Source organism: Sphingomicrobium sediminis (assembly GCF_023805295.1).
GTDB lineage: Bacteria > Pseudomonadota > Alphaproteobacteria > Sphingomonadales > Sphingomonadaceae > Sphingomicrobium > Sphingomicrobium sediminis.
In genome coordinates this window covers 171,353-1,071,125 of the sequence record NZ_JAMSHT010000001.1, presented here as the reverse complement: position 1 = coordinate 1,071,125, position 899,773 = coordinate 171,353, and the positions used below count along the sequence as shown (strand labels likewise).

Sequence of the window (899,773 nt, the reverse complement as noted above, 5' to 3'; positions counted from 1 at the left end):
ACAATACCGTGTTCGCGGTGAAGCGCCTCATCGGCCGCCGCTTCGATGACCCGGTGACCAAGAAGGACACCGAGCTCGTCCCGTACGAAATCGTCAAAGGCGACAATGGCGATGCCTGGGTCAAGGCGGGCGACAAGAATTTCTCGCCGTCGCAGATTTCGGCCTTCATTCTCCAGAAGATGAAGGAAACCGCCGAGGCCTATCTCGGTGAGACGGTCACGCAGGCCGTGATTACCGTTCCTGCCTACTTCAACGATGCCCAGCGCCAGGCGACCAAGGATGCCGGCAAGATTGCTGGCCTCGAAGTCCTGCGCATCATCAACGAGCCGACCGCTGCGGCGCTCGGTTACGGGATCGACAAGCAGGAGGGCAACAAGACCATTGCGGTGTACGACCTTGGTGGTGGTACCTTCGACATCTCGATCCTCGAGCTTGGCGACGGCGTCTTTGAGGTGAAGTCGACCAATGGCGACACCTTCCTCGGCGGTGAGGATTTCGACGCTGCGATCGTCGAATATCTCGCCGACAAATTCAAAGAGAAGGAAGGCATCGACCTCAAGAAGGATCGCCTTGCGCTGCAGCGCCTCAAGGAAGCTGCGGAAAAGGCGAAGATCGAGCTGTCCTCGACCTCGACCACCGAGGTGAACCAGCCCTTCATCACCGCACGCATGGAAGGTGGCTCTTCCACCCCGCTCCATCTCGTGGAAACGATCACGCGTTCGGACCTTGAAAAGCTGGTCGGCGACCTCATCAAGCGTACGCTCGAGCCCTGCAAGAAGGCGCTCAAGGATGCGGGCGCGAAGGCCGAGGATATCGACGAAGTCGTTCTCGTCGGCGGCATGACCCGCATGCCCAAAGTGCGCGAGACGGTCGAGCAGTTCTTCGGCAAGAAGCCGCATACGGGTGTGAACCCCGACGAAGTCGTCGCCATGGGCGCGGCAATTCAGGCGGGCGTGCTCCAAGGCGACGTCAAGGACGTGCTGCTGCTCGACGTGACGCCGCTGAGCCTCGGCATCGAGACGCTGGGTGGTGTCTTCACCCGCATGATCGATCGCAACACGACGATCCCGACCAAGAAGAGCCAGACCTTCTCGACCGCGGAAGACAATCAGAATGCGGTGACCATCCGCGTCTTCCAGGGCGAGCGCGAAATGGCGCAGGACAACAAGATGCTGGGCCAGTTCGACCTGGTCGGCATTCCCGCCGCGCCGCGCGGCGTGCCGCAGATCGAGGTCACGTTCGACATCGACGCCAACGGCATCGTCAACGTCAGCGCCAAGGACAAGGGTACGGGCAAGGAACAGCAGATCCGCATCCAGGCCTCGGGCGGTCTTTCGGACGATGACATCGAGAAGATGGTCCAGGAAGCCGAACAGTATGCCGACGAAGACAAGGCCAAAAAGGAAAGCGCCGAAGTGCGCAACCAGGCCGACAGCCTCGTCCATACGACCGAGAAGCAGCTCGAAGAGCATGGCGACAAGGTCGATGCCGGCGTGAAGTCGGAAATTGAGACGGCGCTTAAGGAGACCAAGGAAGCGCTTGAAGGCGACGACAATGCCGCCATCAAGGAGAAGTCCGAGGCGCTCGCCAAGTCGGCCATGGCGTTGGGCCAGGCCATCTACGCCGCGCAGCAGGCCGAAGGTGCCGAAGCGGGTTCGGGTGATGCTGGCGCCGATGCCGACGCTGGCAAGGCCGATGACGAAGAGGTCGTCGATGCCGAATTCAGTGAAGTCGACGAAGACGATAAGAGCGAAGAAAAGGCCGACTAAGCGATGACGGCGCCGTTCCTCCAACGCGGGGAACGGCGCCTTGTCGCGTTGTGCTTGGGACGGGCTCATGGCCGACACTGACTATTACGAACTTCTGGGCGTGGATCGCGGCGCGGATGCCGACACGATCAAGCGCGCCTATCGCAAGGCGGCGATGGATTGCCATCCCGACCGCCACAATGGCTGCTCCGACCAGGAAGCGCGCTTCAAGTCGATCAACGAGGCCTATGATGTCCTCAAGGATCCGCAGAAGCGCGCCGCCTATGATCGCTTTGGCAAGGCCGCCTTCGAAAATGGCGGTGGTGGTGGCGGCCCCTTTGGCGGCGGCGGCGGTTCGGGCGATTTTTCCGACATCTTTTCGTCGATCTTCGGCGATTTCATGGACGGCGCCGCGCGTGGCGGTGGCGGCGCAAGGCGCCCCGCACCAGGCCGCGGGTCCGACCTTCGCTACGATCTCGAACTGAGCCTCGAAGAAGCATTTTCGGGGATCGAAAAGACCATCACCGTCGAAGCGCTAGCCGATTGCGAGCCGTGCGAGGGCAATGGCTCGGAAGGCACTTCCAAGCCGGTCGTCTGCGAGACCTGCGGCGGCGCTGGCAAAGTCCGCGCGCAGCAGGGTTTCTTCCTTGTCGAGCGTGGCTGCCCCAATTGCATGGGCTCGGGCCAGGTCGTGGCCGACCCGTGCGGTCACTGCAATGGCGAGGGCCGCGTCCTCAAGAAGCGCAAGCTGGAGGTCAAGATCCCGGCGGGCGTTGATGAAGGCACGCGTATCCGCGTCGCCCAGGAAGGCGAAGCGGGCGTGCGCGGCGCGCCGGCGGGCGACCTTTATCTCTTCGTCCACATGAAGCGGCATCCCATCTTCCAGCGCGAGGGCTCGACCCTTATCGCCGAAGTGCCGGTGAGCTTCACGACCGCTGCCCTTGGCGGCGAAGTCGAAGTGCCGGGTGTCGATGGCGAGAAAGTCAATTTCAAGATCGCACCGGGTATCCAGTCGGGCGAGGCGCTGCACCAGCGCGGCGCGGGCATGAATGTCGTCAATCAGCGCGGCCGCGGCGACATGATTGTGCGGGTCCATGTCGAGACGCCGTCTAAATTGTCGAAGAAGCAGAAGGAATTGCTCAAGGCATTCCGCGAGACCGAGACGGGTGACGAATGCCCCGCGACCAAAAGCTTCTTCGGCCGCATCAAGGACCTGTTCGAAGGCTAGAGGAACAAGTCGCCGCTGCCCCTTGTTTCGACAGTGAAACCGAAGGGGACATCCACATGCGAACTACGATTCTCGCCGGCCTTGCCGCCACCACCGCGCTCGTCGCCGCGCCTGCTGCCGCGCAGGACATGGACGATGTCGAGATCACCGTCGAGTGTGTGAGCGAACGTGTCTGCGTGCTGTTCGGGCAGGGCGGCAATATCGCGCTCCAGCACGGCGAAGATGGCAATATACTGGTCGACGACCAGTTCGCGCCGCTGACCCCCAAAATTCTCGCCGCCGTCGCCAGCGTCAACGATGCGCCGGTCGAGTTCGTGGTGAACACCCATTATCATGGCGACCATACGGGCGGTAACGAGAACCTCGCCGACGAGGGCGCGCTGGTGTTGGCGCATGACAATGTGCGCAAGCGGATCGCCGAGCGGATCGGGCAGGACATGGGGCATGGCGCCCTGCCGGTGCTGACCTTCGAGTCCGGGGTGGACCTCGAATGGAATGGCGAGATCATCGGCATCGACCATGTCCATCACGCCCACACTGATGGCGATAGCCATGTCTATTTCATGGGTTCCAAGGTGGTCCATATGGGCGACACCTATTTCCATGAGGTCACCTGGCCCTACATCGATCTTGGCGCCGGTGGGTCGATCGAGGGCCTGATCGCTTCTGCCAAGACCGTGCTCAGCCGCGTCGACAGCGAATGGACGATCATCCCGGGCCATGGTCCCGTGGCGAGTTTTGCGGAGCTTCGTGCCTATCACGACATGCTGCTCGACCTGCGCGATGGCGTGAAAGCCGGCATCGATGCGGGCGAGAGCCTGGAACAGGTGCAGGCGCGCGGCCTCACCGACGCCTACGAGGTCAGCGAAGGCTTCATCAGCGCCGACAAGTTCATCGAAGCGGTCTACAAGAGCCTGACGGGCGAAACGGATTATTCGCCGCGTTAAGCCCTAGCTTTCGGAAAACAGTTCCTCGAGACGCCGCCCGACCGTGTTGATCGTGTAGGGCTTCTGGAGGACCATCCGCGCCTTGTGCTCGGCGGGCATGTCGGCCTGCTCGCCATAACCGGTGGCGAAGACGAACGGCACGCCCTTCTGCGCCAACAGGTCGGCGATGGGGAAGCTGTTCATGTCGCCAAGGTTGATATCGAGCACGGCGAAATCTGGCGTTTCGCGGTCGAGATAGGCGATCGCATTGCCGACATTCGCTTCGGTATTCACATGCGCAGCGCCAAGGCGAGTGAGAATGTCCTCGGCATCGAGCGCGATGATGAGACTGTCCTCTACGAGGAGGATGTGCTTGTCCTCGAGCAGCCGCGCATTCTTATTCTCGTTGCTGTCGGCCGGCTGCGGCTGCCTCGTTTCAGGGCGCGGATTGACGGCCTGCTTGCCCTCGTCGCCAGTGCGCAGCGTGAGGTGCCGCGGCGGGATGACGAAGCGCGCACGTAGGCCCTCAGGCCTGTAGTCGAGATCGGCCTTGCCTCCCAAATCGTAGGGGACGCTGCGTTCGATGATGGTGGTACCGAAGCCTTTGCGCGTTGGCGGCGAGACGACCGGCCCGTCACGTTCGGTCCATTCGATCGTGAGGTGGTCGGTATTGTCGAGATGCCAGCTGACATGCACCGTACCCGAGTCCGACAGGCTGCCATATTTGGCCGAGTTGGTGACCAGCTCGTGGATCACGAGTGCCATGGTCGAATAGGCTTGCGGATTGAGCAGGATGCCCGGGCCGTCGGTGGAGACGCGGTCCTTCTGGTTGACCAAGAAGGCTGCGACCTCAGCATCGAGCAATTGCTGGAATTGCGCCGGGCCCCAATGGTCCTCGGTAATCTGGTTGTGCGCACGTGCGAGCGCATGGATGCGCCCGTCGACCATGGCGACGAAATCCTCGATCGGCGTGTCCGGGTCGGGCTTCGACTGGCGGATGAGACCACGGATCAGCGAGAGGATGTTGCGAACGCGGTGGTTGAGTTCGGCGATCAGCAATTCCTGCCGGTCGGAGGCCGCCTTGCGCTCAAGCGACGCTTCGTCGGCAAGGCGTAGCACGACTTCGATCAGCGTGCCGCGGAGCGTTTCGGCGATACGCTTTTCAACGGACGTAAAGGGACGCGAGCGACCCTCGACCAATTGCTTCCACTCGGCAAAGCTTTCGCGCGGGTGGAGACGGACACCGTTGGGGCCATATTCGGCCGGTTTCTGCGGATTGCCGGCCCAGCGAACCGAGCGGATCCGCTCTTCGCGAAACAGCACCACATAATCACGCGGCGTGCGGCTGATCGGTATTGCGAGCAACCCGGCCGCGCGCGCGACAAATTGGTCGGCATTGTCGACCAGGCCGGAAATGCGATCGGTCGAGTAGACGCGACCCGCAGCCAGACCGTTTAGCGCTTTCACGATGCGCGCAAACTGTTCGGTATCGGGCGTTTGCCCTGCAAAGGCATAATTGCCGTTGATCCAGACCGCGACGCCATCAGCCGGAATGACGCCGGTGATGATCTCGGAAAACCATTGCGGGTCGCGCAGGAGGCTCTCGTCAGTGGCAATCGCGCCCAACAATTGGTCCGACATGTCGCGTGCCTGCCGCTCCAACTCCATCAGTTCCTGGCGCTCGCGGCTCTCGATCCGCATAGAAAAGAGCTGACCGAACAGTTCGGCGACCGAGCGGCGTTCGAAACTGGGGCATCGCGGGCTGTAATGATGGCAGGCAATGAGGCCCCACAGCTCACCCTCAACGACCAAACTGATCGACATGCTCGCCTTCACGCCCATATTCTTGAGATATTCGATATGGATCGGGCTGACAGCGCGCAGGATCGACAGCGACAAATCGAGCGGTTTGCCCTCGATATTGCGCCCCGGCTTGATGCTGACCGGCGTGGACTCCACGTCGGTGATGACGCGCAGCAAGGAGCGTTTGTAAAGTTCGCGTGCCTGTTTGGGAATGTCGCTGGCCGGATAGTGCAGGCCGAGGAAACTTCCGATGCCGCTTTTCACGGCCTCGGCGACGACTTCGCCCGATCCGTCATTGTCGAACTTGTAGACCATGACGCGGTCAAAGCCGGTGAGGGCGCGGACCTGGCGGGCGCCTTCGCGGAAAAAGCTTTCCATTGAATTGGCGGTGTCGAGGCGGCTGACCATCGAGCGCACCGTTCCGGTGGCATCGCCATATTCCTTTTCGCGCGCCGGTTCGGCCTCGATTACGATATCGCCGTCGACCATGTGGACCGCGACATCGAATTTGGTCGCGACCTTCTCGGTCAATTCGATGTTGAAGAGGCGCTCCATGGCATCGGGGCCGCGCAACAGCGCGAGGCGGTTGCGCAGAGCATGGATGGCTTCGCCGCTGAAGAATTCCTGGACGCGCGTACCAACAAGGTCATCGCCCTCGACAGGGAGGAATTCGCTGACATTTTTCGAATGGCGCATCACCTGCCAGTCGATCGAGACGACCAGAAGGAAGCCGATCGGCTGGATCGCGCCGAGCTGGTGGATCGGCTCGCGATCGCAGTTTGTAAGGTCAACTGGACCCTCGAAATCGTCTACGTCGGTACTCGTCATCATGCCCCCAAAAAACGCCTGGCAGCTGCGGCGAAGCAGCCGAATGCATCGTTCGCGGCCCGCTGCGCCAGAGCGCAGTCAACGGGGCTGGCCAGTTTTTGTTCAAGTAACGAAATGAATTTTTTCCACGGAAGCGGGCTTGAGTGCAAGAGGAAGGCGCTCGGCGCGTCATTGGCGATGAGGCGCGACTGCACTTTGCCGCCGAGGCGCGAGCCTTCGAGCACATAGAGCATGCCGAAGATTTCGGCTTCGCCGCCAAAGGCCGGAACCTCGACCGGATCGGGCATCGGGAGCCCGAGATTTTCGAGATCAGTGCGGATGGCATCGCTGCGTTTTGCTGCGGGCCAATCGCTCCAGCTTGCGGCGGTGCCGGCATGGTCCATGGCCGCTTCCATGGGCAGGAGTGCGGCGGCCTGCGCGGTCAGGAAAGTCGCGTAGTCCTCCTGTAGTTCCAGGTCGAGCGAGGAGAATTTCCGGTCGAGCGAAATATGGGCCGTCGCGGTCGCGGCCTTGAGGGCGGCGTGCGCGCTCAGGAGAAAACCCGGCTGAAAATATGATCGACGCGCGCGAGGTGATGGTCGAGATCGAACAGGGCTTCCAATTCTTCCTCGCTCATCTTGGCGGCGACTTCATCATCCGCCTTCAACAGGTTGAGCAGCTTCAGCTCGCCGTCGCTGTCCCAGACCTTCATCGCATTGCGCTGGACGATGGCATAGCTGTCCTCGCGCGTCAGCCCTTTCTGCGTCAGCGCGAGGAGGACACGCTGCGAGTGAATGAGGCCGCCCATCTTGTCGAGATTCTTTTGCATCCGCTCGGGATAGACAACGAGCTTGTCCATGACGCCGGTCAGGCGGGCAAGCGCGAAGTCCAACGTGATGCAGGCATCGGGGCCGATGAAGCGCTCGACCGACGAGTGCGAGATGTCGCGCTCGTGCCAGAGAGCGACATTTTCCATCGCCGGCAGCGCATAGGCGCGGACCATACGGGCAAGGCCGGTGAGGTTTTCGGTGAGTACCGGGTTGCGCTTGTGCGGCATGGCCGACGAGCCCTTCTGGCCCGGCGAGAAATATTCCTCGGCCTCGAGTACTTCGGTGCGCTGGAGATGGCGAACCTCGACAGCTAGGCGCTCGATCGAGCTGGCGACGACGGCAAGCGTTGCGAAAAATTCGGCGTGGCGGTCGCGCGGGATGACCTGCGTCGAGATCGGCTCGGGCTGGAGGCCCAATTCCTTCGCGACATGCTCTTCGATGCGGGGATCGATATTGGCGAAGGTGCCGACCGCGCCCGAAATGGCGCAGGTCGCAATTTCCTCGCGCGCATGCTTGAGACGCGTGAGGCCGCGGTCGAATTCGGCATAGGCCTGCGCGAGCTTCAGTCCGAAGCTGGTCGGTTCGGCATGGATGCCGTGGCTGCGGCCCATGGTGGGGGTGAGCTTATGCTCGTGGGCGCGGCGCTTGAGGACGTCCAGCAGTTCTTCCAAACCCTTGATAAGCAGATCGGCCGACTGGGTGAGCTGGACCGCCAGGCTGGTGTCGAGCACGTCGGAGCTAGTCATGCCCTGGTGCAGCCAGCGGCGCTCGGGCCCCAATTTCTCTCCGGCCCAGGTCAGGAAGGCGATGACGTCATGCTTGGTGACTGCCTCGATCGCGTCGATGGCCGGCACGTCGATCTCGCCCAATACATTGTCGTCATAGGCCTTGCGGATGGTCTTCGCGTCATCGGCATCGATCATGCCGATTTCGCCCATGGCTTCGGCAGCAAAGACCTCGATCGCCCACCAAATGCGGTAACGATTTTCGGTCGACCAGATGGCGGTCATTTCGGGACGGGCGTAACGGGGGACCATGGCGGCTTTTTAGCTCCGGCAAAAAGAAACGTGCGGCGACCGCCTAGCAGTCGCCGCAACGCTTCGTCACCCCCTCAATTGGGAGTGGTAGATCATCGTCTTATTGGGTGATCTGGTTCTTGATGGGAATGCCGGACAGCGTGATGTCGATGCGGCGGGCAGGCCGACCCGCTTCCACGAGGTAGGCCTCGAGGACCAGCGTTCCGGTCGCAACTTCCGAAAGGGACGGAATGAGCGAGGTTTGCAGGTTGCCGCGCATATAGAGATTGATCCTGGCCGGGCTGTCGCCGGGAACCAACGTCGTGAACTGGTTGGGATCGGCATCGAAACATTCCTGGGCTGAATTCCGGCATTTGTTCATGCCGGTTATGTCGCCTCGATAGGTCGATGCCGCACTGCCATTGTCGAGCGTGATGTCGGCCTGTTTGTTCGAAAGGACGATACGAATGTCTTCGTTCGACCGGTTCTGGAAAGTGGCCGGTCCGCGAACATAGAGTTCGCGATCGCCGCGCGAGAGAACGAGGTTGTTGGCGGTCACGACCAGCGGGCCGGAGCAGTAGGCCGTCGCGTCGCAAGAGAGTGCTACCGGCTGCGGCGCTGCTGCAGCCTGTTCCTCTTCACCCCCGAAAAGGCTGCCATCATCTTCGGCCGCGCCGACATCGTTTGCGGGCGCCTCGAGTTCGTCGGCGGGCGCTTCCTCGACCGCGCTTTCGCTGCCGCCACAGCTGGCAAGAAGGAGCGTGGAGATGGCGACGATACTGGTTTTCAACTGCATGTAAGAGCCCCCGATTTCGATGCTTGGATGGAATTGTTGATGTTAAGTGCGACGCTGCGCGCCAACGCCGGCTGGTTCACGAATTCGATATTGCTGACGCGGCAGGCCTTTTCGGCGCCGTTATTCATCTTCAGCCGGTAAACGAGGTCGATCTCGCTCTTGGACGCCGCACCCGAAGAGAGGCCGGTCAAGCCCCACTGCAAGCGCAGTCCCTCCAGTTCGGGGCCGATCGAGACGATCTGGCGCTGGACCTCCAGCTGGATGCGTTCGCCAATCTGGCCGGCGCTGGATCCGTCATTCTCGAAGCGGAAGGCGACGAGGCCTTCAGGGCGGTCGGGTACGGCTGCGACGGCCGGGGCGCTGGTCGTGCGCTGCTCGGCAAGGCCGGCAGATACGGCGATCTCTTTCGGCGTCGGGGCGACATCGTTGACGGCGAGCAGGCCGTAGGTGCTCATCGCCGCGACGGACAGCGCCATCTTGATATGGTCGACGACCCAGTCGACGAGCACACGCGCGCCAAAACTTCTCGCTTTTGTGGAAAACCCCTCTTCAACCACGCCTTACCTTACTCCCCCCGAAGCAACTAAAACTCTTATGTAGCCTAGCCGACTTAATGATCTTTGCAACATAGGTCTAAAGGTGACCTTCCGCGCGCAGGCTTACGGTGCCGCCGGTGCCGATAATGATGTGATCGTGAAGGCGGATCTTGAGGGGGCGGCCCGCATCGGCGATTTCGCGGGTGATGCGGATGTCGGCGCGGCTGGGAGTGGCGTCGCCCGAGGGGTGGTTGTGCGCGATGATGATGGCCGAAGCCCTGAGGGCGAGCGCGCGGGCGATGACTTCGCGGACATGGACCGCGCTTTCGTCGATCGTACCGTTCCACATGGCTTCGTTGGCGATCAGGCGATTCTTGGTGTCGAGAAAGAGGACGCGCACTTCCTCGGTGCCGCGCCAAGCCATCTTGGCCGACAGATAGTCGGTGACCGCCTGCCAGCTCGACAGTGCATCGCGGCCCTCAGTGCGGGTCTCCAAAAGGCGGCGTGCGGTCGCCTGCGCGATCTTGAGGGCGCCGATCTGGGGCTCGGTAAGACCTTCGGCGCGCATCGTGCCGACTTCGGCCTCCAGCAATTCGGCATAGCCGCCAAATTGGGCGATCAATCTTTTGGCGGTCGCCTTGGTGTCGCCGCGGCGATTGGCGAGGGTGAGGAGATATTCGACCAGCTCGTGATCGAGCAATGCCGTCTCGCCTTCTTCGAGGAAGCGTTGGCGCAGGCGGTCGCGATGGCCCTTGGCGTCGAGAGGCGTCGCATCGTTCATCGGCATTCTCCCGCTCTTCAGCGAGATTCGGCAATGGGGAGGCTAGCGCGCGCCGCGCCGTCGGCCAAGCCTAGTCGGCAGCGAAGCTTGCGCGAAAGGGCTCGGCGATCGCATTGCGGATGGCGGCATCGACCGGCAGTTCGATCTCGTAACTGCCCTCGGCATAGGGGCCTGCGACATAGGGGCTGGCGGTCATGAGGATGCGCTCGAACAGGCCGTCGCCGTCGCCATCCTTGGGTGCGATGATAATCTGCTCGAGGCCGGGGCACTGGCCGAAACTGCCCTCCAGCTCGACGCCGCGCCGGTCCATTTGCTCGGCCTTGAGCTTTTCGCAAAAGCCGTCGCGCAATGCGCCGTCGCGGCTGCGATCGCTGCCGAACAGGGTGCGGATGGTGATTTCGTCATTCGCCTCGCGATCCCACAGCAGGGCGATAGCGCCCGAATTGGGGTGCGCGCCGCCCGTATAGGCTGCAGTCTCGCCCGCCAGGCTGAGCAAGCGTTCGCTCTGGCCCGCAGTTTCCCATTCGGTCGAACCGAACAGGCCGCCAAACTCCATGCCGTTTTCGCTGCGGAATTTGGCCTCGTCCTCGGCCATCCGGCGTAACTCGGCGAGTGCCGTGTCGCTTTGTTCGCGGAACGACGTGTCGATGGCGGGAATCGCGGCGGCCTCGGCGGACCAGGCATAGGTATAGTCGACGAGATCGTCCTCGACCTCGATGCGCACCGCGGTGGCCTGTTCCTGCATCGCTTCGGGGGCAGGGGGATCGGTCATGGTCGCGCTCGGCGGGTCCTGCGTGCCATCGGTCTCGGAAGCGTCCTGGCACGCCATGAGGCCGAATGCCGCCATGCCGATGATCGGCAGCAGCACACGACGCGGCGCGGAAATTGCTCGTACCATGTTGGATAAGCGTAAAAAGTGCGTTTGTGTTCCACCCATGCGGTTGACACTCAAACCCCTGCTTCATAAAGGGGCGCTGCCTAAGCGGGCTCGTTGAAAGCCCCGGCTCCTGGTGCCAGCTTTCATTCGAAGGGCTGGCACTTGGTTTACGGGAGGAATGGTGGCTGAAAACGAACCCGGACAGGACGCGTCGAAACTTCCCGAGGATGCGCGCATCGATTCGCTCGAAGAGCGATTGCGGCGAGCGCAGGCAAAGGAAGCGGAACGGACCGGAGCGAACCGCAAAAAGCCCGACAAGAACGAGGCTGCGGGATCGCGGGTCCTTTCCTATCTTCTGGGCGGCCTGTTTGGCGGCACTTTGGTCGGATATGCGATGGACCGCATCTTCGATACAGGGGGCCTGCTCCTGATCGTCGGCCTGGTCCTCGGGATCGTCGGCGGGTTCTGGAGCATCGTGAAATTTTCGTCCGGCACCATGTCGGGCGGCAGTGAACGGGACGAGAGCTAAGTGGCCAAGGAAGGCGAAGAAGCCGGCAAGATCGATCCGATGTACCAGTTCGAAGTGCACCCGCTCTTCGGCGAAGGCTGGGAAATCGCCGGTTACCAGATTCCCTTTACCAACAGCGCAGCCTGGATGGCGGCGACGTTGATCGCGCTCGGCATTTTCATGTGGGGCGGAATGAAGCGCGACCTGGTTCCGGGTCGCTGGCAGATGGCCGTCGAAGGCTTCACCGGCTTCATCACCGACATGATCGACACGAATATCGGCAAGGAAGGACGCAAGTTCGTCCCCTACGTGTTCGCGCTCTTCATGTTCATCCTGTTCGCCAACCTGCTGGGCCTCTTGCCCACCGCGATTTTCGGCGTGCACGCCTTTACTGTGACCAGCCACATCACGATCACCGGCGTCCTCGCCGTCGTGAGCTTCCTGCTGGTTCTCATCGTCGGCTTTTTCAAGCACGGCCTGCACTTCTTCAGCCTTTTCGTGCCGCACGGCACGCCCAAGGTGATGGTGCCGCTCATTTTCCTGATCGAGCTGTTCAGCTTCATGTTCCGCCCGATCAGCCTCGGCCTGCGTCTCTTCGTCGCGATGACCGCCGGGCACATCCTTCTCAAGGTGCTTGCCGGCTTCGTCATCAACGGGACCGCCGGCGGGATCGCTACGCTCGCCATCGTCTCGGTGCCCAGCTTCGTGCTGATGATCGGCATCTCGATGCTCGAGATCCTGGTCGCAGGCATCCAGGCCTACGTTTTCGCCCTGCTCACGTCGCTGTATCTCAACGACGCGATCAACCTTCACTAATCACGATTTTTTCAACTGGGAGTTTTTATCATGGACGCAGAAGCCGCAAAGCTGCTTGGTGCCGGTCTCGCCGCGATTGGCGTCGGCATGGCCGCCCTCGGTGTGGGTAACGTTTTCGGTTCCTTCCTCGAGAGCGCGCTGCGCAACCCGGCCGCCGCTGACGGCCAGCAGGGTCGCCTGTTCATCGGCTTCGCCGCTGCCGAACTTCTCGGCCTGCTGGCGTTCGTCGTCGCGATGATCCTGCTCTTCGTCGCGTAACTTCTCTTTAGGCTTTTCTTGAGGGTCGGTTCATGCCGCAACTCGCGCAAATCGCGGAAATCTACGCCTCGCAGATCTTCTGGCTGACGGTCTTCTTTGGCGCCATCCTGGTCTTCATCGGCTATGGCATGGTGCCCAAGATCCAGAAGACGGTGGATCTGCGTGACGAGAAGATCGCAGCCGACCTTCGGGAAGCCGAGGCAGCGCAGGCCGCTGCCGACAAGCTGGAAGAGGATTATCGCGAGCAGCTCGACGCGGCGCGTGGCGAGGCCGGCAAGGCCACCGCGCAGGCCAAGGCGACTGCAGCGAAGAAGACCGAAGCCAGCCTGAAGCGTGCCGAAAAGTCGATCGACAAGAAGCTCGACACCGCAGCCGCCGAGCTGTCGGCACAGCGCGAAGCTGCGCTGGCCGAACTCGAAGGCCTTGCCGCCGAAGCCACGCAGGCGATGGCGCTCAAGGTTGCCGGCCTCAAGGTCGACAAGAAAACCGCAACTGCTGCGGTGAAGAAGGAATTGGCCGATGGCTGATCTCGTTTTCCTCCTTGCAGCGGTGATCGAACCGGAAATCGCCACCAACGCAGCGACCGAGAAGAGCTACTTCAAGGACGGTGCCGTTTGGGTCGCCTTCGCCATGGCTACGGTCATCGCGCTGATGCTGTGGAAGAAGGTGCCGGCAGCGGTCGCCAAGAGCCTCGATGCGAAGATCGACGCGATCCGCGAGCAGCTCGACGAAGCCAAGACGCTTCGCGAGGAAGCCGAGGCGCTGAAGGCCGAATATCAGAAGAAGGCGCGTGCGGCCGAGCAGGACGCCAAGGCGATCGTCGCCCGTGCCGAGGAAGAGGCCGACAGCATCGTCGCCAAGGCGGCCGTCGACGCCAAGGAAATGGTCGCTCGCAAGAAGGCCATGGCGGAAGCCAAGATCGCTGCCGAACAGCGCGCCGCGATCGCCGACCTCAAGGCCAAGACGGCGGAAGCCGCCAAGGCCGCAGCGGCCAAGCTGATCGCCGACAAGGCGGATGCCGACACCGACGCCAAGCTGGTCGACGAAGCGATCACGAAGCTCGGCTAAGGCCGCTTTTCACAGCCTGAAATCAGGAAGAGCCCGGGGCCTTACGCCTTGGGCTTTTCCATTTCTGCAATCTCGGCTTCGAGTTCTGCTGTCAGGTCGAGCTCGTCGCCCGTGCATTCGCCGACATGGGTCAGACTCTGCTTCATCACCGACCGATGCGTCGGACTGCCATCGCCGAAGACCTGATTGTTGGTGATGGTGGCTTGCCAGGCTCGGCTGGTCTGCACTACCTGTCGTTCCAAGTCGGTATAGGAGCCCGCCGTTTCATAGGGGATCGGGCACCGCGATACCTCGGTGAAATCGTGCCCGTCATCCGAGACTTGGACGACGCGCTCCTTGCACCCAAGTTCATTCTCGAAGTCGTTGGTACGCTCTTCGAAGGTCTTTGCGACCTCCTCATATCGGGCGTCGAGGCAAATACGGATGTCCTCCTGCATGCCGCTCAGCATGTCGAACATCTCCCGAGCATCCGCGACCCGGGCGGGATCGTCGATTTCGTAACTGACAACCTCGTAGCTCAGGACATAAGCGCCGTGGTCGAGGTCGACATCGACGACTTGGTCGGCGAGGTCAGGGCTTTCCTGTGCGGTCGTCATGGTGGCGGCGAGGGCAATGATACCGGCCCCGGCCAGGCTACGCAGATTCATCAGGGGGTGTTCTCCGTCAGTAGAGTGTAGGTCGCGACCGGTTCGTCGTCCTGGTTGAAAATCTCGACCGCCCATTTGACCACGCCGGTTTCGTCCGACTTGATCGACTTGGATTTGACGGTGAGTTCGACCCGCATCGTGTCGCCCGGATAGAGCGGGGTGAGGAATTTGAGGTCCTCAAGCCCGGTGTTAGCAAGGACGGGCCCCGGATCGGGATCGACGAAGAGGCCCGCGGCGAAGCTCAGGATGAGATAGCCGTGCGCGACGCGGCCTTCGAAGATGGGCGAGGCCTTGGCGGCCTCCTCGTCCATATGGGCGTAGAAGGTGTCGCCGGTGAAATAGGCGAAATGCTCGATATCCTCGATCGTGACTTCGCGCGTGTCGCTGAAGAAGGTCTGGCCCAATTCCATCTCGTTCATCTTGAGGCGGAAGGGGTGGACATCGCTCTTCGTCTTGGGCGCGCCGGCGACATATTGGCCGCTGATCGCCGCGATCATGGCGGGGGTCGACTGGATGGCGGTGCGCTGCATGTAGTGATGCAGCCCGCGTACGCCGCCCATTTCCTCGCTGCCGCCGGCGCGGCCGGGGCCGCCATGGACGAGCACGGGAAGGGGCGAGCCGTGGCCGGTGGATAGCTTGGCATTGTCGCGGTTGATGACGAGCATGCGGCCATGGAAGGCCGCCGCGCCGCGCACGAAGGTGGCGGCAGCTTGCGCGTCGTTCGAGAACATAGAGAGGGCAAGGCTGCCCATGCCGCGATTGGCGAGCGCGATGGCGTCGTCCAAGTCGCTGTACGGCATGATGGTGGCGACCGGCCCGAAGGCTTCGACATCGTGTACCGCATCGGCAGCCCAGGGCTCGTCGGCGCGCAGGAGGGTAGGGGTGATGAAGGCACCGCCCTCGATCCCCACCGAAGCATCCGGGTCGCCATGGACGATGCGCGCGCCGCCTTCGACCAGTTCGGCGATCTTCTCGCGGACATCGTCGCGCTGCGAACAACTGACGAGCGCGCCTAGCTGTGTCTCTTTCTCGCGCGGGTCGCCGATGGTCATGGCGGCGAGCTTTTCGGTCATCGCGGCCTCGACCGCATCGAGATGCTGCGCCGGAACCATCGCGCGGCGGATGGCGGTGCATTTCTGGCCCGCCTTGACGGTCATTTCGCGCACCACCTCACTCACGAACAGGTCGAATTCGGGCGTGTCGGGACCGGCATCGGGTCCGAGGACGGACGCGTTCAAGCTGTCTTGCTCGGCGACGAAGGTGACGCTCTCGCGCAGCACGGTCGGGTGATTTTTGAGCTTGTTGGCGGTCTGCGCCGATCCGGTGAAGCTGACGACGTCCTGGCCGGTCAGATGCTCGAACATGTCGCCGACCCCGCCGACGACCAGCTGCACCGCGCCATCGGGCAGCACGCCCGTCTCGATCATGATGCGGAAGGCGGCCTCGGCGAGATAGCTGGTCGCCGTCGCGGGTTTGACGATGCAGGGCATGCCCGCAAGCAGGGTCGGCGCGACTTTCTCCAGCATGCCCCAGACGGGGAAGTTGAAGGCGTTGATATGCACCGCCGCGCCCTGCTTTGGCGTCATGATGTGCTGGCCGACGAAGCCGGGCTCCTTGGCCAGCGGCTCCTGCTCGCCGTCGAGCAGGACATGCGCGTCGGGCAGTTTCTTGCGGCCGGTGGAGGAGTAGCTGAGCAGAGTCAGCGCGCCGCCATCGATATCGATCCAGCCATCGCCGCGCGTCGCGCCCGAATGCGGATTGAGCGCATAGAGCTCTTCCTTGCGCGCCATGATGGCGAGGCCGAGATCCTTGAGCATCCAAGCGCGCTCGTGGAAGGTCATCTTGCGGAGCGCGGGGCCACCGACATGGCGCGCATGATCGAGCATCGCTGCAAAATCGAGCCCGTCCGAACCGGTTGCGGCGACGATGCTGCCGTCGATGGCGCTGGGAATATCGCGCAGCCCGCCGTCGCCGCGAATCCACTGGTCGCGGGCATAGTTCATCAGTTCGAGCGTCTTCATCGCGGGCATCCTCTCCGGCTGGTCGGTGAGAGGCATAGGAGGCTTTGCCACCCGGGCGCAATGGGTCCGTTCCGGAGCCGAAGAAGGGCGCATCTTCGGCGTGTAAGTCCTCGGCTGCGCGGTGATGAAAATGGACCATGCCAGCTTCACCTGCGACGCCGTGCGCCACGCAGAGGAGCCGCGTGGCCTTACACGGGCGGCGCGGCTCCTCGGGATCGGGGTGGCAGGGTTCCTGAGCGGGGTCGCACTCGCGCAGGCCCTGATTTCCAGCCTTGCCTTGCTGGCGGGACTGGTCGGCTAGCGCCTACTCCATCGCGACCGCGACGAGCGTACGGCAATTCTCGATATTGCAATTGCCGGGATTGAGCTGGCCGCGCTTGTCATACCACAGGCGCACCGGCTTGGGATTGTTGGCATTCTTGGTCTGGGTGACGACCTGCGCGATGAGGTTGGCATGCTCCCAATCGCTGACCGTCATGACGAAATAGGGGCCGTGATAGAGGCCGCTATTGTTCTGGCGACCACATTTGATGCGCACGCTGTCCTTGAACACCGCGAAATGGTCGACATTGCACAGACCCTCGATGATCGGGTCGCTGCCGGCCTGGGCCTTGGCAGGGGCGGGGGCCGCGATCGCAGCGCCGACCATGCCGGCAATGACGAGCGGGAAAAGGGCGATGGACTTCATTTTTATTCTCCTTTGCATGCACAAAGGATTGGCCGCGACCTGTCACATGTTGAGGTCGCAGCGCCCGCAATCGGGTTTCAATTGTTTCAGCGCGCCTAGCGGCCCTTGAAGGTTGCCTTGCGCTTTTCGAGGAAGGCAGCGACGCCCTCGGCATAATCTTCGGTGAAACCGAGGCGGCGCATCTCGTCGCGCTGCAGGTCGAGTTCTTCATCGAGGCTGCGCTGCCAGCTTGAGCGGATCATCTTCTTGATCGCGGCGAGGCCGAGTGGGGGCAGGCTGGCCAGCTTATGCGCGGTGGCGCGAACTTCCTCCATCAGGAGGTCATCGTCGAGCACCTTCCAGATGAGGCCCCATTCTTCGGCCATTTCCGCGTCGATGGGTTCGCCGGTGAGGGCGAGACCCAGCGCGCGTTGCTGCCCGACGAGGCGCGGCAAGTGCCAGCTGCCGCCACTGTCAGGGATCAGGCCGAGCGCGGAAAAGCTCTGGATGAAGCGCGCCGAGCGCGCCGCAAAAGTGAGGTCGCACGCAAGCGCAATATTGGCACCGGCGCCCGCGGCGACGCCGTTGACGGCGCAGAGTACGGGCTGCGGAATGCTCTTCAACGTGCGGATGAGCGGGTTCCAGCTTTCCTCGACTGTCTCGCCGAGGTCGACCTTCTCGCCCGGCGCTACCTTGCGGTCGTTGAGGTCCTGCCCCGCACAGAAACCCCGCCCCGCGCCGGTAAGAATGATGACGCGCGCATCGTCGACCTCGCGGATCGCGGCAGCAAGCTCGCGATGCATCGCCGCGGTGAAACTGTTCAGCCGGTCGGGCCGGTTGAGGGTGAGCGTCGCGACATGATCGTCGCGCTCGATGAGGATGGTCTTCTCGACGGTCATATCGCGTAACTCTCCAGATAGCCGCACCGCGCGCAGCGATATTGCGTGATCGGCAGCGTGTCGGCCTTGCTGGTCTTCAGCCCCCACCAGCGCTTGTCGGGCTTGCCCTTGTGAAAGGCGGCCTGAACGCGTTCACCATGGGCCTTGTCGATCTCGAACCCTTCCTCGACCTGGCTCGATCCGCATTTGGGGCAATCTCGCATCATGTGGCTGCTCCTTCGGGTTTGGCCGAAGGTAGACGCCGATGGGCGGCGAGCCAATGGGCATGGAAATAGATGGCGACATCCACGTCGGGGCCGAAATTGCGATGCTGTCGCATGATCTTGCCGTCCGCCTTCAACGAGAGCCACTCGCCATCCCAGTTAAGGTCGATGGCGATGCGCTCGATGGGCTGGCGCATGTGGCCGCCGCACTCAAAGACGCTCCGCCCGCTCTGGCCGTCGAGATAGCCGATCCCGTCGCCTTCAAGTGCCAGACGCGCCTGCGGTCGTTCGTAGAGCAACTCGAGGATGCGGTCCCATCCGATCGGCAGTAGAAGTTCGGGACCATCGCTCTGTGTGCTGCCCCGATAATGGCCGGACGAGCTGCGCACGACGGCGCGGGCGGGCCGGAGCAGTAGTCGGGGTTCGCGCATGACACTGTCGCTATACTGGTTGACGGTCACGAACGGCCCGTCGTCGGTGCGGTTCTGGCCCCAGCGAACATGGCCCGGCACGACATTGGCGAAGCGCATTTGGCGCCAGTCGATCGCGTCACGATCTTCGATGGACTCTTCGCCGTCGTAGCGTTGCTTGTGATGGCCATGGGGCGGGGGGATGACGATATCGACTTCGAGCCTGATCTCCTCGTCCAGCGGCTTGGGGCTGCCCTTTCGCGGATGGAGCATCGCATCAAGACGGAAGCGTGTGCCACCCGCTACGCGCTCGGTGCTGCACCGGAATTGCTGGCCCCAGGCGTTGAGATTGCCGGGATGCAGGTGCGTCGTCGTCAGATGGATCTCGTCAGCGCGCCCCTTGCGGACGTCGAGGTCGAGCCGATTCTCGTTCAACATACCGGAGCCCGCGCTGAGGCCGCGAAAGCCGCCGATTTGCCGGGGGAGACCAATGGCGAACATCGACTTCAAGTCGTGGACAAAGCCGAATTCGTCGGGCGGCTCATGCGATCCGATACGAAGCAGGAGGTGGTCGGGATCATGCTGGTAGGCTGCGATCCAGATTGGGCCTTCGGGGAAGTCGCCGGCGGCGGCCAATTCCTCCCCGTCACCGCTGATCTTCACCTTGCCATCGCAAAGCAGGGCGGCATCGCCCCAATGAATCACCGACCCCACAAACGCGTTCGGCATTCGCCTCGTCCCCCTTACGCACCACACGGTCCTTCGTCGCGATTGAATATCGCCCCGAAAAGCCCTAAATCCTGTGTCATGTATACGACTGAACTCGACAAGCAGAAAGAGCCGCCGAAGGGCGCCAAAGTCACCGCGATCGGCGAGGCCGAGCCGCAGGAGCTGATCGACGCCTTCGAAGCGCGGGTCGCAGCCGACGAGTTCATCGAGCCCAAGGACTGGATGCCCGAGGCCTATCGCAAGACGCTGGTGCGGCAGATTTCGCAGCATGCGCATAGCGAGATCGTGGGTATGCTGCCCGAGGGCAACTGGATCACCCGCGCGCCTTCGCTGCGCCGCAAGGCGATTCTGCTTGCCAAGGTGCAGGACGAAGCGGGGCATGGCCTCTATCTCTATTGCGCTGCCGAGACGCTGGGCACGAGCCGCGAGGAGATGATCGAGGCGCTGCATTCGGGCAAGGCGAAGTATAGCACCATCTTCAATTATCCGACGCTCACCTGGGCCGACATTGCCGCGATCGGCTGGCTGGTCGACGGGGCGGCGATCATGAACCAGGTGCCGCTGCAGCGCACCAGCTACGGCCCCTATGCCCGCGCCATGGTGCGCGTGTGCAAGGAAGAAAGCTTCCACCAGCGACAGGGCTATGAGGCGATGCTGGCGCTGACCAACGGCACCGAAGAGCAGAAGCGCATGGCGCAGGACGCGCTCAACCGCTGGTGGTGGCCGAGCCTGATGATGTTCGGCCCGCCCGACGACAAGTCGCCCAATACCGAGCGCTCGATGCGCTGGCGGATCAAGCGCGAGACCAATGACGAGCTTCGCCAGAAATTCGTCGACATTACCGTGCCGCAGGCCGAATTTGCCGGACTCACCGTTCCCGATCCCGACCTTGCATGGAACGAGGACAAGAATGGCTATGATTTCGGCGAGGTGGACTGGGAAGAATTTTACGCCGTCGTCCGCGGCGAGGGACCGGTCGCCAAGGAGCGCATGAAGGCTCGCCGCGAGGCGTGGGAAAGCCAAGCTTGGGTTCGCGCAGCGGCCGATGCTCACCAGGCCAAGCGCGCCGCGAAACAGGTCGCCTAGACAAGGGCCGTTCCAACCGCCTAAGCCCCGTCCCACAGGAAGAGGGGAAATTGCATGTCAGACTGGCCGCTTTGGGAAGTCTTCGTCCGCGCGAAGGGAGGCTTGTCGCACCGTCATGTCGGCAGCGTGCACGCCCCTGACAAGGACATGGCGCTCAACCATGCGCGCGATACCTATACCCGCCGGATGGAAGGCGTGTCGCTCTGGGTGGTGAAGTCCTCGGACATCGTTGCCAGCGATCCGGATACGAGCGGCCAGACCTTCGAACCCGCGCAGGACAAAGTTTATCGCCATCCGACTTTCTACGAGATCCCCGACGAGGTGAAACATATCTGATGCCGAGCCTGCCGACGATTTCCGAAAAGGATGAAGCCAAGGCCGCAGCGAAGGACGGATCGTCCAAGGGCGAGTTCGACGCGCCGGCTGCGGGTAGCCATGACGAGGCGACGACCGCCTATGTGACGATGCTGGGCGACGATGCGCTGATCCTGGGGCAGCGGCTTTCCGAATGGTGCGGGCATGCGGCGTCGGTCGAAGTCGACCTGAGCCTCGCAAATATGGGGCTCGACCTGATCGGCCAGGCGACCAACTGGCTGGGCCTCGCGGCGCAGCATGACGCGAAATGGGCCGATGCTGACGCGCTGGCATTCCGCCGCGATGTTCTCGATTTCCGCAACTGCCTAATGGTCGAGCAGCCCAATGGCGATTTTGCGCAGACCATGGCGCGGCAATTCCTCTTTTCGACCTGGCAGCACATGCTGCTGGAGCGGCTGGCCGGGTCGAGCGATGAAGCGATTGCGGGCATTGCGGCCAAGAGCGTCAAGGAAGTCGCCTATCACCGTGAACTGGCGCGCGACTGGGTCGTGCGTCTGGGTGACGGGACCGAGGAAAGCCATGAGAAAATGGCGGCCGGTATCGACTGGAACTGGCGCTTCGTCCCAGAACTGTTCGAAGTGACCGAGGAACTGGAAGAGCTCGTGAAACGGGGCATCGCGGTCGATCCGCGTGAGTTCGAGGCTGACTATCGGGCCGAGATCGAGGCGGCGCTCACCGAGGGGACGCTTGCCGTTCCCGATGACCAGCGCCCGATCCTGGGCGGTCGTCGCGGCCACCATTCCGAACATCTCGGCCATTTGCTCGCGGTGATGCAATATTTGCCGCGCACCTATCCGGACGCGAAGTGGTAGGATGAGCTCGGACCATTTCATTGCGCTCCGCGTCGCGGAGATCGTGCGCGAGACCGAGGATGCCAACTCGATCCGGTTCGACGTGCCCGACGAGCACAAGCCGCTCTTCGCCTTCAAGGCGGGGCAGCACCTGACGCTCAAGGCCGATATCGACGGCGAGGAAGTGCGGCGGAATTATTCGCTCTGCGTCGCGCCGCATGAGGGGCAGCTGAAAGTCACGGTGAAGCGCATTTCGGGCGGGCGCTTTTCGAACTGGGTGGGCGACCATCTCAGTGCCGGTGACACGTTGGAAGTGATGCCGCCGCACGGCAGCTTTACCTATCCCTTCGCCGAGGATGCGCCGCCGCGCCATTATGTCGGCTTTGCTGGCGGCTCAGGGATCACGCCGGTGATGAGCCTCATCCGCACCGCGCTCAGCATTGAGCCGCAGGCCAGCTTCACACTGTTCTACGGCAATCGCGACAGCAACTCGATCATCTTCCTCGACGGAATCAGTGATCTCAAGGACCGCTATCTTTCGCGTTTCCAGCCCTTCCACTTCCTGTCGGACGAGGAAGGCGATGTCGATTTGTTCAACGGCATGCTCGACCGCGCGACCTGCGACCGCGTCATCGACAATCTGCTCGACGACCCCAAGGGCGTGGATGCCTATTTCATCTGCGGCCCCGGGCCGATGATGGACGCGGCCGAGGCGAGCCTGCTTGAACATGGCATCGACAAGGAACGCATCCATATCGAGCGCTTCACCGCATCGACCCCGTCTGCAGCCGAGGCGCAGAAGGTCGAGGCCGCCAAGGCCGAGGCTGCGGGCCACACTTTCTGGGTCAATCTCGACGGTCGAGCGCGCAAGGTCGAATTCAATGGCGAGAACATGCTCGATTCCGCCCGCGAAGCCGGCTTGCCCGCACCCTATGCCTGCAAGGCGGGCGTGTGCGCCACCTGCCGCGCCAAGGTCGTGACGGGCAGCGTCGAACAGGGCGCGCGCTATGGCCTGACCGACGAGGAAATCGAGGCTGGCTACATCCTCACCTGCCAATCGGTGCCGGTGGGCGATGATGTGCGGGTCGATTACGACGCGTAAAAAGTCTCTGGCCCCGCTTTACGCTAGGGCGTCATTGGCGCTAGACCGCCGCGCATGACGACTGAAACAGGGGGCCTGTTCACCGGGCTCGAACCCATCCAGACCGACTCGCTCCTGCGGCTCATCCAATTGGCCGCGGAAGACGACCGTCCGGGCAAGATCGACGTTGGCGTCGGCGTGTATCGCACATCGAACGGCGCGACCCCGATCCTTTCGGCGATAAAGAAGGCCGAGAAGATCCTGTGGGAGACGCAGGAGACCAAGGCCTATCTCGGCATGTCGGGCGACAAGAAATATGCCGAGTTGTTGAAGCCGATCGTGTTCGGCGACGACCTCGCGCAGATGGACGGGCTGATCGGCCTGCAGACCCCGGGCGGCTGCGGTGCGCTGACCTTGGGCTTCATGCTCGCGAAAGCCGCCAACCCCGCGACCCGCGTGCTGGTGGGCACGCCGACCTGGGCCAATCACCCGCCGGTGATCCGCGGGGCCGGCCTCGAGATCGTCGAATATGATTATTATCTGAAGGGCGAGACCCGGATCGACTTCGACGCGATGATGGCGGCCTTCGATGCCGCGCGTCCGGGCGACGTCGCTTTGCTGCACGGCTGCTGCCACAACCCGACCGGCGCCGACCTCGATGCCGGCCAGTGGGCCAAGGTGCGCGCCAAATGCGCGGAAAAGGGCATCATCCCCTTCGTCGACATCGCCTATCAGGGGCTGGGCGACGGGATCGACGAGGATGCCGAGGGGCTTCGCGGCCTCGTCCATGCCTGCGACGAGGTGATCGTCGCGCAGAGCTGCGACAAGAATTTCGGCGTCTATCGCGACCGCGTCGGCTGCCTGTTCGTCAAGACGGGCAGCGAGGAACGCGCGAAAGTCGTCAATAGCCACATCATGCAGATCGCCCGCACCATGTGGTCGATGCCACCCGATCACAGCGCGGCTGCAGTGCGCATCATCCTCGAAAGCGATGAGCTGCGCGCCGAATGGCTCGACGAGCTGGACATGATGCGCGGGCGGATCGTCGACCTGCGCAAGCGTATCGCCAGCAGCGACCCGCGCCTTGCCTATATCGCCGATCAGAAGGGAATGTTCTCGATGATGCCGCTCTCGCCCGAACAGGTTGAGAAGCTGCGGATCGATCATGCCATCTACATGGCCGATAGCGGCCGCTTCAACGTGTGCGGGATGGCCGACGAGGATGTCGACCGCTTCTGCAACGCCGTCCTGGAGGCGATGGATGGCTGAGGATGTGAAGCAGCCGGCGCCCCAGCTCGAAAGCGAGGACCCCGCCTTTAGCTGGGAGGATGTCGCGCGCCTCGTCCTGACGAGCCGCGAGATGGATCGGCTGGAAGAGGAAGAGCTCGTTCCGGCCAAAAAGGTCCTCTACCAATTTTCCGCGCGCGGCCATGACATGGCGCAGGTCATTCTCGGCCTGCATCTTCGCGATGGCGATGCGGCGTGCGGCTATTATCGCTCGCGCCCGATGCTGCTGGCGCTGGGCGTGCCGCTTGCCGATGCTCTGGGCTCCAATATGGGGCGCGAAGGCGGCTATTCGGACGGCAAGGATATCGGCGTCGTCTTCAACTATCCTAATCCTGGCGGCTGCCACGCGCTGCCGATGTGCGGCGGGGTAGGGGCACAATATACGCCCGCAGCCGGCTGGGCGCAGGCGATCACCTACAAGGCCAGCGTGCTGGGCGAAGAGGATGACGGCGCCATCGCGGTCGTATTGGGCGGCGATGCGAGCTGTTCCACGGGCGGCTTCTGGTCGGCGCTGACCATTGCGACGACGCAGCAACTGCCGATGCTCTTCTTCATCGAGGATAATGGCTACGGCATTTCCGTGCCGTCGACCTACCAGACGCCGGGGCAGAATATCGCCGCGAATCTCGCGAGCTTCAAAGGCCTGACCATTTTCGACGGCGACGGGACCGATCCCGAAGCAGCCGCCAAGCAGATCGCCCAATCGATCGCCCATGTCCGTGCGCGCAAGGGACCGGTGCTGTGTCGCCTGACTGTGCCGCGGCTCGAAGGGCATTCGGCGCAGGACACGCAGACCTACAAGTCCGAAGAAGAGATTGCCGCCGAATGGGCCCGCGATCCGCTGCCCAAGCTGAAGGCGCTCAACAACAATCTCGACTGGGACATGATCGAGGCTTCGGTCGCGCAGGAAGTCGACAAGGCGCGCGAGGAAGCCGAGGCGCGTGACGTGTCCGACCCGGCCAAGGTAGCCGATGGTGTCTTCTACGAAGGCGAGCATGCCATTGTCGGCGGGCAGGCAGGGCTGAGCCTCGAGGGCACGCACGAGGATCCGCGTCCCGAGGGGCAGCGCATCAACATGGTCACCGCGATCCGCCGCGTGCTCGACCAGGAACTCGATGCCAATCCCAGGATGAGTGTCTTCGGCGAAGATGTCGGCCCCAAGGGCGGCGTCCATGCCGTGACCCTGGGCCTGCAGGAAAAATTCGGCCACGACCGCGTGTTCGACACCAGCCTCAACGAAGAGGGCATCGTCGGCCGCGCCGTGGGCATGGCGATGGCAGGGTTGCTGCCCGTGCCGGAAATCCAGTTCCGCAAATATGCCGAGCCGGCGACCGAGCAGATCAACGATTGCGGCACTATCCGCTGGCGCACCGACAATCGCTTCGCCGCGCCGATGGTGCTGCGCATTCCGGGCGGCTTCTTCAAATGCGGCGATCCCTGGCACAGCCAGACCAACGAAGTGCAGTTCGTCCATAATCCCGGCTGGAAGGTCGCGGTGCCCTCCAATGCCGAGGATGCGGTGGGCCTGTTGCGCATGGCGCTGCGCGGCAACGATCCGACTATCTTCTTCGAGCATCGCGCGATGCTGGATGAAAGCTGGGCGCGTCGGCCGTGGCCGGGCGAGGGTTATGTCCTGCCGTTCGGCAAGGCCAAGAAAACCCGCGAAGGCGACAAGATCACGATCGTCACCTGGGGCGCGATGGTGCCGCGATGCGAAGAGGCGGCCAAGGATGGCGAGGCCGATGTCATCGACCTGCGCACGCTGATGCCGTGGGACAAGGAAGCGGTGCTGGAAAGCGTCGCCAAGACGCATCGCTGCCTTATCGTACATGAGGATTTGCGTACTGGCGGCTTCGGCGCGGAAATCGCGGCAGTAGTTGCGGACGAGGCATTCCTCGATCTGGATGCGCCGGTCGAGCGGGTGACCATGCCCGACATTCCGAGCCCGCATCATCCCAAATTGCTCGAGGCCGCGGTGCCGAGCGTTGCCGATATCCGCGCCAAGATCGACGAGATGCTGGAGTTCTGATGAGCCTGATCGACGTCCTCGTTCCCGAAGAGCAGGAAGGCACCAAGGCTGTCGTGCGCGGCTGGCTGGCGAAGCTTGGCCAGCGCGTCGAGGAAAATGATCCGCTGGTCGAACTGGAGACCGACAAGGTCACGCAGGAAGTGCCGGCCCCGGCAGCGGGTGTGCTCACTGAAATCCTGCTCGATAGCGATGCCGAGGCCGAGCCGGGTGCTTTGCTGGCGCGGATCGATCCGGCTGGCGAGGCTGCCGCACCGCAAGAGGCAGCGCCCGAACCGAAGAGCGAGCCCAAGGCCGACGCGCCTGCACCCGCGGCGACGTCGAAGGCGGAAATCTGCAAGGAAACGCGCCTGTCGCCGGCGGTGAAGCGGGCGCTGATCCAGCATGATCTCGATCCTTCGCATATCGAAGGCACCGGGCGCGACGGGCGCGTCACGCTGGAAGATGTCGACAAGGCAGTAGCAGGTGCCACGGTCAGCCATGTCGGCAAACCCGCCACCGCGCAGCCGCGCGTGGTCGAGCCGTTCGACAGCGCAGACATTCCGCATGATCGTATGCGCAAGACGATTGCCGGCAATATGGTCAAGGCAGTCACCGACGCGCCGCATGTCACGGCCCTGTTCGAAGCGGACTTCTCCGCGGTCGCTGCGCACAAGGCGGCGATGAAGGCCAAGGGCGTCAAGCTCAGCTACACCGCCTATATCGTGAAGGCCGCTGCCGACGCGATGGGTGCCGCACCCGCGATCAACGGTCGCTGGGAAGATGATCGCATCGCCATTTCCGACACGATCGATATCGGGGTCGGCACGGCTCTAGGTGACAAGGGGCTTGTCGTGCCCGTCGTGCGCGACTGCGGCGCGAAGAGCCTCGAGGAGATTGGCGCAGCGCTCGACGACCTCACTGCGCGGGCCCGCGAGGGCAAGCTCGAACGCAAGGAAGTCACAGGCGGCAGCTTCACCATTTCCAACCATGGCGTCTCCGGCAGCCTGCTCGCCGCGCCGATCATCCTGCATGGCGGGCAGGCGGCGATCCTCGGGATCGGCAAGCTGGAAAAGCGCGTCGTGGTACGCGAACTGGATGGCCAGGACGTGATGGTCATCCGCCCGATGGCCTACGTGACCCTGACGATCGACCATCGCGTGGTGGACGGGCACCAGACAAATGGCTGGCTGAGCGACTTCGTGGCGCGAATCGAAGGGTGGCCGAGCCTTTCGTGAAATTGTAACAAAAGTGGCTCCCTTTTGTTCTTTCTGTCGAAAAACTGCCAAAAAAATGCGACGTAAATGGCGCAATTCCAAAAAAGATTGACCCAATGGGTTGATCGCAATCGGATTGTCACATTTGGTCCCTAGCGCGCGCATCAAGCGACGTCGCGAAAGGGCTTCCGATGCGCTTCAATCGAATCTCAATGCGGGGACTCAACAATATGAAAAAGCTTTCCGTCCTGCTGGCGGCCAGCGCGCTTACGACCACGGGTATGATGGTCGCAACGCCTGCCGCAGCGCAGCAGACCACTTCGGGCATCCAGGGTGTTGTCCAATCCGACGAAGGCGCGGCGCTTAACGACGCCGTCGTCACGATCACCGATACGCGTACCGGCGCGGTCTACACCCAGACCACCGGCGCTGACGGCCGCTTCGTCACGCAGGCGCTGCCCACCGGCGGCCCTTACACTGTCGAAGTCTACGCCCAGGGTTACCAGGGCCAGACCGTCAACAATGTGAACATCAACCTGTCGGGTAACACCAGCTTCACCTTCTCGCTTGCCGCGGGTGCCGAAGAAGCGATCGTCATCACCGGTTCGCAGGCTGGCCAGACCCAGCTCGCCATCGGCCCGGGCCAGTCGATCAGCGCGGAAGTGCTGACCTCGCTCCCGACCATCAGCCGCGATGTTCGCGACTTCATCCGTATCGACCCGCGCGTCAACATCGAGCGCTCGGGCGACGAAGTCGACCGCATCAGCTGCCTTGGCGGTAACGACCGTACCAACGTCTTCACCGTCGACGGTATCGCCCAGGCCGACCTTTTCGGCCTCAATGGCACGCCGTTCGCGTCGCGTAACTCGCTGCCGCTTCCCTTCGACGCCGTCGAAGAAACGGCCATCGAATTCGCACCGTTCGACGTCGAATATGGTGCCTTTACGGGCTGCGCCATCAACGTCGTGACCAAGTCGGGTACCAACCGTTTCCACGGTTCGGCCTTCTTCGAATATCGCGACCAGAACATGCGCGGTGACACTGCCGGCGGCGAAACCTTCGAGCCGGCCGAATTCGACGAGAAGCGCTTTGGCGCCACCCTCGGCGGTCCGATCATCCCCGATCGCCTCTTTTTCTTCGCCGGTTACGAAGAGCTCGACAGCTCGAGCGTCATCGAAGACGGTCCCGCCGGCATGGGCTTCCCGAACGAGGAAGACTTCGTCAACGAAGCGCAGTTCAACGAGTTCGCCTCGATCCTGAGCTCGGTCTACGGCTACGACATCGGCCCGATCCCGCGTTCGGCGCCCGAAGCCAACCAGCGCTATTTCGGTCGTCTCGACGCCTACATCACCGACAATCATCGTCTCGAAGCGACCTACCAGCGCCTCGAAGAAGAAAATGTCGAACCCGACTTCGGTGGTAGCAGCTACGGCGGCCTCAACAGCTTCGAACTCGAAGGCACTGTCTCGGATTACTATTCGGGCCGTCTCTTCTCGCAGTGGACCGATCGTCTCTCGACCGAAATCCGTTACAGCCGCGCTGAAGTCAGCGACGTGCAGGGTCCGGTCGGCGGCGGTGAAGCCCAGGGCGACAACCCGCTGACCCGTCTCGTCGTCGGTGTCCTCGAAGACGGTTGTACCGTCCCGATGGGCCAGGATCTCGAAGACGTCATCGGTGAACCGGGCTGCGAAGCCGGTACGCTCGTCTCGGGCCCGGGCATTTTCCGCTCGGCCAACCAGCTCGACACGACGGTCGACCAGATCAAGGCGATCGCCAACTATGAAGCTGGCGACCACTACATCACGGTCGGCGGCGAGTATAACTATCTCGACGTCTTCAACCTGTTCATCATCAACGCCACCGGCACGCTGTATTTCGAAAACTTCGACGACCTGCGTGAAGGCAAGCTCGCTACGGGCCGCGGCTTCTTCCCCGATGGTGAAGATCTCGTTCTCGGCGATGGCTGGGCTGCGGACATCAACCGCACCCCGTCGGGCGATCCGAATGACGCAGCGGCGGCCTGGAACCGCACGATCTGGTCGGCCTACATTCAGGACGATTGGGCCGTGAATGACCAGCTCAACGTGCTGCTCGGTGTTCGTGCCGAATTCTACGAAGGCAGCGCCCCGCCGCTGAACTCGAACTTCGTCGAGCGTTATGGCTTCGCGAACAATCCGTCCTTCGACAATCTCGATCCGGTGATCCTGCCCCGCGCAGCCTTCACCTACGAGCTTCAGAATGACGGCTTCTTCTACAACAGCCAGCTTACCGGCGGCGTCGGCGTCTTCTCGGGCGGCGATCCGGCAGTGTGGCTGTCGAACGCCTTCTCGAACAACGGCTTCCTCGCCGGCGGCAACTCGCGTTTCGCGGATTGCTCGGGCGAAGCGATGCAGGACGGTCAGATTGACGTCGTCGTGGACGGTCAGTTCACGGGCTTCATCGACTGCGTTGCCGACGATGCTTCGGAATCGGCTGCTCGTGGCCTGGGTGACACCCAGTCGATCGACCAGGATCTCAAGATCCCGACGGTCGTTCGTGCCAACCTCGGCTTCGGTACGCGCTTCGGTGACGGTAATGGCGGTCTGTTTGACGACTGGCAGCTCAACGTCGACTACATCCTGTCGCGTTACGAGAACCCGTACAACTTCGTCGACCTGATCATGGCGCCTGACCTCGATCGTCTGGCCTCGACCGGTGGTTTCGCCGTCGACGGTCGCCCGATCTACACGCCGATCGATCCGACGCGTGACGGCTGTGATGCCACGATCGCCAAGGACAGCGACGGTCAGTATCAGTGGAGCAATCTCTCGCCGGTCTGCTTCGGCACCGGTCGTGACGATGAAATCCAGCTGACCAACTCGGATGGCTACACCAGCCACGCGCTGAGCTTCATCCTGCGCAAGGGCTGGCAGGGTGGTCTCCTCACCAACGGTGGTGGCGGCTACTTCAACTTCGGTTACGCCTACACGGATGCAAACGAGCGTCGTACCAACGACAACTCGACCGCAACCTCGGGCTACGACCGTACGGCCGCGTTCGACCGTCGCTATCCGGAAACGCGTACTTCGACCTACGTGTCGGAGCACAACTTCTCGGTCAGCCTCGGCCTTCGTGAAGAGTTCATCGACGATTTCGATACGTCGCTGGGCATCTTCTTCCGTGCCACCTCGGGCCGTCCGTACAGCCTCGTCTATGGTGAAGGCGCCGACCGCGACTTCGGTTTCCAGGACAGCTCGTCGGGCGACTTCAACGCACTGGCGTACATCCCGACGGGGATCGACGACCCGAACCTGTCGCCCTTCTCGGACGACGACGCGGTCAGCGACTTCCTGAACTTCCTGGACGACACCAACTGCGAGTACACGCCGGGCACCTCGATTGCGGCCAACACCTGCCGCAACCCGTGGTTCTTCGACATGGACCTGCGTCTGGCCCAGGAAGTCCCGGGTCCGGGTCGCCTGTTCGGTGTCGACGACCGTATTGAGCTCTATGTCACGATGGATAACTTCCTGAACTTCATCGACGGCAACTGGAACGAGCTTCGTACCTACGGCACCGGCCGCGGCATGATCGAAGGTGGTGTCGACGACGACGGCCTCTATGTCATCGAACGCTTCAACAGCTTCCGTGACGAAGAGCCGGATGTGCGCGTCACCTCGTCGACCTGGCGTCTGAAGATCGGTGCCCGTTACGAGTTCTAGGCTCTGACGGCTCCGGCCAAGAAAAAGGCCCCCGTCCGGTTCGTCCGGGCGGGGGCTTTTTCTTTGGTGCGATAGCTGGCAGCGTCGCCGCAACTAGTCATCGGGAGAGAAAAGCATGGGCCAGCTGTTCGAAGTGAACCGGAAGGACCTGTCACAAGGCAGACTGGTCGAGCGCGACGCTGCTGCCCTCGAAGACGGGCAGGTGCGTGCCCGGATCGAGCGTTTCTCCTTCACCGCCAACAACATGACCTATGGCGCGGTCGGCGATCTCATCGGCTATTGGCATTTCTTCCCGGCGAGCGAGGAAGGATGGGGCGTCATCCCCGTCTGGTCGGTCGCCGAAATCGTCGAGAGCCGTCACTCCGACTTCCCCACCGGCGAACGGGTCTATGGCTATTTCCCGCCCGCTGACGAGCTGGTGATGCAGCCGGGCGAGGTGCGGGCGACCGGCTTTGTCGACATGATGCCGCACCGGCAGGTGCTGCCGCCGCTCTACAATCGCTACCAGCGCATCGGTCCGTCGGACCCGACGGCGGAAAATGTCCGCGTCCTGCTGGCGCCGCTACACATGACGAGCTTCTGCCTGCACGACGCGCTGCACCGCGAGAATTTTCACGATGCCACGCAAGTGCTGATCGCCAGCGCCTCATCCAAGACCAGCCTCGGGCTCGCCTTCGGCCTTCATCGCGACGACGGCGGGCCGGCTGTCGTCGGACTGACGTCGGCGGGTAATGTCGGCTTTGTCGAGGCCACCGGGCTCTATGACCAGGTTGTCACTTATGACGATCTGGATGCGTTGGCGGACAAGCCGTCCGTGCTCGTCGACATGGCAGGCAACCGCTCCTTGGTGTCGTCACTCAATGCGCGACTTGGCGACCAGCTCGTCCACCGCATCAATGTCGGCATGACGCATTGGGCCGAAGGGACGGGCTCGGACGAGGGCGGTGACAAGTCATCGGGCGAGGAGAACTTCTTCTTCGCGCCGAGCTATATCCTCGAACGCATCAAGGAATGGGGCCCCGCCGAATTCGACCGCCGAGCGCAGGACTATGTCGCTGCCGCTGCAAACGCGACCTTCGGCTGGATGGAGATTGATGAGCGAAAAGGCCTCGGTGCGCTGGCCGAGGCCTATCCGGCGTTCGTCGAGGGATCCTGGCCGCCCGACAAGGGGCTGGTGATCACGCTTTAGGAGCGATGAAAGGCGGGATCGCGCTTACGGATTGAAGGAGGTACAGAATTGGTCCTGCGCTCCCTGGCACATCTCCGTCCAAAGCTGTCGCGACATCGACTTGCTGCCACACTGGCTGATGTAGCGATTGCGGAAGCTGGTATATGCGTTGGCCGACCCGTTATATGCGTCGCGCAAGCGAATGAAGTCTGCCACGCCTTGATCCGATTGGGCCGGACGGCTTTGCATTGACGTGACTTCATTCTTCCAGTGTGAAAGCACGAGTTCACGGCCCGCCAGCTCCCGACAATCCGCCACTTCGCGGGCCGACAAATTGGTGCTTTGCTGCGAGGCGCCGACGGTCCCAATCATTGAAGTAACCGGTAGCGCCGCAAGAATTGCGGTCGTGACTACGTGAATACGGTTCATTTTGCCCCCTAAATACTCAAACTTACGACGCGAAATCGGCGTCAGAGACAATTTGGCCTAGTTTCCAAACAAGTCAAAGGCCTGCCCGTAGAAGATGCCGATCTTGAAGTCGCTTTCATCGTCTTCATCCTCCCAGCCGAGCCGAATGCCAGCAACAAGACCGTCTTTCTTGCTACGCACCAGGTATACCGGCACGTCGATCGACAAGTCATCATTGAGAACATCGAACTGAAGGGTCGGGGCGATGGCGAGATCCTTGATAATGGTACCGCCAGCAATCTCGATTTGTTGTCGATAGGCGGCCGACATAATGAATTTGTCAGTGCGCGTCGGCGCGGCTAGCGGCCCTTCGATACAGGTGAAAAAGTCGGCATCGTCCTCGATGTCAGTGGGACAAGTGATCTGACTTTTGGCTTCTTTGAAGCCATATTGATACTCGCCTTCAAGCAGCAGCGAACTGCCGCGCCTCGGGAAGAGAAGCAGTCCCGCAGACACACCAAAGCCTACCTCACGATCCTTATCCTTCATCAGCGTCGGTGTGTCGAAATAGCTATATTCGTTATAGCCGAGGGATGCGCCCACGGAGATGCCGCGGGCGCCAGCCAGCGTTTCCTCGAAGATATAATCGTTCCAGGCATCCCGAGTGGCCGGCGCGAGCGTCGCCAGAAATGCATCGTCAATTTTATAGCAATCGACGCCGGCGATCGCCTTGGCCAGACATTCCGCTACGGCAAGGCGATAAATGGTCGATGCGCGAATCTCGCTGGCCGACGGGGTTTCGCCATCGAAACTCGCAAAATTGAGCTCAGCCTTCACCCCGCTGGCCAAACTGTCGAGCGTGGCAAAGCTTGTGTCGCCCGACTTGTTGGCCGGTGCCGAAACGATGAGCTTCGTGGTGCGAATGGTGTAGGGCGTGCCCCGTCCCTTGCATGGATTGTCGGAGCCGATCCTAAGGCCTTCATCGGAAGCGATGCATGGGAGCCCGTCCGACGAGCGTGCGTCCAATTCGTTGTTGGATAACGCCAGCGACACGCGACCGCCGCTCGAACTGCCCTGAAAGGCGATATCTATGTCCTTGGTCGGTAATTGTTCGGACAAGCCGCCGGTACCGGTCACTAAGCCACTCACGCCATTTTCGACTATGGCCTCGGCCCGATCTTTCGCTGCCGCGGCAAACTCAGTCGCTTCGGGATCGGATTGATCCGGGAGGTTCCGCTCGACATTGTGCGCCAATTGTGCCGGTTCTGTCGTTGCCAAACCGCCTTCAAGCGCATCCAAGCGTGCCTGCAGCCGTTCAAGGTCGCGCTGCGCTGCGTCGACATCCGCGCGAAGTTTGGCGATCTCGTCAGGATCCGCAGCTTGCTGGGCCGCCGCGGGAAGGGCGAGTGTCAGGGAGGCGAGCGCGATCGATGAAAGGGTCAGGCTGCGCATCATCATGCCACCTTGATCGCCACCAGCCCGTAGGCGACGCTTTCATTGTTCTTGACGGAAACGGAGAGGCTGCTGTCAGCCTTGCCTGTCGAACAGCTCTTGGTTTTGAGCTTGGTCTTGAGCGCCTTGTATTTCAATGTTGCCTTGGCCCCTGCGTTACCCAGACAGACCAGTTCCAAGTCGAAGCAATAGCCTTCTTCGACGTCGAATTGATACGTGTCGCCGTTCGCCATCACACGCATCCAGCCGTCGATTTTCACGACGGCTTGATTGGCACCGCTCGCAGACATTTTGAGTTCGACCTTGCGCAAGGTCGCATCGCTACCAGGCATCGAAAACCCCCATAAATTTCGATTCGGCAATTATTATTATAACATAAGTTAATAGCAACGGGTATAGGAAGGCTGTTTTTGGACAGCGAAGACTGCCAAAGAGAAGAGATTGCGCGGCTGTATTTTAGCTGGCGCACCCGAGAGGATTCGAACCTCTGGCCTCTGCCTTCGGAGGGCGGGGAAGTCAGACATTCCGGAACGCGTTGGTACAACTTATCCCCAGAAAACCGACCTTCTAATGTCGTACTTTGTCGGATAGCGTCCGCCATCATATTACGTACATTCTCCGTACGGAAGAAAGGGCGGAATTGGATTCAAGCGAGATTGGGAGGCAAAAGGTGCTTCAGCTTCTAACGGAGCCGTATTGGCAACGGCTCCGGGTTGAGTGCTTCGTCGGATACCGGCCGTCCAAGCGTGGGGGAGCGGGATCACCGCTCGCAGGCCTGCATCGCTGATGTCGCAAAGGCGACCTTCGGCTGGTTTGAAAGTGGATGAACGTCGCGACCTCAGCGCGCTGGCGGAGGCCTATCCCGTCTTCGTCGAGGATGCCTTGCTGCCGGACATGGGACTGGTGATTGAATGGGGCGCCTAGAAGTCAAAGCCTGCGCAGAATTTGTCCTGCGCATTGCCGCATACGGCGTTGAACGTGCTGCGGGTGATCCGCACGCCGAGGCATTGACGTTCGTAGCCACCGTTCGTGTTGTTGATAGCATCGATCGCTCGATTGGCCGAGGCCTGCATGTTGTTGAAGTTGCGTAGACCGCGATCGGTTTCATGCCCGCTTTCGGCCATGTTGCGCACCGCAACACGCCAACGCTCCATGATGATGACCTGGCCATCTATCATGTTCGCGAGGGCGCGGCAGTCGGCGGCCTCTATGCTTGAAAGTGTTGGTGTGGATTGTGCCGCAGCCGTCGTGCCGTGCGCCAGCATGGCCGCGACAGGCATGCTGGCAAGCAGTGCTGCAATCCAGAGTTTCAAATTGTTCATGTGTGCCCCCATTTGTTGCGTTGGGGGCATCGTGTTGAGGAGGCTTTGCTAAGTCAATGCTGGCGCACCCGAGAGGATTCGAACCTCTGGCCTCTGCCTTCGGAGGGCAGCGCTCTATCCAGCTGAGCTACGGGTGCCTTTGAGCCAGTTCTTCGCGCCTAGCGGAGGGGCGGGGCGCGTTCAAGTCAGTTCTGGGGTGGCCGCGGCAGGGCCATGCCGTCGCGGTGGCCGCCCATGTAGAGCCATTGGCCCTCGTGAAGCACGAAGATATCGGAAAAGCGCAGGTTGCCGCGCTTGGTCTTGCCATCCTCGAGCCAGGTCTCGTCGATCGTATAATGCGCCACCGCGGCTTGGCCCGGCACGAGCCATTGCAGGCGCTCGGGCAGCACCTCCAGCGTCAGCGCTTCCTCGTCGGCCTTGATGGCGTCCCATAGGCCGGCGAAGGTCTCGCGGTCGAGGATGCGCGGCGAGTTGAGGGCCCAGCGCTGGAAATCGGGATGGTAGACCGACATGTGCTCCTCGAAATCCATGCTGACCCATGTCGCATTGCGCTTTTCGACCTGCGCCCAGATTTCGGGCTCCAACGCTGCTGCCTCGACCTTGTCATCGAGTGCATCGAGCACGGCCAGGCCGACAAGCTGTCCGGTGGCCTGGGTGAAATTGTTGTAGCGGCCGGCCATGATCGTGATGACCATGTCGAGCGCCGGAAAGACCATTAATCGCTGATCGCCATTGCCGACCCCGAAGGCGACATCCTGTCCGCGCAGGCGCCCGCGATACCATTGGAAACCGTAGCCCGAGGTCATCTCGCCGAAATTGAACCAGGGGATGGAAGGGGCTTGCGCGGCGATCATCTCGTCGATCCATTCCGGGTCGACCAATTGCTCGCCCTCCCACGTGCCGCGTTGGAGGATGAGTTTGCCGAACTTGGCGAGATCGTCGGGTGTCAGCCGCAGCCCCGATGCGATTGCGGGAGGTGACCCGTCGGCCCAATCCTCGTCCGTGCGCCAGTCATAGCCCTCGATGCCCATGGGATCGAAGAGGCGCTCCTCGACGAGAGAGAGAAAGGATTGTCCCGATTGCACCTCGACCAGATAGCCGATCGCCTGGGTGAGGCCGCCATTATAGTACCATTGTCCACCCGGCGGGCTGACGACCGGGCGGGCCAGGACGAGGCCGAGCGGATCGCCCGTGCCGTAAAGGCGGATCTCGTCATTATTCTCGTTGAGCGTGCCGTCGGGAAAGCGATAGGGCTCGGTCATCTCGTTCCATTGCAGTCCCGCGCGCATGGTCAGCGCATCGGCCAGCGTGACGGCCTCGATGCCGTCACCGGCTCGGTCGGCATGGTCGGGGAAGAAGGAAATCAACGGCCGTTCGAGATCGGTTCGCCAATCATCGCCGAGCGCGATGCCGAGCGCGATGGCGGCGACGCTTTTCGATACCGAACGCAGGTCGTGGCGGCGATCCGGCGTCTGCATGACCGTACCGAGCGAGGTGCCCCAGTCGGCATCGGGCGCCTCGTAATATTCCTCGAAAACGCGCTCGCCCTTATAGTCGACCAGCACGGCGTGGACGTCCTGAATGCCGTCTCGCTCCAGCTGCGTGCGCAGCCAGTCGAACTCACCCTCGTCGAAATCGGGATGCGCCGCGTGCAGCGTGGACGGCGCCAGCATCGCCAACGCCATGATGCCGATCCGAAATGTGCGTGTAAGTTCCATGTCCGCCCCCCTTAAGAGGTGGAAAACTAACATGCATCAAACGCGAATGTCGATGGCCGCGCCTACCAGCGCAGCAGGTGCGCCAGGCCGAAGCGCCCGACCAGGGCCCAAAAGGCGACGATGCCGACATGCCAGAAGGCAAGGTGCGCAAAGCTAGAGCCGCCGCATTCCAGCGTGATCGCAAAGGCGCCCACGGAGCCCGCGGCAAGGCCGACCATGAAGCCTGCCTTTTCGGGCAGGACGGGTGCGCCCTTGCGCAGGAAGGCGGTCAGCGCGACTGCAGTGATCAGGCTCGCCGCAGCGCCATAGCCAAGGCACAGCATGCCGAGTTCTGGCAGCGAGCTGTCGGGCGAACCGATGCCATGTTCGATTACCGAGATTGCGGGGAAGAGCAGCATGGCAGCGAAGACCCATGCCGCGCCGCCCTGCGCACCGCCGACCTGCGGCTGGGCGAGGCGGACGGCGCTGAGACCGGCGGCGACCGAGAGCAGCCCGAACAACGCAGTGACGACAAGGCTGATCGCATCGGCGGTGCCGTTGGTGAGCTGCGGCCGCAGCCCGGCAATGCCGATCACGATGGTGAGTGTCAGCGCAGCCGCGCCGGCGAGCAGCAATTGCCCCTCGCGCGGAGTGAGGGCGCGGACGGGCCCGGCATCGTCGGCAAGCTGGTCGATGAGGTTGTCGGTATTCATGGTATTCAATCGCTTTCAACTAGGGTCGCGAGCTTTTTCAAGCCGCGGTGAACATTCACTTTGACCGAACTCTCGCTCTGGCCGGTGATCGCCGCGGTTTCGGCGATCGAGCGTCCCTCGACCTTGGTGAGGGTGATGGCATGGGCCTGCGCCTCCGGGATATGGGCCATCAGCTGGTCGATGCTGAGCCTGGCCAGGACCGGATTTTCCATGCTGGGCACGGGCGGTTCGATTTCCAGCTCCACCTCGTCTCGGCGCGACAGTTTGCGCAGCATGTCGATCCAGCGATAGCGGGCGATGGCGGCGAGCCAAGGGTAAATGGGCCGCGCCGCATCGTAGCTGGCGCGCTTGGCGTGGATCGCCATCAACGTGTCCTGGACGAGATCGTCGACCAAGGCCGGGGCGATGCGCTTGGCGAAATAGCGCCCCAGCCAATCCGACATGGCGGCAAGCGCGATCCGATAGGACCGTTTGTCGCCCTGCTGGCCGGCACCCATGAGGGTGCGAAGATCATCGTCCGATAGGATCACGCCTTCTTGCCTAGCAGATAATCGAGGCTGAAGCGCCCGGGGCCCTGCGTCATCACCACCAGTGCCAAGGCAAACCAGCCGAGATGCGGGCTGAGGAAGGCGCCGGGGAAGACGAAAAGCTGGATGACCAAGGTCATGACGAACAGGCCCGCTGCGGCGAAGCGTGAGAGGAGACCCACGGCGAGGAGCAGCGGCAACGCATGTTCGGCATAGGTGGCGAGCACTGCCGACACGTCCGAGGGCAGGAGCGGGACGCCGCCATAAAGATTTTCGAACAGGCCGTAGGTGGTCGGCTTGATGTCGAGCAGGCTGCCTTCCTCGACCTTGGTGCGGCCCGACACCCAGAAGATACCGCCAAGGCCGAGCCTGGTGAGGAGCAGGACGATGTCCTGGACGAGGGGTCGTTTGGCGACCTTTTTGAGGTCGTTGAAAATCTTCATGTCGTGGGGCTTTCCTTGGATCGTGTGAGGGCGCCGGCCTGGATCAACGTGGTGACGCTGTCCGCATCGATTTCGAGCAGGGAGCCGAGCATGGTCGGGCTGCGTAGCTGGACGAAGAGGCCTGCCGCAGATGTCGGGAGCCGGTGGAGCAGCACATCGACATCGGGCCGCGTCAGCAGCAGGATCGGGTCGTCGCTCTTTGGCATCCCATCCCAAGCTAAATCCTCTGGCGCCTCCAACATCACGGTGCGCGTGGCGGGGTGAAGCGACACTTCGGTCGCCACCAACACTTCGGGCGAAAGCTCCTTGATCGAGTGCAGCGTCAGCGCTTCGGCCTCGGCGGCACCGTGAGCGGCCAGCCAGTGCCATTCGGCAGCAGCCAAGTCGCGCGCCGCTGCATCGGGGACGAGCGCGGGGAAGCCCGATCCGATGAGACGGATCGGGCCACGGAGATTGCTGTCCGCGCTCAAAAAGGCCTCGGCAAGCTGGTGGAAGGCGTCATGCCCCATCATCTCGCGGGTGCGCGGGAAGGTCTCCTCCAGCGCCACGAAGCGCGCATGGCTGATCGTGTTGGCGTAGGCCTTCAGCCCGCGCAGCTGTGCGGCGCGCGAGCCGGAAAATAGTCCGTCGCGAACGAATGCGGGGCCGCGCTCTAGCGCCGTGCGCATGGCGATCTGGGCGTCAGGCCGCATGGGTCAGCTCGCGCATCAGGATAGCATCGGCCCGCGCCGCTTCGGCTGCAAGCTCGTCATATTCGGGGACGTCATTGTCGCGCTCGACCAGCACCGGGCGGGGGCCGATCCGGTCGATCAACGTTTCGAGCAGGGTCCAGCATTCCTCGCCGACGGGCGAGCCGTGATCGTCGATGGCGAGCAAGGCGCCGCCCTCATGCTCCTCGACCGTATGGCCGGCGACATGCACTTCGCCGATCGCGTCGGCGGGCAGGGCGGCGACATAGGCCTCGGGATCGAGCCCGACATTGGTGCGGCCGACGAGGATGTTGTTGACGTCGATGAGGAGGCCGCAGCCCGAACGCTTGGACAGCGCCTTGAGGAAGTCGACTTCCTCATAGCTATCCTCGGCGAAGGCAATCATGCGGCTGGGATTCTCGATGAGGATGGGGCGTTTGAGGCGCTCCTGGATGATGTCCACTTCGCGCACGAAATGATCGAGGCTTTCCTCGGTCATCGGCAGCGGCAGGAGATCGGGGATCGCTTCGCCGGCAAGGCTCGACCAGCTGAGATGGTCCGAGACCATGGCGGGCTCGTAGCGGTCGACGAGAAGGGCGAGGCGCTCTAACTCGGCCGCATCATGGCCGTCGGGATCGCCGATGGAGAGTCCGACGCTGTGCATGCTGACGGGCATATCGGCGCGGATCGCGGTCAGCCAGCGATGCATCGGGCCGCCGTCCATCATGTAATTTTGCGGGTGGACCTCCACCCAGTGGGGGCCGGCACCCGTCTCGCCGCCCAGCGCCCGGCGCTCGAGGAGCGGCCGAAAATGAGCGGGCTTCAAGCCGATCCCGGCGCGGGGCGCCAGCGGGGGCTGAGAAGCGGTGAAACGAGTGCCGACCATCTGGAAAACCTCTGGCTTTCTTTTGGTCCCGGGGTGGCTGCCCGCCCCGCTCGCCACGCGTCGCGATGCCGAGAGAGGGGAGGGCGGACAGCCGTCCGGGGGAACGGGTTAGGCCGGGAGGCCGGGTTCGTTATTGTCCTGCTCGGTCAGCGTGCCGCCGAGCTCGTTGCAGGCTTCCTCGCCGCCATCGACATACTTCCAGGCATTGCCCTGGTAATCGACGGTCGAGGTGCCGGCGCAGCTGGTGCCGGGGCCCGCAGCGCAGTCATTCTTGCCAGCGAGCGCGACGCCGTAGCACTGGACCTGCTCGGCCGAGGCTTCCTGGACGTCGGCTTCCATGGCAGCGCCGGCTTCGGCGACATCGGCGCCGTCATTGGCGGCCGGGGCCTCTTCGGCATTGTTGCAGGCGGCGAGTGCGAGCAGCGCCGTGGCGGCTGCGGTGGCAGTGGTCATCTTCATAATTTGGTGCTCCCTTTGAGACTGAAGCAGGTAGCGAAAGCGTCCCCGCTGCCCTCTTGTTCGGGAGGTCCGCGCAGATGGTTACGCAAGATGCGCAAAAAAATTTGCTGCAGCGCTTTGTTGCAGTGCGGTAACGCGCGGTGCTATGTGCTGCTGCAGCAATTTTCGAAAGGCGCCACATGGCCAAAGTCATCGTCAAAAAATATGCCAACCGGCGTCTCTACGACACCGAACGGTCGAGCTACATCACGCTCGACGATCTGTCGGAGATGATCCGCGAAGGGCGCGACGTCGAAGTCGTTGATGCCAAGTCGGGCGAGGACATCACTCATCAGGTGCTGACCCAGATCATCGTCGAGGAAGAGGCCGATGGCGGCGGAATGCTGCCCGTCTCGTTCCTGCGTGAGCTGATCAGTATGTATGGCGGCGCGATGCAGGGCGCGGTGCCCAACTATCTCGAAGCCGCGATGGACGCCTTCAAGAAGCAGCAGGCGGCGATGGGCGGTGCCTTCGATCCGACCGTGCTGACCGACATGGCCAAGCGCAACATGGAAATGTTCCAGTCGGCAGCGACCGCCTTTACCGGCGGCAGCGGTGCAGCAAAGAGCGCCAGCGCCAAGGACAATGACCATAAGGAAGTCGACGAGCTGCGCGCCGAACTTGCTGCGCTGAAGGCCAAGGTCGACAAGCTGTGAGCCTTGCCATTGCGCTGCTCATCGCAGCGCAGCAGCCCACCAATCTCTACGACATGACCCGCGCGCAGCCAGTGGTCGCCGCGCGCTGGGACTATGAGCGGATCGACGCGGTCGAGAGCCGGGCCACATTGGGGTCGCTCGCCGTGCTGCACTGCAATCGCACGACGCGCATGATGACGCTGGAGCTGACCGGATTGCTGGCAGACGAGGGCATGAGCATTGTCGGCACATCCGAAGGCATGGTGACGCTCGAAGACGGCAACCGTTTCTCGGCATGGAGCCCGGTGGCGGACCTGATCGCTTTTTCGCGGGGGCGCTTCGTAGTGACGCAGGGCGCGCGGGCGCCGATCGTCATGCCCAGCCGGCCCGAAGTCGCGCGGGTGATCGAGGATTGCAGGGTCTGACGGCCAAGGAACGTTTCGCGCCCCGGACCGTCTGATTCCTTGAAGGTTTTTCAATGGAGGAGGGAAAAATGGCCGGGAAGAAACCAGATAAAGACAAGATCAAGAATATCGCGCTCAGCCCCGAAGTGATTGCTGCAGGGCTGGCAGCAGCAGCAGCGGCGCTCGCGGCAAGCCCCAAGGCGCGCAAGAAGATCCAGGAAGCGAGCCTCGATGCGGCATCGAAGGCCAACAAGGCCGCTGCCGATGTCATGACCACCACTACCAAGATCGGCGCGATGATTGCCGAAGGCATCGCCGATGCTGCGCAGCGTATGCTGTCGGGTGATTGGGAAGACGAGGTCGCGCCGGCCAAGAAGGCAGCGCCCAAGAAGAAGGCCGCAACGAAGAAAACGGCTGCCAAGAAGAAGCCCGCCGCCAAGAAGAAGGCAGCGACCAAGAAGCCCGCGGCGAAGAAAGCGGCGCCCAAGCCGGCTGCGAAGAAGGCCCCTGCCAAGAAGGCGCCGGCGAAAAAGGCAGCCCCCAAAAAGGCGGCAGCCAAGAAGAAACCGGCGCCCAAGAAAGCGCCGGCGAAGAAGCCTGCAGCGAAAAAGTCTTGAGCCCACTGGTCAAGGGCGGCCCCTCGTGGCAGGGGTCGGCCCATGAGTGAAATCGCCGTCATCATCCTGGCCGCGGGCAAAGGCACGCGGATGAAATCGCGCCTGCACAAGGTGCTCCACCCCATTGCCGGCAAGCCGATGATCGAGCATCTGCTCGGCAGCGTCGATGCCATGTCGCCGACGCGCTCGGTGGTCGTGGTCGGCCAGTGGAAAGAGCAATTGGAAGAAGCGCTTTCAGCGCGCAGCATCGACTTTGCCGAACAGGCAGAGCAGCTGGGGACCGGACATGCCGTGCAGCAATGCGCGGGGGCGTTGGAAGGCCATGCCGGCCCCGTCCTCATCCTTTTCGGCGACGTGCCGATGGTCTCGCCCGAAACGATGCATGGCATGGTCGAGCGGCTGGGGGCGGACGACGCACCCGGCATCGTCGTCTTGGGCTTCGAGCCCGAGGACACCAAGGCCTATGGCCGCATCATAACCATGGGCGACGACACAATCGACCAGATGGTCGAAGCGCGCGACGCCAGCCCCGAACAATTGAAATGTCGCTTGTGCAATTCGGGCATCATGGCCGTGGACGGCGCGCGCCTGTTCGGCTGGCTCGACCAGGTCGGCAACGACAATAAGGCAGGCGAATATTACCTCCCCGACATCGTCCGCATCGCGCGGCGCGAGGGCGCGCAGCCGGTCGTCGTAAAAGGCAGCGAGCGAGAGGTGACCGGCATCAATAGCCGTGCTGAACTCGCCGCCGCCGAAGCGCAATGGCAGGAGCATAAGCGTGAGGAAGCCATGGACAATGGCGTCACGCTCCGCGCGCCCGAGACCGTCTTCTTCAGCTGGGATACCGAGATCGCCAATGATGTCGAGATCGAGCCCCATGTCGTGTTCGGTCCCGGCGTCAGCGTCGGTACGGGCAGCCGCATTCGCGCTTTCTCGCACCTCGAGGGCGCGAGCGTTGGCGAAGAATGCGAAGTGGGTCCCTATGCCCGGCTGCGGCCCGGCGCGGACATGCGCGACGGCTCCAAGGTCGGCAATTTCGTCGAGATGAAGAAAGCCGTGCTGGGTGCGGGTGCGAAGGCCAACCACCTTACCTATCTCGGCGATGCCGAGGTGGGCGCGGGCGCGAATATCGGTGCGGGCACCATCACCTGCAATTATGACGGATACGGCAAGTATCGTACCCAAATCGGGGCTGGGGCCTTCATTGGCTCGAACAGCGCATTGGTCGCGCCGGTCACCATTGGCGAGGGCGCGATTATCGGTGCAGGCAGCGTCGTCACCAAGAATGTGAGCGCCGATGCCATTGCCGTCGCGCGCGGCGAACAGAAGCAGTTGGACGGCGCGGCCAAGCGCTTCCGCGATAAAAAGGGTAAGAAGTAGATGTGCGGGATCGTTGCGATTGTCGGCAAGTCGCCGGTGGCCGATCGGTTGTTCGACGGGCTGAAGCGGCTCGAATATCGCGGTTATGACAGCGCTGGCATCTGCACGCTCAAGGACGAGGATTTCCAGCGTCGCCGCGCCGAGGGCAAGCTCGGCAATCTCGAACAGCTTCTCGAAGAGCAGCCGATGCAGGGCGAGATCGGCATCGCGCACACCCGCTGGGCCACCCATGGCGCGCCGGTCGAGAAAAACGCGCACCCGCATATCGCGGGTAATGTGGCGATCATCCACAACGGCATCATCGAGAATTTCAAAAGCTTGCGTGAAGAGCTGGTCGCCGACGGGCACGAAATGCAGTCGGACACGGACAGCGAAGTCGTCGCGCATCTTGTCTCGCGCGAACTCGAAGGCGGGGCGAGCCCGAAGGATGCGGTCGCCGCGATCCTCTCGCGCCTGCACGGGGCCTTCGCCATGGCTTTCCTGTTCCGCGATCATGACGATCTCGTCATCGGTGCGCGCCGCGGCAGCCCGCTGACCATCGGCTATGGCGAGGGCGAGAATTATCTGGGCTCGGACGCCATCGCGCTGGCGCCCTGGACGCAGCGTATCGCCTATCTCGACGAAGGCGATTGGGCAGTCCTCACGCGCGAGACGGTCCAGATCTACGATGCCGACAATCAGCCTGTCGAACGCGAGATCGTCGAGTCCGGCGCCTCGGCCAGCGCGGTCGAGAAGGGCAATTACCGCCACTACATGCAGAAGGAAATCTTCGAGCAGCCGATCGTGCTTGCGCAGACGCTGCAATCCTATCTGCGTCCTTATGACGGCGAGATTTCGCTGCCCGACAACCGGCTCGAGCTGTCGACCATCAACCGTGTGACGATCGTTGCTTGCGGCACCAGCTTCTATGCCGGGATGGTCGCCAAATATTGGATTGAGCGCTTTGCGCGCGTGCCCGTCGACATCGATGTGGCGAGCGAATTCCGCTACCGCGACCCCATACTCGTGCAGGGCGAACTCTCGCTCTTCATTTCGCAATCGGGTGAGACGGCGGACACGCTGGCGGCACTCCGTCACGCCAAGGAATGCGGGCAGGTCATCGCCGCGGTGATCAACGTGCCGACAAGCACCATGGCGCGCGAGGCGGACCTCCTGCTGCCGACCCATGCGGGTCCCGAAATCGGCGTCGCGTCGACGAAGGCCTTTACCTGCCAGCTGGCGGTGCTCGCGGCCTTTGCAGCGCGGCTGGCGCGGGCCAAGGGCATGTTGTCGGCTGAGGAAGAAGCCGAGATTGTCGAGCATCTGCAGGAAGCGCCCGAGGCGATGCAGCAGGCGCTCGATCATGACGACGATATCGCCTCGATGGCGCACCTCGTCTCGCCGGCGCGCGATGTCCTCTATCTGGGGCGGGGGCCGGACTATCCGCTCGCGCTCGAAGGGGCGCTGAAATTGAAGGAAATCAGCTACATCCACGCCGAAGGTTATGCTGCCGGCGAGATGAAGCATGGTCCGATCGCGCTCATCGACGACCAGGTGCCGGTCATCTGCCTCGCGCCGTCAGGTCCCTATTTCGACAAGACCGTGTCCAACATGCAGGAAGTAGCCGCGCGCGGCGGCAAGATCATCCTCATCTCGGACAGCGAGGGGATCGACGAGGCGGGCGACGATGCGATCGCCACGATCGAGATGCCCAAGGCGCATCCGCTGATCCAGCCCATCGTCTATGCGGTGCCGGTGCAACTGCTCGCCTATCATGTCGCTGTCGCCAAGGGCACCGATGTCGACCAGCCGCGAAATCTCGCCAAGTCGGTAACGGTCGAATAGCGCCCGCTAGCGCAGCCCCATGCGGGTGGCGCGTTCGACCAGTTTCTCCCCGAGAAAGTCCATGACCGCCCGCACATGCGGTGCGCTGCGTACGCGCTCGTGGGTGACGAGGTAGACATGGCGCCGCACGGGGCCCGAGGCGAAGCATTGGACCAATTGCGGGTCGTCGCCCACAGCGATGGTCGGCATTGCCGCGATGCCTGCGCCGGAGCGGACTGCGGCGAGTAACCCGGTAGAACTGTCATACATCATCACCGGTTCGACGTTCGGCGCGTAGATTTCGAGCCAGCGGCCATAAATGTCCCAGATGCCCGGCCCGCCGCCACCGACGATCGGATGCTTGGGAATGTGCCGGAAGCTGGTGGGTTTGCCATGTTCTTCGGCATAGGCCTTGCTGCAATAGAAGGTCCAACGGTCCTGCCCGATCCGTCGGGTAACCAGTGCATCGCCCTTGATCCTTTCCGCCACGCGTAGCCCGATATCGGCCTCACCCTTGGCGAGGTCGCGCGCCTCGTGGCTGTGATCGAGTTCGATCCGGATATCCGGGAATTGCTTCTTGAATGCGATGATGAGCGGCGTGAGCATGGCCTCGGAATAGAGCTCGTTCGTCGATAGCCGGACCGTACCCGACAGGTTGCGACTGCTGGCATCGGCGTCGGCGGCCAGCGCCTCGGCAGCCTCGCGCACGGGTTTGGCCAGCTCGACGAACCGCGCGCCGGTCTCGGTCAGGCGATACCCCGCACGGCGGCGTTCGAAGAGGCTGTGACCGAGCGCCTCCTCCAGCGCTGCGATGCGGCGCGCTACCGTAGTCTGGTTCGCCCCCATCCTGTCTGCCGCCTTGAGCGTGCTGCCCTCCTCGGCGACCGCCAAGAAATAGCGAAGGTCGTTCCAGTCATACATGGCTGCCTCCCAAGGCCCCGTTCGATCCCATTCTGCAATAATGCAGAACAGGAACGCAACCTTGTTGCTCCCGCAGCCCCAATCTGCCGCGTAAATGGAGTCCCCATCGGAACAGACCGATCGATTCAATTCCAAGGGGAAGCACAATGTTGAAGATGAAAATGATGATGACTGCACTTACCGCCGCCAGCCTCGCCGCGACGCCGGCCATGGCCGAACCGGTCCAGGTGACCGTTTCTACCGAAGGGCTCGACCTTGCCAGCGTCGAAGGGCGCGAAGCGCTTGAAGACCGGGCCAAGAAGGCGGCGCGCAATGCGTGCGGCAGCCGTAGCGCGGTGGTGCTCGGCAGCGGAAAAGACGTCAAGGAATGCCGCAGCGGTGTCGTGACCAAGGTGATGGACGTTGCCATGGCCAATTTCGAACATGAGGGCCGCAGCTATGCTTATGCGACCTCGACCGCCGACAATGGCGACACGGTCTATGAAGGCGAGCGCGAGGACGGCGTCCGGTTCCGCCTCTCGGTCGATGAAGACGGCGTCGTCAAAGGCAAGGTCGGTGACAAGAAGGTTCGCTATCGCGCGCCGCGCAACTGATCGCACTTGACGCCATCACGAAGGCCGTCCCTGCCACTGGCAAGGGGCGGCCTTTTTGTCGCTAACGGGTAACGATCATGCGGCTTCATGCGTATGCTATCTCGAAACCGGATCAGCACGACATGAGGGGCCCGATGCACAGAACCGAGAGATTTTCGTTCGAAGGCGCAAACGGGCACAAGCTCGACGGGCGGCTTGAACTGCCGCGTTACGGTTCGCCGCGCGCCTGCGCCATATTCGCGCATTGCTTTACATGCGGAAAGGATAGCCGCGCCGCGACGACGATCGCCCGCGCGCTGGCCGAGAAAGGTATCGGGGTGCTGCGCTTCGATTTTGCCGGACTTGGCGGCTCGGAGGGCGATTTCGCGAGCTTCGCTACGCAGGTCGACGATCTCTGTGCTGCGGCCGACGCGCTTGCGGACAAAGGCTACCCGCCCGAATTGCTGATCGGGCATAGCCTTGGCGGTGCGGCCGTCATTGCTGCTGCAAATGAAGTCCCGAGCGTGAAGGCCATTGCGACCATCGGGGCGCCGTCGGACACCGACCATGTGCTCCACAATCTCGGCGACGGGATCGAGGAGATCGAGATGGCGGGCGAGGCGACGGTGAAGATCGCCGGCCGCGATTTCTTCGTAAAAAAGGAATTTGTCGAGCGGACACGGGGTCAGTTGCAAGAAGACCGGTTGAAGGCGCTCGCCAAGCCGCTCCTCGTCATGCACGCGCCGACCGATGAACTGGTCGCGATCGACCATGCGCGCAAGATTTTCGAAGCGGCCATGCATCCCAAGAGCTTTGTCGCGCTGGACGGTGCCGACCATTTGCTGATGGATCCCAAGCAGGCGCGCTATGCCGCCGACATCATCTCGGCCTGGGCCGACAAATATGCGCCGGAAATGGATGAGGATCATGTCCAGCGGCCACTGGACGGCACGATCCGGGTCGAGACGGCGGGCGGCAAGTTCGCGCAATGGGTGACGACGCCGACGCACCGGTTCATCGCCGACGAGCCGGTGAGTTATGGCGGGCTGGATGACGGGCCTACGCCATACGACCTGCTGCTCGGTGCGCTGGGCACCTGCACGTCGATGACCATCAAGATGTATGCGGACTACAAGAAGATCCCGCTCGACCATGTCGCGGTCGAACTCGAACATAGCCGCGATCATGGCGAGGACCAGAAATCCGACGTCGAGGGCGGAGACAAGATGATCCAAGTCATCGACCGGCACATCCGCTTGTCGGGCGACTTCGACGAGGCGCAGCGCAAGAAGCTGATCGAGATTGCCGACAAATGCCCGGTACACCGCACGCTTGAGGGCGAATTGCACATCCACACCACGGCGGAAGACTGATGGCGACGGGTGGCTGCCATTGCGGCGCGGTGCGCTTCGAGGTCGAATTGCCGGACGAGCCGGTCGAGGCCTGGCATTGCAATTGTTCGATCTGCAGCACCACTGGTTATCTGCATATCTTCGTGCCGCACGAGCAATTCACGCTCCTTGAGGGGCGGGAAGCATTGCAATCCTACCGTTTCGGCACACGGGCGGCGGAGCATCTCTTCTGCCGTCATTGCGGCACCAAGAGCTTCTACCAGCCGCGCAGCCACCCCGAAGCCTGGAGTGTCCATGCCAAGTGTCTCGACACCGAGATTCGCCTGGACGTTGTCGAATTCGATGGCCGGAATTGGGAGAAAAACAGGGCGGCGATGGACGCAGGCGAGGGGGACGGCTAGGCATCGGCCATGGCCCATCGCCCATTGAAACTGATCGTCCACGCCGAAGCGCTTCGCCACAATTGGCGCGCGCTTCGTGATGCTGCGGGCGTCGAGACGGGCGCCGCGATCAAGGCCGATGGCTATGGCTTGGGCGCGCGGCCCGTGATGGAAACCCTTTTCGACGAGGGCGCGCGCGATTTTTTCGTCGCCACTTGGAACGAGGCAGAACAGCTGGGCGCGTTGCCCGAGGGCGCGCGGCTCGGCGTGTTCCATGGTGTGGGTCCCGATGACGGGGCCGCCGCTGCCTCCAGCCCGGCGCGCCCGGTCCTCAACAGCGTGATGCAGGTGCAGCGCTGGCGCGCCATTGCGCCCGATCGGCCATGCGACGTCATGGTCGAAACCGGCATGAACCGGTTGGGCGTCGGCATGGACGAACTGGGCGAGCTGGACGGCCTTCGGATCGATACTCTGCACAGCCACATGGCGTGCGCCGACGAGCCAGAACATCCGCTCAATGCCCAGCAGCTGTCGCGCTTTCGCGAGGCCAAGGCGCAGGTTGCCGCGCGGCGCTACAGCCTCGCCAACAGTGCCGCCATCTGCCTTGGCGAGGACTATGCCTTCGATCTCGTGCGGCCGGGCATTGCGCTCTATGGCGGCATTCCGGTTGCCGCCATGGCGGGCATGATCGAACCTGTCGTCGAGGTGCAGGCGCAGGTCCTGCAGCTGCGCCTTCTAAAGGCAGGCGACGCGATCGGATATAACGCGACCTTCACGGCGGATCGCGACACGCCGGTGGCGATCCTCAACCTTGGCTATGCCGACGGGTTCCCGCGCAACATGAGCGGGAAAGGCCATGCTCGGATCGCCGGGCGCAAGCTTCCCTTGCTCGGGCGGGTGTCGATGGATTTGGTCGCGGTGGACGTCACCCATGCAAATACCGACCTTCGCGAGGGCGACTGGATGCGCGTCGATTATGACGTCTGCTCCATCGCGCGCGAGGCCGGCATTTCGCAATATGAAGCGCTCACCGGCCTAGGCGACCGGTTCGAGCGGGTCTGGAAGGACTAGCGCTCGGCGCTGGCCATCATCGAGCCTGCGCCCATGCGGGCCATCAGGACATCGGCGACGTCATGGCTGCTGATGAGCTCACCATCGACTGTCTCGAGAAGAATGTCGTCATTCTCGAGTACCGAGCGGAGCAGGATGAGGGCTTCGGCTTCGCGATCGGTCTTGGCGAAAATCTGCGCCAGGTTGATCCGGGCACCGACGTCGGTGAGTGCCGCGCTACGCAGTTCGCGTTCGGCTTCCTCATAATCGCCCGCGAGCATTTCCTTGTGCGCAGTATTTCCGTAGCCGCCGGCATCCTGCGCGAGGGCGGGGGTGGCGGTCAGCGTTGCAGCAAAGGCCGCAGCCAAGAGCTTCTTCATCACAACTCTCCTCTACTTCATGACTGAACTATGACAGAGAGTTTGCAAATTGACAACAAAGACGGGCGCTTTTTCGTCAAACTGTAACATTCGCTGGACAGCGAATTAGAGTTTTCCGCAATTTTTGTCGTATTATATTTTACTGAAATATTTCAGTTTGGTCGCGGTGCACGCGGAGATGCGCTCAAGTGGCGGCGGGGTCCGGCGTCTTCTTCTTGAAGCGACACAGGTCCGCGACGGTACAGCGCCAGCATTCGGGTTTGCGTGCCTTGCAGACGTATCGGCCGTGCAGGATCAACCAATGGTGCGCGCCGACGCGGAAGGGCTGGGGTGTCTGCTTGTCGAGCTTCTTCTCGACCGCGAGCGGCGTTTTGCCGGGCGCCAAACCGGTGCGATTGCCGACCCGGAAGATGTGCGTGTCGACCGCGAAAGTCTCATGCCCGAAGGCGCAATTCAGGACGACATTGGCGGTCTTGCGGCCGACACCCGGCAGCTTTTCGAGGCTAGCGCGGTCCTCAGGCACTTCGCCATCAAACTCGTCGACCAGGATCCGCGCGGCCAGAATCACATTCTTGGCCTTGGTGTTGAACAGGCCGATCGTCTTGATGTGCTCCTTGAGCGCATCTTCGCCGAGATCGAGCATCTGCTGCGGCGTCTTCACTTTCTCGAACAAAGCGCGCGTCGCCTTGTTGACGCCGACATCGGTGGCTTGCGCCGACAAGGCGACCGCAACAACCAGCTGATAGGGGTTGCCGAATTCCAGCTCTGTCTCGGGCTCTGGATTATCCTCGGCTAGCCGGCGGTAGAATTCGAAAATGTTGTCCTTCTTCACGGGGCGCGTCCTACGAACAGTCCCAGGTGAAGAGCAGGCGGTCGAACTGGCGCGCCACCAGGTCGTCGCGGCGGATCAGGAAATTGGCCTCGCCGACATCGCCCCACTGGAGGTATTTGTCCGACGTGAGGCGCAGCAGGACGCGGTCGAAATCCTTATTGCCGTCGAAGCGCAAATCGCTCTGCACGAATTCGGGATGCCCACCGACATGATGCGCCGCCGGAAGCCCACGTTTCTCGTCGTAGAGATGGTCCTCCAGCTTATTGAAGCCCTCGCGGCGGCCAAGCCCGTCCAACGCTTCATCGCCCTGCCAACTGGACGAGGACACGCCTAGCATGGCCAATGTCGGCGTCAGCGCAACGCCTTCGGTCACGGCCTTGTCCATGAGTGGTGAGGTGCCTTCGCCCTCAGGCTCAATATAGGGTCCTTGCTGGACTGCGTCCTCGAGCCCGCCGCGATGGTAGAGCGCGATGATGTCGGGCGCAGTGGGGTCGTCGATATTCATGCCCGACAGGTCATCGGAGGCGACGAACAATTGCAGGATTCCGCGACGCGGAAAGTCCGGCAGGTCGGGCAATTGGGTGAAATCGATCTGTGCCAGGAAGATGGCGGGCAAGCCGTTGGCAGCCTTGGGCCAGGCTTCACCTGCCGGTAGATAAGCGGGACCGCCCAAGCGATTGCCGCCGGCTTCGACCGGAAGCGAGGGGTCGGGGGTCAGGATGGCGGCGGGGAGCGCAAGACCGTCAAGCGCCGCCTTCCACTCGTTGATGTCTTCCTCGGACAAAGCGGGGCCTTCGGGATTGTCGTTCTCCCACTTCTTTTTGAATTCTTCCATGCCCGGCAGGCGCGACAGATCGGTGCTGGAAGCGCCGGGCCGGATCGCGCGCCACAGAAGAATGCCGCCAACGATAATGGCGAAGATCAGCGCATATTTGATCATTCGGCGTCGATCACGTCGGCCATGGAATAGAGGCCCGGCCCCTGTTCCTTGAGGAAACGCGCGGCAGCGATGGCGCCGCGGGCGAAAATGGCGCGGCTTTCGGCGCGGTGCGAGAGAATGAGCCGCTCTTGGGGCCCGAGAAAGAGGACGTCATGATCGCCAGCGACAGTCCCGCCGCGCACGGCGGCGTAGCCGATGGAGCCGGTTTCCCGTTTGAGGCCCGTGCCGCAGCGGCCCATTTCGTCATGGGCATCTTCGACGCGGCCTTTTTCGGCTGCGAGCCCCAGATGCAATGCGGTGCCAGAGGGGGCGTCGGCCTTATGCTTGTGATGCGCCTCGACAATTTCGATGTCCCAATCTTCTCGGCTGAGCACGCGCGCCGCGCGTTCGACCAGGTCGGACAGAAGCGCGACACCGAGCGAGGTGTTGGGCGCCTTGAGGACAGCAATATCTTCGGCGGCCGAGGCGAGCAGGCTTTCATGGCCCTCGTCGAGGCCGGTGGTGCCGACGAGGAGGGGCATGTTGCCGCTCAAGGCGCGGTCGATCGAGGCGCGCAGCGCGTCGGGCGCGGAAAAGTCGATGAGGACGTCGCCGCCTTCTTCGACGATCTCGATATCACCGGTTTGGGCAGCCGCATCGGAAATGGCGCGGCCCATCCGGCCGTCGGGGGCGAAAAGCGCGATTTTCATGGGCCGGTTGTGGCGCAGCGCGTGCGCCTTAGCAAGGCGCTAGCGCTCGCCCGGTACGAAGCGGCTGACCACGTCCTTGGCGAGGCGGGCAGGCTTCTGGCTCACCGCATCGAGGCAGCACCAGACGCTCTTCACTTCGGCGATGGTTTCCTCGCCGCGCTTGATGACGGTGGTGAAGAAGGCGCGCGCGCCCTGGACCCGGTCGGCAATGACGTCGGCAACGACGACATCGTCGAGGAAGGTGGGGCGGCGGTAGCTGATCTCATGCTTCAGCGCGACCCAGAGGTGGCGCGCGACGGCCTCGGGCGGGGCGACCTTCGACCAATAGTCGACGACCGCATCCTGAACCCACTTCAGATAGACCGAATTGTTGACATGACCCATATGGTCGATGTCGGCCTTCTGAATACCGATAGGATGATGAAAAGCACGCTGGACCATCGCCACAATCTCGCCACTGTTTACACTCGTGTCAATGCCGTAATGCACCGAAGCGGTTGCGGTTTCATGAATTTCGCATCATTTTTGACCTGATGCGGATCCGCAACATCGTCATCCTCACCGGCGCGGGCATTTCGGCCGAGAGCGGGCTTGCGACCTTTCGCGGGTCCGATGGCCTGTGGGAGGGGCACCGGGTCGAGGATGTGGCGACGCCGGGGGCGTTCGTCGCCGACCCGCATCTCGTCCACAGTTTCTACGACGCGCGGCGCGCGCAGTTGGCCGAGGTCGAGCCCAATAAGGCGCATGAGGCGCTGGCGCGGCTCGATGCCGAATGGGATGGCGAGCTGCTGATCGTGACGCAGAATGTCGACGATCTGCATGAGCGGGCAGGGGCCAAGCGCCTGCTGCACATGCATGGCGAGCTGAAAAGCGGCCTGTGTCTTGGTTGCGGCGAGCGGTCGCCGGTCGAGGGGGCATTGCTCGACTATCCGCCCTGTCCGCATTGCGAGCAGAAGATGCTGCGGCCGGACATCGTCTGGTTCGGCGAGATCCCCTATGAGATGGAGCGGATCGAGACGGCGCTGATGCGCGCCGACCTGTTCGTCTCGATCGGCACGTCGGGTGCGGTTTATCCGGCTGCCGGCTTCGTCCAGAGCGCGAAATATCGTGGGGCGCGAACGATCGAACTCAATCTCGAGCCGAGCCAGGGCAGCATATTCTTCGACGAGAGCAGGATGGGTCCGGCAGGCGAACTCGTCCCGGCGCTCGTCGAAGAGCTGCTGGCGGATCGCGCCTAGTCGTGCGGGGCGCGGAAGCGGACCGAACGGCTGCCGACCTTGCCGGTTACTACGCCATTGTCGAGCAGCGTAAACTCGAACGCCACACCGTCTTCGCGTGTGCCGGTATAGACGGTGCGGCCCTTCTCGTCGGTCGTCTCGACATAGGAATAGGTGTAGCCGCGATGGTCGAAGCTATGGGTCGGTTGGGGCGCGGCGAGGGCCAGCGCGAGGCTTTCGATAATCATACTTTTCTCCACTTTCTGTGTCCCATTGGGGGCAGGGACAGTGGAGATGCTGGCGTGATGAAGCGGATGCGTCGCGACCGCTTGGACGAACGGCTGCGTTACTTCGACTAATGTTGTAATCGAATAATGCAGTCGCGTGATTATTGGGTCCAGTCGAGCCCGACTTCCTCATAGACCGAGCGGTCCTCGTCCCACTTGGGATCGACCTTCACGTGAAGGAAGAGGTGGACCTTGCGGCCGAGATGTTCGGCGATTTCGGCGCGCGCTTTCTCGCCGATCGACTTCAGCTTGGAGCCGCCCTTGCCGAGTACGATGCCCTTCTGGCTGTCGCGCGCGATGCGGATCTGCTGGTGGATCGCGGTCGAGCCGTCTTTGCGCTCTTCCCACTTCTCGGTCACCACCGCGCTCGCATAAGGCAGTTCCTGGTGCAGCTGGTTGTAGAGCTGCTCGCGCGTCATTTCCGCCGCGATCATTCGATCGGTAGCGTCGGACAGCTGGTCTTCGGGGAAGTGCCAGGGGCCCTCGGGCATCGCGTCGGCAAGATGCTGCTTGAGGTCGGCAACTCCTTCGCCCTCGGTCGAAGAAATGAAGAAAACCGCTTCGGGGTCGAGCCGGTCGGACAGTTTCTGCGCAAGCTCGAGCAAGGCGCGCTTGTTCGCAATGTCGGTCTTGTTGAGGACGAGGATCTTCTTTTCGGGCCTCTGTTCGACTCCTTCGAGCAGCATCTCGACCTTCTTGGACAGGCTCGCGGCGCTGTCGATCAGGATGATCAGACGGTCGGCCTCTTCGGCGCCGTCCCAGGCCGCCTTGACCATGGCGCGGTCGAGGCGGCGACCGGGCGAGAAGATGCCGGGCGTATCCAGCAGCATGATCTGCGCGTCCTCGTGGATGGCGATGCCCATCAGGCGGACACGGGTCGTCTGCGCCTTGGGCGACACGATGGCGACCTTCTGGCCGACCAGCGCATTGACGAGGGTTGACTTGCCCGCATTGGGGGCGCCCAGAACGGCGACGAGACCGCACTTACTCATGACAATTGCTCCAATAATGCCTTTGCGGCAGCGGTTTCTGCGTCCTGCTTGCTCGAACCCTCGGCGCTAGCCTGCTTGTCGCCGCGCAGGGTGACGGTGACGGTGAAACGCGGATTGTGCGGCGGCCCCTTGGTCTCGGTTAGCGCATAAGTCGGGCTACCCAGCTTGCGCGCGGCAGCCAGCTCCTGCAGCGCCGACTTGGGATGCAGCGGCGCTTTCTTCTGCCCGTCGACCCACGGTTTCCAATTGGCTTGGACGAACTGCGTGCAGGCGTCGAGACCGGCGTCGAGATAGAGCGCACCTAGCAGCGCCTCGACGACATCGCCGATGACATTGTCGCCATGCTGTGCCTGGTCCTCGCGGGCCTGCCGGCCCAAGCGGATATGATCGGGGACGCCGAGGGCGCGGCCGACTTCGGCGCACGTCTCGCGCGCAACGAGCGCGTTGTAGCGCCGCGCAATCTTGCCCTCATCCTCATTGGCAAAGCGGGTGTAGAGCCATTCGGCGACGATCAGCCCGAGGACGCGGTCGCCGAGAAATTCAAGCCGTTCATAGCTTGCCGCGCCCTTTTGCGTGGAGCCATGGCTGCCATGCGTCAGCGCGGTTTCGAACAGGTCGGCATCCTTGGGACGATAGCCGAGCAGCTGGTCGGCCGCAGCAAGACCGGCCTCACTCATCGCCATAGTCGAGCCCGACGCGCGAGCCGCGCAACGCGCTGAACCAGGTCCAGGGCAGGTACCAGGTCGCGCTGCCGTCGCTCGACCAATAGGTGAACTCGGCGCGGCCGACGATATTCTCGCGCGGCAGCATGCCGACGCCGCCGCGGAAGGGCTGGGCGCGGCTGTCATAACTGTCGTCGCGATTGTCACCCATCACGAAGAAATGGTCCTCGGGCACGGTGACGGGACGGAATTCGTCGAGCTCGCCGGTCGGCGTCTGGTCGAGGACGCGATAGCTGATCCCGTTGGGCAGCGTTTCGCGGAATTGCGGATAGAGGCAATATTCCTGGCCGCTTTCGTCCGGTTGCACGAACTTGGTGGCGCCCGGCACGACCTTGCAGCGGCTATTTGCGCTGATCGGGAGCGCGAAGTCGCGATCGAGGCGGACGCGTTCGACCATCTCGCCATTGATCACCAGCTGGCCGCCGCGCACTTCGATGCGGTCGCCCGGCACGCCGATGACGCGCTTCACATAGTCGACATCTTCCTGGCCCGGCGGGCGGAAGACGATGATGTCGCCCGGCTCCGGATCGCCTTCGAAGATGCGACCGTCGAACGAGGGAATGCCGAAGGGGAAGCTGTAGCGCGAATAGCCATAGGGCCATTTCGACACGACCAGATAGTCGCCCACCCACATGGTCGGCAGCATCGAGCCCGAGGGAATCGAGAAGGGCGCCGCGACGAAGCTGCGCATGCCCCAGGCAAAGATGACGAGGAAAATCAGGAAGCGGAAAAAGCCGCCTTTGCCCTCGTCGGCCTTGTCCTTCTTTTCCTTGGACTTTGTGAATGGCTTGATCATGCAGCTTCCCTTTGTCGTTCGGGGCCTGAAGGTCAAGCAGGGATGGCAATTGCGCCGATGGTCGCTAAGACCGGTCACCATGACTCAGCGCGATCCCGTCCAAGCCGCCTTCGACACCATCTCAAACTATGAAGGGCCGCCCATCGAAGCCCTTTTCGACAGCGAGCCAGACCGGCTCGACCGGATGGTGCTGGAGGCAGCGGGCATCCGCATGGACATGTCCAAGACCCATCTCGACAAAGATCTGGTGGGCTTCTTCACCGAGTTGGCCGAGGCGGCGGATCTTGAAGGCCGTCGCAAGGCGCTCTTCTCGGGCGAGATCGTCAATCCGAGCGAAGGGCGCGCTGCGACCCATGTCGCCGAGCGCGGCGAGGGCGCGAACGAGGATAACGAGATCGCCGCGAAGCTGCGCCAGCGCATGCGCAACCTGCTCGACGCGATCGAGGGCGGCGCGTTCGGGGAGGTCGAGGCGGTGCTGCATATCGGCATTGGCGGCTCGGTGCTCGGGCCGGCGCTTGCGGTCGATGCGCTGGGCCGCGAGGGCACGCGCTGCGACCTGCGGCTGGTCGCCAATATCGATGGTGAGGCGATGGACGAGGCGCTGATCGGGCTCGACCCCGAGACGACGTTGATCGTCGCCGTCTCTAAGAGCTTCACGACCACCGAGACGCTGACCAACCTGTCGGCGGCGCTCGACTGGCTCGAAGGGGCGGGGATGGAGGATCCCTATGGCCGCGTCATCGCGGTGACCGCCAATCCCGAAAAGGCCATCGAGCATGGTATTGACGAGACGCGCATCCTGCCTTTCGCCGATACGGTGGGCGGGCGCTATTCGCTCTGGTCGCCGGTGGGCATCTCGATTGCCATGGCGCTCGGCTGGGATCGTTTCGAGGAATTGCTCGAAGGTGCAGCGGCGATGGACCGTCATTTCAAGCTGGCGCCGCTGACCGAGAACCTGCCGGTCATGGCCGCGTTCAGCGACCTTTATTACACGCACAATCGGGGCGCCGAGACGCGCGCCATCTTCGCCTATGACGAGCGGCTGCGCATGCTGGTGCCCTATCTCCAGCAGCTGGTAATGGAGAGCAACGGCAAGTCGGTGACCGCTGACGGCGAACCGCTCGGCCGGCCGTCCAGCGCGATCCTGTGGGGCGGGGTCGGCACTGATGGCCAGCATGCCGTCTTCCAGCTGCTCCACCAGGGCAGCCATCTCGTCCCGGTCGAATTTCTCGCCGTAACGGAGAATGAAGACAGCCAGGATCCGCGCCAGCATCGCCAACTCCTGCTCAATGCCTTTGCGCAGGGCGCCGCGCTGATGACGGGCCGCGCCAACGATGATGATGCCGCGCGTGCCTATCCCGGCGACCGCCCGTCAATCACCTTGCTGATGCAGCGGCTCGACGCAGCGACCCTTGGCGCGCTCATCGCCTTCTACGAGCATCGCACCTATGTCGAAGCGGCACTGCTCGGCATCAATCCGTTCGACCAGTTCGGCGTCGAGCTCGGCAAGGACATGGCGCGGCAGGTGGACGATCCCGAACAGCGCAGCCAGTTCGATCCGTCGACCCGTGCCCTTATCGAGAAAGCAGGACTATGAGCAGCTACGACTACGACTTCTTCGTGATCGGGGCCGGATCGGGCGGCGTGCGCGCCGCGCGTATCGCCGCGAGCCACGGCGCCAAGGTCGGGATCGCCGAGGAATATCGCGTCGGCGGGACCTGCGTCATTCGCGGCTGCGTGCCCAAGAAGCTGCTCGTCTATGGCGCGCATTTTGCCGAAGATCTGGAAGATTGCGTCCGCTTCGGCTGGGATGTCGAGGGCAAGGCGTTCGATTGGGCCAAGCTGCGCGACAGTGTCGCGCACGAAGTCGACCGGCTGGAGGGCCTGTATCGCGACACGCTCGGCAATAATGACGTCACCGTCCATGACTGCCGCGCCACGCTGGCGGGCGGTCATGAGGTGGCCCTGTCGGACGGCACGAGCGTCACCGCCAAATATATTCTGATCGCGGTTGGCGCGCGTCCGCATGTGCCCGACATCGAGGGCTGCGCCGAACACGCCATCGTCTCCAACGACGTATTCAAGCTCGATGCGCTGCCCAAGCGGATCGCCATTGCGGGCGGCGGCTATATCGCCAACGAATTTGCCGGAATCTTCCACCAGTTCGGCTCCAAAGTGACCATCGTCCAGCGCTCGGACACGATCCTGCGCGGCTATGACGAGCAGATGCGCGACCGCCTCATGCAGATCAGCATGACCAAGGGCATCGACTTCAAGTTCAATTCGCATTTCAAGAAGGTCGAGAAGCAGGAGGACGGCTCGCTCCACCTCACCATGGACGGGTGCGAGGATATGGAAGTGGACGCCTTGCTGTTCGCGACGGGTCGCTTGCCCAATATCGAGGGACTGGGTCTCGACAAGCTCGGCATCGAAACGGGCGAGCGCGGGGCCATCAAGGTCGATGAATATAGCCGCACCAATGTCGATCACATCTATGCCGTGGGCGATGTCACCGATCGCATCCAGCTGACGCCCGTCGCCATTCGCGAGGGCCATGCCGTCGCCGACAATCTGTTCGACGGGCAGGATCGCACGGTCGACTATGAATGCGTGCCGAGCGCGGTCTTCTCGCACCCGCCCATCGCCTCGGTCGGCATGACCGAGAGCGAGGCGCGCAACAAGCTGGGCGGTTCGATCAAGGTCTATACGAGCGACTTTCGGGCGATGAAGAATGTGCTCGCCGGACGCAACGAGCGCTCGCTCTACAAGATCGTCACGGACGCCAATACCGACCGTGTCGTCGGCATCCACATGATCGGGCCGGAAGCGCCTGAAATCATGCAGGCGGCAGCAGTGGCGGTGAAAGCCGGCCTCAAAAAGGCCGATTTCGACAATACGGTCGCGCTCCACCCGACCATGAGCGAAGAATTGGTGCTGATGCGCTGATGCATGACGCGGTAATCATCGGGGCGGGGCATAATGGACTGACCTGCGCCTATTATCTCGCCAAAAAGGGGCTCGACGTTTTGCTGGTCGAGGCTGCCGACAAGGTCGGCGGCGCGGCGGTCACGGACGAATTCCATCCCGGCTATCGCAACAGCGCGGCGAGCTACACGGTCAGCCTGCTCCAGCCCAAGATCATCCGCGACATGGAGCTGGAGCGGCACGGGCTCGAGGTCGTGCTGCGAAAGGTCGACAATTTCCTGCCAACCGTGGGGAGCGATTATCTGCTCGCTGGTCGCGACGGGCTGACGCGCAGCGAACTGGCGCGGCATCACAAGGCCGATGGCCCGGCTTACGACGCCTATGAGGCCGAGCTGGACGTGCTGGTCCGGCTGGTGCGCAAATGGATGCTCAAAGCCCCGCCGCGCGCACAGAAATCGGTCGGCAATCTGACCGATTGGCTGCGGCTCGCGCGCGACGTGGTCGGCATGAACCAGGCTGAGGTCGAGACGCTGGCGGCTTTCTTCACCAAGAGCGCGGGCGACATTCTCGATGCGCGGTTCGAGGGCGAGCTGGCCAAAGCCCTGTTCGGCTTCGACGGTATCGTCGGCCATTTCGCCTCGCCCTATGATCCGGGCACAGCTTATGTGCTCCTCCATCATTTGCTCGGCGAGGCCAATGGCGTGCAGGGCGCGTGGGGCCATGCAATCGGCGGCATGGGGGCGATCACCGAAGCGATGGCCCGCGCTGTGCGCGAGGCTGGCGGGGATATCCGCGTCAACAGCCCGGTCAGCGAAGTCATCGTGGAAAAGGGCCGCGCTGCCGGCGTGGTTGTTGGCGGTAAGCCGATCCGCGCCCGGACTGTTATCTCCAACGCCAATCCGCGGCTCCTGTCGGAGCATCTGCTCCCCGAGGACGCCTTCCCCAAGGCGGCGCGTCAGCATTATCGCAACTGGGCCTGCGAAAGCGCGACCTTCCGCATGAACGTGGCGCTGAAGCGACTGCCCAATTTCACCAGCCTTCCGGGGCGCGGCAATCACCTGACCGCCGGCATCATCATGTCGCCGAGCCTCGACCATATGGCGCGCGCGCATGCTAGCGCGGTGCTCGACGGCTGGTCGACCGATCCGGTGATCGAGATGCTGGTGCCGACCACGCTCGATCCCTCGCTCGCCCCAAAGCATGGCCATGTCGCCAGCTTGTTCTGCCAGCATTTCCGCTACAAATTGCCCGGCAATACGCCGTGGGAGGCGGTGCGCGAGCAGGCGGCGGACCATATCATCGCGACCGTCGACCGCTACGCGCCGGGCTTTGCCGAGAGCGTCATCGCGCGGCAGGTCCATTCGCCCGCCGATCTCGAAAGCCGCTTCGGCCTGATTGGCGGCGATATCTTCCATGGCAAGATCACCATGGACCAGATTTTCTCGGCACGGCCGCGGCTAGGTGACGACAGCTATCGGATGCCACTGGACGGCCTCTATCTGTGCGGTTCGGGCGCGCATCCGGGCGGCGGGGTCACCGGCGCGCCGGGGCACAATGCGGCCCGCGCCGTGCTGGCCGACAAGCGCAAATGGAGGAAGGCCGCGTGAGCGCCAATCCGCTTTCCGGTATCAAGGTGCTCGACCTCAGCCGCGTGTTGGCGGGGCCGTGGTGCACGCAATTGCTGGCCGATCTGGGCGCCGAGGTCATCAAGATCGAGAAGCCGGGCGCGGGCGATGACACGCGCCATTGGGGCCCGCCCTGGCACGAACATGAAGGCGAGCGCGTCGCGGCCTATTTTCTTGCCGCCAATCGCGGGAAGAAGAGCGTCGCGCTCGATTTCGCGCAGCCGGAGGGCGCAGATATCTTGCGCCAGATGGCCGTGAACGCCGACGTGCTCGTCGAAAACTTCCGGGTCGGGGGGCTTGAGAAATACGGCCTCGACGTCGCGTCGCTGCGAAAGGCCAATCCGCGGCTCGTCTGCTGCTCGATCACCGGCTTCGGGCAGGACGGGCCTTATGCCGACCGCGCCGGCTACGACTACATCATCCAGGCCATGGGCGGCATGATGAGCGTCACCGGCCTACCCGACGAGGTCGAAAATGGCGGGCCGCTGAAGGTCGGCGTGGCGATCGCCGACATCTTCACCGGCATGTATGCCGCCAATGCGATTCAGGCGGCGCTGATCGAGCGAGAGCGCACGGGAGAGGGCGCGCACGTCGACATGGCGCTGCTCGACACGCAACTCGCAGTGCTGGCCAACCAGGCAAGTAATGCGCTGGTCTCGGGGCGCGACCCGCAGCGGCTCGGCAATGGCCATCCCAATATCGTGCCGTACCAGCCCTTCCAAGCGAGCGACCAACCGCTCGTCATCGCGGTCGGCAACGACAGACAGTTCGCTCGGCTGGCCAAGCTTTGCGGTCATCCCGAATGGGCCGAGGATGAACGCTTCGTCACCAATGCCGCGCGCGTCGCCAATCGCGAAGTGTGCATCGCCAAGGTCGGCGCGGTGATCGCGGATCATCCGGCAGAGCATTGGATGGCAAAGCTGCTGGAAGCGGGCATCCCCGCGGGCCCGATCAATACGATCAGCCAGGCGCTAGCCGACCCGCAGGCCGTGCATCGCGGTGCGGCGCAGCGGCGCGGGGCAGGGGCCTTGGGCGAAGTCCCGATGGTCGGCTCACCTGTCCGCCTCGACGGGAAGCGCGCCGATGCCGCTCTGCCGCCGCCCGCACTGGGCGAGCATAGCGATGAAGTGCTGTCCGATTATGTGGATGCCGAGGCGCTGGCTGCGCTCAAGGCGAAAGGCGTTGCCGGTTAGTCGACCGGACTTTGCTTGTCCCCATATTTGGTTTTGAGGAAGCGTCCGTGCGTTTCGAGCGCGCGGACGTCCTTCTTGGCCAGATTCTCGCCCAATTCGTCGAGCGCCTTGCGGCCGGCCTTGAGGCCATCGACCAGGCGTTCGTCCACGCTCAGCCCCTCATTGTCGATGGAGTCGCGATAGCCGGCAGGGACCTGCTCGTAGCGGTCGATCAAGCCAGGCAGGTGGCGGCTCATCAGGCGGCGCGCATCGGCGGCCTGCGGGTCGCCGGCGGGCACGCGTTCGAGGACTTCGCGCAGTTCCGGCAGGCGCGAGAGAATGGCATCGACTTCGCGCTTGGCGGGCGGGGGCAGGGCCTTGCGCTCCTGGTGCATGTAGCGGTCGAACCGGCGCACCAGTTCTGCATTGCCGACCTTTTCGGTGGCTTCGGCCATTTCGATGTCCTTGCGCGGCCAGAAGAGCGCGATGGCGGCGAGGCCGATGGCGAGTCCGACGGCACCGAGGAAACCGAAAATACCGATCGGCGCGAACAGGCCGATGGCGATGGTCGCGACGCACACCAGTGCCACATAGAAGCCGGCCTGACCCAGTCGGCGCGCGACTTCGGCACCGTCATGGGCGCGAGCCTGACGCGCGGCGCGGCTGCGATTGACATGGTCGAGGATACGATCGGCGCGGTCGATCGACGCATCGACCTTGCCCTGAAGCGCGGGAAGGCGCTCCAGCTCGCGGACCTGCCGCTCGATGGCTTGGATTTCGGTTTCTACGCTCATTCGATGGCTTCAAAGGGCGATTGCTGGTTTTCCAGTTTGCCCTGCTGGACCCCTTCTGCGCGTGCGATATAGCCCTTCGACTTCTCGACTTCGTCTTCGAGGACGTCGACGGTCTGCTTCATGTTGCCGAGGGCCTGAAGCTTGAACTGGTCGATCGAATCCATCGTGTCGTAAATGTTCTGGAAGGCGCGTTGCAGCGTCTCCAGCGGAATGGTCGAGCTGGCCGCCTGTTCGTGGATCTGGGCGGTATTCTGCTTGAGCATCTCGCCCGTGCTGTCGATCATGCCGGCGGTCGTGGTATTGAGCGCAGTAATCTGCTCGAGCACGAGCTTCTGGTTGCTCATCGCCGAGGCGACGGTCACCGCGGTGCGCAGCGCCGAGACGGTGGTGGTCGAGGCGCGGTCGACGCCCTTCACCAGCTCGACATTGTTCTTCTTGACGAGATCGAGCGCGAGATAACCCTGCACCGTCACGGCCATTTGCGTCAGCAGGTCCTGCGTACGTTGGCGGGTGTAGAAGAGGGCGCTTTCGCGCATCGCCTTGGCCTTGGCCGGATCGGTCGCGTCGAGCTCGTTGGCCTTGGCTTCCAGTTCGGCATCGAGGCTCTTGGAGATGTGAATCATCTGTTCGAGCTTGTGCATCGTCTTCCACAGGCCAGCACGTTCCGTGTCGATGGCGGCATTGTCCATCAACAGCTCGTCCTTGCCATTATCGAGCCGTTCGAGGATCGCGCTGATATGGCTCTGCGAGGAGCGATACTTGTCGAAATAGCGGTTCACGCGCTTGCCGAAGGGGATGATGCCAAGGAGCTTGCGGGTGGTGAACATCCGGCTGTTTTCGCTGGGGTCGAGTTCTTCGACCGTCTGGCGCAGCTTGGTGAGGTCGGCGCCGATCCCGGTGTCGCTGTCGATCGCCTTGACCGGGCGGTCGAGGAAGCGGTTGGAGGCACCGGCTGCTTCCTTGATCTCCTTGCGCCCCATGGCGGTCAGCTGGTCGACCTTCTTGCCGAATTCGGGGCTGTTGGCGTCGAGCGCGGCGAGTTCGTCGACAAAGGTCGTGACCTTTTTGTCCAGCTCGGTCCGTTCCTCGTCCTTCAGCGGCACGAGGCCGGCGGCCTGATCGGTGGCGATCGGCTGCAGCGCGTCGGGCGGATCCAGTTTGATCTTGGTGGTCGTCTCGGTCTTGGTCTCGCTCGCCATTCTCTTCCCTTTATCCCGCTTGCCGTTCGAGTGTGGAAGGTGAACCCGCCGACCCCCGCAAGGCAAGCCTTAACATGGTGTATTGCCAATGTAAGACGGGGAAATTCCGCAAACAAGGGGAAAGCGGCAAATTTGCCGTCGCTAGGATTTCGTTAACCACAAGCTTGAACGGTTCGCTCACCTTACCTGCGTTATGGCCGTGCTCGAATGGGCAAAAGCCAGGAGTTTAGGACGCATGCGCAAGCTGTTTCGCAAGATCTGGATTGACGATACGGGCAACGTGCTGGTCGTCATGGCCGCGACCATGCCGCTGTTCATCGGGGCTGCGGGCCTCGCCACCGACACGATCCAGTGGACGCTGTGGAAACGTCAGTTGCAGCGCGCGGCGGACTCGGCGGCGATCGCCGGTGTCTACGAGCGTGTGCAGGTGGGCTCGGATCAGACTGCCGTCGAGCGTGCGGTGAACGAGGATCTGTCGATCAACAACAATACCGGCATCGCACTGGTGACCGGCTATCCGATCACGACCCTGCCGGCCGCGTCAGGCGTCCAGACCATCCCGGTGAAGGTTGAGCTGGCGATCGAGCGTCCGCTGTCCTTCAGCGGCATGTTCATGAGTAATCCGCCGCGGATCATGGCCGAGGCCACTGCGGCGAGCATTCCTGGTTCGGACGATTATTGTGTCGTCAGCCTCGAGACCCAGCCGCTCACCGGCATCACCGGCGGCGGTAATGGCGGCGTCGAGATGGATTGCGGCATGATCACCAACGCCACCGCATCGGACTCCGCGATCGCGAAGGGCTCGGTCATCATGAAGGCTTCGGTTATCGCCTCGGTCGGCGGTATTCAGAAGTCAGACAACTGGGTCGTCGACAAATATGACCCTTATGTCAGCCAGCAGTCCGACCCGTACGCCAACATCAATCCCGAGCCGTCGGAGATGAAATGCGACGCGCAGAAGGTCGTCGTACAAGGCGGCAAGAACATCACGGTCGAAGAGGCCGGCCCGCTCAGCCCGACGACCGATCTGACGCTGAAGACTTCGGGCGGCGATCAGGTGAACTGCTTCACCGAACTCGATGTGCCGTCGAATACCACGCTCAACCTGCCGTCGGGCGTCTATTATATCGATGGTGGTAGCGCGAAGATCCAGGGTCGCCTAACCGGCACCGATGTCACCATCATTCTGACCAACAGTGATACGTCGAGCACCGCCACGATCGGCTCGTTCGATATGAATGCGGGTGCGACGATGGACCTGACGGCCTCGACCAGCGGCAAGTATGAGGGCATTGCCATCTATCAGGATCGCCGTGCCACCAACGTCAACACCCAGTCGCCCAACAAGATCAATGGCGGGTCGACTGGTACCGTGGTTGGCGCGCTCTACTTCCCGAACCAGGGCATGACCTACAATGGTGACGGCAACAACACCGCTGTTTGCACCCGCTTCGTGGCGCGTCGCATCACCTTTAGCGGGAACAGCACCACGACCAACAAATTCACCCAGAATGGCTGCCCCTCCGGCGTGCCCACCTATCAAGGCGGACGTCTCATCCGACTGGTGGCCTGATCATGATCCATCTCGTCAAACTGGGGAAAGACAAGAAGGGCTCGGCAACGATCGAGCTGGCCATCGTCGCGCCGATCATGGCGCTAATGGTGACCGGCGTGGTCGACCTGTCGATGGCCTATGGCCGCAAGCTGGTGATCGAGCAGGGCGCGCAGCGTGCGCTCGAGAAGGTGAAGCTCACCACCACGACGCTGGCGGTGGACGAAAATCTCAAGGCCGAAGCCGCGGCGGCGGCCAATGTCGGTGCGGACAAGGTCACTGTTACCTACACGCTGAAATGCGATGGCGTGACGGCGCTCGATTACAATACCGATTGCCTCTCGACGCAGGTCGAGACCCGCTACATCAACATCGTGATCAAGGAGCTTTACGAACCGGTCATCGATCCGCGCTATATCGGTCTTCCCAACGAGAATGGGAAAATGCCGATGACGGTCGAAGTGGGGATGCGGACATACTGATGAAAAAGCTGCTCAAGAACCTGCGTATCTGGAAGGACGTGCACGGCGCTGCGGCGATCGAGCTCGCCTTCGCGCTGCCCATCTTCATCGTGATGCTGTGGATGGTGGTCCAGCTGGGCCTCGTCTTCCGCGCCGTGGCGGGCATGCAGCATGCGCTGGGTGAGGGGGCACGCCTCGCGGTCATCTATCCGACGCCCACGCACAATGACCTGGTCAACGAGATCGAGGACCGCGTCTACGGCATCGGACCGGGCAACTTCACGATTGCAACGCCGGTCAACGGCAACGGCTATGTCGACCTCTCGGTGACCTACAACCAGAAGACCGATCTGCTCTTCCTGCCGGGTCCCGACGTCTCGCTCACGCGCAACAAGCGCGTCTATATCGCGAACTAGTTGCCGCCGCCGCGCGCGGCGAAGAATTGCATCACTGCCTGCTTGAGTTCGTCCGACGTCAGTCGCTCGGCGAAATGCCCATTCTCATGGTCCATCCGCTCGAGGATCGCATGGCGGTCGCTGGTGCGCAGCAGCTTTTGCGTCAGGCGCATCGCTTCGGGCGGGCGTGACAGTAAGGTCGTGACAACCTCGTCAAACTTGGCATCGAGATCGCCCGCGGGCGCGACATGGCTGACCAGCCCGACGGACTTGGCTTCGGCGGCCCCGAAACTCTCGCCCAGCAGCAGGTAGCGCGCCGCCGCCCGACGCCCCGCAAGCTCGGGCATGATCAGGCTGGACGCAGCCTCGGGCACCAGGCCCAGCTCGGTGAACGGCATCTTGAAGCGCGCATTGTCGGCGGCGACGACGAGGTCGCAATGGAACAGCATCGTCGTGCCGATACCGATCGCATTGCCGTGCACTTTGGCGATGATCGGCACTTCGTTTTTCGCCATCGCACGCAGGAAACGCCAGACGGGGATGTCGGTATTCTCGCCCGGCTGCGGCATCTCGGCCATGAAATCCATGAGGTCGTTGCCGGCGGTGAAATCCACGCCTTCGCCCGAAATGGTGACGAGGTCGATGCCGTCATCGCTGCCTGCTTGCTCGACCGCGTCGGCCATCGCAGCATACATGGCGACGGTGATCGCGTTACGGCTTTCGGGGCGATTGAGGCGGATCGACAGGTGACGGCCGTCTTGTCCGACCAAAACATTCTCGCTCATGCGGGTTCCTTGGTGACGTCTGCTTTGAACTTCAGTATCGGTTGGCAACGCACAGCGCCAGCCTCAGGGGACCCCAAATGAAATTCTTCGCCGACACCGCCGATATCGATGACATCAAGGAACTTGCCGACGCCGGCTTGCTCGACGGGGTCACGACTAATCCCTCGCTCATCAAGAAATCGGGCCGCGACATTATCGAGGTCACCAAGGAGATTTGCGGCATCACCGACGGTCCTGTCTCGGCGGAAGTCGTCGCCACCGAACATGCCGAGATGATGCGCGAGGCCGAAGTGCTGCGGAAGATCGCCGACAATATCGCGATCAAGGTGCCGCTGACCAAGGACGGTCTCAAGACCTGCAAGGCGCTGACCGGCGACGGCACGATGGTCAATGTGACGCTCTGTTTCTCGGCCAACCAGGCGCTGCTCGCGGCGAAGGCCGGCGCCAGCTTCATCTCGCCTTTCGTCGGGCGGCATGACGATGTCGGCTATCCGGGCATGGAGCTCATCACCGACATCCGCATCATCTACGACAATTACGACTTTGCGACCGAGATCCTGGTCGCCAGCGTGCGCAACCCCATCCACATCCACGACAGCGCGAAACTGGGCGCTGACGTAATGACCGCGCCGCCCGAAGTCATCTGGAAGATGTTCAACCATCCGCTCACCGACAAGGGTCTTGCCGCATTCCTCAAGGACTGGGAGTCGACCGGCCAGAAAATCGGCTGACGCTTTTTTCCGCAGTTCTTGGCGCCAAATTAACCTTGTTCGGCTATGGATAGGGTCATGGCTGAAGTGATTCGCTTCGAGGATCGGGCTTTGAAGGCCCTTCGCGACCGGCTCGGCGCTGCCGAGGTCGAGCGCGATGAATTGCTTGCGTTTGCGCGCGGGCATGCCGGCGCGACCGCGTCGATCCACGAAGCGGTGCTGAGCCTGATGGCCTGCGACAGCGTGCCCGATCTCTTCGCGACGATCGTCCATCGCTGGGCCGAATTGCTGCTGGTCGACCATTGCGCCATCGCGCTCAAGGCAGGCGAGGATGCCTATCGCATCGACCGCACGGGCAATCATCGTCTCGAGAGCGCCTGGGTGACCCGCGCCATGGGCTGGGGCCGTGTCCAGATGCGCGCCACCAATCATGGCGATCCCTTGTTTGGCAAGATCGCCCCGGCGATCCGCACCGAGGCCCTGATCCCGTTCGAAGCCGGCGACGGGCGCCTGTCGGGCCTCATCCTGCTGGGACAGGAAGACAGCCTGCCGCTCGACGGCGATCATGGTCAGGCATTGCTCGGCTTTCTCGGCGAGACGCTCGGCGCTATGCTGATGCGGTGCACGAAGAACCGCTAGACACACATCCTGCCCGCGCAGCGGTCGTCCGCTGGGCCGACCATCTTGCCCATGACCGGCGGCTTTCCGACCATACGGTGCGCGCCTATCGCGCGACGGCTTTCCGTTTCGTCGACTTTCTCGGCCAGCATCGCGGCGAGGAGATCGGCAAATTCGCTTTGCTCTCGATCAAGGCGACCGACCTTCGCGCCTTCCTTGCCGACCGCAGGGCAGGGGGGCTCGGCGCGGCTTCTGCTGCACGCGAGCTGTCGGCGGTGCGTGGTTTCCTGACGTTCGTCGCCAAGGAAGCGGGCGAGCAGCCGCAAGTCCCGCATGTCCGCGCGCCCAAGCGACCCAAGACGTTACCGCGCCCATCTTCGCCCGCCGACGTGCGCGCGCTGGCCGACGCGGCCAAGCACCATAAGGAGGAGCATTGGGTCGGCAAGCGCGACTTTGCGATCCTGCTTTTGCTCTACGGTTCGGGGCTGCGCATTGCCGAAGCGATGCAACTCGATGCGCGTACCCATCCGTTCGGCGATGCCATCCGCGTCACCGGCAAGGGCAACAAGCAGCGCGTCGTGCCGATCGTGCCGGCGGTCGCGCAGGCGGTGAAGGAATATGTCGAGGCCTGTCCGTGGCCGCTCGATGCCGGCACGCCGCTCTTCCGCGGGGTCCGTGGTGGTCCGCTTTCGTCCGACCTCGTGCGGCGTTCGGTGCGCGAGGCACGGCGGCGGCTCGGCCTGCCCGACAGCGTGACGCCGCACGCACTGCGCCACAGCTTTGCCAGCCACCTGCTGAGCGCGGGGACCGACCTGCGGTCGCTACAGGAACTGCTCGGCCATGCGAGCCTCAGTTCGACGCAAATCTATACGAAGGTCGATGCGGCGCGCTTGCTCGACGTCTACCGCAACGCGCATCCGCGCGGCAGCTAGGCGTCGTCGCCGGGCTTTACCTTGCGATGGGTCCACAGGCGATAGACGTAGACAACAATGATGGTGACGATCACCGCCGTGCTGATCGGCCCAAGATATTTGTCGATTTCCTCGACATTGGCGCCAAGCTGGTAGCCGAACAGCGCGAGCAAGGCGGTCCAGCCTGCCGTGCCGATGGTCGAAGCGATGACGAAGGGCCAGAAAGGCATGCGGAGCAGGCCCGCCGGCACTGATATGAGGCTACGCACCGTTGGCAGCATGCGCCCGAAACCGACGAAGAAGGTGCCATATTTGGCGAACAGCTTCTTGGTCTTTTCGATCTCGGGCCAGGTGAAGGTGATCCAGCGCCCGTAGCGGTCGATCAGTGGCTTAAAGCGGGCGATACCGAGCATCTTGGCCACGACATACCAGGCGATATTGCCCATCATCGCGCCGAACGTGCCGGCGATGATGATGACCGGCAGGCTCATCTCGCCCTGGCCGGCGCGAATGCCCGCTAGGCTCATGATGAGTTCGGACGGGATCGGCGGGAAGACAGTCTCGAGGAACATCAGGAATGCGATGCCCAAGGCACCACCCTTGTCGATGATGTCGACTACCCAATCGGTCATGATGTCAGTCCCGCAGCCTCACTTCGACCGCGTCCCAGATGAGGCCGGCGGAATTGATGCCGTCGAACGTGTCGAGGGCGACAAGCCCGGTCGGCGAGGTGACGTTGATCTCGGTCATCAGCCCGCCAATGACGTCGATGCCGACGAACAGCAGGCCGCGATTCTTGAGCTCGGGCCCGATCGCCGCGCAAATCTCGCGCTCGCGCTCTGTCAGTTCGGTTTTCGTGGCCGATCCGCCGACGACCATGTTGGAGCGGAATTCGCCCTTGGCGGGTACGCGATTGATACCGCCGATCGGCTCGCCGTCGACGAGGATGATGCGCTTGTCGCCCTCGCTGATCGCGGGGAGGAAGGCCTGCGCGATGAAGGGCTCTTTCAACTCCTGACGATAAAGCTGGACGAGGCTGGACAGGTTCTGGCCGTCCTTGCCGATGCGGAACACGCCTTCGCCGCCCTTGCCGTGGAGCGGCTTGACGATGATGTCGCCATGCTCGGCCAGGAAGTCGCGCACCTCGCTCTCGGAGCGCGTGATCAGGGTTGCCGGCATATAGTCGGCGAAATCGAGCACGAAGAGCTTTTCCGGCGCATCACGGATCGAGGCCGGATCGTTGAGGACGAGGCTTTCGCCAGCGACGCGTTCGAGCAGGTGCGCGGCGGTGATGTAACCGATGTCGAAGGGCGGATCCTGCCGGACCCAGATGACGTCGGTCTCCTCACCAAGATCGATCAGGCGATACTCGCCCGCCTCGAAATGATTGCCCTTTTCGCGCCGGACGGTGACGGGACGCGCATTGGCGCGGACACGACCGTCCAGATAGGAGAGCGCACCCGGCTGATATTCGTAGAGCGTGTAACCGCGATCCTGCGCCTCCAGCATCAACGCGAAGGTCGAATCCCCGGCGATATTGATGCCCTCGATCGGGTCCATCTGGAAGGCGGCGGCGCGGCTCATGCGAACCGCCTAGGGGCATTCGGTAAATTTGTCACCAACCCTGCCAGACATTTTCCATGTGATAGGGCCGGCTGCCCGGCGCCCACAGGACGGCGTCGATGCGGACGTCATATCCCTGCGCCACGTAGTCATGACTCAGCGCGTCGGCGGCGGCCGCGACACGGCGGAGCTGATATTCGTCGAGGAACAGCTCGGCTTCCTCAATCGTGCGTCGCGTCTTCACCTCGACGAAGGCGACCTGCTTGCCGCGGCGCGCGATGAGGTCGATCTCGCCGACGGGTGTTCGGACGCGCTTGTCGAGGATGCGCCAGCCCTTGAGGCGGAGCCACCATGCCGCGATCCGCTCCCCGCGGCGACCGCGTGCCTCGGCCTCCTGCCGGTTCAGGATTTCAATTCCTGGACGCGGGCGTAGATGTCGTTCTTCTTCAGCCCGAAACGGTCGGCGACGATCTTGGCGGCGCGGCTGGGGCTTTCGGTCGCCAGCGCGTCGCGAATGGCCTCGTCGATCGCCGCGTCGTCGGGCGGGCCATCATCGAGGGGAGGTCCGATCACCAGCGTGATCTCCCCCTTGGGCGGTGCATCGGCATAGCGCGCCGCAAGGTCGGGAAGGCTGCCGGTCGCGACTTCTTCATAGAGTTTGGTAAGCTCACGCGTGACGGCTGCCGGTCGGTCTCCCAGCGCATCCGCTGCCGCGCTCAGGCTCTTGGCGAGGCGGGGGCCGGATTCGTAGAACACCAATGTCGCCTGCACCGCGCCCAATTCATCCAGCACGTCGCGGCGCGCTTTCTCCTTGGTCGGCAGGAAACCGCCGAACAGGAAGCGGTCAGTCGGCAGCCCTGACAAGGTGAGCGCCATGATGGCTGCGCTGGGTCCCGGTACGGCGCCGACATTTGCGCCGGCCTGGCGGGCGGCGGCGACCAGCTTGTAGCCCGGATCGGAGATGAGCGGCGTGCCTGCATCGCTGACCAGTACCACCACCTCGCTTGCCAGCCTCGCGAGGATGCGGTCGCGATCCGCCGCGCTCGAATGGTCGTGATAGGGCTGCATCGCCTTCCGGATACCGAGATGGGAGAGCAATTTGCCGGTGACCCGGCTATCCTCGACAAGGATCAAGTCGGCTGCTTCCAGCATTGATGCTGCACGCGGGCTCAAATCGGAAAGATTGCCGATTGGGGTCGCGACGATATAGAGGCCGGGTGTGGGGGATTGAGACGTCATGAGGGACCAAAGAGACATGAAAGAAGCGGCCTCGCAAGCCTTGTCGAAATTCAAGTGGATCGCTGCGGGTGCCGCGATGCTCGCGCTGGGTGCCTGCGAAAGCGCGCCGGGCGGCGGTGTCGAGACCGCGCCACCGGTCGTCGAGGACGATACGGGCGGTGATGATGCGACGGCGCAGCCGGGCGTCCAGAACGGCGTTGCCGTGCTCGTGCCGCTGTCGGGCGACAATGCCGCGATCGGCCGCTCGATTGCCAATGCCGCATCGATGGCGCTGCTCGACACCGAGGAAGAAAGCCTCAAGATCACCATCTACGACACGGCGGCGAGCGGTGGTGCCGAGGTCGCGGTGACGCAGGCGCTGGCCGAAGGAAACAAGCTGATCCTCGGCCCGCTGCGCGGCGAAAATGTGACTCGCATCGCGCCTTATGCACGCCGCGCCGACGTGCCGGTCATCGCCTTTTCGAATGATGAGAGCGTTGCCGGCAATGGCGTCTACATCATGGGCTTCACGCCCACCCAGTCGATCCGTCGCAGCGTTGATTATGCCGCCGACCAAGGCGCCGACGTCTTTGCCGGACTCGCGCCCAATGGTGTTTACGGCCAGCGCTCGGTGCAGGTCTTCCTGCGCGCGGTCGAAGCCAATGGCGGCCGTGTCGCCCGCCTCGAGACCTATGACCGTCGTCGAAGCGAGGTCGAAGCTGCTGCTCGCCGCGTCGCTTCGGTTGAAGATGTCGACATGGTCCTGATCGCCGATTCGGCGTCGATCGCCGAAATTGCGGCGCCGTCGCTGCAGCTGTCGGGCGACCTGATGGGCACCGAGCTCTGGGCATCGACCGAAAATCTCGGTCGCGTCGCCGGGATGCGCGGCGCGATCTTCGCGGCCGTTCCCGACGCGCAGTTTGACCGGTTCGTCCAGCGCTATCGCGCCCGCTACAATAGCTCGCCCTATCGCCTGTCGAGCCTTGGTTATGACAGCGTGCTCCTGGCCGTACGGCTGGCGCGGCAATGGCCCGCGGGTGGCGACTTTCCGGCGCGCGAGCTGACCGACGATGGCGGCTTTGGCGGCGTCGACGGCATCTTCCGCTTCGGCAGCGATGGTATTGCCGAGCGTGCACTCGAAGTGCGCCGCGTGACCGCCAGCGGGACCGAGATCGTCAGCCCCGCTTCGACCCGTTTCGACGATTAGAGCGCGATTTCCGCAAGGATCGCATCATTGAGCAGGCGACCGTGCTGCGTCAGGCGCAGTCGGTCGCCGCGCTCGAGCAGCCCTTTATCCTGAAGCAGTGCCACGGCATCGCGGTCCACTGCCGCTACGCCGAAGCGCTGTTCGATCGCATTGACGTCGAGGCCCTCGCTCAGCCGTAATCCCATGACCAGCGCCTCGCGCGCCGCTTCGCGCGGATCGAGCGCGGCTTCCTCGACCAGGCCATTGCCGTTGCGGGCCATGGCCGAGAGGAAGTTTTCGGGCTTGCGATGGCGCATCGTGCGCATGCCGCCGCGTCGGCCATGGGCGCCCGGACCGATCCCGACATAATCGCCGTAGCGCCAATATTGGAGATTATGCCGGCTTTCCTGGCCGGGGCGGGCATGGTTGCTGATCTCGTAGGGCGGCAGGCCCGCCGCCGTCATGCGTTCAGTCGTGAGCTCGAACAGCTCGGCGCCCAATTCCTCGTCGATCGGCGTGAACTCACCCTTGCGGACCATCGTCTCGAAGCGCGTGCCGGGTTCGATGGTGAGCTGGTAGAGCGAGATATGATCGGTACCGAGCGACAGCGCCCGATCGAGCACCGCGTCGAAGCTTTCCAGCGTGTCGCCGGGCAGGGCAGTGATGAGGTCGAAACTCACGCGGTCCACTGCCGCCTGTGCCGCTTCCAGTGCGCGCAGCCCCTCGCCGGCATCGTGCATGCGACCAAGGAACTTGAGGCTGGCATCGTCGAAGCGCTGGAGCCCGAGGCTCAGGCGATTGACGCCGGCGCTGGCGAGCGCGGCAAACTTGGCGGCTTCGGCGCTCTGCGGATTGGCCTCCAGCGTCACTTCGAGTTCAGGGTCGGTCCGCCAAAGCTCCGCTGCGGACTCAATAATCGCCGCGACCGATTCGGGGGGCATCAGGCTGGGCGTGCCGCCACCGAAAAAGATGCTCGTCAACGTGAAATCGGGAGTTAACCGGGCCTCATGGGCGAGGTCTGCGAGCAATGCGTCGCGCCATGCGTCCTGTTCGACGTTAACGCGCACATGGCTGTTGAAATCACAATAGGGGCATTTGTTAACGCAAAAGGGCCAGTGAACGTAGAGTGCAAGGGAGGTAGTCATGGCGATTCGGAATTCCGAACGAAATAAAGGTCTTAAGAAGGGTCTCGTCACTGGTCTTAGGATGACCGCGCTCGCAGCGCCACTATTGCTTGCGGCCTGCGGTGGCGGCGGCGGTGGTGGTGGCACCACCGGCAGCGTCAGCACCGGGTCGAGCAACAATGCCAGCGTCGGCACGGTCACGCCGTCGCCCACGCCCAGCCCGTCGCCGAGCCCCACACCGACACCGACGCCCAGCCAGACGTTGACGGCCTTCGAGCAGGTAATGCTCGATGATCATAATGCCGCGCGCAGCGCCTTCGGCTCGTCGGCAATGACCTATGATGCAAGCCTCGCGGCGGATGCGCAGGCCTATGCCGAGGAACTGGCGCGCACCAACACGTTCGCGCATTCGAGCGGCTCCTCGCGTCCCGGCCAAGGCGAAAACCTCTGGATGGGGACCAAGGACGCGTTCGAGTATGAGGACATGGTCGGTGCCTGGGTCGACGAAGAACGCTTCTTCGTGCCGGGCGTCATTCCCGACGTGTCCTCGACCGGCAATTTCGGCGATGTCGGCCATTATACCGCGATCGTCTGGCCCGACACCGACAAGGTCGGCTGCGGCATCGCGAGCAACGCCAATTTCGAATATCTGGTCTGCCGCTATTCGCCGCAGGGCAATATCATCGGGCGACGCCTCGGCTAACGCTGGGCCTCTAGCCAATCCAGTAGCTGGCGGAATGCGTCGGCGCGGTGGCTCATCGCATGCTTCTTCGCCGGGTCCATTTCGGCGAAGCTGATGTCATGGTCGTGCGGCACGAAGATCGGGTCGTAGCCGAAGCCCTTGTCGCCGCGCGGCGGCCAGGTGAGGGTGCCATGCACCTTGCCCTCGAATGTCTCGATGCGCCCGTCGGGCCAGGCCAGTGACAGCGCGCAGGTGAAGTGCGCATCGCGTGGCGTGTCGTCGCCCTTGGCTTGCAGCGCGGTCTCGACCTTTTCCATGGCGCGAGTGAAATCGCGATTGCCGTCGGCATCTTCGGCCCAGCGCGCCGAGCGGATACCCGGATCGCCGCCCAGCGCATCGACGCACAGCCCGCTATCGTCAGCCAGCGCGGGATGGCCCGACAGGTCCGCGGCCTGCCGCGCCTTCAGCTCGGCATTGGCGATGAAGGTGGTGCCGGTTTCCTCGGGTTCGGGAAGGCCGGCTTCCTCGGCGCCGATCACCTCGATGCCGAAGGGCGCGACAAGCTCGGCAATCTCGCGGAGCTTGCCCTTGTTGTGCGTCGCGAGGACGAGCTTGTCGCCGATCACTTTCACCGGCCGGTGGCCTTCAATTGCGCTGCGAAGATCTCCTTGCAGCCAATTTCGGCGAGCCGCATCAGGCGCAGCAGCGCTTCCTGATCGAAGGTTTCGCCTTCGGCCGAGACCTGCGCTTCGACGATGTTGCCGCTGGCGGTCAGCACGAAATTGCCGTCCGACCCGGCTGTCGAATCTTCGGGATAGTCGAGGTCGAGGACGGGCGTGCCTTCATAGACACCACAGCTGACGGCAGCGACCTGGTCGGTGATCGGGTCTTCTTCCAGGTGTCCCGCCTCGATGAGGCCGTCGACCGCGAGGCGCAGCGCGACCCAAGCACCCGAAATGCTGGTCGTACGGGTGCCGCCATCGGCCTGGATCACATCGCAATCGAGCACGATCTGGCGCTCGCCGAGCTTTTCGAGGTCGATGCAGGCGCGCAGCGCGCGACCGATCAGTCGCTGGATCTCGACCGTGCGGCCGCCCTGCTTGCCGCGCGCCGCTTCACGATTGCCACGCGTGTGGGTCGAACGCGGCAGCATGCCATATTCGCCGGTGACCCAGCCCTTGCCCTTGCCGCGCAGCCAAGGCGGCAGGTTGGTCTCGACGCTGGCCGTCACCAGCACCTTGGTATCGCCGAACGTGGCCAGCACGCTGCCTTCGGCATGCTTGGTGAAACCGGGTTCGAACGAGAGGGGGCGTAGTTCATCGGGGGCGCGGCCGGATGGGCGCATGGGACAGTCTCCTATTGGTGCTTTGACTTGGCCCCTAGCGGGGCTAGGGTCGGGTGGAAAGGGAGAGGGCGATGAAGCGGCTTATTTTCGTGAGTATGGCGATGCTGGCGCTGTCCGGTTGTGCAACCATGGCGAAGCGGCCCGACCCGCCCAAGATCGTCTACGAAACCACGCCCTGCTTCGGCACCTGCCCGGTCTATCGCCTCGGTGTCGATGGCGATGGCCTCGCCGTGTTCGAGGGCATGCAGCATACCGCGATGAAAGGGCAGCGCATGTTCGCCGTCCGCCCCGCCGAATTCGCCGCCTTCAGCGCAGCGCTGGCGCCCTATCGGCCCGACGGGAGTGTCGAATATGTCGGCGCGAATTGCGCGACGTTGGCGACCGACTTTCCGGGCGTCCGCATCGTCTGGACCGACAATGGCCGCACCGACACTTTGGTCGCCGATTTCGGCTGCGACACCGACGCCAACCGCGCCATGTACCAGGCGATCGCCGATGCCGTCGATGTGCTGCCGCTGAAGCCCTATGTGGGGCGTTGAGAAAGCTCTTCGCAATTCCTACATCCCCCGCATGAGCGAGCGGCTTGACGATTTGACCGGCCGGATGCGGTCCATCTTTGCCGAGGTAGTGACTGCCTATCTCGAGCAGGGGGCGCCGGTCGGGTCGAAAGCGCTGACCGAGCGCGTGCCGCTGTCGCCGGCATCGATCCGCGGGGTGATGGCGGAGCTGGAGGCGAGGGGGCTGCTCACCGCGCCGCATACCAGTGCCGGGCGGATGCCGACCGAAACCGGGCTTCGCCTCTTCGTCGACGGCATGATGCAGATGCAGCGCCCCCATGCACGGACCCGCGCGGCGATCGAGAATGAATTGAATAGCGACGACGTGGCGCAGGCGCTGGAGGCGACGACCACGCGCCTGTCGGGCCTGTCGGCCTGTGCAGGCATCGTGACGGCACCCAAGCGCGAAGCACGATTGAAGCAGCTGGCCTTCATGCCGCTTGACCAATCGCGCGCCCTTGCCGTGATGGTGGGTGCCGATGGCAGCGTCGAAAATCGCGTCGTGCCGCTGCCGCAGGGCACCAGCCCGATCGCGCTCAATGAAATTGCCAATTATGTGAGCGGTCGCCTGTCGGGCCTGACGCTCTCCGAGGCCGAAGCGCGCCTGCGCCGCGATATTTCGGATCGCAAGGAACAGCTGGACGATCAGGCTGCCGATCTGGTCGCCGCAGGGCTCGCCGATTGGGGCAAGGACCAGCAGGCCCGCGAAGTTCTGATCGTGCGCGGCCGTGCCAACCTGCTCGACGACAAGAGCGCCGAAAATCTCGAACAGGTGAAACAGCTTTTCGAGGAATTGGAGAACCGGCAGGAGATCATGCGGCTCCTCGAAGGGGTGCGCGACGGCGAAGGCGTGCGCATCTTCATCGGATCGGAAAACCGCATGTTCGCGTTGTCAGGGTCGAGCGTCATTGCCGCGCCCTATCGCGACGCGGATGACAAGGTGGTGGGCGTGATCGGCGTGATCGGGCCTACGAGATTGAACTATGCGCGGGTCGTCCCGATGGTGGACTTCACCGCAGAAGCGCTTACGAGACGGATGGTATGAACGACGATATCGATAAAGAAGCCGAGGAAATCCGCGAGGAAACCGCGGAAGACTCGCCCGAACTGCAGGAGCATGACCGCCTTGCCGAGCTGGAAGGACAGCTCGAGGAGGCCAAGCAGAATGCGCTTTATGCCGCTGCCGAGGTGCAGAATGTGCGCCGTCGGCTGGAGCAGGAAAAGGCCGACGCGACCAAGTTTGCGGTGACCGGCTTTGCCCGCGACATGCTGGCGGTGAAGGATCATCTCGAACGCGCGCTAGACCATGTGCCCGATGAGGCACGCGACGGTCGTGCGGCCAAGTTCATCGAGGGGATCGAAGCGACGCTGCGCGAGATGGAATCGATCTTCACCCGCCAGGGTATCGAACGTGTCGCGGCGCAGGGTCTCGAACTCGACCCCAACGTCCACCAGGCGATGATCGAAGTGCCCACCGACGATGCCGAACCCGGCACGATCGTGCAGGAAATGCAGGCCGGCTACACGCTGAAGGGCCGCCTCCTGCGTCCCGCCATGGTCGGGGTCGCCAAGAAGCCGTGAGGCGGCTGGCGCTCCTTGCTGCGGCGCTCGTGCTGGCCGGATGCGGCGGCGACGAGCCTTGCGGCGACGGAGCGCCCCAATGCCTGCCTGACGAGCCGGAAGCGCCGGTCGACGATCTCCCGCACCTCATCCTCTACAAGAGCGCCGAGGATGGCGGTCCCGAGGCCTTCATGGAGGCGCTGATCGGCGGCAAGCTTGATCTTTCGGGCCCCTGCGTCGCGATCCGCACCGGCGGGTCCGAGGGGCGCAGCGTCATCGTGACCACCGAGGGTGTCGTCAAACGCAACGATTACGGCCCCTATCTCGAAGTCGGCCCGCACAGCTTCCGCGATGGCGACGACATCATGTCGGGTGGCGGCTTCATGGGCGACTATCCGCAGGACGAGAGCTTCCTGCAGGAACCGATTCCCGAGGCGTGCAAGGGCGACCCCAAGGTCCAGCTCAGCATGATCTATCCCATGCCGCCCGAGGAAGCGCCGGTCTTCAATCCACCGCCTCCGACCGACACCATTTCGTGATCGACCCCGCACTCGCCCGATCGCTGGTGAGATTGGCGGGCGAGCTTGGTGACTTGCGCGATCCGTGGTGGATCATCGGTTCGACCGCGGTCGCGCTGCACAGTGTTGATCCGGACGGCGTGGACGATATCGACCTCGTCGTCTCGGGCCGCGATGGCGCGTTGCTGCTGGATCGCTGGGGTCTCGCAAATGATGCAGCCCCGCACCCCCAATTCCGCTCCGACCATTATGCGCGCTGGAGCGGAACCGACATTCCTGTCGAGGTTCAGGGCAACTTCCACCTGAACGAAGATGGTGATTGGAAACTCGTGACCTTCGCGACTCGCGAAGAGGTCTTGGTGGACGGCGCATCGCTCTTCGTCCCTAGCGGGGCCGAACTTCGCGAGCTGATGCATCGCTTCGGGCGAGACAAGGATTTGCGCCGCGCGGCCCTGCTTTAAGAACGAGAAAGGGCGACCCGAGGGCCGCCCTTCCATTGGATCGATGATGCGCAGGCTTAGAAGCGCTTGCGCACCGTCACGCCGTAGGTGCGCGGCTGGCCGATCAGATAGGCCAGACGGGCGCGCCCGCCGCGTTCGCGGTTGAACGACAGGAGCGGCGTCTCGTCGAGCACGTTCTTCACGTAAAACACGAGGTCGAAGCCATTGTCGAACTCGAGACCCGCCGAAATGTCGACTAGCTCGTAAGCCGGCAGTTCGAGATCGACGGTGGTTGTCTCGGTGCCGTCCTGACCATTGAAGGGAAGACCGTGAGCGAATGTCACAGGATTGCCTTCTTGGTCCCCTGGCTGAGTGTAGCGCGAACCGACATGCTGCACGGTCACCGCGATATAGCCGTCGGCATTGTTGCTTACTTGTTCCGAATAGCTCGCGGTGGCCGCAATCTGGAATTCCGGAACCGAGGGGAGGCGGTTGCCGTCGCGGATTCCCGCGATGATCGCGCCTTCGGCGGTGCGCAGGTCCTCGTCGAATTCGGCCTGCACGTAGCTACCCGCCACGCTGAGGTCGAAATTGCGACCGACGCGTGCCGACAATTCGCCCTCGACACCCAGCGTATGGGCCTTGGGCGCGTTGAAGACGACGCGGCTCGAACAGGTGCCGGCATCGGCCGTGACCTGCAGGTTCGAAATATCGGTGTAGAAGGCAGCCGCGTTGAACGTGATACCATTGGCCGAATATTTCATCCCCGCTTCGTAGTTCCACAGCGTCTCGTCCTCATAGTTGGGACGATTACCAAAGGTCGCGAAGTCGGGACCATCCGCACCGCCCGTGCAGAGCGGGATGTTGAGCGGATCGTTGGTGCCGCCAAGGCGGAAGCCCTTGGCAGCCTGCAGGTTGAGGGTGAGATCCTCGTTGACGTCATAGCTCACGATGACACGCGGACTGACACCGTCGGACGAGGTCGTGTCGCCAATGGCATTGTCGCCATTGGAGAACAGGCCGCCCGAGATGAAGTCGCGCTCTTCCTCGAAGTCATAGTAACGCGCACCCGCAGTTACCGTGACCTGGTCGAAGCTGTAGCTGGCCTCACCGAAGACCGCGATCTGCTTGATGTCGTACGGAATGTCGGCAGCATAGGGACTATCGATGGGTGCGAGATTATTGGAAACTGCTGCCGAAGTGCCGTCCCCGAAGGCCTCGTCGACGTAGAAGTCATAGCCGGGAGTTGGCAGTCGTTGCATGTAAACGCGATTGGTGTCCGAATAGAAGCCGCCGATTACCCACTGGAATGGACCGTCGTTTATCGACGAAATGCGCACTTCCTGTGTCCACTGCTCTAGCTCCGTGGTGTCGCGGAGGTTTGAAGGCAGGTTCACTACATCGTCGCTGCCAAGGTTGCCGACAAGAATATCAACCGAGACAGATCCGGTCAGAGCCGACGCGTCCCGCGAAACGAGGATCGAGCGATCCGTATAGCTGGTGACGCTGGTCAGCTCGACGCCGCCAAGATCGAACGAGGCGGTAAGGTCGGCGAGCATGAAATCATCCTTGAAGCCTTCCTGCTGAAGCAAGTACTGGCCGCGATCGCCGAGGTTCACAGCAGGTGTTGTGAAAGCATTTCCGTAGAGATTGTAAATCTCGGCGCGGTTGAAGCCGTCCGTATCGATTTCTTGGTAGATGATGCGCGGCGTGATGCGCACGCCGTCATCGGGCTCCCAAAGGAGGGCAAGGCGGCCACCGATGCGGCTGCCATGGTTGACGTCGTCTTCCTGCGCCGGACCGACAGCGTCGATAAAGCCCGGGAAGTCCTGATAATAGCCGACCACGCGCACGGCGAGATCTTCGCCCAGCGGGATGTTGGCCATGCCCTTCATGTGCCCGCCAATGCCGCCGCCATCGGCCGCATTGAGGTTGGTCTCGATCATGCCGAGGCTGACGCCGAGTTCGGGCTGGTTGGTGATATAGCGCAGTGTGCCGCCGACACTACCCGAACCGAACAGCGTACCCTGCGGCCCGCGCAGCGTTTCCACGCGATTGAGATCGAACAGGTCGACGTCGGGCGTGAACAGCGAGAGCGAGATCACGCTTTCGTCGAGATAGATGCCGACCTGCTCCTTCACGCCCGGCTGGTCGCGCACGACCTGGCCGGCGGAGACGCCGCGGACGGAGACCTGGCTCTGGCCCGGTCCGAGGTTTTGGATCGAGAGACCGGCGACGTTGCGCGACAGGTCCTCGACCGTCGAGGCGTTCGAGCGCTCGATGTCCTGCTGCGTCTGTGCGCCGATGGAGAACGGAACGTCCTGAAGATCGACCGCACGCTTGGTCGCGGTGACGATGATCGCATCTTCGGGCTGGTCATCATCGGGCTGGTTGGCTTCCTGGGCCTCAGCTTCTTCGGTGGATTGCGCCATCGCCGGGCTTGCCAGCAGGGCCATGCCCGCCGTGCCTGCCAGGAACGTGGCTGTCACGTGACGAAGTCTCTTCATCGCTATTCCCCTGATTGTGATGCGAAAAGAGTGAATCAAATCGTCATTTTAATAAAGAGCGACGCAACGTTCTTCAGCCGACAGTTGCTTTTTTGTGACAGTGGTTTTTTGCCGAATTCAGGCGTTTTTGGTGCCGAAGGGGAGCAGGGGTTCGAGGTCTTCGAGCGGTGGCTTGCCGGCCAGTTGGACGCCTTTGCGCCACAGGAAGGCGTGGCGCACGATTTCTGCTTGCTGCTCAATGCCGTAGCGCAGGAACGGGCGGCCCTCCTTCAATTCGTAGCCATAGCGGCAGAAGGGGTGACGGATGAGCGGGAGAAACCATTTTCCGCCGCGCTGGGTCTGCCAGACATGGGTCATTTCGTGGACGAACAGGCCCTGGCGCGAGAGCTTTTCCTTGGCGAAATCGTCCGACCAGGCCTCGCTCTCGGGATGGAAGTGGATATTGCCAGTGGGGGCCATGACCACGCCCTTAGGCTGGAAAAACGCCCATTTGCGGCGAATCAGCTTGACCCTTGAATAGTCGACCGCGTCGCCAAATATGGTACGCGCCAGCTCGATTTCGCCTGCTGACAGGGGGCGTTGGTCGGACATGGACCTTCCCTTAGGGAAGCAAGCCTTGCGCGTCGAGGCTTGCCGTGGCCCGAACCACAAGCTAGGGCAGGCGCAAATCAATTGGAGGATATTTCATGAGCGATACTGCTGATCGGGTGAAGAAGATCGTCGTTGAACATCTTGGCGTCGATGCCGAGAAGGTCACCGAGGAAGCCCGCTTCATCGATGATCTCGGTGCTGACAGCCTCGACATCGTCGAGCTGGTCATGGCGTTCGAAGAAGAATTTGGCGTCGAAATCCCTGACGATGCGGCCGAAGACATCGGCACCGTCAAGGATGCGATCGACTATATCGAGAAGAATAAGGGCTAAGCGCCCGCCGACCCCTCGAGGGGCCGGGAAGCTAAGCGCAGGGCCCGGTTCCTCATCGTTGAGGGCCGGGCCTTGTCATTTGTGGAGAATTTTATGCGCCGTGTCGTCGTCACCGGACTTGGACTCGTCACCCCCTTGGGCGGCGATGTGGAAACCAGCTGGAGCAACATCCTTGCCGGCAAATCGGGCGCCGGTCCGATCACCAAGTTCGATGCCTCGAACCAGAAATGCACCATCGCCTGCGAGGTGAAGGACAAGGATCACAAATTCGGGTTCGATCCCGACAAGCGTGTCGACCACAAGGTCCAGCGCCAGGTCGATCCCTTCATCGTCTATGGCATCGATGCCGCCGGTCAGGCGATTGAGGATGCGGGCCTTGAAGAAATGTCCGACGAGATGAAGCTGCGTGCCGGTTGCTCGATCGGTTCGGGCATTGGCGGTCTTCCAGGCATCGAGAGCGAGAGCCTCGTGCTACATGAGCGTGGCCCCGGCCGTGTCAGCCCGCACTTCGTGCATGGTCGCCTCATCAACCTCATCTCGGGCCAAGTCTCGATCAAGTACGGCCTCCAGGGTCCGAACCATGCGGTCGTGACGGCCTGTTCGACCGGTGCCCACTCGATCGGCGATGCCGCGCGCATGATCCGCGACAATGATGCCGACATCATGCTGGCGGGCGGCGCCGAAGCGACGGTCTGCCCGATCGGCATTGCCGGCTTCGCGCAGGCACGCGCCTTGAACACCAGCTTCAACGATCGTCCGACCGAGGCATCGCGTCCCTATGACAAGGACCGCGAAGGCTTCGTCATGGGCGAGGGCGCCGGTGTCGTCGTGCTCGAGGAATATGAGCATGCCAAGGCTCGCGGTGCGAAGATTTACTGCGAAGTCGTAGGTTACGGCATGTCGGGCGATGCCTATCACGTGACCGCCCCGCACCCCGAGGGTGACGGCGCGTTCCGTTCGATGAAGGCCGCGCTCGAGAAGGCCGGCATGGAGCCGGGCGACATCGACTATATCAACGCGCACGGCACCTCGACCATGGCCGATACGATCGAATTGGGCGCGGTGAAGCGCCTGTTCGGCGACGATATCGGCGGTGCCTCGATGAGCTCGACCAAGTCGGCCATCGGCCACTTGCTTGGCGGCGCGGGCGCTGTGGAGAGCATCTTCTGCATGCTCGCCATTCGCGACCAGGTCGTCCCGCCGACGCTCAACCTCCATAATCCGGACGAAGGGACCGAGGGCGTGGACCTCGTGCCGCTCGAAGCCAAGAAGCGGGAAGTGAAAGCCTGCCTCAATAACAGCTTCGGTTTTGGCGGCACCAATGCCAGCCTGATCGTCAAGGCGATCTAGCCCAATGATCCGCCGCTTTCTTCTCGTCCTGCTGATCCTGGCAGGGGCCGCCGCCGCATTCGTCGCTTATGGCTGGTGGGGCAACGGTCCTACCGAAGAAGAAACTGGCATCATCGTTACTGAAGGGACGGGCATTGGCGCGCTCGGCCAGCAATTGGCGGAGAATGACCAGATCAAGCTGTCGCCCTCGCTGTGGCGCCTCGGCGCACGCGTCTTGGGCGGCAACGAACCCATTCAGGCCGGGGAGTTTACGATCCCGCCGGGTGCCAGCGCGGCGCAGATCCTCGACATCCTGCAGAATGGGAAGGCGGTGCAGCGCTTCGTCACCATCCCCGAAGGCATGCCCTCGGTATTGGTGCAGGAGCGGATCGATGCCGCCATCCTGTTGGAAGGCGACACGCCGCTTCCCGAGGAAGGGAGCCTGCTTCCCGACACGTACAGCTATCAGCGAGGCGAAACCCGCGCCGAACTGGTCGAGCGTATGCAGGCGGCCATGGACGAAGCGATCGCCGAGCTTTGGCCGCAGCGAAGCGAAAACGCGGTCGTGACCAGCCCGCGCGAAGCGATCATCCTCGCCTCGATCGTCGAAAAGGAAACGGCGCAGGCCGACGAGCGGCGCATGGTGGCGGGCGTGCTGTCCAACCGCATCCGGCAGGGCATGATGCTCGGTGCAGATGCGACCACCATCTATCCGATCACGCAGGGCCGCCCGCTCGGCCGCCAGATCCGGCGCAGCGAACTGGACGATCCGAATCCCTATAATACACGGGCGATTACGGGGCTGCCGGTCGGGCCAATCACCAATCCGGGAATCGAAAGCATCCGCGCGGTACTGGACCCTGCGGACACCGAAGCGCTCTATTATGTCGCCGATGGCACGGGCGGGCACGTCTTTGCGCGCACGCTCGAAGAGCATAACGAGAATGTCCGCAGATGGCGTGCGATCCGCGCCGAACGCGGTATCTAGCTTTTAGAGAAGCGCTTCTTCGGAGACGTAGCCGACGCGTTTGTCCGGGCCGCCATAGCCCCATGACCAGCCACCACGACTGTCGAGCAGCCAGAAGGGTGCACCTGCATCGAGGTCGGCGATCACTTCGCTGTCCTTGCCGGGCTCGACGCGAAGCTTTGCATCGCGATGCAGTTCGCGTTCGACGGGCAGGGCATAATGCGACGCTATGACGCGCCCGGCGAGGGCGACGTCGGCCAAATCCTTGCGGAAGGCATGGGTGGCAGGGTCCGGCGGGTTGGAGGTGCCGGTCAGCGCAAACGATCTAATTTGTGGCGGCAAGTGCGGGCGCGCGTTCGTCGATTCTGCGGACGTTGCCTGTCCCTGCTGATTTGAAGAGTTGTCGGAAGTCTTCAAGGAATTCTGTCCCGTCATTGGTGCGAACGACGAAGATGTTGCGTCGGTCGTCCTGGTCGCGTTCACGGCGGAGATAGCCGAGGCCGCCCAGCGTATTCAAGGCTCTGGTCACGACCGGCTTGGAGACGCCTAGCGTTTCGGCCAACCCGCGCACAGTATGCGGACCGGGGGTTAAATAAACGACAAGCAGCAGCGCCATCTGACGGTTGGTGAGATCGGGCGAACCCGAGTGGACATACCCGATGAGAGTACGCATCCAACTAGCCAGCGATAGGTCTGCCATTAAGTCCCCCGATTTTTGGTTACGGGCACAATGACTTGGCAACCTACGGGCGACGCAATGGTTTCAAAAAAACCGCAATTTTTTGAGGAAAATAAGCCGATACGGGCTAAAGTCCGTATCGAGCCTCCAGCATGGCGAAGGTCGCCCGCAGGCCGAGCGCCTCTCCGCCCTTGGGACGGCCGGGCTTGGCGGCGGGGCGCCAGGCGAACGTATCGAAATGCACCCAGTCGGTATTTTCGGGCACGAAGCGACGAAGGAACAAGGCAGCCGTGATGGACCCTGCAAAACCGCTGCCGCCCGAATTGACCATGTCGGCCAATTGCGATTTCAGCATGTCGTCATAGCCGTTCCATAGCGGCAGTCGCCACAAGGGGTCGCCCACTGAGGCTCCGCTTTTCTCCAGCGAATCGGCCATGGCGTCATCATTGGCGAACATGACCGGCAGGTCGGGACCGAGCGCGACGCGTGCGGCGCCGGTGAGGGTCGCGAAGTCGACGATGAGGTCGGGCTCGTCCTCGCCAGCCTTGTGCAAGGCATCGCCAAGGATGAGGCGGCCTTCGGCATCGGTATTGTCGATCTCGACCGTTATCCCCTTGCGACTCTTGAGGACGTCACCGGGGCGGAAGGCATTACCGGCAATCGCATTCTCAACCGTCGGCACGAGCAGGTGGAGATGGACCGGCAGGCGCGCATCCATGACCATCTGCGCCAGCGCGATGGCATGCGCGGCGCCGCCCATATCCTTTTTCATGAGCGCCATGCCCTTGGACGACTTGATGTCGAGGCCGCCGCTGTCAAAGCTGACGCCCTTGCCGACAATGGCAAGGCGCGGCTTGCCGGGATCGCCCCAGGTGAGTTCGACGAGACGCGGTGCATGGCTTCGAGCGGCCGCGCGACCGACGGAATGGATCATCGGGTAGCCCTGTTCAAGCGCATCGCCCTTGGTCGTCGTGACCTTGGCATCGTAGCGCTTGGCGACCTTCTCGACTTCCTTCTCGATTTCAGCCGGCCCCATATCTTCAGGCGGGGTGTCGACCATGTCGCGAACGAGGATGGTGGCTTCGGCAGCACGCGCTGCCGCGTCGATGCCGGCGGGTTCGGGGGTCAGCAGGACGCGCGGGCCCTGCGGCTGATAATCGGAAAGATAGGGGCTGAAACGATGCTGGGCGAGGATCCAGCCGAGCTTGGCTGGCCCCGGCTTGCGGCCATTGGCGAGGCGATAGGTCCCCTCGGGCAGATCGGCCGCCACCTTGGCTAGGCACCAGGGCGACAATTCATCGACATTGGCCACCGTCGTGACGATCGACCAGTCATCGTCGCTCTCGCCGGGCAGGGTGGTGTGGGCATAGCCCGTCTTGCCGTCCATCCGCCGCGCCTCGACGAGCGTCCGGATGCGCTGGGGCTGGCTTTTCTTCCAATCCTCGAAAGAGGCCTCGTCGATGAGATGGATATCGTGGGCGGATTGGCCTTTGTCGGCGGCAAGAAGTTTGGTCATGCCCTATTCAATGGATGGCGGAGGCGGTGGGTTCAAGGGGCAGAGGCAATGAGGTGCAGCTCGGTCTGGCGCCCGTCGAAATAGCGCACGCTCTCGCCGTCGAAGAAAGCATCTTCCTCGCTGCGGAAGTCGAGCACTTGGCCGCCCCATTCGGGGACCGCATTGTAGGTCGTGAATTCGATCGACCAAGCGGTGTTGGCGCGCAGCACATATTCGCTGCGCGGATCGCCTTCCTGATTATCCCAGAAGCCGACGGCCGTGCCCGCACCGTGGCCGTGCAGGCCGATCGGGTGCGAATAGAGGCTGGGGTCGAAGCCTTCTGCCAGCGCGCGCTCGCGGGCGGCGAAGAGGATTTCGTTGCCGTCCTTGCCGGCCTCGAAGGCGTCGGTGAGGATGTCGCCGACGCGATTGGTCGCGGCGAGGCCTGCGCGAATACCCTCAGGTGCCTCCGTCTCGCCGGGCTTGAGGACATAAGCGAGATGCTGCGTATCGGTGTTGAGGCGCAGATAGGTGATGCCGAAATCGGTCCAGAGAAGGTCGCCCGGCATGATCACAGTATCGCCGCTCAGCATGCCTTCCTCGCCTTCGCGCTGAATCCCGATCGAGGGGTGGAACCAGACCTTGAGCCCAAGCTCGCTGACCCGTTCTCGCATCCACCAGCGGACATCGTCGGCGGTGGTCTCGCCGGGGGTGATGACATGGTTGGATAGTGCCTCGCCGATAATGGCATGGGCAATCCGGACGATGCCGGGATAGATACCGAGTTCGGTCGGCGTGCGCTCTTCGAGCCAGCGGATCGACAGGGTCTCGCCCGAGACGATGCGCTCGCGATAGCGCGGCATAAGCTTGTCCATCATCAGGCGATACTGCGAGAGCGTCATGCCGTCGCCGAACGCCTTGAGGTCCGAATAGTTGATCGCAATCTGGTCGGGATCGCGCTCGGCGATGATCTTCGCGACGGCGCGCCACTGGTCAGGCTCTTCGGCGGGGTCCCAGCTCGGTTCGAACAGGCCGGCAAGGCCGTAGCGGCTGACGGTCAGCCGCTCGATGTCCTGACCCTCGCCCGGATCATGGAAAACGAGGATCGTCTGCCGCCGCGCCGAAAAGCTGTTGGCATCGAGCATCGAGGCGGTCACCGGATCTTCGAAATATTCGCGGCTCATGAGGATCCACATGTCGATCCCCTGTTCGCGCATGATCATCGGAATGATCGTGTCGAGCCGCTCCTCGAGAATGGCGTCGATCAGTTCGGCTCGCTCGCGTAGCGGGAGGATGGCCGGCATGTCGGGCGCGACTTGTTCGGTCTGCGACATCGGCAGGATAGGCGGCATGGGCGGCTGGGAAGCGGCCAGCGCCGCAGCAAGCATCAATGTCACGAAATCAATCCCCCGTTCTCAAAACTTATTCTTCGGTTTCGATCATATCTTCGCAGTCTTCGGGCGTGTCACCGACGCAGCGGACCGTGCGCGATGCAGGCAGGTCGCCCTGTTCGTCAAACTCGGTGACCGGTTCGAACTCGGTGACGGATTCGAATTCGGTGACGGTCTTGGGCCACATCAAGGCCGCGACCAGCGCAGCAACGAGCAGCCCGATCGCAATGCCGCTGGCAAAGGCGACCCTGACGAGGCGTGCCGGGTTCGCCGCTGCAGCCTGCGATTTCGCTGCGGCTGGCGCTGGTTCGGCAATCTGCGTTGAATGAGGCGTCGGCTCGACCGTCAGCGAATACCCCTTTCGCGGCTCGGTCCGCACCAGCGATCGATCACCTAGGACCTGGCGCAGCTTTGATATGGCCTGGGTTAGCGCCTCGTCGCTGCCTTCGTCGCCCCAGACATCGTCGAGCAGGCGATCACGAGCCAGAATTGTGCCGGGATGGGCGGCGAGGATGTCCAGCAGCGCTGCAATGCGCGGTTCCAGGCGTTGCTCTCGACCATCATGGACGACCACGCGGTCGGCCGGTCGGTAAACAGCCGAACCGATCTTGAACGCATCACTCTTGAGCGGCAGGCCGGCCATCTCACGAAACCTTTCGAAATCCTCTGGTCAGGACAGGTGATGTCCCTTGCGCGCAAGGTGACCTCCGATTTTGCCAAACGTCAACCGGAAGGAAATATCATGCGTCGTCCAATCACCATCGCCCTTGCCGCCTTGCTGGCAACCACATCGCCGGCTTGCGCTGCATCGGGCAGCGAGACCGAAGCGTCGCAGGAGGCGCGCGACATTGCCGCGTCACTGGCTGTGGCAATGCAGGCATTGGAGGCTGAGGGCTTTTCGGGTTTCGTAGCGATTGCGATGCATGATCGCGAACCGATGATCGTGAGTGCCGGATCGGCAAGGCCGGGCGAAGAGATACCGTATACGCTCGATACCCAATTCGATATCGGTTCGATCACGAAACCGCTGACAGGACTGGCCGCATCGAAGCTGATGGCCGAAGGCAGGCTCGACCCCGATGCAACGCTTTCCGCCTTTTTCGAGAATGTGCCCGCGGACAAAGCGAGCATCACGGTGCACCAGCTCCTGACACATATGGCCGGCTTCGGCCCGGGACATGGTGCCGACCGCCAGCCCCAGTCCCGGGAGCAGATGCTTTCGGCCGTGTTCGCCGAACCACTCAATTCCGCTCCCGGCAGCCGCTACTATTATTCGAACACCGGCTTCTCGCTCGTGGCGGCGATAATCGAGGATATTACTGGCAAGTCCTACGAGGCCTATCTGGTCGAGGATGTGCTCAAGCCGCTCGGGATCGAGTCGACCGGTTATCGGATGGCCTTCGATCCCTCGCGCGCGGATGCCAGCGACCGATATGGCACCATGGATGAAGCCTCGTGGGGCGAATTGGACCCGATCAGCTGGGCGCTGGTCGGCAATGGCGGCCTGGTTTCCTCGGCCCGCGATTTGCTCAACCTCGGTCAGGGCATTGCTGCGGGCGGGCTCGATCCGCAAGTTGCCAATATCTGGCTGCAGCCGCGTGTCGAAGAACCGGGTGGTGGCTCGGACTACGGCTTTGGGATCGTCAATCAGGAGCTTGGCGCGCTTGGGCCGGCGCTATGGCACAATGGCGGCAATCCGGCCTTCCAGACCGAATGGTGGACCTTCCTTGACAGCGGCATGACGATCGTCGTGCATCGCAATGGTGGTCCCGTCTCCATCGATGATGCATTCGGTCCATTGTTGGGCGCGGCAACGGGTTCGGAGCTCGGGTTCGCATCGCCCGAAGCGGACACCGAAATGGCCGAGACGAGTGAGTTGCCAGCTACGCCAGCCGGTGCGCTGGCTGCCGACTTTCTCGGCGTCGTGAACGAAAACGAGGAAGCATGGCGCGGCTTTGTGGAGACGCGCATGTTCTCCAAGCTGCTCGACCTGATGCCGGTCGACGAGCATGTCGCTCAATATCCCATGCTGCGCGACGATATCGGGGGCAGGTCGATCGCCGCCGTCGCCGAGGATGAGGAGGCGATCCGCCTGCGCCTGGTCGCCGATGGCCAGCCGCCGCTCATGCTCGTTCTCTTCCACGCCGAAGAGGATGGCATGCTCAAACTGCGCGGGATTGCAGTCGAGTAGTGCTAAGCGTCTAGCGGCACCCCGAACAGGTCATGCTCGTCGGCATCCTCGACATGGACGCGGGCGAAGTCGCCGACGTTCAAGTGACCCGCATCGCGCAGGTGGACTTCGCCGTCGATTTCGGGGGCGTCGGCCTTGCTGCGGCCGGTGGCGCCGCCGGTTTCCGCGTCCACCGCATCGACGATGATGTCGATATCTTTGCCGATCTTGGCCTGCAGCTTGGCCGCGCTGATCTTGGCGCAATGCTCCATGATGCGGGCGTAGCGTTCTTCCTTCACCTCTTCGGGCACGGCGCCCGGGAAGGCGTTGGCTTCGGCGCCCTCGACGGGTTCGAAACGGAAAGCGCCGACGCGGTCGAGTTGCGCTTCGGTGAGCCATTCGAGGAGATATTCGAAGTCCGCTTCTGTCTCGCCGGGGAAGCCCACGACGAAGCTGGAACGTACCGCAATGTCGGGACAGATGTCGCGCCATGCCTTGAGTCGCTCGAGCACCTTGGCCTCATTGGCCGGGCGCTTCATTGCCTTCAGCACCGACGGGGCGGCATGCTGGAAGGGGATGTCGAGATAGGGGGTCAATTTGCCCTCGGCCATGAGCGGGATGACCCGGTCGACATGGGGGTAGGGGTAGACATAGTGGAGCCGCACCCAGGGCTGTTCGCCCTCGGGCGTGCGCAGCTCGCCAAGCCGCTCGGCAAGGGCGGTCATGTGCGCGCGGACCTCGCCATCCTTCCACGGCCAGGCCTGGTGCTTGAGGTCGAGGCCGTAAGCGCTCGTATCCTGGCTGATGATCAGCAATTCCTTGGTGCCCGCAGCGACCAGCTTTTCGGCTTCGCGCAGCACTGCATCGGGGCGGCGGCTGGCAAGGTCGCCGCGGATCGAGGGGATGATGCAGAAGGCGCAGCGATGGTTGCAGCCCTCTGAAATCTTCACATAGCTGTAGTGGCGCGGCGTGAGCTTGGTCTCAGGCTGCGGCACGAGATCGACATAGGGCGACACGCTCGGCGGCACGGCGTCGTGCACGGCCTCGACCACCTGCTCATATTGCTGCGGGCCGGTGATCGCGAGGACGTTTGGATATTTGGCGCGGATGAGCTCGGCTTCGTTGCCGAGGCAGCCGGTGACGACGACGCGGCCATTTTCATTCATCGCTTCGCCGATCGCCTCGAGGCTCTCTTCCTTGGCACTATCGAGAAAGCCGCAAGTGTTCACAAGCACGACGTCGGCGCCCTCATAATCGGGGCTCATCTGATAGCCGTCGGCGCGCAGCTTGGTGAGGATGCGCTCTGAATCGACGAGCGCCTTCGGACAGCCGAGCGAGACCATGCCCACTTTGGGCGGAGAGGGAATTTGCGTTGCCATGATTGGCGCTGCCCTTAAGGGCAAACGCGTCGTAAATCCAGCGCCTTAATAGGCTTCGGCAGAGAGCTCGACCGCGTCGAAATTACCGGCAGCCAAGTCCTCGGGACGGATCCAGAACTGGTAGACGCCCTCGGCGAAGTGGTGGCCGATGGGCGGGTTAGCGCCCATTTCAAGCAGCAGCAGCCACTCGCCGACGCGCTCTTCGGCCTCCATTTGGACGAAGGTGGGGGCGCACAGCATGCGCTCGTCACCTGCGCTGAAGCGGTGTCGGGCGCGCACGTAGGCGAGCGCTTCCTCGGGCAGTTTGTCGGCATGGCCGGCGGCCAGCGTCGCCTCGATGCTGTCGACCACGATCTGCGAGAGGCAAGGCGCGACAAGGCCGTCATGCTTCTTCAGCATCTTCCAGAAATCGTTGCACATGGTGCGCGATAGAGGGCGCTCGGCCTTTTCGGCGCGCTCGACCTTGCGGCGCCAATCGGTAAGGTCGCCGGTCAGCGCCTTGTCGCCCTTCTGCGTACCCTTGCGATAAGGGTCGGCAATGTGACGCTCGAGATGGCCGAGCGCGATACGGATCGCGTCCCAATCCTGCGGGAAGGCCTCGAACGGGCGCTCAAGCGCCTTCTTGTCGTCGTAGCTGACCTCGAAATCGGTCGCCTGATCGAGGTCGGCTTCATATTCGGCAATCGCCTCGGCTGCCGTGTCGCGATCGATCGCGCCGGGCCAGAAGGATTGCTCGCGATCCTTTTCGGGGTCGACGGCGTCGGCGCTGTCCTTGGCGGTGATCGTTACCGGATCGAAGCTCCATTTGGGCAGCAGGCGCGGCCAATCCTCGTCGCGGCGCGGCCAGCCCCAGGCGAGCTTGCTGTCATAGAGATGCGGCAGAGCGGAGGGGGCGTCGAGTTCGACGAATTCGGCCGTGTCGCCGTCGACATGGACGACCTTCCACTCCCAATAGGCGCCCCAGTGCAGGTCCATGAAGAAAGCGAGCACGCCGGTCTCGGGGAGAAGCTGGAAGCTTGCCGAACCGGGAAGCTGGCTGCAGTCGATCTGGCCGACAAAGCTTAGCGCGCGCTTGGTGCCGTCGGGCTTGGTGAAAGTCGGCCATTCGAAGCTCTCGGGCAGGCGCGGACAGCCGCCCCAGAAGCTAAGATGCGTATCCTCATGCTTGGGCGGGACGTGCTGGCGGAACATGACGGCTTGCTTGCGAACCTTGCGCAGCGCCGGGTGGGGCCGCTTGGGACGCGCCGGGGGCGGAGCGGGGGCTGCCGCCTCGACGGGCTCTTCCACTTCGGCCTCCGGGACTTCGACGTGGAGCCGTTCCTTAATCTCTTCGAGATGGTCATGGACGGCATTGTCCTGCGGCGGGGTCTCGTCGCGTTCTTCTACAGGTTCCGGCGCTTCGTCGGTCACGTCCTTAAGCTGCGGACGGGCGGGGCTCGGCGGAACGGGGGGAGGGGGTGCGTATTTCTCTTCGCTCGCCATGCGCTGGCCATGGTCGCGCAGGCGCGCCAGGCGCTCCTCGACCGGGTCGAGCGGCGGCGCCTCGGACTGGGCGTCCGGAGATTTCTTGCCCATTCCCAACAGGTTCTTGAACACAGTTCACCCCATCTTTCTGAGGCGAAATGATCAGACAAAATCGTTTCGGAAGGGTTTACCGCCGCTTAGGGGCGTTTTTTCCCGCTTTTTTGCTAGTTACAGGGTGGGAAGGCAAAGCCCGGGATGATCTCGATGATGCGATCGCCGGTCTCCAGCTTCTTCGCGCCTTCTTCCCAGAAGCCGATGGCCTTGTTGTTGCGAAGGATGCGCACGCCAAGCCCGATGGCCACTTCCGACAGGGGCTTGCCGATTTCGAAATTCTCGATCTCGCGCTCGTGCAGGCGCACACGACCGGTCGCCGAAGCGAGGTCGGCAAGATAGTCGGCAATGCCGGCGCCATGCGCCGAACCGGCGAGCAGCAGGCCGGCAAAGCTGGTCGGGTTGATAACCGTCGTGGCACCGGCGGCGCGGGCGGGGAATTCGTTATCCTCGGCGCGTACCGCAAGGCTGATATGCAGCTTGGGACATAGATGCCGCGCGGTGAGGCAGATGAGGATCGAGGTGTCGTCACGGCCCGCAGAAATGATCATCGTATTGGCCTGACGCAGGCGCACCGCTTCCATGGTTTCATCGCGCGTGGCATCGGCCTGCAGTACGATGCAGCCCAAGCGTTCGGCCTTGGCGATACTCTCGGGATTCTGGTCGATGACGACGATCTTGCGCGGGTCTTCACCGCGGGCGATCAGTTCGTCGACCGCCTCGCCGCCCGATGTGCCATAGCCGGCAACGACGATGTGGCCGGAAAGTGTGCGTTGTAGACGTCGCATGAGATAGGTGTCCCAGGTTCGCTTGATCACGAAGGTGTAGGCGGTGCCCGCCAGGATCAAGATGAAGAAGATGCGCGCAGGGGTGACGACGAGGGCGTCGAACAGGCGCGCCTCCTCGGTCACGGGCACGATGTCGCCATAGCCGGTCGTCGTCGCCGAGATCATCGTAAAGTAGATGACGTCGGCAAAGCTGATCTCGCCATCGACGCTGTCGACGAAGCTCTCGCGGTCGATCCAGTGCACCGCCACGATGAAGGCGAGCAGGGCGAAGAGGAGGCCGACGCGAATCCCGAACTGCGCCCAGCCCGAGAGCGGGCTCTTCTGGCGCAGGAGAGGGATTTGCGATCCGAGACGCGGCTTGCGTTCCATCGCCGCTATTTAGGGGCCTTTTGGGGCGAATAAAAGGTTTTGCGCGACTTCACGCGTCGATCGCGTCTTCATCGAGGCCCGCTGCTTCGGCCTGAATGAACTCGAAACGATGCTCGGGCTTCTTGCCCATCAGCCGCTCGACCATGTCGCGCGCACCCTGCTGGTCCTGATATTCGGGCGGCAGGGTGATGCGGATGAGGCTCCGGCTGGCCGGGTCCATCGTCGTTTCCTTCAATTGGTTGGGGTTCATTTCGCCGAGGCCCTTGAAGCGGCCGACATCGACCTTCTTGCCCTTGAATTCGGTTTCCTTGAGCTCGCGCAGATGCGCATCGTCGCGGGCATAGGCCGACTTGGAGCCGGCGGTGATGCGATAGAGCGGCGGCTGGGCAAGATAGAGGCGACCGCCCTTCACCAGTTCGGGCATTTCCTGGAAGAAAAACGTCATCAAAAGCGTCGCGATATGCGCGCCGTCGACATCCGCGTCGGTCATGATGATGATCTTGTCGTATCTGAGCTGGTCATCGTCATACTGATCGCGAAAGCCGGTGCCGAGCGCGAGACCAAGGTCGGAAATCTCGGCATTGGCGCGGATCTTTTCCTTGGTGGCGCTGGCGACGTTGAGGATCTTGCCGCGAATGGGAAGGATGGCCTGCGTCTTGCGGTTGCGCGCCTGCTTGGCGCTGCCGCCCGCCGAATCCCCTTCGACGATGAAGAGTTCGGTATCGCCATCCTCGCCGCCCGCATTGGCGCAGTCGGTGAGCTTGCCCGGCAAGCGGAGTTTCTTGGCGCTGGTGGCAGTCTTGCGCTTCACCTCGCGCTCGGCCTTGCGCTTCATGCGCTCGTCCATCCGCTCGATGACGGCGCCCAGCAACGCGCGGCCGCGGTCCATATTGTCGGCGAGATAATGATCGAAATGATCGCGCACCGCATTCTCGACGAAGCGCGCGGCTTCGGTCGAAGTCAGGCGATCCTTGGTTTGCGACTGGAAATGCGGATCGCGGATGAAGACGCTGAGCATACATTCGATCCCACCGAACACATCATCGGCGTTGATCTTGGCGGCCTTCTTCTCGTTCACCAGTTCGCCAAAAGCGCGCAGGCCCTTGGTCAGCGCGGCGCGAAGGCCGGCCTCATGCGTCCCGCCATCGGGCGTCGGGATCGTGTTGCAGTAATAACGCTGGTAGCCGTCGGTCCAGAGCGGCCAGGCGATCGCCCATTCGCAGCGGCCCTGGTCGTCGGGGAAATCCTGCTTGCCGGTGAAAGGCGGCGAGGTGACCGTCCCGCGATCGGCGAGCATTTCTTCGAGATGGTCGGCAAGGCCGTTGTCGAACTTGAAGACCGCGCTTTCCGGGACCTCATCGCTGGCGAGGCTGGGCGCGCACTTCCAGCGTATCTCGACGCCGCCATAGAGATAGGCCTTGGAGCGGGCGAGGTCGTGGAGGCGCTTGGGATTATATTTGGCATCCGCGCCGAAGATTTCGGGGTCGGGCGTGAAGGTGACCTTGGTCCCGCGCCGGTTAGGCGCCGCGCCGACTTCCTCCAGCTTCGAAGTCGCATGGCCCTTGGCGAAGGTCTGGCGGTAGACCTTCTTGTCGCGGGCGACTTCGACGACGGTCTCGGTCGACAGTGCGTTGACGACGCTGACCCCGACGCCGTGCAGGCCGCCGCTCGTCGCGTAGGCTTTGCCCTCGAACTTGCCACCCGAGTGGAGCGTGGTGAGGATCACCTCGAGCGCCGACTTGTCCTTAAACTTGGGGTGCGGGTCGATGGGGATGCCACGGCCATTGTCGGCGATGGTCAGGCGGTTGCCTTCCTCCAGCTCGATCTCGATGCGGTTGGCATGACCCGCAACGGCTTCGTCCATCGAGTTGTCGAGGACTTCTGCGGCGAGGTGATGCAGCGCGCGCGCATCGGTGCCGCCAATATACATGCCGGGCCGGCGACGCACCGGCTCCAGACCCTCCAGCACCTCGATGGCGCTGGCGTCATAATCGGACGAGGTTTTGGGGTCGGGTGCGGAATCGAACAGTTCGTTGGACATATTGCGAACGGTATAGGGGCGAGCGTGCCGCCCTGCCAAGCGACAACCGCACGGCAATCTGCTATGCGATGCGGGCTGCCCTGAAGTCTGGCGAGCAGCCAGTAGCCTCGCGCCGTGCGTGAATGGCCGCGCGACCAGCGCTCAGGAGGGACACATGATGAACAACATGAAGCTCATGGCGGGCGGCCTGGCTGCCGCGACCTTGTCGGCTGGCGTGGCGATCGCCCATGGATCGGGCCTCGACCATCACAAGGACAAGATGATCGAAAGCGCGCTGTCGGCCGGACCGGCCTCGGTGACCGATGGTGCGACCGTGCTCGATGGCGAAGGCAACGTGCTGCGCGAAGGGTCGAACGGCTGGACCTGCCTGCCCGAAGGCGCGATGGGCGCCATGTGCAACGATGCGACCTGGATGGCGGCATTGGGCGCGATGATGTCGGGCGAGCCTTTCCCGACCGGCAGCTTCGGCGTCTCCTACATGCTGGCAGGCGAAGGCGACACGCCCGGCGTCAGCAATCTCGACCCGATGGCGAGCGAGCCGACCGAGGACAATATGTGGATCAAGGATGGCCCGCACATGATGATCATCCTGCCCGACCCGGCCATGTATGCGGACATGACCAACGATACGTCGGCTCCGGTCTACGTCATGTGGAAAGACACGCCCTATGCACACCTGATGGTCCGCATCGAAGAGGCTGACTACGAATGAGACAGGGCGTCGTTATGAGCCCTCGGCTAGACCGAGAATTATATAGAAAACATTGACTCGCGAATATCTCCGCTATTAGTTGCGCAATTGATAGCGGAGATATTGCGCATGAGCAAATTCGGTTTTCACGAAGCCTACCTTGGCAAACGCTTGCAGGACTTGCTGAGCCTCTCGCATGACCAGATGTTCCATGTTTACCGCAGACGCGGTTTGGTGATTCCGGTCGAGGGATCCTCTACACTCCAAGCAATCGCTCCCGGGCAACGGAAAGCCATATCCGACCTTTCTCGCCAGCTTGGCCAGCCGCACCAGTTGGTGGCCCAGCGAATTCAGAAACTTCGCAAGATGCGACTGCTTGAGGCAGAGGAAGATCCGTCCGACCGGCGTCGTACCGAATATCGTCTGACCTCAAAGGGCGAAGAACAATGGAACTTGCTCAATGCGCTTATGGAAGATGCAATCACGGTGAACCGCGAACTATTTCGCGAGATTGACTGCAATCTCCTTGCCGCATTGGAGCGCGCCATCAAGGCACTATCGCGAGCCGGCTTCGATGACCGGTTCGAGAACGTCGATATTCTTGGCGTTGGGGCGAAAGGGCTGGGTACGGTATCATGATCGGGACGAACGCCCTTTTGCGCCGCCTCGGACGGACAACTTTGATTAGCCTATCCGGATTTCTCGCTTTATCTGCATGTTCGTCACTCGGGTCCGATGCAGTCGCGGAAGCAAACGCCCCGTCAATGAGCGAACATGATCCGAAAGAGGTAAGATCGGAGGCGCTGTTGCGGCTCGCCGACATGCTCGAGCAGCTCTACGTATTTCCGAAGATTGGTCACGAGTATGCGGACCATCTGCGTGATCTTGCGTCGGGCTCCCAAGATGCGGCGCTATCTGACCAAGCTTTTGCGGAAGCGATCACCGAAAAACTGCAAGCGATTCATGCGGACGGACATCTCCGCATCGAGGTTGAGCCGTCGGGCGCTGCGTTCGCCGAAGGGCCGTCGGGACCCCCTCCCGCTGCCCCGCCCAGCGGATTGCGCGAAGTTCGCAATCTCGCACCGGGTGTCGCCTATCTGCGGCTTGATTCGCTATGGGGCGATCCGCCGACTATGGGACGATTGGCCACTCTCGTCGAAAGCGGCGAGGCCGCACGTGGACTTGTGATCGACCTGCGCCAGAATCGCGGCGGTGGCCTTGCCGAGATGGACTTCCTCTTCCCACACCTGTTCACTGAAACGCAGGCGCTGCTGGTGATGGAGGTCCGGCGGACCATCTATGACAGTGAAGGCGGGCCATTCCGCGCAGGGCCGAACCTGCGTCGTGTCGACAGTTCGCCCGAACTCGTGCGGTTGCAGCACGAAGTGCATCCTGCAACGCAGCCTGCTTTGGCGGATGCGCGGTTATTCGTGCTGATTTCCGAAGACACCGGATCGGCGGCCGAGCACTTTGCACTGGCACTCAAGCGGACCGGAAGGGCTACGCTCGTGGGTAGTGCGACCAAAGGCGCTGCACATTTCGGGGGGCTCATTCCCCTTGGCAACGGCTTTCGCGCCTTCGTACCGGCTGGCCGAACATTCGATCCCGATACGGGTGAGAGCTGGGAAGGCACCGGCGTCAAGCCTGATATCGTCGTCGAACCGGAAAAAGCGCTGGAACATGTCCTTGGGGCGCTGGCTCTAGACGACTAGAGCAGCGCCGGCCTTGAAAAAAGCCCCGGAGGTTCGCTCCGGGGCTTTTCGTTCGTTTAGCGAACCCGCGGGCCGCCGAAGGGCAGCGGGGGCGGGGGTTTGCGGTCGCGGCGCGGCAGCTGCGCCTGATAGGCGACGCCGCAATGTTCGACGCAATAGGGGAAGCCCGGGTTCGACTTCTCGCCGCAGAAATGGAAGTCGGGCTCGCCCGGATGACCCATCGGCCAGCGGCAGATGCGCTCGTTGAGGTCGAGCAGGCTGGTCTTGTCGGCCACTTCCTCGCTCGGCTTGGCCGGGATCAGGCGGCGCGGGGGCGCGGGCGGGATCGGGGCCTGCTGGTCCGAGGGGCCCTGACGCACGAAGCCACCGGGGCCGATCGAGCGATACTGGGTCTTGTCGTTGGGCGCGTCGGCTTTCTTGTCATCCGCCTTGGCATCGGCCTTGGCCGGCGCGGGCTTGGGATCCGCTTTGGGCGCGGCCTTGGGCTTTTCCGCAGCCGCAGGCGCTGCCGCCTTCTTGGCGGGCGCTGCCTTCTTTGGCGCTGCCTTTTTCTTGGGCGCGGCCTTCTTCGCTGCAGGCTTCTTGGCCGCAGCCTTCTTTTTCTTGTCGCCGGCTTTCACAGGCGAGGGGCGCGATTCAAGGCCAAGGCGATGCGCCTTGCCGATCACCGCATTGCGGCTCACGCCGCCAAGGTCCTCGGCGATCTGGCTAGCCGTCTTGCCCTCGGCCCACATCGTTTTCAGCCGTTCGATCCGTTCGTCGGTCCAGCTCAATTTTCACTCCGCATTGTGTTTGGGCAGCAGCCTTAGTAGCGAGGCTCCCATGTCCGAACCTGATCCGAACAGCCCTAATTCTTCCTGGATGAACGCTCCATATGGCGAGCCGATCCTCGGCACCGTCAATTGGGGCGGTCTACGCACGCTCTATATCAAGGAGGTGAGGCGTTTCTTCAAGGTCCAGCTGCAAACTGTTTGGGGTCCGGCGGTCACGACCTTGCTCTATCTGGTCATCTTCACCGTCGCGTTGGGGCGCGGCGGGCGCGAATTGATGGGTGTACCGTTCGCGGAATTCCTCGCTCCCGGCCTTATCGTCATGGGGATGATCCAGGCGGCGTTCGCCAATGCGAGCTTCTCGCTGCTGGTCGGCAAGATCCAGGGGACGATCGTCGATTATCTGATGCCGCCGCTGTCGATCGGCGAATTGGTGGCGGGGATTGTCGCCGCCTCGGTGACCCGCGCCTTCTTCGTTGGCGGTGCGGTCTGGCTGGTCATGTTGCTGTGGCCGGGTGTCGACGTGATGCCGCAGAACCTGCTGGTGGTGCTCTATTTCGGCCTGATGGGCGCATTGCTGCTGAGCTTTCTTGGTGTCCTCACTTCGGTGTGGGCAGAGAAGTTCGACCATGCCGCGATGGTCACCAACTTCGTCGTCGCGCCGCTCGCCTTGCTCTCGGGCACTTTCTATTCGATCGAGGCGCTGAGCGAGACCTTCCAGGCGGTGAGCCTTGCCAACCCCGTCTTCTATGTCATTTCGGGTTTCCGGTACGGCTTCATTGGAGTCGCCGACTCGCCCGTCATGATCGGTGCGATCCTGCTCGCAATCCTGAACTTCATCCTGTTCGGCCTATGCTACCGGCTGCTGGCGAGCGGGTGGAAAATCAAGAATTAGGCCGCGAAAGTCGCGGTTTTCAGCCGCGGGCGCCTGCCTGAACAATTTCTTACATACATATTCAGCGCCGACACATTGGCGATGCCCCAGCTTGGTCGCATCAAAAGTGCCAAGAAGGAGTATTAGGGCATGCGTAAAATGATCCTCGCAACCACCGCTCTCGTCGGCGCCTCTCTCGTCGCGGTTCCCGCGGCGGCCGAGGCGCGGCCCAAGGTGGATATCAACGTCAGCGTCGGACAGGACCGAGGCTATTATGGCGATCGCGGCTATTACGGTGACCGCGGCTATTATGGCGGCCAGCGTCACTTCGCCTACGGCAAGGTCCGCGAACTGCAGAGCCGCGTTGCGCAGATGCGCCGCGACATCCGCCATTTCGACCGCACCGGCGCGATCAGCAACCGTGAAGCGCGTAACCTGACGCGCAAGGCCTATCGCCTGCACGAGCGGATCGACCGGATGGCCTATCGCGGTCTCAACCGCGGCGAATATCGCAGCGCCGTGCGCGGCATCCGCAACCTGCGCCGCGACATCCAGCGCGACCTGCGTGACGGCCGTCGCTGGGGTAATTACGGCTACGGCTATCGCGGCGACCGCGACCGTTACTGGAATGATGACAATCGTTGGGAAAACGACCGTCGCTGGAACGACCGCCGTTACAATCGCGATTACCGATACGATCGCCGTGACCGCGATGACGACGATTGGGATGATTAAGTTCTAGTCCCCGCAGCATTGCCATGCCCCCTGGCGATCTGCCCCAAGGAAAGGCGCCGCACCCTGATATGGGTGGCGGCGCCTTTTCTTTGGCGTTAGGGGTGCCCACATGTGAGAGGGATGCGGGAGATGCCCGATGGGCCGCCGCCAAAAGGATTCAGGAGAAGTTTGAAGATGACGATCACGCCGCTCATGCCGGTCTACCCGCGTTGCGAAGTCCGGCCGGTCAAGGGCGAGGGGCCCTATCTCTATGGCGAAGGCGGCGAGAAGTATCTGGATTTCGCAAGCGGCATTGCGGTGAACCTGCTGGGCCACAATCATCCGCATCTCACCAAGACGATCCAGGACCAAGCGGCCAAGCTAATGCATGTGTCGAACCTTTACGGCTCGCCGCAGGGTGAGCATCTGGCGCAGCGTCTGGTCGACCTGACGTTTGCGGACACCGTCTTCTTCACCAATTCGGGCGCCGAGAGCGTGGAATGCATGATCAAGACGATCCGCCGCTTCCACGTCGCGGACGGCAATCCGCACCGAAAAGAAATCATCACCTTTAAAAATGCTTTCCACGGCCGCACGATGGCGACCATCTCGGCAGCCAACCAGGAAAAGCTGCATGACGGGTTCGAGCCTTTGCTGCCGGGCTTCACCTATGTCGAGTTCGATAATCTCGAAGCTGCCGAAGCGGCGATCACCGATCGCACCGCCGGCTTCATCGTCGAGCCGGTGCAGGGCGAGGGCGGTATCCGTCCCGCAAGCCAGGAGTTTATGACCGGCCTTCGCGAGCTTTGCGACAAGCATGGCCTGCTGCTCGGCCTCGACGAAGTGCAGTGCGGCGTCGCGCGCACCGGCACGCTCTATGCTTACGAGCAATATGGCATCGTTCCCGACGTGCTGGCCTCGGCCAAGGGTCTGGGCGGCGGTTTCCCGATGGGGGCCTGCCTCGCCACCGAAGAAGCGGCCAAGGGCATGGTGTTCGGCACGCACGGCTCGACCTATGGCGGCAACCCGCTTGCCATGGCGGCGTGCGAAGCCGTGCTCGATGTCGTTGCCGAGCCCGAATTCCTCGAAGGCGTCAAAGCGACCGGCGATCGCCTGCGCGGTGCGCTCGAACAGATGATCGGCAACCACCCCGACATGTTCGAAAGCGTGCGCGGCATGGGGCTGATGCTCGGCGTGAAGATGACCGACAAGGTCGTCAGCCGTGCCTTTGTCGGCTGGCTGCGCGGGCGCGGCCTGCTGGCGGTTGCTGCGGGCGACAATGTCATGCGCGTCCTGCCGCCGCTGAACATCACCGATGAGCATATCCGCGAATTCGTCGACACGTTGTCGGCGGCCGCGGCCGATTACGAGATCCCCGAACCCGCCTGATGGCCGATAACACCCAACTCTCGAAAGATGTCGTCCTTGGCGCGATGCTGCCGACGCGCGGTGCGCGCGGGCGGCTCGTGCGCCTTGACCAGTCGATCGATGCGATCCTAGCGCCGCACGACTATCCGCCGGTGCTCGAGCGGCTGCTGGCGGAGGCGCTCGGCCTGACGGCGTTGTTGGGCGCGCTGCTCAAAGACGAGACGGGCCAGCTGACGCTCCAGGCCCAGACCGAAAACGGGGTCATCGACCTCATGGTGTGCGACTATGTCGGCGGCGAATTGCGCGGGCATATCAAATATGACCCTGCCAAGTTCGCCGAAGCGCCTGCCGACCCGACGCTCTTCGCCTTGTTCGGCAAGGGCTATCTGGCGATCACTTTCGACCAGCCCAAGCGCAAGGAGCGGTACCAGGGCATCGCACCCATCGAAGGCAATTCGATCGCCGAGGCGGCGGAAAGCTATTTCGCCCAGTCCGAGCAGATCCCGTCGCTGGTGCGCATCCATGCCGCGCAAAAGGACGAGGGCTGGGTCGTCGGCGGGCTCATGTTCCAGCACCTGCCTGAAGGCGAAGAAGGCCGCGAGCGCCTGCATACCAAGCTGGACCATCCCGACTGGCCGCACGTCGCGATCCTTGCGGGGTCGGTAAAGGATGAGGAACTGGTCGATACCGAGCTGCCGCTCGACCAGCTTTTGTGGCGCCTGTTCCACGAAGAAGACGAAGTGCGCACGCTGACGCCGATCGCGCTCAGCAAGGGTTGCCGCTGCAGCCCCGACTATATCGCCAGCGTCATTGCCCGCTTCCCGCCCGAGGAACAGGACGAGATGGTGGCCGATGACGGGTTCATCCGCGTCGACTGCGCATTTTGCGCGACCAGCTTTCCGATCAAGCCGCCAAAAGCGTCGACAAACGACGAATAAAGGTCCTGAAAAGGAACCTGTTTAGCTTATATTCATTGTACCTCCCGTAGGAAGGCTGCGATGAAACGTGCAATAACATCGACGATTGGAGCAGTGGTGCTGGCGCTGGGCGCTGGCGGGCTGAGTGCGTCGGTGTCCGACCAGCACGGCCCCCCGCCGCGCATTCTCGACCCGGTCGAGCCCGGATTGTGGGAAGTGACCATCCCTGGCAGCGACGCCCGCGCGCAGCGCCTTTGCCTGCGCGACGTGTCGTTGCTCGCGCAATATACCCACCGCAGCAACCAGTGCACGCGCATGACCGTGTCCGAACGCGGCCAGACTGCCTTGGTGCGCTATACCTGCACCGAGGGCGGCTTCGGCAGCACCGAGGTCGAGGTCGTCACGCCGCGGTCGCTGCGCCTGTCGACGCAGGGCATCCATAACGGTCGCCCCTTCAACCGGACCTATCTCGCCCGCCGCCTGCGCGCCTGTTAAGCTTGTCGCGCGCCCGTCTCTGCGGCTAAGGGCGCTCGCATCATGACCTTGTTCATTCTGAAAGCGATCATCTCCGGCCTTTTGGTCGCGGTCATCTCGACCGTGGCGCAAAAGTGGCCCGGCTGGGGCGGCCTGCTCGCCTCGTTGCCGCTCGTCAGCGTGATGAGCATATTGTGGCTCTATGGCGAGACGCGCGACACCGAGAAGGTGGCAGGCCTCGCCATGGGCGCCTTCTGGTTCTTCCTGCCGTCCATCCCGATGTTCCTGATCATCCCCATGATGCTGCGCGGCGGTATTTCGTTCGGTGTGACCATGGTGACGGCGATCGGCACGACCCTGGCGCTCTACGCAATCTGGGCACAAATCGCGCCCAAGCTGGGGATCGTCCAATGAGCAAGAAAGCCGTCATCCTCTTGTCGGGCGGGCTGGATTCCATGGTCTGTGCGGGGCTCGCCCGCGAAGCCGGCTTCGACATTCTCGCGCTCACCATTGACTATAATCAGCGCCACCGCGTCGAGCTGGAGGCCGCCAGCCGCATCGCCGCATATGTCGAAGCCAGGCGCCATGTCGTCCTGCCGCTCGACCTCACCCGCTTTGGCGGATCGGCCCTGACCGATGATATCGACGTGCCCAAGGGCGGCGTCGAAGAGGGCATTCCAGTGACCTACGTGCCGGCGCGCAACACGGTGTTCCTGTCGCTCTGCTTGGCCTTCGCCGAGGCGGGCAATGCGCATGACATCTTCATCGGCGTGAACAGTCTCGATTATTCGGGCTATCCCGATTGCCGCCCCGAATTCATCGCCGCTTTCCAGGAAGTGGCGCGGCTCGGCACAAAGGCTGCGGATAGCGGCGAGGGCTATCGCATCAACACCCCGCTCCAGCACATGACTAAGGCCGAAATCGCTGCCGAAGCGGCGCGGCTTGGCATGGACGCAGGCATGAGCTGGTCCTGTTACGACCCGACCCCCGATCACAAGCATTGCGGCCTGTGCGACAGCTGCCGCCTGCGCCGCGAAGGCTTTGCGGCGGCGGGGCTCGATGATCCGACCGTCTACGCGACCGCGCCATGACCTATGCGGTGAAAGAAATCTTCCTCACGCTGCAGGGCGAGGGGATGCAGTCGGGGAGCCGCGCGGTCTTCCTGCGCTTTGCCGGCTGCAATTTGTGGACCGGCCGCGAAGAGGATCGCACCAAGGCGATCTGCCAGTTTTGCGACACCGATTTCGTCGGCACCGACGGCGTCAATGGCGGCAAGTTCGCGGAGGCCGTTACGCTGGCTGACAAGGTCGCGGAACTATGGGGCGAGGGGCGCAAGGACCGTCTCGTCGTCATCACCGGCGGCGAACCCATGCTTCAGCTCGATGCGGACTTGATCGATGCGCTGCACGATCGCGGCTTTCGCATTGCGGTGGAGAGCAATGGCACCATCGCAGCGCCCGAGGGGATCGACTGGCTCTGCATCAGTCCCAAATGGGGTAGCGAATTGGTCCAGACGTCGGGCGATGAACTCAAGCTCGTCTGGCCGCAGCCGTTTGACCTCGATCAGCTGGAAGCCCTCGATTTCGCAAACTTCCTAATCCAGCCGATGGATGGCGAGAATGTCGAAGAGGCGACCGAAGCCGCTATTGCGCTGGTGATGGAACGGCCCAAATGGCGCTTGAGCCTGCAGACGCACAAGCTCTTGGGACTGGCCTAGTCGTCGTCGCTTCTGAGGCACTTCTTCTTCACCGTGCCATCTTTCTTGAAACAACTCGGCGGGTGATTGTAGATCGGCCCGTAACTCACGGGCCACTTGGTCCGGCGGGTCCAGAAATTGTCGCTCGTCGGGCGTAGGCTGCGACGCAGCTCGCCAAGGCGGCGCTGCGCGAACATCATGATCTGGCCGCGCGGCACGAACAGCGCATCGCGCGCAATGTCGCCCGCCGTCTGGCAGAAGCTGCGCTTGCCATAGAGCGTGGAGAAACTGTTGTAGGTGCGCGTGTTGAACCGGTCGAAGGCGCGTTTGCCCTCACGCTCGGTCTCCGCATTGCGCACGAAATAGCCCTGCAGCGTGTCATGCGCAGGGCCGAGCTCGCCGGCATGGGTGGCGATGAAATTGTTATAATTGTCGACCGAGTCGAGGATCTTGTAGTGATGACACTGCAGCGCCGCGACATTGAGGCCGGCGCGCAAATTCCACAGGATCGCAGCGCGCTGCTCGAGGATATTGGCTTCGGGAAGCGGTAGGCCCAGCGCTGGGGTCAGCATGTCGGCGGGCGGCGTCGAGAAATCGGGCGCGACCATGTAGAGCTGTGCCGAGGCGGCCTGCGGCACAATGGCGGCAGCGCCGAAGGCGGCGGTGGCGGCAAGGGCGAAACGCTTCACTATCCCACTTCTCCCGATCATTGGGCCCGACCTGTCTAGGCCAAGGCCCTTGAATGAAAAATTAAGCCGCCGGCGGGTCTTTTGGCAACCGTGATTGGCCAGGGAAATGCGGATCAGTCGTTCGCCGCGTCGCGTCCCGGTACCTCTTCATCGACCAGCCCCGCGTCGCGGTCGGTCGCGGCGTCGATCGCGGTCACGTCCTCGCCGTCGATGATCTCGGGTGCTTCGGCCTCGATCTGCTCTTCAATCGGCACTTCCTCGGGCTCGTCACCGCCGCAGGCGGCCAGCAATAGGAGGGGCGAAAGGAGGAATGCGCGCATCACGAAAGTCCCTTTGTTGAGTGCGCGCCGACCTTAGCCGTTTCGCGCGCAAGCGGAAGAGAGACGTTCCAGAAAGTCCGGGAAACGTGCCTTTAGTGCCGCATCCAGCTCGGCCATACCGGCATCGAGGCCGAGATGGGCAAGGCTGGTGACACCGAAATCGGCAATGCCGCAAGGCACGATGCCGCCGAAATGGGAGAGGTCGGGGGCGACGTTGATCGAAAAACCGTGGAGCGTGACCCAGCGCTTCACGCGCACGCCGATGGCCCCGATCTTCGCTTCCTGATCGCCGCTGCCGGTCCAGATGCCGATCCGGCCTTCCTCGCGCCGCGCTTCGACGCCGAGCTCGGCCAGGGCATCGATCATCCAGCCTTCGAGCGCATGGACGAAGCAGCGTATGTCCTTGCCGCGCTTGGACAGGTCGAGGTTGAGGTAGCCGACCCGCTGGCCCGGGCCATGATAGGTGTAGCGCCCGCCGCGCCCGGCATCGAAGACTGGAAATTGGTCGGGGTTCATGAGTTCGGCAGGATCGGCGCTGGTCCCCGCGGTAAAGAGCGGGGGATGTTCGAGCAGCCAGACGCGTTCGCCCGCTTCGTCGGCAGCAATCGCGGCGGCGCGCGCCGTCATGTCGGCAAGCGCGGCCTCATAGTCGACAGGTTCGTCGGAGATTCGCCATTCCACGTCCATGCGCCGCGATGTGCGGTGCGCTCGTCCGCTTGGCAAGGGCGCGGCCTCTGCTAAGGTCGCGAAAATTTCAGCGCAGGGGAAATGCACATGAGCAGTCTTTCGATCAGCAAGGCCTGGGACGATGCCCGGCCGATCATCGCGCGCGACGGGCGGTTGATGTTCATCATCGCGCTGGCGACCGTGGTGATTCCGCAGACGATCATGTTTCTCGTGGCGCCCGAACAGACGCAGCTTGGCATGCAGCCTGGCACCGAAATCGAGCCGGCCGAAGCATCGGGCGGTGTTCTCCTGCTCTCGCTGGTCGCAGCCCTGATCAACATCGTCGGCTCGATCGCGATCAGCTACCTTGCGCTGACGCGCGGCGCGAGCGTGGGCGACGGCCTGCGCCGGGGTCTCAATCGCCTGCCGGTCACGATCCTGCTGTTTCTGCTGCTCTTCATCGTCGGCTTCGGCATTGCGATGGTGCTGGTGCTCGCCTTGTTCGGCGCAAGCCTTGCCGAAATCGGCGATCCGTCGACCATTCCGACGCCTTCCGCCATCGGCGTGTTGCTCTTCCTGGCCTTCATGCTGGCGGCCATCTGGATCGGGGTGCGGATGATGCTCATCACCCCTGTGATCGCCGCCGAGGATGTGGGCCCGATCGACATCCTGAAACGCACTTGGGTGCTGACCAAGGGTCACTTCTGGCGCTTGTTCGGTTTCATCATCCTGTTCGCCATCGCCTCCATCGTGCTGATGATGGTGGTCGGGATTATCGGCGGTCTCGCGATTGCGCTTGCCTTCGGCGAGCCCGAGCCGATGACGCTCGCGGCGCTCTTCACCGGCCTCGTTGGCGGCCTCGCAGGGGCGGTGCTGACGGTCGTCTATTCGGCTATCATTGCGCGCATCTACCTGCAGCTTGCAGGCATGCCCGCCGATCCGGCCCGCGAGGACTTTACCGCCTAGGCTATTTCCAGCGCGCCAGCGGTGGCAGGCTCATCAGGATGGCATCGATATTGCCGCCGGTCTTGAGGCCGAACAATGTGCCGCGGTCATAGAGCAGGTTGAATTCGACATAGCGCCCGCGAAAGTCGAGCAGCTTGCCCATATCCTCGTCGGTCCATTCGCTGTCCATCCGCTTGCGGACAATCTGCGGGAAGATGTCGAGGAAGGCCTCGCCGACATCGCGCGTGAAGGCGAAGTGAGGGTCGAACAGGTCGCCCTCGGCGTCGAGTCGGTCATAGAAGATGCCGCCGACGCCGCGGTCGACGCCGCGATGGGGCAGGTGGAAATAGTCGTCCGCCCATTTCTTGAAGCGCTCGTAGTAGGTTGGGTCATGCGCCGCGCAGGCTGCACGCAGCCGGGCGTGGAACGCCTCGGTGTCCTCATCATAGGCGATCGCCGGATTGAGATCGGCGCCCCCGCCGAACCAGCGCTTGGTCGTGGTGAGGAACCGGGTGTTCATGTGGACCGCGGGCACATGCGGGTTGGCCATGTGCGCGACGAGGCTGATGCCCGTTGCGAAAAAGCGCGGGTCCTCTTCGGCGCCCGGAATTTGCGAAGCGAATTCGGGGCTGAAGCTGCCACCCACCGTCGAGACATTGACGCCGACCTTCTCGAAGACCTTGCCCTTCATGATGCCGCGCACCCCGCCACCGCCATCGCCGCCGTCGGCGTCTTCGCGCTCCCAGGGCAGGAAGTCGAAGCGGGCATCGGAACCGGCTTCGGCCTCGATCTCCTCGAAGGCATTGCAGATGCGGGTGCGGAGGTCTTCGAACCAGTCGCGGGCGGCTTGTTGCTGGGTGTCTAGCGCTTCCATGTCGAAGGCTTGGCGCGTCGTTACGCGCAGCGCAAGGGACGATCCGAGAGATACGGTCAAAATCTGGCCTTGGCAAAACCCCCATCACGCGTCTATCAGGCGCCCAACCTAACGGTCCGGGCATCCTTGTTCGGGCCATTTTGCGAACGACAACTTGGTGACAGGATCATCCATGGCAACGGTCGAACAGCCTGACCCCCTCTTGAAAGAAGACAATGCCGGTGACGGCAATGACGGCGTGCGTCGCCGCGACTTCCTCGACATCGCAGCGGTAAGCTTCGGTGTCGTCGGTGTCGGCGCGGTCGCATTCCCGCTTGTGAACCAGATGGCGCCGCCCGCCGACGTTATGGCGCTGGCCTCGATCGAGGTCGACCTCACCAACATCGCCGAGGGCCAGGCGATCAAGGCGAGCTGGCGCAAGCAGCCGGTCTTCATCCGCAACCTCACGCAGGCCGAAATCGACGAAGCGAATGCCGTCGACGTCAGCGGCCTGCGCGACAAGGAATCGCTGGCCGAGCGGACCAAGGAAGGCAAGGCCAATTGGCTCGTCACCATGGGCGTCTGCACCCACTTGGGCTGCGTGCCGACCGGTGTGGTCACGGGCGAGAATAAGGGCGACTATAACGGCTACTTCTGCCCCTGCCACGGTTCGCATTACGACACTGCTGGCCGCATCCGTAAGGGGCCGGCACCAACCAACCTCGTCGTTCCCGAATTCGAGTTTCTCGACGATTCGACCATCCGCATCGGTTAGGAAGAGATAGAGCCATGAGTTTCGCCTGGGCAAAGCCTTACGAACCCAAGACGCAGCTGGGCCACTGGATCGACCAGCGCCTGCCGCTGCCGCGCATGATCTATGGTGCCGTCGGTGGCGGTTATCCCGTCCCGCGCAACCTCAACTATGCATGGAACTTCGGCGTCCTCGCCGGTGTCTTCCTGATGATCCAGATCGTCACCGGCATCGTGCTGGCGATGTGGTACAATTCGGGCATCGAGACGGCCTTCGCCTCGACCGAGCACATCATGCGCGACGTCAATGCGGGCTGGTTCCTCCGCTACGCCCACGCCAATGGCGCGAGCTTCTTCTTCATCGTGGTCTATATCCACATCTTCCGCGGGCTCTTTTACGGTTCCTACAAGGCGCCGCGCGAACTCGTCTGGATGCTCGGCCTCGTCGTCTACCTCCTCATGATGGCCACCGCCTTCATGGGCTACGTGCTTCCCTGGGGGCAGATGAGCTATTGGGGGGCGCAGGTTATCACCGGCTTCTTCTCGGCCTTCCCGGTCGTAGGCGAGCCGCTGCGTGTCTGGCTGCTGGGCGGCTATGCGCCCGACCAGGCTGCGCTGACCCGCTTCTTCTCGCTTCACTATCTGATGCCGTTCGTTATCGCCGGCGTGGTCATCCTGAAGACCTGGGCGTTGCACATTCCGGGTTCGTCGAACCCGACTGGCGTCGATGTGAAGACCGAAAAGGACACGCTGCCGTTCCACCCGTTCTACACGGCAAAGGATGGCTGGTTCGTGCTCGCCTTCCTCATGGTCTACGTGGCGGTCACCTTCTTCCTGCCGAACGCGCTGGGTCACCCCGATAACTATATCGAGGCCAACCCGCTCGCGACGCCGGCGCACATCGTCCCCGAATGGTATTTCTGGCCGTTCTACGCGATCCTGCGCGCCTTTACCGTCGACTTCATCCTGCCCGCGAAGCTGTGGGGCGTGCTGGCGATGTTCGCATCGATCCTGCTGCTCTTCTTCCTGCCGTGGCTGGACCGTTCGCCGGTGCGCTCGGGTCACTATCGCCCGCTGTTCAAGGTCTTCTTCATGATCTTCATCGCCGACATCATCCTTCTCGGGATTTGCGGCGTGATGCCGGCCGAACAGCCGTGGGTGTTCCTCAGCCAGATCGGGACGCTCTATTATTTCGCCCACTTCCTCATCATCCTCCCGCTCATCTCGAAGCTGGAGAAGCCGCTGCCGCTGCCGGACTCGATCTCGAAGTCGGTGCTGCATGGCGAGGAAGCGGAAAGCGCGCCCTACGGGCTCGCCAAGGCTTAAGACAAAGGACACGGACGAACGAACATGGGTGAACTCATCAAATTCCTGGGTGTCCGCTTCTTCGGCGCGATGATCGGCCTGGTCTTCATCCTGGTCCTGGCCATCGCCATGATCACGGACCTGACCAGCTACTTCAGTGATCCGCCCGAAAAGGGTGCGGAATATGCGCTCCACAAGGAGCCGCTGGACATCAGCTTCGCCTCGGACGGCGTCTTCGGCCGCTATGACAATGCGCAGCTGCAGCGCGGCTTCCAGGTCTACACCGAAGTCTGCTCGAGCTGTCACGGCATGGAATATGTCGCATTCCGCAACCTCGAGGATATCGGCTACACCGCCGATCAGGTGAAGGTTATCGCGTCGCGTTGGCAGGTGCCGGCGATCAACGAGCAAACCGGCGAAGCGACGCTACGCGACGCAGTGCCGACCGATCGTATCCCGAGCCCTTATGCGAATGAAGTTGCCGGTCGCGCCGCCAACAACAACGCCTATCCGCCCGACCTCAGCCTAATCGCGAAGAACCGCGAAGGTGGTGCGCAGTATCTCTACTCGCTGCTGGTCGGCTATCAGGATCCCTACATCGGTTACGATGAAGATCCCGCCGAGCTCGAAGCCAAGTATCCGGGTGTCGCGCCGGGGCCGGGTCTGTATCACAACCCGTATTTCCCCAACCTCAACCTGGCGATGCCGTCGCCCATCTCGGTCGATGGTCTTATCACCTATACCGACGAGACGGTCGAGCCGACCAAGGAGCAGATGGCCGAGGACGTCACTGCCTTCCTGATCTGGGCGGCCGAGCCCAAGGCGGACACGCGCAAGAATGCGGGCCTCGCGGTCCTCATCTTCCTCGCCTTCGCCACCGTGCTTGCTTATCTGAGCTATCGCCAGATCTGGGCGGACGCTAAGCGCAAGGTCGCGCCGAAGGGTCCGCTGGATCCCGAGCATATGGCCGAGCGTGAAGAGGCCAAGGACGAAGCGGCTGAACATGGCCGCGGGGTGAAGGGCTAAGGCCCCACCAGTCCGGCTAAACAGAAAAGGCCCGGCGGAGACGATCCGCCGGGCCTTTTTCGTTTGGGTTGCCGCGTGCTTTTAGTCGGCGCTCGGCCGCCTCAGCATCAGCATTTCGCTCTCGAAGCTCATCACCAGAACCCCATCCTGGTTGTGGACATCGGTGCGCGAGCGGAAGCTGCCCATGCCGGGTTTGGACTTGGAGTAGCGTTTCGACAGGATCTCTCCTGTCACGGTCAGTTTGTCGCCAGCGTAAACGGGCTTGAGGAAGCGCAGATTGTCGACGCCCGGCGATCCGAGGCCCGCCGCCTGATGCGCCATGAACCAGTCGACCATGACGCGCATGGTCATGGCCGCCGTGTGCCAGCCCGAAGCCGCAAGCTTGCCGAAATAGGTCTGTGCAGCCGCCTCGTCCGATAGGTGAAAGGGCTGCGGGTCGTAGCGCGTCGCGAAGGCGATCATTTCATCGCGATCGGTCGTGACCGAGCCGAACTCGTTGACCTGTCCGACCTCGATATCGTCGAGAAAGAGCACGCTAGACGTTGAACTTGAAGAGCATCACGTCGCCGTCGGTGACGACATATTCCTTGCCTTCCTGGCGCAGCTTGCCGGCATCGCGTGCGGCCGCTTCGCCGCCAAGCGTGACATAGTCATCATAGCCGATCGTCTCCGCACGGATGAAGCCGCGCTCGAAGTCGGTGTGGATCTCGCCGGCCGCCTGCGGCGCCTTGGCGCCTTTGGCGACGGTCCAGGCCCGCGCTTCCTTGGGGCCCGCGGTGAAGAAGGTGTGCAGGTTGAGAAGGTCGTAACCGGCGCGAATGATGCGGTTGAGGCCGGTTTCCTCGAGGCCCATTTCCTTCAGGAATTCCAGCCGCTCCTCCATATCCATGCCGACCATGTCGGCCTCGATCGCGGCGGATACGATGACAGCTTCGGCGCCTTCAGCCTCGGCCTTTTCGAACACACGCGCCGAATAGTCGTTGCCGGTCGCAGCATCGTCCTCGTTGACGTTGCAGACATATAGGACGGGCTTGGCGGTCAAGAGCTGCGCCTGCGCAAAATGCTTGGCCTCTTCCTCGTCATTGATGTCGGTGAGGCGCGCGGGCTTGCCGTCGCGCAGCAGGTCGAGGGCCTTGCCGAGCACGCTGGCCATGATCTTGGCGTCCTTGTCGCCGCCCGTGGCGCGTTTCTGTGCATTGGGCACGCGCTTCTCTAGGCTTTCGAGGTCGGCGAGCAGCAATTCGGTTTCGACCACTTCGGCATCGGCGATCGGGTCGACATGGTTGGAGACGTGCTGGATATCATCATCTTCGAAACAGCGCAGAACGTGGACGATAGCGTCCACCTCGCGGATGTTGGCGAGGAACTGGTTGCCAAGGCCTTCGCCCTTGGACGCGCCCTTCACCAGGCCGGCAATGTCGACGAAGGCGAGCTGGGTCGGGATGACCTTGGCCGACTTGGCGATCTCGGCAATCTTGTCGAGGCGGCTATCGGGCACCGACACCTGCCCGACATTGGGCTCGATGGTGCAGAAGGGATAGTTGGCCGCCTGCGCCGCCTGCGTCTCGGTCAGTGCGTTGAAAAGGGTGGACTTGCCGACATTGGGCAGTCCGACGATGCCGCATTTGAAACCCATGAAAAACTCCGTTCGCCCCGGCATTTCGGGGGGCTGTTCTTAGCTTGCCGCTGCGTTAGAGAAAGTGGTCTGTTTCTACAAGCTTGGGAGCGAGCGGGCGTGAGCGAAACCACCGAGATCAAATCGCCTTTTCCCGAAGGAACGAGCGCGGGCAAGGCGCTGGCGATGCTGGTCCTGCCGCAAGGCGTGCTGGTGGCGCTGGCATTCTTTGCCGAGCGAGTGACCGGCGTCGATCCGCTCGAGCGCTTCTCGTTCGAACAGCAGGCGGCCCTTATCGGGATCGTCGCGGCCATCACGATCATCCTGCTCGTCTATGCCAATCGCTTCCTGATGCCCAAGCTGTGGGCCGAATTGGACCGCCAGGCCCACGCCATTTTCGGCGCCGCGCCGTTCAAGCTGACATGGCCGATCGTCCTCCTCCTGAGCGCAGTTGCCGGGATTGCCGAGGAAATCGTCTTTCGCGGGGCGCTGCAGGGTTGGCTGGACACGCTCATGCCGCTCTGGCTGGCCATCATCCTGCAGGCCGTCATCTTCGCAGCGCTCCACCCGGTCAGCCGCGCCTACATGGCCTATGTCCTGCTGATCGGCATCGTGCTCGGCGCGCTATATGCGTGGAGCGGCAATTTGCTGGCACCGATGATCGCCCATTTCGCCTATGACGTCTGGGCACTCAGACGGCTCTATCGCCAGCCTGTGCCGGCCTCAGGCGAAGTTGAAGCTGACGCTTAGTCGGTCTTCTTCGCCGTGATGCGGGCGGACTTCGTGGCGCAGGAAGCTTTCCCAAAGGAGCAGGGTGCCGCGTTCTGGCGCGATGTCGACATGGGTGCGCAAATGCTCCGAGACGTCGCCTTCGCGTAGCGGCGCGGCCATCATCATCGGCAGGCGCGGATCCTCGAAGCGGATCGTGCCCGCGCCGTCGGGGACGTCGACATAGAGCGTGCCCGAAAGCACGCTATGCGGATGGATGTGCGCGGCGTGATGGGCGCCCGGATGCATGAGGTTGACCCAGATGCTGTCCAATTTGGGCTTGTGGTCCCAGGCCAATTCCTTGGCGAACGCGCGCGCCTGCTTGGTCAGCCATTTGGCGAGATCGGCAAAGACCGGATCGCGTTGCGGCAGATCGTCGAGCGAGGCGTAGCTTGTATAGCCGTAATAGTCCTTCTCCTCGCACCATTGCTGTCCGGCGCCATCGGCTTCGGCCAGGTAACGGATCGATCGGGCCAGCTCGTCGAGCATGTCGGAATCGTCGAGGCGCTGCTGGTAGAGCGGCGATGCGAAGAGGAGTCGTGTGGTCATGCCCCAAGCGAAAACCCCCTTTTCGGTTGAAAGGTCAAGGTTCGCGCCGCATTAAGGTCGAAACTTGCATGAAAAGGGGGACCCCGATGGGGCACAAGATCGTCAACGTCCGCAGCCTGTTTCCTACGCCGCTGGCCGTCATCCGTATCGAGGATCATGAGCGCATCAACGCCGAGCTGATGAAGGAAATCGCCGCGCGTCGCGAGAAGGAGCAGGGGATCATCCGCTCCAACCGAGAAGGCTGGCATTCGGGACTGGACTTCTTCCAGCGCAAGGAGCCGGCCCATCGCGAGCTTGCCCAGGCGATCATGAAAGCAGTCGCTGCGCTAACCCGCCGGATGGGCGGCAAGGCAACCGATTACGAAAATCTCCGCCTCGAATGCGATGGCTGGGTCAATGTGAACCCGGAGGGCGGCTACAATACGCCGCACGATCATCCGGGCAGCTTCTGGTCGGGCGCCTATTACGTCTCGGTCCCGGACAAATCGGCTGACAAGAACCCCAATTCGGGCGCGATCGAGTTTATCGATCATCGCAGCGCGCCGGCGGGGCAGGGGCTGGTCAAGGCGCCGAGCCTGGCGGGCATCCAGACCTTCCATCCCAATGCCGGCACGTTGCTGGTCTTCCCCTCGGGCGCCAAGCATTGGGTCCATCCCAATACGAGCGAGGAAGATCGCGTAACCATCGCCTTCAATGCGCGCGTGACAATGAACGTCCAGAAGATGCGCCAGGCGATGGCCGATCGCCAAAAGCAGGTCGTGAAGGGCACTGGTGCCGCCGCAACCAAGGCCGGTGCGGCGAAGAAACCGGCAGCGGTCAAGAAAGCCGCGACCAAGAAGGCGCCAGCGAAGAAGAAGGCGGCGGCTAAGAAGACTGCCTGAGCGCGACGTCATTCATGAAGCGCGGCCCGTCGCCATCGGCTAGCCATTCGGCTTCCGAGGCGATGACGCCAAGCATGTGGATCAGGTCGTCCATCTCTGCCTTGGCATAGTTGCCGAGAACGTGGCCGGTCACGCGGTCCTTGTGGCCGGGATGGCCGATGCCGATGCGCACGCGGCGGAAATCGGGGCCGAGATGCTGGTTGATGCTCCTGAGGCCGTTATGCCCGGCGAGCCCACCGCCGTCGCGGACTTTCACTTTCATCGGCGCGAGATCGAGTTCGTCATGAAAGACGGTGAGATCGTCAGCGTCGAGCTTGTAGAAATCGAGCGCCGCGCGGACGGACTCCCCGCTCTTGTTCATGAAGGTCTGGGGCTTGAGCAGGATGACCTTTTCCCGCCCGATGCGGCCTTCGCGGACGATGCCCTTGAACTGCTTCTTCTCGGGCGAGAATCCATAGGTCTCGGCAATGGTGTCCAGCGCCATGAAGCCGACATTGTGCCGGTGAAGTCGATATTTCTCGCCCGGATTGCCGAGCCCCGCCCAGATCTGCATGCCGCTTCCCTAACGCAAAAGAAAACCGCCGCCCACCCGATAGGATGAGCGGCGGCTTGAAGATGTCCGCAGGAATGCGATGCTTATTCGGCGTCGCCGCCTTCGGCATCGTCCTTCTGCTCGGTGGCCGGGACCTCGTCCGCTGCGACCTCTTCACCCTCTTCATCGGTCTCTTCTTCTTCAACCTTCTGGACGCGCGGCGCGACCATGGTGAGGATCGTGAAGTCGCGATCGATGACCGACTTGGCGCCTTCGGGCAGCTCTACGTCGGACAGGTGAATCGAGTCGCCGATTTCCATGCCATCGAGGCTGACCACGACTTCGTCCGGAATGGCGGTCGCGTCGACCGACAGTTCCAGTTCGTGGCGCACGATGTTGAGCACGCCGCCAGCCTTCTTGCCGGGCGATGCTTCTTCATCGGTGATGCGGATCGGGATGTTGACCTGGACGGTCGCACCCTTCGACAGGCGGAAGAAGTCGACGTGGATCGGGCGGCTCGTGACGGGGTGGAACTGCACGTCCTTGGGCAGGGTGCGGTGCTTGTCACCGTCGACGCTCACCTCGACGATCGAGTTCATGAAATGCCCCGTCTGGAGCATCTTGGTGAGTTCTTTTTCCTCGACATGAATGCCGATGGGATCTTTCTTCGCGCCGTAGATTACGGCGGGGACCCGACCTTCGTTACGCAGGGCACGGGAGGCTCCCTTGCCAGCCCGTTCGCGCATCTCGGCGGGCAGCGTCAGCTGATCGCTCATGTGCTTCTTCTCCAATGATTTTTCATTTGCTCCGCCACGCCTCCAGGGATGACCATGACGGGAACCGGCGCGCTCTAGGGGAAAGAGTGCGCTTTGGCAAGCATTTGCGGGAGGTGCTGCGCCCTATTGCAGGCGTTCGAGCGTATAGCCCGCAGCGGCCAGATAATCGGGCACCGATTTCTCACCCCACATATGGCCCGCGCCGACCGCGACGAACACCGTTCCAGGTCGGTCAAGTCGGCGTTCAAGCCAGTCCACCCAGTTACGATTGCGCTCGAACAACAGATATTCGAGGAACTGCGCATTGAAGCCTTCCATCAACGCGATTTCCTCTTCGCTGGCCTCGATGGTTTCCTCGACCTGATATTCTTCCATCTCGACGGTGAGATCGAGGCTCTCGCCGGCGATCCAGGTGTCGACCATGGTCTGAAATTCGTCCTGCGCGGATTCCTCGGCTTCCTCGACCATCGAGGCTTCGATCACGCCCTGCAGCCAGAGCTCCTGATATTCGGGATCGAGACGGTCGAAGATGCCGATCTGGAACGTGAAAGTCTCGAGTTGGCCGATCCGCTTGCCCATGTTCTTGAAGCTACGCTGGAGGCTGTCCTCGGCACCCGGGCCGCGTTCGATCTCCTCGACATTCTCGGCGAGGAACATGGCGACGGCCCAATTTTCGAGGCCGTCATAGAAAGGCGCGGGCAATTCGCCCTTGGCGATCAGCGCGTCGAGCGCCTCATGCAGCTTCGGGTCGATGCGATCCTTCAGCTTGGGAAGTGTCGGATCATAGGCGATCTCGGCCATGGCACCGAGCATGTGGAAGGGGTTCTCCGGTACGAGCGTCTCGATGACGAGCGCATCGGATTCCGCAATTTTCTCGTCAATTAGATCGGTGCGCCATTGCTGACCCCACGGCAGGACATGAATGGTGCCGAAAAGGTAGATGGTGGTGTCCTCATCAGCGAGCTTCCACAAAGCGGGCCCGTTGAAATCGGCCTCTTCTGAAGCCTCATCCTGATAGACGTTCACCGGCGGCGCCGTATTCACGATGATGGGGGGCGGCACGACGGGCGCTTCATCCTGCGCAAACGCCGGCGCGGCGAGCGAGAAGGAGGCGGCAATGCCGAGCAGGGAAGAGGGGATACGCATCAGGAAAACCTTCAGATAAGCCGTTGATTCATCAGGCACGATGCCACGCAAGTCGCGGCGATGCGAGACCCGATTTGGGACAGGTTTGGTGGCCTAGTTCAGGCGCTGGACGCTGTGCCCGTCGGCCGACACCATCCGCACGAGGCTGTCGGGTCCGGCGAGGTGGCCTGCACCGACTGCGATCATGATCGTGCCGGGCTGGTCGAGCCGCGCATCGATCCAGTCGGCCCACTTCGCGTTGCGACGCGTGAGGATGGCCTCGCGCAGTTCGCTGCCGGGGGCCATGCCGTCATTGAAGGTCATCGCGATGGCATCGACGTCGCCGCGCGTCCATGCCGCAAGCATGTCGCTGAACTGTGCCTTTGTTTCCTCCGGGGATTCGAGCGTCGAGGCGAGAAAAGCGCGCTGCGTGGCCTCGCTCATGCCGTCGAGATAGGAGAGCTGCTCGACATTGGTCTCGAGCTGGCCGAGCGGCTTGTTCGCCGCTTCGAAGGCTGCGCGCAGGTCGACCTCGACCCCGGCATCCGACGACAGGCCGAGATCGGCCATCTGGAAGCTGAAGAAGGTAAGGCCGGCGGCCCAGCTTTCCATCGCGTTGAAGGCAGTGACCGGATACCCGCTCTGTGCGATCCGTGCTTCGAGGCGAGGGCGGTACGTCGGCGGCACGCGGCTGAGGATCGGCGGCAGGCCGGGGCTGATGCCCAATTCTTGGATCGCCATGGTCAGCTCGGCAGGCTTGTCGGGATCGATCAGCGTTTCGAGGATCAGCTCCTGGCTGTTGGCGATTGCCGTATCGATGAGCGGCGTGCGCCATTCATAGTCGGCGGGCAGCAGGTGGAACGTGCCGAGCAGGTAGATGGCCGTGTCCTCGTCGCTCACCAGCCAGATTGCAGGGTCGACGCGATCGGTCGTGTCGGCTGCGGATACGGGCGGCGCGATCGAGACTGCAGCGCTGCTATCATAGGGTTCGACATTGCTACCGGTGGACGAACATGCGCCGAGCGTCAGCGCGATGGCGGTTCCGGCGAGTGCGGCGATACGGGTCATCAAACACCTTCCTGTCCTGTCGACACGAAAAAGGGCGCCCCCAAAGCGGGAGCGCCCTCCTCATGCCAGGTTGGCTCGCATCATGCCTAGTTGGCGCGGCGCGAGGCAATCCCCTTTTCTTCAAGCTGCACCTGGACGCTGTCGTCACCGGCGAGGTGGCCAGTGCCGACCGCCATGAAGACGGTGCCAGGCTCGGCGAGGCGATCTTCGATCCAGTCGGCCCAGGTGATGTTCCGGTTGGTGAAGATGATGTCGTAGGCCTCTTCGCTCTCATCGTTCATTTCATCGAGCATCGACTTGAAGCCGACTTCATCACCGGTTTTCCAAGCCTCGAGCATTGCGTTGAGGAATTCGGGCGTCTCCCCGAAATCGGCGAGCATCTGATCGAGCTGCTTGGCCTGTTCCTCTTCCGATTGGCCGGCAAACAGCATCGAAAACTGGAACTCGGGGGTTTCGAGCGCCGAGACAGGTTTTCCGTCCTGCTCCGCCTCGGCGATGATCAGCTTGTCGATGCCGAGTTCCGTGGAGAAACCCATAGCCGGCAGGAACGCGGCCAACAGGTTGGTGCTGGCAAAGGCCGGCGTGAACGCATCGAGTGCATTGGCGGGCGCGCCCAGCGAGGTCAGGATCTCGCCCAGTTTGGTCTGGCCTTCTTCGGAGAGTTCGGCCGTGAGCGGGGTGTCATTCTTCGACAGCGCATATTGCATGATGATCGGCTGGAGTTCGGCCGGATCTTCGGGGAGAACCGCTTCGACGACGACTTCATCCGACGCGTCATAGGCAACGCGGACCTCGTCATTGAACCAGTCGACGCCCGCCTTCATCACGTGGAAGGTGCCGAACAGGTAGATGGTCGTATCCTCATCCTCGACCACCCACAGCGCCGGATCGGCATCGACGGCCTCCTGGGCGAGGGCAGGGGTGGCGCCGGCAACGGCGAAGGCTGCGAGCGGGGCGAGGGCGAGACGCGAAATGGTGGATTTCAGACGCAACTTGGGCATGATATTTCCTTTCAGGTTATAAATTTGTGTCGTTATTGCAGTGAGTTAGCGGAACCTGTGCCAGGCGTAGCCGATCAGGCTGACGATGAACATGGTGCCGAATACGGCCTCGTGCTGAGGCTCGATCAGGAAGCCGCCTTTCCAGAGGGTGTACCAGACGGGATAGGCGATGATGACGAGGAAGAAGGCGATCTCGAAGCCGAAGCGCTGGTGCGCCAGCTCGTAATCGTCCGCGCCTTTTTGTGCGTACCACAGCAAGGGCGGCAGTGCGGCGAGGAAGAAGATGCTGATGGCCAGGCTCACCTTGGGCGACCATTCGCTGTTCGGATCGAAGATCGAGCCGTCGGAACCGATGGCGAGCGACGCGCCGACGATGAGGCCGATGAGGAAACCGCCGAATATGAGCCGCATGGTGGCCTTTTCGCGGGCCTTCAATTTGGCTTCGCCGGGGGTGAGGTTGTTGGTGTCGGTCATGATGATATCGGTCCCGGAAACTAGCGGTTGAGGATCTTGCGGCCGACATAGGCGGCCATGGCGACGAAGACGGTGGCGATATAGAGCGGCCAATGTTCGATCGGTCCGACCACGCCGGCATCGTGGAGCACCCACCAGGCCGGCTGCGCGCCGAGATAGAAATAGAGGCCGATCAGGCTGCCCCACAGATTGTCGGCGACTTCGAGCTCGTCGACGGTGCGGAAGAAATAGGCGCTGATCCAGGTGTAGAAGGCGGCGCAGCAGACCAAGAAGACGATCAGCGCGATCGGGCTGCCAATGCCGTCGGAAAAGCCGGTGAAGAAGCCAGCAAAGAAGGCCGACAGGAAGCCCGCCAGCGCGAACCCTGCCATCATCTTCCAGAAGCGGCGGCGGCGTTTCGCCTCGCGCTGCTCGCCGGTCAGGTTCTCATCACGCTTCGTCATCGAAAATTTCCTCGATGGGTTTGTTGAACAGGCGAGCAATCTTGAAGGCTAGAGGCAGCGACGGATCGTGCTTGCCGGTCTCGATCGCATTGACCGCCTGACGCGAGACGTCGAGACGTCCCGCCAGCTCGGCCTGGCTCCAGCCATTGATCGCACGCAGGACTTTGAGGTCGTTCTTCATGAGCGAGGTCATCCGGCTATTGCACTCGATAGGTTGGTGAGCCCGTCCGCCACGCCAACCATGAAAACGATCAGGATCAGGATGGCGAGGGCGTTGGCGACGCGCTGTGCGGGCGGGGCGAGCATGATCAGAAGATCAGCGCGCCAAAAGCGAAAGCGACGATGGCCGTCCACATCAATTCGCGGTCCGCATCGTTCTGCGGCGAAAAGATGCGCTTGATGACGCTATCGATCTGCTGATCGCTGTTCTTGGGGTCTTCATTAGTCACGTTTGCGTTCCCTTTTGTCAGGTTGTGCTGACAATATGTCGCGATTCGCTGACTATGTCAAGAACTCCTGACAAAAAGTCGCCATGACCTTCCTTTTTGGGAGGAAAGCGTGACTTCTTCTCTCATTGCTTGACCCGTGCGGCCACCTTCGCCAAAGCCCAAGCCATCATGCTGAGCTTCCAAGACCTTATCCTGCGCCTGCACGCCTATTGGGGTGCGCAGGGCTGCGCGATTCTCCAGCCCTATGACATGGAAATGGGGGCAGGGACCTTCCATCCGGCGACGACGCTGCGCGCGCTGGGGCCCAAGCCCTGGGCCGCCGCCTACGTTCAGCCGTGCCGCCGCCCGACCGACGGGCGCTATGGCGAAAATCCGAACCGTCTCGGCCACTATTACCAGTATCAGGTGATGCTGAAGCCGAGTCCGGAGAATTTGCAGGACCTCTATCTTGGCAGCCTCCGCGAGATCGATGTCGATCCGCTGAAACACGATATCCGCTTTGTCGAGGATGACTGGGAAAGCCCGACTTTGGGCGCCTGGGGCCTCGGCTGGGAAGTGTGGTGCGACGGGATGGAAGTGACCCAGTTCACCTATTTCCAGCAGGTCGGCGGTTTCGACTGCAAGCCGGTCGCGGGCGAGCTCACCTACGGGCTCGAGCGCCTCGCCATGTACATTCAGGGCGTCGACAATGTGTTCGACCTCGCCTTCAACAATCACGGCATGACCTATCGCGACGTCTTCCTCGAAAATGAGAAGCAGATGTCGAAATACCATTTCGAAGTGGCCGACACCGAAATGCTGTTCGACCTGTTCAAGAAGGCTGCGGGCGAGGCGGAGAACTGCCTCAACAACGCCTTGCCGCTGGCGGCCTATGAGCAGGCCATCAAGGCCAGCCACATCTTCAATACGCTGCAGGCGAGGGGGGTGATCTCGGTCGCCGAGCGCCAGGCCTATATCGGCCGCGTGCGCGATCTCGCGAAGGGCGCCTGTGCCGCCTGGCTGACGCATGAAGAGGAGACGGCCAATGGCTGATTTCCTGCTCGAACTCTTCTCCGAGGAAATTCCGGCGCGCATGCAGGCCAAGGCCCGCGCCGACCTCGAGCGTCTGTTCGCCGCGCAGCTCGCCAATGCGGGTCTCAAGGCTGACAGCATCACGACCTATTCGACCCCGCGCCGTCTTGCGCTGATCGCAATCGGACTGCCGGCCGAAACCGAAGCGGTGCGCGAGGAAACCAAGGGGCCGCCGACGGCTGCGCCCGACCAGGCGATCGAAGGCTTCCTGCGCAAGGTGGGCCTGAGCCGCGACGAATTGGAAGTGCGCGACCTCAAGGGACGCGATACTTACTTCGCCGTAATCGACAAGCCGGGTCGACCGACCGCCGATATCCTCGGCCCCGCAATCACCGCGATCATTCGCGACTTTCCGTGGCCCAAGTCGATGCGCTGGGGCAAAGCCTCGGCGTCGAGCGAGAGCTTGCGCTGGGTCCGCCCGCTGCATCGCATCGTCGCGATGCTGGGCGGCGATGTGGTGCCGGTTGAGATTGAGGGCGTTGGTTGCGGCGCCGCTAGCCTCGGCCACCGCTTCCATCATCCGGGCGAGATCACCTTCGCCGGTGCGTCCGACTATGTCGAAAAGCTGCGTATGGCGCATGTGCTGGTCGACCATGAGGAGCGCGAGGGCATCGTCCGCGACGGCGCCAAGAAGCTTGCCGCCGAAGCCGGCTATGACCTCATCGAGGACGAAGGGCTCGTCATCGAGAATTCGGGGCTGACCGAATGGCCGGTGCCGCTTCTCGGTCGCTTCGACCCCGACTTTCTCGACGTGCCGCCCGAGGTCATCCAGAAGACCGCGCGCGCCGACCAGAAATATTTCGTGATGACCGACGGCGAGAAGCTCGCGCCCGCCTTCGTCTGCACCGCGAACCTCGAAAGCAGCGATCCGCAGGCGGTCATCGAAGGCAACCAGAAGGTGCTCGCCGCGCGTCTCAGCGATGCGCGCTTCTTCTGGGAAAACGACCTCAAGGTGCCGCTAGAAAGCCTCGGCGACCAGCTGGCCGATATCGTCTTCCACGAAAAGCTCGGCACCGTCGCCGACAAGGTCGATCGCGTCGCCAGGCTGGCGCGCTGGCTGGCCGAAGAGAAGATCGTCGACGCCGACCCCGATACGGTCGAGCGCGCCGCGCGCCTGTCGAAGAACGACCTCGTCACCGAACTGGTCGGCGAATATGGCGAATTGCAGGGCCTAATCGGCGGCTACCTCGCCCACGCGCAGGGCGAAAGTGACGAAATCGCCGATGCCATCCGCGACCATTACAAGCCGGTCGGGCAGGGGGATGACGTCCCCACTGCGCCCGTGACGGTGGCGGTGAGTTTAGCGGACAAGCTGGATAGCCTCCGCGCCTTTTTCGGTATTGATGAAAAGCCGACCGGGTCCAAGGATCCGTTTGCGCTGCGTCGGTCTGCGCTCGGAGCGATCCGTCTCATCGAGGAGAATGATCTGCGCCTCTCGGTTGCCGAGGGCGACCTGCTCGACTTCTTCGCTGACCGCCTCAAGGTCCAGCAGAAGGAGGCAGGTGTCCGTCACGACCTCATCGACGCGGTATTTGCGCTCGAAGGCGAAGACGATCTCGTCCGCATCCTGTCGCGCGTGAAGGCGCTGCAGGCGTTTGTTGAGACCGATGCCGGGACCGACTTGCTGGCCGCTTACAAGCGCGCGTCGAACATCCTCAAGAAGGAAGGCGTCGAGGGCTCGGGGTCGATTCCAGGCACGCTCGAACAGACTGGCGAGGAAGATCCGCTGGCGTTGGTGGGTGAGAGCGCGGCGTTCGATCGTGCAGTCGCCGAGTGGGACCACGAGACCTTGCAGGGCGAAGAGGCCGCTCTGGCCGACGCGCTCGTGAAGGCAGGGCCGGTTACGACGCAGGCGCTCAATGACGAGGAATTCACTGCAGCAATGGCGGCGCTCGCCTCGCTACGCGGGCCGATCGATGCCTTCTTCGAGGAAGTGATGGTCGTCGCCGACGATGCGGACGTAAAGGCGCGCCGCCTCGGCCTGCTCGCGCGTTTCCGCAGCCTGGTCGACGGGGCCGCCGACTTCTCGAAAATCGAAGGTTAGACCGCCGGGTCTTCCTTGCCCTGGCCCTTGAGCGCAGCGGCGCGCAGGCTGTCCTGTTCGCGCCATTCCGTTTCGGCTGCCTTATAGTCTGCTTCGACCTGCTCGCGGCGCAGCTTCTCGGCCTTGTAGCGTTCCTTCCACTTGCGCCCGCCGCCGGCCATCAGGAAGCCGCCGATGAGCACGCCCATCAGGAAGATGAGGCCGATCGAGATCCACTGGTCCTGGCTGAATTCGAGCATGTGAAATATCCCCTGCTTTTGTCATCGAACAGGCTGGGGCGCCGCGCGGTTCCCGTCAAACGAAAACGAGAGCGCAGCATGGAGATACCGTATCCGGTTGCATCAAGAAGCCGGATATGAAAACCGCCGCCACCCCTAAGGATGACGGCGGTTCCTTCCCCCCACCAGGGAAGCCTTCTTGATCGTCGCGACTAGCCGTTGATGAAGCTGTCGGAGATCGAACAGGCGGCCGGACCCAGGATGACCACGAACAGGGTCGGCAGAATGAAGAGGATGAGCGGCACGGTCATGATCGCCGGGAGACGCGCGGCCTTTTCTTCGGCGCGCATCATGCGCTCGTTACGGAATTCGGCCGAGAGGACGCGCAGCGCGCTGGCCAGCGGGGTGCCGTATTTCTCGGTCTGGATCATCGTCGTCACGACGCCGCGGACGGCTTCGAGATCAACGCGATAGGCGAGGTTCTCGAACGCGTTGCGACGCTCGTTGAGGAAGCCCAGCTCGATCGCGGTCAGGCCGAATTCGTCGCCCAGCTCGGGATAGGCCTTGCCCAGTTCCTTGCTGACGCGGCTGAATGCGGCGTCGACGGTGAGACCGGCTTCGGCGCAGATGACCAACAGGTCGAGTGCGTCGGGCAGGCCCTTCTGGATCGCCTTGGAGCGCTTGTCGACCTTGTTTTTGAGCCAGATGTCCGGCGCCTTGTACGAACCGAAGACGGTCAGCGCGAGGGCGCCATATTTCTTGATCGCGCTCCATTCGGGGAAATAGTCCACGACATAGATCATCACGACCGCGAACAGGCCGAGCACGACCGGCAGCACGAAGCGTGCGAAAATGATGAAGTAGGCCAGTTCCTTGGAACGGATACCGGCCTGGCCGAGACGCTTTTGGGTCGCCTCGAGCTGGTCGGTCTGGACCATCTTGAACTGGGTCAGCAGGTTGCGGACATTGTCCGCCGCCTTGTTCTTCTTCGTCAGCGGCTTGCGCTTGTTGGTCGAGGCAACGATGCCGGCCTTCAACTGCTCGCGGCGAGCATTGAGGGCCTTCACGCGCTTGGCCATCGGATCCTTGGCCGTCGTCGCCGCATAGATGGCGGTGAGCACGGCCAGGACGGCGACCGCCGACAACAGGGTTGCAACCCAGACGACGTCGATACCGAGGAGGGTGGGACCGGTAGCTTCCATGGTTCTGCCTTTCCTCGCTCTAGATTTCGAAGCTGACCATCTTGGCCATGATGCCGACGCCAATCGACATCCAGACCAGACCGCCGATACCGGCGATGATCAGACGTTCGTCCTGAAAGAAGCCCAACATGTAGGGCGGGTTGATCACCATGATCAGCGCGAACACGATGAAGGGCAGCGAGCCGACGATCCAGGCCGAGGCCTTGGATTCCGAGCTCATCGCACGGATCTTGAGCTTCATCTGGGAGCGCTTGCGGAGCACGTCGGCGAGGTTCGACAAGGTCTCCGCAAGGTTACCACCGGTTTCGCGCTGGATCGCCAACGTGATCACGAAAAACTGGAATTCGGGCGTCTCGAGGCGGTCTGCCGTATCCTGAAGCGCCGATTCCATCGTCTTGCCCACCTTCATCTTGTCGGCGACGATCTTGAACTCGTCCGCGACGGGACCCTTGATCTCGTTGGCGACGATGGCGAGCGTTTCCGTGATCGGAAGACCCGAGCGCAGGCCGCGCACCATGAGTTCGATGGCGTCGGGGAAATTGGCGGTGAAGGTGTTGATCCGCTTCTTGATCATGCGGCTGACGGCCATATGCGGCAGGCCGATGCCGACCAGCAGGCCGACCATGATGGCCAGCAGGAACGGGAAGCCCTGCAGCATGAGCAATGCGGCAACGACGCCGAAGATGACGGCGTTGATGATGGCGTAGCGGCCCAGCTCGATATTCTTACCGGTACGCTTGAGGCGGGCCTGCATGAGGGCAGGGCGCGGGACCAGGGTCGCCGCAAAGCTGTCGGCGCGGTTCTTGCGCTTCTCCATCAGCTTGCGGATCTGAGCCTGCGCATTGGCCTGCGTCGCGCCGCCCGGCGAATGACGCTCGCGCAGCACTTCGACGCGGCGCTTGAGGGCCTTCTGGGGGCTCGGCCCCTGGAAAGCGAAATATGCAAGCGCGCCGGCACCGAGGAGACCGACAATCATCAGGACGAGCAGCATGGGCGTGGACCCCTTCTAAACGTAGATGCGAGGGGGGCGGTTGTCTCAACCGGTTGCCCGCACCCCCCGCGGACTTGACTTGGCCTTAGGCTGCTTCGGCTTTGGGCTTCTGCAGCATGTTCTTGAGGCCATCCATGATCGAGGCCTTCGAACCGCCTTCGGTGGTCGGCATTTCGGCGCCGTCCTCGCTGGCGTGGCTCAGGACCATGTTCGACAGCTTTGCGAACGGCTGGGCGAGCTTGCCGGTCGCGATTTCCGCAAGCGGCTTGCCGAGCTTGGCAGCTTGGGCCGCCGCCTTCGGATCGGCCGGGAAGACGATGTCGACATCGCGTTCGATCGACTGTTCGAAATCCTTGCGGCTGATTTCCAGCGCACCGCCCGAGGGCACGGCGTTGGCAGCAACGATCACCTTGGTCTGCGGCGCGTTGGACTTGAGCCAGGCGAGCAGGCGGATGGTGTCGCGGGTCGCGGCCAGCGTCAGCTCAGAGACCACCACCGCGACATGGGCGTCATGGACCATGTGCGGATACTGGATGAGCATGTGGCGCGGCGTGTCGATGACCGTCGATTCGAAGGCATTCTTCATTTCTTCCTGGAGTTGGAAGAAGGCAGTGCCGTCGGTGATCATCGGCTGCGAGATGGGCGCTTCGGCCGAGAGGACCGAAAGCTTCTCGTTGGCACGGACCATGGCGCGTTCGATGAACAGGCCGTCGATACGCGACGGGTTCTCGATGGCGTCGGTGAGACCGCGGCCAGGCTCGAGGTCAAGCGCCAGCGCGCCGGTGCCGAAATGGATGTCGAGATCGAGGAGGGCCGTCGAACGGTTGGCCTTCTCGCCCAGCATCCAGGCAAGGCTGGTAGCGATGGTCGAGGCGCCGACGCCGCCACGCACGCCGATGACGGCGCTCATGACATGCGGCTTTTCGGCCTGGGCTTCACCACGCGGACCCGACAGGATCGACTGCGCCTGGGCGAAGGTTTCGCGCAGTTGGTCGACCGTGAACGGCTTCAGCAGGTAATCGTGGATGCCGCTCGCGGTAAGGTCGCGATAGAGGCGGACATCGTTGACCTGGCCGGCGGCGATGACGATCGTGCCCGGCTCGCAGACTTCGGCGAGCGAGTTGATGTCATTGAGCGGGTCGGCCGATTCCGACAGGTCGACGAACAGCACGTTCGGGCTGGCCGAGACCGAGAGCGACTGGACTGCATTGCGCAGGCCGCCTTTGTTGACCTTGTCCGGCGACCAGCCATGCTCGACCGCCACGGGGCGGAGCATGTCTGCAGTTTCTTCGTCGCAGACGAAAGCGGTGAAAGGCTCACGCAAACCGGCGCGTGCTTGGAAAGGCGCGTTCATTACTGCCCTCCTGCTTCTTGAGTGTTGACTTTTTCGAGCCCGTCGCGGCCCGTCTGGGGCTGTTCGCGATAGGTCTGGACAGCACGGGCGGCAGCACGGCTGTCGGTGACACCGGTGCCGGCACGGCCGTAGACCAGGTCATTCGGGTTCGCGACCATGGCAGCCAGCGCCCCGTTCACGCCGCAGCCGTAACCGGGCATGGCGACATTCTGGGGGTTGGGCTGCGAACGGCCGTCGAAGTTCGGGCAGTTCGGCACGCTGGCGACCGCACGACCGACAACCACGCGGACCGCGCCCGGGGGGACGGCACCGGCAGTGATCGGGGCACCGTCGCTGAGCAGCAGGCCATAGCGGCTGGCCACGCCGGCGACATCGTCGCGGGCTGCAGCGGCAAGCGGACCGTCGACATAGACGACGTCGCCATATTGCAGGCCGAGCGAGGCGAACCAGGCGTTGAGACGATCGGCTTCGCTGGTCGGCAGGTTGCCGCCGGGCGCGGCCACGTCATAGGCGTAGACACTCTGGCTGACGACCGGAACGTTGACCGGGGCGAGGCCCGCGGCGTCCTGGCGGCCTTCGTACATCGAGCCTGCACAGCCGGCCAAAGCGGCGCTTGCGGCGCAGAGGAGGATGAGCTTCTTGGTCATGTTGCTGTTTCCCTTCTTGACCGCTTAGAGGCTGAAACCGGGCTGCGGAGCTGCAGCTGCGGGGGCCTGCTGGGTGCCGCCGACGCGGGCGTCAGGGACGACCCCTTCGGGACCCGACACGCCGACATAGCTCTGGCCTTCCAGCACGCGTTCGACATCGTTGGGATGGCGATAGCCATCGGTCGGTAGCGGCAGGCGGCCCGAAACCGGCTTCACGAGATAGGGCGTCACGATGATGACCAGTTCGGTCTCATTGCGACGGAAGCTCGTCGAGCGGAACAGCGCACCAAGGATCGGAAGGTCGCCGAGCAGCGGGGTCTTCTCGATATTGTTGGTGCCCGTCTGACGCAGCAGGCCGGCAATCATGAAGCTCTGGCCCGAACCCAGTTCGACGGTGGTTTCCGCGCGGCGGGTAACCAGCGCCGGAACGTCGAAACCATTGAGGCGGATGGCGCCTTCCTGGCTCAGTTCGGAAACTTCCGGGCGGACGCGCATCGAGATGCGGCCGTCGGCGAGCACGATCGGGGTGAAGGCAAGGCCGACACCGTAGCTCTTATATTCGATCGAGACAGCGCCGAGCGTCTGGCTGATCGGAACCGGGAATTCACCACCGGCAAGGAAGCTTGCGGTTTCGCCAGAGAGCGCGGTGAGGTTCGGTTCGGCGAGCGTGGTGACAAGACCATCGGTCTCGGCCAGCTCGAGCGCACCGACCAGGTCGAGGCCGAACAGGCTGCCAGCGCCGCGCAGGGTGGCACCCAGCGGACCGCGGATGACCGAACCGTCATTGTTGACGGCCGAACCCTGCGAGATACCGAACTGGAAACCGTCCGTATTATCGGCGGTCGACAGCAGGTTCACACCGATATTCTTGATCAGCGTGCGGTTCACCTCGGCGATCTTCACCTTGAGGTTGACCTGCAGCGGGGTCGCCTGACGCAGGCGGCTCACCACTTCAAGGCCGTCACCGACATAGGCACGAACGAGGCGTTCGGCTTCTTCGGCATCGTTCGGCGATTCAACCGTACCAGTCAGGAGAACCAGATTGTTCATCGGCGTGGCGCGGATATTGGCTTCCGGCATCGCCAGGGTGAGCATCTGGTCGACGGACCCGATATTATTGCCGACCTGGATCTTCGCGGCATAGATGACCTGGCCGCCGGCACCGGTGGCATAGATGGTCGTCTCACCGAAATTCTCACCGAAGATGTAGATCTGGCGGTTCGAGCGAACGGTCACATCGGCGATCGTTTCATCAGCGATGAAGACGTCGGTGATGGTGCCGGGCAGGCGGACCAAGGTCCCCGTGCCCTGGCTGAGCGTCAGCGTTTCGTCGGGCTGGACGGCGGCCGACTGCGCAAGGGCAGGGGTCGCGGCGACCATCGGAGCGAGGGTCAGGGCAGCGGCAGCCACCGTGACACGGATCGTGTTCTTCAAGGTCTTCATCTTAGCGGCTCCCTACCGGAACGATGCTGACAACATTGCCACGAGCGACACGGACCGTCGGACCGGCGGGCACCGCATTGGCAGCCGCGGCCTGGACATTATTGTTGTTCGCGCCGTACGCATCAGGCTTCTTGACCGGGGCCATGCTCGAGCGCTGGAAGCGCGAAACCTGGCCACCCGTCGTATAGGTGGTGTTGGTGTCGATCGGACGGTTCGCGACCTGCAGCAGGATGCGACGTTCGTCAGCCGGGGTCGCGCCTTCGGGCACTTCCACTTCGCCAGCGGCAACCGCACGTTCGAGCTCCGACTGATTGTCGGCGATCGAGCGCAGCACCAGGCTCAGCGTCCCCACATTCTGCGACACCTGGATCTTCTCGGCGATTTTCGGGGTGACTTCGAAGGTCACCATCGAGAAGCCGGTCACGACCTGCTTGCCCTCTTCGTCCTTGGCGTCGAGACGCTGGTCGGTGGCGAGAACGCGCAGGTTGCGAATGATCGTTTCCGAGGCCTGCAGCGGCGGACCGTCATCGGTCGCAGCGACATTCTGGGTGAGGATCATGTCCACACGGTCGCCCGGGAAGATGAAGCCGGCAGCGCCGCGCGTCACTTCGATCGGCACCGTGATGGCGCGCATGCCCGGGCCGAGAGCCGCAGCGAGGAAGCCGCGATCATCGGGACCGACAAGGCTACCACGCGTGATCGGCTGACCGGCGGTGATCTGCGAACGGACGACCGTCCCGATCAGCGCGCTCGGATCCGAGTCGGCATCCTCTTCGGTATAGTAGGCATTCTGGACCAGTTCTTCGGGCCAGGCCTGATAAGTCAGGGCCTCGGCGTCGATGAGGGTGCCAACCGGCAGCGCTTTACGCGCAACCAACACCTTCGGACCGGTCGGGACAGCAGCGGCTTCCGCCTCCACGGCACCGGCACCCGAGAACATATTCTTGGCCATGACGGCGGTAACCACCGCGATGACCAGAGCTCCAACGAGCAGCATGAGTTTCTTTGCGTTCATGGCGAAATCGCCTCCCCCAAGTGGGCCTATTCAACTGTGCCTAGTGATCAGGCAAAATGGTTAAGAAAGCGTTGGGTGAGTAACCACAACACGCCGATGGCGATCGCGACCCCGTAAGGAACCTCGGCTTTCTCAGGTTTTTTGCGGATTTTGTGGTTGACGGCGACCAAGATGGACAGGGCCCCGCCCGCCAGCGACATGATGACCAGGAACTTCAAGGTGCCGGCCCAGGTGAACCAAAGCGCCAGTGCGGTGGCGAGCTTCACGTCGCCGCCGCCCATCACTCCCATGTTGAACATGACCAGCAGCAGCAGGAAGACGATCGCAGCGACGCCGATGCGGATTGCCGCATCGGGCCACAGGTCGACGCCCGCGGACCACCAGTAGAGCGGCGCGGCCACGGCCACGAGCCCGACGATCCAGTTCTCGATCGTGTAGGTCTGGATGTCGCGAATGGCCATGTAGACCATCAGCAAGCCCAGCCCGCCCAAGAGGATGAAGGTAAAATCCATGTTCATCATGATGCAGGGTCTAGACGGCAGGACTTTCCAAACCGTAACCAAGCCCACGTGAATCCGGACTTTTTTTCAGATACCGTCGTGGTGGGTGCCGGGATTGCCGGCGCGGCCCTCGGTGCGCACCTCGCGCGGCGGGGGCTCGAGGTCACCTTGCTCGAGAGCGAGGAGCGCCCCGGCTATCATTCGACGGGCCGCTCGGCGGCCTTCTGGCTGGAAAGCTATGGCGGCGCGGCTGTCTCGCCGCTGACGGCCGCGAGCCGCGCCTTTCTCGAACAGCCGCCTGCCAATTTCTCGCCCCACGGTTTCCTCAGCCCGCGCGGTGCGATCCATGTCGCGCGCGATTCGGTGGAGCAGCCCTTTGCCGATATCCCGCCGGGGGTTGCGACTGAACGGCTCGATCCGGCACGATTGAAATCCTTAGTGCCGGGACTTCGCGACGGCTGGTCGCGCGGCCTTGCAGAACCCAGCTGCCGCGATATCGACGTCGCCGGATTGCATCAGGCTTACCTATCATCCTTGACCCGCATGGGCGGCAAGATGCTGACCAGCGCCGAGCTGGCCGAGGCGTCTTATAAGGGAGGGCGCTGGGCGATCCGCTTGCGCGATGGCCGCGAGGGCGAAGCGACACAGCTGGTCAACGCCGCCGGTGCATGGGCCGACGAGGTTGCAAAACGATGCGGGATCGAACCGCTGGGCTTCGTGCCGAAACGCCGCACGATGATGCAGCTGCGTGTCGATCGCCAAGGCATGAAAGGACTGCCGCTCGTCGCCGATACCGAGGGCCGTTTCTATTTTCGCGGCGAGGGCGAACAGACGATTTGGCTCAGCCCGCACGATGAAACCGATTGCGACCCCTGCGACGCCGCACCCGAAGAGCTGGCCGTCGCCGAGGCCATCGACCGTCTCGGCACCATCGTCGACTGGAAGGTCGAAAAGGTGGAGCGCAAATGGGCGGGCCTTCGCACCTTCAGCCCCGACCGCAATCCGGTGTTCGGCCGTGACCCCGGTCAGCCCGCTTTCTTCTGGTATGCAGGACAGGGGGGGACCGGCATCCAGTCACAGCCGGCCGCCGCCGCGCTCGCGCGGGCCATCTTCATGGATGACGAGCCGACCGGCGTGGCGGGCGGATTGTCGACGCGGGCATTCCTGCCCGAGCGCTTCTTCTAGCTTTCTGCTTCCAATTCGGCCTCGCGCGTCGCGATTTCGTCGGCGCGTTCGTTTTCCGGGTGGCCGTCATGGCCCTTCACCCAATGCCATTCGATATCGTGCGGCTTGGCGGCTTCCTCGAGTCGCTGCCACAGATCCTCATTCTTGACCGGCTTCTTCGCGGCATTGCGCCAGCCATTCTTCTTCCAGCCGTGGATCCACTTGGTGATGCCGTCGCGAACATAGATGCTGTCGGTGGTGAGGATGACCTTGCAGGGGCGCTTCAAGGCTTCGAGCGCGGCAATGGCGGCCATCATTTCCATGCGATTATTGGTGGTGTTGGCCTCGCTCCCGCACAGCTCCTTCTCGGTCTCGCCATGGCGCAGGATCGCGCCCCAGCCACCGGGGCCGGGATTGCCCTTGCAGGCGCCGTCCGTCCAGATTTCTACCGTGTCCAAGGTAAGCGTGCTCAGGCCACCAGTTCGCGGGGCAGCTTGAAGATCATCTGCTCCTCGACATGCTCGACCTCGCGTTCGGCGACCTCGAAACGGTCGCCTAGCGCTTCAATGACTTCGCGGACGAGGATCTCCGGGGCCGAAGCGCCGGCGGTTATCCCGATGCTCGACGGCGTGCCCAGCCATTCCCAATCGATATGCTCGGCGCGCTCGATCAGCACCGAAGGCGTCCCGAGCCGCTCGGCCAGTTCGGCGAGGCGGCGGCTGTTCGAGCTATTGGGCGCGCCGATGACCAGCAGGCGATCGACCTGGCCGGCAATCTGCTTGACCGCAGCCTGGCGGTTGGAGGTCGCGTAACAGATATCCTCGCCCTTCGGCCCGACAATGGCGGGGAAGCGTTCCTTGAGGATTTCGATAATCTCTTCGGTATCGTCGACCGACAGGGTCGTCTGGGTGAGGAAGCCGAGACATTCGGGATCGTCGACCTCGATGGTACGCGCATCCTCGTCAGTTTCCACCAGCGTCATATGGCCTTCGGGCACCTGCCCGAACGTGCCGATCACCTCGGGATGGCCGGCATGGCCGATGAAGAGGATGTGGCGGCCATGTTCGATCATCCGCTCGGCCTGACGATGGACCTTGCTGACTAGCGGACAGGTGGCGTCGAGATAATCGAGCCCGCGTGCTTCGGCAGCTCGGGGCACCGCCTTGGGCACGCCATGGGCCGAAAAGACGACGGGCTTGCCGTCGGGGACACCGTCCAGCGTCTCGACGAAGACGGCGCCAAGGCCGCGCAGACGGTCGACGACGAACTTGTTGTGCACGATCTCGTGACGAACATAGACGGGCGGGCCGTATCGCTCGAGCGCGAGCTCGACGATCTTGATGGCGCGGTCGACACCGGCACAGAAGCCGCGCGGGGCGGCAACGAGCACGTCGAGCTTGGGGGCATCGGCATTCATGCCAAGAGATGTAGTCAATCGCTTGGCAAGCGTGAAGGGGCTACCTATGGATAGGTTCAACCGAATTTGAATGGGATTATCAGTCATGCTTCGACCGCTGGCCATTGCCGCCGCCACTTTGACGCTCGCCGCTTGCGGCGGGCAGGGGACGATTCGCGACGGCGGCGTCATCGCCGCGCGCAGCGTTTGCCCGCAGCTCGCTATCCCCGCCGGCACCGGCTCGGTCACCTTGTTCGACCCGGCGGGAAGCACGGCGTCGAGTGCGATCGACGTGACTGCGACCATCACCAACCTCGATGGCAGTTGCTTCGAGGATTCCTCCAGCGTCGTCTCGACCGCGACCTTCGACGTGATCGCCTCGCGCCGCGAAGCCGGTCCTGCGCGTAGCCTGACGCTGCCCATCTTCAACGTCGCCGTGCAGGGCGGCGATGCCGTGGTTGCCAAGCGCATCGGCCAGGTCACGCTTAACTTTGCAGCAGGCTCGCTCAGCGCCGAAGCACCGGGTCAGGCGACGATCCGCGTCAATCGCTCAGCGACCCAGCTGCCGCCCGAGATCGAGCGCGAGCTCACCCGTCGCCGCGACCCTGGCGATGTCGACGCCGCCATCGATCCGCTGAGCCAGCCCGCCGTGCGCGCCGCCGTGGCCCGCGCGACCTTTGAACAGCTGGTCGGATTCCAGCTGTCGGGCGATCAGCTGCGCTACAACGTCACGCGTTAAATCTTCGCAGCCCCGCACCGCCTTTTGGTCGATTGACTAAAAGGTCGGCGGGGCGCATTGCTTCTGGCGTCTCCGGTGGCGATTCCGTGTCGCTATCGGGGGGCCATGCGGGAGAGGTCGCGGTATGAATGTGCTGCGGCGCCGAAGGAGCAACCGCCCCCGGAATCTCTCAGGCAGACGGACCGTCTGGCCCCAATGACAGTCTGGAAAGTGTGGGACTGCGCCTGGCGCGGGGCCACCACCGAAGGGGTAGGCGGACACGCTCCGTCGAAACTCTCAGGTCGATGCGACAGGCGGGGGTCCGAATTCATGGATCGGCGGCGTCCAAGCCGTCGTGACCGGACCGTTTGAAAGGCGCATCGATGAGTGGCAACGAGCCATCCAAACTTCCCCTCGACAGCTGGCACCGCGAGCGCGGTGCGCGCATGGTCGAATTTGCAGGCTATGAAATGCCGATCCAGTATGAAGGCATCATCGCCGAGCATAATTGGACCCGCGAGCATGCCGGCCTGTTCGACGTCAGCCATATGGGCCAGTTGAGCTTTGCCGGCGATCGCGTCGCCGAAGCGCTCGAAGGCTTGCTGCCCGGCGATTTCAAGAATTTGAAGCCCGGAAAGTCGCGCTATTCGGTGCTGCTCAACGATAGCGGCGGCATCAAGGACGACCTTATCGTCACCAATGCCGACCAGCATTTCATCGCCGTCGTCAACGGCGCGACCAAGCAGGCCGACTACAAGCATTTCTTCCGCAAGCTGCCGAGCAATGTCGGCGTCACCATGCACCAGGACCAGGCGCTGCTGGCGCTGCAGGGCCCGGACGCCGAAGCGGTGATGGTCGAATGTCTCGGTATCAAGGGCGCGCCCGACATGGGGTTCATGACCGCAGGGCTCGCCGACTGGCGCGGCAACTGGCTGTGGATCAGCCGCTCGGGCTATACCGGCGAAGACGGCTTCGAGATTTCGGTCCATGTCGACAAGGTCAAGGAACTGGCCGCGCGCCTCGTGTCGGACAAGCGCGTCAAGCCGGTCGGTCTCGGCGCGCGCGATTCGCTGCGGCTCGAGGCGGGACTGCCGCTTTACGGTCACGATCTCGATGAAGAGACGACGCCAGTCATGGCCGATCTCGGCTTTGCCATCTCCAAGCGCCGCCGCGAGGAAGGCCGCTTTCCGGGCGACGAGCGTATCCTCGGCGAACTCAAGGATGGCAGCATCGTCAAGCGCGTCGGCTTCACCCTCGACGGCCGCCAGCCGGTGCGCGAGGGCGCCAAGCTCTTGGACGGCGAGGGCAATGTCGTCGGCAAGATCACCTCGGGCGGTTTCTCGCCCAGCCTCGAGCGGCCCATCGCCATGGGCTATCTCGCCACCCACCTTTCCGACGAAGGCACGGTCGTGAAGGCCGAACAGCGCGGCAAGCTGTTCGACGTCACGGTCGCGGCAATGCCGTTCGTCCCGCATCGCTACAAGCGCCAACAGGGGAAGAAGTAATGAGCCTCTATTTCACCAAGGAACATGAATGGATCCGCGTCGATGGCGACGTGGCGACGGTCGGCATCTCCGCGCATGCGCAGGAGCAGCTGGGCGACATCGTTTTCGCCGAAACGCCCGAGGCGGGGCGCACTGTCGCCAAGGGCGACGATGCGGCAGTCGTCGAGAGCGTGAAGGCCGCCAGCGATGTCTACGCCCCGGTGTCGGGTGAAGTCGTCGAGGGCAATGAAAAGCTCGCCGACGATCCTGCGCTGGTGAACAGCGATCCCGAAGGCGAGGGCTGGTTCTTCAAGATCAAGCTGAGCGATCCGAGCGAACTTGAAGGCCTGATGGACGAGGCCGCGTACAAGGACTTCGTCGCCAACCTCTAGGAGGCATTATGCGTTACCTTCCGCTGTCCGATGCCGATCGGGCATCGATGCTGGAGAAGATCGGGGTCGAGAGCGTCGACGACCTGTTCGTTGACGTGCCCGAAGAGGCGCGGCTCGACGGCCCAATCCGCGGCCTGCCGACCCATGCCAGCGAAATGGCGGTGGAAAAGCATATGCGCCGCCTGTCGAAGAAGAATCTTGCTGCCGCCGACGCGCCTTTCTTCCTCGGCGCCGGCGCCTATCGCCACCATGTCCCGGCGAGCGTCGATCATATCATCCAGCGCGGCGAGTTTCTGACCGCCTACACGCCCTACCAGCCGGAAATCGCGCAGGGCACGCTGCAGATGCTGTTCGAATTCCAGAGCCAGGTGGCGCGGCTCTATGGCTGCGAAATCGCCAATGCGAGCATGTACGATGGCTCGACGGCCTGCTGGGAGGCAGTGGCGATGGCCAGCCGCATCGCGCGCGGCAAGAAGAAGAAAGTCGTCCTCTCGGGCGCGCTGCACCCACATTATGCCGAGGTGGTGCGGACCATGGCCAAGTTCACCGAGGACGAGATCGCCGGTGCACCGCCGAGCCTCACGCCGCATCCGGACGATGACGGCCTGATTGCGCGGATCGACGAGGATACGAGTTGCGTCGTCGTGCAATATCCCGACATTCTTGGCCGCCTGCCTGACCTCCCGCGCATTGCCGAGGCTGCGCACGAAAAGGGCGCGCTGCTGATCGCGGTCAATACCGAACCGGTGGCATTGGGCGCGATCGAGGCACCGGGCAATCTGGGCGCCGATATCGTCGTTGGCGAGGGCCAGTCGATCGGCGTCGGCCTGCAATTTGGCGGGCCCTATCTCGGCCTGTTCGCGATCCGCGATCCCAAGCATGTCCGCATGATGCCGGGCCGCCTGTGCGGCGAGACCGTCGATGCCGAAGGCAAGCGCGGTTATGTCCTCACTTTGTCGACCCGCGAGCAGCATATTCGCCGCGAGAAAGCGACCAGTAATATCTGTACGAATTCAGGGCTTTGCGCGCTGGCCTTCAGTGTCCACATGACCTTGCTGGGCGAGAAGGGGCTGCGCGCGCTGGCGGCGGAGAATCATCGTCTTGCCTGCCTCGCCGCCGACCAGCTTGGCGCGATCGAGGGCGTGACGCTGCTCAATGCGCATTTCTTCAACGAATTCACCCTGAAGGTCGGCCGTGATGCTCGCGCCCTCGTGCGCGATCTTGCCGACAAAGGCGTGCTGGCGGGCGTCTCGCTCGGGCGTCTCTATCCCGACAGTGACGGGCTCGACGATGCGCTGCTCGTAGCCGTCACCGAGACGACGACCGAGGAGGATATCCATACCCTCTGCGCGGTACTGAAGGAGGCGCTGTCATGAGCGACCTCAACGCCTCCGGCTGGAAGCCCGGCACGCCTGTCGACGGGCATAATGCGATGAGCGGTCCCGACACGACGACCGGCAATCGCGCGCTGATGCTCGAAGAGCCGCTGATCTTCGAGATTGGCGATACCGAGACCACCGGCGTCGATTTCGACTTTGCTTCGCGGCTCGACCTCGCTGGCGTGATCCAGCCCGAACAACCGACGCCTGCGAGCGAGACGACCAGTCGCCTCGGCAATTTCGGGCGCAAAAGCGAAATTGGGCTGCCCGGCCTCACCGAGCCCCAGACGGTGCGGCACTATACCCGCCTCAGCAGGCAAAATTACGCCATCGACCTCGGGCTCTTCCCGCTTGGTTCGTGCACGATGAAGCACAATCCGCGTCTCAACGAGAAGATTGCGCGGATGCCCGGCTTTGCCGACGTGCACCCGTTGCAGCCGACCAGCACCGTGCGCGGTGCACTCGAGGTCATCAACGAGCTCGCATTCTGGCTGATCGAACTCACCGGCATGCACAGCGTCGCGATGAGTCCGAAGGCGGGCGCGCACGGCGAGTTGTGCGGAATCCTTTGCATCCGCGCTGCGCTCGAGGCGAGGGGGGATGCCCGCGAGGTCATTCTCGTGCCCGAAAGCGCGCATGGCACCAACCCGGCCACCGCGGCCTTCGCCGGTTACCGGATCGAAAATATCCCGGCTAACGAGGATGGCCGCGTCGATCTGGAAGCACTGAAATCGCGCCTCGGCCCTGACGTTGCCGGCGTGATGATCACCAATCCTTCGACGCTCGGCCTGTTCGAGCGCGACCTCAAGGCTATCTCCGATGCGGTCCATGACGCTGGCGGCTTCGTCTATTGCGACGGGGCGAACTTCAACGCCATCGTCGGCAAGGTCCGCCCCGGCGACCTTGGCGTCGATGCCATGCACATCAACCTGCACAAGACCTTCTCCACCCCGCATGGCGGCGGTGGTCCGGGTTCGGGTCCGGTGGTGCTGTCCGAGGCGCTCGCGCCGTTCGGGCCGCTTCCCTATACCGCCCGCACCAAGGATGGGGTCGTGCATCTGGTCGAGGAAGAGGATGCGCTGAGCTTCGCGGTCGAGCATTTCGGCGGACCGCTCAAGCATTTCGGGCGCATGACCGCCTTTCATGGCCAGATGGGCATGTTCACCCGCGCACTGGCCTACATCCTGAGTCATGGCGCCGACGGCCTCAAACAGGTCGCCGAGGATGCCGTGCTCAATGCAAATTACATTTTGCGTTCGATGGAGGACGTCGTCGATGCGCCGTTCGCCAAGGCCGGGCCGTGCATGCACGAGGCCCTGTTCAGCGACAAAGGCTTTGCCGAAGGTCTCTCGACCCTCGACCTCGCCAAGGGGCTGATCGACGAGGGCTATCACCCGATGACCATGTATTTCCCGCTGGTCGTCCATGGCGCGATGCTGGTCGAGCCGACCGAGACCGAGAGCAAGGCGACGCTGGACCAGTTCATCACGGCGTTCCGCTCGGTTGCCGAGCGCGCCATGGCGGGTGACGAATGCCTCAAGGCCGCCCCGCACTACGCGCCGCGCCGCCGACTCGACGAGACCCTCGCTGCGCGCCAGCCCATCCTTGCCTACAAGACGCCCGCGCCCGACGGCAGTTCGACGGGGCTCGGCGCGAAATATGGGGGCGGATGATGGATTGGGGTAACCTTTTCACCATCGCCAACACCGCCATTCTGCTGCCGTGGGCGGCGCTGATCCTCGCACCGCGCAATGGCAGCGTGCATGCGCTGATCTTTTACTTGGGCGTCGGCCTGCTCGCGTTGGCCTACACCGTCTTGTTCGGCACGTTGATCTTCAGCGATGACGGGGTCGACTGGAGCGAGTTCGGGAGCCTCGAAGGTGTCATGAGGCTGTTCGACAGCGAGCCCGGGGTGCTGCTTGGCTGGATCCATTATCTCGCGTTCGACCTGTTCGTTGGCCAATGGATTGCCAAGGATGCCGATCACAAGATGGTGAGCCGCCTCGTCCAGGCGCCGATCCTTCTCCTGACGCTGATGGCGGGGCCGTTCGGCCTTCTGGTCTGGATGATCGTGCGCGAGCGTCGCGCCCGAGCGATGGCCGGGATCAAGAGCCGGGCGTGAGCCAGCCATACGAGATGAAGGACCTTGGCGTCGAAGCGAAGCGCGAGGCGCCGGCCGCAGCGCGCAACGTCGTGCCCATCGGCGATGTGTTGGAAGGCTGGCTACCCGATGCGGGCCTCGTCCTCGAGACAGCCAGCGGGACAGGCCAGCATGCCTTGGCTTTCGCGGCGCGCTTTCCTCATCTGGAATGGCAGCCGAGCGATCCCGACCCTGCTGCCTTGGCCTCGATCGGGGCCTGGCGCGAGGAAGCGGGTTCGCCTTCCAACCTTCGTGCGCCGCTGCGGATCGATGCCTCTGCCCGCGACTGGCCCATCGATGCAGCCGATGCCGTCCTGTCGATCAACATGGCGCATATTTCGCCGTGGAAAGCGACGCTCGGGCTACTCGACGCCGCTGCCCGTATCCTGCCAGTGGGCGCGCCGCTCATTTTCTACGGGCCGTGGCTTGCCGACGATGTCGAAACCGCGCCCAGCAACCTGGACTTCGATGCCAGCCTCAAGTCGCGCGACTCGCGTTGGGGTTTGCGCCGAGTCGAGGATCTGGAAAAAGTGGCGCATAAACGTGGGTTAAGGCTGGTCGACCGTCGTGCGATGCCGGCCAACAATATGATGCTGAAATTGCTCGTTTCGGACCCGATTTAAAGGATCATTTACCGCTCGCGGCTACTTTCCCTTGTCATGGATCAGAGTAGTACGAACCAGAACCGCAAGGCGCCGCGCTCCCACTTCTTCATGAAGGCGAGCATCGAGCTGGACGGCCGTCATCACGACGTCCGCTTGCGCAACCTGTCTGCCGAAGGCGCGCTGATCGAGGCCGAGGACCTGCCGGTCGAAGGTGCCGAGATCCTGTTCCGCAAGGAAAAGCTGTCGGTGCCCGGCCGTATTGCCTGGAGCGCCGATGGTCGTGCCGGTGTCGCGTTCGCGCAGCGGCTCGAACCCGATGTCGTGCGTCGCCATGTCCCCCAACCGCGCCAGCGCGCCAACGCGCCGACCCGCCGTCCGGGCCTCAAATCGCATGAGTTGAGCGAGGGCGAGCGTCGTTTCGCGGAAGAATGGATTTTCGGACGTCCGCCGAGCGAAGGCTAGGCGACCTCACTGTCGGTTTGAAAGGACGGGGAGCATTTTGCTCCCCTTTCTTTATCCCACCTTGCGGACGGGGCCGCGCTGGCCTTCGAGCCAGGCGACGAGTTCGGCGAGCGGCATCAGCGAGTTGAACGTGACGCCGGCATAGCCGTCTTCCTGCCATTTGACCGAGGCGCGCACCGGCGCGAGTCCCGGAAGCGAGACGCCGATATCCTTGCCGCCATTTTCGAGGCGTTCGGCGATCTGCAGCTTCACACCGCCCTGGCTGACGTCGCAGCCCTTGGCCTGAACCGGCTTGCTGTCGATGTAGAGCGTGACCGGGCAATCGATTTCAATTCGCGGCATTCGCGGGCGCGGACCGTCCATTGAGGTCGACAGGATCTCGATAATGTCGATCGGCTCATGAAAGGCGACGCCGACATTCTGGCCTTTGACCCAGCTGACGCGGCCCTTGATGGGATCGCCATTCTTGAGTTCGACCGAAAGCTCGTCGCCTTCCTCGATCGCGCAATAGGCGCGGATCATCATGCCGCCTGCGGAGATATTCTTGATGAGGCAGAGTTCGCGGCGTTTGTCGATGACTACGGATCCGACCCGGAACAGGGTCAGATGGCGTTCACCGGTGCGGCGGTCGGCCTGCTCGGGCGACGGGCTCTCCTCGTTGAGCGAATAGAGCGTGGTTTCCATCATCGTCTCAGTCACTTGGGCCTCCGCACCCAATATTGCGAACGATGCTCGTTTTAGACCGAACAGCCTTACCAATCCGTTAGTGATGGCGCCGCAATGGCGGAACCAAAGCCCCTTCTTCCTCGCTTTGGGACTATCCGGGGCCGGCGCACTGCGTTGGTCCACCCACATCGAGAGGGAGAGTGAGTATGAAATTCGTTATCGCATCCATCGCTGCGGTCGCGCTTGCCGGCGCTGCCCAGGCAGACGATCACAAACAGCCTGCGGGCGACCCGGGCAAGAAGGATGCCCGCGGCATTACTGTCCATTCCATGGAAGGCACGGCGCCGAGCGGTGCCAACAAGACATGGACCGCTGCCGATGGCACCGTCTACCAGGTCAATCCCAACCAGTCGGCCGTCTTCACGCCGCGCCAGGGTGAGGCTGACCTGCCGCCCTGCACCGAAGAGCGCACGGACCGCTGTGTCCAGACCTACGAGCGCTAGTCCGCTCAGATCATCCATTCCGGATGTAACGATCGGCCCGGTACCTAGTCGGTATCGGGCCGATTGCGTTTCGAGCGCGATCGGCGTTGGTAGATTTTCTGGGATAAGAGGCTGGTGAGCCGTGCAGGGGTCGAACCTGCGACCTACTGATTAAAAGTCAGTTGCTCTACCAACTGAGCTAACGGCCCAAACCAGCCGGGAGCCGCCCTAGCGGGGGTTCCTCATCGCATCAAGGCCCCAATCACGCTTTCGGTTTCCTTCTGCGCAAAAAATCTGCCGCCTGGGCAAGGGTAGGGCCATTGGCGACCCGCCAATGCGGCGCGATCTGGGCAAGAGGCAGGAGTGCCGTTTCGCGATCGAATAGCGCCGGATGCGGCACGGTGAGATGGCGATCATGATAGGCGCCCCCGTCCCAGGCGAGGATATCGAGGTCGAGGACACGCGGGCCCCAGCGCTTCCCGGGACGACGACCGAATTCATATTCGAGTATCTTCAATGCGGCGAGCATCTCGCGCGGTTCGAGCTCGCTTTCGAGGATGACCGCCGCATTGGCAAAATCGCGTCCCGCCCCGCCAAATGCACGGTTGAGGACGATCGAACTAGCATCGAACAGTCCAAAGTCGCCTTCGAGGCGCGCGATCGCGGCCTCGACCACCCCTTGAGGGAGTCCATGTCGAACGTGACGGCGGTTCGAGCCGATACCGATCCCGTAAAGATGCTTGTCTTGGCGCACCGCTGCCCGATAGGGCTTTGCCATGCACAAGACCAGCCCTGCCGACCTGTCGCCGCTACCCGATGCGGAGCCGCCGCGCGATTGCCCGCTCTGCCCGCGGCTCGTCGACTTTCGCATGGCCTGCCGCGCCGAATATCCCGAATGGTACAATGCGCCCGTCCCGGCCTTTGGCGACCCGCAAGCCGGTGTCGCGATCGTGGGGCTTGCGCCGGGTAAGCATGGGGCCAATCGCACGGGGCGCCCCTTCACGGGCGATTTTGCCGGCGACCTGCTGTTCGACACGCTGCGTATGGTCGGCCTGTCGGTGGGCGATTATGATCGTCGCATCGATGATGGAGTCGAACTGAAGGGCGCGATCATCCTCAATGCGGTCAAATGCCTGCCGCCGGAGAACAAGCCGACGGGGCCGGAAATCCAGACCTGCCGGCCTTTCTTCGAGGAGCAATTGTCGATGCTCCCCAAGGTTCATACGCTCTTCGCGCTGGGCAAGATTGCGCATGACGCAGCCTGCCGTGCGCTCGGGATGACATTGAACGGGACCAAGTTTGGCCACGGCAACGTGCATATGGCGCCGAACGGGTTGCGGCTCGTCGATAGCTATCATTGCAGCCGCTACAACCAGAATACCGGGCGTCTTACGCAGGACATGTTCCTGGAGGCGCTAGGCAAGGCGGTGAGTAGCGGCCTGACCGGTGAACGCGCCAACGAGCTCAAGACCGAGCGGCTGACGCTTCGCCGTGCGCGCCCAGATGATGCCGAAGCGCTGCATGTCCTTTTCACAGACGAGGAGACGATGGAATGCTGGTCCACGCCCGTCCATCAGAACATGGATCAGACAGAAGACTGGCTGGCCAGCATGATCGATGCGCCCGAAGACCATAGCGACGATTTCATCGTCGAGAAGGATGGCGAGTTGATCGGCAAGTGCGGACTGTGGCGCGTGCCCGAAATCGGTTTCATGATCCGCCGCGACCATTGGGGGCAGGGGCTGGCGACCGAAGCGCTCGACGCCTTCATCTCCTACATTTCCGGACGCGGCCTGCCCTACATGTTCGCCGATGTCGATCCCGCCAATCCTGGCTCGCTACGGGCGTTGGAAAAGGTCGGGTTTAGCCGTTCGGGCTACAAGGAAAAGGCGATGCAGCATGGGGAGCGCTGGGTCGACAGCGTCTATCTGCGTCGCGATCTCTAGACCGGCGTCCGCAGCGCGCCATAGTCGAAGCGGCGGAACAGCAGGATCAGCATGGCCAGCGGCACACCCACATCGGCACCTTCGGTGAGCCGTAATTCTCCTTGAGGAACGACGGGCTTGCCCGAATAAGGCGACTTTTGAGCGAACAGACTGGCCAAACCGCTCCCTCTACGTGGCGATAGAGCCGCCCCGATCCGCTTCCCGTCCCTTATGAGATCGAGGTCACTGTCGAAGAAAGCGCGAATGCGGCGCCCGATGCCTTCACCCTTGCGGGCGCTAGGCGGCACAAGATCGAACAGGAGGTTCTTCTCGGCGTCGAGGACAGGAAAGGGGCGATAAGTCGCTGCAGAACGCATGAACCCGACGCGAAGGCGCGCCAAAACCGGTCCCATCTCACCGCGTCTCAAGCGGATCGAAAAGCCTTTGCGGGCGATGGTGTAATCCGGTTGCCCGCGCCCATCGACAAGGAATGTTGTGGGCAAGGTGGGCTGGCTTTTGATCGATGCCTGCAGATAGACGCTATCGCCGTCTGCCCCCTCAAGGTGAAACCAGTCACCGCTCCTCAAAAGGCGATAGCGCGTCTTCATCAAATGTCCTGGGTCAGGCGTCCGTAGAGTTCGGGTCGCCGGTCGCGGAAGAAGCCGAAAGCGGCGCGATGTTCGCGGACCTTGTCGAGGTCGAAGCTGGCCGTCAGGACGCCCGTTTCCTCGGCGCCGAATTCAGCGACCAAATCACCGCGCTCATCGCAGATGAAGCTGTGGCCGTAGAAACGCTGGCCGCATTCGGTGCCGATGCGGTTGGCGGCGACGACGGGCACGACATTGCTCACTGCATGGCCGATCATCGCACGGCGCCACATGCGGCTGGTGTCGAGGTCGGGGTCGTGCGGTTCGGAGCCGATCGCGGTCGGGTAGAACAGGATTTCGGCACCCATCAGCATCATCGCGCGCGCGGTTTCCGGATACCATTGGTCCCAGCAGATCCCGACACCCAGACGGCGCTCGTCGGGGCCGTCCCAGGTCTTGAAACCGGTATTGCCGGGGCGGAAGTAGAATTTCTCCTCATAGCCCGGCCCGTCGGGAATGTGGCTCTTGCGATAGACGCCCTCGATCTTGCCGCCCGGCGCGATCATGGCGAGCGAATTGTAGTGATGCGGTCCGTCCTGCTCGAAAAAGCTGGTCGGGATATAGATACCGAGTTCGTCGGCGAGCTTCTGCATCGCCAGCACGCTTGGATGCTTCGCGGTCGGCTTGGCCGTCGCGAAGAGGGTCTCATCTTCTTCGCGGCAGAAATAGGGGCCTTCGAACAGTTCGGGCGGCAGGACGACCTCAGCGCCTTCGCTCGCCGCCTCGCGGACGAGTTCGGTCACGGCGGCGATATTTTCCTCGACGCTGCCACCAAGAGCGAGCTGGAGCGCGGAGACGGTGATCTTGGTCATTGTGGTACCTGTTGCGAAATGCAGTGGAACGAGCCGCCGCCCGTCAGGACATGGTCGGCGCGAAGGCCGTGGATGCGCTTGTCGGGAAAGAGCCCGCCAATTGCTTCGATGGCGGCAAGGTCGCTTTCGGCGCCGTAGATTGGGACGATGACGGCGGCATTGCCGATGAGGAAGTTCATGTAGCTGGCCGGAATGATCTCGCCATCCGCGGCCTGCGTTCCCAACGAGGGGATGGCGACGACTTCCAGCTCCGCGTCGAGCAGGCGCATCGCCGCGTCACCATAGATGTCGGCGTTCACATCGTCGGGACCTGCCGGCTCGGGAATGGCCACTCTGCCCGGCGCCACGAAGCGCGCCAGATTATCGACATGGCCGTCCGTATGGTCGTTGGCGAGCCCGTCGCCCAGCCAGACGATCCTGGTCGCGCCAAGGTCACGTTTCAGCCGCGCTTCGATGTCTTCGCGCGACAGGCCGGGATTGCGGTTGGGATTGAGCAGGCATTGCTCGGTGGTGATGAAGGTGCCGGTGCCATCGCCGTCGATCGCGCCGCCCTCGAGGATCCAGTCGGCCTTGTCGTAGGGCAGGCCGGCCGCGGCCGCGAGCCGCTCGCCGATGCTATCGTCGCCTTCAAGCTCATATTTGCCGCCCCAGCCGTTGAAGCCGAAGCCCTGCGCCCGGCCATCGCTGCGGAGCACGGGGCCGGTATCGCGGAGCCATACATCACCGAATGGTTCGACGACGACCTTGGCGAAGGGCGCCATGTCGCGCGCCGTCGCGGCGGCTTCTTCCGTGGCGGCGACCAGCCAGATCTCCTCGCCTTCGCCCTCGGCCCATAGCGCCTTGGCCATCGCGGCGACTTCGGCCTGTGCCGGCGCGAGATCGTCTTCCCACAGATCGGGATGGCTCGGGAAACCGATCCACATCGCCTTGTGCGGCGCCCATTCTGGCGGCGGAATGATGCTCATTGATGTCCCATGCAGCAAAAAGGGCGACCCCGTGAAGGGCCGCCCTCTTGAACGCGTAGATCGCTAGAAAGGATCAGCGCGAATAGAATTCGACGACCAAGTTCGGTTCCATGCGCACCGGGTAGGGCACTTCGTCGAGCTGCGGCACGCGGGTGAAGGTCACCTGGTGATCGCTGTCGACCGAAACATAGTCGGGGATGTCGCGCTCGGCGAGGCTCTGCGCTTCGAGGACGAGGGCCATTTCCTTGGCCTTCGAACCGAGCGAGATCTCGTCGTTCACGTCGCAGCGACGCGAGGCGATGTTGCACTTCACGCCGTTGACGCGGATGTGACCGTGGCTGACCAGCTGACGCGCGGCCCAGATAGTCGGCGCGAACTTGGCGCGATAGACGATCATGTCGAGACGACGCTCGAGCAGGCCGATGAGGTTCTGCGAGGTATCGCCCTTCATGTTCGACGCGTCCTTGAAGGTGCGACGGAACTGCTTTTCGGTGACGTCGCCGTAATAGCCCTTCAGCTTCTGCTTGGCGCGCAGCTGCAGGCCGTAGTCGGACATCTTGCCCTTACGACGCTGGCCGTGCTGGCCGGGGCCATATTCGCGGCGGTTGACCGGGCTCTTCGGGCGACCAAAGACGTTTTCGCCCATGCGACGGTCGAGTTTATACTTGGCGCTCGTGCGCTTCGACATGCTATTTCTCCAATTAGCTCAATATGATGTCCGGACCGCTCCGGCAGGCATGGCCTGCCGCGATCACCACTTCACCGGACATGTGGGATCAATTGCGAGGGCGCATCTAGGAAAAGTGCCCTTCGACGTCAAGCATTTAAGCGACGTCGTTCAGGGCTATCTCAGATACGCAAACGGGCGCCGATACTCGGGCGCCCGCCTTGTTTCCCTCTTTTTTACGGAAGGAGGGGGTTAGTTGACGCTCGTCCGCAGGACGACCTTGTAGCGCTTGGGTTCGCCAGCGCCTTCATTGGCCATGCGGAAGTACGCACCATAACCTGCCTTCAATTCCAGCGCCTCCTCAGGGGGCACGAACGTCGCAAGCTGCGACGCCGGCATCGACGCGCACTGGTCGAGAATGCTCGAGAGCTGCTCGCGCCAGCAAACCACGACGACTTCGTTGGGGTTCGACGGAACCGAAGGATTGGCGATCATTGCCGCCAACAAAAGGTCGATCATAAAACGTCTCCTTCTGAGGCTTTCGAGGCTGCTCCTCGAACCGTGAACAATAACTGAACGGCAAATTAATTGAAATATCGGCATATATTCAGGTGGCAGGGCGCTGCGGCCTCGCTTATGACATGCCCATGAGCGAGGTTGTTTCCCCGGAAAATTGCCAATCCATGGATGAAGTCCGCGCCGGCGTGGATGCCGTCGACCGCGACATCGTGGCCCTGTTGAAGCGCCGTTTCGGCTATATGGACGCTGCAGCGCGCATCAAACCGAACCGCGAGGCGGTGCGCGATGAATGGCGCAAGGCGGACGTGAAGGCGAAGGTCGATGCCGAGGCCGAGCGACTGGGCGTCGATCGCAAGTTGCTGGACCGGCTCTACGAGGATCTCATCGAAACCTCGATCGCGCACGAATTCGACCGCTACGACGCGACCCGCGGCTAGCCCTTGGGCGGCTTTTCCAGCGTCTTCACGATCCCGAACAAGGCACCGATCTCGCGGCTCGACCAGCCGGGCTTGGTGAGGATCGTGCGGATCGTCGTGCGCGTGGCCTCGGCGCGGTCTTCGGGAAAGAAGTAGCCGCGCTGGTCGAGAGCGCCGTCGAGATGGTCGATCAGCGCGTTGAGTTCGCCCATCGGCGCGCGCGGCTCTTCGTCCTTCATGGTCGGTTGGGCAAGGTCATCGCCAGCTTGGCGCGACCATTCATAGGCCAGCAGGATCACCGCCTGGGCGAGGTTGAGGCTCCCGAATTCGGGATTGATCGGCACGGTCACGATGCGCTGCGCGAGGTTGACGTCTTCGCCAGTGAGGCCGGAGCGTTCGGGACCGAACAGGATTGCCGACTTGCCCTCGTTCGCGTGAATCTCGCGCGCCATGTCCTCGGGGCCGACCACCGGCGTCTTCAGTTCGCGGCGCCTAACGGTCGATGCAAAGACGAGACTGACGTCCGCAAGTGCCTCGGCCGTCGTGTCGTAAACTTTGGCTTGATCGAGGACGATGTCGGCGCCCGACGCGGCCGGACCTGCTTCGGGATTGGGCCAGCCATCGCGCGGCGCCACGAGGCGCATCTCGGTAAGCCCGAAATTGAGCATGGCACGCGCCGCCTTGCCGATATTCTGGCCGAGCTGGGGATTGACCAGCACAACGATGGGCTTGTCACTCATCCTTCTCATCCACGCTGCCGGCAAAATCGGCGAAGTCGCCGGCTTCCTTGAAGTCGCGATAGACAGAGGCGAAGCGGATATAGGCGACGTCGTCCAAGGCCTTCAGCCCGTCCATCACCGCTTCGCCGATCGCACCGGCGTCGACATCGTCGCCCGACTGGGTTTCGAGCTGGCGCTGGATCGAATGGGCAAGCCGTTCGATCTGGCCTTCGGAAATGTTGCGCTTACGGCAGGCATGGCGGATGGATGCCTGAAGCTTGGCTTGCTCGAACGGCTCGCGCTTGCCGTCTTTCTTGACGACGGTGAGATCGCGCAGCTGGACGCGTTCGAAGGTGGTAAAACGCGCGCCGCAGCCTTCGCATTGGCGACGCCGCCGGATCGCCGCGCCATCTTCCGACGGGCGGCTATCCTTCACCTGGCTTTGTTCGTGGGTACAGAAGGGACAGCGCAACCGATCAGCCCTCGTAGATCGGGAAGCGGTCGCACAGCGCTTCGACGCGGGCCTTCACCGCGGCCTCGACCCCGGCATCGCCTTCGCCGCCCGACTTCGCGACACCGTCGAGCACGTCGGCAACCATGTCACCGATGGCGCGGAATTCTTCCTCGCCAAAGCCGCGCGTCGTGCCGGCGGGCGAGCCGACACGGATGCCGCTCGTTTTCAGTGGAGGCAGCGGGTCGAAGGGCACGCCATTCTTGTTGCAGGTGATGCTGGCGCGCTCGAGCGCCTCGTCGGCATCCTTGCCGGTAATACCGAGCGGGCGAAGGTCGATGAGGCCGACATGCGTATCGGTCCCGCCGGCGACCAGGTCGGCACCGCGTTCTTTCAGCCGCTCGCACAGGACTTGTGCATTGCGAATGACTTGGCGCGAGTAGGTCTTGAATTCGGGGCGTAGTGCCTCGCCGAAAGCGACCGCCTTGGCCGCGATGACGTGCATCAGCGGTCCGCCCTGGAGGCCCGGGAATACCGCGCTGTTGAATTTCTTGCCCAGCGCTTCGTCATTGGAAAGAATCATGCCGCCTCGCGGTCCGCGCAGCGTTTTGTGCGTGGTCGTCGTAACGACGTGGGCGTGGGGCAGGGGGCTCGGATGCTCGCCAGCCGCGACGAGGCCGGCAAAGTGCGCCATGTCGACATGGAGGTAGGCGCCCACCTTGTCGGCAATGGCGCGGAAGCGGGCGAAATCGATCTGGCGCGGATAGGCGCTGCCACCCGCAATGATGAGCGCGGGCTTATGCTCGACCGCAAGCCGCTCGACCTCGTCATAATCGATAAGGTGGGTGTCCTCGGTTACGCCATATTGCACCGCGTTGAACCATTTGCCCGACTGGGCGGGCTTGGCGCCATGCGTAAGGTGGCCGCCCGCATCGAGGCTCATGCCGAGGATCGTGTCGCCGGGCTTGATCAGCGCCAGGTTGACTGCGCCATTGGCCTGCGCGCCCGAATGCGGCTGCACGTTTACATAGGCGCAGTCGAAGAGTTGTTTGGCGCGATCGATGGCGAGCTGCTCGACCGAGTCCGACGGCGCGCAACCCTGATAGTAACGGCGGCCCGGATAGCCTTCGGCATATTTATTCGTGAGCACGCTGCCTTGCGCTTCGAGCACCGCCTTGGAGACGATATTCTCCGATGCGATCAGCTCGATCTGCTTCTGTTCGCGTGTCAGCTCGGCATCGAGTGCCTTGGCGATGTCGGGATCGGTCGTTGCCACGCCGTCGGTGAAGAAGCCGTCGCTGCGGATCGCGGAGAGGTCGGGTGCGGAAGCCATGAATTGCCCTTAGCTGAGTTTGTCGACGCGGCGCTGGTGACGCCCGCCTTCGAATTCGGTGGTGAGGAAAGCCTCGACGATTGCCTTGGCCATGTCGACGCCGACCAGACGCTCGCCCAATGCGATGACGTTGGCATCGTTATGCTGGCGGGCAAGCGCAGCCGAAAGCGGCTCGCTGACCCGGGCGCAGCGGCAGGCCGGGTTGCGATTGACGGCGATCGAGATGCCGATGCCCGACCCGCACACGACGATGCCCTTTTCGGCCTCGCCTGCCGCGATATGGTCGGCAAGCTTCTTGCCATAATCGGGATAATCGACGCTTTCGGGATTGTCGGGGCCGAGGTCTGCGACCTCATGTCCGGCAGTCGTGAGTGTCTGGACGAGGATGGCTTTCAGGTTGAAGCCGGCATGGTCGGAAGCGATCGCGATTTTCATGCCCCAAGATGTAGCGGCCCGCGCGCCTCCGCGCCACCACCTATGGCCACCTTGCCAGTGAAAATTTGACCGTCCACAAACGGGGTCATGAACAAGATCCCCTTCTGGCCCAAAGTGCTGGGCTTTGCCGGCCTCCTGCCGCCGATCGCGATCATCGCGCTGGGCGAGATGAACAACCCCGCGACGCACAGCTTCTCGTTCTGGGGCGTCGTCTACGGGATGCTGATCCTGACCTTCCTCGGCGGCGCCTGGTGGGCGTTCGCGGCGCAAAAGGCCAAGCCGCCCGCCGGCATCATGATCCTGTCTGTGCTGCCGAGCCTCATCGCCTTCATGCTGCTGGTCCTGTCGTTCAGCTTCATGAACCTCGCCCCGCGCCTGTCGGGACTGGTTGTCGGCATTCTCATCTTGCTGTCGCCGCTTGTCGACGGCTGGCTGCACCAACGTGGCATGACGCCCAAATGGTGGATGCGGCTGCGCTTGCCCCTATCGCTGATGCTGGGGACGCTGACGATCCTTGCGGGACATCTCGCCTAGGCGGCGAGCTTGAGGTCGAGGCGGCCCCAGATTTCCTTCAGGCCCTTCACCAGCTCGTCCATCATCGCTTCCGTATGGAACGGCCCGGGCGTGAAGCGCAGCCGCTCCGTGCCGCGCGGCACGGTCGGGAAGTTGATGGGCTGCACGTAACAGCCATATTCGGCGAGCAGGATGTCGCTGATATCCTTGGCCTTGACGGGGTCGCCGACCATCAGCGGGACGATATGGGTTACGCTCGGCATGACCGGCAAGCCGGCCTCGACCATCTTTCGCTTGAGCATTGCAGCCTTGTCCTGCTGCGCGTTGCGCTCGACGTCCGAGCCCTTGAGGTGCTTGACGCTGGCCAGCGCACCGGCCGCAAGGACGGGCGACAGGCTCGTAGTGAAGATGAAGCCCGGCGCATAGGAGCGGATGCAGTCGATGATCGTCTTGTCGGCCGCGACATAGCCGCCCATCACGCCGAACGCCTTGCCCAGCGTGCCTTCGATGATGGTGACCCGCTCGGCCAGGCCGTCGCGTTCCGAAATGCCGCCGCCGCGCGCGCCGTACATGCCCACGGCATGAACTTCGTCCAGATAGGTGATAGCACCATATTTATCGGCAAGGTCGCAGATCGCCTCGATCGGCGCGATGTCGCCGTCCATCGAATAGACGCTTTCGAACGCGATGAGCTTGGGTGCCTCGGCCGGCGCGTCCATGAGCAGCTGCTCGAGATGGTCCAGATCGTTGTGGCGGAAGATCTTCTTCTCGCATCCCGAATTGCGGATGCCCGCAATCATCGATGCGTGGTTCAATTCGTCCGAATAGACGACGCAGCCGGGCAGCAGCTTGGCGATCGTCGACAACGTCGCTTCGTTGGAGACATAGCCCGACGTGAAGAGCAGGGCCGCTTCCTTGGCATGGAGGTCGGCCAGCTCCGCCTCGAGGTTCACATGCAGGTGCGTGTTGCCACCGATATTGCGCGTCCCGCCCGAGCCTGCGCCGACATCGTGCAGTGCCTGCTCCATCGCGGCGATGACCTTGTCGTGCTGTCCCATGCCCAGATAGTCGTTCGAACACCACACCGTGATCGGCTTGGGTCCGTTATGGCCGTGGAAGCAGCGCGCGTTGGGGAAATTGCCCTTGTTGCGCAAGATATCGATGAAGACGCGATAGCGTCCCTCGTCGTGCAGCCGGTCGATCGCTGCCTTGAAGATGCCGTTATAATCCATGTCTCGCTCTCTTGGCCGGGGCCTTTAACCCTTCTTGAAACGTAAATCAAAGGGTCGAAAGGTCGGTAATTCCAAAGCCTTCCATTGCCGGTGCGAGCGCCTGCGGGACGGCGCCCGTGAACAGGGCGCGGCCTTGGGGACGGGCATCGGGCCAGGACTGGCCATTGGTGAGATAAGCGATTCGCCTCGCAATTCCTTGACCTCCGTCAATGAAGGCGACGCCCGGGTGCGCCTCGCGGAGCCAGTCGGCAAGCAAGGGGAAGTGGGTGCACGCCAGGACGACGGTATCGAGCCGGTCTCCTTCCGGCTGGTCGAACAGGGGTTGGGCAGCAGCAATCACATCGGCCTTGTCGACCGATGCGCTCGCCAGTCGCTGCTCGGCAAGTTCGACCAAGGCGGCCGAGCCGTGTCGCAAGACGGTGCAGTCGCTTGCAAACTTCGCGGCCAGGTCGTCCACATAAGGCTGGCGAACGGTCGCCTGCGTGCCGAGCACGCCGATGACGCGGCTTTGCGAATGTTCGGCGGCAGGCTTGATGGCCGGGACCGTGCCGACGACCGGCACGTCGAGCGCGGCGCGGACATGATCGAGGGCGATGGTGCTGGCGGTGTTGCACGCAATGGTGACGAGCCGCGGATGCACGCGTTCGACCAGACGGCCCAGCAAGGCGGGGACGCGCGCCGCAATCTCCGCCTCGCTCCGCGTGCCATAAGGAAAGGCGGCATTGTCTGCCGCGTAGACAATCGGCGCGTTGGGCAAGAGCTCGCGCGTCGGTCCGAGGATCGACAGACCGCCGATACCGGAGTCGAAGAATAGGAGAGGCGCGTCGGATTGCATCGCCACTCTGCTAGCCGCGAATGGCTGATTTCCGCAATCCCGTCTCTTGTCTGGCGCGGGCAGGGCCCTTAACGAGGATTGCGATGATCGACGCCTACCAATTCGCCCCGCTGCTGATCGGCTACCTGTTGGGGTCGATTCCCTTCGGCATCATTCTCGTCCGTCTCGCCGGCAAAGGCGACCTACGCGCGACCGGTTCGGGCAATATCGGGGCGACCAATGCGGTGCGTGCGGCGGGTAAGGGCATCGGGGCGCTCGTGTTATTCCTCGACCTTCTGAAAGGTGTCGCGGCTGTGCTGGTGGCGCGTCACTTCTTTCCCGACAATGCCGAATTGTTCGGGGCGACGGGCGCACTCTTGGGTCACCTCTACCCCATCTGGCTGAAGTTTCGCGGCGGCAAGGGCGTCGCGACATTCTTCGGCATCCTGCTTGCACTCAACTGGATCTATGCCGCGATCGCCTTTGGTGCCTGGCTGTTCTTCTTCCTCGTCACGCGGATCTCTGCCGCTGGCGGGCTGATGGCCGCGGTCGCGGCCCCGGTCACGGCGTTGGTCCGCGGCGACGACACTTTGTTCCCCATGCTGCTCGGTTTCACGCTTCTCATCTGGTGGAAGCATCGTGCGAATATCGCCCGGATCCTCAGCGGGTCCGAGCCGCGCTTCGGCGCGAAGCGCGCGACAGCCGAGGCAGCCCAAAATGGCGACGACGACAACTCAGCTCCATGACCATCTTCGCCTGATCCGCTCGCGCGGTATCGGGCCCGTTTCCTACCGCCAGCTCATCCAGCGTTTCGGCAGCCCCGGCGCGGCGATCGAGGCCATCCCCGATTTGGCGCGACGCGGCAAGGGCAGGGCACCGCAATTGGCCAGCCACGACCTGGTGGCCGACGAGATCGAGCGGGTCGAACGGCAGGGCGCGCAATATCTCGTCTGGGGAGAGCCCGGTTATCCTGCTCTTCTGGCCGAACTGGACGATGCACCGCCCGTCCTGACGGTGAAGGGCAAGACCGATTTGCTCGACAAGCCTGCCGTCGCGATGGTCGGCGCGCGCAATGCCAGCGCCGCTGCAGTGCGGCTGGCGCGCGAGCTGGCGGCGGACTTGGGACGCGAGGGGCAGGTCATCGTGTCAGGGCTTGCTCGCGGCATCGACAGCGCGGCGCATGACGGCGCACTGTGGACCGGCACGATCGGCGTGATCGCAGGCGGGATCGACACCGTCTATCCGCCCGAAAACGAAGCGCGGCAGACCGATATTGCGGAAGAAGGGCTGCTGGTCGCTGAAATGCCGCCGGGCACGCAACCAACCGCGCGTCACTTCCCCCACCGTAACCGGATTATTGCGGGCTTGGCCGCCGGGACACTGGTCGTGGAAGCAGCGCCCAAGTCCGGCAGTCTCATCACCGCCCGGCTGGCGGCGGAGGCGGGGCGCGAAGTGATGGCGATTCCGGGCAGCCCGCTCGATCCCCGGGCGCGGGGCTGCAACGGACTGATCCGCGACGGAGCGACCTTGGTCGAAAATGCGCAGGACGTCCTCGCCAGCCTCGGTCCCATCGACATGCGCATGAAAGGCGTAGCCGAGGATCGCGAGCCCGCCCCGATCCTGCAGGCCGATCATGACGAACATGCCAGCGAGCGGGTCGAGGCCTTGCTGGGGCCGGTGCCGGTCATGGTCGACGAGTTGATCCGCCAATCGGGACTGTCGGCCGCCGAAGTGCAATTGGCTTTGCTCGAACTCGACCTAGCCGGACGGCTCGATCGCCATGCCGGCCAGAAAGTGAGCTTGCGTTAAAACGGCTTGACCCCCACGTGAGGCAGCGGATCATCGCGCGTACACGTGTAAAGGGACGCCCAAGCTTTGAAACTCGTCATCGTCGAATCGCCCGCCAAGGCGAAAACCATCGAGAAATATCTGGGACCGGGGCACAAGGTGCTCGCCAGCTATGGCCATGTTCGCGACTTGCCGCCGAAGGACGGTTCGGTCGACCCGGACAAGGACTTCGCCATGAAATGGTCGGCGAACAGCGACAAGACCAAGCAGGTGAAGGCCATCACCGATGCGGCCAAGCAGGCCGACGCCCTGATCCTCGCGACCGACCCTGATCGCGAAGGCGAGGCGATCAGCTGGCACGTCCAGGAGATGCTGTCCAAGAAGAAGGCGATCCCGTCCGAGGTCGAGCGCGTCACCTTCAACCAGATCACCAAGGCGGCCGTCACCGAAGCGATGGCGCATCCGCGCGAACTCGATACCGACCTGATCGATGCGTATCGCGCGCGCCGGGCGCTCGACTATCTGGTGGGCTTCACGCTGTCGCCGATCCTGTGGCGCAAGCTGCCGGGTGCGCGTTCGGCGGGCCGTGTCCAGTCGGTCGCGCTGCGCCTGATCGTCGACCGCGAGCGCGAAATCGAGATTTTCAAGCCGCAGGAATATTGGCAGGTCGCGGCCCTGTTCGAACAAGGCGGAACCGAGTTCGAATCGCGCCTGGTACGCTTCGACGGCAAGAAGATCGACCGACTGACGCTGGGGTCTAAGGAAGAAGCAGACGCCGCGAAGGCTGCGATCGAAGCGGGGAACTTCACCGTCGAAAGCGTCGAGACCAAGCCGCTCACCAAGAACCCGCCGCCGCCCTTCACGACCTCGACGCTGCAGCAGGAAGCCGCGCGCAAGCTCGGCTTCTCGGCAAGCCACACGATGAGCCTCGCGCAGGGGCTCTACGAGGCCGGTGCCATCACCTACATGCGTACCGATGGCGTTCAGATGGCGGGCGAGGCGCTGTCCGCAGCGCGTCATGCGATCGCCGACCGCTATGATGGCGGCTACCTGCCCGACAAGCCGCGCCAGTACCGCTCCAAGGCCAAGAATGCGCAGGAAGCGCACGAGGCGATCCGTCCGGTCAATTTCCGCAAGGATAACGCGGGGCAGGGTGATGCGGCCAAGCTGTACCGCCTCATCTACAACCGTGCGCTGGCCAGCCAGATGGCCGCAGCGCGACTTGAGCGTACGACGGTCGAGCTGACCGACGGCGTCGATCGCGTGACGCTGCGCGCGACCGGGCAGGTCGTCAAATTTCCGGGCTTCCTCGCGCTGTACGAAGAAGGCCGCGACGATGCCGGGGACGAGGATGGCGGCAAGATGCCGCTGCTGCGCGAAGGCGATGCGCCGGTGCGCAAGGATGTGAAGGCGACCCAGCATTTTACCCAGCCGCCGCCGCGTTTCTCCGAAGCGAGCCTGGTGAAGCGCTTGGAAGAGCTCGGCATCGGTCGTCCCTCGACCTATGCCGCGACGCTGCAGACGCTGAAGGACCGCGACTATGTCCGGCTCGAGCAGAAGCGTTTCGTGCCGGAGGATTCAGGGCGCCTCGTGACGGCTTTCCTAGAACGCTTTTTCGAGCGCTATGTCAGCTACGACTATACCGCCGAGCTCGAGGAAGAGCTGGACGATGTGTCGGGCGGCCGCCTCGGCTGGCAGAAGATGCTCGACGATTTCTGGCGTGACTTCAAACCCAAGGCGGGCGAAGTCATGGAGCAGAAGCCCTCCGACATCACCGCGGCATTGGACGAATTTCTCGAACGCTATCTCTTCCCCGAAAAGGAAGACGGCACAGACCCGCGCGCCTGTCCCAAGGATGGCGGGCGGCTGAGCCTTCGCGGCGGCAAGTTCGGCGCCTTCATCAGCTGCGCCAACTATCCCGAATGCAACTACACCCGTCCTTTCGGCGTCCGCGGCGAAGATGCCAATGACGGCCCCGCCGAGCTGGGCGAGGGGATCGAGATGAAGACGGGTCGCTACGGCCCTTATCTCGAGCAGGAAGTCGATGGCGAGAAGAAGCGGGCGTCCATCCCCAAGGATGTCGATCGCTCAACGCTCGACCTCGAGATGGCGAAGAAGCTGCTGTCACTCCCTCGTGAGATCGGTCCGCATCCGGAGACAGGGAACATGATCTCCGCGTCGATCGGGCGCTATGGTCCCTATATCGTCCATGACGGCAATTATGCGCGTCTTAAGAGCACCCAAGAGGTGTTCGAGACGGGCATGAATGCTGCCGTCGCGGCGCTGGCCGAAGCGGCGGCGAACAAGGGCAAGGGGCGTCGCGGTGCGGCGCGCGAACCGATCGCCGTGCTGGGCAAGCATCCGACGACCGAGGGCGAAGTGAAGGTGATGGACGGACGCTACGGCCCATATGTCACCGACGGCAAGACCAATGCGACCCTGCCCAAGGGGGCCGAGCCCAAGGACGTGACGCTCGAGCAGGCGATCGAATTGATCGATGCGCGCGCGGCCAAGGGTCCGGCCAAGAAGAAGCGTCGCACGACCAAGAAAAAGGCCCCGGCCAAGAAGAAGAGCTAGGCGCAGGCCTTGCAGGCAGGATCTGGCGGCACCGCAATGGGCCGCCAGCGATTGGTCATGCCGTCATACAGGTGGAGCGTGGATGCGTCCTCGTCGCCAATGCCGGCGATGAAACGGATCGCCATCATTGCAGCCATATTGCCGACCATGCCGGTCAATGCGCCGACGACGCCCAGTTCGGCACAGGTGTCGCAATCCTCGGCATCGAAGGCGTCGCCGACGAAACAGCGATAGCAAGGCTTTGCGCGCCACAGGCCGACCTGGCCCTGGAGTTGCTGCGCCGCGGCGCTGATGAGCGGGATACCAAGTGCGACACATGTATCGCTGACGAGCAAGCGGGTCGCGAAATTGTCGGTGCCGTCGATGACGAGGTCGTGGCCCGCGAGGAGATCACTGGCATTCGCCTCGTCGATCTTCACGGCATGGGCGTCGAGGGTGACATGCGGGTTGCGCGCTTCGGCGAAGCGGCGGGCGAGGGGGGCCTTGCCGCTACCGATATCGTCGGTGGTGAAGAGCCATTGGCGCTGGAGGTTGGAGAGGCTGACGGCATCGTCGTCGACGAGCGTGATCTTGCCGATGCCTGCGCCGACAAGCGCCGGGATGATGCCAGCGCCGATCCCGCCCGCGCCGACCACGCCGATGCGTGCTTTTTTTAGGCGCTTCTGTCCGACCGCGCCCAATTGGGGCAGGACGATGTGCCGCGCGTAGCGGTCGAGTTCGTCCTCGCTCAGCGCATTGTCGTCGGGCTCGTCGAACAGGTTCACTTGGTGCCCGTGCTCCCGAAGCCGCCCGCGCCGCGCTCGGTCTCGTCCAGTTCCTCGACCTCGACGAAGCTCGCCTGGGTCACGGCAGCCGGGACGATCTGGGCAACGCGCATACCGCGCTCGATCACGAAATCTTCGGGACCGTGGTTGATCAGCAGCACTTTCAGCTCGCCGCGATAGTCGCTGTCGATCGTGCCGGGCGTATTAGGAACGGTGACGCCATGTTTGAAGGCAAGGCCGGAGCGAGGGCGCACCTGGATCTCGTAACCGTCGGGAATGGCGACACGGAAGCCCGTGGCGACGGCATGGCGGCCGCCGGGCGGGATGGTGACGTCCTCGGCGCTCTGGATGTCCATGCCGGCAGCGCCGGGCGTGGCATAAGCGGGAACGGGCAGCCCATCGCCATGGGGCAGGCGGGCCAGCTGGATCGAAATGGTCATGCGATGCTTTCTGCGATTTTCTCGATAAGCCGTTGTGCAACAGCGCTTTTCGGCAGGTCTTCCCAATCGTCGACGCCGTCGGCGCTGACGAGGTGAATGCGGTTATTGTCGCCGCCCATCACGTTGCCGGAAACGTCGTTGGCGACGATCCAGTCGGCCTTCTTGCGCTCCAGTTTGCCTTTCGCATTGGTGACGACGTCGTTGGTCTCTGCCGCAAAGCCGACCAGCAGGCCGGGGCGGTCGGGATGCTCGCCAAGTTCGGCGAGGATGTCGGGATTGGCGTGCCATTCGAGCGCGGGCGGACCCTTGCCCTTTTTGAGTTTGCTGTCCGCAACCTCGACGCGCCAGTCGGCGACGGCGGCGACCATGATGGCGGCGTCGGCAGGGAGCGCGCCCATCACCGCGTCGCGCATCTGGACCGCTGTCTCGACATCGATTCGACCGACGCCCGGCGGAGTGGGAAGGCTGACCGGGCCGGCGATCAGGGTGACGCGGGCACCGGCTGCGGCGGCAGCGCGGGCGATGGCGAAGCCCTGCTTGCCCGACGACCGGTTGGCGATGACGCGAACCGGATCGATCGGCTCGTGGGTCGGACCTGCGGTCACGAGTATATGTTTGCCGGCAAGCGGGCCGCTTTCGCCCTTGGCGTCGGCCGTCGGCTTGTCGAGCGGCAGCGCGGCTAGGATGGCCTCGGGCTCCGGGAGACGACCTGGACCGAATTCGCCGCAGGCCATGGCGCCTTCGTCGGGATCGAGGACGGTGATGCCGTCGGCGCGAAGCTGGGCGACATTGCGCTGCGTGGCAGGGTGCTGCCACATGCGCACGTTCATCGCCGGGGCGACGGTGACGGGCTTGTCGGTGGCGAGCAGCAGCGTCGTGGCGAGATCTGTCGCAAGGCCAGCAGCCATCTTGGCGATGAGGTCGGCGGTTGCGGGACAGACTAGCACATGGTCGGCGGCGCGGGACAGCTGGATATGCCCCATCTCGGTTTCGTCCTTGAGGTCCCACAATGATGTGTAGACGGGGCTTTCCGCCAGCGCGGCCAGGCTCATCGGCGTCACGAAATGCGACCCGCCATCGGTGAGGACGGGCGTGACCTCATGGCCAGTTTTGCGGGCATGGCGGATAAGCTCCGCAGCCTTGTAGGCCGCAATCCCGCCACCGACGATGAGGAGAAGCCTCGCCATTAGAGCAAGGCTACCAGCCCCGCGCCCGCTGCACCAGCGATCAGCGCGGTGAGGACATAGCCCCATAGATTAGGCCGCTCGATGACCTTTACTTCGGGCAAGGGTGGCATGGGCGGGGCGCCGCCCGGCTCGGGATAGGTGGCGTCGATCTTGTCGATCAGGCGGGGCAAGCGCTCCAAGGTGCGGCGCAGCGCAGTGAGTTTATCGGCGATCACAGTCTCGGGGCCGAGTTCGCTGCGCACCCATTCGGTGAGGAAGGGTTCGGCGGCTTCCCACATGTTGATGTCGGGATCGAGGCTGACGACGACGCCTTCTTCCATCACCATGGTTTTCTGCAGCAGCAGGAGGTGCGGCTGCGTCGCCATGTCGAAATCGCGGGTGATCGAGAACAGGCCCTCGAGCATGCGACCGATCGAGATGTCCTTGACAGGCAGACCGCGAATGGGTTCGCCCACGGCACGCAGCGCGGTAGCGAATTCGTCGACGCTGTGATGGGCGGGGACATATTGCGCCTCGAAATGGATTTCGGCGACGCGGCGATAATTGCCGGTGATGAGGCCGTAGAGGATTTCCGCGAGCCACAAACGTGCCTGTCGATCGATGCGGCCCATGATCCCGAAATCGACCGCAGCAAGGCGGCCGTCGGGAAGCGCGATCAGATTGCCCTGGTGCAAGTCGGCATGGAAGAAACCGTCGACCACCGCCTGGCGCAGGAAGGCGCGCACGAGGATGCGCGAAAGCTGGCCGACGTCATGGCCGTCCTCGCGCAGCTGCTTCTTGCGGGTGAGCTTGGTGCCGTCGAGCCATTCCATGGTGAGGACGCGGCGCGCGGTGCGGCGCCAGTCGATCTCGGGCACGTAGAAGCCGGGTTCGGCGACCATATTCTCGCGCAGCTCGGACGCGCTGGCGGCCTCGCGCTGGAGGTCGAGTTCGCGGCGGGTCCATTGCTTGAAATGGGCGATGACCTGGCGCGGGCGCAGGCGTGTCGCCTCGCCGCCAAGGCCTTCGACCTGGGCGGCGGCCCATTCGTATGTTTCGAGCGCGTCGGCGAAAGTTTCCTCGATCCCCGGGCGCAGCACCTTGACCGCGACGGTGCGGCCTTCGGTCGTAACGGCTTTGTGGACCTGCGCGATCGAAGCAGCGCCGACCGGTTCTTCCTCAAATTCGGTGAAGAGCGCTTCCAAGGGTGCGCCCAAGGCCTTCTCGACTGCCGGCTTGACGACTGAGAAGGGCGCGGGCGGGAGGTTGTCCTGAAGGAGCAGGAGGTTTTCGGCCGCTTCCTCGCCGACGAGGTCGGGTCGCGTTGCGAGCGCTTGGCCGAGCTTGATTGCGGCTGGACCGATTTCCTGCAGCGCGGCGGCATAGTCCGGCTTTGCAGGCTGGCGCGCGCCGAAGCGGGCGATGCGCAGCAGGCGCTTGACGTGCGGCGGGGTGAGCGGATCGTTTTCGATCCCGCGCAGCGCCCCGTGGCGGGCGAGCGTGCGCCCCCAGCGCATCAGGCGAGAGAGATGGAGCAAGGTCGACGCCATGATGGACTAGATCTTCCAACCCCAATGCATGGCGACAAGGCCGCCGAGGATGGGCTCGTGCCCGGTGCGTTCGAACCCGGCCTCACCGATCATGCGTTCGAACTCGGCCATGCGCGGGAAGCGGCGGATCGATTCGACAAGATACTGATAGCTGTCGCCATCGCCGGTGACGGCTTCGCCGACCTTGGGAATGACGTTCTCGGCGTAAAGGTCGTAGGCATTGCCGAAGCCCGGCCATTCGCTGGTCGAGAATTCGAGCACGTAGAGACGGCCGCCGGGCTTGAGGACGCGGTGGGCCTCGCGCAGCGCAGCGGGAATGTCGGTGACGTTCCGGATGCCGAAGGCGATGGTGTAGGCGTCGAAGCTATTGTCTTCGAGATTGAGCGTCTCGGCATTTTCGACACGCCAGCGAAGGCCGTCGAGGCCGCGCTTGCCGGCGCGTTCGCGGCCGACCTCGAGCATGTCGGGGTTGATGTCGGCGACGGTGACGTCGGCGCCGCGGCGGGCCATGCGGAAGGCGATGTCGCCGGTGCCGCCGGCCATGTCGAGAATGGCCTCGCCCTTGCGCGGATTGACCTTGCCGACAAAGCGGTCCTTCCACAAACGGTGGAGACCGCCCGACATGAGGTCGTTCATCAGGTCATAGCGCGAGGCGACCGAAGAAAAGACGCGGCCGACGCGCGCGGTCTTTTCCGCGGGGGCGACCTGTTCGTCGCCGAAATAGACTTGTTCGTCACTCATAGGCGAAGGCCCTAGCAGGGGTTGGCGATGACGGGAACGGGTCTTAAGTCGGTTTGATCCATGCCCGAGTTACCCGAAGTCGAAACCACCGTGCGCGGTCTTGCCCCGATCCTCGAAGGTCGGCGGCTTGCGCGTGTCGAATTGCGGCGTCCCGATCTGCGCCGCCCGTTTCCGGAAGGGCTCGGGCAGCGGCTGACGGGTGCGCGCGTGACCTCGCTGGCGCGGCGCGCGAAATATGGACTCGTCCATACCGACCGCGATGACACGATGATCTTCCATCTCGGCATGTCGGGACGCTGGCGCATCGACCCTGACGAGATCGGCAAACATGACCATCTGGTGATCGAGACGGAGGAGGGCCGGGTGGTGTCATTGAACGACCCGCGGCGATTCGGATCGGTCGACCTTGTCGCGACCTCCGAATGGGAAGGTTTCGACGGCTTTGTCGGCATGGGCCCCGAGCCATTGGGCGGTGCGCTGAGCGGCAAGATCCTTGGCGACCGGCTCGCCGGCAAGGGCACCGCGATCAAGCTCGCCTTACTCGACCAGCGCGTCGTCGCGGGGCTCGGCAATATATATGTGTGTGAAGCGCTCTATCGCAGCGGTATCGCGCCGGGGCGAACGGCCGGCAGCGTGGGCAAGGCGCGGCTCGACAAGCTGGCCGGCGCGATCGGCGATGTGCTGGCCGAAGCGATCGAGGCCGGCGGATCGAGCCTGCGCGATTTTGCCCAGCCCGATGGCGAACTCGGCTATTTCTCCAAGAGCTTCGACGTCTATGGGCGCGAGGGCGAGGAGTGCCGGACGTGCGGGGGCAAGGTGAAGCGGCGGGTCCAGGGCGGGCGGTCGACATTCTATTGCGCGCGCTGTCAGCGTTAGTTCTCGCGACGAATGCTTGACGATAGCGAGGCATGTCGGTAAGGGGTCGCCCTGCACGGTGCCGGCCGCAAACGGTCAGCGCCGATTTTCTTTTTATACGAGCAAGTTGAGGTCCATCCATGGCGAATTCGCCGCAGGCACGTAAACGTATCCGTCGCAACGACCGTCGCGCCGAAATCAACGGCGCGCGCGTCAGCCGCATCCGCACCCAGATCAAGAAGGTCGAAGAAGCGATCGAAGCTGGCAAGCAGGACGATGCCGTCCAGGCGCTTCGCGCTGCACAGCCGGAAATCGCGCGCGGTGTCGCCAAAGGCGTGATGCACAAGAATACGGCAGCGCGGAAGATGAGCCGCCTGTCGAAGCGCGTCGCTGCGCTGGGCTAATCAGCCCCAAAACGAGACGCCGTTTTCGGCGTGATGCGAGCCGTCCGGAAAGCCGGGCGGCTCGTTTCGTTTGCGTGTCAGAAAAAAGTCTAGCGATTCCCGCGATTCGCGAAGAGGTGGTTTTTGCGCACAACCGAAAAGCGTCGAAAAACCGGGCTTTTTTCAATTTTTCCCGGCTTTGCGCTGTCAATACCTTTTATTTCACTGAAATGAAAAAACGGGTCTTGAATCGACTCAAGCGACGGCCTTAGAACAAGACTTCCGGGCGCGATTCCGCCCCGGGGGGCAAGACAGAGCCGGAAGCCACGGGCGCCGCGACCGGATGGTCTGCGCGTAACAGAGCCGCTTTGTCTGTAAACAGGTATCCAAGGGAGTCGCGAGCCAGTGCAAGGCGAAGGAAAAGCTATGCCCAAGAGCAACGAGGAAGTGGCCCAGGCCCCCCTCGATGCCGCGTGGCAGAGCATCCGCGAAGGCCTTCGCCGGGACCTTGGCGTGCGCACCTATGAAGGCTGGATCAAGCCTTCTGGCCTTGGCGCCTTCGACCCCGAATCCGGCGCGCTCGATATCGAGATGCCCTCAAAGTTCATGGCCGACTGGGTGAAGTCGCACTTTGGTGATCGAATCGCGCTCGCGTGGCGGCACACGCTGCCGGTCGTGCGTGACGTGCGCTTCGTTGCGGCCGACGGTGCGCCCAAGCCGTCGCCCATGCTGGTGCTCGAAGAAGAGCCCAAGCCGGCGCCCGAAGTCGCCGCCGCCCAAGCGCCGCGTCACCCGCGGCCCAATTTCGATCAGCGCTACAGCTTCGATCACTTCATTATCGGCAAGGCCAATGAGGTTGCTGCGACGGCGGCCAAGACGCTTGCCTCGAGCGACCGCGTGACCTTCAATCCGCTGTTCATTCATGGTGGCACCGGCCGCGGCAAGACGCACTTGCTGCACGCCACTGGCCAGAAGTTCCTCGAGCTGAATCCCGAGGCGCAAGTTGTCAGCATGTCTGCCGAAAAGTTCATGGTCGAGTTTGTCCGCGCGCTGCGCGAGAATGACACGATCGCGTTTAAGAGCCGCCTGCGTTCGGCCGATCTCCTGCTGGTCGATGACGTCCAATTCATTGCCGGCAAGGAATCGACCCAGGAAGAATTCTTCCATACGATGAACGAGATCATCACGGCAGGTCGCCGCCTGGTGATCACCTCGGATCGTGCACCACAGGATTTGGATGGCATCGAGCCGCGTATCCTGTCGCGCCTGAGCTGGGGGCTCGTCGCCGACATCAACGCCGCCGATTACGAGCTGCGCTACAATATCCTGCAGGCGAAGTTGGAGCAGCTGCCGGGCGTCGACATGCCGGCCGCCGTGGTCGAGTTCCTCGCCCGCCGCATCACCAATTCGATCCGCGAACTCGAAGGTGCGCTCAACCGCATCGCCGCTTATGCGATGATGACCGGCCGCGACATCGACGTGCCGTTCGTGGAGGAAGTGCTCGCCAACGTGCTGCGCGCCAACCAGCGCCGCATCTCGATCGACGAGATCCAGACCCGCGTCGCTGCGCACTTCTCGATCCGAAAAGCCGAAATGACTTCTGCGAGACGCGCCCGCGAAGTGGCCCGCCCGAGGCAGGTCGCCATGTACCTGTCCAAGCAGCTGACGCCCAAGTCGCTGCCCGATATCGGACGGCGCTTCGGCGGGCGCGACCACACGACCGTGATCCACGCGGTCAAGCGCATCGAAAGCCTGCGCGCTGCGGATGCCGAGCTGGATGCGGACATCCGCCTGCTGACCCGCCAGCTGGAAAACTGATTTCCCCCAGGGGCCGCGTTATTGGCCCCGACATTGCAAGAAGGCCCGCCAGTGTGACGCGACACTGGCGGGCCTTTTTGATTGGCGATTAAGCTTGGGCTGTGGCGCCTAGTCTTCGCTCTCTTCCTCTTTCACGGTGATCTTCACGGTCTCGCCCGAATTGCCGGGGAAGTCGGTGAACATCGCGGTGATGAGGTTGGGAACGAGCGTGCCGAGTTCATCGGTACGGCTACGTGCCTTGGCGGTGCCTTCGAAAACCGCTTCGTTGGTGTCAGCACGGCGGATGTCGATATCGAGCGCCGAGCGATATTCGGTGTAGACGCGCAGATCGCGGCCGTACCAGAAGGGATCATCCCAGCCGAAATAGAAGCCGACCCGCGACCCACGATAATAGCGCGGGCGGTAGTAACGGTAATAAGGGCGACCCCACAGGCCGCCATAGCGCGCATAGAAAGCGCGGCGGCGATAGCCGAACGGATCCTGGTCGACCACGACACGCTGGCCATCGTCGACGCCATAACCGAGTTGAACGATCAGGTCGGCGCTGGCGAGATCGCTCGCCTCGACATAACCTTCCTCGGCCATTTCGGCCGCGACCATGTCGGCATAGACATTGAATTCGAGGCTGCCGTCATTTTCCTGGTCCGCCGGCACGATCGCGAAGGTCTGGCCTTCGGGCGCGGGCATGTTCTGGAAACGGCTTACCTTGGTGTCGAAACCGGTGGCGCACCCGGCAAGGGCGAGCGCGGCGGCAGCGGTCATCATGTTCCTAAACTTGGGCGTCATGATATTTTCCTACTCATTGTTTGCGCCGTCGCGGCGCCATTGCCCTACCTTATAGCACAGGTAGGCGTGAACCAAAGATGAAGGAAAATTGCCTGTTTTCAGAGCTTTATGTCGGATTAGCGACGTAGGCCGATTGCCTTGTAGGCATGATCGAGCCGCGGTTGCGCCGCCGCGCGCGCCTTCTCTGCACCCGCATCAAGGACTGCATCGAGCTTGTCCGGATTGGCGCGATATTCCTCGAGGCGCTGACGAATGGGCGCCAGCATTTCGACGAGCGCATCGCCCAATGCAGGCTTGAATTGGCCGAAGCCCTGGCCGGCAAATTCGGCAAGGACGTCTTCCTCGCTGCGGCCCTTGATGGCGGCCATGATGCCGACAAGGTTGCGCGCTTCCTCGCGCCCTTCGAGCCCGTCGAGCGTGTCGGGCAGGGGCTCGGGGTCGGTCCGCGCCTTCTTGATCTTGGTGCGGACCGTGTCGTCATCGTCGGTAAGGTTGATGCGGCTCATGTCCGACGGGTCTGACTTGGACATCTTGTTCGAGGCATCGCGCAGGCTCATGATCCGCGCGGCGCGGCCCTTGGGAATGTAGGGCGCGGGCGCGACGAAGACTTCCTCGCTGGTGCGATGGTTGAAGCTGTCGGCAATGTCGCGGGCCAGTTCGATATGCTGCTTCTGGTCCTCGCCCACCGGGACGTGGGTGGCGCCGTACAGCATGACGTCGGCGGCCTGCAGGACGGGGTAGGTGAAGAGGCCGACACTGGCCTTTTCCTTATGCTTGCCCGACTTGGCCTTGAACTGGGTCATGCGATTGAGCCAGCCCATGCGCGCGGTGCAACTGAGCAGCCATGCAAGCTCGGGATGGGCGGGGACATCGCTATGCGCAAACAGGACCGACTTTTCAGGATCGATGCCGCTTGCCAGCAAGGCCGCGGTCATCTCGCGCACATTGGCGCGCAGCTGGTCGGGATCGCTATCGACGGTGATGGCGTGGAGGTCGGCGAGGAAAAAGAAGCGCTCGCCCGGCTCGTCCTGCATCGCCACCCAGCGCAGGATCGCACCCAGGAGGTTGCCAAGATGGAGGTCGCCGGTGGGCTGGATGCCCGAAACGATGCGCATGTCTATTTGCTTTCCTTGAATTTCGATTTGCCCAGCAGGAGCAGGATGTCCTTCTTGTCCATCGCGCCGATGATCCATGCAAGGGCGAGATAGGCGCTGCCCCCGACACCGCAGGTGAGGCCGAGCGAGGCGGCCTTGCGCAGGCCATCGGCGGCGAACCATTCGGCGAAGACGCCGCTGAGATAGTAGAGGATGGCTGCCATCACGCCGGCGCAAAGCAGCTGCTTGAGGAGGCGCGTCACCAGCCAGGGCTCGAAGCTGAAATGGCCGCGATGGTGCAGCAGGGCGTAAAGCGTGAGCGCGTTGATCCAGGCGGCAATGGCGGTGCCGATCGGCAGGATGATGATGCCCATTTCGTCGATAAAGGCGAACCATATGGCGACGGCGAGGCCCAGCGTGCTCATCGTGATGATGGCGGGCGTCTTCATATCCTTGCGCGCGAAAAAGCCGGGCGCGAGGATCTTGATCATCACATAAGCCGGTAGGCCGAGGACCATGTAGGACAGGACGCGGCCCGACATGGCGGCGTCTTCCTCGCTGAAGCGGCCACCTTCGAACAGCGTCGTCATGACCGGCTCGGCAATGGTGATGAGCGCGATGGTCGCGGGCAGGGTGAGCAACATCGCCAGCTCGGTGGCGCGGCTCTGGACGTTGGAGGCCTGCTTGACCTCGGCAGCGCCGATATGGCGGCTGATGGCGGGCAGGATGGCAACGCCGATGGCCGAGCCGATGAGCGCCAGCGGAAGCTGGTTCAGGCGGTCGGCCTGGCTCAAATAGACAAGGCTACCATCGGGCAAGCGGGTCGCGAATTTCAGGTAGAAAAGCTGGCTGATATAATAGCCGCCCGCAGCGATGGTGGCGGGCACCATCAGCTTGAGCAGTTCCTTGACGCGCGGCGTCATGCGCGGCGGCAACAGCTTGAGCTTGAGGCCGGCATGACGCGTCGCAAGGACGAGGGTCGCCAGCTGGATCACACCGCCGGCAATCACGCCCCAAGCCATGGCGCGTGCGGTGACGAGGCCGCCCTGGTCGAATAGCAGCAAGGCGCCGACCAGTGCCACGTTGAGCAGGGCCGGCGCGAACGCGGCGACGGCAAAGCGCGACAGCGAATTGAGGATGCCGCTGAAGAGCGACACGAGCGCGATGAAAATGAGATAGGGGAAGGTGATCCGCGTCAGCTCGACCGCCTGGCCGAAAATGACCGGATCCTCGCGCCAGCTTTCATCGGCGATGGCGGCGACAACGAAGGGCATGCCGATCGCGAAGATGGCGGTGATGAGGATGAGCGCGGGCAGGAACACGGCCTGCACCTCCTCGGCGAAGCGCTTGGCATCGTCGAGATCGCCATCCTTGCCGACGAGGCGCGCGAACAGGGGTACGAAGCCCTGGCTGAACGCGCCTTCGCCGAGCAGGCGTCGCAATTGGTTCGGAATGGTGAAGGCGAAGACGAACAGGTCGGCCGCAGCCGACGCGCCCATCACGCGCGAAAACACCATTTCGCGAACGAAGCCGAGGATACGGCTGACGAACGTCAGGCCGCCAATCGTGCCCCCGGCTTTGACGAGGTTCATCTAAGGAGCGCGCCCTTAGGCGTCGCCGGTCGGCGCGGGAGCGGCATCGCCGCCAGCACCGGCCTGCTCGGCCTGCGCCTTCATCTGCTGCATCTGCTGCATGTAGACGGCACCGAAATCGATCGGGTCTAGCAGCAGCGGCGCAAATCCGGCCTGGATCGTCGCATCGGCAATGATCTGGCGCGCGAAGGGGAAGAGCATGCGCGGAATTTCGACCAGCATCATCGGCTGCATATGTTCCTTGGGGATGCCGCGGATGCCGAACAGGCCGGCATAGGCAAGGTCGATGACGAAATGGACGCCTTCGTCCGACGACGACTTGGCGTCGACTTTGAGGACGATTTCGTGAACGCCTTCGCTGACATCGTTGACTTCGATGTTGAAGGCGAGGTCGATCTTGGGCTGGCCCTTGAACTGGTAGGATTTGGGCGCATTGGGATTCTCGACCGAGAGATCCTTGACGTATTGCGCGAGGCTCATGACCTGCGGCTGGTTGGGATCGCCCTGCGGCGGCGCGCCTTCGGGGGCGGCATTTGCGTCGGGATTGGGCGTATCGTCGGCCATGTTGTTCACTTCCTTGAAATTGTCGGGGCGCAACGCGCTTTGGCGTGCGAAAAAATGATGCGTCAGCGCGGTTAGCAGCCTGCCCGATGCGACGCAACGCGACTTTCGTGCGTTGATGAGCATTCGGACCTTTGAAAGCTGGGGTTAAGACCCCTATGTTAGGTTTCGAACAAATGACGTCGATCCATAGGAATTTTAGGTGACCGCACTCGTAATCCTCGCCCTTATCGCCCTTTTCATCGGGCTCCGGCTGTTTAGCGTGCTTGGCGAACGTACCGGGCATGAGCAGAGTCTGGCCAAACCTGCATCGGAACCCGATGCGCGCGTGACGACGCCCGAGACCGAGACGCAGCCGACGCAGGGCACGGCCTTTGACGAATCGTCGATGGCCTATCTTCCGCTCGCCGGTCCCGGCGTTCGTGCGCTGCTCGCCGCCGATCCCGGCTTCGACGTGTCGCGCTTCATCGAGGGTGCCGAGGGCGCCTATTGCATGATCCTCGAAGCCTTCTGGAAGGGCGACCTCGACGAGGTGCGCGAGTTCCTCGACGCCGACGTCTATGATGCCTTTGCCAGCGCAGTGACCGCGCGCAAGGAGCAGGGCCTCACGCTCGACAATCGCCTCGTCAATATCGACCGGACGCTGATCGTCGGCGCCAAGCTCGACAAGATGATCGCCGAACTGACGGTGCGCTTCGAGGCGGATATTGCCGCGATCACGCGCAACGAGGCTGGCGAAATCGTTGCCGGGGCGATGGACGATGCCGTCCAGACCCGCGACCGCTGGACCTTCCGCCGCGATATCGGATCGGGCGATCCCAACTGGACCCTCGTCGAGACCGACGAAGAGGAATGAGCCTGCGCGCCGCTTGGCCGCTGGCCGCCCTGCTGCTCGCCGGCTGCGCGACAAGCGGGCCTTCCGGTTCGCCCGATAGCGCCGTCGCCATGCCGCCCGAACGCCCGGGCGAGACAACGCTCGACCGGGTCGACGAACCCGCCCCGCCGCGTCCCGAACCCGTCATCGAACTGCCCGAGCCCACCAACGGGCTTGAGGCGGGATTGCGGGCGGCTGCGGTCGCGCCACTGACGCAGGAGGAGGCGCAGCGCGCGCTGGCTGCCTTCATCCGGTCCTGTCCCAAATTGCTGGCGCGTGACGATGCGAGCGGTCTGACCATCGCTGCCGACTGGGCACCGCTTTGCAATAGCGCGGAGCGGATCGATCCCTCGCAGGCGGTGCAATTTTTTACCTACAGCTTTGCCTGGGTCGAACTGGGCGATGGCGATGCCTTCGCCACCGGCTATTTCGAGCCTGAAATACCCGCCAGCCTTACCCGCAGCGAGCGTTACAATTCGCCCATCTATCGCCGTCCGGATGACCTCCAGCGCGCCTCGTTCAGCGACGGCAGCGGTGCCGGCCGCGGGCGATATAACGAGAATGGTGAATTCGTCCGTTACTTTGACCGCGGCGAGATCGTCGACGGGGCGCTGGAAGGACGCGGGCTGGAAATTGCTTATGCCGCCGATCCGGTCGACCTTTTCTTCCTGCAGATCCAGGGTTCGGGCCGTCTGCGCTTGCCCGACGGCGACATCATCCGCATCGGCTATGCCGACCAGAATGGCCGGGCTTATGTCCCGATCGGCCGCCTGCTGCGCGAGCGCGAGATCATGGCGCCGGGCACGATCAATCTCGACAGCCTGTCCGAATATCTTCGCGCCGACCCGGTGCGCGGCGATGCGCTGATGGACGAGAACCCGTCCTACATCTTCTTCCGCGTGCTGGAAGGCGAGGGGCCACTGGGCGCCCTCGAAGTTCCGGTGGTGCCGCTCGGCAGCGTGGCTGCGGACCCTGCCTTCATGCCGTTGGGTGCGCCGGTCTGGCTGGACATGGAAGACGATGCCGCCGACGGGTTGTGGGTGGCGCAGGATACGGGCGGCGCGATCAAGGGCGCCAACCGGTTTGACACCTTTTGGGGTGCGGGGCCTGCAGCCAAGCGGATTGCAGGCCTGATGCAGTCGCCGGGACGTGCGCGTTTGCTGGTGCCCAAGAGCGCGGCAGCACGGCTCGGGGCGGCGGGCAATGTCCTCGCTGAGTAAAGAGGAACAGGCGCTCTGGGCCAAGGTGGTCGAGACCGTCGAACCGCTGTCGCGCGAGCCCGGCGAAACGCCAAAGTTACCGCCAACGCGCAAGGTTGCACCGCCGGACACGACCCCCGGCCAGCGCCAGCGCGCCAAGGCGGCGCAAGAGCGAAAGCGCCCGGTCATCGTCAAGGCGCAGCCCAAGCGTCATGCCGATAAGACGCTCGATGGTGGATGGGACCGCCGTCTTGCCAGCGGCAAGATGAGTCCTGATCGCGTGATCGACCTGCACGGCCACCGGCTCGACGATGCATGGGAAGCGATCGACCTTGGGCTGGAATCCGCCATTTCCGATGGCGCGCGCCTCATCCTACTCATCACCGGCCATGCGCCTAAGGGCGAACCGCCGGTCAAGCGCGGTCGTATCCGCGCTGCGGTCGATGATTGGCTCGCCGCTTCTCGCCATGCCGGTCGAATTGCCGCGGTTCGTCCGGCTTCGCCGCGGCATGGCGGAAGAGGCGCGCTGTACGTCGTCTTGCGGCGCGCACGTTAACTGCGCCCCACATCCTTAATCAGGCCAAAACTAGACGTTTTCTTAACCCTGCCCGTTTAAGTCGGGGAGGTTCGGGTGACAGTGGACGGTCGTCCGGACGTGAAAAAGGGGCCAGAATACCGCTCATGATGAAGAAGGCGACCGCGCAACGTCTGTCGAACGCGCTCCTCTCGGGAGCTGCGGGCCTGGCGTCGTTCGTCTTCAGCCTTGCGGCCTTCCTTTATCTTACCGAACTCGACCAGCAGATCGTCGCCAGCCTTGTTGCCGGCGCCTTCTGTCTGATGGTCTGCTACATCGCGTCCGAACGTCCCAACTCCGACAGCTATCGCGCGCTTTCCGCGCTCGGCGATCGCCTTCTTGCGGTCGAGGAGGGCGACCTTACCAGCCCGGCGCCGCCCATCGTCCACAAGAGCATGCCGGCGCTCGGCCAAGCGGTCGACAAGCTGTTCGCCGAGGTCCGCGCCTCGATCGACCGTGCCCATGCGCTGGGCATGTTCGATCCGGTAACCTCGCTGCCCAACCGCCTGCATTTCCGCGCTGAAGCGGAAAAGCAACTCGCTGCGTTGGGGCCGGATGACCAGGCCGCGATGCTGTTCGTCGATCTCGACCGCTTCAAGTCGGTCAATGACAATCTCGGCCATGCCCGCGGCGACCAGCTGCTGACCATGGTCGCCAACCGCCTGCGCATCGTCGTTACTGCCGAAATGGAAAACGAGGCGATGGCGCAGCCCTTGCTCGCGCGGCTTGCGGGGGACGAGTTCACCATTTTCCTGTCGGGCTTCGATTGCCGCGCCCGGGTCGAGCGTGTGGCGCGCCGTATTGCGCTGGCGATTGCCGAGCCGTTCGAACTGCATGGCCATTCGATCGATATCGGCGCCTCGGTCGGTGTCGGCCTGTCGCCCGATCATGGCACCAGCGTCGAGCAACTGATGCGCGCGGCCGATATCTCGATGTACGAAGCCAAGGCGCGTGGCGGCGGGCAGCATTGCCTGTTCGACGACGCGCTGGCGCGCCAGTATGAGCGCAAGATCGAGACCGAGCGCGCGCTCACCGAGGGCCTCGAACGCAACGAATTCAGCCTCGCGCTGCAGCCGCAGCTCAGCCTGCGCACCGGCGAGATTACCGGCGCCGAGGCGCTGCTGCGCTGGAACCATCCGCAGGGTGATGTGCGCAAACCCTCCAGCTTCATCGCCATTGCCGAAGGGTGCGGCGTGATCACCGATATCGGCGACTGGGTGCTACGCGAATGTGCCGCGATCTTGGCGCGCTGGAAGGAAAAGGGCGGGGTGCGTCGCCTCGCGGTGAACGTCAGCCCGCGCCAGCTCGATCGCTCCGATTTCTTCGCCCGCGTCCGCGAGACGTTCGAAGAAGCCAAGGTGTCACTTGAGTTTGTCGAACTGGAATTTACCGAGACGACCGCCATGCGCTGCACCGACGAGCAGATTGCCGAGATGCGCGCCCTGCAGGCCGACGGCGCAACCATCGCTATCGACGATTTCGGGACGGGCTATTCCAACATTGCGCGTCTGCGCACCATGCCGCTCGACCGTGTGAAGCTCGACCCGAGCCTGGTCGCCGACATCGACCGGAGCGAGAAAGCGCGCAACATCGTCCAGTCGGTGGTCACACTGATCGATGCGGTGGGTGCAGAGATCGTCGCCGAGGCGATCGAGAATAGCGCGCAGGCCGATATCCTGCGAACCATGGGCTGCCAGATTGTCCAGGGCTATGTCTTCGCGCCGCCAATGGACGAGACCGAATTTCTCGACTGGGTCGCCAATGCCGAGCGCGAATGGGTCGAGCCGGCCAACGATGTGGCCAGCGGCTCGGCAGCCTAGGCGAAGACCCGCTTCAACACATTGCGATAGATGGCGGTGAGCTCACGAATGTCCGACAGGGCAGCGCGCTCGCCGACCTTGTGCATGGTTGCATTGGGCAGACCAAACTCGATTACCGGGCAGAGGCGATGGAGGAAGCGGCCGTCCGAAGTGCCGCCGCCGGTCGAGCGTTCGGGGGTCAGCCCGGTTTCCTCGTTCACCGCATCGCTGACTAGGTCGATGATGTGATGATCGCGGGTGAGGAAAGCCTCGCCCGAAATCTTGGCCTCGACCTTGGTGCCCGGCGCGTGGATCGCGGCCAATTCCTCGACTTTCTTGACCAAAGCTTCGCCCGAATGATGGCGGTTGAATCGGACGTTTAGTCGCGCGCGTGCCTGACCGGGAATGATGCCGGTCGAACCGTCATCGGATTCGATCAACGTCAATTCCAGGTTCGATGCCTGGAAGGGCGGGTCGCCATGGTCGAGCACCAGCGCATCGAGCTCGAAGGCGAGCCGCGCAAGCTTTGGGATCGGATTGTCGGCAAGGTGCGGGTAGGCGACATGGCCCTGATGGCCGGGCGTCTCGAGCCACATGTTCACGCTGCCGCGACGGCCATGCTTGATCGTGTCGCCAAGGCGATCGACGCTGCTTGGCTCGCCGATGAGGCACATGTCGGGAATGAGGCTCTGCGTCTCCAACTCGTCGATGATGGCGCGCGTGCCGTAGACGGCGGGGCCTTCTTCATCGCCGGTGATCAGCAAGGATAGCGTGCCCTTATCCTGCTCAATGCCTTCAAGGGCTGCGACAAACGCGCCGATCGCGCCCTTCATGTCGGTCGCGCCGCGTCCGATGATCTCGGTGTCGGTGATGACGGGATGGAAGGGATCGCTGTCCCAGCCTTCGCCCGGCGGCACGACATCGACATGGCCGGCAAAGGCGAAATGCGGGCCGGGCTGCGCGGCCTTGCGCACGGCGATCAGGTTTTCGACCGGTCCGTCGGGCGTCTCGCCGCGAACGAAATGGTGGCATTCAAAGCCAAGCGGCTTAAGCCATTCGGTGAGCAAGGTGAGCGTGCCGGCCTCGCGCGGGGTTACCGAGGGGCAGGCGATCAGCTTGGCCGTGAGGTCGACGGGATCGAGGCTCATTTGGCGGGCTCGTAGGCCTCGATCTCCCAAGGCTCTTCCTGCGCCAGCTCGATCCACTCGACCACATGTGGGTGGTGGAGCACGAAATAGCTGTAGGCCGCCGCAAATTTGGGCAGCTGGACCTGATAGGTGAGGAAACGGGTGATCACCGGCGCGAACATCATGTCGACCGCATTCCATTCGCCGAACAGATAATCGCCGGTGCCGCCATAGCGGGCGCGGGCCTGAGCCCAGAGCTGGAGGATGCGGTCGATATCGGCGCGCACCTCATCGGACATCTGGAAATCGTCGACGCGACGCCGCACGTTCATCGGCATTTCGCGGCGCAGTGCGGTGAAGCTCGAATGCATCTCGCAGGCCATCGAGCGGGCCATGGCGCGGGCGCCCTCATCCTCGGGCCAGAAAATGCCGGGATCGGACTTTTCCGCGCAATATTCGATGATGGCGAGGCTGTCCCAGATGACGGTGTCGTCGCACCACAGGATCGGCACCTTGCCGCCGCCTGCGGCAAACTCATTACCCTCGCGTTTCTCGTCCCATTGCTCGTCGAACAGGGGCACGACCAGTTCCTCAAATTCGAGGCCCGATGCCTTCATCGCCAGCCAGCCTCGCATGGACCAGCTCGAATAAGCGCGGTTTCCGATAATCAGTTTCATGGGGTGAGAACGTCTTTCGGGGCAGCAGGGTCAAAAAGGGTTGGGTTTTTTTAAGCGCATCGCCCACATTGCCGGTTATGACAAGGGGTGGGGGACGATGAACGCCGGGGCGACACGCGAGAAAGGCTGGGCCGGGCGTCCGGCATGGATGTGGCTGGCGGCGATCACCCTGCTGGGGGCGATCGTGCGCTCGGTCATGCTCGGTCACCATGCTTTGTGGGGCGACGAGGCGCTGAGCCTGATCATTGCGCGACTGCCGCTCGAAGACCTGTTCATCCGTCCGCTCGATCCCTCGCCGGGGCTCTATTATCTCGTCCAGAAATTGTGGCTGCCGCTTGGCGAAGCGCCATGGATCGTGCGGTTCCCGAGCTTCCTGTTCGGGGTCGCGACCATTCCGGCAGCCTTCTGGCTGGGCAAGAATCTGGATGGCGTGAAGACGGGACTGATCTTTGCAGCCTTCGTCGCGGTGTTTCCCGATCTCGTCGACTATGCGCAGGAAGCGCGCGCCTATGCGTTGCTCGTACTGCTCGAGGTGCTGGCGCTGGCAGCATTGGCGAGCGCATTTCCGCGGGAAGGGTCACCGCGGCCGCGGCGCCTCATCCTTGCCGCCATCCTCGCGATCATGGCCGTCTACACGCACCCGACCGCTTGGTTCGTGATGGCACCGGCGGGGCTGGTCGCTCTTTATTTCGGGTGGAAGGCCCGGATCATGCCGCCGCTTGCTGCCGTCTCGCTGCTGGCAGGCGGATTGCTGCTGGTCATTCCCGAAATCCAGCGCAGCATTGCCTATTCGCAAGTCGGGCATTTCAACTGGCTCCAGCAGCCGGGAGCATTCGACTTTTTGCGACTGCTGTCGCGGCTGGTCATTCCGATCCCCATCGATGTGACCACCGACATGCCGGGTCTTGCTGGATGGTTCGGGGCGCAGGGCATCGTCGCGTTGCTGCTGGCCAGTCAGGTCGCTGCGCTGGCTTGGTTGGTGCTGGCCCGCATTCGAGTCGGCCGTACGGAGGGCGTTGAGGCACCGCGCCAGCTAGCCATGGCGATGTTCGCTGTATTGGCGTTGGTTTTCCCGCTCCTGATCTATCTCGCCGGCATCATCACCCCAATGGTCATGGGGCGCACGATGTTGCCGTTCACGGTTGGCATCGCTTTGGGCCTCGCGCTGCTGGTGCGTCGCTTGCCGGGCAAAAGGTGGGGTATTGCCGCATTCGTGTTCATCGCCGCAGAGCTGGTGCTATTCAGCCCGGCGCGATCGAAGCCCGACTGGCGCGATGTCGTGCAAGTCGTCGATGGCCTCGACCCGGCCGACGGGGTGATCATCTGCGCCGACTGGAATGCGGCGAGCTATCTCTTCGCGCATCGCGAGGCCGAGCTGAAAGATCGCGCGATTTTCACCATGGTTGGCGGCGCGCCGATGACGATTGTCGGCCCAGGCGAGAATGTCGCCAATGGCGCGAACGGGTTTCGCGATCGCGTGTGGATCGGGCGGGTCGATCCTGCGCGGTCGCTGCAGGAAACGGATCGTTTCGATCCGAACGCACTGAATGACGTCGCGATCGTGCAATATCTTTGCGAGCCGGCCCAGCAGGCTCTGCTCGACGAGTGGTTCGATCCTGCGCGCACGCAGGACGTAAAGCGCTACAGCCAAGGTCCGGACTATTCGCCCACGACCATCGAGCGCTTTACGCTTTAGGTCTCGGCAGCCGTCAGGATTGCAGCGCGCAATTCGGCAATCCCCATGCCCTTTTCGGCGCTGGTGATGTACATTTCCGGGTGCGCCGCGGGATGCTTGCGCGCCTCGGCTTCGGTGGCGGCGCGAACCTTTTCAAGCTCGCTTGCTTTCACCTTGTCGGCCTTGGTCAGCACGATGTGATAATTGACCGCGGCGGTATCGAGCATCTTCATGACGTCGAGATCGACCTGCTTGATGCCGCGACGCGAATCGATCAGCAGCATGGTCCGCTTCAGCGTCTGGCGACCGCGCAGATAATCTTCGACGAGGTGGCGCCATTTCTGGACCATCGCGACGGGCGCCTTGGCAAATCCATAGCCCGGCATGTCGACGAGCCGCAGTTCCACCGGATTGCCCGCCTCGAAGAAGTTCAGTTCCTGCGTGCGCCCCGGCGTGTTGGAGGTGCGTGCTAGCTTCTTCCGCCCAGTGAGCGCGTTGAGCAGGGTCGACTTGCCGACGTTCGAGCGTCCGGCAAAGGCGATTTCCGGCGCGCCGGGATCGGGCAGGAACTTGAGCGCAGGCGCCGAAAGCAGGAAGTCGACCTGTCCCGTCAGCAGCTTGCGCGCGCGCTCCTCATGTTCGCTCAGCTTCTCGCTCACGACTTGGCCGGTGTCGCAGGCTTGCCCATGCCCTCTTTCTCGAGGTCATAGCGGTGATAGAGCCACTTTTGCTGGGCGATGGTGAGGATGTTCGAGGTCACCCAGTAGAGCTGCAGGCCGGCCGCAAACGGGGCCATGATGAACATCAGCACCCACGGCATGATGCCGAAAATCTGCTTCTGCATCGGGTCCATCGGCGCCGGGTTGAGGCGGAACTGGAGCCACATCGTGATGCCGAGCAGGATAGGCAGGATGCCGATGGCGATCGGGCCCCACGGCTCGAACGGCAGCAGGCCGAACAGGTTTACCGGCGTGAGCGGATCGGGTGCCGACAGGTCCTGGAGCCACAGCGCGAAGGGCTGGTGACGCATTTCCACGCTGACCAGCAACACCTTGTAAAGCGCGTAGAAGATCGGGATCTGGATGAAGATGGGCAGGCAGCCCGCGACCGGATTGATTTTCTCTTCCTGGTAGAGCTTCAGCATTTCCTGCTGCAGCTTCTGCTTGTCGTCCTTGTAGCGTTCCTGGAGTTTCTTCAGCTTGGGCTGGACGCGGCGCATGCCGGCCATCGAGCGGAACTGCTTGTTCGCGACCGGATAGAGGATCGCGCGGACCAGGATCGTCATCATGATGATGGCGACACCGAAATTGCCGGTCCAGTCGAAGAAGATGCGCAGCAGGTCGAAGATCGGGCGCATGAACCATTCGAACCAGCCCCAGTCGATCGACTTGGAGAGCAGGGTGATGCCCTGATTCTCATATTGGTCGAGCAGACCCTTATTCTTGGCGCCGGCGAACAGCTGCGCGGAATAGGTCGTCGCATTGTTGGGCTGGACGATGACGGGGCGGGCGACGAAGTCCGTCTGGAAGGCGCCCGACGGCACCTGCATCATGCGGGCATCGACGCGGCTGTCCTGGTCGGGAATGACCGCAGTCAGCCAATATTTGTCGGTGAAACCGATCCAGCCGCCGGTCGAGCTGTAGCGCTGGATGCCATCTTCGGTGAGATCGTCATAGCTGACGCCATAATCGGCGGCGCGGTCGAACACGCCCATCGGACCGACATGGACGGTCCAGAAGCTGCGGTCGCGCGATTCCTCGGCGCGGCTGGCGAGCGCGTAGGGGCGCACGGCCACGGCATTGTCGGAGCGGTTCTCGACGCGCAGGTCGACTGAGAAGAGATAGTTCTCGTCGACCGAGATGCGCTTGATGAAGGTCTGGCCTGTGGGGTTGGTCCAGCTCAGTTCGACCGGGCTTTCGGGGGTCAGCGTATCGGACGAGGCAGTGAAGGCCGTGTCGGCGCCGGGGGCTTCGATGCCGTCGGCGGTCCAGCCGAAATCGGCGAAATAGGCCTGTTCGGTGCCGCGCGGCGTCAGCAGGCGGATTTCATCCTCGCCGTTGAGGGTTTCGACGTGACGCTCGAGCGTGAGGTCGTCGATGCGGCCGCCGGTGAGGTTGATCGAGCCGTGGAGGGCAGGGGTCTCGATGCGGACGCGATCGGTTTCGGCCAGTACTTCGGCGACTTCGCGCAATTCCTGCGGCGAATCGGGGCCGGGGTCGATGGCGCCGTCATTGGGGCCGGGCAGGTCGACGACTTCGCCGTCCTGGACGGTGATCGTCGTGTCGGCAGCGGGCGGGAACAGTCGTTCGCCGACGACGCTCCAGCCGACCAGCACGATGAGGCTCAGCACGATGGCGAGCATGAGATTGCGAGAATCGTTCATGAATACGGCCCTAAATGATCTTACGGGACGGGATCATGACCCTGTCCCCCCCAAGGATGGCATCGAAGAATGCGTTTGGCGGCCAGCCAGCTGCCTTTCAAGGCTCCATAGCGTTGCCAGGCGGTGATGGCATAGGCCGAACAGCTCGGCTGGAAGCGGCAGGTCGGCGGCAGGATGCGCGAGGGCCCCTTTTGCCAGCCGCGCGCGATCAGGACGAGCAGGCGTGACATCATGCGGCTTTCCCCGCAAGCGTGTCGAGCGCACCGCGCAATTCATTCTCGAGTTTGGAAAAATCGCGTTCGACGCCGCGCTGGCGACCGATGATGACGTGATCCGCCCCCGGCGTGCCATGATCGGGAAGGAGCTTGCGGGCAAGCTCGCGCAAACGGCGCTTCATCCGGTTGCGGGTAACCGCATTGCCGACCTTGCGGCTGACGGTGAACCCTACGCGCATGTCCGGATCGTCGTCCCCACGCGGGTGGACGAGCAATACGAATCCGGGCGTCGCGACGCGCTTTCCCGCATTGGCAGCGAGAAAGTCGCGGCGTACCCGGATCGTCTTCAGGCGGAGAGCTTCTTGCGGCCCTTGGCGCGGCGGCGAGCCAGAACCTTGCGACCGTTGGCGTCGGCCATACGGGTGCGGAAACCGTGGCGCCGCTTGCGGACCAGGTTGCTCGGCTGGAAAGTGCGCTTCATCGCTCATGTCCCATCGTCTTGAATTCAAACGAATTCGGCTGAAAGAAAAAGGGCCGCGCTCACGCGGCCTCCGGTTGGCGGCGCTATTACTGCGGCCACCAGCGCTTGTCAAATGGTCGATGCGCGCAATCAATGCCCGTCCTTGGCAGTTCGTTTCGCGGCATCGCGCACGGGCTCGCCCTGTTTGCGCAAGGCCTCGCGGCGTTTGGCGGACTTTCGCTGCAGGCCCCAATCGGCCCAGCGACCCGCTTCGGGCTGCCAGCGCTTGAAGCGGACATATTGGCGGCGCGCCCAGCGCGAAGTGCGCAGGCACAGCGCAAGGCCAGCCGCAAAGACGAACAGGCCGCCCGGCCCGGGAATCGCACCGACGATCGGCGAGAGCACGATAAGAAAGGCACCGACCGCAAAGACGATCGTGCGTGCCGGATCCTTGTCGATCCATTTCTTTCGCTTCCCACCCATGGCTTCCATGTGGTGCCGCGAGATGATTCTCTCAAGTGGTTATTCGGCAAAATGCACGCCTTGCAATGACCGGCGGGCACTCTAGGCTGGCGAGCGCCGAAGCTAGGGGGGAAGTTGCCCGCATATAGTTTGCCTCGAAAGAGGCATGTCTGATGGTCGCCAGCGTCGATACGGTGGCCTATCTGGGGCTCGAGGCGCGCGGCGTCGAATGCCAGGTGCAATTGAGCGCCGGCCTCCCCGCTTTCGTCATCGTTGGTTTGCCGGACAAGGCTGTAGCCGAGAGCCGCGAACGGGTGCGTAGCGCCCTGAGTGCGATCGGACTCTCGCTCCCGCCAAAGCGCGTAACGGTCAACCTTTCGCCCGCCGATTTACCCAAGGAAGGGTCGCATTTCGACTTGCCGATCGCGTTGGGCCTGTTGGCGGCGATGGGTGTCATCGATGCCGAGATGCTGTCGCATTATGTGGTCGTCGGTGAGTTGGGGTTGGATGGACGCGTTACCGCGTCGCCGGGCGTGCTGCTGGCCGCCATGCATGCGGTAGGCGAGGATAAGGGGCTGATCTGTCCTTCCGCGCAGGGGCCGGAAGCGGCCTGGGCCGGCGACGTTGAGGTGCTCGCGGCGCCGGACCTTTTGGCACTGATGGCGCATTTCAAGGGCGATTCCCTTATCACGCCGCCTGAACCGGGCGCGCCGGAAGAGTTGGGCGGCGGGCCGGACCTAAAGCAGGTAAAGGGACAGGAGACCCCCAAGCGCGCGTTGGAGATTGCCGCGGCGGGCGCGCACAACCTGCTGATGAGCGGACCGCCGGGATCGGGCAAGTCGATGCTGGCGGCGAGCCTGCCATCCATTCTGCCGCCATTGTCGCCGTCTGAAGCGCTCGAGGTCTCGATGATCGCTAGTGTGGCGGGGACGCTGGAGGGCGGAAAGCTCAAGCGACGGCGCCCGTTTCGTGATCCCCATCACAGTGCGTCGATGCCCGCGCTGGTCGGCGGAGGGCTCAAGGTGAAGCCGGGTGAGATCAGTCTCGCGCATCTTGGCGTCCTATTTCTAGACGAGCTGCCCGAATTCCAGCGCGGCGTCCTCGATTCGCTGCGTCAGCCACTGGAAACCGGCACAGTCAGCGTCGCGCGGGCCAATGCACACCTTACCTTTCCCGCCCGCGTGCAATTGATCGCGGCGATGAATCCGTGTCGTTGCGGGCATCTCGGTGATCCGGCGCTGGCCTGCGCGCGGGCGCCGCGCTGCGCCGCCGACTATCAGGCGAAGATTTCGGGGCCGCTGCTCGATCGCATCGACCTGCATGTCGAGGTGGCGGCCGTCAGCGCTGCGGACCTCACGCTCCCGCCACCCGCCGAAGGCAGCGCAGAGGTTGCCCAGCGTGTCGCCGCGGCGCGGAACATGCAGGCGCGGCGCTATGAGGGGCAGGGCGCGCGTACCAATGCCGAGGCCTCGCCCGAATTGATCGAGGCAGCGGCCAAGCCCGATGAGGCCGGCGCGAAACTGCTTGCCGATGCGGCAAGCGCAATGCGCCTGTCGGCACGCGCCTATCATCGCGTCCTGCGGGTGGCGCGCACGATCGGCGATTTGGCAGGTGCCGAGCAGGTCGGTCGCATCCAGATCGCCGAGGCATTGAGCTATCGTCACCAGGCGCCGCGCAATTGATGTTTGCGCTTCGCGGAGGCTTTCGCTAGCTAGCGCGCTCCGCTGGTATCTGCCTCTGTGGCGGAATTGGTAGACGCGATCGACTCAAAATCGATTTCCTTCGGGAGTGCCGGTTCGAGTCCGGCCAGAGGTACCAGCTGGGAAAATCTCTCTTTTCCGCGCCCCGCGCCACCGCTACGCTGCCGAGATGGCAACAGGGCTTCCGGACGAACATATCGAGCTGCAGGACAGCCACACGCTTGAAGTGAAGCGGGTGCGGCTGCTGGCGGGCATCGCATTGGCGCTCGGCCTGCTGCTCGTCATCGCCTTGCCTTTCGCTTTGTCGGCGGGGGCGGAATTCTTCCTGCCGGTCACGGCGGCCTTGGTCATTGCGATTGCGCTGGTGCCCTTGCTCGAATGGTTCGAGCGGCGCGGGGTGCCGAGTGCGCTCGCCTCGATCCTCAGCCTTTTCCTCTTCATCATGTTCGCGACCTTCGTGATCGCGTCGATCGTGTTGCCGGCGATCGACTATTTCGCGCTGATTCCCGAACGCATCGACCGCATCCGCGAGACGGTACTTCCGTTTATCCAATTCTACGCCGAGCTGGAGCTCTTCATCGAGAATGCGCTCGACGATGTCGCGCTGACGGCAGGAAGCGAGACGGCAGTGGCGATCACTACGCCCGATTCGGTGCTCGACCTGTTCGCCACCTCGGCGCCGGTGGCGATCATCCAGATGTTCTTCGGGATGCTGGTCATCTTCTTCTTCCTGTCGCGCTGGACCAAGATGCGTGAGCGCACGATCACCAGCCGCGGAAGCTTCGAAGGGGCGCTGACGACGGCGCGCGTGATCCAGCAGGTCGTCGATGCAACGTCGACCTATATCGGCACCATCACCTTCATCAACGTGACGCTGGGCACGATCGTCGCGCTCGCGCTGTGGGCAATCGGGATGGACAGCCCGATCATGTGGGGCGGCATCGTCGCGGTGACGAATTTCATTCCCTATCTGGGTCCCATCCTGTCGGCACTGCTGCTGGCGGTCGGCGGGTTGATGAGCTTTGTCGATCCTTGGGCGGCCTTGCTGCCGCCGATCATCTTCATCGTGCTCCATAATATCGAAGCCAACCTCATCACGCCGATGGTCGTCGGCAAGCGCGTCTCGATCTCGCCGCTGCTCATCCTCATTTCCTTGAGTTTCTGGGCGTGGATCTGGGGCGTGCTGGGCGCGCTGCTGGCGGTGCCGTTGCTCATCATCATCAAGACGATCTTCGCGGCGGCAGGCACGCCGGACATAGCCGGCTTCCTGTTCGAGCATGGCACGCTCACCCATGTCGGCGAGGATGAGGAAAAAGAATCGTGAAAATGCGCACGAAGCGTGTTGACAGGATTGGGGTCGCCTCGTAATTGCCCGCCCACACCGAATGCGGGTGTAGCTCAGTTGGTTAGAGCGCCGGCCTGTCACGCCGGAGGTCGCGGGTTCGAGTCCCGTCACTCGCGCCATCTTCTCAAACAGTTAGAAGATGGCGCTGCATTCCCTCCCTCAGAAAATTCGATCTATTCAGCGCTTCGCGTTACGTCGAACGCATTGCGAAATCGATAGTCCGCATCGCGCCTGGTCTTCACGTCCTTCTGGAAACGCAGTTGGTCCCCATCCAGCGTCATCGTATAGCGCGCCAGAGCAGGCTCGCCGGCGTCGATGATGGTCCCGTGCAGAATGGCGGTGAAGCCCGTCGCGGCCTCGCTCACGGATTCCAGAAGCATGGTATCGGTCTCGACACTCTCACCCCCGCTCGACGCGATGACGAGGCCAGATTCTCCCGGCACGATCATCTGCGCGCCGAAGACTTTGTAGCCAGGGTCGGTAAATTCATTCTCTATGATGACGTAATTGTCGCCGGGCGATGCATGGAACGTGCGCTTGAGCGGGATCGCGACCATCTCGTTGCTGGAGAAATCCCGATATTCGAGTTGCCCTTCCCAAACGCCATCGAGGCTCATCAGGCGGGTCTTTAAAATGTCAGCGGGCGATGCTTCGTCCTGAGCAATCAGGCTTGCGGTGGCACCGATGGTTGCCGGCGCACCATCGAAGGCGAGTGCGGCGATCCCGAGGGCTGCGATCAACTGGATGGCATTCATCATCATTCTCCTTGCAGGATTATTCTAGCTCGCACGGGCCTTGCAGCCCTCGCTGATGGTCCATCCCAGGTCTTCGAGCATGCCCAGCAGGATGCGGTCGGGATTGCGCTGCGGCGCGCCGGTGCCACTGTCGGGAAGCATGATCGGCTGGGCACCGCGCGGGAATTGCGGGATGTGGCTGACATTCGTGGGGCTGACCCCGACCGGATAGCCTTGATTGGCAGCGATCGCGTTCTTGCCGTCGAATTGAACCGTCGGATTGGCGATGGCAAAAGCGAGATCGATCGAGGGATTGGCAAAGTCCATCAAGCTGCGTCCGTCGCCAAGGCGGATGAAGGTATCGTAGACGAACGGCGTGCCGTCCTGCTCGTGGATCTCAAAGGGAAAGTCGAAGAAGTTGGCATAAGCATTGGGCATGCCAATGGAAGCGATGGGATCGCCTTGCCAGGGAATGAAGGTGGCCGAGCTGATTCCGAGGCCGTGCGCGATCTCGTGGACGGCGACATTGACGAAGTCGGTCTTTTCCTCGGGCAGGTCAGCAAGCGGCCCATAATAGCGTCGATCATCAAGCTTCATGTAGATCGCCATGTCGGGATCGGCGCTCACATCGCGGCCCGCCAAGGCACCTGCCAGCGCAGTGGGATACCAGGCATCGCGAACAGGCAGGTAATCCTGATTGCGAATGCTGTTCGGATAGGCAAAGCCGGCCGGGCCGTTGGCGATGGCAGTCGCCGAAATCGTGATCGGTACATCGCTGACGAGGCAGCGTTCCCAGATGGCAATTGCCTCGTCAAAAGCGGCCTCGGAACGCGCATCGAACCCCTGATAGATGACGTCGATGGAGGCGGTCGCCTCATCCAATGCCTGGGCAGGCGTTGCGGGAAGGGCGGAGGCGGCAAGCAGTGCAGCAACGAAACGGATAGTCATGGATCGAACTCCTCATCGGGGTTTGTGTTGGAGCCGTCCTGTCACGATGCCGCCGATGGTTCGGCCTGAATCCCCGAAATGTGCAGCATTTTATGAATTGAGACGTCCCGCCGCCTGCAGAAGCGGGGCTTGTCCCGATAGTCTTAGCCTCTAGGGTCGCCAGATCTGTCGGGGAGGAATGTATCGACCAGCTAGTGATGAATACGCGTAGCGGCGTGCTCGGGCTGTTGATGCTCTTTTGCCTGATAGTGCTCATCTACTTGCGCGGACGGCGGATCGAACGCCCCGCAATCGCCTGGCTGAGCCTGCTGATCCTTGCCGGTGTGATCGAGCTGATCCCGATGCTCATCGGCTTTGCCGGGGCCTACAATATCTGGCCGGGCCTCACCTTCCTGCCGACACAGGTGGCATTGCTGACGGGGCCTTTGTTGTTCCTGCACGCCCGCGCCTTGATAGTCGGCGGCAAGCCCGGGAGATGGCTGTGGCTGCTGGCGCCCGGCGCGGCCTATTGGCTCTACCAGCTCTGGGCGTTCACGATGCTGGGGGACTATCGCGCCAAGTGGGCATTCAACGACGCGGTCCATGTTCCCTATGTCGTTCCTGCCGTCTTCGTCGGGATCCTCGTGCTGCTATTGTTCGGCATCGTCGCGACATGGCGCTTGTATCGACGATATCGCGATTGGCTCGACAATAATCGAGCCGACGGCATCGAGTTCGATGCCGTCTGGGTGCGCCATTTGATCATTCTGGTCGCCGTCGCGGGCCTGATCTGGCTGGGCGGCGAATTGGCCTACTTCTTCATGGAATGGGGATATGAGCGCGCCTTCATCGTCGACATGATCCTGCTTGGCTTGCTCGGGATGGTCGGGCTCGAGGCGCTGGTTCGCTTGCAGGCGCCCTATCCGAAGATGGGTGGGTCACAGGCGATGACCACGGAAGACACCTCGCCTGCACGCGATTGGCGACAGGAAGGCGAACGGATTCGTGAAGCTGTCCGTGAGGGCGGCTGGTATCTCGAACCGGGCCTGTCCCTCGACGATGTGACCCGCCGGGCCGCAAGCAATTCGACCTATGTCAGCCGCTCCATCAACGAAGGGCTCGGCGTGAATTTCAGCGAGCTCGTCAATGGATTGCGGGTTGACCATGCCAAGCAGCAAATGCGCACGAGCGGGCAGACCATCTTGGAAATCGCGCTGGATTCGGGATTTGGAAGCAAGGCCAGCTTCAATCGCGTCTTTCGTGATCTGACCGGCCAGACACCAAGCCAGTATCGCCGCTCGTCAGACTAGCGCCAGTTGCCCGTCTCCATCCATCTGAGCGCCGGCTTGAGCGGTAGCACCCATCCGAGCCCTGCGATCAGATAAAAGACCATTTGCAGCAGGACCGGCCAGCCCTGGATCCAGTCCGCGATGGTCACGGCCAAGATCGTCCAGGCGATGATCCAGGCACAAATGCCGAATACGCCGAGTGCGACGCGGCCTTTCGGGGTGCCGACTGGTTCGTGGTCGCGAACGCTCATGACTGGGCTTCGAACTCCTCTTCGCTGCGCGGCGAGATGAACCGGTGCATCGGCACGTCCCAATCGTCGCGCGGTATGTCGCCATCGATCCGCTGCATGTGCCAGCCAATGGCGACGCGTTGCGCCTCGGGGAGATCGGGCAAGACGCGATCGAAATGACCCTTGCCCTGACCAAGGCGGTATCCATGTGCGTCTATAGCGAGCAACGGGATCAGCAGCATATCCGGCTTTACTTCCGTACAGTCGGTCGACGGCTGGGGAATATTGAAGGGACCGCGCTGGTCGGGATTGCCTAGCCGGTAGATGAACGTGTCGCTGCCTTCGTCGAAGGCTGGAAAGGCGATGTCGCGGCCGAGCCGTTTGGCGCGCTCAAGCGCGCGCAGGGGCGAAATCTCGAAACCGATAGGCGCGTAGGCGCCGAGGATGCTCGCGCCGGCAAGGAGCGGAGCGAGACGCTCGGCCAGCTGCTCCTCGAGCGCGAGGCGAGTCGCTGGCTCGAGCCTGGTCACGAATTCGCGCCGTTGTTTGCGCATCATCCTGCGCAGGCCTGCTTTTTCGGAAATGGGTGACGGGACCGCCATGGTCGTTTGCCTCTTTATCCTCTGACGCCAAAACGTCAGGTGGGCGCCATATATCCCGAACCACGGTCCGGGTAGGGACAGCTCCCTAGGATGTAGAAAGCCTCAGGGATAGTCGAACGCTCGTGCCCGGCAGTACCCGTCAGTTGGCGCATGTAGGGAGCCTAGGCCTGTTTCTCAAGCTTTTCGGCGAGCGATTCGAGCCGGTCGGCAAGGCGGACCACGCTTTCGGTCGCTGCCGGATCAATGGCCTTGTCGTCTTCGACTAGGTCGTCGGCGAGCATCAGCGCGACGTAGAAAAAAAGACTGGAGTCGGTGAGCGTGCCCAATGCCGACTTGGCCCTCGTGCAGCGCTCGTCGACGAGTTGACCGGCGCGGACCAGTTTTTCCTCTTCGCCGTCGGCAGCGCGGACACGATAGTCTCGGCCGTTGATATGGAGGGTAACCTCGCTCACGCCTCGGTCTCCTTGCGCGCGATCAGCTGGTCGAGCTCATTGAGCACACCGCGCATTTCCTCGCGAAAGGCCGCATCGCCTTGCCCCTTTTCGGGCAATGCCGACTCGATCCGGTCGAGGGCGGCGTGCGCGCGTGCAAGCGCATTGGCGAGGTCGGGTTCGGCCATGGTGCAATCTGGGTTAACCGTCGAGCGCAGCGGCTGCAAGCCGCATGAGGTTGACGCGCACGCGCGCGCCAGCAATAGCGGGCCTGACAGGGGCATGTCCCGCAGGGGGCGGGACGGCGCCTGCCTGTTTGTCTCGATCCCAAGGAGCCGGCATGCCGACCAAGCGCCGCCTAGCCAATGCCATTCGCGCCCTTTCGATGGATGCGGTCCAAGCCGCCAATTCGGGTCATCCCGGCATGCCAATGGGCATGGCCGATGCTGCCGTGGCGCTCTACGCCGACCATCTCAAGCATGATCCGAGCGATCCCCATTGGCCCGACCGCGACCGCTTTGTTCTGTCGGCCGGCCATGGCTCGATGCTCGCTTATGCGCTTCTTAACCTGTCGGGCTACGCACACCCGACGATGGAAGAGATCCGCCACTTCCGTCAGGTCGGCAGCCCGTGCGCAGGCCATCCTGAAAACTTCCTGCTCGACGGCGTCGAAACGACGACCGGTCCGCTGGGGCAGGGGCTCGCGACTGCGGTCGGCATGGCGATTGCCGAGCGGCACCTGAACGCCGTCTATGGCGACGACCTCGTCGATCACCATACCTATGTCATCGCCGGCGATGGCTGCCTGATGGAGGGAATCAACCACGAGGCCGCGGGGCTTGCCGGGCACCTCCAGCTCGGCCGCCTGATCGTGCTGTGGGACGATAACGAAATCACCATCGACGGACCGACCGATCTGTCGCGGACCGAGGACGTGCTGGCGCGCCATGCGGCGATGGGCTGGTCGACGCATGAATGCGACGGGATGAACGCCGACAGCGTCTCCAAGGCGATCGCCGAAGCCAAGACTACTTACAAGCCGAGCATTATCCGTTGCCGCACGACGATCGGGTTTGGCGCACCCAACAAGCAGGGCACTGCGGCGACGCATGGCGCACCGCTTGGCGATGAAGAGATTGCAGCCGCGCGCGAAGAGCTGGGCTGGGATGCCGAGCCCTTCGTGATCCCCGACGACGTCCGCGAGGCATGGACCGAGATCGGCCAGCGTTCGCAGGATGCGAAGAAGTCGTGGGAAGAACGCCTGGCAGGTCATTCGAAAGCCAGCGAATTCAAGGATCGTATCGACGGCAAGCATGACCGCCGTTGGCAGGGCAAGCTGTTCGACGAACTGATCGCCAACCCGCAGAAGATGGCGACCCGCAAGGCCAGCCAGATCGTGCTCGACGCGATCAACGAAGCCGTTCCCTCGACCATTGGCGGATCGGCCGACCTTACCGGTTCGAACAATACCAAAGCGGGCGGTATCGAGCCGCTCACCGCTTCCAATTATGGCGGGCGCTACATCTATTACGGCATCCGTGAATTCGGCATGGCCGCGGCGATGAACGGCATGGCATTGCATGGCGGCGTGCTACCCTATGGCGGCACCTTCCTCGTCTTCGCCGACTATTCGCGGCCGGCGATCCGCCTCGGCGCGCTGATGGGTGCCAAGGTCGTCCATGTCATGACGCACGATTCGATCGGGCTTGGCGAGGACGGACCGACCCACCAGCCGGTCGAACATCTGCAAAGCCTGCGCGCGATGCCGGGTCTCACCGTCTATCGGCCCGCCGATGCGGTCGAGACCGCCGAAGCCTGGGCCGATGCGCTGGCCGCCGACGGACCCGGCCTGATCGCGCTTTCGCGCCAGGGCCTGCCGCAGGTCCGCCTTGAAAAGCATGAGGACAATCTGGTCGCCAAGGGTGCCTATCGCCTGAAGGCCGCCAAGAATGATCGCAAGGTCATCCTGATTGCGACGGGCAGCGAGGTTGGCCTCGCGATGGAAGTCGCAGGGCGGCTTGAAGAAGACGGCATCGGTGCCGATGTGGTCTCCATGCCGAGCTGGGAGAAATTTGCCGCACAGCCGCAGGCTTATCGCGACGATATCCTGCCCGATGTGCAGCCCAGCGAAATCCTGCGCGTGTCGATCGAAGCCGGCACGACGTTCGGCTGGTCCGACATCACCATGAAGAATGGATTGAATATCGGGATCGACCGCTTCGGCGCGTCGGCACCGGCGCCCGATCTGTTCGAGAAATTCGGCTTCACCGCCGACGCCATTATCCCCCAAATCCTGGAGCGTTTGAACAATGACTAAAGTCGCCATCAACGGTTTCGGCCGCATCGGTCGCCTCGTCGCGCGGGCCCTGCTCGAGCGGGACGATCACGACCTCGAACTGGTCGCCATCAACGACCTTGCCGATGCCGACTCCAACGCGCTCCTCTTTCAGTACGACTCCACGCACGGCCGTTTCCCGGGCGAGGTTAGCGTTGCCGGTGACAGCATCGTCGTGAATGGCAAGTCGATCGCCGTCACCAAGGAACGCGAGCCCGGCAAGCTGCCGCACGGCGACATGGGCGTCGATATCGTCCTTGAATGCACCGGTTTCTTCCAGTCGGTCGATGCCGCGAGCCCGCATCTTGATGCCGGCGCAAAGCGCGTCCTCATCTCGGCCCCCGCCAAAGGCGACCTCAAGACGATTGTCTATGGAGTGAACCATGGCACGCTCACGGGCGACGACCATATCGTTTCCAACGCCAGCTGCACCACTAACTGCCTGGCGCCGGTCGCCAAGGTCCTCAACGACACGGTCGGAATCGAGCGTGGCTTCATGACGACGGTGCACAGCTACACCAACGACCAGCGCATGCTCGACCAGATGCATGGCGACATGCGCCGTGCCCGTGGCGGCGCGCAGAACATGATCCCGACGACGACGGGCGCAGCCCGCGCGGTCGGTCTCGTCCTGCCTGAACTCAACGGCAAGCTGGATGGCTCGTCGGTCCGTGTGCCGACGCCGAATGTGTCGCTGATCGATCTCGTCTTCCAGCCCAAGCGCGACACCAGCGCGGACGAATTGAACGACGCGCTCAAGACCGCGGCGCACGGCCCAATGAAGGGCGTGCTCGATTTCACAGATCAGCCGCTCGTCAGCTCGGACTTCAACCACCATCCGGCCAGTTCGACGGTCGACAGCCTCGAAACCAGCGTGATGGAGGGCAAGCTGGCCCGCGTCGTCAGCTGGTATGACAATGAGTGGGGCTTCTCGAACCGTATGATCGACACGGCCGGCGTGATGGCCAAGCTGATCTGAACGATATGAGCTTCAAGACCCTCGACGACCTGCCGGGCGACCTTTCGGGCAAGACCGTGCTTGTGCGCTGCGACCTCAATGTGCCGATGGCCGATGGGGATGTGAGCGACGATACGCGGCTGCGCGCGCACCTGCCGACGCTGAACGAGCTGTGCGACCGTCAGGCCAAGGTGCTGATCCTGTCGCACTTCCGTCGCCCCAATGGCGCGCCGCAGCCGGGCATGTCGACGGCTTTGCTGGTCGAGCCGCTGCGCGAGCGGACCAAGCGAAGCGTGCGCTATATCGAGGATTGTCAGGGCCCCGAGGCCAAGCGCGCCATCGGCATCATGCTGCCGGCTTCGATCGGTATCCTCGAGAATACGCGTTTCCATAAGGGCGAGACCGAGAATGATCCGGCGCTCGCTGCGGCGATGGCGGAGCTTGGCGACTATTACGTCAACGACGCCTTTTCGGCTGCGCACCGTGCGCATGCCTCGACGGTCGGAGTCGCCAAGCACCTGCCGGCCTTTGCGGGCCGTGCGATGGAAGCGGAACTGACGGCGCTCGATACGGCGCTCGGCAGTCCCGAGCATCCGGTGGCGGCCGTGGTTGGCGGGGCGAAGGTTTCGACCAAGCTCGCCGTGCTCGAAAACCTGGTCGAAAAGGTGGATCACCTGATCATCGGCGGCGGGATGGCCAATACCTTCCTCGCAGCGCGCGAGGTCCAGGTGGGCAAGAGCCTGATGGAAGCCGACCTCGTTCCGCAGGCCAATGCCATCTTCGCGGCGGCGGACAAGCATGATTGCACCATCCATCTGCCCTACGATGTCATCGTGGCGAAGGAATTCGCGCCCAACCCCGACAGCGTGCGGACCTGCAATGTGCATGAGGTCGCAGCGGACGAGATGATCCTCGATGTCGGCGAGGGTGCGGTCGAAATGTATGGCGACGCGCTCAAGAATTGCCGGACCCTGGTATGGAACGGGCCGCTCGGCGCCTTCGAGACCGAGCCGTTCGATAAGGCGACGGTCGCGCTGGCGCGGACGGCGGCGGCGCTGACCAAGGAAGGCGGCCTCGTTTCGGTCGCCGGCGGCGGCGATACGGTCGCCGCCTTGAACCATGCCGGTGTTGCCGATGACTTCACCTTCGTGTCGACGGCAGGCGGTGCCTTCCTCGAATGGATGGAAGGCAAGGCGCTCCCGGGCGTCGCTGCACTGGAAGGCTAAGCGAGATGGCGGATATTGCGTCGGTCATCGAGACCCACGAACATCAGATCTGGCGCGCGTGGATCCAGCGCGACGTCAAGGCTATGAAGAAGCTGACCAGCCGCAACATGATGATGGTCGTGGGCGCAGGGCGCGCCCAATTGCTCGACCGCGCAAGCTGGGTGCAGGCGAGCACGGCGGGCTTCACCTGTTCGGGTTATCGCCTTCGCGACATCCTGGTGCGCAAGCACGGGTCGAGCGTCTGGTTCACCGCGACGGCGGAGCTGGAGATGGAGCTGGATGGCGAGCCCTGGAAGGGCGACTTCTGGCTCACCGACCTGTGGCAGCGCTCGACCGTAACGCGCAAATGGGCGCTCAGCGAGCGCAGCATCTCTCGCACCGTCGTTGACGAGCGCGTGCCCAAGGCGATCCGCCAGCTGCAGCTCTGGCGCTAGTCGTCCATCCGATATTCGGGATTGGGGAAGCCGGGCTTTGATCCGTCGTCCCACTGGCTGCGCACATTGCCGACCGCGGGGATGCCGCCGGCGGTCTTCAGCATCTGCGCCATGTGCATCAGGTTGAAGGCCATGAAGGTGGTGTTGCGCTGGGTGAAGACACTGTCGAAGCCGACGCGTGAGCCGTCATCCTTTTCATCGCCATAGGAGGGACCCGGGCCGGCCTCGCCGATCCAGCCGCAATCGGCCTGGGGCGGGATGGTGTAGCCGACATGCTGCATCGAATAGAGCACGCCCATGCCGACATGCTTGATGCCGTCTTCGTTGCCGGTAACCACGCAGCCGCCGACCTTGCCGTAAAAGAGATACTGGCCCTTGTCGTTGGTCTGGCCCGAATGGGCGTAAAGCTTTTCGATAAAGGCCTGCGCGAGCGATGATTTTTCGCCAAGCCAGATAGGCGTGCCGAGCACGCAGATGTCGGCGTCGATGATGCGCTCGCTGATCTTGGGCCAGTCGTCGCGATCCCAGCCATGTTCGGTCATGTCGGGATAGACGCCGGGCGCAAGCAGGTGATCGGACAGGCGAACGCGGTCGACCTCGACCTTTCCGCGCTCGAAAATCTCTCCGACGATATCGAGGAGTGTGTCGGTATGACTGTCCTGCGAGGGATGCTTGAGCGAGGCATTCACCAGGACCGCTTTCAGCTCCGAAAAATCCAAGTCTTCGGCCTCGGCCTCGTCACAGACCTTGATCATCTGCTCGGACATCATCGTCATTACCATTCCCCTCATTCGTGCTTTACACCAATACGCCCGGCCAGCGCGAAAGTTACAAAATGAGGGCGTGAACGTTCACAGCGTTGCGCGCTCGAAGCGCGCTGGCTACGGGCGCTCGCATACGTATGCATGTGCTGGGAGGGGAGCCCCGAATGACCGATCCGAAAATGATGGCGCAGATGGTTGGCGGCGCCGGTTTCATCGCCGCGCTGGACCAGTCCGGCGGCTCGACGCCCAAGGCGCTGGCTGCCTATGGCGTCGGCGAGGATGCCTGGGGCAGCGAGGACGAAATGTTCGGCCTCATCCACCAGATGCGCCAGCGGATCGTCACCGCGCCGAGCTTCTCCGGCAAGAAGGTGCTGGGCGCGATCCTTTTCGAGAAGACGATGGATGGCGATGCCGACGGCAAGCCGGTCCCGCAGCTGCTGTGGGAACGCGGCGTCGTGCCCTTCCTCAAGGTCGACAAGGGGCTCGAGGACGTGACGGCTGGCGTCCAGATGATGAAGCCGATGCCCAAACTGGACGGCATGTGCGCGCGCGCCAAGGAAAAGGGCGTGTTCGGCACCAAGATGCGCAGCGTCATTCATGAAGCGAACGAAGAGGGCATCGCCGCCAATATCGACCAGCAGTTCATGTTCGCGCGCCAGATCATCGCCAACGGCCTCGTCCCGATCGTCGAGCCTGAAGTGAATTTGAAGAGCGAGAGCCGCGCCGACTGCGACGCTTTGGTGCTGCGCCACGTGCTGCGCAATCTCGACAAGCTTCCCGATGGCGAGCGTGTCATGCTCAAATTGTCGCTGCCGGTCGAAGACGATCTCTACGCCCCGCTGGTCGCGCATCCGCGTGTGATCCGCGTCGTTGCCTTGTCGGGCGGCTATGAGCGCGACGAAGCCAATGCCAAGCTCAGCAAGAATCGCGGGATGATTGCGAGCTTCAGCCGCGCGCTGCTGCAGGACCTTCGTGCCGACATGGACGATGCCCAGTTCGACGCGGCGCTGAGCGGTGCGATCAACAGCATCTACGAAGCGAGCGTCTGCAACGGCTAGCTTTTTCCGCGCATGCGGGGGTAGAGGGGGCGCATGGACGAACCCCATTTCTATGCCCCGCCGCCGCGCGAGCATCCGTGCGATCTCTACCTTATTAGCCCGCAGGACGTGACCGGCGACTTTGCCGCACGTCTCAAGGATGCGGTCCAGCACGAGCGGGTGAGCGCTTTCCAGCTGCGCGTCAAAGGCATGAAGAGCCATGACCTCGCGCGCGCTGCCGAACCGCTGCAGGAAATCTGCGCCGAGGCCGACGTCGCCTTCATCGTCAATGATGATGTCGCCATGTGCAAACGCTTGGGAGCGGACGGCGTCCATCTCGGACAGGGAGACGGCAACGCCAAGGAAGCGCGCGCCATTCTCGGTCCCTCCAAGCAGATCGGCGTCACCTGCCATGCCAGCCGCCATCTTGCCATGCAGGCGGGCGAGCAGGGGGCGGACTATGTCGCCTTCGGCAGCTTCTACCCGAGCCAGACCAAGGCCAGCGAGCATCGGCCCGAGCCGACCATCCTGTCCTGGTGGGCAAACTTGTTCGAGCTGCCCTGCGTCGCGATCGGCGGAATTACGCCGGACAATGCCGAACCGCTGGTGCGCGCCGGTGCCGATTTTCTCGCCGTAAGCCAGTCGGTTTGGGGCGCCGAAGATGTCGCCAAGGCGGTCGCTGCTTTCGATGACGTCCTTGCGGGAAGCCTGGCGGACCGCTAGGGGCAGCGCCCGAAGGAACGCTTTGCGTGTTCCGCGCTCTTTATATCTTTGTAGACCCAAGCATCGAGGAATTCTTCGACATGAAAATGAATGCTGTCGATATCCGTCCCGGCAATATCATCGAATATGAAAACGGCCTCTGGAAGGCGGTGAAGATCCAGCACACCCAGCCTGGCAAGGGTGGGGCCTACATGCAGGTCGAACTCAAGAATATCGAGGATAACCGCAAGACGAACGTGCGATTCCGCTCCGCAGAATCGGTCGAGAAGGTGCGGCTCGATACCGACGATTATCAGTTCCTGTTCGCCGATGGCGAAGAGCTGACCTTCATGGACAAGAAGAATTTTGAGCAGGTCATCGTCCAAAAGGAATTGATCGGCGATCAGGCCGCGTTCCTGACCGATGGCATGGACGTCATCCTCGAGCTCTACGAAGGCCGACCGATCAGCGTCCAGCTGCCGCAGCATGTCGAGGCCGAAGTGGTCGAGGCCGATGCGGTCGTGAAGGGCCAGACGGCGAGCGCCAGCTACAAGCCGGCCGTGCTCGACAATGGCGTCAAGATCATGGTCCCGCCGCACATCGTTGCCGGCACCCGCGTTATCGTCGACACGGGCGAATTCACCTACGTGAAGCGCGCCGACTGATGCGGTTCATCCTCCCCACCATTGCGTCCTTCGCCTTGCTGGCTTGTTCCGGTGGAGAGGAAGCCGTGGCTCCAGAAGAAACGGCGGACGTCGAAGTCGTCGAGAGCGAGGGTGGCGAAGTCGCCAGCTTCGGAAACGGCGTGCAGACCCTCGTCAGCGACGCAGGGGTCGAAGAAACGGCGGAGCGTCTTGAAGCGACGCTCGAGGCCAATGGCTTCACCATCGTCGCCAAGCTCAACCACGCCGAAAATGCTGCGACGGTCGAACTCAACATGTCGCCGGCGATCAGCATCTTCTTCGGCAAGCCCGAAGTCGGCACGCACCTCATGAAGTCCGCGCCGTCGGCGGCACTCGACTTGCCGCAGCGCATGGCGATCTACGAGACGGTCGAGGGCGAGGTGGCGATTGCGTACAATAGCCCGGTATGGCTGGCCTCGCGCCATGGCATCGAGGGTGAGGATGCGCGGCTCGATGCAGTCGCAGACGCACTGGAAATGCTGGCCACGACGGCCGCCGGCCAATTGCCGGAGCCGCCCGAGGCGGACAACAAGGAAGAATAGAGAAAATGGTATCCCATTCGGGTCTCATCACCGTGATGGAACGCGCCGCGCGCAAGGCCGCGCCGCGTCTGCGCCGCGATTTCGGCGAAGTCGAGAATTTGCAGGTGTCCAAGAAAGGCCCCGCCGATTTCGTCTCGATGGCCGACAAGCGCGCCGAAGAAACGATCATCGACGAGCTGCGCTATGCGCGTCCCGATTGGGGCCTGCTGGTCGAGGAAGCGGGAGAGATCGAAGGCGATCCCGACAAGCCGCGCTGGATCGTCGATCCGCTGGATGGCACGTCGAATTTCCTGCACGGCATCCCGCACTTCGCCATCTCGATCTCGGTTGAGGACAAGAAGCCTAATGGTGATCCCGAAATCACCCACGCGCTGACCTATCAGCCGATCACGGATGAAAGCTTCTGGGCCGAAAAGGGCCGCGGTGCCTGGCTGCAGGACCAGCGCCTGCGCGTGTCGGCGCGTCGAAATCTCGACGAAGCGCTGATCGGTACCGGCATGCCGCATTGGGGTCGCGGTGACGTGGCCAAATGGAGCCGTATCTATGGCGCCATCGGCCCCGAAGTCTCGGCGATCCGCCGTTTCGGTGCGGCAACGCTCGATTTCGCCTGGGTCGCTGCGGGTCGCCTCGATGGCTTCTGGGAAGACGATCTCGACCTGTGGGACGTGTCGGCAGGCCTCCTCCTGGTGCGCGAAGCGGGCGGTTTCATCACCGACTATCGCGGCCAGGATCGCATGCGGCAGAAGCGCGAATATCTCGCCGCCTCGGGCGAACTGCACAGCAAGCTGCACAAGCTGGTCGCCGGCGCCCTGCGCTAGCACGTGAAAATATGGTCCTTTAGGCGGTTGCGGGAGAGGGGTTTCCTGTCCTAAAGCCGCGCCGAGAAGTCCGCCCGGAGAATGTCCCTTGGCAAGCGTTGCCGCAGATTATCTGCCGATCCTTCTGTTCCTCGCCGTCGCGCTCGCGCTGTCGGTCGCGTTCGTGTTCGCGCCCATGGCGATCAGCCGGGTCACGGGGGCGCATCAGCCGAACCCCGAAAAGCTGTCCGAATATGAATGCGGTTTCCCCGCCTTCGAGGATAGCCGCGACCAGTTCGACGTGCGTTTCTACCTAGTCGCGATCCTCTTCATCATCTTCGATCTTGAAGCCGCCTTCCTGTTTCCGTGGGCCGTGACCCTGATGGGGACCGGTTGGGCGAGCTGGATTGCGATGATGATCTTCCTCACCGAATTGACGCTGGGCCTTGTCTACGCCTGGCAAAAGGGAGCGCTGGAATGGGAGTAACCTACACTCCGCGTCCGACCGAGCAGGACATTGCCCGTATCAAGGGTCTGGAACCGGGCGTGCCGGAAAACTTGCCCGAGATTGACGAGGCGACCCGCCAGAAGTTCGAGGAAATGCAGAAGGAGCTCGATGAGAAGGGCTTCCTTGTCACCTCGACCGAAGAGCTGTTCAAGTGGGCGCGCACCGGCTCGCTGTGGTGGATGACGTTCGGTCTCGCTTGCTGCGCGGTCGAAATGATCCATGTGAACATGCCGCGCTACGACCTCGAGCGCTTCGGTGCGGCGCCGCGCGCGAGTCCGCGCCAGAGCGACGTGATGATCGTCGCGGGCACGCTCTGCAACAAGATGGCCCCGGCGCTGCGCAAGGTTTACGATCAGATGAGCGAGCCGCGCTACGTCATCTCGATGGGCAGCTGCGCCAATGGCGGCGGCTATTATCACTATAGCTACAGCGTCGTTCGCGGTTGCGACCGCGTCGTGCCGGTCGATGTCTATGTGCCGGGCTGCCCGCCGACCGCGGAAGCCTTGCTCTACGGCATCATGCAGTTGCAGCGAAAAATCCGCCGCGAGGGGACGATCGAGCGATGAGCCTGTCCTTCCCCAAGATTGAAGCGCGCGACGATTTTCTCGATGGCTTCAAGAAAGCCATCGGCAAGGGCCTTGTCGAGACCAAGGACCATGTCGGTGAATTGACGCTTACAGTGACGCGCGATGCGCTGGTCGCGGCGCTGGGCCTGCTGCGCGATGAATATGGCTATCAACAGCTGATGGAAATTGCCGGCGCGGACTATCCCGAGCGGGCCGAGCGGTTCGACGTCAATTACCACCTGCTGTCGGTGACGCATAACCATCGCGTCCGCGTGAAGGTGACAACCGATGCCAAGACGCCGGTGCCCAGCATCGTCGACCTGTGGCCGGTGGCTGGCTGGCTCGAGCGCGAAGTGTTCGACCTTTTTGGCGTCGACTTTGCGGGCAATCCCGATTTGCGCCGCATTCTCACCGACTACGGCTTCGAGGGGCATCCGCTGCGCAAGGATTTCCCGATGACGGGCCATGTCGAGCTGCGTTATTCCGAAGCCGAGAAGCGGGTCGTGTACGAGCCGGTGAGCCTGGCGCAGGATTTCCGTACCTTCGATTTCCTATCGCCCTGGGAAGGCGCCGAATATCGCCTGCCGGGTGATGAAAAGGCCGAGGGTAATGCGCCCGGCGCGCAGACGCCGGCCAAGGCGCCTACGGCTGAGAAGGTCGACCCCAAAGCACCGCCGCCAAGCCCCAAGGTGACCGAAAAGCCTTCGGACACGGGCGCGGGCAAGCCGACCAACGAGAAGGCCAAGGAAGAAGCACGCGACAGCGCTGCCGACAAGGCCGACCATGCGGGCGGCAAGGATACCGATACGGACGCGCCCGAAACGCGCGGAGACACGCCGGCCAAGCCGCGTGAGGAGAAGGGCGAATGACGACCAAGGTCGAAATCCAGACTTTCCCCGACGAGCGTGCGATGGAGTTCGACGCCACGCGCGAGCATGGCGTGCATCTCGACCAGCCCGATACGGCCGGTGACGACACGATCCAGAACTACACGATCAATTTCGGCCCGCAGCACCCTGCGGCGCACGGCGTGCTGCGCCTGATCATGGAGCTGGACGGCGAAATCGTCGAGCGCGTTGATCCGCACGTCGGCCTGCTCCACCGCGGCACCGAGAAACTAATCGAGTACAAGACCTACGCGCAGGCGCTGCCTTATTTCGATCGACTCGATTATTGCTCGCCCATGTGCATGGAGCATAGCTACGTGCTCGCGGTCGAGAAGCTGATGGGCCTCGAAGTGCCGCTGCGCGCGCAATATATCCGCGTTCTGATGGCCGAGCTGACGCGCATCTCCAACCACATGCTCAACCTCGGCAGTCACGTCATGGACGTGGGCGCGATGACGCCCAACCTGTGGCTGTTCGAAGTGCGCGAAGACACGATGCAGTTCTACGAGAAGGTGTCGGGCGCGCGCATGCATGCCAACTATTTCCGCGTCGGCGGTGTCCACCAGGACATTCCCGAAAGCGTGCTCGCCGAAATGGGCGAGTGGCTCGATACGCGCCTTCAGCTTTTCGAGGATGCGATCAGCCTGGTCGCCGACAACCGCATCTTCAAGCAGCGCAACGTCGATATCGGCGTCGTCAGCAAGGAAGATGCGCTGGCCTGGGGCTTTAGCGGCCCGATGATCCGCGCGTCTGGCATTCCGTGGGACCTGCGCAAGTCGCAGCCCTACGAAGTCTATGACCGCATGGAATTCGACGTGCCGGTCGGCACCAATGGCGATTGCTACGACCGCTTCATGGTCCGTGTCGAGGAAGTGCGCCAGTCGGCCCGTATCATGCGCCAGTGCCTCAAGGAAATGCCAGTCGGCCCGATCGGCAGCCTCGACCGCAAGGTCTTCCCGCCCAAGCGCGCGGAGATGAAGCAGTCGATGGAAGCGCTGATCCACCACTTCAAGCTCTATACTGAGGGCTATCACGTGCCCGCCGGCGAGGTGTATGTCGCGACCGAAAGCCCCAAGGGCGAATTCGGCGTCTACCTCGTCGCCGACGGTACCAACAAACCCTATCGCTGCAAGATCCGGCCGACCGCGTTCAGCCATTTGCAGGCGATGGATTTCATGATGAAGGGCCACATGCTGGCGGACACCACCGCGGTGCTGTCGGCCATCGACGTGGTGTTCGGGGAGTGTGATCGCTAATGGCCGGTCGTCATTTTGCAGCCGATACCGAGGCGCTGCGCCAGCAGTGGGGCAGTTTTGCGTGGGACGATGTCGCGCAGCCTGAAGCCGACAAGATCCTCGCCAAATATCCGGCGGGTCGGCAGGCGTCGGCTTGCCTGCCCTTCCTCGACCTGGCCCAGCGGCAGGTCGGGCGGATGACCGATACGCAAGGCTGGCTGCCCATTCCGGTGATCGAGTTCGTTGCGACGGCGCTCGACATGCCAGTGGTGCGGGTGATGGAAGTGGCGAGCTTCTACACCATGTACAATCTCGTCCCCGTCGGGAAATACCACGTCCAGGTGTGCGGCACGACGCCGTGCATGCTGCGCGGGTCGGACGATGTCATGAAGGCCTGCAAGGCCAAGGGCATGAAGAAGGGCCACACAACCGAGGACGGTCTGTTCACGCTGACCGAGGTCGAATGCATGGGCACCTGCGCCAACGCACCGATGATGCAGGTGAACGATGATAATTACGAGGATTTGACCGAGGAAAGCACGACCAAGATTCTCGATGCGCTGGCAAAGGGCGAGAAGCCCAAGGTCGGCAGCCAGGTCGGCCGCACCTCGTCGGAACCTGCGGGTGGCCCGACGACGCTCAAGAAAATGACCGAGCGCAACTACGACTATCGGGGTCAGTGGTAATGCAGAACGTCGTCAAGATCATCGCCGGGATCATCATCATCCTGCTGGCCTTCTCGATCCTCAAAAATCTGTTCGGCCTCCTCATCGGGGTCGCACTCGCTGCCGGCGTGTATCTCGGCGCGACGAAATTGCTGGAGAAGAAGTGATGAACGGCATCACTAGCATCACCGACAAGGATCGCATCTTCACCAACGTCTATGGCTTCCAGAGCCCGGGGCTGAAGGAAGCGCAGGCGCGTGGTGACTGGGACGATACCAAGGCGCTCCTGAAGCGCGATCCCGATGCGATCATCGAAGAGGTTAAGGATTCAGGCCTGCGCGGCCGCGGTGGTGCGGGCTTTCCGACTGGCGTGAAGTGGGGCTTCATGCCCAAGCAGCCGACGCCCGGCCGTCCCAACTTCCTCGTGATCAATGCCGACGAATCCGAGCCCGGATCATGCAAGGACCGCGAGATCATCCGGCACGACCCGCACAAGCTGGTCGAAGGCGCGCTGATCAGCAGCTTCGCGATGCGCGCGCGGGCGGCCTACATCTATATTCGCGGCGAATATATCGCCGAGGCCGCTGCCATGCAGCGCGCCATCGACGAAGCCTATGAAGCGGGCCTGATCGGCAAGAATGCCTGCGGCTCGGGCTATGATTTCGACCTGTTCCTGCACCGCGGGGCAGGGGCTTACATTTGCGGCGAAGAGACCGCGATGCTCGAAAGTCTCGAGGGCAAGAAGGGTCAGCCGCGCCTCAAGCCGCCTTTCCCGGCGGGTGCGGGCCTCTATGGCTGCCCGACGACCGTGAACAATGTGGAATCGATCGCGGTCGTCCCGACGATCCTTCGTCGCGGCGCTGCCTGGTTCAAGAGCTTCGGTCGCGAGAACAACCACGGCACCAAGCTGTTCCAGATTTCGGGCCATGTCGAAAAGCCCTGCGTGGTCGAGGAAGCGATGAGCATCCCGTTCCGCGAGCTCATTGAAAAGCATTGCGGCGGCATCACCGGCGGTTGGGACAACCTCTTGGCGGTGATCCCGGGCGGCTCGTCCGTCCCGCTGGTCCCGGCCAAGGACATCATGGACTGCCCGATGGATTTCGACGGCCTCAAGGAGCAGGGCTCGGGCCTTGGTACCGCGGCGGTCATCGTCATGGACAAGTCGACCGATATCGTGAAGGCGATCAGCCGGATTTCGTACTTCTACAAGCATGAAAGCTGCGGCCAGTGCACGCCGTGCCGCGAAGGCACGGGCTGGATGTGGCGCACCATGGAGAAGCTGGTTGAGGGCGATGCCGATATCGGCGCGATCGACCGTCTCTACGACGTCACCAAGCAAGTCGAGGGCCATACCATCTGCGCGCTTGGCGATGCAGCGGCATGGCCCATCCAGGGCCTCATCCGTCACTTCCGCCCCGAGCTGGAGCGCCGTATCGCCGAACATGGCGATGAAGAGCGGGCCGCTGCCGAGTGATTGCTTCGCTGATCGCGCTGTCGCTTGCTTTCCAGGACGTCACGCCGGAGGCCGCATTCGTTGCGTGCGTGGCCGAGAAGGACATGGACGCTGCGACCGCGATCCGAGATGCGGATAGCCAGGACACATTCGAAGCGTCGCTGATGGCAGCTTTCGCGCTCTGCCCGGTCGAAGTCGCGGAATTCAGCATGAAGAACCTGTTCGACGCGCTGGCCGAGTTGCCCACAGCCGAATAATCCGTTCATCCTGCAGCTTGCATTGACCGGCTAGAAAGCCGACCATTCGGAGGATTCCGAAGGGAGAATATGCATGCGTTTGCGTAATATGGGTCTTGGTCTGGTGACGGCAGCGATGCTGGCGGCGCCTTCGGCTGCCCAGCCTGCCGGTGAAGCGGACATAGACCGCAGCTATTTTGCGTCCGATCTCAGTCTGTCAAACCTGCTTGATGACCCTGCCGGTGCGGCAGGGATGGTTCGTGCGGCGGGTACGCTGGCGGACTGCCTGGTGCGGGCGGGCGGCAACAGTGCCGGCGGCCTGATCGGCGGTCCGGGCACCAACGATGCCGAATATGCGCGGCTGATGCGCGGCGTCACCGTGACCTATGCGCAGTGCAAGACTCCGCGAGCGCGGGGTCTGCATCCCTATTTCGTCAATGGCGCGCTGGCCGAGCGTTTGCTGTTGTCGCAAAATCGTGACTGGGTGCCGCGCGCGGCCAATGTGAACGCAGCGCAGGCGCAAAGCTTCTACCAGCCCCAGCGCGGCCAGTCGGGCATGGAGAACGTCGGGCGCTGCGCTGCGGTCTTCTCGCCGGGCTTCGTCATTCAGGTGCTGATGACCGAGGCGGGGTCGGATGCCGAGGAAGATGCGCTCGACGCGCTCTATGCTGCGACGCCAGAATGCGGGCTGCGTGAACGCCCCGAAGCCATTCCCGAAATCTACCAGCGATCGGCGCTGGCCGTCGGACTGTGGCTCTGGAGCAACCGCTAGCGGACATTCGTCGGTCGTTCATCGGCCTGACAGTTTTGCCCGTCGAAAGCCGATGGCGCCCAGCTTATGCTATACCAGCATGACGCATTGTTGAGTTTACCGAGGGACGAGGGGAGACACCCGATGATCAAGACCATTTTGCTGCGCACCGCGATGGTGGGCGCTGCCATGACGTTCGGCGCGACCGCCGCTCACGCGCAGGCCCAGCCTGACGGCAATTCGCTGCGCCCCAATGCGCAATATTTCGAGAAGGAATTCGAAGCCCGCAAGACGATGGGCGAGTCGGGTGAATCGGCCAATGTCTTCGAGCGTTCGAAGATGGTTGCCAGTTGCGTCCAGCGCCAGGCTGGCGACGAAGCCATGGATCTGGTTGGCGGCGAGCTGACCGATGACGAGGATTATGACGCGCTCAACGGCGCACTCAGCCGCAAGTATCGCCAGTGCATGACCGAGGAATCGAGCGGCCTTCCGATCGATTATGTCGGTCTCGCGCTCGTCGAAACCATCGTCCTTGCCAAGCGCGAGGAAATGGTCACGCCCAAGCCGGTCACCGACATGGCGGCCGCGCAGGCCTTCATCGTCGGCGGTGACGATGACCTGCCGATCGACAAGGTCGGTCGCTGCATTGCGGTCCTGGCGCCCGCCAGCATCGTTCGCGTGATGGACACCGAGTCGAACAGCGATGCCGAAAAGGATGCGCTGCAGGCTGCTTATCAGTCAGCGCCCCAGTGCGGCGTCAGCGAACGTCCCGAGATCGAAGACATGGTCCAGCGCCGTGCGATGGTCGAAGGGCTCTATGCGTGGCGGATGATGCAGGACAGCTAGGTCCCGCTCACCAACCTGCATTGAAGATCGAGGCGGCGGCGTTCCATCGGGAGCGTCGCCGCTTTCTTCTATTTGCTTCGGAAATGGCAGTTTCCGGCGGAAAGGGCGTGCATATTCACTTGGCGTTCACCTGACCAAGCGCTCCATCGCGGACCATGCTATGGTCGCCTGACAAGAAGAGGGGAATGAGATGAAGGAGTTTACGGCAGCTGCGCTTTTCGGAATGGTGTCGGCCACCATGGCCACGTCGGCATTTGCTTATGCCGACGGCAAGGATGTCGAATTGGCAGTCGAGCGACAGTCTGCATCCGCCTTCAACCAGCCCACGCCCACGCCAACCCCCACTCCGACACCGCCGCCTCCGCCCGAGCGCCCGATTGGCAATCCGGGCGGTGGCTTCGAACCGCCTTGTACGGGCGATAATTGTCCGGGCTATTCGGATCGCCGTCCCAATGCCGAGACGTTCGAACGCGAATTCTACCTGCGGCAGATGGAAGCCGCGATGGGCACGCCCGCAAACCGCATCAAGATGTGGCAGGAGGCGCAGCGTGTGGCACAGTGCCTTCATCGAAGGGCAGGCGAGGAGACCGATCAACTGGTCGGTGGGGCAATGCTCGAGGACGAGAAGTTCGAACGCCTCGCCAACGGCCTGGCCCGCAGGCATCGCAGCTGCGTCACCGACGAATCTGCGACCGTTCCGGGCGAAGTCCTCAATGCCGCGTTGATGGAATTGCTGGTCCTCAACGGCATGGACACGATGCGCTTCGGGCTTGGCAGCGTTCCAGTCGCGCAAGCCCAGGCCTTTATCGAGGGCGATGGCGAGGTCGATGTCGACGCTATCGGGCGCTGTGTCGCGATCCTGTCGCCAGCAAGGTCGCTGGGCGTACTCGAAAGCGAGCCAGGGACGGATGCAGAATTGCAGGCGCTGAACAGCCTTTATCGCTCCGCCCAATCGTGCGGGCTCGAGGAAAGTCCTGAAGATATTGACCCCATTTTCCAACGCGTTGCGGTGGCTGGGGGGCTCTATTACTGGGGCACGAACCGCTACGGGACGGTCGAAGTCGAAGACGAGTAAATCGTCCGGAATGGCGGAAGTTGGCGCTTTCTGAACCTCCGTTCAGAAAATGTTCAGTCGCATTGTCTTCATCTATGTTAGCAAGATCATCGATCTCGCCATGTTGTTGCGCGTTCGGGACGGAGCCGACCGTCTTTGCCTGCTCGGGCATGACGCAATGGCCAAGTAAAGGGGTATAGTAATGAAGAAACTTGCGCTCGCCGCGACTGCGGCCGTCGTTTCGCTGGGGCTGGCAACGCCTGCCATGGCGCAGTCCAACTCCAACGGGCAGACCAATACACCGACCCGCAATAGCGGCAGCCTGTTCACGCCCAATCCGTCGCTTCAGGTTCGCGTGCCCCCGGCGCCCAACGCCTTTTCGGGCGAGCGTGGTCGGGTGCAGAATCGCTATCTCGAAATTGCCTGGCTCAGCACGCGCTTCAATGGCGAAGAGTATCGCACCTCGGCGCAGCTTTATCGCCAGGCCATCAATGTCGCCGATTGCGTTGCCGCCTCCAAGGGTGCGGGGATGATGGAATATGTCCTGATCGGCGACACGGGTGACTATGAAAAGATGGTCCGCGAGATCCGCAAGAATCACGGCGTCTGTGTCGACACCATGGCCTATAGTGTCCCGGCCGATTTCCTCCACGCCGCGATGGCGCACAAGGCGGTGCGCCTCGAGCGCCGTACCGCAATGGTCGATCCCGACCTTGCGCGCGATTATGTCGCGGGTGACGAGGAAGAGGCGAGCATCGAAATGGTGTCGCGTTGCCTGGTTGCCAACAATGCGCGCGCGGTGCGGACGTACCTCGACAGCGATCTGGCCGAGAGCAATGAGGAAGAGGCCGCTCGCCTCGACGCCCTCTATGCGTCGATGCCGCAATGCGGTTTGTCGGAAAGCCCCGATGCGTCGACGCTTTATCAGCGTATTGCGCTCAGCCACAGCCTGTCACAGTGGGTACGGCTGACCTAAGGAGTAATTTCGACATGACGATTTCCGTTTCCGCCGGCCGTGCCGGTATCGCCGCCCTTGCAGCCATCCTTTCGGTCAGCGCGGGAACGGGAAGCGCCATGGCGCAGGAAGCCCCGCCTGCCGGGGGCGACGAGGAAGAGGCGCCGATCGTCATCAGCGGCGAGCGGCCTTCCGACCCCGGCAATCGCGGTAGCCGCGATCCCGAGCGTCCCGACGAATTCTATGCCGTCCAGCAGAATGACGAGGACGGCACGATCGACTGGCAGCTGCTCTACCTGCTGCGCGAGCAGAACAAGAATAGCGTTCGCGACCGCTACGGGCATGCAGGCTATATGGCGCAGTGCGCGCTTGCCAGCGTGGGCGAGGATGCGGTTTCCTATGTCGATGTCAGTGCCGAGCCCGATTACGAAGCCCTCATGAAGGCATTCAAGGGCCGTCACGCCCAGTGCGTCAACAGCGCCCAGCGCGCTGCGCCCGTCTATATGGTCAATGCCGCGCTCGCCGAAATGCTGGTCGTCAATGCCTTGCCGCAGCCCCCGCTGCGCGCTGAGGGGGTGGATACGGCGCGCGCCGCCGACTTCGTCTTCGGCCCCGAGCCCGAGAGCGATATCAACACGGTCGCACGATGCGCCGTCGTCTATTCGCCGGGCCTTGCCTATGACGTTCTCTTCACCTCGCCGGACAGTAAGGAAGAGCGCGCCGCGCTCGAACTGCTCTATGCCAACACGCCGGAATGCGGCTTGTCGGAACGGCCGAAGATGGAGCCCATCTACCAGCGTACCTCGCTCGCCGTGGCGCTGTTCAAGTGGAATGAGCTCGGTCCGCTGGCCGCGTCGGCCGACGAATAGGGCAATTTTTCACCCTTTAAAGGCCTGAAATCCCGCCTGACGGGTTGCATCTGGCGCGCGCCTCGGACAAAGAGGCGCCATTGCGCGCGGGACCCCGTTCCGCGCGCCGTTAATGCAAAGCGGAACGAGCATGCCAACAGTCAAAGTCGACGGCGTTGAACTGGAAGTCCCGGACGGTGCCACCGTCCTGCAAGCCTGCGAGCTGGCAGGCAAGGAAATCCCCCGTTTCTGCTATCATGAGCGGCTGAGCATTGCCGGCAATTGCCGCATGTGTCTCGTCGAAGTGAAGCCGGGTCCGCCTAAGCCGCAGGCCAGCTGTGCGCTGCCGGCTGCCGAGGGCCAGGAAATTCGCACCGACACGCCGATGGTCAAGAAGGCGCGCGAAGGGGTGATGGAGTTTCTCCTCATCAACCACCCGCTGGATTGCCCGATCTGCGACCAGGGCGGCGAATGCGACCTGCAGGACGAGGCCATGGCCTATGGCCGCGGCTACACCCGTTTCGATGAAAACAAGCGTGCGGTCGAAGACAAGTATATGGGCCCCATCGTCAAGACGGCGATGACCCGTTGCATCCAGTGCACCCGCTGCGTGCGCTTTGCCGAAGAAGTGGCCGGCAAGGCCGAGCTTGGCATGTATTTCCGCGGCGAGGATAGCGAGATCACGACCTATCTCGAGAGCGCGCTGCAGTCCGAGCTTTCGGGTAACCTCCACGATCTCTGCCCCGTTGGCGCCCTGCTGTCGAAGCCCTACAGCTTCGAAGCGCGTCCATGGGAATTGAAAAAGGTGCCGGGCATCGACGTCATGGACGCGGTCGGTTCGAACATCCGCATGGATGTGCGCGGCCGCCAGGTCATGCGCATCCTGCCGCGCATCAACGATGACGTGAATGAGGAATGGATCTCGGACAAGGCGCGCCACCATGTCGATGCGCTGGTGCGCGGTCGCCTCGACCGTCCGTGGATTCGCGAAAATGGCAAGCTGCGCGCCGCCGATTGGGGCGAGGCGCTGCATCTCTTCGCCGGCAAGCTTTCAGAAGCGAAGACCAAGGTCGCGGCGATTTCCGGCGATCTTGTCGACGCCGAGACCATGTATGCCGCCCACGCACTTCTGAAGCAGCAGCGCGGCAAGCTGTTCGAAGGTCGTCAGACCGGCATGGACTATGACGTGTCGGATCTCGCCACGGTGCGTTTCTCGACCCCGATTGCGGAGATCGAGAATGCCGACGCCATTTTCCTGGCTGGCACGAACCTGCGCTGGGAAGCGCCGCTGGTGAACACGCGTGTCCGCAAGGCCTTCCGCCGCGGCGCCAAGATTTACGCCGTCGGGCCCGAAACCGATCTCGGCTACAAGGTCGAGTGGATGGGCGAGGACCTCAAGACGCTGACCAACCTGCCCAAGGCCGTGGTCGAGGTGTTCGAGAAGGCCGAACGCCCTGTCTTCATCACCGGTCCGGCCGTGCTGGCCGCTGGCGGGCAGGGCGATGCCCATGCCGCAGCGCACAGCCTCAATGTCATGCGTGATGGCTGGAAGGGCTATAACGTCCTCCACACTGCGGCGAGCCGGATGGCGGGGCTGATGCTCGGCTATGCGCAGCCGGGCGGCCTCAACGACATCATTGACGCCAAGCCCAAGCTGGTCCTCCTGCTGGGCGCCGACGAAGTTTCCGCCGATGCCTTCCCAAAAGCCTTCAAGGTCTATGTTGGCCATCATGGCGACAAGGGCGCAGCGCAGGCGGACCTCGTCCTTCCGGGCGCGGCGCCTGCGGAAAAGCACGGCACCTACGTCAATATCGAGGGCCGCGTGCAGCGCAGCGAGAAGGCCGTCTTCGCCCCGGGCGATGCCCGCGAGGACTGGTCGATCTTCCGCGCTGTGTCCGATATTCTCGGCAAGCCGTTGAAATTTGACAATTTTGGTCAGCTTCGCGCTGCGATGGTCAAGGACGTGCCGATGCTGGGCGTGGATGACGGGGTGATCGTTGACCTGCCCTTCAGCCCGACCAAGATCGAACCGAAGGGCGAGGGGGCAATCAGCTATCCGATCGCCGATTATTACCTCACCAACCCGATCTGCCGCCACAGCCCGACCATGCGCCGCTGCTCGGCCGAACTGGTCCATGGCGAAGACATTGCGGAGGCCGCGGAATGACCGCTTTCTTCCAGAATCTGGGCATGAGCGATGGCTGGGCGTGGTTTTTCGCGCACCTGTCGGGCATCCTGCTCATCGCTTTCCCGCTGATGTTCGCGGTGGCGATGGTCATCTACGCCGAGCGCAAGCTCTGGGCGGCGATGGCGCTGCGCAAGGGGCCTAACGTGGTCGGTCCGTTCGGGCTGCTGCAAAGCTTCGCCGACGGCATCAAGGTCTTCCTCAAGGAAACCATTATCCCATCGAGCGCAAACAAGGCGCTCTTCCTCATCGCGCCGATCATCACTTTCACGATCGCGCTGTTGGTCTGGGCGGTGGTGCCGTTCGATGTCGGCGTCGTGCTCGCCGATCTCAATATCGGCCTGCTCTACATTCTCGCGATCGGGTCGATCGGCGTCTACGGCGTGATCATTGCGGGCTGGGCGTCCAACTCCAAATATCCCTTCTTCTCCGCGCTTCGCGCCGCCGCGCAGATGGTGAGCTACGAGGTCAGCCTCGGCTTTGTCATCATCGGCGTCGTGCTGTGGGCCGGCACCTTCAACCTCACCGAGATCGTGCTGGCGCAGCAGGGTCTCGTGCTCGGCTTCCTGAACGGCTTCGGCTTCAGCCCGATCCTGTTCCCGATGGCGGTGGTCTTCCTCATCAGCTCGATGGCCGAGACGTTCCGTACGCCGTTCGACCTCGTTGAAGCGGAAAGCGAACTCGTCGCGGGTCACCAGACGGAATATAGCTCGATGAGCTTCGCGCTCTTCTGGCTCGGCGAATATGCCAACGTGCTTTTGATGTGCGCGCTGAATGCGCTGCTCTTCTGGGGCGGGTTCCTGCCGCCGATCGACTGGGCGCCGCTCTATGCGATCCCGGGCATCCTCTGGCTCTTCCTCAAGATCGGGATCTTCTTCTTCATTTTCGGGTGGGTGAAGGCGACCGTGCCGCGCTATCGCTACGACCAGCTGATGCGGCTCGGGTGGAAGATCTTCCTGCCGCTCTCGATTTTCTTCGTCGTTCTCGTCTCGGGCTGGCTCATGCTGACCCGCTATGAGGGAGGCATGCTGTGATCAGCGCGATCGCTTTGTCACTCGCGATGCAGCCAGCCATGGTAGGGCGGGCCAATCCTGGCGCGCCGCCTGTTCCGGGCGTCGACTTTCAATGCTCGATGGTGATCGACGGGCAGAGCGTTCGTGTCGAAGGTATCGCGCCGACATTCCCGGCCGAACATTCGCCCGATTTCGGCCTGCCGCTCGACGTGTCGACCTTGCAGGAATCGCCGCTCGCCGGCCGTCGCTACATGTGGCTTGTTTCGGCAAGCGAAACGCATCGGCGCTACAGCCTGCGCTTCCGTTTCGACGATGAGCCCACCATGCGGCTCGATTTCGTCCTCTTGCCCAATGCGCGCAGCGTCGGTGTCCTCACGCAGGCGACGCCGCATGATGCATCCTTGCCGGAGCGACTGGTAGCCAAGGCAAATTGCAAGTCCGATTGGACCTTTGCCCAAGAAGGTGACTCAGAATGATTGCGCGTGCGCTGAAAGCCTTTTCGCTGTGGGAATTTTTGGGGGCGCACCTGCTGACCCTCAAATATTTCTTCAAGCCCAAGGCGACCATCAACTATCCGTACGAGAAGACGCCGATGAGCCCGCGCTTTCGCGGTGAGCATGCGCTGCGTCGCTATCCAAACGGGGAAGAGCGCTGCATTGCGTGCAAGCTGTGCGAGGCAATCTGCCCGGCGCAGGCCATCACCATCGAGGCCGAACCGCGCGATGACGGCTCGCGCCGCACGACGCGCTACGACATCGACATGGTGAAGTGCATCTATTGCGGGCTGTGCCAGGAGGCCTGCCCGGTCGATGCCATCGTCGAAGGGCCCAACCTCGAATTTGCGACCGAAACGCGCGAGGAACTGCTCTACGACAAGGCCAAGCTTCTCGAGAATGGCGACAAGTGGGAACAGGCGATTGCCGCCAACCTTGCCGCCGATGCAGCCTATCGCTAACGCGCCGACGAAACGACCAGGACGATCATGATCGCAACCTTATCCTTCTACCTGTTCGCGACGCTCGCCATTCTCTCGGCGATCCTCGTCGTGTTCGCGCGCAACCCGGTGCACTCGGTGCTCTGGTTGATCGTGACCTTTTTCAATGCCGCGGGCCTGATGATCCTGCTGGGCGCGGAGTTCATCGCGATCCTCGTGATCCTCGTCTATGTGGGTGCGGTTGCGGTGCTGTTCCTGTTCATCGTCATGATGCTGGACATCGACTTTGCCGCGCTGCGCAGCGGGTTCACGCAGAATTTGCCCTTCGGCATCCTCATCGCGCTCGTTTTGCTGTCGGAAATGGCCATTGCTGTCATTGCCGGTCGCTCGGGCCCGGTCATCGCCGAGGCGCCGCCGGAAACCGGCCAGTCCAACATCGAAGCCTTTGGCGAGCTTCTGTACAGCCGCTTCCTCGTGCCGTTCGAACTGTCGGGCCTGATCCTGCTGGTCGCGCTGATCGGTGCGGTGGTGCTGACGCATCGCTCGCGCGGTGACCAGCGTCCGCAGAAGATCTCCAAGCAGGTCGCCCGCGATCCCAAGGAAGCGATCCAACTCAAGCAGCCGGAAAGCGGCAAGGGGGTCGAGCTGTGATCGGTCTCGGACATTATCTCGCCGTCGCCGCGGTACTTTTCACCATCGGCGTGCTGGGCATCTTCCTCAATCGCCGCAACATCATCCTCATGCTGATGGCCATCGAGCTCATCCTCCTGTCGGTGAACATCAACCTCGTCGCGTTCAGCGCCTATCTGGGCGACCTGACGGGCCAGGTGTTCGCGATGTTCGTGCTGACCGTGGCTGCCGCCGAGGCTGCCATCGGTCTGGCTATCCTCGTCATCTTCTTCCGTCGCCGCGGCTCGATCGCGGTCGATGATGTCAACCGGATGAAGGGCTAATGGACCTTTCGATCAAGCTCATCGTCTTCCTGCCTTTGCTGGCAGCGATCATCGCGGGCCTTGGCGGCCGCGCGATCGGCAAGGTGCCGCCCAAGATCGTCACCACCGGTGCATTGTTCATCGCCTGCGCGCTCTCGTGGCCGATCTTCATCGGCTTCCTTTCGGGCGCCAACACGGCAACCGTCGTGCCGGTGCTCGACTGGATCAATTCGGGCGACATGGAGATCGACTGGGCGCTGCGCGTCGACACGCTGACCGCGGTCATGCTGGTCGTCGTCACGACCGTTTCAAGCCTCGTCCACCTCTATAGCTGGGGCTATATGGAGGAGGATCCCTCGCAGCCCAGGTTCTTCGCTTATCTGTCGCTCTTCACCTTCGCGATGCTTATGCTCGTGACTGCCGACAGCCTGGTGCAGATGTTCTTCGGTTGGGAAGGGGTGGGCCTCGCTTCCTACCTCCTCATCGGTTTCTGGTATCACAAGCCCAGCGCCAACGCCGCCGCGATCAAGGCCTTCGTCGTCAACCGCGTCGGCGATTTCGGCTTCAGTCTCGGTATCTTCGCGGCCTTCCTGGTGTTCGGGACGGTCAGCATTCCCGCCATCCTCGACGCCGCGCCCACCGCGGTCGGCACCTCGATCGGCTTTGCCGGCATGAGCGTCGATACGCTGACGCTGATCTGCATCCTTCTTTTCATCGGGGCGATGGGCAAATCGGCGCAGCTTGGCCTTCACACCTGGCTGCCGGACGCAATGGAAGGCCCGACGCCCGTGTCGGCGCTGATCCATGCCGCGACCATGGTCACGGCGGGCGTCTTCATGGTCTGCCGCCTCTCGCCGCTCTTCGAAGCAGCGCCCGGCGCGATGGAATTGGTCACTTACGTCGGTGCCGCTACGGCCTTGTTCGCCGCGACGGTCGGCCTCGTCCAGACCGACATCAAGCGCGTCATCGCCTATTCGACCTGTTCGCAGCTCGGCTACATGTTCTTCGCCGCGGGCGTCGGCGCCTATGGCGCGGCGATGTTCCACCTGTTCACGCACGCATTTTTCAAGGCGCTGCTCTTCCTTGGTGCCGGCTCGGTCATCCACGCCATGCATCACGAGCAGGACATGCGTTACTATGGCAATCTCAGGAAAAAGATCCCCATCACCTTCTGGGCGATGATGCTCGGTACGCTCGCCATTACCGGCGTCGGCATTCCGGGCAGCTATTTCGGCTTTGCCGGCTTCTTCTCGAAGGATGCGATCATCGAGAGCGCTTATGCGGTCGGCACCGAGGCGGGCATGTTCGCCTTCTTCATCGGCCTCACCGCGGCGCTGATGACCAGCTTCTACAGCTGGCGCCTGATGTTCCTCACCTTCTGGGGCAAGCCGCGCTGGATCGAGAGCGAACATATCCAGCACAGCGTCCACAAGACGCCCGAGCAAGCTGGCGCAGACAAGACGGGCGGCTATCATCCGCATGAAAGCCCGTGGACGATGCTCGTCCCGCTGGGCGTCCTGTCGCTGGGCGCGGTGTTTGCCGGTTATGCCTTCTACTATCCCTTCTTCGGGACCGAGGAAGGTGCCGCATTTTGGGCGGGCAGCCTCGTGCATAACGAAGTGCTGGTCGAGGCGGCGCACAACGTGCCGTACCTGATCAAGCTATCGCCCGCGATCATGATGCTGACCGGCCTGTTCATTGCCTGGAACATGTATATCCGCAATCCGTCGCTGCCGGCCAAGCTGGTTGCCAATACGGGCGGGCTGTACAGCTTCCTCAAGAACAAATGGTATTTCGACGAGCTGTACGACATCCTGTTCGTGAAGCCGTCGCTCGCCATCGGTCGCTTCTTCTGGAAGCGTGGTGACGAACAGACGATCGACCGTTTCGGCCCGCATGGCGCGGCCAAGGTCGTCGACTGGGGCAATGGCCTCACGGCAAAGCTCCAGTCCGGATATCTCTATAGCTATGCGTTGGTCATGCTGCTCGGCCTCATCGCCGCGGCAAGCTGGGCCTTCTGGTGGGCGAACTAATGGACTTTCCCATTCTCTCGACGCTGATCGCGTTGCCCTTCGTTGCGGGCATCGTCGTCCTGTTCATGAGCGCCAACAGCGCGCGCTGGACGGCCCTGATCGCCACGCTCGTCACCTTCGCGCTGGGCGTGATGATGTGGCTCGGCTTCGAGCCGGGCGGCGAGCGCTGGCAATATGTCGAATATATCAGCCTCGGCGACAGCCCGCTGACGCCCGCATGGGCGCTCGGCATCGACGGCATTGCCATGCTGCTGATCATGCTCAGCGTCTTCCTGATGCCGATCTGTATCGGTGCCAGCTGGCGCGCGATCCAGCATCGTGTGCCCGAATATATGAGTGCCTTCCTGTTTATCGAAGCGCTGATGATCGGTGTGTTCGCTGCGCAGGACCTCATCCTCTTCTATATCTTCTTCGAAGGCGGCCTCATCCCGATGTATCTGGTCATCGGCATCTGGGGCGGCGCCGATAAGATCAAGGCAGCCTACAAATTCTTCCTCTACACGCTGGCCGGCTCGATCCTGATGCTGATCGCGATGATCTACATGATCCAGACGGCGGGAACGACCTACATCCCCTACCTGATGGAAGCGGATTTCGCGCCGAACGTGCAGTGGTGGTTGTGGCTCGCTTTCTTTGCCAGCTTTGCGGTGAAGATGCCGATGTGGCCGGTCCACACCTGGCTTCCAGACGCGCACGTTCAGGCCCCGACGGCCGGTTCGGTCATCCTGGCCGGTGTGCTCCTGAAGATGGGCGGCTACGGTTTCATCCGCTTCAGCCTGCCCATGTTCCCTGACGCCAGCGCCGACTTCGTGCCGCTCGTCTTCATCCTGTCGGGTGTCGCGGTGGTCTACACCAGCCTCGTCGCGCTAGTGCAGAAGGACATGAAGAAGCTCATCGCTTATTCGTCCGTCGCGCACATGGCGTTCGTGACCTTCGGCCTGTTCGCGATGAACCGTCAGGGCATCGAAGGCGCGATGATCGTCATGCTCAGCCACGGCCTCGTTTCGGGCGCGCTCTTCCTGTGCGTCGGCGTCATCTACGACCGCATGCATACCCGCGAGATTGCCAAATATGGGGGGCTGGCGAATAACATGCCGGCCTACGCCCTGTTTTTCCTCTTCTTCACCATGGCCTCGATCGGCCTACCGGGGACCAGCGGCTTCGTTGGCGAATTCCTGGCGCTAGTCGGCACCTATGAAATGTCGACCTGGGGTGCGGTTGTCGCGACCACGGGCATCATCCTGGGCGCCGGCTACATGCTCTTCCTCTACTGGCGCATCTGCTACGGCGAAGCGCGCACGGCCGAGGCCGCCGCATTGAAGGACATGGTCAGCCGCGAATGGCTGCTGCTCGCCCCGATCGCTGCCGTCGTCCTGTGGATGGGCGTCTATCCGGAAAGCTTCATGAAGCCGATGCGCGCCGATGTAGGCTATCTTGTCGAGCGGCTCGCGCCCTCCACGCCCGCCTTTGACGCGCCCCTAAGCGAAGCAGCTGGGGAGGCTGCGCAATGACCTATAATTTCGCAGCCATCCTGCCCGAACTCATTCTCATCTTCGGTGAGCCGGTTCTGATGCTGACCGCCTCGACGATGGGCGCGCGTGCCACCAAGATCACGACCTGGGGCACGGTCGCATTGCTTATCGCTGCGACGATCGCCGCGCTTGTCGGCACCGAGCCGTCGAGTGCCGGCCCGCTGTTCGGCGGTCTTCTCTCGGCCGATCCCTTCGCCGTCTATGGCAAGGTGCTGATCTTCATCTCGGCTATCGTCGCAATCATCGCGGCGGACCGCTGGTTCGGGGGCGACGAGGAGCATGGCCCCGAATATCCGGTGCTGATCTTGCTCGCTACGGTCGGCATGGCGGTGATGGTCTCGTCGACCAACCTCATCACCCTCTATGTGGGCCTCGAATTGAACAGCCTCGCGGCCTACATCCTCGCTTCTTATCGCCGCACCGATGCGCGGTCGGCCGAGGCGGGCCTCAAATATTTCGTCCTTGGCGCGCTTGCGTCGGGCATCCTGCTCTACGGCATCTCGTTGCTCTACGGCTTCACCGGCACGACCAGCTATGTCGGGATCGCCAACGTCTTCGCGGGCACCGAGGATCTTGGCCTCGGCATCCTGTTCGGCCTCGTCTTCACGCTGGCCGGCCTTGCCTTCAAGATCAGCGCCGTACCGTTCCACATGTGGACGCCCGACGTCTATGAAGGCGCGCCGACGCCAGTGACGACCTTCTTTGCCTCGGCCCCGAAGGTTGCCGCGGTCCTGCTGACCGCACGCGTCTGCCTCGAGGCGATGGGACCGGCGATCGATGCGTGGCAGCAGATCATCATGTTCGTCGCGCTGGCGAGCATCTATCTGGGCGCCATTGCCGCCTACGGGCAAACCAACATCAAGCGCCTGCTGGCCTATTCCTCGATCAACAATATCGGCTTCGTGCTGGTCGGCCTCGCCGCCGGCGGGGAGCAGGGCGCGAGCTCGGTGCTCTTCTACATGGCGATCTACACGGTGATGACGCTGGGTGCGTTTCTCGTCGTGCTCAATCTTCAGGACGAGAACAACCAGCCCATCGAAGCGATCGCCGACCTCAAGGGGCTGTCGCAATCGCGTCCGGGCATGGCGGCTGCTTTGAGCATTTTCATGTTCAGCCTTGCGGGCATTCCGCCCCTCTTCGGCTTCTGGCCCAAGCTTCTTGTGTTCACCGCTGCAGTCGATGCAGGTTTGCTGGTATTCGCAGTGCTAGCGGCCCTTGGTGCTGTCGTCGGCGCTTTCTATTACATCAAGATCGTCAAGGTGATGTACTTCGATGAGCGCGAGAAAGAGCTGCACTATGCCTGTGGCTGGCTTGAAGGTGCGTTTATCGCCATCTTCGCGCTGATCGTCTCGCCGCTCGGCTACGTCCTGATCGGGCCGCTTGGCGACATTGCGACGCAGGCTGCCGGGGCTGTCCTCTGAGCCGCATTCGCGTCGTCGAACTGACCGGGTCCACCAATTCGGACCTTGCCGGTGACATTCACGCGGTCGAGGGCGATTGGCTCGTTGCCAAACGCCAGGATGCCGGACGCGGTCGTCAGGGCCGTGATTGGGAGGGGCTGGACGGCAATTTCTTCGGATCGACGCTCGTCCAGCTGAAGGATGGCGATCCGCCTGCTGCGACCTTGTCGCTGGTCGCAGGGCTGGCGCTGATCGATGCGGTTGAACTGGCCGCGCCGCAGGCCGACCTCATGCTCAAATGGCCCAATGACTTGCTGCTGGGCGGGGCCAAGCTGGCAGGCATCCTGCTCGAGCGGTCGGGGGGCAAGGTTGTCGCGGGCTTCGGCGTCAATCTCGCGGCGGCCCCCGAGATCGAAGGCCGCGAGATCGCGTCGTTGAAAGATGACGTCGTCATTGCCCCCGAAGCGTTCGCGCCGTTGCTTGCCGGGGCGTTTTCGCGCCTCTTGTCGGCATGGCGTTCGAGCGAGCCGTCGGCGATCATCATGGCCTGGATGCAGCGTGGCCACCCGGTCGGCACCGATCTGTCGGTTCACGATGGGGACGGCGTGGTCAAACAGGGACGTTTTGCCGGGCTGACCGAGGACGGCGCGCTCCGCTTGGATACGGGCGAGACCATGCTGGAAATCCGCGCCGGAGACGTCACGCTCGCCACGGCAAGCCGCGGGGAGTAGGATAGGACAATGCTGCTAGCTGTCGACGTTGGAAATACGAATCTTGTCTTCGCGCTTGTCGAAGATGGCAAGGTGCGGTCGCGCTGGCGCATCGCGACCGATCCGCGGCGTACGGCCGACGAATATGCGGTCTGGCTCAAGCAATTGCTGGAGATTGAAGGGCTCAGCCTCGAAGATATTGACGACATGATCGCCGCGACCGTCGTGCCGCGCGCGCTCTACAATCTGCAGCAGTTGGCCGGCCGCTATTGCAAGTGCGAGTTGATCATTGGCGGGCAGGGCAAGGCGGCATGGCCGCTCCAGCTCGACGTCGAGGAGCCTCAAAATCTTGGTGCCGACCGCGCGCTCAATGCCATCGCCGCGCATGCCGCCTATGAAGGCGACCTCATCATCATCGATTTCGGGACCGCGACAACCTTCGACGTGGTCGATTATTCGGGCGCCTATAAGGGAGGTGTTATCGCCCCCGGCGTCAATCTCAGCCTCGATGCCTTGGTTGGCAATACCGCGCAGCTCCCGCGCATCGCGATCGAACGCCCAGATGATGACAGCGTCATCGGAACGACCACGCAGGGCCAGATGCTGATCGGAATCTATTGGGGCTATGTCTCGATGATCGAGGGGCTGATCGAGCGCACGCGCGCTGAGATCGGGCGCCCGGCCAAGGTGATCGCCACCGGTGGGCTTGCCGCCTTGTTCGACGATGTCGACGGCCTGTTCGACCATGTCGATTTCGAACTGACGCTGCGCGGCCTCATCCAGCTCTACGACCAGGCGAAAGCATCATGAGCCCGCAAGAAGAATTGCTGTTCCTGGCCCTTGGCGGCTCGGGCGAGATCGGCATGAACGTCAATCTCTATGGCTGCCGCGGCAAGTGGCTGATGGTCGATCTCGGCCTCACCTTTGCCGATCCCTATTATCCCGGCGTCGACCTCATCCTTCCCGACCTCGAATTTATCGAGGAGCGGCAGGAGGAGCTTGTCGGCATCGTCCTGACACATGGGCATGAGGATCATATCGGGGCGATTCCCTACCTTGCCGACGAGTTGAAGGTCCCGCTCTACGCGACGCCATTCACCGCCGGTCTCATCAACGAGAAGCTCGAGGCCGAAGGGCTGCAGGGGCAGGTCAAGATCAACGTCATCGAGCGCGACGGCTCGGTCGAACTCGACCCCTTCAATGTCCGCTATGTCGCGCTGTCGCACTCGATTCCCGAGGGCAATGGCGTGCTCATCGAGACACCCTATGGCAATGTCTTTCACACGGGCGACTGGAAGATCGACGAGACTCCCGTGCTCGGTACGCCCACGGGCGACGAAGCCATGGCCGCGATCGGCGATGAAGGCGTGCTCGCTCTGGTATGCGATTCGACCAATGTCTTCGACGACAAAGCTAGCGGAAGCGAGCAGGGCGTCTTCGAAGGGCTGAGCAAGGCCGTCGGTGCCGCCAAAGGGCGCGTTTTGGTCACGACCTTTGCGTCCAACGCGGCGCGGCTCGAAACATTGGGGCGGATCGCCAAGGAAACCGGCCGCGAGGTTTGCGTCGCGGGGCGTAGCCTCGACCGCATCATCCGAGTCGCGCAATCGACTGGCTACCTGCTCGATTTCCCGACACCGGTGCGCTTCGACGAGGCCATGCGCCTGCCCAAGGACAAGATCCTCATCATTGCCACGGGCGGGCAGGGTGAGCCGCGCGCTGCGCTGGCGCGTATCGCGTCAGGCAATCATGAGCTGAAGCTGTCGGCGGGCGATACTGTCATCTTCTCGTCCAAGCAGATTCCCGGCAACGAAATCTCGATCGGGCGGGTGATGAACGGCCTGTCCGATCTCGAAGTGAATATCGTCACAGAGAAGCAGGCACATGTGCATGTGTCGGGTCATCCGGGTCGCCCGGAGCTTAAGCAGATGTACGAGTGGATCCGCCCGCATATCCTCGTCCCCGTCCATGGCGAGAATCGCCATATGCGCGAGCAAGCCAAGCTGGGCCGCGAAAGCGGGATCCCACACGCCGTCTTCCAGGTGAATGGCGAAGTGCTGAAGCTTGCACCGGGCAAGCCCGAAAAGGTCGATCATGTCCGTACCGGACGGCTCGTCCTCGATGGCGACGTTATCCTGCCGGCCGATGGCGAGACGATGAACAAGCGTCGCAAGCTTGGCTATAATGGCGTGATCGCGGTTGCGCTCGCGCTCGACATTGACGGCAATCTCGCGGGTACGCCCGCCGTGAGCCCGCTGGGGGTTCCGGTCGAAGCGGATGCCGAGGATTTCGTGGCCGACCTAGCCGATGCTGCAGAGAAGGCTTTCGACCCCAAGGCGGAGATCGGGCAGGCGCGCGAAAAGGTCCGCCTCGCGGTCCGCCGCTGTGCCTTCGCCTGGACCGGCAAGAAGCCGATCGTCGAAGTGCTGGTAGCCGGAGACTAGGCCATGCAATTCGGATCGATGGTCGCCATCTACTTCCTGTTCTTCGTCGCGATCGCCTTCATCATGCTACCCTTCGGCGTGAAGACGGGCGAGGAAGTTGGCGAGGAATTGGTCCCCGGCCAGGCCGAGAGCGCGCCGCACAAATTCTCGCTAGGCAGGCACCTCTTACGCGCCGCGATCTTCGCGCTGCCGGTCACTGCACTCTACGTCGCCAACTTCATCTATGGTTGGGTCGGGATCGAGTGGCTCGATTTCTATAACTAAGTCAGGCGCCTAGCGGGCGGCCTTGCGATCGATTACCTGCGCCAGTGCGGCGTAGAGCTTGCCCATGTCGCTCGACATTAGCGTGACCCCCATCATCGCCCCATCGCGTTCGGCCATGACCCGGCGCAGCATCGCTTCGAAGTCATGCACGAAGCGGTTGGTCGCGGTGCGAAACTCACCATCTTCGTCATAGACGCTGCCCAATTCGCGGGCCTCGCTGGTCGACAGGAGGCGCACGGCCTTGCGTGTGAAAACGCCGCGCTCGCCCTTGAGATAGGCCTGCCAGCTCTTTTCGTCGACTTCGTTGGAAAGAACCTTTTCGACGTCGATGGCCGCCGAATTCATCGATTCCATGAGAAGGGCGGCCTGGCTGGCGAAGCGCTCGCTCTCCGTCTCGCGATTGGTCTCGTTGATCTCTTCCATATGCGCTTCGAGCGCAGAGGCGGTCTGACCGATCGAGAGCATTTGTGCCGAAAGTCGATCGCTGGCGCCGCGCGCAGCCTCGATGGCACGCGTCGAGACGGCGTCCAGTTCCTGGAGCTGGGCCAGGATCGCTTCCTCCACCGCTTTCTGGACCGCCTCGCGACTTTCCTTGCCAAGCCTGGCGGCGCCTTCGGGAATGGCTTCGGCGATCGCGGCACGGGCATTTTCGGCGGCACGCTGGCCCGCCTCGCGCACCTGCATCATGGCGTCGACCAGTTGCGGTGCGGTTTCCACCGTCAGGCTCTTGGCATCGTCCTGGAGGATCGAGATGCTCTGCTGGAGCTCGGCAAGGCGCTTTTCGGCATCGCCGACGCCGCCTTCGAGGCCTTCCATGAGCGTCGCCAGCGTCTCGCGGCTTGATTCGATACGGCTCGCCGTGCCTTCCACTTTTTCGCCCGCCTCGACGGCTTGGTCGCGCACGGTCGTGATGACCGGGCCGATACGATCGCTGGCGCTGGTCAGGCGGTCGAGCGCGTCCTGCGCGCCGCCAATGTCACCGGCAAGCTGCTGGTTGAGGAAGTGCGACAGGCCGGTCAGCGTTTCGCGAATGCCCTGCGTCCGGGTCGAGAGCGCTTCGACCATATTGTCCTGCGCGCTGCTCTCGGCATTGGTCGCCGCAATCTGGTCGCGCACGACTTGCAGGCTTGCGGCGATTGTCTGGGCTCGGCTGTCGCCATCCTCGGCGAGTTTGCCGAAGCGTTCTTCAAGGACGCCAATGCCGCTGTCGATATCGGCGATCATGACGCGGGCGCGCTCGTCATGCTCACTGATCCGCTCGCCAAGCTTGGTGAGGGCGCCATCGGCCTCGGTGATGCGCGCCGACAATTGTGCCGCGGCGCCGGAGCCGGTCTGGTCGATGCCGGACTGGGCGCGATTGATCAGCGCGTCGATGGCTTGGCTCTGAGTCGAGATACCGTTGCGGATTTCTTCCAAGGAGGCCGCAGTGCGCGCCAGCAGGCTGTCGACGAGGTCGCCGGTGGTGCGATTGGCCTGGTCGATCTTGCCAAGCGCCTTTTCGCCAGCGGCGTCGAGCGCGGTCAGTTGCTGGTTGAGGCCTTCGCCGGCCTCGCGCATCCGCGTTTCGCTCTCATTGGCGCGGGCGCCGAGGCTGGCAATGGCGGATTCGAGCTTTTGTGTATCTTCAACGACGCTGCTGCTGGCGCCCTGGAGCGAAGCACTGAGGCTGCCGAGCTTCTCTTCGGCCTCAGGCATCGCTTCGAGCAAAGCCGCCATGTCTGCGCGCGCCGACGAGGCGGTGGCATCGAGGCTAGAGCCGTGATGGGCGAGCCTCTCGGCGCCGGATTCGAGATCGACACCGATTGCGCGCAGCCGTTCGGCGGCCTGGTCGGCGCGACCTTCAAGCTCGCCCGCCAACTCGCCAAGGCGACTGCGATTCTGGCCGAGATTGTCGCTCATCATGAAGAGGCGATGGGTGAGGGCGTCGGCCTCGGCGCGCATCAGCGCGACCTGGTGGGTGAAGGCTTCGGCTTCCTTGCGGCGGGTGCGCCCGAACATCATCCAGACCAGCGCGAACAGGGCGAGAGGCGCGCAGGCGACCGCGACCCAGATGGCAATGTCGGGGCTCAGGAGCGAAGTCGAAGACAGGGCGCGGCCAGCGGACCAGCCAGCATAGCCGAGCCAAGCGAGGCTGAGGATGGAGAGCAAAGCGGCGAGCACCTTGCGTCCGCCGGGCGAAGCCGGGACGTCTTCGGTAGGCTCATAGACCCATTCCTGAGAATCGGACGCGGCTTCTTCGTAAACAGGCTCCGGCTCCGGTTCGTAGGCCGGTTCGGGCTCAGGTTCCGCTTCGGGCGTTTCGTCGAACGACATGTCGTCGTCCGTGCTGGCCTCTTCGACCTCTACCGGCGTCTCGTCATTCTCGACCTGCATGTCGGATTCGAGTTCGAACGGCGCCTCCTCGGCGGCTTCCTCGCTTTCGCTACTGCCGCGCAGATTGGGGGCGAGCGGATGGTCGTCCTCGGCGCTCGCCGTACGCTTGATGACCGGCTGCTTGCCGCCGATGATGACGGGCTTCTTCTTGGGCGCGTCGCCGTCGCCGTCATTACCGTCACCACTGCCGCCGCCGCGACCGCCAAGATTTCCGCGCAAAGGATGTCCACTCATGCGGGGCAAGCTACAATCCTAGCCGCGCGCATGAAAGCGCAAAGATTTCTTTGTGGGGGCCGATTCGTGGTCTGGCGAGGGAAGGGGATGCGCGGCAAAAGAGATGTGGAGAGCAAGCAAAGGGGACGAGGGCATGGCGCTTGGCGCGCTGATCGGGGCGAATGGCGAGGGAGCGGATGGTCGGCATGCCTTGGTGCCGCTAGGCGGTCGCCCACTCATCGACATGCAGGTACGCCTCCTTGCAGCCCAGGGCGCGATGCCGATCGTCATCTATCCCGAAGTCCCCGACCCGGATCTCGAACGGGTCGTTGCGAACCTGCGGGGCGAGGGATTTCCGGTCGTTCTCGCCGATGACGGCGCCGAGGCAGCGGCACGCTTCTCGAGCGAGGACCGGATCCTGCTTGTGGGCGACGGCATCGTGCCAGAGCCCGACCAGCTTTCCGATCTCGCTGCGCGCGATGCATCGACCATTCTCTACATTCCCGATGATGGGAAGCATGACGACTTCGAGCGGATCGACCTGGAACGGCGCTGGGCGGGGCTGGCGTTGGCCGATGGCGGCACGCTCGGCGCGACCGCGGCGATGGTCGGCGATTGGGACCTCGTCTCCACCTTGCTGCGCCGTCTCGTGCAGGCAAAGGCCGACATGGTCGCGCTCGACGAAATCGGTGGCCAGACGCCGCTCCGGGTTGAGACGGCTGCGGATACGGCGCCTCATGCCGAGCGCCTGCGGGTCGCGGCGCGGTCGGAGCGCAGGGATTGGCTGAGCCGGTTCGTGCTGGCGCCGCTCGAGGACATGCTGGTGGAGCAGGCGGCAGGCTGGAAATTCCCGCCCCGCGGATGGCATCTGGTCGGCCTGACGGCGATCTTTGCTGGTGCTGCGACCTTGGCAGCGGGATGGCACTATTGGGCAGCAGTCGCGCTCATCCTCGCCTTGCTGCCCGATCTGGTCGGGCGGCAGGTCGCACGGCGCTGGCTTCGCGGACAGGAGCCCATCTTCCATCGTCTGCGGCAGATTGCCTGCCTGATCCTCGCGATCAGTGCAGGTTGGTATCTGTGGCCGACCTGGGGGTGGCCGATTGCGATGCTGGGCGCAGCGTTGGTGATTTTTGCCCGTTCACTACGGATCGAGCGAGTGCGCCGGCCGGTCGGTGAGCGATGGGGCTTATGGCTGTTTCATTGGCGACCCGCTCTGGCAATCGTCGCAATTGCGGCCATTGTCGGCCAGCTTTTTGCCGCTTTTGCGGGATTGGCGCTTTATGCGGCGCTGTCCTTCATCCTCGTCCACTGGCGATCCGGTTGACGGGGCGTTAACCCTCTTCGCGCTATGGTGACGACCATGAATGGAGAGATCCAGGTCGAAGCCGTCACCCTTCCGGTGTGCGGCGCGGTGGATGCCGACGGTCGCTTGGTTGCGGCCGACGATGCGCTATATGCGCTTCAGGCGGCAGCCGGACGCGCCCTTGGAGACCCGCTTGCCATCCCGCAACTGGCCGCCGTGACGCGCGAGGCATTGAAGCGCCAGACGGGCCTGCGCCGTTCCATCATCGCGGCAAGCGAAGAACAGGATTTCGAGCTGCGCGTCCATGTCGCGCCCGACAATGGCGGTGTGGCGATCCAGATCGAACAATGGACGGCGCGGCCGCGTGGGCTGGCCCGCTTCACCGGCGCCGAAGAACCGACCGCAAATGTCTTCAAGGTCGATCATCGCGCTCGCCTGGTCGACGTGCCGCCGGCCGTTGCGCAGCGTTTCGGGGTCGACCTCGATATATTGCCGCGCCCGCTCACCGACCTGGTGACGATGCTACCAAACAAGGACGGCACGATCCCGTTTCTCGACGCTATCGCGCGAGGGGAGGCCTTTTCGCGCCAACGTGGTGTCGTGCGCTCGGCCGACTTTCGTTTCGCCTTCTCGGGCGAGCCGGAACTGGATGATGAGGGCGAGCTCAAGGGCTTCGTCATGACGATCCTGAACAGCGATGCGCCGGCAGAGGCAAAACCGGAATCGCTGAACGATACGCTACGATCGCCGCTAAACCGGATTATCGAGGCGGCCGACCAGATCGTCGATCGCTCCGACGGGCCGCTGCGCTCCGACTATGCCAATTATGCCGGCGATATCGCCACGGCAGGGCGCCACCTGCTGTCGGTCATCCGCTCGATGAGCCAGAAAGTGCAGCCCGACAAAGGCATCGTCGATCTCGTCAGCCTGGCCAAGGAAGCGACCTCGATGGCGGGCGGCGATGCGCTGCGCGCCGGGGTCGATTTCGAGCTGGACGAAGACGAGCCGACCAAGTCGGCCGTGGGCGAAGCGCGCGCCATCTTGCAGGTGCTCGTCAACATCCTCGGCAACGCCATCCGCCACAGTCCCGATGGCGGGACCGTCGCGATCGTCTTCGACGAGGATGCGCAATGGGCTTTTGTCACCATCGCTGACCAAGGACCGGGCATTGCCCGCGCCGACCAGAACAAGATTTTCGAGCGTTACGAGCGCCTTGGCGAGACAAGCAGCGACAATGCCGGGCTGGGCCTGGCCATTTCGCGCCGGCTCGCCCGCTCGATGGGCGGCGACATCCTGCTGGAAAGCGCGGCCGGCGAAGGCGCGCGCTTTACCCTGAAATTGCCGAAAGCCTAGCGGTCTTCGAGCGGGACGTAGTCACGCTGCGTCGCGCCGACATAGAGCTGGCGCGGACGACCGATCTTCTGCTCGGGATCCGAGATCATCTCGTTCCACTGCGCGACCCAACCGGTGGTGCGGGCAAGTGCGAAGAGGGCGGTGAACATCTCGGTCGGGAAGCCGATCGCCGAGAGGATGATGCCCGAATAGAAATCGACGTTCGGGTACAGCTTCTTCTCGATGAAATAGTCGTCGTTGAGCGCGATATGCTCGAGCTCGCGGGCGACATCGAGGACCGGATCGGAAATGTTCAGTTCCTTGAGCACTTCCTCGGCGGTCTGCTGCATGACCTTCGCGCGCGGATCGTAATTCTTGTAGACGCGGTGACCGAAGCCCATCAGGCGGAACGGGTCGTTCTTGTCCTTGGCGCGGTCGACATACTGCTTGACGTTCTTGCTCTCGCCAATCTCGCGCAGCATGTTCAGCGCAGCCTCGTTGGCGCCGCCATGGGCGGGGCCCCACAGGCAGGCGATGCCCGATGCGATACAGGCGAACGGGTTGGCGCCCGACGAGCCAGCAAGACGCACGGTCGAGGTCGAAGCATTCTGCTCGTGATCGGCGTGCAGGATGAAGATGCGACGCATCGCATTTTCGATGATCGGATTGACCTCATATTCCTCGGCCGGGACCGAGAAGGTCATGTTGAGGAAGTTGCCGGTATAGCTGAGGTCGTTGCGCGGATAGACGAACGGCTGACCAACCGAATATTTGTAGGCCATGGCAGCAATCGTCGGCATCTTGGCGATCAGGCGGTGCGAAGCGATCAGGCGCTGCTGCGGATCGGTGATGTCGGTCGAATCGTGGTAGAAGGCGCTCAATGCGCCGACCACGCCGGTCATGACCGCCATCGGGTGCGCGTCGCGGCGGAACCCGCGGAAGAACTGCGCCAGCTGCTCATGCACCATCGTGTGATAGGTGATGTTGTGGCGGAACTCTTCGAACTCGTCCTGCTTGGGCAGATCGCCGTGGAGGAGGAGATAGGCGACTTCGAGGAAGCGCGCTTTCTCGGCCAGCTGGTCGATCGGATAGCCGCGGTGCAGCAGGATGCCTTCGCCGCCATCGATATAGGTGATCGCGCTCTGGCAGCTGGCCGTCGAGGTGAAGCCGGGATCGTAGGTGAACATGCCGGTCTGGCCGTACATTTTGCGGATGTCGACGACCTCGGGGCCGACCGAACCGGGGAGGACCGAAAATTCGGTTTCCTGGCCATTGGCATTCAGGGTTGCGGTCTTGTCGTTCATCAATTCGGCTCCGTCATCTGATCGGCAATGCGTGCGAGGCTTTCTTCGCGACCCAACAGGACGAGGACGTCGAAGATGCCCGGGGATGTGTTGCTGCCCGTTAGCGCAGCGCGCAGCGGTTGCGCGAGCTTCCCTAGCTTCAAATCATGCTGCTCTGCAACCTCGCGAATAGCCGTATCCAGCACTTCGATTTCCCAACGGTCGAGCGCCGACAAGGCTGCATGCGCGGTGGCGAGAAGTTTGCGGGCATCGTCATCGAGCAAGGAGGCGGCTTTTTCCTCCATTTCGAGGGGGCGCGTCTTGAACAGGAAGGTCGCGCCGGCGGCCAGTTCGTGCAGGTCACGGGCGCGCGCCTTCAGTTCGGGCATGGCCTTGACGAGCAGTGCCTTGTCATCCTCCGACGTCGCACCGGCTTCGGCTGCAGTCAGGTCGGCGAGACGGCTGTCGTCGGCTTCGCGGATATAATGGCCGTTGAGGTTCAGGAGCTTCTTGGTGTCGAAGCGCGACGGGCTCTTGCCGATGCCTTCGGCACTGAAAATCTCGACGGCGCGTTCGCGGCTGATGATTTCCTCGTCGCCATGGCCCCAGCCAAGGCGGAGGAGGTAGTTGAAAACGGCTTCGGGGAGCAGGCCCATCTCGTCGCGATAGGCGTCGACACCCAAGGCGCCATGGCGCTTGGACAGCTTGGCACCGTCGGCACCGTGGATCAGCGGGACGTGACCATATTTGGGTTCGGGCCAGCCCATTGCCTTGACGAGCGGCAGCTGGCGGAAGGCGTTGTTGAGATGGTCGTCGCCGCGCAGGATGTGGGTGACGCCCATGTCATGATCGTCGACCACGACGGCGAGCATGTAGGTTGGCGTTCCGTCCGAGCGCAGCAGGATGAAGTCGTCAATCTCCTCATTCTTCACCGCGATCCGGCCCTGGACCATATCCTCGATGACAGTCTCGCCCACATTGGGCGTTTTGAGGCGGACGACGAAAGGCTGGCCTTCCTGGTCGGGGCCGGGTTGGCAGTCGCGCCATTCGCTGTTGAGACGGAAGGGTTTCTTCGTGGCCTGTGCGGCCTCGCGGCGTTCCTTCAGCTCTTCGGGGGTGAGATAGCATTTGTAGGCCGCGCCCTTGTCGAGCAACGCCTGCGCGACCTCGGCGTGACGCTCCGCGCGCTGCGACTGGAAAACCGGTTCCTCGTCGCCCAACAGGCCGAGCCAGTCGAGCCCGTCGTGGATCGCGTCGATCGCTTCAGGGGTCGAACGCTTCTTGTCGGTATCCTCGATGCGGACGAGATATTTGCCGCCATTCGCCTTGGCGAACAGATAGTTGAACAGGGCCGTGCGGGCCCCGCCAATGTGCAGGTAGCCCGTCGGGCTCGGGGCAAATCGGGTGACGACTTGGGTTTCGCTTGCGCTCACGCGGCTTTTCCTCTTGGGTTGGGACCATGGATGGCTGGGGTCGCCCTATCAGAGTGGGCACCCTGTCGCTACCGGGTCGGCTCGGCGGCCTCGTATCGGCGCTGGGGCGCGTACGCAAGAGCCTGGAAGCGTTGCTCGAAGCCGAGCGGACGCAGCTTCCCCTATGGGTGGTCGTCGCCTTCGGGTGCGGAATAGCCGCATGGTTCGCTTTGCCGGACGCTCGCGCCTGGGTCGGCGTGATGACGATGGGCTTCGGATTGACTGCGGCGGGGAGCGCGGCGGGCGGCCGTATCGGTAATCTTTCGATGGGGATCGGCCTTGCCTTGGCGCTTGGTTGCGGGTGGATCTGGCTGCGTAGCGAGACGGTCGCGCACGAGCGGATCGAGCGGGTCACGATCGAGACATTCGACGCCGAGGTGACGAAGGTCGAGCCATTGGTGGCGCGCGGCAAATGGCGGCTGACGCTGACGCCTGATCAAGGGGCGTCGCTCCCCGACAAATTGCGCGTGTCGCTTAGGGAAGCGCAATATGATCCGAAAATGGGCGAGGGTGCGCGGTTGCGGGTTCGGGCGCGGCTCGTGCCGCCGCCCGCACGGGCGCTTCCGGGTGGATATGATTTTGCGCGCGATGCCTGGTTCCGCCGCATCGGTGGCGTCGGCACGGCATTGGGCAATGTCGAGATATTGGAGCCTGCGGGCGCCGGCGGTCTGTCGAAGGTGCGCGCTTCGCTCGGGGCGCATGTCCGCGAGCGATTGCCGGGGACAGGCGACGGGATCGTCACCGCGCTCGCCACGGGCGACAAGAATGCGGTGTCGGATGAGGATGCGGAGGCGATGCGGCGGTCCGGGCTCGCGCATTTGCTTGCCGTGTCCGGCCTGCATATCGCTGCGGTCGTCGGCGGGACAATGGTGCTGGCGCTCAAGTTGCTGGCATTGTCGCCCAAACTCGCCTTGCGGACAAATTTGGTTATCGTGTCGGCAGCTGTCGGGGCGTTGGCTGGGGTCGGCTATACATTGCTCACGGGCATGCAGGTGCCGACCGTGCGGGCCTGTATCGCTGCGTTGCTGGTCTTGCTTGGTTTGGCGCTGGGGCGTGATGCATTGAGCCTGAGACTGGTCGCAGTCGGCGCGGCGATCATCATGTTGGTGCGGCCCGAAGCGCTGGCGGGCGCGAGCTTCCAGCTGAGTTTTGCCGCCGTGACGGCGATCATCGCGCTTCATGCCCATCCTGCAATTCGCAAGCTGATCGGGCCCCGCGAGGAAAGCTGGCTCAGGCGCTTGGGACGCGGGTTCCTTGCGCTATTGCTGACGGGCTTGGCGGTCGAGCTGGCGCTGATCCCGTTCGCGCTGTTTCATTTTCACAAAGCGGGACTCTACGGCGTTGCCGCCAATCTCATCGCTATTCCGCTCACCACCTTCGTCATCATGCCGGCCATGGGGCTTGCAATCCTGTTCGATTTTGTCGGGCTCGGCGCGCCTTTCTGGTGGATCGTCGGCATCACCGTCGACGGCCTGCTTGCGCTGGCCCACGGCGTTGCGAATGCGAAGGGCGCGGTGGCGATGGTGCCAACCATGCCCGGTTGGGCTTTTGCGGCCTGCGTGTTCGGCATGCTGTGGCTCTGCCTGTGGCGCCATCCCATGCGCTACGCAGGGCTAATCGGCATCGTTTTGGGGCTCGGCGCCGCTGCAATCGCGCCCCGGCCCGACATTCTCGTCACTGGTGACGGTCGCTATCTTGCGATCATTGACGAGGACGGCACGCCCTTCCTGCTGCGGGCGCGTGCAGGGGACTTCATCCGCGATGTCCTGAGCGAGAGTGCGGGGTTCGATGGCGAGGCTGGGCCACTCGATACGTCCCGTTTCGCCCGGTGCAATCGCGACGCCTGCCTGGCGATCATCGAACGCGATGGGCGGCAATGGCGATTGCTCGCCACGAGATCGCGCGATCTCATAGCTTGGGTGCCATTGGTCGAGGCCTGCGCCCAGGCTGACATCGTGGTGTCGGAACGCTGGCTTCCGGACGGGTGCCAACCGCGCTGGCTCAAACTCGACCGACGCAAATTGGAGGAGACAGGCGGTGTCTCGATCAGGCTCGGCGAACGACCGGACGTGGTCACTGTGGCCGAAGAGGTCGCGCAGTATCCTTGGGATTTTGCGCCTCGCTAGGCGCTATTCCTCGACCGGATCGGGCTCATAGACGGCGAAGCGGTTGCCAGAAGGGTCGCTGGCCTCGAAGCGGCGCCCGCCCGGAAAGGCGAAGATTGGCCGTTCAAGCCGTCCGCCCGCATTGATGACCTGCTGCAGCATGGCCTCGATGTCGTCGGTGCGTATGGCGGGGAGGGGCTTCGCCGGTTTCTCGGCATCGCTGGTGATCCCCACATCGGTGTCGCCGGTGACAGTCGCCATATAGGTCCCGCCAAAATCGGTCATCTCCCATCCGAACGCTTCTTCGTAGAAAGCGCGGGTTGCACCAATGTCATCGGCAGGCAGTTCGACATAGTCGAAGCGGGCAGTGGCCATTTTCTCTTCCTTGTCGGCGTCCTGAACAGGCGCAGCTTCTCCTACCCCGCAAGCGGTCAATCCGCTGGCGAGGGCGATAGCGAAAATCGATCGCATCAGTAGCGCCGGATGATACCGGCGAGTCGGCCCTGCACGCGGACGCGGCCTTCCTCGTAACGCTGCGCTGAATAGGACGCATTGGCCGGGTCGAGGCGGACCATCGACCCTTCGCGGCGATAGGTCTTGAGCGTCGCTTCTTCCTCGTCGACCAGGGCGACGATGATTTCGCCGTCGCGTGCGCTGTCGACGCGGCGGATCAGCGCGAAGTCGCCGTCGAGAATGCCTTCCTCGACCATCGAATCGCCCGACACTTCGAGTGCATAATGCTCGCCCGGTCCGAGCAGGGTGGCGGGCACCGCGAAGCCTTCGCTGCCCTGCAGCGCCTCGATCGGTGTACCGGCAGCGATCCGGCCATGGAGCGGGATTTCGACGACATCGTTGGCGGGGGCGGGCACGACCTCGACCTCGCGCGCCACATTGTCGTTGGTGGGTGCATCGGCAATGCCTTCGGGCAGCTTGAGCACTTCCAGCGCACGTGCCCGGTTGGGCAGGCGCCGAATGAATTCGCGTTCCTCCAGCGCGCCGATCAGGCGGTGGACGCCCGACTTGGACTTGAGATCGAGCGCCGCGCGCATCTCGTCGAAACTGGGGCTGATCCCCGTTTCACTCAGGCGCTGGTGGATGAAAACCAGCAGTTCATGTTGTTTCGGCGTGAGCATGATGTCCCCTCGTATCTGCAAGTCGCCCAAAAGAACGAACGAGGAACATCTAAAGAACTTAGCGAGTGCGTGTCAAGCCGTTTGCGCGGCGCAACGATCGACGAAGGCGGCAATGAGGTCGAGGCCGTGGCTGCTGGCGATGCTCTCGGGGTGGAACTGGATACCGTGGGCAGGGGCGTCGGCGTGACGCATAGCCATGACGAGACCATTCTCGGCCCAGGCATTGGCGATGAGCGGCGGTTTGGGCTCGGGAACGGCAATGCTGTGATAGCGCGTGGCATCGAGCGGCGAGGGCAGGCCCGAGAACAGGCCGGTGCCGTCATGGCGCACCTTGGCGACCTTGCCGTGGACGGGGGCGACATGCGCAGTCTCGCTGCCGCAGGCGAGCGCGAGCGCCTGATGACCGAGGCATATCCCAAGGAACGGGATGCGCCTCGCTATGGCCTCGCGCGCGAGGTCGACACTAATGCCCGCATCCTCGGGACGCCCGGGGCCGGGCGAGACCATGATGGCCTCACGCTCAAGCTCGAGCGCCTCGTCGAGGCCGATCTCGTCCGAGCGCGCGACGGTGACGTCGGCGCCGGCGCGGCGGCAATAGTCGACGAGGGTGAAGGTAAAGCTGTCCTGATTGTCGAGGGCCAGGAGCCGGACGATCAGTTGCCTCCGCCGATGATGCGCGTGCGCGAGGCCTCGATGGCCTCTTCGTTGCGCGTGACGCCGATATCCTGTTCCAGCGCATTGAGGAACTGGAGCTGGATCTCGCTGGCGACCGGCTGCAGGAAGCCTTCATTCGTCTCGGCGATCAGCGAGGTGGCTGCCGAGGCATCGCCGCGTTCTGCGGAGATGAGCTGGACGATGAAGATGCCCTGGTTGGTCGGATCGCCGGCAAGCTGCACCGCACCTTCGGACAGGCGGAAGAGCATGCGCAGCGGCGGCGGTGCGTTCTGGCCGAAACGGGTGAGGTCGAGGAGGCGCATCTGCGTTTCCTCGGGCGCCGGAAGGTCGAGGCCGGTCTCGGCTTCGACTTCGGCGACGGCGTCGGCCATCGGCGTACCGTCGGCGACGGCGTCGCGGATTTGCTGGGCCAGCTGGCGGGCCTGCGCGACGGCGCGTTCGGTCACCAGGTCCGAGCGGACACGCTGGCGGATTTCCGAAAGCGGCGGCGGCGCGGGTTCGACAACCTCGTCCACTTTCACAAGCGCATAGCCATTGCCATCAATGTAGGAGACCGTCTCGGGATCGTCCTCGGGCAGGAGGTCGTCAAATTCGCGCAGCGCGACGAACAGCTCTTCCGGAAGCACGAAGCTGGGCTGGCCCGGCGCACGGCCAAGCGCGGTGATGGGCGGCGTGACCAGCAGTTCAAGGTCGTAACGCTCGATCACTTCATCGAGCGTCGAGCCGTCTGCAATATCGTCTTCGACATCGACGATCAGGTCGGCAAGGGCATTGCCGCGCTTGCGCTGTTCGATCTCGGCGATGGCTTCGGCGCGGGCGGCGGCTTCGTCCTGGCCCTGCTCGACGGTGATCCCGTCGACCTTCACGACGTGCCAGCCGAAAGGCGAGCGGATCGGGCCGACGACGCTGTCGGGACCGACATCGGGGTCGAAGACGGCGTCGGCGACTTCCTGGCCGGCAAGGTCACGGAACTCGGATTTGTTCTGCGGCCCGACCGAAATATCGGCTGCGCTGAAGTTTTCGGGGGCGACGGCGTTGACGAAGGTGTCATTGCGGGTGCGCTCGACGATGGCGTCGGCGGTGGCGCGATCGGCAACGACGACCTGGCTGATGACGCGAATCTCGCGGGCACCGAATTCGCCTTCGCGCGCGGCGAGGGCATCGGCGATTTCCTGCGGGGTCGCGGTCATGTCGGAGAAACGGTCGGCATTCAGCTGCGCAATCCGGAGCACCTTGCGCTGCGGGATGGTGTAGGTGAGGCGGCTGCGCTCGTAATATTCCTCGACCTCCGCATCGGTCACGTCGATCGCGCCGGCAATTTCGGCCGTCGGGATGAGGCCGAGAAGACCGGTGCGCTGCTCGAGCAGCATCGAGGCATAGGTGCGGCTGAAGGCGGTCGGCAGCCGCGGCTCGGCGCCGACGGGTGCGACCAACAGGCGCTGGTTGAGATCGGCGGTAATGAGGCGGCGAACCTGCTGATCGGTCAGGCGCGCGCGGGCGAGGAAGGCTTGGTAGCTTTCCGGCGTCAGGCGACCGTCAAGGCCGATCGCGCCCGGCAATCGCGCAATTTCGGCATCGACCAGCGCCTTTGAGATGCGCAGGCCATTGGCTTCGGCAAAGGCCCAGAGCGCACGATCCTGGATCTGCTGGCGAAGGATCGGATCGAAGTCGCCCGCAAGGTCCGCATAGGTCGCTTCGGGATTAGTCTGGCGCAAGAGGTTGAGCTGGCGCTCCATTTCCTGCGTCATGTCGAGATCGGTCACTTCCTTGTCGCCTGCCTTGGCGAGCGTGTTCGAGCCAAGCCCGAAACCGCCCGAGGAGACATTGGCGAGATCGGCCAGCGCGAAGCTGGCGACGATGAGGCCCATGAACCCGAACAGGGCGATGGTGCCTACCGTCGATTTCGACAGGTTGCGGAATTTCGACAGCATGACTGGGACTTCTCTCGATAATGGGTCGGAATGCTTTGGCAGCTTCTCTAGGCGGGGCTGGCGACGCAATCAATGGGGCGTCGACGAGGGGCGGTTCATCCGAAAGTTGGGCCCACAGGCTTGGATTTTAACGGTTGCGCTGCTAGTGGCGCTTTCCGCAAACGTTAAGCCATAGGGGAATGGAGTATGGCCCGGCGCATGTTCGTCGCGGGGAATTGGAAGATGCATGGCACACGCGCAGATGTGGGCCAGATCACCGCCATTTCCATCGACTGCGAAACGCTGAAGCAGACCGATGTCGCGCTGTGCGTGCCCTCGACGCTTATTACGCGCGCCGTCGCCGCCGCTCCCGGTTTCACGATTGGTGCGCAGGATGTGCATCATGAGAGCAAGGGCGCGTTCACCGGCTCGGTGTCCGCCGAGATGGTGCGTGATGCGGGCGCGAAGCTGACGATCGTCGGGCATAGCGAACGCCGCGAGGGCCTTGGCGAAACGAATGAAGACGTGCGCGCCAAGGCGGAACTGGCGATCAATATGGGGATGCGCGTCATCCTGTGCGTCGGTGAGAGCCTGAAGGTGCGCGAGACGGGCCAGGCGCTGCGTCATGTCGAGGAGCAGCTGAAGGCATCTTTGCCCGACATGGTCACCGCGCCGCTGCATCTTAGCATTGCCTATGAGCCGATCTGGGCGATCGGGACGGGCAAGGTGGCCGAGGTCGGAGACATTGCCGCGATGCATAATCGCATCCGCAATGCGCTCGAGCAGACCTATGGAGAGGGTCATAGTTCGATCCGCATCCTCTATGGTGGATCGGTCAAGGGGTCGAACGCGCGCGAAATCTTCACCACCGAGGGGGTTGATGGCGCGCTGGTCGGTGGGGCAAGCCTCACCGCCGAAGATTTTATGCCGATCGTCGAGGCTGCTGAAGCGCGATGAATGGGATATTCAGCTTGGCGTAATTCGCCAACGCTATAACAAACCGCAGAAATTCAAGGGAAAGGTCCACATGAACAAGTTTTTCGTTGCTATTGCCGCCGGCTCGCTTGCCGCGGTGGTCCCGGCCGGTTCGGCCATCGCTGCCCAGCCTGCGGGTATCAGCCAGGGCATGCCGATCGTCACTGGCGAATCGACCGTCGGCATCGTCGACAAGGTCGAAGACGGCTATGTCTACGTGAAGACCGACAAGTATGTCGTGCCCTATCCGACCAGCAGCTTCACGCCGCATGAAGGCATGCTGCTGTTCAGCCTGACGATGGAGCAGATCAACACCGCGCACGAGCAGGCCCAGGCCGAACTCGCTGCCAAGGCCGAAGCGTCGGTCGCTGTTGGTGCGCCGGTCAAGGCGGTCGACATGACCGTTGTCGGTACGATCGACGAAATCACCGCCGACTACATCCAGATCGAGATGAACTCGGGTAAGGTTTCGCGCATCCCGCCGAACGGCATCCAGAAGGATCCGAATGGCGCCATCGCGCTCTACCAGGTTGCCGATCTCCAGGCGATTGCCGTCGATCGCCCGGAAGAGCCGGTTGAAGAAGCCGTCGAAGGCGACGTGGCCGCTGAAGCTGCCGTGGACGTCGAAGCTGAAGCCGCAGAAGGCGCCAGCATCCAGTAATCACTGGGAATGACTTGAGAATAAGGGCCGCGTCTCCAATTGGGCGCGGCCCTTTTTCATGATCGGCGCATATTGAAAATCGGCACCGCAAGGTTTAGGTCGCCACGCGTCGCGCCCTTGGGGCAAGCGGCGCACATTCAGATGTAAAGCGAGACGATAAGATGTTCACCTTCCTGCTCATTCTCCAGACGTTGGTTGCAGCCGCCCTGGTTGGCACCATCCTGATGCAGCGTTCGGAAGGCGGCGGCCTTGGCGTTGGCGGTTCCTCGTCGGGTCTCATGTCGGCGCGCGGCCAGGCGGACTTCCTGACCCGCTCGACCGGCATCCTCGCTTTCCTGTTCGTGGCGCTCTCGATCGCGCTCGCCGCTGTGGCAGCGACCCGCGACGACGGTACCGAGATCGACGATTCGCTGATCGGCGAGACCGCACCTTTGGCCACGCAGCAGGAGCAGGCACCCGCCGCTCCCGAAGCGCCGGCCGAGGATGAAGGCGCGCCGATCGCCCAATAAAGGCGGCTCGTTCACCACATTTCGCAAAAAAGTGCGCTGGCAGCGATTCGACCGCTTGCCAGCACGCCCCACTCTTGCCTAAGGCAACACTCCCATGGCGCGGTTTATTTTCGTTACCGGCGGCGTGGTCTCCTCGCTCGGCAAAGGTCTGTTGGCAGCCTCCTTGGGTGCCCTCCTGCAAGCGCGTGGCTACAAGGTCCGCATTCGTAAGTTCGATCCCTACCTGAATGTCGATCCGGGCACGATGAGCCCGTATCAGCACGGGGAGGTTTTCGTCACCGATGACGGGGCCGAGACCGATCTCGACCTCGGTCACTATGAACGCTTCACCGGCGTCTCGGCGCGGCAGAGCGACAATGTGACCTCGGGGCGCATCTACCAGTCGATCATCGCCAAGGAGCGGCGCGGCGACTATCTCGGCGCGACAGTGCAGGTCGTCCCGCACGTCACCAATGCGATCAAGGAATTCGCATTGAACGATATTGACGGCCTCGATTTCGTGATCTGCGAGATTGGCGGCACGATCGGCGATATCGAAAGCCTGCCCTTCATTGAGGCGCTCAGGCAGCTGTCGAACGACCTTGGTCGCGACAATGTCTGCTTCGTCCACACGACGCTCGTGCCCTACATTGCGGCGGCGGGCGAGCTGAAGACCAAGCCGACCCAGCATAGCGTGCGCGAGATGACCGGCTATGGCATCCAGCCCGACGTGTTGCTGTGCCGCACCGAGCATCCCATTCCCGAGGAGGAGCGCCGCAAGATCGCGCTCTTCTGCAACGTGCCCGAGAGCGCGGTCATCCAGGCGCTGGATGCGCGTTCGATCTACGACGTGCCGCTCGCCTATCACAATGAAGGCCTCGACGAGGAAGTCTTGAAGGCCTTCGGCATTACCGACGCGGCCGAGCCCGACCTTACGCGCTGGGAAGACATTATGGACCGGGTGATGAACCCGGAAGGCGAAGTCACGATCGGTGTGGTCGGCAAATATGTCGCACTGCCCGATGCATACAAGTCGCTGCGCGAAGCGCTGGTCCATGGTGGCTTCTCCAATCGCGTGAAGGTCAACATCCGCTGGATCGACGCCGAGATTTTCGAGGGCGATGAGGACAATCTCGTCGCCGAGCTCGAGCCGATGCACGGCATCCTCGTTCCCGGCGGCTTCGGCGAGCGCGGCAGCGAGGGCAAGATTGCCGCGATCCGCTTCGCCAAAAAGCGCGACATTCCTTTCTTCGGCATCTGCCTCGGCATGCAGATGGCCTGCATCGAAGCGGCGCGTAGTGAAGCCGGCATCGAAGATGCGACGACGTCCGAATTTGGCGAGAAGGGCGAACCGATTATCGGCCTCATCACCGAATGGATGAGCGAAGAGGGCATCCAGAAGCGCACCAAGCAAAGCGATATGGGTGGTACGATGCGGTTGGGCGCTTATCCGGCCAAGCTCGACGCCAATTCGAAGGTCGCCAGCATCTATGGCACGACCGACATTTCGGAACGTCACCGCCACCGCTACGAGGTCAACGCCAATTATATGGACAGCCTTGCCAAGGGCGGGCTCGTCTTCAGTGGCATGAGCCCCGACGGGCAGCTTCCCGAAATTGTCGAGCGTCCGGACCTCAGCTGGTTCGTCGGCGTGCAGTTCCACCCGGAACTGAAGAGCCGTCCTTTCGACCCGCACCCGCTTTTCTCGAGCTTCATCGCCGCCGCGCTGGATCACTCGCGCCTGATGTAGTTGAATGGGCGTGAGCCCCGTCCTAGGTAGCTGATATGTCTGAAATCAAATCCACCAAGATGCTCGTCCTCGGGTCCGGCCCTGCCGGTTGGACCGCCGCCATCTATGCCGCGCGCGCGGGCCTTAACCCGATCGTCGTCGAGGGCATTCAGCCGGGCGGCCAGCTCACCACCACGACCGATGTCGAAAACTATCCCGGCTTTCGCGACGTCATCCAGGGCCCCTGGCTGATGGAGGAAATGAAGGCGCAGGCGACCAATGTCGGCACCGAGGCGGTGTGGGACCACATCATGGAGGTGGACGTGACCAAGCGGCCCTTCGTCCTCAAGGGCGATAGCGGCACCATCTACCATGCCGACACGCTTGTCATCGCGACCGGCGCACAGGCCAAGTGGCTGGGGCTGCCGAGCGAAGAACATGCCAAGGGCAAGGGCGCGAGCGCCTGCGCGACCTGCGACGGCTTCTTCTATCGCGGCAAGAAGGTCGCGGTGATCGGCGGCGGCAATACAGCGGTCGAGGAAGCGCTCTACCTCACCAACCATTCGGACGACGTGACCCTGATCCACCGCCGCGACAGCCTGCGTGCGGAAAAGATCCTCCAGGACCGTCTGTTCGCCAATGAGAAGATCACCATCCTTTGGGATCATACGGTCGAGGAATTCGTCCTCGACGGCGATCCGCAGGCCTTAGTCGGTCTCGACGTCAAGTCGACCAAGACGGGCGAAGTGAGCCGGGTCGAGTGCGAAGGCGCGTTCGTTGCCATCGGCCATGCGCCGGCAACCGAACTCTTCACCGAGCAGCTGAAGATCGACGGTGACGGCTATCTCTGGGTCGAACCCGGCACCGCGCGCACCAGCGTCGAAGGTGTATTCGCCTGTGGCGACGTTATGGACAAGCATTACCGTCAGGCCGTGACCGCGGCGGGCACCGGATGCATGGCCGCGTTGGATGCGGAAAAGTATCTGGCCGAGATGGAATTCGCCGAGAAGGCGGCAGCGGAGTAAGGCCGCACGCTAGAACCCATCGAGAAAGCGTGGCAGGTTCGTATGGGCCAATGATCTTTTTTGGGGATTAGCAGTATGTACAAGAAGCTGACGCTGGCCGTGGCCGCGATCACGTTGCCGTCTGCGGCTGTCGCCAATCCCACGATCGATACAAAATGGGATAATCGCTGTAACGACAACGGTTACACGATGGCGGTGCGGGGTCTGAATACTTACGAGTACGCTGTCGACATGCGGCTTTGCCTCAAGAGCAAGAATGACCGCTGGACATGCCGTGTAAGCTCAAATCTCGCTCCCGGTCAGTGGAGTTCAGGGGGCTGGGGGCACTATGTTTGTGGTTCCACAGGTGACTATTTCTGGTCAGTGCGTAGGGCCGGGAGCTCTATCGCCTTCGACGACCCACCAGGATATCGGCGGGGATTTTAACGGGTAGATTTCACCCCAACGCCAACCGCTCGGCGAAGGCCGTGAGCCGGCCGTAGGTCAGGAAATCCTCCGCTTCGACGTCATCGTCCTCGATGAGGATGCCGAGCCGTTCCTCGAGCGCGGTCAGGAATTGCGCGACGGCCATGCTGTCGAATTCGGGAAGCGCGCCGAACAATTCGGTATTCTCCTCGAACGCGGCGACGTCGTCGGCGGAAAGGCCGACAATCTCCACGAGGAGTTGGTCGACCGAGCGGTCGACGATGGCGCGGTCGCTATCGGCGTCGATGCGGGCATCTGCAGTCATGGCAGTGCCCCTAGGGAAAGCATGGGCAACTGGCAAGATGCGCGCTAGGGACTAGGGATGGATGCCCGTCCGCTCGACCATCTGACCAGCTTCGGGAAGCGCGATGCCATTGCCTATGAGGGCAAGGGTGCGACGCTGACCTATGCCGCGCTCGATACCCGCGTCGGCGGCATCGCGGCGCGGCTGGTGGCCGAGGGAATTGTCCCCGGCGACCGGGTCGCGACCTGGATGGGCAAGAACGTGCTGACCTGCCTCATGCCGCTCGCCGCCGCGCGGGCAGGGGCGGTGCATGTCCCGATCAATCCCGTGCTGAAGGCCGGGCAGGCGGCGCATATCCTTGCCGATAGCGGGGCAAAGCTGCTGGTCGCGAATACGGGTCGCCTCAAGGGGCTGGATACCGCGCTGAGAACGATTGCGCAGGAAGAGTGGACCGATGGCGATGATCCGCTCGGCATGTCCGACCATGACCCGGATAGCCTTGCCGCCTTGCTCTATACATCGGGCTCCACCGGCAAGCCCAAGGGAGTGATGCTGAGCCATGCCAACCTTTGGTACGGTGCCGAGGCGGTGGCGGATTACACGAAGATCACGCCCGAGACCCGCAACCTCGCGGTGATGCCGCTCGCCTTCGACTATGGGCAGAACCAGTTGCTCGCGACGTGGCGCGGGGGCGGCACGGTTATCCCGTTCGATTATTTGCTGCCCAATGACGTCAAGAAGGCCATCGCCAGGCACAAGGCAACCTATCTCGCCGGCATCCCGCCGCTATGGCACCAATTGATGGCGCTGGACTGGGACGGCGAGGGCGAGACGCTGCGCACGCTCACCAATACGGGCGGGCATATGGCCGAGACGCTATATCGCCAGCTGCGGGAGACGTTCCCCAAGGCGGATATCCATCTCATGTATGGCCTGACCGAGGCCTTCCGTGCCGCCAGCCTCGATCCGGCGCTGGCTGACGCCAATCCGGGGAGCGTGGGCAAGGCGATCCCGCATGCCGAATTGATGGTGGTGCGCGACGATGGTTCGCCGACCGAAGCAGGCCAGGAGGGAGAATTGGTCCAGGCCGGCCCGCTCGTCGCGCAGGGCTATTGGCAGAATGAGGAGAAGACGGCCGCTCGCTTCCGTCCGGCGCCTGCGCACAGTAGCTATGGCGGGACCGCGGTCTGGTCGGGCGACCGCTTCGTCCGGGATGCAAATGGGCTTCTCTACTTCCGCGCTCGCGCCGATGCGATGATCAAGGTGTCGGGCAATCGCATCAGCCCGACCGAGATCGAGGATGTGGCCCTGGAGCATGGCGGCGTGCACCAAGCAGTGATGACGGCCGAAGCAGATGCGGAACGCGGCGCTGCCATCATCCTTCACGTTGTTGGCGATGGCGACGAAGCGGCTCTATTGTCCCATTTTCGCAAGGTGGCGCCCTCGCACTTCATGCCGCGGCGGATCGTCTGGCATAAGGCATTGCCCACTGGGGCGACCGGCAAGGTCGACCGCAAGGCATTGGAGAAGATGAGCGCATGAAGGCGATGGGGAGCATTCCGGCTGGCTATGGGGCAGACGAGCGCGGCGCGCTGGTCGTTGCCGAGCACCCTGTCGGCTATTGGATGGAGAAAGCAGGCTCGAGCCCGATCTTCCTCTACGATACCGAGCGTGTCGCTGCGCAGGTCGAGAGCTTCCGTCGTCTCATGCCCGACCGGCTGGCGCTGCACTACGCCGTGAAGGCCAATCCGTTCGGGCCGCTGCTCGACTTCATCGCACCATTGGTGGACGGGTTCGACCTCGCCTCGCGCGGCGAGATTGCCCGCGTCTCGCATCTCGACCTGCCCAAGTCGCTCGCCGGGCCGGGCAAGAGCGACAAGGATCTGGAAGCCGCATTGTCGGCTGGCGTCACCATCCATGTCGAAAGCGAGAGCGAAGCCGAACGCGCCTGCCTTGCCGGACGGCGGTTGGGCATCCAGCCCAAGATGGCTGTGCGCATCAATCCGCCCTTCATGCTCAAGGGCGCGGGGATGAAGATGGGCGGGCTGGCGAGCCAGTTCGGGATGGACGCGCCGCTCGTCGCGCCGCTGGTGAAGCGCATTTTCGAGCATGAGTGCGAATGGCGCGGTTTTCACATCTATGCGGGCTCGCAAAGCCTCAGCGAAAGCGCGATCCTCGAGGCGCAGCGCGAGACGTTGAAGCTGGTCGCCGAGCTTACCGCCGAAATCGGTACGCCGCCGCCCGAGGTAAACCTGGGTGGGGGCTTCGGCATTCCCTATTATTCGGGCGAAAAGCCGCTCGACCTCGCGCCGATCGGCGAGGGGTTGGACGCTGCGCTTGGAGAGCTATCGGGCGATTTTGCCGACACGCAATTCGTCATCGAACTCGGCCGCTGGCTGGTCGGTGAGGCGGGCATCTACCTGACGCGCATTCTCGATCGGAAGGTCAGTCAGGGCGAGACCTATCTGGTGACCGATGGCGGGCTGCAGCACATGCTCGCTGCTTCGGGCAATTTCGGCCAGTTCCTGCGCCGCAATTATCCCATCAAGCTTGCCGAGCGGTTCGCCGAAGAGGGCGACAGCGCGGCGCATGTCGTCGGGCGGCTTTGCACCCCGCTGGACCTGTTGGGCGATGCCGTGCCGATGCCTGCGGACGCGAAGGTGGGCGAGACGATCGCGATCTTCTGTGCCGGTGCCTATGGCCTTACCGCGAGCCCGCAGGAATTCCTCTCGCAGCCTGCGGCCGTCGAGATGCTCGCTCAATCCTCGGGATAGAGTGCTTTCACGAAATAAAGACCGTCCGGCGGGGCGTTGAGGCCGAGTTGCTGGCGATCCCTTGCCTCCAACGCGTCTTTGACGTCGGCGGGGTTCCATTGGCCACGACCGACCAGGCTCAGCGTACCGACCATGGAGCGCACCTGGTGGTGGAGGAAGCTGCGCGCCGCGACATGGAAATGCACCTCCTCGCCGACGCGTTCGACCGTGAGGCTGTCGAGGGTCTTAACCGGGCTGTCGCTCTGGCATTGGACCGAGCGGAAGGTGGTGAAGTCGTGATTGCCCTCGAGATGTTTCGCAGCCTCGGCCATCGCTTCGACGTCCAGATCCTGCCCGATATGCCAGACCTGGCCGCGCAACAGGGTCGGCGGCGCGCGCCGGTTGAGGATGCGGTAGAGATAGCGGCGGCCGGTGCAGGAGAAGCGGGCGTGGAACTCGTCATCGACCTCGCTCGCCGACAGAACCGCGATGGGATCGGGGCGTAGCAGGGCGTTGACGCCCTCGCGGAGGCGATGCGCGTCGAGCGGCTTGGCGATATCGACATGTGCAGTCATGGCAAGGCCGTGGACGCCGGCATCGGTGCGGCCGGCGCAATGCAGGCGCACCTGCTCGCCCGTCATCTTTTCGATGGCTTCCTCGATCGATTGCTGGATCGACGGCGCGCCATCCTGACGCTGCCAGCCCGAAAAGGGGCCGCCATCGAACTCGACCGTGAGGCGCCAGCGCGTCATGCGAGACGGGCGCCCGGCGCCAGTGCATAGCCGCGCAGCATTTCCTCGACCGCTTGCACGCCTTTACCGGGACGCTGCGCGCGAAGGATCCGAACCGCACCGCTCCCACAGGCGACAGTGAGTTTGTCGTCGAGGACTTCGCCGGGCTCGCCCGTTGCGTCGGCAATCTCGGCTTCGAGCAGTTTGAGGCGGTCGCCCGATGCTTCGGTCCATGCACCGGGCCAGGGCGAGAGACCCTGTATATGCGCTTGCACTTCGGCGGCAGAGCGCGACCAGTCGACGCGCGCTTCGGCCTTGTCAATCTTGTGCGCGTAGGTGACGCCATCCTCGTGCTGCGCAATCGGTTCATAGCCATCCGGCGCGGCGAGCCATTCCACCACCATCTCACCACCCATTTGCGCGAGTTCTTCGGTAAGCTCGGCAGCATTCTTGGAAACGATCGGCGTCTGGCGCATCATCAGCATGGGCCCGGTATCGAGGCCCGCTTCCATCTGCATCAACGTGACGCCGGTCACCGGATCGCCCGCCATGATGGCGCGCTGGACGGGCGCAGCGCCGCGCCAGCGGGGAAGGAGCGAGGCATGGACGTTGACGCAGCCGCGCGCCGGCATGTCCAGCACCGCCTGGGGCAGGATCAGGCCATAGGCAGCGACGATCGCGACGTCGGCCTCGAAGCTGGCAAATTCGGTCTGGGCATCTCCTTTCTTGAGCGATTTCGGATGACGGACCGGGATGCCGAGCTTCTCGGCGCGTTGATGGATCGCGGTTTTCTGCTCTTTCTTGCCGCGTCCTGCGGGGCGAGGGGGCTGGCAATAGGCCGCGACGACGTCATGACCCGCCTCGACAATGGCATCGAGAGTGGGAACGGCGAAATCGGGGCTGCCCATCATGATCACACGCATGTTGATGCCCTATGGCGGAAATGCGCGGCTTTTCCTATGTCCTTTTCATGGCTTCGCCCGAACTCGACGCGCTGACGCAGGCGCTTGCCCGCCTGCCGGGACTCGGACCGCGCTCGGCGCGGCGCGCGGTGCTGCATCTCGTCAAGAAACGGGAAGGGACGCTGGAGCCGCTCTTGAAGGCGCTGGAAGCGGTGTCGGAAAAGCTCTCGACCTGCTCGATCTGCGGCAATGTCGACACGGCGGATCCGTGCGGCATCTGCACCGACCCGCGGCGCGACGACAGCGCGATCTGCGTGGTCGAGGAGGTTGCGGACCTCTGGGCGCTCGATCGCTCGAAGCTGTTCTCCGGCCGTTTTCACGTTCTCGGTGGGCGGTTGTCGGCGCTGGACGGGGTGCGCCCCGAGGATCTCAGCATCGACCAGCTCGTCGCGCGGATCGAGAAAGGCGGCGTGGACGAGGTCGTGCTCGCGATGAATGCCACCTTGGAGGGCCAGACCACTGCGCATTATTTGGCCGAGCAGCTTGAGACTTTTCCGTTACGAATCACGCAGTTGGCGCACGGACTTCCCGTCGGTGGTGAACTCGACTATCTCGACGAGGGCACGCTGGCACAGGCCCTGCGCGCACGACGCCCGGTCGCTTGAAGTCGCTCGATTTCCTCACTAAATAGCCCCCATGGCCATTTTGAAGATTTACGAGACGCCTGACGGCAACGATATGCTGCGGCAGATTTCCACGCCCGTCGAGGAAGTCACCGACGAGCATCGCCAACTGATCAAGGACATGTTCGAGACCATGTACGACGCCCCCGGCATCGGGCTGGCGGCGGTCCAGGTCGGGCATCCGATCCGCATCCTCGTCATCGATCTGCAGGAGCCCGAGGAAGAGGGCGGCGAGCCGGTCAAGGATCCGCGGGTCTTTATCAATCCCGAGATCATCGAGACCTCGGACCATGACGTGCCCTATACCGAGGGCTGCCTGTCGATTCCCGAGCAGTTTGCCGACGTGATGCGCCCCGATCGCATCAAGGCGCGCTGGCTCGACGAGAATGGCGAGCAGCATGAGGAAGAGATTGACGGGCTACTCGCCGTCTGTCTCCAGCACGAAATGGATCATCTCGAAGGCGTGCTCTTTATCGACCACCTGTCCAAGCTGAAGCGGGACATGGTGCTCAAGAAGCTAGCCAAGATGCGCAAGCAGGGCCGCGTTGCAGCCTAGGCGCTGATGGTCATGGCCGCCTCGCGGCAATCCTCCGCACATTCACGACAGATTTGCGCGCACAATTTGCAATGTGCGTGATCATGTTGCTCGCATTCGCGCGCACAGGCGTCGCAAACGCGGGCGCACAGCTCCAGCATGTCCTTGAGGACCGCTTCGTTCGATCCGGCGCGGCGGGCGCCGAGGCGTGCCGTGGCGGAGCAGACATCGGAGCAGTCCGAGCAGGTCCGCACGCACTGCGTCATGTCCATGTCCTCGGCCGAGCAGGCATCGGCGCAGCTCATGCACATCATCGCGCAATACATTGCGTGATGGACGGCATTGCCGAGCGGCTCGTTATTATGGCCGGCAACGTCGGGGTGCAGCGAGATCATCTTGCGGATCGACATGATAGAAAACTCCCTCCTGTTTTCCTGTCAGCGAGAGAGCACGGGCATGGTTCCCGCTTTTCCGGTAAAAAGTGACGGCTGCGAAACTTTCCCTTATGTTCGGGCGGGTTAAGCCGAAATGGACTTTGGAAAGATGGCGGTAAGGGTTAGACCCTAATTTACCGCAGGTTTTGGGTTGAGGGAGCTTTCACCATGGACGCGCTGATCATCGCGCTTGTTGCCGTCGTTACGCTGGGGATTGGCCTGTTCGCAGGCTGGAAGGCGGCGTCGCGCGGTCTCGAACCGCTCCAGAAGGAAGCCGACTTCCTGCGCGAGAAACTCGCGGTTGCTGATCGCGATGTCGCGGTGATGCAGGAAGAGAATAAGCGCATGCACGAGGTGAAGTCGCTGCTCGAGGCGGTGACCTCAGAACGCGACGAAGCGCTCCAGAAGAATGCGGCCTTCGAGGCCGACAAGCGCAATGTCGACGAGCGTATCCGCGATCTCGAGGCGACCAAGGACAAGCTGGTCGCGCAATTCCGCGAGATTGGCGACATGATGCTCGACAAGGCGCAGCGCGAATTCCTCGAGAAAGCGCAGACCCGCTTCAAGGAAGCCGACCAGCAGAGCGAGCATAAGCTCAGCCAGCTCGTGAACCCGATCAAGGAACTGCTCAGCAAGCAGCAGGCCAAGATCGAGGATGTCGAGAAACAGCGCGTTGGCCATTATGAAGGCCTCAAGGCGGTCGTCGAGGAGGTCAAAGCCGGGCAGGGGCAGGTCCGCGACGAGGCCCGCCACTTGGCGCAGGCCCTGCGCGCACAGCCCAAGGCACGCGGCCGCTGGGGCGAAAAGACGCTTGAAAACGTGCTCGAACAGGCCGGGCTCACCGAACATATCGACTATCAGAAGGAAGTGTCGGTCGACACCGAGGAGGGGCGCCTTCGTCCCGACGCGATCGTTAACCTGCCGGGCGGGCGAAAGCTGATCATCGACGCCAAATGTTCGTTGAACGCCTATCTCGATGCCGCCGACGAGGTGGATGACGAAAAGCGCGACGCGGCGCTGGCGCAGCACCTGTCGTCGATCAAGAACCATGCGCAGCAACTGGGCTCGAAAGCCTATTGGGCGCAGTTCGAGGAAAGCGCGGACTATGTGATCATGTTCGTGCCCGGCGAGCATTTCCTCACCGCCGCGCTCGAACAGGACAATACGCTCTGGGATTGGGCGTTCGAGCGCAAGGTGCTGCTCGCTACGCCGACCAACCTCGTTGCCATCGCCCGCACGGTGGCGAGTGTCTGGCGGCAGGAAAAGATGGCCAAGGAAGCCGGCGAGATCGCGGCGCTGGGCAAGGAGTTGCACAGCCGTATCGCGACCATGGCCGAACATGTCGCCTCGATGCAGACCAACCTCACACGCACCAACAATGCCTTCAACAAGATGGTCGGCAGCTTCGAAAGCCAAGTGCTGACGCAGGCCAAGCGTTTCGAAGACTATGGTGTCGGCAGCGCGAAAGAGCTTCCGTCCGTCTCGCAGATCGACAGTGCGCCGCGCGCGCTCACCAAGCTGGTCGAGGGCCTGCCGGGCGGCAAGCGCGAGAAGAAAGCGGGCTAGCGCCGGTCCACCAGGCTCGGGCCGCTTTCCCAACCGTCGACATAATAGCTGGCTGGCGCACCGCAGCCGGTCCAGTCTCGGCCGTCCGCAGCGACGTCGACATGGTAGGGATAGTCGCGGTCGCTCATGCCGTCGCTGCACAGGCCGGGCACGATTTCGACGCGAATGTCCCGGCCCTCGAAACGCCAGCCATCGAATGTTTCGACGACGCTCGGCGTATTTTCGCTGATATCGCCGCCATCGACGCGGTCGAAAGTCATGATGCGCTGGTCGACCTCGATGCCCCAGAACGGCTCGGTGCCGCCGCCGCGAAAGGCTTCGCCGAACGGCTCGAAGCGGACGCTTGCGGTTTGTGGATAGCGATCGGGCTCGGGGCGCTCGGGGCGCTGCGCCAGCGGTCGCACGTCGAACAGGGAAGCAGGGCCGCCGCAGCCGATCAACTGGTCTCGACCGACGTCGATGGTCACGCGGTCGGGATAGACCTTGTCCGAACCTTCGAGGCGACAGGGACGGCGCTCCATGGCCACCGCAAAGCGCTGACCGTCATAGACGTAGCCGGTCGGCATGGGGTTAAGGAACGGCGTCGACTGGCTGGTGCGAAAGGCATCCATCCGCGTCAGCGCCATCTGGCGATCGTCGACGATTAACCTCCAGCTGCCATTGGTGGCGTAATAGGGCTCCGGGGCAAATTGCTCGCCGCCGGGATAGATGATGCGCTGTCCCTGCGACTGCTGAGGGGCACCGCCGGTCGTGCAAGCGGCGAGGGCGAGGGGCAGGATGGCAAATACGGCTACTCTCATGCTTTCCTCCAGACATTGCGGACCTGGAATGCGGTGACCGCCGCCGCGATCGCGGCGTTGAGGCTGTCTGCGCGGCCATGCATCGGGATCTTCACGAGCATGTCGCATTCGGCCTCGTAGGCTTCGGGCAGGCCCTGGCTTTCATTGCCGATGAGGATGAAGCAGGGCTTCGCATAAGGCGCGGTGGCATAGTCATGGTTGGTCTGGAGGCTGGTCCCGACCAACTGACCCTCGCCTGAACGCAGCCAGGGAAGGAATTCGTCCCACGTCGCCTGCGCGAGCGCCTGAGTGAACATCGCGCCCATCGAGGCGCGTACCGTCTCGACCGCAAAGGGATCGGCGCTGTCGTCCAATAGGATCAATCCGCCAGCGCCCACGGCATCGCCGGTGCGTAGGATGGTGCCGATATTGCCGGGGTCGCGGAGCGCCTGGCCGATGAACCACAAGTCCGCAGCCGTGCGATCGATCCGCTCCAGCGAAGTGTCGGGCTGCTCATAGGCAGCGATCAGCGCCTGCGGATTATCCTTGCCGCTCATCTTGGTGAGGATGTCAGGGCTGGTGAGGATAGTGTCGCCGCCGGCTGCTTCGGTCGCGGCGATGATCTCCTGCGCCAGCGGATGGCGCATGCCCGCCTCGGCAAAGGCCAACACCTTGGGGAGCTGCCCTTCGTCGCGCGCTTCGGTGACGATGCGCAGACCCTCGGCGAGGAACAGGCGCTCGGCCCGACGCGCCTTCTTGTCGCGAAGGCTGCGGATCAGTTTGACGGTGGCGTTGGAAAAGGAGGTGATTTCGCGCGGCATGGCTGAGGGCCTAGGCCAGAACGCGCCGGGCCTCAATCCTCGTAAAACTTGTCCTTCACCAGCTTGGCGAGCTGGTCGAGTGCGGGCTTGGCCTCGTCACCTTCGACATGGATGGTGATGCAGTCGCCCATTGCGGCGCCGAGCATCATCAGCCCCATGATCGACTTGCCGGTGACGCGATTGCCGTCCTTTTCGACCTCGACCGTCACTTCCTCGCCCAGTTCGTGGACGAGATTGACGAACTTGGCCGACGCGCGGGCGTGCAGGCCGCGACGGTTCGAGATTTTGAGCTTGCGCGATTGAGTCATGCCGGTGGGGTCAGGCCGCTGCTTCGCCGAGGACTTCGGAGGCGACCGAGATATATTTCTGGCCGGCCTCGCGGGCCGCCGCGACGGCCTCGTGCACGCCCATCGTCTTGCGCGCGCTTTCGAGACGGATGAGCATCGGCAGGTTGATGCCGGCAATGACTTCGACGCACTGCGTCTCGCCCATCAGACTGATGGCAAGGTTGCTGGGCGTACCGCCGAACAGGTCGGTAAGGATGATGACGCCATCGCCCTGGTCGTTGCGTTCGATTGCCGCGGCAATGTCTTGCCGGCGCAATTCCATATCCTCGTCGGGGCCAATGCTGATGCCTTCGATGGCATCCTGGGGGCCGACGACATGTTCCATCGCTGAAATGAACTCGGTGGCGAGCCGACCATGGGTCACCAGAACCAAACCGATCATAAAACCGCTCTCAATCCTTCTTCAGGCCTTCTGGCCCTTCTTTTCGATCTTGTCATCAGGCTCGGTCTTGAGGTCCCGATGTCGGATCGACACGTCCAGCCCGTCTCCGCTCAGGCGACGGGCCATCTCTTCGGCTGCTGCCACTGATCTGTGGCGTCCCCCGGTGCAACCAAAAGCGATGGTCAGATAATGTTTGCCCGCCTCCCAATAGCGCGGAATGAGGTCGCGGACCAAGTCCTCGATTTTTTCCATGGTCGAACCAAAGGCCGGATCGCTGGAAACGTAGGTTTTCACGGGATCGTCACGGCCCGTTAACGGTCTCAGTTCGGGATCCCAATGCGGATTGTCGAGGAAGCGCATGTCGAAAGTGAGGTCCGCAGAACGCGCGACTCCGCGCGCGAATCCGAAGCTGGCGACGGTAATGACCGGCTTGTCCCGGCCTTCGCGAAAGCGGCTTTGCAGGTCGTCGCGTAATTCGACCGGCTTCAAGGCGGTGGTGTCGATGATGGCATTGGCCTGACGACGCAATGGTTTGAGCAAGCGCCGTTCGAGCCAGATTCCGTCCTCGGCGGGACGATCGGTAGCTAGCGGATGGCGACGCCGAGTCTCGTCGAAGCGCCGGACCAATTCCACGGAGGAGCAATCGAGAAAGAGGATTTCTGCGCGCACGCCCGACAATTCGCGGACCGCATGAAGCACGCCCTCGGGCGAGAAGCCGCGGCTGCGCATGTCGATGCCGATGGCCATGGGTGCTTCCCCGTCCGCCTCAAGCCCGTCCGACACGAACGGTTCGACGAGGTCGAGCGGGAGATTGTCGACAATGTCCCAGCCCCAATCCTCGAGCGTATCGAGCACGGTGGACTTGCCCGCGCCCGACATGCCCGTGACAATCAGCAGGCGGCGCTTGTCGCTCACTGGTCCTCCTCGATCCGCGTCATGGCGATGTCGACGATGACGGGGGCGGAGGCGGCATGGCTGCGCACGCACAGCTTGGGAAGCTCGATGCCGAAGATGGTCTCGACCTGCGGGTCGAGTGGCAGTCGCTCGGGATCATCCTGCAATTCGACGCACAGGATCAGGCGGACGTCGCTCACCACCGCCATTTCGATGATGCCGAGGCCGCGCACTTCCATCTTGCCCTCGATCGAGGGCGGCGCGCTGGCGCGCAGGACGCCGTCCTTGTTGGCGATCAGCGTCTGGTCGTCGGAGACGAGGACATAGCCACGGTCGATCAATTGGAGCGCGAGGTCGGATTTGCCCGAACCTGACGGGCCCTTGATCATGACGGCGCGGCGGCCCTTGGCGACGGTGGTCGCGTGAAAGCTTTCGGTCGATACCGTGCTCACAGGCTTGCCTCGGCGGGCAGTGTCAGCATGAAGCAGGCTCCTTCCTTGCCATCCTTGCGGTCGCATACCGAAATCGTGCCTTCATGTCCCTCGATAATGGCGCGGGCGATGGCAAGCCCCAATCCGGAGTGGCGCCCGAACTCGCTGGTGTCGGGGCGATGCGAATGGAAGCGGTGGAAGATGGCGTCGCGCTGTTCCTCGGGCACGCCGGGGCCTTCGTCGACGACCTGGATGTAGATGAGGTCCTCGTCGCGCGACAGCGTGAGCCGGACCGTGGATTCGGGCGGCGAGAAGCTGATGGCATTGTCGAGCAGATTGTCGATCGCGCGGGCTAAGCGGATCGGTTCGCCCTGCACGATGGCGCGGCCGTTGGTGCGGTCGTTGACCTCCAGATAGGCGTTGCCTGTCTCGCGCCGCTCGCGCCAGTCATCGACAAGGTTGCCGATGAGCGAGGACAAGTCGATCGGTTCGAACGGCGTGCGGGTGAGCTGCGCGTCGGTGCGCGCCGCCTCGCTGATATCGCTAATCAGGCGGTCGAGGCGGGTAATGTCCTGCCGCACCACGTCGAGCAGTTGGTTCTTGAGCTCGGGATCGTCGATTCGCTCGAGGCTGTCGACAGCGCTGCGGAGCGAGGCGAGGGGGTTCTTGAGTTCGTGACTGACATCCGCGGCGAATGCCTCGATCTTGTCGATGCGGTCGGCCAGTGCCTGGCTCATGTCGCCCACGGCACGGGCAAGGGCACCGATTTCGTCATAGCGATTGGGCAGGCGCGGCACGCGGACTTCGCGCGACCGACCGGCACGAACGCGCTGCGCAGCGAGCGCGATGCGGCGCAACGGACGTGCGATGGTGCGCGCCAGGAAGAGCGAGAGCAGAACCGACAGAAGCAGCGCGCCCGCCATCATGATGGCGAGGGAACTGCGCTCGCGGCGGACCATGTCGGTATAGTCGCGATCGTTGATCGTCGCGAGCAAAGCGCTGCCATCGCCCAAGGGGACGGCGGCCGAAAAGACCGGCGTGCTTTCCGGTGCCTCGCGGACCCTTGTCTGGATGCGTTCGCCCTGCAGCGCCGCGCTGATCTCAGGCCATGCGACGGCTCGATCTACTTCTGGTTCCGCGAACGGCTCGAGCGAGGGAGCACCCACCAGCCCGTTGAAGCCTCGGTCGATGATCCGTGCGGCCTTGAGGTGCCACGGCAACAGATCAGGGTCCCGCAATTCGTATGTGACGGGGCCGGCATTCCAGCTGTCGGCCAGTGGTATGCCGTCCGCACCATAAAGGCGGAACCGCACCCCTTCGGCGCGGCCGAGCGCGGCGAGCAATTGTCCCTGTTCGTCGGCATCGACGCGGACGCTGGCCTCGGCTGCGGCGATTGCATTGTCGGCGAGGCGGGCTACACGCTCGTCGCGCAGCTGGTTGCGATAGGCGTCGAGCCAGATCACGCCGACCGTGAACAAGAGGATCGGCAGGATATTCACCGCGAGGATGCGGTGGACGAGCATCCAGAACCGCCAGAAGGCCGGTGCGCCTTTTTCGCGAAAAGGCATCACCAATCGTCGCTTGGAACGGCTCGTCATTCCTCGCCGAACCGGTAGCCCACGCCGTACAGGGTTTCGATCATATCGAATTCCTTGTCGGTGCTCCTGAACTTGCGGCGGATGCGCTTGATATGGCTGTCGATGGTGCGATCATCGACGAACACGTCGTCCTGATAGGCCGCATCGAGCAACTGGTTGCGGCTCTTCACTACGCCAGGCCGCTGCGCCAGCGTTTCAAGGATCAGGAATTCGGTCACGGTGAGCGTGACCGGCTTGCCGTCCCAGCTGACCTTGTGACGCTGCGGGTCCATTTCGAGCCGGCCACGGATCATGAGGTCGCTGGCCTCGCTCGCCTCCTCATTGTCGCGCCCTGCCGCCAATTCTTGGCGACGCAGGATGGCGCGGATGCGAGCGATCAGGAGGCGCTGCGAGAAGGGCTTGGTGATATAATCGTCTGCACCCGAGGCAAGGCCTTCTGCCTCGTCGGTCTCGTCATCCTTCGAGGTCAGGAAGATCACCGGCATCGTCCCGACGGGAGCGGGGGCCTCGCGGACCCGGTGGAGCAACTCCATCCCGTCCATGCGCGGCATCTTGATATCGAAGACGCCAAGGTCGGGCGGATCGTCGGCAAAGGCCTTCAGCGCCGATGCGCCATCTGTATAGACCCGGGTCACGAAGCCTTCCGCCTGCAGCGAGATGGAGACCGAGGTCAGGATGTTCCGGTCGTCGTCGACGAGGGCGATCACTTGGCTCATATCCCTTCGTCCTGTCGCGCAAAGGGCGCATCATGACAAGTTTCTTAAATTGGGAACGTTCACAGCTTTGACCCATTCCGGTGCGCTCCCTATAGCCCCACTGCATACGTATGCGCCGCCCGAAAAACGGGCGCGTTAGAGCGAGTTAGCGAAAGGAAACAGCGTGACCGACCGGACGCCAGCCTACGGGCTCGACGATCAGGGTATCAAAACCGCCGCCACCCTCCACTGGAATCTGACGACGGCCCCTCTGGTCGAAGAATCGCTGGCTCGCGACGAGGGTATCCTCGCCAAGGACGGCCCGCTCGTGGTCGCCACCGGCAAGCATACCGGCCGTAGCGCCAAGGATAAGTTCATCGTCCGCGACGATGTGAGCGAAGGCGAAGTGCATTTCGGCAAGGTCAATGTCGAGATGAGCGAAGCGCATTTCGATGCGCTCCACGCCGACTTCATGGCCGCGCTCGGCGACAAGAAGGAATTGTTCGTCGCCGACCTTTATGGCGGTTCGCAGCCCGAGCATCGCGTCAACGTGCGGGTCATCAACGAATATGCCTGGCACAACCTGTTCATCCGCACGATGCTGGTGCGTCCCGAGGCGGGCGAGCTGCCCGGCTTCACCCCCGAATATACGATCATCGACCTGCCTAGCTTCCGCGCCGACCCGGCGCGTCACGGCACGCGCAGCGAAACGGTCATCGCGGTCAGCCTCAAGCACAAGCTGATCCTCATCGGCGGTACCGAATATGGCGGCGAGATGAAGAAGTCGGTCTTCGGCCTTCTCAATTTCATCCTGCCGACCAAGGGCATCATGCCGATGCATTGCTCGGCCAATATCGGTGCGGATGGCGACACGGCGATCTTCTTCGGCCTATCGGGCACGGGCAAGACGACCCTGTCGGCCGATCCCAATCGCACGCTCATCGGCGATGACGAGCATGGCTGGTCGGACGAGGCGGTCTTCAACTTCGAAGGCGGCTGCTACGCCAAGATGATCCGCCTGTCGGAAGAGGCAGAGCCCGAAATCTACGCCACGACGCGTCGCTTCGGCACGGTCCTCGAGAATGTGGTGATCGATCCGGTCACGCGTGAGCTTGACCTCGACGACGCCACGCTCGCCGAGAATAGCCGCGGCGCCTATCCGATCGATTTTATTCCCAACACCAGCGCCCATAACCTCGGGCCGACGCCCAAGAATATCATCATGCTGACCGCCGATGCGTTCGGCGTGCTGCCGCCGATCGCGAAACTGACGCCCGACCAGGCGATGTATCACTTCCTGTCGGGCTACACGGCCAAGGTTGCAGGTACCGAGATTGGCGTGACCGAACCGGAGGCGACCTTCTCGACCTGCTTCGGCGCGCCCTTCATGCCGCGTCATCCGGCCGTCTATGGCAACCTTCTGAAAAAGCGCATCGCCGAGGGCGAAGTGGATTGCTGGCTCGTCAATACGGGCTGGACCGGCGGCAAATATGGTGTCGGCAATCGCATGCCGATCAAGGCGACCCGCGCGCTGCTTAATGCCGCGCTCGACGGCAGCCTTAAGGAAGCCGAATTCCGCAAGGACCCCAATTTCGGTTTCGCCGTGCCGGTCGCAGTGCCGGGGGTCGACAGCGCGATCCTCGAGCCGCGCGAGACCTGGGCGGACAAGAACGAATATGATGTGACTGCTGCCAAGCTGGTCGATTTGTTCAACGAGAATTTCTCGGAATTTGCCGAGCATGTCGACGCGGGTGTCCGCGAAGCAGGCCCGGTAAAAGCGACGGTCTAGCGACCGCTCGCGACCCGACGGTCAGCCGTCTTCGGCCCCGTCAGGAGAGAGGAAGGCCCGGCACCTCCTAGGGGAGGCCGGGCCTTTTTCATTCGATCAGTTGCGCCTTATGCGGCGTCTTTAATCTCGCGCAAGGTCACGTCGAAGACGAGATCTTCGCCGGCCAGCGGATGATTGCCGTCGGCCTTCACGCTTTCCTCGCCAACTTCGATGATGACGAGGTTGATGGGCTGGCCCTGCTGGTTCTGCGCCTGGAGGCCCATGCCGGGCTGCGGGGCCGGATCGGCGGGCAGGTTGGCGCGCGGAATGTCGATGACGAGTTCGTCGCGGCGCGGACCGAAGCCCTTGTCGCTATCGACCGCGACCTTCTTCTCTTCGCCGACGCTCATGCCCTGAAGGGCCTCTTCGACCTGCGGAAAGATCTGGTTCTGGCCAAGGGTGACGGTCTGCGGGCCGCTCTGTTCGGTATTGCCGACGACGGTGCCGTCGGCCTTCTGGACGACGAAGTCGATGGATACGGTGTCACCCGTCTTTGCTGAAGTCATGATTATCCTTTGGGGATCTGAAAATTGCGGCATCGGGACAAAGCCGGACATGCATCCGGCGGAGGAGCCGTGCCCATAGTGTCGCAAGCCAGCGCGCCTGCGTCAAATGAAGCGGCCCGCCTTCCGGAAATGCCGGAAAGCGGGCCGTTTTCTGTGGCGCAAACCCCGGACTAGTTTTTGAGCTTGTCTGAAACCTGACCGCCATTCTTCTCGAGTTCGAGCATGACGAGGCGGTGAAGCAGCATGTTGTCCTCTGCGCTGCCCGAATAGTCGCTATTGCCCATTTCCTGCGCCAATTCCTTGCGATTGTCATAGCTGGAATCGAGATCCAGCAGCTTCATGAGATCGACGATCGACGTCTGGTAATTGAGTTCCTGATCGGTCTGTGCCGCCTTGGCCGCGAGCACCGCATCGACATCGACACTGCCGCCGCCGATAGTTGGGGCAGGCTGGGTGCGCTCGAATCCGCCGCTGCCGCCGCCAATCTGCACATTGCCGGTTTCCTTGGCTTCGGCTTTCTTGCCGAAGATCGCGTCCTTGATCTTGCTGAAAATCCCCATTTGCTGGCTCCCTACTAACTCGACGCGACACATCGTCGCTGTCGTTCGCTAGCCATCCAACGCACGAGCATGGCCTTTTGCGCCGTCGCGCAGCGCAAAAAGGAAGGGCGTTTTGCTTGGAAGCGATGATCGCCCCGAAGGAGCGTCAGCTCTTAGGGAGCATTTTCGGAGCTTCGAGAACGAGGCGCGTGCCTTCGACCTTCGTGATCACCATGCGGTCGCCAGCTTCCGCATCATAGGCGGCGCGGGCATTCCATTCGCTGTCGCCGAGCACGACGCGGCCTTCGCCGTCGACGAAATCGCTCTTCACGGTGACCTTGCGGCCGATGAGTTGACGCGCGCGGTCATTCATCATCCCGTCGCTCTCGTCATGCGCCGGATGGGCATACATGCGCTTGCCGATCAGGACGGCGACAGCAGTGTAGACGATCATCAGGATGATCTGGTGGGTCACGCCCAGGTCGAAGGCCCAGGTGAAGACCCCGGTCGCAATGGCTGCCGCGCCGACGAAGGCGAGGAAGACGCCGGGTGCCATCAGCTCCATGGCGAGCAGCAGGAAGCCGCCGATCAGCCACCAGCCGCCGGGCGGAATGCTCGACAGGTCCATCAGTCGCGGCCCGATTTGGGCGCGCCCGACCCGGAAATCCGCGCGGCAACGTCGCCATCCTTGCCGAGCACTTCCTTGGACAGTTCGGCAATCCCGCCGAGCGAGCCGATGAGGTTGGTCGCCTCGACCGGGAAGAGGATGGTCTTGGCATTGGGCGAGGTGGCGAACTTGCCGATCGCGTCGACATACTTTTGCGCGATGAAGTAGTTGATCGCCTGCTTGTCACCCGACGCGATGGCGTTGGAGACTGCTTCGGTCGCCTTGGCCTCGGCTTCGGCCAAGCGGATGCGGGCCTCGGCCTCGGCATAGGCGGCTTCGCGTTCGCCCTCGGCCTCGAGAATCTGCGCCTGCTTTTCGCCTTCGGCGCGGAGGATTTCGCTGGCGCGATGTCCCTCGGCTTCGAGGATGGCGGCGCGCTTTTCACGCTCCGCTTTCATCTGGCGGGTCATCGCGTTGACGATGTCGCTGGGCGGGCGGATGTCCTTGATCTCGACGCGGGTGATCTTGACGCCCCAGGCCTCGGTCGCCTGGTCGACGACGCTCAGCAAGCGGGCGTTGATTTCGTCGCGCTTCGACAGGGTTTCGTCGAGGTCCATAGACCCCATCACGGTGCGCAGGTTGGTGGTCGAAAGCGCCATCAGCGAGGAATAGAGGTCGGACACTTCATAGGCCGCCTTGGAGGCTTCGAGCACCTGGAAGAAGACCACGCCGTCGACGCTCACCATGGCATTGTCCTTGGTGATGATTTCCTGGCCCGGAATATCGACGACCTGCTCCATCATGTTGATCTTGTGCCCGACGCGATAGAAAATCGGCGGCACGAAGTTGAAGCCCGGCTGCGCGGTGCGCGTGAAACGCCCGAAATGCTCGATCGTGTAACGATAACCCTGCCGCACGATCTTGATCGCTGCCGCGAAGTAGAGAAAAACGAAGAAGGCGATAGCGCCGAGAATGATTTCCATGGACCGGGTCCCCCACGTGGATTTGGTATGTCCGACATGATGGCGAAGGGGAGCCCATGACGCAAAGAAAATTCGCCCGCCGTGCGGCGCTTTTCGACCGACCGGCAGTGCTGTTCTGCCCGGCATCGCGCGAGCGCGCGGTCGCCAAGGCGAAAGACAGCGGCGCGGACATGGTCATCTTCGATCTGGAAGATGCGGTAGCGGAAGCGGACAAGGCAGCGGCACGCGATGCTGCAGTCGCTGCCGTTGCCGAGGAATGGCCGATGCCCGTCGGAATCCGGATGAACGCGATCGGGTCACCCCATCATGCAGCGGACGTGGCCGCCTTATGCGGGTCGGCCGCCGATTTCCTTGTGGTGCCGCTGGTCGGCTGCGCCGAGGAAATCGCAGCGGTCGCCGAAAAAGCGACGCAGCCCGTCGCCGCGATGGTCGAGACGGCGCGCGGCGTGTTGGCGGCGCCCGACATCGCCAAGGTCGCTGCAATGCTGATCGTCGGGACCAACGATCTTGCGGCGGATTTGCGACTTCCGAGTTCATCGGGGCGCGGTGCGATGAGCCATGCGATCCAGCGTGTCGTGCTGGCTGCGCGAGCGCGCGGGGTCGCCGTTTATGATGGCGTGTTCAATCGGATCGACGATGCCGAAGGGTTTGCAGAAGAGGCAGCCGAAAGCGCTTCTTTGGGCTTCGATGGCAAGACGCTGATCCATCCGAGCCATATCGCACCCTGTCAGGAGGCCTTCGCGCCAAGCGACGCAGATATTGAGCGCGCCGAGCGCATGCTTGCGGCGGCTGCGGAACGGGGCGGCGCGATCAACTTCGAGGGCGAGATGGTCGAGGAAATGCATCTCGCCTCGGCGCGGCGACTGCTCGAACGGGCGGGGCACTAGAGCCTCTGGTTGTGCAAGACTGCGTGTCGGCTTAGGGTCGAGGCGAAGGGTTATTGGGGAGGGTGTGCGTGTCCAAGTTGATGTCTAGCCGGATCGGGCTTGCCGTGGGCGCCTTTCTGGTGCTGGCTTCCTGCGGTGGTGGTGGCGGTAGCACCGGTGGCGGTGGCTCGGCGGGTAATCCCACGCCCACACCTACGCCGACACCCACGCCGACACCTTCGACCGGCCTTGCCGAAGTCGAAGCGGCCTTGATGGCCGATATCGAAGTGCTTGCCAGCGACGGCTTTGCGGGACGCTTCCCGGGCAGCGCCGGCGGTACGCTCACCGAAAACCACATCATCAACGAGCTGGATGCGGCCGGCTTCGAGCCTGGCTTCGGTGCCAGTTGGCGCCAGAGCGTCCCGCTGCGTGGGCTCGTGCCGACGAGCCTCAGCTGGAGCATCAGCAGTACCGACGTCTATGTCGACGATACCTATCTTTATCGTACGCCGGCAGGCACGCGGACGATCGACGATGCCGATCTCGTGGCGATCAACAGCGAGAGCGATATTCCCGCCGATATGAGCGGCAAGATCGCACTCATCGATACGACCAACGGGTTCAGCAATCTCTATGGCACGGCCCAGTCGCGCGGTGCCGAGGCGACCGTCCTGTTCTGGCCGACGCAGGCCGCGTTCGATGCTTACGAGTTGTCGGCAGGGCGCGGCCGCTACAAGCTTGCTGACGGATCACCGCTGCCGACGCCCGACACGCTGCTGCTCGTCGGGCCTGACGGGGCGCAGGCGATGCTGAGCGCGCTGGGCCTGACGCTGACTGGCTTCCGCAACGCCAATGGCGTCGTCGGCACCGGTGACCTATCGGCGAGCGCGCAGGACCAGATATTCTCCTCGAACAATGTGCTGGGCAAGCTGCCGGGCACCAATTCGGGAGCCGGCGCTGTCATCGTGCTCGGCCATTGGGACCATCTCGGCCAATGCGGCCATCCGCTCGATCCCGACACGATCTGCAATGGCGCGGTCGATAATGGTAGCGGCATCGCCGCCATGCTCGAAGTCGCGCGCCAGATCGCCGACGGGCCGCGCCCCGAACGCGACATCTACATCTTCGGGACCACCGCCGAGGAAATGGGCCTGCTCGGCGCGCATTATTTTGCCGACAATTCGCCTATCCCGCTGAGCAGCATCCAGGCCGCGCTCAATCTCGACACCTTGTCGATCACAGAGGCGAACCAGCCCCTAGGCGTCATCGGTTGGAATCAGACCCCGCTCGACCAGTCCATCATGGATGTCGCCAACCGGCTCGGCCGTACGGTGTCCCCGGGCCAGGAGACCGAGCTTTACCTGCAGCGGCAGGATGGTTGGGCCTTCCTCCAGCGCGGCGTGCCCTCGGTGCTGATCAGCTCGAGCTTCGGCAATTTGGCGCTCGACCAGCAATTTATCGACACGCGCTATCACCGCGCCAATGACGATGTGCATCCGGGCCTCGAGCTTGGAGGCGTGGCGAGCGATATCGAGCTTTATGTCGAATTGGTGCGCGTGTGGGCCGATCCCACGCAATTCACGCGGACCGCGACGCTCAATGTCGAAGCGCCGCCCATGTCGGGCGCGGTCGACCTACACGGACATCCGGTCATTCGTTAGCGCTTCCCCCTCAAGAGGGGCTTGGCGAATCGCATCGAAATTGGCAGGGGAGGGGATGGCCCAGAACATTCCCCTTGCCCTGACTTTCGACGACGTGCTGCTGCAGCCGCGCGAATCCAACATCCTCCCCAGCGCGACTACGCCCAGAACGCAGCTGACGCGCGGCATCGACCTCAACATTCCGCTCCTGTCGAGCGCGATGGACACGGTGACCGAAGCCGATATGGCCATCGCCATCGCGCAGCTTGGCGGCATCGGCGTGCTCCACCGCAACCTCTCCATCGGGGCGCAGGCCTCCGCAGTGCGCGCAGTCAAGCGCTACGAGAGCGGCATGGTGGTCGAACCGATCAGCATGCGACCCGAACAGTCGCTCGCCGAAGCGCTCGAGTTGATGAAATCGAACAAGATTTCGGGCATCCCGGTGGTCGACCAGAGCGGTCGCCCCGTCGGCATCCTCACCAACCGCGACGTGCGTTTTGCGGAAAATCCCGAGCAGCCGGTCAGCGAATTGATGACCAGCGAGAATCTCGCCACCGTCCCGGTCGGCACGAGCGAGGAGGAAGCGCGCAAGCTGCTCCACCAGCGCCGGATCGAGAAGCTGCTGGTGACCGACAAGGACGGGCTGCTCGTCGGCCTCATCACCGTGAAGGATATCGAAAAGGCTGTCGCCAGCCCGCTCGCCACCAAGGATAGCGGCGGGCGCCTGCGCGTCGCCGGTGCCTCGACGGTTGGCGAGAAGGGCCTGAAGCGCGCCGAGGCGTTGATCGAGGCGGGCTGCGACTGCATCGTCATCGATACCGCGCACGGTCATAACCGCGCCGTCGGCGAAGCGGTCGGGGCGGTGAAGAAGCTGTCGGACACGGTGCAGGTTGTCGCTGGTAACGTCGCGACGGCAGAAGCGACCAAGGCGCTGATCGACGCGGGCGCAGACGCGGTGAAGGTCGGCATCGGGCCCGGCTCCATCTGCACGACGCGGATCGTCGCGGGCGTTGGCGTACCGCAGCTGACGGCGATCATGGATTGTGCCGAGGCGGCGGGCGATGTGCCTGTTATCGCCGATGGCGGCATCCGTACGTCGGGCGACATGGCCAAGGCACTGGCGGCAGGCGCGGCGAGCGTCATGGTTGGTTCGTTGCTGGCGGGCACCGAGGAAGCGCCGGGCGAGACGTTCCTGTATCAGGGGCGCGCCTATAAGAGCTATCGCGGTATGGGCAGCGTCGGGGCAATGAGCCGCGGCAGCGCCGACCGTTATTTCCAGCAGGACATCAAGGATCACATGAAGCTCGTCCCCGAGGGGATCGAGGGCCAGGTGCCCTATAAGGGGCCGATGCGCGATATCGTTCACCAACTGGTCGGCGGCGTGAAGGCGGCAATGGGCTATACGGGCAGCGAGACGCTGGCCGAGTTCCGCGAGCGTGCGCGGTTCGTGCGGATCACCAATGCGGGCCTGTCGGAAAGCCACGTCCACGACGTGTCGATTACCCGCGAAGCACCCAACTACCCGACCCGCTAGATGCGACCCGCCGCCCGCGTCCAGGCCGCCATCGAGATCCTCGATGCGGTGATCGCGTCCGCGCGTGAGGGCGGTGCGCCTGCAGACGCGCTAATCCGCGATTATTTCCGGTCGCGCCGTTATGCCGGCTCGAAGGACCGGCGAGCGGTGCGCGGACTGGTCTATGACGCGATCCGGCGCCACGGGGACATGCCGGCAAGTGGCCGCGCGGCGATGCTGGGTCTCGCGCAAGACGATCCGGAGCTCGCGGCTCAATTCGACGGTTCGGAGCATGGCCCCGCGCCTATTGCCCCGGATGAGCCTATCCTCGAAGCAAGTAACGCCCCACAATGGGTCAAGCCCCTGGCGTCGAATCTGGTAGGCGACAATGATTGGCCATCGTTCAATCAGCGCGCGCCGCTTGATTTGCGGGTCAATCTGGCGCGCACCGATCGCGAGGCGATGGTGTCGGCCTTCGAAGGTGCTGAACTTACCCCGTTCAGCCCGATGGGATTGCGGCTGCCGACCGATAGCCGCGTGGACGACCATGCGGCCTATCAGGACGGGCTGGTCGAGGTTCAGGACGAAGCCAGCCAGCTGGTCGCGATGGCCTGCAGGCCCGCGACGGGTCAGCGGATCGTCGATTTCTGTGCTGGCGCGGGCGGGAAGAGCCTGGCGCTGGCGGCACTGGCGCCCGAGGCGCGGATCATCGCTGCGGACACGGACAAGCGCCGTCTGTCCGCGCTTGGGCCGCGTGCCGAGCGGGCGGGCGCAGCCATTGAGACCCGACTGATGAACCAGCCCAACGAACTTGCAGCATTCGAGGATGGTATCGGGCGATTCGACACCGTTTTGGTCGATGCGCCATGCAGTGGGTCGGGGACGTGGCGGCGCAGCCCCGAACTGCGTTGGCGGCTCAATCCCGAGCGGCTCGAGCGCCTGGTCGGCCTGCAACGCGACATTCTAGATAAGGCGGCGCAACTGGTGCGACCAGGCGGAACGCTGGTCTATGCGGTGTGTTCGATTATCGAACGCGAAGGTGCCGCGCAGGCAGCAGACTTCGAAAGCCGCCATTCAGGATGGATGGTGCAGGATGCGCTCGATGTCGGTCGTTCCGACGGGCCCGGTCGCCTGCTGACCCCGGCTCATGACGGCACCGACGGCTTTTTCATCGCCTCCTGGCGAAAAGGCTGATAGGTTTTTGGTTTGACGTGGAGATTTTGATGCGCCTTAGCCCCCTGATGCTCGCTCTCGGCCTGACGGCCTCTGCCATGGCCGTGCCGTCTTTCGCCAATTTCGCGCAGCCTGCGGACATTGCGCCGATCAGCCTCGAGCTGGTCGAGGAAGGCAAGGCGGCGTTGGAAGCCGGCGACCTGGTGGCCGCGGACAATGCGTTCGAAGCCGCCTTGGTGGCCGATCCGCGCAATGGCACCGCTTATGTCGAAATGGCCAAGGTCGCGATGCAGCAGCGTCTCTACGGCCAGGCTATCCGCCTGTCGCGCAAGGCGCTGACCATCGATCCCACCGACCGGAGCGCGCTTGCCGCGCAGGGTGAGGCCTATGCCGCACTGGGTGCGGTGGCCAAGGCCGAGGCCAATCTCGCCAAGCTGGAGCGCATCTGCGCCGCTGAATGTGTCGAGCAGGACCGCATCGCGGCCGCCATCGCGCGCGGGCCGCAGCTTGCCGAAGCCGAGGCCGAGGACATCCTCGAGGTCGAAGAAGCCAATTAGAGCTTTTTGGCGATTGCCACGAATTCGTCGACGCTGACCGTCTCCGGGCGGCGCGTCGGATCGATGCCCAGCGCCTCGATCGCCTCAAGCGCGCCCGGCAATTTCTTGAGCGACTGACGCAACATCTTGCGCCGCTGGCCGAAGGCGGCCGCGGTAAGCTTCGACAATGTCTGCGGCTGCACGCCGACCGGGGCTTCGGCGGGCACGATATGCACGATGGCCGATGCAACCTTGGGCGGCGGCGTGAAGGCGGCGGCGGGCAATTTCATCGCGATTTTCGCAACACTGCGCCATTGGGCGAGGACGGAGAGGCGTCCGTAGGCCGAGCTTCCCGGTTCGGCGACGATCCGCTCGGCGACCTCGCGCTGAAACATGAGGGTCAGCGACTTCCATTGCGGCGGCCAGCGCTCGCTCTCCAGCCAGCCCGTCAGCAATTGGGTGCCGATATTGTAGGGCAGGTTGGCCGCGATATGGAATCCGCCGTCGATCACCGAGCGTGGATCGAAGTCCATCGCATCGCCCTCGACGAGGTTGAGGCGCCCGTCATATTCGTCGACGAGTTCGCTCAAGGCCGGGATGCAGCGCGCGTCCCGCTCGACCGCGACGACATGCGCACCGGCATCCAGCAAGGCGCGCGTGAGGCCGCCCGGGCCGGGGCCGACTTCGAACGCATTCTTGCCTGAAAGATCGCCGGGAATCTCCGCGATCCGCGCCAGCAGCTGTCGGTCGAGGATGAAATTCTGGCCCAATGCTTTGGAGGCGGACAGGCCGTGACGGCGGATGACCTCGCGAAGCGGCTCGACGTCGCTCATTGCGGGGCGTTGATGGCGCTGGGCACCGGATCGGACAGGCTGGCACGGCAGGCCGCAGCCTCGCTGGCGACGCGGATCGCAGCAGCCATCGCGGTGGGTTCGGCCATGTCCATGCCGGCAATATCGAACGCAGTGCCATGATCGGGCGAAGTGCGGACGATCGGGAGGCCCAAGGTGAAGTTCACGCCATCGTCGAAATGCAGCGCTTTCAAGGGGATCAGCGCCTGGTCGTGATACATGCAAAGCGCGGCGTCGTAGAGAGCGCGGGCGCGGGCATGAAACATGGTGTCGGCGGGAAGGGGGCCGGTTACGTCCCAGCCTTCCTCGCGAAGCGTGGCGATCGCGGGGCGGATGATCGTCTCTTCCTCATCGCCAAGTGCGCCATGCTCGCCAGCATGCGGGTTGAGGCCCGAAATGGCTAGCTTGGGTCGCTCGATCCCGAAATTGCGAATGAGCCCGCGCAAGGTCGCGCGCGCCTTCGCAGCGACCAAGTCTTCGGAAAGGTTCGCGCTGGCCTGCTTCAAGGGAATGTGGGTGGTTACGGGCACGCAGCGCAGCGTCGGGCCGGCCAGCATCATCGCAACATTGGACTTGGCGACGCCGCACCGCTCGGCGACGAATTCGGTCTGGCCCGGATGGGTGAAGCCGATCTGGTAGAGCTGCGCCTTGCTGACGGGGCCAGTGACCACGGCATCGACTGAACCCGAGCGAGCGAGCCCTACACCCAATTCGAGCGATTCGAGTGCGCATCGCGCGCCCGTATGGCTCGGTTCGCCAGGGACGCAGGGGCCCAAGTTGGAGACGGCCAATACTGGCAGAGCCTCGTCGAAGGCGTCGATCGCTTCTTCGGGGCCATCGATGGCAGCAACGGGTCCGTCCCAAACAGCCGCCAGCGACGCGGGGTCACCGATAGCGAGGAACGGCGCGAGGCCGAATTCTTCGCGATACTGCCAGCATTTCGCACTGACCTCGGGCCCGATCCCTGCCGGGTCGCCGAGCGTCAGTGCGATGGGTCGCGCGGACACGCGACTAGCGATATTCGATGACGGCGTCGCGGCGCAGGTCGCGCAAATAGCGGTCGGCGCGCAGCGCGACACGTTCGTCGCGAATCTGGCTGCTGACCTGGTCGGCACTGGGCAGGCCCGGCACCGGATTGTCGCGACCGCACAGGACGAGCACGCTCACCGCATCGGTATAATCACCGAAGGGCTGGGTCGCCTGACCGATCTGCATGTTCTTGAGCATGTCGCGCAGTGCCGGCGGGATTTCGCGCATGCCGACATCGTCGCGGGTCAGGACACGGCCGTCGAACTGGGCGGCGAGCGCTTCGGCACCGCCGCAACCCGAAACGTTGGCCGCAGCCTGGACGAACTGGTCGGTCAGCGCTTCGGCCTGCTCACGCGGCATCGAGGCGGAGAAGGGGATCGAGACCTGCTTGAGGCTGAGGATCGCATCCAGCGGATCCGCCGTCAGCGTCGAGCGGCGGTCGCGAACCTGGAGGATCGAATAGCCACCCGAATTGGGGATCGGGATCGAGATCTGGCCAACGTCCAGATTGTTGAGTGCCTGCGCGAGCTCGAGCGGAAGCTTGTCGGGGCGGACCCAGCCAAGATCGCCGTCGACCGCCGCGGCGGTGTTTTGCGAATAGACCCGGGCGAGGGCCGAGAAGCTGGCGCCTTGGCGCAGCTGGTCCTGGATCTGCAGCATCGTCTCGCGGACCTGCATGTCGGTCGCTTCGCTGGTCGGCAGGAAGATTTCGTCGACGCGATACTCGACCATGCCACGATTGGCCTCGAGCTGGTTGAGGATGCGCTGGACTTCTTCATCGCCCACCGAAACGAAGCTGGCGACGTGCACCTGCAGCAGGCGGTCCCAGGCAATCTCGCCGCGGATCTGGCGACGGATGGTGCGGAGCGAGCTGCCATTTTCCGACAGGATGGTGTCGAGTTCGGCAACGGTCAGGCCCGAACGCTGCGCGACGCTGGCGAGCGCCTGCTCGACTTCGTCGTCGGCAATTTCGAGACCTTCTTCGCGCGCTGCCTGGATCTTCAGTGATTCGACGACGAGCTGGTCGAGCGTCTGGGTGCGCAGCTGGGCGAGTTCCTCGGGCGACAGGCCTTCGGTGCCGATCAGCTGCATGGCGATGCGCTGGTCGATATCGGTCTGGGTGATGATTTCGCCTTCGACGATGGCGTTGGCCTTCACGACCGACGGCAGCGTGTCGCCGAACAGGACGATATTTTCGGGAAGACGGAAGCCCGCCGGGTTGTCGTCAATGGGCGTCGCTTCGACCTGGCCCGCGTCCTGCGCGTAAACGGCCGGGGTGATGGCCAGCGTCATCGCGCTCGCCATGAGCGCTGCGCCCCTCAAAATGCTCTTCATCAAAAACCCTCGTAACTCGTTCAAAATCTTGAAACTGTTAGGTGATTTTGGCTGAACGCCAGCTTAGCGACCCAACCCCTTCAACACAAAGGTGACCGAAAAAGTCGACCCGCGGCGGAAGGCTCCGATGCGTTCATAGTCGCGCTTCCACGAAACCCCAAGCTCTATCGTTTCATCTTCATAGGTGAGGCCGAGGCGATGCCGCGCCGGCTCGAAGCCGTCGGACAGCGACAGCGGGTCCTCGGCACTGTCGGTAAGATCGAGCACGGTCGACCCGAACAGCGAATAATGATCGAGGAAATGGATGCGTCCGGCGACACGCAATTCCTCGCGGTCGCGCAGATCCTCGACCGTGCCATCAATGTCGCGATTGAGGCGCAGATAGCCGATCTGCGCATAGGTCTGGGTAGTGCCGAAGGTGAGGTCGACCTCGCTGCGGCGGAAGGCGAAATTGTCCTTGTCGATACGATATCGTGCGGTGAGGTCGACGAGGCGGCCGAAGCGCAGGCGGGTGCGGCCCACGAAATCGGACCAGCGATCGGTCAGCCCGGTGCCGTCGGGAAAGATATCGGGCTCGGACGAGATACGGTAGCTCTGGCCGATATTGGACCGGATCGAGAAATTGGGGCGGTCGAGCAGATATTCCACGCCATAGGTAACGCGGCTGCCATCTTCCCAACGGTCGTAACCCGGGAAGCGGTTGAGCGCGAAGAGGTTGGAATCCTCAAGATCGATGGCGCGCGCATCCTCGTTGGGAATATCGAGATTTTCCGTCGGCGGGGTCAGCACCAGCTGGACACGCGGGACGATACGCTGCGTGCCGCCAAACGCCTCGCCGATGAGCGGCCAGCGCAAGTCCGCAGCAGCAGCAGCGATACCGCGATAATGCCAGCCGTCGGTCCCGCGATAGAGCGGGATGTCGGTCAGCTCGCTGTCATTGGTACGATAGACGTCGCTCCGCAGATAGCCGGTGAGCGTCAGCTCCTGCCCGAGGTCGCCGAGAAAGCGGCGGTCCCAGCGCGCGCGGGCAAAGGCGCGCTGCGTATCCTGGCCATCGACGCGCAGGATGGCGAGGCTGTTGGCCTGGACCTCGACGCGCCCGCCAAGCACCGGATCACCGACGCGGATGCGGGCATCGATGGCGGGCAAGGCGATGGGGATGCGGTCCTGCACATCGTCGACGCGCAGGCCCTGGAAGGCCCAGCCGGCGATCGAGAGATAGCTATTCTCGCTGATCCGCTCGACCATCGCCATGTTGCGCAGGCGGTCGTCCTGAGTGAGGTCGAAGCGGCGGGTGACGGTCTTGTCGGTGGCGTAGCGGAACGAGCCGGTCGCGCGCCAATAGGGGTCGAACTGGAACCGCCCATTCGCATCGAAATAGCCGCGGAAATTCTCGCCGAGCGATTCGGGTGTCGCGCCAAAGTCGGGATTGTCGACATCGCCATAGGTGGCGAAGCCGCCGACCTGGAACGCACCCTTTTCGCCGAGCTGGCGATAGAGGGCGGAAACGCCGGGCGGGTTACCAGTGTAGAGATGCGGCGTGACCGTCAGATCCTTGTTGCGGTCGAACCGGAAATAATAGGGCAGCGACAATTCGATGCCGTTGATGCCCGAAATGTTAAGCTCGGGAACGAGCAGGCCGTTGATCCCGCCTAATTGCCCGACATCGCCGACGGTGAAGACGGGAAGCAGCGGAAGCTCGAGGCCAAGGATCTGGATACGCCCGCCGCGGAACTTGAGCGCGCCGGTTTCCTCGTCGCGGACGACTTCAGCAGCGGTGATCCGCCAGCTCGGATCTTCCTCGCAGTCCATCTGCTCGGGGTAGGGGCAGTAAGCGTAGGCGGCATTTTCGACGACGATCTGGCCGTCCTCGCGGCGTCCGACCTCGCCGGCAATGCGGCCGCCCGTGTCGAGCGCGAGCAGGAAATTCTCGATGCTCCCGGAAGCCAGCTCGTCATCGAGCGTGACCGTCTCGCCGACGATGCGGTCGCCGGTCGGGGCGAGCAGGACGACATTGCCGCTGGCCACGACTTCGCCGGTCTCGCGATTCCAGACGACCTGGTCGGCGGCAAGGAAATAGCCGTCGCGGTTCATTCGCACGGCGCCCGATGCAGTCACGACCTGTGCTTCGCTGTCGTAGACGATTTCGTCAGCCGTAAAGGCGATCGTATCCACGTCTTCGGCGCTTGCGGCGGCGGGTTCGGCTTCCGCGGCGTCCTGCGCAAAGGCCGGGGCGACGGGCAACAGCAAGGCGCACAGGCCCACGCCCGTCTTCAACCATGCCTTGTCGGTTCGTCCGCTCATCGCCACGCCCTATGCCTAGCCCGAGCCATATCGGCAATCCACCTTTGCCTTTTTGCCTGCCCTCGTTCTAAAGGGCGGCATCCGCCGATTGGCGATTGAAGACACACGAATAGAGGATGCCCCTTTCATGAAAATCGCGTTCACGCCGACCCGCCCCGATGGCGACTATGTGCTCGTCCTGCCGCTCACCGGCGCCGATGACGAGCGTCTCGACAGCCTTGGCGGCGATGCCGAGGGCGTGAAAGCGAGCCTTGCCAAGCAGCGCTTCGAAGGCAAGCGCGGCAAGAGCGCGACCGTCTTCCTCGCCCATGATGGCGGCCGCCGCATGCTTGCGGTCGGGATCGGCGAAGGCGAAGATCTCGACCTGGAAATCCTCGGCGCGACGCTCTCGGCCCAGCTCGGCAAGTCGGGCGAGACTCATGCGGTGCTCGACCTTAGCGAGCGTGACGTATCGACCGATGCGGCTGCGCGCGCAGCCCTCGGCGTCGTCGTGCGCGCCTGGACCTTCGATCGCCGCACCAAGAAGAAGCCCGAAGAAGAAACCACGCTTGAGGAAGTGACGATCGTCGCTGCCCCGACCGATGCTGCTGCGCGCTGGGAAAGCCGCTATGCGCCGCTCGCCAAGGGCATCGCGCTGACCCGCGAACTGGTTACCGAGCCGGCCAACATCATCTACCCCGAAAGCTTCGTCGAGCGCGTGCGCGAGCATGCCAAGGATACCGGTCTGGTCATCGAGACGCTGGGTCGCGAAGAAATGGAAAAGCTGGGCATGGGCGCGCTGCTCGGCGTCAACCAGGGCTCGGTCCGCGAACCGCGCCTGCTCATCATGAAGTGGATGGGTGGTGAGGGCGATGCGACGCCCGTAACCCTGATCGGCAAGGGCGTCACCTTCGATACGGGCGGCATCTCGATCAAGCCGGCGCTCGGCATGGAAGGCATGAAGTGGGACATGGGCGGTGCCGGCGCGGTGTCGGGCGCGATGCTCGCGATCGCCGGGCGCAAGGCCAAGGCCAACGTCATCGGCATTTGCGGCCTTGTCGAAAACATGCCCGACGGCAATGCGCAGCGTCCGGGTGACGTCGTCACCACGATGAGCGGCCAGACCGTCGAAGTCATCAACACCGACGCCGAGGGGCGCCTCGTGCTGGGTGATGCGATGACCTATGCGCAGCGCGAATATTCCCCCGAAGTCATGATCGACCTGGCGACCCTGACCGGCGCGATGGTCATCAGCCTCGGCCACGAAATGGCGGGCTTCTTCACCAACAATGACGGCCTTGCCGCCGAGCTGCTCGAAGCCTCGTCGCTGTCTGGCGACAAATTGTGGCGCCAACCGCTGGCGGAAGCTTATGACCGCCTGATCGACTCGCCGATCGCCGACATGAAGAATGTCGGTCCGCGCGAAGCGGGGTCGATCACCGCCGCGCAATACCTCCAGCGCTTCGTCGAGGACGGCGTCAAATGGGCGCATCTCGACATTGCCGGCATGGCGTGGAGCGACAAGGCCAAGCCTGCCTATGACAAGGGCGCGACCGGTTATGGCGTGCGCGTGCTCGACACCTATGTCGAGCGCGAGTGGGAAGCTTAAGCCCTGCGCGTCGACTTCTACCAGCTGGACGATGACGGCGCGGGCGCAGGCGTGCTCGCGGCCATCGCCGGCAAGCTGGCAGAGCAGGGCGAACGCCTGCTTCTGGTCAGCGAGGACGAGGCGCAGCTGGCCTCGCTAGACCGAATTTTGTGGGAAGAAGGCGGGAAGACCAGCTTTCTCGCCCACGGCATCGAAGGGCAGGGGCGCGATGCCGACCAGCCCGTCTTGCTGTCGACCCGGATGATTGCCGCCAACAGCGCGCGCAATGTCGCGCTGGCCGATGGCAGTTGGCGCGCTGCCGCGCTCGACTATGAGCGCGCCTTCATGCTTTTCGACGATAGCACTATCGCGGGCGCGCGCGAGGCATGGAAATCGCTCGGCGATACCGAGGGCGTGGAGCGCCATTACTGGGCGCGCGAAGAGGGCAAGTGGGTGCAGAAAGCCTGACGAGGCTTGCATGGTCGCGCCCGCGCGGCTAGGGGCGCGCGCAAGCGAGTTCAAACCCTTACGCCAAGTGGAGAATTTTCATGGCCGTCACCCGTACCTTCTCGATCATCAAGCCCGACGCCACCCGCCGCAACCTCACCGGTGCGGTCACCAAGATGCTGGAAGAAGCCGGCCTTCGCGTCGTCGCTTCCAAGCGCATCCACATGACCAAGGAACAGGCCGAAGGCTTCTACGCCGTCCATGCCGAGCGTCCCTTTTTCGGTGAACTGGTCGAGTTCATGATGAGCGAGCCGGTCGTTGTGCAGGTGCTCGAAGGCGAAGACGCCGTGAAGCGCAACCGCGACATCATGGGCGCCACCAACCCGGCCGAAGCCGACGAAGGCACGATCCGCAAGGAATATGCCCTGTCGATCGGTGAAAACACCGTCCACGGTTCGGACAGCGACGAAAACGCCAAGATCGAAATCGGCTTCTTCTTCAACGAAGACGAAATCGTCGGCTAAGCCGTCCGATCATCGGATTAGGAAGGGGCGTCTTGGCCGAACGGGCCGGGACGCCTTTTTCTTTTTGGAGACCTACAAGTGACCAGCAGATCGCAACCGAGTGCCATCCGGTTCGAACGCCTGGAGTCCGTTGAGCGTGAGGTGATCCTCGCCCATATGCTCGATCCGCGCATTGCCAAGCATCTCCCACTGCTGGACGAGCGGGAATGGGATCTGGGGAAGGTCGACTGGTTCGTCGGTATGAAAGCAGCGCATTGGGAGAAGCATGGCTTTGGCCATTGGGCGATTTTCATCGAAGACGAATATGCGGGCTGGGGCGGCTTCGAAAAGGATGGCGATGGCTGGGATTTCGGGCTTGTTCTACACCCCGACCATTTTCGCTCGGGTGCGAGGATCGCAGCGCAAGCCTTTGCCTGGGCACGCGAACATACTCAGATCGAGCGCGTGACCGCGCTTTTGCCGCTGTCGCGATCCGAACGCGCGCTGCAGCGTCATGGTGCCAGACCGATCGGCGAAGTCGAGGCGCACGGCCTGACCTTCAGGAAATGGGAAGTTCACCTACGCGAAGAGTGATTGCCGCAGCCTTGGCTCTTCCTTTTTTTTCCGAAACGGCGTCCCATCTCGCGATTGAGAAGGGATTACCATCATGCCAGCCAAGATCGATCACCTGACCATCGCCATGTCCGACCGCGAGGCGTCCGAGCGGCACTATGGCATCCTCCTCCCGCTCGTCGGATTTCGCGAGGAAAAGCGCGGGATCTGGACCGATGGTGAGGGCTTCTACCTTCAATTCATGACCGCGAAGAAGGGCACCGGCCCCTACGAGCGCTATGGCGCCGGTCTCAACCATTGGGGGCTGGCGATGGAGAGCAAAGAATCGGTCGAGCAATTGCGCGACCGATTGATCGAGGCCGGGATCGATGCCCAGCCCTTGCAGGATTTGGGCGGCGCGACGGCTTTGTTCCTGCCCGATCCGGACGGCCTGCGGGCCGAATTCACTTACTATCCTGACGGAATGCCGCCGGTCGGTTGATCGCGCGGAACGTCTCGCCATCCGCTCCGTTGGCGGGGAAAGGGAGAATGAAATGACCAATATCGTCGCGATCTGCGGTTCGATCCGCAAAGGCAGCTTCAACCAGGCAGTTCTCGATGCCGCTGCCGAATTGGTGCCGGATGGCTGCAAGGTGACGATGGTACCGCTTGATCAGGTCGAGCTGTTTTCCGAAGATCTGGAAGACGACCTGCCGCCCGGTGCGCAGGCGTTGAAGGACGCTTTTGACGATGCCGATGCCATCCTAATCGGCAATCCAGAATATAATCATTCGCTGTCGGGCGTGCTCAAGAATGCGCTCGATTGGCTCAGCCGCGGTTCGCTCGGCTCGCCGCTGCGCGACTTGCCTGCCATGAGTGTCGGCGCGAGTCCGGGGCCGGTGGGCACCGCCCGCGCGCACGCCCATCTGCGGGTCGTCGCCTGGACCATCGGCATGCGCCTGTGGCCGGGGCCTGAAGTGCTGGTCAATAATTGCAAGGACAAGATCGAGGATGGCAAGCTGACCGATCAAGGCAGCCGCGATTTCCTCGAAAAGTCGCTCAAGAATTTCGCCGACTGGATCGAGCGGCTCGACTAGCGTTCGACGAAGCGGGCAAGGGCGGCCGGATACAGGTCATGCTCTTCGGCAAGCACGCGGGCTTCCAGGGTTGAGACCGTGTCATCTTCTAGGATCGGGACGCGCGCCTGCGCGATCACTTCGCCCGCATCCAATTCCTCGGTCACGACGTGCACGCTACAGCCATGTTCGGCATCGCCTGCATCTAGGGCGCGCTGATGGGTGTCGAGGCCCTTATACTTTGGAAGTAGCGAGGGATGGATGTTCAGCAGCCTTCCTTCGAAGCGCTGGATGAATGCGGGGCCGAGGATACGCATGAACCCGGCCAGCGCGACCGTCCCGGCCCCCGACGCCTCGATGGCATGCGCCAGTTCAGCATCATAAGCCGCGCGGTCGACGCCGCGACTATCCTTCGACCAAGTCACAATTCCTTGTTTGTCCGCCCAGGCTAGACCCGGTGCGTCGGGTCGATTTGAGGCCACGAGGACGACTTCGTAATTGTCGGCAGCATCGACGAGGCGGCGCATATTGCTGCCGCGCCCCGAAATGAGGATCGCGACCTTGCGTGGGTCAGGCGTCATGAGTGGCCGACCAGCCCTCGCCGGTGACGGTGCAACCGCGCTGGCCTTCGCGGACCTCGCCGATCACGTGCGTTTCGATGCCCTCGCGACCGAAATGCAGTTCAAGATCCTCGGCGATGTCGGCGGGCACGATGGCGACCATGCCGATGCCGCAATTGAAGGTGCGAACCATTTCCTCTTCGGCGACATTACCGCCTTCCTGGAGTTTCGCGAACAAGGCCGGGCGGTCCCATTTGGTGGCGTCGACATGCGCATGGCAGCCTTCGGGCAGGCTGCGCGGCAGGTTTTCGAGCAGGCCGCCACCGGTAATATGTGCCAGCGCATGGATGTGGCCGTCGCGGATCGGGTCGAGCAGGGGGCGGACGTAGATGCGCGTGGGTGCGAGCAGTGCTTCGCCAAGGCTGCGCTCGTCCTCAAGGAAGGTGGAATGCAAATCCCAGCCTTCGCGTTCGATGATCCGGCGGACCAGCGAGAAGCCGTTTGAATGGACGCCGGTCGAAGCAAGGCCGAGCAGGACGTCGCCGGGCCTGACTTTGCTGGCGTCGATAAGGCGGCCGCGTTCGGCGGCACCGACACAGAAACCGGCAAGGTCATAATCCTCGCCCTCATACATGCCCGGCATTTCCGCGGTTTCCCCGCCGATCAGCGCACAGCCGGCTTGGCGGCAGCCCTCGGCGATCGAGGCGACGACGGTCTCGGCGACATCATTGTCGAGTTTTCCGGTCGCATAATAATCGAGGAAGAAGAGCGGCTCGGCGCCCTGCACGATGAGGTCGTTGGCGCACATGGCGACAAGGTCGATGCCGACGCCCGCATGATTGCCCATTTCCAGCGCCAGCTTCAGCTTGGTCCCAACCCCGTCATTGGCGGCGACGAGGATCGGATCCTCGAAGCCTGCGGCCTTGAGGTCGAACAGGCCGCCAAAGCCCCCCAGCGCGCCGTCGGCACCCGGCCGCGCGGTCGACCGCGCCAGCGGGGCGATGCGCTTGACCAGCTTGTTGCCCTCGTCGATGGAAACGCCGGCATCGGCGTAGGATAGACCCGTCTTTTCGCTCATAAATGCCTCGCTAGCGAGAAGGCGCTTGGATTTCCACGCTCAAATCGCCAAAACGGCCCTCGTGAAACGCTTTCCCCGCCTTTTGATGGTGCTGCTGCCCCTGTTTGCACTGGTTGGCTATGCCGCCGCGCAGATGGAGTCGGGCAACCGTGGCATCCTGCCGCGCGACAATGCGCAGGTGTTCGAAGTGAGCGGGATCGAAGTCGATGTCGCGGGCACCGACCCCGATGACGCGCGCTACAATGGCTGGCGGCTCGCGCAGCGCGAGGCATTCCGTCGTCTTTGGGCGCGCAACAATGGCCGTCCGCCCTCGCAGGCACCGTCGATCGGCGATGCGGCCCTCGACCGTCTCGTTAGCGCTGTGGTCGTCGAACGCGAGCAGATCGGGCCGGAACGCTACATTGCGACGCTCGGCGTCGAATTCGATCGCGCCCGAACTGCCTCGCGCCTCGGCGTGATCGGCCAGCGTCGTCGTTCGCCACCCTTCTTGCTCATCCCGGTGACCATCAGTGGCGGCACTGCGATGACGGTCGAGCAGCGTAATCCATGGCAGCGTGCCTGGGCCGAGCTCGGTACGGGCGATAGTGCGATCGACTATGTGCGGGTTTCCGGGCTTGGCTCCGATCCGTTGCTCGTCAATGCAGCCGTGACGCGCCGCCCCGGCACCGAATGGTGGACGAATGTCGCCGATCTCTATGGCGTCACCAATATCCTGATTGCCGAGGTGACATTGAAGCGCGCCTATCCCGGTGGTCCGGCCGAAGCACGTTTCGTTGCCTATGCCGGGCGCAGCCGTGAGGCGATTGGCAGCTTTACGATGACCGCGCGCAATAGCGAGGACGTGCAGCGCATGATGCGCGAAGCGGCGGTCGAAATGGACCGCCTCTACCAACGCGCGTTCCGTCGCGGCGATCTGCGCGCCGACCGGTCGATCGTTATCGAACGCGCGCCCGAGACGGTTGAGACAACCGCACCGCCGCCTGCCGTCTATCAAGTCCAGATCGCAGCGCCGTCTTCGGCAGTACTGAATGGCGCGCTCCTGCAGCTTCGTTCGACGCCGGGCGTCGATCAGGTCACCGAGATGAGCCTAGCCGCCGGTGGCATCAGTAGCGTGCTCGTTACCTATCGCGGTGAGATCAGCGCGCTGCGTGCTGCGCTGCTCGCCCGAGGATGGTCCGCGACGTACGCAGGCGGAGTGCTTCGCCTCCAGCCTGCCGCGCGCGCGCCACTGCCGCCGCCGCCACCGCCGCAGGCGCCGATCGTGGAGGGAGAGGCGCAGCCCGAAATTGGCGAGCCGGTGCCCATCGAACCGCGCCGCGTCGTCCGCCCCAACCAGCGCCGCAACAGGCGATGAGCGGGCAGATCGCGCTACCTCTCGACTGGCCCACCGAGGCCGTCGACGACCGGCTGATTACGGGCGCGCCCAATGCCGAAGCGCTCGCGCATCTGGCCGCGTGGAAAGACTGGCCGGTAAAAGCGACTTTGCTCACCGGTCCGCGCCGGTCGGGTCGCAGCCTGATCGCGCATCAATTCGTCGAACGCACCGGTGGACGGCTCTTCGACGATGCCGAACGGCATGACGAGGAAGCGCTCTTCCATGCCTGGAACAGAGCGCAGGAAGAGGGGCGTCCGCTCCTGATCGTTGCCAGCGAAGCGCCGCCGCACTGGGAGGTCGCGCTTCCCGACCTTTCGACCCGTCTCAATGCGACGCCCGTGGCCCGTATCGAAGCGCCCGACGATGCCATGATGGCGGCCCTGTTCGAACTGCATTTCGCCGACCGCGGCCTGTTCCTGCCGCCCGAGGCGCAGCGTTATCTGGTCGAGCGTGCCTCGCGTGGCTATTATGAAGCCGAACGCCTCGTGGAACAGATTGACCGTTTCGCCATTGCCAATCGGGCAAGGCTGACGGTCCCGACCATCCGCCGGGCATTGGAGCAACGAGGCGAGGCGGCATGAGCGAGGCGGATCCGAAAGTCGATGAAGCAGCCGTGTCGCCTGCTGACATCGAGGAATTCGGGCCCGAGCGCTATTTTAACCGCGAACTGTCCTGGCTGGAATTCAATCGTCGCGTGCTTGAGGAGGCCGCCAATCCGGCGCACCCCTTGCTCGAGCGGCTCCGCTTCCTGTCCATCTCGGGCTCCAACCTCGACGAATTTTTCATGGTCCGCGTCGCCGGCCTCAAGGGCCAGCAATTGCAGGAAATCGAGGAGCGCTCGATCGACGGCCGTAATGCAAGCGAGCAATTGCACGACATCGGCATCGTCGCCGACGACCTGACCGCCGAAGCACAGCGCGTGTGGATGGTCCTGCGCGAGCGGCTCGAGGATGAGGGCGTCAACGTCATTCATCGCGAGGAGATGACGAAGCGCGAGCGCGAATATCTGTCCGAGCGTTTCGACGAGGAAATCCTGCCGGTGATCACGCCGCAGGCGGTCGATAATGTGAACCCGTTTCCCTTCGTTCCCAATGCCGGTTTCGGCCTGATCTTCAATCTCTACGATCCGAAGACCGACGAGAATATCGTCGAGCTCCTGATGATCCCGCAATCGCTGCCGCGCTTCATGCACCTGCCGAGCCGCGGCCGCGCGAAGCGGGTCATTTCGATCGAAAGTGTCATCCGCGAATTTTTCGACCGGCTTTTCCCGGGCTTCGAGAAGCGTGAAGCCGGAGCGTTCCGCGTACTCCGCGACAGCGATATCGAGATCGAGGAAGAGGCCGAGGATCTGGTGCTCACCTTCCGCAGCGCGATCAAGCGGCGCCGCCGCGGGCGCGTCATCCGCCTCGAAATGGCAGCGGACACGCCCGACAGCCTGCAAACGGTGATCCGCGAAGGGCTTGAGGCGGATAATGCACTGATCGTCGAGAGTTCGGGCCTGATCGGCATTTCCGATCTCGCGCAGATTATCGATGTCGACCGGCCCGATCTCAAGTTCGAGCCTTACACCCCGCGCTTTCCCGAGCGCATCAAGGAATATGGCGGCGACTGTTTTGCGGCGATCAAGGCCAAGGATATCGTCGTCCATCACCCGTACGAGACGTTCGATGTGGTGGTGTCCTTCCTGCGCCAGGCCGCTGAAGATCCCGATGTTGTCGCGATCAAGATGGCGCTCTATCGCGCGGGCAAGCAGTCCGAAGTGATCGAGGCGCTGGCCGCGGCGGCCGAAGCCGGCAAGTCCGTCACTGCCGTCGTGGAATTGAAGGCACGGTTCGACGAGGAGCAAAACCTCTATTGGGCCGCGCGCCTGGAACGCGCGGGCGTCCAGGTCGTCTATGGTTTCTTCGACTGGAAGACCCACGCCAAGGTCTCGATGGTGGTTCGCCGCGAAGGCGACAAGATGCGGACCTATACCCACTGGGGGACCGGCAACTACCATCCCGTCACCTCGAAGATTTACACCGATCTGAGCTATTTCACGGCATCGACGCGGGCTGCGCGCGATGCCGCCAAGATGTTCAACCTCGTCACCGGCTTCGTGCAGCCGCGAGGCCTCGAGATGGTGACGCTTAGCCCCAACGGCCTGCGCGATCGCATCCTGACGCTGATCGACCGCGAGATCGACAATGCCAAGGAAGGCAAGCCCGCCGCCATTTGGGCCAAGATGAACCAACTGGTCGACAAGAAGGTCATCGACCGTCTCTATCTGGCAAGCCAGTCTGGTGTGTCGATCGATCTCATCGTGCGCGGCATTTGCTGCCTGCGCCCGGGTGTCGATGGGCTGTCGGAAAATATCCGCGTCAAATCCATTGTCGGGCGGTTCCTCGAGCATAGCCGCATCTTCGTCTTCGCCAATGGCGCGCGCCTGCCGCATCGCAAGGCGCGCGTTTACATCTCGTCGGCCGACTGGATGCCCCGCAATTTCGACCGCCGCGTCGAGCATATGATGCCGCTCGAAAACCCGACCGTGCACGCGCAGGTGCTCGACCAGGTCATGATCGCGAACCTGATCGACAATGAGCAGAGCTGGGTGCTTGGGCCCGATGGCCGCTATGAGCGCATCGAGCCGGGCAAGCGTCGCTTCAATTGCCATCATTACTTCATGACCAACCCTTCGCTCTCGGGCCGCGGTGCGGCGCTGGCCGGCAAGCGCGTGCCCAAACTTCGACTGACACAGCGGGGCGGATGATCGCGCCGCTCTCCTTCGGTCCCGTTGGGATCATCGACATCGGGTCCAACTCGGTGCGTCTGGTGATCTATGGCGGCACCGAGCGTGTCCCTTCGGTCCTGTTCAACGAAAAGGTCATGGCAGGGCTGGGCAGAGGGCTGCGCGAGACCGGGCGGATGGATGAGGAATCCATGGCGATGGCGCTGGACGCGCTCGCGCGTTTCCAGCTCATCGCCAAGCGCATCAAGGTAAAGCGCCTGCGCACGGTCGCGACGGCGGCGGTACGTGAAGCCGAGAACGGGCCGGACTTTCTCTATGCTGCCGCCAAGATGGGGCTCAAGCCGGCGCTGATTTCGGGTGAGGAAGAGGCGGTCGGCGCGGCATTCGGCGTGCTGAGCGCCATTCCCGAGGCCAAGGGCATGGTGGCCGATCTCGGGGGCGGCAGCCTTGAACTGGCCGGCATTGCTCGCGGCGCGATCGGGGCGGTCGACAGCCTGCCCATCGGTGTCCTTCGTGTCGGCACGCCGCCGGACGAGGACATGATCTCGTCACACCTGGAACGCGCCCTGAAGGGCATGACGCTGGGCAAGGCCGCGAAGGGGCAGGGGCTTTATCTGGTCGGCGGCAGCTTTCGCGCCATCGCGCATCTCGATCTGCTGTCGAACAAGCACCCGCTCCCGATCGCGCATCAGCACCAGATCGATCCCGCGCGACTGGATGCGCTCGAAAAACTCGCCGAAGATGCGGACAAGAGCGAATTGGTCGAGAAATTCTGGGTGCCCTCGCAGCGTGCGCCGCAGCTGCCGGCAGGTCTCGCCATTCTTCGCAAGTTGATCGAGACCTGCGAACCGAGCCATGTGACCGTCTCGGCCTATGGCCTGCGCGAGGGCTTGCTCTACAGCGAATTGTCCGACGCCAAGCGGCAGGAGGACCCGCTTCTCGCGGCGGCGCTAGAGGTTGGGCGGAGGCTTGGACGCTTCGGCGACCATGGGGCCTTGCTCGACCAGTGGATTGCGCCCGTCTTCACCAGCGACGGCAAGGCCATGGCGCGGCTGCGTCTCGCCGCCTGCTTGCTGGGTGATATTGCCTGGAACGCGCACCCCGACTTCCGCGCGCTTCGTGCGGTCGACCAAGCGCTGCATGGCAATTGGGTCGGGGTGGATGCCAAGGGGCGTGCGATCATCGGCCGCGCCTTGTTCACTGCATTTGGCGAGGACGGCGAGTTCGATCCACAGGCACTGACGCTTTTGAGCAAGCGCGAAATTGCGCGGGCTTATGCTTGGGGCCGGGCGATCCGGCTCGCGCAGCGCCTGTCGGCGGGTACGGACAGACTGCTACGCCAGACCGCGCTCAAGCGGCAGGACGACAAGGTGCTGCTCGTCATGTCGGAGAAGAAATACCGCCTTTACGGCCTCGCCGTGCAGAAGCGGCACGAACAGCTTGCCGCCGCCCTCAAGCTGAAGGCGGCGGTAGCGTTCGAATAAGGCGATTTTCTCGCGGGATCAGCCGCAGTGGACGCGGGTCACCACATTATTGTTGTCGAGCGTGACGTTGACGCGCTCGGGCAGCATGTCGGTCGTCGCCATGCCGTCGACACGCAGCCATCGGAAGAGGCCAGCGCCCGTTTCCATGATCACCGCGTCGGCAAGTCCCTGGCTGGCAGGCTGGCCGATGAAGCCGGCAGTATCGCCTTCTTCACAGATATGCGGATTGTTGAGCACGTCGAGACGCGCATAGTCATCGGCGTAAGGGTAGTTGGCACAGGCGCCAAGCATGGCGGCCGCAGGTACGATCATTGCCCACTTCATTTGGAGTCTCCCCTTCTTGTCATCGCCAGTTTGCCATCTTCGATCGCAAAGGCCAAGCGACCTTCAACTAGATCAAGTGCATCGCGCCCGAATTCTTCGAATCTCCAGCCCTGGAGAATGTCCAGATCTTCGCGCACGCCGGCGGCCAGAAGCTCCAGATCGCCGGCCCGCGTGATGAGGCGCGGCGCCACGCCGCTTTCCTTGGCGCGGATTTTCAGGAGCAATTTCAACAGGTCACTGACGAGACTTGCCTCCTTGGTGAGGCCGGGACGACGCGGCGGTTTGGCCGGCATTTCGTCCTTGGGCAGCGGCTCGGCATCCTTCAGCGTGTCCATGAGGCGCGCGCCGATGTCGTTGTCGCGCCAACCGCGCGACAGGCCGCGAATCTTGACCAGATCCTCCTGGCGCTTGGGCGGATGGTTGGCGAGTTCGCCCAACGTGTCGTCCTTGACGATTCGCCCGCGCGGCAGGTTTTTCCCGCGCGCTTCCTTCTCGCGCCATGCTGCGAGCGCCTTGAGGCGGCCCAGCACTTCGGGCTTGCGGCTCGGCAGCTTCATGCGTTTCCACGCATCTTCGGGGGCGAATGCGAAGGTCGACGGATCGGCAAGCCGGGCCATTTCCTCATCCAGCCAGGCCCCGCGGCCCGTACTGACGAGCTTGTCGAGGAGGGTGGGGAAGATTTCCGCCAGGTGCGTCACATCGGCGATGGCATAATCGAGCTGTCGCTTGTCGAGCGGACGGCGCGACCAGTCGGTGAAGCGCGCTCCCTTGTCGAGCTGGTGCCCGAGAACCGCCGAGACGAGATTGGCATATCCGACCTGCTCGCCATAGCCGAGCGCCATCGAGGCGATCTGAGTGTCGAACAGCGGGAAGGGCGTCTTGCCGGTGAGATTGTAGAAAATCTCGAGATCCTGCCCGCCGGCATGGAAGACTTTGACGATCTCCCTGTTCTCGACCAGCAGGTCGAGCAGGGGATCGAGGTCAATGCCGTCTGCGAGTGGATCGATGGCCGCCGCTTCCTTGCCATCCGAAATCTGGATCAGGCACAGTTCGGGCCAATAGGTGTTTTCGCGCATGAATTCGGTGTCGACGCACACGAATTCTGCGGTTTCCATGCGGGAGATCAGGTCTTTTAGGGACGCAGACTCGGTAATGAGATCGTGAATTTTCATATGGATTTGCGCCCTAGCGCACCCCAGAGCGCTTGACAAAGAAAGCTTGTATGGCGAGTGCAGCGCACGACTAGCGGGCCCTTCCGCACCATCTTCATTTTTCGAGACGATCATGCACGCTTACCGCACCCATCATTGTGCCGCCCTCAACGCCGAAGCCGTCGGCGAGAATGTCCGCCTGTCGGGCTGGATCCATCGCAAGCGCGATCATGGCGGTGTGCTGTTCGTGGATCTTCGCGATCATCACGGCATCACCCAGATCGTCGCCGACGAAGACAGCCCCGCGCTGCCGGTGCTCGACAAGCTGCGTGTCGAGAGCGTCGTTACCATCGATGGCGAGGTGAAAGCGCGTAGCGAAGGCACGGTGAACAAAAACCTGCCGACGGGCGCGATCGAGGTATTCGCGCGCGGTATCACGGTGCAATCGGAGGCCAACGAGCTGCCCCTGCCGGTTGCCGGCGAGCAGGACTATCCCGAGGAAACCCGTCTCAAGTATCGCTTCGTCGACCTGCGCCGCGAAACGATGCACAAGAATATCGTGCTGCGCTCCAAGGTGATCAGCTCGCTGCGCCGCCGCATGGAAGCGCAGGGCTTCACCGAGTTCCAGACGCCGATCCTGGGGGCATCGAGCCCCGAGGGCGCGCGCGACTATCTGGTGCCTTCGCGCCTGCACCCGGGGCGCTTCTACGCGCTGCCGCAGGCGCCGCAGATGTTCAAGCAGCTGCTGATGGTGGCCGGCTTCGACCGCTATTTCCAGATCGCGCCCTGTTTCCGCGACGAGGATTTGCGTGCCGACCGCAGCCCCGAATTCTACCAGCTCGACTTCGAAATGAGCTTCGTCACGCAGGAAGACGTTTTCCAAGCGATCGAACCGGTGCTGGCGGGCGTGTTCGAAGAATTTGCCGATGGTCGCAAGGTGACCCCGGCAGGCGAGTTCCCGCGCATTCCTTACAAGGAAGCGATGCTGAAGTACGGCACCGACAAGCCCGACCTGCGCAACCCGATCGAGATTGCCGATGTCGGCGCGCATTTCGAAGGGTCGGGCTTCGGCCTCTTCGCCAACCTCATATCGCAGGGCAAGAAGGTCCGCGCCATCCCGGCACCGGGCACGGCCGAGAAGAGCCGCAAGTTCTTCGACGAAATGAATGATTGGGCGCGCGGCGAAGGTTTCCCGGGCCTTGGCTATGCGACCCGCAAGGGCGGCGAATGGGGTGGACCCATCGCCAAGAATCATGGCTCCGAAAAGATGGACACGCTGGCCGACGAACTCGGCCTCGGTCCGGATGACGGCCTGTTCTTCGCTGCGGGCGATGAAAAGGATGCGGCCAAGCTTGCTGGTCTTGCGCGCACCCGCGTCGGCGAAAGCCTCGAGCTCATTCCCGAGGGCGAATTCAAATTCTGCTGGATCGTCGACTTCCCGATGTTCGAGTTCGATGAAGAGCGCCAGAAGGTCGACTTCAGCCACAACCCCTTCTCGATGCCGCAGGGCGAGATGGAAGCGCTGGAAACCAAGGACCCGCTCGACATCCTCGCTTGGCAGTATGACATCGTCTGCAATGGCTACGAACTGAGCTCGGGCGCCATTCGTAACCACCGTCCGGACATCATGTACAAGGCCTTCGAGATTGCCGGCTATTCCAAGGCCGATGTCGACGAGAATTTCTCGGGCATGATCGAAGCGTTCAAACTTGGCGCGCCCCCACACGGCGGTTCGGCACCTGGCATCGACCGTATCGTCATGCTGATCGCCGACGAGCCCAATATCCGTGAAGTCATTGCCTTCCCGCTGAACCAGCGTGCGCAGGACCTGATGATGGGCGCCCCGAGCCTCGTGAGCGATCGCCAGCTCGAGGACGTCCACATCCAGCTCGACCTGCCGCCCGAGGAAGCTGACGACAGCGCGCCGGTCGCCGACGTTGTGGAAGACGACAGCTAAGTCTCTCAAGGGACACACCGTTCCCGAAACGAGACGGTTTTCCGGCGTGAGAGATTGATCCCCGGGCAGCGCGCCGTTAAACGCGCCTTCATGGGGATTGACTTAACCGCAGTACCGGTGGGGGCATCGGTACAAGGTGACAGCGAGGAACGGCTCACCGAGCTGCGCGCGCAGTTGCGCGAATTGCAGCTGCGCATGGTCGCGCACGGCAAGCAGCTGATCGTCCTCGTCGAAGGCTGGGAAGCCGCAGGAAAGCGCGATTTCCTTCGCGATCTCGGCTGCAGTCTCGATCCTTGCCGGATGCGAACCTTCGTGACCGCGGCAAAGCCCGATAGCGACGAAAAACGTCATTGGCTGGCGCGTTTCTGGGCCGAGCTGCCGGCGGCCGGAAATAGCAGCCTGTTTTATCGCAGCTGGTACCGGACCGTCATCGCCCAGAAAATTGCAGGTGCGATCGACGAGACCGGCCTGTCGCGCGGTTGCGACGAAATCAACGAGTTCGAAGCGCAGCAGTGTGACCATGACACCATCATGGTGAAGCTCTTCTTTCATATGAGCGAGGACGAGCAGGCACGCCGGCTCGAACAGCGCTGGTCCGATCCGTGGATGCGGACGATCACGCACAAGCGCGAGGATAATTGGGCCGAGGGGCGCGCCAAGCTGATCGATGGCTGGCATGCCGTTTTCGAACAGACGGATACGCGCTGGGCCCCGTGGACCTTGGTCGATGCCGAAGACGAGAAGGGTGGACGCGCCATGGCGCTCGAGACGCTCGTCCGTACGCTCGACAAGGCGTTGCCGGCAACGCCGCCGGCTGCGCAGGGCGATCATGTGGTCGTCCAATTTCCCGCTACTGGCGGGCGCTAAGCCCTAGCGCGTGCGCAAGAAGGGCGATCTCCCGACCAAGGACTGCGTCGTCTGCGGACGCCCGTTCACCTGGCGCAAGAAGTGGGCAAAGGTCTGGGACGACGTGAAATATTGCTCGGAGCGCTGTCGCGGCAATCGAGGCAAGGCTCAGGCCGACGGATAGTCGATCTTCACGACCTCGTAGAACATCTCGCCCGAAGGCAGGCGCACCGCGCGTTCATCGCCGACCTTGGCGCCGATCAGGGCGCGGGTGATCGGGGCTGACCAGCCAACACGGCCATCGCCTGCTTCGGCCTCGTCATTGCCGACGATGGTGATGATGCGCTCTCTGTCATTCTCGTCGACCAAGGTGACCGTGGCACCGAAGCGGACTTCATCGCGGCGCTCGGCCTTGGCCGGGTCGACCAGCTTGGCTTCCTTCATCACCTTCGAGAGATAGCCCAGGCGCCGGTCGATCTCGCGCAGCTTCTTGCGGCCGTAGATATAATCGCCATTCTCGCTGCGATCGCCATTGCCGGCGGCCCAGGCAATGAGCTCGGTCAGCTTGGGGCGTTCGACCCCGAACAACTGATCATATTCTTCGCGGATCCGCGCCAGCCCCTCGGGGGTGATGAAGCGCGGGCGCTTGGCCCCCACACCCATCAGCCGGGCCGGTTGGTCTTGCCGAGATGGCGCGAGACATGGACCGCGCCATAAGCGGGGACATAGGGATTGAGCCGGTCGTAGACGGCGGCATTCTCGAGCACGCGCTGGACATATCCGCGTGTCTCCATGAACGGGATTTTCTCGATCCACTCGACCGTGTCGACGCGCGAGGTGCGCGGATCGCCATTGTTGCGGATCCAGCGGTTCACATTGCCCATGCCGCCATTATAGGCCGCAGCGGCGAGCACCTTGTTGCCGTCATAATAGTCGCTCAGCCAGGCGAAATAGCCGCTGCCGAGACGGACATTGTAGGCCGGGTCGGTACGCAGGCAGCTATAGCAATATTCAAGGCCCATCCGCCGAGCCTGCTCGCGTGCCGTTGCAGGCAAGAGCTGCATCATGCCGTGGGCGTTGGCGTGACTGACGGCGAAATTGTCGAAGCTCGATTCCTGGCGGGTGATGCCGTGGGCGATGCTCCACGGATCGCCGCCCGGCGCGCCGCGCGGATGCACCGGCCAGGCGGAGCGATAATAGAAGGCGGTCCCGTCATTGCGTGCGGCACGGGCAATCCAGACACCAAGGTCGGCGCGGCCGGCCCGTAGCGCATAATCGCTAGCGATCAGGCGCTCCTGCTCGGTTTCAAGCGAGGTGGCGATGGCGCGCACGAACACGGCACGATCGTCGGGATCGCCGAGCCGCGACAGCGCGACGACAATGGGCTTGCTGGCAAATGCATTGCGCGCTGCGGCGGTCTGTTCGGGCAAAGCGGGCGGGACCGGGATGTCGCGGCCCAACCGTTCGAGCGCTAGCTGGCTGTAGAAGAGCTCGGGCGTTTCGGCGGCGCTGGCATAGAGGGCGTTGGCGCGCTGGACGTTGCCCGCCTCCTGCGCGCTGCGTCCGGCCCAATAGAGGCCCTTCGAGCGGACCTGTAGAGAACGGCCGCCGGTCGAATAGGATTCGAACAGGCGGCTTGCCGCAGCGGCATCGCCAAGCCGCTCGCGCGCGGTCGTGCCGGCGAGCCAGGCAAGCGAGGTATATTTGTCGCGCACGCCATAAGCCTGATTGGCGAGCACGGCGCCATCGGGCAGGGCGTCATCCAGCTGGCGCGCAATATTATAGGCGGTGACATGCGCGCCGCGATCCGAAGCGCCCTCGGCAGCGAGCAGCAGCATCTCGTACCATTTATCGACATTGGTCGGCCGGGTCGTGAAATCATGATCGCGCGCCAGCAGAGACTCCGACGCGCTTTCCTGGCCCGAAGCGCGGAAGTAACGCGCGCGGTCCATCAGCAGGCCGGCATGGTCGTCGATACGATCGGCGACACGGGCAAACAGCACGTCCGCATTACTGTCGCGGCGCTGGAGGGCGAGGCGGGCCTCGGCCACCTGGCGTTCGCCGGGGCTTGCCAGCGACAGTATGTCCTCGGCCTTTTCGCGCTCGCGAACGAACAGGAGCGCGTCGATACGGCGGTCATGGTCGAGCGCGGTCAGGCGGCTGCCGAAGCGCGACCGGATCGTGGCGATGTCTTCGTCGCTGAGATCGTCGCTCAGCCAGGCGTTGCGCGCTGCTTCGGTCGCCGCGTTGGTGCGACCCTGGCGTTCCTGTGCCAGCGCAAGCGCGGTCCAGCCGCGGCCATTGCGCGGTGGCGTGCCGTCGAAGAATTCGAGGACCAGAGGGTCGGGGGCAAAGGCATTGAGCGCTTCTTCGGCGCGGGCGCGGATCGACCCGATATTGGGCCAGTCGGGGTGCGCGATGGCGAATTGGGCAGCGCGCGAGAATGTCGGGTTGCGCTCATCTTTGAGCTCGCGCCACTCGGCGATCGAGGCGTCGACCGTGTCGCGCGCGCTCTGCAATTCGGCAGAGGTCGCGCCAGCCACCGCCATCTGCACGGGGCTGGAGGAAATGGCCGCTCCGGACAGGAGCAGTGAGGGGATGAGAAGGAGGCGCGTGGTCATGGGTGGTAATATGGAGTTTCACTGCTTATCAGACCCTGAACATTCGGCGGGCCGAATGGTTCTGGCGACAGGACGTTCTTTATCGGAGATATTTGATGTTCAAGGGCTCGATTCCGGCATTGGTGACCCCTTTTTCGAACGGCGAAGTCGATCTCGAAGCCTATGGCGAGCTGGTCGATTGGCAGATTTCCGAAGGCAGCCACGGCCTCGTGCCTTGCGGTACGACCGGTGAAGTCGCAACGCTCAATGCTGCCGAACATCGCGCCGTCGTTGCCAAATGCGCCGAGGTGGCAGCAGGCCGCGTGCCGGTCATCGCCGGCTGCGGCGGCTATGATACGGCGGCCGTGATCGAAGCGACGAAGATGGTCGCCGAGGCCGGCGCCGATGCCGCTTTGTGCGTCGTTCCCTACTATAACAAGCCGAGCCAGGCTGGCCTGATCGCGCATTTCCTCGCGATCGCCGAGGCATCGCCGCTGCCGGTGATGGTCTACAACGTGCCCGGACGCACGGTCGCCGATATCGGCGTTGCTGCACTCGGCGAGGTCGCCAAGCATGAGAAGATCGTGGCGATCAAGGATGCGACCGGCAATCTCGGGCGTGTGACGGAGCAGCGCATGGCCTGCGGCGAGGATTTCATCCAATTATCGGGCGATGATCCCACTGCGCTCGCGTTCAACGCGATGGGCGGCGTGGGTTGCGTGTCGGTGACGGGCAATGTCGCGCCGGGCCTGTGCGCCAAATTCCAGGATGCGATGGCCGCGGGCAATTGGGACGAAGCGCGCGCGCTGCAGGGAAAACTCTACCCGCTCCATGTCGCGATGTTCGCCGACGCCTCGCCCGGCCCTTGCAAATATGCGTTGTCCAGAGTGCGGCCGGGTTTCTCGACCGAGGTCCGCCTGCCGCTCACCCAACCGTCGGAAGCCGCCCGCGCTGCGGTCGACGCGGCGCTCGTCCATGCGGGGCTGGCCGGATGAGCAAGGCCTTCAACAAGGTCAAGGTCGTCGCCGACAACCGGCGCGCCTTCTACGAATATAGCGTCGAGGAACGGTTCGAGGCGGGTATCGCGCTGAAGGGCACCGAAGTGAAATCGCTGCGCAATGGTGAGGCGAATATTGCCGAGAGCTATGTCGGTGTCGACGAAGGCGAGGTCTGGCTCGTCAACGCGCACATCCCCGAATATTCGCACGGCAATCGGATGAACCACGACCCGCGCCGCCGCCGCAAGCTCCTGCTCCATGCGCGCGAGATCAACAAGCTGTTCGGCGCCGTGAACCGGCAGGGCATGACGATCGTCCCGCTGTCCATGTATTTCAACGGCGAGGGCAAGGCGAAGCTGGAGATCGCGCTCGCCAAGGGCAAGAAGGCGCATGACAAGCGCGCTGCGATCAAGGAACGGGACTGGAAAAGAGAGCAGGGACGCATACTTAGGAACCATGGGTAACAATCCCGGTCCTCTTCGCCGTTTCCTCGCCAAGCACGCCCCGACGCGCGAGGAACTGGCGCGCTCGCGCTGGCTGAAGCCGGTGCGTCGCTATATCGAGGCTCACGAATATTGGCGCTTCACCCGCCGCAGCGTGCCGCGCGCCTTCTTCATCGGCATGTTCATTGGCGTCTTCCTGATGATACCGGGGACGCAGATGATCGGCGCGGCGCTGATGTGTATTCCGATGCGCGGCAATATCCCGATCGCCGCAGCGCTCACCTGGGTGAGCAATCCCGCGACCACGCCGGTCTTTCTGATCGGTGCACTCGAAGTCGGCGGCTTCTTCGGCTTCGAAACCCATCTCGACCAATTGTACGAGCTGTACGAAAGCGATGCGTCGATCCGGCAATGGTTTGCCTGGCTGTTCACCGATGCTGCGCCCGGTCTGATCTTCGGATTGTTCGTCATCGGACTGGTGTTGGCGCTTGTCGCATATTGGGTGTCGCTCGTCGGATGGCGTTTGTGGATTGGCAAACGCTGGCGTCAGCGCACGGATTGAGGCAATCTCACTTCAGAATATCGAACGCCCAGGGGAGGGCAGAGGAGTTTACATGAAAAAGTTGATGGTCCTGCTTGCCGCCAGCACGATGCTGGCCGGTTGCACCGAAGATACGCGTCCGAAGGCGTCCGCCGCCGTGGCGCCGCCGCCGCCCGCCGTCGCGCAGGAGCTTGGCGATGATCCGGCGGGCGAGGCCGAGCTCGGTACGTTCGGCTTCGACCAGACCGGCATGGACACCAGCGTCGATCCGGGCGACGATTTCTATCTCTATGCAAACGGCACCTGGGCCGCGAACACCGAAATCCCGGCCGACAAGTCCAACTATTCGATGTTCGGCGCGCTCGACGACCTTTCCAAGGATCGCACGCGCAAAATCATCATGGAAGCGGCAGAGGATCCGACCAACCGCGTCGGCGCTGCCTATCGCAGCTACATGGATACGGATGCGATCGAAGCGGCCGGCATGGCCCCGATCCAGCCGATCCTCGGCGAGATCGAAGCAGTGGATAGCTGGGACGATTATGCCCGCATGATCGGCCGTGCTGACCGTCTCGGCTTTGGCGGTGCGCCCTTCGTCTGGTTTGTTGGCCAGGATTCGGGCGACAGTAGCCGCTATCTGCTCGCCGCCTACCAGTCGGGCCTCGGCCTGCCGGATCGCGACTATTATCTTACTGACAATGAGCGTTTCGAGGGCGTGCGCGCGGCCTATGTCGACTATCTGGCCGACATGCTTGGGTTCGCCGGGGCAGGGGACGATGCCCGTGCCCGCGCCGAGGCGATCCTTGCCTACGAGACCGAGCTTGCCGGCATCCACTGGGACCGCAACAAGCTGGGCGACAGCTCGGCGACCTATAACAAGATGAGCCGCGCGGAGATGGTTGCGCTCTATCCCGAATTCGATTGGGACACGATGTTCGCCGAGGGCGATTACGACTTTGACGAGGTCAATGTCGCAACGCCGGATTCGATCGTCGGCGGGCTCGAGCTTGCCTCGAACACCGACCTTCGCGTGCTCAAGGACAAGATGATGGTGAGCGCGCTGGGCAGCTTTGCAAGCTACCTGCCGGCCGCGGTCGATAACCGCCAGTTCGCTTTCTATTCGACGACGCTGTCGGGCGTGCCCGAGCAGCAGGAGCGCTGGAAGCGCGGCGTGAGCTTCGTCTCGGGCATCCTGCGCGACGATGTCGGCAAGGAATATGCCGCGCGCCATTTCCCGGCCGAATATAAGGCGCAGATGCAGGAACTGGTCGACAATGTGACCGAGGCCATGCGCCTGCGCATCGTCAATGCCGACTGGATGGCCGAGGAAACCAAGGAACAGGCCGCGACCAAGCTCGGCAATTTCCGCAGCAAGATCGGCTATCCCGACAAGTGGATGGACTATGAAGGCCTGACCATGGGCGACGACCTCTTCGCCAACGTCCAGGCTGCGCGCGAGTGGTCGCACCAGGACGCGCTGAAGCGCCTCGACGAGCCGCTGCGCCGCTGGGCCTGGGGCATGGCCCCGATGACGGTCAACGCTTACGCTAATTTCGGCCAGATGGAGATCGTCTTCCCGGCCTCGATCCTGCAGCCACCATTCTTCGATCCCAATGCCGATGCGGCCATCAATTATGGCGGTATCGGTGCCGTGATCGGCCATGAAATCAGCCACCACTTCGATGACCAGGGTGCCAAATATGACACGATGGGAAACCTCAACAATTGGTGGACCGAGGCTGACTATGCGAACTTCGAAGCGCGCGGTAAGGCACTGATCGACCAGTATAATCTCTACGAGATTTTCCCGGGCGAGTTTGTCGATGGCGAGTTCACGCTGGGCGAGAATATCGGTGACCTTGCCGGTCTTTCGATCGCCTATGACGCCTACAAGGCTTCGCTGAATGGCGAGGAAGCGCCGATCATCGACGGGACGACCGGCGACCAGCGCTTCTTCCTTGCCTGGGCACAGGTCTGGCGTCGCAATTATCGCGATGACGAACTGAAGCGCCGTCTCAAGACGGACAGCCACTCGCCCTCGATCCAGCGTGTCTGGGTGATCCGCAACATGGACGCATGGTACGACGCCTTCGGTGTGACCCCCGAGGACGAGATGTACCTGCCGCCCGAAGAGCGCGTGACCGTCTGGTAGCATGCTCGATCGCCACGCCGCACTGGTCGATCCCGGGCCGCTCGATACCAGCCTGAAATGGCTGGGGCCCGGGCTCGTCGGTGCGGTGGTGGTGACATTGGCGCTTTTGCTGGCCGGCGATGCACGCTGGCCGCTGGCGCTGGCCCTGTTGGCCGGTGGGGTGATTTCGATCGCGGCCTGGCGCTTCTGGCGCGGCCCCGCGCCGAGCGACGCGGCGTCGCTGGCCGCACAGCCCGCAACGCCCAATGAAGAATTCGCGCTTGCCGCTGCTGCCCTGCAGCTCGCGGAAGATGCAGCGGCCATTACCGACAGCCGTGGCCAAGTCCTGCTCGCCAATCGCCAATATGGTCGTCGTTTCGAGGCCAGTGATCCGCTGCAAGGCTTGGGCGATGCCGAGGAAGATGGTCATCCGCTAGCGCTGGCCCGCGAGGCTGCGTTGCGAAGCGGCCAGGCGGAGTTGCGCGCCGATGGCGATAAGGATTCGCTCGATTATGTTGTGCGGCGTGTGGGCACTGGCGGCGAAACGCTTCTCTTGTGGAGCTTCTGCGAGCGTGCGGCTCCTGATCATCTCGAGGTCGTGGCGGGACGTATCGGCGGCGATACGGGGACCCGTCTCGCAGCGGCAGGCGTTTTGGCGGCCACGCTCGACGATGAGGGCAATGTCATTGCCTCCAACCCGCTGTTCGCCGAGCGCATCCTTGTCGGCGTGCGCGGCAAGGCACCCGCGCTGACCACCATCCTCTCGCAGTCGGAAGACGGGCTGCTCCGTATCATCGCGGAGGGGGACCAGTCTCCATCGCTGCGCGGTGTCCATGTGCCGATCGACCCGTTGAAGGATGACGGTGCTGGGACATTGCTGCTCTTCGACGCCAGCGAATTGTCGGGTGTCACCGCCAGCGAGAATGTCCAGGTCCTGCTCGAACTCCTCCCGCTCGGACTGGCGCTGGTTGATCGCGATGGCCGCTTCCTCACCATGAACCGCGCCTTCCGCCAGGCTGGGGGGATCGATCAGGACAAAATGCCGAGCTATCCGGGCGACCTCGTCGTCAAGGAAGACAAGGCCGCGGTCGCCGATGCGGTACGCCGCAATTCGCGTGGTCCAGCAATGTCCGCCGATATCGCCGTCCGCCTCGCGCGCAATCCCAAGGAGCCGGTGGCGCTGACGGTCGCGGGCCTGCGCGGTATCGGCGATGCTGCCGTGTTGCTGCTGCTCAAGGACAATAGCGAAGAGGCCAAACTCAAGCGCCAGATTGCGCAGGCCACCAAGATGCAGGCAGTCGGCCAGCTTGCCGGCGGCGTGGCGCACGACTTCAACAATATCCTGACCGCCATCCTCGGCCATTGCGACCTCATGCTGATGCGCCATACGCCGGGCGACAGCGATTATGACGATATCCAGCAGATCAAGTCGAACTCGAACCGCGCCGCCGGCCTGACGCGCCAATTGCTGGCCTTTTCGCGCCAGCAGACCTTGCGGCCGCAGGTGCTTCAGTTGGCCGACGTGGTCGCCGAAGTCTCGCACCTGTTGAAGCGCCTGCTTGGTGAGACGGTCGAATTGAAGGTGAAGCATGGCCGCGATGTCGGCTTGGTGCGCGCCGACCCGGGCCAGCTCGAGCAGGTCATCGTCAATCTCGCCGTGAATGCGCGCGATGCGATGCTCGACAATGGCGGGGGTACGCTCACCATTCAGACTTATTCGGTGCGCGCCGAGCAGGTTGCCGACCTTGGCAGCGAGATCCTGCCCGTTGCCGATTATTCGGCGCTGTCGATCACCGACACCGGCTCTGGCATTCCCCCTGCCGTGCTCGGCAAGATTTTCGAGCCCTTCTTCACGACCAAGGAAGTCGGCAAGGGCACCGGTCTTGGCCTCTCGACCGTCTACGGGATCGTCAAGCAGTCGGGCGGCTTCATCTTTGCCGACAGCAAGGTGGGGAAGGGGACGAGCTTCGTCATCTACCTGCCGGTCCACGAGGTCGCCGAAGAGGACAAGGCGCGCCCTGCCGGCAAGGCGCCGGACGAAAGCAGCGAATTGTGGGGCTCGGGCACGATCCTCTTGGTCGAGGACGAGCCGATGGTCCGCACTGTCGCCGAACGCGCGCTCGCCCGTCACGGCTATACCGTGCTGACCGCCAATAATGGCGAGGAAGCGCTCGAGCTGCTCGAGGATGCCGACGAGGTATCGCTTCTCGTTTCCGACGTCGTTATGCCGCTGATGGACGGACCGACCATGGGCCGCGAGGCGCGCAAGGACCGGCCCGACCTGCCGATACTCTTCATGTCGGGTTATGCCGAGGAGCAGCTGAGAAAGTCGATCGATATCGACAATGTCGACTTCCTGCCCAAACCTTTCAGCGTGCAGGAATTGGCCGAAGCGGTGCGTAAGGTACTGGCCGACAAATAGTCTTTGCGCTTTTCGGGCGTGTCACTATCATCTTCGCTTATGGGGCAAGCACTCAACATTCTTGTCGTCGAGGACGAGCCGCTGATCGGCATGATGCTCGAGGATTTCCTCGATCAGCTCGGCCATCGTGCGGTCGCGGTGTGCGAAACCGTGCCGAGCGCATTGGCCGCTTGCGAGGCGGGCGGGTTCGATCTTGCCATTCTCGACGTCAATCTGGGCGGTGAGGCGGTCTGGCCAGTGGCCGAGCGACTCGCCGATGCCGGCATTGCCTTCGCGCTGGCAACGGGCGGCCATGTGACGCCGCCGCCCGCTGCGTTTGCGAATATTCCGACGCTGTCCAAACCGTTTACGATGGACTCGATTTCCCCTGTTTTGGAACAGCTTGCACCGTCCCGGGCGGCCTAACCCGTTCCACTCTTGTTCTTGCGGAACAAATAAGGTACATCCTGACAATCGAAGCCGTTCCAGACGGCGTGTGTTGACGAAAGGGGATGGACCATGGCAGCGCAGTTGAAAGTCGTAGATGCGGGGAAAGACAAAGTGAGTAGTGACCGTCAGAAGGCGCTCGATGCAGCGCTGGCGCAAATCGATCGGGCGTTCGGCAAGGGCTCGGCCATGAAGCTGGGCAGCCGCGAGAAGATCGAGATCGACAGCGTGTCGACCGGCAGCCTCGGGCTCGACATTGCGCTGGGCATCGGCGGAATCCCGCGCGGCCGCATCGTCGAGATTTACGGGCCGGAAAGCTCGGGCAAGACGACGCTCGCGCTCCATGCCATTGCCGAGGCGCAGAAGGATGGCGGCACGGCGGCCTTCGTCGACGCAGAACATGCGTTGGACCCCGTCTATGCCAAGAAGCTCGGTGTCGATATTGACGAACTGATCGTCTCGCAGCCCGATACGGGCGAGCAGGCGCTGGAGATCGTCGACACGCTGGTGCGCTCCAACGCTATCGACGTCCTCGTCGTGGACTCCGTTGCCGCGCTCGTGCCGCGTGCTGAAATCGAAGGCGAGATGGGCGACAGCCATGTCGGCCTGCAGGCCCGCTTGATGAGCCAAGCGCTGCGCAAGCTGACCGGTTCGATCAACCGTTCGAAGACGACGGTCATCTTCATCAACCAGGTGCGCATGAAGATCGGCGTGATGTACGGCAATCCGGAAACGACCACCGGCGGCAATGCGCTCAAATTCTACGCCTCGGTGCGTCTCGACATTCGTCGCACCGGCCAGATCAAGGATCGCGACGATATTATCGGCAACTCGACCCGCGTGAAGGTGGTGAAGAACAAGGTCGCACCGCCTTTCAAGCAGGTCGAATTCGACATCATGTATGGCGAAGGTATTTCCAAGCTTGGCGAAATTCTCGATCTCGGCGTGAAGGCCGGGTTGGTCGAAAAGTCGGGCAGCTGGTTCAGCTATAACAGCACCCGGATCGGCCAGGGCCGCGAAAATGCCAAGACGTTCCTCAAGGAAAATCCGGAAATGGCTGCCGAGATCGAAGCGGCGATCCGCGGCAACCGTAAGGACGAGCTTGAAGAAGCGATGATGACCGGACCCGAACCGGACGACGCCTAAGTCGCATCGCAATATAGAACAGGAAGGGGAGGTCGCGAGATGCGGCCTCCCTTTTTTGGTTCAGCAGTCGACGGGGTGGCAGTCGGCTTGCTGGCGGCGGGTGCCGGTCTCGAACAATCGTCCATGCTCGGTCCACAGGATGAGCAGGAAAGCCATTGCGCCAGCCCCGGCAAAGGCCAGCAGGATGGGAATGAGCGAACCATCGAACATCTGTCCGATCACCAATCCAAAGACCGCCGCCCAGATTGTGCTGAACGTGCCTTGGACCGAGCTGGCCGTACCGGCAATGGGTGCCATGTTGGTCATGGCCAGGGTGCCGAGATTGGCCGCCGTGAAAGCAAAGCTCGTCAGGATGATCGCCATGAAGATGACGAAGCTCGCCAGCGTCGATCCGAAGGCCAGATGCCATATCAGATGCGCGATCGAGGCGGCAGCGAAACCGATGATGCCGGAATGACCGACGCGGCGAAGGCCGAAGCGTCCGACGATGCGGCTATTGCCCCAGCTGGCGACACCCATGGGTGCTGCGACGGCAGCGAAGACCCAGCCAATCGCCTCGGGCCTGGCGAAAATCTCGCCGAGGATCTGCGGGATCGAAGCGAGATAGGCGATGAGGCAGCCAAAGACGAAGCCCAGCGCAATTGTGTAGCCGCGCGACAAGCGGTCGACGATGGTGGCGATGATCGCCCGGCCGATGACGACGGCATCGAGGCTGCGGCGATGTTCGGGATGCAGGGTCTCGGGAAGTCGCAGCCCGCCCCAGACAAGGACGATGGCGCCATAAGCGGCAAGCGCAAAAAAGATGGCGCGCCATTCGAAGCCCAGCAGGATCACCTGCCCGATACTTGGCGCCATGACCGGCACCACCATGAAGACCATGAAGGTCAGGCTCATGATCCGCGCCATTGCCTCGCCTTCGTACAAATCGCGCACGATTGCGGTGACGAGGACGCGGCTGATCGCGCCGCAGAAACCCATCATGAACCGCGCAGCGACAAGGACGGCGAAGGTCGGCGCCAGGGCGCACACCAATGCGAAACCGACATAACCGGCGACACCGGCAGTCAGGATGCGCTTGCGTCCGAACCGGTCGGCGAGCGGTCCCCAGAAGAGCTGGCTCGCGCCAAAACCGAACGTGTAGGCGACGATGACGAGCTGGACGCTGTTTGCTTCGATCAGCCCGAAAATGAGGCCGATGTCAGGCAGGGCCGGCAGCATCGTGTCGAGCGCAAAGGCATTGAGCGCCATGAAGCTGGCGAGAAGGGCGACGATCTCTCGTTCGCTGACCTTGCGCTTGGTCTTTTGAGAGGGCGTCGCATCCATCGCGAGGGGGTTGGCGCATCGCGGCTCGACATGCAACAAGCTTCGCAATCACAAATCGACCGGGGCAGGACCGTTTCATGAAAATCGACCGACGCGAATTGATAGCCGGGAGCGCTGCCTTGGGTGTCGCCGGATTGGCAGGCGCGGCAGGTGCTGCGGTGACGAAACAGCCTGTCCTGACCGACATCGTCATTCCGCCTGCGATCACGCCCGAAGAGCGCGGCCTACGTATCGCCAAGGCACAGCGCTTGATGCGCGACCATGGCATTGGAGCAATCCTTGTCGAGAGCGGGCCGAGCCTCGACTATTTCACTGGCGTGCAGTGGGGCCGCTCCGAACGCCTTACGGGCGCGCTTATCCCGGCCGAAGGCAAGCCCATCATCGTCACGCCCTTCTTCGAGAAGCCGTCAGTGGCCGAGACGCTGGCCGTGGATGCCGAAATCCGTACCTGGCACGAGCATGTCGAGCCGCTGTCGGTCGTCGTCGGCTATCTTCGCGAACTCGGGCTCGAGGGCGAGAAGATCGGGATGGAGGAAACCAATCGCTATTTTCTCGTCGACAAGCTGCAGTCTGAGCTACGCGGCGCAAGGGTCGTCAGCGCCAATCCGGTGGTCCGCGGCTGCCGCATGTACAAGTCCGACAATGAGTTGCGCCTCATGCGTGCGGCCAATCACATCACGCTGACCGCAATCGGCAACGTCATCGACCGAATGGAGCCGGGTATGACCGGCCGCGACGTCCGCGCGATGCTGACGAGCGAGCAGGTCCGCCTCGGCGGTTCGCGACCGTGGGCGCTTGTCCTGTTCGGCCCCGATGCTGCGCTTCCGCACGGCACTGGGCGCGAACAGGTGCTGGGGCAGGGCGATATCGTCCTCGTGGATACGGGTTGTTCGGTCCATGGCTATCAATCGGACATTTCGCGGACCTGGGTGCTCGGCACGCCGTCGGCGCAGCAGCGCCGGGTCTGGGACCAGGTCGCCGCCGGCCAACAGGTCGCCTGGAAAGCGCTCAAGATCGGCCAGTCCGCCGGATCGGTCGATGACGCCGTCCGCGCCGCCTATGAAAGCTGGGGCTACGGTCCGGACTATGAACTGCCGGGCCTATCGCACCGCACGGGACACGGGATCGGGATGCAGGGGCACGAACCCGTCAACCTGGTCCGCGGCGAGACCGAGAAGCTCGCACCCGGCATGTGTTTTTCCAATGAGCCGGGCATTTACCTGCCGGGCAAATTCGGGGTTCGCCTCGAAGACTGTTTCTACATGGGCGAGACGGGTCCTAAATGGTTCACCGTCCCGCCGACCAGCCTCGATGACCCGTTGGGTCGCATGGGAGACCCCGTATGATCATCGTCCATCATCTCAATAACAGTCGTTCGCAGCGCATTCTCTGGCTGCTCGAGGAATTAGGTCTCGACTATGAGATCAAGCGATATGAGCGCGATCCGAAGACGATGCGGGCGCCCGCCTCTCTCAAGAAAGTGCATCCGCTCGGCAAATCGCCGCTGATCGAAGAGGATCAGGTAGTGATCGGCGAAAGCGCGGCAATCATGGAGCATCTGGTCGGCAAGAAGGGCCGCTTCGGTGCGCCGGACGATCCGGTGCTCGCGCGCCACTACAATTTCTACATGCATTATGCCGAAGGCTCGCTGATGCCGCCCTTGTTCGGCATGCTCATCGTCAACAAGCTTGGACTGCTCGGTTTCCCAGCGCGCAAGCCGCTTCGTGGCATGCTGGCCGAGCATTTCGGCTTCCTTGATCGCGAACTGTCGTCGCGTGGATGGTTTGCCGGCCCCGATCTCACGGCCGCCGACATGATGATGAGCTTCCCGCTCGAAGCGGCACAGTCGCGCGCCGGCCTCGATGATCGCTATCCGAACATCACGGCATGGCTGAACAAGTGCCATGAGCGGCCTGCCTACCAGCGCGCGCTCGCACGTGGCGGCGAATATGACTATGCCTAGTTGACCTTGTCCGCGCTGGCGGGGATGGTCCCGCGCGAACATGAATTTGGGGGATGAATTTCCATGGATGACCTGATGGCCAAGAAGGGCGGGATCCCGCTCCAGTGGCAGATGCTGATCGGCTTTCTCGTCGGTCTGACGGCGGGTCTTGCCGTCTACATGACCGCGCAGGATGCGGGCTGGGTGGACACCGTCAGCGATGTTGCCAGCTTCATCGGCTCGGTCTTCCTGCGCCTGCTCTTCATGCTGGTCATCCCGTTGCTCTTCTCTGCGCTGGTGGTCGGCATTGCCGAAATGGGCGATGCCCGGTCGCTGAAGCGCGTCGGCCTCAAGACGTTGGGGCTCACCATCCTCCTGTCGAGCATCGCGGTCGTCATTGCGCTGGTGGCGGCGAACGTCTTCCAGCCGGGCGCGGGCGTCGATCGTGCGGTCGCCGAAGGATTGCTGGCGGATGCGGCCGACAGTGCAGGGGCGATCCTGCAGCGTAACGCGGAAACGCCCAGCGGGCTCGATGCCGTGCTGGCGATCATCCCGTCCAACGTCTTCTCTGCGATGAGCGCCAACGACATCCTCGCGGTGATGTTCTTTGCCCTGTTCTTCGGCATCGGCCTGCTGTTCACCGACAGCAAGGAAGCCGAAATCCTCCAGAAGGGCATCGAAGGCGTCTTCCACGTCACCATGAAGCTCATCATGTGGGTGATCCGCCTCGCGCCGATCGCCATCGCCTGTTTCATGTTCAACCTTGCTAGCGCGTTCGGTTGGGACATCCTGCTGCGCTTGCTGGTCTACGTGCTGGTCGTCGTGGGCGCTTTGTGTGTGCACATGTTCGTGGTCTATCCGATCGTGTTGCGCGTTCTGGGCGGCGTCAGCCCGGTCTGGTTCTTCAAGAACGTCAAGGAAGCGATGCTGATCGCCTTCTCGACCGCCAGCTCGAATGCCACGCTTCCTTACGCGCTCAAGGTGGCCGACGAAAATCTCAAGCTGCCGCGTGCGCCGGCGCGTTTCGTCCTGACCATCGGGGCGACCGCCAACCAGAACGGGACCGCCTTGTTCGAAGGCGTGACGGTGCTCTTCCTCGCGCAATTCTTCGGTGTCGACCTGACGATCGGGCAGCAATTCATCGTGCTGCTGATGTGTATCCTCGGCGGTATCGGGACGGCGGGTGTGCCTGCGGGCTCGCTGCCCGTGGTCGCGCTGATCCTCGCGATGGTCGGGGTGCCGCCTGAAGGTATCGGCATCGTCCTTGGCGTCGATCGCCTGCTCGACATGTGCCGTACGACCCTGAACGTCACCGGCGACCTTGCTGCGGCGACCATCGTCAGCCGCGGCGAGGGCGAGGATGAGGAATTGTCGGACCTGCAAGCCCGGACCACATGACCCTCGACGACCTGCCCCATAGCTATCGCACGATCCTGTGTGATGTCTGGGGTGTGATCCATGATGGCGGCTCGCTCTTTCCCGGCGTCGCTCGGCGGTTCGAGCGTTGGGCGGAGGAGGGGCGCAAGGTCGTCATCCTCACCAATGCGCCGCGTCCAGCCGACCGGGTCGAGCGCGAATTGGAAGCGATGGGCCTGTCGCGAGACCTCTGGCACGGCCTGACGTCGAGCGGCCAAGCGGGGATCGAGGCGCTGACGCATCCGCCGCGCAAGGTCGGCTTTGCCGGCACGCGCGACGATTATGACGACCTTGTCGCCCATGGCGTCGATATTGCCGCGAGGGGCGAGGCGATCGAGGAGATCGCGCTCACCGGGCTCGACGAATATCGCTACGAGGTGACGGAATATGAGGAAGAGCTACAGGCCTGGCTCGAACAGGATTTGCTCGTCCATTGCCTCAACCCCGACCGGATCGTGGTCCATCAGGGACAGCGACTGGTTTGTGCAGGTGCGCTAGCCGATGAGTTCAAGGCGCGGGGCGGGCGCGTGCAGTTTTACGGCAAGCCGCATTTGCCGATTTTCCGTCATGCGCTCGCCCTTGCGGGGGATCCGCCGCACGATGAGGTCGTGATGGTCGGCGATGGCCCGATGACCGACATGTATGGTGCCAAGCGCGTCGGGATCGACGGCGTTTTGGTGCGTGGCGGTATCCAGGAAGGCGCTGAATATGAATGGGGCGCCGAGTTCGAAAACTGGCGCCCCATCATGTCGGTTGAAGGTCTTTAGCGGCTAGGCGGCGTCGTCGACCAGATAACGCTGTTCCTCGGCCATCTTGACCAGGGCAGCCTGCAATTTCTCGAACGCGCGCACTTCGATCTGACGAATGCGTTCGCGGCTGACGCCATAGACCTGGCTGAGATCCTCGAGAGTCTTCGGATTCTCCGTCAGGCGACGTTCGGTCAGGATATGCTTCTCGCGATCGTTCAGGGCGTCCATCGCGGCCATGAGGAGTTCGTGGCGCACCTGACGCTCTTCCTCATCGGCGACGATTTCGTCCTGCAGCGGCTCTTCCGAATGGAGCAAGTCCATCCACTGGCTGTCGCCTTCATCGTCGGCACCACGCATCGGGGCGTTGAGGCTGGTATCGCCGCCACGCGCCATACGGCGGTTCATCGAGACGACTTCGTCCTCGGTCACGCCCAGCTCGGTCGCGATCTTGGTGACGTCCTCGGGCTTGAGGTCGCCATCCTCGAAGGCGTCGATCTGGTTCTTCATGCGACGCAGGTTGAAGAACAGCTTCTTCTGCGCGGCAGTGGTGCCCATCTTCACGAGGCTCCACGAGCGCAGAATGAATTCCTGCATCGAGGCGCGGATCCACCACATCGCATAAGTGGCGAGGCGGAATCCTTTATCGGGCTCGAATTTCTTCACGCCCTGCATCAGGCCGATATTACCCTCGGAAATCAGCTCCGACACGGGCAGGCCATAGCCGCGATAGCCCATGGCGATCTTGGCGACGAGGCGCAGGTGCGAGTTGACGAGCTGCGCAGCAGCATCGGTATCGCCATGCTCTTTCCAGCGTTTGGCGAGCATGAACTCTTCCTCGGGCTCGAGGATCGGGAATTTCTTGATCTCCGCAAGATAGCGGTTGAGACCATTTTCGCCCCCGGTCGAGGGGATAGAGAGGGCAGCGCTGCGGGCCATTCTTGCTCCTTTGCGCTACGCCGGTCGGCGCAGCTTGGCGTGATCGATCAATATAGGCACTTTTTGACTATACTCCAAGAGCATCCACCAGTTCCGCCATATCCGACGGAAGGGGTCGCTCGAACGACAAACGGTCACCTGTTGCAGGGTGGATGAATCCAAGCCGTGTCGCGTGAAGTGCCTGACGAGAAAAATCTAGTTGTTTCAATAACTCCCGATGAGTCTTTTTGATCCGTCCGTAGACCGGGTCGCCAACCAGTGCATGCCCGATATGGGCCAAGTGGACGCGGACCTGGTGGGTTCGGCCGGTTTCGAGGCGGCATTCGATAAGCGCCGCATCTTTCAGGTTCGTTAGCTTGCGCCAGTGGGTTACAGCATGCTTGCCTTTTCCATCGGGCACGACGGCCATTTTCTTGCGGTTTTGCGGGCTTCGCGCCAAACTTGCTTCGATCCGCCCTTCGCCTGACAGCATCATGCCGGATGCGACGGCGAGATAGCGGCGGTCGATCGAATGGGCGGCAAATTGCTTGGCAAGGCCCTCATGCGCCTTGTCGGTCTTGGCGACGACGAGCAGGCCTGACGTATCCTTGTCGATGCGGTGGACGATGCCGGGGCGCGCAACGCCGCCGATCCCCGACAACTTCCCGGCGCAATGATGCAGCAGCGCGTTGACGAGCGTCCCGTCCGGATTGCCGGCGGCGGGATGGACGACCAGCCCGGCCGGTTTGTTGACGACCAGCAGGTGATCGTCCTCGTGAACGATATCGAGCGGGATATCCTGCGGGACGGCATGATGCGGGCGCGGTTCCGGCACGGTCAGCGTGAAGCGTTCGGTGCCCTTGACCTTGGTGGCCGGATCGCGTCGTGGCTCGCCGTCTTGGGTAAGGCCGCCTTCGGAGATCAGTCCCTTGATGCGCTCGCGCGAGAGTGACGCCATGACGTCGGTCACCGCGCGGTCGAGCCGCCAGCCCTTGTGACGCTCTTCGAGCGCAATATCGTGGACCTGTCCCCCCATGACCGCCGAAATGGGGGAGGCGCGCGGCAGGTTCAAGATGTCGGACCAGAACGGGGGTTGCGTAGGGGCCATTGCACGGCCATCCAAGGGCGCATGAACGATCAAGAATTCGCCGCCTTGCTGTGCAGTCGCCTGTGTCACGACCTGATGAGCCCGGTTGGGGCGCTCAATAATGGCTTGGAGTTGCTGGCCGACGAAAACGACCCGCAGATGCGCGAGCAGGTGATCGAATTGCTCGGCGACAGCGCGGCTGCGACGGCCAATCGCCTCAAATTCTTCAGGCTGGCCTTCGGTGCTGCGGGCGGATTTGGCGCCGAAATCGACACGAGCGAAGCCAAGGCCGCGCTCGAGGGTGTGTTCGGCGAAGAAAAGAAGATCGATCTCGACTGGATGGTCGATGCGCCCAAGCTGCCGAAGGACGCGGTCAAGCTGCTGCTCAATCTCGCCATGATCGCTGGTGACGGGCTCGTGCGCGGCGGCAAGCTGGCGGTCGGGGCAGAGCAGGCCAATGGCCAGATCGAACTGGTCATCCGTGCCGAGGGACCGCGCCTGATGATCGATCCCAATATCGTCTCAGCGCTGACCGACGAAAATGGGTCGACCGAGCCGCGTGCAGCTGGCGCGATCCTGGCGCGCAAGCTGGCGGCGGGGCAGGGCGGGTCGATCCAGACCAATTCGCCGGCCGAGACGATGATCGTCATCGGGGCCACGCTCGCGGGCTAAAAAAGCCGCGCATCGCTAACGCCGCATTAACCCATATCGGGCATGACCGGAGCTGAACCTAACTCAGCTTAGTCAGGCCATGGACCGAATATGGACGATCTGATTGCCGATTTTGTCGCGGAAAGCCGCGAAATGCTCGAAAGCCTTGGCGGCGAAATCGTCGCCTGGGAGGCCGAGCCGCAGGACCGCGCCCGGCTCGATAACATTTTCCGCTTTGTCCACACGGTAAAGGGCAATTGCGGCTTCTTCGATTTTCCGCGCCTGGAAGCGCTGAGCCATGCCGCCGAAGATGCGCTCGCCGACGTGCGTGCAGGCCGTCGCCAGCCCGATGTTGCGCTGGTGAGTGCGGTGCTCGCCATCATCGACCGCATCGGCGAGGTGATCGAGATTATCGACCGCGGCGAAAAGCTGCCCGATGGCGATGATAGTTCGTTGATCGCTGCGCTGGACGGCGAAGTCGCAGCGCCCGACGTCGTGGTCGAAGCCGAACCCGTGCAAAAGGACGAAAGCGGTGCCGCCGCACCGACCGTCGCGCCGCGTACAATCCGCCTTTCGGTCGAACTGCTCGACCGTGTGATGTCGGGCGTGTCGGACATGGTATTGGCCCGCAACGAACTCGCCCGTCGCCTGCGCGAAAGCCAGGAGGATGTGGGTGTCGACGGCGCTTTCGAACGCCTTTCCGCCATCATCGCCGAAATGCGCGACAGCATCACGCGCACCCGCATGCAGCGTATCGAGAACCTCTTCGTGGCCCTGCCGCGCATGGTGCGAGACCTGTCGGCCGAACTGGAAAAGCAGGTCATGGTCGATGTCGATGGCGGGGACGTCGAATTGGATCGCGAAATGATCGAAATGATCCGCGATCCGCTCACGCACATCATTCGCAATGCGGTCGACCATGGCATTGAAGCACCGGCTGATCGCCTGGCTGCCGGCAAGCGCGAAATCGGCTTGCTCAACGTCTCGGCGCGCCAGTCGGGCAACCAGATCCTCATCGACATTGCCGATGACGGAAAGGGCATCGACGGCGACCGCCTCGTCGAGAAAGCCATCGCCAATGGCGTGATCGACAAGAAGGCAGCCAAGGAATTGAGCCATAGCGAGAAGCTGTCGCTCATCTTCGAGGCGGGCCTGTCGACAGCCAAGTCGGTGACCAGCATTTCGGGCCGCGGTGTCGGGATGGACGTGGTTCGCTCCAACATCGAGCGGATCGGCGGCATCGTCGAGGTGGATTCCAAGCCCGGCGAGGGCACCCGCATGACGCTGCGTGTTCCGCTCACCCTGACCATCATTCCTGCGTTGACCGTGTCCATCGGCGAGCAGAATTTCGCCATTCCGCGCAGCTCGATCGAGGAAATCGTTCGCGCCAATGGTTCGAGCGTCACGCTCGAGCGTGTCGGCGGCGCAGGCATCGCGACCATCCGTGGTCGACGCGTCCCCGAAATCGCACTGGCAGACGTGCTAGGCCTCGACAGCGCCATGACCGATGAACAGCGCACGCTTGTTGTACTCCGTCCCGCTGGCGGCGACGTCTTCGCGCTCGCGGTCGACCAGATCCACGATCATGAAGAACTTGTCGTAAAACCGGCCGCACCGGCAGTGATGGCGACCGGGCTCTATGCCGGCACGACGCTTGCCGATGATGGCAGCCCCATCCTCCTGTTCGATCCCGCGGGCCTTGCGCAGGTTGGCGGTGTGAAGCTCGAGAAGCAGGACCGCTCGACCCGCATCGTCGAGGACAAGGTTGCTGCCAATGACGATGCCGTCGAATTGCTGCTGTTCCGCGCGTTGGGCGGCGAACGCCGTGTCATCCGCCTCGGCAATGTCGATCGCATCGAGGATGTCGCGGCCAGCCAGATCAGCGAGAGCGCCGGCGCGCTTCGCGTCCAGCTGGGCGAGACGATCCTGCCGCTGGCAGGGCTCGAGGCGAAAGAAATGCTAGGCGAACGTCCGACGGTTCGCGTTTTCCGCCTTTCCGACGGCGAACAGGAAATGGGCTACGCCTTCGACCAGGTGATCGACATCCAGACGCTGAGCCACGATCTCATCCCGGCCTCGGGCCAGGGTGCGGTGTCGGGCGTCAGCCTGGTTGGCGAAGAGCCGGCCGAAATGGTCGATGCGCATTGGCTGTTCGCGCATCATCTTGGCGAGCAGACGGGCCGCAAGGCCAACCTTGTCTGTGCTTTGCCGACCGACGATCCCTGGATGCGCAACATGATGCGTCCGATCGTCGAGGCTGCAGGCTATCGCGTCGTCGACGCGTCGACTGACGCTGCAGAGGCGGCCGATCTCGTCATCGCCAGCGCCGAGGATGGAGCCAAGGCCAAAACGGACGAGAAAGGTCGCGTCCTTCGCCTGCGCCGTACGCCCGAGGGCAGCGATGACAGCATCTACCGCTACGACCGTGCGGGGCTGATTATGGCCCTCAAGGCCGCCGCGGGGGGAGAATAAGCATGGACCTTCTTCTGATCGTCACCATCGGCGACAGCCGCGTTGCTCTCGATGCCAGCGAAATCGAGTCCGTTATCGAGCTTGAAGCGCTGAGCCCGGTGCCGCGTGCGCCGCACCACATTGCCGGCCTGTCGGCGCTGCGGAGCCGCGTGCTGACGGTGATCGACTGCAAGCGCGCGCTCGGCCTTGGCGAAACCGATTTCTCCGATGGCAGCATTCATGAGGCGGCCGTGGTCGAGATCGAAAGCCACCATTATGCGCTCAGCGTCGATACCGTCGAAGACGTGATCGAAAGCGGCTCCGAACCCAAGCCGGTACGCGCCGCCATGGGCAAGGGCTGGGAGCGCGTTGCCCGCGGCATGGTCGAGACCCCCGAGGGTCCGCTGCTGCTGGTGGACATCGAAAAATTGATTGCGGGCGCGGATGAGGACGACCGCGCGGCTGCTTAACCGCCTGTTACCACTTTTCGTCTAGTGAATGTATCGAACCGAGACACGTAAAGGGCAAACCCGATGAAGACCTGTTTGATTGTCGATGACAGCAAGGTGATCCGCAAGGTCGCCCGCCACATCCTCGAAACGCTCGATTTCAAGGTGGAAGAGGCCGGCGACGGCAAGGAAGCTCTCTCGCGCTGCGAAGAGGAAATGCCCGATGTCGTCCTGCTCGACTGGAACATGCCGGTCATGAGCGGCATGGAATTCCTGAAGCTGCTCCGCACCGGCGGCCATACCGACCAGCCCAAGGTCGTCTTCTGCACGACGGAAAATGACATGGCGCACATCCGTGCTGCGCTCGAAGCGGGTGCTGACGAATATGTCATGAAGCCGTTCGACCGCGAGACGCTGCACGTCAAACTCCAGCTCGTCGGCGTCGCCTAAGGGCGCCCCTCATGGCCGGGGTGCTCGCCTCAGAGAACCGGCAGAATAGTCCGGACAACGCCAAAACCGTGCGGGTGATGGTGGTCGATGATTCGACCGTCGCGCGCGCCGTGCTGACGCGGATGATCGAGACCGAGCCGCGCTTCCGTGTCGTTGCCGAGGCACCGACCGCCGAAGCCGCGATCGAGACGCTCGGGCAAGTCGACACCGATATCGTCCTCCTCGACCTCGAAATGCCGGGTGAGGGCGGTCTCAAGAAACTTCCCGAAATCATCGAAGTATCCCGCGGTGCGCAGGTGCTGGTCTGCTCTTCGCTGGCCGAAGAAGGCGCCGAGGCCACCGTCTCCGCGCTGGCCATGGGCGCATCCGACACGTTGCCCAAGCCCGGGACGGGGCGTTTCGGCGGGACCTTCACCGAAGTCCTGCTGGGCAAGCTGCGCGCACTCGCCAAATCGGGCGCGGTCCCGAAATCGACCATTCCGGTTCCGCCCGCACCGCCGCCGTCGCAACTGGCGGCGCTTCGCGATGATAATGGCGGCGAGTTCGATGTCCTTATGGTCGGCTCGTCGACCGGCGGTATCCATGCGCTGGCGGCATTCCTCGATGCGCTTCCGGCCAAGGTCGGCGTTCCAATCTGCGTCACGCAGCATCTTCCAGGCGCCTTCATGCCGGTCTTCGCGCGCCAGCTTTCGCAATTCGGTCGCCGTCCGGCCCATGTCGCCGAGGACGGGCATCCGCTGCTTGCCGATCGCATCTATGTCGCGCCGGGCGAACAGCACCTTGAAATCAAGGCGACCAAGCATGGCCTGATGGCCGCGCTCACCGAAGGTAAAGTCCCGACCAATTGTCTGCCCTCGGTCGATCCCATGTTCGCCAGCGCAGCCGAAGCCTGCGGTGAGCGGGCGCTCGCCATCGTGCTGACCGGCATGGGCCGCGACGGCACGGCAGGTGCGCAGCGTCTCGTCGCGTGCGGCGGCAGCGTGATGGCACAAGACGAAGCATCGAGCGCGGTCTGGGGCATGCCGCGCAGTATTTTTGAAGCCGGCCTTGCCTGCCGCCTAGGGTCGCCCGGCGACTTGGCGCGCTGGGTCGGAAAACGAGTGGACAGCGTTTGATGGCGATTAGCGATTCCTCCAGCCGCATTCTGGCCGGCCTGCTCGAAGCCCGCACCGGGCAGCAGCTGACGATGAGCCGTCGCTGGCGCATCGAGACGGCGCTGTCGTCGGTCATGCGCGAGCGCGGCATTGCCAGCATCGACGAGCTCATCACCCAGTTGGTGATGAACAAGGATCCCAACCTTGCCGACCATGTGGTCGAGGCCTTGCTCAACAACGAGACCTATTTCTTCCGCGATCGTTCGCCCTTCGACATGATCGCGCGCGATTTTCTCCCGGCGCTGCGCGAGGCCCGCGCCGACAAGAAGCGCCTGCGCATCTGGTCGGCAGGCTGCTCGACCGGGCAGGAGCCCTATTCGCTGGCCATGATCTTTGCCGAGGACCCGCTCAAATGGGCAGGCTGGGATATTGAAATCGTCGCCACCGACGTGTCGAACCACGTCATCGAGAAGGGCAAGCAGGGCGTCTTCACCCATTTCGAAGTCCAGCGCGGGCTGGGCATCCAGCAAACCATCCGCTGGTTCGATGAAAAGGATGATGGCTGGCACGTTTCCGATGCGCTGCGGAAGATGATCCGCTTTGAACAGCATAATCTGTTCGAGGCCCCGCCGCGGCCGCAGACCTTCGACCTCATTCTTTGCCGCAACGTCCTGCTCTATTTCTGCAGCGAGCGGCGCGGCGAAGCCTTCGCCAAGTTCGCTGATGTGCTCGATGAGGATGGCGGCCTGCTGCTCGGTGCCGGGGAGACGGTGATCGGCCAGACCGATCGCTTTGCGGCGGACCGCAACATGCGTGGCATTTATCGCACAATTGCCTCGCCCGAAGCCGACCGACGCGCCGCCAGGGCTTGACGAACCTACGCTTTCCAGTGCCTTACATCGGGCATGCTGGACATGATCGAGCGCCCTTCGCCCAATCATAACGAGCGGCAATTGCCCGTCTCGATCATCGTGCTGCACTATACCGGCATGCCGACGGCCGAAGCTGCGCTCGACAAGATGACGAGCGAGGAAGGCGGCGTTTCCGCTCATTATTGTATCGACGAGGATGGCACGACCTACGCCCTTGTCGACGAGGAGCGGCGCGCCTGGCATGCGGGCAAGAGCTATTGGCGCGGGATCACCGACATCAATTCGGCGAGCGTCGGGATCGAACTGGTCAATCCGGGTCACGAATTCGGCTATCGCGAATTTCCGGACGAACAGATCGCCTCGCTCATTCCGTTGCTCGCTGACATCAAGAACCGGCATGGTATCAGCCGCGGGAATATCGTCGGCCATTCGGACATCGCCCCGACGCGCAAGGAAGACCCGGGCGAGCTGTTTCCTTGGTGGGAGCTCGCCAAGCGGCGTCTCGCTCTACCGAGCCCGACGCGCGACCTCATGGATCCCTTCTGGACCGATGCCGGCTTCATGCTGGCATTGGAGCGTTTCGGCTATGATGTGACCGACAGCGAAAAAGCAGTCATCGCCTTCCAGCGCCGCTTTCGCCCCGACATGATCGACGGGATCATCGACGGCGAGTGCAGGGCCAAATTGCTGGCCCTCTTGCTGCCGCGCCCCCAATAGACCATATCGCCTGCCGGTCAGGGGATCGGGCGGCCGCGGCTTTTGCCGAGGAAAGTCCGGGCTCCATGGAAAGACGGTGCCGGGTAACGCCCGGCGGCCCTTTTGGGTCAGGGACAGTGCCACAGAAAGCGATCCGCCGATCTTCGGGTCGGTAAGGGCGAACGGGTGCGGCAAGAGCGCACCGCGCGACCGGCAACGGAAGCGGCACGGCAAACCCCACCGGGAGCAAGACCGAATAGGGGCGGCATATGGGCTCTTTCCGGCCCGTCGCCCGGGTTGGTTGCTAGAGATGCGGGGCGACCCGCATCCCAGATGAATGGTCGCCCATCCCTTATAGGGTGGACAGAACCCGGCTTACAGATCCCCTGGCCCTTTCGCCGCCGCCCTTTGGCGGGGGTAGTATCCGTCTCAAGCCTCGCCTAGGTAGGTCCCATGCCACGCGCAAAACGATCCGACGATTGGGGTTTTCCCCGCTGGCGCCCCTATGGCGACAAGGGCAAGGAGGCCGCCAAGGTCCGCCTTTGCGATCGCGTCGATTGCAGCGAGGTAGGCGACCGCCCCGCACCCAAGTCCCCGAACAGCCCCGAACGCTGGTATTTCTGCGAAAAGCATGCCGCCGAATACAATAAGAATTGGGACTATTTCCAAGGCCTGACCAAGGAAGACGCCAAGAAGCGCGCGGCCGAAGAAGCGCGCGATGCGTCGGGCTTTCGCCAATCCGCCCATTACCAATGGGCCGGCCCCGGCGATGGCAACCGCAGCCGCGAGGAAATGCGCGCGCTCGACCTGTTCGGCCTTGAGCCGGACGTCGACTTTGCCGAGGTGCGCAAGGTCTATCGCGCCCGCGCCAAGGAACTGCATCCCGACGTCAATCCGGGTGACGAAGAGGCGGCAGCCGAGTTCCAGAAGGTCAAGGCTGCCTACGATGTGCTCAAGTCGGCCGAAGACCGTCGCCTCGCGCTCGGTAGCTAGGGTTTGACGATATAGGTGCCCGCCACGTTGGCGAGCTCTTCCCCGCCTTCCAGCGATGCATTGCCTCGAACGAAGGCCACTGACTTGGTGAGCTTGTAGCATTCACAACGCGCGATCACGGGCGTCTCGAGCGTCGCCGGACGCAGATAGTCGATCCTGAGGTCGATGGTCGCGATCGGGCGGAATGCGCCGAGGCGGTTCCACACCGCGCCGCCGCCGCACGCATCGAGCAAGCTGACGATGGCGCCCGAGGCAAGAATGCCTTTCTCCTCGACACCGACCAGCCTTTCATGCGGATCGAGCCGCATCGCGACCCAGTCGTCGCCATGATCTTCATAGGCATAGCCAACCGCCTTGCCGTGACCGACCGTGCCCGCAAGCTCGAGCATCTTCTTGATATCGAAGACGTCGCGGAGGTCGGGATCGCTCACTTGAGCCGCTCGGCCGTCTCTCGCACCAGCGCAATCATGTTGGGTACGCCCTGGGTGCGGTTCGAGGAAAGTTCGTTGGTAAGGTCGAAAGGTTCGAGCGCGGCGGTGATGTCGGTTTGTGCGACATCGGCCGCCGGCTTGTTCTGCACGGCTGCGAGGACCAATGCGACCACGCCCTTGGTGATGGCGGCGTTGCTGTCGGCGAGGAAGTGGAGCTTGTCGCCATCCTGTGTCGGATAGACCCAGACGCTCGCCGAGCAGCCGCGCACCTTGGTGGCGTCGGTTTTCAACGCATCGGGCATCGGCTCGAGCTTGCGACCGAGATCGATCAGCAGGCGATACCGATCCTCGCTGTCGAGAAACTCATATTCGTCCTGGATGTCGGAAAGTGCGGGTAGAGACATGGGATCGCCCTAGCTCGCAGGGGCGGGGGCTGGCAATCGGGAAGATGGGGCGTAGACTGGACTCTCAACCCAAAGAAGAGGGGCCAAGATGATCAAACTGACTGCTATTTCCGCCGCAGTTGCCGTGGCTTTCACGCTGGCGACACCGCAACAAGCCCATGCCGGTCCCGATCCCTTCTTGGGGGAAATCATGGAGTTCGGAGGCAATTTCTGTCCGCGTGGTTGGACCGTGGCCGACGGCAAGCTTCTGGCGATTGCGCAGAACCAGGCGCTATTTTCGCTCTTGGGGACGATGTATGGCGGCGATGGGCGCACGACATTCGCGGTGCCTGATCTTGATCGCCAAACACGCCGCGGGGATGACGACCGGCCGCGCCGTCGCGCTCAGCCGATCACCTGCATCGCGACGCAAGGGATTTTCCCCTCGCGCAGCTAGCGATCTCGCAGTTCCTCGATCTGCTGGGTGAGCGTGTCATTCTTCTCGACCGCAATGCGTTCGAGGACTTTGACACGGTCACGCAGCATGGTGACTTCCTCGCGCAGCGCGCGGGCTTCCCCGTCTTCCAGCGCGGTGGGCGCACTGCCCTTCGCCTTGGCACGCTCGCGCAAGACGTTCCCGATGGTGGCAATCAATACAATGGCCACAACCATCGTGAAGGGATCCATTACTTTTTCTCCTTGTCGACCGAAGCTTGAAGGTCCGGCTCGGGCGTGTTGGGCCGGGGCGGCAATGCGGCCAGCTTATCGATTTCCTCGGCAAGGCGCGAGGGCTTGTCGGTGACGATGCGCTCAAGCGTCTCGATGCGGTCGTAAACCTTTTCGAGCTGGTCTCGCAGGGCGTCGTTTTCCTGCTTGAGTTCGAGCATCTTGCCGCTGTCATGGGGCAGGACCGGATTCCCATTCTCATCGAGCGTCGGATAGCCGTGCTTCACCTTCCAGGCTTCGAGCGCGTACCAGCCGCCTACGGACAGGAAGACGATCGTGATGATCATGATGATGACACCGCCTTGCATCAGATTTTCTCCCGCTTGCCGGCTTCGATGGTATTCAGATCGTCGAGGTCGCGAAGCGCCTCGATTTGGTCGGCAGTCTGGCCGCCGCGATCGGTAGCGATACGTTCGAGAACTCGGATGCGCTTTTCGAGTGCTTCAATACGGGCTTCATGCGCTTCGGCACGCGTTCCTTCCTCGCGGCGCACTTCGTTGCCGAATTCATCGGTGATGGGATAACCATATTTGGCGCGTTGCCAATTGCTAAGCCATGTCCCGACCGACGTAACAACGATGATCGCGATGATGAATTCGAATGTGCCCATCCGTCTTGTTACCCCTGTTCAAATGCGCCGTGATCAGGCCTTGCTCTTGAGATCCTCGAGCTGGCGGTTGAGCCGCTCTTCGGGTAAATCGCGCAGCGCTTCGATCTGCGCTGCAGTCACGGCGCCGCCATCGGTGACGATTTTTTCGAGCACGCGTACACGTTGCTCAAGGTCCTTGTTGTCGACCGCATATTGTGCTGCTTTCTCAGCCGCGTTGCCAGCCTGCACCTCGAGCTGGTGCTTCTTGTAGTCGAATACCCGATTGAGGATGAAAAAGGTGAGCAGGCATGGGATGCCCACCACGATCAAAAGTGCGAAAACTTCATCACCGCCCATGACTGATCTCCCCTAGCGAAGCTCGTCGATCTGGCGAGCCAGAACGCGGTTTTCGTTGGTCACATAACTCTCGATATCGGCCAGGCGACGATCGAGTTCGCGAAATTGCGAGTTGATGCGGCGGGCCGATTTCTTCGGCGAGACGCGCACACCGCGCCAGAACTTCTCGTCTTCCTCGTCGCTATAGGTGAGGTCGGCGGGCCGATTCTGTGCAACGATCCCCGCGATGAGATAGAGCAATAGCGCGCTGCCGCCCGACATGAAGATGGCGAAGGCGACCATGATCCGCATCAGCGTGACGTCGACGCCGGTATAGTCGGCGAGGCCCGCGCACACGCCCATGATCTGACCGTTGCGCTTGTCCTTGTAGAATTTGGTTTGGCGAGGTTCGTTGGCCATCATCACTTCTCCTTGCGGCGCGAGAGGAGCGCTTCATGTTCGGCGAGCAGATCGTCAGCGCGGCCGAGCAGGCTTTCATCGCGATCGTCTACCGGATTGTAGGCGATCGAACGGCGCTTCCAGTCCGGGTCCTCGGCGCTCATGATCCGCTCGATCGTCTGGATGCGATCGTCGAGACGGCGCGCGAGATCGTGCAGTTCGTCGAGCAGGCGCTCGTCAGGTTCGGTAAGGCTGGTCTGGGATTTCCACTTCGTCACATAGTGGAAGATCAGCCAAGGCAGGCCGATGAAGATCGCGAAAATAGCGAAAAAACCAATGAATTCGTCACCCATCATTATCCCCTTTGATCCGTCGTCCCGTGGCGCGGATTAGCTGCTTTTCTTTTTCAGTGCGGCCTTCATGGCCTCGAGTTCGGCATCGACCTTTTCGGACGATTTCAACTCGGCAATTTCTTCTTCGAGGCTCTTGGGGCCGGACAGGCCCAGCGCATCGGCCTGGCCTTCGGCAAGGTCGGCGCGGCGTTCAAGGCTTTCGAAGCGCGAGAATGCATCGTTGGTGCGCTCGCCATTGAGCAGTTCGCGCGCCTTGGCCCGCGTCATTGCGCTTTCCAGCCGGTTGGCGATGGCATTCTGGCGCGAGCGTGCCTCGCGCAGCTTGGCCTGCAATTTGGCGATGTCGGCCTCGTAGGTTTTCAGCGTTTCGTCGATCTGGTCGATTTCCTCGCGCAGGCCGTCGGCCATGTCGGCCGCTTTCTGGCGCTCGATCAGCGCCTGCTTGGCGAGATCCTCGCGGTCCTTGCTCAGTGCGAGTTCAGCCTTCTCGGTCCAGCTGTCCTGCAGCTTTTCGAGGCGGGTGAGGGCGCGGCGCATTTCCTTGCCGTCGGCAATCGAGCGGGCGGCGGAGGCACGAACCTCGACGAGGGTTTCTTCCATCTCGAGAATGATCATCCGGATCATGCGCGCCGGATCTTCGGCGCGGTCCAGAAGTTCGGTCATGTTGGCCGCAAAAATGTCCCTGACACGGGAAAAGATAGCCATAGATTACTCCCAAAACAGTCAATCACACCAACATATGCGAGAAACGTGCCAAAACCGTCATATTCCCGAAACAGTCAAAAATGCACTGCTTTTCGACCAATGGCGGTATGAAACATCTTGCCAAATGGTGGGATTTTCCACCACATGGCGAGCATGGAGCGGGCAAATCAATTTGTCGGGCAGTCGCTGGCCTTTCTCGATGCGGTCGAACGCGCCTCGCGCGCGGCACCGCTCGACCGTCCTGTATTGGTGATCGGAGAGCGCGGTACCGGCAAGGAACTCATTGCCGAGCGCTTGCATCGCCTGTCGACCCGTTGGTCCGGGCCGCTGGTGACGATGAACTGCGCGGCGCTTCCCGAAAACCTGATCGAGGCTGAGTTGTTCGGCCATGAGGCCGGCAGCTTCACCGGTGCCTCGAAAACCCGCGCCGGCCGCTTCGAGGAAGCCGATGGCGGCACGCTCTTTCTCGACGAACTGGCGACGCTGTCCTCGGCTGCGCAGGATCGGCTGCTTCGCACTGTCGAATATGGCGAGGTCACGCGTATCGGTGCGTCGAAGCCCATCAGCGTGGACGTGCGCATCGTAGCGGCAACCAACGAGCATCTTCCGAGCCTCGTCGCCAAGGGTAAATTTCGCGCCGACCTTCTCGATCGCCTGTCGTTCGAGGTGGTGACGCTGCCGCCGCTTCGCGCTCGCGAGGGGGACATAGCGCTACTGGCCGAACATTTCGGGCGGCGCATGGCGGTCGAGCTCGATTGGCCCAACTGGCCCGGCTTCGACAAAAAGGCGATTGCCCGCCTCGAAAAATATGGCTGGCCCGGCAATGTGCGCGAGCTTCGCAACGTCGTCGAACGCGCCGTCTATCGCGCCGAAGATCCCGAGCGCCCCGTTTCCACGATCAACTTCGATCCGTTCAAATCGCCCTGGGCCCTGATGCAGGGCGGCGGTGGTGGCACTGCCACGGCCGGCGATGTTGCGGCACCGGTTGAGCAGGTGGCTGGCGAAGAGGTTTCAACCGTGGAAGAGGCCGCGGCGCAGGCAGTGACTGCGGCGCCGCCGACAGACGATTTCAAGGCTGCGGTAACCGAATATGAAAAGGCTCTGATCAGCGATGCGCTGGAGCGCGCGCGTTACAATCAGCGCGCGACCGCCGAAGCGCTGGGCCTCAGCTACGATCAGCTGCGCCACGCGATGAAGCGCCTCAAGCTCAACGCTGACCCCAAAAGCTGAAAAGCGAGGGCTGACAGCGGCCGTTGCGCCGCTTAAACGATCCCCATGCAACGCCAGCGCGGCCCGCGCGTTGGCGCGGTGAACCATCATTTCCAACAGGAGCTCCCTTCATGGCCTTTGAACTTCCCGACCTGCCTTTCGCCAAGGACGCGCTGGGCGATCACATGTCGGCGGAAACGCTCGATTATCACCATGGCAAGCATCACAATGCCTATGTCCAGAAAACCAATGGCATGCTGGGCGAGAAAGGCCTGGAAGGCGCCAACCTCACCACGGTCATCAAGCGTGCGCACGAGGCGGGCGACAAGGGCCTGTTCAACAATTCGGCGCAGATCTGGAACCATACCTTCTTCTGGCATGGCCTTGCGCCCGAAGGCTCGACCAAGCCTTCGGAAAAACTGCAGGCGATGATCGACAGCGACTTCGGTTCGACCGACAAGCTCCTAGAAGCGCTGCAGAATGAGAGCGCCAATCACTTCGCGTCGGGTTGGGGTTGGCTCATCCTCAACAATGGCAAGCTTGAGGTGACCTCGCTGCACGACGCCGATACGCCGGTCGCGCATGGCATGACCCCGCTCTTCACCGTCGATGTCTGGGAGCACGCTTATTACATCGACTATCGCAATGCGCGCCCCGACTATCTGAAGAGCGTGCTGCACAACATCGTTAACTGGGATTTCGTCAGCGAAAACCTGGACGGCCACGGGACGCAGCGCGCCGACCAGCTCGGCTAGGCCCTTCGCCAAGTAGACGGAATAGGGCGGTGGCTGCGGCTGCCGCCCTTTTCTTTGCGCTCTATTGCTTGAGACGATGCCCGGTCTTGAAGATCCAGGCGATGGCAGTGAGCGGAATCGCGATGGTCAGCCCCATGGCGAGCCAGCTCGACCAGATCGGCACGTCCGCCACCCCATTGAACGTCCAGCGATAGCCCGACACCAAGTAGACGATCGGGTTGAACAGGCTGAGCGTGCGCCACGGATCGGGCAGGGTTGCGATCGAGTAGAAAATGCCGCCCAGGAAGGTGAGCGGGGTGATGATCAGCAGGGGCGCGGCCTGCAGCTGCTCGAAATTGTTGGCGAGCAGCCCGATGAGAAAACCCCACAAACAAAAGCCGACGGCGATGAGCACCAAGAAGAGCAGCATCAGGAATGGGCGGTCGATCGAATAGTCCACGAAGAGATGGGCCGCGGCCATAGTGACGAGCGCGAGGATGACCGACTTGCTGGCCGCCGCGCCGACATAGGAAATGACCGTCTCTACAGGCGATAGCGGTGCTGAGAGTATTTCGTAGATGGTGCCCGTAAACTTCGGAAAATAAATGCCGAATGAGGCATTGGACAAGCTTTGCTGCAGGACCGAGAGCAGGACCAGGCCGGGCACGATGAAGCCGCCGAAATTGACGCCTTCAATCTCGCCCATGCGGTCGCCGATGGCCGCACCGAAAACGAGCAGGAACAAAGCTGTCGTGATGAGCGGTGCGGCAAGGCTCTGCCAGATAGTGCGCTTGGCGCGCGCCATTTCGAACTTGTAGATCGCCAGGACGCCGCGCAGGTTCATTTCGCATCTCCTGCATGGACGAGGCTGACGAAGATATCCTCCAGGCTGGATTGCCGCGTCGTAAGGTCGCGCCATCCGATACCAAGCTCATCCAGCTGGCGCATCAGCTGCGGGATACCATTTTCGGCGGCATTGCTGTCGAAATGATAAGCGAGCTCGCCGCCATCGTCGGAAAGATCGATGTCGCGGCCCTCAAGCGCTGTCGGCAGGGCCTTGAGCGGCTGTTCTAGGAAGATGGTGAGGGTGCGGCGGCCCATTTGCGCCATCAGCTCATTCTTTTCACCCAGCGCCACGAGCTCGCCATCGCGGATCACGCCGACGCGGTCGGCCATCTCCTCGGCTTCCTCGATATAGTGGGTGGTGAGAATAATGGTCGTGCCGTCGGACTGGAGCTTGCGCACCAATTCCCACATGTCGCGGCGGAGTTCGACGTCGACGCCCGCTGTTGGCTCATCGAGGAAAAGGATGTCAGGTTCGTGGGCCAGTGCCTTGGCGATCATGACGCGGCGCTTCATGCCGCCCGACAGCTCCATCATCCGCGCTTCGCGTTTGTCCCAAAGAGTCAGGCGCTTGAGCAGATCTTCGAGATAGGCGTCATTGCGCGGTTTACCAAACAAGCCGCGCGAGAAAGCGACCGTGTCCCACACCGTTTCGAAGGCGTCGGTGGTCAACTCCTGCGGGACGAGGCCGATATGGTCGCGCGCGGCGCGATAGGCGGTCTCAATATCGTGGCCATAGACGCTGACGCTGCCGCCGGTCTTGGTGACAATGCCGCAGACGATCGAGATGAGCGTCGTCTTGCCGGCGCCATTGGGCCCCAGCAGCGCGAAGATCTCGCCCTTCTCGATCGTCAGGTCGACGCCCTTCAAGGCTTTGGTGCCGCCTTTATAGGCCTTCTCCAGTCCCGCAATCTCGATGACCCGCATCAGCCCTTGTCCTTTTCGGGTTCTTCCAGCGTCAGGCCGTGTTTCATCAGCATCGGCATCTGGCTGGCGGCGAAGAGGAAGGTGAGGGGGAGGAAGCCCCAAATCTTGAACCCGATCCAGAAATCGGTCGAACTGTTGCGCCAGACGACTTCATTGAGGCATGCCATCACTGCAAAGAAAATGGCCCAATTCCGGGAAAGCTTGATCCATCCAAGGTCGTTGAGGCCGGGATAAGCGGCGCCCAGTAACCATTTCAACAGCGGACGTGACGTCATCCATCCCCATGCCAGAATGCCGCCCGCAAGCAGGTAGAAAGCGGTCGGTTTCATCTTGATCCACTTGGGATCGCCCAAGGCAATCGTGATCGCTCCGAACCCGACGACCATGACCAGCGAAAGCATCTGGATGCGGGTGACGTGCTTCACCGCAGTGTAGCTGATGATCATGGCTACGATCATCGAAACCATGAAGGCGCCCGTCGCGACGAGCAGACGCTGCAATTCGTCGCCGGGCGAAAACTTGTTGACCAGGAAGAAGATGACCAGCGGGCCGAGGTCGAGCAGCAATTGCTTGCCGGCGCCCAATTTGGGCTTGTCGTCCTCTATGCCGGGACCGGGATGGACTTCGCTCATGCGGGGGGCAGGCCTGCAATAGCGCGGGCGACCGCGCGGGGATCGAACGGACGCAGGTCATCGACGCCTTCGCCGACGCCGATGGCGTGGATGGGCAGGCCGAACTTCTCGGCCGCCGCGACCATCACGCCGCCGCGGGCGGTGCCGTCCAGCTTGGTCATGACGAGGCCGGTCACATGCGCGACCTCCTGGAAGACCTCGATCTGGTTGATCGCATTCTGGCCGGTGGTCGCGTCGAGGACGAGGATGACGTCATGCGGCGCTTCCTCGTTCAATTTCCCTAGAACGCGGCGGATTTTCGCTAATTCGTCCATCAGGTAGCTCTTGTTCTGGAGGCGGCCTGCCGTGTCGACGATGAGAACGTCCTCACCGGTGGCAGTCGCCTGTTTCACGCCGTCGAAGACGATCGAGGCGGGATCACCGCCCTCGGGCCCGGCAATGACGGGCGCATGGATGCGTTCGCCCCAGATTTTGAGTTGTTCGATCGCGGCGGCGCGGAACGTGTCGCCAGCGGCAAGCAGGACGCCATAATCCTGCTCCATGATCCAATGGCCGAGTTTGCCGATCGTCGTGGTCTTGCCCGAACCGTTGACCCCGATGACGAGGATAACGTGGGGCCGCGGGAAACCATAAATATCCAGCGGCTTGGCGACCGGTGCGAGGATGGCTTCGATCTCTTCGGCAAGGATTTCGCGCAAGCCCCGCTCGTCCAATTGCTCGAACTTGCGAGCCGCGATGGCCTCGCGGATGCGCTTTGAGGCTTCAGGGCCGAGGTCGGACGCGATCAGCGCTTCCTCGATATCGTCGAGGGTCGCTGTATCGAGCGCCTGTTTGGAGGTGAGGCCGGTAAGATTCTCGCCGACGCGGTCTGCGGTCTTGCGAAATCCCCCGGTCAACCGGTCGAGCCAACTCATTCAATCACCCCCGTCAGCCCTTTCTCGTTCGCATCCGTGATGGTCGCCATGACGTAGGCGCCGCGCTTACCGCCTTCAACCGTGATCGGCGCGAAAGTATCGGTATGGCCCTTGGCGTTATTCTCGATAAGCGCGCCTTGGGTCGTGCCGACCATGGAGCGCAGCCAGGCCATGCGATGCTCGAAAGCCTTGGCACGCAGGCGTGCCGCACGGTCCTTGATCACGCTCCGGTCGAGCTGCGGCATGCGCGCGGCGGGCGTCTTGTCGCGCGGGCTGTACGGGAAGACATGCGCAGCAATGATGTCACAATCATCGATGAGTTTCAGGGAGTTGAAGAACATCTCTTCAGACTCGGTGGGAAAACCGGCAATGATATCCGCGCCGATGGTCGTCTCGGGACGGGCGGCCTTGAGGCGCTCCACGATGGCGACGGCCTGGGCGCGGCTGTGGCGGCGCTTCATGCGCTTGAGGATCATGTCGTCTCCCGCCTGTAGCGAAAGGTGGAAGTGGGGCAGCAGGCGCTCGTCACCGCTGAGCAATTCATACAGCGCGCCATCCATCTCGATGGAGTCGAGGCTGGAGAGGCGCAGGCGCTGGAGGCGCGGCTCGTCGACCAACAGTTTCTGGAGCATTTCCCCCAATTTGCGGCCGTCATCGTCATAGCTGGTAATGTCGACACCGGTGATGACAATCTCGCGCGCGCCCCGGTCGAGCTCGCTGGCGACGGCGCGGCGGACCTCGTCATAGGCAAGGCTGCGGCTATTCCCGCGGCCATAGGGGATGGTGCAGAAGGTGCAGCGATGATCGCATCCGGTCTGGACCGCAACGAAGCTGCGCACTTTGTTGCCAAAGCCGGCAGCGACCGGCGGTGCGGGTGCCGTCATGACGTCACCGGGCAAATCCTTGGCTGCATTGGCGATTTGCGCCACGTCCAGCTTGTTCGCATTGCCGATCAGCGCGTCCACCTCGGGCATGGCGCGGAACGTGTCGGGCTCGATCTGTGCCGCGCAGCCGGTCACGACGACCTTGGCTTCGGGTGCATTGCGCTTGGCCTTGCGGATCGCCTGGCGCGTCTGGCGCACCGCTTCATGCGTCACCGCGCAGCTATTGACGATGATCGTGTCGCCGCGATGCCCTGCGGCCTCCAAGCGACGCTTCATCGTCGCGCTCTCCGCCATGTTGAGGCGACAGCCCAGGGTAATGGTCTCAACGCTCATCGGAGCGCCTCGAGATCGACCTCTCCAGTAAAGACGTGCGTCGCCGCGCCCTGCATCACGATCGGGTCTCCGGGTGCCCAATGGATGGTGAGCGAACCGCCCGGCATGTCGACAGCGACAGGCGAGGCGAGCAGCTTGCGCCGGATCGCGGCGACTGCACTCGCACAGGCGCCGGTGCCGCAGGCTTCGGTGAGGCCGGCGCCGCGCTCAAAGGTGCGCAGTTTAAGGCGGCCGTCGCGCACTTCCGCGACATTGACGTTGATGCGTTCGGGGAAGGCCGGGTCGTGCTCGATTTGCGGCCCGATTTCACCGAGCGCCACGGCGTCGGCGTCGTCAACGAAGAAAACGAGGTGCGGATTGCCGACATTGACCGCATCGGCGCCTTCCAACACATCCCAGGCCATCGGCACCGGTGCGGTGTCCATCGGGTCGGCAATCGGGATCTCGTCCCACTGGAAGCGCGGCGGGGGCAAGGTGATGCTGACGCTGTCGTCTCCGGCTTCCGCCTCGAGCAGGCCGCCGGCACTGTCGATCGTCTTGGCGCCCGTGAGCGCCGCGACACAGCGCGCGGCATTGCCGCAAGCTTCGGCCTCGCCGCCATCTGCATTCCAGATGTCCATAAGCAGGTCGGCCTTGTCCGACGGCGACAGCCGGATGAGCTGGTCGCAACCGATCCCGCGATGCCGGTCGGCAAGCAGCCGCACCCGTGCCGCATCGAGCGGTACATCGGCCTCGCGGGCATCGAAAATGACAAAGTCATTGCCCAGCCCGTGCATCTTGTGAAAGGTGGTTGCCATTACGCATGGCGACTTAAGGTGAGGGTCGCCCAAGAGCAATGGGGAGTGTCCTTTCGTGGCGAGCAATGCCTTCAGTGCCGAAGACAGCGAAATCCGTGCGCTAGCCCAACAGGTCATCGACTATTGGTTCGACGAAGTCGGCGAAGATCGGTGGTGGAAGAAGGATGCCGAGCTCGACAAGAAGATCAAGGAGCGCTGGGGCGATTTGCGCAAGTCGGTGATCGCCGCCGAGGGGAAGGTATGGCGCGAGGGGCCCAAGCGTGCACTCGCCGCGATCATCATGCTCGACCAGTTCAGCCGCCATATCAATCGCGGCAAGGCCAAGGCATTCGAGGCCGACCGCATGGCCCGCCAGCTGACCCGCCGCGCCATCGCCAAAGGCTGGGACCTGCGCCTGCCTAAGGACCAGCGCTTCTTCGTCTACATGCCGCTGATGCACAGCGAGGAATTGAGCGACCAGGAGCAGAGCGTGGCCCTGTTCGATGCGATGCACGAGGAAGGCCATGACCGCTTCGCCCACCTGCACCGCCAGCAGATCGTCGACTTCGGCCGCTTCCCGGGCCGCAACAAGGCGCTGGGGCGAGAGAGTACGCCAGAAGAGGTAATCATGCTGGAAGGCGGCGGCGCGTTCTGACGGCGTTTGGTCGGTCCTGCCCGGCCGCTAATCGAAATCGGCGCGTCACAGGTTTTCATGCCTGCTCGTCAGCCTCTGAGCGGGTGCACACCTGCGTATCTATCCATGGAGCTACGCGATGCCGACTTATCTCGAACCCACCGAAGCGTCCGCGACTGCATTTTTTATGCTGGGCATCAAGGGGCCGGTGGTTATGCTCAATCTTCTGCGCTTTCGCGAGGTGGCGGACTATTCGGACCTTCCGGACCTTGCGCCCGACACGCCTATTTCGGGTGCCGAGGCCTATGACCGCTATATGGCGCACACAGCGCCATTCCTGCTCGAAGCCGGCGGCAAGCTCCTCTTCGACGGCGAGGGCGGTAGGTATTTCATCGGTCCCGAGGCAGAGCACTGGGATCGCGTCCTGCTGGTGGAGCAGGCCTCGCCGGAAGCCTTCATGGCCTTCGCGCAGAACAAGGCCTATCTTTCCGGTATTGGGCATCGCAGTGCGGCGCTGGCGGATTCCCGGCTGCTGCCGATAGTGCCGCAAGGGGTATAAAGCTTGACGCCGGGCCGTGTGTCGCATAGATGCGCCCCCGTCCCAAGGGATGACAATTTGCAAGCGCTGCGGCGCACGCTGGCCGACGAGGTTTCGTCCGCCGGCGCTTTTTGCGTATTGGCGCCCATGGGACACGAGAAGGAGACTGACGTTTGTTTGACAGCCTGAGCGATCGCCTTTCCGGTGTATTCGACAAGATCCGCGGCCGCGGTGCCTTGTCGGAGGCCGACGTGCGCGATGCGATGCGCGAAGTCCGCGTCGCCTTGCTCGAAGCAGACGTGGCGCTGCCCGTCGCGCGCGAATTTGTTGAACAGGTCACCGAACGCGCGGTCGGCGAGGAAGTCGTCAAATCGGTCACGCCGGGCCAGATGGTCGTCAAGATCGTCAACGATGCGCTGGTCGAGCTGCTTGGCGCGGAAAATGCCGAGCTCAACCTCAACGTCAATCCCCCCGCGGTCATCATGGTCGTCGGCCTGCAGGGCTCGGGTAAGACCACCAGCACTGCAAAGCTCGCCAAGCGCCTCAAGGAAAAGGATCGTAAGAAGGTCCTGATGGCCTCGCTCGACGTCGCCCGTCCGGCGGCGCAGGAGCAGCTGGCGGTGCTTGGGCGCCAGGCCGAGGTCGAGACGCTGCCGATCGTTGCCGGCCAGCAGCCCACCGACATTGCCAAACGCGCGGTCCAGTCGGCCAAGCTGCAAGGCTATGACGTGGTCATACTCGACACGGCGGGGCGCCTCCATGTCGACGATGCGCTGATGGCCGAAATGAAGGCCGTCGCCAGCGCTGCGACGCCGGCCGAGACTTTGCTCGTGGTCGACAGCCTGACCGGCCAGGACGCAGTCAACGTCGCCAAGGGGTTTTCCGCGGAAATCGACCTTACCGGTGTCATCCTCACCCGTATGGATGGCGATGCGCGCGGTGGCGCGGCGCTGTCGATGCGCAAGGTCACCGGCAAGCCCATCAAATTTGCGGGTACGGGCGAAGCGCTGGATGCGCTCGAGCCCTTCCATCCCGACCGTGTCGCCGGCCGCATCCTCGGCATGGGCGATGTCGTCAGCCTGGTCGAAAAGGCCGCCGAAACCGTCAAGCAGGAAGATGCCGAGCGTCTTGCCCGCAAGATGGAGAAGGGCAAGTTCGACCTCGACGACCTCGCGCTGCAGATCAAGCAGATGCAGAAGATGGGTGGACTGGGCGCGCTCGCCAAGATGATGCCCGGAATGAAGGGCATGAAGCAGGCAACTGACATCGACGACAAGGCGCTGACCCGTCTCGAGGCGATGATGAGCTCGATGACGTCGGAAGAGCGCCAGAAACCCAAGATCATCAACGCCAAGCGCAAGCGGCGTATCGCCAACGGCTCCGGCACCACGGTGCAGGAAGTCAACAAGCTGCTGAAGATGCACCAGCAAATGGAAGGCGCGATGAAGAAATTGAAGAAGATGGGCGGCTTTTCAAAGCTCGCCTCGATGTTTGGCGGCGGGCTTCCCGGCGGCGCAGATAGCGCTGGCGGAGAGATGCCGCAGCTTCCGCCGGGTGGCGGACTGCCGGGTCTGGGTGGCCCCGGCGCACCAATGAACCTGCCCCCCGGTTTCGACAAGTTTTCAAAGAAATAACAGCATTACCTAAGAAGGAATAAGAATATGGCAGTTGCAATTCGTCTCGCCCGTGGTGGCGCGAAAAAGCGTCCCTACTACCGCATCGTCGTGGCCGACAGCCGTCGTTCGCGCGACGGTCGCTTCATCGAGCGCGTGGGTTCGTACAACCCGCTCCTCGCCAAGGACAATCCCGAGCGCGTGAAGCTCGACAAGGAGCGCATCCAGCACTGGCTCGACGTTGGCGCCCAGCCGACCGACCGCGTCCTGCGTTTCCTTGACGCCGAGGGCATGATGAAGCGCGAAGCGCGCAACAACCCGCAGAAGGGCGAGCCGGGCGAGAAGGCCAAGGAACGCGCCGAAGAGAAGGCCGAAAAGGAACAGGCCGCCAAGGACGCCGCCAAGGAAGCTGAAGAAGCTGCGAAGGCTGCCGACGAAGCACCGGTCGAAGAAGCTGCTGCTGAAGAGACCCCGGCTGAAGAAGCCGCTGCTGAGGAAGCTCCCGCCGAGGAAGCTGCTGAAGAAGCCAAGGCGGACGACGCCGAAGCCGAAGAAGCCAAGGCCGAGTAACCCGGCATGGCGGGCGCGTCGCAGGATCGCGTTGCGCTCGCCGCCGTGGCGGGTGCCCATGGCGTCAAGGGCGAGCTACGGCTCAAGCTCTTTGCCGAGGGCATCGACAGCCTGAAGAAACAGAAGGCGCTGTTCGTCGGAGAGGACGAGCGGCGCCTTTTGTCTGTCCGCGCCAATGCCAAGGGTGCGATCGCGAAGCTCGATGGCGTCAACAGTCGTGAGGCCGCAGAAGCGCTGCGCGGGTCGCTCTTGGAAATCGCCCGCGAAACGCTGCCCGAACTGGGTGAGGGCGAATATTATTTCAGCGATCTCCTCAGCCTCCTCGTCATCGACGATAGGGGCGCTGAAGTCGGCACCATTGTCGCAGTCGAGAATTTCGGGGCCAGCGACGTCATCGAGATCGAGCGGCCGACCGGCAAACGCTTCATGGTCCCGATGACCGAAAATGCGGTGCCCGAGTGGAACAAGGAGCGGCTCGTTATCAACGCCGCCTTTGCCGAGGACTAGGATGAGCAAGCTCAACGTCGCCATCTGCCAGGCCGCGCCCATCCCGCTCTGCATCGATGATGGGATCACGCAAGCGGTCGAACTGGCACGCGCTGCCATCAAGGATGGCGCCGAGATCGTTGCCTTCGGTGAGACATTCCTCGGCGGCTATCCGCTCTGGCTCGACGAGAGCCCCGGCGCTGCTTTGTGGGATCATCCCGGCACCAAAGCGATGCACGCCATCCTGATGGACCAGGCAGTGATGGCCAACGACTTCCGCTTTGCACCGCTGCAGGATCTGGTGGACGAAACGGGCGCGCTCGTCTCGATCGGCGCGCATGAGCGTATTCGCTCCAGCCTGTTCAACAACCAGATGCTGTTCCGGCCCAATGCCGCGCCGCTCGATCATCGCAAGCTGGTGCCCACGCATGGCGAGCGGCTCGTCTGGATGCGCGGCGATGGCTCGACTCTGGGCGTGCACGAGGCCGAATGGGGCAATGTCGGCAGCCTGATCTGCTGGGAGCATTGGATGCCGTTCGCGCGCGCCGCCATGCACAACCAGGAAGAAGCGGTGCATGTCGCAGCCTGGCCGACCGTCCGAGAGACCTATGCCATTGCCTCGCGTCATTATGCCTTCGAAGGCCGTTGCTTCGTTCTCGCGGCAGGTTTGGTCCAGACGCGCGAGCAACTGCGCGATGGCGTGGAACGCTGCGAGGGCAATGACGACGCGCTCGCGCTTTTGGACGCGATCGAGGAAGACGTGCTCAACCGTGGCGGCAGCATGATCATCGGGCCCGACGGACGCATCCTGGCGCATGCCGGCGAGGGCGAAGAGACGATCCATGCAGAAATCGACCTCGAGGAAGTCGCCGCGGCCAAGGCGTTGCTCGACACGGACGGTCATTATTCCCGCCCGGACATCTTCAGCCTCGACATCAATACAGACCCGCAGCAGAGCGTTCGCTGGAAATAGCTTGCCTGCCGATACAGCTTAATATAACCAAATGGTTATGGAGTCGTTGGACAAGCAATTTGCAGCACTGGCCGACCCGACGCGGCGCGCCATCCTCTCACGATTGGGAGAGGGGCGTGCCACCGTGGCGGAATTGGCCGAGCCTTTCGCCATGAGCCAGCCGGCCATCTCCAAACATCTAAAGGTGCTCGAACAAGCGGGTCTCGTCGAGACATTGCACGAAGGAACGTCGCGCCCGCGCCAGTTGGCGCCCGACGGCATCTCGGCAGCAAAGCAATACATCGAGCAGATGGCGTCCTATTGGCCCGACCGGTTCGACCGGCTCGATGCCTTCCTCCAATCCAGCAAGGGGAAAGAAGAATGAGCGACGTGCCCGTTTTCACCATCGTGCGGACGTTCGATGCGGACCGTGAAACGGTTTTCGATGCTTGGGCCGATCCGGACAAGATGGAGCAATGGTCGGGACCTCCCGGTGCGAAGCTGACGCGCCTGTCGGGCGATATCGTGGAGGGCAGTCTCATGCACACGCGATCGGACCATCCTGACATGGGCACCACCTACACGTTGGCGAAGTGGACGCGCATCGACCGCCCCGGCCATATCGCGTGGGAGCAGAGCTTTGCAGACGCAGAGGGTCGCAAGGTCACACCGCATTTCTTTCCCGCCTGGCCGCTCACGCTGCTGACGGAAGTCGACTTCCGGGACACGGATGGCGGGACCGAAATCACGCTCAAATGGACCCCGATCGAAGCGTCGGCCGAAGCTATTGCCGTCTTCGTGGAGGCGATGGGATCGATGGAGCAGGGTTGGGGCGGCAGCTTCGACAAACTTGCGGAGTTCCTGGCCAACGCCTAATCGGCGCGGCCATGACCTTTCGCGCTTCCGTCCTGACGCTCTACCCCGACATGTTTCCGGGTCTGCTCGGCACGTCGCTCGCCGGGCGCGCGCTGGAAGAGGGGGCGTGGAGCCTCGAGACAAAGAACATCCGCGACTTCGCCACCGACAAGCATCGCACGGTCGATGACACGCCGGCCGGTGGCGGAGCCGGAATGGTGCTCAAATGCGATGTGCTTGCCGCCGCTCTCGACAGCGTTGCCGATGGCCGTCCGATGCTGGCCATGAGCCCGCGGGGCAAGACGCTGACACAGGCGAAAGTGCGCGATCTCGTCGCGGGCGAGGGGGCCATCATCCTGTGTGGCCGCTTCGAGGGTTTTGACGAGCGTATCTTCGAGGCGCGAGATGTCGAACCGGTCAGCGTCGGCGACTATATCCTGTCGGGTGGCGAAATACCCGCCATGTTGCTCCTCGACGCTTGCATTCGGCTGCTTCCCGGGGTAATGGGCGCGGCCTCAAGCGGAGAGGAAGAGAGTTTCGAACAGGGACTTCTCGAATATCCGCACTACACCCGACCGGTAGAATGGGAGGGGCGCACGATTCCCGAAGTGCTGCGATCGGGGGATCATGCGCGCATCGCGAGGTGGCGTGAAGAACGCGCTCGCGAGGACACACGGCTAAGGAGGCCGGACCTTTGGGACGCTCATGGGGAGCGTTCGGGTCAGTCTCCCTCTGGTGCGCAGCGAAAGAAATAGGATTTTAGACCGATGAACATCATCGAGACGATCGAACAGGAAACCATCGAAGCCCTGGGCAAGGACATTCCCGAATTCCGCCCGGGTGACACTCTCCGCATCGGTGTGCGCGTCGTTGAAGGCCAGCGCACCCGTGTCCAGAACTTCGAAGGCGTCTGCATCGCCCGTTCGAACAAGGGCGCCGGCTCCAGCTTCACCGTTCGCAAGATTTCGTTCGGCGAAGGTGTCGAGCGCGTCTTCCCGCTCTACTCGCCCAACATCGACAGCATCACCGTCGTCCGTAAGGGCGCCGTGCGTCGTGCCAAGCTTTACTATCTGCGTGGTCGCACCGGTAAGTCGGCGCGTATCGCCGAGCGCAAGGACAACCGTCCGGCCAAGGGCGAAAAGACCGACGCGTAGTTGGTCGAAAGCCACCTTGCACAAAATTAGGGCGTCCGGCACATCTGCCGGGCGCCTTTTTTGTTGCCCGTCGTCCAGGCGGGCCGAATTTTCCGGGAGAAATATTTCATGCTTAAGAGCCTTCTCGCCGGTGCAGCACTTGGGAGCATCGTCATGACCAGCCCCGCCGCAGCACAGGAAGTCGAACGCCAGGAGCTCACGCTCGACCGTATCTTTGCCAGCCCCTCGCTTGGCGGGTCCTTCCCGCGCGGCGTGCAGCTGGCACCCGACGGGTCGATGCTGACCATGCTGCGTCCGCGCGAGGATGAGCGCCAGCGTTACGACCTCTGGGCGCTCGATGCCGAGGGTGGCGAATGGACCATGCTCGTCGACAGCGAGAAGGTCGGTTCGGGGGCCGAACTGTCCGAAGAAGAAAAGATGCAGCGCGAACGCGCCCGCGTCGGCAGCCTCAAGGGCATCATCACCTATCAATGGTCGCCCGATGGTCAGTCGCTGCTGGTGCCGATCGATGGCGATCTCTATCTCGCCGGCGTCGATGGAAGCGTCACGCAGCTCACCGACACCGATGCGGGCGAACTCAACCCCGCGCTCAGCCCCAAGGGCGGCTATGTCAGCTTCGTGCGCGACCAGCGCCTCTATGTTGGCGCGGTCGGTGACGAACCGACCCCGATTACGCCCGAGGAAAGCGATCCGCTGATCCATTGGGGCGAGGCCGAATTCGTCGCGCAGGAAGAAATGGCACGTCGCACCGGTTACTGGTGGAGCCCCGACGACAAGCGGATCGCCGTGCAGCGTTTCGACGAGAACCCGGTCGGCGTCGTCACCCGCACCTCGATCGGTGCCGGGGGGACCAGCACCTACGATCAGCGCTATCCGGCCGCCGGCACCGACAATGTCACCAACCAGCTGTGGATCATCAACATGGATGGTTCGGGCATGGAAATGGTCGACCTTGGTGACAACGAGGATATCTACATCGCCCGCGTCAACTGGGCACCCGATGGCAGCGCGCTCTACGTCCAGCGCCAGAACCGCGCCCAGACCGTGCTCGACATGCTCAAGGTCGATCCCGAAACCGGCAAGAGCGAAATCTTCTTCAGCGAGACCGCAGCCGAGGGGCATTGGACCAATCTCAGCTACGACTATCGCTTCTTGAAGGACGGCTCGCTCATCTGGTGGTCGGAACGCGATGGCTTCGGTCATCTCTATCATGTCAGCGCCGACGGCGATGACTGGCGCCAGCTTACCCAAGGCGAATGGGTCGTCATGGGCCTCGACGGCGTCGACCAGGACGAGGGCAAGCTCTACTTCACCGCGAACCGCGAGAATGTGCTCGAGAGTCATCTCTATTCGCTCGACTATACGACGCCGGGTTCCGAGCCGGTGCTGCTGTCGGAGCCGGGCTACAGCTATGGCTGGAGCCTCGACAAGTCGGCGAGCCGCTCGATCGTCTCGCGGTCGAGCAATTCGCGCCCGGGCCAGATCTGGTTCGGCGATAACGAGGCGAACCGCATTGCGTGGATCAACGAGAATGCGCTCGACGCCGACCATCCCTATTCGCCCTATATGTGGAGCCATGAGCCGTCCAAGTTCGGCACCATCAAGGCCCCCGACGGGACCGACCTATATTACGAAATGATCACCCCGCCCGACATGAAGCCGGGCGAACGCTATCCGGTCTTCTTCCAGCATTATGGCGGCCCGGGTCCGCAGACGGTGCGTAACGGCTTTACCGGTGCGCTCCAGCAGTGGATCGTCGACCAAGGCTATATCTGGGTCCAGCTCGACAATCGCGGCAGCGCCAATCGCGGTGTCGAATTCGAAAAGCCGATCTATCGGGCCATGGGCGGGATCGAAGTGGCTGACCAGAAGGTCGGCGCCGAATGGCTCAAGAGCCTCGACTTCGTCGATCCGGACCGTATCGCGACCTATGGCTGGTCCTATGGCGGCTACATGACGCTGATGATGCTGGGGCAGGACCCCGGCCTCTATGCCGCTGGCGTGGCCGGCGCGCCGGTGACCAAATGGGAGCTGTATGACACCCACTATACCGAGCGCTTCATGGGCGATCCGCGCGAAGTGCCCGAGGCCTATGAGGCATCGAGCACCTTCCCGACGGCCGGCAACATTTCCGATCCGCTGCTGCTGATCCACGGCATGAGCGACGACAATGTCGTCCTCGACAACTCCACGCAGATGGCCGCAGCCATGCAGGAGGCCCGCGTCCAGTTCGACATGATGTTCTATCCGGGCCAGGCCCATGGCGTGCGCGGCGAGAATATCAGCGTCCATCTCTGGGAAACCATCATGCGCTTCCTCGAGGAAAATGGGGTCGAGGGTGGCCCGGTCGCCGACGGCGAATAATCGACGATGGGTACGAGGGGGCCTCATCGGCCTCCTCGTCATCGCACTGCTGCTCATTGCATTTCGCGAGCTTGTGCGGGCGCGCTGCTTCGCGTTCGGAATCCCCGTCGTCTGCAAGGTCGAGACCGAGCGGCCGCTGGTCGCGCTCACCTTCGACGACGGCCCGACGCCTTCGGGCACCGATTATGTCCTGCGCGTGCTCGAGGAAAAGGATGTTCGTGCGACCTTTTTCCTCATCGGCGGGATGGTCGATCGCAATCCGCAAGCCGCGCGGGCGATCTTCGAGGCCGGGCACGAAATCGGCAATCACAGCTATTATCACGACCGTATGATCGGGGTTCGCAAGCGGCCCTATATTGACGAGCTTCTACGCACCGAGGCCAGCCTTCGTGCCGCGGGCGTGGAAACGGCCAACGTCTTCAGACCGCCCTATGGGGTGAAATTTCTCGGCCTGGCTGGGGCAGTGCATGCGAGCAGCATGACGATGGTGACATGGGACATAGAGGAGCCCGTCACCGACGATCCGGAAGAATATGCAGCAATGATCGCCGAGGCGGTCGAACCGGGTTCGATCATCCTCGTCCATCCCATGTATGGCGCTAACGAAGTGGCCCGCGAGGCGCTGCCGATCCTGATCGACCGGGTCCGCGCGCGCGGCTTCGAATTGGTCAGCGCGGGCGATCTCATGGCGGCGACTTCTCGGCCCTAGGGGTTGCGCAACGCAGCCAAGCGCTTAAGTCGCATCACAACTGATAAGCGGAGCGAATTTCATGGGTTACAAAGTCGTCGTCGTCGGTGCGACCGGCACGGTCGGGCGCGAAATGCTGGCCATCCTGGCCGAGCGCGAATTCCCGATCGACGAGATTGCCGCCGTCGCCTCGAGCCGTTCGGCGGGCGACCGCATCGAATTTGGCGAGACCGGCAAGGAATTAAAGGTCAAGAATCTCGAGCATTTCGACTTTGCCGGATGGGACATGGCCCTGTTCGCGGCGGGATCGAGCGTGTCGAAGGCCTATGCGGAGAAGGCCGCGAAGGCCGGCTGCACGGTGATCGACAATTCCTCGCTCTTCCGCATGGATCCCGACGTCCCGCTGATCGTGCCCGAGGTGAATGCCGACGCGATCGACGGCTACAAGGCCCGCAACATCATCGCCAATCCCAATTGCTCGACCGCGCAGATGGTCGTGGCACTGAAGCCGCTGCATGATGCCGCGACGGTCAAGCGCGTGGTGGTGGCGACCTACCAGTCGGTCTCTGGCGCCGGTCGCGAGGCCATGGACGAACTGTTCAAGCAGAGCCGCGACATCTTCGTCGGCGATCCGGCCGAGCCCGAAGTCTTCACCAAGCAGATCGCTTTCAACGTCATCCCGCATATCGACGAGTTTCTCGACGACGGGATGACCAAGGAAGAATATAAGATGGTCGCCGAGACCAAGAAGATCCTCGGTCCCAAGGTCAAGGTAACCGCGACCTGCGTGCGCGTGCCGGTCTTCGTCGGCCATTCGGAAGCGATTAACGTCGAGTTGGAAGACGAATTGTCGGCAAAGGATGCGACCAAGATCCTGCGCGAGGCGCCGGGCATCATGCTCGTCGACAAGCGCGAGGATGGCGGTTACGTGACGCCGGTCGAATGTGTCGGCGACTATGCGACCTTTATCAGCCGCCTGCGCGAAGATCCCACGGTCGACAATGGCCTCAGCTTCTGGTGCGTCAGCGATAACCTGCGCAAGGGCGCCGCACTCAATGCGGTGCAGATTGCCGAGCTGCTCGGCCGTCGCCACCTCCAGAAAGCATGATCGAGGATCCGGGAGCCGAACGCCGCGCCCAGGCGGGCGTCGATGGCATTGCCTTGCTGCTGCTCGGCCGCTGGCTGCGTTTCTGGGGTTTCATCCTCGGCGCGACCTTTCTGCTCGGCATGGTCGAGGACCAGCTGATGCCGATCTTCTATATTGCGCTCGCTTTTGCAGGGATCATGCTCATCATCATCCTCGCGACGCGGCGGATGATTTCGTCGAAGCTGTCGCAGGGCCGCCCGCCGATCATCGAGACCGAAGCGCGTGAAGTGGAGATCGAGCCGGACATGATCGACATCACGCCCGAGAAGCGCGACCAGTGAGCGCGAGTCTCAACCATTGGACTGCGTCGGATGGCGTGCGCCTTGCCTATCACGAGATGGGCGAGGGGCGTCCTGTTCTGCTCCTGCACGGCCTCTTTTCCAATGCCGAGACCAACTGGATCAAATATGGTCATGCGGCGCAGGTGGCTGCAGCTGGCCACCGCGTCATCATGCCCGATCTGCGCGCCCATGGTCATAGCGACGCGCCGCTGGGTCCCGCCGCCTATCCGGACGGGATCCTGGCGCGCGACCTCGAAGAATTTGTCGGCCATCTCGGCCTCATGCCCAATGCCTACGACCTTGGCGGCTTCAGCCTTGGCGCACGCACCACGGTGCATGGAATTGGCGAGGGGCTCCGCCCGGCGCGCGCCATGCTGTGCGGCATGGGGCTGACCGGCCTTACGGGCTGGGACAAGCGCCAGGCCTTCTTCCTCGGCGCCGTCGACAATTACGAGACCGCCAAGCGGGGCGACCCCGATTTCCTCGCCATCGCCTTCATGAAGACGATGGGGATCGACCGCGAAGCCGCGCGTCTCCTGCTGCCTACCTTTACGGATGCCAAGGAAAAGTGGCTCGACGCCTTCGAGATGCCGACGGCCGTCATTTGCGGTGAAGAAGATCGCGACAATGGTGACCCGGTTGCGCTGACCGAGCGGCTGCCCGATGCGCGCCATATGCCCATTCCGGGCACCCACATGTCTTGCGTCACCAAGAAGGAATTGGGCGCGGCGATCGTGGAGTTTCTCGGCGACGCTTGATTTCGCTCGCGCCCCGTTCCACCCTTCGCGGCAATGCGTTCACGAAGGGATTTCGAGAGATGATCAAATATACCGCCACCGTGTCGCTGGCAGCGCTGACGCTCGCCGGTTGCATGACGTACAATGAGCAGACCTACAACAATCCGCCCGTGGCGACGGAAGCGCAGGCCGAAGATGGCCTCGAATTCCCGCTGACGCCTGCGGGCGCCAAGGCGTTCGTCGAGGATGCCGAGCGGCAATATGCGGAATTTTCGCCCATCGCTGCGCAGGCTGCCTGGGTGAATTCGACCTACATCAACCGCGATACCGATGCGCTGGCGAGCTATTTCGGCACGATCGGCACCGAGATGACGACCGAATTCGCCAATGACGCGGCCATCTATGCGCAGGTCGAGGGCCTCGATGCAGAGACCGAGCGCAAACTAGTCATGCTACGTACCGGCATCACCATGCCGGCGCCGACCACCGAGGGCGCCGCCGCAGAGCTCAACGAAGTCGCGACGCGCCTCAACTCGGCCTACGGCAAGGGCCAGGCCGAACTGAACGGCGAGATGATCCCCGGCAATGATGCCGAAGCGCTGATGGGCACGATCCGCGACCCCGAAGAGCTGCAGCAGCTCTGGGTCAGCTGGCACAACAATGTCGGTCGCCCGATGAAGGAAGATTATGAGCGCTTCGTCGAGATCACCAATGCCGGCGCGCAGGAACTGGGCTTTGCCGATACCGGTGCACTGTGGCGCTCCAACTATGACATGACGCCGCAGGAATTCAGCGCGATGTACGATCGCCTGTGGGCCGAAGTCGAACCGCTTTATGCCGACCTGCATTGCTATGTCCGCAGCGAACTGAGTGACTATTACGGCGCCGATGTGCAGCCCGACGAGGGCATGATCCGCGCCGACCTGCTCGGCAATATGTGGGCGCAGGGCTGGGGCAACGTCTACGACATCGTCGCGCCGGAAGGGGCTGGCGATCTTGGCTACGACCTCACCGACCTTCTCGTCGAGAACGACGTCGATGCGGTCGAGATTGCGCGCATTTCTGAGCGCTTCTTTACCTCGCTCGGCCTCGATCCGCTGCCCGAAACCTTCTGGGAGCGCTCGCAGATCGTCCGTCCGGAGGGCCGCGAAGTCGTCTGCCATGCCTCGGCCTGGAATCTCGACAATGTCGACGATTTGCGCATCAAGATGTGCACCAAGGTGAATGCCGACGACTTCGTCACCATGCATCACGAGCTTGGACACAATTATTACCAGCGCGCCTATAACGATAAGGATTTTCTCTATCTCAACGGCGCCAATGACGGCTTCCACGAAGCGATCGGCGATTTCGTCGCGCTGTCGGTGACGCCCGATTATCTTGTCACGCTCGGCCTACTCGATGAGAGCCGCGTGCCGAGCGCCGACAAGGATATCGGCCTCTTGCTCAATCAGGCGATGGATAAGGTCGCCTTCCTGCCGTTCGGCCTGCTGGTCGACAAGTGGCGCTGGGGCGTATTCGACGGCTCGATCACGCCGGCTGAATATACCGATGCGTGGGTTGGCCTGAAGGAACAGTATCAGGGCGTGACGCCGCCCGTGTCGCGCGACAATCCGGCCAACTTCGATCCGGGTGCGAAATATCACATTCCGGGCAACACGCCTTATGCGCGTTACTTCCTTGCGCACATCCTGCAGTTCCAGTTCTACGAAGCGGCCTGCGAGATTGCCGAATGGGACGGCCCGCTTCATCGCTGCAGCTTCTACGGCAACGAAAATGTCGGGGCACGGCTGAACGCGCTCTTGGAAATGGGCGCGTCAAAGCCTTGGCCGGACGCGCTCGAGGCGTTCACCGGCACCCGCGAAATGTCGGCCGAGCCGATGAAGGAATATTTCGCGCCGCTGCAGGCATGGCTCAAGGAGCAGAATGCCGGCAAGAATTGCGGATGGGACGCATAATCCGGCGATCACGTAGATTGCAGTGGGTGTCCCGGTAGTGCCCGGGATACTTGCCGCAATGATCATAATGACTGATTGAAACGGGGGCATTTATGTTCATGGCTTTGACGAGTATCGCGCTTGTCGCTTCGGTACAGCCGGCAATCACTGACGACTTTACCGATGCATTGGTGCGACAGGCGGCGCGTGATCGTGAGATGACGATCGAGATTGCTGGAGACCGCCAGTATCGGGTCGATGCTCCCAATGGCATGTCATTCACAGTTCGGCGGACGGCCTGCAACGATAATGGGCGCTGCCAGGGCCTTGCCATGCTCAAATGCTGGAATGACGACGTCGGTATCTCGGTCGCCACCGTGAACCTGTTCAACCAGAACGAGAATTTCGGGCGCGCGTACAAGGACCGTACCCAAATCTGCTATGCCGCCTATGCGATCGCCAATAACGGGGTCACCCCCGCCTATATCGGCAGCAATTTGTGGGTCTTCTCGCGCCGCGTCGCGGGCTTCGGCTCCGCCATTCAGAACTATATGTAATCAGCCTAGGGGACAGGATGATGCGCTACCCAATCACAGCCGCCGCAACCGCTGCGGGCTTGGCCCTGGCATCACCGGCCGCGGCTCAATCGCTGGACGCCAACAACCTCGACCGCTCGCAAGTGGTCACATCATTGTCGAAGCAGGACGCCGAGGCATTGGTGCGCGCCACATCGGCAAACGGCACCTTCGAATATCATACGGACGATAATGGCATTCAGCGCCTGTCATTCAGCTATGAGAGCGGCCGCAACGCCTTGGTGCGGGTGACGGCTTGCAACGAGCAGGAACGCTGCTTCGGGCTCTCGATCGTGGCGGTCTACAATACCGGGCATGAGAGCCCGGCATTCGGTCGCCAATTCGCTAACAATGCCAACGCGACCTACAGCATCGCCAAGGTCATCTCTTATGACGACGGCACCATGCTCATCGAACGATATGTGATTACCGACGGCGGCGTGACCGTCGGGCACTTGCTCGACGAACTAAAGCTGTTCGACAATACCACCCTGGTGTCATTCGAAGGCCTGATCGAGGACGCCACCGGCAACTAGCCCGAGGCGATGCGCGCCTAATAGGCGATTGCGCCGACCTGGATCTGCTCTTCGATCTCTTCCTCGGTCGCTTCGTCGAGACGGTTCAATTCGATCCGCCGTCTTACGGCAATGGCGCTTCCAGCCAGCGCGAGCAGGGCACCGCCGATGGCAGCCGTGAGGATGGGATGGTCCTGCACCGTCTTGAACGTGCCGTCGAACAGGTTCTGGGCGGGATTGGTCATGGTGCAGTCTTCTCCTTGTTTTGCTGTTCCCAACGCATCAGCCTGCGAGGCGATGCAACGGGCAAAGAAAAAGGCGCCGACCGAAAGCCGGCCGGCACCTTTTCTCCCTCTTTCCGATCCGGTCGGTTAGGCCGACGGATCAGCATTCATTTCTTCGACCTTGTCGAGCACTTCCTCATTGGGATTGGCGTGCCCGGTCGCGGTGCCGATGCGGTTTCTGCGGTTGAGCAGGAAGGCAGTGGCACCCGCCGCGGCGGCAACACCACCGGCGATGGCAGCGCTGGTGCGCGGATTGTCACGAATGGTGCGATAGCTCTGGCCAACGAAGTCGCCGCGCGTCTCAAGGTTCTGGCGAACATTGTCGATGCGGCTATTGTTGGTCTGCGTGTCGGTAGGCTGCGTCATGCTGATACTCCTGTTCGAAAATTTCATTCGGGATACCAACGTTTTACCGTAGAGCACGCTCCTTCATTCGTCGCAGCGCACCATCCGTTCGGCGCTTAAAGTTGCCCGAGAAGCGTTTCCGCACCCGACACTTCATAGGCACCCGGCGCTTCCACGTTGAGCTGCTTCACGACGCCGTCCTCGACAAGCATCGAGTAACGCTGCGAGCGCTTGCCCATGCCGAAGCCCGAGGCGTCCATGGTGAGGCCGAGCGCTTCGGCAAAGTCGGCATTGCCGTCGGCGAGCATGTCGATCTCGGCGCTGCCGGCCTGCTTGCCCCATTCGGCCATGACGAAACCGTCATTGACGCTGGTCGCGGCGATCTGGTCGACGCCCTTGGCCTTCAGTTCGTCGGCTTTCTCGACAAAGCTCGGCAGGTGCTTGGCCGAGCAGGTCGGGGTGAAGGCACCGGGCACCGCGAACAGCGCGACGGTCTTGTCCTTGAAATAGTCGCTGGACTTGACGGGGATGGGGCCCTCGGGCGTGGCGAGCGAGAGCTGGGCTTCGGGAAGGCGGTCGCCGACGGTGATGGTCATGATATTTGTCTCCGATGAGATGGATTGAACTCACTTCGACCTATGCATTGCCCCTGCCGGGAGTTCCCGCAAGCCGAAGTTTCACCTTGCTAGTTGGGCCGCTTGCCAGCAATTTCCAGAGCCAAAGCGTAATTTCGATGGAGCAGGGCGAATGAGAGTATTTGGTCTTGGCATTGCAGCGATGATGATGGTCGCTGTTCCGGGTACGGCGGCGGCACAGGAGGCCAACTTCGATTGGGACGCGCCGTCGCTGCGCGATACCTGGGGCGAATTCGATTATGCCAAGCTTAGCAGCCTCATTGAAGAACTGGGCGGCGCTGCCGAGTTGGCTAACGATACGAACAACCGCGAATATCTCTCCGTCGACCTGGGCAACAATGTCCGCGCATCCGTGTGGGTATTCTGCTCGGAAGAGATGGGCTGCGTTGGGCTGCGCATGACCACCTCGATTCAATATACGGGACAGACGGTCGAAGCCCTCAATGCGGCCACCAAGGACTTCGAGAACAATAATCCATTCATCCAGCTTTTCGTGAGCGGCGACCGGATCTGGGTGACGCGCTACATGGGCGCACGCTACGGGACCAATAAAGGCAATGTCGCGATGACGATCTCTGACTTTTATAGCCAGATCGTGAAATTGCGTGACGAGGCTAACGCAGCCTTCGCTTCGAACTAGGTCTGCGCCCATATTCTGGGATCGTGCGTTGACCCGATGATGACCGACGAACCGCCCTTCCTTACCGGACGCCTGCTGCTCGCCTTGCCGGGTATGGAAGATGAGCGCTTTCGTGAGGCCGCCATCGTCATGGCGACCCATGACGAAGAAGGTGCGATCGGCATCGGCATCGGCAAGACGCACCCAGAAATTTCGGTACGCGACCTCGTCGCCCAATTCGGGCTGGAAACCGACGATACACCTGATGCCCCCGTCCATATCGGCGGGCCGGTCGAACCGGGCAGGGGATTTGTCCTCCATTCCGACGATTGGGGCGGTCAGGACACGATCCGCATCGCCGATCTGTGCAGCCTCACCGGCACGACCGACGTCCTGCGCGCGATCGGCGAGGGCAGGGGGCCGAAACAGTTCATCGTGGCGCTCGGATATGCGGGATGGTCGGGCGGTCAGCTCGAGGATGAAATGACCCGCCATGGCTGGTTCGTCGCCGATGGCGAGCGCGACATTCTGTTCAAGGAAAAACCCGCCAATCGGTGGGCTGCGGCTTATCGGTCCGCGGGTGTCGATCCGGCGCTGCTCAGTCCCGACAGCGGCGCTGCCTGACGCACCGTTTGCACTGGGCCCGCGAACCTAGTAGGGCGCGGCTCGAACGGGGCGGTGCCTTGCCCCATGCACATCCGTGGAGATCCAAGTGACCGATTATATCGTCAAAGACATTTCGCTCGCCGATTATGGCCGTACCGAAATCACCATCGCCGAGACCGAAATGCCGGGCCTGATGGCCACGCGCGAGGAATATGCCGCATCGCAGCCCCTGAAGGGCGCGCGCATCACCGGTTCGCTGCACATGACGATCCAGACCGCGGTGCTGATCGAAACGCTCGTCGCGCTGGGCGCCGAGGTGCGCTGGACGACCTGCAACATCTATTCGACGCAGGACCATGCCGCCGCCGCGATCGCTGCGCAGGACATTCCCGTTTTCGCCGTGAAGGGCGAAACGCTGGAAGAATATTGGGACTATGTCGGCCGCACGTTCGATTGGGGTGAAGAGACCTGCAACCTGATCCTCGACGATGGCGGCGATGCCACGATGTTCGCGCTGTGGGGCGCGCGCATCGAGGCGGGCGAGGAAATGCCCGCACCGACCAACGAGGAAGAGCGTGAATTCCAGAAGGCGCTGAAGGCCTTCATCGCCAAGAAGCCGGGTTACCTCACCGAGACGGTGAAGAACATCAAGGGTGTCAGCGAAGAGACGACGACGGGCGTCAATCGCCTCTATCAGCTCGCCAAGAAGGGCCTGCTTCCCTTCCCGGCGATTAACGTGAATGACAGCGTCACCAAGTCGAAGTTCGACAATAAGTATGGCTGCAAGGAGAGCCTGGTCGACGGTATTCGTCGCGGCACCGACGTCATGATGGCCGGCAAGGTCGCGGTCGTCGCTGGTTATGGCGATGTCGGCAAAGGCTCGGCAGCCTCGCTTGCCGGTGCCGGTGCGCGTGTGCTCGTTACCGAAATCGACCCCATCTGCGCGCTGCAGGCGGCCATGGATGGTTTTGAAGTCGTGACCATGGAACAGGCCGTCCCGCGCGGCGACATCTTCGTCACCACCACGGGCAACAAGGACGTCATCACCGTCGACCATGTCCGCGGCATGAAAGACATGGCGATCGTCGGTAATATCGGCCACTTCGACAATGAAATTCAGGTCGAGGCGCTCGAGAATTTCAAGTGGACCGAGGTGAAGCCGCAGGTCGATCTCATCGAAAAGCCCGACGGCAAGCGCATCATCCTGCTTTCGAAGGGCCGCCTCCTGAACCTCGGCAATGCCACCGGCCACCCGAGCTTCGTCATGTCGGCCAGCTTCACCAACCAGGTGCTGGCGCAGATCGAGCTGTGGAAGCGCGCTGACCAATACGAGAATGACGTGCACGTCCTGCCCAAGCATCTCGACGAGAAGGTCGCCGAGCTGCACCTCGCCAAGCTGAACGTCCAGCTCAGCGAACTCAGCAAGGAGCAGGCCGACTATATCGGTGTCGGACAGAACGGCCCGTTCAAGCCGGAACATTATCGCTACTAAGCGACGATCCTGAACGATCCAACGGACGGGGACCTTCGGGTCCCCGTTTTTTGTTGCGCTTTTGCGCCAAAAAGCTTGGCGGATGGTGCGCGCTTGCCTAACCCTTTCATCCATGCGCGCCCGAGGCCTTCATTGCTGAACCAGGACATCATCCTTCCGGTGCTGCTCGCTTTGTGGGTCGGGCTGGCGGTCGTGATGACCCTGATCGCGGCGCGGCGCCTCAAGCGAGCGCGCGATATCCTGTCGGCATCGCGCTCGCTCCATGACCTCATCGAACGCTCGCCGGCGCGCGCGGTCGTCTTCGACCCGGGCGGGCGGGTCGAGATGGACAGCCTGTTGCGCGACACCTTGTTGTTGCGAAGCGATCCCGACAGTCTTGCGGCATTGGCAGAGGGAAGCATTATCCCGAGCGAGGAAGTCGAAGCGCTCGCCGCGAGCCTCGACCAGGTGCGCAAAAGCGGCGAACCGCTCGATACGACGATCGAATGCGATGACGGGCGCATCTTCGCGCTGAAGGGTGAGCTGACCGGGGCAGGGGGCACGCCGGGAGCGATTCTCGCCTGGATGATCGACATTAGCGAAGCCGAAGAGCGCAAGCGCCAGCTCGCGCAGCGGCTGACCCAGACCGAAAATGCGCTCGACAGCCTGACGCACCTCATCGAGAGCGCGCCATTCCCGATGTGGTATCGCGGGCCCGATCTCAGCCTCGGGCTTATCAACTCGGCATTCGTGGCCGCCGTGGAGGCCGAGGATGCTGCAGAAGTCATCGCGCGCGGCGTCGAGTTGATCGACGGCACAGGTGAGAAGAGCGCGCGCTCGGGTGCAGTCACGGCGCTCGAAAAGCAGGCACCATATTCGCGCACGCAGCCTGCGACGATTGCCGGTGAACGGCGGATGATGCGCGTAGTCGACGTGCCCTTGCCGACGGGCGCGGTGGCGGGCTTCGCGCTCGACATCCAGGATCTCGAAGACGCGCGCTACGAACTGTCGCAGAATATCCAGTCGCAGCGCGAGCTTGCCGACCGCATGGCGGCGGGTGCGGCGCAATTCGATCCTGATGGTCGCTTGAGCTTCTATAACCAGCCCTTCGCCATCATGAGCCAGCTCGAAACCGAAGAACTAGACGAGGGCATCGAATTCGACCGTCTGCTCGATGCCATGCGCGAAAAGGGCCGGGTGCCCGAAGTGCGCGACTATCCCAGTTGGAAGGTCGAGCGGCGTGGCTGGTTCACTGCGACCGAGGAATTGATCGAGGAAGACTGGATCCTCGCCAATGGTGATCACCTTCGCGTCGTCGGACAGCCACTGCCTAATGGCGGCCTGCGCCTGATCCTTGAGGACCGGACCGAACAGGTGCGCCTCGCCAGTGCCCGGGACACGTTGCTGCGCGTGCGTGCGGCGACGTTCGACAACCTCTTCGAAGTCATCAGCGTGTTCGCCTCGGATGGGCGCCTCTACCTCTGGAATCGTCGCTTCTCGCAGCTGTGGGGATTGGACGAGAGTTGGCTCTCCGAACATCCGCGCGTCGACGAACTCGTCCCGGCCATGGCCAAGAAGCTCGTCAATCCTACCGAAGCGGCGCAGATCCGCGAATTGGTCCGTTCGACTACTTCGAGCGGCCGTCAGTCGGGATCGGGGCGTATCACGCTTACCGACGGTCGCGGCTTCGAATTTGCCGCCGTGCCGCTGCCCGATGGCAATGCGCTCTTCACGATGGTCGATATCACCGACAGCCTGCGCATCGAAGCAGCGCTACGCGAACGCGCCAGCGCACTTGAGGCGGCCGATGCGGTGAAGACCGACTTCGTTGCCAATATGAGCTACGAACTTCGCACCCCGCTCACCTCGATCGGCGGTTTCGGCCAGATGCTGGCAGCAGGCTATGCCGGCGACCTTTCCGACCCCGCCAAGGAATATGTCGAAGCCATCCTCGTCTCGGTCGAGCGTCTGTCGCGCATGGTCGACCGCGTACTCGATCTCACTCGCACCGAAGGCCGCGCACTGCAGTTGGAGCAGGAACGCGTCGATCTTGGCGGCCTCACCAAAACCACGGCGGAAGGCTTCAAGGCACGCGCCAAGGAGCGCGAGCAGTCGCTTAGCCTCGAAATCGAGAAATCTGTCGGCACGGTGACTGGCGATGCGCGTCGCCTTCGCGAAGCGATCGAGAATGTCATCCAGAACGCCGTCACCTATGCCGGAAATGGCGCGACAATCACGGTCAAGGCGGCCGGCAATGACGATAATGCCTTCATTACCATCGTCGACGACGGTCCGGGCATCGATCCGGCCGAGCAGGGGCAGGTGTTCGACCGTTTCCACCGCAACCAAGCTGGTGAGCGCGGTGAGGCGGCGCTCGGCCTTGGCCTGCCGCTCACACGACAGTTTGTGGAAGCCCATGGCGGATCGGTCGAACTGGTGTCCGAGCCTGGCGCGGGCACCGCCGTCACCATGGTCATTCCGCGGAGCAGCAAGTGAGGCTCGCCGACGAAGCGGCGACCCGCGCCATCGGTGCCGAACTCGCCAAGCTGGTACGAGCGGGCGATGTGATCACGCTCTCCGGCGAACTGGGCGTTGGCAAGACAAGTCTCGTCCGCGGCGCGCTCGAGGCGATGGGCCATGAGGGCGAAGTGCCGAGCCCGAGTTTCGCGATCGTCCAACCCTACGAACATCTCGACCCGCCTGTCTGGCATGTCGATCTCTATCGCCTCGAACGCGAATCCGAGTTGATGGAATTGGGTCTCGACGATCTTTCCGACGCAGTCTTGTTCGTCGAATGGCCCGAACAGGCAGGGCGCTGGGACCACGCATTGCAGCTGCGCATCGAGCGCGATGAAGAACAGGGCGTACGCCGCTTGACTTCGACCGTCCCGCCAGCTTGGAAAGAGCGATGGCCGTTCCGATGAAGCCCCCCACAACCGCGCCCCATTTCCTCGCTCAGGCAGGGTGGGAAGGCGCGGAAATCCATCCGCTGGCAGGCGACGCTTCCTTCCGCCGCTATTTTCGTGTCCATCATCCCGATCATGGCGATGCCGTGCTGATGGATGCGCCGCCCGAACATGAGGATTCGCGGCCCTTCATCCAGATTGCCGAACATCTCGATGCTCAGGGCATTCGTGCGCCGCGCATCCTCGCCAAGGATCTCGACGCCGGTTTGCTTCTGCTCGAGGATTTCGGGGACAAAAGGGTGGCACCGGTCCTAGCCAAGGCAGAGGCGGACGAACCCCAAATCTATCGCCAAGCAGTCGATGAGTTGGTGCGCGTTCAGGAAGCGCCGTTGCCCAACGATCTGCCGCTCTATGGTGAAGCCGTCCTGACCCGTGAGGTCGACCTGTTCACCGATTGGTATCTGCCCGCCGTCGGGCAAGGCGAAGTCGATGTGGAAGGCTGGCATGCAGCATGGCGCCAGACATGGAATGACGTGGCAAAGCGCACTGCCGAGCATCCGGTCCTCGTGCTGCGTGACTACCATGCCGACAATCTCATGTTGTTGGACGATGGGCGTCTCGGCTTGCTCGATTTCCAAGACGCGCTGGCCGGTCACGCGGCCTACGATCTCGTTTCGCTGCTACAGGATGCGCGGCGCGATGTGGCGCCGAGCCTCGAAACACAGATGCGCGACCATTTCCTAGATCTCCGCAGCGACCTCGATCGCGATCAATTCCTTGCTGATTACGAGGTGCTCGGCGCGCAGCGAAACGTGAAGATCCTCGGCATCTTCACGCGCCTTTGGAAACGCGACGGCAAGCCCAATTATCTGAAATGGCAGTCGCGCGTCTGGGGTCTGGTTGAACGCAACCTGTCGCATCCCGCGCTTAAGCCTGTGGCGGACTGGTTCGATGCGCATGTCCCGACAGCGCTTCGGGCCGAGGCATGGGAAGAGGAACGCGCATGAACCGGCAGGCCCTGTCCATCCGTCCAGCGGTCGAGGCTGCCATTCCAAAGACCGCGATGGTCATGGCTGCCGGCCTTGGCAAACGCATGCGCCCGCTGACCGCGACACGCCCAAAACCCCTGGTCGAACTGGCCGGAAAGCCGCTCATCGACCATGTCCTCGACCGCTTGCGTGCTGCGGGTGTCGAGCAGGTGGTTGTCAACGTGCACTATCTCGCCGATGCACTGGAGGGCCATCTCGACACCGTCGAAGGCCTCGACATCAAGGTGTCCGACGAACGACGCGAATTACTGGAAACCGGTGGCGGCCTCAAGCAGGCGCTCCCGATGATCGACGCCGATCCCTTTCTCGCGTTGAACAGCGACAATTTCTGGGTCGATGGGCCGTGCGATAGTCTGGCGCTGCTCGCCAGCCATTGGGATGATGAGCGGATGGATGCGCTGCTCCTGCTGGTGCCGCATGCACGAGCGCATAATCATAATGGGGCGGGCGACTTTCATTTGGACCGTGAAGGCCGTGTTTCGCGCCGTGCGCGGTGCAAGATCGCGCCCTACGTGTTCACCGGTATCCAGATCATGTCGAAACGCCTGCTGCGCGATGCGCCGGATGGTGCCTTCTCGACCAATATCCTGTGGGACCGTGCGATCGAGGAAGGGCGCCTGTTCGGGGCCGTGCATCAGGGCCTCTGGTTCGATGTCGGGACGCCGCGAGCCATCACGCAGACCGAGATCCTATTGCTCGATGAGTAGAGATGAAGCGGGCGATCCCGCCGTCTTCTCAATCCCTCCACATCGCAGCTTCGTCGATGCGCTCGCCGCCGGGCTGATTGCCAAGCATGGGCATGATCCCATGTCATTGGCGCGCGGCGCGGTGCTGGTACCGACCAATCGTGCAGCGCGCAGTTTGCGCGACGCCTTCGTCCGGGCAGCAGGCGAAGGGACACTGCTGCCCCGCCTCGTGCCCATCGGCGACCCGGAATTGGGCGATCGGCTCGGCACTGCGTTGGACCCGCTGGACGGCGATCCAGTGCCACCGGCAATCGATCCCGAAGAGCGCTTGTTCCTGCTGGCGTCCATCCTGTCGCGGGGGCGCGAGGAGGGGACCGTCGCTGCATTGAAGGAGGCCGCCGACCTCGCGCGCACGCTTGACCAGCTAACGGTGGAGCAGGTTAGCCCTCGCGAGCTCTTGGCGCTCCGCCAAGAGAGCCAGCAGTTGGAAGCGCACTGGCAGCGCCTGTTCGAGAAACTCGGGCTGATCGTCGATGCCTGGCCTGAATTGCTGGCTGAACGCGGGCGGATCGACCTGGCCGAGCGTCGTAATCGCCTGCTGGGCGCCCTAAGCGATCGCTGGAAGGCATCGCCGCCGACCGGTTATGTGGTCGCCGCAGGTATCACGACCACGGCACCTGCTGTCGCAATACTCCTCGGCACGATTGCTCGGTTGCCCGACGGCATGATCGTGCTGCCCGCGCTGGCACGTGAACGCGACATGCCGGAAGAGGAATGGGCGGCGCTCAAGCCCAAGGATCGCGAGGATGGTGTGAGTGTGCCTTCCACAACGATGCTGGCGCATCCGCAATATCATCTCCGATTGCTCCTCGACCGCATGAAGGTGGGACGCGGGGAAGTCCGCGAATGGCATCGGCGTGGTGAAGCTGCGTCAGCGCCCGAGCGCAGCCGTGCCGTCACCAACGCGCTTGCTGCTGCGCGCTTCACAGACAAGTGGCAGCAACTTGAAGCCATCGACCGGCGCTTGGGTCAGGGTGTGAAGGCCGCCATCTTCCCCGATCCGGCTAGCGAGGCGATGGGCATCGCCATTCGCTTGCGCGAGGTTTTAGAAACGCCGGGCAAGACCGCAGCTCTGGTGACTCCGGACCGCATGTTGGCGCGCCGGGTGAGCGCGATCCTGAAGCGCTGGAAAGTGGATGCCGATGACAGTGCCGGCGATCCGCTCGAGCAAACCACGCCTGCCATCCTGTTGCAGCATCTCATGTCCTTGGCCGAAGAGGATGTGAGCCCAATCACGCTCCTGTCGCTGCTCAAGCATCCGCTAGTCGGTGGCGATGGGCCGGCGCGCGGCGACTGGCTCCGCGATGTCAGGCGGCTCGACCTCGCGCTTCGCGGCCCGCGCCCGCCTGCGGGCCTGGACGGCATCGAGACAATGTTGCGTAGCGATGCCGACCGCGAGGCGTGGGGCCGATTGCGTCCGCCCGTCGAACAGGCAATCGATTTGCTGCGCGGCGCGAGGAGCATCAGCGAAATTGCCGGGGCGCTTCGCGAAGCGGGGCATGTGCTTGCGGGCGACCGTCTCTGGCAGGGTGCGGCCGGGCGCGAATTGTCGGTCTGGATCGAGCGCATCGAGAATACGGCAGGCAGCGACCAGCTTGTTCTGGCGAAGAATGAGCAGCTTGCGGGCATTCGTGCCTTGATGTCGGGCGCGCGTGTGCGGCCGCCCTATCAAGGCCATCCCCGCATCCAGATACTCGGTTTGCTCGAAGCGCGCTTGCTGCAGTCGGACGTGATGATACTGGGCGGCCTGAACGAAGGTGTTTGGCCTGCCGATAGCGGTACCGACCCATGGCTGGCGCCACGCCTGCGCCGCATTCTCGGTCTTCCCGGGCTGGATTATCGCATCGGCCTTGCCGGTCATGATTTCATGAGTACGCTGGGGGCGCCCGAGGTGCTGCTGACGCGGGCCGTGCGCGATCGGTCGGCGCCGACCATTGCCTCGCGTTTCCTTCTACGGCTCGAAGCGATGAGTGCCGGCCTGCCACGCGATGACGAACTGGTCGAATTGGCCCAGGCTATCGACCGTCCCGGCACCCACGAACCCGTCAAGCGACCCATGCCGCTGGTCCCGGCCGAGCACCGACCGCGCAAGCTGCCCGTCACGGCAGTCGAGAAACTGCGTGCCGATCCCTACGCTTTCTATGCGCAACGCATCCTGGGCCTGCGTGCCCTCGATCCGGTCGAGAGCCGCCAGATTGCGGCCTGGCAGGGCAATCGCGTCCATGACCTGTTCGATGAATGGTTCAAGCAGGATGGGCCCGATCCGGACACCATCATGCCGCGCCTCGAAAGGATGTTGGCCGACGATGCGATCCACCCGATGCTGCGTGCTCTATGGGGCCCGCGTTTGCGTGAAGGGGCCGAATATGTTGCGCAGCAAATCGCGGCAGACATTGCAGCAAATCGCGTGCCTGCCGCGACCGAACTCAAGGGCGAGGCGGTGCTGCACGGGGTGACATTGTACGGCATTGCGGATCGCATCGATCGATGTGCCAACGGCTCGCCCGCAATCATCGACTACAAAACCGGTGGCTCACCCAAACGCGACGCATTGAAAGCGGGTTTCGCGCTACAGCTGGGACTGTTGGGCCTGATCGCCGAGGCAGGGGGCTTCGAGACCGGGCAGGGCACCCCTGCAGCGCTGGAATATTGGAAGCTGGCAAAGGAACGCGGCACGTTCGGCTCGCGGCTTGCGGCCAACGAAGGCGACGTCCAAGACTATCTCGCGGAAACCGATGCACATCTCAAGCGGCTCGTGGCCGACTATCTCGCTGGCTACGAACCGTTCACGGCGAAGCTCAACCCCGCTTACGCCCCGTATCGGGACTATGACCAATTGATGCGCCTGGAGGAATGGTATGGCCGCGGCGCCTGAGCTCGACCTACGCCTTGGGGCCCTTCTTGCGGCGATTGGCATAGAGGAGCGCGGCCACGATGGCGGCCGAGCCTATGCCGACGGCAACGCCGGCTTTCTTGATGGCTTTGTCACGCTTCTGCTTCGACTCTGCGTCGGTCTTTTTCTCGCTCATGGAGGCCATGTAGGCGCGGGATCGGTGGTTGCAAAGGGGCAAAGCGGCGAGGTGCGGGCATGAGCGGGATCGATCGCCTCCACCCGTTGATGGGCACGCAAGACCGGGCCTCCAACCCGTCGGGCCATGCTGCATTGTCGGCCTCTGCCGGGACCGGGAAAACGCATGTGCTGACATCGCGCGTGCTGCGGCTATTGCTGCGCGGCGTGTCGCCCGGCGCCATCCTGTGCCTGACCTTCACCAAGGCGGCCGCCGCAGAGATGGCTGAACGCATTTCCTCGCGGCTCGCCGATTGGGTGCGCCTCGACGAACAGAAGTTGCGTGCCGATCTTGCCGCCCTCAACGAGCCGACCGATGCCGATACGCAGGCGCGGGCGCGTCGGCTGTTCGCCGAATTGCTCGATACCCCGGGCGGCCTGCGCATCCAGACGATCCACGCTTTCTCGCAGAGCCTGCTCGCATCCTTTCCCGCCGAAGCCGGCATTGCGCCCGGCTTTGAGGCCATCGACGATCAGGCCGCGGACGAACTTGCAGAACAGGTCCTCGCCGATCTGGCCGCGAGCGCAGAGACTTCGCCCCGTCCCGAGGATCGCCAGTTCCTCGACGATCTCGCAACGATGAGCCTGCGCATGGGTCAGGATGCGGCGACCGGGTATCTGCGCAGTGCGGCAGGGCATGCGCGGGCATTCGAGAAACTGGCTCTAGAAGGTGACCCGGAACGTTGGCTTCGTGCCCTTGCGGACTTGCCGGAAACCGGCGATCCCGACGCCATTCTGGCGCAGCGGATTGCGCAGATCGATGGCGGCCTGTTCGACCGGATGATCGCGGCGCACGAGGGCTGGGCGACAAAAACAGGTGCGGCGGCGGCGGCGCGGCTGCGGGAGTTCAGTGAGGCATCGGCTGCAAAGCGGGTCGCGTTGTTGCCCAAGCTTGCGTCCGGCATCGTCACTGGCGAAGGCAATCTCGCCAAGAACGGTCCCAAGGACGAACACTATCCCGCCGACGCCGAGCAATTCCGCGAATGGTGGTTGCCGCTCGTGCGTCTGGGTCCTGTGCTGGAATGGACGCGCGATGCCGGGGCGAGCCTTCGCGCGGCTTCGCGTTTCGTTTCCGCTTACGCGCAGGCAAAGCGGGCGCGCGGGCTTGCCGACTTTTCCGATTTGATCGACTGGACGCTTCGACTGCTCGATCAGCCAGGCATTGGCGAATGGGTTCGCTTCAAGCTCGACCAGCGGATCGATCATGTCCTCGTCGATGAGGCGCAGGATACCAATGCCGACCAATGGGCGATCATCCAGGCGCTGGTGGACGAATATTTCACCGGTGACAGCGAGGTCGAGGAGCGCTTTCGCACGCTCTTCATGGTCGGCGATTTCAAGCAGGCCATCTATGGCTTCCAAGGCTCCGACCCGCAGCAATTCGATGCAGCCCGCGCGCGGTTCAAAGAGCTTGCCGATGCAAATATCGCGGCGGCCAACGAGAACGATGATCCGCTGGCCTTCGAGGAATTGCAGGTCGGGACGAGCTTCCGCTCTGCGCCCGCCATTCTCGATCTCGTGAATGCGACGATTGCGCATATCCGGCCCGAGACGATGGGCCTTGCCGACATGCCGGCACCGCATCGCGTCAGCGACCGCATGGAGGACGTGAGAAGCCGCGTCGAATTGTGGCCGCCATTCGTGCTGGAAGAAGATGACGAAGACGCGGTTGGCGGCGAGGAGAATTGGACCGACAAGCGGGACCGCGCCTTCGCCGGGGCCATGGCCGATGCGGTCAAGAAGATGGTCGATGAGGAGGGCGTCCAGCCCGGCGATATCATGATCCTCCTTCGGCGACGCAGCGAGCTTGCCTCGTTGATCGTCGCTCGGCTTTTCGCGGCAGGTGTACCGGTTGCAGGCATCGACCGTCTCTTTCTCGCGCGACCTCTGGCGGTCCAGGACCTGCTCGCAGCCATGCGGTTTGCCAGCCAACCCCGTGATGACCTCTCGCTTGCCTGCTTGCTGGTCGGGCCGCTGTTCGGATGGTCGCAGGAGCGACTGCAGGAGCTGGCAATCGGACGCGAGGGGACGTTGTGGGACGCCCTTCGCCGGGATGATGGAGAGGATGCCAGGACGGCTGTCGAAGGTCTGTCGCGCATGCTGGCGATGGCGGATTATGTCGGGCCTGCAATTTTCCTGGAGACCATCCTGTCCGGTCCGCTCGATGGGCGGCGCAAGCTGATGAAACGCCTCGGCGAGGAGGCGCGCGATCCGATCGACGAATTGCTCGGGCAGGCACTAGATTTCGAAGCGCGCGAGACGGCCTCGCTCGACGCCTTCCTCGACCGCATGTCGAGCGATGATACCGAGATTAAACGTGAGTCTGCAGGGGTAGGCGACCAGGTGCGCGTCATGACCGTGCACGGCTCTAAGGGGCTGGAGGCGCCCGTTGTCATCCTTGGCGACGCGACCTGGGACCCGGACCAGGGCGGGGTCTATGGCCCGGTGCAATTCGAACTCGATCCGGTGGGGCGCCTGCCGATCATCAGGCCGAGCAAGAGCCGCAACGAACTCACCGCTCCGTTCGAGCAGCAGATGGAGGTGATCGAGGCGAAGGAGCGCGAGGAGCATTGGCGACTGCTTTACGTCGCCATGACCCGCGCCGAGCATCGCCTGATCGTGGCCGGCACGATGCCGCGCCCGCGCAGCGTCAACAAACCCGCCAAGGTGTCGGACGAAAGCTGGCACGCACAGGTGCGCCAGACCATGGAAGGAATGGAGGACACGGTCTCGATTCCCGCGCCGTGGGAAGGGGAACAGGAAGGCCTTGCCCTTTCGCGAGGGTCTCGTGTGCCTGGAGGACGTAGGTCGAGTGCGACGAGCGAGCCGACCGACCTGCCGGCCTGGCTGCGTGACCCGGCGCCGCAGGAAGCGCGCCCGCCGCGCCCGCTTTCCCCGTCGGCCATCGAGGGCGAAGATGAACTGACATTCCCGCCGATGGACGCATCGCAGCAACAGGCGGCGCGTCGCGGCACGTTGATCCACGCCTTGCTGGAGCGCCTTCCGCAGGTTGAAGCGGCGGACCGACGCGATCGGGCCCATGCATGGCTCGAACATAGTCACGCAGTGGTCGACATTGCTGAACGAGAAGCCCTCATCGATGCGGCCCTCGGCGTGATCGAGGACGATCGGTTCGCCCATCTGTTCGGACCGGGCTCGCTCGCCGAGGCACCGCTTGCTGCGACGCTCGAAGATGGCCGGGTCATCGCGGGGACGGTCGACCGACTGCTGGTCACCGACGACGGGGTCGACGTGATCGATTACAAAACCGGGCTCAACATCCCTGCGAGCGTCGATGAGATCCCGCGCGCCTATCGAGCGCAAATGAAGGCTTATGCCGACGCGCTCGCCGTCATTTTCCCCGGAAAGAAGGTGCGCGCGCATCTTCTTTATAGCGCCGGCCCGACCCTCCTGACGCTCGATTGAGGCGCGTCGCGAGCGACATCCCTTGAGCATTGGGGGCGAGCGCCCCATATGGCGGGTCAAGCAAACAAATTTGGAGATTGATCATCATGGCCACTACCGCCGTCACCGACCAGAGCTTCGAAGCCGACGTTCTTAAGTCCGACAAGCCCGTGCTCGTCGATTTCTGGGCGGAATGGTGCGGTCCGTGCCGCATGATCGCGCCGGCGCTGGAAGAGATTTCGGAAGAGCTGGGCGAGAAGCTGACGATTGCTAAGATCAATATCGACGAAAACCCGGAAACACCCGGCCGCTATGGCGTGCGCGGCATTCCGACCATGGTGCTGTTCAAGAATGGCGAAGCGGTAGCCCAGAAAGTGGGCGCCGCGCCGCGTGGCCAGATCCAGCAATGGGTCGAAAGCGCCCTCTAAGCGCAAGCCTTGTTTGATTGACGAATGGTCGGGTCGTGCCTACATCGCGCCCGACCATTTTTCTTATTATCGCGGCCAGTTCGTGAAGTCTGCCGCGACAGCGAAACACACTAGGGAAACTCCATGATTGCCGGCCTCGCCAAATCGCTCTTCGGTTCGTCCAACGACCGTTATGTCGCCAAGCTGCGCAAGATCGTCGACACGATCAACGGCCACGAGCCGACCTACGAGGCCATGAGCGACGAGGAATTGCAGGGTATGACCCAGCAGTTCCGCGACCGCCACGAGGCTGGCGAGAGCCTGGACGACCTGCTGCCCGAAGCCTTTGCGGTGGTTCGCGAGGCGGCGAAGCGTACGCTGGGCCAGCGTCACTATGACGTTCAGATGATCGGCGGCATCGCGCTGCATCGCGGCGAGATTGCCGAAATGCGTACGGGTGAGGGCAAGACCCTCGTCTCGACGCTGGCGGCCTATCTCAATGCCATTCCCGGCAAGGGCGTCCATGTCGTCACCGTCAACGACTATCTGGCCAAGCGCGACGCCGAATGGATGGGACAGGTCCACCAGTTCCTAGGCCTGACCGTCGGCGTCATCATCCCCAACATGATGGAGCATGATCGCCGCGAGGCCTATAAGGCGGATATCACTTACGCGACCAATAACGAGCTCGGCTTCGATTATCTTCGCGATAACATGAAGATGAGCCGCGCTCAGATGGTCCATCGCCCGTTCAGTTATGCGATCGTCGACGAAGTGGACTCGATCCTCATCGACGAAGCACGTACACCGCTCATCATTTCGGGTCCCACCGAGGACAAGTCCGAACTCTATGTCACCATCGACGCGCTGGTGAAGACGCTGGTGGAAGAGGATTGGGAGAAGGACGAGAAGCAGCGCAGCGTTGTCCTCACCGAAGACGGTACCGAGAAGATGGAGCGCCTGCTCGAGCGCGAGGGTCTCATCGAGGGCACCAACCTCTATGACGTCGTCAACACGCAGGTCGTGCACCACGTCCAGCAGGCCCTGAAGGCCAACGTCCTGTTCAAGAAGGACACCGACTATGTCGTGAAGGACGACAAGGTCGTGATCATCGACGAATTTACCGGCCGCATGATGGACGGTCGCCGCTGGTCCGACGGCCTGCACCAGGCGGTCGAGGCCAAGGAAGGTGTGAAGATCGAGCCGGAGAACCAGACGCTCGCCTCGATCACCTTCCAGAACTATTTCCGCATGTATCCCAAACTGTCGGGCATGACCGGTACGGCGCTCACCGAGGCTCCCGAATTTGCCGACATCTACGGCATGAACGTCGTCTCGATCCCGACCAACCTCCCGATCCAGCGGATCGACGAGGAAGACGAATTCTACAAGACGATGAGCGACAAGTTCGACGCCATCGCCAAGGAGATCAAGGAACGCCAGGACGCCGGTCAGCCGGTGCTGGTTGGTACGGTCTCGATCGAAAAGTCCGAAATGCTCGCCGAATATCTCGCCAAGCGCGGGATCGAGCATAGCGTCCTCAACGCCCGCTTCCACGAAAAGGAAGCGCATATCGTCGCGCAGGCCGGCCGCATCGGCGCGGTGACGGTCGCCACCAACATGGCGGGCCGCGGCACCGACATTCAGCTGGGCGGCAATGTCGAATTCCGCATCGAGGACGAGCTCGGCGAGATGGAAGACGGTCCGGCCAAGGACAAGGCGATCGAAAAGATCAAGGAAGAGGTCGCGGCCGAACGCCAGCAGGTGAAGGATAATGGCGGCCTGTTCATTCTCGCCACCGAGCGTCACGAAAGCCGCCGCATCGACAACCAGCTGCGCGGTCGTGCCGGTCGCCAGGGCGATCCCGGCGTCTCGCGCTTCTACCTCAGCCTCGACGACGACCTGCTGCGCATCTTCGGTCCGCAGGCGGCCTTTGCCAAGCTGATGAACAAGAACCTCAAAGATGGTGAGGCGATCACCCATCCGTGGATTTCGAAAGCCATCGAGACCGCGCAGAAGAAGGTCGAGGCGCGCAACTACGACATCCGCAAGCAGGTCGTCGAATTCGATGACGTGATGAACGACCAGCGCAAGGTCATCTACGAGATGCGCGCCGATGTCATGGATGCCGAAACCGTCGGCGATATCGTCGAGGAATTCCGCGAAGACACGGTCGACGCGCTCGTCCATCATTACGCCCCGCCGGGTAGCTTCCCCGAGCAGTGGGACGTCGATGGCCTCAAGGAAGGCATCAAGGACGTCCTCGACATCGACGCGCCGGTCGAACAGTGGATCGAGGAAGATACGGTCGAGCAGGAAATCTTCATCGACCGCCTCATCGCGATGGCCTCCGAGAAGATGGACGAGAAGCTCAAGGATCTCGAGAGTGAGCGCTGGGCGCAGGCTGAGAAGCAGGTCCTCATCCAGGCGCTCGATACGCACTGGAAGGAGCATCTCGCGACGCTCGACAGCCTTCGCCAGGTCGTCCACCTGCGCTCCTACGCGCAGAAGAAGCCGATCGACGAGTATAAGAAGGAGGCCTTCCTGCTGTTCGAGCATCTCATGGTGACGATCCGCGAAGAAGTGACCAAGACGCTGCTGAAGGCCAAGATCCAGGTCGAGCCGCCGAAGGCGCCGCCGGTCGAGCAGGCGCTGCCCGACTTCATCACCAGCCATTTCGACCCGCTGTCGGGCGACGACAACACGGCTGATATCGACGCCGCCACCGGTGCGATCCGCTCGAGCCTGCCGCCGCGACAGAGCCCGCAGCCGGATGCACCGAAGGCCGTGATGGACGCCGCACCCGAAGGCGAATTCACGCCCCCGTCGAGCCGCAATGCGCCGTGTCCCTGTGGTTCGGGACGCAAGTACAAGCATTGCCATGGCGCGCTCGTCTGAGGCGCCGCGGATGAGCGGGATCGACCGGGCTGAGCTTCGCAAGGCCTATCGGGCCGAAGAGAATGCTATCGTAGCCGAGCGCATCGAGCAGGCGCGGCTCATTGCCGGACAGGCCGAAGAGGCCGAAGCCATGGCGGCCAGCCTCATCAAGGCGATGCGCGAGCATAAGCCCGTCGGCATCGACGCCTTCATGCAGGCCTATGACCTCGGTTCGGACGAGGGCATTGCGCTGATGTGCCTTGCCGAGGCGCTGCTGCGCGTTCCAGATGCCGAGACCATCGACGACCTCATCCACGATAAGCTGGCTGGTCCCGACTGGGCCGAAAAGCTCGGCAGCTCGCGCTCGACCTTCGTCAATGCGGCGACATTCTCGCTGCTGATGACGGGCAAGGTGCTCGAGGAAGCAAATGATACGGCGGAAGGCTGGCGGTCCGCGGTGGGCCGTGCGGTCGGCCGACTTGGCGAGCCCGTCATCCGCAAGGCCGTTGGCCAGGCCATGAAGATCCTCGGCAAGCAGTTCGTGTTCGGGCGGAGCATCGACGAAGCGCTGAAGCGCGCTGCGCCCGAAATGAAGCGCGGTCTCAGCCACAGCTTCGACATGCTCGGCGAAGCGGCAATGACGCATTTCGATGCGCACCGCTATGCTAGGGCCTATGAGGCTGCCATCGACCGCCTCGCGCAGGAAGGGCGCCGCGACACGTTCCACGGTGCGCCGGGTATTTCGGTGAAACTCTCAGCGCTCCATCCGCGCTATGAATGGGCGCATGCCGAAGAAGCCAAGGCGGCGATCCTGCCGGTCCTGCGCAATCTTGCTGCAAAGGCGGCCAAGGCGAACGTGCATCTGACGGTCGATGCCGAAGAAGCCGATCGCCTCGAACTCAGCCTCGACCTGATCGAAGCGATCGCTGCGGACGACGAGCTGTTCGCTGATGGCTGGGAAGGCTTCGGCCTCGCCATCCAGGCCTACCAGAAGCGCGGCGTGCACGTCTCGCAATGGGCCGTCGATGTGGCGCGCAAATATCGCCGCAAGCTGTTCGTGCGCCTCGTTAAGGGCGCCTATTGGGATACCGAGATCAAGGCCGCGCAGGTTGCCGGCCTAGAAGATTATCCGGTCTTCACGCGCAAGCTGGCGACCGACGTCTCCTATCTCGCTTGTGCGAAGGTGTTGCTCGCCGCGCCCGAGGCTGTCTTCCCGGCTTTCGCGACGCATAACGCCAATACGATCGGCGCGATCAAGGCGCTGGCAGGGCCGCGTCCCGGAAATCCCGGCTTCGAATTCCAGCGACTGCACGGCATGGGTGACGAGCTCTATACCGAGCTCCACGCGCTCGAAGAGAATATCGGTGAGCAGCCGAGCCCGGTGCGGATCTACGCGCCGGTCGGCAGTCACAAAGAGTTGCTCGCTTACCTCGTGCGCCGCCTCCTGGAAAACGGCGCCAATTCGAGCTTCGTCAATCGCATCGCCGATGACCGTGTCAGCGTCGATGAACTGGTCCGCGATCCGGTTTCGCTGATGGATAGCATTGAGCCCAAGCGTAATCCGGCCATCCCGCTGCCCGACCAGATTTTTGGTCTCGGCCGCAAGAATAGCGCTGGCGTCGACCTCAGCGATCCGCTGGTGCGCGAACCGCTGATGGAGCGTCTTCACGCGCTTTCGTCCAAAACGTATGAAGCCCAACCGACCGAAGAAGCGATGGGCGAGCATCCGGTGCGCCGCATCACCAGCCCGCATGACGACCGCATCGAAGTCGGAATCGCGCATGAGGCCACCGAAGGTGCGATCGACCGCGCAATGGAAGCTGCCGCCAAGGCGCAGGTAGGCTGGGACCAGCTAGGCGGTGAAAAGCGCGCGCAGCTGCTCGACAAGGCCGCAGACCTGTTCGAGGAGCATGCCGAGACCTTCTTCTCGCTGTGCATCCGCGAAGCCGGCAAAACGCTGCCCGATGCGATCCTCGAAGTTCGCGAAGCGGTCGATTTCCTGCGTTATTATGCGAGCGAGGCGCGCGCCAAATTCACCCATCCGACCCCGCTGCCGGGGCCGACGGGCGAGCAGAACGAGCTGCGCCTGCATGGCCGCGGCATCTGGACGTGCATCAGCCCGTGGAACTTCCCGCTGGCCATCTTCACCGGCCCCGTCGCCGCAGCGCTCGCCGCCGGCAATGCGGTCATGGCCAAGCCTGCGGAGCAGACCCCGCTGATCGCCGACTATGCCATCTGGCTGATGCACCAGGCGGGGATTCCGCGCGAGATCGTCCAGCTCATGCCGGGCGACGGCAAGGTAGGCGCTGCCTTGGTCAGCCACCCGCTGACGGCGGGCGTCGCCTTTACCGGCTCGACCGAAACGGCGCGGATCATCAACCGCACCATCGCCGACCGCCAGGACGGCCCGATCGTGCCGCTGATCGCCGAAACGGGCGGGCAGAATGCGATGATCGTGGACAGTTCGGCCTTGCCCGAACAGGTGACCCGCGACGTGGTCGCCTCGAGCTTCCAGTCGGCCGGCCAGCGTTGTTCGGCGCTGCGTGTCCTCTATATCCAGGAAGATGTCGCCGACGAGATGATCCGCATGATCGGCGGCGCACTGGAAGCGCAGACGATCGGTGATCCGCGCGAACTGACGACCGATGTCGGCCCGGTGATCGATGCGCAGGCGCGCCAGGCGCTGCGCCGCCATCTCGACTGGCTCGACCATCACGCGGTCCGCATTGTTCGTCGTGATATTCCCGAAGAGAGCGACGCGCACGGCTATTATGTGTCGCCGAGCATCTACGAGATCGAGCATCTGTCACAGCTGATCGGCGAGAATTTCGGCCCGATCCTGCACATCATTCGCTGGAAAGCGGGCGAGCTCGACAAGGTGGTCGAGGCGATCAACGGTACGGGCTACGGCCTGACGTTGGGCCTGCAGAGCCGCATCGACCTCAATCGTCGCTATGTCGAAAAGCATGCGCGCGTCGGCAACCTCTACGTCAACCGCAACCAGATCGGCGCAGTCGTCGAATCGCAGCCGTTCGGCGGCGAGGGGCTGAGCGGGACGGGTCCGAAAGCCGGCGGCCCGCACTATGTCGAACGCTTCGCGACCGAACGCGTGACCTGCATCGACACGACCGCCGCAGGCGGCAATGCGAGCTTGATGGCGAGTTTGGAGGGTTAGAGGCTGAAGGCGTCAGGGCGGCCTGACCCCGTCGGTCCTGTCGCTACGCGCAGAACGTCCGCACGCGCCAGCTCTCATGCAACGACGCTCACTGCGTTCGCTGTCGTTCCATTCGGTGGCTTGTGAGAAAAATGGCTCCCCGAGTTGGATTCGAACCAACGACCAAGTGATTAACAGTCACCTACTCTACCGCTGAGCTATCGGGGAGCAGCCCGAAGGCAGTGGCAGGGCGTATACCGCACTCGCGGCATGATGCAAGCGGGTTTTTTAGCCGACTTCGAATTGTTCGAGAGCGATGCGTTCGTCGAGCGCATGGTTGGGATCGAACAGCAAGGTTAGGGGCCGGCTGCGGTCGAGGCTAACCTCGACGCTTTCCACATCACGCACCTCGAACTGGTCGGCAACCGCGGAAACCGGGCGGTCTTCGGGGGTCAGGACGCGGAAGCGCACCGCCGTATCCTCGGGCAGGATCGCCCCGGGCCAGCGGCGCGGGCGAAACGGGCTGATCGGCGTGAGCGCGAGCATGTTCGCCGACAAGGGAAGGATCGGGCCGCCGGCAGAGAGGTTGTAGGCCGTCGAGCCCGCAGGCGTCGCCACCATCACGCCGTCGCTGACCAATTCCTCCAGCGCGAGCCGTCCGGCGACCTCGATCTCGATCTTCGCGGTGCGTCCCGTCTCGCGCAGCAGCGATATTTCGTTGATGGCGGGCCGCGTGACCTCTTCGCCATGGACGGTCCGCGCGACCATCTTCAAGGGAAGGATGTCGATCGGTTTGGCCTTGGAAATACGCTCCATAAGGCCATTTTCGGCCCATGGGTTCATCAGGAAGCCAAAGGTGCCGCGGTTCATGCCGAAGACCGGGCGCATCGGCATGTCTTCTTCCAGCATCTGGTGAAGCGTGCGCAGCATGAACCCATCGCCGCCCAGTGCAAGGACGGTATCGGACTGCTCGACGGGTACGAAATCATAGCTGGAACGCAGCAATTCTGCGGATTCCTGCGCCGATTGCTTGCTCGACACGGCTAGTCCGATCCGCATTTCCTGGCTCATGAAATCCCCTTCGCGCCCTGACATGTCGCCCTGCTTAGCGGGGAGGGGGTGCCAGCGCTACTGTCTCAGAAAGGGGCAATGCCGCCACGGGCCTTTCGTTCCGCGGCCGAAAAGCGCAAAAAATGGCCATGTTGAGCCCGAAACAGCGCATAGGACCGGCCCGGACGGAAGCCACGCAGCGCGACCCTGCCTTGTTCGAGGCCTTGGTCGAGCGCGCTATTTCCATCCATTATCAGCCGATGATCGACCTTGGCACCGGCCGCGTGATCGCAGCCGAGGCACTGGCGCGCTGGGACGGCGCCGGGGCGGGCGCGGATCGACTGTTTGCACGGGCGAGAGAAGCCGAGCTGGACGCCGCCTTGTCTCGCGCCATCCAGTTCGAGGCTTTGGAACGGGCAGCGCGCTGGACGGGCGATCTCTCCAAGATCGGGCTGTCGATCAATATCCTGCCCAGCGAATTGCTCGAGCGCGATTTCGTCGACATTTTCCTCGAGCGAGTGCGCGGTAGCGGTTTCGACCCGAGCCGCCTGACCGTCGAATTGGTCGAAAATGGCAGCATCGCCAATCATCCCGAGGCCGCGCGTCGCCTGTCGCGCCTGCGCGCCACCGGCATCCGCATTGCGATCGACGATTTCGGGACGGGCTATTCGAGCCTTGCCTACCTCACCAGCCTGCCCATCGACACACTCAAGATCGACCGTGGTCTGGTGGCCGAGATCGTGGGCGGCGAGAAGGATCGCATCGTGGTGCGCGCGCTAATCAATCTTGCCCGCGAATTGGGGCTGCGTACGGTCGTCGAAGGCGTCGAAAATGCGGCGCAGCTCGATTTGCTCGCCGAATGGGGCGCCGATCTCTACCAGGGCTTCCTGGGGTCCGGGCCGCTCGACGAGGACGCGCTGGGCCGCTTCGTCGGCTTTGCCAACCGCAAGAGCTAGGCCGGCTCCGGCACCTTCTTCTGCGCCTTGCGCGCCACCTTGGCGAGGCCGCGCGACAGCATCAGAGCACCATTGATCCGGTCATATTCACCCGGCCAGTGCCGCGACAGCACCATCTTGCCATCGGGACGCAGCTTTGCCTGTCCCTTGAGACGCTCAATATAGGCGATCAGGCCCTGAATGTCGGGGAAACCGTCCTTCGCGAAGGTCACCACCGCACCCTTGGCACCAATGTCGAGTTTCGCGATGCGCGCCTTGCGACAATTAATCTTGATCTCAATGACTTCAAGCAGGTTCTGCGTTTCCTGTGGCAGCTTGCCGAACCGGTCGATCAGCTCTGCGGCGAAGGCATCGATATCGGCGCGGCTCTCCAGATCGCCGAGACGGCGATACAGACCCATGCGCAGGTCGAGATCGGCGACATAGTCGTCCGGGATGAGGATCGGCGCGGCGACGTTGATCTGCGGATTGAGGCTCTCGCCCGCGACTTCGGCGCCGCCATCGGCCTTCAACTGCACGATCGCTTCCTCGAGCATCGACTGGTACAGTTCGAAGCCGACTTCCTTGATATGACCGGATTGTTCGTCGCCGAGCAGGTTGCCCGCGCCGCGCAGGTCGAGATCGTGGCTGGCAAGCTGGAAACCCGCGCCGAGGCTGTCGAGATTGGCGAGCACCTGCAGGCGTTTCTCCGCACTGTCGCTGACGAGATGCGGCTCGGGCGTCGTCAAATAGGCATAAGCGCGTGTCTTCGATCGTCCGACGCGGCCGCGTAGCTGATAGAGCTGGGCGAGGCCGAAGCGGTCGGCGCGATGGACGATGAGCGTATTGGCGCTCGGGATATCAAGCCCGCTTTCGACGATGCTGGTCGAGAGCAACACATCATATTTACGGTCGTAAAAGGCGCTCATGCGCTCCTCGACCTCGGTCGGGCTCATCTGGCCGTGCGCGACGAGATATTTCACCTCGGGCACTTCCTCGCGGAGGAATTCCTCGATGTCGGGCAGGTCGGCGATGCGCGGGGCGACATAAAAGCTCTGCCCGCCCCGATAATGTTCGCGCAACAGCGCCTCGCGGATCACCACCGGATCGCGCGGCATCACGTAGGTGCGCACTGCAAGGCGGTCTACCGGCGGCGTCATGATCACGCTGAGGTCGCGCAGGCCGGTCATTGCCATTTGCAGGGTGCGCGGGATGGGCGTGGCCGTAAGCGTCAGGACATGCACATCAGACTTGAGAGCTTTCAGACGTTCCTTGTGCGCGACACCGAAATGCTGCTCCTCGTCGACGATCACGAGACCGAGGCGCTTGAACTTCACGCTCTTGCCGAGCAGGGCATGGGTGCCGATGACGATGTCGATGTCGCCTTTCTCGAGGCCTTCCTTGGTGCGTTTCACCTCAGCGGGTCCTACGAGGCGCGACAGGCGGCCGATCTTGATCGGGAAGCCTTGGAAGCGCTCCATGAAATTCTGGAAGTGCTGGCGGGCAAGGATGGTGGTCGGCGCGACCACGGCGACCTGCTGGCCCGACATGGCCGCGACAAAGGCAGCGCGCAACGCAACCTCGGTCTTGCCGAATCCGACATCGCCGCACACGAGGCGGTCCATCGGCTTGCCCGACGAGAGATCCTCGAGGACCTCGCCGATCGCCTTTTCCTGATCATCCGTCTCCTCGTACGGGAAGCGGTCGACGAATTGGGGGAAGGCGCTGTCGGCCTCCATGGGCTGGCCTTCGCGGAGTGCACGTTCGGCGGCGACCTTGATGAGCTTAGAGGCAATCTCGCGGATACGCTCCTTCATCTTGGCCTTGCGCCGCTGCCAGGCTTCGCCGCCCAGGCGATCGAGACTCACGCCTTCATCGGCCCCGCCATAACGCGAGAGAATGTCGATATTCTCGACCGGGACGTAGAGCTTGTCGCCGCCATGATATTCGAGCGCGACACAGTCATGCGGGCTGCCGCCGACATCGATGGTCGTCAGCCCCTCATATTTGGCGATGCCATGCTCTTCATGGACGACGAGGTCGCTGGGCGTCATGGCCGAGAGTTCGGCGAGGAAGGCGTCGGCGCTCTTCTTGCGCTTGGCGCGGCGCACCAGGCGGTCGCCGAGCATGTCCTGTTCTGACAGGACCGCAACGTTCTTCGTGGTGAAACCATGGTCGAGCGGCAGGACCATGAGCGCGGGCGCCTTGCCACCTAGCGCCTCCTGCCAGCTTTCCGCCATGCGGCGCGCGTCGACGCCATGATCCTTCAGTAGGCCATCGAGCCGTTCGCGCGCGCCTTCGGAATAGCTGGCGAGGATGACGGTGCGGCCATCGCTAGTGAGTTTGCCGATATGCTCGGCGACGGCCTCATAGACATTGGCATTCTGCGCGCGTTCGGGTGCGAAGTCGCGCGGTCCCGATACGTCCATGTCGATCGTGGTATCGCCGTCGGGAGCGGGGAACGGGGTGGCGAGATGGATCGGCGTTTCGGCCTTGATGCCCTTCCATTCTTCGTCGCTGAGATAGAGCGCATCGGGCGCGAGCGGGCGATAGGTGCCGGCCTCGGCAGCTTCGACACGGCGGCGGTTCTGGAAATAGTCTTCGACAGCTTCCAGGCGCGACCCCAGCGCCGCATCGGCATTCGCGTCGCGCAGGACGACGTCCTTGTCGCCGACATAATCGGTGATGTCCGCGAGTGTTTCCTCGAACAATGGCAGCCAATGCTCCATGCCCGCCATGCGTCTGCCTTCGCTGACCGCTTCGTAGAGCGGGTCGCTGGTGCCGGTGGCGCCAAACTTCTCGCGATAACGGCTGCGGAAGCGCTTGATGCTGTCCTCGTCGAGCAAGGCCTCGGATGCCGGCATGAGCGTGAAGCCGTCGATCCGCCCCGTCGAGCGCTGGTCGGTGGGATCGAACGCGCGCATCGTCTCGATCTCGTCGCCGAAGAAATCGAGGCGCACGCCGCTGGAAAAGCCAGCGGGGTAGAGATCGACGATCGCGCCGCGGACGGCGTACTCGCCGGCATCATGCACGGCATCGACGCGGGCATAGCCATTGGCCTGCAAGAGCGCGATCAGCTTCTCGCGCTCGATCTCGCTGCCTTCCTTGAGGCGCTTCACCAGGCCGCCAATACGATCGGGGCAGAGCATCCGCTGGGCGACCGCATTGGCAGTGGTGACGACCAGTTGTGGTTTCTTGGGCGTCCGCGCGATCCGGGCAAGTGCCCCCATGCGGTCGGCCATCACCTTCAATGCGGGGCTGGCTCGGTCATAGGGTAGGCAGTCCCATGCCGGGAGCGTGATCACCTGCACCTCGGGCGCAAAGAGCGTCGCCGTGTCGGCAACAGCGCGCAGCGCCGCATCGTCCGAACAAACGAGCCATGCGCGACCGCCACGATCGGCAGCAGCGCGCGCGAGATCGCTCGCCAGCCAGGGGAGGTAACCTGACGGCGTGGCGGCCAGCGTCAGCTGCGCATCGGCCTTGAGAATGGAGGCAATCTTGTCGCTCAACGGGCAATCCTGATGAAATCGAGCTTCTGGAGCTTGTCGAGCATGGGGCCGCGATAGCGCACCGGCGCCTCGGCAGTACCGATCGCCCAGGCCATGATGTCCACATCCTGTTCGGTGAGCAGCATGTCGAACCAGTCCATATCGGCCTCGGTGAACTCGGCCTGGTAGCGGTCGAAGAAGCCGCCGATCATCATGTCGGCCTCGCGCGTCCCGCGATGATGGCTGCGATATTTGAGGGCGCCCAGCTTGTCCCGCTTCTGCCGCTCGTCCATTTGAATACGCTCCATAGCTATGCGCCCCGCCCGGATTTCCGCGCAGGGTCATTGATGTAATCGCCATGTAGGCGCGCGCGTTCCTTTTCGCTAGGCAGACCAAAGCATGCGACCGGAAATTCTTCAGCCATTGTTCGCCGAGACCGAGGCGCTGGACGGGGTGGGGCCCAAGATCGCCAAGGCGTTGGCGAAACTCAAGCTGACGCGCGCGGTCGATATGGCATTCCATCTTCCCACCGGCATGATCCAGCGGATCGCGACGAACCGGCTAGGGCATCACCTGGTCGGCCAGCGCGTCGTCATTACGCTGACGCCCATGGATCTGCGCGATGGGCGAGGCCGTGCGCCGCTGCGTATCTATGCTGCGGACACGGACGGCAACATGGTCGCGCTCACTTTTTTCAACAATCCGGGCTGGGCGAAAAAGCAGCTGCCGCTCGGCGAGGCCAAGCGCATCTCGGGCAAGCTCGATGCCTATGGCGACCAGCTGCAGATGGTGCATCCCGACGTGGTCGATGCCGATCCGCCGCTGCGTGAGCCGGTCTATCCCTTGTCCGAGGGGCTCACCAACAAGCGGATGCGCGATTTGGCAAAGCAGGTGCTGGATCGCGCACCCGAACTGCCTGAATGGATCGAGCCTTCGGTCAAGTCGGAGCGGGAGTTTCCGGACTGGAAGCAGGCGCTCGATGCGGCGCATGAAAGCGTCGATGCCACGGCGGCCCGGCACCGGCTCGCCTATGACGAGATTTTCGCCAACCAGCTTACGCTGCTCCTGATCCGCCAGTCAGCGCGGCGGCGCGCGACCCGCCCTCTTGAGGGAGACGGCAGCCTGTCGGCCAAGCTCGATTTGCCGTTCGAGTTGACCGGTGCGCAGGCGCGCTGCGTGTCCGAGATCAAGGGCGATATGGCACAGGAGCGGCCGATGCTGCGCCTGCTGCAGGGTGACGTCGGGTCGGGCAAGACGCTGGTGGCGCTGTTGGCGATGTTGGAAGCAGTCGAGGCGGGCGCGCAGGCGGCAATGCTTGCCCCAACGGAAATCCTAGCGCGCCAGCATTATGACGGCCTCAAGCGGCTGTGCGACCCGATCGGCGTGAACGTCGCCATTCTGACGGGACGCGACAAAGGAAAAGTCCGCGAGAGCACATTGATGGGGCTACAGGACGGATCGATCCATATCCTGGTCGGCACCCACGCCATCTTCCAGCAGGCCGTCGCCTACAAGGATCTCGGCCTTGTCGTGGTGGACGAACAGCATCGCTTCGGCGTGTCGCAGCGCTTGATGCTGAGCGAGAAGGGGAAGCGTCCGCCTCATTTGCTCGCGATGACCGCGACCCCGATCCCCCGCACGCTGACCCTGACCCAATATGGCGAGATGGAGGTCAGCCAGATCGACGAGCTTCCCCCGGGGCGCAAGCCGATCGATACGCTTGTCGTCGCCGAAGAGCGTCTCGGCGACGTCGTTGCAGGTCTGGAGCGCCATGTCGAAGCCGGCGGACAGGCCTATTGGGTGTGCCCGCTTGTCGAGGAATCCGACAAGATCGACGCGACCGCGGCCGAAGATCGCGCGGCGGCGCTGAAGGCGCGATTGGGGGACAAAGTCGGCCTCGTCCACGGCCGCATGAAGGGTGAGGAGAAGGATGCAGTCATGGAGCGCTTTGCGCGCGGGGACCTAGCTGTCCTCGTCGCGACGACCGTGATCGAAGTTGGCGTGGATGTGCCCAATGCCTCGCTGATGATTATCGAGAGCGCGGAGAATTTCGGCCTTGCGCAATTGCACCAGCTGCGTGGGCGCGTGGGCCGCGGCGAGGCCAAGTCCCGCTGCCTGTTGCTGCGCGGATCGAATTTGTCGGAAACGGCGCGGGCAAGGCTGGCGCTGATGCGCGAGACCAATGACGGCTTCCGCATCGCCGAGGAAGATCTCCGCCTGCGCGGCCCCGGCGAAATCCTCGGCACGCGTCAATCGGGTGACCATGTCTTCCGCCTCGCCGAACCCGAGGACATCACCCGCCTTGCACCTGCAGCGCAGGCCGATGCGCGATTGCTCCTCGGCCGCGATGGTGGATTGGACAGCGAGCGCGGTCAGGCGGCACGTGTGTGCCTGTACCTCTTCGAACGCGATGCGGCGGTGGGATTGCTGAAGGGCGGCTAGGCCGTCAGCAGGCCATGCTTCTTCTTGCCGAGGCTGATCTTCACCGGATCGCCGGCCACCGTCACCAATAGCTGCGGATCGCTTACGGGCTGGTCGTCCAGCTTTACCGCGCCTTCCTTGATCTTGCGCTTGGCCTCGCCATTCGATGCGCAGAAGCCGAGGCCGGTCAGCGCGGCCAGCACGCCGATTTCGCCGCCAGTAGATAGGCTCGGCAGATTGTCGTCGCTTGCACCTTCTTCGAACGTCTTACGCGCGGTCTCTGCCGCCTCCTTGGCCGCCTCCTCGCCATGCAGCACCGCGGTCGTCGCATTGGCGAGCGCGATCTTCGCCTCGTTGATCTCCTGGCCTTCGAGCTGCGCGTAGCGGTCAATCTCGCCAAGCTCGATATCGGTGAAGAGCTTCATGAACTTGATGACGTCGGCATCGGCGGTATTCCGCCAGAACTGCCAGTAATCATAGGGGCTCAACTGGTCGGCATTGAGCCAGACCGCGCCGGCGGCGGTTTTGCCCATCTTCTTGCCATCGGCCGTTGTGATGAGCGGGGTGGTGACGCCGAACAATTCGTCCTCGCCGCCCATGCGCCGCGTCAGCTCTATCCCGTTGACGATATTGCCCCACTGGTCCGACCCGCCCATCTGCAAGCGGCAGCCATAGCGCGCATTCAGTTCACGGAAGTCGTACGCCTGCAAGATCATATAGTTGAATTCGAGGAAGGTGAGCGGCTGCTCGCGGTCGAGTCGCAGCTTCACGCTGTCGAAAGTCATCATCCGGTTGATCGTGAAATGCGGCCCGACATCTCGCAGCAGGTCGAGATAGTTGAGGTCGCCCAGCCACTCGTCATTATCGACCATGATGGCGCCGGTCTTCGGATCATCGAAGTCGAGGAAGCGCTCGAAGACCTTACGGATGCCAGCGATATTCTGCTGGATGAGGTCGGGGGTGAGGAGCTTGCGACTTTCATCCTTGCCCGAAGGGTCGCCGACCTTGGTCGTCCCGCCGCCCATCACGACGATGGGGCGATGCCCGGCCTGCTGGAGCCGCTTCAACAGCATGATCTGCACGAGGCTGCCGACATGCAGGCTCGGCGCGGTCGCGTCGAACCCGACATAGCCGGTCACCACTTCCTTCGATGCGAGCTCGTCCAGACCTTCCGCATCGGTGGTCTGGTGGATGTAATCCCGGGTCGAGAGAATCTGCAGCAGGTCGCTTTTGTAGGTCGTCATGGGAAAGAGCCGATAGCAGCACGTTTCGCCCCTTGCCACCATAAGCCGCGCGGGCCATTCACTGCGCCACGATGCCGATTGCCCTCACTGCCCATCCCGATCACCCGACCGACGCCGTGCGCGGCATCTCGGTGGACCTTCGTGGCGATGAGGAGGGTGTGGCGCTGGCCTACCATCTCGATGGCGACCTGGATCGCATCAAGCTTCCCGAAATGGGCACGCTTCGGCGCGAGGATCGCCTGTGGCGCTCGACCTGTTTCGAGATGTTCCTGCGGCACGGCAATGTCGGCTATCGCGAGTATAATTTCGCTCCGGACGGCCGCTGGTCGGCCTATCGGTTCGGCAGCTATCGCCATGCCCGCTCCAACCTGCCCAATCGCTGCTCGATCGTGACGGCGCGCGTCGAAGACGGCTACACGCTGAGCGCGCGGGTGATGGGGCAGGGACTGGCCGGCCACGACATCGGCCTGTCGGTGATCGTCGAGGAGCAGGACGGCACCAAGAGCTTCTGGGCGGTGAAACATCCGCCCGGCAAAGCGGATTTCCATAACGAGGCATGTTTCGCCCTTTCGGGAGACGACTATTGATGATGGGCATCGACCGGCTGCTCGCCGAGCCCGAACTGCGTGAGGCCCTGCATGGCAGGCGCGTGGCATTGTGCGCGCATCCTGCCTCGCTGACCGCAGACCTGACGCACAGCATGGATGCGCTGGCCGCGCTCGACGACATCCAGCTGACCGCCGCCTTCGGGCCGCAGCACGGCATCAAGGGTGACAAGCAGGACAATATGGTGGAGACGCAGGACGAGACCGATGCGGTTCTCGGCATCCCCGTCTTCAGCCTGTATGGCGAGGTGCGCCGTCCGACGGATCAGTCGATGCACACGTTCGACGTGGTGCTGATCGACCTGCAGGACTTGGGCTGTCGCATCTACACCTTCATCACCACCTTGCTCTATTTGCTCGAAGCGGCGGCGGAGCATGGCAAGGAAGTCTGGGTTCTCGACCGCCCCAATCCGGCAGGACGACCGGTCGAGGGGCTGACGCTGCGGCCGGGCTATGAGAGCTTCGTCGGGGCCGGCCCGATCCCCATGCGCCACGGCCTGACCTTGGGCGAGCTTGGTCATTGGTTCATCGACCACTTCAGTCTCGACGTCGATTATCGCGTCATCGAGATGACCGGCTACGCGCCTGATGCCGGCCCGGGCTTTGGATGGCCCGAGGATCGTCTCTGGATCAATCCGTCGCCCAATGCGGCCAATCTCAACATGGCGCGGGCCTATGCCGGCACGGTCATGCTGGAAGGCGCGACGTTGAGCGAGGGCAGGGGGACGACCCGCCCGCTGGAGCTGTTCGGTGCGCCTGATTTGGATGCGCGCAAGGTCATGGCCGAGATGGAGCGATTGGCGCCACAATGGCTGGAAGGCTGTAAACTGCGTGAGATCTGGTTCGAACCGACCTTCCACAAACATGTCGGCAAGCTTTGCCACGGCGTGCATATCCATGCCGAGGGCGGCTTCTACGATCATGAGGCATTCAAGCCGTGGCGGCTGCAGGCGCTGGCCTTCAAGGCGGTCCGTTCGCTCTATTCCGACTATGAAATCTGGCGCGGCATGGACTTCGGCTACGAGTATACGAGCGGCCATCTTGCCATCGACATCATCAACGGCGGACCGGCTTTGCGCGAATGGGTCGACGATGCAGGTGCCGAGCCAGGCGACCTCGATGCGCTCACGCGTCCGGACGAGGCGGCATGGGTCGAGGCGCGTCGTCCTCACCTGATTTACTGATCCCGCAGATCGGACTGACCAGCGTCACCAGCACGAAGCTGATGATCATGAGCAGGTACCAGCTGCCAAGCTTGGCGAGGCTGACCATCTGCCAACCTTCATCCTGATTGGGATAGGTCCAGGCGCGCGCGAAGGTGCCGAGATTTTCGGCAAACCAGATGAAGAGCGCCACGAGGAGCCAACCAACCAAAAGCGGCATCCAGCGATGCTGCTGAAGCACGCGGAAATGGATGCGGGTCCGCCAGAAGAGAATGACAGTGAGCGCAAAAAGGGCGTAGCGAATGTCGACCGTCCAGTGATGCGCGAAGAAATTCACGTAAATGAGCGCGGCGAGCACAAAGCTGGTCCAGCGCGGCGGATAACCGGTGAACCGAAAATCGAAACTGCGCCAGCAGCGGGCAATGTAGCTGCCGACCGCCGCATACATGAAGCCGGAGAAGAGGGGCACGTCGCCAATCTTGAGGATGGCAGGCTCCGGATAAACCCAGCTTCCGGCGGCCGTCTTGAACAGCTCCATGACCGTGCCGACGACGTGGAAGATGAAGATGACCACCGCTTCGCGCGGCGTTTCCAGCCTGAAGGCCAGCATCCCGACCTGGATCAGGACGGCGTAGATGGTGATCGCGTCATAGCGATGGATCGGCGCGTCGTCGGGGTAGAAGAGAAAGCTCGCCAGCAATCCGAACAGCATCAGCGCCCCGAATAGGCAGGCCCATCCTTGCTTGAATACGAATACCGCAAATTCGACCGCCCAGCCATACGGGCCTGGGACGCGGGCCAGCGTCTCGACCCGCTCTCGAACGGCGTGGAAGCGGCTGTGCCTCAATGCTTGCGGCTCAATTCGCGCATCGCATCGTCGAGCCCGTCGAGAGTCAACGGGAACATGCGATCATCCATCAGCTCCTTGAGCAGCCGCGTCGAATAGCTGTGGTTCCAATAGCCCTCGGGCGTCGGATTGAGCCACACCGCGCTCTTATACTGATCGGTGAGCCGCTGGATCCAGGTCGCGCCGGATTCCTCGTTATAATGCTCGATCGCGCCGCCCGGATGGGTGATCTCGTAGGGGCTCATCGAGGCATCCCCGACGATGACGACCTTGTGATCGGGCCCGAATTTGTGGAGCACATCGAAAGTCGGCGTCTGTCCGTCCCAGCGACGGCGGTTCTCCTTCCACACGCCCTCGTAGATGCAGTTGTGGAAGTAATAATGCTCGAGATGCTTGAACTCGCTGCGCGCAGCGGAGAATAGCTCTTCGACCTGGCGGACATGCGCGTCCATCGATCCGCCAATATCGAGGAAGAGCAACAGTTTCACTGCATTGTGTCGTTCGGGCCGCATCTGGACGTCGAGCCAGCCCTGCCGCGCCGTGCCGTCGATCGTGCGGTTCATGTCCAGCTCTTCGGCGGCGCCTTCTCGGGCGAAGCGGCGCAGGCGCTTGAGCGCGACCTGGATATTGCGCGTGCCGAGAGCGACATCGCCGTCCAGATCCTTGAACAGGCGCTTGTCCCAGATCTTCACGGCACGCCCGTGCTGGCCCTTGCCGCCGATCCGGACGCCCGCCGGATTATAGCCGCCATGCCCGAAGGGGGAGGTGCCGCCAGTGCCAATCCACTTGGAACCGCCCTCATGTCGCTCTTGCTGCTCTTGGAGCCGCTTCTTGAGCGTTTCCATGATCTCGTCCCAATCGCCCAGCGCCTTGATCTCGGCCATTTCCTCTTCGGTGAAGAAGCGCTCGGCAACGGCTTTCAACCATTCTTCGGGCAGATCGACGGCCAGATCCTCGCCCTCGGCGCGCGTCAGACCCTTGAATGTCTCCGCGAAAACCCGGTCAAAACGATCGAGCATCTTCTCGTCGGGCACGTAGGTCGCGCGGGCGAGATAGTAGAATTGCGTCGGATCGGCCTCGATCACTTCCCGATCGAGCGCTTCCAGAAGCATCAGATGCTCCTTGAGGCTCGCCGGGATGCCGGCGGCGCGCAAGCGGTCGAGGAAGGAGATGAACATCGAAAAGTGATCCTGAAATGACGGTCTGTGTCGGGTAAATGACTTGGTTAACGAAAAAGTAGGACCATTCCCCGTAAATGCCCACAAGAGGTGAATTGGGGAAAGGGGCCTAGATGGCAACCCAGGGTATCGAAGAAGTCACGGAAAACGCAATCCGTGCAGTGGCGCGCGACTGCGGGTCGCTCAGTCTCGAATGCAGCGATGTCGCCGGTTACGTGGAGGCCGTCGCGGGCCGCATTAGCGAAAGCCTAAAGACGCTCGACGATCTGGAAGACGTTACCGAGCGCCTGCTGGCCGACCAGGCCCGCGTTTCCGACTCGACCGATGAAGCGCGCTTGCTGGCCGAACAGGCCAAGACCAAGCTCGACAATGGCCGCGCCGCAATCGACGGCACGATTACCGGCTTCAAGGAACTGACCGAACTGGTCGTGAAGCTTGGCGAGCGCATGGCGGGGTTCGCCAGCGCGATGAACCAGGTCCAGAATGTCTCGGCAACCATCGAAGGTATTGCCCGCAAGACCAACATGCTGGCCCTCAACGCGACGATCGAAGCCGCCCGGGCCGGTGATGCCGGTCGCAGCTTCGCGGTCGTTGCCGCCGAAGTGAAGAAGCTTGCCCACGATACACGCAATGCGACGGGCGAGATTGCCACGACGCTGGGCGAACTGACCCGCGAGGCCAATGCGGTCACCAGCGAGATCACCAGCGGCGTCGAACGCAGCCGCGATGCGCAGGCCGGGATCGGCCGCATCAGCGAGACCGTGCGCGAAGTTTCCGAAATCGTCGGCATGGTGGATGCCCAGTCCGAAGGCATCGCCCAGTCGACCAACCTTATCCAGACCAGCGTCGACCGTGTCCGCGCCGGCCTTGGCGACTTTGCCGCCGGTGCCCGCGACAATAATGGCGAACTGGTGCAGGCGCAGAAGCGTCTGTCGCATCTCGAACTGATGACCGGCTCGATGCTCAACACGCTCGCCAATTCGGGTGCCGAGATCGACGATACGCCGATGCTCATCAAGGCCAACGAAATCGCTGCGCGCATCACCCGCCTCGTCGAAGCCGAGATCGATGCTGGCAACGTCACGGTCGACCAGGTCTTCGACCGCAATTATCGCGAGCGCCCGGGCTCAAACCCACCGCAATATGACAGCGATTTTTGCGACACGGCCAACCGCGTTATCCAGCCCATCCTCGACGAGGTCTGCGCACAGGATAACCGCATCATCGGCACGACCATCGGCGATCCCAACGGTCACCTGCCGACGCACATGTCGAGCCGCTCGCAAAAGCCCGGCGACGATCCCGTTTGGAACGACGCCAATTGCCGCGACGGTCGCATCCTTATCGACGACCAGACCCGCTTCGCGCACAATCGCGAGAGCGCCACCTTGCTCACCTACCGCATGGAACGCGGCGACGAGAGCGTGGCGGTGAAGAATGTCTACATTCCCCTGTCCTTCAAGGGGAAGCGCTGGGGCAATTACGAACTCGCCTATCGCGACGATACAGTAGCGGTCTAACCCGCTACCATTCACGCCGCGCCATCAGCCATTGCAGGATGGCGGCGCAGACGACTGCGCCACCGAGACCGAGCCACAGGGCAAAGTCCGCCCGCGCATGCTCGCTCGCCAGCTGGTTGGTAGGTAGCAGCCACGGAAAATAGATTCCCCATTTGGTGCTGGTCGCGCCGACCGCGAAGATGATCCCGCCGACCCCGAACAGGAGGGGCGGGACAAAACTGCGGAAATAGAGCGCGAGGCCGTACTGGACCACCAGCATGAAGAGGCTCGCGCCCCACATCCGCGCCAGGATCGCCTCATAGGAGCCGCCCGGCAGCATGCTGAGGAGTTCCGGCGGTACGCGCACATCGAAAATGGTCGCGAGGATCGTGACGCCGATACCGAGCGTCAGTGTCCAGAGACCGAGCACCAAGGCGGCGGCGGTCAGCTTGATGATAAAGATACGACGGCGTGTACCCGGCAAAGAAAGCAGTGGATCCCACGCCCTGGCCCCATGCTCGATCTGGGCAAGAACGACGGTGAGCGCCATCGTTCCCAATGGCAGCATGGCATAGGCCCACAGCGAGGCCGTGCCGATCATGAACATCTCGGCCTGCGTGGCGTCGTTAAGCAAGGCAAGCAGGCCGAGCAGCAGGACGAGCCCAGGCACCGCGACGCTCAGCCAGACGACGAGCGAACCGCGCAATTTCATGATCTCCGCCTTGATGAGGCCGAGGGTGGTGGTCGCGACATGATCAACCATGGTGCGCGCTCCCGATCTGGTGGTGGTAGAATTCTTCGAGACTGAAGCGATACGGGGTGAGGGCGCTCACCTCCGCGCCGCTTTCGACCAGCTTTCTGTTGATCGCGGCCGGGTCGTGATTGCCAAGCGTCAGTCGATAACGATCGCCTTCGATCTGTTCGATCTCCGTGGACATGGCCTTCAGCAATGCAGCGACCTGGTCGCCGCGCGCTTCGATGTCGAGCTTGGGCGGACCGGTGGCCAGATCGGCGAGGGGGCCCTGGTGCACGAGCCGGCCCTCGGACAAGAGTGCGATATGGCTGGCAACGAGTTCGATTTCGCCGAGTAGGTGCGAGCAGATGATGAGTGTACGCCCCTCGGCCAGCGTCCGGATCAGCTGGCGCATCTCGCGAATACCTTCGGGGTCGAGGCCGTTCAGCGGTTCATCGAGAATGACAAGCGGCGGACTGCCGATGAGTGCGCGGGCGATACCAAGACGCTGTCGCATGCCGGTCGAGAAGGCGCGTACCTTTTTCGAGGCTGCGTGGCTGAGTCCGACCGTCTCGAGCAAGGCATCGACATTCTCGGTAATGCCGAGCGAAGTCGCGACGACACGCAAATTGTCGCGCGCGCTCAGATGATCATAGAAGGCGCCGCCCGGACTGTCGGCCATGGCGCCGATCAGGGGGCGTTTCTTGTGCTGCAGCTTTTCGCCGAACAAGCGGATCTGACCCGATGTGGGACGGCTGAGCCCCAGGATCATGCGCACGCTGGTCGACTTGCCCGCACCGTTTGAGCCCAAAAAGCCGAAAATTGCGCCATTCGGCACCTTCAGATCGACGTCATTAACCGCAATTTGCTTGCCGAACCTCTTGGTCAGCGCGGTTGTTTCGATGGCATAATCCAAGACTTGACCCCTTTGCCAGGACAGCGGACAATAGAACTTTAAGTCGGACTTAAATTGGCGATGGACCGAAAAGTCACTCGTCATTCGACAAACGGGGGGCTTTGGCGTGACCAACTTGGAAAAACGCACCAAATGGATGGCCTTGGCGGCATTGTTCGTGTTCGCCGTGATGACGGTGCTGACCGCGTTGCAATTCCATGGTGCCAACCAGATGGGGGCCAACCAACCCGCATTCTACGCCATCCTCCTCCCCATGCCCTTCTATCTCTACGCGATGGGATCGGTGTGGTGGATGCTGCGGCGCATCTCGCTCGGAAACGGGTTCGCGCCATCCGTCTCCGCAGGGCTCCGCCGGGTCGGCATGGCGCTGTTCGCCGGCGGTCTGGTTGAGGTCTTCGGGCAAAACCTGTTCACCATCCTCGTCGCCGGCCGGAGCCTGTTCGAGGTCGACGCCACCGCAATTGCTATCGGCGTGGTCGGTGTCGGTCTCTATTCGATCGCCGGCCTGATCGACGAAGCACGTGAAGCGAAAACCGAACTGGATAGCTTCATCTGATGCCGATCAAGGTCACCCTCGACGCCGAACTGCAGCGCGCTGGCATGACGGGCAAAGAGCTCGCGCAGGCCATCGACCTGTCCGAGACGCAGATGAGCCTGTTCCGTTCGGGCAAGGTGAAAGGCATTCGCTTCGCCACCTTGGCGGCAATGTGCGAGGTGTTGGGCTGCAAGCCTGGCGACCTGATCGACTTCGAACCCGAAGGCGACGGGGGCTAGCGATTCTCGCGGCGGGCGAGGAACGCCAGCTTCTCGAACAGCATCACATCCTGCTCATTCTTGAGTAGCGCCCCGTGGAGCGGCGGGATCGCCTTGGTCGGATCCGCGTCCGACAACACTTCCAATGGCATGTCCTCGTGGAGGATGAGCTTCAGCCAGTCGAGCAATTCGCTGGTCGACGGCTTCTTCTTGAGCCCCTGCGTGTCGCGGACCTGGTAGAAGATATCGAGTGCCTTGCGGACCAGCATCTTCTGGATGTCAGGGAAGTGGACGTCGATAATCGCTTCCATCGTCTCGCGATCGGGGAAGGCGATATAGTGGAAGAAGCAGCGGCGCAGGAAGGCGTCGGGCAGATCCTTCTCGTTATTCGATGTGATGACCACGACCGGGCGCTCGACCGCTTTGACCGTTTCGCCGGTCTCGTAGACGTGGAATTCCATCCGATCGAGCTCCTGCAAGAGGTCGTTGGGGAATTCGATATCGGCCTTGTCGATCTCGTCGATCAGCAGGACGGGCAGCTTCTCGCTGGTGAAGGCTTCCCACAGCTTGCCGCGCTTGATGTAGTTCGAAATGTCATGGACGCGCTCTTCGCCGAGCTGGCCATCGCGCAGGCGCGCGACCGCGTCATATTCGTACAAGCCCTGGACCGCGCGCGTCGTCGATTTGACGTGCCATTCGATCAACGGCGCGTCGATCGCCTTGGCGATTTCATGGGCAAGAACGGTCTTGCCGGTACCGGGCTCGCCCTTGACGAGGAGCGGGCGGCGTAGCGCCACGGCGGCATTGACCGCGACCTTGAGGTCGTCGGTGGCGACGTACTTGTCCGTGCTGTCGAATTTCATGGCCACTGCGCTAGTGCCCCGCGAGGCGTAGCGCAAGACGGCCTAGCAGTCGGCGTCGTAGCGTGCCTTGGCCCTCGCCTCGAGCAAGTCGAACAGACCGCGATGCTGGAGCAGCAGCTGCTCGGCGCCAAAGCCGAGGGCGCGTTCTGCCGCGACATCACCATCGACGCTGGCCATCACGGCCTCGGTCGAACAGCGATCAGGCAGGGTGCATTCGGGCAGGTCGATCCCAACACGCTCTGCAGCAATATCGAGCAACGCACGAATGCCCTGCCAGTCGACGACCAAAGCGGTCGCGGCGCCCAGCGCGCAGCCGCGGCGTTCGGACTTGGCCAGCGTTTCCACCGCGTGGCGGGTCGCCTGCATGGTGCTGGTGCTTGCAGCAGCGCCGGGGGTCGAGGGCAGGGGGCCGACGCGGGCTGTAAGATCGACCACGTAAAGACGCTCGCGCTCGAATGCGTTCGCCGCCTGCATCATCCAGTCACGCTGCACGCCCGAGGCACTACGCGCCAAGGCGGCTTCGACCAGAGTGGGGTGGCGGCCGTGGATGTCGCAGATGAGATGTATGAGGTCGGCAAGGTCGCGCACCGGCTCGGGGCTCGACGCTGCAGCAATTGCCATGGCGTGCGGATGCGACGCGATGCCTTCGGTGGCAACGCGATCATAAGGAGCCAGGCCGGCATTGCCGGTTTCCTGCCATTTACGGGCTCCTGCCACCATGTTCGCCACTCCCTCAGATCCAGTTCACGTCATTTTGCGGTGGTGGGAGGTCAAGCCGTACAGCAAGGCCGTAAAGACCCGGTTACCAAGGCCGAAAGCTTTTGGTCATGGGTGTTAATTTCCGTGCCCTTTCGGGACGCAGGAAGGGGCCGGAATGCAGGCGAACATTCCGACCCCTCGAAAAGCGTTGAGGCTCTTGCCGGTTAGGCGGCGTCTTCCAGCGAGACGTCCTGGTTGGCCGGCGCTTCGATCGCGGGCTTGCGGGCCTCGACCACCGGGGCGGCCTGCTGCGGCTGCTTGGCGGGGAAGAGGGTGCGCGATGCGAACACCGCAACGCCGAGCGCGAGATACAGCGCGAGCATCTCCATCGGGAACCAGAAGATCGGCAGGATGAGGGCCACGCGCAGGATATTGGCATTGAAGCCGAAATCCTCGCCCAGCGCTTCGCACACGCCCAAAATGGTGTCGTTGCGCATCATCATGTTCTTGGTCGCCATCATCTCGTTCCTTCGTCGGTTTGGGCGGACCATTCCGCCTTCACCCCACACTTTGCACCCAACGTGCCAATCCGTCTTTTTACCGGAAATCCGGCATTGCTGTTCGCCGAGGCTGGCTGAAGTGGTGGGATTTCCCACCGCCAATCGGCACGGCTCACCTAGTTGTGCATTGCAACAAGTCAATGAATGGGGAGTGAAAAAGGGCCACCCGTTTCGACGAACGGGCAGCCCCTTACGATAAGTTGCCGATTGATACGGACTTAAGTCTATTGATCGAGGAAGCTGCGCATCTTCCGGCTGCGGCTCGGATGCTTGAGCTTCCGAAGGGCCTTGGCCTCAATCTGACGGATACGTTCGCGGGTCACGCTGAACTGCTGCCCGACTTCCTCGAGCGTATGATCGGTATTCATGCCGATGCCGAAGCGCATGCGCAGCACGCGCTCCTCACGCGGGGTGAGGCTGGCGAGCACGCGGGTGACCGTTTCCTTGAGGTTGGACTGGATCGCCGCATCGACGGGGATGACCGCATTCTTGTCCTCGATGAAATCGCCCAAGTGCGAATCTTCCTCGTCGCCGATCGGCGTCTCGAGGCTGATCGGTTCCTTGGCGATCTTCATCACCTTGCGGACCTTTTCGAGCGGCATGGAGAGACGCTCGGCCAATTCTTCCGGCGTCGGCTCGCGGCCGGTTTCGTGGAGGAACTGACGGCTCGTGCGCACGAGCTTGTTGATCGTCTCGATCATGTGGACCGGAATACGGATCGTGCGCGCCTGGTCGGCAATCGAACGCGTGATGGCCTGGCGGATCCACCAAGTCGCATAGGTCGAGAATTTGTAGCCGCGGCGATATTCAAACTTATCGACCGCTTTCATCAAGCCGATATTGCCCTCCTGGATGAGGTCGAGGAACTGCAGGCCGCGATTGGTATATTTCTTGGCGATCGAGATGACGAGGCGCAGGTTGGCCTCGACCATTTCCTTCTTGGCGATGCGCGCTTCGCGTTCGCCTTTCTGGACCTGATTCACGATGCGGCGGAATTCGGGAAGGCTCATGCCGGTGATCTGCGAGATCTCGGCAATCTCGCCGCGGATGCGCTCCACGGCTTCCTTTTCGTTGGTAGCGAAGGCCGCCCACTTCTTGTCGATCTTGGCGACGCGGTCGAGCCATGCATCGTCGAGCTCGTTGCCGTCATATTCCTCGATGAAGGACCGGCGCGGGACGCGGTGACGCTCGGCAAGGCGCAGCATCTGGCCGCCCAGCGACATGAGACGCCGGTTGTGACCATAGAGCGCGTCAACGAGCATCTCGATCTTGGCATTGTGGAACTGCATCGATTCCACCAGCGCCGTCAGTTCGCCCGACAGGTTCTGGTAGCGCGTTTCCTTGGCCTTCGGGAAATCCTCGCCAGCCTCGAGCGCGGCAAGGCGATCCTGCTGGAGCTTCGAGAACTTCTTGTAGAGTGAGGTGATCTCGGCAAACTTTTCGAGCGCGGACGGCTTCAGCGCCTCTTCCATCTGCGCGAGGCTGAGGGTGTTGTCTTCCTCTTCCTCGTCGCGGCGAGGACGACCCGATGCATCGGTCTTGTTGCCGTCTGCATCCTCTTCGGCCTCTTCGTCCTCATCATCATCTTCGCTGATGGTCGGACCGGCCGTGTCTTCGCTGATCTCGCCATCATCGTCATCTTCTTCCGACTTGGCCATCTGCTCGGCGGTCGGGCCCTTGGAGATCATGGCGTCGAGATCGAGGATCTCGCGCAGCTGCATGGTCTCTTCATTGAGCATGTTCGACCATTCGATGATCGCATTGAACGTCATCGGGCTGTCGCACAGGCCCCAGATCATGAAGTCGCGGCCGGCCTCGATGCGCTTGGCGATGGCGATCTCGCCTTCTCGGCTCAGCAGTTCGACGGCACCCATTTCGCGCAGGTACATGCGCACCGGGTCGTCGGTGCGGTCCGCGCGTTCCTTGGTGTTGGTGGTCGCCTTGACGGTCTTGGGGTCAGCCTTGGCTTCCTTGGCGTCGACCGCCTCGACCTCGTCATCATCCTCTTCATCGGATTCGACGATATTCACGCCCATCTCGCTGATCGCGGACATGATGTCCTCGATCTGGTCCGGGCTCATCTGGTCGCTGGGCAGCGCTTCGTTGACCTCGTCATAGGTAAGGATGCCGCGCTTCTTGCCGCGCGCGATCAGTTTCTTGATCTTGGCATCGTTGAGATCGATCAGCGGCTGATCGCCATCGGCCTGGGTGTCGTTGTCGCTTTTCGCCATCGCGTCTTATCTATTCCACACTTGCAAGAGCGGCGAGCCGCTCCCGGTTTTCGTCACGAAGCCGATGCAATCTCTGCTGCTCGGCATAGGCTTCGTCGCTGAGCTCTTGTTCCAAACGCTTCGTGGCCGCTTCCAGTGCCGTTTCAATCTCCGCCGAAGCGAGGATTGCGTCGAGAGTTGCAGCAAGATCACGCTCGGCAGTCTCTGGATCGCTGCCGGGACGCGTAAAGCTAAACCCCATGACCGGCCGGGACGGGCTGTCCGCGCCTTCGTTCGCCAATATGGGAAGACCATCCCCTTTATCAAGCGACTCGGCAGAAAAGGCGGCATCGAGCAACTTTTCACGTAGGCCCGCGAGGCGGCGATCGGGCATCGGAAGCCGCGCCAAGAGCTCGCCATCATGGGCAAGACGCGCAGGAAAGCGCGCATATCCGTACAGCAACGCCTCGATCGTCGGAGCATCGACCCCGATCTGCGACAGCGATCGCGCTGCATCGCCGACGGGCGGGGAAGGGGGCACCCAGCGACCCTTGCGCTGCGTCCATCCGCCGCCGCTCGAGCGTTGGCGGCCCGTAAGCGCATCGAATCGGGCGAGCCAATCCTCGCGGTAGAGTTGCGACAGCGACGGGTTCTGGATCGAACGGCTATGGTCGAGCAGGCGCTGCTTGAGGCCCGCACGCTGTTCGGGCGTGTCGAGCGGTCCTGCGCCAGCCTCATGTCGCCACAACCGCGCGGCGAGCGGCTCGGGCTCTTCGAGTAGGCGATTGAAAGCGTCGGGCCCACCGTCGCGGACGATATCGTCCGGATCCTGGCCCTGCGGCAGTTCGACGAAGCTAAGGCTTTGTTCGGGGCCGAGTTGCGGCAGCGCGCGTTCGGCTGCACGGATCGCAGCGCGCTGCCCCGCCGCATCGCCGTCGAAGCAGAGGATGGGCGAGGGCGACAGGCGCCAGAGCAGGCGCAGCTGGTCTTCGGTCAGCGCGGTGCCGAGCGGGGCAACGGCCTCGCCGATGCCTGCGCGGTCGAGCCCGATCACGTCCATATAGCCTTCGACCACGATGATGCGGTCGGCCTTGCGCGCGGCGGCCTGGGCGAGGTCGAGATTGTAGAGCTGGCGCCCCTTGTCGAACAGCGGGGTCTCGGGACTGTTGAGATATTTGGGCTCGCCATCGCCAAGAATGCGCCCGCCGAATGCTATGACGCGCCCGCGCGGATCGCGGATCGGGATCATCAGGCGTCCACGGAAGCGATCATAAGGCTCGCGGGTCGGATCCTCGGGATCGATCAGCATCCCGCTCTCGACCAGCTTGGGCACGCCAAAGCGGTCGAGCGCGCGCTTCAGCTTGCCCCGATCGTCGGGCGCAAGGCCAAGTCTGAACTTCTTGATCGTTCTCGCATCGAGCCCGCGCTTCTCGAGATAGCTTCGCGCTGCGCCCCCCTCAATGCCGGACAGCTGCTCCTCGAACCAGTCGGCCGCCGCTTCGGTGACATCGACCAGCCCGGCGCGCTTCTCGGCGCGTTCCTTCGCGCGGGGATCGGGCGCAGGGACATCCATCCCGGCCTTGCCCGCCAATTCCTTGACCGCGTCCATGAAGCCCATGCCGCGCCCGTCGACCAGATAGCTGATCGCATCGCCATGCGCGCCGCAGCCGAAGCAGTGATAAAAGCCCTTCTGGTCGTTGACGTAGAAGCTCGGCGTCTTCTCGTCATGGAAGGGGCAGCAGGCCTTGAATTCCTTCCCCGCCCGGATGAGCTTCACATCAGTGCCCACCACCGCGGACACACGGGTCCGGGCGCGAAGTTCATCGAGAAAGGACGGCGGGAGGGACAGGGGTTTAGCCCCCCATCAACTGCTTCTTGGCCGCCGCACTCGCCTTGGCGGGCTCGATGGCGGCGCCGTGGCGGGCGCGAACTTCGCCCATGACGCGGCCCATATCCTTCATGCCCGCCGCACCCGTATCGGCGATGATGGCCGAGACTGCCGCATCGATTTCCTCGTCGCTCATCTGGGCGGGCAGGAAGGTTTCGATCACCGCAATTTCGGCTTCCTCGGTAGCGGCGCGATCTTCGGCGCCGCCTTTGCGGAACATCTCCGCGCTTTCGCGGCGCTGCTTGACCATTTTCTGGAGGACGGCGGTCACGTGCGCGTCGTCATCCTTGATTTCGCCCTGCGTGCGCGCCTCGATATCCTTGTTCTTCACTTCGGACTGGATGAGGCGGATCGTCGCCACCTTGTCCTTCTCGCCAGCCTTCATCGAGGCAATCATTGCCGCCTTCAAATCATCGCGAATCATCGCTTCACCCAATCATTTGCAAAAGAAAATAGCCTAGCGCGTGCGGACAGTGCTTAACAGCCGTTGACGAGGCCATGGAACCACGTGTAGCGGCTGTGGCTTAGCAACATCGCCAGCATACCTTTACGGAGACTCGACCCTATGGCCGACCCGACACCCGCGCGCGCACCCCAACCGGACGGGGCCAGCGGCGTCATCGCTTTCGCCGACGGCAGGGTCATTTGGGGGCAGGGATTCGGGGCCAGCGGCGAAGCGGTCGGAGAGCTTTGCTTCAACACCGCCATGACCGGCTACCAGGAGGTGATGACCGATCCTTCCTACGCGAAACAGGTCATCGCCTTCACCTTCCCGCATATCGGCAATGTCGGCACCAATCCCGAAGATGTCGAGGCACCCACCGCGCATGCACTGGGCTGCATCACCCGCGAGGCGATCACCTCGCCCAGCAACTTCCGTTCGACCGCCGACTTTCCCGCCTGGATGGCGGAGCATGGCCGCATCGGGATCGCCGGCGTGGACACGCGCGCGCTGACCAAGCTGGTGCGCGAGGAGGGCCCGCCGACCATCGCGATCGCGCATGATCCGGAAGGCAAGTTCGATCTCGATCATCTCCAGCAAATGGCCGCCGACTGGCCGGGGCTGGAGGGGATGGACCTCGCCAAGGAAGTGTCGAACGAACAGCTTTTCAATTGGTCGGACGGCGGATGGGAATTGGGCGAGGGCTATAAGCTCGACCATGCCGACCAGAACGCGCCGCATGTCGTCGCCATCGACTATGGCGCCAAGCACAATATCTTCCGCAACCTGGTCGAAGCCGGGGCGCGGGTGACGGTGGTGCCGGCGGAAGCGAGTTATGACGACATCATGGCGCACGATCCCGACGGCTTTTTCCTGTCCAACGGTCCGGGCGACCCCGCCGCCACAGGCGAATATGCCGTGCCGCTGATCCAAAAGCTGCTGGAGACCAGGAAGCCGCTTTTCGGCATCTGCCTCGGCCACCAGCTGCTTGCCCTCGCAGTCGGCGGCAAGACCGCCAAGATGTTCCAGGGCCATCGCGGCGCCAACCATCCGGTCCAGCGCTGCGAGGACGGCGTCGTCGAGATTACCAGCATGAATCACGGCTTCGCGGTCGAGCGCGGCGGGCTACCGGACAATGTGAAGGAAACGCACGTCTCGCTGTTCGACGACACCAATTGCGGCATCGAACTCACCGACCGCCCCGCCTTCAGCGTTCAATATCACCCCGAAGCGTCACCGGGGCCGATGGACAGCTTCTACCTCTTTGAAAAATTCGTTGGGATGATGAAGTAATGCCCGCACGCACCGACATTAAATCCATCCTCGTCATCGGCGCCGGGCCGATCGTTATCGGGCAGGCGGCCGAGTTCGATTATTCGGGTAGCCAGGCGATCAAGGCGCTCAAGGAAGAGGGCTATCGGGTCATCGTCGTGAACTCGAACCCCGCGACGATCATGACCGATCCCGGCATGGCCGACGCGACCTATATCGAGCCAATCACCGCGCGCGTCGTCGAGAAGATCATCGAGGCCGAAAAGCCCGATGCCATCCTGCCGACCATGGGCGGGCAGACGGCGCTCAACTGCGCGCTGACGCTGAACAAGCTCGGCATCCTCGAGAAACACAACGTAAAGCTGATCGGAGCGCAGGCCGAAGCGATCGACAAGGCCGAGGATCGCGAGAAATTCCGCGCCGCGATGGACAAGATCGGGCTCGAAAGCGCGCGCAGCGGGATTGCGCACACGTATGAAGAAGCGCTGGAAGTCCTCGAACGCACCGGGCTACCCTCGATCATCCGCCCCAGCTTCACGCTGGGCGGCACGGGCGGCGGCGTTGCCTACAATAGAGAAGAGTTCGAAGCGATCGTGCGCGGCGGGCTCGATGCCAGCCCGACGAACGAAGTCCTGATCGAGGAATCGCTGCTCGGCTGGAAGGAATATGAGATGGAAGTCGTGCGCGACCGCGCCGACAATGCCATCATCATCTGCTCGATCGAGAATGTCGATCCGATGGGCGTGCATACGGGCGACAGCATCACCGTGGCGCCGGCGCTGACGCTGACCGACAAGGAATATCAGCGCATGCGCACCGCCAGCATCCAGGTGCTGCGCGAGATCGGCGTCGAGACGGGCGGCTCCAACGTCCAGTTCGCGATCAACCCCAAGGACGGGCGCATGATCGTGATCGAGATGAATCCGCGCGTGTCGCGTTCGTCCGCGCTGGCGTCCAAGGCGACGGGCTTTCCCATCGCGAAGATCGCGGCCAAGCTTGCCGTTGGCTACACGCTCGACGAGCTTCGCAACGACATTACTGGGGGCGCGACGCCTGCGAGCTTCGAGCCGACCATCGACTATGTCGTCACCAAGATCCCGCGCTTCGCCTTCGAGAAGTTTGCCGGCTCCAAGCCCTTGCTCTCGACCGCGATGAAGTCGGTGGGCGAGGTGATGGCGATTGGCCGCAACTTTGCCGAGAGTTTCCAGAAGGCGCTTCGCGGCACCGAGACAGGTCTCAACGGCCTCGACCCGGTCGAAGAACTGGTCGGTGCAGCCGAAAGCGACATCGAAAATGCCTTGGGGCAGGCGACGCCCTTCCGCATCCTCGCCGCCGCACAGGCGCTTCGCGAAGGGTTCTCGGCAGAGCGTGTCTTCAAGGCGAGCAAGTTCGACCCCTGGTTCCTCGAACAGCTGCAAATGATGATCGATGCGGAGAATTCGGTCATCGAGAACGGCCTGCCGGGCAAGGCGCCCGAAATGCGCCGCCTCAAAGCGCTGGGCTTCTCCGACGAACGGCTCGCGCAATTGTCGGCGCAGAGCGTCCATGCCGTGCCCGAAGCGATGCAGGGCAGGGGCCTCGTCCACGACGTCATCACCGCGATGAGTGGCGGCACCACACCCGGCGAAGTGCGCGCGCATCGCCTCAAGCTCGGCGTGCGCCCGGTCTACAAGCGGATCGACAGCTGCGCCGCCGAATTCGATGCGGTGACGCCCTATCTCTACTCGACCTATGAAGGCCCGATGTTCGGCGATCCGGTCGACGAAGCCGAAGTGTCGGACCGCGAAAAGGTGATCATCCTCGGCGGCGGTCCCAACCGGATCGGACAGGGGATCGAGTTCGACTATTGCTGCGTCCATGCCGCCTTCGCTTTGGGCCGCGACCGCGGTGGCGAGGGTGCCGACGAGAGCAATGAGGGCCTCGAGGTCATCATGGTCAACTGCAACCCGGAAACGGTCTCGACCGACCCGGACACGTCCGACCGCCTTTATTTCGAGCCGCTGACCACCGAAGACGTGCTCGAGATCATCCAGACCGAGCGCGAGAAGGGTTCGATCCGCGGCGTGATTGTCCAGCTGGGTGGCCAGACCCCGCTCAAGATTGCGGCCGACCTCGCCAAGTCCGGCGTGCCCATCCTCGGCACCAGCCCCGACAGCATCGACCTTGCCGAAGATCGCGAGCGTTTTGCGGCGCTCGTCAACAAGCTCGACCTCACGCAGCCCGAAAACGGCATCGCCCGCAGCCGGGACGAAGCCATCGCGGTGGCCGAAAGCATCGGTTACCCCGTACTGCTGCGCCCCAGTTACGTGCTCGGCGGGCGCGCCATGGAGGTCGTCGACGGCCCCGAACAGCTCGACCATTACATCGCCACGGCAGTGCAGGTGTCAGGCAACTCTCCCGTCCTCATCGACAAATATCTGCGCGATGCGATCGAGGTCGATGTCGACGCCATTTGCGACGGCGAGGCGGTCGCGGTCACCGGCATTCTCCAGCATATCGAGGAAGCCGGCGTTCATTCGGGCGACAGCGCCTGCTCGATCCCGCCATACTCGCTCCCGCCCAAGATCATCGCAGAGATCGAGCGCCAGACCGAGGCGCTGGCCCTCGCATTAAAGGTGCGCGGGCTGATGAACGTACAATATGCGGTGAAGGACGGCACGCTCTACCTCATCGAGGTCAATCCGCGCGCCTCGCGCACCGTGCCGTTCGTCGCCAAGGCCATCGGCCGCCCGATCGCCAAGATCGCCGCCAAGGTCATGGCCGGCGCGTCGCTTTCGGACTTCGAACCGATCGACCGCAACATCAAGCATATCGCGGTCAAGGAAGCCGTCTTCCCCTTCGCCCGCTTCCCCGGCACCGATCCGGTCTTGGGACCGGAAATGAAGAGCACCGGCGAAGTCATGGGAATTGCGTCGAATTTCGACGCCGCCTTCGCCAAGGCGCAGCTTGCGGAAGGCACCCGCATTCCGGACAGTGGCTGCGTCTTCATTTCGGTGAAACAGAGCGACAAGACGGCCATTCTCGAACCCGCCCGCCAGCTCGACCTGCACGGTTTCGACATCATCGCCACCGATGGCACTGCCAGTTTCCTCGAGGAAAATGGCGTGCGCGTCACCCAGGTGAACAAGGTTGCACAGGGCCGCCCGCACATCGTCGACAAGATCAAGGATGGCGCGGTCGACCTAGTGCTCAACACGACCGAGGGCTGGCAGTCGATGAAGGACAGCCAGGAAATACGCGAAGCTTCGCTCAAGAACCACGTGCCCTACTTCACCACGGTGGGGGCGAGCAGCATCGTCGCGCGCATCATCGGCAAGGCCGATCCGGAAAGTCTTGAAGTTCGCTCGCTTCAATCCTATTATTCCGGCACCTGAACATTTCACCACAATCCGCATCGTGGGTGCTGCTTGAAGCGGCGCAAGGTGTGGTTTTGACGAAGGATTTTTGAGCGATGGCAAGCGAAAAGGTGCCGATGCTGGCCGAGGGCCACGCGAAGCTGAGCGCCGAAGTGAAGCACCTCAAGATGGTCGAACGCCCCGCGGTGATCGACGCGATCGAGGAAGCGCGCGCCCATGGCGACCTCAGCGAGAATGCCGAATATCACGCTGCTAAAGAGCGTCAGGGTCAGATCGAGGCGACCATCAGTCACATCGAAGACCAGCTCTCGCGCGCCATGGTGATCGATCCGACGACTCTGTCGGGTGACAAGGTCGTGTTCGGTGCAACCGTCCACCTGATCGACGAGGACGACAACAAGAAGACCTATCAGCTGGTCGGCGAAAGCGAAGCCGATGCTGGTTCGGGTCGGATCAACTTCAACTCGCCGCTCGCGCGCGCCCTCATCGGCCGCAGCGTCGGTGACGAGGTCGAATTCTCGACCCCGTCGGGCGAGAAATATTACGAGATCGAAAAAGTCGAGTTCAAATAATGATCGTATGGCGGTCGGCGACCGGCATCATTGCCGCGCTGACCGTCATCGCGTTCGTCGTCTCGACCTATATCGTCGGGATTGACGAGGCGGCCTGGAAAGCCGGTTTCGTCCCGGCGCGCCTCAGCGGCCTGATGGCCGAGCTGGACGCCATCTCGCTCCCCGGCTTCCTGACCCCGCTGACCGCCGCTTTCTTGCATAGCGGCTTCATGCACATCCTATTCAATATGCTGATCCTGCTCTTTTGCGGCCGCTTCGTCGAAGCCGCATTGGGGTGGGAGCGTTTCATCATCCTCTACATTGCGGGCGCCTATGGCGCTGCAGCCGCGCAGTGGGTCATGGATCCTGCCGCTGCCCTCCCGATGATCGGGGCAAGCGGCGCGGTCAGCGCAATCTTTGGCGCCTATGCGATCGGCTTCGGAAAGCCGCGGCCATTGGTCCAATCGCCTGCGCTCAACCGCTTCCTCAATACGCTCTGGCTGCTTGCCGCATGGATCGCGATCCAGTGGCTCATCGATCTGATGGCGGCGATGGAGGGGACGCTGATCGCGACGCCGGCCCATGTCGGCGGCTTCGTCGTCGGGTTGCTAATGTTCGGTATTCTTCATCACAATGTGATGACGCGCCACCGCAATGCGACGATCACGATCGCAGAAGAAAGGCCGCCCCGCTAGGGACGGCCTCTTCATGTTCTAGGCTTCGTTTTCGAGGACCTTGTCGTCGGGCTCGAGCAGGCGGTGCAGGTGCACCACCACATATTTCATCTCGGCATCGTCGACCGTGCGCTGCGCGGCGCCGCGCCAGGCATCTTCCGCGCTGGCATAGCTGTCGAACAGCCCGACAATGTCGAGCGATTCAAGATCGGTGAATTCCAGGCCGCGCGGATCTTTGACGCGACCGCCGAAAACGAGGTGAAGCTTGCTCATGCGCGGCCCGCTAGCAGTATTTGTCCTACTGGAAAAGTCCTGTTTCGATCAGGACTTGCGCTTGGCAGCTTCGGTCGCAGCGCCGGCCGAGCTCTTGGCGGCTTCGCCAATCCCGCGGGCGACGTCGCGCGCGACATTCTCAGCCGCTTCAGGCGTGATGCCACGTTCCTTGAGCTGGGCCTCGCCGGCTGACTTGGCGGCATCGAAAGCGCCATGGGCGCGGTTGTTGATGTCGCGGCCGACCGAACGCAATGCTTCCTTCTCGCGCTGGCTGCGCGGGATCAGCGCACCGATGATAAGGCCGAGACCGAGGCCGGCACCAAGCGCGACCAGCGGGTTGCTTTCGAGACCTTCGCCGGTCTTGCGGCGTGCCGTCGCGGCGCCATCACGTGCACCGTCATATGCCTTGATCGCGCGCGTGCGGGCACCTTCATAGGCGCGCTCTGCGCTCTGCTTGGCCTTTTCGGCGGTTGCTTTTGCCTTGTCGCCGGCTTCTGCGGCCTTGTCCTTGATACTCATTTGCTCTTCTCCGTTTTCTTCTTTTTCGCGGGCTTTTTGGGGGCGTCCCGCTTTGTGTCTTTCTTGAGCGCCACCGGTCGGGTCGCTTCGTCGAATTCGCTGACGCTTGGTGCCGGGTCGTCCTTGCGCGGACGTCGGCGAGGAGGGGGCTTGGTCGCCGGCGCCTCAGGGAGGGCTTGCGACTTCTCCTCCTCATGGCCGGTCACGCTGTCATAAAGCTCGACGGCGGCCTTCCCGATCGGCTTGCGTGCCAGGAACAGCCCGACGGCTGCGGCAATTCCGCCGAACAACAGCGGTTTGGCTCTCACCTCGGCCGCCGTATCTTCAGCAAGGCGCGCCGTGGCCTTCTTCGTTTCCGCCCATGCGCGCCCGGCCAACAGATCAGGCGCAAGTCGGCGCTTGGTTTCGCCCATTGCATGCTTGACCGAATGCATCAGCTGCGCACGCTTGGCTTCGACTTCATTCTGCGCGTCGACGATCCGCGGATCCACACTCATGACCCACGCTCCAATTTCGATTTGCCGACATAGGCCAGGAGCCCTCCGACGAGGACGAACATCGCCGTCGCCGCAAGACCCGCACCGAGAGGCCCGATCAGGGTCGACAGCGCCAGCGTAATGCCGACGGCGAAGGCGACCAGGGCCGCTGTCAGAAATGCCATGGCGATCCCGAACAGGATGACCGGCACTTTATAGCGACCGATTTCGACCATGACGCGCGTGCGCGCCAACGCTATTTCTGCCTCGGCCAACGCACGGGCGTCGCCGACGACTTTGCCCAGAAGATCGCCGACTTCGGCGTCTGGGTCATAATTGTCGGAAGGGGGGCGATCCAGCATCCGGTCCGATATCCCCGTTACGCGTCGCGGTCTTCGCGCTCGGCATCGAAGCCGGCGGAAATGACGCGGGCGAGGGCGAAACCGACGATTGCAGCGGCACCGAGCGCGATGCCCGGGCTCTTGCGCACGAAGTCGCGCACATCGTCGACCAGTTCATCGGGATCCTTGGCAGCGATTTTCTGCGCCGTATCGTCGAGGTACTTCGCCGTCTTGCGCGCATAATCGCCATATTCGGCGCCCAGCGCTTCATCGAGATTGCCCGCCGTATCAGCGACCAGGCGCGAGGCGCTGCCGACCGCGTCGGACGACTTGCTGAGACCTTCGCCGATGACGCCGCGCGATTTGGTCGCGGCTTCGCTGGCGAGTTTCTCGCGGGTTTCGTTGACCTTGGCGACGACCTTGTCGCGTTTGGTCGGTTCGGTGTTCGTGGTGTCTTCTTCGCTCACAATCAGCTCCGCTTCGACATCGCTGCCAGTTCGTGCGGCACCCGGGACGATCCGGTCCGTGCCTTCGGGCAGCTGGGTTTTATCAGTGGCCATTTTCTACTCCTTTGAACGCTTTTCTCACCAACGGATCGACCCGCCTTCGCGTTCCGGAATTCACCCATCAATGTTGCGCTGCACTAGGCGCCTCGTCTAGGGCCGTCGACGAAACGTACCGTCCACCGGTCGAAATGATTTCGCAAGGGAAATGAATATGACTGCGATCCTCGATATCTATGCCCGCCAGATCCTCGACAGCCGCGGCAACCCCACGGTCGAGGTCGACGTGACCCTGGAAGACGGCTCGATGGGCCGCGCCGGCGTGCCGTCAGGCGCCTCGACCGGTGCCTATGAAGCGGTCGAGCTTCGCGACGGGGATAAGGCGCGGTGGGGCGGCAAGGGCGTCTCGAAGGCAGTCGCCGCGGTCAACGGCCCGATCTGCGAAGCGCTGGTTGGCCTAGAAGCCGAGGAGCAGTCGGAAATCGACGCCGTCATGGTCGATCTCGACGGGACCGAAAACAAGAAGAAGCTCGGCGCCAATGCCATTCTCGGGGTCAGCCTCGCCGTCGCCAAGGCCGCTGCCGAATCCCGTGCCCTCCCGCTCTATCGCTATGTCGGCGGTGTCGGTGCGACGACCTTGCCGGTGCCGATGATGAACATTCTCAATGGCGGCGCGCATGCAGACAATCCGATCGACTTTCAGGAATTCATGGTCATGCCGGTGGGCGCCGAAAGCTTCTCCGAGGCGCTGCGTCATGGCACAGAAATTTTCCACGCCTTGAAGGGCGCGCTCAACGAACGTGGCCTGTCGACAGCGGTCGGCGATGAAGGCGGCTTTGCCCCGGCCATCGGATCGAGCCGCGAAGCGCTCGACCTCATCGGCGAGGCCTGCGACCTGGCCGGTTTCACGCTCGGCGACGACATCCTCGTCGCGCTCGATTGCGCCGCCACCGAATTCTACCAGAATGGCAATTACGTCCTCGAAGGCGAGGGGCGCACGCTGCAACCCGCGGACATGGTCGAAGAACTGGCCAAGCTTGTTGCCGACTATCCGATCATCTCGATCGAGGATGGCATGGCCGAGGACGACTTTGCAGGCTGGAAGATGCTGACCGAGAAGATTGGCGACAAGTGCCAGCTGGTCGGCGACGATCTGTTCGTCACCAATACAGCGCGCCTGCGCACGGGGATCGACGACAAGCTTGCCAACTCGCTGCTCGTCAAGGTCAACCAGATCGGTACGCTCACCGAAACGATCGAGGCCGTTCGCATGGCCCAGACCGCCGGCTTCACCGCCGTCATGTCGCACCGCTCGGGCGAGACCGAGGATGCGACGATCGCCGACCTCGCGGTCGCGCTCAACACCGGCCAGATCAAGACCGGCAGCCTTGCGCGCTCGGATCGCACCGCGAAGTACAACCAGTTGCTCCGCATCGAAGAGGAACTGGGCGACAATGCCGAATATCCCGGCCGCGACGCGTTCAACGTCAAGCTGCCCGGCTGAAAAGACAATCCACACAGCGATCTGGTGACAATTTCGCTTGGGTTTCGCGGTTAATTCTGATTAAAGTATTTGCATGACGGTTGTAGCGAAAACTAAGGGGCTGTTGCGGCGACTGCTGTTGCCCGCGCTCGCACTCGTCATCATCGGCAATTTCGCGACCTATGCGGTAGCAGGCGACAATGGCCTGCTGGCGTGGGGCGGTTATGAGCGCGCACTCGACGATCGCCGCGCCGAACTGTCAGCACTTGAGGCCGAACGCGACGCTTTGTCGCACCGCTCGGCACTGCTCGATCCGCGCAGCGCTGACCCCGACATGGCCGAAGAATTGGTGCGTCGCGACCTCGGCCTGATCCGCGACGACGAGATCATCATCCCGCTCGACTAGTCGCGCGAAAAATTCATCTTCGCCATTTGTACCAATGCGGTGATTGCCTTTGCCGTAGCGTCACCCCTATAGAGCGCTCCAAGAACAGGAGACATTATGGCGCGCAAGCCTGCGAAGAAGGCCGCAACCAAGAAGGCGGCCAACCCCAACCTCGACCAACAGAGCAATGTCCCCAAGCCGCCCGAGCCCAAGCGCTACGAGGCGAGCCAGGAGGAATTGCTCGGCCTCTACAAGCAGATGCTCCTCATCCGTCGCTTCGAAGAGCGTGCAGGTCAGCTTTACGGGCTCGGCCTCATCGGCGGCTTCTGCCACCTCTATATCGGGCAGGAAGCGGTGGCCGTGGGTCTTCAGTCAGCCATGACCGTCGGCAAGGATAGCGTCATCACCGGCTATCGCGATCATGGTCACATGCTCGCCTACGATATCGACCCCAACGTCATCATGGCCGAACTGACCGGCCGCGAAGCCGGTATTTCGCGCGGCAAGGGCGGATCGATGCACATGTTCAGCGTCGAGCATGGCTTTTACGGTGGCCACGGCATTGTCGGCGCGCAGGTCGCGCTCGGCACCGGGCTTGCCTTCAAACATAAATATAGCGGCGATGGCGGCGTGAACCTTGCCTATTTCGGCGACGGCGCGGTCAACCAGGGCCAGGTCTATGAAAGCTTCAACATGGCCGAGCTGTGGGACTTGCCCATCATCTACGCCATCGAGAACAACCAATATGCCATGGGCACCAGCATCAAGCGCTCGTCGTCCGAGCCCGAACTCTGGCGCCGTGGTCACAGCTTCCAGATCCCCGGCATTCAGGTCGACGGGATGGACGTGCTTGCGGTCCGCGGCGCGGCGGAAGTCGCGCTCGAATGGACGCGCGGCGGCAATGGCCCGATCATCCTCGAGCTGATGACCTATCGTTATCGCGGTCACTCCATGTCGGATCCGGCCAAATATCGCACCCGCGACGAGGTCGACAGCTTCCGCGGCGAACGCGATCCACTGGAACAGTGCAAGCAGGAATTGCTCAAGATGGGCGCGTCCGAGGACGAACTCAAAGCGATCGACAACGAGATCAAGGAACGCATTAAGGAGTCGGCGGAGTTTGCCGAAAATGCGCCCGAGCCCGAGGCGCACGAACTCTACACTGACGTCCTGGTGGAGAACTACTGATGGCCACCGAACTCAAAATGCCCGCACTGTCGCCGACCATGGAAGAAGGCACGCTCGCCAAATGGCTGGTTGCCGAGGGCGACACGGTCAATGCCGGCGACATCCTCGCCGAGATCGAGACCGATAAGGCGACGATGGAATTCGAAGCCGTCGATGAGGGCGTGCTGCTCAAGATCCTGGTCGAAGAAGGCACGGACAATGTCGCGGTCGGTACCGCCATCGCGATGATCGGCGAAGAGGGCGAAGAGGTCTCGGACGCGCCCGCGCCGACCAATGCCGCTGCCGAACCGACGAGCGACGATGGCGAGGGCAAGGATGTGGGCCGCGAGCCCGCACCGATCCCGGCTGCTGCCGACGCGCCCAAGGTCAGCCATGCCGACCCGGATCTTCCCGAAGGCACCGAGACCGTTGCCACGAGCGTACGCGAAGCGCTGCGCGATGCGATGGCCGAGGAAATGCGCCGCGACGATCGCGTCTTCGTGATGGGCGAGGAAGTCGCCGAATATCAGGGCGCCTACAAGGTTACGCAGGGCCTGCTCGAGGAATTTGGCGACAAGCGCGTCATCGACACGCCGATCACCGAATATGGCTTTGCCGGCCTCGGTTCGGGCGCGGCGATGGGCGGCCTGCGCCCGGTCATCGAATTCATGACCTTCAACTTCGCCATGCAGGCGATCGACCACATCATCAACTCGGCGGCCAAGACCAATTACATGTCAGGCGGCCAGATGCGCTGCCCGATCGTGTTCCGCGGTCCCAACGGTGCAGCAAGCCGCGTCGCCGCGCAGCACAGCCAGAATTACGGGCCGTGGTATGCGAGCGTCCCGGGTCTGATCGTCATCAGCCCCTATGACAGTGCCGATGCCAAGGGCCTGCTCAAGGCCGCCATCCGCAGCGAAGACCCCGTCGTCTTCCTCGAGAACGAGTTGCTCTACGGCCAGAATTTTGATGTGCCGGATGTCGACGATTATGTCCTGCCGATCGGCAAGGCCCGCATCATGCGCGAAGGCAGCGATGTCACCTTGGTCAGCTATTCGATCGGTGTCGGCGTCGCGCTCCAGGCCGCAGCCAAGCTGGAAGAAGACGGCATCAGCGCCGAGGTCATCGACCTGCGTACGCTGCGTCCGCTCGACACCGGCACGGTGCTCGCCAGCCTCGCCAAGACCAATCGCATGGTCTGCGTCGAGGAAGGGTGGCCCGGTTGCTCGATCTCGGCCGAACTGGCCGCAGTCGCAATGGAGCAGGGCTTCGACGATCTGGATGCGCCGGTTTTGCGCGTGACCAACGAGGATGTGCCGCTGCCTTATGCCGCCAATCTTGAGAAGATGGCGCTGATCGACGCCGAAAAGGTCGTCGAGGCCGTCAAGAAGGTCACCTATCGCTGAGGGTGCGCTGACGCCCGACCGGGCGCTGGCGCTCACCCATTTCCCGCAAGCCGTGCGGCCCGCCGTCGAGGCGGTGCTGCGCCTTGATGCGACGCTGGCCGAAGTGGTTGCCGATACGACCGAGCCGGCCGTGGGCGCGATCCGGCTTGCCTGGTGGCGGGAGGCATTGGAGCGCCTAGATACGGCACCCGCGCCTGCGGAACCGCGCCTCGCTGCGATTGCCGACCATGTCCTGCCACGCGGCGTCACTGGCGCGATGCTCAGCGAGATCGAAGACGGCTATGCCGCCTTGCTCGATCAGCAGCTCGACCCGGATCGTGTGGGGCAGGGAGGCAGCGCCCTTTTCAACGCGATCGCGACATTGCTCCGTGCCGACGACCCATATCTCGCCCCGGCAGGTGCGCTTGCCATGCTGGCGCGGGTTCGCGGCCTGACACCGGAAGAGGTGAAGCCGACGGCGCTTGCCAAGATGCGCGAGTTGAAAGGGCATCGCTTCGCGCGCGCCTTGCGCCCGCTGACCAATCTCGCGCGCCTTGCCGCGCGCGACTTCCTGCGCAACGAGCCTGAGCCCGAGGCCACGCCCGGCCGCGCTTTCGCCATGCTCAGCCATCGCTTGTCGGGCAAGGTTACGGGCGCGAATTGACCGCACCCTTCCTGAGCGGTACCACTTCACTTGCCGGATCGCGTAACAGGGGGAAGCTTCATGCTTCGCTGGATCGTCGGCATTTTCGCATTCGTGATGTTCATCGCCGGAAGCCTGATGGTTTTCGGCGTGCTGGGACGTAGTGGCGACACCGCCATGGCCGCGGCAATCCCCGATCCGCTTCCTGCCGAGGCGGCAGCGGATGCCATTCGGACCTTGCCCGTCATTCCCGAAATCGAGGAACCGCCCGCCGCCGACCCGCTGACCAAGGAGCAGAAGCGCTTCAACCGGGTCGACAAGAACAAGGACGAGCAGATCAGCCTGAGCGAACTGGTCCATCCGCGCCGCAACCGCTTCGCCAATCTCGATCTCGATCAGGACGGACAGCTGAGCTTCGAGGAATGGGCAATCACTACCATCGAAAAATTCGAGGGCGCCGATTCAGATAGCAACGGCATCCTGTCGCGCACCGAATATGCCACAACCGCGCCCAAGCCGCGCAAGCCCAAACCTGCCTGCAGCTGCTAGGCTTTATTCTGCCGCGACGGGAAGGGCATCCTCGATACCCTGGTCCGCCATCCAGTCGGCAAAGATGGGCCGGGCGCGCGCCGTATAGGCCTTGCGGCGATTGGCCTTCTTCATCTTGCCCTCGATCGGCGGCATCAGCCCGAAATTGATATTCATAGGCTGGTAGCTGTCGGCATCCGCGCCACCGGTAATGTGACCGAGCAAGGCACCGAATGCCGTCTCGATGGGCGGCGCTTCGAATGTCTCGCCCTTCACTTCGGCCGCTGCGAAACGGGCCGCCATCAGGCCGACCGCCGCGCTCTCGAGATAGCCCTCGCATCCGGTGATTTGCCCGGCAAAACGGATGTGCGGCATCGACTTCAGGCGTAGTTGCTCATCGAGCAATTCGGGCGAGCGGATGAAGCTGTTGCGATGGATCCCGCCAAGACGCGCGAACTCGGCCTTCTTCAGCCCGGGTATCATCCTGAAAATCTCGCTCTGCGCGCCATATTTGAGCTTCGTCTGGAAGCCGACCATATTCCACAGAGTCCCGAGCGCATTGTCCTGGCGCAGTTGCACGACGGCATAGGGCCAGCGCCCGGTGCGCGGATCGTCGAGACCGACGGGCTTCATCGGACCATGGCGCAGTGTGTCGACGCCGCGCTCCGCCATGACTTCGATAGGCATGCAGCCTTCGAAATAAGGCGTGTCCTTTTCCCACTCCTTGAACTCGGTCTTGTCGCCATCGATGAGCGCCTGGACGAACGCCTCATACTGCTCCTTGTCCATCGGGCAATTGAGATAGTCCTTGCCGTCTCCCTTGTCCCAGCGTGACTGGAACCAGGCTACGTCCATGTCGACACTGTCCTTGTGGATGATCGGCGCGATGGCATCGAAGAAGGCGAGCGCATCCTTTCCCGTGGCCTCGGCGATGCTGTAGGCGAGCGCGGAGCCGGTGAGGGGACCCGTCGCGACGATCGTCAGGCCGCTTTCCGGCAATGCGTCGACCCGTTCCCGTACCACCTCGATATTGGGATGGCCCGCGACCGCATCGCTGACGCTTTTCGCAAACAGGTCGCGGTCGACGGCCAGCGCGCTACCGGCCGGGACGCGATGCTCGTCCGCCTTGGCCATGATAAGCGAACCGAGGCGCCGCATCTCCTGGTGCAGCAAGCCCACCGCATTCGATTCCGCATCGTCCGAGCGGAAGCTGTTCGAACAGACCATCTCGGCCAGATTGTCGGTTTCGTGCGCCGGCGTGGTGTCGCCGCCGCCGCGCATCTCGGAAAGTCGAACCTTGAGCCCTGCCTCCGCCAGCTGCCACGCAGCCTCCGACCCGGCGAGCCCGCCACCGATGATATGAACGTCATGTGCCATGGCGGCGGGCTTTAGCCTCAAGCGTTGGCGCGGTCGAGTGCCCGCTTGCGCGCAAACATCGCACAGCACGCCCCGGTAAGCGCGAGCGAAACGGTATGCTCCCCGAAGTCGAGCAACCATCCCAGCCCGGCGGCCGAGGCGGTGCCCGCGACCAGCCACAGGCCTGGGTCCGGCAAGCCGTCATCCATGCGATCCACGCTGATGCAGGCGTGGGCGAGGACCCAGCAGGGACCGATGGCGAGAAGGAAGCCGAAGGGCACGGTCAGGACCAGGAAAGCGACAAAGCCGATCAGCTGGCCGATGTTGATGTCGACGGCGTAGGTTCCGGTCACATTGGTTGCGACCATCCAGGCTGCGAAGACCGGGCCGGCAATAGCGGAAGCTTCGATCGCTGCCGCGGTAACGTCGGAACGGCGAGGACGGGCGATGTTCATGGATTGAACCCCTTTTCCATAGTCGGAAGCGGAGCCCCGAGGGGCCCCGCCTCGATGGGCTAGGCTGCAGCCACAGGCTCGGCCTCATCCTGGCCAAGCCAGCGGTTCACCTTCCGGCCGAAATGGGCGATCGCGCTCATATTGAAGAAGTGCATCCCGCCAAGCACGATAACGGCAAGTCCGACTTTCGAGCTCAGGAAGCGGATGGCCTCGGCCATGTTTTGCGGCTCGTTTCCGATCGACAGGGTGAGGGTGATGAAGCCGATATTGACGAGGTAGAAGCCGACCACGAGCAGGTGATTGGTCGAGTGGGCCAGCTCGTCATTGTGACCGAAGCATCGCTGGAGGAAGACCACCCCGTTCTTGGACAGGGTGCGGGCGACCCAGATGGTGATCGAGATGGAGATGAGGAGGTAGAGGAGATAGGCGACTTCGACATACATGTTTCTTTCCTTCCGTTATTTCTGTCAAAACTGAAATGGGTGGGTGTGGAAAGGCCGGGCCGGGGCGGCGAGGGGCCGACGACTACTCCTTCTTGGATCCGGGGATGAACTTTGCGACGCCGGCGCCGAGCTTCATCAGCGTGACCAGCGTGGATTTGGGCAGCTTGCGCACCTGCTCGTACCAATTGCCGAGCGTGCCCATGAAATCGTGCATGCGGATGATCCGCTCGCGGATATGCTCGGGCGCCGCCTTGTCCTTCTTGAGGTCGGCGGCAAGCTCTTCGAGGAGGCGCAGGGTGGGATCGACTTCGCGCTTCTTGCGCTCGGCGGTCACCTTCATGAGGATTTCCCACAGATCGCCTTCGGCAATGAAATGGTCCCGGCGATCGCCCTCAACATGGACGCGGCGCACGATCCCGAAACTCTGCAATTCCTTCACCCCGGTCGACACGTTGGACCGTGCCAGGCCGAGCTGATCGACAATCTCTTCGGCATGGAGGGGGCGGTCGGAAAGGTAGAGCAGGGCATGGATCTGCGACTGCGAGCGATTGACGCCCCACTGTGTGCCCATTTCGCCCCAGTGGAGCACGAAGGCTTTCGCCGAAGGATGATCCATCACTCTCATGTCACCAATTTCTGTATGGACAGAAATTGGTGAAGTCAACAGACAAAAGAAAGGCCGGCGATGAAACCGGCCGATCTCTCTTGATCAATTCGCCCTGATCAGGTGAGCACTTCGGGCGGCGCTTCCTTCTGGGTCTCGCCATTGATCAGCTTTTCGATCTCCGCGAGCGGCTGGTTGGTCATTTCCTTGTCCAGCTCGAGAATGACGCGCTTCTCGGTCTCCTTGTGCAACTTGGGGCGCAGTTCGCCGAGCGCCTTGGGCGGCGCGATGATGACCAGTTGCTCGAAATCGTTCTTGAGCGCGCGGCTGTTCACCTTGTCTGCCGCGTCGTGGACCCAGCGATCTTCCTCGAGTTGGTGAAAGTCGGTCTCTTCATAGGAGGACCGCCCAGGCGAGCCCGAGGAAAAGACGCTGCCCGGTTCGTCGGTCTTGAGCTCTCGGTCGGGTGCGTCGTCGCGGCGCTCCTTGCCCTCGACATTGAGGTTCATATGCTCGCTGTCGCCCTCGTTGCGGAGGAACAGCAATTTGCGGCCGTCAGTGACGAGAACCAGTGTGTCGTTGGCGATGCCCATGGAAAAGCTCCTTCATTGATCTACTTGTCCGACCAACGAAGGAGCTTCGCCTCGCGTTCCGATTATTCGCCGTCTTCGGGCCCCGCCTTGGCGTCCGAAGCGGTATCGCCGTCGGCAGTGGGGGAGACCGTCTTGTCATCGCCCTGCAGGTCGCCTTCGACCGCTTCTTCTGCCTCGTTCTCGGCATCTTCATCCTCATCGATGCGCGCGACCGAGACGACATGCTCGTTCTTGGCGACGTTGAAGATGGTGACGCCCTGCGTATTACGCCCGGCGATACGAATGTCGGCGACCGTGGTGCGGATCATCTTGCCCTGGTTGGTGACCAGCATGAGCTGTTCGCCCTGGGTCACCGGGAAGCTCGACACGACGGCACCATTTCGATCCGAGGTCACGATATTGGTGACACCTTGGCCGCCACGACCCGTCACACGATATTCGAAGGTCGAGGTCCGCTTGCCATAGCCGTTCTCGGAGATGGTCAGCAGGAACTGCTCCTTGTCCACAAGCTCGGCATAGCGCTCCGCAGTCAGCCCTTCGGCACCTTCATTGTCGCGCCAGATGGGCGACTTGAGATAAAGCTCGCGTTCCTCGCGGGTCGACCCGGTCGAACCGAGGATCGACATGGAGATGACCTTGTCGTCGCCCAGCAGCTTGATCCCGCGCACGCCCTTGGAGGCGCGACCGGTAAATTCGCGCACTGCCGTGGCTTCGAAGCGGATGGCCTTGCCGTTGGCCGTGGCCAGCAGCACGTCATCATCCTCGGTCAGCAATTCGACACCGACGAGGCGATCGTCGGGCTTGCCGTCGGGGCCTTCGTCGAACTTCATCGCGATCTTGCCGTTTGAGGGCACGTTGGTGAACGCGTCCATCGAGTTACGTCGCACCGTGCCGCCTTCGGTGGCGAACATGATGTGCAGGCCCGACCATTCTTCCTCGTCCTGCGGGAGCGGGAGGACGGTCGTGATCTTCTCGTCTTCTGCGAGCGGCAACAGGTTCACCATCGGGCGACCCTTGGCGGTCGGCCCACCCTCGGGGAGCTTCCACACCTTCATGCGATAGACGCGGCCAAGGTTCGAAAAGAACAGCACCGGATTGTGCGTCGTCGTCACGAACAGGTTGGTGACGACATCTTCTTCCTTGGTGCTCATGCCGCTGCGGCCCTTGCCGCCGCGCTTCTGCTCGCGAAACAGGGCGAGGGGGGTGCGCTTGATGTAGCCCGTATGGGTCACCGTCACGACCATGTCCTCGACCTCGATGAGATCCTCGTCTTCGATGCCGTCCGCGGCCGGCGCCAGCTCGGACTTGCGCGGCGTTGCATATTCGGCCTCGACCTCGTCCAGTTCCTCGCGAAGCACTTCGTAGAGGCGCACGCGGTTGGAAAGGATTTCGAGCAACTCGCCGATCGTAACCGACAATTCTTTCAGCTCATCGGCGATATCGTCACGGCCGATCTGGGTCAGTCGATGCAGGCGCAATTCGAGGATGGCCTTCACCTGCGCTTCGCTGAGGCGATAGGACGCCTGGTCGGCATCGGCGACGACGCCTTCGACCAATTCGATATAGCCCCGGATTTCTTCCATGCCCCATTCGCGCGATAGCAGCTTTTCGCGTGCTTCGGCCGGGCTGGACGAGCCACGGATCATCGCCACGACTTCATCCAAATTGGTGACGGCGACGACGAGGCCGAGCAAGACGTGCGCGCGTTCGCGTGCCTTGAAAAGCTCGTATTTAGAGCGGTTTGTGATGACTTCCTCACGGAATTTCACAAACGCTTCGATCATGTCGCGCAGGTCGAGCGTCTCGGGCTTGCCATTGCGAATGGCGAGCATGTTGGCCGCGAACGAGCTTTGCGCCGGCGTATGTCGCCACAGCTGGTTCAGGACGACTTCGGGCGTCGCATCGCGCTTCAGGTCGATGACGATGCGCACGCCTTCGCGGTTGGATTCGTCGCGAATGTCGGAAACGCCTTCAATGCGCTTTTCCTTGGCCGCATCGGCGATCTTCTCGACCAGGCCCGACTTGCCGACCTGGAAGGGGATTTCGGTCAGCACGATCGCTGACTTGTCGCCCTTTCCCTCCTCGATGTGATATTTGGAGCGCAGCATCATCGAGCCGCGACCGGTCGTATACGCCGCGCGAATGCCGCTAGTGCCAAGGATTGACGCGCCGGTCGGGAAATCGGGGCCCTTCACATGCTCCATAAGCCCTTCGACGCTGATCGCCGGATCGTCGATATAGGCCTTACAGGCGGCAAGGACTTCGCCGAGGTTATGCGGCGGGATGTTGGTGGCCATGCCGACCGCGATGCCGCCGGCGCCGTTGACCAGCAGGTTGGGGAAGCGCGCGGGCAGGACCTGCGGCTCGCTCTCGCTGGCGTCATAGTTGGGCTGGAAAGCGACGGTTTCCTTGTCGATGTCGCCCAGCAGGAAGTTGGCGACCTTGGCGAGGCGCGCTTCGGTATAACGCATGGCGGCCGGCGGATCGGGGTCCATCGAGCCGAAGTTACCCTGGCCATCGATCAGCGGGACGCGCATCGACCAGTCCTGGGTCATGCGGGCCAGGGCATCATAGATCGCGCTGTCACCATGGGGGTGATATTTACCCATCACGTCACCGACGATGCGGCTCGACTTGCGATAGGGTCGCCCGGCGACATAGCCCGCTTCCTGGCAGGCATAGAGGATGCGGCGGTGCACCGGCTTCAATCCGTCGCGCACATCGGGCAGCGCGCGGCTGACGATGACGCTCATCGCATAGTCGAGATAGCTCGACTTCATCTCATCGACGATGGAGATGGGCTGGATGTCGTCGCTGGGGACGGGGAGGGTTTCTTCGGGCGTGTCGGCCAAGGCAAAATGTCCTAATTATGTAAGCATACAGATCGCCATGAGGACCGTGGCGATTCCCTATGCCAACAAACTAGCAACAAGCGCCTCAGAAGGCCAAGAATAAAGTCCTTGCCTTACGTGAGCGTAAAGCGGATTAGCCCTCGCGGATGAACATGGGGGCGTTTTCGGACGATTCCGTTTCCGAATAGACCCAGCCATCGCGGTCGAAGCCCTGCAATGCCTCGACGCTTTCGATCCGCTCTTCGCAGACCCAGCGCGCCATCGCGCCGCGGGCGACCTTGGCAGCAAAACTCTGGAACTGCAGCCCCTTGGCGGTGCGCACCCGGAAGTCGGGCTCGACGATCGTCAGCTTCTTGGGCAACTGGCCGCGCACGACGTCATAATATTCGTTGCTCGCCAAATTGAGCAGCACGTTCGACCCTTCCTCGCGCAGCTGCTTGCGCAATTCCTTGGCAACCGCATCACCCCAGTGATCGGTCAGCTTGCCATCTTCGCCCTCGGTAGGCGACCAGCTCGTCCCCATTTCGAGGCGATAGGGACGCATCCGGTCTAGTGGACGCAGCATGCCGTAGAGGCCCGACAGGATACGCACATGGTCCTGCGCATAGGCAATCGTATCGTCATCGGCGCTCGCCACATCAAAGCCGCGATAGACATCGCCGGAGAAAGTCCGAATGGCCGGGCGCGTTTCGGCATTGAAGAAGCGATTGTAGCGCTCCTCGTTCAAGTCACCCAGTTTCTCGGAAATACCCATGATCCGCTGGAGATCGTCAGAGCTCAGTTTTGCGGCAGCGCGCGCGATCTGCGCGGCCTTGCGCTCGAAACGCGGGACGCTGAGTTCTTCGGGATAGCCGCTCGTCTCGTCGAGCGATTTTGCAGGCGATAGAAGGATAATCATGACCGTCGGCTAGCGAAAAGCCGGCCCCGCGTCAAAGCCGTCCGAAAGGCGGTGCTTTCGCCAAGGAAAACGATCAATTCAATCATTGTTCAGCCGGAATTGCCTAGGAAGACTGGCGAAACGCAGTGTCGTCGGCTAAATGCGCCCACGATCGAACATTTCCCTAATTTGGAGAGCTTTATGAAATCGACCCTTACGGCCATCGCGCTTGCCCTCGCCAGCACGACCATGGTCGCCGCGCCGAGCGCTGCGATCGCGCAGGAGGAAGGCAAGCAGATCGAAGTTTCCGACAAGGCTCGTGACAGCATTTTCAAGGCGCAGGAAGCCGTCCAGGCGCAGAACTGGGCCGAAGCCCCGGCGCTGTTTGCTGCCGTCGAACCGAATATCGAGAAGCCCGACGATCGCTATTATCTCGGTTATCTCAAGCTGCAGATGGCGGAAGCCACTGGCGACACCAACACCCTCATGAGCGCGCTGAGCGACATGGAACAGTCGGGCTGGGATCCCTCGGTCAACTGGGCCAACGAGTTCGTCAACGAAGGCATCCGCCAGTATAATGACGAAAATTACGAAATGGCCCGCACGCTCTTCAATCGTGCGCTCCAGAGCGACCCCAATTATGGCGAAGCCTATCTGCGCATCGGCCTCAGCCATTACGAGGAAGACAATAGCGAACTGGCGTTCGAAAACATGTCGCGCGGTATCGCGGTCAACGAAGCTGCCGGCGCGGAAGTCCCGGAAACGTGGTACAGCAACGCCATCTCGATCGCCTATAATGAAGGCCTCGCCGGCGGTGTGCCGGTCGCCATCAAGTGGGCCCAGGCTTATCCCAGCGCCGAAGTGTGGCGCTCGGTGACGCGCTATTATCTCGAAGGTGCGCTCGAAAGCGGCGCGCTGAGCGATAACGAAGCCGTCGACGTCTATCGTCTGTCGCGCGTCGCTGGCGCGCTGGCCGGTGAATATGACTATGCGACCTACGCCGATGCGCTTATCCGCAGTGCCTACGGTATCGAGGCTCTTTCGGTGCTCGAAGAAGGTGCCGAAGTGAATGCGATCGACCCGACCAAGGTCGCCTTCTCGCAGCGCTTCGACCAGGCCCGCAAGGACGCCGCGGCCGACCGTGCGGTCATCGAGGATGATGCCGCAGCTGCGATGACCGCTGCCGATGCACTGGCCGCACGCACTGCTGCCGACAGCCTTTATGGCGCTGGCGAGTATCAGCGTGCTGCCGATCTCTATCGCGCCGCGCTGACCAAGGCGAACCCGGACACCAACCTCATCAACCTGCGTCTCGGCATGGCGCTGGTCGGCATGGGTGACTGGGCCGGTGCCAAGGCTGCCCTCGACCAGGTCGGTGGCAAGTATGACACGCTCGCCGATCTGTGGCTCGCCTACGTCGCGACCCAGAGCTAAGGCTCGCACGACATTACGTCCGAAATCGGGGCGCCGGACTTCGGTTCGGCGCCCTTTTTCGTGGCACATCGCAACCTGTTCCAAAATGGGAAGGTTAACGGATTCTTACTAGAAGCTGACGCCTTCCATACCCCACCTCCATTCTCGTCGGATTCTATGACGTGAAAGGAATGACGGACGGTGCGTTTCGACGAACGCCTGGCAACATTGCTCACCCTGCCTGTGGCGGGGCCGAGGGATCGTGCCGTGCGTTGGCGCCAGCTTGTCGAACTGGCGGCGAAGATGAGCGAAGCGGGCGTCACCGACAGCGCGCCGCTGATCGCCGCAATCGCCGTCATCCGCTCCGAACGCGACGCCATTCCCGATGAAGTGCGCAGCGCCGCCGCCCGCTCGATCGCAGGCCGGGCGCTGGGCGAGGAAATCCTGACCATTTTCGCCGAAGAAGAGCTAGCGGTCGCGGCGCCGGTCCTGGCATCCGCCCATACCGATAAGCCGATGCGGCTCCGCCTGCTTGCGGCCTCGCGTGGCGACACGCGCAACTTCCTGGCCAGCCTGTGGCGTGACCTGGGCGAGGAAGAGAAATCCGGTCGCCGCCTTGCGCAGATCCTCGACAAGCTGAAAGCCGCGCGCGCCGATCTCGCCGTCGACTTGCCCGAGCGCCCGCGCAAGGAGCGCGCCGAACCTGAGCCCGAAAAAGAGCAGGCCGAGCCCCCGGAGCTGGAACCTGCCGAGAGCGCTGCTGCGGCGCGCGAGCCGCAAGTCATCGAAATTTCTGACACGATTGCGTGGGAAGCGGGTCCCGACGGACAGATTGGATGGGTCGAAGGCGCACCGCGCGCGGCACTGGTCGGCTATTCGCTCGCTGCAGACACGGCGCTTTCCGCCGCACTTGGTGCCCGCGAGCCGTTCGACGCGAGCAACATGGCGATCACGGGCCTCCCCGGTCGGTGGGATCTTCGCGGCGAGCCGAAATATGATGAGGAAAGTGGACACTTTCTCGGATATGCCGGCGTTGCGGCGCGCGCGGGCAAGGCTGCCAATAGCGCTCCCGCTGAACGACCCGAACAACAAATCCTGCCGCCGCAGGACGCGCAATCGCTGCGCGAGCTTGTCCACGAGATCAAGACCCCGCTCAACGCCATCATCGGCTTTGCCGAAATCATCGACGGTCAATATCTGGGACCCGCGCACCGCCGCTATCGTGAGCGCGCGGCCGAAATCGTTGCGCAGGCACGCATCCTCCTGGAAGCGATCAAGGACCTCGACTACGCTGCACGTATCCAGGTCGGCGATGGCAAGAAGAAGCGCAAGCCGCTCGGCGATATCGTCGCCGAACTGCGCGAAAGCCTTGCCGCGCGCGCAGCCCGCAAGGGCGCCGACCTCGCTATCACCGGCGACAGCGCCGAGGCGACCTGCGACACAGACCCCGATCTTGCCGAGCGCCTGATCCTGCGTCTCGTCGGCGCGCTCGCTGACGCCGCAGAGGCCGGCAGCAGCATTTCGATCGGATTTGCCAAGGATGAGGGGCATTGCCTGCTCGTCATCGATCGCCCTGCGCGGCTCGCCGACTATTCGACCGACCAGCTGTTCGACCCCGCCTTGATCATCGGCAACGATGCCAAGGCATTGCTGGGCCTCGGCTTTTCGCTGCGCCTCGTGCGCGGGCTGGCGCGAGTAGGGGGCGGCGACCTCGTCCTCGAGGGCAATCGCTTCCGGCTGTCGCTTCCGCGCGCGGCCTGAGCGAAGTGCTTGCATGAGCGCGCGGCACTTTCTACGTGCAGTCCTAGCGCGGGGGCCCGTAGCTCAACTGGTTAGAGCTGGCCGCTCATAACGGCTAGGTTGCGGGTTCAAGTCCTGCCGGGCCTACCACGCTTTTCCATCGCTGAAGAAAATGGTCGGGGAGACAGGATTCGAACCTGCGACCCTCTGCTCCCAAAGCAGATGCGCTACCAGGCTGCGCTACTCCCCGACTGGCCGCGCCCCTAACAGAGGCGGGACCATTTCTCCAAGCCTATTCGATACCGCCAGACAGATAGGCCAGCATCGCTGTCCAGGCCGCGACATTCTGTCGCAATTGTTCGGGGTCGACCTGGTCGAGCGTGTCATTGGGGGTGTGATGCAGGTCGAAATAGCGGGTGCCGTCCTGGCGCAGGCTCAGCCCCGGCGCGCCCTCGCGCATCAGCGGTCCAATATCGGCGCCGCCCGCCTGGTCATATTCGCCGGGCACGATACCGAGCGGGACCAAGGCGGCGCGCAAGCCGTCGGCCTCGGCGCGGCGACCCTCGCCGAAATTCGTCGTCACTTTCCATACCCGATCGGCACCGAAATCGCTCTCGGCGACGGCATGATAGTCAGTGCCATCATGACGGGCCGCAAAATCACGCCCGCCCCAGATGCCGACTTCCTCGGCGCCGTACCAGACGATCTCGATGGTGCGCATCGGGCGCCCGGCCTCCATGATCCGCTTGGCGGCGGCCGCAACGATCGCGCAGCCCGCGCCGTCATCGAACGCGCCGACGCTGTTGTCCCAACTGTCGAGATGGCAGGCGACCTGCAATTTCTTGGCATCGGGATTGCGGCCCGGCACTTCGGCGATGACATTGCCCGACACCTGTTCGCCAATATTGCGGGGCGTCAGCAATAGCTTCATCGTCACCGGGCCGTCGGCACGTTCGAGGACACGCATCAGCTGGTTGGCATCGGGAATGGCGAGCGCCGCGGCAGGGATGGGGGTTACACCCGGCTGGAAATTCGTATTGCCGGTATGCGGCGTGCGATCGTGCTCGGTGCCGATCGACTTAACGATGATCGCCGCCGCGCCGCGCGAGGCGGCTTCGTTGGGGCCGAACCAGCGTGGGCTGCCGAATGCCGGCGAATAGCCCGACCCGTCCTGGTTGCGCGGCATGGCATGCGAGATGAAGACGATCTTGCCGGCCTGGTTCGCCGGGTCGTCGGCAAGGAAGCTGGGATAATCTGCATAACCGATGACTTCTGCCTCAAGACCGTCGGGGCCGGTCGAACCCGAATTACCGAGTGCGGTCAGCACCAGTTCCTGCGGGAATGGCGCGATGATCTCGGCCTTTTCTTCGCCGCGCACCCAGGTCGGCATGGTGAATTCTTCCACGCGGACATTGGCAAAGCCGAGCTCCGTCAAATGCTCGACTGCCCAGTCGCGGGCGCGGGCTTCGGCCTCGGTGCCGGCAAGGCGCGGACCGACTTCGGTGGTCAGACCTTCGAGCAATTCCCAGGCCAATTCGTCCTCCAGCGCGGCGTCACGAAGCTCGGCGACCATCGGGTCGACGGTCGGCATCGCCGCCGGCTGGGCAATGGCGACGGCGGGAAGGGAGACGAGGGCGGCGAGCGCGAGGCGCGTGGAGGTCTTTGTCATGGCTGGAACGCTAGTGCGTCATTCCGGCCCTGTCACTAGCCACTAGATGAGGCGGAGTTGGGCACCCTGCGGCGGGGTGAAGAGCCCGCAATTGAGCTTGATCTTCTCGCGCCCGATCCCGTTATCGCGGCAGGCCTTGGCAAAGCGGCGCGCGAACAGGTCAGCCCATACGCCTTCGCCGCGCTGGCGACTGAAGAAACGCGGGTCGTTGTCGCGGCCGCCACGCAGCGAACGGATGGTCGCCATGACCTTGCCGGCACGGTCGGGATAGTGGGCTTCGAGCCAGTCCTTGAACAAGGGCGCGACTTCGTGGGGCAGGCGCACCGGAAGGTAGAAGGCCATTTTCGCCCCGGCCTTTGCGCCCGCTTCGACAATCGCTTCCATCTCGTGATCGGTAATGTGCGGCACGACGGGCGAGACCGACAGATAAACCGGCACGCCTTCATCGGCGAGCGCCTTGATCGCGGCGAGGCGTTTGCGTGCAGCGGGAGCGCGAGGCTCAAGCGTACGATGAATGTCGGCACTGAGGCTCGTGACCGACAGCGCGACGCCGCAGAGGCCAAGCCGTGCGGCAGGCGCGATCAGGTCGATATCACGCAGCACGCGATCCGACTTGGTCGTGATCGTGAAGGGATGCTTGAGATCGCACAACGTCTCGAGGATCGAGCGCGTCACTTTCCAACGCCCTTCGATGGGCTGGTACGGATCGGTGTTGGTCCCGAGCGCGATCGGCTTGGCCTCGTAGCCATCGCGCGACAGCGTCTTGAGGAGCAATTGCGCGGCATCGGGTTTGACGAAGAGCCGGCTTTCGAAATCCACCCCGGGCGACAAGTCATGATAAGCGTGGGTCGGTCGCGCGAAACAATAGATGCAGCCATGCTCGCACCCGCGATATGGATTGACCGAGCGATCGAAACCGAGATCGGGCGACTGATTGCGGGTGAGGATGGTCTTGGGCCGCTCGATGGTCACCGTCGTGCGGCGGGGAGGGGGGCCGCCATCGATCGCTTCGGCCTCGTCGAGCCAGTCACCGTCGACGACATGCTGCTTCAAATTGAAGCGCGACGACGCATCATTGCGCGTAGCACCGCGCCCCTTTTTCGACTCGATCGGCATGGCATGAGCCTAGCCGAACGCCAAGAACATAACAAGAACGTTAGCGCGCTTGCGGGTACCGAGGGGTCCGGCCCTGGATGAGGTCCGTCAGCGCCTGCGGCGTCGTGCCGGCTTCGGCGTGATAGACGAAATAGTTGCGCAACACGGCAGGGATATAGAAGCGCGTTTCCCAATAGGGCAGGCTCTCCATCCACAGCAATGGATCGTCGTCGGGAATGGTCGCCCAACGAGCCACCGGGACGGGCCCCGCATTATAGGATGCGATGACCCGCAGGAGCTCGCCGCGCGTGGCGCTATTGCGCTGCATCTGCTCGATGAAAGCTTGGCCATGATCGATATTGGTCTCGGGCCGCTTCAATTGCTCGACCGTCACGCTCTGGCCGCGCGAGCGCGCCGTGTCGCGTGCCGTGCCAGGGCGCACCTGCATGAGGCCGACGGCATCGGCCGGGCTCACTACCCGCTCTCGAAAATCGCTTTCCTGGATGATGTGGGAAAAAGCCATGAACGGATCGATCCGCCAGCCATTGTCGGGCTCCCAAGCGGGATGCGGATAGCGCGCCTCGGCATTGGTGCGCACGCCCGACGGGCCATTAGTGGCGAGAAAATATTGCAGCCCGCCTAGCCCCAATTCCTTCGAAATCTCGATCAGCGCCTGATGCTGCGTCGGCGAACCGACCCGCGCCTGGTGGCGCAGCAATTCCTCGGCACGGGCGCGTTCGCCGGACTCTGCCAGCAGGCGAGCCCGCTGCACATTGGGCAGCGTATCGACGACGCTGCGCATGCGCCGGTCGGGCTCGGCTACGCGCGCCGGGAGCTGACGCGGAGCCCCGATGCGTGCGCGGGCTAGCTGGCCGTAGAATGTCTCGGCATCCGTCGCTGCTGCGCGCAGCCGCTCGGCAACGATTTGGGGACGGCCGCATTTCTGTTCGGCGCGGGCGGACCAATAGTGACCGGCGGCCGCCAGCTCGCGATCGCTGGTGCCCAGCGCGGTCGTCCGGAAGGCGACCGACGCAGCTTCGCAATTGTTGAGCCGCCACTCGGCAAGACCTTCGACCCAGGCTGATTGGGCCTGCCATTCGGCGCGTCCGGCGAGGCGACCTTCGCGTGCGAGCCGGGCTGCATCGGGAATGCGTCCTTCGATATAATAGATCCAGGCCACGCGCTGTGCGAATTCCGAGCGGGCTTCGCCATAGAGGCGACCATCGTCGATGGCCTCGCGGAACAACGCTTCGGCACCCGCGCCGTCATCGGCCTCGACAAAAGGACGCAAGTCCGACCGCAACGCGTCGAAGTCGCGACCGTCGATCGCATCGGGCCGCGTACGGCGCGGTGCGCCGCCAAGGCCGACGAGGCGGCGTTCGACCAAGGTCGGCGGCGTTGCTTCGCCGCGAGTCTGGGCAAGGCCGGCAAGCCGCTGCGCTTGCGGCAGTTCGGGCGCCTCTCGCACCAGTTCGGCCAATGCCGCGCCTTCGATGCGCGGCGAATCCGGCGCAAGGTAAAGCTCGGCCAGCGCATAGCTGCGCATCGGATCGCGCGAGGATTGGCGCAGGATCGCAGTGCGCGCCGCATCCCATTGCCCCGCATCGATGGCCGACATAACGCCGGCCCAGCTTTGCGGCCCCACGGCGCGGTCGCTCGCATAGTCACGCTCTTCGAACAGGTCGATCTTCAACGTGCGCTGATTGTCCTGGGCCATTGCAGGCGTGGCCATCAATGCTGCCATTAACGCGGCGATACGGATCATTGCGCCCCCATGAGGATGAGCATGTCTTCCCAGGCGAGTCTCTTGTCGCGCGGTCGTTCGATCAGCCAACGCGGGTGAAGCGTCGCCACCGTGGGAATGGAATTGAAGTGATGAAGCTGGCCGCGCGCTTTTGCGAGCGGCATGCCCAGCAGCGACTGGCTGGCCTGGTTCCCGAAAATGAGAAGACGCTGCGGCTTCGCGCCTGCAATCGAGCGCCGCGCCACTTCGACCAGGTCGTCGGGGAGGGTGCGCTGGCTTGCGGTGCCGGGCATCAGCACCGGCTCGATCAGCAAGGTCGACGGTGCCTCGACCCCGATCGCGGCCATCATGCGGTTGAAGAGCGTACCGATCTCGCCCTCGAAAGCCGCATTGGCTGTTTCGGCACGACCGCCGACCGCCAGTAACGGCGCATTCTCATTGAGATTTGCAGGCACGAGCGGCGCCCCGAGCTCGTTGGCGCGCGCTTCATGCCATTGCTTGATCGCATCCAGCGTGTCGGGAAGCGGCTGTTGCGGCGTTGCGACGGGTGCTGCGGCCGGCGCCGCCGGCAGCGGTGCTTCTGCTACGGGTGAAGGAACCGGCTCCGGCGTTGCATCCTGAACTGGCTTTTTGGCCAGCGACCGCCAGCTCGGCGCATCGCCGCGCGTTGCCACGTCGACGCCTGCGTCGCGCCACCATCCGAGCAACGCTGCGGCTGCTTCACGGTCGATTCCCACCCCTTGGTTCATTGCTGGCGACGTTCGGCCATGTTGACGGCGCGGTCAATTCATTGTCAGTGCAGTCTCAAGCCGAATGGACGGCAAATTGCGACCAAAGGTTCAAGGCCAAGGAAAGTAGTGATGAGCGAACGCGAATCCATGGAATATGATGTCGTCATCGTCGGGGCAGGCCCGGCGGGACTGGCATCGGCAATCCGCCTCAAGCAGCTCGCAGCAGAACGCGAGCAGGACATCTCGATCGCGATCCTCGAAAAGGGATCGGAAGTCGGCGCGCATATCCTGTCGGGTGCAGTCATCGATCCCAAGGCGCTTGATGAACTGCTCCCCGACTGGCGGTCACGCGACGATTGCCCGCTCAAGATCGAGGTGACCGAGAATCATCACTGGATTCTCACCGATACCGGCAAGATCTCGATCCCGCACATCGCGACGCCCGAATATATGCACAATAAAGGCGCGTTCACCGGCAGCCTTGGCAATCTCACCCGTTGGATGGCGGGCATCGCCGAGGAAATGGAAGTCGAGATTTTCCCCGGTTTTGCCGCAGCCGAAGTGCTGTTCGACGATGCCGGCAATGTGAAGGGCGTCGCCACTGGCGACATGGGCGTGGCGCGCGACGGCTCGCACCGCCCCGACTACCAGCCCGGCATGGAACTGCACGCCAAATATACGCTCTTCGCGGAAGGTGCGCGCGGTCACCTCACCAAGGAACTGACCAACCTGTTCAAGCTGCGCGAGGAAAGCGGCCCCCAAGTCTATGGCATCGGGATCAAGGAATTGTGGGACATCCCGGCCGAAAAGCATGTGCCGGGCAAGGTCATCCATACGCAGGGCTGGCCGCTCGAAGATGCCTGGGGCGGGGGCTTCCTCTACCATCAGGACAATGGGCAGGTCGCCTTGGGCTTCGTCGTGGCGCTCGATTACGACAATCCCTACCTCTCGCCCTTCCAGGAAATGCAGCGCTGGAAAACGCATCCCGACATTCGTGCGGAGATCGAAGGCGGCAAGCGCGTTTCCTACGGCGCGCGCGCAATCAACGAAGGTGGCTGGCAAGCCATTCCGCAGCTGGCTTTCCCGGGCGGCGCGCTCATCGGTTGCTCGGCGGGCTTCGTCAACGTGCCCCGCATCAAGGGCAATCATACGGCGATGAAGACCGGCATGATCGCTGCCGAACATGTCGCCGAGGCGTTGGGCGCCGGCCGATCGAACGACGTGCTCGAAGGCTATCGCCCCGCCGTGATGGACAGCTGGGTCGGCAAGGAATTGAAGAAGGTCCGCAACGTGCAGCCGATGGTCGCCAAATATGGCGGCAAGCTCGGCACCTTCCTTGCCGGCATCGAAATGTGGCTCAACCAGCGTTTTGGTACGCCGTGGACGATGAAGCATCATGCCGATCACAAGGAGATGCGCTCCAAGCATGCGGCAACGCCAATCCATTATCCCAAGCCCGATGGCGAACTGACCTTCGACCGTTTGAGCAGTGTCTATCTCTCCAACACCAATCACGAGGAAGACCAGCCCATTCACCTGACGCTCAAGGACGACAGCGTACCGATCACGGTCAATTATGCCGTGTTCGACAGTCCGGAGCAGCGTTACTGCCCCGCTGGCGTCTACGAGATCGTCGGAGAGGAAGAAGGCAATCCCAAGCTGCAGATCAACGCCCAGAACTGCGTCCACTGCAAGACGTGCGACATCAAGGACATGACGCAGAACATCAACTGGGTCGTGCCCGAGGGCGGAGGAGGCCCCAATTATCCGAACATGTAAGCCCGTTTTCGCCGGCATCGCGGCACTCACGCTGGGCGCGGCCCCGGCCTTTGCCGCACAGCCGCTCAGTGTCACCGTCAACGTCAATGTGCTGCCCAAGGGCCCGCTCGACCTGTTCGTCGATGCACGCACCGCCGAACTGCTCGGCGAAAGCGATCGCGCCGCCAATCTCTATGTCGAATTGATCGAGGAAGGCGGCGAGGGGGTCGCTGGGTTCGAAGGTCGCGCCGCATCCAGCGCGATTGCGGCCGGACGCTTCGATCTCGCGCTCGAACTGGCCAAGACGGCGGACCTGTCGGATGCCAATCTCGATTTGCGCATGCTGCTTCTTGCCGATGCGCTGCGCGGCGCACGCTGGGCCGAGGCGTTGGCCATCGTCAATGATGACACGACCCGCGTCAGCCTCGATTTCATGGCGCCGTTCGTGCGCAGCTGGATCGATGTCGCGACGGCCCGGGGTGGCCGCGAACCGACGGGCCCGAGCCGCCTGGCCGGCCTCTCGCGCCAACGCCCCTTGTCGCGCCAGATCGAAGAGCAGGCGGCCTTGCTCTATCTTGCCGCCGGCCGTGTCGAACCCGCGCTACCGCTGATCGACGAAGCCATTGCCCGCGCCGGTGGCCGCGAAGCCCGCATGCGCATGGCATTTGCAGAGTCGCTTTATTCGCTCGGACGCCCTGATGCCGCGATGGCGCTGCTTGCAGGCGACGATGCAATGCTGGTCGAGGCGCGTGAGCGCCTTCAGGCCGGCGAGACGCTTGGCATGGCGATCCGCACACCGGCAGAAGGCCTGTCCGAATTGCTCATTGCGGTCGCGGTCGACCTCACACAGGGCCGGGCAGGCGACCTGCCGCTGCTGCTCGCGCAGGTCGGACGGTTTGCCGACCCTGCCAATGAAAGCGCCGATATTATCACCGGCGCGCTGATGGATCGCGTCGGTCGCAGCGAAGAAGCGCTCGACCTCTATCGCGGTGTGGCCGACAGCTCACCGCTCATCTTGCAGGCGCGCGACAGCGTCATCCAAGGATTGCTCAATGCGGACCAGGCCGAAGAAGCGCTGGCCATCGCCCGAGCCGATCGCGAGGCCCATCCGGGCCGCGCCGGCGGCTGGGCTCGCATCGGCGATACGCTGATGGCACTGGAGCGCCCCGACGAAGCCGCCGATGCCTATGCGCGTGAGCGTGGCATGCAGGCCGAGCCCGAATGGCAGTTGCTGTTTCTCGAAGCGCTGGCACGGCATGATGCCGGTGACTGGGACACGGCGCGCAGCCTGCTGCGCAGCGCGCTGGCCATTTCGCCCGAGGAACCGGTGCTGCTCAATTATTACGGCTATGCGCTGCTAGAGCGGGACGAGGAACTGGACCGCGCCTTCGCCTACATCCGCAACGCCAGCAACATCCAGCCCGACAATCCGGCCATCACCGACAGCCTCGGCTGGGCACTCTACAAGAATGGCGAGCTGGCCGAGGCGGCAGACGTCCTCGAACGCGCCGCGCGCCTGTCGCCCGACGATCCCGAGATCCACGAACATTATGGCGATGCGCTCTACGCGACGGGCAACCCGATCGAGGCGCGCTTTGCCTGGGAAGCGGCCTTGGTCTTTGCCGAGGAAATGGCGATGGTCGAGCGGCTCGAGGACAAATTGGGCTTTGGCCTTTCTGAACGCAATGAAGCGCCCTGAAGACGGCTGGCTGCGCGAGCCTGCGCCGGCCAAGCTGAATCTCGCGCTGCATGTGCGGCGGCGACGCGATGACGGCTATCACGAGCTGGAGACTTTGTTCGCCTTCCTGATCGAAGGCGACATGATCGCGGCGCGTCCTGCTGAACGGACAAGCCTGACCATCGGCGGCCCATTCTCTGACGGCCTCGAAGCAGGTGACGATAATTTGGTCATCCGCGCTGCCCATGCGCTCGCCGAAGCTGCCGACCAGGAACTCTCTGTCGAATTGCATCTCGACAAGAAGCTTCCGGTCGCGAGCGGAATAGGCGGCGGGTCCGCAGACGCGGCCGCGACGTTGCGTGTGCTGACGCGCCTTTGGTCGCTCGATCCTTCCTTGGCGCAGCAGGTTGCACCGGGGCTCGGCGCCGACGTGCCTGCTTGTCTGCTCAGCATGACGGCGCGAGGCGAGGGGGTGGGCGAACGCCTGAACCCTGTCGCTATCGAGGGTCTGTCCGGCACGCCGGTCCTTCTCGTCAATCCGGGCGTTGCCGTATCGACCGCCGAGGTCTTCAAGGCATGGGATGGACAGGACCGAGGGCCACTCGGCACGGTTTGGCGGTCTGGACGCAATGATCTTGAAATGCCGGCCCGGGCGCTCGCACCTGAAATCGATAATGTCTTGCGATGGCTCGGCGAGCGAGAGGGCGTCAATCTCGCTCGCATGTCCGGGAGCGGCGCGACATGTTTCGCCATGTTCGACGATGCCGACGTCCGCAATGAGGCTGCGGCAGCCTGTCCCGACAAATGGTGGCATTTGGCCAGCGAGTTGCGCTAGGGGGCCGCATGGCCCGACCGATCCTTACCGCCACAGAGATGCGCCGCCTCGAGCAACATGCCTTCGAGGCCGGCACCGACGAATATGCACTGATGGAACGCGCCGGTGCGGCGCTGGCCGAGGCTACCTTGCGGTTTGCGGGCGCACGCGAAACGCTGGTGCTGGTCGGAAAGGGCAATAATGGCGGCGATGGCTATGTCGCGGCGCGCTTGCTTGTCGAGGCCGGGGCGAGTGTCCGTATCGCCGCAGTGGGCGAGCCGACCGCCGATAGCGCCAAGCTGGCTGCCAAAGACTGGAGCAGACCGGTAGAGGCCATCGATGAGAATACCGCGCCTGCTGACCTTGTGCTCGATTGCTTGTTCGGGACTGGCCTGACGCGTCCGATCGACGAAGACATTGCCGAGCCTGCACGGCGCCTGTTTACGGCCGCCCGGCGCGTCGTGGCCTGCGATTTGCCGAGCGGGATCGAAAGCGATACTGGCGCGATCCTGACCGATCTGGGTCCGGCGGATCTCACCGTCACCATGGGCGCGTTGAAGCCGGCCCACCGCCTTTCGCCTGCCATGCAGGCTTGCGGCCGTGTTGCCAGCGCCGCGATCGGGCTCGAAACCCAGAGCGACTGGTTCGAGATCGCCGAACCCGATTTGCCCGCGCTCGATGCGCAGGGACACAAATTCGACCGCGGCATGGTCCATTGCCTCTCGGGCGCGATGCCCGGTGCAATCGCCTTGAGCGCGCATGCTGCGGCACGGGCAGGTGCCGGCTATGTCCGCGTATCGACGAGCCGAATGATCGACGGCCTGCCGTCCAGCGTCGTCCAGACCGAGGATGCGGGCGCACTGGATGACGAGCGCATCGGCTGCCTGCTGGTCGGCCCGGGGATGGGAGACATCCCGCCGCTGCTGACCGTCGCGTTGACGAAGACCCATCCGCTCGTGCTGGATGCCGACGCGCTGCGTCATGTCGGTGAGCCCGATCGTCTTGCGGGCCATGACGCCATCCTAACGCCGCATGAAGGCGAGTTCCGCGCGCTGTTCGGAGACCTTGTGGGTTCGAAAGCCGACCGCGCGTTGCTCGCGGCGCAACAGACGCAGTGCGTCATCGTCTACAAGGGGCCCGACACGCTCGTTGCCGCACCCGACGGCAGGCTCGGCTTTGCACCGCCCGCACCCGCAGCCTTGGCGACGGCAGGAGCAGGGGACGTTTTGTCGGGGATCATCGCCGCGATGCGGGCGCGTGGCATGGAGCCGTTCGAGGCGGCCTGCGCCGGTGTCTGGCTGCATGGCCGCGCTGCCGAAGCGTGCGACATTCCCTTCATCGCCGATGATCTCATCGCCGCACTGCCGGACGTGATGTGAGCGAGAAGGTCGTCCAGATTGCCGGTCGCGGCGACGGCGTCACCGACGCGGGCCATTATGTCCCGCTCGCAGCGCCGGGCGACACGATCAAGGACGGCAAAGTCGTTGCCCGCGGTGACGGCTACCGGGAGCCGCCCTGCCGGCATTTCCCCGAATGTGGCGGCTGCCAGCTGCAGCACCTCACCGACGCGGCCTTTGCCACCTATTGCGAGACTCGTGTCGCCGGAGCCTTGGCGCAGAAGGGCCTATCGACCGACATTCGCGCGGCGCATCTGTCGCCACCGAAGAGCCGCCGCCGCGCCGACCTCAAGGCGCTGAAACTCGGCAAGCGTGTCGTCATCGGCTTCACGCAGGAAAAATCGCACAAGATCGTCGATATGACTGAATGTCATGTCCTTCATCCCGACCTGTTCGCCCTGCTTTCGCCGCTGCGGGATCTGCTGGGCAAGATGCTTCCACCGCGTCGCACCGGACGGGTCCAGATGACCCTGACCGACCAGGGCGTCGACCTCATGCTTGCGGGGATCGAAGCCGAAGGGCTGGAGGCCGCCGAGGCGCTGCCGGCCTTTGCCGAACGGCAACGACTTGCCCGCCTGTCGGTCGACGAGGGATACGGCGCCGAGCCGCGCTATGAGCCGCAGCCGGTCACGATCACGCTTGGCGACATCGCCGTGCCGTTCCCGCAGGGCAGCTTCCTGCAGGCGACCAAGGATGGCGAGCAGGCGCTTGTCGACGGTGTCGCGGAAGCGCTGGAAGGCAGTGACGGCCCCACGCTCGACCTGTTCGCAGGCCTCGGCACGTTCGCACTATCGGTCGGCAAGCAAGTCACCGCTGCGGAAGCCGGACGCGAAGCCATCCTGTCGTTAATGCAGGCGGCGCGGCGGGCACGGCGCTCGGTCGATCCCGAGCATCGCGACCTATATCGCCGTCCCTATGACGCGAAAGAGCTCGCAGCTTTTGGCGCCGTCATCCTCGATCCGCCGCGATCGGGTGCCGAGGCGCAATGTCGCGAATTGGCAGCCAGCAAGGTGCCGGTCACCGCGATGGTCAGCTGCAATCCGGGCACCTTCGCGCGCGATGCCGCGATCCTTGTCGAAGGCGGCTATTCGCTCGACTGGGTGCGACCGGTCGGACAATTCCGCTGGTCGACCCATGTCGAGCTGGTCAGCCGCTTCACATGTGGCTGATAAATTCGATGGCCGCGTGAAGCGTCAGCGCCATCAGGCACAAGGTTGAAGTCACGAAGAACAGGCTGCGCGATTTGCCTGCCACCTGCACCAGCGAATGGCCGATCCTGAGTGCCACATATCCCCACGCCAGATAGAGATTGACGACATGGTCGCCACCCATCAGCACGATCGCAATGACGATCGCGTAGAATAGGGTCGGCTGCTCGACGAGGTGCTCGTAATTCTGCCGCGGCCAGCAGGCACGCGGCGGAATATGGCCTTCCAGATCACGGCCGCGCGCGCCGGCGGGCACGTTGGAAAGGTCGGCACCGGACTTGATCGCCTTCTGAATGCGGATCACTGCCCAGAACATCATCACAATCGTCCAAGCGACGAGCGCAATGATCGGGCCGATTAGCGGGCTGAACTCCATTGGGTTTCTCCTTTTATGGACCTACGCGACGATGAATACGCCCGCGAGCAAGCGCAGGCACAACAGGAACAGTCCGATCGAGGCGAGCATGAAGAGCGCCCAGCGCACGAGCGCGCGGTTCCACAGGATCTGGACGAGGCTGTGCGCGATGCGGAGGCCGACATAGGCCCAGGCGATCATCCGCGTCGGTTCGCTCATGTCACCCAGCATCGCCAGCGCGATAACGACTGCGTAAAAGAGCGGCGGCTGTTCGAGCAGGTGATTGTAATTGTGCGCGACCCACTGGGTCTTGTCGGGCAGCACGCCGTCGAGATCGCCACCCTTGGTGCCGTGACGTCCCTTGAGGTCGATCCCGGCCTTCTTGAGAGCGGTCATGCGCGTCGCATAGAGCCACGCCCAGACTATCATCGTCCAGATGGCAAGGACGGCCAACGGTTGCAGCAACAGTTTCATGAAAAAGCCCCCCGAAATTGCTTTCGAGGGGCTTTCTAGCCGTTCCGGTTTCGTAAGGAAACCTAGTCGAACATTTTGGCGAAAGCGCGCTTGGCGCGGCTCTTCCAGTGACCGCGATGATAGGCGTCGCTAGCCAGCAGCGGCAGCACCGAGGTGGCCTCGGCATAGACCATCTGTTCGAGCGCGGTGTCGACCTTGCCCCAGCTGCAGGCTTCCTGAAGCGTCGAGGAGGAGCAGGCACCATCGCGCACATCAGCGACGGTGATTTGGATCGCATATTTGTGCATCTCGACATCTTCATGACCGAGGATTTCGGCGCAGACGACCGTATCCTGCGCGAAATTCTTGGGCACGCCGCCGCCGATCATCAGGAGGCCGGTAGTACCGGCCTTGATCTTGATATCGGTCAGTTCGCGGAAGTCGGCGATGGCGTCGAGCACCATATAGTCTTCGCCGGCCTTGGCGCGGTCGACCTGGTGCTTGACGAGGCCGAAGCCTGCCGAGCTATCAACGAAGGCTGGGCAGAAGATAGGCACGTCATGCTCGTAGGCGAGCTTGACGAGGCTGTTTTCCTTCTTCCCATGCTCGACGAGATACTTGCCCATCTCGCGGATGAAAGCGCGGCTCGAATAGGCCTTGGGCTCGAGCGAGTTGGCAATGGCCGCGATCGTGTGATCGGTGTCCTGGAGCGCTTCCTCGTCGATATAGGTATCGTAGATGCGGTCGATGTAGAGCGAGCGCAGCACCTTGTCGTCGGGGATTTCGAGCGCCTGATAATGCTTGTGACCAAGGCCTTCGAAGAAATCCATGTCGACGATGGTCGCGCCAGTGGCGACGATGGCATCGACCATGTTGTTCTTCACGAGCTCGGCATAGAGATCCATGCAGCCGCCCGCGCTGGTCGACCCGGCGACGACTAGGATGACCGAGCAATCCTTGTCCTCGAGCATCTGGTTGTAGATGCGCGTGGCACGCGCGAGATCGCGGCTGGTGAAGCTCATCTTGCCCATGGCATCGATGACCGAGCGCGCGTCGAAGCTGGTGATATCGATATGCTCGACGGGGCTCTGGAGCAGCTCGGCCTTTTTCTGGCGGTCGATCTGATCCTCGTCCGGATGGGTGGCGAGATCCTCGCTCATATTCATCTCCCTCAAAATTTTCTGTTCCGAACGCGCCTTACAGGCGAACCACGTTCGAGGCCTCGTCCTGTTCCGAACGCGGGCCATAAAGCGTCATCATCGGATCGTCCGACACGCGCACCGGCTCTTCGGTCGTGAAGCCGTTGAACTGGGTGCGCATCGCATTGCCGTAGGCGCCAAGCATGCCGATTTCGATATAGTCGCCGGGACCGATATCGTCGGGCAGGAAGAACGGGCCTTCCATCTTGTCCATGTCGTCGCAGGTCGGACCGAAGAAACGGAACGGCACCAGTTCGGCCTCGCTATCCTCCTCGCGGATGAGCCGGGTCGGGTAGCGCCAACCGATATGTGCGGCATCGAACAAGGCGCCATAAGCGCCGTCGTTGATGTAGAGCGTGTTGCCGCGACGCTGTTCGACACGAACGAGCACGCTCGAATATTCGGCGCACAATGCGCGGCCGGGTTCGGCCCAGAGTTCGGCCGAGTAGCTGATCGGCAAATCCTCGAACTTTTCGTGGATCATCTGGAAGAAGCTTTCCATCGCCGGCGGATCGAGGTCGGGATAGGCCGACGGAAAACCGCCGCCAACATCGACGATATCGATCGTCACGCTGCTTTCGACGATGGCCGCGCGCACGCGCTCCATCGCATCGCCGAACGCGGCCGGGCTCATTGCCTGGCTGCCGACATGGAAGCACAGGCCAAGCGCATCGGCCGTCTGGCGCGCGGCCATCAGCAACTCAGGCAGCTCTCCAGGCTCGGCACCAAATTTGGTGGCGAGGCTTAGCTTGGAATGCTCCGACGAGACGCGCAGGCGCACCAGCAGGTTGAGATCGGTCGCTCCGCGTGTGGCGCGGCGAATCTTCTCAAGCTCGGCCATGCTGTCGAGGCTGAAGGTCTTCACGCCATGGACAAAATAAGCTTCCTCGATCGCCTCGGTCGCCTTGACGGGGTGCATGAAGCACAGCGTCGCTTCGGGCAACGTCTGCGCGACGAGGCGCACTTCGCCCATCGAGGCGACATCGTAATGGCTGATACCGGCCTCCCACAGGACCTTCAGCAGGTCTGGATCGGGATTGGCCTTGACCGCATACAGGCTCTTGCCGGGTAACTTTTCCACGAAGAAGCGCGCCGCACGAAAAGCAGCGTGCGGGCGAACGAGCGTTACCGGAAGGATCGGCTTGCGGGCTTTAACTAGCCCCAGCGCGGAATGGTGTTCGTGCAACTCAAGGGACCTCCAAGGGCAAAACTGGCAGCGGGCTGCCGAATTCAACACTTTGCTGCCTTGCGGAAGTCCCATGGGGCAGCGAGAGCGGCCCTATAGGGCCAATCGAATAATCATGTAAAGGGAAACTGGCAGTGCCGTCTGGCACCGCGCCCCCATCCGTGGAACTTCATTTAGAAAATAAAGGCTTACGAGATGCTGAATGTTCCGGATCGTAGCTGGGTCGAGGCGGCAGCCCGTCGAATTGAGGATAAGGTGGTCAAAACCCCGCTGACACGCGCGCGGATCGGCGATGCAGACGTCCACATCAAATGGGAAAATCGGCAGACTGGCGGGGCCTTCAAACTGCGCGGCGCGTCCAACCGATTGATCGCGTTGGGCGAGGAAGAGCGGACGAGAGGCGTCGTCGCCTTCTCGAGCGGCAATCATGCACAAGGTGTCGCGATCGCGGCGAAACGGCTCGGTATCCGCGCCGCCATTGTGATGCCGGTCGATGCGCCCGCCGCGAAGATCGAAGGTACGCGCAGTCACGATGCCGAGATCGTCTTCTACGACCGCATGACCGAGAGCCGCGAAGAGATCGCCGCGCGATTGGCGAACGAACGTGGCGCGACGCTGGTGCCAAGTTTCGATGACCCGCACATCATCGCAGGGCAGGGCACGATCGGACTCGAATTGCTCGAACAAGCCGACAACCTGCGCCGCATCATCATCTGTTGTGGCGGCGGCGGGCTGAGCGCAGGTATCGCGCTGGCCTGTCCCGACGCGGAAATCGTCGTGGTCGAACCCGAGGGCTGGGACGATATGGCGCGCTCGCTGGAAAGCGGGACGCCGCAAGCCGTCGGCCCCAATCCGCCCTTCACCATGTGCGATGCGATCCAGACCTTTCGTCCGGCCGAGGCAACGGTCCGCATCCTTCGCGAGACCGGCGCAACCGGCGTGCAAGTGAGCGATGCGCAAGTTCGCAACGCTGTCCGCTGGGCCTGGCAAGAGCAAGGCGAAGTCGTCGAACCCGGTGGATCGGTCGCTTTGGCGGCTCTATTGTCAGGCGTCGTCGAACCGCGCGAAGGCGATATCGCAATTGTCAGCGGTGGCAATGTGGATGAAGCGCTCTGGAAAGAGCTGGTCGCCTAGGCGACGTCGCGGGCGCGGTAGGGGCCGGGGTCCATCTTGGCCGGGCTCGAGCGCTCGACCGCCTGGATCAGCTCTTCGAGTTCGGCGGCGAGGATCTGCAATTCTGCAGCCAAAACCTTGGGATCCGCTTCGCCAAGACCCGCAGACGCATCGAGCAGCGTTTCGAGCATCATGGAGATGCACGGCAGGATCGTTTCTTCGATCCGTTCAAAGGCTTCCTCGAGCCGGGCTTCGGGGGTAAGCGTTCCCATGGCCACCGCATTAGAGCGGCAGGCGTAAAGATATCGTGAAGGAAATCGCGGAATGCCGCCAATTGCTACTGCCGCCTTGTCGATCGCGATGCTGGCTGCGTTCCTGTTGCTGTTCGTCGGCATCAAGCTGATCCGTGGCAGCGAAGGGCCAGCCCGTCAGCGCGGCTGGCTGATGATCGCGATGGCACTCATCCTCGTCGCCAATGTTCTGATTTGGACGGTGCCCTAGGGCTCGATATCGAAATGGTGGTGATCGCCGCGCTTGCCAAACTTGGCGTAGAGCGCCATCGGCGGCGCGTCATCCTTGTCCGCCTGCACGAACACGACCGTCGCACCGATTTCGCGGCCATGACTGCGGACTGCCTCGATAAGCGCTGATGCGACACCTTCGCGCCGATAATCCTCATCGACCGCAAGGTCATAAATGTAGAGCTCACTCGCCTCGCGTTCGAACTTGCGCAGTTCATACCCTGTCAGCGCGCCGACGACCTTTCCCTCATCTTCGGCTACGAATGCCAGAAAGAGGGGGTCGGAGAGGCAGGTCCGTAGATAGTCCCCGCTCGGAGGCGCAGACAGATAATGCTCGTCATCTTCAAAGGCGGCGGCGTAGAGGGCGTTGATCGATGACCCTACCGAGACATCGCCTTCGCCCAAACGCCTAACCGCATAGTCGCTCACCGGATCGGGCAGTCCGGGTCGAGGCGGTAATCGAGGTAGGTGTCGATTTCCTTGAACAGTTCGGGAATTTCGTCGGCGAAGAAATGGTTCGCGCCGGCAATTTCCTTATGCTCGATCGTGATGTGCTTCTGGGTGCGCAGCTTGTCGACCAGCTTCTGCACCGCACTGGGCGTGACGACTTCGTCGCCGGTACCCTGGATGATGATCCCGCTGGCGGGGCAGGGGGCGAGGAAGCTGAAATCATACATGTTGGCGGGCGGCGAGATCGAGATGAAGCCGCGGATTTCGGGGCGACGCATCAGGAGCTGCATGCCGATCCACGCGCCGAAGCTGACGCCGGCAACCCAGGTTACTTCGGCCTCGGGATGGATCGACTGGACCCAGTCGAGTGCCGCGGCCGCGTCGGACAATTCACCGATGCCATTGTCGAATGTCCCCTGGCTTTTGCCGACGCCGCGGAAATTGAAGCGCAGCACCGCAAAACCGCGACGAACGAAATCCTTGTGCAGCATCTGCACGATCTGGTTGTTCATCGTGCCGCCGGCCTGCGGATGCGAGTGCAGGATCAGCGCGACAGGTGCGCGGGGGCGGGGTCCGGGGGTGAAACGGCCTTCGAGACGACCTTCGGGTCCGGGAAAAATCACTTCTGGCATGGACGAGCCTATTCTATGATATATTATTGCACGAAAGGCTTTCGCGCGACGCAGGCTCCTATATAGGGAGTGAAGGCGTTCGCGCAATTGCGAGAATATCAAGGGTTCCAAGGGGGAAGAGATGCCGGACCGTCTCTATTTCGATCACGCAGCGGCCACGCCGCTTCATCCCGAAGCGCGTCAGGCGATGATGGACGCCTTCGATTGTTGGGCCAATCCGAACAGTCCTTATGCCGAAGCACGCAACTGCAACGGCATCTTCGAAAAGGCGCGCAAGACGATCAAGGACGTCCTCGATTGGGATGGCGATGTCATCTTCACCAGCGGGGCAAGCGAGGCGATTGCTTTGGCGGCCAAGCGTTGCAAGCTGCCGGGCCGCATCCATGGCGCGACCGAACATGACATCGTGCCCTGCATGATGGGCGCCGACAGCATCAAGCTGGGCGTCGATCATGACGGCATCATCAGGATGGAAGAACTGGACGCTGCCCTGGCCAAGGGACCAGCGCTCGTCGCGATCCAGTTGGTCAATAACGAGACCGGGGTCATCCAGCCTGCCGAGCAGATCGCCGAAAAGGTTCGCGCCGCCGGGTCGCTCTTGCTCTGTGACGCCGCGCAGGCGGGGGGCAAAATCGACATTCCGGACGCCGACTATACCTGCATTTCCGGCCACAAATTGGGCGGGCCTGCCGGGATCGGCGCCTTGCTGGTCAAGGACCTCACCACGCTGGAAGCCATCGGTGGCCAGGAAAAGGGCTATCGTCGCGGCACGCAGAACGTGCCTGCCGCCGCCGGCTTTGCAGCCGCACTGGCAGCCGGGCGTTTCCGCAAGGCGATGGACCGCCACAAGGAATTGCGTGCCTATTTCGAGGCCGAGGTGAAAGCCCGCGGCGGCGTGGTCATCGCCGAGGGCGCGCCGCGTATCGCGACGATCGGCGGCATTTCCTTCCCCGGCACCGAAGCCCCGCAAATGCTGGTCAGCCTCGACCTCGATGGCGTCAGCGTCTCGGCGGGATCGGCCTGCTCATCCGGTGCCATGAAGGGCAGCCGCGTCGTAGGGGAAATGCATTTGCCGGTCGAAGTGCATAAAGGCTTTATCCGCGTAAGCTTCGGGCCCGATACCACCCGCGAGGATGTCGACGCGTTGCTCACTCGTCTCGACCGCATCGTGAGCCGCGCCGCGGCGTGATCTATCTCGACTACCAGGCGACGACACCGCTCGCTCCCGAAGTGGAGACGGCGATGCGTCCCTGGCTGGGCGACAAGTTCGCCAATCCGCACGCGCCTTATCGGGCCGGTCGCGAGGCGGCGGCCGCGATCGAAGTCGCACGGGGCCGCGTCCAGTCCGCCATGGGTCGGGATGACGGGCAACTGGCCTTCACCGGATCGGCAACTGAAGCACTAAACTGGGCAATCAAGGGCACGCTCGCAAAGACCGAGCGCACCCATGTGGTGACGCTCGCGACCGAACATGCCGCCGTCCTCGATACGGTCGAGCATTGGGGCAAGACCCACGACGTCACGGTCTTGCCGGTCAAAGCGGATGGCATCGTCGACCTCGACGCCGCTCGTGATGCCGTGCGCGATGACACAGCCTTGGTCACCACCATGCTGGTCAATAACGAGATCGGCGTCATCCAGCCCATCGCCGAGATCGCCTCCATCGCGCACGAAAAAGACGCGCTAATGCTCTGCGACGCCGTGCAGGCACTCGGCCGCGTGGAGATCCCGGATGGCCCCGATATGGTCGCCGTCAGCGCCCACAAGATCCATGGCCCCAAAGGCATTGGCGCCTTGTGGATGCGTAACTGGGTCGCGCCCGAACCGCTTATCCATGGCGGCGGACAGGAGCAGGGGATGCGCTCGGGGACGCTCAGCCCGGCTTTGTGCGTCGGCTTCGGCGTCGCCGCGCAGCTTGCCGAAGAGCGGTTCAGCGAAGATCACGCCCATGTCGAGGCGCTCTGGACCGCCGCCATGGCCGAGCTGGACGGCTGGCAGCTCAACGGCAGCGCGAGCCAGCGTTATCATGGCAATCTCAACATCCGTCGCGACGGGCTCGATGCCCCGCGCTTGCTTGCCGACCTGCGCGATATCGCCATCAGCTTGGGATCGGCCTGCGCCAGCGGATCGGGTCGGCCGAGCCACGTGCTGCGCGCAATCGGTCTCGAGGACAGGCAAGCGCGCTCATCCATCCGGATCGGCTTCGGGCGCTATACCGAAGAAACCGAGCTCGTTGACGCGATGGCGCGGATCAACGAGGCTGCGGCCGCGCAATGACCCTGATCCGCTTCCTTCGCCCCGATGGCAGTCTCGACCAGGAGGTCGAGGCCGAAGCGGGCGCGCGCCTGCTCGATGTCGCGCAGAAGGCGGGGCAACCGCTGGAAGGCACGTGCGAGGGGGCGATGGCCTGCTCGACCTGCCATGTGATCCTTGCGCGCGAGGATTTCGACCGGCTTCCGGCGGCGAGCGAGGAGGAAGACGATCTCTTGGACTTCGCGCCGCATGTGAGCGCGACGTCGCGGCTCGCCTGCCAGGTCGAAGTGCCGGAGAAGGGGCCGTTCACCGTCCGCATACCGGGCGCCAGCCAGGATTGGAGCAACCGATGAAAGCTTGGATGATCCCCGCAGTGGTACTGCTTGCCTCCTGCACCAGCGGCGAGCCGCGAACGATCGTGATCCCGCAGGTCGAGGACCCCAACGATTTCGGTCCCCAAGGCGAATTACTGGTCATCGAGGCGCAATCGGGCGGCGATCTGGCCGTCGCCCTCATCGACAGCGCGGGCGAGCCGCTGGTCACTGTCGACCCAGACAAGCGCATGGCCTTCTGCTCGAGCTTCAAGGTCGCGCTCGCCGGCGCAGCGTTCGAAGCGGCGGGCGAGGGCGTGATCGATCTCGACACCAGCGTCACATACACGCGCGACGATTTTCCGGGCTATCAGCCGGTAATGGAAGCCAAGCTTGTCGACGGCTCGGGCAGCGCGACGCTGGGCGAGGCCGTGGATGCCGCCGTGTCGTCGAGCGACAATCTGGCCACCAACATGCTGATCGAAGCGCTGGGCGGCCCGGAGGCGGTGACCGCCCGCTGGCGGGGATGGGGCGATACGGTCTCGAGGCTCGACCGCTACGAAACCGGCCTCAACGAGAATTTACCAGAGGACCTCCGAGACACCAGTTCGGCGATGGCAATGGCCAACACGCTTCGGCGCCTGATCGATGGCTCGATCCTCGCCGAGGAACAGGCCGACGAGCTCGCCCGGTTGACGCACAAGAGCACGACCGGCCTCGACCGGGTGCGCGCCGGCCTGCCCGATGGCTGGAGCGCCGGTGACAAGACCGGCACCTGCCGTCCGGAAGGCATGCCCAACCAGCAGGTCAACGATATCGGCTGGTTCCGCGGCCCCGATGGCGAGCTCTATTACTTCGCCGTCATGCTGGCACGCCCGCAGCTTTCACTGCGCGACGCCAGGGCGATCCACGCCTCGGTCGGGCAGGTGCTTGCGGATATCGTCACCGACTGACTTGCAATCAGGCGATCATCTCGCCATATGCCCCCTCGGAAGTCGGCGGACGACTTGCCCGTGAACCTGGTCAGGCCCGGAAGGGAGCAGCCACAGCGGTTTCGGTCGGGTCGTCGGCTTCCACCTTCCAACAGCACAGAGTGAAGCGAAAGCGGAGCGCCAGCGAGCGTCGCTGCACGATAGTGCTGTGGAACGGACGGCCTGCGCGCTAGCGACAGGACCGACGGCTTCGGGCCGCCCCGAAGCCGCTACCGAACCGTAATCTGCCCGCGCAGATACAGCGCCCGACAGTCGCTGGCATCACTGCGAATATCGACTGCAGAAAGATACAGAGCCATGCGACCGCCGACGAAGCGCGGATCATCGCACTGCTCGTCATTGGCGGCGTAGCTGCTGTCATCCCCGAAATCGATCAGCCCCGGGCGCGGTCGCTCCTGGTAGGGCGCGAAGCCGAACGTGGCATGCCGAACATTCCCGGCTTCGTACATCGTCCGGCAATCGGTTGCGTCACCATGCGCATCGTAATTGTCGCCGAACCCCGAAGCGCCGGGGCCTTCGAAACGCGGATCGTCGCATTCGCCATCCTCGGGATAGGCACCGCTATCGTCACCGAAATCGATCGTCGCCATCGCTTCCGCGTTGGGTTCGGCGACCAGGCGGTAAGGCAGCATCGCGCGCTCATAGGACGAGACTTCGACGACATCGGCCACCATGGCATCGATGGCTTCATCCGGATCGTAGGGCTCGGTACGGATGGTCAGGGCACCGGCCTCGTAACCGGCACGGCAATCGGTCGCGTCGTGACCCACGCTTTCCTCATCGAGGAAGGTTGCCATGCCATCGCCCTGGAAGCGCCAGTCGTCGCATTCGCCGTCATTGGCCCACTGGCTCGTATCGTCGCCGAAATCGATCATCTCGTTCGCGTCCTGCGCGATGGCAGCGCCTGCCAGACAGGATACGCCCGCCATTGCCAGAGCCAATTTTGTCGAGACGCGCATGTTCAATACTCCCCCACGCCGGTTGTCAGTGTTCGCCCTCACTCTTAGCGGCTCGCAATAGCGACACAAGCTGTGCGTTCCCCCTCTCGCCTTTATGCCGGCAGCCGCTTAGTCTTGCCGCAATGGACGACGCCGAATCACAGATTGACGAGATGCCGCCCGGTCCCGGGCTCGGTCTCGACGAACCCGAACAGCCGCAAAGCGCCGCAAAGCCCGAGGCCTATCAGGTGCTGGCGCGCAAATATCGCCCGCAAAGCTTCGATGCGCTGATCGGCCAGGACGCGATGGTCCGTACGCTGGGCAATGCGATTCGGACCGACCGCATCGCTCACGCCTTCCTGATGACCGGGGTGAGGGGGGTCGGGAAGACCTCGACCGCGCGCCTCATCGCCAAAGCGTTGAACTGCATCGGCCCTGACGGAAATGGCGGGCCAACGATCGACCCGTGCGGCGTGTGCGAACCCTGTGTCGCCATTGCCGAGGGACGCCATATCGACGTCGTAGAGATGGACGCCGCCAGCCATACTGGAGTCGACGACATGCGCGAGATTATCGAGGCGGTGCGCTACGCCTCAGTCTCGGCGCGCTACAAGATCTACATCATCGACGAAGTGCACATGCTCTCGAAAAGCGCCTTCAACGCCTTGTTGAAGACGCTCGAAGAGCCGCCGCCCCACGTCAAATTCCTGTTCGCAACGACCGAGGTCGACAAGGTGCCGGTCACGGTGCTCTCGCGCTGTCAGCGTTTCGACCTGAGGCGCATCCCGGCCGAATTGCTGGCAAGCCATTTCGGCAGCATTGCCGAGAAGGAAGGCATCAAGGTTGAGGATGATGCGCTCGCCATCATCGCGCGCGCGGCTGAAGGATCGGTGCGCGACGGTCTTTCGCTGCTCGACCAGGCCATCGCGCATGGTGGCGCCGAAGTCAGCGCTGCCGAAGTGCGCGACATGCTCGGCCTTGCCGATCGCGGACGGGTGAGGGGGCTGCTCGACATCCTGCTCGATGGCGATGCCGGCAAGTTGCTCGCCGCGCTGGACGAAGCCCATGGCCTAGGCGTCGAACCGCAGGCGCTCATGCGCGGCCTGCTCGACGCGCTCCACGCCATTTCGCGCCGCAAGGCCAGCGGGCAGGATGACGTGATGCGCTCGGCCGAAGAACAAGGTGCGATCGCCGCCGATGCCGAGGCGATGGGCTGGCCTCAGCTCCATGCGCTCTGGCAATTGCTCCTGAAGGGTCTCAAGGACGTCGAGACTGCGCCTGATCCGCGCGAGGCCGCCGATATGGCGCTGCTCCGCGCCATCCATGCAGCAGGGCAGCCCGACCCGGGCGCCGTGATCGATGCGATTTCGAGCGGGAAGACCCCGCCCGCACCGTCGCCAACGAAGAGCGACCCCGCGCCTGCTGCAGACGCTCCGGCCGCGGCGCTGCCGGAAACGCCGCCCGCAACGCGGGCAGAACGCGCGCCGGCTGGGCTACCGGTCGATTTCCAGGCCTTTGTCGATCTTATCGACGATGCGCGGCCACGGCTCGGCGTAGACCTCCACGACAAGGTCGGCCTCGTCTCCTATGATGCGCCCCGGCTGATGTTGCAGCCCAAGGCACTGCTCGACAGCAATTTCGCTCGCGAACTTGCGGACGAAGCGAAGAAGCTCACCGGCGCTGCATGGCAGATCGACCTGCAGGATCATGGCGGGGCACCGAGCCTTGCCGAGCAGGTGGTAATGAAACAACAGGCCGAGCGCGAGGACGCGCTGGCCGATCCGATGGTGAAGGCGGTCACCGACGCCTTTCCCGATGCACAACTCGAATCAATCAAGGACGCAAGCTAATGCCCGACATGCCCGACATGAACGAAATCCTCGCCATGGCGCAGAAGGCCCAGGAAGACCTCGCCAATGCGCAGAACGAGCTCGAGAAGATCGAGGTCGAAGGCGAAGCCGGCGGCGGACTGGTCAAGGTTCGCGCCACCGCCAAGGGCCGGATCGTGCGCGTCGAGATCGACGAGAGCCTGATGAAGCCCGAGGAAAAGGCGATGGTCGAGGATCTCGTCACCGCCGCCTTCAACGATGCCAAGGCCAAGGCTGATGTGGCAGCAGCCGAGGAAATGAAGAAGGCGACGTCGGGTTTCCCGCTCCCGCCCGGCATGAAGATGCCCTTCTAGAGGTATTGCCACACCTTCACAGCAATCTAGCGTAACATTCTCTGTCAGGAGGGGAATTTCGTCATGACTTTACGGCTCGGCACGATGCAGGATTGGCCCTTGAACGTGATGCGGCTGGTCGACCATGCCGAGCGCGAGCATGGCGATGGCGAGATCGTCTCGGCCTGGGCCGATGGCAACATGACGCGCACCAACTGGGCCGAGATTGCCAAAAAGTCGCGGCAGATGGCCAAGGCGCTGACCAAGCTGGGCGTCAAGCAGGGCGACCGAGTAGCCACACTTGCGATGAACCATGAGCGCCATCTCATCAGCTGGTATGGCGCGATCGGCATGGGCGGGGTGCTCCACACCATCAACCCGCGCCTTTTCCCCGAGCAGCTCGGCTATATCGGCAACCATGCCGAGGATAGGGTGCTGCTCTACGATGCGATGATGAAGCCGCTCGTCGATGCGATGAGAGAGCATTGGAAGACGATCGAGCATTACATCGTCTACGACCCGCCCGAAGGCTGGAAAGGGGATCCCAGCTTCGAGGAATGGATCGGCGCCGAGGATGACGATTTCCAATGGGTCGACGCCGATGAGCGTGATCCGATCGGGCTTTGTTACACGTCAGGCACCACCGGCAATCCCAAAGGCGTGATCTACGAGCATCGCTCGATGGTGCTGCATGCGCTCGCCGAGGTTCAGCCCGATTGCTTCGATCTTGCCAAGCGCGATTGTGCGCTGCCCATCGTACCGATGTTCCACGCCAATGCCTGGGGCCTGCCTTGGGCGGCGCCGCTCGTCGGTTGCAAGATGGTCCTGAGCGCAGACTATAGCGCCAAGCGCATGGTCGACCTGTTCCGCGATGAGAAAGTCACCCACTCGGCGGGCGTGCCGACCATCTGGATCGACATGATCAAGCATATCGAGGAGACGGGCGACGAACTCGGCTCCTTGAAGAAGGTGACGATCGGCGGTTCGGCAGCGCCGCGCGCCATGATCAAGTGGTTCCGCGCCCGCGGCATCGACATTAGCCATGCCTGGGGCATGACCGAGCTCTCGCCCATCGGCAGCCTTGGCGGCAAGCCCAATGGCTGGGAAGAGATGAGCGACGAGGAGCAAGTTGACTGGATCGCGCGCCAGGGCCGCGTGCCCTTCGGCATCGAAATGCGCATTGTCGATGATGAGGGCAATGTGCTGCCCCGCGACGGCAAGGCGTCGGGCGACCTCCAGGTCCGCGGCGCCTGGGTCATCGGCAAATATTTCAAGGCCGACGAACCCGCCATCGACGCAGATGGCTGGTTCTCCACAGGCGACGTCGCCGCGCTCCATCCCGACGGCACCATGCAGATCACCGACCGCTCCAAGGACGTCATCAAGTCGGGTGGCGAATGGATCAGCTCGATCGAGCTCGAAAATGCTGCGCTTGGCGTGGACGGCATCGCCGAGGCCGCTTGCATCGGCATCTTCCATCCCAAATGGGACGAACGCCCGCTGCTCGTCTGCGTGAAAGACGGAAGCTGCGAGGTGTCCGGCGACGCGGTGGTCGAGGGGCTCAAGGGACAGGTCGCCAAATGGTGGCTGCCCGACGCCGTGGAGTTCGTCGACGAACTCCCGCACACGGCCACTGGCAAGCTTTCGAAAAAGACCCTGCGCGAACAGTTCAAGGATTATAGTTTCGAAGGCGTCGAAGCGATGACGGGCCGCGACTGATTGCGCGTCTCCCTCCGATAGGCTAGGCGGCTTCCAAACCCCTAATCAGCAAGTAGGAATCGCGACCCATGGCCGCCCAGTACGCCTTCGTCATGAAGGACATGACCAAGTCCTTCCCCGGTGCGCAAAAGCCGGTGCTTTCGAACATCAACCTGCAATTCTACCAGGGTGCCAAGATCGGCATCGTGGGCCCCAACGGTGCGGGTAAGTCGACGCTCATGAAAATCATGGCCGGCATCGACAAGGACTTCCAGGGCGAGGCCTGGCCGGGCGAGAATATCTCGGTCGGCTACCTGCCGCAGGAACCGCAGCTCGACGAGAGCAAGACCGTGCTCGAAAACGTCAAGGACGGCGCGCGCGAGATTGCCGACAAGGTCGATCGTTTCAACGAGATCACCACGCTGATGGGCGACCCGCCCGAAGATGCCGACTTCGATGCGCTCATGGCCGAAATGGGCGAGCTTCAGGAAGCGATCGATGCGGTCGATGGCTGGACGCTCGACAACCAGCTCGAGATCGCGATGGAAGCGCTTCGCTGCCCGCCCTCGGATGCGAGCGTGGAAAACCTCTCAGGCGGTGAAAAGCGCCGCGTTGCGCTGACCCGCCTGCTCATCCAGAAGCCCGACATCCTGCTGTTGGACGAACCGACCAACCACCTCGATGCCGAAAGCGTGGAGTGGCTCGAAAACCATCTCAAGGAATATGCCGGTGCGGTGCTGATGATCACCCACGATCGCTACTTCCTCGACAATGTCGTCGGCTGGATCCTCGAATTGGATCGCGGCAGCTACTTCCCCTACGAGGGCAACTACTCGACCTATCTCGAGAAGAAGGCCAAGCGCCTCGAACAGGAAGCGCGCGAGGAAAGCGGTCGCCAGAAGAGCCTCAGCCGCGAACTGGAATGGATCCGCCAGTCGCCCAAGGCCCGCCAGACCAAATCGAAGGCGCGTATCCGCAAGTTCGAGCAGCTCCAGGACGCACAGGCCGATCGCAAGCCCGGCAAGGCGCAGATCGTCATCCAGGTGCCCGAGCGCCTCGGTGGCAAGGTCATTGAGGCCAACAACATCTCGAAGGCCTATGGCGACAAGCTGTTGTTCGAAGATTTGAGCTTCACGCTGCCCCCGGGCGGCATTGTCGGCGTGATCGGTCCCAACGGCGCGGGCAAGTCCACGCTCTTCAAGATCATCACCGGCCAGGAAACGCCTGACAGCGGCACGATCGAGGTCGGCGACACGGTCCGCCTCGGCTATGTCGACCAATCGCGCGACGATCTCGATCCGGCTAACAATGTTTGGGAAGAGATTTCCGACGGGCTCGACTACATGACCGTCAACGGTCACGACACCTCGACCCGTGCCTATGTCGGTGCCTTCAACTTCAAGGGCGCGGACCAGCAGAAGAATGTCGGCAAGCTTTCGGGCGGTGAGCGCAATCGCGTCCACATGGCCAAGATGCTCAAGCAGGGCGGCAACGTGCTGCTGTTGGACGAGCCGACCAACGATCTCGACGTCGAAACGCTGGGTGCGTTGGAAGACGCGATCGAGAATTTCGCCGGTTGCGCCGTGGTCATCTCGCACGACCGCTTCTTCCTCGACCGCCTCGCCACGCACATTCTCGCCTTCGAAGGCGACAGCCATGTCGAATGGTTCGAGGGGAACTTCGAGGCCTATGAAGAAGACAAACGCCGCCGCCTCGGCGACGCGGCGGATCGTCCGACCCGCTTGGCGTATAAGAAGCTAACCCGCTAATCGGGAACCGAAAACTGGATCGTAAAGCTCGCTATCCTTGATGCGGGCTTTACGATCTTTCTTGATTTGGCATTGAGTCTTTCCGCGGCAATCGGCACTTAAGGGCACTCGCATCAAATGCGCGTTGCTCGGATATGCGCGAATGCGAGACGTGGGGACGTGCCGAACATGTTGAAACCAAGTGAGAATTTGGAGCGCAAGGTGATGGTGCGCCATCTGCCAATCACGCTCGCCTTCTCGTTGCTCTACCTTGTCTGTGCGGTCGCGGCGCTGATCGTCACGGACGCCGAGGACGGCATTGCCGCCATCTGGCCCGCCAGCGGCGTGTTCGTCGCCGGGCTGTTCCTCGTACCGCGCGAGGCGCGCGTCGTGCTGGCGGCGGGTGTCGGGTTTGCGAGTATGGGCGCCAATGTCGTGGGCGGCGTGCCGTGGATCGTCGCTGCCGGTTACACCGCGGCCAATATCATCGAAGGCTTCATCGTCTGGCGCCTGATGGGTCGCCATCGCTTCGCGCATCCGGGCGATCCGGTTGCCATCATCCGTTTTGCTGGGGCGCTGATTGCGGGTGGCGTGGCCAGCGCGCTGATGGCGGGCGCGCTCTCGATGAACTTCAGTCTCGAATTCCTGTGGTCCTGGTCTAGCACGGTGATGCTGGGTCTTGCGACGGTCACCCCGGTCATCATGTTCCTGGCTTCCGATCGCCACGATCGGCGCAAGCTTGTGCGCCCCGGGGCTTTCGCGGTCTATGCGCTGCTCGTCGCCATGTCGCTCGCCGCCTTCGCACAGCATACCTATCCGTTGCTTTTCTTGCCGGTCGTTGGGCTGGCGCTAGCGACCTCTGCCTTGGGTCTCTCGGGCGCAGCAGTAGGCATCCTGCTGGTCACCGCCATCGGCTCCTATCTGACGGCTTCGGGAGAGGGGCCGGTCAGCGAGCACTTCGACAATATCCAGACGCAGGTGATCTATTTCCAAGCCTATCTGGTCTGCCTGATCGCAGCGATCATGCCGCTCGCCGTGCTCATCCGGCGCCACCAGAACGAAGCGATGCAGAATCTCGAACTGGCCGAAACCGACCAGCTCACCGGCATGGCGACCCGGCGCAAGATCCTGCGCCAGCTCGAGCAGGCCATGGTGCGCGCCCGCCGCGACGAGACACCGCTCGCCATCGCGATGGTCGATATCGACCATTTTAAGTCGATCAACGACCGCTTCGGGCATGTGCAGGGCGATGACATCCTCTCGACCCTGACGAACCTGATGCGCGAGGAGCTGGAGGCGACCGGGAAATTGGGACGCTTGGGCGGCGAGGAATTCCTGGGCATTTTCGAGGGCGAAAGCGCCGAGGACATTTTCGAACGCTGTGAGAAGCTGCGTGAACGCGCCGCAGCGCATGAATGGTCGCACGATCTCAAACATGTGACGATCAGTATCGGGATCGCCGAATATCGCGACCGGCACCGGATCACAGGCGAGATGCTGCGCGACGCCGACCTCGCGCTTTATCGCGCCAAGGATGAAGGCCGCAATCTCTGCCTGGTCTATGAGGATGCAGCGCCCGCAGGCGCGCAGTGATCCGCTTCACCGCGCCGCTATGGCGTTGGTCCGGGGGGAATTGGTTCTTCGTCACCCTGCCGGCCGAGACGGCGAGCGAAGTGCGGCTCGACGCCATGGGGCAGCGCGGCGGCTTCGGTTCGATCAAGGTTAGCGTGCGGGTAGGCGAGACAAGCTGGCGCACCTCGCTTTTCCCGGACAAATCGAGCGGGAGCTTCCTTTTGCCGATGAAGAAATCGGTCCGGCAGGCCGAGGGGCTTTCCCTCGACCTACCGGTCGATATCGAGCTGGAAGTGGCGGGCTAGGCCCTACTTCTTCTTTTTGGGCTTCTTGCTCTTGGGCTTGGTGCCTTCGTCCTCGGCCTTCTGTGCTTCCGCAGCAGCAGCTTCGGCTTCCTTCGCCGCAGCCTGCGCTTCCTCGGCGGCAGCACGAGCACGCTCCTGTGCGGCCTCGATCTTGCGATGCATCCGCTCGGTTGCCCGCTCGGCCCGTTCCGCGGCCTTGCGTGCACGATGGGCAGCCGCTTCGGCCTGACGCGCGACATTCTCGCGGACGCGGCCGACGAATTCCTGCGCTTCCTCGCGCCATTCACGCTGATGTTCGTGCGCATGCGCCCGTGCTTCGCGGGCCTTGTCCTGCGACATGCTGCGCATCTCGGTCATCGCCTTGATAAACTCGTCGCGCGCTTCCATCGCGGCATTCTTAAAATTCTCGAAATGAACGCGGGCCCGTTCGCGGGCTTCGTGATCGGTCATTGCTCCCATGCTCCTTGCCGTAACGCTGCATTAGTGCAGCAACACAGTTGAAGATGGGAACGCTTTGGACGCCTTGCAAGGGCAGGGCGCGAAAATGGGTGAGGGGGCCATCTAGCCCCCTCGCAAAACCTCATTCCGCCAGTTTGAAGCTGAGCAGGAGGCCCAGGCCATAATCGGGCGCGCCTTCGCTCAGGCCCAGCGTGCCATAGCTGGTCACGCTCAAGCGATCGCCGGCCGGGATGACCAGGGCACCGAAGAGGCTGTGGCTGTCTTCGCTCGTCGACACGCTGGCAGCCGTATAGTCATAGCTGGCAAGCCCGACGAGCCCATCGCCGAGTAGGAAAGTCAGGCCCGCCGACCCATAGATCCCGTCATCAAGCGTCGTTCCTTCGGGATCGCCAAGCACGCGATAGCCAAGCTCGGCATAGGGCAGGATGTCGCCGCGCGTTGCCGAGACTTCGAGACCCGCTGAAATGTCCGTCTCACCCGTGGAGAGGCGCTTCTCGCGGTTACCGGTCGGCAATTTGAGGCGGCCGCCAAAGCTGACTTCCATGCCTTCCAATTCGGCAATGTCGACATTGAGGCGAACCGAGAGGTCGCCGACCCCGGAACGGCTACTCGTCTCGGCATCGGGATCGGTGATGATGGGACCACCGCCGCCGCCGACCACGCTGCTGGAGCCATCGATGTTGATATAGGGCACCGAGACGCCGACCGACCAACCATCGCCGCGGGTTCGCAGGCTGAACGGCACGACGAGGATGCTGGTGTCGGTGTCGGTCCCGTAACTTCCGCTGCTATAATCGACACCGCTTGAAACCGTGACGCTCTGCGCGGCTGCCGGTGCGGCGATCGCGAAACTCAGCGCCGTGCCGAGCGCAATGATGCGAAACATGATGAAATCCCCCGAAATCTTAGAATGAAGGGGGCGCCGCCGACTCCCTTTCGGCGACGCCCCGCATCAGGTGGTGAGTGCGGTGCTTAACGACCGCGGCCGCGTCCCCGCGCTTCACGCGCATTCTGGCGCGCATCCTTGGCGTCTTCACGCGCGGCCTTCGCATCGTCGCGGGCGCCCTTGGCTTCCTGGCGAGCGACCTTGGCCTCTTCGCGGGCGGCCTTGGCCTGCTCACGCGCTTCGGCAGCTGCCGCACGCGCTTCGCTTACTTCGGCAGGACGCGCCAATTCGCGGACGAGGTGGCCGATACCGGGCTGCTCGGGATCGCGTTCGCCCTGCGCGAGCTCGCGAACCTGGCTACCAAGGCCGTTCGATTCGGTCTCCGTACCTTCGCCGGCATCGGTCTCACCGCCGTCGGTTCCTTCGCCACCTTCAGTGCCTTCACCGCCATCGGTACCTTCGCCGCCGTCAGTGCCTTCACCCCCGTCGCTCCCTTCACCACCATCGGTGCCGTCGCCGCCGTCAGTGCCTTCACCACCATCGGTTCCTTCACCGCCGTCAGTGCCTTCACCGCCGTCCGTGCCTTCGCCGCTACCTTCCTCGGTGCCGTCGCCTTCGCCGGCATCCTGCGCCAGCGCAGGTGTCGCCGTGAAAATTGCGGCCGTGGCGGCCAGCAGCATCGAACGTCTGATCATCATTCCATCCCCAAAGACTATTGTTACTGAGGCGAAAGAGACAGCGCAGGGAAGGGTTAAGGGTCAATCATCCTCCAAACGCGAATTTAGCGGTTATCGACGAATGGAGCGCTTAGCTGCGATGAGCCGAACCGCCCTACCATGGCGGTAACCATTTCTGTTCCAGAAATACCGGATTTACGGGCTTTTTACTGCTATACGCACCTATGAATGGATAACGGATGTGGCGGAAATCAGGGCGCCAGCCACTCCATTTCGCCCTCGCGGCGCCAAATCGCACGACGATGGCCGTCATGGGCAAGCGTGAACCAATCGACCTCATCAAGGTCGATGAGGAGCAATCCGAAATTCTCGCGCGCCGGGACCAATTGTTCGTCGTCTGGCTCAACGCCTTCGAACTGCTCGGGCAGCCCCGATGTCGGCACTCGCGAAACATCGCTCGGCGCGTCGCCGAGATAGCATCTCTTGGCGAAATTGGTGCTCCCGGCCCATGCCGCGTCGACGAGGTCGCCATCACGCACGATCCGAGCCCGCCCGCGCGCGCGCAGCTGGAGCTTGCTGGGCTTGTCATAGGCGAGCATGGCCACGCGCGGGTCGGCCTCGACGGCCGCCACCTTGGGGCTGCGCAAATCCGTGTGGAAACGACACCGCATCGCGTCGGGATCGAAATCGCGCAGCACCATCACGCGGGCGTCGACGTCTGCGGTCACGATGGCGGGCGTATGGAACATGGTCTTGCGATCGCCCGCCCCGAGCGCCAGCCGGGCCTTGATGTCCGCGAGCACCTCGTCGAGCGTTTCGGGCTTTTCCATGGGGAAGGGGCCTAGCCCAGCTTAACCGCAACCGCCAGCCGGGCGATGAGCAGCCTTATCGGCAAGTTGCCGTCCTCAAGCGACGAGAGTCATTTTTCTTCAAGCATTTGATCGCTACGAAGGCGGTTATGGGTGGGGACTCAAGAGATATTGCCAAGGCTGGCCTGTTCGGGCTCGCGCTGATGATCGGTATTCCGGCTGCGGAAACCGCAATGACGATGGCGGAGCAGCCGAACTATCGGTTCCGCGGATTCGTCGAAGAAGTCGCGCCGCGCCTGACCGATGCCAGGATCGAACTTGAAGACATGTCGAGACTGCGGATCGATTGCGGCGGCGATTTTGCGCGCCATGTCCTGATGCTCGATCATCCGACCCATGATCGCGATGTGCTCGACATTGCACGCGAGCGAAATCCCGGCTGCATCGTCAAGCGGGTCGACCTGCAGCTTGCCAGCATGGACTGAGCCGGCTTCCTTTCGAAAACCGGCCCAGCTGTACGCGTACGCTACAAACCTTCTGGCCTAGAGATTGGGTTGGTCGGCGGGGACCCGCTGACCATGGTTGATGTCATCCTCTTTGGTGACGCCTTCGGTCGCTTCGGCATCGCGAACTCGCTCCTGCGAGGCCTGCGTTGCGACATCGGTCTGGATGTCACCCTGGAAGCGGCCCTGGAAATTGGGCGTATCGAGGCTGTTATCGATGAGATCGCTATCGTCGTTGCGACGGGCGGTCTCGGTGCGGCGATTAAGATCGTCGGACATGAATTCGCCTCCCTTAAAGCTGCACGTCGGCGCGATTGTCTTCGTAATTGGGCTTGTCGGCCTTGCCGCCCAGCGCGTCGATCGCGGCCTGGACGAGATGTTCGGCGCCGGCATTTTCCCAGATGTTCGCCATACCGGTATCGAAGCGCAGGAGGACGAGGTTGGGATCGTCCTTGCCGCCTTCATACCAGGGCGCGATCATCGAATTCCAAAGACGGTCGATGACGGCGCGATCATTGTCGATGACGAGATTGCCGTGGATATGCGCGAAAATGTCGTGGCCCTTCGACTGGAAAGCGGCAACCGCGCGGCTGCTGCGTTCGAGTTCGGTTACGAGGCTTTCGCGCTTGTCGGCGAAAAAGTAGATGGTGCGGTTCTCGCCTTCACCGTCGATCTGGACGGTCATCGGGCGGGTGCGGCTATCTTCGACGCCTTCGAGGCCCAGCATCACGAAGGGGCTGGACGATCCCAGTTCCTTCCAAAGCTTGGCTTCGAGATCTTCGCGGACCTGTGCGTCGGTCTTGTCATTATTGAAAAACATGTACGCCTCCTATTCTTTCCCCATCAACGAGCGGGGAAGGGGAGGCGCTCCTCGGTTTACCGCAGACGCTTCACGACCAGCCGCCCATCGGCGTCCTTCTTGACGTCATAATAGTCGAGGCTGCGCACGAGGTCGGAAAGTCGCGTGAACCCGTAGTTTCTCACCGCAAAGCTGGAAACCGCCTTGGCGCGCTGCCCCATTTCCGAGAGCGGCGTATAGCCCTCCTCGTCGCGTTTGGACTGTTTGTAGGCATTGCCCAGTATATCGAGCAGGCCCTGGTCGATCTTGTTGTCGACTTCGCTTGCGCCATTCTCGTTGACCAGCTTGGCCGTGTCGTAAAAGCGCGTGCAGCCCTGTTGGAAGCTTTCGGGCGCCTTGGCAGTGCCGAAGCCGTATACCGGGATGCCGCCCTCGCGAATGCGCTGCGCCAGCGGCAGGAAGTCGCTGTCCGAGCTCATGATCCCGAACGCCCCGACATGCCCCTTGTAGAGAAGGTCCATCGCATCGATGACCATGCGCATGTCGGTCGCGCTCTTGCCTTTCACGACATCGAATTGCTGGACCGGCACGATGGAATGACGACCGGTAAGGTCGGCCCAGCTGCGCAGCGAATGCTTGCGCCAGTTGCCGTAGGCGCGGCGGATATTGATCTCGCCCCACTCTGCCAGCACCGTCAGCACCTCGTCGAGATGGTCGGGGCTCGCATTGTCTGCGTCGATCAGGAGGGCAATGTTCAGCTCCTCCTCGCGTTCGTTACGCTTGCTCATCTTTCGTTCATTCCCATTGAGCTTGCATAGCGGCTCTTGGACGGAACGGAAGGCCCCCATGTCCTTGTTCCGCGCCACCATGCGTTTTTTGGAGAGTGAAAATGAACAAGAAGATGATGGCAGCCACGCTTGCCGCCGGCCTCAGCCTCAGTGCGTGCGGCGGCCTCGGCTACGGCGCGGGCGCAAGTTACGGCTATTATGACGACCCCTATGACGACCGCCGTGGCTCGAGTGTGGTCGACGGCGTTGTCGCAGGCGCTGCAGCCGGTGTCGCACTCGGCGTTCTTGTCGACGGCGTGTCGGTAGTCGAGGGCGCAGCGGCAGGCGCCGTCCTCGGCGGCGTCATCGGTGCCGTGATCGACGACAAGCAATATTACCGCGATCGCCGCGGCGACTGCTATTATGTCGATGAGTATGGTCGCGCTTATTACGACTATGACTTGGACTGCTAGCGACGCCTAATCCGGCCGGAACGCGCCGCTTTCCTCGTCGAGGACGTAAAGCTGGCCCTTGCCGATCGCGAAATGGCAACCGTGGAGCTTGATCTTCCCTGCTGCCTCGCGCTCGGCGATGTAGGGAAAGCCGCGCAGGTTGACGATGCTCTGGCGCACCGCCTCATATTCAAGCCCGGTCTGCTTGTCCTCGATCGAGTCATCGTCGATGACCCGGCTGCGCGGTTCATCCAGAAGCGCGATCCAGTCGTCGAGATAGCTGTGGCCCTCCAAGCCTTGGTCACCGCCTTTGAGCGACGCGGCAATACCACCGCACGAGCCATGGCCCATCACCACGATATGCCGCACGCCTAGCCCGGTGACACCGAACTCGATGGCGGAGCGAACCCCGGCCAGTCCGGCTTCGCCGTCATAAGGCGGAACGATATTCGCCACATTGCGCAGCACGAACGCCTGTCCGGGCGAGAGATCGAACACGGTGGCCGGATCGACACGGCTGTCGCAGCAGCTGATGATCATGATCGGCGGGTGCTGGCCACCCTGCAATTCTTCCCAGCGTCCGCGGTGGCGATAATAATCGGTGCGGCGAAAGCGGTGATAGCCGTCTAGGAGCTCGCGAAACTCGGGCATCTAGAAATGATCCCGGCGTACGACTTCGACATCACCTATGGTGAGGAGCAGTCGATAGTCGCTGAGCAGCGGCCCGATCGCCTCGAGCAGTTTGTCCGCATCTTCTTTCGTGCCGATGCTTAGCACCATGACACGGCTCGATGCAGTCAGTCGCTCGTCCTGCCAGGCGCCGCGACTGCCGGAGCCTTGAAGCACCGGCATGACCGTGTGTCCGGAAAAGCCCGAATTTCGGATGATCTTCTCAAGCCGCGGCACGAGCTGCTCGTCGGCGAGAATTTCGATCCGTTTCATCATCGTGAGATCCATCAGACGAGTGCCTCCGCAAGCCAGCTAAGGAAGAAGATATTGACGACCACGTTGAAGGGGAAAGTGATCCCCAAAGACATGGAAAGATAGATACCGGGATCGGCCTGCGGCAGCGCCAGGCGCATCGCGGCAGGAACGGCGATGTAGGACGCACTGGCCGCCAATACGCCGAGGATGGCCGCCGTCCCTGGATCGAGCCCCAGCACCGTGCCTAGCACTACGCCGAGTACGCCATTGACGACCGGGATGGCGATACCGAGGCTGGCCAGCCGGATCGTGATCGAGCGTGTCTCGCGCAGGCGCCGCGAGGCGATCAGGCCCATGTCGAGCAGGAACAGGGCGAGGACACCGCGATAGCCAACCTCGAACGTCGGCGCGATCGGCTCGAACCCTTCGCGTCCGGCGACCGCACCGATGACCATCGAGCCGACCAGAAGCACCACCGATGAATTGAGGACAACCTCGCGGAGCAAGTCGCCCTTTTCGTTGGACGCCTTGTCGCGGGCGAGGCTGAGCCCCGAAATAATGGCCGGGCCTTCCATCAGGGCCAAGACAGCGACCATAAAGCCGGCCGCGGGCATACCAGCCGCTTCGAAAACTTCGGCGGCGGTAATGTAGGTGACGAGGCTGACCGAGCCGTAATGCGACGCCGTTGCCGCTGCATCGACACGGCCAAGTCCGCCAATCTTCCGCAGCAGGAAGAAAACCGGGTATGGGATCAGGAAAGAAAGCCCGATGCCGGCCGCGCCCGCCAGAAGTAATTCCTGTGTGATCCCGGTCTCGGAAATCGCGACCCCACCCTTAAGGCCGATCGCGACCATGAGGTAGATGGCCATGGCCTTGGACATGGCCTCAGGGATGGACAGGTCGCTACGTGCGAAACCGGCCAGCATACCGAGTACGAAGAACAAAATGATCGGCGACGTGAGCGTCTCGATGATCATGTCAGTGGGTGCCCTCCTGTTGGTTGGACGCTGGCTAAACGGCTAGCCTTGGCTTTGGCAAGCAGGATCGCTATCTCGCCCTCATGAACGCACCCGTGACTCCCCCTGAAAAGGCGACACCGCGCCGCAAGCCCGACTGGATCCGCGTCAAAGCGCCGGTCAGCGAGGGCTATGCCGAGACCAAGAAGCTGATGCGCGAGCTCGGCCTTGCCACCGTGTGCGAGGAAGCGGCTTGCCCGAATATCGGCGAGTGCTGGACCAAGAAGCATGCCACGGTGATGATCCTTGGCGACACCTGCACGCGTGCCTGCGCCTTCTGCAACGTGAAGACGGGCATGCCGCGCCCGGTCAATCCGCTGGAGCCCGACAATGTCGCGATCGCGGCGGGCAAGATGGGGCTCGAGCATATCGTCATCACTTCGGTCGATCGCGACGACCTGCCCGACGGCGGTGCGGACCAGTTCGTGAAGGTCATCAAGGCCCTTCGCCGCGAGACGCCCGACACGACGATCGAAATCCTCACGCCCGATTTTCGTGGCAAGCATGAGCAGGCCATCGAGAAGATCGTCGAAGCGCGTCCCGACGTCTTCAATCACAATCTCGAGACCGTGCCGCGCCTATACCCGACCATTCGTCCCGGTGCGCGCTATTATGCCTCGCTGCGTCTGCTGGAGCGCGTGAAAGCGCACGATCCCAGCATCTTCACCAAGTCCGGCATCATGGTCGGCCTTGGCGAGCAGCGCCTCGAAGTGCACCAGGTCATGGACGACATGCGCTCGGCGGATGTCGATTTCATCACCATGGGTCAGTACCTCCAGCCGACGCCCAAGCATGCGACGGTCGAGGAGTTCGTCACGCCCAAGACGTTCGATGCCTATGCCAGCATCGCCCGCGCGAAGGGCTTCCTGCAGGTCGCGGCCAGCCCGCTGACCCGCTCGAGCTATCATGCCGGTGACGATTTCGAACAGATGCGCAAGGCCCGCGAGGAAAAGCTCGCCAAGGAGCGCCGCGACTAGACATGCCGCGTCATACCGAGACCCGACATCTCCCTTATAGTCCCGACCAGTTGTTCGACCTGGTCGCCGATGTAGCTCGTTATGATGAATTCCTGCCCTGGGTGAGCGCGGTGCGCGTTCGCTCGGACAGCGAGACCGAGATGGTCGCCGACCTCGTCGTCGGCTTCAAGGCGTTCAAGGAGCGCTTCACCAGCCGTGTGACCAAGGATCGCGAGGCGATGCACATCAAGGTCGACTATATCGAGGGGCCGCTCAAATATCTCGAGAATGACTGGGACTTCGAAAGCGACGGGGAAGGGGGCACCAACCTCCAATTCTGCGTCGACTTCGCCTTCAAGAACCGCATATTCGAGACCGTGGCGGGCCAGATGTTCGACCGCGCACTGCGCCGCATGACCGACGCCTTCATCGCACGTGCCGACGAACTTTACGGCGACAATAGCTCCAAGGCTGCCAGCGCAGCCTGACGCCTGATCTCGTCACGGCTGGCGGCAGGATCGAAATTTTCCAGCTTCGCCATCACTGCCCCGTCGCTCGATGCGCGGACGAACCAGACCGTACCGACAGGCTTTTCCATCGACCCGCCGCCCGGGCCCGCAATACCAGTGATGGAGACGGCGACGTCAGCGCCGGAGCGGGAGAGGGCACCTTCGGCCATGGCGCGCGCCACTTTCTCGGAGACCGCGCCGTCGGTTTCGAAGAGAACGGGCTCAACCCCCAGCATCCGCGTCTTCGCTTCGTTGGAATAAGTGACATAACCCGCCAGAAAAACATCTGATGACCCGGCAATGTCCGTCAGCGCGGCTGAGACGAGGCCGCCGGTGCAGCTTTCGGCCATCGCGACCCTGCTACCAGCCTTGCGATGCGCATCGAGAAGCGCTTCGACCTTTTCGGTCAGCGAGGGGTGGAGACTGCTCAAGCGCTTGCCATCCGGATGTTGGCCACAGCTTGGCAGGCAATGCCTTCCTTGCGTCCTGCGAAACCAAGCTTCTCGGTCGTCGTCGCTTTCACACTGACCGAAGCTTCCGGCAATTCGAGGATGCCTGCGATCCTTGTGCGCATGGCGGCGCGGTGCGGGCCGACCTTGGGCGCTTCGCAAATGACGGTAGCGTCGACATGATCGATCGTCCCGCCGCCTGCGCGGACCAGTTTCGCCGCATGGACAAGAAACTGGTCGGAGGCCGCGCCTTTCCATTGCGGGTCGCTCGGCGGGAAATGCTCTCCGATATCGCCAAGCCCTGCGGCACCCAGCAGGGCATCGGTGATGGCGTGGAGCAGGACGTCGGCATCGCTATGCCCCGCCAAACCCTTCTCATGCGCGATCTCGATCCCGCCCAGTATGATCGGTCCTGGCCCGGCAAAGGCGTGAACGTCGAACCCCATTCCCGTGCGCGGCACCATGTCTTGCTCCATTTCACGCGCCGCCCGCGCCCAGTCGGCAGGCGTCGTCAGCTTTTCCAGTTTCGCATGGCCCTCGACCGTGACGACAGGCAGGCCGGCCGCGCGGATCACGCTGGCCTCGTCTGTTGCCGCGGCGCCGGCTAGGTCCGACTGCTCCAGAACATCAAGCAATTGCTCCGTCCGAAATCCCTGCGGCGTCTGGACCTTTACCAATCCATCGCGGCTGACCGCTTCACCCAATCCACCATCGTCGAGCCGGGCCATCGTGTCAGCCACCGCAAGAACGGGGACGACGGCCACGGCATCGCCATCAAGTGTTTCTACCAGGCGGTCGATCACCTCTGGCGGGCAGAAGGGGCGCGCCGCGTCATGCACCAGCACATGGCTCGTCTCCACAGCGGCCAAACCGTTGCGCGTGCTTTCGTTGCGCGTTGCGCCCCCGATGATGAAATCGCCGACATCGCGCCATTCTAGCGCTTCACGCGCGATGTCTTCCTGCCCTTCGCCGATTACAACGCGCACGGCGTCGATCTTCGAGTGAGAGAGAAGGGCGTCGACGGCGTGGGCGAGCACCGCCTTGCCGCCAATCCGGGCATATTGCTTGGGCAGGTCGCCGCCCATCCGAGTTCCGGATCCTGCAGCGACGATGAGTGCGGTGACATGCATGATCCTAGCCATGGCGGCGAAAGATTTGCCTGTGAAGGGGGATTTGGGTAAAGGGCCGCCCATCATGGCACGACTGAAGCCCATCATGATTGGCGATATCAAAATCGCCGACCCTGTCATCCTTGCGCCGATGACGGGCGTCACGGACGTACCGTTTCGCAAGATCGTGAAGCGGCATGGCTGCGGCCTCACCGTGTCCGAGATGATCGCATCCGAAGCGATGATCCGCGAAACTCGCCAGAGCTTGCAGAAGTCGACCTGGGACCCGAGCGAAAATCCGGTGTCGCTCCAGCTTGCCGGCTGCGAGCCGCAGCGCATGGCCGAAGCGGCCAAGTTGAACGAAGACAAGGGCGCGGCGATCATCGACATCAACATGGGCTGCCCCGTGAAGAAGGTCGTGAACGGCTATGCCGGCAGCGCGCTGATGCGCGACCTGCCGCTGGCAGCCTCGCTGATCGAAGCGACGGTCAAGGCGGTGAAGGTGCCAGTGACGGTCAAGATGCGCATGGGCTGGGATCATTCGAGCCTCAACGCTCCCGAGCTGGCGCGCATCGCCGAGGATCTCGGTGCGCAGCTCATCACCGTGCATGGCCGCACGCGCTGCCAGCTCTACAAGGGCAGCGCCGACTGGTCCTACATCGCCAACGTCAAGGGGGCGACCAACCTGCCCGTCATCGTCAATGGCGACATCAACTCGATCGAGGATGCGCATGAAGCGCTCGACCAGTCGGGCGCTGATGGTGTCATGATCGGGCGCGGTGCTTACGGAAAGCCCTGGCTGCTCGGCCAAATCATTGCCGACTTCATGCATGGCGATACCAAGGCCGATCCCGGCATGGACGAACAGCTGGCGACTATCCTCGAACAGTATGAGGACATGCTCTCGCTGTACGGCACCAAGGTCGGCGTCAATGTCGCGCGCAAGCATCTCGGCTGGTACACCAAGGGCCTGCACGGCTCGGCGGAGTTCCGCAACGAGGTGAACAAGCAGGAAGACCCGGCCCGCGTCATTGCGATGCTGCGCGAATTCTATGCCCCCTGGGCGGAGCGCGACGCGGCCTGATCGGGCCGTGTGACCTTACCCCCAAAAACTGTGTTTTTCATGCAACGCTTCCGTGCTAGGCGGGACCGGCATGGACGTACGTTCACCCGATTCTGAAGCGCAGCCGGCGCTCCCGCCCAAGGCGGACCAGCGCCACCGTTCGCGCATGCGTATACTGACGCTGATCGTGGCCATCGTCCTGATCGGGACATTGGGCTATTCGGCCGACCTCCTGCTGCACGATCATGGCGAGCCGACCTTGCTCAGCCCGCTGATGATCGCGCTGCTGATGGTGGGCAACCTCATTCCCGCCATCATCCTGATGGTCCTGCTGTCGCGCCGCATCGCGCGTGTGCGCGGCGAGCGGCAAGGGGTGGGGACGGGGAGCCTGCATACGCGGCTGGTCGCGCTTTTCTCGATCATCGCCGCCGTGCCGACCGTGGTCGTCGCCATCTTCGCGTCGCTGTTGATCCAGTCGGGGCTCGAATTCTGGTTCTCCGACCGCGCTCGCTCGATGCTCGAAAATACGGTCGAGATCGCCAATTCGACGCTAACCGAAGAGATACTCGATGTGTCGGACGAGGCGCTCTACATGGCAGTCGATCTTGTCGGTGCGCTGCAGACGATGCCGCCGCAGGGCGAGGAATTCCAGATCACGGTCGAGGACCAGACCTATTTTCGTCAATTGAACGAGAGCGCCGTGCTCCGCATCGCGGATGGCGAAATCGACGTCTACGCGGCCGCCAACGCCTATGAAGGCATGATCGACGAGGAGAAGATCCTCGCGGCCCGTGAAGACCTCCAGGGGGGAGATACGGTCAGCGTCGAGATGCCGGGTCGTATCGCCGTCCTGACGCAATTGCCCAATGTCGAGAATGGCTATCTCTATGCGGTCCGCTACATCAGCACGGCGCTGGAGGTGCAGATCGACCGCGCCGACGAAGTACGCACCAGCTATAGCGACCTGCTCGAGCGATCGCGCACCAACCAGTTGAAGTTCAACGCGGCCTTGTTGCTCGGCGCGCTATTCATCGTCGCTCTGGCAATCTTTGCCGCACTGAAACTCGCTGACAGGTTGGCCCGCCCGGTCGGGCAACTCGTGCTTGCCGCCAACCGGGTGGAGGAGGGGGACTTCACCGCGCGCGTGCCGCCGCAACCGGCAGCGGACGAGATCACGGTGCTGGCCCATGCCTTCAACCGCATGACGTCGCGCATCGAGGACCAGACCGGCGCGCTGCTCGAAGCCAATGAGCTGTCCGACCTGCGCCGCGCATTCATCGAGGCCGTGCTTGGCTCGGTGACCGCCGGCGTCATCGCCATCGACGATGACCACAATATCCAGCTTATCAACCGCTCCGCCGCCATGCTGCTGGGCGACGATGAAAAGTCACTCGAAGGCCGCAAGCTCGACGATTTGTCTTCAGAACTTGCGGAATATCTCGCCGATGCGCGTCAGGAAGCGATCGTCGAATTGCCGAGCGAAACCGGCGCGCGCACGCTGGCGATCAAGCGGGTGCGCTATGATGACGGCACCGTGTTGACGTTCGACGACGTCACCGACCAGCTTTCGGACCAGCGCCGTGCTGCCTGGTCGGATATTGCCCGCCGCATCGCGCATGAGATCAAAAACCCGCTGACGCCGATCCAGCTCGCCGCCGAGCGACTGCAGCGCCGCTATGGCGATACCGTGCCTCAGGATGACGAGACCTTTGCGCGTCTTACTGACACCATCGTTCGCCAGGTCGGCGACCTGCGGCGGATGGTCGATGAATTTTCCAACTTCGCGCGCATGCCGAAGCCCGTTTTCCGCGAGGAGAACGTCCACGACATCGCGCGCGCTGCGCTGTTCCTCCACGAAGTCGCGCATCCCGGCATCCATTTCTCGATCGACCCGCAAAGTGCGGATATCCGCATGGTCTGCGACCGCCGCCAGCTCGCCCAGGCATTGACGAATATCGTCAAGAATGCCGTCGAAGCCATTGAAACAAGGCGAAAACAGGGCGTCGAGAATGAGGATGGCGACCGGGTTGAGCTGAAGGTCGCGCGCACCGGAGGCGATGTCGTGATCGAACTGTTCGATACCGGCGTCGGCCTGCCGCAGGAACGCGAACGGCTAACCGAGCCTTATATGACTACACGCGTTCGCGGCACCGGGCTCGGCCTCGCCATCGTGAAGAAGATTGTCGAGGAACATGCCGGCGATATCGCCTTCCTCGACCGGCCGGGCGGGGGCACGCATATCCGCATCCATTTCGATGCGGCGACGCTGGACGAACGTGCCGAAGCTGCGCCGGGTGACCCGCTCATCCGCGCCGGCGACGACAATGAATATGACGAGGATCCCGAGTAATGGCATTGGAAATATTGGTCGTCGATGACGAAGCCGACATTCGCGAACTCGTGGCCGGCGTGCTGGAGGATGAGGGCTATGAAGTCCGCAGCGCCGGCACCAGCAAGGGCGCGCTCGAGGCCATCGACCAGCGCCGCCCGCATCTCGCCTTGCTCGACGTCTGGCTGCAGGGAAGCGAACTGGACGGGCTACAATTACTCGAAGAGATCAAACGGCGCGACAGCACGCTGCCGGTGATCATGATTTCGGGTCACGGCAATCTCGACACGGCGGTTGCCGCGGTGCGGGCAGGGGCCGTCGACTTCATCGAAAAGCCGTTCGAAGCCGGCAAGCTGCTCCACCTTGTCGAACGCGCCACGGAGACGGACCGCCTGCGCCGCGAAAATGCGCAGCTCAAGCAGGCGGCGATGCGCGAGGAACAGCTTGAAGGGACGTCGGGTGCGATCAACGCGGTCCGCGCGACGCTGAAGCGTGTCGCACCGACCGGCAGCCGCGTGCTGATTTCCGGCCCCGCAGGCGTCGGCAAGGAAATCGCCGCGCGCATGATCCATGGCTGGAGCCCGCGGGTCGACGGGCCTTTCGTCACCGTGTCGGCGGCGATGATGGCGCCCGACCGGGTCGAAGAGGAGTTATTCGGCAGCGAGAAGGATGGCGCCGCGCGCCCGGGCCTGTTGGAGCAGGCGCATGGTGGGACGCTCTTCCTCGACGAGATTGCCGACATGCCTTCCAACACGCAGGCCAAGATCCTGCGCGTCCTTACCGACCAGAGCTACACGCGCGTCGGCGGCACCCGCCCGGTCAAGGTCGACGTCCGCGTCCTCTCGGCCACCGCAAAGGACCTCCAACAGGAGATCGACGAGGGAAATTTCCGTGAGGATCTCTATTACCGCCTCAATGTCGTGCCGGTCTCGATCCCGCCGCTCAACGAACGGCGCGAGGATATCGTCGTTTTGGCCGATCATTTCATCGCGCGCTTCGCCGCCGAGCGCGGCATCGAGCCGCCGCGGGTGACCGACGAAGCCATGGCTGCGCTGCAATCGCATGACTGGCCGGGCAATGTCCGCCAGCTGCGCAACATTATTGAGCGCACCATGATCATGACGCCGGGCGACCGCGCCAAAGCGATCGAGATCGACCTGTTGCCACCCGAAGTCACCGACACAAAGGGCGACGGCAATGGCGCGACGTCGACCGTGGCCATGATGGGCTCGCCACTGCGCGAAGCTCGCGAGAATTTCGAACGCGAATATCTGCGCGTCCAGATTCGTCGCTTCTCGGGCAATATTTCCCGCACCGCCGCCTTCATCGGCATGGAGCGTTCGGCGCTGCACCGGAAACTCAAGGCACTCGGTATCAACGAGAAGCGCGGCGACAAGTCGTAGGACCGCCCATTGTCCGATCGCCCCGCCAATCTCCAGGACGCCTTCCTGAACCACCAGCGCCGGACAGGGGCGCCGGTGACACTCTATCTCGTCAAGGGCGTGCGCCTGCAGGGGCAGCTGAGCGGCTTTGATAGCTACAGCCTGCTGCTCAAACGCCATGGCGATGAGCAACTTGTCTACAAACAGGCCATCTCGACCATTCTTGCTGCCGCGACCGAAGCGCCCGACGAAGACGCCTCGCGCGCACATGACCGGCAGGGCGATTTCCTGCACCGGCTCGAGGGCAAGCCGGTCAAGATCTTCCTCGTCAACGGCATCGGGCTTGAAGGCATCCTGCTCGACTATGACAATTACGCACTGCTGATCGAAACGCGCGAAGGGCTCCAGCTTGCCTTCAAACATGCCATTTCAACGGTTGCGGCGGCTGGCTCATGAGTGTTTTCAACCGCGACGAAGACGAGGGCGCCGGCGGTCAACGGGCTCTACTCGTCGTGCCCGTCATTCGCGGCTATCCGCATGCGCGCGATGCCGATGCTCGGCTTGAAGAGGCCTCGGGGCTTGCCGAGGCCATCGGGATCGAGGTCGCCGATCAGACCAGTTTCACGGTCCGACAGGTTCGGCCTCCGACCTTGTTCGGTGGCGGCCAAGTCGACGATATTGCGGCCATGGCGGCTGCAGCCGACGCGACTTTGGTTCTCGTCGATCACAGCCTGACGCCAGTCCAGCAGAAGAATTTGGAAGACCGCACGAAGGCCAAGGTGATCGACCGAACCGGCCTTATCCTCGAAATCTTTGGCGAGCGCGCGGCGACGGCTGAAGGCCGATTGCAGGTTGAATTGGCGCATCTCGACTATCAGGCCGGCCGCCTGGTGCGCAGTTGGACCCACCTCGAACGCCAGCGCGGCGGCTTTGGCTTTCTTGGCGGCCCCGGTGAAACGCAGATCGAGGCCGACAGGCGCATGATCCGCGATCGCATGGCCAAGATCCGGCGCGAACTGGAACAAGTCAAGAAAACGCGCGGCCTCCACCGCGTCCGGCGGCAACGCGCGCCCTATCCGGTGGTCGCGCTGGTCGGCTATACCAATGCCGGCAAATCGACGCTGTTCAACCGCATGACCGATGCGACGGTGATGGCCGAGGATCTACTGTTCGCCACCCTCGACCCGACCATGCGCGCGGTAAACCTGCCGGGCCATGACAAGGTCATCCTCTCAGACACGGTAGGCTTCGTCAGCGACCTGCCGACGCAGCTGATCGCGGCCTTCCGGGCGACCTTGGAAGAAGTCGCCAGCGCCGACCTCATCCTGCACGTCCGCGACATCGCGCATCCCGATACCGAGGCGCAGGCGGATGACGTCGATGCAGTCCTGAAGGAATTGGGACTGGAGGGAGAGGGCGCACCGCCGCGGCTGCAGGTCTGGAACAAGGTCGATCTGCTGGAGGGCGAGAAGCTGGCATTCGTGACCGAACAGGCTGAGCGCGAAGGCGCCATCCTGATCAGCGCGGAGACTGGCGAGGGGGTGGACGAATTACGCGCCATCGTCGGCAAGCGTCTCGACCCCGAGCGCGAGCGCCGCGAACTACGCCTCCCGGTAAGCGACGGGGCACGCATCAGCTGGCTGCATGCCAACGGAAAAGTTCACGACAGCGATGTCGACGGCGACGAAATGGTGTTGAGCGTCGAATTGTCCGACCGCGACTGGCAGCGTTTCGAGAAGCTTTAGGCCTTTTTCGCTTCGCGCCAGAGCGCTTCCTTGCCGTCAAGGTCGGCTTCCGCAAAGTCGGGATGGGCCTCGATCGTGCGAAACCGTTTCTCGAACTTTCTGTTGGCCTTACGTAGTGCTTCTTCAGAGTCGACCTTAAGAAAACGCGCCAGGTTCACCACGGCGAATAGCAGGTCGCCAAGCTCTTCCTCGCGCTCCGCATCGTTGCCCGCAGCCTCCAACTCGGCAAGCTCCTCGGCAATCTTTGCTTTGGCGCCGCTCGCATCGGGCCAGTCAAAACCGGTACGCGCGGCGCGTTTCTGCAGTTTCTGGGCACGTTCGAGCGCAGGCAGGGCCAATGCGACACCGGCCAGCGCGCTCTGGTCGTCCATTTCCTTGCGCTCGGCTGCCTTGATCTCTTCCCAGAGTTGATGTCCGCCTTGCTTGGCGTCACCGAAAATATGCGGGTGGCGGCGCTCCATCTTGTCGCAAATGCGGTCGAAGACGTCATCGAGCGTAAAAGCGCCAATTTCCTCGGCCATGACACTGTGAAAGATGACTTGCAGTTGGAGATCGCCCAATTCGTCGGCCAGACCGTCCATATCGCCCTGGTGGATCGCTTCGGAGACCTCATAGGCTTCCTCGATCGTGTAGGGCGCAATCGTCTCGAACGTCTGGACGCTATCCCATTCGCAGCCCGTCTTCTTGTCGCGCAGGCGCCGCATGATCGCCACGAGGCGGTCGAGACCCATCATATTCCTCCGTCTTGATTGCTCGACACCATGACGAAGGCTTGGACAAAGCAAAAGCCTTTACGACGGCTGGTGATGACGAGAGGGGAGGAAAATGGCCTGCCTACCCCGTCGATCCATAAGTCTGATAATATATATTATGTAAAATCGTGTTAGAGGAGAATGCCGAATATCGCCGCTATTCGCCTCTAGGGCTCCAAGACCAGCCAGCGTCCCTCGACGCCCCAACGTGACAGTGACGACAGATAGTTCATCCCGATCACATTGAGACCTGGCTCGTCCGCAACATGCATCTGCATATTTTGCCGTTCGATTGGTCCAAGCCGCAACGTGTCGGCGCGGCCGCGCGAGACGGTCACGATGCCGTTACCGGTCCGCACACGCTGGTCGCGGCGATCGCTGACGGCTAGTCCGACTTCCTCGGCGGTTTGCCGATCGATGGTCGTCATCGTCGCACCGCTATCGACCAGGAAATTGACCGGCGTGCCGTTCACTTCGACCTCGACCCAGAAATGGCCATCGATCGCCATCGGCACTCGAACTTCCGTTCCGGCCTCGATCGGCGCCCCCGTAACCTCGGACTTCAGGCGATCACCGACCATGGTGAGATCGTCCCGGAACGCGAACAATACAAAACCCGCCCCGAAGATCGCAATCCAGGCGAGCGCCATTTTTAGCAGTTTTGCAATGGGTTCACGCCGGGTCAGCAGTGCCGAGACCACGATTGCCATGGCCAGCAACAGATAGACGCCACCCAGCATCCAGTCGTTGGTCACGCGCGGTCCTTCAAGCTGCTCATGAGAGCAAAATGGGGATCAAATCGCCTTTTGTGAAGGCTCAAGCAGCCTTGTCGAACAAGCGGAAGAAATTGTCGGTCGTGCGCGCCTGCAATTCGTCCAGATCCTCGCCACGCAGATCGGCCACGAACGCCGCCGTATCCGCCACGAATGCCGGCTCGCACGTCTTGCCGCGATTGGGCACCGGCGCCAGAAACGGACTGTCGGTTTCGACAAGGAAACGGTCCTGCGGCAATGTCTTAGCAGTTTCCTGCAAGTCCTTGGCATTCTTGAAAGTTACGATGCCGGACAGCGAGATGTAGAAGCCGAAATCGAGCGCTTCGTCGGCCAGCCATTGCGAGCTGGTGAAGCAGTGAAGCACCCCCTTCACGCCGCCCTTTTCGACCGCACGGCGCAGAATCTCGGCCGTATCCTCCTCGGCATCGCGCGTATGAACGACGAGCGGCAGGCCGGTCTGGCGTGCGGCTTCGATATGCGCCTCGAAGCGGGCCTTTTGAGCTTCACGATCGGACTTGTCGTAATAATAATCGAGCCCGCATTCGCCGATCGCGACGACCTTAGGATGCTGCGCCGCCTCGACCAGCGCCTCGACACCAAGGTCGGGATGCGCGTCGGCTTCGTGCGGATGGACACCAATGGTCGCCCACACATCATCGTTGCGTTCCGCCGTCGCGACGATGTCCGGCCATTCCTTCTGCCGCGTCGAAATGTTGAGCATACCCGTGACGCCACGTTCGCGCGCCGCAGCCAGCACGTCATCCTGACGCTCGACCAGACCCTCATAGTTGAGATGGCAGTGACTATCGATCAGTGGCATCACGCATCCTCCGTCGGCATTTCCAGGCGCGGGAAGGCAGGGACGGGCTTGTCGATAGGGCTGCCCCCCTCTCCCGCCGAAAGCTGGTCAAGGATCGATTGCGCGCCTTTGGGGGCGACCGGCAAGATCGCGTTCGCCAACGGGGTCAGCGTTGCCGCCAGCGTACCGAGCACTTCGGCCATGCGATCGGGATCGGTTTTCTTCAGCGCCCAGGGCGCCATCTCGTCGACATAGGCATTGCAGGCATAAACAGCCTGCAACCACGCCTCGGTGCCCTTCTCGAAGGCCCAGCGGTCGAATTCGGCTGGCAACTTGTCCTCGCAGGCCGCGCGGACCGTCTCGAGCAATGCCTTGTCGGCATCCGCGTCGCCCGCCGCGGGCAAGACGCCGTCCAAATTCTTATGAATCATCGACAAGGTGCGCTGCGCCAAATTGCCGAAGCTGTTCGCGAGTTCGGCATTGACGCGCGTGACGAGTGCATCCTCGGTAACGCTGCCATCCTGTCCGAACGTGACTTCGCGCAGCAGGAAGTAGCGCAACGCGTCGACGCCATGCCGGCCGGCAATTTCCATCGGATCGACGACATTGCCAAGGCTCTTGGACATTTTGACGCCGCCTTCGCCCAAAAGGAAGCCGTGGGCATAGACCTGTTTGGGCAGCTCGATCCCCGCGCTCATCAGGAAAGCGGGCCAATAGACGGCGTGGAAACGAACGATGTCCTTCCCGATCAAATGGCAGTCGGCAGGCCAGTATTTCTCCCAATTTTCGCCACCATCGGGATAGCCCACACCAGTGATGTAATTGGTGAGCGCATCAAGCCAGACATACATGACGTGCCCGGGGCTGTCGGGCACCGGCACGCCCCAATCGAAGCTGGTGCGGCTGACCGACAGATCCTTGAGACCGCCCTCGATGAAGCTCACCACTTCATTCTTGCGGCTCTTGGGCGCGATAAAGTCCGGATTTGCTGCAATATGGTCGAGCAGAGGCTGCTGGTAGGCCGACAATTTGAAGAACCAGGTCTCCTCGACCTGCCATTCGACCGGCGTCCCCTCGGGCGAGAGCTTTTCGCCATTCTCGCCTTCCTTGAGCTCCTTCTCGTCATAGAAGGCCTCGTCGCGGACCGAATACCAGCCTTCGTACCGACCGAGATAAAGGTCGCCCTTTTCCGCCATCTGGCGCCAGATGGCCTGCGCCGCACGATGATGATCGGAGTCGGTGGTACGGATGAAGCGATCATAGGTGATGCCAAGGTCATCGCACATCGCGTTGAACATGTTGGACATTTTATCACCAAGCTCGGCCGGCTCCATGCCCTGGTCCCGTGCCGCTTGCGCCATCTTCAGGCCGTGCACGTCGGTACCGGTCTGGAAATAGACGTCGCGCCCCTGGCTGCGGCGGAAACGGGCCATCACGTCGGCGGCAATCGCCTCATACGCATGGCCGATATGGGGCGCGCCATTGGGATAGGAAATGGCGGTCGAGAGATAGTAAGGCTTGGACATCGGCTCCCGCCTAGCCTCAGTCCGCGGCGGCGGCAAGCCGTCCTGCCAGCGTGAAGATGGTCGATGCGGGATCAGACGAGAGGCGCGGCGCGATGATCGCGGTGCGGCGAGCCTCGTCATAGGCGTCGAGCAGTTTGGCGCGGCGAGCCCCTTCGGCAATTTTCGCCTCGGCCGCGATCACGCCCGGCAGCATCGCCAGAAACTCCGCATATTTGGGCTGCGCGGCCTTCAGAGCCAGCGATTTGGCCAGTTTCGAGCGGCGCGCATTGGTGGGGTCGCCCTCACGCATCAGCATGCGCGCTTCCTCGGCCAATGCGCCAAGGTCATGCTCGGCAATTGCCAGCGCCCTGCCCACCGATCCCTGCCCGAGCGAGACCAATGTGCTGCGCTCGCTCTCGCTATCGTCTGGACGCTCCTGAGAGAGGATCGACGTCATGGCGTCATCCGACAGCAGGTCGAAGTCGAGCCGACGACAGCGCGACCGGATCGTCGGCAGCAATCGACCGGGTGCATGCGCGACAAGGAAGAAGATCGTCTTTTCGGGCGGCTCTTCCAGCATCTTGAGCAAGGCGTTTGCCGCGCTTGCCTCGAGATCGTCGGCACTGTCGATAATGATCACGCGCCAATCGCCCATCGACGCGGTCACTTCGAAAAGCCTGGATAGCTCGCGGACCTGATCGACCGAAATATTGCGCGCTAGCGCGGTGCCGGACTTGTTCATGCCGCGTTGCAGGCGCCGGAAGTCGGGATGCGACCCTGCGTCCAGCAATTTGCGCGCGGGATGATCTGCAGCGACGTCGAGCCCCTCGCCCTCCGGCATCGGCCCTTGCGCTTCGGCCAAGATGCGCGTCGCTGCTTCAGTTGCGAAAGTGGCTTTCCCGACGCCCTTCGGACCAGCGAGCAGCCACGCATGATGCGGCGTACCCGACTGCCAAGCATCGAGGAAACGCTTGAGCGCCGGATCCTGCCCGATGATCATGGCAACAGGTCGCCCAATGCGTAGAGCAAGCGCGCTGTCACCGTCTGCGCATTGCCGCTGGCATCGATGATCTGGACACGATCGGGTTCGGCCTCGGCCATCTTGCGAAAACCTGCATCGACCTGCGCGTGATAGGCTGGCGAGCGGCCACCGATACGGTCGGCACCATCGCTGTCGCGACTGGCGGCGCGGCGTGCGCCCTCACCGTCCGGCAATTGCAGGACGAGCGTCCGGTCGGGCAGGAAATCCTCGCTCCCGAAGCGATGCAGGTCGCGCACCGCATCGATGCCGAGACCGCCAGCCTCGCCCTGATAGGCAAGCGAGGAATCGAGGAAACGATCGCTCAACACCCACACACCCTTGGCCAGCGCGGGCTTGATCGTCTTGGCGACATGGTCGGCGCGTGCCGCGGCAAAGAGCAACGCTTCGGCGCGCGGCGTCCAGCGCGTGTCCTCGCCTTCGAGGAGCAGTTTGCGGATTGCTTCTGCGCCCGGGCTCCCGCCCGGCTCACGGGTGACGAGGACTTCGAGCCCCCTTCCCTCCAAGGCCTGCGACAGCGCATCGAGCTGGGTCGATTTTCCGACCCCTTCCCCGCCTTCCAGACTGATGAACCGCCCCGCCCCCATCGATCAGGCCATGCCGAACAATTGTTTGAAACCGAGCCAGACGCGCCGGAAGAAACCGGCTTCCTCGACATCCTCGCCAGCGACCAGCGGCAGGACCGAGATGGCGCCGTCATGATTGACCACCAAGTCGGCAACATGGTCGCCAGCTGCGATCGGGGCCTTCAACGGGCCTTCGTAACGGATGACGGCGCGCGGATCCTCGTCGCTGCCGGCCGGATAGGTCGCGGCAAGATCGCGCGGGGCGACGAGCGACACGCTGCCGCTGGAGCCCAGCTGTACCTTTGCCGAACCGATTTCCGCGCCTTCACCGAACAAAGGCTCGGTCTCCCACGCGTTGAAGCCCCATTCCATGAAGCGCACCGACTCGCTTGCACGGCCGCCATAGGAATCGAGACCCGCAACGACCATCACGAGGCGACGTCCGTCGCGAATGGCTGATCCCGTAAAGCCATAGCCAGCCTCTTCGGTATGGCCGGTCTTGAGGCCGTCACCGCCTTCGAGGCGGTCGATGAAAGGATTGCGGTTGGGCTGCGTGATCGGCGTGCCGCCGCCGGTTTCGCCCCAGGTGAAGGCTTCGCGACCATAATATTTGGCGTAGAGTTCGGGATATTTGTCGATTGTCGAGGCGGCGAGCGTACCGAGATCGCGCGCCGTCACCATGCTTGCGCCTTCATCGGGCCAGCCCTTGGCATTGCCGAAGCGACTGTTCGACATGCCGAGTTCTTCGGCCTTGTCATTCATGCGCTCTACGAAGGCGTCTTCGGTGCCGGCAATGCATTCGGCGAGCACGGTCGAGGCGTCGTTGCCGGAGACGGTGACCACGCCGAAAAGCAAATTCTCGACGCTCACATCCTCGCCCGGCGACAGGAACATGGTCGACCCCGCAGCAGGGCCAGACCATTGCCGCCACGTATCGGGATCGACGGTGCAAATCTCATCCTCGTCCAGCTTGCCGCTGTCGATCAGCGCGAAGGCGACATGCGCCGTCATCATCTTGGCCATCGAAGCGGGCGGGATTTGGCGGTCGGCGTCTTTCTCGAAGAGGACCGTGCCGGACTGGAGGTCGATCAGATAGGCAATCGGTGCCTCGCCTTCGAATTCGGGGCTGGCGAGCGCAACGGCGGGAATGGCGAGAAAGGCAAGGGGAAGAAAGCGCATCGTGTCTGGGTTCTTTACTCGAGAGGGTGGGTCGCTCGCAGCATAAGCGCCTCGCGGCCCTTCCCTCAAGCGAAGATCAACGCTCGATGCCGTCGGCGACGAGCCCGATCGAGAGCGCGTAGAAGTTCGAGCAGTTATAATCGAGGATGGCGCGATAATTCTGCGTCGTCAGATAGGCCGTGCGCCCGGGTCCATCGGGCTCGATCAACGTGGCGAGCGTATCGCCATCAAGGCTGCGACCGACCGGCGTCACGCCGAGACGGCGCCATTCCGACATGGGAAGCCACTGGCTGTGACGGGCAAAGACCGCCGGGCAGCGCCGCGCCGCCAATCGAGTCTTGATCGCCTCGCGGTCGAGGTCGGCAGGCACACGCACCGGAATGCCCCAGCGCGGGCCGCCTTCCCAACCCGCATCGACGAGATAATTGGCGATCGACGCGAAGGCGTCGCGCTCCGAATTCCAGATGTCGGCATCGCCATCACCATCGCCGTCAGCTGCAAGGCGAAGGATATTTGTCGGCATGAATTGCGTCTTGCCCGCGGCCCCGGCCCAGCTACCCTTGAGGCGCGAGCGCGGGTGCCCTTGGTCGAGCAATTTCAGCGCAGCGATGAATTCGGGTTCGAACAGGTCGCGCCGGCGCCCTTCCCAGGCCAGCGTCCCAAGCGCTTCGAACAGGTCGAAATTGCCGGTGATCGCGCCATAGGCGGTTTCCTTGCCGTAGATGGCGAGAATGATTTCTGCATCGACGCCTGTGCGCTGCTCAAGACTGCGCAAGTAAGCGGCATGCTGGCGATATTCGTCCTGCCCCAGATCGATGATCTGCGGCGTCACCTGCCGACGCTGGTAGGGCGCAAATGGTGGGATGCGTCCCGACGACGAGCTGCTCCCGGGCTGACGTCGGTCGAGCTCGATCACGCGCTGGTTGCGTTCGAGGTCGGGAATCACCGCATAGATGGTGCGATCGCTGATGCCTTCGCTGCGCGCCAATGCCATCAGCCGCGCCTTGTAGGCAGGCCAACTCATCGCGGCGGTGCTTGCACTATTCTCTTCGGGTGTGACGATGGTGGGTTGCCCGCACGCGGGCACAGCAACGCACAAGGCGGCGGCGGACAGGAGGCTACGCATCAGGAGACCTACGTTCATGATCGACTTCCTATCCCTCCTCAGTCCGGCAAAACAGCCAAATTCGTCGCATTGCCCATGCACAGCGACCAAGTGAGGCTAGAAGTTCAAAGCTGAATCAAAGGTGACAAAGTCTCTCTAAGACGTTAGCTGCGCCGAACGCGCTGCGGAGAGGTGGCAGAGTGGTCGAATGCTCCGGTCTTGAAAACCGGCGTGCGGGCAACCGCACCGTGGGTTCGAATCCCACCCTCTCCGCCAGTTACCCCACCATATCCGGAAACAATTCCTTCACCGCGCGCACCTTCGGCGCATCATGCTGCATGATGTAGGGATGGAACGGGTTCTTGCGGGCGAAGTCCTGATGATAGGCTTCGGCTGTCACGAAATGGCGATAGGGCTCAATCGCCGTGACGATGGGCTTGTCCCAGATCTTCGCGCGATCGAGCTGCGCGATATAAGCGCGGGCCTGGCTTGCTTGGCGATCATCGATCGGGAAGAAGGCGCCGCGATAATGGCGACCGACGTCGGGGCCCTGCCGATTGAGCTGGGTCGGATCGGCGATCACCGAAAAATAGACCTGCATGAGTTCGCCATAGGAAATGACGCGGGGATCGAAGGTGACGCGCACGGCTTCGGCATGGCCGGTGCCGCCGCGAATGACCTGCTGGTAGGTGACGGTGGGACTGGACCCACCCGAAAAGCCGGAAACAGCGGACTTCACGCCCTCCAATTCCTCGAACACGGCTTCGACACCCCAGAAGCAGCCGCCCGCAAAGATGGCGACTTCGGTGCTCCGGTCATTGGGGATGGTAGTGCGCGGCGCCGGGACACGCTCGTGCAATGCACGGGCGCTGCTCATGCCCGAAAGCCCGACGATCAACCAGATCGCTGCTACAGCTGCCACAACCTTGCCGAGATGCATCATGCAAACCTTTCTATCTTTTCAGATAGATACGGCAACAACCGAGAAAAGGTTACACCTCATTTGGTTGAGGGGGTCAGCGCACCTGCAATTCGGGAACGTCGTCGGGATCGCGTACGCGTAGGTGGCTCTTGGATTTGAGGTCCGCCTTTAGCTTGCGGATGGGCGGCGCATAGAGAAACCCGAAGCTGACACAACCATCGCGACCATCGACCGCATGGTGGAGGCGGTGCGCCTGATAGAGCCGCTGCATATAGCCGCCCTTGGGGACGATGCGGAACGGCCAGCGCTGATGCACCAGCCCGTCATGCGCGATGAAGTAGAGCACGCCGTACATCGTGGTGCCGAGACCCACATACCAGAGCCAGACAGGACCAAGCGCGCCGGCCATGAACAGGCCCGTTGCGATAAAGGCGAAGACGACCGCGTAGAGATCGTTGCGTTCGAACATGCCCTCGCGCGGCTCATGGTGCGAGGCATGCCAGCCCCAACCGAGCGGCCCGTGCATCACCCAGCGATGCACGGCATAGGCGGTGATCTCCATCGCGACGACGACGCCAAGTGCGATTAGCAGGCCCTGCCAGACCGGAAATGTGGTGAGAAACTCGAAACTCATTTTGCCTTCGCTTGTCGGCGCACGTCGGGCAACCGCCACCATGGCGTGCCGGGGTGCAGGTGATGTTCGTGATGATAGCCGAAATGGAAGCAGGTCAACAGGCTCTTCCACACCGGAAAGTCGTTGGAGCGGCTATTGTGGTGATCGGCGAAAACCTCGCCCTCGACATGATGATGAGGGCGATAGGTGCCGAAGTAGAAAAGCTGCATCGAGGCGGCGAGTGACGGGCCGGCCCAGAACAGGATGTGCACCGCACGCTCCCATCCTCCAACGAGGAAGAGCGTAACCGCATAGATGGTGACGATTGTCCCCGTGACCCAGAAGACATACCAGTCGAGATAGCGCGTCATGAAGGTCCAGTACCAGCGCGGCAGGCTCGTGGGATGGTCGGGATCGAAGTCAGGGTCGTCGGCCGTGCCGACATGGTCATGATGGGCGTGATGCTTGGGATAGAGCCGGTCATAGCTGAAGCCCATGTAAAGCCGCAGCGCGAGCCGACCGAAGCCCTTGTTCACCGCTGGCATACCGGGCGCGAGCGAGCCATGCATGGCATCGTGCGCGATGATGAACAGCCCGACCGACAGCCAAGTCTGCACCATGAACAGAGCGATTGCGAAGAACGGCTGTTCCCACGCCGTCAGCACCCACACGGCCGCGACATGCCCGCCAAGCCACGCGCCAATGACGGCGATGGCCAGCAAGAGCCCGGTGCGCGCCTGGCGCTCGGTTGCGATATGGTCGGTCACGGAAGGGGTTATGGCCTAGGCCGCGACGGGTTGAAAGCCGGACTTTCGTGCAATGATGGTGGCAATTTCATGCGCGACCTGCGCCGTGGCAATCGGATGCTGAGCGGTTACTAAATCGCCGTCGATCTCGACATGCGCCTCGAATGCAGGTCCTTGCACGAAATGACTGTCGGGAAAGTCCTCTGACCGTTCCTCGATATAATATGGCTGGAAGTCGACGCCGCGTGAATGTTCGGACAAGCGGTCTTCCTCGGCAAGCGGTCCGGTCCATCTACGGCCTTCGCAGAGCAACCTCCCCTCGCCATCGCGCGCATGGAACACCGCGCAGGTCGAATGACCGACCAACCCGACAGGACGCCCGGAAGCGTTGAACTTGCCGACGAGCAGATGCACGGCCTCGTAATCCTCGAATGCCAGCAGGGCGCCCTCCCCACCCAACAGTAGCAGCCCGTCAAAGCCGTTTAGGTCCAGCAGTGGAAGCGCAAGGCTTCGCGCCACCGGATCATCACCCGGCACGATCATGCCGCCTTCAGGCGACCCGAGAACGGTGGCAACGTGATGCGTTTCCAATGCCTTGGTTGCATCACGGATATTTGCGGGATCGACGTAGAGAGGAAGATCGGGGCCGAATGGCCGAATTGGAGGGTGGCCGAAAAGCAAGACTTGCCGCTCCCTCATCTTCGGACTCCCGACAAAACCAGAACAATGTTCCTAGTAGTACGCCTGTTCTGGTTTAGCTACAGCCTGAACAAAAGCCTGTACTGTAAAGTCGAATTGGCGCAGTTACTGGCACTGCATGCCGGATTCACTCAAATCGACACGGATGCGCAAGCAGCCGGTCCAGGAGCGCAGCCAGAAGCGGCTGGCCGAATTGATGGCGACTGCCGAACGGCTGATTATCGAGCAAGGTGTTGCAGATTTCTCGGTACGTGCCGTGTTGCGCGAAACCGGGACCAGCATGGCCGCTTATTACGAATTCTTCCCGACCAAGGCCGCGCTGCTACGAAGCCTGGTCGAGAAATATGGGGATCAGCTCAACAAGGTAATTGCGCGCGCGCTCATCGATCGCCGCCAAGATACGCCCGAGCAGCGCATCGATGCCGGGCTCGATGCCATCTTCGCCTTCTATGTCGATAATCCGATCGCGCTGCGCCTTTGGCCCGCTATCCATTACGACAACGCATTGAGCGAACTGGACCGCCGCGACACCGAGCGGAATGCCGACCTGCTTTTGGCTTTCCTCGAGGATATCGACGCCTCGGACCAAAGCCGCGAGACGGCGCGATGGATGGTCATGTCGAGCTGCACCATCATGCGCCATGCCGCGCGACTGGACCCGCCAGCGCGCGAGCAACTGATCGAAAAGCAGCGAATGGCGCTTAAGGCCCTGGTGGGGATTACACGGCCCTAACTCTGCAGCGCTGGCCCCGGATGAAGCTCGTCCATCGGCCGTGAACGCCCATCGGGGCAGACGATCCGGACGTGATAGCGCTTGAGGTCGCGTGGGCTGTCGACGCCGCAGCTATGCGCGATGATGTTCACTTCCTTGCGCATATTCTCGACGAAATGTTCGACCTTCACCGCCTTGTCCTCTGGCACGAGGCCGCGTTGCAGTCGCCTGTTGTGGGTGGTCACGCCCGTCGGGCATTTGTTGGTGTTGCACTTCATCGCCTGGATGCAGCCGATCGAGAACATGAAGGCGCGCGCCGAATTGACGAAATCGGCACCCGTCGCAAGCGCCCAGGCAATGTCGCTCGGCGTAATCATCTTGCCTGATGCGATGATGCGGATGCGATCCTTGAGGCCGGCCTTGTCCCGCATATCGACGACCATCGGCAGGCTTTCGCGAATGACCAGACCGACATTGTCCATCAGCGGCATCGGCGCCGCGCCGGTCCCGCCATCGCCAGAATCGATCGTCATGAAATCGGGCGCATCGTCAGGCTCGCCCTTGGAAAGGCGATCGAAAAAGTCTTCCAGCCATCCATAGGCGCCAATCACGAACTTGATGCCGACCGGCTTGCCAGTGACGGCGCGCAGGTGCCGGATCATCGTGATGAGGTCGTCGACACTGTCGATCTCGGGGTGCCGGTTGGGCGAGATGCTGGCTTCGTGGGCCCGGATGCCGCGGATTTCGGCAATCTCTTCATTGACCTTGGCGGCGGGAAGGATCCCGCCCTTCCCCGGCTTTGCCCCCTGGCTCAATTTGAGCTCGAACATCTTCACTTCGGGGTTCGAGGCGACCTCGCGCAGCTTCTCGTCCGACAGCTCTCCATCTTCGGTACGCACACCATATTTGGCCGTTCCGATCTGGAATACGACATCGCCGCCGCCCTCCAGATGCGCCGGCGCCAAGCCCCCTTCCCCAGTATTTATCCAACATCCCGCGCGTGCAGCACCAAGCGACAGCGCCCGCACCGCCGGCTTGGACAGCGAGCCATAGCTCATGCCCGAGACATTGAAGTAGCTGGGCGCGTCATAGGGATGCTTGGCCGTCGGCCCGATCCGCATCGGCGCAGCCTGGGTCTCGCCATGATCGAGCTTGGGCCAGGGACAATTGACGAAAATGGGTGTGCCGACGGGCTGCAAATTCTTGGTCGAGCCGAACGCGATCGTATTGCCCTTACCCTTGGCAGCGCGGTCGACCCAGTCGCGCTGGGCGCGGTTGAAGGGCATTTCCTCGCGGTCCATCGCGAAGAAATATTGCCGGAAGAATTCGCCGAGTTCCGTGAAGAGATGTCGGAACCGGCCGATCACTGGGAAATTGCGCCGCACCGCATCGCTCGACTGGGTAACGTCAATGATGAAGAGCACCACCGCGACCAGTGCGATCAATCCGATCACCCAGATGAAGGCGAGCGCGAGGAATTCCGCGGCATTGCCGATGTCGGTCATACAAACTCCCTCTTTGCTCCCCACCCTATACGGCGCTCGGATGGGCAAGGTTTCACTGGAACCCACATCAAAGCCGCTGTAAAGGCTCCCCCATGCTTCAGAAATCCAAGACCAAGACCCTCGTCCCCTTCGATTGGGAAGACCCGCTCAACCTTGCCGACCAGCTCACCGAAGAAGAGCGCATGGTCGCCGAAACCGCCCGCGCCTATGCGCAGGAGCAGCTTCTTCCCAATGTCGCCAAGGCGTTCAACGAGGAAGCGTTCGATCCCGACATCATGCCCCAGATGGGCGAACTCGGCCTGCTCGGCGCGACAGTCGCGGAAGAATATGGCGGCGCAGGTCTCGGTTATGTGAGCTACGGCCTTATCGCGCGCGAGATCGAGCGCGTGGATTCGGGCTATCGGAGCGCCTGCTCGGTGCAGTCGAGCCTCGTCATGCATCCGATCAATGCCTACGGGTCGGAAGAACAGAAGCGCAAATATCTGCCCGACCTCGCCAAGGGCACGAAGGTCGGCTGTTTCGGCCTGACCGAGCCCGATGCCGGTTCTGATCCGGGCGGCATGCGCACCAACGCCAAGAAGATTGACGGCGGCTACCTGCTCAATGGCGCCAAGATGTGGATCACCAACTCGCCCATCGCCGACGTCTTCGTCGTGTGGGCCAAGTCGGAAGCGCATGACGGCAAGATCCGCGGCTTCATCCTCGAAAAGGGCATGAAGGGCCTGTCGGCACCGCAGGTGAAGGAAAAGCTGTCGCTCCGCGCCTCGATCACCGGCGAGATCGTCATGGACGGCGTCGAAGTGCCGGAGGAAAACCTACTGCCGGGCGTCGAGGGGCTCAAGGGCCCGTTCGGCTGTCTTAACGTCGCGCGCTACGGAATCAGCTGGGGCGCGATGGGCGCCGCGGAAGCCTGCTATGCTGCCGCGCGCAACTATCAGCTCGAGCGCAAGCAGTTCGGTCGCCCGCTCGCTGCCAACCAGATCCCGCAGCTGAAGCTTGCCAACATGGCGACCGAAATCAGCCTCGGCTTGCAGGCGAGCCTGCGCGTCGGTCGCCTGCTCGAGGAAGACAAGCTCACCCCCGAGATGATCTCGATCGTGAAGCGCAACAATTGCGGCAAGGCGCTGGAAATCGCTCGCACCGCGCGCGACATGCATGGCGGCAACGGTATTTCGAGCGAATATCCGGTCATGCGCCACATGGTGAACCTCGAGACGGTCAACACCTACGAGGGCACGCATGACGTCCATGCGCTCATCCTCGGCCGCGCAATTACGGGAATTTCCGCTTTCTAAAGCATTCTGTGCTAGATACTCTCCCAACAGTAAATTTGGGGGAATCATCACATGCTTGAGACTGTCGTCGTACTTGGCGTCCTTGCCATCCTGCTGCTTTTCGGCGTCGGAATTTACAACAAGTTGGTGCGCCTGCGTGCGCTGGTCCACGAAGCCTTTAGCGGCATCAACGTCCAGCTGCGCCGCCGTGCCGACCTCATCCCGAACCTGGTTGCGAGCGTGAAGGGCTATGCCAGTCACGAGAAGGATACGCTGGAAGCAGTCATTGCCCAGCGTGGCAATGCGGTTCAGGCCAAAGGTGTGGAAGCCACCGCGGCAGCCGATGGCATCATGACCGGCCTGCTTGGTCGTCTCATGGCCGTGGTCGAGCAATATCCCGACCTCAAGGCCGACGTGAATTTCCAGAAGCTGCAGGACGAATTGGTCCAGACCGAAAACGAACTGCAGTCGGCGCGTCGCTACTACAACGCCACCGCGCGCGACCTGAACACCCGCATCCAGTCGGTGCCCGACAATCTCATCGCGGGGCCGTTCGGCTTCAAGACCGAGCCCTACTATGAGGATCCCGACGAGGCCGGCATTTTCCAGGCGCCTCAGGTCGACTTCGGAAACGCGTAACATGATGGTGCGCTGGGGGGCGTTTTTCCTCGGCCTGCTGATGCTGCTGGGCGCAAGCCCGGCAGCCGCGCAGGAAGTCATCCGCAACTTCCACGCCGAGGCCACCGTGCAGAAAGACGGGTCGATCCTCGTCAGCGAGACGATCCGTGTGCGCGCGCTAGGTCGCGAAATCCGCCGCGGCATCTTCCGTGACATTCCAACCCGCTATGCCGGTGACGCCGGATCGCGCTTCAATGTCGGGTTCGAATTTATCGACGCCACCCGCAACGGCCGCCCCGAAGAGGCGAAAGTAACCCGCAAGGGCAATGGCGTGAACATCCGTCTCGGCAATGCCGACACGATGCTGCCGTCGGGCGAGCATACCTATCGCATACGTTACCGCCTCGGCCGTGCGGTCGGCCGGTTTGAGGAATTCGATTCGCTTTACTGGAACGTCACCGGCCATGGCTGGTCTTTCCCGATCGAGCGATCGAGCGCGATCATCCGTCTTCCCGAAGATGCCGAGTTTCTCGAGTGGGATAGTTTTGCGGGCCGTCAGGGCGACAAGGGCATTCCCGCCGCCATGACCCGCCGCGACGAGCGCGAGATCCGGTTCGAGTTCAACGGCACGCTGCGTGCAGGCCAAGGCCTGACCGTCGCTGCCAGCTTTCCAAAGGGTGTCGTCACCCCGCTCAGCGAAGCCGACAAGATCGCCAACACGCTGGCCGATTTTGCGCCCCCTATTGCCGGCCTTCTCGGGTTCCTGCTGATCCTCGGCTATTATTACCATGCCTGGCGAACCGTCGGCCGCGACCCGCCCAAGGGCACCGTCGTCCCGCTTTTTGCGCCGCCCGACAGTCTTTCGCCCGCAGCCATCCGCTATCTCACCAAACAGCAGATGGACCATCGCGGCTTTTCCGCAGCCCTGATCGACAGTGCGATCAAGGGGCACGTCCAGTTGAACGAAGGCGACAGCGGCTTCTTTAAGAAGGGCAAGATGGAGATTATCCGCACGGCGACGCGGCACGACATCCGTCCCCTCGACGAAGGCGAAGCCGCCATGTTGCAGGCCTTGGCCTTGCCCGGTTTCTCGATCGAGATGGACAAGGAACATCACGAGAAATTCCGTCGCGCCCGCAAGGCGCTCGCCCGTCCCTACAAGGAACGCTACGAAGGCACCGCCTTCCATCGTAACCTCGGTTGGGCCTTTGCCGGCCTGCTTTTCGTCATTGCCGGGATCTGGATTGCGGCCGCAGCCGTGGTCTGGGCAGAAGACCTCGCTGAACCGATGCAATTGCTGCTGTCGGTCGCTGGCGTGACGGTCGGCGCGCTCTTCTTCCTCGGGCGACCAGATGAAGGCGAAATCCTGCGCTGGCCCATCATCGTGTTGGCCTTGATCGCCGGCTTGGGTGGATTCCTGATCGGACTGCCCTTCATCCCCCTCGCCTTTGCGAGCGGCAATGTCGTCCCAGTCCTGCTGCCGATGATCGGCGGGGGCTTGCTCGCCATTTCGGGCTTCTTCTGGATGGATGCGCCGACCAAGCAGGGTCGCGCGATGCTCGACCGGATTGCCGGCTTTCGCCAGTATCTCGATACGACCGAACAGGAACGCTACGACCGCATGCAGCCGCCGCGTGAGCAATTGAAACTGTTCGAACGCTATCTGCCCTATGCCATCGCCCTAGGCGTTGAAAATCGATGGGCGAAGCGCTTCGAAGGCACGCTCAAAGCTGCCGCAACCGATCCCGGCTCGGGCTATAATGACAGTTTCATTTGGTATTCGGGCAGCCGTAACATCTGGTCCAACCCGACCAGCTTTGCGACCGCGCTCGGCGCCAACATGGCGGCGACGATCGCGTCGGCCTCGACGGCTCCGGGCTCGTCGAGCGGCATTGGTGGCGGCGGGTTCTCGGGCGGCGGTGTCGGCGGTGGTGGCGGCGGCGGCTGGTAAGCCTACCAAGCGGGTCGACGCATGATGTCGAGCTTGTCGCCTTCGTAATCGTCTTCGGACACCTTCTCGAAGCCGAACTTGGCGGCGAGCGCGTGTGATGCGGGGTTTTTGGGGTCGATGATCGCCCAGAGCGGCGTCGGCTTCATATTGGCCTCCGCCCATTCGATCATCGCGCCGAGCGCTTCGCTGCCATAGCCTTGGCCGTGATAGGCATCGTCGAAAATATAGCCGACTTCGGGCTCGCCCTCGAATTCGAGGCCGCGCTTAGCCTCGAAAATCGAACAGGTGCCGATGATACGGCCCGTGACACGCAACTCGACCATCAGGCCGCCATAACCGAGCACGTACCACTGGCCGACGGCATTGTTGGTCCGCAGCCAGAGATCCTGCCGCGTCTTCGTGGGCCCCAGATGCTCGTGCACCTCGGGCTTTTGCATGATGTCGACCCATGCGTCGAAATCGGCCTCGCGAAAGGCGCGAAGCCGAAGTCGATCGGTCTCGATGACGGGGGGCGTGCGCCCACCCATCGTCGCTTACTTCTTGGACTTGAGCGAAAGACCGCCGAAACGCTTGTTGAAGCGTTCGACCTGACCGCCCTGCGCAGCCTTGCGCGAACCACCGGTCCAGGCCGGGTGGGTCTTCGGGTCGATGTCGAGGTGCAGCGTGTCGCCTTCCGAACCGTAGGTCGAACGGGTCTGGAAGGTGGTGCCGTCGGTCATTTCGACGGTGATCATGTGGTAATCGGGGTGCGTATCTTTTTTCATTTGTTTTTCCGTTGGTTGAGCTGGTTTCCGACCAGCCATGAGGAAATGTCGGGCGTCCCTAGCGAATGATGTCCTGCTTGACAAGCAAAAGCCGCGGCCTTTAGCGCCTGAACGCACGGACAAAGGTTTCGCCCCTGTAATGGGGGCGACGAAGAGGGAAGCCGGTGTGGATCCGGCGCTGTGCCCGCAACTGTAACCCCGGAGCGAAATCGGGGAAGCCAGATACCGACCTTAACGTCCGTCGTCCGTCCTTGCTGCCGGGGTCAGCGGCGGGGCGCGGGACAAGACGGAACCGCTTCGTCCGATTTGGGCCAAGCGCGGCCTCTTTCCGCCGTGACGACAGCCACGGACGCAAAGGAAAGAGACGTTGTTTCAGGACCTGCCCACTCCCCCAGTCGACCCCGACCGGATCGTCATTGCCGATTATGTCGTGCCCAATGAGCGCGCTATCGTGGTGGCGGCCTCGCGCGATCCGGTGCTCACGAGGGCCACGAGCGATGCGGTCACAATCCTGTCGACAAACGAAGTCGATCGCTTGGGCGAAGCGCGCCTCACGCCACTTCTGCGGCTGGCGCCGTCCACGGCTTTGGCGGAAACCGGGCCCGCCGGCACGCAGGCGCAATTGCGCATTCGCGGTGCCGAGGCCAATCATACCTTGCTCTTTATCGACGGCATCAAGGCCAATGACCCCGCCGCTGGGAATGAGGCACGGTTCGAACTGCTCGACGCGGCGCTCGGCGACCGCCTCGAAATCCTGCGTGGTCCGCAGTCCGCCTTATGGGGCGCCGAGGCGATTGGCGGCGTCGTCACTGTTTCCAGCCAAGACCCTGCCTATCTCGGATCGCGCTGGCATGTGTTCGGGGAGGCCGGCAGCAATGACAGCTTCCGAACAGGTGGCAGCCTTGGGACTGAGACGGGTGCCGTCCGTCTTCGAGGAGCGGTAGGACATAGCCAAACCGGAGGCATCGACAGTTTTGGCGCCGATGGCGAACGCGACGGCTATCGCCAGACCAATGCGCGCTTGGCGGCTTTGATCGACCTTGGTGGGGACCTTTCGCTGGCGGCATCGGGCTTTGTGCTCGAGGGACGTAGCGAGTTTGACGGCTTCGACCCCGACAGTTTCCTTCGGGCCGACACGCTTGATACGACCGAAAATCGCCTTGGCGCAGGCCGGTTAGAAATTCGCCATGAGGGACCGCTCGAACTCAGCGTAGCGGGTGGTCTGCTTGCCTCACAAAACGTCAACCTGCTGGATGAGGCCGAACTCAATCGCACCAATGCCGAGCGGCTCAACCTCTCCGCCGAGGCATCGCGCAATTTCTCGGTCGGCGACACCGATCATCGCTTTACCGTCGCCCTAGATTACGAACGTGACGACTTTGCTGCCGATGACGTCGCTTTTGGTGGCTTCACGCGCCAGCAGCGCGACCGTGACCTGACCGCTCTTGTGGCGGAGTGGCGCATGACCAGTCCCGGCCTAAGCATGGACGCCGCCATTCGTCACGACATGTTCGGTGATTTTGCCGACGCAACCAGTGTTTCTGCCGGCATTAGGATTCCGGTGACGAGCGGATTTTCCCTTGCTGCGAGCTATGGAGAGGGGATTGCGCAGCCAAGCTTCTACGACCTGTACGGTTTCTTCCCGGGCAGCTTCGTCGGCAACCCCGATCTGACACCCGAAAAAAGCCGCGGCTTCGATCTCGGGCTGCGGTTCGACAGTGGCGACCTGCAGGCATCTTTGACCTGGTTCGACCAACGTCTCGATCGGGAAATTGTCGATGTCTTCGATAGCGAAACCTTTACCTCGACGACCGCGAATGGTGACGGCGAAAGCCGGCGACAAGGGCTCGAGGCCGAAGTGACATACAAGCTCCCCTTCGATGCGATTCTTGGCATCAATTATTCCTATCTTGATGCAACCAACCCAGCAGCGCCCGATGGGACCCGCCTCAGCGAAACACGTCGTCCCGAGCATCGCGCCGCTCTGTATGTCACGGGTCGATCCGGGTCTTTCACCTATGGCGCCTCGGCGGCCTATGTCGGAGCGCGGTTCGACACGGACTTCGATCTTTTTCCTGCCGAGCGCGTCCGGCTCGACCCCTATCTTCTGGCGTCGGCCCGAATTGCCTACGCGGTAACGGAACGGGCCGAGATCTGGTTGCGCGGCGATAATCTTTTCGACACTCGATATCAGGACGTGGTCGGCTATGCTCGACCCGGACGGGGGATCTATGTGGGCATCGCTCTTCATCGCTAGCAGCGCGTCACTGAGCGTGGCGAGCCTCGATCTGTGCGCGGACGAATATGCACTCGCCTTTGCGAGGCACGGCCAGATCGCCAGCATCACGCATCTGGGTGCTGACAGCCGAGAGAACGTCTTCGCGGACCGCGCCAGCGGCATCCCGGTCAACAATGGCACGATTGCGGATGTCGCCTCGCTTCGCCCCGACATCGTCCTCACAAGTCGGACCCTTCCCAGCGGCGGACAGCGCATCGCCGACCGGCTCGGCATTCGCATTGTCACGATCGGCTATGACGAGACACCCGACGCGGTCGCCGCGCGGGTGCGACAGATGGGCGCGCTGTTTGGCAATTCCGATGCGAGCCGTCGGTGGGTCGCCCGGTTCGATGCGTTGAAGGCAAATGCAGGAGGGTTCGCCCGAAGCGACGTTCTCTGGATTTCGCCTGGAGGCACCCGGGTTGGCGAGCTCGCCCGCGGCTGGCTGGGCATGGCTGGGCTCGACCCTATCCGCCTGAGCGCCGAGCGCGGCCGGGTCGAACAGATTGCCCGTGCCGATCCCGACCTCATCGTCGAGAGCGCTTATCATTCCGCCGCCTGGCATCGCGGTGGCGATTGGCGCACGCATCCGCTGGTTCGCAATATGGACGTGCCTCGCCTGACCGTTGACGGCAGGCCGTTCCTGTGCGGCGGCCCCGGCATGCTGGATGTAGTCGAGCGGCTGCAGGAGCGGGAACGGTGATGCGTTTCCTGCCCTTCATCCTGCTCTGCCTGCTGGCCATCCTGCACCTCGCTTTCCCGCTCGACATATCCGAGCTCGATCCGGAGGTCGCGAAGATCATCATTACCGAGCTGCGCATGCCGCGGACCTTGCTCGCCATCGGCTATGGCGCTGCGCTCGGGATCACCGGCGCAGCGCTGCAGGCCATCTTCGCCAACCCCCTCGCCTCGCCCGACATTACCGGGGCCGCGTCAGGCGGTGCACTTGGCGCAGTCGCGACGGCGCACTTTGCGGTCCTGACGACTCCCATCGCGCTTGCTGCTGGCGGCGCGGTGGGGTCTGGACTCGCGCTCTTGGGGCTCTTCGCGATTGCCGGACGCGGCGCCGATCCGGCGCGCTTGCTACTCGCCGGTCTGGCCATTGCGTTGGCAGCGGGCGCGGCAACGTCGCTGCTGCTCGCCTTGGCCCCCTCGCCCTTCGCCTTTTACGACCAGTGGCGCTGGATGATGGGCAGTCTTGTCGACCGCGGTTGGCCCGACGCCCTCTCCGCCCTCATTCCTGCCGCCATTGCGGGCGCCCTGCTCTGGCGTCGCCGCAAAGCTTATGACCTCATCGCGCTCGGCAATGACGTGGCTGCGTCCTACGGCATCGCCCCCGCGCGCCTCGCCCGCGAAACGATCATCCTGTCCGCCATCGCCATTGGCGCCTGCGTCGCAGCCTGTGGAGCCATCGGCTTCGTTGGCCTGATCGCCCCGATAGCAGCGCGCGCGTTGATGCGCGGTCATCCTGGTCGTGCGCTTCTCCCGGCTGCCTTGCTCGGCGCAGCCTTGCTTCTCGGCGCTGACATGCTGGTGCGCGCTGGCCCTCCGGGACGCCCCATACCCATCGGGGTCATCACGTCGCTGATCGGCACTCCGCTCTTCATCATGCTGCTGATGCGGATCAACCGGGGGACAGCGTCATGAGCCTCGTCGGCAAGAACATCACGATGCAGCACCGCCTGCAGTCTTGCGATATCGCCATCGCCCCCGGCGAATTGGTCGCGCTGATCGGCCCTAATGGGTGCGGAAAGACGAGCCTGCTGCGCGCATTGGCCGGCATTACCGGCACCTATGATCAGCTTGAAATAGGCGGGCGCACCTTGCGTGGCACCGGGCCGGCCGAACGTGCGCGGCTATTTTCTTTTCTTCCTGCGTCGCGGCAAGTGGATTGGGCCATTCCGGTCCGCGACCTGCTCCGGCTCGCTCCGATCGAGGTGCGGCAGGACAGGATCGACGCGCTCATCGATCGATTGGAGCTCGAACCCTACCTCAAGCGCGCCGCCAATTCGCTGTCGACCGGCGAACGCGCGCGGGTCCTGCTTGCGCGGGCGCTGGCACCGGAAGCCGGCTATCTACTGCTCGACGAACCGCTCGCCAATCTCGACCCCTATTGGGTGCTGACGATCCGCGACCTGTTGGCCGAAGAAGCCGCAGCGGGACGCGCCGTCATCGTCGCGCTTCACGACCTGTCGAGCCTGTCGAGCTTTCCGCGTCTGGTCCTGATGCGCGAAGGGCGCATCATCGCTGACGCGCCCCGTTTCGAGCTCGAACACTCGGACCAGATCGCGCAATTGTTCGACTTGAGACGCGATCCGGAAGGCGGCTATCGCCTCTAATCGTCCTACGGAGGGTCGGCAATCATCGCGGTAAAGCTGGTCTCGCAGGTCACCTGCCCGTCGACCGAGGCCTTGCCCTCGAACTTGCAGATATTGCGCCGCATCTGGACGATCTCGACATCGAGCTGCAGCAGGCAGCCCGGCTCGACCGGCTTGCGGAACTTGGTGTCGCCGATCGCCATGAAATAGACGAGCTTGCCCGACCCCGCGAGATCCATGCTCTCGACCGCAAGGACGCCGGCAGCCTGTGCCAGCGCTTCGATCTGCAGCACGCCCGGCATGATCGGACGACCGGGGAAATGCCCCTGGAAGAATTGCTCGTTCATCGACACCGCCTTGATGGCGGTGATCGACTTGTCTTTCTCGACCCGCTCGACGCGGTCGACGAGGAGCAGCGGATAGCGATGCGGCAACGCCGCCATCACCCGCGTGACATCAAGCGGGCCGATGACGGCGCTGTCGCTTCCCTGTTCGCTCATCGAAGCCCCTTAGCGCTGCGGCTGCGGCGTGACCTGCGGGGTCGTCGGACCCTGCTGCTGGCCCTGTGCCGGCTGCTGACCCTGCGCCTGGCCGGGCTGCTGCGGCGGCGGGGCGACGGTCTGGAGCGTAGTGAGACGCGTGTTGAGACGCTGCAGGACGTCCGCGGTGACGTCGATGCTCGGCGAGAAAGCCAGAGCATCTTCGGCTCGCATCAGGACGCTGAGGCCGCGTGCGGTCAGGACCTCGTTCCAGACCGGGGCAAGCGCCACGTTGATCTGGCGAAGGACATATTGCTGATTGCGGGCGAGCGCAGCATCGCGGCCTTCGATCTCACGATTGGCGGCTGCACGGGCGATCTCGAACGCCTGCACGCGCTGCGACAGCTCGGCCGACGGCTCTGCGCCTTCCGGAAGCGCTTCGATCTGCGTGTTGATGGCCTGTGCTTCGGTGTTGAGCGCGGTCTGCAGCTCCTGCTGACGCGCATTGATGACCTGGGCCTGTGCTTCGAGCTGCGCATTGGCAGTCACGCAGGCGTTGCAGGTCGTGGCCAGCTGGGTCGTGTTGACGACGCCAACCTTGGCATCGGGAACCGACTGCGCGAACGCCGCCGTCGGAAGCGTGGTGGCAGCGGCGAGCACACTGGCCGCGGCAAGAAGATGTTTCATTAGAATTGAGTTCCTACGTTGAATGAAAAGAGCTGGGTCTCGTCGCCGTCTTGGGTAAGGAGCGCGTGCGCAAGGTCGAGGCGCAGCGGACCGAAGGGCGAGACCCAGTTGACACCGATACCCACCGACAGGCGGGGGCTCGGCGAATTGCCGACGAACACTTCACGATAGCCCGGGGTCTGGAGATAGCCGGTCGCGATATCGTCGCAGCTGGCAAATCCGTCGTCCGGACGAACGATCTGGGGATCCAGCCCGCCATCGGCATCGATGGGCGAGCAGAAGAAGAGAATGTCGTCGGTGACCGGGGATGTGAGATCCCAAACCGAGCCGATATCGACATAGACGGACGGGCGCAGACCGAAGTTACGGACACCCGCCGAGACCGGAATTTCAACCTCGGCGCGGCCGAAGTAGAAGGCCTTGCCGCCGAGCGAGTTCGACACGCGGCTCGAATCCTCGATCACATTGCCTTCGAGGTCGTAGGCAAGGCGCTCGACGCGCGGACCGATGCCGCGAATGTCGAAGCCGCGGAAGTTGGGTCCGAAGAAACGGTCGGTAATGCGGATTTCGTCGCGACCGACAATCTCGCTTTCCTCGAGCGGCATGATGTAACCAGCCTGCAGGTTGAGCGAGAAGATGAAGTCGGCGGGCAGGCCGACATATTGCGTCGCTGCTGCAACGGAGCGGAGATACTTCACATCGCCGCCGAGGCCAGCGAAATCCTGGCTGATGCTGGCGCGAAGGCCACGCGTCGCGCGGATGCCGTTCGTATTGTCGAAAGCAAGGCTGTAGCCGATCGACGAGGTGATGCGATTGCCAAGCTCGCCGCACAGATAGGTACCGGCCTTGAGCGGATCGCACTCGTCATCATCGAGGCTGCCGCTGTCATCGAAATCGCTGAAGAATGTATCGCGGTCGAGATCGATCTCGTCGAGCACGAGACGATAGCGCGCACCGGCCGAAATATATTCGGTCACCGGGAAGCCGATGCGAACACCGCCCCCGGTCGAAACCTGGCTGTAGGTGGTGCGACGGTCATTGCCGACGAAGTTGAAGCTGTTGAAGTCGCGGCGATAAAGGTCGACGCCCAGCAGGATCGGGCGACCGAGGAAATAAGGCTCGGCAAAACCGACCTGGACCGACTGCGAATAGCGCGACCAGTTGACGCCTGCCGACAGCTGCTGGGCCTTACCCATGAAGTTGTTCTGCGAAATCGACGCGGCGAGCAGGAAGTTTTCAAGGCTCGAATAACCGGCCGAGAAGCTGATCTGACCGGTCGGACGTTCCTCGACATCCAATGCCAGCGCGACGCGGTCGTCACCAAGCGGCACCTGTTCGATCGCCAATTCTTCCTGGAAGAAACCTAGCGACTTGATGCGGTCTTCGCTGCGGCGGATCTGCGCGGCGTTGAAGGCATCGCCTTCGAACAGGCGGAATTCACGGCGGATCACGGCGTCACGGGTGACGGTGTTGCCGTTAATATCGATGCGGTCGATGTAGACACGCTGCGCCTCGTTGGTGGCGAAGGTGATGTCGATCGTCTGATCGTCGCCATTGCGATTATAGCTCGGCTGGATGTCGGCAAAGGCATAGCCGATGAAGCCCGCCGTTTCGTTGAGGCCGGTGACGACATCCTCGACGCGCTCGGCGTCGAACCATTCGCCTTCTTCGATGCCGACCAGCGACATCATGGCTTCTTCGTCAAAGTCGCGGAGCGCGCTGTCGGCGGAAACTTGGCCGAACTTGAAGCGCGGCCCTTCCTCGACAACGAAAGTGATGACGAAGTCTTCCCGGTCCGGCGTCAGCTCGGCCTGCGCGCTGATGACGCGGAAGTCGGCATAGCCCTGCGTCAGGTAGAAAGCGCGAAGCGCCTGCTGGTCAGCGGCGATACGATCGGGGTCGTAGGCCGTGTTCGACTTCAAAAAGCCGAGGAAACCGCCGGCTTCGCGGCTGAACATTTCCTTGATCAGCTTGCCATCGGAAAATTGCTCGTTGCCGATAATGTTGATCGAGCGGATCTTCGACTTCGAGCCCTCGGTGATTTCGAAAATGAGGTCGACGCGGTTCTGGTCGAGCGTGACGATCTTGGGTTCGACCACCGCAGCGAAGCGGCCTTCGCGCTTGTAGAGCTCAATGATGCGGTCGACGTCGGCGCGGACCTTCGAGCGCGTGAAGATCTGACGCGGTGCGAGGCGGATTTCCGGCTCGATCTCGTCATTCTTGAGCTTCTTGTTGCCCTCGAGAACGATGCGGTTGACGACCGGGTTCTCCTGGATCTCGATGACCAGGTTACCGGTGTCTGCGCCGGTGATCACGACGTTGGCGAACAATTCGGTGTCGTAGAGCGCGCGCAGTGCCTGGTCGAGGCGGCTAGCATCGTAGGTATCGCCGGGGTTGAGACCCGAATAAGCGATGACCGTCTCGCGCTCGATACGCTCGGCGCCGGTGACGTCCAGCGTCACGATCGTACCTTCGCGCGCTGCAGGATCGGTCAGGAGGTTGGCCGGCTCATCGACACGCAGTTCCTGGGCGCTGGCTCCTGCGGGTACGACGACACCGCTCAGGAAAGTACCTACCAGCAGACCTGCAATGTTACGGCGCTTGGCCTTTACTTGGTTCAAAATCACGCGTCCCCGCCCTCTTCAAAGATGCTGCGGCGCTTCAGACTCCCGACTGGGAATGGCCGCTTCTCAAAACTGTCGCGCCTGAGTGCCCTACTCGGCCTATCCAATCAAGCTTCCCAACCGCTCAAAGAGCCCGATTGACCGCGAATCGTTGATTGTCAGGAAAATCATCAATCCTCCAAGGAAGACCAGGCCAGCTCGAAATGCCCATTCCTGCGCCATTTCACCGACGGGTTTCCGGCGGATCGCCTCGATCGTGTAAAAGAGGAGATGACCGCCATCGAGCATGGGGATTGGCAGGAGGTTGATGAAGCCCAGATTAATCGACAGCAACGCGGCAAAGGTGATGAAGGTAAACCAGCCCGCCTGCAGTTGCTGGCCGCTGATCTGCGCCATCTTAATCGGACCGCCCATCTCCTCGATCGACAGGTTCCCGAACAGGATCCGCCCGATGCCATCGACGATCCAGTTGAGCAGCTTCCAGGTCTCCGACGTCGCCTTGCCGATCGCGGCCAACGGGCCGATCGCCACGCGCTGCATCGAGCCGCCGACCCCCAGTCGGCCGATCCGATGCTCTTCGCCGAAGCGATCGGTTTCGGTATAATTGTCGATTTCGGCTTGGGTCGTGCGGGTTTCGCCATCACGTTCGAAGACGATGGTGACATCCTCGCCCGGGCGGATGACCACGGTACGCATGATATCGTCGAACGTCTCGACATCGCGTCCCGCAATCGAGGTGATTTCGTCCCCGGGAAGAAGTCCCGCCTCGGCTGCCGCGCTGCCCTCTTCCACCGTGCCGATGCGCGAAGTGGACTGGAAATCGCCGACCGCAAGGAAGAAGCCCGCAAAGATCACGATCGCGAGCAGGAAGTTGGCCATCGGCCCTGCTAACACCACTAGGAAACGTTGCCAGACCGGCCTATTCTGGAAGTGATCGGGATCCTGGTCCTCTGGCGCAGGGCGACTGGAGACATCCATGTCGCCGGCAAAGCGGACATATCCGCCGAGCGGCAGCCACCCGACCTTCCAGCGCGTGCCGCGCTTGTCGGTCCAGCCCAGCACTTCCTTGCCGAAGCCGATCGAGAACGCTTCCGACTTGATGCCGAACAGGCGCGCCACGCCATAATGACCAAGCTCGTGGAAGAAGACGAGCGGACCCAGCACCGCAATGAAAGCGAAGATGATGAACGGAATGCTCGGTTGTTCGATCATGCCGCGCGATCCCGCACCAGTTCGCTGGCCCGGCTACGAGCTGCGTCATCGATGGCCAGCACATCGTCGATACCGCCGAGCGGCGCCTCGTTGCTCGCCTCGTCGAGGACTTGCTCAACGAGGTCGGTAATGTCGCCAAAGCCGATGCGATTGTCGAGGAAGGCCGCGACCGCCACTTCGTTGGCCGCGTTCATGCGCGCCGCAGCGCCGCCACCCGCTTCCAGCGCGGTGCGCGCCAATCGAAGCGCCGGGAAACGCACCGGGTCGGGCGCTTCGAAATCGAGACGCGCGACGGCAGCAAGATCGAGCCGCTCGATGCTCGTTTCCATGCGCTCGGGCCAGGCGAGGCAATGCGCGATCGGCACTCGCATGTCGCTCGGCCCCATCTGGGCGAGGATCGAGCCGTCGACATATTCGACGCAGCTATGCACTACCGATTGCGGATGCACGATAATGTCGATCCGCTCGCTCGGCAGGCCGAACAAATGATGTGCCTCTATTAGTTCGAGGCCCTTGTTCATCATCGTGGCGCTGTCGACACTGATCTTGGCGCCCATCGACCAATTGGGATGCGCGACGGCCTCCGCCGGCGTCTTGTTGAACACCTCTTCGCGCGGCAGCGTCCGGAACGGCCCACCGCTCGCAGTAAGGATAAGGCGCGAGACATGGTTGCAGCTTCCATCCGCAAGGCACTGGAAAATCGCGTTATGTTCGCTGTCAACGGGCAGGATCGTTGCGCCGTGACGCTTGGCAGCATCGGTCATGAGCGCGCCCGCCGTGACCAGCGATTCCTTGTTGGCCAACCCCACTGTGCGGCCGGCTTCAAGCGCCGCCATCACCGGCTTGAGCCCCGCTGTCCCAACGATTGCCGCCATCACGAGGTCGGCTTCGGCAGCGACATCGCACAAGGCCTGCGCACCGGCCTCGACCTTCGTATCGCTACCCGACAGCGCGTCTTCGAGCTCTCCGCGCAATCCCTCGTCGGCGATCACGGCGACTTTCGCATGCGTGTTGCGCGCGATCTCGGCGAGCTTGGCAACATTGGACGCCCCGGTCACCGCGCTCACACGAAAATCGTCCTCGCGCCCGTCGATCAGGTCGAGGGTCGAACCGCCTACCGAACCGGTGGCGCCGAGAATGGCGAGGTCACGCGTCATAAGATGCCAGTATAAACCCCAAATCCGGCCAATGTCGCTACCACAAGAAAGCCATCGAGGCGGTCGAACACACCGCCATGGCCGGGCAACAGACTGCCGCTATCCTTGAGCCCCGCGCGGCGCTTCATCCAGCTTTCGAACAGGTCACCCAACTGTGCAGCCACTGCTGCAAAGGGTGCGGCCATGTAGAGGATGTGCGGCAGGGTCGAAATCCACGCCCACATGCCGCCGAAGATAGCTGCCGCGATCATGCCGCCAATCAGGCCTTCCCAGGTCTTGTTGGGGCTGATGGCCGGTGCCAGCTTGTTCTTGCCCATGGTCTTGCCGAAGGCGTAGCCGCCAATGTCGGTCGCCCAGGTCACGATGAACACCCACATGACGAGACCGAACCCGTCCATCGAACGATCGCGCACCCACAGCAGCGCGAGGGCCGGAATGAGGCAGTAGAAAAAGCCGCCAATCTTCCACCCGACATTCCATCCGGTGACGATCCGCGACCATTCCCAATAGACAGCTGTCGAGGCGATCGCCACGAGCAGCGCGAAGGGATAACCACCGGCATAGGCCGCCGCGATGGCGCCCAAAATCATCACCACACCGGCGATGGTACGAACGATCAATTCGTTCATCGGCCGCCAAACCGCCGTTGCCGCCCGGCATATTGGTCAAGTGCGCCTTGGAAAGCCGCATCGTCGAAATCGGGCCAATAAAGGTCGAGGAAGACGAGCTCGGAATAAGCCGCCTGCCACAAAAGGAAATTGGATAGGCGGATCTCACCCGACGTGCGGATCAAGAGGTCGAGGTCGGGCAAGTCAGCCGTCTGCATCATCGCGCCCATCGCATCTTCGTCGATGGCGGCCGCATCCATCTGACCGTCGGCAACCTTGCTTGCAAGACATTGCGCGGCGCGGGCAATCTCGGCCCGGCTGCCATAGTTGAGCGCGACATTGAGCGTCAGGCGATCATTGTCGGCAGTCTTGGCTGCGGCTTTCTGGAGCCGCTCCCAAAGGTCGGGGCCGAAGGCGCTGGGCTCTCCAATGAAGCGCAGCTTCACGCCCTCTTTGGCCAGCTCCTCAAGCTCGCGATCGAGATAGAAGCGCATGAGGCCCTTGAGGTCGGTGACCTCTTCCTCGCTGCGCCGCCAATTCTCGGACGAAAAAGCATAGAGCGTCAGGCATTCGACGCCCGCCTTGACTGCGGCCTTCAGCGTGCGGCGCACCGCTTCGGCACCGGCACGATGACCGGCAACGCGCGGAAGACCCTTGGCGGCGGCCCAGCGGCCATTGCCATCCATGATGATGGCAACGTGGCGCGGGACGGCGCGTGGGCCCTCCCCCGGCGACCCGGCATCGGCCTGGCTGTCGGGGGCAGGCTGGCTCACTGGCCCAGGATTTCCTTTTCCTTCGTGTCGGCCGCCTTGTCGATGTCGGCAATCTTGTCGTCGGTCAGCTTCTGCACTTCGGCCTCGAGGCGCTTGCGCTCGTCCTCGCCGAATTCGCCGGCCTTCTCGTCGGCCTTGATCGCGTCATTGCCGTCGCGGCGCACGTTGCGGACCGCAACCTTGGCCTTTTCGGCATATTGGCCGACCAGCTTGGCAAGCTCCTTGCGGCGCTCTTCCGTCAAATCGGGCAGCGGCAGGCGAATAAGCTGGCCATCAACCACCGGATTGACGCCGAGACCGGCGGCGCGGATCGCCTTTTCGACATTGCCGATGTTCGACTTGTCCCAAACCTGAACCGAGATGAGGCGCGGCTCGGGGACCGAGACGGTCGCGACCTGGTTCAGCGGCATGTTGGCGCCATAGACCTCGACCTGGATGGGGTCGAGCAAGGCGGTCGACGCGCGGCCGGTGCGCAGGCCCGACAGATCGCCTTTCAGGTTTTCCAGCGCGCCGTCCATGCGGCGGCTAATGTCGCTCTTGTCATATTGAGCCATGATCTACTCCTCGTTCTGAACGATCGTCGCGGTGCCATCGCCCGCCAGCACCTGCGTGAGGTTGCCTTCGTCGCGAATGTTGAAAACGACGATCGGAATATCATTGTCGCGGCACAATGCCACGGCGCTCGCGTCCATGACGCGCAGATTGTCGGCGAGCACGCGGTCGAAAGACAGGCTTTCATAGCGCGTCGCGCCTTCGACTTTCTTGGGGTCGGCATTATAGACACCATCGACGCTGGTACCCTTGAACAGCGCATCGCAATTCATCTCGGCAGCACGCAGCGCGGCGGTCGTGTCGGTGGTGAAATAAGGGCTGCCCGTGCCGGCAGCGAAAATCACGACGCGGCCCTTCTCCATGTGGCGCATGGCGCGGCGGCGGATATAGGGTTCGCACACGCTCGCCATCGGGATGGCCGACTGGACGCGCGTATCGACGCCGATCTGCTCGAGCGCATTCTGCATGGCCAGCGCGTTCATGACGGTGGCGAGCATGCCCATATAATCGGCGCTGGCGCGGTCGATGCCCTGCGCGGCGCCGGCAATGCCGCGGAAGATGTTGCCGCCGCCGACGACGACGCACAGCTGGTAGCCTTCCTCCTTGGCCTTCTTGATTTCGCCTGCAACGCGGCCGGTGGTCGCCGGGTCGATCCCGAACTGTCCCTTGCCCATCAGCACCTCGCCGGAAAGTTTCAGCAGGATGCGGTTGAATTTGGGGCGGGTCACATGGGTCTCCTGATGGCGGGGCGTCTCGCGTTGGCGACACGCTTTAAGGGGCGGCAGGCGGACTGCCAAGCATTTATCCCCATGAAAAAGGGCGGGAAGCCGCTAAGCCCCCGCCCCTTTCATGTGTCGAAAATCGAACAGGCTTTACGCGCCGGCAGCAGCAGCCACTTCGGCAGCGAAGTCCGATTCTTCCTTTTCGATGCCTTCGCCCAGCTGGAAGCGCTCATAGCCCTTCAGCGTGATGGCGGTGCCGGCTTCCTTGCCCGCGGCGGCAACGACGTCGGCGACCGGCGTCTTGTTGTCCATCACGAACAGCTGCGAAAGCAGGGCATTTTCCTTGGCGAACTTCTTGATCGAACCTTCGACCATCTTCTCGGCGATGTTCTCGGGCTTGCCCGATTCCATGGCCTTGACCTTGGCGATCTCACGCTCGCGCGCGATCATCTCGGGGTCGAGGTCGTCAGCGGTCAGCGCCAGCGGGTTGGCAGCGGCGATGTGCATCGCGATCTGCTTGCCGAGCGTCATGAGCGCTTCTTCACCGGCTTCGCTTTCCAGCGCGACCAGCACGCCGATCTTGCCGAGGTTCGGCGCAGCGGCGTTGTGGACGTAGCTGACGACGGCGCCCTTCTCGACCGACAGAACCGAGGTGCGACGCAGCGACTGGTTCTCGCCGATGGTGGCGATATTGTCGGTCAGGCGATCCGCAACGGTGCCGTCGGCACCCGGATAGCTCATGCCCGAAAGCTTCTCGATGTCGCCCTCGGCTTCGAGCGCGAGACCGGCAACGTCCTTCACGAAGGCCTGGAACGTGTCATTCTTGGCAACGAAGTCGGTTTCCGAGTTGACCTCGACGACCGCGCCCTTGGTGCCATCGACGGCAACGCCGACGAGACCTTCGGCAGCGGTACGGCCCGACTTCTTGGCAGCGGCGGCAAGACCCTTGGTGCGCAGCCAGTCGACCGCAGCTTCCATGTCGCCGTCGGTTTCGCCGAGCGCCTTCTTGCAGTCCATCATGCCCGCATTGGTGCGGTCGCGCAGTTCTTTCACCTGGGCGGCAGTGATCGCCATGTCAGTATCATCCTTTCTGAATGCCGCACCCTCGCTCGGCGCGGCAGCACATTCGAAGTCATGTTGCGAGGAAAGGCCAATACCCGTCATGGGGCACCGGCCTTTCCACTTTATCTGGTGTCGCCCTAGCCGGACGACAAGACCGTTTGGTTACGCCGTCGCGGCTTCCGCCGGCGGGTTTTCCATTGCGCCGATGTCGACACCCGCGTCGGCCTGGCCCTGGCCACGGCCCTCGTTGACCGCAGCAGCGATGGCATCGCCGTAAAGACGGATGGCGCGGCTGGCGTCGTCGTTACCCGGGACCGGGAAGGCGATGCCGTTCGGATCCGAGTTCGAATCGAGGATCGCGATGACCGGGATGCCAAGCACGTTGGCTTCCTTGATGGCCAGCTCTTCCTTGTTGGTGTCGATGACGAACATGACGTCCGGCAGGCCGCCCATGTCGCGGATACCGCCAAGGCTCTTCTCGAGCTTGTCGCGTTCGCGGGTCAGCTGGAGGACTTCCTTCTTGGTGAAGCCGGCAGTGTCGCCCGACAGCTTCTCTTCAAGGCTCTTGAGGCGCTTGATCGAGTTCGAAATGGTCTTCCAGTTGGTCAGCATGCCGCCGAGCCAGCGATGGTTGACATAGTGCTGGCCGCACGAAGCCGCAGCTTCGGCAACCGCTTCCGACGCCTGGCGCTTGGTGCCGACGAACAGCACCTTGCCGCCGCGCTGGACGGTCTGCTGCACGAAGTCGAGCGCACGCGCGAACAGCGGAACGGTCTGCGAAAGGTCGATGATGTGGACACCGTTACGCGCGCCGAAAATGTACGGCTTCATGCGCGGGTTCCAACGGTGGGTCTGGTGGCCGAAATGCGTGCCGGCCTCAAGCAATTGCTGCATCGTGACGACAGGTGCCGCCATATCTCTTCTCCTATCCGGTTTTGCCACGGCGGGTCCTGTCACCCCAAATGGAGCACCGGTATGGTGGTCCCGCCTGCGAGATGTGGCGCGAAATAGTCGAAAAGCCCCCCGCGATCAACCTCTTAAACGCAATGAGAACAAAAAGTGACCGAATTGGCTTGACTTCGGCGGAACAAAGGTGGAACTAAAGAACAAGAACGGAACAGGAACGCACTTCAGCCAAAGGGGCCAGAGCCATGATCGTCGGACTTTTCTTCACCTTCCTCGCCGCAGCCCTCATCGCCAGCATGCGCCTGTTCTTGATGGCCGAAGGCAGAAAGATCGGAGCCGCGCTGGCCGGCCAGAGCCGTCCCGAACCAGTAATCGTCGAGCGTCCCGTCACGGTGCGCTGGCAGCGCGAGAATATCGTGAGCGTCAGTCGGCCGCAGCCGCTCGCCGCCGCTGCTTGACCCGGCGATAGGCGGCCATGCTGAAGGCCAGCAGGCCGAGATAGACGGCGCTGATCAGCAACAAAGCTTCGAACGTCATCGTCAGCAATGCCGCGGCCAACAGGCCGATGCCCGCCAGTGCCGGCAGGCGCCACGAGCGGCGCACCCGCACAGAACTCCAACTGAAGGTCGCGACCGAGCTGATCATCAGCAGGGCAATGAACAGCACCCAGGGCATGACGATATACCAGGCCTGGAATTGCGGCTCTTCGAACACGAACGCCAGATACATCGGCACAAAAGCGAGCCCTGCCCCCGTCGGCGCCGGAACACCGGTCAGGAAGCCCGCCGACTTGTGCGGCTGGTCATCGGCATCGATTTGCGCATTGAAACGCGCGAGACGGAGCGCGCAGCATACGGCGAGCGCCAGGCTGGCGATCCACCCGAAGCGCGGCGCTTCGTTCAAAGACCAAAGAAACAGGATCAGCGCAGGCGACACGCCAAACGCGATATTGTCGGCGAGGCTATCCAGCTCTGCACCGAAACGCGTCGAGGCCTTGAGGAGGCGCGCGATACGGCCGTCCAAGCCGTCCAGTACCCCTGCCCCGACGATCGCGTAGATGGCGACATCGAAGCGGCCATCGATCGCAAAGCGCACCCCGGTAAGGCCAAGGCAAAGCACCATCGCCGTGATCGCATTGGGCACGACGGCCCGAAACGGCAATCCGCGCATGCTTCCTTCCCGGCTCACTGGCTATTGCCCTCCAGCGCCGGCGTCGTACCGAGCTTGGCGATCACCGTCTCGCCAGCGATCGTGCGCTGGCCGAGCAGGATGTTCGAGCCCGTGCCTTCGGGAAGATACACATCGACGCGGCTGCCGAAGCGGATGAGGCCGACGCGCTCGCCCTTGTCGATCACGTCGCCTTCCTTGACATCGGTGAGGATGCGCCGTGCCACCAGGCCGGCAATCTGGGTGAAACCGATTTTCACGCCGTCATGGCGCTCGACGAGGATATGGTTTCGCTCATTATCCTCGCTCGCCTTGTCGAGGTCGGCGTTGACAAACTTGCCCGGCACATAGGCGATCTTGGTGACCCGCCCGGCAATCGGCGAACGATTGATGTGCACATCGAAGACACTCATGAAAATCGACACGCGGGTATAGTTGCCCGCCGGCAGCAGTCCCTCGCCGGCCAGTTCGGGCGGCGGCGCGACCTCTTTGATCATCGTCACCAGGCCGTCGGCAGGCGCGATGACGAGGTCGGGGTCGGCCGGGCTCGTGCGCACCGGATCGCGAAAGAAGGCCGCGACCCAGATCGTGATGATCACCAACGCCCACTGGAAGATTTCCGACAACCACCCGTTGGGCAGCAGCAAGAAAGCCAGGAAGGTGATGAAACCCGAAATCAGGACGAACTTGCGTCCTTCGGGATGTACGTCGGGAAAGCGCCACTTGACCGCGGTCACATGACTGTCGGGTTTTTCAATCTCTGCCATGCCGGCTCCCTAGGGGCGAATAATCGCTGAAACAATCCCGTCCATAATGCGCGGCACCGCGAGCCGGTTGCTTATCGGCCCCACTGCCCTTAGAGCCAGCGCCAACCCAAACACCCCATTTCAGTGAGGCAAATCTTCCATGGAAAAGATCAAGGTCAAGAATCCGATCGTCGAACTCGATGGCGACGAGATGACCCAAATCATCTGGAAATGGATCCGCGAACGGCTGATCCTTCCCTATCTCGACATCGACCTCAAATATTACGACCTCAGCGTCACCAAGCGTGACGAAACGGACGACCAGATCACCGTGGACGCGGCCAATGCCATCAAGGAATATGGCGTCGGCGTGAAGTGCGCGACCATCACCCCTGATGAGCAGCGCGTCGAGGAATTCAACCTCAAGAAAATGTGGCGTTCGCCCAACGGCACGATCCGCAACATCCTTGGCGGCGTTGTCTTCCGCGAGCCCATCGTCATCGACAATGTCCCGCGCCTCGTGCCGGGCTGGACCGACCCGATCGTCGTCGGCCGTCACGCCTTTGGCGACCAGTATCGCGCCACCGACTTCCTCGTCCCGGGCCCCGGCACGCTGACCATGAAGTTCGTGGGCGAAGATGGCGAAGTGATCGAAAAGGAAGTTCACAACTTCCCGAGCAGCGGCGTCGCCATGGGCATGTACAACCATGACGATTCGATCCGCGACTTTGCCCGTGCCTGCATGAATTACGGCCTCGACCGTGGCTGGCCGGTCTACCTTTCGACAAAGAACACCATCCTCAAGGCCTATGACGGCCGCTTCAAGGACCTGTTCCAGGAAGTGTTCGACAATGAGTTCGCCGACAAGTTCGCCGAAGCCGGCATCGAATATCAGCACCGCCTGATCGACGACATGGTCGCGAGCGCGCTCAAGTGGAACGGCAAGTTCATCTGGGCCTGTAAGAATTATGACGGCGACGTCCAGTCTGACACGGTCGCACAGGGCTTCGGCTCGCTCGGCCTCATGACCTCGGTCCTGATGACGCCCGACGGCAAGACCGTCGAAGCCGAAGCCGCGCACGGCACCGTGACGCGCCACTATCGCCAGCATCAGGAAGGTCGTGCTACCTCGACCAACCCGATCGCATCGATCTTCGCCTGGACCCGCGGCCTCATGTATCGCGGCAAGTTCGACGACACGCCCGATGTGGTCCGCTTTGCCGAGACGCTCGAGGACGTCATCATCAAGACCGTCGAAGGCGGCCAGATGACCAAGGATCTCGCCATCCTCATCGGCCCCGACCAGAGCTGGATGACCACCGAGCAGTTCTTCGAAGCGATCGTGACCAACTTCGAAGAGCGCATGAAAAACTGGAGCTAATCGCGCTCCCGCGCGTCCTGCCTCCATGGTGAAGCAGAAAGCCAAAGCACGTCTGGAAGTCCGGCAGGCCAGCCTGTCGGACATTCCGGGCATCGTAGACCTGGCGGCGCGCGCCTATAAGGATTTCGTCCCTTATACGGCGGGCGAGATCCGCGGGCAGATCAACAATTATCCACGCGGCGCCTTTGTCGCAGTGCTCGACGACAATATCGTCGGCTATTGCGCGACCATGCGCATTAGCGAGAGCATCGCGCTTTCCAAGCATAGCTGGCGCGAAATTACCGGCGGCGGCTTTGGGTCACGCCACGACCCCACCGGTGATTGGCTGTACGGCTATGAAATGGTCGTCGACGCGAAGGCGCGCGGTACCCGCATCGGGCGGCGGCTTTATGAAGAACGCCGCAAGCTCGCTGAAGAGCTGGAGCTGACCGGCATCGCCTTTGGCGGCCGGATGCCCAGCTACCGCCGCAATCGCAAGAAGGTGACCGGCCCGCAGGACTATATCGACAAGGTGGTCGAGGGCGAAATCCACGATCCCGTCATCCGCTTCCAGCTCGCCAACGGCTTCGAGCCGATCGGCGTTCTCAAACAATATCTGCGCGAAGATACGCGCAGCATGGGCCATGCCGCGCACATGGTCTGGCGCAATCCCTATGTGGACCGCGACCAGCCCCGCAAATTCCGCCTACCCCGCGGCGTCGAAAGCGTCCGCATCGCGACCTGCCAGTTACAGGCACGCGCTGTGAAGGACTTCGAAGAATTCATTGATAATGTTCGGTATTTTGTCGAGGTCGCGGCGGATTACGAGAGCGATTTTGTTCTCTTCCCCGAACTCTTCACCCTGATGCTGCTGAGCCCTGAAGAGAAGGAGCTCAAGCCCAAGGACGCCATCACCAAGCTATCCGAATTTACCCCGCGCATCCGCGACTGCCTGTCGGAGATGGCGATGCGCTACAACATCAACATTATCGGCGGATCGCACCCCACGCGCACCGCCGACGGCGACATTCAAAATGTCGCCTTCGTGTGCCTTCGCGATGGCGCGGTGCACGAGCAGGAGAAAATCCACCCCACGCCTAACGAGCGTTACTGGTGGAATATCAAGGGCGGCGACACGATCGACACCATTCCGACCGACTGCGGCCCGATAGGCGTGCTGATCTGCTATGACAGCGAATTTCCCGAACTCGCCCGTCGCCTCGTCGACGAAGGCGCGCGGATCATCTTCGTCCCCTTCTGCACCGACAGCCGCCAGGGCTATCTTCGGGTGCGCTATTGCGCGCAGGCCCGGGCCATCGAAAACCAGTGCTTCATGGTGATGAGCGGCAATGTCGGCAATTTGCCCAACGTCCACAACATGGATATCCAATATGCGCAAAGCTGTATCCTGACGCCCTGCGACTTCCCCTTTGCTCGCGACGGCATTGCCGCCGAGGCGACCGAGAATGTCGAGACGCTGACGATCAGCGACGTCAATCTTGCGGATCTCAGCTGGGCTCGCGCTGAAGGTACGGTGCGAAACCTCGCCGACCGCCGCTTCGACCTCTACGACATCAAGTGGGACGTTGGCGAACCGCATGACAAGGAGCGTCCCCGCGCCGAACCGATCGGCCCCGGCACACCTGGCGGCGGTTAAGGGCTGACATCGTCGCTGCACTGCGGCATTGATGCCCCATGGCGGGCGAACTCGACATTGAAGGCCTTGGCAACGCGCTGGTGATTCTCGGCGCTGCAGGGATTGTCATTCCCACCTTCGCGCGCTTCAAAATCAACCCGGTTATCGGCTTCATCCTAGTCGGGATTGCTGCAGGCCCCTTCGCGCTCGGCGCGATGAGCGACGAGATTCGCTGGCTACGGCATTTCACCATCGATGATCCCGAGGCGATCCAGCCATTCGCCGATTTCGGCGTGATCCTGCTGCTGTTCGCCATCGGACTTGAACTCAGCTTCAAGCGTCTTTGGGCGCTGCGGAAAATGGTGTTCGGCATCGGCGCGGCCGAATTGCTTGTCATTGCGAGCATTTTCGGTGCGGTTTTGTTGTTTGTTTTCGGCTGGGAAACCAAGAGTGCCGCGGCGCTGGGCCTCGCGCTCGCCATGAGTTCGACCGCCCTGGTTTTGCCCATTTCGGGCACCAAGAGCCCGGTCGGCAAGGCCGCCCTCGCCATGCTGCTGTTCGAGGATGTGGCGCTGGTCCCGATGCTGTTCGTGTTCGGTACGGTGGGCGGCGCGGATGTCGCGGGCTTGCAGCAAGTTGCGCTGAGTGGCGGGCTGGCGGTGATCGCGATCCTTGTGGTCGGGCGGATTGCGTTGTCTCCCCTGCTCGCCCAAGCCGCGCGCACGAAATCGCCCGAAGGCTTTTTCGCGATTTCGCTGCTGACCGTGATCTTGGCGGCGGTAGCGACATCCGCGGCGGGCGTGTCGCCGATCCTCGGCGCGCTGATTGCCGGCATGATCATCGCCGAGACCGAATATCATAGCGAAGTCGACGTCGTTATCGCGCCGTTGAAAGGGCTTGGGCTCGGCATCTTCCTCATCTCGATCGGCATGCTGATCAATATTGGCGAGGTCGCGCAACAATGGCCCCTGCTCCTCGGCGGGCTGCTCGGTGTTTTGGTGGTGAAGGCCGTTGTTACCGGCGTCCTCCTGCGCATTGCCGGGGCGCGGCGCGGCGTATCGGCGGAAACCGGCATCATGATGGCGAGCCCATCGGAAACAACCCTGATCCTGCTGGGCGCTGCCGGGACGGCGGGCGTGCTGAGCATGGAGACGGTAAGTTTCTGGTCTGCAGCGACCGCACTTGGCCTTACCATCACGCCCTTCCTTGCCGACCTTGGCCGCTTCGCCGGTCGTCGGGTGGAGCGCGAGGAGATGGCCGCAGAAATGGATTCAAACGAAACCGCCAACCGGACGATCATCTTTGGCTTTGGTCGTGTTGGCGAACTGATCGCGCAGATGCTAACCGAGCATCAACGCCCCTATCTCGCCATCGACAGCGACATCGATAGCGTTCGCCGGGCGCGCGATAGCGGTTATGAAGTGCTTTATGGCGACGTCTCGCGCGCCGAATTGATCGAGCGACTGGACCTGCACCTTGCCGACGCGCTGGTGTTGACGATGGACGATCCGGTGCTGACCGCGCGCCTGACCAAGCAGGTGCGCGATCATTTTCCGGACCTGCCGATTATCGCCCGCGCCCGCGACAGCGAACATGCGGCAAAGCTCTACAAGGCGGGTGTAACGGACGCGGTGCCCGAGGCGTTGGAAGCCTCGCTCCAGCTTTCCGAGGCCGTATTGGTCGATATCGGGCTTGCCATGGGCCCGGTCATTGCCAGCATTCACCAGAAACGCAGCGACATGCGCGACGAGATCCAGAAAGAAGGCGGGCTCGAGATGAGCCCCAGCCTCGGCAAGCGACGCGATTAGGCGCTGACGCTTGAGAGCGCGTCCTTCAACGCCGACAGGGCGTCGTCTGCAGCATCGCCATCAGGCCCACCGCCCTGCGCCATGTCGGGACGGCCACCGCCACCCTTGCCACCGAGCTTTTCGACCGCAGCACGGACAAGATCGACCGCACTCACATCACCCGTGAGGTCGTCGGTGACGCCTACGGCGACGCTGGCACGACCGTCATTGACGGCGACGAGCGCAGCGATACCGCTGCCGAGCTGACCCTTCATCTCATCGATGGTCGGGCGGAGCGCCTTGGGCTCGAGCCCTTCGACAACCTTGCCGAGGAATTTCCTGCCAGCGACCTCTTCCGGGCCAGCATCCGCCTGACCGCCGCCGCCCATGGCGAGCGCCTTCTTGGCATCGGCCAGCTCCTTTTCGAGCTTGCGCGCATTGTCGACCAAAGCCGCGATCCGCTCGGGCACTTCGTCGGGCGAGGCCTTGAGTGCACCGGCCGCAGCACGCAGCTTGGCATCGCGGTCGAGCAGCCATTGCCGCGCCGCTTCACCCGTCAGCGCTTCGATCCGGCGCACGCCCGAAGACACCGCGCTTTCTGAAGTGATCTTGAACAGCTGGATGTCGCCGGTGGCGCGTACATGGGTGCCGCCGCACAGTTCGACCGAGTAGGTCTTGTCGGTAGTGCGGCCCATCGAGAGGACGCGGACCTCGTCGCCATATTTTTCGCCGAAGAGGGCCAGCGCACCGGCCTCGACCGCATCGTCGGGCGTCATCAGGCGCGTGCCGACCGTCTCGTTGGCACGGATTTCGTCATTCACCTCGGCCTCGATGGCCTTGATCTCATCGGGCGTCAGCGCGTTGGGATGCGAAAAGTCGAAGCGCAGCTTGTCGGGCGCGACGAGGCTGCCCTTCTGCGTGACGTGGCCGCCGAGGATATTGCGCAGCGCGGCATGGACGAGGTGCGTCGCGCTATGATTGGCGCGCGTGCGATCGCGGCGGTCAACATCGACATCTTGATGCACCGTGTCGCCGACTTTCACGCCGCCCTTGGCAATCTTGGCCTGCAGCGCGTGCAGTTTGCCCAGAGGCTTGGCAGTATCCTCGACGATGGCGAGGAAGCCGTCATTGGTGCTGAGCTGGCCGGCATCGCCGACCTGTCCGCCGCTTTCGCCATAGAATGGCGTCTGGTTGAGCAGGATCGAAACGCTGTCGCCCTCGCCCGCTGCATCGACCGGCTGGCCATCCCTGACGATTGCCTGGACAACTCCCTCGCCGCTCGTCGACGTGTAGCCGATGAATTCGGTGGCGCCATGCTGGTCGGCAAGGTCGAACCAGACTTCGTCGGAGGCCTGTTCGCCCGAGCCTTTCCACGCGGCGCGCGCGGCTTCTTTCTGCTTGGCCATCGCGGCATCGAAACCGTCTCGGTCGACCTCCAGTCCCTCGCGGCGCAGCGCGTCCTCGGTAAGGTCGTAAGGGAAGCCGTACGTGTCGTAGAGCTTGAAGGCGGTCTCGCCGGGCAGCTTCGCGCCCTCGTCCATGTCCTTCTTGGCTTCGTCGAGCAGCTTCAACCCATTGGCGAGCGTTTTGCGGAAGCGGACTTCCTCCTGCTCCAGCGTCGCTTCGATCAGCGGCTGAGCGCGAACGAGTTCCGGGAAGGCCCCGCCCATCTCGCTCACCAGCTCGGGTACCAGACGGTGCATCAGCGGGTCGCTCGAACCCAGAAGATGCGCGTGACGCATGGCACGGCGCATGATCCGGCGCAGCACATAACCGCGCCCTTCATTGGCCGGCAGCACGCCGTCGGCAATCAAGAAGCTGGACGAGCGAAGGTGGTCGGCGATGACGCGATGCGACACGCCGCTCTCGCCGTCGGAGCCGGTCTTGGTCAGCTCTTGCGAGGCTGCGATCAGCGCCTTGAAAAGGTCGATATCGTAATTGTCGTGTACTCCCTGCATGACCGCGGCGATGCGCTCAAGGCCCATGCCGGTGTCGATCGAGGGTTTGGGCAGGTCGCCGACGACCTCGTCATTGGCCTGGGTGAACTGCATGAAGACGAGGTTCCAGATTTCGACAAAGCGGTCGCCATCCTCATTGGGGCTGCCCGGGGGCCCGCCCTCGATATGGTCGCCATGGTCGTAGAAAATCTCGCTGCACGGACCACACGGCCCGTCCGATCCCATCGCCCAGAAATTGTCCTTGGTCGCAATGCGGATGATACGCTCTTCGGGCAGGCCCGAAATCTTGCGCCATAGGTCGAATGCCTCGTCGTCCGTGTGATAGACGGTCGCGGTCAGCTTGTCGGTTGGCAAGCCCCACTCCTTGGTGAGCAGGGTCCAGGCGTGGGTGATCGCCTCTTCCTTGAAATAATCGCCGAAGCTGAAATTCCCCAGCATCTCGAAAAAGGTGTGGTGGCGCGCGGTATAACCGACATTGTCGAGGTCATTATGCTTGCCGCCGGCCCGCACGCACTTCTGGCTGCTGGTCGCGGTCGAATAATCGCGCTTCTCAAGCCCCGTGAAGACGTTCTTGAACGGCACCATGCCCGCATTGACGAACATCAGCGTGGGGTCGTTATGCGGCACCAGCGGCGCACTCTGCACCCGTTCGTGGCCCTGGCCTTCGAAATAATCGAGGAAGCTGCGGCGAATATCGTTGGTCGAAGTCATGGGGGAGCGATGTAAGCGTCATGCTGCATCGCGGCAAGAAGCTATTGCGAGAACGAGCGGCAACCTTCGCGGTCCCCGCCCTTCGTATCGCCTAGCTGTAAATGTCGTACCGGTCGACGATCTCGTAGCTGTCTGGATCGACGCCGTAGACGTAGCCGTCGGCATAGCGATACCAGCGGTCGTCTCGGTCGACGAAGCGGCCGCGATAGGCACGCGGGACGTTGTAGACCCCGTAGGATGCGGGCAGCGCCTGCCCGATCTCGTAGGGATTGCCGATCACCAGCGACACCAGCGAAGTGATGAGCTGGGTGGTCGGGTCGACACCGTAAATGCGATTGTTCGCATAGCGGTAATGCATGTCCGGCGTGTCATAATAGAGCCCCTGATAGCCGTAGGGGACATTGTAGGCCGGATAGTCGACGGGCCAGGGCGACCCGATCGCATATTCAATGTCATAGAGCGGATAGCGGTCGGTGACATAGCGGGTCCGCGGATCGATCCGGTAGACCGCGCCATCGTCATAGCGATACCAGTCGTCATCGCTGTCATAATAGCGATCGCGATAGCTGACCGGTACGTTATAGACGTCGTAACCCGACGGCATGCGCGAACCGATGTTGAAGTCGCTCTGGGTGAGCAACGCCACCGCGGCGAGGATCAGTTGGGTCTTGGCATCGACCTGGTAGATGGCCGGGCCGAACGAGCGGTAATAATAGTCCGCATCGTCATAATAGGCACCGCGATAGCCGTACGGCACATCGTAATAGTCATAGTCGTCATAATAATCGTAATCATCATAATAGGTGTCGACCGGATAGCCGATATAGGTCGGGCTATAGCGGGTCGAGATGATGTTGATCACGACGTTGCGGCGACGGTCGACCCGATAGACGTAATCGAGATCGCGGTCGTAGCGATAATAATAGCTCGAGGAATCCCGATAGCGGTCGCGATAGCGCGGCGGCAACGAAGCGCTGTACCAATCACGATCGATGCGCGCGCCCGGGCGGACATAGCGGGTCGAACGGTCGTCATAGCGCCGCAGGACCGAGGCACTGTCATTGTCGCGCATCCAGTCGCGATGGTCGCGACGGGCTTCGGCGCGGCGCTCGATCCGGCGCATTTCGCGCTCGAAAGCACGATTTTCGATGCGGCGCTCGGTGCGACGCTCCGCACGCTCCTGCGCACGTTCGCGATCGATGCGACGTTCTAGGCGATTGTCACGCCGCTGTTCGGCACGGATTGCTTCACGACGATCCGGGCGACGCTCCGCAGCACGACGCTCTTGGCGGGCTTCGGCACGGCGTTCTGCCCGCCGTTCCTGCCGCTGCTCGATCCGGCGTTCCTGCTGGCGTTCGGCAGCACGGCGCTCCTGACGCGCTTCCTGGCGACGCTCTGCTCGGCGTTCCTGGCGGGCTTCCTGGCGACGTTCGGCAGCGCGACGTTCCTGCTGGCGCGCTTGCTGGCGGCTTTCCTGCCGCTGCTGGACACGGCGTTCCTGCTGGCGGGCTTCGCGGCGCTGCTCGGCCTGCTGGCGACGTTCGGCGCGGCGCTCTTCCTGCCGCGCTTGTTGACGCCGTTCGGCCTGACGTTCTTGTTGGCGAGCCTCGCGCTGCTGCTGTGCCCGGCGCTCCTGCTGGCGGGCCTCACGGCGCTGTTCGGCCTGGCGACGCTGCTCGGCGCGCTGGGCCTCACGCTCTTGCTGTTGGCGCTGCGCACGACGTTCCTGCTGCTGCGCTTCGCGGCGTTGCTGAGCCTGCTGGCGTTCGGCCGCACGCGCCTCGCGACGTTGCTGGGCCTGCTGGCGCTGTTCTTCGCGCGCCTGCTGACGCTGCTGCGCCCGCCGATCTTCCTGTCTTGCCTGCTGGCGCTGCTGGCTTTGCGCGCGACGCTCCTCCTGCCGGCGATCGGCGGTACGGCGATCTTCACGGGCCTGCGAACGGCGATCCTGTCGCGCTTCGCTCCGCCGTTCCTGCGCCTGGGCGCGGCGCTCGGCGCGATTGGCCTCACGACGCTCCTCGGCGGCCTTGCGGCGCTCTTCGCGCGCCTGCTGGCGGTCCTGCCGCTCTTGCACCTCGACCGTCGCCGCCACGCTGGCCCCGACGGGGGCGAGCGGCACGGCAACGGCCATGCTGGCGACGGAAGCGATAAGAATGGTTCTGGTCACGACATGACCTCCCTGCAATCCACGGATACTCAACCTGCCTTATGGAGGAGCGCGACTGAGCGGGTTTTGAACGCGGCGTTCATCTGGCGTTTCGCAAAGCCGCTCGACGCGTGGCCCGCGCGGCGCTAGCAATCAGGCATGGCGACACGCTCCAATTCCCTGCCGCGGCGGATTATCGTTTGGCTACTTTGGCTGGGTTTCCTGATGTTCGCGTCGAGCATCGTGATGGTGCTCTTCTATCGCTGGGTGCCGGTCCCCTATACTGCGACCATGCTGATGGACGACAACAGCATCACCAAGGATTGGGAGCCGCTGGAGCGGATCGACCGGGACATGGTCCGCGCCGTGATCGCCGCCGAAGACAGCAAATTCTGTTCGCATGCCGGCTTCGATTGGGAAGCCATTGACAATGCGCGCCGGCAGAATGCCAAGGGCGGGCGCATCCGCGGCGGTTCGACGATCAGCCAGCAAACCGCCAAGAACGTCTTTCTTTGGCAAGGGGGCGGCTACCCGCGCAAAGCAGCCGAGGCCTACTTCACCTTCCTGATCGAGAAATTGTGGGGCAAGCGGCGCATCATGGAAGTCTACTTGAACGTCGCGGAAACCGGGATCGGCACCTATGGCGTTGCCGAGGGATCACGCCGTTATTTCGACCATGGGGCCGACCAGCTATCGCGCCGCGAAGCTGCCGCCATCGCAGCGGTCCTGCCGCTCCCCAAGGAACGCCCGGGCCGCAATCCGACCGGTTTTACAGCACGTTACGGCTCGACCATCGCCTCGCGAATGGCTACGGTCGAACGCGATGCCCTCGATGCCTGTGTGTACCAGGATGGAGAAGTGCAAATGTCATCGCAGCCCGACCGCCCCGACGATCCGCGTCCCGACCCGGCGCCCGTGCCCAAGCCGGCCACGCCCTCGCCCGACCAGGAACCGGCACCGGACGAAGCGCCCGTCATTCCCGATCCCACCGATCCGATCGATCCCGCGCCGCAGGAAACCCCGGGAATCGACCCGGTCGAAGCCCCGCCGCCGTCCGATCTGCCTGAGGTCTAATCTACGCAACGAAACGTTTGGACGTAGTCCCAAATCCGTCTTCCACCGGGCAATCCAGCGGGATCGACTGTTTCGAAATCGACCTCGATAATGTCATATTCTCCCGGTGCGCAGGTCTCGTGCATCAATTGCGAAACTCGGTCATTTACCATGGCACCATCAGAGGCGAGGAAGATATCGACTTCCACCGCATGATGATCGCCGTGATGCACGACCTTGTAGACCGGGACCGGCAGTTCGATCTCTTGCAGCGCAAGCAAGAAAACTAGCAGCATCAGCCCGCCGCCGAATAGACGAGGCGCGGCTTTTCCGGTTCGTCACTGCCAAGGCTGACCGCATCCTCACCGAGGATCCGCGACAGCTTGTCGGCAATGTCGGCATTCACTTTGAATTCGCGGCCCAGTAGCAGGGTGACCGACTGGCCGGTCGCGATCCGCACGGTGACGGCCACGCTGCTGCGCCCGCCCGGCTCCAGCACTTCCTTGAGCAAGTCGACCTGAACCGGATCGTGGACATGCACCTCGAGCCGCAAGCGCTGGCGATCGGCCAGCTGCGAAAATGGCACGAAACCCTTTACCGTGACACGCACTTCATCCTCGCCTTCGCGGCGGTCGAGTTCGACCGACATCATGCCCGCGGCGCGTTCCTCGGCCGCCTCGCGAAGCGCTTCGCAAGCGCTATCGTCGAAGGCCATCGCGCTGAACTGGCCGGACGGGTCCGACAGGATGGCGCTCACATAGGCATTGCCCCGCGCCGAGGTGCGATTGTTGACGTTCTCGACCATCGCCGCCATCCGCGCCACTGCGCGGCTGCCCGGTTTGACGTTCATCGTAGCGAGGTCGGCAAAACGCTTCACGTCCTGCCCGGCGAACAGATGGGCTTCGGCCTCGACCGGATGGGTCGAGAAATAGAAACCGAACGCCTCACGCTCCGCCGCCATGCGCTCGGCGACATTCCATTCGACCTGCGGCAGGCGGATCGCTGCCACCTCGCTCTCTGCAGCATCGCCGCCGAACAGGCCCCCCTGCCCGCTCTCGCGCTCGGAGGCGGCCGACTGGGCATGGCGCAGGATCGTCTCGGCACCGGCATGCAAGGTCGCGCGATCATCATGCAGCGTGTCGAAGCTACCTGCCGCGGCGAGGCCTTCCAGCTGGCGCCGGTTGAGCAGGCGCGGATCGATGCGTCCGGCAAAATCCTCGAGACTCGCGAACCGCCCGCCCGCTTCGCGTTCGGCGACGAGCTGCTCCATGGCTTTTTCGCCCACGCCCTTGAGGGCGCCGAGCGCATAGCGCACCTTGCCGCCCTCGACGTCGAAGATGGCGCGCGCATGGTTGATGTCGGGCGGCAGCACCTCGACGCCGCTGCGCTTCGCATCTTCCACGAACAGGCCGAGCTTGTCGGTCAGGTTCATGTCGTAGGTCATCGAGGCGGCATAGAATTCGGCGGGGTGGTGCACCTTCAGCCATGCCGTGTGATAGGCGATCAGCGCATAGGCCGCAGCGTGCGACTTGTTGAAGCCGTAGCCGGCAAACTTGTCGATAATGTCGAACAATTCGTTGGCCTTGGCCGGTGCGATATCGTTCTTCGCGGCCCCCTCGACGAAGCGCTTGCGCTGCTTGTCCATCTCGGCCTGGATCTTCTTGCCCATCGCGCGGCGCAACAGGTCCGCGTCGCCGAGGCTGTAGCCCGCCAGCACCTGCGCGGCCTGCATCACCTGTTCCTGGTAGACGATGATGCCATACGTTTCTTCCAGCACCTCTTCGAGCAAGGGATGCGGATAGGCGATCTCGGCGCGGCCATTCTTGCGGTCGGCAAAGAGCGGAATGTTGTCCATCGGGCCCGGTCGATAGAGCGAGACGAGCGCGATGATGTCGCCGAAATTGGTCGGGCGCACGAGCGAGAGCGTGCGGCGCATACCCTCGGATTCCAGCTGGAACACGCCGACCGTGTCGCCGCGCTGCAAGAGCTTGTAGACCTCTTCATGGTCCCACGGCAGCGAGGCATAATCGATCGTGACGCCCTTCTTGGCGCACAGCCGCGCGCCTTCCTTGAGCACCGACAGCGTCTTGAGGCCGAGAAAGTCGAATTTGACGAGTCCCGCTTGCTCGACATGCTTCATGTCGAACTGCGTCACCGGCATGTCCGAGCGTGGATCGCGATAGAGCGGGACTAGCCGATCGAGCGGACGATCGCCGATGACCACTCCCGCTGCGTGGGTCGAGGAATGACGCGGCAGACCTTCCAACTTGGTCGCGAGGTCGAACAGGCGCTTCACGTCGCTGTCGGACTTCACCTCGGCGGCAAGCTCGCTGATGCCGTTCAGCGCGCGCTTCAGGTCCCACGGGTCCGCCGGCAGGTTGGGCACCTGCTTGGCGAGGCGGTCGACGCGATTATAGCCCATTTGCAGGACACGGCCCGTATCCTTGAGGACGGCGCGCGCCTTCAAGCGACCGAAGGTGATGATCTGCGCCACCTTGTCGCGCCCATATTTCTCCTGGACGTAGCGGATCACCTTGTCGCGATTGGTTTCGCAGAAATCGATGTCGAAATCGGGCATCGACACACGTTCGGGGTTGAGGAAGCGTTCAAACAGCAGCTTCAACTCGATCGGATCGAGATCGGTGATGAGCAGCGACCAGGCCACCGCACTGCCCGCGCCCGACCCACGCCCCGGCCCCACCGGAATATCATGATCCTTGGCCCACTGGATGAAGTCGGCAACGATCAGGAAGTAACCCGAAAAGCCCATGTTCGCGATGATGCCGAGCTCATAATCGAGCCGCTCGCGATAGGTCGGCTTTTCTTCCTCAGGCTTGTCTTCGATGCGCTTTTCCAGCCCCGCATGCGCGGCCTTGCGCAGCGCTTCATCCTCGTCGTCCGACATTGTCGGCAGGATCGGGCGCCGATTGGGCGCGGCGACGGCACAACGCCGCGCAATCACACCCGAATTTTCGATCGCTTCGGGCAGGTCCGCGAACGTCGCTTCCATGATGCTGGCGGGCTTGAGCCATGCTTCGGGCGACGACGTCTTGCGATCGGGATTGTCGACCTGGCTGGACGAAGCGATGCACAGCATGGCGTCATGCGCTGCGTGAAAGTCGGGCGTGTCATACTGCGCGGGGTTGGTCGCCACGAGCGGCAGGTCGTTGGCATAGGCATAGTCGATCAGCTTGGCCTCGGCCGCTTCCTCGACTGGGTCACCGCGCCGCGACAGCTCGATGTAGAAACGCCCCTCGAACATGCCGGCAAGCTGGCGCGCCAGGGCTTCGGCCTTGTCATCCTGGCCTTCAGCGAACAGGCGCGTGACACCCCCCTCGCCGCCGCCCGACAAAGCAATCAGCCCTTCGGTTCGCTCCGCCAACAAGTCCATGGTGACATGCGCATCTTCCTCGATCGGACGGTCGAGATGCGCGGCCGAGACGAGCCGGCACAGATTGTCGTAGCCCGCCTCGTCCTGCGCGAAGAGCGGGAGCCAGTCGATGACCTCCTGCCCCATGCCCGAAGGCCGTTTGACGCCGAGCAGTGTCCCGACGACCGGCTGTACGCCGGCGCTCATACATTCCTTGGAGAAGCCCATCGCAGCGTAGAGACCGTTGCGGTCGCACAGGCCCGCGGCAGGAAATTCGAGCTCCTTGGCCTTGGCGGCAATCGCCTTCGGCTCGATCGCGCCCTCGAGCATGGTGAAGCTGGAGAAGATACGGAGCGGGACGTAGACCATCGCAACACTATGACTCAGCCCTGCCCCCGGGCCAACCGGGGCGGGCGACTTATCCACAACTAATTTTAGGTTTTGCGCCGGTAGGTTAGATCATAACCGGTGGTGTAGGTCATGCCATGATCGCTGCTGATTTCACCCAGCTGGCGCACGCTGCCATCCGCATTGCGGAAATAGGTCATCCGCACGAAGCGGTGCTGTCCGGGGCCAGCATAATTCGCCCACCAGCCCGTCATGACCATGTTGCCCTCCGCGTCCGGACCGCCGACGAAATCGACGGTCTCGCCACTGGAGCCGATCCAGCGCTGGTGCCAGCGACCATCGTCACGAAGGCTGTTGAGGCTGCCACCCCCGGTTCGACCCAAAGGCATCCAATTTTCGCGCACCGCACAGCCATCATAGAGCTTTTCGATCACGCTGTCGGCGACCTTGCGGTCGGGGTCGTTGGTTGGGAAGACATCCCATTCGCCGACCCAATAGTCGAGCTGGGCATGGGCTTCGCTGGCGCAAGGCGGCGGTGGTGGTGACGGTTGGGCATCCTGGATCATCATCAATCCCGCAATCAGCCACATCTCTCGTCTCCCGCTCTAAAGTTTGAGGCCCGGTCCCAACTTGCCATCGTGAAGGCGGATCACGCGGTCCATGCGCGCCGCCAGCGCCTCGTTATGCGTTGCCACCAGTGCGGCCGACCCCTCGGCACGCACCAACTCCATGAAGGCACCGAAGACGCGCTCGCTGGTCGCCTCGTCGAGATTGCCCGTGGGCTCGTCGGCAAGAATGAGCGGCGGACGATTGGCGAGCGCGCGTGCTACGGCGACGCGCTGCTGCTCGCCGCCCGACAATTTGGACGGACGATGGTCCAGACGCTCGGCAAGGCCTAACCGCGACAGCAATTCGCGGGCACGATCGTCGGCATCTTCGCGATCCGCGCCATGGATGAGCTGCGGCAGGACGACATTTTCTAACGCATCGAAGTCGGGCAGGAGATGGTGGAACTGATAGACGAAGCCCAATGCATCGCGGCGCAGCTCGGTACGCTGGCCCGCATTCATGTGCGAGGCTTCCTGGCCGTTGATGCGGATCGAGCCCTGGAAGCCGCCCTCGAGCAGGCCAACCGCCTGCAACAAGGTCGACTTACCCGCGCCCGACGGTCCCAACAGGCCGACAATCTCGCCCGGCTGGATCGTGAGATCGACACCGCGCAACACCTCGATGGTGACATGGCCCTGCGTGAAGCTTCGGCGCAGGTCCTTGGTTTCAAGAACCGGCTCACTCATAGCGCAGCACCTCCACCGGATCGGTTGCTGCGGCTTTGCGCGCCGGAAACAGGGTCGCAATGAACACGAGGATTAAGGTGACGAGAACGATGGCTGCCACCTCGAACGGGTCGGTCTTGGAAGGCAATTCGGACAGGAAGCGGACCGACGGGTCCCACAAATCCTGCCCCGAGGCTGCCTGGATGAGATCGACTACGCCCTGGCGGAAGAAAAGGAAGGTCGCTCCCAATGCAAGCCCGATCAGGATGCCGACCAGCCCGATCGTCAGACCCACTGCCATGAAGATGCGTGTCATCCCCGCCCGGCTCGCGCCCATGGTGCGCAGGATCGCAATGTCGCGTCGTTTCGCCCGAACCAGCATGATCAGCGAACTGGCGATGTTGAAGGCGGCGACCAGGATGATGATGCACAAGACGATGAACATCGCCACGCGCTCCACCTCGAGCGCTTCGAACAGCGCCGAATTCATCTGTCGCCAGTCGACGATCACCCCGCTGCGGCTGACTTGCGGCGCGAGCGGGGCCAACAGGCGGCCGACGCGATCGGGATCGGTGACTTCCAGTTCGACCGTCGTCACCATGTCGCCCAGCATGAGCAGGGTCTGCGCATCCTCGACCGGCATGACCACGAACGCCTTGTCATAATCGTAGACGCCGACTTCGAAAATGGCGGACACACGGTAGGAGACGATGCGCGGCAAGGTGCCGACGGGTGTAGAGCGCCCTTCGGGGCTGATCAGCGACACCTCGCTGCCGACCCGCGCGCCGAGACTCTCGGCGAGCCGCGCGCCCAGCGCGATATTGCCCGACCCGACGCGCACGTCACTGAGCCGACCTGCGGTAATATTCTCGCTGATGAGCGGATTGCCGGTAATGTCCTCGACCCGAAGGCCGCGCAGCAAGATACCTTCGACCCGTCCGTTGGAAGAGGCCATGAGCGGCTGCTCGATCATCGGCGTCGCCTCGGTCACACCTTCGGTTGCGATGGCGAGGTCGACGACATTCTCCCAGTCTTCGAGCTGGCCGTTATAGCCCTGCACCACCGCATGGCCGTTGAGGCCCACGATGCGGTCGAACAGGTCGGCGCGGAAACCGTTCATGACGCTCATGACGACAATTAGCGCCGCCACGCCGAGCGCCACCGCGCCAACCGAGAAACCGGCGACGACGAAGATGAAGCCCTCGCCCTTGTGGGGAAGGAGGTAGCGCCGAGCGATCATTCGCTCATGGGCAGAAAGGATCATGCGGTCAGCTTGGCCAGCGCGGCTTCGGGGGTCAATTCCTCGCGTTCCCCTGTCCGTCGATTTTTGACTTCCACGACGCCATTCTTGAGACCACGCGGGCCAATGATGATCTGCCATGGCAGACCCATCAAATCCATGCCGCCAAGCTTCACGCCGCCGCGCTCGTCTCGATCGTCGTAGAGCGTTTCGATGCCCGCGGCCTTGAGCTTGGCATAGAGGTCCTCGGCTGCCGCGACAGTCGCCTCGTCATCGGCGCGCATCGTGACGATCCCGACCTTCCACGGTGCGACCGCTTCGGGCCAGACGATGCCATTGTCGTCGTGGCTGGCTTCGATGATCGCACCGACCAGGCGCGACACGCCGACGCCATAGCTGCCCATCATCGGCGTGATGTCGCCATCGGGGCCGGAGACCTTGAGACCCATGGCCTTCGAATATTTGTCGCCGAAATAAAAGATATGCCCGACCTCGATCCCGCGACCGGTGCGCTGGCGCTCCGCCGGGACATCGGCCCAAAGGTCTTCCTCATGGGTCTCGTCGGTGCGCGCATAGACGCCGGTCGCTTCCTTGAAGAGCGCCTCCAACGCATCGGCATCGTCATAGCTCAGCCCGTCACGTTCGAAATCGATCTCCTCGACCGCCGCATCGTAGAAGAGCTCGCTTTCGCCATTGGGCGCGAGGACGAGAAATTCGTGACTTAGCTTGCCCCCGATGGGACCGCTATCGGCCTGCATCGGCACCGCCTTGATCCCCATGCGGCCGAAAGTGCGCAGGTAAGCGAGCAGCTGGCGATAATAGCTGAGGCGCGCGCCGGCCTCGTCGAGGTCGAAGCTGTAGGCGTCCTTCATGAGGAATTCGCGGCCGCGCATCACGCCAAAACGCGGGCGGCGTTCGTCGCGGAACTTCCACTGGATGTGGTAGAGCATGCGCGGCAGGTCGCGATAACTGTTCACGTCATCACGGAAGAGCGCGGTGATCATGTCCTCATTGGTCGGGCCGTAGAGCATCTCGCGGTCGTGCCGATCGGTGATGCGCAGCATCTCGGGGCCGTAGGCGTCGTAGCGCCCGCTTTCGCGCCACAAGTCGGCCGACTGGATGGTCGGCATCAGCATTTCCTGGCCGACGCGGTCCTGCTCCTCGCGCACGATCTGCTCGACCTTACGAAGCACACGCTGGCCGAGCGGCAGCCAGGCATAGATGCCGGCGGCGGTCTGGCGCACGAGCCCGGCCTGCAGCATCAGCTTGTGGCTGGCAATTTCTGCCCCAGAGGGGCTTTCCTTGAGGACGGGGAGAAAGGAGCGGGAAAGGCGCACGGTTTTATGCTTTCGATCGAAAAGGCGTTTGCCACGCTCTAGGGACGCGCGCGCACCATTTCAATCGCCAAGGCAGCGTGGCGCGCTTGCAACAACATGCCGCAAAAAGCGCGGGGGAATGATGTTTGGGGGTGACAGGAGTGCCGCGAAGGGCTTAGCCAAACGCCTGTCCGATCCGAACTCGCTCTTCGTTTCGGCTATCGGGGGCTGACGAGCAATCGTCACGCAAGGACGCCCGGGCACCTCCACTGCCCGGGCGTTTTTTCTTGCCTATTCCTCTATCCGCTCGCCCATCAGTTCGGCTCCGCCCTGCAAGATCTTCACGGTCTTGGCTTTGCCATCCTCGACATCGAAGACAAGCCGCGCCCCAACCGCGTCGGCGGTCGCCTCGGTTGCGGACGTCGGCACGAACGGCACCGGCCCCTGCCCTTCGAGTTGACCGGTCATCTCGCCATCGGCGTTTTGGGCAACGGTGAAGATGCCGATAGGGAAGCGATAGCGGCCAACCCAGGCTTCGCGCTCGGCATCGCTCAGCACATAGGCTTCGGGGCCCTCGGGCACATCGCCGGTGCGCAGCAGGATCTTCGCACCTTCGCCATCATGCCATTCGAGCGTCTTGCGCGCTGCGCGATCGCTCGACAGCCGGAACCATGCGACACTCGCCGAGGGATCGCGGAAATAGATACCATCGCCAGCCGCCTTGAATTGCAGCGGGCGTCCGGACGCGGTCACGAGGACAGGCTTGTCATCTTCAATCTTGAGGATGACCTCGTCTTCCTCGTCCCACGCATAGACACCCGTCCAGCCCTCAAGCTCGGCAGCATCGAATTCCACTTCGTCATACATGGCGAATGGTTCGCCCAGCGCGAGTGCGGCGAGCCGCGCCGATGCGATGGACGGCCGCGTGACGGCTGCGTCGCTATTGGCGAAGACGGCGATGAACAGGTCTTCGCCGGGATAATAGGTGCTGGCCGTGTTGAAGCCGAAAATGCCGCCGCCATGGCCGATGCCGTCGCGACCCAGCAGGTCGTCTTCGGCCAGCGCATAGCCGTAATTTTCGGTCTCCCCGTCATAGGTGCGTGTCCAGGTGGTCATTCGGGCGAGCCCGGCCTCGCTGACGATGCGACCATCGAACAAGGCGTCATACCACTTCGCCAACGCCTCGACATCGCCGATCAGCGCGCCTGCCGCGTGCGGAATGGTCGGGGAGAAATCGCGTGCCGGCTCGACCCCATCGCCGCCGCGGGTATAGCCGTTGGCGAGCAGGTCGGCGCCATCTTCGCTGTAGAGAATGTCGTTGATCCCCGCGGGCTCTAGCAGGCGGGTGCGAATGGCTTCGTGCCAGGGCTGACCGGTGACTGCTTCGATCACCGCACCGACCAGCACATAGCCGCTATTATTGTAGCTCCAGGTCTCGCCGGGCCGCGAAACCGGGTCGAGCCCCGAAAATTCGGCAATCAACTCAGCAGTTGTCAGATCCTGCGAGGTATTTTTGGGGTTCATCATCCAGCCCGGGATCGACGTATAGCTCTGCACACCCGACGTGTGATTGAGCAGCTGGTGGACCGTGATCAAATCGCCGCCCGGATAGTCGGGCAGGAACTTTGACAGCGGGTCGGTGTAGGACAGCGCCCCCTCTTCCACGAGCTTGACGATCATCGCGGCCGAGAATTGCTTGGTGATCGACCCGATCCAATGCTTGCTGTCGCCAGTGAGCGGCGTGCCAGCCTCCATGTCGGCCATGCCCGCAGCGCCCTTGAACACGATCTCGCCGTCATCGACGATGATCGCGCTGACGCCGGGCCCGTCCGCGGGATAAGCACGGTCGAGATATGCCTGTGCTGCGGCGGCCGTATTGGGTGCGGGCTGCGTCGCCAGCAGGCTCGCGGCAAGTACTGAAATGAAGCTCATAAACTTCCCCCATCAAAGTGTATTGTCCGAATAGCACAGCTAAGGTGTCTTGTCTCACCCTTCCAGTCGCTTGTTCCCATTCACCGACCAATGACGCTCCCGCTTCGATAAACGGGAATGAAAACCGAATGTTGGGCACAAAGCCCCGCTAAACAGTCGTTTATCGTTGGTTATTATCATGGATGTTGATAGAATGAACGTTCCGGGTAACCATTAAGGGGGAAACCATGGCCAAGGACAAGAAGAGCCGGTTCGTCATTAAGGTTGGCGAGACCTATTATCTCACCACCGGCAAGATGCTCATCTACAATATGGACGAGGCTATTGCCGCCGACGACATGAAGAAGGTCAAGGGTGTCGAAGACATGCGCAAGGCCTATCAGGAAGAGCATGACAAGCCGCACACCTACTATCACGCCGTCGATTTCTCCGAAGTCGAGTTCAAGGGCATCAATACGGACCAGGTTCCCTAAGCCCTCAAGGCGGCAATGAATTTTCCAAGTGACGGGCAGCGCGCGGCTCCGGCCGCGGCGCTGTTCGATGCTGCGTGGACGGCGGCCAAGGCGGCAGGCGTCACGCGGCTCGCCGACATTACGAGGCTCGACAGGATCGGGCTGCCCGTCTGGCAGGCCGTCCGGCCGATGTCGCGCGCGCTGTCGGTGCATCAGGGCAAGGGCGCAGACCAAGACACGGCCAAACTCGGCGCGCTTTTGGAAGCCGTCGAGAGCGACGCCGCAGAGCGGTTCGAGGCCGAGGGTCCGGAAGCGAGTTGGAACGACCTTCCGGCAGACGAACGCCCCGACCATATCGCAGACCTCGCGCGGCATCGCGACCGAACGCCGCCAGCGGACACAACACACCAATGGATCGCCGCGACCCGCGTGGACGGCAGCAGGCTGCATGTGCCGCTGGCTAGCGCCTCGCTCGATTTCACCCGCTTTGCCGACAGCCCCTTCGAGCGCGCCAGCGCCGGGCTGGCCACTGGCTCCACACGTGAAGAGGCGCAGCGCACGGCGCTCCACGAACTGATCGAACGCGACGCGGTATCTGCCTTTCATGCCGCTGACATGTTCGAGCGGCTGGAATGCGAGCTGGACGAAAGAACGATCCCGTTCGGCTGGTTCGCCGCATTGCACGGCCGCGTCCGGGAGGCTGGCGCAGCGCTTCGCCTCTTCGTTTTGCCATCCCTGACCGCAACTCCGGTCATCGGTGCGGGCGTCAGCGATGCGACCAAGGGAGCCCGACCCTATGCGGGCTCGGTCGGATATGCGGCGCATCCGGACCCGGAACTCGCTCTATTCCAAGCCATATCCGAGGCGCTACAAAGCCGCCTCACTTTCATCGCCGGTGCGCGCGACGATTGCTGGCCGTGGCTCTACACGGAAGAACGTCGCGGGATCATGGCGACCCTGGCTCCGCCGCCAGCCCCCATGATCGACCCCCTGCCCTTTGACAGCATCGAACCGGGTGATCGCGACGTCGAAAGGCTCGTCGAAAAACTTGCGGCCCGAGGCTTCGATGAGACTGCGTTTCTCGACATCGCGCAGACGGGCCCCTTCCACATCGTCCGCGCCTTCTGCCCGGGGCTTGGCTCGCTCGGAAAGGAGCGGCGCGCATGATTGTTTTCGCCGGCCCGTCCTTGCCACTCGACCTTCGCGACCGCTGGCGCGGCATCGACTGGCGAGCACCGGCCGAAGCGGGTGATTTTCTCGCCTTGGTCGACGAGGCGCCCGCCAAAGTCCTGCTGCTGGACGGCTATTTCGAGGAACGCGCCGCCGTCATGCACAAGGAGGCGCTGTCGCTGATGGCCGCCGGCACCCGGCTCTATGGCGCATCGAGCATGGGCGCGTTGCGCGCCGCCGAACTGCATGAATTCGGTATGACGGGCATCGGCTCGATCTTCGACGCCTATCGCTCCGGCTTGCTTGTCGGCGACGACGAAGTCGCGCTCGTCCACGGCGATGCGCGGATCGGCTGGAAAGCGGTGAGTGTGCCGATGGTCGATGTGCGCGCCACCCTCGTCGCGGCGGTGCGCGCTGGCATCATCGAACCGGCTACTGCCCGCATCCTGCGAAAGCGCTGGCACGACATCTATTATGTTGATCGCGAATGGCCGCCGATGATCGACGCGGCAGAAGGCATTGCGAGCCGCGAAACGCTGGGAGCGATCGCAGGCATGCATGTCGAGCTCAAAGAGGCAGATGCGATCCACGCCATGGACGTCGCTCTATCGGACGAGGCGCCAGCCATGCCGATCGACGTTCCCCAGACGGACTTTCTGGAAGCCTTGCGCCGCAGGCCTACAGTTTGAGCGCGTCGGCCACCAGTTCGAAAATCGGATCGCCGGCATCGTCCTCGAACGGATTGTGGAACTTAACCCACTCGAAGACTTCCTTGTCATCGGGCGGGATGGGACGATGCCAATTTTTGTGGACCCGGTCCTTCCAACGCTGCATCGCTTTTTCTCCCTTCTTGGGACTGCGATGGGTCGTCGTCACAGCAACACATAGCTGCGACCAGATCGAGGCATCGGTAATTTGCACGAAATGAGCGTGGGCGGTCTCGAGGTCACCCTCGAGCCACGCCAATCGCCCAAGGTCTTCGTGATTGGCATCGTCGGTCTGCGGCTGGATGCCATAGGCCTGTTCGAACAATTCGCGCGCTTGCTTGAAGTCGCCGAGATAGGTCATTCCCGTAGCGACCTCATTGAGGCGCACGGGATTATAGGGGTTGCGCTCAAGCGCCTGCAGGAAACAGCTGCGCGCCTGGTCGAACTCCTCATGATAGAGGTGGCAAAAGCCCAAGACCGTATAGGCATGGACATGGCTACGATCTGCTGCGAGGCCCGCCTTGGCAAGTTCCAGCGCGCGGCCGCGTTCGACCGCTCCTGACGATCCGAAGGCGGTATAGCCGTAATCGATATTATAGAGCCGCACGAGCGGGGGATAAGCGAGCGCGAAGTCAGGCTTAGCCGCAACGATAGCCTCGAGTTCACGCGCCGCCTCTTGCGCCTCGATCCTGTCCTGCGCGTTGAGGCTGCGACGCTTGGCGACCATGTAGCGGTCGAACAAGGTATCGCCGGCGGCCGCGGCACCAATCGAGATGTCTTGGTCGAGCGCCGGAAAGGCAGCACCGACAATCTTGCGCATGATCGCTTCGATCCCCGAGCCCAGCTGGTCGCTGTCGAGCTGGTGCGTCTCGCCCCACACGATTGCGCCATCGCCGAGCCGCTGCAGGCGGGTCATCAGGCGAAAGCCCTTGCCCTGCGGAAGGAAGCGCGCGTCGAGGCGATAGTCGCGCGACCCGTCGCCGCGCACGTCACCATCCCCGTCGATCACCTCGATCTCGCGAAAGCGCGACAGGCCGAGGAGAATTTCCTCGCGAATAGCGATGACGAAGTTGGAGGCACCTTGCTCAAGCGCGCTGACATCGAAATCGGCGACGAGTATGCGCGGCGGGCTGCCGGTCCCACCCGACTGCTTGGGCGCACTGGTCGGGGTAGCCGAGGGCGCCTCGCCGACCGGCGCGACGGCCTCAATCGGCGCGATCAGTCGATAGCCGCGACCATAGACGCTCTCGATATATTTAGGCTGTTTGGAATCGTCCCCCATCGCCCGGCGCAATTCGCGGATCACGGTCGTGAGCGCCGATTCCGAAACGGAAATGTCCTTCCAGACCGTGTCGAACAATGCGTCCTTGGTCATCAGCCGCCCGCCTTCATCGGCAAGCGTCAACAGCACCATGAACGCCTTGTGGCCGATGCGGACGGGACCATGCGGACCGATGAGGCGCTCGTCATGCCGGTCGAGGTGAAAGTCACCCACCGACAGATGCGCAGGCTTGGCCCCGCTTTGCTGATCCCCCTGATTCGACACACTTCACCTTAGCGAACCGCGCAAATACTGGAAAGATTCTGAGTCAGAATATTTTGACGCCCGCGCAAAGATGTCCCGCCGGCCATGCCCTACACCTTCAATCATCGAGGTACGAAAGAAGGGGAAGCGTGATGTTCGAGAATGGAAAGCGGTCGGACAAGCTTGCATTGTTCCAGCAGTTCACCTCGCCGCCCAAGAAGCCCGGGAATGACCGAATTCTCGACATGACCGACCAGAAGGTCAGCGGCATGCTCGCCCACGCAGCGATGCGCGACATGACCAAGGATGTGGCCCGCGACCTCCTCTTTGCCGAATGTTTCGTCGAGACCGAGCGGCTCATGCTTCGCCCGATGCGAATTGAAGATTTCAACGACTATGCCGCGATGATGGGCGCTGCAGACGCGTTCGAATTCTCCGATCGCGGCCCGCTGACCCGCGACGAGGCCTACACCCGCCTGCTGCGCCAGGTCGGGCATTGGACCCTCCTCGACTATGGCACGTTCGGCGTGTTCGAACGCTATAGCGGCGAATTTGTCGGCGAGGTCGGATATGGCGACTTCCAGCGCAATATGGGCGACGGCTTCGACGGCGTGCCCGAAGCCTGCTGGACGATCGCCGAAGCCTATCGCGGACAGGGCTATGCGCAGGAAGCCGCGCACGCCGCACTACAGTTTACCGAGGACCGCCTTATCGCATCGCGCACCGTCGCGCTGATCCACGAAGATAATGGTGCCTCGATCCATATTGCTCGCAAGCTTGGGTACAAGCCGTTCGGCGAACGGCAGTATCGGGGCTATCGGGCGATCCTCTTCGCGCGCCAGTTCTGAGGCGACCTCGAAATCCCCAGCTGATGGCTGGTGGTGCGAAGACAGGGGGTGGGGCAGGCACTCAGGGGGAGGCCTGCCCCATTTTCTTTGCCTGAATATCGTTTCGGCCCCGCGGTTGTGCATTGCAGCATGATCGGCTAGGGACGCCACCGAACATGGCATCCGCATGCGCCCAAAGCGCGTCGGATGCCTTTGATTTTCAGGAAGTTAGAATGAACGCAGCCCCCGAGAGCGCGAGCTTCGCGCCCCCCACGCGCATGTCCCAGTGGTTTGGCAATATTCGCGGCGATATCCTCGCCGGGATGGTCGTCGCGCTCGCGCTGATCCCCGAAGCGATCGGTTTCTCGATCATCGCGGGCGTCGATCCGAGCGTCGGGCTCTACGCGTCGGTCGCCATTGCGCTGGTCATCGCCTTTACCGGCGGGCGCCCGGGCATGATCTCGGCCGCCACCGCCGCAGTTGCGGTCGTGGTCGTGCCGTTGGTCCGCGATCATGGCGTTCAATATCTCTTTGCCGCTACGATCCTGATGGGCCTGATCCAGGGCCTCGCCGCTGTGCTGCGCCTGCACCTCCTGATGCAGTTCGTCTCGCGTTCGGTCATCACCGGCTTCGTCAACGCGCTCGCCATCCTCATTTTCATGGCGCAGATCCCACAGCTCGTGAACGTCGGCTGGGAGACCTATGCAATGGTCGCTGCCGGCCTTGCGATCATCTACCTCTTCCCGCGCCTCACCAAGGCGGTCCCCTCACCGCTCGTCGCGATCCTCGTCCTCTCGGCTTTCGCCATCTATTTCGGTATTCCGGTCAACACCGTCGCAGACATGGGCGAGCTGCCAGACGGCCTGCCCTTCTTTGCGCTGCCCGACGTGCCGCTGACCTGGGAAACGCTGCAGATCATCCTGCCCTATTCGATCACCATGGCTGCCGTCGGCCTCTTGGAATCGCTGCTGACCGCGCAGATCGTCGACGATCTCACCCACACCGACAGCAACAAGCAGCGCGAAAGCGCTGGCCAGGGCATCGCCAATATCGTCGCTGCCTGCTTCGGCGGCATGGGCGGCTGCGCGATGATCGGCCAGTCGGTCATCAACGTCACCAGCGGCGGTCGCGGCCGCCTGTCGAGCCTTGCGGCCGGCCTGTTCCTGCTGCTGCTGCTCGCCGTCCTCGGCCCGTGGGTCGGGCGCGTGCCGATGCCGGCATTGGTCGCCGTCATGATCATGGTGTCGATCGCGACCTTCAGCTGGAACTCCATCACCAACTTGAAGCGCCACCCGAAGACGAGCTCGGCGGTCATGCTCACCACCGTCGCCGTCGTCGTCGCGACGCATGACCTCGCGCTCGGCGTGCTGGCCGGTGTGCTCCTGTCGGGCATCTTCTTTGCCGAGAAGGTGCGCCGCATGTTCACCGTCACCCGCGACCGCGAGGCCGACCGGGCGGTCTATTACGTGCGCGGCGAAATCTTCTTCGCCTCGGTCGACCGCTTCGTGCGCCAGCTGGGCCCCGAAAGCGTCTATGAGGACGCCGCCGACGATGTCGTCATCGACGTTTCCAAGGCGCATTTCTGGGATATTTCGGCCATCGGCGCGCTTGACAAGGTCGTCGACCGGATGCGCCGCAACGGGCGTCACGTGAAGATTGTCGGCATCAACCGCGCCAGCGCCGACCTCGTCGACAAGTTCGCGCTCGAGGACCGAATGGGCCTCGAACTAGGCCTCGCTCCGCATTGATCCGAACGGGCCGTTGAGCTGCACGATCTTCCAGTTGAGGATGGTCGCGAAGCTGACCCAGACGAGATAGGGCACGATCATCCAGCTGGCCGCGACCGAAAAGTCGCGCAGCATGATCGTGAGCGCCAGCACGCTCGCCCAAAGGAAGGGCACTTCGATCAGCGCCCAATCGGGCCGCTTCACGGTGAAGAAGAGCGGCGACCACAGGAAGTGGAAGACACCGTTGGCGATGTAGAGCGCGAGGATGAGTGTGCGGTCGGCATCGCTATCGGCCCCGCGCCAGCTCAGCACGAACGCCCATGCGCCAAGTCCCAGGATGATCGTCCAGGCCGGCCCGAACAGCCAGTCGGGCGGCTGCCAGCTCGGTTTCTTGAGCTCGTAATACCATGTGCCGATCGTCGTCAGCAGGCCCCCACCTACCGCGAGGATGAGAGCCCAGGCTATGGCAAAGATGACTTCGAACGACATGGGGGTCAGGCCTCCAGGTCGCTGACGAACGTCTTGGTCCAATGCTGGATATTCTCGTCGCGCACCGTCTTGATCAGGGCCTCGTAGCGGCGCTTGCGCTCTTCGAGCGGCATGTCGAGCGCGGTGTGGATGGCGCGGGCGAGATCGTCGGGGCTGTGCGGATTGACCAGCACCGCCTCGTCCATCTGCTGCGCCGCCCCGGCAAAGCGCGAGAGGACCAGCACACCGGGATCCTCGGGGTCCTGCACCGCGATATATTCCTTGGCGACGAGGTTCATCCCGTCGCGTAGCGGGGTCACCAGCGCGATCTTCGATGCACGATAGAAACCGCACAATTCCGCCAATGAATAGCCGCGATTGACGTAGCGGATGGGGGCAATGTCGAACTCGCTGCGCGCGCCGTTAATCTGGCCCGTCTTCTGCTCGAGCATGTTGCGAATGTCCTGATAGCTATCGACATCCTCGCGGCTCGTCGGCGCGATCTGGATATAGACGAGGTCGCGCACCCGGTCGGGATAGGTGTCGAAAAAGCGGCCGATCCCGTCGATCCGCTCGGGCAGCCCCTTGGAATAATCGAGCCGGTCGACGCCGATCGCTGCGGTGCGCCCGCGCGCGCTGTCGCGCAGCCGCTCCTCGGCCTCACGCGCAGCTTCGGTATTGGCCTGCGCCGTCACGTGATCGAAGTCGATCCCGATCGGATAGGCCCGCGCCAGCGTCTCGTGGCCTTCGAAAGAAATGCGCCCGCTGGCCTCGTCGACCTCGGCGCCCAATTCCTTGCGGCAATAATGGAGGAAGCTTTCGAGCCACGTCTCGGTTTGGAAGCCGATCAAATCGTAGGCGAGCATCGTGCGTACCAGCCGCTCATGGAAAGGCAGGGAGACGAACAGGTTTGTCGGCGGCCACGGCGTGTGCAGGAAAAAGCCGATGCGATTGTCGATCCCTCGCGCCCGCAGCCGCTCGCCCAGGGGAAGCAGGTGATAATCATGCACCCAGACGAGGTCGCCATCCTCGATCAGCGGCCCGACACTGCCCGCCAGCCGCTCGTTGACGCGCTCATAACCCATGCCGGTCTGGCGCTCATATTCGGTGAGGTCGAGGCGATAGTGGAAGAGCGGCCAGAGCGTGGAATTGGCATAGCCGTTATAATATTCCTCGACGTCCTGCTCGGGCAGGTCGATCGTCGCCGTCGTGACGCCGTCATGGCGCTGCAGGTCGATCTGGCCGGTAAACTCCTCGCAGGCCGCACCCGACCAGCCGAACCAGATGCCGCCATGTTCCTTCAATGCCGAGTTGAGCGCGCCGGCGAGCCCGCCCTGCGCTCCGGCCACGCCGCGCGCCTTGGGGACTGCAACCCGGTTCGAGATGACGACGATGCGCGCTATCGGACATTCCTCCATGGCTTCGACAAGAGAACGGCACCGTTGATGATGCCGACCAGCGAATAGGTCTGCGGGAAATTGCCCCAAAGCTCGCCGGTTTCGAAATCCAAATCTTCCGACAACATGCCCGACGCCGTGCGATGACCCAACATGGTCGTGAACAATGCACGCGCCTCTTGATCGCGTCCCGACAGGACAAGTGCCTCGATCAGCCAGAAGGTGCAGACGTTGAATGCGGTCTCGGGCAAGCCGAAATCATCCTCGCTGGCATAGCGGAGCATATGCTCACCGCGGCGCAGATTCTTCTCGACCGCCTCGAAGGTCTGCAGGAAGCGCTCGTCATCGGGCTCAAGGAAGCGCAGTTCGACCATCTGCAGCAGGCTGGCATCGAGATAGTCGCTCTCGAAGCTCGCGCCGTAATGGCCGCCCTCGCCAGTCTCGACCCAGGCTTCCGCATCGATCTTGGCGCGGATCGCGTCGGCGCGCTCGGTCCAAAGCTGCTCGCGGTCCGTTTTCCCGAGGTGCCGCGCCACATTGGCCAGCCGGTCGCACGCCGCCCAGCACATGACCGCGCTATAGGTATGCACCTCCTGCCGGGTGCGGAATTCCCAAAGGCCAGCATCGGGCTGATCATGCATCGCCCAAGCTTGCTTGCCGACCGCTTCCAGATGCGCGAAATCCTCTTCGCCGCTGATGCGGAACAGGCGCTCGTCGAAATAGGCCTGCGTGTTGGGCAGCACGATCTGGCCGTAACAGTCGTGCTGAACCTGCTTGTAGGCAGCATTGCCGATCCGGACCGGTCCCATGCCGCGATACCCCGCAAGGGCCTCGGCCTCCTCCTCGGTCAACTCGCCGTCGCCCATGACCGAATAAAGCGGCTGGATCTGTCCGCCCTTCGCGGCGTCTACGATATTGCGCAGGAAACCGAGATATTTCTCGAGCACATCGAGCGCGCCCAATCTATTGAGCGCCTGCACCGTGTAATAGGAATCGCGGATCCAGCAGTAACGATAGTCCCAATTGCGCCCGCTATCGGCGGATTCCGGGATCGAAGTCGTCAGCGCCGCGACGATCGCACCGGTTTCCTCATGCTGGCAGAGCTTGAGCGCGATGGCGGCACGGATGACCGCCTCCTGCCATTCGAGCGGAATGTGCAGCCCGCGCACCCACGTCTTCCAATATTTGGCGGTCTTTTCCTCCATGCGCCGCAATTCGGTGCGCAGATTGCCGACGAAGGGCTCATCGGGACCGAGGAAGAAATGCTGGTCGCTCTCGACACGGTAGGAACGCTCTTCGAGCAAATAGCCGATGGGCGCATCGGTGCTGAGCCGCATCGCATTATCGCCGAGCTTGTAGCGGACATGGTTGGTCCCGCTCGTTGTCTCCGCCTTATGGGCACCATGACCATAAAGCGGATGCAGCTTCATCTTGAGCCGCGGCGCCCCCGCGACGGCGCGAACGATGCGCACATAGGCGACCGGGCGGTACATCCGCCCCGAACCTTCGAACCGGGGACAGAAGTCGCGGATTTCAACGGCGCCGCCATCTTCGTCCTCCAGCCGGGTCACGAGGATCGGCGTATTGCGTTCATAATGCTGGGTTGCCGAGACCTGCTTTTCGAGCTCGAAGCGCCAGACGCCTTCGTCTCTATCCTCGCCATTGAGCAGCGAGCAGAAGGTCGGATCGCCATCGACCCGCGGGATACAGCCCCAGACGAGCCCGCCATCCCGGTCGATCAAACCGCTCACCTGGCAATTGCCGATCGGCGACAATTCGAGGTCGGCCTTGCTGCCCACGCTCATCGTTCCAGCCATGCGTACAATTCTTCCACCCCGTCCAATCGATAGCGGGCCGAGCTGCTGCGCGGCGCGCCGATGAGAATGCCTGCACCCCCCATATCGGATGCGACCGAGAAGCCGTCCTCGTCGGTAACATCATCGCCGACGAAAATGGGCATCGCTCCTTGGAACGGGGGTGCGTCCATGAAAGTTGCGAGGGCCCTTCCCTTGTGGATGCCCGGCCAGACAAGCTCGACGATGCATTTGCCAAACTTCACCGCCATCCCCGCCTCCTCTGCCGCTTCCTGCGCGGACGCCAAAGCCTGTGGCTCGGCGTCGGGATTCTGGCGATAATGGAGCGCGGCGCCATGCGGCTTGGTCTCCAGCATGAGGCCGTGCCTGTCCGCCGCCTCCCGAAGATAGTCTAGCGTCGCTGTTGGCAGCCCTTTGGCTTCCTCGCCAAGCCGCTCTCCGGTGGCATCGAAGATATCCGCGCCGTGCGAGCCGGCAACGGCGATACCGGAAAGATCGAGGTGCGACGTGATGTCCTCGCGCGCTCGCCCCGTCACCACGGCGAGCCGACCCTCCAGCTGTCGCGACAAGGCGCGCAATTGCATGGACAGCCCTTCGCGCACGACGATGCGATCGGGCGCATCGGCAATCTCGACCAGCGTGCCATCGAAATCGAGAAAGAGTGCAGCGCCCCCGGCCCGAAGCGAGGCGAAAGACGGCGGCGCGTCGAGACGACTGGCAGTGGCCATGCGCCAACGCCTAGCAACCATGTGCGGCGCGGTCCAATCGTCACGATGTGAAATATGGATTGTCTTGACCGAGCATAGGCAATGACGCGCTACGATTTCGCGTATCGCGGTAATCAAAACCCCATGGAGGCAACCTTCCAGAAGCGAGACCATTGAGATCCAGAAGGTAGCCTTCGCGACCCCGCCAATAGACAGGATCTCGTCATGAACATTTTGATTGCTGGTGCGACAGGAAATACTGGAAAGCGCCTCGCCAACTTACTGTCCTCGGACGGACATCATGTGATCGCGATGCATCGCGAAAGCTCCGACACGACTGGCCTTTCGGCTGGCGCTGAGCTTCGCCAGGCAGATCTGACCGACTTACCGCCGGACATTTGCCGTGGCGTCGATGTTGTGGTTTTCGCCGCAGGATCGGGTGGCGACACGGACGAGGAGATGACCGACAAAGTCGACAGAGAAGGGGCGATATCCCTAATTGACATCGCCTCGACATCCAATGCTCGACGCTTCGTGATGTTGAGTTCGGTCGGTGCCGGTGATCCCGACCCGGACTCGGATCTCGCTCATTATCTTAAGGCCAAGCATGATGCCGACGAGCATCTCAAGGCATCGCAGATCGAACATGCCATTATCCGGCCAGTTTCGCTGACGAATGAAGATGGAGTTCGCGACATCATCCTAGGGGACGAAGTAGACCCGTCGGCCAAGGCACATCGCGGCGATGTCGCCGCTGTCCTTGCTCGCGCTGCCACACAAGACGAATTGGCTGGCCGCACCGTGCTCATGCAAAGCGCCTGACAGCCATTGCGGTGCTGCGCTACGCAACCCGCCAAAATTTGCGGCTTTCCAATCAATCATGAGGAAAGTGGTAGCGGAGGAGGGACTTGAACCCCCGACACGCGGATTATGATTCCGCTGCTCTAACCAGCTGAGCTACTCCGCCCCATGGCGTTGCCCCTCAAAGGGCGAGGCGAGCCTATAGAGAGACGCGGGCCAGCCTGTCAATCATGATCGCGCAGCTTTGCGGAACTTGAAGCGAGGACCCCACGTTGCCTTGCCGATATAGCAATTCGAAAGCGAAATTTCATGGAACTCGCCACACCGCTCGACATCCTCTGCCGCATCATCATCCGCGCCCGCGAGAACGAGGCCCAGGTCGCCACTACCTATGACGGCGACGAGGATCCCGACAATGTCGACGGCAATGACGATGACGAGGCCTATTCGGTCCTCGACGACGACATCAATACTAGCGTCGAGGAAGAGTTGACCGGCATTCTCGACGAGCTTGCCGAGGACCAGTTGCTCGAAGTCTTCGCGCTCTGCCTCGTCGGGCGCGGCGATTATGACGCCGATGAATGGGACGATGCCCTGGAAACGGCAGGCGACGAGGACGAATTGCTCGACAGCCTGCTGGAAATGCCCATGCTTGCCGCGATGCTAGAGGGTGGCATGGCCGCCTTCGATCTCGATTGCGAAGGCGTCGGCCAGGTCACCTAGGGCTTCGCGCTCCCGCTAAACTTCCAAGTGCCGACCTTTTCCCACGGTCCGCCATCATAGCGGTCGAGCGACAGCCCTGCGATGCGGAGCGGGCGTGGTTCGAAACCCGCCTGTTTCTCGACCAGCAATGCCTTCGCCTCCTTGGGCGTGACCTTGTTCTGGATGGTAATATGCGGGCGCCAGCCTCCGGCATCCTGCGCAGTCAGGCAGCCGTGAAAATGCTCTGCAATCATCTCGCGCAAATTGACCAGACCATCGGAGCGCACCCGGTAGGCCACCCCCCTCCCCAACGACATCACTTCACTAAGCGTCGCATCGGGCCGTGCATGATCCCGTGCGAGCCGTGCCAGGAAGGACGCCGCTTCATCGCCCATGCTGGGCGGCAGCGCGTGAAACATGGTGAGATGCGCGGTCAGTAAATTGCGCTCTTCCGGGAAATGCGCGCGGCGCTCGGCATCGAGCCAACCGAGATCCTCGGGCGCGATTGCTGCGGTGACGATGAGGGGCCGTGTATCGGTCATACCAAATCCCAACCTGTCGCTTCGTCGAAAGTTCAGCCTTTAGGGCTTGGGCCGCCTCGCCAACGCGTCTATAGGCCCGCGCCGAGAGGATGTTTTCGGAGACAATCATGCGCATCGGCGTTCCCAAGGAAATCAAGAATCACGAATATCGTGTCGGCCTCACGCCGACCTCGGTCCGCGAACTCACCAATTTCGGGCATGAGGTCTTCATCGAGACCAATGCCGGCATGGGCATCGACTTTTCGGACGAGGATTACGCGCGCGTCGGCGCCACCATCGTCGGCGACGCCAAGGAAGTCTTCGCCAAGTCCGACATGATCGTGAAGGTCAAGGAGCCGCAGGCCAGCGAAATCGCGCTGCTCGAGGAGCGCCACACGCTCTTCACTTACCTGCACCTTGCCGCCGACATGCCGCAGACCGAGGGCCTGATGAAGTCGGGCGCCACCTGCATCGCCTATGAGACCGTAACCGGTCAGCCGGGCGGCCTGCCGCTCCTCAAGCCGATGAGCGAGGTTGCCGGACGCATGTCGATCCAGGCCGGCGCGCACTACCTGGAAAAGGAACAGGGCGGCCGCGGCGTGCTGCTGGGCGGCGTTCCGGGCGTGAACCCGGGCAAGGTCGTGATCCTCGGCGGCGGCGTTGCCGGCGTGAATGCGGCGATGATGGCCACCGGCCAGCGCGCCGACGTCACCATCTTCGATATCTCCAACGAGAAGATGGCCGAACTGGACCTGCATTTCGGTTCGACGATCAAGACGCAGTTTTCGACGGTCGAAGCCATCCAGCGCGAGATCGCCGAAGCGCATCTCGTCATCGGCGCGGTGCTGGTGCCGGGCGATGCCGCGCCCAAGCTCGTCACGCGCGACATGCTCAAGACGATGAAGCGCGGTAGCGTCATCGTCGACATTGCGATCGACCAGGGCGGCTGCTTCGAAACCTCGAAGCCGACCACGCATGACGATCCTGTCTACGAAGTCGATGGCATCATCCATTATTGCGTAGCGAACATGCCGGGCGCGGTGGCGCGTACCAGCACCTTCGCGCTCAACAATGCGACCCTGCCGCACGTCATTCGCCTCGCCAATCTCGGCGCGACCGAAGCCATGGCCCGCGACCCGAACCTCGCCAACGGTCTGAATGTCTCGGAAGGCAAGATTCGCCACAAGGCGGTCGCGACCGCGCTGGCGCTGCCTTACGAACCCGTCGCCTGAGGCTGGGGTTCGGTCAGTAGCAACGCACCGTCGACCAGCGGCTTCCAGTCGCTGGTCTCGGAGGCCTCGGCCGACAGCTGCAGGAAAACCTCGCGCGCGGGTTCGACATCCCCAGCGCGCAATTGCGCCAATGCCTTGAAGAAACGCGGACCGGGCTGATCGGGCGCCAGCGCGATGGCGCGATCGAAGGCAAGCTCGGCCGCCGGTGTGATCTGCCCCGCATGATCGGTCAGCGCAGTCGCATAGAGCGACCAGAGCGCGAAGCTGCGCGGGTTTTCACGCACGGCCGAGCCCCAGACACCTGCGGCATCGGCGGTCTCGCCGCGCCGCGCATAACTGTCTGCGGTGATCGCCCAAAAATCGACGCGATTGAAGCGGCCGTAAAAGGCCTGCCGCGCGCCCGACAGGTCGAGCGGAATGCGCAAATTTTCCGACGCCTCGCGCGGATCGCCCGGCAAATTGGGGCGACCGGCCACGGCATAACCTGCCCCGCCGAACAACAACGCCGCCGCGCTCAGCGTCAACAAGCCGCCGCGCACCCCCATGGCGTAGAGCAGGACGAAGGTCGCGAGACCCGAAATGGCGAGGATCAGGAGCCCACTCATTCGCCCCCTCCCCGCTTGAACCTGCGCCGCACGAACCAGAAACCCGCCAAAAGCACGAGGATCGGCGCCGCATAAAGCGGCCAGCTGATCGGATCGCTCGCCACAGGGCGATAGGTCACCGCGCCACCATAGCGCTGGACCAGCCATGCCCGGATTTCCTCCGGCTCTTCACCGGCCGCGATGCGGGTCCGGACGAGATGCCGCATGTCGCCGGCCATATCGGCCTCGCTTTCGGCGATGGCCTGCCCGGCGCAGGTCAGGCAACGCAACTCCCGCATCAGCGCCTGCGCGGCCTCTTCCTGTGCAGGATCGGCAAGCTGCCGGTTGGCATAGTCGACATTGGCCGCGGCCATCAGCAGCGGCGCGATCAGCACGATGATCCAGCGGGTCATTTGAGCGCCTCCCATCGAGCGATCAACGGGGCGACATCTTCGGGCGCGAGCGGGCCCTGGACGTGATAGCGAATGATACCCTCGCCATCGACAAGGAAGGTTTCCGGCACACCGGTCGCGCCAAGTGCCAGCATGGCCTGGCTGTCGGGATCGTCGCCGGCACGCGCGAACGGATCACCATAGCGCGCGAGGAAGTCGGCGACGGCTTCGGGCGTATCCCGGACGACGATACCGTCGATCGGGATACCCGCCTCGGCCAGTTCTTCGAACAAGGGCGCTTCGTCGATGCACGGGCGACACCAGCTGCCGAAAAGGTTGATGAGCCGCGGCTCCCCGGTGGCGAAACCGTCAATGCCTGGCTTTCCCCCGACTGCTACGGGAAGCACGAGTTCGGGAGCAGGCTGGCCGACAAGCTGGCTGCGAATATCGGTGCGTTCGCCAGTAACCAGGCGCAATGCGACGAAGCCGATCAGGGCGAGCACGATGATGGCAGGCAGGAAACGTCTCACCATGCGCGCGCCTCCCGATAGCCCTTCGCCTCAGGGTTGCGTTCGCGGCGGCGCCAGGCGGCCACGCCTCGGCCGATAAGCGAGATAAGACCGCCAAGCACGATCAGCGCCGCGCCCAGCCAGATGAGCGTCACCATCGGCTTCCACCAAAGACGGAGCTGATATCCTTCTTGCAGGTTGCCTTGGCCGAGGGTCGCGTAAAGCTGGCCATTCCAGCGGGTGACCAAATCGCTTTCGCTGGTCATCGTCGGCGGCGAAAGGAACTGTCGCTGCTGCGGCAGCATCTCGACCGCACCCGAGCCGCGCGACGCGACTAGTTGGGCCTCGATTGCCGACCAATTGGGACCGAGCGCTGGGCGGATGTCGCGCACCTGCACGGTCCATCCCGCCACCTCGATCTCATCGCCAGCACGGACGAGGGCAAGCCGCTCGCTGGTGAAGGCGCTTTCGCTGGCAATCCCGATGAACAGCAACGCAATCCCGAAATGCGCGGTGACCATCCCCCAGATGGGCGCGGGAGTGCGCCAGAGCTTGCGCCCCATGAGCGGCACGAGGCTGCCCAGGGCGAGGCCAACGCCAAGCGATAGGCCGAGCCGTTCGAAGAAGGTCATCTCGGCCCCGAACAATAGCGGCGCGATCAGTGCAGCCACCGCGGCAAGCCACGCTACATGGATGGCTCTGGAAGTCGGCTTGGACTGCTTCTTCCAATTGAGACTGGGACCGATGAACAGCAATGCGGCCAGCAATAGGGCTAGCGGCGCAGTCACGAGATTGAAGTAAGGCGGGCCAACCGAAATCGCCGCGCCGAATGCTTCGGCAACAACCGGATAGAAGGTCCCGATCAGGACCAGCGCGAGGATGGCGGACAGCAGCAGGTTATTGGCGACGAGCGCCCCTTCGCGGCTGACCGGTTCGAATGGCTCGCCCGCACGCACAGCAGCAATCTTGAGCCCGTAGATCGTAAAGGCGAGACCGACATAAAGCGCCATCAGGACCAGGATGAAAACCCCGCGTTCGGGATCCACGGCAAAGGCATGCACCGACGTTATAAGGCCCGAGCGGACCAGAAAAGTGCCGAGCATCGACATGGTGAAGCCGATCAGCGCCAGCATCATCGTCCACGCCCGCAGCGCTTCGCGCGCAGCCAATACCGACACCGAATGGAGCAAGGCCGTCGCGGCCAACCACGGCATGAGAGAGGCATTCTCGACCGGATCCCAGAACCAGTAACCGCCCCAACCCAGCTCGTAATAGGCCCAGTAGCTGCCGCCGAGGATCCCTGCCGTGAGGAAGATCCACGACAGCAATGCCCAAGGGCGCATGGCGCGCCCCAGCGCCGCATCGACCTTTCCGGCCAGCATGGCGCCGACGGCAAGGCTGAACAGCACCGACAGTCCGACATAGCCGACGTAGAGCAAAGGCGGGTGATAGACGAGGCCGGGGTCCTGCAGGACCGGGTTGAGCCCCCTGCCCTCGACCACCGACGGATTGAGACGCGCGAACGGGTTTGAGGAGAAGAGCAAGAAAGCGAAGAAGCCGAGCCCGATACCGGCCTGCGTCCCGAGGCTGATGCCCAGCGTCTTGGGATCGAGCCGCTTGGCGAACATGGCCAGCATTGCCCCGAACAGGCTGAGCAGCAGGACCCAGAGCAACATCGAGCCTTCATGGTTCCCCCAGGTCGCCGCAAACTTGTAGAAGGCCGGCTTTTCCGTGTGGCTATGCGTCGCAACCAGGAGGACCGAAAGGTCGGTGACCATGAAGAGCCGAATGAGCGCGATGAAGGAACCGAGGACCAGCAGCGCCTGCACGATAGCGACGGCGCGAGTGGCTTTCAGCACATCGCTGCCGCGCAGGGTCGCGATGCCGAGCCCGAGCTGCACCAGCGCCAGCGCCGCTGCGAGCCAAAGCAAGGCGTGACCAAGTTCGGCGGTCATGAGGTGGGGCTGCCCCCGGCGGCAAGCTCGTCAGCAATTTCCGGCGGCATGTAATTCTCGTCATGGCGCGCGAGGATGCGGTCGGCGCGGAATGTCCCGTCGGGTCCCAGCTGCCCTTCGGCCACCGCACCCGATCCTTCGACGAAAAGATCGGGCAGGATCCCGGTATAGGTCACCGGCACGCGCGCCTTGCCGTCATGCAGCAGGAAGCTGACCGACAGTCCCTCATCGCTTCGCTCGATCGACCCCTCCTCGACCATGCCGCCAAGACGCAGTGCGACGCCCGTCTCGGCCTTGCCCTCGGCAATATCGCTTGGCGTCACGAAGAAAGCGGCACGGTCGGACAGGCCCCACAGTGCCAGCACCGACGCGCCGGCAATGGCGGCGATCGCGATGATCACGAGCATCAGGCGTTGCTGCTTGGGCTTCACTGGTCGCGGCTCCGCAATTCACCGGCAGCGCGTTCGGCACGGCGCATGGCGCGCCAGCTGAATGCGGTCAGCAATAGGATCCCGAGCCCCACGACCGCATAGGCGGCGATGACGAAAGCCCACTGGTTCATGCGCCCGTCTCCGCGCGTCGCTTGAGGCGGCGATCGACCTTCTGCTGCGCGATCATGGCGCGCATCCGCATCAGGACGATCGCGGTGAACAGGAGCGTGAAGCCGAGAAAAGCGAGGCCGAGCGGCCAGAGCATCGACGGATCGATGCTGCTACGCCCTTCGACAATGCTGATCGAGCGCCCTTGGTGGAGCGTATTCCACCAGATCACGCTGTAATGAATGATCGGCAGGTTGATCGCACCAACCAGTCCGAAAATGGCAGTGAGCCGCCCTTCCCCGTCAGGTCGGCGATCCGCCTCGGCATCGGCCAGCGCCATGTAGCCGAGAAACAGGAAGAACAGGATGAGCATGCTGGTGAGACGCCCGTCCCATTCCCACCAAGTGCCCCATGTCGGGCGTCCCCAGATCGATCCGGTGATCAGGCACAGCGCCGTGAAGGTCGCGCCCACCGGGGCCAAGGCCCTTCCGGCAATGGCCGCGAGCGGATGGCGCCAGACCAAGACGGCGATCGAGGCCACGGCGATACCGCTCCACCCGGCCATGCCGAGCCACGCGGACGGCGCGTGAATATAGAGAATGCGAAACGTTTCGCCCTGCAGGTAATCGGCAGGCACTAAGAACAGGCCGCCGACAATGCCCGCAACCACGAGCAGAATGCCGGACCACAGGGTCCAGCCTGTCACGGGCCGCGCAATCTTGAGGAAGCGGGAGGGGTTGGCGAAGCGATGCATGATTTTCCGTTACCGTCCCTACCCCCTGAAGGACGCGAAAAAAAGGTGCTTTGACAGCGGTCAAAAGACCGTGATCAGGCGCGGCCGATCAGTCGCTTTGCCATCGCATCGGCGACTGCAGCCGGATCGCGACCGCTCGACGCGCTCTCTTCCCAGATCTGGTCGAGCCGGCCCGGGATCGCCGCGATGCGCTGGCGCACCAGTTCGTAGCCGCCATCGTCGAGATATTCGGTCGATACGTTGATGATGCCACCGGCGTTGATGACATAATCGGGCGCATAGAGAATGTCGCGCGCGGCGAGGCGCTGGCCGTCCTCGGGACGGGCCAGCTGGTTGTTGGCCGCTCCGGCGATGATACCGGTGTTGAGCTTGGCGATGGTCTCCTCGCTGAGGATCGCGCCAAGCGCACAGGGACTCACGACGTCGGCATCGAGGAACAGGATGTCCGCAGGATCAACGATCGCAGCGCCGGTTTCCTTGGCGAGTGCAGCGACGCGGTCTTCGGCGACGTCGGCAATCGAAAGCCGCGCACCTTCGTCGGCAAGGTGACGCGCGAGATGGCTGGCAACGCTGCCCGCGCCCTGTATCGCGACATGCACGCCACTCAAGTCATCGCGTTCGAGCTTGCGCTTCACCGCGGCCTTGAGACCGAGGAACACCCCCTTGGCCGTATGCGGGCCAGGATCGCCACCGACATCGCCTTCGCCCTCGACAGGAAGGCCGGCGACATAATCGGTCGTCCCTGCGATCGCGATCATATTCTCGACGCTCATGCCGACATCTTCTGCCGTCACATAATTGCCGCCGAGCCGATCGACGGCGCGGCCGAATGCAGCGAGCATTTCGGGCGTCTTGGTGCGGTTTTCATCGGCGAGGATCACGGCCTTGCCGCCGCCCAGCGGGAGGCCCGCCATGGCATTCTTGTAGCTCATGCCGCGCGACAGGCGCAGCACGTCGGTCACGGCATCATCGTCATCGGCATAGTGCCAAAAGCGCGTGCCGCCCGCCGCCGGACCCAGATGGGTCGAGTGCATGGCAATGATGGCCTTGAGGCCACTGGCTGCGTCGGTCACGAAATGAATGGCTTCGTGATCGTCGAAATTGGGACGATCCCACAGTGTCGTCATCGCTCGGCGCCGCCCTCTCCAAAACTTGGCCAAGGTGAGAAAATGGGGCGACCGACGGGACTTGAACCCGCGACATCTGGTACCACAAACCAGTGCTCTAACCAGCTGAGCTACGGTCGCCGCATGGAAGTTGCGTCTCATTCGACGCGCGGGACCCTTTAGATATCATGTCGGACCATTGCAAGCGCAACCACCGACGTTGGGCCGCATTTTCTGTGAATGGCATTGACGCTAGGGCCTCCGGACCAAACTGCGTTCGCTTTTTTGGTTAACTTAAGCTAAGATCAAAATTGACTTTTCATATTTGTGACAAGTCGCTAATGCCGGTCATTATGATTGCGTACCGACCGCAATTAGCTGAAATTTTGAGAGGATTTCGGGGATTTCATTATGGCACGCACGGCGAATCAGAGCATCGATCTCTATCAAACATTGATCGACTCGGGCCTTCCCGCTCGTCCTGCTCGCGCACTGGCCGGGATCGACCATCGCGTCGTCGACGTCGAACCCAAGCGCCCCTTCCGCGAGATGGGGACGCCTCGTGACGAGGTCATGTTCGTGGTAAGCGGCCTGCTCTGCAAATATAAGACCGACGGCACCGGACGGCGCCAGATTGTCGGGCTCCGTTTCCCGGGTGAAGGCATCCTTCCGTCCAAGGGCCTGCGCGACTTCGGCATTCAGGCGATCGTGCCGAGCCGCGTGATGGTCGGCAGCGCAGCCGACCTCGAACCGATCATGAAGGCGCATCCCGAGATTGCGGGCTTCTTCTTCGAACTGGTGCAGCGCGAAACCCGCATCAATTACGAATGGCTGGTCTCGACCGGTCGTCGCGACAGCACTGCGCGCGTTGCGCACCTGCTGCTCGAAACCGCAGTCCGCGCCAATAGTGATCCCGTGACCGATGGCCTGGCGAATCCGTTCACACAGCAGCAGATCGCCGACATTACCGGCCAGACCTCGGTCAACGTGAACCGCGTCTTCGCCGATCTCGAACGCCAGGGCCTCATCCGCCGCGAAGGTCGCCGCGTCTTCTTCGAAGACATGGCCGAGCTGGAACGCGTGGCCAGCTTCCACTCCGAATATCTCCAGTAGGCCTCGGGAACCTACAAGCAAACGAAAAAGGGGCGCTGCGAGGCGCCCCTTTTTTCATGGCTTTTCAAGCTGACGGGATGGTGGGCGCGGCAAGGATTGAACTTGCGACCCCACCCGTGTGAAGGGTGTGCTCTACCACTGAGCTACGCGCCCATCCCAGGTCGGTGCGCGGGCGTTTAAGCCCGGGCATCAGACTTGTCCAGAACTTATGGCCGAAAAAGGCGGCGCCGGCTTATTTCTGCACTGCGTCCTTGAGGACTTTGCCGGGGCGGAACTTGGGCTGCATGCTCGCCTTGATCTGCATCGGTTCGCCCGTACGCGGGTTGCGACCCGTCGACGCCTTGCGCTCGGTCACCGAGAAATTGCCGAACCCGACGAGGCGCACTTCGTCACCACGCTTGAGCGTATCGGTAATCACTTCGAGCATGGTCTCGACCGCACGGCTGGCATCGCTTCGGCTGAGACCAGCCTGGTCAGCGATTTCCCCAATGAGCTCCTGCTTGTTCATACAGCTTGCCTCCCTCGAGGGCGCCTGCCGCATATGCGAGACTCGCGCGGCGCCAGATATCAGAAGGCCCCTTTACACCGCGTCTGGCGCGGGAAGTCAAAGGGGCCAACCCGATATTTTGCCCGATTTGTGCCGAAATGAGCAGGAAATGGGTTAATGGCGAACCGGTGCCTCGTCGCTCGACCCGCCCGGCGGGACGATCGGCTCGGTCGACAATTCGTCCGCATCGGTCCATTCGATCGCCGTCATTTCCTGGGTCAGCGCCTTGGCGAGCACCTCATCGACATGGCGGACCGGAATGACTTCCAGCGCATCGGTAATCGTCGCCGGAATGTCGACCAGGTCCTTTTCATTCTCGTGCGGAATGAGGACGGTCTTGATGCCGCCGCGCAGCGCCGCGAGCAGCTTTTCCTTCAAGCCGCCGATGGGCAACACGCGGCCGCGCAGCGTCACCTCGCCGGTCATGGCGATATCGCGACGCACCGGAATGCCAGTGAGCGTCGAAATCATCGCCGTCACCATGCCGATACCGGCGCTAGGCCCGTCCTTGGGCACCGCGCCTTCGGGCAAGTGAACGTGGATGTCCTTGCGCGCAAAGATACTCGGCTTGACGCCATAGCTGGGCGAGCGTGCTTTCACGAAGCTCATCGCGGCCTGGATCGACTCCTGCATCACTTCGCCAAGCTTGCCGGTCGTCTTGATCTGGCCCTTGCCGGGCACGGTGACCGCTTCGATGGTCAGCAATTCGCCGCCCACTTCGGTCCAGGCAAGACCGGTAACGGCACCGATCTGGTCCTCTTCCTCACCGACGCCATAGCGATACTTGCGCACGCCGAGATAGTCGGACGCATTATCCTCGCCAAACGTGACCGCTTCGGTTTCCTTCTCGAGGATCTTTCGCAGCGCCTTGCGGGCGACCTTGGCAATCTCGCGCTCGAGACGACGGACGCCGGCCTCGCGGGTATAGTGGCGAATGATGGTCCGAAGACCGTCATCGGTGAAGGTCAGCTCTCCATCCTTCACCCCATGCTGCTCGAGCTGCTTGGGAATGAGGTGGCGCTTGGCGATCTCGACCTTCTCGTCCTCGGTGTAACCCTCCAGACGAATGATCTCCATGCGGTCGAGCAAAGGCTGCGGCATGTCGAGGCTGTTGGCCGTGGTGACGAACATCACGTCCGACAGGTCATAATCGATCTCGAGATAGTGATCGTTGAACTTGCTATTCTGCTCGGGGTCGAGCACTTCCAGGAGCGCCGAGGCGGGATCGCCGCGGAAGTCCTGGCCGAGCTTGTCGATCTCGTCGAGCAGGAAGAGCGGGTTGTTGGTCCCGGCCTTCTTGAGGTTGGAGATGATCTTGCCTGGAAGCGAGCCGATATAGGTGCGGCGGTGGCCGCGGATTTCGGCTTCGTCACGCACGCCGCCCAGCGACTGGCGCACGAATTCGCGTCCCGTCGCCTTGGCAATCGAGCGACCCAGCGAGGTCTTGCCGACGCCGGGCGGTCCGACGAGGCAGAGGATCGGGCCCTTCAGCTTGTTGGTCCGGGCCTGCACCGCGAGATATTCGACGATGCGCTCCTTGACCTTTTCAAGCGCGAAATGGTCCTCGTCGAGGACGGCCTGCGCTTCTTCGATGTTGCGCTTGAGGCGCGACTTCTTGCCCCACGGCAGCGCCAGCAGGACGTCGAGATAATTGCGCGCGACCGTGGCTTCAGCCGACATGGGCGCCATCGCCTTGAGCTTCTTCAGCTCCTGCTCGGCGCGCTGCTTGGCTTCCTTCGACAGCTTGGTCTTGCGGATCTTGCTGGCGAGTTCCTTGAGCTCGTCGCCGCCATCCTCGTCGTCGCCAAGCTCCTTCTGGATCGCCTTCATCTGCTCGTTGAGATAATATTCGCGCTGCGTCTTTTCCATCTGGCGTTTGACGCGGCTGCGGATCTTCTTCTCGACCTGGAGCACGCCCAGTTCGCCTTCCATGAAGGCAAAGACCATCTCGAGGCGCTTGGTGGGATCGAGTTCGCCGAGCAATGCCTGCTTGTCGGACACCTTGACCGAGAGCGCCGAGGCGACCGCGTCGGCGAGCGCATTGGGATCCTCGATCTCGGCAAGCTGAACGCCGGTTTCTGCCGGCAGCTTCTTGTTCAACTTTGCATAATTGTCGAACTGGTCGAGCACCGAGCGCATCAGCGCCTGAATGTCGGGACCGTCTTCGGCAATCTCGTCGACCGTTTCGACTTCGGCGGAGACGTAGCCGTCTTTCTCGACCACCTGCTTCAATTTGGCGCGCTTAGCACCCTCGACGAGGACACGCACCGTGCCGTCGGGCAGCTTCAAGAGCTGCATCGCCGTGGCGATCACGCCAAGGTCGTACATCTGGTCCGGGCTCGGATCATCCTCGCTGGGGTCGAGCTGGGCGACCAGGAAAAGCTGCTTGTCCGCCGCCATTGCGGCTTCAAGCGCGGCCACGCTCTTTTCGCGGCCGACGAACAGGGGAACGATACGCTGCGGGAACACGACGATGTCGCGCAGGGGCAGCATGGGAAAGGTCTGAATGGTCATGTTTCGCAATATGGGTGGCCGGTGCGGTGCGCACAAGCGGGGATAAGGTCTATCCGGTGGGAAGTGCGTCCGGGAAGGCGACGAGCAACGCGGGAAGCGTATTCTGCATCGCATGGACGATGGCCGGCATCAGGAAGGCCAGCCACATCGACCGCTCGCGCCAGACGACGAACAGGGTCGAGAAAATGAGGAACGGCCACCAGATGACCAGACCCCAGATCGGCGCCTGCAGGCTGTGGAAGACGCCCCAGATGATGGCGCTCGCCAGCACCGCATAGCCGGGGCGCAGGAAGAGCTGCAGCACGAGCAGGATGACGCCCATGATGAGTGTCTCGACCACCGGCGCAAAGATGACGAGCATGAACATCGTCATGCCCGGTCCCATCTCGGCAAGGTTGGTAAAGTCGGGCGGATCGCCCTGCGGCACGAGCAGCTGGACGATGGCCGACAGCAGCAGCGACCCGACGATCGCCAGCGCATAACCGCCGATGATGGCGACCAGCGGCCGGCTCGGCACTGCCAGGAATGGCGGCACGAACGGCGGCAGGTTGGCGCGCGCGAACGGCGATGCGGGCGGTGTCGGCTTGTCCATGGATCAGGCGTTAGGCCGCAGTGTCGCTGGCAGCCTTGCCCTTGCCCTTCTTGGCATAGACGCGGACCGGCTCCTTGCGGCCCTCGACCACTTCGGCATCGACATGCACTTCGTCGACGCCTTCCATCGAGGGCAGGTCGAACATGGTGTCGAGCAGGATGCCTTCGAGGATCGAGCGGAGGCCACGGGCACCGGTCTTGCGCTCGATCGCCTTTTTGGCGACCGCAAGCAGCGCATCGTCGGTGAAGACGAGCTCCACATTCTCCATCTCGAACAGCTTGGCATATTGCTTGACCAGCGCGTTCTTCGGCTCGCGCAGGATCTTGACCAGTGCTTCCTCGTCTAGATCCTCGAGCGTCGCGATCACCGGCATACGACCGATGAATTCGGGAATGAGGCCGAACTTCATGAGATCTTCGGGCTCGGTATGCTTGAGCGTTTCGCCGACGCGCTTTTCTTCGGGCGCCGCAACATGAGCACCAAAGCCGATCGACTTGCCTTCCATGCGGTCGCCAATGACCTTTTCGAGGCCTGCAAAAGCGCCGCCACAGATGAATAGGATGTTGGTCGTATCGACCTGCAAGAATTCCTGCTGCGGATGCTTGCGACCACCCTGCGGCGGGACGCTGGCCGTCGTGCCTTCCATCAGCTTGAGCAGCGCCTGCTGGACGCCCTCGCCCGACACGTCACGGGTGATGGAGGGATTGTCCGACTTACGGCTGATCTTGTCGATTTCGTCGATATAGACGATGCCGCGCTGCGCCTTTTCGACATTATAGTCCGAGGCCTGCAGCAGCTTGAGAATGATATTCTCGACATCCTCGCCGACATAACCCGCTTCGGTGAGCGTCGTCGCATCGGCCATCGTAAAGGGCACGTCGAGGATGCGCGCCAGCGTCTGGGCGAGCAGCGTCTTGCCGCAGCCCGTAGGACCGACGAGCAGGATGTTCGACTTGGCCAGCTCGACCTCGCCGCTGGCTTTGCCGCCATGATTAAGCCGCTTGTAATGGTTGTGCACCGCGACCGAGAGGACGCGCTTGGCCTTGGCCTGACCGATCACATAATCGTCGAGGACTTCGTTGATTTCCGCGGGCGTCGGCACGCCATCGCGCGTCTTGACCAGGCTCGACTTGGTTTCCTCGCGGATGATGTCGTTGCACAGCTCGACACATTCGTCGCAGATGAAGACGGTCGGGCCCGCAATGAGCTTGCGTACCTCATGCTGCGACTTGCCGCAGAATGAGCAGTAGAGCGTCGATTTGCTGTCGCTGCTGCTGCCGCCGGTCAACTTGGTCATGTTCGTCCTTCGTATCTTGCGCTTTTTTCGGCCGTTCTTGGGGCCACGATAGGGCTAAAACTACCACATACAAGCGCTGAAAATGATTAACGCCCCGGTTTTCCCGAAGCTCCTTTAATTCGGATATGGAGATAAGCCCCCGCCGCTGCAAGACGGCAGATGGGCCAGTGACGCCGATTTTTCCCGTTTTGGTACCGTATCTTAGGCGATTACGCCCTCACCCGTTCATCATGATCCCGTAGATAATGACGAGGTTGAGGGTCAGTGCCAAAAGCAGGATCCAGACGATCGAGGGCGGCCGCCGATAGAAGCGGGTCGCCGTATTGACGACGCCCTCGTGCCGCGGTTCGCCCGCTTCGCGAGGGCGCACCTGCCGGATCGAGCGACGCTGGCGAAGCCGTTCCAATTCCTTGTCGTAGACGGCGCGCTTGGCGGGGTCCGACAGCACCGCATAGGCTTCGTTCAACTGATAGGCCATGTCGCCGATATTGCGGGTGACGTCGGGATGGTTGGAGCGCATGCGTTGGCGATAGGCGTGGCGGATCGCGTCGGCATCCGCCCCTTCTTCTACGCCCAGCAACGCATAATGACTTCTGATCATCGCGCTCACCGACTCATGCTTTCGTCAAACCCATGGTTAACATGGATTGCCCCTCGCGCACAAAGGCGCAAGGGACAAAATATAGGTCGGAGTTAAATTTTCGCGCGGCGCTGCGACTTAGCTCGGCGTGACGTCGCCCTGATGCGTGCCTTCATCCTCGCCCTTTTCGGGACGCTTGTCGAAGACCTTGTCGATGAGGCCGAATGCCTTCGCCTCGTCGGCTTCGAGGAAGCTGTCGCGGTCCATGGCCTTCTCGATCTTGTCGAGCTTCTGGCCGGTATATTTGGCGTAGAGTGCGTTGAGGCGCGAGCGGATGCGCAGGATTTCCTTGGCCTGGATTTCGATGTCGGCAGCCATACCGCGGGCACCGCCCGAAGGCTGGTGGACCATGATGCGAGCATTGGGCAGCGCGACACGCATGCCGGGTTCACCGGCGGCCAGCAGGAACGAGCCCATCGAGGCGGCCTGGCCCACGCACACCGTGCTCACCTTGGGGCGGATATACTGCATGGTATCGTGGATCGCGAGACCCGCCGTCACCACGCCGCCCGGCGAATTGATGTACATGAAGATGTCCTTCTTCGGGTTATCCGCCTCGAGGAAGAGCAACTGCGCCGTGATCAGCGAGGCCATATTATCCTCGACCGGACCGGTGACGAAGATGATGCGCTCGCGCAGCAGGCGCGAATAGATGTCGAAGCTGCGTTCGCCCCGATTCGACTGTTCGACGACGACGGGAACGAGGGCGGAGGCGATATCTTCGTGATCGAGGCTCATTGAGGATCCTTTGTGTGAATGCTTGGACCCAACATTGGCCTTCTCAGCGGAAGATCAAGCCCGTTTCGGCGCGAAAATCAGTCCGCGCGCGGCGTGTTGGGCGGCTGGATCGCCAGATAGGCAAGCCGGCGCATTTCGCGGCGACCGCGCGTCACCGTGGAAATGATGAGGCCTGCGAAGAAGATAAGCGCGGCCATGACCGTCATGCCAGTGACCAGGATGGCGGTCGGAAAGCGCGGCACCTGCCCCGTCTGGAAAAAGGTGATAAATAGCGGGATGGCCAGCAGGATCGCGGCGATCTGGATCGCGGCGGCGATGGTCCCGTAAAAAGCGCGCGGCTGTTCGACGCGGAACAGCGTGCCGATCATCTTGAGGATACGCCAACCATCGCGGAAGGTGTTGAGCTTGCTCTCGGAGCCTTCAGGACGCGCCAGATATTTGGTTTCGACCTCGCCCGTCGGCATACGCAGTTCGAGCGCGTGGACACTCATCTCGGTTTCGGTCTCGAACCCCTCGGACGAGGCCGGGAAACTCTTCGCATAACGTCGCGAGAAAGCCCGGTAACCCGAGAAGATATCGGTGAAGCTCTTGCCGAACAGCCAGGCCAGCAGGCCGGTGAATGCCTTGTTCCCGAGGACATGACCGCCGCGATAGGCTTCGGTGTCTTCGTGGTGACGCGTGCCCACCACCATGTCGAGCTGGTCGTCCCACAGCATGCGCACCATTTCGGGCGCGGCATCGGGATCGTAGGTGAGATCGCCGTCGGCCATCAGATAGACGTCGGCCTCGATGTCGGCGAACATGCGCCGCACGACATTGCCCTTGCCCTGCTGGACGACCGAACGCACGACCGCACCGCGCTCACGTGCAATCTCGACCGTGCGGTCTTTTGAGTTGTTGTCGAAGACGTAGACCGTCGCGTTTGGCAGGACAGCGCGGAAGCCGTCGATCGTCGCGCCGATCGCGGCTTCCTCGTTATAGCAGGGCAGCAATATCGCTACCCGCGGTTCATGCCCCCCTGCCATGTGCGCTCGTCCTTACTTCTTGGCCGGGGCCTTTTTCTTGGCGGCCGGCTTCTTGGTTGCAGCCTTCTTAGCAGGCGCCTTCTTAACAGGCTCCTTCTTTGCGGCAGCTTTTTTCGCCGGGGCCTTCTTGGCAGCGGGCTTCTTGTCCGCAGCCTTCTTGGCAGGCGCCTTCTTGGCGGCCGGCTTCTTGGCGGCAGCCTTCTTCTTCGGCTTGGCCTTGGCCTTCTTCTTCTCTTCCTCGAGATCCTCGTCGCGTTCGAGATCTTCCTCGAGTTCCTCGCGCGTCACCTTGCGGTCGGTGATGTCGGCGCGATCGAAGAGATAGTCGACAACCTTCTCTTCATAGAGCGGCGCGCGAAGCTGCGCGGCGGCCATCGGGTTTTCCTGGACATACTGCAGGAACTGCGTCTGCTGCTCCGGCGGATACTGCTGGGCAGCCTGCGCGATCAGGCGGTTCATCTCGGGCTGCGAGATTTCGACGCCGTTCTGCTGGCCGATTTCCGACAGGAGCAGGCCAAGACGGACGCGACGTTCGGCAATCGCCTTATAGTCGTCAGCGTCGGCTTCGATTTCCTTCAGCGCCTTTTCCGGGTCGCTCTCATGGCTGGCTTCGTGGCGAAGCTGCTGCATGATATTGTTATATTCGGCATCGACCATGCTCGGCGGTACGTCGAAATCGTGATGCGCGGCCAGATGGTCGAGCAGACGACGCTTCATGTGCGTTCGGGTAAGGCCGTTCAGTTCCTGCTCGGCCTGGTCCTTGAGCAGCGTCTTGAGCTGGTCGAGGTCCTTGAGACCCAGCGTCTTGGCGAAATCGTCGTCAAGCTTGGTATCGGTCTCGACACGGACCTTGTTCACCTTGACGTCGAAGACGGCTTCCTTGCCCTTAAGGTTCTCGGCCGGATAGTCCTCGGGGAAGGTCACCTTCACCTCGACATCGTCCCCGGCCTTGGCGCCGACGAGTTGATCCTCGAAGCCCGGGATCAGGCGACCCGAACCGATTTCGATTTCCATGTCGCTGGCGGTGCCGCCTTCGAAGGCTTCACCGTCGACCTTGCCGACAAAGTCCATGACCACGAGGTCACCCTTGGCAGCCTTCTTGGTCTTGGCGCCGTCCTTCCAGCTCTTCTGGCTCTTGGCGAGTTCCTTGAGACGCGCATCGACGGCCTTCTTGTCGACCTCGACCATCAGGCGTTCGAGCTTGATGTCATCGATCTGCGGCTCGGGCATGTCGGGAAGCACTTCGAGCTTCACCATGACCTCGGCATCCTTGCCGTGCTCGTACCCGTCGGCGAGCTTCACTTCCGGCTGGGTCGCCGGCTTGAGCTTCTTGTCGGCGATGAGCTGGTCGACGCTGCCCTGGACCGCGGCCTGGATGGCCTGGCCTTCCAGCGCTTCGCCATGCATCTTGCGGATGAGGTTCGGCGGAACCTTGCCCGGACGGAAGCCCGGCATCTTCACCTGCGGCGCAACGCGCTTGATCTCGTCTTCGACCTTGGCCTCGATTTCCTTGGCTTCGATGGTCAGTTCATACGCCCGTTTGAGGCCTTCATTTTCCGTCTCGACGGTTTTCATCTCTTACTCGGCTTTCGAAAATTTCGCATGCAAAACCAGGCGGTTTTCCCATCATCGGCCATGGCGGATGGTGCGGGCGAAGGGACTCGAACCCCCACATCTTGCGATACCAGAACCTAAATCTGGCGCGTCTACCAGTTCCGCCACGCCCGCTTGGGAAGCGCCCGAAGGTGGGCCGCGCTATACCAATCTCACAGACGGGGGCAAGCCGTTTGCGTCTAAAAATCACTTGAGGGCGGCAACTTGTGCCCGATCATGGCCGTTCGGGAGGCATGGCAAGCAAGCCCCCACGCCCCGATCGCCCCGTCGATCCGACCCCCGACCCGGCCCCGAAACGCCGTCCGGCGCACCAGCCCGATCGCCCGCCGGAGGTGCCGGGACAGCCGCCAAGACCGCCCCAGCGCGATCCCGTCTAGTCGGCGCAACGCACGCCGTGGACGCCGTCCAGGCACACCCCGTCAATTTCCGCCCCGCCGAGCGAGACATCGAGATGCCGCGCCAGTGTCGGCAGGATATCGACCGTGCGCGCCGGATCGGTGCGCAGCAGCGCCTCCTGCCCCGGACGGTAGAAAATGATCGGCACGCGGCGGTCGTACGACCACGGGCTGCTATGATGCGAGATGAAGGTCGGGCCCGGATCCTCGATCGGGGTCAGCCACTCGTTGAGTATGATGCTGAGGTCGCCCGACCGCTCGGGATCGTGGGTCGCGCGCAGGCGCTGCAGCAGCGTCCATTCGGACGGATCGCCCGACGGCATCGGCACCGCGGCAATCTCCGCTGCCGTATGCGCGGCTTCCACCTGCGGGTGCGCATTGTATGCGGCCTGCAGCGCAGCCAGCGCTTGGGCCCGCAACGCATCGTCGATTTGCGGCGAAAGATAGACGTCATACGGCGCGCCGCCCGCAATCCAGTCTTCGGGCAGTCCCTCGAACCGGGCCTTCACGCCACCCTGGATGGACGCATTGAGGTCGGGGGCCATGCGGCTGGTTTCGATGCCCTCGAGCGCCAGACGCTCGGGCAGCGGCGGGCCGCCATGGTCGCTGGTCAGCATCACGGCATAGTCGACGCCGCGGCCGTCCAGCAGGTCGAGGAATCCTTCGAGATTGCGGTCGAGGCCGAACATCTGGAGGCACATCTCACCGCCGTCGGGGCCATAGGCATGGCCGACATAATCGGTCGCACTGAGGCCAAGCGAAAGAAGGTCGGTGCCGCCGCCCTGGCCGAGTTGCATGTCGTCAAGCAGGGCTGCGCCGAGGGCGAGGACCGCACCGTCGTAAGCGGGCGAGCGACGGAAGCTGCTATTGTCACCCCCTTCCCAGCTCAGATTGTGTTCGCCGACCGGCCACTGCCCCTCGGCAACCACCTCGGGCTTGGCGGCGCAATAATCGGGCATGACCAGACCGTCGGAGCCTGCATCGACAAGATTGCGGGTGGCGATCGTCGCGGAAGAAACCACGGTCGGAGCAGGCGCGTCGACATCGGTCATCCAGCCATCGGCGCCCCACCACCAACGCTGGTCGACATCGTGGCCGCCGAGCATGATCGCGGCGCGATCCTTGCCCGAAATCACGACATTGCGCGACGACGGATCGGCGACCTTCATGTAGGTGCCGAGCGTCGGCACCTTGAGCGGTGCGGCGCTGATGATCATGCGGTCACCTTGCTCGCCGCGACGCGACGGATCCTCGGCACAATAGATCACCCGCTCGTCGGGCGGCAGGTCGATATCGTTCCAGCGATTGGCCACGATCCCGCTGCGCGAAGGATGCGCACCCGTCAGGATGGTCGCATGCCCCGGACACGTCTCGGTCAGCGAATGGGCCTGGTAGCCGTTGATGAAGAGTGTGCCCTGGCTCGCCAGGCGTTTGAGGCCACCGCTCATCAAAGGCAGATATTCCTCGAGCAGGTCGCTCGACAGCTGGTCGACCGAAATGACGACCAGGAGATCGGGCGCCTCGGCTGCTGCCACGTTCGCCGGCGCTTCGCCGGGCGGCGGCAGGTCGCCGGCGGGCATGGTCGAGGTCGACGCGCAGGCCGACAGCCCCGCCATCATGGTTGCAGCCAGTAGCGGGGTACCGAAACGCATCTTCATCTCCATCTAGCCGTCGAGCTTGGCGCGCAGGATCTGGTTCACCACCTGCGGGTTGGCCTGGCCGCGCATCGCCTTCATCGTCTGGCCGACGAAGAAGCCGAACAGCTGTTCCTTGCCGCCCTTATACTGCTCGACCTTGTCGGCATTGGCTTCGAGGACCTTGTCGATCTCGGCCTCGATCGCGCCGGTATCCGACGTCTGCTTCATGCCATGCTTCTCGACCACTTCGGCAGGCGTGCCGCCTTCGTCGAGGTAAAGCTCCATGACTTCCTTGGCCTGGCCCTTCGAAATCTCGCCCTTGTCGACCATGGCGAGGATTTCCGCCGACGCTTCGGGCGTGTTGCGCGCGTCCGAAAAGTCGATGTCCTTGGCGTTGAGGATGCCCGGCAGGACGCTGTTCGCCCAGTTGGACGCAGCCTTTGCCTCGGCACCCGCATCGAGCAGGCGGTCGAACCATTTGGCGGTTTCGACCTCGGCCGTCAGCACCGCGGCATTGTAGGGCGTGATGCCCAGATCCTCGTAGCGCTTCAGCTTGGCATCGGGCAGCTCGGGCAGGCTCTCGCGGCATTCCGCAAGGAACGCGTCATCCAGCTCGAGCGGCAGCAAATCGGGATCGGGGAAGTAGCGATAATCATGCGCATCTTCCTTCGACCGCAGCGGCCGCGTCACACCCTTGGCGACGTCGAACAGGCGGGTTTCTTGGCTAACCCCCTCCCCGCTCTCGATCGCCTTCACCTGGCGCTTGGCCTCATGCTCGATGACCTGCTGGACGAAGCGGACCGAATTGACGTTCTTGGTCTCGGTGCGCGTGCCCAGTTCCTCGCCCGGCTTGCGCACGCTGACGTTGACGTCGGCGCGCATCGAGCCTTCTTCCATATTGCCATCACACGAGCCGACATAGCGCAGGATCGAGCGCAGCTTGCGCAGGTAGGCGCCAGCCTCGGCGGGCGAGCGCATGTCGGGCTTCGACACAATCTCCATCAGCGCCACGCCACAGCGATTGAGATCGACATAGGACATGGTCGGATGCTGGTCGTGCATCAGCTTGCCGGCATCCTGCTCGACATGGATGCGCTCGACGCCGATCGTCTTGGTCTTGTCGGGATTCTTCTCGTCGGGCGACACCTCGACTTCGCCCTCGCCCACCAGCGGGTGGTAGAGCTGCGAAATCTGGTAGCCCTGCGGCAAATCCGCATAGAAATAATTCTTGCGGTCGAAGCGCGACCATTTGTTGATCTGCGCGTCGATCGCCATGCCGGTGCGCACCGCCTGGCGGATACACTCCTTGTTGGGCACGGGCAGCATGCCGGGCATGGCCGCGTCGACGAGGCTGACCTGCGTGTTCGGCTCCGCGCCAAATGCCGTCGCCGCGCCGCTGAACAGCTTGGCGTTGCTGGTGACCTGCGCATGGACCTCAAGGCCGATCACGACCTCATATTCGCCCTGCTGGCCTTTGATACGATATTCGCTCACCACCACTTCTCCGGGAGCTGGATGCTCGGCGCGCGTTCCTCGATGGCGAGGCCGGCGTTGAGCACCGTCTGTTCGTCCATTTCATTGCCGATGAGGTGCAGGCCGAGCGGGAGCCCGTCCTTGTCCAGCCCACCCGGCACACTCATCGCGGGGAGCCCAGCGAGCGAGGCCGGAACCGCGAATACGTCATTGAGATACATGGCCAGCGGATCGGTCTTTTCGCCAAGCCCGAACGCGGCACTCGGCGCGGTCGGGGTCAGGATCATGTCGCACCGCTCGAAGGCCTTGCGAAAATCCTGCTTGATCAGCGCACGGACGCGCTGCGCCTTGGTGAAATAGGCATCGTAAAAGCCCGCGCTCAGCACATAGGTGCCGATCATGATGCGCCGCTTCACCTCGTCGCCAAAGCCTTCCGAGCGCGTCGCCTTGTACATGTCGTGCAGGCCGCCGCCCTCGACCGTCTCGCGCAGCCCGTAACGGACGCCATCATAGCGCGCGAGGTTGGACGAGGCTTCGGCCGGTGCGAGGATGTAATAGGTCGGCAGCGCATATTTGGTGTGCTGAAGGCTGATCTCGACCGGCTCTGCGCCCGCATCGCGCAGCCATTCGACGCCCTGGTCCCACAGCGCATCAATCTCGGCAGGGGTGCCATCGATGCGATATTCCTTGGGAACGCCGACGCGCTTGCCCTTGAGATCGCTCGACAATCCGGCTTCCCACTGCGGCACCGGCGCGTCGATCGACGTCGAATCCTTGGGATCGAACCCCGCCATATTCTCCAGCATGATCGCGCAGTCGCGCACCGTCCGCGCCATCGGCCCCGCCTGGTCGAGCGAGCTGGCAAAGGCGACGATGCCCCAACGCGAGCAGCGGCCATAGGTCGGCTTGATGCCGGTAATGCCGGTGAAGGCCGCAGGCTGGCGGATCGAGCCGCCCGTATCGGTGCCCGTCGCGCCCGGCGCGATGCGCGCCGACACGGCTGCCGCGCTACCGCCCGACGAACCGCCTGGCGTGATGCCGGCATTGGAGCCTTCGCGGCGCCACGGCGAGATGACGTTGCCATGCGCACAGGTCTCGTTGGACGAGCCCATCGCGAATTCGTCCATGTTGAGCTTGCCCAGCATGCCCGCGCCCGCGGCCTTGAGATTGGCCGACACCGTGCTCTCGTAAGGCGGCTTGAAGTTGCCGAGCATCTTCGAGCCCGCGCTGGTCAGCACGCCTTCGGTCGCGAACAGATCCTTCATGCCGAGCGGGATGCCCGACAGCGGCTTCAAACTGACCGAGCTGCGCGCCTCGTCCGCAGCCTTGGCCGCTTCGATCGCCAGTTCGGGCGTCTTCTCGACATAGGCGTTGAGCGCATCGGCGCCGGCTACCGCTTCGTTGAAGCTTTCCGCCACTTCGACCGCGGAGAAATCGCCCTTGCGAAACCCGTCGCGCAATTCGGCGAGGGTGAGGTTCGTGAGATCGCTCATCTACTCGATCACCTTCGGGACGCCGAAAAAGCCGTGCTGCGGCTCAGGCGCGTTGGACAGGACCTTGTCGCGGATATCGCCATCCGTGACCTTGTCCTCGCGAAGGCGCATCTGCTGGTCGACGACGGTCGCGAGCGGCTCGACGCCGTCCGTATCGACTTCGCCCAGCTGCTCGACCCAGTCGAGGATGTTGTTGAGTTCGGGAAGCAGCCGTTCGGCGTCTTCGTCGGAAAGTTGGATGCGCGCCAAATTGGCGATGTGGCGCACCTGATCGATGGTGACAGACATGGAAGAGCGCTCTAGCGGCCCTGCCCCTGTCCTTCAAGCGATGTTGCAGCGCAGCGCTCTTGGGAGTAGGCGCTCACCTCATGGCAGCGCGTATTTTCCTCTACATCATCGCCGGTATCACGCTTCTGATCGTGGGCGGCGCCTTCATCTTCTATCTCTACGGTGACCGGGTGTTGGCCGAGCAGGCCATGCCCAAGGTCGAGTTCACCGCCCCGCCGCCCGAAGAGGCGCCGCTTTATGCGGATATCGACAGCTGGTGGACCCGGCCCGACCGCAGCCCGAATCTCGCCGATTGGGAGCCCGAGCCCGCGCCGGTCATGCAGGACACGCCGATGATCGCCGAAAGCGGCGAGGCAACCGACGAGGTCGCGGCCCCTGCCTCGACGCCTGCGGCGCCCGAGATGACGCGCAACCGTCCCGTCGCAGTCTTCTTCATCCACCCCACCACCTATCTCAAGACCGACCGCTGGAATGCGGAAATGGACCTTGAGGGCTTCGAGCGCACGCGGACCGAATTGTTCGTGAAGAGCCAGGCCAGCGTGTTTGCCGAGCTGGGTCGGGTCTGGACGCCCAAATATCGACAGGCCGCCTTTGGTGCCTTCCTGAGCCAAGAGCCCGATGCGCAGGCCGCGCTGGGCGTCGCCTATGAAGACCTCCAGGCCGCATTCGACATCTTCCTCGAACAGAATCCGGTCGGCCCGATCATCGTCGCCGGTCATAGCCAGGGCGGCCTTCATGCGCTGCACCTCCTCGCTGATTATCGCGAGCAGCTCGCGGGCCGTCTCCTTGCTGCCTATGTCGTCGGTTGGCCGATCGACATGGAGGCCGATTTGCCGGCGACCGGCCTGCCCGCCTGTTCGACCCGCAACGAGGCCGCATGCCTGATGAGCTGGCTGACCTTTGGCGATCCGCCCAATGCCGGCCTCGTGCTGCGCGAATGGCTCACGGCCGAGGGGTATGAAGGCATCGAGCGCGACCGCGAACGGCTGGTGTGCACCAACCCGCTGACCGGCGGCGAGGATCGCGAGGCCATGCCGATCGAAAATCCCGGGCTGCTCATTCCCGAGGATGATCTCGAAAGCGCCGTCCTGCTACCGGGTTCGGTCGGCGCGCGCTGCGAGCGCGGGCTGCTCCTTCTCAATGGCGAGATCCCCGAGCTTGGGCCCTACGTGCTGCCGGGCAACAATTATCACGTCTACGATTATGCCCTCTTCTGGGGGGCGATCCGGGAGGATGTCGCGGCAAGGTTCGACGCGTGGCCGCAATAGTCACCAGCGACACGCGCGAATTCCTCGCCGGCTGCTCCAATGGCCGCCTCATGGGGCTCGACGTCGGAACCAAGACGATCGGCGTTGCCAGCTGCGATGCGGCCTGGAGCTTTGCCGGCCCTGTCGAGACGATGAAGCGCGGCAAGTTTACCCATGACCTCGCCAAACTGACGACCATGGTCGAATCGGGCGGGATCAAGGGCATCGTGGTCGGCCTGCCGCTCAACATGGACGGCAGCGACAGCCCGCGCACCCAGTCGACCCGTGCCTTCGCCCGCAATCTGGCGCCATTGGGACTGCCCGTTCTCCTTTGGGACGAGCGCTGGTCGACCATGGCGGTGGAGAAAGCGATGATCGATGCCGACGTGAGCCGCGCCAAGCGCGCCGAAAAGGTCGATGCCATGGCCGCCGCGCACATCCTGCAGGGCGCCATCGACGCGCTGGTCAATATCGCCGACGCGGATTAAAGGCTGACCTCCATGGACCTCATCAGCGCCGACAATCTGAGCGACGAACAGCTCGACCGAATCCTCGGCCAGGCCGAACATTGGCTCGAAGCCAATCGCGAAGGCCATAAGCGCCACGATTTGCTCGACGGACGCAATGTCGTCATGGCCTTTTTCGAGCCCTCGACCCGCACCATGCTGAGCTTCGACCTCGCGGCCCAGCGCCTGGGTGCGATGGTCACGACACTACCCGTCGGCATGAGTTCGGTGACCAAGGGCGAAAGCCTTGCCGACACAGCGCTCACCATCGACGCCATGCGGCCCGACATCTTCGTCATGAGGCATAGCGAACCGGGTGCGCCCGAACAGGTCGCCGAGCTGATGGACGCCGATGTCGTGAATGCGGGCGACGGCACCGGCCAGCACCCCACACAAGGGCTGCTCGACGTTGCCACCATCCGCCATCATTTTGGCCGCGTGGAAGGCCTCAAGGTCGCGATCTGCGGTGACATCCGCCACAGCCGCGTTGCCAACTCCACCCGCCAATTACTCGATCGCCTTGGCGCCGAGGTCCGCCTTGCCGGTCCCGCAGCGTTGATGCCGGAAGGCCATGATTGCGACGGGATCGACGAAGCGGTGAGAGGTGCCGACGTCGTCATGATGCTGCGGATCCAGCGCGAACGTCTCGAAGCCGACCTTGGCGACAAGCCGGGCGAATATCTGAGCCGCTATGGCCTCACGGCCGAGCGTTTCGGGACCGCCGCCAGTGGCGCGGTCGTCATGCATCCCGGCCCCATGAATCGCGGCGTGGAAATCGATGGCGAGCTCGCCGACAGCGAGCATTCGCTGATCACGCTGCAGGTCGAAATGGGGGTCGCAACGCGAATGGCGGTCCTCGATCTGGTGACCGAGAACCGCCGAAACGCGTAAAGCTACTGACTGACTGGTAGGCCTAGTCGCGCTTGGCCTGGGCGAACGGTGCGTCGCCGGCCATCGAACGGACCCAGCATTCGCCACCGGCGCGCTTGACGTCCATGCAGAAATCGCGGGCCGCCTCGTCGCTGGCAAAGCCATGCGCGGCGAGACGGTAGTAGACCTTGCCGTCATGCTCGAAGCGCGCGGCCATCGGCTGGTAGCTGGCGAGCGGGGCATAGCCCTTGGTCGCGAGGTTCCAGCCATTGGCGAGATGCTCGCGCTTGAAATAGGCGCCGAGCTGCACGACCGAGCGGCTGGCATTGGCGGCGACCTTTTCCTTTTCGCGGATCGAGCGGACCGATTCGGTCAGGCGCGTCGCATCGGTGCTGAGACCGGGCTTGGGCGTCGGAGCCTTGACCTCGGCAACCGCAGCAGCGGCAATGGCCACCGGCGCGATCGGGTCGGCTTCGAAGGCCGGCGCGGCTTCGGTCGTGTCGGCAGCCGCGACCGATTCGGCGGGCAGTTCGACCAGATCGACATCGCGGACCGGAATGTCGCTCACACGGGTGAAGGCGACCGGTGCCGGCTGCAGCGCGATAGGAGTGTCGGAGACACCCTCCATCGTCGGTGCATAGGTCGGCTCGGCAGCGGCGGTCGCAACCGGAGCGGCCACGGGGGCAGCGACTGGCGCGGCTGGCGCAGTCTGGGGAGCCAGCTGTGCATAACGCGGCTGTTCCATATCCTTGTTGAGCGCCAGCTTGATCGGCTGACCCGGGTCGCTCATCGCCGGCGTCACGCCGACAATCTGGGCGACACGGACCGACGGATGGTTGGCCTGCGCCATGCCCATCCAGCCCTGGAGGCGAGCCTCGAGCTGGTCGGCCGGCACGTCCTGCGCCGCGATGGCACGGGCCTGCGTCCAGTCACCCGTCAGCGCATGCGCAAGGGCGAGGTTCTGGCGGGTACGGGCATCGGCAGCCGGGCTGCGCGCGGCCTGTTCGAGCATGTCGACGGCAACTTCCGGACGACCGGCAAGCGCGACGGCAAGGCCAAGGTCGGCGGCGTTGACGTAACCGCGAGCGCGTTCGAGACCCGTCAGGGCCTGCGCCTGCTTGCCCTGGCCAATCTGGACCAGCGCGAGCTTGAGGGCGACGTCGGGCTGCGACGGCAGGATCATGAGCGAGTCGCGATAGGCGGCCTCGGCCGAGGCGAAACGGCCATCGGCGAAATAGGCATTGCCCAGCAGCGTGCGGAAACCGGCATCGAGCGGGCTCGCTTCGACGGCACGCTCGGCGAGGCTCACCGCTTCGGCGGTGTTGTTCTCGACGAGCGCCGACTGGGCGCGCATGGCCAGACCGATATTCTGGTTATCGACCTTTCCACCGAAGCCCGCATATTGGGCATCGCTCGTGCTGCAAGCGCTGAGCGCACCGGCAATGGCCATCGCTGCGATCGCCGTTTTCATCTGTCCCTTGTTCATGACTTACCCCTTCCCTGGTTCGTCCAATGACTATTCTTTGCCTTCGACTCCGGCCTGTTTGACGAGCCCATCGAGCTCTTCCATTTCAGCCAGCATCCGGTCGAGCGCCTCGGTCACCATCTTCTGTGCCGACTGGCCGGTGAGGGCACAGGCGAGGCGCAGTTTGAGATGGCGCTCCCTATCGAGACGCAGCGTGAAGGCTGCCTTGTCCTTGGCACCGGCTTTCGCTTCGGCCACTTCGCGGCGCGAAACTTCGCGATGCTCGACCGGCGTTGCGGCGACGATCTCCCGTTCGTCTTCCGCTTCTTCGGTCACGGGCGTTTCCATCGGGGCCTCGTCGACCACCTGCATGTCCTCGCCCAGGACAAGTTCTTCTTCGTCGGTGTCTTCCGCATCGCCCCACGCGCTCGGCTCTTCCGCCGGGAAAGCGGGCTTGCGGATGAACGCCGCGAAACGGTTGTTGGCAGTGGGGTCGAAATCCTCGTCTGCTTCTTCGTGCGCGGTGGCTTCTTCCTCTTCGCCATATTCGTCTTCTTCGGCAGCGCCGGAAAGACCTTCGGCAACGTCACGGGCCTCGACGACATCCTGTTCGTCTTCGGCTTCCTCGTCGCCCCATGCACTACCTTCGGCCTTCTGGGCGTCGGTGAGCGGCATGAGGTCGGCGACCGTGCGCATCAGCTTGGGCTCATCGCCCTCGTCTGCGGCGTCGACTGCTTCGATCTCGTCGGCAGCGGCATCGCTGGCTTCGCCGAAGATATTCGCAGCCTTCTCGCCCTTGGCCGAGAAAATGCTCTGCGAAACGGGCGGCGTGTCGAGCGCGGGAGTGATGACCTCCTGCGGTTCGGCTTCGCCTGCTTCCTCGCTGTCGACCGGGGTGCCGCCACCGAACGCATCGGCCTTGCGGCTTTCCGAGCGATGCTCGTTGAAGCTGTTGGGCGCTTCATCGGCTTCGGGATCCCACAATTCCGCAGTGTCGTCCTCGAGGTCGGCGCCGTCATAGACATCGCCTTCGTCGGTTTCGTCACCGAATTCGCGGGCGATCTGCGCCTGCTGGTCGTGGACCACCGGCTGCGAGGGCGTCAGGCCCGTCGCGACCGTGCGGTTGATCGATTCGATATTGTTTTCGCTTTCCTCTCCGGCAGGTGCCGGCGGGTCGAAGCCCATGTCGTTCCAACCGAGGTCGTCGAGACCGCCGGGGCCGACCTTGCCGGCGCCCTGGCGACGCATGGCCGGACGAGCCGAACCCTTGCGTGCAAGCAGCCCCGAGGAGAGAGATGCGAATGCCTTAGGTGCATTCATGGAACTACGCTCCCCTTAGCCGACAACCCGGCGACCGAAGCCGCCGACAGGACGCGGATTGGCCGGCTGGCCACCCGCCTGGGCGCCACCGCCAACGCCGGGGGCGGCGAACACGGTGCGGCGGAAATTCTTTTCCAGCCGGTCGGCGACATAGTTCCACAATTCGGTGATTTCCTGGGCGCTGCGGCCTTCGGGATCGATCTCCATCACCGTGCGGCCGTCGATCATCGAGGCGGCAAAATCGGTGCGATGGTGAACGGTAACCGGGGCAACGGTGCCGTGCTGCGACAGCGCGACTGCCGCTTCGTAGGTGATCTTGGCCTTGGGGGTCGCGGCGTTCACGACGAACAAGGCAGGCTTGCCGGCGCGGTCGCACAGGTCGACCGTGGCGCCGACGGCGCGCAGATCGTGCGGGCTGGGACGCGTCGGAATGACGACGAGCTCGGCCACCGCGATGACCGACTGGATCGCCATGGTGATCGCCGGCGGCGTATCGATGACAGCCAGCTTGAAGCCCTGCTGGCGCAGGACTTCCAGATCGCTTGCAAGACGCGCAACCGTGGTCTGGGCGAAGGCGGGCATTTCATCCTCGCGTTCGTTCCACCAGTCGGCCAGCGACCCCTGCGGATCGATGTCGATGAGACAGACCGGACCGTGGCCGGCTCGCTGAGCCTGAACCGCAAGATGGCCCGAAATGGTGGTCTTGCCCGATCCACCCTTCTGAGATGCCATAGCCAAAACGCGCATTATTTTCCCCTCGCCGGAATTGGACGATATTCGTAATCGTGACCAATTGGCCTCAAGGGCACTAAAATCTGGTTAACGCTTTCTACGTCCTGTTGAAGAATTTGCGCGAAACGGCTTTGTTGCCCTAGGGATTTGCCCGGGTGTCGCGCGCTGCGGCAGCAAAATGATTAGGAAATCGAGTATCATGCGCCGTTCCATCATGACTGCAGCCCTGATCGCGCTGGCCAGCCCGGCCATTGCACAAAATGCGCAGCCGGCCCCCACGGTGGCCGAGGGCGTGGCTGCCTGGCGCGGCGGAAACGAGAATCGCGCGGTCGAAATCTGGACGCCGCTGGCTGAGGCCGGCAATCCGCAGGCGCAATTCCATCTCGGCCAGGCCTATCGCCTGGGGCGCGGTGTCGCCCAGCCGGATACGGCGCGGGCGCGCACCCTGTTCGAGCAGGCGGCGCGCCAGGGTCATCTCGGCGCCCGCACCAATCTCGGCCTCATTCTCTACAGCGATGGCAATCGCGTCGGCGGCCTGCGCTGGCTGCGCGGGGCGGCCGATCGCGGCGAACCGCGTGCCATGCTCGTCTACGGCACCGCCTTGTTCAATGGTGATCAGCTCGAGCGCGATTATGTGACCGGCTATGCGCTGGTGAGCCGCGCTGCGGCACAGGGCCTTGCCCCGGCCTCGACCACGCTCGCGCAAATGGACGAGGTGCTTCCGCTCGAGCAGCGCACCGCCGGTGTCCGCCTGGCGCAGCGCCTCGCCACGGGCGATGCCAAGCTGTCCGACCTGCTGGGCGACGAAGACGTGCAGATGGCGTCGGTCGATCCGGTCCCGCCGGCGCAATCGCCCGCGACCACGCCAGCCCGTCGCCCGACCGTCCAGACTGCCGAACCCAATGCCACCCGGCCGCCGGCCCGCCCTGCAGCACCGACCTCTCCCGCACCTGCCCCCGCAGCCAATCCGGCCAGCGGATGGACCGTGCAGCTTGGAGCGTTCTCGCGTGAAGGCGGGGCACAGAGCCTCTATCGCCAGCTTTCGGGCCTGCCCGTTTTCGCCGGAAAACAGCCGATTTACCAGAAGAGCGGAAATGTGACGCGCCTGCGGGTAGGGCCCTTCGCCAGCGCAGTGGAAGCCAAGCGGGCCTGCGACGTCATGGCGTCGCGCGGACAGGCCTGTTTCGCGGTCGCGCCTTAGTCGGTTACCCACGCGGCGCAGGGGATGCCGAGCCCCCAAAGCAAGGCCGTCAAATCGCCATAGTCGATGCGTGCATCGGCAGCAGCGGCAACACGCGGCTTGGCACGATAGGCCACGCCCAGATTGGCTGCTTCCAGCATGGGCAGGTCGTTGGCCCCGTCACCGATTGCGATGACGCCCCCCTCGCCCACCTTCGCGCGTTCTACTTCGAGCACCGCCAACTTCACATTGCCATCGACGATCTGGCCCTCGACTTTACCCGTGAGCTTCCCGTCGGAAATGCCGAGCCTGTTGGACACGACACGGTCGAAACCGAGCCGCTCACCGATCACATCGGCAAAGGCTGTGAAGCCGCCTGAGACCAAGACGCATCGCACGCCCTTGGCTTTCAAGGTTTGCACCAGCGTCCGCGCGCCGGGGTTCGGGACGATCCGCGTCGCCAGCAGATGGTCGATAACGCCGGAATCCAGCCCCTCAAGCAAGGCCAGCCGTTCCCGTAACGCCCCTTTGAAGTCCAGCTCGCCGCGCATTGCTCGCTCGGTGATGTCGGCGACGCGGTCACCCACCCCCGCCTCGGCGGCCAGTTCGTCGATACATTCCTGCCCGATCATGGTGCTGTCCATGTCGGCAAGGAAGAGGCGCGGCGCGAAATCGTCGGGGCGCTGGATCACGTCGATTTCATCGAAGGCGCCAAGCGCCTGATCCACTTCGGCGGCATCGCCCTCATCAAGCCAGCGCCACTCGGTCCCCGCCGCAATTCGCGCGACACGGCTGGCCTCCAGCCTCCCGGCTGCTATCAGCGTCGAAATGGTCAAGGCAAAACCTCCTCTCGCCCTCATTGCGGGTCCGACCGCCAGCGGCAAGTCCGAACTGGCGCTGCGCCTTGCCGAGAAGGTTGGTGGGATGGTCATCAATGCAGACAGCGCGCAAATCTATCGCGACCTGTCGATTGTCGCAGCCAGTCCCGACGCGGACGAAAAGGCCCGCGCGCCGCATCGCCTCTATGGCGTCCGCGACGGTGCAGAGCCATGCAGTGCGGCAGACTGGGCGACTTTGGCAAAGGAAGCGATCGCCGAGGCACGCGAAGACGGCCTGACGCCCATCCTCGTTGGCGGGACGGGATTGTACCTGCGCACCCTGCTCGACGGCATCGCGCCGGTACCGGACATCGAAAGCGATATCCGCGAAGCGATCCGGGCCACCGACACCGCCACCAACTACGCCGCGCTTCGTAATGAAGACTCTGCCGCCGCCGAACGCCTGAATGCCGGCGATACGACCCGCATCGCCCGCGCGCTCGAAGTAGTGCGCTCGACCGGCAAACCACTTTCCTATTGGCAGGCGCGCAAGGAAGGCGGGATCGGGGATCAGGTGGAGTTGCACGTCATCATTTTGACGCCGCCGCGCGATTGGCTCGCCGAGCGATGCGACCGTCGCTTCGTTAAGATGGTCGATGAAGGCGCGCTTGATGAAGTGCAGACCCTCCTTGATCGCAAGCTCGACCCTGCCCTGCCCGTCATGCGCGCCATCGGCGTACCCGAGCTTGCCGCTTACCTATCAGGTGACACGTCGCTCGATGAGGCTATCGCCGCAGGCCAATTGTCGACGCGCCAATATATGAAGCGCCAGTATACCTGGTTCCGCAACCAGCCGCCCGCGCATTGGCCGCGCTTCGAGCAGCCGCTCGACGATGAAGCCGCGCTGGCCGAGGCCCTAGCCCAGCTCACCCCCAGCGCGTAGGACATCGCCCATGGACATCATTCGCGACGACGCCATCGATCCCGCGCCACTGGCAGGCAAGCGTGTGGCCATCATTGGCTATGGCAACCAAGGCCGGGCGCAGGCGCTCAACCTTGCCGATAGCGGCATCGACCTGGTCATCGGCCTTCGCGAAGGCAGCGACACGTTCGACAAGGTCCGCGCCGACGGTCTCACCCCGGTCAATATCGAGGATGCGCCCAAGGGTGCCGCGCTGACGATGATGCTGGTGCCCGACGAGCAGATGACGGGCATTTACGGCGTGATCGAACCCGCGCTCGAACATGGCAGCGCGCTGGGCTTCAGTCACGGCCTCGCCGAGCATTTCGGCTATATCGATCCGCGCGAGGATCTCGATGTCATCCTGGTCGCACCAAAGGGGCCCGGCACAGCCCTTCGCCAGCTTTATACCGAGGGCAAAGGCATGCCCGCTCTGTGGGCAGTGTCGACCGACAAATCCGGCAAGGCCAAGCAAATCGCCCTCGCCTACGGCAAGGCGATCGGATGCGCGCGCGCCGGTCTCATCGCCTCCTCGTTCGAGGAGGAATGCGTCGCCGACCTGTTCAACGAGCAGGCCGTGGTTTGGGGCGGCGTCCCGGCCCTATTGCTGGCCGGGTACGAGACATTGGTCGAGGCAGGCTATTCCGAAGAAGTTGCCTATTTCGAATGCATCACCGAATTGAAGCTGCTCGCCGACCTCATCGAGGCGCGGGGCATTGCGGGTATGCGCGAGGCGATCAGCAATACGGCCGAACTTGGCGCCGTGCTCGGCGGGCCCGCCATCGTGGATTTTCCGGTACGCAAGCGCATGCGCGAAATCCTGAAGAGCGTGCAGCAAGGCGAGTTCGCCGCCCAGCTCGCCGAAGAGGCGGCCGAAGGATATCCCCTACTCAAGAAAATGCGTGCCGAAGCGGGCGATCACGCGTCAGAGGTCACCTTGGCAAAGCTGGCGCGATTGTCGCCGAACAAGCCCTCTTCCGACTGATCCTGACCCGGCCGGTCGCCGATAGACGCGCGCTCCAGATAGCGCCGCGACAAGGTGCGGTGCACCTCGGCAATATCGGGCGAGGCCGCGCTCTTGGCTCGCTCCAATTCCTCGGCTGCACGTTGTGCGAAATAGACCCTGTTACTTTTCGCCATCGACCTGTCCCCAGTTTTCGGCGCAATTTAGGTAGCATAAGCTCCCTAATGCTCCAAATCGGGACAGAAGACAGCAAGACGCCGCCCGCAGGTCGTCCCCGCGAGCGGCGCCTTTTTGGTCCGGCTACTGACTAGAACTGATAGCCGACCGAACCGACGACCTGATGCTTTTCAAGGTCGTTCTCATAATTGCCGTAGCGATATTCGGCACCGATATAAGCGCCGCCACCGATGCGATAGCGACCGCCCGCCCCGACGCGGATACCATCGGTCTCCGACGTGAAGCTGCTGAAGATCAGGTCTTCACCGTCGTCGGTCACGAGCTCGAGACGGTCGGTGATGCGGTTCACACCGACCTTGGCATAAAGGTCGAGCTTGGTGCCGACGGGCACGGTCACGCGCGCGCCGAGATAGACGTCGCTTTCATTCTCCGCGAAGGCCTCGACGAAATCGCCATTGTCCATGAACGAATAGCTGTCTTCGAAATCGTTGGCACCGACTTCGAGATCGACACCCAGCGCAACGACGCCGAGCGAGAAGTCATAGCCAAGGCCGATACCGGCATAGACATTCTCTTCGCTATAGCTGAACGGTTCGAGCGTATCAGGGTCGACGGCTTCGCCGCGGCCTTCGTCATATCCGACCTGCAATTCGACGCGCGGGCCCGAAGGGGCAAGCTGAGCGGCGGCCGGGCTGGCGGCGATGAGGCTGGCCAGCGCGACACCGGCGCCCAGAACGATCTTCTTCATGGGAAACTCCATTTGACTTTACCTGCGGGCGGAACAGGACGCCCCGCCTCCACGGACGGCAGCGACAGCAAAGGCCGACTGAACAGCCGGTGAGAGGCGCGTTTAGGCAGGGTTCAGGAATGCGCCACGGCCTTGAAAAGGCAGGCTATTTGCGACCGAATAATTTCTCGATATCGCCATGGGCGAGCTTCACCCAGGTCGGACGGCCATGGTTGCACTGGCCCGAATGGGGCGTCACTTCCATCTGGCGAAGTAGCGCATTCATCTCGTCGACGCGCAGGATGCGGCCCGCTCGCACCGAGCCATGGCATGCCATCGTCCCGGCGACGAGGTCGATCCGATCCTGCAAGGTGGGCGCGCTGCCAAGTTCGGCCAGCTCCGCCGCGATATCGGCGAGCAGCTGCGGCGCTTTCACCTTGTTGCCGAGCGGCGCTGGCGTGGCGCGGACCAACATGGTCGCCGGTCCGAAACGCTCGATCTCGAGGCCCAGTCGCGCAAGATCGGGAATGGCCTCCTCCAACCGTTCGCAATCGGCCTCGTCCATTTCAACCGGCTCGGGGATCAGCAAGGGCTGCGTCGCGATGTCGTCGCCCTCGCGCGCCTTGCGCATCGCCTCGAGCACGAGCCGCTCATGCGCGGCATGCTGGTCGACGATGACCAGCCCGTCCTCGGCCTCGGCGACGATATAGGTCGCGGCCACCTGTCCACGCGCCGCGCCCAGCGGGTGGCGGGTTGCGTCTGGGATCGGTGCCGTCGACGGCTCGGCGCGCGCCAGCGGAGCGGCGGCCATGATTGCATGCAGGCCATCATTGCGCCCGGTCGGCGCGACATAGTCGCTGCGCTGCTCGGCAAATCCGGTGCCCTGCGGCAAGGGTTGTGGCGGTGGCGCCGCTTGGTCCGCGGCAAAGCCCCCCTGCCCTTCAACCTGCCATTGCGCTGGCGCGGCATGCTGGTCGTGGGCTGCGGAAAGATGTCCCGCTTCTTCCAGCGCGCGACGCACGCCGCCGACGATCAAGCCGCGCACACCCGCCGCATCACGAAAGCGTACTTCGGTCTTGGCCGGATGGACGTTGATGTCGACCTCGTGCGTCGGCAGTGACACGAACAAAGCAGCGATCGGATGACGGTCGCGCGCAATAAGATCGCGATAGGCCCCGCGCAGTGCGCCGGTCAGCAGGCGGTCCTTCACCGGCCTGCCGTTCACGAACAGATATTGCTGGTCCCCCATGCCGCGATTGAAGGTCGGCAGGCTGGCCACCCCTTCCAGCACCATCTCACCGCGCCGATGCTCGACCGCGACGGCATTCTTCTGGAGGTCGGGGGTCAGCAAGGCCGCGACCCGCTCCGGCGCGGATTGCGGCTGGACGTTGATGATGGTGCGCGCATCATGGTCAAAGCGAAACGCAATGTCCGGACGCGCCATGGCCAGCCGCCGCATCGTGTCGAGCGCGGCCTGATACTCGGCGCGCGGGCTGCGCAGGAATTTGCGGCGTGCCGGGACCTTGCCGAACAATTGTTCGACCCGCACGCGGGTACCGGGCGGGATGCCCGCAGGCCCGTCCTCGATCCGCTTGCCGTGATCGGTGACGATCTTCCACCCGTCGCCATCGCGCGTGCGGCTTTCCAGCGTGAACAGCGAGACGCTGGCGATCGAAGGCAAGGCCTCGCCGCGAAAACCGAAGCTGGCGACATCCTCGATATGCTCGTCGGGCAGCTTGGACGTTGCATGGCGTTCGAGCGCCAGGCCCATATCCTCGGCGCTCATCCCCTGCCCGTCATCGACCACTTCGATGGAGGTCAGACCACCGCCTTCGAGGCGCACGGCAACGCGCTTGGCACCCGCGTCGACGGCATTCTCGACCAGTTCCTTGAGCGCGCTTGCAGGGCGCTCGACAACCTCGCCCGCGGCGATGCGATCGATGAGGTCCGACGGGAGCCTTCTTATTGACATATTAAGGTTATTGTCCCATCGACTTTTTGCGCGTGGAGGCCGGATTTCCTAGGAAATTCATTAAGCTTTCAACAAAATTTGTTTAACGAATGGAGACGTGGACGACCCCGTGCGTTCGCCCACCATAACAGCAAAACGGAAGACGCCCATATGTTCTGGACGAAATGGTTCAAATGGATGAGCCATGACATGGCCATCGATCTCGGTACCGCCAACACTCTCGTATACGTCCGCGGTCGCGGCATCGTCCTCAACGAACCGTCGGTGGTCGCAATCGAAACCATCAATGGCATCAAGAAGGTCAAGGCGGTCGGCGACGACGCCAAGCTGATGATGGGCAAGACGCCGGAAGAGATTGCGGCCATTCGTCCGCTGCGCGACGGTGTCATTGCCGACATCGACGTGGCCGAAGAAATGATCAGCCACTTCATCCAGAAGGTCCATGGCGGCAAGATGAAGAGCTGGCGCTTCCCCGAAATCGTCATCTGCATCCCCTCGGGCGCGACCAATGTCGAACGCCGCGCGATCCGCGACGCCGCGTCGAACGCCGGCGCCAGCGCGGTCTACCTGATCGAGGAGCCGATGGCGGCTGCGATCGGAGCGCACATGCCGGTCACCGAACCGGTCGGTTCGATGGTTGTCGACATTGGCGGTGGCACCACCGAAGTCGCGGTCCTGTCGCTGCGCGGCCTTGCCTACACCACCTCGGTGCGCGTCGGCGGAGACAAGATGGACGAAGCCATCTCCTCCTACGTCCGCCGCAACCACAACCTGTTGATCGGTGAAGCCACGGCCGAGCGGATCAAGAAGGAAGTCGGCATCGCCAAGCCGCCCGCCGACGGCATCGGTGAGACGGTCTATATCAAGGGCCGCGACCTGGTGAACGGCGTGCCCAAGGAAATCGCCATCAACCAGGGCCAGATCGCCGAAGCGCTGTCGGAGCCGGTTGGGACCATCGTCGAAGGCGTGCGCATCGCGCTCGAAAACACCGCGCCCGAACTCGCCGCCGACATCTGCGACCAGGGCATCGTGCTGACGGGTGGCGGTGCGCTGCTCGAAGGTCTCGACGAAGTGCTGCGCGACGAAACCGGCCTTCCGGTCATCGTTGCCGAGGATCCGCTGACCTGCGTCGCCATGGGCACCGGCCGGGCGCTCGAGGAAGAGCAGTTCCGCGGCGTTCTGCAGACCGCTTAAGGGGGCCCTGAATGGCGGCGAGCAAATTCCGCCGCCCCGGCTGGTCGCGGCGCGCGCAATATAGCCTGTTCTTCAGCTTCGTGGCCTTGGCCGCGGGCGTTGCGCTGGGCATCGTGCTGCTCGCCATTTCCATCGTCGCGCCGCGTACTTTTGCGGACCTCCGCAGCGGCGCGACGGACCTCACTCGTCCCATCGCCGAAGGCGGTTCGGCCGTCTTTGCCACGGTCAATGGCCTCGTCACCGGGGCCGGCGACTATTGGAACGCCGCCAGCCAGAATGAGGATCTCCGCGAAGAACGCGACCGGCTCCAGCGCGAGTTGATCGAACTGCAGGGTACCGAGAGCGAGAATCGTCGCCTACGCTCCGCGCTCGAACTGCGCGATGAGATCGATGATCCCGTTGCTTCGGGCCGCATCATCGGCTCGAGCCAGGACAGCCCGCGCCGCTATGCCATCCTCAATGCCGGGCGTAGCTCGGGCGTCTTGCCGGGTATGCCGGTGCGTGGGCGCGAAGGCCTAATCGGCCGCACGGTCGATGCCGGCATCGTTTCTTCGCGCATCCTGCTGCTCACCGACCGCGAAGTCGTCGTGCCGGCCCAAATCCTACGGTCGGACATCCCGGTCATCGCTCGCGGCCGTGGCGACGGGACAGTCGACCTGCGACCGCTCGAAGTCGGGCGCAATCCCTTCGAGCCCGGCGATGTCATCGTGACGTCGGGGACGGGCGGCCTCTATCCCCCGCTGGTGCCGGTCGCGCGCGTCGTGCGCCTCGACGACGACGGTGCCATCGCGCTGCCGCTCGAAAATCCAAGCCAGGCCAACTTTGCCATCGTCGAACAGCCCTTCGCCGCCGAGGCGCTGGACGATCCCGATACACCATTGGAAGGCGATCCGGAGGGAGGCGAGCTCACGCCGTGAAGACGCTGGCCAAGTCGAAACGGCGCCAACGCCATGAATCGCCCTTCGAACAAGGGCCGCGCCGCTTTGCCTCGCATCTTCCCTGGGTCAGCATCCTGGTCGCCTCCTCACTCGCGATCCTGCCCTTCATGTCGATGCGCGGATGGTGGCCCGATTTCGGCCTGTTGATGCTGCTCGGCTGGCGCATGCAGCGCTCCGATGCCTTTCCCAATTGGTATGCCATCCCCCTCGGCCTCGCCAACGACCTGCTGACCGGCCATCCGATCGGCCTGTCCGTCGTCACCTACAATTTCGCTCTCCTGATGATCGACATCATCGACGCGCGGCGGATGTGGAATTATTGGTGGTCGGAATGGCTCGTGGCCGCGCTGCTCGTGACGTTCGCCGAACTGCTGCAATGGTTCGTGGCCTATGTTCAGGATGCGGCAATCCCCATTAAGGCATTGATTCCGCCTGTAATCATCATGATCTTCTTCGTGCCGATCGCGCTCGCCATCGCCTCGGCACTGGATCGCTACAGGCTGCGCCAGCGACGAGGCGCAAAGCCATGAAGGGGAAAATGAAGAAGAAGGGTGCACCGCCCAAGGCCAAGAAGAACCGCGTCACGCAGGCCCAGCGCGACGAGGCCTTCTCGCGTCGCACCCTGCTGGTCGGCGGCGTGCAGGCCAGCTTCGGTGCGCTGCTCATCGGCCGCCTTGCCTACCTCTCGGTCAGCCAGAACGAGCGCTACCAGACGATGGCCGAGGATAATCGCGTCCAGCTGATCATCGTGCCGCCGCGCCGCGGCTGGATCGTCGACCGCAACAACAAGCCGATCGCCATCAACCGTTCCGATTTTCGGGTCGACATGATTGCCGACCAGGTGCCCGAGGGTCGGCTCGACACCACCCTCACCCGCGCTGCAGCATTGCTCGAACTGGGCGACGAGCAGGTCCAGCGCATCTCAGCCGAACTCGAAGGCAAGTCCGGCTACCAGCCGGTGCAGCTCGCCGAAAATGTCCCGTTCAAGAATTTCGCGGCCGTCTCGGTTCGTCTGCCCGAACTCGAAGGCGTCATCCCGCAGCGCGGCTTTTCCCGCTTCTATCCCGCCGGTCCCGCGGTCGGACACCTCGTCGGCTATGTCGGCATCGCGAACCGCGAGGAATATGAAGCCGAGGACAAGAACCCCCTCCTCGTCACGCCCGGATTCAAGATCGGCAAGGAGGGCCTCGAAGAAGTCCTCGAACAGGATCTTCGCGGCGAACCTGGCGGGCAACGCGTCGAACTGACGGCGCGCGGCAAGCTGGTGCGCGAACTCGAACCCAAGCCCGACCGATCGGGCGGGACCGTGCAACTCTCGCTCGACGCCGACTTGCATGAATATGCCGCGCGGCGCCTTGGCCTCGAAAGCGGCAGCGTCGTCATCGTCGATTGCCTGACCGGCGAAATCCTCTGCATGGCCTCGATGCCGGCCTACGATCCCAACAGCTTCTCCGACGGCATCGGCCAGACCGAATGGAGCCTGTTGTCGGAGAATGAGCGGCGGCCCCTGGTCAACAAGACCATCAACTCGCTCTATCCGCCGGGATCGACATTGAAGCCGATGGCCACGCTGGCGCTGCAAAAGGAAGGCATCGACCCGACCGAGCGGATCAGTTGTCCGGGCGGATACCAATTGGGCAACCGCTTTTTCCGCTGCCTCAAGCGGCACGGCTCGGTCGATATGTACAGCGCGGTCGCGCAGAGCTGTAACACCTACTTCTACGCAATGAGCCACCGCGTCGGCTATGACGTGATCGCAGAGATGGCCCGCAAGCTCACACTGGGCATGCGCTATGACGATCTGCCGGTGGTCAGCCAGAGCTATGGCACCATTCCCGACAGCGAGTGGAAGCTCCGCAAATATGACGAGGAATGGCGCGCGGCGGACTCGCTCAACGCCTCGATCGGCCAGGGCTATGTCATCCTCAACCCACTCCAGCTTGCGACCCATGCCGCCCGTATCGCCAGCGGGCGCGCGGTCCTCCCCAAGCTGATCGGCCTGCATCCCGATCCCGCGCCGATGATGGATCTGAACCCCGAGCATCTGGACGTCACGCGCCGGGCCATGTGGCAAGTCGTCAATGGCGTCGGTACGGCGGGCTCCGCGCGCATTCCGCTCGACGGGATCGAAATGGCGGGCAAAACAGGCACTGCGCAGGTACGCGGCCTCGGTCGCGGCGACGGGCGTAACGTGCCCTGGAAATATCGCGACCATGGCCATTTCGTCGGCTTCGCGCCCTTCGACCGCCCGCGCTACGCGATCAACGTCACGATCGAACATAGCGGCACCAGCGGCGCAGCGACCCCGGTCGCCCGCGACGTCATGACCTTCCTGTTCGACCGCCAGAAGGCGATGGAGGCACTGGCCCCGCTCGAAGAAGCCTGGGGGGGCACGCTGGCAGAGCGGACGCAAGCCTTCCAGGAAGAAGTGCTGCGGATCGCCGAAGCGCGCGCTGCTGAGCGCGCGGCGCAGCAGGGCACGACCGCATGATGCTCTCCTCGATCATTCCGCAACCGCTGGCCCGGCTGCCTTGGAAGCTCATCATCCTTGTCTTGCTGATTGGCACCTTCGGGCTCGCCCATCTTTATTCCTCGGCCGGCGGGTCGCTGCAGCCCTATGCGCTGCGCCAGGGCATCATCTTCTTCACGCTCTTCTTTGTCGCCATCGGCATGAGCTACCTGCCCGAGGGCTGGATCAAATTCCTCATCCCCATCGGCTTCGTCGTCATGCTGGGCCTGCTGTTTGCGGTCGAGCTTGTCGGTACGGTCGGCATGGGAGCGCAGCGCTGGATCGACCTTGGCTTCATGCGATTGCAGCCGTCCGAATTCATGAAGCCTGCCGTCGTCCTGATGCTGGCCCGCTTCTATGAATTGCTGCCCACCGGCGATCTCAACAAATGGCGCGCCATCTGGCCGGCCGCCCTCATCATCGGAATCCCGACGATGCTCACTTTGGTCCAGCCCGACCTCGGCACGGCACTGGTGCTGATGCTTGGCGGGGTCGTCGTCATGTTCCTGGCTGGCCTGCCCTGGTGGCTGTTCGCGGGCGGGTTCGCCGCGGTCGTCGCCATGCTGCCGGTCGCGGTCAATTTCCTCGAGCCCTATCAGCAACGCCGCGTGCTCATCTTCCTCAATCCCGAGGAGGATCCGCTGGGCGCCGGCTATAACCTCACCCAGTCCAAGATTGCCATCGGGTCGGGCGGTCTCACCGGCAAAGGCTATATGGAAGGCTCGCAAAGCCACCTCGAATATCTCCCCGAAGGCCATACCGATTTCGCTTTCTCGGCCATCGTCGAGGAATGGGGCCTGGTCGGCGGCATCATCCTCATCCTTGCCTTTGCCGGCGTGCTCGCCTGGGGCATGGGCGTGGCGCGGCGCGCGAAGACGCGGTTCGCCCAGCTTGCCGCAGCGGGCCTCACCGTCACCATTTTCTTCTACGTCGCCGTCAACCTCATGATGGTGATGGGCCTCGCCCCCGTCGTCGGCATCCCGCTGCCGCTCGTCAGTTTTGGCGGATCGGCGGTGATGTCGGTCATGCTGATGATCGGCCTGCTTGCCGCATTCGACCGTCAGGCGCGCACCGCGGAGGCCAAGCGAAAGATCGGTCTCGGCATCGCCTAACAAAAGTGTTGCAATGCAGCAGCGCCATCGCTAAATCGCCCCCTCCACGGCGGGAACCACGATGATTCCTCCGCCGTTTTCAAAAGTGTGGACGCATAGCTCAGTTGGTAGAGCAGCTGACTCTTAATCAGCGGGTCCTAGGTTCGAGCCCTAGTGCGTCCACCATTCCCCTATTTTCAGATACTTACAGTTCCTTCTTAAGGCCCTGTGTGAAGTAAATCGTGTCTGAAACTGATGTCGAAAAAGACTAATACCCCAATCCCATAATCCGACAAGGGCAGGTAATTTACTCGTGCCGAACAGAAACCTTAACAGGCTAGGAACAGGTAATCATTAGGGCGATATCAGGCGGTTTCTCTCGTGTTATCCTTGCGGACTTTTTGCGCAACTGTCCGGACCGTTTCTGATCTCGATCGGCCGAGCTTCTCTCGCATGAAGGAAAAAATGCTCTGCAGCCCCGCTATATGACGTGATTGAGCTGAAGCCGCATCTACGCCTCTTCGGTTTTCTGCTCCGATGCCACGCTCTCGGGGGCGTCCCAGCGAAGATGACGCCCCTCGAGCACAACCAAATTCTTCGCGCGGATGATTTCGCCTTTAATCTTGTATCCCAGCAGTTGCTCGGAATCGATGTCAGGGTTGCCGGCCAACACGCGGATTTCCTCGCTGGTGAAATCGGCCAGCCCGCGCGCCCGCTCGGTGCCGCTGCGATCATAGACGTGGAGCACGTCGCCGCGCGTGAAGTCGCCGTCGATCGACTGGATATCCTCGCGCAATACTGCGCGTTCACCGGTTTTCAACTGCGCGATCACGTCATCCTCGACGACTACCGTGCCGGCCATCTGCAGGCGGTTGGCGATCCAGCTCTTCCACCCCGATTGCAGCGTCTTGTGTGCCTTGAAGCGAGTGAAGCGGCGGCTGCCGTCGATGATCGAGCTGATCGGGCGGTCCGCCTCGCCATGCGCGATATAGGTGGTACAGCCCGCCTCCTGCGCCATGTTCGCGGCCATCAGCTTGGTCGCCATGCCGCCGGTGCCGAGCTCGCTCTTCCCCTGCGTCGCCGCCATATAGGGCGTCACATCGTCCACCTCGGGCACGAACTGCGCGCCCTCTTCGTCGGGATGGCGGTCATACAGGCCGTCCACCTCGGTCAGGATGACGAAATGCTTGGCATCGGTCATCTGCGCGACCTTGGCGGCCAGGCGGTCATTGTCGCCGACGCGGATTTCCTCGGTTGTGATCGTGTCATTCTCGTTGACGATCGGAATGATGTCGCTGTCCATCAACCGGTGCACGGTGTTGCGCGTGTTGAGAAAGCGGCGATGATCCTCGAAATCGCCCAGCGTCAGCAGGATCTGCGCGATGTTGAAGCCATATTCATGCCCGATCTGGCGATAGGCATTGAGCAATAGCGGCATGCCGCACGCCGCCGCCGCCTGCTTGTCGCTGACTCCCGCACTGCCCGGCGTCTCGCCGACCATGCGTAACCCCAACGCCACTGCGCCCGACGAGCACAGGACCACGTTCATCCCGCGCTGCCGCAACCGGAAAATGTCCTCCATCAACCGATGCATGAACCCGAAACGCGGGGTCAGCAGGTCGCGATTGGCGACCAGGCTGGAACCGATTTTGACGACGATAGTAGGATGTTCGGACACTGGGGCCTTCATAGTCTTGAATTGGAAAAACGTTCGGCCATGTAATTAGCATGATCGTCATGCACAAGGTCGCGTACGGCACATTGTGAAGATGTCACAGGCCGTGCAATTCATGGCAGCATGTGTTATAACCACATCGCACTATAAATAGCATGAAGCTAGAAAATACACAGAAGCATTTCAGGAATTTCATGAGTTTTCAGAAAATATTACTTGTCGGTTGTGGTAAAATGGGAAGCGCGCTTCTCGAATATTGGAAGAAAGGTGACGAGGACTTTACGATCGTCGATCCTGCCATGGAGGAGGCGCCCGACGGCGTCCGCCTGTTTGCAGACCGAGACGCAATTGCCGACGAGACGTTCGATGTCGTCATTCTGGCCATCAAGCCGCAACTGATCCACTGCGTGATGCCGGACTATGCGGCCAATCTTGCCGAGGATGGCTATGTCCTGTCGATTGCTGCCGGCGCATCGATCCGCACAATCTCCAACGCAACGGGCACGGAACGCATCATCCGCGTCATGCCCAATCTTCCAGCCGCGATCGGCAAGGGCGCCAGCGGCCTCACCAGCGCCGACGCTATCACCGTCAGGCATAAAGCCCACGCATTGGATCTGATGTCCCGCACCGGCGGTGTTGTCACCGTTGCCGACGAGGACGCGCTCGATCGCGTTACCGCCGTCGCCGGCTCTGGCCCCGGCTACGTGTTCGAATTCGCCCGCGCCTATGTCGATGCGGCCAGCCAGCTTGGCATCCGCACCGAAGATGCCCGCAAACTGGTCTTGCAGACCATGGCCGGGACCATCGCTCTGGCCCTCGATCGCGGCGATCAATCGCTTGCGGAATTGCGCGATGACGTCACCAGCAAAGGCGGAACCACTGCCGCCGGGCTCAAGGCCCTGAACGGCAGCGGCGCGGTGTCCCGCGCTGTCGAAGACTGTCTCGCCGCAGCGTATGGCCGGGCCGTCCAGCTGCGTTAGTCATCGCCGCGCATTCCCCATCCTCACCTATCGAAAAACCGAAGAGAGTTACATGACCGATCAGAGCATCGACCCCGTCACCCATGTCCACCAGCTTGGCCAGCGCGCCCGCACGGCTGCGCGCCAGCTCCTGTCCGCGACCACGGACCAGAAGAACCAGGCGCTCACCGCCGCCGCCGCCGCGCTACGCGCCAACAGCGACGACATCATCGCCGCCAACGACAAGGACGTCGAAAGCGTCGCGGGCAAGAAGGATGATGCCTTCATCGACCGCCTCCGCCTCGACGCCGAGCGGATCGAAGGCATGGCCGGCGCTCTGGAACAGATTGCCGAGCTCCCCGACCCCGTCGGCCGCAAGCTCGCGACGTTCGACCGCCCCAACGGCCTCACCATCGAGCGCGTCGCCGTTCCCATCGGCGTCATCGGCATGATCTATGAATCGCGCCCCAATGTCGGCGCCGATGCGTCCGCGCTCTGCCTGAAGTCGGGGAATGCCGTCATCCTGCGCGGGGGTAGCGAGAGCAAGCATTCGACCCGCCTCATCGTACTGTGCATGCGCGAAGGCCTCGCCAAGGCAGGCCTTCCCGAAGATGCCGTCCAGGCCATCGGCACCACCGATCGTGCTGCCGTCGCCGCCTTGCTCAAGGCCGACCATCTCGTCGACCTCGTCATCCCGCGCGGCGGCCGCGGCCTCGTCGAACTGGTCCGAGACCAGGCGAGCGTCCCCACGCTGCTGCACCTCGACGGCAACTGCCACAGCTACATTCACGCCGACGCCGACCTTCAGAAGGCCGTCGACGTCATCCACAATGCCAAGCTTCGCCGCACCGGCATTTGCGGCGCCACCGAGAGCATCGTGATCGACCGCGCCGTGGCCTCGACAGCAGTTCCCATGCTCGCCGAGAAGTTCGCCGACCAGTGCGAGCTGCGCGGCGATGCAGACGCCGTCGCCCTCGACGACCGCCTCCTGCTCGCCAGCGAAGAAGACTGGAATACCGAATATCTCGGCCCCATCGCCAGCGTGAAGATTGTCGACGACCTCGATGCAGGCATCGCCTGGGTCGACGAGCATTCATCGCATCACACCGACGCGATTATGACCGAAAATGTCGATGCGGCACGGCGCTTCATGACGGCCATCGACAGCGCGATCGTGATGCATAATGCCAGCACCCAGTTCGCCGACGGCGGCGAATTCGGCATGGGTGCGGAGATCGGTATTGCAACGGGCAAGATGCATGCGAGGGGGCCTGTCGGGCTCGAGCAGCTGACTAGCTTCAAATATCTTGTGAAGGGCTCTGGCCAAACACGTCAGTAAAAGCAGAAGGCCGTGAAGCAGACACTTTGGTCAGTGATGTCATTTCCGTCTTATCTGAGCCTCATTTTGTCCTGCAAGTGCAGGCTAATCGTTGGGCTGCCTCTTGAGCGGTCTGCTTGGCATGGCGCGTGAGCTCCTCAAGTTACTAAAGTAGCTAGTCTGTGGGCGATCCGGCCAACCGACCTCCTTTGGCGTGCGCGAACTGGACCACTTCATCTCGGCACCGCAGCCAAACTAATGATTTGGTCGCTCGAAAAGGTCAATGAGGCCCTCGACTGAACAACCAATCTTACCATCTCAGCACACGCTGGTAGCAGTCACCTAGTTGGGAAAAACGCTCAGCGGTTCTCGCTTAAGCCATCTAAATTTCTTGCAATCTCTCGCAACTCACCTTTCAGCGATTTACTCGATAGATGGCTCTTCACGTCCAGATAGCCCTCGTCTTTGAGGGCCTTCTCGATGTCTCTTATCGACCTGTATTCTTCGGCCAACTGGTAAGCTCGCTCGACCACGCCAACGGGTCGGCTTTGGAGATGCACTATATTTGTCATGTCTGTTATGGGGAGACTGGAAAAACACGGCAGCGTTACGCCATCGGCAAAAAATTCAACCCTACACCGGCGCGTCTTTGTGACTTCTCACTCTCTCCGGTTTCAGGCGAAGATCCACGTGCTCCATCTCCACGTCCTTCGTTCCTATTTGCGTTCGATAGCACGAAACAGTCTTCGGACGCGTCATACTCAAGGTCTTTCCATGGAAGGACCTTGCTCGTCGTGCCGAAGCCTAAAAAACCCCCACGGGCTATCTTCACGTATCGGACTGAGCCGTCTTCCTTGGAAATAAATAGATGTGTCGTATTGCCGACATAATCGCCATTATCGTCAACGAGATCTATCGGCTCCTCGCACCTCGCTCGCGTAACCAAGGCTTTCTCGCCCTCTTCATATTTTTGCCGAGGGCGATTTTCGAAGGTGTATGGATCGAAAATTGTCATGCCGTCTTTAAAAACGCACTGATATGGCACCTGGTTCCATAAAATATAACTATATCAGATATTTAGAATAGTAGGCAGACAAAGCGACCGCTCCTGATCGTGGTCCCAAAATTGGTGGCCGTGATTGCCGGCCTCGCCGCATTCTTCGGCACCGAAATTCGTAAGTTGCCCAATGTCGATCGTTCGATCGTTACGGCCAAGCGATCCGCTACCCCGGCAGCCGCAAGGGGCGGGATTCAAAATGCACCCTCCACTGGTCGACTTCACCCATCATGATGTCGCCCAGTCTTCGCGAACGCTCGACGAGGCCCTCGTAGGAGACATCGTCGGCCAGCATGCTGGACTTCAAGCGGCCTAGGCTCCGCGCAATGAAGTCCGAGCGTTCCGCAGATGCGGCAAAATCGCCTTGCATCCGAATGCCGTAGAGGGCAGCCGCGAGCGCCGGGAACAAAGCGGTGATGAAGGTCACGATCTCCGCCATCCCGACCTTTACGTCGCTACTGGGAACGCCGAAGAGAAGCCAATAGCCGATGTAGGTCGCGCAAGCCAAAATGGTCCCCACGAACAACAAGTCACCAATGGAATGCAGGCGCCGATTGGCCCGCATCATCGTCTTGGCATTCCCCTCATGATAGCCGATCTGGTCATCGATCATCGTGACCATGTTGGCCCTCACCTTCTCGAGGAAGGACCGGTCGAAATCAGCCGGGATCAGACCCAATTGCCGTGCATTGGCGCGCGCATACCAGTTCACCCAGCCGGGCTGCATGGCGACGTCTTCGCCGCTTCGCAGCGACAATTGCCCCAGAGTCGAGCAGATCACCAATTGCCGCAATTGCTCGGCAAGGCTCCTGCGGTCGAGCCAGCGTCTGTGCCACGCCTTTCGATTGGCCCTTCGCGTATTGGCAATGATGAGCAAGATCACCAGTAGCTCGATCGCGATGAACAACAATTTCATCGCCGGCGCCAACAGGCCGGCCAGCGCCAGCAGCACAGCGAGTGCTGCCAACGCAAAATTCGTCACGAAACTCGAGCGGAAGCGCAGCGCAAATGCAGTCGCCTCGGCATCGGCCTGACCGAACCGGTTGAGCATAAGGTTGTCGAGCCGGTGCCCGAAGGCACCATGCGTCGAAAAAGGCGTCGTCTGCGGCTTCATGTAGCTTGCGCATGTGGCAGCTTTGGGCGTCGAAAATGACGTTTTCTTCCACGTCTTGGCACCAGTCAGTGCCAGCAGCATCGGCCAGCCCCATGCCCGACCTTCTATCCGATGCACCCCATGGACGAATGCATGCAACTCGTCGCGTTGGTCCTCGCGCGGCGGTTCGCAAAGCGCCTCGATCAGGGCCGGTAACAAGGCGGTCGCATTTTTGCGCGCGACACCTGCGAGGGAGGGACGATCAGGCACCACATCTTTGAGGCCGCTCCACAGCAAAAGTGGCTCAACTTCACTGCGAGCATCGATGTGGATGATCGGCACATGGCTCGCCACCGCCTCGGCAATCAGTTCGGCGGTGCCGCCGCGGCCCCTCGCCGCTTTGCCATCCCAAACTGCGATCAGGATATCGACCTGGGAAAGAACAACCCTGCCTGCAGTCTCGTAAGCGGCCTCATCACCGCCGTCGAAGTCCGCCAGCGCCATGACCGCGTCTGCGCGTTCGATCAGAGAGGCGGTCGTTTTCCAGCTCTCACCATCAAAATCCTGTTGGTAGATTTCGGCTTTGAATGGAAGGCAGGCCGACAGGCCGAGGCCGTTCTCGAGCGCGGCTTCAGCCGCCAAGACGTCGGCGCCCTCGGCGAGTGATGAGACCAGTTTGCAGATCGGGGCCTCGTCCGAGAAGATGTCGCTATGATTAGACTGCAGCGTATCAAGCGAAGTGCGGGCTAGCTTCAGCACTTCGCCACATTGCGTCTTGATGCGGTCAAATTGTTCTTGCGACAACCGTGGCGGCCTGTGCCCGGTAATACCGATGCGCAAGGCCAGCCTTGGTCTCAATTGCGATGCTGGGTCGGCAGCCTTGCCGGTCGCGGCCATCATGCTTCGATCCCCCTCAGCCATCGACTGATCAGCTCGCCTCTGGTCGCTCGGCGCGCGCTTTGGCCTCCGACATCATCTTTTGAAAGCGCGGATCGTCGCGTAGCGAATCCACATCTGGATCGGCTTCGACATGAAGGATGTGTGCGGGGCCGATCTTTGCAAAAAATGGTCCTAGCAATTCGATCGCGCGTTCGTTGTCAGCGAGGTCGGTCGCGAGTGAACAAGCCAAATTGTACCGCATGATCATATTATCCGGGTCGAGCAGCATGGCTCGGTCGATCCACTGTCGCGCTTGTTCTCTTGCCCCGAGACTGGCCAGCGAGCCGGCGCCAATTGCGAGCGCGCTGACATTGCCGGGATCCTTGTCCACTGCGGCGGTGCAGCGATCGACCGTTATGCGCGCCACGCGCATCACATTGGTCTCGTCGCCGAGAGCGCTATAACAAGTGTGAAGCATACCGGCCCCGTGATAGTCGCTTTCGACCAGCTCCATCGATTTCTCATAGTAGGGCACCGCTTCTTCCATCTTGCCCTGCTGGAATACGATGCGCGCGGCGACCTTATTGACCTCGAAGCTCTCCGGATCGACTGCCAATGCATCGTTGATCTGGGCCATCGCTTCTTCATGCTCGCCCTGTGAACCGAGGAGAAGCGCCTTGGCGCAATGCGCCTCTGGATTGTCGGGATCGAGTGCAAGCGCCTTGTCGGCGGCGGGCAGCGGGTCGACGTCATGGTCGTAAGTGATGAGCAATCGCGCCTGCGCCAGCGCCATCAGCCCTAGGGCCTTGGCATATTGGGGGTCTATTGCGGTCGCCTGCCGACAGATACGAACGACCAGTTCGAGCGGACGATAATCGCCTTCGTTTCCAGTGATCCAAAGCTGCCGTGCCTTGAGATAGAGATTGTAGGCATCGGAATCGGTCGTCTGCCGCTGCTCGATCGCCTTCTTTTCTTGGGGCAGCAGTTTCAGGCGCAGCGCAGCGACAATCGCCTTGGAAATTTCGTCCTGCAGCGCAAAAATATCCTTCAGCTCGCGATCATAGCGCTCGGCCCAGACCTGATTGCATGCGTCAGTATCGATCAGCTGAGCGGTAATGCGAACGCGGCCCTCGGCCTTCCGGACACTGCCCTCCACGACATGACTGACGCCAAGGTCGCGGCCAATCGCGGCAATGTCCACATCCTTGTTCTTGTACGAAAAGGCTTGGTTGCGCGCGACGACGTTGAGCGCTGACACTTTGCTGAGATCGGTGATGATGTCTTCACTGATCCCGTCGGAGAAATATTCCTGCTCGCTATCCCCACTCATATTCTGGAAAGGCAGAACCATGATGCGTTTGGCCGGCGTTGCGGCGACAGGTTCTTCGCTATTTGGCGCCTCCGCTTCACCAGCGCCGATGAGCGAGCCGACGCTATCGACGATCTTCTGCCATCCTCGATGTTCGCTATCGCCCGTCCAGTCCGCGAGGTCCGCACACTGTATTTGGTTGAAAGGAATCGGCGGCTTGGTGCCGTCCACGCTCATCTGAACCAGCGTTCCGGCCTCGCGCGCCGCATCGGCTTCGGCACGGACCCATTGCGAGCGTAGCGCTTCATTGGACCAGAGCACCACGACCGCCTTGGCCTGGGCCAGCCGCTCCTCGATGACTTCCGAATAGGAGCGGTGCGCCGGCAGTTCATCATCGCGCCAGACTTCAAAGCCGGTTGATCGAAGCTCCTCTCCCACCGCCTTGGCAATGGCCTCGGTCGACCGCGCGTAGGAGATGAAGACCTGGCTCATGACGCAGCCCGAGAAGCGTCGGTCCGCTTTAGCGCGGCCTTGTACATCTCTTGGTAGCGCGGATCATCGCGGATCGGGTCCATGTCCGGATCGGCCTCGCTATGGTGGAGCATCTCGTAGCCGATCTTCGCGAAGAAAGGTTCGAGCACTTCGATAGCCTTATCCTTGTCCTCCATCTCGCAGGCGAGCGTACATGCCAGATTGTAGCGCATATGGAGATTGTCGGGATCGACGAGCAGAGCGCGATCGAGCCATTCCTGCGCACGATCCAAGTCGCCCATCACCGAGAGCGCGCCAACCCCCATGCCAAAAGCCGGGCCGTTGACTGGATCCTTGGCGAATATCTTCTCACAACGATCGACGACAATCTGGGCGACGCGCTTGGCATTGTCGGGATCTTTCTTGGCCTTGTAGCAAGTCATCAACATGCCGGCGCCATGATAATCAGTGGAGAGCAGCCGCATCGTCTTCTCGAAATGCTCGATCGCCTTGTCGATATTGCCTTCCTGGAAGGCAGCGCGCGCGACCTCTTTATGGACCTCGAACGATTCCGGGTCGTTTTCGAGCGCTCGGTTGAGAAACGGCCACGCCTCCGCATGCTGCCCGCGGGCACCGAGCATCATGGCGCGCGCACACAAAGCCTCGACATTTTCAGGATCGATGGTCAGCGCTTTTTCGGCCGCCTGCTCGACGTCATAATCCTTGTCATAGGTGACACGCAGCCTTGCCCTTGCGAGCGCCATCAGCCCCCAGGCCCGCGCATATTCGGGATCGATCGCCACGGCCTGGCCACAGATACGTTCGGCAATTTCCACCGGCCGCTGGTCTAACCCGTTCGCATTGATCCAATTCTGCCGTGCCATGAGGTAGAGATTGTAGGCATCGGAATTCGTCGTGCCTCGATGCTCGATCGCCTTCTTTTCCTTGGGCAGCAAAGTGACCTTGAGCGCCGCAACGATGGCCTTGGAGATCTCGTCCTGGATGGCAAAAATATCGTCCAGTTCGCGGTCGTAGCGATCCGCCCACAAATGCTTGCCATTTCCCCCGTCGATCAGCTGGGCGGTGATGCGGACACGGCCTCCAGCCTTGCGGACGCTGCCTTCAATAACGTGACTGAGGCCGAGCTCGCGGGCCACCTTCTTGATGTCGACGACCTGCCCTTTGTAGGCGAAGGCCGTATTTCGAGCGACCACTTCGAGCGCCGAGACCTTGCTCAAATCGGTAATCACATCTTCGGTGATGCCGTCGGAAAAATATTCTTGGTCCCCGTCTCCTGACATGTTGACGAAGGGCAGGACGCAAATCGTCAGGCCCGATGGCGCGCTGGCCTCGCGCGGTGCCTCATCAACATTTTGCTGAGCACCGACCAACGAGGCGACGCTGTCGGCAACCTTTCCCCAGCCTGGATGATTGGTATCGCCGGACCAGCCATTCACATCAGCGCATTGTATTTGGTTGAACGGGATTGGCGGGGTCACGCCATCAACGCTCATCTGGACCAAAGTGCCCGCCTCCCGTGCCACGTCAGCCTCGGCTCGCACCCACTGTGACCGGATCGCTTCGGCGCTCCACAAGACAACCACGGCTTTGGCTTCACGCAGCCGCTCCTCGATCACGTCTGAATAGCTGCGGTGGGCGGGTAGTTCATCGTCGCGCCAGACCTTGTAGCCGGCCTCGCGCAGTCGATCACCAACTGCCTTCGCGATGGCCTCCGTTGAGCGCGCATAGGAGATGAAGACTTGGCTCATTCGGCGGACTGCGCCTGCTTCTCTAGCCGCGCCTGCGCCTCTTCGAGCATTACGATGAAGCGCGGATCGTCGCGCACCTTGTCGAGATCCGGATCCGCTACGGTATGCTGGATCCACTTTGGCGTGACATTCTCGAAATAGGGCTTGAGCAATTCGAGCGCACGTTCATTGTCGCCCAGTTCGACAACCAGGGTGCAGGCAAGATTATAGCGCATCAGGTGATTGTTGGGGTCGATCATCATCGCCCGATCAATCCATTTTCGCACGCGCTCGTGATCGCCGAGTGTCGCTAGACCCGCAATCCCCATGCTCAATGCATTGCCGTCGCCCGGGTCCCGCTTCAAAGCGCGTTCGACGCGCTCGACGCAGACCTTGGCGATCTGTTCTTCTTTCTCGCGGTCCCCCTTGGCGTGATAGCAGGTCACCAACATGCCGGCGCTGTGGAAATCATCATCCATCATGTTGAGGGCTTTTTCGTAATGCGAAATGGCGCGATCTAGCTCGCCATTGAGGAACGCGTCGCGGGCCACCTCTTTGTGCACTTCGAAGCTATTGGGGTCGAGTTCGAGCGCATGCGCCAGCATCTCACGCGCCTGCCCGCTTTTCTCTTCGGTCGAAAGCATAATCGCCTTCGCGCACAATGCCTCAACATTCTTCGGGTCGAGCGACAGCGCCTTTTCGGTCGCATCGGTCGGGTCGAAGCTCGGATCGTGCGAGATGTTGATGCGCATCTGCGCTAGCGCCATAAGCCCCCATGCCTTGGCATAGGTAGGATCGAGATCCACCGCTTGCTGACAGATCCGGATCGTGATCTCCATCAGGCGCTTGTCAGTGCCGGTGCTCTTGATCCAGTGCTGGCGAGCGAGAAGATACAGATCGTAGGCTTCTGAATTGCCCGTTGTGCTGCGTTCCGAAATGGCCTTCTTTTCCTTGGGCAGCAGTTCGATCTTGAGCGCATCGACGATGGCCGAGCTTATCTCGTCCTGGATGGCGAAGATATCATCGAGATTGCGGTCATAGCGGTTGGCCCAGATCGGCTCGGCATTGATCGCTTCAATCAACTGGGCCGATATGCGCACGCGGTCGCCGGCCTTGCGGACGCTGCCCTCGATCACATGCGAGACGCCCAATTCCTTGGCCAAGTTGCGGATGTCGACGATCTGCCCCTTGAACGCGAACGCCGTGTTGCGCGACACGACGCGCAACCCCGATAAACGCGACAAATCGGTGATAATGTCCTCGGTTATGCCGTCGGAGAAATATTCCTGCTCACCGTCGCCCGACATGTTGATAAAAGGAAGGACGCAGATATGCGTGCCACCGGGCCCCGCACTGTCATCGCGGCTCGGCATCGTGCCGAGCGGCGGGCCTGCCAGCGACGTCACGCTGTCGGCAATCTTGACCCAGCCAGGATGATTGAGATCGCCAGCCCAACCGCGAAGGTCGGCGCATTGGATCTGGTTAAATGGCAGTGGCGGCACAGTGCCGTCGCAGGACAATTGGACGAGTGTCCCGTTCTCGCGCGCGACATCAGCCTCGGCGCGGACCCATTGCGATGTCAGCGCATCGGCTGACCAAATGACTACGACGGCCTTGGCCGAACGCAGTCGTTCCTCGATAACTTCACCATAATTGCGGTGCGCGGGGAGTTCATCATCGCGCCAGACCTTGTGCCCGACACGCCTTAGCGCCTCGCCTATCTGGCCAGCGACGATCTCAGTCGAGCGCGCGTAAGAGATAAAGATATCTGACATTCGCGCTACACTGGCCCCCGGCTACTTTGATAGAAAACGCTCTAACTCGGCTGCAAAACCCCGTTAAACTAACTAAAACTGGTTATGGTCCTACATTCAAATTGAAGAGGAATCCAGCGCCCAAGAAGCCACGCGCCGCAACGGCCCGGGATGGCCGTGATTTCGAATGGCAGCAGACGGGATGGCATGCGGCTATGCAATCGCAAAGTCCGCCAAGCCCAGACGCGGTCTTATCAAGGCACTGGCCATGCACATCAATATGCGGGGGGAAATGGCGGAGCGTGTTAGACCAAATCGCACTTTCTTTACTTTGGACGCAATTCGGCCTTTAATGAGCGAGCACGCAGGCAAAATATGAAGTGCTGTTTACGATCAGTGTCCCATTGATTGCGAAACCACGATTACGTGTAGACAAAACGTGTCGTTCAAATAGCTTACCATATTGGCACGTCCACAAGGAGGAAGATGTGATGCGATCCCAAATAGCGTGCCTTTCCTTGACCGCGATTTCGGGAATACTTTCCCTAGGGCCAGCGAACGCCCAGAGCACATTTCAAAGAGTTGGCGAAGTAGTAGTAGTTGGAGGCAATGGCGGGGAATACAAGCCAGAAGCGCCGACTACCTATAATGCTGGACCTATTTCTGCGATCCGGATCTGCGCTGGCAGATTGGTCGATTCCGTACAGGTGAAGTATGGAGACCAGTGGGGCACCAAATACGGTGGCAATGGCGGTAGATGTGAGACGGTTACAATTCCGGCGAACAAAGGTATTGAGTGCATCTGGGTTGCGCATGGAAACGTAATCGACGGCATCGGCTTTATCGTTGATGGGACATATTACCTGTTTGGCGGATTTGGCGGCAAGCAGACATGGATCGAGTCACCTAGAGCTGAAGCAACACTGGGTTACATTGAGGCTCAATCTGGAAATGTCGTGGATCAAATGCGTTTCAACTTCGGAACGCGCAGCGGCTACCAACCGGAGAAAAGCGGCGCGCGTTGCACCATGGGGAGGGGAGGAGGAGCATAGTGGTATGAGCCCCACGTCCGATTTCCACCCTCAACGCGGCCTGAAGTCCGCCCGGCCAACCAGCCACATGTCAGCGGTCCGCTTGCATGGCCTCTTCGATGAACCAGACCGGCCGGCAGTAATCTCAAGCTCGCCCTTGAGGGCGCAGTTGCTCCCTTAGATTGGACTTCAGAAGGACCAGGACGTGAAGCAGCCTGAGCGACAGTCAGCCAAGCGAAAGACAGATTTGGCGCTGCGAACTGGCGTGGGCTCCGCAGTCGGGATAGTCGCCGGTGCGACGACCTATCTATTCATCGGAGAGACTATGCCTGCCGTAGTGGCCTGCTTCTTCTTCGGGTTCGCTGCCGCGCTCAGCTTCGAACGCGGAAACGGGTTTCGAAGGTATGGAGATGGAGGGGGGGCGGGCTGAGTTCGGCCGGCGCCGCGCTTCGCCTAACGCAAATAAACAAACGCGAGCACGATCCGACGGCCGTGAAAATCTAGCGGGAACCGCGACCCAAGCTTTGGATATGCTGCGACCATTTTTGGACTGCCATGCGTGCTTCGTGATCATAATCGTGGCGCTGATAAACTCCGGTTATGCCCGACCTTGTCCCCGATACGTGGTTGAGCAAGCGCTCGATGACTGGCGTTGCGACCCCGATCCTTTGTAATCCCGTCGCAAAGGTTCGGCGCAGATCATGGAACGTGAAATCTGGATTCTCAAACCCAGCATTCCTAGCTTTACGCCGGATAGACTTCATCCCCTTACTGAATCCCGATATTGGCCGCTCGTTTGTCACACGGCTAGGGAAAATGAGTTCGCATTCCCGACACTCAACAAGGCTACCGAGCAGCTCTTCACACCCATCAGAAATGGGAATTTCGTGGCGTCGACCATTCTTTGTCCGGTTTTCCGGTAGGCAAATCATCTTACGCTCCAGATCGACTTCTGACCTGGATAAGCCGAACACCTCCTGTCTGCGCATGCCTGTAAGCAGCATAAGCTGAATCCCCCCTCCCCAAGGATAGAAACTTCCATTCGCGACCTGCCAGAGCAATCCGATTTCATGATCGGTCAACGTGCGGCTTCGCGCTTTCGGCAGCGGCGAACGGTAAGAACGCTGAGATGGAAGAATGGAAGGGCCGTCGAGGAACTGCGCGTACCAGTTGAAGAAGGCTTGCATCTGGACACTGACAGCTCTCGCCATAGCCGGCGATCCGCGTTTGCTGCGTTGCTCGACATTCAAGACCAGCATCGAGATCTGCGATCGCTTGATCGCGTCGACTGGGACATCCCCCAGTTCGGGAAGGACATATTTCTCAAGTATTCGGGTTTTTTCGCGAATAGATCGAAGTTGGCCGCAGCATTTGAGATAGGTGTGAACCGCCTGCCTCATCGAAAGTGATTGTTCGGTGACGATAGTTGAAGGCACGAGGTCCGGACGGGTGCTCAGAGTAGAAAATGCATCACTCATTTCAGCTCTCCTCTGTCCGATCCCAGGCCAAGGAGACCAAGCTGAAGACGCCGATAGGCGCGCAATCTCGCAAGCTCGGCTATAAATTCGTCGGCGAAGCCGCCCGTCAAATCCGTCAACATGTTTGGCTGCAATTCAGCGGCCTCGCACAATGCTTCGATATATCGGGAGAGACCTTCGGCAAGGCCCTCACCCGCTAAGACTATGCGTTGGTTTGACGGCCGAAACGTCTTCGCGAAGAGTGTTCCTAAGAGAGCCGCGAATAGCCTCGGGGAAAATCGCCTCGGCACCCTCGAAGACAATCTCGTGTAGATCTGAGAGGTGGCGCTCCATCGGGTCCACATTCCCGCCTCGAGGAGAAACGCGCCCTCCCCCTGCTCGATATGCCCCTCTATCCAGTGATGAGGGTGAGCTACACTCTGCGCACCGACCATATAGTCAATTCGCGTGTCCATAGTTGTTCTCCCGTCTGGGAGAGAACGTTGCTGCTTTTGATGGTCACTCGTTCATTTTGCCGCGCGGCCACATCCCTTCAACAAGGAAACCACCTTACTTCGAGCGAGCAGGTTGGTGAGAAGCACGTTCTCTCTTGATGCTGATCTCAACGTAGGCAGCTCCTCGCCCGCGTTCAAGCCCGCAGCGCAAGCGCCATGCTGCGGATTTGGTTGCGACAGGACGTTGAGGCCTCTCTTCTCATTCGGTCGGATGCGGCCCTCGCTTAGCGTCAGATGTTGCATGGTCAAACGGGGCGCCTCCACCACGACACCTGAACTGAGTGTACCCAGGTACACCAAGAGCCCGCGAACCTCAAAAAATAGGGGGTTCCCAACAGACCGTCGCATCAGGACAATTGCCCTAGCCCCGCGTGGGGCACGGGGCACGATGACGTGTCCCGATTTCAGCATTGAGGAGGGAAACATGACACCGAAAGGACGATATCATGACCAACAAAAAGACTGCCGAGAAAAGCCGCGATCATAAGGGCAGGTTCAAAAAGGGGCATAGCGGCAACCCGTCGGGACGTCCCAAAAGAAAACCTCTACCCAAACGAGATTATCGCGACATCGGATATGACTATCTGAATAGAGAAATTTCCGTGAAAGAGCCCGATGGGACACGGCGCCGTACAACACCTCTCAGACGCTTGATCGAGTGTGCGGCAGAAGTCACTCACGAAACTCCTCCCAAGGAAGCCATGGACCTGCTCGTGAAGCTCCACAAACTTGGCGTTTTGCAAAAGCGTATGCCGCCGGACCCGTTCCTACTCGGGCATCCTTACGTCGAGGAGCATGGCATGCCGACTGACGCCCCCTTGATGACCGAAGACGAAATTCAGGATTACAGTTTGGACCTGATGGATAAGCATCTAGACCAAACGGAGCAGGAAATTGCGGAGTTAAGACGGGCCAAGTCGAAGGAAGAAGCCACGCAGCGCTCGGCTAAAGCGGCCCCAGCCGAAAGCTCGGGTCGTTCTTCGAGCCATTCGCAAGAGCCCTCCTCGAGGAACGACAACCGCGCGGTCACAGATCAGCGGACCGAAGAAGAGCCCCCTCTCATTCGGCAACGCTCGCGGCCGCCAGCACCATCACCCTATGACCGACCAAAAACCAAGAAATAGTCGACCGAGACAGAAATAGGCCGCAGGCCAAGTCTTGTCGGGGCAGCGGGGTAACAACCTGTATGCTCATGTCACCCAGCGCGGTGTCGCAGATTGTTTTAGCGACACCGTGCAAAGTGCAAGGCGGCTTTGAACGACAGGCGGCGTTATCGCGCGTACGCCCCGCCGAACATGATCCCGATCCTCAAGAATGAAGCCCCCGCTGCGGCGCAGCAGGGGCTTCTCTACTTGTCTGGGTCTGAGAAAAGCAGGTCGGACAAAAGGGGCGGGTGCGCTGTCCGTCTTGACCGCCCTGTCCTACCCTACGGCTCCTTGAAAATCAGTCTCGATCGCTTTCATTTTGAGAGCACGGGCCAGCTCAACTGTCGTCAAGCGCTGATCGACGCGCAGCGGCGCAAGTAAAGCCTATGTTCGCGCTCGCCCAGACCCCATTGCAGTCGTTCCGATGATGATGATGGCGTGGTGAAAAGCTATTCGAGAGGAATAGCGAAATCAGCGAGGCGCCTTAGCCGATGCAGCACACCCGCTCCCATCCGCGAGCACGCAGGCGTAAAATTCACGGATTACCACTTCCATGGCATTCGGTATTGTGTGCTCAACTCCCGGCAAGATCAGATAGTTGAAGTCCTTCATACCGAACGCCTCGAAAACGGAAGCGGTCTTCCGAACCCTGTTCGGCCCGGATGACCCGAATACGCTGTTAACCCACAAACTTTGTTCGCAGCTGTAGCTGTCTGAGCCATATCCTTCACAGGTGAATGGCGGCTCTTTCACCGAGTCGTTTTCGTCCATGCTTCCATGGAACAGCAAGTAAGGCGTTTGCTTCAATAACTCTGGCTGAAATCGTGCACCAATCTCTTCGAGATCGCCCACGCCCACCGGGAATGTGAGTTGCTCCTCTTCAAACTCTTCAAGCGGCAGAATCGGCAGCCCCCCTACACCGCCAGCCGCTACCGCTCTCACTCTGTTCGGGTGAATCGTCGCCATGCGCGTGACGAAATCTCCGGCGGCGGAGAATCCCCAGAACAACGCATCGTCGCGTAGGTTGAAATCGTCTCGGGAGAGCTTTTCCAAAGCATCGTCGAGCATCGCGATGATTTGTATGTCCGGCCTTGCGTAACGGGGATCGACCGCCGTCATCGCGGCGCGCGTCAAAGCGTGAATGTAGAGGTTGCGATTGGGTCCTTCGACCAGCGGTCGCGGGAATACCGGCATCAGGACGGGTGTACCGAGATGGCGCCCGTAGTCGCTGAAAAGCTGTTCGGTTTCAATGCCCGCCCAATATCGATGAGTTGCGAATGGTGCGCCAACCATACCGTCATTATTGGGTTGAACCAGGATCGAATTGCCGACCGGAATGGCCTCCGGCAGGAAGAGGAAATAGGGCCAGTGGAATCCTTTTTCGGGATCGGCTTCGATCAGATACAACTTTCTTGGCTCCAGCGATCCCGCATAGGCGTGCACTTCCGCCATGGGCCCGACGGGTTCGCTCACATGGTCGGGAATTCTGGAACTGCGATCGAATCGTGAAACAAGAGCGCGCGGATGGACCGGGTCGACTTCAGGCGAAGGAGCTTGGGCTTCCTGCGCTGCGACGGGTGCCGTCAAAGGTTTCGATGTCGTCGCCCCACATGCCGCCAAGAACGCTCCGACACATGTCGCAAGTCCAAAGGCCCTTATAGTTTTCTTCATCGCTGCGTCTCCTCCGATCAGTGCTCCGCTACACCATGCAATTGGCACCGACCAAATCGATCTTCTTTGGAATTCTTCCCCAGCGCGAAGGATAGTGAGTAGCGGATCAAATGTAGCGCGGTCGAGGGCGCATTGTCCGCTACCCACTCCAAAAATGCGACCAGGCCGAGAACGACCCCATTACGGTCAATCCGGCAACTCAGCGTGACGGCCGGCTTTTCGCCTGCTGCCGAAAGCCAATCTCTAACGCTGCCAACGTTGGCCGGGCAATGCCCAGGCTCCAACAAACCAGGCTGCGATGCTCACTCCTTAATTTGGATGTCCCAAGCTTGGTCGCTGTATGTGTAGAAGACACATGGCTCGTCACTCGTGCAGTCATGCGCGTGGGGCTGCATCGCGTCGATCTGGAAGTAGTCACCCGGGGACAAATGTAGCCGGCCACCATCACTATAAAGATTGGTCATTTTCCCCGAAATGAACACGGCGTGGTAGCCCGCGGAATGCGTATGCATGGGGACAACAGCATCCTTCACAATACTGACATATTTTCCGTGCGCTCCTTCATTCCAGTCGCCATGGGTTGGTGCAAATGCCACGCCTGGAACCATTTCCTGCCACTGCAGCGCATCGATCGAAATGGCGCTTTCGGATTGGGGGTGAATAGTCACCGCTGAATGCAGCGAAATTGTAATTAGGAATATCGATACAATCAGCATTGTTGTCTCCTCTAACTACTGCCAACGGTAGCAGAGAAGTTGCATTTTATCACGTTGCCGGTCTGTGTCCGGTTACCACCTTCTTTGCCGCCGCGCACAAGACCTATGAGCCTTCATGAAAGCGGTCCTGCTACTCGGCTAGGTTGCCGCACCAAAACCGACTGACCGCTACCGACCCCATTACGGACACTTATGGATTAATTCTGCAGTTTAAGCTGGAGGGATCACGGTATCCGTCATCGGAATATCGAGGGTATCTAGATGTTTTGAAGCATATGCGAGCGGTCAAGCGGGTGACTGATTTTCGCGCAATGATTTGAGAAAGGCGCCTACCTCCGCCTCACTTCTCAAGTGAATGAATGATTTGTCGACTGCGCGCGCTTTCAGTTTCTTCAGCAATACCGCGTCCCAAAATGTTGGGGACCGCTTCAATGTGCGGATGCTGGCAAGCGTACCAGTGAAGATCGAACTTCCTTTAGGCCATCCCAATGGCGCGCGGATCGGCGCCAGCAGGAACCGCTTAGCCACACGCCAATAATGGACGCGATAGGGCAGGTCGACATAGACGAGCATATCGCTCGCCGCGACCCGATCCCAAAACGTCTGAAGCGGCCCAAGGCCATCGACGATCCAGGCATCCTGCGCAATGAGCGCATCGTGTTGATCTTTGAACGTAGAGAAGGGGACCGGCTCGCCGCTCGCGCTGAACTGAATCAAATCGAGTGGGTAATGCGGCAAGCCCGTATGCCCGGCAATCTCTCGTGCCAAGGTCGACTTACCGCCTCCAGGTTTGCCAAAAACCATGATCCTGCGCTCGCGCACATGCATACTTTCAATTTCTGGCTAGAAACGCCACTTTGAAGATATTCAGCCTCAAGGCCAGAGAAGCTCGGAACGCCAAGATTGGCGGTCAGCACTTCGAATAAATCGAACACGACGGTGCGCCCTCGAGCTACTCGCCTGCCAAAACTCAATCTCTGAAGCGACCATCGCATAGGCGGCCCATTGCGGAGCATAAATGGAAGGGTCAGCGTCTAGACTATCCAGCCGCTCTTCCAACGCGACTTCAAGGTCGGCCCAGTCTGCCAGTATCTCGCTTTGCTTGCCAATAAGCGCGAGAGCTTTCGACGTCCTAGATCGCGCCGAGAAGTCCCTAGAGGACACGTCTCTGCCGAGCCGCTTAATGGTACCCCGGATTCGGACTTGCCGACCGAGTTCGCGCCAATAGAAGGTCATTGCCGCCCGATCGTTTGCTGCAATCTGGCGCCCTTTAGCGCTCTCCTTCGAGCTAGCAAAATGCCAACCCAATTCATCGAGGTCTTTCAGAATGACTATGCGCGCGTCTGGGCCTCCATCTTGATCGACGGTGGACAGCGTCATCGCGTGGGGCTCCGAAATGCCCGCTTTGATCGCAGCACGAAGCCAACTCTCGAATAAATCGATTGGATCGTTTCGCGCTTTGTCCACTGAGAATGGCGCATAAGGTCCCTTCAGGGCCGAAAGGTCGCGAAGCTCTTCGCGGAGCAATGCTGAATCTCTAGAAGCCATATTCTCTCTCACGAGGCCTGACATTTGGTCGAATGAGCGCATTTGTCCCGCCTCTTCAATCGGCAAAATCCGACTGACTGCCATGCGCGAATGAATGTTAGTTGGCCTGTCCTCTATTTGGGCTGCGACCCCAGCACCCGTTTGAGCCCGTCGTAGAGACAGTCATAAACCATGCGGATCTTGCGGCTCGTACGCAGTTCGCGGTGGGTGACGAGCCATGCAGGGACTTGCAGGCTCGGCAGGCCAGGAAAGACCTGCTCTATGCCAGGTGTCTTTTGACACAGAGTGTCAGGCAGCATGCCCATTCCATATCCCGCCTTCACCATCTCCCAGACCACCGTCGCACTCTGGGGAGAGACGACAAAATTCTCCTCGCGCATCCGGATGCCCATCGCTTCTAAAGAGGGGAGCAATCGGTTGGGGTCGGGTAGACCAATAAAATCCAGCTTGGCGATATCGGCGACCGTTTTCGGACGCCCGACCCGGTCCAGATAGTTGCTCGATGCATAAAGCCGCGCACCGATTTGCCCGATCAGCTTAGCGATGAGTTCAGGCTGGTCGGGGCGGCCATGCCGAATAGCGATGTCTGCCTCACGCCGCATGAGGTCTCGTGTATCGTTAGCGCTGTCGATTAGAATGCGAAGTTTCGGCGCCGTCTCACGCAAGGGGCGAAGGATTTCCGGAAGGACAGCGGCCGCCATTAGGTCTGTCGCGGTGATCGTCACCGTCCCCACAATTTCCTCGGCATGCCCGTCGGCGATCATCGATATCTTGGTGACGGCATGTCCCATCGCTCGAACATGGTCGAGCAACTGCTCGCCAGCGCTCGTCAACATTAGACCGCGACCGCTTCGCTCGACCAACGTGATGCCGAGATCTTGTTCAAGCGCGGCAATCTGACGGCCGATGGTTGGCTGGGTCGAATTTAGCACCCGCGCCGCCGCACTAAATGAGCCCTCTTCGGCCGTCGCAAGGAAGGCGCGGACATGATTCCAATCGGCGGCAAGCAACGAGCTCTTCATGCGCAGATGCATAGCAGCTGATCGGACTTAGGCAATTATTGAATGGGTCGGCTTGCCTTAGACAGATGCCACAACGTTCATCGGACTACGCGTCGCTGCTTTTAGCTGCGTGTAGCCCTCGATCTAAAGGGGTCTGATCAATGCTACCCAGCAGCGCCGTCCATTGGGACATGGTGGCCAGTGGCTACGCGATGTCGACGATGGATTTCCTCGAGAAATATAGCATATCGGCTCTCGACATGACCGAAGTTGGTGCTGGAGACACCCTAGCCGACATCGCTTGTGGGCCAGGTGCTTTAGCACTTCACGCGGCGTCGCGCGGAGCCAGCGTCACTGCCGTCGATTTTTCCGTCAACATGCTGTCGCAGCTCCAGCAACAGGTCACCGAGCGCAATATTCGCAACCTCCACACCTTTCTCGAGAATGGCGAGAATCTCTCTCTAGCCTCTGATAGCTTCGACTTCGCATTCTCCATGTTCGGTCTGAATTTCTATCAGAAAAGAAAGCGCGGTTTTCGAGAGCTTCACCGTATTGTGAAGCCAGGCGGCACGGCTTGTGTCGGGGTCTTCGCTTCACCTGAACAGTCTCCTTTGATTGAGCATCTGTTCGGCATCGTGGAGGAAATTGCGCCATCGCCGCCAAGCCCCGCCAATGACATTGATTCGCTCGAACATCCGAACATCTTGCGCCGTGAAATGGTGGTCGCCGGATTCTCGGATGTTCACATCCAGCCGGTCGTACACGAGACCGAGTTTAAATCCGCGCAAGACTTTGTCGCTCGGATGGCCAAGGGCTCTGCGCCCTTGTTGATGCTGCGCGGGCGGATGTCGGATGCCGAATGGAATGAAGCGCTGGATCGCGCTTCGACGCGGCTCGAAGAAAAAGCAGGCCCCTTTCCCAAACATCTCGGCGCCACCGCATTGCTCGCCATCGGTCACAAGTAGGTTGAATACAGATGCCTGCGCGCTCAGAGATCGATATGTCGGAAGCTCGCGCAAAGGCGGCGCGGTTTTGGGATAAGGTTGCGCCGCGGTACGCGCGCCAGCCGGTCCGGGATGAAAGAGCCTATGCCCGCAAACTCGACTATATCAGTCAGCTGCTAAACCGGCACGATAAGCTGCTCGAGATTGGGTGTGGGACAGGCTCAACAGCGCTAATCCTGTCGCCGCATGTCGCAGCCTATCTCGCCACCGACGTCTCTAACGAGATGATCGAGATTGCGCGCAGTAAGCAAGCCGATAGCGACCCATGCAATCTGACGTTCTCATGTGCAGTCGCTCATGAGATAGTCGCGCGAGATCATTTCGATGTCATCCTGGCGTCAAGCTTGCTCCATTTGATCGATGACGTGCCCGCCCTCCTTGGCGCTGTGCGGCAACAGCTTAAGCCCGGCGGCCTCTTTATCTCGAAGACGCCTTGTATCGGCGAGACGAACTTTCTCGTCCGCATGCTCCTGCCAGCGATGGAGCTCTTAGGGATCGCACCCCGGATCAACGTCTTCAAGAAGATCGCCCTTATCGAAGCGATCGAGACTGCAGGTTTCGCGGTGGAGCACCAGCTTTGCTTCGACAAAGAGATGAGGAGCCCGCTGATCGTGGCTCGCAAACCCCTTGAGAAAAGGAAAGAAAGTGAAAATGTCCCAGCCCGATAATGCCCCCATCGCCCTGTATCGCGATCATCCAGATCTTTTTGGCACGCTCGGCTCGCTCCACGACCTGATGGCTGAGAAGGGGCTGCCACCGACGCTTGCCCATCTGGTCGAACTTCGCGTGTCGCAGATCAATGGCTGCGCGCATTGCGTCGACATGCACGCCACTGCAGCGCGGCATGATGGCGAGACCTCGGAGCGGCTCGATCGGCTGGTTGTGTGGCGCCATGTCGATCATTTCTCGGAAAGCGAACGAGCGGCGCTCGCTTGGGCAGAGGCTTTGACCTTACTGCATCGGGACACTGACTTTAGCGGGCTCCGGAGCGCAATGCGCGAACATTTTGACGACGAGATGATCGTCCTGATCGGCGTCGACATTGCGATGATCAATCTATGGAATCGTCTGCAGATGTCGGCGCATCATTAGATGCGCACCCCGGTACGCATGCCCAAGCCAAGCTTGCCTTTTGGTGAAGTGATTTAAGAAGGAACTCGGAATGAAGATCGAAGGTAAGTGCGCGTGCGGCGAGGTTCAATTCGAGCTGAGCGAAAAGCCTGTCATGCTTGGAACCTGCCATTGCTCCAGATGTCGCAAGGCAGGAGCCAGCGCTCTTGCATTCGTTAAAGGCGATACGGTCAGCATCACTGCTGGGCGCGAATTCGTGACCACTTGGAAGGCTGTCGAACCGTATAAGTACGATCGCTTTTTCTGCAGTCGCTGCGGCACATCGCTTGGCGATTTGGGTGGGGAACACGGCACCATCCCGATCAACGCGCATTGCCTTGATAATGACGTTCCCATGGAACATGCCTTCCACGAGTTTGTCAGTGAGAAGCCCAGCTGGCTGATCATTGGCGATGATGCGGCACAGTATCCGAAGCATCCCCCGATGCCAGGAAACGAGCCTTAGCGGTGAGCCAGATAGTGGGGGGTTGGCTCACTTACAGGCTAGTGGCTCACCGTGGGCGCACGTCAGCTTTCCCCAACGTCGCGAATTCATCTTTCCAGAGACCGATTGGAGAAAGGTCTAAGTTCCGCTTTCCACCCCAAAACGACCGTTCAGCGAACGACCCAAGCGCGGACGTTGACGCGCTCATCGCCAAGTGTAAGCCTCGAGCTCAAGGGCAAGCATCAACGTGTGGCTTCTATCGGCGCAACAATTGAAGCGTAAAGCCATGGGAGTTCTACCGAGCAGCTAAGCTTCTATCCTGCGGCGTAAGAATGCAACGCAAATGAGCACGACGTGAAGTAGGTGAATGTTGTGAGCAATTTCAGTGGGTTTAATCGCATGCCGAGTTTCTTGAAGCTACATAGGCTGATTGCTTCACTGCTGTTTGTATCGGTTGTAACCAATGCCAGTCTAGCCAATCATCGCGAAACAATGGCTATCGACCCAACCGATAAAGTAGCGCCAATAGAGAGCCAGCCTAGCATGATGGTTCCCGCTCTTACTCCAGCTTCAGCAACCACCTCGCCTACACCAAACAAAATTCATGCTAGCGATGGTGCTCCAGAGGACTTCTTTGGCTTTAGCGTTGCGATCTTCGGCAATACAGCATTAGTCGGAGCTAATAGAGCCGATGGCGAGAATGGGGACGTGGATACGGGAGCTGCGTATGTTTTCACTCGCTATGGAAACACCTGGCGACAGCAAGCGAAACTTACCGCTCATGACGCCCGGGCTGGTGATACGCTTGGAGGAAGTGTGGCAATTTGGGCCGACACAGCGATTGCCGGTGCTATTGGCGATGACAAGAAGGGAAACAATGCGGGGGCAGTCTACGTCTTCAAGCGCAGGGACGACGCTTGGCAGCAGCAAGCCAAACTCATAGCAGCGGACGGCGATGCCGGGGATGCGTTCGGTCAGAATGTAGCCATTCTTGGCGATACGATTGTAGTTGGCACCCCTCATGACGATGACAAAGGCGATGGCTCTGGGTCCGCTTATGTGTTCAGTCGATATGGAGACAGTTGGAAGCAAGAGGCGAAGCTTACAGCTTCGTATGGATTCGCTGGCGACCTGTTTGGCATAAGCGTTGCGCTCACAAGCGATACGATCTTGGTTGGTGCCGACTTAAACGATGAAAAAGCAACCGATGCAGGTGCCGCTTACATATTTGTTCGAGCTGGGGGGCATTGGGTAGAGCAAGCTAAACTGACGGCTGCGGACGGTGCAGAAACCGATATTTTTGGGGTTCGAGTCGCTCTGTCTGGCGATACGGCACTAGTCTCGGCACGGCGAGATGATGACATCGATATGGGCGTTGATGCGGGCTCCGTTTATGTGTTCACCCGCTCCGGAACGACGTGGCATCAGCAGGCGAAACTGCTCGCTCCGGATGGCAACGTGGATGACAGATTTGGACGCGATGTTGCTCTATATCAAAACACAGCATTGATTGGCGCAATGCATCAGGATGATAGAGGTGATAACTCTGGAGCAGCCTATATTTTCAGGCGCACTGGCACTTCTTGGAAGTTCATAGCTAAGATAACTGCCGGCGACGTTGCACCAGGCGATTTGCTAGGTTGGAGCGTCGCTATGTCGCAAAACAGTGCTCTGATCGCAGCTGCTCGTAGTGATGCTCACGGCAAAGAATCTGGCGCCGCTTACATTTTTGATTTTGATAACAAAGGTTTAGTTTTTGTCCCAAAGTGAATCATCAACAGACTTACACGCAAGAACTAGCTCAGAATCCGACAAAAACCTGATCAAGCCTTTAGGCATCGCGAACGTCCGCTAACCACCCTCAAAGCGGACTACTTGTGGGTTGGACCGATGCGCAAAGAGTGGACGGGCTGCATTGCTGGTCGATCAACCAGCGGCAGACCAGCCGCTAACGACCCCCAACCGGTCACTAAATTCGAATGAGTTCACCCGCCGCCAGGATGTCTGTGGTGGGCGCTTGATGGGGTGCCTCCGCAATGTTCTCATATGTCACCGCGAGTGTCGCTCCAGCCTGCAAGAGTGCCCGTTCTGCATCCGAAATCTCTCTGATTATGATGCCATCGACTTCTAGCATTCCAAGCGAGGTCGGCGCGCCACCCTCGGGCACAACCCATAAGACAGGCGCCCTTCCGTCCCCCAATGCTACAGGATCCACATTTGAAATCTGAACGTTGAGCGTTTCACTGGAAGGGTCGATACGCGTCGTCAGCGCCGGGCCGGTATCACCGCCGTCGAGCACGGCGAAAAGCTGTTGAACATTCTGAGGCTGGTCCGCCGGCACTTGCTCCGGCACCACCAACTCACGGTCGCCCAATTGCATGCCCAGCAGCAGAATCGCCAGAGCACCTGCGAAAAGGATCGATGCTGCGACGAAGCGCTGGCCGAACGATCGAGTTTTCGGGACCGGTGCAGTCCCAATTGCCAAATTGTCTTGTCCCGAAAGGCGTGCGGCGATTGCCGTCCACATCTGCGATGAAGGACTGACCTCCATGAACCTGTAATGCTGCTCGTTGAAGCGCAGATCCCACCACTCGACAAGAGACGCGAAGTCTTCGTCGATCAAACTTAGCCGCTTGGCTCGGACCAAATCTTCGCCTTCGAGAAAACCGACAGCATATTCGGCAGCCAGGACCGTGCGATCAGGGTCCAGTTTCGGTGCGCTAGGCATCGAGACACTCCCTCAACGACAGAAATGCCCGACGCATCCAACCCTTGATCGTGTTGAGCGGCGTATCGACTTGCTTGGCAACCTGAGAATAGCTGAGTCCATCAAAGAAAGCGCGCTGAATGCAGTCCTGGTGACGGCTGTCCAACTCATCGATGCAATCCTCGATGCGCGCCCGCATCTGAGCGTCCTCAATCAACTTATCGCTCAACGGCGCTCGATCAGGAAAATCCGATAGGATGTCGTCTGTAACGGAAGGCAAAACCTTGCGGCGCATTGCGTCGATCGCACTATTGCGCGCGATCGTGGACAGCCAGGTAATCGGACTCGATTTATCCCGGTCGAAGCGACCAGCCCGACGCCAAATTTTGATATACACTTCCTGAAGCACGTCTTCTGCAATCTCCCTATCCTTGGAGATACGCAGGCAAATCCCAAACAGTTTTGAATTCGTCAGCTCAAACACCTCTTTCAGCGCCGTCTGATCGCCTTTTGCCACTTGGCGCATCAAGTCGACCAAGCGCTGCCGCTTCTTGTCTAGACCGTCCTGATCCACCACGGGTCCTCGCTCCCATACTGCTGATACGTGGTTATTGATTATCCGACCGGATGGCCACCCGGTCGGAAACAATTCTGAATTTCTCACAACCGATCCGCGAAACGCCGCGTAGCTTCTTCTGACGAGCAATACTGCCCGTCGGTTCGAGTGGAACAACACGCGGACAGACTATTTCGCAAGAAAGGACGCCTCATGCGGACCAACAAGAAGCGAATATTAGGGGGGGTAGCCTTTGTTGGCGTGGCCGCTCTTTCATTTCACATCGTTGACTTTCCGACCAACGCAGCGGACCATCTCGACCCGCCTCAACGCACCAGCCCGGACGTCGCAGCCATGGCTGACCGTGCTGCCGACATTGCCGACGTTTTCACATTCTTCGACGGAGACACGACGAAGCTAATCGTGACTTTTGCGGGGCCGGTGCCCAGCGATACAGCGCCTACGTTCGATCCGAATGTTCGTTATTATCTGAATGTTTCAACTGGTGAGCCGCGAACGACCAGCGACACTCGTATTCTGATCCAATTCGGTGAAGACGAAACCCAAATGGGCGATCAGTATGGCGTGCGGGTCAGCGGACTTCCCGGCGTGACGGGCGACATTATCGGACCCGTAGAAACCGATCTCGAACAGGAGGGGGTAAAAGTCCGCGCAGGCTTGTTCGATGACCCCTTCTTCTTCGATCTCCAAGGCTTCCAGGAAACCTTGGACACCGGCACGCTGAGTTTTGACAGTAGCCGCGACTTTTTCGCGGGCCAGAATTTGACCGCCGTCGTCATCGAAATTCCCAACGCTGATATTTCGGGTGGCTCCAATAGCATTGATGTCTGGACCGAAACCCTACGCCTCGGAGGAACCAGCTAATGACCGCACGCAAGATCATACTTGGCCTTACACCCGCGCTATTGGCAGTCGCCGTGGCCGGTTGTGAAAACAACAACCAAATGGCCATGGACCCTCCGATCGCCGACGACGGTGACATGGGAGGGGACATGGGCGGCGATATGGCAAGCTTTGATGTGACGCCATGCCTTACGCAGGAAATCCCCGGGACCGGGGTCACGGTTGCGGAAGCGGTCGTCCCCGACACGCTGACGGTAGACTATCGCAGTCCTTCTGGGTTCCCCAACGGTCGCGCACTTGCCGATCCGGTCATCGACGTGACGTTGGCGGTCATCTTCCTCGACCTTGCGACGAATGGGCCCGCCACCCTTGCGGGACTGCCGCTCAATCCGCCGGAAAACGACGTAGCGTTTCGTTCGGACTTTCCGTATCTTGCGGCTGCGCAAGGGACACCGCCAGCCTCCGACACGAGCGGTACCACGTTCACCTTCGAGATGAGCGATGACTCGGCTTATGCGAGGGTCGATCGCATGGGAATGCCTGCCGTCTCAACTGCGCTGATCCCGACAGAAAGCAAGGTGCCCTACAACGATGCTGCGCCGGAGGACGATGCTGACGGTGTGTTCGTCGATGACATCACGATGGTGCTCACCGGCTTGACGGAAGCGCTGGCAGACGACCTCGTCGGAGCTGGCCTTACCCCCTGCGCCACAAGCTCCTGACGACCAGACCTGCTCGCGCTTCCCTCTTGCGCGAGCAGGTCACCTGACTTTCTCCGGAGAAAATCATGACTGAAATTTCGAATAGCGCGATGTGGATATACAGGCTGGTTGCGGTCATGATTATCCTGGCTGCCATCCTGCATTTTGCCAATCGCGAACCAGACGCAACAACGACATTATTGGCGCACGAGTTCAATGCGTCTGATGAAGATTATGCATCTGCGACAAGCATGGTTGAGCAGTCGGTTGAGGATGCTTCGAAACGATCCGATGGATTGCCAGAATCATGGTTGGCCCAAGAGTTTGAGGCGATGGCGCTCCATCGCCGAGCCCAATTGACGGGCAGCTTCGATGACATTCGAGCTGCCGACAAGATTCTCGCCGATGCAAGAGCCAAAGCCCCACAAGGAAGCGGGCCACTTCTGACATCAGCCATGGTTGCCTTTTCAGCCCATCGCAATCCAGAAGCACAGACGCATCTCGATGCGGCAAACAGCGTCGCGGTAAGGCCACGGCGGCTGGATCGGGCAGAAGCTGCGGGACTCCAAGGCGATCTCGCTTTATATCGGGGGGAATATGCCGAAGCGCGAAGCCAGTATGATCGTGCTCACGAGTTGGCCCCCGGACCGTCGATTGCTCTGCGAAGCGCGAATCTTGAGCAGCGTCTGGGCAATTTCGATGGCGGCCTTCGGATATTGGCACAAAGCGTTGCTCAATTTCCCGATATGAGCCCACGCCTTGGCGCCGTTCTCCTTCTTTCAGCGGGCGGCATGGAATTGAAACGTGGCGACTGGGAAAATGCCCGAGCCCTGTTCGAGAAAGCCGAGCAGGTCTTTCCAGGTTACTGGCTCGCTCTAGCGCATATCGCACAGTTGGATGCGGCAGAAGGTGATCTTGAAAACGCAACTCGTCGATACGGGAAGATTCTTGCGGCCAATAACGAGCCCTCGGTGATGCAGGCCTACGCCGCAATGCTCGAAGCCAACGGTCAAGCCGAGATGGCGGCTCGCCTCAATGGGAAGGCGCATGAGATCCTTGAAGCGCGTGCGAACCTCTCTCCCGAAGCCTATGCCGACCACATGTTGGATGCAGCCATCGGGAATGGTGACGTCGAACAAGCACTAAAATTTGCGCGGATCAATCATCAAGCACGACCCTATGGCGATGCCAAAGTGGGAATGGCCCGCGCCTATAATCTGGCGGGGCGTTACGCAGATGCGATCGACACACTGCGCGAAGTAGAGGAAAGCGGCTGGCGGTCGACCGAACAATATCTCGCTTTGGCTGAAAGCTGCGAGGCTTTAGGCATCCAAAGCTGTGCTCGAAAGGCAAAAAGGCAAGCGCAAAATTTCAATAGTATGGCCTTCAATAGCGGTAGCGGCCTACTCGCCTTCGGCAATCATTAGGAGGACATTGTCTCACTGCTCCGTCCCTTCCAACAGTTGGAGCTCGATTGTTGAGACCCAATGTCAGGCCCCCACATCTTTTACGGCTAGGACCTGAACAGCATTCTGAAGCCAAGAGCGGACATCATGCCCTACCGCCTGTGACACAGTTTTCTGGAGCGTGAAATGCAAGCCTGGGCTGTGGTATCTGGCCAATGCGACCGCGCTGACCCGCTATATGCACAAAAGCGTCGATGACAAATTGGGTGAGGCGCTAGAACTACCATCACATCGTCGCGGCAAGGGTTGCCTGATTATCGGCAAGCGTGCGGGGCGGACGCAGAGTTTGGACTAAGAGTCATCCCGTTTCTTCTTTGTCTTGCTGACGCGCTTGTTCCTCCATCCGACGCGTTTGCTCATCGAAATCATCAAGCGCTGTATCCATCCATTCCGGTTTATATATTCCCGCGAACTGAAGGAGCTTCGCGGCGAGACCAGTTGCAATGAACCCAGCGAAGAGAGGACCAACGATGCGCCATAGCGCCGATGAACCCTCAAGTCCGGCATAGGAAGTCATCGCAATCCAAACACCGAATGCGAAGCAGGCTATCAAAACCAGAATCTGAAACCACAGGCTTTTCACGAGCTTGCCACTCCGGTCTGCTCCAGGAGGTCGCTTATCATGCCCGTATATAGCCTGCGAGCGACACGGTTGAGGCCCAGCTTCGCAGCAATGGCACTCGGTACAATGCGGCTCCAATAAAGTTTGACGAGGGCACGGGGCTGTTCCGCCAATCGCGCTGCAATTGCGGGTGCCACGGCATAATAGAGAGCTACATCCTCCAAGCCGCCTTGTTGATGAACAAGCCAATCGTCGCGGAACGCGCGCAATGTTTGCAACTCCCAGCAATCGTCAGCCAAACCAATGCCATCGCAGGCCGCAGACGTAAGAAAACAACCACTAGCTTCTACTTTGCATCGGCCCGCGCGAAACGCACGGAGTAGTCCATCATACTGCTCCACCGCGAAAGAATACTCGCGCTGGATCGGCGAATAGCGGTACTTTACGCTATGTTGCTGGCCGAACTCTGACCAGCTAATCGTAACAAAGAAGGGATTCTCGCTGGCTGAGGCGAGCGACTGCGTGTCGAACTTTAGATCATTTCCGATCCCGTCCATTTCGATTTGCTGACGTGAAACAGTCCTACCACCAACTTCGATTGTGACGGTGGCATCGATTGGATCCATTGAATAGCCGACATCAGGGCCAAACATTTCGGCATGGTCTGCGTACCAGCTATTGCCACTCCGCTTCCAATACATCGTCAAAATTCCATACGGATTTCGACCGCTCAGGGAGGAGTAGGAGCTGCTGGTGCTGACCGCCAAAGGCCTTTGATAAACTTCGACGAAGGAATCGACACCTCCGCTTTCGTTCTCGGCAAGAATGACCGCTCCGTACTCGTCACCCCACTCTTCCATGATGCGGCAATCCGGAAGTTCTTGAGCAGTGACATTCGAAGCCGGCAACACACCAACTAACGTGAGCAATGAGGCTGCCCGCTTGAGCAAAGAGCGTTGAGTTTTTTTCAAGATAAATCCCCTTTCAATTTGAGGTTAGCGTTCGACCCTGCATTCGGCCACCACTTGATATGGGGCGAAAGAAGTTTGTCCGAAAACGTGACAGTCTTACCCGCTATATGCTCAAGAGCGTCGATGGCGAATTGGGTGAGGCTTTGGAGCTGCCACCACATCGTCGCGGCAAGGGTGGCGCGATTATCGGCAAGCGAGCGGGACGGACGAAGAATTTGGAATGAGCAGGTTACGAACCGGCTGGCTTTTCAAGCGGCCTCGTTGGTCTGCGTCATGCCTCAAAGCCGACTGACCGCTACCGACCCCATTGCGGTCATTCATTAACGTTTCGAGGATATACTGAAGCTTCGACGCGACGCGATGGGAGGGAGGTCGAGATACCCCCCTCGGCCTCCCTTTCCTTCCTTTCGGTGACTGGAAGCAAATCGGCCGGACGACGACCCCATTGCGGACGTCGTGCTGGAGTTTGCGTCTATTTCCTTAAATATGCCATTACCCATGCCGATACGTGGGAGTGGGAATATTGAAACGGCTCTTGCTTTCTTCACTGATCTGCACGGGTTGGTGTTGTTCGACACTTGGCGGTGTCGCAGTAGCCGACGAGCAACCTAGTCCCGCAATAAACCTAGCTGAACTCCCGTGCCCGCCGGATCCTGAGTTGGGCCCAAGGGTCGCAGCTGAGCGTTTTCTTTATGCCTTCACCAGACTTGATCAAGAGTGCTTCAATGAGATGTGGGCCGAAGACGCCACGGCATTCCTGCCGCTATTGATCGGTGATGCCGGACCAGGTCGCTTAAATGGTCGCGACGAGATCCTAGCAACTTTCGATAAGTTTTTTGGTGGTCGACAAGCTTCCGAAGACGATGTTTTAGAAATCGATCCGGTTTCACTCCGTGTGGACCATCGCGGAGATGTGGCTATTGTCAGCTTTGTTCTTGGTCCCAATCTCGACAACCGCCGAAGTTTTGTCTTTCGCCGCGAGGCAGATGGTTGGCGAATCTGGCACCATCATGCGTCGTGGTTAGGGGATTTTGAGGCTATCTTAGAAGCGGAGGTTCAAAAGCAAGTCTCTGAAATCACCAACAGAGATTAAGCGGGCTCCGATCTCCTAATGCGGACCAGCAGCCAACGCATCCATTGCGGAAGTGTACCGATTCACCATAAAGTTTGGTTACCTGGGCGGGAGACAGAAAACCATGTCATCGATCGGCCTCATTGCTGCCGCCATGACGATCACATCCGGGCCAGAAGCTATTGCTCGGCCGCAATGGTGGCCTGACAGCGTGCGGGACACCACGGTCGAAACTGGCGTGATCAAGATGCAAGTGTATCGAGCTGGCGACGAAGGCGTTGCAGTCGTCATCATGCAAGACATGCACGACTATTTCGATCCTGCACCGAAGTGGGAAGGTGATATCCAGGAACAGTGGATCGAGCGCGGATCGCGTCATCGCAATTTCGTAGCGACCTTGGCCAAACAGCATCGTGTTTTCGTCCCGATCCGTCGAGGGTATGGTGCCACGGAAGATCCTGGTGTGGGGTATGACGTCGCGACCTATGCCGAAGATGTTTTGGCCATGTTGTCAAAAGAAGGTGTCGAAAGGGCTGTCTTCATAGGACGCAATCCGGCTCAGAATGACATTTATTGGATAGCCGAGCACCACCCTGAACGTATGATTGCGATGGCATTATTCGAACCTACACCTTGGTTGCCTTTCGACTTTGACAATGAAGACGCGTTCGCATTCGCATCTGGTTGGTGGCGCGGCGCCAGAGATATGGGTGCAACGGATGAGAGAATTGATGAATTGACGTTATCTCGGTTTTCCGGGGCCATCCCGCATTTTCTATCGGAGGAAGGCGCGCAGATTGACGTGCCGCTACTTTATCTGTCTTCGCCTCCCAGCTTTGAAGGGGCTTGGATGTGGGCCAACCTTTTTGCGTTCGAGGATGAAGACGCCGACTGTTCTGAAGTTACATCAAATTACCCTTGTAGCGTCTTCGGAGACGCAGATCGGGTAGACCGATTGAGAACTTACTTCGGCTCTCATCCTCACAACGCTCTTGCGGCATCCACACGCGAACGGCTGGAGGCAACATTCAGCGACATGACGGTGGTGCCGTATCCCTTCGGCGATGAATTCCCCTCGGACATCTGGGCCTACTATGGGGAGGTCGTCGAACCATTTCTCGCCCGATTTCGCCAGCGGCAGGAATAGTATCAACACGGGCGAGCTATAGGGCGATAAAAGCTAAGGCTGAGGATAGAAGCGATAAATGTGAACGTCCGCTTTCCACCGTCGTAGCCGCCATTGAACGGACTTAGGCTTCATCCTGAAAGCTGACTGGTCGCTTTGTTCAATCGTTGGCCAAAAGCGGCTGGTCGGCTCACGACCCGATAGCGGACGTATCGGGTCCAGTGCCATAAAGCGCTTTATTCTTGAGGTGGGAAGAAGAGTGCATCGACAGACCGCGTTATCGCGCCTGGGTTTGGCCGAACATAATCCAACTCATGAAGAATGAAGCCCCCGATGCGGCGCAGGAGGGGCTTCTCTACTTTTCGCGGGCTGTGAAAAGCAGGCGGTATAAGGAAGGGGGCGCTCTGCCCCGAGACCCCTTAACAACCGGTCTCGCTCGCTTTCATTTTGAGAGCGCGGGTTCGCTCACATTTGTGAAGCGCCGAGCAATGCGCAGTCGGCGCTATTACATCTTCTGATTGCACACGCCCCCTGCTAGGCTCGGACTATCAAGAATTCCAGAGCTGAAGATCTCAGAGCAGCTGAAGCTGTTTCAGATGCTGAAAGGGATGGGAGCACTTCCCAAGCCAAGAGATGAACGGGACGACGATCTGCGAAGAATGCAAGAGGACCTCGTAGACTTCGTAAGAGAGGCTCACAGATCAGCTAAGGAAATTGGCCTAGGTAGCCGAAAAGAGGGGCGAGAATCGCCAGCTTGAGTGACACTATTTTGGAGAGGTTAAAGAGATCAGGTCTAGCTTTCCCATTTGGAGCACCATGCCGGTGAACGCTGAAAAATCAGCGCGACCTGATCAGATTTAACCTCTTTTCGCTAGTTTGATTTGTGCTGCGCTTTTGACCGGCGGCGATACCACGTGCCACCTTTCCCTCCCCATCAGCGGGTTTTGAAGCAGAGTGGGCTTATCATCATATAAGGGCAGGAAGCATTTATCTCCCCCCCCCATTCCGCGTTGCATCGCACCGTTAACAATTTTGTGACGCTGTTCGGTGCATATTTCATCTTGGAGTACTAAATTTTCGGTGGCCTTGATCAGGCCGCCTTATTATTGTGGGAGCCAGATTAACCGGCCAGTATCTTGCCGGGTGAAAATTAGGTGGGGATTTCTCAGTGATGAAGGCGTTGAAGATCGGATTGGTGCTTGGTTGCACCGCCAGCATGTTGGCTGCACCCGGTTCGGCGCAGGCGCACAACATCACGCGCCCCACTCAGCTCCAGATCGACGAATGCGACCGCATCGAGGAAGAGGATGAGCGCAATCGCGAATGGCACCTCATCTGGGATGAGGAAGTCACCGATTGGGTATGCGTCGTCGAAGCGCCGCGTCGCGGCGCCGCCATCTTCAGCGATCGCACCGGCAAGATCATCGTCGGCGCCGCCTATCTGGCGACGATCGCCACCATTGCAACGCTGCAGAACGACAACCAGCAAGCCCCGATGAGCCGTTAAGGCGGCCCTTGACCGAGAGCCAAAACCCGCGTGACATGGGCTGAACGGTCCAGCGGTCGGGGGAGCGCCATCTTGCCAAGCCTGTCGGATACCCATCGCGCCCGCCTGCGCGCCTCGGGTGATCTCATCGACCAGCTCCTGCTGGCAGCCTTGCTCGGCTTCGCCTTCCTTGCCGGCGGCGGCGGTGATGCCGGCGCAAGCGTCGATCGCCTCCTCATTCCGCTAGCCGTCGGTTCATCGGGCTGGTTTCTCGCTCGCCATTTCACGGGAGCAAGGCTGATTGCGCCGGGCGTATGGCCGTTCGTCGCGCTCATCTCGCTGGTGCTTGCTTCCGCCCTTGTCCAACTCCCCGCGCTCTCGGCGTCATGGTTGGAAGACCTGCGTCCGTGGGCTGCAGCCTCATACAGCCTCGAACTCGCGAAGTTGGACGATGCGACGTTGCGGTGGTCCTTATCTCCCTTCGACACGCTGAGGTTCATGGGCGCGTTTGCCCTGCCTGCCGCCTTGTTGCTTGGCTTCGGAGGCTCGTTGGGCCGGACACCCTATCGCAATGCCCTGCGGCTCGGGCTTATTGCGGCGCTTGCCGGTGCGGCATTGATTTTCCTCCAGAGCCTCGCGCCCGGTCGCGATTTGCTGCACCCGTGGGGCGAGGTTCCCGGAACCGCTGCCGGGCTTTTTGCCAACCCGAATTTTCAGGGCACATTTCTGGCGCTTACCATATTGGTGCTCGGCATGCAGGGCATCATCGCGGGGTTTCCGGGACGCAACATCGCTCTCGTGGGAATGGTGTGCTTTCTCTTCTTGGCCATCGTCCTGACAGATTCGCGCGGCGCCATTGCCATCGGTGTCGTCGCAGTGCTTCTTCTCGCACTATCGGAGGCGCGTCGCCCGAATTTGCTCGCTCGCCGCAAGCTGGTTTTGCCGCTTGTCGCAATGGCCGGAATCGCGATGCTCCTGCTCGCATTTCGTCACCCCTTGGGTCTCGAAAGCGGCATACGAGGCGAAGCCGTGCCCGTACTCGCCGCGATGATCCGCGAATCCTTCCCGCTCGGCGTTGGCTGGGGTGCGTTCGGCCCAGCTTGGGCTCGAGCCGAACCACTTGACCTCGTAACGACCGTCTATTTCAACGAGGCGCATAATGACTGGCTGCAGTGGGTCCTCGAAGGTGGTCTGATTGGATTGCTGGTCCTTGCGGCATTTCTTTGGCTGGTCGTACGCTCGATCCGTAAGCGGCCAGACAAAGCCGAACGTGCCTTCCTGCCCGTCGCCATGCTGGTCCTGATCGCGGCGCAATCGGTCGTCGATTTCCCGCTGCGGACCGATGCGGTGGCGGCGCTCTGCGTATTGGCGCTGATCGGATTAATCGCACCATGGGAACAACGGCGTTCGAAGCCCCAACGCAAGACGGCGCATATGGTGATTGCCGGGGTTGCCGGCCTTGGCGTGATCGCGCTGATGCCAGCGGCGTACAAAATGGCCAGTGCCGATGCCGCCTACCAGAATGGCCAATGGACGCGCGCATCCGCGCTCTCGCCGCTGCACGGCGATGCGCTGGCCCGCCACGCTCTCGTGCTCAGCCAGGACAATCGCCGCGACGAAGCGGTCGAAGCGGCGCAGCAATCCCTCCGTGCTACCCCGCTCAATGCGATCGCCCTCGCCGTCATCGCGCAGAATTATCGTGAAAACTCACTCGAGCCCGACGAGGAAGATGCGGCGATGCGCTTTGCCGCCTCGCTCGATTGGCGTCCCGAGTTCATTCAATATGCGGCGCTGCAACTCGCGTTGATCGACGAGGATACTGAGAGCGCTGTCGATCATGCCGAGGCGATGATGCGCGCCTATCCAGCCACATTCTTCGGTCGACAGGCGACCTTCGTCGCCTCGCTGGATCCCGAATTCCGCGCCGAAATGGTGAGCCGACTTGAACCGGGCAGCAATGCGCGACGCTGGCTCTATCTCAACCCGCCGCTCACCGACGTGCAGATAGACGGCATGTTGGCGCTCAGCGACGAACTCGCAGCACGGCAAGGGCCGATCACGCCTGACGAACAGGGGCAGATCCTCTATCAGTTGACCCGCGGTGGCCGCGAGGCCGCTGCCAACGGACGTCACGCCACCTTGTTTGCGCTGGACGACTGGCAGCACCGCCTCTTCCCCGAAGTCGACACACTCGCTTGGCGCTATGAGGCCGCCAACGGGCTGCTTGCCCGGCCCGTGCGAAACTCGATCCGGCTGGAAGCGGGGGCCGGCATCGCTGCGCCGCTCGCCCGACGCACGACGGTGTTCGAACCGGGTCGCTATGAAGTCATGCTGGGTGGCGAAGTGGACGGCGGCGCCGATGCTGCACGCCTTGCCCTCTATTGTCCAGGCGAGACCGAAGCTCGGGCCGTCCTGCGCGCGGGCCGGTCCGGCGTAAATGCAGTTTTCGGCCCCGAACCGGTCACAATTCTGCTCGATTGTGCAGTGCAAGAGTGGCGGCTAGAGAGTGACGGGACAGCCACGGTCGATCTGCGAATTGACGATTGGCGCGTCGAACAGCTTTCCGATCCGACTAATTAGAGTTAACGGCTTGGAAACCATTCTTCTTTTAGAACAAATCAGTGGGATCGGTCTTCGAGCCACTGAAGAGGTGCCAAGGGGCTGCACAGGCCCGGGGCGGGGATGACGATGAACTTCAAGACTATCGCAACGATCATGCTGGCAATCTGCCTGGCAGCCTGTGGCGGCACGCCGCGCCTGTCGAGCCAGTCCACCGCCGTTACCGTCACCGACGAGCTGCCCGCGCCCGATGTCAGCGAAACCGCCGTCGACCTTACCGAATATCGCATCGGGCCGACCGACGAAATCAGCGTTTCGGTCTTCAATGCCGACGAATTGAACCGCGAAGCCGTGATCGATGCGTCGGGCCAGTTCGCCATGCCGCTGATCGGTGTCGTGCAGGCTGGGGGCAAGACGCCCAGCGAACTCTCCACCGAAATCGCCGACAAGTTGCGCGGTCGCTTCATCAAGGATCCGCAGGTCGTCGTGAACCTGACCGAAGTGCGCGCCAACGTCGTCACCGTTGACGGCGCGGTCACGCAACCCGGCATCTATCCGGTCATCGGCAACATGACCCTGCTGCGCGCCATCGCGACGGCCCGCGGAGCGAGCACCGTGGCCGACGAGACCAACGTCGTCGTCTTCCGTACCGTGAATGGCGAGAAGATGGCCGCCATGTTCAACCTCAACGATATTCGCGGCGGTCGCGTCGCCGACCCGCGCGTCTATGGCAACGACCTCGTCGTCGTCGGTGAAAGCGGGACCCGTCGCTTCCTGCGCGACACGGGCGGCGGCAGCATTCTCGGCCGTTTCATTCCGGTGCTCTGACCCATGGCGCAAGACCAGAACCCCCTGCCTGTTCCGAGCGGTCCCGGCGGCGACCATCCCCTGCCGGCGCAATTCCTCGAACAAACGCAGCCCCAACCAGTTGGCTTCGGGCCGACCAGTTTCGTTTCCTACGTCTGGAAGCTCGTCTGGCGCTGGAAGTGGCTGATCCTTGCGATCACCTCGGTCTCGATCGTCATCGCCATCCTGCTCGCGATGCTAGCGCCGCGTGAATATAGCGCGACCACACGGATCGAAATCCTGCGCACCACGTCGAATCTCGCCGACATTGGCGACATCGAAACCGATGTGAACATTTTCGACTATGAGTTCTACCAGACCCAGTACGAACTGCTGCGCAGCCGCACACTGGCGGAAAAGGTGGTCGAGGATCTCGACCTTGCCAACGATCTCGAATTCCTCGCCGGCTATGATCCGGAAACGGTCGAGAATGTTGCCGACTTCGATGGCGATACACGTTTCGAGCGCGCAACCGCCATCGTCCAGGGCGGAACGGCTATCTCGCCGATCCTCGATTCCAGCATTGTCGATCTCGTCATCACGTCGGGCGACCCTGAAATGTCGGCCGCAATCGCCAACAGCCTGGCCACCAATTATCGCCAGTCGAACCTCGACCGGCGCTATGAATCGACCGACTATGCCCGCTCCTTCCTGGCCGAAAGGCTGGAAGCGAGCCGCGAAGCGCTCGAGGCGTCAGAGGCCAAGGTCGCCGAATATGCGCGCGAACAGGGTCTCATCCGCATGAATGGCGGACGCGCCGGTTCTGGTCAGGAAACGCTGGCGGAAACGCGCCTTCGCGAGCTGAGCAACCGCCTCGCCCAGGCCACCGCGACGCGCGTCACCGCAGAAGCCGATTTCCGCGCCAATAGTGGCGGCCGCGCAGCGACGACCTCGCTCGACAATGACACGCTCCAGATCCTCCGCAATCGTCGCAGCGACCTTCGCGCCGAACTGTCGAAACTGGAAAGCGATTTCGGCCCCGAATATCCGGCGGTCAAGGCGCTGCAGGCGCAGATTGCCGACGTCGACAATTCGATCGCCATCGAGGAAAGTCGGGTGACCAGCTCGGTCAATCGCGATCTCGAAGACCGCTATCGCCAGTCGCTCGCCGCCGAAAACCGCCTTCGCGGCCAGGTGGATTCGCTGACCGCCAACCTGCTCGACCAGCAATCGCGCTCGGTCGGCGTCAACGTCCTCGAGCGCGAAGTCGACACCAACCGTTCGATCTACGAAGCCCTGCTCTCGCGATATCAGGAAATCGGCGTTGCGAGCGGCATCGGGAACAACAATATCTCGATCGTCGACGAAGCCACCGTGCCCGGTGGCCCCTCCTCGCCCAACATCCCGCTCTATCTCGTCATGGGCCTCATCTTCGGCCTGTCGCTGTCGGGCGGCACCGTTGCCGTGCTGGCCAAGGTCGCCGATGGCGGCATGACCCCCGCAGATGTCGAGGCCAAGCTCGGCCTTCCGCTCCATGGCGCAACGCCAATGGTCGGCACCGACGAGATCGACATCGGTATGGAAGATCAGCGTTCGGCGCTTGCCGAGGCTTATTATTCCATCCTCACCACCCTCAAATTCGCGACCCACAAGGGCCTGCCCAAGTCGATGCTGCTGACCAGCAGCCGTCCGAGCGAGGGCAAGTCGATCAGCGCCCGCGCGCTGGCGACGCATCTCGCCATGCTGGGCCAGAAGGTCCTGCTGATCGACGGCGACATGCGCAAGCCGACACTTGGCCGCCTTCTGGATGGCCAGGATCGCAAGGGCCTTGCAGAGTGGCTCAAGGAAGAAGCCACGCATGTTGAAATCTTCTTCGAACCCACGGACACCGGCTTCTCAGTCGTCTTCTCGGGCGACAGTCCGCCCAACCCCGTGGAACTGCTGAGCGGTCCACGCCTTGGCGAACTGGTCAAGCTGGCAAGCGAGCATTTTGACCATGTCATTATCGATGGCCCGCCCGTCATGGGCCTTGCCGACGCCCAATTGCTCGCGCGGGCGACACAGAAAACCGTATTCGTTGTGGAATCGGAGACGACCCGCACCGAAATGGCGCGCTCGGCGCTGCGTCGCCTTAAACATGTCGGTGCGCAGATTTCGGGCGTCATCATGACCAAGGTGCCGAGCCACAGCGCCGGCTATGGCTATGGCTATTACGACTATGTCTACAAGCCGCTGCCCAAGCGCGGTGTCCAGAAGATCCTGACCAAGATTTCGGGGCGGTAGACGCGGTGAGCACAAGTTTCGGCCACGGCATGAGTTCAATGTTAAGGCGCATGCTGTCGCTTGCGCCGGGCGTACGCGTGCTCATCGTCATGACCAGCGACATCGCGATCCTCGCGCTGTCCTGCTATCTCGCCTTTGTCATTCGTCTCGGCGAATTCTCGGTCAAGGTCCCCGCATTGCTGATGCTGTTCGCCTTGGCGATGGTTCTGTGGGCGATCGCGCTCGTCAAATTCCGCACCTATGAGATGATCCTTCGCTATTTCGGCGGCCAGGGTACGCTTCGCCTGCTGCTCGCTTGCGCGACCATGATGATCGGCCTCGTCCTGTTGCTGGGCTTCTTCCAGCCGCCTGACGTGCCGCGCACCACGGCGGTGCTCCAACCGTTGCTGTTCTTCTTCGGCCTTGTCGGTAGCCGTGTCGTGGCGGCGTTCCTATTGCTGCGCGCCCTCCCGACCCAGGTCGCTACACTCACCACGAAGCGCCTCGCCATCTTCGGCGTCGGTCGCCGCGCCCGCGCACTAGCCGACAGCATCCGTTCCGAAGCCGGCCAAGTCCTCGTTTGCTTCGTCGATCCTGAAGGCGAACATCAGGGCCGCTCGATCGACGGCGTTCCCGTGCTGTCGCAGGCCGAACTCGACGAACTTGTCCGCGAATGGTCGATCGACGAGCTCTATCTCGCCATTTCCAAGTCGGTGCGCAGCCGTACGCGCGCCCTCTACGACCGCGTTCATGCGATCAATCCCGAATTGCCGATCCGGCTGCTGCCCTCGATCGACCAGCTGACAACCGGCAAGGTGGCCGTCAGCGACCTTCGCACCATCAAGGTGGACGATCTTCTCGGCCGCGATCCGGTGGATCCCCTGCCCCACCTTCTCGACCAGGCCCGCGCGGCCACGGTGATGGTGACAGGCGCCGGCGGCTCGATCGGGTCGGAGCTTTGCCGCCAGCTCATCGAGCAGCGTCCCAAGCGGATCATCCTTGCAGAGATGAGCGAGTATAATCTCTACATGATCGAGCGCGAGCTGGCAGGCTGGGTCGCCGCCAATGACGCTGACGTCGAGATCATGCCCCGCCTTGTCGACCTTTCGGACAAGGATAGCTGCGATCGCCTGTTCCGGACCACCAGTCCCGACATCGTCTATCATGCCGCAGCCTACAAGCATGTCCCGCTGTTCGAGGAAAATCTCGTGGAGGGCGTGCGCAACAACGTCATTTCGACCCTCAATGTCGCGATGGGCTGCGAGGCCGCCGGCACTGCGCTGATGGTCCTCGTCTCGACCGACAAGGCGGTGCGCCCGACCAATGCGATGGGCGCTTCGAAGCGCATGTGCGAACTGGTCGTACAGGCGCGCGCCGCGGTGCAGTCGGACACGCGCTACACGGCGGTCCGCTTCGGCAATGTGCTGGGTTCGTCCGGCTCGGTCGTCCCGCTATTCCGAGAACAGATCAAGCACGGCGGCCCGGTCACCCTCACCCACCGCGACGTCACCCGCTACTTCATGATGATCCCCGAAGCCGCGCAGCTGGTGCTGCAGGCCGCCGCCATGTCTGAAGGCGGCGAAACCTTCCTGCTCGACATGGGCGAGCCGGTCAAGATTGCCGACCTTGCGCGCCGCATGGTCGCGCTGTCGGGTCGCACGCTCAAGGACGAGAACAATCCGACCGGCGAGATCGAGATCGTCGAAACCGGGCTCCGTCCTGGCGAAAAGCTCTATGAGGAATTGCTGATCGAGCCGGGCGCCGAGACCACCGAGCATCCGCGCATCGTCCGTGCCCAGGAAGATTATCTGCCCTGGGCCGAGCTCAAGAACGAGATCGACCTCATGAAGCGCGCCATCCTGATCGGCGATGAGGAGGCGCTGCGTTTCATGCTCGTGAAGCTGGTCGCGGGATTTGGCGGCGAAGAAACCGTCGAGATCGAGCACGAAGCGACATCGGACGAAGAGCCCGAAACCAAGGTCGCCTAGGCGGTCGCTTCCTTGATGACTGTACGCGTCACGTCGATGGCGCGATCCATCTGATTGTCAGTGATCGTCGGATGGACAAGCCACATGATGCTAGTCTCGCCCAGTTCGCGCGCAGTGGCCAGCGGCTGCGCCGGCACGAATCCGCTGCCCTCGAACGCTTTTTCGCGATAGATTTCCGAACAGCTGCCCTGGAAGCAGGGAATCCCGTGCGCATTGATCTCGGCAACAATCCGGTCCCGATCCCAACCGTTCGCAAGCCCATCGGGTTGGACATAGGCATAATATTTGTAGGCGGCATGGCGCGACCCGGATGATTCATCGGGCCATGGCGTGCGGACCGCATTCGCAAACTCGCCAAGCATGTCGCGCATGCGCATGGCGTGCTGGCGACGGCGAGCTGTCCACTCCTCCATGCGCGCGAGCTGGATGCGGCCGATTGCCGATTGCATTTCAGTCAGGCGGAAATTGGTTCCGAAGCTTTCGTGCAACCAGCGGAAACCCGACGGATGCTCGCGCTCGAATACCGCCGCATAGCTCTTGCCATGGTCCTTATAGGCCCACATGCGGCGCCAAAGCGTCTCGTCGGACGTCGTCAGCATGCCGCCCTCGCCGCCCGTCGTCATGATCTTGTCCTGGCAGAAGGACCAACAGCCCATGACGCCCAGCGAGCCGACACTTTTTCCCTCGAAGCGCGCCCCATGCGCCTGCGCACAATCCTCGATGACCGCGATCCCGCGCGGCGCCGCCAGCGCGTTCATCGCAGCCATGTCGACCGGCCAGCCGGCAAGATGCACCAGGATGATCGCGCGCGTCCGCTCGCTCAGCACCGGTTCGACCGTATGCGCCTCGATATTGCCACTTTCACGGTCGACGTCGGCGAAAACCGGCCGCGCGCCGGCATTCACCACGGCGCTCACCGAGGCGATGAAGCTGCGCGGCGTGACGACGACTTCGTCCGTCTCACTACCGCCGTTACGCGCGCCGATACCCAGCCCATGGAGAGCAAGATCGAGCGCCAACGTGCCGTTGCCGAGCGCGATGGCGTGCGCACTGTCGGCATAGGCAGCGAATTCCTCTTCGAACCCCTTCCCCTCGCCTCCGGTCCAGTAATTGACCTTGTTGGACAGCAGCACGCGCTGGACGGCGTCCGCTTCCTCGGCGGTGAAAGATGGCCAGGGGGCGAAATCGGTCATTTGCGCTCCATCACGCGTGCCGGATTGCCGACAACCGTGGCGCCCGGGGGCACGTTCCTGGTGACAACGGCCCCCATGCCGACAATGGCCCCCTCACCGATGACCAGGGGTTTGTCCGGCGTCCCCTGACGCAGGATCGCGCCGGTGCCGATATAGGCATGGTCGTGGATATGAACGTTGCCATTGCAATTCACCCGCGGCGCAAAGGTAACGAAGTCGCCGATGACGCAATCATGGGCCACATAGGAATAGATATTCGCATGGAAGTGCCGACCGATGCGAATGTCGCTGGTGAGCGTCGCATGCGCGCACAGGATCGCCCCTTCCCCCCGATCGACCCGGTCATATTGCGACGAGCTTTCATGCGCGATGGTGGCAAATGACAGGCCGGCATCGCTGCAACGCGCCGCGATCTTGGCCCGAATACTACCATCCGCGATCGCAATCGCGACAGACTTGTCCGTTTCGTCCATGGCGAGAAATTGCTCGAAATTCACGACCTGTTCGCCCGGTATGGAGACATCCGACCCGCCATCGTCGACGAACACGAAGCGCGCATCTCCCTGCGTCGCCCTGGCGACCGGCATCACTTCTCGGCCGAAGCCCGAGGCACCGTAAATCCCGATCAGCCTGCTCATCGGCCATTCCCCTCAAACCGGCGCATCGTCGCCTCCCCTTCGGCATTCACATCGCCGGGCGACACGATCCTGAGGACCGTCAGCGCCAGGATTTTCATATCCATCCATGCATCATGATGGTCGACATAATAGCGGTCGAGATCGAATTTCTCGTCCCAGTCGATCGCGTTTCTACCGTTGACCTGCGCCCATCCGGTAACGCCCGGACGCACCTCCATCCGGCGCGCCTGTTCCGGCGAGTAGAGCGGCACATATTCCATCAGCAGCGGGCGCGGCCCGACAAGGCTCATCTCGCCCTTGAGGACGTTCCACAGCTCGGGCAACTCATCGAGGCTCGTCTTGCGCAGCAGGCTGCCGAAACGCGTCAGGCGCTCCGCGTCCGGCAAGAGCTTACCCTCAGCATCGACCGCATCGCGCATGGTGCGAAACTTGATCATCTCGAAAGGACGGGCATCGACGCCGGGGCGTTGCTGGCGGAACAGCACCGGGCGCCCGAGCTTGAGGGCAACGAGGAGCGCAACAACCAGGATGATCGGCGAGAACAGGACCAACGCGATCGCCGAAACGACGATATCGAAGACCCGTTTGCCCCCGCCTTGCCACAGGCCGGCTTTGCGTTTTTCGGTCTGCAATTCACTCATTTCGTTTCGACCATGAAGTGCTTTTCGTTCATCCTCAACATCGTGCGTAGCAAGCCTCTTTCCCGGGCTCTAACCGCAAAAGGTTGGCTTGACGTTAACCATCTGTTTGCTACCCGCAAATAGGAGGGTGGCTAGAGCCGCAAGACGCGGCGCGTATAGCGTTCCTTCGGGGTTAAGGGGTGGAAATGAAAGCCAAAAGAATTCTCGTCACCGGCGGCACCGGATCCTTCGGCAAGAAGGTTGTGGCCAGCTTGCTTCAGGAAGGTGTCGAGGAAGTCCGCATCCTCAGCCGCGACGAAGGCAAACAGGACCTGATGCGCGGCCGCATGGCCGACCCGCGCCTCAAATTCCATATCGGCGACGTGCGCGACCGCGACAGCGTCGAGCGCGTGGCCCGCGGGGTCGACGCGATCTTTCATGCAGCGGCGCTGAAACAGGTCCCGTCCTGCGAATTCTTCCCGATCGAGGCCGTCCGCACCAACGTGCTGGGCAGCGAGAATGTCGTCCGCGCAGCCATGAACCATAAGGTGAAAAGCGTCGTCTGCCTGTCGACCGACAAGGCCGTCGCTCCGGTCAACGCCATGGGCATGTCGAAGGCGCTGATGGAAAAGGTTGCCCGCGCCGCGGCGCGCGAGCTGGGCCAGGATGCCGATACGACCATCGCCTGCGTGCGATACGGCAACGTCCTCTATTCGCGCGGCTCGGTCGTCCCGCTCTTCATCGACCAGATCAAACGCGGCAAGCCGATCACGGTCACTGAACCGACCATGACCCGCTTCCTGATGCCGCTCGAGGACAGCGTCGCGCTCGTCAAGTTCGCCATCGAACATGCCAACCAGGGCGACCTGTTCGTGCACAAGGCCAAGGCGTCGACCATCGCCGATCTCGTCGAAGCGGTGAAACAGATTTTCGATGTCCCCGACCACCCGGTCGACGTCATCGGATGGCGTCATGGCGAGAAGCTCTATGAAACGCTCGCTTCGGCGCAGGAGCTGCTCGATAGCGAAGATATGGGCGACTATTATCGCCTCCGCCTCGACGATCGCGACCTCAACTATGCCAGCTTCTTCTCCGAGGGCGACGAAGACCGCGCCGAGCGAGAAGAATTCAATTCGCACAATTGCGACCGTCTGGACGTCGAGGGCACCAAGCAACTCCTCCTGTCGCTTCCGGAAGTGCGCGAGGAAGTCGAGGCATGGCAGGCGCGGTGAGGAAAATCCTTGTAACCGGCGCCGGCGGATTGATCGGCTGGCACGCCGCAGCCCGGCTCCACGCCTATAATTGCGGCGCGCGCTTCAAGGGCGAGGATGCGCCCTACGATCTCGTCGCGCTCGACCGTGACGGTTTCAATGACGATGCCAAGCTCGCGGCTGCGCTGGATGGCGCCGATGCCGTGCTCCATTTTGCCGGCGTCAATCGCGGCACAGACGAGGAAGTCGCCGCGGGCAACCCTGCGATCGCGCAGCGCCTCGCCGATGCCGTAACGGCCAGCGGCGGCAAGCCCGTCATCGTCTATGCCAACTCGACCCATGCCGATGGCGACAGCCTGTACGGAAAGTCGAAGGCCGAAGCCGCGGGCATCCTCGGCGAGGCCGCGCCTTTGGCGAACCTCGTCCTGCCGCATATTTTCGGGGAGACGGCGCGGCCCGACTATAACAACGTCACCGCGACCCTGATCGACCGCCTGTGGAAGGGCGAGGCGCCACAGATCAACGACGGCGCGGTCGTCCACCTGCTTCATGCCGGCGAAGCCGCGCAAATCGCCATTGGTGCCAGCCAAGACGCGTCTTCACGAACAATCCGCTCGGACGCGCGCACCATTTCGGTCGCCGACCTGCGGGAAAAGCTGCAAAGCTTCCATGCCAGCTATACCGCCAACATCTTCCCGGATTTCTCCGATCCGTTCGACCTAGCGCTCTTCAACACCTATCGTACCGGCGGTTTCCCCGAACAGTATCCGCTCGCCATGGACGTGCGCAGCGATGCCCGCGGCGACCTGTTCGAAACCGCCAAATCGCGCGGCTCGGGACAGAGTTTCGTCTCGACCACCCTGCCCGGCCAGCGCCGCGGCGATCATTTCCATTTCTCGCTGGTCGAGCGCTTTCTCGTCGTCTCGGGCAAAGCGGTCATCCGCGTGCGCAAATTGCTGAGCGACGACATCGTCGAGTTTGAAGTGAGCGGCGATCATCCGGTGGCCATCGACATGCCGCCGCTCCACACGCATCATATCGAGAATGTCGGCGACGAGCCGGTCGTGACCTACTTCTGGGCGCATCGTCTGTTCGACCCCGCCAACCCTGACACCTATGCCGACCCCGTGCTGAAGGAGCCGCAGCCATGACCCGCCTCAAGGTGATGACCATCCTCGGCACCCGTCCCGAAATCATCCGCCTCAGCCGCGTGATGGCGCGGCTTGACGATTATACTGATCACACGATCGTCCATACGGGCCAGAATTACGATTATGAGCTGAACGAGGTCTTTTTCGACGACCTAGGCGTCCGCAAACCCGACCACTTCCTTGGCGTCGATACGTCGAGCCTCGGCAACGTGCTCGGCGGCGTGCTCATCGAGACCGAGAAGCTCCTGAAGGCTGATCGTCCCGATGCCGTACTGATCCTTGGCGATACGAATAGCGCGATTGCCACGATCATGGCGCGCCGCCTCAAAATCCCGACCTATCACATGGAGGCCGGCAACCGCTCGTTCGATCGCAACGTGCCGGAAGAGACCAATCGCCGCCTCGCCGACCATCTTGCCGACTTCAACCTTTGCTATACCGAACATGCCCGCCACCATTTGCTCAGCGAAGGCCTGCCGCATCGCCGGACGCTCGTCACCGGTTCGCCGATGCGCGAGGTGCTCGACCATTATCGCGACCGGATCGAAGCCAGCGACGTGCTGGCGCGCGAAGGGCTCGAGGCCGGCAACTATTACATCGTCTCGCTGCATCGCGAGGAAAATGTCGACGACCATGCGCGCTTGAAAACCCTGGTCGACATGCTCGGCCAGCTGGCCGAGCGCGACGGTTATCCGGTCATCGTTTCGACCCATCCGCGCACGCGCAACCGGCTCGAGAGCATGGACGGCGTCGACGCCCATGACCTCATCCGCTTCATGAAGCCCTTCGGCTTTCACGATTACAACCACCTCCAGATGAAAGCGCGCTGCGCCATTTCGGACAGCGGCACCATCGCCGAGGAAGCCTCGATGCTCGATTTCGCCGCCATCACGCCGCGCGACAGCATCGAGCGCCCAGAAGCGCTCGACACGGGCAATGTCATCGTGACGGGCCTCAAGCCAGAGACGCTCCTTCCCGCGGTCGATGCCGCCGTGCAGATGCGCGACGAGCGGATCGCCGCCGACGCCCCCTTCACGTTGCCCGACGATTATCAGGTCACCAACACGTCCGAGCGCGTGGTGAAGCTCATCCTTGGCACCGCGCGCCTGTCGAACGACTGGGACGGCATCCGTCTCCACGACCACCTCTAGGGCGACGGGCGCGTCATGCGATTGCTGTACCTCACCCAATGGTTCGAGCCCGAACCCGTGATGAAAGGCATTCGCTTCGCACGGGCGCTGGCCGATGCCGGCCATGATGTCGAGGTCGCAACCGCCTTCCCGAACTATCCGCGGGGCAAGGTCTATGACGGGTACAAGGTGAAGCCCTACCAGCGCGACGAGATGCAGGGCCTGACGCTGCACCGCCTGTGGGTCTATCCTTCGCATGACGGTTCGACGCTCCGGCGCATGCTGACCTATTGCAGCTTTTTCGTCTCGGCCCTCATCTTCATGCTCATCCGCGGCCGTCGCTACGACTTTGCCTATGTCTATCACGCCCCGATCATGCCGGGCTTCGCGACCGCGCTCGCCTACGCGCTCTATCGCAGGCCGTTCATCCTCGAGATCCAGGACCTGTGGCCCGACAGCGTGATGAGTTCGGGCATGGCGCCCGGCCTATTCGGGCGGATCCTCAACTGGATCTGCAATTTCGTCTATCGCCGCGCCAAGCGGATCGTCGCCCAGTCCGAGGGCATGAAGCAGCGCCTGATCGAACGCGGCGTGCTGGCCAATAAGGTTAGCGTGCTGCGCAACTGGTCAAACTATGTAGAGCGCGACGACACCGCCCTCCCCGCATCGTTTGCCGAAGCGTTTGAGGGCCGCACCAACTTCGTTTACGGCGGAAACCTGGGACAAGCCCAGTCACTCGATGTCCTCATCGAGGCCGCGAGCATCGCAGCCGATGAACAGCCCGGCCTTCATCTGCATCTGTTCGGCTGGGGCATGGATCGAGACCGGCTCGTCGCCCTCGCAAAGGACCGCGCGCCCGACCATGTGACGATCCACGACGCGGTCGCGCCGGAGGTAGCCGACAAGCTGTTCGAGGCCGCCGACATCCTCGTCTTTCACCTCGACGACGACCCGCTTTACGACATCACCATACCGTCCAAGACCCAGCATTACCTCTCGGTCGGCAAGCCGATCGTGGCGGGCCTTTCAGGAGAAGCCGCAACCATCCTCGAATCTTCGGATGCCGCCCTCGTCACCAAACCCGGCGACGTCGAAGCGATGGCCAAGGCTTTTGTCCAAGCCGCGGCCCTGACAGGCGACCAGCGCGCAGAAAAAGCGCGCAAGGCTCGGGGCTATTACCAGCGTGAGCTGGCGTTCGAACCGGCCATGGCTCGCATCCTCGACTGGATCGAGAAGGATGCGGGTAAATGACGGACCATGCCGCCGAGCGAAGCCGCCGCCTCCATCTCGCCTTCGGGACCGGCCTCATCGCGCGCATTGCGGGCGCAATCGTCCAGTTGGTCAGCCTACCGATCGCAGCCAATACACTTGGCGACAGCGGCTTCGTCCTCTTCGGTAGCGCGCTTGCCCTCCTGAACCTCTTGATGCTCAGCCAGCTCAGCGTGGGATCGTCCATGGCCATCAAGATGGGCGAGGCTTGGGGCGCCGAAGACAGCGCGAAAATCGCCGCCATCTACCAGCACGGCCTCGCCATCACCCGGCGGGTCTGCATCGTCGTGGCCGTGGCCGCCCTATTCATCCTCTTCGTGGCGCCCGGCCTGTCTTCAGTCTTTCCCACTGCGGGCGTGACGCGCGACGCGCTGATCGCGACGGCGCTCGTCGTTCTTGGCATGTATGTGCTGACGGTGAACCTCGTCTCGCACGAAGGCGCGATCATGGCGTTCCAGGAGCTACAGGAGAGCTACAAATACCAGATTGCCGGATCGGTGATCGCGATGGTCACCGTTCCATTGATGGCGTGGCTGTCTCCATCGATTGCAGGCCTGCTCCTCGCCCTCTGGATCCCGCAGGTCGCGGCGCGGATCGCCAACATCCTGAGCTTTCGACGGCGGCACCGCGCCGAACTGTTCGCATCGCCCTCATGGTCACCGCCATTGCTCGGAAGAGGCGTCCTCGTGATGATTTCCCTAGCCGGGACAGGCATGGTGAGCCATTTCCTGCCGATCCTCCTGACGGCGAACCGCTTTACCGTTGCGCAGGCTGCCGATTTCACCGCCGTGATGAACATGATCACGCTCTTCATCACCTTCTATGCCCTGACCTCCTATCCCTTCCGCGGCGCGTTGCCCGAAGCCTTGGCGCGCAAGGACAACAAATGGATTGTCGGCACAGTGACCAAGACGATGGTCCTCAACATTGCGGCCGGCGGGGCATTCCTCTTGGGATTGGGCCTGTTCGGGGACGAGATATTCGCCTTGTGGTTCCAGGGCGCGGTAACGCCGTCCGCCTCGATGCTTGTGTGGGCCGGGGCCTATTTCCTGCTATTCGGAATCGTTGAGCTGCTGCGCGCTTTCCTCATCGGCGCCGATGATCTGCGCTACCTCACCTTCTGGTCGGTCCTGATGTCGCTCGCGATCGTCGGCATCCTCTGGCTCGGCATTCCGCGAATGGATGGCGCGGACATCTTCATGACCTTGTGCCTCACGCTGGCCGGACTGGGCCTTATCCCCTTTGCGGCGCGCGTGCTTACTCGACTTCGGGGGGCGAGCGCATGAGCCGGATCATCCTCCTGCAGCCGAGCCTCGCCAGCTATCGGATGGACTTTTTCGACCGCGTCGCCCGCCGCTTCGGGGAGCGATTCAACGTCTTCTTTTCGCCGGGCGGCCTCGGTTTACTTTCGCACAACGAAGGGCGCGATTGGGCCAATTCTGTTGGACCGCTGAAGCGCCTGCCCGGCCCGATCTTCTGGCAGAGCGAAACGAGCAACATCCACATCGCTGCAGGCGATATCGTCATCGTGCCGGGCGACGCCCGAACCCTGTCGACCCTGCTGCTTGCCTGGCGCGCACGCCGCGCTGGCGCAAAGGTCGTCTGGTGGGGGCAGCTATGGTCGGCGACCAGCAAAGGCTGGCGCCAGCGGCTGCGGCTCAAACTGTCGAATCTCGCCGATGCCCTGCTTTTCTACACCGATGCCGAGGTTGCCGCCTATCGCTACGGGATCGGGAAACTGGACGAGCGCCCCGTCTCGGCGCTCAACAACGGCATCGACGTCGAGCCGATAAAGAAGTTCGCGAAACCATTTGAATCCGAGAGGCGCGACCGCGCAATCCTCTTCGTCGGGCGAATGACGCCGAAGTCCGGCCTTCCGCTCCTGTTCGAAGCAATGGGCGATCCACGCCTTTGCGACGTGACGCTGCACCTCATCGGAGACGGTGACCTGGAAGATGAATTGCGCGTGCAGGCCAAGGACAAGGCGACCGAAGATCGGATCGTGTTCCACGGTGCCACGACGGATGAAGCCGAGATCGCGCAAGTCGCCAGCCGATGCCGGCTATTCGTCTATCCGGGACAGGTCGGACTGAGCCTCATCCACGCCTTCGCCTACGGGCTGCCGGCAGTGGTTCATGACCGCCGCGAGCGTCATATGCCGGAAATCGCCGCATTCACGCCGGATGAGACCGGCTTTACCTTTGAAGAGAATGACGCGACCTCGCTTGCCGACGCAATCGCCAGCGCCATCGATCACCCCAATCTGGACTTGATGAGCCGGAAGGCTTGGGCAATGGCCCACGACCAGTTCAATAGCAAGATGATGGCCCACCGGATAATCGAGCTGATCGAGACATTGGAGAAGGTAGCGTGACGGACGCGGCCCACCTCCGTCATCCTAACGCGACCCCGACGCGGCGCATCGCGCTCTTCCTGTGCCTCGCTTACTTGCCTCTATTCCTCGCCTTCGGCACCGATATTCCGGACCTGTTCTCGCACCTCATGGTGCTCTCGGTAACGCTGACGAGCCTGCAGACCGGTCGTCGCGCCTCCTACGATATCGCGGTCGATCTCAGCACGATCTTCGTGATCGTCCCGCCCTATTTCTACGACGCACTTGCCGGACAGGACCGCTTCGGGGTGATCGTCGCCGCAAGCTACCTCTTCCTGCATTTCTTTAGAAGCGCGGTGGCCAAACTGATGCCGGAGACGCCCGTCGTCACCCCAGCGGGCGGACGCATTCCGCCCATGCTCGACATCGCCTACTTTCTCTTCCTCGTCATCAGCATCGTCACAGTCGTCTTCCTGGGCGACCAGATCGGCGAGAAATTCGGTTTCAGCCTGCCGCTATTCATGGCCGCCTTGCTGCTCGAGCGGCAGTTGCAGTTCGGCCTCGACCGCAATGGTTTCTACGTCCGGTACGGCTTTTACGCCGCGACATTCCTCATCTTCGTCGCCTTCTTCTGGACCGGCTTTGGCCGGTTGATGCTCGGCGTGTTCCTGGTCGTGCCGGTGCTTGTCGCCAACCGCTACATGGATGTGTGGCTGAGGAGCTGGCAGGTCGGGATGCTGTCCCCCTTCCTCCTCATCGCAGCACACCGCTCGCGCTTCAGCGAGGGCGGCCGACTGACCGAGGATTCGGGCACCGGCCACTATCTCATCACGTGGGAAATGATCGAGACCGCCGACTGGCGCGTCCCCCGCGGCTGGGAGGCCTTTTTCGACCAGTTCGTTCTGCTGTGGCTGCAATGGGTGCCGCGCGCCTTCTGGCCCGACAAACCGATTGGCCTGGGCCGGTCCTATGTCGAGGATTGGATGGGTCGGCAAAACTTTTCCGAAGGCCACAGCATCGCTACTGGCCTGCTCGGCGAGCAACTCTGGCTGTTGGGGCCCTTCCTGATCTTCGGCTTCGCAATCGTCTTCGCCAGCATTCTTGCGCTGCGAGCCATCTATCAGCGCCTCTCACCCGGTTTAGTGTGCATGGCGATGATCTTCGATGCCTATCTCACCACCTACCTGTGGGGCGGGATGGCCTCGTTCGGCGGGCGCATCGGGGTTGCCCTCATCCCGCTCATCTTCTTCGGCTTCTTCGTGAAGCGCCTCTTCCCGGTTCAGGCGCCGCCATCGTCCTTGCCGGCACAGGCAAAGATGACCGAGCGATAAAGCTGCCAACGCTTCTCGGGCGGCGGATAGCATTGCTCGAGCCGGCGCCGGCCGGCGCCGACCAACGCTTCCTGATCACGCGGCCGATTGATCAGCCCGTCGATTGCCTGCGCGGCTGCTTCGGGATCGATCGGATCGACAAACAAGGCGCCATCTCCCGCGAGACCGCGAGCCCATGGCCTGTCGGCTAGGATGAGTGGCCGTTGAGCGAGAAACGCTTCGGGGATGACAGCGGTCGAACTTTCGCACAGGCTCAAGCACAAGGCGAAATCATGCGCGAGATAGGCGTCCGCCATCTGCTCGTTGGGAATGCGACCGACACGTTCGAATGCGGCGACAATATCGCGTCGATCGGCATCCGCCTCGAGCTCCTGCCACGCTGACTCATCGTCCTTGAGGGTCAGCGTAAAACGAACATCGTGGCCTAGCGCCTTCAACTGCTCTGCGATCGCAGGAAGCACCTGAAGGTTCTTATGTGCGAAGCCCGCTCCCGGAACGAAAAATCGAATCGTGCCGTCGCTCGGCGACTTGACTGTCGATCGCTCGACATTGTCGAGGAAGCGCGGGCTATAGCTGTTGGGGACGACGAATTGCTTCTCGGGCGGAAAGCCCAGCAACTCCCCTGCTCCCGCAACGACATGGTCCGCCTCGGCAAGCAGGAAATCTGCATTGCGCCGAAAGAGGGCAATCTTTGCCCAATCCGCGAGCTTCCCCTTGAGCTGCTGCATGGCGGATTTTCCGAGCCGGTTGGCGTCGGGATCGAGCATCAGGCCCAGCGCGAATCCCTGGAGGTTTGGCGCCTTGGAGCGCCAGCGTCCGGGTCCGAACACGGTTAAGACGAGGTCAGGCGCAAAGTCGCGCTCGATCCGACGCAAGGCACGCTGCTGGACGATCCATGACGTCGGCAGATCGTCGCCGACGCGATGCCCCGGAAAGTCCGTCGAGCCCAGTTCCGCAGCGACCGCTCGCGAAGAAGCAACACAGAGTTCGATGCCCGGATCGCGCGCGGCGCTGTCGATGACCGCCAAGGCAACCTGGATGCCTCCGCCGACACGCTGGCGGGTGGCATCGACCATCAGGCGTAGCGGTTGCTCAGCCGCCATGACCGCGCCGATGAAAGTTCCAGGCATCGCGACACATCTCGACAAGGTCGCGCTTCGCGCGCCAGCCAAGCTCAGCCTCGGCCTTGTCAGCGCTCGACCATACGCTCGCGATATCGCCTTCACGGCGCGGTTTCTCGACGCACTGCACCGGTTGTGCGTTGACCATGGCGAATGTGTGAATCAACATTCGGACGCTGGTGCTCTTTCCGGTTCCCACGTTGTGCACCGAGACATTCCCGCCTTCCGGTAGATGATCGAGCGCCGCGACGTGCGCCTCGGCGAGGTCGCTAACATGGATGAAATCGCGCTCCGCAGTGCCGTCCTTGGTCGGATAATCAGTGCCGAATATGGATAGCTGCCGTTCGGGGTCGGCGGCAGCAGCAACCACCAGCGGCATCAGGTTCGAGGGACGATTGCTCGGATCTTCCCCGATAAGGCCCGTTTCGTGCGCACCGACCGGATTGAAATAGCGCAGGATCGCGCCGCGCCAGCGCGGATCCGCAGCGACAATGTCGCTGATCATGCGCTCGCCCGCCAACTTGCTTTGCCCATAGGGATTTCGGGCGCTGACCGGATGCTGTTCGTCGATCGGCACATAATCGGGCTCGCCATAAATGTTGGCGGTGCTGGAAAAGACGATTGAGCGGACGTCGGCCCGGTCCATGGCGGCCAGCAATGTGGTCAGCCCGCCGACATTCACGTCATAATATTCGAGCGGCTGGTCGACCGATGCGATGACATCCTTCAGCGCAGCAAAATGGATGACAGCGTCAAAATGATGCTTGGCGAAGACGGCGTCTAGGAAGGCCGCGTCGCGAATGTCGCCTTCTTCGCTCGTGAGTTCGCGGCCTACGATCTGCCCGATCCGGTCGGCGACATCGGGCTTGCTGTTGGCGAAATTGTCGACGAGCACAGGCTCGTGCCCCGCCTCCACCAACGCCACTGCACAGTGGGAGCCGATATAGCCCGTACCGCCGGTCAACAAGATGCGCATGAAGTCTGCCGTCCCCTCGGCGAATGAATGGTCGCTCTCTCTCGGTCCCACCTAAGGGCGAAAGGGTTAAGGGACTGTTTGCCAAAGCCGCATCGCCGCGCCAAGCCTGCGATAATCTGCTGGACATGATCTCTCTCCGGCCTAGCTTGCGCCTATGTCGCCCGACGCCGTCCAATCGACCTTGCTGTCCCTGCTCTTCCCCCGGGCGACCGACCGCGCTGATGGGGGTGACTGGGACCAGATCGCGACGATCGTCGAGGCCCATCGCCTGGCGCCGCTGATCGTCGGCAGGAACCCCGACCTCACAGACGTGCCAGCCTCGCTTGCCGAAAATTGGCGGGCTGTCGCAGGCGTGGCAACCTTGCGGTCGCTCCACCAGCAGGCCGACCTGGTCGACATGGTGCGGCGCGTGCGGGACACGACGGGTGAAGAGCCCTTGGTCCTCAAGGGTGGCTATCTGGCCTATGCGGCCTATCCCGATCCTGCGCAGCGGCCGATGCGGGACGTCGACCTGCTGCTCGCCGATCGCGCATTGGCGACGCGCGCCTATCACGCACTTCGGCAACAGGGCTACGAACCGGACCCGGACGTGCCGGCCGACCCCGATCTAGTGCCGGACGACGCCCATCAAATGCCGATCCTCTACGGCCCGCAGGGAACTGCGCTGGAACTTCATTTCAGGCTCGGTCATCGCGGCAAGGGCGGTCTCGAGGCGGAAGCGGAAGCGTCCCCGGCAAGCTTCGACCTGTTGGGGGAGACCTTGCATGCGCCCAGCCCTGAAGTCCTGCTGATCCACCTGGTCTCCCATGCCGCGCGAGATCATCGCTTCGACAATGGCCCGTTGACGCTGACCGACCTCGAAGTGCTGTTCGCCACCCAAGAGATCGATTGGGACAAAGCGACGCAGCTGGCAGCCAAGGAAGGCGTCTCGCGGCCGCTCGGCGCTTTGATCCGTTTGGTGGCGCGGCTGTCTCCGAGCACACCACCGGGCGACCACGGCTACGAGCTCGACAAGGCAGAGTTGGCAGAAGGCGCGGATATGGCACTTGGACTCATGCTCGCCCCGCCGGATCAATTGCAGGAATTGCGCACTGTTGCAGCGCACCGCGACGGCTCGCTCTCTGCTTCGCTCTGGCCGACTGCAGATCGCCTCAGGCAACTCTACGGACGACGTTCATTCGCCACCCGACTGCGGCATCTCTGGCGCCTCGCGACGCGGCGGCTGCCCGCAATCGTTGCGGCGCGCTCGGCTAGGAATGCCGGTAAACTCAACCTGATACAGCGGCGCTATGACAAATGGCTTTTCGACGAACGGCCAAAGGGCCACGATTGACACCCCCTCCCCATCGCTTTGAGAAACCGCAGACTTTTACCGGTCGAGGGTTCTAAACGATGACCAAGACCAAGACCTGTACGCGTTATGGCCTACTCTGCTCGGCGAGCCTTGCAGCGCTTGTCTTTGCAACGCCCTCTAAGGCCCAGCAGATCGTGCAGCAAAGCGTGCCCGTGTATTCGCCGCGCGCCTAAAGCACCGATACAGCCGTGCGAAGCATTACGATCTTAACTGTCGAAGGCTGTGGCCTTCAATTCAGCCATGTAGCTTTTGGCCCATTTCTCGAGCTCTTCTGGATCCGCTGGCAGCCCTCCTTGCTCATCCGCCTGGCCGCCCAATTCGTCGCGGCTATTGACGCGAGGGAATGGCTGGGTGGGCACGGGTACATCGAGAAAATCGCAAAGCGGCTCCCAGCCCTCCTTGGGATGGAAAACAAGCAGTCGTTCGGGCGCGATCGTTTCTTTCACCGCCTGATTATGCGCTTCGTACCACTCGGTCATGAAGGTCCGGTCGCCCACCTTGTCGCCATAGGGTTTCAGATAGGTCCCGCGGAACATCTTCATCATCGCCGTGCCTTCCATCGAACCTAGCATACGCGGCGACATGATCGTCTCGTTGACCGATTCAAACCAGCTATCGGCATCGCGGACGGTCAACAGCACCTTTGCGTTCGGAAAATGATCTGCAAGCTCGCGCCAAAAGACACTGGCAGGAAAGTCGGTAGTCGATCGATAGCCGGCGAAAATCGTATCCCAATCTGGGTTGCCGTCTGCCGCGGCCTGCCACAACGGAAGGTTGCGGCGTACGGAGGCGAAAACCTCGGCCATATGGTAGCAGGGTCCGAAGCCTAGATGTTCGAGCGCGAACTTGGTCGAAAATGTTGCGGTGCGGCCCGGCCCTGCACCAATCACTTCAAGTGCCATATCGGTCTTCTCCCCCTGCTCTTTCGATCTGTTGTGCAAGCCCAGTGCTATTAAGACAAGCAACTTGGCATCGTCGGAAACAGATACAGTTCGACCCATATCCGAGCGAAGCCCGCATCCCCAAAGGCATTTCCTAGCATTTCACTAGTCGCAACATTGATCCATTGTCACTGACCGCGCGAGCGCGACAATCCTTCGAGGGCCGCCCTCACACCGGAACCATCGAAGACGCCGTGCCGTATATTTCATGAAGGCCCCGATAGGGTCTGGTCATTATAGAGGGAGACCTAGAAATGTATAAATGGGCATTCATATTTGCCATCATCGCTTTAATTTCAGCGATATTGGGCTTTGGCGGTGTTTCCGAGGTGTTCGCTGACATTGCCATCATAGCCTTTGTTCTTGCGATCATGGCGACAGTCTTTTTTGCGTTTCTTGGCTGGAAGGCAGGAAAGAACGTGGCCGACAAACTCTAGAACATAGAGATAGATGCGGCCGGCCGGACTGCTCGGAAATAAGCCGGCTTGCGAGGAACGCACTATTTTGAAGCGTTGGCGCAACATCGCGGGCAATGAAGCCTCAGAGTATGCACGATCCATGCCGACCGCGAGGTCCGCAGCCGCCCAGCTTTGAGCAAAGCTACGGCCATGCGGAATGCCGGTTTGCCGGATAATTGCAGCCATTGGTCGAATAGACATATTGAAATCGAGAACCTGCTGATCAACAAGCGCTGGATTCTAGCTTTTGGAGGTTCATTTCATGACGCGTAACATTCTTCTCTCGTGCGTAAGCCTCGCGACCCTGGCCCTTTCAAATCCTGCTATGGCCCAGCAGATCGTGCAGCCAGGCGCCCCAGGCGAAGCGCCGCGCGCCATCACCGCCGAGGAAGCGGCACGCATTGCCGACACCGCCTATATCGAAGCGGACGCCATCTTCATGCAGGGCATGATCCATCACCACCACCAGGCGGTCGTGATGGCGAACATGGTCAACAATCGCACCAACAATGAAGATGTCATCGCCGCCGCCGCGCGTATCACTGCCGGACAGGACGACGAAATCGCCTTCATGCGCGACTGGCTCATGCAGCGCGGTGAATATGCGCCCAACCCCGGCGCCCATGAAGGCATGGACCATGACAATATGGACCATGAGAACATGGATCACGCCAAGATCCACGCAAGCATGTCGGGCATGGCCACCGACCAGCAGCTAGCTGCGCTTGCCGCCGCTCGCGGTGTCGAATTCGATCGCATGTTCCTTGAACTGATGATTGCGCACCATGAAGGCGCGCTCGCCATGGTCCAGGACCTGTTCCAGACCGCTGGCACCGCGCGCGACCCCGTACTTGCGGAATTTGCCGCCGACGTGCGCGGCGACCAGACCGCAGAGATCGCCACCATGAACGCGCTGCTCGCCGGCCTCCAAGACGATCCGCGCGTCGGCCTCGCCGCCGGCTTCGAAGATGCCGGCGAAGCGATCTGGAACCTCAACAAGGTCGTGTCGCTGTCCAAGCCGGTCGGCTTCTTCGATCCTGCCAACCCGTCGGGCCTGCCGCCCGTGCGCATGCGCGACGGTGAGGAAGCGGAAGACGAGAATGGCGTCGAGCGTATGTGGAATGCCCGCTCGCCCCTGCTCTCGTTCAGCCAGACCGACATGGCTTTCCAGGGCGATACGCTGATCACCGGCAACTATCACGGTTTCAACATCTACACGCTCGGCGATGACGGTATCCCCGACCTCGTCAGCTCGGTTGTCTGCCCAGGTGGTCAAGGCGACGTCTCGGTCGTCGGCGACCTCCTCATCATGAGCGTCGAACAGGGCCGTGGCCGTGTCGATTGCGGTCGCCAGGGTGTTGCTGAAGATGTCAGCGCGGAACGCTTCCGCGGCGTCCGCATCTTCGACATTTCCGATGTCACCGCACCTCGCCAGGTTGGCCTCGTCCAGACCTGCCGCGGCAGCCACACGCACAGCGTTGTCGATGCCAATGACGATCGCATCATCGTCTATAACAGCGGCACCTCCTACGTCCGTGACGGCGAAGAGCTCGAAGGCTGCGTCGGCAATGTGCCTGGCGATGACCGCACCGCGCTCTTCTCGATCGACGTGATCGAAATCCCGCTCGACAATCCGGCGGCCTCGCGCATCGTGTCGAGCCCGCGCGTCTTTGCCGACGACGATGGCAACATTGCCGGCCTGTGGCTCGGTGGCCAGACCGCCGAGGGCCAGTATCTCGCGCAGACCAACCAGTGCCACGACATCACCGTCTTCCCGGCGATGCAGATCGCTGCGGGCGCCTGCTCGGGCAACGGCATCCTGATGGACATTTCGGACCCGATGAACCCGGTCCGGATCGACGCCGTGTTCGACAATGGCTTCCAGTATTGGCACTCGGCCACGTTCAACAATGACGGCACCAAGGTGATCTTCACCGACGAGTGGGGCGGCGGTGGCCGTGCCCGTTGCCGTGCGTCGGACCCGATGAACTGGGGCGCTAACGCCATCTACGACATCGAGGATGGCAAGCTCACCTTCCGCAACCATTACAAGCTGCCGGCTGCCCAGTCGGACTCGGAAAACTGCGTCGCGCATAACGGCTCGGCCATTCCGGTCCCGGGCCGCGATATCTTCGCGCAGGCCTGGTATCAGGGCGGTCTCTCGGTCATGGACTTCACCGACAGCGCCAACCCCTATGAAATGGCCTATTTCGACCGCGGCCCGATCCACCCCGAGCGCATCGCCTCGGGCGGCTACTGGTCGACCTATTTCTATGACGGCTATCTCTACGGCACCGAGATTGCCCGCGGCCTCGACGTCTTCGCGCTCGAGCCCAGCGAGTATCTCAGCGAGAACGAGATCGAAGCGGCCAAGCTGGCGCAGTATGAGGACAATGTCTTCAACCCGCAGACCCAGACGGTCGTCAGCTGGCCGGCGGTTCCGGTCGTCGCTAAGGCCTATCTCGACCAGCTCGAGCGTAATGGCGGCCTCGAACCGGCAGCCATCGCCACGGTCCGCGCCGCACTGGACGCCGGCGACATGGCGAACCTCGCCAACATGATCGATGCGATCGACGGTGACAGCCCGCGTCGTGCGGCGCTCGCCGACACGCTCCGCGGGATTGTCGGCCAGGGCGAATAAGCCCTAGCCACGAACGCCAAAAGAAAAGGGCAGGCGCGGGAAACCGCCCTGCCCTTTTTCTTTACCCATCGCTCTAGTCGTTGGCGCTTTTCTGGCGGCCTTCGCGCACCGAGTCCGAAATCTTGGACGGCTTGGGATTGTTCGCCGTGGTCGGCCAGCCCTCGCGCTGGTTGGCCCGGTCCCCATCGGTTTCCTCGGTCTGGTCGTGGAAGAGATGGACCTGCGTTTCGAACGGCATGTCGATGCCCGCTTCGGTAAGCGCATAGGCAACATTCTCGATGACGCGGCTCGACGTGCGCGTCTCGTCGCCGCGATTGCTGGCGGTCCACCAGCGCCCGCGCAGCGTGATCCAGCTGGCAGCAAGGTCGACGACCAGCACGTCGGGGGCGCGATCTTCGAGCACGCCCTCGGTGCCCTTGATCGCCTTCAGGATGACGTCCTTGGCCTCGCGAATGTCATCGCCATAGCCGATGCCGATATCATACTGGCTGCGGCGAATGTCGTAGGCGCTGATGACCTTGAGCGGGTCCGAATAGATCTGCTTGTTGGGAATGATAATACGGCGATTGTCATAGGTGCGAATGAAGGTCGCCCGCGTCTCGATCGCCTCGACACGTCCCTTGAAATCGCCGCTTTCGATCTCGTCACCGACCCGGAAAGGTTGGCGGATGAGGATGAGGATCCCGGCGAGCAGGTTGGAAAAGATGTCCTGGAAGGCAAAGCCGATGGCGAGACCGCCAATGCCGAGACCACCGATCAGCTGGCCAGGCGTCAGCGAGGGTAGCACCACGGTCAGCGCCACGAACACACCGACGATGAGGATGAACCAGTAGGCCAGCCGCGCGAAGACGGTGGAAAGCTGGCTGCCGCTGTCGCCGAATTGCGCGCGCTTGATCGCGGCACGCACCAGCTTGGCGATGATCCAGAAAACAAGGAAGACGACAATACCGATCGCCATCTTGGGCAATGCGGCGAAGAAGCCGGTGATCAGGCCATCGATCGTCGCCCAGGTCGCATCGATATCGGCACCGATATCGCCGGTCGATTGCGCCGCTCCTGTCAGCGCGTCGTCGATCGCACCTGTATCGTCTGCATTACCTGCCATGCGCAGTTCCCCATTTCCTGTCGTTTTTGCTGCAACGATCTGGACTGGGGTCTTGGTTCCCAATTGGCGGATTTGAGGGTTTCTGAAGACGCTAGGCGATTGAAGAGCCCGTCTCTCTTTGAGCTATTCGTGAACTGATGGCACGCCTAGCTCATCCTTGACCGAGCAAAGCGAACACTCGACGTGGAACCGCAGTCCTTCGCGAGCAAAACGAAGATCGACCTCACCGCGAATGCTGGATTGCAGGGATTTTTCGATCACGATCGAGCCAAACCCGCGTTTCTCAGGCGCCACCACCTCAGGCCCGCCTTCTTCGATCCAGCCGAGCTCGAATTTGTCCTTACCGTTTTCGGCGACGAAAGACTTCCATCGAATCGCAATCCTGCCTGTGCCGTTGGACAAAGCCCCGTATTTCGCCGCATTGGTTGCCAATTCGTGCAAGACCATTCCGATACTTTGGGCAGCGTTGGGCTTGAGGGAAATTGGCTCGCCGGAGATCTGAATTCTACCGCCGAACAAATCTGCGAAATGCCCAAGCTGCGCCTCGACCAATTCATGCAGGGCAATGCCTCTCGCAGGCGCTTGGACGAGCAAGTCGTGACTGCTCGCCAATGCCATGATCCGTCTCTCGAAACTCTTCTTGTATTTCTCAATATCATCAGCGTCGGTCTGGCGAGCAATTACCTGAATGATGCTCAGCAAATTCTTCGCACGATGGTTCACCTCTCGCATCAAAAGGCGCTCTCGTTCTTCCGCCATCTTTCGCTCTGTGATGTCGGCAATTGATGCAAAGAAGACATTGTCCGGCGCACCAAAATATTGGAGGCGCACGGAGACATTGTAGTGCGATCCATCCTTGCGTTCATGGATGGTTTCAAACTCGAGAAATGGCACGGCGCCGCTTTTCAGTGGCTCGACATATTTCTTGAATTCGTCAGCCGAATAATCGGGCTTCAAATCCCATGGCGTTAAAGCTCGAAGTTCTTCCGGTGAGTATCCGAGATTCTCGCGCGCACCCCTGTTGACGAGCTCAAATCGATAATTTGTGCCATCGAAAATATATGCCTCGCTAATCGAGCTTTCGACAATTCGACCGAGCCGCTCGTTGGCGGACGCTGTCGAAATGCGCTCGAGCTCGGATGCCGCACGCCCCGAAAACAGGGCTAGAATGTCCTTGGCAAGGACCGGATCTTCTATAGGGTGATCACTAACCGCAGCGATGAGACCAAGCACCATTCCGCTGGAAGAAATCAATGGAATGCCGACATAGCTTTCGGCTCCCAAGCTCTTGAGCAACGCATCGTCGGGAAAGGTTTGCGTGATATTTTCAGGATAACAGCAGGCACCGTCGCCAATCACCTTCTCGCACGGTGAGCCGCTGAGATTATAAACTAGATTTTCGGCGGGGCCGTCATTCCAGACCGCTAAAGTCTCGGCCTGACTTTCGTCAATTGGTGATGGGCGACTAAGAAACACCCATTTCATGCCGAGGGATCGAGCCACACCACGAACTAGCTCCGGAAAGAATGCTTCGCCAACAAGCTCTGCGCTTTGCGCGAGCATTTCCATGGCAATCCTCATCGAAGCATGATTGCGATCAGCTGGTATGGTTTTCGTGGCCACGCTTCCCCTTTTCAAAAACCATCGTAGGTCAACGGCTTAGCTTTGGCAAAGGCAATTCCGATGCCCTTTCATTCGTTCACCCGATTTGGCCCGAACTGCCAACCAACGCGGGAAGTTCCTCGAAGTCCTCCTTGACGTTTATCCGGGTTGAACCGCCAAAATTCAGCACGCAGCCATTTGGCGGCCCCACGCTTGCGGAAGCTGTTGCAAGAGCCTTCCGCTACGAATTGATTTGATAGCGACAGCTCCCGCCGACTAACGTGATCGGGCGGGCGCTAGCTTTCGCTGACGCTTTCCAGATTGTCCTCCGAAATACGATCGACATAGCGATTATAAGGATCGATCCCCGCATAATCCGGCTTTTCGTCGCTTTCGAGGATGATCGTGGTCGTACCGGCCTCGAGGCTGCGGGTCTCGAGCAGGACGACATCGTCGCTATCGAACTTGTCGAAGCCCGGACGCGCGCTGAACAGGCCGATTTCGACCGGATCGGTAAGGGCGACTTCGGTCTCCTTGCCCTGCCCATCGGCCTCAAACTTGGCCGCCGACACCTCGATCGTGGTGCGCCACTTGTCACCCACCTGTTCGGTCGTCGCATTCTCAACCTTGAGGTCGAACAGGACGATCTTCTCGAAGATGTCGGTGATCAGCGCCTGCTCTTCCTCGGTCTCGGCGACCGCACGAACTTCCGCGACGAAATCGAGGCTGCGATGATAGGGCGCGCCCTTGAAGCGCCACTTCTCGATGAAGTTGGCGAATGCGCGATTGACCCGCTCCTCGCCCAGACGATGCGCCAGAAGCGCCATCACATGCCCGCCCTTGCGGTAGTGGATATATTGCTGGTTCTCCATCCGGATGAGTGGGAGCTCCTCGATGGTCTCGCCCTTGCGGCCCGACAGATAGCGGTCGAGCTCATGCTTGAGGAAACGCCGCATCTGGTCTTCGCCAAGCAGGCTCTTCATCACCATGATCGCCGAATAGCTGGCCATCGTCTCGGTGGTGAGCGCATCGCCCTGCATCCCCGCGCCAATGACCTGGTGCGCCCAATATTGGTGCGCCAGTTCGTGCGCGATCACATAGGTGATGAAGTCGGTATCATCCTCGTTGACCTTTGCGGTGAACCCGATGGCTTCGGAATAGGGCATCGTGCCGGCATAAGCCTGCGCGAAGGTCGCATAGCCCGGGAATTCGATGATGCGTGCATGATCGAACTGGTAGGGCCCGAAATTCTCCTCGAAGTAGGTCAGGCTTGCCTCGGCCGCATCCAGCATGCGCTCGACATTCCACGGATGCTTTTCGTGATAATAGACGCTGACTTCGATCCCATCGACATCGCGCGTCGCCACTTCGTAGTGGCCCGACTGGAGCGAGAAGAATTGCAGGATCGGCGCGGGCGAGACGAAGCGCGCCACGCGGCGATCATCGACAATCTCGTCCGACACCTTGTTGCCCGGCGCGATCGGCACCTGGTCGGCGTCGGTCGACAGGGTAATGTCGGCATTGACCCAGTCCATGCTCAACGCATTCTTGCGCGTCGCATCCATGTCCTCGAGCTTGGGCGGACGCAATTCGTCACTGAGGCCCTGGCGACGCCGCGCCTGTCGGTCGGTGAGCATGCCCGAGCGATCCATGCCGATCATCGGCGTGAAGGCCTGGCTGTTCACGAAGGTCGCGTCGGGCGTGATGCCGGTGGCCGGACCGCCCGAACGGAAACCTTGGTACCAGAGCAGTGAATTGAAGCTTAGCTCGCGCGTCTCGCCCGGCTGCATCGGCGTGTCGAACCGATAGGTGCGCACGCCATAGGTCTCGTCATGCGTCTCCAGTGTGGCGCCGGCCAGCTCGATCGCCTCATATTCGAGGTCCTGCGAGCCTTCGCGAATGTAGAGCAGCTCGATCGGCGCGTCGCTATTGTTGAGCAGCTGGTAGCTGCCCTCCACCTCGAGCTTGCGCTCGTCGGGGAAAAGGTCGGCATCGAGCTTCACGTCGGTGACGATGGGTTGGATGACATCCTCATATTGCAGATATTTGCGCTCATACTCGGCCGCCATAACCTCAGCCTCGTCGCCGGTGCGATAGGTGTTGAGCTCCTTGATATTGTGATGCGTGTAGACGCCCAGCCCGACCGCGCTCACCAGCGCGACAAGACCGATGGCAAGCACGCCGCGGCTCGCGCCCGAATGGCGCAGACGCTTGAAGCGGCTGCGCAGCGCAAGGTCGGTCCCGCGCGGCCACAACAGGTGCGCAGCCAAAGCGAGCAACACGGCGATGGCGGCCCAATAGGCCTGCATGATCCGCGCGCCATATTGGAACGGCGCAGGATCAACCATGTCGCTGAGCGGCACGCCTGGACCGGCACCGTAAATGTAGAGCGGGTTGGTATAGCCGAGGTTCGACATCACGATGGTGCCGAGGAACCAGGCCAGCAGGATGCCCCAACCGACATATTTGTTCGGACTCAGCACCTGTACCACGACCGCCAACACCGCGATCAGCGCAGCATCGACGGCGGCCGGAATGATGAACCAGCTGATGTAGGAAGCGACGCCGAACTCTTCCGCACCCTTGGTGAGCTGATAGAACAGGCCGGTAATCATCCCCGTCGCGTTGATCGCGACGATGACGAGGAAGATGGCGAGGATCTTGGGCACCGTCATGGCCCAGGCGGGCACCGGAGCGCTATCGACGATCTCGTTCATCTTGTGGTCGCGTTCGCGCCACACGGCCTCGCCGCCATAAAAGGCCGCGATGATGATGATAAAGGTATAGAATTGATCGCGCACCGAGCTGATCACCGCAGAGACGGTGGCATAGCTGTCAGCGCCATAGATGGCTTGACCAGCCCATAGATCGGACGCGGCAAAACCCACCGCGACAAGCAGCAGCACGATGAGGCCAGGGCTGCGGACCATCTGGCGGATCTCGATCTGCGTGCGTTCGATAAACTGGCTCAGCGCATTGGGCTTGCGGCCAGCCGTGCTGATGGCCTCTCCACCGAGCGTCGGCGGGACGGCCGCCAGCATCTTTTCGCGTTCCTTGGCCTTGGCCAGTTTGCGCAGCTTGCGCTTCGAGGCAGGCCGCTCGGCGAACGAGAAGCGCCACAAGGTGATGGCGAGGAAGACAAAGCCCATCGCGATCCCGAACAGGCGGTTGAAGAGCAACGTGCCCTCCAGCGGCAGGAGACGCGTATTCTGCTCGAAATTGGTCCAGTAGCGCGTGATCTCGTTGAACGCGCCGACGCCAAGCGGCTCGAAGCGCGCGAAGATCGGGCGCAAATCAGGATTGGCCGATGCGATCGAGGTGATGACGAGATAGACGACGACGAACAGGACGACGCCAACATAGCTCCACATCATCGACCGCGTGACGGTCGCCAGCATGAACAGGAGCGCGCTGGCGAGGAAGATGTTGGGCAGCGACAGGACGAGATAGGGCCAGAGATAATATTCGGCCCGCTGCGGTCCCACCAGTTCGGGATCCACCCACGGCATGAGCGTGCCCATGAAGGCACCGAAGGGCACGATGAGGAAGCCCAAAGCGGCAATCCCGAACCCGCCGAGGAAACGACCGAACACCATCTGGCGCTCGGTGACCGGGGTGGCGCGGATCATCGGCGCGAACTTGGTCGCATCGTCGCGAATGATTGCATTGGCAACGAATGCCGTGACGATCATCAGGTAGAAGACCGTTGCCACACCCATCAGGACCGACAGCGACCAGGGCGAATTCTCATGGATCGCCCCGCCCGAATTGATCTGGACATTGTCCGAGGCGGTGAGCCCGAAGCCCAGCAAAAAGAAGATGAAGGTGCCGACCCAGAAAGTCGGGCTCTTCAGGTGATAGCGTAGCTCGAAAGCGGCAATCTTGCCGATCATGTCCCGCCCTCCCCTAGGCCGCGCGACGGACGTCGGCGAGCGTTGCGAAATAGACGTCCTCGAGGCCGCCTTCGACCGGCTCGGTGCCGGCGGGTTGCGTATCGGAGAGGATGTGGACGATGGTGCGGCCAGCGAACAGGCGGGTCGAGATCACCTCATAGACCTCGCGCGTTTCATCAATCTCGTCATGGTCGATGACCTTCTTCCACACCTTGCCGCGGGTCGAGGCGATGAGATCGGAGGGCTTGCCCTCGAGCTGCACGCGGCCGTTGGCCAGCACCGCCATTTGCGGGCACAAATCGGCGACATCGTCGACGATATGGGTCGACAGGATGACCACCTTCTCATCGCCAATGCCGGCGAGCAGGTTGAGGAAGCGGTTGCGTTCTTCGGGGTCGAGGCCGGCGGTGGGCTCGTCGACGATGATGAGGTCGGGATCGCCGATCAGCGCCTGGGCGATGCCGAAGCGCTGGCGCATGCCGCCCGAAAAACCGGCAATCGCCTTGCCGCGCACGCCCCAAAGGTTGGTCTGTTCGAGGAGGGTCTCGACCACGGCCTTGCGCTCGCTCTTGGCGGTGATGCCTTTGAGGACGGCCATATGGTCGAGCATGTTGTAGGCCGACACGCGCGGATAGACGCCGAAATCCTGCGGGAGATAGCCAAGCCGGCGGCGCAGCGTGTCGGGTTCGGCCAGCACGTCCACATCGCCGAACTTGATGCTGCCCTCGCTCGGCGTCTGCAGCGTCGCGATGGTCCGCATCAGCGTCGACTTGCCTGCCCCGTTGGGCCCCAACAGGCCGTACATGCCCTTGCCAATGTCGAGATTGACGTCGGTGAGCGCGCGCGTGCCATTGGGATAGACATGGCTCAGGTTGCGGATTTCCAGCATTATATTCCCCCTCGAAATTTGGGACCGTCCTATATTGGCAATACAGTTGGCCCCTGCCCTCGCCTCATACAACCAGAGTTTCGACGAACGGACAAATGGCTAGGCGAAGCGCGGGCCTCACGTTACCACCCCATCCCATGAAAATTCTTGTCACCGGCGCGGCCGGATTTATTGGTTCTGCGATGAGCCGCGCGCTACTGGCCGCGGGGCACGAGGTTGTCGGGGTCGACAATCTCAATGCCTATTACGATCCGGCCCTCAAACAGGCGCGGCTCGACTGGATCGGGGACGCCGATGGCTTCACCTTCGAGCGGATGGATTTTTCCGACAGCAGCGCAGTCGAGAAACTGGGCGCGGACCATCGCTTCGACGTCATCGTGCATCTCGGTGCGCAAGCGGGTGTGCGCTACAGTCTCGAAGACCCCCACGCTTACGCGCAGTCCAACCTGGTCGGGCAGCTCAACCTCTTGGAACTGGCCCGCGCGCAGCAGCCGCGCCATTTCCTCTATGCTAGCTCGTCGAGCGTCTATGGCGGCAATCAAAAGCTGCCCTTCAGCGTCGGCGACCGCGTCGACCGGCCGGTCAGCTTCTATGCCGCGACCAAACGGTCGGGCGAACTCATGGCCGAAAGCTATGCCCACCTCTATCGCCTGCCGATGTCGGGGCTGCGCTTCTTCACCGTCTACGGCCCTTGGGGCCGCCCCGACATGGCCATGTGGCTATTCACCGAGGCGCTCTACAAGGGCGAGACGATCCGCCTCTTTAACCAGGGCGAGATGCGCCGCGACTTCACCTATATCGACGATATCGTCGCCGGCATGATGGGCCTCATCGACAAGCCGCCTGCCGACGATGGCAGCGAGAAACCGGGCGGCAGCATTGCGCCCCATGCCATTTTCAACATCGGCAACAACCGGCCCGAAGAGCTTGGCCACCTGCTCGCCACGCTCGAAGCGGCAACCGGTCGCAAGGCCATCACCGAGCTCGCACCCATGCAGGCCGGCGATGTCGAAGCGACCTATGCCGATATCGAAGCGCTGAGCGCGCTCACCGGATTTCAGCCCACCACGACCATTGAGACGGGTGCCAAAGCCTTCGTGGACTGGTACGCCGCCTATCACGACATCAATTGAGGAGCCCAAATGAGCCTGCCCCCCATTCTCCAGAATTTGCGCATTCCCGTCATCGGCGCGCCGCTCTTCATCATCTCGCACCCCGCGCTCGTCATCGCGCAGTGCAAGGCAGGCATTGTCGGCAGCTTCCCCGCGCTCAATGCGCGTCCGCAGAGCCAACTGGACGAATGGCTCGCCGAGATCACCGAGACGCTCGACAAGCATAACCAGGAAAATCCGGAAAACCCGGCCGCGCCCTTTGCGGTCAACCAGATCGTTCACATGTCCAACACGCGCTGGGAAAGCGATCTGGAGATTTGCGAGAAGTATAAGGTACCGATCGTCATCACCTCGCTCGGCGCGCGGCCCGAACTCAATGATGCGGTTCATGGCTGGGGCGGCATCACACTGCACGACATCATCAACAACAAATTCGCGCACAAGGCGCTCGAAAAGGGCGCGGACGGCCTGATCGCAGTTGCGGCGGGTGCAGGCGGCCATGCCGGCAAATTGTCGCCCTTCGCGCTCATCCAGGAAATCCGCGAATTTTTCGACGGCCCGCTCTTCCTGTCAGGCTCGATCGCCAATGGCGGCGCAGTGCTTGCGGCCGAGGCCATGGGCGCGGACGGCGCCTATATCGGCTCGCCCTTCATCGCCACGCACGAAGCGCGCGCGATGGACGACTATAAGCAGGAAATCGTCGAGAGCGGTGCCGACGACATTGTCGGCTCCTCGCTCTTCACCGGTGTCTGGGGTAACTATTTGAAGGGCTCGATCACGAAGGCCGGCATGGACCCCGACAATTTGCCCGAAAGCGATCCCAGCAAGATGAACTTCGGCGGCGCCAAGGCGTGGAAGGACATTTGGGGCTCGGGCCAGGGCATCGGCGCGGTCAAGGAAGTGGTCGGCGCAGGCGAACTGGTCGACCGCTTGGAACGCGAATATCTCGCGACCCGCGAGCGCTTACTCGGCTAGGCCTTCATAGGCACGGCGCCAATCCTCGGGGATCGGCATCGGACGGCGATTTTCGCGATCGACGATGACGTGGGTGAAATGCCCCTCGGACGCGGGGGCATCGTCACCTTGCGCGAAAATGCCCAAGTGCCAGGTCACGCTCGAGGAGCCGAGGCGCGCGACGCGCATCCCGATCTCGACCGACTGCGGATAGGCAAGCGGCGCGAAATAGCGGCAGCCGGTTTCGACCACCAGCCCGATCGGATCGCCTTGCTGGACATCGAGCAGCCCCTGCTCGACCATCCACGCATTCACCGCGCTGTCGAACCAGAGATAGTGAATGCTATTGTTGACGTGCCCGTAGGCGTCATTGTCGCTCCACCGCGTCGTCATGGCGTGGAAGCGGCGATAATAGTCGCGGGCCCTTGGCTCGGGACGGCTCACCATGCCGCCTCGTAGAGCCGCGCTGCATCATCCTCATTGATCTCGCACGGATTGTTCACGAGGAGCCGCGTCTGCTTCATCGCTTCGCGGGCGAGGATGGGGATCTGGTCGCGCTCGATGCCATGGTCGCGCAGCCGCGGCTTGAGCCCGCTTTCCGCCACCATCTTGTCGAGCAGTTCGATGAGCCGAGCGGTCTTCGACTGGCTCGATTGCCCTTCGCAATCGGGGTCGAGGATCGGGGCCAGCTCTGCATAAAGTTCGCGCGCCGCCTCGCTATTATGCTGCAGCACGGGGCGCAGCATGAGCGCGTTGGAAAGGCCGTGCGGCAGGTGATGCAGCCCGCCCAGCGGATAGGCCAGGGCATGGACGCCGGCGACCGGCGCATTGGCAAAGGCCAGCCCCGCCAGATGCGCGCCCAACAACATTGCCCCGCGTGCCGCGCGATTGTCGGGCTCTTCGCAGGCCGTGATGAGATTGGCCGACAGGAGTTTCAGCGCTTGCCTCGCAAGCATGTCGCTCAGCGGATTCTTGGCCTTGGCGCTGGTATAGGCCTCGATCGCATGGACCATCGCATCGATGCCCGTTGCTGCCGTCAGCGCGCGTGGCTTGCCGATCGTCAGTTCTGGGTCGAGCGCGGCGAAATCGGCGGTGATGGCATGCGCGTTGACGCCCCGTTTCTCGCCGCCCTCGCAGGTGATGACAGCCACCGGGGTCGCTTCCGATCCGGTGCCTGCGGTCGTCGGCACGAGCGCCAGCGGCAGGCCTTTGCCATATGCCCGCTCGACGCCCCAGATGTTATCGACGTCGTCGCCTGAGCCGATCAGGTAGGCGGCAAGTTTGGCGACGTCCATCGGGCTTCCACCGCCGAATCCCACAACATGGGTTGCCCCTGCCGCACGCCCGGCCTCGACCGCCGCCATCAGCGTGTCGAGCGAGGGATCTTCCTCGACTGCGTCGAACACATGCAGCCGGCGTCCCGCGCCGGAAAGCGCCTCCTGCCACGGTCCGGCGAGCCCTAGCTCGATCACATGCGCGTCGGTCACGAACAGGCAGTCGCCGTCGGGCAGCAATCGCGAAAGGCGGTGCGCGACATCCTCGCCGCCCACCAATCTTGGTCCTGGATTGAATTGCCACTGGCTCATGAAGTCGAGCCTAGAGCGGTCAGGCCGATCCGAAAAGGTCGCGCTCGAGGCGGCCCATCAGAGCCCGTGCAGGGCTTTCGACCGGCTCGCTGGCATGCTGGCCGCGGTCGAGGCGGTCGACGCGGTCATAGAGGTCCGCGCTCTGGCGAATGAGGCGTTGCGCTTCTTCGGGAAGCTGCGCGACGATTTCCTCGTCGGTCGGATTGGCATTGCCGAGACGTCGCTCGATCGCCGGATCGTCAGGCCTGCCAAGTTCTCCATTGTCGATGGCCCGCTGGGTCAATAGCCAGGCGACGACATGCATGATGCGCGTGGTGACCTTTAGGCTCTCGCAAGCGAACCCGACGCGCGCCTGCGGCGGCAAGGCGTCGCGATCGGCGCGGCCAGCAGCATCGAAATAGGTGCGCGCCTCGTCGGCCAGCACCATCGCCTCGGTATAGAGCGCATCCACCAGCCGCGGCGTGATCGCCACGCCGGTATCGGCGCTGTCGCCAGAAAGGTTCGTCTCGTCCATCGCCTCAATATGCCAAAGGAAGGGCGCGGATTAAACGCCGCAGATCGGCGCTACGATCCATTTCGTCCCAGCACGGCACAGTTTCAGGCGATGATATCGGGGGTCGTATCGTCGGCGATCGCCGCGATCCGGTCCTTCAACGACAATTTGGCCTTTTTCAGCCGCGCCAGTTCCAGCGCATCGGCATTTCCCGCCTGTTCGAGCAGCTCGACCTGTTCGTCGAGACGCCGATGCTCGGCCTTCAACGCGGCGAGCAATTGGGCTGGATCGTCATCGTTCATCGCGCATCATGATACGCGCGCTCTCGCGCAGCGTCACCATCCTTTCCCGTTTACGCCGGAGCGGATCTGATCGACGGCGGCCTGCTGAGTCGCATAGGCGACAAAGCATTGAAAACGTGGTTTACTGGTCGTCTTGCGACTCAAGAGTGAAAGGACTCCGCAATGGAACAAGCCCATGTCGAGGCACTCGCATCAAAGCACCACAAGATCGCCGATCGGATCGAACAGGAAGAACATCGGCCGCAGCCTGACATGTCGCTCATCCAACGTCTCAAGAAGGAAAAGCTTCGATTGAAGGACGAGATGGTCGGTCACTGACCCGCTATCTCGGTACCCAAGAAAAAGGGCCGGCGCTCCATCGGAGCCCGGCCCTTTTCTTTTCCCCTCCTGGCAGGGTGTCAGTCGGTGCGCTCGTCGCGGCTGACGCGTTCGGTGCGCTCATGCTTTTCTTGGGCTTCTAGGGTCATGGTTGCGATCGGGCGGGCTTCAAGACGCTTCAGCGAAATGGGCTCGCCGGTCACTTCGCAATAGCCATATTCGTCTGAGTACAGACGACGGATGGCGGCATCGATCTTGCCGATGAGCTTGCGCTGGCGATCGCGGGTGCGGAGCTCGAGGCTCCAGTCCGTTTCACTTGAAGCGCGGTCGGCAAGGTCGGGCTCACGCAGGCTGTCGACCTGGAGCTGGGCCATGGTCGCGCGGCTTTCCTCGACGATCGTCTCTTTCCATTCGCGCAGTTTGCCCAGGAAATAGGCCTTCTGCTTGACGTTCATGAACTCTTCCTTGGCGCTCGGACGATAATCGTCCTCGAGCTCCAGTTCATCAAACTTCGGATTGCCGTTGAGGTCTGAAAGCGCAGTAGCCAAATAACCCTCCCCACTCTTCAAGCGGGCGCCCGAAACGGTCTCGCCGTAAGGCGCCTCACAGCCAAATATGTCGTTTTCTTCCCGACACTTAGCCGACAGGAAAACGGCCCCGAGCGCCTAGTAGCTAGCTTAACACCTATTAACAAGCGCTGACCGGCGGGCGGGTCGCAAATAGGGACAAACTGTTGCCGATAAGTGTCAGCAGGATGTTGGAAAGAAGGCAGTTTTGGCGATTATTGGCGGTTGCGAGAAATGTTCACGCGGGCAACAATCGGGCCCATGAGAATCCTCCTGACCAATGACGACGGTATCCACGCACCCGGATTCGAAGTGCTGGAGCGACTCGCCGCCCCCTTCGCCGACGAATTGTGGGTCGTCGCCCCTGCCGAAGAGCAATCCGGCGCAGGGCACAGCCTCACCCTCACCCGGCCCCTTCGCATCCGCAAACATGGCGAGCGCCGCTTTTCCGCCGACGGCACGCCGACCGACTCGGTCATGCTCGCGCTCGGCCACCTCATGAAGGATCACAAGCCCGACCTCATTCTGTCGGGCGTCAATCGCGGCGCGAACTTGGGCGAGGACGTCACCTATTCGGGGACCGTCTCAGCGGCGATGGAAGGCGCGCTGGCTGGCGTCCCCTCGATCGCCTTGTCGCAATGTTCGATGGCGCCGGGCACCAGCGACGGGGTAAAATGGGGCGCCGCCGAGACATGGGGACCGCGTGTCCTCGAGACGCTGCTCGCCGACCTGCCGCGCGACAAGACGCTCATCAACGTCAACTTCCCGCCGGTCGCTGCCGCAGACGTGCGCGGCGTGAAAGTGTGCGACCAGGGCTTTCGCGACTATTCGCGCCTCAGCGTCATCGAACGCCAGGACCCGCGCGGCTTTCGTTATTACTGGTTCGGCGGCGGCGAGACGATCGAGACGCCCGGCCATCAGACCGACCTAGAAGTCGTCGCCGACGGCTTCGTCGCGGTGACCCCGCTTCATCTCGACCTCACGCACCATGCCTCGCTCGACGGACTGCGCGCCCGCTTCGCCGACTAGCTGGTGATGAAATCGACCGCGTTGCCCTCGAGGCGGACCGCGGTCAGCGTGCCGGTCGCATAGCAGCCCGTATCCACCGCGATGCGGTTCTTCTTCACCTGCGGTTTGGAGGTGATGGTATGGCCGTGCACCACGGTCACGCCATGGTCCTTTTTGGATTTGAGGAAATCGTCGCGGATCCAGACGAGATCGCGCTCCTTCTGCTTTTCCAGCGGCACGCCCGGCCGGATACCCGCATGGACGAACAGATAGTCGCCGATCCGCTTCGAATGTTTGAGCGACTGGAAGAACTCCAGATGCTCGGGCGGCAAATGCGCCTTCAGGAGCTTCTTGATCGAGGGGTGCGCGAACAAAGCCTTCTTGTCGACGCCATAGCTTTCGAGCGTCTCGATGCCGCCATAGGCAAGCCAGCCCAGCGCCTTGCCCTCGAACGCCTGCAGCATCGCGACCTCGTGGTTGCCGATGAGGAAATGCTGCTTGTCGCCGGGCAGCCCGCCGGCGATGAGCCGGTCGATCACGCCGCGGCTGTCGGGGCCGCGGTCGATATAGTCGCCGAGAAAGACGAGGTGCGATTTGCCCTCATATCCCTCAAGATCCTTGCGGATCCGCTTGAGGAGTTTCTTCAGCTGCTTGTCGCAGCCATGCACGTCGCCGATCGCATAGACGCGCTTGCCCGGCTTCAGCGGGGCGTCCCCTCGGGACTTGTCGATACTCGCTTCCCTACCCATCTGCGCCAGCATGACGGGCCAAGCGATTCGCTGCAATCCGTGACTGACGCCCCCGCCCTTGCCGAGAATCGCGCGAGCGCGTAGGGGCAGCGCAACCCCCGACCCATCTGGGAGAGAGAAGTTGAAAATCGTCGTTATCGGTACCGGCTATGTCGGCCTCGTTTCGGGCGCCTGCTTCGCCGATTTCGGTCATCACGTGACCTGCGTCGACAAGGACCCCAAGAAGATCGAGATGCTCGAACGCAACGAGATGCCGATTTGGGAGCCGGGTCTCGACAGCCTCGTCGAGTCCAACGTGAGGAAGGGCCGCCTCGAATTCACGACGCGCCTGTCGCCTGCCTTGCCCGATGCCGACGCGGTCTTCATCGCGGTCGGCACCCCCTCACGTCGCGGCGACGGCCATGCTGATCTCACCTACGTTTTCAATGCCGTGCGCGAACTCGCGCAGAAGCTCGAACATCCGGTGGTCGTCGTCACCAAGTCGACTGTGCCGGTCGGCACCGGCGACGAGATTGCCAAGATCCTTAAGGAAGAAGGCGCGCCCGAGGGCTGCAGCGTTGCTTCCAACCCCGAATTCCTGCGCGAAGGTGCGGCAATTGCCGACTTCAAGCATCCCGATCGCATCCTGATCGGGGCCAATGACGACAAGGCCCGCGAAGTGCTGCGCGAAATCTATCGCCCGCTCTTCCTCAACAAGGCCCCGATGCTGTTCGTCTCGCGCCGCACGGCCGAGCTGACCAAATATGCCGCCAACGCTTTTCTCGCGACCAAGATCAGCTTCATCAACGAAATGGCCGATCTTTGCGAAGCCGTCGGTGCCGACGTCCAGGATGTCGCCCGCGGCATCGGTCTCGACAATCGCATCGGTCCCAAATTCCTCCATGCCGGTCCCGGCTATGGCGGCAGCTGCTTCCCCAAGGACACGCTGGCGCTGCTGCGCACGGCCGAGGAAGCCGGTGTCGAGAACCAGATCGTCAATGCCGTCGTGAAGGTGAATGACGACCGCAAGAACGGCATGGCCGCACGCGTCGAAAAGGCGATGGGCGGCAGCGTGTCGGGCAAGACGGTCGCCGTGCTGGGCCTGACCTTCAAGCCCAACACCGACGACATGCGCGACGCGCCGTCGATCCCGCTCGTGAACATGCTGGTCGAAAAAGGCGCCAAGGTGCAGGCCTATGACCCGGTCGGCATGGAAATGGCCAAGCCTCACATGCCCGAAGATGGCGTCACCTATGCCGATGGCGAGATGACCGCGATCAATGGCGCCGATGCGCTGGTCATCGTGACCGAGTGGGACGAATTCCGTGCGCTTGATCTGGATGCAGTCAAGGCGGCCATGAAGGGCGACAAATTACTCGACCTGCGCAACATTTACGAGCGTGACGAAGCCGAGCGTGCAGGGTTCGATTACCGTCCGATCGGGCGCTAGACCGGTTCTCCTGCCAGAATATCACGGCGGAAACCGCCGCCCCGAACATGGTTGCTATCGTAAGCCAGCTGGATTTGATTGAGATCGCGACAGTGGGTTCGCGTAGATAACTGTGTGCTGGGTTGACTGCCTTCGCCCTTTAGCGATTAGTCTGTTTGCGAACTGATTAGAGGCTACGGGGGGGAAAGGGAAATGCGGGAAAGAAGCATCCTAGCATCGGCTCTTGCCGGTGCTGCGGCGATTGCGCTTTTGGGTCAGGCAGGACAGGCGAGTACGCAGTCCGCGCCCCAAGTTCACCTGATCGTGGCCGAGACCGATGGAGAGGATTTGGCCTGTGGCATCGATAGGCAGCTCGTCATTTCGACTGCTGCCGTCGTCCTAGAAAATTCAAATGTTCGGGCCGGTCGTGCTGTCCCATATGTGGCGACCATTGATTACTTAACCATCCGCCCAAACGGTTCGTGTGCAACCAATTTGAAAGTCGAGATAGCCGCGATTGGCAGCATGTCGATTCAAGACGTGGGTATGAAAAGGGCGAGAGCCACACTCTGCTCCCGAGCGAATCTTTTTTCAGGGCCGGATAGTACCAGAATTTACGAACATATCCGTGATACACTGGCTGCATGCATCGCCGACCTTCCGTCGGATGTCCGAGCGACACCAAGGAGATAATTGAGAGATCCTCGGCTGACCAAGGCACCGTTGTGCATTGTTCTATCGGTTAAACTAGGTGGAGAACAAACATGTTGCTCAAAACATCAATCCTGGCAGTCGCAACTGCGCTTTTTGCTATGCCGAGCACGCTAACCGCTCAGCAACCTTCGCAGCCATGCAATACGGGTCCGTATATCGTGTTCTTTGAGTGGAACGATAGCGAGCTTAGCCGAGAGGCACGCGAGGTGCTCGACGATGTCGTGAATTTCTATGCTGCATGTGGAACTGCGTCGGTGTTGATGGCAGGCCATGCCGATCGTTCGCAACCGGTTCGCCAGTCTGTCAAGATTTCCCAAGAGCGGGTCGATGCGGTCGCTGAGTATCTCGTAAGCAAAGGGCTTCCAGGCTCCAGGATGGCCAGTGCAGCGCTTGGATCAAGCCAACCGCGGGTTGAAACGCCCGATGGCGTCAGAGAAATGGAAAACCGTCGGGTCGAGATTAACTTTGCCCCCCCTGGCCGCTGGTAGCCCCTTCTTCGTTTTATCAGCGAACATGATCTTCAAGATCATGTTCCCGACAAGGCAGTGTGCCCGGTTCCTCTCAATACTGTTCGCCGAGAATTCCATCCCCACTCCGGTAGTGGGCTTACGTCGACTTGTGCGTTCCAAGGCTGAAATCCGCCGCTCAGAACGCGCCCTTTAATCACTTGAATGCTTGCGCAACTTTATCGGGTTCATCGCAAGGGAAGGCTGCGCTTGTTCGTTGACCAATTCTCAAATCTGGCAGTGAGCTACTGTCAAAGATGGCTCTCGGATTCTAGGGCCCTTTTATCGCAAGGCTTCCGCTACCTCGCGGAGAAACATGACCCCGGTCGAGAATCCTACCTTGGTCAGATCAAAGCAAGTCTAAACGTCATTTCGGCTTTGTCAGGCGTAGTGAATTTACCGAAGAACCTGACTTTTCCGTCAGACTCAATGCGGAGCTTCGTTAACTCGGTGAAAAAGCCAAACCGGTCAATGTGCTGGCCACCGACGCAGCGAGTGTTGATGTAGTCGACATCGGGTTCGAATTCAGCGCTCTAAGTCGAGGTTCGATAGAAGGACTGCAGCAGCTGCAGGGCTTCCGCAGCCTTTTCATTGTCACGGCAGCCGAACCAGACATTATCAAGCTGGAGATACTGGATCTGTCCGTACTGCTCCTCTCGCACAATTATCTGCTTACTTCGGCTTTGGTCAGACATCCAAATTGTCTCGGTCTCGCGATCAAAGACTATTTCGAATTGCCTACTCCCGAAAAGCTGGGCGGGGATAAATGTCTCAAGGGTCCGTGGTCGGTCGCCTTCCGCTTTCTCCAATTTCAAAAGACCGGCGGAGTTTATCGAAAGGGCCTGAGAGGAATCATCGAGCGATCGGAACCCGCCAAATGAAGGGGCGCCTTCGCAGAGAGAATTCACGTAATCGACAGTTTCGTAATAGGAATCCGTCTCGAAAGACGGCTTGGCAACAGCAGATGTCGCTAGTGACGCCAATACACAGCCCGCTAAGCTAAACTTCAATTTTTCAAAATGAATAGCCATTCTGCAAATCGCTTTCCTTGTTGGAACGCCAGATTAGACAGGGTTTGGACGAGCTAAGAACGCGGCCCTTCCAGTTCGAACAGGGGAATGGCGACTTCGAAGCCTTTCCCCTCGCTGTCGATCATCTGGTAGCTGCCCTGCATCGTGCCGGTCGCGGTATCGAGCGGGCAGCCCGAGACGTAATCGTGGCTCGCGCCAGGCCCGATCACCGGCATCTCGCCGATCACGCCGTCGCCGCGCACTTCGTGGATCACCTCGTCGGCATCCTTGATCACCCAATGGCGGCTGATCAGCTGGATCGGCGCTTCGCCATGATTTTCGATGCGCACATGATAGGCCCAGAACCAACGACTGTCCTGCGGGGAGGATTGCTCGGGCATATAGCCGACCGAGACGCGCACAGTCGTCTCGCCGGTCGTTGCCGAATAAGGAAATAGAGCTTCGAGCACGCCGCTGGTGGGAAGGTCGGTCATGGGCGCAACGCTAGGCCAGACCGGCGGCACGGCGCAAGCGATGGATGAGCCGTTCACGCGCATCGAGCGCCTTTGCCGCACGGTCGGTCATCAGGTCACGCTCCAGGAAATGGCCCGACAGGTCGAGCGCATCGAGCACGGCGGGCCAGTCCCCCTGCCCGCCCTCGACGAGAAATGCCGGCAGCGCGAGCAACTTGCCCTTGTAGGGCTCCGCCGCCGCTGCGCTGACGGCACGGCCCGAACGCGGACTGACGGCCACCAGATGGTCATTGTCCCCCGTCACCGCACATTGCGTAAGATCGAGCCCGTAACCGAGCTCTGCGAGCAATAGCAGCTCATAGCGTGCCAGCGCCGCCGCCCAGTCACGTGCCGCCCCCGCATGCTCGATCGCATCGAGCAAGGCGGTGAGCGCCCCGTGGACCGAAGGATAAGGCTGTCGCTCCGGCAAGGCTGTCGCAGTCAGCGCGCAGACCCATTCGATGGCGGCGGCGGGAAGCGGCTCGCCGAGCAGCGGCCCGCGCGAGGCCACGAGTTCGACGCTCGCCTGCGGCAGTTCGCTGGGATTGCGGCTCGTCAAATCGGCGCGGACGGTATTGCCAGGCACCAGCACCGGCCCCAGCCGCCGTCCGTGTGCGCCGCGCACATAGGCCGCAACCAGCCCCTCTTCTCCCGTCGCCATGCGCATGACGGCGCCGCGCTCGCCATGGGCACGGACGCCAACGAGGATGCCGTCGAGCGTCTGCCTCATCGGCCCGGATCAGCCACGCGGGTGGAAATAGTCATAGACCTTCTGCGCGACGGCCTTGCTGATGCCGGGCGCGCGTTCGAGGTCGTCGAGGGCAGCGGACTTCACTGCCTTGGCGGTACCGAAATGCATGAGGAGCGCCCGCTTGCGCGTCGGCCCCACGCCCGGGACCTCGTCGAGCGTCGATCCGGTGAAGCTCTTCGCGCGTTTCTGGCGATGCGAGCCGATGGCGAAGCGATGTGCTTCGTCGCGCAGCCGCTGGAGATAGAAGAGCAAGGGCGCGTTGGTCGGAAAGGTCAGCTCGCGCCCGTCGGCGAGGTGGAAGACCTCGCGCCCCGCATTGCGGTCAGGGCCTTTGGCCACGCCAACAATGGGCACATCTTCGACGCCCGCTTCCTCCATGATCTCCAGCGCCGCGGACATCTGCCCCTTGCCGCCGTCGATCAGGATGAGATCGGGCCAGTCGCCTTTCTCGCGATCGGGATCCTCCTTGGCCAGCCGCGCAAAGCGCCGCGTCAGCACCTCGCGCATCATCCCGAAATCGTCGCCCGGCGTGATATTCGATTTGATGTTGAACTTGCGATAATTGTTCTTCCGGAAGCCCTCCGGCCCCGCGACGATCATCGCGCCGACCGCATTGGTCCCCATGATATGGCTGTTATCATAGACCTCGATCCGCTCGGGCGGGTCGGGCAATTCGAACGTCTCCGCCATCTCGCGCAGCAGCTTGGCCTGCGTCGTCGACTCGGCCATGCGCCGCTCGAGCGCCTCGACCGCATTGCGCGCGGCCTGGTCGATCAGCTTCTTGCGCGGGCCCCGCTGCGGACGGAGGATCTCAACCTTGCGCTCCGCACGCTCGGTCAGCGCCTCGGCCATCAAGTCGGCTTCTTCCATGGCACGGTCGACCAGCACCGCCTTGGGCGGCGGCACGTCGTCATAGAATTGCATGAGGAACTGGCTCAGCACTTCCTCGTCGGTCAGCCCCTCGACCCCCTTGGGGAAGAAGGCACGATGACCCCAATTCTGCCCGCCACGAATGAAGAAGGCCTGGATACAGATGGTCGCGCCCTTGCTCGCCAGTGCAAACACGTCGGCATCGCCAAGCCCTTCGGCATGGATAGTCTGCGATCCCTGAATATAGGTGAGTGCGCGTAGCCGGTCGCGATAGACCGCCGCCAGCTCGTAATCCTGCTTCTCTGCAGCCGCCGCCATCTGCTCGCCCAGCTTGGCTTGCACCCGCGTTGACTTGCCCGACAGGAAGCTTTTCGCATCCTCGACCAGCTCGCCATAATCCTCGGTACTGATCCGCCCCACGCAGGGCGCCGAACAGCGCTTGATCTGGTAGAGCAGGCACGGTCGGTCGCGCCCGCGGAAGAAACCATCCGAACAACTCCGCAGCAGGAACAGCTTCTGCAATGCATTCAGTGTATTGCGCACCGAACCCGCACTGGCGAACGGCCCGTAATATTGCCCCTTCGTCTTGCGCGCACCGCGATGCAGCCGGACCTGCGCAAAATCATGATCCTCGCGCAGCAGGATGAAGGGGAAGCTTTTGTCGTCACGCAGCAGCACATTGTAGGGCGGGCGGAAGCGCTTGATTAGCTGCGCCTCGAGTAGCAGCGCCTCGGCCTCGGTCTGCGTCGTCACGATCGTCATCGAGCGGGTCTGCGCGACCATGCGCTGCAACCGCTTCGTCAGCCGCGCGACCTGCGTGTAATTGGTGACGCGGTTCTTGAGCGCCCGCGCCTTGCCCACGTATAGTACGTCGCCGCGCGCATCGAGCATGCGGTAGACGCCCGGCCGCGCCGGCAATGTCTTCACGACATTGCGGATCGCGGCGATGCCTGCCTCGATATCGGGCTTGTCAGCACCCTTGACGGTATAGGTCGCCGCTTCCTCGTTGAAGCGCTCCTTCGCGTCTGGCGTATCGGGTCGTTCGGCCTTGCTCACAAGACCCTAACTAGGGAGCAAGTCGCACAGTTGCGAGGGATTACTCGTCCAGCGCGGCCAGCCCCGCGAGGGTCAGCCTGCGCCCCGGTGCGAAAGCCTGCGCTTTCTCATAGGCCGCACGCGCCTCTTCGTGCCGCCCAGCCGCCCGCAGCTCGTCGCCGAGCAATTCGTAGCTGGGCTTGGGAATGGCCGGCGGTCCGAATTCGACCGGCATGGCCGCCTCGGCTGCTGCAGCGGCTTCCAGCATGGCGAGGCCCTTTTCGGTGCGGCCTTCTGCCAAGGCGACGATGGCTTCGGCCTGCGCGTGCTGCCGCTTGATCCAGCTATCGCCTTCACCGGCCGGCATGCCGCGTTCGGCCATCATGCTTTCATACTCGCCGGACACCTTCTGCATGCGCGCCACCGCGTCGCGCGCCGCCTCGGGGTCGTTGCGCGAGGCAAGGACATCGCCATAGGCAAGGTTGAAGCGCGTGATCATGAAGGTGCCGTCCTCGAGCCCCATGGGCTCGGGCCAGACACCCGTATCGACCCCGCGACGGACCGCCATGCGCGACCAGCCCGCCATGCCGGGATCGAAGGTCGTGGGCTCTTCTGCCCCCTCCGCTTCGGCAACCGCACCAATCACCTGGGCCCGACATCCGTCGACAAGGTCGCTTACATCCTTGCCCTGCTGCAGGCGCGCATAGGACAGCCACTGGTTGTAATGCCCGCAATCGCTCTGCTCGCGCCCGGCCGCCAATCGCTGGCGGTCGACCACCACATCGGCATTGACGTTGGCGTCTTCGGCGGCTTCCCACATGCCAAGCGCGGTGAAGATATGGCTGACCATATGCTGTGCATGGCCCGCGTCGGGCGCGACCTCGGCATAGCGCTCGGCTGCGCGCAGCCCGAGTGGCGCATGGACCGGATCGTCATAGCTGTGGATCAGGTAGTGCAACACGCCGGGGTGCATGGGATGATCCATGAAACCGGGCTCCAGCACACCAGCCGCCTGCATATAGGTCGGGATATCGCGGCCATTATGCGTCGTGCCGATTAGGGCGAGCGCATAGAAGGCCCGCGCGTCGATATCGTCGGGATCAGCCTCATGGATCGCACGCATCTTGTCGAGATAGGCAAAGTCGCGCGCTTCCTTCTCGCCCTCGCCATAGAGCGTCTCGATCGCATCGAGCCACATCGCCTCGCGCTGGCTCCGCGTCTTGGCGAGGCGGCCTTCGCGGCTCGTATCCAGTCGTTCGAGAATGGCGATGGCAGCATCACGATCCTGCTGAAACCAGACCGGATGGTTGTGGGTCATCGCCTCGCCCCAATAGGCCATCACCCAGTCGGGATCGGCCGCCTGGGCGTCGCGAAACGCCTCGGCGGCGCGGTCATATTCGAAGCTGTGCAGCAGTGCGAGGCCCTTGAGGAAATCGGCCTTTGCCGCCTCATTCCCCTCATGCGCCCAGACCATATATTCATCGCCCACGCGGTCCTGCGCGAACGCAGCAGCCGGCGCAGCAGCGAGCAGCAACGCACCCGACACTCCAAGCAAGAGCTTCTTCATTTCGATGTCCCCCTGATGATGCGGAGGAGATTACCGCAACTTGGGGGGCATGGCAAAGCGCCGCCATCGACGGCGACGTCGCCAACGGCACCAAGCTAGCCTGAAAGACTTGAGCCCAACGCTTCGCGGAGCGGGCCCAGCCATTCGTCATAAGGCCGCCATGCCCCGACCCCGGCCCGATTGATCGGTTGTCGCACCTGCTCCGAACTGGCGGTGCGCACGGCGCGGTCGGTCCGGTGAAAGTCGACGCAGGCTTGCTCGAACGGCAGGCCCAAATGATCCAACATGCGGCGAACCTGCCCCTCCAGATCGTCGAGCACATCCTCGTGCTGGACACGCAGGACGGCGCCCGGCTGCACCTCGTCCCAATGCTCCATCAGGTCGACATAGTCGCGATAATAGGTGCCGATCTCTTCCAATCCGTAGGTGAATTCCTGCCCTTCCGCGAACAACTGCTTGAAGTTGCTCCAGCAGCAATCGAGCGGAGCGCGTCGTGCATCGATGATTTTCGCATTGGGCAGGATGAGGCGGATCAGCCCAATATGGCGAAAATTGTTGGGCATCTTGTCGATGAAGAAGGGCGCATCGCCGCGATGAACACGCGTATTCTCGAGGTATTCCTCGCCGAGCTTGCGTAGTTCTTCGCCGTCCATTTCGCCCAGAATGTCAGGATATTGGTCCTGACCGGCCTTGCGGCCGCGAAGACGGTGGGCGAGCGCTGGAATGTCGGGCAACTCCAGCGTTCCGTCGATCATGCTGTGCGAGGCCAGGATCTGCTCGATCAGGGTCGAACCTGCGCGCGGCAGGCCGAGGACGAAAATCGGATCGGGCGCCGAGCAACCTCGATCGCCTTTGCGGGCAAACAAGTCCGGTGTGAAGAAGTCGGCCTGTCGACGCAGTTCGGCCGTCATCTGCTCCTTGTCATAGCGCGACTGAATTTGCTTGAGCCGGTTGCCGCGCTCGTAATGCGCGAAGCTTCGCTCATATTCGCCCCCGTCTTCATAGGCCTTGCCGATTGCGAAATGCATGTAAACGCGGTCCTTGTAGACCGTAGCTTCGTCGTCGAGCAGCACCTCCATCGCGTCGATCTCGCTGTCTTGAAAACGATAGGTTTTCAGGTTGGCGAGCGCATGAAAGGCGTCGCCATGGCCGGGCGCAGCAGCGATGGCGGCATGATAGGACGCCTCGGCTTCTTCCCGCCGGCCAAGCGTCTTTAACGCATGGCCCTTGGAGGTGAGCGTTGCCGCATCCTCGGGCAATTTTTCCAGCACTTGATCGAACAAGGAGAGCGCCCTTTCATAGTCGCCTGTTTGCAGGGATTCGATCGCCAGGTGCGACTGGAAGGCAGGGTTCTCGGGATATTTGTCGTGAAGCCATTGAGCTTGATCTCGCGCCGCCTCGAACTTCTGGCGGCGACGCAGAACGTCGGCATAATCGAGCCGAAGCGACGCATTCTCCGGCGCGAAGGCGACAGCGCTTTCGAGCAGGAATTCGGCATCGTCGAGAATGCCCAATTGCATGCCGACCTGTGCAAGCAGCCGCATCGCCTCCACGTCCCTAGGGTGTTGCTGGAGGTAGGCCCGAAGCAGGCTTTCCGCGCGCAACGGGCGCCCTTCATGCAAATGGTTTCCCGCCGCCAGGACGTGAGGTGACAAGGTCTTGAGATGCGCCGACCGTGCCGCCGCAGCTTTCGCTTCGGCGGCCTCGGCCATCGAGGCAATGGCGCGCCAGCTTGCCTCCAGCATCGGATTGGCAGCCACGGCACGGCGATAGGCGGTCAATGCCGCTTGCCTGTTCCCCTCGTCACGTTCGAGATGGCCGACTTCCTGGAAAGCACGCCCGAATTCGGGTTGCTGCTCGAGCAAGGCCCGCTGGTGTTTGCGAGCTGCAGCAATCTTGCCGGCATAACGCGCAGAGACGGCTGCCAGATACAGCGCCTCTTCGCTAGCTGCCTCTTGTGCGAGCACCTTTTCGCAGAGCGAATAGGCGTCGTCGAATTGGCCGTTTTGCAGCGCCGCGCGGATCTGTTCTTGGGCCGAGCTCATGCACACCGCCTAGCGCAGAGGGGCGACCTTTTCCAAGGGAAAGGCCGCCCCGTCACATGTTCATGTTGCAGCGCTTAGAAATCCAAGCGAAGTCGCGCGCCAACGGTCGTCGGACGAGCATAAGTGATACGCGCCCGATCAAACACGAAGTTACCCGAAACTTGCGCACGTTCATCGAAAATATTGTCAGCGAAAACTTCCGCTGACCAGCGATCCCCGCGCACACCAGCCGATGCACCCACCGTAGTCCATGCGTCGAGCTTCAGCTTGTTGATTTCGATAATGTCCGTGAACTTCGAGGCCGAATGCGTGACCTGCGTCTGCACGAACCCATCATAGTCCACATTGATCGGGAATTCGTAGCGGACGCGCGCATTGCCCTGAAATTTCGGTGCAAAGGCGAGTGGCTCGCCCTCGACCACGTCATTGGTCGGAGTCAGCACTTCGGTAATCTCGCTGTCGAGGAACGAGACTGCACCTGCGATCGTCAGCCCTTCGAGGTCATAAGGCGCGTAGAGGAAATCTGCCTCGAGACCCATGATCTCCGCGTTCGCGGCATTGTCCGAGAAGAAAAGATTGCTGATCACCGGATCGAAGATCGTCGTCTGCAATTCGGTGATGTCGACATAGAAGGCGCTACCATTGAAACGGAGCTGCCGGTCGAACAATTCCGTCTTCCAACCAATTTCGTAATTGACCACTTCATCGGTGGCGAGTTCGAATGGCACGACGAATCCGTTAGGCCCATCTGCGCCGCCGGGGCGGTTGAGCAGGCCAGGACGGAAGCCTTCCGAATAGGTGCCGTAGAGCAAAACCCCGTCGCTGGGTGTCCAGGTCAACGTCGACTTGAAGATGACGCCGCTCGCTTCCGCCTTGTCAGGCGCCCCGACAGTATTGTCGGGGGCGAACTGCGCCGAAAGGTTCGTACCGAAGATCTGGGCGTCCTGACGCTCTTCGGGCGGCAGACCTGCGTTGGGGCCGAATGTGGAAGAGTTGAAGTTGCCCCCGCCCGCATTGGCGCTACCCTCGAAATCGACCTCGATGTCATAATAGCGGGCACCGACCATGAGCGAGAGCGTGTCGGGCACGATATCGAATGTCGCTTCACCAAAAATGCCGAACTGCTCGTCGGTGCGACGGACATCGTTGCGGAAATAGGTTTCGGGCGCAAAAGGCCCCGGATCGCTGAAGTAGCCCTGCGATTCATTACCGACCTGACCCTCGGTCGCCGCTGCATTGGTCAACGGGAAGTTCGGCAGATAGCCCCGCGTCACGCCATCCGAACCGCGCACCATCTGGCGCGAGTCATAGTTGAAGTTGGCGAGTTCGCGCAGTTCGAGGTCGGAATAGAAAGCGCCTGCCGTCAACCGGAAACGCTTGTCGGCCGGCGTGTTGAAGCGCAATTCCTGCGTCAGCACCTCGGTATCCGTGCGGCTATCCACGACACCATTAGGCTCGTAGCAGGTCGGATCTGCGGGCACATTGTCCACATAGGCTTCGTAAACGACGGCCGTATCGCAGAGATAATAAGGCAGGAACTGGCCGACGAAGAGATAGTCGGTGTAGTCGACCTGCTGCTCGGTCACGCGATCGGTGAAGGCGCCGGTATAGACCAATTCAAGGTCGGCCAGACGGCCTTCCACCGTGTAGCTCGTATTGTCGAAGCGATCCTTGATCGCCTCGTCTTCAAAGCGCTGGATAGCCAGATCCTCATCGAGAGTCGGGTCGGCAAGGAAGACGCCATCGCTATCGATCTGCTGGCGCGCATGGCTGACCTGTAACGACCAGTCATTGTTGATTTCCCAAAGCGCGCTGATGCGGCCACCGACATAGGTCAAATCGTTAAAGTCTTCTTCGACCAAAGCGCTATTCTCGGTCTCGAGAACGGTGACCCCCGCGGCCTCGAGATCGAGCCCTGCATCGAAGCCCGCACGATTGACGCCAACCGGCACGCCGTTATCGCGAACAGTTCCCACTTCACGGAAGCGCGCGCTCGCTTGCAAGTCACGCGTTCCGAAAACGTTGTCGATATAACCGCCCTGATCGTCATAATAGCCGACCGCACGGATCGCGATACTGCTCGTCACGGGGACGTTAAGCACGCCTTCGATCTTGTAGCTCGGCTCGCCCGACTTGGTCATCGAGGCGCCGCCCGACACGTAACCGCCGAGAAACCCGATTTCCGGACTGTTGGTGATGAGACGAACGACGCCCGCCTGGCTAGATGCACCGAACAGCGTGCCCTGAGGCCCGCCTAATACTTCGATGCGCTGAAGATCGGCAGCATAGATATCTAGGTTGCGACCCGGCTGCGACAGCGGCTGATCGTCGAGATAGAGCGCAACGTTTGGCGCCAAGCCGGCCACGCCCGCCGTCGTCAGGTTGGGCGTGGTCGAAGCAAGGCCGCGAATGTAGATCGTGCTCTGGCCCGGTCCACCGCCGCCAGCATTCACGTTTGGCAATTGCTCGAGATAATCCTCGAAATTGTCGACCCGCAGTTCGTCCAATTCCTCGGTGCTGATCGCCTGCACGGCCAGAGGCACGTCCTGCAGGTCTTCGGAACGCTTGGTCGCGGTGATGACGATCGGCTGCAAACCACCTTCGCGCGCTTCTTCCTGAGCGGGCTGCTCGGCAGATGCATCCTGCGCGAGCGCGGGCGTAGAAACAGCCAGCGCAAGTGCGCTGACGGAGGCACCGCATGCGATTTTGAGGGTCATGGACAATTCCTGTTGTGATTGACACTGGCAGCGCCCGGACAGGCGTGCCGGAAGAATTTTGGCCACGCATTCAAAGCAAATGCGCAAATATGACAGCGATGTAACAAGGGCTGTGAGCGATCACCACAGCGCTAGCCTAGAAAGTCGGATATAGATCTTCGCTGTGGCATAAAGAACACGCCGTCTAGGACTTTGGCCTGCGTTGATAATATTTCAATAGAGCAACGCAAGTCTCCAGCTTGCGAAACGAATACTTACAAGTAAGATACAAATACACTGAGGATTGGTGGCAGGCAGCCTCAGATATTTACATATCTGTTCTCAATTCGACTTGCCATTGATTGGGCGTTTAGCTTGCCTCGACTTGGCCGTCCCAATTCTCGCATGCAGCCGCCGTCGTCGGCACGCCGTGCCGTTTGCGGATGAGGTCGTAGATCACCGCTTTCACGATCGCCACGCCCATCAGCGCGACAACCACCGAAAAGGGCAATGCGCCGATGATCATCGTGATGCGGATGGCGTCGATCCCGCCAAGGATCAGCATCGAGCCCACGACAAAAGCCAAAGCGGCGCCCCAGAAGACGATGTGCAAACGGCGCTGCCCGTCATTGTCGCCCGCGCCATTGATCGTGTTGACGATCAGGATGGCGCTGTCCGCAGAGGTGATGAGGTAGGTCATCAGCAGGATGACGATCAGACCGGCGACCAAGGAGGCGACACCAGGATCGAGCATCACCGCGAGCGTCGCGTAAAGCTGGTCCGAAATGCCGGCTTCGAGGATGGAGCCATTGGCCGCTCCCGACAGCTCAAGATCGATGGCGGTGCCGCCGACCAGCGTCATCCATACGAAGCACATCAGCGAGGGAACGAGCACGACGCCGAACACATATTCGCGGATCGTCCGGCCTCGCGAGATCCGCGCAATGAACATGCCGACGAAGGGGGCGAACGCAATCCACCAGGCCCAGTAGAATACGGACCAGTCGAGCTGCCACTGGACCAGGGCTTCACCGAACGGCTCCGCCTTATCGAACAGCACCAGGCTGAGTTCCGGAAGCCGGCGCACATAATCGTAGAGTCCAGTTCCCAGCAGCTCGAGACCTAGCAAGCCGGAGCCCGCGACGAGGAACAGGACCAGCAATCCTACCGACAGCCCCATGTTCAGGTTGGAGAGCCATTTGATCCCCCTCCCCACGCCTGATAGCGCGCTTGCGGTCGACAATCCTACCAGGACGAGCAATGCCGTGACGATCGCAAGCGTCGATGACGATCCTTCGGCATCGAGCAGCCAGTCGCCCAGCCCGACACGATGAAGCCCGGCAACGAATTGCTCGACGCCCAAGCCCATCGTCACTGCGACCCCGAGAATGGTCGCCACGACAGCCACGATGTCGACGACATGCCCTGCCCCGCCCGACATCTTCTGACCGAACAAGGGGGCGAGTGCCGACCGGATCGTCAGAGGCAGGTTCCTGCGATAGGCGACATATCCGATCGCCAGACCGACAAGCGCGTAGGTACACCAGGCGGCAAATCCCCAATGCAGGAACGTATAGGCGTAAGCGGGTCGCACGGCCTCGGCGCTTGCCGCGGCAATCTCCCCGCGAATGATTTGCGGGTTATTGACGAAATGAGCCAGCGGCTCGCCAGTGGAATAGGTCAGCATGCCAATGCCGATGCCGGCACCGAATAGCATCGAGAACCAGGAGAAGCGGCTGAATTCCGGTTCTTCGCCCGGCGCTCCGATCCTCAAGCTGCCTGCTTTGGGCGTGAGGGCAAGCGCGAGGCAGATCACTCCCAATGCGACGACCAGATAGACATACCAGCCGCTGAACGTGGAGATGATCGTGTTGTTCGCAGCGCTGAGCGTGTTGCTCGCGCTGACGGGAAAGAAGATCGCCCACATGATGATGAGCGAGACGATGATCTTGGAGGGGATCGTGACCTGCCGGCTGAAGCCATCGTAGAAGCCACGATCATGCGTATCGATCGGGAGGTCGATCAGTGGCGGATCGACAGGATAATCCCGCGTGTCGGCCTTCGTGTCAGTCTCGCCTGTCATGCATGCCTCGTCCGGAATGAGTCCGGCCGCCCGACCGCATCACCATGCGAAGACCGCCCGATTAAGAGCAGCCTAGCCTATCGAAGTTGCAGGGCATAACAACCCCGCCCCCATCAGGTCGGGGCGCATCGTCTTGAACGGCAGGAGTGCCTACGCGATCGGCGGCGCTACCGCCGATCGCGACGCTGTCATTCGGCGGGCTGGCCCCACACGCGGACCCAGTCGACCGCCATTTCGGGTTCGCCGCGCTGAATCGCTTCGACCGTCTCTTGCGGCAGGCCATAATAGGGCTCAACAATATCATTGACCTTCCACGGATAGACGCCGCCAACCGCGAAATTGAGGATCAGATATTTGGGATTGTCGTAGGACCAGCGCCCCATTTCCTCGATCTCGGCCTTTGTGACGCGCCAGAATTCGCGATCGTCGACGAAGAAGGCTATGTCTTCGGGCGTCCATTCGACGGCATAGACATGCCAGCCAGTGGCATCCTCACCTTCGGGGAAATAGAAGCGCTCGACGGGCGCCTCCTCGCCCGAATAGCCGGGGCCATGGACGGCGACACCGATCCAGTCCGTCTGTCCGACATATTCGAGGATGTCGATCTCGCCCGTGTCGGGCCATTGGCCATTGCCGAGCAGCCACCAGGCCGGCCACACGCCAACATGGTCGGTCATCTTGATGCGCGCCTCGGCGCGGCCATAGGCGAAGTCGAAATTGCCCTTCGAATTGATGCGGCCCGAGACGAAATCGGCGGTGCGGCGCTCGGAATCCTCGGCACCGGCGCGAAATTCGGGCTTGAGGACGAGGACGCCTCCCTCGGCCCCTTCCATCGTCTCGCGGAAAGAAATGACGCCGGGCTCGTCGACATAGACCTGCAGCTCGTTGTTGACCCAGAATTCGGGGCCCTCAACATTCCATTTGTCGCGATCGAGCGCACCATCATCGAAGCCGTCTTCGAACAGCACGGTTCGCGCCGCATCGTCGGTTGCGGTCGCCTCTTCGGTGGTCTCGTTTCCGGTGCAGGCGCACAGCGCCAGGGCCATTACGGCCGTGAGGGTCAATCGCATCGTCATCCTCTCAATTGTGAGCGTTCACATGATAGGCAACCTGACGAACCCGCCAGCGTTTGTCTAGGCCGCCTCGGTTGCCGCCTCGCCACCAACAAGCCAGTCGACCGCACTTGCCGCATGGATTGCGGTCGTGTCGTAAACCGGCAGCACGTTGGCACGCGCATCGACGGCCAGCACCAGCTCTGTACAGCCAAGGATCACCGCATCGGCTTTCTGCTTGTCGAGCTCGGTGATGATGCTCTTCAGCGCACGCTGACTGTCGCGCTTGACGACGCCGACGGCGAGCTCCTCGAAGATGATACGGTCGATTTCGTCGAGCCAGTCGGTCTGCAGGTCCATGAGGTCCAGCCCCGCCTCCAGATAGGGCGTGCGCGCTTCGTCATGCGTCATCGTGAAGCGTGTGCCGAGCAAGGCGACGCGCTGGCGCTCGTCAGCCTTGAGGCGTGCGATGGTCGGCGGCGCGATGCCGAGCATTTCGAGGCCGGTTGCTTCGGCCACGGCCGGCGCAAATCGGTTCGACGTATTGGAGGCGATCAGGATCGCGTCGGCACCGCCGGCCTTGAGCGCCTCGCCGGCCTTGACGATATGCGCTTCGGCGCGCGCCCGCTGGCCCGCCCGCTGCGCCGCCGCGTAGGGTGCCAGATCGATGCTCTCGATCATCAGGCGCGCCGAATGCAGCCCGCCAAGGCGCCGTGCGATGCCCTCGTTGATCGCCCGATAGTAAAGCTCGGTGGAATTCCAGCTGGTGCCCCCGATGATACCCAATTTACGCAAGGAAGAAGCCTCTTAACCGTCTAAGTGTTGGAAGAAGCTTCTTATTCCCCGCAAATGCGCGCGGGTTCAACCGGTTTCGGCGACACGCTCCAGCATTTCGTCGCCGAACCGAACCGTTCCGGGGCGTTTTCGGACGACCTAGTCGAGCGCCTTGACGATTTCCTCGACCATCTTCTTCGCATCGGACAGCAGCATCATCGTCTGGTCCTTGAAGAAGACTTCATTCTCGACACCCGCATAACCCGCACCGCCCATCGACCGCTTGATGAAGAGTGTCGTGCGCGCTTTCTCCACGTCGAGCACGGGCATGCCGTAAATGGGCGAGGTCTTGTCGGTCTTGGCCGCCGGGTTGGTGACATCGTTGGCGCCGATCACGAAGGCGACATCGGCCTGCGCGAATTCGCTGTTGATATCCTCCAGCTCGAACACCTCGTCATAAGGCACGTTTGCCTCGGCGAGCAGGACGTTCATGTGCCCTGGCATACGGCCCGCGACGGGATGGATGGCATATTTCACCTCGACGCCCTTTTCCTTGAGCATGTCGGCCATCTCGCGCAGCACGTGCTGCGCCTGCGCCACCGCCATGCCGTAACCCGGCACGATGATGACCTTGTCGGCCTGCTCGAGGAGGAAGGCGGCATCTTCGGCGCTGCCCGACTTGTAGGGACGATCGATGGCGGGGCCCTTGTCGCCACCGCTCGAACTGTCCTGGCCGAAACCGCCTGCAATGACGCTGATGAAGCTGCGGTTCATCGCCTTGCACATGATATAGCTGAGGATCGCGCCTGACGAGCCGACCAGCGCCCCGGTAATGATCATCGCGGTATTGCCGAGCGTGAAGCCCATCGCCGCCGCGGCCCAACCCGAATAGGAATTGAGCATCGACACGACGACCGGCATGTCCGCGCCGCCGATCGGGATGATCAGCAGGAAGCCGACCGCGAAGGCAGCGACGAGGATGACCGGGAAGATCCAGCCGGGCACCGGCGTCGTCAGCGCGAACAAGGCCGTCAGCGCGACGATGCCCGCCAGCGTGCCCAGGTTGATGACATGGCGTGCGGGCAACAGGATCGGCGCGCCCGACATGTTGCCGTTCAATTTGGCAAATGCGATGACCGAGCCCGAGAAAGTGATCGCACCGATCGCCGCACCCAGCGCCATTTCGACCCGTGCCACGGGATCGAGGACGAAGCGCGGCTCGGGCCCCGAGGCGACCTCGACGAGCAGCCCGAAGGCACCCGGATTGGCATAGGCCGCCGCGGCGACCAGCACCGCCGCCATACCGACGAGACTGTGAAAAGCCGCCACCAACTGCGGCATCGCGGTCATGGCGATGCGCCGCGCGATGGTGAAGCCGATGATGCCACCAATCGCGATGGCGGCGACGATCTCTGGTAGGCTGGCAATTTCGTGCGTGACCAAGGTCACGACCACCGCGATGGTCATGCCGACCATGCCATACATATTACCCTTGCGGCTGCTCTCGGGGCTCGACAGGCCGCGCAGCGCGAGGATGAAACAGACGCCCGCAACGAGATAGGCGAGCAGTACCCAGGCGGGGACGTCGCTGCTGCCGGCGGCGATGAGAAGCGAGAGCGTTTCCATCACTTACGCTCCTTCTTTTTATACATGGCTAGCATGCGCTGGGTGACCGCGAAGCCACCGAAGATGTTGATGCTGGCGAGGACCACGCCGATCAGGCCGAGCCATTTGGCGACCGCATTGCCGCTCGCCGCCGCCGCGATCAGCGCGCCGACGATGATCACCGATGAAATGGCGTTGGTCACGGCCATGAGCGGGGTGTGGAGCGCCGGGGTTACCGACCAGACCACATAATAGCCGACAAAACATGCCAGCACGAAGATCGACAGGATGGAGATGAATTCCATGTTGGACGCCCCCTTTTCTTGGCGAACAGTCATGGCAAGCGCGCTTGGCCATGTCGAGGGGGCAGATTTTCCACCGTTTCGGACGGTTAACCGGATTGAGGTTTCCGATTTGATAACCTTTAGGGGGCATAGAGGGGCCGCACTGAAGCGGAGCCGAGATGATGAAGCGCTCGAACAAGAGTGCCAAGGCAGGCAATGGCAAGGCGCCGAAGCTGTTCGTATGGACGGTGCTGGCGGCGATTGTCTTCGTCCTGATCGATTTCGGCGCACCGTTCGAGGACATCGCCCGCACCGTCCGCAACAAGGCGCATGCCAATGATGCGAGCGGTCAAATCGTCCTCGTCGCCATCGACAAGGAAAGCACCGAAGCGCTCGGCCTCCAGCCTTGGCCGCGCACCGAGCATGCCAAGCTGATCGAAAACGCCACCAAGGCGGGCGCCAAGGAGATCTATTTCGATCTCGTCTTTACCGGTCGCCAGACCGAAGACGGTGATGCCGAACTCGCGCAGGCAATGTCAGAGGCCGGCAACGTCACCATCGCGGCGATGGAAGATCGCGGACAAATCGTCGAGGGCTCCAATGTCGGCCTTCCCGACACGCATTTCCACAAGGCGGCCGATGTCGGCTCGATCAATGCCTTCTACAATTTCCAGAGCGCGGTGTGGGAACTGGCCTATGCCGATCGCATCGGCGACCGCGTCTATCCGACATTCGCTGCCAAGATGGCCGGGGTCGAGGGCGAACCGGGCGAGACGTTCAACATCGACTATTCGATCCGTCCCGAAAGCGTACCGACGGTCAGCGCGATCGACCTGATCGAAGGCCGTGTCGATCCGGCAGAGATCGAGGGCAAAACCCTCATCGTCGCCATCACCATGCTGCAGCTGGGCGACCAATTCTATATTCCGGGATATGGCCGCGCCGGCGGTGCCTATGTGCAAATCCTCGGCGCGGAATCGCTGATGAACGGCAAGCCTGTCGCGCTGGGATGGCTTCCCGCCTTCCTGCTCGCCGCGCTGGCGCTGGGTGCCGCCTGCTGGACCACGCGCCTGCGCGTGCGCTTCGGTGCGCTGATTACGGGCGCCGCCATCCTGCTGTTCGTGCCGGTCCCGATGGAAGCGCGCCACGTCTATGTCGACATCATGCCGGGCCTGTTCATCATCCTCGTCGGCATCGGGGTGTTCAGCTACCGCTTCTTCCAGTCGCGAGGCCTCGTCAACGCGCTCACCAACCTGCCCAACCTCGCCGCGCTGCGTGCCGAGAAGGGCAATCGCGACATGCCGCTAATCGCCGCGCGCGTGCACAATTATGCCGAGATCGCCTCGACGTTGAATGCCGAGGGCGAGCGCCGTCTAGTCGAACAGATCGCCGCCCGCCTCGCACTGGGCCGCCATGACGGTTGGAAACTCTATCAGGGCGACGAAGGCATCTTCGCCTGGTTCGTCGAGAATGATGTCGCCATTTCCAACCATCTTGAAGCGCTGCACGCATTGTTCCGCAGTCCGGTCAGCATCGCCGACCAGCCTTATGACGTCGTCATCAGCTTTGGTGTCGAACAGGGTTCGGGCCGCAGCCTTGCAAGCCGTCTGGGCTCGGCGCTCGTCGCCGCCGACGAAGCCGAGGCCGAAGCCATCAAGTGGAAATATCACGACCCGGCGCGTCTCGAGGAAACGCCGTGGAAGCTGTCGCTGCTCTCGCAGCTCGACCAGGCGATCAAGGATGGCGAAGTCGAAATCGCGCTCCAGCCCAAGATGGCAACCAAGGACAAGCGCGTCATCGGCGCCGAGGCGCTGGCCCGCTGGACCCATCCGGAGAAGGGCCCGATCAGCCCGGTCGAATTCATTGCCGCCGCCGAGGCCAATGATCGCATCGCGCCGCTCACTTATCATGTCATGGAACTGGCCGGCCGTGCCGCCGCGCAGCTGCGCCAGGTCGAGCCCGATTTCAACGTCGCGGTGAACCTGTCGGCACGCATGCTCAACGACCATCGCCTCGTCGGCGAAGTCCTGTCGATGCTCGATCGCCACGATCTGCCGCCGACCGCGCTGACGCTGGAGCTCACCGAAACCGCGGCCCTTTCGGGTAGCGGTGCCGATCTCGAACTGCTCTCGCAATTGAAGCGGATCGGCATCAAGATTTCGATCGACGATTATGGCACCGGCCTGTCGACGCTGGAATATCTCAAGAAGGTCCCGGCCGAAGAACTCAAGATCGACCAGGGCTTCATCCGATCGATGAACGAAAACCGCTCCGATCTCATCATGGTCCAGTCGACCATCGCCCTCGCCCACTCGCTCGACCGCAAGGTCGTCGCCGAGGGCGTCGAGGACAGCCAGGTGCTCGAGCAGCTGACGATGATGGAATGCGATCTCGTCCAGGGCTTCGTGGTGGGCCGCCCGATGGGCCTCAAGGAACTGGTCCGCCGCCTCTCGCGCGATAAGAAGCGCCGCGCCGCCTGACAGGTGCGGACCGTGCGCAGGCGCGCCTCAAAGCATTGCGAAAGTAAAAGTTAACGCCGCCAAGTCGTCGTGCGCCTAGTCATGAGTCGCGCCAGAGTCGCGCGCCCCTTTCTTCCCAAAATCGATGAATCGTGAAGCTAAGTGCGGCGACGTGATTCCTCCATTATGGTAAATAACTTGCTAACCATTTCTATTAGGGTTAATAGGAACGGGCATGCGCCGAGTGCGCGAAGTTGGAAAAAGGGGATTTGGAATGGCTAAGAAGACCAAGCCCGTGAAGGGTTTCTGGGACTGGCTCCTGGGTGGCGGTTGGACCGGCACCGGCGGTGTCGGCTAAACCCGGACACAATTAAAAAGACTAACCCGGCTTCGGCCGGGTTTTTCTTTGTCTACAGTAGGTTAGATCCGTATCGGATCGACATTTTCGGGGCTTGTTTCGCGCTTGAAACGAGCCCCGAATGCCGTTTTAGCCGGACAGCCGCTCGTGGACAATCTTGCCGTCCTTGGTCAGCCGGATACCGGTGACGATCTCGTCATCGTCAGGCAGGACGAATCGGGCCGAATCACCCCCTGATTCGCCTTCTTCCTCGGCCATGAAGGCGAGGATGAAATTGGCGATATTGCGCGAAAACAGCGCCGCGGCATCGCCCGCAAGGTCGCGCGCCAGCTGTACCGTGCCGACGATTTTGACGCCGTGGACGGTCGTCGTTTCGCCAGCCACGCAGCCCTCGACATTGCCGCCCGCCTCGGCTGCGAGGTCGATTATAACGCTGCCCGGCTTCATCGTCGCCAGCTGCGCATCGCTGATCAGCCGCGGCGCCGGGCGACCCGGAATGAGCGCAGTCGTGATGACGATGTCCTGCTTGGCGATATGGCCCGACACCAGTTCGGCCTGCGCCTTCTTATATTCCTCGGAGGTCTCGCCGGCATAGCCGCCCTGCCCCTCGCCCTCGATCCCCTCGACATTTTCGACGAAGATCGGCTTGGCGCCGAGCGACTTGATCTGTTCCTTGGTGGCCGATCGCACGTCGGTCGCACTGACCTGTGCGCCAAGGCGCTTGGCCGTGGCGATCGCCTGCAAGCCTGCGACACCCACGCCCATGACGAAGACCTTGGCCGGGCTCACCGTGCCCGCTGCGGTCATCATCATCGGGAATGCGCGCTCGTAAGTCGCCGCCGCATCGACGACGGCCTTGTAGCCCGCAAGGTTGGATTGCGAGGACAGGATGTCCATCGACTGCGCGCGAGTGATGCGCGGCATCCATTCCATCGCTAGCGCCTCGAGCCCGAGACCGGCATAGCCGCCGATCCGCTCGGGATGCGTCGCCGGCGACAAGGCACCGATCAGATAGGCACCCTTCTTGGCGCCTTTCAGCTGGCTGGGGTCGGGCCCCTGCACGCCAAGCAGCATGTCGCCGCTGGAGATCGCCGTTTCGCGGTCGACCATCTTGGCCCCCGCTTCCTCATAGGCGGCATCGGAAAATCCGGCACGCTCGCCCGCGCCATGTTCGACCTGGAGGGTCAGCCCCTTGGCGGCCAGCTTCTTGACCGTTTCGGGGATGGCGGCGACGCGCGGTTCTTCCGCGGCTTCCTTGAGGACCGATACGATCATTACGTGATCAGGATCATCACGAGAATGACGATCGGCACGACCAGGATGATCGACCATTTCACGAGACCGAGGAAGGTCGACCAGCTCGAACGGTGCGCCGGATAGTCCATTTCGGTGGCGGTGGGATGTTTCTTGTCGGCCATGGGATCCTCTCAAATGCCGAAAGTTGAGGTTTCCAGGCCTTCTAACAAGCCAAGCGGCATGTCGGAAGAACCTTTATGGCGTCCTTAACCGGAGCTTCACCCCCTGCTGATAAGACGCTATGTCGAAGGAGATGATCATGCACGATCAGGGTCCGCGTTCGCTGCTTTTGCTCGACCCCGACGCCGATGAGCGCCGGCTGGTCAGCCGTGTGGCGCAAAAAGCGGACTGGATGGTCGTCAGCGCAGCCGACCTCGATACGGCCGGCAGCCTGCTCCAGGGCCCGCATGGCCGAGAGGTCCGCGCCGCCATCCTTTCCAGCTGGGACAATGAAGAAGGCCCGCGCACCATTGCCGCGCTGCGTGAGCATAGCGCCGGCCTTCCCATCATCGTGCTGGCCGAGAAAGGCTCGATCCCGCTTGCGGTCGAAGCCATGCGCGCCGGCGCGTCCGATTACCTCTCCAAGCCGGTCGAGCCCGAGCGCCTTCTCGATGCGCTCAATACCCATGCCGATCGCCGCCGTCCCGACGGCGAACTCGCGCCATTGTCGGAAAAGCTCGAAAGCGACCTGACGCTCGACCAGTTGATCGGCGCTGCGCCCATCTTCCGCTCAGCCCTCGCCGTCGCGGCCAAGGCGGCGCGCAATCGCCTGCCGGTCCTCATTTGCGGCGAGCCGGGGACGGGTAAGGAAAGTTTCGCCCGCGCCATCCACCAGGCGAGCCTGCGCAACCGGTTCGACCTTGTCTGCCTCGACACCAAGCCTTTGTCGCAACAGGCGCTGTCGAGCGCCTTGTTCGGCCATGTCGCCGGCGCCTTTCCCGGCGCCTTCAACGAACAGGTCGGCAAAATGGTCGAGGCGCATGAGGGTACCCTGCTCCTCAAGGACATCACCAATCTCGACAAGGGCCATCAGGCCGAGCTCGACCGCGTACTGGCCACCGGCGAAGTGCGTCCCGTCGGCTGCAATGGCTCCAACAGCGTCGATGTGCGCCTGATTGCGACCGCCAACGGCCCCCTGCCCGCCAATTTCGACAAGGGATTGAAAGAGCGGATCGAGACGACGACCGTGATCCTGCCGCCGCTGCGCGAACGCTCCAGCGACATTCCCGCGCTCGCCCGCCATTTCCTTGCCCGCATTGCCGAGCAACCGGGCATGCGCCCGCTCTCGATCGGCAATGACGCGCTCGCCGTTCTCATGCGCTATGGCTGGCCGGGCAATTTGCGCCAGTTGGGCAATGTCCTGTTCCGCGCCGCCGTCCAGTGCGAGGGCACCAACCTTACGGCTGACGATTTCCCGCATATCGCCACGCAATCGCGCTTCTCGGGTCGCAAGAGCGATATTGCGCCCAAGCTATCCAAGGCGAGCAGCGACCAGGCGCTGGCGGGTGCCGGTCCGGTCGAGATTTTCGACGAAGACGGCCACATCCGCACCTTGTCCGATATCGAGGCCGATCTCATTCGCCTTGCCATCGGCCATTATCGCGGCCGCATGACCGAAGTGGCGCGTCGCCTCGGCATCGGTCGCTCGACGCTTTATCGAAAGCTGGGCGACCTCGGCATCGACACGGCGGCCTAGCCCCCCTAAGCCTCAGGGCATGACACGCATTCTTATCACCGGCGCCGCGAGCGGCATCGGCAAGGCCTGCGCCGAGCATTATGCTGCGCAAGGCGCCGACCTCATCCTCATCGACCGCGACGAAGCGGGCCTGAAGGCTGTCGCCGGCGGGCACGAACATCATGCCGTCGATGTCTCCGATGTCGCCTTCTGGTCGACCAATACATTCGGTCCGCTCGACCATGCCGTGGTCAATGCCGGGATCGGCACCAATGGCCTCATCAAGGATTTGAGCTTCCAGGCATGGCGCAAGACCATGGCGGTCAATCTGGACGGTGCCTTCCTCACCCTGCAGGCGGCGCTGCGCGACATGAAGGATGGCGGCTCGGTCGTCATCACTGCCTCGGTCACCGGCGTGAAGCCGGTCCCGGGCATCGCTGCCTATGCCTCCAGCAAGGCCGCAGTCATCCAGCTTGCCAAGGTCGCCGCGCTCGAATCCGCACCGCGCAAGATCCGCGTCAACGCGATCGCGCCGGGCGGGGTCGATACGGCGATCTGGGATAGCCCCGACTTCGCCAAGATGGTCGAGAAGATGGGCAGCCGCGAGACCGCGCTTGCCGCAATGGCTGCCGATACGCCCATGGGCCGGTTCGAGAGTAGCGAGGAGATTGCCAGGCAGATCGCTTTCCTGCTCGGCCCGGACAGCGGCACCGTCACCGGCAGCGTGCTCGTCACCGACGGCGGTTTCTCGCTCTAGATTTTGGGAGTAAGCGCCTGGTCCTTGAGACCACGCCAGACTCGCAGCGCCTGCATCGTCTCCGGCACGTCATGCACCCGCACGATCTGCGCGCCCTGCTCGGCGGCTTTCAGGGCGAGCGCGATGCTGCCCGGCAGTCGCTCGTCCGCTTCAGCCTCGTTTGACAGCGCGCCAATCATCCGCTTGCGGCTAGCGCCCAGCAACAGAGGGCAGCCAATACCGTGGAAGGCGGCCAGCCCGTTCATCAGCTCGAGATTGTGGGCAAGGCTCTTCCCGAACCCGATGCCGGGATCGAGAATGATTTTCTCGCGCGCAATGCCGGCATTGATGGCCGCTTCAAAACGGTCTTCCAGCCAGAGCCAGACATCCACGAGCACATCGTCGTAGGTCGGCTTGTCCTGCATGGTCTGCGGATCGCCCTGCGCATGCATGATGCAGACCGGCACATTGGCCGCGGCCACCACGGATAGCGATCGCTCGTCCCAGGTCAGTCCCGAAACGTCATTGACCATATGCGCACCGGCAGCGAGCGCGGCCTCCATCACGGCGGCCTTGCGCGTGTCGATGCTGATCGCATTGCCGCCCCGCGACAGGCGCTCGACGACCGGCTTCACACGCTCGATCTCGTCGCCTTCCCAGACTGTCGTCGCGCCCGGCCGCGTGCTTTCGCCGCCAATGTCGAGAATGGAGGCCCCTGCTCCCGCCATGTCGGCGCCGGCCATCGCGGCGGCATCCACATCCTCGTGGACCCCGCCATCGGAAAAGCTGTCGGGCGTCACGTTGAGGATACCCATGACGCGTGGCTGGTCGAGCGGAATGGTGCGCTCACCCAACTGCAGCGGCGGGCGCGGCGTCGTGATGCGCTGCCATTGCTTGGCCATGTCATCGTCGAAACGCTCTTCAATACCTTCGACCGGCACCAGTTCGGCACCGGCGCGGCAATTGGCATCGTCGAGACGGATCAGTTCGACACTGGCGAACCACAATAGGCCGCCGGCCAATCCAGCGACCTTGCCATCATGGCCGAAGGGCGCATCGACGAAGCCGGTCGGGCGAAGGATAGTGCGGGTCATGAAAGGTTGGATAGGTGACGCTGGCGCATGACGTCCAGCGGCTTCCATGTCCCCGCATCCTCGATCTGCCAGAAGGTCCAGCCGTTGCAGCTGGGCGCACCCTGCACGCCCTTGCCGACCTGGTGGATCGATCCGGCATGCTCGCCGCAGGTCAGCGACCCGTCGAGCCCGACCTTGGCTTTCCAGCGGCCCTTGCTGTCCTGCAGCATCGTGCCGGGCGCGATCATGCCGTTTTCGACCAGCTGGCCGAAGGCGACGCGCGGCGCCGAACGCTTCTCGGCCATTGTCACCATCTGGCTTTCATCTAGCGGGATCTCGCCGGCAATGCGGGCCTTGGCGGCCTTGATATAATCAGGTTCGCGCTCGAGCCCGATCCAGCGACGCTGCAGGCGCTTGGCCACCGCTCCCGTCGTGCCCGTGCCGAAGAAGGGATCGAGCACCACGTCGCCGGGCTTGGTGCAGGCGAGCAGCACGCGATAGAGCAAGGCTTCGGGCTTCTGGGTCGGATGGACCTTGTCGCCGCCATCATCTTTCAACCGCTCGCCGCCCGAGCAGATCGGGATCGACCAGTCGGACCGCATCTGCAGGTCCTCGTTCAAGGCCTTCATGGAGCGATAATTGAAGGTATATTTCGATTTTTCCGACTTGGAACACCAGATGAGCGTTTCGTGCGCATTGGTGAAGCGCGTGCCGCGGAAGTTGGGCATCGGGTTGGTCTTGCGCCAGATGATGTCGTTGAGGATCCAGTAGCCCAGATCCTGCAGGATCGCGCCGCAGCGGAAGATGTTGTGATAGCTGCCGATCAGCCAGATCGAGCCATCATCCTTGAGGATGCGCCGCGCTTCGGCGAGCCAGTCGCGGGTGAAATCGTCATAGGCCTGGAAACTGTCGAAGCGGTCCCATTCATCGTCGCAAGCATCGACCTTGCTGCCTTCGGGGCGCAGCAAATCGCCACCAAGCTGCAGGTTGTAGGGCGGGTCGGCGAAAATGAGATCGACCGACTTGTCGGGCATGCGCGCCATGGCGGCGATACAGTCGCCCTCGACAATCTGGTCCAGCGGCAGCACCTTTTTGGGCGTGCGCCGACGGGCTCTCCGTGCACTTTCGGGATCGCAAAACGCTTCGATCGGGGTCAGCTCGTTCATGACCGGTCCTCACCTGTTGAACCCCAAGCCCTGAATCATTCCCGAGTCGCCGTCAAGATTCACAGTGATTCCAATATGTTGCGAAGCGAGTCTGAAAAACGGTTCAAACCACAACATATTGAGTCCGGCGGAATCGACGGGACTCAACATCTTGTGGTGTGACTCAAAAGACTCGAATTGCGCTCAGATCAGCGAAATTTGAGAAACCGGCGCAAAACTGCGCCGATGCAGCGCGCACGGCCCCTTTTCGCGCAGCGCTTCCATGTGTGCTGCGGTGCCATAGCCCTTGTGGCGGGCAAAGCCGTAGCCGGGATGCTCATCCTCAGCGGCGACCATCAGTTCGTCACGCGTTTCCTTGGCGAGGATGGAAGCCGCTCCGATACATTTCTCACGCCCGTCGCCGCCAATGATGGCGCGCGCGGGCCAGCGCCATTGGTCGCACCAGCGTTCGGGCGTCTTGTCGCCATCGATCAGGACATCAATCGGCTCCGCCCCCGCCGCATCGCACAGCGCCTCCACCGCCCGCGTCATCGCCAGCATCGTCGCGCGCAGGATATTGAGCTCGTCAATCTCCGCCACGCTGGCAATGCCGATCCCGAAGGTGCAACGCTCCTCGATGCGCGCGCGCAAGATAGCGCGCTTGGGGCCCGTGAGTTTCTTGGAATCGTCGAGGCCACGAATGGGCGTGCCGCAGAGAAAGACGGCGGCGGCAACGACGGGCCCGGCGAGCGGTCCGCGCCCCGCTTCATCGACACCAACGATCACAGATCAGCCCCGCGCCACATGCTCCGGAAGGCGCCACAATTCCTCGACGCAATCAAGGTCCATGCGGTGAAATGTTGCTTCGATTGCCGCGCGCATCTTCGCATGATGCTCGGTCGGTGCGTCCAGATAAGGCGCGAAGGCGGCATCGCGCGTCTCGCGATCCGGCCACATCGCAAAGGCGCAATAATGGCCCTCTTCGTTGGTGAAGAGCGAGGAGCCGTAGCTACCTGTTGGGTGTAGCATCATCGTGATAGCCGCCCAGCCATCCCGAAATTGCTCTTCCATGCCCGCCTTGATCTTCCATTCGAAGAAGGTGGCGATCATCCGGGCATGTCCTCCTGCCCCTCGCCGATGCGCCAGGGCGGGAAGCGGCGGTTTTCGCCGGCCTTGTAGAGGAAGACGGTGTTGCCGGCAGGATCGCGCAGCCGTGCCTCGCGCCACATCCAGGGCTGCGCACGCGGGCCATGTTCGAACGGCAGGCCTTCGCGGGCCAGCCGCTCGACGCGCACGTCAAGATCGTCGCATTCGAAATAGACCGCGAAATTCTCCGCCGTCGGCGCGTCGGGGTCGCACTGCACCGAGAAGGTCGCGCCGCCGCCCGTTTCGAAGCGGGCATATTGGTTGTCCGGGCTGTCGATGATCTGCTTGAGGCCGATCTTTTTGTAGAATTCGACCATCTTGTCATAGTCGATGCCGGTCACGGTCAGCTGGTTGAGGCGCGGCGGCGTCGACTTGACTGCCTCGCCCACATCGAGACGGACCTTGCTGAGGCCGAGCGGGCCATGGCCTTGGCCGAGCCCCGGAGCCTCGTGCAGCCCCATCCGCACGTACATGCGTGCGCGGTCGATGCTTTCGTTAAGGCCGATGCCCGCGCCGATGAACGTGGCGATCGAAGCCGAGAGCGTGCAGCCCGTGCCGTGATCGTCATCGGTCTCGATGCGCGTGCCCTGCCAGCTCGTGATATTGTCGTCCTCGATGAGCGCGTCGGCCAGCGCCTCGCCCTCTTCATGGCCGCCCGTTAGCAGCACCGGCGAGCCATGCTTGCCGACCAGCTGCAGCGCGCCGGCAATCGGATCTTCCTCACCCGTCAGCGAGACGACTTCGGGCATGTTGGGCGTGGCGAGCGTGGCGATCTCGAACAAGGCACCCATCGCCTCAACCGTCGCTTCGTCGGCGAGCGCGACGCCGCTGGTCGTGACCATCACGGGATCGACGATGATCGGGATCTTGCCGTCGAGCTGCTTCAAGCGATCGGCGATGGCCCGCGTCGTGAACGCGCTGCCGGTCATGCCGACCTTGATCGCAGCGACGTCGAAATCGGCGAGCACGGCATCGATCTGCTCGATCACCATTTCGGCCGGCACCGGATGGACCGCGCTCACGCCCTGCGTGTTCTGTGCGGTGATCGCAGTAATCGCCGTCGTCGGATGCGCGCCGAGCATCGTAATCGTGCGCACGTCGGCCTGGATGCCCGCGCCCCCGCCGCTGTCGGAACCTGCAATCGTCAGGATAACCGGAATGCTCATGCCACCTCTTTCACCGCCGCCACGACATGGTCGACCCATTGTTCGACCTTGGCGGCATCTTCACCCTCGGCCATCACCCGCACCAGCGGCTCGGTCCCCGATTTGCGGATGACCATGCGCCCGTCACTGGCCAATGCGGCCTCGGCCTCTTTGATCGCTTGTTGCACACGCGCGTCGGCCAGCGGGTCCCCTCCGGCGTAGCGCACGTTTTTCAGTAGCTGGGGAATGGTTTCGAACTGGTTTAGAATGTCGCTCGCCGGCTTGTCGGCATCGACCATCGCCGCCAGCACCTGGAGGCCTGCCACCAAGCCGTCGCCGGTCGTCGCATGGTCGGTCAGGATGATGTGCCCCGATTGCTCTCCGCCGACATTGCACCCACTCTCGCGCATCATCTCGAGGACGTAGCGGTCCCCCACCTTTGCACGTTTCAGTTCAAGCCCGTTGGCAGCCATGTGACGCTCGAGCCCGAGGTTCGACATGACCGTGGCGACCAGCGCCCCGCCGGTGAGCTCCTCGCGGGATTTCTTCGAGAGGGCAATCAGCGCCATCAATTGGTCGCCGTCGATCAATTCGCCTTTCTCGTCGCAAACGATCAGCCGGTCGGCATCGCCATCGAGCGCCAGCCCTATATCCGCGCCGCTCGCCACGACCGTCTCGCGCATCGTGTCGGTCGCTGTGGAGCCAACATCCTTGTTGATATTGGTGCCATCGGGCTCGACCCCGATGGTGATAAGGTCCGCGCCCAGCTCCCACAAAGCCAGCGGCGCGGCCTTGTATGCCGCCCCATTGGCGCAATCGACGACGATCTTGAGGCCGTCGAGACGCAGTCGGTCGGGAAAGGTCGACTTGGCAAAATGGACATAGCGCCCGATCGCATCGTCGATCCGCTTGGCCCGCCCGATATGGGTGCTGTCAGCCAGCACCGGCTCCTTGTCGATCAACGCTTCGATCGCGGCCTCGTCCTTGTCGCTGAGCTTGTAGCCGTCCGGCCCGAACAGCTTGATGCCGTTATCCTCGAACGGATTGTGGCTGGCCGAGATCATGACGCCCATGTCGGCGCGCATCGAGGTCGTCAGCATGGCGACGGCCGGCGTCGGCATCGGGCCCAGCAAAACCACGTCCATGCCGACGCTTGTAAAGCCCGCGACCAGTGCGCTTTCCATCATATAGCCCGAGAGGCGCGTATCCTTGCCGATGACGACGCGGTGGCGATGGTCGCCGCGCTGGAAATGCGCGCCTGCCGCCTGCCCCACCTTCAATGCCATGCGAGCCGTCATGGGTTCCGCGTTGGTACGCCCGCGAATCCCGTCGGTGCCGAAATATTGCCTGTTCATGGCCCCATCCCATAACCGCGCCCGCGGCAAAGCGCGAGGGGCATGGGGTGAAGCCCTCACATTGCGTTTCGCCCCGCTCGCTCTACCTTGCGAGGCCAGCAACCGGTTGGGGGAATATGCATGGAGCTTGTCGGCGCAGCGATCGACGCACTGTACAATGCAGTGTTTTACGAGGTCACGTTGTTCGGCGAGCCGATCGGCCTGATCGTGCTGTGGCTGGCGATCCCGATGATCTTCACCACAGTCGGACTGGGTTTCATCAACTTTCGTGCGCTCGGCCACGCGGTCAGCGTGGTGCGCGGGCGCTTTTCGGACACCGACCCGCCCGGGGCGATGAGCCCTTTCCAAGCCCTGTCGACCGCATTGTCGAGCACCATAGGGCTGGGCAACATTGCGGGGGTGGCCATCGCCATCGCCACCGGTGGGCCGGGCGCAGCATTCTGGATGTTCGTCATTGGCTGGTTCGCGATGAGCCTCAAATTTTCCGAAGTCACGTTGGGCCTTCGTTATCGTGAAGTCGATGCCGACGGCACCGTGCGCGGCGGACCGATGTACACGCTCAAGAATGGCCTCAAGGCCCGCGGCCTGCCCCGCCTCGGGCTCGCGTTCGGCGGGCTCTGGGCCTTTGTTGCCGTCTTCGGCAACCTTCCGATGCTACAGGTCAACCAGAGTTTCTCGATGCTTTCGAGCACCTTCAATTGGGTCGATGCGCGCTCGCCCATATATTACGGCATCTTCCTCGCCATCACGGTAGGGCTCGTCATTTTTGGCGGCGCCGCACGGCTGGGCCGCATCACGTCGGCCATCGTGCCCTCCATGGGCATTGTGTACCTCAGCGGCATCCTCGCCATTCTCGCCATCGGCTGGGCCGAGATCCCCGGTGCAATCGCGCTCATTGTCAGTGACGCCTTCACCGCGCAGGCTGCGGGCGGCGGCGTGCTCGGCATCTTCATCATCGGCATGCGCCGTGCCGTCTATTCGACCGAGGCCGGCCTCGGCAACGCGGTCATCGCGCACAGCCAGGCCAAGACCGACGAGCCCGTCTCCGAAGGCATGGTGAGCCTGCTCGAACCCTTCATCGACACGGTCGTCATCTGCACCCTGGGCGCACTGGCCATCGTCGTTGCCGGCACTTGGACCGACACCAGCCTCAACGATATTCAGATTGTCGGCGCCGCCTTTGCGCAGCTCGGCGATTGGGCGATCTACCTGCTGACGCTGGCCGTCTTCCTGTTCGCTTTCTCGACCATCTGCGCAACTGGCTTTTACGGCCAGCAAAGCTGGTCCTATTTGTTCGGCACCAAAGCACACTCGGTGTGGATATTCCGGCTATTATTCCTGGGCACCATGCCCGTCGCGGCCAGCCTGGAGATCAGCCAGGTCGTCAATTTCGTCGATTCCAGCTTCTTCCTGATGGGCGTGCCGAACATTCTCGCCATCTACCTGTTCTGGCCCGAGCTGCGCGCGATGGTGAAGGATTATTGGGCGCGCAAGGTAAAGCCTGCCGCCTAGAACCAAAGCCACAGCCCGGCGGGATTATAGCCCATCGCGCCGTGCGCGTAGGTCACCGCGAAGAACAGGATCGTGCCGCCGATGAGCGCGAACAGCCCCATCGAGTGAATCCCGCGAGAAAAGGGAATGAAGCCGGTCCGCTCTTCCCAATCGCGCCACTCCTCGCCCATTAGCAGGCGTTTCTTGCGATCCTGCCCGTAGGCGCCGCCTATTGCAGTGACGATGATTGCGGTGCTGATGACGATGCTGGCCGGGGTCGGGTTGACGAGGATGTGAGTCAGCCCCCAGGCGGCAAAGCCCCACATCATCGGATGCCGCGTCGTTGCATAGACGCCCGAGACGGGTTGCTTGGCGATCGCCTTGGCCTCGGGATGCGGCAAAGCGGGATTGCGCCGGAGCGAGCCCACGAACCAGATCGAACCCAGCCACATGATGAAGCTGGCCAGTCCCCACAGCCAGTAGTTCATGCCCCACAGCCAGGCCGCGCCTTCATTGGCAGGACCGTAAGCGCGCGAGGCCATGACCAGCGTGAAAAGGCTGACCAGCGAATAGACGATCTGAAACCCCTTGGTCCCGAACGCCTTCACCATGGGCGCGCGCAGCGGGTGGCTCATCGCCAAGTGGCTGCCCGCAAAGGCAGCCGACCAGAAGATGAGCCAACCCAATGCGCTCAACGGTCGTACGCCTCGGGGAACTGCCCCTCGCCAATCTCGCGATAGCGCTCGGCAAGGCGCGAGGCACGGGTCGTGAGATCCTGTTCGACCCCGTCGATCCAGACACGTTCGGGCACGCTCATCAGTTCGAGCGGATCGCCGTTCCAGATGACGACGTCGGCGCGTCGGCCGCTACGCAGCGAACCGATCTCGCCGCCCAATCCCATCATGTCGGCAGGCACCGAGCTGATCATTGCAAAAGCCTGGTCCCAGCTGACGCCCGTATGACCCGGCACCTTCTGCAAGGCGACGAGGTTACCGGCGAGCTGGCGGCCATTGCGCGCATTGCGATTGACGAAATCGCTGATGAGCGCGACGCCCACATCGACACCCGCGGCACGCAGTCGACCGATATTGGACTGGGTCGCAGCCAACTGGTCGAAGCTGGCCGGACGGTTGGCGGTCGGCTCGGCAATCACCGAGATACCGGCGGCAGCGATTTGGTCGGCGACCAGCCAGCCCTCGCCTGCGCCCAACAGCACCATGTCGATGCGCGGGAATTGGCGCTTGATGCGGATGAGGTTGACGATGTCGCTGGCGCGTTCGACCGCGACCAGCATCGGCACCTCGCCGCGAACGACGGGGCGCAATGCGCGGATGTCGGCATCGGTAAGCGCGCCTTCCTCGGGACGATCGGTCGAGGGACGACCATCGCGCGCCTGCGTCAGCGCATCGATCAGCTGCAACGCGGCTGCCGAACGCGACCCACCGGCAAGCTGTGCGCCACCCTGGCCCATATAGACATATTGGAAGGCACCGGCGCGAGTGACGGGGTCGTAGTCCATGCCGGTATCGATGACGGCGCCCTGGCCTGCAAAGATGCTGTTGGTCCCGCCCGGCGCGACGAGCGCGCGGGTGACACCGTCGGCACGGCTCACGCGGATCGGCTCGGCACTGGGATTGACACCCCATGCGACATCGATGGCGGCGCTATGCGGGCTGTTGCCGGCAGAGACGTCGGTGGGGCCCGAACCGCCATCGACCTCGGCAAGGCCGATGCGACTGTAGCCGGCAACGATGCCCGGCGTGACCCATTTGCCCGACGCATCGACGATGATCGCGCCCTGCGGGATGGCGACATTGCCGGCGGCAACGACGCGGCCGTCATCGACGATGACGACACCATTGTCGATCGGGGCGGACCCGTCGCCGATCACGAGCTTGCCGCCAGTAATGGCGACAGGCTGGGCGGCAGCAGGCGAAGCGGCGATCAGGCTCGCCGCGAGCGCGGTCAGGAGGCGCTTCATTTTACATCTCCTTCACCGGGCTGGCCGAGTTCGAAATCACTCACCGGACGGCGGTTGGGATCATTGGCGTCATACATGAGCGCGCCGTCGACCCAGACCATCTGGGGCCGGGTGTAGACGCTGTACGGATCGCCATTCCACAGCACGACATCGGCATTCTTGCCGCTTTCGAGACTGCCCGTCTGGTCGAAGATGCCGAGGCTCTTCGCCGGGTTGGCGCTGAGCCACTGCCAGGCTTCGGCATCGCTGATCTCGATGCCCTGGCGACGCCCTGCGGCAAGCGCCTTGGCGGCTTCCTGGTTCAGGCGCTGGATCCCGTCGGCATCGTCCGAATGGACGATCGCGCATGCGCCGCCATTATGGACGTAGGCGACATTCTCGCGGATGCCGTCATAGCTTTCGAGCTTGAAGCCATACCAGTCGGCCCACATTGCCGAACAGGTGCCGGCCTCGGCCAGCAGGTCGGGGATCTTGTAGGCTTCGACCGCATGCTGGAAGCTCGTCACCTTGTAGCCGAACTCGTCGGCGAGCTTGAGCATGATGGCCATTTCATCGGCGCGATAGCAGTGATTATGGACGAGGATATCGCCATCGAGGACGCCGCGCAGCGTGTCCTTGGTGAGGTCGCGGCTCGGCATCTTGCCGCCCTCTTCCTCATATTTGTCCCACTGCTCGTCATAGGCCTTGGCCGCGATCCACTGTTCGCGGGTCACGGCGATATTGCCCATGCGCGTGGCAGGCGAACGGCCGCGATTGCCATAGACGCGCTTGGGATTCTCGCCGCAGGCCATCTTGAGGCCGTAGGGCGCGCCCGGAAATTTCATGTCCATGACCGTGCGGCCCGGCACGTTCTTGAGCGTCACCGAGCGACCGCCGAACAGGTTGGCTGACCCAGGCAGGATCTGCAGCGCAGTGATCCCGCCATTGGCGAGCGCGCGGCTGAAACCCGGATCCTGCGGCCAGACGCTATGTTCGGTCCAGACTTCGGCAGTATTTGGGCTTGTCGCCTCGTTGCCGTCCGAGACCGCGGGCACGCCCGGGCTCGGATAGTTGCCGAGGTGGCTGTGCACATCGATGATGCCCGGCGTCACATAGAGGCCGCTACCGTCGATCGTGTTGATGCCCGCGGGCAGCGACATGCTGGCGGCATTGCCGACCATCGCGATCTTGCCGTCGACCATATAGACCGCACCGCCATCGATCCGCCCACCGACACCGTCGAAGACGGTCGCGTTCATGATCAGGGTCGGTTCGGAAAAGCGCGGCACATAGGTGGAGGGGAACGGATCGCGGTCGACCGCGACGGCTTCCTCCTTGTCGGCGTCGGCATCGGAGGCGCTGGCAACGTCGCCGCCCCCTCCCATGCATGCGGTCAGCGAAATGCCGACCAGAGCGGTGATCGTAAGGCGCATATGCGTGAAGCCCCCTTCATGTAGGTCCCTGTTGGCAACCATTTGTACGGGGGTACGGACAAAAAGAAAGGGGCGAGCCAATGGCCCGCCCCCTCCGTTGGTCGAAAAGTCGAACGCTTAGGCGCTCGGCTTGGTGGTCGGGTGAACACCCGCCTCCTGCGGCTCGATGCCGGCTTCCGCCGCGCCTTCGAGGCTGCCTTCGTCCTTCAGCGTGTCGAGATGCATCAGCTTCTTGACGAACGGTGCGATGACCATGACGCCGGCGCCGATGCCGACCGCGGTCCAGTAGACGTCGAGCACGACCTGCTTGCCGGCCGCTTCATCGAGACCTTCCGCACCGGTCGCCGCAGCGATCAGACCCGCCGCGAAGTTGCCGGTCGCCGAAGCGAAGAACCAGGTGCCCATGACCAGCGAGGCCATGTGCGCCGGGCTCAGCCGGTTCATCGCGCTGAGACCGACCGGCGAGAGGCAAAGCTCACCGGTTGTGTGCAGCAGGTAGATGAGGAAGATGAAGATGACCGGGGTCGGCACTTCGACGCCGACCGAGGACGCGCCCCAGACCAGCACGAGGAAGCCGAGGCCGACCTGGATTACGGCGAGGCCGAACTTCATCGGGGTCGAGGGTTCGGCGCCCTTGCGCGCCAGGCCCTGCCACAGCATCGCGAAGACCGGTGCGAGCAGCACGATGTAGATCGCGTTGATCGACTGGAACATCGAAGCGTTCACGCCCTGCGTGTCGACATGACGGTCGGTGAACAGGTTCAGCGACGAACCGGCCTGCTCGAACAGCGCCCAGAAGACCACCGAGACGATGATCAGGAACATGGCCGCGAAGATGCGATCACGCTCGTGCGGGTGCAGCTTCGTGACCGCAATCGAGATGACATAGGCAACGAGGCCGAGGCCGAAGATGCCGAGCACCCAGCCGACGAGGTCCTGATACTGGATCGCGACCCAGCACAGGGCGACCATGGCGAGGCCGGCACCATAGATGCCGAATTCCTTGCCGCCCTTGAGCTTTTCCGGATCCTTCGGTTCGCCCTTGCCGAGAAGCAGCGGCTTGCCGAGGACAAAGAAGATGGTGCCGATGAGCATGCCGATACCGGCAAGCCCGAAGCCATATTCCCAACCATAGGTCTGACCCAGGAAGCCGCAGATGATCGAGGCCGTCGCAGCGCCTACGTTAATCCCCATGTAGAAGATGGTGTATGCGGGGTCGCGGCGAACGTCGGTGCGCGGATAGAGCTGCCCGACCATCACCGAGATGTTGGCCTTGAGGAAGCCCGAGCCGACGATGATCAATGCCAGCGCGAGCCAGAAGATGTTGATCGTCGGATCGTCCTGGCCGCCCGTGCCCTCGAACGCCATGAAGAAGTGGCCGAAGGTCAGCAGGATCGCGCCGAACAGCACCGCTTTGCGCTGACCGAGATAACGGTCGGCCAGATAGCCGCCGACGACCGGCGCGATGTAGACGAGCGCCGTATAGGCGCCATAGATGATGCTCGCTTCGCTATCGGTGAACAGCCAGTGCTGCACCAGGTAGAAGATGAGCAGGGCGCGCATCCCGTAATAGGAAAAGCGTTCCCACATTTCCGCGAGGAAGAGCAGGAACAGCCCCTTGGGGTGCCCGATGACTTCCGGCTGCGGACGCGTGACAATAAAAAGCCCGCCGAGGAGGAAGACCCCCAGAGCGAGCACTGCGGCCCAGAAGGCCCACATTTCAAAGGCGCTATCAAACACCAGTCCAAGCATTTCCACTTGTCTAATCCCTCCCATGGGCGCGCCCCTCGAATGGCTGCGCCACAAAACTGTAAAACCGCGCGCACCGTAACGATTGCTGGTCTGCTGTGAAGAGGCAGGTTGACGAAATCTGTGGCAGCGAGGACACGAAAGGCCATGCCCTTGAATGATTCTTCATCGCTGAGCGCCCACCTTGCCACGCGCCGCTCCGCCCGACCCCGCGATATCGTCGCCCCGGGACCTTCGGACGCGCAGCTCGATGCGATCCTCGACATGGCGGCCCGCACGCCGGACCATGGCGCGATCGTGCCCTACCGGTTTGTCATTATCGACAATCGCGACGCGCTGGCCGACCTCTTCGTCGCCGCCTGCATTGCCGATGATCCGACCTGCACGCCGGAGAAGCTCGACAAGTTTCGCGACAAGGCACATTGGGCCCCTACCCTCGTCGCACTCATCTCCGCCCCCGATCATGACCATAAGATCCCGGTTTGGGAGCAGGAACTGACCGCCGGCGCGGTCGGCATGAACCTCCTCCATGCCACCCATGCCCACGGCTTTGTCGGCGGCTGGATCACCGGCGCGCAAAGCTATGCCGACCCCGTGGTCGAGGCGCTGTGCGATGAAGGCGAGCGCATTGCAGGGTTCTTCTACCTCGGCACGCCCGCGCACGCTCTCGAGGAGCGCGCGCGCCCCGAGATCGGCGCGATCGTCACCCGCTGGCGGGGATAAAACAGCGCGGCGGTTGCAACCTTAGGCGCGCTGCTGTATTAAAGCAGCATGACGCTAGCCAAGACCCCCGCAAAGCCCGTTTACGTCCGTATCCGCGAAGAGATCGGCAATGCCATTCTCACCGGCCAGTACCAAGACGGCGATGCGCTGCCCTCGGTGCGCGCGCTGGCAAGCGAGATGGGCGCCAACCCGCTCACCGTCGCCAAGGCTTATCAGGGTTTTCAGGATGATGGACTGGTCACGGTCAAGCGCGGTGTCGGCATGTTCGTCGCCAAAGGCGCTCGCAGCCGCCTCGCCGGCGCCGAGCGCGAGCGTTTCATGAAAGAGGAATGGCCCGAAATCCGAGAGCGGATGGACCGCCTCGGTATCGAGCCTTCCGAACTCCTTTCGAAAGCCTAGCCGAGCGCTTCGGCGTCCACCGAATAGAGCAATTCGGCCCCTGCCCCGGCAGATGCACCGAGCCCGAAGGCTTCGGGCACGATCGTCGCGTTGAAGAAGGCGCTCGCCGCCTTGGTGCGCGCGTCCGCATCGACATGCTCGGCCATCTTTTCCAATAGCCAGCCGCCGACCAGCACCGAACACATGGTGAGGAAGGGATAGCTGCCTGCCATCGCATTGTCGGGCTCGGCCGCGCGCAGCATGGCCGCAGTCTGCTCGACCGCATCGGCCAGCGCCTGCAGCCGCTCGTCGACCGCCTCGGCACGGATGGTGGCGATCAGCCCGTCGAACGCCAGCCCGCCATCAAGACCGAGCTTGCGACCAACAAGATCGGCAGCCTGGATTCCGTTCGTGCCTTCGTAGATCGGCGCGATTCGCGCATCGCGAAGATACTGCGCCGCACCGGTCTCCTCGACATAGCCCATGCCGCCATGGACCTGGATGCCGAGGCTCGCCACTTCGCAGCCGACATCGGTCGACCAGGCCTTGGCCATCGGGGTGAGCACATCGGCACGCAGCTTCATCTGCTCATCGCCCGTCGCGCCATGATCGATGCAGCCGAATGTGTAGAAGCACAAAGCACGCGCCGCCATCGTCAGGCTGCGCATACGCATCAGCATGCGGCGGACGTCGGGATGCTCGGCGATCGGGCTGTTGGCGCCGGCCCGCGCGCCCTGCTTTCGTTCAAGCGCATAGTCGACCGCTTTCTGGGTCGCTGCTTCGGCAATGCCGACGCCCTGCAGGCCGACATTGATGCGGGCATTGTTCATCATCACGAACATGGCGCGCATGCCGCCATTTTCGGGACCGATCATCCAGCCCTTGGCGCCGCCCTCGTCGCCATATTGCATGACGCAGGTGGGCGAAGCGTGAATACCGAGCTTCTCCTCGAGCTTGGTGCAGACCACGTCGTTGCGCGTTCCGTCATCGAGCATCTTGGGCACGAGAAAGAGCGAGATGCCGCGCGTGCCCGCCGGTGCGCCGGGCGTCCGCGCAAGGACAAGGTGGATGATGTTTTCAGCCAGGTCATGCTCGCCATAGGTGATGTAGATTTTCTGGCCCTTGATCGACCAGCTGCCATCCTCATTGGGTTCAGCCTTGGTCGTCAGCGCGCCGACATCCGAACCGGCCTGCGGCTCGGTGAGGTTCATCGTCGCGGGCCATTCGCCGCTGACGATCTTCTCCAGATATTTCTGCTTCAATTCGTCTGAACCATAGACTTCGAGCGCCTCGATCGCGCCGAGGCTGAGCATCGGGCAGAGCGCAAAGCCAATATTGGTCGAGTTGAGGTTCTCCATGAGCGCTGCCGACAGCGACAGCGGCATCGCCTGCCCGCCCCATTCTTCGGGCGCGGACAGCGTCATCCAGCCGCCCTCGACAAACTCGCGATAGGCTGCCTTGAAGCCCTCGGGCATGGTGACGACGCCGTCTTTCAATTGCGCGCCGACATGGTCGCCTTTTTCGTGCAACGGCAGGAATTCGCCGACCGCAAACTGGGCCGCGCCTTCCAGCACGGCCTCGACCGTCTCGGCATCGGCATGGGCGAAACGCTCATGCGCAGCGAGCTTGGGGAGGTCGACAATATCGCGCAGCACGCGCGCCTGGTCGGCAACGGGAATCGAAAAAGGCATGGATGTTCTTTTCCTTCACAAATCTGTTTGGGGGCCTCATAGCGCGGCCATGGCGCCCACGTCACTACCGACCGAAATCCTGCGTGCCGACCGCGATGCGATCGACCGTGCAGCGACCCTGCTGGGACAGGGCGCGCCCGTCGCCGTGCCAACCGAAACGGTCTACGGGCTCGCCGCCAATGCGACGGACGCGCTCGCCGTGGCGCGCATCTACAAAGCCAAAGGCCGCCCCGACTTCAATCCGCTCATCACCCATGTCTTCGACCTGGAGGCGGCGGAGAAGCTTGCATATTTCACCGACCGTGCTCGCGAATTGGCCGAGCTCTATTGGCCGGGGCCCCTTACCCTCGTCCTGCCGCGGCGCGAGGATGCAGGCATTGCCGATGTCGTCACCGCAGGCCTGCCGACCATCGCCATTCGCGTGCCCGCCCATCCGGTGATGCGCGCCTTGCTCCATCGCTTCGGCAAGCCGCTCGCCGCGCCCAGCGCCAACGCCAGCGGTCGCATCAGCCCGACCCGCGCCACCCATGTCGCCGCGAGCCTTGCTGGCCGCATCCGCCTCATCCTCGACGGCGGGCCGACTGAAGCTGGCATCGAAAGCACCATCATTGCCGATACGGGCGGCGAACTGCGCCTGCTACGCCGCGGCCCGGTCCACGTTCCGGACGCAGTCGCCGGCGATGACAAGAAAATCGAGGCGCCCGGCCAGCTCAGCAGCCACTATGCGCCGCAAAAACCCTTACGCCTCGACGTCACGGAGCCTGACAAGGACGAAGTCCTGATCGGTTATGGAGAGGTGGAAGGCGATCTTTATCTCGGCGGAACGCCGGTCGAAGCGGCCGCCAACCTGTTCGCGCTCCTGCACGAAGCCGACGACGCCGACGCGCCGAAAATCGCCGTCGCGCCCATTCCGGGCGATGCGCTCGCCGCCGCGATCCGCGACCGGCTCAAGAGGGCTGCTGCACCCCGTTCGAACTAGACAACTGGATTATTAGAATCCCATCGGTTCTTGAGTTTGTCCGCAAAGCTCTTGCGGAACTTGCGCAGCTTGGGGTCGATGATCGCCATGCAATAAGGATTGGAATTGCCGTTCTCGGCATAATAATCCTGATGGTAATCCTCGGCCGGATACCATTCGGTCGCTTCCTCGATGGTGGTCACGACCTTGCCCTCGATCGCCGCATCGGTCTCGGCAATCACCCGCATCGCAATCTGGCGCTGCTCTTCGTCGAGCGGGAAGATGGCGCTGCGATATTGCGTGCCGACATCATTGCCCTGCCGATTGAGCTGGGTCGGGTCATGGGTCGCGAAGAAGATTTCGAGCAGGTCTTCGTAGGAGATGGCTTCGTCTTCGAAGACGAGCTTGATCGCCTCGGCATGGCCGGTGTTGCCGCCGCACACTTCGCGATAGGTGGGGTTGAGGACATGCCCCCCGATATAGCCGCTTTCCACGCTTTCGACGCCGATTACGTCGAGGAAGACGGCTTCGGTGCACCAAAAGCACCCATTGGCAAGGATGGCGGTCTGCTTAGCCATGACGATCTCTTTCCTGTCTCGCTTGTCAGGAGCGAGATAGGCGCGGGCGCGAAACTTTAAAGAGGGGCCAAAAGCCCTATTTGAGGCCGGCCTTGAGGCTGGCGAGTTCGAGACGCTTGGCCATCCATTCGGCCAGTTCCTCGAATTCCAGCGGACGATCGAAGACGATCCCGGCGCGGCGATCCGAATACCAGCGGATCTCGCCCTTGATGGGACGCAGGCTCTCGACCACCACGACGACCTTCTGGCCGAGGCAATATTCTTCGATCGGCTCGACCTTCATCCCGCCGAGCGAGATGTCGTGCACGTCGACCGTGTAATAAAGCTTGCCGACGCGGACATTGGCCTTGCAATCGACCTTGAGACGCGGCGGACGCGGGCGGAAACCGTGGCGCGGCTTGCGACCGGCGAGCATCTCGCCAAGATCGATATTGGCTTCGAACTTGAAGCCGGCCGTGCCTTCGCGGGTCCACACGACCTTGGCGGGGATCTGCTGGGAATTGAGTTCGAGGCTGACTTCATCGCCAACTTCGCGGGGCTCCGTCACCTCGGCCATGAGGCCACCGGCGGAGAGATTGCGCACGCGAATGAGCTGTTCGGCGCCATTCACCGTCATTTTCGCGACTCGCAGCATCGGCATGACGCGCTCGTCGACGCGACGCTCGACCGGACGCGGAACGTCCGTAGACAGCGAAAAAACAGTCGATTCGAAGGCGATCTGGTCCTGGCCGAAAGGCCGGTCCTGACGCCGCCGGAGGAACGAACCGAGCATGACAATCTCCCAAAGAGCCCAAAACTTCCTCGAACCTTTTGAGACGATTAGGTTAAAAAGCCGTTTCCTGCGGCCCATCGCTGCGCTAGGGTGAACGCTCACGATCCGAGTTCGAGGTTGGATCCGAAAAAGAGGTGTTTATGTCAGGCTCCCCCCGCCTGCTCCTGATCGATGACGAACCGGCGCTAGCCGACTATCTTGCCAGCGCCGCCAAACTTGCTGCCTTCGAACCTGAAATTGCGTCGGATCACGAGGATTTTCGGCGCCGTTTCCGCGAGGATCCGCCGGCCATGGTCGCGGTCGATCTCGGCATGCCGGGCGCCGACGGCGTTGAATTGCTGCGCTTTCTTGCCAGCGAAAATGCCGAGCAGCCCGTTCTCATTATCTCGGGCTTCGACAACCGCATCGTCGACACGGCCTATCGCCTCGGCCGCGAGCTTGGCCTCAACATGGTCGGCCCGATGAACAAACCGGCGCGTCTCGAAGCACTTGAACATCTGTTCGGCCAGGTCCGACAGCGCTTGGTTGCATGACGGAAACCGTCGAGCTTGGGCTGCTCGACGGCTTCGAGCGGGCGCTGATCAACGATCGGCTCCACCTCGTCTACCAACCCAAAATCTGTCTCAAGACCGGCAAGCTGGTGCGCGTGGAAGCGCTGGTGCGCTGGGACGATCCCGAATTCGGCCAGGTTCCGCCCTCGCGCTTCGTGCCGCTCGCCGAACGTCACGGGCTGATCGACCCGCTCACGCGCTGGGGCATGGATGCCGCATTCCATCAATGGCACCGCTGGCGCGCCGACGGCATCGATTGCGGCCTCGCCTTCAATATCAGCGCCATCAGCCTGAAAGCATTGGACTTTCCCGATCTCGTCGAGGCCAAGTGCGAGGAGCATCTTGTCCCGCCCGGCATGCTCGTTCTCGAGCTCACCGAAAGCGCGACACAACCGCTCGCCAACCTGCTCGACACGCTGACCCGCTTCCGCATCAAGGGCATCGGCCTGGCCATCGACGATTTCGGCACCGGCTATTCGAGCCTCATGCAACTACGCCAGCTGCCCTTCAGCGAGCTCAAGATAGACCGATTCTTCATCAACGATGCGGTCGAGAATGCCGATAGCCGCGCCATCGTGAAAGCGATGATCGACCTCGCCCACGCACTCGGCATCAGCGCGACGGCAGAGGGCGTCGAGACCAGCGCGCAGCTCCGCCTGATGAGCGAGATGGATTGCGATATCGCACAAGGCTACCGTATTGCCCGGCCACTCGAACCCGATGCGCTGCCCGAATGGCTTGACGCGTGGCAGCGCGACTGGGAGCAAAACTGCACGCCTAGTCGCCAAGCGCTTGGGCGATAGCCTCCTCGTCGAGCCCCAGCGACTCCAGCAACGCGACTTCCGCGTCCCGCTCGACCTTGCGCAGCGGCGGTAGCGGCAGCGCCTCCTCATCGTAGCGCGGGACCGGCGCAGGAACCGGCCCGCCAGCCTGGTCGACGAAGGCGCCGCGCGCCGCATGGTGCGGATGCTGCGCGGCCTTTGACATTTTCAGCACCGGCGCGACGCAGGCATCCTTGCCGTCGAACACGGACAACCAATGCGAGCGTGGCTCGGCACCGATGCGCTCGGCCACGGCTTCGGCCTGGTCCTCCCATAGCTCCGGATCGAGAATATTGATAAAAAGCGGGTCCTCGGAAAGGCCGATGCCGCTCAGGAAAGATTTGACGAATTGCGGTTCGATTGCGCCGACGGATAGATATTTGCCGTCCGAACAGCGATAGGTGCCATAGAGCGCCATCCCGCCATTCAGGAGGCTCGCTTCGCGCTCGTCGGTCCACAGGCCCAGATTTTTCAGGCCATAGAGGAACGAGCCGAGCAGCGCCGCGCCTTCGCTCATGGCCGCATCGACGACCCGTCCTTGATCGGCGCCATTTCGCACCTCCAGCAAGGCCGCAAGCATGCCGAAGGCCAGCATCATTGCCCCGCCGCCATAATCGGCGACCAAATTGGCGGGCGGTAGCGGTCGGCGATCGGCCGAGCCCATGCCGTGCAGTAGGCCGGACAGAGCCAGATAGTTGATGTCGTGGCCAGCCTGCTGGCTCAGCGGCCCATGCTGTCCCCAGCCGGTGATCCGGCCGATCACCAGTTTTGAATTGACGCCATGCAGTTGCGCCGGACCAAGCCCAAGCGCTTCGATGCGACCGGGGCGATAGGGATCGATCAACCCATCTGCGCTCTCCACCAGTTTGAGGAAGGCATGCTTGGCCGGATCGCGCTTGAGGTCGAGCCTGATAGTCGTGCGTCCGCGGTCGATCGGTCCCGGCGGTACATTGAAGCCGCCTGCCCGCTCGACGCGGATCACCTCCGCGCCATGATCGGCGAGCATCATTGCGGCAAACGGCGCCGGGCCGACGCCCGCCAGCTCGATAATCCGCAATCCGTGAAGCGGCCCCTGCATCATTCTATCCTAGATCAAGGATGTTACGGGACCAAATCGATCAGGCAGGGGCGAGGTTCCCACGCCGCTTATTGAGATCGGCTTCGATCTGGCAAACCCGCGTGCGATCGAGCGGATATTTGAGGAAAACCACGCCGCTGAGCAGGAAGGCGGCCGCCGGAACGAAGGTGTACACGACGAGGATCATGTTCTGCACTTCGCCTGGCTGCGCGACATTCGGCACGAAGCCGACCGAGCCGAGCGCAAAGCCCGGAATGGCCCCACCCAAAGCGCCCCCCGCCTTCATCGAAAAGATCGAAGCGGCGATCACCAATGCCGTCACCTGGCGATGATTCTTCCATTCGGAAAATTCGGCGACGTCCGTGTAGATTGCGAAAATCGCCGTGATCGCGATCCCGAACAGGAAACCGGAGGCCACGGCGATCGAGGTGATGACCCAATAGAGCGCCGGCGGCACGAAATAGAAGATCACCAACAAGACGGCATTGAGCAACCCGCTGCCGATCATCAATTCCCGCTTGGTCCAGCGCTTGCGTAGCCAGGCCACGGCAAGGCTCCCCAATGCCACGCCAACGAAAGAGAGCGCCAGATTGACCGAGAAATAGTCGAACGCCCACAAGAGCGGCTGATCGCCATAGTCAGTCAGATACTTAAAGTAGAAGACCGCGGTCGATCCGCGCAGCGAAATGCCGACAATCAGCAACAGGCAACCGATGGCAACGATAGGCCATACACCGTCCTTGATCATCGTGCCGAGATCGCGCTTGAGGTCGATCTTTTGCGGAATGGCCTCGATCCGCTCGCGGGTGGTGGCGAAACAGACAAGGAAGCTCACGACCGCAATCGTCGCGAAAATCCCCATTGTCCAACGCATCCCGACCAGATCATCGCCGTTTCCGAATTCGCGCACCAGGGCAGTCGCCGTGAGCGCCACGAAGAGATTGCCCAGGCTCGCCATCACGAAGCGGTAGACCGTCGCCTTGGTACGCTCTTCCGATCGGGGTGAAATCACACCCAGCAAGGCGGAATAAGGCAGGTTGATTGCCGTATAGAGCATCATCACCAGCATGTAGGTGACGAGCGCATAAACGATCTTGAAGGTCTCGCTGCCATCCGGTCCGGCAAGTGTCAGATACCCCATGATCCCGAATGGCACCGACACGAAAAGGAGGTAGGGTCGATAACGCCCCCATTTCGTCCGCGTCCGATCGGCGATCGCGCCCATGATCGGATCGGTGATCGCGTCGACCACGCGCGTGGCCAGCATGATGGTTGCCGCCGCCGCGGCGGAAATCCCGTAAATGTCGGTATAGTAATAGAGGAGGAAGAGGCCGAAAAAGCCGAGATAGAGGTTCGAGGCAAAATCGCCGATGCCATAACCCGCTTTCTCGCGGCCGCTGAGCGGCCTCATGCGTTCGGACATCTTCTCTCTCCCCCGGGTGGAGAGAATTGGCCGCTTTTTGCAGCGAAAAGTCAATCTCGCAGCGCAGCAAAGGTCGTTAGATGCAACCATTGTTACGCTGGCGCTTTTATTTAGCGTTATGAACGTCCATACTGACATCGTGACTGAGGGAAGTGTTGCTGAACCCACGGGTCCGCGCGAAACGCCGGATCCAACCGTGCCGATCGAGAAGATCGATCCGGCGCCCGAAGTGGCGTCGTTGATCGAGAACAGCCCGATCGCGTCAGTCATTTCCGACCCGCGCCTGCCCGACAATCCCATCGTCGCCGTCAACGAGGCCTTTATCGAGCTTACCGGCTTCACCCGCGAGGAAATCCTCGGCCGCAATTGCCGCTTTCTCGCCGGCCCGGGTACCGAGCCCTGGTTGTCCGAAACGATCAGCGAGGGGGTCCGCGACCACAAGCCCGTCCTTGTCGAGATCCTCAACTACAAGAAGGACGGCACGCCGTTTCGCAATGCGGTCGTCGTGGCGCCCATCTATGATGATGAGGACGAGCTCCAATATTTCCTCGGCAGCCAGGTCGAGTTGAGCGACAGCTCGCCCGGCCCATCGACCGCGCGCCGCATTGAATCAGCCGAAAAGGTGAAGATGCTCTCGCCGCGCCAGAAGCAGGTGATGACGCTCGTCGCCTCGGGCCTGCGCAACAAGCAGATTGCGTGGGAACTTGGTCTCTCCGAAAAGACCGTGAAGATGCATCGCGGCCTCGTGATGGAAAAGCTCGGGCTGCGCACCAGCGCCGAACTCGTCCGCACCGCCGTCGAAGCGGGCATCTGACCCCTACCCCAAGGTCCAGCTAGGTTATTGCGGTCCGATCCTTATCTTTGATTATGGATCCGGTCCCAACATAACGAGTCTCACCGCTTCCCTCTTGGCGTGACTTTCCGGGGTCGGGTCCAACCCTTCCGACAAAAATCGTTTCGCTACCGGAAAAAGGCCAGCTTTCCCTTGTCCGCGCGTCTCTCCATTACCGTCGCACGATGCGGGGCGACAGCCTCGTTAACCCGGGCGGGGGGAAGTCTGGGAGACGAACATGCGAATTATCGACCGCGCCGAATATAAGACCAAGCCTGCTCCGATGACCGGGAGCGCCGACATGATGGTCGCCGATGCTGCCAAACGCATGTCGGAAAAGAATTACGGCTCCATCATCATTGTCGACGACGCGCATCGCGTCACCGGCATGCTCACCGAGCGCGACCTGATGCGCCGCGTGATCGCCGAAGGGCGCGATCCGGGCTCGACCAAAGTGTCTGAGGTAATGACCAGCGAAGTGCGGACGGCCAATGCCGATGACGAATTGGTCGACTGGCTCCGTATCATGTCGAACGAGCGCTTCCGTCGCCTCCCGATCGTCGATGGTGATCAGAAGCTTGTCTCGATCATGACGCAGGGCGACTTCGTGTCCTACACATGGCCCGAGCTGCTGGACCAGGCCAAGGCGTTGGCAAAAGCGACGATCGGCGAGAACATCTCGCTGCCTATGATCCTGTTCGGCATCCTTGCCTATACGGTCGTCATCATCATCGCGGTCAGCTTCGCCACCTGATCAGTCGGTCATGCGGGGCTGCGCCTCGCGCACGACCTGCGCGCCATTATTGTCGGGTTTCGCCGATCCGGCTTTTGGTTTCTTGGCTGCGCGTTTGCGCGGCAAGACCGCGATCCTCTTGACGATACTCATGCTACTTCTCTCCTGCGCGTTTGCATGGCGCGCGAAAGCGCCTTTGCAATAAAGCGAATGGCGAAGTGCAAAAGTTTCGAGAGGGGACGCTGGCTGGGGTGGCAGGATTCGAACCTGCGCATGCCGGTACCAAAAACCGGTGCCTTACCGCTTGGCTACACCCCATCAGCACAGCGTGAGGGCGGCTTATAGCTTCTTCTTCGATCAAGAAAAGGGGTCTTTGGTCGAGGCACAACCCGAGTCGAGGCCGAAATGCGGCCGAGAAACTGTTGAATTCATTGCAATTCTGAGTCTGATGGCGCCATCCGCTCGGTCGCAAATCCAAACCAATCGACCAAAATCGCGTTAAACCACTGATTTAGTGAGATAAGATTCTGAAATTTTCGCTGACATTCATTTCACGAACAAATCAGACCCCGCCTAGGATTTCGGCGCCCTCCCCACCCCATAACAAGGATGCCCGATCAAAAGGGCCCAGGGAAAAAGGGAGAAGAAAAATGATGAAGTGCACCGACGTTTGCAATCTTGGTATCATCGGCCTGCTGGCCGTTCTGGCCCCGGCGAGCATCATCGTCGCCGATCCGGCCCATGCTCAGGAGCCGACCCAGTCGGTCCAGGCCCCGGTGAGCGAATGCAAGATTGGCGGCATTGCCGCGCGGTCCTGCACCGATACCCTCCATGAAGCTGCCAAGGGCAAGCTTATCGTCGAGGATATCAACGCATATTGAGGTCGACATGACTGGGGATTGTGATGGGCGGGTCGCCCCCTCTACGGGGCGGGCCGCCCAAGTCTTTTAGGCAACGATGTCGCGGCGATGATCGCCGATATTGACCACATTCTCGCCGAGGAAGGTGGGCTGGCCGAAGAGGAAGCCCTGCAGCGAGCCGACGCCAAGATCGCGCATGATATCGGCCTGCGCTTCGGTTTCCACGCCTTCCGCCGTCGTCTCGATACCGAGGCCGTCGGCCAGCGCCAGGATCGCATTGACGATCGCGACGCATTGCTGATCGCCACCCGCCGCGCCGCGCACGAAACTCTTGTCGATCTTGATCTTCGAGAAGTGCGCGCGGCCAAGATAGCCGAAGCTCGAATAACCCTTGCCGAAATCGTCGAGCACCATGCGCACGCCAAGTCCGCGCAACCGCTCGATCGAGGACAGGGTCTCGGGATCATCGCCAAGGAAGACGCTCTCGGTGACTTCCAGCTCGAGCCGATTGGGATGCAGTCCGGAAACGGCGAGCGCGTTGACGACCGTCTTGGCAAGACCTGCGCCGGTCAGTTGTGCCGCTGAAATATTGACCGCAACCGGGACTTTCTCGTCCCAGCGCTGCGCTTCCTCGCACGCCTCGCGAATGACCCAGTCGCCAATCTGGTGGATGAGCCCCGCATCCTCGATGATCGGGATGAAGCGATCGGGCGCAATGTCGCCGCGGGTCGGATGATGCCAGCGCAGCAGCGCCTCGCGGCCGACCAGCTCGCCTGTCTCCCCGTCGACGATGGGCTGGTAGGCGAGCTTCATATCCTTGTTCTTGAGCGCATGACGGACGTCATTCTCGAGCAGGCGATGATCTTCGGCGGCTTCGAGCATGGCGCGCTCGTAGAAGGCATAGCTGCCGCGCCCGTTACTCTTGGCGCTGTAGAGAGCCAGATCGGCGAGCCGCATCAGCTGGTCCTCGCGCTCGCTATCGGCACGACCGATGGCGATGCCGATAGTGGCGCCGACATTGATGTTGGCGGCGCCGATGGTGACCGTACGGCTCACCTCGGAAATGATGCGCTCGGCGAGACCCGATAGCGTGTAGCGGTCGGTCTTGCCCTTCCAGATGACGGCAAATTCGTCGCCGCCGAGACGGCCGACATGACCGTCTTCCTCGACCACCGCCTCCAAGCGCTCGGCAATTTCGCAGAGCAGCTTGTCGCCAATGGCGTGGCCGAGCGTATCATTGACCAGCTTGAAGCGGTCGAGGTCGACCAGCAGCAGCCCGCAGCCCTTGCGATCGTCATGATCGCCGAGCAGCACTTCCTCGAGCAGCTCGCGAATGAGCAGTCGGTTCGCGATGCCGGTAAGCGGGTCCGAACGCGCCGCGCCCATAGCGTCGGCATTGGCGGTGCGCGATTCGGTCACATCCGAAGCAACACCTTTCCAGCCCAGGAGCTTGCCATCCTCGTCGAAAAAGGGGTTGCCCGACAGCGACCACCAGCGATCGGTATAGACTTGCGGCACCACGACATCGCGAAACGGTTCTGAGGCGCGGAAATGACCGAACAAGCTGCGCATGCCGCTCGACATGTTCACGAAGCGTCCGTCGGGATCCATGAGCTTGAAGACGAGCAGGCCGGCGATGGAATCCGGCGTCTTACCGACCGCAAAGGCAAGGCTGTCGCTCACTTTGGTGAAGCGAAGCTCGTTATCCAGCTCCCACAACCCGCCCGAACCCGGCGCATCCAATTCGCGAAGGAGATCGACCAACTCGCCCATCTCCGCGAGCTGGATGCGGCTCTTGGTCTGGACGAATAATTCGTGGGCGATGAACAGCGAGGCCGTCGTGAGCGCAATCGAAAAGAACAGGACGAGTGCAGCGATTTCGGGGCTGCCGACATAGCCGGCAATCACTAGCCCGCAAAGGGTGAGGATAGCGGTGTAGACGAGCGCCGCGGGCGGCACATAGACGAGCAGGAAGGCGCCCGTACTCATCACCACGACGCCAAGACCGACAATGACGAGTTGCTGTAGCTGCGGGAGCTCGGGGAACCACCACAACGCCACCGGCAGCCACAAAACCGAGGTCAGCGCCGTGCCGAACGTTGCAGAGCTGAATGTCGCCGGCTTGCGACGCCGATAGTCACGATCACGATGAAGGCGCAGGTGCCGGCGCGCCTGAATACCGGCGCCGACCAGGCACAGCGCGAGCCAGGCCCCGACCTGCCAGTCCGGCACGTAGGGCAGAACGATCAGCCCCATCACCATCGCAATCATGAAGTTGCCGAGGATGACGCGTGGGCCGATCTGGGTGAAATGGTCCACCTGATGCTGGCGCACCGCGTCGACTACTGCGGTGCTGCCCTTCCCCAGGGTCAGCATGTCGCGCAGCGAGAAGACGTTTTGCCGGGCGCGCGGGGTCACCGGCTCGATGACCCTTTTCGACGGCTGTTGCTGATCCTCGGACAAAGCTTCCGCGCCCCACTTAACTTTGCGCATGCACGCTTGTTGTGGCGGGGCATTATCAAAATTTGGTTACCGGCTCAAGCGACTGGATTTCCTAGCTATTTACGAGCCGCCCGTTGACCAGATCGTCATAGTCCTGCCGCAGCTGGCGCGACATGTTGCCCGGCGTGAAATTCCACGGGCCGGCCTCCGACACGAAGGTCACTTCCGCCGCGCTGCCAGTGAGGAACATTTCCTCAAACGTCGCCAGTTCCTCGGGCCAGATGCGCTTCTCGATCACCTCGATATCGCGCTTTTTGGCGAGGTCTATGACGGTGCGGCGGGTAATGCCGTTCAAGAAGATGTCGGCGATCGGCGTGTAGAGCTTGCCCTCGCGCACGAAGAAAGCGTTGGCGCCGGTCGCTTCGGCAACCCGGCCCTCCCAGTCGAGCATCATCGCATCGTCGTATCCGCGTGCTTCGGCATGGTGCTTGGACATGGTGCAGATCATGTAGAGACCCGCCGCCTTGGCATGGACGGGCGCGGTGTGCGGGGCCGGACGGCGATAGGGCGCGATGTCGAGACGAATGCCCTTTTCGGCCTTTTCCGCGTCGAAATATTTGCCCCACTTCCATGCGGCAATCGCCATGTGCGGCTTGGCACCCTGCGCCGCGACTCCCATCTGCTCGGACCCGCGCCAGGCCACCGGACGCACATAGGCATCGGTGAGATCGTTGGCTTTCAGCACCTGCTCGCACGCCGCGTTGATCTCCTCGACGCTCCACGGCAACTCCATGCCGAGGATTTCGGCGGACTTACGCAGTCGCTCCGAATGCTCGGTCAGCTTGAAGATCTTGCCATTATAGGCGCGCTGCCCCTCGAACACGCTCGAGGCATAGTGCATCGCATGTGTCAGAATGTGGACATTGGCGTCGCGCCAAGGCTTCAGCTCTCCATCCATCCAGATGAAGCCGTCGCGATCGTCGTAGGGCTGTACCATATGTGAAAACTCTCCTTGGGCGCCCGACTAGGCGAGGAAGCGCCAAGCGGTCAACTGCAGGCGAAACGAAAGCGGCTCAGTCGCGCGCGGCGGCGGCCATCTCTTCGGTGCGGCGACGTGCCGCTTCGACCGTACGGGCGACGAGATCGTCCATACCGGCATCGCCATCGAGTACCTTTAATCCCGCTTCGGTAGATCCACCGGGGCTGGCAACGCGGGTCGCGAGCGGCCCCATCGCCTCACCCGAAGCGCGTGCCATGACGCCGGTGCCGGCGACGGTTTCCAGCGCCAAGCGCTGCGCGATCTCGGCGGGTAGCCCGAGCGCTTCGGCCTGTCTGGCCATCGCCGCGATGAAGCGCGCGACATAAGCCGGGCCCGAGCCCGCAACCGTGCTGATTGCCGTGAGGTCCGCCTCGTGCTCGCCCCACGGCGCAAAGCCAAGCTTGCCGACAATGGCGGAGATTTCGTCGCGAAGCGCCGGGTCGGCGTCATCCGAATAGAGGCCCGTCACCCCTTCCCCGTCGCTGACCGGCAGGTTGGGCATCAGGCGGACAATGGCGCGCGCTTCGGGGAACAATCGCCGCAGGCTCGCGCATTCGACGCCGGCGAGAATCGACAGGATAACGGTATGCGCACCGATACGCGGCGCGACCTTCGCGGCAACCTCTTCGACTTGATAGGGTTTGTGGCCAAGCCAGACCCATTCGGGCTCGCCATCCGGCAGGTCGGTAGAAACCGCCACTCCCGGAATGTCACGACCCGAGGGTGAAATAGCGGTCAGTGCCGACAAGTCGACGCCAGCCTTCACCCATCCCGCGACCATCGCGCCGCCCATATTGCCGCAGCCGACGAACCAGCCGGAGGGCATGACCAGCCCGCTCAAGCTTCGCCTGCCGTATCGATAAGCGCCGCCTGGATTGCTTCACTCGGGCTCTTGCCGCCCCACAGGACGAACTGGAAAACCGGATAGAAACGCTCGCACTCCTCGAGCGCGGCTTCGGCCACTGCTTCGGCTTCTTCGAGGCTCATCTGCCCCGAGCTGTCGACGAGGACGGCATGGCGGAAGGCAATGATGCCGGGCTGGCTCCAATATTCGAAATGACCGAGCCAGAGCTGCTCGTTGATCATGCCGATCGCTTCGTAGACCTGCGCCTTCTTGTCGACCACGACCTTGATGTCGGGAAAGGCGAGGAATTGCAGGACCTGGTCGTCCGAGCGCCAAACCGCGCGAAGCTCATACTGAGACCAGCTTCCGCTCGCGCTGGCCATGACTTCACCCTCGCTGACGCGTTCGCTGGCCCAGCCGCGGGCGTCGAAATAGGCTTCGAAAATCTCGACCGGCGCATCCTCGACGCGCGGATCCCCCTGATCGCTGGTCACGTCCCCTGGCCCCTACTTCTTCGCGGCGGGCTTCTTCTTGGGCGCCGGTTTCTTGGCGGCTTCCATGGCGTCGAGACGGGCTTTCAGCGCCTCGTTCTCTTCGCGCGCCTTGATCGCCATTGCCTTGACCGCTTCGAACTCGTCGCGGGTCACCATGTCCTCGGTGCCCATCATGTCCTTGAGGCGATCGCGCATCGAGGCCTGCGCCTCGCGACCCATGCCGGCAAACGTCCCCGCCGCACCGTTCAGCACCTTGGCGAGATCGTCGAAAATCTTGTTCTGCGACTGCATTACTTTGTTCCTCCTAACCGAAGAGCGGCTGCCCCGCCCCCGGATTGAGCGACACGATCGCGCTGTTAAGCGTGAACGCGAAGATGAGCCATGCAAGATAGGGCAGCATGAGCAATCCCGCTAGGGGACGGATGCGATAGAAACGTCCCGCCGTCAGCGCTGCCACGACCAGCATGGCGAGCAGGTGCCACTTGGCATAGCCGATCGCCCGCGCCTCGAAGAATGCATAGCTCCAGGTGAAATTGATGGCGAGCTGGATGATCCACAGCGTCACTGCCGTATCGCGCGCCTTGCTGCGCGGCTCGTTGAGTACCGTCGCGAGCGCCAGCGCGATCATCGTGTAGAGCGCCGGCCAGACGATGCCGAACAGATAGCTTGGCGGCTGGAAACTCGGTTTCTCGAGCGCCTCATACCAGCCGTCGGGACCGAAGCCGATCCCCGACAGGCTGCCACCCACTACGGTCAGCGGCACCAGCCACAAAGCGCGTTTCCAGATACCCTTGTCGTTTTTCGCGTCGCTCATTCTTCACCTTTGATTGCGCCGAGCAGGAACTCGACATTGCCTTCAGGGCCCGTGATCGGGCTCGTCTCGACACCCAATACGCGCCAACCCTTTGATCGGACCCATTCCGCCGCCTCATTGCAGACCCGCTGGTGGACTTGAGGGTCGCGTACGACCCCGCCCTTACCCACTTCCTCGCGCCCCGCCTCGAACTGCGGTTTGACCAAGGCGACCAGTTTCGCACCATCCTTGGCAAGGCCGAGCGCGGCGTCGAGCACCTTGTGCAGCGCGATGAAGCTCGCGTCGCAGACCACGATGTCGGGTGCCTCGGTCACGATGTCGGCGTTGAGATGCCGCGCATTGGTCTGTTCGTGGACAATGACGCGCTCGTCATTGCGCAGTTTCCACGCCAGCTGGTTGGTGCCGACATCGACTGCGAACACTTTTGCCGCTCCGCGCGTCAGCAATACGTCCGTGAACCCTCCGGTCGAGCTGCCGACATCCAGACCGGTCATGCCCGTCACATCGAACCCGAAATGGTCGAGGCCGTGATCGAGCTTCATGCCGCCCCTGCTGACCCAGGGATGTTCCTTGCCCCGCACTTCGAGCGGCGCGTCGAGCTTCATCGGCTGACCCGCTTTCTCTACCCGCCTCTCGGCAGAGAAGACATTGCCTGAAAGTATAAGTGCCTGCGCTTTGCTGCGTGTCTCGGCGAGACCGCGTTCGACGAGCAGGAGGTCAGCTCTAATGTTTTTCGCCATCTTCCTCGGTCGCTTCCTCGATGCGGCCCTCGCGCAATTGTTCGCTGGCCTCGGCCTCGGCTTCGGGGTCGGCGCTGGGTGTCACTAGAGTATCGCCCGCATCCTGCTTGAGACAGAGCGTGAAGCCGACGGGGAAATGGTCAGAACCGATTTGGCCAAGCCGCTCCATTTCCACGAGAGCCCAATGCGGCGAGACAAACAGATGGTCGAGGGGCCAGCGCATCATCGGCCAATTCGCGTTAAAGGTTGGCAGCAATTCGCGCCCCACTCGCGGATCGAACGTGCCCGACACCTCACCGAAAAGAAGCGTCGTGGATGACCAACCCACATCATTGAAGTCGCCGAAGACGAGCGATGCCCTCCCTTCGTCACGCGCTTCTCGACCAACGAGCACGAGCTCGGCATCACGCTCGCCGCTATCGTCGCCGGGGCGAGGTGGTTCGGGATGGATTGCAAAGAGAATGACCTCGCTACCATCGCGCATCGTGATGCGTGCATCGATCGAAGGAATGTCGTCCTGTACACGATATTTCACTTCCCCGCTCATCGGCAGACGCGAATAAAGATGCATGCCGTAACTATTCTCCAGCGGCACCGCGATCCGGTAGGGATAAGCTTTGTGCAGCGGCCGCATCGCCTCCTCCCAAGCTTTGTCGCTCTCGGTTAGAAGGATGGTGTCGGCATCCTGCTGGCGAGCCAGCCCGAGCATTTTGCCAAAGTCTTCATTCTCGTTGAGCACGTTGGCACCCAACAACGACAAGCGTTTGTCGGCCGAACAGTTTTCTTCGCTAGCCACTTCTTCGGGAAAGAAGAAAAGGTAGCGCGCTACATGGAAAAATTGCCAGCCAGTCGCGGCCAGCAGCACCGCGATGATGAAGAGCGATCGTCCGCGGCGTGGATCGGGGACCAGCACCGCGTAGAGAAACGCGACCACCAGGCCCGCAAAGCCCAACTGCATGCGGGGAAAGTCGAGAATGCGCACGAACCAGTGATCGGTTTGCCATAGAGGAAGCATGGCAGCCACCGCCAACAACAAGGCCAGCCCGCCAAGCGCGAGGATCAACAGGCGCCGCCAGCCTGCATAATGAGGACGTTGTCGAGAAGCCATTTAAGGCACTTCTACAGCGCCCGGTTGGCGACCGAAACCCTCGATCGCGATCCCGTCAAACCGCGGCGGCGAGACCGCGCAGGCGCTTGCGATTACCGAACCCGGCGCGGACCTGCGGTGTCGGTGCCGGTTCGGCGGGCTTGGGCACGAATTTGGTCGCGCGCTTGCGACGCTGGAGGTGGGCTTCGACCGCCTCGACCACCCGGTCATGACGTCCGGCCAGCCCGCGCATCGACATGGCAAAATCACCGAAATTGTAGAGCCGCGCCGCATCGACCGCGCGCTCCGCCTCGAACCCGGCGGGATAAGCGCGACGATCCTTCAATTCGATGCACAGCACGCGATGCTGGGCGACACCGCATTCCTTGACCGCCTCGATATCCTCCCAGGCGATCAAGCGATCCGAATAACGCGCATAGTAGAGCCCCTCGGGGCGGACGCGCAGCACGACTTCGCGCTCGGCAAGAGATGCCAGCGCCAGCAGCATCAGCGAAGAGAAAACCGGTATGCCGAGAAAGCCCCAGAAGGCGACATGATCGGCAGGCGGCATGAACCATATGCCCGACAGGAAGAAGCAGCCGATTGAGGCTAGCAGGCAGCCGAACGCCGAAAGCAGCATCGGGCGCAGCGAAGTTTTGGATACGATGCGTGCGGGTTCGTCGCTCATCAGCCTGCCTTCCGCTTGCCGAAGCCCGCATAGGTCGTAGCTTGTGCCTGTGGCTGCCGGTCGCGGGCACGTGGATCGAACGCCTTGGGCGCGTCGCGCAGCGCGCGATATTGCGCCCAATGACGAGAAATCGAAGTGACGAGCTGCTCAGCCGTTCCATGCAGGCCACGCATCGAAACGGACACGCCATTGCCGCTCGCGAGCAGACCATAGCTCAGCATCCAGCCCCATGACGGCGACGGGCCGCTATCCTCATGCAAGCGAATGCGCACCGTCTGCGCTTCCTCGGTTTCGATCCCGGCAATATCGCTCCAGGCAATCACCTTGTCGGAATAGCGAGCGAACAGGATCCCCTCGTCCGAGACGCGCAATTGCACCCCGTTTTCCAACAGGCGCGAGGCGTAGAGGAGACCGAGCATCGCCATGATCGGAGCAAGGACGAAGCCCAGCGCCATACCGCGGCGGCCCGAGACGCTGCTATCGAGAACGCCCGAAAAGGCCAGCAATGCGGCAGCGAATGCCAGATAGAATAATGCCAGTCCGGCATTGCGCTTCTGGTCGCGTTTCGCCTGGAAAACAGGCGCGCTCACGTCAGATACCCTTGCGGCCGAACCCGCCGGCGCGGGCGCGCAGGCCCGGTGCCGCCGTCGGGATGGTAGCTTGCGCCTCGAACTGTTCGATCGTGCCGGCCTCGCAGGCGGCGTGGAAGGCGATATGCTCCTCGAGCGCGAGCATCAGCTCGTCGAAATCGGCATCGAGCCCCATCATCGAAATGTGGAAATCGCCCTTGTTCGCCATCTTGTTGAGCGGGCGCAGGATGGCGTGCAGGCCCTCGGGCGGATAGCGCTTGGTATCGAGGTCGATGAGCGCGAGCTTGCTGTTCTGGTAATCCCACTCACGCACCGATTCGATGCTGTTCCAGGGAATCGTCTTCTTCGAATAGCGCTGATAATAGAGCCCCGCTGGCGAGGCACGCAGTTGGACCCCCGCCTCGGCAAAGCGCGTCACCATGATGAGAAAAGTGACGAAGAAAATCGGCATGAGGATATAGCCCCAGAAGGCCTTCCGCGGGCTCGGCGGTTCGCCGAATACGCCGGAAATCCACATCGACAGTATGAAGAAGCCGAGGCTTAAGACGCTCCAAAGCGCCAGTTGGACCGGCGAATTACGCGCCTCGAACGTCGGCGGTTTATGCATGATACTGATCCCCCAAACCTTAGGTTTACGGGATTCGTTACGCCAAAGAAGGTTGAAGGGGCGTTAAACGCCGAGCAGCGCCAGCACGTAGGGACCGAACACGACGACCCCGCCGGCTGCGGCGCCAAGGCTGATGATCAATACTGCAGCCGAGGCAACGTCCTTGGCCTTGCCGATCAGCGGATGATGCTCGAGCGTGACGGCATCGGCGAGCCGCTCGACCGCGGTGTTCACCGCCTCGGCAAACCAGACGAGGGTCGTGAAGGTAATGACGAACACCCATTCCCAGCGCTCGATCCCGAAGGCGAAGCCTGCGATGATGGCGGCGATGGTGCCGATGAGATGGAAACGCGTCGTCGGCTCGCCTTTCCACAGGAAGACGAGGCCCTGCCACGCAAAGCGCAGCGCCTTGATACGGCCGATCAATGTAAAGCGGGTGTCGCTCAGGCGATCTGGCCCTCTTCGACGCTGACATCGTTGCGCTGGAGCGCGGTCAGTACGGTCTCGACGATGTCGGGCGCGGTAAGACCCGCTTCCTCATATTGCTTGGCCGGCGCGTCCTGGTCCTGGAAGACGTCGGGCAGGCGCATCGTGCGGATCTTCACGCCGCTGTCGGTCAGGCCATCGTCCGAGGCCATGGTCAGCACATGGGCGCCGAAGCCACCGACGGCGGCCTCCTCGATCGTCACTGCGACTTCGTGGCGCGAGAGCAGATCGCGGATCAGCGCTTCGTCGAGCGGCTTGGCAAAACGCATGTCGGCGATGGTGACGCTGAGGCCCTTCGCCTCGAGCATGTCGGCCGCCTTCTTGCACTCTTCCATGCGCGCGCCGAGGCACATCAGGGCCACGGTCTTGCCGTCCTTGACGATCCGCCCTTTGCCGATCTCGAGCTTTTCCGGGACTGCCGGGATTTCGACGCCCGTGCCCGCGCCGCGCGGATAGCGCACCGCGATGGGGCCATCGTCATATTCGGCCATGGTATGGACCATATGCGTGAGCTCGGCCTCGTCGGAGGCCGCCATGACGACGAAATTGGGGAGCGTGCAGAGATAAGCGAGATCGAAGCTGCCCGCATGGGTGCAGCCGTCGGCGCCAACCAGCCCGGCACGGTCCATCGCGAAGCGGACCGGCAGGTTCTGGATCGCCACGTCATGCACGACCTGGTCGTAGGCACGCTGGAGGAAGGTCGAATAGATGGCGACGAAGGGCTTGTGGCCCTGCGCAGCGAGACCGGCGGCAAAGCAAACGCCATGCTGCTCGGCAATGCCGACGTCGAACATGCGATCCGGGAACGCCTTCTCGAAATCGTCCATACCGGTGCCGCCCGGCATGGCGGCGGTGATGCCGACAATCTTGTCGTCCTTTTTCGCTTCCGCGATCAGCGCATTGGCAAACACCTTGGTATAGCTGGGCGGCCCGCCCGAGCTCTTCTTCTGTTCGCCCGAGACAACATCGAACTTGGCGACGCCGTGATATTTGTCGGCGCTATTTTCCGCAGGCTCATAGCCCTTGCCCTTTACGGTGCGGGCATGGATCAGGATCGGTCCTTCTTCGGCATCGCGGACATTTTCTAGAATGTCGACGAGGGTCACGACATCATGGCCGTCGACCGGGCCGACATAATAGAAGCCCAGTTCCTCGAACAGCGTACCGCCGGTGACCATGCCGCGGGCATATTCCTCGGCCTTGGCGGCGGTCTTGTGCACGCGCTTGGAGACCCGGCGGAATAGCCGCGAGGCAAAATCGCGCGTCTTGAGATAGGTATCGCTCGACACCAACCGCGCGAGATAGTGCGACAAGCCGCCCACCGGCGGGGCGATCGACATGTCATTGTCGTTCAGGATAACGATCAGGCGATTGCCCGCCTGTTCGGCATTGTTCATCGCTTCGTAGGCGAGACCCGCGCTCATCGATCCATCGCCGATGACGGCAATGACGCGCCCGTCGCTGCCGGTCAGCTTGTTGGAGACGGCAAAACCGACGCCCGCGCTGATCGACGTCGAGCTGTGCGCTGCGCCGAAGGGATCGTATTCGCTTTCGGCCCGCTTGGTGAAACCCGACAGACCCCCGCCCTGGCGCAACGTCCGGATCCGGTCGCGTCGCCCGGTGATGATCTTGTGCGGATAACATTGGTGCCCGACGTCCCAGATCAACCGGTCATTGGGGGTGTCGAACACGTAATGGATGGCCACGGTCAATTCGACTACGCCAAGCCCGGATCCAAGGTGGCCGCCCGACGTACTGACCGCGTCGATCATCTCGGCGCGAAGCTCGTCGGCAAATTGCTTCAGCTGGCTCTTGTCGAGCTTTCGAAGGTCGGCGGGATACTGGACCGTATCCAGCAACGGCGTGTCGGGACGTTGATTCATGCCACCTCCGTAACGCGGCTTTCGGCTCACGTACATACCTTCTCCAGAAGAGGGGCTCGAGTTTCGACCAGAAACGGGAACTTGTCCAGCCAGCTGGACATTCGGGGTGTCAGTCGGCGCAGTCGCCGCAGGTGCCACGCACTTCGATGACCGGGCGCTTGGGGACGAAGCCCGCGCCCTTGGCTGCGTCGCGCACCCCGCCCGACAGATAATCGTCGTCGAGATGGGTCGCCTTCCCGCAATCGTCGCAGATCAGGAAGATGCAATCGTGCAGGCAATCGGGATGCGCGTTGGCGACATAGGCGTTCGCGCTCTCGACCCGCGCGGCGAGGTTCGCGTTCACGAACAGATCGAGGATGCGATACACGCTGTTGGCCGCGACGCGCTTGCCTCGGGCCTGTCCGACCTTCTCGGCAATATCATAGGCGCTGGCCGGCTGGTCGAATGTGGCGAGCGCTTCGAACACACTTTCTCGCATCGCGGTCCACTGTTCGCCTTCGGCCTGCATGCGCTTCTTCGCTGCAACCCTCAGCTCGGTGCCTTCGTGATGGTGATGTTTGTGATCGTGATCGGCCATCTCAGCTAAATAGGCCCTACGCGCCGCAGCGGCAAGTTTAGTCGCTGGCGATTTCGTTAAGACGGTGCCCCAGTGCGAGGATCGCCACACCGACCATCGTGGCGAGCAGTTCGTTGCCGTCATGCGGCATGGTAAGCGCACCGCCCATCACGCCGAGGCCAAGCCCGCCGACCGCGCTCGGCATCATGTAGCGATGCTCGAAAATGCCGCGGCCGAGCGCATAGGCGCCGATGATCATCGCCAGCCCGAGGCCGACTTCATGCACGATTTCGCTGCCCAGCAAGCCACCGGCACTCGCAACCGTCGCCACGAAGGCGACCGTCGCGATGCAGTGCACCAGGCACAGGCCGGACAGGCCGATCGCGATGCGATCTGCGCGTCGGGTGGCCAGGGCCGCAGTAAGAGTCGTGGCGTTCATATGAGGCCCATATAGGCCGGACAGTATTAAGATACAATATCACATTGCACGATTTTTGAACCTGTTCGTCGAAAGTCAGCATTGCACCGTCTCCCGGCACCCCTAAGCCCTTGGTTCCTCTTTTCTTTGTGGGCGGCTCGCGCCATATGCGCCGCATCATGAACGTCGAATCTGGTATTTCCTCTGCTAGCAGGGCCACCGCACGGCCCATCGCCATCGCCAACTGGCTGTTTGCCGTGGCGGGGCTGGTCTTCATCATGGTCGTCGTGGGCGGCATCACCCGCCTCACCGAAAGCGGGCTGTCCATCACCCGTTGGGACCTCATCACCGGCACGCTGCCGCCCTTGTCGGCGGAGAAATGGGAGAGCGAATTCGCGCTCTACCGCCAGACCACCGAATATATCGAGGTGAATGGGCCGGCAGGCATGGATTTGGCCCAGTTCAAACAGATCTATTTCTGGGAGTGGTTCCACCGTTTCCTCGCCCGCATGGTCGGCGTTGCCTTCTTCATTCCGCTGGCCTGGTTTTGGATCCGCAATGCGATCCCGGAGGGCTACAAGCCACGCCTCGTCGCCCTCTTCCTGCTGGGCGCAAGCCAAGGGGCGCTGGGCTGGTATATGGTACAATCGGGCCTCGTCGGGCGTACCGACGTCTCGCATTTCCGTCTCGCTGCGCACCTCCTGACCGCGCTGTTCATCCTTGCCGGCCTTATCTGGACCGCGCTCGACCTGCGCCAGTTCGCCCGCGGCAACACAAAGCCGGCCACGCTCCGCACCGCTGCGCTGCCGGTCGCGCTCATCCTGTTCATCCAGCTCCTGCTCGGCGCCTGGGTCGCCGGCCTCAATGCCGGATATATCAGCAGCGAATGGCCGCTGATGTTCGAGCGTTTCTATCCCGACAATGCGATCGAGTGGGCCGGCGGCACCTGGAACACGCTGACCAACGATCCCTTCCTCATCCACTGGATGCACCGCTGGTGGGCATGGATCGCGGCCGGTGCGCTGATCTGGCTCGCCATCCGCGTCAAACCGCATGACCGGCGCGCCTCGATCGCCATGCATGCAACGGTCGGCACGCAGGTGCTGCTGGGAATCGCCACCGTCCTGAGCGGCATGAACATCGTCCTAGCCGTCCTCCACCAGGCGGTCGGCGCGCTGCTCGTCGCCTCGCTCGCCTGGGGCGCGCACGTGCTGGGCCGCCGCGCATGAGCCATGACGGCCCGATCAGTGTGTACATCATGTGCTCCGCGCTCGGCGAAGCGCAGGAAATCGCCCGCGCGCTGGTCGAGGAACGGCTCGCTGCCTGCTGCAACATCCTCGGCCAGGCCAAGAGCATCTATCGCTGGGAAGGCGCGGTCGAGACCGGCGCCGAATTCCCGGTCGTCGCCAAGACGATGGGCCACAATTTCGACGCGCTCGCGGCGCGGGTGAAGGCACTGCACGGCTTTTCCGTCCCCGCCATCACCGCCTGGCCGATCGTCGAGACGACCCCCGAATATGGCGCGTGGATCGAAGAGAATTGCAGGGCGGTATCTTGATACCCGCCAGCAAGGCCCCGCAAAACTTGACTTAATCGCCTCCCGCCGTCATTAGGCGCGGCAACGGCATGGGGCTGACCCCGTGCCTTTCGTAATTTTTGGAAAGGATCAGGCCATGAAGGCGCTGATGAAGACCACCAAGCCGGCGAAACCGGCCGAGGTCGAAAAAAAATGGCATCTCATCGATGCTGAAAACCTGGTCGTCGGCCGCGTTGCCGCGATCATCGCCAACCACATCCGTGGCAAGCACAAGCCGAGCTTCACCCCGCACGTCGATTGCGGCGACCATGTCGTCGTCATCAACGCCGACAAGGTGCGCTTCACCTCGGACAAGGCGAACACCAAGAAATATTACAAGCACACCGGTTATGCCGGCGGCATCAAGGAAACGACGCCGACCCGCATCCTCGAGGGCAAGCACCCCGAGCGCGTGCTTGAAAAGGCCGTGAAGAACATGGTGCCGCGTGGTCCGCTTGGCCGCGCCGTCATGAAGAACCTTCACCTCTATAACGGCACCGAGCATCCGCACGGCGGCCAGAACCCCGAAGTGCTCGACGTCGCTTCGATGAACCGCAAGAACAAGGTGGGCGCATAATGGCCGACGAAAAGAAGGGTCTCGCTGATCTCGGCGAGCTGACCAAGAAGCAGGAACAGGGCGCCACGGTCGAGGAAACCAAGACCGAGCCCAAGGCTGACAAGTCGGACGTCAAGGCTGACGATGCCGCTGTCGACACCCCGGCCGAAGGCGAAACCGTCGCCGACACCCCGGTCGTGGAGGAAGCCCCGCTTCGCGAGCAGGAAATCGACGATCTCGGCCGCGCTTATGCGACCGGTCGCCGCAAGGACGCCGCTGCACGTGTCTGGCTCAAGCCGGGCTCGGGCAAGATCACGATCAACGGTCGTGACCAGGCTGTCTATTTCGCGCGTCCGACGCAGCGCCTGATCATCAACCAGCCGTTCGGCATCACCGACCGCGTTGGGCAGTATGACGTGATCGCCACCGTCAAGGGCGGCGGCCTGTCGGGCCAGGCCGGTGCGGTGCTGCACGGCATCGCCCAGGCCCTCGCCAAGTACGAACCGGCGCTGCGCACCACGGTGAAGCGTGCCGGCTTCCTCACCCGCGACAGCCGCGTGGTCGAGCGTAAGAAGTACGGTCGCGCCAAGGCCCGCCGTAGCTTCCAGTTCTCGAAGCGTTAAGCGAGCGAGCTGCCGAGCAGAAGAAACAAGCCGTCCGGGAAACCGGGCGGCTTTTTCTTATGTAGAGAGACAGCGAGCAACGGACGGCCTGCGCTCTTCCGAGCGACAGGGTCGACGGGGCAGGCCGCCCTGCCCCGCCCCACACCACTCCCCGTCCTATCCAGCCAACACACCCGTTGGTAGAAGCCTCATTGCCTGTTCAGGCATACTCCGGCACTGCCTCTCCCATGAAAAACCTTGCAACGCTCGCAGCCCTCGCGCTGCTCGCCGCTCCTGCCGCTGCGCAGGACCTCAGCCCCGCCGACGCCATCGGCACGTGGACGGGCGATCTTGCCCTGCCCAACGGCATGAGCCTCCCCATCGAATTCCAAGTCAGCGACGAAGATGCCGACGGCGTCCTTGAAGCGCAGGCCTATAGCCGCGCCCAGACCGACCAGCCGCTGCCGGTCGACGGCGTCGCGCTCGAGGACGATGTCCTCACCATCACCATCGGTGCCGTCGGCGCCGCTTATGAAGGCACCTGGAATGGCGAAGCTTTTGTCGGCACGTTCAGCCAGGGTGGCACGGAATTGCCGCTGACGCTGACCCAGGCCGAATAATCACCGCCTGATATTCTCGAAGGGCCGTCCATCGCGGGCGGCCCTTTTTGTTGCGCCTGCGTGACCGCGCGACTTGCTTTTCTGCGCAATTGCCCCCAATTCCGCGCGCCATGACAAAAGAGAATGAGATTGACCGCCTCCTCGACGAACTGGAGGCCATTTACGAAAAGAGCGTTTCCAACCTTCACGAAGCGCTTCACGCCTACGCCAAGGATGGCACCCGCCCCGACATGGGCGCGCGCGCAGAAGGGCTATTTGCCTATCCCGAATTGAGGATCGACCATGATCCGTCGGGCGATCCGCCCGTCCCGGGCCGCGCATTCGCCCGCCTCAACCAAGCGGGCACCTACACCACCTCGGTCGCACGTCCGCAGCTCTTCCGCTCATACCTCAAGGAACAGCTGATCCATCTCGTGCGCGATTATGACGTGCAGGTGAGCGTCGGGCGCAGCCACATGGAGATCCCCTACCCCTTCGTGCTCGACCAGGCCGATATCGACCTTACGGGCATCACCTCGTCGGAACTCTCGCGCAGCTTCCCCTCGACCGAGTTGGAAGCGATCGGTGACGAGATTGCAGACGGCGTGTGGGATTATTCGATCCACCCGTCACGCCCGCTGGCACTGTTCGACGGGCCGCGCACCGATTTCAGTCTCGCGCGCCTCAAACATTATTCGGGTACCTCGCCCTGGCATTTCCAGCGCTTCGTCCTGTTCACCAACTATGTTCGCTATGTCGACGAATTCGTCCGCTTCGCGATCGACGAACTGCGCAAGGAAGGCAGCCGTTTCACCGCATTCAGCGTGCCGGGCGGCTATTATGAGCGCGGCCAACTGGCCGATGCCGAGGCGCAGATTGCCGCAGGCACGTGGCGCAAGCACCAGATGCCCGCCTACCACCTCATCGCCGAGGATGGCGACGGCATCACCTTGGTGAATATCGGCGTCGGCCCCTCCAACGCCAAGACGATTTGCGACCATATTGCGGTGCTACGCCCTGAGGCGTGGCTGATGATTGGCCATTGCGGCGGCCTCCGCCCCAGCCAGACGATCGGCGACTATGTCCTCGCCCACGCATATTTGCGCGACGATCACGTCCTCGACGAAATGCTGCCGGTAGAAATCCCGATCCCGGCCATCGCCGAAGTCCAGACCGCCATGTATCGCGCCGCGCTCGACATTACCGGTGAGGGCGACGAGGAATTGAAGAAGCGCCTGCGTACCGGCACGGTCGTCACTACCGACGATCGCAACTGGGAGTTGCGCTACACCCTCTCGGCAATGCGCTTCAACCAGAGCCGCGCAGTCGGGATCGATATGGAAAGCGCGACCGTCGCCGCACAGGGCTATCGCTTCCGCGTGCCCTACGGAACGCTGCTATGTGTCAGCGACAAGCCGCTGCATGGCGAGCTGAAACTGCCGGGCCAGGCCAATGCCTTTTATGAAAAGGCGATCAGCCAGCACCTGCGCATCGGCATCGCTGCCCTCGATCATCTGCGTCACGAGGGCGACGGGCTGCACAGCCGCAAGCTGCGCAGCTTCGACGAGCCGCCGCTGCGCTAGGACATCAGCGCCCTACTGGATCTCGATCTGGTAGGGCGAGACGATCACCATGCGAAGCTGGGTGAACTGGCCGTTGCGCCCTGTCGGGACTTCGGCCAGCACGCCCGCAACTACGATCGTGCGGTCAGCGAGGATGGTCTCGGTCACGCCACCGAAATGACGGTCGAGCATCTTCATGCCGTCCTCGTCGATATAGATGCCGACATTCAGGGGATCGCGGAAATCGCGCTCCGAATTGAGGATCAGGCGATTGTCGTTGCGATGCGAGGACCGCACTGTCATGCGCACCGCGCCGACGAACGGGTCGGGCGCCGACGCCTCGACATAGGCCTTGGCCTGTTCGGCCGGGATTTCGCGGGCGAAGAGCTGCTCACCGACTTCGGCGGGCATGCCCATCGCTTCGGCCATCTTGGCGCGGTCCTCGGCAGGATCGGCCACGACCATGGCAAGAAGGGCGGAAAAGGCGGTCAAGATCATGTTCGGTGTCCCCCACGCGGTCACTGGTGATTCGATACATCCGCTCTTACAAGAAGCGCCATGAACGACCAACAACTCGTCGCCGCCGCGCGCGCCGCCGCCCTCAAGGCCTATGCCCCCTATTCGGGTTTCTCGGTAGGCTGTGCAATCCTCAGCACCGATGGCGAGATCGTCACCGGCGCCAACCTCGAAAATGCCTGCTACCGGCTCGGCCTGTGCGCCGAACAGAGCGCGCTAACGACCGCCCAGCACGCCTTCGGCCTCGGCAAGGTTGCCAAGATCGCCGTGGCCGGCGGTGATGGCTCGGGAGACGAATTGGTCGGCGCCCAAAGCGTCACGCCCTGCGGCGGTTGCCGCCAGGCCATCCTCGAAGCCGCGCATATCGGCGGCCGCGATATCGAGATTCTCGCCGCCTCGGGCGACGGCAAGACGGTCGAGCGCATGACCATCGAAGCCATCCTGCCCCACAATTTCGGGCCCAAGAATCTGGAAGACAGCGCCTAGACGAAGACCGCGATCTGCTGCCGGCCGATGGCGAGGCAGCGCCCGTCCTCCGACCACAGCTTCATGTCCTGCGTGGTCATGCCGTCCTCGGCCTGTTCGGCCTCGGCGCGCAGCAAGTGCCAACCGTCCACATTGTCCGGCTCCTCCAACAGGTCGATATGCCAGGTCACGCTCGACAGCGGCCCCATGACGGGAAAACGAACGATCGCGGCAGGCGGCGGTGCATCCGCGAGCGCCAGAAGCGCGGTCGTCGCATCCACGCCCGGTTGGTCGATGAACTTCGCCCATGTCGCCATCATCGGCTCACCGCCCGAGCCACCCTGCGATCCCGCGCCCAGGCGCATGTCGAAATTGGCGGTGAAACCGGGCGCGCGGCTGTTATTGCCGGGAAAGAGCGGGCCCGCTTCGTCCGGCGGCAGCACATCGGGCAGCGGCGGCGGGGTCACCTCGATCCCGCTTGCCTGCGGCGCGGCAAAGACGAAGCTGGCGCGCAGCACGGGCCCGTCATCGCTCACCGCTTCGACCGCGACCATCGTGGTCGAGCGCCCCTTGCGGAGGATACCCGGCAGGAAATGCAGCTTGCCCTGCGCCGGCCCCACGAACACGCATTGCGCGGACTTGAGCGGCGGCAGGTCGTCGAAATAGAGCCGCGCTGCTTCATGCGCGAGCGCCAGCGTCATGCCGCCATAGAGGGTGCGCCCCTGCGCCCAATCCTCGGGCGCCTGGATCGTGAACCGGTCCCTGTCGCGCTCCAACTGCGCGATCGCGTCACTCAATGCGGGCATCACACTCTCCTTTGAGTTGCGGATTGCAACCAAAGGGGTTGCGCGTCAATGACCCTAAATGTCCGTGGGTCGCTTGGGCGCATCGATGTTGCGCCGCGGATGGGGCTTGCTCTTCGCAGCCTTGCGCGCCGCGACCCGGCGGCGATAGGCCGCCATTTGACCGTCTTCGCTGTCGCAATATTCCGGCGGCAGGATTTGCCGACCGTACTTTTCGTAGCTCCGGCCATCGCGCAGACCCATCGCCCGACTTTTCCGAATGATGCGCCACGTCACGAAGGCACCGGTCGGACCGAACAGGAGCAAAAGGAACAGCCGGCCCTGTGGCAACATGCCCGGCGCAAACAAGGCCATGGTGATCGGCACCGTGAAGATGACGGCATAGGCGATCAACATGCGCGACCAGAAAGGCTCACCCGGACGGATCGTCCAATCCACCGCTCGGCGCAGCTTCAGCCCCCAGCCGGTCGAAAAGGACCGGCGCTTCCGCTTCGGCGGAACCATCAGGCCAGCTTGATCTCGCGCAACCGTTGCTGGAGGAATTCGTCCGCCGTGATGGGCGGCTGCTTGGGCTCCTCGCCTTCGGGTACGCAACCGGGCAGCGCCTTGATTTCGAAGTCGCTCCGGAAATGAAGGAAGAAAGGCATCGAATAACGCGCATTACTGGCGCGATCGGGCGTCGGGTTGATGACGCGATGCTGGGTCGAGGGCAGATAGCCGTTGGTCAGCCGGTCGAGCATGTCGCCAATATTGATGGCGAGCTCGCCTTCCTTGGGCTTCACGTCGAGCCACTTGCCTTCCTTGGTCAGCAGCTGGAGACCCGCCTCCTCGGCACCAAGCAGCAAGGTGATGGCATTGATATCGCCATGCGCCCCGGCGCGGATGTGCTGGCCCGTCGGCTCGGTCTGCGGCGGGTAGAAGAGCATGCGCATCACGCTATTGCCGTCCTCGATCGCATCGACGAGAAATTCCTCTTCGATGTTCAGGAAGCGCGCAACCGCGCGCAGCAGCCGCTCGCCAGCCTTGTCGAACTCGGCATAGAGTTCCTTGAAGGTCGCCTCGAAGCTCTCGATTTCTTCCGGCCAGATATTGTCGGCCATATGATCGCGGAAGCGATGCCCCTCGGGCAGGTCGCGCCCGACATGGTAGAATTCCTTGAGGTCGTGATGCTTGTGACCCTTGGCCGTCTCGATCCCGAACGGCGTATAGCCGCGCGCGCCGCCGCCGCCTTCAACATGATACTTACGCTTCACCTCTTCGGGCAGTGCGAAAAACTCTTCCGCTTTCTTGTAGGCGCGGTCGATCAGGTCCTGTGGAATGCCGTGGTCACGCACGATGGCGAAACCATATTCGACAAAGCTGGTGCCAAGGTCATGGGCGAGCGTGTCCGGATCGTCCTTCAGGGAGACGGTCGCAACGCTTTCACTGGTGATTACTTCGGTCATGGGGTGGGCTTTAGCGCCACGTGACCGTCGGTGCAATTGACGCGCGTCAAACCGGATCGGCAGACGATGCCGGCGGAGAGGCGGTCACGGGCCCGACATGAAACACGCCGTCAAAATCGGGCAACGCGTTCTCGCCATCGATCAGGTGAAAACCCGGCGCACGATCGCCTGCATGGTTTGCGGGCGTCGGGTGGGCTGCGCAGGCTATCATGTCGTCCGTAATGGGCGTTCCGGGAGGCGGCATGTCCTCGGGATCGATTGCCAACTGGCAAGACCAGGTCTCACCCGGCCCGTGGATCATGTAGAGTGACACGACATTGGTTTCGGCATCGAGGATCGCAGCCATCGGACGAAACGGTTCGCCGCCCATCGACACCGCACTCTGCCGCGAGTGCAACTCGCCAACCAGCACGACGACCTGGTCATATTTCCCGCGATCGGCAGCGGCACGAATATTGAGTGCTTGAGATGCCTCATGCGGTTCCTGCGCAGGCAAACTGGCCAGTGCGCGCCGTTGCGTTTCATTCTTCGAACCGTTGAAGGATGTGATGTCGATGTCGCGACCAGCACTCTTGAGTGCATGCAGCCGTTCAAGCATGTCGAGCATCGCCACGCTAGCGACACCATCCTCGCGTCCGGTCCATTCGCCTACCGTCTTGATCATCCGCTCGCGAAAACCCTCATGCGGCCCGTTCCACACTTCGCGGAAGGCATCGTCGCTGGTCGCATTGAATTCGATTGCGAGAAGGACACTGCGCGTCTCGGAGATCGCACAAATATATTCGGCCACAGCAGCCGGCGATTCTGCCGTCCCGTGAGATTCTCCGAAAATCAGGAACTTGCCGTCGGCAGCTTGTGCAACTGTCTCCCAGCCGGGAAGTGGGTTGCAGTCGGAAGCGGGTGAAGCGGCGCCGAGCGCCATCGAAAGAGCAATAGCCAAGGACATGGTTGGTGCTTCCTTCTGTTGAAGTCACCAAGACCATATGGGTTCGATACCGGCTTTTAAGTCACTTTCGACGAACCGACGAAGGGCTGACTCGACTAGAAGCTCAACAACAGACCCGCAAGCGCCGCACTCATCAGGTTGGCGAGCGAACCGGCGGCCAGCGCGCGCAGGCCCAGGCGCGCGATGGTCGGGCGCTGGTTGGGCGCAAGGCCGCCGGTCACCGCCATCTGGATCGCGATCGACGAGAAGTTGGCGAAGCCGCAAAGCGCGAAGGTGACGATTGCGGTGGTGCGGGTCGACAGGCTGTCCATCGCACCTAGATCGATGAAGGCGACGAATTCGTTGAGCACGACCTTTGTCCCGAACAGGCCGCCGGCAATATTGGCTTCCTCCCACGGCACCCCGATCAGGTACATGATTGGCTGGAAAACATAGCCGACGATCTGCTGGAAGGTGAGATCATCATAGCCGAACCAGCCACCGATCCCGCCAAGGATGCCGTTGGCAAGCGCGACCAATGCGACGAAGGCCAACACCATCGCTGCGACAGCAACGGCGAGCTTCACGCCGGTCTGAGCGCCCATGGCCGCGGCCATGATGAGGTTGGCGGGCTTTTCCTCGTCGCCATGCGGATCGACATCCTCGACATGACCATCGAGCGCTGCGGCCGCCGCGCCCTTGGGGCTGCGCCCCTGTTCGTTGAGGTCGACATCGCCAGCGGGCTCGAGCTTGGGGTCGGGCATGATGATCTTGGCCATCAGGATCCCGCCCGGCGCGCTCATGAATGCGGCGGCGAGGAGGAATTCGATGTCGATGCCCATCGCGGCGTAGGCGGCAAGGATGGTGCCGGCGACACCGGCCATGCCGACGCTCATGATGGTGAAAAGCTGGCTCGGCGGCAGCTTGGCGAGGTAAGGTTTGACGACCAGCGGGCTTTCCGACTGGCCGACGAAGATGTTGGCCGCCGAGGCAAGACTCTCGACCTTGGAGATGCCGGTAATGGCCTGCAGCGCGCCACCCACCCATTTGATGATCTGCTGCATGATGCCGAGATAATAGAGGATGCTGATGAGCGCGGCGAAGAAGACGATGACGGGCAAGGCAGCGATCACGAAGGTGTTCGCCAGCGGATTGCTCTCGTTGGGGCCGAACAGGAATTGCGTGCCTGCGGCCGAGTAACCGAGCAGTGCGCTTACACCATTGGCCATCCATTCGAGCCCCGCAGCGCCCCAACTGGTGCCAAGCACGAGGGCGGCAATACCGGCCTGCAGGGCGAAGGCGGCGCCGACAACGCGCAGGCGGATCGCCTTGCGATCGGTCGACAGGATGAAGGCCAGCAGCAGGATCAGCGCGATGCCTGCGAAACTCATCAGGATTTGCATTGGTGTTCGCCCTCCCCGGCTTACCAGACCATGCCTTGTGTACCGTTCGCGGCGGCCGCGTCCAGCTTTTCGATGGCTTCGACAGGTTCGTGCGCCATCAACAACTGCTTGCGGCGATCCGCGCTCATGAAGCCTTCATTGGCGATCTTGTCGCAAAAACTGGCGAAACCGTCCCAGAAGCCTTCGACGTTCAACAGGCAGAAGGGCTTGGAATGATAGCCCAGCGCATTCCACGTCCAGGCTTCCATCAATTCGTCCAGCGTCCCGATGCCGCCCGGTAGGCAGACGAAAGCGTCGGTGAGCTCGGTCATCTTGGCCTTGCGCTCATGCATGCCGGGGACCGGATGCAATTCGGTAAGGCCCGGATGCGCCACTTCGACGTCGATCAGGCTCTGCGGGATAACGCCATAGACCTTGCCGCCAGCCTCGAGCACGGTGTCGGCAACAATCCCCATCAGCCCCAGCTTGCCCCCACCATAGACGAGGTCGATGCCGCGTTCGGCCATGGCGTTGGCGAGCGCGACGGCAGTGTCGCGATAGGCAGGGTTTTCACCGGCCTGGTGGCCGCAATAGATGGCGATGCGCTTGAGGGTCACAGGTCGATCAAATCCTTGAGGTTGGTTTCGGGCCGCGCGCCGTAATGCGAGATGACTTCGGCTGCCGCGATGGCGCCGGTCTGCAGGCATTTTTCGAGCGGCGCATCCTTGCAATAGGCCGTGAGGAAGCCAGCGGCGAACAGGTCGCCAGCGCCGGTCGTGTCGACAACCTTGTCGACGGGCGCGGCGGGAATGCGGACGGTGCCGTCCTTGGTGCGCGCCATCGCACCGGCAGCGCCATCGGTGACGATCATGGTCGGGACGGTGCGCCCCAGCCGCTCGATCGCCGTGTCGGCATCGGCGGCGCCGGTCAGGATCTTCGCCTCGTCAGCATTGCAGAAAAGCAGGTCCACCCCGCCTTTCTCGATCAGCTCGATGAAGGGATCGCGGCGTTCGGTGATGCAGACGCTTTCGGACAAGGTGAAGGCCACTTCGCGCTGCGAGGCATGGGCCATCTTGCGCGCGGCCATCATCGCGGCGCGCGGTTTTTCAGGCCCGAACAGATAGCCTTCCAGATAAAGGATACGCGAGGCGCGGACGAGGTCTTCGCTCACCTGCGCGGCCTCGAGCTGGTGGCTCGCACCCGGCGCCGTATTCATCGTGCGCTGCCCGTCGGGCGTCACGAGGATGAGGCAGCGCCCCGTCGGGCAGTCCTGCGTGAAAGGCAAAGCCGGCGTGTCGAAATGCACGCCCATGCTGGTAAGGTCGTGGCGGAAAATCTTGCCGAACTGGTCGTCTGCAATCTGCCCGATAAAGGCCGCCTTGCCGCCCATGCCGGCAACACCCGCCATCGAATTGGCAGCCGACCCGCCCGAATGCTCTTCGGCAACGCCCATCGCCTCGTAGAGTTGATCGGCTTCGAGCGGCGTCAGTAACTGCATCGAGCCCGCCGGAAGCGCATGCTCGACAAGGAATTCGGGTTCGCACGGCGCGATCACATCGACGATCGCATCGCCCATCGCGACAATATCGAAACGTGTGTCGGTCATGGGGCCTTTCGGGGAAAAATCAGGATGTTGTGAAGTTGGTGTTGCCGACTAGCCGCAGGCGTGCGCAACGTCAACGAACCCCCTTCCCTTTTCGCGCCCGAGCGGGCAGTCCTTTCGCCCATGACCGATACGACGACGCGCAGCGCGCCCACCGCCATCCCGATTTCGCTATTTGCCTTCTCCGTCTTCTATGGCGGCATGATCTGCATTGCCGGGGTGCTCGCCAACAAGCAGGCGCAATTATTCGAATTGCCCGGCGTCGGCATGCTTGCGGTCGAAAGCGGTATCTTCCCCTTCCTCCTGCTCGTCATCACGGCGAGCGCGGTGACCGAGTTATTCGGGCAGAAAACCGCGCAGCGCCTCGTCCTGTTCGGTTTCGTGCCGCTCATCATGGCCTCGCTGCTGACCTTGCTTGTGCTGCAGATCCCGCCCGCCGAGGAAATGGATCCCGAGCGCCTCTCGGCCTTCGAACTGCTGCTAGCATCGACCCCGCGCATCTGGCTTGCCGGGATCGCCGCCTACGGCATCTCGACCCTGCTCAATGTCTGGATCTTCGAGAAGATGAAGAAGCCCGGCGGTCGCCTCCTGTGGCTGCGCAGCGCCGTCGCCGGCGTCCTCAGCCAGACGATCGACAGCCTCATCTTCATCACCATCGCCTTCTACGGTGTCTTCCCGATCGTCGAATTGCTGATCGGCCAGATGCTCGCCAAGGCGGTACTGAGCGCCGTCCTCATCCCGCCGGCAGTCCAGCTCATGGTAAGCCTCGGCCGCAAGCTCGACGCGCCAAAGGCGCAGCAGGCCGCCTGATCTCAAGGTCCGTGTAACCTTGCGCGGCCAAGCCGCGTATGAGGGGCTGACGGATCATTTTATCGGGGACCATTTTTCCATGCGTATCATTCCTCTTGCCGCCACGGCTGCGGCGCTGGCCGCCTGCACCACCGAAACCCCGGCCGCCGACACGACCGACAGCTATGCCATGTTGCTCGAAGCCGACGCCGACCGCGCCGCCAAGGACGTGCCCGCCGCCTGGACCGACTTTACTGGCGCTGCCTTCGCCGAGGCGCAGGCAGAGGGCCGCACGGTCATCGTCGATGTCTATGCCGACTGGTGCCCGACCTGTAAGGCGCAGGCCCCCATCCTCGACGAGCTGGCCGAAGAAGAGGCGCTAGATGACGCGCTGCTGCTCAAGGTCGACTATGACCGCGACAAGGATTTCGTGAGGGCATTGCGCATCCCGCGCCAGTCGACCGTGCTGCGCTTCGAAAATGGCGAGGAAGTCCAGCGTTCGGTCGCCGAGACCGATCCCATGCGCCTGCGCGATGTCGTCCTCGGCGACGCCGCCTAGGCCATCATGCTCGCCAGCCTCGGCCTTGCCTTCATCGCGGGGGTCGTCACCCTCCTCAACCCTTGCGTACTGCCTATCCTGCCGGTCCTGATCGGGTCGGCACTGGGTCAGCACAAGCTGGGGCCGCTCGCACTCGCCGCCGGGCTGGTGACGAGCTTTTCGACCGTTGGCCTCGCGATCATCGCCTTCGGCTTCTCGATCGGTCTCGACGGCGCGCTGGTCCGCAGCATTGCGGGCGCTTTGCTCGCCTTGGCCGGTATCGTGCTGCTCGTGCCGAAAGCGCAGGCGGCCCTCTCCGCAGCGGCCGCGCCGCTGACCGCGCGCGCCAACGACAAGCTTACCACGGTCTCGGGCGATGGCCTCCTCGGCCAGTATGGCATCGGCCTGCTGCTTGGGCTCGTCTGGGCCCCCTGTGTCGGACCGACGCTCGGCGTCGCCATCGCCGCCGCTTCTGCCGGAGAAAATCTCGGGCAGGCCTTCCTGACATTCCTGGTCTTCGGGCTCGGCGTCGCCCTGGCCATTCTCGCGCTAGCCTACGGCGCCCGCACCACGCTCGGCGAACGGTCGGGCATGGCTCGCAAATTATCGCGCATTGCCAAGCCGCTCTTCGGCGCGATGCTCGTCATCGTCGGCGCTGCCGTGCTGACGGGCTTCGACAAGGCGGTTGAGGCCGCCCTTCTCGAAGTGCTGCCGCAAGGGCTGATCGAGTTCACCACGCGCTTCTAGCGCAACCTTCCGGGCCAAGAGAGGTTGAGGGCTTCATGGATATTCAGTTCGAAGAAGAAAATGGTCGCGGCCGCTGGCATGTCATGCCCAAAGAGGGCGACGAAGCCGCGGAAATGACGTTCAGCCGCACCAATGCCGAGCTGATCATGATCGACCACACCTTCGTGCCGCCCTCGGCCCGCGGCCAGGGCCTCGGCGAAAAGCTCGCCGAGCGTGCCTATGCCGATGCGAAGGAAAAGGGCTGGAAGATCATCCCCGTCTGCCCCTTCTTCAAGGCGCAGGCCTCGCGCCACGGCTGGGGCGATATCGTCCAGGGCATCTAGTTCGACTACAACCGTCGTCGAAGCAACGCGTGTCTTAGTCGAACATCACACGCGCATCCCCGAACTTCCGTCGATGACGGGCACGAGTTTCGCTTCATGCAGGGGGCTGCACGACCATGATTTCGCTTCTTCTTACGGCTGCTGCTGCGGCGGCCGGCCAGCCGGTGACCGCAACCTATCTCGACACCGATCCGCAGATTGACGGAAACCTGTCCGCAGCAGAGGCAGCATTGCCCGCGCAGCAATTTCGCGTCGAAAACCGGCTCGACAATCCCGACGTGCCCGTCCCCGAAATCCGCTTTCGCCTCGGCTATACGCCCGACCATCTCTACCTCGCCATCAGCCATGATGGCGACGCGGTCAGCTATCATAATCGTGGCTATCTGTGGGGCGATGGCTGGCGCATCATCCTGACTGACGCCCCCGATGGACGTTCGGGCAATTTCGTCGAGATTTACGGAGATCCACGCCCCGAAGGCGATGACGGGGCCGAGGCATTCCTTGCCGTCCAGAATGGCGACCAGGTCTATCGACGTTTCCGCGGTGACAGCCGCGTCGCCGAAGCGGCGGGACCCGACGGCACCGTGTTCGAAGCCCTGATCGACTGGGGCGACATCCGCCCGTTCCGGGCCGGCTTCGACGACATTGCCGGTATCAACCTCATGTTCGCCAAGGGGCTCCAAACGGAAGAAGCGGGCTACTTCCCCTACGTCTACAAGCTCGTGCATGATGACGGCGTCTGGGACGAGGAAATGCTCGACCGCGCCAGTGTACCACTTTCCTTTGGCGCTGCTCCGGCCGCCCAGCGGGTGCGTCCCGCCTTGCGCACCTTGGCTACCGGGCAAAGCCTGACCCTCGACTGGGCGCTCTATGGGGATGCCGACCCAGCACCCGTCCGTGTCGAACTTCTCGACGAGAATGGCGCCCCGATTCAGGCTAGCACGATCGCGCCCGAGGCCCCGGTTTTCGACCTGTCCGGCCGATCGGCAGGCACCTACAGCCTCGCCATTTCGGGCGCTGACTGGTCCGACGAAGGCCCGCTTGTCATCCTTCCCGAGATCGACCTCACGGTCGCGTCCATGGAATTGGCCGTGCTCGAAGGCGAGTCAGACCAAGGTACGTTCGACACGCTGAGCTTCCGTTTCGAGGAACTACGACGGGCGATAGGCTCCATCGCTCCGTACGAAGCTGCCGACGATCTCGGCGCGCGCTGGACCGCATTCGAAAACGCATTGGCCACGGCGACCGCTGGCGATGATCCCTTCGCCAACGTCAACGCGCCCTACCGGCGGGCCTTCCGCTCCGCGCTCGATGACAGCCTCCAGCCTTATTCGGTCCACGTGCCGGAAGGTGCGTCGACCGGCGGCGCCCGGCCTGCCATCCTCTTCCTCCATGGCAGCGGGACCGACGACCAGGGCCTGCTCGACCGCCGGCGCGGCGATGGCCGCATGGTCGAGATCGCGCCCTGTGGCCGTGACAAATATCGCGCCTATGCCATGGCCGAGAGCCAGGTCGACATCATCGAAGCCCTCGACGCCGCCACCCGCGACTTCGACCTCGATCCCGAGCGTATCGTCATCGGCGGCTTTTCGATGGGCGGCTACGGCGCCTTGCGAGCTTTTTATGCGCATCCCCATCGCTATGCCGGTGTCGCCATCTTCGCGGGGCACCCCAATCTCGCGCAGGAATGGCTGGGCGTGCCGCAACCCAATTTCCTGATCCCGGAATATCTCAAGGTCTTCGAAGGCGTGCCGGTTTTCATCTATCACGGCACCGCGGATGCAGCCTTGGCCTATGGCGAAGCCAAAAAGCTTGCGGAGGCGCTGGAGGAAGCTGGCGCCATCGTCACCTTCCGCGGCGTCGAAGGGCGCGGCCATACCTATCAGGACGAGGAAACGCAGGCGCTCTTCGAAGCCTGGCTGGAGCAGTTTCACGCGCCCTAGGAAAGTGGCTTGTCCTGACGCCTGCCTTCGTCCAACTTGATTGACATGGCGCGTTTCCCTTTTTCCGCGATTGTCGGCCAGGACGAGATGAAGCAGGCGCTGCTCATCGCGGCCGTCGATCCGACCATCGGCGGGGTCATGGTGTTCGGCGATCGCGGCACCGGCAAGTCGACCGCGGCCCGCGCGCTGGCCGCTTTGCTGCCACCGATGAGCGCGGTCGAGAATTGCCGCTTTGCCTGCGCCCCCGATGAAAAAGGCACCTGCCCCGACCCCTGCACGTCGGGCCGCACACGCAAGCGCCCCGTCCCCGTCGTCGACCTGCCACTGGGCGCCAGCGAGGATCGCGTCGTTGGCGCGCTCGACCTCGAACGCGCACTCCGCACGGGCGAGAAGCGTTTCGAACCCGGCTTGCTCGCTAAGGCACATCGCGGCTTTCTTTATATCGACGAGATCAACCTGCTCGAGGATCACCTCGTCGATCTCTTGCTCGACGTTGCCGCGTCGGGCGAGAATGTCGTCGAGCGCGAAGGCCTGTCGGTCCGCCACCGCGCCAAATTCGTCCTCATCGGCAGCGGCAATCCCGAGGAAGGCGAACTGCGCCCGCAATTGCTCGACCGTTTCGGCCTGTCGGTCGAGGTGCGCACGCCCGATGAAATGGAAAAGCGCGTCGAGATTATGAAGCGCTGCGGCGCGCATGATCGCGACCCTGACGCCTTCGCCGGACAATGGGCCGAAGAGGATGCCAAGATCCTCAAGCAGATCGAGCGCGGCAAGAAGAAGGTCGCGAGCCTTGAGGTGCCGGACGATGTCTTGGAGGATGCCGCGACCTTGTGCCTTGCGGTCGGCGCCGACGGCCTGCGCGGCGAGCTCACGTTGATGCGCGCTGCCAAGGCGCTCGCTGCATTGAACGGCGCCCGCGCGGTCCGGCGCGAGCATCTCATCGCGGTTGCGCCAATGGCATTGCGCCACCGCCTGCGCCGCGACGTGCTCGACGAAACCGGATCGACGACGCGGATCGAACGCGCGATCGAAGAAAGCTTCGGATGAACCCGGCGCCGGGCAGCGTCGATCCGCTGGCCGATGCGCTGCTGGCCCTTCGCCTCTACCTCATCGCCCCGCGCCAATTGGGTGGCATCGTCCTGCGCGGCCACGGCCCGGCGCGTGATCTCGTGGTCGAGCAATTGCTCGAGAAAACGGACGTGCGTCGCCTCCCGCTCAACATCGACGATGAGCGGCTGCTGGGCGGGACCGACCTCGCCGCCAGCCTCGCTGCGGGCAAGACCGTCCACCAACAGGGCCTGATCGATCGCGCCCGTGGCGACACCATCCTCATCGCGATGGCCGAGCGCTTATCCGACGGCATTGCCGGCAAGATTGCTCAGGCCATAGATGGCGGCGCCGATATCGGCCTAGTGCTGCTCGACGACGGGATCGAACCCGACGAAGCCCCGTCCGTCGCCTTGCGCGAACGCGTCGCCCTGCATTGCGATCTTTCCGGCCTGTCCAAGCTCGATGCGACCGCGATGCCCAAGGGCAAGGCCGACGCCTTGGATGAGGTCGCCCCCTTGGACGACACCCAACTGGCGGCCCTCGCCCGGATCGCTTCTATGCTGGGGATCGCCTCCCTGCGTGCGCCCATCTTCGCCGTCGCAACGGCACGAGCGCATGCCGCGCTCAAGAGGCGAAAGTCCGTCGACGAGAAGGATCTGGAAGTGGCCGCGCGCCTCGTCCTTGCACCGCGCGCGACACAATTTCCCGAAGCCGAACCCGAACCGCCGCCACCGCCCGAGGACGAGCAAGGCGATCGGTCGGACGACGGCATCGAGGAACAACAGCCGTCGACGCTCGAAGACCGCGTCCTCCAAGCCGCCACAGCGTCCATTCCTCCCGACATCCTCGCCCGCATCGCTGCCGGGACGATCCAGCGCGGCGGCCAGGGCCAGGGTGCGGGACGCAAACGCCATTCGCTGACCGGCGGTCGCCCGCGCCCGCCGCGCCCCGGCGCGCCCGGACGCGGCGCACGTATCGCATTGGTCGACACGTTGCGCGCAGCCATCCCGTGGCAGCCGCTGCGCCGCCGCGAGGCCCAGCATGGCCGGGTTCAGGTCCGCAAGGACGACCTGCGCATCCGCCGCTTCGAACAACGTGCGCGCAGCCTCACCATCTTCTGTGTCGACGCTTCTGGCTCGGCCGCATTGGCCCGCCTCGCTGAGGCCAAGGGTGCGGTCGAACTGATGCTGGCCCAGGCCTATGTGACGCGCAGCGAAGTCGCGCTCATCGCTTTTCGCGGCAAGGGCGCCGAATTGCTGCTGCCCCCCACCCGCTCGCTCACCCGCGCGCGTCGGGCGCTGGCCGAATTGCCCGGCGGTGGCGGCACACCCTTGGCCTCCGGCATCCGCATGGCGACCGAGCTTGCCGACCGCGCGCGCCAGAACGGCCAGACCCCGTTCCTCCTCTTCCTCACCGACGGACGCGCCAATATCGCCGCCGATGGTGCGCCCGGCCGCGGGCAGGCCGGTGAGGATGCCGAGAGCGCCGCCAAGATCCTCGGGGCGCGCGGCTTCGATGCGCTCGTCATCGAGATCTCGCCGCGCCCCGGCAAGGATGCCGCTGCGCTCGCCAAATGGATGCAGGCCGGATTTCTCGCGCTTCCCCATGCCGATGCTGCGGCGCTGCATGACGCAGCCGACGCCGCGCGTCAGAGCGCGTCCCGGCCATGAGCGCGCCGCTCGACTGGGCCAGCGACGGCGCCGACTGGCCGCATCGCATTGCCAGCCGCTTCGTCAAGGCCGGCGGGATCGACTGGCATGTCCAGGAAATGGGCGCAGGCAAGACTATCCTGCTGCTTCACGGCACCGGCGCTTCCACGCATAGCTGGCGCGACATCGCGCCGCTGCTGGCCAAGACACACCGCGTCATCGCGCTCGACCTGCCGGGCCATGCCTTCACCGACAGCCACCGTGTCCGGAACCGCTCGCTCGACGCGATGGGCAGCGCCATTGCACTCCTGCTTGAAGAAATGGACGTCGAGCCCGACTTGTTGGTCGGCCACTCGGCCGGCGCGGCCATTGCGCTGCAGCTCGTGCTCGCCGGTCATGTCGACGCGCCTGTGGTCGGTTTCGGCCCTGCCCTCAGCCCCTTCGCCGGCCCCGCCGAATTCCTGTTTCCGGCGCTCGCTAAGCTGCTCTTCGTCAATCCGCTCGTGCCGCGCATCTTTTCCGGAATGACCCGCTTCCCGGGCGAGGCCGACCGCTTCATCCGCCGCGCCACCGGCTCCGAAATCGATGCGGCCGGGCGTCGCCTCTATGCGCGGCTTCTTGGAAACAGCGCGCACTGCAAAGGCGCATTGGCGATGATGGCGGACTGGGACCTTGCCGGGCTCAATCGCCGCCTCGGCGAGATCGGCGTGCCCGTATTGCTCGTCCATGGCGACCGCGATCGCGCGGTGCCCATGTCGGCGGTCCGCGATGCCTGCAAGGCGCTGCCTGACTGCCGCCTCGAAATCCTCACCGGGCTCGGCCACATCGCCCATGAGGAACGCCCGGACCTTGCCGCCGAACTAATCGAAAGCGCGCTCCAATGAGAGAATATGCAGGCCTCATCGAAATCATTTTCGTCGCCGTCATCGCGTTCGGCTTCGGCGGCTGGCAGCTCTGGTCAGTCAATCGCGAGATCAAGCGCGACCGCGAGGAGAAAGCCCGCTCAGACCGCGTGGCGGGGCATGCGATAGGGGAGCATGAACTGGACGACCGGTGAGGCGAAGCGGTCGAGGTCGAGGCTTTCCTGTACCATGACCACCGGCTCGCCATAGAGCCGTGCCCCGATGGTCGAGCGCGCGTAGAATGGCGCATTTTCCCATGTCTTTAGGACGCTCGCATGGCCGCGATCGGCGCGTGTCTTGCGCTCGACCAACCAGCCGGTCGACGACAGCGGCGCGACGGGTGGCAATTCGGCCTCGCGCGCATTGCCTGCCGCATCGAAGCGCAAGGTGCTGGCGAAAGGCGACCCGTCGCGGCGCGTGCCCTCGTAACAGACCACCGCCTCACTGCCGCGATGCGCGCGCGACCAATGCCACTGGCGAAACCCCTCCTCGAGCGACTCCACGCCACTGTTGGAATCGAAATAGGCATGGCCGCGCCAGCTCAGCCCCGGCTCGGTCATTTCCACCTCGATCCGCGCGCGCGGTGCAAAGCAATGCCAATGATGCCGCCCCTCCGGATCGAGCGCGAACGGGGTCGGATTGAGCATTTCGGGAAACAGCCGAACGACGCCGCGCACAGGACGCTGCCACGGATTGAACAGGCGCTTGTCGCGTTCCTCGATCAGGATTTCGAGATGGTCGCCGGTCCAATGGACCTGGCTGGGCCCGATCGCCAGCGTATCCGCTTCGCGCGCCACATTGCCGCGCGGTCGCTCGGTCATCGCCCAGCGCGCCTTGGGCCCGTACAGCGCGACGTTGAGAGCGCTATGATCGATCGGGTCATGCCGCCCGCTCGACTTATAATAAGGCGAGAAGACGCTGCCCAGGAAAGCGATGATTGTCAGCCCGTGGCGCTGGTCCTCGCTGATGGCATCGACATACCACCATTGGTAGCCACCGGGTGCGACCGGGACATCGAAGCGCGGTCGGACATCAGCGTGCGTGCCGCCAGCTGCCCGGACAAGGCGGCCATCGGCACCCCCGCGCCCGGATGGGTCGCCCCGCCCGCGCAATAGAGCCCAGGGATCCGTGTCCTGGGGCCCTGGCGCCGGAAGCTTGCCGCCCACCCGTGCGAGGCCCGTCCATAAAGGGCTCCACCCGTCGACGGAAACAGACGTTCCCACTGATCCGGCGTGACCAGCCGGTGCGGCATGTCCTGCTCCAGCGACAGCCCGCAGCGCTCCAGGCTGCGTCTCATGGCGCTTGTGCATCTATCCATCTCCTCAGGTGTCGCCGCGCGGCGGTCGCCGGTCGCGGGTGCATTGACGATGATCTGCAATCGTTCGCGTGAATAGGGGGCCGCGCCATCGCAGGCGTCACGGTTCTGCGCGCAGACATAAGCGGTGGGGTCTTGGGGTGTCCGTCCGGCCGAAATGTCCGCAAATTCGGCGGGATAATCGGGCGAGAAAAGCACGTTGTGGCGGGCGAGCGGGAAGCCCGACGTTTCGGCATGGGCCAGCCAGACATAGGCCGAAAGCGACCGCTTGGCGGGTGGCACAGCCGGGACAGCGCGCGCCGCATCTTCACCGAATAATCCAGAGCCAATTGCCGAAGGATCGGCGTTGCAAACGACCTGTGTCGCCGCGATGCGCTCGCCGCTTTCGAGGATGACGCCCGAGGCCTTGCCCTCAGCAATTTCGATCCGCGCAACCGCCTCGCCTGTCCTGACCTTCGCCCCCTGCCCTTCGGCAAGGTTGCGCATCGCCTCGGCCAGCGCCTGCATGCCGCCCTCGATCAGCCACACGCCGCGCGCCTCGACATGGGCAATGAGCATCAGCGTTGCCGGCGCATCAAATGGCGAGGAGCCGCAATAGGTCGCATAGCGCCCGAACAATTGCCGCAGTCGCGGATCGGGGAAAAAGCGCCCGAGCGCGGACCACATCTTCTGGAAAGGCCGGATCGACATTTGCGCGCGCAGCCGCGTCGGCCCGATCCGCCAGACCAGCGGCAAGGGCGTGCGGGCATGCCCGGCCTTGAGGAAGGTCGACTCCAGCGTCTCGTACATTTCGCGCGTATGCTTGCTGAAGGCGCGATAGCCTTTTGCTGCATCAGCGCCGGCAAAGTCGCCAATGGCGTCCTCGCTGCGCTGCGGATCGGCATGCAGGTCGAGATGCGCATCGCCGCTCCAGGCATGGCGAGCGAGAATGTCAGCGCGCCGGACCGATACGAAATCATCGAGCTCCGCCCCGCAGGCTTGGAAGATATCGTCGAACACCTCGCGCATGGTGAAGACGGTCGGACCCGCATCGATCGCGCGGCCATCCACTTCGACGCGGCGGGCTTTACCGCCGACCATTTCTTCCTTTTCGACGAGGGTCACGTCCATTCCGCGCGCGGCCAGCAGCGCCGCACTGGCCAGCCCGCCGATCCCGGCGCCGATGACGACGACCCTGTCCTGCACGCGACCCCTTTCGCCTGTTTGGATTGACCTTACCATATCAACTGTCCAGTTAGTTGGACAGATGGCAAAGGCAGAACCCCAAGGATCAGGCCAGCCGCCCGAAAGCTGGCGGCGGCGCTGGATTGCCTGGCGCAATCGCACCATTGGCCGCCCCGGTTTCCAGAAAGCGATGGCCGCCTTGCCTGGCATTGGCGGCATGGCGCGGCGCCGCGCGGCCTCCCTGTTCAACCTGATTGCGGGCTTTGCCTATTCGCAGGCGACCTTGGCCCTGGAGGAGAGCGGGTTGCTCGATGCGTTGGCCGAACAGCCACTCGACAAGAAGGCCGCAGCAAAGGTGTGCAGCCTCGAGCCCGAGGCTGCCGATCGGCTGCTCCGCGCGGCGGGCGCTATCGGCCTTACCGAACAATATGCGCCGGGCTGGTGGATGCTCGGCGAGCAAGGCGCGGCGTTGGTCGGCAATGCAGGTGCGCGCGCCATGCTGCGCCATCACCGCATCCTGTACCGCGATCTCACGGATCCGCTCGATCTTTTCCGAAAGAACCGCCGCGAGCCGACGAACCTGTCGAAATTCTGGACCTATGCCGGCGCCAAAGGCGAGGCCACCGATACGGCCGCCTATTCCGAGCTCATGGCCGCATCGCAGCACCTCGTCGCCGAGCAGGCCGTGGGGGCCTACGATTTCTCACGGCATCGCCGCCTGCTCGACCTGGGCGGCGGCCAGGGCGCCTTCCTGCGCGCGGTCGGGCAAGCCAATCCGGAGCTTGAGCTCGGCCTCTTCGACCTCCCCGATGTGGTCGAGCGCGCCAAGGCCCAGTTCGAGGAAGCCGGCATGGCGCAGCGCACCCGCTTCCACCCCGGCAGCTTCTTCGACGACGAAATCCCGTCAGGTTACGACCTCGTATCGTTGACCCGCATTCTCCACGATCATGACGACGCACCGGTCCTCGACCTGTTGCAGCGCGTGCGCGAGAGCATGGCCAAAGGCAGCACTTTGCTCATCATCGAACCGCTGGCGGACACGCCCGGGGCCAAGGCCATGGGTGACGCCTATTTCGGACTCTATCTTTGGGCGATGGGGTCGGGACGCCCGCGCAGCGCGCGCGAATATAGAGAGATGCTGCGCGATGCAGGCTTTGCGCGCCATCGCCTGATCCGTCCGCCACAGCCCATCGCGACAAGTTTGATTGTCGCAGTAGCCTGACACTTTATCTGTCTACTTGCATTGACACTAAGCTATACTCGTCTAGGGTGCAGCTGGGGCTTTCTTCATTGGAAGACCCACAGGATGAGGCACCCGGAAGGGGGACCATAGACGCGATGCAAGCTGCCGCCGTCATACTTGAGGCGCCAGAGCGGATGACGCTCAGGCAGGTCGAGTTGACGCCCAAAAACAGCGGAGATGTCGTCGTCCAAATCCATTATAGCGGTGTCAGCACGGGGACGGAGAAACTGCTCTGGACCGGCGCAATGCCGCCATTTCCCGGCATGGGATATCCGCTTGTTCCTGGCTATGAATCGGTCGGCCGCATCATTGATGCCGGCGCTGATGCGGAGGCCCGGATCGGCGAGTGGGTCTTCGTGCCCGGCGCCAATTGTTTCGACGGCGCGCGTGGCCTGTTCGGCGGCAGCGCTTCCCAAGTCATCATCCCCTCGGCCCGCGCACTTCCCGTGTCCGAGTCGCTGGGCGCTGACGGCGTCCTGCACGCGCTTGCCGCGACCGCCTATCATGCGCTCGCCGGCGGCGACGCGCCCGATCTCGTGATCGGCCATGGCGTGCTCGGCCGCCTCATCACCCGCCTCGCCATTGCGCGCGGCGCCCCTGCCCCCGTGGTCTGGGAAACCCGCGCCGACCGCCGCAAGGGCGGCTCGGGCTACAAGATCATCGATCCCAAGGATGACGACCGCCGCGACTATGCCTGCATCTATGATGCGTCCGGCAGCGCGGAACTGGTCGACCAGCTGGTCATGCGCCTCGCCAAGGGCGGCGAGATCGTGCTGGCCGGCTTCTATCCCGACAGGATCGACTTCGCCTTCGCACCCGCTTTCATGAAGGAAGCGCGCCTGCGTATCGCCGCCGAATGGCAGCCCGAAGACCTTGCCGCCGTGAGCGCGCTCGTCGCCGCCGGCGATGTCGGGCTCGGTAACCTCATTTCGCACGTCCGTCCCGCCACAGAAGCGACCGAAGCCTATCCGGCCGCTTTCAACGATGCGGACTGCCTCAAGATGGTCTTGGATTGGAGCGCCGCATGAGCCTCGTCGACACACAGAAATTACGCGATGAAGCCGCGATCGAACCCGATCCCGTCCATGATGGCGAGGTCACCAAGGAAACGCAGATCATCGCCATCTACGGCAAGGGCGGCTCGGGCAAGAGCTTCGCGCTCTCCAACCTCTCCTACATGATGGCGCAGCAGGGCAAACGCGTCCTGCTCATCGGCTGCGATCCGAAATCGGACACAACCAGCCTGCTGTTCGGCGGCAAGTCCTGCCCGACCATCATCGAAACCAGCGCCAAGAAGAAACTCGCGGGCGAGGAAGTCACCATCGAGGATGTCTGCTTCCAGCGCGACGGCGTCTTCGCAATGGAATTGGGCGGCCCCGAAGTGGGCCGCGGTTGCGGCGGACGCGGCATCATCCACGGCTTCGAGCTGATGGAGAAACTGGGCTTCCACGAATGGGGCTTCGACTATGTCCTGCTCGATTTCCTCGGCGACGTGGTGTGCGGCGGCTTCGGCCTGCCGATCGCCCGCGACATGTGCCAGAAGGTGATCGTCGTCGGCTCGAACGACCTTCAGTCGCTCTACGTCGCCAACAATGTCTGCAAGGCGGTCGAATATTTCCGCAAGATGGGCGGCAATGTCGGCGTCGCCGGCATGATCGTGAACAAGGATGACGGCACCGGCGAAGCGCAGGCTTTTGCCGAAGCGGTCGACATTCCGGTGCTCACCGCCATCCCCGCGAACGAAGATATTCGTCGCAAATCCGCCAATTATCAGATCATCGGCACGCCTGATGGCGAATGGGGCAGCCTGTTCGAAGAACTCGCCACCAATGTCGAGCAAGCCGGCCCGCGCCAGCCCACGCCATTGGACCAGGACGGCCTGCTCGGCCTGTTCAGCCCGGAAGATACGGGCGGCAATGTCGAGCTCGTCCCCGCGACCCAGGCCGACATGCGCGGCGGCACGTTCGAAGAAAAACCCAGCCTCGAGGTGATCTATGACGAGGTGTAAGGGATGACCGCAACGCCACCCAATGGCGATCGCCAGCCGGACCGTATCTCGCTCGATACGGCGACGGGTGGTGGCTGTCACGGTGGTGCCGATCGCATGAAGGAGGCCGCGCGCAAGGCGGGCAAGTCCGACATTCTCGACCAATATGCCGCCGATTATCCGGTCGGCCCGCACGACCAGCCGCAATCGATGTGCCCCGCCTTCGGAAGCCTGCGTGTGGGCCTTCGCATGCGCCGCACCGCGACCGTCCTTTCGGGAAGCGCCTGCTGCGTCTACGGCCTCACCTTTACGTCGCATTTCTACGGCGCGCGTCGCACCGTCGGCTATGTCCCCTTCAATTCCGAGACGCTCGTCACCGGCAAATTGTTCGAGGACATCAAGGAAGCGGTCGAGGATCTCGCCGATCCCGAAAAATATGACACGATCGTCGTCACCAACCTGTGCGTGCCGACCGCCAGCGGGGTGCCGCTGCGGCTGCTGCCCGACGAGATCAATGGCGTCCGCATCGTCGGCATCGACGTGCCGGGCTTCGGTGTGCCGACCCATGCCGAGGCCAAGGACGTCCTCGCGGGTGCAATGCTCAATTATGCGCGCAAGGAGGTCGAAGCCGGCCCCGTCGCCGCGCCCAAGGAACGCCCCGACAAACCGACCGTGACGCTGCTGGGCGAGATGTTCCCGGCCGATCCGGTCGTCATCGGCCAGCTGCTCGAGCCGCTCGGTCTTGCCGCCGGCCCGGTCGTCCCGACCCGCGAGTGGCGCGAGCTCTACAGCGCACTGGATTGCGCCGCCGTCGCTGCGATCCACCCCTTCTACACGGCCAGCATCCGCGAATTCGAGGCTGCTGGCCGTCCCATTATCGGCTCCGCCCCGGTCGGCGCCGAAGGCACCGCCGCCTGGCTCGACGCCATCGGCACCGCCTGCAATGTCGATCCCGACCGCATCGAAGCCGCCAAGACCGCGATGACTGCTGCCATCAAGGGCGCGCTGGCCGCCAACCCGATCGAGGGCAAGATCACCGTGTCGGGCTATGAGGGCTCCGAACTACTGGTCGCCCGCCTCCTCATCGAAAGCGGCGCGGAGGTGCCCTATGTCGGCTCGGCCGCACCGCGCACCAAATGGTCGGATCCCGATCGCGAATGGCTCGAAGCCCGCGGCGTCACCGTCAATTTCCGCGCCAGCCTCGAAGAAGATATCGCGGCCATCCTCGACCATGCGCCCGATCTCGCCATCGGCACCACGCCGGTCGTCCAGCGCGCCAAGGCCGAGGCCATTCCCGCGCTCTACTTCACCAACCTCATTTCCGCCCGCCCCCTGATGGGCCCCGCGGGCGCAGGCAGCCTGGCGCAGGTCGTCAATGCCGCCATGGGCAACAAGCAGCGCTTCGATGCCATGCGCGACTTCTTCGAAGGGGTCGGCACCGAACATACGGCGGGCGTCTGGGAAGACATGCCCATCGACCGTCCCAAATTCCGGCAGCGTTATGCCGCCCTCAACGAGGCTGCGCGAAAGCAGGCCGAGGCGGTGGGCAAATGACGCTGGTGCTCGATCATGACCGCGCCGGCGGCTATTGGGGCGCCACTTACGTCTTCACGGCGGTCAAGGGACTGCAGGTCATCATCGATGGCCCCGTGGGCTGCGAAAACCTGCCCGTGACCAGCGTTCTCCATTACACCGATGCACTGCCGCCGCACGAATTGCCCATCGTCGTCACCGGCCTTGGAGAGGAAGAGCTTGGTAAGACCGGCACCGAAGGCGCGATGAAGCGCGCCTGGGAAACGCTCGATACCGAGCTACCCGCCGTGGTCGTCACCGGCTCGATCGCAGAGATGATCGGCGGCGGCGTGACGCCCGAGGGCACCAATATCAAACGCTTCCTGCCGCGCACGATCGATGAGGATCAGTGGCAGTCGGCCGACCGCGCGCTGACGTGGCTGTGGACCGAATTCGGTCCCAAAAAGGCCCCTGCCCCGCGCAAGCGCAAGGACGGCGACAAGCCGCGGGTCAATATCATCGGCCCCAGCTACGGCATGTTCAACATGGCCAGCGACCTCGCCGAGATCCGCCGCCTCGTCGAAGGCATCGGCGCCGAAGTCGGCATGGTCTTCCCGCTGGGCAGCCATCTCGCCGACATCCGCCAGCTCGGGCTCGCCGACGCCAATGTCTGCATGTATCGCGAGTTTGGCCGCAACCTGTGCGAGACGCTGGAGCGTCCCTATTTCCAGGCTCCCGTCGGCCTCACCAGCACCACCAAATTCCTCCGCGCCCTTGGCGAAGAACTGGGGCTCGACCCCGAACCCTTCATTGAGCGCGAAAAGCATACGACCATCAAGCCGCTCTGGGACCTGTGGCGCTCGGTCACGCAGGACTTCTTCGGCACCGCCAATTTCGGGATCGTCGCCAACGAAACCTATGCTCGCGGCGTCCGCAATTTCCTCGAAGGCGATATGGGCCTGCCTTGCAGCTTCGCCTTCTCGCGCAGCGCCGGCGTCAAGCCTGACAACCAGGCCGTGCGCGAGGCGATCCACACCAATCCGCCGCTGGTCATGCTCGGCTCCTATAACGAGCGCATGTACATGGCCGAGGTCGGCGCGCGCGGCATCTATATCCCGGCCAGTTTCCCGGGCGCTGCGATCCGCCGCCATACCGGCACACCTTTCATGGGCTATTCGGGCGCGACTTATCTCGTCCAGGAAGTCTGCAACGCATTGTTCGATGCGCTATTCCATATCCTCCCGCTCGGCAGCGATCTCGACCAAGTCGATGCGACCCCGGCGCGCGATCTCGCCGCCATGGCTTGGGACGATGATGCCAAGGCACGGCTCGACGCGCTGGTCGAGGCCGAACCCGTACTCATCCGGATCAGCGCGGCCAAGCGCATGCGCGACGGCGCCGAACGGCTTGCCCGCCAACGCGGCGAAGCGCGCGTCACCGACGCCATCCTGACCGAAAGCCTTCCCGTGGGAGCGCCCGCATGAGCGCCCCCGCCACCTATTTCCCGCCGCGTGCGGGTCACCCCATCCAGTCGGGTTCTGCCCGGCCGGATACCGCCGGGAGCAATGTCGCTCCCACCCTCGCAACTGACTTGGAGAATCGACCATGAACGATCCGACACCCGGTGACGATCGCTTCGGCTTGCGGACTTATCTGACCCCGGAAGAGGCCAAGGAGTTCCACAAGATCTTCATGGGCAGCTTCCTCGGTTTTACCGCGATTGCTGTCGTCGCTCACATTCTCGTGTGGGCCTACAAGCCCTGGCTCTAGCCAACGGTTTGTAACGCTTTTTCAAGGCCTTGGTCTTGGCAAAGCGACTTACGAAAACTGACGAAGGAATTATCCCATGTGGAGAATTTGGCTTATCTTCGATCCGCGCCGTGCGCTGGTGGCCCTTGCGGTCTTCCTGTTCGTACTCGCGCTGCTCATTCACTTCATCCTGCTTAGCACGGACCGGTACAACTGGTTCGATGGAGCGAGTGCTGCTGCCGCGAGCGTTGCGGTAACGCAGATCGAAACGTCGTCGGCATAGTCGGTTTGGCCGGTTGCGAGGGGGCGGGCTGACGCTCGTCCCCTGCACACCGCACCCCAATTCGACTTTGCTTTTTCTGTGCGCCGCCAATGTGCGGCCACTACACTGGCTCGCCTGACGAGGGCGGGAAGGATGGATAGATGGCGCTCCTAAGCTTCGAGCGAAAATATCGCGTACGCGGCGGCACCCTGGTGGGTGGCGACTTGTTCGATTTCTGGGTCGGCCCCTTCTATGTCGGCTTTTTCGGCGTCACGGCGGCGGTCAGCGCGCTCTTGGGCACGCTGCTCATCTTCGCTGCGGCGGCGCAAGGCCCGACCTGGAACCCGCTCCTAATCTCTATCGATCCGCCCCCTATCGAGGCCGGCCTTGCGCTGATGCCCTTGAATGAAGGCGGCTATTGGCAGGTCATTACCGTCTGCGCGCTCATCGCCTTCGGGTCATGGGCCCTGAGACAAGTGGAAATCGCCCGCAAGCTCGGCATGGGACTGCATGTGCCCGTCGCCTTCAGCTTCGCGGTCTTCGCCTATTTCACCCTGGTCGTGATCCGGCCGATGTGGCTCGGCGCCTGGGGACATGGCTTCCCCTATGGCATCTTCACCCACCTCGATTGGGTGTCGAACACCGGCTATCAATATGCGAGCTTCCACTACAATCCGCTGCACATGGTCGCGATCACGTTCTTCTTTACGACGTGTCTCGCGCTCGCACTGCACGGGGCACTGGTCCTCTCCGCGGTCAACGTACCGAAGGATGAGGAGGTCAAGTCGCCGGAATATGAAGATACCTTCTTCCGCGATTTCATCGGCTATTCGATCGGCACGCTGGGCATTCACCGCCTCGGCTTGCTCCTGGCGCTCAATGCCGCCTTCTGGAGCGCGATGTGCATGATCCTTGCCGGACCGCTCTACCAGGGCAGCTTCATCGAATGGTGGGACTGGTGGAAATCCATCCCGATCTGGTCCTGAGGAGCATCGATCATGGCACGCTATCAGAACATCTTTACGCAAGTGCAGCTCGATGCCCCGGCAGAGATGGGCATCGCCCTTCCCTTCGCCGATGAACCGCGCATTCCGATCCATTCGCATTCGCACTGGTTCGGCAAGCTCGGTCAGGCGCAGTTGGGCCCGATCTATCTCGGCTGGCTCGGCCTCCTGTCGCTCGCGTTCGGCTTCATCGCCATCTCGATCATCGGCTGGAACATGGCCGCGCAGGTCAATTGGAGCCCGCAAGGTTTCATCCGCGAATTCTTCTGGCTCTCGCTCGACCCGCCCGGCCCCGAATATGGCTTCTCGCCCTTCGTGCCGCTGGCCGAGGGCGGCTGGTTCATCCTCACCGGCTTCTTCCTGACGACCTCGGTCCTCCTGTGGTGGGCACGCACCTATCGCCGCGCCAAGGCGCTCGCCATGGGCATGCATGTCAGCTGGGCCTTCGCCTCGGCGATCTGGCTGTTCTTGGTGCTGGGCTTCATCCGCCCGATGCTAATGGGCAGCTGGTCGGAAGCCGTGCCTTACGGAATTTTCCCGCACCTCGATTGGACCAACAATTTCTCGCTCATCTACGGCAACCTTTTCTACAACCCGTTCCACTGCCTCTCGATCGCCTTCCTCTACGGCTCGGCGCTCCTGTTCGCGATGCACGGGGCGACGATCCTTGCCGTCAGCCGCTATGGCGGCGAGCGCGAGATCGAGCAGATTTACGACCGCGGCACGGCATCCGAACGCGCCGGCCTGTTCTGGCGCTGGACCATGGGCTTCAATGCCTCGATGGAATCAATCCACCGCTGGGCCTGGTGGTTTGCGGTGCTGACGACGCTGACCGGCGGCATCGGCATCCTGCTTACCGGCACGGTCGTCGACAACTGGTATCTCTGGGCGCAACAGCATAGCTACGCCCCCGGTTGATCCCGACCGCCCTAGACGGCCGGTATTGCGGCCCGCCTCGATCCCCCATGCGAGGCGGGCCGTTTCATTTGCGGTTGGCGAGATCCACGAGATGGAGCGGCAATGCGAGGGCCAGCGGGATCGCTATCCATGGCCAGTCCGCGCCGACCAGCGCCGCGCGCAGCCCGAGGACGATCAACGCGGCGGGGCCGAGCAGGCCGAGCAGGTCGCGCGCCTTCCACCCGCGGCGCCACAGCCAGATCGCTTCGATGAAAAGGACGGCAAGGATGATGTCGGCTGCATGCCCCGAGGCGAAAAGCTCCGACATCTACGGGCTCAGCCGAACGGCCCGTTCAGCTCGATGATCTTCCAGTTGAGCCAGCCTGCAAAGGTGACCCACCCGAGATAGGGCAGCAGCAGCCAGCGAGACAGCGAAGAGAAGCGCCCGCAATAGAGCATCAACGCGCCCACCGAGAGCCACAGCAGCAGCAATTCGGCAAAGGCCCAATCGGGCCGCTGCATGCGAAAGAAGATGAGGCTCCACAGGATGTTGAGGAAGCCGTTGAAGGCGAATAGGCCGATGACGATGTCGCCCTGCCGCGTGCCGGGCGTATTCTTCCACGCGCTGACCGCCGAAATGGCGATGAGCGCGAAGATGACCGTCCAGGCGATCGGGAAGAGCGCATCGGGCGGCGACCATGACGGCTTTTCGAGCGCCTGGTACCAGGCTCCGAGATCGGTGATCGTGCCTCCCAGCGCGGCCACGGCAAAGGCCGCGATGCCGGCCACCACGATCGGTAACATCCAGCTTTTGTGCATCAGGCGGCGGCTCTCAATCCCAACAGATGGGCACAATCCTTAAGGAAAATGCGGACATGGGCAAGCGGCTTGGCCCGTACCAGCTTCTTGTTCATGTAGGCCTGCCAGGTCAGCTCCTGCACATCCTTGTCGGCGCACATGGTGACGAAACGCTCGCGGCGCTTGTCCGAGGAATACCAGAAATGCTGCATCATCCTGAGGATCCAGAACACTTTGCCATGTTCGCGCATGAAGCGCTTGCGCGCGGCCTTGAGCGCCTTGGCCTCGCCGGTCGCGAGGAAGACCTGCGCCGCTTCGGCGACCACGCGTCCGCCGGTCATGGCATAGTAGATGCCCTCGCCAGATGCCGGCGCGACGATGCCCGCCGCATCACCCGCGACAATGACATCGCGGCCATTGTCCCAGCGCTTCAACGGCTTCAGCGGGATGGGTGCGCCTTCGCGCCGCACCGTGTCGCACTCCGCAAGGTCGAGATCGTCGCGCATCGTCGAGACCGCGCCGCGTAGCGAGAAGCCCTTATTGGCGCTCCCCACCCCGACGCTCGCCGTTTCGCCATGCGGGAAGACCCAGGCGTAGAAATCGGGCGACAATTTGCCCTGGTAGAAGACGTCGCAGCGCGAGCCGTCAAAGGCGTCGGTTGCCGCGCCCTCGGGCGACTTGATGATTTCGTGATAGGCAAAGACGCAGGGCATGCGCTCGGCATCGGCGATTTCCTGCTTGGCAACGGAAGAACGCGCGCCATCCGCGCCGACGATGAGCCGGGTGCGCACTTTCTTGAGCGGACCGCCACGCTCTTCACGATAGGTCACCAGCGGCTCTGGCCGGTCGTCGCGCTCGATCGCCTCGAAACTGCCCTTGCGCCGCTCGGCTCCGTTGCCCGCCGCACGTGCGCGCAGCCATTCATCGAAAACGTCGCGGTCGACCATCCCGACATAGCCGATCTCGCCCACCGGCATGTCGACCTTGCGATTGGATGGCGCAATCATCCGCGCGGCCTTGGCCCTGGCGACCAACAGGTCCTGCGGCACCTCGAAATCGGCGAGCAGGCGCGGCGGTACCGCACCCCCGCATGGCTTGATGCGCCCACCGCGGTCGAGCAGCATGACCTTGTGTCCCGCCACCGCGAGATCGTTGGCTGCGGTCGCGCCCGAAGGCCCGCCGCCCACCACCACAACGTCGAACAGTTCCTCGCTCATGCTTCTACCGCCTTTCGATATTGTGCCGGCGTCTTGCGTGTCGCCTGCATGGCCAGCCCGGCCGCGACGACGAACAAGGCGCCCTCGACCGCGAAGACCATCTGGAAGGCATAGCCGTCGCTGCCATAGGCCGTGCGCGCCATGTCGACGCCGACCGCGCCCATGAGTCCGCCAAGCCCGAAACCGATCGCTTGCGCCGCGCCCCAGACGCCCATGCGCACGCCCTCGCGTGTTTTCTCGCCAGCGCCCGCCAGGCCCATCATCGAGCCGATGGCCGCCACCGCGAACACACCGTTGCAAAAGCCCAGCAGCATCACGTTGGCCGTCAGCGGCCAGCCGGATCCAGCCAGCGCCGCAGCGGCCAACCCTGCCAGCGAGACGCCCGATCCCATGCACCCGCCGACGATCCAGATGCGAAGGTCGGAGGGCAGCCGCGACTGGAAGGCGCTGCCCCCGATCCCGGCGACAATCATGCCGAGGAGCGAGCCGGCATTGAGCATCCCGCCAAGCTTGGTCGAATCTCCGGGCTCCATCCCGAAGACGAGGCCGGCAAAGGGCTCGAGGATAAGGTCCTGCATATTGTAGGCGAGCATCGCCACGAAGATGAAAATGGTGAAGCGCCGCGCGGTCGGATCGGTCATGATCTCGCGGATCGCTTCCTTGAAATCGGGAGCCTCGCCGCTCTTGGCGGTTTCCTCGAACACATGGTGTCCGGTCTCGAGCCGGTAGGTCGCCGCGATCGTCACCGCGATGCACGTCACGGCGAGCCCGATTGTGACCATCGTCAAACGCTCGGGCGAGAAGGGCTTGATGAGTTCGCCGACGGTAATCGCGGAAATGACGATACCCGCAATCATCATGATCCAGGTTGTGGCTGCAGCTGCAGCGCGGCGATGCGGCGCGACGCTGGAGGCGAGCAGCGCCAATGCCGAGGTCCCGCAGGCCCCGACCCCTGCCCCGATCAGCGTATAGGCGATGACCGCGAGGATCATGCCGAGCGTGAAATCGGTCGACAGCATCAATGTCGCTTGGGTCGCCAGAAGGCCCGCGCCCGCCAGCAGCACGATGCCGCCGATCATCCATGCGGTGCGGTTGCCACCCTTGTCAGAACCATGCCCGAATAGGGGCCGCGACAGCTGGACAGCATAATGCCAGGTGACGAGCCCCGCCGGGATCGCGGCGGCAAGCGCGAACTCGACGACCATCAGGCGGTTGAGCACCGTAGTGATGAGCATGACCTGCGCACCGAGGCAGGCCTGGACCAGCCCGATCCGCGCGATCGAGACCCATCCGAACCCCTGCTCCGCCGCCCGCTGCATCAGATATGCCCCCCGAGGCCCAATGCGGCGGCCAACATGCCGAGCACATAGAGCGTCACCCCGGTCGCATTGTACCAGGGCGCGAATTTCGCCGGATCGCGGAGCAGGCGCGGCATCAGCGCGAACTGGATCGCCAGCAGGACGGTAACGATGACCGCCGAAAGCGTCAGCCCCCAATTGGCCAGCAGCGCGATCACGGCCACTTGCGAAGCGGCCATCACGGCGCAGGCCAGTCGCGCCGCGCCTATGACGCCCAACGTCACGGGCAGCGACTTGAGACCGGTCTGCGTGTCGCCTTCGACTGCCTTGAAATCGTTGAGGGTCATGATGCCGTGTGCGCCGACCGAATAGAGGACGAGCACCGCGATGATGCTCCCGCTTGGCAGGCCGCCAAGCATGACCGTTGCGCCGGTGAGCCAGCTCAACCCCTCATAGGTCAGCCCGACCACCAGCGGCCCGATCCAGCCGCTCGACTTCAGCCTGAAGGGCGGCGCGCTATAGGCCCAGGCCAGCGCCAGTCCGGCAATCGCCGCGACCAGCACCCACGGTCCCAGGGCCGCGGCGAGCAGCATCGCCAGCAGCGTCCCGATAATTGCGACATAAAGCCCCCAGCGTCCCGCGACCCGTCCCGAAGGGATCGGGCGACCGGGCTCATTGATCGCGTCGACATGGCGGTCGAACCAGTCGTTGACCGCCTGGCTGGTCCCGCACACCAGCGGCCCTGCCAGCATGATGCCGGCAATGATCAACAACCAGTTTCCAGTGAATGCTGCGCCCGAGGAGACCACCCCGCAAAGGAAGGCCCACATGGGAGGGAACCAGGTGATCGGCTTGAGCAGCTCGACGATATCGCGCACTGCCGGCGCCGGCACCGTTCGCGAAGAGAGCGCAGAACGTTGCATGTCCTGTGAGGCTATGCCTGACAGGGGTCGGCGTCAAATCATTTTGACAGTGATTTTGGCTCAGTCGCCCTCTGGCGGTAGGTTGCCGATATTGTGTCGGCGCAGCTTGGAATAGAGGCTCTGGCGGCTCAGCCCCAGAATCTCGGCCGCCGACGCACGATTGTCGGCGGTGTAGGAGAGCGCTGCCTCGATGCACAGACGCTCGATGAGATCGGTACTTTCGCGCACGATATCCTTGAGGCTCATGCGTCCGACCATGTCGGTCAGCTGGTCGACCGAACGCGGCATGTCCTGCGGTCCCGGCGGCAATTCGCGCATGCGCCGCGCGATCGGGCGAATGACGAACCCGAACATTGCATTGGGGCCCTCGCTGGCAACAGCAGACAGCTCGACCGGCTCGCCATCATCCTGCCCGCGCGGCCGAACGAAGCTGCTGACGTTGCGGGCCGCGCCATCCTTGTCGATCTGCGCCTGGATAAGGTCGAGATCGATCCCGGGACGGCCGAGGAAGTCGCCGAGCCGGGCGCCGACAACCTGTTCGACACCTGCCGCTTCGACCAGCTCGACAAAGGCCATGTTGGCCTCGACGATATGCATGTCTTCATCGGCAATCACGAAGGCGTCGGGCATGCGCTCGACCACGTCGCGCAGTGACGGTGCGTCAGCTTTTTCGCCATGCTTCGGCTCGAGGCGGATGAGAAGATGTTTGGCGCCATGCTGCAGGAAGCCGGAAGCGTGCAGCGACACTTCCTCCTTGCCCTTGGCCGGCGGCACGTCGATCGATCCGGCATGGCCGGCGGCAAGTGCCGCACCAAGATGGGCCGTCACTGCATCGCGGGCATCGCGCGCAAACAGCCCGGACAGTTTCTTGCCGGCGAGTGAGCCCGCCTTCGCACAGAGCAACGCGTGCGCCGCCGGATTGGCCTCGCGCACCTGGCCGCTGACGGCCTCGACGATCAGGACCGCCTCGCTCGACTGGTCGAACAGCTTGCGATAGCGCGTCTCCAATTGACGCAGGTTGAGATAGTCGCGCTCGAGCGATTGCTGCACCTGGAGCAGCCGTTGCTGCAGCTTGGCCTGGTCGCGAAGATCGCGACCAAAGGCGAGATGGCGATCGTCATTCTCGAGCGACAGGACGACATATTTAACCGGGATATCGCCTTCGCGGGTCAGGTGATTGACCTGGCGCCAATGTTGCACCTCGCCCTTGCGCGCGGCGGCCAGCATTTCCATCACCTTGGGCCGGCTCTCGGTAGTCACCGTCGACAGCCAGTCCTGGCCGGCAAGGCTCGCGAGATCCGACAGATTGTCCTTGTTGACGCTGCTGTCGATGATCCGGCCCTGGTCGTCGAGCACGAGCAGGATGTCGCCCGCAAGCATCGCAAGGTTCAACGCCGCATCGGGCGTCAGACCGGCGAACAGGTCCGCAGCCTGCTTAAGCGGCTGTCTGCCTTCGATACTGTGCTTGCGGGTCAGCATGGCGTTCCGAGTGCTAGGAGGCGAGCTGGGCGTGTCGTCCGGTCTTGACGAGCATGCGGTCGGCGCATTCGAGTGCGGCGCGCGCATCGACTGCGGTGGCATCGGCACCGACGAGTGCAGCCATTTCCGGCTGATCGTTGATGACGCGGCCTCCGACCATGACGCAAATCTCCGGGTTCTGGGACACGCTTCGGATCGCGGTGATCAGGCGTTGGAGGGCGCCACTATTACAATCGCATGTCACGGTCAATCCGACGAGATCGTAGGAAGCCGAGCCAAGCGTTTGCAGCAATTCGCCCTGGCTTGGATCGGTCAGCGACTCGGCCTGCCAGCCGCCACGCGCGAACACCTCGCCGATCATCGCGGCACCAAAATGGTGCTGGTCGCCGGGCCGCGGGCTGAACAAGGCGCGCGGTGTCTCGCCATACATGCTGGTGATGGGCGGCGCGCGCATCGCGACGTCGCGCAAGGCCTGCTGCAGCCGCCAAAGGCCCATGGTCACATCGACGAAATCGCATTCGTCGGCCTCCCACAAGCGTCCCAGTTCGCGCGCAGACGGCGCCATCAGATCGAGGAAAATGGTCTCGGCGCTGACGCCGCGGTCGAGATATTCCTCGACCTGGTCGACGAGCTGCGCGGCCTCGAGCTCGAGCGGCAGGAGCACGAACGCCGCCGTCTCTTCGGGCGTGACCATGCTCTTGCCAGCCGCAGAAATCCGCCGGTTCGAGTTGGAATGTCCGATGAAGAGGCGCGGAATAAAGTCGCCTTCGATGATCGCGCCGAGCCCCTGTTCGCGCGTTTGTACGGGGTCGGCCTCGGCTTCCCCCTCATCCTGTTTTGCCCTTCCCAATGGAAGGTCGATAACCTTGCGCAGTGCTGCTGTGCCTGCGTCGAATACCGATGCCATTAGCAGCCCCCTTTGCGGGTGCGTCGCGGCGCGGATTGCGTCGGTCATACGGGGCCAGAGGCTTGCGACTCCGACTCCGCCAACCGAATGAGCCTACGCGTCGCCAATCCGACACGCAACATGTCCAGTGTCAATTTTTCTTGTCGTCCAGTTTGATTGACACTTGGTACGGAACAGGCCTAGTCTCCATTCTTCAAAGCGGAAGGCACTCAGCTGGATATGGAGAGGTTCGATCCTGCGCCGCCGACCACCCGCCAGGGCGAAAAGCCCGGCGCTGAGAGGCTGGCTTTATACACGCCCGAAGAACGGCGGCGGCGCGACTCGACGCGCTGGACCCTCGTCCAGGGCATCCTCGCCCCCATCCAGTTCCTCGTCTTCCTCGTCAGCCTCATCCTTGTCATCCGCACGCTCGCCACCGGCACCGGCGCGATGGCCGCCGACATCTCGATCGTGGTTAAGACGGCGACCCTCTACACCATCATGATCACCGGCTCGATCTGGGAGAAGCGCGTCTTCGGCCAGTGGCTGTTCGCCCGCCCCTTCTTCTGGGAAGACGTCTTTTCGATGCTCGTGCTGGCACTGCACAGCCTTTACCTCGTCATGCTGTTCGGAGGGGTGGGCAGCCTCGAAGCGCGGCTCACGGTCGCGCTCGCGGCCTATGCCGCCTACGTCATCAACGCCGCCCAATTCCTCTGGAAACTGCGCATGGCGCGCCTCGAAGCGCAGCCGGGGCTGGTGACCGCATGAACCATATTGCCGCCATCGACCGCACCAGCCGCCCGATCCTGCGCGAGCGCGGCCAGCGCGAAGTCTTTTGCGGGCTCACCAGCATCGTCTGGCTCCACCGCAAGATGCAGGACGCCTTCTTCCTCGTCGTCGGCTCGCGCACCTGCGCCCACCTCATCCAGTCGGCCGCCGGCGTCATGATCTTCGCCGAGCCGCGCTTCGCCACTGCCATCCTCGAGGAACGCGATCTTGCCGGCATGCTCGATGCGCAGGAAGAACTGGACCGCGTCGTCGACCGCTTGCTCGCCCGTCGGCCTGACATCAAACAGCTCTTCCTGGTCGGCTCCTGCCCCAGCGAAGTCATCAAGCTCGACCTCTCCAAGGCTGCACAGCGCCTCGGCGCCAAGCACGCACCCAATGTCCGCATCCTCAATTATTCGGGTAGCGGGATCGAGACGACGTTCACGCAGGGCGAGGATGCCTGCCTCGCCGCCCTCGTCCCCGAAATGCCGCGCGCCGATGACGATGCCCCGGCCAACCTCATCCTTGTCGGCTCGCTTCCCGACATCGTCGAGGACCAGTTCCTCCGCCTCTTCGCCAAGCTCGGCATCGACAATGTCGGAGTCCTGCCCGCGCGCAACGCAGGCGGGCTCCCGACAATCGGTCCCAACAGCCGCTATCTCCTGGCCCAGCCCTTCCTCGGCGAAACCGCGCAGGCGCTCGACAATCGGGGCGCGCAGCATATCGACGCCATGTTCCCCTTCGGCGCCGAAGGGACGAGCGACTGGCTCACCGCCACCGCCAAGGCCTTCGGTATCGACGAAGCGCATGTGGAGGAAGTCATTGCAGCGCCGCGCGAGCGCGCGCGCCGCGCCATCGCCCACCATGCCAAGAAATTGAGCGGCAAGCGCATCAGCTTCCTTCCGGACTCGCAGCTCGAAGTGCCGCTGGCCCGCTTCCTCGCCCAGGAAGTCGGCATGACCCCCATCGAGGTCGGCACGCCCTACCTTCATCAGCGCCACCTCGCCCGCGACCTCGACCGCCTGCCGGACGATACGCGCATCAGCGAGGGCCAGGACGTCGATAACCAACTCGACCGAGTCCGCGCCGACCGTCCCGACCTCACTGTCTGCGGTCTTGGCCTTGCCAATCCGCTCGAGGCCGAGGGCTTGTCGACCAAATGGGCGATCGAGCTCGTCTTCTCCCCCATCCATGGCTTTGAACAGGCCGGCGACCTTGCCGAGCTGTTCGCGCGTCCCTTGCGCCGCCGCGACAGGCTGGAGGTGTAGGCAATGCAGCTATCGGTCTGGACCTATGAAGGACCGCCACATGTGGGCGCGATGCGGGTCGCGACTGCCATGCAGGGTCTGCATTACGTCCTCCACGCGCCGCAGGGCGATACCTATGCCGACCTGCTCTTCACCATGATCGAGCGGCGCAATGCCCGCCCGCCGGTGACCTACACGACTTTCGAGGCGCGCGATCTCGGCAAGGATACCGCCGAACTCTTCCAGAAGGCCGCGCGCGAGGCGCATGAACGCTTCGCGCCCGAAGCGATGATCGTCGGCGCGTCCTGCACTGCAGAGCTCATCCAGGATGATCCTGCCGGCCTGTCGACCGCGATGGGGCTGCCCTGCCCGGTCATCCCGCTCGAACTGCCGAGCTACCAGCGCAAGGAACATTGGGGCGCGGCGGAGACCTTCTACCAGATCGTCCGCAACCTCGCGGATACGTCGCTGACCCGCGGCAGCCATGGCGGCCCGCGCCCGCGCGCCAACCTTATCGGCCCGTGCGCGCTCGGCTTCCGTCACCGCGACGATGTCGCCGAAATCACTCGCTTGCTCGACCGGATCGGCATCGACGTCCATCTTGTCGCGCCGCTGGGCGCCCGCCCCTCGGACATCGCCACGATCGGCCAGGCCGACTTCAACGTCACGCTCTATCCCGAGATCGGCGAGGAAGCCGGGCGCTGGCTCGAACGCACCTTCGACCAGCCGCGCACGACGATCGTCCCGATCGGCGTCGGCGCGACCCGCGATTTCATCGCCGAGGTCGCCGGTCTCGCCGGCCTCGATGTCGACAAGGCGTGGGAAGACGCCAATTCGCGCATGCCGTGGTGGAGCCGCTCGGTCGACAGCACGTATCTGACCGGCAAGCGCGTCTTCATCTTCGGTGATGCCACCCACGCCGTCGCCGCCGAACGCATCGCGCGTGAAGAACTCGGCTTCGAGGTCTGCGGTCTTGGTTGCTACAATCGCGAATTCGCCCGCGACGTGCGCGCCGCCGCGAAACTATCGGGTGTCGACCCGCTCATCACCGACGATCATCTCGCGGTGGAGGACGCCATCGCCGAGGCGCAACCCGAACTCGTCCTCGGCACGCAGATGGAACGCCATATCGCCAAGCGGCTCGGCATTCCCTGCGCGGTCATTTCCGCGCCCGTCCATGTCCAAGACTTCCCCGCCCGCTACAGCCCGCAAATGGGGTTCGAGGGCGCCAATGTGATCTTCGACACTTGGGTCCACCCGCTGGTCATGGGCCTCGAGGAGCATCTCCTCACCATGTTCCGCGAGGATTTCGAATTCTCCGATGCGGCCGGGCCCAGCCACCATGCCGCCCACGCACCCAAGACGCCCGACAATGACCACCAGCCCGCGCCGATCGAGCTGTCGGGCTGGACCGAGGAAGCCGAGCGCGAATTGAAGAAGATCCCCTTCTTCGTGCGCGGCAAGGCACGCCGCAATACCGAGGCGTTCGCCGCCGAACTCGGCCGCGCCCAGATCGATCTCGACACGCTCTACGAAGCGAAAGCGCATTATGCCCGGTAGCGCGCTTCCTCCCGTCCGCGTGGCGATCGTCACGCTGGACAACCACCTCAAGGGGGCGGTGGACCGCGCGAGCGAGCAGCTGGCGCGCGAGAATATCCATCTGACCCTCCACGCCGCTGCCGACTGGGATCGGGGCGGCGATGCGCTGAAACGGACCAAGGAGGCGGTCGCCAAGGCCGACATCGTCATCGCGACGATGCTGTTCCTCGACGACCATGTCCGCGCGATCCAGCCCGCGCTAGAAGCACGGCGCGAAGAGTGCGACGCCATGCTCGGCCTGATGAGCGCCGGCGAGATCGTCAAGCTCACCCGCATGGGCAAATATCGCATGGACGCGCCCGCCAAGGGCCCGCTCGCCTTGCTCAAGAAACTGCGCGGATCGAAAAAGCCCGGCGCAAGCTCGGGCGCCAAGCAGATGCGCATGCTGCGCCGCCTGCCCAAGATCCTCAAATATATCCCCGGCACCGCGCAAGATGTGCGCAACTATTTCCTGACGCTGCAATATTGGCTCTCGGGATCGGACGAGAATGTCGTCGCGATGGTGCGCCGCCTGATCGACCGCTACGCCGCCGGCGATCGCCTTACCCGCGCCGGCATGACCGATGCCGACATGCCGCAGGAATATCCCGAGGTCGGCGTCTATCATCCGCGCACCGACCAGCGCCTGTCCGAAAGCCTGCGCCTACTGCCGCGCAAGAAAGGGGCCAAGGGCACGGTGGGGCTGCTCCTCTTGCGCTCCTACCTGCTGGGCCGCGATGCCGCCCATTATGACGGCGTGATCGCCGCCTATGAGGCGGCGGGCATGCGCGTCATCCCGGCCTTCGCCAGCGGCCTCGACGCCCGCCCGGCGATCGAGAAATTCTTCATGGACGCCGACGGCAAGCCGACGGTCGACGCCATCGTCAACCTCACCGGCTTCAGCCTTGTCGGCGGGCCGGCCTATAATGACAATGACGCTGCGGTCGACGTGCTGAGCCGTCTCGACGTTCCCTACATCGCCGCCCATGCCATCGAATTCCAGACGATCGGCGAATGGCGCGGACGTCGGCAGGGGCTGCTCCCGCTCGAAGCCACCATGATGGTCGCCCTGCCCGAACTGGACGGCGCGACCTGCCCCAGCGTCTTTGGCGGGCGCCGCGAACATGGCGAAGGCCCGGTCCGCGCCATGCATTGCGACCATGAGCGCGCCGACGCGCTGGCCGCACGCACTGCCAAGCTCATCTCGCTACGCAACACCGAGCGGGCGCAGCGCAAGCTTGCCATCATCCTGTTCAACTTCCCACCCAATGCCGGCGCGACCGGCACGGCGGCGCATCTCGCCGTCTTCGAATCCCTTCATGCGACGCTGCTGCGCCTCGCCGACGAAGGCTATTCGCTCGACGTGCCCGAGACAGTCGATGACCTCCGCGCCGCTATCCTCAAGGGCAATGCCGAGCGCTACGGCGCCGATGCCAATGTCGCCGCGCGCGTCGGCGCCGACGACCATGTCCGTGCAGAACCGCATCTCAAGGAAATCGAGGCGCAATGGGGCGCCGCGCCGGGCAAGGTGCAGAGCGACGGTCGCAACATCCACATTTACGGCGCCACGTTCGGCGACGTCTTCGTCGGGGTGCAGCCCGCATTCGGCTATGAGGGCGATCCGATGCGCCTGCTGTTCGAGGGCGATTTCGCCCCGACCCACGCCTTCGCCGCCTTCTATCGCTGGATCCGCGAGGATTTCGGGGCCGACGCGCTGCTGCATTTCGGCACCCACGGCGCGCTGGAATTCATGCCCGGCAAGCAGGTCGGCATGACCGGCGATTGCTGGCCCGAGCGGCTCTTGGGCGATGTGCCCAACACCTATCTCTATGCGTCGAACAATCCGTCGGAAGGCCTGCTCGCCAAGCGCCGCAGCGCCGCGACCATCGTCACCTATCTCACCCCGCCGCTCGCCCAGGCCGGGCTCTACAAGGGCTTCGTCGACCTGAAAGCCAGCGTCGAGCGCTGGCGCGCCAGCGACGACGTGGCTGAACGCGCCGACCTTGAAGCGCTCATCGCCGACCAGTGCGGGGGCCTCGATATCGAGTGCGAAGACCCCGACAAGCTCGCCGCGCACCTCTACGAACTTGAGCGGACGCTCATCCCGCACGGCCTCCACGTCCTCGGAAGTCCGCCGGAAGGCGCCGAACAGGCCGACTTGCTGGATGCGATGATGGAGGCCGATCCCGAGGCCGACCGCGACGACCTCATCGCCAAGCTCGACAGCTGCGACGAACTCGGCGCGCTGATCCACGCCCTCGACGGCGGCTACACGCCCCCTGCCCCCGGCGGCGATGTCGTTGCCAATCCCGACGTGCTGCCGACCGGTCGCAACATGCACGGCTTCGACCCCTTCCGCCTGCCCAGCCGCTTCGCCTGCCAGCAGGGCGCGGCGCAGGCCGAACAGCTCATCGCCCGCCACGTCGCAGGCGGCGCGTCCTTCCCGCACAGCCTGGCCATGGTCCTGTGGGGCACCGACAATATGAAGTCCGAAGGCGTGCAGATCGCGCAGGCCCTCACGCTCATTGGCGCCAAACCGCGCCGCGACGGTTATGGCCGCCTGTGCGGTGCCGAACTGATCCCGCTCGAGGAACTGGGCCGCCCGCGCATCGACGTCGTCATGACCCTGTCGGGCATCTTCCGCGACCTCCTGCCTCTCCAGACCCGCATGCTCGCCGAGGCCGCACGCCTTGCCGCCGAAGCCGACGAGCCGCTCGAGATGAACTTCGTGCGCGCCCACAGCCTTGCCCATGCAGAGGCGCATGGCTGCGACCTCGCCACCGCGGCCCTGCGCGTCTTCTCCAATGCCGAGGGGCAATATGGCGCCAACGTCAACCAGCTGATCGACGGCGGCACCTGGGCCGATCCCGACGAGCTCGCCAACGCCTTCGAAACGCACAAGGGCTATGCCTATGGCGTGGACGGCAAGCCGGTACAGCAGCGCGACCTTTTGAAATCCGCGCTCGCCGGCGTCGAATTCACCTACCAAAACTTGGAAAGCATCGAAGTCGGCGTCACCGACCTCGACCAATATGTCGACGGATTGGGCGGCATCAGCCGTTCGGTCGCCCGTGCCCGCGGCGGCAAGGAAGCGCCGGTCTATATCGTCGATCCGACCCGCGGAGGCGAGGCCAAGGTGCGCACTCTGTCCGAACAGATCGACCTCGAAACGCGCAGCCGGACGCTCAACCCCAAATGGTATGAAGGCATGCTCAGCCACGGCTATGAAGGCGTGCGCCATATCGAAATGCACGTCACCAACACGATGGGCTGGTCGGCGACGACCGGCGATGTCGCGCCCTGGGTCTACCAGCGGATCAGCGAGACCTTCGTGCTCGACGAGGAAATGCGCCACCGGCTGGCGGCACTTAACCCCAAAAGTTCGGCCCGCGTTGCGGAGCGCCTCCTTGAGGCCTGCGACCGCGAGCTGTGGCAGCCCGACGAGGCCACCCTCGCCGCGCTGCGCGACGCCAGCCACGATCTCGAAGACCGCCTTGAAGGCGTCATTGCTGCGGAATGAGGAACGAATAGATGAACCTGATCGACAGAAATTTCCCGCGCGGCGATGGCGAAGGCTCCGTCCAGGTCCAATTGGACCCCAAGGACGAGATCAAGGGCGCCAAGGTCTTTGCGGTCTACGGCAAAGGCGGCATCGGCAAGTCGACGACGTCGTCCAACCTGTCGGCGGCCTTCTCCAAGCTCGGCCATCGCGTGCTGCAGATTGGCTGCGATCCCAAGCATGATTCGACCTTTACGCTCACCAAGAAGCTGATGCCGACGGTGATCGATGTGCTCGAAACGGTCGAATTCCACTCCGAGGAACTGCGCCCCGAAGATTATATGTTCGAGGGCTATAATGGCGTCATGTGCGTCGAGGCGGGCGGCCCGCCGGCCGGCACCGGCTGCGGCGGCTACGTCGTCGGCCAGACCGTCAAACTGCTCAAACAGCATCACCTGCTTGAGGATACCGACGTCGTCATTTTCGACGTGCTCGGCGATGTCGTCTGCGGCGGCTTCGCTGCGCCCTTGCAGCATGCCGAACGCGCGCTCGTCGTTGCCGCCAACGATTTCGACAGCATCTTCGCCATGAACCGCATCGTCGCGGCGATCGGCGCGAAGTCCAAGAATTACGATGTCCGCCTCGCCGGCGTCGTCGCCAATCGCAGCCGCGAAACGGATGAGATCGACCGCTTCTGCGATGCCATCGGCATGGATCGCCTCGCCCATTTCCGCGACGTCGACGCGATCCGCCGCTCGCGCCTCAAGAAATGCACCCTCTTCGAAATGGAAGACAGCCCCGAGGTCATCCAGGCGCAGGAGGAATATCTGCGCCTCGCCAAGATGCTGTGGGACGGGGTCGAACCGTCGACCGCCAAGCCGATGAAGGATCGCGACATTTTCGACTTCCTGGGGTTCGAATGATGGCAGCGCGCGCACCCACTTCCTACGACCAGCGCCGCGAGGCGCTTGCGGGCTATTTCGACGGCACCGCGCGCAAGGCGTGGGTCGACCTCACCAGCGATGCCAAGGTGAGCGGCATCCGCGCCACCGTGCGCGCCGGCCGTGAAGAGATGCGCGCCACGCTCCTGTCCTGGCTGCCCGAGCGCATGAGCGGCCTGCGCCTGCTCGATGCCGGGTGCGGCACCGGCGCGCTCAGCATTGCGGCGGCCAGCCGCGGCGCCGAAGTCACCGCGATCGATGTCGCCAAGGGTCTCGTCGCCGTTGCCGAAGAACGCGCGCCCGGCACTTTCGAAGGTGGCCGCATCGACTGGGTCGCGGGCGACATGCTCGATCCCACGTTCGGCGACTATGACCATGTCGTCGCGATGGACAGCCTGATCCACTATGACGAGGACGATCTCGTCGCCGCGCTCGACCAATTCGGCCAGCGCACCCGCCGCTCGATCCTCTTCACCTTCGCGCCGTGGAGCCCGCTGCTCAGCCTGATGCACAAGGCGGGCAAGCTTTTCCCGCGCAGCGACCGCTCGCCGGCCATCGTCCCGATTGCCGAGAAGCGCCTGCGCGAACGCCTCGCCGCCATGGCCGAATGGCGCATCGCCCAGACGCATCGCGTCTCGTCCGGTTTCTACACCAGCCAGGCCATGGAGCTCGTCCGCCGATAATGACCAAGCCTGCCGCCTCGACCCTCAAATGGACCCGCGTCGCCACGGCGTGGTTGCCCTTTGCCGATGCGGCGAGCGCGGAATTGCCGATGGGACGCCTGCTGCGCCTTGCCCTCTTCCAGGTCAGCGTCGGGATGGCGGCCGTGCTGCTCAACGGCACGCTCAATCGCGTCATGATCGTCGAGCTTGGCGTACCGACTTTCCTGGTCGCGCTGCTGATCGCCATTCCCCTGCTCGCCGCGCCGTTTCGCGCACTCATCGGGCACAAGTCCGACACGCACCGCTCGGTGCTCGGCTGGCGCCGCGTCCCTTATATCTGGTTCGGCACGCTCATGCAGTTTGGCGGGCTCGCCATCATGCCGATGGCGCTCATCCTGCTGGGCCGCGACGGCGGGGTGCCGCTCGCCTTTGGAGCCAGCGCCTTGGCCTTCCTCCTCACCGGCACCGGCATGCACATGACGCAGACTGCCGGCCTCGCCCTCGCCACCGACCTTGCGCCCGAAGACAAGCGCCCGCGCGCTGTCGCATTGCTCTACGTCATGCTGCTGGTCGGCATGATGGCCGCGGCGATGATCGTCGGCGGCCAGCTGATCGACTTCTCCCCCACCCGGCTCATCCAGGTGATCCAGGGGGCTGCGCTCGCCAGCCTCCTCCTCAACATCGCCGCGCTCTGGAAACAGGAAGCGCGCCGTGCCCCACCCCCGAAAAGCAGCGAGCCCCAGCCGCCTTTCTCTGAATTGTGGCAGGATTTCGTGAGCAAGGGACGCAATGCGCGGCTGCTCACCGCGATCGGCATCGGCGCTGCGGGCTTTGCCATGCAGGACGCCCTGCTCGAGCCGTACGGCGGCGAAATCCTCGGCCTTACCGTCGGCGCGACAACCGCGCTCACCGGCGCGTGGGCAGCCGGCGCGCTGTTCGGTTTCATGCTCGCCAATCGCAAGCTGAGCGCTGCCGCCGACCCGCTCCGGCTCGCTGGCCTCGGGCTCACTGTCGGCATCGCCGCTTTCCTGATGATCCTGTTCGCCGCACCGTTCGCGTCGACCGCACTCCTCTTTGCCGGCGCCATCTCCATCGGCATCGGTCTCGGCCTCTTCTCGGTCGGCACCCTCATCGAGGCGATGGGGCTGACCGACCAGGCCGAAAGCGGGCTTGCGCTCGGCGCCTGGGGAGCGGTGCAGGCCTCCTGTGCGGGGCTCGCCATCGCGCTCGGCGGCTTGCTTCGCGATGTCATGACGGCGCTCGGCGCCGCCCAGATTCTTCCGGCCGCAATGACGCAGCGCGCGACCGGTTATGTCACCGTCTACTGCGTCGAAATCCTGTTGTTGCTTGCTGCCCTGATCGTGATCGGCCCGCTTGTCGGCCGCCGCCGCGATCCGTCGGGCCTGTCGGCGAAGCCCTTCGGCCTCACCGCCTTCCCGACGTGAGAATGAAAGAAAGGAACCTGCCATGAGTGATTTGCTCACCGCTTCCGGAGCCGTCCCCATCGTCGGCAATATCGACCTGGCCGAGATTGCCTGGTGGTCGTTCGTCGGCTTCTTCATCGCGCTCATCTTCTACCTGCGCCGCGAAGATCGCCGCGAAGGCTATCCGGTCGAGGATGCCGCCACCGGGATCGTCGACACGCCCGGCGGCCCGCTCTCCACCGCGGAGCCCAAGGAATTCCGCCTGCCCCATGGCCGCGGCAGCAAGTTCGCGCCCAACAATGATCGCGACACGCAGACCATCAAGGGCGAGCGCACCTTCCGTTCGCCGGGTGCACCCTACGTGCCGACCGGCAATCCGTTCGAGGACGGTCTCGGCCCGGCAGCGTGGGCCAATCGCGACAAGCTTCCCGACATCACCGCGCATGGCGAGAACCGCATCGTGCCCAATGCGATGGCGACCGAAATCTCGGTCTCCAAGCGCGATCCCAACCCTGTCGGCATGACCGTCGTCGGCGCCGATGGTGCCGCCGCGGGCAAGGTCGCCGAAATCTGGGTCGACCGGGCCGAGCATGTCATCCGCTATCTCGAGATCGCCATCGACGGCGGCACCAATGTGCTTGCCCCGATGCCGATGGCCAAGGTGCACAAGGGCCGCGGCTTCATCGAGATCGACGCGCTGAAGGCCGCGCAATTTGCCGGCGCACCGCGCATCTCCACCCCGGGCCAGATCACCCGCTACGAAGAAGAGCGGATCATGGCCTATTTCGGCGGCGGCTATCTCTATGCCGATGCCGAGCGTCAGGAGCCGCTCGTATGAGTCATGACGACTTCCATGACGAAGCGGTCGCAATGGCGCGGCTGGGCAAGGACGAGAAGGTCATCTGGCAGGGTGCACCCGATCGCGCGGTCCTCGCTCGCCGCGTCTTCAAGACGCGCCTCGTCGCCTTCTATTTCGGCCTGATCGCGCTGTCGGCAGTCGCCTTCGGCAATATGGGCGGGGCGATGTTCGCGGTGCTGGCCGGCATGGCGACATTGGGCCTTCTGCATTCGATGGCGTGGCTCGCGGCCAAGTCGTCGCGCTACGTGCTGACTGACCGGCGGCTCATCCTGCGCATCGGCATGGCGATCGAAAAGACGATCAACCTGCCCTTGGGCAAGATCGGCGCCGGCAAGCTCGCCGATCTCGGCAATGGCCATGGCGATATCGCGCTCGACATCGTCGGCCCGCACAGTCTCGGCTACGCCCTTCTCTGGCCGCATGCGCGCCCGTGGAAGCTCTCCGCGCCCGAGCCCATGCTGCGCGCGCTTCCCGATGCCGCGAAGGTGGCGAACATCCTCGCCAACGCCGTTGCTGCCATCGAGCCGGTCAACCGCCATGCAGTGACCAGCGAGGCGCCCGCGCCCGCACCCACCGGCCTCAAGGAGAAGCTTGCGTGAGCCACGCCCACAGCCATGACGACCTGCCCCGCCCGCCGCTCTACATGATCGGTGCACTGATGGTGCTGACGGTCATCCTGGCCGGGCTTGGCGGGCTCGGTATCATGCCGCGCGAAGCGGTGCCCGAGGTGGCCCGTGCCGAAGCCGGTACCAGCGCAACGGCCAGCCGCACGCTCTTCTTCCGTGACGAGGCCGATGGCGGGATCCTTATCGTCGATGCAGCAAGCGACGAGACGATCACCCGCTACGCGCCCGGCACCGGTGGTTTCATCCGCTCGACCATGCGCAGCCTCGTCCACCATCGCCGCCTACAGGGCATTGGCGCGGTGACGCCATTCACGCTGACCCGCTGGAACGATGGCGGGCTGACGTTGGCCGATCCGGAAACCGGCCGCAGCGTCGAACTCGTCTCGTTCGGCAGGGACAATGAGGCGACATTCGGCGAACTTCTTGGGGAAACGACATGATGAACCGGCATTTCGAGGTGCCATGCACCGTCTCGGTGGCGCAGAGCCCGGACTATTTCCACGCCCATGTCGAACTGGATGGCGACCACGCCATCTTCCCCGGCGACAAGGTGCGCGTGCATGGCGACCCCATCTCCATCCCCTTCGGCTCCAGCGCCGAATTCAAACGCACCGCCACGGTGACCCGCGCGACCGCATTGAAGCGCGCGCTGGTCAAGGCCGCGGCCTATTTCGACCTCGCCGAACTCTACGAGGTCAGCTTCTCAGCAGGGAGGATCAAATGAACGTCCAGACCAAGGTGCATCGCTCCGAGGAGAGCCAGCGGCTAGCCAATGAGGACACCGTGCTGAGCCCGCGCTTCTATACGACCGATTTCGAGAAGCTGGACGCGATCGACGTCGATCCGGTGCGCGAGGAATGGGACGCGCTCATCGCCGAGATGCGCTCGGACCCGAACAAGAACCATTTCAAACGCGCCGAAAGCTTTGACGGGATCATCAACAATCTCGAACCCGAATTGCGGGCCGAGTTCATCGACTTCCTCGTCTCCTCGCTCACGTCCGAATTTTCGGGCTGCATCCTCTATGCGGAGATCGCCAAGCGCACCAAGAACCAAGACGTCAAGGACCTGTTCAAGCTGCTCGCGCGCGACGAGAGCCGCCATGCCGGCTTCATCAACGATGCATTGAAGGATGCTGGGATCGGGGTGGACTTGTCCTTCCTCACGAAGACCAAGAAATACACCTTTTTCAAACCCAAGTTCATCTTCTACGCCGTCTATCTCTCCGAGAAGATCGGCTATGCCCGCTACATCACCATTTTCCGCCAGTTGGAAGCGCATCCGGAGCTTCGCTTTCACCCGATTTTCGACTGGTTCAAGGAATGGTGCAATGACGAGTTCCGCCATGGCGAGGCCTTTGCCATGCTGATGCGCGCGGACCCCAAATTGCTCAAGGGCTACAACAAGCTGTGGATCCGCTTCTTCCTGCTGTCGGTCTACGCGACCATGTATGTGCGCGACCATAATCGGCCGGTGTTCCACGCCGCCTTGGGCGTCGATCCGACCGAATATGACTGGGAAGTCTTCCGCAAGACCGACATCATCGCGCGGCAGGTTTATCCCGTCGGGCTGGACACCGAAGACCCCGCCTTCCGCGCCAAGATGGACAAGCTGCTGACCGCCGCCCGCCGCATCGAAGCCGGCAAGGCCCAGGGCGGCATCGGCGGCATGGCCAAGCGCGTTTCCGGTATGGCCGGCTGCGCCTTCGCCTTCGCGCGCATGTATTTCCATCGCCCGACGCGGACCGAGCTTCCCGCCAAGATCCGGCTGCAGCCTGCATGGTAAGCTGGACTGGCCATATCCTGCCGGTCGTCGTGACCGTGGCCGTGTGGTTCTTCGCCACCGGGCTGATCGCCTGGCTCGACGGGCGTGAGCGGGCCACCTTCCCGCGTAGCCTGTTCGTCTCGGGCGCGATCGGCATTGCCGGTCTCGTCGCCATCCTCATTAGCGCTCATACCGTCAGCGCCTCGGCAATATACCTCTCCTTTGCCGGAGCGCTGATGGTATGGTCCTGGCACGAAGTCGCCTTCCTGACCGGCGCCGTGTCAGGGCCCAATCGGGGCCCCTGCCCCGCCGATGCGCGCGGTCTCGACCGCTTTGCGCATGCCAGCGCCACGCTGCTTCATCATGAGCTTGCGCTGGCGCTGACGGCAGTGCTGCTCCTGTTCCTCACATGGGGCGCAGCCAACCAGGTCGGCGCGATGGTCTTCCTGCTCCTGTTCGTCCTGCGCCTCTCGGCCAAGATGAACATCTTCGTGGGCGTGCCCAATTCGAGCACCGAATTGCTGCCGCCCCATCTCGACTATCTGAAGACCTATTTCGGGCCCAACCGGCTGACCTGGTTGCTGCCCGTCAGCCTGATCGCGATCCTGGCGCTGGCCGGCTGGATCGGCAGCGAGGCACTCGCCTCCGCGCCCGGCAGCCCGGCGATGATTGGCGCCAGCCTCCTTTTCGCGCTGACCCTGCTCGGCGCGCTCGAACATCTGTTTCTCGCATTGCCGTTTCGCGACGGCATGTTGTGGGGTTGGGCGCTGCGTCGCCGCGGCCCGCCTTCCACATCCGATTTGACGACGAGGGGATCTTAGAATCATGGATTTCGAAGCCTTCTTCCGCGAAGAGCTCGCCGATGTGCGCGAGGATGGACGCTACCGCGTCTTCACCGACATCAAGCGCCATCGCGGCCGCTTCCCGCAGGCCACCCGCTTCCTCGATGGCGAGGAAACGCAAGCGGTCACCGTCTGGTGCTCCAACGACTATCTCGGCATGGGCCAGCATCCCGTCGTCACCGAAGCCATGCATGCCGCGATCGACGAATGCGGCGCTGGCGCCGGGGGCACGCGCAACATTTCGGGCACCAACCACCACCATGTCCTGCTGGAACGCGAACTGGCGGACCTGCATGGCAAGGAAAGCGCGCTCCTCTTCACCTCTGGCTACGTCTCCAACTGGGCCGCGCTCGGCACCCTCGCCGCGCGCATTCCGGGACTGATCGTCTTCTCGGACGCGCTCAACCACGCCTCGATGATCGAGGGCATTCGCCATTCGCGCTGCCAGAAGCGGATCTGGCACCATAACGATGTCGAAGATCTCGACCGCTGCCTCAGCGAATATCCGGCCGACGTGCCCAAGCTGGTCGCCTTCGAGAGCGTCTATTCGATGGACGGCGACATCGCGCCTATCGCCGAAATTCTCGACGTCTGCGAAAAGCATGGTGCGATGAGCTATATCGACGAAGTTCACGCCGTCGGTCTCTATGGCCCGCGCGGTGGTGGCATTGCCGAGCGCGAAGGGCTGATGGACCGCATCACCGTGATCGAGGGCACGCTGGGCAAGGCCTTCGGCGTGATGGGCGGCTATATCGCCGCATCGGCCGACCTCGTCGACTATATCCGCACCTTCGCGTCGGGATTCATCTTCTCGACGGCGCTGCCGCCAGCAGTCGCCGCCGGCGCCGCCGCAAGCATCCGCCATCTCAAGGAGAGCAGCGCCGAACGCGACCTCCAGAAGGATCGCGTCGCCACGGTACGCGCCAAGCTCGACATGATGGGCATCCCGCATCTTCATAATCCCAGCCACATCATCCCGGTGATGGTAGGCGATGCGCACAAGTGCAAACGCATCTCGGACTGGCTGATGGACAATCACGGCATCTATGTGCAGCCGATCAATTATCCCACCGTGCCGGTCGGGACCGAGCGCCTGCGCCTCACCCCCTCGCCCGTCCATGACGATGGCGATATCGACCGGCTCATCAATGCGCTGAGCGAGATCTGGTCGCAGTGCGAATTGGCCCGCAAGGCCACTGCCGCCTAAAGCATGTAGGAACTTGGCTGCCCTCCGACCCATTGATGACATAGTGGGGCCGGGGGTCAGATAAGTGAGTTCTTATAATGACTTATATCCCAGCAGCGGTCGCTGCGCCGCTCAATCTCGTCACGCTCGGACTAGTTCTGCTTGTCCTGATCGCGGCCTATCTATTCTTTCTCCGCAAGAAGTCGAACCGGCATCCCATGGACACGCCGGAAGGCAAGGCCGCGATGGAACAGCATCGCCGGGATGCCGAAGCCGAGCGCCGTGCGGAAGGCCGCGAGACGCTCGATCAACGGGACTAGGTTTCCTGACAGCGCATAGAAAAAGGGCGCCGCGAAATGCGACGCCCTTTTCGTTTGCTGAAACTCTTTTCTAGAGCCCGGCTTCCTCGAAGATCGCTTCGAACTTGCGACCGGCATTGCCCGGATGCGAGACGGCCTTGGCGGCCTCGACATTGGAATCCTGGCCGTCACCTTCGACAATGATCAGGCCAACCATGCCGGCGGCATAGTGCGGCACGCACTGATAGCCGTAGACGCCGGGAAGCGGCACGACATATTCGACGGCCTCGTTGATTTCGCCTTCCCAGCCACGCGCGCCATCGGGCACCATGCCTTCGATCGACGAGCTCTGGTGGGTGGGGTCGGTCGGCACGAAGCGGATCGTGTCGCCAACCTGGGCGCGAATGAGGTCAGGCTTGAAGACCTGCAGGCCGCTGCCGTCGGGATCGCGGGTCAGCATCTGGATTTCGATGACCGTGCCATTGGGCTCGACTTCGGGCTCGGTGGCCGGCGCGCTTGCCGTATCCTCTTCGGTCGCGGTGTCTTCACCGGCTTCCTCGGTGGGCGCAGGTGCCGGCGGCTCTTCGTCGGCTCGGCTGCCACAAGCTGCCGTCGCCATCAGTGCCGCAATTGCAGCGCTACCGATCAATGCACGCGATGTCTTCATCCTTGAGTCTCCTGAATTCCGGTTTGCCCCTTGCTCACCGTTGGTAATGGTACGCATTCCGCCAGTTCTGGCAGTCCTTTCACCCTAATGCGCGGGCGCATCATTTGGTTTCGTCCACGACACGTTTGCGAATGACCCCGACGAGAATGAAGATCAGCAGGACGATCCCCGGCGTCGCGATGCCGAGAATGATGTCGGTGCTGTCGCCGTCGGGAAACGCCTTCCAGCCCTTCACCATGAAGGCGATCAGTCCGACAGCATAATAACTCGCCGCGATGACCGAGAGCGCCTCGACGAGGTTCTGCAGTCTCAATTGCAAAGAGAAGGACGATTCCATCGATTTCAAGAGGTCGAGATTCTGCGCCTTGATCCGCGTGTCGATGCGCGTGTTGAGCAAGGCAATGGCATCGCTACTGCGCTCGGCAATGCGGCGCAGGCGATTGGCAAAGGTCTCGCAGGTCCGCATCGCGGGCACGAGGCGCCGCTCGGTAAAGTCGGACAGGCTCTGATAGCCAGGTAGCGGCTTGATCTCGAGCGTCTCGAGCCGGTCACCGGCAATTTGCGCATAAGCCTGCGTCGCGCCCAGCCGATAGCTGTTCTCCGCCCTGATCCGCGCCATTTCAGCCGACAGGCGCGACAAATCGTGGAGCAGCGCGTCGTCGTCAAATTCCTCTTCGCCCAGCTCACCCAATTTCTGCGATTGGCGCGCCAAGTCGTCTTCCAGGCGGTTGAGCTCGGGCATCAGCCGCTGCACCGGCGGCAGGCCAAGCAGGGCAAGGTTTCTGTAATTGCCGAGTTCCTGCAGCCGCTGGACGATGCGCCCTAGTTCGTCAGGACCACCCGCCTGCCCGGCCAGCAGCATGCGGCCGAAGCCATCCTCGCGGATGCGAAAGTCGGACCACATGCGCACGCCCGCATTGATGCAACAGGATACGAGGTCCTGCTCGACGAAGCGCATGTCCGGAAGACAGTTCTTGGCCGCCTCCTCCTCGGGTTCGACATAAAGCTTGGTCGCACGCACCACCGCGCCGGGCCATTCCATCATCCACTCGACCAGCGCGTCGAGCCGGCCCATGTCGCGCCCTTCGACAAGCGCGGTGATGGTCGTCGCTTCGGTCTGCCGTTCCCACAGGAAGCGGATATCCTCGTCGATCGCGATCAGCGCGTGACGGCTTTCCTGTTCGATAGTCTTCGCAGCTTTGCCGACCGGATTGGCGAGCCGTTCGAGCTCGGCCTGCCGCTCTTCCTTGTCGACGAGATAGATCATCTGGACGAGCCGCGCCGGCGCCTGCACCGGGGCAAATCGGCGCAGATGCATCTCGCGGACCAGGTCGCGCCGCAACGGATGTTCGGTCAGACCCATGGAAGGGCCTTACACGAAGGGCGCAGATCGGGATAGCGCGGACCAAAGTGCGGGGTGCGAGGCTGGAATCAAAAAGCCGACATGCTCGCCAATACGGCAGCATGTCGGCCCTTTGCCAATGCATTGAAAACCCCGGCGGCGCCCTGCGGGGGGCGGATGCCGCCGGAGCTTGTATCGGACCTTAGAGGCCAGCCTGTTCCATGCCGTCGACAGCCTTGCTGACGAGGATGTTGACCGTCACGCGACGGTTGAGGGCCTTGCCTTCTTCGGTTTCATTGTCCGCCGCCGGGTCGGACTCGGCCATCCCGGTGGGGGTCAGCATGCGGTACGGCGCCCAGCCGCACTTCTGCTGAAGATAGTTGACGACCCGGCCGGCACGGCGCTCGCTCAGGACCTGGTTATAGTCTTCATCGCCGACCGAATCGGTGTAGCCGACGACCAGCAGGAGCGCATTGTCCATGGCATCGGCTTCGGCAGCCGCTTCGCACAGGCGAACTTCGTCCGACGACGAGAGCGCCCACTTGCCTGTGTCGAAATAGACGCTGGTCTGGCTCTTGACGTTATACTGGTCGATGTCGCCGAAGCGGCCCCGAAGGGCCTCAGTCGCCGCCGCATTTTCGGCGATGGCAGTATCCTGCTGGTCAAAGCGCTGCGCCGTACCATTTTGGATCATCAGCGCGGTCTTGAGATCCTTGTCCTTCATGCTGACCTTGGTCGCGACCAGGCCGCCGCCCCACTGCGCCGTCTCGACCGTCACCGGAAGGCCGCTTAGCAACGCGTCGGTGGTGAGCTTGTCCTTGTCGAGACCGAGGAAACCACCGGTCGAACGGACCTTGGTGGCCTCGGCGACGAGAACCGAAACGTTGGTGCCATCTTCGCTCATGACCTGCATCTGCGCGCCGTTGCGCGCGGTGATGAAGCCCTTGATCTTGGGGCCTTCGGGCAGCTCGTCAAGGTCGGCGGGCAGCTGGCCTTCGATCGTGATCGGATCCATTGCCTCGGTCGGCTGTGCGGCCACTGCGCTTGCAGGAATGGCCACCGCGGCCAACAACATGGACGCCGTTACTTTATTGATAAGTTTCACGAAATTCGCTCCTTTGAAAATCCGTCCTGCCGCGTGCGCGGCATGTTTTTGCCCCATTTTGGGCCGCTCTGTCGACCGAAACCTTGCTGCCAGATGAACGGCCCCGCTAAATCTTTAAGAATGGTTAATTTTACAGGTGTGGCGGGCGTTCAGAGCGATGAACTGTGCAGGGCTTTGATGGCGATGCGCAAAGGATGGTGCTTGACCCTGTATCTGGGCCAAGTATGAGCCGTCGCAGCGTAATGCGGGTGTAGCTCAATGGTAGAGCAGGAGCTTCCCAAGCTTAAGACGAGGGTTCGATTCCCTTCACCCGCTCCATTCCCTCCGGTCATGTCGAGAGCTATGCTCAATGCGCGAGGAACAGCCCCACCGGGCATTTGCGCAGCAGCGACCGTGTCGTCCCGCCGAACAGAAACTCGCTCAGTCGGCGGTGGCTGTAGGCGCCGCTCACGATGAATGAAGGATGCGACGTCTGGGCGTGCAGCACCAGCACCTCGTCTACCCACTTCTCGGTAAATGGCTCGACGATGAGTTCGGCATGAATGCCATGGCGCGAGAGATATTCCATCACGCGCGTATCCGGGAACTGGTCCTTATCCTCTTCGATCCGGACGACTTTCACCTTCGAGGCCGTTTTGAGGACCGGCAGGCAGGCGCGCACCGCGTTGGCGCTTTCCACGCTTCCGTCCCACGCAATGATTGCAGTGCCGTTGGGGTCGATCACCGCGCCATCATCGCCTGGAATGAAGATCGGACAATGAACGCGGTGCAACAGGCTTCCGAGCCGCGCCATCGGCGTTTGCAGATCATCATCCTTGGCCTCGTCGCGCCCGGTGATGAGCAGGTCGGAAATGGAAGAATGATAGGCCAACGTCGCAACCGGGTCCCCGACGCGGCGATCATAATCCCATCCGATCGCCTCGTTCGCGAGATCGGCCTCCACCTTGCCTTTCACGTCCGTCGCCCGCTTTTCGAGCGCGTCCATGATGTCATCGATGGCAAAGATGCCGCCGAACGGCCCCGCCGCGACGAACGCGGAATTGGGTGTCACATACATGCAGGTCAGATGCGCTTCGAGCGACGTGGCCAACGCGATGGCGTTTTCGCGTGCCCGATCTGAACCTGCGGAATGCTGGAGATGAAGCAGGATATTTTTCATCGAGTGCCTCCTGGTGCTGGGACAATGCAACCAGCCTAGGCACATTCGCCTGAGGGCGCTTTGACCGCCGTCAAACCCTTGATTTTATGCAAGGAAGCCCATTCGGGCGGCCCCTAAAGCTCCTGCGCATTCTCAGCGGCTTCGAGCCGCTCCGACTGCTCGGCCAATGCGCGGCGTTCGACGATCTCGCCGGGTGTCCCGAGGACGATCTCGACGCGGCGGTTCATGGCCTGGCCCGCCTGGTTATCGCTCCCGTCCAGATTAAGGTTGGGGGCGACGGGATTATGCTCGCCAAGCCCAACGAGGTTCAGTCGTTCGCGGTCGACGCCCAGCTCCTCGACAAGATAGTCCGCGACCGCTTCGGCCCGGGCCAGGCTGGCGCGCTCATTGGCTTCGTCCGAGCCGATCGAATCCGAATGACCGAAGATGGTGATGATCCCCTCTTCTTCTTCCCAGACTTCAGCATCGAAGGCATCGATCGCTTCACGCGCCGCCTCGCTGAGACCGGAGCCGACACCGAACGGGACGGTCACTTCCAAAACCTTGGCGGGTTCTGTCGTGGGCCCGTCCTCGGGCAATTCGATCCCGGCATCCTCACGGATGATCGAGCGAAGCGGCTGTTCCGGCTCGACGACCTCCTCAGGCTCGCCAGCGGGACCCGGCTCGGTGCACGCAGCCATGCCCAGCACCATGAGAGTGAGTGGGAAGGCACGGCGCCACATCATTGATTCTCCTTGTCTATCTCGTCACCGGGATCGGGAAGTCCGGTCGGCCCTTCCGCCTCACCCTGCGCGTCCGGGCGCCCTTCTTCTTCCTCCGAAGACGGCAGGATCAATTCACGCGGGTGCGTCGTTCCCGGCGGGACATAAGCAACAATCGTGTCGCCGGGACGGCCAGTGGGACGCGAGGCGTGCGTATAGAAACGCAGGCTGCCATTTTCGCGCAGCACGAACAGCGGTTCATGCTCTGGCGGCAGATTGTTGCGGATCACGTCATTGTCGAAGGTGATCGTCAGCTCGACCGGCATCATTTTCCAGCCGCGCGCTTCATGGTCGGCGACATCTTCGACCCCATGCCCGGCATGGAAGAGCGCGCGCCCGCGCAAGGAGGGCGGCAAGGCATGCGGATCATCGCCCGATGCATCGCCCAACTGGTAGACATTGTCCGACCCAATCTCGGGCGCGAATTCGCTACAGACAAGCGCATTATAGGCTTCGTTCGCGGTCGTCGCGACGAGTACCTGGAACTGGTTGAAGTCGAGCTCTTCCTCGGTCGCCTCGGCGAGGATTTCGCCATGGAAGGTCGGCAGCTTTTCGTTCCGCGCCGCGCCGAGGCGCTGCCAACTCGTGTCAGAGATCATCACCGGCACGTCGAGACTGCGCAGAGTCTTGGCGAGCGACAACGAGAATGGCGTCGTCCCGACGATCAGCACGCCATTGCTCTCGGGGCCGTTCAATTTGAGCATCTTGGCAAGCGGTCCTGCGGTGAAGCCATGCGCGACGATCGTTGCGGCCACGACCGCAAATGACAAAGTGACGAGCAGCGTCCCACCCGAATAGCCAATTTCGTCCAGCCGCAAGGCAAACAGGCCGGCAATCGCCACCAGCACGATCCCGCGCGGCGCAATCCACGCCACGAAGATGCGTTCGCGCCAGGGCACTTTGGAGAAGGCAAGGCTGATCAGCACGGTCGCCGGCCTCACGAGGAACAGGAGGACCAGCAGGAACAGGAACCACTGCCACTGGAACTGCGCGATCTGCTCGGCATCGAGACTGGCCGAGAGCACTACGAACACGCCCGAGACGAGGATGATCGTGATATTCTCCTTAAACGGGAGATAGGTGCGCGCACTGTTCAAATGCGAGTTGGCGAGCGCGATACCCATAACGGTCACGGCGAGCAGCCCGGTTTCCTGCTGGATCGTATTGGACAGGACGAAGGCACCGATCACGGTCACGAACAGGATGGGCGCCTTGAGGAATTCGGGCACCAGCCCGCGCGGGAAGGTGAAACTCACCGCCCGCGCCGCGCCATAGCCGACAGCGGCGGCGATCGCGGTCGCGATGACCAGCCCGATAATATTATCGATGAAACTCTGTCCGGCCTGCTGCTGCAGCAGGAATTCGTAGGTGATAACCGCCAGCAAGGCGCCGATCGGATCGTTGACGATCCCTTCCCATTTAAGAATGGCGCGCGGACGTTGCGCGAGATTGGTCTGGCGCAGCAGCGGGATGATCACGGTCGGCCCGGTCACAACAAGGATGCCGGCAAAGAGCACGGCAACCGCAAGGCTGAGCCCAGCTACATAATAAAGCGCCACAGAACCGAGCGCCCAGCCGACCGGGACCCCGATAAAGACCAATCGCGGTACGGCATCGCCCGTCTTCTTGAGCTCGTTAAAGCGAAGCTGCAGCCCGCCTTCGAACAGGATGATCGCGACCGCCAGATTGACTGCGGGCTCGAGCAATTCACCGAAATCCGTTTCCGGGTTCACGAGGCCTGTCAACGGACCAAGGATGAGGCCCGCGACCAACATCAACGCGATCGCCGGGAAACCCGTTCGCCATGCCACCCATTGCGCGCCGATCCCGGCAATGCCGATTAGCGCGATGGCAATCACGATCCCGCCATCGCCGGCGGCGAGCAGGAGGGTCAGTTGATCCCAGTTCACTTGTACGTTGGCCCCTTCATTAGCTCTTCAATCGTGACAACCCCCAAGCGTTCCCGCAACCCGGCTCTATTTTCAGCGTTATGGAGAGGATGCGCTACCCCGTTACCCCAGACGGGCGATACTTCATGGTGCGCGGCCGGCTGTGGCGTATGAGTGATCCCGGACTGCTCCCCGACGAGAAGGACGCCTTGGTCCGCGACCTCATGCGGGCGCGTGCCGACAAGGGGCGCGCGATGGTATCCGGCGATGACGAGGCCTTCATTGTCGCCAAGCGCGCGATCGATGAAGCCAAGCGTGCCTTGGGGGAACGCGGCCCGGTATGGTGGGACGATGGCGCGCCCGACCTCAACCGCAAAATGGCGAAAAATACCCCTTATGCCGACTGGGCAGCGGAGCAAGTCGAACCAAACTAGACGCGATGCGGCTCGCGCACCTCGACTTGGTCGGGGCCCTCGGCGACATAGCGAAACTCGATCTCGATACTGCCCAGCCTTGCATGCGACTGATTGCCGAACTGCCAGCGCGTGATACCCGGCTCCCGGTCGATCCGATAAATCCCTGCAAGATCCAGCCCGGCAAGCAATTCGCGCGCCCGTTCAGCATCGCCGGTCAGCACATAATCACCCGACCGCGAGTGTCCGGAATCGCGCGCGATATCCAAGAGTCGCTCGAAGTCCACGGAGCTCCGAAGGCCCAAGGCACCTTGGATCCAGCCGCGCTCCGGACAGCCCGTCCAGCTGCCGTCCAGGGCAAGGCCGAGGGCGACTTGCGGCTGGTCGTAGCGGATCGGCGTCTCGGTCTCGCGGTCCCTGTCGAACCGCACCTGGTGACGCACGCAGAAATCGCCGCGACGCACCGGCTCGGTGACGAAATAGTAGCTCGGCCGACCGTCCGGCGGCGACAATTCGATCGCGCCTTCGACGTAATCGCCGGCCTCTTCCTCGCTCATGAAAATGGCGGAGAGTTCGGCGAGCTGCTGCTCGGTCATCTCTGTTGTCACGGGGGCCGGCAGGGCCAGCAGCAATGCCATCAAACTCGACATGACGCGCCTCCTTACATTGGTATCGGCCCTTGGAGGCTAGGCCCACGTCGGCCAGCGGTCAAACAGGCTAGAGCCCGCCCACCTTCGGGTCGTAACCCGCCTCGCGCAGCCCGTCCGCCAGCGCCTCGGCGCATGCCGTCGCCTTACCCTCATCGTCCGAACGAATGACGAAGTTGGAGCCGTAGTTTCCATCCTTGAAGAACGGATAGCTGCCGAGCGCCACGTCGGGATGCTCCTTGAGCACTGCGCGGAGCAGATCGGCAATCTCGCTTTCGGGCGAGAAGGCACCGACCGTCACGCTGACCAGCGGCTTGCCGCCCTCGAGCGTGCCTGTCAGCCCCTCGAGCATGCCGGCCGTAATGTGCGGGATCCCGGCCATGACATGGATATTCTCGACCTTGATGCCGGGCGCACCAGAGACGGGATTGTGGATCAGGTCGGCACCTTCGGGCACGCGCGCCATGTTCATGCGTGCCGGCGTCGCTTCCTTGCCGATCTTCGCGTAGTAGGCCTTGAGCATCGCCTCGGCCTCGGGATGGATCACCACCGGCACGCCGAGTGCCGCCGCAATCGCATCGACCGTAATGTCATCATGCGTCGGCCCGATCCCGCCCGTCGTGAACAGGTAATCGTTGCGCGCACGCAGCGTGTTGACCGCCTCGACGATCGCCTCCTCGTCATCGGCGACGACCCGCACTTCCTTGAGGCGAATGCCCTGCACGTTCAGCCATTGCGCGATCTGCGCGATATTCTTGTCCTGCGTGCGCCCCGACAGGATTTCATCCCCGATGATGACCAATGCTGCGGTCCAGACCCTGCTCACTTGCCCATCGCCTTCTTCAACCGTCCGATCTTGTCCGCATCCCAATGATCGCGGGTGCGGTAATATTCTTCATAGGTCGGCGCGCCGTCGTCGAGGCGCACCCAGTCTTGCTTGCTCGCCGTATAGATATGCACGTCGGGCGCAATGCCCGAAACATCGTCAAAGGTCCCAACCCGCAGAAAATGCAGCGCCTCGCCGAAGCTCGGATAATGGCTCGACAGGGCCACCCCGCAATCGGGGCATCGAAAGATAAGCTGCCCCCTTCCGCTTACCGACGGCGTGTCGATGATGTCGGGCTCGCCTCGCCATTCGACACGTTTTGCCTCGACGAGAAAATTGATCGCGAAGGCACTCCCCGTCTCGCGCTGGCAATAGGAGCAATGGCAGCAATGGATGATGAGGGGATCGTCAGGAACGCTGAAGCCGACCTTGCCGCAGGCGCAGCGACCGGTTCGTTGGTGCTCGGCGTCATCTTCCATGACCATATCCTAGGCCTGCAAGCGAGGCATGCCTAGCCAGTCGGGTACGGACGGATTATCCCGATACCATGATCTTCAAGACTGCCCTCGCCCTCGCCGCAGCATCAGGTCCGAATTATGCCTGCGATATCGAGCTGATCGTCCTCGGCGTTGCGCAGGATGCCGGCATTCCACAGATCGGCAATCCGGACGATCCGGCCTGGGACACCGGCATTCGAGGTGCCGCGACCAGTCTCGGCCTCGTCGACCGCCGCAACGGGCGGCGCTATCTGTTCGAAGCGACCCCCGATATCCGCAAGCAGGTGCAGCGTCTCGACATCATGAGCGAGCGGGAGCCGCGCGAGACGCTCGGCCTCGATGGCATCTTCCTCACGCACGCGCATATCGGCCACTATGCCGGCCTCATGTTTCTCGGCCGCGAGAGTGCTGGCACACAGGGCGTTCCTGTCTACGTCATGCCGCGCATGGGCAAGTTCCTGTCCAAGAACGGGCCGTGGGAACAGCTGGTGAACCTCGGCAATATCGACCTGCAGCCCCTCGCTGACGATGTCGCCGTCGAACTGGAAGGCGGCATCAGCGTCACGCCCCTCCTCGTCCCGCACCGCGACGAATATTCCGAGACCGTCGGCTACCGCGTCGAGACGCCGGGCAAGAGCTTCCTCTTCATCCCCGACATCGATGGTTGGGACGAATGGGAACATGACCTGGCCGAAGAAGTCGCCAAGGTCACCTACAGCTTCCTCGATGCGACCTTCAATGACGATACCGAGCTGCCCGGCCGCGACATGAGCGAGATTCCGCATCCGCGCGTGCCCGATACGATGGAGCGTCTCGCCGGGCTCGGCGCACGCCAGCGCGCCGGCGTCCATTTCATCCATATCAACCACACCAACCGCCTTCGGAGCGACCAGGGCGAGGTGTATGAAGCGGGCTTTTCGGTCGCTTCGGAAGGCCAGACTTTTTGTATCGCCTAAAGCCCCGCTCGCCTTTCGTGTCACTTGCCCTTATATCGAGCCCATGACCGAATATATCCACGTCGGCCCCGAAGATCGGGTCGAGCCCAAGTCGGGCGTGATCAAATTGCATGGCGAAGAAGGTTTTGCGGGCATGCGCGCCGCGGGCCGGCTGGCCGCCTCCATCCTCGATGCCTTGGCCAAGCATGTGGCGCCGGGCGTCACCACCGGACAGCTCGACCAGATCGTCTACGACATGACGCTGGAGGCCGGCGCGGTCCCCGCGACGCTGGGCTATCGCGGCTATACCAAGAGCTGCTGCACCTCGATTAACCATGTGGTGTGCCACGGCATTCCGTCGGACAAGGCGCTTAAGGATGGCGACATCGTCAATATCGACGTCACCCCCATTCTCGATGGCTGGCACGGCGATACCAGCCGCATGTTCTATGTCGGCGAGCCCAACGTGAAGGCCAAGCGCCTCGTCGACGTCACCTACGAATGCCTGATGCTCGGCCTCGAACAGGCCCGTCCCGGCAACCGCCTCGGCGATATCAGCCATGCCATCCAGAGCCATGCCGAAAGCCATCGCTATGGCGTCGTGCGCGATTTCTGTGGTCACGGCCTCGGCCGGCTGTTCCATGACAGTCCCGAAGTCGTCCATGCCGGCCGCGCGGGTACCGGGCCGGAACTGAAACCCGGCATGTTCTTCACCGTCGAGCCGATGATCAATATCGGCCGTGCCGACGTGAAATTGCTTCGCGACGGCTGGACGGCAGTAACGCGTGACCGCTCGCTCTCGGCCCAGTTCGAACATTCGATCGGGATTACCGAAGACGGGCACGAAATCTTCACCAAGAGCCCGGCAGGGCTCGACCGGCCGCCTTACGCATAAGGGGTCCAACGGGGGACGCGCATGAAGAAGATCGAGACCATCATCAAACCCTTCAAGCTGGATGACGTGAAGGATGCCCTCGCCGATGTCGGCGTCAGCGGCATGACCGTCACCGAAGTGAAGGGCTTCGGCCGCCAGAAAGGGCATACCGAGCTCTATCGCGGCGCCGAATATGTGGTCGACTTCCTGCCCAAGCTTAAGATCGAGACGGTGGTAACCGAGGACCAATTGGACCGTGTCATCGAGGCGATCGAGAATGCCGCCAAGACGGGCCGCATCGGCGATGGGAAGATCTTCGTCTCCAATATCGAAAAAGCGGTCCGTATCCGTACCGGCGACCGCGACGCGGACGCGTTGTAAGGGTCATGGGTACGGTGTCAGAGCGCGATCCCCGTCTCGCCTCGATGCCCCCGGAGGAGCTGCGCGCGACCATGCGCGCCCTGGGCTATCGCACCCAGTCCGACCTCGCCAACGCCATCGGTGTCTCGCGCTCTTCGGTCAGCCTCTGGCTCGACGGCAAGGTCGGCGTCCCGCGCCCCGTCGCGATGCTGCTGCGCATGCTCAAGAACGCCCAGCGCCGCGCTTTCTAGCGCCACACTTGTAAGCCTGTTGAATTGTTCACCGGAGGTCGGATCGGCCTTGAGGTGTGGGGCGTTCTCACCCGAAAATACGGCCATAACCGGCGACCACCACGAGTCGCCTTTTTCGTATCTTCAGGAGACATGTTTCCATGACCAGCGCCAAGGACATCCTCAAACGTATCGACGAGGAAGAAATCGAATATGTGGAGCTTCGTTTCACCGACCCCAAGGGCAAGTGGCAGCACCTCTCGATGGTCGCGTCCGCGCTCGACGAGGACATGCTCGACGACGGCTTCATGTTCGACGGTAGCTCGATCGCGGGCTGGAAGGCGATCAATGAAAGCGACATGATCCTGAAGCCGGATTTCGACAGCGTGATCGAGGATCCCTTCATGGCGACCCCGACGCTGGTCCTCTTCTGCAACATCGTCGATCCGGGTTCGGGCGAGCTCTACAATCGCGATCCGCGCTCGACCGCGACGCGCGCTGAAAACTATCTCAAGTCGACCGGTATCGGCGATACCATCTATGTCGGCCCCGAGGCCGAATTCTTCATGTTCGACGATGTCCGTTTCCATGACGGTTATTCGGGCAATGGCTACGAACTGGACGATGTCGAACTGCCCTCGAACAGCTCGACCCAGTACGAGCAGGGCAACCTTGCGCACCGTCCGCGCGAAAAGGGCGGTTATTTCCCCGTCGCGCCGGTCGACAGCGCCAGCGACATTCGCGGCGAGATGGTCTCGACCATGCTCGAAATGGGCCTGCCCTGCGATAAGCATCACCATGAAGTCGCGCCGGCCCAGCACGAACTCGGCCTGACCTTCGGCGAGCTCGTCCAGACCGCCGACCGCATGCAGGTCTACAAGTATGTCGTCCACATGGTCGCCAACGCCTATGGCAAGACCGCGACCTTCATGCCCAAGCCGATCGCCAAGGATAATGGCTCGGGCATGCACGTGCACATGTCGATCTGGAAGGACGGCAATCCGCTCTTCGCCGGCAATGGCTATGCGGGTCTTTCGGAAACCGCGCTCTACTTCATCGGCGGCGTCATCAAGCATGCCCGCGCGCTGAACGCCTTCACCAATCCGACGACCAACAGCTACAAGCGCCTCGTCCCGGGCTTCGAAGCGCCCGTCCTTCTGGCCTATTCAAGCCGCAACCGTTCGGCTTCGTGCCGCATCCCGTATGGCACTGGCGAGAAGTCGAAGCGCGTCGAATTCCGCTTCCCCGACGCCATGGCCAACCCCTACCTTGCCTATTCGGCGCTGCTGATGGCCGGTCTCGACGGGATCGAGAACCGCATCCATCCGGGCGATGCCATGGACAAGAACCTCTACGACCTGCCGCCGGCCGAACTGGTCGACGTGCCGACCGTTTGCGGTTCGCTCCGTGAGGCCCTCGTCAGCCTCGACCAGGACCGCGCCTTCCTTACCAAGGGCGATGTGTTCACCGACGACCAGATCGACGCCTATATGGATCTCAAGTGGGAAGAAGTCCTGCGTTGGGAAACCACGCCGTCGGCCGTCGAGTTCGACATGTATTACAGCGCTTAAGAAGGCGCTCTTGCCGGTCAGGACCCGGCAGCACCCGAACCGGCCCGTCCGCGCTCTCATGCGCTGGCGGGCCGTTTCGTTTGAGGTGCTTAATCCATTTTAAACTCTGCCCGCTTATTTTCCGTCCATCACGCGTCTGGTGAGATGGGAACGGTCATGAACGATGAAGGCATGAAGAGTTTTCGCGAACGCCTCCGGCTCGCCCCGGAAGGCACCCGCGATGCCGGTCCCCTGCTCGCCACCAAGAAGTCGGCCGCAGAGCGCGCCGCGCGCGAAGACGACCTCACCTCGGTCTCCATCCCTCGCCACGAACAGCGCTGGACCAATATGCGCGAGGATGAACGCCATCGCCTCAAGGCGGAAGATGCCGTTCTCGTCACCCATGATGACGAACGCCGCATCGTGAAACTCATCAACCTGTCGGGCGGCGGGGCGATGGTCGAAACCGACTATGAGCCTGAATTTCTCGAACCTGTCCTGCTCGACCTTGGCGATGGCGGCGAGATCGAGGCCGCAGTCCGCTGGGTCCGCGACGGGCGCATCGGCATGGAGTTCGCCAAGGAGACGCAGATCGGCTGCGACGCGGTGACCCGCGACAACATCCTTCTCGAAACCATTCGCAAGAGCTTCCCGACCGCCAATATCGATGGCGCAGTCCCGTCCCATTCGCCCTTCGCCAAGAAGGATGGCGATGAGGGCGAAAGCGACACGAAGAAACGCGAGCGCCGCCACCCGCTCATCTGGTCGGGCGAAATCCATTGGGACCATGACACGCACCCAGTGCGCCTGCGCAACATTTCCGAGCATGGCGCCCTCGTCGAGGGCAATGGCTACTTCCCGCAAGGCGTCGAACTCCTGCTCGACCTGGGCGAGGCCGGCACGGTCTTTGCGACCGTCAGCTGGTCGCGCGGCGGACAGACGGGCCTGCATTTCAAGGATCCGTTCAACGTCTCCGCACTTGCCGAGGCCAAGCCTTCGCTCACCACCGACTGGCAGACGCCCGATTATTTGAAGGCGCATAACGAGCGCGCCCGCCGCGACGACAGCACCTCGCCCTGGGCCAAACATTGGCACGAACCGACGGTCGACACGCTTCGCGAAGAGCTGGAAGGCTTCCTGAAATATTAGGCCGCGCGGCGGCTAATAATCCTTCGACACCCGCACATTGGCGCGGCTGCGACCGAAACTGTCGAGCGTGGCCAGGATGGCGAGCCAGCGCGTCACCTGGAACTCGCCCTGCGTCGCCGTATAGCCGCGCCCGTCGGTGATGACTTCGACATATAGGCGACGCGTAATGTACTTGCCCGCGCCGATGGCGGTCTGGCGATCGACCGTAATGTCCGCCGGCACGATGCGCAGGCGATCGAGGCCGAGCGCCGAGCGCACTTCGTTGATCGGATCGAGCCCGCCGCCGCCACCACCGCCCTGGAGCGAGGCTACGGCCGCACCAAGTTGGAGCAATTCGGCACCCGACAGGTTCGCCACCGACGTCCCGAAAAGCAGGCGCGAGAGGATTTCGTCCTGGTCGCTGATGGTGCTCGAGGTGAAGCGGATCTGCGGTGTGAGCGCATTGCCCGTCACCGTCACTTCGGCATCGATCCCACCGCCCTCGGCAATGGCGAGGATATCGAGCGAGGGATTGATCGGGCTCGACCCGTTAAAGTCCACCTCGCCCCGCTCGACGCGGAAACGGCGGCCGGCAAAACTATATTCGCCACGCTGCAGCGTAACGTCGCCGAAGATGCGCGGATTGGTTACCGTGCCGCGCAAATCGACGTCGGCATACCAGCGCGATTCAAGTCCCAAGCCCTCGACGAAGAGCGGCGCGCCCTCGACATCTATATTGAGGTTCCAGGTCGCCAGCTGCTGCTGTTCGATATCGAAATCGCGCGGCACCCCGCGCTCGCGCACGCTTATCACCGGCACTGCGGTCGCCGTCGCAGCCCGGCCCAGCGCATAGCGTCCCTCGACGAGGGTAAGGCCGGGACTGCTGATCGTACCGCCGAGGCCATCGGATTCGATATCGATCCGCCCGGTGACGGTCGCCTTCAAGTCATCGCGATTGATGAGCTGCGCGGCCTCGGCGTTAAATTGCATCTCCAGCCCGATCAGTCCGGCCGGTTCGGCTGCCTCGGGATTAAGCGCGTTGCGCGCGATCGCGAAGATGGCTTCGAGCGGCAGGATGGTGAGACGCCCCGACCCTGTCACGCGGCCGCCATTCTCCGCCGTGCCGCTTAGCGAGCGAAGGCGCAGCGTCGCGCCGCTAAACTCGCCCCTTATATCGAGATCGTCGACCTGCGTGCCCGTCACCGGGCTCTGCATCGCGCCGCCGTCCATGGTGAGCGAGCCCGACAGGCGCGGCGCCAGCAGGCGACCGCCAATGTCGATTGAAATGTCGAGCGGTCCCGTAAGGTCGAACAGTTCGACATTGCTGAGGCGCCACAAGGTCTCGGCCTGCCCGTCGAAACGGAAGCCGCCGCTCATCGGTGCAGCCTGCAAAGCGGGGATGAGATCGCCGGCACCGATCTGGCTCCAGCCGATCTGGCCGCGCCCCACTTGTTCGCCGCCTTCTTCCATCACGAAGCGGGCGCCTGCGACATTGCCGTTCAACCGCGCATTGACCGCCATGTCGATCGGCCGAGAAGCGAAGAGCAGACCGGCGCGCGACAGGTTCTTGAGCTGAATTTCCGCCGAGCCCGTCCGCGCCTCGGGATTATATCGCGCCGTACCGCTCGCCGTGCCCGACAGATTGAGCACCGGATAGCGGATATCGAGCAAAGCCAGCGGGAAGCGCGACATGCGCGCGACCAGTTCGCCCGAACCATCGTTCAAACCGCCAATGACCAACCGGCCGCCGCCATAGAGCACGTCGACATCCGAGATGATCCAGCCGGCCTCGGTCTCGGTCAGAGTCGCCGGCTGCGCAAGGCGAATGGGACGGCGGTCGAACGTGCCCGTCCCGGAAAGCGTAATCGTGTTGGGGCCATTCAGACTATCGATGTCGAAGGCCGCATCGAGATCGAAACTGAACTCGCTATCGCCCGCACCGACCAGCTGGGCATCGAGTGTCCCTATGCCATCGGTCAGCTGGACCGACCCATCGACCGACGCCAGTGGGATACCTGCGGATTCGACGCGATTGAGCGAGAAGTCGACATCGGCGCCAAGCCCGGTCTCGGTCAGGCGGATGGTCCCATCGAGCGTACCGGAACGCACGGTGAAGGCCGGCGGCCCCGGGAAATCGCCATTGCTGACGGTGAGGTCGAGACCGATCACTTGCTCGCTGACGCCTTCGGGCAAACCGTCAGGCACGTCGAAGGTCACCGTCCCGGCAAGCTCGCCGCCGGTAAGGTCCAATTGCCCCTCGAACCCGCCCGGCACGATGAGCAGGCGCCCCTCGCCCGTGCTACCGGCCACGTTCAGTTCGTCGACTTGGATCGCGCTTTGCCCTTCGGGCGGCAGCAGGATCGTTCCGCGCGACGTGAATGGGCCGAACCGCGATCCGCCATTGGCGCTATAGGCAAAGCCCTCCTCGACCGGATCGAGGTCGAGCGCGACGTCGCTGAGGCCAAGCGCCGCATTGGGGCTCGCCAGCACGAGATCGACATTGGGCCGCGTGATCGCGCCGTCGACGGAGACGTCGACCGCCCCATAGGTTTCGTGATTGCCGGTGAGGTCGAACATAAACGTCCCATCGGTCCGCCGATAGCCATCGCCGGCCAGCGCCAGCAGCGGGCTTTGCAGCGTCATATTCTCGAAGCGGATGATGCCATCGGTCCCGCGCCGGATATTCCCCTCGACCACCGGCAGGCCGCCCGTCAGGCCGGCAAAGAAGCTGTTGTCGAGGCGCGTCACCTGCGCGCGCAGGTCGCCATCGATGCGAAGGCCGCCAGCGCCCGGGCGCAGCGTCACGTCGGTTACGACATCGACCGCGCCCAGCCCCGGAATCTCGTAGCCCGGCAATGCCGCGTTCAGCTCGGCAACGATCTCGCCATCGCCAAAATCGACCCGCACCAACCCGTTGCCCCGCGCCATGTCTGACCGGAAGGTGAGCCCTTCGCTCACCAGCGACCCGCGCCCGACGCGCAAATTGGCGCGCAATTCGACGTTGCGCAGGATGTCGGCAAATTCGACGCCCAGCCCGTCGACCGTCGCGGCGCGCGCGGTGAGCGGCACCATCAGCGGCGGCCGGCTCCAGCGCCCTGCCCCGTCGGCGCGGAAATTGCCGAGCGTCAGCGTGTCGACCTGCAGCCGCTGGCTGGTCAGTCGGTAATTATACGCAAAACTGTCGAAATCGCCGTCCAGTGTCGCCACCAGCCGCATGCCGGTCCCGCCCAGATTGCCGAGCAGGAGCGAGGGCCGGTCGAGATCGACACCCAGATCGACCCCGTCGAAACGATTGCGGCCAAGATCGACTGCACCCGATGCTACGGCGCGACCCGCACGGCCCGACAGGATGACATCGCCGGTCAGCACGCGATCGGCCAGCCGCGCTTCGCCATCTACGGTCAGCCCGCCGGCAAGAAGGTTGCGCAAGGTCCCACCGACCAGGGGCGCGGGATCGACTTCGCCGTCCAGCGTGAAGAGGCCTTCCTGCGCAGTCATTGCCAGGTCGAGGCTGCCTTCCTCGCCGATCGAACCGGTCGCCGTCCCTTCCCACGACGTCCAGCTACCCTCGCCATCCACGTCGAGCTCCATCGCGACGCCAAGGCCAGTCAATGCCGGCACGAGGCCGTCGGCAGGCGCGCTGAAGTCGACCGCCACGTCGAATCGGTCGTCATCAGGGGCGACATCGAGGTCGAGCAACAACCGGTCGCCGCCTTCGACGCTTGCATTGAGGTCGACCATCGCGGTGCCGCCCTGGATACGCACGCGCCCGTCGACGCTGCCGACACGGCGTTCGCCGCCAATGACTTCGCCGACGACGAGGCGATCGACAGTGAGCTCGTTCACGATGATGTCGAAGCCCGGCAGGATGGGCTTGTCAGGATCGCTTTCGACCTCGCACAATTCTGGCAGGCGCTCGACCGTCAGCTGGTCGATGGCCAGCCGGTCGATATGCAGATCGTTGTAGAGCCAGGCGAGCGGTGCCCAGTCGACCTCGGCCCGGCTGATCGTGACGAAGGCCCCATTGGGGTCGCGCACTTCAACATTGCGCAGAACCATCTCGTCATAAATCGAGCCTTCGATTCGCCCGATCCGATACTGGCTGCAATCGGCATTTTCGAGCGCGGCGATGCGGTCGGCGATGAAGCGATGCCCAGGCCCGGTATCGAGCGCGATCAGGCCCAGCGACAAAAGGAAGACGAGGATGAGGACAAGGCTCGCCAATTCCTTGCCGAACCGCTTGAAGAAACGCTTGATGCCGCGACCGACGGCGCCCAGCAGGCCCTGCCCGCGCGAGACCTCTGCTTCGTCGCTCATCAGAAAGCCTGCCCCAGACCGACGATCACCGCGATGCGATTATCGCCCTCTTGCGGGTTGAGCGGCGTGCCGACGTCGATGCGGATCGGCCCGAAATTGCTGTGATAGCGAAGCCCGATGCCGGCGCCGAACTGCCAGTCGCGCGTTCCCGGCCAGCTGCCGGTGCCGACGCGACCGCCATCGAAGAAGGGCACTACGCCGAACGGGCCGAAGCGCACGCGCGCCTCCAACGAGAATTCCGACAGGCTGCGCCCGCCGATAGGATCGCCAAATTCATCGCGCGGGCCAAGCGCCTGATAGCCATAGCCGCGCGTCGAGCCGCCACCACCGGCATAATAGCGCCGCGACGGCGCGACCGCATCGCGGCTTGCCCCAAAGATGGTCGCAATCTCCGCGCGTCCTGCCAGCACGACATTCTCGCCGACCGGATAGTATCCCGCCGCTTCGAGACCGGCGCGCGCATAGGTAAAGGTGCCGTCCTGCAGGCTGACCTCTGGACTGACCCGCGCCTCCAGGCGGAAACCACGTGTCGGATCGAGCAAATCATTCGACCCGTTATAGCGCCCAACCAGCGGCAGCGCGCCGATGAAGAAGGTCCGGCGCCGATCCAGCCCGCGCTCGATGTCGATATCGCGTTCATCCGTCGCAATCAGTTCGATGCCCGCGCCCCAGGTGAATTTCTTTTGCCAGAGAAAGTCGCTGATCCGCTCGATCCCGACCGAGACAGCTGCAGTCTCGGCCTGATACGCATCGCGATCCTCGCTGCTGGCCAGCGCGGTGGCAATGAAGCGCTGGTCGCGGCGCAGCCAATTATGCCGGCGCAGCGCCACCGACGCGAGCTGCTCCTGCGTGCCCAAAATGCCGCGGACGGTGAATTCACCCTCAGGATTCCACAGGTTGCGGTGCTGCCAGGAGACGTCGACGCGGAAGCCTTCATCGGTGCCGTAACCGACCTCGCCTGCAATCGTCCGCATCTTGGCGGGCTCGAGCCGCACCGCGACGTCGACCGTCTCGTAATCATCGTCCGGCTCGATATCGATTTCGACCGAGGAAACGAGCCTCGTGTCGATGAGCGCGCGGCGAAGGTCGGTGATCTCGGCGACGTCATAGGGTTCGCCCGGTTTGAAACGCGCGAGGCGCTGGACATGGCGCGGCGGGAATGGCGGATCGCCCTCGATGGTGATCTGCCCATAGCGCACCAGCGGTCCCGGGATGACCGGCTGGATGAGGCTCGCCTGCGCCGTGTCGCGGTCGATGACGATGTCCCGAAGGCCAAGGCCCGCAAAGGCATAGCCGCGTTCGTTAAGGCCGCGCAGCACCGCATCTGCCCCGTTCTGTACATCGGCAGCCAGCAATGGCTTCCCGACCTCCAGAGGGTAGAACTCGCGCACCTTCTTCTCGGTCTCGGGCGGCAATTGCGCGAGGCCGGGCAATTCGACTTCCTCGAGGATGAAACGCTCGCCCGGATCGACTTCGAAGACGATCTGGATCTCGCCATTTTCGGCGGTGTAATCGAGCCGGATGTCGTGATTGTAATAGCCCTGCGCATCGAGCACTTGGCCGAGCAATGTCAGGTCGGTCTGCGCGCGCTGGGCGATCTGCGCGGCATTATCCGCCTCGCCATCACCGGCCTCCAGCGCGGAAAATGGCTCGAATTGGGCCAGGATGTCGCCCTCGCTGACCTCGGGAAGGCCGGTGACCGACCAATCATAATCGCCAATATCGCTGTCGATCACGGGCTGTGTCTCGGCCACCTCGGCTTCGACATCGTCCGGCAATTCGGGGAGATCGGGGGTGAGTTCCTCTTCGTCCTCGGCGACTTCGGGCCAGGGAATGTCGAGGCCGGGCAGCGGCCCCAACGGATCGCCGGTCGTCGGGGGCGGGTCTGCCTGCTGCGCCCATGCGGGTGCGACCCCTATGCCATAGAGGGCAAGGGCCACCACGCCACGACCGAGATACACTCTCATGGCGCGAAGCCTAGACGCGGGTTGGAGGGGTAGCCAGCAAAAAGGTTGCTCTGCCGTTCCGACCGGCGCGGCACCTGCACGTTCCGGCTAGATCCGGTCGCCTAGTGAACGGTGCCCTGGCTGTCGGGCGAGCCCAGCGCCAGCACGATGCGCTCGATCTGGCGCCAGTGGCAAAAACGGATGACATTGCCCTTCTGGCGGCTCACCGCAGCGCGCATGGCCGCCTCTTCGCCGGCCCGGTCACCGAAAATGTCGATGAGGGCGGTGGCGTCGTCGAGGACGGTGCGGTCGGCGATGAAGGGCTGGTCCATGACACAGCCCTATACGCGTTTCCCATTGATGCTTGGTCGACAGACAAGGTTAACGCGTCGACTTTTCAGCCGAGGCGACGCCCGATCCACAAGACCCGCCCGATGATCGAAATGTCCGACAGCTTGCAATCGGGCCAGTCGGTATAGGCCGGATTGTCCGATTGTACGGTGACCCGCGCGCCCATCGGATGCTTTGCCAGTCTCTTGACCACCAGCGCATCGTCGATCCGCAGCACGTAGATGCCGTCGCGCAGCCGCCCCTCGCCATCGGCTTGGTCGACGAGGATATCATCGCCGTCGTTGAGCGTCGGCGCCATCGAATCGCCCTCCACCCTGATTACCGACAGATCCTCGGGTCGCCCCGCGGTCAGCTGGCGCAACCAGCGCCGATCGAAGGCGAAGCGCGCACCGGCCTGGTCATCGCCATTCACTGCCCCATCGCCGGCCGCAGCGCGCACCGGCCGCTGTACCACCGGCACGAGCCCACCCGGCATGTCGCGCTTGGGCGCACCCAGGCGCTCCTCGTCAATATCAAAATAGCGGGCGATCAGCCGCCGGTCGCGCTCGGCGAGCACGCGTGGCGTTCCGCGGCGGATATATTGCTGGATATAGGCGTCGTTGCGACCGATCAGGCGCGACAAGGTCGCGAAATCGACGCGCTCGCGCCGACACAGCTCCTCCAGCATGTCTCTAGGGTCATTCGGCATGGTTACAACATATCTATAGGTTTTTTCCTAGACAAGTAGGAATAGCATTGGGACACAGGGGATGTGCCGAGTCGAGCTCCAAGGGTATGGGGGATTGGTTAGTGTATTTACTTCGTGATATCGAAAAACACCTTAAGAAAAAGGAAATTGCAGCGGCACGGTTCGGACGTGATGCGGTTGGGGATCCGCGTTTCGTCTTCGATCTGCGTAGAGGAAGGGAGCCGCGCCAACGGACCGTCGACCGGGTGCGCAATTACTTGGACAGCCGGCCATGATGCGGCCGCCTTTGTCCAGCGCCGCCACGGCGCTGCTTCGCGCGCTCATCGAGCGCACCGGCCTACCACGCGATAGGATTTTGCTCCGCGAGTTTCGCTCGGTCGATTGGAATTCACTCAGCTATAGCGGGGAACGGCATGAAATTTCCTTGCGGCTCCCGCCGCCCGATGCCGAGGCCAGGGCCGACGTTTTGGTCGACGGCCTCAGCGAGAACGAGTTCGACATTCCGGGCCACATCCTCGCCGACATCGTGGTGGCTGCCGGCCCCATGAAAGGCGAGGACGGGTCGATCGGGATCGAGATCGAAGCGCTGACGCTTCGCAATGAGTGAGATGGCTTACGAGGCGCGTTTGCGCGCGCCCAATATCCCGGCAATTTGCGAGGCGGCCTGGTCGGAGCCGGGTGCGGGGAAACCGTGGTTGCTGCGCAAAGCGGCCCCTTCCCCCTGCCCGAGCGCCGACGGCGCGCCGCCCACAAGTTTGTGCAACGGCGTCGCGATCGAGGCATAACCCTGGTGCAGGGGCGCCAAGTCGACGCGCTCCCCGGCCACCGGCTGCGACAGCCAGCGTTCCGACAGGCGCATCACCGCAAAGGTCGCGACGAAAATGCTGAGGCCGGTCGCCCCGGCCAGCGCCAGCAATTCACCGCCGGTCCAGCCGGCAGAGAATTGCGGAGCAATAAGCTGCACGCAACGTGCCGCAGCGCCGGCCGCGATGGCCGACGCCCCAAGATCGATACACCAGTCGAATCGTCCCCGCGCCATGGGGTCGAAACTAGGTGGCAAATCTAAACGAGACCTTAGCTGCCCGCAGAAATCAGGTCGGCGATCGCTGCGTTGAAGGCAGGCACGTCATCGGGGTTGCGGCTGGTCACGAGATGGCCGTCGGTACAGGCCTCCTCGTCCACCACCTCGCCGCCGGCATTCTTCATGTCGGTGCGGATCGAAGGCCAGCTCGTCACCGTGCGTCCGCGCACGACGTCGGCTTCGATCAGCAGCCACGGACCATGGCAGATGGCGGCGAGCGGCTTTTCCGCCTCATCGAATGCCTTAATGAGTGCGACCGCCTTGTCGTTGGTGCGCAGCTGGTCGGGATTGATGACGCCGCCCGGCAGGATAAGCGCATCATAATCCTCCATGTCGACCTCCTCGATGAGGAGATCGGGCGTCACGAAGATGGTCGGCTCGTCCTGGACGCGAGCCTGGATCGGATTGCGGCTCGGCGAGGCGATATGCACCTCGGCCCCGGCCTCTGAAAAAGCATCGCGCGGGCCGGTCAGTTCGAGCTCCTCGAACCCGTCCGTCGCCATGATCAAAATCCGCTTGCCGCTCAAATCCTGCATCGTTTCACATCCTTTCCGTTGGGAACCCCATAACGCCTCCGCGAGTCATTGCTATCCGGAAAGGAAGTTGAAGCGTGCAGCATCTGCGTCATTCGAGCGATGAGGAGCCGGGCTTTACCCGCATTCGCCGTGGCAAGGGCTGGTCCTACCATGATGATCGCGGCGCGAAGGTCGACGATCCCGACATCATCGACCGCTTGAACGGCCTCGCCGTGCCGCCGGCCTATCGCGACGTCTGGTTCTGCCGCGACGAGCATGGGCATATCCAGGCCACCGGCATGGATGAGAAAGGCCGCAAGCAATATCGCTATCATGACGACTTTCGCGCGCTGGCCGAGGCCGAGAAATTTGCCGGCCTTGCCGAATTTGGGCGCCGCTTGCCGCGAATCCGCCGCAAGGTCGACAAGGCGCTGCGCCGCCGCAAATTGAGCAAGGAACAGGTCGTCGCCGCCGCCATCCGCCTGATGGACCGCCATCACCTGCGTGTCGGCAATCGCCAATATGCCAGCCGCAATAAGAGCTTCGGCACGACAACCCTGTCCAACCGACATGTCGAGCGATTGAAAACCCGCATCAAGCTCAACTTCCGCGCCAAGCATGGTGTCGAGCGCGACATCACCGTCACCGACCCTTCCCTCGTCCGCGTCCTCGGCCAGATCGAGGACCTGCCCGGCCAGCATCTCTTCCAGTACGAAAATGGCGACGGGCGCGTGCACGCCATCGACAGCCAGGACGTCAACGACTTCCTCAACAAAGCCTCGCGCAGCGACATCACCGCCAAGACCTTCCGCACCTGGGGCGCCAGCGCGATGGCGATGGAGGGGCTGCTCGCGGCGCGGCGCGACAGCCAGCCCGTAACGCTGAAATCGATCGTGGAGCCTGTCGCGGAGATGCTCGGCAACACGCCAGCGGTCACCCGTTCGAGCTACATCCATCCCGACCTGATCGAGGCGGTGAAGGACCGTCCGCGTGCGCCGCTCGATGGCTTCACCCCGCCGTCGCGCGCTCGCAAACGGCTCGACCGATCGGAGACCGCGTTGCTCGCTTTCCTCGAACAAGGCGACCCGCCGCCCAAGTGGCAGCAACGCCTGGCGCGGCGTTTCTTCGGCCGCTAGCGGTTGAAAGTCGCCTCTCGCGGGGCCATTGAAGCCCCCATGAGCGCAGAAAACAGCATTAGCGACGTCGTTGCCGACGTTACCGACCCCGCCGCCGTCGAACAGACGGTCGAAGCGATCGAGGCGCCCGTCGTCTCGACCCTCGACTGGTTTGCCGCCAACTGGGAGGGGCTGCTGGTCGGCTCGCTCATCGCCATCGGCCTGACCGGCCTCATGCTGATCCTCCGTTCGGTCGGCCGCGCCCATCGCAAGCGCACGCAGGACCGGACCAGCTGGACCGGCATCATCGCCGGGGTCTTTGCCAAGACCACCATCCTGTTCATGCTGATCCTCGCCTTCGACGTGGTCGTGAACCAGACCGAAGTGCCGCGGTTCATCGACCGTTTCTTCGACACCGCGCTCGTCATCGCCATCACGCTGCAGGCCGCCATCTGGGTGCGCGAGCTGGTGCTGGGCGTCGTCAAGTCGCGCGCTGCGCTCGAGGAAGACGATCCAGACAGCACGATCGGCAACGCGCTCAGCATCATCCGCGTGCTGGTCAACGTCGCGGTCTTCGCCATCGCCGCGCTGATCATCCTCAGCAATCTCGGCGTCAACGTCCTACCCCTCATCACCGGCCTCGGCATTGGCGGCATCGCCATCGGCCTTGCCGCACAGGGCATTTTCGAGGACCTCTTCGCGGCCCTCTCCATCGTCTTCGACCGCCCCTTCCGCCGCGGCGACACGATCAATTATGGCGGCGCTGCGGGCACGTTCGGAACGGTCGAGAAAATCGGCCTCAAGACGACCCGTCTGCGCGCCGTGTCGGGCGAACAGGTGATCATCGGCAATACCCAGCTGTTGGGCCAGGAAGTCACCAATATCGCGCTCGCCGAACGTCGCCGCATGGAGATCCCGTTCGGCGTCATCTACCAGACCAGTCCGGAAAAGCTGAGCCAGATCAAGGCCATCGTCGAGAGCACCATTCTCGACAATGAAGCGATCCAGCCGGTCCGCACCATCTGCACCGGCTTTGGCGACAGCTCGATCGATTTCATCTTCATCTACGACCATTATTCGACCGACTATGACGAGATTGTCGGCACCAAGAGCCGCATCCTGATCGAGATTACGCGCCTGTTCAGCGAGCATGGCATCGAATTCGCCTATCCCACGCAGACCACCTTCACCTCGGCCCCCGACGGCACGATGATCATGCCTTATCCCGAGGGCTTCGGCGCGATGTTTGCCGATGCGGGCGACAATGACACCAAGGTCGTCGCCGCACCCGACGCCAAAGTGACGGTCACGCCCAAGAGCAAGCCGGATGACATTGCTGCCGAAGCTCCGGGCTCGAGCGATGTCGGCCCGGGCGGCGGCGAAGGCGGCGACGAATAGCAACCGCCGCGCAGCCTGCCCGGTGATGGGCACGAACGAACAAGTTTCGTCCCGCAACCCGCTTGTCTTGACGTTTACGTAAGTGTAAGACCTCCTGCGAAGGAGAGAGACTTGCCCGTTGCCCCCCTCGAAGAGATACGCGCCAAGGTCGGCCAGGAGCTGGGCGCATCCGACTGGATCGAGGTGCCGCAGGCGCGCATCGACCAGTTCGCCGAGGCGACCGAGGACCGGCAATTCATCCATATCGACGAGGATCTCGCCAAGCAGACGCCGTTCGGCGGCACCATCGCTCACGGCTTCCTCAGCCTGTCTTTGCTCTCGCGCATGGGCGCCGACGTCATGCTCGTGCCCGAGGGCACCAAGATGGCCGTCAATTACGGCCTCGACAAAGTCCGCTTCCTGAAACCCGTGCCCAGCGGGACCAAAGTGCGCGGCCGGTTCGTTTTTACCGACATGACCGAAAAGGCGCCCGGCCAGCTGCTCATGAAATACAATGTCACCGTCGAGATTGACGGCGACGACAAACCCGCTTTGATCGCCGACTGGCTCGGCCTCATTTTCACCTAGGAGAGAGATTTATGTCCCGCGATGCCGTCATCGTTTCCACCGCACGCACGCCGATCGGCCGCGCCTATAAGGGCGCGTTCAACATGACCCATGGCGCCACGCTCGGCAGCTACAGCCTTGCTCCCGCCATCGAGCGCGCCAAGATCGACGCCGGCGAAATCGACGATGTCGTTTGGGGCGCGGTGCTCACGCAAGGCACGCAGTTCGGCAATATCGGTCGCCAGGTCGCGCTGCGCGCCGGTTGCCCGGTCGGTGTATCGGGCCAGACGATCGATCGTCAGTGTTCGTCGGGTCTAATGGCCATCGCCACCGCCGCCAAACAGGTCATCACCGACAATATGCAGATCGTCGCCGCGGGCGGCCAGGACTCGATCTCGATGGTGCAGACCCCCGAGATGCGCGTCGCGATGGACCCCGAGCTCGTGAAGATGCACCCGGCCACCTACATGCCGATGCTGCAGACCGCCGAAACGGTCGCCCAGCGCTACGGCATCAGCCGCGAGGCGATGGACGAATATGCGCTGAAGTCGCAGCAGCGCACCGCTGCCGGCCAGGAAAATGGCAAGTTCGACGACGAGATCGTCCCCGTCACCGTCACGATGGGCGTCAAGGACAAGGAAACCGGCGAAGTCTCGACCAAAGAAATCACTGTCGAGAAAGACGAAGGCAACCGCCCCGGCACCACATTGGAGGGCCTGCAGCAGCTTCAGCCGGTGCTCGGCCCGGGCACCAGCATCACCGCGGGCAATGCCTCGCAGCTGTCCGACGGCTCGTCGGCCTGCATCGTCATGGAAGCGGGCGAAGCCGAGAAGCGCGGCCTCCAGCCGCTCGGCCGCTATGTCGGCATGGCCGTCGCCGGCACCGAGCCCGACGAAATGGGCATCGGCCCCGTCTTCGCCATCCCCAAGCTGCTCGAGCGCACCGGCCTCAAGATGGACGATATCGGCCTGTGGGAATTGAACGAAGCGTTCGCGGTGCAAGTGCTCTACTGCCGCGACAAGCTCGGCATCCCCGACGAGATTCTCAACGTCAATGGCGGCTCGATCTCGATCGGCCACCCCTACGGCATGACCGGCGCACGCTGCACCGGCCACGCGCTGGTCGAAGGCAAGCGCCGCGGCGCGAAATATGTCGTCGTGACGATGTGCGTCGGCGGCGGCATGGGTGCTGCGGGGCTGTTTGAAATCCTGTAGCATTGAGCAGTAGGCAGACCGCGCAACGCGCGAACTGCCTACTGTCGAGAGATGCGAAAAGTCGGCCGACTGGTCGCACTAGCGAACCCGATCGACGGGGGCAGGCCGCCCTGCCCCCGCTAGCCGCGCCATCGCGAACTCGCTACCAAACATCGCATGAACCGCAAGCTTCCGGCATTTCCTGCCGTTTTCACCGTGCTCGTCATCCTTGCGAGCATCGCGGACTATATCGACCATATTAGCCGGCCTGACGGGCGCTTCCTCGCCATCTGGCCGCAATGGGCGCTTTTCACTGCGCTGAGCACCGCCTTCCTGCTGATCGTCTATCTCGTCGTCGAACGACTTTTGTCGCGCTTCGCCAAGATGCCGGCCATGCTGGGCGGGGCATTGGCGCTCGGCCTCGCCATCTTCGCGCACGTGACGATCAATGGCGACCTTGCCGCGCGTATCGCTGGCGTCGACAGCAACCTCACCTTCGACCAGCCGCTGATCCCCGTGCTCGTCGCGATGGCGGTCTATCTGGTCCTTGCCATGCTCTATGCGGGCTTGCGCCGAGCCTTGAAAAAATAGGGGCGCCGCCTCCTCCACAGAAGCGACGCCCCACCCTTGCCCGGGTCCTTGAATTTCGTCAGGCGAACAGCATTCCAGCCGCAGCCACCGGTCCGCTGCCGAACATGGCCAGCGTTACCGAAAAGAGCAGCGCAGAGGCGCCACAAGCTTTGATCAAATTGACATTCATCGCTCTTCTCCCTCTTTCGCGTCCCTGTTGATTACACATGTAGTCGATTACAGGTGTAGTCGCAAGAGCATTCGTCGAAGGAGAATGCGCGTTAGTCGTTGGCGCTATCCGCCAGCGTGCGGCCGCGCACCATCACCCAATCCACGTCTTCCAGTACGGTAACATCGGCATAGGGATCGCCGTCAAAGGCGATGATATCGGCCGAATAGCCGACCGCGATGCGCCCGATCTCATTCTCCATGCCGAGCGCGCGCGCCGCGACCAGGGTCGCGCTTTCGATCGCGCCCTGCGGGCTCATCCCCGCATCGACCAGCATCTGCAATTCCTCGGCATTGCGGCCATGGTCGAACACGCCCGCATCGGTGCCGTAGGCGATGGGCACGCCCATCTCGATGGCCATGCGAATGGGCTTGCCGACCTGCGGCATGACTTCGCGAATCTTGGCGTTGACCACCGGTGTGTAGGCGCCCTCGGCCATCATTTCGCTGACCCCGCGAAAGGCGAGCAGGGTCGGCACGAAATAGGTCCCGTTCTCGGCCATCACCTCGAGCGCTGCTTCATCGGCAAAAGTGCCATGTTCGATGGTCGAGACGCCGGCTTCTGCAGCCAGCTCGATGCCCCGCGCCCCATGCGCATGCGCTGCCACGTTGATGCCGAGGCTCGCCGCCGTATCGACGATCGCCTTCATCTCTTCCAGCGTGAAATGCGCGCCAAGGCCCCGCCCCTGCTGGCTCAGCACGCCGCCGGTCGCAGTGATCTTGATGAGGTCCGACCCGTTCTGGCTCGCCAGCCGCACCTTGGCCGCGCATTCGGTCGGACCGGTGCAATTATAGCCGCGATCCAGCGCTTCGTTGATTTCGGGCAGGAAGCCGTTGACGTCGCCATGCCCGCCGATGATCGCAAGGCTCGGCCCCGCCGCAATGATACGCGGGCCGGGAATGACCCATTCTGCGGTGCCGCGACGCAGCGCAAACACGCTATGCTGTCCGCGCGATCCGACATCGCGCACCGTCGTGAAGCCCGCCTCCAGCGTGATCCGCGCATTCTTGACGCCCAGCACCGTATTCCACTCGAACGGCGTCGTCGCCGAGCGCCAGAACTCGCCCGACGGATCGCCCGACAAATGGACATGCATGTCGATCATGCCCGGCATTACCGTCTTGTCCGACAGGTCGTAGACCGTGCCCTGGCGCGGCGCGTCGAGCCCCGGCGTGATCGAAACGATCCTGCCCTTATCGACAATGATCGTCGCCGGCCCGCTCGCCCCCTCGGACGCATCGGCGATCAGGTTCCCGGCAAGGATCGTATCCTGCGCAAAGGCCGGCGTGGCCGTCAGCGCCATCGCACTCGCGGCGGCAAGAAGAAGCTTTTTCATCGGTAGACCCCCTGTCTGTTGGCGGGAAACCTGCCGCGCCTTGATGATCCGCGCAAGCCTTGCGCAGCTTATCCCCCTCTGACACGTTGCCCCCCATGGATGCCGTCGAACTCGTCGCGCTTGCCGCCTCGACCAGCTTGCTAGCAGGCTGGCGGCTCTATCTCGTCACCTTCATCACCGGATTGGGCATGCATTTCGGCTGGGTCCCGCTCCCTGAAAATCTGCAGGCGCTCGACGTCCTCGCCAATCCGTGGATCCTCGCCATTGCCGGCATCGGCACCTTTGCCGAATTCTTCGCCGACAAGGTCGCCTGGGTCGACAGCGCCTGGGACAGCCTGCACTCGCTGCTGCGCCCCCTGGGCGGCGCGCTCCTCAGCCTCGCCATCATCGACGCCGGTGATCCCGCTTTCCAGGTCGCGGCCTTCCTGCTGGGCGGGGGCGCGGCCTTCATGGCGCATACCGGCAAGGCCAGCGCGCGCACCGTCGTCAACGCCTCGCCCGAACCCGTCAGCAACGTCGTCGTCTCCACCGTCGAGGATGTCGCCACCGGCGGCTTGCTGGCCATGGCGATCCTTAACCCGGTCATGGCTGCGGTCGTCGCCCTGCTGATCATTGGCCTTACCTTCTACCTCGTCATGAAAGCGCGGCGGCTGGTCGCGCGAGCGATGAACAAACTGCGCCCGCCACAGGAAAAGATTTGAGCCATCAGACCCCGCACGATTGCGACCCGCGCGCTGCGAGCGCAGCCGACACCGCGCCATCGGGCAACCAGTCTCACCCCCGTTCGGTCCTCATCATGTCGGTGCTGGCCTCCAGCCTCGCCTTCATCGACGGCTCCATCGTCACGGTCGCGCTGCCCGCCATCCGCGCCGACCTCGACGCCAGTGCCGCGGCGATCCAGTGGGTCGTTAACGCCTACTTCCTGCCGCTCGCCGCCTTACTGCTCATCGGCGGTGCGCTGGGCGACCATTATGGCCGCAAGACAATGCTGATGCTCGGCACCGCCCTGTTCGGCGCCGCGAGCCTGCTCTGCGCACTGGTCCCCACGCTCGAAGCGCTCATCATCGGCCGCGCCGGCCAAGGCATTGGCGGTGCCCTCCTCCTGCCCAACAGCCTCGCTTTATTGAACGGCGCCTTCGCCGGCGAGGCCCGCGGCCGCGCGGTCGGGACATGGGCCGCAGCTGGCGCCATTGGCGGCGCGGTCGCCCCGCTGGCGGGCGGCTGGATCGTCGAGAATTACGCCTGGCCGGCCATCTTCTGGCTTTTGGTCCCGCTCTCTATCGCCGCCATCACCATCGCCCTCACCCGCGTCGACGAAGTCACTTCGGGTGACACGAACAGCATCGATTGGCCCGGTGCCGCGACCGCCACCATCGGGCTTGGCGGCATCGCGCTGGCCCTCACCTTCTGGAGCGAAGGCGGCAGCATCACCACCAACGTCGTGACCGCAGGCATCGTGGGGCTGGGCTTCCTCGCCTTCTTCCTTAAAATCGAGCGCGCCGCCGGCGATCACGCCATGATGCCGCTCGGCCTGTTTGGCGGGCAGTGCGTCGTCGCGTTGAACCTGCTCACCTTCCTGCTCTACGGCGCCTTGGGCGCATTGCTCCTCATCCTGCCCTACCTGCTGATCGAAAGCGGCGGCTATTCGGAGACCTTGGCGGGGCTCGCCATCATGCCCTTCCCGCTGATCATCGGTCTCGGCAGCCCGATCATGGGTGGTATCGCCGAGCGCATCGGCGCGCGCCTTCCGCTCACCATTGGCCCGCTTGTCGTCGCCGGCGGCCTCCTGCTCGGGATGCGCATTAGCGAGGGCAGCGATTATTGGACCACGGTCCTCCCCGCCATCGCGGTGGTCGGCATCGGCATGGCGCTGGCCGTCGCCCCCCTGACCAGCGCGGTCATGGCCGCTGTCGAGGAGCGCTATACCGGCACCGCCTCGGGCCTCAACAATGCGGTCAGCCGCACCGGCAACCTCATTGCCGTCGCGCTGATGGGCGGTGTCCTGTCGCTAACGGGCAGCGCGCTCTTCGGCGGCTTTCACGATGCGCTACTCGCCATGGCCGCGGCGGCGGCGCTGGCGGGCGTCGTCGCCTGGTTCGGCCTGTCCAACCTCAATATAGCGAAAGACTAGCGCGGACGTTCGCCGGGCGGGCGCAGCAGCACACCTTCGCTGTCGCCCGGGCCGCGGCTACGTTCGCGAATGGCGCGGTCGCGCCGCTCGAAATCGCGGAACGTCTGATTGGAGATCTCCTTGCCCAGCCGCCATTGCACCACCGGCGTCACGAAGGCCGAGCGCACGGCCGTGCCGTCCGGCCCGATCGCCGGTTCGAACCGGGCGCGCTCGCGGATCAGCCCGCAGCTGCGCGCCACGAACAGCGCATCACCGGCAAAGCTCAGCAGCGAGCACTCCGCTACATTTCCTTCCTCGTCGAGCAGCAGCAGCGCGCGAAACACGCTTTCCTGGTCCTCGTCGAGGGCGAGCAGCGGATAATCCTCGTCGCGCAGCACATCGACATTGCCCTGCGGCGGGGTCGTCACGACATTGCCCGACATGTTGTAGCGGTCCGCCAGTACAGTGCGGCATTCCTGCAGCGCATCGACGACCGCCGTGGCCTGGGTGAGCTTTAGCGAGCGCTCACCCTCGCCCAGCTCGAGATCGACCTGCTCCGCGCCCGACAGGGCCGACAGGTCGTCGCCGAACCAGGTCGTGACCGTCCGCCCTGCTTCATCATCGGAAAAGCGAATGCCCGGAAGGGCGATGTCATCATCACCAACCCGCATGGTCCCGCCTTGCGACAGCGTGTCGCCAGTCACGCGATCGTCGATCAGCGCAATCTCGAAACGGTCACCGGTGGCATAGGGCTTGATCACCAAATGCGTCGCCTCGGCACCCTCGCCATATTTGCGGATGGCCAGGCATTCGGTCTCGCCGAAATCGACTTGCCAGCGACTGCTCGGCTCGAGCGGCTGGGCCTGCGCCGGCATGGCGGTAAGAAGCGCCGCAGCGCCAACGGTCAAACGCAACATGATGAAATTCCTCCCGCCGGCATCAAACCAGCGGGAGCGCTCTCATTCAAGCATGTTTGGCGATGAAATCTTCGACCACCGGTGCGATCCGGTCGCGCCATTTGCCGCCGTTGAAGATACCGTAATGGCCGACGCCCTCGGCGAGCAGGTATTTTTTCTTCTTCTCGGCCAACCCCGTGGCGAGCGTCAGCGACGCCTTGGTCTGGCCGATGCCCGAAATATCGTCGCGCTCGCCCTCGATCGCCAGCAAGGCCGTCTTGGTGATCTCGCCCGGATCCACCACCTCGCCCTTGTGCGTATATTCGCCATTGGGCAGCGCATGGCTCTGGAACACCACATCGATGGTCTGGAGATAGAATTCCGCCGTCATGTCGGCGACCGAGCGATATTCCTCGTAAAATTCGCGGGTGCGGTCCGCGCTTTCCTCGTCGCCCACGACGAGATGCTTGAACATCTCCCAATGGCTCATGAGGTGGCTGCCGAGGTTCATGGTCATGAAACCCGCCAGCTGGAGGAAGCCCGGATAGACCTTCCGCCCCGCGCCGGCATAGACGTAGGGCACGGTGGCGATGACATTCTGCTGGAACCAGGCGTGCGGGCGCTGGGTCGCCAGCGTGTTGACCGCCGTCGGCGCCTCGCGCGTGTCGATCGGCCCGCCCATCATGGTCAGCGTCTTGGGGCTAGCCGGGTGGTCCTCGCCATTCATAATCGCAACCGCGGCATAGGCCGGCACCGAGGGTTGGCACACCGCCAGCATGTGCGGGACCTTGCCTGTTTCGGCATGGATCGCCTCGAGGAATTCGATCAAATAATCGATATAGCTGTCGAGATCGAAGGCCCCGTCCGACAGCGGCACCGTCTTCGCATCCGCCCAGTCGGTGATATAGACTTCATGCCCCGGCAGCATCCGCTCGACCGTCCCGCGCAGCAGCGTCGCAAAGTGGCCCGACATCGGCGCGACGATGAGCAGCGGCTCCTGCCCGCTCACACCCTTCTTGCGGAAATGGAGGAGGTTGCCGAACGGCTTGCGCACGGTGACATCCTCGTCGACCGCGACCGCCTCGCCCTTTACTTCCACCGAATTGATATGGAAATCGGGCTTGCCGCGCGGCGCGGCGGCATGCGCGAACACGTCGAGGCCTGCGGCCACGATCGGGCCCATCGAACCATAACCGAAGGGATTGGAGGGATTGCTGAGCCAACCGGCGCCCAGACCTGCCATTTTCGAAGCCCCCGCGAGAAGCGAGCGCTGCACCTCATAGGCGTCGTAAAGCATGCATGTTCCTGAAATACATAAGGTTGGCGGGTGGTGTGGCCCTTCGCGCTCGCAGCATCAACCCCCCGACTCGCGCTGGATGGTCGAATGCGGTGCGAATGATGCCCTCCTGCATCGCTTGGCCGCCGCTTCGCCGAAAAATGCACGGCAAATATGCGAAAAGTGGCGATTGAGGCGCATGACAAGCGCTGATAGGGGGTGAGACAAGATGGCAACGATCCCTCCCCCCAAGAAGAATCTGTCCAACCTCGCCATGGTCTGGCGCACGGCTGCCAATTATCCCGGCCGGATCGCGATGGCCGTGCTGGCGCTGGCGCTCGCCGCTGGGGCGACTGCCGGGGTGCCTTACGCCTTCAAGCTGATCATCGATCGCGGCTTTGGCGGCGAAGGCGATATTGCCCGCTGGTTCGAATATCTGCTGCTGCTCGTCGTCATCATGGCGATCGCCACGGCGCTGCGTTTCTATTTCGTGAGCTGGCTGGGCGAGCGGGTCGTCGCCGACATCCGCCTTGCCGTGCATCGCAACCTCCTGCGCCTGTCGCCAGCTTTTTTCGAGGAGAACCGCCCTGCCGAGATTACCAGCCGCATCACCGTCGACACGACCGTGATCCAGCAGGTCGTCGGCACCACGGTGTCGGTGGCGCTGCGCAACATCGTCCTCGGCGTGGTCTGTGCCGGTTTCCTCTTCTACATCGCGCCCAAGCTGGCGGGCATGATGCTGCTGGCGCTGCCGCTCATCCTCATCCCGGTCATCATGCTCGGCCGCCGCGTTCGCGACGTGTCGGTCAAGAGCCAGGACCGCATCGCCGATGTCGGCACCGTCTCGAGCGAAGTCTTCGCCGCCATGAAGATCGTCCTCGCCTTCGGCCAGCAGCATCGCGAGACCGAGCGGTTCGGCGATGCCACCGAACAGGTCTTCGCCGTCTCCAAGCGCCGCATCCTCCTGCGCGCGCTGCTGACCGGCATTTCGATCACGCTCTTTTTCTCAGGCATCATCTTCATCATCTGGCAGGGCGCGATCGACGTGCGCGCCGGGCGCATGTCGGGCGGCGATATTGCGGCCTTCGTCCTCTATGGCGGCCTGCTCGCCGGCGCGTTCGGTGCGCTTTCCGAAGTCTATGGCGACCTGCTCCGCGCCGCCGGCGCCAGCCAGCGCCTCAACGAGTTGGTCCAGGAACAGCCCGACATCGTCGCGCCTGCCAATCCGGTGCCTCTCCCCGATCCGGCGCGCGGTCGCCTGACATTCGACAACGTCACTTTCCGCTATCCCACGCGCCCGGGCGAGAAGGCGCTCGATGCGATGAATTTCGACATCCGGCCGGACGAACTGGTCGCGCTTGTGGGCCCGTCGGGTGCAGGCAAGACCACCATCTTCCAGCTCGCCCAGCGTTTCTACGATCCGGCCGAGGGACAGGTCCTGTTCGACGGCACCGACATTGCCACGGTCGATCCCGAGGAATTGCGCCGTCGCATCGCCATGGTGCCGCAGGAAGTCATGATCTTTGCAGCCTCGGCGCGCGACAATCTGCGCTACGGCCGCTGGGACGCGACCGACGAGGATATCTGGGAAGCTGCGCGCGCCGCGCATGCAGAGGATTTCCTGAAAGCGCTCCCCGAGGGCCTCGACACCTATCTCGGCGAAGGCGGCGCGCGCCTGTCGGGCGGCCAGCGCCAGCGCCTCGCCATCGCCCGCGCCCTCCTGCGCAAGGATGCGCCGCTGCTACTACTCGACGAAGCCACCTCGGCGCTCGATGCCGAGAGCGAAGCGCGCGTCCAGGCTGCACTCGATGCGCTCATGGGCACGCGCACGACCATCGTCATCGCGCATCGCCTCGCCACCGTCCGCGCCGCGACACGCATCCTCGTGATGGACGACGGCGCGATCGTCGAACAGGGCACGCATGACGAACTGATTGCCAAGGGCGGCCTCTACAGCCGCCTCGCCAGCCTGCAATTCGACAATGGCAGCTAGGCGCCGAGCAGGAAGCCGACCACTGTCAGCAAGACGACCCAGCTGACCAGCAGCGCCCCTGTCCGCAGTAGCGCCCGCCACCAGGCAATCTTGAGTTCGGCGCGATACCAAAGCGACACGACAAGCATCCACCAGCCAATACCTGCCAGCAGGATGCCGACTCCCTCTAGCGCGGCCAGCGCTTCGTGCCGATTAGTGAGATGGTTGGCGACGGTGAAAAGAAAAGCAAAGATCGCGGTCGGGTAGCAGGCGGCATAGACCGGTGCGCGCAAGCTCGACATGCTGGCCCGCTCGCCGCGCGCGCCGACCATCCACAGGGCTGCAAGCAAGGGAAGTGTCCCGAACAGGATGATGCGCGCACCGACCAGATTCTTTTCGTCGGCCAGAAAGCCTGCCGCGGTGTCGGAAATACCGGAAGTCGTCTCGACAAGGTCCGCAGGGTCGAACAGGTGCAGCAGCCCAATCGTGAGTGCCAGGAAGAGCGGCGGACCGATCATGTCGTCGAAGCTATGCTCTGCATCTTCCTTGAGCTCGCGCTCGACCGCCAGCATCGTTTTGACCGGCTGGCGTAGCATCCACCAGATCGTCATTGGGTAGAAAAGCAGCCAGGACAGCACTTCGTAGACGAGCGCGTCCAGCGACTTGATGAGCCTGTGAAAATCCATACCCGCCCCCAACTTTACGCAATCCAATGTGTAACTTTGCCCGTATCTCGTTCGAAGAAAAGGAAAACTATTGTCGCCGCCACGAGTTGGTGACTGGATAGGAAGGAAATCATGCTCAAGTCTGGAATCGACCGCCGCGCTTTGCTGGGTGCCGCCGCCATCGGGGTGGCGGGAACCGCCTTTGCCATGTCGGGCGGGGCCAAGGTCGACCGCGATGCCTTCCCGGTCCGCAAGACCGACCGCCAATGGCGCCGCCAGCTCGGCGACGAGCGCTATCGTATCCTTCGCCAGTCGGGAACCGAAAGGCCCTATTCCAGCCCGCTCAACGACGAGAAGCGACCGGGCATCTATCATTGCGCGGGTTGCGACACGCCGCTTTTCTCCTCCTCAGACAAGTATGACAGCCGCACCGGCTGGCCTGCCTTCACCCGCGCCATCCTGCCCAACCGCGTCGGCTATGCCCGCGACACGTCATTGGGCATGATCCGCACCGAAGAGCATTGCGCGACCTGCGGCGGCCATCTCGGCCACCGCTTCAACGACGGCCCGCCGCCGACCGGCAAGCGTCACTGCATCAACGGCCTCGCGCTGCGCTTCAAGCCCGCCTAACGCTCGGACATGCTCACCCTCATCCTCGCCTATCTGGGCGGCGTGCTGACCATCCTCAGCCCCTGCATCCTGCCCGTCCTGCCCTTCGTCTTCGCGCGCGGCGACAAGCCGTTCCTCACCAACGGCCTGCCCTTGCTGGCCGGCATGGCGGTGACCTTTGCCGCCGTCGCCACCCTCACTGCATTTGCCGGCGAATGGGCGGGTGCAGCCAATAGTATCGGCCGCTGGATCGCACTCGCCTTGATGAGCGCCTTCGCGCTGATGCTGCTTTTTCCCCGTCTCGCCGATCCCCTGACCCGGCCCCTGGTCCGCTGGGGCGAACGGCTGTCGGCCCGCACCGAGGGCCGCGAGGGCATCGGCGCCAGCCTGCTGCTCGGCGTCGCCACGGGTCTCCTCTGGGCACCGTGCGCCGGCCCGATCCTCGGCCTTATCCTCACCGGCGCTGCCGTCTCCGGTGCCAATGCCGGCACCGCTTTGCTTTTGCTCGCTTATGCCGCCGGCGCGGCCACCAGCCTTGCCGCCGCGCTCCTCGTCGGCGGCAAGCTCTTCGCCGCGATGAAGCGCTCGCTGGGCGCTGGCGAAAAGATCAAGAAGGGCCTCGGTGCGCTCATCCTCGTCGGCGTCGTCACCATCGCATTGGGGCTCGATACGCGCCTGCTCGCCAACCTCTCGGCGGGCCAGACCTTCCAGATCGAGAACCGCATCGCCCGCTTCCTCGGCATGGACGCGCCCGAGCTGACCACCGACATTAGCGGTCCGCTGCCCATCGAGGGCGAATTTCCCGGCCTCCCCGGCCCCACCGGCTGGATCAACAGCGATCCGCTCACTGCCGAAGATCTCGAGAGCAAGGTCGTCCTCGTCGACTTCTGGACCTACAGCTGCATCAACTGCATCCGCGCCGTCCCCTATGTGCGCAGCTGGTATGAGCGCTATGCCGAGGACGGGTTCGTCGTCATCGGCGTGCACACTCCCGAATTCGCGTTTGAGCGCAAGCGCGCCAATGTCGAGCGAGCCACCAAAGATGCGCGCATCACCTATCCGGTCGCGCTCGACAATGACTGGTCGATCTGGCGCGCCTTCGACAATCGCTACTGGCCCGCCCATTACCTGATCGATGCCGAGGGCCGCATCCGCTACCACCATTTCGGCGAGGGCGGATACGACAAGACCGAAGCCGCCATCCGCGCCCTGCTTGCCGAAGCCGGCAAGGCAGACCTTGGCGCGCGCACCGACGGCCCCGATCTCTCCGCAAGCGAAATGCAGGCCGACTTCGCCGCCGTCGAAAGCCGCGAAACCTATCTTGGCAGCCGTCGCACCCAAAATTTCGCCTCGCCCAAGGGAGTCATCGCCGGCACCCCGCAGGATTTCACCTTCCCGGACAGCCTCGCGCTCAATCAATGGGCGTTCGACGGTCGCTGGACGTTCGAGGGCGAACGCAGCGTGTCGGCGGCCGCAGATGTCGGCATCGCCTTCACCTTCAAGGCACGCGACCTCAACCTCGTCCTCGGCAGCCGTGACGGCGAACCCATCGGTTTCACCGTGACCATCGACGGCGAAGCACCCGGCGAGGATGCCGGTGTCGATATTGATTCCTCGGGCCGCGGCACGATCGAGGAAGAGCGGCTCTACCAGCTCGTGCGCCAGCCCGGCGGCGCGCGCGAACGCACCTTCACGATCCGCTTCGACCGCCCCGGCGTGACCGCCTACGCCTTCACCTTCGGCTAACCATATTTGCCGCTAACCCCCCCATAGGTGCGGGAAAAACACGGCGTCGCATTAATCGACAAACGGCAGTGATATTGTCACCTGCCGACGCTATCCTTTGGCATCAGAAGTGATTCAATCCGATTAAGGGGTAGTAACTACATGCGTTTGATGTCGACGGCCGCCATGGCCACCGTGATGATGATGGCAAGCCCGGCTTATGCCGGCGATGAGATCCTGTTCGAGGCCGCGCCCAGCTGGGTTTCCGCTTACAAGCATGGCGACCTTCCCGAAGCCCGCGGCGGCGCCTCGCGCACGCTGATCGACGATATCCAGGTCGGCTTCATCGACGATGCCACCCAGACCCACCGCTATCGCGAAGTCGAATTCCTGACCTCGCGCGGCCTTGGCGCGTCCAACCTCGAATTTGAGTGGGATCCGCTGCTGGAAGACCTTGTTGTCCACCAGATCGCGATCCGCCGCGGCGACGAGATCATCGACCTGCTCGCCGACGGCCAGACCTTCGAAGTCCTGCGCCGCGAAGCGAGCCTTGCCGAAAGCACGTTGAACGGCCGCCTCTCCGCCGTATTCTATCCCGAAGGCATCGAAGTGGGCGACGTCCTCATCACTTCGGTCACCACGGTGCGCCGCGATCCGGTCCTCGCCGACAAGGCGCAGGCTATCTGGACGCTGGGCGATGCCGACAATCTCGAGCAGGTGCGCCTGCGCGTCGTCCGTCCCGCCGATGGCAAGCTCAAGACCATGACCTGGCCCGGCCTGCCTGAAATGGAGGACGACACCGACGACGGCATGCGCGAGCTGACCTGGCAATATCAGGAACTCGAAGAGCTCGAACTGCCCAACCGCGCCCCCGCCCGCTTCCGCCGCAACCGCGTCGTCGAACTGTCCGACTTTGCCGACTGGGCCGAAGTCGCAGAGACGCTCATTCCCTATTACGAGGAAGCGGCGCAGTTCGAAGAAGGCGGACGCCTCGCCGGTGAACTCGACAAGATCGCTGCCGAGCATGCCGATCCCGTCGCGCGTGCCGAAGCCGCGCTCGCGCTGGTTCAGGACCGCATCCGCTACGTCAACATCGCGCTCGGCGCGGGGGGCCAGGTGCCGGCTGCTGCCGACACCACCTGGCGTCGCCGCTTCGGCGACTGCAAGGGCAATACGGTGATGCTGCTGGGCCTGCTGCGCGGCCTCGGCATCGAAGCCGTACCCGCGCTCGTCAGCACCAACGGCAATGATGGCCTCGACGAGCGCCTGCCGATGATCGGCCATTTCAACCACGTCCTCGTGAAGGCCACGATCGACGGCAAGGTCTATTATCTCGACGGCACCCGCCAGGGCGATGCCAAGCTGTCGCAGGTCGATATTCCCGACTTCGACTATGCCCTGCCGCTGGTCGAAGGCGCCGAGCTCGAGCGCCTGGTCGTGCCGCCGCACGAAACCCCGGTGCTCGCCTTCGAGACCTACACCGATTATTCGGCCGGCCTGTTCCAGCCTGCCAAGACCCGCATGGACATCCGCTTCGGTGGCGACACCGCGGCTTTGATCGACGAGAATTGGGAAAGCTTCAAGGAACAGCGCATCGACACGATGATCGAGAGCCTCGAGGAAGAGGACGAGGATTTCGACATCGATGAAGAAGCGACCACGGGCGTCTTCGACCCCGAAGCCAACACCTTCACCGTCAGCATGTACGGAACCGGCCTTGCCGGCGTCGACGACTTCTTCTTCGACGGCAGCGCCTTCCAGAACCCGTTCGTCGCTTTCGAAGAGCGCGAGACCGAGTTCAACGCCGAAGCGCCCTTCACCGTCCAGCATCCCGACAGCTCGTCGAGCAAGCTGGTCATGACCTTCCCGGCCAATATCGGCAAGGCGCTCAACGTCAGCGCCGAGGACGATGTCGTCGAGGCCAATAGCGGCATCTGGACGCGCGACGTCGAACTCGACGGCAGCACGGTTACCATCACCACCGACTTCAAGTCGCTGGATGACGAGATCGGCTATGAGGAGGCCCTCGCGCTCGAAGAACTGATCGAGGATGCCGACAAGCGTACCGGCTATCTCGAAGTCCAGCTCTGGGCCGTGCCCGAAAGCGAGCTGGAAGGCTTTGCCGAGGCCATCGAACGCGCCAAGGCCGAAGATGCCGAAGCCAAGGAAGAGGATGAGGACGAGCCCTATGGCGAGGCCTGGATCACGCAGCTGCGCAACCAGTATGCGATCGCCTTGTCCGCCAATGGCCGCGGCGAGGAAGCCGAGACCATCTGGGCCGAACTTCGCGACGATGCCAATGACGCGCAGAGCCTCAACCAGCTGTGCTGGGACAAGGCCGTTGCCGGCGTGGCGCTCGACCGCGCGCTCGAGGAATGCGACGCTTCGGTGGCCTTGGGCCGCCAGGCATCTAACCTCGACAGCCGCGCGCTGGTCCACCTGCGCCTCGGCAATTTCGACATGGCCGAAGCCGATTATGACGAGGCCATCGAACTGGCCGGCGAAGATGGCATCGCCTCCTCGCAATATGGTCGCTTCCTTCTGATGGAGCGTCTCGGGAAGACCGAGGAAGCCGAGGCCGCACGCGCCGAGGCCCTCGACCTCTACCCGCTCATCGCACTCGAATATGCGGCCTATGCGCCGATCACCTGGCCGGAAGACAATGCCGTCCAGAGTGACGATGTCGCAGCGGAGGATGGCGGCGAATAAGCCGACACTGACGCCAACAGACAAGGCCCGGCATCCCGATGGGGACGCCGGGCCTTTTCTTTTGCCTTGGGGCCCTAGAAGGCCGCCGCGTAGGCCTCGTTACCGACGAAACCCAGCTTCTGCACTTCGGCAGTCTTCACCATCGCCAGCACCTCGTCGACACGCTCGTAGCGGGCATCGGGTTCGGGCTGGAGGTGGAGTTCGGCCTGCACCGGCGCCTGTGTCATCACGAACAGGATGCGCTCGAGCCCTTTGAGGTCGGTCGGCGCCCCGTTCCACAGGATCGTGTCGTCTGAAGTCACGATCACCTTGTTGCGGTCCGGTTCCAGGACGAAATCGGTCGGTGGGGTGTCACCGGGTAGGTCGAGCTTCACCGCATGCGTCTGCACCGGGATCGTGATGATGAACATGATCAGGAGCACCAGCATCACGTCGATGAGCGGCGTAGTATTCATCTCGACCATCGGGCTGGCCTCGGCCGCCCCGCTCGTTCCTGCCTGCATCGCCATACGCACCTCCTTGTGCGCGCGCCGCCCGCAATTGTGCGGACAGCCTCCGTCACGCATTATGTAATGTTATACCATGATAGTGCCGATGCAAGGCAAAAAGAAAGGGCGGCCCGAAAGCCGCCCTTCCCTGTTCGTGCCGATCATGAAGATCAGAACTCGTTCGCGTAGGCCTCGTTGCCGACGAATCCGAGCTTCTCGACATTGGCGCGCTTGGTGGTCGCGAGCACTTCGTCGACCAGCTCGTAGCGGGCATTGGCCTCGGGCTGCAGGTGCAGTTCCGGGGTCGGAACCAGCTGCTGCGAGACGTCGAGGAACTGACGCAGGTCGATCAGCGAAACGGGCGCGCCGTTCCACAGCACCTGGCTGTCCTCGGTGACGACGATCTTGTTCTTGATCGGGTCGACCGGCGGCGGCGTGGAGTTGCTGTCCTGCGGAAGGTCCAGCTTCACCGCGTGGGTCTGGATCGGGATGGTGATGATGAACATGATGAGGAGCACCAGCATGACGTCGATCAACGGCGTCGTGTTGATGTCCATCATCGGCTCACCATCTTCACTGAGGGTCGCTGCTGCCATGAGCGCAATCTCCTAATTAAAGACGCTGAACGTTGCTGCCGGCAGGCGGTTCGGAAATGAACCCGACCCGCGCAAAGCCTGCACGCTGCATCGTGAAAATGGCACCGCCGATGCACTTGTACGGGGTGTCGATGTCACCGCGGATATGCGCCTCGGGGAGGTTGTCCTCGGTGATATTCTGGACACCGCCAGCGGCATCGATGGCTTCCTCAAGTCGTTCGACCGCACGTTCCAGCAATTCTTCGCTGGTGACGGGGGTCACGTCCCAATAGACCTCGCATGTGCCACCCGGGCCACCCTGAACCGACAGGTTCACGTTTTCGGGCTTCGTTTCGGTCGCTTCATACTGGACCGTCGGGAGGCGGACCGGAACGGTCTCGAGCACGACGGGGACGGCGATGAGGAAGATGATGAGAAGAACCAACATGACGTCGACGAGCGGCGTCGTGTTGATGTCGGACATCGGGATATCTTCACCCGATTGATCCATTCCGACAGACATGCCCATGGGCGGTACTTCCTTCTAGTCGTCTAATCCTCCGGCAAGCCGCGTGTCGGCCGGCCGGTGTACCGGGGCACCGATGTCGGCGCCCCGGTCGCAGGTCCGCTTAGCTGCGGACGGTCGGCTTGGTCGGCGCGCCGCCGGCGGTGGCGCCGGGCTTGGGCTGCGCGGCCGGGGCCGGCTTCTTGGCAGCGGCCGGAGCGGCGAGCTGCGGACGGACCTTGCCGTCGCTCATCAGGTAGCCATGGATGTCCGTTGTGAAGGCGGTGAGATCTTCCATGATGCCCTTGTTGCGACGGATCAGCCAGTTGTAGGCGAGCACGGCCGGGACGGCCACGATCAGGCCGAGCGCGGTCATGATCAGCGCTTCACCGACCGGGCCGGCGACGGCGTCGATCGAGGCCTGGCCCGACGCACCGATCTTAATCAGCGCGCGGTAGATGCCGACAACGGTACCGAACAGGCCGACGAACGGCGCGGTCGAACCGACGGTCGCGAGGAAGGCGAGGCCTTCGCCGAGACGGTTGCCGATCGAGGTCTTCGAACGCTCGAGCGAACCGATCATCCAGTCATGCTGGTCGACCGGGTCGGTCAGCTTGCCATGCTGTTCCTGCGCGACGAGGGCGTCCTCGACGATCGCACGATAGGCGCTCTTCTTTTCAAGCTTGCCCGAAGCTTCCTTCAGGTTGGCCGAGTTCCAGAACGAGGCGCGAACCTTGTTGCCCTGGTTGATGATCTTCTGCTGCTGAAGCAGCTTGGTGAAGAGGATGTAGAAGCTGCCGACCGACATAATGAGGAGGACGCCGAACGTCATCCAGGCGATCGGACCGCCTTCTTCCATGGCGGCCCAGAAGCCGTACGGGTTTTCGGCAGCAGCCGAGAGCAGGAGTTCAGTGTTCATGGGTCGATATTCCCTTTGATGAATTCTTGTTTGTCGAGCCTAGCGGCCCTGGATTCGCCACGTAATCGGCGGAGTATCGTACGTGCCCTGTACCGTGGCACCCGTGCTGTCCGTAGCGGCCTGGAAGCGCGCGCGGCGCTCGAGGACGTCACAGGTGGCACGGTCGAGCTGGCTCGAACCGGTCGACTGCGTGATGGTGCAGCCACTGACACGGCCGTTGGTCCCGATGGTCAGACGGGCCCGTGCAGTTCCTTCTTCACCGTTACGCAGGGCGCGACGGGGATAGTCGGAATCCGAGAACAGGGTCCGCACGTCACCACGCGGCGCAGCAGGTTCGATCCGCGGCGGAGGCGGCGGCGGCGGGGGAGCCGGCGGCGCGGGCGGCGCGGTCGGAGCCGTGGGCGTCACCGAAGGCGGCGGCGCAGTGGGCTGCGAAGCAATGGGGGGCGGTGTCGTATTCGTACGCACGATGGGCGGCGGCGCCACGACCGGCGGAGGAACCTGCGTTTGCGGCTGTTCCGGCGGCGGGGGCGGCGGTTCCTCGGGCGGGGGCGGCGGCTCTTCTTCGACGTCGAAGGTGGAGATGTCTTCTCGCACGCTCTCGACGACGCGAATTGCCAGACCGCTAACCAGCGCATAGCCCAGAACAATATGCAGGAGCGCCACTACGATGAGCGGCCCCGTCTTGTTCGAGCTCATTTCTCGCTTGGATGCGTAAGCCATGAAGTCGCTCGTCTCCTCGATTTGCCACAGGGGGTCCATGGCACTGGACCGGAAGAAATTCCCCGATCCGTATGATTCGGTGTTGTCCGTGTATCAACATATCATCGGGCAACAGCGCGCTTGTCTATCGCCCCGCTTATGGGGCCGCAAGGGCAATTGTTACGCTAATGTCGTACTTCGGACCGTCCCGACATTCACTTTGTCGCCAAAGTGGGGCGTTTCGACGCCATTATGGATGAACGCCGGTGAAACTTGCCAGTTCCACGCCAACCCCCTGGGCTTTCGGGTAAATGTCGGGTTTGACCGACCGAACGCGGAGGGCCTCCACTCCCGCCATGGATGCGACCCGGTCGAACAAGGCTTTGAGGAAACTCTCCTGAAGATTAAAGCGACCTGAACAGGCAAGATTTTCAATGGCTTCGCGCAAGCGGTCATAGTTCCAAGCCTCGACCTCTTCATCCCGCGCGGGCATCCGCGCCGGGTCGATCCACACTTCCACAGACACCAACAGGCGTTGCGGCTTGCCGATCTCATAGTCATGGAAGCCGATATCGATCTGCACCTCGAGCGAATCGAGAAACAGGCGAACCGTCTTGGGTCGGTGGGCGACGAGGCCTTCGATCGGCTCGGTCATTCTTCATCCTTCAAGAAAGCGACGTCGCGATCCAGCGCCATGAAGCGCTGGCCGGCGTCCAACAATAGGGTCTGCCCGGTGAGGACAGGGTTGGCGATGAGGCTGTCGAGCGCAGCCAGAAGGTCGTCCACCCCCACCCCGCGACGCAGCGGGTTGAAATCGTGCACCTCCGCGAAGTCTTCATTACTCATGGGCCCGGAGGGCAACATGACCGCAGGGGCGACCGCATTGACCCGAATCCCCTCGTGAGCCAGCGCCCGCGCACTCGTCTCCGTCAGTGTCGAGAGCGCGCCCTTGCTGAGCGTATAGCTAAGATAATCGGGATTGGGCGCCGCCAGCTTGGCGTCGGAGATATTGACGATCAGTGCATCGCCCCCGCCCACATGCCGCGCGGCAAAGGCGCTGGTGAGCAGCATGGGCGCGCGAGCATTGACCCGCATCTGCCGATCGAAGGCATCGACATCCGGCGTACCCAAATCATCAGGCTCGAACAGGCTGGCATTGTTGACGAGCAGCCCCACCTGAACATCGCCGATCTGGTCGAACAGGCGCGCGGCGCAATCGGGCGCCTCGAGGTCCGCGACCACCCGCTCGCACCCTTCCGGCACGTCATCCTCGCCGCGGCGCACATGCGCGAACACGCGCCAGCCCGCATCCGCCAGGTGTCTGGCGATGGCGGCACCGACACGGTGGCGCGATCCGGTGACAAGGGCGCATTTTTCCATTGCCTCCGACTAGGGCCTTGGCGATTGCGAGGCAACCATGGCCCTAGGGACGAGTTGGTCTCTATGAAGAGATCATGCCGGAAACCAAGAAACAGCCCCGCCTCGATGCCCCCTCGCTCGCCGCGTTTGCAAAAGAGCTCGAAACCGGCGGCGGCCCGCCGCCTGTCGACCAGTGGAACCCCGACCATTGCGGCGACAGCGAAATGCGCATCGCTGCCGACGGGCGTTGGTATCACCAGGGCGGCCTCATCAAACGCCCCGCGATGGTCCGGCTCTTTTCCAGCGTCCTACGGCGCGAGGAGGATGGCGGCTACGTGCTGGTCACGCCGGTCGAGAAACTCTCGATCGAGGTCGAACACCTCCCCTTCCGCGCCGTCGTCATGAAACATGAGGGCAAGGGCAAGAAACGCCGCATCGGCTTCGAACTCAATACGGGCGAGGCGCTGATCGCCAATGCCGACCATCCGATCCGCATGGTCAAAGGCGAACGCGGCCCCTCGCCACGCCTGCTCGTGCGCGGCCGGCTCGAAGCCGAGATCGAGCGCCCGCTTTATTACGAGCTTGCCGAAATCGCGATTCAAGAAGGCGCCGACCCGCCCGGCATTTGGTCGGATGGCACTTTCTTCGCCTTCGACTGATCCTTACTGATCGGATCATGCCTCTTTACGACCGACTCCGTGCCGCACTGGACCGGCCTACAGGCCGCGCTTTGCTGCATGGCGATCTCGATCCCGACGAAACCCCCGATGCCACGCCCGCCGCGGTGCTGGTGCCAATCACCTATCGCCATGTCGACACGGTACCGGGACCCGGCTTCATCCTCACCAAGCGCAACGCCAACATGCGCAACCATGCCGGCCAGGTCAGCTTCCCCGGCGGCCGCATCGATAGTGGGGAAACCGCGGTCGAGGCAGCATTGCGCGAGGCCGAGGAAGAAATCGCCCTGCCTCGCGACAAGGTCAAACTGGTCGGCGCCATGGATCCCTACGTCACCGGCACCGGCTTCCATGTCCTGCCCGTCATCGGCCTCGTCGAACCCGATTTGCCGCTGGTCGCCAACGAGGCCGAGGTCGACCATTGGTTCGAGGTGCCGATGGGCCACTTGCTCGACCCGAAACATCATCGCGAAGAAGAAGTGCTCTACAAAGGGCGCCAGCGGCGCTACTGGCGCATCGATTACCAAGATTACGATATATGGGGCGCGACCGCTGCCATGATCGTCAACCTGTCGAGGCGTCTGAACACATGAAGTTGAACGTGCGTGATCTCACCGCCCGCCCGGGCGTCGAGCGCCTGCTCGAAGCGCTGCATGTCGAACAGGATGCGATCCGGTTCGTCGGCGGCGCCGTGCGCGACGGCCTGCTCGGCGAAGAGGTGAGCGACCTCGACTGCGCCACCATCTACGAGCCCGCCCGCGTCATCGGTTATCTGGAAAAGGCCGGCATCAAGGCCGTTCCCACCGGCATCGACCATGGCACCATCACCGCGGTCAGCGACCATACGGTCGTCGAGGTCACCACGCTGCGCGCCGACCTCGCCACCGACGGACGCCATGCCAGCGTCGCCTTCACCACCGACTGGAAGGAAGATGCGGCGCGGCGCGATTTCACCATCAACGCGCTCTACGCCGATCCCCGGACCGGCGAGATTTTCGACTATTTCGGCGGCCTCGACGATCTCGAAGCCCGCCGCGTGCGCTTCATCGGCGATGCGAACGAACGGATCGCCGAGGATCACCTGCGCATCCTGCGCTTCTTCCGCTTCCATGCCCGCTTCGGCAGCGGCGAACCCGATGCAGCGGGCCTGGATGCCTGCGCGGAGAACGCCAACAGCCTCATGGCCCTGTCGCGCGAACGCATCGCCGACGAGGTGCTGAAGCTGCTCGCGCTACCCGACCCGCTCGCCACGGTGCGGATCATGGAGCAGCGCGGCATCTTCACCCCGGTCCTGCCCGAGATCACGGCGCCCGGCATCAACCGGCTCGAAGCCCTGCTCGCTTTCGAGCAGGAGAGCGGCCGCAAGTTCCGCCCGATCCGCCGCCTCGCCGCCCTCCTCCCGCGCGATCCCGATGTCGCCCGCGAGGTCGCCAGCCGATTGAAATTCTCCAAGGAACAGCGCGACCGCCTGTCGAGCGCCGCCAACCCCGCCGAGGGCAGCGCGCGCGAGCTCGCCTATCGCCTTGGCCCACTTTACGCGATCGACCGCATCTGCCTGTCGCCCCATTGGGAAAGCCCCTCGGGCAAGAGCCGTGAGGAGGCCGTGCGCTATATCGAGAATTGGGACATCCCCAAGCTGCCCATCAAGGGCGGCGACCTCATTGCGCGCGGGCTTGAGGCTGGGCCTGCCGTCGCGCGTTGCCTGCGCGCCATCGAGAATGAATGGATCGCCAGCGACTTCGACGAGGCGGGCTTCGACGAGATCGTCGAGCGCCACCTCGCCGAGGATGCCGCCTGTCGCCGCGACCCTGCCGAAGACGCCTAGTTGCGGGTCAGCAACTGCACTTCCAGCCGCCGCATCTCGCGGATGATCCGGTTGGCGTGCAGCTGCGGCCACATGGCGAACTTGGCGATCATCGATCCGAGGATCAGCGTCACCGCGGGCAGACCGCTCTTCAGTGCTGCCAGCGGCGTCTCGGCGGCAAAGAAGTCGATGGCGAAGAATACCCCTGCCACGAACATCACCACCTGGCTCATCAGGAGCACCATGGTCGGCCAGCCCAACGGCCCGCGCATCATCGAGAAGGCCTGCGTCACATAGCCCGGCTCCTCGCCCAATTCGGCCAGCAGCCGCTTTTCTTCCTCGCGAAGCCCGGCCGCAATTTTCGCGTCGTCACCTTGCATCATACATCTCCTTCGAAGGCGGCACGCAGATGCGCCCGCGCATGGCTGAGGCGGGACTTCACCGTTCCCACCGGAATATCGAGCGCGACCGCCACCTCGGCGACCGACATCTCGGCTGTGTAGAAGAGCGCCACTGCGGCCCGCATCGCGCCCGGCAATGCTGCCATCGCCGCGCTCAATTTCTCGGCATCGCTTCCCGCCACCGGCATCACCGGTTCGGGGAGCGGCTCGGCCGCCAGTTCCTCGGCGAGGCTCCGCCGCTTCACGACCCGCGACACATGCTGCGCGCATTGCCGCGAAACGATGCGATAGGCGAAGGTCCCGAAGGCCCGTTCCTCGCGCAATCGCGGCAGGCTCCGCCAGATCTCGACCCAGCCGGCCTGCACGCAATCACGCGCCGCTTCGGCCTCGCCCAGCAGGCGGTGCGCATGGCCGGTAAGGCGCGGTTGCCAGCGCTCGACCAACCCCTTCGCCGCCCGCCGGTCCCCTGCCCTGACGGCAGCGACCAGATAGGCATCGAAGGCGCGTGTCCCGCGCATGGCCCCGGCTTGCTCTTCCTTGCTCACATCAGAAGGTGGGCCGGAGGAGCCATCCGGTTCATTTGGTTTTCGAAAAATCGGCCCTACCACGGTTACAGTTCGCCAGCTCGCACACAGTCAGGCGGATCATTGTGTCATTTCGGCCAGCGGATTGTCTGGTGCGCGATAACAAGGCTTGAAAAAATTCTCCGCCGCTACAGCGCGGAACTCCGCCAGGCGTTCTTCCATGCGCCGCGAAGACCCAAGTTCGAGCGGCGCTGCGACCTCGACCACCTCCGACATTGCCATGTAAACGTTCCGACTGGCTTCAAGCCGCTGGAGGCGGCCCAATGCTTCAATCCTGACTTGAGCCGTTATCTTGCCCGGAGGAACCAACCCGCTGAGATTAGCGCGTGCATCCAATTCTTCCTCGACGAATGCACCGCCAGTGCCAAACCATTCGTAGACGGCGCCATAGACCGCTAGGCGGTCCCGATCCATGCGGTTGAGCAACCCCGTGGCCAAGGCCGCGTCCCAAACCTCCGAAGTGAAACGGAAACCAGGTAGGGAGTAAAATCCGGGAATGATTTCTCCATCCGGCCGCTGCGCAAGGATGACGTCTTCTTCGATCCCGCCCCAATCCTCCTCGGATGAAACCAACTGGTTGTAAACGCGCCCGATTTGATGGCGCTTGCACTGGTCGAAGGACTGATAGATAGCCAACGTCGCAAAGTTCTGCCGGAGTTCTTCGCGAATATCGATTTCGGCCAATGCCATGCGCTCGGCCTCGCGCCGCCCCTCGGCCCACTCCGCCGCCCACAGTGCAAGCAGCACACCAACCACCACGACCGCCAGCTCGATCGCCCAATGGCGGATCGAGCGCAGTTCGCGCGGGCGCAGGCGCCTCAGCCGCAGCATATGTCGATAAGCCCCCCGGTCATGTCCGAGAGGCTGCAACAGTTAATCCAGTTTGTAAAAGCTTTTCGAATAGGGGCTTAGCTGCCCGGTGCCTCGGCCGGTCCGGTGAACTGCAAGCCCGCTTCGTCGCCCAGCGCCCAGCGCACTTGCGCCGGATAATCGCCCGAGCGTCCGACGCGCAGGCGGACATGTTCGCCGATGCGCACCACACCCTCTTCGGTTTCGATCCGGCAGCCATCGGCGCTGAGGTCGAGCACGCGCACGGCGCTTTCACCGCCGTCGCTGTCGATCAGATATCCCTTGTGGTCGACGTCCACTCTCTTGGCACGCTTCACTTCACCAGGCTTGCGCCGCATCGATGTATCCCCCGAGCTAAGTGTCCCGAGAATTGGCGGAATTGCGTTCATGGTTCAAGTCTTAATTAAAGTGGGTTATTATTACGTGATGGTAACGAGTTCGTCAGCCCTGCGGCACTTCCGCGCGGCTGGTGAAATGCAGGCCAGCCTCGTCGCCCAGCGCCCAGCGCACCTTCGCGCTTGCGGGATCGCTTTTACCGACCTTCAGCTTCACCTCTTCGCCCTCGTACAGCGTGGCCTGGGTGCGGATGCGGCATCCGTCCTTGGACAGGTCGCGGACCGTCGCGGGGCTCGCGACACCGTCGCTGTCGATGATCGTCCCCGACAAAGCGAGGTCGATGCGAATGCGGCGACCGGGATCGGCTTCAGCCATGCATGCCTCCTGTCCCGGTGAGCGGGATCTTGCCCTCGCGCGCCGCTTTCTCCTCGCGCGCACGCCAGTAAGCGAGCGCCCGCTTGGCCTCGACCGCTTCGGAGAAATAGAAACCCTGCCCCTTGGCGCAGCCCAATGTCGCCAGCGTGGTTGCCAGTTCGACGCTCTCGATCCCCTCGGCCGTCGTCTTCATGCCGAGCGCATCGGCAAGGCCCAGAATGGCGCGGACGATGGCGATGCTGTCGGCGTCGGACAGCATGCCCTTGATGAAGCGCTGGTCAATCTTGAGCAGGTCGATGGGCAGGCGCTGGAGGTAGGCAAGGCTCGAATAGCCGGTGCCGAAATCGTCCATCGCAAGATTGGTGTCGAGCGCCTTCAGGCTCTCGAAGACCTTGATGGCGCGGGTCGGATCCTGGACGATGGCGCTTTCGGTCAGTTCGAGCGTCAGCCGTTCGCCGCCAATCTTGTGCGACTTGAGCGCCGAGCCGACGAAATCACTAATATTGTCGCGCGCCACCTGGATCGCCGACAGGTTCACCGACAGCGTGAGGTCCAGTTCCTGCCCTTCTGCCGCATCCCAACTCGCGAGCGTGCGCGCCGCCTTGTCCATGGCCCAGCGGCCCAGTTCGAGGATCAGCCCGCTTTCCTCGGCCACCGGGATGAACTCGCTCGGCGTGATCTCGCCGCGATCCTCGTGGGTCCAGCGGGCCAGCGCCTCGAAGCCCGAGACACGGCCCGAACCCAAGTCGATGAGCGGCTGGTAATGCAGTTTCAGTTCGTCGCGCTCGAGGGCGCGGCGCAATTCGGTCTCGATCGAGAAACGACGCCGCGCCGCGCTCGCTTCGGCAGGCTCGTAAATGGTCGGCTTGCCGGCATGCTTGGCCTGCTTGACCGCGAACTGGGCGTTGCGGAACAGCTCCTCGCCTTCGCGATCGCTGTCGGTCAGCGCGATGCCGATCGCGGTGTCGACATGAATTTCAAGGTCGGTGAGCGCGAAAGGTTCGGCGAGTACCTGGCGGATGCGGTCGGCCGCCGCTGTTGCGTCGCCCCGCCCCTTGTCGATCGCGGCAAGGATGGCGAACTCGTTGCCGCCCGTTCGCGCCAGCTTGTCGCCCTTGCGCAGCGCGCCGACGAGGCGGCTGGCGACCGTGATCAGCAATTCATCGCCCACGATGCTGCCCATGCTTTCGTTGATCCGCGAAAAGCGCAACAGGTCGATGACGATAATGGCATGGCTGCCGGGCTGGATGGCATTGTCCTCGCCCAGGCTCTCGACCGCCTCGGTAAAGGCCAGCCGGTTGGGCAGGCCCGTCAGGCTGCACATCAGCATCTGGTCGCGCATATTCTGTTGCGCGCGGCGCTCCATCGTCTGGTCGACAAGGCTCAGCAGGCAGCGATTTTCCCCGTCACGCGGCGACAAAGGCGCGAGCTTCAGCTCGAAATAGCGCTGGTTGATCGCGCCGCCATCCTCGCGCTCCATCGCATCGGGTGCGGTCGCCGGATCGGCCAGATAGGCGCGCAGGAAGTCGCCGATCGGCCCTTGTGCCGCGGTGTCGAGAATGGGCGCTGCCTTGAGGTCGTCACGCGAATTGGTGATCGTGTCGATGAAGCGCTCGTTGAACGCTTCGACCCAGAGTTTATCGCCTTTCTTGGTGATGATGGCAGCGGCGATCGGCAGCGCCGATAACAGGCGCATATCTTCCTCGCCCGCGCGAGGCGAAGGTTGCGCCGGTTGGGGCGCTGCAGCTGAAGATCGGGCCTGCATGGCGACCCGCCTTAAATGAAAGGGGTTAACGCCAAGTATGCGACATTGTCATAATTGGCGGAAAATAGCCTCCGAAACGGCTATTCCTCCTCGTCGCCATCCTTTTTCACCGGCGGCACGAACGTATTGTTCTGCGGGAAGCCCTGCGGGGCCATCCGGCCCGCCGCGCCGCGCGCCACCTTCCACGGCAGCACGTCGTTTTCGTGGCGGTTGCGCGTGCCCCCGCCCATCGCCCAGGCAATGCCGTCTTCGATGCGAAAGGCCATCGCATCCGACAGCCCGCCATCGCGGTAACGCTGCAGCTGAACGCCGGCGCCGCGCGCCAGTTCGGGCATTTCTTCGATATTGAAGACCAGCATCTTCCTGTTCTCGCCGACCACCGCGACCGCGTCCGCACCATCGGGCACACGCTTGATCAGCTGCACCTTGGCGCCCTTGCGCAGGTTCATGAGGTTCTTGCCCTTGCGCGTCTCCGCCGTCAGCGTCTCGCCCGGCGTCAGGAAACCGCGCCCGTCGCTCGCCGCCATGAGATAGCGCGCCTTCGTATCGACCGGCAGCGCCGCCATGATCTCCACCTCGCCCTCGAGGTCGATCATCAGCCGCACCGGCTCGCCAAAGCCCCTGCCGCCCGGCAGCTTGTCCGCGCCGATCGTGAACACCCGCCCATTCTCCGCCAGCAGCAGGATGCGATCCGTCGTCTGCGCGTGAAAATGATGCTCCGCCTCGTCGCCTTCGCGGAACTTCATCTCCGGCACGGTGGCGAGATCGACATGCCCCTTCATCGCCCGGATCCAGCCGCGCTTCGACAGGATCACCGTCACCGGCTCCTTGTCGATCATCTGCGTCCAGTCGACCTCGGCCGCCACCGCCGCCGGCTTCACCCCGGTCCGCCGCGGATCGTCGGCATAATCCTTCTTCAAGGCCCGCAGATCGCCCTTCAGCTTTTTCTTCTGCTCCTCCTCGGAGCCCAGCAGCGTCTCCAGCCCGGCTTTCTCCTCACGAAGGTCCGCCTCTTCGCGCTTGAGCTCCATCTCCTCGAGCTTGCGCAAGCTCCTGAGGCGCATGTTGAGGATCGCCTCGGCCTGCCGGTCGGTCAGCTCGAACTCGGCGATCATCACCGCCTTGGGCTCGTCCTCGGTGCGGATGATCTCGATCACCCGGTCGAGGTTGAGGAACGCGATCAGATAGCCCGCCACCAGCTCCAGCCGGTCATCGATCTTCCCGATCCGGTGCCGCGCCCGGTTGCGCATCACGTCATACTGGAAGTCGATCCAGCTCAAGAGCGCTTCCTTGAGGCTCATCACCCCCGGCGTCCGCCCATGCTCGAGCACGTTCAAGTTCAGCGAAAAGCGGCTCTCCAGGTCGGAAAGCTTGTACAGGCTCTCCTCCAAGAGCACCGGGTCCACCGTCCGGCTCCTGGGCTCCAGCACGATGCGGATATCCTCCGCACTCTCATCGCGTACATCGGCCAGGATCGGCAGCTTCTTGTCGTTGATCAGCGCGGCGATCTGCTCAATGAGCTTGCCCTTGCTGACCCCATAAGGGATCTCGCTCACTACCAGCTGCCAGGCCCCGCCCTTCATCTCTTCCTTGGCGATCCGCGCCCGGATGCGGAAGCTTCCGCGCCCCGTCACATAGGCCTTGAGGATCACCTCCTCGTCATCGACCAGCACGCCGCCGGTCGGAAAGTCCGGCCCCTTCACGTAATTCATCAGCGTCGCATCGCGCGCATCGCGCGTATCGACCAGGTGGATCGCCGCATCGGCCAGCTCGCCGACATTGTGCGGCGGGATGCTGGTCGCCATGCCGACCGCAATCCCCGCGGCCCCGTTGGCGAGCATGTTGGGGAACAGGCCCGGCATCACCTCGGGCTCTTCCTCCTCGCCATTATAGGTGGCGCGATAGGCGACCGTCCCGGCGTCCAGCCCCTCCATCAGCCGCAGCGCCGTCTTGGTCAGCCGCGCCTCGGTATAGCGATAGGCGGCCGCATTATCCCCGTCGATATTGCCGAAATTGCCCTGCCCCTCGACCAGGGGATAGCGCAGCGAAAAGTCCTGCGCCAAGCGCACCATCGCATCATAGACCGAGGCGTCCCCGTGCGGGTGATATTTGCCGATGACATCGCCGACGACGCGCGCCGATTTCTTGTACGGCCCGTTGGCGTCGAGCTTCAGCTTGCGCATCGCCCAGAGCAGGCGCCGGTGCACGGGCTTCAAGCCGTCGCGCACATCCGGCAGCGAGCGCGCCGTGATCGTGGAGAGGGCGTAGACGAGGTAGCGTTCGGAGAGGGCTGAGCTGAACGGCTCGTCGATGATGGAATCGGGAATGGGGTCGGTCATGTGGGGGAGTTTAGGTTGGGTGCCCTAGGGGTGTCGATGGGGATTTGTGTGACACCGGTCTCAAACTTCGACTAAGCTGAATTGTCCTGCTCGTTTTCAGTGTAACAAGGACATTCTTCATGAGCCGAAAGAAACGGTCAGCTTCCAGTGATAAGCCGGACTTTGCTGTCAATGAATTCTCAATTCCAGACGAATTTTACGAGGAGTTCCGCAAGGCGATTCAAACCCGATCTAGGGAGCATGTCGATCGTCTGCCCGAGCTAGTAAACGAGATTCGGGAAACGCTTGCCAAGACTTCGCCGCTACAACTCATCTCAAGCACCGCATTATACAACCTGTCGGCTTCTGTTTCGTCCGATTCAGTTTCGCCGTTGCAAATTGCGGGGCTCGAACAGTTCCATGTGGAGCTGTTGCAGTTTCTTGCTCTTGGGCTGCCCAATTGGCAGCACGGGGTGGCGACGCCAGAACATGTGGGCCAAATTTTTGAGGGACTGCACGAACTCGGTGGTGCTTTTCTGTCTTCCCGAATAATCGCGCCGAAAAATGAGAAAATTTCCAATGAGGAAGCAAGCCTCCTCGAGAAGGTTCGTTTGCATACTCAGGCGGTAAGAAATTGGGCTCATTTTCACGAGGTCATTAGCTATTCTTTGGAGCTTTACGCTCCGCTTGACGCCGCTCTTGCAGAGCATCACGGCTTTTCCGCAACTGATCTAGTCAATGTCTGTCACCAGGCTCTAGTCACTATTGAAGACCAGACCACTTCTCGCTTCACTCAAACGCGCAGAATATTGCGACAAAAGAAACCGCAGCAGATTTTTAGACGGTATTTCAAGGAATTTCCCCATCTAGAAGGCGATCCTGACGACATGATGACAGTCTTGGGAAGGGCCCCGACCGTGCAAGAGGCACGCTCGATGGTCCTCGCACATTTAGATTTGTCGAATGGTGACCTTTACGAGATAACCCCAAAAGACTTGGCCCTTGTGACGGAGATCGCAGAGGATACGGTTGCGAGGGTTCTAGATTATCTCTCTCTTAGCCCGGGCGCTACAAGCGACCATAAGCTTGAGCATTCTTTCTTGGGCAACCCTGTTGTCAAAAAACCGGTCATGAAGTTTGACGGTCGATACTTTGGGCCAATATTGCAGAGTGTCTTCTCGGAAATTCATCGCGTCATGGATGATCTTTGTGAAGAGGCCAAAATATCTGAGCGACTTGAGTCAATAAGATCAAAATTTCTAGAAGATAAAACTGCCAAAGTAATTCACGCAGCATTCCCGGATGCGAGAATTCGAGCAAATCATAAGTGGTCAATTGCCGAAACCGAGTATGAAACCGATCTACTCGTAGAAATCGATTTCTTCACGATAATCTTTGAATGCAAGTCAAACCGCTTTACCGATCCTGCTCGTCGTGGCGCTCCAGAACGGCTCAAACGTCACGTAAAGGACCTAGTTCTGACCCCGTCAATCCAGTCCTCAAGACTACAAAAGCTTATCGAAGACGCTGGAGCGGGAAACCTAGAAGCTCGGAAAGTTTGCGACGAATCAGAGATATCGTATTCAAATCTGCGGCGCGTCATTCGCATCTCTGTCTCTCTTGAGGATCTGTCAGTGATCACCTCATCAGAAAAGGAATTAAAGGCCGCGAAATGGATTCCGTTAGATCACGAAATAGCACCTGTAATTCTGCTATCCGATCTACACTACATTACCGACATTTTACCTGACTATCGGGTACTTCATTACCTTTCGAAACGAATGGATGTTCAAAGTTCGGCAGAAGTTTTTGGAGACGAACTAGACTTTCTGGGTACCTACCTCGAGACGGGGCTTGAATTTCCAGATGACGAGAAGCACCGGATCGTAATCACGAACATGTCGGCTAAGGTAGACCAATATTATCAGCTCAAAGAGCAAGGCTTGAAAAGCCGGAAACCCGCAATCAAGACGAATAGTTTCATCCGATCGCTGCTGGAAGGTATCTCGCAACGTCGGAACAGAGGTTGGACGGTATTCGCAATGACCATCCTTGAGAAAATCCCAATTCTCGAGCAGCGGAATTTTGTAGTGCAACTAAAGAAGCTCAAAAGATCGGTGCTGCGTTACCCTAAAAGCAAAGACCGTCCGAATATTCTATATGTCGAACGACCTAGCCGGTACCCCGTTGGTCTAGCATTTTATCTCTTTCGAGATAAAAATGCCGCTTCTCGCCATGATGACATGGAATGGATTGCAGGCGACATTTTTGATAATGGAACTGACGAGCACTGCGTTGTGTTTGCTAAGTCTGTAAATAGATGGGAAGAACCATATCGCACGGCTGCCATTCTAGAGCGGCCGCGCGACTAAATCGTATGCATCCGGCTTCAGGGCGGCCTGAAGCCTCGTCAGACGGGTTCGGCCTGGGGCCGACCCGCTGGCCGGCGCTCCGCGGCTCTCGGATAGCGACGCTCGCTGCGCTCCGCTTTCGCTATCCTCGGCGCGTCGCGTTTTCCTACACAAACCAAATGGGTTATTGTGGTCCCATGAGTGAGAACCCCATTGCCCTTCCCCGTGCGCGGTCCGACGGCTTTTCGCCGATCCGCCGCGCTTTCTTCCTCGCGCGGCTGGCCGAGGGGGCGGTCGTGACCGCGGCGGCGCGGCATGTCGGGGTGTCGCCGCCCACCGCCTATGGCTGGCGCAACCGCGACGAATATTTCGCGGCGGGGTGGGAGGCCGCATTGGAACTGGCACGCCAACCGCTGGCCGATGCGCTCTACGAACGCGCGGTCCTCGGCGTCACCGCACATATGCGTCGCGATGCCGATACGGGCGAGATCGTGAAAGAGGGGCATGACAACCGCCTCGCCATGCAGGTCCTCACCCGCCTCGACGCCCGCCGCCGCGCCGCCGGTTGGGCCTTCAAGACCGGCGAGGCCTACCATCATTGGCAGCATCTCATCCCCGTCTGGGCCACCTTCCTCGACGCCGTCGCCATCGACGATCGCGAGCTGGCACGCACCTGCCTGTCCTCGAGCGATACCGAAGAACGGTTCGAGGCCGTCCACAGCACCCGCCCCGCTCTGGTCGAAACCCACAGCCTCGCCGAAGCCGAAGCCCGCATCGCCGCCTTCACCGCCAGCGAAGAGCGCGACGACCCACCGTTAAATTTATAAACTTATTGGGCTGATGCGCCCGGCGCTTCAGGGAGTTCGACGCCGACCAGCTTCCAGCCGAGGCCGTCGCGCTTGAACTCGAACCCGGCCTGCCCCGGATCGTCTTTCGAGCGCACGATGAAGCCGTTGAGGCCCTGGCGGTCGATCTCCACTTCGCCGTCCAGCGCGGGGAGCGGTGCATCCTCGGCGCGCTCGGCCTCGGCGAACGCTACTGCGAGCGCTTCAGGGGTCACCACCTGGTCGATCATCGGGCTGATCACTGCTTCCATGAGCGCCCCGCTCAATTCCGCGCCGACGCCCTGTTCGGCCTGCGCGGCAGCCATGATCTCGTCCTTCATGTCGGCGCGCAGCGCTTCATAGTCGACATGCTCGCTGACCCCGTCGGCATCGCCCGCCACCGCCGCATCGCGGATCGATTTCAGGGTCATCCACGGCGTGGCGTAGAACCATGCCCCCGCCGCGATGGCGAGGACGACGAGGATGGCGATGATCTTCTTCATGTGACGCGTGACCCTTCGATGGAATTTCGCGCCGACTAGACCAGCGACTTTGCCAGCGCGCAAGCGGCAAAAAGCATCCGCCCCGCGGCGACCCCCGTAGCTTTCCGATGTCAGCTAACGACAAAGGGAAGCAACCATCATGACCAACATATGGAAGATCGCCGCCATCGCGCTGCTCGCCGGCACCGCCATGGCCTGCGGCACCGAACGCGGTTCCTACGAATACGAGGAATCCGCCGCCGAAGCCGTCCCCGAATTCGCCGCGAGCGAAGACAGCGCTTTCGCCGACATGCGCGGCGCCGGCCCCGACGTCTCCGTCACCGCCGCCCCCGGCGTCGCCTTCGACTATCGCTATGCCTACCGCCTCGACGGCCCCAAGATCGAAACCCTCGTCGAACGCCACGCCGCGGCCTGCGAGGAACTGGGCGTCGACCAATGCCGCATCGTCGGCCTGCGCTACAATCTGCGTGACGAGAACCGCATCAGCGCCAGCCTCGCCGTCAAGCTCGCCCCCGAACGCGCCCGCGATTTCGGCAAGCAAGCCACCGGCGCCGTGGTCGAGGAAGGCGGCATGCTCGTCGCACAGGAAATTACCGGCACCGACGCCGGCGCCCGCATCGACGCCGCCAACCGCGCTCAGTCCCGCATCCGCGCCGAAATCGCCGAGCTCCAGGAACAACTCGAAGGCATGAGCGCGAACAATCGCGCCCGCGGCGACATCGTCGCGCGCATCGACCAGCTGCAACGCCAGCTCCGCGCCAGCGAAGGCAGCGAGCAACAGGCCGAGATCGCGCTGGCCGAAACCCCGATGACCTTTCATTATGGCGCGGGCGACGTCATCCCCGGCTGGGGCGACAAATCGCCTATCGCCGGCGCCTTCAAGACCGCCGGCTACCTGTTCCAGGAAGTCATCGCATTCGTCATCGTGATGGCGGGCGCAGTCATCCCGCTGGCGCTCATCTTCTGGCTGCTCGCGATCGCCTATCGCGTCGCGGCACCGGCCATCGCTGTTCGCCGCAAGGCAGCACCCGAAGCCAAGGAATAACAGCCGTGAGCGGGGGTCGGCGGGCGCATTCGACGAACCGAATGCGCTCGCCGATTGCCCCACCCGCCCCATGCGCCTATATCGCTGGCTCACATCAAGAGCGGGAACCTCCATGGCACGGCGCAGGCAGATTTACGAAGGCAAGGCGAAGATCCTCTACGAGGGTCCCGAACCCGGCACGATCATCCAATATTTCAAGGATGACGCGACCGCCTTCAACGCCCAGAAAAAGGGCCAGATTGCCGGCAAGGGTGTGCTCAACAACCGCATTTCCGAGCATATCTTCACCAATCTCGCCGCGATCGGCGTGCCGACCCATTTCATGCGCCGTCTCAACATGCGCGAGCAGCTGGTCCGGCAGGTCGAAATCGTGCCGATCGAGGTCGTCGTCCGTAATGTCGCCGCCGGCACGCTCACCAAGCGTCTTGGCATCGAGGAAGGTACCCAGCTGCCGCGTACGATCATCGAATATTATTACAAGGATGATGCGTTGGGTGATCCGCTGATCGCCGACGAACATATCGCCTGCTTCGGCTGGGCCAGCCAGGAAGAAATGAACGACATTGCCGACATGGCGATCCGCGTGAACGACTTTATGAGCGGCATGTTCGCAGCGATCGGCATCCGTCTCGTCGACTTCAAGCTGGAGTTCGGCCGTATCTGGGAAAATGATTATTCGCGCGTTATCCTGGCCGACGAGATCAGCCCCGACAGCTGCCGCCTGTGGGACATCAAGTCGAACAAAAAATTGGACAAGGATCGCTTCCGCCAGGACCTCGGCGAAGAAGCCGAAGCCTATCAGGAAGTCGCCCGCCGCCTCGGCCTTCTCAACGGGGAGAGCGAAGGCGAAGAAGGCGCCGTCCTCGATTTCGACAGCGCCAAGAAGAAGCGCGACGGTCAGTAAGTGCTGAACCGCGTCCGCGTCATCACGCTGAACGCGGCGCTCGGCCCGCTCGATTACCGGCTGCCCGACGGCGTCGAGGCGCCCCCCGGCACGATGGTGCAGGTACCATTGGGCCCGCGCCAGCTGACCGGGGTCGTCTGGGAACCGGAGCGCGTGCCGACCGAGGAAGTCGGCGACAATCGCCTGCGTCCGATCCTCGGCGTCATCGACGTCCCGCCCTTGTCGGCGCCCTTGCGCCGTCTCGCCGAGTGGACGGCGACTTATTATTGCTCGCCCATCGCGGCGGTGCTGCGGATGATGCTGCCAAGCGCGGCCTTCGCTTCCCCGCGCCAACTGATCGAATATCGCGCCACCGGCCTCGAGCCGCCGCGCATGACGCCGCAACGCACCAAGGCGCTGGCCGCCATCGAGGGACGACAGGGCAGCGTACGCGAGCTGGCGGCGCATGCGGGCGTGTCGGATGGCGTGGTGCGCGGGCTCGTCAATGCCGGCGCGCTAGAGCCGGTCGAGGTCGACGCCGACGCCCCCTTCCCCCGGCCCGACCCCGATCACGCCAGCGTCGAATTACGCGAGGAACAGGCTGTCGCAGCGGCCAAGCTACGCGAGGCGATCGGCGGCGGCTTCAACCCCATCCTGCTAGACGGGGTGACCGGGTCGGGCAAGACGGAAGTCTATTTCGAAGCGCTCGCCGAGGCGCTGCGGCAGGGCAAGCAGGTCCTCGTCCTTTTGCCCGAAATCGCGCTCACCGAGCCCTTCCTCAATCGCTTCGAGAAACGGTTCGGCTGCGCGCCGGTGGCGTGGCACAGCGACCTGCGCGCCAGCGAACGCCGCCGCGCCTGGCGGGCTATTGCCGAGGGTACGGCCAAGGTCGTCGTCGGTGCGCGCTCCAGCCTCTTTCTCCCCTATCGCGACCTCGGCCTCATCATCGTCGACGAGGCGCACGAAACCAGCTTCAAGCAGGAAGAAGGGGTCCAGTATCACGCCCGCGATGTCGCGGTGATGCGCGGCCATTTCGAGGAATTTCCGGTCGTTCTGGCTAGCGCGACGCCGGCGATCGAGACGAAGCATATGGTTGAGATCGGGCGCTATGACGAGGTGAAGCTGACCGAGCGTCATGCCGAGGCAGAAATGCCCGAATTGCACGCGCTCGACCTCACGCAGGACCCGCCGCTGCGCGGCAAATGGCTGGCCCCAACGCTCGTGCGCGAGCTGGAAACCAATATCGAGGCGGGCGAGCAGAGCCTTCTCTTCCTCAACCGCCGCGGCTTCGCGCCGCTGACCTTGTGCCGCAATTGCGGGCATCGGTTCCAATGCCCCAATTGCACCGCCTGGATGGTCGAACATCGCCTGCTGGCGCGGCTCGCCTGCCACCATTGCGGCCATGTCATGCCGCCGCCCGAAAAGTGCCCCGAATGCGGCGAGGAAGACAGCCTCGTTGCCTGCGGCCCCGGCGTCGAACGCATCGCCGACGAAGTCGCCGCGCTCTTCCCCGAGGCCAAGGTTGCGGTCGTCACCTCCGACACGATCTGGAGCCCTGCACGCGCCGCCGAATTCGTCCGCGCCATGGAGGCGGGCGAGATCGATATCGTCGTCGGCACGCAATTGGTTACCAAGGGCTATCACTTTCCCAACCTCACGCTGGTCGGCGTGGTCGATGCGGATCTGGGGCTCCAGGGCGGCGATCTGCGCGCCGCCGAGCGGACCTTCCAGCAGGTCAGCCAAGTTGCTGGTCGCGCCGGACGCGGCGACAAGCCGGGGCGCGTCTTCATCCAGACGCACGAGCCCGATCATCCGGTAATGGAGGCGCTCGTCTCGGGCGACGGGCCGGCCTTTTTCGAGGCCGAGACCGAAGCGCGGCGCGTTGCCGCCATGCCCCCATTCGGCAGGCTCGCCGCGATCATCATCTCGAGCGAGGACGAAGAAGCCGCCAAGCTCATTGCCCATCAACTCGGCCGTGCGCGTCCGGAGATGGAAGGCGTCGCCATTTACGGTCCCGCCCCTGCCCCGCTCGCCATGCTGCGCGGGCGGCACCGCCAGCGATTGCTGGTCCATGCCGAGCGGCGCGTCGACGTGCAGGGCGCGATCCGGGACTGGCTCGCCAAGGTCGACTGGCCCGCCAAGGTGCGCGTTACGGTCGACGTCGATCCCTATAGCTTCGTTTAACACTTATGTTGCAACACGCCTTGCGTGCGAGGGTTGTCGCCGCCTAGGCTGCCCTCCTGTTTGGTAACGGTACTAGTATTTGGGGTGGGACTTCATGGTCGATTTGAAAAAGACGCTCGCGGCGATGGCTGCGGGGACGGCAATGCTGACTGCAACGCCGGCATTTGCCGACTGGATGCGCGCAGAAACGCCCCATTTCGTCATCTATGCAGATTCGAACGAGCGTGAAATCGAGCGGCTGGCACGCAAGCTCGAACTGTTCGACGGCGCAGTCCGTTCGGCGCGCGGCGTGCCCAATATCGAGCTTGCCACCGAAAACAAGCTGACCGTCTATTTCGTCGAGCGCGTGAGCGACATTCGCGACCAGTTGGGCCGCGGCGGCGGGGTTGCCGGCTTCTACAATGCGCGTGCTTCGGGCGCGCAGGCCTTCGTGCCGATGGAAGCGGGTAGCGGCGAGGCCGAAAGCCTCAACGCCGACGTCATCTTCTTCCACGAATATGCCCACCACCTAATGTACGAGCGCCTGAGCGGCCCCATCCCGGCCTGGCTGAGCGAGGGTTGGGCCGAATTCTTCTCGACCGCGCAGGTCGACGAGGGTGATGCCGAGGTCGAGATTGGCCGCGCCGCGATGCACCGCGCGCAGGCCATCCGCTACCTGCCGACCATGCCGATCCAGGAAATGCTGAGCAACGAATATGACCGCCGCGACGGTCGCAAGGTTGCCTCCATCTATGCCTGGGGCTGGGTGATGACCCACTACCTCACCTTCGACGAAGATCGTCAGGGCCAGCTCAACGCCTATCTGGCAGGGCTCGCGCAGGGCGTGCCGGCACTCGAAGCCGCCGAGGCCGCGTTCGGCAATCTCGACCGCCTGCAGGGCCAGATGAAATCGCATGCCGAACGGCACCGTATCCCCTACGTGAAGCTGCCGATCGAGCCGCTCGATGACGATGCCATCGAAATCACCGAATTGTCGGACGGCTTTGCCGCTGCGATGCCGCATTACATGCGATCGCAGGCCGGCGTGACCAAGGAAATGGCCGAAGAAGTCGTGACCGCGCTGCGCACCGTCGCGCGCCTGCACCATGACGATGCTATGGTCTTCCGCGCCTTGGCCGAGGCCGAGTTCGACGTCGGCAATTATGAAGCGGCCGGCGCTGCGGCAGATCGCGCGATCGAGATCGACCCGCAGCTGGTCGATGCGCATCTCTATCGCGCCAAGGCGGCGATGGCGATGGCGACCGACGAGGAAGCCCCGGTCGACGAAGATACGCGCAGCGAGCTTTTCTCGCTGGCCCGCGACCATATCGGCGAAGCGCGCCTCCTCGCGCCCAACGATCCGCACCCGCTGGTCCTCTACTATGAAAGTTTCGTCGAGGATGACGGCTTCGTGCCGCAGGACGCATGGGCCGGGATGATCCGCGCCGTGCAGCTCGCCCCGTTCGACCGCAGCCTGCGCTTCAATGTCGCGCAGTTCCTGCTCAACAATGGCAAGCCCAATGACGCCCTCTTCCTGCTCGCCCCGATCGCACTGGACGCGCATGGCACGAGCTTGGCCGAAATGGCCGATGCCATCGTCGACAAATTGCGCGAAGGCGATGTCGACGGCGCACGCACCGCGGCGGCCGAATATCGCGAAAAGATGGAAGCCGGTCCCGAAGAGGCCGAAGGCGATGGCGAAGATGGCGATAGCGAGGATGGCGAAGGCGACGGCGAGGCGTTGCGGTTTTAGGGAGGACTGAACCTTCCGCCCCGCCCTTTGTTGGGCGGGCATGGGCAAGACCCTCATCCCCGTCCTCGGCGATCAGCTGAGCCATGACCTTGCCAGCCTGCCGGACGAGGACCGGTCGGGCTGCATCGTCCTGATGATGGAGGTCTGGGACGAGGCGACCTACGTCAAGCATCACAAGCAGAAGATCGCCCTCCTCTTCAGCGCGATGCGGCATTTCGCCGCCGAGCTGGAGGAGCGCGGGTTCGCGGTCGATTATGTGAAGCTGGACGATGAGGACAATTCGGGCAGCTTCACCGGCGAGGTCGAGCGCGCGCTGAAGCGTCACGACATCGACCGCATCCGTATCGTCGAAGCGGGCGAGCGGCGGGTGACGGAGGCGATAGAGGGCTGGCAGAAGACATTCGACCTGCCCGTCCGCATTCTGCCCGACACGCGCTTCATCTGCACCATCGATGCCTTCTGCGCCTGGGCGCAGGGCAAGTCGGGCCTCAGGATGGAGAATTTCTATCGCGAGATGCGCAAGCAAACCGGGCTCCTGATGGACGGCGACGATCCGGTCGAGGAGCGCTGGAATTTCGACAAGGAAAATCGCGACAGCGCCGATCCGGATACCAAGTTTCCCGACCGCCCGACCTTCGAGCCAGACGACATTACGAGCGAAGTGATCGACCTCGTCGAGGAGCGGTTCGGCGACCATTTCGGCACTCTCGACAGCTTCGCCTGGCCGGTGTCGGCGAACCAGGCCGAGGAAGCGCTGGACGACTTCATCGACAATCGCTTGCCCAACTTCGGGGCGACGCAGGACGCGATGCTGGAGGGCGAGGATTTCATGAACCATGCCCTCCTCTCGACCAGCATCAATTGCGGGCTGCTCGACCCGCTCGAGGTCTGTAAGCGGGCCGAGAAGGCTTACAAGGACGGGCACGCACCGATCGAGGCAGTCGAGGGGTTCATCCGCCAGATCCTTGGCTGGCGCGAATATATTCGCGGTATCTACTGGTGGGAGGATGCCGACTACGCGGAAGAAAACTTCTTCGGCAACCGGCGGCATTTGCCCGATTTCTACTGGACCGGCGAGACCGACATGCGTTGCATCTCCGAAGCCGTCCGCACGACGCGCGACCATGCTTATGCGCACCATATCCAGCGGCTCATGGTGCTCGGCAATTTCGCGCTCATCGCGGGGATCAAGCCGTCGCAGGTCAGCGACTGGTACCTCGTCGTCTATGCCGATGCCTATGAGTGGGTCGAGATGCCCAACGTGATCGGCATGGCCCTGTTTGCCGAGGGCGGGCGAATGGCCTCCAAGCCCTATTGCGCGAGCGGCAACTACATCAACAAGATGAGCAATTATTGCGGCGACTGCGCCTATTCGGTGAGCAAGAAGACTGGTGAAGGCGCCTGTCCGTTCAACGCGCTCTATTGGGATTTTCTCGACCGCAATCGCGACAAGCTGGAAAACAACCATCGGCTCGGCCGGACCTATTCGACCTGGGACCGGATGAGCGATGAAAAGAAGGACGAGTATCGCGACAGCGCCGCCAATTTCCTGAAGTCGCTCAACCCCGCCGACAAGGGCTGGGCACACTAGAAAGCGCTTGCGACGTCCTGAGGGTCGAGGCCGAAATCGCGAATGTCGTAGTCATGGCGTTTGTGCGCCTTCGAATTGGCGAGGAAGTCGGCCATCGCGGCTTCGACATCGGGGTCGAGCGTCCGGCCAATAAAGTCGTAGACGCGGCCGATCTCGCGGCGCCAATCCTCGTTGACATGATCGAAGCGGATATCGAGCGCGGGGACGTGCGGATGCGCTTGGCGGAAGGCGCGCTGGCGGTCCTGACGCAGCTTGGTCTTGTGCAGCCATTCCGCACCGATGGCATCGCGGTCCGCGCTGCAGCTTTGCACGCGCGCCTGCTGCCAGGCGAGGCTCGCCGATGAGCCGACGACCGAGACCGGATCGCGGTGCAGAAAGAGATAGCGTGCGTCGGGAAAGACCTCGTGCAGCACTTCGAGATCCTGCGTGAATTGCGGGGCCTTGAGGACCCAGGGCTTGTCCTCCGGCTCGTGCCGCACCGCGCCCAAGGTTTGCAGCACGGCCTTGAATTCCTCGTACACGCCGGTGCGGTCGCAAGTCTCGCAATGGCGGGCAAAGCTGGGGACCATCCATTGCCCCTCATATTGCGCACCGAAAATGCTCATGGCGTGGAGGCCGAATTCCTCTTCCGCCTGGTAAGGGCCGGTGGGATGGACCGCCGCCAGCAGCGGATTGAGTGTGCGCAGGAAGAGCAGGTTGGCGGTCGCGGTGACCGGTCGCTTGTCGATGCGCCCGCCGCCCGGCATCGGGATCATTGTTTCATAGGCGCGCGTGTGAACGAAATGCGGGTCGCGCGCGAGCAGGCGATGCAGGCGCGTCGTCCCCGACCGCATCTGGCCGACGATGATGAGCGGGGCGACAACCTTGCGGTCCCGGATGGCAGGGTTACGCGCCCATTGCGCTTCGGCGCGGATACGGCAGCGTATCTTCCGCACCAGCTGGCCATGCGCGATGGCGCGGCCGAGCGGCGAAAGCTTCGCCTCCTCATCCAGCGCTTGCGTCAGGATATCGAGACGGTCTTCCCAGCACCCTTCCTTGGGCGCGCGATCCTCCGCACGCATGGCGTGATGCTTCAAGTCCTTGGGGTCGAGCGTCGGGCGCCAGGTCAGGCCCTTGTCCCACAGCGTGCCGAGCATCTTGTCGAGAAACCGCGCCGCGCCGAGAGAGCCTTCCTCGGTCGGCTGATACTGTTCAAGATCGGACGCAACAGTTGCCATGCGCAATGCTGTAGCGCGTGCAAGGCGAGTTGGCGACGCTAGAAATCGAGCAAATGTTGGGTTTTCGCGACGGACGCCCCTTCGGCCTCGAGCAGCTTCGCCTTGCGCTCGAGCCCATAGGCATAGCCGCCGAGGCTGCCATCCGAGCGGACGACGCGGTGGCAGGGGATGAGGACGGCGATGCGGTTGGCGCCGTTGGCGCTGCCGACCGCGCGCTCCGCCCCGGGCTTGCCGAGCGCTGCGGCAATCTCGCCATAGCTGCGCGTTTCGCCCGCCGGGATCTTGTCGAGTTCGTCCCAGACGGCGCGCTGGAACGGCGTGCCGCCACGATCAAGCGGGATATCGTGACGGTCCTGTGGGGATGCTACCTTTTGTCTCGCCGCCTCTACCCATGGGGCAATGCGGCCATCATCCGGCACGATGTCATGACCCGGAAAAAGGGTTGCGAGCGCGCCGGGGGCTTCATCGAACGAGAGGCGGCACACTCCTTTGTCGCTCGCCGCGACCAGCATCGGGCCGAGCGCGCTGTCGACGCTCGCATATCTGATCGTCTTGCTCATAGGCCCTCGATCCATTCGGACAGCCCGACTTGCAGGCGTCCGTCCCAAGGAATGCCATGTCCCGCACCTTGGAGCCAGAGCGTCTCCGCATCGGGGCGTGTCGCGGCGAGGCTGCGGCCGTGATCGTCGGGGACCAGTTCGTCGGCGCTGCCATGGGCGATGAAGAGCGGGACCGGAATATCCGCAATCCGCTCGTCCGTCGGGAACTTGTCGTGCACCAGGCGGCGTAGCGGCGGCAGATAGAATTGCTCGGCCGCGACCTTGTCGAGGCTGGTGAAGGGCGAGAGCAGGAAGAGCGCCTTGGGCCCCACTTCGTCCGCCATCTTGCTGGCGACACCAGTGCCGAGCGAGAAACCGCCGATGATGAGATCGTCATTGTCGACCCCCTCCCCGGAGAGAAAATCGAGCGCGGCGCGGCCATCGGCATAGAGGCCGTCCTCGGTCGGACTGCCGGGATTGCCCGCATAACCACGATATTCGACGAGGAGCAGCCCACGGTCGGACCCCGCAATGCCGGCAAGGATCGGCGCCGCCATAAGAGCGGTGCCGCCATTGCCGTGGAAATAGATGATGGTGTCGGCCCCGTCAGCAGGGGCGCGGTAGAAGGCGCGCAGACGCAGGTCATCGGCGGTCCGGGTCTCGATGACGTCGAAACCGGCGGGCGGCGCGTCCCAGATATGGCTCCCGCGCCCGACGCCCGGATAGATGAGGTCGCGTTGCACTGCATAGAGCGCGCCGACGCCCGCCGAGGCGAGGCCGAGTACGACGAGGACTGCAATGAGCGACAGGCGAAGAAGACGGGGCATCGGGACGAAGTTAGGCTCCCCGCGGCGCGCTTCGCAACCAGGGTTCGACCAACGCATGCGAACTTTTCGCCTTGTCGGCCAGCACGCCCATCCCCAACCTTGAAGAAATGCAGGAGCCGCACAGTATCCATGAAGGCGAACTCGATCGCACGGACGTGCGCAGCCTGCTCGATCAGCATTTCAGGGAGATGCGCGCCGGTTCGCCGCCATCGGCCTGCCATGTGATGCCCGCCGATAGCCTCGATCGTCCCGACATCATCTTCCTGTCGCTGCGCGGCCAAAGCGGCGAATTGCGCGCGGTCGGCGCGCTGCGGCGGCTCGAGCCCGGCCATGGCGAAATCAAATCGATGCGGGCCACCGATTCGGCGCGCGGGACCGGTGCGGGACGCGCGATGCTCCATGCCCTCACCTCGCGTGCGCGCGATGAAGAGATGACGCGACTTTATCTGGAAACGGGCAATGACGAGATGTTCGCGCCGGCGCTCGCGCTTTATCGCAGCGCCGGCTTTGTCGAATGCGGGCCGTTTTCCGACTATCGTCCGACCGATTTCACCGTCTTTCTCACGCGCGAAATCTGACGCGCAGCGGCGCGCCCCTCCATGATCGCCGCGCGCCCTGCCGCAAAAGCCGAAGGGACGCCTTGCATCGCGCGGGCACGCTTGCTAGGGGCGCGCCAACCCATGAGGGGGGCTCGACTTTTCCCGGCCTTCGGGAAGATGCCGATGCTCTCCTTTTCGCATGGGAAGACAACGTAGATCCGGAGCATCATCCAGGTGGATATTAGCGGCGGCATGAAGGCCAGCTTGGCGGGGCGCTACGCGAGCGCTTTGTTCGAGCTTGCACGCGACAAAGGCAGCCTCGACACGGTGAAGGCGAGTCTCGACAAGATCGGCGACGCGCTCGACCAGTCGGACGACCTTCAGGCACTGATCGATTCGCCCGCAATTTCGCGCGACCAGGCGCTGCGGGCGATGAAGGCGATCGGCGCCGAACTGAAGATCGACGCGCTGACCCAGAACTTCCTCGGCGTCCTCGCCGACAATGGCCGTATCGGCGCGCTGGGTGATGCCATCCGCGTGTTCGACGCGCTCGTCGCCGCGCATCGCGGCGAAGCCCGCGCCACCGTCACCAGCGCCCGCGCGCTGACCGATGCCCAGTTGAAGGCGCTGTCCGACAAGCTCACCAGCCGCGTCGGCCGCACCGTCTCCCTCGACACCCATGTCGATCCCGACCTTCTCGGCGGCGTTCGCATCCAGCTCGGCTCCGAGCTGATCGACGCTTCCGTTGCCACCAAATTGAACAACCTCGCCAAGGCGATGAAAGGCTGAACATGGATATCCGTGCCGCTGAAATTTCCCGTGTCATCCGCGACGAAATCGAGAATTTCGACGCTGAAGCGCAAGTCACCGAGACCGGTAGCGTCCTCTCGGTCGGTGACGGCATCGCGCGTGTCCATGGTCTCGACAAGGTCCAGGCCGGCGAGATGGTCGAGTTCGAAAGTGGTGTGAAGGGCATGGCCCTCAACCTCGAACATGACAATGTTGGCGTCGTCATCTTCGGTTCGGACCAAGGCGTGAGCGAAGGTTCCACCGTCAAGCGGACCGGCGACATCGTCGACGTTCCGATCGGCAAGGGCCTTCTTGGTCGCGTCGTCGACGCGCTTGGCAACCCGATCGATGGCAAGGGCCCGATCGAATATACCGAACGCAGCCGCGTCGAAGTGAAAGCACCGGGCATCATCCCGAGGAAGTCGGTGCACGAGCCGGTGCAGACCGGCCTCAAGGCGTTGGACGCGCTCGTCCCCGTCGGCCGTGGCCAGCGCGAACTCATCATCGGCGACCGCCAGACCGGTAAGTCGGCCGTCGCCATCGACACCTTCATCAACCAGAAGACGATCAACGCGTCGGGCGATGAGAGCGAGAAGCTGTACTGCGTCTATGTCGCGGTCGGCCAGAAGCGCTCGACCGTCGCGCAGCTCGTCAAGACGCTCGAAGAAAATGGCGCGATGGAATATTCGATCATCGTCGCCGCAACCGCCTCGGAGCCTGCCCCGCTGCAGTTCCTCGCGCCGTACACCGGCTGCGCCATGGGCGAATATTTCCGCGACAACGGCATGCATGCCTGCATTGTCTATGACGATCTGTCGAAGCAGGCCGTCGCCTACCGCCAGATGTCGCTCCTGCTGCGTCGTCCTCCGGGCCGCGAAGCTTATCCGGGTGACGTCTTCTACCTGCACTCCCGCCTACTCGAGCGTGCGGCGAAGATGAACGAAGACAATGGTTCGGGCTCGCTCACCGCACTGCCGATCATCGAAACGCAGGCGGGCGACGTGTCGGCCTACATCCCGACCAACGTGATCTCGATCACCGACGGCCAGATCTTCCTCGAAACCGACCTGTTCTACCAGGGCATCCGCCCGGCCATCTCGGTCGGTCTCTCGGTCAGCCGCGTCGGCTCGGCCGCGCAGACCAAGGCGATGAAGAAGGTTGCGGGCTCGATCAAGCTGGAGCTCGCCCAGTATCGCGAAATGGCGGCCTTCGCCCAGTTCGGTTCGGACCTCGACGCGGCGACGCAGAAGCTGCTCGCCCGCGGTGCCCGCCTCACCGAGCTCCTGAAGCAGCCGCAGTTCCAGCCGATGCCGGTCGAAGACCAGGTCGCCAGCATCTATGCCGGCACCAAGGGCTTCATCGATGACGTCGCCGTCGAAGACGTGACCCGCTACGAGAGCGCGATGCTGTCGTACCTCAAGTCGGATCATAACGACATTCTCGTCACCATCCGCGAGACCAAGAAGCTCGAGGACGATACGGCGGCGAAGCTCAACGACGCGCTGACCGAATTCGGCAAGCAGTTCGCTTAAGGAGTAACCATGGCCAGCCTCAAGGCACTCAAAGGCCGGATCAATTCGGTCAAATCGACCCAGAAGATCACCAAGGCGATGAAGATGGTCGCGGCTGCGAAGCTGCGTAAGGCCACCGAATTTGCCGAGGCCGGTCGTCCCTATGCGACGCGCCTGTCGGGCGTGGTCTCCTCGCTCGCGAGCCGCATCACCGTGGGTCCGCAAAGCCCCAAGCTGATTGCGGGCACGGGCAAGGATGAAACGCATCTCATCATCGTCGCGACCTCGGATCGCGGCCTTGCCGGTGCGTTCAACACCAACATCACCAAGGCTGCGCGCCAGAAGGCCGAGGAACTGCAGAAGAGCGGCAATACCGTCTACTTCTACATTGTCGGCCGCAAGTCGAAGCCGATCCTGCGCCGTTTCTTCCCCGATGCGATCATCGGCGAATATGACACGCAGGGCACCAAGAATGTCAGCTACGACCAGGCCCAGGCGATTGCCGACGACATTATCGACCGCTTCGAAAGCGGCCGTTTCGATGTTGCGCACCTCGCCTATGCCGAGTTCAAGTCGACGCTCAGCCAGGTGCCGCAGGTCGACCAGCTCATCCCGGTAAAGCCCGCCGAGGGCGACGAGACCGAAGGCGCCAGCGCCGCGGTCGAGTATGAGCCGGACGAGGAAGCGATCCTTGCCGACCTGCTGCCCAAGAATGTCGCGATCCAGATCTATCGCGCGATGCTGGAAAACCAGGCCGGTTTCTACGGCTCGCAGATGACCGCGATGGACAATGCGACGCGCAATGCGGGCGACATGATCAATCGCCTGTCGATCAGATATAACCGCCAACGCCAGGCGGCGATCACCACCGAACTTGTCGAAATCATTTCGGGCGCTGAAGCGCTCTAACGAAAGCCGAGGAAAGAAGACCCATGGCTACCGCTGCTAAGACTGCAACCAACACTACCCAGGGCCGCATCGCGCAGGTCATCGGCGCCGTCGTCGACGTCGAATTCACCGGCGAACTGCCGCCGATCCTCGCCGCGCTGGAGACCGACAATAACGGCAAGCGCCTCGTCCTCGAGGTCGCCCAGCACCTCGGCGAGAATATCGTCCGCACGATCGCGATGGATGCGACCGAAGGTCTGACCCGCGGGCAGGACGTTTCGGCCACCGGTTCGATGATCGAAGTGCCCGTCGGTCCCAAGACCCTCGGCCGCATCATGAACGTGACCGGCGAGCCGATCGACGAGCGCGGCCCCATCGGTAGCGACAAGCATGCGCCGATCCACGCCGAGGCCCCGGCCTTCGTCGACCAGTCGACCGACGCCGCCATCCTCGTGACGGGCATCAAGGTCATCGACCTTCTCGCTCCCTACGCCAAGGGCGGCAAGATCGGCCTGTTCGGCGGCGCGGGTGTGGGCAAGACCGTGCTCATCCAGGAACTGATCAACAACATCGCCAAGGGTCACGGTGGTGTGTCGGTCTTTGCGGGCGTCGGTGAACGCACTCGCGAAGGTAACGACCTCTATCACGAATTCCTCGACGCCGGCGTTATCGCCAAGGATGCCGACGGCAACCCGACGAGCGAAGGCTCGAAGGTGGCGCTGGTCTTCGGCCAGATGAACGAACCGCCGGGTGCGCGTGCGCGTGTCGCTCTGTCGGGTCTCACCCAGGCCGAATATTTCCGTGATGAAGAAGGTCAGGATGTGCTGTTCTTCGTCGACAACATCTTCCGCTTCACCCAGGCGGGTTCGGAAGTGTCGGCGCTGCTCGGCCGTATTCCTTCGGCGGTGGGCTATCAGCCGACCCTGTCGACCGACATGGGCGCGCTGCAGGAACGCATCACCTCGACCAACAAGGGCTCGATCACCTCGGTCCAGGCCATCTACGTGCCCGCGGATGACCTTACCGACCCTGCCCCTGCTACCTCGTTCGCTCACTTGGACGCCACGACCACGCTGTCGCGCGCCATTTCGGAACTCGGCATCTACCCGGCGGTCGACCCGCTGGACTCGACCAGCCGCGTTCTCGAGCCGCGCGTTGTCGGCCAAGAGCATTACGAAACCGCTCGCAAGGTCCAGGAGATCCTGCAGAAGTACAAGTCGCTGCAGGACATCATCGCCATTCTCGGCATGGACGAGCTTTCGGAAGAAGATAAGCTGACCGTTGCGCGTGCGCGTAAGATCCAGCGCTTCCTTTCGCAGCCCTTCCACGTCGCCGAAGTGTTCACCGGCATCCCCGGCCAGTTCGTCCAGCTCGAAGATACGATCAAGTCGTTCAAGGCGGTCGTCGACGGCGAATATGACCACCTCCCCGAAGGCGCCTTCTACATGGTCGGCGGCATCGAGGATGCGGTCGCCAAGGCCGAGAAGATGGCGGAAGACGCCTAAGTCTTCATGGGCGAGGAACAGCTTCGCCTTGAAGATTGCGTGAACCGGGTCTGCCCTTGGTCGGGCGACCCGGTGCAGGCCGACAGCCTGACCCGCTACAAGGGCCATGTCGTCGGCTTCTGCAACCCGGGTTGCCGGGACAAGTTTGAAAAGGCCGTGTCCAACTTCGACACGGTGATAGACGGGATCGTATGATGGCCTTGAAATTCGAACTGGTAACACCTGAGAAGCTCGTCCGCTCAGACGAAGTGCACATGGTCGTGGTGCCTGGTGTCGAGGGTGATTTCGGCGTGATGGAAGGCCATGCGCCGTTCATGACGACGCTAAAGGACGGCGCCATCGAGATTTTCAATGCAGCTGGCGGCGAGCCCGAGCGCATCGCCGTGTCCGGCGGTTTCGCCGAGGTCGGCGACAATGGCCTTACCGTGCTGGCGGAGAAGGCCGAGGCCTAGGCCCCCTTCACTACCTGAATGGATCGACCGTCCGTCACGACCCTGTGGCGGGCGGTTTTTTCTTGTCCTTCGTTCAGGACCGGCATCGGCGCAAAACTGACGCGCATTAGCTTTTTCTAAAAGTTTGCGTGTCATTTACCCATTTCACTTCGGATCGAATCTCAATGGGGAAAGCCCGATGAACGCCTTTGGTAAGCGAGGAAATGCCGGTGGAGCGCGCCCGAGTTTTGGTGTCGCCAGCCCGATGAAGGGCGGCGCTGCGCCCAAGGCAGACGAGACCGATAGCGAACAGTTTCCGCCCGTAGAGGAAGTCGAGACGCCGACCCCGTCGGGTGGTGGTGCCGCGAGCCTGTCCGCCATGGACAAGCTCAACAAGCGCATGAACAACGAGGACGCGAAGGAAGATAAGGCCGAAGGCTTCGAGGCCAGCGTCAACAAGATCAAGGACCAGGTCCTACCGCGCCTGCTCGAGCGCGTCGACCCGGAAGCCGCCGCCACGCTCGGCAAGGACGAGCTGGCCGAAGAATTCCGTCCGATCATTTCCGAAGTGCTCGCCGAGCTCAAAATCACCCTCAACCGCCGCGAGCAGTTCGCGCTGGAAAAGGTGCTGGTCGACGAGCTGCTCGGCCTCGGCCCGCTCGAAGAGCTGCTGGCCGACCCGGCGGTCTCGGATATCATGGTCAACGGGCCCGACCAGACCTTCATCGAGCGCAAGGGTAAGCTGGAACTGTCGAAGATCCAGTTCCGCGACGAAGAGCATCTCTTCCAGATCGCACAGCGCATCGTGAACCAGGTTGGCCGCCGCGTCGACCAGACCACGCCGCTGGCCGATGCCCGCTTGAAGGATGGTTCGCGTGTGAACGTGATCATCCCGCCGCTGTCCTTGAAGGGCACGGCGATCTCGATTCGTAAATTCTCCGACAAGCCGATCACCATCGACATGATGCGCGGTTTCGGGTCGATGTCGGAAAAGATGGCGACGGTGCTCAAGATTGCCGGCGCAAGCCGCATGAACATCGTCATTTCAGGCGGTACCGGTTCGGGTAAGACCACCATGCTCAACGCCTTGTCGAAGATGATCGACCCGGGCGAGCGTGTGATCACCATCGAAGACGCCGCCGAACTTCGCCTGCAGCAGCCGCACTGGCTGCCGCTGGAAACGCGTCCGGCGAACCTCGAGGGCCAGGGCGCGATCAGCATTCGCGACCTCGTCATCAACGCGCTGCGTATGCGTCCCGACCGCATCATCCTGGGCGAAATTCGTGGCCAGGAATGTTTCGACCTCCTGGCCGCCATGAACACGGGCCACGATGGCTCGATGGCGACGCTTCACTCCAACAGCCCGCGCGAATGCCTGGCGCGTATGGAGAACATGGTGATGATGGGCGACATCAAGATCCCGAAGGAAGCCATTTCGCGCCAGATTGCGGACTCGGTCGACCTCATCGTGCAGGTGAAGCGTCTTCGCGACGGTTCGCGCCGTACGACCAACATCACCGAAGTCATCGGGATGGAAGGCGACGTCATCGTCACCCAGGAACTGTTCAAGTTCGAATATCATGACGAGACCGCCGAAGGAAAAATCATCGGCGAATATGCGTCGATGGGCCTGCGTCCCTACACGATGGACAAGGCCAAGCAGTTCGGCTTCGACCAGCCCTATCTCGAGGCCTGCCTCTAGGCGGCTTGCCGGGCCTCGTCACGGGCCTTCAGCTGCATCAGGAAACCGTGAAGCACCTCGGTCGACAGGCCGTGGAGCATCAGGCGATATCCTGCCTGCAGGGTCGAATGCGGCACCAGAGGGTGGCGGTTGTTGACCATGGCCAGATGCTTTTCCTCGCCCGTCAGCCGCGCGCAATAGAGCCCGATCGTCTCGTCCAGCTGCAATGAATTGGCGGCGCGCCAGAAGTCGCGGTCGGTGAGCAGCATCGCGTAGGCCGGCGTATAGATTTCGATCGCGGTCTGCAGGTCAATGAGGTTGAGGCGCCCATTCTTGAACGGCTCGAACTCTATGTCATCGTGCAGCGCCGAATAGTCGATCTTGTCCTTCTTCGCGATCACCTCGCCGCGACGGTCGAGCTCCTGGTTCAGCGCGATGACGTAATTGTAGACGTTGAGATCGTGGTTGAGGAACAGGTTCTTCTTCACATCCGCAAAGGTCTGGGGCTGCATCGGCTCCAGCTCCGGGTGGAAGCCCGGCGTCGCATTATCCGAAATGAAGCGCAGGATCTGCGCGCCCAAATGGAAGTGACGCAAGATCAGCATGTTCGCATCGGGGGTGAGGAAATGCTTCATCCCGAACGCGATCGACCAGTGCAGGAATTTGGGCGCGTGCGGGAAATTGGGTGTCAGCATGTGAATGAACTGCGCGAATATGATCATCAGCTTCGCGAACGGCCGCACCACCGGCAGCAGGAACTGGCGCGAAAAACTGCGCTGGTCGCGAATCAAGGCGGCCTTGGCATGCGGCGCAAAGGGCAGCGACTTGTCGAGCCAGAGCGCGAGCCAGGGATCGGGATCACGCCGGTCGACCGGCTGATGCATCACGTCATCAGCCTCAAAGAAATCCTCGTCGCCGCGGCCGCGCCCACCCAGATGCCTAGACATTGTCCAGTTCCTCGACCTGCAGGCGATAGAGGCGCGCGACAACCTTGGCATGCTTGACGATCGAGGCGCTCGACGCCTCGTCGGTCGCGGCCAGTTTCACCGCCTCGTCAAACTCTTCCATATGATGTTCGTCATTCTCGCCATGATAGGCGAAGAAGCTGACCGCATCCTCGCCGAGGTCGAGTTGCTCGCGCACCAGCTTGGCCCATGGCCCGGCAAAGCGGTTGCCCAGCCCCTCGATAATGAACATGGCGCCGAGCAGGCCGATCGGATCGGATTTGGACGCGGCATGATACATGAAGCCGGAAAGCGCTTCGGAGCCGACATTCTTCTCTGCCGACTGGATGTCCTCGAGCGCGCCGCCTGCGGCGACGTAATTCTTCTCCAGCATGCGGAAGTCGCGATGCTCGTCCTGTGCATGGGACAGGAAAAGCGAGCGCAAATCTTCATTCGCCGGCGTGAGGTTGGAGGAAGCCAAGGCAATCCAGCGGCTGCCCTCGATCACTTGCTGGCGCAGGTTGCGCAGCAGGCTGAGATAATCCTCCTGCCGTAGTTTGCCCGACAGAAGCCGCGCGATGACCGGCACCTGGACGAGCGCGCTTTCGAAGTCGATCCAGACCTGCGCAAGGCGGCGATGCGTCGTCGCTTCCCAATCGGTCGCCATAGGTGAATGCTCGTTCACTCGTCCCTCCCCGCCATCACGGTCATTCCCGCAAAAGCCATGATACATTGCCCGCTTTCGGGCACCGCGCACAGGATTTTCTGCCCCGGCCGAGCACGACCCGACTTCAGAAAATCGTCGATTAACAGATAGATGGAGGCCGCCCCGACATTGCCCTTGTCGTAGAGATTGGTGAACCAGCGCTCTTCCGGGATCATCGCCCCCGCCTTCGTGGCGAGGCGCACCATCTCGTCGCGCAGGCTCTTGGCCGAGAAGTGGCAAAGGAACCAATCGACCTCGTCCGGCACCACCCTGCCCTCGTCGACTTGGCGCAGGAAATCCCCCATCCAGACCGGCAGCATGCGATAGAGCGCATCGACGTCTTGGCGCAGCTGGAAGGCGCCCTCGCCTGCGGCCTTGCCCGGCAAGTGGCTCCATGGCGTGATCTCGTCCTCGCCAAGCACCGCGCCGCCGGTCATGCAGGGCGCGAAGCGATCGGCAAAGGAGCGCAGCGAAAACCAGTCGATGCGCAGGCTGAGGCCCTTTCGAGGGCGCTCGGGCTCGATGACGATCGCTGCGGCGCCATCGCTCAATGTCCAGCGCAGGAATTCGGCATCGCCCGGCAAGGTGTCATCAGCCTCGACCGTCGCCGTGCCGCGATAATGATCGGGACGGAAATAGCGGCTGGAGAATTCGCCGCCGACGGCGAGTGCGGCGTCATGTTCGCCCGCGCGCACATTGAGCCAGGCCGATTTGAAGGCCATCATCGCGCTGGCGCAAACGCTCTGGTGGCTGGCCAGTTCAATGGGGCCGAGGCCCGAGGCCGCGTGCACGCCGCTAGCGAAACCGGGGACGAGAAAGTCGTTTTGGGTGGTTGCGGCAGCCAGGTAGGTCGCGGCTTTGCGGTCCAGACCCGCATCATCGAGCGCGGCGCCCACCGCTTCAGCGGCCATCTTGGCGACGGTCCAGTCGGTCGTGCCGTCGGGCCGCATCGCATAGTGGCGCGTCTTGATGCCATTCTGGCGCAGCACGAGCCGCCCCAATCGCTCGGCGCGCGGCGACAGGCGACCGATATGCCCGATCATCCGGCTGTTATCGACTGGATCCCCCGGCAGGAACTGGCCGGCCCCGGTAATGTACGCGTCCCGCATATGCGAGAGGTAGGATCGCCCCGATGTTTGGGCAAGTAGGACCGTTCAGGCGGCGATCGGCGATGGACGGTTTCGTGGCCGCGGCGCGAGGCGCTGTGCCCGCTCGGAAGACGGCGAGGCAGCCAGCGCGGGAGTCTCTCCATCGAGCGTGACCAGCCCGGCAACGAAGCGATCCGTGCAGGCATCCCACGCATAATGCGACGCCTCCGCAACGCAATCTGCCGCGTCGACCCTCAACGCCTTGTGGATCGCTGCCCCGAGGTGCTCATCAAGCGCTCCGATGGGGCGGCGACCGCGATGGATGCCTTTGTCCTGTGGACCGATAATATCGATAGGCCCCTGCACAGGGAAAGCCGCTACGGGCGTTCCGCAGGCCAGCGCCTCGATCATCACCAGCCCGAACGTCTCGGACCTGCTCGGGAAGACGAAGAAATCCGCGCCGCGATAGAGGCTGGCCAGTTCTTCGCCATGTTTGGGGCCAAGGAAGACCGCATTGGGATAGCGCTTGCTGAGCAATTCGAAATCCGGCCCGCCGCCGACAATGACCGTGATGCCCTTCTGCGGCAGTTCCAGCAGCGCTTCGAGGTTCTTCTCGATCGCGACACGGCCGACATAGAGGCGGATCGGACGAGCCATGCCCTCGAAAGCCGGATGAGAGGGCCCGTAATGGGTGAAGAGGGCGGTGTCGACGCCCAGCGGCCAGCGGTGGGTCTTCGCGAAACCGCGCCCGCTAAGCTCGTTACCCAGCCGCTCGGTGGCGACCATGGTACACGCCCCGCCATTGTGGAAGCGCGCCATCATGGGCCAGATCCAGTCGGCGTGGATCCAGCTGCGCAATGCCAGATAATCGGGAAAGCGGGTGTGGAAGCTGGTGGTGAAGGCCAGGCCATGCCGACGGCAATATTTTCGCACCTTCTGGCCCAACGGTCCTTCGGTCGCGATATGCACGTGGGTGAGCCGGTCGCGTAGCGCATCGATCCGCTTGGCGATGGTGCGATAGCGGACCATGGCGAGGCGAATTTCCGGATAGGTCGGGCATGGGATGGTGCGATACTGGTCGGGCGCGATCAGCTCTACGTCCATACCCTTGGCGTGCAGGTGCGTCATCGTCAGGTCGAGCGCACGCACGACGCCGTTGACCTGGGGATGCCAAGCATCGGTGACCAACAACAAGGTCATGCCGGTAGCGCCTGTCCTTCCAGCGCCGGCACCGCGCTGCCGGCCTTGGTTGCGTCGGCCTCCGCCGCCTTGCGCTCAGCCCAATTGACGATCGAGAGCTTGCCGTCGAAATCCTCGACCAGCGCCGTGCAGCTCTCGACCCAGTCGCCGTCATTATAGTAGGTGATGTCGCCGATCTGGCGGATCTCGGCATGATGGATATGGCCGCAAACCACGCCGTCCACGCCCTTCTCGGCGGCGGCCTCCGCGACCACCTTCTCGAACTCGCCAATATAAGCGACGGCGTTCTTCACCTTGAGCTTGAGATAGGCGGACAGCGACCAATAGGGCTTGCCGAACAGGCGGCGCGCGCGATTAACCCAGACGTTCAGCTTGAGCAGCGCGCCGTAGGCGTGGTCGCCAAGATAGGCGAGCCACTTGTGGTAGACCACGACCCCGTCGAACTGGTCGCCGTGCAGGACCCACAATTTTCGCCCGTCGGCGGTGACATGAATCTCGTCATAGGCAAGCTCGATCCCGCCGAGCGAGAGGCCGATATAGTCGCGGAACAGCTCATCATGATTGCCCGGGATGAACACGACGCGCGTACCGCGTTGAGCATGTTTGAGCACGGTGCGCACGACATCATTGTGCCGCGGCGGCCAGTACCAGCCTTTCTTGAGGCGCCAGCCGTCGATGATGTCGCCGACGAGGTAGAGCGTGTCGCAATCGACCGAACGCAGGAAATCGTGCAGCAATTCGGCATTGCAGCCCGACGTGCCGAGATGCGTGTCCGAAATAAAAATCGTGCGGTAGTTGAGGCGCGGGCGAAAACTTCTCGGCCCTGGCGGCTCCTTGAGCCACTCGGCGAACATTTCGCCCTTTTCACGCAGTAACTTATCCGAAGCGGCCTGGGACATAGTGTCGTGCCTCCTTTGCCCTTTCGACCAGCACATAGCGGGGGCAAGAGACGAAACCTTGTCGCCTTGATTGGCGTTGGATGTCGGCAACGTAACAATAATGCGACACTCGTCGCCTAGGCGTCGGGACGGATCCGGGACCATTTCGGTCCCACAACAGGGGAAAAACGAATGCGTAATGTACTTCTCGCCGCAACGGCGCTCGGCCTCGCCTCGTGCAGCAATTATGGAACCGAAGACCTTGCGCGCGCCGCCGGCGCTGCAGTCCTCGAAGACCTGATCGCCGATGCGGTCGGCTCGGTCACTCGTAGCGCTGCCTTCGTCGAGCGCGACGAATATCGCAACCCGGTCGAAACGCTGACCTATTTCGGTGTCCAGCCCACCGACACCGTGGTCGAGATCTGGCCGGGCGGTGGCTATTACACGCAAATCCTCTCGCCCTATCTGTCGACGGGCGGCACCTATTATGCAGTCGCTTCCGATCGTGGCCTCGGTCGCGTCCGGGCGCTCCAGGAAGAAAATGCCGCGCTATATTCCAACATCAACTATGCCGCTTTCCCGGCATCGGCCGGCGACACGATGGTGCCCAATGGCAGCGCCGACGTGGTCCTGACCTTCCGCAACGTCCATAACTGGGAGATGGGCGATGCCGACAATGGCGCGCTCGCCTTCTCGCAAATGTACGCCATGCTGAAGCCCGGCGGCACGTTGGGCGTCGTCGAGCACCGCCTGCCCGAAAGCGCGGACAGCGCGCTTGAGGAAACGTCGGGTTACATGAAGACCTCGACCGTGCGCGCGCTGGCCGAGGCCGCGGGCTTCGAGTTTGTCGGATCGAGCGAGATCAACGCCAATCCCAACGATACGGCGGATTATCCCAATGGCGTCTGGACCCTCCCCCCGACGCTGCGCCTGGGCGATGAAGATCGCGATCGCTACCTTGCCATCGGCGAGAGCGACCGTATGACGTTGAAGTTCCGCAAGCCCGCCTGACGACCCTTCAGGTCGCGTGCGGCCGGAGCGTAGTTGAGGGGGAAGAACGTCGATGCTCGAGGCATTGGCCGGGCATGATGCCGCGCGCATCGCCGTGAGACTTGGCACGGAAACGGTCGATTATGGCCGTTTCCGTCGCCATGTGCGCGCGGTCGAGCATTGGTTCGAGCAACTCGATCTTCCCAAAAATGCCGTGATCGGCATCGGTACACGGCTTGGTCGCCATAGCGACGATTTCTATTTCGACTGGCTCGTCCAGCTTGCGGCGATTTCTCGCGGCCTCGATCATATGCTGGTGTCGGACAAGGCCGCGCTGCATGCGGGCGTCAAACAGGGCGTCCTCACCCATCTGGTCGTGCCCGAGGCCATCTCGAAAGTCGCCGAACCGCTGTTGCGATTGCCGATCGCGCGGGGTGTCTTGAATGAGGATGTTGAGGGCGAACTTGCGCCTAGAAAACCTGGCACGCGCTACCTTAATACGTCGGGCACGACCGGCTTACCCAAGTTCGCGGCCTGGACCGGCGATATCCTGCGTGGACGCATCGCGCAGGTCGAAGAGAATGTCAGCGCCGACACCATCCTCTACCCCGGCTTGCAGGCGCGGGTGACCGCGGGCTTTCGCTATCCGATCGCGACCTGGCTGCAGGGCGGATCGGTCTTCCTGTCCGGACGCGACAGCGCGGGCGAGACGGCATCGATCGATATCTCGCCATCCAACCTCATCCTGTTCGCGCCCAACCAGCTTGCCACTGCGGCGCGCAAGGCACCGCAGATGCGCAATGCCGAGGAGCGCGAGATCAAGGTGTTTGGCGGTCGCGTCTCGCCCAAGCTTCGGGAGCGCGTGATCGGCAATCTCGCCCGCGCGATCACCATCCATTACGGCTCGACCGAAACCGGCACGATCGCCGCCGGCGATGCATCGCTCGTCGATCGGATGGAGGGCGCGGTCGGCAAGGTGCGCCCGGATGTCGAGCTGCAGATCGTCGATACCGAAGGCAGAGCCTGCGCTCCGGGCGACGTCGGGGTCGTGCGGATCAAGTCCCCGGTCATGACGTCTGGCTATGTCGACACCGGGAAAGTCGCGCGAGCAGCGACGGCGAAGGCCTTCAAGGATGGCTGGTTCTATCCCGGCGACCTCGCGCGGATCGACAAGGACGGCAACCTCGCGATCGAGGCGCGGGTCACCGATATTCTCAATGTTGGGGGCTGGAAAACCAATGGCCGAGCCCTCGACGATCAGCTGGAACGACTGCCGGGCGTCGAGCAGGCCTGCAGCTGCATCATCACCGTCGATGGAGAAGATCGCCTGGGGCTCGCATGGGCCGGAGAGAATGGCGGCGGCAGGCAGATTGCGGCCTTCATCAAGAAATTAGCACCAGACAATGTCTTGCGTCATGTCGTGCGCTTCGCGCATGTTCCCCATAATGAAGCGGGGAAAGTGTCCCGACCGGGAGTCGCGTCGGAGATCGAAAAGGTCATCAAGGCGCAACGGGAGCAGCGTAAACAGGGATGAATATGGATCAACTTAGTGCCACCTCGACGCTTCGTGCGAACAGCGAAACCGTTCGCCCGCGTCTTACCGATACGCTGTGCAATCCGCTCCACCGTGCCGACGCGCCCAAGGACGTGCGTATCGGCATGTTCCTTGGCGAAGGCGTCGGGCCCGAAGTGGTGCCGGTGGCGATGTCGATGCTCGAACCGCTCGGCAAGGCGTTCGGCCGCAAGGTGGAGATCGTCGAAGGCGGGCTCATCGGATTGCCGGCCAAGGCCGCGCACGGGGATTCGCTCTCGGACGAAGTTATCGCCTTCTCGCGCCAGTTGATGGCAAAGGGCGGCGCGCTCTTCTGCGGACCGGGCGGTGGTCGCTTCGTCTATGCGCTGCGCCGCGAATTCGATCTTTATTGCAAGTTCACCCCGCTCGAGCCGTTGCCCGAACTGGTCGGCGTCGGTGCGGTGCGTGCCAAGCAGCTCGCCGCAACCGACATCATCGCGGTGCGCGAGAATATGGGTGGCATCTACCAGGGCGACTGGACCGACGGGCCGGGCGATAATGGCCGGACGGTCACGCACAGCTTTGGCTATGACGAACAGCAGGTCAAGCGCATTGCAGGTGTTGCTGCGCGGCTCGCAGCGACGCGGCGCGGACAGGTGCATCTCGTCACAAAGCCGGGCGGCATTCCGACGATTTCCTCGCTCTGGAGGGACATTTGCGAGGCGGCATGCGCGCGCGAGGGCGTCTCGTTGACCGAATTCGAGATCGACAATGCGGTCTACCAATTGATCGCCAATCCGGGCCAGTTCGACGTGCTCGTCTCGCCCAACATGTTCGGCGACGTGCTCGCCGATTGCGGCTCGCTGCTGCTGGGCTCGCGCGGGCTCAGCTATTCGGGCAATTTCAACGACGATCATGGCGCGGTCTACCAGACCGGGCATGGTGCCGCGCGCGACATTGCCGGCAAGGGCATCGCCAATCCGGCAGCGCAAATCCTGTCGCTCGGCATGATGCTGCGCGAAAGCTTCGGCTGGGCCGAGGCCGATGCGCTGCTCCGCTCGGCGCTGCGCCGCACCTATGCCGATGGCATTGCGACGGCGGACGTCGCCAGCGACGGACAGGTCGCGGTCGGCACGCAGGCATTTGGCGAGGAAGTGCGCCGCCGCCTGGACATGCTGCTCGAGGCCCGGTGAGCCGCGCCTTACTGCTGATCGACGTGCAGGAAGAATTCCTGTCCCGCGAGGGGCTGGAACCGACGCGTGTTACATTCGAAGCGGCGCTTGGCGATACATTGACCAAGGCCCGGGCCGTCGGTCTTCCGGTGGTCCATGTGCGGACGCGCCTCGGTAAGATGCCGCATCGTGCGGGTCTCTCGAATGTCGAGGCGGGGCAAAACGTCCCCGAAAAGCTCGAAAGCCGGGATGGCGAGCCTGTCTTCTGGAAGGACGCTTTCGGCGGCTTCGACGCGCCGGGCCTCGAACGCCATCTTCGGGCCGAGGGCATCAGAGAGCTGGTGCTCGCGGGTCTCCATGCCCATGCCTGCATTCGCGAAACGGCGACGCAGGCCTATGCGCGTGGTTTCAAGGTCGAATTGCTTGAGAGCGCTATTGCCAGCGACGCGGCTGAGCATGGCAAGGCGGCGCTGGCATGGCTCGATGCCCGCGGCATGGCCCAGGTCGGGCACGAAGCAATAACGCCCGGTGAAACGCTCCCGCCATTGCCCCTTGAGGAGTTGCGCGACGCTCAGCGCGAGCGCGCGGACCTCAGCGAACGCCAGCGATCGCAGACGCTGAGCAATTGGCAAGAGCGCATAGAGGACTCTGGCGAAGAACTCATCGCCTCGATGGTCGAAGAGCTGCACAAGCCGGTCCGCGACGCCGAGGGTGAACTTCGATATGCGATGGCGCTGCTCGAGGCCGCAGCGCAGCAGGCGCTGACCGCGTTCGAACCCGGCAAGCCGCAACTCTTCCACGCACCGCGCGGCATCATCGCAGCGATCACGCCGTGGAATAACCCGCTGGCACTGGCGATCGGCAAGATCGCCCCCGCCCTAGCGTTCGGCAATGCAGTGCTGTGGAAGCCGGCACCGCAGGCCGCGCGCCTATCGCGAAAGCTGCATGAGACATTAGGCGACTTGACCCCGCTCGTGGCACTCGTCGAAGGCGGTGCGGATGTCGGGCGGCGCATCACGAGCGCCGAGGTAGATGCGATATCGTTTACCGGATCGGTACCTAATGGATATGGAATTATCGCCTCTGCGGCACAGGCTGCGATTCCGGTGCAAGCTGAACTCGGCGGCAGCAATGTCGCGATCGTCGGTGCTGACGCCAAGATCGAGGATGTCGCCGCCGACCTTGCCAGAGCCATATTCAGCTTTGCCGGCCAGCGCTGCACTGCCCTTCGGCGGATCCTCGTCGACAAGGCAATCGAAGATGATTTCCGTGAGGCGCTCGTTACCGCGACCGATCAGCTGGTGATCGGCGACCCAGCGGATGCGAAGACCGAAATGGGGCCGATGCTCGACGCCGCCGCGCGCCAGGCGCTAAGCGAACGGATCGCCTCGGCGCTCGCTGAGGGAGCGACACTGGTGTCGAACGATCGCGACCTGCCGGCGGGCGAGAACTGGATGGCACCGACGCTGCTGACCAATGTCCCCGATACCTCCGACCTGAAACAGGTCGAAGCGTTCGGGCCCGTGGCGATGATCGATGCCTACAGCGATTTGGACAAAGCGATCGAGCGAGCCAACGCGACGCCCTACGGCTTGCTCGCCGCGACGTTCGGTTTCGACTTGGCGACGCAAGACGAGCTCGCCGATGCGCTGCATTATGGCATGGTGAGCCACGATGCCGCGCGGCCGCCTTTCTCAGCGAACGGCCCATTCTCGGGGTGGAAAGCGAGTGGCTATGGCCCGCCCGAACATGGCCGCTGGAACCGCGATTTTTACGCTCGCGTCCAGGCGCGCTACAGCTAGGCGATGACGAAAGAAGAGGCCCGCAAGGCGCTGCTCGAACGCCGCGCCGCCTTGATCGAGGAAGACCGCCTCGACGAAGACGGGCGCAAACCCGTCACGCTTGACCAGGAAAGCGTCGGACGCCTGTCGCGCATGGACGCGATGCAGGTGCAGGCCATGGCCAAGGCACTCGAACAGCGCCGCGCCGCCGAACGCGCCCGTATCGATGCCGCGCTCAAGCGGATCGACGAGGGCGAATGGGGCTATTGCGCCGAGTGCGGCGAGGAAATCGCCGAAAAGCGCCTCGCCCACGACCCCAGCGTCACCCATTGCATCGGCTGCGCACGCTAAAAAACCGGCATCATATCGGGAACGTTATGGTGCCCTGCATCATTGATGCTCAAATGTCGGCGCGACGTAGGCGCGGGCTCGGTTACGTGGGGAGTATTGAATGTCGGAAAACAGGGGCGAGAAGGATGCGCGCATCCTCGTGATCGAGGATAGCCCGGTCGTGTCGCTGCATACGGAAGATTTGCTGCGCGACGAGGGCTATTTCGTCGTTGGGCCAGCCTATGACATGGCCGCTGCCACCGACCTTGCCACCCGCGAACAGGTCGATGCCGCGATCGTCGATCTCAATATTCGCGGCGAGAAGGCGTTTTCGGTGCTTTCCATCCTGAAAGAACGCGACATCCCCTTCATCATCACGTCGGGCTACGCCAACTGGTCGATGCCCGACGAATGGCAGACGCGCCCGCGCCTGCAAAAACCGTTCAACGACCAGCAATTGCTCGCGGGTCTCGAACGGCTCCTGACCGAGAAAGCGACTAGCTAGCCTTTCTCTGGCAACAGCCGGTGCAGCAACATGCCGGCGAACAAGGCGCCGATGAACAGCGCAACCTGCGCGAAGTTCACGCCAATCGAGGCTACCGCAGGCCCCGGGCAGAGGCCCGATAGACCCCAGCCGATCCCGAATAGCGCCGCACCACCAAGCAGCTTGCGATCGAGTTGCTGCGTACCGGGCAAATGGAAGCTGTCATCGGCATAAGGCTTTTCGAGGCGACGCTGGATCAGCCAAGCCACGGCCATGACAAGCAGCGCACCGCCCATCACGAAGGCCAGCGTCGGGTCCCAATTGCCGAACAGGTCGAGGAAGCCGCGCACGCGGAGCGGGTCCATCATGCCCGAAATGGCGAGACCAGCGCCGAAGAGGCTGCCGGCGACGAGGGTCAGGACTTGCTGCTTCATGACCAGCCTCCCCCCAGCGCGTTGACGATGGCGACGGTCACGACCCCGCTGCCGATGAAGGTTAGCGTCGCGCTGATCGAGCGGCGCGACAGGCGGCTCATGCCGCACACGCCATGCCCCGACGTACAGCCCGATCCGAGCCGTGTGCCAAAGCCAACCAGAAGGCCGCCTGCGACCATGGCCCAAGCCTGCGGCGGGAAGGTCGCTTCGATGGGGCCGTTGATCGCGGCCGCGATGAATGGGCCGATCATCAGCCCGATGAGGAAGATGATGGCGAGACCGCGCGGGGGGCCGCCTTCGCTAAGACCGGTCGCGCGCGCAGCAATGCCGCTCACGCCCGCGATACGGCCGATGCCGAGCAGCATGATCGCGGCGGCAAGCCCGATGAGCAGGCCGCCGATAAAGCCCTCGACGGGCATGGCGTCAGGAAATCCTGGGATGGTCATATGCGCCCCTAAAGCGTGTTGATCGGGATCTTAATGTAAGACACGCCATTATCCTCGGGCTCGGGCAGGCGCCCGCCGCGAATATTGACCTGGACCGACGGCATGATGAGCTCCGGCATGGCCAGCGTCTTGTCACGCGTTGTGCGCATCTCGACAAATTCGTCTTCGCTCACGCCGTCCTTCACATGGACATTCTCGTCACGCTGCTGGCCTACCGTGGTCTCCCAGGCATAATCGTCGCGTCCCGGCGCCTTGTAGTCGTGGCACAGGAAAATGCGCGTTTCACGCGGCAGCTCGAGCAGGCGGCGGATCGAGCGATAGAGGTCGCGCGCATCGCCGCCCGGAAAATCGGTCCGTGCGGTGCCGAAGTCAGGCATGAACATCGTGTCCCCGACGAAGACGGTATCGCCGATGACGTAGGCCATGTCGGCAGGCGTATGGCCGGGCACATGGAGCGCGATGGCTTCGAGATTGCCGATGCTAAAACGCTCGCCCTCTTTGAACAGATGGTCGAACTGCGAGCCGTCGCGTTCGAAGTCGGTGCCGGCGTTGAAAATCTTCCCGAACACGTCCTGGACGCGGATGATGTCCTTGCCGATCGCGAGCTTCCCGCCCAGCTGCTGCTGGAGCAACGGCGCGGCCGAGATATGGTCGGCATGGGCATGGGTTTCCATCACCCATTGCACCTCGAGGCCGTTTTCCTCGACATAATCCTTGATGAGCCCGGCCGAGCGGGTCGCGGTGCGGCCCGAGGCGGCGTCATAATCGAGAACGCTGTCGATGATCGCAGCCTTCTTGGTAGCCGCGTCATGGACGACATAGCTGATCGTGTTGGTGCCTTCGTCGAAGAAGCCGGCAATGGTCGGTCGCTTCTCCGGATTGGCGCGGGCCGCGTCGATGATCGCGCTGGCCGTATCGAGCGCTTGATCGCTCATGATGAAATCCTTCCCTCTCTCCATGCATGTGACATAATCACATCGAAAGGCCGGTCAAGTGTCTGGCCTTGCGGGATTTTTCATCACAATGATCGAGCCGGCCACAAAGTGCCGCCCACTAGGGAAGTGATTGATTTTTCGGGGACATCGGGGGGAGCATGGTGGGCGTGGCAAGGATTGAACTTGCGACCCCTACGATGTCAACATAGTGCTCTACCACTGAGCTACACGCCCATGCTGGAGGCGCCGTTTAAGGCGCTAGGCCAAGCTTGCCAACCCCCAAAATCGGAAAAATCGACTCTTAAAGACGCCCGTGCTGGTCTTCAGTCTGGAACATGCGGTCGACCTCGCTGACCAGGTCCTTCAGGTGGAAAGGCTTGGAGAGCAATTTCGCCTCGGGCGCGGTCTTGCCGGCCTGCAACGCGACGGCGGCAAATCCGGTGATGAACATGACGCGAATGTTCGGATCGATCGCGCCAGCCTTCTGCGCCAATTCGATCCCGTCCATTTCGGGCATCACGATGTCGGTGAGGAGAAGGTCGAATTTTTCCTTTTCGAGGAGCGGCAGCGCTTCGGTGCCGCAGGCCACGGACGCGACCTCGTAACCGACGCGTTCCAGCGCCCGCGCCAGATATTCGCGCATCGACGTATCGTCTTCGGCTAGCAAGATCCTCGACATGGCTTTCCTTATGGAACCAACCGTCAGATATTACCAGTAGCGAAACCCCGTTTCGGGGCAGAGTGTTGCAAAACGAGACGGACCGGTATTGCTGAGAGAACCGCCCCTTCCCGCCCCGCGCTTCCTGCCTGCCGGTTTCGGCGGTGCGGTTGTGCTGTCGGTGCCGCATTCGGGGCGTGATTGCCCGGCATGGCTGGCCAGCCGCGTGGAAGGCGGAGCGCGGGCGCTGGAACGGCTCTCGGACCCATATATGGATGACGTCGTCGCGCCGCTGATCGAATCCGGCATGGGCGCAGTGATCGCCGAGACGCCGCGCGGCGCCATCGACGTCAATCGCCCGCTCGATGCGCTCGACCCAGATGTGCATCCCGGCGCGCCGCCACCGCCGCCCGGCAGCAAGGCGGACCAAGGATTGGGCCTCGTCATCGCGCGGGGCGCCGGCGGCCGGAAACTATGGCGCGAGCCGGTCGAGGAATTGGCGCTGGCGCAGCGGATCGACAGCGCCTGGCAGCCTTATCATTCGTCACTGGCGCAACTGATCGAACGAGCACGGATACGCGCCGGCATCGCCGTGCTGCTCGATTGCCATTCGATGCCGCCACGGCGGCGGGGCTTGCCGCCCGTCGTGCTAGGCGACCGTCATGGACGCAGCGCGGCGCCGTGGGTGGCCTCGATCGCGGCCGGTGCGGCCATGTCGCTGGGTTTCGATGTCGGGCATAACCGCCCCTATGCCGGCGGCGAGATCGCGCGTGCACACGGGCGCCCCAAGGACGATGTGCATGTTCTACAGATCGAAATCGACCGCAGCCTCTATCTCGACCGTCAGCTGCGTCGCCCGGGCCCCGGATTGGGGCGCATCCAGAAACTGTTTTCTGTCATCGCGGCCGACCTCGAAAAAGCCGCGCAGGGCGAGGCCGGGCGACTGGCGGCGGAATGAAAAAAGGGCCCGCTGCGGCCTGGCAGCGAGCCCCTTTTTCATTGGCTTGGTTGAAGAAGCTTACTTCTTCTTGGCCGGCGCCTTCTTCTTTGCGGCAGGCTTTTCGGCGCCCGCGCCTTCCAGTTCCTCGACCGAAACCGGACCCTTGCCGGCCCGAACCTGGCGGGTGAAGACTTCGCGGATCTGACCCAGCGAGAAGAGATGCGCCATGACGATGGCAAGCATGCCGTTCTGGTTCATCTTGCGCAGCTTGTCGCCCGACAGATCGCGGAACTTCTCTTCGTTGATCATCTTGAAGCCGCGATAGACGTAGGGCTTCTCCATGCCGGCGGGCTGGATCGCAACTTCGCCGTCCATGAGGATGTCCATATCCTTCAGTTCCTTGACGAAGGCGGCGGTGCGCTGGGCGCCCGTTTCGAAACCTTCGCAGAACTTGAGAACGCGCTGGATGGCTTCCGAAGGCTGGTCGCCGTCGAACAGCGGCTCACCGTCCTTGAAGTCGCCGATGATGCCGGCAGTCGGATCGACGCACAGCGTGAGGTCTTCCTGGTCCTGGCGCATGCGGGCCAGCATGAAGGGATAGCGACGCAGGTAACCCGGCAGGTAGATGCTCTCGTCGATCGGCTTGCCGTCCTTGTCGAGGAAGGCGTTGGCGCCTTCGTTAAGGCCCATGAGCACGATCGGCACCATGTTGTCGCCGGCCGAGAAGACCACCGGATAGTGACGCTGCAACAGCGGGATTTCCTCGACCGTGACGGGCACGGCGTGGACGTTGGCAGCCGCAGGCATTTTGTCGAGCGGCTTGATCTTCAGATTGCCGTGCTTTTCCTTGGTGATCGGCTCGAGATCCGAATAAAGGATCGGCAGGGTGGCTTTCGGCGGATTGCTCGCCATCGTGAATACTCCTGAGAAATCTATGGTTTGGCGGTAGCGGACGGTTGCCCCAGCCGCTCCTATGAACTGGTGTGACGCATCTAATGAAGCAGGCGACTAACCGCAAGGCGCATGGACCTCGGCCCGCCGAAATTCATTTACGGTTCAAGGCACCTGTGCCAATAGCGCAACAGAAAAAGAGGTAGAACGCGATGATTTCGACAGGCGTCAGCCTGCTTCCACTGATGGCGATTGCCCAGGCAATGGGCTTCAGCGTCTCGCAGCCGGCCGGCGAGCCTGCCGTGCCGACGGTGCGGCGCGTGGTCATTCGCGACCAGTTGATCATCCGCGTCCCCGTCGCGCCCAAGCGCAGCGAACCGATTGCCTATACGATCCAGGACGGGCCGCGCTGTTTCTCTTCGCGGCGCATCGTCGGCGCGCGGCTTGCGGGCCAGCGTTCGATCGACTTCCTGCTCGAGAATAACACCCAGATGCGGGTCGAGATGGATCGCAGCTGTCCGACGCTCGATTTCTACGGCGGCTTTTACGTTCAGCCCAATGACGATCGCCTCTGTGCGCGCCGCGATGTCATTCGAACGCGCATGGGCGGAGCCTGTCGCATCGAGAGCTTCAAGCTCCTGCGTCCCGCCCCCGCGCCAGGATCGTAAGCCCCTCTCTTCTTGACCTCGTCATGTTTTGCAGGCAAGCCCCGCAGCCGGTGGGGTAGCCCGCTGCATTTGCACAATTTTCCGGATATTTTCATGGGTTTTGCCGAACTCGGCCTGTCAGACGAATTGCTCCGTGCCATCGAAGATGCCGGCTATACCGAGCCGACTCCGATCCAGAAGGGCACCATCTCGCCCGTCCTCATGGGCAAGGATTTGATCGGCATTGCCCAGACGGGCACCGGCAAGACGGCGAGCTTCGTGCTCCCCATGATCGACGTGCTCAGTCAAGGCCGCAGCCGCGCGCGCATGCCGCGCAGCCTCATCCTCGCGCCGACCCGCGAACTGGCGCAGCAAGTCTCCGAAAATTTTGAGAAATACGGGAAATATCACAACCTCTCGATGGTCCTGCTAATCGGCGGCGTGCAGATGGGCGACCAGATCAAGGCGCTAGACGGCGGCGTCGACGTGCTGATTGCGACCCCCGGCCGCCTCCTCGACCTGTTCGAGCGCGGCAAGATCCTGCTGACCGGCTGCGACCTGCTGGTCATCGACGAGGCCGACCGCATGCTCGACATGGGGTTCATCCCCGACATTGAGAGCATCTGCCAGAAGCTGCCGAAGAACCGGCAGACCCTGCTCTTCTCGGCGACCATGCCGCCGCCGATCAAGAAGCTGGCCGACCAGTTCCTGACCGATCCCAAGATGATCGAAGTGGCGCGCGCCGCCACCACCAACAAGAATATCGAGCAGCTGATCGTCCCCGTTTCGCCGCGAGCGAAGAAGGGCAAATTGAAGGATATCCTGCGCAAGGATGCCGTCGAAACCGCGATAATCTTCTGCAATCGCAAGACGACCGTGCGCGATCTGGAAGCCGATCTGCGTAAGGCAGGGTTCAAGGTCGGCCAGATCCAAGGCGATATGGACCAGGCCAACCGCATCGCCGAGCTCGATCGCTTCAAATCGGGCGAGATCAATATTCTCGTGGCGAGCGATGTCGCGGCGCGTGGCCTCGATGTCAAAGGCGTCTCGACCGTCATCAATTACGATGTGCCCTGGCATCCCGACGATTATGTCCACCGCATCGGCCGCACTGGCCGCGCCGGCGCGACCGGCACGGCGTACAGCCTCGTCACCAAGGCCGACGAAGAGCATATCGATTCCATTGAGAAGCTGACCAAGAACAAGATCCGTCGCATCGGCGAAAAGGATACGCCTTCCAAGAAGGAGGCGCCCGCCAACAAGGACGAGGACAAGCCGGCCGCCAAGAAGGCCCCGAAAAAGGCCGAGAAGCCCAAAGCTTCACCGGCCAAGGACGAGCAGCCCAAGCCCGAAAAGGCGAAGCCCAAGAAGGCGCCGGCCAAGCGCAAGACCAAGAAGGTGGACGCCGAAGCGGAAGTCGAGAATGACACGCCGCCGACGCCGAGCGTGGTGCCGACCTACGATGATGACTGGAACGGGCCGATGCCCGACTTCCTCCATCACGGCGTTAATTAAGGCCTAGATCTCGCCTTCGACCCCATTCTCCCCGGCACCGAGGCGCTCGGGGAAGCGCTCCCAATAATCATCGGCATATTCGAACAGGCAGATGCGGCCCTGGCTGGCGGCATTGCCGCCTGCGCTGGCAAGGACGCGCCCGGTGGGGCCGTCTTCGTCGCTGCCGACCAACGCTTCGCACGGGCCGCCGGTCATCGCGATCAGCAAGTCGCGACCCGCCCCGCGCAGTGGCAAGTCATGGCTTTCGGGAAGCAGGGTGAGATAGCTCGCCGCGCCATGGTGCAATTCGATGCGGTCGCCATGCTCGGCGATCCAAGTCGCGGCCACCTTCTCGGCCTCCCTGCTGGCGGGATAGGCCCGGATCGTCACCAGCGACAGGCCGACATGGGCGATGAGCAGGCCGAGCGCGAGGCTGGCGGCAGGCTTGCCCCAGCTCGCCTTGATGATTGCGCCAAGGGTCAGTGCTGATACGGCTGCGAGCCCCATGAACATGCGTGCCTTGGGGTCGATGGCGAGGCCCCATGTGAGCATGACGACGATGAAGGCCGTGGCGAGCCACAGCATGCCGAGATGGCGCTTGGTCGAAGCGGCGAGGTTGGAGCGCAACAGGACGACCGCGAACAGGGCGCTCCACAGCAACGGTGCCATGCGCGCGCCGACCATCAGGTTGAGCCAGCCGTCGATCGGCCAGAAGACCTGCACCCCCGCCTCGCGCTCCCACGCGGCGACATAGGCCGGATTGAACAAAGCCGATTGGGTGATGTCGAAATCGTCGGGCAAGGCAGCCGACGGGATGCCCGTATGGTTCATCGCGAGGAGGTAGCGATAGAGCGGATCGCCGGTGGCGGCGGCATAGACGGCCATCTCGGCCATCACGCCGATGGCGAGGCCAAGGATCGCCCAGAGTAGTACCTTGCGCTTGTCCGCGTCGAGGAAGAGCCAGCTCCAGGCCGAGATGCCGAGGAAGAGGATCGACGTATTGCGGCTGGCCAGCGCAAAGGCAGCGAGCAGACCTCCAAGCACCGCATAGCCGACCGACTGGCGTTGGAAGGCGATCGTCGCGGCCAGCAAGGCGGCCAGCTGGAAGGCGAGTTCAGTAACGTTCGGGTTGGGCGTCAGCGCGAATACGGCGACGACGGGCGTGGCGGCGAGCGCGACCAGTGCGGCAACACCGGCGCGCCAGCCGAACCAGCGTGTGCCGAGCGCAGCGATCGAGAACATGGCCAGCGCCCAGCTGAGCGCCGGGCCGACGCCGACCGCGAAACGGCTCTCGCCGAACAAAGCGATCGATGCAGCGACCGGCGCTATGACCGGCCAGCGCGACCACCAATGATCCTCGGGCAGGCACGGACCGCCATAAGCGACCCAGCAGCGCGCAGCCTCGAGATATTGTTCGTCATCGGCGCCCGCGCCGACATAGCCGACCGGATTGAGCCACACGCACAATATCGCGAACAGCCCTGCCGCCACGAAAGCGAGGGTCCGGCTGCGCGTCTCGGACGCGGGCGTAATGGTTTCCATCTTCATCACCCCCGTCTGTGCCCCAAAGATGGTAAAAGCCGCGTTAAGAAGTGGCGATTTTTCGCGCGCGATACCGCTCCAGCGCGGCATCTGCGTGGGCGTCGAAACGGCCCTCCTCGATGGCCTCGCGCATCGCCCGCATCCAGTCCTGGTAGAAATGGAGATTGTGCCCGGTCATCAGCATCGCGCCCAGAATCTCGCCCGACCGGACGAGATGGTGGACATAGGCGCGGCTGAATTCGGCGCAGGTCGGGCAGCTACACTCGGCATCGAGCGGCGCCTCGTCCTCGGCGAAGCGGGCATTGCGGATATTGAGCGGTCCGTCGCGCGTAAACGCCTGCCCGGTGCGACCCGACCGGCTAGGGAGCACGCAATCGAACATGTCGATGCCGCGACGCACCGCCTCAATCAGGTCGTCGGGCTTGCCGACGCCCATAAGGTAGCGCGGCTTGTCATGCGGCAGCATGGGCGCGGCGAAATCGAGTGTCGCGCACATCTTCTCATGCCCCTCACCCACCGCCAGGCCGCCCACGGCATAACCGTCGAAGCCGATCTCGAGCAGCGCATCGGTCGAGCGCTGGCGCAGATCCTCGTACATCGAGCCTTGCTGGATACCAAAGAGCGCGGCGCGCGCGGCATGTTCCTCGCCGCTATCGAACCCGTCGCGGCTGCGCTTGGCCCAGCGCATCGAGAGCTCCATCGACTTTTCCGCGACCTCGTGGGTGGCGGGGTATGGCGTGCATTCGTCGAAGGCCATGACGATGTCGGTGCCCAGCTTGCGCTGGATCTCCATCGAGCCCTCGGGCGTGATCATGTGGCGCGAGCCATCCAGATGGCTTTTGAACTCGACGCCCTCTTCCGACATTTTCCGCAGTTCGCCGAGGCTCATCACCTGATAGCCGCCGCTGTCGGTCAGGATCGGCTTGTCCCAGTTCATGAATTTGTGGAGGCCGCCCAATCGCTCCATCCGGTCGGCGCCGGGGCGGAGCATCAGGTGATAGGTATTGCCGAGCAGAATATCGGCACCGGTCGCGGCGACCTCGCCAGGGCGCATCGCCTTGACCGTCGCGGCAGTGCCGACAGGCATGAAGGCGGGCGTCTGGATCGTACCGCGCTGCATCGCGATCTCGCCGCGGCGCGCGGCGCCGTCGGTCGCGGAAATCTGGAATGAAAATCGGGACATGGGCGCGCCTTTAGCGGGTGCGCGCTGCCGATGCCAACCTATTCGAAGTCGTAGACGATGGTGATGCGCGTCAGCGTGTCGGTCGCCTCACCGCCTGCAGGGGGCGCGCTTTCATGCTCTACGCGATAGGCGATGCGGGCGAGCAGGTTGCCGCTTAAATCGGCCTCAATGCCAGTCTCGCTGCGATAGGTGGAGTTGCCATCCTCGATATAGGCGTCGGCATCCTGGGTCAGCGACAAGCGCTCGGAGACGTCCCAATTGAAGGTCAGCGCTGCAAGCCCCGCCAGGCGTTCGGTCGTCTCGGCGTCGACACGGTCGGTGCGCCGCCATGCCGGGCCGCCCTTGATGGCCAGATGCATGTCATCCGTATCGACGAGGCGATAGCCAAGGCCGCCCGACGCGCTGATGCGGTTGTCGATGCCCTGGAAGCGATCGCGCTCGATCCCGGCAAGGCCGTAGACGAACAGGCGGTCGGAAAGATTGTAGTTGGGCTCATATTCGAGGCCCAGTTGCTCACGGGTCGTGTCACCGTCGCTACGGCGCCAGTCGACGATGCCGGAAATGCGATGGCGCCAATCGATGCCCTCGCGCACGAGTTTGAGGCCGACCGAGACGCCGGCTTCCTCGGTCGAGCCGGTGGCATAGAAACCGCCAAGCTGGCCTCGCCCCGACCAATTGTCGAACATGCCGGCCCGGCGGAGTTCCTCCAGCTGCTCGGTCTCGCGGATCGCGACGAGTTCGGCAATTTCGGCGCGGGCCTCGCTTTCGAGCGCGGCAATCTCGTCCTCATCCTCGGGATAGGCGCTGCGGGCAAGGCCGAGCACGGTGTCGAGCGCCTTGGCATCGCCCTTCTCTGCCGCCTGCGCAATCAGCTCGCGCACGCCGTCGGGCAATGGCGCTGCCGACGCGGGCGACGCGATGGCGAGACCGGCGGCAAGGCCGGTGAGACAAAGACTGCGCATGATATTCCCCTGTTTATGCGTCGCGGTTCGGCAGCAGGAGCGATGAATCGCCATAGCTGTAGAAGCGATAGCCATGCTCGATAGCATGAGCATAGGCCTCCTGCATCCTGTCCAGACCCATGAGCGCCGAGACGAGCATGAACAAGGTGGACTTGGGCAGGTGGAAGTTGGTCATCAGGCCATCGACCGCGCGGAAGCGATAGCCGGGCGTGATGAAAATGTCGGTGTCGGCAGCGAAAGGCCGAATCGTGCCGTCGGGATCAGCCGCGCTCTCGAGCAAACGAAGCGGCGTCGTGCCGACCGCGATGAGGCGACCGCCGCCAGCGCGTACGGCGTTGAGACGGGCCGCCGTGTCCGCGTCGATCTCGCCATATTCGCTATGCATTTGGTGCGCGTCGGTGTCGTCGACCTTCACGGGCAGGAAAGTGCCGGCCCCGACATGCAGCGTCAGCGTCTCGCGGCGGATGCCGCGCGCATCAAGCGCCTCGACCAGCCGGTCGGTGAAATGGAGCGAAGCCGTCGGCGCGGCGACCGCGCCTTCTTTCTCTGCGAACATCGTCTGATAGTCGTCGGCATCCTTTTCATCCACGCCGCGCTTCGACGCGATATAGGGCGGCAGCGGCATGGTGCCGGCGCGCGACAGCAGGATTTCGACCGGCTCGTCGCCTTCGAAGTGAAGGCGGATGGATCCGTCCTTGGCGCGTTCCTTGGCGATCGCCGTGACGTCGTTTCCGAAATCGATCCGGTCATTCTCGCGCACGCGCTTGGCGTTGCGGATGAAGGCCCACCAGTCGCGCAGCCCTTCGCGCTTGTGAAGCGTTGCGCCGACCCTCGCCTCGCCGCGTCGGCCTTCGAGCTGCGCGGGGATGACCTTGGTATCGTTGAGGACGAGGCAGTCGCCGGGTTCGAGCAGGCCGGGCAGGTCGAGCACCTGCCGGTCGTCGATCACGTCGCCATGGACGTGGAGCAGGCGTGCGCTGTCACGCGGCCGCGCGGGCCTCAGCGCGATCCGGTCCTGGGGAAGCTCGAAGTCGAACGCGTCGACCCGCATCAGCCCTCTTCGTCGGGGTCGACCGCTTCGGGCGCGGCAATGGCGAGCGGCGCGGGCGGCACCGGGCCACCGATGCGCGCCGAGACGATCTTGGTCGGTTGGACCGGCGGCTCGCCCGGATTGATGCGATCGACCACATCCATGCCGGCAACCACACGGCCGACGACGGTATAATCCTCGTCGAGACGGAAGCGCGGCGAAAACATGATGTAGAACTGGCTGTTGGCGCTATTCTCTTCCTGCGCGCGGGCCATCGCGACAACGCCGCGAAGGTGCGGCAGGCGATTGAACTCGGCTTCGAGGTCGGGGAAGGTCGAGCCGCCCGTGCCGGTACCGGTGGGATCGCCGCCCTGCGCCATGAAGCCGGGGATCACGCGATGGAAGATGATACCATCATAGAAGCCGGCAGAGGCCAGCGTCTGGATGCGGTGGACATGATTGGGTGCCGCGTCGGGACGCAGCAGGATTTCGACCGTGCCGCCATTGTCGAGCGTCAGGTAGAGATGGTTGGAGGGATCGTTGGCAATCTCGGCAGGCGCGCGGTGCGTCAGCGCCGGCATTTGCGAATTGATCTTGCCTTTGTCCTGCGCAGCAAGCGGGCTGGCGGACAGCGACAAAGCGGTCGCGGCAAGGGTCAATTTGGCAAGCAATTTGAACATGATACTCTGGTCCTCCCCAACGGATAGGCTTGGCTTCCTACATGAGCGAAGCGGGTCGGAAAAGCCCCTAGTGAAAACCGGCTGAACCGCGGCTTGCTAGGCGCGTTCGCCGCCCACTTTTTCGGCAATTTCCTCGGCAACCTTGGGCGTCACGAACTTGTGGATCGGACCGCCATAGCGGGCGATTTCCTTGACCAATCGCGAGGCGATGGGCTGCAGCGAGACATCGGCCATCAGGAAAACGGTCTCGATGTCGTCGTTGATCTGCTGGTTCATGCCGGCCATCTGATATTCATATTCGAAGTCGGCGACAGCGCGCAGTCCGCGCACGATGACCGACGCATCCTGCGATGCGGCAAAATCCATCAGCAGCGCATCGAAGCTCACCACTTCGATATTCCCTGGCAGGTCGGCGACCTCGCGCTCGACCATTGCCATGCGCTCCTCGAGCGAGAACATCGGGCTTTTCGACGGGTTGGTCGTGACCCCGATGACCAGCGTGTCGACGAGCCGCGTGCCACGACGGATGATGTCGAGATGGCCCAAGGTGATGGGGTCGAAGGTGCCGGGATACACACCAATGCGCGGGCTGGTCATTAGCGGTCCCTTTCGACGGCGTAGCGGGCGATGGCGCGCATCAGGTCAGCTTCCTCGCCATGATCGTGAAGATGCTCGATCGCCTGTTCGACGAGGATGTTGGCCTGTTCGCGGGCGCGCTCCTCGCCGAGCAGCGAGACGAAGGTCGCTTTGCCGGCATCCTCGTCCTTGTGGAGCCGCTTGCCGGCTTTCTCCTCATCGCCGCCCACATCGAGCAGGTCGTCGGCGATCTGGAAGGCGAGGCCGACATTGCGGGCATAGCCACGATAGGGCGTCCGCGCGTCGGCATCCTTGCGTGCAAGGATACAGGCCGCCTCGACGCAATATTCGATCAGTGCGCCGGTCTTGAGCTGCTGGAGGCGGGTAATGTCCTCGATCCCGAGCTCGCCCATCTTTTCCGCTTCGAGATCCATGACCTGGCCACCGGCCATACCGACCGGCCCGGCAGCCTTGGCGAGTTCGGCGATGAGGTCGACGCGCACCTGCGGTTCGGGATGGGTCGCTTCGTCGGCGAGCACTACGAAGGCGAGATCGTGCAGGCTGTCGCCGGCAAGGACCGCGATCGCTTCGTCATAGGCCTTGTGCAGCGTCGGCTTGCCGCGGCGCAGATCGTCATCGTCCATGCACGGCAGATCATCGTGGATCAGCGAATAGACATGGATCGCCTCGATTGCAGCGCCGGCACGGAGCAACCGTTCCTCGGGCACATCGAAGAGCCGTCCGGCAGCGCGCACCAGCAAGGGTCGCATGCGCTTTCCGCCATCGATGGCGGCATGGCACATGGCTTCGTAGAGCGGATCGCGACTGTCGCCAGGCTTGGCGAGCAAATTCGAGAAAAAGCGGTCGATCTCGGCCGCCGTAAAGGACGCTTCGTCTTTCAGGCTGGCGACTGGCATCGGCATCGGCTCAACCGGCATCGAACGGCTCGGTGGCTTTGGGCTTGCCCTCGGCATCGAGCATGATCTTGTCGATCCGCTCGCGCGCATCGGCCAGCCGCGCCTCGCAATGCCGCTTCAGCGCCTCACCGCGCTGGAACAGGGCAATGGAGGCATCGAGGCTCTCCTCGCCTGCCTCCAGCTTGCGGACGATGGCTTCGAGTTCGCCAAGGGCCTCTTCGAAGGCCATCTCGCTCACGGGTTTTTCGCTCATGGTCGCGACAATGGCGCTTCAAATGGCTGCGATCAATGCCCTGAAAGCAGACAGCGTCAGTTCTTGAACGGATCCTTGATGCCCGGGACGATTTCGTCCGCTTCGCCTTCTTCGGCCTTGCGCTCGGCTTCGAGCGCGGCTGCGGCGTCGGCTGCAGCCTGCTCGCGCTCCTTGCGCAGCTCGTCGATCAGTGCGGCCTTGTCGTCGTCGAGATTGGCGTCGGCCGGCGCGGCTTCGGTGCCCGCAGCCTTCTGCGCCTTGGCGACCGCGGCATCCAGTTCGCGCTGGCTGGTCAGGCCGAGCGTGACCGGGTCCTTCGGCTGGATATTGGCCATGTTCCAGTGCGAACGGTCGCGGATCGAGCCGATGGTCGTGCGGGTCGTGCCGATCAGCTTGCTGATCTGGCCGTCCGAGACTTCGGGGTGATTCTTGATGATCCAGGCGATGCCGTCGGGCTTGTCCTGGCGCTTGGAGACCGGCGTGTAACGCGGACCCTTGGTGCGGGTGATCGCTTCCGGCGCCTTGTGCATCTTGAGCACATGGTCGCTGTCGGCCTGGCCCTTTTCGATTTCCTCATGGGTGAGTTCGCCGGCGCGGACGGGATCGCGGCCCGTCAGCTTTGTCGCGGACGTTTCGTCGGCGATGGCCTGCACCTCAAGGATGTGAAGGCCGCAAAATTCGGCGATCTGGGTGAAGCTCAGCGACGTATTCTCGACCAGCCAGCTGGCGGTCGCGTGCGGCATCAGGGGTTTGGGCTGTTCGGCCATTTTAGGCTCCCTTAAAAACGACAAGGGCCGCCCCTTTTCGGAGCGGCCGGAATATGTGGGAGCCGATTTACGCCTCTCGCCCGGCTTTTACAAGTCACGGGATGAGGGTGATTTTCCCGATATGCTCGCCCGCTTCCATGCGGGCATGCGCGTCGGCCGCCTCGGCAAGCGGGAATTGCCGGTCCATCACGGGTTTCAGGCGCCCGCCCTCGGCAAAGGGCCAGGCCGCGGCTCGGATTTCGTCGGCGATCATCGTCTTGAAGGCAAGATCGCGCGGACGCAGCGTGGACCCGGTCAGGGTCAGGCGCTGGCGCATGACCTTGACGATCGGCAAGCTGCCCTCGGCACCGCGTTGGAAAGCGATGGAAACGTGCCGGCCTTCGACCGCCATGCAGTCGATATTGCGTGCAATATAATCGCCGCCGACCATGTCGAGGACGATGTCGACGCCGGTGCCGTCGGTGAATTTCTTCACCTCCTCGACGAAATCCTGGTCCTTATAGTTGATGGCGAGGTCGGCCCCGATGGCGCGAGCGGCATCGCATTTCTCGTCGCTGCCGCACGTGACGATGATGGTGATGCCGAACAGCTTGCACAAAGCGATGGCCATCGTGCCGATGCCGCTGGTGCCGCCATGGACGAGCGCGACGTCGCCATCGGCGGCAAATCCGCGCTCGAACAGGTTCGACCAGACGGTGAAGAGCGTCTCCGGCATCGCCGCGGCATCTTCGAGCGGCAGCACTTCGGGGACGGGCAAGCAGGTGCCGCTCGGCGCAACGCAATATTCGGCATAGGCACCGCCCGCGACCAGCGCGCAGACGCGGGTGCCCATCAGATGCGACGCGCCCTCGCCCGCGGCGACTACCTCGCCGGCCATCTCGAGGCCGAGAATGTCGCTGGCACCTTCGGGCGGCGGATAGAGGCCTTTCCCCTGCAGCACATCGGGGCGATTGACGCCGGCGGCGGCGACCTTGACCAGCACTTCACGGCGGCCCGGTTGGGGGATCGGGCGATCGACCAGCTGGAGCTTACCGGGCTCGGGGGCAATGATCGCCTTCATCGTATCGGCCACGGTCAATTCCTCACTTCATACTGGACGAGTCGCCTTATTGACTTGGGGCAATGGCGGGTCAACGCTGAGGCCATGGATGACGAAGATGATTTTAAGCCGGGCGACCCGATCGTGGAATTGGGGCGCGAGGATCTGGATCCGCTGAGCGTCGATGAGCTGGATGCCCGCGTCGCACGGCTGAATGCCGAGATCGAGCGTGTCGAGGCCCATAAAAAGTCCAAGACGGGCCACATGTCGGCCGCTGATGCGTTGTTCAAGAAGAGCTGAGCCGGAGCTGCGGCGAGCGACCTTGAAGGATGGGGGCATGATCCCGACATTGTTGGGGTAAGGAGACTGAATTTATGCCAAGTTTTGCCCGCGAACTCGAACAGACGCTGCATAATGCGCTGGGCGAAGCGAGCAAGCGTCGCCACGAATATGCGACGCTCGAACATTTGCTGATCGCGCTCATCGACGACGAACATGCCGCCCAGGTCATGACGGCCTGCGGTGTCGATCGCGAAGAATTGAAGGCGACGGTCAAGCAGTATCTCGACGCCGAACTCGGCGCCCTGGTGAGCGACAGCGCCACCGACCCCAATCCGACGAGCGGATTCCAGCGCGTGGTCCAGCGCGCGATCTTGCATGTCCAGAGCTCGGGCCGCGATGAAGTGACCGGCGCCAACCTGCTCGTCGCGCTCTTCTCCGAGCGCGAAAGCTATGCCGTCTATTTCCTGCAGCAGCAGGATATGAGCCGCCTCGATGCGGTGACCTTCATCTCGCACGGCGTCGGCAAGGGCGACACCAGCATGTCGGGCGACGACGATGATGGGGACGAAGGCGCTAGCCAGACCGAGAGCAAGCCCGAGGCCAACAAGAAGGAAAGCGCGCTCCAGCAGTTCACCGTCGACCTCAACCAAAAGGCCAAGGACGGCAAGATCGATCCGCTGATCGGGCGTGGTCCGGAAGTCGACCGCACGGTGCAGATCCTGTGCCGCCGCTCGAAGAACAACCCGCTCTATGTGGGCGATCCGGGCGTCGGCAAGACGGCGATCGCCGAGGGTCTAGCGCGCAAGATCGTCGAGGGCGATGTCCCCGACGTGTTGAGCGAAGCGATCATCTATGCGCTCGACATGGGCGCGCTGCTGGCGGGTACCCGCTATCGCGGCGATTTCGAGGAACGCCTCAAGTCGGTCGTGACCGAGCTCGAGAAGATGCCGCACGCAATCCTCTTCATCGACGAAATCCACACTGTCATCGGTGCGGGCGCGACGAGCGGCGGGGCAATGGATGCTTCGAACTTGCTCAAGCCGGCGCTGTCGAGCGGCGCGATCCGTTGCATCGGCTCGACCACCTACAAGGAATTCCGCAACCATTTCGAGAAGGATCGCGCGCTGCTGCGCCGTTTCCAGAAGATCGACGTCAACGAACCGACGGTCGACGAGACGATCCAGATCCTGATGGGCCTGCGGAGCAATTTCGAAGAGCATCACAAGGTCCGCTACCTGCCCGACGCCATCAAGAGCGCGGTCGAGCTGTCGGATCGCTACATCAACGACCGCAAGCTGCCCGACAAGGCGATCGACGTAGTCGACGAGGTGGGCGCGATGCAAATGCTCAAGCCGCCCAGCAAGCGCAAGAAGACGATCAGCGTCGCGGATATCGAAGCCGTGGTCGCGACAATGGCCCGCATCCCGCCGAAGAGCGTGTCGAGTGACGACAAGCGCGTCCTTGAAAATCTTGAAACCGACCTCAAGCGCGTCGTGTTCGGGCAGGATCTCGCCATCGAGAAGCTGGCCAGCGCGATCAAGCTCTCTCGTGCTGGCCTGCGCGATCCGGACAAGCCCATCGGCAACTATCTCTTCAGCGGCCCCACCGGCGTCGGCAAGACCGAGGTCGCGCGCCAGCTGTCGAGCATCATGGGCATCCCGCTGCAGCGCTTCGACATGTCCGAATATATGGAGCGCCATGCGGTCAGCCGCCTGATCGGTGCACCTCCGGGCTATGTCGGCTACGACCAGGGCGGTCTGCTGACCGATGCGGTCGACCAGAACCCGCATAGCGTGCTTCTGCTAGACGAAATCGAGAAGGCGCATCCGGACCTGTTCAACATCCTGCTGCAGGTCATGGATAACGGGACGCTGACCGACCATCACGGCAAGACAGTCGATTTCCGCAACACCATCCTCATTATGACCACCAATGCGGGCGCAGCCGACATGGCGCGCGAAAGCATCGGTTTCGGCAACGTCACGCGCGAAGATGCGCAAGACGATGCGGTCAAGAAGATGTTCACGCCGGAATTCCGAAACCGCCTGGATGCGGTCGTGCCGTTCGGATACCTGCCGCCGGCCGTCGTCAAGCGCGTGGTCGACAAGTTCATCCTCCAGCTCGAAATGCAGCTGGAAGACCGCAATGTCGCGATCGAGCTGGATGACGAAGCGCGCGAATGGCTCGTCGATAAGGGCTATGACAAGCTCTACGGCGCCCGCCCGATGGCTCGCCTCATTCAGGAGAAGATCAAGCAGCCGCTCGCGGAGCAGCTCCTGTTCGGCGATCTGGTCGATGGCGGCGAGGTGAAGGTCCACATGAAGGACGGCCAGCCCGCCTTCGAGATCGTTCCCGCCCCGCCGAAAAAGAAGAAGGCGCCGGCCAAGAAGAAGCCGGCCGCCAAGAAACCTGCGGCAAAGAAGGCAACGCCTAAGAAGAAGGCAGCGCCCAAGAAGAAGGCCGCGGACAAGAAAGCGGACTAAGGAAGGACCACCTCCTTCACAAAAGCGGCGCGGCCTTTATGGTCGCGCCGTTTTTGTTTGTGACGAAGGTGTATGTCCGATGACCCGTTTCCTGATTGCCGCCAGCGCCATCGCGCTCGCCGCCCCTGCAACTGCCGCCCATCCTGATTTTTCCGCCGAGCGGATCGAGACGCATGTCCGTATCCTGTCCGACGACTGGTATGAGGGCCGCGCGCCGGGCACGCCGGGCGAGGACAAGACGGTCGCCTACCTGTCGGGCGCATTTGCCGCGATCGGGCTGCAGCCGGGCGGGGACATGGGACCCGACGGCCAACGCCAGTGGACGCAGGACGTCATCCTGTTTCGCTCCAACATGGTCGAGGAACCGACGCTCGCGCTCAACCTCGGGGGTGAGAAGCTCGGCCTGACGCAGAATTCGGACCTCGCCATCCGGGCCCCCGTCAACGGCATGGAGCGGGTCGAGCTCGACGATGTCCCGCTGGTTTTCGTCGGCTATGGCACGCATGCGCCCGAACGCGACTGGTCCGACTTCAAGGATGTCGACGTGGCAGGCAAGATCGTCGTCGCGCTGGTCAACGATCCCGATTTCGAAGGCGGGGAAGGTGATTTCGGCGGCGCGGAAATGACCTATTATGGCCGCTGGACCTACAAATATGAGGAAGCGGCGCGGCGCGGTGCAGCTGGCGTTCTCGTCATTCACGAGACCGCGCCTGCCAGCTATGGCTGGAACGTCATTTCGGTAAATAACAGCCAGACCCGCGACATCGTGCGCGAGGATCCGGGCGCCTATCATACCGGCCTGCAAGGCTGGATGCACCTCGACCTCGCCACGCGCATCTTCGCCGAGCTGGGCATGACCTACGAAGAGGCCAAGGCCGCTGCGCGCCGCCGCGACTTCCAGCCGATCGACATGGGTGCGTCGCTCGACGCGACCATCACGGCCGAGCTCGACCAGTTTGCCGCCAAGAATGTCGTCGGCATCCTGCCGGGCAGCGAGCGCCCCGACGAATATGTCCTGTTCACCGCGCATCACGACCATCTCGGCACCGGCGAACCGGACGAGAATGGCGATGCCGTGTTCAACGGCGCGCTCGACAATGCGACGGGGACGGCGATGCTGATCGAATTGGGCCGCGGCTTCGTGAATACGGGCGGCACCCATCGCAGCCTGGTCTTCATGGCCGTGGGCGCCGAGGAAGGCGGACTGCTCGGCAGCAAATATTATGCCGCCAATCCGATCTATCCCATCGAGAAGACGGTCGGCGTCATCAACACCGACAGCCAGGGCGTGTTCGGCGCGGCGCATGACTTCTCGATTTCGGGGACGGCGCGGCTCGGCCTGCTCGACATCCTGATTGAGGAAGGCGAAGCGCTCGACCGTCGTTTCGCGCCCGATCCGCGGCCCGAGGCCGGTGGCTTCTTCCGGTCCGACCATTTCGCCTTCGCGCAGGTCGGCGTGCCGGCGGTCAGCTTCAAGTCGGGTCAGGAATTGATCGAGGGCCAGGATGATCCCGAGGTGCAGGCCATGCGCGAGGCGGTCGGCATCAACTATCACCGCCGCGACGACGAGTATGACCCCGACTGGCGCTTCGACGGGATTGTCGAGGATGCCAAGCTGATCCACCGCGTCGGCACCCGTCTCGGCAATGGCGAGGCCTGGCCCAACTGGGCCGAGGGCAGCGAGTTCAAGGCGCTGCGCGACGCCAGCGCCGAGGCACGCGACTAGCCCTTTCGACAAACGACAGGCCCCTCCCCCTTGCCAGCAGGCACGGGAGGGGCCAGCCTTGCGCCGCTTGAATATCGAAGGGGCGACAAGGGCATGAGCGAGACTGGCGCAAAGCGCGGACTGAGCACCACCGGATGGCTGCTAATTGCGATGCTGGGCATCTGCGTATTGGCAGCGGCAATCTATTTTTTGACAGGACGCGATAGCGGACGCACTGGCGCGCCCGAGCTCGATCCGCAGACTGCGGATTCGGGACGCCCGCTCACCGCCGAGCAGCTGTCAGTCAGTTTCGATGCCGCCGACCTTACTTGGGAAATCTTCCCCGAGCGCGAAGCGATTGCCGGCGATGCAACCTTGTCCTTCACCGTGCGCCAGCCGATCGACCGCCTGCAGCTCGACCTCGACAATCGCTATGCCATCGAGACCGTCGAATTGGACGGTGCGCTACTCGATGCCGACGCCTATGCCAAGGAGATTGGCCAGCTCGTCATTACGCTGCCGCGCACCTACGACATGAACGAGCCGCTATCGCTGCGGGTTGTCTATGAAGGCCAGCCCCATGTCGCCATCCGCCCGCCCTGGGAAGGCGGCTTCATGTGGGAGGAAACGGACGACGGCGCGCCCTTCGTCTCGACGGCGGTCCAGCTGGATGGATGCGACCTTTTCTGGCCTTGCTTCGACAACAGCCTCAGCGAGATTGGCGAAGTCACCACGCACATGATCGTGCCTGAAGGGCTCGTCGCACCGGGGCACGGGGTGAAAATCGGTCAGGAAACGCTCGAGGATGGCCGCGAAAAATATAGCTGGCGCATCAAGAACCCCAACAATTACGCCATCAGCATCAATGTCGCCCCTTATGTCGAACTCACGGGCGAATATGAAAGCCAGTATGGCAACACCATCCCGCTCTATTTCTGGCACCTGCCGGGCTATGAGAGCCAGGCGGCCGAGTTGTTCGCCGAATGGCCCGACGTGCTCGATTTCTTCGAGACGCAGATCGGCCCCTTCCCCTTTTCCGACGAGAAGCTCGGCGTCGTCGAGACCCCGCATCTCGGCATGGAGCACCAGACCCTGAACGCCTATGGCAACGATTATCGCAAGGGCCCGGAAGGCTATGACTGGCTGTTCCAGCACGAGCTGGCGCACGAATGGTTCGGCAACCAGCTGACCAATACCGACTGGAACCATATGTGGCTGCACGAAGGCTTCGGCGCTTACATGCAGCCGCTCTACACGCGCTGGAAGAATGGCGAGATGGCCTATAACGCCGCCATGTTCGAACAGCGCCAAGGCATCCAGAACCGCGCGCCAATCGTGTCCGACAAGGAGATGACGATCGACAGCGTCTACCTGCAGGAAGGGGGCCCGGGCGGCGACATCTACGCCAAGGGTAGCTGGGTGCTGCACACGCTGCGCTTGCTGATCGGCGACGAAGCCTTCTTCGATGCGACGCGCAGGCTGGTCTATGGCCGGCCCGACCCGATGCCCGGCAATTTCGAACCCCGTTTTGCCGACACGGCTGAATTCGAACGGCTGGCCAGCGAGGAAGCCGGGCAGGATCTCGGCTGGTTCTTCGACGTTTACCTGCGCCAGGCCGCCTTGCCGCGCTTGGAGATGCAGCGCAGCGATGACGAGGTGCGCTTCACCTGGGTCGCGCCCGCCGATCTCCCCTTCCCCATGCCGCTCGACGTGCGGGTCGGGAACGAGACGGTGCGCCTGCCCATGAGTGACGGGACCGGCCGGATCGCGCTTCCCAATGCGCGGACCAAGGTGGTCGCTGACCCGATGGGCAAGATCCTGCAGCAATCCGACAATATCGACCGCTACCAGGCGTGGATGGCCGAACAGGCAACCGTGAGAGGAAATGCACAATGAGCCTCATCTTCTACACCAACCCGATGAGCCGCGGGCAGATTGCCCGCTGGGCGCTGCATGAAGTCGGCGCAGATTATGAGCAGAAGATCGTGACCTATGGCCCGGAGATGAAGAGCGACTATCAGCGCGACGTGAACCCGATGGGGAAAGTCCCGGCGATCGACCATGACGGCAAGATCGTGACCGAAGTGGCGGCGATCTGCGCCTATCTGGCGGATGCATTCCCGGATTCGGAACTCGCTCCCTTGGCGGACGAGCGGGCCGATTATTATCGCTGGCTATTCTTCGCTGCAGGCCCCGTCGAAGCCTCGATCACCAACAGGAATATGGGGTTCGAGGTCGACGACCCGAAGAAACAGGGCACGCTCGGTTACGGCAATTACGAGCTCGTTATGGACACGCTCGACGGGCTCTTCTCAGGCCGGGATTTTGTCTGCGGCGACCGCTTCACGATGGCTGACGTCTATGTCGGCTGCCAGATCGTCTGGGGGCTGCAGTTCGGCACCATTCCCGAACGGGAAAGTTTCAAGGCATATGCGGCGCGGCTCAACGCCCGCGAGGCGCTGCAAGAAGCACGCGCAATCGACATGAAGCTGATCGCAGAGGCGCAGGCCGCGCAGGACTAGGCGCGGACAACGGACAAAAAAAGGCCCGGAAGCGTGATGCCTCCGGGCCCTTTCTCGTTGCTTGGCTGGACGACTATTCCTGGCTGCCGAGGAAGCTCAGCAGGAACTGGAACATGTTGATGAAGTCCAGATAGAGGTTCAGTGCGCCCATGATGATCGCACGCTGCATCAGGTCCGCATCGCGCGCGACATACTGATAGATGCTCTTGATCTTCTGCGTGTCATAGGCGGTGAGGCCGGCAAAGATCAGGACGCCGATCGCCGAGATGGCCATGCCCATGGCCGTCGACTGGAAGACGAAGGCGTTGAGCAGCATCGCGACAATCAGGCCGACAACACCCATGATGAGGAAGGTGCCCCAACCGCTGAGGTCCTTCTTGGTGGTGTAGCCCCACAGCGAAAGGCCGGCGAAGGCCGCCGAGACGGCGAAGAAGGTCTGCGCGATCGAAATGCCGGTGTAGCGCAGGAAGATCGTGCTCATCGACAGCCCCATCAGGACCGCGAAGGACCAAAAGAGGATGTGGAGCGTGCTCGTCGACATGCGGTTCTGGCCGAAGCTCATCGCGAAGATGATCGCCAGCGGCGACAGGATGATCAGCCAGGGCAGGATGCCGCCGCCGAAGAAGACCTGCTGGGCCATGCCCGAGCTGAAGAACAGCAGCGCGACGATGCCCGTCAGCAGGATCGCCGACGTCATGTAATTATAGACACTGAGCATGTACTTGCGCAGGCCGGCGTCGCGGGTCGCCCGCGGGACGCTGGTCGTGCCGGTGGCGTCGAAACCGCCGGTGCGAGTACGCTCGTCAAACTGGTTGGCCATTTTTTCTCCTCTCCGCGCGAAGCAACATGCTCCTGCGCGATTGCCCAAAGATGTGAGAGGAATATCGGGCCTGATCGCTCCGATTTCAAGCGAAACCGGACGACATGGCCATCTGTCTCGACTAGGGACATTTTGCCATGCATCGCCTATTCGTCGCCCTGCCCCTGCCCGAGACGCTTGTCGACGCGCTCGCGCCCGCAATGGAAGGCGGCCCGTCGGGGCTACGCTGGCTGGACGAGGAACATCTGCACTGCACGCTGCGATTTATCGGTTCGGTCGAGCGACCGATGGCCGAGGAAATCGCGCAAAACCTCGCAGAAATGAAGGCATCACCGGTTGAGGTCGCGCTCAGCGGCGTGGGGATTTTCGATCATGGGAAACGTGGGGCCCTTTGGGCGCGCTTGGCACCCAAGGCGCCGCTTCGCGATCTGCATGAACGGATCGACCGGCGGCTCGTCAGCCTCGGCTTGGAGCCGGAGCGGCGCGCCTATCTGCCGCATATTACGTTGGCGAGGTGGTCGGGCGGTTTCATCGATGCGCGCGGCTGGGCCGAGCGTCATGCCGGGCTTTCCAGTTCACCAGTCACCATCGATCGGTTCACCTTGTTCGAAAGCCATTTGCGCCAAAGCGGTGCGGAATATGACGCGATTGCGGACTTTCGGCTGGGGCGACAGCCAAGCGCTTGAAAGTCAAAGGTGAACCACCACCTTGATGAACCGTTGACCGCGTGAACCAAGCGGCTTGCACAAGCGGAACAAATCTGGAACAAAAGATCCGATGCTGACGAATATCTCGGTGCGCGGCGCGCGCGAACACAATCTGAAGGGCGTGGATGTCGATATTCCGCGCGAGAGCCTGACGGTCATCACAGGCCTATCGGGATCGGGCAAATCGAGCCTTGCCTTCGATACGATTTATGCAGAGGGGCAGCGTCGCTATGTCGAGAGCCTGAGCGCCTATGCGCGCCAGTTTCTCGAGATGATGCAGAAGCCCGATGTCGAGCATATCGATGGGCTCTCGCCCGCCATCTCGATCGAACAGAAGACCACAAGCCGCAACCCGCGCTCGACCGTCGCGACGGTGACCGAAATCTACGATTATATGCGCCTTCTCTGGGCGCGTGTCGGGGTGCCTTATTCACCCGCGACGGGCCTGCCCATCGAGGCGCAGCAGGTCAGCCAGATGGTCGATCGCACGGTGAAGTTGCCGGAGAAATCGCGGCACCTGCTGCTCGCACCGGTCGTCCGCGGTCGCAAGGGCGAATATAAGAAGGAAATTGCCGAGTGGCAGAAGGCGGGCTTCACCCGCATCCGCATCGATGGCGAGGTCTATCCCATCGACGAAGCGCCCGCGCTCGACAAGAAATACAAGCACGACATCGAGATCGTCGTCGACCGTATCGTCATCAAGCCGGGCATCGAGGCGCGGTTGGCTGACAGCTTCGAGACCGCGCTCAAGCTGGCCGACGGGCTCGCTTATCTCGACCCCGCCGACCCGCCCGAGGAGGCCGCCGACGCCAAGAAAGGCGAGGACGGCAAATCGGGCATGAAACTGGACCGCGCCACTGCGGGCCGCATCACTTTCTCGCAGCGCTTTGCCTGCCCCGAGAGCGGCTTCACGATCAGCGAGATCGAGCCACGCCTATTCAGCTTCAACGCGCCGCAGGGTGCCTGCCCAGCCTGTGATGGCTTGGGCGAGATGATGGAGTTTGACGAGGATCTCGTCGTCCCCAATCACGGACTGTCGCTCAAAAAGGGTGCCGTCGTGCCTTGGGCAAAGTCGCAGCCCCCCTCGCCATATTACATGCAGGTACTGGGCAGTCTGGCGCGCGCTTTCGACTTTTCGCTCGATACCAAATGGGCTGACCTCTCCGACGAGCAGAAGCAGGTCATCCTCTACGGCACCAAGGGCAAGCCCGTCGTGCTGCGCTTCGTCGACAACAAGAAAAGCTACGAAGTCAAAAAGCCCTTCGAAGGCGTGATCGGCAATCTCGAGCGACGCATGCGGACGACCGAAAGCGCGTGGATGCGCGAGGAATTGTCGCGATACCAGGCCGCGCATGCATGCGACGTTTGCAAGGGCGCGCGATTGAAGCCCGAGGCGCTGGCGGTGAAGATTGCCGGCGAGGACATTTCCATGTCCGCGCGACGCTCGGTCGAGGATGCGGTCGCCTGGTTCGGCGATGTCGCCGATAAGCTTACCGAACAACAGCGCCAGATTGCCGGCCCGATCCTCAAGGAAATCAACGAGCGCTTAGGCTTCCTCCACAATGTCGGGCTCGATTATCTCAACCTCGACCGAACGTCGGGCACGCTGTCCGGCGGTGAAAGCCAGCGTATTCGCCTTGCCAGCCAGATCGGTTCGGGCTTGTCGGGTGTGCTCTACGTGCTCGACGAGCCGTCCATCGGCCTGCACCAAAAAGATAATGATCGCCTGCTTGAAACACTGAAGCGCCTGCGCGGGCTCGGCAATACAGTCCTGGTCGTGGAACATGACGAGGATGCGATCCGCACCGCCGACTATGTCATCGACATGGGCCCCGGCGCAGGCGTGCGTGGCGGCGAAGTCGTGTGCGCAGGCAAGCTCGACGACATCATGGCCTGCGAGGAAAGCCTCACCGCCGACTATCTCAGCGGACGCCGGGCCATCGAGGTGCCAGCGAAACGGCGCAAGGGCACGGGCAAGAAGCTGACCCTGAAGGGCGCGAAGGCCAACAATCTGCAGGATGTCACGGCCTCGATCCCGCTAGGCACCTTCACCTGCGTGACGGGCGTCTCCGGCTCCGGCAAGTCTAGCTTCACGATCGATACGCTCTATGCGGCCGCGGCGCGAACCCTCAATGGCGCGCGAATCCTTTCGGGCAAGTATGACCGCATCGACGGGCTCGAACATCTCGACAAGGTGATCGATATCGACCAGTCGCCGATCGGACGCACCCCGCGCTCGAACCCCGCCACCTATACCGGCGCCTTCACCCAGATCCGCGACTGGTTCGCCGGCCTGCCGGAAGCCAAGGCGCGCGGCTACAAGCCGGGCCGTTTCAGCTTCAATGTGAAGGGTGGACGCTGCGAGGCCTGCAAGGGCGACGGCCTGCTCAAGATCGAGATGCACTTCCTGCCCGACGTCTACGTCACCTGCGACGTCTGCGAGGGAAAACGCTACAATCGCGAAACGTTGGAAGTGACGTTCAAGGGCAAGTCGATCGCCGACATTCTCGACATGACCGTCGAGGATGCGGTCGACTTTTTCAAAGCCGTCCCCTCGATCCGCGACAAGATGGAAATGCTCCAGCGCGTCGGGCTTGGCTACATAAAGGTTGGCCAGCAGGCGACGACCTTGTCAGGCGGTGAAGCGCAGCGCGTGAAGCTCGCGAAGGAGTTGTCCAAACGCGCCACGGGACGGACGCTCTACATCCTCGATGAGCCCACGACCGGCCTGCATTTCGAGGATGTGCGCAAGCTACTGGAAGTGCTTCACGCACTGGTCGAGCAGGGCAATACTGTTGTGGTCATCGAGCATAATCTCGATGTCATCAAGACGGCCGACCACATCCTCGATCTCGGCCCCGGTGGCGGGGTGAATGGCGGCACCATTGTCGCGGAAGGGACACCCGAAAAGGTGGCGAAGACGCCCGAAAGCTACACAGGCACCTATCTGCTGCCGATGTTGGAACGCGCCGGCGATCGGCCAACGAAGGCCGCGTCGAAGAATGATACCCTCGAAACAGCGAAATAAGATCGGTTATTGCGGAGCCGCCACGACGGCGCAGGCCACGCGCGATCCGGCATCGCCGGCAGGGTCGGTCCGATAGTCGTCCGGGCCGGCGTGGATGACCAACGCGGTCCCGTCTGCATCGGCAATCGAGTACTGGCCGCCATCAAGCGAGGCTTGGGTCACCAGGAAATTGCTTTCTCCGGTGCCATCGGCGCCGACACTCATATTGGCCAGGTCGCCAAGATGCGCCCCTTCAGGATTGTCGCGACCATGCTGTGCTCCGGTGGGGTTCCAATGACCGCCAGCCGACGTGAAATCTCCCGCGCTGCAATCGCCAGTCTCGTGGAGATGCACGGCGTGCAGGCCTTCGCTGAGCCCCGAAACGGAAACGGAAATGGTCACGCCGTTGGGGTCCTGCGACAGATCTACGGAACCGACTTCGACGCCATCCACTCCTGCTAGCGAGTAGGGTCCGGTCGATTGCGAGATGGGTGCTTCTGCCGTCTCATCGTCAGCCGCGTCGCCTCCACAGCCTGCCAACAGCATCGCCATCGCGATCGTCGCGCAAAATCGATTCATCATGCCAGTCTCCGTCAAGATCATGTCCGACAAGAACGGCCGAGGCCGTTCAATGTTCATGTCGTCGACCTTAGGCAGGCGAATGGATTGCGCATAGAAAAACCGGCCCGGAATTTCTCCCGGACCGGCTTCTCTTGTCGTGCGTCCAGTCCTGACTAGCAGGACCGGATCACCTTACATGCCCGAACCCGGACCGAAGGTGATTTCGACGCGACGGTTTTGCGGCTCGCGCACACCATCGCCGGTCATCACGAGCGGCTGCTCTTCACCGAAGGCAGCGGTCGCAATGTCATCCGCGGCTACGCCACGGCCAACGAGGTATGCAGCGACGGCATCCGCACGATCCTGCGACAGACCGACGTTATAGTCGGCCGGACCCGAGGTATCGGCGTGACCGGCGAGCATGATCTCGGCGCTACCGGTCTGCTGATAGGCAGCAGCGGCGCGATCGAGGATTTCAGCCGAATCCGCGGTGATATCCGACTCATCCCAGTCGAAGAACACGATGAACGGACCCACTTCGACCGGCGGCGGCGGCGGGCATTCCTGCGTGGCAGGGATAACCGACCCGTCCGGGCAGGTGATGGTGGGATCGGGTTCCGGCGGCGGCGGCGGCGGCGGCGGCGGCGGCGGCGGCGGCGGAGGCGGAGGCGGAGGCGGCACGAAGTTGAAGATCAGGCTCGCCAGGATGCTGTGCGAGGTGAACTGACCATCCTCGACCGACAGGTTCGAGAAAGGAGCGAACGAGCTCGGCGCATAGTCGAAGTCGCCCGTGTTGAAGTAGCGATACTTCAGACCGACATCGACGCTCGGGCTGACCGGATAGCGCAGCGCGGCAATAGCCTGCCATGCCCAAGTGCTGTCGGTTTCGCTGAAGTCGGTGACGCCCGGCAGGTTGACCGAGTGCTTCACGCTGGCGAGGCCGACGCCACCACCGATCGAGCCTTGGACGCCGTCATCTTCGCCGAAGTCGAGCAGGAGGTTGACCATGGCCGAATAAACCGAAACGTCGCCCGTGTCGGCAATCGTTCCGATCGTTGCAACGGACGTGTCCGAAATGTCGGCCCACTTGTAGCCGAGTTCGACTTCAGCGCGAATGATGCCGAAATCGTAACCACCGATGAGATCGACGTCGAAGCCTTCGTCGTAGCTGTTCACTACGCCGTCAGCGGCTGCGAGGTTCGTAACACCGTTATCGTCGGTAACGTCCACGGAGAGGTCGAGTTCGACATCCTCCACGAACATGATGCCGCCTTCGATGCCGACATACCACGACTTGTCGCGAGCGACAGCCGGGGTGGCCAGCATGGTCGAAGCGAGCACCGCCCCAATGGCGAGCTTCTTCATATAAAGTCCCCTTTTCACATGCCTTCGTAAATTGAAGTGCATTGGTACAATATTGGGGGACCGGAATGGTTGCAAGTCGAGCCGTTACATTACCGTAGCAAAAATCCCGGAATTCGGGCTTTTCGTCGGTTAAGGGGCTGATCGCAAAGGCAATATTATTGACCTGTGACAATTAAGCCATGGTGACGCAAAATTGTCAGGATTTCCGTAATCGCACCTCTGGCCTCGATATCGACGGTCCCACCGCCGGAAGGGTCAGCCATATCGGCGAGCGGTGCGGCCAACAATTCGGCACCATTTATTTCAAGGCTGGAACCGCGAATTATCCCTGCTTCCCAACCGCTTACTCCGTATCTCCAATCATAGCCCGTCGAGCGATCGAGACATTGCATACCAGGGGTCGGCGCCGAAAATCGCCAACCGCCCGCCGTAAAAGTGGCAATGTTTCCGTCCTTGCCGGCAAACGCCCCTGTGGCGCCTTGAGCGACCAATTCCTGGTCGCCAATCGCTGGTGACGCCGGCGGTGAGGCAGCCAGTTGCCCGCTGAAAGAGGGAAAAATCAGCCCATCGATCAGCGCCAGCGCCTCGTCGTGCGTGTCGTCCCGACCAGCACCCGCTCCATCATGAGAAGCTCAAGCCGGTCATATCCTTCCGCAATCGCCGCCTCCCAATCGAGCCGGAACTGCGTGTTCGTCTTGCGACGCCGATACAGCGTCCCGGTCGAAATATCGGCTGCCTTGGCCGCTTTCGTCACATTGCAGGTCGCCGACAGCTTCTCGAAGAAAAGCGCCTGGACCTCGGGATCATCCAATCTTTTGTTCTGGCTGAGCTCGGACACGGTCTTCTTCCTGTCCCCGAATGTGTGCCCCGATCGCTCACCCCAACAAAAAAGCCGCCCCGATGAAGGAGCGGCTCGATCGCCTCGTCTCGACCCATTGATCGACTGTGCCTACGTTCTAACCAATGAGCGTCACGATGTCAAGAAGTTTGTGCCTATTTGGTTATTTCTAGTATCCCATTAGAGCCAGCACTTCCTTGCGGCTGCGCTCATCCTCCCGAAATGTCCCGATAATCCGGCTGGTCGTCATCATCACGCCCGGCGTGTTGACGCCCCGCGCCGTCATGCAGGCATGGCTGGCCTCGATCACCACGGCCACACCGCGCGGTTCGAGATGCTCCCAGATCGTATCGGCCACCTGCCGGGTCAGCCGTTCCTGCACCTGCAGGCGTCGCGCAAATCCGTGGAGCACGCGCGCCAGCTTGCTGATCCCCACTACCCGATCACCGGGCAGGTAGGCGATCGCGGCCTTGCCGATGATCGGCGCCATGTGATGTTCGCAATGCGACTGGAACGGGATGTCCTTCAACAGGACGATCTCGTCATAACCGCCCACTTCCTCGAAGGTGCGACTGAGATGCAGCGAAGGATCCTCATTATATCCCTTGGCGTATTCCGCCCACGCCCGCGCAACACGGCGCGGCGTATCGATCAGCCCTTCGCGTTCGGGATCGTCCCCGGTCCAGCGAATGAGCGTGCGCACCGCATCCTGCACCTCTTCGGGCACTTCGATCTTCGGGGTGGGGCGCACCAGGTCGCCGACGGTCGGTGTCTTCTCGGTCATGTCACTCTTCCAGCATGCCCTCGCGGGTCTTGCCAGCGGGACTAACGGCTATGGGGGGATAAGGGAAGGATGGTGGCCCCGGCAGGATTCGAACCTGCGACCTGCAGTTTAGGAAACTGTTGCTCTATCCGGCTGAGCTACGGAGCCATTAAGAAGCGGCCTTAAAGAGCGCGCCCAAGACTTTCAATCTCGCATCGGCGGTATCGGACGACGATGCTGGAGCGCCGGAATGCGCGAGCGGACCTCTGAAATGCGCGCCAGGTCGACCTCCGCAAAGGCCACGCCCTCGCGCTCTTCCATGTCCAACAGCACATCCCCCCATGGGTCCACCACCAAGCTATGACCAAAGGTTTCGCGCCCATCTTCATGCTTCCCATGCTGGGCGGCAGCCACGACGAACATCCCCGCCTCGATCGCGCGGGCCCGATTGAGGACATGCCAATGCGCCTTGCCGGTCGGCACCGTGAATGCCGCCGGGATCGCGACCACATCTGCGTCAGCCTCAGCCAGAGCCGCATAAAGCGCGGGAAAGCGAATGTCGTAGCAGATCGTCAGCCCCAATCGCCCGACCGGCGTCCCATCGACGATCACCACCTCGTCACCAGCCCGATAGGCGGCGCTCTCCCGCCAACTTTCGCCGGTCGGCAGGTCGACATCGAACAAGTGCATTTTGTCGTAGCGGCCACGGATCGCTCCCGCTGCATCGATGACGAATGCACGATTGACCCAGTGCCCTTCGCCGCCATCGAGCGCCAAGGACCCTAGGTGAACCCAGATTTCATGCTCAGCAGCTGCCTCGCGCACCGCCGCAAGCACCGGGTCATCGGCTTCGGTTCTGATGTTCCGCGCCGCGCGCGAGCGATCGCGGTCGAGCATGCCCGACATTTCGGGTGTGAAAAGCATCGACGCGCCACCATCCGCCGCCATTTTGATGGCGGCGACTAGATCGCGCGCGTTGGAATCGGGATCGACCCCGGTCCGCGCCTGGAAGAGCGCGATGCGCGTCATGGTCAGGCGGCCAGCTTCTGGTCCAGCTCGCCCGCACGTTCCAGCGCGAACAATTCGTCGCTGCCGCCGACCAGCACGTCATCGATGAAGATTTGCGGAACAGTCATGCCGCCGCCCGAGCGCTGGATCATCTCCGCGCGCTTTTCTTCATCGCCGCTAATTTCATATTCGACATAGTCGACGCCCTTCATGTCCAGCAGCCGCTTGGCGCGGATGCAGTAGGGGCAGGTTGCCTTGATATAGAGTTCTACTTTGGCCATTTTTTCCTCGTTTCAGCCAATCAACGCACGAAGTGCGGTCAATGCACCACGCGCGACCAGACGAGTGCCTCGACCCGTCTTGCACCTGCGCGAAGTAGGGCATTCGCGCACGCATTCAATGTACTGCCGCTGGTCCGAACGTCGTCGACGATCATGATCGTTCGGTCCTTCACCAGCCGCTGGTCGGCCTCGAAGGCACCGCGAACCATGTTCCAGCGCTGATTGACGCTCATTTGCTTGAGCGGCTGCGTCGCGCGATGGCGATGCAGTGCATCCATCGCCACCTCATGCCCCGACAATCGTCCAACTTCCTTCGCCAGCAGGCCCGACTGGTTGAACCCGCGCTTCCACAAACGCCAGCGATGCAGCGGCACGGGCACGATCAGCGGCGCATCCTCGCGTCCCTCCTCGACCTTGCGCGCCATGGCCTTGGCCATCGTCCGCGCAAGCGCGACGCGCCGCCCATATTTGAGCCGCATCACGCAGCCCCGCGCAATCTCGCCATAATGGGTCGCGGTTCTCGTCGCCGACACTGGCCCTGGCTTGCTCATGCAAGCCGCGCACTCCTCGCCGTCCACCATTTCGAGCGGCAAGGCGCAGCGGCCACAACTCTTTGATCCAGCCCAGTCGACCGCAACGAAGCAGTCGCCGCAAAACTCTCCGACAGCCCCGACAATCTCGCCGCACCCCGCGCAGCGCGGCGGGAGAACGAGATCGAGAAGCGGGTTGGTCAATGCCTGGAACGCGCGCATGCCCCCTTGTCGCAGCGCGCACAGGACTGCACAAGCCGCCCGATGCCCGAGCTGTTCGACCCCGACCTGCGCCAACTGCGCCGCGACCGCGCGGTGCGAGGCGGCCCCGTCACCTTCCTCCACGAACGTGCGGTCGAGGATCTCATCGACCGGCTCGACATGATGATGTTCGACAAGCACCGCGCATTAGTGGTGGGGCTCTTGTCGCCCGAACTGGCCAAGCCCTTTGCCGAACGGTTCGATCGCCTCGACATTGTTGACCCCTCTCCCGTCGCGGCAGCCGCATCGGGCGGCAGTTGCGCTGGCGAGCCAACACTCGATGTAGAACCAGCCACCTACGACGCCGTCATCGCACTCGGGACGCTCGACACCGCCGAGCCGCTTCCGGAAACCCTGTTGCGCCTCCGCCTCGCGTTGAAGCCGGATCGCCCGCTCGTCGGGGTCATGCCCGGAGGCCAATCCCTGGCTCGGCTGGCCAATGCGATGATTGAAGCAGACCGCGTGTCCGGCGTAACCTCGCCCCACGTTCATCCCCGTGTCGATCCGCCAGCGCTGACGCAGCTATTGGCGAGCGCGGGATATGCAATGCCGGTAGTGGATATTGACCGTGTCTCCGTCCGCTATGGCGACCTCGCCTCACTGGTCGCGGACCTTCGCGGCATGGGCACCACCAACATCCTGCGCGAGCGCTCGCGCCGACCAATCGGGAAGGCTGCCTACAAGGCCGCAAAATTTGCATTTCTGTCCGATGCTGACACCGACGGCCGCGTCACCGAACGGTTCGAACTGCTTCATTTTGCCGGCTGGAATCCCGCGTCGCCGGTCTAACAGCGTCAGCCCTTCGTTAACTCTTCCACGCAGGGGTTTCCTTAACCCTTTGGCTTTAATCCCGATGGCGTGGACCAGACCAGAAGGAGGATGGCAGTGGCTATCCGTATGTTTTTGCGCACCCTTTTCAAGGACAAGCGTGGCGCGACGGCAGTCGAATATGGACTGATCGTCTCGTTGATCGTGATCGTCCTGATCGCCTCGATGAAGCAGCTAGGCGGCGGCTCGGGCGGCATGTGGGGTAATCTCGGGGATATCGCCAACACCTACCTGTAAGGCGATGCGACGAGCCCGCGGTCTGGACAACCGCTAGCTCGCCACAATCCCGAAAGTTGAACGGACCGCTTCCCTAGCGCTGTCCGTAAACGACAATCTTTACCTTCTGCCCGGCCTGGAGCCGGCTGTTGCTGTCGAGCGAGTTCAGCACCATGAACCGCTCCAGCTGGTAATTGTTGTACGCCATCCGACTGGCCAACGACTGCATCGTATCGCCGCTGCGCACCGTGATCACATCGATGACGCGCGGACGGATCGAGGCCGCTTCCTGCGAAGAAATCCGACGCAGCGAATCCACCATGCTGGTGAAGGGACCGATGCCCTGCCCCGCCTGCGTGATCATCGCGAAATGATAGGCGGTGTCATTGTCCCAGCGATATGCCATCACTGACAGATCCACCGCGCCATTGTTCGTGTTGACCCGCGCGGTCGTATAGGCCGCCGGAATGCCGTTGATCGTCGTGTCGCGCGGCTGCGGGACGCTGACCTGCTGCTGGTCGCCAACAATGCCGCGGATGACTTGGCCGATATAGGTATCGAGATTGCCGTTAAACTGGCCGGTCGAGAAAATAGCCTGCCCGGACGAGCCCGCAATATTCACCGCACGGGTCCCGTTTTGCATCCGGAAGCCCGTCGGCACGACGAACTGGAAGCGCAGGTCAGGATGGGTGAAGCTCCGCCCATCGACAATGCCCTGTTCGGGATCGTCATCGACGTAGATACCGTCGATCCGCGACAGGAAGGTATCGCGATTGCGCGTACCGCTCCCGGCAGTGCCGGTCTGCTGTGCAAGCTGGTTGGCGCGCGCCGTGCGGTTCTCCGACAGGGGGTGGGTTCGCGCCCATTCGGGCGTCTGGCGAGCATCATTGCCCTGCACCCGCGACTCCAGCGCCGATGCCTGGCCTAGCGACGACAACATGCCGCCCGCTGCCAGCGTGTCATAGCCCGACGCGGCCATGTAGCCGATGCCGAGCGTGTCCGATTCATATTCCTGGTCGCGGCTGTAGCTCAGCGTATTGAGCTGCGCATATTGCTGTGCGCCCTGCGCCAGCAGACCACCGACGTCGCCGCCGACAACGCTGCCGACGATCGCGCCCAGCACGCCGAGGATCGAGTTGTTCTGCGCGCGCGCCTGCCTGGTCGAGCTATGGTCGGCGGCAATATGGCCGACTTCGTGACCAAGCACGAAGGCAAGTTCGGCCTCGTCTTCCATCAAGCCCATAAGCTCGCGCGTGATGTAGACATGACCGCCTGGGATGGCGAACGCATTCTCCACCGGCGAGTTGAGCACGGTGAAACGGTAATTAGCCGCAGCATTGGGCGTCGCCGAACGGATCGCGACACGGTCACCGACCTGCTCGACATAAGCGCCAAGCGTCCCACCAAGCGCACCGCCGAATTCGGCTACAATGGCGTCGTGGTTTTCGACCGCGAGCTGGCGCTCCTGCTGCGAAATGGCGGGGTCCGCTTGCGGCGTGGCACATGAGGCCAGTACGAGCACACTGGACATGGTAAGCAGTCGGGTGAACTTGGACATCGAACTTCTCCGGCAATTGACGTGACGCTGCGCCAGAAGCGCATCTTCACAGCCCCAACCGAAGGAACGCGACTTTCGTTCCGATGATGAAACGCGCGCCGGGCTCAGTTCATCGCGAGGAATTTTTGCCGGCGTTGCTGGACCAATGCGTTGCGGCCCATGCCATCGAGACCGTCCAATTCCTCGACGATCGCGGCCTTGAGGTAGGAATAGGCCTTGGCATGGTCGCGATGAGCGCCGCCCAGCGGCTCCTGCACGATCCGGTCGACCACACCCAATTCCTTGAGGTGTCCTGCCGTGATCCGCATCGCCTCGGCAGCGTCGGCAGCCTTGTCGGCGGTGCGCCACAGGATCGAGGCGCAGCCCTCGGGCGAGATCACCGAATAGACGGCATGCTCATACATCAGCACGCGATTGGCCGCTGCAATGGCCACGGCGCCGCCCGAACCGCCTTCGCCGACGATCGTCGCGACCATCGGCACGCCTAGCGCAAGGCACTGTTCGGTCGCCCGCGCAATCGCCTCGGCCTGGCCGCGTTCTTCGGCCTGCACGCCCGGAAACGCACCCGGCGTATCGACAAGCGTCACCACCGGAAGCCCGAAACGGTCGGCAAGCTGCATCATGCGGATCGCCTTGCGATAGCCCTCGGGCTTGGCCATCCCGAAATTATGCTTGAGGCGGCTTGCCGTGTCCGAGCCCTTTTCATGCCCGATCAGCATCACCTTGCGGCCATCGATCCGCGCCAGCCCGCCGACGATGGCGGCATCTTCGGCAAAATTGCGGTCGCCAGCCAGCGGCACGAAACCCTCGGCAATGCCCGCGACATAATCCTTGAAGTGCGGACGCTCCGGATGGCGCGCGACCTGCGTCTTCTGCCACGGCGTCAATTTCTTGTAGGTCTCGGAAAGGAGCTTGCGCGCCTTTACCTCGAGACGACGAATTTCCGCCGAAAGGTCGACATCGCCATTGTCGGCAGTGTCGCGCAATTCGGAGACGCGGTTTTCCAGTTCGGCAATGGGCCGTTCGAAATCGAGAAAGCTGTTCATCTTGGCCGTAGCGCCTAGCGCCCTCCCTTACCCGGCGTCAATCACTCCCGCGCGCCAGCGGATGGCGCTGGTTGACGAGGTCGACCAGCCGGCGACTGTCGACATGCGTATAGATTTGCGTCGTCGCGATGTCGGCATGCCCCAGCAGCGCCTGCAGCGTGCGCAGGTCGGCGCCGCCCTCCAGCATGTGCGTGGCAAAGGCGTGGCGAAGGACATGCGGGCTGACCCGTTCGGGCGCGATCCCCGCCTGCGCGGCCATTGCGCGCACGATCTGGAACAGGCGAACGCGCGACAAATGCGTCTTGCCGCCCGGGAACAGCCAGCGGCTTTGAGGGGCCACCTTCACCCATGCCGCAATGGCCGCGTGGGCTCGATCGGAAATCGGCACCAGCCGCTCTTTCTCGCCCTTCCCCCGCAGGATGAGAAAAGGCTCGCTCGGTCGCACCGATCCGCGCGGCAGCGATACGACTTCGCTCGCCCGCAACCCCGACCCGTAGAGCAATTCCAGCAACGCCAGATCGCGCGCGCTCGACGGTTTACCGCTCCCCGCACGCGCGTCCGCTTCCTCCAGCATCGAGGCGACTTCTTCGCGCGACAACAGACGCGGCAAAGGTCGCTTGATTTTGGGCCGCGGCAGCGCTGCCGACGGATCATCCGCCCGCAGGCCTTCTTCGAACAGGAAACCGTAGAAGCGTCGCAATGCCGATGCCCGCCGCGCCAGGGTCGACGCAGCAACACCCGACCATGCCCCCGCCAACTGCCCGAGCGCATCCGCATCCGCCTCGCCAATCGGCGAACCCAGCGCTTCCGCCGCTGCCTTCAGGTCGCCCCGATACGCCGCCAGCGTATGTTTGGACGCCCCCGCCTCGGCGGCGAGCATGTCGAGAAACCGGTCGACCAGCGCCTTGTCGTCGCTATGCATCCCCGATTCGCGAAATCGCTTCCGCAGCAATCATCCGCGCCATGAAATCCTGCCCTGTCACCCGCAATGCCGCGAGCAGATGCGCCAGATAGATGGGAGAGACATTCTCGATCCGGTCAGCCTGCAGCGCATAAGCTGCTAACAACATCACCGTCCCAGCCTCGCTGCGCTGTGCCGCCAGGTCGATCTGGCGCGTCAGTCCCGTCGTAAGGTCGAGATCCACGTCCGCCGACCGCGAAAGATCATCACGGCGCTCGGGATCGAGCCGCCCCAACCCATCCAGCGCCGCGAGCAGCATCTGCGCACGAACGCCTTCATTGCGCCCGACATAATCTTCGACACGCTCGGCATCGATCATGGCATTTTCAGGCAGGTCGCGCGCCAGCGCCAGTTGCGCCCAGGCCGCATCGGCCTCGTCACCGTCCATTTGCTCGACAATCGGGATCCACCGCATCGCGCGGTCGACCAATCCTGCTGTCAGCAAGGACGCGACGATCCGGTCGACATCGTCGGCCCATTCCTCCGAAGGCATGAGCCGCGCCGCGATTGACGCGGTCGCCGACAGCGAGGCGAGCCGTTCATATGGTGTATCCTCACCAATGTCCCAGAACGTCCGCAGCGCTTCGCGCTTGTCGCCAATATCCGTGAGCGTCGCCGCGCGGCGCAGGCGCAGCGCATCGGTGCCGCCAATTTCCTCTGGCGGCAGCGCATCATAATGCTGCGAATAGAGATCGCGCAGCGCCTGGCCCGAAAACACACCCATCCCTGCAGCGATCCGCGCCGACGGCAGGCGATCGCCGGGCGCAATCAAAGGCGCCCGCGCCAGCCATGCCCGAACACGAGGCCGCGCCGCATCCATCAGGCGTGCCGGCGGCATCACCCCGGTCGAGGTGGCAAGGCCGTAGCGCCAGCTGTCCAGCCGATCGACCGGCTCCCATTCCAGCGTCACCGCACGCCGCGAGCCCTCCCCCGCACCGACCAGCTTGTCGACCAGCGCCAAATCGATATTCTCGAATTTTGCCGCGCGCCGCGCCCGCGAGATGCGGTCGGAGGCGATTTCAGGCTCCGCCGACAGCGCCGAACAGATGGCTTCCACCAGCGGCTCCGCATCGGGCTCCGCATCGTCGAGCGTCGGTGCGACGGGACACATGGCCGCCGGGTCGGAGGTCGCCAACGCAACTTGCAACGCCACCTGCGCCAATTTGGCCGAATAGTCCTCGGAATCGGTTCCCGCGAGCATCAGCCGTGCCGCATCGGCCTCGCCCATGCGCAGTAACAGCCAGGCGCGCTCCGCCCGCCAATCCTGCGATTCCAAACCTTGCGGCAACGCAGCCGGTGCCAGCAACGCGTTGCGAAGGCCGATATGCGCCCAGCGCGATGCGATCGGCGCCTCCAGGCTGCGCATCAACGTCTTGTGATAAATGCCGGTAACCGTGCCCCAGGGCGCCTCGCCCGGCAGCGTCAGCGGGCCCTCGCCAGCAGCGACCCGCTCATTATCCTGCGCCGCATCCGCCTCTTCAGCTTCCTCGGCTTCTTCGATTTCGTCGCTATCCTGCTCCTCTTCCTCGTCCGCTGCCTCTTCCGGCTGCGGGGCAGGTGCAGGCGTCGGCGCGGGCGTGGGAGCCGGCGCTGGTGTCGGCGTGACCGGCTGGTCGAACCCAGGCGGCAGCAGCGATTCGGGCGCCTCTTGCGCCAACAGCGCGCCGCTCAGCGCAACGACCGCAATTCCCCCGGCGAGAAAGGCGCGCTTACGCCTCGCCATCGCCCAGGCTCACTTCTTCCTCGATCGTCTCCATCGGGACTTCTCCCGCCTGGCCCGACAGGAAAAACAGACCGCCGACCAGCAGCACGAGGAGGATCAGGACCACCGCGATCGCCTTGCCCGGTCCCTTTTTCTTCTTTTGTCCAATCATGCTTTGGCTTTTGCCTTAGCGCGACGAGACAGTATAGCCCCCAAGATGCAGCATCCGCTCGTCCATCGTCTCGATCGCTCGATCGTGCTTGTCGGCCTCATGGGCGCGGGCAAGTCGACCGTCGGGCGCAGGCTGGCGCGGCGGCTCGGCCTGCCCTTCACCGACAGCGACCATGCGATCGAAGATGCCTCGGGCTACAGCGCCGCGGAAATGTTCGAGCGTTTCGGCGAGCGCGAGTTTCGCGACGGCGAACGTCGCCTCGTCGCGCGACTTGCCGAGGGCGATGTCCAGGTCATCGCCACGGGCGGTGGCGCCTTCGTCGACCCCGGCACGCGCCACTTGCTCAACGAGAAATGCATTACCGTTTGGCTCGATGCACCCGTCGCCGTTCTCGCCGAGCGCACCGGTCGCCGCGATACCCGCCCGCTGCTGCGCGACGGGGACCGCGCCGAGACGCTGGAGCGGCTCATGAATGAGCGCCGCGATGCCTATGCGGAAGCGCATTTGCGTGTCAGGAGTGCCAATCAGGCGCATGGCAATGTCGTCGACGCCATCATCGCCGCGCTGGAGGAGCATCTCGCATGATCCGTCTCGACGTTCCGGGCAAGCCCGGCGCGACCTACAAAGTCCGCGTCGGCGCCCTCGATTCCGGCTTGGCCGAACTCGACCTGCCCACCGCTCGCCCGCTTGCCTGCATCAGCGACCCGCACATCTGGGACCTGCACGGCGATAAGCTTGCCGCGATCGCGCCGGTCGACACGCACCTCCTGCCACGCGGCGAGGCTGGCAAGACTTGGGAGCATCTGCAGGCGACCATCGCCTTTCTCGCCGCCCGAAATCAGCAACGCGACGAACCGATCATCGCGTTCGGTGGCGGTGCAGTCGGCGACCTTACCGGACTGGCCGCTGCCCTCTATCGTCGCGGGACACCCGTCATCCAGGTGCCGACCACCCTACTCGCGCAGGTCGACAGTAGCGTCGGCGGCAAGACTGCGATCGATGCCGAGGGCCAGAAAAACCTCGTCGGCGCCTTCCACCCGCCCGCCGCCGTCATCGCCGATCCGGCCTTGCTCGCGACGTTGGACGAACGCGAAGTCACGGCGGGCCTCGCCGAAACCGTGAAATATGGCTTGATCGGCGATCGAAAATTCTACGATTGGCTGGTCTCGGAAGGCGGCAAATCCCTACGCGACCATAATGCTGACGCCGCCGCGCGCGCCATCGCCACCGCAGTCGAGGCCAAGGCAAGCTATGTCCGCGGCGACCTTGAAGACCGAACCGGCCGGCGCGCGCTGCTCAATCTCGGCCACACGTTCGGCCACGCGATCGAGAGCATCGCCGGCCTCGGCACCGTGCTGCACGGCGAGGCCGTCGCCATCGGCATGGTCCTCGCCGCCCGTTTCTCCGAAGCGCAGGGCCATGCGAGTGACATTGCGGAGAAGGTCGCAGCCGACTTTCGCGCCATCGGCCTGCCCACGAGCCTCGACGATGCAGGCTTGGCTGGTCGTGGCAGCGACCTTCTCGACCCCATGCTGCATGACAAGAAGAATGAGCGCGGCGAAATCCGCCTCATCCTGCTGCGCGACATTGGCGATGCCTTCATGGCAACCGACGTCGCCGAGGCCGAACTAGGCGGGTTTCTCCGCAGCCTCTGAGGCCTCGTCCTCGCTCATGGAGTCATTTTCGGTGAACATGCGATCCTTGGCGGCGTGCATGTCGCCAGTCTCGCTCTGTCGTTCCAGCCTCTCCGAGTCCCGTTGGCGATAAGCGGCCTCAACCTTGCGCGCTTCGTCTTCGGAAAAACCGAGTTCGGTGAGCGCCGCCTTGCCCATGAGTACCGCGCTCTCGAACAATTCGCGAATGCAGAAGGCCAGATCGACGCCGTCCAGTTCAAGACTGTGCAGGCGGTCGAAGCTGCGAACCATCAGCGCCGCTTGCGGAAATGCCTCGGCGACGCTTTCCAATGCTTCCTTGGTGATGTCCTGCTTGTCGCAGCAATAGAGGATCGCCCGCGCCTGCTCCGCCCCTGCCGTGCGCAAGAGGTCGAGATGCGTGCCATTGCCGTAATAGACCTTGAAACCGAATTCGCCGGCGCGGTCGATCATGTCGGCATCCTTGTCGATCAGCGTCACACCGATCTTCTTGGCCATCAGCATCTGGCTCACCGTCTGGCCAAAGCGACCATAGCCAACCACGATCACCTTGCGGTCGGGCGCCTTTTCCGGCCCCTCGCGCTCGCCTTTGCTTTCCTGCCGCGCTTCCAGCCGGTCGATCAGCATCATCAGGAAGGGCGTCGAAGCCATGGTCAGCGTGATCACTGCCCCGAAAAGCGACACCGCCTCGTTGGCCACCAACTGCGCGCCCATCGCCGCCGCCAACAGGACGAACCCGAATTCGCCCGCCTGGCTCAAGAGCAGCCCGAGTCGCAATGCCCCGAAGGGCTTCAACCCGAAGGCGCGGCCCAATCCGGTGATGATGATGCCCTTCACCACGATGATACCGAGGGCAACCAGCAGCACCGTCATCGGCCGCGACGCGATCACGCCAAGGTCGAGCATCATGCCCACCGACAGGAAGAAGAAGCCCAGGAGGATCGAACGGAACGGCTCGACATCGCTTTCCAGCTCGTGGCGATAGGGGCTTTCCGCAAGCATCACGCCCGCGATGAACGCACCCAGCGCCGTCGACAGTCCCAGCATGCTCATGAGCGCCGCCGCACCAACCACGGTGAACAGCGCCGCGACGACGAATAATTCGCGCTCGCCAAGACGCCCGATGATGCGGAAGAAGGGATTGATCAGGAAACGCCCGGCCAGGATCAGGCCGACGATCGCCGCGACCGTATAGAGTGCCAGCGTCAGACCGCCCGGCGCATTGGGATCAGCCGGCGCCCTGCTCAGCGCTGCCACCAACGTCAGCAGCGGGACGATCGAGATGTCCTGCAGCAAGAGTACGGAAAAAGCGCGCTCGCCATGTGGTTTGTGCAATTCTCCGGTGGAACGGAGCATGGGCAAGACCTGCGCGGTCGAGGAGAGCGACAGCGAGAAACCGATGGCGATACTCGCCTCGATCGTGAAACCGAGCGCATAGTGGACGAGCGCCGATAGCGCGATCCCGCAGGTCACGACCTGCGTAATGCCAAGTCCAAAGATGTCACGCCGCAATCGCCACAATCGGCTGGGATTGAGTTCGAGGCCGACGATGAAGAGCAGCAGGGCGATCCCGAATTCGGAGATCGACATGATATTCTCGGCATTGCCGACGAGGCCCAGCACAAACGGCCCAATGATCGCACCGCCGACGATATAGCCGAGCGTCGCCCCCAGCCCGAGGCGCCGGAACAAGGTCACCATCACGACGGCCGCGCCGAGCATGATGGCCCCGTCGATCAACAGTTCGCCGGTCGCCCCATGCGCACCGCCGCTATGGCCGCCGCCTGAACCTTCTTCAACCAAGACCCGCCTCCTTCATTGCAGCTGCCAACGCGCGGAAAGGCAAAAGGATCGCCCCATGGCGTCCCGGCCGTTCGCGCGCGGGCGCAAGCGCCCCGATGCCGGGCCAGTCGGGCGCGAGCACATCGCTGCCCTTGAGCCAGTCGTCGATCCCGATCAGCGCATGATCCACATCGGCCATCGTCCTGCCTTTTGCCGAGGCAAGCATCAACGCCGTCGCCGCCTGCCCATAGGCGCAGGCCTGCACGCTGGCGGCAACATCGCCGATCGCCTCGCCATCCATCCGGATCGAGACTTTTATCGTGCTTCCACAGCTTTCGGAGCGCCGCTCAACGATCGCATCAGCGGGATCGAGCGTCGGACGGTCGGGCAACGCCCCCGCGAGGCGCAGGATTTCCTTGGTGTAGGGCGGCGGCTTCACCCCCGCCGCCATGTCGTCCCTTCCGGCCCGTCCTCGAGCAGGATGCCGTCGGCTGCGAGCTCGTCGCGAATGCGGTCCGCCGTCGCAAAGTCGCGCGCCTTTTTCGCAGCAGCCCGTTCGGCAATCTTGGTGTCGATAGCCGCGGCATCGTCATCGCGACCGCCACGGAACCAGTCGTCCGCGCTCCCTTCGAGCAATCCGAGCAAGGCTGCACTTGCCTTTAGTGTAGCCGCATCCTCGATCTGCCCAAGACGCGATAGCGCCAGCGGCGTGTTCAGATCATCGCCGAGCGCGTCGAGCACGCTGGCATCCACTTCGCCGGGCGCGGCATCGCCAATCTTGCGATAGAGCCCATCGAGCGTGGCTTTTGCTTGCTCAAGCAACGTCTCGGTCCACGGCAGCGGCTGGCGATAATGCGCAGAAAGGAGCGCCATGCGGATCGTCTCGCCCTTATGCCCCGCCGCGAACAATGCCTCGGGCGTCACGATATTGCCGAGCGACTTGCTCATCTTTTGCGAGCCCATATCGACGAAACCGTTATGCACCCAGTAGCGCGCCAGCGGCGCCCCGCCGTGGCTGCACCGGCTCTGCGCGATCTCGTTCTCGTGATGCGGGAAGATGAGGTCCAGCCCGCCGCCATGAATGTCGATTGTCTCGCCAAGATGCGCGCGGATCATCGCCGAACATTCGATATGCCATCCCGGCCGTCCTCGACCCCACGGACTGTCGAAGCCGATGACGTCCGGGTCGCTCGGCTTCCACAGCACGAAATCTGCCGGATCGCGCTTGTAGGGCGCAACCTCGACCCGCGCACCGGCGATCATCTCGTCACGTTGCCGCCGCGACAGCGCGCCATAATCGGGGTCGCTCGGGACCGAGAAGAGAACATGCCCTTCCGCCTCGTAGGCATTGCCCTTGCCGATCAGCTCCTCGATCATCGCGATCATCGCCGGGACCTCTTCGGTCGCGTGCGGCGCGATGCTCGGCGGCGCCACGCCCAAGGCACCAGTATCATCGAGATAGAATTGCTCGTAGCGCTCCGTGATCAACGAAGGTTCGACGCCCTCGTCCGCCACCTTGGCAATGATCTTGTCGTCGATGTCGGTGACATTGCGCGCATAGACGAGGCTGTCCTCGCCATAATGGTGCCGGATGAGCCGCGCCAACGTGTCGAATACGACCGGCGGGCGCATGTTGCCGATATGCGCTCGGCCATAAACAGTCGGCCCGCACACATACATGGTGATGCGGCTGGGATCGGCAGGCTCGAAGTCCCGCTTTTTGCGCGCCATCGTGTCATGCAGCCGGATCATCCGATCAGTCCTTCTTCACGCTGTTCTTCAACGAAATCGACCGTCGCTCGCGCGCTCGCATTGAGCAAGGGATAGGTCTTCGCCTCGCGCATCCATTCGGGCCGCTCCGTCTCGGCCCCATAGAACATATCGACGGCAAAGTTGGCGAGCAGGTAGAAGAGCGTCCCGACGATTAGCCCTTTGAGCATCCCGAACAATCCGCCCAGCAACCGGTCGATCGGCCCGATCAGCGAACGGCGCGTCCGTCCGCCGAGCTTGGCCGCGACAAAGCGCGTTACGATGAAGGTCGGCACGGCCAGCAAGGCGAAAGCCAACGCCCATGCCCCGCTTTCACTGTCCATATTTTCGGCCAGCCGCGCAGTCGCCGGACCATGGAAGAATTTGACCGCAAGCACTGCCGCCACCCAGGCGAACAGCGAAAAAACCTCCTGCACGAACCCGCGCACGAACCCCAGCAGCGTTCCGCCACCGAGCAGGAGCAGGATGAAGATGTCGAGCGCCGTCATGGCGCCTCGGCTAGCGACGATTGGCGCACGATGCCAGCCCTATCGCCCGAGGAGGTGGTCGGTCAGCGCGCCCAGCCGCGCGAATGACTGGCAATTGAGCGCCTTGTCGGGCTTCACGCCGCTCGGCACCCAGGCCTGCTCGAATCCGAGCTTCGCTGCCTCTTTCAGCCGCAGCGCACTGTGCGCGACGGGCCGCAATTCGCCCGACAATGCGACCTCTCCGAAGGTGATCGTGCCCGTCGGCACCGGCCGCTCGGACAATGCCGACACCAGCGCCGCCGCCACTGCGAGGTCAGCCGCCGGATCGGTCAGCCGATAGCCACCCGCCACATTCAGGTAGACTTCGACATTGGAAAAACTGATGCCGCACCGCGCTTCCAGCACCGCCAGCAGCATGGCAAGCCGCGATGAATCCCAGCCAACCGCGGATCGCCGCGGCGTCGCCCCGCTTGCCAGCCGGACGGTCAGCGCCTGCAATTCAACCAGCACCGGCCGCGTGCCCTCCAGCGCAGGGAAAACCGTCGTCCCGCTCACTTCCTCGCCGCGTTCGGTCAAGAAGAGCGAGGATGGATTGCCGACTTCCTCAAGCCCTTTCCCTTCCATCGCGAAGACGCCGATCTCGTCGGTCCCGCCAAAGCGGTTCTTGATCGCGCGAAGGATGCGATACTGATGCGAGCGCTCGCCCTCGAAGCCGAGCACCGTATCGACCATATGTTCGAGCACCCGCGGCCCGGCGATATTGCCGTCCTTGGTCACGTGCCCGACCAGGATCAGCGCCGTTCCTTTCTCCTTGGCGAACCGCACCAATTCATGCGCCGAGGCGCGCACCTGGCTCACCGTTCCCGGCGCACCTTCGATCATGTCGGAATGCATGGTCTGGATGGAATCGATGACGAGGAAATCCGGCGCCGCGCCATCTCCCAACGTCGTCAGAATATCGCGCACCGAAGTTGCGGCAGCCAACTTCACCGGTGCCTCACCCAGCCCCAGCCGCAGCGCCCTGCGCCGCACCTGGTCCGCCGCCTCCTCACCCGAGACGTAGATCGTCTCCTTGCCCGAGCTGGCAAGCTTCGCTGCGACCTGCAGCAACAGGGTCGACTTGCCGATCCCCGGATCACCACCGATCAAGGTCGCCGATCCCGGCACCAGACCGCCACCCAGCGCACGATCGAATTCCTTGATCCCGGACTGCATCCGTTCGGGGATCGCCACTTCGGCATCCAGCCCGACCAGCTCGATCCGCCGCCCGCCACCTTGCAGATTATGCTTCTTGGCAAAGGTCGTGACGACGTCGCTCGCATCCTCGACCAACGTATTCCATTCGCTGCAATCGCCGCACTGGCCCTGCCAGCGCGTGGTCACCGACCCGCAGGCCTGGCAGACATATCTCTTTTTGGGTTTTGCCATGGCTGCGACGCTAGCGATGCGCCCTCGCCCTTGTCGAGCGCCGAATTGCCCCCTACCGCAGCTTCACCCATGAGCTGGCTTCCCGAACCCCTGCGCATCGCCAATTACCGTGCCTTCTGGTCGGCGCGCCTGCTCGCGACCCTGGCCCAGCTCGCGATGGTCACGGCCATCGAATATCAGGTCTACACGATCGCCCGCGAGACGATGAGCATCGAGGCCGCAGCGCTGCGCCTCGGATTCATCGGTTTCATCCAATTCGTGCCGCTCTTCTTCTTGACGCCATTTTCCGGCTGGGCAGCCGACACCATGGACCGCCGAACGATCGCGAAGATCGCCATCACCATCGAGATTTTCAGCGCGCTTGCGCTCGGCATCGCCACCGCGACCGGCGAGATCAGCCTCCCGATCATCTACATCGTCGCCATCTTCGTCGGTATCGCCCGGGTGCTGACCGGGCCGTCCATGGGCGCGCTGGCCTCCAACATCGTGCCGCGCGAGCTCCTGCCGAGCGCCATCGCTTTGTCCTCCATCGCCTGGAAGGGCGCGACGATCATCGGCCCCGCCGTCGGCGGCTACCTACTCGCGGTGTCCATCGAGACAGCCTATTTCTTCTCGGTCGCCCTATTCGTCGGCGCGCTGATTGCGCTCTTCCTCATCAGCGCGATCAACCAGGAAAAGAGCGACCGTACCAACGGTCCCATCGCGCAAGTCATCGCCGGCATAAAATATGTCCGCGAGAACCGGCTCGTTCTGGGAGCGATCAGCCTCGATCTTTTCGCCGTCCTGCTGGGCAGCGCCGTCGCCCTGCTCCCCATCTTCGCCACCGATATTTTCGGCGGCGGACCGGACCTGTTCGGCCACCTGCGCGCCGCTCCGGCTGTCGGCGCCACCGCCGCCGCGCTCTATTTCGCCATTCGACCGCTCAAGACCGAAGTCGGGCTCAAGATGCTCCTTGCCGTCGGCGTCTTCGGTCTCGCCACCATCGGGTTCGCCTTCTCGCGCAGCATCGAGCTCACCTTCCTGCTGCTCGTCATCATCGGCGCATCGGACATGCTCAGCGTTTATGTCCGCTCTTCACTCATCCAGCTTTATACGCCCGACCAGATGCGCGGCCGCGTCGGCGCGGTTTCGACCCTGTCCATCTCCGCTTCCAATGAGCTCGGTGACGCCGAATCCGGTCTGATGGCCAGCCTGTTCGGCCCCACCATGGCCGCGTTTATCGGCGGCATGGGCGCCGTCGTCGTGGTCTTCGCCTGGGCCATCATTTTCCCCGAATTGCGCAAGGCGCGCGACTTCAACCCGCCGGAGCCCACGGCAAGCCCTTGAACTGGCTGGCCAATCAGGCCTGATTAAGCGCGCGCTAACCAGTTCGATCAAGCCCGCGAGAAAGGCCCAAAAATACAGAAATTCTGCCAATTCGGGCATTTAACACTTGCTCGATGATAGTAAATTTAACGGAAACCCCTCGCATAATATCATTTGTTAACCGCGCTGCTTTAATCCGGCCTCCATGTATCGATTTGGTGGAGTGGAATGGGGCGTCAGCGACTAGCGATTCAGGCACAGCCGGAAATGCGTGCGGATGTGGGTGTCATTGAGGCACTCGCCTACGACGTGCTGCCCCCGCGCGAAGTCGGTGACGAGCAGATTGCCGGCCAGCGCGTGCGCCAGCTGCACCATATTCCGATCCTCATCGGCCTCTCGCATTTCATCAGCCTGATCGCCTGCTTCCTATCGGGCGACCGCATCGACAACATGGCGGGCCTCGGCCTCATCGCGACATTGGTCGGCGTCGATATCCTTGCATTTGCGATGGTGTCGATCGGCGGCCGCATCGGCATCCCGCCGCACATGTCGACCCGACTGCTCACCATCTATGTCGCCTTCTGCGCGGCCGCCTGGACCTATTTTGCCGCCAACATGTTCTCCGCCGCTCACAGCCACGAATTGGTCGTGACCGCAGCAGTGGTCGGAGGCGGTGTCATTGCCATGGCAATCGCGGCCATCACCGCGCCGCCCATCGCGATCATCATGGGGCTGTCGGCTGCAACCACGACCATGGCCTTGGCCTATAGCGACGCCGTCGTCGCCGGCATTTGCATCATGGCGCTCGTTGTCTCTGCCTATGCGACCGCCTTTTCGCGCACCAGCATCGCGACCGCGCGCCGCCGTCTGATCCTCGATTCCGAGGCACACCAGGCGCTCCGCTTCGTCAACGAATTCGAAGCCTCCGGCCGTGGCTGGTTCTGGGAAACCGATTCCAGCGGCACGCTTTCGTATGTCTCGCGCCAGCTGGCCGAGGATTTCGACTGCGATCCCGCAGATCTGCTCGGTCGCAAGTTTACCGATCTTCTCTCGGTCGACAGCCAACCGGGCGAGGAATTGCGCGACGAGCGCACGCTTGGCTTCCACTTGTCTGCCCGCTTCCCCTTCTCTGACGTCGTCGTGCGCGCCGCCAGCGACGAAGACGTCCTCTGGTCGGTGTCGGGCAATCCCATCTTCAGCGAGAATGGCCGCTTCCTCGGCTTTCGCGGCATCGGTGCCGACCTCACTGAACAGCGCCGCAACGAGCAGGAAATCAGCCGTCTCGCCCGTTTCGACAGCCTCACCGGCCTGCCCAACCGCGCGATGATGCGCCAGACGCTCGAAGAAGCGCTGCGCAATGCAGCCCGCCGCAAGCGCGGCTGCACGCTCTTCCTGATCGATCTCGACCGCTTCAAGAATGTCAACGATACGCTCGGCCATCCTGTCGGCGACCAATTGCTCCGCCAGGTCGCGGACCGCTTCAGCCGTACGCTCGGCAATCATGGCCAGGTCGGCCGTCTCGGCGGCGACGAATTCATCGCGGTGCTGCCCGGCGTGGTCGAAACCGGCTTCATCGAGCGCCTCGCCACTTTGATGATCGAACAGGCCAGCCAGGCCTATCAGATTGAAGGCCACCGCGTGACCATCGGCGCCTCGATTGGCATCGCCATGGCTGACCCGCAGCGCGCCTGCGCCGACAGCCTCACCCGCAACGCCGACCTTGCACTATACGCGGCAAAGGCTGCCGGTCGCGGCAAGCATTGCTTCTTCGAACCCTCGATGCACAGCGAGGCGTCGGACCGCCAGCGTCTCGAAACCGACCTGCGTTTCGCGCTTGAGCAGAACGAGCTCAGCCTGCATTTCCAGCCGATCGTCCGGGCGGCGAGCGAAGATCTTTGCGGCTTCGAAGCGCTCATTCGCTGGGATCATCCGACCCGCGGCCGCGTCTCGCCCGACCTCTTCATTAGCGTCGCAGAAGAATGCGGCCTGATCGGCAAGCTCGGCGACTATGTGATCGAAGAAGCGATCCGGCAGGCCGCCGAATGGCCTGACCATGTCCGCGTCGCGATCAACCTCTCGCCGATCCAGTTCAACGATCCCAAGCTGGTCGAGAAAGTGGCGACCTTGCTGCAGACCCACGAGGTCCGCGCCGACCGCATCGAGCTGGAGATTACCGAGGGCGTCTTCCTTGCCGACAATGAAGCGACCGACGACACCTTTGCACGCCTCAAGAATATCGGCGTCCGCCTCGCACTCGACGATTTCGGCACCGGCTATTCCTCGCTCGGCTATCTCAAGACCGCGCCGTTCGACAAGATCAAGATCGACCAGAGCTTTGTGCGCGGTGCCTCGCATCCCAAGAGCCGCAACAGCGCGATCATCCGCGCCATCGTCGCGCTCGCTGACAGCCTCGGCATGGACACCACCGCCGAGGGCGTCGAGACGCATGACGATCTCAATCTCATCCGCGAACTAGGATGCTCCCAGATCCAGGGCTATATTTTCGGCAAGCCCAGCCCAGCCGAGGATTGCGCCGACATGATCGAGCGCGACTCTGTCCTGCCGCAGGGCCATCGCAGCGTGCGTGAACCGCGCCATCGCCTGATGCGTCGGGGCCTCGTCAGCATTGGCGGCGAACAGGTCGAAATTCGCCTTCGCAACATTTCGGCCATGGGCGCGCTGATCGAATGCGCCAAGCCGGTCGCGCCGGGCACCCAGCTGACGCTGGACATTATCGGTACCGGCCCCGTGGTCGGCACCGTGCGCTGGTCGCAGGCCGGTCGCTTCGGCATCCAGTTCGATGCCCAGTTCGACCTCACCCGACTGGCCCCGCCACGCCGCCAGATGACCGGCGCCACCCACAGCTTCTCGGCGCCCTTCTACGTCGGCGAAAAAGAGAGTGCGTAAAGCGCATAAAGAAAGGGCGGGTCCGACCCGAACCCGCCCTACTCTCTTTCATGTGATGCGGCTTTAGAAGCTCTCGACCGGCATCTTCATGAGCGTTTCCGATCCCGCTTCCACCTTGCGGCGCATCGCGCTCGCTTCCGGCAGCCAGCGCTCGCCATAATAGCGCGCGGTGATCAGCTTGGCCTCGTGGAAGTCCACATCTTCGCCTGGCTCGGTCTTCAGCTTGGCCGACTGATCGGCCATCTTCATCCACATCCAGCCGATCGCAACAAGGCCCATCAGCTCCATATAAGCATAGGCCGCCGCGCCGACTTCATCGGGATTGGCCGGACCGTTCTGCGCCAGCCACATGGTGGCCGCCTGCAGATGGCCGACTGCCTTCTCGAGCGGCTCGACGATGCCCGCAGGATCGCCATTCTGCTTGGCCGCTGCAATGTCCTGCGCCAGCACGCCGAAGAAGGCGCGGACGGCGCGGCCGCCATTCTGGGCAAGCTTGCGACCGACAAGGTCCATCGCCTGCACGCCATTCGTGCCTTCGTAGATTTGCGCGATACGCGCATCGCGAACGAACTGCTCGACGCCCCATTCGCGAATATAGCCATGGCCGCCAAAGACCTGCTGCGACTGTACGGCAGTCTCGAAGCCGCGATCGGTGAGGTAGCCCTTGATGACCGGGGTGAGCAGGCTGATGAGATCATCGGCCAGTTCGCGTTCTTCCTCGGTCTGCGCCTTGTGCGTCAAATCGACCTGCAGCGCGCCCCACAGCACCAGTGCGCGGGCGCCCTGGTTGAAGGCACGGCTGTCCATCAGCATGCGGCGCACGTCGGGATGCACCATGATGCTGTCGGCCTTCGCGTCGGCATCGCGATTGTCGGGCTTGAGGGCGCGGCCCTGGCGACGGTCTTTCGCGTAAGCGAGGGCGTTCTGATATGCCGCTTCGCCCTGCCCGAGGCCTTGCAGGCCCACACCGAGGCGCGCGGCGTTCATCATGATGAACATGGCCGCGAGACCCTTTTCCTTCTCGCCGATTAGGTAACCCGTCGCCTCGTCATAATTCATGACGCAGGTCGAGTTGCCATGGATGCCCATCTTCTCTTCGATCGAGCCGCAGCTGACCGCGTTACGCTCGCCCAGCGACCCGTCTTGGTTGACGAGGAATTTGGGCACGATGAAGAGCGAGATGCCTTTCACATTGTCGGGGCTGTCCGGCATCTTGGCGAGGACGAGATGGATGATGTTCTCGCTCATGTCATGCTCGCCGGCCGAGATGAAGATCTTGGTGCCGGTGACCTTGAAGGTGCCATCGTCCTGCGGCACCGCCTTGGTCTTGATGAGGCCGAGGTCCGTCCCACAATGCGGTTCGGTAAGGTTCATCGTGCCGGTCCATTCGAGACTGACCATCTTGGGCACGTAGAGCGCCTTCTGCTCGTCCGAGCCGACTGCCAGCATCGCCGCAATCGCGCCCTGGGTCAGGCCGTTATACATCTCGAATGCCTGATTGGCCGACACGACATATTCGGAGAATGCCGTCGACAGGACATGCGGCAGGTCCTGGCCGCCAAATTCTTCGGGGAAGGACAAGGTGCCCCAGCCGCCCTCGCGGAATTGGTCGAAGGCTTCCTTGAAACCCGGAGGCGTCGTCACGCTACCATCTTCGTGGCGCGTGCAGCCTTCTTCATCGCCAATGCGGTTCAGCGGCGCGATCACTTCGCTGGCAAACTTGCCGCCTTCCTCGAGGATCGCCTGGACGACGTCGGGATCGGCATTCTGGAAGCCGGGAAGGTTGGAATAATTCTGCAGACCGATAATGTGGTCGAGCAGGTATTTGGTGTCCTTAACGGGGGCCTCGTAAACCGGCATGCTTATTCCTTCTCCATTCCTTCGCGAAGCAGGGTCACATAACCCTCCAGCTCCTCGATCATTTCGTCGATATCGGCTTTCTGCCGGGTCAGCGCCTCGACGCGCTCCTGGCATTTCTCCAACGTCACCTTGCGCTGTGTCTGTCGCTGGTCGCCCAGATGATAAAGATCGAGCATCTCGCGGATTTCCGACAGGCTGAAGCCCACGCGCTTGCCGCGCAGGATCCACGCCACGCGCGCACGGTCGCGGTCGGAATAGAGACGCTGCGTCCCCACCCTCTTCGGGCTGATCAGATTTTCGTCTTCGTAAAAGCGGAGCGCGCGCGCGGTCACGTCGAACTCGTCGCACATCTCGCCAATGGTGTAGCTGTCTTTTTGCGCCAACATGCTGGCTTTTTTACTTTACGCTTCCGTAAAGGTCAACAGATCGAGTCACCTGCCGGGTCGACCAATGCACGGTCCGTCGCATCGCTGCGCGACAGGCTGCGATCCTCAAGTGTGACGTCACCACCGCAATAATAAGAGCAGGCCGCGCTTCCCCCGCTGCCAAGTGTGATCGTGTCACCTTCCTCGTGGAGGCCGATACGGCACTGCTCGTCGCCGCGCGGCACGAAAGCCAGCGCACCATCGCCCGCCAACCGGTTCACCCGGCCCTCGGCCATGCAATTGGCCTCGCCTTCGTCGCCATAGAGGATGAAGGCAGCTTCACCGCCATCGCCGATACACAGCCCGCTTTGCGCGCCGTCGATCCAGACGCCCGCCTCGATCGGCGCCTCCATCGGCTCGCTCGGCGCTTCGCCGCTGCATGCTGTCAGCGCCAAGGCCGCCACCCCCACCAGATATCGCATCAATTCTTGTCCCGTATCGCCTCGATCAGCTCGTCCTTGTTCATGTCCGAGCGTCCTTCGATATCCAATTCCTGCGCCTGTTCGTAAAGCTCGTCTTTGGTGCGATCCTCGAGCGGGGTCGAATCATGATCGATCGAATTATTGGCCTGCGCATTGGCGATCGCCGCGGCCTTCGACTTGGAATAGCCCTCGTCGCGCAGCGCCTCATACGTATCGTCATCCTTGATGCTGTCGGCCATCTCGTCCTCCATCTGCCATTCGCGAGACCAACGTCCCGGGGCGGCACAGGCTCCCTTGGTGACTAGTGCGAGACAAATGCGCTCCACCCCCCTATATGCGGGGTCGATTGGTGGAGGGGACGGATTCGCTCATGCTCACGACTAACCCGTTCGACGATGACAAGCTCAAGGAAGAATGCGGCGTTTTCGGCGTTTGGGGTGCCGACGGCGCGTCCAGCATCGCTGCCCTGGGCCTGCATGCGTTGCAACATCGCGGCCAGGAAGCGGCCGGGATCGTCAGCCATGACGGGCTGAGCTTCCACGCCCACCGCGCCATGGGCCACGTCGCCGGCAATTTCGACCAGGACGAGGTCATCCGCAAATTGTCGGGCCATGCCGCGATCGGCCATGTCCGCTATTCGACCACCGGCGAGACTGCCTTGCGAAACGTCCAGCCGCTCTATGCTGAATTGTCGACCGGCGGCTTCGCGGTCGCGCATAATGGCAACCTCTCCAACGCGCTGACGCTGCGCGACAAGCTCATCCAGCGCGGCTCCATTTTCCAGTCGACTAGCGACACCGAGGTCATCATCCACCTCGTCGCCACCTCGACCAAGCCGACCGCGGTCGACCGCCTCACCGAGGCGCTCAAAAAGGTCGAAGGCGCCTACAGCCTCGTCTGCTTGCTCGACGATGGCCTCGTCGCCTGCCGCGACCCGCTCGGCGTGCGTCCGCTGGTGATGGGGAAATATAACGACGCGACCGTCTTCGCTTCGGAAAGCGTTGCGCTCGACGTCATCGGCGCGCGCTACATTCGCGACGTGGAGCCGGGCGAACTCATCATCGTCAACAATGACGGTATGCGCAGCTTCCATCCGTTCGAGAAAGCCAAGGCGCGCCCCTGCATCTTCGAACATGTCTATTTTTCGCGTCCGGACTCGATGGTCGAGGGCACGAGCGTCTACCAGACCCGCAAGGCGATCGGCGCCGAACTTGCCCGCGAAGCCCCGGTCGAGGCCGACCTCGTCGTGCCAGTGCCCGACAGCGGCGTCCCCGCCGCCATCGGCTACAGCCAGGAATCGGGCATTCCGTTCGAACTCGGCATCATCCGCTCGCACTATGTCGGCCGCACCTTCATCCAGCCGACGCAGGACATCCGCCATCTCGGCGTGAAGCTGAAGCACAATGCCAATTCGGCGCTGGTCGAGGGCAAGTCGATCGTGCTGGTCGACGACAGCGTCGTGCGCGGCACTACCTCGCTGCGCCTCGTCCAGATGATGCGCGATGCGGGCGCCCGCGAAGTGCATATGCGCATCGCCTCCCCGCCGACCCGCTACAGCTGCTTTTACGGCGTCAACACGCCCGACCGCGCCAAACTGCTCGCCGCGCAGATGGGGATCGAGGGCATGGCCGACTATATCAAGGCCGACAGCCTCGCCTTCATCAGCCTCGACGGTCTCTATCGCGCGCTTGGCGACAAGCGTGACGCCGCCGCGCCGCAGCGCTGCGACGCCTGTTTCTCGGGCGACTATCCCACCACTTTGACTGACCGGAATCGCGACAAGGAGCATCCCGAACAGCTCCGTCTCGTCTCCAACGACTAGGACCCCCATGACCAAGCCCTTCGAAGGAAAAACCGCGCTGGTAACCGGCGCGAGCCGCGGCATCGGTGCCGCCATTGCCGAAGCCATTGCCGCCAATGGCGCGCACGTCATTCTCGTCGCCCGCTCGGCCGACGATCTCGAAAAGGTCGAAGAACGCATTCACGAGGCCGGCGGCACCGCGACCATCGCCCCGATCGACCTGTTGGAAGATGGCGCCATCGGCAAGCTCGCCGCCGCGATTGCGGGTCGCTGGGACAGCCTCGAAATGCTTATCCTCAATGCCGCGACGCTCGGAACGCTAACCCCGGTCCAGGCCATTGACGGCAACGAGTTCATCCGCCTCATCAGCCTCAATGTCCTCGCCAACCAGGCATTGGTCGCCGGTTTCGATCCGCTGCTGCGCAAGGCCGACAAGGCCGACGTCGTTGGCGTCACCAGCTCGGTCGGCGCCGACCCGCGCGCCTTCTGGGGCGCCTACGGGGCCAGCAAGGCCGCGCTCGATACCTTGCTTTCTTCCTATGCCGAGGAAAACGAGAAACAGGGCAAGATCCGCGTCCACCTTCTCGATCCCGGCGCGACCCGCACGACGATGCGCGCAAGCGCCTTCCCGGGCGAAAATCCCGATGATCTGAAAGGCCCCGAAGTGGTCGCCGAGGAACTGGTGAAGCGGCTGCAGTCGGACGTCGAAACCGGCGGTCGCCTCCGCGTCGAGGGCTAGTCGCCCAAGGCCTCGCGCACGGCGCCGATGATCGCCGAGCGCTGGCCGCTGGTCGCGCCTTCCCAATTGCCGAGATAGGCAATGACGAGGTCGTCGGCCGGGTCGATATAGATGCCCTGCCCGAAAATCCCGATCGCGCCGAAGGCGTCGCCGGGATAGGTCCACCAGAAATATCCGTAGCCATAACCATTGCCGAAATTCACGGCCGGTGCGGTCGCATTGGCGAGGAAGTCCGGGTCGACGACGCTGCCGCCACTGCCGTCGGGCGCGCCTTCGAGGATCCACTGGCCGATCCGCGCATAGTCGCCCAGCCGCATCGAGATGCAGCAGCCCCCGACATTGCCGCCTGTCGTATCGACCTGCCAGAAGAGCTCACCTTCAAGGCCCGCAGGCCAGACGAGTTTCTCGCCCGCATAGGCCGTCAGGCTCTTGCCGACCGCTCGCTCGACCAATGTCCCGACGAGGTTGGTCTCGGCGGTATTGTAATTGAAGACCGACCCCGGTTCGGCAGCGCGCTCCAGCTTGCGCAGGTAATCGATATTGGGATCGACGCCGGGCTGGTAAGGCTGGCTGTAGAGCATCGCGATATCGCTGGTCGGGCTCG

At 62.7% G+C, this 899,773-nt stretch carries 911 protein-coding genes, 17 tRNA genes, 2 other RNA genes, 4 pseudogenes and 3 riboswitches (2 of these 937 cut by a window edge); of the genes and pseudogenes, 454 read left to right on the top strand and 480 right to left on the bottom strand.

Features of this window, described 5'->3' with window-relative positions; all coding sequences use genetic code 11:
• The 3 genes from dnaK to NDO55_RS05430 form a co-directional block, all read left to right on the top strand.
• Positions 1–1,769: the 3' portion of a molecular chaperone DnaK gene (gene dnaK / locus NDO55_RS05440; RefSeq protein ID WP_252113185.1), read on the top strand. It extends 187 nt beyond the left edge of the window; the window shows 1,769 of its 1,956 coding nt (coding positions 188–1,956); its start codon lies beyond the left edge, outside the window; it ends in the stop codon at positions 1,767–1,769.
• A gap of 67 nt (positions 1,770–1,836) precedes the next feature.
• Positions 1,837–2,976: a molecular chaperone DnaJ gene (dnaJ, locus tag NDO55_RS05435; RefSeq protein ID WP_252113183.1), complete on the top strand. Its 1,140-nt coding sequence runs from the start codon at positions 1,837–1,839 to the stop codon at positions 2,974–2,976.
• A gap of 56 nt (positions 2,977–3,032) precedes the next feature.
• Positions 3,033–3,923, top strand: a complete 891-nt coding sequence (locus NDO55_RS05430; protein WP_252113181.1) for an MBL fold metallo-hydrolase — start codon at positions 3,033–3,035, stop codon at positions 3,921–3,923.
• Positions 3,924–3,926: 3 nt separating this feature from the next.
• Here the strand turns inward: NDO55_RS05430 and NDO55_RS05425 are convergent, their stop codons facing one another.
• The 7 genes from NDO55_RS05425 to NDO55_RS05395 form a co-directional block, all read right to left on the bottom strand.
• Positions 3,927–6,536 carry an HWE histidine kinase domain-containing protein gene (locus NDO55_RS05425; protein WP_252113179.1) on the bottom strand — a complete coding sequence of 870 codons (2,610 nt, stop codon included), beginning with the start codon at positions 6,534–6,536 and terminating at the stop codon, positions 3,927–3,929.
• A complete protein-coding gene (locus tag NDO55_RS05420; RefSeq protein ID WP_252113177.1) occupies positions 6,533–6,916 on the bottom strand; it encodes a biliverdin-producing heme oxygenase in 384 nt (127 codons plus the stop codon). Before NDO55_RS05420 ends, NDO55_RS05425 begins: the two co-directional genes overlap by 4 nt.
• Positions 6,917–7,062: 146 nt before the next feature.
• Positions 7,063–8,379 (bottom strand): adenylosuccinate lyase, encoded by a 1,317-nt coding sequence (gene purB / locus NDO55_RS05415; protein ID WP_252113175.1) that lies wholly within the window; start codon positions 8,377–8,379, stop codon positions 7,063–7,065.
• 100 nt (positions 8,380–8,479) lie between these two features.
• Positions 8,480–9,154 carry a hypothetical protein gene (locus NDO55_RS05410; RefSeq protein ID WP_252113173.1) on the bottom strand — a complete coding sequence of 225 codons (675 nt, stop codon included), beginning with the start codon at positions 9,152–9,154 and terminating at the stop codon, positions 8,480–8,482.
• Positions 9,145–9,663: a hypothetical protein gene (locus NDO55_RS05405; RefSeq protein ID WP_252113171.1), complete on the bottom strand. Its 519-nt coding sequence runs from the start codon at positions 9,661–9,663 to the stop codon at positions 9,145–9,147. Before NDO55_RS05405 ends, NDO55_RS05410 begins: the two co-directional genes overlap by 10 nt.
• 124 nt (positions 9,664–9,787) lie before the next feature.
• Positions 9,788–10,471, bottom strand: coding sequence for a RadC family protein (gene radC, locus NDO55_RS05400; RefSeq protein WP_252113169.1), 684 nt, complete (start codon positions 10,469–10,471; stop codon positions 9,788–9,790).
• Between the two features lie 70 nt (positions 10,472–10,541).
• A complete protein-coding gene (locus NDO55_RS05395; RefSeq protein ID WP_252113167.1) occupies positions 10,542–11,369 on the bottom strand; it encodes a DUF4163 domain-containing protein in 828 nt (275 codons plus the stop codon).
• A gap of 157 nt (positions 11,370–11,526) precedes the next feature.
• Between NDO55_RS05395 and NDO55_RS05390 the strand changes: the two genes are divergently transcribed.
• Genes NDO55_RS05390 through NDO55_RS05370 form a run of 5 tightly spaced genes read left to right on the top strand, consistent with a single transcriptional unit; the run spans position 11,527 to position 13,998 of the window.
• Positions 11,527–11,877 carry an AtpZ/AtpI family protein gene (locus tag NDO55_RS05390; protein ID WP_252113165.1) on the top strand — a complete coding sequence of 117 codons (351 nt, stop codon included), beginning with the start codon at positions 11,527–11,529 and terminating at the stop codon, positions 11,875–11,877.
• A gap of 39 nt (positions 11,878–11,916) precedes the next feature.
• On the top strand, positions 11,917–12,672 hold the full coding sequence (locus NDO55_RS05385) for a F0F1 ATP synthase subunit A (protein ID WP_252115548.1): 756 nt from the start codon (positions 11,917–11,919) through the stop codon (positions 12,670–12,672).
• 30 nt (positions 12,673–12,702) lie between these two features.
• On the top strand, positions 12,703–12,930 hold the full coding sequence (locus NDO55_RS05380) for a F0F1 ATP synthase subunit C (RefSeq protein WP_085217225.1): 228 nt from the start codon (positions 12,703–12,705) through the stop codon (positions 12,928–12,930).
• 32 nt (positions 12,931–12,962) lie between these two features.
• Entirely contained in the window at positions 12,963–13,457 is a 495-nt protein-coding gene (locus tag NDO55_RS05375; protein ID WP_252113163.1) for a F0F1 ATP synthase subunit B family protein, read from the top strand.
• The gene (locus NDO55_RS05370; RefSeq protein ID WP_252113161.1) at positions 13,450–13,998 is read left to right on the top strand and encodes a F0F1 ATP synthase subunit B family protein; all 549 of its coding nucleotides are present in this window, start codon (positions 13,450–13,452) and stop codon (positions 13,996–13,998) included. The genes NDO55_RS05375 and NDO55_RS05370 overlap by 8 nt, the downstream gene beginning before the upstream one ends.
• 41 nt (positions 13,999–14,039) lie before the next feature.
• On the opposite strand, the gene NDO55_RS05365 is transcribed toward NDO55_RS05370, so the two are convergent.
• Together NDO55_RS05365 and paaZ are read right to left on the bottom strand one after the other, a co-directional pair.
• On the bottom strand, positions 14,040–14,645 hold the full coding sequence (locus NDO55_RS05365; RefSeq protein ID WP_252113159.1) for a hypothetical protein: 606 nt from the start codon (positions 14,643–14,645) through the stop codon (positions 14,040–14,042).
• The gene (paaZ, locus tag NDO55_RS05360) at positions 14,645–16,666 is read right to left on the bottom strand and encodes a phenylacetic acid degradation bifunctional protein PaaZ (protein ID WP_252113157.1); all 2,022 of its coding nucleotides are present in this window, start codon (positions 16,664–16,666) and stop codon (positions 14,645–14,647) included. The genes NDO55_RS05365 and paaZ overlap by 1 nt, the downstream gene beginning before the upstream one ends.
• Positions 16,667–16,790: 124 nt before the next feature.
• Between paaZ and NDO55_RS05355 the strand changes: the two genes are divergently transcribed.
• Positions 16,791–16,967, top strand: coding sequence for a hypothetical protein (locus NDO55_RS05355; protein ID WP_252113154.1), 177 nt, complete (start codon positions 16,791–16,793; stop codon positions 16,965–16,967).
• Positions 16,968–16,970: 3 nt separating this feature from the next.
• On the opposite strand, the gene NDO55_RS05350 is transcribed toward NDO55_RS05355, so the two are convergent.
• The 4 genes from NDO55_RS05350 to NDO55_RS05335 all read right to left on the bottom strand — a co-directional run bounded on the left by NDO55_RS05350 (position 16,971) and on the right by NDO55_RS05335 (position 19,574).
• Positions 16,971–17,354, bottom strand: coding sequence for a hypothetical protein (locus NDO55_RS05350; RefSeq protein ID WP_252113152.1), 384 nt, complete (start codon positions 17,352–17,354; stop codon positions 16,971–16,973).
• Positions 17,355–17,449: 95 nt separating this feature from the next.
• A complete protein-coding gene (gene paaG / locus NDO55_RS05345) occupies positions 17,450–18,232 on the bottom strand; it encodes a 2-(1,2-epoxy-1,2-dihydrophenyl)acetyl-CoA isomerase PaaG (protein ID WP_252113150.1) in 783 nt (260 codons plus the stop codon).
• Entirely contained in the window at positions 18,229–18,438 is a 210-nt protein-coding gene (locus tag NDO55_RS05340) for a hypothetical protein (protein WP_252113148.1), read from the bottom strand. The genes paaG and NDO55_RS05340 overlap by 4 nt, the downstream gene beginning before the upstream one ends.
• Positions 18,435–19,574 carry a hypothetical protein gene (locus tag NDO55_RS05335; RefSeq protein ID WP_252113146.1) on the bottom strand — a complete coding sequence of 380 codons (1,140 nt, stop codon included), beginning with the start codon at positions 19,572–19,574 and terminating at the stop codon, positions 18,435–18,437. Before NDO55_RS05335 ends, NDO55_RS05340 begins: the two co-directional genes overlap by 4 nt.
• A gap of 78 nt (positions 19,575–19,652) precedes the next feature.
• Between NDO55_RS05335 and paaA the strand changes: the two genes are divergently transcribed.
• The 9 genes from paaA to NDO55_RS05290 all read left to right on the top strand — a co-directional run bounded on the left by paaA (position 19,653) and on the right by NDO55_RS05290 (position 32,306).
• The gene (gene paaA, locus NDO55_RS05330; RefSeq protein ID WP_252113144.1) at positions 19,653–20,660 is read left to right on the top strand and encodes a 1,2-phenylacetyl-CoA epoxidase subunit PaaA; all 1,008 of its coding nucleotides are present in this window, start codon (positions 19,653–19,655) and stop codon (positions 20,658–20,660) included.
• A gap of 54 nt (positions 20,661–20,714) precedes the next feature.
• The gene (paaB, locus tag NDO55_RS05325) at positions 20,715–20,996 is read left to right on the top strand and encodes a 1,2-phenylacetyl-CoA epoxidase subunit PaaB (RefSeq protein WP_252113142.1); all 282 of its coding nucleotides are present in this window, start codon (positions 20,715–20,717) and stop codon (positions 20,994–20,996) included.
• The gene (paaC, locus tag NDO55_RS05320; RefSeq protein ID WP_252113140.1) at positions 20,996–21,847 is read left to right on the top strand and encodes a 1,2-phenylacetyl-CoA epoxidase subunit PaaC; all 852 of its coding nucleotides are present in this window, start codon (positions 20,996–20,998) and stop codon (positions 21,845–21,847) included. The genes paaB and paaC overlap by 1 nt, the downstream gene beginning before the upstream one ends.
• Position 21,848: 1 nt before the next feature.
• Positions 21,849–22,928, top strand: coding sequence for a ferredoxin--NADP reductase (locus tag NDO55_RS05315; protein ID WP_252113138.1), 1,080 nt, complete (start codon positions 21,849–21,851; stop codon positions 22,926–22,928).
• 54 nt (positions 22,929–22,982) lie between these two features.
• Positions 22,983–24,176, top strand: coding sequence for an amino acid aminotransferase (locus NDO55_RS05310; RefSeq protein WP_252113136.1), 1,194 nt, complete (start codon positions 22,983–22,985; stop codon positions 24,174–24,176).
• A complete protein-coding gene (locus NDO55_RS05305; protein ID WP_252113134.1) occupies positions 24,169–26,223 on the top strand; it encodes an alpha-ketoacid dehydrogenase subunit alpha/beta in 2,055 nt (684 codons plus the stop codon). The genes NDO55_RS05310 and NDO55_RS05305 overlap by 8 nt, the downstream gene beginning before the upstream one ends.
• Positions 26,223–27,437, top strand: a complete 1,215-nt coding sequence (locus tag NDO55_RS05300; RefSeq protein ID WP_252113132.1) for a dihydrolipoamide acetyltransferase family protein — start codon at positions 26,223–26,225, stop codon at positions 27,435–27,437. The genes NDO55_RS05305 and NDO55_RS05300 overlap by 1 nt, the downstream gene beginning before the upstream one ends.
• Positions 27,438–27,646: 209 nt before the next feature.
• Positions 27,647–31,117: a TonB-dependent receptor gene (locus tag NDO55_RS05295; RefSeq protein ID WP_252113130.1), complete on the top strand. Its 3,471-nt coding sequence runs from the start codon at positions 27,647–27,649 to the stop codon at positions 31,115–31,117.
• A gap of 115 nt (positions 31,118–31,232) precedes the next feature.
• Positions 31,233–32,306 (top strand): DUF2855 family protein, encoded by a 1,074-nt coding sequence (locus NDO55_RS05290; RefSeq protein WP_252113128.1) that lies wholly within the window; start codon positions 31,233–31,235, stop codon positions 32,304–32,306.
• 24 nt (positions 32,307–32,330) lie between these two features.
• On the opposite strand, the gene NDO55_RS05285 is transcribed toward NDO55_RS05290, so the two are convergent.
• From NDO55_RS05285 to NDO55_RS05230, 12 genes are all read right to left on the bottom strand, one after another.
• Complete coding sequence (locus tag NDO55_RS05285; RefSeq protein WP_252113126.1) at positions 32,331–32,714, bottom strand: hypothetical protein; 384 nt, start codon at positions 32,712–32,714, stop codon at positions 32,331–32,333.
• Positions 32,715–32,771: 57 nt separating this feature from the next.
• The gene (locus tag NDO55_RS05280) at positions 32,772–34,151 is read right to left on the bottom strand and encodes a hypothetical protein (RefSeq protein WP_252113124.1); all 1,380 of its coding nucleotides are present in this window, start codon (positions 34,149–34,151) and stop codon (positions 32,772–32,774) included.
• Positions 34,148–34,477 carry a hypothetical protein gene (locus NDO55_RS05275; RefSeq protein WP_252113122.1) on the bottom strand — a complete coding sequence of 110 codons (330 nt, stop codon included), beginning with the start codon at positions 34,475–34,477 and terminating at the stop codon, positions 34,148–34,150. Before NDO55_RS05275 ends, NDO55_RS05280 begins: the two co-directional genes overlap by 4 nt.
• A 588-nt stretch (positions 34,478–35,065) precedes the next feature.
• Positions 35,066–35,467, bottom strand: a complete 402-nt coding sequence (locus tag NDO55_RS05270) for a hypothetical protein (protein ID WP_252113120.1) — start codon at positions 35,465–35,467, stop codon at positions 35,066–35,068.
• A gap of 60 nt (positions 35,468–35,527) precedes the next feature.
• Positions 35,528–35,604 (bottom strand) — tRNA-Arg (locus tag NDO55_RS05265).
• Positions 35,605–35,652: 48 nt separating this feature from the next.
• Positions 35,653–37,185, bottom strand: a complete 1,533-nt coding sequence (locus tag NDO55_RS05260; protein WP_252113118.1) for a serine hydrolase — start codon at positions 37,183–37,185, stop codon at positions 35,653–35,655.
• Between the two features lie 62 nt (positions 37,186–37,247).
• Positions 37,248–37,877, bottom strand: a complete 630-nt coding sequence (locus NDO55_RS05255; RefSeq protein WP_252113115.1) for an NrsF family protein — start codon at positions 37,875–37,877, stop codon at positions 37,248–37,250.
• Positions 37,878–37,882: 5 nt separating this feature from the next.
• Complete coding sequence (locus NDO55_RS05250; RefSeq protein WP_252113113.1) at positions 37,883–38,407, bottom strand: sigma-70 family RNA polymerase sigma factor; 525 nt, start codon at positions 38,405–38,407, stop codon at positions 37,883–37,885.
• On the bottom strand, positions 38,404–38,847 hold the full coding sequence (locus NDO55_RS05245) for a DoxX family protein (RefSeq protein ID WP_252113111.1): 444 nt from the start codon (positions 38,845–38,847) through the stop codon (positions 38,404–38,406). Before NDO55_RS05245 ends, NDO55_RS05250 begins: the two co-directional genes overlap by 4 nt.
• Positions 38,844–39,539 carry an HvfC/BufC family peptide modification chaperone gene (locus tag NDO55_RS05240; RefSeq protein ID WP_252113109.1) on the bottom strand — a complete coding sequence of 232 codons (696 nt, stop codon included), beginning with the start codon at positions 39,537–39,539 and terminating at the stop codon, positions 38,844–38,846. Before NDO55_RS05240 ends, NDO55_RS05245 begins: the two co-directional genes overlap by 4 nt.
• Positions 39,529–40,422 carry an MNIO family bufferin maturase gene (gene bufB / locus NDO55_RS05235; protein ID WP_252113107.1) on the bottom strand — a complete coding sequence of 298 codons (894 nt, stop codon included), beginning with the start codon at positions 40,420–40,422 and terminating at the stop codon, positions 39,529–39,531. Before bufB ends, NDO55_RS05240 begins: the two co-directional genes overlap by 11 nt.
• Positions 40,423–40,530: 108 nt before the next feature.
• Positions 40,531–40,881, bottom strand: a complete 351-nt coding sequence (locus NDO55_RS05230) for a BufA1 family periplasmic bufferin-type metallophore (RefSeq protein ID WP_425276880.1) — start codon at positions 40,879–40,881, stop codon at positions 40,531–40,533.
• 179 nt (positions 40,882–41,060) lie between these two features.
• Between NDO55_RS05230 and phaR the strand changes: the two genes are divergently transcribed.
• The 5 genes from phaR (at position 41,061) to glmS (ending at position 45,780) form a co-directional block, all read left to right on the top strand.
• Positions 41,061–41,576, top strand: coding sequence for a polyhydroxyalkanoate synthesis repressor PhaR (gene phaR, locus NDO55_RS05225; RefSeq protein WP_252113105.1), 516 nt, complete (start codon positions 41,061–41,063; stop codon positions 41,574–41,576).
• Positions 41,573–41,980: a hypothetical protein gene (locus tag NDO55_RS05220; protein ID WP_252113102.1), complete on the top strand. Its 408-nt coding sequence runs from the start codon at positions 41,573–41,575 to the stop codon at positions 41,978–41,980. The genes phaR and NDO55_RS05220 overlap by 4 nt, the downstream gene beginning before the upstream one ends.
• A gap of 68 nt (positions 41,981–42,048) precedes the next feature.
• Complete coding sequence (locus NDO55_RS05215) at positions 42,049–42,576, top strand: hypothetical protein (RefSeq protein ID WP_252113100.1); 528 nt, start codon at positions 42,049–42,051, stop codon at positions 42,574–42,576.
• A 42-nt stretch (positions 42,577–42,618) separates the two neighbouring features.
• The gene (glmU, locus tag NDO55_RS05210) at positions 42,619–43,956 is read left to right on the top strand and encodes a bifunctional UDP-N-acetylglucosamine diphosphorylase/glucosamine-1-phosphate N-acetyltransferase GlmU (RefSeq protein WP_252113098.1); all 1,338 of its coding nucleotides are present in this window, start codon (positions 42,619–42,621) and stop codon (positions 43,954–43,956) included.
• Entirely contained in the window at positions 43,957–45,780 is a 1,824-nt protein-coding gene (gene glmS / locus NDO55_RS05205; protein WP_252113095.1) for a glutamine--fructose-6-phosphate transaminase (isomerizing), read from the top strand. It begins immediately after the preceding gene.
• A 6-nt stretch (positions 45,781–45,786) separates the two neighbouring features.
• Here glmS and NDO55_RS05200 read toward each other — a convergent pair whose 3' ends face one another.
• Positions 45,787–46,680: a LysR family transcriptional regulator gene (locus tag NDO55_RS05200; protein ID WP_252113093.1), complete on the bottom strand. Its 894-nt coding sequence runs from the start codon at positions 46,678–46,680 to the stop codon at positions 45,787–45,789.
• 146 nt (positions 46,681–46,826) lie between these two features.
• Between NDO55_RS05200 and NDO55_RS05195 the strand changes: the two genes are divergently transcribed.
• The 4 genes from NDO55_RS05195 to alr all read left to right on the top strand — a co-directional run bounded on the left by NDO55_RS05195 (position 46,827) and on the right by alr (position 50,055).
• Complete coding sequence (locus tag NDO55_RS05195) at positions 46,827–47,273, top strand: UrcA family protein (RefSeq protein ID WP_252113091.1); 447 nt, start codon at positions 46,827–46,829, stop codon at positions 47,271–47,273.
• 134 nt (positions 47,274–47,407) lie between these two features.
• Entirely contained in the window at positions 47,408–48,625 is a 1,218-nt protein-coding gene (locus tag NDO55_RS05190; RefSeq protein ID WP_252113089.1) for a bifunctional alpha/beta hydrolase/OsmC family protein, read from the top strand.
• A complete protein-coding gene (locus NDO55_RS05185; RefSeq protein WP_252113086.1) occupies positions 48,625–49,005 on the top strand; it encodes a GFA family protein in 381 nt (126 codons plus the stop codon). The genes NDO55_RS05190 and NDO55_RS05185 overlap by 1 nt, the downstream gene beginning before the upstream one ends.
• 9 nt (positions 49,006–49,014) lie before the next feature.
• Positions 49,015–50,055 (top strand): alanine racemase, encoded by a 1,041-nt coding sequence (gene alr, locus NDO55_RS05180; protein ID WP_252113084.1) that lies wholly within the window; start codon positions 49,015–49,017, stop codon positions 50,053–50,055.
• Here the strand turns inward: alr and NDO55_RS05175 are convergent.
• The 5 genes from NDO55_RS05175 to NDO55_RS05155 all read right to left on the bottom strand — a co-directional run bounded on the left by NDO55_RS05175 (position 50,052) and on the right by NDO55_RS05155 (position 53,316).
• Positions 50,052–50,414, bottom strand: a complete 363-nt coding sequence (locus NDO55_RS05175) for a hypothetical protein (RefSeq protein ID WP_252113081.1) — start codon at positions 50,412–50,414, stop codon at positions 50,052–50,054. The genes alr and NDO55_RS05175 overlap by 4 nt on opposite strands.
• A 184-nt stretch (positions 50,415–50,598) precedes the next feature.
• Complete coding sequence (gene nth / locus NDO55_RS05170; RefSeq protein WP_252113079.1) at positions 50,599–51,246, bottom strand: endonuclease III; 648 nt, start codon at positions 51,244–51,246, stop codon at positions 50,599–50,601.
• 10 nt (positions 51,247–51,256) lie between these two features.
• Positions 51,257–52,186, bottom strand: a complete 930-nt coding sequence (locus tag NDO55_RS05165) for a YwqG family protein (RefSeq protein WP_252113076.1) — start codon at positions 52,184–52,186, stop codon at positions 51,257–51,259.
• Complete coding sequence (gene dapB / locus NDO55_RS05160) at positions 52,183–52,875, bottom strand: 4-hydroxy-tetrahydrodipicolinate reductase (protein ID WP_252113073.1); 693 nt, start codon at positions 52,873–52,875, stop codon at positions 52,183–52,185. Before dapB ends, NDO55_RS05165 begins: the two co-directional genes overlap by 4 nt.
• Before the next feature lie 39 nt (positions 52,876–52,914).
• Positions 52,915–53,316 (bottom strand): acyl-CoA thioesterase, encoded by a 402-nt coding sequence (locus NDO55_RS05155; RefSeq protein ID WP_252113071.1) that lies wholly within the window; start codon positions 53,314–53,316, stop codon positions 52,915–52,917.
• 92 nt (positions 53,317–53,408) lie between these two features.
• On the opposite strand from NDO55_RS05155, the gene NDO55_RS05150 reads away from it, so the two are divergent.
• Positions 53,409–54,113, top strand: coding sequence for an NAD-dependent deacylase (locus NDO55_RS05150; protein WP_425276879.1), 705 nt, complete (start codon positions 53,409–53,411; stop codon positions 54,111–54,113).
• On the opposite strand, the gene NDO55_RS05145 is transcribed toward NDO55_RS05150, so the two are convergent.
• From NDO55_RS05145 to lepB, 4 genes are all read right to left on the bottom strand, one after another.
• Complete coding sequence (locus tag NDO55_RS05145; protein ID WP_252113069.1) at positions 54,110–54,340, bottom strand: hypothetical protein; 231 nt, start codon at positions 54,338–54,340, stop codon at positions 54,110–54,112. The two genes, NDO55_RS05150 and NDO55_RS05145, sit on opposite strands and share 4 nt — an antisense overlap.
• 140 nt (positions 54,341–54,480) lie before the next feature.
• Positions 54,481–55,371: a GTPase Era gene (gene era, locus NDO55_RS05140; protein WP_252113067.1), complete on the bottom strand. Its 891-nt coding sequence runs from the start codon at positions 55,369–55,371 to the stop codon at positions 54,481–54,483.
• Positions 55,368–56,048, bottom strand: coding sequence for a ribonuclease III (rnc, locus tag NDO55_RS05135; RefSeq protein WP_252113065.1), 681 nt, complete (start codon positions 56,046–56,048; stop codon positions 55,368–55,370). Before rnc ends, era begins: the two co-directional genes overlap by 4 nt.
• Positions 56,041–56,889 (bottom strand): signal peptidase I, encoded by an 849-nt coding sequence (lepB, locus tag NDO55_RS05130; RefSeq protein WP_252113063.1) that lies wholly within the window; start codon positions 56,887–56,889, stop codon positions 56,041–56,043. Before lepB ends, rnc begins: the two co-directional genes overlap by 8 nt.
• Positions 56,890–56,968: 79 nt before the next feature.
• Between lepB and pgi the strand changes: the two genes are divergently transcribed.
• Genes pgi through NDO55_RS05110 form a run of 4 tightly spaced genes read left to right on the top strand, consistent with a single transcriptional unit; the run spans position 56,969 to position 62,632 of the window.
• Complete coding sequence (gene pgi / locus NDO55_RS05125; RefSeq protein WP_252113060.1) at positions 56,969–58,486, top strand: glucose-6-phosphate isomerase; 1,518 nt, start codon at positions 56,969–56,971, stop codon at positions 58,484–58,486.
• A complete protein-coding gene (gorA, locus tag NDO55_RS05120) occupies positions 58,483–59,835 on the top strand; it encodes a glutathione-disulfide reductase (protein ID WP_252113058.1) in 1,353 nt (450 codons plus the stop codon). The genes pgi and gorA overlap by 4 nt, the downstream gene beginning before the upstream one ends.
• A complete protein-coding gene (locus NDO55_RS05115; RefSeq protein WP_252113056.1) occupies positions 59,835–61,421 on the top strand; it encodes a phytoene desaturase family protein in 1,587 nt (528 codons plus the stop codon). Before gorA ends, NDO55_RS05115 begins: the two co-directional genes overlap by 1 nt.
• Entirely contained in the window at positions 61,418–62,632 is a 1,215-nt protein-coding gene (locus NDO55_RS05110) for a CaiB/BaiF CoA transferase family protein (protein ID WP_252113053.1), read from the top strand. Before NDO55_RS05115 ends, NDO55_RS05110 begins: the two co-directional genes overlap by 4 nt.
• On the opposite strand, the gene NDO55_RS05105 is transcribed toward NDO55_RS05110, so the two are convergent.
• On the bottom strand, positions 62,629–63,405 hold the full coding sequence (locus NDO55_RS05105) for an MFS transporter (protein WP_252113050.1): 777 nt from the start codon (positions 63,403–63,405) through the stop codon (positions 62,629–62,631). The two genes, NDO55_RS05110 and NDO55_RS05105, sit on opposite strands and share 4 nt — an antisense overlap.
• Positions 63,402–64,604 carry a toxic anion resistance protein gene (locus tag NDO55_RS05100; RefSeq protein WP_252113047.1) on the bottom strand — a complete coding sequence of 401 codons (1,203 nt, stop codon included), beginning with the start codon at positions 64,602–64,604 and terminating at the stop codon, positions 63,402–63,404. Before NDO55_RS05100 ends, NDO55_RS05105 begins: the two co-directional genes overlap by 4 nt.
• Positions 64,605–64,839: 235 nt before the next feature.
• Here NDO55_RS05100 and NDO55_RS05095 point away from each other — a divergent pair, with 235 nt between their 5' ends.
• The 3 genes from NDO55_RS05095 to NDO55_RS05085 are packed head-to-tail and all read left to right on the top strand — an operon-like array spanning position 64,840 to position 67,033.
• A complete protein-coding gene (locus NDO55_RS05095; RefSeq protein ID WP_252113046.1) occupies positions 64,840–66,177 on the top strand; it encodes a pilus assembly protein TadG-related protein in 1,338 nt (445 codons plus the stop codon).
• Between the two features lie 2 nt (positions 66,178–66,179).
• Positions 66,180–66,638, top strand: coding sequence for a TadE/TadG family type IV pilus assembly protein (locus NDO55_RS05090; protein ID WP_252113044.1), 459 nt, complete (start codon positions 66,180–66,182; stop codon positions 66,636–66,638).
• Positions 66,638–67,033, top strand: a complete 396-nt coding sequence (locus NDO55_RS05085) for a TadE/TadG family type IV pilus assembly protein (protein ID WP_252113042.1) — start codon at positions 66,638–66,640, stop codon at positions 67,031–67,033. Before NDO55_RS05090 ends, NDO55_RS05085 begins: the two co-directional genes overlap by 1 nt.
• On the opposite strand, the gene NDO55_RS05080 is transcribed toward NDO55_RS05085, so the two are convergent.
• On the bottom strand, positions 67,030–67,797 hold the full coding sequence (locus NDO55_RS05080; RefSeq protein WP_252113040.1) for an enoyl-CoA hydratase-related protein: 768 nt from the start codon (positions 67,795–67,797) through the stop codon (positions 67,030–67,032). The genes NDO55_RS05085 and NDO55_RS05080 overlap by 4 nt on opposite strands.
• Before the next feature lie 77 nt (positions 67,798–67,874).
• Here NDO55_RS05080 and fsa point away from each other — a divergent pair, with 77 nt between their 5' ends.
• Genes fsa through NDO55_RS05065 form a run of 3 tightly spaced genes read left to right on the top strand, consistent with a single transcriptional unit; the run spans position 67,875 to position 70,057 of the window.
• Positions 67,875–68,528, top strand: a complete 654-nt coding sequence (gene fsa / locus NDO55_RS05075) for a fructose-6-phosphate aldolase (RefSeq protein WP_252113038.1) — start codon at positions 67,875–67,877, stop codon at positions 68,526–68,528.
• Between the two features lie 57 nt (positions 68,529–68,585).
• Positions 68,586–69,146 (top strand): DUF484 family protein, encoded by a 561-nt coding sequence (locus tag NDO55_RS05070; RefSeq protein ID WP_252113036.1) that lies wholly within the window; start codon positions 68,586–68,588, stop codon positions 69,144–69,146.
• The gene (locus NDO55_RS05065) at positions 69,128–70,057 is read left to right on the top strand and encodes a tyrosine recombinase XerC (protein WP_252113034.1); all 930 of its coding nucleotides are present in this window, start codon (positions 69,128–69,130) and stop codon (positions 70,055–70,057) included. The genes NDO55_RS05070 and NDO55_RS05065 overlap by 19 nt, the downstream gene beginning before the upstream one ends.
• Here the strand turns inward: NDO55_RS05065 and NDO55_RS05060 are convergent.
• From NDO55_RS05060 to rsmI, 4 genes are read right to left on the bottom strand one after another with little or no spacing between them, the layout of a single operon-like run.
• On the bottom strand, positions 70,054–70,668 hold the full coding sequence (locus NDO55_RS05060) for a DedA family protein (RefSeq protein ID WP_252113032.1): 615 nt from the start codon (positions 70,666–70,668) through the stop codon (positions 70,054–70,056). The genes NDO55_RS05065 and NDO55_RS05060 overlap by 4 nt on opposite strands.
• A gap of 4 nt (positions 70,669–70,672) precedes the next feature.
• Positions 70,673–71,620, bottom strand: coding sequence for a glutathione synthase (gene gshB, locus NDO55_RS05055; RefSeq protein ID WP_252113030.1), 948 nt, complete (start codon positions 71,618–71,620; stop codon positions 70,673–70,675).
• 31 nt (positions 71,621–71,651) lie between these two features.
• Entirely contained in the window at positions 71,652–72,005 is a 354-nt protein-coding gene (locus NDO55_RS05050) for a YraN family protein (RefSeq protein ID WP_252115542.1), read from the bottom strand.
• Entirely contained in the window at positions 72,002–72,838 is an 837-nt protein-coding gene (gene rsmI, locus NDO55_RS05045; RefSeq protein WP_252113028.1) for a 16S rRNA (cytidine(1402)-2'-O)-methyltransferase, read from the bottom strand. Before rsmI ends, NDO55_RS05050 begins: the two co-directional genes overlap by 4 nt.
• On the opposite strand from rsmI, the gene NDO55_RS05040 reads away from it, so the two are divergent.
• Positions 72,837–74,024 (top strand): penicillin-binding protein activator, encoded by a 1,188-nt coding sequence (locus tag NDO55_RS05040; protein WP_252113026.1) that lies wholly within the window; start codon positions 72,837–72,839, stop codon positions 74,022–74,024. The two genes, rsmI and NDO55_RS05040, sit on opposite strands and share 2 nt — an antisense overlap.
• Here NDO55_RS05040 and hemW read toward each other — a convergent pair.
• Positions 74,021–75,148: a radical SAM family heme chaperone HemW gene (gene hemW, locus NDO55_RS05035; RefSeq protein ID WP_252113024.1), complete on the bottom strand. Its 1,128-nt coding sequence runs from the start codon at positions 75,146–75,148 to the stop codon at positions 74,021–74,023. The genes NDO55_RS05040 and hemW overlap by 4 nt on opposite strands.
• 61 nt (positions 75,149–75,209) lie before the next feature.
• On the opposite strand from hemW, the gene NDO55_RS05030 reads away from it, so the two are divergent.
• The gene (locus NDO55_RS05030) at positions 75,210–75,830 is read left to right on the top strand and encodes a CAP domain-containing protein (RefSeq protein WP_252113022.1); all 621 of its coding nucleotides are present in this window, start codon (positions 75,210–75,212) and stop codon (positions 75,828–75,830) included.
• Here the strand turns inward: NDO55_RS05030 and rdgB are convergent.
• Both rdgB and rph read right to left on the bottom strand, forming a co-directional pair.
• A complete protein-coding gene (gene rdgB, locus NDO55_RS05025; protein WP_252113020.1) occupies positions 75,827–76,441 on the bottom strand; it encodes an RdgB/HAM1 family non-canonical purine NTP pyrophosphatase in 615 nt (204 codons plus the stop codon). The two genes, NDO55_RS05030 and rdgB, sit on opposite strands and share 4 nt — an antisense overlap.
• Positions 76,438–77,154 carry a ribonuclease PH gene (rph, locus tag NDO55_RS05020; protein WP_252113018.1) on the bottom strand — a complete coding sequence of 239 codons (717 nt, stop codon included), beginning with the start codon at positions 77,152–77,154 and terminating at the stop codon, positions 76,438–76,440. The genes rdgB and rph overlap by 4 nt, the downstream gene beginning before the upstream one ends.
• Before the next feature lie 71 nt (positions 77,155–77,225).
• On the opposite strand from rph, the gene NDO55_RS05015 reads away from it, so the two are divergent.
• From NDO55_RS05015 to NDO55_RS04995, 5 genes are read left to right on the top strand one after another with little or no spacing between them, the layout of a single operon-like run.
• A complete protein-coding gene (locus NDO55_RS05015; protein WP_252113015.1) occupies positions 77,226–77,693 on the top strand; it encodes a DUF6438 domain-containing protein in 468 nt (155 codons plus the stop codon).
• 31 nt (positions 77,694–77,724) lie between these two features.
• The gene (gene hrcA, locus NDO55_RS05010) at positions 77,725–78,756 is read left to right on the top strand and encodes a heat-inducible transcriptional repressor HrcA (RefSeq protein ID WP_252113013.1); all 1,032 of its coding nucleotides are present in this window, start codon (positions 77,725–77,727) and stop codon (positions 78,754–78,756) included.
• Positions 78,753–79,292, top strand: coding sequence for a nucleotide exchange factor GrpE (gene grpE / locus NDO55_RS05005; protein WP_252113011.1), 540 nt, complete (start codon positions 78,753–78,755; stop codon positions 79,290–79,292). Before hrcA ends, grpE begins: the two co-directional genes overlap by 4 nt.
• Positions 79,289–79,810: a hypothetical protein gene (locus NDO55_RS05000; protein ID WP_252113009.1), complete on the top strand. Its 522-nt coding sequence runs from the start codon at positions 79,289–79,291 to the stop codon at positions 79,808–79,810. The genes grpE and NDO55_RS05000 overlap by 4 nt, the downstream gene beginning before the upstream one ends.
• Positions 79,807–80,250: a hypothetical protein gene (locus NDO55_RS04995; protein ID WP_252113007.1), complete on the top strand. Its 444-nt coding sequence runs from the start codon at positions 79,807–79,809 to the stop codon at positions 80,248–80,250. Before NDO55_RS05000 ends, NDO55_RS04995 begins: the two co-directional genes overlap by 4 nt.
• Before the next feature lie 56 nt (positions 80,251–80,306).
• Here the strand turns inward: NDO55_RS04995 and NDO55_RS04990 are convergent, their stop codons facing one another.
• Both NDO55_RS04990 and NDO55_RS04985 read right to left on the bottom strand, forming a co-directional pair.
• The gene (locus NDO55_RS04990; RefSeq protein ID WP_252113005.1) at positions 80,307–82,736 is read right to left on the bottom strand and encodes a TonB-dependent receptor; all 2,430 of its coding nucleotides are present in this window, start codon (positions 82,734–82,736) and stop codon (positions 80,307–80,309) included.
• Between the two features lie 117 nt (positions 82,737–82,853).
• Positions 82,854–83,327: a vgr related protein gene (locus NDO55_RS04985; RefSeq protein ID WP_252113003.1), complete on the bottom strand. Its 474-nt coding sequence runs from the start codon at positions 83,325–83,327 to the stop codon at positions 82,854–82,856.
• A gap of 95 nt (positions 83,328–83,422) precedes the next feature.
• Between NDO55_RS04985 and NDO55_RS04980 the strand changes: the two genes are divergently transcribed.
• The 3 genes from NDO55_RS04980 to mltG all read left to right on the top strand — a co-directional run bounded on the left by NDO55_RS04980 (position 83,423) and on the right by mltG (position 85,976).
• Positions 83,423–83,659: an acyl carrier protein gene (locus NDO55_RS04980; RefSeq protein ID WP_252113001.1), complete on the top strand. Its 237-nt coding sequence runs from the start codon at positions 83,423–83,425 to the stop codon at positions 83,657–83,659.
• A gap of 93 nt (positions 83,660–83,752) precedes the next feature.
• Positions 83,753–85,009 (top strand): beta-ketoacyl-ACP synthase II, encoded by a 1,257-nt coding sequence (gene fabF / locus NDO55_RS04975; RefSeq protein WP_252112999.1) that lies wholly within the window; start codon positions 83,753–83,755, stop codon positions 85,007–85,009.
• 4 nt (positions 85,010–85,013) lie between these two features.
• A complete protein-coding gene (gene mltG / locus NDO55_RS04970; RefSeq protein ID WP_252112997.1) occupies positions 85,014–85,976 on the top strand; it encodes an endolytic transglycosylase MltG in 963 nt (320 codons plus the stop codon).
• Positions 85,977–85,979: 3 nt separating this feature from the next.
• Here the strand turns inward: mltG and NDO55_RS04965 are convergent, their stop codons facing one another.
• The 5 genes from NDO55_RS04965 to NDO55_RS04945 form a co-directional block, all read right to left on the bottom strand.
• Positions 85,980–86,216, bottom strand: coding sequence for an SH3 domain-containing protein (locus NDO55_RS04965; RefSeq protein ID WP_252112995.1), 237 nt, complete (start codon positions 86,214–86,216; stop codon positions 85,980–85,982).
• A gap of 64 nt (positions 86,217–86,280) precedes the next feature.
• Positions 86,281–86,628, bottom strand: coding sequence for a MarR family transcriptional regulator (locus NDO55_RS04960; RefSeq protein ID WP_252112993.1), 348 nt, complete (start codon positions 86,626–86,628; stop codon positions 86,281–86,283).
• A gap of 133 nt (positions 86,629–86,761) precedes the next feature.
• Positions 86,762–88,150, bottom strand: a complete 1,389-nt coding sequence (locus NDO55_RS04955; protein ID WP_252112991.1) for a leucyl aminopeptidase family protein — start codon at positions 88,148–88,150, stop codon at positions 86,762–86,764.
• Positions 88,151–88,182: 32 nt separating this feature from the next.
• Positions 88,183–89,517 carry a M24 family metallopeptidase gene (locus tag NDO55_RS04950; protein WP_252115540.1) on the bottom strand — a complete coding sequence of 445 codons (1,335 nt, stop codon included), beginning with the start codon at positions 89,515–89,517 and terminating at the stop codon, positions 88,183–88,185.
• Between the two features lie 34 nt (positions 89,518–89,551).
• On the bottom strand, positions 89,552–90,163 hold the full coding sequence (locus NDO55_RS04945) for a winged helix-turn-helix domain-containing protein (protein WP_252112989.1): 612 nt from the start codon (positions 90,161–90,163) through the stop codon (positions 89,552–89,554).
• 99 nt (positions 90,164–90,262) lie between these two features.
• Here NDO55_RS04945 and NDO55_RS04940 point away from each other — a divergent pair, with 99 nt between their 5' ends.
• Positions 90,263–91,711: a serine hydrolase domain-containing protein gene (locus NDO55_RS04940; RefSeq protein ID WP_252112987.1), complete on the top strand. Its 1,449-nt coding sequence runs from the start codon at positions 90,263–90,265 to the stop codon at positions 91,709–91,711.
• A 2-nt stretch (positions 91,712–91,713) separates the two neighbouring features.
• Here the strand turns inward: NDO55_RS04940 and rimO are convergent, their stop codons facing one another.
• The 4 genes from rimO to parE all read right to left on the bottom strand — a co-directional run bounded on the left by rimO (position 91,714) and on the right by parE (position 97,842).
• Entirely contained in the window at positions 91,714–93,069 is a 1,356-nt protein-coding gene (rimO, locus tag NDO55_RS04935; RefSeq protein WP_252112985.1) for a 30S ribosomal protein S12 methylthiotransferase RimO, read from the bottom strand.
• A gap of 45 nt (positions 93,070–93,114) precedes the next feature.
• On the bottom strand, positions 93,115–94,644 hold the full coding sequence (locus tag NDO55_RS04930) for a DUF1963 domain-containing protein (protein WP_252112983.1): 1,530 nt from the start codon (positions 94,642–94,644) through the stop codon (positions 93,115–93,117).
• Between the two features lie 113 nt (positions 94,645–94,757).
• A complete protein-coding gene (locus tag NDO55_RS04925; RefSeq protein WP_252112981.1) occupies positions 94,758–95,801 on the bottom strand; it encodes a potassium channel family protein in 1,044 nt (347 codons plus the stop codon).
• Between the two features lie 49 nt (positions 95,802–95,850).
• Complete coding sequence (parE, locus tag NDO55_RS04920; protein WP_252112979.1) at positions 95,851–97,842, bottom strand: DNA topoisomerase IV subunit B; 1,992 nt, start codon at positions 97,840–97,842, stop codon at positions 95,851–95,853.
• Positions 97,843–97,996: 154 nt separating this feature from the next.
• Here parE and NDO55_RS04915 point away from each other — a divergent pair, with 154 nt between their 5' ends.
• The 3 genes from NDO55_RS04915 to NDO55_RS04905 all read left to right on the top strand — a co-directional run bounded on the left by NDO55_RS04915 (position 97,997) and on the right by NDO55_RS04905 (position 100,245).
• A complete protein-coding gene (locus NDO55_RS04915; RefSeq protein ID WP_252112977.1) occupies positions 97,997–98,554 on the top strand; it encodes a hypothetical protein in 558 nt (185 codons plus the stop codon).
• Between the two features lie 108 nt (positions 98,555–98,662).
• On the top strand, positions 98,663–99,172 hold the full coding sequence (locus NDO55_RS04910; protein ID WP_252112974.1) for a MarR family winged helix-turn-helix transcriptional regulator: 510 nt from the start codon (positions 98,663–98,665) through the stop codon (positions 99,170–99,172).
• A 125-nt stretch (positions 99,173–99,297) separates the two neighbouring features.
• A complete protein-coding gene (locus NDO55_RS04905; RefSeq protein ID WP_252112972.1) occupies positions 99,298–100,245 on the top strand; it encodes a S41 family peptidase in 948 nt (315 codons plus the stop codon).
• 56 nt (positions 100,246–100,301) lie between these two features.
• Here NDO55_RS04905 and NDO55_RS04900 read toward each other — a convergent pair whose 3' ends face one another.
• Entirely contained in the window at positions 100,302–101,018 is a 717-nt protein-coding gene (locus tag NDO55_RS04900; RefSeq protein ID WP_252112970.1) for a GcrA family cell cycle regulator, read from the bottom strand.
• A gap of 88 nt (positions 101,019–101,106) precedes the next feature.
• On the opposite strand from NDO55_RS04900, the gene NDO55_RS04895 reads away from it, so the two are divergent.
• The 8 genes from NDO55_RS04895 (at position 101,107) to queE (ending at position 107,079) form a co-directional block, all read left to right on the top strand.
• A complete protein-coding gene (locus tag NDO55_RS04895; protein WP_252112968.1) occupies positions 101,107–101,910 on the top strand; it encodes an ABC transporter permease in 804 nt (267 codons plus the stop codon).
• Positions 101,911–102,039: 129 nt separating this feature from the next.
• Positions 102,040–102,624 (top strand): hypothetical protein, encoded by a 585-nt coding sequence (locus NDO55_RS04890; protein ID WP_252112966.1) that lies wholly within the window; start codon positions 102,040–102,042, stop codon positions 102,622–102,624.
• Positions 102,625–102,798: 174 nt separating this feature from the next.
• Positions 102,799–103,992, top strand: coding sequence for an aspartate aminotransferase family protein (locus NDO55_RS04885; protein ID WP_252112964.1), 1,194 nt, complete (start codon positions 102,799–102,801; stop codon positions 103,990–103,992).
• Positions 103,992–104,909 (top strand): Hsp33 family molecular chaperone HslO, encoded by a 918-nt coding sequence (gene hslO, locus NDO55_RS04880; RefSeq protein WP_252112962.1) that lies wholly within the window; start codon positions 103,992–103,994, stop codon positions 104,907–104,909. The genes NDO55_RS04885 and hslO overlap by 1 nt, the downstream gene beginning before the upstream one ends.
• Positions 104,910–104,969: 60 nt before the next feature.
• Positions 104,970–105,383, top strand: a complete 414-nt coding sequence (locus NDO55_RS04875; RefSeq protein ID WP_252112960.1) for a DUF3617 domain-containing protein — start codon at positions 104,970–104,972, stop codon at positions 105,381–105,383.
• A gap of 42 nt (positions 105,384–105,425) precedes the next feature.
• On the top strand, positions 105,426–105,776 hold the full coding sequence (locus NDO55_RS04870) for a DUF3147 family protein (protein ID WP_252112958.1): 351 nt from the start codon (positions 105,426–105,428) through the stop codon (positions 105,774–105,776).
• Positions 105,773–106,453 (top strand): 7-cyano-7-deazaguanine synthase QueC, encoded by a 681-nt coding sequence (gene queC, locus NDO55_RS04865; RefSeq protein WP_252112956.1) that lies wholly within the window; start codon positions 105,773–105,775, stop codon positions 106,451–106,453. Before NDO55_RS04870 ends, queC begins: the two co-directional genes overlap by 4 nt.
• Positions 106,450–107,079, top strand: coding sequence for a 7-carboxy-7-deazaguanine synthase (gene queE / locus NDO55_RS04860; RefSeq protein WP_252112954.1), 630 nt, complete (start codon positions 106,450–106,452; stop codon positions 107,077–107,079). The genes queC and queE overlap by 4 nt, the downstream gene beginning before the upstream one ends.
• Here the strand turns inward: queE and NDO55_RS04855 are convergent.
• From NDO55_RS04855 to lipB, 3 genes are all read right to left on the bottom strand, one after another.
• The gene (locus NDO55_RS04855; RefSeq protein ID WP_252112952.1) at positions 107,076–107,747 is read right to left on the bottom strand and encodes a hypothetical protein; all 672 of its coding nucleotides are present in this window, start codon (positions 107,745–107,747) and stop codon (positions 107,076–107,078) included. The two genes, queE and NDO55_RS04855, sit on opposite strands and share 4 nt — an antisense overlap.
• A 113-nt stretch (positions 107,748–107,860) precedes the next feature.
• Positions 107,861–108,067 (bottom strand): hypothetical protein, encoded by a 207-nt coding sequence (locus NDO55_RS04850; protein WP_252112950.1) that lies wholly within the window; start codon positions 108,065–108,067, stop codon positions 107,861–107,863.
• 33 nt (positions 108,068–108,100) lie between these two features.
• Positions 108,101–108,754 (bottom strand): lipoyl(octanoyl) transferase LipB, encoded by a 654-nt coding sequence (gene lipB / locus NDO55_RS04845; protein ID WP_252112948.1) that lies wholly within the window; start codon positions 108,752–108,754, stop codon positions 108,101–108,103.
• 87 nt (positions 108,755–108,841) lie between these two features.
• Here lipB and NDO55_RS04840 point away from each other — a divergent pair, with 87 nt between their 5' ends.
• Positions 108,842–109,699, top strand: coding sequence for a DUF7847 domain-containing protein (locus tag NDO55_RS04840; RefSeq protein ID WP_252112946.1), 858 nt, complete (start codon positions 108,842–108,844; stop codon positions 109,697–109,699).
• Between the two features lies 1 nt (position 109,700).
• Here the strand turns inward: NDO55_RS04840 and hemF are convergent, their stop codons facing one another.
• Positions 109,701–110,552, bottom strand: a complete 852-nt coding sequence (gene hemF / locus NDO55_RS04835) for an oxygen-dependent coproporphyrinogen oxidase (RefSeq protein ID WP_252112944.1) — start codon at positions 110,550–110,552, stop codon at positions 109,701–109,703.
• A gap of 172 nt (positions 110,553–110,724) precedes the next feature.
• On the opposite strand from hemF, the gene petA reads away from it, so the two are divergent.
• From petA to NDO55_RS04820, 3 genes are read left to right on the top strand one after another with little or no spacing between them, the layout of a single operon-like run.
• Complete coding sequence (petA, locus tag NDO55_RS04830) at positions 110,725–111,306, top strand: ubiquinol-cytochrome c reductase iron-sulfur subunit (protein ID WP_252112942.1); 582 nt, start codon at positions 110,725–110,727, stop codon at positions 111,304–111,306.
• 14 nt (positions 111,307–111,320) lie between these two features.
• Positions 111,321–112,607 (top strand): cytochrome b, encoded by a 1,287-nt coding sequence (locus tag NDO55_RS04825; RefSeq protein ID WP_252112940.1) that lies wholly within the window; start codon positions 111,321–111,323, stop codon positions 112,605–112,607.
• Between the two features lie 24 nt (positions 112,608–112,631).
• The gene (locus NDO55_RS04820; RefSeq protein WP_252112938.1) at positions 112,632–113,612 is read left to right on the top strand and encodes a cytochrome c1; all 981 of its coding nucleotides are present in this window, start codon (positions 112,632–112,634) and stop codon (positions 113,610–113,612) included.
• A gap of 81 nt (positions 113,613–113,693) precedes the next feature.
• On the opposite strand, the gene NDO55_RS04815 is transcribed toward NDO55_RS04820, so the two are convergent.
• Complete coding sequence (locus tag NDO55_RS04815) at positions 113,694–114,146, bottom strand: MaoC family dehydratase (protein WP_252112936.1); 453 nt, start codon at positions 114,144–114,146, stop codon at positions 113,694–113,696.
• Between the two features lies 1 nt (position 114,147).
• Entirely contained in the window at positions 114,148–115,248 is a 1,101-nt protein-coding gene (ychF, locus tag NDO55_RS04810; protein WP_252112934.1) for a redox-regulated ATPase YchF, read from the bottom strand.
• Positions 115,249–115,347: 99 nt separating this feature from the next.
• On the opposite strand from ychF, the gene NDO55_RS12065 reads away from it, so the two are divergent.
• Positions 115,348–115,977 (top strand): CPBP family intramembrane glutamic endopeptidase, encoded by a 630-nt coding sequence (locus NDO55_RS12065; RefSeq protein ID WP_252112932.1) that lies wholly within the window; start codon positions 115,348–115,350, stop codon positions 115,975–115,977.
• Here the strand turns inward: NDO55_RS12065 and NDO55_RS04800 are convergent.
• Complete coding sequence (locus tag NDO55_RS04800) at positions 115,951–116,544, bottom strand: TIGR02466 family protein (protein WP_252112930.1); 594 nt, start codon at positions 116,542–116,544, stop codon at positions 115,951–115,953. The two genes, NDO55_RS12065 and NDO55_RS04800, sit on opposite strands and share 27 nt — an antisense overlap.
• Before the next feature lie 86 nt (positions 116,545–116,630).
• On the opposite strand from NDO55_RS04800, the gene NDO55_RS04795 reads away from it, so the two are divergent.
• Positions 116,631–117,425 carry a TIGR02466 family protein gene (locus NDO55_RS04795; protein WP_252112928.1) on the top strand — a complete coding sequence of 265 codons (795 nt, stop codon included), beginning with the start codon at positions 116,631–116,633 and terminating at the stop codon, positions 117,423–117,425.
• Here NDO55_RS04795 and pth read toward each other — a convergent pair.
• From pth to NDO55_RS04750, 9 genes are all read right to left on the bottom strand, one after another.
• The gene (pth, locus tag NDO55_RS04790; protein ID WP_252112926.1) at positions 117,409–117,978 is read right to left on the bottom strand and encodes an aminoacyl-tRNA hydrolase; all 570 of its coding nucleotides are present in this window, start codon (positions 117,976–117,978) and stop codon (positions 117,409–117,411) included. The two genes, NDO55_RS04795 and pth, sit on opposite strands and share 17 nt — an antisense overlap.
• Positions 117,979–118,061: 83 nt before the next feature.
• Positions 118,062–118,733, bottom strand: a complete 672-nt coding sequence (locus tag NDO55_RS04785; RefSeq protein WP_252112924.1) for a 50S ribosomal protein L25/general stress protein Ctc — start codon at positions 118,731–118,733, stop codon at positions 118,062–118,064.
• Positions 118,734–118,856: 123 nt separating this feature from the next.
• On the bottom strand, positions 118,857–119,879 hold the full coding sequence (locus NDO55_RS04780) for a TraB/GumN family protein (protein ID WP_252112922.1): 1,023 nt from the start codon (positions 119,877–119,879) through the stop codon (positions 118,857–118,859).
• 93 nt (positions 119,880–119,972) lie between these two features.
• Positions 119,973–120,926 carry a TraB/GumN family protein gene (locus tag NDO55_RS04775; RefSeq protein ID WP_252112920.1) on the bottom strand — a complete coding sequence of 318 codons (954 nt, stop codon included), beginning with the start codon at positions 120,924–120,926 and terminating at the stop codon, positions 119,973–119,975.
• 86 nt (positions 120,927–121,012) lie between these two features.
• Entirely contained in the window at positions 121,013–121,927 is a 915-nt protein-coding gene (locus NDO55_RS04770; protein ID WP_252112918.1) for a TraB/GumN family protein, read from the bottom strand.
• Between the two features lie 45 nt (positions 121,928–121,972).
• Complete coding sequence (locus NDO55_RS04765; RefSeq protein WP_252112916.1) at positions 121,973–122,401, bottom strand: cation diffusion facilitator family transporter; 429 nt, start codon at positions 122,399–122,401, stop codon at positions 121,973–121,975.
• 20 nt (positions 122,402–122,421) lie between these two features.
• Positions 122,422–122,844, bottom strand: a complete 423-nt coding sequence (locus NDO55_RS04760) for a hypothetical protein (protein WP_252112914.1) — start codon at positions 122,842–122,844, stop codon at positions 122,422–122,424.
• The gene (locus NDO55_RS04755) at positions 122,831–123,025 is read right to left on the bottom strand and encodes a helix-turn-helix transcriptional regulator (RefSeq protein WP_252115538.1); all 195 of its coding nucleotides are present in this window, start codon (positions 123,023–123,025) and stop codon (positions 122,831–122,833) included. The genes NDO55_RS04760 and NDO55_RS04755 overlap by 14 nt, the downstream gene beginning before the upstream one ends.
• 127 nt (positions 123,026–123,152) lie before the next feature.
• The gene (locus NDO55_RS04750) at positions 123,153–123,293 is read right to left on the bottom strand and encodes a hypothetical protein (protein WP_252112912.1); all 141 of its coding nucleotides are present in this window, start codon (positions 123,291–123,293) and stop codon (positions 123,153–123,155) included.
• A 168-nt stretch (positions 123,294–123,461) separates the two neighbouring features.
• On the opposite strand from NDO55_RS04750, the gene NDO55_RS04745 reads away from it, so the two are divergent.
• Together NDO55_RS04745 and glyS are read left to right on the top strand one after the other, a co-directional pair.
• Positions 123,462–124,325 (top strand): glycine--tRNA ligase subunit alpha, encoded by an 864-nt coding sequence (locus NDO55_RS04745; protein WP_252112910.1) that lies wholly within the window; start codon positions 123,462–123,464, stop codon positions 124,323–124,325.
• Entirely contained in the window at positions 124,318–126,408 is a 2,091-nt protein-coding gene (gene glyS, locus NDO55_RS04740) for a glycine--tRNA ligase subunit beta (protein ID WP_252112908.1), read from the top strand. Before NDO55_RS04745 ends, glyS begins: the two co-directional genes overlap by 8 nt.
• Here the strand turns inward: glyS and NDO55_RS04735 are convergent.
• The 8 genes from NDO55_RS04735 to NDO55_RS04700 all read right to left on the bottom strand — a co-directional run bounded on the left by NDO55_RS04735 (position 126,405) and on the right by NDO55_RS04700 (position 133,790).
• Positions 126,405–126,647, bottom strand: a complete 243-nt coding sequence (locus tag NDO55_RS04735; RefSeq protein ID WP_252112906.1) for a hypothetical protein — start codon at positions 126,645–126,647, stop codon at positions 126,405–126,407. The genes glyS and NDO55_RS04735 overlap by 4 nt on opposite strands.
• Positions 126,648–126,838: 191 nt before the next feature.
• A complete protein-coding gene (locus NDO55_RS04730; RefSeq protein WP_252112904.1) occupies positions 126,839–127,828 on the bottom strand; it encodes a type II secretion system F family protein in 990 nt (329 codons plus the stop codon).
• A gap of 19 nt (positions 127,829–127,847) precedes the next feature.
• Positions 127,848–128,819 carry a type II secretion system F family protein gene (locus NDO55_RS04725; RefSeq protein ID WP_252112902.1) on the bottom strand — a complete coding sequence of 324 codons (972 nt, stop codon included), beginning with the start codon at positions 128,817–128,819 and terminating at the stop codon, positions 127,848–127,850.
• A gap of 85 nt (positions 128,820–128,904) precedes the next feature.
• A complete protein-coding gene (locus NDO55_RS04720) occupies positions 128,905–130,173 on the bottom strand; it encodes a pilus assembly protein CpaE (RefSeq protein WP_252112900.1) in 1,269 nt (422 codons plus the stop codon).
• A complete protein-coding gene (locus NDO55_RS04715; RefSeq protein WP_252112898.1) occupies positions 130,173–130,820 on the bottom strand; it encodes a CpaD family pilus assembly lipoprotein in 648 nt (215 codons plus the stop codon). Before NDO55_RS04715 ends, NDO55_RS04720 begins: the two co-directional genes overlap by 1 nt.
• Before the next feature lie 24 nt (positions 130,821–130,844).
• A complete protein-coding gene (locus tag NDO55_RS04710) occupies positions 130,845–132,263 on the bottom strand; it encodes a type II and III secretion system protein family protein (protein WP_252112896.1) in 1,419 nt (472 codons plus the stop codon).
• A gap of 1 nt (position 132,264) precedes the next feature.
• Positions 132,265–133,278 carry a Flp pilus assembly protein CpaB gene (gene cpaB / locus NDO55_RS04705; protein ID WP_252112894.1) on the bottom strand — a complete coding sequence of 338 codons (1,014 nt, stop codon included), beginning with the start codon at positions 133,276–133,278 and terminating at the stop codon, positions 132,265–132,267.
• A gap of 47 nt (positions 133,279–133,325) precedes the next feature.
• Complete coding sequence (locus NDO55_RS04700; RefSeq protein ID WP_252112892.1) at positions 133,326–133,790, bottom strand: A24 family peptidase; 465 nt, start codon at positions 133,788–133,790, stop codon at positions 133,326–133,328.
• A gap of 57 nt (positions 133,791–133,847) precedes the next feature.
• Here NDO55_RS04700 and NDO55_RS04695 point away from each other — a divergent pair, with 57 nt between their 5' ends.
• Positions 133,848–134,963 (top strand): NAD(P)/FAD-dependent oxidoreductase, encoded by a 1,116-nt coding sequence (locus tag NDO55_RS04695; RefSeq protein WP_252112890.1) that lies wholly within the window; start codon positions 133,848–133,850, stop codon positions 134,961–134,963.
• Here the strand turns inward: NDO55_RS04695 and rnhA are convergent.
• Both rnhA and ispH read right to left on the bottom strand, forming a co-directional pair.
• Positions 134,960–135,400, bottom strand: coding sequence for a ribonuclease HI (rnhA, locus tag NDO55_RS04690; RefSeq protein WP_252112888.1), 441 nt, complete (start codon positions 135,398–135,400; stop codon positions 134,960–134,962). The two genes, NDO55_RS04695 and rnhA, sit on opposite strands and share 4 nt — an antisense overlap.
• An 11-nt stretch (positions 135,401–135,411) precedes the next feature.
• The gene (gene ispH, locus NDO55_RS04685; protein ID WP_252112886.1) at positions 135,412–136,359 is read right to left on the bottom strand and encodes a 4-hydroxy-3-methylbut-2-enyl diphosphate reductase; all 948 of its coding nucleotides are present in this window, start codon (positions 136,357–136,359) and stop codon (positions 135,412–135,414) included.
• An 85-nt stretch (positions 136,360–136,444) separates the two neighbouring features.
• On the opposite strand from ispH, the gene NDO55_RS04680 reads away from it, so the two are divergent.
• The 8 genes from NDO55_RS04680 to NDO55_RS04645 all read left to right on the top strand — a co-directional run bounded on the left by NDO55_RS04680 (position 136,445) and on the right by NDO55_RS04645 (position 143,518).
• Positions 136,445–137,077 carry a hypothetical protein gene (locus tag NDO55_RS04680; protein ID WP_252112884.1) on the top strand — a complete coding sequence of 211 codons (633 nt, stop codon included), beginning with the start codon at positions 136,445–136,447 and terminating at the stop codon, positions 137,075–137,077.
• 98 nt (positions 137,078–137,175) lie between these two features.
• A riboswitch (glycine riboswitch) is annotated at positions 137,176–137,272 on the top strand.
• A gap of 167 nt (positions 137,273–137,439) precedes the next feature.
• The gene (gcvT, locus tag NDO55_RS04675) at positions 137,440–138,561 is read left to right on the top strand and encodes a glycine cleavage system aminomethyltransferase GcvT (RefSeq protein ID WP_252112882.1); all 1,122 of its coding nucleotides are present in this window, start codon (positions 137,440–137,442) and stop codon (positions 138,559–138,561) included.
• A complete protein-coding gene (gene gcvH / locus NDO55_RS04670) occupies positions 138,561–138,932 on the top strand; it encodes a glycine cleavage system protein GcvH (RefSeq protein WP_252112880.1) in 372 nt (123 codons plus the stop codon). The genes gcvT and gcvH overlap by 1 nt, the downstream gene beginning before the upstream one ends.
• Positions 138,933–138,940: 8 nt before the next feature.
• Positions 138,941–140,308, top strand: a complete 1,368-nt coding sequence (gene gcvPA / locus NDO55_RS04665; protein ID WP_252112878.1) for an aminomethyl-transferring glycine dehydrogenase subunit GcvPA — start codon at positions 138,941–138,943, stop codon at positions 140,306–140,308.
• Positions 140,305–141,984: an aminomethyl-transferring glycine dehydrogenase subunit GcvPB gene (gene gcvPB / locus NDO55_RS04660; RefSeq protein ID WP_252112876.1), complete on the top strand. Its 1,680-nt coding sequence runs from the start codon at positions 140,305–140,307 to the stop codon at positions 141,982–141,984. The genes gcvPA and gcvPB overlap by 4 nt, the downstream gene beginning before the upstream one ends.
• A complete protein-coding gene (locus NDO55_RS04655; RefSeq protein WP_341869969.1) occupies positions 141,981–142,433 on the top strand; it encodes an ABA4-like family protein in 453 nt (150 codons plus the stop codon). The genes gcvPB and NDO55_RS04655 overlap by 4 nt, the downstream gene beginning before the upstream one ends.
• A 14-nt stretch (positions 142,434–142,447) precedes the next feature.
• Entirely contained in the window at positions 142,448–143,074 is a 627-nt protein-coding gene (locus NDO55_RS04650; RefSeq protein WP_252115535.1) for a DUF938 domain-containing protein, read from the top strand.
• Between the two features lie 36 nt (positions 143,075–143,110).
• Positions 143,111–143,518, top strand: a complete 408-nt coding sequence (locus NDO55_RS04645) for a PilZ domain-containing protein (RefSeq protein WP_252112874.1) — start codon at positions 143,111–143,113, stop codon at positions 143,516–143,518.
• Positions 143,519–143,569: 51 nt separating this feature from the next.
• Here the strand turns inward: NDO55_RS04645 and NDO55_RS04640 are convergent, their stop codons facing one another.
• Positions 143,570–144,217, bottom strand: a complete 648-nt coding sequence (locus NDO55_RS04640) for a PilZ domain-containing protein (RefSeq protein ID WP_252112872.1) — start codon at positions 144,215–144,217, stop codon at positions 143,570–143,572.
• Between the two features lie 173 nt (positions 144,218–144,390).
• On the opposite strand from NDO55_RS04640, the gene NDO55_RS04635 reads away from it, so the two are divergent.
• A complete protein-coding gene (locus NDO55_RS04635) occupies positions 144,391–144,687 on the top strand; it encodes a hypothetical protein (protein WP_252112870.1) in 297 nt (98 codons plus the stop codon).
• A 112-nt stretch (positions 144,688–144,799) separates the two neighbouring features.
• Here NDO55_RS04635 and NDO55_RS04630 read toward each other — a convergent pair.
• Together NDO55_RS04630 and folK are read right to left on the bottom strand one after the other, a co-directional pair.
• Positions 144,800–144,875 (bottom strand) — tRNA-Lys (locus NDO55_RS04630).
• 53 nt (positions 144,876–144,928) lie between these two features.
• Entirely contained in the window at positions 144,929–145,444 is a 516-nt protein-coding gene (gene folK, locus NDO55_RS04625; protein WP_252112868.1) for a 2-amino-4-hydroxy-6-hydroxymethyldihydropteridine diphosphokinase, read from the bottom strand.
• Between folK and NDO55_RS04620 the strand changes: the two are divergent.
• Positions 145,443–146,099, top strand: a pseudogene (locus NDO55_RS04620) (uracil-DNA glycosylase); the annotation flags it as partial. The gene folK and the pseudogene NDO55_RS04620 sit on opposite strands and share 2 nt — an antisense overlap.
• Positions 146,094–146,612: a GNAT family N-acetyltransferase gene (locus NDO55_RS04615; protein WP_425276896.1), complete on the top strand. Its 519-nt coding sequence runs from the start codon at positions 146,094–146,096 to the stop codon at positions 146,610–146,612. The pseudogene NDO55_RS04620 and the gene NDO55_RS04615, both read left to right, overlap by 6 nt.
• Here NDO55_RS04615 and NDO55_RS04610 read toward each other — a convergent pair.
• The 5 genes from NDO55_RS04610 to NDO55_RS04590 form a co-directional block, all read right to left on the bottom strand.
• Complete coding sequence (locus tag NDO55_RS04610; RefSeq protein WP_252112866.1) at positions 146,609–147,199, bottom strand: hypothetical protein; 591 nt, start codon at positions 147,197–147,199, stop codon at positions 146,609–146,611. The two genes, NDO55_RS04615 and NDO55_RS04610, sit on opposite strands and share 4 nt — an antisense overlap.
• Positions 147,199–148,050: an N-carbamoylputrescine amidase gene (gene aguB / locus NDO55_RS04605; RefSeq protein WP_252112864.1), complete on the bottom strand. Its 852-nt coding sequence runs from the start codon at positions 148,048–148,050 to the stop codon at positions 147,199–147,201. Before aguB ends, NDO55_RS04610 begins: the two co-directional genes overlap by 1 nt.
• Positions 148,047–149,015, bottom strand: coding sequence for an agmatine deiminase family protein (locus NDO55_RS04600; protein ID WP_252112862.1), 969 nt, complete (start codon positions 149,013–149,015; stop codon positions 148,047–148,049). The genes aguB and NDO55_RS04600 overlap by 4 nt, the downstream gene beginning before the upstream one ends.
• 73 nt (positions 149,016–149,088) lie before the next feature.
• Positions 149,089–149,703: a 30S ribosomal protein S4 gene (gene rpsD / locus NDO55_RS04595; RefSeq protein ID WP_252112860.1), complete on the bottom strand. Its 615-nt coding sequence runs from the start codon at positions 149,701–149,703 to the stop codon at positions 149,089–149,091.
• A gap of 231 nt (positions 149,704–149,934) precedes the next feature.
• Positions 149,935–150,201, bottom strand: coding sequence for a hypothetical protein (locus NDO55_RS04590; protein ID WP_252112858.1), 267 nt, complete (start codon positions 150,199–150,201; stop codon positions 149,935–149,937).
• Between the two features lie 128 nt (positions 150,202–150,329).
• Here NDO55_RS04590 and NDO55_RS04585 point away from each other — a divergent pair, with 128 nt between their 5' ends.
• Positions 150,330–150,638 carry a chorismate mutase gene (locus NDO55_RS04585; protein WP_425276878.1) on the top strand — a complete coding sequence of 103 codons (309 nt, stop codon included), beginning with the start codon at positions 150,330–150,332 and terminating at the stop codon, positions 150,636–150,638.
• Here the strand turns inward: NDO55_RS04585 and NDO55_RS04580 are convergent.
• From NDO55_RS04580 to rpiB, 4 genes are read right to left on the bottom strand one after another with little or no spacing between them, the layout of a single operon-like run.
• Positions 150,635–151,357, bottom strand: coding sequence for an RNA methyltransferase (locus tag NDO55_RS04580; protein WP_252112854.1), 723 nt, complete (start codon positions 151,355–151,357; stop codon positions 150,635–150,637). The genes NDO55_RS04585 and NDO55_RS04580 overlap by 4 nt on opposite strands.
• Complete coding sequence (gene nrdR / locus NDO55_RS04575; RefSeq protein WP_252112852.1) at positions 151,350–151,808, bottom strand: transcriptional regulator NrdR; 459 nt, start codon at positions 151,806–151,808, stop codon at positions 151,350–151,352. The genes NDO55_RS04580 and nrdR overlap by 8 nt, the downstream gene beginning before the upstream one ends.
• Before the next feature lie 4 nt (positions 151,809–151,812).
• Positions 151,813–153,120: a serine hydroxymethyltransferase gene (gene glyA / locus NDO55_RS04570; RefSeq protein WP_252112850.1), complete on the bottom strand. Its 1,308-nt coding sequence runs from the start codon at positions 153,118–153,120 to the stop codon at positions 151,813–151,815.
• Positions 153,121–153,129: 9 nt separating this feature from the next.
• Complete coding sequence (rpiB, locus tag NDO55_RS04565) at positions 153,130–153,555, bottom strand: ribose 5-phosphate isomerase B (RefSeq protein ID WP_252112848.1); 426 nt, start codon at positions 153,553–153,555, stop codon at positions 153,130–153,132.
• A gap of 87 nt (positions 153,556–153,642) precedes the next feature.
• On the opposite strand from rpiB, the gene NDO55_RS04560 reads away from it, so the two are divergent.
• Positions 153,643–154,089 carry a DUF3429 domain-containing protein gene (locus NDO55_RS04560; RefSeq protein WP_252112846.1) on the top strand — a complete coding sequence of 149 codons (447 nt, stop codon included), beginning with the start codon at positions 153,643–153,645 and terminating at the stop codon, positions 154,087–154,089.
• Here the strand turns inward: NDO55_RS04560 and hemA (NDO55_RS04555) are convergent.
• Positions 154,086–155,300: a 5-aminolevulinate synthase gene (gene hemA, locus NDO55_RS04555; protein WP_252112844.1), complete on the bottom strand. Its 1,215-nt coding sequence runs from the start codon at positions 155,298–155,300 to the stop codon at positions 154,086–154,088. The genes NDO55_RS04560 and hemA (NDO55_RS04555) overlap by 4 nt on opposite strands.
• A gap of 46 nt (positions 155,301–155,346) precedes the next feature.
• Positions 155,347–156,135: a glutamate racemase gene (gene murI / locus NDO55_RS04550; protein ID WP_252112842.1), complete on the bottom strand. Its 789-nt coding sequence runs from the start codon at positions 156,133–156,135 to the stop codon at positions 155,347–155,349.
• An 83-nt stretch (positions 156,136–156,218) separates the two neighbouring features.
• Between murI and plsY the strand changes: the two genes are divergently transcribed.
• The 3 genes from plsY to topA all read left to right on the top strand — a co-directional run bounded on the left by plsY (position 156,219) and on the right by topA (position 160,479).
• Positions 156,219–156,860 carry a glycerol-3-phosphate 1-O-acyltransferase PlsY gene (plsY, locus tag NDO55_RS04545; protein ID WP_252112840.1) on the top strand — a complete coding sequence of 214 codons (642 nt, stop codon included), beginning with the start codon at positions 156,219–156,221 and terminating at the stop codon, positions 156,858–156,860.
• Positions 156,832–157,923, top strand: coding sequence for a DNA-processing protein DprA (gene dprA, locus NDO55_RS04540; protein ID WP_252112838.1), 1,092 nt, complete (start codon positions 156,832–156,834; stop codon positions 157,921–157,923). Before plsY ends, dprA begins: the two co-directional genes overlap by 29 nt.
• Positions 157,924–157,989: 66 nt before the next feature.
• Positions 157,990–160,479, top strand: a complete 2,490-nt coding sequence (gene topA, locus NDO55_RS04535; RefSeq protein WP_252112836.1) for a type I DNA topoisomerase — start codon at positions 157,990–157,992, stop codon at positions 160,477–160,479.
• Here the strand turns inward: topA and NDO55_RS04530 are convergent.
• Genes NDO55_RS04530 through NDO55_RS04510 form a run of 5 tightly spaced genes read right to left on the bottom strand, consistent with a single transcriptional unit; the run spans position 160,476 to position 165,140 of the window.
• Positions 160,476–161,243, bottom strand: coding sequence for a HesA/MoeB/ThiF family protein (locus NDO55_RS04530; RefSeq protein ID WP_252112834.1), 768 nt, complete (start codon positions 161,241–161,243; stop codon positions 160,476–160,478). The two genes, topA and NDO55_RS04530, sit on opposite strands and share 4 nt — an antisense overlap.
• A complete protein-coding gene (gene dut / locus NDO55_RS04525) occupies positions 161,240–161,683 on the bottom strand; it encodes a dUTP diphosphatase (protein ID WP_252112832.1) in 444 nt (147 codons plus the stop codon). The genes NDO55_RS04530 and dut overlap by 4 nt, the downstream gene beginning before the upstream one ends.
• A complete protein-coding gene (gene coaBC, locus NDO55_RS04520) occupies positions 161,680–162,870 on the bottom strand; it encodes a bifunctional phosphopantothenoylcysteine decarboxylase/phosphopantothenate--cysteine ligase CoaBC (RefSeq protein WP_252112830.1) in 1,191 nt (396 codons plus the stop codon). Before coaBC ends, dut begins: the two co-directional genes overlap by 4 nt.
• A complete protein-coding gene (gene ubiB / locus NDO55_RS04515) occupies positions 162,870–164,399 on the bottom strand; it encodes a 2-polyprenylphenol 6-hydroxylase (RefSeq protein ID WP_252112829.1) in 1,530 nt (509 codons plus the stop codon). The genes coaBC and ubiB overlap by 1 nt, the downstream gene beginning before the upstream one ends.
• Before the next feature lie 6 nt (positions 164,400–164,405).
• Entirely contained in the window at positions 164,406–165,140 is a 735-nt protein-coding gene (locus tag NDO55_RS04510) for a class I SAM-dependent methyltransferase (RefSeq protein ID WP_252112827.1), read from the bottom strand.
• A 60-nt stretch (positions 165,141–165,200) separates the two neighbouring features.
• Here NDO55_RS04510 and mutM point away from each other — a divergent pair, with 60 nt between their 5' ends.
• The 3 genes from mutM to dnaA all read left to right on the top strand — a co-directional run bounded on the left by mutM (position 165,201) and on the right by dnaA (position 168,196).
• On the top strand, positions 165,201–166,016 hold the full coding sequence (gene mutM / locus NDO55_RS04505; protein ID WP_252112825.1) for a bifunctional DNA-formamidopyrimidine glycosylase/DNA-(apurinic or apyrimidinic site) lyase: 816 nt from the start codon (positions 165,201–165,203) through the stop codon (positions 166,014–166,016).
• Positions 166,017–166,135: 119 nt separating this feature from the next.
• The gene (rpsT, locus tag NDO55_RS04500; RefSeq protein ID WP_252112823.1) at positions 166,136–166,399 is read left to right on the top strand and encodes a 30S ribosomal protein S20; all 264 of its coding nucleotides are present in this window, start codon (positions 166,136–166,138) and stop codon (positions 166,397–166,399) included.
• 405 nt (positions 166,400–166,804) lie between these two features.
• Positions 166,805–168,196 carry a chromosomal replication initiator protein DnaA gene (gene dnaA / locus NDO55_RS04495; RefSeq protein ID WP_252112821.1) on the top strand — a complete coding sequence of 464 codons (1,392 nt, stop codon included), beginning with the start codon at positions 166,805–166,807 and terminating at the stop codon, positions 168,194–168,196.
• Between the two features lie 108 nt (positions 168,197–168,304).
• Here dnaA and NDO55_RS04490 read toward each other — a convergent pair whose 3' ends face one another.
• The 4 genes from NDO55_RS04490 to secB form a co-directional block, all read right to left on the bottom strand.
• Entirely contained in the window at positions 168,305–168,982 is a 678-nt protein-coding gene (locus NDO55_RS04490) for a DUF4136 domain-containing protein (RefSeq protein ID WP_252112820.1), read from the bottom strand.
• 116 nt (positions 168,983–169,098) lie between these two features.
• Positions 169,099–170,097 (bottom strand): tryptophan--tRNA ligase, encoded by a 999-nt coding sequence (trpS, locus tag NDO55_RS04485; protein WP_252112818.1) that lies wholly within the window; start codon positions 170,095–170,097, stop codon positions 169,099–169,101.
• A 2-nt stretch (positions 170,098–170,099) separates the two neighbouring features.
• Positions 170,100–171,668, bottom strand: a complete 1,569-nt coding sequence (gene murJ, locus NDO55_RS04480; RefSeq protein WP_252112816.1) for a murein biosynthesis integral membrane protein MurJ — start codon at positions 171,666–171,668, stop codon at positions 170,100–170,102.
• A 15-nt stretch (positions 171,669–171,683) separates the two neighbouring features.
• The gene (secB, locus tag NDO55_RS04475) at positions 171,684–172,355 is read right to left on the bottom strand and encodes a protein-export chaperone SecB (protein ID WP_252112814.1); all 672 of its coding nucleotides are present in this window, start codon (positions 172,353–172,355) and stop codon (positions 171,684–171,686) included.
• 76 nt (positions 172,356–172,431) lie between these two features.
• On the opposite strand from secB, the gene NDO55_RS04470 reads away from it, so the two are divergent.
• The 4 genes from NDO55_RS04470 to NDO55_RS04455 all read left to right on the top strand — a co-directional run bounded on the left by NDO55_RS04470 (position 172,432) and on the right by NDO55_RS04455 (position 176,696).
• Complete coding sequence (locus NDO55_RS04470; protein WP_252112812.1) at positions 172,432–173,085, top strand: Tim44/TimA family putative adaptor protein; 654 nt, start codon at positions 172,432–172,434, stop codon at positions 173,083–173,085.
• Entirely contained in the window at positions 173,082–174,323 is a 1,242-nt protein-coding gene (mltA, locus tag NDO55_RS04465) for a murein transglycosylase A (RefSeq protein ID WP_252112811.1), read from the top strand. Before NDO55_RS04470 ends, mltA begins: the two co-directional genes overlap by 4 nt.
• Positions 174,307–174,858 carry a Smr/MutS family protein gene (locus tag NDO55_RS04460; RefSeq protein WP_252112809.1) on the top strand — a complete coding sequence of 184 codons (552 nt, stop codon included), beginning with the start codon at positions 174,307–174,309 and terminating at the stop codon, positions 174,856–174,858. Before mltA ends, NDO55_RS04460 begins: the two co-directional genes overlap by 17 nt.
• 125 nt (positions 174,859–174,983) lie before the next feature.
• On the top strand, positions 174,984–176,696 hold the full coding sequence (locus NDO55_RS04455; RefSeq protein WP_252112807.1) for a putative bifunctional diguanylate cyclase/phosphodiesterase: 1,713 nt from the start codon (positions 174,984–174,986) through the stop codon (positions 176,694–176,696).
• Here NDO55_RS04455 and dapE read toward each other — a convergent pair.
• On the bottom strand, positions 176,693–177,823 hold the full coding sequence (gene dapE / locus NDO55_RS04450; protein WP_252112805.1) for a succinyl-diaminopimelate desuccinylase: 1,131 nt from the start codon (positions 177,821–177,823) through the stop codon (positions 176,693–176,695). The two genes, NDO55_RS04455 and dapE, sit on opposite strands and share 4 nt — an antisense overlap.
• Positions 177,820–178,479, bottom strand: coding sequence for a glutathione S-transferase family protein (locus NDO55_RS04445; protein ID WP_252112803.1), 660 nt, complete (start codon positions 178,477–178,479; stop codon positions 177,820–177,822). Before NDO55_RS04445 ends, dapE begins: the two co-directional genes overlap by 4 nt.
• A 97-nt stretch (positions 178,480–178,576) precedes the next feature.
• On the opposite strand from NDO55_RS04445, the gene NDO55_RS04440 reads away from it, so the two are divergent.
• The gene (locus NDO55_RS04440) at positions 178,577–180,175 is read left to right on the top strand and encodes a glycosyltransferase family 39 protein (RefSeq protein ID WP_252112801.1); all 1,599 of its coding nucleotides are present in this window, start codon (positions 178,577–178,579) and stop codon (positions 180,173–180,175) included.
• On the opposite strand, the gene yihA is transcribed toward NDO55_RS04440, so the two are convergent.
• The 6 genes from yihA to NDO55_RS04410 all read right to left on the bottom strand — a co-directional run bounded on the left by yihA (position 180,172) and on the right by NDO55_RS04410 (position 183,695).
• Entirely contained in the window at positions 180,172–180,813 is a 642-nt protein-coding gene (gene yihA / locus NDO55_RS04435) for a ribosome biogenesis GTP-binding protein YihA/YsxC (protein WP_252112799.1), read from the bottom strand. The genes NDO55_RS04440 and yihA overlap by 4 nt on opposite strands.
• Positions 180,810–182,537, bottom strand: coding sequence for a membrane protein insertase YidC (gene yidC / locus NDO55_RS04430; RefSeq protein ID WP_252112797.1), 1,728 nt, complete (start codon positions 182,535–182,537; stop codon positions 180,810–180,812). The genes yihA and yidC overlap by 4 nt, the downstream gene beginning before the upstream one ends.
• A gap of 20 nt (positions 182,538–182,557) precedes the next feature.
• Positions 182,558–182,770: a membrane protein insertion efficiency factor YidD gene (yidD, locus tag NDO55_RS04425; protein WP_252112795.1), complete on the bottom strand. Its 213-nt coding sequence runs from the start codon at positions 182,768–182,770 to the stop codon at positions 182,558–182,560.
• The gene (gene rnpA, locus NDO55_RS04420; RefSeq protein WP_252115533.1) at positions 182,767–183,093 is read right to left on the bottom strand and encodes a ribonuclease P protein component; all 327 of its coding nucleotides are present in this window, start codon (positions 183,091–183,093) and stop codon (positions 182,767–182,769) included. The genes yidD and rnpA overlap by 4 nt, the downstream gene beginning before the upstream one ends.
• 5 nt (positions 183,094–183,098) lie before the next feature.
• A complete protein-coding gene (gene rpmH, locus NDO55_RS04415) occupies positions 183,099–183,233 on the bottom strand; it encodes a 50S ribosomal protein L34 (protein ID WP_252115532.1) in 135 nt (44 codons plus the stop codon).
• A 129-nt stretch (positions 183,234–183,362) separates the two neighbouring features.
• Positions 183,363–183,695, bottom strand: coding sequence for a hypothetical protein (locus tag NDO55_RS04410; protein ID WP_252112793.1), 333 nt, complete (start codon positions 183,693–183,695; stop codon positions 183,363–183,365).
• Positions 183,696–183,847: 152 nt separating this feature from the next.
• Between NDO55_RS04410 and NDO55_RS04405 the strand changes: the two genes are divergently transcribed.
• From NDO55_RS04405 to NDO55_RS04390, 4 genes are all read left to right on the top strand, one after another.
• Positions 183,848–185,356 carry a YifB family Mg chelatase-like AAA ATPase gene (locus tag NDO55_RS04405; RefSeq protein WP_252112791.1) on the top strand — a complete coding sequence of 503 codons (1,509 nt, stop codon included), beginning with the start codon at positions 183,848–183,850 and terminating at the stop codon, positions 185,354–185,356.
• A 51-nt stretch (positions 185,357–185,407) separates the two neighbouring features.
• A tRNA-Leu gene (locus tag NDO55_RS04400) sits at positions 185,408–185,492 on the top strand.
• Between the two features lie 51 nt (positions 185,493–185,543).
• Entirely contained in the window at positions 185,544–186,698 is a 1,155-nt protein-coding gene (locus tag NDO55_RS04395; protein WP_252112789.1) for an AI-2E family transporter, read from the top strand.
• Positions 186,699–186,761: 63 nt separating this feature from the next.
• Positions 186,762–186,838: transfer RNA gene (locus tag NDO55_RS04390), tRNA-Asp, on the top strand.
• A gap of 54 nt (positions 186,839–186,892) precedes the next feature.
• Here the strand turns inward: NDO55_RS04390 and NDO55_RS04385 are convergent.
• The gene (locus tag NDO55_RS04385; protein ID WP_252112787.1) at positions 186,893–187,474 is read right to left on the bottom strand and encodes a hypothetical protein; all 582 of its coding nucleotides are present in this window, start codon (positions 187,472–187,474) and stop codon (positions 186,893–186,895) included.
• Between the two features lie 24 nt (positions 187,475–187,498).
• Positions 187,499–188,401, bottom strand: a complete 903-nt coding sequence (locus NDO55_RS04380) for a hypothetical protein (RefSeq protein ID WP_252112785.1) — start codon at positions 188,399–188,401, stop codon at positions 187,499–187,501.
• 197 nt (positions 188,402–188,598) lie between these two features.
• On the opposite strand from NDO55_RS04380, the gene NDO55_RS04375 reads away from it, so the two are divergent.
• Positions 188,599–189,690: a helix-turn-helix domain-containing protein gene (locus NDO55_RS04375; protein ID WP_252112783.1), complete on the top strand. Its 1,092-nt coding sequence runs from the start codon at positions 188,599–188,601 to the stop codon at positions 189,688–189,690.
• Here NDO55_RS04375 and NDO55_RS04370 read toward each other — a convergent pair.
• From NDO55_RS04370 to NDO55_RS04355, 4 genes are all read right to left on the bottom strand, one after another.
• Complete coding sequence (locus NDO55_RS04370) at positions 189,687–189,920, bottom strand: DUF2842 domain-containing protein (protein WP_252112781.1); 234 nt, start codon at positions 189,918–189,920, stop codon at positions 189,687–189,689. The genes NDO55_RS04375 and NDO55_RS04370 overlap by 4 nt on opposite strands.
• Positions 189,917–190,501, bottom strand: a complete 585-nt coding sequence (locus NDO55_RS04365; protein ID WP_279639084.1) for a 5-formyltetrahydrofolate cyclo-ligase — start codon at positions 190,499–190,501, stop codon at positions 189,917–189,919. The genes NDO55_RS04370 and NDO55_RS04365 overlap by 4 nt, the downstream gene beginning before the upstream one ends.
• A gap of 161 nt (positions 190,502–190,662) precedes the next feature.
• On the bottom strand, positions 190,663–190,953 hold the full coding sequence (locus NDO55_RS04360) for a cell division protein ZapA (RefSeq protein WP_252112777.1): 291 nt from the start codon (positions 190,951–190,953) through the stop codon (positions 190,663–190,665).
• Positions 190,950–191,120, bottom strand: a complete 171-nt coding sequence (locus tag NDO55_RS04355) for a hypothetical protein (RefSeq protein ID WP_252112775.1) — start codon at positions 191,118–191,120, stop codon at positions 190,950–190,952. Before NDO55_RS04355 ends, NDO55_RS04360 begins: the two co-directional genes overlap by 4 nt.
• 152 nt (positions 191,121–191,272) lie before the next feature.
• On the opposite strand from NDO55_RS04355, the gene tkt reads away from it, so the two are divergent.
• Genes tkt through NDO55_RS04335 form a run of 4 tightly spaced genes read left to right on the top strand, consistent with a single transcriptional unit; the run spans position 191,273 to position 195,885 of the window.
• Positions 191,273–193,249, top strand: coding sequence for a transketolase (gene tkt, locus NDO55_RS04350; RefSeq protein WP_252112773.1), 1,977 nt, complete (start codon positions 191,273–191,275; stop codon positions 193,247–193,249).
• A complete protein-coding gene (gene gap, locus NDO55_RS04345; RefSeq protein ID WP_252112771.1) occupies positions 193,242–194,246 on the top strand; it encodes a type I glyceraldehyde-3-phosphate dehydrogenase in 1,005 nt (334 codons plus the stop codon). The genes tkt and gap overlap by 8 nt, the downstream gene beginning before the upstream one ends.
• 5 nt (positions 194,247–194,251) lie before the next feature.
• A complete protein-coding gene (locus NDO55_RS04340; protein ID WP_252112769.1) occupies positions 194,252–195,451 on the top strand; it encodes a phosphoglycerate kinase in 1,200 nt (399 codons plus the stop codon).
• Between the two features lie 5 nt (positions 195,452–195,456).
• Positions 195,457–195,885: a nuclear transport factor 2 family protein gene (locus NDO55_RS04335; protein ID WP_252112767.1), complete on the top strand. Its 429-nt coding sequence runs from the start codon at positions 195,457–195,459 to the stop codon at positions 195,883–195,885.
• Here the strand turns inward: NDO55_RS04335 and NDO55_RS04330 are convergent.
• The gene (locus NDO55_RS04330) at positions 195,882–196,661 is read right to left on the bottom strand and encodes a flavodoxin family protein (protein WP_252112765.1); all 780 of its coding nucleotides are present in this window, start codon (positions 196,659–196,661) and stop codon (positions 195,882–195,884) included. The two genes, NDO55_RS04335 and NDO55_RS04330, sit on opposite strands and share 4 nt — an antisense overlap.
• Before the next feature lie 152 nt (positions 196,662–196,813).
• Here NDO55_RS04330 and NDO55_RS04325 point away from each other — a divergent pair, with 152 nt between their 5' ends.
• From NDO55_RS04325 to NDO55_RS04175, 31 genes and pseudogenes are all read left to right on the top strand, one after another.
• Complete coding sequence (locus NDO55_RS04325) at positions 196,814–197,707, top strand: fructose bisphosphate aldolase (protein ID WP_252112763.1); 894 nt, start codon at positions 196,814–196,816, stop codon at positions 197,705–197,707.
• 33 nt (positions 197,708–197,740) lie between these two features.
• Positions 197,741–198,409 (top strand): thiamine phosphate synthase, encoded by a 669-nt coding sequence (gene thiE, locus NDO55_RS04320; RefSeq protein ID WP_252112761.1) that lies wholly within the window; start codon positions 197,741–197,743, stop codon positions 198,407–198,409.
• 80 nt (positions 198,410–198,489) lie between these two features.
• The gene (efp, locus tag NDO55_RS04315; RefSeq protein ID WP_252112759.1) at positions 198,490–199,053 is read left to right on the top strand and encodes an elongation factor P; all 564 of its coding nucleotides are present in this window, start codon (positions 198,490–198,492) and stop codon (positions 199,051–199,053) included.
• The gene (locus NDO55_RS04310; protein ID WP_252112757.1) at positions 199,053–199,613 is read left to right on the top strand and encodes a DUF302 domain-containing protein; all 561 of its coding nucleotides are present in this window, start codon (positions 199,053–199,055) and stop codon (positions 199,611–199,613) included. The genes efp and NDO55_RS04310 overlap by 1 nt, the downstream gene beginning before the upstream one ends.
• A 5-nt stretch (positions 199,614–199,618) precedes the next feature.
• The gene (locus NDO55_RS04305) at positions 199,619–200,431 is read left to right on the top strand and encodes an inositol monophosphatase family protein (protein ID WP_252112755.1); all 813 of its coding nucleotides are present in this window, start codon (positions 199,619–199,621) and stop codon (positions 200,429–200,431) included.
• 88 nt (positions 200,432–200,519) lie between these two features.
• Positions 200,520–200,897, top strand: a complete 378-nt coding sequence (gene ndhC / locus NDO55_RS04300) for an NADH-quinone oxidoreductase subunit A (RefSeq protein WP_252112753.1) — start codon at positions 200,520–200,522, stop codon at positions 200,895–200,897.
• 122 nt (positions 200,898–201,019) lie between these two features.
• Positions 201,020–201,484: pseudogene (locus tag NDO55_RS04295) on the top strand (NuoB/complex I 20 kDa subunit family protein); the annotation flags it as partial.
• Entirely contained in the window at positions 201,481–202,353 is an 873-nt protein-coding gene (locus NDO55_RS04290) for an NADH-quinone oxidoreductase subunit C (RefSeq protein ID WP_252112751.1), read from the top strand. The pseudogene NDO55_RS04295 and the gene NDO55_RS04290, both read left to right, overlap by 4 nt.
• Positions 202,354–202,394: 41 nt before the next feature.
• Positions 202,395–203,627 (top strand): NADH-quinone oxidoreductase subunit D, encoded by a 1,233-nt coding sequence (locus tag NDO55_RS04285; protein WP_252115530.1) that lies wholly within the window; start codon positions 202,395–202,397, stop codon positions 203,625–203,627.
• Positions 203,627–204,292 carry a complex I 24 kDa subunit family protein gene (locus NDO55_RS04280; protein ID WP_252112749.1) on the top strand — a complete coding sequence of 222 codons (666 nt, stop codon included), beginning with the start codon at positions 203,627–203,629 and terminating at the stop codon, positions 204,290–204,292. The genes NDO55_RS04285 and NDO55_RS04280 overlap by 1 nt, the downstream gene beginning before the upstream one ends.
• Positions 204,292–204,438 carry a hypothetical protein gene (locus tag NDO55_RS04275; protein WP_252112747.1) on the top strand — a complete coding sequence of 49 codons (147 nt, stop codon included), beginning with the start codon at positions 204,292–204,294 and terminating at the stop codon, positions 204,436–204,438. Before NDO55_RS04280 ends, NDO55_RS04275 begins: the two co-directional genes overlap by 1 nt.
• Entirely contained in the window at positions 204,438–205,745 is a 1,308-nt protein-coding gene (gene nuoF, locus NDO55_RS04270) for an NADH-quinone oxidoreductase subunit NuoF (protein ID WP_252112745.1), read from the top strand. The genes NDO55_RS04275 and nuoF overlap by 1 nt, the downstream gene beginning before the upstream one ends.
• On the top strand, positions 205,742–205,981 hold the full coding sequence (locus NDO55_RS04265; RefSeq protein ID WP_252112743.1) for a hypothetical protein: 240 nt from the start codon (positions 205,742–205,744) through the stop codon (positions 205,979–205,981). The genes nuoF and NDO55_RS04265 overlap by 4 nt, the downstream gene beginning before the upstream one ends.
• Before the next feature lie 73 nt (positions 205,982–206,054).
• Positions 206,055–206,732, top strand: coding sequence for a hypothetical protein (locus tag NDO55_RS04260; protein ID WP_252112741.1), 678 nt, complete (start codon positions 206,055–206,057; stop codon positions 206,730–206,732).
• A gap of 123 nt (positions 206,733–206,855) precedes the next feature.
• The gene (locus tag NDO55_RS04255) at positions 206,856–207,557 is read left to right on the top strand and encodes a hypothetical protein (RefSeq protein ID WP_252112739.1); all 702 of its coding nucleotides are present in this window, start codon (positions 206,856–206,858) and stop codon (positions 207,555–207,557) included.
• A 190-nt stretch (positions 207,558–207,747) separates the two neighbouring features.
• Complete coding sequence (locus NDO55_RS04250) at positions 207,748–208,632, top strand: hypothetical protein (protein ID WP_252112737.1); 885 nt, start codon at positions 207,748–207,750, stop codon at positions 208,630–208,632.
• A gap of 181 nt (positions 208,633–208,813) precedes the next feature.
• Complete coding sequence (locus tag NDO55_RS04245; RefSeq protein ID WP_252112735.1) at positions 208,814–209,587, top strand: hypothetical protein; 774 nt, start codon at positions 208,814–208,816, stop codon at positions 209,585–209,587.
• Between the two features lie 14 nt (positions 209,588–209,601).
• Positions 209,602–210,435 carry a hypothetical protein gene (locus NDO55_RS04240; protein WP_252112733.1) on the top strand — a complete coding sequence of 278 codons (834 nt, stop codon included), beginning with the start codon at positions 209,602–209,604 and terminating at the stop codon, positions 210,433–210,435.
• Between the two features lie 130 nt (positions 210,436–210,565).
• Positions 210,566–212,581, top strand: coding sequence for an NADH-quinone oxidoreductase subunit NuoG (gene nuoG, locus NDO55_RS04235; RefSeq protein WP_252112731.1), 2,016 nt, complete (start codon positions 210,566–210,568; stop codon positions 212,579–212,581).
• Entirely contained in the window at positions 212,578–213,633 is a 1,056-nt protein-coding gene (nuoH, locus tag NDO55_RS04230; RefSeq protein ID WP_252112729.1) for an NADH-quinone oxidoreductase subunit NuoH, read from the top strand. The genes nuoG and nuoH overlap by 4 nt, the downstream gene beginning before the upstream one ends.
• Complete coding sequence (locus NDO55_RS04225; protein WP_252112727.1) at positions 213,630–214,088, top strand: hypothetical protein; 459 nt, start codon at positions 213,630–213,632, stop codon at positions 214,086–214,088. Before nuoH ends, NDO55_RS04225 begins: the two co-directional genes overlap by 4 nt.
• Complete coding sequence (gene nuoI, locus NDO55_RS04220) at positions 214,085–214,567, top strand: NADH-quinone oxidoreductase subunit NuoI (protein ID WP_252112725.1); 483 nt, start codon at positions 214,085–214,087, stop codon at positions 214,565–214,567. The genes NDO55_RS04225 and nuoI overlap by 4 nt, the downstream gene beginning before the upstream one ends.
• 27 nt (positions 214,568–214,594) lie before the next feature.
• Positions 214,595–215,197, top strand: a complete 603-nt coding sequence (locus NDO55_RS04215) for an NADH-quinone oxidoreductase subunit J (RefSeq protein WP_252112723.1) — start codon at positions 214,595–214,597, stop codon at positions 215,195–215,197.
• Positions 215,194–215,499: an NADH-quinone oxidoreductase subunit NuoK gene (nuoK, locus tag NDO55_RS04210; RefSeq protein WP_244382939.1), complete on the top strand. Its 306-nt coding sequence runs from the start codon at positions 215,194–215,196 to the stop codon at positions 215,497–215,499. The genes NDO55_RS04215 and nuoK overlap by 4 nt, the downstream gene beginning before the upstream one ends.
• Positions 215,499–217,511: an NADH-quinone oxidoreductase subunit L gene (gene nuoL, locus NDO55_RS04205; RefSeq protein WP_252112721.1), complete on the top strand. Its 2,013-nt coding sequence runs from the start codon at positions 215,499–215,501 to the stop codon at positions 217,509–217,511. The genes nuoK and nuoL overlap by 1 nt, the downstream gene beginning before the upstream one ends.
• On the top strand, positions 217,511–219,022 hold the full coding sequence (locus NDO55_RS04200; RefSeq protein ID WP_252112719.1) for an NADH-quinone oxidoreductase subunit M: 1,512 nt from the start codon (positions 217,511–217,513) through the stop codon (positions 219,020–219,022). Before nuoL ends, NDO55_RS04200 begins: the two co-directional genes overlap by 1 nt.
• The gene (nuoN, locus tag NDO55_RS04195; RefSeq protein ID WP_252112717.1) at positions 219,019–220,464 is read left to right on the top strand and encodes an NADH-quinone oxidoreductase subunit NuoN; all 1,446 of its coding nucleotides are present in this window, start codon (positions 219,019–219,021) and stop codon (positions 220,462–220,464) included. The genes NDO55_RS04200 and nuoN overlap by 4 nt, the downstream gene beginning before the upstream one ends.
• Positions 220,461–221,174 carry a biotin--[acetyl-CoA-carboxylase] ligase gene (locus tag NDO55_RS04190; protein WP_279639140.1) on the top strand — a complete coding sequence of 238 codons (714 nt, stop codon included), beginning with the start codon at positions 220,461–220,463 and terminating at the stop codon, positions 221,172–221,174. Before nuoN ends, NDO55_RS04190 begins: the two co-directional genes overlap by 4 nt.
• A 9-nt stretch (positions 221,175–221,183) precedes the next feature.
• Positions 221,184–221,963, top strand: a complete 780-nt coding sequence (locus NDO55_RS04185) for a type III pantothenate kinase (RefSeq protein ID WP_252112715.1) — start codon at positions 221,184–221,186, stop codon at positions 221,961–221,963.
• Complete coding sequence (locus NDO55_RS04180; RefSeq protein WP_252112713.1) at positions 221,960–223,594, top strand: ribonuclease J; 1,635 nt, start codon at positions 221,960–221,962, stop codon at positions 223,592–223,594. The genes NDO55_RS04185 and NDO55_RS04180 overlap by 4 nt, the downstream gene beginning before the upstream one ends.
• Positions 223,595–223,597: 3 nt before the next feature.
• Positions 223,598–223,858, top strand: a complete 261-nt coding sequence (locus NDO55_RS04175; protein WP_252112711.1) for a DUF1467 family protein — start codon at positions 223,598–223,600, stop codon at positions 223,856–223,858.
• A gap of 9 nt (positions 223,859–223,867) precedes the next feature.
• On the opposite strand, the gene NDO55_RS04170 is transcribed toward NDO55_RS04175, so the two are convergent.
• Positions 223,868–226,465: a coiled-coil domain-containing protein gene (locus tag NDO55_RS04170; RefSeq protein ID WP_252112709.1), complete on the bottom strand. Its 2,598-nt coding sequence runs from the start codon at positions 226,463–226,465 to the stop codon at positions 223,868–223,870.
• Positions 226,466–226,598: 133 nt separating this feature from the next.
• Between NDO55_RS04170 and NDO55_RS04165 the strand changes: the two genes are divergently transcribed.
• Together NDO55_RS04165 and NDO55_RS04160 are read left to right on the top strand one after the other, a co-directional pair.
• Positions 226,599–227,768, top strand: coding sequence for a hypothetical protein (locus tag NDO55_RS04165; protein WP_252112707.1), 1,170 nt, complete (start codon positions 226,599–226,601; stop codon positions 227,766–227,768).
• Between the two features lie 24 nt (positions 227,769–227,792).
• The gene (locus NDO55_RS04160) at positions 227,793–229,100 is read left to right on the top strand and encodes a sensor histidine kinase (RefSeq protein ID WP_252112705.1); all 1,308 of its coding nucleotides are present in this window, start codon (positions 227,793–227,795) and stop codon (positions 229,098–229,100) included.
• On the opposite strand, the gene NDO55_RS04155 is transcribed toward NDO55_RS04160, so the two are convergent.
• Positions 229,097–230,383 carry a citrate synthase gene (locus NDO55_RS04155; RefSeq protein WP_252112703.1) on the bottom strand — a complete coding sequence of 429 codons (1,287 nt, stop codon included), beginning with the start codon at positions 230,381–230,383 and terminating at the stop codon, positions 229,097–229,099. The genes NDO55_RS04160 and NDO55_RS04155 overlap by 4 nt on opposite strands.
• On the bottom strand, positions 230,383–231,795 hold the full coding sequence (gene gltX / locus NDO55_RS04150; RefSeq protein WP_252112701.1) for a glutamate--tRNA ligase: 1,413 nt from the start codon (positions 231,793–231,795) through the stop codon (positions 230,383–230,385). The genes NDO55_RS04155 and gltX overlap by 1 nt, the downstream gene beginning before the upstream one ends.
• 26 nt (positions 231,796–231,821) lie before the next feature.
• Here gltX and NDO55_RS04145 point away from each other — a divergent pair, with 26 nt between their 5' ends.
• The gene (locus tag NDO55_RS04145; protein ID WP_252112699.1) at positions 231,822–233,960 is read left to right on the top strand and encodes a ComEC/Rec2 family competence protein; all 2,139 of its coding nucleotides are present in this window, start codon (positions 231,822–231,824) and stop codon (positions 233,958–233,960) included.
• Between the two features lie 3 nt (positions 233,961–233,963).
• On the opposite strand, the gene NDO55_RS04140 is transcribed toward NDO55_RS04145, so the two are convergent.
• The 4 genes from NDO55_RS04140 to NDO55_RS04125 form a co-directional block, all read right to left on the bottom strand.
• Positions 233,964–234,314 carry a VOC family protein gene (locus NDO55_RS04140; RefSeq protein WP_252112697.1) on the bottom strand — a complete coding sequence of 117 codons (351 nt, stop codon included), beginning with the start codon at positions 234,312–234,314 and terminating at the stop codon, positions 233,964–233,966.
• A gap of 95 nt (positions 234,315–234,409) precedes the next feature.
• Complete coding sequence (gene lexA, locus NDO55_RS04135) at positions 234,410–235,072, bottom strand: transcriptional repressor LexA (RefSeq protein WP_252112695.1); 663 nt, start codon at positions 235,070–235,072, stop codon at positions 234,410–234,412.
• A 72-nt stretch (positions 235,073–235,144) separates the two neighbouring features.
• Positions 235,145–235,714, bottom strand: a complete 570-nt coding sequence (locus tag NDO55_RS04130; protein ID WP_252115527.1) for an anthranilate synthase component II — start codon at positions 235,712–235,714, stop codon at positions 235,145–235,147.
• An 11-nt stretch (positions 235,715–235,725) separates the two neighbouring features.
• On the bottom strand, positions 235,726–237,678 hold the full coding sequence (locus NDO55_RS04125; protein ID WP_252112693.1) for a peptidylprolyl isomerase: 1,953 nt from the start codon (positions 237,676–237,678) through the stop codon (positions 235,726–235,728).
• Positions 237,679–237,864: 186 nt separating this feature from the next.
• Between NDO55_RS04125 and tpiA the strand changes: the two genes are divergently transcribed.
• The 5 genes from tpiA (at position 237,865) to trxB (ending at position 242,535) form a co-directional block, all read left to right on the top strand.
• The gene (gene tpiA / locus NDO55_RS04120) at positions 237,865–238,614 is read left to right on the top strand and encodes a triose-phosphate isomerase (RefSeq protein WP_252112691.1); all 750 of its coding nucleotides are present in this window, start codon (positions 237,865–237,867) and stop codon (positions 238,612–238,614) included.
• Between the two features lie 70 nt (positions 238,615–238,684).
• Positions 238,685–239,293, top strand: coding sequence for a hypothetical protein (locus NDO55_RS04115; RefSeq protein WP_252112689.1), 609 nt, complete (start codon positions 238,685–238,687; stop codon positions 239,291–239,293).
• A 161-nt stretch (positions 239,294–239,454) separates the two neighbouring features.
• A complete protein-coding gene (gene secG, locus NDO55_RS04110; RefSeq protein ID WP_252112687.1) occupies positions 239,455–239,802 on the top strand; it encodes a preprotein translocase subunit SecG in 348 nt (115 codons plus the stop codon).
• Positions 239,803–239,896: 94 nt separating this feature from the next.
• A complete protein-coding gene (locus NDO55_RS04105; RefSeq protein WP_252112685.1) occupies positions 239,897–241,531 on the top strand; it encodes a CTP synthase in 1,635 nt (544 codons plus the stop codon).
• Positions 241,532–241,566: 35 nt separating this feature from the next.
• Positions 241,567–242,535, top strand: coding sequence for a thioredoxin-disulfide reductase (gene trxB, locus NDO55_RS04100; protein WP_252112683.1), 969 nt, complete (start codon positions 241,567–241,569; stop codon positions 242,533–242,535).
• Between the two features lie 436 nt (positions 242,536–242,971).
• Here trxB and NDO55_RS04095 read toward each other — a convergent pair whose 3' ends face one another.
• Positions 242,972–243,265: a phosphopantetheine-binding protein gene (locus NDO55_RS04095; RefSeq protein ID WP_252112681.1), complete on the bottom strand. Its 294-nt coding sequence runs from the start codon at positions 243,263–243,265 to the stop codon at positions 242,972–242,974.
• Positions 243,266–243,322: 57 nt separating this feature from the next.
• Between NDO55_RS04095 and NDO55_RS04090 the strand changes: the two genes are divergently transcribed.
• Positions 243,323–244,786, top strand: a complete 1,464-nt coding sequence (locus NDO55_RS04090) for an AMP-binding protein (RefSeq protein WP_252112679.1) — start codon at positions 243,323–243,325, stop codon at positions 244,784–244,786.
• Between the two features lie 5 nt (positions 244,787–244,791).
• Positions 244,792–246,018 carry a pyridoxal-dependent decarboxylase, exosortase A system-associated gene (locus NDO55_RS04085; protein ID WP_341869967.1) on the top strand — a complete coding sequence of 409 codons (1,227 nt, stop codon included), beginning with the start codon at positions 244,792–244,794 and terminating at the stop codon, positions 246,016–246,018.
• Here the strand turns inward: NDO55_RS04085 and truA are convergent.
• Both truA and fmt read right to left on the bottom strand, forming a co-directional pair.
• Positions 246,003–246,749, bottom strand: coding sequence for a tRNA pseudouridine(38-40) synthase TruA (truA, locus tag NDO55_RS04080; protein ID WP_252112675.1), 747 nt, complete (start codon positions 246,747–246,749; stop codon positions 246,003–246,005). The two genes, NDO55_RS04085 and truA, sit on opposite strands and share 16 nt — an antisense overlap.
• Entirely contained in the window at positions 246,746–247,651 is a 906-nt protein-coding gene (gene fmt / locus NDO55_RS04075; RefSeq protein ID WP_252112673.1) for a methionyl-tRNA formyltransferase, read from the bottom strand. The genes truA and fmt overlap by 4 nt, the downstream gene beginning before the upstream one ends.
• Before the next feature lie 47 nt (positions 247,652–247,698).
• On the opposite strand from fmt, the gene recR reads away from it, so the two are divergent.
• Complete coding sequence (recR, locus tag NDO55_RS04070; protein ID WP_252112671.1) at positions 247,699–248,295, top strand: recombination mediator RecR; 597 nt, start codon at positions 247,699–247,701, stop codon at positions 248,293–248,295.
• 31 nt (positions 248,296–248,326) lie between these two features.
• The gene (gene def, locus NDO55_RS04065) at positions 248,327–248,869 is read left to right on the top strand and encodes a peptide deformylase (protein WP_252112669.1); all 543 of its coding nucleotides are present in this window, start codon (positions 248,327–248,329) and stop codon (positions 248,867–248,869) included.
• Here the strand turns inward: def and NDO55_RS04060 are convergent.
• Positions 248,866–249,258: a four-helix bundle copper-binding protein gene (locus NDO55_RS04060; RefSeq protein WP_252112667.1), complete on the bottom strand. Its 393-nt coding sequence runs from the start codon at positions 249,256–249,258 to the stop codon at positions 248,866–248,868. The genes def and NDO55_RS04060 overlap by 4 nt on opposite strands.
• Positions 249,259–249,450: 192 nt before the next feature.
• On the opposite strand from NDO55_RS04060, the gene NDO55_RS04055 reads away from it, so the two are divergent.
• Positions 249,451–250,848 carry a DNA recombination protein RmuC gene (locus tag NDO55_RS04055; RefSeq protein WP_252112665.1) on the top strand — a complete coding sequence of 466 codons (1,398 nt, stop codon included), beginning with the start codon at positions 249,451–249,453 and terminating at the stop codon, positions 250,846–250,848.
• Here the strand turns inward: NDO55_RS04055 and NDO55_RS04050 are convergent.
• From NDO55_RS04050 to NDO55_RS04015, 8 genes are read right to left on the bottom strand one after another with little or no spacing between them, the layout of a single operon-like run.
• The gene (locus NDO55_RS04050) at positions 250,845–251,648 is read right to left on the bottom strand and encodes a hypothetical protein (RefSeq protein WP_252112663.1); all 804 of its coding nucleotides are present in this window, start codon (positions 251,646–251,648) and stop codon (positions 250,845–250,847) included. The two genes, NDO55_RS04055 and NDO55_RS04050, sit on opposite strands and share 4 nt — an antisense overlap.
• A complete protein-coding gene (locus tag NDO55_RS04045; RefSeq protein WP_252112661.1) occupies positions 251,645–252,448 on the bottom strand; it encodes a TrmH family RNA methyltransferase in 804 nt (267 codons plus the stop codon). The genes NDO55_RS04050 and NDO55_RS04045 overlap by 4 nt, the downstream gene beginning before the upstream one ends.
• Positions 252,449–252,480: 32 nt before the next feature.
• A complete protein-coding gene (locus NDO55_RS04040; protein WP_252112659.1) occupies positions 252,481–252,756 on the bottom strand; it encodes an HPr family phosphocarrier protein in 276 nt (91 codons plus the stop codon).
• A 10-nt stretch (positions 252,757–252,766) separates the two neighbouring features.
• Complete coding sequence (locus tag NDO55_RS04035) at positions 252,767–253,177, bottom strand: PTS sugar transporter subunit IIA (RefSeq protein ID WP_252112657.1); 411 nt, start codon at positions 253,175–253,177, stop codon at positions 252,767–252,769.
• A 21-nt stretch (positions 253,178–253,198) separates the two neighbouring features.
• Positions 253,199–254,092: an RNase adapter RapZ gene (gene rapZ / locus NDO55_RS04030; RefSeq protein ID WP_252112655.1), complete on the bottom strand. Its 894-nt coding sequence runs from the start codon at positions 254,090–254,092 to the stop codon at positions 253,199–253,201.
• The gene (locus NDO55_RS04025) at positions 254,089–254,523 is read right to left on the bottom strand and encodes an HPr kinase/phosphorylase (protein WP_252112653.1); all 435 of its coding nucleotides are present in this window, start codon (positions 254,521–254,523) and stop codon (positions 254,089–254,091) included. The genes rapZ and NDO55_RS04025 overlap by 4 nt, the downstream gene beginning before the upstream one ends.
• The gene (locus NDO55_RS04020; protein ID WP_252112651.1) at positions 254,520–256,100 is read right to left on the bottom strand and encodes a sensor histidine kinase; all 1,581 of its coding nucleotides are present in this window, start codon (positions 256,098–256,100) and stop codon (positions 254,520–254,522) included. Before NDO55_RS04020 ends, NDO55_RS04025 begins: the two co-directional genes overlap by 4 nt.
• Positions 256,097–256,816, bottom strand: coding sequence for a response regulator transcription factor (locus tag NDO55_RS04015; protein ID WP_252112649.1), 720 nt, complete (start codon positions 256,814–256,816; stop codon positions 256,097–256,099). Before NDO55_RS04015 ends, NDO55_RS04020 begins: the two co-directional genes overlap by 4 nt.
• Before the next feature lie 163 nt (positions 256,817–256,979).
• Between NDO55_RS04015 and NDO55_RS04010 the strand changes: the two genes are divergently transcribed.
• Positions 256,980–258,584 carry a phosphoenolpyruvate carboxykinase gene (locus NDO55_RS04010; RefSeq protein ID WP_252112647.1) on the top strand — a complete coding sequence of 535 codons (1,605 nt, stop codon included), beginning with the start codon at positions 256,980–256,982 and terminating at the stop codon, positions 258,582–258,584.
• Between the two features lie 107 nt (positions 258,585–258,691).
• Here NDO55_RS04010 and NDO55_RS04005 read toward each other — a convergent pair whose 3' ends face one another.
• The 4 genes from NDO55_RS04005 to NDO55_RS03990 all read right to left on the bottom strand — a co-directional run bounded on the left by NDO55_RS04005 (position 258,692) and on the right by NDO55_RS03990 (position 261,258).
• On the bottom strand, positions 258,692–259,129 hold the full coding sequence (locus tag NDO55_RS04005; protein WP_252112645.1) for an FKBP-type peptidyl-prolyl cis-trans isomerase: 438 nt from the start codon (positions 259,127–259,129) through the stop codon (positions 258,692–258,694).
• A 170-nt stretch (positions 259,130–259,299) separates the two neighbouring features.
• Positions 259,300–259,689: a DUF3597 domain-containing protein gene (locus tag NDO55_RS04000; protein ID WP_252112643.1), complete on the bottom strand. Its 390-nt coding sequence runs from the start codon at positions 259,687–259,689 to the stop codon at positions 259,300–259,302.
• Between the two features lie 145 nt (positions 259,690–259,834).
• Positions 259,835–260,296, bottom strand: a complete 462-nt coding sequence (locus NDO55_RS03995) for an NfeD family protein (protein ID WP_252112641.1) — start codon at positions 260,294–260,296, stop codon at positions 259,835–259,837.
• Entirely contained in the window at positions 260,296–261,258 is a 963-nt protein-coding gene (locus tag NDO55_RS03990; RefSeq protein ID WP_252112639.1) for an SPFH domain-containing protein, read from the bottom strand. The genes NDO55_RS03995 and NDO55_RS03990 overlap by 1 nt, the downstream gene beginning before the upstream one ends.
• Positions 261,259–261,314: 56 nt before the next feature.
• Between NDO55_RS03990 and NDO55_RS03985 the strand changes: the two genes are divergently transcribed.
• The 5 genes from NDO55_RS03985 to NDO55_RS03965 all read left to right on the top strand — a co-directional run bounded on the left by NDO55_RS03985 (position 261,315) and on the right by NDO55_RS03965 (position 267,007).
• Positions 261,315–262,145: an HpcH/HpaI aldolase/citrate lyase family protein gene (locus NDO55_RS03985; RefSeq protein WP_252112637.1), complete on the top strand. Its 831-nt coding sequence runs from the start codon at positions 261,315–261,317 to the stop codon at positions 262,143–262,145.
• Positions 262,146–262,213: 68 nt separating this feature from the next.
• Positions 262,214–263,785, top strand: a complete 1,572-nt coding sequence (locus NDO55_RS03980) for a M28 family peptidase (protein ID WP_252112635.1) — start codon at positions 262,214–262,216, stop codon at positions 263,783–263,785.
• Between the two features lie 55 nt (positions 263,786–263,840).
• Positions 263,841–265,298: an IMP dehydrogenase gene (gene guaB / locus NDO55_RS03975; protein ID WP_252112633.1), complete on the top strand. Its 1,458-nt coding sequence runs from the start codon at positions 263,841–263,843 to the stop codon at positions 265,296–265,298.
• Complete coding sequence (locus NDO55_RS03970; protein ID WP_252112631.1) at positions 265,299–266,471, top strand: RsmB/NOP family class I SAM-dependent RNA methyltransferase; 1,173 nt, start codon at positions 265,299–265,301, stop codon at positions 266,469–266,471.
• 29 nt (positions 266,472–266,500) lie between these two features.
• The gene (locus tag NDO55_RS03965) at positions 266,501–267,007 is read left to right on the top strand and encodes a hypothetical protein (RefSeq protein WP_252112629.1); all 507 of its coding nucleotides are present in this window, start codon (positions 266,501–266,503) and stop codon (positions 267,005–267,007) included.
• Here the strand turns inward: NDO55_RS03965 and rsmA are convergent.
• The 4 genes from rsmA to NDO55_RS03945 form a co-directional block, all read right to left on the bottom strand.
• Positions 267,004–267,819 (bottom strand): 16S rRNA (adenine(1518)-N(6)/adenine(1519)-N(6))-dimethyltransferase RsmA, encoded by an 816-nt coding sequence (gene rsmA / locus NDO55_RS03960; protein ID WP_252112627.1) that lies wholly within the window; start codon positions 267,817–267,819, stop codon positions 267,004–267,006. The genes NDO55_RS03965 and rsmA overlap by 4 nt on opposite strands.
• On the bottom strand, positions 267,816–268,844 hold the full coding sequence (gene pdxA, locus NDO55_RS03955) for a 4-hydroxythreonine-4-phosphate dehydrogenase PdxA (protein WP_252112625.1): 1,029 nt from the start codon (positions 268,842–268,844) through the stop codon (positions 267,816–267,818). The genes rsmA and pdxA overlap by 4 nt, the downstream gene beginning before the upstream one ends.
• Before the next feature lie 4 nt (positions 268,845–268,848).
• Positions 268,849–270,201, bottom strand: coding sequence for a peptidylprolyl isomerase (locus tag NDO55_RS03950; protein ID WP_252112623.1), 1,353 nt, complete (start codon positions 270,199–270,201; stop codon positions 268,849–268,851).
• A gap of 63 nt (positions 270,202–270,264) precedes the next feature.
• Positions 270,265–272,505 carry an LPS-assembly protein LptD gene (locus NDO55_RS03945; RefSeq protein ID WP_252112621.1) on the bottom strand — a complete coding sequence of 747 codons (2,241 nt, stop codon included), beginning with the start codon at positions 272,503–272,505 and terminating at the stop codon, positions 270,265–270,267.
• A gap of 127 nt (positions 272,506–272,632) precedes the next feature.
• Between NDO55_RS03945 and NDO55_RS03940 the strand changes: the two genes are divergently transcribed.
• The 6 genes from NDO55_RS03940 to NDO55_RS03915 all read left to right on the top strand — a co-directional run bounded on the left by NDO55_RS03940 (position 272,633) and on the right by NDO55_RS03915 (position 276,671).
• Positions 272,633–274,093, top strand: coding sequence for a leucyl aminopeptidase (locus NDO55_RS03940; protein WP_252112620.1), 1,461 nt, complete (start codon positions 272,633–272,635; stop codon positions 274,091–274,093).
• Between the two features lie 3 nt (positions 274,094–274,096).
• Positions 274,097–274,540, top strand: a complete 444-nt coding sequence (locus NDO55_RS03935; protein WP_279639137.1) for a DNA polymerase III subunit chi — start codon at positions 274,097–274,099, stop codon at positions 274,538–274,540.
• Positions 274,541–274,620: 80 nt separating this feature from the next.
• Positions 274,621–275,043, top strand: coding sequence for a nucleoside-diphosphate kinase (gene ndk, locus NDO55_RS03930; protein WP_252112618.1), 423 nt, complete (start codon positions 274,621–274,623; stop codon positions 275,041–275,043).
• Positions 275,044–275,121: 78 nt separating this feature from the next.
• Entirely contained in the window at positions 275,122–275,616 is a 495-nt protein-coding gene (locus NDO55_RS03925; protein WP_252112617.1) for a GNAT family N-acetyltransferase, read from the top strand.
• 73 nt (positions 275,617–275,689) lie between these two features.
• On the top strand, positions 275,690–276,076 hold the full coding sequence (locus NDO55_RS03920; protein ID WP_252112616.1) for a VOC family protein: 387 nt from the start codon (positions 275,690–275,692) through the stop codon (positions 276,074–276,076).
• A 52-nt stretch (positions 276,077–276,128) separates the two neighbouring features.
• Positions 276,129–276,671: an NADPH-dependent FMN reductase gene (locus tag NDO55_RS03915; protein ID WP_252112615.1), complete on the top strand. Its 543-nt coding sequence runs from the start codon at positions 276,129–276,131 to the stop codon at positions 276,669–276,671.
• Here the strand turns inward: NDO55_RS03915 and purN are convergent.
• Positions 276,668–277,231 (bottom strand): phosphoribosylglycinamide formyltransferase, encoded by a 564-nt coding sequence (gene purN, locus NDO55_RS03910; protein WP_252112614.1) that lies wholly within the window; start codon positions 277,229–277,231, stop codon positions 276,668–276,670. The genes NDO55_RS03915 and purN overlap by 4 nt on opposite strands.
• Positions 277,221–278,288 (bottom strand): phosphoribosylformylglycinamidine cyclo-ligase, encoded by a 1,068-nt coding sequence (gene purM / locus NDO55_RS03905; RefSeq protein WP_252112613.1) that lies wholly within the window; start codon positions 278,286–278,288, stop codon positions 277,221–277,223. The genes purN and purM overlap by 11 nt, the downstream gene beginning before the upstream one ends.
• Positions 278,289–278,349: 61 nt before the next feature.
• On the opposite strand from purM, the gene NDO55_RS03900 reads away from it, so the two are divergent.
• Genes NDO55_RS03900 through NDO55_RS03885 form a run of 4 tightly spaced genes read left to right on the top strand, consistent with a single transcriptional unit; the run spans position 278,350 to position 283,875 of the window.
• Positions 278,350–279,642, top strand: a complete 1,293-nt coding sequence (locus NDO55_RS03900; protein WP_252112611.1) for a heavy-metal-associated domain-containing protein — start codon at positions 278,350–278,352, stop codon at positions 279,640–279,642.
• Positions 279,639–280,244: an HdaA/DnaA family protein gene (locus NDO55_RS03895; RefSeq protein ID WP_252112609.1), complete on the top strand. Its 606-nt coding sequence runs from the start codon at positions 279,639–279,641 to the stop codon at positions 280,242–280,244. Before NDO55_RS03900 ends, NDO55_RS03895 begins: the two co-directional genes overlap by 4 nt.
• Positions 280,241–282,412: an RNA degradosome polyphosphate kinase gene (locus NDO55_RS03890; RefSeq protein ID WP_252112607.1), complete on the top strand. Its 2,172-nt coding sequence runs from the start codon at positions 280,241–280,243 to the stop codon at positions 282,410–282,412. Before NDO55_RS03895 ends, NDO55_RS03890 begins: the two co-directional genes overlap by 4 nt.
• Positions 282,409–283,875, top strand: coding sequence for a Ppx/GppA family phosphatase (locus NDO55_RS03885; protein WP_252112605.1), 1,467 nt, complete (start codon positions 282,409–282,411; stop codon positions 283,873–283,875). The genes NDO55_RS03890 and NDO55_RS03885 overlap by 4 nt, the downstream gene beginning before the upstream one ends.
• Before the next feature lie 18 nt (positions 283,876–283,893).
• Here the strand turns inward: NDO55_RS03885 and NDO55_RS03880 are convergent, their stop codons facing one another.
• Together NDO55_RS03880 and rnd are read right to left on the bottom strand one after the other, a co-directional pair.
• The gene (locus tag NDO55_RS03880; RefSeq protein WP_252112603.1) at positions 283,894–284,199 is read right to left on the bottom strand and encodes an I78 family peptidase inhibitor; all 306 of its coding nucleotides are present in this window, start codon (positions 284,197–284,199) and stop codon (positions 283,894–283,896) included.
• The gene (rnd, locus tag NDO55_RS03875; protein ID WP_252112601.1) at positions 284,196–285,371 is read right to left on the bottom strand and encodes a ribonuclease D; all 1,176 of its coding nucleotides are present in this window, start codon (positions 285,369–285,371) and stop codon (positions 284,196–284,198) included. The genes NDO55_RS03880 and rnd overlap by 4 nt, the downstream gene beginning before the upstream one ends.
• A gap of 112 nt (positions 285,372–285,483) precedes the next feature.
• Here rnd and aspS point away from each other — a divergent pair, with 112 nt between their 5' ends.
• The 3 genes from aspS to NDO55_RS03860 all read left to right on the top strand — a co-directional run bounded on the left by aspS (position 285,484) and on the right by NDO55_RS03860 (position 288,337).
• The gene (gene aspS / locus NDO55_RS03870) at positions 285,484–287,307 is read left to right on the top strand and encodes an aspartate--tRNA ligase (RefSeq protein WP_252112599.1); all 1,824 of its coding nucleotides are present in this window, start codon (positions 285,484–285,486) and stop codon (positions 287,305–287,307) included.
• 90 nt (positions 287,308–287,397) lie between these two features.
• Positions 287,398–288,174, top strand: a complete 777-nt coding sequence (locus NDO55_RS03865) for a polyphosphate kinase 2 family protein (protein ID WP_252112597.1) — start codon at positions 287,398–287,400, stop codon at positions 288,172–288,174.
• Between the two features lie 10 nt (positions 288,175–288,184).
• Positions 288,185–288,337, top strand: a complete 153-nt coding sequence (locus NDO55_RS03860; RefSeq protein WP_252112595.1) for a DUF2256 domain-containing protein — start codon at positions 288,185–288,187, stop codon at positions 288,335–288,337.
• Here NDO55_RS03860 and NDO55_RS03855 read toward each other — a convergent pair.
• Both NDO55_RS03855 and NDO55_RS03850 read right to left on the bottom strand, forming a co-directional pair.
• Positions 288,322–288,816, bottom strand: a complete 495-nt coding sequence (locus tag NDO55_RS03855; protein WP_252112593.1) for a GreA/GreB family elongation factor — start codon at positions 288,814–288,816, stop codon at positions 288,322–288,324. The genes NDO55_RS03860 and NDO55_RS03855 overlap by 16 nt on opposite strands.
• Positions 288,816–290,774 (bottom strand): lytic transglycosylase domain-containing protein, encoded by a 1,959-nt coding sequence (locus NDO55_RS03850; protein ID WP_252112591.1) that lies wholly within the window; start codon positions 290,772–290,774, stop codon positions 288,816–288,818. Before NDO55_RS03850 ends, NDO55_RS03855 begins: the two co-directional genes overlap by 1 nt.
• Positions 290,775–290,869: 95 nt before the next feature.
• Between NDO55_RS03850 and dapA the strand changes: the two genes are divergently transcribed.
• The 7 genes from dapA to recA all read left to right on the top strand — a co-directional run bounded on the left by dapA (position 290,870) and on the right by recA (position 298,860).
• Entirely contained in the window at positions 290,870–291,748 is an 879-nt protein-coding gene (dapA, locus tag NDO55_RS03845; RefSeq protein ID WP_252112589.1) for a 4-hydroxy-tetrahydrodipicolinate synthase, read from the top strand.
• On the top strand, positions 291,745–292,215 hold the full coding sequence (smpB, locus tag NDO55_RS03840; RefSeq protein ID WP_252112587.1) for an SsrA-binding protein SmpB: 471 nt from the start codon (positions 291,745–291,747) through the stop codon (positions 292,213–292,215). Before dapA ends, smpB begins: the two co-directional genes overlap by 4 nt.
• The gene (locus NDO55_RS03835; RefSeq protein ID WP_252112585.1) at positions 292,208–292,756 is read left to right on the top strand and encodes a DUF2062 domain-containing protein; all 549 of its coding nucleotides are present in this window, start codon (positions 292,208–292,210) and stop codon (positions 292,754–292,756) included. Before smpB ends, NDO55_RS03835 begins: the two co-directional genes overlap by 8 nt.
• A 52-nt stretch (positions 292,757–292,808) precedes the next feature.
• Complete coding sequence (locus NDO55_RS03830) at positions 292,809–294,887, top strand: M13 family metallopeptidase (protein WP_252112583.1); 2,079 nt, start codon at positions 292,809–292,811, stop codon at positions 294,885–294,887.
• Position 294,888: 1 nt separating this feature from the next.
• Complete coding sequence (locus NDO55_RS03825) at positions 294,889–297,288, top strand: hybrid sensor histidine kinase/response regulator (RefSeq protein ID WP_252112581.1); 2,400 nt, start codon at positions 294,889–294,891, stop codon at positions 297,286–297,288.
• A 39-nt stretch (positions 297,289–297,327) separates the two neighbouring features.
• Positions 297,328–297,693, top strand: coding sequence for a response regulator (locus NDO55_RS03820; protein WP_252112579.1), 366 nt, complete (start codon positions 297,328–297,330; stop codon positions 297,691–297,693).
• 93 nt (positions 297,694–297,786) lie between these two features.
• Positions 297,787–298,860 carry a recombinase RecA gene (gene recA, locus NDO55_RS03815; protein ID WP_252112577.1) on the top strand — a complete coding sequence of 358 codons (1,074 nt, stop codon included), beginning with the start codon at positions 297,787–297,789 and terminating at the stop codon, positions 298,858–298,860.
• A 60-nt stretch (positions 298,861–298,920) separates the two neighbouring features.
• Here the strand turns inward: recA and NDO55_RS03810 are convergent, their stop codons facing one another.
• A complete protein-coding gene (locus tag NDO55_RS03810) occupies positions 298,921–300,183 on the bottom strand; it encodes a multidrug effflux MFS transporter (RefSeq protein WP_252112575.1) in 1,263 nt (420 codons plus the stop codon).
• 77 nt (positions 300,184–300,260) lie between these two features.
• Between NDO55_RS03810 and NDO55_RS03805 the strand changes: the two genes are divergently transcribed.
• The 4 genes from NDO55_RS03805 to NDO55_RS03790 all read left to right on the top strand — a co-directional run bounded on the left by NDO55_RS03805 (position 300,261) and on the right by NDO55_RS03790 (position 304,308).
• Positions 300,261–301,529 (top strand): M24 family metallopeptidase, encoded by a 1,269-nt coding sequence (locus NDO55_RS03805; RefSeq protein ID WP_252112573.1) that lies wholly within the window; start codon positions 300,261–300,263, stop codon positions 301,527–301,529.
• Entirely contained in the window at positions 301,526–302,146 is a 621-nt protein-coding gene (locus NDO55_RS03800) for a glutathione S-transferase family protein (protein WP_252112571.1), read from the top strand. Before NDO55_RS03805 ends, NDO55_RS03800 begins: the two co-directional genes overlap by 4 nt.
• Before the next feature lie 63 nt (positions 302,147–302,209).
• On the top strand, positions 302,210–303,523 hold the full coding sequence (locus NDO55_RS03795) for a dicarboxylate/amino acid:cation symporter (protein WP_252112569.1): 1,314 nt from the start codon (positions 302,210–302,212) through the stop codon (positions 303,521–303,523).
• A complete protein-coding gene (locus tag NDO55_RS03790; protein WP_252112567.1) occupies positions 303,520–304,308 on the top strand; it encodes a TIGR01459 family HAD-type hydrolase in 789 nt (262 codons plus the stop codon). Before NDO55_RS03795 ends, NDO55_RS03790 begins: the two co-directional genes overlap by 4 nt.
• 3 nt (positions 304,309–304,311) lie before the next feature.
• Here NDO55_RS03790 and rpoH read toward each other — a convergent pair whose 3' ends face one another.
• Positions 304,312–305,226 carry an RNA polymerase sigma factor RpoH gene (rpoH, locus tag NDO55_RS03785; protein ID WP_252112565.1) on the bottom strand — a complete coding sequence of 305 codons (915 nt, stop codon included), beginning with the start codon at positions 305,224–305,226 and terminating at the stop codon, positions 304,312–304,314.
• Between the two features lie 67 nt (positions 305,227–305,293).
• Positions 305,294–306,241, bottom strand: a complete 948-nt coding sequence (locus tag NDO55_RS03780; protein WP_252112563.1) for an RluA family pseudouridine synthase — start codon at positions 306,239–306,241, stop codon at positions 305,294–305,296.
• A 93-nt stretch (positions 306,242–306,334) separates the two neighbouring features.
• On the opposite strand from NDO55_RS03780, the gene NDO55_RS03775 reads away from it, so the two are divergent.
• From NDO55_RS03775 to NDO55_RS03735, 9 genes are all read left to right on the top strand, one after another.
• On the top strand, positions 306,335–306,964 hold the full coding sequence (locus NDO55_RS03775) for a histidine phosphotransferase family protein (protein ID WP_252112561.1): 630 nt from the start codon (positions 306,335–306,337) through the stop codon (positions 306,962–306,964).
• A 90-nt stretch (positions 306,965–307,054) separates the two neighbouring features.
• Positions 307,055–309,415, top strand: coding sequence for a chemotaxis protein CheA (locus tag NDO55_RS03770; protein ID WP_252112559.1), 2,361 nt, complete (start codon positions 307,055–307,057; stop codon positions 309,413–309,415).
• A 2-nt stretch (positions 309,416–309,417) separates the two neighbouring features.
• The gene (locus NDO55_RS03765; protein WP_252112557.1) at positions 309,418–309,864 is read left to right on the top strand and encodes a chemotaxis protein CheW; all 447 of its coding nucleotides are present in this window, start codon (positions 309,418–309,420) and stop codon (positions 309,862–309,864) included.
• Between the two features lie 63 nt (positions 309,865–309,927).
• Positions 309,928–310,293 carry a response regulator gene (locus NDO55_RS03760; RefSeq protein ID WP_252112555.1) on the top strand — a complete coding sequence of 122 codons (366 nt, stop codon included), beginning with the start codon at positions 309,928–309,930 and terminating at the stop codon, positions 310,291–310,293.
• Positions 310,294–310,304: 11 nt separating this feature from the next.
• Positions 310,305–311,408 carry a chemotaxis-specific protein-glutamate methyltransferase CheB gene (gene cheB / locus NDO55_RS03755; protein WP_252112553.1) on the top strand — a complete coding sequence of 368 codons (1,104 nt, stop codon included), beginning with the start codon at positions 310,305–310,307 and terminating at the stop codon, positions 311,406–311,408.
• Positions 311,408–312,259, top strand: coding sequence for a CheR family methyltransferase (locus NDO55_RS03750; RefSeq protein ID WP_252112551.1), 852 nt, complete (start codon positions 311,408–311,410; stop codon positions 312,257–312,259). The genes cheB and NDO55_RS03750 overlap by 1 nt, the downstream gene beginning before the upstream one ends.
• 33 nt (positions 312,260–312,292) lie before the next feature.
• A complete protein-coding gene (locus tag NDO55_RS03745; RefSeq protein ID WP_252112549.1) occupies positions 312,293–312,976 on the top strand; it encodes an N-acetylmuramoyl-L-alanine amidase in 684 nt (227 codons plus the stop codon).
• Between the two features lie 17 nt (positions 312,977–312,993).
• An RNA gene (rnpB, locus tag NDO55_RS03740) (RNase P RNA component class A) lies at positions 312,994–313,349 on the top strand.
• A gap of 59 nt (positions 313,350–313,408) precedes the next feature.
• Positions 313,409–313,948, top strand: a complete 540-nt coding sequence (locus NDO55_RS03735) for a J domain-containing protein (RefSeq protein ID WP_252112547.1) — start codon at positions 313,409–313,411, stop codon at positions 313,946–313,948.
• Here the strand turns inward: NDO55_RS03735 and NDO55_RS03730 are convergent.
• A complete protein-coding gene (locus tag NDO55_RS03730; RefSeq protein ID WP_252112545.1) occupies positions 313,945–314,379 on the bottom strand; it encodes a PaaI family thioesterase in 435 nt (144 codons plus the stop codon). The two genes, NDO55_RS03735 and NDO55_RS03730, sit on opposite strands and share 4 nt — an antisense overlap.
• Complete coding sequence (locus NDO55_RS03725) at positions 314,376–314,783, bottom strand: SufE family protein (protein WP_252112544.1); 408 nt, start codon at positions 314,781–314,783, stop codon at positions 314,376–314,378. The genes NDO55_RS03730 and NDO55_RS03725 overlap by 4 nt, the downstream gene beginning before the upstream one ends.
• Positions 314,784–314,871: 88 nt before the next feature.
• On the opposite strand from NDO55_RS03725, the gene NDO55_RS03720 reads away from it, so the two are divergent.
• On the top strand, positions 314,872–315,219 hold the full coding sequence (locus tag NDO55_RS03720) for a phage tail protein (RefSeq protein ID WP_252112542.1): 348 nt from the start codon (positions 314,872–314,874) through the stop codon (positions 315,217–315,219).
• Here NDO55_RS03720 and NDO55_RS03715 read toward each other — a convergent pair.
• From NDO55_RS03715 to pspA, 7 genes are read right to left on the bottom strand one after another with little or no spacing between them, the layout of a single operon-like run.
• Positions 315,216–315,449, bottom strand: a complete 234-nt coding sequence (locus NDO55_RS03715) for a hypothetical protein (RefSeq protein WP_252112540.1) — start codon at positions 315,447–315,449, stop codon at positions 315,216–315,218. The two genes, NDO55_RS03720 and NDO55_RS03715, sit on opposite strands and share 4 nt — an antisense overlap.
• On the bottom strand, positions 315,449–315,796 hold the full coding sequence (locus tag NDO55_RS03710; RefSeq protein ID WP_252112538.1) for a hypothetical protein: 348 nt from the start codon (positions 315,794–315,796) through the stop codon (positions 315,449–315,451). Before NDO55_RS03710 ends, NDO55_RS03715 begins: the two co-directional genes overlap by 1 nt.
• Positions 315,796–316,098: a hypothetical protein gene (locus NDO55_RS03705; protein ID WP_252112536.1), complete on the bottom strand. Its 303-nt coding sequence runs from the start codon at positions 316,096–316,098 to the stop codon at positions 315,796–315,798. The genes NDO55_RS03710 and NDO55_RS03705 overlap by 1 nt, the downstream gene beginning before the upstream one ends.
• A 33-nt stretch (positions 316,099–316,131) precedes the next feature.
• Positions 316,132–316,434 carry a hypothetical protein gene (locus tag NDO55_RS03700; protein ID WP_252112534.1) on the bottom strand — a complete coding sequence of 101 codons (303 nt, stop codon included), beginning with the start codon at positions 316,432–316,434 and terminating at the stop codon, positions 316,132–316,134.
• 12 nt (positions 316,435–316,446) lie between these two features.
• Positions 316,447–316,836, bottom strand: coding sequence for an envelope stress response membrane protein PspC (pspC, locus tag NDO55_RS03695; RefSeq protein ID WP_252112532.1), 390 nt, complete (start codon positions 316,834–316,836; stop codon positions 316,447–316,449).
• Positions 316,836–317,165, bottom strand: a complete 330-nt coding sequence (gene pspB / locus NDO55_RS03690) for an envelope stress response membrane protein PspB (protein WP_252115525.1) — start codon at positions 317,163–317,165, stop codon at positions 316,836–316,838. Before pspB ends, pspC begins: the two co-directional genes overlap by 1 nt.
• A gap of 36 nt (positions 317,166–317,201) precedes the next feature.
• The gene (pspA, locus tag NDO55_RS03685) at positions 317,202–317,870 is read right to left on the bottom strand and encodes a phage shock protein PspA (RefSeq protein ID WP_252112530.1); all 669 of its coding nucleotides are present in this window, start codon (positions 317,868–317,870) and stop codon (positions 317,202–317,204) included.
• A 153-nt stretch (positions 317,871–318,023) separates the two neighbouring features.
• On the opposite strand from pspA, the gene pspF reads away from it, so the two are divergent.
• Positions 318,024–319,100, top strand: coding sequence for a phage shock protein operon transcriptional activator (gene pspF, locus NDO55_RS03680; protein ID WP_252112528.1), 1,077 nt, complete (start codon positions 318,024–318,026; stop codon positions 319,098–319,100).
• A 110-nt stretch (positions 319,101–319,210) separates the two neighbouring features.
• The gene (locus tag NDO55_RS03675; protein WP_252112526.1) at positions 319,211–319,834 is read left to right on the top strand and encodes a superoxide dismutase; all 624 of its coding nucleotides are present in this window, start codon (positions 319,211–319,213) and stop codon (positions 319,832–319,834) included.
• Between the two features lie 61 nt (positions 319,835–319,895).
• On the opposite strand, the gene NDO55_RS03670 is transcribed toward NDO55_RS03675, so the two are convergent.
• Genes NDO55_RS03670 through dapF form a run of 6 tightly spaced genes read right to left on the bottom strand, consistent with a single transcriptional unit; the run spans position 319,896 to position 325,143 of the window.
• Entirely contained in the window at positions 319,896–320,657 is a 762-nt protein-coding gene (locus NDO55_RS03670) for an ABC transporter permease (protein ID WP_252112524.1), read from the bottom strand.
• The gene (locus NDO55_RS03665) at positions 320,654–321,586 is read right to left on the bottom strand and encodes an ABC transporter ATP-binding protein (RefSeq protein WP_252115523.1); all 933 of its coding nucleotides are present in this window, start codon (positions 321,584–321,586) and stop codon (positions 320,654–320,656) included. The genes NDO55_RS03670 and NDO55_RS03665 overlap by 4 nt, the downstream gene beginning before the upstream one ends.
• Positions 321,583–322,215 carry a septation protein A gene (locus NDO55_RS03660; protein ID WP_252112522.1) on the bottom strand — a complete coding sequence of 211 codons (633 nt, stop codon included), beginning with the start codon at positions 322,213–322,215 and terminating at the stop codon, positions 321,583–321,585. Before NDO55_RS03660 ends, NDO55_RS03665 begins: the two co-directional genes overlap by 4 nt.
• Complete coding sequence (gene ftsY / locus NDO55_RS03655; RefSeq protein ID WP_252112520.1) at positions 322,212–323,129, bottom strand: signal recognition particle-docking protein FtsY; 918 nt, start codon at positions 323,127–323,129, stop codon at positions 322,212–322,214. Before ftsY ends, NDO55_RS03660 begins: the two co-directional genes overlap by 4 nt.
• On the bottom strand, positions 323,126–324,346 hold the full coding sequence (gene mtaB / locus NDO55_RS03650; RefSeq protein WP_252112518.1) for a tRNA (N(6)-L-threonylcarbamoyladenosine(37)-C(2))-methylthiotransferase MtaB: 1,221 nt from the start codon (positions 324,344–324,346) through the stop codon (positions 323,126–323,128). Before mtaB ends, ftsY begins: the two co-directional genes overlap by 4 nt.
• Positions 324,343–325,143, bottom strand: a complete 801-nt coding sequence (dapF, locus tag NDO55_RS03645; RefSeq protein WP_252112516.1) for a diaminopimelate epimerase — start codon at positions 325,141–325,143, stop codon at positions 324,343–324,345. Before dapF ends, mtaB begins: the two co-directional genes overlap by 4 nt.
• 55 nt (positions 325,144–325,198) lie before the next feature.
• On the opposite strand from dapF, the gene NDO55_RS03640 reads away from it, so the two are divergent.
• From NDO55_RS03640 to NDO55_RS03555, 18 genes are all read left to right on the top strand, one after another.
• On the top strand, positions 325,199–325,777 hold the full coding sequence (locus NDO55_RS03640; RefSeq protein ID WP_252112514.1) for a DUF924 family protein: 579 nt from the start codon (positions 325,199–325,201) through the stop codon (positions 325,775–325,777).
• Between the two features lie 118 nt (positions 325,778–325,895).
• Positions 325,896–326,315 carry a DUF1330 domain-containing protein gene (locus NDO55_RS03635; protein ID WP_252112512.1) on the top strand — a complete coding sequence of 140 codons (420 nt, stop codon included), beginning with the start codon at positions 325,896–325,898 and terminating at the stop codon, positions 326,313–326,315.
• A gap of 152 nt (positions 326,316–326,467) precedes the next feature.
• A complete protein-coding gene (gene ffh / locus NDO55_RS03630) occupies positions 326,468–327,928 on the top strand; it encodes a signal recognition particle protein (RefSeq protein WP_252112510.1) in 1,461 nt (486 codons plus the stop codon).
• 27 nt (positions 327,929–327,955) lie between these two features.
• Positions 327,956–328,477, top strand: a complete 522-nt coding sequence (gene rpsP / locus NDO55_RS03625; RefSeq protein WP_252112508.1) for a 30S ribosomal protein S16 — start codon at positions 327,956–327,958, stop codon at positions 328,475–328,477.
• A gap of 6 nt (positions 328,478–328,483) precedes the next feature.
• Positions 328,484–328,984, top strand: coding sequence for a ribosome maturation factor RimM (rimM, locus tag NDO55_RS03620; RefSeq protein ID WP_252112506.1), 501 nt, complete (start codon positions 328,484–328,486; stop codon positions 328,982–328,984).
• 1 nt (position 328,985) lies between these two features.
• Positions 328,986–329,936, top strand: a complete 951-nt coding sequence (locus NDO55_RS03615) for a carbon-nitrogen hydrolase family protein (RefSeq protein WP_252112504.1) — start codon at positions 328,986–328,988, stop codon at positions 329,934–329,936.
• Between the two features lie 37 nt (positions 329,937–329,973).
• Complete coding sequence (locus tag NDO55_RS03610; RefSeq protein ID WP_252112502.1) at positions 329,974–330,300, top strand: ArsR/SmtB family transcription factor; 327 nt, start codon at positions 329,974–329,976, stop codon at positions 330,298–330,300.
• Positions 330,297–330,791, top strand: coding sequence for an SRPBCC family protein (locus tag NDO55_RS03605; protein ID WP_252112500.1), 495 nt, complete (start codon positions 330,297–330,299; stop codon positions 330,789–330,791). Before NDO55_RS03610 ends, NDO55_RS03605 begins: the two co-directional genes overlap by 4 nt.
• 11 nt (positions 330,792–330,802) lie before the next feature.
• Complete coding sequence (trmD, locus tag NDO55_RS03600) at positions 330,803–331,525, top strand: tRNA (guanosine(37)-N1)-methyltransferase TrmD (protein WP_252112498.1); 723 nt, start codon at positions 330,803–330,805, stop codon at positions 331,523–331,525.
• A gap of 12 nt (positions 331,526–331,537) precedes the next feature.
• Positions 331,538–331,924 (top strand): 50S ribosomal protein L19, encoded by a 387-nt coding sequence (rplS, locus tag NDO55_RS03595; protein ID WP_252112496.1) that lies wholly within the window; start codon positions 331,538–331,540, stop codon positions 331,922–331,924.
• A gap of 108 nt (positions 331,925–332,032) precedes the next feature.
• Entirely contained in the window at positions 332,033–334,288 is a 2,256-nt protein-coding gene (locus NDO55_RS03590; protein ID WP_252112494.1) for a S9 family peptidase, read from the top strand.
• A complete protein-coding gene (locus NDO55_RS03585; protein ID WP_252112492.1) occupies positions 334,263–334,997 on the top strand; it encodes a polysaccharide deacetylase family protein in 735 nt (244 codons plus the stop codon). Before NDO55_RS03590 ends, NDO55_RS03585 begins: the two co-directional genes overlap by 26 nt.
• Before the next feature lie 61 nt (positions 334,998–335,058).
• Positions 335,059–336,084: an aspartate-semialdehyde dehydrogenase gene (locus NDO55_RS03580; RefSeq protein ID WP_252112490.1), complete on the top strand. Its 1,026-nt coding sequence runs from the start codon at positions 335,059–335,061 to the stop codon at positions 336,082–336,084.
• A complete protein-coding gene (locus NDO55_RS03575) occupies positions 336,081–336,404 on the top strand; it encodes a hypothetical protein (RefSeq protein WP_252112488.1) in 324 nt (107 codons plus the stop codon). The genes NDO55_RS03580 and NDO55_RS03575 overlap by 4 nt, the downstream gene beginning before the upstream one ends.
• Positions 336,401–337,162, top strand: coding sequence for an alpha/beta fold hydrolase (locus NDO55_RS03570; protein WP_252112486.1), 762 nt, complete (start codon positions 336,401–336,403; stop codon positions 337,160–337,162). Before NDO55_RS03575 ends, NDO55_RS03570 begins: the two co-directional genes overlap by 4 nt.
• 59 nt (positions 337,163–337,221) lie before the next feature.
• On the top strand, positions 337,222–339,099 hold the full coding sequence (locus NDO55_RS03565) for a M2 family metallopeptidase (RefSeq protein ID WP_252112484.1): 1,878 nt from the start codon (positions 337,222–337,224) through the stop codon (positions 339,097–339,099).
• Positions 339,100–339,197: 98 nt separating this feature from the next.
• A complete protein-coding gene (locus NDO55_RS03560) occupies positions 339,198–339,635 on the top strand; it encodes a YbjN domain-containing protein (protein ID WP_252112482.1) in 438 nt (145 codons plus the stop codon).
• Positions 339,636–339,652: 17 nt separating this feature from the next.
• Positions 339,653–340,189: a YbjN domain-containing protein gene (locus NDO55_RS03555; protein ID WP_252112480.1), complete on the top strand. Its 537-nt coding sequence runs from the start codon at positions 339,653–339,655 to the stop codon at positions 340,187–340,189.
• A gap of 17 nt (positions 340,190–340,206) precedes the next feature.
• Here the strand turns inward: NDO55_RS03555 and NDO55_RS03550 are convergent, their stop codons facing one another.
• The 3 genes from NDO55_RS03550 to NDO55_RS03540 form a co-directional block, all read right to left on the bottom strand.
• On the bottom strand, positions 340,207–340,413 hold the full coding sequence (locus NDO55_RS03550; protein WP_252112478.1) for a hypothetical protein: 207 nt from the start codon (positions 340,411–340,413) through the stop codon (positions 340,207–340,209).
• Between the two features lie 126 nt (positions 340,414–340,539).
• Positions 340,540–340,818 (bottom strand): hypothetical protein, encoded by a 279-nt coding sequence (locus NDO55_RS03545; RefSeq protein ID WP_252112476.1) that lies wholly within the window; start codon positions 340,816–340,818, stop codon positions 340,540–340,542.
• A gap of 95 nt (positions 340,819–340,913) precedes the next feature.
• Positions 340,914–341,393 carry a peroxiredoxin gene (locus tag NDO55_RS03540; protein WP_252112474.1) on the bottom strand — a complete coding sequence of 160 codons (480 nt, stop codon included), beginning with the start codon at positions 341,391–341,393 and terminating at the stop codon, positions 340,914–340,916.
• Positions 341,394–341,544: 151 nt separating this feature from the next.
• Here NDO55_RS03540 and NDO55_RS03535 point away from each other — a divergent pair, with 151 nt between their 5' ends.
• The 8 genes from NDO55_RS03535 (at position 341,545) to addB (ending at position 351,704) form a co-directional block, all read left to right on the top strand.
• Positions 341,545–342,072: a hypothetical protein gene (locus tag NDO55_RS03535; protein ID WP_252112473.1), complete on the top strand. Its 528-nt coding sequence runs from the start codon at positions 341,545–341,547 to the stop codon at positions 342,070–342,072.
• A gap of 36 nt (positions 342,073–342,108) precedes the next feature.
• The gene (locus NDO55_RS03530) at positions 342,109–342,675 is read left to right on the top strand and encodes a YqgE/AlgH family protein (RefSeq protein ID WP_341869966.1); all 567 of its coding nucleotides are present in this window, start codon (positions 342,109–342,111) and stop codon (positions 342,673–342,675) included.
• A gap of 82 nt (positions 342,676–342,757) precedes the next feature.
• Positions 342,758–344,149: an adenosylhomocysteinase gene (gene ahcY, locus NDO55_RS03525; protein ID WP_252115519.1), complete on the top strand. Its 1,392-nt coding sequence runs from the start codon at positions 342,758–342,760 to the stop codon at positions 344,147–344,149.
• A 132-nt stretch (positions 344,150–344,281) separates the two neighbouring features.
• Positions 344,282–346,624, top strand: a complete 2,343-nt coding sequence (locus tag NDO55_RS12060; RefSeq protein WP_252112471.1) for a sensor histidine kinase — start codon at positions 344,282–344,284, stop codon at positions 346,622–346,624.
• Positions 346,621–347,052: a tRNA (adenosine(37)-N6)-threonylcarbamoyltransferase complex ATPase subunit type 1 TsaE gene (gene tsaE, locus NDO55_RS03515; protein WP_252112469.1), complete on the top strand. Its 432-nt coding sequence runs from the start codon at positions 346,621–346,623 to the stop codon at positions 347,050–347,052. The genes NDO55_RS12060 and tsaE overlap by 4 nt, the downstream gene beginning before the upstream one ends.
• Positions 347,037–348,041, top strand: coding sequence for an aminoglycoside phosphotransferase family protein (locus NDO55_RS03510; protein WP_425276877.1), 1,005 nt, complete (start codon positions 347,037–347,039; stop codon positions 348,039–348,041). The genes tsaE and NDO55_RS03510 overlap by 16 nt, the downstream gene beginning before the upstream one ends.
• Positions 348,038–348,790, top strand: coding sequence for a nucleotidyltransferase family protein (locus NDO55_RS03505; RefSeq protein ID WP_252112467.1), 753 nt, complete (start codon positions 348,038–348,040; stop codon positions 348,788–348,790). The genes NDO55_RS03510 and NDO55_RS03505 overlap by 4 nt, the downstream gene beginning before the upstream one ends.
• A complete protein-coding gene (addB, locus tag NDO55_RS03500) occupies positions 348,783–351,704 on the top strand; it encodes a double-strand break repair protein AddB (RefSeq protein ID WP_252112465.1) in 2,922 nt (973 codons plus the stop codon). The genes NDO55_RS03505 and addB overlap by 8 nt, the downstream gene beginning before the upstream one ends.
• A 7-nt stretch (positions 351,705–351,711) precedes the next feature.
• Here the strand turns inward: addB and NDO55_RS03495 are convergent, their stop codons facing one another.
• Entirely contained in the window at positions 351,712–351,858 is a 147-nt protein-coding gene (locus NDO55_RS03495) for a hypothetical protein (RefSeq protein ID WP_252112463.1), read from the bottom strand.
• Positions 351,859–351,917: 59 nt separating this feature from the next.
• Here NDO55_RS03495 and addA point away from each other — a divergent pair, with 59 nt between their 5' ends.
• The 4 genes from addA (at position 351,918) to putA (ending at position 361,760) form a co-directional block, all read left to right on the top strand.
• On the top strand, positions 351,918–355,322 hold the full coding sequence (addA, locus tag NDO55_RS03490) for a double-strand break repair helicase AddA (protein WP_252112461.1): 3,405 nt from the start codon (positions 351,918–351,920) through the stop codon (positions 355,320–355,322).
• An 86-nt stretch (positions 355,323–355,408) separates the two neighbouring features.
• Complete coding sequence (trxA, locus tag NDO55_RS03485; protein WP_252112459.1) at positions 355,409–355,729, top strand: thioredoxin TrxA; 321 nt, start codon at positions 355,409–355,411, stop codon at positions 355,727–355,729.
• Positions 355,730–355,852: 123 nt separating this feature from the next.
• Positions 355,853–358,606: a preprotein translocase subunit SecA gene (gene secA, locus NDO55_RS03480; protein WP_252112457.1), complete on the top strand. Its 2,754-nt coding sequence runs from the start codon at positions 355,853–355,855 to the stop codon at positions 358,604–358,606.
• A gap of 10 nt (positions 358,607–358,616) precedes the next feature.
• Complete coding sequence (putA, locus tag NDO55_RS03475) at positions 358,617–361,760, top strand: bifunctional proline dehydrogenase/L-glutamate gamma-semialdehyde dehydrogenase PutA (protein WP_252112455.1); 3,144 nt, start codon at positions 358,617–358,619, stop codon at positions 361,758–361,760.
• 132 nt (positions 361,761–361,892) lie between these two features.
• On the opposite strand, the gene NDO55_RS03470 is transcribed toward putA, so the two are convergent.
• Both NDO55_RS03470 and NDO55_RS03465 read right to left on the bottom strand, forming a co-directional pair.
• A tRNA-Asn gene (locus tag NDO55_RS03470) sits at positions 361,893–361,967 on the bottom strand.
• Between the two features lie 60 nt (positions 361,968–362,027).
• A complete protein-coding gene (locus NDO55_RS03465) occupies positions 362,028–362,810 on the bottom strand; it encodes an NAD kinase (RefSeq protein WP_252112453.1) in 783 nt (260 codons plus the stop codon).
• A gap of 128 nt (positions 362,811–362,938) precedes the next feature.
• Between NDO55_RS03465 and NDO55_RS03460 the strand changes: the two genes are divergently transcribed.
• Complete coding sequence (locus NDO55_RS03460; protein WP_252112451.1) at positions 362,939–363,745, top strand: EAL domain-containing protein; 807 nt, start codon at positions 362,939–362,941, stop codon at positions 363,743–363,745.
• Here the strand turns inward: NDO55_RS03460 and mfd are convergent.
• Both mfd and NDO55_RS03450 read right to left on the bottom strand, forming a co-directional pair.
• Positions 363,742–367,233: a transcription-repair coupling factor gene (gene mfd / locus NDO55_RS03455; RefSeq protein WP_252112449.1), complete on the bottom strand. Its 3,492-nt coding sequence runs from the start codon at positions 367,231–367,233 to the stop codon at positions 363,742–363,744. The genes NDO55_RS03460 and mfd overlap by 4 nt on opposite strands.
• Positions 367,230–367,520 (bottom strand): succinate dehydrogenase assembly factor 2, encoded by a 291-nt coding sequence (locus NDO55_RS03450; protein WP_252112447.1) that lies wholly within the window; start codon positions 367,518–367,520, stop codon positions 367,230–367,232. Before NDO55_RS03450 ends, mfd begins: the two co-directional genes overlap by 4 nt.
• Before the next feature lie 91 nt (positions 367,521–367,611).
• On the opposite strand from NDO55_RS03450, the gene recG reads away from it, so the two are divergent.
• A complete protein-coding gene (gene recG / locus NDO55_RS03445; protein ID WP_252112445.1) occupies positions 367,612–369,654 on the top strand; it encodes an ATP-dependent DNA helicase RecG in 2,043 nt (680 codons plus the stop codon).
• Here the strand turns inward: recG and tyrS are convergent.
• The gene (gene tyrS, locus NDO55_RS03440) at positions 369,651–370,877 is read right to left on the bottom strand and encodes a tyrosine--tRNA ligase (RefSeq protein ID WP_252112443.1); all 1,227 of its coding nucleotides are present in this window, start codon (positions 370,875–370,877) and stop codon (positions 369,651–369,653) included. The genes recG and tyrS overlap by 4 nt on opposite strands.
• A 71-nt stretch (positions 370,878–370,948) precedes the next feature.
• Between tyrS and NDO55_RS03435 the strand changes: the two genes are divergently transcribed.
• Both NDO55_RS03435 and NDO55_RS03430 read left to right on the top strand, forming a co-directional pair.
• Positions 370,949–371,464 carry a DOMON domain-containing protein gene (locus NDO55_RS03435; RefSeq protein ID WP_252112441.1) on the top strand — a complete coding sequence of 172 codons (516 nt, stop codon included), beginning with the start codon at positions 370,949–370,951 and terminating at the stop codon, positions 371,462–371,464.
• Entirely contained in the window at positions 371,461–372,666 is a 1,206-nt protein-coding gene (locus tag NDO55_RS03430; RefSeq protein ID WP_252112439.1) for an exo-beta-N-acetylmuramidase NamZ family protein, read from the top strand. Before NDO55_RS03435 ends, NDO55_RS03430 begins: the two co-directional genes overlap by 4 nt.
• On the opposite strand, the gene NDO55_RS03425 is transcribed toward NDO55_RS03430, so the two are convergent.
• On the bottom strand, positions 372,608–373,492 hold the full coding sequence (locus NDO55_RS03425; protein ID WP_252112437.1) for a DUF817 domain-containing protein: 885 nt from the start codon (positions 373,490–373,492) through the stop codon (positions 372,608–372,610). The two genes, NDO55_RS03430 and NDO55_RS03425, sit on opposite strands and share 59 nt — an antisense overlap.
• Positions 373,489–374,670, bottom strand: coding sequence for a vWA domain-containing protein (locus NDO55_RS03420; protein ID WP_252112435.1), 1,182 nt, complete (start codon positions 374,668–374,670; stop codon positions 373,489–373,491). Before NDO55_RS03420 ends, NDO55_RS03425 begins: the two co-directional genes overlap by 4 nt.
• 113 nt (positions 374,671–374,783) lie before the next feature.
• On the opposite strand from NDO55_RS03420, the gene NDO55_RS03415 reads away from it, so the two are divergent.
• A complete protein-coding gene (locus NDO55_RS03415; RefSeq protein ID WP_252112433.1) occupies positions 374,784–376,190 on the top strand; it encodes a methyl-accepting chemotaxis protein in 1,407 nt (468 codons plus the stop codon).
• A 4-nt stretch (positions 376,191–376,194) separates the two neighbouring features.
• Here the strand turns inward: NDO55_RS03415 and NDO55_RS03410 are convergent, their stop codons facing one another.
• Both NDO55_RS03410 and NDO55_RS03405 read right to left on the bottom strand, forming a co-directional pair.
• Positions 376,195–376,932: an ABC transporter permease gene (locus NDO55_RS03410; RefSeq protein WP_252112431.1), complete on the bottom strand. Its 738-nt coding sequence runs from the start codon at positions 376,930–376,932 to the stop codon at positions 376,195–376,197.
• The gene (locus tag NDO55_RS03405) at positions 376,925–377,818 is read right to left on the bottom strand and encodes an ATP-binding cassette domain-containing protein (RefSeq protein WP_252112429.1); all 894 of its coding nucleotides are present in this window, start codon (positions 377,816–377,818) and stop codon (positions 376,925–376,927) included. The genes NDO55_RS03410 and NDO55_RS03405 overlap by 8 nt, the downstream gene beginning before the upstream one ends.
• A 106-nt stretch (positions 377,819–377,924) precedes the next feature.
• Between NDO55_RS03405 and NDO55_RS03400 the strand changes: the two genes are divergently transcribed.
• On the top strand, positions 377,925–378,374 hold the full coding sequence (locus tag NDO55_RS03400) for a DUF2975 domain-containing protein (protein WP_252112427.1): 450 nt from the start codon (positions 377,925–377,927) through the stop codon (positions 378,372–378,374).
• On the top strand, positions 378,374–378,592 hold the full coding sequence (locus NDO55_RS03395; protein WP_252112425.1) for a helix-turn-helix domain-containing protein: 219 nt from the start codon (positions 378,374–378,376) through the stop codon (positions 378,590–378,592). The genes NDO55_RS03400 and NDO55_RS03395 overlap by 1 nt, the downstream gene beginning before the upstream one ends.
• Here NDO55_RS03395 and NDO55_RS03390 read toward each other — a convergent pair.
• The 6 genes from NDO55_RS03390 to NDO55_RS03365 form a co-directional block, all read right to left on the bottom strand.
• A complete protein-coding gene (locus tag NDO55_RS03390) occupies positions 378,589–379,434 on the bottom strand; it encodes an AAA family ATPase (RefSeq protein WP_252112423.1) in 846 nt (281 codons plus the stop codon). The two genes, NDO55_RS03395 and NDO55_RS03390, sit on opposite strands and share 4 nt — an antisense overlap.
• 42 nt (positions 379,435–379,476) lie before the next feature.
• On the bottom strand, positions 379,477–380,154 hold the full coding sequence (locus NDO55_RS03385) for a DUF6975 family protein (protein WP_252112421.1): 678 nt from the start codon (positions 380,152–380,154) through the stop codon (positions 379,477–379,479).
• A 203-nt stretch (positions 380,155–380,357) separates the two neighbouring features.
• Positions 380,358–380,654, bottom strand: a complete 297-nt coding sequence (locus NDO55_RS03380; protein ID WP_252112419.1) for a PspC domain-containing protein — start codon at positions 380,652–380,654, stop codon at positions 380,358–380,360.
• A 263-nt stretch (positions 380,655–380,917) separates the two neighbouring features.
• Positions 380,918–382,924 carry an RNA polymerase sigma factor RpoD gene (rpoD, locus tag NDO55_RS03375; RefSeq protein WP_252112417.1) on the bottom strand — a complete coding sequence of 669 codons (2,007 nt, stop codon included), beginning with the start codon at positions 382,922–382,924 and terminating at the stop codon, positions 380,918–380,920.
• A gap of 10 nt (positions 382,925–382,934) precedes the next feature.
• Positions 382,935–384,752: a DNA primase gene (dnaG, locus tag NDO55_RS03370; protein ID WP_252115515.1), complete on the bottom strand. Its 1,818-nt coding sequence runs from the start codon at positions 384,750–384,752 to the stop codon at positions 382,935–382,937.
• Positions 384,753–384,756: 4 nt separating this feature from the next.
• Positions 384,757–385,215, bottom strand: coding sequence for a GatB/YqeY domain-containing protein (locus NDO55_RS03365; RefSeq protein WP_252112415.1), 459 nt, complete (start codon positions 385,213–385,215; stop codon positions 384,757–384,759).
• Positions 385,216–385,356: 141 nt separating this feature from the next.
• Here NDO55_RS03365 and carA point away from each other — a divergent pair, with 141 nt between their 5' ends.
• From carA to NDO55_RS03345, 4 genes are all read left to right on the top strand, one after another.
• On the top strand, positions 385,357–386,526 hold the full coding sequence (gene carA / locus NDO55_RS03360) for a glutamine-hydrolyzing carbamoyl-phosphate synthase small subunit (protein WP_252112413.1): 1,170 nt from the start codon (positions 385,357–385,359) through the stop codon (positions 386,524–386,526).
• Entirely contained in the window at positions 386,526–389,879 is a 3,354-nt protein-coding gene (carB, locus tag NDO55_RS03355) for a carbamoyl-phosphate synthase large subunit (RefSeq protein ID WP_252112411.1), read from the top strand. Before carA ends, carB begins: the two co-directional genes overlap by 1 nt.
• Positions 389,880–389,956: 77 nt before the next feature.
• Entirely contained in the window at positions 389,957–390,433 is a 477-nt protein-coding gene (greA, locus tag NDO55_RS03350) for a transcription elongation factor GreA (protein WP_252112409.1), read from the top strand.
• Positions 390,433–391,107: a rhomboid family intramembrane serine protease gene (locus NDO55_RS03345; protein ID WP_252112407.1), complete on the top strand. Its 675-nt coding sequence runs from the start codon at positions 390,433–390,435 to the stop codon at positions 391,105–391,107. The genes greA and NDO55_RS03345 overlap by 1 nt, the downstream gene beginning before the upstream one ends.
• A gap of 18 nt (positions 391,108–391,125) precedes the next feature.
• On the opposite strand, the gene NDO55_RS03340 is transcribed toward NDO55_RS03345, so the two are convergent.
• Genes NDO55_RS03340 through NDO55_RS03320 form a run of 5 tightly spaced genes read right to left on the bottom strand, consistent with a single transcriptional unit; the run spans position 391,126 to position 393,255 of the window.
• Positions 391,126–391,359, bottom strand: coding sequence for a DUF4170 domain-containing protein (locus tag NDO55_RS03340; protein ID WP_252112405.1), 234 nt, complete (start codon positions 391,357–391,359; stop codon positions 391,126–391,128).
• Between the two features lie 48 nt (positions 391,360–391,407).
• On the bottom strand, positions 391,408–391,878 hold the full coding sequence (locus NDO55_RS03335; RefSeq protein ID WP_252112403.1) for a hypothetical protein: 471 nt from the start codon (positions 391,876–391,878) through the stop codon (positions 391,408–391,410).
• Positions 391,875–392,375 (bottom strand): hypothetical protein, encoded by a 501-nt coding sequence (locus tag NDO55_RS03330; protein WP_252112401.1) that lies wholly within the window; start codon positions 392,373–392,375, stop codon positions 391,875–391,877. The genes NDO55_RS03335 and NDO55_RS03330 overlap by 4 nt, the downstream gene beginning before the upstream one ends.
• Positions 392,372–392,716 (bottom strand): phage holin family protein, encoded by a 345-nt coding sequence (locus NDO55_RS03325; RefSeq protein WP_252112399.1) that lies wholly within the window; start codon positions 392,714–392,716, stop codon positions 392,372–392,374. The genes NDO55_RS03330 and NDO55_RS03325 overlap by 4 nt, the downstream gene beginning before the upstream one ends.
• A gap of 17 nt (positions 392,717–392,733) precedes the next feature.
• Entirely contained in the window at positions 392,734–393,255 is a 522-nt protein-coding gene (locus NDO55_RS03320; RefSeq protein ID WP_252112397.1) for a hypothetical protein, read from the bottom strand.
• A 157-nt stretch (positions 393,256–393,412) separates the two neighbouring features.
• Here NDO55_RS03320 and eno point away from each other — a divergent pair, with 157 nt between their 5' ends.
• From eno to NDO55_RS03290, 6 genes are all read left to right on the top strand, one after another.
• Positions 393,413–394,702: a phosphopyruvate hydratase gene (eno, locus tag NDO55_RS03315; RefSeq protein ID WP_252112395.1), complete on the top strand. Its 1,290-nt coding sequence runs from the start codon at positions 393,413–393,415 to the stop codon at positions 394,700–394,702.
• Positions 394,703–394,805: 103 nt separating this feature from the next.
• Complete coding sequence (locus NDO55_RS03310; RefSeq protein ID WP_252112393.1) at positions 394,806–395,087, top strand: FtsB family cell division protein; 282 nt, start codon at positions 394,806–394,808, stop codon at positions 395,085–395,087.
• A gap of 96 nt (positions 395,088–395,183) precedes the next feature.
• Positions 395,184–396,254 (top strand): pyruvate dehydrogenase (acetyl-transferring) E1 component subunit alpha, encoded by a 1,071-nt coding sequence (pdhA, locus tag NDO55_RS03305; RefSeq protein WP_252112391.1) that lies wholly within the window; start codon positions 395,184–395,186, stop codon positions 396,252–396,254.
• The gene (locus NDO55_RS03300) at positions 396,254–397,639 is read left to right on the top strand and encodes a pyruvate dehydrogenase complex E1 component subunit beta (protein ID WP_252112389.1); all 1,386 of its coding nucleotides are present in this window, start codon (positions 396,254–396,256) and stop codon (positions 397,637–397,639) included. Before pdhA ends, NDO55_RS03300 begins: the two co-directional genes overlap by 1 nt.
• On the top strand, positions 397,632–398,282 hold the full coding sequence (locus NDO55_RS03295) for a squalene/phytoene synthase family protein (protein WP_341869980.1): 651 nt from the start codon (positions 397,632–397,634) through the stop codon (positions 398,280–398,282). The genes NDO55_RS03300 and NDO55_RS03295 overlap by 8 nt, the downstream gene beginning before the upstream one ends.
• Before the next feature lie 60 nt (positions 398,283–398,342).
• On the top strand, positions 398,343–398,810 hold the full coding sequence (locus NDO55_RS03290; protein WP_252112385.1) for a CREC-EF hand family protein: 468 nt from the start codon (positions 398,343–398,345) through the stop codon (positions 398,808–398,810).
• Between the two features lie 3 nt (positions 398,811–398,813).
• On the opposite strand, the gene trmFO is transcribed toward NDO55_RS03290, so the two are convergent.
• From trmFO to NDO55_RS03255, 7 genes are all read right to left on the bottom strand, one after another.
• A complete protein-coding gene (gene trmFO / locus NDO55_RS03285; protein ID WP_252112383.1) occupies positions 398,814–400,166 on the bottom strand; it encodes a methylenetetrahydrofolate--tRNA-(uracil(54)-C(5))-methyltransferase (FADH(2)-oxidizing) TrmFO in 1,353 nt (450 codons plus the stop codon).
• A 17-nt stretch (positions 400,167–400,183) separates the two neighbouring features.
• Entirely contained in the window at positions 400,184–400,600 is a 417-nt protein-coding gene (locus NDO55_RS03280) for a hypothetical protein (RefSeq protein ID WP_252112381.1), read from the bottom strand.
• 59 nt (positions 400,601–400,659) lie between these two features.
• Complete coding sequence (locus NDO55_RS03275; RefSeq protein WP_252112379.1) at positions 400,660–401,043, bottom strand: hypothetical protein; 384 nt, start codon at positions 401,041–401,043, stop codon at positions 400,660–400,662.
• Between the two features lie 82 nt (positions 401,044–401,125).
• Complete coding sequence (locus tag NDO55_RS03270; RefSeq protein WP_252112377.1) at positions 401,126–401,668, bottom strand: GbsR/MarR family transcriptional regulator; 543 nt, start codon at positions 401,666–401,668, stop codon at positions 401,126–401,128.
• Between the two features lie 98 nt (positions 401,669–401,766).
• Positions 401,767–402,240 (bottom strand): host attachment family protein, encoded by a 474-nt coding sequence (locus tag NDO55_RS03265; RefSeq protein ID WP_252112375.1) that lies wholly within the window; start codon positions 402,238–402,240, stop codon positions 401,767–401,769.
• Positions 402,241–402,302: 62 nt separating this feature from the next.
• Positions 402,303–405,020: a DNA gyrase subunit A gene (gene gyrA, locus NDO55_RS03260; RefSeq protein WP_252115514.1), complete on the bottom strand. Its 2,718-nt coding sequence runs from the start codon at positions 405,018–405,020 to the stop codon at positions 402,303–402,305.
• A 205-nt stretch (positions 405,021–405,225) separates the two neighbouring features.
• The gene (locus tag NDO55_RS03255; protein WP_252112373.1) at positions 405,226–405,990 is read right to left on the bottom strand and encodes a YaaA family protein; all 765 of its coding nucleotides are present in this window, start codon (positions 405,988–405,990) and stop codon (positions 405,226–405,228) included.
• A gap of 180 nt (positions 405,991–406,170) precedes the next feature.
• Between NDO55_RS03255 and NDO55_RS03250 the strand changes: the two genes are divergently transcribed.
• The 3 genes from NDO55_RS03250 (at position 406,171) to NDO55_RS03240 (ending at position 409,272) form a co-directional block, all read left to right on the top strand.
• Entirely contained in the window at positions 406,171–407,403 is a 1,233-nt protein-coding gene (locus NDO55_RS03250) for a tetratricopeptide repeat protein (protein WP_252112371.1), read from the top strand.
• Between the two features lie 180 nt (positions 407,404–407,583).
• Positions 407,584–409,143 (top strand): sensor histidine kinase, encoded by a 1,560-nt coding sequence (locus NDO55_RS12055; protein WP_252112369.1) that lies wholly within the window; start codon positions 407,584–407,586, stop codon positions 409,141–409,143.
• A 52-nt stretch (positions 409,144–409,195) separates the two neighbouring features.
• Positions 409,196–409,272, top strand: a tRNA-Ile gene (locus tag NDO55_RS03240).
• Positions 409,273–409,295: 23 nt separating this feature from the next.
• On the opposite strand, the gene NDO55_RS03235 is transcribed toward NDO55_RS03240, so the two are convergent.
• From NDO55_RS03235 to NDO55_RS03215, 5 genes are all read right to left on the bottom strand, one after another.
• Positions 409,296–409,372 (bottom strand) — tRNA-Pro (locus tag NDO55_RS03235).
• Between the two features lie 42 nt (positions 409,373–409,414).
• The gene (locus NDO55_RS03230; RefSeq protein WP_252112367.1) at positions 409,415–410,791 is read right to left on the bottom strand and encodes a M28 family peptidase; all 1,377 of its coding nucleotides are present in this window, start codon (positions 410,789–410,791) and stop codon (positions 409,415–409,417) included.
• A gap of 42 nt (positions 410,792–410,833) precedes the next feature.
• A complete protein-coding gene (locus tag NDO55_RS03225) occupies positions 410,834–411,907 on the bottom strand; it encodes a PA0069 family radical SAM protein (RefSeq protein WP_252112365.1) in 1,074 nt (357 codons plus the stop codon).
• 40 nt (positions 411,908–411,947) lie between these two features.
• On the bottom strand, positions 411,948–413,651 hold the full coding sequence (locus NDO55_RS03220) for a lytic transglycosylase domain-containing protein (protein ID WP_252112363.1): 1,704 nt from the start codon (positions 413,649–413,651) through the stop codon (positions 411,948–411,950).
• The gene (locus tag NDO55_RS03215) at positions 413,648–414,379 is read right to left on the bottom strand and encodes a uracil-DNA glycosylase family protein (protein WP_252112361.1); all 732 of its coding nucleotides are present in this window, start codon (positions 414,377–414,379) and stop codon (positions 413,648–413,650) included. The genes NDO55_RS03220 and NDO55_RS03215 overlap by 4 nt, the downstream gene beginning before the upstream one ends.
• 111 nt (positions 414,380–414,490) lie before the next feature.
• On the opposite strand from NDO55_RS03215, the gene NDO55_RS03210 reads away from it, so the two are divergent.
• From NDO55_RS03210 to NDO55_RS03190, 5 genes are all read left to right on the top strand, one after another.
• Entirely contained in the window at positions 414,491–416,140 is a 1,650-nt protein-coding gene (locus tag NDO55_RS03210; protein WP_252112359.1) for an electron transfer flavoprotein-ubiquinone oxidoreductase, read from the top strand.
• A gap of 88 nt (positions 416,141–416,228) precedes the next feature.
• Positions 416,229–417,818: a tetratricopeptide repeat protein gene (locus tag NDO55_RS03205; protein WP_252112357.1), complete on the top strand. Its 1,590-nt coding sequence runs from the start codon at positions 416,229–416,231 to the stop codon at positions 417,816–417,818.
• The gene (locus NDO55_RS03200; RefSeq protein ID WP_252112355.1) at positions 417,805–418,632 is read left to right on the top strand and encodes a 4-(cytidine 5'-diphospho)-2-C-methyl-D-erythritol kinase; all 828 of its coding nucleotides are present in this window, start codon (positions 417,805–417,807) and stop codon (positions 418,630–418,632) included. The genes NDO55_RS03205 and NDO55_RS03200 overlap by 14 nt, the downstream gene beginning before the upstream one ends.
• A gap of 8 nt (positions 418,633–418,640) precedes the next feature.
• Positions 418,641–419,990, top strand: coding sequence for an NAD(P)H-hydrate dehydratase (locus NDO55_RS03195; RefSeq protein ID WP_252112353.1), 1,350 nt, complete (start codon positions 418,641–418,643; stop codon positions 419,988–419,990).
• A complete protein-coding gene (locus NDO55_RS03190) occupies positions 419,987–421,177 on the top strand; it encodes a class I SAM-dependent RNA methyltransferase (protein WP_252112351.1) in 1,191 nt (396 codons plus the stop codon). Before NDO55_RS03195 ends, NDO55_RS03190 begins: the two co-directional genes overlap by 4 nt.
• On the opposite strand, the gene NDO55_RS03185 is transcribed toward NDO55_RS03190, so the two are convergent.
• The 4 genes from NDO55_RS03185 to NDO55_RS03170 form a co-directional block, all read right to left on the bottom strand.
• On the bottom strand, positions 421,164–421,592 hold the full coding sequence (locus tag NDO55_RS03185) for an MAPEG family protein (protein WP_252112349.1): 429 nt from the start codon (positions 421,590–421,592) through the stop codon (positions 421,164–421,166). The genes NDO55_RS03190 and NDO55_RS03185 overlap by 14 nt on opposite strands.
• A gap of 21 nt (positions 421,593–421,613) precedes the next feature.
• The gene (locus NDO55_RS03180) at positions 421,614–422,045 is read right to left on the bottom strand and encodes an MAPEG family protein (RefSeq protein WP_252112347.1); all 432 of its coding nucleotides are present in this window, start codon (positions 422,043–422,045) and stop codon (positions 421,614–421,616) included.
• Between the two features lie 62 nt (positions 422,046–422,107).
• Positions 422,108–423,184 carry a 1,9-bis(guanidino)-5-aza-nonane synthase gene (locus NDO55_RS03175; protein WP_252112345.1) on the bottom strand — a complete coding sequence of 359 codons (1,077 nt, stop codon included), beginning with the start codon at positions 423,182–423,184 and terminating at the stop codon, positions 422,108–422,110.
• 37 nt (positions 423,185–423,221) lie between these two features.
• Positions 423,222–424,409, bottom strand: a complete 1,188-nt coding sequence (locus NDO55_RS03170) for a type III PLP-dependent enzyme (RefSeq protein WP_252112343.1) — start codon at positions 424,407–424,409, stop codon at positions 423,222–423,224.
• A gap of 195 nt (positions 424,410–424,604) precedes the next feature.
• On the opposite strand from NDO55_RS03170, the gene NDO55_RS03165 reads away from it, so the two are divergent.
• Positions 424,605–425,543: a threonine ammonia-lyase gene (locus NDO55_RS03165; protein WP_252112341.1), complete on the top strand. Its 939-nt coding sequence runs from the start codon at positions 424,605–424,607 to the stop codon at positions 425,541–425,543.
• Here the strand turns inward: NDO55_RS03165 and NDO55_RS03160 are convergent.
• On the bottom strand, positions 425,540–425,794 hold the full coding sequence (locus NDO55_RS03160) for a hypothetical protein (protein ID WP_252112339.1): 255 nt from the start codon (positions 425,792–425,794) through the stop codon (positions 425,540–425,542). The two genes, NDO55_RS03165 and NDO55_RS03160, sit on opposite strands and share 4 nt — an antisense overlap.
• 52 nt (positions 425,795–425,846) lie before the next feature.
• On the opposite strand from NDO55_RS03160, the gene NDO55_RS03155 reads away from it, so the two are divergent.
• Positions 425,847–426,023: a hypothetical protein gene (locus tag NDO55_RS03155; protein ID WP_252112337.1), complete on the top strand. Its 177-nt coding sequence runs from the start codon at positions 425,847–425,849 to the stop codon at positions 426,021–426,023.
• Here NDO55_RS03155 and NDO55_RS03150 read toward each other — a convergent pair.
• Positions 426,020–426,472 carry a GNAT family N-acetyltransferase gene (locus NDO55_RS03150; RefSeq protein ID WP_252112335.1) on the bottom strand — a complete coding sequence of 151 codons (453 nt, stop codon included), beginning with the start codon at positions 426,470–426,472 and terminating at the stop codon, positions 426,020–426,022. The genes NDO55_RS03155 and NDO55_RS03150 overlap by 4 nt on opposite strands.
• Positions 426,469–427,125 (bottom strand): alpha/beta hydrolase, encoded by a 657-nt coding sequence (locus tag NDO55_RS03145; RefSeq protein ID WP_252112333.1) that lies wholly within the window; start codon positions 427,123–427,125, stop codon positions 426,469–426,471. Before NDO55_RS03145 ends, NDO55_RS03150 begins: the two co-directional genes overlap by 4 nt.
• A 121-nt stretch (positions 427,126–427,246) precedes the next feature.
• On the opposite strand from NDO55_RS03145, the gene NDO55_RS03140 reads away from it, so the two are divergent.
• The 5 genes from NDO55_RS03140 to ffs all read left to right on the top strand — a co-directional run bounded on the left by NDO55_RS03140 (position 427,247) and on the right by ffs (position 430,770).
• A complete protein-coding gene (locus tag NDO55_RS03140) occupies positions 427,247–428,314 on the top strand; it encodes a cysteine desulfurase family protein (protein WP_252112330.1) in 1,068 nt (355 codons plus the stop codon).
• Positions 428,311–429,402: a cysteine desulfurase family protein gene (locus tag NDO55_RS03135; RefSeq protein ID WP_252112328.1), complete on the top strand. Its 1,092-nt coding sequence runs from the start codon at positions 428,311–428,313 to the stop codon at positions 429,400–429,402. The genes NDO55_RS03140 and NDO55_RS03135 overlap by 4 nt, the downstream gene beginning before the upstream one ends.
• Positions 429,399–429,731 (top strand): 2Fe-2S iron-sulfur cluster-binding protein, encoded by a 333-nt coding sequence (locus tag NDO55_RS03130; RefSeq protein ID WP_252112326.1) that lies wholly within the window; start codon positions 429,399–429,401, stop codon positions 429,729–429,731. The genes NDO55_RS03135 and NDO55_RS03130 overlap by 4 nt, the downstream gene beginning before the upstream one ends.
• Complete coding sequence (gene bla / locus NDO55_RS03125) at positions 429,728–430,642, top strand: class A beta-lactamase (RefSeq protein ID WP_252112324.1); 915 nt, start codon at positions 429,728–429,730, stop codon at positions 430,640–430,642. Before NDO55_RS03130 ends, bla begins: the two co-directional genes overlap by 4 nt.
• Before the next feature lie 34 nt (positions 430,643–430,676).
• Positions 430,677–430,770: signal recognition particle sRNA small type (gene ffs, locus NDO55_RS03120), an RNA gene on the top strand.
• 120 nt (positions 430,771–430,890) lie between these two features.
• On the opposite strand, the gene NDO55_RS03115 is transcribed toward ffs, so the two are convergent.
• A complete protein-coding gene (locus tag NDO55_RS03115; RefSeq protein ID WP_252112322.1) occupies positions 430,891–431,610 on the bottom strand; it encodes a hypothetical protein in 720 nt (239 codons plus the stop codon).
• Positions 431,611–431,792: 182 nt separating this feature from the next.
• On the opposite strand from NDO55_RS03115, the gene NDO55_RS03110 reads away from it, so the two are divergent.
• From NDO55_RS03110 to NDO55_RS03085, 6 genes are all read left to right on the top strand, one after another.
• Complete coding sequence (locus NDO55_RS03110) at positions 431,793–433,469, top strand: DNA polymerase III subunit gamma/tau (RefSeq protein WP_252115513.1); 1,677 nt, start codon at positions 431,793–431,795, stop codon at positions 433,467–433,469.
• Positions 433,470–433,477: 8 nt separating this feature from the next.
• On the top strand, positions 433,478–433,801 hold the full coding sequence (locus tag NDO55_RS03105) for a YbaB/EbfC family nucleoid-associated protein (RefSeq protein WP_252115512.1): 324 nt from the start codon (positions 433,478–433,480) through the stop codon (positions 433,799–433,801).
• A 63-nt stretch (positions 433,802–433,864) separates the two neighbouring features.
• Positions 433,865–435,499 (top strand): long-chain fatty acid--CoA ligase, encoded by a 1,635-nt coding sequence (locus NDO55_RS03100; RefSeq protein WP_252112320.1) that lies wholly within the window; start codon positions 433,865–433,867, stop codon positions 435,497–435,499.
• A gap of 68 nt (positions 435,500–435,567) precedes the next feature.
• A complete protein-coding gene (ettA, locus tag NDO55_RS03095; protein WP_252112318.1) occupies positions 435,568–437,247 on the top strand; it encodes an energy-dependent translational throttle protein EttA in 1,680 nt (559 codons plus the stop codon).
• 168 nt (positions 437,248–437,415) lie between these two features.
• The gene (locus NDO55_RS03090) at positions 437,416–438,819 is read left to right on the top strand and encodes a sensor domain-containing diguanylate cyclase (protein ID WP_252112316.1); all 1,404 of its coding nucleotides are present in this window, start codon (positions 437,416–437,418) and stop codon (positions 438,817–438,819) included.
• Positions 438,816–439,103, top strand: a complete 288-nt coding sequence (locus NDO55_RS03085; protein WP_252112314.1) for a DUF1905 domain-containing protein — start codon at positions 438,816–438,818, stop codon at positions 439,101–439,103. Before NDO55_RS03090 ends, NDO55_RS03085 begins: the two co-directional genes overlap by 4 nt.
• A gap of 3 nt (positions 439,104–439,106) precedes the next feature.
• Here NDO55_RS03085 and NDO55_RS03080 read toward each other — a convergent pair whose 3' ends face one another.
• The 4 genes from NDO55_RS03080 to NDO55_RS03065 all read right to left on the bottom strand — a co-directional run bounded on the left by NDO55_RS03080 (position 439,107) and on the right by NDO55_RS03065 (position 441,955).
• Complete coding sequence (locus NDO55_RS03080; RefSeq protein ID WP_252112312.1) at positions 439,107–439,553, bottom strand: hypothetical protein; 447 nt, start codon at positions 439,551–439,553, stop codon at positions 439,107–439,109.
• 130 nt (positions 439,554–439,683) lie between these two features.
• A complete protein-coding gene (locus NDO55_RS03075) occupies positions 439,684–440,448 on the bottom strand; it encodes a DUF3187 family protein (protein WP_252112310.1) in 765 nt (254 codons plus the stop codon).
• A gap of 86 nt (positions 440,449–440,534) precedes the next feature.
• The gene (locus NDO55_RS03070) at positions 440,535–441,146 is read right to left on the bottom strand and encodes a hypothetical protein (RefSeq protein ID WP_252112308.1); all 612 of its coding nucleotides are present in this window, start codon (positions 441,144–441,146) and stop codon (positions 440,535–440,537) included.
• A gap of 230 nt (positions 441,147–441,376) precedes the next feature.
• Positions 441,377–441,955 (bottom strand): pyridoxamine 5'-phosphate oxidase family protein, encoded by a 579-nt coding sequence (locus NDO55_RS03065; protein WP_252112306.1) that lies wholly within the window; start codon positions 441,953–441,955, stop codon positions 441,377–441,379.
• A 128-nt stretch (positions 441,956–442,083) separates the two neighbouring features.
• Here NDO55_RS03065 and NDO55_RS03060 point away from each other — a divergent pair, with 128 nt between their 5' ends.
• Positions 442,084–442,419, top strand: coding sequence for a hypothetical protein (locus NDO55_RS03060; RefSeq protein ID WP_252112304.1), 336 nt, complete (start codon positions 442,084–442,086; stop codon positions 442,417–442,419).
• Positions 442,420–442,476: 57 nt separating this feature from the next.
• Here NDO55_RS03060 and NDO55_RS03055 read toward each other — a convergent pair whose 3' ends face one another.
• From NDO55_RS03055 to NDO55_RS03045, 3 genes are read right to left on the bottom strand one after another with little or no spacing between them, the layout of a single operon-like run.
• Positions 442,477–442,716, bottom strand: a complete 240-nt coding sequence (locus tag NDO55_RS03055; protein ID WP_252112303.1) for a hypothetical protein — start codon at positions 442,714–442,716, stop codon at positions 442,477–442,479.
• A gap of 13 nt (positions 442,717–442,729) precedes the next feature.
• The gene (locus NDO55_RS03050) at positions 442,730–443,257 is read right to left on the bottom strand and encodes a pyridoxamine 5'-phosphate oxidase family protein (protein WP_252112301.1); all 528 of its coding nucleotides are present in this window, start codon (positions 443,255–443,257) and stop codon (positions 442,730–442,732) included.
• A 56-nt stretch (positions 443,258–443,313) separates the two neighbouring features.
• Positions 443,314–444,024: an NYN domain-containing protein gene (locus tag NDO55_RS03045; protein ID WP_252112299.1), complete on the bottom strand. Its 711-nt coding sequence runs from the start codon at positions 444,022–444,024 to the stop codon at positions 443,314–443,316.
• Between the two features lie 101 nt (positions 444,025–444,125).
• Here NDO55_RS03045 and NDO55_RS03040 point away from each other — a divergent pair, with 101 nt between their 5' ends.
• Positions 444,126–444,476: a hypothetical protein gene (locus NDO55_RS03040; protein WP_252112297.1), complete on the top strand. Its 351-nt coding sequence runs from the start codon at positions 444,126–444,128 to the stop codon at positions 444,474–444,476.
• A gap of 6 nt (positions 444,477–444,482) precedes the next feature.
• On the opposite strand, the gene NDO55_RS03035 is transcribed toward NDO55_RS03040, so the two are convergent.
• The 3 genes from NDO55_RS03035 to NDO55_RS03025 are packed head-to-tail and all read right to left on the bottom strand — an operon-like array spanning position 444,483 to position 446,356.
• Positions 444,483–445,106: a carbonic anhydrase gene (locus NDO55_RS03035; RefSeq protein ID WP_252112295.1), complete on the bottom strand. Its 624-nt coding sequence runs from the start codon at positions 445,104–445,106 to the stop codon at positions 444,483–444,485.
• The gene (locus tag NDO55_RS03030) at positions 445,107–445,412 is read right to left on the bottom strand and encodes a P-II family nitrogen regulator (RefSeq protein ID WP_252112293.1); all 306 of its coding nucleotides are present in this window, start codon (positions 445,410–445,412) and stop codon (positions 445,107–445,109) included.
• Positions 445,412–446,356, bottom strand: a complete 945-nt coding sequence (locus NDO55_RS03025; RefSeq protein ID WP_252112291.1) for a sodium-dependent bicarbonate transport family permease — start codon at positions 446,354–446,356, stop codon at positions 445,412–445,414. The genes NDO55_RS03030 and NDO55_RS03025 overlap by 1 nt, the downstream gene beginning before the upstream one ends.
• 83 nt (positions 446,357–446,439) lie before the next feature.
• On the opposite strand from NDO55_RS03025, the gene lipA reads away from it, so the two are divergent.
• Both lipA and NDO55_RS03015 read left to right on the top strand, forming a co-directional pair.
• Positions 446,440–447,372, top strand: coding sequence for a lipoyl synthase (lipA, locus tag NDO55_RS03020; protein WP_252112289.1), 933 nt, complete (start codon positions 446,440–446,442; stop codon positions 447,370–447,372).
• Between the two features lie 2 nt (positions 447,373–447,374).
• The gene (locus NDO55_RS03015; RefSeq protein WP_252112287.1) at positions 447,375–447,839 is read left to right on the top strand and encodes a type II toxin-antitoxin system RatA family toxin; all 465 of its coding nucleotides are present in this window, start codon (positions 447,375–447,377) and stop codon (positions 447,837–447,839) included.
• Here NDO55_RS03015 and NDO55_RS03010 read toward each other — a convergent pair.
• Together NDO55_RS03010 and NDO55_RS03005 are read right to left on the bottom strand one after the other, a co-directional pair.
• A complete protein-coding gene (locus NDO55_RS03010) occupies positions 447,800–448,291 on the bottom strand; it encodes a CinA family protein (protein WP_252112285.1) in 492 nt (163 codons plus the stop codon). The two genes, NDO55_RS03015 and NDO55_RS03010, sit on opposite strands and share 40 nt — an antisense overlap.
• The gene (locus NDO55_RS03005) at positions 448,288–449,451 is read right to left on the bottom strand and encodes a bifunctional 2-C-methyl-D-erythritol 4-phosphate cytidylyltransferase/2-C-methyl-D-erythritol 2,4-cyclodiphosphate synthase (RefSeq protein WP_252112283.1); all 1,164 of its coding nucleotides are present in this window, start codon (positions 449,449–449,451) and stop codon (positions 448,288–448,290) included. The genes NDO55_RS03010 and NDO55_RS03005 overlap by 4 nt, the downstream gene beginning before the upstream one ends.
• Before the next feature lie 52 nt (positions 449,452–449,503).
• Between NDO55_RS03005 and dusB the strand changes: the two genes are divergently transcribed.
• The 5 genes from dusB to hflX all read left to right on the top strand — a co-directional run bounded on the left by dusB (position 449,504) and on the right by hflX (position 455,937).
• A complete protein-coding gene (dusB, locus tag NDO55_RS03000; RefSeq protein ID WP_252112281.1) occupies positions 449,504–450,502 on the top strand; it encodes a tRNA dihydrouridine synthase DusB in 999 nt (332 codons plus the stop codon).
• 70 nt (positions 450,503–450,572) lie between these two features.
• Positions 450,573–452,831 (top strand): sensor histidine kinase NtrY-like, encoded by a 2,259-nt coding sequence (locus tag NDO55_RS02995; RefSeq protein ID WP_252112279.1) that lies wholly within the window; start codon positions 450,573–450,575, stop codon positions 452,829–452,831.
• Positions 452,831–454,213, top strand: coding sequence for a nitrogen assimilation response regulator NtrX (gene ntrX / locus NDO55_RS02990; RefSeq protein ID WP_252112277.1), 1,383 nt, complete (start codon positions 452,831–452,833; stop codon positions 454,211–454,213). Before NDO55_RS02995 ends, ntrX begins: the two co-directional genes overlap by 1 nt.
• 9 nt (positions 454,214–454,222) lie before the next feature.
• The gene (gene hfq, locus NDO55_RS02985) at positions 454,223–454,648 is read left to right on the top strand and encodes an RNA chaperone Hfq (protein ID WP_252112275.1); all 426 of its coding nucleotides are present in this window, start codon (positions 454,223–454,225) and stop codon (positions 454,646–454,648) included.
• Entirely contained in the window at positions 454,645–455,937 is a 1,293-nt protein-coding gene (gene hflX, locus NDO55_RS02980; RefSeq protein WP_252112273.1) for a GTPase HflX, read from the top strand. The genes hfq and hflX overlap by 4 nt, the downstream gene beginning before the upstream one ends.
• On the opposite strand, the gene mazG is transcribed toward hflX, so the two are convergent.
• The 8 genes from mazG to NDO55_RS02940 form a co-directional block, all read right to left on the bottom strand.
• Positions 455,934–456,671 carry a nucleoside triphosphate pyrophosphohydrolase gene (gene mazG, locus NDO55_RS02975; protein WP_252112271.1) on the bottom strand — a complete coding sequence of 246 codons (738 nt, stop codon included), beginning with the start codon at positions 456,669–456,671 and terminating at the stop codon, positions 455,934–455,936. The two genes, hflX and mazG, sit on opposite strands and share 4 nt — an antisense overlap.
• A gap of 185 nt (positions 456,672–456,856) precedes the next feature.
• On the bottom strand, positions 456,857–457,444 hold the full coding sequence (locus NDO55_RS12050) for a retropepsin-like aspartic protease family protein (RefSeq protein ID WP_252112269.1): 588 nt from the start codon (positions 457,442–457,444) through the stop codon (positions 456,857–456,859).
• A 61-nt stretch (positions 457,445–457,505) separates the two neighbouring features.
• A complete protein-coding gene (locus NDO55_RS02965) occupies positions 457,506–458,282 on the bottom strand; it encodes a TatD family hydrolase (RefSeq protein WP_252112267.1) in 777 nt (258 codons plus the stop codon).
• Positions 458,282–459,787 (bottom strand): methionine--tRNA ligase, encoded by a 1,506-nt coding sequence (gene metG, locus NDO55_RS02960; protein WP_252112265.1) that lies wholly within the window; start codon positions 459,785–459,787, stop codon positions 458,282–458,284. The genes NDO55_RS02965 and metG overlap by 1 nt, the downstream gene beginning before the upstream one ends.
• A 16-nt stretch (positions 459,788–459,803) precedes the next feature.
• Entirely contained in the window at positions 459,804–460,766 is a 963-nt protein-coding gene (locus NDO55_RS02955; protein ID WP_252112263.1) for a DNA polymerase III subunit delta', read from the bottom strand.
• Positions 460,763–461,392: a dTMP kinase gene (gene tmk / locus NDO55_RS02950; RefSeq protein WP_252112261.1), complete on the bottom strand. Its 630-nt coding sequence runs from the start codon at positions 461,390–461,392 to the stop codon at positions 460,763–460,765. Before tmk ends, NDO55_RS02955 begins: the two co-directional genes overlap by 4 nt.
• 3 nt (positions 461,393–461,395) lie before the next feature.
• Positions 461,396–462,550: a D-alanyl-D-alanine carboxypeptidase family protein gene (locus NDO55_RS02945; RefSeq protein ID WP_252112259.1), complete on the bottom strand. Its 1,155-nt coding sequence runs from the start codon at positions 462,548–462,550 to the stop codon at positions 461,396–461,398.
• Between the two features lie 76 nt (positions 462,551–462,626).
• Entirely contained in the window at positions 462,627–463,694 is a 1,068-nt protein-coding gene (locus NDO55_RS02940; protein WP_252112257.1) for a lytic murein transglycosylase, read from the bottom strand.
• Between the two features lie 147 nt (positions 463,695–463,841).
• On the opposite strand from NDO55_RS02940, the gene NDO55_RS02935 reads away from it, so the two are divergent.
• Positions 463,842–463,931, top strand: a tRNA-Ser gene (locus tag NDO55_RS02935).
• Position 463,932: 1 nt separating this feature from the next.
• Here NDO55_RS02935 and msrA (NDO55_RS02930) read toward each other — a convergent pair.
• The 4 genes from msrA (NDO55_RS02930) to NDO55_RS02915 form a co-directional block, all read right to left on the bottom strand.
• Positions 463,933–464,598, bottom strand: a complete 666-nt coding sequence (msrA, locus tag NDO55_RS02930) for a peptide-methionine (S)-S-oxide reductase MsrA (protein ID WP_252112255.1) — start codon at positions 464,596–464,598, stop codon at positions 463,933–463,935.
• A 73-nt stretch (positions 464,599–464,671) separates the two neighbouring features.
• Positions 464,672–465,211, bottom strand: a complete 540-nt coding sequence (locus tag NDO55_RS02925) for a sterol desaturase family protein (RefSeq protein WP_252112253.1) — start codon at positions 465,209–465,211, stop codon at positions 464,672–464,674.
• Entirely contained in the window at positions 465,208–465,957 is a 750-nt protein-coding gene (locus tag NDO55_RS02920) for a fatty acid desaturase (RefSeq protein ID WP_252112251.1), read from the bottom strand. Before NDO55_RS02920 ends, NDO55_RS02925 begins: the two co-directional genes overlap by 4 nt.
• Before the next feature lie 15 nt (positions 465,958–465,972).
• On the bottom strand, positions 465,973–466,527 hold the full coding sequence (locus tag NDO55_RS02915) for a type 1 glutamine amidotransferase family protein (protein WP_252112249.1): 555 nt from the start codon (positions 466,525–466,527) through the stop codon (positions 465,973–465,975).
• Between the two features lie 253 nt (positions 466,528–466,780).
• Here NDO55_RS02915 and NDO55_RS02910 point away from each other — a divergent pair, with 253 nt between their 5' ends.
• The gene (locus tag NDO55_RS02910) at positions 466,781–467,368 is read left to right on the top strand and encodes a TetR/AcrR family transcriptional regulator (RefSeq protein WP_252112247.1); all 588 of its coding nucleotides are present in this window, start codon (positions 466,781–466,783) and stop codon (positions 467,366–467,368) included.
• Here the strand turns inward: NDO55_RS02910 and NDO55_RS02905 are convergent.
• Positions 467,365–468,852, bottom strand: a complete 1,488-nt coding sequence (locus NDO55_RS02905) for an FMN-binding glutamate synthase family protein (RefSeq protein WP_252112245.1) — start codon at positions 468,850–468,852, stop codon at positions 467,365–467,367. The genes NDO55_RS02910 and NDO55_RS02905 overlap by 4 nt on opposite strands.
• A gap of 92 nt (positions 468,853–468,944) precedes the next feature.
• On the opposite strand from NDO55_RS02905, the gene NDO55_RS02900 reads away from it, so the two are divergent.
• The 3 genes from NDO55_RS02900 to NDO55_RS02890 are packed head-to-tail and all read left to right on the top strand — an operon-like array spanning position 468,945 to position 472,695.
• Positions 468,945–470,147, top strand: coding sequence for an acyl-CoA dehydrogenase (locus tag NDO55_RS02900; protein WP_252112243.1), 1,203 nt, complete (start codon positions 468,945–468,947; stop codon positions 470,145–470,147).
• A 51-nt stretch (positions 470,148–470,198) separates the two neighbouring features.
• The gene (locus NDO55_RS02895; protein ID WP_252112240.1) at positions 470,199–470,765 is read left to right on the top strand and encodes a LemA family protein; all 567 of its coding nucleotides are present in this window, start codon (positions 470,199–470,201) and stop codon (positions 470,763–470,765) included.
• Between the two features lies 1 nt (position 470,766).
• The gene (locus tag NDO55_RS02890; RefSeq protein WP_279639081.1) at positions 470,767–472,695 is read left to right on the top strand and encodes a DUF2207 domain-containing protein; all 1,929 of its coding nucleotides are present in this window, start codon (positions 470,767–470,769) and stop codon (positions 472,693–472,695) included.
• 2 nt (positions 472,696–472,697) lie between these two features.
• On the opposite strand, the gene NDO55_RS02885 is transcribed toward NDO55_RS02890, so the two are convergent.
• Positions 472,698–473,222: a GNAT family N-acetyltransferase gene (locus NDO55_RS02885; RefSeq protein WP_252112238.1), complete on the bottom strand. Its 525-nt coding sequence runs from the start codon at positions 473,220–473,222 to the stop codon at positions 472,698–472,700.
• A gap of 6 nt (positions 473,223–473,228) precedes the next feature.
• Complete coding sequence (gene rpmE, locus NDO55_RS02880) at positions 473,229–473,459, bottom strand: 50S ribosomal protein L31 (RefSeq protein WP_252112236.1); 231 nt, start codon at positions 473,457–473,459, stop codon at positions 473,229–473,231.
• Between the two features lie 108 nt (positions 473,460–473,567).
• A riboswitch (cobalamin riboswitch) is annotated at positions 473,568–473,707 on the top strand.
• Between the two features lie 119 nt (positions 473,708–473,826).
• Here rpmE and NDO55_RS02875 point away from each other — a divergent pair.
• Genes NDO55_RS02875 through NDO55_RS02860 form a run of 4 tightly spaced genes read left to right on the top strand, consistent with a single transcriptional unit; the run spans position 473,827 to position 478,076 of the window.
• A complete protein-coding gene (locus NDO55_RS02875) occupies positions 473,827–475,716 on the top strand; it encodes a TonB-dependent receptor plug domain-containing protein (protein ID WP_252112234.1) in 1,890 nt (629 codons plus the stop codon).
• Complete coding sequence (locus tag NDO55_RS02870; RefSeq protein ID WP_252112232.1) at positions 475,691–476,440, top strand: ABC transporter substrate-binding protein; 750 nt, start codon at positions 475,691–475,693, stop codon at positions 476,438–476,440. The genes NDO55_RS02875 and NDO55_RS02870 overlap by 26 nt, the downstream gene beginning before the upstream one ends.
• A complete protein-coding gene (locus NDO55_RS02865; protein WP_252115510.1) occupies positions 476,440–477,384 on the top strand; it encodes a FecCD family ABC transporter permease in 945 nt (314 codons plus the stop codon). The genes NDO55_RS02870 and NDO55_RS02865 overlap by 1 nt, the downstream gene beginning before the upstream one ends.
• Positions 477,381–478,076 carry an ABC transporter ATP-binding protein gene (locus NDO55_RS02860; protein ID WP_252112230.1) on the top strand — a complete coding sequence of 232 codons (696 nt, stop codon included), beginning with the start codon at positions 477,381–477,383 and terminating at the stop codon, positions 478,074–478,076. Before NDO55_RS02865 ends, NDO55_RS02860 begins: the two co-directional genes overlap by 4 nt.
• 5 nt (positions 478,077–478,081) lie before the next feature.
• Here the strand turns inward: NDO55_RS02860 and fabZ are convergent, their stop codons facing one another.
• The 11 genes from fabZ to rpsB all read right to left on the bottom strand — a co-directional run bounded on the left by fabZ (position 478,082) and on the right by rpsB (position 488,846).
• Positions 478,082–478,555 carry a 3-hydroxyacyl-ACP dehydratase FabZ gene (fabZ, locus tag NDO55_RS02855; protein ID WP_252112228.1) on the bottom strand — a complete coding sequence of 158 codons (474 nt, stop codon included), beginning with the start codon at positions 478,553–478,555 and terminating at the stop codon, positions 478,082–478,084.
• A gap of 9 nt (positions 478,556–478,564) precedes the next feature.
• A complete protein-coding gene (locus tag NDO55_RS02850) occupies positions 478,565–479,221 on the bottom strand; it encodes an OmpH family outer membrane protein (protein WP_252112226.1) in 657 nt (218 codons plus the stop codon).
• On the bottom strand, positions 479,221–481,848 hold the full coding sequence (gene bamA / locus NDO55_RS02845; protein WP_252112224.1) for an outer membrane protein assembly factor BamA: 2,628 nt from the start codon (positions 481,846–481,848) through the stop codon (positions 479,221–479,223). Before bamA ends, NDO55_RS02850 begins: the two co-directional genes overlap by 1 nt.
• Positions 481,849–481,944: 96 nt before the next feature.
• Positions 481,945–483,057, bottom strand: coding sequence for an RIP metalloprotease RseP (gene rseP, locus NDO55_RS02840; RefSeq protein ID WP_252112222.1), 1,113 nt, complete (start codon positions 483,055–483,057; stop codon positions 481,945–481,947).
• On the bottom strand, positions 483,054–484,214 hold the full coding sequence (locus NDO55_RS02835; protein ID WP_252112220.1) for a 1-deoxy-D-xylulose-5-phosphate reductoisomerase: 1,161 nt from the start codon (positions 484,212–484,214) through the stop codon (positions 483,054–483,056). Before NDO55_RS02835 ends, rseP begins: the two co-directional genes overlap by 4 nt.
• Positions 484,211–484,843: a phosphatidate cytidylyltransferase gene (locus tag NDO55_RS02830; protein ID WP_252112218.1), complete on the bottom strand. Its 633-nt coding sequence runs from the start codon at positions 484,841–484,843 to the stop codon at positions 484,211–484,213. Before NDO55_RS02830 ends, NDO55_RS02835 begins: the two co-directional genes overlap by 4 nt.
• On the bottom strand, positions 484,840–485,595 hold the full coding sequence (gene uppS, locus NDO55_RS02825; RefSeq protein WP_341869965.1) for a polyprenyl diphosphate synthase: 756 nt from the start codon (positions 485,593–485,595) through the stop codon (positions 484,840–484,842). The genes NDO55_RS02830 and uppS overlap by 4 nt, the downstream gene beginning before the upstream one ends.
• Positions 485,592–486,149, bottom strand: coding sequence for a ribosome recycling factor (gene frr / locus NDO55_RS02820; RefSeq protein WP_252112216.1), 558 nt, complete (start codon positions 486,147–486,149; stop codon positions 485,592–485,594). Before frr ends, uppS begins: the two co-directional genes overlap by 4 nt.
• Before the next feature lie 3 nt (positions 486,150–486,152).
• Positions 486,153–486,875, bottom strand: a complete 723-nt coding sequence (gene pyrH, locus NDO55_RS02815; protein ID WP_252112214.1) for a UMP kinase — start codon at positions 486,873–486,875, stop codon at positions 486,153–486,155.
• 144 nt (positions 486,876–487,019) lie between these two features.
• Entirely contained in the window at positions 487,020–487,943 is a 924-nt protein-coding gene (gene tsf, locus NDO55_RS02810) for a translation elongation factor Ts (protein WP_252112212.1), read from the bottom strand.
• Positions 487,944–488,093: 150 nt separating this feature from the next.
• Complete coding sequence (rpsB, locus tag NDO55_RS02805) at positions 488,094–488,846, bottom strand: 30S ribosomal protein S2 (RefSeq protein WP_252112210.1); 753 nt, start codon at positions 488,844–488,846, stop codon at positions 488,094–488,096.
• Positions 488,847–489,082: 236 nt separating this feature from the next.
• On the opposite strand from rpsB, the gene NDO55_RS02800 reads away from it, so the two are divergent.
• Positions 489,083–489,295: a hypothetical protein gene (locus NDO55_RS02800; protein WP_252112208.1), complete on the top strand. Its 213-nt coding sequence runs from the start codon at positions 489,083–489,085 to the stop codon at positions 489,293–489,295.
• On the opposite strand, the gene NDO55_RS02795 is transcribed toward NDO55_RS02800, so the two are convergent.
• Positions 489,261–490,007 (bottom strand): CDP-alcohol phosphatidyltransferase family protein, encoded by a 747-nt coding sequence (locus tag NDO55_RS02795; RefSeq protein ID WP_252115507.1) that lies wholly within the window; start codon positions 490,005–490,007, stop codon positions 489,261–489,263. The genes NDO55_RS02800 and NDO55_RS02795 overlap by 35 nt on opposite strands.
• A gap of 14 nt (positions 490,008–490,021) precedes the next feature.
• Positions 490,022–490,771 (bottom strand): phosphatidylserine decarboxylase, encoded by a 750-nt coding sequence (locus NDO55_RS02790; RefSeq protein WP_252112206.1) that lies wholly within the window; start codon positions 490,769–490,771, stop codon positions 490,022–490,024.
• A gap of 139 nt (positions 490,772–490,910) precedes the next feature.
• On the opposite strand from NDO55_RS02790, the gene NDO55_RS02785 reads away from it, so the two are divergent.
• From NDO55_RS02785 to NDO55_RS02775, 3 genes are read left to right on the top strand one after another with little or no spacing between them, the layout of a single operon-like run.
• Positions 490,911–492,131, top strand: a complete 1,221-nt coding sequence (locus NDO55_RS02785; protein WP_252112204.1) for an NADP-dependent isocitrate dehydrogenase — start codon at positions 490,911–490,913, stop codon at positions 492,129–492,131.
• 28 nt (positions 492,132–492,159) lie between these two features.
• On the top strand, positions 492,160–493,767 hold the full coding sequence (locus NDO55_RS02780; protein WP_252115505.1) for a bifunctional GNAT family N-acetyltransferase/carbon-nitrogen hydrolase family protein: 1,608 nt from the start codon (positions 492,160–492,162) through the stop codon (positions 493,765–493,767).
• Between the two features lie 38 nt (positions 493,768–493,805).
• The gene (locus tag NDO55_RS02775; protein WP_252112202.1) at positions 493,806–495,554 is read left to right on the top strand and encodes a cation:proton antiporter domain-containing protein; all 1,749 of its coding nucleotides are present in this window, start codon (positions 493,806–493,808) and stop codon (positions 495,552–495,554) included.
• Here the strand turns inward: NDO55_RS02775 and alaS are convergent.
• Positions 495,551–498,202, bottom strand: a complete 2,652-nt coding sequence (gene alaS / locus NDO55_RS02770) for an alanine--tRNA ligase (RefSeq protein ID WP_252112200.1) — start codon at positions 498,200–498,202, stop codon at positions 495,551–495,553. The two genes, NDO55_RS02775 and alaS, sit on opposite strands and share 4 nt — an antisense overlap.
• 91 nt (positions 498,203–498,293) lie before the next feature.
• A complete protein-coding gene (locus NDO55_RS02765; RefSeq protein ID WP_252112198.1) occupies positions 498,294–499,274 on the bottom strand; it encodes a hypothetical protein in 981 nt (326 codons plus the stop codon).
• A 9-nt stretch (positions 499,275–499,283) separates the two neighbouring features.
• On the opposite strand from NDO55_RS02765, the gene NDO55_RS11945 reads away from it, so the two are divergent.
• From NDO55_RS11945 to mtgA, 3 genes and pseudogenes are all read left to right on the top strand, one after another.
• Positions 499,284–499,415 carry a hypothetical protein gene (locus tag NDO55_RS11945; protein ID WP_279639079.1) on the top strand — a complete coding sequence of 44 codons (132 nt, stop codon included), beginning with the start codon at positions 499,284–499,286 and terminating at the stop codon, positions 499,413–499,415.
• A gap of 72 nt (positions 499,416–499,487) precedes the next feature.
• Positions 499,488–500,498 (top strand): hypothetical protein, encoded by a 1,011-nt coding sequence (locus tag NDO55_RS02760; protein WP_252112196.1) that lies wholly within the window; start codon positions 499,488–499,490, stop codon positions 500,496–500,498.
• Positions 500,499–500,507: 9 nt separating this feature from the next.
• Positions 500,508–501,194, top strand: a pseudogene (gene mtgA / locus NDO55_RS02755) (monofunctional biosynthetic peptidoglycan transglycosylase); the annotation flags it as partial.
• Between the two features lie 224 nt (positions 501,195–501,418).
• On the opposite strand, the gene NDO55_RS02750 reads toward mtgA, so the two are convergent.
• The 7 genes from NDO55_RS02750 to NDO55_RS02720 form a co-directional block, all read right to left on the bottom strand.
• Entirely contained in the window at positions 501,419–501,697 is a 279-nt protein-coding gene (locus NDO55_RS02750; protein ID WP_252112194.1) for a hypothetical protein, read from the bottom strand.
• Positions 501,697–505,140 carry a DNA polymerase III subunit alpha gene (gene dnaE, locus NDO55_RS02745; protein ID WP_252112192.1) on the bottom strand — a complete coding sequence of 1,148 codons (3,444 nt, stop codon included), beginning with the start codon at positions 505,138–505,140 and terminating at the stop codon, positions 501,697–501,699. Before dnaE ends, NDO55_RS02750 begins: the two co-directional genes overlap by 1 nt.
• Positions 505,141–505,205: 65 nt before the next feature.
• Positions 505,206–505,709 carry a hypothetical protein gene (locus tag NDO55_RS02740; protein WP_252112190.1) on the bottom strand — a complete coding sequence of 168 codons (504 nt, stop codon included), beginning with the start codon at positions 505,707–505,709 and terminating at the stop codon, positions 505,206–505,208.
• 15 nt (positions 505,710–505,724) lie between these two features.
• On the bottom strand, positions 505,725–506,414 hold the full coding sequence (locus NDO55_RS02735) for an ABC transporter ATP-binding protein (RefSeq protein ID WP_252112188.1): 690 nt from the start codon (positions 506,412–506,414) through the stop codon (positions 505,725–505,727).
• On the bottom strand, positions 506,407–507,657 hold the full coding sequence (locus NDO55_RS02730) for a lipoprotein-releasing ABC transporter permease subunit (protein WP_252112186.1): 1,251 nt from the start codon (positions 507,655–507,657) through the stop codon (positions 506,407–506,409). The genes NDO55_RS02735 and NDO55_RS02730 overlap by 8 nt, the downstream gene beginning before the upstream one ends.
• Positions 507,654–508,970 (bottom strand): proline--tRNA ligase, encoded by a 1,317-nt coding sequence (gene proS, locus NDO55_RS02725; RefSeq protein WP_252112184.1) that lies wholly within the window; start codon positions 508,968–508,970, stop codon positions 507,654–507,656. The genes NDO55_RS02730 and proS overlap by 4 nt, the downstream gene beginning before the upstream one ends.
• A 270-nt stretch (positions 508,971–509,240) precedes the next feature.
• A complete protein-coding gene (locus NDO55_RS02720; protein WP_252112182.1) occupies positions 509,241–510,881 on the bottom strand; it encodes a serine hydrolase domain-containing protein in 1,641 nt (546 codons plus the stop codon).
• 227 nt (positions 510,882–511,108) lie between these two features.
• Between NDO55_RS02720 and NDO55_RS02715 the strand changes: the two genes are divergently transcribed.
• The 3 genes from NDO55_RS02715 to NDO55_RS02705 are packed head-to-tail and all read left to right on the top strand — an operon-like array spanning position 511,109 to position 513,192.
• Positions 511,109–511,354 carry a hypothetical protein gene (locus tag NDO55_RS02715; RefSeq protein WP_252112180.1) on the top strand — a complete coding sequence of 82 codons (246 nt, stop codon included), beginning with the start codon at positions 511,109–511,111 and terminating at the stop codon, positions 511,352–511,354.
• A 15-nt stretch (positions 511,355–511,369) separates the two neighbouring features.
• Positions 511,370–512,500 carry a YcaO-like family protein gene (locus NDO55_RS02710; RefSeq protein WP_252112178.1) on the top strand — a complete coding sequence of 377 codons (1,131 nt, stop codon included), beginning with the start codon at positions 511,370–511,372 and terminating at the stop codon, positions 512,498–512,500.
• Positions 512,497–513,192, top strand: a complete 696-nt coding sequence (locus NDO55_RS02705; protein WP_252112176.1) for a TfuA domain-containing protein — start codon at positions 512,497–512,499, stop codon at positions 513,190–513,192. The genes NDO55_RS02710 and NDO55_RS02705 overlap by 4 nt, the downstream gene beginning before the upstream one ends.
• Here NDO55_RS02705 and NDO55_RS02700 read toward each other — a convergent pair.
• Positions 513,182–514,756, bottom strand: a complete 1,575-nt coding sequence (locus NDO55_RS02700) for a winged helix-turn-helix domain-containing protein (RefSeq protein ID WP_252112174.1) — start codon at positions 514,754–514,756, stop codon at positions 513,182–513,184. The genes NDO55_RS02705 and NDO55_RS02700 overlap by 11 nt on opposite strands.
• Positions 514,757–514,887: 131 nt before the next feature.
• Here NDO55_RS02700 and NDO55_RS02695 point away from each other — a divergent pair, with 131 nt between their 5' ends.
• Both NDO55_RS02695 and NDO55_RS02690 read left to right on the top strand, forming a co-directional pair.
• Positions 514,888–515,583: a GNAT family N-acetyltransferase gene (locus NDO55_RS02695; protein WP_252112172.1), complete on the top strand. Its 696-nt coding sequence runs from the start codon at positions 514,888–514,890 to the stop codon at positions 515,581–515,583.
• A gap of 257 nt (positions 515,584–515,840) precedes the next feature.
• Entirely contained in the window at positions 515,841–517,310 is a 1,470-nt protein-coding gene (locus tag NDO55_RS02690) for a SulP family inorganic anion transporter (RefSeq protein WP_252115504.1), read from the top strand.
• On the opposite strand, the gene NDO55_RS02685 is transcribed toward NDO55_RS02690, so the two are convergent.
• Genes NDO55_RS02685 through otsB form a run of 4 tightly spaced genes read right to left on the bottom strand, consistent with a single transcriptional unit; the run spans position 517,290 to position 521,696 of the window.
• Entirely contained in the window at positions 517,290–517,778 is a 489-nt protein-coding gene (locus tag NDO55_RS02685) for a TspO/MBR family protein (protein ID WP_252112170.1), read from the bottom strand. The two genes, NDO55_RS02690 and NDO55_RS02685, sit on opposite strands and share 21 nt — an antisense overlap.
• A 5-nt stretch (positions 517,779–517,783) precedes the next feature.
• Positions 517,784–519,175: an alpha,alpha-trehalose-phosphate synthase (UDP-forming) gene (locus NDO55_RS02680; protein ID WP_252112168.1), complete on the bottom strand. Its 1,392-nt coding sequence runs from the start codon at positions 519,173–519,175 to the stop codon at positions 517,784–517,786.
• The gene (locus NDO55_RS02675) at positions 519,157–520,971 is read right to left on the bottom strand and encodes a glycoside hydrolase family 15 protein (RefSeq protein ID WP_252112166.1); all 1,815 of its coding nucleotides are present in this window, start codon (positions 520,969–520,971) and stop codon (positions 519,157–519,159) included. Before NDO55_RS02675 ends, NDO55_RS02680 begins: the two co-directional genes overlap by 19 nt.
• Positions 520,956–521,696: a trehalose-phosphatase gene (gene otsB, locus NDO55_RS02670; protein ID WP_252112164.1), complete on the bottom strand. Its 741-nt coding sequence runs from the start codon at positions 521,694–521,696 to the stop codon at positions 520,956–520,958. Before otsB ends, NDO55_RS02675 begins: the two co-directional genes overlap by 16 nt.
• 204 nt (positions 521,697–521,900) lie before the next feature.
• Here otsB and NDO55_RS02665 point away from each other — a divergent pair, with 204 nt between their 5' ends.
• A complete protein-coding gene (locus NDO55_RS02665) occupies positions 521,901–522,497 on the top strand; it encodes an SDR family oxidoreductase (RefSeq protein WP_252112162.1) in 597 nt (198 codons plus the stop codon).
• A 68-nt stretch (positions 522,498–522,565) separates the two neighbouring features.
• On the opposite strand, the gene NDO55_RS02660 is transcribed toward NDO55_RS02665, so the two are convergent.
• Positions 522,566–522,642: transfer RNA gene (locus NDO55_RS02660), tRNA-Met, on the bottom strand.
• A gap of 143 nt (positions 522,643–522,785) precedes the next feature.
• On the opposite strand from NDO55_RS02660, the gene NDO55_RS02655 reads away from it, so the two are divergent.
• On the top strand, positions 522,786–523,199 hold the full coding sequence (locus tag NDO55_RS02655) for a DUF3775 domain-containing protein (RefSeq protein ID WP_252112160.1): 414 nt from the start codon (positions 522,786–522,788) through the stop codon (positions 523,197–523,199).
• On the opposite strand, the gene NDO55_RS02650 is transcribed toward NDO55_RS02655, so the two are convergent.
• Positions 523,196–523,720, bottom strand: coding sequence for a 2'-5' RNA ligase family protein (locus tag NDO55_RS02650; RefSeq protein ID WP_252112158.1), 525 nt, complete (start codon positions 523,718–523,720; stop codon positions 523,196–523,198). The two genes, NDO55_RS02655 and NDO55_RS02650, sit on opposite strands and share 4 nt — an antisense overlap.
• Before the next feature lie 107 nt (positions 523,721–523,827).
• On the opposite strand from NDO55_RS02650, the gene ald reads away from it, so the two are divergent.
• Positions 523,828–524,931, top strand: coding sequence for an alanine dehydrogenase (gene ald, locus NDO55_RS02645; RefSeq protein WP_252112156.1), 1,104 nt, complete (start codon positions 523,828–523,830; stop codon positions 524,929–524,931).
• On the opposite strand, the gene NDO55_RS02640 is transcribed toward ald, so the two are convergent.
• The 9 genes from NDO55_RS02640 to NDO55_RS02605 form a co-directional block, all read right to left on the bottom strand.
• The gene (locus NDO55_RS02640; RefSeq protein ID WP_252112154.1) at positions 524,913–525,536 is read right to left on the bottom strand and encodes a tetratricopeptide repeat protein; all 624 of its coding nucleotides are present in this window, start codon (positions 525,534–525,536) and stop codon (positions 524,913–524,915) included. The genes ald and NDO55_RS02640 overlap by 19 nt on opposite strands.
• A complete protein-coding gene (locus NDO55_RS02635) occupies positions 525,533–525,928 on the bottom strand; it encodes a cytochrome c-type biogenesis protein (protein WP_252112152.1) in 396 nt (131 codons plus the stop codon). The genes NDO55_RS02640 and NDO55_RS02635 overlap by 4 nt, the downstream gene beginning before the upstream one ends.
• On the bottom strand, positions 525,925–526,440 hold the full coding sequence (locus NDO55_RS02630; RefSeq protein ID WP_252112150.1) for a redoxin domain-containing protein: 516 nt from the start codon (positions 526,438–526,440) through the stop codon (positions 525,925–525,927). Before NDO55_RS02630 ends, NDO55_RS02635 begins: the two co-directional genes overlap by 4 nt.
• Positions 526,434–528,371 carry a heme lyase CcmF/NrfE family subunit gene (locus NDO55_RS02625; protein ID WP_252112148.1) on the bottom strand — a complete coding sequence of 646 codons (1,938 nt, stop codon included), beginning with the start codon at positions 528,369–528,371 and terminating at the stop codon, positions 526,434–526,436. The genes NDO55_RS02630 and NDO55_RS02625 overlap by 7 nt, the downstream gene beginning before the upstream one ends.
• Positions 528,368–528,802, bottom strand: coding sequence for a cytochrome c maturation protein CcmE (ccmE, locus tag NDO55_RS02620; RefSeq protein WP_252112146.1), 435 nt, complete (start codon positions 528,800–528,802; stop codon positions 528,368–528,370). Before ccmE ends, NDO55_RS02625 begins: the two co-directional genes overlap by 4 nt.
• Positions 528,799–528,933, bottom strand: a complete 135-nt coding sequence (locus NDO55_RS11940) for a hypothetical protein (RefSeq protein WP_279639078.1) — start codon at positions 528,931–528,933, stop codon at positions 528,799–528,801. Before NDO55_RS11940 ends, ccmE begins: the two co-directional genes overlap by 4 nt.
• Positions 528,930–529,664 carry a heme ABC transporter permease gene (locus NDO55_RS02615; protein WP_252112144.1) on the bottom strand — a complete coding sequence of 245 codons (735 nt, stop codon included), beginning with the start codon at positions 529,662–529,664 and terminating at the stop codon, positions 528,930–528,932. The genes NDO55_RS11940 and NDO55_RS02615 overlap by 4 nt, the downstream gene beginning before the upstream one ends.
• A 74-nt stretch (positions 529,665–529,738) precedes the next feature.
• Complete coding sequence (locus NDO55_RS02610) at positions 529,739–530,791, bottom strand: Glu/Leu/Phe/Val family dehydrogenase (RefSeq protein ID WP_252112142.1); 1,053 nt, start codon at positions 530,789–530,791, stop codon at positions 529,739–529,741.
• 43 nt (positions 530,792–530,834) lie between these two features.
• Positions 530,835–530,911: transfer RNA gene (locus tag NDO55_RS02605), tRNA-His, on the bottom strand.
• 270 nt (positions 530,912–531,181) lie between these two features.
• On the opposite strand from NDO55_RS02605, the gene NDO55_RS02600 reads away from it, so the two are divergent.
• On the top strand, positions 531,182–531,883 hold the full coding sequence (locus tag NDO55_RS02600) for a Crp/Fnr family transcriptional regulator (protein ID WP_252112140.1): 702 nt from the start codon (positions 531,182–531,184) through the stop codon (positions 531,881–531,883).
• Between the two features lie 78 nt (positions 531,884–531,961).
• On the opposite strand, the gene NDO55_RS02595 is transcribed toward NDO55_RS02600, so the two are convergent.
• The 10 genes from NDO55_RS02595 to NDO55_RS02550 all read right to left on the bottom strand — a co-directional run bounded on the left by NDO55_RS02595 (position 531,962) and on the right by NDO55_RS02550 (position 540,964).
• Positions 531,962–532,036 (bottom strand) — tRNA-Val (locus NDO55_RS02595).
• Positions 532,037–532,115: 79 nt separating this feature from the next.
• A complete protein-coding gene (locus tag NDO55_RS02590; RefSeq protein ID WP_252112139.1) occupies positions 532,116–532,391 on the bottom strand; it encodes an HU family DNA-binding protein in 276 nt (91 codons plus the stop codon).
• A 153-nt stretch (positions 532,392–532,544) separates the two neighbouring features.
• A complete protein-coding gene (gene lon / locus NDO55_RS02585) occupies positions 532,545–534,944 on the bottom strand; it encodes an endopeptidase La (protein ID WP_252112138.1) in 2,400 nt (799 codons plus the stop codon).
• 49 nt (positions 534,945–534,993) lie between these two features.
• Positions 534,994–535,536 carry a CPBP family intramembrane glutamic endopeptidase gene (locus NDO55_RS02580; RefSeq protein ID WP_252112137.1) on the bottom strand — a complete coding sequence of 181 codons (543 nt, stop codon included), beginning with the start codon at positions 535,534–535,536 and terminating at the stop codon, positions 534,994–534,996.
• Between the two features lie 10 nt (positions 535,537–535,546).
• Entirely contained in the window at positions 535,547–536,833 is a 1,287-nt protein-coding gene (gene clpX / locus NDO55_RS02575) for an ATP-dependent Clp protease ATP-binding subunit ClpX (protein WP_252112136.1), read from the bottom strand.
• Between the two features lie 217 nt (positions 536,834–537,050).
• Complete coding sequence (locus NDO55_RS02570) at positions 537,051–537,434, bottom strand: J domain-containing protein (protein ID WP_252115503.1); 384 nt, start codon at positions 537,432–537,434, stop codon at positions 537,051–537,053.
• Positions 537,435–537,551: 117 nt separating this feature from the next.
• Positions 537,552–538,211, bottom strand: coding sequence for an ATP-dependent Clp protease proteolytic subunit (locus NDO55_RS02565; protein ID WP_252112135.1), 660 nt, complete (start codon positions 538,209–538,211; stop codon positions 537,552–537,554).
• Positions 538,212–538,288: 77 nt separating this feature from the next.
• Complete coding sequence (locus NDO55_RS02560; RefSeq protein WP_252112134.1) at positions 538,289–539,236, bottom strand: glycosyltransferase; 948 nt, start codon at positions 539,234–539,236, stop codon at positions 538,289–538,291.
• A gap of 12 nt (positions 539,237–539,248) precedes the next feature.
• The gene (gene tig, locus NDO55_RS02555; RefSeq protein ID WP_252112133.1) at positions 539,249–540,811 is read right to left on the bottom strand and encodes a trigger factor; all 1,563 of its coding nucleotides are present in this window, start codon (positions 540,809–540,811) and stop codon (positions 539,249–539,251) included.
• Between the two features lie 68 nt (positions 540,812–540,879).
• Positions 540,880–540,964: transfer RNA gene (locus tag NDO55_RS02550), tRNA-Leu, on the bottom strand.
• A gap of 119 nt (positions 540,965–541,083) precedes the next feature.
• On the opposite strand from NDO55_RS02550, the gene NDO55_RS02545 reads away from it, so the two are divergent.
• On the top strand, positions 541,084–541,227 hold the full coding sequence (locus NDO55_RS02545; RefSeq protein WP_252112132.1) for a hypothetical protein: 144 nt from the start codon (positions 541,084–541,086) through the stop codon (positions 541,225–541,227).
• Here the strand turns inward: NDO55_RS02545 and NDO55_RS02540 are convergent.
• From NDO55_RS02540 to gatC, 4 genes are read right to left on the bottom strand one after another with little or no spacing between them, the layout of a single operon-like run.
• The gene (locus tag NDO55_RS02540) at positions 541,224–542,897 is read right to left on the bottom strand and encodes an alkaline phosphatase family protein (RefSeq protein ID WP_252112130.1); all 1,674 of its coding nucleotides are present in this window, start codon (positions 542,895–542,897) and stop codon (positions 541,224–541,226) included. The genes NDO55_RS02545 and NDO55_RS02540 overlap by 4 nt on opposite strands.
• A gap of 12 nt (positions 542,898–542,909) precedes the next feature.
• On the bottom strand, positions 542,910–544,376 hold the full coding sequence (gene gatB / locus NDO55_RS02535) for an Asp-tRNA(Asn)/Glu-tRNA(Gln) amidotransferase subunit GatB (protein ID WP_252112128.1): 1,467 nt from the start codon (positions 544,374–544,376) through the stop codon (positions 542,910–542,912).
• Positions 544,373–545,848: an Asp-tRNA(Asn)/Glu-tRNA(Gln) amidotransferase subunit GatA gene (gene gatA / locus NDO55_RS02530; RefSeq protein ID WP_252112126.1), complete on the bottom strand. Its 1,476-nt coding sequence runs from the start codon at positions 545,846–545,848 to the stop codon at positions 544,373–544,375. The genes gatB and gatA overlap by 4 nt, the downstream gene beginning before the upstream one ends.
• Positions 545,849–546,136 (bottom strand): Asp-tRNA(Asn)/Glu-tRNA(Gln) amidotransferase subunit GatC, encoded by a 288-nt coding sequence (gene gatC / locus NDO55_RS02525; protein ID WP_252112124.1) that lies wholly within the window; start codon positions 546,134–546,136, stop codon positions 545,849–545,851. It abuts the gene before it with no gap.
• An 80-nt stretch (positions 546,137–546,216) separates the two neighbouring features.
• On the opposite strand from gatC, the gene NDO55_RS02520 reads away from it, so the two are divergent.
• The 3 genes from NDO55_RS02520 to NDO55_RS02510 are packed head-to-tail and all read left to right on the top strand — an operon-like array spanning position 546,217 to position 548,780.
• The gene (locus NDO55_RS02520) at positions 546,217–547,404 is read left to right on the top strand and encodes a DUF3089 domain-containing protein (protein WP_252112122.1); all 1,188 of its coding nucleotides are present in this window, start codon (positions 546,217–546,219) and stop codon (positions 547,402–547,404) included.
• Positions 547,405–547,454: 50 nt separating this feature from the next.
• Positions 547,455–547,871, top strand: a complete 417-nt coding sequence (ruvX, locus tag NDO55_RS02515) for a Holliday junction resolvase RuvX (protein WP_279639123.1) — start codon at positions 547,455–547,457, stop codon at positions 547,869–547,871.
• Positions 547,872–547,883: 12 nt separating this feature from the next.
• Positions 547,884–548,780 carry an aspartate carbamoyltransferase catalytic subunit gene (locus NDO55_RS02510; protein WP_252112120.1) on the top strand — a complete coding sequence of 299 codons (897 nt, stop codon included), beginning with the start codon at positions 547,884–547,886 and terminating at the stop codon, positions 548,778–548,780.
• 22 nt (positions 548,781–548,802) lie between these two features.
• On the opposite strand, the gene NDO55_RS02505 is transcribed toward NDO55_RS02510, so the two are convergent.
• The 3 genes from NDO55_RS02505 to NDO55_RS02495 are packed head-to-tail and all read right to left on the bottom strand — an operon-like array spanning position 548,803 to position 552,291.
• Positions 548,803–550,245: a tetratricopeptide repeat protein gene (locus tag NDO55_RS02505; RefSeq protein ID WP_252112118.1), complete on the bottom strand. Its 1,443-nt coding sequence runs from the start codon at positions 550,243–550,245 to the stop codon at positions 548,803–548,805.
• Between the two features lie 30 nt (positions 550,246–550,275).
• Positions 550,276–551,544, bottom strand: coding sequence for a hypothetical protein (locus NDO55_RS02500; RefSeq protein ID WP_252115617.1), 1,269 nt, complete (start codon positions 551,542–551,544; stop codon positions 550,276–550,278).
• A 15-nt stretch (positions 551,545–551,559) separates the two neighbouring features.
• Complete coding sequence (locus NDO55_RS02495; protein WP_252112116.1) at positions 551,560–552,291, bottom strand: ParA family protein; 732 nt, start codon at positions 552,289–552,291, stop codon at positions 551,560–551,562.
• A 184-nt stretch (positions 552,292–552,475) separates the two neighbouring features.
• Between NDO55_RS02495 and NDO55_RS02490 the strand changes: the two genes are divergently transcribed.
• Positions 552,476–553,477, top strand: a complete 1,002-nt coding sequence (locus NDO55_RS02490; protein ID WP_252112114.1) for an SPOR domain-containing protein — start codon at positions 552,476–552,478, stop codon at positions 553,475–553,477.
• Here NDO55_RS02490 and serB read toward each other — a convergent pair.
• Positions 553,474–554,292, bottom strand: coding sequence for a phosphoserine phosphatase SerB (gene serB / locus NDO55_RS02485; protein ID WP_252112112.1), 819 nt, complete (start codon positions 554,290–554,292; stop codon positions 553,474–553,476). The two genes, NDO55_RS02490 and serB, sit on opposite strands and share 4 nt — an antisense overlap.
• Here serB and miaA point away from each other — a divergent pair.
• Positions 554,285–555,217 carry a tRNA (adenosine(37)-N6)-dimethylallyltransferase MiaA gene (miaA, locus tag NDO55_RS02480; protein ID WP_252112110.1) on the top strand — a complete coding sequence of 311 codons (933 nt, stop codon included), beginning with the start codon at positions 554,285–554,287 and terminating at the stop codon, positions 555,215–555,217. The two genes, serB and miaA, sit on opposite strands and share 8 nt — an antisense overlap.
• Positions 555,218–555,227: 10 nt before the next feature.
• Positions 555,228–556,220: a ketol-acid reductoisomerase gene (gene ilvC, locus NDO55_RS02475; RefSeq protein WP_252112108.1), complete on the top strand. Its 993-nt coding sequence runs from the start codon at positions 555,228–555,230 to the stop codon at positions 556,218–556,220.
• Here ilvC and NDO55_RS02470 read toward each other — a convergent pair.
• From NDO55_RS02470 to mutL, 3 genes are all read right to left on the bottom strand, one after another.
• The gene (locus tag NDO55_RS02470; RefSeq protein ID WP_252112106.1) at positions 556,154–556,375 is read right to left on the bottom strand and encodes a hypothetical protein; all 222 of its coding nucleotides are present in this window, start codon (positions 556,373–556,375) and stop codon (positions 556,154–556,156) included. The genes ilvC and NDO55_RS02470 overlap by 67 nt on opposite strands.
• A gap of 131 nt (positions 556,376–556,506) precedes the next feature.
• Complete coding sequence (locus NDO55_RS02465; RefSeq protein WP_252112104.1) at positions 556,507–557,124, bottom strand: outer membrane protein; 618 nt, start codon at positions 557,122–557,124, stop codon at positions 556,507–556,509.
• A 145-nt stretch (positions 557,125–557,269) separates the two neighbouring features.
• Positions 557,270–559,075, bottom strand: coding sequence for a DNA mismatch repair endonuclease MutL (gene mutL, locus NDO55_RS02460; RefSeq protein ID WP_252112102.1), 1,806 nt, complete (start codon positions 559,073–559,075; stop codon positions 557,270–557,272).
• Positions 559,076–559,225: 150 nt separating this feature from the next.
• Between mutL and NDO55_RS02455 the strand changes: the two genes are divergently transcribed.
• The 6 genes from NDO55_RS02455 (at position 559,226) to NDO55_RS02430 (ending at position 564,993) form a co-directional block, all read left to right on the top strand.
• Positions 559,226–560,269 carry a rod shape-determining protein gene (locus NDO55_RS02455; protein ID WP_252112100.1) on the top strand — a complete coding sequence of 348 codons (1,044 nt, stop codon included), beginning with the start codon at positions 559,226–559,228 and terminating at the stop codon, positions 560,267–560,269.
• Between the two features lie 11 nt (positions 560,270–560,280).
• On the top strand, positions 560,281–561,186 hold the full coding sequence (mreC, locus tag NDO55_RS02450; RefSeq protein ID WP_252112098.1) for a rod shape-determining protein MreC: 906 nt from the start codon (positions 560,281–560,283) through the stop codon (positions 561,184–561,186).
• Entirely contained in the window at positions 561,183–561,737 is a 555-nt protein-coding gene (gene mreD, locus NDO55_RS02445; RefSeq protein ID WP_252112096.1) for a rod shape-determining protein MreD, read from the top strand. The genes mreC and mreD overlap by 4 nt, the downstream gene beginning before the upstream one ends.
• The gene (gene mrdA, locus NDO55_RS02440) at positions 561,734–563,698 is read left to right on the top strand and encodes a penicillin-binding protein 2 (RefSeq protein WP_252112094.1); all 1,965 of its coding nucleotides are present in this window, start codon (positions 561,734–561,736) and stop codon (positions 563,696–563,698) included. The genes mreD and mrdA overlap by 4 nt, the downstream gene beginning before the upstream one ends.
• Positions 563,695–564,828 carry a rod shape-determining protein RodA gene (gene rodA, locus NDO55_RS02435; protein WP_252112092.1) on the top strand — a complete coding sequence of 378 codons (1,134 nt, stop codon included), beginning with the start codon at positions 563,695–563,697 and terminating at the stop codon, positions 564,826–564,828. Before mrdA ends, rodA begins: the two co-directional genes overlap by 4 nt.
• Positions 564,829–564,917: 89 nt before the next feature.
• Positions 564,918–564,993: transfer RNA gene (locus NDO55_RS02430), tRNA-Lys, on the top strand.
• A 325-nt stretch (positions 564,994–565,318) separates the two neighbouring features.
• Here NDO55_RS02430 and proB read toward each other — a convergent pair.
• Positions 565,319–566,485, bottom strand: coding sequence for a glutamate 5-kinase (proB, locus tag NDO55_RS02425; protein ID WP_252112090.1), 1,167 nt, complete (start codon positions 566,483–566,485; stop codon positions 565,319–565,321).
• Between the two features lie 152 nt (positions 566,486–566,637).
• Between proB and proC the strand changes: the two genes are divergently transcribed.
• Together proC and NDO55_RS02415 are read left to right on the top strand one after the other, a co-directional pair.
• Positions 566,638–567,465, top strand: a complete 828-nt coding sequence (gene proC, locus NDO55_RS02420) for a pyrroline-5-carboxylate reductase (protein WP_341869964.1) — start codon at positions 566,638–566,640, stop codon at positions 567,463–567,465.
• Between the two features lie 52 nt (positions 567,466–567,517).
• Positions 567,518–568,783 (top strand): glutamate-5-semialdehyde dehydrogenase, encoded by a 1,266-nt coding sequence (locus tag NDO55_RS02415; RefSeq protein ID WP_252112086.1) that lies wholly within the window; start codon positions 567,518–567,520, stop codon positions 568,781–568,783.
• Positions 568,784–569,369: 586 nt separating this feature from the next.
• On the opposite strand, the gene NDO55_RS02410 is transcribed toward NDO55_RS02415, so the two are convergent.
• The 5 genes from NDO55_RS02410 to NDO55_RS02390 form a co-directional block, all read right to left on the bottom strand.
• A complete protein-coding gene (locus NDO55_RS02410) occupies positions 569,370–569,777 on the bottom strand; it encodes a PRC-barrel domain-containing protein (RefSeq protein ID WP_252112084.1) in 408 nt (135 codons plus the stop codon).
• A gap of 208 nt (positions 569,778–569,985) precedes the next feature.
• On the bottom strand, positions 569,986–571,812 hold the full coding sequence (locus NDO55_RS02405; RefSeq protein ID WP_252112082.1) for a hypothetical protein: 1,827 nt from the start codon (positions 571,810–571,812) through the stop codon (positions 569,986–569,988).
• Positions 571,813–571,840: 28 nt separating this feature from the next.
• Positions 571,841–573,592: a TIR domain-containing protein gene (locus tag NDO55_RS02400; protein WP_252112080.1), complete on the bottom strand. Its 1,752-nt coding sequence runs from the start codon at positions 573,590–573,592 to the stop codon at positions 571,841–571,843.
• Positions 573,589–575,340 (bottom strand): TIR domain-containing protein, encoded by a 1,752-nt coding sequence (locus NDO55_RS02395; protein ID WP_252112079.1) that lies wholly within the window; start codon positions 575,338–575,340, stop codon positions 573,589–573,591. Before NDO55_RS02395 ends, NDO55_RS02400 begins: the two co-directional genes overlap by 4 nt.
• A complete protein-coding gene (locus NDO55_RS02390; protein ID WP_252112077.1) occupies positions 575,337–577,094 on the bottom strand; it encodes a TIR domain-containing protein in 1,758 nt (585 codons plus the stop codon). Before NDO55_RS02390 ends, NDO55_RS02395 begins: the two co-directional genes overlap by 4 nt.
• A gap of 497 nt (positions 577,095–577,591) precedes the next feature.
• Here NDO55_RS02390 and NDO55_RS02385 point away from each other — a divergent pair, with 497 nt between their 5' ends.
• Positions 577,592–578,125 carry a jacalin-like lectin gene (locus NDO55_RS02385; protein ID WP_252112075.1) on the top strand — a complete coding sequence of 178 codons (534 nt, stop codon included), beginning with the start codon at positions 577,592–577,594 and terminating at the stop codon, positions 578,123–578,125.
• Positions 578,126–578,604: 479 nt separating this feature from the next.
• Here NDO55_RS02385 and NDO55_RS02380 read toward each other — a convergent pair whose 3' ends face one another.
• Complete coding sequence (locus tag NDO55_RS02380; protein WP_252112073.1) at positions 578,605–579,582, bottom strand: tyrosine-type recombinase/integrase; 978 nt, start codon at positions 579,580–579,582, stop codon at positions 578,605–578,607.
• A gap of 496 nt (positions 579,583–580,078) precedes the next feature.
• A riboswitch (SAM-I-IV-variant riboswitch) is annotated at positions 580,079–580,183 on the bottom strand.
• 339 nt (positions 580,184–580,522) lie between these two features.
• On the opposite strand from NDO55_RS02380, the gene NDO55_RS02375 reads away from it, so the two are divergent.
• The gene (locus NDO55_RS02375; protein ID WP_252112071.1) at positions 580,523–581,200 is read left to right on the top strand and encodes a DUF5681 domain-containing protein; all 678 of its coding nucleotides are present in this window, start codon (positions 580,523–580,525) and stop codon (positions 581,198–581,200) included.
• Positions 581,201–581,692: 492 nt separating this feature from the next.
• Here the strand turns inward: NDO55_RS02375 and NDO55_RS02370 are convergent, their stop codons facing one another.
• The 5 genes from NDO55_RS02370 to NDO55_RS02350 form a co-directional block, all read right to left on the bottom strand.
• Complete coding sequence (locus tag NDO55_RS02370; protein ID WP_252112069.1) at positions 581,693–582,892, bottom strand: alpha/beta hydrolase; 1,200 nt, start codon at positions 582,890–582,892, stop codon at positions 581,693–581,695.
• Between the two features lie 302 nt (positions 582,893–583,194).
• A complete protein-coding gene (locus NDO55_RS02365; protein WP_252112067.1) occupies positions 583,195–583,608 on the bottom strand; it encodes a cupin domain-containing protein in 414 nt (137 codons plus the stop codon).
• 285 nt (positions 583,609–583,893) lie between these two features.
• Positions 583,894–584,436, bottom strand: a complete 543-nt coding sequence (locus NDO55_RS02360; protein WP_252112065.1) for a P-loop NTPase family protein — start codon at positions 584,434–584,436, stop codon at positions 583,894–583,896.
• Positions 584,437–584,481: 45 nt separating this feature from the next.
• A complete protein-coding gene (locus NDO55_RS02355) occupies positions 584,482–585,180 on the bottom strand; it encodes a pyridoxine/pyridoxamine 5'-phosphate oxidase (RefSeq protein WP_252112063.1) in 699 nt (232 codons plus the stop codon).
• Positions 585,181–585,269: 89 nt separating this feature from the next.
• Positions 585,270–586,178, bottom strand: a complete 909-nt coding sequence (locus NDO55_RS02350; RefSeq protein ID WP_252112061.1) for a LysR family transcriptional regulator — start codon at positions 586,176–586,178, stop codon at positions 585,270–585,272.
• Positions 586,179–586,318: 140 nt separating this feature from the next.
• Between NDO55_RS02350 and NDO55_RS02345 the strand changes: the two genes are divergently transcribed.
• From NDO55_RS02345 to NDO55_RS02325, 5 genes are all read left to right on the top strand, one after another.
• Positions 586,319–587,122, top strand: coding sequence for a class I SAM-dependent methyltransferase (locus tag NDO55_RS02345; RefSeq protein ID WP_252112059.1), 804 nt, complete (start codon positions 586,319–586,321; stop codon positions 587,120–587,122).
• Between the two features lie 11 nt (positions 587,123–587,133).
• Positions 587,134–587,829 carry a class I SAM-dependent methyltransferase gene (locus NDO55_RS02340; protein ID WP_252112057.1) on the top strand — a complete coding sequence of 232 codons (696 nt, stop codon included), beginning with the start codon at positions 587,134–587,136 and terminating at the stop codon, positions 587,827–587,829.
• On the top strand, positions 587,813–588,253 hold the full coding sequence (locus NDO55_RS02335; protein WP_252112055.1) for a carboxymuconolactone decarboxylase family protein: 441 nt from the start codon (positions 587,813–587,815) through the stop codon (positions 588,251–588,253). Before NDO55_RS02340 ends, NDO55_RS02335 begins: the two co-directional genes overlap by 17 nt.
• 70 nt (positions 588,254–588,323) lie before the next feature.
• Entirely contained in the window at positions 588,324–588,737 is a 414-nt protein-coding gene (locus NDO55_RS02330; RefSeq protein ID WP_252112053.1) for a GFA family protein, read from the top strand.
• A 378-nt stretch (positions 588,738–589,115) separates the two neighbouring features.
• Positions 589,116–590,486 carry an FG-GAP repeat protein gene (locus NDO55_RS02325; RefSeq protein ID WP_252112051.1) on the top strand — a complete coding sequence of 457 codons (1,371 nt, stop codon included), beginning with the start codon at positions 589,116–589,118 and terminating at the stop codon, positions 590,484–590,486.
• Between the two features lie 199 nt (positions 590,487–590,685).
• Here the strand turns inward: NDO55_RS02325 and NDO55_RS02320 are convergent, their stop codons facing one another.
• Together NDO55_RS02320 and NDO55_RS02315 are read right to left on the bottom strand one after the other, a co-directional pair.
• Entirely contained in the window at positions 590,686–591,444 is a 759-nt protein-coding gene (locus NDO55_RS02320; protein ID WP_252112049.1) for an anti-sigma factor, read from the bottom strand.
• Positions 591,437–591,997 carry a sigma-70 family RNA polymerase sigma factor gene (locus tag NDO55_RS02315; protein ID WP_252112047.1) on the bottom strand — a complete coding sequence of 187 codons (561 nt, stop codon included), beginning with the start codon at positions 591,995–591,997 and terminating at the stop codon, positions 591,437–591,439. The genes NDO55_RS02320 and NDO55_RS02315 overlap by 8 nt, the downstream gene beginning before the upstream one ends.
• Positions 591,998–592,192: 195 nt before the next feature.
• Here NDO55_RS02315 and NDO55_RS02310 point away from each other — a divergent pair, with 195 nt between their 5' ends.
• From NDO55_RS02310 to NDO55_RS02300, 3 genes are all read left to right on the top strand, one after another.
• Positions 592,193–592,864, top strand: a complete 672-nt coding sequence (locus tag NDO55_RS02310; RefSeq protein ID WP_252112045.1) for a DUF4331 family protein — start codon at positions 592,193–592,195, stop codon at positions 592,862–592,864.
• Positions 592,864–593,565 (top strand): DUF4331 family protein, encoded by a 702-nt coding sequence (locus NDO55_RS02305; RefSeq protein ID WP_252112043.1) that lies wholly within the window; start codon positions 592,864–592,866, stop codon positions 593,563–593,565. The genes NDO55_RS02310 and NDO55_RS02305 overlap by 1 nt, the downstream gene beginning before the upstream one ends.
• 65 nt (positions 593,566–593,630) lie before the next feature.
• Entirely contained in the window at positions 593,631–594,971 is a 1,341-nt protein-coding gene (locus tag NDO55_RS02300; protein WP_252112041.1) for a tetratricopeptide repeat protein, read from the top strand.
• 337 nt (positions 594,972–595,308) lie between these two features.
• Here the strand turns inward: NDO55_RS02300 and NDO55_RS02295 are convergent, their stop codons facing one another.
• Positions 595,309–595,593, bottom strand: a complete 285-nt coding sequence (locus tag NDO55_RS02295; protein ID WP_252112039.1) for a hypothetical protein — start codon at positions 595,591–595,593, stop codon at positions 595,309–595,311.
• Positions 595,590–596,543: a CFI-box-CTERM domain-containing protein gene (locus NDO55_RS02290; protein WP_252112038.1), complete on the bottom strand. Its 954-nt coding sequence runs from the start codon at positions 596,541–596,543 to the stop codon at positions 595,590–595,592. The genes NDO55_RS02295 and NDO55_RS02290 overlap by 4 nt, the downstream gene beginning before the upstream one ends.
• Before the next feature lie 508 nt (positions 596,544–597,051).
• Between NDO55_RS02290 and NDO55_RS02285 the strand changes: the two genes are divergently transcribed.
• The 7 genes from NDO55_RS02285 (at position 597,052) to NDO55_RS02255 (ending at position 607,822) form a co-directional block, all read left to right on the top strand.
• Positions 597,052–597,636, top strand: a complete 585-nt coding sequence (locus NDO55_RS02285; RefSeq protein ID WP_341869961.1) for a YybH family protein — start codon at positions 597,052–597,054, stop codon at positions 597,634–597,636.
• Positions 597,637–597,739: 103 nt separating this feature from the next.
• Positions 597,740–598,762, top strand: coding sequence for an alpha/beta fold hydrolase (locus NDO55_RS02280; protein ID WP_252112034.1), 1,023 nt, complete (start codon positions 597,740–597,742; stop codon positions 598,760–598,762).
• Between the two features lie 1,150 nt (positions 598,763–599,912).
• Complete coding sequence (locus NDO55_RS02275) at positions 599,913–600,248, top strand: hypothetical protein (protein WP_252112032.1); 336 nt, start codon at positions 599,913–599,915, stop codon at positions 600,246–600,248.
• A gap of 72 nt (positions 600,249–600,320) precedes the next feature.
• Positions 600,321–602,807: an O-antigen ligase family protein gene (locus NDO55_RS02270; protein ID WP_252112030.1), complete on the top strand. Its 2,487-nt coding sequence runs from the start codon at positions 600,321–600,323 to the stop codon at positions 602,805–602,807.
• Positions 602,808–602,915: 108 nt separating this feature from the next.
• A complete protein-coding gene (locus tag NDO55_RS02265; RefSeq protein WP_252112028.1) occupies positions 602,916–603,614 on the top strand; it encodes a polysaccharide biosynthesis/export family protein in 699 nt (232 codons plus the stop codon).
• 3 nt (positions 603,615–603,617) lie between these two features.
• On the top strand, positions 603,618–605,855 hold the full coding sequence (locus tag NDO55_RS02260; protein WP_252112026.1) for a GumC family protein: 2,238 nt from the start codon (positions 603,618–603,620) through the stop codon (positions 605,853–605,855).
• A gap of 50 nt (positions 605,856–605,905) precedes the next feature.
• Positions 605,906–607,822, top strand: a complete 1,917-nt coding sequence (locus NDO55_RS02255; RefSeq protein WP_252112024.1) for a polysaccharide biosynthesis protein — start codon at positions 605,906–605,908, stop codon at positions 607,820–607,822.
• Here NDO55_RS02255 and NDO55_RS02250 read toward each other — a convergent pair.
• The 3 genes from NDO55_RS02250 to NDO55_RS02240 are packed head-to-tail and all read right to left on the bottom strand — an operon-like array spanning position 607,819 to position 610,294.
• Positions 607,819–609,015: a DegT/DnrJ/EryC1/StrS family aminotransferase gene (locus NDO55_RS02250; RefSeq protein ID WP_252112022.1), complete on the bottom strand. Its 1,197-nt coding sequence runs from the start codon at positions 609,013–609,015 to the stop codon at positions 607,819–607,821. The two genes, NDO55_RS02255 and NDO55_RS02250, sit on opposite strands and share 4 nt — an antisense overlap.
• On the bottom strand, positions 609,012–609,653 hold the full coding sequence (locus NDO55_RS02245) for an acetyltransferase (RefSeq protein WP_252112020.1): 642 nt from the start codon (positions 609,651–609,653) through the stop codon (positions 609,012–609,014). Before NDO55_RS02245 ends, NDO55_RS02250 begins: the two co-directional genes overlap by 4 nt.
• Positions 609,650–610,294 (bottom strand): sugar transferase, encoded by a 645-nt coding sequence (locus tag NDO55_RS02240; RefSeq protein ID WP_252112018.1) that lies wholly within the window; start codon positions 610,292–610,294, stop codon positions 609,650–609,652. The genes NDO55_RS02245 and NDO55_RS02240 overlap by 4 nt, the downstream gene beginning before the upstream one ends.
• A gap of 185 nt (positions 610,295–610,479) precedes the next feature.
• Between NDO55_RS02240 and NDO55_RS02235 the strand changes: the two genes are divergently transcribed.
• The 7 genes from NDO55_RS02235 to NDO55_RS02205 are packed head-to-tail and all read left to right on the top strand — an operon-like array spanning position 610,480 to position 618,697.
• Positions 610,480–611,505, top strand: coding sequence for a polysaccharide biosynthesis protein (locus tag NDO55_RS02235; RefSeq protein ID WP_252112016.1), 1,026 nt, complete (start codon positions 610,480–610,482; stop codon positions 611,503–611,505).
• Positions 611,490–612,635 (top strand): polysaccharide biosynthesis C-terminal domain-containing protein, encoded by a 1,146-nt coding sequence (locus NDO55_RS02230; RefSeq protein ID WP_252112014.1) that lies wholly within the window; start codon positions 611,490–611,492, stop codon positions 612,633–612,635. The genes NDO55_RS02235 and NDO55_RS02230 overlap by 16 nt, the downstream gene beginning before the upstream one ends.
• Entirely contained in the window at positions 612,632–613,786 is a 1,155-nt protein-coding gene (gene wecB / locus NDO55_RS02225; protein ID WP_252112012.1) for a non-hydrolyzing UDP-N-acetylglucosamine 2-epimerase, read from the top strand. The genes NDO55_RS02230 and wecB overlap by 4 nt, the downstream gene beginning before the upstream one ends.
• Positions 613,787–613,801: 15 nt before the next feature.
• A complete protein-coding gene (locus NDO55_RS02220; protein ID WP_252112011.1) occupies positions 613,802–615,016 on the top strand; it encodes a glycosyltransferase family 4 protein in 1,215 nt (404 codons plus the stop codon).
• Positions 615,013–616,320, top strand: coding sequence for a lipopolysaccharide biosynthesis protein (locus NDO55_RS02215; RefSeq protein WP_252112009.1), 1,308 nt, complete (start codon positions 615,013–615,015; stop codon positions 616,318–616,320). The genes NDO55_RS02220 and NDO55_RS02215 overlap by 4 nt, the downstream gene beginning before the upstream one ends.
• On the top strand, positions 616,317–617,408 hold the full coding sequence (locus NDO55_RS02210) for a glycosyltransferase family 4 protein (RefSeq protein WP_252112007.1): 1,092 nt from the start codon (positions 616,317–616,319) through the stop codon (positions 617,406–617,408). Before NDO55_RS02215 ends, NDO55_RS02210 begins: the two co-directional genes overlap by 4 nt.
• Positions 617,405–618,697: a hypothetical protein gene (locus NDO55_RS02205; protein WP_252112006.1), complete on the top strand. Its 1,293-nt coding sequence runs from the start codon at positions 617,405–617,407 to the stop codon at positions 618,695–618,697. The genes NDO55_RS02210 and NDO55_RS02205 overlap by 4 nt, the downstream gene beginning before the upstream one ends.
• On the opposite strand, the gene NDO55_RS02200 is transcribed toward NDO55_RS02205, so the two are convergent.
• The gene (locus NDO55_RS02200) at positions 618,646–619,827 is read right to left on the bottom strand and encodes a glycosyltransferase family 4 protein (RefSeq protein WP_252112004.1); all 1,182 of its coding nucleotides are present in this window, start codon (positions 619,825–619,827) and stop codon (positions 618,646–618,648) included. The two genes, NDO55_RS02205 and NDO55_RS02200, sit on opposite strands and share 52 nt — an antisense overlap.
• A complete protein-coding gene (galE, locus tag NDO55_RS02195) occupies positions 619,790–620,794 on the bottom strand; it encodes a UDP-glucose 4-epimerase GalE (protein ID WP_252112002.1) in 1,005 nt (334 codons plus the stop codon). The genes NDO55_RS02200 and galE overlap by 38 nt, the downstream gene beginning before the upstream one ends.
• A 154-nt stretch (positions 620,795–620,948) precedes the next feature.
• Here galE and NDO55_RS02190 point away from each other — a divergent pair, with 154 nt between their 5' ends.
• Together NDO55_RS02190 and NDO55_RS11935 are read left to right on the top strand one after the other, a co-directional pair.
• A complete protein-coding gene (locus NDO55_RS02190; protein ID WP_252112000.1) occupies positions 620,949–622,127 on the top strand; it encodes a nucleotidyltransferase family protein in 1,179 nt (392 codons plus the stop codon).
• Positions 622,128–622,186: 59 nt separating this feature from the next.
• Positions 622,187–622,321, top strand: coding sequence for a hypothetical protein (locus NDO55_RS11935; protein WP_279639075.1), 135 nt, complete (start codon positions 622,187–622,189; stop codon positions 622,319–622,321).
• A gap of 33 nt (positions 622,322–622,354) precedes the next feature.
• Here the strand turns inward: NDO55_RS11935 and NDO55_RS02185 are convergent, their stop codons facing one another.
• Positions 622,355–623,050: a sulfotransferase family protein gene (locus tag NDO55_RS02185; protein ID WP_252111998.1), complete on the bottom strand. Its 696-nt coding sequence runs from the start codon at positions 623,048–623,050 to the stop codon at positions 622,355–622,357.
• A 293-nt stretch (positions 623,051–623,343) separates the two neighbouring features.
• Between NDO55_RS02185 and NDO55_RS12115 the strand changes: the two genes are divergently transcribed.
• Positions 623,344–623,526, top strand: a complete 183-nt coding sequence (locus NDO55_RS12115; RefSeq protein WP_252111996.1) for a DUF1328 domain-containing protein — start codon at positions 623,344–623,346, stop codon at positions 623,524–623,526.
• 346 nt (positions 623,527–623,872) lie between these two features.
• Entirely contained in the window at positions 623,873–626,188 is a 2,316-nt protein-coding gene (locus tag NDO55_RS02175) for a DUF305 domain-containing protein (protein WP_252111994.1), read from the top strand.
• A gap of 73 nt (positions 626,189–626,261) precedes the next feature.
• On the opposite strand, the gene NDO55_RS02170 is transcribed toward NDO55_RS02175, so the two are convergent.
• From NDO55_RS02170 to NDO55_RS02155, 4 genes are all read right to left on the bottom strand, one after another.
• The gene (locus NDO55_RS02170; protein ID WP_252111993.1) at positions 626,262–627,293 is read right to left on the bottom strand and encodes a mechanosensitive ion channel family protein; all 1,032 of its coding nucleotides are present in this window, start codon (positions 627,291–627,293) and stop codon (positions 626,262–626,264) included.
• 123 nt (positions 627,294–627,416) lie between these two features.
• Positions 627,417–628,916: an HWE histidine kinase domain-containing protein gene (locus tag NDO55_RS02165; protein ID WP_252111991.1), complete on the bottom strand. Its 1,500-nt coding sequence runs from the start codon at positions 628,914–628,916 to the stop codon at positions 627,417–627,419.
• 275 nt (positions 628,917–629,191) lie between these two features.
• Complete coding sequence (locus NDO55_RS02160) at positions 629,192–632,788, bottom strand: ABC transporter permease/M1 family aminopeptidase (protein WP_252111990.1); 3,597 nt, start codon at positions 632,786–632,788, stop codon at positions 629,192–629,194.
• A 13-nt stretch (positions 632,789–632,801) separates the two neighbouring features.
• Complete coding sequence (locus NDO55_RS02155) at positions 632,802–633,677, bottom strand: ABC transporter ATP-binding protein (RefSeq protein WP_252111989.1); 876 nt, start codon at positions 633,675–633,677, stop codon at positions 632,802–632,804.
• A 137-nt stretch (positions 633,678–633,814) separates the two neighbouring features.
• Here NDO55_RS02155 and NDO55_RS02150 point away from each other — a divergent pair, with 137 nt between their 5' ends.
• The gene (locus NDO55_RS02150) at positions 633,815–634,810 is read left to right on the top strand and encodes an NAD-dependent epimerase/dehydratase family protein (RefSeq protein WP_252111987.1); all 996 of its coding nucleotides are present in this window, start codon (positions 633,815–633,817) and stop codon (positions 634,808–634,810) included.
• 9 nt (positions 634,811–634,819) lie between these two features.
• Positions 634,820–635,764, top strand: a complete 945-nt coding sequence (locus NDO55_RS02145) for an NAD(P)H-dependent flavin oxidoreductase (protein WP_252111986.1) — start codon at positions 634,820–634,822, stop codon at positions 635,762–635,764.
• Here NDO55_RS02145 and NDO55_RS02140 read toward each other — a convergent pair.
• From NDO55_RS02140 to NDO55_RS02125, 4 genes are all read right to left on the bottom strand, one after another.
• Entirely contained in the window at positions 635,753–636,190 is a 438-nt protein-coding gene (locus NDO55_RS02140) for an acyl-CoA thioesterase (protein WP_252111984.1), read from the bottom strand. The genes NDO55_RS02145 and NDO55_RS02140 overlap by 12 nt on opposite strands.
• Positions 636,184–637,329, bottom strand: a complete 1,146-nt coding sequence (locus NDO55_RS02135) for an iron-containing alcohol dehydrogenase (protein ID WP_252111982.1) — start codon at positions 637,327–637,329, stop codon at positions 636,184–636,186. Before NDO55_RS02135 ends, NDO55_RS02140 begins: the two co-directional genes overlap by 7 nt.
• Before the next feature lie 19 nt (positions 637,330–637,348).
• A complete protein-coding gene (locus NDO55_RS02130) occupies positions 637,349–637,843 on the bottom strand; it encodes a DUF1465 family protein (protein ID WP_252111980.1) in 495 nt (164 codons plus the stop codon).
• Between the two features lie 83 nt (positions 637,844–637,926).
• A complete protein-coding gene (locus tag NDO55_RS02125; protein WP_252111978.1) occupies positions 637,927–638,124 on the bottom strand; it encodes a YdcH family protein in 198 nt (65 codons plus the stop codon).
• A 162-nt stretch (positions 638,125–638,286) separates the two neighbouring features.
• Between NDO55_RS02125 and NDO55_RS02120 the strand changes: the two genes are divergently transcribed.
• The gene (locus NDO55_RS02120) at positions 638,287–638,442 is read left to right on the top strand and encodes a YdcH family protein (RefSeq protein WP_252111976.1); all 156 of its coding nucleotides are present in this window, start codon (positions 638,287–638,289) and stop codon (positions 638,440–638,442) included.
• An 80-nt stretch (positions 638,443–638,522) separates the two neighbouring features.
• Here the strand turns inward: NDO55_RS02120 and dksA are convergent, their stop codons facing one another.
• On the bottom strand, positions 638,523–638,990 hold the full coding sequence (gene dksA, locus NDO55_RS02115) for an RNA polymerase-binding protein DksA (protein ID WP_252111974.1): 468 nt from the start codon (positions 638,988–638,990) through the stop codon (positions 638,523–638,525).
• Between the two features lie 279 nt (positions 638,991–639,269).
• Here dksA and surE point away from each other — a divergent pair, with 279 nt between their 5' ends.
• Positions 639,270–640,037, top strand: a complete 768-nt coding sequence (surE, locus tag NDO55_RS02110) for a 5'/3'-nucleotidase SurE (RefSeq protein ID WP_252111972.1) — start codon at positions 639,270–639,272, stop codon at positions 640,035–640,037.
• Here the strand turns inward: surE and NDO55_RS02105 are convergent.
• Complete coding sequence (locus NDO55_RS02105; protein WP_252111970.1) at positions 640,034–640,765, bottom strand: metallophosphoesterase family protein; 732 nt, start codon at positions 640,763–640,765, stop codon at positions 640,034–640,036. The two genes, surE and NDO55_RS02105, sit on opposite strands and share 4 nt — an antisense overlap.
• Positions 640,766–640,886: 121 nt before the next feature.
• Here NDO55_RS02105 and NDO55_RS02100 point away from each other — a divergent pair, with 121 nt between their 5' ends.
• The 3 genes from NDO55_RS02100 (at position 640,887) to NDO55_RS02090 (ending at position 644,274) form a co-directional block, all read left to right on the top strand.
• Positions 640,887–642,194 carry a UDP-glucose dehydrogenase family protein gene (locus tag NDO55_RS02100; RefSeq protein WP_252111968.1) on the top strand — a complete coding sequence of 436 codons (1,308 nt, stop codon included), beginning with the start codon at positions 640,887–640,889 and terminating at the stop codon, positions 642,192–642,194.
• Positions 642,195–642,937: 743 nt separating this feature from the next.
• Complete coding sequence (locus NDO55_RS02095) at positions 642,938–643,375, top strand: OmpA family protein (RefSeq protein ID WP_252111966.1); 438 nt, start codon at positions 642,938–642,940, stop codon at positions 643,373–643,375.
• 491 nt (positions 643,376–643,866) lie between these two features.
• Entirely contained in the window at positions 643,867–644,274 is a 408-nt protein-coding gene (locus tag NDO55_RS02090) for a hypothetical protein (protein WP_252111965.1), read from the top strand.
• Between the two features lie 203 nt (positions 644,275–644,477).
• Here NDO55_RS02090 and apaG read toward each other — a convergent pair whose 3' ends face one another.
• The 11 genes from apaG to NDO55_RS02035 form a co-directional block, all read right to left on the bottom strand.
• Entirely contained in the window at positions 644,478–644,897 is a 420-nt protein-coding gene (apaG, locus tag NDO55_RS02085) for a Co2+/Mg2+ efflux protein ApaG (RefSeq protein WP_252111963.1), read from the bottom strand.
• Positions 644,898–644,907: 10 nt separating this feature from the next.
• A complete protein-coding gene (gene recO, locus NDO55_RS02080) occupies positions 644,908–645,645 on the bottom strand; it encodes a DNA repair protein RecO (protein ID WP_252111961.1) in 738 nt (245 codons plus the stop codon).
• Positions 645,646–645,654: 9 nt separating this feature from the next.
• Positions 645,655–647,592 carry an excinuclease ABC subunit UvrC gene (uvrC, locus tag NDO55_RS02075; protein WP_252111959.1) on the bottom strand — a complete coding sequence of 646 codons (1,938 nt, stop codon included), beginning with the start codon at positions 647,590–647,592 and terminating at the stop codon, positions 645,655–645,657.
• Between the two features lie 40 nt (positions 647,593–647,632).
• On the bottom strand, positions 647,633–649,138 hold the full coding sequence (locus NDO55_RS02070; protein ID WP_252111957.1) for a tetratricopeptide repeat protein: 1,506 nt from the start codon (positions 649,136–649,138) through the stop codon (positions 647,633–647,635).
• Positions 649,139–649,233: 95 nt separating this feature from the next.
• Positions 649,234–651,183: a tetratricopeptide repeat-containing sulfotransferase family protein gene (locus tag NDO55_RS02065; RefSeq protein WP_252111955.1), complete on the bottom strand. Its 1,950-nt coding sequence runs from the start codon at positions 651,181–651,183 to the stop codon at positions 649,234–649,236.
• 74 nt (positions 651,184–651,257) lie between these two features.
• Positions 651,258–653,900 carry a TonB-dependent receptor gene (locus NDO55_RS02060; protein WP_252111953.1) on the bottom strand — a complete coding sequence of 881 codons (2,643 nt, stop codon included), beginning with the start codon at positions 653,898–653,900 and terminating at the stop codon, positions 651,258–651,260.
• Between the two features lie 349 nt (positions 653,901–654,249).
• Complete coding sequence (locus NDO55_RS02055) at positions 654,250–655,962, bottom strand: BCCT family transporter (RefSeq protein WP_252111951.1); 1,713 nt, start codon at positions 655,960–655,962, stop codon at positions 654,250–654,252.
• Positions 655,963–656,150: 188 nt separating this feature from the next.
• Positions 656,151–657,032, bottom strand: a complete 882-nt coding sequence (locus NDO55_RS02050; RefSeq protein WP_252111949.1) for a glycoside hydrolase family 16 protein — start codon at positions 657,030–657,032, stop codon at positions 656,151–656,153.
• A gap of 63 nt (positions 657,033–657,095) precedes the next feature.
• Positions 657,096–657,809: an aspartate/glutamate racemase family protein gene (locus NDO55_RS02045; protein ID WP_252111947.1), complete on the bottom strand. Its 714-nt coding sequence runs from the start codon at positions 657,807–657,809 to the stop codon at positions 657,096–657,098.
• Positions 657,810–657,947: 138 nt separating this feature from the next.
• The gene (locus tag NDO55_RS02040; RefSeq protein WP_252111945.1) at positions 657,948–659,414 is read right to left on the bottom strand and encodes an NAD(P)(+) transhydrogenase (Re/Si-specific) subunit beta; all 1,467 of its coding nucleotides are present in this window, start codon (positions 659,412–659,414) and stop codon (positions 657,948–657,950) included.
• Positions 659,414–659,698: a proton-translocating transhydrogenase family protein gene (locus NDO55_RS02035; protein ID WP_252115501.1), complete on the bottom strand. Its 285-nt coding sequence runs from the start codon at positions 659,696–659,698 to the stop codon at positions 659,414–659,416. The genes NDO55_RS02040 and NDO55_RS02035 overlap by 1 nt, the downstream gene beginning before the upstream one ends.
• Before the next feature lie 158 nt (positions 659,699–659,856).
• On the opposite strand from NDO55_RS02035, the gene NDO55_RS02030 reads away from it, so the two are divergent.
• Positions 659,857–662,157 (top strand): EAL domain-containing protein, encoded by a 2,301-nt coding sequence (locus NDO55_RS02030; protein WP_252111943.1) that lies wholly within the window; start codon positions 659,857–659,859, stop codon positions 662,155–662,157.
• Positions 662,158–662,623: 466 nt separating this feature from the next.
• On the opposite strand, the gene NDO55_RS02025 is transcribed toward NDO55_RS02030, so the two are convergent.
• Positions 662,624–663,769 (bottom strand): NAD(P) transhydrogenase subunit alpha, encoded by a 1,146-nt coding sequence (locus NDO55_RS02025; protein WP_252111941.1) that lies wholly within the window; start codon positions 663,767–663,769, stop codon positions 662,624–662,626.
• Positions 663,769–663,912, bottom strand: a complete 144-nt coding sequence (locus tag NDO55_RS02020; RefSeq protein ID WP_252111939.1) for an aa3-type cytochrome c oxidase subunit IV — start codon at positions 663,910–663,912, stop codon at positions 663,769–663,771. Before NDO55_RS02020 ends, NDO55_RS02025 begins: the two co-directional genes overlap by 1 nt.
• 137 nt (positions 663,913–664,049) lie before the next feature.
• On the opposite strand from NDO55_RS02020, the gene NDO55_RS02015 reads away from it, so the two are divergent.
• Entirely contained in the window at positions 664,050–665,486 is a 1,437-nt protein-coding gene (locus NDO55_RS02015) for a sigma-54-dependent transcriptional regulator (RefSeq protein ID WP_252111937.1), read from the top strand.
• A 19-nt stretch (positions 665,487–665,505) separates the two neighbouring features.
• Positions 665,506–666,222, top strand: coding sequence for an SDR family NAD(P)-dependent oxidoreductase (locus NDO55_RS02010; RefSeq protein ID WP_252111935.1), 717 nt, complete (start codon positions 665,506–665,508; stop codon positions 666,220–666,222).
• Here NDO55_RS02010 and folP read toward each other — a convergent pair.
• The 6 genes from folP to glmM form a co-directional block, all read right to left on the bottom strand.
• Positions 666,219–667,295 carry a dihydropteroate synthase gene (gene folP / locus NDO55_RS02005; protein WP_252111933.1) on the bottom strand — a complete coding sequence of 359 codons (1,077 nt, stop codon included), beginning with the start codon at positions 667,293–667,295 and terminating at the stop codon, positions 666,219–666,221. The genes NDO55_RS02010 and folP overlap by 4 nt on opposite strands.
• Positions 667,292–668,440: a site-specific DNA-methyltransferase gene (locus NDO55_RS02000; protein WP_279639074.1), complete on the bottom strand. Its 1,149-nt coding sequence runs from the start codon at positions 668,438–668,440 to the stop codon at positions 667,292–667,294. The genes folP and NDO55_RS02000 overlap by 4 nt, the downstream gene beginning before the upstream one ends.
• A gap of 183 nt (positions 668,441–668,623) precedes the next feature.
• Positions 668,624–669,205, bottom strand: a complete 582-nt coding sequence (locus NDO55_RS01995; RefSeq protein WP_252111931.1) for a ribonuclease HII — start codon at positions 669,203–669,205, stop codon at positions 668,624–668,626.
• 3 nt (positions 669,206–669,208) lie between these two features.
• Positions 669,209–669,529 (bottom strand): hypothetical protein, encoded by a 321-nt coding sequence (locus tag NDO55_RS01990; RefSeq protein ID WP_252111929.1) that lies wholly within the window; start codon positions 669,527–669,529, stop codon positions 669,209–669,211.
• Positions 669,526–670,731: a bifunctional hydroxymethylpyrimidine kinase/phosphomethylpyrimidine kinase gene (gene thiD, locus NDO55_RS01985; protein ID WP_252111927.1), complete on the bottom strand. Its 1,206-nt coding sequence runs from the start codon at positions 670,729–670,731 to the stop codon at positions 669,526–669,528. Before thiD ends, NDO55_RS01990 begins: the two co-directional genes overlap by 4 nt.
• Positions 670,728–672,065, bottom strand: a complete 1,338-nt coding sequence (gene glmM, locus NDO55_RS01980) for a phosphoglucosamine mutase (RefSeq protein WP_252111925.1) — start codon at positions 672,063–672,065, stop codon at positions 670,728–670,730. Before glmM ends, thiD begins: the two co-directional genes overlap by 4 nt.
• A gap of 120 nt (positions 672,066–672,185) precedes the next feature.
• Between glmM and NDO55_RS01975 the strand changes: the two genes are divergently transcribed.
• Positions 672,186–673,577, top strand: a complete 1,392-nt coding sequence (locus NDO55_RS01975; RefSeq protein ID WP_252111923.1) for an alanine/glycine:cation symporter family protein — start codon at positions 672,186–672,188, stop codon at positions 673,575–673,577.
• Here NDO55_RS01975 and NDO55_RS01970 read toward each other — a convergent pair.
• The 4 genes from NDO55_RS01970 to NDO55_RS01955 all read right to left on the bottom strand — a co-directional run bounded on the left by NDO55_RS01970 (position 673,574) and on the right by NDO55_RS01955 (position 678,701).
• Positions 673,574–674,251 carry an NnrU family protein gene (locus NDO55_RS01970; RefSeq protein ID WP_252111921.1) on the bottom strand — a complete coding sequence of 226 codons (678 nt, stop codon included), beginning with the start codon at positions 674,249–674,251 and terminating at the stop codon, positions 673,574–673,576. The genes NDO55_RS01975 and NDO55_RS01970 overlap by 4 nt on opposite strands.
• Positions 674,248–675,537 (bottom strand): amidohydrolase family protein, encoded by a 1,290-nt coding sequence (locus NDO55_RS01965; protein ID WP_252111919.1) that lies wholly within the window; start codon positions 675,535–675,537, stop codon positions 674,248–674,250. The genes NDO55_RS01970 and NDO55_RS01965 overlap by 4 nt, the downstream gene beginning before the upstream one ends.
• Positions 675,534–676,949: an amidohydrolase gene (locus tag NDO55_RS01960; protein ID WP_252111917.1), complete on the bottom strand. Its 1,416-nt coding sequence runs from the start codon at positions 676,947–676,949 to the stop codon at positions 675,534–675,536. The genes NDO55_RS01965 and NDO55_RS01960 overlap by 4 nt, the downstream gene beginning before the upstream one ends.
• A 117-nt stretch (positions 676,950–677,066) precedes the next feature.
• Positions 677,067–678,701 (bottom strand): peptide MFS transporter, encoded by a 1,635-nt coding sequence (locus NDO55_RS01955; protein ID WP_252115499.1) that lies wholly within the window; start codon positions 678,699–678,701, stop codon positions 677,067–677,069.
• A 144-nt stretch (positions 678,702–678,845) separates the two neighbouring features.
• Between NDO55_RS01955 and NDO55_RS01950 the strand changes: the two genes are divergently transcribed.
• Both NDO55_RS01950 and NDO55_RS01945 read left to right on the top strand, forming a co-directional pair.
• Positions 678,846–679,421, top strand: coding sequence for a nitroreductase family protein (locus NDO55_RS01950; RefSeq protein WP_252111915.1), 576 nt, complete (start codon positions 678,846–678,848; stop codon positions 679,419–679,421).
• Between the two features lie 48 nt (positions 679,422–679,469).
• On the top strand, positions 679,470–679,820 hold the full coding sequence (locus NDO55_RS01945) for a GntR family transcriptional regulator (protein WP_252111913.1): 351 nt from the start codon (positions 679,470–679,472) through the stop codon (positions 679,818–679,820).
• Here the strand turns inward: NDO55_RS01945 and NDO55_RS01940 are convergent.
• The gene (locus NDO55_RS01940) at positions 679,817–681,490 is read right to left on the bottom strand and encodes an acyl-CoA dehydrogenase family protein (RefSeq protein WP_252111911.1); all 1,674 of its coding nucleotides are present in this window, start codon (positions 681,488–681,490) and stop codon (positions 679,817–679,819) included. The genes NDO55_RS01945 and NDO55_RS01940 overlap by 4 nt on opposite strands.
• Positions 681,491–681,539: 49 nt before the next feature.
• Between NDO55_RS01940 and NDO55_RS01935 the strand changes: the two genes are divergently transcribed.
• Positions 681,540–682,469: an L-threonylcarbamoyladenylate synthase gene (locus tag NDO55_RS01935; protein ID WP_252111909.1), complete on the top strand. Its 930-nt coding sequence runs from the start codon at positions 681,540–681,542 to the stop codon at positions 682,467–682,469.
• On the opposite strand, the gene msrA (NDO55_RS01930) is transcribed toward NDO55_RS01935, so the two are convergent.
• Together msrA (NDO55_RS01930) and NDO55_RS01925 are read right to left on the bottom strand one after the other, a co-directional pair.
• The gene (msrA, locus tag NDO55_RS01930; RefSeq protein WP_252111907.1) at positions 682,466–683,026 is read right to left on the bottom strand and encodes a peptide-methionine (S)-S-oxide reductase MsrA; all 561 of its coding nucleotides are present in this window, start codon (positions 683,024–683,026) and stop codon (positions 682,466–682,468) included. The two genes, NDO55_RS01935 and msrA (NDO55_RS01930), sit on opposite strands and share 4 nt — an antisense overlap.
• A gap of 76 nt (positions 683,027–683,102) precedes the next feature.
• Positions 683,103–683,798 (bottom strand): PilZ domain-containing protein, encoded by a 696-nt coding sequence (locus tag NDO55_RS01925; RefSeq protein WP_252111905.1) that lies wholly within the window; start codon positions 683,796–683,798, stop codon positions 683,103–683,105.
• Positions 683,799–683,938: 140 nt separating this feature from the next.
• Between NDO55_RS01925 and NDO55_RS01920 the strand changes: the two genes are divergently transcribed.
• Together NDO55_RS01920 and NDO55_RS01915 are read left to right on the top strand one after the other, a co-directional pair.
• Positions 683,939–684,331: a response regulator gene (locus NDO55_RS01920; RefSeq protein ID WP_252111903.1), complete on the top strand. Its 393-nt coding sequence runs from the start codon at positions 683,939–683,941 to the stop codon at positions 684,329–684,331.
• Complete coding sequence (locus NDO55_RS01915) at positions 684,328–685,152, top strand: EAL domain-containing protein (protein WP_252111901.1); 825 nt, start codon at positions 684,328–684,330, stop codon at positions 685,150–685,152. Before NDO55_RS01920 ends, NDO55_RS01915 begins: the two co-directional genes overlap by 4 nt.
• On the opposite strand, the gene NDO55_RS01910 is transcribed toward NDO55_RS01915, so the two are convergent.
• Positions 685,127–686,251: a CaiB/BaiF CoA transferase family protein gene (locus NDO55_RS01910; RefSeq protein ID WP_252111899.1), complete on the bottom strand. Its 1,125-nt coding sequence runs from the start codon at positions 686,249–686,251 to the stop codon at positions 685,127–685,129. The two genes, NDO55_RS01915 and NDO55_RS01910, sit on opposite strands and share 26 nt — an antisense overlap.
• Before the next feature lie 37 nt (positions 686,252–686,288).
• A complete protein-coding gene (locus NDO55_RS01905; protein ID WP_252111897.1) occupies positions 686,289–687,671 on the bottom strand; it encodes an MFS transporter in 1,383 nt (460 codons plus the stop codon).
• Between the two features lie 238 nt (positions 687,672–687,909).
• Here NDO55_RS01905 and NDO55_RS01900 point away from each other — a divergent pair, with 238 nt between their 5' ends.
• Complete coding sequence (locus NDO55_RS01900; protein WP_252115498.1) at positions 687,910–688,485, top strand: PAS domain-containing protein; 576 nt, start codon at positions 687,910–687,912, stop codon at positions 688,483–688,485.
• A 256-nt stretch (positions 688,486–688,741) separates the two neighbouring features.
• A complete protein-coding gene (locus NDO55_RS01895; protein WP_252111895.1) occupies positions 688,742–689,257 on the top strand; it encodes a CBS domain-containing protein in 516 nt (171 codons plus the stop codon).
• Here the strand turns inward: NDO55_RS01895 and NDO55_RS11930 are convergent, their stop codons facing one another.
• Positions 689,258–689,389 carry a hypothetical protein gene (locus NDO55_RS11930; protein ID WP_279639073.1) on the bottom strand — a complete coding sequence of 44 codons (132 nt, stop codon included), beginning with the start codon at positions 689,387–689,389 and terminating at the stop codon, positions 689,258–689,260.
• A gap of 90 nt (positions 689,390–689,479) precedes the next feature.
• Positions 689,480–689,554 (bottom strand) — tRNA-Gln (locus tag NDO55_RS01890).
• 332 nt (positions 689,555–689,886) lie between these two features.
• On the opposite strand from NDO55_RS01890, the gene NDO55_RS01885 reads away from it, so the two are divergent.
• On the top strand, positions 689,887–690,117 hold the full coding sequence (locus NDO55_RS01885; protein ID WP_252111893.1) for a hypothetical protein: 231 nt from the start codon (positions 689,887–689,889) through the stop codon (positions 690,115–690,117).
• 66 nt (positions 690,118–690,183) lie between these two features.
• On the opposite strand, the gene NDO55_RS01880 is transcribed toward NDO55_RS01885, so the two are convergent.
• From NDO55_RS01880 to NDO55_RS01810, 15 genes are all read right to left on the bottom strand, one after another.
• Entirely contained in the window at positions 690,184–692,589 is a 2,406-nt protein-coding gene (locus NDO55_RS01880) for a putative bifunctional diguanylate cyclase/phosphodiesterase (protein ID WP_252111891.1), read from the bottom strand.
• 61 nt (positions 692,590–692,650) lie between these two features.
• Entirely contained in the window at positions 692,651–693,535 is an 885-nt protein-coding gene (locus NDO55_RS01875; RefSeq protein ID WP_252111889.1) for a branched-chain amino acid aminotransferase, read from the bottom strand.
• Positions 693,536–693,611: 76 nt separating this feature from the next.
• On the bottom strand, positions 693,612–694,418 hold the full coding sequence (locus NDO55_RS01870; protein WP_252111887.1) for a pyrroline-5-carboxylate reductase family protein: 807 nt from the start codon (positions 694,416–694,418) through the stop codon (positions 693,612–693,614).
• Complete coding sequence (locus NDO55_RS01865) at positions 694,415–694,915, bottom strand: type III secretion system chaperone family protein (protein WP_252111885.1); 501 nt, start codon at positions 694,913–694,915, stop codon at positions 694,415–694,417. Before NDO55_RS01865 ends, NDO55_RS01870 begins: the two co-directional genes overlap by 4 nt.
• A gap of 12 nt (positions 694,916–694,927) precedes the next feature.
• Positions 694,928–695,206: an accessory factor UbiK family protein gene (locus NDO55_RS01860; RefSeq protein WP_252111883.1), complete on the bottom strand. Its 279-nt coding sequence runs from the start codon at positions 695,204–695,206 to the stop codon at positions 694,928–694,930.
• Positions 695,207–695,219: 13 nt separating this feature from the next.
• Positions 695,220–695,729, bottom strand: coding sequence for a TspO/MBR family protein (locus NDO55_RS01855; protein WP_252111881.1), 510 nt, complete (start codon positions 695,727–695,729; stop codon positions 695,220–695,222).
• Positions 695,726–696,469, bottom strand: a complete 744-nt coding sequence (locus tag NDO55_RS01850; RefSeq protein ID WP_252111879.1) for a TlyA family RNA methyltransferase — start codon at positions 696,467–696,469, stop codon at positions 695,726–695,728. The genes NDO55_RS01855 and NDO55_RS01850 overlap by 4 nt, the downstream gene beginning before the upstream one ends.
• Positions 696,453–697,532: an endonuclease/exonuclease/phosphatase family protein gene (locus NDO55_RS01845; protein WP_252111877.1), complete on the bottom strand. Its 1,080-nt coding sequence runs from the start codon at positions 697,530–697,532 to the stop codon at positions 696,453–696,455. Before NDO55_RS01845 ends, NDO55_RS01850 begins: the two co-directional genes overlap by 17 nt.
• Before the next feature lie 100 nt (positions 697,533–697,632).
• On the bottom strand, positions 697,633–698,244 hold the full coding sequence (locus NDO55_RS01840; RefSeq protein WP_252111875.1) for an STM3941 family protein: 612 nt from the start codon (positions 698,242–698,244) through the stop codon (positions 697,633–697,635).
• Positions 698,244–698,834 carry a hypothetical protein gene (locus tag NDO55_RS01835; protein ID WP_252111873.1) on the bottom strand — a complete coding sequence of 197 codons (591 nt, stop codon included), beginning with the start codon at positions 698,832–698,834 and terminating at the stop codon, positions 698,244–698,246. Before NDO55_RS01835 ends, NDO55_RS01840 begins: the two co-directional genes overlap by 1 nt.
• Before the next feature lies 1 nt (position 698,835).
• Positions 698,836–699,441, bottom strand: coding sequence for an STM3941 family protein (locus tag NDO55_RS01830; RefSeq protein WP_252111872.1), 606 nt, complete (start codon positions 699,439–699,441; stop codon positions 698,836–698,838).
• 63 nt (positions 699,442–699,504) lie between these two features.
• Complete coding sequence (locus NDO55_RS01825; RefSeq protein ID WP_252111870.1) at positions 699,505–699,867, bottom strand: diacylglycerol kinase; 363 nt, start codon at positions 699,865–699,867, stop codon at positions 699,505–699,507.
• A gap of 17 nt (positions 699,868–699,884) precedes the next feature.
• Positions 699,885–701,810 carry a 1-deoxy-D-xylulose-5-phosphate synthase gene (gene dxs, locus NDO55_RS01820; protein ID WP_252111868.1) on the bottom strand — a complete coding sequence of 642 codons (1,926 nt, stop codon included), beginning with the start codon at positions 701,808–701,810 and terminating at the stop codon, positions 699,885–699,887.
• 109 nt (positions 701,811–701,919) lie between these two features.
• The gene (locus NDO55_RS01815; RefSeq protein ID WP_252111866.1) at positions 701,920–702,387 is read right to left on the bottom strand and encodes a Fur family transcriptional regulator; all 468 of its coding nucleotides are present in this window, start codon (positions 702,385–702,387) and stop codon (positions 701,920–701,922) included.
• Positions 702,388–702,424: 37 nt separating this feature from the next.
• Positions 702,425–702,805, bottom strand: coding sequence for a MerC domain-containing protein (locus NDO55_RS01810; protein WP_252111864.1), 381 nt, complete (start codon positions 702,803–702,805; stop codon positions 702,425–702,427).
• A gap of 158 nt (positions 702,806–702,963) precedes the next feature.
• Between NDO55_RS01810 and NDO55_RS01805 the strand changes: the two genes are divergently transcribed.
• From NDO55_RS01805 to NDO55_RS01780, 6 genes are all read left to right on the top strand, one after another.
• Positions 702,964–704,013, top strand: coding sequence for a COX15/CtaA family protein (locus NDO55_RS01805; protein ID WP_252111862.1), 1,050 nt, complete (start codon positions 702,964–702,966; stop codon positions 704,011–704,013).
• Positions 704,010–704,342, top strand: a complete 333-nt coding sequence (gene cutA, locus NDO55_RS01800) for a divalent-cation tolerance protein CutA (RefSeq protein ID WP_252111860.1) — start codon at positions 704,010–704,012, stop codon at positions 704,340–704,342. Before NDO55_RS01805 ends, cutA begins: the two co-directional genes overlap by 4 nt.
• A 115-nt stretch (positions 704,343–704,457) precedes the next feature.
• On the top strand, positions 704,458–704,937 hold the full coding sequence (gene rplM / locus NDO55_RS01795) for a 50S ribosomal protein L13 (RefSeq protein WP_252111858.1): 480 nt from the start codon (positions 704,458–704,460) through the stop codon (positions 704,935–704,937).
• Complete coding sequence (gene rpsI / locus NDO55_RS01790) at positions 704,937–705,539, top strand: 30S ribosomal protein S9 (RefSeq protein ID WP_252111856.1); 603 nt, start codon at positions 704,937–704,939, stop codon at positions 705,537–705,539. The genes rplM and rpsI overlap by 1 nt, the downstream gene beginning before the upstream one ends.
• Positions 705,540–705,766: 227 nt before the next feature.
• The gene (locus NDO55_RS01785; RefSeq protein WP_252111854.1) at positions 705,767–706,138 is read left to right on the top strand and encodes a hypothetical protein; all 372 of its coding nucleotides are present in this window, start codon (positions 705,767–705,769) and stop codon (positions 706,136–706,138) included.
• Positions 706,139–706,248: 110 nt separating this feature from the next.
• Positions 706,249–707,700 carry an AMP nucleosidase gene (locus NDO55_RS01780; protein WP_252111852.1) on the top strand — a complete coding sequence of 484 codons (1,452 nt, stop codon included), beginning with the start codon at positions 706,249–706,251 and terminating at the stop codon, positions 707,698–707,700.
• Positions 707,701–707,712: 12 nt separating this feature from the next.
• Here NDO55_RS01780 and NDO55_RS01775 read toward each other — a convergent pair whose 3' ends face one another.
• Complete coding sequence (locus NDO55_RS01775; RefSeq protein WP_252111850.1) at positions 707,713–708,177, bottom strand: hypothetical protein; 465 nt, start codon at positions 708,175–708,177, stop codon at positions 707,713–707,715.
• Positions 708,178–708,237: 60 nt separating this feature from the next.
• On the opposite strand from NDO55_RS01775, the gene NDO55_RS01770 reads away from it, so the two are divergent.
• The gene (locus tag NDO55_RS01770) at positions 708,238–708,681 is read left to right on the top strand and encodes a cytidine deaminase (protein WP_252111848.1); all 444 of its coding nucleotides are present in this window, start codon (positions 708,238–708,240) and stop codon (positions 708,679–708,681) included.
• Here NDO55_RS01770 and NDO55_RS01765 read toward each other — a convergent pair.
• The 7 genes from NDO55_RS01765 to NDO55_RS01735 form a co-directional block, all read right to left on the bottom strand.
• Positions 708,678–709,466 (bottom strand): thioesterase family protein, encoded by a 789-nt coding sequence (locus tag NDO55_RS01765; protein WP_252111846.1) that lies wholly within the window; start codon positions 709,464–709,466, stop codon positions 708,678–708,680. The two genes, NDO55_RS01770 and NDO55_RS01765, sit on opposite strands and share 4 nt — an antisense overlap.
• A 54-nt stretch (positions 709,467–709,520) precedes the next feature.
• Positions 709,521–709,901, bottom strand: a complete 381-nt coding sequence (locus NDO55_RS01760; RefSeq protein WP_252111844.1) for a hypothetical protein — start codon at positions 709,899–709,901, stop codon at positions 709,521–709,523.
• Between the two features lie 65 nt (positions 709,902–709,966).
• Positions 709,967–710,908, bottom strand: coding sequence for an isopenicillin N synthase family dioxygenase (locus tag NDO55_RS01755; RefSeq protein WP_252111842.1), 942 nt, complete (start codon positions 710,906–710,908; stop codon positions 709,967–709,969).
• A gap of 46 nt (positions 710,909–710,954) precedes the next feature.
• On the bottom strand, positions 710,955–711,830 hold the full coding sequence (locus tag NDO55_RS01750; protein ID WP_252111840.1) for a hypothetical protein: 876 nt from the start codon (positions 711,828–711,830) through the stop codon (positions 710,955–710,957).
• 119 nt (positions 711,831–711,949) lie between these two features.
• Entirely contained in the window at positions 711,950–713,236 is a 1,287-nt protein-coding gene (locus NDO55_RS01745) for a NupC/NupG family nucleoside CNT transporter (RefSeq protein ID WP_252111838.1), read from the bottom strand.
• 20 nt (positions 713,237–713,256) lie between these two features.
• A complete protein-coding gene (locus NDO55_RS01740; protein WP_252111836.1) occupies positions 713,257–713,832 on the bottom strand; it encodes an LOG family protein in 576 nt (191 codons plus the stop codon).
• The gene (locus NDO55_RS01735; protein ID WP_252111834.1) at positions 713,829–714,821 is read right to left on the bottom strand and encodes an adenosine kinase; all 993 of its coding nucleotides are present in this window, start codon (positions 714,819–714,821) and stop codon (positions 713,829–713,831) included. Before NDO55_RS01735 ends, NDO55_RS01740 begins: the two co-directional genes overlap by 4 nt.
• A gap of 120 nt (positions 714,822–714,941) precedes the next feature.
• On the opposite strand from NDO55_RS01735, the gene NDO55_RS01730 reads away from it, so the two are divergent.
• The 9 genes from NDO55_RS01730 (at position 714,942) to NDO55_RS01690 (ending at position 722,914) form a co-directional block, all read left to right on the top strand.
• Complete coding sequence (locus NDO55_RS01730; RefSeq protein ID WP_252111832.1) at positions 714,942–715,628, top strand: queuosine precursor transporter; 687 nt, start codon at positions 714,942–714,944, stop codon at positions 715,626–715,628.
• 79 nt (positions 715,629–715,707) lie between these two features.
• A complete protein-coding gene (locus tag NDO55_RS01725; RefSeq protein ID WP_252111830.1) occupies positions 715,708–716,166 on the top strand; it encodes a thioredoxin family protein in 459 nt (152 codons plus the stop codon).
• A gap of 6 nt (positions 716,167–716,172) precedes the next feature.
• Positions 716,173–716,892, top strand: coding sequence for a cytochrome c biogenesis CcdA family protein (locus NDO55_RS01720; RefSeq protein ID WP_252111828.1), 720 nt, complete (start codon positions 716,173–716,175; stop codon positions 716,890–716,892).
• A gap of 35 nt (positions 716,893–716,927) precedes the next feature.
• Positions 716,928–717,215, top strand: a complete 288-nt coding sequence (locus tag NDO55_RS01715; RefSeq protein ID WP_252111826.1) for a GNAT family N-acetyltransferase — start codon at positions 716,928–716,930, stop codon at positions 717,213–717,215.
• A gap of 116 nt (positions 717,216–717,331) precedes the next feature.
• A complete protein-coding gene (locus tag NDO55_RS01710) occupies positions 717,332–719,158 on the top strand; it encodes a carboxylesterase family protein (RefSeq protein ID WP_252111824.1) in 1,827 nt (608 codons plus the stop codon).
• A 45-nt stretch (positions 719,159–719,203) separates the two neighbouring features.
• Positions 719,204–720,205 (top strand): magnesium chelatase ATPase subunit I, encoded by a 1,002-nt coding sequence (gene bchI, locus NDO55_RS01705; RefSeq protein WP_252111822.1) that lies wholly within the window; start codon positions 719,204–719,206, stop codon positions 720,203–720,205.
• Positions 720,202–721,878 carry a magnesium chelatase subunit D gene (locus tag NDO55_RS01700; protein ID WP_252111820.1) on the top strand — a complete coding sequence of 559 codons (1,677 nt, stop codon included), beginning with the start codon at positions 720,202–720,204 and terminating at the stop codon, positions 721,876–721,878. The genes bchI and NDO55_RS01700 overlap by 4 nt, the downstream gene beginning before the upstream one ends.
• Positions 721,875–722,741 carry an alpha/beta fold hydrolase BchO gene (gene bchO / locus NDO55_RS01695; protein ID WP_252111818.1) on the top strand — a complete coding sequence of 289 codons (867 nt, stop codon included), beginning with the start codon at positions 721,875–721,877 and terminating at the stop codon, positions 722,739–722,741. The genes NDO55_RS01700 and bchO overlap by 4 nt, the downstream gene beginning before the upstream one ends.
• The gene (locus NDO55_RS01690; RefSeq protein ID WP_252111816.1) at positions 722,738–722,914 is read left to right on the top strand and encodes a hypothetical protein; all 177 of its coding nucleotides are present in this window, start codon (positions 722,738–722,740) and stop codon (positions 722,912–722,914) included. Before bchO ends, NDO55_RS01690 begins: the two co-directional genes overlap by 4 nt.
• On the opposite strand, the gene NDO55_RS01685 is transcribed toward NDO55_RS01690, so the two are convergent.
• On the bottom strand, positions 722,861–723,580 hold the full coding sequence (locus NDO55_RS01685; protein WP_252111814.1) for a hydroxyneurosporene dehydrogenase: 720 nt from the start codon (positions 723,578–723,580) through the stop codon (positions 722,861–722,863). The genes NDO55_RS01690 and NDO55_RS01685 overlap by 54 nt on opposite strands.
• A gap of 119 nt (positions 723,581–723,699) precedes the next feature.
• Positions 723,700–725,259: a 1-hydroxycarotenoid 3,4-desaturase CrtD gene (gene crtD / locus NDO55_RS01680; protein WP_341869959.1), complete on the bottom strand. Its 1,560-nt coding sequence runs from the start codon at positions 725,257–725,259 to the stop codon at positions 723,700–723,702.
• Positions 725,260–725,320: 61 nt separating this feature from the next.
• On the opposite strand from crtD, the gene NDO55_RS01675 reads away from it, so the two are divergent.
• The 9 genes from NDO55_RS01675 (at position 725,321) to pufM (ending at position 733,913) form a co-directional block, all read left to right on the top strand.
• Complete coding sequence (locus tag NDO55_RS01675) at positions 725,321–726,460, top strand: methyltransferase (protein ID WP_252111810.1); 1,140 nt, start codon at positions 725,321–725,323, stop codon at positions 726,458–726,460.
• A 116-nt stretch (positions 726,461–726,576) separates the two neighbouring features.
• Positions 726,577–727,509, top strand: coding sequence for a chlorophyll synthesis pathway protein BchC (gene bchC / locus NDO55_RS01670; RefSeq protein ID WP_252111808.1), 933 nt, complete (start codon positions 726,577–726,579; stop codon positions 727,507–727,509).
• Entirely contained in the window at positions 727,506–728,489 is a 984-nt protein-coding gene (locus tag NDO55_RS01665) for a chlorophyllide a reductase iron protein subunit X (RefSeq protein ID WP_252111806.1), read from the top strand. Before bchC ends, NDO55_RS01665 begins: the two co-directional genes overlap by 4 nt.
• Positions 728,490–728,492: 3 nt before the next feature.
• Positions 728,493–730,022: a chlorophyllide a reductase subunit Y gene (bchY, locus tag NDO55_RS01660; RefSeq protein ID WP_252111804.1), complete on the top strand. Its 1,530-nt coding sequence runs from the start codon at positions 728,493–728,495 to the stop codon at positions 730,020–730,022.
• Entirely contained in the window at positions 730,019–731,464 is a 1,446-nt protein-coding gene (bchZ, locus tag NDO55_RS01655) for a chlorophyllide a reductase subunit Z (protein WP_252111802.1), read from the top strand. The genes bchY and bchZ overlap by 4 nt, the downstream gene beginning before the upstream one ends.
• A 121-nt stretch (positions 731,465–731,585) precedes the next feature.
• Complete coding sequence (pufB, locus tag NDO55_RS01650; protein ID WP_252111800.1) at positions 731,586–731,750, top strand: light-harvesting antenna LH1, beta subunit; 165 nt, start codon at positions 731,586–731,588, stop codon at positions 731,748–731,750.
• A gap of 76 nt (positions 731,751–731,826) precedes the next feature.
• Complete coding sequence (gene pufA / locus NDO55_RS01645; protein WP_252111798.1) at positions 731,827–732,012, top strand: light-harvesting antenna LH1, alpha subunit; 186 nt, start codon at positions 731,827–731,829, stop codon at positions 732,010–732,012.
• Between the two features lie 140 nt (positions 732,013–732,152).
• Complete coding sequence (gene pufL / locus NDO55_RS01640) at positions 732,153–732,977, top strand: photosynthetic reaction center subunit L (protein WP_252111797.1); 825 nt, start codon at positions 732,153–732,155, stop codon at positions 732,975–732,977.
• Positions 732,978–732,989: 12 nt separating this feature from the next.
• Positions 732,990–733,913 (top strand): photosynthetic reaction center subunit M, encoded by a 924-nt coding sequence (gene pufM, locus NDO55_RS01635; RefSeq protein WP_252111795.1) that lies wholly within the window; start codon positions 732,990–732,992, stop codon positions 733,911–733,913.
• A 64-nt stretch (positions 733,914–733,977) separates the two neighbouring features.
• On the opposite strand, the gene NDO55_RS01630 is transcribed toward pufM, so the two are convergent.
• The 7 genes from NDO55_RS01630 to NDO55_RS01600 are packed head-to-tail and all read right to left on the bottom strand — an operon-like array spanning position 733,978 to position 740,562.
• Positions 733,978–734,220, bottom strand: a complete 243-nt coding sequence (locus NDO55_RS01630; protein WP_252111793.1) for a hypothetical protein — start codon at positions 734,218–734,220, stop codon at positions 733,978–733,980.
• Between the two features lie 8 nt (positions 734,221–734,228).
• A complete protein-coding gene (locus NDO55_RS01625; RefSeq protein WP_252111791.1) occupies positions 734,229–734,711 on the bottom strand; it encodes a TspO/MBR family protein in 483 nt (160 codons plus the stop codon).
• A complete protein-coding gene (locus NDO55_RS01620; protein WP_252111789.1) occupies positions 734,711–735,907 on the bottom strand; it encodes a geranylgeranyl diphosphate reductase in 1,197 nt (398 codons plus the stop codon). The genes NDO55_RS01625 and NDO55_RS01620 overlap by 1 nt, the downstream gene beginning before the upstream one ends.
• Positions 735,904–737,226, bottom strand: coding sequence for a BCD family MFS transporter (locus NDO55_RS01615; protein WP_252111787.1), 1,323 nt, complete (start codon positions 737,224–737,226; stop codon positions 735,904–735,906). Before NDO55_RS01615 ends, NDO55_RS01620 begins: the two co-directional genes overlap by 4 nt.
• Positions 737,226–738,128 (bottom strand): chlorophyll synthase ChlG, encoded by a 903-nt coding sequence (gene chlG, locus NDO55_RS01610; protein ID WP_252111785.1) that lies wholly within the window; start codon positions 738,126–738,128, stop codon positions 737,226–737,228. The genes NDO55_RS01615 and chlG overlap by 1 nt, the downstream gene beginning before the upstream one ends.
• A gap of 60 nt (positions 738,129–738,188) precedes the next feature.
• On the bottom strand, positions 738,189–739,607 hold the full coding sequence (gene ppsR, locus NDO55_RS01605) for a transcriptional regulator PpsR (protein ID WP_252111783.1): 1,419 nt from the start codon (positions 739,605–739,607) through the stop codon (positions 738,189–738,191).
• Between the two features lie 13 nt (positions 739,608–739,620).
• On the bottom strand, positions 739,621–740,562 hold the full coding sequence (locus NDO55_RS01600) for a cobalamin B12-binding domain-containing protein (RefSeq protein WP_252111781.1): 942 nt from the start codon (positions 740,560–740,562) through the stop codon (positions 739,621–739,623).
• A gap of 171 nt (positions 740,563–740,733) precedes the next feature.
• Here NDO55_RS01600 and bchF point away from each other — a divergent pair, with 171 nt between their 5' ends.
• From bchF to NDO55_RS01525, 15 genes are all read left to right on the top strand, one after another.
• Positions 740,734–741,261, top strand: a complete 528-nt coding sequence (gene bchF / locus NDO55_RS01595) for a 2-vinyl bacteriochlorophyllide hydratase (protein WP_252111779.1) — start codon at positions 740,734–740,736, stop codon at positions 741,259–741,261.
• Complete coding sequence (locus NDO55_RS01590; RefSeq protein ID WP_252111777.1) at positions 741,258–742,529, top strand: ferredoxin:protochlorophyllide reductase (ATP-dependent) subunit N; 1,272 nt, start codon at positions 741,258–741,260, stop codon at positions 742,527–742,529. The genes bchF and NDO55_RS01590 overlap by 4 nt, the downstream gene beginning before the upstream one ends.
• Before the next feature lie 3 nt (positions 742,530–742,532).
• Positions 742,533–744,068 (top strand): ferredoxin:protochlorophyllide reductase (ATP-dependent) subunit B, encoded by a 1,536-nt coding sequence (bchB, locus tag NDO55_RS01585; protein WP_252111775.1) that lies wholly within the window; start codon positions 742,533–742,535, stop codon positions 744,066–744,068.
• Positions 744,058–747,606, top strand: a complete 3,549-nt coding sequence (locus tag NDO55_RS01580; protein WP_252111773.1) for a magnesium chelatase subunit H — start codon at positions 744,058–744,060, stop codon at positions 747,604–747,606. The genes bchB and NDO55_RS01580 overlap by 11 nt, the downstream gene beginning before the upstream one ends.
• A gap of 11 nt (positions 747,607–747,617) precedes the next feature.
• Positions 747,618–748,508: a ferredoxin:protochlorophyllide reductase (ATP-dependent) iron-sulfur ATP-binding protein gene (bchL, locus tag NDO55_RS01575; protein WP_252111771.1), complete on the top strand. Its 891-nt coding sequence runs from the start codon at positions 747,618–747,620 to the stop codon at positions 748,506–748,508.
• A complete protein-coding gene (gene bchM, locus NDO55_RS01570) occupies positions 748,508–749,209 on the top strand; it encodes a magnesium protoporphyrin IX methyltransferase (protein WP_252115496.1) in 702 nt (233 codons plus the stop codon). Before bchL ends, bchM begins: the two co-directional genes overlap by 1 nt.
• A complete protein-coding gene (locus tag NDO55_RS01565) occupies positions 749,209–750,633 on the top strand; it encodes a BCD family MFS transporter (RefSeq protein WP_252111769.1) in 1,425 nt (474 codons plus the stop codon). Before bchM ends, NDO55_RS01565 begins: the two co-directional genes overlap by 1 nt.
• 22 nt (positions 750,634–750,655) lie before the next feature.
• The gene (puhA, locus tag NDO55_RS01560) at positions 750,656–751,450 is read left to right on the top strand and encodes a photosynthetic reaction center subunit H (protein ID WP_252111767.1); all 795 of its coding nucleotides are present in this window, start codon (positions 750,656–750,658) and stop codon (positions 751,448–751,450) included.
• Positions 751,447–752,070 (top strand): photosynthetic complex putative assembly protein PuhB, encoded by a 624-nt coding sequence (gene puhB, locus NDO55_RS01555; RefSeq protein ID WP_252111765.1) that lies wholly within the window; start codon positions 751,447–751,449, stop codon positions 752,068–752,070. Before puhA ends, puhB begins: the two co-directional genes overlap by 4 nt.
• Positions 752,067–752,537: a photosynthetic complex assembly protein PuhC gene (puhC, locus tag NDO55_RS01550; protein WP_252111763.1), complete on the top strand. Its 471-nt coding sequence runs from the start codon at positions 752,067–752,069 to the stop codon at positions 752,535–752,537. The genes puhB and puhC overlap by 4 nt, the downstream gene beginning before the upstream one ends.
• On the top strand, positions 752,534–752,821 hold the full coding sequence (locus NDO55_RS01545; protein ID WP_252111761.1) for a hypothetical protein: 288 nt from the start codon (positions 752,534–752,536) through the stop codon (positions 752,819–752,821). The genes puhC and NDO55_RS01545 overlap by 4 nt, the downstream gene beginning before the upstream one ends.
• Positions 752,818–753,882, top strand: a complete 1,065-nt coding sequence (gene acsF / locus NDO55_RS01540; protein ID WP_252111759.1) for a magnesium-protoporphyrin IX monomethyl ester (oxidative) cyclase — start codon at positions 752,818–752,820, stop codon at positions 753,880–753,882. The genes NDO55_RS01545 and acsF overlap by 4 nt, the downstream gene beginning before the upstream one ends.
• Positions 753,876–754,682 carry a putative photosynthetic complex assembly protein PuhE gene (puhE, locus tag NDO55_RS01535; RefSeq protein ID WP_252111757.1) on the top strand — a complete coding sequence of 269 codons (807 nt, stop codon included), beginning with the start codon at positions 753,876–753,878 and terminating at the stop codon, positions 754,680–754,682. The genes acsF and puhE overlap by 7 nt, the downstream gene beginning before the upstream one ends.
• A 4-nt stretch (positions 754,683–754,686) precedes the next feature.
• Positions 754,687–755,910, top strand: a complete 1,224-nt coding sequence (gene hemA, locus NDO55_RS01530) for a 5-aminolevulinate synthase (RefSeq protein ID WP_252111755.1) — start codon at positions 754,687–754,689, stop codon at positions 755,908–755,910.
• Between the two features lie 77 nt (positions 755,911–755,987).
• On the top strand, positions 755,988–756,209 hold the full coding sequence (locus NDO55_RS01525; protein WP_252111753.1) for a hypothetical protein: 222 nt from the start codon (positions 755,988–755,990) through the stop codon (positions 756,207–756,209).
• Between the two features lie 70 nt (positions 756,210–756,279).
• Here the strand turns inward: NDO55_RS01525 and NDO55_RS01520 are convergent, their stop codons facing one another.
• From NDO55_RS01520 to NDO55_RS01510, 3 genes are all read right to left on the bottom strand, one after another.
• Entirely contained in the window at positions 756,280–756,855 is a 576-nt protein-coding gene (locus NDO55_RS01520) for a pseudoazurin (protein WP_252111752.1), read from the bottom strand.
• A gap of 100 nt (positions 756,856–756,955) precedes the next feature.
• Positions 756,956–758,218, bottom strand: coding sequence for a DUF3422 domain-containing protein (locus NDO55_RS01515; protein ID WP_252111750.1), 1,263 nt, complete (start codon positions 758,216–758,218; stop codon positions 756,956–756,958).
• 181 nt (positions 758,219–758,399) lie between these two features.
• Positions 758,400–759,302 (bottom strand): OmpA family protein, encoded by a 903-nt coding sequence (locus NDO55_RS01510; RefSeq protein ID WP_252111748.1) that lies wholly within the window; start codon positions 759,300–759,302, stop codon positions 758,400–758,402.
• A gap of 244 nt (positions 759,303–759,546) precedes the next feature.
• Between NDO55_RS01510 and NDO55_RS01505 the strand changes: the two genes are divergently transcribed.
• Positions 759,547–759,620, top strand: a tRNA-Gly gene (locus NDO55_RS01505).
• A 28-nt stretch (positions 759,621–759,648) separates the two neighbouring features.
• On the opposite strand, the gene NDO55_RS01500 is transcribed toward NDO55_RS01505, so the two are convergent.
• The 3 genes from NDO55_RS01500 to NDO55_RS01490 all read right to left on the bottom strand — a co-directional run bounded on the left by NDO55_RS01500 (position 759,649) and on the right by NDO55_RS01490 (position 763,132).
• Positions 759,649–760,461, bottom strand: a complete 813-nt coding sequence (locus tag NDO55_RS01500; protein ID WP_252111746.1) for a universal stress protein — start codon at positions 760,459–760,461, stop codon at positions 759,649–759,651.
• A gap of 113 nt (positions 760,462–760,574) precedes the next feature.
• Entirely contained in the window at positions 760,575–761,186 is a 612-nt protein-coding gene (locus tag NDO55_RS01495; RefSeq protein ID WP_252111744.1) for an OmpA family protein, read from the bottom strand.
• Complete coding sequence (locus NDO55_RS01490) at positions 761,183–763,132, bottom strand: cation:proton antiporter (protein WP_252111742.1); 1,950 nt, start codon at positions 763,130–763,132, stop codon at positions 761,183–761,185. The genes NDO55_RS01495 and NDO55_RS01490 overlap by 4 nt, the downstream gene beginning before the upstream one ends.
• Before the next feature lie 149 nt (positions 763,133–763,281).
• On the opposite strand from NDO55_RS01490, the gene NDO55_RS01485 reads away from it, so the two are divergent.
• A complete protein-coding gene (locus NDO55_RS01485; RefSeq protein ID WP_341869958.1) occupies positions 763,282–763,545 on the top strand; it encodes a hypothetical protein in 264 nt (87 codons plus the stop codon).
• Here the strand turns inward: NDO55_RS01485 and NDO55_RS01480 are convergent.
• The 3 genes from NDO55_RS01480 to NDO55_RS01470 form a co-directional block, all read right to left on the bottom strand.
• A complete protein-coding gene (locus tag NDO55_RS01480; RefSeq protein WP_252111738.1) occupies positions 763,542–764,174 on the bottom strand; it encodes a hypothetical protein in 633 nt (210 codons plus the stop codon). The genes NDO55_RS01485 and NDO55_RS01480 overlap by 4 nt on opposite strands.
• A gap of 67 nt (positions 764,175–764,241) precedes the next feature.
• A complete protein-coding gene (locus NDO55_RS01475) occupies positions 764,242–764,997 on the bottom strand; it encodes a competence/damage-inducible protein A (protein WP_252111736.1) in 756 nt (251 codons plus the stop codon).
• Positions 764,994–765,476, bottom strand: coding sequence for a GFA family protein (locus tag NDO55_RS01470; protein WP_252111734.1), 483 nt, complete (start codon positions 765,474–765,476; stop codon positions 764,994–764,996). The genes NDO55_RS01475 and NDO55_RS01470 overlap by 4 nt, the downstream gene beginning before the upstream one ends.
• 68 nt (positions 765,477–765,544) lie before the next feature.
• Here NDO55_RS01470 and NDO55_RS01465 point away from each other — a divergent pair, with 68 nt between their 5' ends.
• The 6 genes from NDO55_RS01465 to NDO55_RS01440 all read left to right on the top strand — a co-directional run bounded on the left by NDO55_RS01465 (position 765,545) and on the right by NDO55_RS01440 (position 770,592).
• Complete coding sequence (locus NDO55_RS01465) at positions 765,545–766,450, top strand: MBL fold metallo-hydrolase (protein ID WP_252111732.1); 906 nt, start codon at positions 765,545–765,547, stop codon at positions 766,448–766,450.
• Between the two features lie 43 nt (positions 766,451–766,493).
• Positions 766,494–767,324: a type I methionyl aminopeptidase gene (gene map, locus NDO55_RS01460; RefSeq protein ID WP_252111730.1), complete on the top strand. Its 831-nt coding sequence runs from the start codon at positions 766,494–766,496 to the stop codon at positions 767,322–767,324.
• 21 nt (positions 767,325–767,345) lie between these two features.
• Complete coding sequence (locus NDO55_RS01455) at positions 767,346–767,684, top strand: P-II family nitrogen regulator (RefSeq protein ID WP_252111728.1); 339 nt, start codon at positions 767,346–767,348, stop codon at positions 767,682–767,684.
• A 5-nt stretch (positions 767,685–767,689) separates the two neighbouring features.
• Positions 767,690–767,914, top strand: a complete 225-nt coding sequence (locus tag NDO55_RS01450) for a helix-turn-helix domain-containing protein (RefSeq protein WP_252111726.1) — start codon at positions 767,690–767,692, stop codon at positions 767,912–767,914.
• A 140-nt stretch (positions 767,915–768,054) separates the two neighbouring features.
• Positions 768,055–769,464, top strand: a complete 1,410-nt coding sequence (gene glnA, locus NDO55_RS01445) for a type I glutamate--ammonia ligase (protein WP_252111724.1) — start codon at positions 768,055–768,057, stop codon at positions 769,462–769,464.
• A gap of 156 nt (positions 769,465–769,620) precedes the next feature.
• Positions 769,621–770,592 (top strand): PilZ domain-containing protein, encoded by a 972-nt coding sequence (locus NDO55_RS01440; RefSeq protein ID WP_252111722.1) that lies wholly within the window; start codon positions 769,621–769,623, stop codon positions 770,590–770,592.
• A 12-nt stretch (positions 770,593–770,604) separates the two neighbouring features.
• Here NDO55_RS01440 and NDO55_RS01435 read toward each other — a convergent pair whose 3' ends face one another.
• The 4 genes from NDO55_RS01435 to NDO55_RS01420 all read right to left on the bottom strand — a co-directional run bounded on the left by NDO55_RS01435 (position 770,605) and on the right by NDO55_RS01420 (position 777,873).
• Positions 770,605–774,888, bottom strand: coding sequence for a translocation/assembly module TamB domain-containing protein (locus tag NDO55_RS01435; RefSeq protein ID WP_252111720.1), 4,284 nt, complete (start codon positions 774,886–774,888; stop codon positions 770,605–770,607).
• Positions 774,888–776,855, bottom strand: coding sequence for an autotransporter assembly complex protein TamA (locus NDO55_RS01430; protein ID WP_252111718.1), 1,968 nt, complete (start codon positions 776,853–776,855; stop codon positions 774,888–774,890). The genes NDO55_RS01435 and NDO55_RS01430 overlap by 1 nt, the downstream gene beginning before the upstream one ends.
• Before the next feature lie 101 nt (positions 776,856–776,956).
• Positions 776,957–777,166, bottom strand: coding sequence for a hypothetical protein (locus NDO55_RS01425; RefSeq protein WP_252111716.1), 210 nt, complete (start codon positions 777,164–777,166; stop codon positions 776,957–776,959).
• 65 nt (positions 777,167–777,231) lie between these two features.
• Entirely contained in the window at positions 777,232–777,873 is a 642-nt protein-coding gene (locus NDO55_RS01420) for a S24 family peptidase (RefSeq protein WP_252111714.1), read from the bottom strand.
• A gap of 271 nt (positions 777,874–778,144) precedes the next feature.
• Between NDO55_RS01420 and NDO55_RS01410 the strand changes: the two genes are divergently transcribed.
• Positions 778,145–778,480 carry a hypothetical protein gene (locus tag NDO55_RS01410; protein ID WP_252111710.1) on the top strand — a complete coding sequence of 112 codons (336 nt, stop codon included), beginning with the start codon at positions 778,145–778,147 and terminating at the stop codon, positions 778,478–778,480.
• Between the two features lie 6 nt (positions 778,481–778,486).
• Here the strand turns inward: NDO55_RS01410 and NDO55_RS01405 are convergent, their stop codons facing one another.
• Complete coding sequence (locus NDO55_RS01405; protein WP_252111708.1) at positions 778,487–778,912, bottom strand: hypothetical protein; 426 nt, start codon at positions 778,910–778,912, stop codon at positions 778,487–778,489.
• A gap of 35 nt (positions 778,913–778,947) precedes the next feature.
• On the bottom strand, positions 778,948–779,490 hold the full coding sequence (locus tag NDO55_RS01400) for a type 1 glutamine amidotransferase domain-containing protein (RefSeq protein WP_252111706.1): 543 nt from the start codon (positions 779,488–779,490) through the stop codon (positions 778,948–778,950).
• Between the two features lie 74 nt (positions 779,491–779,564).
• Between NDO55_RS01400 and NDO55_RS01395 the strand changes: the two genes are divergently transcribed.
• The 5 genes from NDO55_RS01395 (at position 779,565) to NDO55_RS01375 (ending at position 784,312) form a co-directional block, all read left to right on the top strand.
• Positions 779,565–780,605 (top strand): DNA topoisomerase IB, encoded by a 1,041-nt coding sequence (locus tag NDO55_RS01395; RefSeq protein ID WP_252111705.1) that lies wholly within the window; start codon positions 779,565–779,567, stop codon positions 780,603–780,605.
• A 39-nt stretch (positions 780,606–780,644) separates the two neighbouring features.
• The gene (locus tag NDO55_RS01390; protein WP_252111703.1) at positions 780,645–781,982 is read left to right on the top strand and encodes a mechanosensitive ion channel family protein; all 1,338 of its coding nucleotides are present in this window, start codon (positions 780,645–780,647) and stop codon (positions 781,980–781,982) included.
• 111 nt (positions 781,983–782,093) lie between these two features.
• On the top strand, positions 782,094–782,549 hold the full coding sequence (locus tag NDO55_RS01385; protein ID WP_252111701.1) for a MaoC family dehydratase: 456 nt from the start codon (positions 782,094–782,096) through the stop codon (positions 782,547–782,549).
• Positions 782,550–782,560: 11 nt separating this feature from the next.
• Complete coding sequence (locus NDO55_RS01380) at positions 782,561–783,742, top strand: acetyl-CoA C-acyltransferase (RefSeq protein WP_252111699.1); 1,182 nt, start codon at positions 782,561–782,563, stop codon at positions 783,740–783,742.
• A gap of 156 nt (positions 783,743–783,898) precedes the next feature.
• A complete protein-coding gene (locus NDO55_RS01375) occupies positions 783,899–784,312 on the top strand; it encodes a hypothetical protein (protein WP_252111697.1) in 414 nt (137 codons plus the stop codon).
• A gap of 260 nt (positions 784,313–784,572) precedes the next feature.
• Here the strand turns inward: NDO55_RS01375 and NDO55_RS01370 are convergent, their stop codons facing one another.
• Complete coding sequence (locus tag NDO55_RS01370) at positions 784,573–785,856, bottom strand: metal-dependent hydrolase family protein (RefSeq protein ID WP_252111696.1); 1,284 nt, start codon at positions 785,854–785,856, stop codon at positions 784,573–784,575.
• 95 nt (positions 785,857–785,951) lie between these two features.
• On the opposite strand from NDO55_RS01370, the gene NDO55_RS01365 reads away from it, so the two are divergent.
• Together NDO55_RS01365 and NDO55_RS01360 are read left to right on the top strand one after the other, a co-directional pair.
• Positions 785,952–786,557, top strand: a complete 606-nt coding sequence (locus NDO55_RS01365) for a DUF4126 domain-containing protein (RefSeq protein ID WP_252111694.1) — start codon at positions 785,952–785,954, stop codon at positions 786,555–786,557.
• Positions 786,554–787,987, top strand: coding sequence for an MFS transporter (locus NDO55_RS01360; RefSeq protein ID WP_252111692.1), 1,434 nt, complete (start codon positions 786,554–786,556; stop codon positions 787,985–787,987). Before NDO55_RS01365 ends, NDO55_RS01360 begins: the two co-directional genes overlap by 4 nt.
• Here the strand turns inward: NDO55_RS01360 and NDO55_RS01355 are convergent.
• Together NDO55_RS01355 and NDO55_RS01350 are read right to left on the bottom strand one after the other, a co-directional pair.
• The gene (locus NDO55_RS01355) at positions 787,984–788,883 is read right to left on the bottom strand and encodes an energy transducer TonB (RefSeq protein WP_252111690.1); all 900 of its coding nucleotides are present in this window, start codon (positions 788,881–788,883) and stop codon (positions 787,984–787,986) included. The genes NDO55_RS01360 and NDO55_RS01355 overlap by 4 nt on opposite strands.
• A gap of 46 nt (positions 788,884–788,929) precedes the next feature.
• Positions 788,930–790,159 carry a polyhydroxyalkanoate depolymerase gene (locus NDO55_RS01350; protein ID WP_252111688.1) on the bottom strand — a complete coding sequence of 410 codons (1,230 nt, stop codon included), beginning with the start codon at positions 790,157–790,159 and terminating at the stop codon, positions 788,930–788,932.
• 208 nt (positions 790,160–790,367) lie between these two features.
• Here NDO55_RS01350 and NDO55_RS01345 point away from each other — a divergent pair, with 208 nt between their 5' ends.
• Positions 790,368–792,131, top strand: coding sequence for an ABC transporter transmembrane domain-containing protein (locus NDO55_RS01345; RefSeq protein WP_252111686.1), 1,764 nt, complete (start codon positions 790,368–790,370; stop codon positions 792,129–792,131).
• Here the strand turns inward: NDO55_RS01345 and NDO55_RS01340 are convergent.
• Positions 792,128–792,796, bottom strand: a complete 669-nt coding sequence (locus NDO55_RS01340; protein ID WP_252111684.1) for a hypothetical protein — start codon at positions 792,794–792,796, stop codon at positions 792,128–792,130. The two genes, NDO55_RS01345 and NDO55_RS01340, sit on opposite strands and share 4 nt — an antisense overlap.
• Positions 792,797–792,907: 111 nt before the next feature.
• On the opposite strand from NDO55_RS01340, the gene msrB reads away from it, so the two are divergent.
• The 3 genes from msrB to NDO55_RS01325 all read left to right on the top strand — a co-directional run bounded on the left by msrB (position 792,908) and on the right by NDO55_RS01325 (position 797,818).
• Entirely contained in the window at positions 792,908–793,405 is a 498-nt protein-coding gene (gene msrB, locus NDO55_RS01335) for a peptide-methionine (R)-S-oxide reductase MsrB (RefSeq protein WP_252111682.1), read from the top strand.
• Positions 793,406–793,414: 9 nt separating this feature from the next.
• Complete coding sequence (locus NDO55_RS01330; RefSeq protein WP_252111680.1) at positions 793,415–795,130, top strand: cytochrome c biogenesis protein DipZ; 1,716 nt, start codon at positions 793,415–793,417, stop codon at positions 795,128–795,130.
• Between the two features lie 141 nt (positions 795,131–795,271).
• Positions 795,272–797,818 (top strand): DUF3857 domain-containing protein, encoded by a 2,547-nt coding sequence (locus tag NDO55_RS01325; RefSeq protein ID WP_252111678.1) that lies wholly within the window; start codon positions 795,272–795,274, stop codon positions 797,816–797,818.
• Between the two features lie 74 nt (positions 797,819–797,892).
• On the opposite strand, the gene NDO55_RS01320 is transcribed toward NDO55_RS01325, so the two are convergent.
• From NDO55_RS01320 to NDO55_RS01290, 7 genes are all read right to left on the bottom strand, one after another.
• Positions 797,893–798,327: an ExbD/TolR family protein gene (locus NDO55_RS01320; protein ID WP_252115494.1), complete on the bottom strand. Its 435-nt coding sequence runs from the start codon at positions 798,325–798,327 to the stop codon at positions 797,893–797,895.
• A gap of 149 nt (positions 798,328–798,476) precedes the next feature.
• Entirely contained in the window at positions 798,477–798,902 is a 426-nt protein-coding gene (locus tag NDO55_RS01315) for an ExbD/TolR family protein (RefSeq protein ID WP_252111676.1), read from the bottom strand.
• 16 nt (positions 798,903–798,918) lie between these two features.
• Complete coding sequence (locus tag NDO55_RS01310) at positions 798,919–799,410, bottom strand: ExbD/TolR family protein (protein ID WP_252111674.1); 492 nt, start codon at positions 799,408–799,410, stop codon at positions 798,919–798,921.
• Positions 799,411–799,510: 100 nt separating this feature from the next.
• The gene (locus NDO55_RS01305; RefSeq protein ID WP_252111672.1) at positions 799,511–800,305 is read right to left on the bottom strand and encodes a MotA/TolQ/ExbB proton channel family protein; all 795 of its coding nucleotides are present in this window, start codon (positions 800,303–800,305) and stop codon (positions 799,511–799,513) included.
• Between the two features lie 39 nt (positions 800,306–800,344).
• Positions 800,345–801,028 (bottom strand): energy transducer TonB, encoded by a 684-nt coding sequence (locus tag NDO55_RS01300; RefSeq protein WP_252111670.1) that lies wholly within the window; start codon positions 801,026–801,028, stop codon positions 800,345–800,347.
• Between the two features lie 229 nt (positions 801,029–801,257).
• Positions 801,258–801,662 (bottom strand): dihydroneopterin aldolase, encoded by a 405-nt coding sequence (locus NDO55_RS01295; RefSeq protein ID WP_252111668.1) that lies wholly within the window; start codon positions 801,660–801,662, stop codon positions 801,258–801,260.
• Positions 801,659–802,387: an SDR family NAD(P)-dependent oxidoreductase gene (locus NDO55_RS01290; RefSeq protein ID WP_252111667.1), complete on the bottom strand. Its 729-nt coding sequence runs from the start codon at positions 802,385–802,387 to the stop codon at positions 801,659–801,661. The genes NDO55_RS01295 and NDO55_RS01290 overlap by 4 nt, the downstream gene beginning before the upstream one ends.
• Before the next feature lie 74 nt (positions 802,388–802,461).
• On the opposite strand from NDO55_RS01290, the gene NDO55_RS01285 reads away from it, so the two are divergent.
• From NDO55_RS01285 to NDO55_RS01275, 3 genes are read left to right on the top strand one after another with little or no spacing between them, the layout of a single operon-like run.
• A complete protein-coding gene (locus NDO55_RS01285; RefSeq protein ID WP_252111665.1) occupies positions 802,462–803,025 on the top strand; it encodes a DUF1285 domain-containing protein in 564 nt (187 codons plus the stop codon).
• Between the two features lie 17 nt (positions 803,026–803,042).
• A complete protein-coding gene (locus NDO55_RS01280; protein ID WP_252111664.1) occupies positions 803,043–803,636 on the top strand; it encodes a CoA pyrophosphatase in 594 nt (197 codons plus the stop codon).
• Positions 803,633–804,868, top strand: a complete 1,236-nt coding sequence (locus NDO55_RS01275) for a CCA tRNA nucleotidyltransferase (RefSeq protein WP_252111662.1) — start codon at positions 803,633–803,635, stop codon at positions 804,866–804,868. Before NDO55_RS01280 ends, NDO55_RS01275 begins: the two co-directional genes overlap by 4 nt.
• Here NDO55_RS01275 and NDO55_RS01270 read toward each other — a convergent pair.
• From NDO55_RS01270 to parC, 7 genes are all read right to left on the bottom strand, one after another.
• Positions 804,865–805,230, bottom strand: coding sequence for a DUF6768 family protein (locus tag NDO55_RS01270; protein ID WP_252111660.1), 366 nt, complete (start codon positions 805,228–805,230; stop codon positions 804,865–804,867). The genes NDO55_RS01275 and NDO55_RS01270 overlap by 4 nt on opposite strands.
• Positions 805,227–805,793 (bottom strand): RNA polymerase sigma factor, encoded by a 567-nt coding sequence (locus tag NDO55_RS01265; RefSeq protein WP_252111658.1) that lies wholly within the window; start codon positions 805,791–805,793, stop codon positions 805,227–805,229. Before NDO55_RS01265 ends, NDO55_RS01270 begins: the two co-directional genes overlap by 4 nt.
• 99 nt (positions 805,794–805,892) lie before the next feature.
• The gene (locus tag NDO55_RS01260) at positions 805,893–806,663 is read right to left on the bottom strand and encodes a hypothetical protein (protein ID WP_252111656.1); all 771 of its coding nucleotides are present in this window, start codon (positions 806,661–806,663) and stop codon (positions 805,893–805,895) included.
• A 77-nt stretch (positions 806,664–806,740) separates the two neighbouring features.
• Positions 806,741–807,019: a PilZ domain-containing protein gene (locus NDO55_RS01255; RefSeq protein ID WP_252111654.1), complete on the bottom strand. Its 279-nt coding sequence runs from the start codon at positions 807,017–807,019 to the stop codon at positions 806,741–806,743.
• Between the two features lie 103 nt (positions 807,020–807,122).
• The gene (locus NDO55_RS01250) at positions 807,123–807,392 is read right to left on the bottom strand and encodes a PilZ domain-containing protein (RefSeq protein ID WP_252111652.1); all 270 of its coding nucleotides are present in this window, start codon (positions 807,390–807,392) and stop codon (positions 807,123–807,125) included.
• Positions 807,385–809,088 (bottom strand): putative bifunctional diguanylate cyclase/phosphodiesterase, encoded by a 1,704-nt coding sequence (locus tag NDO55_RS01245; RefSeq protein WP_252111650.1) that lies wholly within the window; start codon positions 809,086–809,088, stop codon positions 807,385–807,387. The genes NDO55_RS01250 and NDO55_RS01245 overlap by 8 nt, the downstream gene beginning before the upstream one ends.
• A gap of 149 nt (positions 809,089–809,237) precedes the next feature.
• Entirely contained in the window at positions 809,238–811,496 is a 2,259-nt protein-coding gene (parC, locus tag NDO55_RS01240) for a DNA topoisomerase IV subunit A (RefSeq protein WP_252111648.1), read from the bottom strand.
• Between the two features lie 119 nt (positions 811,497–811,615).
• Between parC and NDO55_RS01235 the strand changes: the two genes are divergently transcribed.
• A complete protein-coding gene (locus NDO55_RS01235; protein ID WP_252111646.1) occupies positions 811,616–813,847 on the top strand; it encodes a hypothetical protein in 2,232 nt (743 codons plus the stop codon).
• Between the two features lie 176 nt (positions 813,848–814,023).
• Positions 814,024–814,653 (top strand): hypothetical protein, encoded by a 630-nt coding sequence (locus NDO55_RS01230; RefSeq protein WP_252111644.1) that lies wholly within the window; start codon positions 814,024–814,026, stop codon positions 814,651–814,653.
• A 2-nt stretch (positions 814,654–814,655) separates the two neighbouring features.
• Here the strand turns inward: NDO55_RS01230 and NDO55_RS01225 are convergent, their stop codons facing one another.
• The gene (locus NDO55_RS01225) at positions 814,656–815,153 is read right to left on the bottom strand and encodes a DUF2939 domain-containing protein (RefSeq protein WP_252111643.1); all 498 of its coding nucleotides are present in this window, start codon (positions 815,151–815,153) and stop codon (positions 814,656–814,658) included.
• Between the two features lie 139 nt (positions 815,154–815,292).
• Here NDO55_RS01225 and NDO55_RS01220 point away from each other — a divergent pair, with 139 nt between their 5' ends.
• The 5 genes from NDO55_RS01220 to NDO55_RS01200 all read left to right on the top strand — a co-directional run bounded on the left by NDO55_RS01220 (position 815,293) and on the right by NDO55_RS01200 (position 822,588).
• Positions 815,293–816,198, top strand: coding sequence for a DUF4349 domain-containing protein (locus NDO55_RS01220; RefSeq protein WP_252111641.1), 906 nt, complete (start codon positions 815,293–815,295; stop codon positions 816,196–816,198).
• A gap of 112 nt (positions 816,199–816,310) precedes the next feature.
• A complete protein-coding gene (purC, locus tag NDO55_RS01215; protein WP_252111639.1) occupies positions 816,311–817,102 on the top strand; it encodes a phosphoribosylaminoimidazolesuccinocarboxamide synthase in 792 nt (263 codons plus the stop codon).
• Positions 817,103–819,265 carry a primosomal protein N' gene (locus NDO55_RS01210; protein ID WP_252111637.1) on the top strand — a complete coding sequence of 721 codons (2,163 nt, stop codon included), beginning with the start codon at positions 817,103–817,105 and terminating at the stop codon, positions 819,263–819,265.
• Between the two features lie 94 nt (positions 819,266–819,359).
• Positions 819,360–820,997 carry a DUF1570 domain-containing protein gene (locus tag NDO55_RS01205; protein ID WP_252111635.1) on the top strand — a complete coding sequence of 546 codons (1,638 nt, stop codon included), beginning with the start codon at positions 819,360–819,362 and terminating at the stop codon, positions 820,995–820,997.
• Between the two features lie 40 nt (positions 820,998–821,037).
• Positions 821,038–822,588, top strand: a complete 1,551-nt coding sequence (locus NDO55_RS01200) for a cryptochrome/photolyase family protein (RefSeq protein WP_252111633.1) — start codon at positions 821,038–821,040, stop codon at positions 822,586–822,588.
• Here the strand turns inward: NDO55_RS01200 and NDO55_RS01195 are convergent.
• From NDO55_RS01195 to NDO55_RS01185, 3 genes are read right to left on the bottom strand one after another with little or no spacing between them, the layout of a single operon-like run.
• Positions 822,585–823,805: a sulfotransferase family protein gene (locus tag NDO55_RS01195; RefSeq protein WP_252111631.1), complete on the bottom strand. Its 1,221-nt coding sequence runs from the start codon at positions 823,803–823,805 to the stop codon at positions 822,585–822,587. The genes NDO55_RS01200 and NDO55_RS01195 overlap by 4 nt on opposite strands.
• 38 nt (positions 823,806–823,843) lie before the next feature.
• Positions 823,844–824,365, bottom strand: a complete 522-nt coding sequence (locus NDO55_RS01190) for a methylated-DNA--[protein]-cysteine S-methyltransferase (protein ID WP_252111629.1) — start codon at positions 824,363–824,365, stop codon at positions 823,844–823,846.
• Entirely contained in the window at positions 824,362–825,171 is an 810-nt protein-coding gene (locus tag NDO55_RS01185) for an alpha/beta hydrolase (RefSeq protein ID WP_252111627.1), read from the bottom strand. Before NDO55_RS01185 ends, NDO55_RS01190 begins: the two co-directional genes overlap by 4 nt.
• 71 nt (positions 825,172–825,242) lie before the next feature.
• Between NDO55_RS01185 and NDO55_RS01180 the strand changes: the two genes are divergently transcribed.
• The 8 genes from NDO55_RS01180 to NDO55_RS01145 all read left to right on the top strand — a co-directional run bounded on the left by NDO55_RS01180 (position 825,243) and on the right by NDO55_RS01145 (position 832,536).
• On the top strand, positions 825,243–825,749 hold the full coding sequence (locus NDO55_RS01180; protein ID WP_252111625.1) for a GNAT family N-acetyltransferase: 507 nt from the start codon (positions 825,243–825,245) through the stop codon (positions 825,747–825,749).
• 195 nt (positions 825,750–825,944) lie between these two features.
• Positions 825,945–826,499 carry a F0F1 ATP synthase subunit delta gene (locus tag NDO55_RS01175; protein ID WP_341869957.1) on the top strand — a complete coding sequence of 185 codons (555 nt, stop codon included), beginning with the start codon at positions 825,945–825,947 and terminating at the stop codon, positions 826,497–826,499.
• Positions 826,500–826,501: 2 nt separating this feature from the next.
• On the top strand, positions 826,502–828,031 hold the full coding sequence (gene atpA / locus NDO55_RS01170) for a F0F1 ATP synthase subunit alpha (protein ID WP_252111621.1): 1,530 nt from the start codon (positions 826,502–826,504) through the stop codon (positions 828,029–828,031).
• Between the two features lie 9 nt (positions 828,032–828,040).
• Entirely contained in the window at positions 828,041–828,919 is an 879-nt protein-coding gene (locus NDO55_RS01165) for a F0F1 ATP synthase subunit gamma (RefSeq protein ID WP_252111619.1), read from the top strand.
• Positions 828,920–828,942: 23 nt separating this feature from the next.
• Positions 828,943–830,403: a F0F1 ATP synthase subunit beta gene (gene atpD, locus NDO55_RS01160; RefSeq protein ID WP_252111617.1), complete on the top strand. Its 1,461-nt coding sequence runs from the start codon at positions 828,943–828,945 to the stop codon at positions 830,401–830,403.
• 6 nt (positions 830,404–830,409) lie between these two features.
• Positions 830,410–830,598 (top strand): glutathione S-transferase, encoded by a 189-nt coding sequence (locus tag NDO55_RS01155; RefSeq protein ID WP_252111616.1) that lies wholly within the window; start codon positions 830,410–830,412, stop codon positions 830,596–830,598.
• On the top strand, positions 830,598–830,855 hold the full coding sequence (locus tag NDO55_RS01150; RefSeq protein WP_252115492.1) for an ATP synthase F1 subunit epsilon: 258 nt from the start codon (positions 830,598–830,600) through the stop codon (positions 830,853–830,855). The genes NDO55_RS01155 and NDO55_RS01150 overlap by 1 nt, the downstream gene beginning before the upstream one ends.
• Positions 830,856–831,033: 178 nt before the next feature.
• Positions 831,034–832,536 carry a TadA family conjugal transfer-associated ATPase gene (locus NDO55_RS01145; RefSeq protein WP_252111614.1) on the top strand — a complete coding sequence of 501 codons (1,503 nt, stop codon included), beginning with the start codon at positions 831,034–831,036 and terminating at the stop codon, positions 832,534–832,536.
• On the opposite strand, the gene NDO55_RS01140 is transcribed toward NDO55_RS01145, so the two are convergent.
• From NDO55_RS01140 to NDO55_RS01120, 5 genes are read right to left on the bottom strand one after another with little or no spacing between them, the layout of a single operon-like run.
• On the bottom strand, positions 832,533–833,462 hold the full coding sequence (locus NDO55_RS01140) for a DUF6999 family protein (RefSeq protein ID WP_252111612.1): 930 nt from the start codon (positions 833,460–833,462) through the stop codon (positions 832,533–832,535). The genes NDO55_RS01145 and NDO55_RS01140 overlap by 4 nt on opposite strands.
• A complete protein-coding gene (locus NDO55_RS01135) occupies positions 833,455–834,144 on the bottom strand; it encodes an iron-containing redox enzyme family protein (protein WP_252111610.1) in 690 nt (229 codons plus the stop codon). The genes NDO55_RS01140 and NDO55_RS01135 overlap by 8 nt, the downstream gene beginning before the upstream one ends.
• Positions 834,141–835,274 carry a 3-oxoacyl-[acyl-carrier-protein] synthase III C-terminal domain-containing protein gene (locus tag NDO55_RS01130; protein ID WP_252111608.1) on the bottom strand — a complete coding sequence of 378 codons (1,134 nt, stop codon included), beginning with the start codon at positions 835,272–835,274 and terminating at the stop codon, positions 834,141–834,143. The genes NDO55_RS01135 and NDO55_RS01130 overlap by 4 nt, the downstream gene beginning before the upstream one ends.
• A 45-nt stretch (positions 835,275–835,319) precedes the next feature.
• Complete coding sequence (locus NDO55_RS01125; RefSeq protein ID WP_252111606.1) at positions 835,320–836,453, bottom strand: glycosyltransferase family 4 protein; 1,134 nt, start codon at positions 836,451–836,453, stop codon at positions 835,320–835,322.
• A complete protein-coding gene (locus NDO55_RS01120; RefSeq protein ID WP_252111604.1) occupies positions 836,450–837,352 on the bottom strand; it encodes a UDP-2,3-diacylglucosamine diphosphatase in 903 nt (300 codons plus the stop codon). The genes NDO55_RS01125 and NDO55_RS01120 overlap by 4 nt, the downstream gene beginning before the upstream one ends.
• 171 nt (positions 837,353–837,523) lie before the next feature.
• Between NDO55_RS01120 and NDO55_RS01115 the strand changes: the two genes are divergently transcribed.
• The 6 genes from NDO55_RS01115 (at position 837,524) to NDO55_RS01090 (ending at position 843,622) form a co-directional block, all read left to right on the top strand.
• Entirely contained in the window at positions 837,524–838,342 is an 819-nt protein-coding gene (locus NDO55_RS01115; protein WP_252111602.1) for a class I SAM-dependent methyltransferase, read from the top strand.
• Positions 838,343–838,394: 52 nt separating this feature from the next.
• Entirely contained in the window at positions 838,395–839,855 is a 1,461-nt protein-coding gene (locus NDO55_RS01110; protein ID WP_252111600.1) for an AMP-binding protein, read from the top strand.
• Between the two features lie 2 nt (positions 839,856–839,857).
• Positions 839,858–841,027, top strand: a complete 1,170-nt coding sequence (locus tag NDO55_RS01105; protein ID WP_252111598.1) for an isocitrate/isopropylmalate family dehydrogenase — start codon at positions 839,858–839,860, stop codon at positions 841,025–841,027.
• Positions 841,024–842,808, top strand: coding sequence for an aldehyde dehydrogenase family protein (locus tag NDO55_RS01100; RefSeq protein ID WP_252111596.1), 1,785 nt, complete (start codon positions 841,024–841,026; stop codon positions 842,806–842,808). Before NDO55_RS01105 ends, NDO55_RS01100 begins: the two co-directional genes overlap by 4 nt.
• Before the next feature lie 3 nt (positions 842,809–842,811).
• Positions 842,812–843,138 carry a TraR/DksA family transcriptional regulator gene (locus NDO55_RS01095; RefSeq protein WP_252111594.1) on the top strand — a complete coding sequence of 109 codons (327 nt, stop codon included), beginning with the start codon at positions 842,812–842,814 and terminating at the stop codon, positions 843,136–843,138.
• 100 nt (positions 843,139–843,238) lie between these two features.
• Positions 843,239–843,622 (top strand): response regulator, encoded by a 384-nt coding sequence (locus NDO55_RS01090; protein WP_252111592.1) that lies wholly within the window; start codon positions 843,239–843,241, stop codon positions 843,620–843,622.
• On the opposite strand, the gene NDO55_RS01085 is transcribed toward NDO55_RS01090, so the two are convergent.
• From NDO55_RS01085 to cpdR, 5 genes are all read right to left on the bottom strand, one after another.
• Entirely contained in the window at positions 843,619–844,035 is a 417-nt protein-coding gene (locus NDO55_RS01085) for a DUF6691 family protein (protein WP_252111590.1), read from the bottom strand. The genes NDO55_RS01090 and NDO55_RS01085 overlap by 4 nt on opposite strands.
• Entirely contained in the window at positions 844,032–844,481 is a 450-nt protein-coding gene (locus NDO55_RS01080; protein WP_252111588.1) for a YeeE/YedE family protein, read from the bottom strand. The genes NDO55_RS01085 and NDO55_RS01080 overlap by 4 nt, the downstream gene beginning before the upstream one ends.
• An 8-nt stretch (positions 844,482–844,489) precedes the next feature.
• Positions 844,490–845,416 (bottom strand): MBL fold metallo-hydrolase, encoded by a 927-nt coding sequence (locus tag NDO55_RS01075; protein ID WP_252111586.1) that lies wholly within the window; start codon positions 845,414–845,416, stop codon positions 844,490–844,492.
• A 159-nt stretch (positions 845,417–845,575) separates the two neighbouring features.
• A tRNA-Val gene (locus NDO55_RS01070) sits at positions 845,576–845,650 on the bottom strand.
• Between the two features lie 67 nt (positions 845,651–845,717).
• Positions 845,718–846,095: a cell cycle two-component system response regulator CpdR gene (cpdR, locus tag NDO55_RS01065; protein WP_252111584.1), complete on the bottom strand. Its 378-nt coding sequence runs from the start codon at positions 846,093–846,095 to the stop codon at positions 845,718–845,720.
• An 88-nt stretch (positions 846,096–846,183) separates the two neighbouring features.
• On the opposite strand from cpdR, the gene NDO55_RS01060 reads away from it, so the two are divergent.
• On the top strand, positions 846,184–847,032 hold the full coding sequence (locus NDO55_RS01060) for an N-formylglutamate amidohydrolase (RefSeq protein WP_252111581.1): 849 nt from the start codon (positions 846,184–846,186) through the stop codon (positions 847,030–847,032).
• Positions 847,033–847,092: 60 nt separating this feature from the next.
• Here the strand turns inward: NDO55_RS01060 and NDO55_RS01055 are convergent, their stop codons facing one another.
• The gene (locus tag NDO55_RS01055) at positions 847,093–847,926 is read right to left on the bottom strand and encodes a SapC family protein (RefSeq protein ID WP_252111579.1); all 834 of its coding nucleotides are present in this window, start codon (positions 847,924–847,926) and stop codon (positions 847,093–847,095) included.
• Positions 847,927–848,117: 191 nt separating this feature from the next.
• On the opposite strand from NDO55_RS01055, the gene NDO55_RS01050 reads away from it, so the two are divergent.
• Together NDO55_RS01050 and NDO55_RS01045 are read left to right on the top strand one after the other, a co-directional pair.
• Complete coding sequence (locus tag NDO55_RS01050; protein WP_252111577.1) at positions 848,118–848,573, top strand: hypothetical protein; 456 nt, start codon at positions 848,118–848,120, stop codon at positions 848,571–848,573.
• 93 nt (positions 848,574–848,666) lie between these two features.
• Positions 848,667–850,067, top strand: coding sequence for a DEAD/DEAH box helicase (locus tag NDO55_RS01045; RefSeq protein WP_252111575.1), 1,401 nt, complete (start codon positions 848,667–848,669; stop codon positions 850,065–850,067).
• A 3-nt stretch (positions 850,068–850,070) separates the two neighbouring features.
• Here the strand turns inward: NDO55_RS01045 and NDO55_RS01040 are convergent, their stop codons facing one another.
• From NDO55_RS01040 to NDO55_RS00995, 10 genes are all read right to left on the bottom strand, one after another.
• Positions 850,071–851,588 (bottom strand): glycosyltransferase family 39 protein, encoded by a 1,518-nt coding sequence (locus NDO55_RS01040; RefSeq protein WP_252111573.1) that lies wholly within the window; start codon positions 851,586–851,588, stop codon positions 850,071–850,073.
• A 43-nt stretch (positions 851,589–851,631) separates the two neighbouring features.
• Positions 851,632–852,771: a tRNA guanosine(34) transglycosylase Tgt gene (tgt, locus tag NDO55_RS01035; protein ID WP_252111571.1), complete on the bottom strand. Its 1,140-nt coding sequence runs from the start codon at positions 852,769–852,771 to the stop codon at positions 851,632–851,634.
• 38 nt (positions 852,772–852,809) lie between these two features.
• A complete protein-coding gene (locus NDO55_RS01030; protein ID WP_252111569.1) occupies positions 852,810–853,733 on the bottom strand; it encodes a DUF481 domain-containing protein in 924 nt (307 codons plus the stop codon).
• Between the two features lie 13 nt (positions 853,734–853,746).
• Positions 853,747–854,784: a tRNA preQ1(34) S-adenosylmethionine ribosyltransferase-isomerase QueA gene (gene queA / locus NDO55_RS01025; protein WP_252111567.1), complete on the bottom strand. Its 1,038-nt coding sequence runs from the start codon at positions 854,782–854,784 to the stop codon at positions 853,747–853,749.
• Positions 854,784–855,443, bottom strand: coding sequence for a peptidylprolyl isomerase (locus NDO55_RS01020; RefSeq protein ID WP_252111565.1), 660 nt, complete (start codon positions 855,441–855,443; stop codon positions 854,784–854,786). The genes queA and NDO55_RS01020 overlap by 1 nt, the downstream gene beginning before the upstream one ends.
• Before the next feature lie 96 nt (positions 855,444–855,539).
• Positions 855,540–856,040, bottom strand: a complete 501-nt coding sequence (gene coaD / locus NDO55_RS01015; RefSeq protein ID WP_252111563.1) for a pantetheine-phosphate adenylyltransferase — start codon at positions 856,038–856,040, stop codon at positions 855,540–855,542.
• Complete coding sequence (locus tag NDO55_RS01010; protein ID WP_252111561.1) at positions 856,040–856,957, bottom strand: polyprenyl synthetase family protein; 918 nt, start codon at positions 856,955–856,957, stop codon at positions 856,040–856,042. Before NDO55_RS01010 ends, coaD begins: the two co-directional genes overlap by 1 nt.
• Positions 856,947–857,189, bottom strand: a complete 243-nt coding sequence (locus NDO55_RS01005) for an exodeoxyribonuclease VII small subunit (RefSeq protein ID WP_252111559.1) — start codon at positions 857,187–857,189, stop codon at positions 856,947–856,949. The genes NDO55_RS01010 and NDO55_RS01005 overlap by 11 nt, the downstream gene beginning before the upstream one ends.
• 56 nt (positions 857,190–857,245) lie before the next feature.
• Positions 857,246–857,956 carry a DUF1013 domain-containing protein gene (locus NDO55_RS01000; protein ID WP_252111557.1) on the bottom strand — a complete coding sequence of 237 codons (711 nt, stop codon included), beginning with the start codon at positions 857,954–857,956 and terminating at the stop codon, positions 857,246–857,248.
• Between the two features lie 94 nt (positions 857,957–858,050).
• The gene (locus tag NDO55_RS00995) at positions 858,051–859,016 is read right to left on the bottom strand and encodes an NAD(P)H-quinone oxidoreductase (RefSeq protein WP_252115490.1); all 966 of its coding nucleotides are present in this window, start codon (positions 859,014–859,016) and stop codon (positions 858,051–858,053) included.
• A gap of 84 nt (positions 859,017–859,100) precedes the next feature.
• On the opposite strand from NDO55_RS00995, the gene NDO55_RS00990 reads away from it, so the two are divergent.
• From NDO55_RS00990 to NDO55_RS00970, 5 genes are all read left to right on the top strand, one after another.
• The gene (locus tag NDO55_RS00990) at positions 859,101–859,295 is read left to right on the top strand and encodes a DUF1192 domain-containing protein (RefSeq protein WP_252111555.1); all 195 of its coding nucleotides are present in this window, start codon (positions 859,101–859,103) and stop codon (positions 859,293–859,295) included.
• A 74-nt stretch (positions 859,296–859,369) separates the two neighbouring features.
• A complete protein-coding gene (gene clpA / locus NDO55_RS00985) occupies positions 859,370–861,760 on the top strand; it encodes an ATP-dependent Clp protease ATP-binding subunit ClpA (RefSeq protein WP_252111553.1) in 2,391 nt (796 codons plus the stop codon).
• A 79-nt stretch (positions 861,761–861,839) separates the two neighbouring features.
• Positions 861,840–863,486, top strand: a complete 1,647-nt coding sequence (locus NDO55_RS00980) for a M28 family peptidase (RefSeq protein ID WP_252111551.1) — start codon at positions 861,840–861,842, stop codon at positions 863,484–863,486.
• A 93-nt stretch (positions 863,487–863,579) separates the two neighbouring features.
• The gene (locus NDO55_RS00975) at positions 863,580–865,361 is read left to right on the top strand and encodes a M1 family metallopeptidase (RefSeq protein WP_252111549.1); all 1,782 of its coding nucleotides are present in this window, start codon (positions 863,580–863,582) and stop codon (positions 865,359–865,361) included.
• Positions 865,358–865,987 (top strand): glutathione S-transferase family protein, encoded by a 630-nt coding sequence (locus NDO55_RS00970; protein WP_252111547.1) that lies wholly within the window; start codon positions 865,358–865,360, stop codon positions 865,985–865,987. Before NDO55_RS00975 ends, NDO55_RS00970 begins: the two co-directional genes overlap by 4 nt.
• 73 nt (positions 865,988–866,060) lie before the next feature.
• On the opposite strand, the gene NDO55_RS00965 is transcribed toward NDO55_RS00970, so the two are convergent.
• Positions 866,061–866,807, bottom strand: a complete 747-nt coding sequence (locus NDO55_RS00965) for a Bax inhibitor-1/YccA family protein (protein ID WP_252111545.1) — start codon at positions 866,805–866,807, stop codon at positions 866,061–866,063.
• A gap of 137 nt (positions 866,808–866,944) precedes the next feature.
• Between NDO55_RS00965 and thpR the strand changes: the two genes are divergently transcribed.
• Both thpR and uvrA read left to right on the top strand, forming a co-directional pair.
• Positions 866,945–867,493, top strand: coding sequence for an RNA 2',3'-cyclic phosphodiesterase (gene thpR / locus NDO55_RS00960; RefSeq protein WP_252111543.1), 549 nt, complete (start codon positions 866,945–866,947; stop codon positions 867,491–867,493).
• A gap of 91 nt (positions 867,494–867,584) precedes the next feature.
• A complete protein-coding gene (gene uvrA / locus NDO55_RS00955) occupies positions 867,585–870,542 on the top strand; it encodes an excinuclease ABC subunit UvrA (protein WP_252111541.1) in 2,958 nt (985 codons plus the stop codon).
• Positions 870,543–870,548: 6 nt separating this feature from the next.
• On the opposite strand, the gene NDO55_RS00950 is transcribed toward uvrA, so the two are convergent.
• The 10 genes and pseudogenes from NDO55_RS00950 to NDO55_RS12040 form a co-directional block, all read right to left on the bottom strand.
• Complete coding sequence (locus NDO55_RS00950) at positions 870,549–871,103, bottom strand: superoxide dismutase family protein (RefSeq protein ID WP_252111539.1); 555 nt, start codon at positions 871,101–871,103, stop codon at positions 870,549–870,551.
• A gap of 171 nt (positions 871,104–871,274) precedes the next feature.
• Positions 871,275–872,447 carry an OmpA family protein gene (locus NDO55_RS00945; protein WP_252111537.1) on the bottom strand — a complete coding sequence of 391 codons (1,173 nt, stop codon included), beginning with the start codon at positions 872,445–872,447 and terminating at the stop codon, positions 871,275–871,277.
• 155 nt (positions 872,448–872,602) lie between these two features.
• On the bottom strand, positions 872,603–872,983 hold the full coding sequence (locus tag NDO55_RS12110; protein WP_425276895.1) for a DUF2793 domain-containing protein: 381 nt from the start codon (positions 872,981–872,983) through the stop codon (positions 872,603–872,605).
• A 35-nt stretch (positions 872,984–873,018) separates the two neighbouring features.
• Positions 873,019–873,285, bottom strand: coding sequence for a hypothetical protein (locus tag NDO55_RS00940; RefSeq protein ID WP_252111535.1), 267 nt, complete (start codon positions 873,283–873,285; stop codon positions 873,019–873,021).
• A 169-nt stretch (positions 873,286–873,454) separates the two neighbouring features.
• A complete protein-coding gene (gene folE / locus NDO55_RS00935) occupies positions 873,455–874,069 on the bottom strand; it encodes a GTP cyclohydrolase I FolE (protein ID WP_252111533.1) in 615 nt (204 codons plus the stop codon).
• Positions 874,070–874,139: 70 nt separating this feature from the next.
• Positions 874,140–874,216: transfer RNA gene (locus tag NDO55_RS00930), tRNA-Arg, on the bottom strand.
• Positions 874,217–874,252: 36 nt separating this feature from the next.
• The gene (locus tag NDO55_RS00925) at positions 874,253–875,077 is read right to left on the bottom strand and encodes a carbon-nitrogen hydrolase family protein (RefSeq protein ID WP_252111531.1); all 825 of its coding nucleotides are present in this window, start codon (positions 875,075–875,077) and stop codon (positions 874,253–874,255) included.
• Positions 875,078–875,079: 2 nt separating this feature from the next.
• Entirely contained in the window at positions 875,080–875,337 is a 258-nt protein-coding gene (grxC, locus tag NDO55_RS00920) for a glutaredoxin 3 (RefSeq protein WP_252111529.1), read from the bottom strand.
• 38 nt (positions 875,338–875,375) lie between these two features.
• Entirely contained in the window at positions 875,376–875,888 is a 513-nt protein-coding gene (locus NDO55_RS00915; protein WP_341869979.1) for a ComF family protein, read from the bottom strand.
• A 9-nt stretch (positions 875,889–875,897) separates the two neighbouring features.
• Positions 875,898–876,089: pseudogene (locus tag NDO55_RS12040) on the bottom strand (double zinc ribbon domain-containing protein); the annotation flags it as partial.
• A 42-nt stretch (positions 876,090–876,131) separates the two neighbouring features.
• On the opposite strand from NDO55_RS12040, the gene NDO55_RS00910 reads away from it, so the two are divergent.
• Positions 876,132–876,917 (top strand): class I SAM-dependent methyltransferase, encoded by a 786-nt coding sequence (locus tag NDO55_RS00910; RefSeq protein WP_252111525.1) that lies wholly within the window; start codon positions 876,132–876,134, stop codon positions 876,915–876,917.
• Between the two features lie 90 nt (positions 876,918–877,007).
• Positions 877,008–877,193: a Flp family type IVb pilin gene (locus NDO55_RS00905; RefSeq protein WP_425276876.1), complete on the top strand. Its 186-nt coding sequence runs from the start codon at positions 877,008–877,010 to the stop codon at positions 877,191–877,193.
• A gap of 73 nt (positions 877,194–877,266) precedes the next feature.
• On the opposite strand, the gene NDO55_RS00900 is transcribed toward NDO55_RS00905, so the two are convergent.
• The 5 genes from NDO55_RS00900 to NDO55_RS00880 form a co-directional block, all read right to left on the bottom strand.
• Positions 877,267–878,730 (bottom strand): M48 family metalloprotease, encoded by a 1,464-nt coding sequence (locus tag NDO55_RS00900; protein ID WP_252111521.1) that lies wholly within the window; start codon positions 878,728–878,730, stop codon positions 877,267–877,269.
• A gap of 104 nt (positions 878,731–878,834) precedes the next feature.
• Positions 878,835–879,776 carry an acetyl-CoA carboxylase carboxyltransferase subunit alpha gene (locus tag NDO55_RS00895; protein WP_252111519.1) on the bottom strand — a complete coding sequence of 314 codons (942 nt, stop codon included), beginning with the start codon at positions 879,774–879,776 and terminating at the stop codon, positions 878,835–878,837.
• Positions 879,777–879,813: 37 nt separating this feature from the next.
• Positions 879,814–880,698, bottom strand: coding sequence for a tyrosine recombinase (locus tag NDO55_RS00890; RefSeq protein WP_252111517.1), 885 nt, complete (start codon positions 880,696–880,698; stop codon positions 879,814–879,816).
• Positions 880,691–882,460, bottom strand: a complete 1,770-nt coding sequence (locus NDO55_RS00885) for a hypothetical protein (protein ID WP_252111515.1) — start codon at positions 882,458–882,460, stop codon at positions 880,691–880,693. Before NDO55_RS00885 ends, NDO55_RS00890 begins: the two co-directional genes overlap by 8 nt.
• Positions 882,447–882,611 (bottom strand): hypothetical protein, encoded by a 165-nt coding sequence (locus NDO55_RS00880; protein WP_252111513.1) that lies wholly within the window; start codon positions 882,609–882,611, stop codon positions 882,447–882,449. Before NDO55_RS00880 ends, NDO55_RS00885 begins: the two co-directional genes overlap by 14 nt.
• Before the next feature lie 45 nt (positions 882,612–882,656).
• On the opposite strand from NDO55_RS00880, the gene NDO55_RS00875 reads away from it, so the two are divergent.
• On the top strand, positions 882,657–883,196 hold the full coding sequence (locus NDO55_RS00875; RefSeq protein WP_252111511.1) for a shikimate kinase: 540 nt from the start codon (positions 882,657–882,659) through the stop codon (positions 883,194–883,196).
• The gene (aroB, locus tag NDO55_RS00870; protein WP_252111509.1) at positions 883,193–884,266 is read left to right on the top strand and encodes a 3-dehydroquinate synthase; all 1,074 of its coding nucleotides are present in this window, start codon (positions 883,193–883,195) and stop codon (positions 884,264–884,266) included. Before NDO55_RS00875 ends, aroB begins: the two co-directional genes overlap by 4 nt.
• On the opposite strand, the gene NDO55_RS00865 is transcribed toward aroB, so the two are convergent.
• The 5 genes from NDO55_RS00865 to radA form a co-directional block, all read right to left on the bottom strand.
• The gene (locus NDO55_RS00865; RefSeq protein ID WP_252115488.1) at positions 884,240–885,985 is read right to left on the bottom strand and encodes a monovalent cation:proton antiporter-2 (CPA2) family protein; all 1,746 of its coding nucleotides are present in this window, start codon (positions 885,983–885,985) and stop codon (positions 884,240–884,242) included. The genes aroB and NDO55_RS00865 overlap by 27 nt on opposite strands.
• Positions 885,986–886,058: 73 nt before the next feature.
• Entirely contained in the window at positions 886,059–886,496 is a 438-nt protein-coding gene (locus NDO55_RS00860; RefSeq protein ID WP_252111507.1) for an iron-sulfur cluster assembly scaffold protein, read from the bottom strand.
• Complete coding sequence (gene cysS / locus NDO55_RS00855; protein WP_252111505.1) at positions 886,481–887,797, bottom strand: cysteine--tRNA ligase; 1,317 nt, start codon at positions 887,795–887,797, stop codon at positions 886,481–886,483. The genes NDO55_RS00860 and cysS overlap by 16 nt, the downstream gene beginning before the upstream one ends.
• A complete protein-coding gene (locus NDO55_RS00850; RefSeq protein WP_252111503.1) occupies positions 887,794–888,303 on the bottom strand; it encodes a CvpA family protein in 510 nt (169 codons plus the stop codon). The genes cysS and NDO55_RS00850 overlap by 4 nt, the downstream gene beginning before the upstream one ends.
• A 39-nt stretch (positions 888,304–888,342) precedes the next feature.
• Positions 888,343–889,710 carry a DNA repair protein RadA gene (gene radA / locus NDO55_RS00845; protein WP_252111501.1) on the bottom strand — a complete coding sequence of 456 codons (1,368 nt, stop codon included), beginning with the start codon at positions 889,708–889,710 and terminating at the stop codon, positions 888,343–888,345.
• Between the two features lie 69 nt (positions 889,711–889,779).
• Here radA and NDO55_RS00840 point away from each other — a divergent pair, with 69 nt between their 5' ends.
• Complete coding sequence (locus tag NDO55_RS00840) at positions 889,780–891,036, top strand: MFS transporter (RefSeq protein ID WP_252111499.1); 1,257 nt, start codon at positions 889,780–889,782, stop codon at positions 891,034–891,036.
• 246 nt (positions 891,037–891,282) lie between these two features.
• Positions 891,283–893,922, top strand: coding sequence for an EAL domain-containing protein (locus tag NDO55_RS00835; RefSeq protein ID WP_252111497.1), 2,640 nt, complete (start codon positions 891,283–891,285; stop codon positions 893,920–893,922).
• Positions 893,923–893,985: 63 nt separating this feature from the next.
• Here the strand turns inward: NDO55_RS00835 and NDO55_RS00830 are convergent, their stop codons facing one another.
• The 4 genes from NDO55_RS00830 to NDO55_RS00815 are packed head-to-tail and all read right to left on the bottom strand — an operon-like array spanning position 893,986 to position 896,868.
• Positions 893,986–895,782, bottom strand: a complete 1,797-nt coding sequence (locus tag NDO55_RS00830; RefSeq protein ID WP_252111495.1) for an acyl-CoA dehydrogenase C-terminal domain-containing protein — start codon at positions 895,780–895,782, stop codon at positions 893,986–893,988.
• Positions 895,783–895,784: 2 nt separating this feature from the next.
• Positions 895,785–896,168: a MerR family transcriptional regulator gene (locus NDO55_RS00825; protein WP_252111493.1), complete on the bottom strand. Its 384-nt coding sequence runs from the start codon at positions 896,166–896,168 to the stop codon at positions 895,785–895,787.
• A 32-nt stretch (positions 896,169–896,200) separates the two neighbouring features.
• The gene (locus NDO55_RS00820; RefSeq protein WP_252111491.1) at positions 896,201–896,629 is read right to left on the bottom strand and encodes a hypothetical protein; all 429 of its coding nucleotides are present in this window, start codon (positions 896,627–896,629) and stop codon (positions 896,201–896,203) included.
• Positions 896,629–896,868 (bottom strand): Rho termination factor N-terminal domain-containing protein, encoded by a 240-nt coding sequence (locus NDO55_RS00815; protein ID WP_252111488.1) that lies wholly within the window; start codon positions 896,866–896,868, stop codon positions 896,629–896,631. Before NDO55_RS00815 ends, NDO55_RS00820 begins: the two co-directional genes overlap by 1 nt.
• A 131-nt stretch (positions 896,869–896,999) precedes the next feature.
• Here NDO55_RS00815 and purF point away from each other — a divergent pair, with 131 nt between their 5' ends.
• Positions 897,000–898,451: an amidophosphoribosyltransferase gene (purF, locus tag NDO55_RS00810; protein WP_252111487.1), complete on the top strand. Its 1,452-nt coding sequence runs from the start codon at positions 897,000–897,002 to the stop codon at positions 898,449–898,451.
• Positions 898,452–898,458: 7 nt separating this feature from the next.
• Positions 898,459–899,169, top strand: coding sequence for an SDR family NAD(P)-dependent oxidoreductase (locus NDO55_RS00805; protein WP_252111485.1), 711 nt, complete (start codon positions 898,459–898,461; stop codon positions 899,167–899,169).
• Here the strand turns inward: NDO55_RS00805 and NDO55_RS00800 are convergent.
• Positions 899,166–899,773 carry the 3' portion of a serine hydrolase domain-containing protein gene (locus NDO55_RS00800; RefSeq protein ID WP_252111483.1) on the bottom strand. It continues 580 nt past the right edge of the window, so 608 of the gene's 1,188 nt are visible here — the last part of the coding sequence; its start codon lies off the right edge, out of view; its stop codon occupies positions 899,166–899,168. The genes NDO55_RS00805 and NDO55_RS00800 overlap by 4 nt on opposite strands.

Coding starts and splice junctions, on each gene's coding strand:
- NDO55_RS04140 (WP_252112697.1), bottom strand. CDS start 234,314: ATGGCCACTGCCCGCTTCGACTATGTCGAACTGCCTGCCGATGACATT.
- NDO55_RS04780 (WP_252112922.1), bottom strand. CDS start 119,879: ATGCGTATCCCCTCTTCCCTGCTCGGCATTGCCGCCTCCTTCTCGCTC.
- NDO55_RS04095 (WP_252112681.1), bottom strand. CDS start 243,265: ATGACTGCAGATGCCCGCATCGACGCCGATAGCGACCGCGCCATCGTC.
- NDO55_RS03290 (WP_252112385.1), top strand. CDS start 398,343: ATGCTTCGCTGGATCGTCGGCATTTTCGCATTCGTGATGTTCATCGCC.
- NDO55_RS03435 (WP_252112441.1), top strand. CDS start 370,949: ATGCCGATTGCCCTCACTGCCCATCCCGATCACCCGACCGACGCCGTG.
- NDO55_RS01745 (WP_252111838.1), bottom strand. CDS start 713,236: ATGCAAATCCTGATGAGTTTCGCAGGCATCGCGCTGATCCTGCTGCTG.
- NDO55_RS04765 (WP_252112916.1), bottom strand. CDS start 122,401: ATGACCGACACCAACAACCTCACCCCCGGCGAAGCCAAATTGAAGGCC.
- bchO (WP_252111818.1), top strand. CDS start 721,875: ATGAGCGCGCCGCTCGACTGGGCCAGCGACGGCGCCGACTGGCCGCAT.
- NDO55_RS04125 (WP_252112693.1), bottom strand. CDS start 237,678: ATGCTGTCGAAATTCCGCAACCTGTCGAAATCGACGGTAGGCACCATC.
- NDO55_RS04310 (WP_252112757.1), top strand. CDS start 199,053: ATGCGGTTCATCCTCCCCACCATTGCGTCCTTCGCCTTGCTGGCTTGT.
- NDO55_RS02020 (WP_252111939.1), bottom strand. CDS start 663,912: ATGGCCGACAAGAAACATCCCACCGCCACCGAAATGGACTATCCGGCG.
- pspB (WP_252115525.1), bottom strand. CDS start 317,165: ATGGGTGACGAATTCATTGGTTTTTTCGCTATTTTCGCGATCTTCATC.
- NDO55_RS01280 (WP_252111664.1), top strand. CDS start 803,043: ATGCCTCTTTACGACCGACTCCGTGCCGCACTGGACCGGCCTACAGGC.
- NDO55_RS03790 (WP_252112567.1), top strand. CDS start 303,520: ATGACCCTCGACGACCTGCCCCATAGCTATCGCACGATCCTGTGTGAT.
- NDO55_RS03835 (WP_252112585.1), top strand. CDS start 292,208: ATGGGTAACAATCCCGGTCCTCTTCGCCGTTTCCTCGCCAAGCACGCC.
- NDO55_RS03250 (WP_252112371.1), top strand. CDS start 406,171: ATGAAATCGACCCTTACGGCCATCGCGCTTGCCCTCGCCAGCACGACC.
- NDO55_RS02280 (WP_252112034.1), top strand. CDS start 597,740: ATGTCATCGATCGGCCTCATTGCTGCCGCCATGACGATCACATCCGGG.
- NDO55_RS03465 (WP_252112453.1), bottom strand. CDS start 362,810: ATGAGCCAGGAAATGCGGATCGGACTAGCCGTGTCGAGCAAGCAATCG.
- puhB (WP_252111765.1), top strand. CDS start 751,447: ATGAGTCATGACGACTTCCATGACGAAGCGGTCGCAATGGCGCGGCTG.
- NDO55_RS01115 (WP_252111602.1), top strand. CDS start 837,524: ATGCGTAATGTACTTCTCGCCGCAACGGCGCTCGGCCTCGCCTCGTGC.
- recG (WP_252112445.1), top strand. CDS start 367,612: ATGCGACCGGAAATTCTTCAGCCATTGTTCGCCGAGACCGAGGCGCTG.
- NDO55_RS03880 (WP_252112603.1), bottom strand. CDS start 284,199: ATGAAGTGGGCAATGATCGTACCTGCGGCCGCCATGCTTGGCGCCTGT.
- mtaB (WP_252112518.1), bottom strand. CDS start 324,346: ATGAGCGTTGAGACCATTACCCTGGGCTGTCGCCTCAACATGGCGGAG.
- NDO55_RS02355 (WP_252112063.1), bottom strand. CDS start 585,180: ATGTCAGGCCTCGTGAGAGAGAATATGGCTTCTAGAGATTCAGCATTG.
- fmt (WP_252112673.1), bottom strand. CDS start 247,651: ATGCGTGTGATCATGATGGGCAGCCCCGATTTCGCCGTTCCCACTCTC.
- carA (WP_252112413.1), top strand. CDS start 385,357: ATGGCCGACCCGACACCCGCGCGCGCACCCCAACCGGACGGGGCCAGC.
- NDO55_RS05335 (WP_252113146.1), bottom strand. CDS start 19,574: ATGCCGAACGCGTTTGTGGGGTCGGTGATTCATTGGGGCGATGCCGCC.
- tyrS (WP_252112443.1), bottom strand. CDS start 370,877: ATGACGACCTACAAAAGCGACCTGCTGCAGATTCTCTCGACCCGGGAT.
- clpA (WP_252111553.1), top strand. CDS start 859,370: ATGCCAAGTTTTGCCCGCGAACTCGAACAGACGCTGCATAATGCGCTG.
- NDO55_RS04925 (WP_252112981.1), bottom strand. CDS start 95,801: ATGGAACGCAAGCCGCGTCTCGGATCGCAAATCCCTCTCCTGCGCCAG.
- NDO55_RS05260 (WP_252113118.1), bottom strand. CDS start 37,185: ATGGAACTTACACGCACATTTCGGATCGGCATCATGGCGTTGGCGATG.
- NDO55_RS01405 (WP_252111708.1), bottom strand. CDS start 778,912: ATGGCGCGGGGACGATTCGACTGGTGTATCGATCTTGGGGCGTCGGCC.
- NDO55_RS04905 (WP_252112972.1), top strand. CDS start 99,298: ATGAGCGAACATGATCCGAAAGAGGTAAGATCGGAGGCGCTGTTGCGG.
- NDO55_RS00885 (WP_252111515.1), bottom strand. CDS start 882,460: ATGGCGAGGCGTAAGCGCGCCTTTCTCGCCGGGGGAATTGCGGTCGTT.
- NDO55_RS04000 (WP_252112643.1), bottom strand. CDS start 259,689: ATGGGGATTTTCAGCAAGATCAAGGACGCGATCTTCGGCAAGAAAGCC.
- NDO55_RS03715 (WP_252112540.1), bottom strand. CDS start 315,449: ATGGATCCCTTCACGATGGTTGTGGCCATTGTATTGATTGCCACCATC.
- NDO55_RS03270 (WP_252112377.1), bottom strand. CDS start 401,668: ATGAGAGTGATGGATCATCCTTCGGCGAAAGCCTTCGTGCTCCACTGG.
- NDO55_RS01430 (WP_252111718.1), bottom strand. CDS start 776,855: ATGAGAGTGTATCTCGGTCGTGGCGTGGTGGCCCTTGCCCTCTATGGC.
- NDO55_RS01020 (WP_252111565.1), bottom strand. CDS start 855,443: ATGTTCAAATTGCTTGCCAAATTGACCCTTGCCGCGACCGCTTTGTCG.
- NDO55_RS03865 (WP_252112597.1), top strand. CDS start 287,398: ATGGGGATTGACTTAACCGCAGTACCGGTGGGGGCATCGGTACAAGGT.
- NDO55_RS04875 (WP_252112960.1), top strand. CDS start 104,970: ATGAAACGTGCAATAACATCGACGATTGGAGCAGTGGTGCTGGCGCTG.
- NDO55_RS02365 (WP_252112067.1), bottom strand. CDS start 583,608: ATGCTGATTGTATCGATATTCCTAATTACAATTTCGCTGCATTCAGCG.
- NDO55_RS02650 (WP_252112158.1), bottom strand. CDS start 523,720: ATGACCGATACACGGCCCCTCATCGTCACCGCAGCAATCGCGCCCGAG.
- NDO55_RS01630 (WP_252111793.1), bottom strand. CDS start 734,220: ATGTCGGAGCTTTTCGCCTCGGGGCATGCAGCCGACATCATCCTTGCC.
- trmD (WP_252112498.1), top strand. CDS start 330,803: ATGACCTTTCGCGCTTCCGTCCTGACGCTCTACCCCGACATGTTTCCG.
- NDO55_RS03780 (WP_252112563.1), bottom strand. CDS start 306,241: ATGGGGGGACAGGTCCACGATATTGCGCTCGAAGAGCGTCACAAGGGC.
- NDO55_RS05230 (WP_425276880.1), bottom strand. CDS start 40,881: ATGAAGATGACCACTGCCACCGCAGCCGCCACGGCGCTGCTCGCACTC.
- mazG (WP_252112271.1), bottom strand. CDS start 456,671: ATGATGGGTCTCGACCGCCTCGTGGCGATCATGCGGCGCCTGCGCGAC.
- NDO55_RS03385 (WP_252112421.1), bottom strand. CDS start 380,154: ATGGTGGCAGGAGCCCGTAAATGGCAGGAAACCGGCAATGCCGGCCTG.
- NDO55_RS04050 (WP_252112663.1), bottom strand. CDS start 251,648: ATGAGAGTAGCCGTATTTGCCATCCTGCCCCTCGCCCTCGCCGCTTGC.
- NDO55_RS01955 (WP_252115499.1), bottom strand. CDS start 678,701: ATGCTTGGACTGGTGTTTGATAGCGCCTTTGAAATGTGGGCCTTCTGG.
- otsB (WP_252112164.1), bottom strand. CDS start 521,696: ATGGCCACTGCCAGTCGTCTCGACGCGCCGCCGTCTTTCGCCTCGCTT.
- NDO55_RS02945 (WP_252112259.1), bottom strand. CDS start 462,550: ATGCGCTTTCTTCCCCTTGCCTTTCTCGCCATTCCCGCCGTTGCGCTC.
- mrdA (WP_252112094.1), top strand. CDS start 561,734: ATGAAGGGGAAAATGAAGAAGAAGGGTGCACCGCCCAAGGCCAAGAAG.
- NDO55_RS02335 (WP_252112055.1), top strand. CDS start 587,813: ATGTCCCAGCCCGATAATGCCCCCATCGCCCTGTATCGCGATCATCCA.
- aroB (WP_252111509.1), top strand. CDS start 883,193: ATGATCCGTCTCGACGTTCCGGGCAAGCCCGGCGCGACCTACAAAGTC.
- putA (WP_252112455.1), top strand. CDS start 358,617: ATGAGCGGGATCGACCGGGCTGAGCTTCGCAAGGCCTATCGGGCCGAA.
- puhE (WP_252111757.1), top strand. CDS start 753,876: ATGGTAAGCTGGACTGGCCATATCCTGCCGGTCGTCGTGACCGTGGCC.
- tmk (WP_252112261.1), bottom strand. CDS start 461,392: ATGGGGGCGGGGCGGTTCATCAGTCTGGAAGGCGGGGAAGGGGTCGGA.
- NDO55_RS04105 (WP_252112685.1), top strand. CDS start 239,897: ATGGCGCGGTTTATTTTCGTTACCGGCGGCGTGGTCTCCTCGCTCGGC.
- NDO55_RS00895 (WP_252111519.1), bottom strand. CDS start 879,776: ATGAACAGCTTTCTCGATTTCGAACGGCCCATTGCCGAACTGGAAAAC.
- glyA (WP_252112850.1), bottom strand. CDS start 153,120: ATGGCTTCCGCACCCGACCTCTCCGCGATCCGCAGCGACGGCTTCTTC.
- NDO55_RS04580 (WP_252112854.1), bottom strand. CDS start 151,357: ATGAGTGACAAGCCCATCGTTGTGCTGGTCAATCCCCAGCTCGGCCAG.
- NDO55_RS03505 (WP_252112467.1), top strand. CDS start 348,038: ATGAACCGGCAGGCCCTGTCCATCCGTCCAGCGGTCGAGGCTGCCATT.
- chlG (WP_252111785.1), bottom strand. CDS start 738,128: ATGCAACGTTCTGCGCTCTCTTCGCGAACGGTGCCGGCGCCGGCAGTG.
- NDO55_RS01305 (WP_252111672.1), bottom strand. CDS start 800,305: ATGAACACTGAACTCCTGCTCTCGGCTGCTGCCGAAAACCCGTACGGC.
- NDO55_RS01945 (WP_252111913.1), top strand. CDS start 679,470: ATGACGCTAGCCAAGACCCCCGCAAAGCCCGTTTACGTCCGTATCCGC.
- NDO55_RS04155 (WP_252112703.1), bottom strand. CDS start 230,383: ATGAACGACAAGACCGCAACCCTGAATGCCAATGGCCAGGAAACCGAA.
- NDO55_RS04745 (WP_252112910.1), top strand. CDS start 123,462: ATGCTGAGCTTCCAAGACCTTATCCTGCGCCTGCACGCCTATTGGGGT.
- NDO55_RS02850 (WP_252112226.1), bottom strand. CDS start 479,221: ATGAAACATCTTCTTGCCGCGGCCAGTGTGCTCGCCGCTGCCACCACG.
- NDO55_RS03530 (WP_341869966.1), top strand. CDS start 342,109: ATGATGACCGACGAACCGCCCTTCCTTACCGGACGCCTGCTGCTCGCC.
- NDO55_RS03610 (WP_252112502.1), top strand. CDS start 329,974: ATGGAGTCGTTGGACAAGCAATTTGCAGCACTGGCCGACCCGACGCGG.
- NDO55_RS00875 (WP_252111511.1), top strand. CDS start 882,657: ATGCAGCATCCGCTCGTCCATCGTCTCGATCGCTCGATCGTGCTTGTC.
- ilvC (WP_252112108.1), top strand. CDS start 555,228: ATGGACATCATTCGCGACGACGCCATCGATCCCGCGCCACTGGCAGGC.
- NDO55_RS03060 (WP_252112304.1), top strand. CDS start 442,084: ATGGGTGGGGACTCAAGAGATATTGCCAAGGCTGGCCTGTTCGGGCTC.
- NDO55_RS02540 (WP_252112130.1), bottom strand. CDS start 542,897: ATGCGTTTCGGTACCCCGCTACTGGCTGCAACCATGATGGCGGGGCTG.
- NDO55_RS04185 (WP_252112715.1), top strand. CDS start 221,184: ATGCTGCTAGCTGTCGACGTTGGAAATACGAATCTTGTCTTCGCGCTT.
- NDO55_RS02505 (WP_252112118.1), bottom strand. CDS start 550,245: ATGAACAAGGGACAGATGAAAACGGCGATCGCAGCGATGGCCATTGCC.
- NDO55_RS01950 (WP_252111915.1), top strand. CDS start 678,846: ATGCCCTTGAATGATTCTTCATCGCTGAGCGCCCACCTTGCCACGCGC.
- nuoI (WP_252112725.1), top strand. CDS start 214,085: ATGATTGCGCGTGCGCTGAAAGCCTTTTCGCTGTGGGAATTTTTGGGG.
- pspA (WP_252112530.1), bottom strand. CDS start 317,870: ATGGCTATCTTTTCCCGTGTCAGGGACATTTTTGCGGCCAACATGACC.
- NDO55_RS03040 (WP_252112297.1), top strand. CDS start 444,126: ATGAACAAGAAGATGATGGCAGCCACGCTTGCCGCCGGCCTCAGCCTC.
- glnA (WP_252111724.1), top strand. CDS start 768,055: ATGACCAGCGCCAAGGACATCCTCAAACGTATCGACGAGGAAGAAATC.
- NDO55_RS01045 (WP_252111575.1), top strand. CDS start 848,667: ATGGGTTTTGCCGAACTCGGCCTGTCAGACGAATTGCTCCGTGCCATC.
- bchC (WP_252111808.1), top strand. CDS start 726,577: ATGCAAGCTGCCGCCGTCATACTTGAGGCGCCAGAGCGGATGACGCTC.
- rpoH (WP_252112565.1), bottom strand. CDS start 305,226: ATGGCCCGCAGCGCTGCCCTCTCTATCCCCTCGACCGGGGGCGAAAAT.
- NDO55_RS05100 (WP_252113047.1), bottom strand. CDS start 64,604: ATGGCGAGCGAGACCAAGACCGAGACGACCACCAAGATCAAACTGGAT.
- NDO55_RS04240 (WP_252112733.1), top strand. CDS start 209,602: ATGACGATTTCCGTTTCCGCCGGCCGTGCCGGTATCGCCGCCCTTGCA.
- NDO55_RS01235 (WP_252111646.1), top strand. CDS start 811,616: ATGAGCCGAAAGAAACGGTCAGCTTCCAGTGATAAGCCGGACTTTGCT.
- NDO55_RS03590 (WP_252112494.1), top strand. CDS start 332,033: ATGCTTAAGAGCCTTCTCGCCGGTGCAGCACTTGGGAGCATCGTCATG.
- nuoF (WP_252112745.1), top strand. CDS start 204,438: ATGAACGGCATCACTAGCATCACCGACAAGGATCGCATCTTCACCAAC.
- NDO55_RS02995 (WP_252112279.1), top strand. CDS start 450,573: ATGGACGTACGTTCACCCGATTCTGAAGCGCAGCCGGCGCTCCCGCCC.
- NDO55_RS05255 (WP_252113115.1), bottom strand. CDS start 37,877: ATGAATACCGACAACCTCATCGACCAGCTTGCCGACGATGCCGGGCCC.
- addA (WP_252112461.1), top strand. CDS start 351,918: ATGAGCGGGATCGATCGCCTCCACCCGTTGATGGGCACGCAAGACCGG.
- NDO55_RS03995 (WP_252112641.1), bottom strand. CDS start 260,296: ATGGACCTGTCGAGCATTCCGCCCGGCGGCTGGTGGCTGATCGGCGGC.
- NDO55_RS03030 (WP_252112293.1), bottom strand. CDS start 445,412: ATGGATCTCACGATGATGAAACGGATCGAAATTCTCGCCGACGAGCAG.
- NDO55_RS01320 (WP_252115494.1), bottom strand. CDS start 798,327: ATGGCGATGCAGGCAGGAACGAGCGGGGCGGCCGAGGCCAGCCCGATG.
- NDO55_RS02215 (WP_252112009.1), top strand. CDS start 615,013: ATGACGGACCATGCCGCCGAGCGAAGCCGCCGCCTCCATCTCGCCTTC.
- NDO55_RS05305 (WP_252113134.1), top strand. CDS start 24,169: ATGGCTGAGGATGTGAAGCAGCCGGCGCCCCAGCTCGAAAGCGAGGAC.
- rplS (WP_252112496.1), top strand. CDS start 331,538: ATGAACATCATCGAGACGATCGAACAGGAAACCATCGAAGCCCTGGGC.
- NDO55_RS03080 (WP_252112312.1), bottom strand. CDS start 439,553: ATGACCGATCACGAAGCCCGCGAACGGGCCCGCGTTCATTTCGAGAAT.
- NDO55_RS03945 (WP_252112621.1), bottom strand. CDS start 272,505: ATGAGCGGACGAACCGACAAGGCATGGTTGAAGACGGGCGTGGGCCTG.
- ruvX (WP_279639123.1), top strand. CDS start 547,455: ATGGGGCTCGACGTCGGAACCAAGACGATCGGCGTTGCCAGCTGCGAT.
- aspS (WP_252112599.1), top strand. CDS start 285,484: ATGCACGCTTACCGCACCCATCATTGTGCCGCCCTCAACGCCGAAGCC.
- greA (WP_252112409.1), top strand. CDS start 389,957: ATGGCAAGCGAAAAGGTGCCGATGCTGGCCGAGGGCCACGCGAAGCTG.
- NDO55_RS05165 (WP_252113076.1), bottom strand. CDS start 52,186: ATGATCAAATATGCGCTGATCTTCGCCATTATCGTTGGCGGCATTCTT.
- NDO55_RS02190 (WP_252112000.1), top strand. CDS start 620,949: ATGTCGCCCGACGCCGTCCAATCGACCTTGCTGTCCCTGCTCTTCCCC.
- NDO55_RS01785 (WP_252111854.1), top strand. CDS start 705,767: ATGAAAAACCTTGCAACGCTCGCAGCCCTCGCGCTGCTCGCCGCTCCT.
- NDO55_RS04365 (WP_279639084.1), bottom strand. CDS start 190,501: ATGGCGGTCCCGTCACCCATTTCCGAAAAAGCAGGCCTGCGCAGGATG.
- NDO55_RS02380 (WP_252112073.1), bottom strand. CDS start 579,582: ATGAGTGATGCATTTTCTACTCTGAGCACCCGTCCGGACCTCGTGCCT.
- NDO55_RS04870 (WP_252112958.1), top strand. CDS start 105,426: ATGACCTTGTTCATTCTGAAAGCGATCATCTCCGGCCTTTTGGTCGCG.
- NDO55_RS03985 (WP_252112637.1), top strand. CDS start 261,315: ATGACGCAAAGAAAATTCGCCCGCCGTGCGGCGCTTTTCGACCGACCG.
- NDO55_RS01250 (WP_252111652.1), bottom strand. CDS start 807,392: ATGGCTGAAGCCGATCCCGGTCGCCGCATTCGCATCGACCTCGCTTTG.
- NDO55_RS02095 (WP_252111966.1), top strand. CDS start 642,938: ATGTTGCTCAAAACATCAATCCTGGCAGTCGCAACTGCGCTTTTTGCT.
- mreC (WP_252112098.1), top strand. CDS start 560,281: ATGGCGGCGAGCAAATTCCGCCGCCCCGGCTGGTCGCGGCGCGCGCAA.
- smpB (WP_252112587.1), top strand. CDS start 291,745: ATGAGCAAGGCCTTCAACAAGGTCAAGGTCGTCGCCGACAACCGGCGC.
- NDO55_RS11945 (WP_279639079.1), top strand. CDS start 499,284: ATGGTCGCGACGGGCTTCGGCGCGGCGCTCGATCCGGCGCATTTCGCG.
- NDO55_RS04055 (WP_252112665.1), top strand. CDS start 249,451: ATGGACGCGCTGATCATCGCGCTTGTTGCCGTCGTTACGCTGGGGATT.
- NDO55_RS11940 (WP_279639078.1), bottom strand. CDS start 528,933: ATGAACCAGTGGGCTTTCGTCATCGCCGCCTATGCGGTCGTGGGGCTC.
- NDO55_RS02465 (WP_252112104.1), bottom strand. CDS start 557,124: ATGAAGAAGATCGTTCTGGGCGCCGGTGTCGCGCTGGCCAGCCTCATC.
- NDO55_RS01345 (WP_252111686.1), top strand. CDS start 790,368: ATGGCAACGATCCCTCCCCCCAAGAAGAATCTGTCCAACCTCGCCATG.
- NDO55_RS02140 (WP_252111984.1), bottom strand. CDS start 636,190: ATGGTGAGCCGTCCCGAGCCAAGGGCCCGCGACTATTATCGCCGCTTC.
- radC (WP_252113169.1), bottom strand. CDS start 10,471: ATGAACGATGCGACGCCTCTCGACGCCAAGGGCCATCGCGACCGCCTG.
- NDO55_RS02560 (WP_252112134.1), bottom strand. CDS start 539,236: ATGGCAGGGGGGCATGAACCGCGGGTAGCGATATTGCTGCCCTGCTAT.
- NDO55_RS03345 (WP_252112407.1), top strand. CDS start 390,433: ATGATCGTATGGCGGTCGGCGACCGGCATCATTGCCGCGCTGACCGTC.
- NDO55_RS02415 (WP_252112086.1), top strand. CDS start 567,518: ATGACCGATCAGAGCATCGACCCCGTCACCCATGTCCACCAGCTTGGC.
- dapB (WP_252113073.1), bottom strand. CDS start 52,875: ATGAAAATCGCGCTTTTCGCCCCCGACGGCCGGATGGGCCGCGCCATT.
- rpsP (WP_252112508.1), top strand. CDS start 327,956: ATGGCAGTTGCAATTCGTCTCGCCCGTGGTGGCGCGAAAAAGCGTCCC.
- cpdR (WP_252111584.1), bottom strand. CDS start 846,095: ATGTCGAGGATCTTGCTAGCCGAAGACGATACGTCGATGCGCGAATAT.
- dapA (WP_252112589.1), top strand. CDS start 290,870: ATGTTCAAGGGCTCGATTCCGGCATTGGTGACCCCTTTTTCGAACGGC.
- NDO55_RS03045 (WP_252112299.1), bottom strand. CDS start 444,024: ATGAGCAAGCGTAACGAACGCGAGGAGGAGCTGAACATTGCCCTCCTG.
- dnaE (WP_252112192.1), bottom strand. CDS start 505,140: ATGGTCTACGTCCCGCTCCGTATCTTCTCCAGCTTCACCATGCTCGAG.
- NDO55_RS01330 (WP_252111680.1), top strand. CDS start 793,415: ATGCTCACCCTCATCCTCGCCTATCTGGGCGGCGTGCTGACCATCCTC.
- NDO55_RS03560 (WP_252112482.1), top strand. CDS start 339,198: ATGGCTTTGACGAGTATCGCGCTTGTCGCTTCGGTACAGCCGGCAATC.
- NDO55_RS02495 (WP_252112116.1), bottom strand. CDS start 552,291: ATGCGCGTTTTGGCTATGGCATCTCAGAAGGGTGGATCGGGCAAGACC.
- NDO55_RS01600 (WP_252111781.1), bottom strand. CDS start 740,562: ATGACCGACGCAATCCGCGCCGCGACGCACCCGCAAAGGGGGCTGCTA.
- NDO55_RS02765 (WP_252112198.1), bottom strand. CDS start 499,274: ATGCGCGACAATGACAGTGCCTCGGTCCTGCGGCGCTATGACGACCGT.
- NDO55_RS02720 (WP_252112182.1), bottom strand. CDS start 510,881: ATGAGCTTCATTTCAGTACTTGCCGCGAGCCTGCTGGCGACGCAGCCC.
- NDO55_RS02955 (WP_252112263.1), bottom strand. CDS start 460,766: ATGATCATCGGGCAGGATCCGGCGCTCAAGCGTTTCCTCGATGCTTGG.
- NDO55_RS04035 (WP_252112657.1), bottom strand. CDS start 253,177: ATGATCGGTTTGGTTCTGGTGACCCATGGTCGGCTCGCCACCGAGTTC.
- NDO55_RS04820 (WP_252112938.1), top strand. CDS start 112,632: ATGGGTGAACTCATCAAATTCCTGGGTGTCCGCTTCTTCGGCGCGATG.
- paaG (WP_252113150.1), bottom strand. CDS start 18,232: ATGACCGTCGAGAAGACCATCCTCATCGAGCGCGACGATCATGTCGCG.
- dnaA (WP_252112821.1), top strand. CDS start 166,805: ATGCCCAAGAGCAACGAGGAAGTGGCCCAGGCCCCCCTCGATGCCGCG.
- NDO55_RS05070 (WP_252113036.1), top strand. CDS start 68,586: ATGGCTGAAGTGATTCGCTTCGAGGATCGGGCTTTGAAGGCCCTTCGC.
- NDO55_RS01775 (WP_252111850.1), bottom strand. CDS start 708,177: ATGATCTTGACCGCCTTTTCCGCCCTTCTTGCCATGGTCGTGGCCGAT.
- acsF (WP_252111759.1), top strand. CDS start 752,818: ATGAACGTCCAGACCAAGGTGCATCGCTCCGAGGAGAGCCAGCGGCTA.
- NDO55_RS01565 (WP_252111769.1), top strand. CDS start 749,209: ATGACCAAGCCTGCCGCCTCGACCCTCAAATGGACCCGCGTCGCCACG.
- NDO55_RS04085 (WP_341869967.1), top strand. CDS start 244,792: ATGGGGAGCATTCCGGCTGGCTATGGGGCAGACGAGCGCGGCGCGCTG.
- NDO55_RS03100 (WP_252112320.1), top strand. CDS start 433,865: ATGACTTTACGGCTCGGCACGATGCAGGATTGGCCCTTGAACGTGATG.
- NDO55_RS04020 (WP_252112651.1), bottom strand. CDS start 256,100: ATGACGAGCCGTTCCAAGCGACGATTGGTGATGCCTTTTCGCGAAAAA.
- NDO55_RS05155 (WP_252113071.1), bottom strand. CDS start 53,316: ATGGTCCAGCGTGCTTTTCATCATCCTATCGGTATTCAGAAGGCCGAC.
- NDO55_RS01155 (WP_252111616.1), top strand. CDS start 830,410: ATGGGCGAGGAACAGCTTCGCCTTGAAGATTGCGTGAACCGGGTCTGC.
- NDO55_RS02655 (WP_252112160.1), top strand. CDS start 522,786: ATGGAACTCGCCACACCGCTCGACATCCTCTGCCGCATCATCATCCGC.
- NDO55_RS02640 (WP_252112154.1), bottom strand. CDS start 525,536: ATGAGTGGGCTCCTGATCCTCGCCATTTCGGGTCTCGCGACCTTCGTC.
- NDO55_RS04585 (WP_425276878.1), top strand. CDS start 150,330: ATGAGCGAGGTTGTTTCCCCGGAAAATTGCCAATCCATGGATGAAGTC.
- trxA (WP_252112459.1), top strand. CDS start 355,409: ATGGCCACTACCGCCGTCACCGACCAGAGCTTCGAAGCCGACGTTCTT.
- NDO55_RS05060 (WP_252113032.1), bottom strand. CDS start 70,668: ATGACCGATTGGGTAGTCGACATCATCGACAAGGGTGGTGCCTTGGGC.
- NDO55_RS04370 (WP_252112781.1), bottom strand. CDS start 189,920: ATGAGCGTTCGCGACCACGAACCAGTCGGCACCCCGAAAGGCCGCGTC.
- hflX (WP_252112273.1), top strand. CDS start 454,645: ATGAGTGTTTTCAACCGCGACGAAGACGAGGGCGCCGGCGGTCAACGG.
- NDO55_RS04645 (WP_252112874.1), top strand. CDS start 143,111: ATGGATCAGAGTAGTACGAACCAGAACCGCAAGGCGCCGCGCTCCCAC.
- NDO55_RS03805 (WP_252112573.1), top strand. CDS start 300,261: ATGAAAATCGACCGACGCGAATTGATAGCCGGGAGCGCTGCCTTGGGT.
- NDO55_RS02685 (WP_252112170.1), bottom strand. CDS start 517,778: ATGTCGTTCGAAGTCATCTTTGCCATAGCCTGGGCTCTCATCCTCGCG.
- NDO55_RS05410 (WP_252113173.1), bottom strand. CDS start 9,154: ATGCAGTTGAAAACCAGTATCGTCGCCATCTCCACGCTCCTTCTTGCC.
- NDO55_RS00915 (WP_341869979.1), bottom strand. CDS start 875,888: ATGAGCAAGCCAGGGCCAGTGTCGGCGACGAGAACCGCGACCCATTAT.
- grxC (WP_252111529.1), bottom strand. CDS start 875,337: ATGGCCAAAGTAGAACTCTATATCAAGGCAACCTGCCCCTACTGCATC.
- NDO55_RS04950 (WP_252115540.1), bottom strand. CDS start 89,517: ATGCTTGCTGCGGCGCTGGCCGCTTCCCAGCCGCCCATGCCGCCTATC.
- NDO55_RS12115 (WP_252111996.1), top strand. CDS start 623,344: ATGTATAAATGGGCATTCATATTTGCCATCATCGCTTTAATTTCAGCG.
- mltG (WP_252112997.1), top strand. CDS start 85,014: ATGATCCGCCGCTTTCTTCTCGTCCTGCTGATCCTGGCAGGGGCCGCC.
- NDO55_RS04325 (WP_252112763.1), top strand. CDS start 196,814: ATGACCGATCCGAAAATGATGGCGCAGATGGTTGGCGGCGCCGGTTTC.
- dapF (WP_252112516.1), bottom strand. CDS start 325,143: ATGGCAACCACCTTTCACAAGATGCACGGGCTGGGCAATGACTTTGTC.
- purF (WP_252111487.1), top strand. CDS start 897,000: ATGCTCACGACTAACCCGTTCGACGATGACAAGCTCAAGGAAGAATGC.
- NDO55_RS02160 (WP_252111990.1), bottom strand. CDS start 632,788: ATGATCGGCAAGATTGCCGCTTTCGAGCTACGCTATCACCTGAAGAGC.
- NDO55_RS01880 (WP_252111891.1), bottom strand. CDS start 692,589: ATGCGCAAAGTTAAGTGGGGCGCGGAAGCTTTGTCCGAGGATCAGCAA.
- NDO55_RS05395 (WP_252113167.1), bottom strand. CDS start 11,369: ATGGTACGAGCAATTTCCGCGCCGCGTCGTGTGCTGCTGCCGATCATC.
- NDO55_RS02630 (WP_252112150.1), bottom strand. CDS start 526,440: ATGGTGAGACGTTTCCTGCCTGCCATCATCGTGCTCGCCCTGATCGGC.
- NDO55_RS02175 (WP_252111994.1), top strand. CDS start 623,873: ATGGCCCAGCAGATCGTGCAGCCAGGCGCCCCAGGCGAAGCGCCGCGC.
- folP (WP_252111933.1), bottom strand. CDS start 667,295: ATGACCCGCACTATCCTTCGCCCGACCGGCTTCGTCGATGCGCCCTTC.
- nuoG (WP_252112731.1), top strand. CDS start 210,566: ATGCCAACAGTCAAAGTCGACGGCGTTGAACTGGAAGTCCCGGACGGT.
- NDO55_RS04945 (WP_252112989.1), bottom strand. CDS start 90,163: ATGGCCGGCCTGCCGCTCAAGAGTGATGCGTTCAAGATCGGTTCGGCT.
- NDO55_RS03750 (WP_252112551.1), top strand. CDS start 311,408: ATGGCGATTAGCGATTCCTCCAGCCGCATTCTGGCCGGCCTGCTCGAA.
- NDO55_RS03025 (WP_252112291.1), bottom strand. CDS start 446,356: ATGATCATCGAGACGCTCACGTCGCCGATCATTTTGTTCTTCGTACTC.
- NDO55_RS02240 (WP_252112018.1), bottom strand. CDS start 610,294: ATGAGTGAATTGCAGACCGAAAAACGCAAAGCCGGCCTGTGGCAAGGC.
- NDO55_RS04795 (WP_252112928.1), top strand. CDS start 116,631: ATGGGGCACAAGATCGTCAACGTCCGCAGCCTGTTTCCTACGCCGCTG.
- pth (WP_252112926.1), bottom strand. CDS start 117,978: ATGCAGATCTGGGCGGGGCTCGGCAATCCGGGCGAGAAATATCGACTT.
- paaZ (WP_252113157.1), bottom strand. CDS start 16,666: ATGAAGACGCTCGAACTGATGAACTATGCCCGCGACCAGTGGATTCGC.
- NDO55_RS01960 (WP_252111917.1), bottom strand. CDS start 676,949: ATGCGCCTTACGATCACCGCTCTGGTCGGCATTTCGCTGACCGCATGC.
- NDO55_RS04290 (WP_252112751.1), top strand. CDS start 201,481: ATGAGCCTGTCCTTCCCCAAGATTGAAGCGCGCGACGATTTTCTCGAT.
- bchI (WP_252111822.1), top strand. CDS start 719,204: ATGGCGCGTTTCCCTTTTTCCGCGATTGTCGGCCAGGACGAGATGAAG.
- NDO55_RS00965 (WP_252111545.1), bottom strand. CDS start 866,807: ATGGCCAACCAGTTTGACGAGCGTACTCGCACCGGCGGTTTCGACGCC.
- NDO55_RS02340 (WP_252112057.1), top strand. CDS start 587,134: ATGCCTGCGCGCTCAGAGATCGATATGTCGGAAGCTCGCGCAAAGGCG.
- NDO55_RS01755 (WP_252111842.1), bottom strand. CDS start 710,908: ATGACCGAAGTAATCACCAGTGAAAGCGTTGCGACCGTCTCCCTGAAG.
- NDO55_RS02800 (WP_252112208.1), top strand. CDS start 489,083: ATGATCGTCGGACTTTTCTTCACCTTCCTCGCCGCAGCCCTCATCGCC.
- NDO55_RS02245 (WP_252112020.1), bottom strand. CDS start 609,653: ATGAGCAGGCTGATCGGGATTTACGGTGCCTCGGGCTTCGGCCGAGAA.
- ppsR (WP_252111783.1), bottom strand. CDS start 739,607: ATGCTGACCCGCAAGCACAGTATCGAAGGCAGACAGCCGCTTAAGCAG.
- NDO55_RS01310 (WP_252111674.1), bottom strand. CDS start 799,410: ATGGGCATGTCTGTCGGAATGGATCAATCGGGTGAAGATATCCCGATG.
- NDO55_RS04330 (WP_252112765.1), bottom strand. CDS start 196,661: ATGACGATGATGTCCGAGCAGATGATCAAGGTCTGTGACGAGGCCGAG.
- rnd (WP_252112601.1), bottom strand. CDS start 285,371: ATGAAAATTCACGATCTCATTACCGAGTCTGCGTCCCTAAAAGACCTG.
- rsmA (WP_252112627.1), bottom strand. CDS start 267,819: ATGAGCGACGTCGAGCCGCTTCGCGAGGTCATCCGCCGTCACGGCCTG.
- NDO55_RS01875 (WP_252111889.1), bottom strand. CDS start 693,535: ATGGTACAGCCCTACGACGATCGCGACGGCTTCATCTGGATGGATGGA.
- NDO55_RS03115 (WP_252112322.1), bottom strand. CDS start 431,610: ATGGCGGGCGTATCCTGTCTGGCAGGCGCTGCCATCGCGCAGGACGCG.
- NDO55_RS04280 (WP_252112749.1), top strand. CDS start 203,627: ATGGCCGGTCGTCATTTTGCAGCCGATACCGAGGCGCTGCGCCAGCAG.
- NDO55_RS03965 (WP_252112629.1), top strand. CDS start 266,501: ATGCGCCTTAGCCCCCTGATGCTCGCTCTCGGCCTGACGGCCTCTGCC.
- radA (WP_252111501.1), bottom strand. CDS start 889,710: ATGGCAAAACCCAAAAAGAGATATGTCTGCCAGGCCTGCGGGTCGGTG.
- NDO55_RS04460 (WP_252112809.1), top strand. CDS start 174,307: ATGTCCTCGCTGAGTAAAGAGGAACAGGCGCTCTGGGCCAAGGTGGTC.
- NDO55_RS01090 (WP_252111592.1), top strand. CDS start 843,239: ATGTCGGAAAACAGGGGCGAGAAGGATGCGCGCATCCTCGTGATCGAG.
- NDO55_RS01910 (WP_252111899.1), bottom strand. CDS start 686,251: ATGATGCAGGGGCCGCTTCACGGATTGCGGATTATCGAGCTGGCGGGC.
- NDO55_RS04850 (WP_252112950.1), bottom strand. CDS start 108,067: ATGCGCGCATTCCTCCTTTCGCCCCTCCTATTGCTGGCCGCCTGCGGC.
- NDO55_RS01450 (WP_252111726.1), top strand. CDS start 767,690: ATGGGTACGGTGTCAGAGCGCGATCCCCGTCTCGCCTCGATGCCCCCG.
- NDO55_RS01805 (WP_252111862.1), top strand. CDS start 702,964: ATGAACGTCGAATCTGGTATTTCCTCTGCTAGCAGGGCCACCGCACGG.
- NDO55_RS03335 (WP_252112403.1), bottom strand. CDS start 391,878: ATGAGTATCAAGGACAAGGCCGCAGAAGCCGGCGACAAGGCAAAAGCA.
- bchL (WP_252111771.1), top strand. CDS start 747,618: ATGAACCTGATCGACAGAAATTTCCCGCGCGGCGATGGCGAAGGCTCC.
- NDO55_RS03070 (WP_252112308.1), bottom strand. CDS start 441,146: ATGATGATCAGACGTTCGATGCTGCTGGCCGCCACGGCCGCAATTTTC.
- NDO55_RS04170 (WP_252112709.1), bottom strand. CDS start 226,465: ATGAGTGGACATCCTTTGCGCGGAAATCTTGGCGGTCGCGGCGGCGGC.
- NDO55_RS01145 (WP_252111614.1), top strand. CDS start 831,034: ATGAACGCCTTTGGTAAGCGAGGAAATGCCGGTGGAGCGCGCCCGAGT.
- murJ (WP_252112816.1), bottom strand. CDS start 171,668: ATGAACCTCGTCAAAGCCGGGGGCACGATTGGCGGCCTGACGTTCGTC.
- NDO55_RS01940 (WP_252111911.1), bottom strand. CDS start 681,490: ATGCCTTTTTCGATTCCCGTTGCCGACCAGGCGCGCGTGCTGCGCGAT.
- NDO55_RS01735 (WP_252111834.1), bottom strand. CDS start 714,821: ATGACCGACACACGTTTCGATATTGTCGCGATGGGCGATGCGATCGTC.
- NDO55_RS04215 (WP_252112723.1), top strand. CDS start 214,595: ATGATCGCAACCTTATCCTTCTACCTGTTCGCGACGCTCGCCATTCTC.
- NDO55_RS04955 (WP_252112991.1), bottom strand. CDS start 88,150: ATGACCAAACTTCTTGCCGCCGACAAAGGCCAATCCGCCCACGATATC.
- thpR (WP_252111543.1), top strand. CDS start 866,945: ATGCATCGCCTATTCGTCGCCCTGCCCCTGCCCGAGACGCTTGTCGAC.
- NDO55_RS02795 (WP_252115507.1), bottom strand. CDS start 490,007: ATGCGCGGATTGCCGTTTCGGGCCGTCGTGCCCAATGCGATCACGGCG.
- NDO55_RS02675 (WP_252112166.1), bottom strand. CDS start 520,971: ATGGCTGGAACGATGAGCGTGGGCAGCAAGGCCGACCTCGAATTGTCG.
- NDO55_RS01515 (WP_252111750.1), bottom strand. CDS start 758,218: ATGGGTCTGACCGAACATCCGTTGCGGCGCGACCTGGTCCGCGAGATG.
- NDO55_RS04720 (WP_252112900.1), bottom strand. CDS start 130,173: ATGAACGCGCCTTTCCAAGCACGCGCCGGTTTGCGTGAGCCTTTCACC.
- alaS (WP_252112200.1), bottom strand. CDS start 498,202: ATGACTTCGACCAACGATATTCGCCGCAGCTTCCTCGATTATTTCGAA.
- NDO55_RS04490 (WP_252112820.1), bottom strand. CDS start 168,982: ATGACGCCCAAGTTTAGGAACATGATGACCGCTGCCGCCGCGCTCGCC.
- NDO55_RS01525 (WP_252111753.1), top strand. CDS start 755,988: ATGACTTATATCCCAGCAGCGGTCGCTGCGCCGCTCAATCTCGTCACG.
- NDO55_RS01935 (WP_252111909.1), top strand. CDS start 681,540: ATGGCGCCCACGTCACTACCGACCGAAATCCTGCGTGCCGACCGCGAT.
- pspF (WP_252112528.1), top strand. CDS start 318,024: ATGGAGCGGGCAAATCAATTTGTCGGGCAGTCGCTGGCCTTTCTCGAT.
- NDO55_RS02410 (WP_252112084.1), bottom strand. CDS start 569,777: ATGACAATTTTCGATCCATACACCTTCGAAAATCGCCCTCGGCAAAAA.
- NDO55_RS01205 (WP_252111635.1), top strand. CDS start 819,360: ATGGTCGATTTGAAAAAGACGCTCGCGGCGATGGCTGCGGGGACGGCA.
- NDO55_RS05385 (WP_252115548.1), top strand. CDS start 11,917: ATGTACCAGTTCGAAGTGCACCCGCTCTTCGGCGAAGGCTGGGAAATC.
- NDO55_RS03110 (WP_252115513.1), top strand. CDS start 431,793: ATGCCGCCCGGTCCCGGGCTCGGTCTCGACGAACCCGAACAGCCGCAA.
- NDO55_RS04885 (WP_252112964.1), top strand. CDS start 102,799: ATGACGATCACGCCGCTCATGCCGGTCTACCCGCGTTGCGAAGTCCGG.
- NDO55_RS02785 (WP_252112204.1), top strand. CDS start 490,911: ATGGAAAAGATCAAGGTCAAGAATCCGATCGTCGAACTCGATGGCGAC.
- NDO55_RS04940 (WP_252112987.1), top strand. CDS start 90,263: ATGCGTCGTCCAATCACCATCGCCCTTGCCGCCTTGCTGGCAACCACA.
- NDO55_RS03195 (WP_252112353.1), top strand. CDS start 418,641: ATGGCCCGACCGATCCTTACCGCCACAGAGATGCGCCGCCTCGAGCAA.
- NDO55_RS02155 (WP_252111989.1), bottom strand. CDS start 633,677: ATGCTGGAAATCCGCAACCTGAGCCATGTCTATCCCAATGGCACGCGC.
- NDO55_RS02220 (WP_252112011.1), top strand. CDS start 613,802: ATGCGATTGCTGTACCTCACCCAATGGTTCGAGCCCGAACCCGTGATG.
- NDO55_RS01780 (WP_252111852.1), top strand. CDS start 706,249: ATGACAAAAGAGAATGAGATTGACCGCCTCCTCGACGAACTGGAGGCC.
- NDO55_RS02390 (WP_252112077.1), bottom strand. CDS start 577,094: ATGTCAGATATCTTTATCTCTTACGCGCGCTCGACTGAGATCGTCGCT.
- bufB (WP_252113107.1), bottom strand. CDS start 40,422: ATGGTCGGCACTCGTTTCACCGCTTCTCAGCCCCCGCTGGCGCCCCGC.
- NDO55_RS01810 (WP_252111864.1), bottom strand. CDS start 702,805: ATGAACGCCACGACTCTTACTGCGGCCCTGGCCACCCGACGCGCAGAT.
- lexA (WP_252112695.1), bottom strand. CDS start 235,072: ATGCTCACGCCGAAACAACATGAACTGCTGGTTTTCATCCACCAGCGC.
- NDO55_RS03705 (WP_252112536.1), bottom strand. CDS start 316,098: ATGGGCACATTCGAATTCATCATCGCGATCATCGTTGTTACGTCGGTC.
- mltA (WP_252112811.1), top strand. CDS start 173,082: ATGAGCCTGCGCGCCGCTTGGCCGCTGGCCGCCCTGCTGCTCGCCGGC.
- secB (WP_252112814.1), bottom strand. CDS start 172,355: ATGCTCATCAACGCACGAAAGTCGCGTTGCGTCGCATCGGGCAGGCTG.
- NDO55_RS05115 (WP_252113056.1), top strand. CDS start 59,835: ATGCATGACGCGGTAATCATCGGGGCGGGGCATAATGGACTGACCTGC.
- NDO55_RS03165 (WP_252112341.1), top strand. CDS start 424,605: ATGCTGAATGTTCCGGATCGTAGCTGGGTCGAGGCGGCAGCCCGTCGA.
- NDO55_RS04200 (WP_252112719.1), top strand. CDS start 217,511: ATGGACTTTCCCATTCTCTCGACGCTGATCGCGTTGCCCTTCGTTGCG.
- NDO55_RS01200 (WP_252111633.1), top strand. CDS start 821,038: ATGGGCAAGACCCTCATCCCCGTCCTCGGCGATCAGCTGAGCCATGAC.
- NDO55_RS03365 (WP_252112415.1), bottom strand. CDS start 385,215: ATGATTCGCGATGATTTGAAGGCGGCAATGATTGCCTCGATGAAGGCT.
- msrA (WP_252111907.1), bottom strand. CDS start 683,026: ATGGCTAAGCAGACCGCCATCCTTGCCAATGGGTGCTTTTGGTGCACC.
- NDO55_RS05270 (WP_252113120.1), bottom strand. CDS start 35,467: ATGAACAATTTGAAACTCTGGATTGCAGCACTGCTTGCCAGCATGCCT.
- NDO55_RS03535 (WP_252112473.1), top strand. CDS start 341,545: ATGAGAGTATTTGGTCTTGGCATTGCAGCGATGATGATGGTCGCTGTT.
- NDO55_RS03380 (WP_252112419.1), bottom strand. CDS start 380,654: ATGATGGCGACCAAGAACATGATGATGCGCAACGACACCATTTTGGGC.
- NDO55_RS02055 (WP_252111951.1), bottom strand. CDS start 655,962: ATGACAGGCGAGACTGACACGAAGGCCGACACGCGGGATTATCCTGTC.
- NDO55_RS04990 (WP_252113005.1), bottom strand. CDS start 82,736: ATGAAGAGACTTCGTCACGTGACAGCCACGTTCCTGGCAGGCACGGCG.
- dut (WP_252112832.1), bottom strand. CDS start 161,683: ATGACCATTTCGATCCAGCTGGCCCGCCTGCCCCATGGCGATGGGCTG.
- NDO55_RS00950 (WP_252111539.1), bottom strand. CDS start 871,103: ATGATGAATCGATTTTGCGCGACGATCGCGATGGCGATGCTGTTGGCA.
- NDO55_RS00910 (WP_252111525.1), top strand. CDS start 876,132: ATGCCCGAGCTGTTCGACCCCGACCTGCGCCAACTGCGCCGCGACCGC.
- NDO55_RS03850 (WP_252112591.1), bottom strand. CDS start 290,774: ATGACCACGCGCCTCCTTCTCATCCCCTCACTGCTCCTGTCCGGAGCG.
- NDO55_RS03890 (WP_252112607.1), top strand. CDS start 280,241: ATGAGCGAGGCGGATCCGAAAGTCGATGAAGCAGCCGTGTCGCCTGCT.
- NDO55_RS04410 (WP_252112793.1), bottom strand. CDS start 183,695: ATGGGTGGGAAGCGAAAGAAATGGATCGACAAGGATCCGGCACGCACG.
- NDO55_RS01700 (WP_252111820.1), top strand. CDS start 720,202: ATGAACCCGGCGCCGGGCAGCGTCGATCCGCTGGCCGATGCGCTGCTG.
- NDO55_RS01750 (WP_252111840.1), bottom strand. CDS start 711,830: ATGGCGCTCGGCGCCGCTTCACCCGCTTCCGACTGCAACCCACTTCCC.
- NDO55_RS01105 (WP_252111598.1), top strand. CDS start 839,858: ATGGATCAACTTAGTGCCACCTCGACGCTTCGTGCGAACAGCGAAACC.
- NDO55_RS04395 (WP_252112789.1), top strand. CDS start 185,544: ATGGCAACAGGGCTTCCGGACGAACATATCGAGCTGCAGGACAGCCAC.
- NDO55_RS02300 (WP_252112041.1), top strand. CDS start 593,631: ATGACTGAAATTTCGAATAGCGCGATGTGGATATACAGGCTGGTTGCG.
- NDO55_RS04775 (WP_252112920.1), bottom strand. CDS start 120,926: ATGACCCGTATCGCCGCACTCGCCGGAACCGCCATCGCGCTGACGCTC.
- NDO55_RS05040 (WP_252113026.1), top strand. CDS start 72,837: ATGAGGGACCAAAGAGACATGAAAGAAGCGGCCTCGCAAGCCTTGTCG.
- NDO55_RS02925 (WP_252112253.1), bottom strand. CDS start 465,211: ATGAGTTTCGAGTTTCTCACCACATTTCCGGTCTGGCAGGGCCTGCTA.
- NDO55_RS03340 (WP_252112405.1), bottom strand. CDS start 391,359: ATGAGCAAGCTTCACCTCGTTTTCGGCGGTCGCGTCAAAGATCCGCGC.
- NDO55_RS01185 (WP_252111627.1), bottom strand. CDS start 825,171: ATGCCCCGTCTTCTTCGCCTGTCGCTCATTGCAGTCCTCGTCGTACTC.
- NDO55_RS05285 (WP_252113126.1), bottom strand. CDS start 32,714: ATGAACCGTATTCACGTAGTCACGACCGCAATTCTTGCGGCGCTACCG.
- NDO55_RS03075 (WP_252112310.1), bottom strand. CDS start 440,448: ATGTTTCGCATCATTGCGCTCGGCACGGCGCTGAGTTTCGCGATCGCC.
- NDO55_RS02600 (WP_252112140.1), top strand. CDS start 531,182: ATGGCACGCACGGCGAATCAGAGCATCGATCTCTATCAAACATTGATC.
- NDO55_RS02740 (WP_252112190.1), bottom strand. CDS start 505,709: ATGTGGCTGATTGCGGGATTGATGATGATCCAGGATGCCCAACCGTCA.
- NDO55_RS05300 (WP_252113132.1), top strand. CDS start 26,223: ATGAGCCTGATCGACGTCCTCGTTCCCGAAGAGCAGGAAGGCACCAAG.
- NDO55_RS04180 (WP_252112713.1), top strand. CDS start 221,960: ATGAGCCCGCAAGAAGAATTGCTGTTCCTGGCCCTTGGCGGCTCGGGC.
- NDO55_RS03970 (WP_252112631.1), top strand. CDS start 265,299: ATGCGACCCGCCGCCCGCGTCCAGGCCGCCATCGAGATCCTCGATGCG.
- yidD (WP_252112795.1), bottom strand. CDS start 182,770: ATGATGTCACGCCTGCTCGTCCTGATCGCGCGCGGCTGGCAAAAGGGG.
- NDO55_RS03105 (WP_252115512.1), top strand. CDS start 433,478: ATGCCCGACATGAACGAAATCCTCGCCATGGCGCAGAAGGCCCAGGAA.
- NDO55_RS04045 (WP_252112661.1), bottom strand. CDS start 252,448: ATGCCGCGCGAAATCACCTCCTTTTCCAACGCCACCGTCAAACTGATC.
- NDO55_RS01340 (WP_252111684.1), bottom strand. CDS start 792,796: ATGGATTTTCACAGGCTCATCAAGTCGCTGGACGCGCTCGTCTACGAA.
- NDO55_RS02405 (WP_252112082.1), bottom strand. CDS start 571,812: ATGATGGCCGCGACCGGCAAGGCTGCCGACCCAGCATCGCAATTGAGA.
- NDO55_RS02965 (WP_252112267.1), bottom strand. CDS start 458,282: ATGCCACTGATCGATAGTCACTGCCATCTCAACTATGAGGGTCTGGTC.
- NDO55_RS01690 (WP_252111816.1), top strand. CDS start 722,738: ATGAGAGAATATGCAGGCCTCATCGAAATCATTTTCGTCGCCGTCATC.
- queE (WP_252112954.1), top strand. CDS start 106,450: ATGACCTATGCGGTGAAAGAAATCTTCCTCACGCTGCAGGGCGAGGGG.
- NDO55_RS01285 (WP_252111665.1), top strand. CDS start 802,462: ATGCCGGAAACCAAGAAACAGCCCCGCCTCGATGCCCCCTCGCTCGCC.
- atpA (WP_252111621.1), top strand. CDS start 826,502: ATGGATATCCGTGCCGCTGAAATTTCCCGTGTCATCCGCGACGAAATC.
- NDO55_RS03175 (WP_252112345.1), bottom strand. CDS start 423,184: ATGAGCGAGGATCTCGCCACCCATCCGGACGAGGATCAGATCGACCGC.
- bchY (WP_252111804.1), top strand. CDS start 728,493: ATGACCGCAACGCCACCCAATGGCGATCGCCAGCCGGACCGTATCTCG.
- NDO55_RS03210 (WP_252112359.1), top strand. CDS start 414,491: ATGAGCGAACGCGAATCCATGGAATATGATGTCGTCATCGTCGGGGCA.
- NDO55_RS02170 (WP_252111993.1), bottom strand. CDS start 627,293: ATGGCAGGTAATGCAGACGATACAGGTGCGATCGACGACGCGCTGACA.
- paaC (WP_252113140.1), top strand. CDS start 20,996: ATGCCGAGCCTGCCGACGATTTCCGAAAAGGATGAAGCCAAGGCCGCA.
- NDO55_RS01110 (WP_252111600.1), top strand. CDS start 838,395: ATGCTCGAGGCATTGGCCGGGCATGATGCCGCGCGCATCGCCGTGAGA.
- NDO55_RS01275 (WP_252111662.1), top strand. CDS start 803,633: ATGAAGTTGAACGTGCGTGATCTCACCGCCCGCCCGGGCGTCGAGCGC.
- hemA (WP_252111755.1), top strand. CDS start 754,687: ATGGATTTCGAAGCCTTCTTCCGCGAAGAGCTCGCCGATGTGCGCGAG.
- bchZ (WP_252111802.1), top strand. CDS start 730,019: ATGACGCTGGTGCTCGATCATGACCGCGCCGGCGGCTATTGGGGCGCC.
- queA (WP_252111567.1), bottom strand. CDS start 854,784: ATGCGGGTCGACGCGTTCGACTTCGAGCTTCCCCAGGACCGGATCGCG.
- NDO55_RS03230 (WP_252112367.1), bottom strand. CDS start 410,791: ATGACAAAGACCTCCACGCGCCTCGCGCTCGCCGCCCTCGTCTCCCTT.
- NDO55_RS02680 (WP_252112168.1), bottom strand. CDS start 519,175: ATGGAGGAATGTCCGATAGCGCGCATCGTCGTCATCTCGAACCGGGTT.
- rodA (WP_252112092.1), top strand. CDS start 563,695: ATGATGCTCTCCTCGATCATTCCGCAACCGCTGGCCCGGCTGCCTTGG.
- uvrA (WP_252111541.1), top strand. CDS start 867,585: ATGCTGACGAATATCTCGGTGCGCGGCGCGCGCGAACACAATCTGAAG.
- NDO55_RS03825 (WP_252112581.1), top strand. CDS start 294,889: ATGCTCGATCGCCACGCCGCACTGGTCGATCCCGGGCCGCTCGATACC.
- thiE (WP_252112761.1), top strand. CDS start 197,741: ATGGACGAACCCCATTTCTATGCCCCGCCGCCGCGCGAGCATCCGTGC.
- rpmH (WP_252115532.1), bottom strand. CDS start 183,233: ATGAAGCGCACTTTCCAGCCGAGCAACCTGGTCCGCAAGCGGCGCCAC.
- NDO55_RS02260 (WP_252112026.1), top strand. CDS start 603,618: ATGGCGCAAGACCAGAACCCCCTGCCTGTTCCGAGCGGTCCCGGCGGC.
- pdhA (WP_252112391.1), top strand. CDS start 395,184: ATGGCGCGCAAGCCTGCGAAGAAGGCCGCAACCAAGAAGGCGGCCAAC.
- frr (WP_252112216.1), bottom strand. CDS start 486,149: ATGGCTCAATATGACAAGAGCGACATTAGCCGCCGCATGGACGGCGCG.
- NDO55_RS02900 (WP_252112243.1), top strand. CDS start 468,945: ATGCTTCAGAAATCCAAGACCAAGACCCTCGTCCCCTTCGATTGGGAA.
- NDO55_RS03395 (WP_252112425.1), top strand. CDS start 378,374: ATGCCGATCAAGGTCACCCTCGACGCCGAACTGCAGCGCGCTGGCATG.
- NDO55_RS01840 (WP_252111875.1), bottom strand. CDS start 698,244: ATGAGCGACGAACCCGCACGCATCGTATCCAAAACTTCGCTGCGCCCG.
- NDO55_RS01965 (WP_252111919.1), bottom strand. CDS start 675,537: ATGAAGCGCCTCCTGACCGCGCTCGCGGCGAGCCTGATCGCCGCTTCG.
- NDO55_RS03800 (WP_252112571.1), top strand. CDS start 301,526: ATGATCATCGTCCATCATCTCAATAACAGTCGTTCGCAGCGCATTCTC.
- NDO55_RS00815 (WP_252111488.1), bottom strand. CDS start 896,868: ATGGCCGACAGCATCAAGGATGACGATACGTATGAGGCGCTGCGCGAC.
- cpaB (WP_252112894.1), bottom strand. CDS start 133,278: ATGAACGCAAAGAAACTCATGCTGCTCGTTGGAGCTCTGGTCATCGCG.
- NDO55_RS02455 (WP_252112100.1), top strand. CDS start 559,226: ATGTTCTGGACGAAATGGTTCAAATGGATGAGCCATGACATGGCCATC.
- NDO55_RS04770 (WP_252112918.1), bottom strand. CDS start 121,927: ATGCCCAAGTTGCGTCTGAAATCCACCATTTCGCGTCTCGCCCTCGCC.
- rpmE (WP_252112236.1), bottom strand. CDS start 473,459: ATGAAAAAAGATACGCACCCCGATTACCACATGATCACCGTCGAAATG.
- NDO55_RS04355 (WP_252112775.1), bottom strand. CDS start 191,120: ATGGCCGAACCCGACCTCGCCAATGCGCTTGCACGCGCGCACGCCGCC.
- NDO55_RS05295 (WP_252113130.1), top strand. CDS start 27,647: ATGAAAAAGCTTTCCGTCCTGCTGGCGGCCAGCGCGCTTACGACCACG.
- NDO55_RS02905 (WP_252112245.1), bottom strand. CDS start 468,852: ATGACCGACATCGGCAATGCCGCGGAATTCCTCGCGCTCGCCTTCATC.
- gcvPB (WP_252112876.1), top strand. CDS start 140,305: ATGAGCGACCTCAACGCCTCCGGCTGGAAGCCCGGCACGCCTGTCGAC.
- NDO55_RS01150 (WP_252115492.1), top strand. CDS start 830,598: ATGGCCTTGAAATTCGAACTGGTAACACCTGAGAAGCTCGTCCGCTCA.
- NDO55_RS03050 (WP_252112301.1), bottom strand. CDS start 443,257: ATGTTTTTCAATAATGACAAGACCGACGCACAGGTCCGCGAAGATCTC.
- NDO55_RS02910 (WP_252112247.1), top strand. CDS start 466,781: ATGCGCAAGCAGCCGGTCCAGGAGCGCAGCCAGAAGCGGCTGGCCGAA.
- NDO55_RS03155 (WP_252112337.1), top strand. CDS start 425,847: ATGCCGCCAATTGCTACTGCCGCCTTGTCGATCGCGATGCTGGCTGCG.
- ubiB (WP_252112829.1), bottom strand. CDS start 164,399: ATGGCGTCGACCTTGCTCCATCTCTCTCGCCTGATGCGCTGGGGGCGC.
- NDO55_RS02835 (WP_252112220.1), bottom strand. CDS start 484,214: ATGACGCGTGACCTCGCCATTCTCGGCGCCACCGGTTCGGTAGGCGGT.
- NDO55_RS01300 (WP_252111670.1), bottom strand. CDS start 801,028: ATGGCTTACGCATCCAAGCGAGAAATGAGCTCGAACAAGACGGGGCCG.
- NDO55_RS02275 (WP_252112032.1), top strand. CDS start 599,913: ATGAAGGCGTTGAAGATCGGATTGGTGCTTGGTTGCACCGCCAGCATG.
- NDO55_RS02395 (WP_252112079.1), bottom strand. CDS start 575,340: ATGAGCCAAGTCTTCATCTCCTATGCGCGCTCAACGGAGGCCATCGCG.
- NDO55_RS03330 (WP_252112401.1), bottom strand. CDS start 392,375: ATGAGTGTGGATCCGCGGATCGTCGACGCGCAGAATGAAGTCGAAGCC.
- NDO55_RS02665 (WP_252112162.1), top strand. CDS start 521,901: ATGAACATTTTGATTGCTGGTGCGACAGGAAATACTGGAAAGCGCCTC.
- NDO55_RS02325 (WP_252112051.1), top strand. CDS start 589,116: ATGCCGAGTTTCTTGAAGCTACATAGGCTGATTGCTTCACTGCTGTTT.
- NDO55_RS04285 (WP_252115530.1), top strand. CDS start 202,395: ATGGAGTTCGACGCCACGCGCGAGCATGGCGTGCATCTCGACCAGCCC.
- NDO55_RS02255 (WP_252112024.1), top strand. CDS start 605,906: ATGCTGTCGCTTGCGCCGGGCGTACGCGTGCTCATCGTCATGACCAGC.
- NDO55_RS01000 (WP_252111557.1), bottom strand. CDS start 857,956: ATGGCCGAACAGCCCAAACCCCTGATGCCGCACGCGACCGCCAGCTGG.
- NDO55_RS04755 (WP_252115538.1), bottom strand. CDS start 123,025: ATGAAGAACGACCTCAAAGTCCTGCGTGCGATCAATGGCTGGAGCCAG.
- NDO55_RS05275 (WP_252113122.1), bottom strand. CDS start 34,477: ATGCCTGGTAGCGATGCGACCTTGCGCAAGGTCGAACTCAAAATGTCT.
- NDO55_RS01545 (WP_252111761.1), top strand. CDS start 752,534: ATGATGAACCGGCATTTCGAGGTGCCATGCACCGTCTCGGTGGCGCAG.
- eno (WP_252112395.1), top strand. CDS start 393,413: ATGACTGCGATCCTCGATATCTATGCCCGCCAGATCCTCGACAGCCGC.
- NDO55_RS04590 (WP_252112858.1), bottom strand. CDS start 150,201: ATGATCGACCTTTTGTTGGCGGCAATGATCGCCAATCCTTCGGTTCCG.
- NDO55_RS01290 (WP_252111667.1), bottom strand. CDS start 802,387: ATGGAAAAATGCGCCCTTGTCACCGGATCGCGCCACCGTGTCGGTGCC.
- NDO55_RS01080 (WP_252111588.1), bottom strand. CDS start 844,481: ATGACCATCCCAGGATTTCCTGACGCCATGCCCGTCGAGGGCTTTATC.
- NDO55_RS01050 (WP_252111577.1), top strand. CDS start 848,118: ATGATTTCGACAGGCGTCAGCCTGCTTCCACTGATGGCGATTGCCCAG.
- NDO55_RS02890 (WP_279639081.1), top strand. CDS start 470,767: ATGATGGTGCGCTGGGGGGCGTTTTTCCTCGGCCTGCTGATGCTGCTG.
- NDO55_RS03635 (WP_252112512.1), top strand. CDS start 325,896: ATGCCGACTTATCTCGAACCCACCGAAGCGTCCGCGACTGCATTTTTT.
- fabF (WP_252112999.1), top strand. CDS start 83,753: ATGCGCCGTGTCGTCGTCACCGGACTTGGACTCGTCACCCCCTTGGGC.
- NDO55_RS11935 (WP_279639075.1), top strand. CDS start 622,187: ATGACCAAGACCAAGACCTGTACGCGTTATGGCCTACTCTGCTCGGCG.
- NDO55_RS01055 (WP_252111579.1), bottom strand. CDS start 847,926: ATGGCGAGCAATCCGCCGAAAGCCACCCTGCCGATCCTTTATTCGGAT.
- NDO55_RS00890 (WP_252111517.1), bottom strand. CDS start 880,698: ATGCATAGCGACGACAAGGCGCTGGTCGACCGGTTTCTCGACATGCTC.
- pufB (WP_252111800.1), top strand. CDS start 731,586: ATGAACGATCCGACACCCGGTGACGATCGCTTCGGCTTGCGGACTTAT.
- NDO55_RS01095 (WP_252111594.1), top strand. CDS start 842,812: ATGACGAAAGAAGAGGCCCGCAAGGCGCTGCTCGAACGCCGCGCCGCC.
- gcvH (WP_252112880.1), top strand. CDS start 138,561: ATGAGCCTCTATTTCACCAAGGAACATGAATGGATCCGCGTCGATGGC.
- NDO55_RS04610 (WP_252112866.1), bottom strand. CDS start 147,199: ATGAAGACGCGCTATCGCCTTTTGAGGAGCGGTGACTGGTTTCACCTT.
- NDO55_RS01815 (WP_252111866.1), bottom strand. CDS start 702,387: ATGGCCGATCACGATCACAAACATCACCATCACGAAGGCACCGAGCTG.
- ftsY (WP_252112520.1), bottom strand. CDS start 323,129: ATGAGTTGGCTCGACCGGTTGACCGGGGGATTTCGCAAGACCGCAGAC.
- rplM (WP_252111858.1), top strand. CDS start 704,458: ATGAAGGCGCTGATGAAGACCACCAAGCCGGCGAAACCGGCCGAGGTC.
- NDO55_RS02035 (WP_252115501.1), bottom strand. CDS start 659,698: ATGGAATTCATCTCCATCCTGTCGATCTTCGTGCTGGCATGTTTTGTC.
- tkt (WP_252112773.1), top strand. CDS start 191,273: ATGCCGACCAAGCGCCGCCTAGCCAATGCCATTCGCGCCCTTTCGATG.
- NDO55_RS02690 (WP_252115504.1), top strand. CDS start 515,841: ATGTCCCAGTGGTTTGGCAATATTCGCGGCGATATCCTCGCCGGGATG.
- NDO55_RS00980 (WP_252111551.1), top strand. CDS start 861,840: ATGACCCGTTTCCTGATTGCCGCCAGCGCCATCGCGCTCGCCGCCCCT.
- NDO55_RS00860 (WP_252111507.1), bottom strand. CDS start 886,496: ATGGCGGCGGGGGTGAAGCCGCCGCCCTACACCAAGGAAATCCTGCGC.
- NDO55_RS03855 (WP_252112593.1), bottom strand. CDS start 288,816: ATGGGTGTGGGGGCCAAGCGCCCGCGCTTCATCACCCCCGAGGGGCTG.
- NDO55_RS01495 (WP_252111744.1), bottom strand. CDS start 761,186: ATGATGTGGCGCCGTGCCTTCCCACTCACTCTCATGGTGCTGGGCATG.
- NDO55_RS03255 (WP_252112373.1), bottom strand. CDS start 405,990: ATGATTATCCTTCTATCGCCTGCAAAATCGCTCGACGAGACGAGCGGC.
- NDO55_RS02120 (WP_252111976.1), top strand. CDS start 638,287: ATGGAACAAGCCCATGTCGAGGCACTCGCATCAAAGCACCACAAGATC.
- purN (WP_252112614.1), bottom strand. CDS start 277,231: ATGACGCCTGACCCACGCAAGGTCGCGATCCTCATTTCGGGGCGCGGC.
- NDO55_RS04560 (WP_252112846.1), top strand. CDS start 153,643: ATGAACAAGATCCCCTTCTGGCCCAAAGTGCTGGGCTTTGCCGGCCTC.
- hemW (WP_252113024.1), bottom strand. CDS start 75,148: ATGACTACCTCCCTTGCACTCTACGTTCACTGGCCCTTTTGCGTTAAC.
- NDO55_RS04930 (WP_252112983.1), bottom strand. CDS start 94,644: ATGGGCAAGAAATCTCCGGACGCCCAGTCCGAGGCGCCGCCGCTCGAC.
- miaA (WP_252112110.1), top strand. CDS start 554,285: ATGGTCAAGGCAAAACCTCCTCTCGCCCTCATTGCGGGTCCGACCGCC.
- NDO55_RS01295 (WP_252111668.1), bottom strand. CDS start 801,662: ATGACCGAGCCGATCGAAGGCCTCGTCGCCCACCGACCCAAGACGGTT.
- NDO55_RS02710 (WP_252112178.1), top strand. CDS start 511,370: ATGAATTTTCCAAGTGACGGGCAGCGCGCGGCTCCGGCCGCGGCGCTG.
- NDO55_RS01580 (WP_252111773.1), top strand. CDS start 744,058: ATGCCCGGTAGCGCGCTTCCTCCCGTCCGCGTGGCGATCGTCACGCTG.
- murI (WP_252112842.1), bottom strand. CDS start 156,135: ATGCAATCCGACGCGCCTCTCCTATTCTTCGACTCCGGTATCGGCGGT.
- NDO55_RS04655 (WP_341869969.1), top strand. CDS start 141,981: ATGATGGATTGGGGTAACCTTTTCACCATCGCCAACACCGCCATTCTG.
- NDO55_RS00995 (WP_252115490.1), bottom strand. CDS start 859,016: ATGAAGGCGATCATTGCCCCCGAGCCCGGTAAGCTCCAGCTGGTCGAT.
- NDO55_RS04910 (WP_252112974.1), top strand. CDS start 98,663: ATGAGCAAATTCGGTTTTCACGAAGCCTACCTTGGCAAACGCTTGCAG.
- NDO55_RS03510 (WP_425276877.1), top strand. CDS start 347,037: ATGGCCGTTCCGATGAAGCCCCCCACAACCGCGCCCCATTTCCTCGCT.
- NDO55_RS02025 (WP_252111941.1), bottom strand. CDS start 663,769: ATGATCGTATCGGTCCTCAAGGAAGCCGCGGAAGAACCGCGCGTCGCC.
- NDO55_RS02010 (WP_252111935.1), top strand. CDS start 665,506: ATGACACGCATTCTTATCACCGGCGCCGCGAGCGGCATCGGCAAGGCC.
- NDO55_RS03720 (WP_252112542.1), top strand. CDS start 314,872: ATGATCAAACTGACTGCTATTTCCGCCGCAGTTGCCGTGGCTTTCACG.
- NDO55_RS00945 (WP_252111537.1), bottom strand. CDS start 872,447: ATGAAGAAGCTCGCCATTGGGGCGGTGCTCGCTTCGACCATGCTGGCC.
- NDO55_RS02305 (WP_252112043.1), top strand. CDS start 592,864: ATGACCGCACGCAAGATCATACTTGGCCTTACACCCGCGCTATTGGCA.
- NDO55_RS05085 (WP_252113042.1), top strand. CDS start 66,638: ATGAAAAAGCTGCTCAAGAACCTGCGTATCTGGAAGGACGTGCACGGC.
- NDO55_RS02610 (WP_252112142.1), bottom strand. CDS start 530,791: ATGACGACACTGTGGGATCGTCCCAATTTCGACGATCACGAAGCCATT.
- NDO55_RS02105 (WP_252111970.1), bottom strand. CDS start 640,765: ATGGGTAGGGAAGCGAGTATCGACAAGTCCCGAGGGGACGCCCCGCTG.
- NDO55_RS02070 (WP_252111957.1), bottom strand. CDS start 649,138: ATGAAGAAGCTCTTGCTTGGAGTGTCGGGTGCGTTGCTGCTCGCTGCT.
- NDO55_RS02135 (WP_252111982.1), bottom strand. CDS start 637,329: ATGAGCCAGTGGCAATTCAATCCAGGACCAAGATTGGTGGGCGGCGAG.
- rseP (WP_252112222.1), bottom strand. CDS start 483,057: ATGATCGAACAACCGAGCATTCCGTTCATCATCTTCGCTTTCATTGCG.
- NDO55_RS02635 (WP_252112152.1), bottom strand. CDS start 525,928: ATGACCCGCTGGATCATCGTGCTGATCGCGCCGCTGCTGATGGCCGCG.
- NDO55_RS05420 (WP_252113177.1), bottom strand. CDS start 6,916: ATGGACCATGCCGGCACCGCCGCAAGCTGGAGCGATTGGCCCGCAGCA.
- NDO55_RS03795 (WP_252112569.1), top strand. CDS start 302,210: ATGGATGACCTGATGGCCAAGAAGGGCGGGATCCCGCTCCAGTGGCAG.
- NDO55_RS01715 (WP_252111826.1), top strand. CDS start 716,928: ATGGATATTCAGTTCGAAGAAGAAAATGGTCGCGGCCGCTGGCATGTC.
- aguB (WP_252112864.1), bottom strand. CDS start 148,050: ATGACCAAGATCACCGTCTCCGCGCTCCAGCTCGCTCTTGGTGGCAGC.
- cutA (WP_252111860.1), top strand. CDS start 704,010: ATGAGCCATGACGGCCCGATCAGTGTGTACATCATGTGCTCCGCGCTC.
- NDO55_RS04800 (WP_252112930.1), bottom strand. CDS start 116,544: ATGACCACACGACTCCTCTTCGCATCGCCGCTCTACCAGCAGCGCCTC.
- parC (WP_252111648.1), bottom strand. CDS start 811,496: ATGACCGACCCCATTCCCGATTCCATCATCGACGAGCCGTTCAGCTCA.
- NDO55_RS04735 (WP_252112906.1), bottom strand. CDS start 126,647: ATGCTCGAATTCAGCCAGGACCAGTGGATCTCGATCGGCCTCATCTTC.
- hslO (WP_252112962.1), top strand. CDS start 103,992: ATGGCCGATAACACCCAACTCTCGAAAGATGTCGTCCTTGGCGCGATG.
- NDO55_RS02330 (WP_252112053.1), top strand. CDS start 588,324: ATGAAGATCGAAGGTAAGTGCGCGTGCGGCGAGGTTCAATTCGAGCTG.
- NDO55_RS04335 (WP_252112767.1), top strand. CDS start 195,457: ATGGCGGATATTGCGTCGGTCATCGAGACCCACGAACATCAGATCTGG.
- NDO55_RS05105 (WP_252113050.1), bottom strand. CDS start 63,405: ATGAGCGTAGAAACCGAAATCCAAGCCATCGAGCGGCAGGTCCGCGAG.
- NDO55_RS04250 (WP_252112737.1), top strand. CDS start 207,748: ATGAAGGAGTTTACGGCAGCTGCGCTTTTCGGAATGGTGTCGGCCACC.
- NDO55_RS02230 (WP_252112014.1), top strand. CDS start 611,490: ATGGCAGGCGCGGTGAGGAAAATCCTTGTAACCGGCGCCGGCGGATTG.
- NDO55_RS04890 (WP_252112966.1), top strand. CDS start 102,040: ATGCGTAAAATGATCCTCGCAACCACCGCTCTCGTCGGCGCCTCTCTC.
- NDO55_RS04980 (WP_252113001.1), top strand. CDS start 83,423: ATGAGCGATACTGCTGATCGGGTGAAGAAGATCGTCGTTGAACATCTT.
- NDO55_RS02065 (WP_252111955.1), bottom strand. CDS start 651,183: ATGAGCTCGGCCCAAGAACAGATCCGCGCGGCGCTGCAAAACGGCCAA.
- NDO55_RS03920 (WP_252112616.1), top strand. CDS start 275,690: ATGCCAGCCAAGATCGATCACCTGACCATCGCCATGTCCGACCGCGAG.
- NDO55_RS04145 (WP_252112699.1), top strand. CDS start 231,822: ATGGATGGCTGGGGTCGCCCTATCAGAGTGGGCACCCTGTCGCTACCG.
- NDO55_RS02470 (WP_252112106.1), bottom strand. CDS start 556,375: ATGGCGAAAAGTAACAGGGTCTATTTCGCACAACGTGCAGCCGAGGAA.
- NDO55_RS03225 (WP_252112365.1), bottom strand. CDS start 411,907: ATGCCGATCGAGTCGAAAAAGGGGCGCGGTGCTACGCGCAATGATGCG.
- NDO55_RS03035 (WP_252112295.1), bottom strand. CDS start 445,106: ATGCCCGAGTTTCGCGAGCTCCTAGACGGCTATCACCGCTTTCGCCGC.
- NDO55_RS01615 (WP_252111787.1), bottom strand. CDS start 737,226: ATGCAGCGGGCGGCGGAGCAGGGGTTCGGATGGGTCTCGATCGCGCGG.
- NDO55_RS02030 (WP_252111943.1), top strand. CDS start 659,857: ATGATGAAGCGCTCGAACAAGAGTGCCAAGGCAGGCAATGGCAAGGCG.
- NDO55_RS05200 (WP_252113093.1), bottom strand. CDS start 46,680: ATGTATGACTGGAACGACCTTCGCTATTTCTTGGCGGTCGCCGAGGAG.
- NDO55_RS04005 (WP_252112645.1), bottom strand. CDS start 259,129: ATGACTTCAGCAAAGACGGGTGACACCGTATCCATCGACTTCGTCGTC.
- recR (WP_252112671.1), top strand. CDS start 247,699: ATGGCTTCGCCCGAACTCGACGCGCTGACGCAGGCGCTTGCCCGCCTG.
- NDO55_RS01120 (WP_252111604.1), bottom strand. CDS start 837,352: ATGTCCCAGGCCGCTTCGGATAAGTTACTGCGTGAAAAGGGCGAAATG.
- NDO55_RS03915 (WP_252112615.1), top strand. CDS start 276,129: ATGACCAATATCGTCGCGATCTGCGGTTCGATCCGCAAAGGCAGCTTC.
- NDO55_RS05150 (WP_425276879.1), top strand. CDS start 53,409: ATGCGGATCCGCAACATCGTCATCCTCACCGGCGCGGGCATTTCGGCC.
- NDO55_RS01685 (WP_252111814.1), bottom strand. CDS start 723,580: ATGACCGAGCGACCGCGCGGCAATGTGGCGCGCGAAGCGGATACGCTG.
- NDO55_RS02885 (WP_252112238.1), bottom strand. CDS start 473,222: ATGGGTGGGCGCACGCCCCCCGTCATCGAGACCGATCGACTTCGGCTT.
- gorA (WP_252113058.1), top strand. CDS start 58,483: ATGAGCAGCTACGACTACGACTTCTTCGTGATCGGGGCCGGATCGGGC.
- dnaJ (WP_252113183.1), top strand. CDS start 1,837: ATGGCCGACACTGACTATTACGAACTTCTGGGCGTGGATCGCGGCGCG.
- NDO55_RS02490 (WP_252112114.1), top strand. CDS start 552,476: ATGCGCCGTTCCATCATGACTGCAGCCCTGATCGCGCTGGCCAGCCCG.
- rnc (WP_252113065.1), bottom strand. CDS start 56,048: ATGAGTGAGGCCGGTCTTGCTGCGGCCGACCAGCTGCTCGGCTATCGT.
- NDO55_RS03565 (WP_252112484.1), top strand. CDS start 337,222: ATGATCAAATATACCGCCACCGTGTCGCTGGCAGCGCTGACGCTCGCC.
- NDO55_RS03990 (WP_252112639.1), bottom strand. CDS start 261,258: ATGGAAATCATTCTCGGCGCTATCGCCTTCTTCGTTTTTCTCTACTTC.
- NDO55_RS04260 (WP_252112741.1), top strand. CDS start 206,055: ATGCGTTTGCGTAATATGGGTCTTGGTCTGGTGACGGCAGCGATGCTG.
- NDO55_RS01860 (WP_252111883.1), bottom strand. CDS start 695,206: ATGCAGTCGCAGAACAAGATTTTCGACGATCTCGCCAAGGTGCTGAAC.
- NDO55_RS03265 (WP_252112375.1), bottom strand. CDS start 402,240: ATGGGCATCGCCAACGACACACTGGTTCTCGTCACTGACGGCCGCAAA.
- NDO55_RS01325 (WP_252111678.1), top strand. CDS start 795,272: ATGCGTTTGATGTCGACGGCCGCCATGGCCACCGTGATGATGATGGCA.
- yidC (WP_252112797.1), bottom strand. CDS start 182,537: ATGAACGATTCTCGCAATCTCATGCTCGCCATCGTGCTGAGCCTCATC.
- NDO55_RS01255 (WP_252111654.1), bottom strand. CDS start 807,019: ATGCGGCGCAAGCCTGGTGAAGTGAAGCGTGCCAAGAGAGTGGACGTC.
- NDO55_RS02400 (WP_252112080.1), bottom strand. CDS start 573,592: ATGAGCCAGGTCTTCATCTCCTACGCGCGGTCGACCGAGGCCATTGCC.
- NDO55_RS00820 (WP_252111491.1), bottom strand. CDS start 896,629: ATGCGATATCTGGTGGGGGTGGCGGCCTTGGCGCTGACAGCATGCAGC.
- NDO55_RS00880 (WP_252111513.1), bottom strand. CDS start 882,611: ATGATTGGACAAAAGAAGAAAAAGGGACCGGGCAAGGCGATCGCGGTG.
- lipA (WP_252112289.1), top strand. CDS start 446,440: ATGAACGCACCCGTGACTCCCCCTGAAAAGGCGACACCGCGCCGCAAG.
- NDO55_RS01990 (WP_252111929.1), bottom strand. CDS start 669,529: ATGATCGCCACCTTCTTCGAATGGAAGATCAAGGCGGGCATGGAAGAG.
- NDO55_RS02320 (WP_252112049.1), bottom strand. CDS start 591,444: ATGCCTAGCGCACCGAAACTGGACCCTGATCGCACGGTCCTGGCTGCC.
- NDO55_RS02145 (WP_252111986.1), top strand. CDS start 634,820: ATGAGCCTGCCCCCCATTCTCCAGAATTTGCGCATTCCCGTCATCGGC.
- NDO55_RS04305 (WP_252112755.1), top strand. CDS start 199,619: ATGGTATCCCATTCGGGTCTCATCACCGTGATGGAACGCGCCGCGCGC.
- NDO55_RS02695 (WP_252112172.1), top strand. CDS start 514,888: ATGTTCGAGAATGGAAAGCGGTCGGACAAGCTTGCATTGTTCCAGCAG.
- NDO55_RS01010 (WP_252111561.1), bottom strand. CDS start 856,957: ATGCCGGTTGAGCCGATGCCGATGCCAGTCGCCAGCCTGAAAGACGAA.
- gatC (WP_252112124.1), bottom strand. CDS start 546,136: ATGTCTGTCACCATCGATCAGGTGCGCCACATCGCCAATTTGGCGCGC.
- NDO55_RS02250 (WP_252112022.1), bottom strand. CDS start 609,015: ATGACCGATTTCGCCCCCTGGCCATCTTTCACCGCCGAGGAAGCGGAC.
- atpD (WP_252111617.1), top strand. CDS start 828,943: ATGGCTACCGCTGCTAAGACTGCAACCAACACTACCCAGGGCCGCATC.
- NDO55_RS02000 (WP_279639074.1), bottom strand. CDS start 668,440: ATGAACGAGCTGACCCCGATCGAAGCGTTTTGCGATCCCGAAAGTGCA.
- paaB (WP_252113142.1), top strand. CDS start 20,715: ATGTCAGACTGGCCGCTTTGGGAAGTCTTCGTCCGCGCGAAGGGAGGC.
- NDO55_RS05355 (WP_252113154.1), top strand. CDS start 16,791: ATGAAAATGGACCATGCCAGCTTCACCTGCGACGCCGTGCGCCACGCA.
- NDO55_RS04040 (WP_252112659.1), bottom strand. CDS start 252,756: ATGACTCAATCGCGCAAGCTCAAAATCTCGAACCGTCGCGGCCTGCAC.
- tpiA (WP_252112691.1), top strand. CDS start 237,865: ATGGCCCGGCGCATGTTCGTCGCGGGGAATTGGAAGATGCATGGCACA.
- NDO55_RS03745 (WP_252112549.1), top strand. CDS start 312,293: ATGCTGGACATGATCGAGCGCCCTTCGCCCAATCATAACGAGCGGCAA.
- NDO55_RS01915 (WP_252111901.1), top strand. CDS start 684,328: ATGACGGAAACCGTCGAGCTTGGGCTGCTCGACGGCTTCGAGCGGGCG.
- ychF (WP_252112934.1), bottom strand. CDS start 115,248: ATGGGTTTCAAATGCGGCATCGTCGGACTGCCCAATGTCGGCAAGTCC.
- NDO55_RS01005 (WP_252111559.1), bottom strand. CDS start 857,189: ATGAGCGAAAAACCCGTGAGCGAGATGGCCTTCGAAGAGGCCCTTGGC.
- NDO55_RS02210 (WP_252112007.1), top strand. CDS start 616,317: ATGAGCCGGATCATCCTCCTGCAGCCGAGCCTCGCCAGCTATCGGATG.
- NDO55_RS00825 (WP_252111493.1), bottom strand. CDS start 896,168: ATGTTGGCGCAAAAAGACAGCTACACCATTGGCGAGATGTGCGACGAG.
- NDO55_RS03670 (WP_252112524.1), bottom strand. CDS start 320,657: ATGAACCTGCGCGGCGTCCTGGCGATCTACAAGTTCGAAATGGCGCGC.
- paaA (WP_252113144.1), top strand. CDS start 19,653: ATGTATACGACTGAACTCGACAAGCAGAAAGAGCCGCCGAAGGGCGCC.
- rpsI (WP_252111856.1), top strand. CDS start 704,937: ATGGCCGACGAAAAGAAGGGTCTCGCTGATCTCGGCGAGCTGACCAAG.
- NDO55_RS04375 (WP_252112783.1), top strand. CDS start 188,599: ATGAATACGCGTAGCGGCGTGCTCGGGCTGTTGATGCTCTTTTGCCTG.
- rpsB (WP_252112210.1), bottom strand. CDS start 488,846: ATGGCGGCACCTGTCGTCACGATGCAGCAATTGCTTGAGGCCGGCACG.
- NDO55_RS05245 (WP_252113111.1), bottom strand. CDS start 38,847: ATGAAGATTTTCAACGACCTCAAAAAGGTCGCCAAACGACCCCTCGTC.
- NDO55_RS01485 (WP_341869958.1), top strand. CDS start 763,282: ATGAGTGATCCCGGACTGCTCCCCGACGAGAAGGACGCCTTGGTCCGC.
- NDO55_RS02060 (WP_252111953.1), bottom strand. CDS start 653,900: ATGACCCTCAAAATCGCATGCGGTGCCTCCGTCAGCGCACTTGCGCTG.
- NDO55_RS01665 (WP_252111806.1), top strand. CDS start 727,506: ATGAGCCTCGTCGACACACAGAAATTACGCGATGAAGCCGCGATCGAA.
- map (WP_252111730.1), top strand. CDS start 766,494: ATGACCGAATATATCCACGTCGGCCCCGAAGATCGGGTCGAGCCCAAG.
- NDO55_RS04710 (WP_252112896.1), bottom strand. CDS start 132,263: ATGAAGACCTTGAAGAACACGATCCGTGTCACGGTGGCTGCCGCTGCC.
- NDO55_RS03940 (WP_252112620.1), top strand. CDS start 272,633: ATGAAAATCGCGTTCACGCCGACCCGCCCCGATGGCGACTATGTGCTC.
- NDO55_RS01425 (WP_252111716.1), bottom strand. CDS start 777,166: ATGGACCAGCCCTTCATCGCCGACCGCACCGTCCTCGACGACGCCACC.
- thiD (WP_252111927.1), bottom strand. CDS start 670,731: ATGAGCATTCCGGTTATCCTGACGATTGCAGGTTCCGACAGCGGCGGG.
- folK (WP_252112868.1), bottom strand. CDS start 145,444: ATGGCAAAGCCCTATCGGGCAGCGGTGCGCCAAGACAAGCATCTTTAC.
- NDO55_RS03450 (WP_252112447.1), bottom strand. CDS start 367,520: ATGGAGCGTATTCAAATGGACGAGCGGCAGAAGCGGGACAAGCTGGGC.
- NDO55_RS04160 (WP_252112705.1), top strand. CDS start 227,793: ATGGTGACGACCATGAATGGAGAGATCCAGGTCGAAGCCGTCACCCTT.
- lon (WP_252112138.1), bottom strand. CDS start 534,944: ATGACCATTCAGACCTTTCCCATGCTGCCCCTGCGCGACATCGTCGTG.
- ispH (WP_252112886.1), bottom strand. CDS start 136,359: ATGAATGCCGATGCCCCCAAGCTCGACGTGCTCGTTGCCGCCCCGCGC.
- NDO55_RS01675 (WP_252111810.1), top strand. CDS start 725,321: ATGGCAAAGGCAGAACCCCAAGGATCAGGCCAGCCGCCCGAAAGCTGG.
- NDO55_RS05215 (WP_252113100.1), top strand. CDS start 42,049: ATGGCCGGGAAGAAACCAGATAAAGACAAGATCAAGAATATCGCGCTC.
- NDO55_RS03950 (WP_252112623.1), bottom strand. CDS start 270,201: ATGAAGAGCATTTTGAGGGGCGCAGCGCTCATGGCGAGCGCGATGACG.
- NDO55_RS04825 (WP_252112940.1), top strand. CDS start 111,321: ATGAGTTTCGCCTGGGCAAAGCCTTACGAACCCAAGACGCAGCTGGGC.
- NDO55_RS04840 (WP_252112946.1), top strand. CDS start 108,842: ATGAGCAGTCTTTCGATCAGCAAGGCCTGGGACGATGCCCGGCCGATC.
- mutM (WP_252112825.1), top strand. CDS start 165,201: ATGCCCGAGTTACCCGAAGTCGAAACCACCGTGCGCGGTCTTGCCCCG.
- NDO55_RS01850 (WP_252111879.1), bottom strand. CDS start 696,469: ATGGCGAAAAACATTAGAGCTGACCTCCTGCTCGTCGAACGCGGTCTC.
- rpsT (WP_252112823.1), top strand. CDS start 166,136: ATGGCGAATTCGCCGCAGGCACGTAAACGTATCCGTCGCAACGACCGT.
- NDO55_RS05145 (WP_252113069.1), bottom strand. CDS start 54,340: ATGATTATCGAAAGCCTCGCGCTGGCCCTCGCCGCGCCCCAACCGACC.
- petA (WP_252112942.1), top strand. CDS start 110,725: ATGGCAACGGTCGAACAGCCTGACCCCCTCTTGAAAGAAGACAATGCC.
- NDO55_RS04760 (WP_252112914.1), bottom strand. CDS start 122,844: ATGACGAAGCGTGATGAGAACCTGACCGGCGAGCAGCGCGAGGCGAAA.
- NDO55_RS03555 (WP_252112480.1), top strand. CDS start 339,653: ATGATGCGCTACCCAATCACAGCCGCCGCAACCGCTGCGGGCTTGGCC.
- NDO55_RS03765 (WP_252112557.1), top strand. CDS start 309,418: ATGGACCTTCTTCTGATCGTCACCATCGGCGACAGCCGCGTTGCTCTC.
- NDO55_RS03185 (WP_252112349.1), bottom strand. CDS start 421,592: ATGGAGTTCAGCCCGCTAATCGGCCCGATCATTGCGCTCGTCGCTTGG.
- NDO55_RS01885 (WP_252111893.1), top strand. CDS start 689,887: ATGATGAAGTGCACCGACGTTTGCAATCTTGGTATCATCGGCCTGCTG.
- NDO55_RS04730 (WP_252112904.1), bottom strand. CDS start 127,828: ATGGAAGCTACCGGTCCCACCCTCCTCGGTATCGACGTCGTCTGGGTT.
- purC (WP_252111639.1), top strand. CDS start 816,311: ATGGCACGGCGCAGGCAGATTTACGAAGGCAAGGCGAAGATCCTCTAC.
- NDO55_RS02730 (WP_252112186.1), bottom strand. CDS start 507,657: ATGATCCTTTCTGCCCATGAGCGAATGATCGCTCGGCGCTACCTCCTT.
- gyrA (WP_252115514.1), bottom strand. CDS start 405,020: ATGAAGTCGAGCTATCTCGACTATGCGATGAGCGTCATCGTCAGCCGC.
- rpsD (WP_252112860.1), bottom strand. CDS start 149,703: ATGTCGAAGCGCACGAGCGCCAAGTATAAACTCGACCGTCGCATGGGC.
- NDO55_RS01480 (WP_252111738.1), bottom strand. CDS start 764,174: ATGTCGAGTTTGATGGCATTGCTGCTGGCCCTGCCGGCCCCCGTGACA.
- proC (WP_341869964.1), top strand. CDS start 566,638: ATGAAGCTAGAAAATACACAGAAGCATTTCAGGAATTTCATGAGTTTT.
- surE (WP_252111972.1), top strand. CDS start 639,270: ATGAGAATCCTCCTGACCAATGACGACGGTATCCACGCACCCGGATTC.
- NDO55_RS03885 (WP_252112605.1), top strand. CDS start 282,409: ATGATCGCGCCGCTCTCCTTCGGTCCCGTTGGGATCATCGACATCGGG.
- NDO55_RS03495 (WP_252112463.1), bottom strand. CDS start 351,858: ATGAGCGAGAAAAAGACCGACGCAGAGTCGAAGCAGAAGCGTGACAAA.
- NDO55_RS04715 (WP_252112898.1), bottom strand. CDS start 130,820: ATGACCAAGAAGCTCATCCTCCTCTGCGCCGCAAGCGCCGCTTTGGCC.
- NDO55_RS02125 (WP_252111978.1), bottom strand. CDS start 638,124: ATGAACGATGACGATCCAGCCCAATTGCTCGCCGCGTTGAAGGCCGAG.
- NDO55_RS03675 (WP_252112526.1), top strand. CDS start 319,211: ATGGCCTTTGAACTTCCCGACCTGCCTTTCGCCAAGGACGCGCTGGGC.
- dprA (WP_252112838.1), top strand. CDS start 156,832: ATGGCGACGACGACAACTCAGCTCCATGACCATCTTCGCCTGATCCGC.
- NDO55_RS05290 (WP_252113128.1), top strand. CDS start 31,233: ATGGGCCAGCTGTTCGAAGTGAACCGGAAGGACCTGTCACAAGGCAGA.
- NDO55_RS01410 (WP_252111710.1), top strand. CDS start 778,145: ATGATGCGGCCGCCTTTGTCCAGCGCCGCCACGGCGCTGCTTCGCGCG.
- NDO55_RS05185 (WP_252113086.1), top strand. CDS start 48,625: ATGGCGACGGGTGGCTGCCATTGCGGCGCGGTGCGCTTCGAGGTCGAA.
- NDO55_RS03420 (WP_252112435.1), bottom strand. CDS start 374,670: ATGTTCATCTCCTTCCTCGACCGCTTGCGCGCCGCCGGCATCCCGGCG.
- tig (WP_252112133.1), bottom strand. CDS start 540,811: ATGAAAACCGTCGAGACGGAAAATGAAGGCCTCAAACGGGCGTATGAA.
- NDO55_RS01270 (WP_252111660.1), bottom strand. CDS start 805,230: ATGATGCAAGGTGACGACGCGAAAATTGCGGCCGGGCTTCGCGAGGAA.
- NDO55_RS02870 (WP_252112232.1), top strand. CDS start 475,691: ATGTGGGCATCGCTCTTCATCGCTAGCAGCGCGTCACTGAGCGTGGCG.
- rimM (WP_252112506.1), top strand. CDS start 328,484: ATGGCGGGCGCGTCGCAGGATCGCGTTGCGCTCGCCGCCGTGGCGGGT.
- dxs (WP_252111868.1), bottom strand. CDS start 701,810: ATGAATCAACGTCCCGACACGCCGTTGCTGGATACGGTCCAGTATCCC.
- NDO55_RS01855 (WP_252111881.1), bottom strand. CDS start 695,729: ATGAGCGACGCGAAAAACGACAAGGGTATCTGGAAACGCGCTTTGTGG.
- NDO55_RS03130 (WP_252112326.1), top strand. CDS start 429,399: ATGACCCTGATCCGCTTCCTTCGCCCCGATGGCAGTCTCGACCAGGAG.
- NDO55_RS02360 (WP_252112065.1), bottom strand. CDS start 584,436: ATGCATGTGCGCGAGCGCAGGATCATGGTTTTTGGCAAACCTGGAGGC.
- rpiB (WP_252112848.1), bottom strand. CDS start 153,555: ATGAAAATCGCGATCGCTTCCGACCATGCCGGCTTCAACCTGAAAGCC.
- NDO55_RS02310 (WP_252112045.1), top strand. CDS start 592,193: ATGCGGACCAACAAGAAGCGAATATTAGGGGGGGTAGCCTTTGTTGGC.
- trmFO (WP_252112383.1), bottom strand. CDS start 400,166: ATGGCACATGACGTTCATATCATCGGTGGCGGGCTCGCCGGGTCGGAG.
- NDO55_RS04725 (WP_252112902.1), bottom strand. CDS start 128,819: ATGCTGCTCGTCCTGATGATTGTCGGTCTCCTCGGTGCCGGCGCGCTT.
- NDO55_RS11930 (WP_279639073.1), bottom strand. CDS start 689,389: ATGAGTATCGTCAAGAGGATCGCGGTCTTGCCGCGCAAACGCGCAGCC.
- NDO55_RS00975 (WP_252111549.1), top strand. CDS start 863,580: ATGAGCGAGACTGGCGCAAAGCGCGGACTGAGCACCACCGGATGGCTG.
- NDO55_RS05195 (WP_252113091.1), top strand. CDS start 46,827: ATGTTGAAGATGAAAATGATGATGACTGCACTTACCGCCGCCAGCCTC.
- NDO55_RS02895 (WP_252112240.1), top strand. CDS start 470,199: ATGCTTGAGACTGTCGTCGTACTTGGCGTCCTTGCCATCCTGCTGCTT.
- NDO55_RS01125 (WP_252111606.1), bottom strand. CDS start 836,453: ATGACCTTGTTGTTGGTCACCGATGCTTGGCATCCCCAGGTCAACGGC.
- NDO55_RS05315 (WP_252113138.1), top strand. CDS start 21,849: ATGAGCTCGGACCATTTCATTGCGCTCCGCGTCGCGGAGATCGTGCGC.
- NDO55_RS01975 (WP_252111923.1), top strand. CDS start 672,186: ATGGAGCTTGTCGGCGCAGCGATCGACGCACTGTACAATGCAGTGTTT.
- purM (WP_252112613.1), bottom strand. CDS start 278,288: ATGAGCGAAAAGACGGGTCTATCCTACGCCGATGCCGGCGTTTCCATC.
- NDO55_RS02150 (WP_252111987.1), top strand. CDS start 633,815: ATGAAAATTCTTGTCACCGGCGCGGCCGGATTTATTGGTTCTGCGATG.
- NDO55_RS02265 (WP_252112028.1), top strand. CDS start 602,916: ATGAACTTCAAGACTATCGCAACGATCATGCTGGCAATCTGCCTGGCA.
- NDO55_RS03065 (WP_252112306.1), bottom strand. CDS start 441,955: ATGGAAAAGCCCGAAACGCTCGACGAGGTGCTCGCGGACATCAAGGCC.
- NDO55_RS03820 (WP_252112579.1), top strand. CDS start 297,328: ATGGGGCAAGCACTCAACATTCTTGTCGTCGAGGACGAGCCGCTGATC.
- rpoD (WP_252112417.1), bottom strand. CDS start 382,924: ATGGCGAAAAGCGACAACGACACCCAGGCCGATGGCGATCAGCCGCTG.
- NDO55_RS01520 (WP_252111752.1), bottom strand. CDS start 756,855: ATGAAGACATCGCGTGCATTGATCGGTAGCGCTGCAATTGCGGCACTG.
- NDO55_RS03415 (WP_252112433.1), top strand. CDS start 374,784: ATGGCAACCCAGGGTATCGAAGAAGTCACGGAAAACGCAATCCGTGCA.
- folE (WP_252111533.1), bottom strand. CDS start 874,069: ATGACCGAGAAGACACCGACCGTCGGCGACCTGGTGCGCCCCACCCCG.
- queC (WP_252112956.1), top strand. CDS start 105,773: ATGAGCAAGAAAGCCGTCATCCTCTTGTCGGGCGGGCTGGATTCCATG.
- NDO55_RS03725 (WP_252112544.1), bottom strand. CDS start 314,783: ATGTCTCTACCCGCACTTTCCGACATCCAGGACGAATATGAGTTTCTC.
- secG (WP_252112687.1), top strand. CDS start 239,455: ATGTTCACCTTCCTGCTCATTCTCCAGACGTTGGTTGCAGCCGCCCTG.
- NDO55_RS04455 (WP_252112807.1), top strand. CDS start 174,984: ATGATGAAGAAGGCGACCGCGCAACGTCTGTCGAACGCGCTCCTCTCG.
- NDO55_RS02520 (WP_252112122.1), top strand. CDS start 546,217: ATGGCAGCGCGTATTTTCCTCTACATCATCGCCGGTATCACGCTTCTG.
- NDO55_RS03580 (WP_252112490.1), top strand. CDS start 335,059: ATGGGTTACAAAGTCGTCGTCGTCGGTGCGACCGGCACGGTCGGGCGC.
- NDO55_RS04985 (WP_252113003.1), bottom strand. CDS start 83,327: ATGTCCGACCAACGCCCCCTGTCAGCAGGCGAAATCGAGCTGGCGCGT.
- NDO55_RS01440 (WP_252111722.1), top strand. CDS start 769,621: ATGAACGATGAAGGCATGAAGAGTTTTCGCGAACGCCTCCGGCTCGCC.
- NDO55_RS04090 (WP_252112679.1), top strand. CDS start 243,323: ATGGATGCCCGTCCGCTCGACCATCTGACCAGCTTCGGGAAGCGCGAT.
- bchF (WP_252111779.1), top strand. CDS start 740,734: ATGGAGAGGTTCGATCCTGCGCCGCCGACCACCCGCCAGGGCGAAAAG.
- NDO55_RS03180 (WP_252112347.1), bottom strand. CDS start 422,045: ATGAAACTGTTGCTGCAACCGTTGGCCGTCCTTGCCATCTGGACGATG.
- NDO55_RS04275 (WP_252112747.1), top strand. CDS start 204,292: ATGCAGAACGTCGTCAAGATCATCGCCGGGATCATCATCATCCTGCTG.
- NDO55_RS00925 (WP_252111531.1), bottom strand. CDS start 875,077: ATGACGCGCATCGCGCTCTTCCAGGCGCGGACCGGGGTCGATCCCGAT.
- NDO55_RS00905 (WP_425276876.1), top strand. CDS start 877,008: ATGGCAGTGGCTATCCGTATGTTTTTGCGCACCCTTTTCAAGGACAAG.
- nuoL (WP_252112721.1), top strand. CDS start 215,499: ATGGACCTTTCGATCAAGCTCATCGTCTTCCTGCCTTTGCTGGCAGCG.
- NDO55_RS03830 (WP_252112583.1), top strand. CDS start 292,809: ATGAAAAAGTTGATGGTCCTGCTTGCCGCCAGCACGATGCTGGCCGGT.
- truA (WP_252112675.1), bottom strand. CDS start 246,749: ATGACGCGCTGGCGCCTCACGGTCGAGTTCGATGGCGGCCCCTTTTCG.
- metG (WP_252112265.1), bottom strand. CDS start 459,787: ATGTCCAAGCCTTACTATCTCTCGACCGCCATTTCCTATCCCAATGGC.
- NDO55_RS04245 (WP_252112735.1), top strand. CDS start 208,814: ATGAAGAAACTTGCGCTCGCCGCGACTGCGGCCGTCGTTTCGCTGGGG.
- NDO55_RS05175 (WP_252113081.1), bottom strand. CDS start 50,414: ATGAAGAAGCTCTTGGCTGCGGCCTTTGCTGCAACGCTGACCGCCACC.
- NDO55_RS03200 (WP_252112355.1), top strand. CDS start 417,805: ATGAAGCGCCCTGAAGACGGCTGGCTGCGCGAGCCTGCGCCGGCCAAG.
- pspC (WP_252112532.1), bottom strand. CDS start 316,836: ATGATGGCCAACGAACCTCGCCAAACCAAATTCTACAAGGACAAGCGC.
- ndk (WP_252112618.1), top strand. CDS start 274,621: ATGGCCGTCACCCGTACCTTCTCGATCATCAAGCCCGACGCCACCCGC.
- msrB (WP_252111682.1), top strand. CDS start 792,908: ATGCTCAAGTCTGGAATCGACCGCCGCGCTTTGCTGGGTGCCGCCGCC.
- NDO55_RS02705 (WP_252112176.1), top strand. CDS start 512,497: ATGATTGTTTTCGCCGGCCCGTCCTTGCCACTCGACCTTCGCGACCGC.
- NDO55_RS01500 (WP_252111746.1), bottom strand. CDS start 760,461: ATGAAAAATATCCTGCTTCATCTCCAGCATTCCGCAGGTTCAGATCGG.
- NDO55_RS05370 (WP_252113161.1), top strand. CDS start 13,450: ATGGCTGATCTCGTTTTCCTCCTTGCAGCGGTGATCGAACCGGAAATC.
- recA (WP_252112577.1), top strand. CDS start 297,787: ATGGCAGCGCAGTTGAAAGTCGTAGATGCGGGGAAAGACAAAGTGAGT.
- grpE (WP_252113011.1), top strand. CDS start 78,753: ATGAACGACGATATCGATAAAGAAGCCGAGGAAATCCGCGAGGAAACC.
- NDO55_RS03140 (WP_252112330.1), top strand. CDS start 427,247: ATGCCGGACCGTCTCTATTTCGATCACGCAGCGGCCACGCCGCTTCAT.
- NDO55_RS02865 (WP_252115510.1), top strand. CDS start 476,440: ATGCGTTTCCTGCCCTTCATCCTGCTCTGCCTGCTGGCCATCCTGCAC.
- dusB (WP_252112281.1), top strand. CDS start 449,504: ATGGCACGACTGAAGCCCATCATGATTGGCGATATCAAAATCGCCGAC.
- NDO55_RS02590 (WP_252112139.1), bottom strand. CDS start 532,391: ATGAACAAGCAGGAGCTCATTGGGGAAATCGCTGACCAGGCTGGTCTC.
- NDO55_RS04255 (WP_252112739.1), top strand. CDS start 206,856: ATGATCAAGACCATTTTGCTGCGCACCGCGATGGTGGGCGCTGCCATG.
- hemA (WP_252112844.1), bottom strand. CDS start 155,300: ATGGATTATAACGGCATCTTCAAGGCAGCGATCGACCGGCTGCACGAC.
- NDO55_RS02050 (WP_252111949.1), bottom strand. CDS start 657,032: ATGCGATTGACCCTCACGGCCGTAATGGCCCTGGCGCTGTGCGCCTGC.
- parE (WP_252112979.1), bottom strand. CDS start 97,842: ATGTCCAACGAACTGTTCGATTCCGCACCCGACCCCAAAACCTCGTCC.
- NDO55_RS01130 (WP_252111608.1), bottom strand. CDS start 835,274: ATGCGGGACGCGTACATTACCGGGGCCGGCCAGTTCCTGCCGGGGGAT.
- hrcA (WP_252113013.1), top strand. CDS start 77,725: ATGAGCGAGCGGCTTGACGATTTGACCGGCCGGATGCGGTCCATCTTT.
- NDO55_RS03615 (WP_252112504.1), top strand. CDS start 328,986: ATGAGCAAGCTCAACGTCGCCATCTGCCAGGCCGCGCCCATCCCGCTC.
- hemF (WP_252112944.1), bottom strand. CDS start 110,552: ATGGAAGCGCTAGACACCCAGCAACAAGCCGCCCGCGACTGGTTCGAA.
- NDO55_RS03460 (WP_252112451.1), top strand. CDS start 362,939: ATGTTGAGCCCGAAACAGCGCATAGGACCGGCCCGGACGGAAGCCACG.
- NDO55_RS01085 (WP_252111590.1), bottom strand. CDS start 844,035: ATGAAGCAGCAAGTCCTGACCCTCGTCGCCGGCAGCCTCTTCGGCGCT.
- mutL (WP_252112102.1), bottom strand. CDS start 559,075: ATGTCAATAAGAAGGCTCCCGTCGGACCTCATCGATCGCATCGCCGCG.
- NDO55_RS03660 (WP_252112522.1), bottom strand. CDS start 322,215: ATGAGCGAAGTCCATCCCGGTCCCGGCATAGAGGACGACAAGCCCAAA.
- NDO55_RS04635 (WP_252112870.1), top strand. CDS start 144,391: ATGAAATTCGTTATCGCATCCATCGCTGCGGTCGCGCTTGCCGGCGCT.
- NDO55_RS02565 (WP_252112135.1), bottom strand. CDS start 538,211: ATGAGCCTCGATCACGAAGATATCGCCTCCGCCCTCGTTCCCGTCGTC.
- NDO55_RS03015 (WP_252112287.1), top strand. CDS start 447,375: ATGCCGCGTCATACCGAGACCCGACATCTCCCTTATAGTCCCGACCAG.
- NDO55_RS01140 (WP_252111612.1), bottom strand. CDS start 833,462: ATGTCTAGGCATCTGGGTGGGCGCGGCCGCGGCGACGAGGATTTCTTT.
- NDO55_RS01420 (WP_252111714.1), bottom strand. CDS start 777,873: ATGCCGAATGACCCTAGAGACATGCTGGAGGAGCTGTGTCGGCGCGAG.
- clpX (WP_252112136.1), bottom strand. CDS start 536,833: ATGACCAAGTTGACCGGCGGCAGCAGCAGCGACAGCAAATCGACGCTC.
- NDO55_RS05375 (WP_252113163.1), top strand. CDS start 12,963: ATGCCGCAACTCGCGCAAATCGCGGAAATCTACGCCTCGCAGATCTTC.
- NDO55_RS03055 (WP_252112303.1), bottom strand. CDS start 442,716: ATGTCCGACGATCTTAATCGCCGCACCGAGACCGCCCGTCGCAACGAC.
- NDO55_RS00900 (WP_252111521.1), bottom strand. CDS start 878,730: ATGTCCAAGTTCACCCGACTGCTTACCATGTCCAGTGTGCTCGTACTG.
- fabZ (WP_252112228.1), bottom strand. CDS start 478,555: ATGAGCGAACAGGGAAGCGACAGCGCCGTCATCGGCCCGCTTGATGTC.
- gshB (WP_252113030.1), bottom strand. CDS start 71,620: ATGAGCCGCGCCGCCGCCTTCCAGATGGACCCGATCGAGGGCATCAAT.
- NDO55_RS01315 (WP_252111676.1), bottom strand. CDS start 798,902: ATGGCAGCAGCGACCCTCAGTGAAGATGGTGAGCCGATGATGGACATC.
- NDO55_RS05310 (WP_252113136.1), top strand. CDS start 22,983: ATGACGACTGAAACAGGGGGCCTGTTCACCGGGCTCGAACCCATCCAG.
- gatA (WP_252112126.1), bottom strand. CDS start 545,848: ATGAGCGATCTCACGAACCTCACCCTCGCCGAATTGCGCGACGGGTTT.
- NDO55_RS02830 (WP_252112218.1), bottom strand. CDS start 484,843: ATGAACGAATTGATCGTTCGTACCATCGCCGGTGTGGTGATGATTTTG.
- NDO55_RS03325 (WP_252112399.1), bottom strand. CDS start 392,716: ATGCTGGATCGCCCCCCTTCCGACAATTATGACCCAGACGCCGAAGTC.
- NDO55_RS00990 (WP_252111555.1), top strand. CDS start 859,101: ATGGATGACGAAGATGATTTTAAGCCGGGCGACCCGATCGTGGAATTG.
- NDO55_RS03145 (WP_252112333.1), bottom strand. CDS start 427,125: ATGCCAGAAGTGATTTTTCCCGGACCCGAAGGTCGTCTCGAAGGCCGT.
- trxB (WP_252112683.1), top strand. CDS start 241,567: ATGTCTGAAATCAAATCCACCAAGATGCTCGTCCTCGGGTCCGGCCCT.
- gap (WP_252112771.1), top strand. CDS start 193,242: ATGACTAAAGTCGCCATCAACGGTTTCGGCCGCATCGGTCGCCTCGTC.
- NDO55_RS03275 (WP_252112379.1), bottom strand. CDS start 401,043: ATGTATGTCGAAGTCGCCTATCTCCTCTACCTCCTCATCTCCATCTCG.
- NDO55_RS00835 (WP_252111497.1), top strand. CDS start 891,283: ATGCGTGCGGATGTGGGTGTCATTGAGGCACTCGCCTACGACGTGCTG.
- NDO55_RS03160 (WP_252112339.1), bottom strand. CDS start 425,794: ATGGGAACGCTTACCCCCGAAGCCCGGCTCGAGGAAGCCTTTGAACGG.
- plsY (WP_252112840.1), top strand. CDS start 156,219: ATGATCGACGCCTACCAATTCGCCCCGCTGCTGATCGGCTACCTGTTG.
- NDO55_RS03390 (WP_252112423.1), bottom strand. CDS start 379,434: ATGAAATTCGACAGCACGGACAAGTACGTCGCCACCGACGACCTCAAG.
- recO (WP_252111961.1), bottom strand. CDS start 645,645: ATGAGGCAGACGCTCGACGGCATCCTCGTTGGCGTCCGTGCCCATGGC.
- NDO55_RS01370 (WP_252111696.1), bottom strand. CDS start 785,856: ATGAAAAAGCTTCTTCTTGCCGCCGCGAGTGCGATGGCGCTGACGGCC.
- NDO55_RS01390 (WP_252111703.1), top strand. CDS start 780,645: ATGAGCGCAGAAAACAGCATTAGCGACGTCGTTGCCGACGTTACCGAC.
- pufM (WP_252111795.1), top strand. CDS start 732,990: ATGGCACGCTATCAGAACATCTTTACGCAAGTGCAGCTCGATGCCCCG.
- NDO55_RS01710 (WP_252111824.1), top strand. CDS start 717,332: ATGATTTCGCTTCTTCTTACGGCTGCTGCTGCGGCGGCCGGCCAGCCG.
- NDO55_RS01895 (WP_252111895.1), top strand. CDS start 688,742: ATGCGAATTATCGACCGCGCCGAATATAAGACCAAGCCTGCTCCGATG.
- NDO55_RS03550 (WP_252112478.1), bottom strand. CDS start 340,413: ATGACCAATCCCGCCCAGAACCTGTTCGACGGCACGTTCAAGACGGTG.
- NDO55_RS01075 (WP_252111586.1), bottom strand. CDS start 845,416: ATGAGCGATCAAGCGCTCGATACGGCCAGCGCGATCATCGACGCGGCC.
- efp (WP_252112759.1), top strand. CDS start 198,490: ATGAAAATGAATGCTGTCGATATCCGTCCCGGCAATATCATCGAATAT.
- ettA (WP_252112318.1), top strand. CDS start 435,568: ATGGCCGCCCAGTACGCCTTCGTCATGAAGGACATGACCAAGTCCTTC.
- bchM (WP_252115496.1), top strand. CDS start 748,508: ATGGCAGCGCGCGCACCCACTTCCTACGACCAGCGCCGCGAGGCGCTT.
- pgi (WP_252113060.1), top strand. CDS start 56,969: ATGACTCAGCGCGATCCCGTCCAAGCCGCCTTCGACACCATCTCAAAC.
- coaD (WP_252111563.1), bottom strand. CDS start 856,040: ATGACCAGCCCGCGCATTGGTGTGTATCCCGGCACCTTCGACCCCATC.
- NDO55_RS04115 (WP_252112689.1), top strand. CDS start 238,685: ATGAACAAGTTTTTCGTTGCTATTGCCGCCGGCTCGCTTGCCGCGGTG.
- NDO55_RS02790 (WP_252112206.1), bottom strand. CDS start 490,771: ATGGCAGAGATTGAAAAACCCGACAGTCATGTGACCGCGGTCAAGTGG.
- NDO55_RS01350 (WP_252111688.1), bottom strand. CDS start 790,159: ATGCTTTACGACGCCTATGAGGTGCAGCGCTCGCTTCTCGCGGGGGCT.
- NDO55_RS02015 (WP_252111937.1), top strand. CDS start 664,050: ATGCACGATCAGGGTCCGCGTTCGCTGCTTTTGCTCGACCCCGACGCC.
- NDO55_RS04440 (WP_252112801.1), top strand. CDS start 178,577: ATGAACGCCGGGGCGACACGCGAGAAAGGCTGGGCCGGGCGTCCGGCA.
- phaR (WP_252113105.1), top strand. CDS start 41,061: ATGGCCAAAGTCATCGTCAAAAAATATGCCAACCGGCGTCTCTACGAC.
- NDO55_RS02775 (WP_252112202.1), top strand. CDS start 493,806: ATGGCGGGCGAACTCGACATTGAAGGCCTTGGCAACGCGCTGGTGATT.
- trpS (WP_252112818.1), bottom strand. CDS start 170,097: ATGCGCATCGTTTCGGGCATCCAGCCCACCGGCGACCTCCATCTTGGC.
- NDO55_RS01355 (WP_252111690.1), bottom strand. CDS start 788,883: ATGTTGCGTTTGACCGTTGGCGCTGCGGCGCTTCTTACCGCCATGCCG.
- NDO55_RS02570 (WP_252115503.1), bottom strand. CDS start 537,434: ATGATCAGAAGTCATTATGCGTTGCTGGGCGTAGAAGAAGGGGCGGAT.
- NDO55_RS01620 (WP_252111789.1), bottom strand. CDS start 735,907: ATGAGCGAGGAACTGTTCGACGTTGTGGTGGTGGGCGGCGGGCCTTCG.
- NDO55_RS05340 (WP_252113148.1), bottom strand. CDS start 18,438: ATGATGCGAGATTGCCCCAAATGCGGATCGAGCCAGGTCGAGGAAGGG.
- NDO55_RS05280 (WP_252113124.1), bottom strand. CDS start 34,151: ATGATGATGCGCAGCCTGACCCTTTCATCGATCGCGCTCGCCTCCCTG.
- NDO55_RS04960 (WP_252112993.1), bottom strand. CDS start 86,628: ATGCGTACTCTCATCGGGTATGTCCACTCGGGTTCGCCCGATCTCACC.
- purB (WP_252113175.1), bottom strand. CDS start 8,379: ATGGTCCCCCGTTACGCCCGTCCCGAAATGACCGCCATCTGGTCGACC.
- NDO55_RS03410 (WP_252112431.1), bottom strand. CDS start 376,932: ATGGTTGATCATGTCGCGACCACCACCCTCGGCCTCATCAAGGCGGAG.
- NDO55_RS04785 (WP_252112924.1), bottom strand. CDS start 118,733: ATGAGCGATCAGCTGACGCTGCCCGCCGAGATGCGCGAACGGGCTGGC.
- cheB (WP_252112553.1), top strand. CDS start 310,305: ATGGCCGGGGTGCTCGCCTCAGAGAACCGGCAGAATAGTCCGGACAAC.
- NDO55_RS01190 (WP_252111629.1), bottom strand. CDS start 824,365: ATGAGCAAGACGATCAGATATGCGAGCGTCGACAGCGCGCTCGGCCCG.
- NDO55_RS04165 (WP_252112707.1), top strand. CDS start 226,599: ATGGCGCTTGGCGCGCTGATCGGGGCGAATGGCGAGGGAGCGGATGGT.
- NDO55_RS01625 (WP_252111791.1), bottom strand. CDS start 734,711: ATGCACAAAAGCTGGATGTTACCGATCGTGGTGGCCGGCATCGCGGCC.
- NDO55_RS04895 (WP_252112968.1), top strand. CDS start 101,107: ATGAACGCTCCATATGGCGAGCCGATCCTCGGCACCGTCAATTGGGGC.
- cysS (WP_252111505.1), bottom strand. CDS start 887,797: ATGATCCGGCTGCATGACACGATGGCGCGCAAAAAGCGGGACTTCGAG.
- era (WP_252113067.1), bottom strand. CDS start 55,371: ATGAGTAAGTGCGGTCTCGTCGCCGTTCTGGGCGCCCCCAATGCGGGC.
- NDO55_RS04680 (WP_252112884.1), top strand. CDS start 136,445: ATGCTTCGACCGCTGGCCATTGCCGCCGCCACTTTGACGCTCGCCGCT.
- guaB (WP_252112633.1), top strand. CDS start 263,841: ATGGCCCAGAACATTCCCCTTGCCCTGACTTTCGACGACGTGCTGCTG.
- NDO55_RS00865 (WP_252115488.1), bottom strand. CDS start 885,985: ATGCTCGGCGCGGCCGTCGTGATGGTGACCTTGTTCCGGCGCCTCGGG.
- NDO55_RS01230 (WP_252111644.1), top strand. CDS start 814,024: ATGAGTGAGAACCCCATTGCCCTTCCCCGTGCGCGGTCCGACGGCTTT.
- NDO55_RS03700 (WP_252112534.1), bottom strand. CDS start 316,434: ATGGGCGGTGATGAAGTTTTCGCACTTTTGATCGTGGTGGGCATCCCA.
- NDO55_RS04380 (WP_252112785.1), bottom strand. CDS start 188,401: ATGACTATCCGTTTCGTTGCTGCACTGCTTGCCGCCTCCGCCCTTCCC.
- glmU (WP_252113098.1), top strand. CDS start 42,619: ATGAGTGAAATCGCCGTCATCATCCTGGCCGCGGGCAAAGGCACGCGG.
- NDO55_RS00850 (WP_252111503.1), bottom strand. CDS start 888,303: ATGACGGCGCTCGACATCTTCATCCTGCTCCTGCTCGGTGGCGGAACG.
- def (WP_252112669.1), top strand. CDS start 248,327: ATGGCCATTTTGAAGATTTACGAGACGCCTGACGGCAACGATATGCTG.
- NDO55_RS02715 (WP_252112180.1), top strand. CDS start 511,109: ATGGCCAAGGACAAGAAGAGCCGGTTCGTCATTAAGGTTGGCGAGACC.
- NDO55_RS02625 (WP_252112148.1), bottom strand. CDS start 528,371: ATGACCGCCGAACTTGGTCACGCCTTGCTTTGGCTCGCAGCGGCGCTG.
- NDO55_RS02750 (WP_252112194.1), bottom strand. CDS start 501,697: ATGCTGCTAGTTTTCTTGCTTGCGCTGCAAGAGATCGAACTGCCGGTC.
- NDO55_RS01260 (WP_252111656.1), bottom strand. CDS start 806,663: ATGCTGCGGCTGAGGCGCCTGCGCCCGCGCGAACTGCGCTCGATCCGC.
- NDO55_RS03895 (WP_252112609.1), top strand. CDS start 279,639: ATGAGCGGGCAGATCGCGCTACCTCTCGACTGGCCCACCGAGGCCGTC.
- lepB (WP_252113063.1), bottom strand. CDS start 56,889: ATGATCAAGCCATTCACAAAGTCCAAGGAAAAGAAGGACAAGGCCGAC.
- NDO55_RS00970 (WP_252111547.1), top strand. CDS start 865,358: ATGAGCCTCATCTTCTACACCAACCCGATGAGCCGCGGGCAGATTGCC.
- NDO55_RS01195 (WP_252111631.1), bottom strand. CDS start 823,805: ATGGCAACTGTTGCGTCCGATCTTGAACAGTATCAGCCGACCGAGGAA.
- carB (WP_252112411.1), top strand. CDS start 386,526: ATGCCCGCACGCACCGACATTAAATCCATCCTCGTCATCGGCGCCGGG.
- fsa (WP_252113038.1), top strand. CDS start 67,875: ATGAAATTCTTCGCCGACACCGCCGATATCGATGACATCAAGGAACTT.
- NDO55_RS03575 (WP_252112488.1), top strand. CDS start 336,081: ATGATCGAGGATCCGGGAGCCGAACGCCGCGCCCAGGCGGGCGTCGAT.
- NDO55_RS04650 (WP_252115535.1), top strand. CDS start 142,448: ATGAAGGACCTTGGCGTCGAAGCGAAGCGCGAGGCGCCGGCCGCAGCG.
- NDO55_RS01165 (WP_252111619.1), top strand. CDS start 828,041: ATGGCCAGCCTCAAGGCACTCAAAGGCCGGATCAATTCGGTCAAATCG.
- msrA (WP_252112255.1), bottom strand. CDS start 464,598: ATGATGCATCTCGGCAAGGTTGTGGCAGCTGTAGCAGCGATCTGGTTG.
- NDO55_RS05425 (WP_252113179.1), bottom strand. CDS start 6,536: ATGATGACGAGTACCGACGTAGACGATTTCGAGGGTCCAGTTGACCTT.
- NDO55_RS01220 (WP_252111641.1), top strand. CDS start 815,293: ATGACCAACATATGGAAGATCGCCGCCATCGCGCTGCTCGCCGGCACC.
- NDO55_RS02040 (WP_252111945.1), bottom strand. CDS start 659,414: ATGGAAACGCTCTCGCTTCTCATCGCCGCCGGCAGCAGCGACGTCCCC.
- NDO55_RS04385 (WP_252112787.1), bottom strand. CDS start 187,474: ATGAATGCCATCCAGTTGATCGCAGCCCTCGGGATCGCCGCACTCGCC.
- NDO55_RS01040 (WP_252111573.1), bottom strand. CDS start 851,588: ATGGAAACCATTACGCCCGCGTCCGAGACGCGCAGCCGGACCCTCGCT.
- gcvPA (WP_252112878.1), top strand. CDS start 138,941: ATGCGTTACCTTCCGCTGTCCGATGCCGATCGGGCATCGATGCTGGAG.
- NDO55_RS03540 (WP_252112474.1), bottom strand. CDS start 341,393: ATGACCATCACCGTCGGCGACCGCCTTCCCGAAGCCCAGCTCTCGCTC.
- NDO55_RS01380 (WP_252111699.1), top strand. CDS start 782,561: ATGTCCCGCGATGCCGTCATCGTTTCCACCGCACGCACGCCGATCGGC.
- NDO55_RS04510 (WP_252112827.1), bottom strand. CDS start 165,140: ATGAGTGACGAACAAGTCTATTTCGGCGACGAACAGGTCGCCCCCGCG.
- NDO55_RS00840 (WP_252111499.1), top strand. CDS start 889,780: ATGAGCTGGCTTCCCGAACCCCTGCGCATCGCCAATTACCGTGCCTTC.
- NDO55_RS02615 (WP_252112144.1), bottom strand. CDS start 529,664: ATGCATCGCTTCGCCAACCCCTCCCGCTTCCTCAAGATTGCGCGGCCC.
- NDO55_RS01455 (WP_252111728.1), top strand. CDS start 767,346: ATGAAGAAGATCGAGACCATCATCAAACCCTTCAAGCTGGATGACGTG.
- NDO55_RS02860 (WP_252112230.1), top strand. CDS start 477,381: ATGAGCCTCGTCGGCAAGAACATCACGATGCAGCACCGCCTGCAGTCT.
- NDO55_RS04060 (WP_252112667.1), bottom strand. CDS start 249,258: ATGTCGATCCGCAAGATGATCTCGCTGCACCCCGACGTTGCCGGCCAT.
- galE (WP_252112002.1), bottom strand. CDS start 620,794: ATGCGCATCTTGTTGACCGGCGGTACGGGCTATATCGGCTCCCACTGT.
- NDO55_RS02735 (WP_252112188.1), bottom strand. CDS start 506,414: ATGAGTGAGCCGGTTCTTGAAACCAAGGACCTGCGCCGAAGCTTCACG.
- NDO55_RS03545 (WP_252112476.1), bottom strand. CDS start 340,818: ATGACGCAGCCTACCGACACGCAGACCAACAATAGCCGCATCGACAAT.
- lipB (WP_252112948.1), bottom strand. CDS start 108,754: ATGGACGTGGAATGGCGAATCTCCGACGAACCTGTCGACTATGAGGCC.
- rph (WP_252113018.1), bottom strand. CDS start 77,154: ATGCGCCCATCCGGCCGCGCCCCCGATGAACTACGCCCCCTCTCGTTC.
- NDO55_RS04700 (WP_252112892.1), bottom strand. CDS start 133,790: ATGGATTTTACCTTCATCCTCTTGGGCGGGCTGGGCTTGCTGATGGTC.
- glyS (WP_252112908.1), top strand. CDS start 124,318: ATGGCTGATTTCCTGCTCGAACTCTTCTCCGAGGAAATTCCGGCGCGC.
- NDO55_RS05240 (WP_252113109.1), bottom strand. CDS start 39,539: ATGCGGCCTGACGCCCAGATCGCCATGCGCACGGCGCTAGAGCGCGGC.
- bla (WP_252112324.1), top strand. CDS start 429,728: ATGAAAGCTTGGATGATCCCCGCAGTGGTACTGCTTGCCTCCTGCACC.
- NDO55_RS02510 (WP_252112120.1), top strand. CDS start 547,884: ATGGACCTCATCAGCGCCGACAATCTGAGCGACGAACAGCTCGACCGA.
- NDO55_RS04405 (WP_252112791.1), top strand. CDS start 183,848: ATGGTCGCCAGCGTCGATACGGTGGCCTATCTGGGGCTCGAGGCGCGC.
- NDO55_RS01590 (WP_252111777.1), top strand. CDS start 741,258: ATGAACCATATTGCCGCCATCGACCGCACCAGCCGCCCGATCCTGCGC.
- NDO55_RS03320 (WP_252112397.1), bottom strand. CDS start 393,255: ATGGCCACTGATAAAACCCAGCTGCCCGAAGGCACGGACCGGATCGTC.
- NDO55_RS01030 (WP_252111569.1), bottom strand. CDS start 853,733: ATGCGCAGTCTTTGTCTCACCGGCCTTGCCGCCGGTCTCGCCATCGCG.
- NDO55_RS01365 (WP_252111694.1), top strand. CDS start 785,952: ATGGATGCCGTCGAACTCGTCGCGCTTGCCGCCTCGACCAGCTTGCTA.
- dapE (WP_252112805.1), bottom strand. CDS start 177,823: ATGAGCCTCGATCCCGTCGACCTCACGGCCAAGCTGATCGCCTGCCCC.
- wecB (WP_252112012.1), top strand. CDS start 612,632: ATGACCCGCCTCAAGGTGATGACCATCCTCGGCACCCGTCCCGAAATC.
- NDO55_RS01770 (WP_252111848.1), top strand. CDS start 708,238: ATGAACGACCAACAACTCGTCGCCGCCGCGCGCGCCGCCGCCCTCAAG.
- rsmI (WP_252113028.1), bottom strand. CDS start 72,838: ATGACGTCTCAATCCCCCACACCCGGCCTCTATATCGTCGCGACCCCA.
- coaBC (WP_252112830.1), bottom strand. CDS start 162,870: ATGGCGAGGCTTCTCCTCATCGTCGGTGGCGGGATTGCGGCCTACAAG.
- NDO55_RS03770 (WP_252112559.1), top strand. CDS start 307,055: ATGGACGATCTGATTGCCGATTTTGTCGCGGAAAGCCGCGAAATGCTC.
- nuoN (WP_252112717.1), top strand. CDS start 219,019: ATGACCTATAATTTCGCAGCCATCCTGCCCGAACTCATTCTCATCTTC.
- NDO55_RS05015 (WP_252113015.1), top strand. CDS start 77,226: ATGAAGCGGCTTATTTTCGTGAGTATGGCGATGCTGGCGCTGTCCGGT.
- NDO55_RS02350 (WP_252112061.1), bottom strand. CDS start 586,178: ATGAAGAGCTCGTTGCTTGCCGCCGATTGGAATCATGTCCGCGCCTTC.
- NDO55_RS01470 (WP_252111734.1), bottom strand. CDS start 765,476: ATGGAAGATGACGCCGAGCACCAACGAACCGGTCGCTGCGCCTGCGGC.
- NDO55_RS04015 (WP_252112649.1), bottom strand. CDS start 256,816: ATGAGCCAAGTGATCGCCCTCGTCGACGACGACCGGAACATCCTGACC.
- ntrX (WP_252112277.1), top strand. CDS start 452,831: ATGGCATTGGAAATATTGGTCGTCGATGACGAAGCCGACATTCGCGAA.
- NDO55_RS05390 (WP_252113165.1), top strand. CDS start 11,527: ATGGTGGCTGAAAACGAACCCGGACAGGACGCGTCGAAACTTCCCGAG.
- NDO55_RS02345 (WP_252112059.1), top strand. CDS start 586,319: ATGCTACCCAGCAGCGCCGTCCATTGGGACATGGTGGCCAGTGGCTAC.
- NDO55_RS01465 (WP_252111732.1), top strand. CDS start 765,545: ATGATCTTCAAGACTGCCCTCGCCCTCGCCGCAGCATCAGGTCCGAAT.
- NDO55_RS03810 (WP_252112575.1), bottom strand. CDS start 300,183: ATGGATGCGACGCCCTCTCAAAAGACCAAGCGCAAGGTCAGCGAACGA.
- NDO55_RS03735 (WP_252112547.1), top strand. CDS start 313,409: ATGCCACGCGCAAAACGATCCGACGATTGGGGTTTTCCCCGCTGGCGC.
- NDO55_RS03760 (WP_252112555.1), top strand. CDS start 309,928: ATGAAGACCTGTTTGATTGTCGATGACAGCAAGGTGATCCGCAAGGTC.
- NDO55_RS03090 (WP_252112316.1), top strand. CDS start 437,416: ATGTTGAAACCAAGTGAGAATTTGGAGCGCAAGGTGATGGTGCGCCAT.
- NDO55_RS03605 (WP_252112500.1), top strand. CDS start 330,297: ATGAGCGACGTGCCCGTTTTCACCATCGTGCGGACGTTCGATGCGGAC.
- gcvT (WP_252112882.1), top strand. CDS start 137,440: ATGAGTGGCAACGAGCCATCCAAACTTCCCCTCGACAGCTGGCACCGC.
- NDO55_RS01375 (WP_252111697.1), top strand. CDS start 783,899: ATGAACCGCAAGCTTCCGGCATTTCCTGCCGTTTTCACCGTGCTCGTC.
- NDO55_RS05365 (WP_252113159.1), bottom strand. CDS start 14,645: ATGAATCTGCGTAGCCTGGCCGGGGCCGGTATCATTGCCCTCGCCGCC.
- NDO55_RS01400 (WP_252111706.1), bottom strand. CDS start 779,490: ATGCAGGATTTGAGCGGCAAGCGGATTTTGATCATGGCGACGGACGGG.
- NDO55_RS01830 (WP_252111872.1), bottom strand. CDS start 699,441: ATGCATAAACCGCCGACGTTCGAGGCGCGTAATTCGCCGGTCCAACTG.
- NDO55_RS02940 (WP_252112257.1), bottom strand. CDS start 463,694: ATGAACGTAGGTCTCCTGATGCGTAGCCTCCTGTCCGCCGCCGCCTTG.
- NDO55_RS05430 (WP_252113181.1), top strand. CDS start 3,033: ATGCGAACTACGATTCTCGCCGGCCTTGCCGCCACCACCGCGCTCGTC.
- puhA (WP_252111767.1), top strand. CDS start 750,656: ATGAGTGATTTGCTCACCGCTTCCGGAGCCGTCCCCATCGTCGGCAAT.
- NDO55_RS02235 (WP_252112016.1), top strand. CDS start 610,480: ATGAAAGCCAAAAGAATTCTCGTCACCGGCGGCACCGGATCCTTCGGC.
- NDO55_RS03005 (WP_252112283.1), bottom strand. CDS start 449,451: ATGGCTAGGATCATGCATGTCACCGCACTCATCGTCGCTGCAGGATCC.
- apaG (WP_252111963.1), bottom strand. CDS start 644,897: ATGACCGACCTTCCCACCAGCGGCGTGCTCGAAGCTCTATTTCCTTAT.
- NDO55_RS04915 (WP_252112977.1), top strand. CDS start 97,997: ATGATGAACAACATGAAGCTCATGGCGGGCGGCCTGGCTGCCGCGACC.
- tgt (WP_252111571.1), bottom strand. CDS start 852,771: ATGTCCCGATTTTCATTCCAGATTTCCGCGACCGACGGCGCCGCGCGC.
- NDO55_RS02545 (WP_252112132.1), top strand. CDS start 541,084: ATGGCAAGCAAGCCCCCACGCCCCGATCGCCCCGTCGATCCGACCCCC.
- NDO55_RS01730 (WP_252111832.1), top strand. CDS start 714,942: ATGACCGATACGACGACGCGCAGCGCGCCCACCGCCATCCCGATTTCG.
- NDO55_RS01765 (WP_252111846.1), bottom strand. CDS start 709,466: ATGCCCGCATTGAGTGACGCGATCGCGCAGTTGGAGCGCGACAGGGAC.
- NDO55_RS02200 (WP_252112004.1), bottom strand. CDS start 619,827: ATGCCTGGAACTTTCATCGGCGCGGTCATGGCGGCTGAGCAACCGCTA.
- nuoH (WP_252112729.1), top strand. CDS start 212,578: ATGACCGCTTTCTTCCAGAATCTGGGCATGAGCGATGGCTGGGCGTGG.
- alr (WP_252113084.1), top strand. CDS start 49,015: ATGGCCCATCGCCCATTGAAACTGATCGTCCACGCCGAAGCGCTTCGC.
- NDO55_RS03215 (WP_252112361.1), bottom strand. CDS start 414,379: ATGAACCAAGGGGTGGGAATCGACCGTGAAGCAGCCGCAGCGTTGCTC.
- NDO55_RS01725 (WP_252111830.1), top strand. CDS start 715,708: ATGCGTATCATTCCTCTTGCCGCCACGGCTGCGGCGCTGGCCGCCTGC.
- secA (WP_252112457.1), top strand. CDS start 355,853: ATGATTGCCGGCCTCGCCAAATCGCTCTTCGGTTCGTCCAACGACCGT.
- NDO55_RS01925 (WP_252111905.1), bottom strand. CDS start 683,798: ATGCTCGGTTCGTTCCTCCGGCGGCGTCAGGACCGGCCTTTCGGCCAG.
- ald (WP_252112156.1), top strand. CDS start 523,828: ATGCGCATCGGCGTTCCCAAGGAAATCAAGAATCACGAATATCGTGTC.
- NDO55_RS02130 (WP_252111980.1), bottom strand. CDS start 637,843: ATGGACGAGACGAACCTTTCTGGCGACAGCGCCGATACCGGCGTGGCG.
- bchB (WP_252111775.1), top strand. CDS start 742,533: ATGCAGCTATCGGTCTGGACCTATGAAGGACCGCCACATGTGGGCGCG.
- NDO55_RS05380 (WP_085217225.1), top strand. CDS start 12,703: ATGGACGCAGAAGCCGCAAAGCTGCTTGGTGCCGGTCTCGCCGCGATT.
- NDO55_RS05080 (WP_252113040.1), bottom strand. CDS start 67,797: ATGAGCGAGAATGTTTTGGTCGGACAAGACGGCCGTCACCTGTCGATC.
- NDO55_RS05090 (WP_252113044.1), top strand. CDS start 66,180: ATGATCCATCTCGTCAAACTGGGGAAAGACAAGAAGGGCTCGGCAACG.
- NDO55_RS03280 (WP_252112381.1), bottom strand. CDS start 400,600: ATGAACATCGCCCGTCCTCGCCGTTCCGACGTTACCGCGGCAGCGATC.
- NDO55_RS03220 (WP_252112363.1), bottom strand. CDS start 413,651: ATGATCCGTATCGCCGCGTTAATGGCAGCATTGATGGCCACGCCTGCA.
- addB (WP_252112465.1), top strand. CDS start 348,783: ATGAGTAGAGATGAAGCGGGCGATCCCGCCGTCTTCTCAATCCCTCCA.
- NDO55_RS04600 (WP_252112862.1), bottom strand. CDS start 149,015: ATGAGCATCATTCCGCCGCCAGAATGGGCGCCGCACAAGGCGATGTGG.
- NDO55_RS00805 (WP_252111485.1), top strand. CDS start 898,459: ATGACCAAGCCCTTCGAAGGAAAAACCGCGCTGGTAACCGGCGCGAGC.
- rimO (WP_252112985.1), bottom strand. CDS start 93,069: ATGGCAACGCAAATTCCCTCTCCGCCCAAAGTGGGCATGGTCTCGCTC.
- NDO55_RS02500 (WP_252115617.1), bottom strand. CDS start 551,544: ATGAATGCACCTAAGGCATTCGCATCTCTCTCCTCGGGGCTGCTTGCA.
- NDO55_RS05095 (WP_252113046.1), top strand. CDS start 64,840: ATGCGCAAGCTGTTTCGCAAGATCTGGATTGACGATACGGGCAACGTG.
- NDO55_RS04340 (WP_252112769.1), top strand. CDS start 194,252: ATGAGCTTCAAGACCCTCGACGACCTGCCGGGCGACCTTTCGGGCAAG.
- NDO55_RS02370 (WP_252112069.1), bottom strand. CDS start 582,892: ATGAAGAAAACTATAAGGGCCTTTGGACTTGCGACATGTGTCGGAGCG.
- NDO55_RS01245 (WP_252111650.1), bottom strand. CDS start 809,088: ATGCGCCTGTTATCGGCGCTGCCGATCGCCGCTGCCATCATCACCAAG.
- NDO55_RS01905 (WP_252111897.1), bottom strand. CDS start 687,671: ATGTCCGAACGCATGAGGCCGCTCAGCGGCCGCGAGAAAGCGGGTTAT.
- NDO55_RS01720 (WP_252111828.1), top strand. CDS start 716,173: ATGCTCGCCAGCCTCGGCCTTGCCTTCATCGCGGGGGTCGTCACCCTC.
- NDO55_RS04175 (WP_252112711.1), top strand. CDS start 223,598: ATGCAATTCGGATCGATGGTCGCCATCTACTTCCTGTTCTTCGTCGCG.
- NDO55_RS03775 (WP_252112561.1), top strand. CDS start 306,335: ATGAACGATCAAGAATTCGCCGCCTTGCTGTGCAGTCGCCTGTGTCAC.
- NDO55_RS03300 (WP_252112389.1), top strand. CDS start 396,254: ATGGCCACCGAACTCAAAATGCCCGCACTGTCGCCGACCATGGAAGAA.
- NDO55_RS02375 (WP_252112071.1), top strand. CDS start 580,523: ATGACCAACAAAAAGACTGCCGAGAAAAGCCGCGATCATAAGGGCAGG.
- glmS (WP_252113095.1), top strand. CDS start 43,957: ATGTGCGGGATCGTTGCGATTGTCGGCAAGTCGCCGGTGGCCGATCGG.
- NDO55_RS02580 (WP_252112137.1), bottom strand. CDS start 535,536: ATGGACAAGCCGACACCGCCCGCATCGCCGTTCGCGCGCGCCAACCTG.
- NDO55_RS05350 (WP_252113152.1), bottom strand. CDS start 17,354: ATGAAGTCCATCGCCCTTTTCCCGCTCGTCATTGCCGGCATGGTCGGC.
- pufA (WP_252111798.1), top strand. CDS start 731,827: ATGTGGAGAATTTGGCTTATCTTCGATCCGCGCCGTGCGCTGGTGGCC.
- NDO55_RS02185 (WP_252111998.1), bottom strand. CDS start 623,050: ATGGCACTTGAAGTGATTGGTGCAGGGCCGGGCCGCACCGCAACATTT.
- NDO55_RS01435 (WP_252111720.1), bottom strand. CDS start 774,888: ATGAGCGACGAAGCAGAGGTCTCGCGCGGGCAGGGCCTGCTGGGCGCC.
- NDO55_RS03710 (WP_252112538.1), bottom strand. CDS start 315,796: ATGCAAGGCGGTGTCATCATCATGATCATCACGATCGTCTTCCTGTCC.
- NDO55_RS05030 (WP_252113022.1), top strand. CDS start 75,210: ATGACCGCGCTCGCAGCGCCACTATTGCTTGCGGCCTGCGGTGGCGGC.
- pufL (WP_252111797.1), top strand. CDS start 732,153: ATGGCGCTCCTAAGCTTCGAGCGAAAATATCGCGTACGCGGCGGCACC.
- NDO55_RS01225 (WP_252111643.1), bottom strand. CDS start 815,153: ATGAAGAAGATCATCGCCATCCTCGTCGTCCTCGCCATCGCGGCGGGG.
- tsf (WP_252112212.1), bottom strand. CDS start 487,943: ATGGCGATCACTGCCGCCCAGGTGAAAGAACTGCGCGACCGCACCAAT.
- NDO55_RS05190 (WP_252113089.1), top strand. CDS start 47,408: ATGCACAGAACCGAGAGATTTTCGTTCGAAGGCGCAAACGGGCACAAG.
- NDO55_RS04445 (WP_252112803.1), bottom strand. CDS start 178,479: ATGAAACTGATTATCGGAAACCGCGCTTATTCGAGCTGGTCCATGCGA.
- NDO55_RS00830 (WP_252111495.1), bottom strand. CDS start 895,782: ATGCCGGTTTACGAGGCCCCCGTTAAGGACACCAAATACCTGCTCGAC.
- NDO55_RS01920 (WP_252111903.1), top strand. CDS start 683,939: ATGTCAGGCTCCCCCCGCCTGCTCCTGATCGATGACGAACCGGCGCTA.
- glmM (WP_252111925.1), bottom strand. CDS start 672,065: ATGAACAGGCAATATTTCGGCACCGACGGGATTCGCGGGCGTACCAAC.